The following is an 892,514-nucleotide window of genomic DNA, read 5'->3' on the forward strand; positions in this document are numbered from 1 at the left end:
TCGTCGCGATAGGCGCCCATGGTCCAGTCGCCCTTGAACCCGGCCAGCTTCACGAAATTCTCGTACAGTTTTGCGCCCTTGGGGGTGTGGTGCACCTCGGGGTGGAACTGAACGGCATAGAAATGGCGGTCGGTATCGGCGGTGATCGCGAAGGGCGCGTTGGGCGAGGTGCCGAACACCTCGAACCCTGGTGCGATTTGGCTGACATGGTCGCCGTGGCTCATCCAGACCTGTTCGTTGCCATCGGTGAACCAGCCCTCGAGCAGGTCGAGCTTGCCGCGCGGCGTCACGAATGCCCGTCCGAACTCGGCGGTGCCGTGGCCGCTTTCGACCTTGCCGCCCAGCTGGTGCATCATGACCTGCTGGCCATAGCAGATGCCCAGGATCGGAACGCCATACTCGAATATCTCTTGCGGGACGCGCGGTGATCCCTCGCGGGTCACGCTGTCCGGCCCGCCCGAAAAGATGATGGCGCGCGGGGCCATGTCACGCACGAAATCCGTCGTGACGTTCTGGTAGGGGTGGATTTCGCAATAGACGTTCAACTCGCGCAGGCGGCGGGCGATCAGCTGCGTTACCTGGCTGCCGAAGTCGATGATCAGAAGGCGGTCATGGGATGTCTCGGTCATACCCGGCCTTTAGGTCGGAAGCCTTGCATGTGCAAGCGCCTTGACGTCATTTGGCGGGAAAGAGTGACGCGGAGCGCATTGAATGACCGGAATTTCGCTCAGAAGGGCTGTGGCAACCGATGCGGAGCCCATCCGCCGATGTATCGAAGCGGCCTATGCCGCAGCGCGCCAGTCCATTCCCGACCTGCCGGATGTGACCGAGGGGGTCGAGGAGGACATTCGCGACCGGAACGTCGTTGTCGCCGCGGATGAAACATCCCTGCAGGGTGTCGTGGTTTTTGGTTTCGAAAGAGAAACCGCGATGATCTTTAATCTGGCTGTTTCACCGGATGCGCAAGGGCGGGGCATTGCTCGTCGGCTGCTCAATTTCGTCGCGACAGAGGCTCGCGAAAACGGGGTTCGGAACATGCGCCTGACAACCCACCGCCTGATGGCGGACACCCGCGCGATGTACCGTCATCTTGGGTGGCAGGAGACCGGGCACGAGGGGAACAAGGTTTATTTCAGCAAGCCAACCTGACGCCCCGTAAGGCCTGTTGCTGGTGCTGGATAGCGCGGAATATGTCGCTTTTCCCCCTATTGCGCCGGAATCCACATCTGGTGAAGTCGCGGCATCTTGTAACAAGCAATCCAATCTAAACTTTCACACGGGATCATCGCATGACAGAGGCAAGCACCCGACGCAGAGCGCGTGGTGGCGGAGGCGCCGCCCGCCGGGCCGAGCGTACCGCGGTTCGGATCGAAACGGCGAAGTATATCGAACGCAACATTCCGAACTTCGAGATCCTCAATGACGAAGCGTTGGAGATCATCGAGGCCAATGCGGAAACCGTGCTGGAGGAGGTCGGCGTCAATTTCGTCGACAACCCTGCGGCGCTGGAACGATGGCGCGATGCCGGGGCCGACATCGATGGTGAGCGCGTTCGCATTCCGCGAGGTCTGGCCCGCGAACTGATCAAGACCGCGCCCAAGGAATTCACGCAGCACGCGCGCAACCCCGAAAAATCGGTGGTAATCGGCGGGCGCAACCTTGTGCTGGCGCCGGTCTACGGACCGCCTTTCGTGCGGGACGCACAGGGTGGCCGCCGCTATGCCACGATGGACGATTTCAACAAGTTCGTGAAACTGGCCTACATGTCCAAGTGGCTGCACCACTCGGGCGGCACGGTCTGCGAACCGACGGACGTTCCGGTGAACAAGCGGCACCTCGACATGCTGATGGCACATATGACGCTGTCGGACAAACCCTTCATGGGGTCGGTAACCGATCCCAGCCGGGCGCAGGATTCGGTCGAGATGTGCGAAATCCTGTTCGGCAAGGAGTTCGTGCAGGAAAACACCGTGATGACCTCGCTCACCAACATCAACTCGCCGATGACGTTCGACGACGTGATGATGGGGTCGCTGGAAGTCTATGCGCGCAACAATCAGGCCTGCATCATCTCGCCCTTCATCGTGGGCGGCGCGATGGCCCCGGTTTCGGTTGCTGGTACTCTGACGCAGGTGCTGGCCGAGGTGCTGGCCGGCATCGCCTACAGCCAGATCATCCGCCCGGGTGCACCGGCCATTTTTGGCGCATTCGTGTCGTCGATCGACATGAACTCTGGTGCACCGACTTTCGGCACGCCCGAAGCCGCGCACATCACCTATGGCGCCGGTCAGTTGGCGCGCCGTTTGGGTGTTCCATACCGCTCGGCCGGGTCGTTCTGCGGGTCCAAGCTTCCGGACGCGCAGGCGGCTTACGAGACTGCGAATTCGCTGAACATGGGTCTGCTGTCAGGCGTCAACTTCATGTTGCATGCATGTGGCTGGCTCGAAGGCGGTCTGGTTGCGGACTTCGAAAAATTCGTCATGGATGCCGATCAGTTGGGAGCGCTTCATGCGTTGGCCAAAGGGGTGGCCTATGATGAAAACGCGCAGGCCATGGACGCGATTCGTGAGGTGGGGCCGGGTGGTCACTATCTTGGTTGTGCGCACACCCAGGCCAATTTCCAAAGCGCCTTCTGGAAGACCGACCTGCTGGACTACAAACCCTTTGAAACATGGGAAGAAGAGGGTGCGCGGGACACGCGCATGCTGGCCTCGGCCCGGGTCGAGCATCTGCTGGCCAACTACCAGCAACCGCAACTCGACCCGGAAAAACTGGCGGCACTAACCGCCTATGTCGAGGAAAAGAAAGCGTCCATGCCCGACGCCTTCACTTGACGACATGAAGTTCCGGGGCGCGGCTGGCTTGATGCAGTCGCGCCTCACCAATCAAAGCGATTAGTAGGTCCAGGTGGCGAACCAGCGAATACGCGGCGTCGCCCGAGCGTCGTTGGTCGTCGACGCTCCGCTCCATCTCCAACAGTCGCATCAAGGCCGCTCCGGTTCCCGGTAGCGCGCCATAGCCAAACAGGCGCTGCAAGTGGCGGTCACGGTCGTATTCCTGTGCTCCGACCTTGGCTGCCCGAGACAGCAGCCGCGGGCGGCGGAGGGCGGTGATCATAGTCATCAGGTCCTGCATTTCGGCGTTCCTCTGTTCAATTTTGCCTGCAGCAATTTTGCACAACCCAAGCGGGTGTTGCCGTGATCGAGCTCGCGCCGAACGATGGTTTCACGACTGTTTATCTTTTTGAATCAATTCTGGTCAGAGCCGTTGGAGGTTAACGAACGAGTAACGAAAGCAACTCTAGGTAGATTTGGTTAACACTTTATCCGACGGCGGACAGTGGCAGTTTGATTGTCGACGAGGGCGAATAACGATGGAAAACAGCACCGCATTCACCGTTCCAGCTTGGGTTCCCGAAGGGGCACAGCGATACCTGGCCCATACCGAGGCGGGACGGTCGATCCGGGATCTGGCGCGGTCGGCAGGGTGTCACGCGTCAACCATTCTGCGACAGATTCGAAGGATCGAAATGCGCCGCGACGATCCCTTGGTGGATGCAGCACTGCAGTCACTTGCCGAAACACACTTTCCCGGTGCGGGGAATGAAGTCGCCTCTGGTCCCTTGTTTAGCGTCGGCGATGATCCTCATCGCATTCCCAATGCCGAAGACGAGGCGTTCGAGCGCGAGGCTTTGCGGGTGCTGCGGCGCCTTTGCGAAACGGGTGCGGTTCTGGCCGTGGCCGAGGACATGGAAAAGGCGGTCGTTGTCCGCGACAGCGGCGAGGGCGGTACAACTCGGACCGCCGTTGTTGATTGCAAGACCGCTCAGGCTCTGGCTCTGAAGGACTGGATCGTTTGTGACAATGCGGGGCGTGTGTCGCGTTACCGGATCACGCAAATGGGCCGAACCGCATTAAGCCAGTTGATTGCCGATGCCGAAAACCGCGCGCGGACACAGACTGAATATGGCATGGCCGAGGCACCGGCGAAGTTCAAAACGCGCAGTCAAGCCGACGAGAAGCGTCCACGGCGCATCCGTTATTGCGCAGCGGAGAGCCCCCTGATTGCCTTGTCGCGCCGGCGCGACCGGGATGGAAAGCCGTTTCTGGACGAAAGCCTGGTGCGCGCCGGAGAGCGACTGCGCGAGGATTTCGAGCTGGCCCAGATCGGACCGCGGGTCACGCAGAACTGGGACCGGTTCCTTACCGCTGGCGGTCGTGCGGGTTTCGAAGGCGATGCTCAGGTTGCGCGCGGGTCGTCCGAGGCGCGTGATCGCGTGGCTCGGGCCTTGTCGGATCTGGGTCCGGGTTTGAGCGACGTTGCGCTGCGGTGTTGTTGCTATCTGGAAGGCCTGGAACTGGCCGAGAAACGGATGGGCTGGTCAGCACGTTCTGGGAAGATCGTGCTGCGCATTGCGTTGCAGCGCCTCAAGCGCCATTACGAGAAGCAAGCAGAGTGTGACAGATTGATCGGTTGATCCAACTTGAGTCCGATTGGCCGGAGTTGCGGAAAACGCAACAGGTGATAATCAAGGGTTATGAATTTTACCCTCAGACAGCTGCAATACTTCCGCGCCGTGGCCGAGCAGCGCAACTTTGGCCGGGCCGCTCAGGTGTGTCATGTGTCTCAACCGGCACTATCGGTGCAGATACGGGCTTTGGAAGACATCATGGGCGGGCCGCTATTTGAAAGGCGCGCCCGAGATGTTCTGCTGACACCGTTGGGGCGCGACGCGCTTGAGCACGCACGGCGCATTTTGGGCGCGGCCGAACGGTTGGATCGGTTTGCGCGTGACAACTCCACCGGGCATCGCAGTCTGTCGGTCGGCTTGATCCCGACGGTCGCACCGTATCTGCTGCCGGGTGTCTTGGCTGGTCTGCGGTCGGCGGATGTGTCCCTGCGCGTACAGGTACGCGAGGCACGCACCGAGCGGTTGCTGTCGATGCTGAAAGCGGGCGAGATCGACGCCGCCGTGCTGGCCCTGCCGGTGGGCGCGCGCGGCCTGGACGAGGTACCTCTGTTTGAGGATCGTTTTCTGCTGGCTGGCAGCGAGACGCGCCTGAACAGCCTGACCGTCAGCCCCGACGCTCTGCGCCCGATCGACCTGAACGCGGCCCAACTGATGCTGCTGGAAGACGGGCACTGCCTGACGGATCAGGCACTTGAGGTGTGCGGGCAGGACCGGACCAGCGCCCATATCAACATGGGCGCGTCGTCTTTGGCCACGCTGTCGCGGTTGGTGGCGGAGGGGTTCGGCCTGACCTTGATTCCGGAATTGGCGGCGCGTTCCGAGGTCGATGCCGTGCCGGGGCTGAAACTGCTGCGGTTCGGCGCCCCGGAGCCCGCGCGGCAGATCGGCCTTGTGCGGCGCGATTCGTCGGATGGGGCGGTGTGGTTCGATCAACTGGCCCAGGTGATCCGGCAGGTCGGCGAAAACATCGTTTCAGAAACTCGGAACTGAAAAGGGCCCGCGCGCGGCGAGCCCTTCGAGTGGAGGCGGGTTGACGGCTCAGGCCATTTCGGGCTGTTGCGCTTCTTCCAAGTGCTTCATCAGGTTTTCGGGCGACGAAACGCCATAGGGGTCCTCGGGGCAGTTGTCCATCAGGCCGGGCTCTTCGAACCACGCCTCGACCACACCGTCGTTGATGATGGCTGCATAGCGCCACGAGCGCATACCAAATCCCAGATTGGACTTGTCGACCAGCATACCCATCTTGCGAGTGAACTCACCCGACCCGTCGGGGATGACCTTGACGTTCTTCAGCCCTTGATCCTGCGCCCATTTGTTCATGACAAAGCTGTCATTGACCGACATGCAGTAGATCTCGTCGATGCCCTTTGCCTTGAACGCCTCGTAGTTGTTCTCGAACCCCGGCAGCTGGTAGGTCGAGCAGGTGGGCGTGAACGCACCGGGCAGCGAGAACAGGATGACCCGCTTGCCTGCGAAGTAGTCGGCCGTGGTCTTGTCTTCCCAGCGGAACGGGTTGGGCCCTTCGATCGAGTCGTCGCGCACGCGGGTGTGGAATGTCACGTCGGGCAGCTTGGCGCCGGTTTTCATGGGGCATCTCCTGTGATTCACATTTGTTCGGCCCGTGGGTTAAAACGATTCCAAACCGGCTTCAACACGGGATGTGCTGCGTTTGCGAATATCCTCTTATCTATAGAAATCATGTAGAAATTTGCGTTGATCTCCTAGAAAATCGCCCTCCTATTTTGCATCTGCGAAACGCTGACGCATGGCTGCTATGCACGGCTGGCGTAATACATCCGACCGGTTTATGTTATTCACCAACCAAATTTACCCAAAGTCAGGAAACCGGCCCCGTGCGCGATCTGAAAATCCCTGAACAACGTCACCCGGAAAAGGCGCATAAGCCCGACAATGCGCAGCCGAAAAAGCCCAACTGGATCCGGGTGAAAGCGCCCGGCGGCAAGGGCTATGCCGACACGCGCCGGATCATGCGCGACAACAACCTGGTCACCGTCTGCGAAGAGGCCGGCTGCCCGAATGTGGGCGAATGCTGGAGCCAGGGCCACGCTACCATGATGATCATGGGTGAGATCTGCACCCGTGGCTGCACCTTCTGCAACATCGCCACCGGTCGCCCCGATGCGCTGGATGCGTTCGAACCGGGCCGGGTGGCACATGCGGTGGAAAAACTGGGCCTGAACCACGTCGTGATCACCTCGGTCGACCGGGACGACCTGGCCGATGGCGGGGCCGAGCATTTCGCTCAGACCATCCGCGCGGTGCGTCACCGCTCGCCCAAGACCACGATCGAGATTCTGACCCCGGATTTCCTGAAATGCGATCCGTCGGTTCTGGAAACCGTGGTCGCGGCCAAGCCGGACGTGTTCAACCACAACCTTGAAACCGTGCCGGGCCTGTACCCCGAGGTGCGCCCGGGCGCGCGCTATTTCCACTCGCTGCGTCTGCTGCAGAGGGTCAAGGAACTGGACCCGTCGATCTTCACCAAGTCGGGTATCATGGTCGGACTGGGCGAGAACGAACAGCAGGTGCGCCAGGTCATGGACGACATGCGCGCCGCCGATATCGATTTCCTGACCATCGGCCAGTATCTGCAGCCCACGCCGAAACACCATCGCGTGGACCGCTTTGTCACGCCCGAAGAGTTCGCGGCCTATGAAAAAGCCGCATATGGCAAGGGGTTCCTGATGGTTTCAGCCACGCCCCTGACCCGGTCCTCGTACCATGCGGGCGATGATTTCGCGCGCCTGCGGGCAGCGCGGCAGAAAAAGCTGGGGCAGGCGTGACGCCCGAACGGCTCGCGCAACTGACTGCGCTGCGCCACGCGTTGCACCAACGGCCCGAGGTCTCGGGTGAAGAGGCCGAAACGGCCGTTTTCATCGCCGAGCAATTGCGTGGTTTGGCCAGTCGGCTTCTGACCGGGATCGGTGGGCATGGGGTGGCGGCCGTGTTCGACTCGGGCCAGCCGGGACCGACCGTTGGTATCCGCTGCGAACTGGACGCGCTGCCGATTTTGGAGATGGCGGGCAAACCCTATTGCTCGCAGATTCCGGGCAAGGGGCATCTGTGCGGGCATGACGGCCATATGGCCATTGTGCTGGGCGTGGCGCAGGACCTGGCGCAAACGCCCATGTCACGCGGTCGGGTCGTGCTGATCTTTCAGCCCGCCGAAGAGACCGGACAGGGCGCACGCGACTTTCCGAACGACCCGCAATACGCTGAAATACAGCCGGATTTCCTGTTCTCTCTGCACAACTTGCCGGGGCTGGACCTGGGCGCGGTCGAACTGTGCTCTGGCCCGGCCAATTGCGCCTCACGCGGGATGCGGGTGCGGCTGACGGGCAAGACCTCGCACGCCGCGGCCCCGCAGGACGGGCTGTCACCGGCCTCGGCCATGGCCGAGTTGATGCCGGCCTTGGCGGCCTTGGGGCCGGGCGGCGAACTGACTGAGGATTATGCGCTGACCACCGTCACCCACGCCCAACTGGGGGCCCCGACATTCGGCGTGGCGCCCGGTGAGGCCGAGATATGGGTCACGCTGCGCACCGTCTCGGACGCGCGCATGGCGCAACTGGTCGATCATGCCGAGGCGCTGGTGCGCAAGGTCGCTGCAGACGAGGGGCTGGGTGTTGTGATCACCTATGACGACGTGTTCGAGGCCTGCGTCAACCACCCAGAGGCCGTTCAGATCCTGGCTCAAGCCTGCGCGCAGGCCGGGGTGCAACCGCGCCTGACCGCCGTGCCGCAAAGGTTTTCGGAGGATTTCGGGCAATTCGCCAAAGGGTCGAAAACCGCCATGTTTTGGCTGGGGGCCGGGGTTGACCATCCGCAACTTCACAACCCCGACTATGACTTCCCCGACGCGCTGATTCCTGTCGGTGCGGGTATCTTTCTGGCGGCAATTCGTCAGGTGCTGGGCGCGCCGGTCACGGCCTGAGCTTGCGTGGCTGGCTTGTTGCCCATTCGGGCCACCAGCCCATGTATTCAACGCCGGCAATCACCAGACACAGCACGATCAGGCCGAGCACCAGCTTGACCCGCTGGTCCGAGGGCGGATTGCGCGCCCATCGGGACATTCGCAGAAGGTGGCGCAGGATCATGAGGCCTCGAATCCGCGGCGGGATCAGTCTTCGGTAAAGCGGACCTTGCCGATGAAGGGCAGGTTGCGGTTGCGTTGGGCATAGTCGATGCCATAACCCACGACGAATTCGTCCGGGATTTCAAAGCCGATCCAGTCGGCGCGGAAATCGACCTCGCGGCGGCTGGGTTTGTCCAGAAGGGCAATCGACTTGAGCCGTTTCGGCTGGCGGCTGCGCAGCAGGTGGGTGACGTGGTTCAGCGTGTGTCCCGTATCGACGATATCTTCGACCACCAGCACGTCGCGCCCTTCAATTGCGCCGCGCAAGTCTTTGAGAATGCGCACTTCCCGGCTGCTTTCCATTGAATCGCCATACGAAGACGCCTCGAGGAAATCGACCTCGATCGGCAGGTCCAGTTCGCGTACAAGATCGGCGATGAACACGAAGCTGCCGCGCAGCAGGCCCACGACCACCAGCTTGTCGGTATCGCCGAATTCGCGGGTGATTTCGCGGCACAGTTCCTCGATCCGCGCCGCGATGGCCTTGGCCGAGATCATCTCATCTATCACATATGCGCGCTGGCTCATGGCTGCCCCCTTGATCTTTGGCGCGCAACATACGACATGACGCGCCATTGTCACGTTTCAAATGCCCAGGTTGCCATGCCCACTCATTCGGAAACCCGCCACCTCCCATACAGCGCGCAGCAGATGTATGATCTGGTTGCAGATGTGGCGAAATACCCCGAGTTTCTGCCTTGGTGCGCGGCCGCGCGGATCCGGCGAACCTATGCGGCGGGCGAGGCGCAGGTGATGGAGGCCGATCTGGTGATCTCGTTCAAGGTGTTCCGCGAACGGTTCGGCAGCCGGGTGACGCTGTACCCCGATCAAAGGAAGATCGACACCGAATATCTGGACGGCCCGTTCAAATACATGAAATCGGACTGGCATTTCGAGGACGCGCCCGAGGGCGGCTGCAACGTATCCTTCCACGTGGATTTCGAGTTCAAGAACGCCGTGTTGCAGGGCATCATCGGCGTGGTTTTCAACGAGGCGATGCACCGGATCGTACGGGCCTTCGAGCAGCGCGCGGCCAGCCTTTACGGCTGAGGGTTTACCCGGCGCGGGCGCACGTTAGACTGCGCCGCATGACTGATTTCACACGCACTCTTTCCGAATTCGCCGCAGGCCCGGTCAAGACAACTGCGCGGGCTCGGATCGTCACGTCTTTGTCCGCGCTCGACTGGCTGGCGGTTGGGCGCGCAGGCGTCAACGAACCGGTCTCGCGCATCCTGCGAGGGATGGTGCTGGACGAAGGCGGGGCCGGCCAGGCCACCCTGTTCGGCGGCGGGGCCGCGCCGATGCGCGCGGCGGCTTTGGTCAACGGCACGGTGTCGCATGCGCTGGACTATGACGACACGCATTTCGCCCATATCGGCCACCCCTCGGTGGCGGTGTTTCCCGCCGCGCTGGCCGTGGCCGAATGGCAGGATCAGCCCATCGTCGATTTGCTCGAGGCGGCCTTGGTGGGGATGGAACTGTCCATCCGCATTGGCCTGTGGCTGGGGCGGGGGCATTATCAGGTCGGGTTTCACCAGACCGCGACGGCGGGGGCGTTCGGAGCGGCCGTGGCGGCCGCCCGCCTGCTGGGATGCGATCCGGCGGCCATGCGCCGGGTTCTGGGGCTGACCGCGACCCGGGCGGCGGGCCTCAAGGCGCAGTTTGGCACCATGGGCAAGCCCTACAATGCGGGGCAGGCGGCTTCGGTCGGGGTCGAGGCCGCGCTGCTGGTGCAGCGGGGGTTCGTTCCCAATCCCGATGCCCTGACCGGGCCGTTCGGGTTTGGCGCGACGCATCACGGTGCCGATGACACAGCCACAGCGCTGTCGGGGCTTGGGGATGAGTGGCTGTTCGAAAGCGTCAGCCACAAGTTCCACGCTTGCTGCCACGGGCTGCACGCCGCGCTTGAGGCTGCGCGCGATCTGGACATCGCCGAACCCGAGGTGGCCGAGATCAAAATCCGCACCCATCCGCGTTGGATGAGCGTCTGCAATCAGACCGCTCCGACAACCGGGCTGGGCGCCAAGTTTTCCTATCGGACGGTGATCGCCATGCAGGCGCTGGGATACGAAACGGCCCTGCCTGAAAGCTACACGGACAAGGTCTGCGCCGATCCGCGCCTGCAGTCGCTGCGCGACCGGATCACGGTCGAAGCGGACGAAACGCTGTCCGAGACCGAGGCCCGCCTGGCGCTGCTGCGGCGGGACGGGGCGCGGCGCGAAGCGACCCACGATCTGGCCGCGCCGATCTCGATTTCCGAACGTGAGGACCGGGTCCGTGACAAGGCCGCCAAACTGATCGGCGCGGACGAGGCGGATGCGATCTGGTCGATGCTGCGCACCGGCGGGCGCGCAGCGGATCTGGCAAAACGACTGGTTGACTAGACGACGCGCCAGTGCAGCGGGAAGCCGGGGTCGAACACGGTGACCGGGCCATCGCGTGTTTCGATCTTGTCGGGGTAGCTGACCGGTTCGCCCTTCTGCAGGGTGATGGCCTGATCGTTGACGGGCAGCCGATAGAACCTTGGCCCGTTGACCGAGGTGAACCCTTCCAGCTTGTCCAGCGCACCCGCGCGGTCAAAGACCTCGGCCACCAGTGACATGGTGTTGGTCGCAGTGAAACATCCCGCGCAGCCGCAGGCCATTTCCTTGTTGGCATCCGTATGCGGGGCGCTGTCAGTCCCCAGAAAGAACCGTTCGTCGCCCGAAGTCGCGGCATCAACCAGTGCCGTGCGGTGCTCTTCGCGTTTGGCGACGGGCAGGCAGTAGTAGTGAGGCTTGATCCCGCCAACCAGGATGTGGTTGCGGTTGATGATCAGGTGATGTGCGGTGATCGTTGCGCCCAGGTCAGTTTCGTTCGCGCGCACATACTCCACGCCGTCGACGGTGGTGATATGCTCCATCACCACGCGCAGGCCCGGCGTGGCCTTGCGGATCGGGTCCAGAACGCGGTCGATGAACACCGCCTCGCGGTCGAAGATGTCGATCTCGGCATCGGTGACCTCGCCGTGCACGCAGAGCGGCAGGCCAATCTCGGCCATCCGGTCCAACACGGGGCGCACCTTGTCGAAATCCCGCACGCCCGAGGCCGAGTTGGTCGTGGCCCCCGCCGGGTACAGCTTGACCGCCTTGACCAGACCGCTTGCGTGGGCCGCGGCCATGTCGTCGGGGTCGGTATCCTCGGTCAGGTACAGGGTCATCAACGGCTCAAAGCTCATGCCTTCGGGCAGGGCGGCCAGGATACGGTCGCGGTAGGACGCGGCCTGAGCGCCGGTGACCACCGGGGGCACAAGATTGGGCATGATGATGGCCCGCGCGAAATGGCGGGCGGTTTCGGGCAGGACGGCCTGCAGCATGGCGCCATCGCGCAGATGCAGGTGCCAGTCATCGGGGCGGCGGAGCGTCAGAGTATTGGTCATGGCGCCGGGCTAGCACAGGCTGGCCGCACGGGAAAGCGACAACAAACCTTGCCAGGCGACCAGATTGCCGCAAGTCCCGGAAAGATCACGGTCTTGACGCGCAGCGGCAGCCATGACCTGTTGTGCCAAGGGAGATTGAGTCACATGAGCCAGCCAGATTCCATCGATGCCGTTCAGAAGATGCTGGGCGAACAGGGCTATGTCTGTGGCCGCGCCCTGGCCACCGTCGTGTTCCTGTCGCTGAGACTGGGCCGGCCGCTGTTTCTGGAGGGCGAAGCGGGCGTCGGCAAGACCGAGATCGCCAAGGCCCTGGCCTCTGGACTTGGCCGCCGCCTGATCCGGCTGCAATGCTATGAGGGGCTCGATGCGTCCTCGGCCGTCTATGAATGGAACTTTCCCGCGCAGATGGTGGCCATCCGCACCGCCGAGGCGGTCGGCGGGTCCGACCGGAAAGGCCTGCAGGAGGAACTGTTCAGCGGCGACTTTCTGATCCGCCGCCCGCTGCTCGAGGCGATGGAGCCCGACCCGGCTGGCCCGCCGGTGCTGCTGATCGACGAACTGGACCGCACCGACGAACCGTTCGAGGCCTTCCTGCTGGAGGCGCTGAGCGACTTCCAGGTAACCATCCCCGAGATCGGCACGATCAAGGCGCCCGAACCGCCCATCGTCATCGTCACGTCGAACCGCACGCGCGAGGTGCATGACGCGCTCAAGCGCCGCTGCCTTTACCACTGGGTCGATTACCCCGATTTCGACCGCGAGTTGGAAATCCTGCACTCCCGCGCGCCCGAGGCCGCCGAGGCGCTGAGCCGCGAGGTTGTGGCCTTTGTCCAGCATCTGCGCACCGAGGACCTGTTCAAGAAACCCGGCGTGGCCGAGACCATTGACTGGGCGAAGTGCCTGCTGGCACTGGACGTGATCAACCTCAGCCCCGAGGTGATCGGCGACACGCTGGGCGCGATCCTAAAATACCAGGACGACATCCAGAAACTGCAGGGCTCCGAGGCCAAGCGCATTCTGGATCAGGCCAAAGCCACGCTCGAACCGGTCTGATGTCATCGCGGCGCCAAAACACTCCGGGGGCCTAGCGATGGCCGAACAGCTTCCGCTGGATATCCCGGCCGATCCGAAACTGGCGCAGAACATCACCCATTTCGCGCGCGCCTTGCGCAAGGCCGGGCTGCCGATCGGCCCCGGCCGCGTCGTTGACGCCATCCGCGCGGTGCAGGCGGCGGGCTTTACCCGCAAGCAGGATTTCTACTGGACCCTGCACGCCTGTTTCGTGAACCGGCCCGAGCATCGCACCGTGTTTGCCCAGATCTTCCGCCTGTACTGGCGCGACCCGCGGTACCTGGAGCACATGATGTCGATGATGCTGCCGGCCATTCGCGGCGTTCAGGAGGAACGCATGGCCGAGGCGGGCGAAAAACGCGCGGCCGAGGCCCTGTTGGACGGGGTCGAGCGGGACGAGCCCAAGGACGTCGAGCAAGAAGGCGAAAGCGAGATCGAGATTGACGCCACGCAGACCGCCTCGTCCGAGGAACGGCTGCGGTCGCTGGATTTTGAACAGATGAGCACTGCCGAAACCGCGCAGGCCAAGCGCATTCTGGCGCGGTTGCAACTGCCGGTGGACCCGATCGCCTCGCGCCGGGGTCAGGCCAGCCATCTGGGCCAGCGGATCGACCGGGCGCGCACCTTGCGCGCGGCCATGCGTCAGGGCGGCGAACTGCGGCAGATCGCGCTGGTCAAACCGAAACCGCGCTGGCCCAACCTGATCGCGCTGTGTGACATCTCGGGGTCGATGAGCCAGTACAGTCGGATCATCCTGCACTTCCTGCACACGGTTTCGAACGCCAAGGGGGCCGGCTGGGCCAAGGTGCATGCGTTCACCTTCGGCACGCGGCTGACGAACATCACACGGCACCTGCATCAGCGCGACGTCGATGCGGCGCTGGCCGCTGCCGGGGCCGAGGCGCAGGATTGGGAGGGCGGCACGCGCATCGGCGAATGCCTGCACCAGTTCAACCGCGACTGGTCGCGCCGGGTTATGGGGCAGGGGGCCGTCGTGCTGCTGATCACCGACGGGCTGGAACGGGGTGATCCCGATCTGCTGGAAAAAGAGATTGAACGCCTGCACCTGTCGGCCCGGCGGCTGATCTGGTTGAACCCGCTGCTGCGCTGGGACGGGTTCGCGCCAAAGGCGCAGGGTGTCGCCACCATGCTGCCGCATGTGGACAGCTTCCGCGCCGGTCATTCGATTGCATCGCTTGAGGACCTGGCCGCCGTGATTTCACGACCCGACGACCAGGGAGAGAAAGCGCGGTTGTTGGCCGCGCTTGCAAGCTGACGTCACTGCAGTTGCTTTTCGTTGCACTCGCGCGCCATTTCCATGGCTTTGTAGGTGCCGGTCAGATCGACGGTGAAGCCAAAGGATTTCTCGGGAAACACCGCCATTACCTTTTGCTTGGCCAGGTCGTCGGCGAATTGCGGGTCGTCCGACAGGACATAGCCGCCGGAATACCCCTTGGTGATGTTGCCCTTCATTCCGGTTGCCTCGCCGACATACAGGTTGTCGCCCAGTAGGATCGCGACGGCCTCCTTGTCTCCGCGCTTGATGTCGGTTTCCGCCTTGGTGAAGACACCGACATATCCCACGCTGCGGTCTTCGGTCAGACCCATCTGTACCACGTTTTCGGCATCATCGACCGCTTCGATCAGGCATGACTTCTTTTCCTTGTCGACAAAGACCTTCCAGCCCTCGACCTCTCCGTAGCGTTCGAAAGTGTCGGCCCAGGCGCTGCCTGCAATCAATGCCGCTGCGCCGATGGTTAGTGTAAATATCTGTTTCAAGACATTGTCTCCTTTACAAAATCTCTTGCGTCAATTCGGCCGCAAGTCGGGCCTGCCCGCAGGCTAGTCGGCGGGCGAAAAACAATCAAATGTTTGATTGTCTGTCGCGGACTTCGGCCGAAACCTGCCTTCTGCGTCACATGAAGAACCAAGTTGGCGGGGTCGGTGTCCGAGATAATCCACCTGAGAACGCGCTCCTTGCTTTTCATCGCGTCAATCCTGCTTATGTTGATGCGAACCACCGCGGGAGGGTCCGATGGACAGATTTGACAACAGTCCGGAAACGGCATTGGCGTGGTTTCGCGAAGGTCGCGGCGCGGTTTTGGCGACGGTCGTTGAAACCTGGGGCAGCGCACCTCGGCGGGTGGGGGCCCAGTTGGTCATTGCCGGTGATGGTCGAATCGAAGGCTCGGTCTCGGGCGGCTGTGTCGAAGGCGCGGTGATCGTCGAGGCGCTTGAAGCCATCGAAGAAGGCGAGGCGCGCCTGCTGGAATTCGGGGTCAGCGACGAGGATGCCTTTGCCGTCGGGCTGGCCTGCGGCGGCACGATCCGGGTTCTGGTCGAGCCGGTGGGCGCGGTCCTGCCCGAACCGATGCTGGCCGAACTGGTGGCGGCGCGGGCGCGGCGAGACCCTGTGGCCTATGAGGTCAATATCGAGACCGGCCACCGTGCGCTGCGGCGCAACGCCTATGCGGACCGGTTGCGCATGGATCGTTCAGGGTTCGAAGAAGACGGTCAGACCTTCGTGGCCGTGCACAACCCGCCCTTGCGGCTGATCGTGGTGGGCGCGGTCCATATCGCGCAGGCGCTGGTGCCGATGGCGCGGATCGCGGGCTATGACCCGATCATCATCGACCCGCGCGAGGCGTTTGCGTCGCAATCCCGCTTTCCCGGTGAAAAGCTGCTGACCGACTGGCCGGACGAGGCCGTGGCCAGCATTGGACTGGATGCGCGTACGGCGGTGGTGCTACTGACCCACGACCCCAAGCTGGATGATCCGGCCCTGCAGGCCGCGCTGAATTCGGAAGTGTTCTACATCGGCGCGCTGGGGTCGTCGCGCACCCATGCCAAACGGGTGCAGCGGATGACCGAGGCGGGTTTTTCGGCAGCGCAGTTGCAGCGCATCCACGGGCCGATCGGTCTGGACATCGGCGCGGCCGGACCGGCCGAGATTGCCGTTGCGATCATCGCGCAGATGACGGCGGTGCTGCGGGGCAAGGCATGAAATTCGGCTCGGTGCCGGTTGCGGACGCGAAGGGCGCGATCCTTGCGCATTCGGTCATGGCTGGCATGAAAAAGCTGCGCAAGGGACTGATGCTGGACGACACGCATGTCGCCCTGTTGGCCGAGGCGGGCGTGTCCGAGGTGGTCGTCGCGCGGCTGGATCCCGGCGACTGTCACGAAGACGAGGCCGCGCGCCAGTTGGCCGCGGCGCTGGTGCCCGACCCGCAGGCGGCCAACTTGCGCGTGACCGAACCGTTTACGGGTCGCGTCAACCTGGTTGCCGATCACGAGGGCGTAGCCGCTCTGGACGTTGAGGCTCTGCTGGCGTTCAATCAGGTCAACCCGATGATCACGGTGGCCACCGTTCCTCAGCATCAGCAGATGGGTACGGGTGGCATGGTCGCCACGATTAAGGTCATTTCCTACGCGGTGCCGCTGGCGGACGTTCAGCGCGCGGCGAAGCTGGCAAAGGGGGCCATTCGCCTGGCAACGCCGATATTTGGCAGCGCCGGGTTGGTGGTGACCGACATTACCGGCGGGCCGCCCAACGACAAGGGCATCGCCGCGATGCGCGGCCGGGTCGAGGCCCTGGGTCTGAGCCTGGAGGACGTGCAGATCGTTCCGCACGCGGTCGACGCTCTGGCGCAGGCATTGTCCCGGATGAACACCGATATCGTGATGATCCTTACCGGCTCGGCCACATCCGATGTCGAGGACGTGGCGCCTCAGGCTGTTCGGCGCGCGGGCGGGCAGGTGGACCGTTTCGGTATGCCGGTTGATCCGGGCAACCTGTTGTTTCTCGGGGTTTTGGGCAAGCGGCCGGTCATCGGTTTGCCGGGATGCGCACGTTCGCCCGCGTTGAATGGGGCCGACTGGGTGCTGTCTCGGGTCGCCTGCGGCATCCCGACCACGGGAGCCAATATCGCGGCGATGGGCGTCGGTGGTCTGCTCAAGGAAATCCCGACCCGTCCGCAACCTCGGGCCAAACGCAAAGTGACGTAACGGCAGTTTCGCCCCGTTGGCGACCTGCAATACATGTTGGCAGTTTGCTCCTAAGGGACGGGTTGGAAACGGCCAAGTTTTTTGTTCTCAAACGACTTTTCCCGTGTTTAACTCGGGCCAAGGATAAATACGAAAATGGGAGGAACTTATGACACAGGTCTCAATGACCGTGAACGGAAAGACCGTGAGCGGTGATGTCGAAGGCCGGACGCTGCTGTCCAGCTTTCTGCGCGATCACCTGTCGCTGACCGGTACCCATGTGGGCTGTGACACGGCCCAATGCGGCGCCTGCGTGGTTCATGTGAACGGCGAGGCGGTGAAGTCCTGCAACATGCTGGCGCTCGAGGCGGACGGGGCCGAGGTCGGAACCATCGAAGGGCAGGCCAACCCGGACGGATCGCTGAACGTGATCCAGCAGGCGTTTCAGGATCATCACGGCCTGCAATGCGGATTCTGCACGCCCGGCATGGTGATGTCGGCGGCGGCCTTGCTGAAGGAAAACCCGCGCCCGACCGAGGCCGAAATCCGCAAATACCTGGAAGGCAACCTGTGCCGGTGCACCGGGTACCACAACATCGTCAAGGCGATCATGGCCGCGTCCGGCCAGGACGTCAGCCACATCGCCGCCGAGTGATGCCGCTGCGGGCGCAGGAGGAGGCGCCCGTGGGTTGACAGGGATGCGCCCAAGCATCCGTTTATGGGAGGAGAACAAGCAATGCCCAAAGACAGTGGCATCGGAGCCAGTTCCAAGCGCCGCGAGGACGTGCGCTTTTTGACCGGAGCGGGCAATTACACCGACGACATCAACGTACGTGGTCAGGCCTATGTGTATTTCCTGCGATCCGACATCGCGCATGGCCGGATCAAAAGCATCGACACGTCCGCCGCCGAGTCCATGCCCGGCGTGGTCCGGGTGTTTACCGGCAAGGATTTCGAAGGCGTGGGCGGCATGCCCTGCGGCTGGGAGGTGACCGACAAGCACGGCGCGCCCATGCAGGAACCGCCGCACCCGATCCTGGCGCAAGGCAAGGTGCGCCATGTGGGCGACCCGATCGCCGCGGTCGTGGCCGACAGCCTGGAACAGGCCCGGGACGCGGCCGAAGCGATCGACGTGGATATCGAGGAACTGCCCGCCGTTCTGGACATGAAAGCCGCCGCCGAAGAGGGCGCGCCGCTGGTCCATGATGATCTGAAGAACAACATCTGCTATGACTGGCAGTTGGGCGAGGCCGACGATGCCAAGGTGAACGAGGTGTTCGCCAATGCGGCGCATGTCACCACCTTGGAGCTGGTGAACAACCGTCTGGTCGCCAACCCGATGGAGCCGCGCGTGGCCGTGGCGGAATACAGCCGGGGCACGGATGAATACACGCTCTATACCACCTCGCAGAACCCGCATGTGATCCGGCTGTTGATGTGCGCCTTCGTGCTGGGCCTGCCCGAGCACAAGGTCCGCGTCGTGGCGCCGGATGTGGGTGGCGGTTTCGGTACCAAGATCTTCCATTACGCGGAAGAGGCGTTCTGTACCTTCGCCGCCAAGGCTTGCAACCGCCCGGTTAAGTGGACTGCGAGCCGGTCCGAGGCGTTCATGTCGGATGCGCAGGGCCGCGACCATGTCAGCAAGATCGAACTGGCGCTGGATGCCGACAACAATTTCGTCGGGCTGCGGACAAACACTTTTGCCAATCTGGGCGCGTATCTGTCGACGTTTTCCAGTTCGGTGCCGACCTGGCTGCACGGGACGCTGATGGCGGGCAACTACAAGACGCCGGTCATTCAGGTGAACGTGCGGGCGATGTTCACCAACACCGTGCCGGTGGATGCCTATCGCGGTGCAGGCCGTCCCGAGGCGACCTATCAGCTGGAGCGCGTGATCGACAAAGCCGCGCGCGAGCTGGGTGTCGACCCGGTGGCGCTGCGCCGGCAGAACTTCATCACGCAGTTCCCTTATGACACGCCTGTGGCGCTGACCTATGACACGGGCGACTACAATGGCACCATGGACAAGCTGGAGCAGGCCGCCGATTTCGCCGGCTTCCCGGCGCGTCGCGCCGAAAGCGAGGCGCGGGGCAAGCTGCGTGGCCTGGGCGTGAACTGCTATATCGAGGCCTGCGGCATCGCACCTTCGAACATCGTAGGCATGTTGGGGGCGCGTGCGGGCCTGTATGACGCGGCAACCGTGCGGGTGAACGCCACCGGCTCGATCAGCGTCATGGTCGGGGCCCACAGCCACGGGCAGGGGCACGAGACCGCCTTTCCGCAGGTCGTGGCCGACATGATCGGCATCGACGAGTCGATGGTCGAGATCGTGCACGGCGACACCTCGAAAATCCCGTTCGGCATGGGCACCTATGGGTCGCGCTCTCTGGCGGTCTGTGGCTCGGCCATGGTCAAAGCGACCGAAAAGGTGATCGACAAGGCCAAGAAGATCGCGGCGCATCTGCTGGAGGCGTCCGAGGCCGATATCGAGCTGAAGGATGGCCAGTTCACCGTGGCCGGCACCGACAAGTCGGTGGCCTGGGGCGATGTGACCCTGACGGCCTATGTGCCGCACAACTTCCCGCTGGAGGTCGAGCCAGGGCTGGAGGAGACCGCGTTCTATGATCCGGCCAACTTTACCTTCCCGGCTGGCGCCTATGCCTGCGAGGTCGAGGTTGACCCCGAGACCGGGCAGGTGACCATCGAACGGTTTACCGCAGCGGATGATTTCGGCAACATCATCAACCCGATGATCGTTGACGGTCAGGTGCATGGCGGCATCGGACAGGGGATCGGTCAGGCCTTGCTGGAGAACTGCGTCTATGACGAAAACGGCCAGCTGCTGAGCGCGTCCTTCATGGACTATGCCATGCCGCGGGCCGATGACGTGCCGTTCTATACCGTGGATCATTCGAGCCAGACGCCATGCACGCACAACCCGCTGGGTGTGAAGGGCTGCGGCGAGGCCGGGGCGATTGGATCGCCGCCTGCGGTGGTCAATGCCGTGATCGATGCCCTGAACTCGGGTGGCAAGGCGGTGGACCACATCGACATGCCGGTCAGCCCGTCGCGTGTTTGGGCGGCGATGAACAGCTGAGTGGAGAGGTTGGACCGCGAGGGGTCAGCCCCTCGCGATCCCTGGTCAATCAAATGCCAGATGAAGGGCGGTTTCGCGCCTTTCGGAAAGGAAAAGCGAAATGTACAATTTCGAGTTCAAGAACCCCTCGACCATTGCTGATGCGGTTGCCGCGTTGGCGGGAGAGGATGCACAGGCGTTGGGGGGCGGTCAGACCCTGATCCCGACGATGAAGCAAAGACTGGCCTCACCCGCGACGCTGGTGAGCCTGGGTGCCATTCCCGAGTTGAAGGGCGTCTGCATCGAAGATGATGGGTCGATTTCGATTGGAGCGGCGACCACGCATGCCACGGTAGCGGCAGAAGTTGCGGGCAAGTATCCCGCGCTGGCTGATCTGGCGGGGCATATCGGTGATCCTGCCGTTCGCAACAGAGGCACGATAGGCGGGTCACTGGCCAACAACGATCCGGCGGCCTGCTACCCCGCAGCTGCATTGGGGTCAGGCGCGACCATTCGTACGAATGCGCGCGAAATCGCCGCGGATGACTTCTTTCAGGGCATGTTCACGACAGCGCTGGACGAGGGCGAGCTGATCACGACGGTCCGGTTCCCGGTACCGCAGGCAGCGAGTTACCAGAAGTTTCTGCAGCCTGCCTCGCGCTTTGCGCTGGTGGGTGTTTTCCTTGCCCGCTTCGCGGACGGGGTGCGCGTTGCCGTGACCGGAGCCAGCGAAGACGGCGTGTTCCGTTGGAGCGAAGCCGAGCAGGCGCTGAGCAAGGAATTCCGGCCCGACGCCCTAATGGATCTTCGGGTCAACCCGATGAACATGATCGGAGATTTGCACGGCAGCAAAGACTACCGCGCACACTTGGTGGGTGTCATGACCCGGCGGGCGGTTCAGGCCTGCATGTGACGCGGTCGCAGTGACTGCTTTGGGCCCTGGACGTGTTCCGGGGCCTATTTCTTTTTCGCGACACGCGGAAGCCTTTTGGGCTGCCAGTAGGCTCCGGCATCCTCGCGCGCTTTCTGATAGTCCTGAACCTGGTGATAAGCCGCGTCGCCCTTGACTGCGAAAAGGTGGCTTAGAAGAACCTCGAGAACGGCCATCGCTCCGGAGAAGCTGGAGAACTGATGCTGTGATCGGGTGCTGACGGTCAGCGTCACGTCCGCCTCGACCCCCGGAGCAATGACATCGCTGTCAGCCAGCAGTATAACGCGCATACCCTTTTCCCTGGCAAACCGGATGGCACGTATCGTGTCGGCCGAATAGGGATGAACGGTGATCGCGAACAGGCAGTCGGTTTCGCTGGCGTTCAGAAGGTCGTCGATGGCCGAGCCCATATGCCTGGGGATCAACTGCATCCCCGGGTGGGCCATACGTCCGGCGTAGTGGAAGTAATAGGCCAAGGCATAGCTTGCGCGGGTTGCGGTGACCAAGCACTGGGAAGCATCGGACATCAGGGTGACTGCGGATCTGACCTTGCCCGGATCCAGCTGGCGCAACGAACGTGACACCACGTTCATTTCGTTGCGGGCATAGCTGGCCTGTGCCGACGCAAAGGCATCGCCGGCATTCAACTGGGTCAGCCAATCCCGGCTGAGGCGGTCTTCGCTGTCTGTCACAAGATCTCTGCGGAAAGGGCGGCGGAAGGCTTCGAAGCCATCAAAACCAAGATGCTGCGCCAGCCGAACGATCACGTTTGTGCTGACGCCGATCTTTTCGGCAGACACGCGGATGGAGTCGATTCCGAAATCGCCCGGATGGTCGATGATGTATTTTGTTGCGGCCTGCAATTGGGCCGGCAAATGGTCGATCTCTCGGCGCAGCCGATCCATCAGGTGGTGGGTTGAGGGTGTCATGATGGGAGAAAAACAAATGTTATGATTATTACAAGAGAAAAACATCCTCACACGAGCTAAGCACGCAAGAAACCGATAGGATGATTCAATGTCTGACACACAGGCTTCGTCGCTTCCGTATGTTTTGGTCGCACCGAACGGTGCGCGACGCAGTCATGCGGATCACCCCGCCTTGCCGGTTTCGACCGGTGAGATTGTGGAGACGGCCATTGCCTGCCACGCGGCCGGGGCAAACGGGTTGCACCTGCATGTCAGGGATGGGCAGGGCGCGCATTCTCTGGATGCAGGGCGCTATCGGGAGGCTATGGCCGAGCTTGCCCGAACCGTGCCCACTATGGATGTTCAGATCACGACCGAGGCCGCCGGTATCTACGACGTTTCTGCGCAGTTGGAGTGCCTGCAGCAGGTGGCCCCGAAATGGGCCTCGATCTCGGTTCGGGAAGTTGCGCGCGCGCCCGATCTGGCCCCTCGGATTTATGGGCTGTGTGCGGAACAGGGAACTCGGGTGCAGCATATCCTCTACGATTCGACGGATGCGGATCTGTTGGAGCGATGGCAGTCGGATGGGGTCGTGCGGCGCGAGCAGGAAGACCGCTTGCTGGTGCTGGGACGCTATGCCACCGGGCAGGAATCCCAACCGGCGGATCTGGACGCCTTTCCCGCTGCTCGTACGCCTTGGATGGTTTGTGCTTTCGGGCGTCTGGAACACGCCTGTCTGGCGGCTGCGGCCGCTCGTGGCGGCGATGTCAGGGTCGGTTTTGAGAACAGCCTGACGAACTCGGATGGAACCCGATGGACGGACAACGCGACCTCGGTCGCGGCGTTGATCGCTTTGCTGAAAGGGAAATGATATGAGCCATGTTTTTCCGCGCCACACCAAGGCGGAGTTGCCGGTCGCTGTCGGCGGTGATGGGTGTTATTTGATCGACGCGCAGGGCAAACGGTATCTCGACTGTGGGGATGCGGCCGTGTCGTGCCTGGGACATTCAAACCCGGCAGTGATCCACGCGGTGCGGGAGCAGGTCCAGAAGATCGCTTTTGCCCATACTGGTTTCATGACCTCGGAACCGGCCGAAGCCCTGGCGGATTTCCTGATCCAGCACGCGCCCGGATCGTTGGACCGGGTCTATTTCGTGTCCGGCGGTTCCGAGGCGACCGAGGCCGCGATCAAGCTGGCGCGCCAGTACTTCCTAGAAATCGGGCAACCCGAGCGGTCTCGGGTTATCGCACGGCGGCAGAGCTATCATGGCAATACGCTGGGCGCGCTTTCAGCGGGCGGAAATGCATGGCGACGGGCTCAATTCGCACCAATGCTGATCGAGATGAGCCATATCGCGCCCTGCTACGAATACGCCGAAAAGCCCGAAGGCGAGAGCAGCTATGACTATGGCCAACGCGTGGCGAATGAGCTTGAGGTGGAGATCCTGCGGCTGGGCCCCGAGACCGTGATGGCGTTTATGGCGGAACCGGTGGTCGGGGCCACGTTGGGCGCCGTCCCCGCGGTCGAGGGGTATTACAAGCGGATCCGCGAAATCTGTGATCAATACGGCGTGTTGTTGATCCTCGACGAGGTCATGTGCGGCATGGGCCGAACCGGCCATCTATTTGCCTGCGACCACGATGAGGTGACGCCGGATATTCTTTGCGTCGCCAAGGGCTTGGGGGCTGGATATCAACCCATCGGTGCCACGCTGTGCACCGATCGGATTTATGACGCCATCCGAAATGGCTCGGGTTTCTTCCAGCACGGCCATACCTATGTCGGACACCCGGTGGCCACGGCTGCAGCCCTGGCTGTTGTGACAGAGCTTACCTCGCGCGATTTGCCGGCCCGTGCCCGCGACATGGGTGACAAACTGCAAGCCAAACTCGAGGCGGCCTTTGGCCAGCATCCCAATGTCGGGGACATCCGTGGTCGCGGCCTGTTCCGAGGCATCGAACTGGTGGCTGACAGAGATACGCGCGAACCGTTTGACCCGGCCCGGGGAGTGGCGGCCAAGATCAAGAAAGCCGCCGTCGAAGCGGGTTTGATCTGCTATCCGATGTCCGGAACACGCGACGGCAGGAGAGGCGACCATGTGCTTCTGGCCCCGCCATTCATCATCGAAGAGCCGCAGTTGGACGAACTGGTGGACAAGTTGTCGGTTGCGATTTCCAAAGCAATCTGACACGCCGCCCTGACTTTGACCCACAAATAAAAAAGCTCCCTCGAACAAGGGAGCTTTGGTCACTCGGATCCATGTGCCGTCACTTCTGGGGAAGCGGTCCGATCATCATGATCATCTGGCGGCCTTCCATCTTCGGCATGTTTTCGATCTTGCCGATTTCCTTGACGTCTTCCGCCACGCGCTCAAGCAGTTCACGTCCCAGGTTCTGGTGCGCCATTTCCCGGCCGCGGAAGCGCAGGGTCACTTTGACCTTGTCGCCATTCTCGAGAAACTTGAAAACGTTCCGCATCTTGACGTCGTAATCATGCGTATCGGTGTTGGGCCGGAACTTGACCTCTTTCACCTCGATGATCTTCTGTTTCTTGCGGGCTTCGCTTTCGCGTTTCTGCTGCTCGTACTTGAACTTGCCAAAGTCCATGATCTTGCAGACCGGCGGATTCGCGTTGGGCGAGATCTCGACCAGATCAAGACCGGCATCGGCTGCCATCTGCATGGCCTTGGCAGGATGAACCACCCCGACATTCTCACCTTCGGCGCCGATCAGGCGAATTTCGGGGGCACGGATCTTTTCATTGACGCGCGGGCCGGTATCACGTTGTGGCGGCGCGTTGTGAGGTCTGCGGGCTATGGGTTCATTCCTTTGATAATTGCCGATTTCCGAGCCGGGAACTTAAACTGAGACGAAGGTTCTTTCAAGCGCCATATAGGTGCTATGACACGAAATTCGCACGTGTCGACGCGGTGCTCGGGCCGGCGGAACGGGCGTTCGCCGGCCCGGATCTCGGCTCAGCCGACAAAGGCTTTTTCGATCACGAATTCCTTGGGGTCCGAGTTCGCGCCTTCGCGCAGGCCGAACTCTTCGAGAATGGCCTTGATGTCGTGGTTGAAGGCCAGGCTGCCGCAGACCATCGCTCGATCGGTCTCGGGCTTGATGCCGCCTTCGATGCCCAGGTCCTTGAAGACGGTTCCGTCCTTCAGCAGGTCGGTGATCCGGCCCATCTTGGGGCTCTGTTCGCGGGTGGTGGTCGGGTAATAGCGGATCTTGTCGGCGAAACCTTCGCCGATCAGTTCGGCCAGCAACTCGTCCTTGCGGATGTTCTCGATCAGCTGGCGGCCATATTCCAGTTCCGCCACTTCGCGGCAGGTGTGGGTGATGATGACCTCGTCGTAGTCCTCATAGGTCTGAGGCTCGCGCAGCAGCGAGGCAAAGGGGGCAAACCCGGTTCCGGTGGCAAAGAACCACAGGCGCTTGCCCGGCAGCAGTGCATCATGCACCAGCGTACCCACAGGTTTGGGCCGCAGAATGATCTGATCGCCGGGCTGGATGTGCTGCAGTTTCGAGGTCAGCGGGCCGTCCTGCACCTTGATCGAATAGAATTCCAGTTCCTCGTCCCACGACGGCGACGCGATCGAATAGGCGCGCAGCAACGGTTTTCCGTTGTCGCCCAAAAGGCCGATCATAACGAATTCGCCCGAGCGGAAGCGCAGCGATTGCGGACGCGTGACCTTGAACGAAAACAGGCGGTCGGTCCAGTGTTTCACTTCCAGAACGGTCTGGGCGTCCGGCAGGACGGGGGCCTTCACGGCGGTTGCGTCGGTCACGGGCTTCATCTCTGTCATCGTTTCACTACCGGTCTGGTAAACCGGCATCTCCGTTTAAGCTTTGATCCAGGTCAGGAAAAGGGGGCAGATTGCCCCGATCGTCGCGTCAGCCGCGCAGGCGGGCCTGATAATCGTTGTCTTGCCAGTTGGCGCGGGCCAGCCAATGGTCCTCGGGCTGGCGGGCGGCAAGGTCCGCGTCAATCTCGACTTCATCGAAGCCGCTGCGCCGGGCCATCGCGTATTGGTCGGCCAACACATGTCCCTTCGCGCGCAGACGGCCATCATAGCCCTTCAGGCGCAGTGCACGGGCAATGGTAAAGCCTCGGCCATCGGCAAAGGACGGAAAGTCGACGCGCACCATGCGCGTGTTTCCAAGCCGTTCGAACAATTCGTCGGGGTCCGTATCCGAGGTGACGTCCAGTGCGATCACATCGTTTGCGGCATCCTCAAGGGTGACAAATCCGTCGGTCCAGTCATCAGGGGCAAAGCCCCGGTCATTCACGATCACGTTCATGTTTTCTCTCCGCTGCGTACCATTTTGCCGTCGACGAAATGGATGCCGCATTCTTCCTTGTTCTGATCGCGCCAGCGTCCGGCGCGGGGATCTTCGCCATCCTTCACCGGCGAGGTGCAGGGCGCACAGCCGATCGAGGGATAGCCCTTTGCCACCAACGGATGCCGGGGCAGGCGGTTTTCTTCCATGTAGGCGCGCACGTCCTGAGGCGCCCAATGCGCCAGAGGGTTCACCTTGATCCGGCCGGTGCCGTCCTCGACCTCGAAGAACTCGAGCGTGGCGCGGGTACCGGATTGGAACCGCTTTCGCCCGGTAATCCAGCCTTCATAGCCCGCCAAGGCCCGCTGCAAGGGGAAGGTCTTGCGCAAGTTGCAGCAGGCATCCATGTCGCGCAGCCGCAGTGCGCCATAGGGGTCTTCGCGCTGAATATCCTCGTCATCCGCGCGGATGATCTGGACGTTCTTCAGACCCAGACGCTCGCTGACCTCATGTTGATATTCTAGCGTCTCGGTAAACAGCATCATCGTGTCGATGAACAGGACCGGCGTGGCCTTGTCGACCACGGCAGCCATGTGCAGCAACACCACCGACTCGGCACCGAAGCTGGAGACCAGCGCCAGGTTGCCTGCCTCCTCAAGCGCACCATGCATGACGTCATGTGCGCTGTGGTGGCGGAACCGGGCGTTCAGCGCCTCGACCTTTTCGGTCAGTTCGCGTCGTTCCCGGCCCAGTTCCGTCTGGATCAGGTCAAGCGGCATTGGCCCGCGCCTCGGGGTAGAGGGCCGCCTTGAACGGGGCCATTCCAACACGGCGGTAGGTTTCCAAAAAGGTCTCCTCGGCGCTTGCGCGCTGTTCCAGATAGGTTTCCACGATACGTTCGACCGCGGGCACGATCTCGTCATAGGCAAAGCCCGGACCGGTGCGGTCGCCGATGGCGGCCGTTTCGGTGGCGTCTCCGCCCAGCGTGATCTGGTAGTTCTCGACGCCCGCGCGATCCAAGCCTAGGATGCCGATGTGACCCACGTGGTGATGCCCGCAGGCGTTGATGCAGCCCGAGATCTTGATCTTCAGGTGGCCGATGTCGTGCTCCAGCTTCAGCTCGTCGAACCGGGTCGCGATCTGCTGCGCCACCGGGATCGAGCGGGCCGTTGCCAGTGCGCAATAGTCCATGCCGGGGCAGGCGATGATGTCGCTGATCAGACCGATATTCGCGGTGGCCAGACCGTGCTCCTTCAGCTTGGCATGGATCGCGGGCAGGTCCGATTTGTGGACATGCGGCAGGATCACATTCTGCTCGTGGCTGATGCGCAGTTCGTCATAGGCGTATTGCTCGGCAAGATCGGCCATCACGCGCATCTGCTCGGCGGTTGCGTCACCCGGTGTCTGGCCGTGCTTCTTGATCGAGATCGTGACGATCGCGTGGTCCGCCTGCTTGTGCGGCGCGATGTTGGTGTCGATCCACGAGCGGAACACCGGGTCGTTCGAATAGGCGCTCTCGAACGCCGCGACCGAGCCTTCGCGGAAGGCGGGCGGGGCGAAATGCGCTTTGATCTGATCCAGCAGCGCCATGTCGGCGCCCTTGAACTGCGGGCGGACCTGCAGGAAGCGCTCGTTCACCTTGGCGCGGATCGCGTCGATGCCGTGTTCATGCACGGTGATCTTGATGCGCGCCTTGTACTTGTTGTCGCGCCGGCCGATCTGGTTCCAGACCGAAACAGTGGCCTCCAGATAGGCCAGCAGGTCGTCGAAGGCGACGAAATCAGACAGCTCCTTGCCGATCATCGGCGTGCGGCCCAGACCGCCGCCGACCAGAACGCGGGCGCCCAGAACGCCGTCGCGCTCGACCAGTTGCAGACCGATGTCATGGGCCTTGATCACGGCGCGGTCATGCTCGGACCCGGTGATGGCGATCTTGAACTTGCGCGGCATGAACTGGAATTCCGGGTGGTCAGTGGACCACTGACGCAGCAGCTCGGCATAGGGGCGCGGATCGGCGACCTCATCCGCGGCGGCACCGGCGAAATGGTCGGCGGTCACGTTGCGGATGGTGTTGCCGCTGGTCTGGATCGCATGCAGGCCGACCTCGGCCAGCGCGTCCAGCATGTCAGGCACGTCGCGCAGTTTCGGCCAGTTGTACTGGATGTTCTGGCGCGTGGTGAAGTGGCCGTAACCTTTGTCCCACTTCTCGGCCAGCAGGGCCAGTTGGCGCATCTGGGCGCTGTTGAGCGTGCCATAGGGGATGGCCACCCGCAGCATGTAGGCGTGCAGTTGCAGATACAGGCCGTTCATCAGGCGCAGGGGCTTGAACTCGTCCTCGGTCAGCGAGCCGTCGATGCGGCGTTCGACCTGGGCGCGGAACTGTGCGTTGCGCTCGGCCAGGAATGCTTTGTCAAACTCGGAGTAGCGGTACATCTTTGGCTGTCCTTTTTTGCAGCCCCGGATCCGGGGCCTTTTTACGGGGAGAGAGGGGCCTGAGGTCAGACCCGGGGCTGCGGGGGAGATTCCTGTTTGCCGTGGGCATAGTTGGACGGACCAGTCCGGCGGAAGTCTTCCCGAAAATGGGTGGGTTCAGGACCGTTTTCGCCTGCAACGACGTCGGCGAGATAGGCACCTACGATCTTGTCGACTTGCTTCTGTGCATCCAGAAGACGCAGCTGAGCGTGCGCTTCGTCGGTGATCAGCTCGGCCTCGCGCAGATCTCGCGACCAACGGTCATCGGCGGTCAGATAGATCACGTCGCCTTCCAGCAGGTCATTTGCGGTAACGACTTTGGGGGTGAAAGCGCGGGCCATCAGGCAAGCTCCTTGTTGAATTCGGTGACGGCTTTGGCCGCGTCGCGCGGGGCCAGGCCATAGAATGTGAGTGCAGGACCATCGAGGCCGGCAGCGGCGAGGTCTGCAGGCAGTTGATCCAGCGTCGTGGCGACAACGCGCTGATCAGGTCGCGAGGCATTTTCGACCAACGTGACCGGCGTGGCGCGATCGGCACCGTGCATGATCAGGCGTCCTTGAATGAATCGAGCGGATTTCTTGCCCATGTAGATGGCTGCAACCGACCCCGGACGGGCCAGCGCAGCCCAGTCGTGATCGGCAAAGCCCTCCATGTCGTGCCCGGTCAGAAACCGGACCGAGGAGTTTCGGCCGCGTCGGGTCAGGCTTTGGCCAATTCCGGCCACCGCCGCCGAGGCAGCCGTAATGCCGGGAACGATCGTCCACGGGATACCTGCGGCGTCCAGCGCATCGATCTCTTCGTCCAGCCGGCCGAAGAGGGTCGCGTCACCGGATTTGAGGCGAACGACCCGTTGTCCCTTGAGCGCGTAGTCAACCAGCAATGCGTTGATGTCACTCTGCTCCCAGGACGGACCAAAGCCGGCCTTGCCCACGTCGACCAGCCGGGCGTTCTGGCCGGCCAATTGCAAAACCTCTGGGCTGATCAGGCGATCATGCAAAACAACGTCGGCCCGCTGGAATGCGGACAGGGCCTTGAGAGTCAGCAATTCAGGATCACCGGGTCCTGCGCCGACAAAGTCGACCTGTCCCGTTTGTCCTTTTGTCTGCGTGGCCTTCATTGGGTAGCCCTGGCTGTTGTTTGACTTGGCCCTCAATATAGGAAATATTCCCGCCCAGATGCCATATTGCCGATCAAATAAGGACAGGCGTTCTGAAATCCGCGGCAGGCGGAACATGGGTTTTCATTCGGAAGGAAAATTGGAATGTCGGTTCGAATAGACGACACGGATCGGAAAATTCTGGCCGAGCTGCAGCGAGACGCCAGTCAATCGCTGGACGAAATCGCGGCCAAAGTGGGCAGTTCAAAGACACCCGTTTGGAATCGGATCCGCAAGATGAAGGGGGCCGGAATCATCGGTCAACAGACCGTTCTGCTGGACGCAGAGGCGCTGGGTTTCGAGGCGACGTTCTTTGTTCTGATACGAACCTCCGAGCATGAGGCGGACTGGCAACGCAAGTTCCTGCAGGCCCTGCGTGATCGTCCCGAAGTTCAAGAGGCGCACCGCCTGGCTGGCGACATCGACTACATTCTGAAAGTTCGGGTCAGGAACGCACGGGCCTACGATGCTTTTTACCAGGCGCTGATCTCGGAGGTGCGCGTGCACAACGTCACCGCGCTGTTGTCGATGGAAGAAATCAAGTCGACCACCATGCTGCCCCTGAATGCCTTGGCAGACACCTGATCGGCGCTCAGGCTTGGACCATTAGTCGTGTCAGCCCGTGGAAGTGGTACGTGTTGGCATATTCCGGGGATTCGGCCAGTCGCAGGCCCGGACAGCGGTCAAAAAGAATCGGCAGAGCAATCCGCATTTCCAGCCGGGCCAGCGGGGCGCCGACGCAGAAATGCAAACCACCGCCAAAGCTCGTGTTGGCCTGAATGCTGCGGGTTGGGTCGAATTTGTCCGGGTCGGTCCAGACGTCGGGGTCACGGTTGGCGGCCCCAAGCATCAACGCCACCTGATCGCCGCGGGCAAACCGATGGCCAAAAACCTCGACGTCCTCATAGACATAGCGCGTGAACATATGTAGCGGCGGGTCGAAGCGCAGGATCTCCTCGACCGTCATGTCGATTGTGTCCGGGCCCAGGGCATCAGGGCTGGTTCCGGACTCCAAAAGCGTTTTGACGCCGTTGCCCAGCGAATGAACGGTCGCCTCATGGCCAGCGTTCAACAAAAGGATGCAAGTTGCGATCAATTCGTCGCGAGACAGTTTCTCACCGTCTTCCTCTGCCGTGATCAAACGGGTGATCAGGTCGTCTTTCGGTTCGGATCGGCGGTGAGAGACGTAGTCGTTCAGAAATGCGGAGAACTCGGCGGAGGCCTGTGCTGCCTGATCTTCGGTCTCACGGGTGCGGCTGGCCTGATACATGGCGACCATGGCGTGGGACCACTGCAACAACTGCGGTGCCATGCTCTCGGGCACACCCAGCAGCCGGCAGATCGTGATCACCGGAACCTGCGTGCAATAGGCATCCAGAAGGTCGAATGGAGCATCGGGGAACGCGTCGATCAGGTCGTGACACAGCCTTTCGATGTCCGGTGCGAGCGCTCCGATTGCCCGCGAGGTAAAGGCGCGCAGAACCAGAGCGCGTAGGCGGGTATGGCGCGGAGGTTCGGCTTCGAGCAGCGAATGCGCTTCGACCGTCAGCCACGGCGCAAGGTGATCGGGGCCTTTTGTGGCCATCTCTGACGGTACTTCGCGTCCGAAACGCCGATCGCGCAAAAGCGCCTGGACCGCCGCATGAGACATCGCCGCGGGCATGTCGTAGTCCTGCCAGTACACCAGGTCACCCTGACCGCGCGCTGCCCGGTAGAAAGGGTAGGGGTTTTGAACAAATTCGGGCTCGGTCGGAGATTGGTGAACGGTCTTCATGCGGCGCAGACTTGCCATGCGGCGCTGTGAATGCAAGACCCTGTTTCATGCAAAGAGTTTGGGTCACGATTGGTTTCCTGTTCGCGGTCGCGCTGTTGTCGGCGGCCGTCTGGTCTTATGGGTACCGGCAGGCGCTCTCTCAGCTTAGCGAGAAAGCCGAGGCCGATCTGGAGTTGGCGTCGGATCGTCTGAGCACTCAGTTGCAGGTCTATCAGGAACTTGCGGTGCTGATGGCCGAGCATCCCGCATTGCGGGCGTTGGACACCAGCGACCGGCGGCGGGCGGCGCAGGCGCTTCTGCTGGAGGTCGCGGACAAGACCTCGGCTGTGGATGTGCTTTATGCGGACAAGACCGGGCGCGTTCTGGCCGCTGCGCGGGACGTGGTGAATGGTAACATGGCTGACCAGCCCGCGTTTCAACGCGCGCTACACGGCGCTCTCGGCAGCTCGCACGGGGTTTTGCGCGACACAGGAAACCGCATCTATTCCTATGCGGCGCCTGCGTTTTCAGAAGATGGTCAGGTAACCGGAGCCCTGATGGTCATCGCGGATGTCGAAGACGTTGAAAGCACGTGGCGCGGCAGTACAGAGGCGGTGTTCTTCGTGGATCGTGCTGGCTCGGTCTTCATTTCCAACCGGTCCGAACTGCTGTTCTGGCAACGTCCGCCGGGACAGATCGGCTTGCAGCCGGCTGATGGCAAGCCGGGCGCGTTTTCGTCTACGCGCATGGGCCCGCACGAACTATGGTCGATCGGCTGGAGCCCGTACCTTCCGGATCGTGCCCTGCACCTGACCCGCGATCTGCCGGTAATCGGAATGACCGGCGAAGTCTTGATGGATGTGACGCCGGCACGACGTCTGGCCGGACTGCAGGCTGCCGCGGTCGCAGCGATCTGCCTTGCCTTCGGCGCGTTGCTTTTTCTGGCGACCGAACGGCGGCGTACTCTGGCCGAAGCCAATGCGGTGCTGGAGAGCCGAGTGGCCCAGCGGACCCGCGCTTTGACGGCCGCCAACGTGGCTCTGCGCCGCGAGGTGGCCGAGCGGCAAGAGGCCGAAGCGGCGTTGAAACGCGCGCAAGACGATCTGGTTCAGGCCGGCAAGCTGAGCGCTCTGGGGAAAATGTCGGCGGGCATCAGCCACGAATTGAATCAGCCGCTGATGGCGATCCGGCAATACGCCGACAATGGCACGGCCTTTCTGGCGCAGGGCAAGCCCGAAAAGGCCCGCGAAAACCTGGGGCGTATCTCGGACATGGCTGCCCGCATGGCACGCATTATCAAGAACTTGCGCGCCTTCGCCCGCAACGAGAGCGAGCCGATGGGCAAGGTTGATCTGGTTCAGGTGCTCAACACCGCCGTCGAACTGACCGACGGCCGGTTGCGCTCGGACGGGGTCACGTTGATCTGGCAGCCGCCCAATGCACCTGTCTTTGCCTGGGGTGGAGAGGTGCGGCTGGTGCAGGTCTTCGTCAATCTGATCACCAATGCCGCCGACGCGATGACAGGTCGCGAAACCCGAAGCCTGACGATCACGCTGACCCGTGGCGAGCGGTTGATGGTCGCGGTGCGCGATACCGGCCCGGGCATTCAGGATCCCGATCGCGTTTTTGAGCCTTTCTACACGACCAAAACCGTTGGCTCATCCGAGGGAATGGGCCTTGGCCTTTCGATCTCATACGGTCTGGTCCAGAGTTTCGGAGGAGAGATACGCGGCGCGAACATGCCCGACGGAGCAGAATTCACCGTCGAGTTGGAACCATTTGAGAAGGAAGCCGCGGCATGATCCGAACGGTTCTATTGGTCGATGATGACGCCGCCGTGCGCGAGGCGCTGGCCCAGACTCTGGAGCTTGCGGACTATTCCGTAATTCCCGCTGGATCGTTTGTGGCTGCCAAAGACCATATCCGGGACGATTTCCCAGGTGTGATTGTCTCGGATATTCGGATGCCGGGACGGGATGGGTTTCATCTTCTGTCCTATGCCCGCGAGGTCGACTCGGAGTTGCCGGTCGTTCTGTTGACCGGCGAAGGCGACATACCGATGGCGGTGCAGGCTATGGGGCAGGGCGCGTTCGACTTTCTTGAGAAGCCCTGCGCCGCCGCCGATCTGCTTGCGGTTCTGAGCCGTGCATTTGCCGCGCGCAGTCAGGTATTGGACCACCGGGCAGCCAAGCGCGAACTGGAGAAGGGCGATCCTGCGGCCCGCTTGTTGTTCGGTTTGTCACCGCAGGCTGATGCCTTGCGGAACAGGGTGCGCAGCGTTGCCCCAACTCAGGCCGAAGTTCTGGTCACCGGACCGCCCGGCAGCGGCATTTCGAAAGTCGCCGAAGTCATCCATTTGATGTCACCCCGCGCGCAGGGGCCGTTCGTCAAGCGCCCGGCGTCAGGTCTGGGAGCGGATGCCCTGCAGGCGATATGCAAGGATGCGGCAGCCGGATCGTTGTTTCTGGATGAAGTCTTGGCCATGCCCGAGGCGACGCAATATGCGGCCCTGGAGATGATCGAAAACGGGCCCGGGGTCCGCATCATCGCCGGAACAACCGCGGATCTGGCCGAGATGGCGGCCGAGGGTCGGTTCAACGCAGATTTGTTCTATCGGTTGGACGTGATGCGGGTGCGCGTACCGTCTTTGGCCGAACGCCCCGAGGACATCCCGGTGATCTTTCGCCACTACGTCGCCCAGGCGGCCGAGCAGGCCGGGATCGCGGTACCTGATGTCTCGTCCGAACACTTGGCGTCATTGATGGCACGGGACTGGCCCGGCAACGCGCGTTCACTGATGTCAGCTGCGATGCGTTTTGTTCTGGGGATGCCCGAGGATGTTGCCGCCGCGGCCGATCTTGGGCTGAACGAACAGATGGCGCGCGTTGAGCGCTCGTTGCTGATTGCGGCCTTGGGTCGTCACAACGGAAGGGCGTCGGACGCGGCCAAGTCCCTGAAACTGCCGCGTAAGACGTTCTACGACAAATTGGCCCGCTACGGCATACGCCCTGAAGACTATCGGCGCTGACGCGGAACGATTCGCCCGATGATTCGATGTATGTGCGGATTTTCGCACACTCGCGCATTTGGGTGTGCGGTTTCCCGCACAAATGTCTGCGATAACAAAATACTCATTGCGGATGCCCTATTTAAGCCAATGAAAAGTAATTAGAAAATCTGTCTTCTGCCAGCCGTTCTCGAATTGTTGAACGGTGACTGTCGATTCGTTTCACTCTTGCGCATCCGGCATCCCCATGGATGTCAAAGGAAGTTTCTTTGGAAGTCTGGGAGGAAAAGACAGATGAAATTCCTGGCAACAGCCGCCACCGCGCTTGCGCTTTCCGTAACCGCAACAGCGGGCTTCGCTGCCTGCGACGATGGCGAGATCGTCGTCAAGTTCGCGCATGTGACGAACACCGACAAACACCCCAAGGGCATCGCCGCATCGCTCCTTGAGCAGCGCGTGAACGACGAGATGAACGGCGTCATGTGCATGGAGGTCTATCCGAACTCGACCTTGTACAACGACGACAAGGTGCTCGAGGCGATGCTGCAGGGCGACGTGCAACTGGCCGCCCCGTCGCTGTCGAAGTTCGAGAAGTTCACCAAGCAGTTCCGTCTGTTCGACCTGCCGTTCATGTTCAAGAACATCGACGCGGTTGATGCGTTCCAGGCCTCGGCGGATGGCCAGGCAATGAAAGACAGCATGCAGCGCCGCGGCCTGCAGGGTCTGGCGTTCTGGCACAACGGCATGAAGCAGATGTCGGCCAACAAGCCGCTGATCGATCCTTCGGACGCCAACGGCCTGAAATTCCGCGTTCAGTCTTCGGACGTGCTGGTTGCGCAGATGGAAGCCATCGGCGGCAGCCCGCAGAAAATGGCCTTCTCGGAGGTCTATGGTGCTCTGCAGCAGGGCGTTGTGGACGGTCAGGAGAACACCTGGTCGAACATCTACGGCAAGAAGTTCTTCGAAGTTCAGGATGGCATCACCGAAACCAACCACGGCATCATCGACTATCTGGTCGTGACTTCGGTCGACTGGCTGGACAGCCTGGATCCGGAGGTGCGCGAGCAGTTCCTGACGATCCTGGCCGAGGTGACCGAAGAGCGCAACAAAGAGGCGTTTGCGGTCAACGAAAAGGCCAAGCAGGCCATCATCGACGCGGGCGGAACGATCCGCGAGCTGACACCCGAGCAGCGTCAGGCCTGGGTCGACGCGATGAAGCCGGTTTGGGACAAGTTCTCCGGTGACGTCGGTCAGGACAAGATCGACGCCGCTCAGGCGATCAACGCCGGGTTCTGATCCGACACGCAGGTGTGCTCCGACGGTCGCAAGCCCGCCGGAGCACATACCAGGTGGGCCCAATCGCGCCCGCCACCTCGATAAATCAACAAAAATGGGGACAGAAAGATGTCTGGTGCGAAAACCGGCCCCGGTGGGCTGGTCGACCGAATCGAAGAAACCCTGATCGCGTTGCTTCTTGGCCTGATGACGGCCGTGACCTTTGCCAACGTGATCGCGCGTTTCGTCTTCAACTCCAACATCCTTTGGGCGCTAGAGCTGACCGTATTCACTTTCGGATGGCTGGTATTGCTGGGGGCGTCCTACGCCGTCAAGAAACACGCGCATCTGGGTGTGGATGCCATCCTGAATATGCTGCCTCCGGCACCGCGCAGGGTATTGGCACTGATCGCGGTGGGGTGCTGCCTCGTATTCTCGCTGCTGCTGCTGAAGGGGTCCTACGACTACTGGGCGGTTTTTGCCGACCTGCCTCCGACCTCTGGACGCTGGTTCCCCACGGGCTTTGATTTCGACGCTCGTAGTCAGAGCTTCTACGAGGTGGACGACATCCCCATGGTCGCGCCGCTACGGTTCCTCGAAGACCTCATTAACTATGGCGAGTACTACGAGAAGCTGCCCAAGGTCGTGCCGTATTTCGTTCTGCCGCTGTCGATGCTGCTGCTGGTGATCCGCTTTGCCCAGGCCGGGCTGCAGATCCTGCGCGGTGAGGCCGACCGCATTGTCGCAAGCCACGAGGTTGAGGACGAGATCGAAGAAGTCCGGGCCCTTCAGGGAGAACACGACTGATGGATGTAGTACTACTTTTTGCCATGGTCGTGGGCCTGCTGCTGATCGGCGTTCCGATCGCAGTTGCCCTAGGGCTGAGCTCGACCCTGTTTCTTCTGATCTACTCGGACAGCTCGCTGGCTTCGGTTGCCGGGACCCTGTTCGAGGCGTTCGAGGGCCACTTTACCCTGCTGGCCATCCCGTTCTTCATCCTCGCATCGTCCTTCATGACGACCGGAGGGGTGGCGCGCCGGATCATTCGGTTCTCGATCGCCTGCGTTGGTCACCTGCCTGGCGGTCTGGCAATTGCGGGCGTGTTCGCATGTATGCTGTTCGCCGCGCTGTCAGGATCGTCCCCGGCCACCGTTGTTGCGATCGGTTCGATCGTGATCGCCGGTATGCGTCAGGTCGGCTATTCCAAGGAATTCGCAGCTGGCGTCATCTGTAACGCCGGTACGCTGGGTATCCTGATCCCGCCGTCGATCGTTATGGTTGTCTACGCGGCCGCGGTTGAAGTCTCGGTCGGCAGGATGTTCCTGGCCGGTGTCATTCCGGGTCTCATGGCCGGGTTCATGCTGATGGTCACAATCTATGTGATGGCCAAGGTCAAGAACCTGCCGAAAGGTGATTGGAAAGGCTGGGGCGAGATATTTGCGTCGGCACGCGAGGCCGGTTGGGGTCTGTTCCTGATCGTCATCATCCTGGGCGGCATCTACGGCGGTATCTTCACACCGACCGAAGCGGCGGCGGTCGCGGCTGTATACGCCTTCTTCATCGCCAGCTTCGTCTACAAGGACATGGGGCCACTCAGCACCCAGGAAGGTGAGCAAAACCTCTCGCTTGCGAAAAAGCCGCTGGCGCTGATCACGGCCTTTTTCCACCCCGACACCAAACATACGCTGTTTGAGGCCGGCAAGCTGACGGTCACCCTGCTTTTCGTCATCGCCAACGCGCTGATCCTCAAGCATGTTCTGACCGATGAGCAGGTGCCGCAACACATTGCCGGCGCAATGCTGTCGGCGGGTCTGGGGCCGATCACTTTCCTGATCGTGGTCAACGTAATCCTTCTGATCGGCGGTCAGTTCATGGAGCCCTCGGGCCTGCTGGTCATCGTTGCGCCGCTGGTGTTTCCGATTGCCATCGAACTGGGCATCGACCCGATCCATCTGGGCATCATCATGGTGGTGAACATGGAAATCGGGATGATCACGCCTCCGGTCGGTCTGAACCTGTTCGTTACGTCGGGCGTCGCGGGAATGCCGATGATGGCCGTCGTGCGCGCAGCACTGCCGTTCCTGGCCGTTCTGTTCGTCTTCCTGATCATGATCACGTACATCCCGTGGCTGTCGACGGTGTTGCCAAACACCTTCATGGGCCCCGAGATCATTACGAACTAGACCGTCGCAATCGATCCGAACCGGGCAACCGGTTCGGGTCACTTTTTGCGCGGTCGGCCGGCATCTGCCAGGCCGCCACGCTGAATGGCCGGGCTTGAACTCACTACTGGCACTTCCCACATGGAGACCGAGGACGACCTCCCCACCATGGGTGATCATTCGGGACGACCCGAAGCTGATGGAGGTGTCCCCGATGTCCTGGATCTTTCTACTTTTTGCCGGTTTGCTGGAAATCGTCTGGGCAGTTGCCATGAAGCAGTCTGCTGGATTCACGCGGCTCTGGCCGACCGTTGTGATGGGGGGCGCGATGGTCGGTTCGTTCGGTTTGTTGGCCCTGGCCATGCGCTCCTTGCCACTGGGAACCGCCTACGTGCTGTGGACGGGTATTGGCGCGGTCGGTGCGTTCTTGGTTGGTGTGATGTTTTTGGGCGAGGCACTGACCCCGCTGCGTGTCATCGCGGCGACGCTGATCGTGTCCGGCATGGTCGCAATGAAACTTGCGTGACCGGCCCGTTGTTGACGCAGGCACCCGCGGTGGGCAGGCTGGAACCACCCTGATCACCGCAACCAACGAGTGCCGAAACATGCTGACCGATGATGACAAGCGCCTGATGCGCGTTGCCTACCAAGAAGCCAAAGCCGGTTTCGATGAGGGCGGTTGCCCGATCGGATCTGTACTGGCTCGGAACGGCACGATCATCTCGCAGGGCCGAAACCAAAGGGTTCAGCAGGGGGATCCGATCGCCCATGGCGAGATGGATGCGCTGCGCAAAGCCGGGCGGCAGAAAACGTACCGAGATACCGTTCTGTATACCACCCTATCTCCGTGCTTGATGTGCGCCGGAACGATCGTTCAGTTCGGCATCCCGCGCGTGGTCATCGGTGACACGGAAAACTTCGGCGGCAACGAAGACTTCCTGCGCGATCGCGGGGTCGAGGTTGTTTTGGCCGAAGACCCGGACTGCATCGCCCTGATGCGCAGGTTCGTGACCGAACAGCCCGAGCTTTGGGCCGAGGACATCGCGGACTGAGCGTGCGTGAACCGGTCAGGCCTGTTCCAGCGCGGAAATGATGCCCGAGAAATCGCGTGCCTTCAGGCTTGCACCGCCGACCAGCGCGCCGTCCACGTTCGACACTCCGAAAATCTCCGCCGCGTTGTCAGGTTTGACCGAACCGCCATAAAGCAAACGGACCGACCGGCCGACACCTTCGCCAAATCGCCGTTCAAGTCTGGCGCGAATGAAATCATGGACTTCGCCGATTTCTTCCAAAGTGGGAACCTTGCCGGTGCCGATTGCCCAGATCGGTTCGTAAGCCACGACGAGGTTCTCTCCGGTGGCAAGGTCCGGGATCGAACCGGACAACTGCCCGCCAATGATGTCGAGCGTATTGGCCGCTTCGCGCTGTTCAAGGCTTTCGCCGACGCAGATGATTGCGGTCAGGCCCGCGTTCATGGCTGCCCGGGCCTTGGCGCGGATATCGTCGTCTTTCTCGCCGTGGTCTTCGCGCCGTTCTGAATGCCCGACGATTACGCTGGTCGCGCCGGCGTCTTTCAGCATCTCGGCGCTCAGATCACCCGTATGGGCGCCCGAAACCTCGGCGTGGCAATCCTGTCCGCCGATGGCGACGCCTGAGCCTTGCACGGCTTGTGCGGCCTGGTGGATCAAAGTTGCCGGAGGGCAGATCAGAATATCGACCGTCGGAGAAGGGTGCGTTGCAGTCAGCGTTTCCAACTCGGACAGAGCAGCCCCGGTTCCATTCATTTTCCAGTTTCCGGCTGCCAGTCTGCGTCGCATAGCGGGGTCTCCGTGATCTTTCGTGCGTTTCTATCCAGTTAGCACCCGGATCAAGGCCTGACAATTGCGCTTGGGAGGCCGCGCGCGAGCGAGTCGCGCGACGGATCGATCTGGGTGGACTCAACCAGACGGCGCCGGCGGCAGTTCACCTGCCCGCAAACGGTGCAGGCTTTAGGTGACTCAGCGCTGTTCGGCCAGGTTTTCGTCGAACTTGATCGACTCGCCGCAGCCACAGGCATCGACGACATTGGGATTCTTGAACTTGAACCCGGATTCCAGCAGCGAGACCTCGTAGTCGATCTCGGTTCCGAACAGAAACATCTGAGCCATCGGAGCGATCATGACCCGCGCCCCATCCTGTTCGACCACTTCGTCATGCGGGTCCGGCTGATCGACATACTCCATGGTATATTCCATACCGGCGCAGCCACCTTTCTTGACGCCAATCCGCAGACCGGCATGGCCACCCGACGTCATCAGGCGGAGGATCTGCTCTGCAGCTTTGGGCGTCATCGTCACGGCCTGTTTGCCGGGAATGCCGAACATCGTCGTCTCCATTTTCGCGCGTTAAACCTAATCTAAGGCCGCAAGGGCCCGGGCTCAAGAGAGCGCGGAGCCCCAAGTTTGCTCATCGCCAGTTTTGACCGTACCGTACGGGCAGTGGGCAGGGTTTGCCGATGAGTTCGAATTGACAGCAGAACAAGGTGGGTTTCGATGATGTTGCGGATTTCAAATAAGATTGGCTTGTGCCGGCAGGTTGCGTTTCTGGCTCTTCTGGTGGCCGGCAGTGCCGTTCATGCAGCGGGCGATCACAAGCGGCACCCGGTGAATTGCTCGACCGCCGAAGGTGACCTGCGTGCAATTGCGGCGGAAAAGAAACATGCCGAGGATCAGCAGGCGGAAAGTGTGGTCGCGATCACGCCAGCCGGGGCGCTGCTTGGATTGATCTCTGGAACAGAACAGAAGCGGTTGCAGATGCTGTCGGGTGACTATGTCAAGAAACTGGACGACCGCGCCGCCGAGATCAAAGCACAGTGCAACGTGAAGTGAGTGCACCTCAGCGAGTAAAATAGGGCCGCTCTCGGGCAAGAGCGGCCCAGTATTGCGGAGCCTCGGCAGGGGGGGGCGGTAGACGCTCCAACGTGGTCGCCATTGACTGCTGGGGCGATATTTGAGTTGCCGAGTTCCTCTGACGGGTCCGACTGCGAAGCCCGCGTTGTACTTGTTACGCAGCAACGTAACGGTTCGACGACCGATCCGTGACAGCTGGGTTTCAGGTTTGTGACAATTCCCGTGCGTTCAGTGCGGCAGGCCCTTACATGAAGCCAAGTTCCAGCCGGGCTTCGTCGGACATCATCTCCATGCCCCAGGGTGGTTCCCAGGTCAGTTCGACATCCACCTCCTTAACCCCGGCAACGGGCTCGATGGCCTCGACGATCCAGCCTGGCATATCACCGGCCACCGGGCAGCCCGGAGCGGTCAGGGTCATGATGACTTTGACTGCGTTGTCGCTGCTGATGTCGATCGTGTAGATCAGTCCAAGGTCATAGATATTGACCGGAATTTCAGGGTCATAGACAGTCCTGCAGGCCTCGACCACGGATTCGTACAGAGGGTGCTCAACGGTCGAAGGCGCAATCAGGGGCGTGCCTTCAAGCTGTTCGCTGGGGTGGGTCATGAATGCCTCGGGTTGTTACCTGAGCAATTATATAGGGAAAGCTGAAGGCAGCGTCCAGAGGGGGTAGGGCGCCCCGCTACAGGGCGCCGCACCGGTCAGTCGTTGATATCATGGTCAAACGTCCTGACTTGACCATGTGGCAGCGCGAACATGCGCCGCAGAACTAGCCATGCGATCAACGACAAGGTGGCGAAGATCAAAAGCAGGACGGGCAGGTTCGGGGCCAAGCCGGGGATGACCAGAAGGATTCCGGTGATAGCCGCGCCGATAGCGAAGCCAAGGAAGATGAAACCCGGCAAGGCCACTTCCAGAATGCCCAGCGCCAGTGCGGCTGCCAGCCATACCCACCACGTCAGCCAGAACGGATCTGCCATCATTTGCCTCCCTTGAGCATTTTGAAGGCGTCGCCAAACGCTTCGAGCGCATTTGCGGGCACAACAATCGTCTGGCTGCCTCCGCTTTTGCCCATCGCATTCAATGCCTCAACTTGTTTCAGCGCAACCTGATACTGGGCGGCTTCGATCCCATTGTCCTGGATGGCCTTTGCGACGACGCCGGTTGCATAGGCTTCCGCGTCCGCCTGAACGCGACGCGCCTTGGCGGCTTGTTCCGCAGCATACAACTCGGCGTCGGCCTGGAGTTCGACCGCGCGTTTCTGGCCCTCGGCTTCGGTTACCTGAGCGCGACGTGCGCGTTCGGCATTCAACTGCTGAAGCATGGCGTCGCGGGTCGCCTGATCCAGGTTTACGTCCAGAATTTCGGCGCGGGTTACCTCGATCCCCCAGTCGTCAACTGCGGTTTCGACGCTTTCTTGAATGCGTTCAATCAGTTGCGCGCGATTTGACTGAACTTCGTCTAGGTCCATTTTGCCGATTTCAGCCCGCACGATACCAGCGACGGTCGTTGCGATGGCGCCGTCGACGTCCCGAATGCGGTAGACGGTCTTTTCAGGCTCGAGGATACGGTAGAAGACCGAAGTATCGATCTGCACCAACACGTTGTCCTTGGTGATTGCATCCTGCGTCGCATTGGGCAGCTGACGTTCCAAGATGGATATCTTGTGGCGTGCAACGTCGAGAAAAGGAACGATAAAGTTGATCCCGGGGCCCAGCACAGAGTGGAGGCGTCCGAACCGTTCGACCACGTATTTCTCGGATTGTGGAACGATCTTGATACCCTTGAGGATGATGACGACAACCAAGGCCGCCCCAAGCAGGTAGATGATGTTCGATGATAGCAGTCCGATGATCTGGTCTTCGGTCATTTCTGTCCTCATTTTTTTGTGTACGATGGTATACATTTGGGGATTGAAGGGCTGAATTTCAACTCAGCTATGAAATGAACCGAACAGGATATCCATGCAAGGTAATTGGGGCAAAGCACGGAGATTTCGGGTTGTGGCTGCTTTGCATCCGCCGTTGATTGCGCTATCGGGGCGAAATGAAACTGATTATCGACACTGACCCCGGCATCGACGATGCCATGGCGATCGCCTACGCCGCCGCCGCTCCGGAAATTGACCTGATCGGCCTGACTACGGTCTTTGGCAATACGCATGTCCAGCAGTCCAGCCGGAACGCGCGGTTTCTGGCTCACAAGCTGGGGTTGGACATACCTGTGGCGCAGGGCGCAGCGTTTCCATGGGAAGCTGACGCACACACGCCCTCTAAGCACGTGCATGGGGATGAGGGTTTTGGCGATGTGGTCGATGTGCCCGAGATCGGCGCGAACCACGACCTGATCGCAGCCGAGTTCCTGGTCGAGATGGCCCGGCGTCACAAGAGGGACCTGACGGTGTGTGCGGTTGGGCCGCTGACCAACCTTGCCGATGCGATGCGTCTGGATCCGGATTTCGCTCAGAACATCGGCCAATTGGTCATCATGGGCGGAGCAGTCTTCTGTCCTGGCAACATCACCGAACACGCCGAGGCGAATATCTATCACGATGCGAAAGCTGCAGACGAGGTGTTTGCCCAGCCCGCTCCGACGGTTCTGGTGGGCCTGGATGTGACCTTGAAAACGCTCTATCGCGCGGTTGATTTCGAGGAACTGGCGCGACGTGCGCCTCAAATCGGTGGATTTCTGAACGATATCTCTCAGTTCTATCTGAGTTTCTACCGCGATGTCGCCGGGTTGGACGGCTGCGGACTTCATGACTCGACGGCCGTTATCGCCTGTTCGCACCGTGCGATGTTCGAAATTCAAGAAACAGGTTTGAAGGTGGTAACCGAGGGACCCGAGGTTGGGGCAACCCGGCCGGACCCGTCTCGCCCACCGTTGCAGGTGTGCTGTGACGTCGTTGGTCAGCAGGTGGTGGACCTGTTCACGCAAAGGGTTGCCAGCTTGCCTTGACGGGTTGCAATGGCCGGGCAGATCGGGCAAAGCCTGCCCGGTTCAGCGACCCGAGGCGATGACATGACCCAGCGTTTCTCATTCGAATTGAAGGCCACCGACGGCAAAGCCCGCACCGGCGTGATCCACACGCCGCGGGGCGAGGTGCGCACGCCGGCCTTCATGCCCGTGGGCACCGCCGCGACGGTCAAGGCGATGATGCCCGAAAGCGTGCGGGCGACCGGCGCCGACATCCTGTTGGGCAACACCTATCACCTGATGCTGCGGCCCACGGCCGAACGGATCGACCGTTTGGGCGGGCTGCACAAATTCATGAACTGGGAGCGCCCGATCCTGACCGACTCGGGCGGGTTTCAGGTGATGTCCCTGGCGGGTCTGCGCAAGCTGACCGAGAAGGGCGTGACCTTCAAATCGCATATCGACGGTTCCAAACACGAGCTGACACCCGAGCGGTCGATGGAGATCCAGCGCCTGTTGGGGTCGGACATCGTGATGTGTTTCGACGAATGCCCCGCATTGCCTGCCGACCGCGACCGGATCGCCGAGTCGATGCGCCTGTCGATGCGATGGGCCGAACGGTCGCGCGAGGCCTTTGGCGATCGGCCCGGCCATGCGCTGTTCGGGATCATGCAGGGCGGGTTGGAGCGCGACCTACGCGAGGAAAGCGCCGAGGCGCTGAAGGCCATCGGGTTTGAAGGATATGCCGTTGGTGGCCTCGCGGTGGGCGAGGGGCAGGAGGCCATGTTCGACTGTCTGGACTATGCGCCTGATTTCCTGCCGACCGATAAGCCGCGCTATCTGATGGGCGTGGGCAAGCCCGACGACATCGTGGGCGCCGTGGCGCGCGGGATCGACATGATGGATTGTGTGCTGCCGTCGCGCTCGGGACGGACGGGGCAGGTGTTCACCCGCCGCGGGGTCGTGAACATCAAGAACGCCCGCCACGCCGACGATCCGCGTCCGCTGGACGAACAGTGCACGTGCCCAGCCTGCTCGAATTACTCGCGCGCCTACCTGCACCATGTATTCCGGGCCAACGAAATGATTTCGGGCATGCTGCTGACCTGGCACAATCTGCATTATTTCCAAGAGATCATGCAGTGCATGCGGGACGCCATCGCCGCCGGTGCATTCGAGGTCTGGCAGGCCGAGTTCCATGCGCAGCGGGCGCTGGGTGATATCGAGCCGCTCTAACGGGCGTGTTGGGCGACCCAAGTCAAAATCAGTGGATATGTTGCCGCGATGCCTTGCAGTCGGGGAAACCTCGGGCCATTCTGATTTGAACAGGTAAGGCGACGAGGTTGAAATGGGGCGGTCCGCGCCCCACCTTTATCGTCCGAGAAAGGAGATGGCCGACGGCTGCCTGAAACAGGGGTCAGTGCCATCTTGCCAATGATAAGGATAGAGCATGCAAGAGCCTCTTAATTCCTCATACCCCGTTCTGCCGCTGCGCGACATTGTCGTGTTTCCGCACATGATCGTCCCGCTGTTCGTGGGGCGTGAAAAGTCGGTGCGCGCGCTGGAAGAGGTGATGCAGGATGACAAGCAAATTCTGCTGTCCAGTCAAGTTGACCCTTCCGTCGACGACCCGACCCAGGACGGTATCTACCGCAGCGGCGTTCTGGCAAATGTCCTGCAGCTGCTCAAGCTGCCCGATGGCACGGTCAAAGTGCTGGTCGAAGGGCAGGCACGCGTCAAGATTTCGGAGTTCATTGAGAATGAAGAATTCTTTGAGGCCCGCGCCGAATACCTGACCGAAATTCCCGGCGACGTTACGACGACGCAGGCGCTTTTGCGCACTGTCGCCGATGAGTTCGAGCGGTACGCCAAGGTTCGCAAGAACATCCCGGAAGAAGCCCTGACCGCTGTCAGTGAGACAACCGATCCGGCGAAACTGGCCGATTTGGTTTCGGGTCACCTTGGCATCGAGGTCGAACAGAAGCAGGACCTGCTGGAAACGCTCAGCATCAGCGAGCGTCTGGAAAAGGTCTATGGCCTGATGCAGGGCGAGATGTCGGTTCTTCAGGTCGAGAAGAAGATCAAGACCCGCGTCAAGTCGCAGATGGAGAAGACCCAGCGCGAATACTATCTGAATGAGCAGATGAAGGCCATTCAGAAGGAGCTGGGCGACGGCGAGGACGGCGCGAACGAGATCGCCGAACTGGAAGCCAAGATCGCCGAGACCAAGCTTTCGAAAGAAGCCCGCGAAAAGGCGGAAGGCGAGCTGAAAAAGCTCAAGAACATGTCGCCGATGTCGGCCGAAGCGACCGTGGTGCGCAACTATCTGGATTGGATCCTGTCGCTGCCTTGGGGCACCAAGTCTCGGGTCAAGAAAGACCTTGGCCGGGCGCAGCAGATCCTCGATGCCGATCACTATGGCCTCGAAAAGGTCAAGGAGCGGATCGTCGAGTATCTGGCGGTTCAGCAGCGCTCGAAGAAGCTGAAAGGCCCGATCATGTGCCTTGTCGGCCCTCCGGGCGTGGGCAAGACCTCGCTTGGGAAGTCGGTCGCCAAGGCCACGGGGCGCGAGTTCATCCGCATCTCGTTGGGTGGGGTGCGCGATGAATCCGAGATCCGCGGACACCGCCGGACCTATATCGGCTCGATGCCCGGCAAGATCATCCAGGCGCTGAAAAAGGCGAAAACCACGAACCCGCTGATCTTGCTCGATGAAATCGACAAGATGGGGCAGGATTTCCGTGGTGATCCAGCTTCGGCCATGCTCGAGGTGCTGGACCCGGAACAGAACAGCACGTTCATGGACCACTACCTGGAGGTCGAATACGACCTGTCGAACGTGATGTTCCTGACCACGTCGAACAGCTACAACATGCCAGGGCCGCTTCTGGACCGGATGGAGATCATTCCTCTGGCCGGCTACACCGAGGACGAAAAGCGCGAAATCGCGAAGCAGCACCTGATCTCGAAGCAGGTGAAGAACCACGGGCTGAAGGCTAAAGAGTTCGAGCTGACCGATGAGGCGCTGACCGCGATCATCCGCACCTATACCCGCGAGGCCGGTGTGCGGAATCTTGAGCGCGAGATTGCCAAGGTGGCGCGCAAATCGTTGACCCGGATCATCAAGAACGAGACCGACCGGGTTGTCGTGACGGCTGAGAACCTGCACGAGTTCCTGGGTGTACCCAAGTTCCGTTACGGTTTGGCTGAACAGGATGATCAGGTCGGCGTTGTGACCGGTCTGGCCTGGACCTCGGTCGGTGGCGACCTGCTGCATATCGAGGCGTTGAAGCTGCCAGGCAAGGGTCGGATGAAGACCACAGGCAAGCTGGGCGATGTGATGAAGGAATCCATCGACGCGGCTTCGTCCTATGTGCGGTCGATTTCGCCTCAGATCGGGGTCAAACCGCCGCAGTTCGACAAGATCGACATCCATGTGCACGTGCCTGACGGCGCGACTCCCAAGGATGGACCCAGCGCCGGCCTGGCGATGGTCACTTCGATCGTGTCGGTTCTGACCGGTATCCCGGTCCGCAAGGACATCGCCATGACGGGCGAAGTTTCGCTGCGTGGCAACGCCATGCCGATCGGCGGGTTGAAGGAGAAACTGCTCGCAGCTCTGCGGGGTGGCATCAAGACGGTGCTTATTCCGGAAGAGAACGAGAAGGATCTGGCCGACATCCCCGACAATGTGAAGGAAGGGCTGGAGATCATCCCGGTCAAGCACGTGTCCGAAGTTCTGGAGCGCGCACTGGTGCGCAAACCTGAGCCGATCGAATGGGACGAGGCCGCCGAAGAAGCCGCGGCCGCAGCGGCCAAGGCTTCGGATAACAGTGGACCTTCAGCCACGGCGCACTGATCTGAAAACAACGAGAAGGGCGGGGAATAATCCCCGCTCTTTCTGATTCAAAGCCCGATTATAGGTTTTGATGGGTCCAGAACTTCTTCCTCGTCTATGTAGCGCTGGAATTTCTCAGGGGGCAGGGCGGACCGGACTGCGATCCAAAAAATGGTCGATGACAGCAGGGTGCACAACAAGATGTCCCACCCGAACGGGATCAGGTGCAGCGCACCGTCTCCGAATTGACCAAGAAACGAGATCAACCCCAGTCCAGCCAGATAGGGCGCGAGCCACAAGGCCTGTTTGAGATCCATCTGTTCCAGGCGTCCCCGAAACCGCGCCAAAAGCAGGAGCAGTCCGATCAGAAGGGTGATGCCCAGGCGCCAGACCGTATCCCAGCCGCTCCAGTAGACGATCAGAGTTGCAATCGCAAAGGCCAGCATTCCGACAAAACCAACCGCTGGAACGCGGATCGAGCGGGGCCTGTCTGGCAATAGGCTGCGCAGGCATACAACGGCGATGGGGCCGACGGCGAAGGACAGGACGATCGCTGCCCCGTTCAGGGCGATCACCGTCTCAAAGGGAATGGTCAAAAGGAAAAGAGTGCCAATCAGGAAGTTGAGCACCAGCGCCCAGATGGGCACGCCAAATGCCGACAGGTGTCGGATGCGCGCGGGCAGAAACCCGTTCTGCGACAGGGCCATCGCGATCCGAGCGTTCGAACCGGTGGCCACGAGGGCGTTTCCGAACGGCCCGATCACCGAGCCGACGTTGAGGATGCTGATGAACCACAATATCCCGACGGACATTATGACCCCGTCCAAAGGGCCTTCTCCGGCAAAACTCAGCTTGGCCCAGCCCTGCGCCAGCATCTGAGGGTCGAGCGAGCCGATGAAAGCGATCTGCAGGCCCAGATAGATCGCCGCACACATGATGATCGACAATACAAGCGCCGCCGGAATGTCGAATTTCGGGTTTCGCACCTCGCCTGCCATGTCGACCACATGCCTGAACCCGATGAACGAGAAGATTACCCCACCTGTCGAAACGGCGGCCATTATTCCCTTAAGCCCATACGGTGCGAACCCCTCGGGCTGCGTGAAGTTCTCGGCATTGAAACGTGAAAGGATCAGCACCACGGACAACAGGATTGGAATGGCCACTTTTGCGCTTGTTATCATTGTGTTGACCCGCGCAAAGAACTTTACGCCAAGCATGTTGATCAGGACGAAGAACACCATGAATGCCAAGGCCACAGCCTGTCCGGGCGCGGTCAGGTCACCAGATGGCGCATGCAGCCAGCGTGCATAGGGTGCGAGGTAGGACAGCATCGCCTCGACCTCGATCGGAGCGGTCGTGTTGTACCCGATCCAGGCAGTCCAACCCATCGTCATGGCGACGATATTGCCGTGTGAAAACTGCGGAACCCGAGCGATCCCTCCGGGGATCGGCAACATGGCAGAGATTTCGGCGAATGTGATGGCCAGAATGAACATTGCGACGGCCCCGATGACCCAGGACAAAACGGCCGCGGGGCCTGCGTGCTGAACGGCCAGAAGCGGCCCGAACAGCCATCCTGAGCCAATGATTCCTCCGACAGATATGAATGTCAGACCCACCAGGCCGATGTCGCGCTTTAGTTCGGCCATGCATGTCCCTGATTGCCATGCCGGTGCTTCACCGGCCCGAACTCAAGGATAGACGCCGAGTCTCATCCGTTTCAAGCGTTGAAAAAGAGAGGGAATGGTGGGTGATAAGAGATTTGAACTCCTGACATCTTCGATGTGAACGAAGCGCTCTACCACTGAGCTAATCACCCGTAGGGCGGCGTATTACAGTGCTTTTTATCCGGCTGCAAGAGGGGAGATACGCGGAATATTCGTCATCTCCAAGCCTGACTGATTTGATGCTTTGAAGCTGCTTTTTCACTGTCGGAGCATTCTGGGCGGTAAGTATTTGGCGTAGTCCAAATGCGATCAAAGCGGCGAGTCAGCTGCGCCAGAAATAAACCGAAAAAAGTTAAGGCTTGGTATAAACCAGAAGCTGATCGCTGAACTCGTTCCGGCACTAGGATGCGACTGCCACGTGGACGGCTATGAAAGCCAATCGAATTGTGCCGACGGGGGATAGGGCAATTGGTAGCAGTAGAAACCACCGCCTGACTATTCGTTGGCGAAGTCGACGTTTTTGAAGGCTCGGCGATGGCAACCAAGAGTTAGGGTGTCTCCGCGCCGGCGCTATCACAAAGGAGCGTGCCAAACGCGCTCGGGAACAATTTTTCCGGTTCGTGCAAAAAACTTGAAAACGCCGCTTGACGATGCCCGGGCGTGGCCATAATACACCCCAACGTTCAGCAATGAACGGGCAGCGGGCGGTTGTAGCTCAGTTGGTTAGAGTACCGGCCTGTCACGCCGGGGGTCGCGGGTTCGAGCCCCGTCAACCGCGCCATCGCTGCCAGCCTTTGATCCGGGCAAACGGATCGACATAGACCCTAATGCGCGGTTGTAGCTCAGTTGGTTAGAGTACCGGCCTGTCACGCCGGGGGTCGCGGGTTCGAGCCCCGTCAACCGCGCCACTTCTCCTCAAAAGTCGTTGCGTTCCCTGTGGACACAGGGTTGCTTTTCTGGACAATCGGTCCCGGCAGGTAGCACGCAGTCGGGGTTTTCGATGGTCAGCTTGAACCGCGTCGTCATGGTTCGGGAAAGCAAGAAATGGATACGTAGTCTGGGGCCCGAGGCGCTGGACTGCGCCGAAATTTCGGGAAAATGGGGAACGCAATTCGGATTTCGCAGCCATACCCAGATCTGGCATCGTCAGCACGATATCTGCAAAGGCCCGCTGATGGATGAACGCGCGGAGGTTCGGCAATTCGATCTCATACTCGCCAATCAGGTCTGGGAACATCTTGACCGGCCCTATGAAGCCACTCTGAACGTGCTGGAAATGCTGCGGCCAGGAGGGTGGTTCTGGTTGGCCGTGCCGTTCTTCATCCCGTTCCATGCGGCTCCGCACGACTGTTCGCGTTGGTCGGCGCGGGGATTGCGCAACCTGCTGATCGAATGCGGCTTTGATCCGGAAAGCATACAGGCCGCGCAATGGGGCAACCGCCAGGCGGCTTTGCGCAACCTCGAGCAGGTGTGGCCGCCCGTCTATGACCCTGAAACCGACAGTCTGGAAAACGACCCGGATTTTCCGATCTGTGCCTGGGCCATGGCGCGAAAGCCCGAAGACGGGTGAACCAGGTGGAGAAAATCTGCTTGTTCACACTTTGTTCTAACTTTTTGGTTGGAGACTCAGCGTCGCTCGCCTATCTCTAGGACAGTTGTGTGTTGGGGGCCTGAATGGCTGAGCTGAAGAATATCGAGGTGCGCGGCGCGCGCGAGCACAACCTGAAAAACATTGACGTGGACATTCCGCGCGATCAGCTGGTTGTCATCACGGGTCTGTCCGGGTCGGGCAAGTCGTCGCTGGCATTCGATACGATCTATGCCGAGGGTCAGCGCCGCTATGTCGAAAGCCTTTCGGCCTATGCGCGCCAGTTTCTGGACATGATGGAAAAGCCCGATGTGGATCACATTAGCGGCCTGTCCCCGGCGATCTCGATCGAGCAGAAGACCACGTCGAAAAACCCACGCTCGACCGTGGGAACGGTGACCGAGATCTATGACTATCTGCGCCTGCTGTTCGCGCGCGCAGGCACGCCCTACAGCCCTGCCACCGGTTTGCCGATCGAAGCCCAGCAGGTTCAGGACATGGTCGATCGGATCATGGCGATGGAGGAGGGCACCCGAGGCTATCTGCTGGCGCCCATCGTTCGCGACCGCAAGGGTGAGTACAAGAAAGAGTTTCTGGAACTGCGCAAGCAGGGGTTCCAGCGCGTCAAGGTCGATGGCCAGTTCTACGAACTGGACGAGCCGCCGACGCTGGACAAGAAGTTCCGCCATGACATCGACGTGGTTGTTGACCGGATCGTCGTGCGCGAGGGGATGGAGACCCGCCTGGCCGACAGCCTGCGCACCGCGCTGGACCTGGCCGATGGCATCGCGATACTGGAGACCGCCCCGCGCGAGGGCGAGCCCGAGCGCATCACGTTCTCCGAGAATTTTGCCTGTCCGGTCAGTGGGTTCACCATCCCCGAGATCGAGCCGCGCCTGTTTTCGTTCAACGCGCCTTTTGGGGCTTGCCCGGATTGCGACGGGCTGGGGGTCGAGCTGTTTTTCGATGAACGGCTTGTGGTGCCCGATCAGACCTTGAAACTGTATGACGGCGCACTGGCCCCATGGCGCAAGGGCAAGTCGCCCTATTTCCTGCAAACGATCGAGGCGATCGCGCGCCACTACGAGTTCGACAAGAACACGCCGTGGAAGGACCTTCCGGCGCATGTGCAGCAGGTGTTTCTGCATGGCTCGGGCGATGATGAAATCCAGTTCCGCTATGACGAAGGCGGACGGGTCTATCAGGTGACCCGCAGCTTTGAAGGCGTTATCCCGAACATGGAGCGCCGCTATCGCGAAACCGACAGCGCGTGGATCCGCGAGGAATTCGAACGGTATCAGAACAACCGTCCCTGCCACACTTGCGAGGGCTATCGCCTTCGCCCCGAGGCGTTGGCCGTCAAGATTGCAGGGCTGCATGTCGGTCAGGTGGTCGAAATGTCGATCAAAGAGGCTCTGGCCTGGGTCGAGGACGCGCCGAACCATCTGAGCGCCCAGAAAAACGAGATTGCCCGCGCGATTCTGAAAGAGATCCGTGAGCGGTTGGGGTTTCTGAATAACGTTGGTTTGGAATACCTTACGCTGTCTCGTTCAAGTGGTACCCTGTCAGGCGGCGAAAGCCAGCGCATCCGGCTGGCCAGCCAGATCGGCTCGGGCCTGACCGGCGTGCTTTACGTGCTGGACGAACCCTCGATCGGGTTGCATCAGCGCGACAATGACCGCCTTTTGGGCACGCTGAAGAACCTGCGCGATCAGGGCAACACCGTGATCGTCGTCGAGCATGACGAGGAAGCCATCCGCGAAGCCGACTATGTGTTCGACATCGGCCCCGGTGCCGGCGTTCATGGCGGGCAGGTGGTCAGCCACGGCACGCCCGAGCAGATCGCGGCCGATGCGGCCTCGATTACAGGGCAGTATCTGTCGGGGGTTCGGGAAATTCCGGTGCCCGCCGAGCGGCGCAAGGGGAACACGAAAAAGGTAACGGTTGTAAAGGCTTCGGGCAACAACCTCAAAGACGTGACGGCCGAGTTTCCGCTGGGCAAGTTCGTCTGCGTGACCGGGGTGTCGGGCGGCGGCAAGTCGACCCTGACGATCGAGACGCTGTTCAAGACCGCCTCGATGCGTCTGAATGGTGCGCGTCAGACGCCTGCGCCCTGCGAAACGATCAAGGGGCTGGAACATCTGGACAAGGTGATCGACATCGACCAGCGGCCCATCGGGCGCACGCCACGGTCGAACCCGGCCACATATACCGGCGCCTTCACCCCGATCCGCGACTGGTTCGCCGGTCTGCCCGAGGCGAAGGCGCGGGGCTACAAGCCCGGGCGGTTCAGTTTCAACGTCAAAGGCGGACGCTGCGAGGCCTGTCAGGGCGACGGAGTCATCAAGATCGAGATGCATTTCCTGCCCGACGTCTATGTCACCTGCGAGACCTGCAAGGGCGCGCGTTACAACCGCGAGACGCTCGAGATCAAGTTCAAGGGCAAGTCCATCGCCGACGTGCTGGATATGACGGTCGAAGACGCGCAGGAGTTCTTCAAGGCCGTACCCTCGATCCGCGACAAGATGGATGCGCTGGCACGCGTGGGGCTGGGCTACATCAAGGTCGGCCAGCAGGCCACGACCCTGTCGGGCGGCGAGGCGCAGCGAGTCAAGCTTTCGAAAGAGCTGGCAAAACGTTCGACGGGCCGGACCCTGTACATTCTGGACGAGCCCACAACCGGCCTGCATTTCGAAGATGTGCGCAAGCTGTTGGAAGTGCTGCATGAACTGGTCGATCAGGGCAATACTGTCGTCGTGATCGAACACAATCTGGACGTGGTGAAAACCGCCGACTGGATCATCGACATCGGCCCTGAGGGTGGCGATGGCGGCGGCGAGATCGTTGCCGTGGGCGCCCCGGAAGAGGTCGCCGAATGCGAGCGCAGCCACACCGGGCGATACCTCAAGCCGATGCTGAACCCCGAGCGCGTGGCGGCCGAATAGGGCGCCTGCGCGTCAGTACAGAATATCCGCCACCGCGCCGATAAGGTTCAGCACTTTGCGCGTATCGGGGTCGATTCTGTAGACGTAGTCGCCCGCGCGAACGTAGTTGCCGCCACGTTTCAGGCCATAGCGGTACGGATCGTCGATCCAGACATAGTCGCGATCAATCCGGTCTCCGACCTTGTACCAGTTCTTGGCCTGACCGGGCGGGACGCAGGGCACGGCCTTCTTGGCCAACCCGGGCGGGCAATTGGCAACGGATTTTGCGCCCTTCTGCGGGGCCACACGTTCGACCGAGAACGTGTCCTTGGTCTTTCCTTTGCCTTTGCTGTTGTCAGCCAGTGTCGCGACCGGGGTCAGTGACAGGCCGGCAAGCAGTGCAATATGCATAAGTGTCTTCATGGGCGGTTCCCTCGGTTCGTCGCGCCGTCATGCCGCGTTTCCCGATATTTTGGAATGACCGCCCGAAGTGCAAGCCCTGGGCGGCGAAATGCCGCCCAAGCTCAGCTGCGGCCGCGCTTTTCGAACCGGGGCAGCATGGCCGAGAAGTCCATGCCCTTGCCGTCTTCGGCTTCGACGAACTGTTCGTAAAGCGCAGTGGCGATCTGGCCCATCGGCGTGTCGGCGTCGGCGCTTTCGGCGGCCTGCTGGCTGAGCCGCAGGTCCTTGAGCATCAGCTCGGCAGCGAAACCGGGCTTGTAGCCGTTGTCCGCAGGTGACTGCGGCCCGACACCGGGGGCGGGGCAATAGGCGTTCATGCTCCAGCTGTAGCCCGACGAGGTGCTGACCACGTCGAACATCTTCTGCCGGTCCAGACCGAGCTTGTCGGCCAAGGCAAAGGCCTCGCAAGTGGCGATCATGGTGACACCCAGGATCATGTTGTTGCAGATCTTGGCGGCCTGACCGGCGCCCGCCGCGCCGCAATGCACCGCCTTCTGGCCCATGATGTCGAACAGCGGGGCCGCCTTGGCAAAGGCCGTGTCCGAGCCGCCGGCCATGAAGGTCAGCGTGCCCGCGGCCGCGCCACCGATTCCCCCCGAAACGGGCGCGTCCACGGCCAGAAGCCCGGCCTGTTCGGCCTGCTCCGCCACGGCGCGGGCGCTGTCCACATCGACGGTCGAGCAGTCGATGAACACCGCGCCTTTCTCCATGTGCGGAATGATCTGATCGGCCACCGCGCGCAGGATGTCGCCATTGGGCAGCATGGTGATGACCGCCTCGGCCCCACCGACCGCATCAGTGGCCGTTTCGGCCTTGGTCACGCCTTCGACCGACACGCCCGCGGTGTCGAACCCAGTCACGTCGTGACCGGCCTTGGCCAGATTGGCCGCCATCGGCGCGCCCATGTTGCCCAGGCCAATGAATCCGATCTTCATGTTTCACTCCTCCTCGAATGTCAGCGTGTCCGCGCCCAGCGGCATCAGCATCCGTGATACCGCCGTGGCCGGTACGTTCATGTCCGCAAACTGCCATCTCGGGTTGCGGTCCTTGTCGATGATCTGCGCCCGGATACCTTCGAGAAAGTCGCCATGCTCCATCGACCGGAAGGTAAAGCGGTATTCCAGCTCCAGCGCCTTGCGCATGGTCAGGGCGGGTCCGCGCAGGCGGTGCAGCATCTCGATCGCGCAGGCCATCGACAGCGGCGAATTGCGGCCCATCGCCTCGAGCGCGCCGCGCGTGAATTCGGTGTCGGCATTGCGCAGGTCTGTCAGAACGTCGCCCAAGGTTTCACCACTGAAGAAACGGTCAATCTCGTCCTGCGGCAGGGTGCGGTTCGGGGCAGGGGCGGCGTGTTCGGCCAGTAGGTCGGCCTTGCCCGAGGCCTCGAGCATCTCGATCATGTCGGGCCAGTGGTCCTGCGGGATGAAGTGGTCGGCGAACCCGGCATAGATCGCGTCGCCCGGACCCATGCGCGCGCCGGTGACGCCCAGATATTCGCCCAGCCGCCCCGGCGCCAGCGCCAGCAGCAGCGACCCACCCACATCCGGCACCAGCCCGATCGAGCATTCGGGCATCGCGATTTTCGAGCTTTCGCCGACGATCCGGTGCGTGCCGTGACAGCCAATGCCCACGCCGCCGCCCATGGTAAAGCCCTGCAGGAAGCTGACCACCGGCTTGGGATATTCGAAGATCATCGCGTTCAGGCGGTATTCGTCCCGCCAGAATTTCTGCCCATAGGCATAGTCGCCTCGGGTGCCAGTATCATACAACTCGGCAATATCACCGCCCGCGCAAAAGGCCTTTTCGCCCTCGGCGTCCAGGATGACCAGATCGACCTCTTCATCCTCGCGCCAGTTGCGCAGGGCGGTGTCGATGGCCATGCACATCTCGTAGCTCAGCGCATTCAGGGCCTTGGGCCGGGTCAGGGTGATCCGGCCGGCGCGGCCCGTGGTGCGGATGTCGATATCGGACATGGAAACCTCAGCGATGGGCGAGCAGTTGGCGGGCGACGATCACGCGCATGATCTCGTTCGTGCCTTCCAGAATTTGATGCACCCGCAGATCGCGCACAAGCTTTTCGATGCCGTAATCGGCCAGATAGCCGTAACCGCCATGCAACTGCAGGCACTGATCGACCACTTTCGATCCGGTCTCGGTCACGAACTTCTTGGCCATCGCGCAGAATTTGGTGGCGTCGGGCGTGCCCTGATCCAGCTTCCATGCGGCCTGACGCAGGAAGGTGCGGGCGGCCTGCAGTTCGATCTCCATGTCGGCCAGCCGGAATTGCAGGGCTTGGAACTGGTCGATGGTCTGGCCGAAGGCCTTCCGCTCGGACATGTACTGCAGCGTCATGTCCAGCCCCGCCTGCGCCGCACCCAGCGAGCATGAGGCGATGTTCAGTCGCCCGCCGTCCAACCCCATCATCGCGTATTTGAACCCGTCGCCCTCTGTTCCCACAAGGTTTTCGGCCGGGATTTTGCAGTCGTCAAACTGGACCTGCGCGGTGGGCTGGCTTTTCCAGCCCATCTTTTGTTCCAGCGCCCCAAAGCTGAGACCCGGCGTGCCGTCCTCGACATAGACGGTCGAAATCCCCTTGGGCCCGTCGCCGCCGGTGCGAACCATGCATACATAGGCATCGGAATAGCCGCCGCCCGAGATGAAGGCTTTGGTGCCGTTCAGTGTATAGCCTTCGTTGGTGCGCTCGGCCCGCGTCTTGAGCGCCGCCGCGTCGGAACCCGAGCCCGGCTCGGTCAGACAATAGCTGAGCACCGTGTTCAGGCTGAGAACGTCGGGCATGATGCGTGATTTCAATTCATCGCTGGCAAAGCTGTCCAACATCTTGGCGCACATGTTGTGGATCGACAGAAAGGCCGCGACCGAGGGGCAGGCCATCGACAGTGCCTCAAATACCAGCGTGGCGTCGAGACGGGTCAAGCCCGAGCCGCCGCTTTCTTCGGACACGTACAGTCCGCCAAAGCCCAGTTCACCGACCTTGGGCCACAGATCCTTGGGGATGGTGCCCTCGGCCTCCCACTGGCGGGCGAAAGGTGCGATCTGTTCTTGCCCGAACGCGTAGGCCATATCGAAAATGGCCGTCTGTTCCTCGGTCAGCGCGAAATCCATGGCCGGTCTCCCCCTTGTGGCGACGTGAATTGAACGACTGTTTATTTATTGCGCAATCCTTACAGAAATTTTTCACGCGGAGCAAACCCCGTGATGCACATGCGCCGGATTTGGGCGATTGCCAAAAGGCGGTTATGCTGAGCCATTCGTTTTGGTGATTGATCGGAGTTGTGGATGTCGAATTACAAGATGGCCGTGGTTGCGATACACGGAATGGGCAGCCAGTCGGTCGGACCGAACCAGCCGTCCTCGGTGCCGACGTTTTCGAGCGACTTGCACGATCGGGTGGGGCGGCAGTTGGGCCAGGACATGAGCAAGGTTGCCTGGCACGAGGTGATCTGGGCGCAAATCCTGCAGGGCCGGCAGATGGACTATCTGAACAGCATAAGCCCCTATACGGGCTATGACCGCACGCGCCGTTTCGTTGTATGCAACCTGTCTGACGCGGCATCCTATCGCCCGACCCCCGACGGCAGCGACAAAACCTATGCCGCGATCCATGAACGAGTTGCGCAGGTGATACGTATCGTCCGGTTTCAGATCGGCGAGCGCGCCCCCATCCTGATCGTCGCTCATTCCTTGGGTGGGCACATTATGTCGAACTACATCTACGACCTCCAGCGCCATCTGCGCCACGGTGGATTGCCGCAGCACGGCGTTCCGGTGGAGGACATGCAGACGGTGGCCGGGCTGGTCACGTTTGGCTGCAACATCCCGATTTTTCTGTTCGCCTATCCCGAACAGGACATCACGCCGATCCAACGCCCCAACCAGGAATTGCCACTGACCCTGCAATTCCATAACTGGTGGCAGAACTATTATGACAAGCACGACGTTCTTGGCTTCCCCCTGGGGCCGATCGCGCCCAGCTATGGGCAGCTTGTCGGGACGGGTGAGATCACCGATCAGGCCATTCGGGTCGGGAATGTCCTCACCGGATGGAATCCGTTTTCGCACAATGGGTATTGGAAAGCCCGCAGCCTGTACGAGCCCGTTGCCGACCGGATCAGACAGATCCTGAATGCGGTATGAGCGTCACAGATCAGCGTGGAATTCGTCGATCAGGTGTCGGACCACGGCCTGGCCTGGATCGTCGCCATTGGCCAGCGCTTCGGCGTGAACGCGACGCTGTCGCGTGGCCGAGGTGCCGCTCTCGGCGATCTGACGCAAACGGGCCAACTCGGCCATGGTGCCCAATGCTTCGGCATCTTCGGCCAACATGCCCATCAACTCGCCCATCAGGTCGGGCATCGGTTTGATCGAGCGGTCTCCGAAGTCGATCAGACCTTCGCCCACGCCGTAGCGCTGCGCGCGCCAACGGTTTTCGCCGATCAGGAACCGATCATATTGCCGCCATCGCAGGTTGCGGTCTTTCAGACGGCAGAGCATTCGGGTCAGTGCCTGCACCATGGCCGCCAGCGACAGCGCATGTTCCATGCGAGGCTGCACATCCATGATCCGCGTCTCGAGCGTCGGATAGCTGTGCGACGGTCGAAGGTCCCACCAGATTTTCGAGGTATCCTCGATTACGCCCAATTCGACCAGGACACCGGTGGTGCGCTCGTATTCGGACCAGCTGCCAAAAACAGGGGGCAAGCCGGTGCGGGGCAGGTTGTCGAATACCGTCAGGCGATACGAGGACAACCCGGTATCCTGTCCGTTCCAGAATGGTGATGAGGTTGAAAGCGCCAGGAGGTGGGGCAGAAAATAACACAGTTGCGGCAGGATATCGGCGCGCTGCGCGGGATCGTCCACGCCGACATGCACATGCATTCCGCAGATCAGCATGCGCCGGGCGACACCCCCCAGCGCGTGTTGCAGGTTGTCATACCGCTCTTTTCGCGTGTGGTGCTGGTCTTTCCAATCCGCAAACGGGTGGCAGGATACAGCGATGGGCGAGAGGTTGTGCTCGGCGGCGCGCTTGGCGACACAGGACCGCAGCCGCCTGAGGTCCTCACGCGCAGATTTGACCGTCGTATGCGGGCGGGTTCCAACCTCGATCTGGCATTGCAGGAATTCCGGGCTGACCTGGCCCTCAAAATCCGCCTGGCAGGCCTGCATCAATGCCTCGGGCGCCTGCGCCAGTTGCAAACTGTCGCGATCGACCAGCAGGTATTCCTCTTCGATGCCGATCGTGAAATCCTGCTGCATGTGCGGGCCTCCCGTTCCCTTTTGGGATCAGTGAATACGGAATCCGCTCTTTTGCCAAGGCTATGGCGCCATCGACCTTGCGCTGACCCGTGTGCCGACGGTAAGCACCGCAGAAGCCAGACAGATAATCGGAGCCGTATGTCGTGAAACCCAGGAAATTCCCGAAGCTCAATGCATTCTTGGACAGGTTCGGCACACGGTTGATCGACAAGGCCCCCGAGCGGGATGAGCGGGCACGGCTTGAAGCATTCGAGCGGGCAGGCGGCCTGACCCGACCGGCCTATGCCCTGTCACCCGGGATGGAAGGGTTCGATATTGCTGAACTGGTCTCCGAATATACGGTACATGCCGAAGCACTGGCTGCTTTGAAGGATCCTGAGCGGAACCAGACCGGCTACCGGATCGGCAACGGGTACTACGACAGTCCGGACGCCGACGCTCTGTACTTGATGATCCGGCGGTTCAAGCCGAAACGCGTCGTCGAGGTCGGATGTGGAAACTCCACCCGAGTGACCCGGCAAGCCGTTCTAGACGGCGGCTTGGAAACGCGGATCACGGCGATCGACCCGTATCCGCGCGCAGACATCGCGCATGTTGTTGATCAATTCGAACAGAAACGACTGGAAGAGGTGGACGCATCCGTGTTCGATCAGCTGGAGGCCGGAGACGTTCTGTTCATCGACTCGAGCCATGTCGTGCGCATGAGCAATGACGTAGCGCATCTGTTCTGCCGCATCATCCCGAACCTGAAATCGGGCGTCGTGATCCATGTCCACGATGTTTTTTTGCCCTATGAATATCCCAAGCGGTTTTTCTATGACTGCCCGGGTTGGGGCGAGCAGTACATGCTGCACGCTTTGCTGCAATCTGGTTCTTTTTCAATGCTTTGGCCCGGTTTTTACCTTCAGCAGGCGCGCCCCGATGCCGTCGAAGCGTTGCCTTTTCTGACTGAAGGCCGCGCGCAGAGTATTTGGGTTCAGAAGCGGTAAAGCAGATTTTTTCGTGATCCGCTTTTTGAAAGCGCGCGTACCCCTTTCCATATCACGCTGGAGAGGAGACTAAACATGTTCCGTCGTACATTCATGGGTGCCGCAGCCGCCGTCGCACTCGCACTGCCGATGAAAGCCCAAGCCGCAGACATCGTGGACACCGCAGTTTCGGCCGGGTCGTTCAACACGCTGGTTGCCGCTGTTCAGGCCGCCGGTCTGGTGGACACGCTGAAGGGCAAAGGCCCCTACACGGTGTTCGCGCCCACCGATGAAGCGTTCGCCGCTCTGCCCGAGGGTACAGTCGAGACGCTGCTGATGCCCGAAAACAAGGATCAGCTGGTCGCCATCCTGACCTATCACGTTGTGCCGGCTAAAGTGATGTCGGGTGACATCGCTGGTAAGCGGGCCAAGGTTCTGACCGTTCAGGGCGAACGTCTGAGCGTCAATGCCAAGAACGGCGTCAAGGTCGACGGAGCGAATGTCGTTCAGGCCGACATCGAGGCAAGCAACGGCGTCATCCACGTCGTCGACACTGTTCTGATCCCCGAGTAATCAAGACACTCGCCACAAAATCAAAGCCCCGGTCGATCGGCCGGGGCTTTGTCGTTTCAAAGCAGTCTGACTTTTGTTCCGATCTGGACCAGAGGATACAGTTCCTCGACATGCTGGTTGTACAACCCGATGCACCCGGATGAACTTTGGCGTCCGATCTTGCGGGTGTCATGTGTGCCATGCACCAGGTAAGCCGGCCAGGACAGGTACATGGCGCGGGTGCCAAGTGGGTTGCCCGGATCTCCACCTTCCATGCGGATCGGCAGGTTGGGATCGCGCTCGCGCATCGATGCGGTCGGCGTCCAGCTGGGATTTTCCGCTTTGCGCACGACTTCGGTGTAGCCGCGCTTGGTCAGCTCTTCGCTCATGGGAACCGAGCTGGGGTACAGTTTGTAGGTACCGTCAGGACCCCAGTAATGCACCGCCCGGCTGGTGATGTCAGCCAGCAAGCAGCCCACGCCCAGTTCATCGAAGTGATCCTGCCAGTCCTGCTTGGAAAAGGACGATACGTTGCGGCGAACGGGAAGCTGAGTGCTGATCGCCTCCTCGCTTTGAGGGAAGGCGTCCTGGCTCTGCGCCCGCAACAAGGTCGGCGACGCCAATACGGATGCTACCCCCAAAAGGGCCGAGCGGCGGGAAATTCTGGTTGTCACGATGGCCTCCTGGCGACTGACTGCTCGAATTTTCGGCCAATTTATGCCGGGCAGAGAGGTGAAGCCAGAGGTCGGTGCTGAAATTCTCGTGAACGCAGTCCGGCTTGCGCAGTTTTTTGCCAAGCAGAAGCTGCACAAGGTGACGGTTGGCGGATTGGGTTTGCCTGCGGGCAAAAAGGCCGCCCCAATTTTGGGCGGCCTTTGATCTTTAAGTCAGGGTGTTAGTCCATCGCTTTGAAGTTGAACTCGCCACCTTCTTTGATGCCCGACGGCCAGCGCGACGTCACGGTCTTGGTGCGGGTGTAGAACTTGAAGCTGTCGGGGCCGTGCTGGTTCAGGTCTCCGAACATGGATTTCTTCCAGCCGCCGAAGGTGTGATAGGCCAGCGGCACCGGGATCGGGACGTTTATACCAACCATGCCGATATTGACCCGGCTGGCGAAATCACGGGCGGTGTCGCCGTCGCGGGTGAAGATCGCGGTGCCGTTGCCGTATTCATGGTCCATCGCCAGCTTCAGCGCCTCTTCGTACGATCCGGCGCGGACGGTGGACAGAACGGGGCCGAAGATCTCCTGCTTGTAGATGTCCATGTCGGGGGTGACATGGTCGAACAGGTGGGGGCCGACAAAGAAACCGTCTTCATAGCCCTGCAGCTTGAAGTCGCGGTTGTCGACGACCAGTTTCGCGCCCTGTTCCACGCCCGAGTTGATCAGGCCCAGGATGCGTTCTTTGGCGGCGGCGGTCACGACCGGCCCCATATCGACGTCATCGCCTGCGGTATAGGGTCCGACCTTCAGTTTTTCGATGCGCGGCACTAGCTTTTCAATCAGCGCGTCGGCGGTTTCCTCGCCCACCGGAACGGCCACCGAAACGGCCATGCAGCGTTCGCCGGCAGCGCCGAAACCGGCGCCCACCAGCGCGTCGGCGGCCTGGTCCAGGTCGGCGTCAGGCATAACGATCATGTGGTTCTTGGCCCCACCAAAGCACTGGGCGCGTTTGCCGTTCGCTGTGGCGCGGGCATAGATGTACTGCGCGATCGGGGTCGATCCGACGAAGGAAACACCCTGAATGATCTCGCTGTCCAGCAGGGTATCCACGGCTTCCTTGTCGCCGTTGACAACCTGGAACACGCCTTTGGGCAGACCGGCCTCGACGAAAAGTTCGGCCAGCATCAGCGGCACCGATGGATCACGTTCCGAGGGTTTCAGCACCACAGCGTTGCCGCAGGCCAGCGCCGGGCCGACATGCCACAGGGGCATCATGGCCGGGAAGTTGAACGGCATGATGGCGGCGACAACACCCAGCGGCTGGCGCATGGAATACATGTCGATGCCGGGGCCTGCGCTGTCGGTAAACTCACCCTTCAGCATCTGCGGGGCGCCGATGCAGTATTCGATCACCTCGAGCCCGCGCTGCAGATCGCCCTTGGCATCGGGCAGGGTCTTGCCGTGCTCGCGGCTCAGTGCTTCGGCCAGTTTGTCCATGTCGCGGTTCATCAGCTGAACCATCTGCATCATGACGCGGGCGCGCTTTTGCGGGTTGGTTGCACCCCAGGCAGGCTGGGCTGCGGCGGCGTGTTCGATGGCGGCCGTGGTCTCGGCGGCACTGGCCATCGGGCATCTGTACTGAACTTCGCCGGTGGCGGGGTTGTAGACGTCGTCAAATCGACCGGATGTGCCGGGCGTGTATTCGCCGTTGATGAAATGGGTCAGGTCTTGCATCGCAAACTCCTCCGCTGAATTTGCGCGCAGCATAGGCTTGCATAAATCTCATGAACAGAGGCAATATCTCAAAAGAGTTTTGCAAAAATGCAGGGGTGGGGATGGATCCGAACTGGGATGACATGCGCGTATTCCTCGCGGTTGCGCGCGAGGAAAGCCTGTCTTCGGCGGGGCGGTTATTAAAGATCGATCCGGCGACAGTCGGGCGGCGGGTTTCCCGGTTGGAAGCAGCACTGAAAGCGCCGCTTTTCACGAAGTCACCGCAGGGCTACGTACTGACCTCGGCCGGAGAGCGACTGTTCGAGCACGCTCAAGGCGCTGAAGAGGCGATGCGCGCAGCGGCTGGCGCGATGGAAGGCGCGACCAAGTCGCTGAGTGGTCAAATCCGGATCGGTGCTCCGGACGGAAGCGCCAACTATCTGCTGCCACAAGTCTGCGCCAAAATCAGCGACTCGAATCCCGACCTGGACATACAGATCCTGGCCTTGCCGCGGATCATCAACCTGTCGCGCCGCGAGGCGGATATGGCCATCACCGTCAGCGCCCCGACGGCCGGCAAGCTGCTGGTGCAAAAGATCAGCGACTACAGGCTGCATATGGTGGCAACAGCCGGCTACCTTTCGCGGCATGGACCCATTCGCTCGGTCAGTGAGCTGAAGGGTCACCGCATGATCGGTTATATCCCGGACATGATCTTCGACCGCGAGCTCGATTATCTCAACGATCTGGGTATTGATCGTGTCCCACTTGCATCGAACTCGGTCTCGGTGCAGTTGCGGCAAGCCTCGCTGGGTACCGGGGTATGTATCGCGCATGACTTCACGTTGCCGTTCCATCCTCAGCTGAAAAAAATTCTGACGGATCAAGTCAGTCTGACGCGCAGCTTTCACCTGGTTCGCCATCAGGGTGATCAACGCAACGAACGGTTGAACCGATTTGCAGAAGCGCTCAGCCGGGGAATTCGCGACGAAGTTGCGCGGCTGGAAGCCGAAGCCCAAGCTTGACAGGTTGATCTAATCGGGCAACGCTTTGGAAAACGGGAAAATTATTTCGGAGGTATTGCCCATGCTTGTACAGGCCATTCTGAAGTCCAAGTCGACGGACGGGGTTGTGACGGTGGCGCCTTCGATGACCGTGTCCGACGCGGCAAAGATTCTGGCCGATAAGCGCATTGGTACGGTGATCGTATCGGAGGACGATGGCGAAACCGCAGCCGGCATCCTCTCGGAACGCGATATCGTGCGGGAATTGGCCGCCAGTGGCAGCGGGTGCCTGACACAGCCGGTCAGCGCCTACATGACTAAGAAACTGGTGACCGCCACCCAACAGGACAAGGTGCAGGACGTTCTCGCTCGCATGACCGAAGGTCGGTTCCGCCACATGCCGATTGTCGAAGATGGCAAACTGATTGGGATCGTCACTCTGGGCGACGTCGTAAAAGCGCAATTGTCCGAACTGGCCATGGAAAAAGATGCCCTGCAGGGCATGATCATGGGGCACTAGTCCCGTCTGACGACATTGCGGCCTCTTGCAGCTGCGAAAAACTTGTGTTTGCTTGCGCAGAAATTTTCTTGCTCAGGAGGGCGCGATGCGGGTTGGATTATATCCGGGAACCTTTGACCCCATCACCATGGGTCATATCGATATCATCCGCCGGGCAGCCATGCTGGTCGACAAGCTGGTGATCGGCGTCGCTATCAACCGCGACAAGGGTCCGTTGTTCTCGCTGGAAGAGCGGGTGGCCATGATCGAGGCGGAATGCGCCTACCTGACCGAACAGACCGGCACTGAAATTGTTGCGCATCCGTTCGAAAACCTGCTGATAGACTGCGCTCGGGACGTAGGGGCGCAGATCATCGTACGCGGCCTGCGTGCTGTTGCCGATTTCGAATATGAATTTCAGATGGTTGGGATGAACCGGGCGCTCGACGATTCGATCGAGACCGTGTTTCTGATGGCCGAAGCCCGACACCAGGCGATTGCCTCGAAACTGGTCAAGGAAATCGCCCGGCTGGGTGGGGACGTGTCGAAATTCGTCACGCCCCAAGTCAATATCGCGCTGAAAGAGCGGTTAGGCTAGGGCGCCCATCGCGGCAGCGGTGTCCAGCATCCGGTTCGAGAATCCCCACTCGTTGTCGTACCAGGCCAGAACGCGGACCAGCGTGCCGTCGGTCACTTTGGTTTCGGCCAGCGATACGGTCGAGCTGTGGGAATCGTGGTTGAAGTCGATCGAGATCAACGGGCGGGTTTCCGCAGCCAGAACCGTCGGGATCTTGGCCGCGGCCTCGGTGAACAGGGCGTTGACCTCGTCTTCGGTGGTGGGGCGCGATACCTCGACCACCAGATCGACGACCGAGACGTTCGGAGTGGGAACCCGGATCGCCTGACCGGTCAGCTTGCCCTGCAGTTGCGGTAGAACCAGCCCCACGGCCGAGGCGGCGCCAGTGGTGGTCGGGATCATTGACAGGGCAGCCGCGCGCGACAGGTACGGGTCCTTGCCGGCGGTGTCATGCACCGGCTGGCTGGCGGTATAGGCGTGCACCGTGGTCATGTTGCCGTGCACGATACCAAGGCCCGCATCCAGCGCGGCAGCGACCGGCGACAGGCAGTTGGTGGTGCAGGATGCGTTGGAAACCACGGTGTCGGCGGCGGTCAGCTCGTGGTCGTTCACGCCGAACACCACGGTTTTAACCTCGCCATCCCCGCGCGCCGGCGCCGAGATCAGAACCTTTTTCGCGCCGTTCTTGAAATGGCGAGATGCAGCTTCGCGCGTGCGGAACACCCCGGTGCATTCCAGAACCACGTCGACGTCCGACCAATCAAGCGCCTCGGGGTCGCGCTCGCTGGTCAACCGGATCGGGCCGGCGCCTACGTCCAGCCCGGCCTCGGTCAGGGTGACCGGCTTGGTGTAGCGGCCATGCACGCTGTCGAACTCAAACAAATGCGCATTCATTTCAGGCTTGGCGAGGTCGTTGATCGCGACGATCTGCACATCCGTACGACCGCTTTCCATCAGGCCGCGAAGGACACCGCGCCCGATCCGTCCAAATCCGTTGATTGCAAGTTTGAGTGTCATGTCGCGCTCCGTCTGAATGGCCGCTAAGCCGCGATTGAAATCAGTTAGCGCTAACAAAGGCAGTCAGGCGAAAATGTCAAGCAAAACCTCTGTCAGCGCCAGAACGCGACCCAGTCGAGAAAGTCGTAGAACTTCTTGCCGAGGAACAGGAGGTGCTCGGTTCCAAACAGCGCGAAATCCAGCATCAGACCACCAAGGATGAGGACTCCCAGCCAGATCGCGATTTGGTTTGTCATTGCTGCTCCGAACAAAAAAGCCCGCCCAGATAACCTGAGCGGGCGACGCGGTTCAAGCGGTCTTGATGAGATCAGTTAAGCCGTCCCATGGCGACGGCCACATCGGCCATGCGTACTGAGAAGCCCCATTCGTTGTCGTACCACGCCAGCACGCGAACCATACGGCCGTCCACGACGCGGGTCTGGTCGGGCGCGAAGATCGAGCTTTCCTCGGTGTGGTTGAAATCGGTCGACACCAGGGGGGCGGGTTCATAGCCCAGGACGCGCTGCATCGGCCCCTTGGCGGCCTCGGCGACGATGGCGTTGACTTCTTCGACGGTCACTTCGCGCGCGGCGCGGAAGGTCAGGTCGACGGCGGACACGTTCGGCGTGGGCACGCGAATGGCCGAACCGTCCAGGCGCCCCTTGAGGTTCGGCAGAACCTCGCCCAGCGCCTTGGCGGCACCGGTGCTGGTGGGGATCATCGACATGGCGGCGGCGCGGGCGCGGTACAGGTCGCTGTGGCGGCGATCCAGCGTGGGCTGGTCGCCGGTATAGGCGTGGATCGTGGTCATGATGCCGTTTTCGATGCCGATGCCTTCGTCCAGAACCTTGGCAAGCGGGGCAAGGCAATTCGTGGTGCACGAGCCATTCGACACCATCCTGTCGTTGGCGGTCAGGCTGTTGTGGTTGACGCCGAACACGATCGTTTTGTCCACGTTCTTGCCCGGAGCCGACAGCAGAACCTTTTGAGCGCCACGTTCAAGGTGTGTTTTCGCCTTCAGCCCGTCGTTGAACTTGCCGGTGCATTCCAGAACGACGTCACAGCCTTCCCAGTCCAGCTCGTTCATGTCGTAGGTCGAAAACATCTGCATAGGCCCGCGACCCAGGTCCATCGTGTTGCCGCTGATCGAGACATCGCGTGGAAAGCGGCCGTGGATGCTGTCGTATTTCAGCAGATGCGCCGAGGTTTCAAGCGGTCCCGTGGCGTTGACCTTGATCACTTCGATATCGTTGCGGCCTGACGCGGCGATGTGCGACAGGGTACAGCGGCCGATGCGGCCAAAACCATTGATGCCGACCTTGATGGTCATGTGACGTCTCCAAATCCGCTTGTGTTCCGGGCGATATAGCGATGATCGGTCCATCTAAAAAGATGGAAAATACCATATTTGCAATGTGTTAGCGCAAACTTGGTGTGGTTGCGCTAACGCTTGCGCTAGCTGTCGGATCGGTTAGGGTCCAAAGTGCGACGGATGAACGGAAAGGATGCGGCATGAGCGGTTTGCTGGCCCTGTTGGACGATGTGGCGGGAATCGCCAAGGTGGCGGCGGCCTCGGTCGACGATGTTGCGGCGGCTGCCGGCAAGGCGGGGGCCAAGACCGCCGGTGTGATCATCGATGACGCGGCCGTTACGCCGAAATACGTCCAAGGGTTTGCTCCAGCGCGCGAGTTGCCGATCATTTGGCGCATCGCGCGCGGGTCGATGTTCAACAAGGTCATTCTGCTGCTGCCTGTGGCGCTGTTGCTGGCGAACTTCGCGCCGTGGCTGATAACGCCCTTGCTGATGATCGGCGGGTCATACCTGTGTTTCGAGGGCGCCGAGAAGATTTTTCACGTGCTGTTCCCGCATGGCAGCCACGTGATCGAAGAAGACATGAGTGTGCGCGATCCGGGTCATCTGGAGGAGCAGAAGATCAAGGGCGCGATCAAGACAGATTTCATCCTGTCGGCCGAGATCATGACCATCGCTCTTTCTGCCATCGAGGCGCCGAATGTCTGGATGCAGGCGGCGACGCTGGCGGTTGTGGGGATCGGTGTCACGGTTGCCGTCTATGGCTCGGTCGCGTTGATCGTAAAAATGGACGATGTCGGTCTTTATCTGGCAAAGAACGCGCCGACACCGATTGGCCGCGGGCTGGGTCGCGGGCTGGTCAAGGCGATGCCAAAGGTCATGAAGACACTGTCGGTCGTGGGCACGGCGGCGATGCTGTGGGTTGGCGGCTCGATCATGATCCATGGACTCGAGGTGCTGGGCTTTGGCTGGCTCGGCCACCACATCCACGATTGGGCTTATGCGGCCGGTCATGCCGTGTCCGATCAATGGGCCGGCGCGGTGGAGTGGATCAGCAAGGCTGCGATGGACGGCGTGTTCGGGCTGGCCTGGGGGTTCGTTCTGATCCCGTTGGCGACCAAGGTCATCGCACCGCTGTGGCCCAAAAAGGCAGAGCAGACAGCCGACCATTGAGGCCCAAAAGAAAAGGGCGGCACGATGGCCGCCCTTTGATTGCTCGGATCGGCTGGATCAGCCCAGTAATTCCTTGACCTTGGCAACCGTCGCCTCGGCGGTGATGCCGAAATGCTTGTACAGTTCGCCTGCGGGAGCGGACGCGCCAAAGCTCGACATGCCGATGAAACCGGCCTTGGCCTCGCGGCCACGCTCGCCCAGCAGCCAGCGGTCCCAGCCGCCGGCACGGACGGCGGCCTCGATACCGACGCGGACGGAGCCGGCGGGCAGGACCTTCTTGCGATAGGCTTCGTCCTGCTCGGCAAACAGCTCCATGCAGGGCATCGAAACGACGCGGGTGCCGATCCCTTCGGCCTCGAGCATCGCCTTGGCCTCCATGGCCAGCGACACCTCGGACCCGGTGGCGATCAGGATCGCCTGACGCTTGCCCTCGGCTTCGGCCAGAACATAGGCGCCCTGGGCGGTCAGGTTCTTGGCCTTGTGCTGGGTGCGCACGGTCGGCACGCCCTGGCGGGTCAGCGACAGAACCGAGGGGCTCTCCTTGAAGGTCAGCGCCAGTTCCCAAGCCTCGGCGGTTTCGACGGTGTCGGCGGGGCGGAACACATAGGTGTTCGGCGTCGCGCGCGAGATCGCCAGATGCTCGACCGGTTGGTGCGTCGGGCCGTCTTCGCCCAAACCGATCGAGTCATGGGTCATCACGAAAACGCTGGGGATCTTCATCAGCGCGGCCAGACGCATCGACGGGCGCGCATAGTCGGTGAAGGCCATGAAGGTACCGCCATAGGGCCGGATGCCACCATGCAGCGCCATGCCGTTCATCGCCGCGGCCATGCCATGTTCGCGGATGCCGTAGTGGATATAGCGGCCTTTGCGGTTTTCCGGCAGGAACACGCCCATATCGGCTGATTTGGTGTTGTTCGACCCGGTCAGGTCCGCCGAACCGCCGACCGTCTCGGTCATGATCGGGTTCACGACGTTCAGCACCTTTTCCGACGAGGCGCGGGTGGCCAGCTTGGGTTGATCCTCGGAAACCTGCTTTTTGAAGGCACGGATGGCGCCAGCCAGCTTCTTCGGCGCCTCGAAAGCATAAGCGCGGTTGAACTCGGCCTGCTTGCGCTCGGACAGTTGGGCAAAACGTTCTTCCCACGCTTTCCGTTCCATTGCGCCACGCGCGCCGATTGCTTCCCACGCGGATTTCACCTCGGTCGGAATTTCGAACGGTCCGTGCGGCCAACCATATGCATCCTTGGCGGCCTGCAGCTGTTCGGCATCCGTCAATGCGCCGTGACCTTTCGAGGTATCCTGCGCGGCATGCCCCAGCGCGATGTGGCTTTCGCAGGCGATCATGGTCGGTTTCTTCGACGCTTTTGCCTGCACAATCGCCGCATCGATGGCCTTGGGGTCGTGGCCGTCAATCTCGATCACATGCCAGCCCGAAGCGGCGAACCGGCGCACCTGATCAGTACGGTCGGCAATGTCCACGGTGCCGTCGATGGTGATGTTGTTGTTGTCCCAGAACACGATCAGCTTGCTGAGCTCGTGCCGACCGGCCAGGGTGATGGCCTCCTGGCTGACACCTTCCATCAGGCAGCCGTCACCGGCGATCACATAGGTGTAGTGGTCGACAACCTTTTTGCCGTAATGGGCCCGCTGGATTTCTTCGGCCATCGCAAAACCGACGGCGTTGGCAATTCCTTGCCCAAGAGGACCGGTGGTGGTTTCAACACCATCAATCAGGAAGTTTTCCGGGTGGCCGGCGGTCTTCGCGCCCAGTTGGCGGAAGTTCTTGATCTCGTCCAGAGTAACTGCGCTGTAGCCCGTCAGGTAGAGCAGGGAATAGATCAGCATCGAGCCATGGCCGGCCGACAGGATGAACCGGTCGCGGTCGGGCCAGTTTGGGGCCGAGGCGTCGAATTTCAGGTGTTTTTCAAACAACACGGTCGCGACGTCGGCCATGCCCATCGGCATTCCGGAATGGCCGGAATTGGCGGCGGCGACAGCATCAAGGGTCAGGGTGCGAATGGCCGCAGCCTTCGCCCAGTGTTCAGGGTTGGCATTGCGCAGCGCAGTCAGGTCCACGGGTGTTGTTCCTTTGGATTACGGCAGATTGCGGGCTGAATACCATCCACCCCCCAAAGTGCAAGCGGAACCCGGCGCGGCGCATTGCCATCGCTTCAAGAGTGTTGCTCAAGCCTTTGAAAGCAAAGAGTGGGTATTTTGGCGAACATTCCGTTAGACTAAGTACCGGTACGAGCCGTATTGATTCGGCCATCGGAAAAACAGAACGAACCTTGGTAAAGAGGTGACAGGGGCAATGAGCCAGATCGAAGACTTACAGCGACGCATCATGGCCGCGATGGATCGGATTGGCACCGGGATCGAGGCGCTGCAATCGGCGGGTCCGGTCGCGGGCAGCGAAGATGGACAATTGCGCGCCGCCCTGGATGAGGAAAAGCTGGCTAATGCGCAATTGGAAGAGCGCCTGAAGTCTCTGAAAGAGCGGCATGATCAGGAAATCGACGCTTTGCGCGCCCAGTTGGGCGAGTCCAATGCCAAACTGGCCACCGTCGAGGCCGCGCGTGCCGAACTGTCCGAAGCCAAGGCCGCGCTGGAAAATCAGGACGAAGTTGCAGCGCTGAAGGCCGAGATCTCCGAATTGCGGCGGCAGCTGGAGGATTCAGAGCGTATCCCCGAATTGAATGCCGAACTGGAAATGCTGCGGGCCGAACGCGCCAGCCACGGCGCAGCCATGTCGCGGCTTGATGACGACCTGCAGCGCTTGCGCAAGGCAAATGACCAATTGCGCGAAGCGGTCGACGAGTTGCGCAAGGCTGCTGAGGGCGGCGTTCCCGATGCCGAGCTTTTGAACAAGGCAACCGTGGCCGAACTGGAGGCCACCCGGGCCGCCCGCGCCACCGACGCGGCCGAAGCTCATGCGGTTCTGGCGCGGCTTGAGCCTTTGCTGACCCACGCCAACCTGGCCGAAGGAGAGGTAGAGTAATGCCCGAGGTTACAATTCATATTGGCGGGCGCGGATTTGAGGTTTCCTGCCAGGACGGCGAGGAACCGTTTCTGCACGCAGCCGCGAAGATGCTGGACGATGAGGCCCAGGTGATGGCCGACCAGATTGGCCGTATGCCCGAGTCGCGGATGCTGTTGATGGCGGGGCTAATGCTGGCCGACAAGGCGGCGGCTACCGAGGATCGCATCAAAACACTCGAGGCGAAGCTGGCCGAGGTTGAAGGCGAATTGGAGCGTATGCGCAGTGCGCCCGCGCCAGAACCAGAACGGATCGAAGTGGCCGTTGTCCCGCCGTCGGTTACCGACACACTTGCAGAGATGGCGGCACGAGCCGAGGCGCTGGCCTCGGTGATCGAAGAGAAGAACGCGAGATGACACATTTGCGGACTTTGTGCCTGGCGGCGTTGGTCGGGTCGTTCTCGGGCCCTGCATTGGCACAGATTGACATCCTATCGGTGACCTTCACCTGCGAAAATGGCGTTGAGCTGCCCGTGACATACTTCAACCCCTCCGACGGCGAAGGGGCTGCGGCTATGATCGTCGATGGTCAGTTGATTGCGTTGCGCCAGGTCCAGAGCGGCTCGGGTATCCGTTACGAGTCGGTGAACGGGCAGGGGACGTATACCCTGCGGTCGAAAGGCTGGAACGCGATGGTCAGTTTCGCGGCGGCCGGAGCCACCGACGAAACCGATATTTTGAAAGACTGTGTCAGCCGCTGAGCGGCTGATCAGGCGTTTGCCTCGCGGATTTTGTCGGCGGCTTCCTTGTTGTAGGCGACACCGTTTTCATCGAACAGCGTATCCAGCTCTCCTGACAGGGTCATTTCCGTGATGATATCACAACCACCCACAAATTCGCCTTTGACGTAGAGTTGAGGCACGGTCGGCCAGTCCGAATAGTCCTTGATGCCCTGGCGGATTTCCTCGTCCGCCAGAACGTTCACGTCGGTGTATTCGACACCCATATAGTTCAGAACACCGGCCACCCGAGATGAAAATCCGCACTGCGGCATTTCTTTGGTGCCTTTCATGTACAGCACCACATCGTTGCTTTTGACGGTCTCGTCGATCTGGGTCTTAACGTCGGTCATTTCGCGTTTCCTTGTTTACGTTCGTCCGTCTGTCGGGCGGTCATTCCGATCGGCGGCTGCGCCACCAGTTTCTTGGTTCAGTACGCTGGTTCATCGCATGAACCTCGTCGATTACATTGGCCTTTGTCACGCCGTCGGCTTCCCACGGTCTGCGTTTCAAAGCGTTGGGGTCGGGGCGCATATCCGACAATCATCTTGTTCTGCTCCGTTTTAGATAGGCTTCGAGCAGAGCCGCGGCAACTACCAGCCCGCCGACACATATTCCGATCCAGACGACCCAACCGATCATGTCACGTGACCGAATTGTCGGATGCCTTCGGAATGCACAAGGCAGCGCGTGCCATTACCAGAGTGAGCATGGCACTGGCCGCCGCCAGCCTCATCACTCGGGTACTTTCGTGGTCAACGCCAGCGCGTGCAGCTCGCCATCCGGGCCGTCCATCTTGCCCTTGAGTGCAGCATAGACCGCGCGCTGCTGCTGGACCCTGTTCTTCCCGCGAAAGCTTTCGTCCACGACCATGGCGGACATGTGTACGCCATCGGTGCCGCCGACCTGGATTTCCGCATTCGGAAAGGCGTCGCGCAGCAGATGTTCGATTTCGTGGGCGCTCATTGGCATTTAGGATACTCCTGAAGGTCTTTTCAAAGATGTAGAGCGATGCCGAAGCCCGCGCAAGGATTAGCCTTGTGTATCTGCTAAAATCCTAGCTTCCTACGAATTGATGAACTCAAAGGTGTCGCCAGCGGTACTTGCGAACCTTTCAAAGCGCGAAATACCCATTTGTATGCAATAGCTGGAAGCCAGCTCATATTCAGTGTTACGAATGAAATATTCTTTTGATTGCAAACTCCAGAAATATTTCCGTCAACCACGCGGATGTCCTTTACGAATTTGTCACCATCATAGAAACAAACGTCAAATCCGTGCGACTGCCTCAGCGCGTCATCAAAGACTTCTTCAGACGAGAAACTCATCAGATGCACACCTTTGGCCTGCGTTTCTCGTGCGAATTCGGAGAACGCACGCATTTCCGTGAAAGCGTATGTCGGGTTAATGCTGTCAAACTCAATTTGCTGACGTTCTAAGAAATCTTTGTTTTTGAAAAGACTAATCGTGTGGGCGTTGTATTCAGCAAGCAACGCGCGTTTGATGTAACCGTTTAGGCAAGTTGCGTTGCATTGAGTGGTATAGTCATAGCGCTCAAGCAATTCTTCGTAGCGTTCTAGATCCTTCAAAATCATTGTGTCGCTATCAAAATGCCAAAACCGTTCGATGTTTTGCGATTGAGCGAACCCGTGTATATGAAACCAGCGTTCAAAAACAAAGCGCAACCAGTCTTTTCCGCCGCGGAACTGAAGATTTCTGCGGTGTTCGTCGCCTTGAACGGGACAAAAAACGCGTTCGAATTCGTCGTGCAAATCACTTCGAAAATCAAGGTAGTTAAAGTGCTGCCAGCCTTCTTGTTCGGCTATTGCTCGATTACTGTCATCGCCCAACAAGATAAGTCGTCGTTCAGGATTCGTAATCCGAGCACATCGTAATGTGTGACGCAGATAGAATGAGTTTCCATAGTGACAAAACAGAAGAGGATTCATATGCGTGCTACCGCCTATCCCGAAGGTTCACTTAACCGTCTACCGCCTCGGCAAAACTGCTGCGATATAGCGCTGAGAGTTCACTCAGAGGAGCTTCGGACGCTCCGATCCGCACGGTTTCTCCGGTAAAGCGACCGACCGAAACCAGCGGCACGCCCGCCTGGCCCGCCGCAATCATCAGCGCTTCGGCCTGATCGAAATTGCAGGCCACCAGGTAACGGCCCTGATCCTCACCAAACAGGAACTCGGTCGGGGCGTCATCAAGATGCACACCCACGCCCGCGGCTTCGGCCAGTTCGAAGGCTGCCAGTGCAATGCCGCCATCGCTCAGGTCAGTACAGGCCTTGATCATCTCGCGATTGGCCCGGATGAAGTCGCCGCTGCGCTTTTCAGCATCCAGATCCACATGCGGGGCGTCGCCGTCTTCGCGGTTGAAGACCTCGGCCAGCAGGGCGGATTGGCCCAGATGCCCTTTGGTTTCACCGATCACCAGCGCCACATGCCCTTCGCGAACCTCGGTGCCGATGATGTCGTCGGCGTGATCCAAAAGGCCGACGGCACCGATAGTCGGTGTGGGCAGGATCGCCTGACCGTCGGTTTCGTTGTAGAGCGACACGTTGCCCGAGACGATCGGCATATCCAGCGCGGCCACGGCGGCGCCGATGCCTTGGATGGCACCGACGAACTGGCCCATGATCTCGGGCTTTTCGGGGTTGCCGAAATTCAGGTTGTCAGTGGTGGCCAGCGGTTTGGCACCAACGGCGGTCAGGTTGCGATAGGCTTCGGCCACGGCCTGCTTGCCGCCTTCCTCGGGGTTGGCGCGCACGTATCGTGGGGTCACGTCCGACGTGAAGGCCAGCACCTTGTCGGTGCCATGTACGCGCACCATGCCTGCTCCAACACCTGGCGTGCGCGCCGTGTCAGCCATCACCATCGTGTCGTATTGCTCATAGACCCAATGCTTGCAGGCATAGTTGGGCGACGAGATCAGCGCCCGCAGCCCGTCGATCGGGTCGATCTGCGGCACCTCGCCCAGATCTTCGGCCGCCGGGGTGGGGACCCAAGGGCGGTCGTATTCCGGTGCCGTTGACGCCAGTTTCGACAGCGGCAGGTCGGCCTTGATTTCGCCGTTGTGCATGATCAGGAACCGGTCTTCGGCGATGGTCTCACCGACGATGGCGAAATCCAGATCCCATTTCTCGAACACGGCGCGGGCTTCGGCCTCAAGCTCGGGTTTCAGCACCATCAGCATGCGTTCCTGGGACTCGGACAGCATCATCTCGTAGGCTGTCATGTTCTCTTCGCGCTGGGGCACGTTTTCCAGGTCCAGCCGGACACCCAGCCCGCCCTTGTCGCCCATCTCGACGGCGGAGCAGGTCAGCCCTGCCGCGCCCATGTCCTGAATCGAGATCACGGCGCCGGTCTGCATCAGTTCCAGCGTCGCCTCCATCAGGCGTTTTTCGGTGAAGGGGTCACCGACCTGCACGGTTGGGCGCTTTTCCTCGATCGTGTCGTCGAATTCCGCCGAGGCCATCGTGGCACCGCCCACGCCGTCGCGGCCGGTCTTGGCGCCCAGATAGACAACGGGCATGCCCACGCCCGACGCGGCCGAGTAGAAAATCTTGTCGGCATCGGCCAGCCCGGCGGCAAAGGCGTTCACGAGGCAGTTGCCGTTGTAGGCCGGGTGGAACCGAACTTCACCGCCCACGGTCGGCACGCCGAAACAGTTGCCGTAGCCACCGATACCTTCGACCACGCCGTTGACCAGCTGGCGAGTCTTGGGGTGGTCGGGTTCGCCGAAGGACAGCGCGTTCATTGCCGCGATGGGCCTCGCGCCCATGGTGAACACGTCGCGCAGGATGCCGCCCACGCCGGTTGCCGCCCCTTGATAGGGTTCGATGTACGACGGGTGGTTGTGGCTTTCCATTTTGAAGACCACGGCCTGCCCGTCGCCGATATCGACCACACCGGCGTTTTCACCCGGACCACAGATCACCTGAGGGCCCGAGGTGGGCAGCGTGCGCAGCCATTTCTTCGAGGATTTGTAGGAACAGTGCTCGTTCCACATGGCCGAGAAAATCCCCAGCTCGGTAAAGGTCGGCTCGCGCCCGATAATCTCGAGGATCATGTCGTATTCTTCGGGTTTCAACCCGTGTGCGGCAATCAGATCCGGTGTGATGGCGGGCTCTTGCATCGTGTGTCCTGTTTCCAAGGTGGCCGGGATTGCGGGCCTTTTAGGGCAACCGGGCGATTTGGGAAAGGGTCAAGAGCGCGCAGCGAACAGGAACCCGCTATTTGCTGGCAGAATGCAGCGGTCGGCGACCGGGAAATGCAGGTTGCACCACCGGAATGACGGGGACAGCAGCGCATGCGCCACTGTCCCACCGCCGTTATTGAGGCGGCTCTTCCTTCTTGTTCACTGCGTCGGCCGCGGCCGCGCCGATCGCCGCTTTCTGCTGTTCGGTCAGGTTTTCGGCCTCTTCCAAACCGGGGATGGCGACGCGCACCTCACGGCGGGCAAAGTCGATCCCGTTCTCCTTGAAGGCGGCCTTGACCCGGTTGAAGATCTCCTTGCGCAGGGTGAACTGCTTGCCGGGCTTGGCCATGAACTTGCCGCGGATGATCATGCCGACATCGTCAAAGTCGAACACGCCCTGCGATTTGAAGGGCTGCAGGAAGCCATCCTTGTGGAGCGGGTCCTCCATCATCTCGGCGCCGATCTTCTTGAAGATCTTCTTGACCTTGTTCGGATCAGTGTCGAAGGGCACGGTGAATTTCAGCTTCATGATGACCCAGTCGCGGCTGTAGTTGGTCAGCTTCTGAATCTCACCGTAAGGGATGGTATGCACCGGACCGCGATGGTGGCGCAGCTGCATGGAGCGGATCGAAATCTTCTCTACCGTGCCGGTGGTGCCACCCACATCGACATATTCACCCACTCGGAAAGCATCGTCGATCAGGAAGAAAATCCCGCCCACGATGTCCGAGACCAGTTTCTGCGCACCAAAGCCGATGGCCAGACCCAGGATACCGGCACCAGCCAGAAGCGGTGTGATGTCCAGACCCAGTGCGCCCAGCGCCAGCAAGGCGAAGATCACCGCGATGGCCACCTGAGCAGTCACGCGCAGCAAAGGCAGAACCGTGGCCAGGCGCGAGCCGCCGACACCGCCGCCTTCGCCGGCTTCCTCATCTGGGCTCTGCTCCGAAGCTGTTTGCTCTTTGGCAAGCCGGCGGTTGATCCAGAGCGAGACCACCTCGTTCAGGATGTAGCCGATTGCGATGATGATGAAGAACTGAACCAGTTTGCTACCGGTTTCCGAGTCCCCGCCCGCAATATCCTGCAGGTCCAGATTCCAGGCATCCGCAATCATCAGAATGACCAGAATGCCGGCCAGAACGCGTCCGATGCGGATGTAGCTGCGTTTGGTCGATTTGTAGGCACGTTCCGCGATCGGGCCATCGCCAATCATCGGCGGCAGCAGGTGCCGGGTCAGCCCTCGGATCAGCGTGTCGAGTGCCGGTGCGATCAGCAGCCAGAACATCGTGACGAAATGCGCGCCTTCGGCCAGAAGGGCAAACACGGCCGGACTACGCTGAGCGGCGAGGAACTCGACCAAAAGCCAGGTACCCGCCGACACGGCGATCGCAAAATACGGATAGTAGCGGGCGACTTCTTCGTCGAAATGCGTACGATCTGGATCGGAACCACGCATCATGTCGGTCAGACCGTTGCGGGCCGTCCAAGCAATGACACCGACATAGATGTGGATGGCGGTGTTCAGCCAGAAACCAAGGCGCGATTCACCCGGCATCACGCCATTCATCGCATTGAAATCCAAGATGAACAGGGTGAACCCGATCAGCAGGAACAGGCCGATCAGGTTCCGATGCAGGTATTTTGCCCATTTGTCATTCACGTTGACCAGGCGCAGGTTGCTCTGCTTCGGGGCCAGAATGAAACGGGAAATCGCGGCTCCCAGGCGGGGGAACCAGATCAGGAAGAATACGAACGGTGCCGCCTGGGCAATTTGCTGTTCGTCCAGCAATCGACGCCCGACGAAAACCAGCGTGTAATAAAAGACAAGCAGGCCCAGAAACTCGACGCAGAAGCGCTTGAACAAAAAGACAACCGCGCCTTTTAGGTTGGTCGAAGCATCCCCATCGACGACTTTGATCCAACGACGTGTCCAAAGGCCAACCGCGGTTTCTGCGGCATACCCGATTGCAAGCGCCAGGAAGGTGAACCCGAACAGGGTTGCCAGACCGCTTGCGCCAAACTTGTTTCCGAAATTGCTGAAGGCTTCGACCTGAGCCGAAACCAGTAGCGGAACCTTGCGGATCACATCCAGCCAAGACGCAGCCATGTCGCCCGCCGAGGATGAGATCGTTTGCAGCAGCCCCTTCCGGGAAGTCTGCGTTTCGGCCTGTTTCGCCGCGACCGCATCAAGCCGTTCCAGCAGAATGGCCCGGACCTGATCGTCAGACATTCTCGCCACCAGATCGTCGACCTGTTCGGGGGTCAGATCTTCGGGGATGGCGACATGGGTGGTAGTGGGTTCGCTGGTGCTCTGGGCCATGCTTGGCCGAGCCAGGAACGTGACGGATACCAACGCCATCAAAAACAGGCGGAGTAGGCTGGTCATAAACTTTGTCCTCGAACACGAAATATTATGGTTTTTCGCGATCATAGGCCCGTTGGCAAAATAATTCCAAACGATTTGGCACCGCGCACCGGGGTGCAGGCCAAAAAAAAGGCCGAGCACTAAGCTCGGCCGTAGTCCAACAGGGAGGTATGAAGATGATGAGCGTTTCAGCATCATCGCCTTCGAGTGCTCATTTAGGGATCACTCTGTGAACGATCAAGGTTTTTTGGGCGCATTGAGGGCATGTCCGCTATGCCGCGAGTGCATAGCTAAAGTTTTCCCAGATGTTTCAGCTGCTTGCGATGCGCAATGATTTCATCCTGAACAAAATCTCGGAACGCTGCGACCCGTTTTGAGTGCCTCAGTTCTTCAGGATAGGCCAAATATACAGGCACATTCGCCGTCTCGATGTCGGACAGGATCGGGACCAGGTCGGGGAAATCCTCGGTCACGTAGTCGGGCAGGACGCCAATTCCGAGGTCATTCAGAACACCCTGCAGAACACCAAAGTAGTTGTTCACCGTCAGCAGTGAGCTGGGTTCGTAGGTCATCAAGTGACTGACCATCGACGCGCCAACGCCAACCTGGGGTGCGGCGGGGGTCTGACAGATCAGGCGGTGTTTCGAAATGTCCTCCAACGTCTGGGGCGCACCGCCGTGCGAATCCAAGTAGGTCTTGGTCGCATACAACATCATTCGAACGGTCATCAGACGCTTGCGGACAAGATCGGCCTGACTGGGTTCTTTCATCCGGATAGCGACATCCGCTTCGCGCATCGGAAGATCCAGCACGCGTTCTTCGAGCATCAGGTCAATGTTCAGGTCCGGATACTGCTCATACAGCTTGGGCAGGCGCGGCGCCAGCCACAGGGTCCCGAAGCCAAAAGTCGTGGTGACCCGCAGGACTCCAAAGACCTCATCCTCGCTGTCTCGGATTCGCGCCGCGGCTGCGTCCAGACGTTTGGACATGGCCGTTGTTGCATCGAACAGAAGCTCGCCCTGTTCCGTCAGAATCAGGCCGCGGGCGTGGCGGTGGAACAGCGTGGCGCCCAGCGATTCCTCAAGTGCGCGGACCTGACGGCTGACGGCGGATTGGGACAGATTCAGCTTGTCTCCGGCATGCGTCAGGCTGCCGGCGTCAGCTACCGCGTGAAATATTCTGAGCTTGTCCCAATTCATCGTCGCAACTTTCGTTATCCTTTGGCAGCCCTATATGAAAGAGGTAACAAATTCCATATTCAAACGGGGAAATCGTTACAGAGCAGGGGGAATTTTGTATACAGGTCAGAAATTATGACCTAAAATGACGTCAAATGCAGCACACTATTCCGACGTGGGGAGGCGTCTGATGAGTCAGCCAAAGATTTCGCTCAATGACCGTTTCGATCTGACCAAAAGCCCGGTGCTTTTGAATGGTACGCAGGCGCTTGTTCGTCTGATGATGATGCAGAAGGCGCGCGATACCGCCGCGGGTCTCAACACTGCCGGTTTGGTCACCGGATACCGGGGGTCTCCGCTGGGTGCGGTCGATCTTCAAATGTCGCGCGCCGAAAAGCAACTGGCCGAGTGCGATGTGACCTTTCAATACGGTCTGAACGAGGACCTGGCCGCCACAGCCCTGTGGGGCAGCCAGCAGGCGGGTCTGCGCGGCGATGGAAAGTATGACGGCGTGTTCGGCCTGTGGTACGGCAAGGGGCCGGGTGTGGACCGGTCCGGCGATGTGATGCGTCACGCCAACATGGCCGGAACCGCCAAGCATGGTGGCGTGCTGATGGCGATGGGCGACGACCACACCGGCGAAAGCTCGACCGTGCTGCACCAGTCGGAATGGTCGATGGTCGACATGTACATGCCCGTGGTCAGCCCGGCCGGGGTGCAGGAAATCCTTGATTATGGAATCTACGGCTTTGCGCTCAGCCGGTTTGCCGGGGTCTGGGTCGGCCTCAAGACGATGAAGGACACGATCGAGGTGACCTCGGTCGTGGATGGCCGGCCCGACCGGATGCAACTGGTGACGCCGGAATTCGACATGCCCGAGGGCGGGCTGAACATCCGGCTGGGCGACACGCCGCACCTGCAGGAGGCGCGGATCATCGACTACAAGCGGTTCGCAGCCGAAGTGTTTTCACACGCCAACCGGATGGACCGGCGGGTCTGGGGCAAGCCGGGCGCCAAGATCGGCATTGCCGCGGCGGGCAAGAACTGGCTGGACCTGGTCCACGCCATGTCGCTACTAAACATCGACGAGGCCGAGGCCGAACGGCTTGGGATCACCACCTACAAGATCGGCCAGACCTTCCCGTTGGACATGAAGGGGTTCCATGATTGGGCCGAGGGGCTGGACCTGATCATCATCGTCGAAGAAAAGCGCAAGCTGATCGAAGTGCAGGTCAAAGAGGCGATCTTTGACGACCGTCGCGGACGTCGCGTGTACGGCTGGTACAAGGGCGGGGCAGGCACGCTGCACCGCGAAGAGCTGTTCCCGACCCGCGGCGCGCTTGATCCGATCATGATCGCCGAAAAGCTGGGCGGGATCTTCATCGAAGAAGGCCGCGAAACCGAGGGTATCCGCGCCGGACTGGCCAGCCTGCAAGAGGCGCGCCGCAACGACAACGCGCAGGAGATCGCGACGCGGCTGCCGTATTTCTGCTCGGGCTGTCCGCACAATAGCTCGACCAAAGTGCCGGAGGGCAGCCGGGCCTATGCCGGGATCGGCTGTCACTACATGGTGCAGTGGATGGATCGCGAGACTACCGGCTTTACCCAGATGGGCGGCGAAGGCGCCAACTGGATCGGTGAGGCGCCGTTCTCGACCACGAAACACGTGTTCCAGAACCTGGGCGACGGCACCTACAACCACTCGGGCGTTCAGGCGATCCGGGCGGCGCTGGCGGCCGGAACAAACATCACCTTCAAGATCCTGTTCAACGACGCGGTCGCCATGACCGGAGGGCAGGAGAACGAGGGCCATCTGACCGCCGAGCGCATCGTGCGCGAGGTCAAGGCCATGGGCGTGCAGCATGTGGCCGTCGTCTATGACGAAAAGGAAGATGTGAATTTCAAGGCACTGCCCGGCGACGTGGAAACCCACGAACGGGCCGAGCTGATGGCGGTTCAGAACAAGTACCGCGAGATCGAAGGCGTGTCGGTCATCGTCTACGTCCAGACCTGCGCCGCCGAGAAACGCCGCCGCCGCAAGCGCGGTACCTTCCCGGACCCGGACAAGCGCGTGTTCATCAACTCGGATGTCTGTGAAGGCTGTGGCGATTGCGGGGTGCAGTCGAACTGTGTCTCGATCGTGCCCAAGGAAACCGAACTGGGCCGCAAGCGGGCGATCGACCAGTCCAGCTGCAACAAGGATTTCTCGTGCCTCAACGGGTTCTGCCCGTCCTTCGTCACGCTGGAGGGCGCCAAGATCCGCAAGGAAGCCACCACCGAGATCGACATCCCCCATCTGCCGCAGCCGGTTCTGCCGCAGATCGAGGGCACGCATAACGTGGTCATCACCGGCGTCGGCGGCACCGGCGTCGTGACTATCGGGGCGGTTCTGGCGCAGGCCGCGCAGATCGACGGCAAGGGCGCGGGCATGATGGAAATGGCCGGGCTGGCGCAGAAGGGGGGCGCGGTGCATATCCACTGTCGCCTGGCCAACAAGCCAGAAGACATCAGCGCCATCCGCGTGGCTACGGGTGAGGCGCATGCGCTGATCGGCGGTGATCTCGTGGTGTCCGCCGGGGCCAAGACGCTGGGCCTGACGCGCACTGGTCAGACCGGCGCGGTGGTCAACAGCCACGAGATCATAACCGGCGATTTCACCCGCAACACCGAATTCCACATTCCGGTCGACCGGCTGGAATTGGCGCTGGAAGCGCGACTGAAGGACGGTCTTGCCCTGTTCGACGCGACCGAGTTGGCACGCGCGGTGATGGGCGATTCGATCTATTCCAACATGATGGTGTTCGGGGCGGCCTGGCAGCGGAGTCTGCTGCCTGTCAGCCACGACGCGATCATGACCGCGATCGAGCTGAACGGCGCAGCGGTCGAGCGCAACAAGCGCGCCTTCGAGGTCGGCCGCTGGGCGGTTCTTCATCCCGAGGAAGTGGCGCGCATCGTGACCCCCACGGTGACCGAGTTGCCCAAGACGCCCGAGCAGGCCATCGCATTCCGTGCCGATCATCTGGTGGCCTATCAGGGCAAACGGTTGTCGAGGCGCTATCTCAAGCTGGTCGAGTCGATCGAAGACCCGAAGGTCCGGGATGCCGTCGCGCGCGGGTATCACAAGCTGTTGTCCTACAAGGACGAATACGAAGTGGCCCGCCTGCTGCTGGACAGCCGCGACAAGGCTGCCGCCGAATTCGACGGCGACATCAAGATGACCTTCCACCTGGCTCCGCCGATCCTGGGGGGCAAAGGGCCGGACGGGCGTCCGCGCAAACGGCAATTCGGCGAATGGCTGATGGGGCCGATGAAGGTTCTGGCCAAGCTGAAGGGGCTACGTGGCACGCCGCTGGACATCTTCGGCTATACCGCCGAGCGCCGAATGGAACGGGCCTTGATCCGTCAGTATGAGTCGGACATGAAAGAGGTCCTGCCCAAGCTGGATGACAACACCCGTGATGCGATTGTCGCGCTGGCGCGGTTGCCGCTGGACATCCGCGGTTTCGGTCCGGTATTGGCCGCCAACGAAGCCAAGGCCGCCAAGCGGCGCGAGGAACTTCTGGCCGTGATCCGGCAGGGAGGAACCGAGACGCGGGCCGCGGCCGAGTAACGTCATATCGGTGTCATGGAGGCGCGGTAGGGTTCCCGTCCGCGCCGTCCGATGACGGCCACACCGGAGACCCGTGATGAAATCACGTCGCCAAGTCGCTCGGGACATTTCCTACGCCCATTCTGCTGAAACGCGGGGTGGGCGCATGGTCATCAAACTGATGGAGAACACGACCGGTCGGCTGCGTCTGATCCGGCGCGCGGATGGTTACGAGCGCGAGGTCGCCAATGGCCGTGATTTCTGGTCGGTCATGGTCGAACGCTACGGGCTGAGCCTGAACGTGGTGGGCGGGGCGTTGTCAAACATCCCCAAGGACGGCCCGCTGATCCTGATCGCCAACCACCCCTACGGGATTCTTGATGGGCTGATGATGGGGCATGTGCTGTCCCAGACCCGCGGAGATTTCCGGATTCTGGCCAATCATGTGTTCCACAAGGCTGAGGATCTGAACCGGATCATCCTGCCGATCTCTTTCGATCAGACGAAAGAGGCGATGCGGCTGAACCTGCAGACCCGAAAAACCGCCCTGGATTATCTGGGTCAGGGTGGGGCAATCGGGATTTTTCCCGGTGGCACGGTCAGCACGGCGGCGCGACCCTTCGCGCACCCGATGGACCCGGGCTGGCGCGGTTTCACCGCGCGGATGGTAGCCAAGTCAAATGCCGCCGTGGTGCCTTTGTTCTTTGATGGGCACACCTCACGCCTGTTCCAGATCGCCAGCCATCTGCATGTGACGCTGCGCATGGGTTTGCTGATCAAAGAGTTCAAAAAGCGTGTCGATACCCCAGTGGATGTGGTCGTGGGGCAGCCCATCGGTCGCGACGTTCTGGACCCATTGGCCGGCGATACGCGCAAGATGATGGATTTCTTGCGCAAAGCCACGTATGAGCTGTCTCCGAAGCCGCTGAAGTCGTATGACTATGGCTATGAATTCGAGGAACGGCATCGCGCCTGAAGGGGCAAATGGCAGTAGGCATCTTTGATTCCGGATTGGGCGGGCTGACCGTCCTGAACGCCGCGCAGACACGTCTGCCGGAGGTGGATTTCCTGTATTACGCGGACAGCGCGCACGCGCCGTATGGCGTGCGCGACGCCGAGGATATCTACAACCTGACCCGAAACGCGGTGCAGGACCTGTGGTCGCGCGGCTGCGATCTGGTGATTCTGGCCTGCAACACGGCCAGCGCCGCGGCGCTTCGGCGGATGCAGGAAGAGGGCGTGCCGCAGGGCAAGCGCGTGCTGGGTGTGTTCGTGCCGCTGATCGAGGCACTGACCGAGCGCCAGTGGGGCGACAACAGCCCCCCGCGCGAAGTGGCGGTCAAACATGTGGCTCTGTTTGCCACGCCGGCAACCGTGGCCAGCCGCGCGTTTCAGCGTGAACTGGCGTTCCGCGCCATCGGCGTCGATGTTGAGGCGCAGGCCTGCGGTGGCGTGGTCGATGCCATCGAGGACGGTGACATGATCCTGGCCGAAGCCCTTGTGCGGAGCCATGTGGACGCGTTGAAGCGCAAGATGCCGCAACCGCAGGCTGCGATCTTGGGCTGCACCCATTACCCCTTGATGGCCGAAGCCTTTCAGGTAGCGTTGGGACCAGACGTGCAAGTGTTCAGCCAGGGCGACCTGGTGGCCGAAAGCCTTGCGGATTATCTCCAGCGGCATCCGGATATGCTGGGCGGGGGTGAGGCGGGTTACCTGACCACAGGCAATCCGCAGAAGGTCAGTGACCGGGCAACGCAATTTCTCCGACGACAGATCACCTTCAAGGCCGCCTGACTTAGGTCAAGGACCGGCCCCTGTCATGAATTTATTCGGTACCTGTCACGTCGGCGGGTGCCAGACGTGTCACATAAATCTACGAGGTCTGACATGACCCACAAAATCGCAATCCTGGGCGCTTCGGGCTATACCGGTGCCGAACTGGTGCGGCTGATCGCCGAGCACCCGAACATGGAAATCACCGCTTTGGCGGCCGAGCGCAAAGCCGGGCAGACCATGGCCGAGGTGTTTCCGCATCTGCGCCATCTGGATTTGCCGCGTCTGTGCAAGATCGAGCAAATCGACTTTGGCCAGATCGACCTGTGCTTTTGCGCGCTGCCGCACAAGACCAGTCAGGAGGTCATCCGGGATTTGCCCTCCGACCTGAAAATCGTTGATTTGTCAGCGGATTTCCGGCTGGCCGACCCCGACGAGTACGAGAAATGGTACGGCAATCCGCATGCCGCACTCACGCATCAGGATGAGGCCGTCTACGGACTGACCGAGTTCTACCGTGAGGACATCCGCGCTGCGCGGCTGGTGGCTGGCACCGGGTGCAATGCTGCCACGGGGCAGTATGTGCTGCGGCCGTTGATCGCGGCCAGTGTTATCGACCTGGATGACATCATTCTTGATCTGAAATGCGCTGTCTCCGGGGCGGGGCGCGCGCTGAAAGAGAACCTTCTGCACGCCGAACTGAGCGAGGGCACCAACGCCTATGCCGTCGGCGGTACCCACCGGCATCTGGGCGAGTTCGATCAGGAGTTCTCGGAACTGGCGGGCCGCGCGGTTCACATCCAGTTTACGCCGCACCTGATCCCCGCGAACCGGGGCATTCTGGCGACCTCGTATGTGAAGGGTGATCCGCAGAGCGTTTATGAAACGCTGTGTGCAGCCTATGCAGACGAGCCTTTCATTCAGATGCTGCCCTTTGGCGACACACCTTCGACCCACCATGTGCGCGGATCGAACTTCTGCCACATCGGCGTCGTTGCTGACAGGATCGAACGGCGAGCCATCGTGATTGCGGCGCTGGACAACCTGACAAAAGGTAGCAGTGGGCAGGCCTTGCAGAACGCAAACCTGATGTTAGGTGAACCCGAAACGACGGGGCTTATGATGGCCCCTCTGTTCCCATGAGGGCGAGATGAAGACGCTGAAGAAACGTCGTCGTGTACAGATCATTCTGTTGGCTTTTGTGGCTTTGGCCCTGGCGACGGGCTTGATAGGCTATGCCATGCGAGACGGGATCAACTATTTCCGCTCGCCCAGCCAGGTGATCGCCGAACCGCCGGCGCCGAACGAGGTGTTCCGCATCGGTGGGTTGGTCGAAGAAGGCTCGATCGTACGCGGGCAGGGTGAAACCGTACGGTTCACCGTTACCGACGGGGGTGAGAGCGTGAAGGTGGCCTTCACCGGTGTCTTGCCTGATCTGTTTTCCGAGGGTCAGGGGATGGTCGGCACCGGAAGCTACGTTGATGGCGTGTTCCAAGCCACTGAAATTCTAGCAAAACACGACGAGACCTATATGCCGAAAGAGGTCATCGATGCCTTGAAGGAGCAGGGCGTCTACGAAGAGCCGGCAGACAGCTGAGACAGGACAGCCTTCGGTAGGTTGCCTGAATGAGTGTTTAAGGGCGTTGCGCGATCTGGTCGTGCAGCGCCCTTCTTCGTTTCAAGGATTTAAGGATTTCACCGGACCGTGGGCCGCATAGGAACACAGAGGTGCAGCATGCAGTCGGTTCAACAGATTGCCAACGAGATCGTAACCCGCGAGGGCGGCTTCGTCGATGATCCGGACGACCCCGGAGGCGCCACGAAATACGGTGTCACAATCCACACGATGCGACGGTTGGGCCTTGACCTGACGCGTGACGGCACGGTCGATCGCCGCGACGTGATCGCGCTTGGCCGGGATCAGGCCGTCGCGATTTTCATCACGCATTACTTTCAAAAGCCCGGCCTGGCACGGGTGCCCGACGCGCTGCAGCCGACGCTGTTCGATATGTACGTGAATGCGGGCGGACAGGCGGTGCGCATCCTGCAGCGTCTTTTAGTGCAGATGGGATTTTCGCTCGCCGTGGATGGCGTTTTGGGGCCGCGAACGGCTGGGGCGTGCGATCAGGCCGCAAAACCCGATCCGGTGGTGTTGCGCGACGCGTATGGGGTGGCACGAAGGAACTACTATTTCCGGCTTGCTGACCGACGTCCAGCCTTGCGCAAATACGTGCGCAGCCGCAACGGTGGGAAAGGGGGGTGGATCCGCCGGGCCGAGGAGTTTCTATCTCCGCCCTATCACCTGAGCATGGCCGAGTTTCAGCAAAGGATAGCCGCATGGGACTGATCGCAGGTATTTTCGACCTTCTGTTCGGCGGTGGGCGCAACGTGGTGCGCGAAACTGCGGAGGTGTTCCGCGAGAACGCGGAGGCCGGTGCGGAACGCGCTGTTGCGCTGCGCGGACAGGCGATGAACCAGTTCGGCGCGGAATTCGAAGCTCCCCGCAAAGGCGGGTTTGACCGTTTCATGGACGGTTTGAATCGGTTGCCAAGGCCTGCATTGGCGCTGGGGACATTGGGTCTGTTCGTGGCCGCGATGGTCGATCCATTGTGGTTTGCGGCGCGGATGCAGGGAATTGCGCTGGTGCCCGAGCCGCTGTGGTGGCTACTGGGCGTCATCGTGTCGTTCTATTTCGGAGCGCGGCACCAAGCGAAGGTTCAGGACCTTCAGCGTGATATCTCAGTTACGATGATGCGGGCGCCACAGGTCATGGCCAACTTGCAAGCTCTTCACGAGATGCGAGCGGAAAGTCCGGGGGCTGCCGATCCGGGGCCGGATGCCGAACTGACGGCCCAGGTGATCATCCCCGATCACAACCCGGCGCTTGAGGACTGGCGGCGTCTGCAGCGCGCCTGACCCGCGACACTATGTGCGCCTGATTGCGGCGAAAGTGATTGGCGCTTGCCCGGGCGCGGGATTATACCCGTGCCCATGATAACCGAGCTTGGACATTTCGCCCTTATCCTGGCCTTCATGGTGGCCATAGTTCAGACAGTCGTGCCATTGATCGGCGCCGCAAAACGCTGGCCGTCATGGATGCTGTTCTCGGAACCCGCGGCTATTGCGCAATGCCTTCTGACAGGATTTGCCTTCGCTGCGCTGGTGTGGGCCTTTGCGACCTCGGATTTCTCGCTGCGGATCGTGGTGGAGAACAGCCATTCCCTGAAACCGATGCTGTATAAAATCAGCGGAACCTGGGGAAACCACGAAGGCTCGATGCTGTTGTGGGTACTGATCGTGGCGCTTTTTGGCGCGACGGCAGCGCTTTTCGGCCAGGGTTTGCCACCCACGCTCAAGGCCCGTGTCTTAGCGATGCAGGCCGCAATCGGGGTCGCGTTCTACGCCTTCATACTTTTTACGTCGAACCCGTTTGACCGGCTTCCCGTTGCGCCCTTTGACGGCCGCGATCTGAACCCCTTGCTGCAGGACCCCGGCTTGGCTTTCCACCCGCCGTTTCTGTACCTTGGATATGTGGGCCTGAGCATGGCATTCAGCTTTGCCGTTGCTGCCCTAATTGAGGGACGGGTGGACGCGGCGTGGGGTCGTTGGGTTCGACCGTGGACCCTGGCAGCGTGGATATTCCTGACCATCGGCATCGCTTTGGGGTCTTGGTGGGCCTATTACGAATTGGGTTGGGGCGGGTTCTGGTTCTGGGATCCGGTGGAAAACGCGTCTTTTATGCCGTGGCTTCTGGCCGCCGCACTTCTGCACTCGGCCATCGTGGTCGAAAAGCGCGAAGCCTTGAAAAGCTGGACCATTCTGCTGGCGATCATTGCATTTGGCTTTTCGCTGATCGGAACCTTCATCGTGCGCTCGGGCCTTCTGACGTCGGTTCACGCTTTCGCAAACGATCCTGAGCGTGGTGTGTTCATCCTGTTCATTCTGGTGGCGTTCATCGGCGGAGCGCTGATCCTGTTCGCCGCCAGGGCGCAGGCGATGGAGGCCAAGGGGCTGTTCGGAATGGTCAGCCGTGAAAGCGCATTGGTGCTGAACAATATCCTGTTGGCTGTCAGCAGTTTTGTCGTGTTCTTCGGGACCCTTTGGCCGATGGTGGCCGAGATGATGTTCGACCGAAAGCTCTCGGTCGGGGCACCGTTCTTTAATGCGGCATTTACGCCGTTCATGGTGGTGTTGGGCATCGCATTGCCGCTTGGCTCGATGCTGCCGTGGAAGCGCGGAAGGCTGGGTCGCGTCGCATGGCAGCTGCGCTATGCGTTTGTTCTGGCCGTTTCGCTGGCCGTACTGGTTTGGGTGCTGCAGACGGGCCGCAGCGCGCTCGGGCCGGTTGGTTTGTTCCTTGGCGCATGGATCACCTTCGGCGCCGCGGTCGATCTGTGGAGCCGCACAGGCCGCACCGGCGGCTTCCGGCGTCTGATGCGCCTGCCGGGCGCGGATTGGGGCAAGGCGATCGCCCATACCGGTCTGGGGGTCACGATCTTTGCGATTGCCGGCCTGACCGCCTGGGAGGTCGAGGACATCCGTGTTGCGCGTATCGGGGAAACCTTCGACGTGGGCGGTTTCTCGTTCACTTTGGACGGCGTGCGCGAAGTTGAGGGACCGAACTATTTCTCCACCATGGCCGATGTACAGGTTCAAAAAGATGATCGAGAGATTGCTACGCTGAACCCGGAAAAACGGACCTATCCGGTGGCCGCCATGCCCACGACCGAGGCTGCGATTGACTACCGTTTTCTGCGTGATGTCTACGTGGTCATCGGGGATCAGCAGGACGATGGCGGCTGGGTCATGCGTACTTACATCAAACCTCTTGCGAATTGGATTTGGGGAGGCTGCATTCTGATGGCTCTGGGCGGATTGTTCAGCTTGTCCGACCGCCGATTCCGGGTGGCCGCAGGGGCGCGCAAGGTTCCGGCAGGCGGAGTGCCAGCAGAATGAAACGTCTGATCGTTTTGCTGTTGTTGCTGGCATCGCCGCTGATGGCGGTCCAGCCGGATGAGGTGCTGGAGGATCCGGCGCTCGAAGCTCGAGCGCGGGACATCAGTACGGGCCTGCGTTGTCTGGTCTGTCGAAACGAAAGCATCGACGAAAGCAACGCGGAACTGGCCCGTGACCTGCGAATTTTGCTGCGCGAGCGGCTGGTCGCGGGCGACACCGATGAAGAAGCGGTTGCCTATATCGTCGACCGCTACGGGGAATACGTGCTGCTCAAACCCACGACCACGGGGGCGAACCTTCTGTTGTGGCTGGCAGGGCCGGCCATGCTGTTGATTGCCGCGGGTCTGGGGTGGAACTTCTTGCGCGGTCGTGCGCGGGTTGAGGAGACCTCCGCCGTGGACGGATTGAGTGACGACGAGAAAGAGCGCCTGCGCCGGATTCTTGAAGACTGACGTGCGGTTTGCCTTTCCCTTGCGCGGCATTTGGGTCAGGGTTCGGGAAATTCTGCGCATGTGAGGACTTCATGGAATACGAAACGGTGCTTTTGGACATCACGGACGGTCTGGCTGTGGTCACGCTGAACCGGCCGGACAAGATGAACGCGCTTACGACGAAAATGCGCGCCGAGATTACCCATGCGATGAAAAAAGCCGCTCATGACGCGCGCGCAATCGTCCTGACGGGCGCGGGTCCGGCGTTTTGCTCCGGCCAGGATCTGGGCGATGCGTCCAGCACCGGCAAGATCGATCTGGAACGCGCGCTGCGCGACGAATATGAACCGATGCTGGAAGCTGTTCATGATTGTCCGGTGCCGACAATCGCGGCCGTGAACGGTCCCGCGGCGGGGGCAGGGGCAAACCTGGCGCTGTGTGCCGATGTGGTCATTGCGACCGAAAGCGCCTATTTCCTGCAGGCCTTTGCCCGGATCGGTCTTTTGCCGGACGCCGGCGGGACGTGGTTCATGCCGCGCCAGATGGGGCTGGCCAAAGCCATGGGTGCAGCCCTGTTCGCCGACAAGATTTCTGCGCGTCAGGCTGATCAATGGGGCATGATCTACGAGGCAGTTGCCGACGATGAATTCGCCTCGCATTGGCGCAAGCGCGCCGAGTACCTGGCCAAAGGGCCGACTGCGGGCTTTGCCGCGATCAAAAAGGCGATGAGAGGCACCTACGAAAACACATTGCCGCAACAACTGGCGACCGAGGCGCACCTGCAGGGGCAATGTGGTCGCACCCGCGACTTCGCCGAAGGCGTGGTGGCATTTCTGGAAAAACGCGCCCCCCGGTTCGAGGGGCGCTGACCATCAGGCCCGGCGGCGGCGGCGCGCGCGCCGTTCGGGCATCACCTCGTCCCCGGTTCCGTCACTGGCCGACGAGAAAGGCCCAAGGACTGCAGTAATTTGCTCGAGCGACGGACGGGCGCCACGGGGTTCAGTGTCCAGTGCCTTGCGCATCTCACGCAGGTGCGCTGGCATCGTTCCGCAGCAACCGCCGATGATGGTCGCACCTGAATCCCGCGCCATGGCCGCGTAGCGACCCATTAGCTCGGGTGTGCCGTCATAGTGGATGTGGCCATCGACATATTTGGGAATACCCGCATTGCCCTTGGAGATCAGGGGGCGTTCGGTCCCCTGAGCCACAAAACCCAGAACCGTGCGCAGGATGTCAGACGCGCCGGTGCCGCAGTTGGCGCCAAAGGCGATCGGCGGGTTGGGCAGGGTTTCGACCAGTTGCGCCAGATCTGCCGAGGTCACGCCCATCATGGTGCGCCCGGCGGTGTCAAAACTCATGGTACCGCACCAAGGCATGTCGGCCAGGGCAAAAGCCTCGGCCGCGGCGCGGAATTCCTCCGGCGCGCTGATCGTTTCTACCCACAGCACGTCGACGCCGCCGGCTTTCAGCGCCTCGGCCTGTTCGTGGAACATCTCGACCGCCTCGGCATGGGTCAGGCTGCCCACAGGTTCCAGGATTTCACCGGTCGGACCGACCGAGCCCGCAACCACCACCGGGCGTCCGGCGGCATCCGCGACCTCGCGCGCCAGTTCGGCGCCGATGCGGTTCAACTCGGCCACGCGGGTGTGGGCGTCGTGCAGCTTCAGACGTGCAGCCGTTCCGCCGAATGTATTGGTCAGGAACAGGTCACTGCCCGCATTCACCGACCCCTGATAGAGAGCGCGGATCTTGTCGGGTTGGTCGGTGTTCCACAGCTCGGGCGCGTCACCCGATTGTAGCCCCATGTTGAACAGGTTCGTTCCGGTGGCGCCGTCGGCAAGAATGGCGTCCTTAGTTTCCAGCAATCTGGTCAGCGCGTTGGTCATTGGAGATGTCCGGAGTTGTGGCCCCAAAGGCCAAAAATTTAGACGCCCCGTGTCGCATGACCGGGACGTCAAATCAAATTCATAATACTCATGAAGATCATGAGGTGGGCGGCATGCCTCAGTTGGCTTCGCTCATCACCTGAGCTTTGGCCTCGGGCAGCAGTTCCGCCATCTTGGCGCGGATTTCCTCGGGGCTGGACAGATCGCCCAGATCGGCGGCGACCTTGCGCACAACGTCCTCGTGGCCGGCCTCTTCGAAATCGGCGATCACGACGGATTTTGCATACTCGGCGGCCTCGTCGCCGCTTTTGCCCATTTTTTCCGCAGCCCACAGGCCCAGCAGCTTGTTGCAACGGGCTTGCGCCTTGAACTGCATTTCTTCGTCATGGGCGAATTTTGCTTCAAAGGCGTTTTCGCGTTCGTCGAACGTGGTCATGGGTGTTGGGCCTCTTCAAGTAAAAGTGTGTTTCCTGATGATATGACCATACGCGCTGCCGGGTGCAAGGTATTTGCGCTGCGTCAAAGCCTCTCGGATGCATGAACTTGCGGGAAAGGGGGGCTTGCACTATGAGAGCGCCAACGCGATGGGACTCATTCCCTCGCCCCAGCCTGGAAAGGTCGCACATGGCGCGTCGCAAGAAGATTTACGAAGGCAAGGCCAAGATCCTGTACGAAGGCCCGGAACCGGGCACGATCGTTCAGTATTTCAAAGATGACGCCACCGCGTTCAACGCGGAAAAGAAAGACGTGATCGACGGCAAGGGTGTTCTGAACAACCGCCTGAGCGAATTCTTCATGACCGGTCTGAACCAGATCGGCGTGCCGACCCATTTCATCCGCCGCCTGAACATGCGCGAACAGCTGGTTCGCAGCTGCGAGATCATCCCGCTTGAGGTGATCGTCCGCAACTATGCCGCCGGGTCGCTGTCGAAACGGCTGGGCATTGCCGAGGGCACGCAACTGCCGCGCCCGATCGTGGAATACTGCTACAAGGACGACTCGCTGGGTGATCCACTGGTGACCGAAGAGCACATCGCCGCGTTCGGCTGGGCCAGCCAGCAGGACATGGACGACATCCTCAGCCTGGCGCTGCGGGTGAACGACTTCATGAGCGGCGTGATGCTGGCTGTGGGTATCCGTCTGGTCGACTTCAAGATCGAAATCGGTCGTGTCTACGAGGGTGACTTCCAGCGCCTGATCGTCGCTGATGAGATCAGCCCAGACAGCTGCCGCCTTTGGGACATCGAGACAGGACAAAAGCTGGACAAGGACGTGTTCCGCCGCGATCTGGGCAGCCTGACCGACGCCTATTCCGAGGTCGCCCGTCGCCTGGGCGTTCTGCCGAAAAGCAACGTGAGCAAGCCCACCCTGATCAACTGATCGCGCCGACTGGCAGGGCCTAACAAGGATGCGCTGCTCCTATTCGGGGCGGCGCATTTTTCATTGCGGGTTTGACAGGTCAGGTCCCTGTCACGCATCTTCGGGTTGACCGACCAACCCGGTCCGCTAACCAAGGTGGCACACTGAATGAGCGCGTTGTTCGATCAAGCGGTTTTCCTGAAATTTCTGGCGGCCGTGCTGGCCATATTCAACCCGCTCTACAACATCCCGATCTTCTTGAGCATGACGCGCGACTGCACACCTGCCGAACGGCGCAGGGTAGCGATGATCGTGATGGCCTCGGTGACGGTGATCGCACTGATCTCGGTCGCTATAGGTGAAGAGGTGTTGGCTGTCTTCGGGATCGACGTTCCTTCGTTTCGCGTGGCCGGCGGGCTGATTATCTTCGGGATCGGCATGTCGATGCTGAACGCGCAAGACCGGGCGCCGGGCGATCAGGCGGCCGTGGTTGATGGTCACGCGCGCAAGTTGAACTTTGCCGTTGTTCCGCTGGCGATCCCGTTGACGATTGGCCCGGGCACGATTGCCGTGACGATCGTGTTCTCGCATCAACTGTCGGATGGGGCCGAACTTGTGACCCTTGGCTCGGCGATCCTGATCGCCTGTTTCATAGTCGGGCTCGGCCTGTTGTTTGCTGACAGCATCTCGCGTCTTGTGGGTGAGACGATGATCAATGTGCTGACCCGGATCATGGCGATCCTGCTGGTTGCTGTGGCCGTCGAAATGGTTCTGACCGGCATCTTCAACGCGGTTGATGCACATTATCCCGGGCTGACGGGCAGCCCAGGCAATTGAATTCCTCAAGATGAAGCGCCTGCGGTCATTCGACCGCATCACAAAGGCTTGTTCTGCGCGGTCAGTCGCGCTATCCCCCGCGCAACGGAACAGGCCCCGGCGCGGCGGGCCACAGGTGGAGTTGCGACGATGAAGGCACGGGTGCACGTAATGCTCAAGAACGGGGTTCTCGACCCCCAAGGCGAGGCTGTGCGCCACGCATTGGGCGCACTGGGGTTCGACAAGGTGCAGGGCGTGCGACAGGGCAAGGTGATTGACCTGGAACTGGCCGATGGCGCAACCGAGGCTGATGTGGCCGAAATGTGCGAGAAGCTGTTGGCCAACACGGTCATCGAGCGTTACGAGATCGAACTGGTCTGAGTTCTCTGACCGTTATCCCCAAGGAGGGTTTCCCATGCGCGCAGCGGTTGTCGTTTTTCCGGGGTCCAACTGTGACCGGGATCTTGCCGTCGCCTTTGAGCAGGCCGGTTTTCAGGTCGACATGGTCTGGCACAAGGATGCCCAGCTGCCGCAGGGCGTGGACATCGTGGGCGTGCCGGGTGGGTTTTCCTACGGCGATTACCTGCGCTGCGGTGCGATCGCCGCGCAGTCTCCGATCTGCAAGGCGGTAGTCGAACACACAGAACGGGGCGGCTATGCCATCGGCATCTGCAACGGGTTCCAGATACTGACCGAGACCGGCATCCTGCCGGGCGCACTGCTGCGCAATGCCGGCTTGAAATACATCTGTCGAACCGTTGGGCTGAAGGTTGCGACCAGCGAGAGCGCTTTTACTCAGGGCTACAACGCCGGAGACGTGATTCAGATTCCGATCGCGCATCACGATGGCAACTACTTCGCTGATGACGAAACCATTGCCCGCCTACGGGATGAGGATCGGATCGCCTTCAGCTATACTGACAACCCCAACGGCTCGCGCGGAGATATTGCCGGGATCCTGTCGCACAACCGGCGCGTGCTGGGCATGATGCCCCACCCCGAGCGGGCGGCGGACGAGGCGCATGGTGGCACCGACGGAGTGGCGCTCTTCCGCGCATTGTCGGGTGTGCTGACACCTGCGTGACTTGAGGTCGTGGGCGCGGAAGCGTAGCTTCGGTGCATGAGTTCCGACGCGCAATCAGGCTGGACAAATCTATTTGGCCGTGGTGCCCCTTTGGGGTGGCGCCTGCGGTTGGCCGTGTTCGTGTTGCTGGTTGCTGCTGCGGCGACGGTCTGGGTCACCAACAGCCTGCTGACCAATCGGTTCACGGAATCGACCCGAAACAGGGCTGAACTGCGTCTGGCGCTCTATTCCGGCAACCTGCTGAGCGAATTGCGTCGAAATGCCATCGTTCCACAATTGCTGGCCCGGGACCCGACCTTGATTTCGGCCTTGCAGTCAGCCGATTTTTCCTTGTCGACGCAGCGCCTTCTGTCCTTTGTTGAAGAAATCGGGGCTGCGTCGCTGATGCTGTTGGATCGGGATGGTCGGGTCGTTGCCGCAACAGACCGCAATCGACTGGGCGAGTCCCATCGAAGTGACCCGTATTTCGTGAATGCCGTCAGGTCCAACGCAACGATCTTTTCCGAGATTGCGCGCGAGACCGGCAGTTATGGCTTTCTCTATTCCCGCAGGATCGAGTTCGGGTCCGAAATTCTGGGCGTGATTGTGGTCGAAGTTGATCTGCGCAAGTTTGAAAACGCCTGGGCCGGGATCTCGGACGCGGTCATGGTGACCGACAGCACCGGAACGATCATTCTGTCGACCGAACCCCAGTGGCGCGGCCTGAACGAGACTGAGGCGTTGTTGCGGCAGCATCCGCAGGGTGCCATCCAGCGCGCAATTCGGGCGACTACCGATTGGACGGCCTTGCCGCCGGACGCCTATGTTGCGGGCGAGGCCGTGATGCGGATGGAGACCCGCATCCCGTTTCGCGGTTGGAAGATGACCTCGTTCACGACCTATTCCTCGATCCGCGAAAAGGTGAACAGCGTGCTGGCGCTCGAGATCATGGGGTTTGCGATTCTCCTGGCGCTGACCTTCTATGCACTGAGCCGCAGGGCCACGTTCCGCATGGCGCTGTTCCAACGCGAGTCGGCGGAGCTTCGCGCATTGAACGCAAGGCTGCAGCGCGAAATCGCCGAACGCGAACGGGTTGAAAAGACGCTGGAAGTGGCGGAACAGACGCTGGCGCAAAGCTCGAAGCTGGCAGCCCTGGGCGAGATGTCGGCGGCCGTCAGTCACGAGTTGAACCAGCCGTTGGCGGCGATGAAGACCTATCTGGCGGGCGCGCGGCTGCTGCTGCGCCGAAACCGCCCCGAAGAGGCGCTGGCCAGCTTTGGTCGGATCGACGGTCTGATCGAGCGGATGGGCGCGATCACGCGGCAGCTCAAGTCTTATGCCCGAAAGGGCGCGGACGCGTTTTCACCCGTAAATCTTGGGGAGGCGTTGGCCTCATCCCTGTCGATGATGGAACCGCAGCTGCGCCAGAGGCAGGTCAAGATCACCCAGATCCTGCCCGAAGAGCCGGTGATCGTGATGGGAGATCGGATGAGGATCGAACAGGTTATGGTCAACCTGTTGCGAAACGCGCTCGACGCCACCAAATCTGTTGCAGAGCCTGAGGTCGAGATCATTCTGGCCGCAGGCGAGACCGCCGTGCTGGCGGTGCGCGACAATGGCCACGGGATCGAGGATATCGAGAACCTGTTCGAGCCGTTCTACACCACCAAGCGACCCGGAGATGGGGTCGGCTTGGGTCTTGCCATCTCGTCCGGGATCGTGAACGACCATGGCGGGCGGCTGACTGCGCGCAACGGCCAGAACGGCGGCGCGGTATTCGAGATGCAACTGCCCATTTTGGGACATGACGGCCTTGAGGCCGCAGAATAACGAGGACGTACCTATGGCACAGGCCATGAAAATTGCCATCGTGGATGATGAACAGGACATGCGCCAGTCGATCAGCCAATGGTTGGCGCTGTCCGGCTATGACACCGAAACCTTTGCAAGCGCCGAGGATGCGCTGAAGGTTCTGGGGCCGGACTACCCGGGGATCGTGATCTCGGACATCAAGATGCCCGGCATGGATGGTATTCAGCTGTTGAAGAAGCTGATGGGCGCCGACAGCACCTTGCCGGTGATCATGATTACCGGTCACGGCGACGTGCCGATGGCCGTCGAGGCGATGCGGGTGGGGGCGTTCGACTTTCTTGAAAAGCCGTTCAACCCCGATCGGATGTCGGAACTGGCCAAACGCGCCAGCAACGCCCGGCGTCTGACACTGGACAACCGCGCCCTGCGGCGCGAGCTGTCGGGCGGCACGCAGATCATGAACAAGCTGATCGGCGCCAGCCCGGTGATGGAGCGCCTGCGTGAGGATATTCTGGACTTGGGCCAGGCCGACGGGCATGTGCTGATCGACGGCGAAACCGGCACCGGCAAGACCCTGGTGGCGCACGCGCTGCATGCAGTCGGCAGCCGGGCGGGCAAGAAATTCGTTCTGGTCTCCTGTGCCGCGCTGGAAGAAGAGGCGCTGGCCAAGCGACTGTTCGGCCCCATGATGCCCGAGGACACGCAGCTGCCCGCTATCGAGGAAGCCCGGGGCGGCACTCTGGTGCTGGAGGATATCGAGGCGCTGAGCGACACGCTGCAGGCGCGGTTGCTGAGCGTCATGAACGAGCAGGGAACGCCGGCCGAGACCCGGATCGTTGCGATCTCGAACCTGCAGGAAGCCGGCAAAACCAGCGAGGACGTGCTGCGGCCCGATCTGTTCTATCGTCTGGCGGCGCTGCGGATCACCATGCCGCCGCTACGGCAGCGGGGCGAGGATATCCTGACCCTGTTCACCCGGCTGAGCGAGCAGTTTGCCGAGGAATATGGTTGTGAGGCGCCGCAAGTCAGCGCCCAGGAGGCCGCGCAGTTGTTGCAGGCCCCGTGGCCGGGCAACGTGCGCCAGTTGATCAACATCGCCGAACGCGCGGTTCTGCAGTCGCGCCGCGGCTCGGGCACCATCGCGTCGCTGTTGATGTCCGATCACGAGGAAATGCAGCCAGTGATGACCACCGAGGGCAAGCCGCTGAAGGAATACGTTGAGGCGTTCGAACGGATGCTGATCGACAACACAATGCGGCGCCACAAGGGGTCCATCGCCTCGGTGATGGAGGAACTTTGCCTGCCGCGCCGGACTTTGAATGAAAAAATGGCCAAGTACGGGTTGCAACGGGCGGACTATCTGTAGGCGAGGGGGCCAGTCCCTTTTTGGCCTTTTGGCCAATGTACACCCGGGAAACTTGAAGCCGGAGGAAGCCCGACCTGTCCGTAGATCGGGCTCCTTTGCAGTTTGCCCATTGTGTTTTCCACAGGACTGCTTTTATTGTACCGGGACGGGTCGGGCGCATTTTTGTGCCTGAATGTCCCGAATCATTGAGTTTCGCTGCTTTGCTGCAGGTGGTGACCTTTCCCGCCCGGCCAAGCAGACCGATTGTGCCCCGTTCCGGGGCAGTAGAGTACCTGAGCCCGAACTTCGGGCGAAAGGAATAATGGGCAGGCAGCGGCGTGTTCGCGCCTGTCGGAGAAGAACCGCGATGACGCGCGCGCTACGATTGAGTATACGGGCAGGGGGCCACAGCGCCGATCCCTGCCGCGCGCCGTCCGTAATCGCCCAGACAAGACACCACCCCAGATGCGCCTGTCCGCCTGGACAGGTCAGGACAACGCGTTTGGCGCGGTGCACCAAGGACACATGGCAAAGAAAATGCTTATCGATGCCACCCACGCGGAGGAGACCCGCGTCGTGGTGGTGGACGGAAACAAGGTCGAGGAGTTCGATTTTGAATCCGAAAACAAACGCCAGCTTGCTGGCAACATTTACCTGGCAAAAGTAACGCGCGTCGAACCTTCGCTGCAGGCGGCCTTTGTTGACTACGGCGGGAACCGGCATGGCTTCCTTGCGTTCTCGGAAATCCATCCGGACTACTACCAGATTCCGGTCGCGGACCGCGAAGCCCTGATGGAGGAAGAGCGCGCCTACGCTGAGGCAATGAAGGCGCGGGACGAGGCCGAAGAATCCAAGCCCAAGAAGCGCCGCTCGCGGTCGCGCTCGAAGGCGGCAGAGGTCAAGACGGACGATCCGGTCGAAACGCTGGACGTATCCGCCGAACCGACGGGCATGGAAACCATCGACCTGCTTGAGGAAGAGGCCGCTGATCAGGATGTGCCCGAAGGCACGTCTCCGATGGAGACGGTCGCTGAAACTCCGGTCGAAGAGCCGAGTGAAGACGCGAGTGACGAACCGGCGGACGAAAAGGCCGAAGTCGAAGCTGACGCCGCACCCGCTGAACCGGTCGAAACAGACGAGCCGTACGCGGATGCAGCGGACGACGCTGACGCCGAAGCTGATGAGGCCAAGCCGGATGCGGCTGCCAAGGATGACACGATCGAGTCGGTTGCGGATGATGATGACAGCGAGGATATCCGTCCTCCGCGCAAACCACGCCCGCGCCGCTACAAGATTCAGGAAGTCATCAAAGTGCGCCAGGTTCTGTTGGTGCAGGTCGTCAAGGAAGAACGTGGCAACAAGGGTGCCGCGCTGACCACTTACCTGTCGCTGGCCGGCCGGTATTGTGTGTTGATGCCGAACACCGCACGCGGGGGCGGCATCAGCCGCAAGATCACCAACGCCGCGGACCGCAAGAAGCTCAAGGAAATAGCATCCGAGATCGACGTGCCTACGGGCGCCGGTCTGATCATCCGTACAGCCGGCGCCAAGCGTACCAAGTCCGAGATCAAGCGCGACTACGAATACCTGCAGCGCCTGTGGGAGCAGATCCGCGAACTGACGCTCAAATCGATCGCTCCTGCGAAGATCTATGAGGAGGGCGACCTAATCAAGCGGTCGATCCGTGATCTTTACAATCGGGACATCGACGAGGTTCTGGTCGAAGGCGAAGGCGGCTACCGCATCGCCAAAGACTTCATGAAGATGATCATGCCGTCGCACGCCAAGAACGTGAAGCGGTACGAGGACCAACTGCCGCTGTTCGCGCGCTATCAGGTGGAAAGCTATCTGGCGGGAATGTTCAACCCGACGGTCCAGCTGAAATCGGGCGGATATATCGTGATCGGTGTGACCGAGGCGTTGGTTGCCATCGACGTGAACTCGGGCCGGGCCACCAAGGAAGGCTCGATCGAGGAAACTGCGCTGAAGACCAACCTTGAGGCCGCCGAGGAAGTTGCACGCCAGCTGCGCCTGCGCGACCTGGCCGGTCTGATCGTCATCGACTTCATCGACATGGACGAGCGCAAGAACAACCTGGCGGTCGAAAAGCGCCTGAAGGACAAGCTGAAGACCGATCGGGCCCGTATTCAGGTCGGACGGATCTCGGGCTTTGGCCTGCTGGAGATGAGCCGCCAGCGCCTGCGCCCAGGAATGCTTGAGGCAACCACACAGCCTTGCCCGTCCTGCCATGGCACCGGTCTGATCCGCTCGGATGACAACATGGCGTTGTCGATCCTGCGTCAGATTGAAGAGGAAGGAACACGCCGCCGTTCGCGCGAGGTGCTGGTGCGGTGTCCGGTCAGCATTGCCAACTTCCTGATGAACCAGAAGCGCGAGCATATCGCGCAGATCGAGGCCCGCTATGGCCTGTCGGTTCGGATCGAAGGTGACATTCATCTGGTCAGCCCTGATTTCTCGATGGAAAAGTTCAAGACGGCCAGCCGGATCGTTCCCGAAGCGTCTGCGCCGGTGGTGTCCGCGACGGCATCGCTGATGGATCTGGTGGATTCCGAGGACGAGGTTGAAGACAGCGCCGTCGAGCCGGAACAGGCGGAAGAGGAAGCCAAGCCGAAGCGCAAGCGCCGCCGGCGTCGCCGCAAGAAGAACGGCGGTAACGGCGAGCAATCGGAGGCAACCACTTCTGACGAAGCTGCGGAAGACAAGGCGAACACCGAGGTGCAACCAGAAGAGTCCGGGACGGAAAAGACCGCTGAGCCTGAATCCGCTCCGGCTGAGGCCGCAGAAGCTGGTGCTGAAAACGTGACCGAGGGTGAAGCGGAGCAGGCCGAGGAAAAACCGGCCAAGCCCAAAAAACGTCGGGCACCGCGCCGCAAGAAAACGGCCGAGGTCGAAGAGGCCGCCGCGCCGGAACCCGAGGTGGCCGAGGAAGCGGTTCAGGCGGCTGCAGAAACGCCTGCCGAAGAGGCTTCCGCTGCTGCGGACAATGCCCCCGAAGCGCAAGCTGAGGAGCCGGTCGAAGCGAGTGAACCCGAGGTAGCGGCAGAAATCGAGACGCCTGATGCCGAGCCCGTGGCGGAAGCGCCGGAAGCGGCAACAGAAGAAAAAGCCGAGGACACAGCAGAGCCGGTGCTTGAGACGGTAGCGGAAGAACCCGAGCCGTCCCCGGCCAAGCCCAAGCGGCGCGGTTGGTGGTCTCTGGGCCAATAAAACAACAAAGGCGGACAGTATTGTCCGCCTTTTTTCTTTCAGGCCCCGCCGTTTTTCCGAATGAGATAGACGTGGTGATCCGCAGCTTCTTCCATCCCGATCAGCTCGTGCCCGGATTCCGAGCAGAAATGAGGTACATCGACGATTGCGGCCGGATCGTCGGCAAGGACCCGGAGTAGGGAGCCCGCAGGCATGGCCTTGAGCCGTTTGCGGGCTTTCAGGACGGGCAGGGGGCACAGCAGGCCCAATGCATCCAGGGTTTCGGCTTCATGTGTCATGGCTCTCAGATATTTGCATGGCGCACAGCTGTCCAGCCAGCAACCACGAGGATGTGACCGAATAGCCCCGTGACGCGCCCCACTGGATATCTTATGTGCAGTGGCATGTTCGGAATCGATATCATCGACGCGGGGCTGCTGCCCGCCATGTTCATCGCGCTGGTCGGCGGGTTGATCAGCTTTCTGTCGCCTTGCGTGTTGCCGATCGTGCCGCCTTATCTGGCCTACATGAGCGGCGTGACCATTCACGAGATGCAGGATCAGGCGCAGGCTAGACGCAAGGCGACTCTGTCAGCGCTGTTCTTCGTTCTTGGACTGTCGACGGTGTTCCTGCTGCTGGGCTTCACGGCCTCGGCCTTCGGCGCATTCGTGCTGCAGAACCAGGAACTGTTCGCCAAGGCCTCGGGTCTGGTGGTGATCGTGTTCGGCCTGCATTTCCTGAACGTGTTCCGAATTCCGATCCTGGACCGCGAAGCGCGGCTCGAAACCGGGGACTCCGGCGGCTCGGTCTTCGGGGCTTACATCCTGGGGTTGGCTTTCGCATTCGGCTGGACCCCTTGCATCGGCCCCCAGCTTGGCGCGATTCTGTCGCTGGCCGCGTCCGAGGCCTCGGTGGCGCGGGGCACGCTGTTGCTGGGCGTCTACGCGGCGGGTCTGGGCATACCGTTCCTGCTGGCTGCGATGTTCCTGAACCGTTCAATGGCGGTGATGAACAAGCTGAAACCGCATATGGGAACGATCGAAAAAGTCATGGGTGGCTTGTTGCTGGTCGTCGGCATCATGCTGGTGACGGGTCTGTTCACCGAGTTCAGCTGGTGGCTGCTTGAGACGTTCCCGGCATTGGCCACTCTGGGCTGACGCGGCGCCCGGTCGCGATGATCGGGCCTTACCTTGGCCACATCGCTGCGCTAACCTGCCCGCAACAAGGGCAAAGGCATGAGCAGTCAGGTTCCGCAATCTGGGGTACAACGACGCCGGGTGTTCTATATCCCCGGCTATGATCCGATCCATCCCCGCCGCTATCGCGAACTCTATCGGAAAGAGGGGCGCGCGCAGTCAGCGATTTCCGGGTATCGGTTGGAGGTCTCGGCCAAGACGGGCGATGGCCCCTATGGCTGGCACGTCCGGTCGGAGCAGGACGGGGCCGAAGTAGATACGGATGTCGAGGTTCTAGTCTGGTCCGACATCGTGCGCGACAGCATGGACAGCTCGATCCCGGCGACCTACTGGCAACTGCTGTGCACGGCCTCGATCTACATCTCGACTGGCACGCTGTGGCGGCTGATGCGGCTGCGCAAAGGACCGGTGATCGCCGCACTCTATCCGGTGGCGATGTTGCTGGGGCAGTTGGCGCTGGCGGGATTGGTCTTCTACGGTGTGGCAATGTTGTCCGAGTCCGCGATGCATTGGTTGGTTGAAGCTGTGGAAGGACCCGCGCTGTTCGGTCCCTATTTTGCGGCGCGGATGTATCTCAGCCTGGCTATTGGCGTGTTGGCGGGCTGGTGGGTCTTGCGCTGGTTCCGAAAGATCGACAACCGCCTGTTCGCCTATTACCTGATGCACGACTATGCCTATTCTGCGCGTCTGCGGGGGGAAACGCCGCCCGAGTTGCAAGCTCGGCTGGACGAATTCCGTGCCATTATTGCGGCAGCGCTGCGGTCGCCCGTCGATGAGGTTCTGGTGGTGGGCCACAGTTCCGGCGCGCACCTTGGCGTCTCGGTTCTGGCCGACCTGCTGCGGCGGGGCGAGGTGCCACCGGATGGCCCGGTCCTATCGTTCCTGACATTGGGGCAGGTGATGCCGATGGTGTCATTCCTGCCGCGGGCCGACCGGTTGCGGTCCGACCTGCAGTTGCTGTCGCAGACCGAGCAGTTGGCATGGGTCGATGTCTCGGCACCCGGGGATGGCTGCGCCTTTGCCCTATGTGATCCGGTGGCGGTCAGCGGGGTTGCCGGGCTGGGCAAACGCTGGCCTCTGGTCCTGTCGGCCGCTTTCACGCAAACCCTGTCGCCCGAACGCTGGGCCGCGCTGCGCTGGCGGTTCTTCCGTCTGCATTTTCAGTATCTTTGCGCCTTTGATCGGCCGGGCGACTATGACTATTTCCGCATCACCGCCGGGCCGCTGACACTGGGCGCACGTTTTGCCGGGCGGGCGCCGTCGAAATCGCGGATCGAGCGGGCGGTGTCCAAATACCGGACGGTGCGCGCATGATCCCGCCCAAACCGCCCGCCAGACCGGACAAGGTATCGCTGTGGCAATACTTGCGCCTGTTCCGGCGTGACATCCTGTCGGCCCAGCCGCAACGCCTGTACCGCGCTTGGATGGCCGAGTTTCGCACCCCGTTCTTCCGGTCCTACCTGATCAACCAGCCCGAGTTGATCGACCGGGTTCTGAAACACCGTCCCCAGGATTTCCCGAAATCCGGCCGGATCAGCGAAGGCCTGCGGCCCCTGCTAGGCCAATCGGTATTCCTGACCAACGGCGCGACCTGGGAGCGCCAACGCCGCATCATCGATCCGGCCTTCGAGGGCGGGCGGCTGAAACAGACCTTTCCCGCGATGCTGGCCTCGGCCGAGGCTTGCGCCGATCGCCTGCGCGACAGGACGGGCGTGCCGGTCGAGATCGAAGAGGTCACCAGCCATGCCGCCGCCGACGTGATCTTTCGCACCTTGTTCTCGGTGCCTATCGAGCACGAAATCGCCGCACAGGTGTTCGAGAAATTCCGCGCCTATCAGCGGCAGCAACCTCTGCTGAACCTTGCGGCTTTCGTGCCGCTGCCCGGCTGGGTGCCTCGGTTCCACCCGCGCAAGACCCGCCGTGAGGCGGCTAAAATCCGCGCCTTGATCGCCCGCATGACCCGCGAGCGGGCCGCGCAGATCGCCGCCGGCGCCGCGCCCGACGATCTGGCCACCAAGATCCTGACCACGTCCGACCCCCTGACCGGGCAGTGTTTCGATACCGATGAGATGATCGATCAGGTGGCCATCTTCTTTCTGGCCGGGCACGAGACCAGCGCCTCGGCCCTGGCATGGACGCTGTACCTGATGGCCGCCTATCCTGACTGGCAGGACCGCGTGGCCGTGGAAGCCCGCGCGCAGGATGAAATCAGTTTTGCCAGCATGTCCCGCCTCAAGCTCAGCCGGGATGTGTTCCGCGAGGCGCTGCGCCTCTATCCCCCGGTGCCGATGATGGTGCGCGAGGCCACATGCCCCGAACGTTTCCGCGACCGCGACGTGCCCAAGGGCGCTCAGATCGTGCTCAGCCCGTGGCACCTGCACCGACATGAACGGTTGTGGGAGGACCCCGACAGCTTTGACCCGTCCCGCTGGGCGACCGAAAACGGCAAAGCCTGCCAGCGGGCGGCCTTCATCCCGTTTTCGGCCGGGCCGCGCGTCTGTACCGGGGCGGGGTTTGCGATGGTCGAGGGGCCGTTGATCCTGTCGACCCTGCTGCGCCGATACCGGTTCGAACCTGTCGAGGGCCGCTCCCCGGTCCCGGTGGCGCATCTGACGGTCCGGTCCCGCGACGGAATTTGGCTGCGCGTGGTTGAGCGCTAACAAACTATCATCGCCCCGCGCCATGCTGTATGCGGTTGGAAAAGCGGAATCATTACTGAACGGGAAAGTGTTATGTCCAAGGCTGAACAGCGCGAACAGATGATCAACGGTGCGGGTTTTATCGCGGCTTTGGATCAGAGCGGCGGCTCGACGCCCAAGGCGCTGGCGTTGTACGGGGTGCAGCCGTCCAACTATTGCTCGGACGAGGAAATGTTTGCCGAGATCCAGAAGATGCGCGCCCGGATCATCCTGGCCGATGACTTCACCCGCGACAAGGTGATCGGCGCGATCCTGTTCGAACGCACGCTGAGCGAGGAAATCGACGGTCGCAAGGTGGCCGATTACCTGTGGTCGGTCAAAGGCATCGTGCCGTTCCTCAAGATCGACAAGGGGCTGGAGGACACCGCCAACGGTGTGCAGCTGATGAAGCCCATCCCGGGCCTGGCCGAGACGCTGGCCAAGGCCGAAGGTGTGTTCGGCACCAAGGAACGCTCGGTCATCCACGAGGCCAATGCCGAGGGCATTGCCGCCGTGGTGAAACAGCAATTCGACGTGGCCCGCGAGGTGATCGCCGCCGGCATGGTTCCGATCATCGAGCCCGAGGTGAACATCAAGTCGGACACCAAGGCCGAAGCCGAAGAGATCCTGAAAGCCGAAATCCTCAAGAACCTTGACGAGTTGGGCGAGGGGCAGGACGTCATGCTGAAACTGACCCTGCCCAGCAAGGCCAACCTGTATGACGAGGCCGCCGACCATCCGCGTGTTCTGCGGGTGGTGGCGCTGTCGGGTGGCTATTCGACCGACGAGGCCTGTGACCTGCTGGCGCAGAACGGCAAGATGATCGCCTCTTTCTCGCGTGCGCTGACCGAGGGGCTGTCGAAACAGCAGTCGGATGCCGAGTTCAACGCGGCCCTGGGCAGCAATATCGACAAGATCTACCGCGCCTCGGTCTGAGGTCAGACCGGTTTGGTGAACGAGCGGCGCATCTGCGCCGCTTTTTCGCGCATGGCGCAGCCGGTGGCGTGGTCATTCACCAGCCCCATCGCCTGCATGAAGGCAAACACCGTGGTGGGGCCGACAAATTTCCACCCGCGCTTTTTCAGATCCTTGGACATGGCAACCGACTCGGGCGAAGTCGAGGCCGTCTGCGGCGCAGGAGGGGACTCGGGCTCGAACCGCCAGACATAGGCCGCCAGCGAGCCGGTTTCGGCCACCAGTTCCTGTGCGCGGCGGGCGTTGTTGATCACCGCCTCGATCTTGCCGCGATGGCGGATGATACCGGAATCTTGCAGCAGGCGCTCGACGTCCGCTTCAGAAAAGACGGTCATCACGTTGAAATCAAAACCGGAAAAGGCTTTGCGGAAATTCTCGCGCTTGGCCAGAATGGTGCGCCAGCTGAGGCCGGATTGGAAGCTTTCAAGGCAGAGCTTCTCAAACAGGCGCTGGTCGTCACCTACTGGATAACCCCATTCATTGTCGTGATAGTCGAAGAATTCCGGCGCGGCCTGACACCAGCCGCAGCGCGGCCGGCCATCCGGTCCGGTCACGAGTTCGCGCATCGAATGTACCCTTTTTGTTCGTCGAAAGCCTAGGCGCAGACGGGTATCAGATCAAGGGCTGCGATCGGGTGACCGGTACCAGTTCAGAACAAAAACGCGAATGGCCGACGCTAATCCAGTCTCGGGGTCGCGCGCGACATCAATTTCCGAGGCCAAAACATTGATCGGCAACCCTTTTGCCTTGGCGATGTCTCGGAACGCGTGCCAGAACTCATCCTCGAGCGAAACCGAAGTGCGGTGCCCCTTGAGCGTCAGCGAGCGTTTGACGGGCGGGCCGCTCATTCATCCAGCTCGTGATTGTCCAGATCGCGGCGGGCCTTATCGGCACGAGCCTCGTCCAGCTGCTTTTCCGCTTTGCTGCGCCCGAACGCCGCCGCGTTCCGGTCGGCGCGGGCCTTTTCCTCGGCCCGCGCCTTTTCCTTGCGATACCGGTTCAGATTGACCGGCTTGCCCATCAGTCCTTGGGCCCGATCATCTGCTCGGGGCGCACGACGGCGTCAAAGGTCGCCTCATCGACGAAGCCCAGCTTGATGGCCTCTTCCTTCAGCGTGGTGCCGTTCTTGTGCGCAGTCTTGGCGACCGCGGTGGCGTTGTCATAGCCGATGGTGGGGGCCAGGGCGGTGACCAGCATCAGCGATTCCTTCATCAGCTTGTCGATGCGCGCCTCGTTGGCCTTGGTGCCCAGCAGCATACGCTCGGTAAAGCTGTCGGTCGCGTCTCCCAGCAGCTGGATCGACTGCAGCAGGTTGTAGGCCATCATCGGGTTGTAGACGTTCAGCTCGAAATGGCCCTGGCTGCCGGCGAACTTGATCGCAGCGTCGTTGCCCATGACGTGGGCGGCGACCTGGGTCAGCGCCTCGGCCTGGGTCGGGTTGACCTTGCCCGGCATGATCGACGATCCGGGCTCGTTCTCCGGCAGGATCAGTTCACCCAGACCCGAACGCGGCCCCGAGCCGAGGAAGCGGATGTCGTTGGCGATCTTGTAGCAGCTGCCCGCGACTGTGGCCAAGGCGCCCGACAGGAACACCATCGCATCGTGGGCGGCCAGCGACTCGAATTTGTTGGGCGCGGTGACGAAGGGCAGGCCGGTGATTTCGGCCATGTTGGCGGCGACGGCCTCGGCCCAGCCTTTCTGGGTGTTCAGCCCGGTACCGACGGCGGTGCCGCCCTGTGCCAACTCGTAGATTCCGGGCATGGCGGCGCTCACGCGGGCGATACCCTGACGGATCTGATGGGCATAACCGCTGAACTCCTGGCCCAGTGTCAGCGGAGTCGCGTCCTGGGTGTGGGTGCGGCCGATCTTGATGATGTCCTTGAATTCCGCGGACTTCTGCTCGAGCCCGGCGGCCAGCTTCTCCAGCCCCGGCAGCAGCACGTCACGCACGCTCATTGCAGTGGCGATATGCATTGCGGTGGGGAAGGTGTCGTTCGACGATTGGCCCATGTTGCAGTGATCGTTCGGGTGCACCGGATCCTTCGAGCCGATCACGCCGCCCAGGATCTCGATCGCGCGGTTCGCGATGACCTCGTTGGCGTTCATGTTCGACTGGGTGCCCGATCCGGTCTGCCAGACGACCAGAGGGAAATTGTCGTCGAACTTGCCCTCGATAACCTCGCCTGCGGCCTGGATGATCGCGTCGGCGATACGTGCGTCCAGCTTGCCGGTGGCCTTGTTCTGCATGGCGCAGGCCTTCTTGACCACGCCCAGCGCGCGCACGATGGCGACGGGCTGCTTCTCCCATCCGATGGGGAAGTTCATGATCGAGCGCTGCGTCTGCGCCCCCCAATACTTGTCGGCAGGAACCTCGAGTGGGCCAAAACTGTCGGATTCGGTGCGGGTCTGAGACATTTGTCACTCCGTCTGGTATGCAGTCGCATGCCGTTTAACCGCAGCTAAGCTATGGTTCAATCGGCCAGTTGCGCGCACCTTAGTCCGAAGGGCAAAAAAGGTATAGCCATGCGGTGTGCGTCACTTTTCTTGGTTGGTCACAGGGCCGTACCATTGTGCCCGTTCCCGGCTGAGCTAAGATAAAGAAGGCAACCGCGGAGAAAGAACCATGAATCGCTCAGACCGGACCTCATCTTTCGCGCAAATGGCCCGATGGCTGTCGGTACTGGCGTTTGGGCTTTTGTTGGCATCTCCGGGATGGGCACAGGACATCGGTCCGTTTGTCGGCGACTATGTCGGATCTGCCGACGTGGTGGATGCAGACGGGTCGTCGACCCCGCGCGACATGAGCGTTTCCATCGCAGAGACGGGCGAGGGGTTCGTGGTCAAATGGACGACTACCACCTACAAAGCCGACGGCCGGGTGAAAGAACAAAGCTTTTCGGTCGAGTTCCGACCTTCTGATCGGAACAACATCTATTCCGCAGCCATGAAGCGGAATGTCTTCGGTCATGAGGTTCCGCTGGACCCGATGAAGGGGGAACCCTTTGTCTGGGGGCGGATCGAAGGGGAAACACTGACCGTCTTCTCGCTGTTCATAGACGAGGACGGCGGGTACGAATTGCAGCAGTATGACCGAACACTGGCCGAGGGCGGGCTGAACCTGTCCTTTTCCCGGTTCAGAGATGGACAGAAGTCGCGTTCGGTCGAAACATTCCTGGAAAAACAATAGGCTCCGCCAAAAAAGCGAAGCCTCGTCCAATGGCCGCGAATTACTTGCGGAAGCTGTCCAGCGATACGATATCCGCATCGTGATGCGGCTCGTCGTCGGGTTCGACCTCGATCGACTCGGCCTCGATTTCCACCGGGTCCTCATCTTCTTCGTCCGAGCTTTCGAAGCGCAGCCCGAATTCGACCGACGGATCGACAAAGGTCTGGATGGCCGAATAGGGGATATACAACGGCTCCGGAGCGTCACCGAAATTGAGCGTGATGGCAAATCCGTCCTCGCCAACCTCGAGATTTTCGAACCAGTGCTGCACCACGATCGTCATCTCATCAGGGTAGCGTTCGCGCAGCCAGTCAGCGATTTCGACGCCGGGCTCACGGGTATCGAACGTGATGAAGAAATGGTGCGCGCCGGGCAGTCCGGTTTCAGAAACGCGCTTCAGAACAGTCTTGATCAGCCCGCGCATAGCGGTGTGCATCAAGTTGCCGTAGTCAATGCCTTGCGACATGTGTCATCCTCGAAAGTGGTTATCCCAAGCATAAGGGATTTGATCGGAAACGAAAGAGCGGGTTGCGTCTGATTGTTCAAACCAGATGCAGGATTGCGCCTGCACCTATCATGATGACCAGCGTCGTTGCCAGACCGGTTTTTCTTATGAAAATCAAGACTCCGGCAAGGGACGTCAATCCAACGGCTGCGATGTCCAAGGTCGAAAAAACCGGAATGGGCAGTGAGATCGGACCAAACTCGACATCTCCGATGGATCCAAACAGGACATGCAGTCCGAACCACACCGACAGGTTGAGAATCACACCGACGACCGCCGCGGTAATTGCGCGCAATGCTCCCGACAGTCTCGGTCTTTGCGCTATGACGTCCAGGTAAGGCGCGGCAACGAATATCCACAGGAAGCACGGAACGAAGGTCGCCCACAGCGCAACGACCCCGGCTGCCAGCGTAAGGGACATCCCGCCCGCCAATTGCCCGGCGAGCATGGCTACGAATTGTGTGACCAGTATCAATGGGCCGGGGGTGGTTTCTGCCAGTCCCAGCGCATCTATCATCTGATCGGTAGAGATCCATTGATAGTTCTCGACGACCGTCTGTGTCATGTAGGCCAGCACCGCATAGGCCCCGCCGAAAGTGACTACTGCCAATCGTGCAAAGAACCAGCCCAGATCGCTTAGCAACGTCTGGCCGGAAAGGGTCAACAACACCAGCGGAGCCAACCAAAGAAACAGCCAGAGCGCTGCGGTCCGCACGGGCCGAGCCAATGCGGTATCGACATTCTGCGAAACTGAAGGCTGCTCTGAAGGCTTACGTGAAAAGCCCCAGACAGCCGCGGCCAGAATGATCAGGGGGAAAGGTAGATTCAGAGCGAAGATCGCCAGGAACGCCAGTATCGCAAGAATCCCGGGCTCTGCCCCAGATAGTGTTTTGCGAGAAAGATTGAGCACCGCCTGCAGAACGATCACGATAACCGTGGCCTTGATCCCGAGAAATGCAGCCTGAACCAGGGGAAGATCTCCGTAGGCAGCATACAGGCCGACCAGCACAGCTATCACCAGCGCTCCGGGCAGAACAAACAGGCCGCCGGCAATCAGCCCGCCCGGCACGCCCCGCAGCCGCCAGCCGGCATAGGTGGCCAGTTGCATGGCTTCGGGGCCGGGCAGCAACATGCACAACGACAGCGCGCGCAGAAAGCTCTGCTCATCCAACCATGGCCGCCGTTCGACCAATTCCTGGTGCATCAATGAGATCTGTGCCGCTGGGCCACCAAATGAGAGGAGGCCAATGCGGCCGAACACCCGGACCAGTTCTGCCAGTGGGGGGTTCACTACCGGGGCTCCGCCCTGCATGCGCCGGTTTCGGCGGTCCTCGGTCGGCTCCATCCGATATTCGGAGCATAGGTGCTGATCCGACCACCAGCGATCATTGGAAACTGCGCAGCCATGGCATGTGCCCCTTTGGATTTGGAGACATGCGAACCCGGGCTGCCGCCGGGCAGGGCGTTCACATGCTGACCCCGTGTGCTCTTGCTACTCGGGGTCAGCACGCGCGGTCAAGAACCGGTTCAGGCCCAGTCCAGCCGTTGCCCTGTCATGCAAACGGGCAAGGTATCCTGCGGGAACTGGCCGAGCTGTTCGAACAGGGAAACGAAGTCGAACTGGTTGTAGGCTTCGACCATCTTGTCACCTTTGAAGCGCGCCATCACTTGGCCTGTGACCTCCAAGGGCGCGCCGTTGTCCGCCCGCGAGGTCCGCACATGCAGAACGGCTGACGCCCAATCGCCATTTTCGATAATTTTGGGCAAATCCACCTGAATTTCGCCCAGAACGTGCCGAAAGGCCATGACCAGGTCGCGAAAGTCGTCCGCGCCGACCTGCATTTCGGGTATCAGCCCCTCGGCCATCGTTTCCGGGGCAAAATACTGGTCGATCGCGTCAATATTGCCTTTTTCCCAAACCTCGGAATACCAGGCCCTGAGTATCTCTGAATGAGTCATCCCAACTCTCCTGTCTGTCTTCCGCTACTTTGAATGACAGGAGTGAACAGTTTCTGAATGGCGGCCAAATTCGGTGCAAAAACCCAGACAAAATCTTGGGAAATGCAGGTTTCTGTTGCCAGGTACCTGCGAACCCCGCCTTACGCGGCTAGGCGCAAGGACTTAAGTTTCGGTCTGGTTACTGCTTACGCAGCAACGGCAACCGGAGCACGATTGTCATTTGCAATTGTACTGTTTTCGCCGGTAACGGTGGCAGACAGCCGAGACAAAGCTAACCCCTTTAGACGTTCGTCGATCCTGTTTCGGCCCCATGATCCCCAAATGAAGGATGTATGGTGGAGCCGCCGGGTACCGCCCCCGGGTCCGATCCGCTTATTACGAGCGCGTTTATGTCCATAGTCCCGAAGGACAGGATTTATATAGGTGAGGATATTTGCGGATGCAAACCCCCAAAGCGCGGGATCATGGCGATTTTTCCAACCTTTCACGCGGGCTTCGTCAGGTTGGCGGCAATCAACCAGATTGCCAGCACTAATTCGATTCCGCCGAAGGTCAGCGCCTTGGCCAAGGGGGGATTGTCCAGCAGAACCGACACGAACCGACCCAGCGCCGCGCCCGCATAGACCACGCCCAACATCGCGTAGGCCATCGGGTGGTTCAGCCACAATACGGCGATGCCGGTCACGACAAACAGCCCGCCGACCGAGGCCCGCATCTCGCTGAGGCCCATCGTGCTGTTGGTGGGCGCAAGGTCCAGCGAGGCCGCCGTCCAGGCCGGAGCCAGAAAGCCGAACAGGCCAAAGCCGATGGTCAGAAGGGCTGCGATGATGTTGAGTATTCCGGTCATTGGGGCCTCGCTTTTCAAATGCCTGCCCGTCGAACCTAATCTGTTTCGGGGCAGGGGGAAGACCTCAGATTGCGGCCCAGAGGCCGAGCACCCCCACAAGGATCAGGCTGAGCGCCCAGACCATTTCCAGGTTGAACCAGCTGCGAGACAGAAACTGCAGGCCCAGCCAGCGATAGACCGCGAAGGCCAGCGCACCGCCGCCCAGCATCATAGCGCCCGTATGGACCGCGGCCACAGCCAGAACCAGCAGGCCATTGGTGCCCATGATCTCTGACACGGCTCTGTGGCCGGTATCCAGCTCGTCCAGCCCGCACAGGCCCAGATAGATCGGGACCAGCATCAGCGCCGCACCATGCGCCAACGCCACCAGAAACGACCACAGCGCCAGCCGACTGGGCGGTACGCGCGCTAGAAACCGTGGGTGGCGCCGGGCGATCGCGATGTAGAGGCCCATAGCGATCACGATCAGGGCCGCTCCGATCCGGATTTCGCGCTGATAGTCTACAAGGATGGTCATCAGCGCAAAGGGCAGCAAAACACCCAGCATCGCCACAAAATGCCCGCCCGCCAGCGCTGCCAACGCGCGCCAGAGAGCGGATTGGCGTTGCTCCATCAATGCCGCCGACACGGCCAACGGCCAGCCCATACCGGGGTTCAACCCGTGATAGGCACCGCTCAGAACAACGGCCAGCCAGAGGCCGGCCGTCGATGTCATCAAGACGTCCAATTCAGACCGAAGGGTAGCAGAAACTGTCGGTGGAGCAGTCTCCTCCCTCAAGCCGGATCTGGTGGCTGCGATACCCTTTCGGGAAGTCCACCCAGAAATCCTTGTCCAGTGTCAGGCCGCCTTTGTCGCCCACATCCGCCTTGATCATCGCAGCGCCGCGATCGCCAGGATAGAATTGGTCATCCCATGTGGAATAGAGCGAATTGGTCCAGTAGACGCGTTTGCCGTCACGGCTGATCTCGACCATCTGCGGGCCATAACCAAAGTCCTTGCCGTTGGGATGCTTGGTTTTCTTGACGATTCCGCCGATCTCGACCTTGCCGGCCAGCTTGGGCTTCATCGGGTCCGAGACATCGTATTGGTGCATTTCACCGGTGCCCCAGCACGCGACATACAGGTATTTGTCGTCCAAGCTCAAGTCGATGTCGGTGACCAGAGGCGGCACCGCCGAGAACCCTTTGAGCAGATCGGGAAGATCATCCGGATCAGCGGGTTGCGGGTCGATCGTGATGGTCTTCTTAGCCTCGAAACTGCCATCCTTGTTGCGCCACCAGGTAAAGATTGCGCCCTGAAGATTGGTGGTGTCGACCACCACGCCGCAGAACCCGTATTGCTTGACCGGGTCATGCGCCGGCCGGATTTCCAGCGCCATCTGGTGGTTCTCGCCCAAATCGATGGTCTGGATGTTGGTGCGGTCGCGCAGGTTCCAGAAATGGATCCGGTGGCCATATTTGTTCGACAGCAGATCTTCGGCCACGATCCCGTTTTCGAATTGCGGGGGCAGACCCCATTCGGAACTGACCATGTAGTCACGCGGCAGGTTCCACCAGAAATCATAGTGCTTGTCCTGCACGCCGCGCTCGATCTCGTAACGCCCGATGATGTCGAAGGTCTCGCAATCCATGATGAAGATGCCCGGAGGCCCATCGGTGCCATCCGGTCCGCCGCCACCCAAGGTGCTGACATAGATACCTTCGGGTCCGCAATGGATCGTGTGGGGGCGGGAATACCCCGTCTTTGCAAAGACTTCTTCGGGTTCGATGATTTTGTGGATTTTGGCCTTCAGCGGCTCTTTCACGTCAATCACGTAGATCCGGCTGGAACGGATACCGGGGATGATCAGGTACCGGCGCTCAAGAAAAGCGTGGCCGGTCAGCGGAGACAGGGCCGAAGAACAGGCGTTCCATCCGAAATGGTGAAACTCGTCGCCCTTGTTGGGCATCATCACCTTGTGAACGATCTTTCCGTAATCGCCCGAAGTTGGGTCGACATTCACAACCGCCAAGCCATCGGGCTGCGAAAAATCGGGGCTGAGCATCAGCGTGAAGGCCAAGGTTTCGGGCGGGGCCTCCATGGCCATCTTGGCGGATGGATAGAATGTTGGATCCGGTCTTTTGTTCATAACGTCCTCCCGTAAGTCATTGAAAATCAATTTTATTGAGAGTGCCGGTCTTCCCGCCGGATGATGGTCTGCCTGCTCGAGTGTCCTTTCCGTTGATGTGATGCGTCAAGAAGAATTCAGAGTGTCTTCAGGCCGGTTTCCGCCGACGTTCGGCCACATCATGGGCCAGGCGGCGGGTGTAGGTTTCCAGTTCGACCAGCGCGGCGTCGACGGTCTCGGCGTCCTGCGCCTCCAGCGCGTCGGCGATCTTGCTGTGCAGGCGGATGATCTCCTCGCGCGAGCGGGCGGTGAAGGTGATCATGTTCATCAGGGGCTGCATCGCCTCGACGGCTCCGGCCAGTTGATAGGACAGGACAGGGTTGCCCGCGCCATCGACCAGTGCCCGGTGAAAAGCCACGTCCGAGGCGCAGAAGGCCTCATCCGTCAGACCGGGCTGCGCCTGACGGAAGATTTCCGCGCGCATGGTGGCCAATTGATCGGCGGTGCGCCGCTGGGCCGACAGGCGCGCGCAGGCACGTTCCAACGCATAGCGGGCCTCGCAAGCGGTGTCGAAGCTGACCTCGTTCATCGACAGCAACAGCGTCGAAGTCGTGATCTGCTGAGAATAGGCGTCCTGGAAACTCAGCCGGTTGACGAAGGCACCCCCCGTCGCGCCGCGCTGGGTACGGATCAGCGATTGCGCCGCCAGCCGTTTCAGCGCCTCGCGCACGGTGGGGCGCGACACCTGGAACTGGTCCGCAAGCTCGGATTCCGAGGGCAGGCGCTCGTCCACGATCAGCTCTCCTGATACGATGGCATCGCGGATGGCCTGGGCGATCTGCGCGGACAGGTCGGTGCTTTTCTGGGGATCGATTTTCATCTTCTGCAGGCCGCCGTGAAAAATTTATTTGTCTGACATTTAAAAGTCTGACATTTGAAAAGCAAGCACCGAGTCGGGAGGGAACATGAGTCGGGCACTTCTACGCAGCGGTTTGTGGCTGGGCTTTTTCGTCCTGATCCTGTGGGCCTGGTGGGTGATGTACACCATGAGCCGCGACATGGGCGTCGATTGGATTGGCCGACCCGGGCCAATGGCCGAGGCGATGCGTGCGATGGATCCCCGCATGGACATGTACATGCCGATGGCCGAGTTCGGCCCGCTGTTCGTGATGTGGGCGATCATGATGGCCGCGATGATGCTTCCGACGCTGGTTCCAACACTGAGAAGCTATGAGGATTTGATCCAGAGCGCCAATGGAACAAGGCTCGGGTGGGTCGGCGTTCTGTTGGGTTATTTCGTGGTCTGGGCCGGGTTCGCCGCGTTGATCACAGGTGTTCAGCTGGCGTTGCTGTTCGGGGGCGTGATCGACATGCTGGGCATTGCCAAGTCTCCGCTTTTTGCCGCCGGTCTTCTGATTGCCGTCGGTGCCTTTCAATTCACGCGCGCCAAGGAGGTGTGCCACGGGGTGTGTCATGCACCCATGACCTATTTCCTTGGACACTGGCGCACCGGCTTCTCTGGCGGTCTGCGCATGGGGCTGGGGCTGGGCGCCTTTTGTGTCGGCTGCTGCTGGGGGTTCATGGCGCTTGGCTTTGTCGGAGGCGTGATGAGCCTGCTGTGGATGGGTTTGGCGACCCTGTTCATGGTGTTGGAGAAATTGCCCCAGATCGGTCATGTTCTGACACGGCCGCTGGGTTTCGCTTTGATTGCAGGTGGCCTTGGGCTACTGATCTACCCAATTGCATACGGAGGATAAGCCGATGGCAAAAAACAGAAAACCCGATGCCGACAAGCTGCCGGTCAGTCAGCGAATTGACAGCCGGATGCCAAATCCCAAGCGCCGCGAGATGAGCCCGACGGACTGGGCCATCAAGGGTGAGCTTATCCTGAACTGCTCCTGCGACGTGTTCTGCCCCTGCGTGGTTTCGCTGGGGGCGCACCCTCCGACCGAAGGGCATTGTCATGCGTGGATGGGTGTGATCATCGACGAGGGACACTATGAAGGTGAGGACCTGTCGGGTCTGAACGTTGGTCTGCTGGTCGATATTCCCGGCCGGATGGGCGAAGGCCAGTGGAAGGTCGCCGCGTACGTGGATGAGCGCGCAAGTGGCAAGGCGTACAACGGCCTGTTGCAGATTTTCAGCGGGCAGGCTGGTGGCACCACTGGGCTGTTCACGATGCTGGTGAGTGAAATCATCGGCGCCGAGCGTGCTCCGGTGCAGATCGAGCGCGACGGCAACAAACGCCGCATCGTCATCGGCCGCAAGATCCAGGGTGAGATCGAGATGCTGGCAGGCAAAGATCCCGAGCATCCGGTCATGGTGTCCAATTCCAAGTATTGGATGGGTCCGGACATCATCGTGGCGCGTGGCACCAAGTCGAAGGTGCGCGACTATGGTCGTGTCTGGGATTTCGGCGGCAAATCTGCCGAAATCTGCCCGATCGACTGGCACGGACCCAAGTGATGATCACCGGCGCCTATGCTCGGCAGATGGCCCGCTATAACCGCTGGCAGAACAGCCAGTTGGCGGGTTTTCTTCAAGAGCTTTCTCCCGAGGAGTTGACCCGGGAACGCGGTGCGTTTTTCGGGTCGATCTTGGGGACTGCCAACCATCTGCTGTGGGGCGACTGGATCTGGATGTCCCGGTTCGACAAAGGTCCGGGGCCTGAAAGCAATCCGCACCGCAAGGGCGGCGGTATTCACGAAAGCGTCCACCTGTGCCCGGATCTGGCGCACTGGCTTCCACTGCGCGAGACCATCGATTTCCGGATCGATGCTTGGGTTGATACTCTGGGCGACGAGCCAATCTCGGGCCCGTTCACATGGTATTCCGCGGCAAAAGAAGAGAACATTACACTACCTTACGCCGTGTGCGTGATGCATTTTTTCAATCATCAAACGCATCACCGGGGACAAATCCACAAAATGCTGACCGAGGCCGGGTCTGAGGCTCCGGTCAGTGATCTCGTTTTCTTGCCCGAGGAGGTCTAAGTGCCACAGATTTCTTTGTCGCGCCGGCTGCGGCGCACGCCGTTCTCCGATGGGGTCGAGGCGGCCGGTGTCAAAGGCTATACCGTGTACAACCGGATGTTGCTGCCCACGGTATTTGAAAGCGTCGAGGCCGACTATCGGCATCTCAAGACCCACGTGCAGGTCTGGGACGTATCATGCGAGCGGCAGGTCGAACTGCGCGGTCCCGATGCCGCGCGGCTGATGCAGATGCTGACCCCGCGCGATCTGCGCGGCATGTTGCCGGGCCAGTGCTACTATGTGCCGATCGTGGACGAAACCGGGGGAATGCTGAACGATCCTGTGGCGGTGAAACTCGCGGATGACCGCTGGTGGATTTCGATTGCAGACAGCGATTTGCTATTGTGGGTCAAAGGCTTGGCCAACGGATATCGACTGGATGTTCTGGTGGATGAGCCGGACGTGTCGCCCTTGGCGGTGCAGGGACCCAAGTCGGATGACCTGATGGCGCGGGTCTTTGGCGACCGGGTGCGCGACATCCGCTTCTTCAAGTTCGACATGTTCCAGTTCGAGGGGCGTGATCTGGCGATTGCGCGGTCGGGTTATTCCAAACAGGGCGGGTTCGAGATCTACGTCGAAGGCAGCGACATCGGCATGCCCTTATGGAATGCGCTGTTTGCTGCCGGAGAGGACCTGCAGGTTCGGGCAGGCTGCCCCAATCTGATCGAGCGGATCGAGGGCGGGTTGCTGTCTTACGGCAATGACATGACCGACGACAACACGCCCCATGAATGCGGGTTGGGCAAGTTCTGCAATACGCATACGGCCATTGGCTGCATCGGGCGGGATGCTCTGCTGCGGGTGGCCAAGGAGGGGCCGGTTCAGCAAATCCGCCCGATCGCGATCGAGGGAGACGCGGTGCCACCCTGTGATCGGCCGTGGCCGGTCTATGGCGGCGGCAAGCGTGTGGGTCAGGTGACCTCGGCCACTTGGTCGCCGGATTTCCAAACCAACGTGTCGATCGGTATGCTGCGGCTGAGCCACTGGGATCCGGGAACGCAGGTTGAAGTCGAAACGCCGTCTGGAATGCGGACTGCAATCGTGCAGGACAAGTTCTGGATTTGAGCCGGGAAGGGCGCGCGGGACGCGCCCGGGAAGCATTTGGGCCAGATGACAGATCGGTCGGGCCACGGTCAATGAAAGGAATTGGAATATGTTCAACGCTTTGGTGATGGAAAAGGACGAGGAAAGCGGACTGGCCAGCCCGGTGATCAAGCAGATCTCGGAAGATGACTTGCCGCATGGTGAAGTACGTGTGGCCGTCGAGTTCTCGACCGTCAACTACAAGGATGGTTTGTGCATGTCGCCCAAGGGCGGCGGTCTGGTCCGAAATTATCCGCATGTGCCCGGGATCGATTATGCCGGAACGGTCGAAGAGTCCTCGGACGACAGGTACAAGCCCGGCGACAAGGTTGTACTGACCGGTTGGCGCGTGGGTGAGGCACATTGGGGCGGGTACGCCCAGAAGGCCAGCGCGCTGGCCGATTGGCTGGTGCCTCTGCCCGAGGGGTTGAGCACGCGCCAGGCCATGGCCGTGGGAACTGCCGGTTTTACCGCGATGCTGGCGGTGATGGCGCTGGAAGATCACGGTCTGACGCCCGACCGCGGGCCGGTTCTGGTAACCGGTGCTGCCGGGGGCGTCGGCTCGGTTGCCACGGCGATTTTGGCCAATCTGGGATATGAAGTTGCGGCTGTGACCGGGCGGCCAGAAACCGAAGGCTATCTGAAGGCGCTTGGTGCGACGTCGATCGTGCCGCGTGACGAGTTGAACGAAACCACCAAACGTCCGCTGGAAAGCGAAACCTGGGCTGGCTGCGTTGATGCCGTCGGGGGCGCAATGCTGGCGCGCGTTCTGGGTCAGATGAAGTATGGCGCCTCGGTGGCAGCGGTCGGTCTGGCCGGTGGCGCGGGCCTGCCAGCGACCGTCATTCCGTTCCTGCTGCGCGGTGTCAACCTGTTGGGAATCGACAGCGTGATGCAGCCGTTCGACAACCGACTGCGGGCCTGGCAGCGCGTGGCTTCGGATCTGCCGATGGACAAGCTGGAAGCGATGATTCAGCCGGCCACTCTGAATGATCTTCCGAAGCTGGGTGCCGACATCCTCAACGGTCAGGTCAAAGGGCGCGTGGTCGTTGACCTGAACGCCTGAGCCTTGGTTTTTTCTGTGCCAGACCGGCTCGCCACAGGGCCGGTCTTTTTCGTCCGGGGGATCGGTTTTTTCGCGGAAACAACTCTGGTCATTGCCACATTTCCCGATCATGATTGCTATACATCCCAGGTGCGATGGCGTAAGAGCCATTCCAACATCACCTGAAGACGGGGAGTGAGCAGCATGTCTGACGATTTTGAACTGGACACCGATGATCTGAAACGCCGCATGGATGGCGCGATGGCCAACCTCAGAACCGAATTCGCGTCGCTGCGCACCGGGCGTGCGTCGGCTTCGATGCTCGAGCCGGTTATGGTGGATGCGTATGGGTCGATGACACCGATCAACCAGGTCGGCACCGTGAACGTTCCCGAGCCGCGCATGGTCACCGTGAATGTTTGGGACAAGTCTTTGGTCGGCAAAGTGGAAAAGGCAATCCGGGAAAGCGGACTGGGCATCAATCCGCAGCTGAACGGAACGATCATCATGCTGCCTATCCCCGAGCTGAACGAAGAGCGCCGCCGCGAGCTGGGCAAAGTGGCCGGGCAATACGCCGAACACGCCCGCGTTGCCATTCGCAACGTGCGCCGCGATGGCATGGATCAAATCAAGAAAGCCAAGGCCGACGGCCTGTCGGAAGACGATCAGAAGTTCTGGGAAACCGAGGTTCAGGAACTGACCGACCAGATGATCAAGGCCGTAGATGCGGCCCTTGAGGCCAAGCAGGCCGAAATCATGCAGGTTTGAGCGCAAGCCATGCCCGCTGATCCCCAAAACGAGCCCCCCTGTGGTCCGCGTCACGTGGCCATCATCATGGATGGCAACGGTAGGTGGGCCCAGGCGCGCGGCCGGCCACGGCTGTACGGGCATCACGCCGGTGCCCGTCGGGTGCGCGAAGTGGTCGAAGCCTGCCCGGGGCTGGGGATCAAGTACCTGACGATTTTTGCCTTCTCGACGGAAAACTGGAAACGGACCCAAGTCGAGGTTGCCGGTTTGATGAGCCTGTTCAAGCGCTACATCATCAAGGAAACCCGAACACTGGCCCAAAACGGTATCCGTGTCCGATTCATCGGCGACAGGGTGCGGCTGGATGCCAAACTGATCGAGTTGATGGACACGTTGGAGCGCGAGACGGCCAACAATGACCTTGTCCACCTGACCGTCGCTCTCAATTATGGTGGTCGGGACGAAGTGGCCCGGGCAACTAAGCGGCTGGCGCGGGACGTCGCCGCAGGCAACCTGCGGCCAGAAGATGTCGACGAGGAAACGCTGCCCAGATATCTGGACACGCGCGTCCTGCCTGACCCCGATTTGGTCATTCGCACCAGCGGCGAGGCGCGGATATCGAATTTCCTTCTCTGGCAATCCGCTTACTCGGAATACGAATTCATCGACACGCTCTGGCCCGACTTCACCGCGGCCGAGCTGGAACGGCTGTGCAAGAGCTTCGGGTCGCGCGAACGCCGGTTCGGAGCAGTTCCGGCATGACGGACGGCCGATGGTCCGACCTCACCACCCGGGTGTTGTCTGCCCTGGTACTGGTCGCTATTGGAGCGGTCGAGGTTTGGCTGGGCGGACTATGGTTCGAGACATTTGTTGCCGCAGCGTGCGGTCTGATGACCTGGGAACTGGTTCGCATGATCGATTCCGATCGGATGGGCGTCGCGGTTCAATTGGGAATCCTGACCGGCGTTGCCGTCATGCTCAGCTATCATGTTCCGCCGCTCTACAAACTGCCCTTTCTGATCGCGCCCGCACTGGTCGGGGCAGGGCAGGTCTCGCACTCACGCGGGATCTACGTGCTGTTTGCCATGTGGATTGCCTGTGCGGGTTACGGGTTTATCCAGATCCGCGAGACGATGGGGTTTGGCTGGATGGTCTGGTTGATCCTGGTCGTCGTTGCCACGGACGTAGCTGGGTACTTCGTGGGAAAGACGTTCGGTGGCCCGAAGTTCTGGCCGCGGGTCAGCCCCAAGAAAACCTGGTCGGGCACGGCGGGCGGCTGGGTGGCAGCCGCGCTGGTGGGCGCAGCCGTTGCCGCGTATGCCGGGTTTGGCTATCGGTTTGTTTTGGTTTCGGTCCTGGCCTCGATGGCCAGCCAGGCCGGTGATATCGTGGAAAGCGCCGTCAAGCGGCGGTTCGGGGTCAAAGACAGCTCGAACCTGGTGCCAGGACATGGCGGTTTTCTGGATCGATTTGACGGCATGATGGGTGCATCTCTGATGGTTCTGATTGCGTCGCTGGTCTATTCGCCCGGGGAAATCTGATGCGAAAGGTTTCGATATTCGGCGCGACCGGATCGATTGGCCAGAATACGATCGATCTGATTGCTCGGGCCCCGGAGGATTACAAGGTGGTCGCCGTCACCGGCGGGGCGAATGTCCGGCAGTTGGCGCAGGACGCCCGCCGGCTGGGCGCTGAAGTGGCAGTAACCGCCTTTGACCAGCATCTGGATGATCTTCGCGATGCATTGTCCGGCACAGGGATCGAGGCCGCAGCGGGCACAACCGCGCTGATCGAAGCGGCCGCTCGCCCAGCAGACTGGGTCATGTCCGCCATTGTTGGCTCGGCGGGTTTGGCGCCGGGGCTTGAGGCTTTGAAGCAAGGCGCGACCCTGGCCTTGGCAAACAAGGAAACTCTGGTGTGTGCTGGCCCGCTCGTTCTGGAAACCGCGGAACGCCACGGCGCGCGTCTGCTGCCTGTCGACAGCGAGCATTCGGCGGTCTTTCAGGCGCTTGTGGGTGAAGACATGGATGCGGTCGAGCGCATCATCATCACTGCCAGCGGCGGCGCCTTTCGCGACTGGCCGGTCGAGAAGCTGGCCGGCGCTACGGTCGAGCAAGCTTCGAGCCACCCCAATTGGGACATGGGACAGCGGATAACGATCGACAGCGCCTCGATGTTCAACAAGGCGTTGGAAGTGATCGAGACCAAAGAGTTTTTCGGGATCAACCCTGACCGGATCGAGGTTGTGGTTCACCCGGAATCCATCGTTCATGCTCTGGTCGGATTTCGCGATGGCGCAGTGATGGCGCATTTGGGAGCGCCTGATATGCGGCATGCGATCGGCTATGCGCTGCATTGGCCCGAAAGGCGCGACCTGCCGGTGCCGCGCCTGGACCTGGCCAAGTTGGGCCAGCTGCGTTTTCGTGATCCGGACCCGGCGCGTTACCCGGCCCTGCGGCTGGCCCGCGAGGTTATGCAACGCGGTGGCCTGTCAGGCGCGATCTTCAACGCCGCCAAGGAGCGTGCGTTGGATCATTTCATCGGCCAACGCATCGGCTTTCTGGACATGACCGACGCCGTGGCCGCCGTTCTGGACCGTTTCGACGACGCAGGCGGCCTTATTGATGCCCCTTTGACCCTTGATAACGTCCTGAAAACGGACCATCTGGCACGTCAATGGGTGGATGACGCCGTACTACGAAGAGCAGGATAGAATTTTGGACATACTCTCGTTGATCCCGCAATTTGGTGGGCTGGTCTATACGATTGCCGCATTCGTCGTGGCGCTGTCCGTCATCGTGGCGGTGCATGAATACGGGCATTACATCGTTGGCCGCTGGTCCGGGATCCATGCCGAGGTGTTCTCGTTGGGGTTTGGTCCGGTGCTTTGGAGCAGAATGGACAAACGCGGCACCAAATGGCAGATCGCTCTGCTGCCTTTTGGCGGTTACGTGAAATTCCTGGGCGATGCCAATGCGGCCTCGGGCAAGGACACCGAGACGATGGCCGAAATCACCACGCAGAGCCCCGAAGAATTGCGTCGGACGATGCATGGCGCACCGCTTTGGGCGCGGACTGCCACGGTTGCAGCCGGGCCGGTCTTCAATTTCGTTCTGTCGATCCTTGTCTTCGGTTTGATCTTCTGGTCGCAAGGCGTGACCCGCGAGCCACTGACGGTCGGATCGCTGAAACCTCTGCCGGGCACCGTGCAGGAGCTTCAGGAGGGGGACGAAATCGTTGCGATCGCTGGCATCCCCACGCCTGATTTCGATCAGGAGGGGGCTTGGACCGAGTTTACCGAAGCGCTGCCGGTGCAGCCGGTTCTCGAATACACTGTCATCCGCGACGGCCAGACCCTCGACGTGTCGGCTCCGTGGCTGTTCCCGCCCTTGATCCAGCAGGTCGCTCCGCGCAGTGCTGCGATGGATATCCAGTTGCAGGCGGGCGACGTCATCACCTCGGTTGATGGCGATCCGATTTTTGCCTTTGAACAGCTGAAGGAAAAGGTCGAAAGCTCGGACGGGAAGGTGCTTTTGCTGGACGTTTGGCGCGACGGCGCCGAGTTGGAATTTGCACTGGCGCCGCGTCGCACGGATGAACCGCAGGCGGACGGCGGCTTCAAAACCGAATGGCGGATTGGAATCGTCGGCGGCATGATGCTGGTGCCAGCGACTGAACCCGCGGGCCTCGTTGACTCGCTGCATGGCGGTGTCATCCAGACCGGCCGCATCATCGAGGGGTCGCTGTCCGGTATTTGGCACATGGTCACCGGTGCGATCAGCACCTGCAACATGTCCGGACCCATTGGTATCGCGGAAACCTCAGGCGCGATGGCGAGCCAAGGGGCACAGAGCTTCATCTTCTTCATCGCGGTTCTGTCCACTGCTGTAGGCTTGCTGAACCTGTTCCCAATCCCGGCATTGGACGGGGGGCACCTTGTTTTCTACGCCTACGAAGCAGTCGCGGGGAAACCGCCCAGCGACCGAGCTTTGCAACTGTTGATGGCGGTGGGCATCACGTTAATTCTCAGCCTCATGATCTTCTCGGTAAGCAACGACCTGTTCTGCTGATTGTGGCGGCATTGACGCGTTGCGGTCGCAAAATTGCCTCAATTCAAACCTAGTTTGTTTGGGGTAATTCTGCCGAGACATGCAATTAAGCGGGCTGTAACCAATGACCAAGGCATTGCGAAATTCCTATCGGGGCTTCAGCTTCCTGTTCGTATTGAACTGGGACGCGTTGCTGAGCTTTGGGCTGACCGCTTTGGCACTGGCAGGCGCCGCATATCTGGCCGGTATGTGATTCCCCATACCCAGCTGAACGACCCGAGCGCGACCGATCCGGTCGCGTTTTTCGTTTGTGCTTTTGACAAGGCCCACCAGAGCGGCTACTCAACTTCTAAAGTCCGAAATTCTAGGTAGAGACAAAAATGGCTTACAGGAGAGGCGCGGGCACATCCTGCGGTACTGCGCAACCGCACGACAATATTTTGTGGCGGGCACTAACGATTTTTTTCCTCTTTGCGGCAATGAGTTTTACGGCGGTACCGCAAGCCGCCCAGGCCCAGACCTACACGATTTCGTCGTTCGATGTTCAGGGCAACCGTCGCATTGAGACGTCCACCATCATCGCCCGGACAGGAATCACACCCGGTCAGACAGTCACTGCGGGCCAGTTGAATGACGCCTACCAGCGTTTGCTTGACAGTGGTGTTTTTGAGACAGTCGAATTGACCCCGCGCGGGAACACTCTGGTGATCGAGGTCGCCGAGTATCCGACGATCAACAAGATCAGCATCGAGGGCAATCGCCGCGTCAAGGACGACGTGTTGATCCAGGCAATCTCGTCGCAGCCTCGCCGGGTGTTCACCCCGCAGGTCGCGGAGTCCGACGCTGACAAGATCGCCGAAATCTACTCGGCGCAAGGGCGTGTGTCGGCCACTGTCATTCCGCGGATCATCCGCCGCAGCGACAACCGGGTGGATCTGGTTTTTGAAGTGGCAGAAGGCACCACGATTGAGATCGAGCGCGTCAGCTTTGTAGGAAACCGCGCCTATTCCGACCGTCGTCTGCGCCGTGTGCTTGAATCCAAGCAGGCCAACATCCTGCGCACCTTCCTGCGCGGTGACACGTTCATTGCCGACCGCATCGAGTTCGACAAACAGGTTCTGCGTGATTTCTACCTGTCGCGCGGCTATGTCGATTTTCGGATCAACAGCGCCAATGTCGAGTTCACGCGTGAGCGCGACGCCTTCTATCTGGTGATGAACATCACCGAAGGTCAGAAATTCTCGTTCGGCAACATCTCGACGGTCAGCGAAATCCCGGGCGTTGATGCGGCCGAGTATCAGAAGGCCCTCAAGATCAAACCTGGTGTCACGTATTCGCCAACTCTTATTGAGAATTCGATCGCTCGGCAGGAACGTCTTGGCCTGAAGCAGGGCGTCGACTTCCTGCGCGTTGAGCCGCGCGTGACCCGCAACGACCGTGACCTGACGCTGGACGTTCAGTTCGTGCTGACCAGAGGCCCGCGCATTTTCGTCGAACGGATCGACATCGAGGGCAACACGACCACTCTGGACCGGGTCATCCGGCGCCAGTTCGACACGGTCGAGGGTGACCCCTTCAACCCGCGCGAAATCCGGCAGAGTGCCGAACGTATCCGGGCCTTGGGTTTCTTCTCGGTCGCGGATGTGGAAACTCGCGAAGGGTCCAGCCCCAGCCAGGTGATCGTGGACGTGGATGTCCAGGAGCAGCCGACCGGTTCGCTGGCGTTGGGCGGCAGCTACTCGGTTTCCGACGGTTTCGGGATCGCCATCCGGCTTGAGGAACGGAACTTCCTCGGGCGCGGACAGGAATTTGGCCTGACGCTGTCGACTGCGCAGGACTCTGAGCAGTACGTCATCAACTTTGCCGAACCGTACCTGTTGGGCCGGAAACTGCGTTTCGATCTGGGCTTTGGCCTTTCAAGGACCAATTCCAGCTTTGCCAGCTATGACACCAAGAGTGTGTTCTTCAATCCGCAGATCAGTTACGCGATTGGCGAACTTTCCTCGTTGCGGCTTCGGTACAACTGGAACAACTCAGAAATGACTCAGCAAGATGATGAAATCAACGGGGCCGTCATCGCATCGGAGATTGCACAGGGGGAGCGTTCAACCAGTTCTCTCGGACTCGCATACGTCTATGATAGCCGACTGGGCGGCCTGAACCCGAATGCGGGTGTATTGTTCGAAGTCGGCGTAGACGCGGCTGGCCTTGGTGGAGATAACAAGTACTTCAAGACTTCGACCCGGGCGATTGCCCAAACAAAGGTGCTGAACGAGGAGATGACGCTGCGTGCGTCCTTCGAGGCCGGCGCGCTTCATTGGCAGGGCAATGATTTCAGCCGAACCATTGATCGCTTTGTCTTAGGTCCAAACACTTTCCGTGGCTTCGAGCCGGCCGGTATCGGTCCTCGTGACCTGTCGAACGGGCAGGATGATGCGATCGGCGGCAACTACTACTGGGTCGCTCGGTTCGAGTCGGACTTCCCGTTGGGTCTGCCCGAGGAACTGGGGCTGCGCGGCGGTGTCTTCTATGACATCGGCAACCTGTACAACATCAACAATGTTGATACGACAGGTGCCAATATCGTCGGCGCAGACGGCTCGATCCGTCAGGTCATCGGCGTCTCGCTGCTGTGGGATACGCCGTTCGGTCCGCTGCGGTTCAACTTCTCGCAGGCCGTGAAGAAGGAAGACTTCGACAAAGAGCAGAACTTCGACTTTACCATTCAGGCACGGTTCTGACGTCCATGGTTAAAGCAATATCGAAGTTTGCACAGGGCCCGTCACGGGCCCTGTGTGTTTTGATCCTCCTGGTGGTGTCGCTCCCACTGGCCGCCCAGCAGTTGGGTGTACCGCAATCCGGCGTGCTGACCATCTCCAGCGACCGGATATTTACCGAGTCAGCATTCGGGCGACGGGTTTTTGATGAGATCGAAGCAGAAAGTGCTGCGCTGGCCGCTGAAAATGAACGCATCGTTGCCGAGCTGAGCCGCGAGGAAAAAGAGCTGACGCAAAAGCGCGAAGTCCTGAGCCCCGAGGAGTTCCGCCCGCTTGCAGAAGCCTTCGACCGAAAGGTCCAGTCTCACCGCGAGGGGCAACGCGCGAAACTGGATGCTCTGGCCCGCCGCAGTGACGAGGCACGCAACCAGTTCTTTGAGATGGCGCAGCCCGTGCTCATCGACCTGCTGCGTGAAACTGGCGCGTCGCTGATCATCGAACGATCCAACGTGTTTCTCAGCTCGGACGCCTCGGATGTTACGGCCATCGCCATCCGCAAGATCGACGCGGCCATCGGCGACGGATCGCAGCTGGAAGAGGGCGACAAGCCATAGCGTGGCTTGCCCTTGGGTACGGGTATTGCTAACCACGCGTGAACGAGACCTCGAGAACAGGACATCCTGAAAATGACCACGGAAACCAAGAGCGCCGACATTCAGCTGATCCAGCGGATCCTGCCGCATCGCTATCCGTTCCTGCTGGTTGACAAGGTGGAAGAGATTGACGGCTATCAGTCGGCGGTTGGTATCAAGAACGTCACCATGAACGAGCCGCATTTCCAGGGCCATTTCCCCGGAACGCCGATCATGCCCGGCGTGACCATCGTCGAAGCGATGGCACAAACCGCAGGTGTTATGCTGGGCGTCGGCATGGATGTCATCGACAGCGAACTGCTGATCTATTTCATGAATATCGACAAGTGCAAATTCCGACGCAAAGTGGTGCCGGGTGACGTGCTGAAAATGCATGTCGAAACCGTGCGCGGCAAGAAGGGCGGCAAGATCTTCAAGTTCAGCGGCCGCGCAACCGTTGACGGCGAGGTGGCGGCCGAGGCTGAGTTTTCGGCCTATGTCGATTGGGATATGGAAAAAACAGCATGAGCCGAATTCATCCCAGCGCGATCATCGAAGACGGCGCTCAGATCGGCCAGGACTGCGTAATCGGCCCGTTCTGCCATGTGGGGCCACAGGTGCGTTTGGGCGACCGCGTCGAATTGAAGTCGCATGTGGTTGTCACAGGGGAGACCTCGATCGGTGACGACTGCGTCATCTTCAACTTTTCGGTGATTGGAGAAATCCCGCAGGACCTCAAGTTCGGGGGCGAAAACACGCGGCTGGAAATTGGCAAGCGAAACCGCATCAGGGAACACGTTACGGTCAATACCGGCACCGAGGGTGGCGGCGGCGTCACTCGCATCGGCGATGACTGCCTACTGATGGCCGGGGTCCATGTGGCCCATGACGTGCAGATCGGCAACCGGGTGATCATGGTGAACCATTCCGGCGCCGCCGGCCACTGCATCATCGAGGATGACGTGATCATCGGCGGCATTTCCGGATTGCATCAATGGGTGCGCGTGGGCCGCGGCGCCATCATCGGTGCGCTGACCATGGTGCCCAACGATGTCATCCCTTACGGCCTGGTTCAGGCCTCGCGCGGCGAATTGGAGGGGCTGAACCTTGTTGGCCTGAAACGCCGCGGCGTTTCCCGCGCGGACATTTCGGCGCTGCGTGCGGCCTTTCGCGAGCTGTCCGAAGGCGAGGGCACCTTTATGGACCGCGCCAAGCGTCTGGGCGACAGCACAGACAGCGACTATGTGCGTCAGATCGTGGAATTCGTGACGGGCGAAAGCGATCGTTCGTTCCTGACACCAAGGAAATAGGATCATGCTGGCTCTGATCGCGGGAACAGGGGTTTTGCCGGACGAACTGGTTGCGCACCTGCCGGAACGCCCCTTGGTTTGCGCGATGGAGGGATTTCAGCCCGACACTCTGACGCCAGACGTGACCTTCCCGCTGGAGCAGTTGGGCAGTTTTGTCGCCGAGCTCAAAGCGCGCGGCGTCACAGATGTATGCCTCGCAGGTGCGGTCCGCAGGCCAGACATAAACCCCGCCCGGATTGACGCGCAGACCATGCCCTTGGTTCCGATCATCCAGCAGGCGCTGGTGTCGGGTGACGACGGAGCCCTGCGGGCGGTGATCGGCATTTTGGAGGGCGCCGGACTGCGCGTGCGGGCCGCACACGAGATCGCTCCGGACCTGTTGCCTCCTCTCGGGTGTCTGACCCAGGCACAGCCGACCGAGGCGGAACTGGGCGATGCGAACCGGGCCGTGGGTGTCCTGCGTGCCATGGGGGCAGCGGATATCGGACAGGCTTGCGTTGTTCACAAAAGCCAAGTTCTGGTTGTCGAAGGGGCCTTCGGCACGACCTGGATGCTGCAATCTCTGGCCGCTCGCCCTGATGCGGGCGGTGGTATTCTGTTCAAGGGCCCCAAGCCGGGCCAAGACCGACGGGCCGATCTGCCTGCTATCGGCCCCGACACCGTATCCAGCGCCGTTGCGGCCGGTTTGTCCGGCATCGTCATCGAAAAGGGTGGGGTGATCGTGTTGGACCGGCCCCAAGTGATCGCGGAATGCGACCGCCTGGGCCTGTTCCTGCACGTACATGAGCGGGCCGTCTGATGCGCGTTTTTCTGGTCGCCGGTGAACCGTCGGGCGACCGTCTGGGCGGTGCGCTGATGGAGGGGTTGAAGTCCCTTGTTCCGGATATCGAATTCGACGGGGTTGGCGGGCCGCTGATGCAGGCTCAGGGACTGGTCAGCCGCTTTCCGATGTCCGAGCTCAGCGTGATGGGCCTGGTCGAGGTTTTGCCCAAGTTCTTTCACCTCAAGCGCCGCATAGCCGAAACCGCTCAGGCCGTTCTGGATACCCAGCCCGACGTTCTGATCACCATCGACAGTCCCGACTTTTCGCTGCGCGTGGCCAAGCAGGTCAAGGCGCGCAGCAACATACGCACCGTGCACTATGTCGCGCCCAGCGTGTGGGCCTGGCGCCCTGGGCGGGCCGACAAGATGGCCAAGGTCATCGACCATGTTCTGGCCCTGCTGCCGTTCGAGCCGCCCTATATGGAAAACGCCGGAATGGAGTGCGATTTCGTGGGCCACCCGGTGGCCAGCGAGCCGGTTGCAACCGACGCGCAGATCGCGCAGTTCCGCGCCGATCAAGGGCTGGGCGACGCGCCGATCCTGCTGGCGTTGCCCGGCTCGCGCCGGGGTGAGGTCGATCGGCTGGCGCCCGTATTCGGAGCGGCGCTTGACCTGTACCTGAAAGACCGCCCCGACATGCGAGTGGTGGTTCCGGCGGTCGCGCATGTGGCCGATACCGTGGCCGCCCATGTCCGGTCCTGGCCGGGTCAGCCGGTCGTGGTGGACCCGCGCAACGTCGACACGGATCAGGCGGTGGCCAGCAAGCGCGCAGCCTTCGCCGCCGCCGAGATCGCCTTGGCCGCGTCCGGCACGGTCTCGCTGGAGTTGGCGGCGCAATCCACGCCGATGGTGATTGCCTACAAGCTGACTTGGCTGACCCAGAAGATCGCCGAGCGCATGGTCAAGCTGGATACGGTCACGCTGGTCAACCTGGTGTCCGAGACCCGGACAGTGCCGGAATGCCTGCTGGATGACTGCACGCCCGAAGCCATCGCCGCCGCGCTTGCCTCCGTGTCGGCCGCGCCGGACGCGCAGGAACAGGCTATGGCCATCACGATGGAACGTCTCGGCCGCAGTGGCGAAGCGCCCGGTCTTCGGGCCGCGCGCGCGGTGTTGGAGCGGATGACGCCGTGATGCTGGACTATGTGGTCTTTGCGGCCTCGGCCTTCATGGCGCAGGTGCTGACCAATCTCGACAACCTCATGGCTCTGGTCGCCCTGATGATCGTCACCGGTCCGCAACGCGCGGTTCTGGGGTTCCTGCTGGCACAGGGGTTTGTGATCGGCGCGGCTTTCCTGCTGGCGCTGGGGGTCGAAGATGTTGTGCCGCACTGGGCGGGCTACCTCGGCGCCATCCCTCTGGCCTTGGGGCTTTTTGGGGCCGCTCGACAGCTTCGCGGAACAAATGCGCAGGACGCGCCCGCAGTGCCGGGCAGCGCCTCGGCGCTTGTGACAATGTTGTTGTTCACAAGCCTTTCGATGGACACGTTTGCGGTCCTCGCCCCCTTGCTGGCGGACTCGACCCCCGATTTCCGGCTGGCAGGTGTGCTAGGGGCTGGTCTCGCCGCGCTCTCCCTTGCGATCGTGGGGCTGATCGGTGGGCGCGCCCAGATCATGACGGGACGTCTGGCGCAACGGCTGGAGTACCTCGTGCCTTACGTCATGATCTGCGCCGGGCTTTATATCCTCAGCAATTCGTGGACCGACGCGGTTCAGTAACCGCGCCAGATCCAGCCGCCGCCGAAGATGCGGCTGCCCTCGGTTTCATAGAACACGCAGGCCTGCCCGGGCGAGACACCTTCTTCGGGCGTCAGCAACTCGACCTCGGCGGTGGTGTCGGTCAGCGGACGGATGATCGCCTCGCGCGGGGGGCGGGTCGAGCGGACCTTGACCGAAACATGCCATTCTTTCTGCGAGGTGAAGGGCTCATCGCCCAGCCAGTTGATCTCGCGCACGGGGATGGTGCGGGTGGCCAACAGTTCCTTGGGGCCGACGACGACCTGTTTGCGGTCCACGTCCAGTTTGACGACATAGAGCGGCTCGCTGAGCCCGCCGATGCCCAGACCGCGCCGCTGGCCGATCGTGTAGTGGATCACGCCCTCATGCTGGCCCAGAACACGGCCATCGGCGTGAACGATTTCGCCCGGTTCGGCCGCGCCGGGGCGCAGTTTCTCGATCACGTTGGCATAGTTGCCGTTGGGCACGAAACAGATGTCCTGGCTGTCGGGCTTGTCGGCTACGCTCAGCCCGTATTGGGCGGCCATCTCGCGGGTCGCGTCCTTCGAAGGCAGGTGACCCAGCGGGAAGCGCAGGAATTCCAGCTGCTCGGGCGTGGTTGAGAACAGGAAATAGGACTGGTCGCGGTTGGCGTCTTCGGCGCAGTGCAGTTCAGGGCCGCTCGGGCCCATCTTGCGCTGGATGTAGTGGCCGGTCGCCATGCAGTCGGCCTCGAGATCCTTGGCGGTTTCCAGCAGGTCCTTGAACTTGACGCGCTCGTTGCAGCGGATGCAGGGCACCGGAGTCGCACCAGCCAGATAGCTGTCGGCGAACTCGTCGATCACGGCGTCCTTGAAGATGTTTTCATAGTCCAGAACGTAGTGCGGGAAGCCGCGCTCCTCGGCCACGCGGCGGGCGTCGTGGATGTCGATCCCGGCACAGCACGCACCCTTCTTGGCCAGCGCCGCCCCGTGGTCATACAGCTGCAGGGTTACGCCAACAACGTCATAGCCCTGATCCGCCAGATACGCCGCCACGACCGAGCTGTCGACACCCCCCGACATGGCGACGACCACCCGCGTTTCCGACGGGGGTTTGGCGAAGCCAAGCGAGTTCAGAGGGGTCTCGGTGTCGAGGGCCATGGGCTGTTCCAGTCCGGGTTAAGAAAGACCGGCAGAATATAGGAAAATTCTACGCACTCTCAAGGGGCGGTTTCACCGCGCATTAAGTAGACTGCCGTCAGCTTTGTGGCACCAGAAAAAGGGTCGAAAGATGTATTTGCACAAAGTTGAGGGACCAAGGTCAGTTACCCTGCCGGATGGGTCTGTTTTGTCCCGAGCGGATTTGCCGCCTGCGGATACGAAACGCTGGGTCGCATCAAGAAAGGCCATTGTCGTTCGAGGCGTGCTTTACGGATTGATCTCCTTGTCGGACGCCAAGAAACGATACGGCCTGAGTGACGAAGAGTTCAACACATGGGTGTCTGCGGTCGCCGAACACGGAATCGAGGCCTTGAAAGTGACGGCGCTAAAAAAATATAGACAACCTAAAGGCGAAAGCGAATAAATGATTCAACGATAACGTCAGATTAACCATTTGTGATCAGGGTTAACCCGAACTGGAATAGTTGACCTGAATTGGAGCAGTGCAATGCGAATTCTTCTTGTCGAGGATGATCCGACCACGTCAAAAAGCATCGAGCTGATGCTGACGCATGCCAACCTGAACGTGTATGCGACGGACCTGGGCGAAGAAGGCATAGATCTGGCCAAGCTGTATGACTACGATCTGATCCTGCTTGACCTGAACCTGCCGGACATGAACGGACATGAAGTCCTGCGTCAGTTGCGCATTGCAAGGGTTGAAACACCGATCCTGATCCTGTCCGGAGCCGACGACACCGAAAGCAAGATCAAGGGCTTCGGTTTCGGGGCCGACGACTACCTGACCAAACCGTTCCACCGCGAGGAGTTGGTGGCGCGGATCCATGCGATCATCCGCCGATCCAAAGGCCATTCGCAATCGATTATCCGAACCGGACGAATCGCGGTCAATCTGGATGCCAAGACGGTCGAGGTCGACAATCAGGCGGTGCATCTGACCGGCAAGGAATACCAGATGCTGGAGCTTCTGAGCCTGCGCAAGGGCACGACCCTGACCAAGGAGATGTTCCTCAACCACCTTTACGGCGGCATGGACGAGCCGGAACTCAAAATCATCGACGTTTTCATCTGCAAGCTTCGCAAAAAGCTCAGCAATGCCACGGGCGGCGAGAACTACATCGAAACGGTATGGGGCCGAGGATATGTATTGCGCGATCCCCAGACGGACACGGTGGAAAACACTCGCTTGGCCGTCGGCGCCTGAAAACCTGACCCATCTGCCACCGCGGTCCAGGGTGGCACTCGCACTCACGGCTCAGCACATCTGGACCTGACCATGACCTCGCCCTATCACTGGGGTCCAAGACGATGTGACAGGGCGAGGCCATGAGCAATTCGATTGCAGTAGAAGATCTGACCGAGGACCAGGCTCGAGAGGAGTTGGCACGTCTTGCGGAACTCTTGCAGCGGGCCAACGACCTGTATCACGGTCAGGACGCGCCCGAGATCTCGGATGCCGAATATGATGCCCTGAAACTACGGAATCTCGAAATCGAGTCGCGCTTTCCGCAGCTAAAGCGCACCGACAGCCCCAGCGATCAGGTTGGTGCGCGGCCGGTGGACGGTTTCGGCAAAGTGACCCATGCAGTCCGCATGATGTCGCTTGGCAACGCATTCGACGATGAGGACGTAGCAGACTTCGTTCGGTCCGTTCGAAACTATCTTGGGCTGAGCGAAGAGGCGCCCCTCGAATTCACGGCCGAACCAAAGATCGACGGTTTGTCGCTGTCTCTGCGTTATGTGGACGGCGAACTGGTGCAGGCGGCAACACGGGGCGATGGGGAAGTTGGCGAAAACGTCACGGCCAATGCGTTGACCGTTTCAGATATCCCTCAAAAGATCGCCGACGCGCCCGGGATCCTGGAGGTTCGCGGCGAAGTCTATATGTCTCATGACGATTTCGAGAAGCTGAATGCCAAGCAGGCAGAGGCGGGGGCGAAGTTGTTTGCGAATCCGAGAAATGCGGCTGCCGGTTCGCTACGCCAGCTTGACCCAGAAGTTACGCGCGCAAGGCCCCTGCGGTTCTTCGCCTATGCCTGGGGCGAACTGTCCGAGCCGTTGGGAACCACCCAGTCATCTGCGTTGGATCGATTGAAGTCCTTTGGCTTTTCCACCAACGACCTGACTGCCGTTTGCAGCTCGACCGCGCAAATGCTGGAGCACTACCGCGCAATCGAAGAGCAGCGCTCTACGCTTGGCTATGACATCGACGGCGTCGTCTACAAAGTGAACGATTTGTCGTTGCAGGCCCGTCTTGGGTTTCGCTCGACCACACCAAGATGGGCGATCGCTCATAAATTTCCTGCCGAACTCGCCTGGACCCGGCTTGAGGCGATTGACATTCAAGTTGGCCGCACCGGCGCGCTTAGCCCGGTTGCGCGGCTGCACCCGGTGACGGTTGGCGGTGTGGTCGTGTCCAATGCAACCTTGCACAACGAAGACTACATCGCCGGTCGGGATTCGAAAGGCGAGCAGATCCGCGACGGTAAAGATATACGTGTTGGCGATTGGGTGCAGGTGTACCGCGCCGGCGATGTGATCCCAAAAATAGCCGACGTCGACCTGAGCAAAAGGCCGGAACAAGCTGTCCCGTTTGAGTTTCCGACGAAATGTCCGGAATGCGGCAGCGACGCGATCCGCGAGGAAGGCGACTCGGTGCGCCGCTGTACCGGAGGGGTGATCTGCCCGGCGCAAGCGGTCGAGAAACTGAAGCACTTCGTTTCCCGCAAGGCGTTTGACATCGATGGGTTGGGGGCCAAGCAGATCGAAATGTTCTACAACGACCCGGACCTGCCGATCCGTACGCCGGCAGACATTTTCACATTGCAAAAGCGGGACGCTGCAAATCTGAACAAGCTGGCCAACCGAAAAGGCTGGGGCAGTCAGAGCGCCGCAAAACTCTTTGCCGCGATCGAGGAAAAGCGGACAATTCCGCTGGGCCGCCTTCTGTTTGCGCTGGGTATTCGACACCTTGGTGAAGCCGCCTCGAACCTGATCGCCAATCACTACGGCACGTGGGACGCGTTCGAGCAGGCTGTCACGGCCGCCAGCCAATTCGGCGGACCCGAATGGGATGAACTGCTGAATATCGACGGTGTCGGTGAAGTCATGGCCCGGACCCTGGTTTCAACATTTGCTCAGGACGCAGAGCGCCAAAGCATCGATGCGCTGGTCGCCCAACTGAACGTGCAAGAGGCCAAACGGCCGGATACATCGGGCAGCCCCGTCGCGGGAAAAACGGTTGTCTTTACGGGTACGCTCGAAAAAATGACCCGGGCCGAAGCAAAGGCCCGCGCGGAAGCCCTGGGGGCCAAAGTGGCTGGGTCGGTCAGCGCAAAAACGGATTATCTGGTGGCCGGCCCCGGCGCAGGGTCCAAAGCCAAGAAGGCGGCAGAGCTGGGGATCGAAACCTTGGATGAAGACAGCTGGCTGCAGTTGATCGGGGACGCATGAGCGGCCGTCCAGAGCAACTGTACCCGCTTTTTGCAGGGCTCGAGACGCTGGATGGTATCGGTCCCAAGACCGCACGCCTGCTGGCGCAGACCGGGCTGGAAACGCCACGCGATCTGCTGTTTGCATTGCCATATGCGGTGGTTGACCGGCGGCGGCGTGATACGATCCGGGGCGTGGATTTACCTAAAACACTTACGGTGGAAGTCACCGTTGGCGCCCACCGCGCGGCGCACAACAGGGGCGGAGCCTATCGAATTTTCGTGCAGGACAGTCAGACCGATTTCCAGCTGGTCTTCTTTCACGCCCGGGCCGACTACCTGAAAAAGGTCCTGCCCGAAGGGGCGAGACGGGTGGTGTCCGGCAAGCTCGAACTGTTTGACGGAACTGCGCAGATGGTTCACCCGGACCACATTCTGCCGGTCGAGCAGGCGCACAGCATCCCCGAGTTTGAACCGGTCTACCACCTAACCCAAGGTGTCAGTCAGAAAACGGCCTACAAGGCGGCGCAAAGCGCGCTGGCACGCCTGCCAGATTTGGCGGAATGGGCGGATCCTGCACAGGTTGCCCGCCAAAACTGGCCGACCTGGGCCAATGCCGTCCGGGCGGCCCACACACCGCAAGGTGCCGATGACGTGGCGGCCTTTGCTCCCGCGCGCGAACGTCTGGCCTATGACGAATTGTTCGCCCATCAACTGACTCTGGCTCTGGCCCGCCTGCGGGAACGCAAAACACGTGGGACCATAAGCGACGCAACCGGGGCGTTGCAGACCCGTGTAATGGATGCGCTTCCGTACAAACCCACTGGGGCTCAGTTGCGTGCGATACGAGAGATAACCGAGGACATGGGCGCTCCGACCCGAATGAACCGCTTGCTGCAGGGGGACGTCGGATCAGGCAAGACACTGGTTGCGTTCATGGCGCTTCTGGTAGCGGTAGAGGCCGGTGGTCAGGGTGTCATGATGGCTCCGACCGAGATCCTTGCGCGCCAGCATCTGGAGGGCCTTCGCCCCCTGGCCGAAGACGCCGGCGTGGTTCTCGAAATCCTGACGGGACGGGACAAAGGGGCCGAGCGCAAGGCGAAGCTGGCCGCGCTCAAGGCGGGTGACATCCAAATTCTGGTGGGCACTCACGCGGTTTTCCAGAACGATGTGGCATTCCATGACTTGCGTCTGGCGATTGTCGACGAACAGCACAGGTTCGGTGTTCGCCAGCGGATGGAGCTCTCTGAGAAGGGACAGGGGGCCGATGTTCTGGTCATGACAGCCACACCGATCCCACGCAGCCTTGCGCTTGCACAATATGGGGATATGGACGTCTCGGTCCTGGATGAGAAACCGCCGGGACGCAAACCGGTCAAAACGGCGATTGTCAGCAGTTCGCGCATGGAGGAGGTGGTCGATCATCTGCGCCGCGCGATCGAAGACGGAAAGCAGTGTTATTGGGTCTGTCCACTGGTCGACGAATCCGAGGTCTCCGACCTCACCGCGGCCGAGGAACGGTTCAAACACTTGCGGGCCCAGTTGGGTGACGGAATCGTCGGTCTTGTGCACGGACAGATGCCCCCGGCCGAGAAAGATGCGGCAATGGCCGCTTTTCAGGACGGGCGGACCAAGGTTTTGGTTGCAACGACGGTCATTGAGGTGGGGGTCAACGTCCCCAACGCCACGATCATGGTCATTGAGCGGGCGGAAATCTTCGGGCTGGCCCAGTTGCACCAGTTACGCGGCCGGGTCGGACGCGGGCATGACGCGTCAACCTGTCTGTTGATGTATCAAGCGCCGCTCAGCGAAGGGGGCCGAAGACGGCTGGAAGTTCTGCGAGAAACCGAAGATGGATTCAGAATTGCCGAAACGGACCTCGAGATGCGCGGGGCAGGTGACTTGATCGGGACCGCTCAATCTGGTCTTCCCCGGTTCCAGATTGCCGACCTGGAACGGCAGGCTGGACTTATGGCTGTTGCCCAATCTGACGCGCGTGCACTGCTGGCTTCGGACCCGAAATTGACCTCGGAACGAGGTCAGGCCGCGCGTGTTCTTCTTTGGTTGATGAAACAGGATCAGGCCATCCGTTTGATTTCAGTGGGTTAGCGGGTTTCGCGCAAAAAGTTCACAAATGTTCTTATAAAGTTCTTTACTGATCCCCAGAAATATGAGAACAAAAGGTCAACAAAGGATTAATTCCCGACCGGAGGTGAAACATGCTGACCCAGATCAAAAGTGCTTTCAGCCGTTCGCAAGCCACGCTTTTGCAGGATGCAGCCGGCGTAGCTTCGCTGGTTGTCATGCTGATGGTGGCGCTTCACGTGCCCGTCGGGTTCTAAGCCTTTCTGCCTGCGATCTCGTGCCGATCAACCCGCGTATGTCATCCCCATTTCAGTCAAGGGTGACCTGCCTGTCCCAAACCCCTTGAAGGGGCCGTGCCTCGGCCCCACGCGGTAATCCGGACCCCACGCGAGAAACGCATTGACTGCCGCCGCCCTTTCCGCCCGGAAGGAGCGGCGGTTTTTTTACAATTGACCGGTTTTGAAGATCTCAAGCAGGGCTGACAGGACCGAGTTGACGGCCACTGAGGCCAGAATCATTCCCATGACCCGGCTGATGATTGCCGCCCCCGAATGACCGATCAGCCGGATGATTGGCTCGGCCAGTAGCATCAACACAAAGGCGCAGGCCAGCACGGACAGCATGACCAGCGCAGTAATGCCCTGATCCGCCACGCTGTAGCGGTGGTTGTCCGTCAGAATGACGATGGCCAGCATAGCACCGGGTGAGGCCAATGACGGGACCGCCAAGGGGAAGATCGCCGGGTTGTGCCTGTGCAGCTTGTCTTCCATGTCTTCTTCGGCCTGGCGCTGTTCGATTTCCTGTTTGCTTTCACCAAAAATCATCGTCAGCGCGAACAGGAACAGGATGATCCCGCCGGCGACCTGAAACGAGTTGAGGCCGATATCCAGCGCCTCGATCAGCAATTGTCCAAAGACCAGAAAGAACAGAAGGATGCCGGCGCTGATCAGTGCGGCCAGCAAGGCAGTGCGCCGGCGCGCGGCGGCTTCGATACCCGCAGTGACGGCAATGAAAACCGGGATGGTTCCGATCGGGTCGATGACGACCCACAAGGTTACAAAATGTTCCAGAAGGTTGTTCAATTGGCTTCTCCGTCAAATTGGTCAGGAGGTTAGCCGCCTTCGATTCAAAAGACCATGTTCAGGCGCAGTTGGCTTGTTCGGCCTTCTCGAAAGCCTCGGCGATCGCGTCCAGGGCAAGCATGATCGACGCGTGCCGGTTCTTGTAATCGCGGGCGGGCCGCAGAACTTCCAGTTCGTCAAACGGCGCGTCCGGGGTGGGGCCGTCACTCTTGAGCATGGCCGCCAGCTGGTCGCGCGCGGTTTCGATTTGGGGGCGGGTTGCCCCGATGACCGATGCACCGACCACTGCCGCTGCGGCCTGACCCAGTGCGCAGGCTTTCACGTCCTGACCAAACTCGGTAATCCGGCCGTCCCGCACTTTGATGTCCACGGCAACCGTCGAGCCGCACAAGGGCGACCGTTTCTTGACGGTCGCATCCGGATCTTCCAACCGCTGCAGGTGCGGAATGTCGGCCGCCAGCGCCAGAATGCGCCCGGAGTAGAGCTTGATCAGGTCGGTTTCGCCGGACATGGGTTTCCCTCGGTGGATGTTCCCCATACATAGTGGCCATGTTCTGGGATGCAAAAGGTTTTTGCGATGTCGCGCTCTGCTACGTTCGACCCGTCGACGCTCAAGTTCAATGAGGCTGGGTTGGTCCCGGCCATCGCGCAAGAGGAGAGCACCGGCGAGGTTCTCATGATGGCTTGGATGAACGCCGAGGCGATCCGAAAGACGCTGGAAACCGGGCGCGTCACCTATTGGTCGCGCTCGCGCCAGTCCTTCTGGGTCAAGGGAGAAAGCTCGGGCCACGTGCAAGAGTTGGTGGATTTTCGCGTCGATTGCGATCGGGATTGCCTGTTGGTTCTGGTACGACAAAGCGGCCCCGCTTGCCACACAAACCGCCGAAGCTGCTTCTACACCGCCGTCCGGGACGGGGAAGAGGTCGAATTGATGTCGCCGATGGCCTGAGGGCGCCTAGCGGGCCTAAAGACCGACCATTGCGCGGACGTCTTCGGGCGTCGCTCCTTCGGCCCGGTATTTCGCAATCGCCCTGGCGTCGTCTCGCTTGGCCAGCCGTTTTCCCGTTTCGTCCCGGATCAGTCGGTGATGGTGATAGGTGGGCGTCTCCAACCCCAACAAGCGCTGCAGCACCACGTGAATCCCGGTTGCGTCAAACAGATCCTGACCGCGAACCACATGTGAGATGTTCTGGGCGGCATCATCCAGAACGACTGACAGGTGATAGGACGTGCCCATACCCCGCCGGGCGAGGACGACATCGCCGACGCCGTGCAGCATCTGTTCGTCCGACAATTCTATCCAGCCAGTCGCGCCATCCGGACCGGACCCGGTCTCGTGAAACCTCAACCCGGTGGCGTCCCTCGCGATCCGGCACAGCGCTTCGGACATATTGAGACGCAGGGCCACATCCTCCGGGATCGCGGACTGCACCTGCTGTGCCCATTTTTTACGGCATGTTCCGGGATATATGACGCCGTCAGGTCCGTGCAGAGGAAACCCTTCCTGCGGCGCACTGGCGGCGGCCGCGATATCCTTGCGATTGCAGGTGCACGGATATAGCAGCCCTTGGGACCACAGCCGGTTCAAGGCCCGCCGATAGAGCGGCATACGATCGGATTGCCGCAACACAGGGCCAGGCCACGTCAAACCCAACCACGTCAGATCGTCATAGATCTGATCCTCCCAATGCCGACGCGCCCGGGACTGATCGATATCCTCGATCCGCAGCAGGAACGTGCCGGAGTTTCGGTCAGCGAGGCCATACGCAAGCAATGCAGAATACGCATGACCAAGATGCAATGGCCCGGTTGGAGATGGGGCAAATCTTGTGGTGAATTTCACGTCTTTTCAACGATATATACGTCGGATTTCAAGTCCAGACCTGGCAGGTGCGGTCCGTGTTCACGAAACAGGAGGCGCGCCGCTCCCATGTCCAGCCATTCGTTCAGGCGCCCGGTATAGCCGGGGTCGTCCAATGTATGGTCGTTGAACGAAAACGCCAGCAGGCCACTCTTTGGCAAGACTTTCATAAGCATGTCGAATGTCTGGGGCGGCGCGGCGCCGGCGCCGATCACTCCGATCGCGGCGATTGCCTTGTATGCCCCCGTCTCCAACGGGTTGGGATCGGTGATGTCGATGGCAGCAAGATTGCGGTAGACGCCCTTGGCAGCAGCACCTTTCAGCATCTCGGGTGTCGGATCGACGCCGTCGATTGCCCGGTATCCGGCCTTGTGCAAGGCGACACCGGACAACCCGGTCCCGCAGCCATAGTCAAGGATAGGCGTGTCCGGTTCCGGCAACTTGGACCACAACGCCTCGGCCACGCGGCCGGGCGTGGCATACCCGTGCTCGGCCACCTCATCTTCGTAAGAGGCCGCCCATTTCTGGTAATGCGCCTGGGTTTCCTGCGGCGTGTTCAGATCATATGTGTTTTTGAGGAACTTCTCGCTCATGCCGTCAGTTTAGGCGCGCGGCCCGGTCTGCGTCCAGTCAGCTTTGCGTCAGCCACTGCTGCCATGCCTCCTTGGCGCGATCGGTATAGGCTTTGTAGCGATCCTTGCGACCACGGCGCCCACCTTTCAACCCGTCGACCGGTCGGAACAAACCAAAATTCACGTTCATAGGCTGAAAGGTTTTGGCCTCTGCGCCGCCGGTGATGTGATGAATCAGCGCGCCCATGGCGCTGTCCTGTGGAACCGGGGGCAGGGAGTGGCCAAGGATCTCTGCCGCTGCGAGACGACCCGCCAGCAGGCCCATCGCGGCGCTCTCGACATATCCCTCAACCCCGGTGATCTGCCCGGCAAATCGGATGTTTGGCTTGGATTTCAGGCGCATCTGCGCATCCAGCAAGGTGGGCGAGTTGATGAAGGTGTTGCGATGGATGCCGCCCAGACGGGCAAAACTGGCATTCTCGAGCCCCGGAATCATCCGGAACACCTCGGTCTGGGCGCCATATTTCATCTTGGTCTGGAACCCAACGATGTTGAACAGCGTGCCCAAAGCGTTGTCGCGACGCAGTTGAACCACGGCATGAGGTTTTACGTCCGGCTGATGTGGATTGGTCAGGCCCACCGGTTTCATCGGCCCGTGACGGAGAGTCTCGCGCCCACGCTCGGCCATCACCTCGATCGGCAGGCAGCCATCGAAATAGCCAGCTGTTTCACCTTCGTGGAACTCGGTCTTGTCAGCGGCCAGCAGCGCGTCGATGAAAGCCTCGTACTGGTCACGGTCCATCGGGCAGTTCAGATAGGCGGTACGCTCTTCCTCGGTCTCACCTTTGTCATAGCGCGACTGCATCCACGCCTTGCTCATGTCGATCGTGTCAGCGTAGACGATCGGGGCAATCGCGTCGAAAAAGGCCAGCGCTTCGGCCCCGGTCTCGCGCTGGATCGCTGCGCCCAACGCTGGCGAGGTCAGCGGACCGGTGGCAAATATCCAATGTCCATCGTCCGGAAGCGCGGTGACTTCCTCACCGGTGACCGTGACCCGTGGGTGCGCCTTCAGCTTGGTGGTCACCGTTTCGGCAAAGGGTTCACGGTCTACGGCAAGAGCGCCGCCCGCAGGAAGTCGGTGGGCGTCAGCGGTGGTCATGATCAACCCATTGGCCGCGCGCATTTCCCAGTGCAGTAAACCAACGGCATTCTGCTCGTCATCATCAGACCGGAACGAGTTGGAACAGACCATCTCGCCCAGGTTGCCGGTTTGATGCGCAAAAGTGCCCACTTTGGGGCGCATTTCGTGAATCACGACGTCCACGCCCATTTCGGCGGCCTGCCATGCGGCCTCGGATCCGGCCATGCCGCCGCCAACGATATGCAATTTCTGTGTCATGTGCGTCCAAATAGGGCAGGTGGCCCGCGCGTGCAACGGCCAACGAAAACTGCCGCCAACATTGCAGTAACGCTATGATTTTATTGGGAAGTCTTGGGGTCGCCGCTGCGGGAATGTCTGCGCCGGTGAGAGAAACCAGCTTGGAGGGACCTTCCGCCCACGGCGACCCAAAAGATAGTGAGGGCCTCAGCCCTGTCTCAGCTTTGCCACACAGATGCCCTTTTGAAAAGTGCAAAAATGCGAACAGTCGATAATTTTAGCCATAACAATTGCGTCATTGGGTCCAATTTGGTGAACGTTTTTCGATAAATGCGGAAATACCTTCCTCGGTATCCCGGTGCAGCATATTTTCGGCCATTACGCCGCCGGTATAGGCATATGCCTGATCCAAAGGCATCTGAAGCTGCTGATAAAACGCCTGTTTCCCGATCTTTACCGCCGCGCCCAGTTTGGACGCCAACTGCTCGGCCAACGACAGGGTTTCATGCTCCAGCAGCGTTTCCGGAACGACACGATTGACCAGGCCCAGCTCGGCGGCCCGCTCCGCTGGTATGAAATCACCGGTAGTCAGCATCTCAAACGCCAGTTTGCGCGGAATGTTGCGGCTCAGCGCCACCATCGGCGTCGAGCAGAAGAGACCGATATTCACGCCATTGACGCCGAATCGCGTTCCTTCGGCTGCCACGGCCAGATCGCAGGTCGCCACCAGTTGGCAGCCGGCGGCCGTTGCAATGCCATGGACCTGCGCGATCACCGGTTGGGGCAGGGATTGGATCGACATCATCATTCGGGCGCAGCGATTGAACAGATCGGTGAAGTAGGCCTTGCCGCCATCTTCGGCCTGCCGACCTGCGGTCATCTGCTTGAGGTCGTGACCGGCACAAAACGCCTTGCCTGCCCCGGACAGTATCACGGCGCGGATCGTGCGATCATCGCGCAGGGTATCCAGTTCAGATTGCAACGCCTCCAGCATTTCGTCGCTCAGCGCATTCAGCCGCTCGGGCGTATTCATTTTCAGATGAGCGATCGCGCCCGTGTCGTTACGTTCCAAAATTGCCATCTTGCCCTCCTGCCGGCTGTGGGGCCAACTCTAGGTCGGCAAATCGAGGAGGGGAAGCATGTCATTGGCAATGAACAAGGAAGAGCTGACGGAATATCTGGCGCAGGTCTTCCCGCAGGTGCACAAGGATTTCGTCGTCCTGGATCTGACCGACGACTCGATCCGCATGCGTCTCGTTGTCGAAGATCGGCATCTGCGTCCGGGCGGAACCGTGTCCGGGCCTTCGATGTTCGCCCTGGCCGATGTCTGCGTCTATTCGATGGTTCTGGCGCGGAAGGGCCGGCAATCGCTGGCGGTGACCACCAACAGCTCCATGGATTTTCTGCGCAAACCTGCCGGTGGGGCCGACATGATTGCCGAGTGCAGGTTGCTGAAACTGGGGCGTACGCTGGCTGTTGGTGACGTCCTGATGTACTCGGAAGGGCAGGAGGCGCCGGTGGCGCGCGCCAGCATGACCTACTCGCTGCCACCTGCCGGGTCCGCCGCAGCTGCGTTCGGATAAAAAAATGCCGGGGACAAGCCCCGGCACAGGAAGAGGTCCCGTAATTGGGACTGGGGATATTCTAGCCAAGCCAGAATTGGCGGCGTGCTTCGCGGTCAGCCTCAAAGCGCGTCAGTCCGACATCCTTCAGCAGACGGTCGTCCAGCCTGCTCAGGTTGACGCGACTGCGGCGCCGGCGTTCCCATTGGGTGACAGTCGCCGCAAAACGCACGGCCAGCGCAGCGATCAGAGGCAGCCGGGGGCTGTCGTTCAGCAGCAAGAGGGCGGGGGTGTGCATTGCGCGTGTCATGGTAAGTATCCTTTCAAATTGTATTGACACAAAGCATAAATGTTCGGTACATTGTTGTGATACATTCACGATTGTGTTGAACGCAAAGGAAGAATTGTAATGGATACAATTTGGCCGACAGATCTGCCAAAATCCAAGGGGCCAAAGTACACACTGGTCGCAGATACAATTCGAAAAGCCATCGAAAACAAGCAGCTGGAAGTCGGGGTGAAGCTTCCTCCGGTGCGGGAACTGGCGTATCGATTGCAAATCACACCGGGAACGGTCGCCCGGGCCTATTCCATTCTGACCGAGGAGGGGTTGCTGCAGGCCGAGGTGGGGCGTGGTACATTCGTGGCACCACCGAAAATGCCATTGCTGGACGATGTCTGGTCACGGCAGCTTCATCTTCGCGACGACAAGTATGACGCCAATGTCAGCCTGTTCAGCCCGCGACTGCCAGATGTCGGACAGGTGTCCCTGATACGGTCATGCCTTGCCAAGGTGGCGCAGGGGGATCCGAAGATGTTCATGAACTATCCCACCCGCGACGCTTACCTGCCTGTACGCCAGGCGGTCGTTGATTGGCTCTCCGACTTGCCGCTGGGCGCTTTGAACGCCGATGACATCGTTCTTACGCATGGCGGGCAAAGCGGACTGTGCGTCGTGTTTCAGACCGTTCTGCGCGATCCGAAACCCGTTGTTCTGGTCGAGGACCTCTCATATGCGGGATTCCGTCGCGCCGGTGAGTTGATGCGCGCCGAAGTTGTCGGTGTGAAAATGGACAAATGGGGTATCAGCCCGGATGCGCTGGACCACATCCTTCGTCAAACTCGGGCGCAGGCGATCTGCGTGTCGCCCGAAGTTCAGAATCCGACCGGTGGCCATTCTCCTCTTGAACGCCGCAACGAGGTGATCGAGATCGCCCGCCGCCACGATCTGCAAATCATCGAGGACGATTGCTATCGTATGGGCGAGGCGCGCGCACCCAGTTACAGGGCTCTTGCGCCTGAACGGGGCTGGCACGTGTCGTCGATTTCCAAGACCCTTACGCCGGCGTTGCGCGTGGGGTTCGCCATCGCTCCGCGGGAACGCAGCGGAGACCTGCGCCGATCGGCGGAATACGGGTACTTCGGGTTGGCGCAGCCATTGGCCGAACTGACCCGCTTGCTCCTCAGTCACCCTCAATCCCGGCAAATGGCGCGGGATGTTCGCGCGAAGATGGGTGAGTATGTACGGGTGGCCGTCAATGCACTGGGTGGCTTCAATCTGAACTGGGACGCCGACATTCCCTTTGTCTGGCTAAGCCTGCCCTCCGGCTGGCGTGCTGCAGCCTTCAGCAGAGCCGCCGAGCGGGAGGGCATTCAACTCCGATCGGCAGATGAATTCGCGCTGAGGGATGGACGAGCGCCAAATGCCGTGCGCATTGCCATGAACGGGCATGTCTCGCTGAAGCAGTTCGAATCCGCCATGCTGCGTCTGCGCGCCTTACTGGACAATCCGCCCGAACAAATCAGCGTTTGATTTGGGGTAAATAGATACCTATTTTATAAGCTAATGTTTTATAATAATTAATTGGACGCTACCATTCTTGACGTGCACTTACGGGCCGTCTAAATACCCATCCATCGAATTCGGGCCGGTCCACCTTTGGGGCGGCCTTTCACATCAAACAGGATTGTCCTGACATGAAAACCTTCTCTGCAACTCCTGCAGACATCGACAAGAAGTGGATCCTGATCGACGCCGAGGGCGTTGTTCTGGGCCGTCTTGCCTCGATCGTCGCCATGCGCCTGCGTGGCAAGCACAAGCCGTCGTTCACCCCGAACATGGACATGGGCGACAACGTCATCGTCATCAACGCCGACAAGATCCAGATGACCGGCAAGAAGCGCGACGAGCACTTCTACTGGCACACTGGCCACCCGGGCGGCATCAAGTCGCGCACCAAGCAACAGATCCTGGAAGGCGCGCACCCCGAGCGTGTGGTCTTTCAGGCCGTCAAGCGCATGCTGCCGGGCAACCGTCTGTCGCGTCAGCAGATGACCAATCTGCGCATCTATGCCGGTGCCGAGCACCCGCACGAAGCCCAGGCCCCCGAAGTTCTGGATGTCAAATCCATGAACAAGAAAAACACCCGGAGCTAATGACCGATGGCTGATCAGATCAATACTCTCGAAGAGCTGAGCGCCGTCGCAGGCGTTGAAACCGTGGCCGAAGAAGTTGTTGTGCGCGAGCCCGTGCGTGACGAACTGGGTCGCTCCTATGCAACCGGCAAGCGTAAAGACGCTGTTGCCCGCGTTTGGATCAAGCCGGGTTCCGGCAAGGTCACCGTGAACGGCAAGGACCAGGACGTGTATTTCGCACGCCCCGTTCTGCAGCTGATCCTGCGCCAGCCGTTCCAGGTTGCCGGTGTCGAAGGTGAATTCGACGTTGTGGCAACCGTCAAGGGCGGTGGCCTGACCGGTCAGGCCGGTGCGGTCAAGCACGGCATCTCGAAAGCGCTGCAGCTGTACGATCCCAGCCTGCGCGGTGCCCTGAAAGCCGCGGGCTTCCTGACCCGCGACAGCCGCGTCGTGGAACGCAAGAAATACGGCAAGCGCAAAGCCCGCCGTTCGTTCCAGTTCTCGAAGCGTTAATCGCTGCCGAATTTACCGATTGGAAAGGGCTCGCAACCGCGAGCCCTTTTTTTGTTGATTTTCTCCGGCCTTACTCTTCGTAGACCATTTTCCAAGCGCCGTTTTCCACCACGTTGACGTAGACCGTATCGGCGCCCTGATGGTCATCGGGGCCAAAGGTCATGTGGTTGCCGACCAGTTCATCCTGATAGTCCAGCGTCTCCATTGCAGCGATAAAGCTTTCCTGGGTCAGGTCGGGGCCTGCCGCCTCCAGCGCCTTGACCATCATCTCGGCCGCGGCATAGCCCAGCATCGAAAAGCCGACCGGATCTTCGCCGGTGGCGGCCTTGTATTCCTCGATGAAGGCCTTGGGGGCGGGTTGATCCGCGCGGGCCCACAGGTCCTGCCAGGAGGCGGCGGCGTAGAAACCGTCGGTCACGCCACCCGGCACCTGGGCCACCACGGTCAGGAAACTGGCCGAGGTGCCCAGGAACTTCATGTCGGTCAGGCCCATCTTCTTGGCGGTACCGACCACGGTGATGGCCTGCCGCACGCCCAGGGCGATGGTGACGATGTCGCAGCCTTCTTCCTTCAGCTTGCTGAGCGAGCCCACGAAATCGGTTTCGTCAGGTTTATGAGTGGTTTCCGCGGCAAAGGTAATGCCGGCTTCCTTGGCGCCTTCCTGGCTGCCTTCCAGGATTTCCTTGCCGAAATCGGTGGGCAGATACATCGTGCAGACCTTGTCGCCGCCGAATTCCTGCGCCAGATATTTCACGCCCACGCGCGCCTGGTCGTAATAGCTGGAAAACGAGGTGAACTTGTTCTTCATCGGCTCCTGCAACATCTGCCGCGCGGCCGACAGGGGGGCGACGTTGGGAATGCCTTTGGGATCCAGCAGTTTGAAACCAGCCAGGTTCATCGGCGTGCCCAGCGATTGCAGCATCGCAAACACCTTGTCGCGGTTCAGCAGCTTGTTGTAACCCTGCATCGCGCGCGGCATCTGGTATCCGTTGTCCTCGACCACATAGCGGATCATGCGGCCATGCACGCCGCCATTGGCGTTGACCCGGTCGAACACCACGTTCGCGCCCTTGGTGGCCGGAACCCCCACGGCGGCGAAAATGCCGCTGAGGTCATTGACCGAGCCGATGACGATTTCGTCGTCGGTCACGCCTTGCGTTTCGGCCCAGCCCATCGAGGCCAGGGCGGACAGGGCGGTTGCTGCCGCCAGCCGTCTGATTGCTTTGGTCATGTGTTTTCCTCCCTTGGGATTGATCCCTGTTCTATTTGTACATGTCTTCAATGAGATGCGCGTGTTTCTTTTCCACCAGGCTGCGTTTCAGTTTCATCGTCGCGGTCAGTTCGTCATCTTCGGCGGTCAAGAGCACGTCGATCAGGCGGAAATCCTTGATCTGCTCGACCCGCGCGAATTCCTTGTTCACAGCCGCAACCTCGGCACCGATCAGTTCGCGCACCTCGGCTGCAGCGCAGAGCGAGGCGAAGTTCGAGAACGGCACCTTGCGGTCCTGCGCGAACTTCTCGACGTTTTCCTGATCTATCATCACCAGCGCCGTCAGGTACTTGCGGCGGTCGCCGATGATCACCGCGTCCGAGATGTAATGCGAGAACTTCAACCGGCTTTCGAGCTCGGCCGGGGTTATGTTCTTGCCGCCGGCGGTGATGATGATGTCCTTGAGGCGGCCGGTGATGGTGACATAGCCGTCCGCGTCCACGTGCCCCATATCGCCGGTGCGCAGCCAGCCATCGGCGGTGAAGGTCTCGGCGGTCTTGGCATTGTTGCGCCAATAGCCCTGGAACACGTTCAGGCCGCGGATTTGGATTTCGCCCTCGTCCGAGATGCGCAGGTCGATCCCCGGTGCGGGCTTGCCGATGGTACCGATGTGGTTGGCCTCGGGCGTGTTCAGCGTGGCGATGCCCGAGGTCTCGGTCATGCCGAAGCCCTCGACCAGCGGCACGCCGATGGCCCAGTACCATTTCAGCAGCTCGGGCGAGATCGGGGCCGCGCCCGACCCGCCGCGCCGCAGCCGGTCCATGCCCAGCATCCGGCGCAGGTTGCGTAGCACCAGCCGATCCCACAGCCAGAAATTCGCGGCCACCGCCGGCGGCACCGGTCTGCCCTGCAGGATGTATTCGGCACGCTTCATCCCGGCCTTCAGCGCCATGCCAAAGGCGGCGCGCCCGGCCGGGGTGGCCTCTTGCGCCATGATCAGCACCTGCGAATAGATTTTCTCCCACACGCGCGGGACGGCGGTGAAGGTCGAGGGCGACACTTCCTGCAGGTTGGCAAAGACCGTTTCGGGGCTTTCGGCGAAGTTCACCGTGCATTTCGAAGCCAGCGGAAAATAGATCGACACGTCGCGTTCAAGGATATGGCACAGCGGCAGAAAGCAGAGCTGCTCATCCGTCTCCAGCGCGGGCAGGCAGCGTGCGCCGCATTCGATCGCGGCCATGATGTTTTCATTGCTCAGCATCGCGCCCTTGGGCATGCCAGTGGTGCCCGAGGTATAGATCAGCAGCGCCGTATCCTGCGGCGTGGCCAGCGCGATTTCGGCTTCGAACCGGCCCGGTTCTTCGCGCTCGGCCTCCCGGCCGAGGGCATAGAGATCCTCGATCATCATGCAGCGGGGATGGGCCAAGTCGTGCAGGCCTTCGTCCTCGAGGATGATGACCTTCAACAGGCCGGGCACCTCGTCTTCGATGTCCAGGAATTTGTCCAGCTGCTCTTCGTCTTCGACGATCAGAAAGCGGCTGTCGCTGTCATTGACCAGGTATTTCAGCTGGCTGGCGGAATCGGTGGTGTAGACGCCCGAGGCGATGCCGCCGACGCATTGGATGCCAAGATCGAACCACGCCCATTCCTTGCGGTCCTCGGACAGGATCGAGACGACCTCGCCGCGCTGCAGCCCCAGTTTGCGCAGCGCCAGCCCGATCCACTTGGCGTGCTGCCAGTAGTCGGCCCAGGAATAGGATTTCCAGATTCCCAGATCTTTCTCCCGATGCGCGGTGCGGTCGCCCAGGGCGGCGCAGCGTTTCTGGAACAGCTCGGGGATGGTGACGCAGCCATCGACCCGCACGGGGCGCTGGCCGGGGGTGGCGTTGAACTGGACGCCGTTGATGGTGGTCTGCGGGGGCAGGGTGGTCATGTTCATCCGGCTCACCTCCACGTCTTCTTGCGTTTCCAGCGGCGGTTTTCCCGCGCGCCTTCCTCTTGCACGCCCAGATAGAAGTTCTGGATGTCCTCGGATCGCATCAGCACGTCGGCGGGGCCGTCCATCACGATGCGCCCGACCTCCATGACATAGCCATGATCGGCCAGTTCCAGCGCGGCGTTGGCGTTCTGCTCGACCAGCATCATGGTCATGTTCTGCTCGTCATTCAAACGTCTGAGGATGCCGAAGATCTCTTGGACCAGCAGCGGCGACAGGCCCAGCGAGGGTTCATCCAGCAGCATGATGCGCGGGTTGGCCATCAAACCGCGTCCGATGGCCAGCATCTGCTGCTGCCCGCCCGACAGGGTGCCGGCCTCTTGATTTCGGCGTTCCTTCAGAACCGGGAAGTAGGAAAACACCAACTCGCGGTCGCGCTCGATCTGGGCCTTGTCATGCAGGGTATAGGCCCCCAGGCTGAGGTTCTCGTTCACCGTCAACAGCGGGAACACCTCGCGCCCCTCGGGCACATGCACGATGCCCTTCTGGACGATCTTGTGCGGCTCCAGCCCCTGGATTTCCTCGCCGTCGAAGGTGATCGTGCCCTTTTCCGGGTCCATCACGCCCGAGACGGTCTTCATCAGCGTCGTCTTGCCCGCCCCGTTGGCGCCCAGGATCGAGACGATCTGGCCGGGATGCACGTCCAGCGACACACCGCGGATCGCCATGATCGGGCCATAGAAGCTTTCGATGTTGCGGATGCTCAGGATCGGTGCGCTCATGAGGCTTTCCCCAGATAGGCTTCTACGACGGCGGGGTGCGATTGCACCTGCGCCGGTGTCCCAAGGGCCAGTTTCGCCCCGTCGGCCATGGCCAGCACCCGGTCGGACACGCCCGAGACCAGCCCCATGTCATGTTCGACCATCAGCACCGTGATCCCCATCTGCCGCCGGATGTCGTCGATCCACCAGCGCATGTCGGTTGTTTCCTCGACCGACAGCCCCGAGGCCGGTTCATCCAGCAGCAGCAGCTTGGGGTCGGTGGCCAGTGCGCGCGCGACCTCGACCACCTTGCGCACGCCATAGGGCAGGCCGGCGATCATCTTGTCGCGATAGGCCTGCAGGTCGAGGAAATCGATGATCTCTTCGACCTTCTCGCGGTTCTCCAGCTCTTGCCGGCGGGCCGAGGTGGTAAAGAACACCTCGGACAGCAGATTGGTACGCCGGTGGCGGTGCCGCCCGACCAGCAGGTTCTGCAACACGGTTGCATGTTCGAACAGCTCGATGTTCTGGAAGGTCCGCGCAACTCCATAGGCGGCCACACCCGAGGGCTTGACCTGAAGCAGATCGTGCCCGTCGAACCGGATCTGGCCCGCGTATGGGTCGTAGAAACGCGAGATCAGGTTGAACACCGTGGATTTGCCCGCCCCGTTCGGGCCGACGATGGCAAAGACCTCGCCTTCTTCGACCGAAAAGGACAGATCGTTCACCGCCGTCAGGCCACCGAATTTCAGGGTGACGTTCTCGAATTCCAGCAGGCTCATCTCAGGCGCTCCGTCTTGAGATAGGATTTCTGCCGCTTGAACATGTCCTTGCGGTAGAAGGGGAACAGCTCGAACCAGGTGCGGATTTTCAGCCATCGGCCGTAGATGCCCATCGGCTCGAACAGGATGAACCCGATCAGGATCATGCCGAAGATGCCGAATTCTAGCCCCGGAATGGCGACGGTTCCGCCACCGAACAGGGCGGCTGCGTATTCCTTGGCGATCGACAGGAACTGCGGCAGAAACCCGATGACGATGGCGCCCAGAAACGCGCCGTGGATCGAGCCCAGTCCGCCGATCACGATCATCATCAGCAGCTGGATCGAGATCACAACGCTGAAGGTTTCGTTGTTGAAGGCCCCGGCATAAAGGCCCATCAGCGCTCCCGCCCATCCGGTTACGGCGCAGGACAGGGCAAAGGACACGGTCTTGGTGCGCGCGATGTCGATGCCCATCGCCTGCGCGGACACTTCCGAGTCGCGCACCGCGATGAAGCTGCGCCCCAACGGCGTGCGCAAAAGGTTAATGTAGCCCAGCGTGACCAGAACCGTGACGACCAGCACCAGCCAGTAGAACTGCTCGGGCGTGCCCCAGCGATCGACCAGATGGCCGAAAATCTCGACCCCCCCCATGTACTTGCCCGCCACGCCGCCGGTGATCGGTTCCGCCAGAACGATGAGGTCGTCCATCAGGATCGACAAGGCCAGGGTGAAGATCGCAAGATAGATACCGTGCAGCCGCAGGGCAGGGATGGCAACCGTGACCCCGGCGATGCCGGTCAGAATGCCGGCAAGCGGAAAAGCCACCAGAAACGGCACGCCAGACTCGATCAGGATCACGTTGGCATAGCAGCCAAAGGCCAGAAACGCCGCGTGGCCCAGGCTGGCCTGGCCGGTATGCCCGGTCAGGATCATCAGCCCCAGCCCAGCGATGGCCCAGATCAGAACGTTGGTCAGCTCACCCAGATAAAACGCGTCCAGCCACCACGGCGCGGCAATGACCACCGCCAGCAGGATCAGGTAGAGCGACAACTGGTATCCGTCCTTCCACGGGCGGATGTCCTGCATATAGTCGGTTTTGAAAACGATCCTCATGCGCTCAGACCTTCTTGACCCGGACCTGGCTGAACAGGCCGTGCGGACGGAAGATCAGCACCGCCAGCAACAGCGCGTAAGGCGCGATCTGGCTGTAGCCCGCGGCGATGTAGCGGCTGGCAAAGGGTTCGATCACGCCGACGATCAGACCGCCCGCCAAAGCTCCGGGCAGGCTACCGAACCCGCCGATGACCGCCGCCGCAAAGGCCTTGATCCCCAGCAGCCCGGTGGTTGGATCGACCGAGCCCTTGGCGGCGAACAGGATCCCCGCGATCCCGGCCACGACACCGGCCAGCCCCCAGATGAAACCCTGCACACGCTTGACCGGCACCCCCATGTAATAGGCCGCCAGCTGGTTCTGCGAGGCGCCTTGCATCGCCAGACCCAGCTTGGTTTTGCTGAAAAACACGTACAGCGCCCAGGTCAGCAGCACGGTCACGACGATGACCGCCACGTCCTCCATCCCCAGAACCAGGCCGCCAAAGCGGACCTCCTTGCCGGCAAGCGGGTTTTCCAGCGTCTGCGGCTCGTGACCCCAGATCAGCCCGGCGACAAAGCGGATCACGAAGCCCAAGGCGATGGTCAGGATGACCACGGCGGTCTGGCTTTCCCCGAACAGGCGGCGGATGATCAGCCTGTCCAGCAGGTACCCCAGCGCGCCCATGATCCCCAGCGAGATGGGCAGGGCCAGCCAGAAGGGCAGGCCCATATATTCGGTATTGGTCAGCCCGATGGTGACGAAGGCGCCCAGCATCATGAAATCGCCCTGGGCGAAGTTCACGGCCTCGGTCGCCTTGTAGATCAACACGAAGCCAAGCGCGATCAGGCCGTAGACACAGCCATTCGCCAGCCCGCTGATCAGCAGCTGTGCGTTGTCCAAATTCTCCTCCCCGTGCCGGTTTGCCCGGCGTCCTGACGCCCCGGATCTCCTCCAATCACCGGGGCGCCTGTTCTACTATGGCGTGATTATTACCTTACCGTCACTCTTTTTCAGTGCAACTGCCAGATCGGAAACGATTTTGTTCAGCGGAACATGCGCCGAGACATCCGTTTTCCACCGTCCGTCCGCAAAGCGGGCCTGCACCTCGGCAACCGCGCGCATCTGCTCTTCGGGTGGCGTGGACATCATCCATTTGGTCAGCCAGAAGCCCTCGATCCGTTTGCTCATAAAGATCAGCTGGCCCATCTGGGTCAGCTTCGGAGGCTCGCTGCTGAGTTTGCCATAAGACACCCAGCGCGCGCCGTTGGGCATGGCGCAGAAGACCTGCTCGGACAGCTGATCCGAGACCGCATCCAGAAACACTCGCGGCTTGAGCTGTGCGCTGATGGCCGCAAACTTGGAGACGGCATCGTCTTCGGTGGTTACGATGACCTCGGCCGCTCCGTGGCTTTTGAGCAGTTCGACCGTTTCACGGCGCCGCACCATCGCAATCGGCTTCAAGCCAAGGTCTCGGCCCAGCCCGCACATCAGCTTGCCCAACTGGCTGGTGGCCGCGGAAACGACAAAGGCCTCACCTTCGGAGCGCGCGATCTCAACCATTGCCATTGCGGTCAGCGGATTGACGATTTGTGCAGCACCGTCATCGTCCGAGATCTCGGGCCGCAAAGGAATACACATCTGGGCCTGTGTCAGGGCAAACTCGGCCCATGCGCCGGACCCGGAGGCGACGAAGGCGACCCTTTGCCCCTTCAGCGCTTCGGCGTCCGCGCCAGTGGCGACGACGTCCCCGCACCCTTCGAAACCGGCCGGGGCACCTTTGACCCGCGGCTGACCGTACTCACCCTTGATGAAATGGAGGTCTGAGGGGTTCACCGATGCGGTGCGCAATTTGATCAGCACCTGGCCGGGGCCAGGCGTGGGCACCGGGATCTCGGCATTCTCAACCCAGTCGGCGGCGTCCTCGATCGCCGGGCCCGTGGCGGTACCCGAGTATCCGTCAAATTTCTGAATCACGGCAAACATGGATTTGGGGAGGTCAGTCATTCTTTTTCCTTTGTTTCCGACACTTTCAAGTAAACGGGTCGATCCGAGTGCACGCCACAGGGCAGGGCGCACCGATGCCGACAATAAGTCGTCCCGACTTGATGCGACTGGTTGAGCCAAGCCAAACAAATGGCACCGGGCACGTCAATCGACCACAGGGTTAACGTTGGGGAATTGGGAAGCCGGTGCAGGTGTGACAAGGCCGGACAAATGCCGGCCTTGTCGAATGATCTTATTGCGTCAACAGGTTGCGCAGTTCCTGGATTTTGAGCGCAGCCGTCTCCGGCGCTTCCTTGATGCCATCGAGGATCTTGATCACCTGGTCCTGGATTTCCTGGCTCAGCTGGCTGTTTTTCACGGATTCAACCATCGCGTCATAGTCGAACTGCTCGGCCGACAGCATGCCTTCTTCAACCCAGGTATTCAGCAACTCCTGCCCTTGGGCAGTGAGGGCTGCAACCTGATCGCCTGCCTGGTTGGCCAGATCCGTCGCAGCATCGCCGGCCTGGTTAGCCAGATCCGTGGCTGTCTGACCGGCTTGCTCGGCGGCTTCACCGGCCTGTTCGACGGCGGCCGAGGCTGCGTCACCAGCTTGCTGCGTGGCCGTCGACAAAGCCTCGCTGGCAGCTTCCTGGGCTGCGGTTGCGGCCTCGCCAACGGCCTCGCCGGCTTCTTTGGCGGCAGATTGCAGTTTCTCGGCCGGGGTGGGCTCGGGCTGATTCAGGTAGAAATACGCGCCGGCACCCAATCCGGCGATGATAATCAGGATGATAATGCGGGACATTGGGGTCTCCTTTTCGGATGTGTGCCGCTGATGTGGGAGGAAACTACCTGAGATCAAAGGGGAAATCCCAAAGATTCGGCGCATGTTCGGGGTTTGGGCCACTCGGCGCTGATCAGTCAGACGATCGGCGGCAACAACACGCCACCGGCGAAAATGCACGCTTGCAACCATCAGGCGAACAAGAAAGGGGGGGGAATCATTGGGAAGTAGTGGCGGAGAGACAGGGATTCGAACCCTGGGTGGGCTTGCACCCACAACGGTTTTCGAGACCGCCCCGTTCGACCACTCCGGCACCTCTCCGCGGGGGTCTGTGAGGGGGGGATTTAGTTGTGATCGCCGAGGGGTGCAAGCAGAAAATTCCCGAATTCGCCAAACCGCGGATTTTCCATTGCCAGTCCGACGAAATCTCCTAGGCTGACATGTATGAGACATCTTCTGCACCGCATTTCGCTTCTGCTCATCCTGCCCGTGTTCGCGTTCGCTCTGACGGCTCAAAACGCCTTGTCCGCCAGCCGGGATCGGATTGAGGCTTTTCTGACGACGACGGGTTTTGACGTGGCGCTGGAAAGCATCGCATTGGCCTCGGCTTCGGCGCCTCAGATGCTGGGGATCGACCCCGAGGGTTTTGGCTCGCAATGGACGCGTCTGACGGAAGAGGTGTTCGACACCGACGACATGCATGAAACAGCGGTTGCGATTCTCGAACAGACGCTGAGCGACGAGGCCCTGAACCACGCGGTCGAGTTTTATGCCTCGGATCTGGGACAACGGCTTGTCGAGGCGGAAAATGCCTCGCACCTTGTCGAGGATGACGAAGCCAAGCAACTTGAGGGGCAGGAGATCATATCCGATCTGGTCAAGTCCGGTTCGAGCCGCATCGAAAGCCTGAAGCGGATGAACAGCGCCATCGATGCCAGCGAAACCTCGTTGCGGGCGCTGCAGGAGATCCAGCTGCGGTTCCTGCTGGCCGCCAGCGCCGCCGGAGTGATCGACCTGCAGTTGGACGCGGACGGGCTGCGCCAGATGATGAAGCTGAACGAACCCGAGATGCGGCAGTCATTGCAACTGTCCGCCTTGGCCAATGCGGCCTACACCTATCAGGATTTCTCTGACGCGGATGTCGACGCCTATACCAAAGCGCTGGAACAGCCGCTGATGCAGGAAGTCTACGAACTGTTGAACGCAATCCAGTACGAGATCATGGCCATGCGGTTTGAAGTGCTGGCGGCGCGCATGGCCGAACTGCGTCCGGCTCAGGACATCTGATGCGGCTGTTTCTGGCTCTGTGGCTGGTTTTGGCCGGTTGGGCCAGTGCGGTCACGGCGGACCAGGTCGACCGTCTGACCAAGGCAATGCATTTGTCCGACGTGATGCAGATTCTGCGTGATGAGGGTGTCGCGCAGGGGCGCGAACTGGACAAAAGCCTGCTGGACGGTGAGGGCGGATCGTTTTTCGAGGCCCAGGTTGAAGACTTGTACGACAAGGCGTGGATGCAGGCCAAGATTTATGACGCGCTGGCTGGCGGTATGTCCGAAGGGCAACTGGAGCAGGCTGCGCTGTTTTTCGAAAGCGATCTGGGCCGCGCCGTCGTGTCTCTGGAAAACTCGGCCCGTCGAACTTTTTCCGACGAAGCCATCGAAGAGATGGCCATGGCCGCCTATCGGGAGGCCGATCGTGATGCGGCCTATTTTCGTCTGATCGATGAGTATGTCGAGATCAACGACCTTGTTGATCGGAACGTGCGCGGGGCTTTGCAGGCCGATTACAATTTCTTCCGTGGGTTGGCGGACGGGCAGGGCATCACGGGCGACGACGGGGAAATGTTGGCCCAATTGCTGGCGCAGGGAGCGCAGTCCGAGCAACAAACCCGCGAGTGGCTGTACTCGTTCCTGCTGTTTGCGTACCAACCGCTCAGCGAGGCCCAGCTGCGCGAGAATATCGCCTTTTCACGTACCGAGGCAGGGCAGGCCTTGAACAACGCCTTGTTCGCAGGTCTGGACACCATGTTCAACGAGTTGTCATACCAGCTGGGCGTGACGGTGGCTCAGGTTCTGCAAGCGTCGGATCTTTAGGCCGGTTTGCTGTTGACTTTGCCGTGTGATCCGTGGATAAGCGCGCATCCCGGCCGGAACCTCCGCGCCGGGTATCGTTATTGTTGGCCTGACGGGTGCGCCCTGACGGTCGTTCATCCGCCCGAAAAGGGCGCGCTGTTCGAGGTGGCTTTGGCCGAAACGACCGTCTGACGGGGACCACAGAACGCGGTAGAAAAAGGAAAGACGCATGTTTGCAGTCCTCAAGACTGGCGGCAAGCAGTACAAGGTTCAGGCGGGCGACGTGCTCCGCGTTGAAAAGCTGGCTGCCGACGCAGGTGAAAAAGTCCAATTCAACGACGTTCTGATGCTGGGTGGCGACGCCCCGGTGGTCGGCGCGCCGTTCATCGATGGTGCGGCCGTTCAGGCGGAAGTGATCGAACAGATCAAAGGTGACAAGGTCATCAAATTCGTCAAGCGCCGCCGCAAGCACAGCTCGAAGCGCACCGTTGGCCACCGTCAGAAGCTGACCCTGGTCAAGATCACCGACATCCTGCCCTCGGGCGCGGACAAGTCGGGCGTCAAGGCCGCAACCGGTTCGGCTCCGGCAGGTGAAGTTGCGAAAGCAGCGAAACCCGCCAAGAAAGCCGCTGCCAAGGCAGAAGCCCCGGCCGCTGCTGCCGCCGCTGACGATCTGACCAAGATCACCGGTGTTGGTCCCGCAGCTGCCAAGAAACTGGCCGAAGCCGGTATCGAAAGCTTTGCCGCTCTGGCCGCCTTGTCGGACGAGCAGATTGCTGCTATCGAGACGGTCAAAGTGAAACCCGAATGGGTTGAGCAGGCCAAAGAGCTGGCCAAAGGCTAAGGAGAGAGAGAATGGCACATAAAAAAGCTGGCGGTTCCTCCCGTAACGGCCGCGACTCAGCGGGTCGTCGCCTTGGCGTGAAACTGTATGGTGGCCAGGCCGCCGTTGCAGGCAACATCATCGTGCGTCAGCGCGGCACCAAGTTCTGGCCGGGCGAAGGCGTGGGCATGGGCAAGGATCACACCATCTTTGCAACTGTCGATGGCGCCGTGAAGTTCCACAAGGGACTGAAAAACCGCACCTTCATTTCGGTCCTGCCAGTGGCGGAGGCCGCAGAGTAAGCCGAAACCCAGAAGGTTTAAGAAAAATTCATGGGGGACCGGCACAAAGTGCCGGTCCCCTTTCTCGTTTTGACGCAGATTTGATCGAAAGCCCCGATGCCCGTTGCAACCACCAGTTTCCTGATCTTTGCCGCCAGCCAGGTCGGCACGCCGGGACCGGCTAACATGGTCCTGTTGGGAACGGGTGCGCGCTATGGGTTCCGCGCGGCGCTGCCCTTCGTGGCAGGCGTGATTCTGGGCAAGCAGCTGATCATCTGGCCGTTGGGCTTTGGCCTTCTGCAACTGGCGGAACAGGCCCCCACCGCGTTTGCGGTTCTGAAATATGCTTCCGCGGCCTATATTTGCTGGCTTGCGTGGAAAATCGCCAACCTGCGCCTGTCCCATCAGGACGCGGGCGAGTCGGTTCCGGGTTTCTGGGCCGGGCTGGTGGTGCATCCGCTGAACCCCAAGGCCTGGGCGATGATCATCGCGGGATTCACCGGGTTCGTCGCGGCGGGAACGTCGGTGCTGAGTGCGACGCTCACGATCGCGCTCGTTTTGTTGACCTGCCAGTTGGTCCTGCACCCGATCTGGACCTTTGCGGGCGATAGAATTGCACGCGTGGTTGCGGGACGGCCGGCGGAAAAATATCTGATGTGGACTCTCGCGGGTCTGACTGTTGCATCCGTACTTTTCGTGTTGTTCGGAGGAGGAACACACCAATGAAACTTGAGGCAATCATAAATCAGCCGGTCATTGAAACCGAGCGGTTCGACCTGCGCCCGCTGCGCCGGCCGGACATGGGCCTGATCGAGCACTACGCCGGGGACGAGCGCGTGGCGCGCATGACCACGTCGATCCCGCACCCTTTGCCGCCCGGTTTGATCGAGGCTTTCGTAACCCGCGCCATGGCCGAGGACCGGGACGAGGACGTCTGGGCCATGGACGCCACCAAGGATGGCGGGCCCGAGTTGATCGGGGTGATCTCGCTCAAGCGGCTTGATCGCAACCAGTCCGAAGTCGGCTATTGGGTCGCGCCCTTGTACTGGAACACGGGCATCGCCTCGCTGGCGGTGGAAGCGCTGGTTCAGGCGAACCCGCTGGAAAACGCCACGATGTTTGCCAGCGTGTTTCAGGACAATCCCGCCTCGGCGCGTGTTCTGACCCATTGCGGGTTCCAGTATCTTGGCGATGCCGAAAGCTTCTCGGTGGCGCGCGACGCAAATGTGCCCACCTGGACGTACAGCAAAAAACTCTGACTTGTGGCCGATGGGGCCTTTGCAGTAGGGGACTGACATGAAATTTCTCGATCTTGCAAAGGTCTACATCCGGTCCGGGGCCGGCGGTAGCGGGTGCGTCAGCTTCCGACGCGAAAAGTACATCGAATACGGCGGCCCCGATGGCGGGGACGGCGGCAAGGGCGGGTCCGTCTGGGCCGAGGTCGTGGACGGGCTGAATACCCTGATCGACTTCCGCTATCAGCAGCATTTCTTTGCCAAGAACGGACAGCCCGGCCGGGGCCAGCAGCGCACCGGCAAGGATGGCGACGACATCATTCTGCGCGTGCCTGTCGGAACCGAGATCCTGGACGAGGATCAGGAGACGGTGATCGCCGACCTGACCGAAGTGGGTCAACGCGTCCTGCTGGCGCGGGGCGGAAATGGCGGTTTCGGCAACCTGCATTTCAAATCGGCCACAAACCAGGCGCCGCGCCGGGCCAATCCGGGGCAGCCGGGCGTGGACCGCACGATCTGGCTGCGTCTGAAGCTGATCGCCGACGTGGGTCTGCTGGGCCTGCCGAATGCGGGCAAATCGACCTTTCTGGCCGCAACATCGAACGCCCGGCCCAAGATCGCCGATTATCCGTTTACCACGCTGCATCCCAATCTGGGCGTCGTCGGCGTGGACAACGTGGAATTCGTGGTGGCCGACATTCCCGGCCTGATCGAAGGCGCGCACGAAGGCCGCGGCATCGGCGACCGTTTTCTGGGCCATGTCGAACGCTGCGCGGTGTTGCTGCATCTGGTCGACGGCACGTCCGAGACCATCGCGCAGGATTATCACACCATCATCCACGAGCTTGAGGCCTATGGCGGCGCGTTGGCTGACAAGCCCCGGATCACCGTGCTGAACAAGATTGACGCGTTGGACGAAGAACAGCTCGAACTGGCCAAGGCCGAGCTGGAAGAGGCCGTGGGCGGCCCTGTCATGACCATGTCGGGCGTCGCCCGGCAGGGCGTGACCGAGGTTCTGCGGGCCCTGCGCGCCCAGATCGACGAAAACCGCCTGCGTCAGAAACCCACTGAGGAGCGCGAGACGTGGCAGCCCTGACCGACGCAAAGCGCCTGGTGGTCAAGATCGGCTCGGCTTTGCTGGTCGATCGTGCGACCGGCAAGCTGCGTTCGGAGTGGTTGCATTCGCTGGCGCAGGACGTGGCGTGGCTCAAGGGGCAGGGCGCCGATGTGGTTCTGGTCTCGTCCGGTTCGATCGCGCTGGGGCGCGGCGTTCTGGGTCTGCCCGCAACCGCACTGTCGCTGGAGCAGTCCCAGGCCGCTGCCGCCGTCGGTCAGATCCGGCTGGCGCGGGCCTATGAAGAGGCGTTGGCCCCGCACGACATCACCACGGCGCAGGTTCTGGTGACGCTGGAAGACAGCGAGAACCGCCGCCGGTACCTGAACTCGCGCGCGACGCTGGAAACTCTGCTGGGGTTGGGCGTCGTGCCCATCGTGAACGAAAATGACACGGTGGCCACGGATGAAATCCGATACGGCGACAATGATCGACTGGCCGCGCAGATCGCCGTGACCGTCGGTGCGGATCAGTTGATCCTGCTGTCCGATGTCGATGGGTTCTACACCGGCAATCCAGCCGAAGACCCATCCGCCACCCGGTTTGACGTGATCGACGCGATCACGCCCGAGATCGAGGCGATGGCCGGTGACGCCGGTTCGGGGCTGTCCAAGGGCGGCATGAAGACCAAGCTGATGGCCGCGCAGATGGCGACGGCGGCGGGCTGTGACATGGCGATTACGGAAGGATCGCCTTTGAACCCGCTGAAACTGCTGAACAATGGCGCGAACAGCACTTGGTTCAAGGCCAAGCTGGACCCGCATGCGGCGCGCAAACGCTGGATCTCGGCGATGAAGCCGCGGGGCGAGATCACGGTCGATGCAGGGGCAGCGCAGGCGCTGGAGAATGGCAAAAGCCTGTTGCCGGCCGGCATCGTCGAAGTGACGGGCGATTTTGGACGGGGCGACCCGGTGGCCATCAAGGATCACGAAGGCCGGCGTTTGGGATTGGGCCTCAGCCGCTATACCGCGCACGAGGCCGACACCATCAAGGGGCGCAAATCCTCCGAGATCGAGGACGCACTCGGCTATCCCGGCCGTGCGGTGATGATCCACCGTGACGATCTGGCTTTGTAGCTGCGAAAACTGATAGATTTGGCTGGTCCGACGACCGGAAAGGCAGATGACATGAAGGACTTTGACAGCATTCCCGCCCTGATGGCCGATCTTGGCAAGCGCGCCAAGGATGCGTCTCGGGATCTGGCTTTCGCCTCGGCCGAGCGCAAACACGCCGCGTTGATCGCCGCGGCCGACGCCGTGTGGAAGAACCGCGCACAGATCATCGAGGCCAACAAGAAAGACCTGGACTATGGCCGCGACAAGGGTCTGAGCCCGGCCATGATGGACCGGTTGATGCTGGACGAGGCGCGCATTCAGGGCATGGTCGACGGGTTGCGCACCGTGGCCGAACAGACCGATCCGGTGGGTGAGGTTCTGGCCGAATGGGATATGCCCTCGGGGCTGAACATCCGCAGGGTACGCACCCCGCTGGGCGTGATCGGCGTGATCTATGAAAGCCGCCCGAACGTGACCGCGGATGCCGGGGCGCTGTGCCTCAAGTCGGGCAATGCCGTGATCCTGCGCGGCGGATCCGAAAGCTTTCATTCCTCGACCGCGATCCACGCCTGCCTGGTCGAGGGTCTGAAGGCTGCTAACCTGCCCGAGGATGCGATCCAGCTGGTGCCGACCCGTGACCGGGCGGCGGTGCAGGAATTGCTGACCATGACCGACTACGTCGACGTCATCGTGCCGCGTGGTGGCAAGGGGCTGGTCGGGTTGGTCCAGCGCGAGGCGCGGGTGCCGGTCTTTGCCCATCTTGAAGGGATCGTGCACATCTACATCGACAAGGCTGCGGATCCGCAGAAAACGCTGGACGTGGTGCTGAACGCAAAGACCCGCCGCACTGGCATCTGCGGGGCGGCCGAATGCCTGCTGGTGCATCAGGATATCGCGGAAACGCTGGGGCGCGACGTGATCGCCGCGCTGCTGGCCGCTGGCGTCGAGGTCCATGCCGCGGGTGCGCTGGCCATCGACGGCACCGTGCCGGCCACCGATGCCGACTGGGGCAAGGAGTTTCTGGACAGCATCATCGCCGCAAAACCGGTGACCGATATCGATGAAGCAATCGCGCATATCCGGCAATACGGATCGAACCACACCGATTGCATCATGACCGAGGATCAGTCCGCCGCCGACCGCTTCTTTGAACGGCTCGACAGTGCGATCCTGATGCACAACGCCTCGACCCAATTTGCCGACGGGGGTGAGTTCGGAATGGGCGCCGAGATCGGAATCGCCACGGGCAAGATGCACGCGCGCGGCCCGGTGGGGGCGGCGCAGTTGACCAGTTTCAAATACCTGGTGCGCGGCAACGGCACGACGCGCGCCTGAGGCGCTGCGTCAGAACCGCAGCACCACGCGGGTTGCGCCCGTCTCGGCCGAAACCCGGCGGCCCTGAGCGGCCGCCGTCTGCGGCAGCAGGGCGAACTGCACCTGCGCCGGCGTGACCTTGTTGGCGAATGTGCCGGTTGGGAGGCCTTTCCACAGGTCGGGATCGACATTCATGCGGTCGGCCGTACCAGTGACCGTCCATTTGTCGCCCACGCTGTCGATCTTGACCTCGCCGCCCATCGGCATGGCGCTTTCGCAGCACATGATGGCCAGAAAGGCCAGTTTGATCTGATTGCGCGGCATCGCCTCGGTGACGTTCCAATGCACCCGGACACGGCCCGCGTGGTTGACATCGCGCAGCAGGTCCGTCACTTCGCTGCGGCCCAGCGGCTGATCGCTGGCCGCGCCAAAGGCCACGCGAAAGAACCGGATCCGCGCCCCTGCGCTGCCAACGCTGCCGGTAATCAGCTCCATCTCCGGGCCCTGGGTGCCGCCAACTATCTCCAACAGTTCCAGACCGTTCGTGATCGCGCCGATCGGGCTGATCAGATCGTGGCAGATCCGAGAGCCGATCAACTCGGCCAGGTTGACGTTGGTGTCGCCCATGCGTACCTCCTGTGGTATCCCCCATGCCCGACCCGGAGCCGCCGCATGACAGATCTGAATGCCATTCTTGCACCGGGCATGTTTGTCCGCCACCCAGATTTCCCCGACTGGGGCGTTGGACAGGTCCAGTCCAACATCGGGGGCAAGATCACCGTGAACTTTCGCGACCAGGGCAAAGTGGTGATTGACGGAACACGCATCGCCTTGATGCCGGTTCTTGATCCATGAAACTGGTTTAGGAAAGGTTAACGGGGCTCGCCACCCGGTTCGTGTTGCCATTCGCCGCGCAGCTGCGGTATCAGCGCTGGGATCGCAACAAGACGACGACCATTCCACATGCCGGATACGGGCCCTTCATTCACTGTCAAACTTGCCGAAACCGACGAGGAACTGCGCGCGGCGCAGCGGCTGCGTTATGACGTCTTCGTGCGTGAATTGGGCGGTGGCGGAGAGATGGTCGATCATGCGGAGGGCCTGGAACGCGACCAGTTCGACCCGTATTTTGATCACATGCTGGCCTATGACGACGTCACCGGAGAAGTGGTCGGAGTCTACCGCCTGTTGCCGGGTGACCGCGTAGCTGAAGTCGGACGGTTCTACTCTGAGGATGAATACGACCTTACCGTTCTGAAAAACAGCGGCCGCAAATTGCTGGAACTCGGCCGGTCCTGCCTGCATCCGGACTATCGCGGCGGAACCGCAATGTATCATTTGTGGAATGGCCTCGCGAAATATGTGTCCGAACGGGAGATCGAGGTTCTGTTCGGCGTTGCCAGTTTTCACGGCACTGACGTCAAGCACCTTGCCCAGCCTCTGTCGATGCTGCATCACAACCACCTGGCTCCACCCGAACTGCGGGTGCGTGCGCAGCCGGATGTTTATCAGAACATGAACCTGGTTCCGAAAGATGCGCTGGATCGACGGAGTGCGATGTTGCAAGTTCCGGCCTTGATCAAGGCCTATCTTCGATTGGGCGGGTTTGTGGGCGAGGGCGCATTCATCGACCATGCCTTCAACACCACCGACGTTTGCCTGATCCTCGACACCACTCGGATGAACGAAAGACAGAGACGCATCTATGGCGGAGCGTGACGTGCCAAACGGTGCTGTCTGGCACAGCTCGGACGACCCGGACCCGGTTGAGTTGGGCGTGTGGGGTTGGATTTTGGTGATCCTCCGGGGGCTTCCTCTGGCTGTGCTGGTGTTCGGTGGTCTGATCGTTCTTTTGCTTGTGCGCCTGGTCGAAAGACCCATCTTTGGCCTGCGTCGACCAGTAACGCCCTTCATTGCCCAATTCGTGTGTCGCAATGCGTTTCGAATTCTTGGGATCGGATTTTCAAGCTCGGGTGAGCTGATGCAGCAGCGCGGGGCCGTCGTGGCCAACCACGCGTCTTGGCTGGACATCTTCGCGCTCAACGCCCGCAAGCGTGTATACTTCGTGTCCAAGGCCGAGGTGGCGAAATGGCCCGGCATCGGTTGGCTGGCCCGGGCCACCGGAACCGTGTTCATCGAACGCAATCCCAAGCAAGCGCGCGAGCAGACCAGATTGTTCGAAGACCGTCTGAAGGCCGGGCACAAGCTGTTGTTTTTCCCAGAGGGCACATCGACGGACGGCCTACGGGTTTTGCCATTCAAAACAACGCTTTTTGCGGCATTCTTTGCAGATGAACTGCGTGATTTCATGTATGTTCAGCCGGTCTCGGTGGTCTACCACGCGCCCGATGGGCAGCCGGACCGGTTCTATGGTTGGTGGGGGGACATGGATTTTGCCCCGCATCTTCTGAAGACGCTGGGCGCGCGGCGGCAGGGGCGGGTCGAATTGATCTATCATTCTCCGGCGCGGGTCAGCGACTTCGACAACCGCAAGGCTTTGGCCGCGCATTGCGAGCAGGCCGTTCGCCACGGGCATGCCTTGGCGCGGCCAGAAAAATAGGGGCAAAAGCCCCTTGCACCGTCAGTCAACCTGACGTATACGCGCGGCATTCAAATCCGCAGGCGGGGTTTGGTCGTTTTGAGGGAGACATCCTCATCAAGGCCGCCGGTTGGAGCAAACGCTTCTTTCACCCCCGCCAAGGCGAAAACCGGAAAAGGAAAACATAGCATGGCTCTTCCCGAGTTCACCATGCGTCAGCTGCTGGAAGCTGGCGTTCACTTTGGTCACCAGACACAGCGTTGGAACCCCCGCATGGCGCCTTTCATCTATGGCGCACGCAACGGCATCCACATCATGGACCTGACCCAGACCGTTCCGATGCTGGACCAGGCGCTGCAGGCGGTACGTGACACCGTCGCCAAAGGTGGCCGCGTTCTGTTTGTCGGTACCAAGCGTCAGGCTGCACAGCCGATCGCCGAAGCCGCTGAAAAATCGGCCCAGTATTACATGAACCACCGCTGGCTGGGCGGCACGCTGACTAACTGGAAAACCGTTTCCCAGTCGATCAACCGTCTGAACCAGATCGACGAAGCCATGGAATCGGGCGCTGAAGGCCTGACCAAGAAAGAGCGTCTGGGCATGGAGCGTGACCAGGCCAAGCTGCAGGCTTCGCTGGGCGGCATCCGCGAGATGGGCGGCGTTCCTGACCTGCTGTTCGTCATCGACGTCAAGAAAGAAGCTCTGGCCATCGCCGAAGCCAACAAGCTGGGTATTCCGGTTGTGGCCGTCGTCGACACCAACTGCTCGCCGGATGGTGTCGACTACATCATCCCCGGCAACGACGATGCTGCCCGTGCAATCGCACTGTATTGCGATCTGGCCGCACGTGCTGCGCTGGACGGCATGACCGCACAGCTGGGCGCCGCCGGCGTCGACCTGGGCGAGTTCGAAGAAGCACCGGTTGAAGAAGCCGTTGCAGAAGAAGCCGAAGCGTCGGCCGAAGCGTAAGCTGCCCGTCACGTAAATGACATATGGGGCAGGGTAGACCTGCCCCAATTCCGTTTGAATTGAGGAGAGCCAAGAGATGGCAATCACTGCAGCAATGGTGAAAGAACTGCGCGACTCGACCGGCGCAGGCATGATGGACGCGAAAAAAGCGCTAACCGAAACCGGCGGCAACATGGACGAGGCCGTTGATTGGCTGCGCACCAAAGGTCTGGCGAAGGCCGCAAAGAAATCCGGCCGTACCGCAGCAGAAGGCCTGGTTGCCGTTCACGTCGAAGGTGGCAACGGTGTTGCTGTCGAAGTGAACTCGGAAACCGACTTTGTCGCGAAGAACGCCGAGTTCCAGGAAATGGTCGGCAAGATCACCTACGCAGCCCAGGGCGTTGACTCGGTTGAGGAACTGCTGGCCGCTGATCTGGGCGGCAAGTCGGTTGCCGACACGCTGACCGACAAGATCGCCACCATCGGCGAAAACATGTCGGTCCGCCGCATGGCCAAACTGTCGGGCGACACCGTGGTCTCGTATGTCCACAACGCTGCAACCAACGGCATGGGCAAAATCGGTGTTCTGGTTGCTCTGTCGGGCGGCGATGAAGCCATCGGCAAGCAGGTCGCGATGCACATCGCAGCCGTGAACCCGGCCGCTCTGTCCGAAGCCGACCTAAATCCGGCCGTTGTCGAAAAAGAAAAGCAGGTCCAGATGGACATCGCGCGCGAGTCCGGCAAGCCCGAGCAGGTCATCGAAAAGATGATCGAGGGCCGCATGAAGAAATTCGTCGCGGAATCGACCCTGCTGAGCCAGCAGTTCGTTGTGAACCCCGACCTGACCGTGGAAGCAGCGGCCAAGGAAGCCGGCGCAACCATCACCGGTTTTGTTCGCCTCGAAGTTGGCGAAGGCATCGTGGTCGAAAAAGAAGACTTTGCCGCTGAAGTCGCCAAAGCGGCTCAGGGCTGACGCCTGTTCAGCCCGGGTTTTCCGGGCTGAACCAAAAACACCCGAAACCGGTTGCGCGACGCGCGACCGGTTTTTTATTGGCGAATTTTCCGATTGATCAGAGTAGTAATTGGAGGGCCCCGCAAGATGGGGATGGTCGAGGCCCCCCAAAATTTCCGACATCGGCACGCGGACGAATAAGCGCCCTTTGTCAGAGCGAACGGAGAGCCTTGGCAATACAAAGATCCGTCCAAATGTTCCTTGGCTAAAGCCACCACTCACGGAACAGGATCAATGTGCAATTTCTGCGCGGTTTTAGGAAGTCATGTATTCCTTACCTAAGGTCAACTGCCGCGCGACAGCGGATTCAGACCTCCATGACGAACATCTGATTCTGCAGCGAAGCCTTCAAAACCGCCTGTGCAGTCGTCTCGACAGAGAGAGCCTCGCGCGCCAGCCTGAGGTGTTTTTCAACAGTTGCCGAAGTCAGTCCCATCAGCAGGGCAATGTCCTGGGTCGTTTTGCCGTCACCCACCCATTCCAAAGCCTCACGCTGCCGCTTGGTCAAGGCGCGGTTCGGGGGATTGTAGGGCAGGGTCAGAATTTTGAGGTGGGCGATGTTGTTCATCAGCAGGATATCATCGCCGTGCTCAGCCCACATCTCGTCCATCTCGTCCTGGCTGCGGTTCAGAGCGGCCAGCGAAATTGCCCCCTTCGACCGCATGGACACCGAAGTGAAACTGATCGTGTAGCCGACGGTGATCCCTTTCGAGCGGTTGAACTCGTACACCTTGCGTTCTTCGTTGGTCATCGTGCCGCTGGACATCATCTCGCGGATCATGCTCCAGCTTGCGGCCCCTTCGTGATCCAGCGCCCATTTCAGCATGGGCGCATGGAAATAGAGACCATCCCGAAGGAAACCGTCCATGTATTCCTTGCAGTGATTGGTCAGGATCACGAAGTCTTCGGGGTCGCCCAAAGACGTTTGGGTGCGGTATTGTGTGTGTCCGTACAACAGGCGGTCAAAACCATACTTGGCCATCTGTTCGGTGTGCGCGGCCCAAAGCTCCTCGAGGGTTTTTACATAGCTCAGAAAGTTGAGGTATTCCTTGAGCGTCATCATGCGCCGCCACCCTCCTGAAGATGCGCGGCCAGCGCTTCCAGCGCCAGAACATAGCTTTGAGCGCCAAAGCCGCAGATCTGCCCGATGGCGACGGCCGAGATGTAGGACTTGTGCCGAAATGCCTCGCGGGCGTGGATATTGGACAGGTGAACCTCGACCACCGGCAATTGAGCTGACGAAATGGCATCCATCAATGCTATTGACGTGTGGGTATACGCGCCGGCATTCAGAACGATCCCGTCATGGGTCCCGCGCGCGGCGTGGATGGCATCGATCAACACACCTTCATGGTTTGATTGAGCGCACTCGACACGCAACCCGATCGATGCGCCATGCGAAACGCACAAGTCTTCGATCATCTTCAATGTGGTATGACCGTAAACCTCGGGCTGCCGTGTGCCCAACAGGTTCAGGTTCGGTCCGTTCAATACAAGAATACTACGCATTATTTTTCTGTCCCCATACCTGTTTCATAGCCGCGAATTGAAAACGCGTCTACCGGCTTTGCTCTCATGAGGCGAGCGGGCGCAGGTTCGATCCTGGGGACAGGCGGTGAAACGACCGTGAATGTCGTTCCTAGTCGATGGATACGACAACTTTGCCGAGAACCGACCGGTCGCCCAACATCTCCAAAGCTTCGGCGGCGCGGGGCAAGGAAAAGCGGGCGCTGATACGCGGCTTGATCTTGCCGCCATGATACATGGCAAACAGTTCCCGCAAGTTTTCGGCATGTCCGGCCGGATCGCGGAATACGGACGCGCCCCAGAACACGCCGACGATCTCACAGCCTTTGAGCAAAGGCAGATTCAACGGGATGTTGGGGATACCGGCCGGAAAGCCAACGACCAAAAACCGCCCCTTCCAGGCCATCGCGCGCAATGCTGGCTCGGCGTAGTCGCCGCCAACCGCATCATAGACCACATCAACGCCATCACCGCCCGCCAGCTTCTTGATTTCTGACGAGAACGCTTTTTGCGCCTCTCGCGTCATCTCTTTGGAGTAGACGATCGTCTCATCAGCGCCCAAATCCTTGCAAAACTGAGCCTTGTCTTCCGTGGACACCGCGGCAATTACACGCGCGCCCATCGCTTTGCCCAACTCAACCGCGGCCGAGCCGACACCACCGGCGGCCCCAAGAACCAACAAGGTCTCACCGCCCTTGAGCCCGGCGCGATCCTTCAGCGCATGGTAGGACGTTCCGTAGGTGAAGATGAAACAAGCCGCATCCTCGTACGGCATGGACTCCGGGATCGGAACGGCGCTGGCGGCCGGAATGCACAGCTGCTCGGCGAAACCTCCGTGGCCTGTCAGGGCCAGAACGCGGTCACCGACCTTCAGATCGGAAACACCATCTCCGACGGCGATCACATCGCCTGACACTTCCCCTCCGGGCGCGAAGGGGCGCGGTGGTTTCATCTGGTACAAATCGCGGATGATCAGCGTGTCCGGAAAATTCACACCTGCCGCACGTACCCGGATCAGCACCTGACCCTTTTTGGGCGTTGGATCGGGCAGGGTGGTCAGTTCCAGTGTTTCCGGACCACCCGGGGCGACGCTGAGTAATGCTTGCATTTCGTTTTCCGATCTCCGCCATTTGTTGGCCCGAAGGTCGGGTCCTGACACTATGTTGTCAAGGCAGATGTGAAATGCAATTCTGCACAGTGAAACTGACCCGACCTGAAATAGAACTCAGGACGCAACAAAAACGAATTATGGGGAGAGGCTGATGAAACCGGAGAACTTATTTTCGCTAGCGGGCAAGACTGCTCTGGTCACGGGCGGCGCGACCGGCATTGGTCGGATGGCAGCCGAGGCTCTGCTGCGCGCGGGAGCGCGGGTGCTGATCGCTTCGCGCAAGGGCGAAGCCTGCGAAGCTGTGGCCGCCGAACTGAACGCGCTGGATGCGCCCGGAACCGCCGAAGGGTTTGCCGGTGACGTCAGCAGCGAGGCCGGTATTGACGCACTGGTCGAAGAGGTGAACAACCGCACCCAAAAGCTTGATATCCTTATGAACAATGCCGGCGTTTCGTGGGGCGCGCCAATGGGACAGTTTCCCTATGACGCCTGGGACAAAGTCATGTCCGTGAATGTCGCCGGCATCTTTCATCTGACCCAGAAGCTGCTTCCTCTGCTGATGCAATCGGGTTCGGACGATGATCCTGCACGGGTGATCAACGTCGCATCGGTGATGGGAGAGGTTCCCATGGGAGATGGCGCCTACAGCTATTCCGCGTCGAAGGCGGCCGTCATCCATCTGACCAAGATCATGGCAAAGGAGCTGTCGCCCTACCGCGTGACTGTGAATGCTCTGGCACCGGGACCGTTCGTTTCGCGCATGACCGCCTTTGCCACCGCTGACGAGGAAAAACGCGAGAAAGTGGGCAAGTCGGTCCCGCTGGGCCGTGTCGGGCGCGACGAGGACATCGCGGGCTGTATGCTGTTCCTCAGCGGGCGCGGCGGCAGTTACGTGACCGGCGCCGTGATCCCGGTCTCGGGTGGTATCAACGTTCTGACCGGAGGAAACATCTTTGCTGATGCCCTGTGAAACCCGGTCCAGTATCAAGCGAGGCCGATCGCATGAGCGATGACCCGAACACTCTCGACCTTGTCGCCGTAGATGACTATCTGCGCGCCAACCTGCAAGGCTATGCCGGTCCGCTTGAGGCGACGAAGTTCACGGTGGGTCAGTCCAATCCGACCTACGAACTGCGCACGCCTGGCAAATCCTATGTTCTGCGGCGCAAACCGCCCGGGGTTCTGCTGAAATCCGCACACGCGGTCGACCGCGAATTTCGTGTTCAGACCGCGTTGGCGCACAGCAAAGTACCGGTGCCGCGCATGTACGTGCTGTGCGAGGATGACAGCATTATCGGCTCTGCCTTCTATGTCATGGAGCGTCTGGACGGTCGGAATTTTCTGGAACCGACTATGAAGGGCGAAACCAACGAAACCCGCAGCGCTGTTCTGGATGAGATGAACCGGGTTCTGGCCGAATTGCACATGGTCGACATCGACGCCGTGGGCCTGTCCGATTACGGACCGACCGGCAACTACTTTGAACGCCAGATCGCGCGCTGGACCAAACAGTATCGCGCCTCGGAAACCGAAACGGTTGCCGACATGGATGCGCTGATCGACGCACTGGAAAGCTCGATCCCGGCGGATGATGGTCAACGAACGCTGGTTCATGGCGACTATCGCATCGACAATCTGATGTTCGAGCGGGACGGAACCCGCTGCATCGGGGTCCTGGATTGGGAGTTGTCCACCATCGGCCATCCCTATGCCGATCTGGCGGCCGTAATCATGCAATGGCAGATGCCGCCGGGCAAAGAGGGTCGAGGGCTGGCTGGTGTTGACCGAAGCGGCCTTGGGCTGCCCAGCGATCAGCAGTTCATCGCCTCATACTGTCAGCGGCGCGGATTGCCGGGGATCGACAATTTCGGTTTCTATCTTGCGTTCAACTTCTTCCGCATGGCCGGAATTCTCCAAGGCGTCTACAAACGCGCCCTGGACGGGAACGCCTCCGATCCGGCCCGAGCGCGCGCATTCGGAGCCTATGTGCCGATGTTCGCCAAACATGGTCTGGCAGCGCTGGGATAGAGGGGCAGGCGTGGTATCCGAGACATCATCAAGCGCCGACACTGGCAAGGATCGGAACTTCGTCACCGCACTGGCGCGGGGGCTAGAACTGCTGCGGTGCTTTCGCCACGGCGAAACGGCCCTGACTAACACGGATTTTGCCGAACGCACGGGTCTGCCCAAGCCAACGATCTCGCGGTTGACCCATACGCTCTGCCAACTGGGTTACCTTGTTCAGGATCACGCAGGCGGTTCTTATCGGCTTGGCGTCGGAGTGCTGCGGCTGGGATTTGGAGTTCTGGGGGCGGCTGACATATGCGAGCGTGCCGTCGAGGTACTGAGGGAACTGCGCGATGGAGCCAATCCGTACCTGACGGCCGCCCTGGGCGAAGCGCATCGGGCCGAGGTTGTATATGTCGCGGTCAGCAGGTCGACGCAGAACGTGGCGCTTACAATGCATGTCGGATCCCGGCTGCCGTTATTTTCCTCGGCCATGGGGCGGGCCATTCTGGTTGGCATGACCGTGGATCAAAGGGAAACGGCGATTGACGCTGCTCGACGCGATCTGAACCTGCCCGAAGATCACCTGCGCGACTCGATAAAAACCGCGTTGGATGAGTATGATACACAAGGTTATTGTACCGGATATTCTCTGTGGCGGGATGACGTCCATGCCATTTCCGTTCCGGTGTCCACCGCCAGCGACGGGCGGGTATTTGGATTGAATATCGGTGGGCCCAGCTTTTACGTGACCCCGGAAGAGCTTGAAGGAGACCACGCGCACAAGCTGATAGATGCCGCCCGGCAATTGGGATTGCGTCCCTGAAGCCTCAGTGCAGCGCCTCGAGTTCAAGTTCTACGTTGGCCAGGCTGTTCTTGCCAAAAAACATCTCGGACCCGACAAACAGGCTGGGCACCCCAAAAACTCCGCGGCGGACGGCCGATTTTGTCTGATCCTTCAGAGTCTGCTTGGCCAAATCGCCGGTGATCGCCTCACGGATTTTTCGTACGGGCAGGTCACGTTCTTGAATGATGTCGGTCAACACATTCAGGTCGTCAATCTTCTGCCCGTGCACCCATATTGCATCAAAAACGGCGTCTACATATCTGTCTTCCCATGATTTTCCCATCGCTGCGACCGCCCCACGCATGGCGAATTTCGTGTTCAGCGGAAAATAGGGGCTCATATGAAAGTTCAAGCCGCGCCGCCGCGCAAAGCGGTGCAGGTCATGGGTCAGATACGCCGATTTCTTCCGATTTTCCGAGAACGCCTGAAATGGGCTCTGGTTGTTGGTAGCCTTGAAAACTGTACTCAGCAGAACCGGCACAAAGCGAATCTCAGCCCCGTGGCGCGCGGCGAGATCTGGCAAAACCTTATGAGCGAGGTAAGCGTTCGGGCTGCAAAAGTCGTATACGAATTCCACGTTCTGCGTCATCTGGCACCTCCGGCCGGTGGCGAATTCAGGGGTAACGGCTGCAAATCACGAATCCAGAACGCCGTCAGTCTAGCAGCGTCGCGGGTCGTGGCCGAGAGCAGACTTGCAGACCGCTCGCCCGGCAATTTTCGCCGGCTGTGTTTTTGGGCTGTTTTTCTTTGCCACGGGGCGGCAGGATTGCGCGTAGATGAAAGAAAAAACGGGGAAATTTCGGCCAATGCAATTTGATCGGACGAGGCTGGACCGCATTCAGACATGGATGCAAAGGTATGTGGACGAACGAAAATACCCCGGGTGCGCCTTTCTGTTGAAGCAGCACGGGCGCGAAGTTTTCTTTCACGATTGCGGATTGCGCAGTCTCGAGAGTGATTTGCCGTACGACCGCGAGACCTTGGTTCGCATCTACTCGATGACCAAGCCGGTGACCACGACAGCGCTGATGATCTTGGTAGAACAAGGTCTGATGCACCTTGAGGCGCCGGTATCCGAGTTTCTGCCGGAATTCGCCGAAATGAAGGCGTTGCGGAAAGACGCGCAATCCATTGAACAAACAGAAGACTCGACGCCGCCGACCCTGCATCAACTGCTGACCCACACCAGCGGGCTAAGCTATCCGTTCAATCCGGGCGTTCTTCCCGCCGCGATGGATGCTCAGGACCTGATGTTTAAACCGGACCAGGGTCCACTGGCCGATCAGGTTCGGGCCGTGGCTGCATTGCCGCTGGCATTTCAACCCGGCAGCCGCTGGGAGTATTCGGTCGGCATCGACGTTATCGGACGGGTAGTCGAAGTCGTGTCCGGCAGGAGTTTGGACCAATTCTCTGCCGATGAGATCTTTGGGCCGCTTGGGATGGCCGAAACCGGGTTTTCGGTTCCCAAAGGGGCAGGGGACCGGTTCGCCTCGCTCTACACACCGCTCGAGGGAGACGCGATGGCCCTGAACGCGGCCAGGTCCGGCGGCGAAACGTTGCGATTGGTGGATCAGGCCGGAAACTCGCCATTCGAAGCGGCCACGCTGTTTTCCGGCGGTGGTGGGCTGGTCAGCACGATCGACGATTTTGCCCGTTTCGCCGAGATGCTTCGCGCCAAAGGGCAGGTGGGTGATCAACGACTGCTGGGCCCGAGCACGGTGGATTTCATGATGCGCAACCACTTGCCGGGCGACATCGCGTCCATGGGTCCTCAAAGCTTTGCCGAACAGCCGATGGACGGCATGGGGTTCGGGCTTGGCGGCGCTGTGGTTTTGGACCCGGGCCGTGCACGTACCCCCGGATCGGTTGGAGACTTCAGTTGGGGCGGAATGGCGTCGACCTTTTTCTGGGTCGACCAAAAGAACGACCTGTCGGCTGTTTTCTTTACACAGCTATCGCCCTCCAGCTCCTACCCGTCACGCTCAGAACTCAAAGCCCTGGTTCACGCCGCCCTCATTGAATGACCCGCGCGGGCCTGCTAGGCCGATCGCGAACAGAACCAGAGAGAGTCGAATGACCGAAGCCGAACGCATCTTGTTGGATTTGCTGGACATTGAACGCCTTGAGGTAGACTTGTTCCGAGGCACCGGGTCCGGCGGTGAAACGCCCACGCGGATATTTGGTGGTCAGGTCATTGCGCAGGCTCTGGCGGCGGCGTACCGAACGGTCGAAAACCGCCTTTGCCATTCACTGCATGCCTATTTCATCCGCCCGGGAGATCCGGAAATTCCGGTTATCTATCAGGTAGATCGCGCGCGGGATGGCGGGTCGTTCACCACACGGCGCGTGGTTGCAATCCAGCACGGAAAGCAGATCCTCAACATGTCGGCCTCGTTCCACATTCAGGATGAAGGCTGGAACCATCAGCACGCGATGCCTGATGTCCCATCGCCCGAAACGCAACCGTCCCGCGATGAATTGCGGCAGAAATACCTGAACCGCGTTCCCGAAAGGCTGCGCGCCGAATTGCTGCGCGAACGTCCGATCGAGGTGCGCGAGATTGATCCCTTGGACATATTCCAGCCCGAGAAAAGCGACGACCGAAACCATCTGTGGTTCCGCATGGGAGCAGCGGAACAGGCTGATCACGTGACCCAACACCTGTTGCTGGCCTATGCCTCGGACATGGCGCTGCTGAGTTCCGGCATGCGGCCGCACGGGTTGAGCTGGTTCACGGGCGAAATCAATGGCGCGAGCCTGGATCACGCGATCTGGTTTCATGCACCGGTTCATTTCCAGAACTGGCATCTCTATTCCATGGAGTCGCCATGGACGGGGCAGGGACGCAGCTTCAACCGCGGGTCAATCTATGCGCAGGACGGAACCTTGGTCGCCTCCGTCGCGCAGGAAGGCCTTCTGCGCCGCGCACGAAAGAAAGACTAGGTATCGCCTGCAAACTGCTGATTCAACTTGTTCATTCCTGAAATCCAACGGTCGTAATCGGCGGTTTTCAAGCGCATGTAGTCCAGAACCTGCGGGTGCGGCAGAACCAGAAAGGTCTCGGTGCCAATGGCCTCGACACAAGCCTGTGCCACGTCCTCGGGTTCAAGCATGCCATCAATCGCGGCAACTGAGTCTTCAAACCCTTTGGTCATTTCCGATCGGACAGCCTGAGGACACAAGACCGAAACCCGGATACCTTTGTCGGCATACGTCAAAGCCAGCCATTCCGCGAAACCAACCGCCGCATGTTTGGTGACTCCGTATGGCGCGGCTCCGGGCTGGTTGAGCAGCCCCGCAGCGGAAGCCGTGATCAATATGTAGCCGCCGCCGCGCGCAATCATCCGCGGCACCAGATGGCGTGCCGTCCACACATGAGACATGACGTTGATCTTCCAGATCCTGTCCCAATGCGCATCGGGAACATCGAGACCGCCAAGCGTCAGAATGCCGGCGTTGGCACAGAACAGATCAATGGGGCCGATCCTGGATTCAACGCTTTCGATCATTTGCTGGATATCGTGTTCGTCGGCCACATCGCATTTGAACGAATGCCCGCCAATGTCCTGGGCGACTGCTAGGGCGCCGGCTTCATCAATATCCGCACAGATCACACGCGCGCCGTCCGCCGCGAAGCGCGTCGCCATACCTTTGCCGATGCCTTGGGCTGCACCGGTAACAACTACGATTTTTCCCTGAAGGTCCATCAGCGCATCCTGTCTTGGGTTCACACAGGACCGTAACAGGTTGAAATAGCACCGCCAACGCGAACGTAGCGGTGCCAGACTTTACATCTTTATTTACATAATACCGATTACGCGAACTTTAGATTGAGGATCAGTAGAATGCCTGCAACCCGGTCTGCGCCCGCCCCAAGATCAACGCATGAACATCATGCGTGCCCTCGTAGGTATTAACGGTCTCAAGGTTGACCATGTGACGAATGACTTGGAACTCCAACGAGATCCCGTTGCCACCATGCATGTCCCGCGCCATCCGCGCGATATCCAACGCCTTGCCGCAATTGTTCCGCTTGATGATCGAGATCATCTCAGGCGCGGCTTCGGCTTTGTCCATCAGCCGTCCGACCGTCAAGCTGGCCTGCAAACCCAACGCGATTTCGGTCTGCATGTCCGCCAGTTTCTTTTGGAACAGCTGTGTCTGCGCCAAAGGACGATTGAACTGCTTGCGATCCAATCCATACTGACGCGCCGCGTGCCAGCAGCATTCTGCGGCCCCCATGACACCCCAACTGATGCCATAGCGTGCTCGGTTCAGGCATCCGAACGGCCCTTTCAGGCCCTGGACGTGAGGCAGCAAGGCACTTTCGTCGACCTCCACGCCATCCATCACGATTTCGCCGGTGATTGACGCGCGCAGGCTAAGCTTGTTTTGGATCTTGGGCGCGCTCAGACCTTTGGCGCCTTTTTCCAGTACGAAGCCGCGGATCTTTCCGTCATGCGCATCGGACTTGGCCCAGACAACAAACACATCGGCAATTGGCGCGTTGGAAATCCACATCTTGCTGCCGGTCAGACGGTAGCCGCCGTCGATCTTTTCCGCCCGGGTTTTCATGCCCGCCGGATCAGACCCCGCATCCGGTTCGGTCAGGCCAAAGCAACCGATCCATTCACCACAGGCCAGTTTCGGCAGGTATTTCCGGCGCTGCTCTTCACTGCCATAGGCATAGATCGGATACATCACCAGCGAGCTTTGCACCGACATCATCGAGCGATAGCCGGAATCCACACGTTCGACCTCGCGCGCGACGAGACCGTAGGTGACGTAACCGGCGCCAATCCCGCCGTATTCTTCGGGAATGGTGGTGCCCAGCAGGCCCATTTCGCCCATCTCACGGAAGATTTCAGGATCGGTTTCCTCGTTCTGAAACGCCTGAGTTACCCGAGGCTGCAGCTTTTCCTGCGCATACGCACGCGCGCTGTCGGCGATCAGGCGTTCATCCTCGGTCAGTTGATCAGACAGGCGGAACGGATCGTCCCAGGTAAAGCGGCCAAGATCAGGCGCATCCTTTGCGCGCAATGCAGGTTTGGTGTCGGGGGCGTTCATCTTCTGGCTCCAAACTGAAGTTCATACGCACCCTACCCTGCAATTTACGCAAAAAACAGCGAGACATTTGCAAGTTTTCATGAGTAAAACGCATAGATGGATACGCCTCGTCGACTTTTTCCGTCAATTTCTTCGCTTCGCGCGCTCGAAGCATTGGACAGGCTGGGGTCCGCCTCGGCCGCCGCGGAAGAGCTTGCGCTGACCCAGAGCGCCGTAACCCGTCAACTGCAGACGCTCGAGACCCAACTGGGCGTGCAACTCATTCTGCGTGACAAGAAGCGATTGGCGTTGACGTCGGTGGCGCAGGACTATGTCGCGGAAATACGGCAAGGTCTGAACCAAATTGCGCAGGCCTCCCTGAAACTGCACGTCGCGCCAGTGGGTGGAACGTTGAATCTGGCAATCCTGCCGACATTCGGAATGCGTTGGCTGGTGCCACGGCTGCCGGATTTTGCCCGTTTGCATCCTGAAATCACGATCAACATGTCCACGCGCCTGAGGCCTTTCAACTTCTCGTCGGAACCCTTTGATGCTGCGTTACATTTCGGGGAACCGGATTGGCCCGGAACCGATCGTCTGCTGCTGAAGGTGGAAAGGGTTCTACCGGTATGTGCACCCTCGCTACTGCCAGGAGGCGCGCCGGACGATCCGCGCGAATTGCTGAAACTGCCCCTGCTTCACATCCAGACCCGCCCGCGCGCTTGGCAAGACTGGTTCAAACAAATGGGCGTTCCGCATTCAGGCGCCCTGCCCGGTACGGTGCACGATCAATTCACGACCATCAATCAAGCCGCCCTGCATGGGCTGGGCGTCGCCCTGCTGCCCAACTATCTGATCGAGCAAGACCTGGCGACCGGCAGACTTGTTGCAGCCTGCAAGGATCCGGTTGAAACCATGGGGGCCTATTATCTGGTCTGGCCAAGCTCAAAGTCCGAAGATCCGACACTTCGGCACTTCCGTCACTGGTTGGCGTCGCAGGCCCAAAACGACGAAACTCTGCCCAGATAGGCTAATCCAGCGCGTATCCAGCACCTCGAACCGTTCGAAGGGGGTCGGCTCCGCCAAACGCCGTCAACGCCTTGCGCAGTCGACCAATATGGACATCCACGGTGCGGGAATCGACATAGACGTCGCGCCCCCAGGCACGGTCCAATAGCTGATCGCGGCTGAACACGCGCCCCGGCTTTTCCATGAAGGTGCACAGCAGCCGGAATTCGGTTGGCCCCATCCGGAGCGGCTTGCCCGCCCGACTGGCCTTGTGGCTTTCGAGGTCCACGACGATGTCGTGATATTCCAGGGTTTCCGCAGCCGCCGCCGGGCGTACCCGACGCAGTTGAGCTCGGATCCGCGCCATCAGTTCCGCCATCGAATATGGTTTGGCTACATAGTCATCGGCCCCCGTCTCCAAACCGCGCACCTTGCCCGCCTCATCGGACCGCGCCGACAGCATGATGATCGGAATCGTACGGGTCTGCGGGCGTGCCTTTAGCTGACGACACAGCTCAATCCCACTGAGATTGGGCATCATCCAGTCAAGCACGATCAGATCAGGCGCCACCTCTTGGACCAGCACCAGGGCTTCTTCGCCGCTTGCCGCCTGAACCACTTCGTACCCGGCGGACTGCATGTTGTACGCCAGCACCTCGCGCAGTGCGGGCTCATCATCGACGATCAGGATAGTCGGCTGGCCCATTGGCATGCCGGCCACCACTTACAGAGATTGCGAGGTGTTGTCTGCTTTCGGGCGGGCTTCGGTCGGCCGTTCGCCGGTCACCAGATAGATCACCTGTTCGGCGATGGCAGTGACGTGGTCGCCCATCCGCTCGATGTTCTTGGCGATGAAATGCAGATGCATGCAGGCCGTGATGTTGCGCGGGTCTTCAGCCATGAAGGTCAGCAACTCGCGGAACAGGCCGTTGTACATCTGGTCCACCTCCTGGTCCCGATCGATAACGTCACGGGCCAGCTCAGCATCCCTTTGAATATAGGCGTCCAATGCGTCACGCAGCATCCGCTCAACCTCACGCGCCATGCGGCGCAGTGCGGCGGTGCTGCCGCCGATCTGGTTGGCCTCGACCAGAATGGTGGTGCGCTTGGCGATGTTCTTTGCGTAATCGCCGATGCGTTCCAGGTTAGCCGAAACCTTGAGAACGGACAGCACCAACCGTAGGTCGCCGGCGGTGGGCGCCCGCAGAGCGATCACCCGGGCGGTTTCTTCGTTGATCAGGTCCTCAAGCGCATCAATCGCCTTGTCGCCCTGCCGTACCTGCTGTGCAAGCTCCTCATCCCGCGTTTCCAGCGAACGGGCCGCACCTGTAATCGCGGCCTCGACCAGACCACCCATTTTCATGATGTGGGCTTGAACCGCCTCAAGATCGCGGTCGAAGGCAGATGCAATATGTTGTTCGCTCATGGTCTTTTACCTGTTCTCAGCCGATGCGGCCGGTGATGTAGCTTTCGGTACGCGGGTCTTCGGGGTTGGTGAAGATTTGGGCGGTATCACCAAACTCGACAAGATCGCCCAAGTGAAAAAAGGCCGTTTTCTGGCTGACGCGCGCCGCCTGTTGCATCGAATGGGTGACGATCACGACCGAGAACCTCTCACGCAGTTCATCGATCAGCTCTTCGACCTGGGCGGTGGCAATCGGGTCCAGCGCCGAACAGGGCTCGTCCATCAACAGAACTTCGGGTGCCGTGGCGATGGCGCGGGCAATACACAGGCGCTGTTGTTGCCCTCCTGACAGACCAGTGCCAGGGGCATCCAGGCGATCCTTCACCTCGTCCCAGATGGCGCCGCGACGCAGGGATTTCTCGACGATCTCGTCAAGTTCGGCCTTGGTCTTGGCCAGACCATGAATGCGCGGGCCGTATGCGATGTTGTCATAGATCGACTTTGGAAAAGGGTTGGGTTTCTGAAACACCATGCCGACCTTGGCGCGCAGTTGTACGGGGTCGATCCGCTTGTCATAGATGTCCTCCCCGTCCAGGCGGATTTCACCCTCGACCCGACAGATGTCGATGGTGTCGTTCATCCGGTTCAGACACCGCAAAAAGGTAGACTTGCCGCACCCCGAGGGCCCGATGAACGCCGTGACGGTCTTGTCCTGGATTTCTACATTCACGTCCTTGATGGCGTGCGTGTCACCATAGAACACGTTCACGTTCCTGGCTGAGACCTTGAGGGTTTCGGTTTCCAATGCGCTATCCACGGGTGGCGGGTCCTTCGTTTTTTGGTCCGAGTACTCGGCTTGACCGTTCCTAGCCTATCACGCTCCAGTCTTACATGGGCAAAATGACGGTGAACACCGCGCCCTTTCCCAAATCACTTTCCACCCGCAACCGACCGCGGTGGCGGTTGATGATGTGCTTGACGATTGCAAGGCCTAGCCCTGTCCCCCCCAATTCGCGCGAGCGGTGGCTGTCGGCGCGGTAAAACCGTTCGGTAAGTCGAGGCAGATGAACCGGATCGATGCCAGGGCCCTTGTCGATGACCCTCACCCGGGCGGCCGGTCCCCGGATGGCGGTATCCTGACCTGAGACCGAGACTTGCACATCGACACTGCCACCGCTGCCGCCATATTTGATGGCGTTTTCAATCAGGTTGGTGAAGACCTGCCGCAGCTGATCATTGTCGCCCGGAAGGCGAACGGGGTTTTCCGGGGCGCTCAGAGTCAGGGAAACGCCCGCGTCATCAGCCAAGGGGCGTAGCGTCTCGAGCGTCACGTGCAGCAGCTCGATCAGTTCGATCTGCTGCCTTGGCCGAATGCGCTCTTCGCTTTCGACCCGATTCAACGACAGCAGGTCACCGACCAGACGGTTCATCCGGTTAGCCTCGGCTGTCATGATCTTCAAGAATCTGTCCCGGGCCGCCGCGTCATTCTTCGCCGGTCCTTGCAAGGTCTCGATGAAGCCCATCAGGGCGGTCAGTGGGGTACGAAGTTCGTGGCTGACATTGGCAACGAAGTCACGGCGCATCTGGCTGGCCTGCTCGAGGTGGGTCACATCCATGAACGTTGCCAGAACCGCGCCACCGGAAACCGCGCCGACGCCCTGCATGTACCGACAGTGAACCTGAAACGCAGTGTCCTGTGCGCCGTCGTTCGCCAGATGCCGGCTGTTGGCCGGCCCCTTGCTCCGCAAGCTTTTCTCCATCGCTTCGATGACCTGCGGCTGTCGCAGGATCGTCGCAAAATGGCGACCGTCGATGTTTCGGCCCAACAGCGCACGCGCATCCGCGTTCGAGGCGATGATCCGCTCGGTCTGATCGACCATCAATGCGGGCATCGGCAAAGCAGAGACGACTTCGGCAAGCAGTTCGTTGCTCATGACCGGTTCACAGGACCTATGCGACGGGCGAAACGGGCGTCAGCGTTTCCCGGAACTTGCGCATGTTCTCTTGATAGTGGAGCGCGCTGAACGTGATCCGCCGGGCCGCCGCTTCGTCCAGTTGCCGGACCACCTTGCCAGGGGCTCCCATCACCAGCGAGTTGTCGGGGATCTCCTTGCCTTCCGTGATCAGGGCCCCTGCCCCGATCAGGCAGTTCCGGCCGATCTTCGCGCCGTTCAGGACGATGGCTCCCATACCAATCAGGCTGTTGTCACCGATAGTGCAGCCATGCAGCATCACTTTGTGGCCGATGGTGCAATTCTTTCCGATCGTCAGAGGAAAACCGGCGTCGATATGCATCACGCAGTTCTCCTGAACGTTGCTGCCCTCGCCCACGCGGATTTCTTCGTGATCGGCTCGGATCGTGCACCCGAACCAGACGGATGCACCTTGCTCAAGGACGACTTTGCCGATCAGGTTCGCGTCCGGTGCAACCCAGCTGTCTTCGTGGATCTGCGGGACGTCCTGTCCCAATGCGTAAATGGTCATGACATGCTCTCGAATTCGTATTGCAGGGCGCGGACGTGATCCTGCAACCGGGGCTGCTGAATACGGCGCATCCGCTCGGCGCTGACGATCGTCTTCAGCTTTTCCTCGGTTGCGGCCAGATCGTCATTGATCAACACATAGTCGTAGTAGCCCCAATGGCTGATTTCGTCCCAGCTTTTCATCATGCGCTTGGAAATGACGTCGGCGCTGTCCTGACCACGGGTTTCAAGCCGGCGGCGCAGCTCTTTGATCGATGGCGGCAGAATGAAAATGGACAAAGCATGTTTGCCCAGCTCGGAATTCCGGATCTGCACTTCACCCTGCCAGTCCACGTCAAACAGCACGTCCCGCCCGCTCTGGATCGCTTCGCGCACTGGTCCAGCTGGTGAACCGTAGAAATTGCCGAACACATGGGCATGTTCCAGCATCTGCCCATTTGATACCTGCTGGCGGAAATCATCTTCGCTGAGAAAATAGTATTCGCGTCCATGTTCCTCACCCGGGCGCGGGGCGCGGGTAGTGGCCGAGATCGAAAACTCGAGATCGGTGTCCCACTCCATCAGGCGACGGGCCAAAGTGGATTTTCCGGCACCCGAGGGCGACGAAAGGATGATGAGTAGACCGCGGCGATCCGCCATTACACTTTTCCTTGCTTATTCGACATTTTGCACCTGCTCTCTCAACTGATCGATCACCGCCTTCAACTCCAGTCCGATCGTTGTCAGGTCCGAATTCTGGGATTTGGAGCACAGCGTGTTGGCCTCGCGGTTGAACTCCTGCATCAGGAAATCCAACTTGCGGCCGACCGGGGCCTCCTGCTCCAGCAGAGCGCGCGCGGCTACGACATGGGCGGCCAGGCGGTCCAGTTCTTCGGTGATGTCCGCCTTGACCGCGATCAGGGCCAACTCCTGCGCCACCCGGTCGGGATCTGCGCCCTGGCTGTTTTCCATTACCCGCGCAAGGTTCTGGCGCAGAGTGTCGGCCATGGCTTCCTTGCGCCGCTCGGCCAGCTCGCTGGCCTGCTCGGTCAGGGTCTGGATCTGATCCAACTGGGCCGACAGGACGGAAGCCAGGGCTTGCCCCTCATCCCGGCGCATTGTCACAAACTCGGCCAGCAGACTGCCAAATTCGGATTTCAACGCCTCGACCAGCGGAGCGGGATCGTCGTCTTCGGCTGCCGCGTCCAGCATCCCCTTGAGCATCAGCAGATCGCTGGCCTTTGACGGAGCAAGCGCGACACCCTTGTTGACCGCCAATTCCTCGGCCTGCGCCAACGCCTCCAGCGCGGCGCTCATTGCGCCTTCGTTCAGCTTCAGTTCCGCGGCGGTTTCTTCGCGGGCGACGCGCAAGCTCAGCGTCACGTTGCCCCGGCTGATCTGTTTGGACATATCCGCGCGCAGCGCAGCCTCAAGTCCCGTCAGCCAGTCCGGCACCCGCAACCGCATGTCCAGACCCTTGCCGTTGACACTGCGCAGCTCCCAGCTCCAGCTGTGCGGCCCCAATGCGCCCTTTCCGGATGCGAAACCGGTCATGGATTTGATCATGCCTGCCCTTTCCCACTGCTGCGCAGCCTTGTTCTGCTGCACCTAAAGCTATCGTACCCCATAGGGCAAGACCTTGCCGGATGTGCAATTCATCGCAAGAAGTTAACCATTCCTTAAAGATTTGGTCCAAAATTGAATAAACCCGTGTCAATCTGTCAGTCGAAGGATGGGTCGGCCGCTATCGCTTTGCATGGCGCACGGACCGGATGGCCGCCAATCGACACGAGGTGCATGGTAATGAAAACCTTCTTCTGGAATGGTTCCGGGTCGAAAGCTGGAAAGATCATCGCAATGGATCGCTTTGACAGTGGGCGCAGTCTGTTCCCCATCCGTCAGGCTGAGGCGTATTGGACCGCGCTGCTGAGCGGCGACGGCGTTCCCAAGCGTTCCCAGATCGACCCACGCGGCCTCGAGAACATTCTGGAATACACATTCATTCTGGAACGCATCGCGCCCGGCCTCGCCCGGTTTCGACTGGCGGGAAGCCATCTGAACAAGATCGCGGGGATGGAGGTGCGCGGAATGCCTCTGACCGCCTTCTTTGATCCCAGCGCCCGTGATCAGGTGTCAGAGGCGCTGGAAGAGGTGTTCGCCGCTCCGGCGATCGGTGAGTTCAGCCTTGTTTCAAAAGGCAAGCTCGGCCGAACGCGGCTGCAGGCCCGCATGATCCTGTTGCCCCTCAGAAGCGATCTGGGGGATGTCAGCCGGGTGCTGGGTGTGATGGTCAGCGATGGCACGATCGGCGCTACTCCGCGCCGGTTCGGAATCGAGGACACGCGGATCCGCGCACTGGTGAACATTCAGGATCAGGCCCACAACAGCCGGCCTATCGAGGCGGGCTTTGCCGAGGATCAGGCCGATTTCCAGAGACCGGCGAAACACCTGCGGCTGGTCTTCTCTCGCGACGAGTGAAAAGCAGAACGGCGGACCCGAGGGCCCGCCGTTTGCGTTTCAATCCGACATGCCTCAGCTTGCCGCGCGGTCCTTTCGGTCACGGCGCAGGTTGGTCAGCTCTTCAGCCACCAGGAACGCCAGCTCCAGCGACTGCGATGCGTTCAGGCGCGGGTCGCAGGCGGTGTGGTAGCGGTCCGACAGGTCCTCTTCGCTGACGGCGCGGACGCCGCCGGTGCATTCGGTCACGTCCAGACCGGTCATCTCGAAATGCACGCCGCCGGGGATCGTGCCCTCGGCCTGATGCACGCCGAAGAAATCCCGCACCTCGCGCAGGACCGATTCGAACGGACGGGTCTTGTAGCCGGTGGCCGACTTGATCGTGTTGCCGTGCATCGGGTCGCAGACCCAGGTCACCTTGGCGCCCTCTTCCTTGACGGCCTTGATCAGGCGCGGCAGGTGCTCGCCCGCTTTGCCCGCGCCGAAGCGCGCGATCAGGGTCAGGCGGCCTTCTTCGTTGTCCGGGTTCAGCTTGGACATCAGAACCTTGAGGTCTTCGGCCGTTGTCGTCGGGCCGCATTTCAGACCGATCGGGTTCAGCACGCCGCGGCAGAATTCGACATGCGCGCCGTCGGGCTGACGGGTGCGGTCGCCGATCCAGATCATATGGCCCGAGCCGGCCAGCCATTTGCCCGAAGTCGAATCCAGTCGCGTCAGCGCTTCTTCGTACTCCAACAGCAGTCCTTCGTGGCTGGTGTAGAACTCGACGGTCGAGAATTCATGCGTGGTATCCGCGGTGATGCCGGCGGCCTCCATGAAGTCGATCGTGTCCTGAATGCGGTCGGCGATCTCGGAATACTTCTGCACGTCCTGTTCGTTGGTGAAGCCCAAGGTCCAGGAATGCACACGGCTCATGTCCGCGAAACCGCCGGTCGAGAACGCGCGCAGCAGGTTCAGAGTGGCTGCAGCCTGGGTATAGGCCTGCAGCATCTTTTCCGGGTTCGGGATACGCGCCTCGGGCGTGAAGGCCAGTTCGTTGATGATGTCACCACGGTAGCTTGGCAGTTCTACGCCATCGACCACTTCGGTCGGCGCGCTGCGCGGCTTGGCGAACTGGCCGGCCATACGGCCCACCTTGACCACCGGAACCTTGGCACCGTAGGTCAGAACCATCGCCATCTGCAGCATCACCTTGAAGGTGTCGCGGATCGCATCGGCGCTGAACTGGTCGAAGCTTTCGGCGCAGTCCCCACCCTGCAGCAGGAAGGCCTCGCCACGGCCGGCCGCACCCAAGTGCTGTTTCAGACGCCGGGCCTCGCCCGCAAAAACCAGCGGGGGATACTGCGAAAGCTTGGCCTCGACTTTGGCCAGCGCGGCCGCGTCGGTATAGTCTGGCATCTGAACCCGCGGCTTGCTGCGCCAGTTCGTTTTTTGCCACTCGGTCATAGCTTTGATCTCCGCTGAGGTAATTCAGGTGGTCTCTATACAAAATCCATAGACCAGAGACCATATCCGATTTGCGCCTCTTGACGTCGGAAACAAGCTTTGAGCATGGTGTCGGTCAAATTCGCCGCAGGCCTCGGGCCTCGGCCCGCCGAATCAAGGACAGTTCGCCATGCAAGAGCAACGCCAAGTTGTCACTGTGGACAAGCGCGCGGCCAAGCCGCTCAATTTCGTATTCGTGTTGCTCGACAAGTTTTCGTTGCTGTCTTTTGCCTCGGCACTGGACAGCCTTCGGATTGCCAATCGGATGGCGGATCAGCAGATCTATACCTGGTCGCTGGCCGGTGAAGGCGGAGAGGTGGTCAGCTGCTCGGCCGGGACGACGTTCGAGCTTGACCGCGATCTGGACGAACTGCAGCGGGACGAGGTGATCCTTGTATGTGGCGGCGTCGATGTTCAGGCGGCGACCACCAAAAAAGTCCTGAACTGGCTGCGCCGCGAAGCGCGCAAAGGTTTGAAGATCGGTGGCTTGTGCACGGCGGCCTATACCCTCGCCAAGGCCGGCCTGCTGGACGGCAAACGCGCCACCATCCACTGGGAAAACGCCGACAGCTTTGCGGAAGAGTTCGAAAACGTCGAACTGACGAAATCCGTCTTTCTGATCGACGGCAACCGGATGACAACGGCCGGTGGCACCTCGTCAATCGACCTGATGCTGAAACTGATTGCCGACGATTACGGTGAGGAGTTGGCCAATGCAGTGGCCGACCAGATGATCTATTCCTCTATCCGCACCGATCAGGACACCCAGCGCCTGTCGACGCCCACGCGGATCGGTGTGCGCCACCCCAAGCTGAGCCAGGTCATCCTGATGATGGAGAAGAACATCGAGGAGCCGATTTCGCCCTCGATCCTGGCCAAGGATGTTGGCATGTCGACCCGCCAGCTCGAGCGGCTGTTCCGCCGGTATCTGAGCCGTTCGCCCAAGCGCTATTACATGGAACTGCGGCTGCACAAGGCGCGCAACCTGCTGATGCAGACCGACATGAGCGTGATCAACGTGGCCTTGGCCTGCGGTTTTGCCAGCCCCAGCCATTTCTCGAAATGCTACCGCGCGCATTACAACACCACGCCCTATCGCGAGCGTGGAACACAGAGCGGACGGCTGTCGGTCTGACGCCTAGAACTTCGCCAGAATGGGCTCGGCGCTGGTGTTGATGCTGAACTGCAGAACCATCACGCCGTCGTCACGTTGGTGCAGAAGGGCGTAATAGTAGAGATAGCTGTTCTTGTCGTTCCAGTAGATCCGCATTTCCTGCGCGAACCCGTTCTCAAGCTCGACCCGTTTGGCAACGTCGGCATTGGCCAGGTAGTACGGAACAAGGTCACGCAGCTGCCCTTGCAGGACTTGCATCTGCTGCGGCGTGTATTCGTCGGCGCCGCCCAGCCGGGTGATGACGTTCGAGAACTCGCGGTTCTTGATCTTGGTGTCGACGAAGGCTTCGTAACCGGCATAGGTCGCAAAAACCTCGTCGGCCGCGGCAGGAAGTGTCGAAAGGGACAAAAATATCGCTGCGAGAATGCGGAACATATCAATCCTCATAGAAGTGTATCGCTGCACTCCTAGGACGAACGGGAAATCCTGTAAACCGCACCCTGCCCGACCGAGATGAACCAGATCGCACCGTCTGGTGCCTGCAAGATGTCGCGGACCCGCTCGGTCTCGGGGCCTTTGATCTGCTCGACCTCGCGCAACGGGTTTCCGGACAGCCGTGCGATATAGTCGAATTTCAGCGAACCCACGAAGATGTCACCCCGCCATTCGGGAAACATCCCGCCGGAATAGACCATCAAGCCCGACGGCGCTATAGACGGATCCCAATACAAGCGCGGCTGTTCCATTCCGTCTTTGCTGGTGCCTTCGCCAATCTTCTCGCCGGAATAATGCGTCCCGTAGGAAATGACCGGCCAACCGTAGTTGGCGCCGGGTTTCACAAGGTTCACCTCGTCCCCGCCCTTTGCGCCATGTTCCGAGACCCACAACCGGCCGCTCGCATCAACATCAGCGCCTTGCGGGTTGCGATGACCAAAGGACCAGATCTCGGGGCGGATGCCTTCTTGCGCGACAAACGGATTATCCGCCGGGATCGAGCCATCGCGGTTGATCCGAATAACCGTCCCCATGTGGTTCGAGCGGTCCTGTGCGGTCGGCCTGTCGCCACGATCCCCCAAAGTGATGAACAGCGTCCCGTCCTGCGCCTCGACCACGCGCGATCCGAAATGCCGGCCACCCGAGCCGCCGGGAACCGCTTCGAATATCACCTTAAAGTTGGTCAGCCGCTTGCCGTTCTCGGACAGGCGCGCCACGGCAACCGCCGTACCGGCCCCGCCGCTCTGCGGCTTCGAGAATGTGAGGAACACCTCTCTGGTGCGGTCAAAATCGCGGGCTATGGTTACGTCCAGCAGACCGCCCTGCCCCTGCGCCGCGACTTTCGGAACGCCCCGGACCTTGGTGGCCTTGCCGTCACGTGCCAAAAGCAACTGGCCGTCGCGCTCGGTAACCAAAAAACTGCCATCGGGCAGCAGGCCGATCGCCCAGGGCGTATCGAGGCCGGCAAGCATGGTCGTGACCGAGACCTCGCCTGCGGATGTCTTCAATGACTCGCCCGACGCGACGCTGCCGCAAATCATCAGAATGAGAATCGTGAAAACCCTGATCATATCTATCGCTCCAATCCCGGTCAGAATGAGCCGCCCGGGAACCAAACCCTAGAAAACAAATAGAGTTGTTCAGCCAAAAGACACATTCCTGTTTGGACTTTTCTTTTCTGAACAGCTTGCCTAGGGTCTTGCTCAGAACGAATACGTTCCAACAAGGGAGTAACCTAATGAAAAAGCTGCTTACTGCGACTGCAGCAACCGCATTGCTGGCCGGTGCCGCAATGGCCGAAGACGTCAAACTGGGCGTTCTGTTCGGATTTACCGGGCCGATTGAATCGCTGGCCCCGGCAATGGGTTCGGGCGCCGAACTGGCGATGGCCGAAGTGACCGAATCCGGCAAGCTGCTGGGCGGCGCCACCGTCACCCCGTCGCGTGCCGATACCGGCTGCATCGACAACGGTCTGGCCACCTCGAACGGCGAACGCATGATCGCCGATGGCGTTGCCGGCATCATCGGCGGCGACTGTTCCGGTGTGACTGGCGCAATCCTGCAGAACGTCGCTATTCCGAATGGCATGGTCATGATCTCGCCGTCGGCGACCTCGCCCGGTCTTTCGACGATGGAAGACAACGGGCTGTTCTTCCGCACCGCCCCGTCGGATGCGCGTGAAGGTCAGGTTATGGCCGACATTCTGAAAGATCGCGGCATCAACTCGATCGCTCTGACCTATACCAACAACGACTACGGCAAAGGTCTGGCCGACGCGATCCAGTCGTCGTTCGAGGCCGTGGGCGGTGAAGTGACCATCGTCGCAGCACATGAAGACGGCAAGGCGGACTATTCGGCCGAAGTCGGCGCATTGGCCTCGGCGGGTGGGGACATCCTCGTGGTTGCCGGTTACCTGGATCAGGGTGGTCTGGGCATCATCCAGTCCGCTCTGGACAGCGGCGCGTTCGACACGTTCGGTCTGCCGGGCGGCATGATCGGTGACTCGCTGCCTGCGAATGTCGGCCCCGATCTGGACGGCTCGTTTGGTCAGATCGCCGGTTCCGGCGGTGAAGGCGCCGAGAAATATTTCGCGATGGCCGAAGCCGCGGGCTTTGACGGCTCGTCGCCCTACTCGCCCGAAAGCTATGACGCTGCCGCGCTGTTCATGCTGGCCATGCAGGCCGCAGGGTCGGCCGATCCGGCCCAGTACGGTGGCAAGATCCTGGATGTGGCCAACGCCCCCGGCGAGAAGATCTACCCGGGTGAACTGGCCAAGGGTCTGGAACTGCTGGCCGCTGGTCAGGACATCGACTATGTCGGCGCTTCGGGTGTCGAACTGATCGGTCCGGGCGAAAGCGCTGGGTCCTACCGCGAGATCGAAGTGAAAGACGGCAAGAACGAGACCGTCAAGTTCCGTTGATCCGTCAGCTGACCGCATGATACCAAGCAGCCCGGGCCTTGTGCCCGGGCTGTTTCAATGACAAAAGGCGCCACCTTATCTTTGGGATGGGGCAACACGAAGAACCGCGAAAGCCGCGGACAGGGGAACACATGATCGTCGTCGAGGACGTGCACAAGCATTTCGGCGGTTTCCATGCGGTGGACGGGGCATCGCTGGAGATCGAAAAGGGCTCGATTACTGGCCTGATCGGTCCAAACGGGGCCGGAAAAACCACTCTTTTCAATGTGATCGCGGGTGTTCTGCCTCCGACCAGCGGCAAGGTCTGGATGGATGGCGAAGACATCACCGGCCTGCCGCCCCATGATCTGTTTCACAAGGGGCTGTTGCGCACCTTCCAGATCGCGCATGAGTTCTCGTCGATGACGTGCCGCGAAAACCTGATGATGGTCCCCGGTGGCCAATCCGGTGAATCGCTGTGGAACACATGGTTCGGCCGCAAGCGGATTGCGGATGAGGAACGCGCCCTGCGCGCCAAGGCCGACGAGGTGCTGGAGTTCCTGACTATCGAACACTTGGCCGACCACAAGGCGGGTCAGGTCTCGGGCGGCCAGAAAAAGCTGCTGGAACTGGGTCGCACGATGATGGTGGACGCCAAGATCGTGTTCCTGGACGAGGTCGGCGCAGGCGTGAACCGCACCCTGCTTATGACCATCGCCGATACGATCCTGCGTCTGAACAAGGAACGCGGTTATACCTTCGTCGTGATCGAACACGACATGGATTTCATCGGCAAGATCTGCGATCCGGTGATCTGCATGGCCGAGGGCAAGGTTCTGGCGCAAGGCACGCTGGACGAGATCAAGGCCAACGAGCACGTCATCGAGGCCTATCTGGGCACTGGGCTCAAAAACAAAGACCAGTTGGAGGCCGGGGCATGAGCGACAATCCCTATCAGGATGCCAAAGGCAACAAGGACGCCTCGATCACCAACACGCATGGGATCGGCACGATGACGCCGGCCCATCGGGTAAGCGGCAAGACCCACCGTGTAGAAGGCGGTCCATTCCTGATCGGTGACACCATGACCGGCGGGTACGGCAAAGGCCCCGACATTCTGCACGATTGCACGATCGCCGTGGACAAGGGCGAAATCGCCGTGATCGTCGGCCCCAACGGCGCTGGCAAATCCACCGCGATGAAGGCCGTCTTCGGCATGCTGGACGTGCGCGCCGGATCGGTGCGGTTGGATGGAGAGGACATCACCAACCTCAGCCCGCAGGACCGGGTGATCAAGGGCATGGGCTTTGTACCCCAAACGCAGAACATTTTCACCTCGATGACGGTTCAGGAAAACTTGGAAATGGGCGCGTTCATCCGCACGGATGATTTCTCGGACACGATGGAACAGGTGTTCGAGCTGTTCCCGATCCTGAGAGACAAACGCAACCAGGCGGCGGGCGAGCTCTCGGGCGGACAGCGCCAGCAAGTGGCCGTCGGCCGCGCGCTTATGACCAAGCCGAAGGTGTTGATGCTGGACGAACCGACTGCGGGCGTTTCGCCGATCGTGATGGACGAGCTGTTTGACCGCATCATCGAAGTGTCGCGCACCGGCCTTCCGATCCTGATGGTCGAGCAGAATGCACGCCAGGCACTTGAGATCGCCGACAAGGGTTATGTGCTGGTCCAGGGGCGCAACGCATACACGGGAACCGGCAAGGAACTCCTGGCGGACGAGGAAGTACGCAAGTCGTTTTTGGGCGGCTAACCGACGCTTTTCAGAAATCGGTTTTTCATGGGGCCAGTCGGGATTCTCGACTGGCCCTTTTGCTTGATCGCATTGCGCAAAATTGAAGGCCAGAAGATGGCAATCGGTACTTTAGGCCACGCCCTCCTTCCTGAGAACCATTATTAGGTATCTGTAAAATATAGTTTATTTCTCTGAAGCCCACCGGTTCAAAAAGCCTGTGGAAATTCCCGCAATGCCAATCTGCTGCTTTAATCAGGTCAAATTTCAAAAATATCGCTGCGCCCGAACCACTACACCAATCCCAGAAACGCGCCCCAGTTGGGGGCACAGAAATTGGAAGTCAAAATGAAGAAATGGATGATCGCCGCACTGGTCGCACACTTGGCAACTGGCGCTGTGGCTCAGCAACGCGAGTTTGTGTGCATATCGGATATTGATGGAACCGAGTACCGGCTGACGCGGCTTGAAGGCAAGCAAAAGGGATCGGTCAAATTCGGTGACACGACCGGGGATGCTCAGGTGTTTCCTGGCCTGAACAACATGACGTTCATCCTGGCGACCGAACAGCATGTCATGACCTTCTTCGTCAAAAGCCCGGATCTGTCCTACAACCTGTCCATTCGCCGTCCGGTCCTTCAGAATGACCGCGGCCAATGCACGGAAACCGGTGCCTAGCCCCGCAATCATCTGTGATTTCAGGCCGCGTCCCACATGGTGGCGCGGTCTTTTTCTTTCGGGGATCAGCAGACGGTTGGAGCGCGCATGATCAATGTTCGCCAAACCGCATAAAAACATGCACAAAGCCGCAAAAATCATGCTCCAAATTGTTGTGTCTTTCGTCGGCGTCATGCCATAAAGCCGCACCCGGACAGTGAGAAGAACATAATGGACCTACTGAATGCGCTTGTTGCGCTTGCGAACTTTGTGATCGTGCCTGCGGTTGCCTATGGCAGCCAGTTGGCACTTGGGGCGCTGGGGGTCACCCTGATCTACGGCATCCTGCGATTTTCCAACTTTGCCCACGGGGATACGATGGCCTTCGGCGCAATGATTGCCGTGCTGGTCACCTGGGGTCTTCAGGCGGCAGGGATCGGGTTCGGGCCCCTGCCGACGGCGCTTCTGGCGCTTCCGTTTGCGATCCTCGGGTGCATCCTTCTGGTGCTGATCACCGACAGGCTGGTCTATCGGTTCTACCGCGAGCAAAAGGCCAAACCTGTGATCCTTGTGATCGTGTCCATGGGTGTGATGTTCATCATGAATGGGCTGGTGCGCTTCATCATCGGTCCCGATGACCAAAGGTTCTCGGATGGGGCACGGTTCCTGATTTCTGCGCGGGATTTCAAAAAGATGACCGGGCTGGATGAGGGGCTTGCGATCAAGACCTCGCAGGGTATCACCGTGATCGTCGCCGTCGTTGCCGTCGCCTTGCTGTTCTGGTTCCTCAACAAGACCCGCACCGGTAAGTCGATGCGCGCTTATTCCGACAACGAGGATCTGGCCTTGTTGTCCGGCATCAACCCGGAACGTGTGGTGATGATCACCTGGATCATCGTTGCGGCACTGGCCACGACGGCCGGGGTTCTCTATGGGCTGGACAAGAGCTTCAAGCCATTCGTCTATTTCCAGCTGCTTCTGCCGATCTTTGCCTCGGCCATCGTGGGCGGATTGGGTAACCCGATTGGGGCTATCGCAGGCGGATTCATTATCGCCTTTTCCGAAGTCACGATCACTTATGCCTGGAAGAAGGTGCTGACTTACCTTGCCCCGGAAAGCCTCGAACCTTCGGGCCTGGTGCAGTTCCTGTCCACCGATTACAAATTCGCCGTCAGCTTCGTCATTCTGCTGATCGTGCTTCTGTTCAAGCCAACAGGTCTGTTCAAGGGGAAAGCGGTATGAACGAAGCAGTCAAAAACACCCTGCTTTTCGTGATTGTCGGCGGGCTGATCCTGCTGACCGGTTTCGTTCAAAGCTGGAACACGGCGATCTTGATTCTGAACATGGGTCTGATTTCCGCGATCATGGCGATCGGTGTGAACCTGCAATGGGGCTTTGCCGGACTGTTCAATGTCGGCGTCATGGGTTTTGTTGCGCTGGGCGGACTTGCGGTTGTGCTGGTCTCGACCCCTCCGACACCCGGAGCCTGGTCCGCGGGCGGGTACGGGATCGTGCTGGCGCTTCTGCTGGGGGCGGCGACCGTTGTCGCAGCCGTGATGGCCGCGCAAAAAATGCCCAAGGGCCGGGCACGAACGCTGGCGATCATCGCAATCCTCGTCGTCGGGTTCTTCGTCTATCGCGCGGTGTTCGACCCGAGCATCGCTGCCGTCGAAGCCATCGACCCAGCCATTGCGGGAAATATCGGCGGGCTTAATCTTCCGGTGCTGCTTGCGTGGCCGGCGGGTGGGCTATTGGCCGCGGGCGCTGCCTGGCTGATTGGCAAGACGGCGTTGGGTCTGCGCTCGGACTACCTTGCGATTGCCACGCTGGGCATCGCCGAGATCATCATTGCGATCATGAAAAACGAGGACTGGCTGGCCCGTGGGGTCAAGAACGTCTACGGCATCCCGCGCCCCTCACCTATCGTGGGCTATGAGATTGACCTGCAGAGCGACCCGTCCTTCGTCGAACGTGCAGCCTCATTCGGGCTGGACCCGGTGACCGCTTCGACCCTGTGGGTGAAACTGGGTTATGCATTCCTGTTTCTGATCGTGCTTCTCATCCTGCTCTGGATGGCTCAGATGGCGCTCAAAAGCCCGTGGGGCCGCATGATGCGCGCGATCCGCGACAACGAGGTCGCCGCCGAAGCCATGGGCAAGGACGTCACCCGCCGTCATCTGCAGATCTTCGTTCTGGGCTCAGCCATCTGTGGCATTGCCGGGGCGATGATGACGACGCTGGACGGCCAGCTGACACCCAGCGCCTACCAACCGCTCCGGTTCACCTTCCTTGTCTGGGTGATGGTGATCGTCGGCGGTTCCGGCAACAATTTCGGCTCGGTCCTGGGGGCCTTTCTGATCTGGTTCCTGTGGGTCGAGGTCGAACCGATCGGTCTGTGGCTTATGAACCTGATCACTTCCAGCATGCCAGATGGCAGCGCGCTTAAGGCCCACCTGATCGAAAGCACGGCACATATGCGCCTGTTCACGATGGGGCTTATCCTGCTGATTGTTCTCAGATTCAGCCCAAGGGGCCTGATCCCCGAGAAGTAGACATCTTTCATCACGAAACCGTCAGGCCGCGCCATGCGAATGGCGCGGTTTCTTGATTGCGGCTTGAAAAATCAATAGACGCATTCACACTCTATGAACCATATCGGCGCATATTGTTCGAAACACCACTCACCTGATGCGCCGATCTTAACGAGTAAACTCTGACCCAGAAGAAAAGTTCTTGCACCATGAAGACTTCCACAAAGAAAATTGCCCTTATGGTTCCGGTCCTGGCTGTTGTGGCCGGATGTATCCCAAGCCCCCGTGAACTGGAAACCACACCCGTCCAGGTACAGACGCCCAAGGGCGTCGTGACCTGCCAACTGTATCGCCAGGATCGGGTTGACTGGGATCGCGCGATTGATTTCCCGGCCACCAAGATGTCGGTTCCCGAAGCTGACGCCTATTGCCAGCAGGAAGGACAGCGGCGCCTCAAGCGCTGACGCGGCACGCCCAGCCAGTTCCGGCTGGCAGGGCGATGAAACTCAACGGTTGCGAAACAGCCCGCCCAGAATGCCGCGAACGATGCGGCGTCCTGTGGTTCCTTTCAGCTCTTTGATGACTGCCTCGCTCATGGCAGAGGCAAAGCTGTCTTGCTTTCGGACCGATCGTGCAGACGATCGCCCTACTCTGCTGCCGCTGTATCTGCGCGCCGCCGAATACTCCCGCTCGGACACCGACCGGGTGTCGTCTTGCTCCTCGGGTTCGGCTTCCTCGGCCTCGGCCGCGGCCTTGGCCGCGCGCGCCTGCAGGATTTCGAATGCCGATTTGCGATCCAGAAGCGTTTCGTACTTTCCGGCCATCGGAGACGCCTCCATCACAGCCTTGCGCTCGGCGTCGGTAATCGGGCCCAGTTGTGAACCCGGCGGACGTATCAATGTTCGCTCGACCATACCGGGGGCGCCCTTTCGTTCGAGCATCGAGGTCAACGCCTCGCCCACTCCGACCTCCCGGATCGCGGTTTCCGTGTCGAAGGCCGGGTTTTCCCGATAGGTTTCCGCGGCCAGCCGCAAATTCTTGCGATCCCGCGCGGTGAAGGCGCGCAAAGCATGTTGGACGCGATTGCCCAACTGCCCGAGGATATCTTCGGGAATGTCGGCCGGGTTCTGAGTAATGAAGTAAACCCCAACGCCTTTGGATCGGATCAATCGCGCGACCTGCTCGACCTTGTCCACCAGAACCTTGGGCGCATCGTCGAACAGCAGATGGGCTTCGTCGAAGAAAAAGACCAGCTTGGGCTTGTCGGGATCGCCGACTTCGGGAAGTTCCTCAAACAGTTCGCTCAGCAGCCACAAAAGGAACGTGGCATACAGCCCGGGCGCGCCCATCAGCTTGTCAGAAGCCAGGATGTTGACCATCCCGTGGCCGTTTTCATCCAGGCGCATCAAATCCGACAGTTCGAGCGCGGGCTCACCAAACAGCCGTGCGCCGCCTTGGTTTTCCAACACCAGCAATCGTCGCTGTATGGCACCGATCGAAGCGGTCGAGACATTTCCATAGCGCAGGGACAGCTGCGACCGGTTTTCACCAATCCAGACCAGAAGAGCCTGCAAGTCCTTGAGATCCAGCAGCGGCATTCCCTCTTCATCCGCAACCCGGAAGGCGATGTTCAGCACACCTTCCTGCGCTTCGCTCAGGTCCAGAAGCCGGGAAAACAGCAGCGGCCCCATCTCGGTAACCGTTGTCCGGACAGGGTGGCCCTGCTCACCAAACAGATCCCAGAACGTGACCGGGCACGCGGCATAGGAGTAATCGGCAAACCCGATACGCTGGGCACGGTCCATGAAGGCCTGATGCAACTTGTGATCGGGGCTGCCGGGACGCGCCAGTCCGGACAGGTCACCTTTGACGTCAGACAGGAAAACAGGAACACCCTGCTGCGAGAACCCTTCGGCCAGGATTTGCAGGGTCACGGTCTTGCCCGTCCCCGTTGCACCGGCAATCAAGCCGTGCCTGTTTGAATATTTCAGCGTCAAACCCTGCGGCTGCTTGTAATCAACACCGCCACCGCCGACAAAAACGTTTTCCGTCATATTGATACGTCCCAAAACTTAGCGTCCCGGCACCACCATACAAACTTAACCTTTGACTGCGATAGTGATTTTGCCCGCCTCGCAATTCCCTCGGGTGGTGGGCAAACTTCCTCCCTGTCGACTGGCTGTGCTTTCGGGCACAGCCCTTTTTTTTGAAATTGCCAAGTTTCTGCTTGTGGAAACATTAAATTTCGCTGTTAGCAGTTGACCACTGGGTTCGCCTCTCGTAACGTTCGGGCATAACTAAGTCGGCCAGTCCGACGGGGAGATACATTGATTGAAGGGAGCCGCACGTACGGCTCCCTTTGTCGTTTGTACTCAAAGGCTTCCCGGCGTCACTTCAGGTGACCTATGATGGGTCGGCGAAAATCCGTCCAATCCCTTGTGCAGCGCGCGCTTTGCGACTGACATGGCGGAGCAGGAATGCTAGAGACGTTTGAAAAAGCTGTATCAGCACAATGAGGCACTGATGATCACCAAACTTGTTCCAGCCACCCTGGTAACGGCTGCATTGCTGGGCTCAGGCGCGTTCGCCCAGGAAACCACGACTGAAACTCAAGAGCAGACCCAAACCGGTCAGACCACGGATACCGGCTCCGACTTGGATCTGGGTCAAAGCGGCCCGCGTGTCGGCGAGCAATATGTCCGCGAGAAGTCGGGCGACTGGGAGATCTCCTGCATCAAGGCGCAATCCGGCGATGACCCCTGTGCGATGGTTCAGATTCTCAACGGTGCGCAGAATGAACCTCTGGCCGAGATCACCGTTGGCAAGCTGCCCGCCGGTGGTGCCGCCGCGGCCTGGGCGAACGTCATTGTTCCTCTGGAAACTCTGCTGCAAGCACAACTGGCCATCTCGATCGATGGCGCACCTCGCAAGCTGTACAACTATCATCACTGTGTTCCGGTCGGTTGTGTTGCGCAGCTGGGTCTGACCCAGGGCGACATTGACGCGATGAAAGCGGGAACGAAGGCTACCATTTCACTGGTGCCCGCACGCGCGCCCGATCAGGTTATCAACATGGATCTGTCGCTGAGCGGATTTACCGCTGCCTTTGACGGCCTGGAGGTCAACACCAACTGATCACGCCAAGATGAATGACCAAAGCCGCCATCCCCCGATGGCGGCTTTTTTCATACCTTCTTGAGGGCTAAGACCGCGTTCAGACCGCCAAACGCAAAGGCGTTGCTCAATGCCACATTCACCTCGGCCTCGCGCGCCTCGTTTGGTACGACGTCCAAAGCGCATTCCGGGTCGGGTTCTTCATACCCTATGGTCGGCGCTATCACGCCGTCACGGACAGCCATGATACAGGCCAGCAGTTCAACCGCGCCGGTTCCGCCGATAAGGTGGCCGTGCATGGATTTGGTCGACGAGATCATCAGATCGTCGGCATGGCGTCCGAACACATCCGCTACTGCTGCGCATTCGGTCTTGTCATTGGCGGCGGTTCCGGTGCCGTGGGCGTTGATATAGCCCACGTCACTTGCGTTCAGCCCGGCGTCCTTCAAGGCCCCGGCCATGGCACGGGCCGCGCCCTGCTTGCTGGGCATCACGATATCCGTCGCGTCCGAAGACATCGCATAGCCCGCAACCTCACACAGAATTTCAGCGCCTCGAGCACGCGCATGTTCGTATTCCTCGAATACGAACACACCGGCGCCCTCGCCCTGAACCATGCCATTGCGATTTGCGCTGAACGGCCGGCAGGCGTCCTTCGACATAACCCGAAGGCCTTCCCAGGCCTTGACCCCGCCAAAACACAACATGGATTCCGACCCGCCGGTAATCATCGCCGGGGCGGCGCCACTGCGCACCATCTGGAACGCCAGCGCCATCGCGTGGTTGGACGATGCACAGGCCGTCGAAACGGTGAAGCTGGGGCCTTTGAGGTTGTGCTCCATCGAAATGTGGCTTGCCGCCGCGTTGTTCATCAGCTTCGGCACGACGAATGGATGGACCCGGTTCTTCCCGTCTTCGTAGACCGAGCGGTAGTTGTCATCCCAGGTCGAAACACCACCGCCGGCCGTTCCCAGAACGACCCCCGACCGAACGGCCAATTCGCCATGAAACTCCAGCCCCGACTGGTCGATCGCCTCTTTGGCCGCAGTCAGAGTGAATTGCGTGAAACGGTCATACAGCGCCATCTGCTGGCGATTGAACCGACCCTCGGCCTCGAACCCGCGGACCTGGCCGCCAATTTTGATGCTCAGTCGGTCGACATCACGAAATTCAAGCTCGGAAATGCCGCAACGGCCTTCGCGCATCGCTTCCAGGGTGTCGGGCACGGAATGGCCCAGCGAATTGATCGTGCCAGCGCCGGTGATGACAACCCGTTTCATGACCGCGGATCAAACCTTTTCCGCGACCAGCTTTTCGATCCCGGCAATGATCGCCGCAACATTCGAAATGTCGAAATCACTTGCCGTCGGTTCGTTGGCGTTGAAGGGGATCGAGATGTCGAATTCTTCCTCGATGGCAAAGATGCTTTCAACCAGGCCCATGCTATCGATTCCGAGATCTTCCAGAGAGCTTTCGGGCGTCACGTCGGACGGCTCCAGCACGGCCTGCTCTGCAATGATTGCGATGACGCGGTCGCTGATGCTCATGTCGTTCCCCTGATTGTCGCGTTGCGGTTGATTTAATCGCTCGACGAGGGTTTGAAAACCGTCTTTTTAAGCGCCTCTACGTCACGGGCAATGCGTGGAAGCCGACGCTGCGCCTTGTAGATTTCGGTGTGCGTTTCCATTTTCACGCCCGGATAGCCCATGATCACACGACCTGCCGGGACATTCGAAAGTATCTTGGTTCCGCCGCCCGCGATCACGCCGTCACCGATGAAAATATTGTCGACGACTCCGGTCTGGCCACCCAAAACCACGTTGTTGCCGATCTCGACTGAACCGGACACTCCGGTTTGACCGCACAGCAGACAGTCTCTGCCGACCTGGGTGTTGTGCCCGACATGAACAAGGTTGTCCAACTTGGAGCCGTCTCCGATGACGGTGTTGCGGATTGTGCCGTTGTCGATGGTGCAGTTCGCGCCAACCTCGACATCATTGCCGATCTGGACCGCACCCAGAGAATGGATGCGCAACCAACTCTGCGCCTTGGCGTCTCCGGCGTCGCCCATGGTCTTGCGCACGTTTTCCACACCAGAAACCTCGGGCGTGACAAAGCTGAACCCATCCCCGCCGATCCTGGCTCCGGGTTGCGCAATAAAGCGATCGCCGATGATGGAACGCGCGCCGATGCTGACCATCTCGCGCAACAGGCAGTTCTGGCCCAACACGACATCCATACCAACGTGGCACTGGGCGCCGATCACCGTTCCGGATCCGATGCGGGCCCGGGGGCCGACAACGGCCAGAGGCCCGATGGACACATCTCCGGCGATCTCGGCCGTCGGGTCCACGACCGCCGAAGGATGGATCCCGGGCGCGACACCCTGCCCCCGGTCCAACATCGTGGTAATTCCGGCCATTGCCATACGGGGGCGGCCGACGAACACGGCGCCCTCCAGACCCAGTGCGCGCCAGTCGGCACCCTCCCACAGAACGGCACAGCGCGCCTGACCCTCAGCAAGCGCCTCGGCGTATTTCGGAGCCATCGCCATAGCCAAATCGGTCGGACCAGCATCCTTGGGCTCGGCCGCCCTCAGAATCGTCAGGCTGGTGTTTCCCTCGGCCGGCGCCCCCAGAGCATCGGCGATTTGCTGTAAGGTGAACTGCATCGCGGGCTTCCTTGTCGCAGGATTTTGCGCCCTGTGCTTACCCCTGAACGTTCGGCAGGGCCACCCCTGCTTTTTGCAGGGCATCCCAAATCTTCTGATCCCGCCCGTAGACATCGCGACGATACTGCACGTCGCCCTTCGGCCCGACGAACGCGGTGCGGTAAATCAGATGAACCGGAACCGGCTGTTTGAGGTCAACCTTGGTTTCACGTCCGGTACCCAGCACCCTGTGGAAAAAGGCCTTGGGGTCCTCTTCCTGTTTTGCCAGCAAAGCATAGGCGAAATCAAAAGGTTGCGCCAAACGAATGCACCCGTGAGAGAAGGCGCGCACTTCGCGTGCGAACAGGCTCTTTTGCGGGGTGTCGTGCAGATAGATGTTGTACTTGTTGGGGAACATGAACTTGACCAGCCCCAGAGCGTTGCTTTGCCCAGGAGGCTGGCGCATCGCAAACGGGAAGCTGCGAGCCGTGAACTGGTTGAAGTCCACCGCATTGCGGTTCACCTGCCGTCCACGCCGATCGGTGATCTCAAGATGCCGGACGGCATTGGGGTTGGCCCGCAACTTCGGCAGGTATTCCTTGGTGATGATCGAGCGCGGCACATGCCAGCTGGGATTGATCACCATGTGCTCCATCACATCCGAAAACTCGGGGCTTTGACGATCGCTGGTGTTTTTGCCGATCACCGCACGTGTTTCAAATGTCACCCGACCATCGTCGACGATTTTCGCGGAAAAGTCGGCCTGATTGACCAGAACATGCCGTGCACCCCTCTCGCGAGGGAGCCAGCGTTCACGTTCCATCGCAACCATCACCGCCTTGAGTCGGTCAGAAGGTGACCGGTTGATTTCGGCAATCGTTCCCTGGCCGGCGACACCATCTGGTTCAAGTCCATGGGCGCGTTGGAAGGCTTGCACCGCTGCCACCATGGAGTCGTCATATTCCGGGCTGGCCGTGGGCTTGAGGAACCCCATCGCAACCAGACGGTTACGCAGCTTTATGACGCTCAGCCCCGTATCGCCGCGCTCGTATTTTCCGGTTGGAACGGTCGGCCCCCATTCGCCATGTTCGTTCAGTGACTGCAGCGCCATCTTCTGCTTGAGCAGCGCCCGGTACTGGCTGGACTGCGGCGGAAGCTGCGCGAGATAAGAGCCGTCGGTGGATTTCATCATCGCCGCAAGATGATCCGAGGCTGGCTTCCGTTCGACCGCACGCACGAGGCCGGCGTCGATCTGAGCCGGGCGCAGCAGCCCGGACTGAATATCCTGCGCATAGCGGACAAACGCCTCGCTCAGCGCAGCCTCAAGCGCCCCGAGATCGCGGTTTGACCGAGCGCTCTGCATCTTCGCCATCAGGCCATCAACGTCATATCGTTCGGCCGGAAGCCCATGCATCTGAGCATGGGACAATGCTTTGATAAGTGCCGACCGACGCGCCGCGTGATCAGAGGTAGGACCGACCCAAATCGGCGCGAATTCCTGTTCTCGATAAAAGGACGCGATTTCCGGGGTTGTCCCTGCGCTTTCCGCGACAGCCATCCGAAACGCGAAGCTCTCAGCCTGGGTCGGAGCCGCCTGAACGGATGTGGCCGACACGGCGATGCTGGCGGCAAACAGAAAAATCGCACAGGTCCGACGGACAGAATTCATGGGATAGCCTTGGTTTTCAATAACTTGGAACACTAGTTTTTGCGCCCGACAATTATGTTTCACGCCTCGGGGGATTGTCCACTCACATTTCCAACAGCACATCACACCGCTGGCCCCCTGATGCGCGTTTGCATCGTCTGAAAAAAAACGAAAGGGATTCAGGCCTGTTCGCCACATTTTTTGTCACTTGCGCAGATTTTCGCCGAAAATTCCCCGTAAGAAAGCACAAGACCAAAAGATCACTTGGCGCAAGAATCCCTCTGTGGCATAAAATCCGCATCTGGGATGGGAAAGAATTAAGAAAGCGCACGTAACATCGTGTGCAGGCAGGAACTGTACGGGACGAAACACGCTATGACCAAGAGCAGTACCTCGGGGATGACCCGGCGTGCCCTATTGGGCGCATTCGCGGCAACGGCAGTTGTTGCAGCACCAACCTACTCAAACGCAGCAGGCTTCCTTCGCGGGGGTGGAGACATCCGCAGGATCCGTATGTATTCGGGTCGCACCGGCGAGCGCTTGGACATGATCTACTGGGTCGATGGTAAATACGTCAAAGACGCGGTCAAGGAAATCAACCACTTCATGCGTGACTGGCGCACCGATCAGTCAAAGGACATGGATCTGCGCACGATCGACATCATGGCCGCGGCCCACAACCTGCTGGATGTGAACGAGCCCTACATGCTGTTGTCGGGCTACCGCTCTCCGCAGACCAACGCCATGCTGCGCCGTCGGTCGCGCGGTGTCGCCAAGAACTCTCTCCACGTTAAAGGTCAGGCTGCGGACCTGCGGCTTGCCTCCCGCTCGGTCTCACAGATGGCCAAGGCAGCCATTTCGTGCCGTGCCGGCGGTGTCGGCCAATACTATGGATCAAATTTCGTGCACATGGATTGCGGCGACGTTCGCTCCTGGCGCGGCTAATTCACTACCACTCACCAACCCCGCAAAAAGCCCCGGCGCATCACTGCCCGGGGCTTTTTGCTGCGCAGCGCCCATCTGGCAATGACGGACACAGGCGTAGAAGCGCTACGCCTTAAAACTCTGGAAGAAAGTGGCGCACCTGAGAGGATTCGAACCTCTGGCCTCTGCCTTCGGAGGGCAGCGCTCTATCCAGCTGAGCTACAGGTGCGTTGGCCGTTAGCTAACCTTGTTCCGATCCGGGTGCAACTGGATTTTGCATGTCGGAACTCGGTTTAGCGACGAACAATCAGGCAAACAATTCGTGCGCCAGTTCCAGCGCATCGATCAGCGTGTCGACCTCATCGGTGGTGTTGTACAGACCAAAACTCGCGCGGCAGGTGGCCGTAACCCCGAGATGATCCATCAACGGTCCGGCGCAATGGTGCCCCGCCCGAACGGCGACGCCCTTCTTGTCGAGAATAGTGGATACATCGTGCGCGTGGCCCGCACCATCCAGCGTAAAGCTGAAGATAGCGGCCTTGTCGGGCGTCGTCCCCTGAACCTGCAGCCAGTTCAGCCCGGTCAGGCGCTGCATTGCATAGTCGCGCAAGCCCGCCTCATGGGCCGCGATGTTGTCCATCCCCAAACCCATCATGTAGTCCAGCGCAACGCCCATGCCGATCGTCTGGACGATACCCGGAGTGCCGGCTTCGAATTTCATCGGCGGATCGTTGTAGATCACCGTCTCCTTCGAGACCTCCTTGATCATGTCTCCACCGCCGATGAAGGGGCGCATTTCCGCCATCCGTTCGGACTTGATGAAAATGGCGCCAGATCCCGAGGGGCCGTACAGCTTGTGCCCGGTGATAGCATAGAAATCACACCCGATATCCTGCAGATCCACCGGCATGTGAACCGCGCCTTGGCTTCCGTCGACCAGCACAGGCACGCCTTTGGCATGGGCGCCTTCGGTGATCGCCTTTACGTCAACCACGGTACCCAGAACGTTGGAACACTGGGTCACCGCCACCAGTTTGGTCTTGGGCCCGATGGCGTCGATCACGGCCTGCGGATCCAGCGCACCACTTGCATCCACGTCCACCCATTTCAGAACGACGCCCTGGCGTTCGCGCAGGAAATGCCAGGGTACGATGTTGGCATGATGCTCCATGACGCTCAGAACAATTTCGTCACCGGCCTGCATCCGTGGCATGGCCCATCCATATGCGACAAGGTTGATCCCCTCGGTCGTCCCGGAATTCAGGACGATCTCATCCTCATTCGCGACATTCAAAAACCGGGCGACGGTCCCGCGCACGGATTCGTATTTTTCGGTCGCTAGGTTCGACAGGTAGTGCAATCCGCGATGCACGTTCGAATACTCGTGCGCATAGGCATTGGTAACCGCATCTATCACCACCTGAGGTTTCTGCGCCGAGGCCCCGTTGTCGAGATAGGTCAGGGGTTTCCCGTTCACCTCACGCGAGAGCATCGGGAAATCGGCGCGGATTTTCTGGACGTCATACATGATCGAATTCCCTAAACAGGCCCGCTTGGGGTCATCAACAGGACGAAAGGTATCGCCAGCAATCCCGAGATGAGGATGACCACAAAGGATTTGCCCAGCGAGTCGAAATGGTGCGCCTGATTGATGAAATGCAGGCTGATGTAGAGGCTGTACAGGCTCATCCCCAATACGAGGATCAGGAACATAGTCGGCGCAATCATCACCATGACGAAGATGATCAATTGGCCCAGAATCTGCAGGAATTGCAGCCAGACCATCAGCAGCATCATACCGTCCAGGCTGCCGGTGCCGCCAATCATCCTGCCGACAAAATGAAACGCGAAGATGCCCAAGAGAACGGCTCCGGCCGAAGTCGCCAACGACTGCACGACCGGTTCAAACGCCATATCCAGCGATGGATCAAGCGCCGGAAACACAAGGGTCGATAGTGATTGAGACAAAGCGTTCAGGACAACGACCAATGCCAGCGCTGTCCAAAGCACATCCCGACCGGGTACTCCGGCCAACAGACGCCTTGCCGCCTCGGCCGGATTTGCCAATGTCAGAACGGCCAGATGTCCCAGAAATGCGGCGTTCATGCCCGCGCCCTTCGTGTTTGAGAAAACCCGGAAAACCAGAACCAGACGAATACCGCAACCCAAAGGGCTCCGGTCAGTGTCTGGACAGGGCCCGGACCGATGAAACCAGCCACCAGCCCGTTCAACAACACCAGCGGTGATGAGGCGAGCAGAGCCCAGAACAGCGCAAGCCGCGCCTGATAGGACGTGGTTGCACCGCCGAACATGCGAGAAATCAGGTGAGTCCCCCATGCAAGGACGTAAAACAGCAACGGTAGAATGAAGACCGACCCCAACAGGGCCCCACCCATCAGCATGTTCAGGTCCAGCCCCTCAAGATGGGCACGGCGCGCAAGGCCCGGCAACTGTGCGATAAAGCCAATCACACAGAACGCCATGACAAAGGCCAGCGCGCGGTCTTCGCGCGGGCCCATGTCCAGAAGTCGACGCACAACTCGACCGGGCCCGCGATAGGAGGCGACGATATCGGTGGTCACCGGCATCAGCTGTGCCGCGCCAACCAGCCTTCCAGCCGCGAGACGATGTCCTCGGCCAGCGCTTCGTCTTCGATCTCTTCCACGGCTTCTGCCAAAAAGGCCAGCGTCAGCATGTTGGTCGCTTCCTTGGCCGGAACCCCGCGCGAGCGCAGGTAGAACATCGCGGTCTCGTCGATGGCACCCGAGGTCGACCCGTGCGAGCAGGCCACGTCGTCGGCATAGATCTCAAGCTCGGGCTTGGCCAGGAACTGACTGTCGTCATCCAGCAGCAAAGACTGGCTGATCTGGTAGCCATCGGTCTTCTGAGCGCCTTCCTTGACCAGGATCTTGCCTTGGAACACGCCGGTCGCGCCGTTGCGCAGAACCTTCTTGAACACCTGACGGCTTTCGCAGTTCACCGCGTCATGGGTGATGAACACCGTGTCGTCATGGTGGAAGTCGCCATCGCCCACGCAGGCGCCGGCCACATGCGCCACCGCATCGTCGCCGGTTAGCTCGACCACCTGTTCATTGCGCGTCAGCACACCATTCACGGTCAGGGTGAAAGACTTGTAGACGGAGTCCTTGCCCAACCGGGTGAACATATGCGTCGCGGCACGGCGCTGATGGTCCCTGCCCTGCGCCCGGACATGGTGCAGCGTGCCGCCATCGGCGATGTCGATCTCGATGCACTTGTTGAACCGCGAGGCCGCCGGGCCATTCTCGAGAATCGTCACCTCGGCGCCGCTTTCCACGCGGATCACGTGGTGCAGGATCGCGTCCGAGGTCTCGGAGTCGTGGCGATAGATCAGACTGATCGGCTTGGACGGGTTGCCGGTCACATGGATCGCCACGCCGTCCTGCGCAAAGGCGGTGTTCAGCGCCGCCAGCGGGCGTTGAACCGGGGTCTGGCCCCGCTCCTCGAGCACGCCGTACAGTTGCTTGGCCCAGTGGATGTCCTTGCAGCAGATATCCTCGAGCCGGTCGATGCTCACGCCTTCCAGCGTCAGGTCATCGCTGTCCTCGGGGCTGAACACGCCATCGACGAAGACGATTTTAAGGCGGTCGAACCCGTCAAAGACCATCGGTTCGTCGGTGTGGAATACCTCGGCCGTTGGGGCCTCGGGCGAGGTAAGCGTATCGGGACGCGTGTATTTCCAATACTCGTCGCGCCGCCCGGGCAAACCCATGGCGCGCAGCCGGGCCAGGGCCGCCTCGCGTGCGTCGCGGGTGCAGCCGGCTTCGGGCATGCGCAGCGTGGCCAGCCGCGCTTCGGTCGCGGATTGTTTCACGTCGGGCAAGGCCATCAGTTCACCTCGGCAAGAATGTCGGCGTAACCGTTGTTTTCGACTTCCAGCGCCAGCTCGGGCCCGCCGGTCTTGACGATCCGGCCATCGGCCATGATGTGCACCACGTCGGGTTTGATGTGGTCCAGCAGACGCTGATAGTGGGTGATCACCAGGAACCCGCGGCCTTCGTCGCGCAGCGCGTTCACGCCCTCGGCCACCAGCTTCATGGCATCCACGTCAAGGCCCGAGTCGGTCTCGTCCAGGATGCACATCTTGGGCTCGAGCATCGCCATCTGCAGGATTTCGTTGCGCTTCTTCTCGCCACCCGAGAAACCAACGTTTACGGGGCGCTTCAGCATGTCGGCGTCGATTTTCAGTGACTTGGCCTTTTCGCGCACCAGCTTGAGGAAATCCGCGGCCGACAGTTCTTCTTCGCCGCGCGCCTTGCGCTGGGCGTTCACGGCGGTCCGCAGAAAGGTCATGTTGCCCACGCCCGGGATCTCGACCGGGTACTGGAACGCCAGAAACAGACCGGCGGCGGCACGCTCTTCCGGCTCCATCTCCAGCAGGTCCGCGCCATCCAGAGTCGCCGAACCCTCGGTGACCTCATACCCGTCACGGCCCGACAGCACATAGCTGAGCGTCGACTTGCCCGAGCCGTTCGGCCCCATGATCGCGTGTACCTTCCCGGCCTCGACCGTCAGGTCCACGCCCTTGAGGATCTGCTTTTCCTCTTCCTCAAGTTTGACGTGCAGGTTCTTGATTTCCAGCATGTTTTGTCCTTTTGCGTATCGTCGGGACGCGCCGGCCCCGGTCTGTTCCTATCCCAGCACCCTGCGCAGCAGCCGCGCCGCGATCCATCCCAGGACCGCCCCGCCGCCGATTGCCCAGACCGGGTTGATGAAATCGGTGTAGTTGACGTTGACATAGGCCACGCCCAGCAAGCCGCCCAGAACCGGCAGCGCATAAGACGCCGCGGTCAGGACATCATCCCTGCGGGTGCGCGGCGAGCGGGCCATCAGCCGACCGAGCCTTCCAGCGAGATCGCGACCAGCTGCTGGGCTTCCATGGCGAACTCCATCGGCAGCGCCTGCAGCACGTCCTTGCAGAACCCGTTGACCACCAGCGCCACGGCTTCTTCCTCGTCCATGCCGCGCTGGCGGCAATAGAACAGCTGATCCTCATCGACCTTCGAGGTGGTAGCCTCGTGCTCGACCCGACTGCTGTTGTTCTTGACCTCGATATACGGAACGGTATGCGCCCCGCATTTGTCGCCGATCAGCAGGCTGTCGCACTGGGTATAGTTGCGGCTGTTCTTGGCCTTGGGGTGCATCGACACCAGCCCGCGATAGGTGTTCTGGGCCTTGCCCGCGCTGATGCCCTTGGACACGATGCGCGACTTGGTGTTCTTGCCCAAATGGATCATCTTGGTGCCGGTATCGGCCTGCTGCATATTGTTGGTGATGGCGATCGAGTAGAACTCGCCTTGGCTGTCATCACCCCGCAGGATGCAGGACGGGTATTTCCAGGTCACGGCACTGCCGGTCTCGACCTGCGTCCACATCACCTTGGACCGGTCGCCCCGGCAATCCGCGCGCTTGGTCACGAAGTTGTAGATGCCGCCTTTGCCGTTCTCATCGCCCGGGAACCAGTTCTGGACGGTCGAGTATTTCACCTCGGCGTCTTCCTCGACGATGATCTCGACCACTGCGGCATGCAGCTGCGCGGTATCACGCTGCGGCGCGGTGCAGCCTTCCAGATAGGACACGTACGAGCCCTTGTCGGCGATGATCAGAGTCCGCTCGAATTGGCCCGTGTTTTCCGCGTTGATGCGGAAATAGGTGCTCAACTCCATCGGGCAGCGCACGCCGGGCGGCACATAGACGAACGAGCCGTCCGAGAACACGGCCGAGTTCAGCGTGGCATAGAAATTGTCCGACACCGGAACCACCGAGCCCAGGTATTTCTTGACCAGTTCAGGGTGTTCCTTGATCGCCTCGGAGATCGAGCAGAAGATGACGCCGGCCTTCTTCAGCTCGGCTTGGAAGGTCGTGCCAACCGAAACCGAGTCGAACACCGCATCCACCGCGACCTTGCGGCCCTCGGCCGGGGCATCCTCGGCCCCTTCCACGCCGGCCAGAATCATCTGTTCTTTCAGCGGGATACCGAGCTTCTCGTAAGTGGCCAGCAGTTTCGGATCGACCTCGTCCAGAGACTTGGGCTTGGTCTCCATCGACTTGGGCCGGGCATAGTAATACTGGTCCTGAAAATCGATTTCAGGATAGTGGACCATGGCCCATTTTGGCTCTTCCATCTGGGTCCAACGCTCGAAGGCTTTCAGACGCCATTCGGTCATCCACTCGGGCTCTTCGTTCTTTTCCGAGATCAGCTTGACGATATCGGGGTTCACGCCCTTGGGCGCGTACTCCATCTCGATATCCGTATCCCACCCGTATTTGTAGGTCCCGACCTCGCGCACCGCGTCAACGGTTTCCTGATCGACACCTTCTTTTACCTGGGTCTGGTCCAAAGCGGCCATGTTCCACCCTCCGTCAGATCACGCGGCCCGCGCGCGATGCTTTTTCTCTTTTTCCAGCCACGTCTCGGCGAAACGCAGCACGTCTTCTTCACTCGTCTCGGGGCCCAGCGAAACGCGTACCGCGCTGGCCGCCGTGGCCTCGTCATATCCCATCGCGGTCAGTACCGCGCTTGCCCTCACCTTGCCGCTGGAGCAGGCCGAACCGGCGCTGATCGCAAAGCCCGACAGATCCATCTGCATCACCTGCGTTTCGCCCTTCCAGCCGGGCGTCGCAAAGCACAGGGTGTTGGGCAACCGATCCTGATCTTTCCCGACAAAAATAGTAGATTTAGAACCAGCCTCAAGGGCCTTTTCTAGAATATTTCTAAGCTCTGCAACCTTTTCCCAAACTCCGTTTGCCAGATCCCGCGCCGCCGCTTCAGCCGCAGCGCCGAACCCAGCGATTCCAATGACATTTTCCGTCCCCGACCGGCGCCCCATTTCCTGGCCACCGCCCTTGATCCGGGCCTCCAGATCCGTGCCGCGTTTCATCACCACGGCACCCACACCCTTTGGCCCGCCCAGCTTGTGCGCCGAGACCAACGCCATCTGCACATCCAGCCAGTTGAAGGCGATCGGCAGTTTCCCGAACGCCTGCGTGGCATCGGTGACGGCTAGACCCTTGGGCAAGGCCTGAATGATCCCGGTTTCAGAATTGGCGAGTTGCAACGTGGACCGGTCCGGGTCGGCTACGGCGACAGCGCCTTGGTGCGAAACCGGCAAATCCTCGACAGTCCAGGCCCTTACGGCATCATGTTCGATCGCCGCGCCATGCAGGTTGCGCCCTTCCAAGGCCAGCGCCGCGCCTTCGGTCGACCCGGATGTGAACACGATATCGGCCCCATCCGCCCCAAAGGCCGCGGCCACCTGCGCACGCGCCTTTTCGATGACAGCCTTGGCCGCTCGCCCCTCAGCATGGACCGAGGAGGGGTTCCCGCAGACCTCCATCGCCGCGATCATCGCGTCGCGCGCCTCGGGGCGCAGCCGGGTCGTGGCGTTGTGATCCAGGTAAACACGTTTCATGGACTCACCTTTTCATCCACAGCCACACCCTTCGAGAGACCCGATCCGCTCACCGGTCAATCATCCACGACCGAGAACAGCCCAGGCACCGCTGGACACGGCGCAAGGTCGTTCTGGATCACATCGGACAAGCGTGTCTGGTGCAGGAACACGTAGACATGCGCGCTGAGACTTTCCCACAGGCGGTTGGTCAGCGACTGCGCCCGGCTGCCCGAGGATCCCCCCGAAGCCCCGGCCCCCTTGTGCATGGCATCAACTGTTTCATCCACGGCTGACAGAATCTCGACCACGCGGATCTCCGACGCCGGCCGCGCCAAACGATAGCCGCCGCCCGGCCCGCGCACCGATGCAACCAGATCGGCACGGCGCAGCTTGACGAACAGCTGCTCCAGATAGGGCAGCGAAATGTCCTGACGCTCGGAAATCTCTCCCAGGGTCACCAGCGTGTCGGCGGGTTGAAGCGCTATGTCCGCCAACGCCACCATCGCGTAACGGCCCTTGGTTGACAGCTTCATTCTTCGATCCTCGTGGCTTGAACCGCGTGAAAACATTGACGTCGCCGCGGTCAGTGCGTATCTCCGACTGACAGCGTGTTCACGCTGCGATACTCAATTAGAACCGTTCTAAGGTGCCTGACGATAACCGTCAAGTATATCCCGGCGCCCGCGAGAAAAAGACAGGACAACCGCACACATGCCCGAGGTGATTTTTCCCGGACCTGAAGGCCGACTGGAAGGCCGTTACCACCCCCAAAAGGAAAAAGACGCACCGATCGCCATCGTGCTGCACCCGCACCCCCAGTTCGGCGGGACCATGAACAACAAGGTCGTCTACAACCTGCACTACGCGTTCTACAACATGGGTTTTACGGTCCTGCGCTTCAATTTCCGGGGCGTCGGCCGCAGCCAGGGCGAGTATGACCAGGGAGTCGGAGAACTCAGCGACGCGGCATCGGCGTTGGACTATCTGCAGTCGATGAACAACAACTCGAAACATTGCTGGGTTGCAGGCTTTTCGTTCGGAGCCTGGATCGGCATGCAGTTGCTGATGCGTCGCCCCGAGATCACCGGCTTCATCAGCGTGTCGCCGCCCGCGAACATGTATGATTTTTCGTTCCTTGCCCCCTGCCCCTCGTCCGGGCTGATCATCAACGGGACGGCCGACCGTGTAGCACCGCCGGCGGACACCACCGCACTGGTCGGAAAACTGCACGAACAGAAGGGTATCACCATCACCCATACCGAGGTTGAAGGAGCCGACCACTTCTTCCAGGGTGAGCACATGGATACGCTGATGACCAACGTGACCGACTACGTCAAACGCCGCCTGACCGAGAACACACGCTGATGTCCGACACCATCACCATTCTCGCGGCGAAACTGGCCGAGGATACGATGAAGGTCATGGACGAAACCGGCCAGGATCGGTTCTACGTCGAAGTCGGTGACGTGCTGGGCGCAGCCTCCCAATCGCTTGAGGAGGCTTTCCTTACCGAAATCCGCGTCCGGTTGGCCGAGCGCAAGGCGCGGCAATTCCTGATCAAGAGGCTGTCGGATCACCGGTCCAAGGTGAAGGCGATCGAAAAGCAATAGGCGCACAAAAAAGGAGCCCGCGGGCTCCTTTTTCGTTTCATTCGTGGCGTTCAAACTGTTGTTGCGCTTGACCTATCAACCAATTTGGCTGCGTCAGTATCGACGGACCCCCCGTCAGCAAGCCACCCAATCGCCACGATTATTGCCGAAGCAAATACGACCGTTTTTGCAAATGTCGTCATGAAACACACTCGTTAAAAAAGTAATCGAAAACGTGTATTAGTCTACACGCTTTACGGCCTTGCCATAGTCGGGTTTACCTGACCCTAGGTGAACCAACGAAAGGGGCGACTGCCTGAATTTCCTTGCGCCGTTTCTGAGTTCTGTGCTCAACGTCGCAGCAGATGCATCAAGGGTTCAAGAACCATGCCCCAAGCCTACCTGATCCTCCTTCTCGCTGTTATTGCCGAGACAATCGGAACGACCGCACTGCAGGCCAGCCAGCAATTCACCCGGTTCTGGCCCTCGGTGCTGGTGGTGGTGGGCTATGGGTTTGCCTTTTACCTGATGGCGCTGACGCTGAAGGTAATGCCCGTCGGCATCGTTTATGCAATCTGGTCCGGGCTTGGCATCGCTCTGATTGCGCTGATCGGCTTTGTGGTTTTTGGCCAACGGCTGGACTGGCCCGCGGTTCTGGGCCTTGCGATGATTCTAGGCGGCATTCTGGTCATCCACCTCTTTTCGCAGACTGCGGGCCACTGATCGCGCGTTAGGGCTGGTAACTTGTGCCGCGCCGCGTTATGCGCGCGGCAACTTCCCGTTCAAAGGCTGACCTCATGGACCTGCGCAACATCGCAATCATCGCTCACGTGGACCACGGCAAAACGACCCTGGTGGACGAGCTACTGAAACAATCCGGTGCATTCCGGGAAAACCAGGCCGTGGCCGAGCGCGCCATGGACAGCAACGATCTCGAACGTGAACGCGGCATCACCATTCTGGCCAAAGCCACCAGTGTCGAGTGGAAAGGCACGCGCATCAACATCGTTGACACCCCCGGCCACGCCGATTTCGGCGGCGAGGTCGAGCGTATTCTCAGCATGGTTGACGGCGTCGTGCTGCTGGTCGATGCCGCCGAAGGCCCGATGCCCCAGACGAAATTCGTGACCTCGAAGGCGCTGGCGCTGGGTCTGCGTCCGATCGTGGTGCTGAACAAGGTCGACAAGCCTGATGCCGAGCCCGACCGCGCGCTGGACGAGTGCTTTGACCTGTTCGCCAACCTCGGCGCCGACGATGACCAGTTGGATTTCCCCGCCATGTATGCCTCGGGGCGGTCGGGCTGGGCCGACATGGAACTGGACGGCCCACGCAAGGACCTGTCCGCCCTGTTCGATCTGGTAGTCGACCACGTTCCCGCCCCCAAACAAGCTGAGCGCAAGGATGAACCCTTCCGCATGTTGGCGACCACGCTGGGCAGCGACCCGTTCATCGGTCGCATTCTGACCGGCCGTGTGGAAAGCGGCACGCTCAAAGCGGGTGACAGCCTCAAAGCGCTCAGCCGTGACGGCAAGCTGATCGAGAATTTCCGGGCCACCAAGATCCTGGCCTTCCGTGGTCTCAGCCAGCAACCGATCGACGTCGCCGAAGCGGGCGACATCGTAACCATCGCAGGCATGAGCAAGGCCACCGTGGCGGATTCGCTGGTGGCGCCCCAGGTGGATGAGGCCCTGCCCGCCCAGCCGATCGACCCGCCGACCATCACGGTGACCTTCGGCATCAACGACTCGCCGCTGGCGGGGCGGGACGGCAAGAAGGTCCAGTCGCGCGTCATCCGCGACCGCCTGATGAAAGAGGCCGAATCGAACGTGGCCATCCAGATCACGGACACCCCCGGCGGCGAAGCCTTCGAGGTCGCGGGCCGCGGTGAATTGCAGATGGGCGTTCTGATCGAGAACATGCGTCGCGAAGGGTTCGAACTCAGCATCTCGCGTCCGCAGGTTCTGTTCCGCGAGGAAGACGGCCAACGCCTGGAGCCTATCGAGGAAGTCACCATCGACGTGGATGACGAATTCTCGGGCGCAGTCATCGAAAAGGTGACAGGCGCGCGCAAGGGCGAGTTGGTTGAGATGCGCCCCGCAGGCGTTGGCAAAACCCGCATTATCGCGCATGTGCCGTCGCGCGGTCTGATTGGCTATCACGGTGAATTCCTGACCGACACCCGCGGCACCGGCGTTCTGAACCGCGTTTTCCAGGGCTGGGCACCGCACAAGGGCCCGATCCCCGGCCGCCGCGCCGGCGTTCTGATCTCGATGGAGAACGGCCAGGCCGTCGCATATGCGCTGTGGAACCTGGAGGAGCGTGGGCGGATGTTCGTCGGCCCCCAGACCGATGTGTACCAGGGCATGATCATCGGCGAACACTCGCGGGACAATGACCTTGAGGTGAACCCGCTGAAAGGCAAGAAACTGACCAACGTGCGGGCCAGCGGTTCGGACGATGCCGTTCGCCTGACACCGCATGTCCAGTTCTCGCTGGAGGAGGCAATCGCCTACATCGATGACGATGAGCTGGTCGAAGTAACTCCGAACGCGATCCGGCTGCGAAAGCGGTTCCTTGACCCGCACGAACGCAAGCGCATGGCCAAGTCAGCCTGACTTCGGTCCGTTCGATTTTGAACGGGTCGGAAACAATGGCGCGAATGTGACATTTTTGCGTCCATCTGAAGCGGTGTTTTCTCAGGGAAGCCATGAATGGTTCATGGCTTCCCTTTTGTTTTACCTGCAATTTCGTCCATAAGATGAGTTAATTCCGCATCGCTATCGCGGTGTTGCCCTTGAAAATGCGCCGTGATAGGGGTGTATTTGTGTTCAAAGTGTGTCATCGCCAGGTTGTTCGGTGATGAGTTTAACGAGTTTAAGGAGGCGCGATATGCGCATCAAATCCCGTCTACTGACAATAGTATTTGCTTCAGCTTCATTGCCTCTGATGTCCGGCGGACCTGTTGTCGCCGCGGACAAGTGTACGATCCAGACAGCCCGGCAGTCGGTTTCCACAGAAACCCTGTGTGCCTGTACGGTCGTGGATGCACGGATGCTGCGTTACATCCAGCGTCGTGCCGATTTCGAAGATATTCTTGCCCGCACTTTGCAGACCTGTCCTGCCTTTGCGGCCGTACTGACGGATTTCCCGACCGCGTCGATTGGTACGGTTGATCAAAGATCCGGCGACGGCCCTTCGGAACAGAGCGGGAGCTCAGGCGGTGGTAGCTCCAGCGGCGGTAGCTCCAGCGGTGGCAGCTCCAGTGGAGGCGGTTCCAGTGGTGGCAATCCTCCACCGGCGGCACCTCCGGGAGGTTCAGGCGGTAGCTCCAGTGGTGGCAGCTCCAGCGGTGGGTCCGGTGATGGCGGTGGCAGCTCAAGCGGCGGTTCCGGTGACGGTGGCAGTTCCAGTGGCGGTAGCTCCAGTGGCGGGTCCGGCGATGGTGGTGGCAGTTCAAGCGGTGGCAGCTCCAGCGGTGGGTCCGGCGACGGCGGTGGCAGCTCGAGCGGCGGCAGCTCCAGCGGTGGCTCCGGTGATGGTGGCGGCTCTGGTGACGGTGGCGGCTCCGGTGACGGTGGCGGCTCCGGCGACGGTGGCGGCTCCGGCGACGGTGGCGGCTCCGGCGACGGTGGCGGCTCCGGCGACGGTGGCGGCTCCGGCGACGGTGGCGGCTCCGGCGACGGTGGCGGCTCCGGTGACGGTGGCGGCTCCGGTGACGGTGGCGGCTCCGGTGACGGTGGCGGCTCCGGCGACGGTGGCGGCTCCGGCGACGGTGGCGGCTCCGGCGACGGTGGCGGCTCAGGTGACGGTGGATCCGGAGGCGGCGATAGCGGCGGCTCAAGCGGCGGCAATGGCAACGGTAACGGCGGCGGCGTTAACGGCAATAATGGCGGTGGAAATGGATCGGAAGGCGCAAGCCCTGGTCAGGGCAACAACGCCAACAACGACGAGGACTAACCGCCTTTGGTCGTGATGCCACGTTTGAGTGGCAGTCTGGCATACAAATGACAAAGGGCGATGAATTCATCGCCCTTTTTTGCTGGAGCCTTCAAGAAACTCAAATTCGCTGTTGCTTCTTAGCTTCGCCCGTAGATCCCAACCCAACGCTGGGGCTGTTTCGGGTCCTGCATCCGCAGGAACAAATAGCGTGTGGCCGACCAGGGTTTGATCCGATTGGTCAGGTTGTCCAGCACGAGATCACCTTGATTGGAGCGGTAAACCAGAACCGCGTGAGGGCCGCGGCGGGTGTCCAAAACGGTCGCCAGCAAAAGCTTGTTGGGATCAATTCCAGCCTTGATCAGGTCACGCTTTTTCAGCAGCGCAAAATCCTCGCAATCACCGCCGCGCGATGTTGGCAGGGCCCAACGCTCCCGCGTCTTGTACTGCACTTGGTCCGTGACCTCACGCGTTGTCGCATTGACCTGGGCATTGATTTGCTTGACCAGTCGCAATTCCTGATGGCTGGGCAGCGAAACCGACTTCTTGTTCGCACAAGCCCAAGCATACTGGCGGCACAAGGTCCGTGCGCCCGACGGCGGTGGCGAAGCCGAAAACCCCGAAATGAAAGCTGTCTCTGAAGCGCTGGCTTGTCCTGTCGCAAGAACGGCACCGCCGATCACTCCCAACACACCCAGAGCCAATGTGGCCTTGCTGGCCGCGCGACTTGCCACTGTGTTGAGCCTGTCCAAAACCCGTTTCATGCCTGTCCCTCGATCCCATACGTTCGACTGACTGCCGCTTCTGAGGACCATATTCTGCTTTTGGAAACTATCCGTTAACAGACTGGCTCTGGCAATCCTCGGTCAGGTTGTCGGCAAAAAACGGCGGAAATTCGTAACTCAATATGACCTTTTCCGCGCAAGAAAATGGCGAAGCCTGACACAATTAGAGGTAGAACGTCATAGTTTCGCCGCCACAAAAAAGCTCAACCCATTGAAAGTATGAGGGAAATTTTGTTGCGGGACGTGATCACCGGAACACTATCGGCCCAATTACAGGATCGGCGTCGCAACTTTGGCTGACGTTGCGTCACCCAAAGCGGGTTCCGGAGCCAATCCAAGACCGGATCCGGTTGATTCTCACTCGGTCGTTTCGACGACCAGCAATTCGCGCTCGCTTGCGCCCCGGGCGTGGCTCAGGGCTTCTTGGTATTCAGCCGAGTTGTAACAGGCGACGGCGGCTTCAACCGACGGGAACTTCGCCACGACATTGCGGGGCCGCTCTTTGCCTTCCAGTTGGACATAGCGTCCTGCACGGGCAATGAACGTGCCCCCATGTTTGGAAATGGCCGGGCCGGCAAGCTCGGCGTATTTGCCATAAGCTTCGGCATCAGTAACCGTGACATGTGCAATCCAGAGTGCTGGCATGTTATCCTCCCAAAACCTCTTCCGCGGCCTTGATGGCCGCCGCGGCGTTGGCGGCATCGCGACCACCGCCCTGCGCCATGTCGGGACGCCCGCCGCCGCCCTTGCCGCCCAGTTCCTGCACGGCGGCCTTGACCAGATCGACGGCCGATATCGACTGCGTCAGGTCGCTTGTGACACCGGCAGCAACTGCAGCCTTGCCGCCCGTGTCGGCGATCAGAAGAACGGCGCCCGATCCCAGCCGCGCTTTGTGCTCATCAATGAGGGCCGGCAGATCCTTGCCCGACACACCATTCAGAGCCTGTGCCAGGAACTTGACGCCGTTGATCTCTTTGGCTTCCGCGCCGCCGCCTTGACCGGCTCCACCGGCCATCGCCAGATCGCGGCGCAGTTGCGCCACTTCGTTCTGCAACGACTTGCGCTCGTCCAGCAGAGCTTTGATGCGATCGACGACATCATCCGGCTGCGCCTTCAACTCGGCAGCAATCTGGCCAAGCCGCCGATCCTGCTCGGTCAAGTACCGCAATGCAGAGTCCCCGGTCAGAGCCTCGATCCGCCGCACGCCCGCGCTGCTTGCACTGTCACCCAGAATGACAAAGGTCCCGATATCTCCTGTCTGGCGCACATGCGTACCGCCACACAGTTCGATCGACCAGGTTTGGCCGTCGTGGCCCTTGCCGGTCTGGGCCTTGCCCATCGAGACGACCCGGACTTCGTCGCCGTATTTCTCACCGAACAACGCCTGTGCCCCCAAGGCGCGGGCATCGTCCGGGGTCATGATACGGGTTTCGACCGTCGAGTTCTGACGAATGAACTCATTCACCTCGCGTTCCACGGTCTGCAACTCAGCCTGTGTCAGCGCTTTGGCGTGGCTGAAATCAAACCGCAGACGGTCGGCAGCATTCAACGATCCGCGCTGTGCAACATGATCGCCAAGGGTTTCTCGCAGCGCTTCGTGCAGCAGGTGGGTCGCCGAGTGGTTCGCTCGGATGGCCGAACGCCGGTTGTGATCAACTTCGAGCTCGACGGCATCTCCTTTGGCGATCGCACCGCTGTCCACGACGATCTTGTGTGCATAGACCTTGCCATCCGCGAACTTCCGGGTGTCTTCGACCGTCGCGCTCTGGGTGCGATCTTCAAGACGGCGGATGCTGCCGGAATCGCCAACTTGGCCACCCGCCTCGCCGTAGAAGGGTGTCTGGTTTACGACCACCCAGCCGGATCCGCCCTGCTCGATACGGTCTACAAGGTCACCGTCGACCACCAGGGCCACAACCTGGCCCTCAGCCATTTCCGTTTCGTAGCCCAGAAAATCGGTCGCACCGCTTGCGTCCAGTATGTCGAACCAGACCGCCTGATCTGCTGCCTCGCCCGAACCAGCCCAGGCGGCGCGCGCCTTCGCCTTCTGCTCGGCCATGGCGGTGTCGAACCCATCGGTATCAACCGTCCGACCTTTTTCGCGCAGGGCATCCTGGGTCAGGTCAAGCGGGAAGCCATAGGTGTCATACAGCTTGAAAGCGGCATCCCCGGGCAGCGGCGCCCCGTCCGGCAGGCCCGCCACTTCGTCATCCAGCAGCTTGAGCCCCCGGTCCAACGTCTGCTTGAACCGGGTTTCCTCCAACAACAACGTCTCTTCGATCAGAGCCTGAGCACGACCCAGCTCGGAATACTGCGCGCCCATCAATTGAACCAGTGTCGGAACAAGTTTGTGCATGACCGGATCCTTGGCGCCCAGAAGATGCGCGTGGCGCATGGCCCGGCGCATGATCCGGCGCAGGACATAACCGCGACCATCATTCGAGGGCATGACCCCGTCAGCAATCAGGAAAGAGGTCGACCGCAAGTGGTCGGCAATTACCCGATGGTGCACATTCTGATCGCCGTAGGGGTCCACATGCGTGACTTCGGCCGAGGCCTCGATCAGTGTCTTGAAAAGGTCGGTGTCATAGTTGTCATGGCTGCCCTGCAGCAACGCGCCGATCCGTTCCAGACCCATGCCGGTATCGATCGACTGCATGTCCAGTTCACGCATCGAGCCGTCCTCGAACTGCTCGTTCTGCATGAAAACGATATTCCAGATCTCGATGAACCGGTCACCGTCTTCCTCGGCCGATCCCGGAGGTCCGCCCCAGATGTGGTCGCCATGATCATAGAAGATCTCGGTACAGGGGCCGCAGGGACCGGTCGGGCCCATTTGCCAGAAATTGTCGCTGGTGGCGATGCGGATGATCCGGTCCTCGGGAACGCCGACTTTCTTCCAGATTTCAAACGCCTCGTCATCGGTATGATAGACCGTCGTCAGCAGACGGTTCTTGTCGATCCCGAACTCCTTGGTGATCAACTCCCAAGCGAACGGAATCGCTTCCGATTTGAAATAATCGCCGAACGAGAAGTTGCCCAGCATCTCGAAGAACGTGTGGTGGCGGGCCGTGTAACCGACATTGTCCAGGTCGTTGTGCTTGCCGCCGGCGCGCACGCATTTCTGCGCCGTGGTAGCACGTGTGTAGTCGCGGGTCTCAAGGCCGGTGAACAGGTTCTTGAACTGCACCATGCCCGAGTTAACGAACATCAGCGTCGGGTCGTTGCGCGGCACAAGCGGGCTCGACGCGACCACTTCGTGCCCTTGTTTGGCAAAGTAGTTCAGAAAGGTTGAGCGGATATCGTTCAGCGTGGGCATTGGGCTCTCTCAGCGCGCATTCATGATCTATCGCGACGGTTTAGCCCCCTGCCCGCCGATAGTCCACAGGATTGCTGCACCGCAAACGAAACAAGGTGAACCCGAAGGATCACCTTGCCAGTGTTCTCTCGGCTCTTCCGATCAGGCTTCGAGAATATCATCCTCATCCGCCGCAGGCGGCATGTCGAAATCAAGTCCGTGCGCGGCACGGATCTTATCCTCGATTTCCAGCGCAACCCGACTGTTGTCCCGCAGGTATTGCTTGGCGTTTTCACGCCCCTGCCCGATCCGCTCATCCCCATAGCTGAACCACGAGCCGGACTTTTCGACCACACCGGCTTTGACGCCTAGATCCAGCAGTTCGCCCATCTTGCTGATGCCCTCACCATACATGATGTCGAACTCCACCTGCTTGAACGGCGGGGCCACCTTGTTCTTGACCACCTTCACGCGGGTCTGGTTACCGACCACCTCATCGCGGTCCTTGATCGCGCCGATGCGGCGGATGTCCAGACGGACCGAGCTGTAGAATTTCAGGGCGTTGCCCCCGGTCGTAGTTTCCGGGCTGCCGAACATGACGCCGATCTTCATGCGGATCTGGTTGATGAAAATCACCATGCAGTTGCTGCGGGCGATCGAGCCGGTCAGTTTGCGCATCGCCTGGCTCATCAGCCGGGCCTGCACACCCACGTTGCTGTCGCCCATGTCGCCTTCCAGCTCGGATTTCGGCGTCAGCGCCGCCACCGAGTCCACCACGACCATGTTGACCGCCCCGGAACGCACCAGCGTATCGGTGATTTCCAGCGCCTGTTCACCCGTATCGGGCTGCGAGATCAGCAGTTCGTCCAGATCCACCCCCAGCTTGCGGGCGTATTGCGGGTCCAGCGCATGTTCCGCATCGACGAATGCACAGACGCCGCCGCGTTTCTGCTGCTCGGCGATACAATGCAGGGTCAGGGTCGTCTTGCCCGAGCTCTCCGGGCCGTAGATTTCGACAATCCGACCCATCGGAAGTCCGCCGATGCCAAGGGCGATATCCAGCCCAAGCGACCCGGTCGAACTGGCCTCGATCTCCTGCCGGGCACCATCGCCCAGTTTCATGATCGAGCCCTTGCCGAACTGCCGCTCGATCTGCGCCAACGCGCTGTCCAGCGCCTTTTGCTTGTCGGGGTTTTTCTTGTCGTTCATTGTCAGAAGATCCGCCATTGTCCTGTCGCCTTCCCTTTTGTCACACCCATCACCGGGCGGCAATCGCTGCTTTGTTCGCCTCTTGTTCCTTATGAGATCAAAAAGAGAACATTTCAACAAAAACTTTCTTTCCTTACCTTTCGATGAAGAGGTTAAAGAGTCGTTTACTCAGACCTCGAAACTTCTCAATCATGCCCAAGGCTCTGTCTTTGCAATGAAACTTTGCTTGCACAGGCTGGCGATTTTGTGCGGAAGCAATTGACCTCGGCCGCCGGGGCGGACAATCATGTGGCACGACAGCCTTCGGCGCAGGAAAGACATGAAATGCTGATCTTCTTCAAGGAACGCCTTGCGCTTCTGTCCCTGCCCAAAACCGGAAGCACCGCCTATCAGGTCGCGTTGCGGGACCGGGCGGATATCGTGGTGTCGGGTCCACCGGATCTGAAACATGCGCCGGTGCGTCGCTACGACCGTTTCTTCCAGAACATTTTCCGCAAGATGTACGACACGGAAATGGAAATCATGGCCGTCGTGCGCGAACCCGTCGATTGGCTGGGCAGCTGGTATCGGTACAGGACGCGCACCGAATTGACGGGCCACCCGCATTCGACCGACGGCATGTCTTTCGACAAGTTTGTCCAAGCTTATATGCAGTCGCCCCGTCCCGCGTTTGCCGATGTCGGCAGCCAAACTGAATTCTTCCGGACCCGCAGCAACGGCGCCGGTGCTTCGCATATCTTTCGCTACGAACACCAGGACGAGATTCTGAACTTCCTTCAAGATCGACTGAACGCCCGGATCGATCTGACCCGCGAAAATGTATCGCCCAAGCGGGAACTGATACTTTCGGACCAGACCTTGGATACATTCCGCAAGGCTCATGCCGCCGAGTTTCGTCTGCATCAGCAGGCGCGTTAATTGAGGTGCTGAAACACCGCCTCGGTCAATTGTGTCAGTGAAAAGGGCTTGGGCAGGAAGGTCGAGTGTCTGATCTCCGGCCCAGCATCGCCAAACGCGCCTTCGGTATAGCCCGACATGAAGACCACCCGCACATCGGGCCGGCTTTCCAGCGCCTTGGCAACCCAGGTTGGACCATCCATTCCGGGCATGACCACGTCCGTGACGAAGACGTCGACGCGCAGGTTCTGATCCTCGAGAATGCGCAACGCGTCCTCGGCCGAGCCCGCCTCAAAGACGGTATAGCCCTTGAGGCGCAAGGCACGTGTGGCAAAGGCGCGTACCGGCGCCTCATCCTCGACCAGCAAAACGACACCTTCGCCTTGATGCGCGTTCGGTTCCGGTTGTGCCGGCAGTTCGATCGCAACCTCGGTGTCCCGTGCCAAGCAGACCGGCAGCATGACGTTGAATTCGGTCCCACGCCCTTCGGCGCTGTCCACGAAGATGAAGCCGCCGGTTTGCTTGACGATGCCATAGACCGTCGACAAACCCAGCCCGGTCCCCTCGCCTGTCCGTTTGGTCGTGTAGAAGGGTTCGAAAATCTTCTGCAGCTTGTCTGACGGAATACCGACGCCACTGTCGATGACCTTGACCGAAACATATTCACCCACCGGAACCGTCGCCCTGTCCCGCATCAGCGGCTCGGTCAAAGAAAACACCTCGGTTTCGATACGGATTTCTCCGCCGTCGGGCATCGCATCGCGCGCGTTCACCACCAGGTTCATGATGACCTGTTCCAACTGCCTCTTGTCTGCGCGAACGGGCTTGAGAACCGGATCATGACTGAGGATCAGCTTGACCTTCTCGCCCACCAGGCGGTTCAACAAGTGGATCAGGTCGGAAATGGTATCGCGCAGATCCAGTACTTCGGGTCGCAGAGTCTGTTTTCGGGAAAAGGCCAGCAACTGGCTGACCAACGCAGCGGCCCGGTTGGCATTCTGGTTTATCTGGACGAGATCGCCGTAGTTCGGATCACTTTGATCATGGCGCAGCAGCAGCAGGTCGCAATGTCCGGAAATGGCGGTCAGTAGGTTGTTGAAATCATGCGCCACACCGCCTGCCAGCTGCCCGACCGCCTGCATCTTTTGCCCTTGGACGAACTGAGCCTCCAGAGTCTTGAGTTCGGTCGCGTCGTTCAGCACGGCAACAAGGCGCACCTCACCGTTCTTGACGATGCGGGTCAAGGTCAGTTGTACGAAGACCTCTCGGTCCTTTCCACCCAGCCGCAGGAATTCGGAACGTGGTGGCCCATCGCACGCGGCGACCTGAAGCAGCCAGTCCCGCAAGGGATGCCCCAATCCGCTCAGAATCGTGTCGATATTGGTCTGACCAGGTTCAACATCACCGATCAGCTTGCGCGCCAATCGATTGGCATCCAGAATCTCTCCGCCCGGAGCGAGGTGCATCATGGGCACCGGGACGTCGGCGAAAGTCGTGGTCCACTGATCTACAGGCACGTCGTCAAGCACGACCAGCGCTATGTCCCGGCCCGCGCTGGTTTTTTGAACCTCGCACACGAATACCCGCCGCGAACCTTCTTGAGCAGGCAGGCGCAGAACCGTTTCACCGGATATGACCTCCGGCGTCAGAGCCTCGGCCGCACCAACCTCGCTGCCTCGGAGCATCGCCTCGGCCGCAGCATTCATGTTCAGGACCACGTCATTTCGCCCGAGCGTCACGATCGGAAGCGAAGTATACGCCCAAGGTTGCCGACCCGAGGCCTTGATCCGCCACAGGTACAGATCATCGCCAAGGTCGATCGCCAGAACTGGAATTGTCGTACCCTTTGTCACGATGTCTTCTGCCGCGCGCCCTTCGACTTGCGCCAATGACTGCATCCGAACCAGTATTGCCGCAGGATTGGCGAAAACGGACCGCAAACACATGTCCAGCCTTGCGCCCGTCGAGGCGTTGAACCTGTCCCGCGCCGCGGAGTTCACGATCAGCACCCGCCCGTTGGCATCCGTGATGAAACCCGGGGCGGGCTCTTTTTCCAGAAACGATGCGAGAATGGTTTGCGCCTGTTTGTCAACGCGGTACGAGAACCATCCGCGCAACAGAACAAACGCGCCAACGGCCAGAAAAGACCCTCCAACCGCCAGCAGGCCCGAAACCAACTGAGGTGAGAACGGAAAGAGTTGGGCGAGAATGACCAACAAAAGCGCGACACCGACCAGAGAAATGGCCCGCGACCAGCTCGGAAAATGTCGCCCGGTCAAGCTTGGCGTAAATTGAGCGACTTCGGTCATCAACAACTCGATTCAAAATCAATCCACGGCATATCGTGGCACAAAGAGTTAATATCCGCTTAAGGAATCCAGCGGATATTCCCCTTTAAGTTGTTTTCAGCGTATCAGCGTCGCGTCAAGTGGGCGGAATAGAAGCCGTCGGTGCCGTGTACAACCTGCCACAATCGGCTGAACATGCATTGCCATTCCGGATGCGACGACAGGAACGTGTCTATGACTCCTCTGTTTTCGACATCCAGCATCGAACAGGTGGCGTAGGCCAATACACCGTCATCACAGACGAGGGGTGCGGCTGCGTCCAGAATGGACAATTGTGTCTGAGGCAACTGGGTCAATTGCTCGGGCGTCAATGCCCATTTGCCCGCGGGTGCGCGCCGCCACGAGCCGCTCCCGGAACAGGGGGCGTCAGTCAGCACCACGTCAAACGGGCCGAGTTTTTCCAGGTCATCTGTGGACAGGATCGTAATGCGCGCTCCCGCCCGTCGTGCTCGGTCAGGAAGGTCACGCATGCGCCCGGGGTTGGCGTCATGGGCGAAGACTTCGACACCGCCAGAGGCGGCCATGGCCAACGCCTTGCCGCCACCCCCGGCACAATAATCCAGAACCCTCATGCCGGGTCTTAGGTTCAATGCAGCAACGACAGCCTGGCTCGCCGCATCCTGCAACTCGACCAAGCCGTCACGATAGCTTTGGGATTGCGAAACCTTCCGGGCACCATCGACAACTTCAAGCGCCGTCTCGCAAGCCGGGTGCGGCGCAGTGGAAATCCCTTCCCGCGCCAGCGCATCCACTGCCTCTTGCATGCTCGTGCGGGCCAGATTGACGCGCAGGTGAACCGGAGCGCGTGATTGCAGCGCGGCGGCGGCTTCTCCGGCACTTTCACCAAGCGACCGCTCGAACACCGGCCAAAGCCACTCGGGTATGTCAAACTGTTCGGCTTCCGTTTCGAATGGACGTCCGACCTCGTCCGCCGTGACGGGGTCTGGGGCGTGACCAACTCCGTTGAACAGATCGACCGGGTCCTGGCCCCGGGACCGCAGAGCGCCCAACATCAGGCCTCGCCCGGTCCTTGCACCGCCGATCGCAGCGAAAGACCGAAGATGCCGAAGCGCGTCAAAGACATGGTCGCGGATCGCCGCCCTGTCCTTCGATCCCGCAAAACGGCTGCGCCGCGCCCAACCCGTCAACGCTTTCTCGGCGGGAGTTCCGCCCAGAAAATCGTCTAGGATTTCGATAGCGGCCTGAACGCGCGCGCCTGGGGTCATGTCGAGGTCCTGAGTCCGACGGAAACCATCACATCACGCGGTAGTTGGGGCTTTCGCGTGTGATCTGCACGTCATGCACGTGGCTTTCCTTCAGACCCGCTCCGGTGATCTTCACGAACTGACAATTGCGGCGCATTTCATCAACAGTCGCGCAGCCGGTATAGCCCATGGCCGCACGCAGACCGCCGACCAGTTGATGAACGACGGCGCTGGCCGAGCCCTTGTAGGGCACCTGTCCCTCGATCCCCTCGGGCACCAACTTGTCATTCGCGGCGTCTTTCTGGAAATAACGATCGGCCGAGCCGCGCGCCATCGCGCCCAGGCTGCCCATGCCGCGATAGGATTTGAAAGAGCGGCCCTGATACAAGATCACCTCGCCCGGGCTTTCGTCGGTGCCGGCGATCATCGAGCCAACCATAGCGCAGGACGCGCCCGCCGCGATGGCCTTGGCGAAATCGCCCGAGAACTTGATACCACCATCGGCGATGACCGGCACGTCGCCAGCCGCAGCCGAGCAATCCATGATTGCCGTCAACTGGGGCACGCCGACACCGGCCACCATGCGCGTGGTGCAGATCGAACCCGGCCCGATCCCGACCTTGACCGCATCGGCGCCAGCGTCGATCAGGGCCTTGGTTGCGTCGCCCGTTGCGACGTTGCCCGCGATGATCTGCACTTCGTTCGACAGGGCCTTGATCCGCTTCACTGCGTCCAGCACCCCTTGGGAATGGCCGTGCGCCGTGTCGACCACGATGATGTCGACGCCAGAGTCGACAAGTTGCTCGGACCGTTCAAAGCCGGCATCGCCAACCGACGTGGCTGCCGCAACCCGCAGCCGACCCAGATGGTCTTTGCAGGCCGTGGGGTTCAGCACCGCTTGTTCCGTATCCTTCAAGGTCAGCAGACCGGTCAGTTTGCCCGATCCGTCGACGACCAGCAGCTTTTCAATCCGGCGAGCCTTCATCAGGCTCTTTGCCTCTTCCAGGTCGGCCGGCTCCTGCAGCATCGCCAGATTATCCGTGGTCATCATCGCGCGGATCGGCTGGTCGTCCGACGTGGCAAAACGCATGTCGCGGTTGGTCACGATACCCACGACGCGGCCGTCGTCATCCACCACCGGGAAGCCGGTGAAGTTGTAGCGCTCGACCAAGGCCTTGGCATCGGCCAGCGTTTGATCGGCGCGCAGGGTGACTGGGTTGTAGACGATGCCGGATTCGAAGCGTTTGACCCGGCGCACCTCACGCGATTGCTCCTCGACGGTCAGGTTCTTGTGGATCACCCCAATGCCCCCGGCCTGGGCCATTGCGATGGCCATCCGCGCCTCGGTCACCGTGTCCATGGCCGAGCTGAGCAGCGGTATGTTCATGGTGATCGCGCGCGTCACGCGCGTCGACGTGTCCGCCGTTGCCGGCAGCACCGACGAGGCCGCCGGAACCAAAAGAACGTCATCAAAGGTGAGTGCCTCACGAATCTGCATCTGCTAACCCCATGCAAAACCCCGTTTGGCGGTGACCCTATTGCATGGTTTCGACCAAAGGAAAAGCCCCTGCCCCAACTTGTTCGCCCACAAACCGCCGCGATGGCGCGGAAAACGACGCAAGCCGCGCAAAACCTGCCGCGGATTGGCCTTTCCCTTTGCCGCGAAACCCATATCTTGCCGCCATACGCGCGAACACCAAAAAGGCATCCGTCATGACCACCGATCCCCTTGTCGTCTTTACCCCTTCGGGCAAACGCGGACATTTCCCCGTTGGCACTCCGATCCTGACGGCGGCCCGGCAACTGGGGGTCGATCTGGATTCGGTCTGCGGTGGGCGCGGGATCTGCTCGAAATGCCAGATCACACCCAGCTATGGCGAGTTTCCCAAACACGGCGTCACGGTCCGCGAAGACGCGTTGAGCGAATGGAACGCGGTCGAGCAGCGCTATGACGACAAGCGCGGTCTGAAACCGGGCCGGCGGCTGGGCTGTCAGGCCACCGTTCAAGGCGACGTGGTGATCGACGTTCCACCCGAAAGCCAGGTTCACCGCCAGGTGGTGCGCAAGGCCGCCGCCGCGCGCGCCATCACGATGGACCCGGCCACGCGCCTTTATTTCGTGGTGGTCGAAGAACCCGATATGCACTCGCCCACCGGCGATCTGGAACGTCTGGAGCGCGCCCTGCGCGAGCAGTGGCAGATCGACGCCATCACCGCCGACCTGTCGCTTCTGTCCAAACTGCAGCCGACCCTGCGCAAAGGCAAGTGGGAGGTCACGGTCGCCCTGCACAAGGGCCACAAGGACAGCGTGGCGCGCATCGTCGAAATCTGGCCCGGACTGCACGAAAACGGGCTGTACGGGCTGGCCATCGATTTGGGCTCGACCACCATCGCCGCGCATCTGACCGATCTGGACACCGGTGAGGTCAAGGCCTCGTCGGGACTGATGAACCCGCAGATCCGGTTCGGCGAAGACCTCATGAGCCGTGTGTCGTACGCGATGATGAACCCCGGCGGTGATCAGGAGATGACCCGGACCGTGCGTGAGGCGATCAACGATCTGGTCACCTCGATCGCCGACGAGGCAGGGATCGACCCGGCCCTGATCATGGAAACTGTGTTCGTCTGCAACCCGGTCATGCACCATCTTCTGCTGGGTCTGGACCCGGTTGAACTGGGCCAGGCGCCGTTTGCGCTGGCCACGTCGGAAAGCGTCACGCTGCACGCACGCGAGATGGATCTGACCACGATGAACCCCCGTGCGCAGGTCTACATCCTGCCCTGCATCGCGGGCCATGTGGGGGCCGACTGCGCCGCCGTGGCGCTGAGCGAAGAGCCGGGCAAGTCGCAGGATCTGGTTTTGATCGTGGACGTCGGAACCAATGCCGAGATCCTGCTGGGCAACACGACCCGCGTGCTGGCCTGTTCCTCGCCCACCGGACCGGCCTTCGAAGGTGCGCAGATCAGCTCGGGCCAGCGTGCCGCGCCCGGCGCGATCGAGCGCATTCAGATCGACCCGGTGACCAAGGAACCCCGGTTCCGCGTGATCGGCTCGGACAAGTGGTCCGACGAAGACGGATTCGAGACCGATATCGCCACTACCGGCATCACCGGCATCTGCGGGTCGGGCATCATCGAGGCGGTGGCCGAACTGCGCATGGCCGGCCTGCTGGACGAGAGCGGCCTGATCGGCTCGGCCGAGCAGACCGGCACCAGCCGCTGCATCCCCGAGGGCCGAACCCATTCCTATCTGATCCATGACGCCAGCGCCGAGGGCGGCCCGCGCATCACCGTGACACAGGGCGACATTCGGGCGATCCAGCTTGCGAAATCCGCGCTCTATGCCGGGGCGCGGCTGCTGATGGACGAGATGGGCGTGGACCGTGTGGATCGCGTAGTGCTGGCCGGGGCGTTCGGCGCCCATATCTCGACCAAACACGCGATGGTTCTGGGCATGATCCCCGACGCGCCGCTGGACAAGGTCCAAAGCGCGGGCAACGCCGCCGGTACCGGCGCGCGCATCGCGCTGTGCAACATCGCCGCCCGGGCCGAGATCGAACGTGTGGTGCGCGAGATCACCAAGGTCGAAACCGCGATCGAGCCGAAATTTCAGGAGCATTTCGTGGCCGCCAACGCGATCCCGCACAAGACCGACCCGTTCCCGGAACTGGCCAAGATCGTCACCCTGCCCGCTCCGTCCTTCAACACCGGAGGCGATGCGGAAAAAACTGGCCGCCGTCGCCGCAGAAAGGCATAGTCCGAAAAACTGTGGAGGACCCCCATGCAAACAGCAAACGAAGATCAGGCTGAATACTGGGGCAACTCCGAATCCGGCACCAAGTGGCTGACTTTTGAGGACAAACTGGACCACATGCTGGCCCCGGTTCTGGACCTCGTTCTGGATCAGGCCGAACTGGAACCCGGAATGCGCGTGCTGGACATCGGCTGCGGGACCGGCGCCAGCACCATCGCGGCCGCCCAGCGTGTCGGACCGCAGGGCCATGTTCTTGGCGGCGACATTTCTGAGCCGTTCCTAAGCCGAGCGCAGGAAAGGGCCTTTTCCGCGGGTGTTGAAAACGTCGATTTCCAATGCGTCGACGCTCAGGTCGCCCGGTTCCCCGAGGGCGCGTTCGACGCTGCGATATCGCGGTTCGGTGTCATGTTCTTTCAGGATTCGGTTGCGGCGTTCGCCAACATCGCCAAGGCTCTGGCCCCCGGCGGACAAATGACTTTTGCCGCATGGGGACCTCTGGCTGACAATCCCTGGTTCAGGATTCCCCACATGGCCGCCACATCGCATCTGGGCCACCCACCAAAATATGGTCGGTACGCACCGGGACCACTGGCCTTTCATGACATCGACCATGTGACCGGCATGATGGCAACGGCGGGTTTGGATGACATCTTCGCCAACCCCGTAAGCCTCCGACTACCGGGGCTTGGATCGGTGGAGGCCACCGCTGAGCTTTGCACCCGGGTCGGGCCGGCCGCGCGCGTGATAGCGCATTTTAAAGGCGATGAGGCCGACGAACGAAAAATCCAGAGCGCCGTGGCCCAGGAGTTTTCGAGTTTTCAAACGGCAGATGGGTTTGGCATCCCGGCAGTCATCAACGTCTTTCAGGCCCGTAAGCCCTCCTGAAATACCAGAGCGTGTCGCCCTTGGCCAATCACACCCGCTGACTGTTATTGTTTCTGATCGTCAACTCTTTTCAGCCTTTTGAGCCTAATTGTCTGCGTTTTTGCCGGTGTTTTTCTCACCATCCGGAAACTTAATAAGATTCTTGGTGATTTTTGCGTAAAAATCGTAAAATATGAATGTATTGGGCAGAGTAATTCAAATCTACAGAAGCCGCTGAACCGGCTCGCTTTAGTGAGTAAGACGTTTACCAGTTGGTGCTATATGGACAGGGGGATGGGCCGTGCAGGTGCGTGGCTACCGAACACGCAACACACACGCGCATTGATCAGTTTCATTCAATGGAGCCAGGGCGGAGTGGTTCTGGACGCTGCGTTGACCGAAGTTGTCAACGCGTTTGGAGCCGATTGTGGTACCCTCAGCCGTGTCTGGCTCAAAAAAGGTGGCAGCCGAGTAGCTGCGCGCGCAGATACCCGTGACCAGACAATAAGTCGGCCGCTTTTCCTTTCCTTCACGAACGACGTGATTGGTCCGTTTGCGAGCAAGCCAAAGAAAGGCGTCGTCTTCAGTCTCAAGGATCACGGGAAACCCGTAAACGAGTTTTCTGCCGTTGTTCTGGACTGGATCTCGCACCGCAAGCTGCACGATATCCTGTTCGTCTGTCTCGACAACCAAGGCTGCGAAATCGATTTTCTGGAGCTGCATTTCGCCAAAGGCCTCGAACCCGGCTGGCGCGAAGCGATAGAGACAATCGCACCCGAAATCTCCGAGATCTACCGCAACAGACGCGCCGGTCTGATTACCGAAGCACTGTCCCGCCAATCCGTAACAACCATCCAAAGGGCGGTGAATGACGCGCCGCTGATGAGCCTCGAAAACCCAGCGGGCCTGACACGGGCCGAATGGCGGGTCTGCGTTCTGATTTCCCGGGGACTGTCGCAACAGTCCATTGGATCCGAGCTCGAGATTGGTCCCGCGACTGTGAGAACGCATCTCAAGCATATCTACGGCAAGACAGGAATGGAGAACTTCCACATGTTGGCCAGACGGCTGGTTTCGATCGAAGAACGCGAAGCCTTGCACGGCAGACACAATCAGGCACGCGCATTATGATTGATCTGCCTTGGCATAGTTGGGTACCTCTGTGGTTGATGGTGCCGCTGTTTGTGGCGGTGGCGTGGACGGACCTAACCGAATACCGGATACCGAACCTGTACTGCCTGATAGGGGTTGCCCTGTTTCTGGTAGGGTCCCCTGCCCTCGGTTTGCATGAAGTTGGATTGCGATTGATCGCCGCCGGGCTTTGCTTTGGGATCTGTTTTGCCCTTTTCGCCGCCGGTTGGCTGGGGGGCGGAGACGCCAAGATGCTACCGGTGGTTTTTCTGGCGATACCGACCCAAGCCCTTTCGACATATATGCTGCTGCTTTCTGCCGCGATGGCGTTTGGACTGACCAGCTTGACCCTGCTGCGCCTGTTCGTCCGACAACCGACAGGAAAGCTTGCAGCAACGCTCAGCGGACGCGAGTTTCCTCTTGGGATTGCCATAGGCCTTTCGGGCCTGATCCTGGCCGGCTGGTCGATGCTGCTTTACAGCGCCTGAAAGAACGCGACCCAAGTCGGGGACGCACAGTTGACCTCGTGTGGACCCGGGAGCGCCGCACCCACAAAAACAACGTCATTTCACGAAGGTTTCGACGTATCGAATGATGATCGGTGCAAGGATCAGCCCCGCGATCGAGGGCAACATCAGGCTCGCCATGACCGCGGACATCTGCACCGGCAACTTGTTGGCTTTCTCCTGCGCGCGAAGCTCTCTCAGTTCGCGCATTTCTTCGGAATACGTAGTCAAGGCGGCCGACAACGGGACGCCGAACCGGGACGACTGGAGGACGACGCTCACGAACGAACTCATTTCGTCGATCCCCGTCCGGCGCGCCATTCTCATCAACGCAACTTCACGGTCGCGCCCGGCCTGAATCTCGCTCAGGGCAATCAGAATTTCCTCGGACATTTCGGGCGATACAGTCTGCATTTCCACTGCAACTTTGAGAAGCGCCTGGTCAAAGCCCATTCCCGCCTCGATCCCAATCTGGAGCAAGTCCAGCATGTTCGGGAACGCATTTTCCATCCGACGTTTACGCTCCTTGATCCGAGCGCTCATCCAAAGCTGGGGGATGAAGAACCCGATGCCGCAGAGGATGCCGAGGTTCCGCAAGATCTGAAATGAATTCAGACCAGACACATAATCGTTGATCGTGGCGCCGATACTGGACGCAGGCTGCCAAGACATGAGGACAAGAAAGACGAGCGGCAGAAACGTCGCCAAGCCCAAACGGATCAGATAGAAATTGGCGATTGCATTCCGGCCGCGAAACCCTGAGCGCGCAAGCACTTGGCCAACTTCGAACCTGACACTTGCATCACTGGGGATAAGTGCGGCGCTCAGCCCGGTCGGTGTATCGCCCTCCACCTTTTCCGGCACAAGACGTGCAAGGCTCTGGCCCCTTGTTCGTTTGGGCAGCATCCGTTCGGCTGCTGTAGACCGATCGCCGAGCGACGATGATATCCCAAAGAATGCAACGATCGCGCCGGCGGCAACAACGCCCAGGATCATGAGTTGGGAAAAGAGACCAGTGTCGAGTAGCGAGTTCACGATTTCCATTTCGACAACCCTCCCTCAGATCCGGAAATTGACAAGCTTGAACAAAACGATGGCGTTCAGAACGATGGCCGCTGATATGACGCTCATGACGGGCCAGAAAATCGGGTATTGCACCACGCTTCCATAATAGTCCGGCGTCATGACCGTCATCACGAGGGCAATCCCGACAGGAATGAACGACAGGATATAGGCGGTCATCCGACCCTCGGCAGAAATGGCCTTGATCTTGCGCCGCAGAGACATGCGGGCACGGATGACGCGCGCCAATGTTCGCAGAATGCCGGCCAGATCGCCACCAGTGCCGTGCTGCATCGTCAGCGCGACCGAGAGGTACTGGATATCTTCTTCATCTACCCGGTCTGCCATGTTGCGAATGGCGGTCGTCAACTCTTCCCCATAAGCGACTTGGTCGACGACCAGACCGAATTCAGTTCCGATCGGATCGGGCATTTCGTTTGCCACGCTCTGCAAGGTCGTGTTCAACGGATGTCCGACCTTCAACCCACGCGACATCAGGTCCAACGCATCCGGCAACTGCTTGATCAGCGCGGCCTTGCGCCGTCTGAGGTTGGCGCCAAGGTAGACCAACGGGGCCAACAGGAAGCACACAGCGCTCACAGGTATGACCGTCAGTGGGTTGGCCACCAGTGAGCCTCCGATCGCCGAAACCAGAAAAGCACCCCCACATCCCAACAGGAACATTTCCGGCACCATGTGCAGGCCCGATGCCGCAAGGGCACCCGGCAAGTCGCCGACCAGCGGAAACGACTTCATGAGTGGTTTGCTCTCCCGCGGTTTGAGCAATTCCAGAACGTCCTCGCCAGTCTTTCCCTGGTTCAGCATCTGGATGCGCCGGTTTATCGCCTCTTCCCGGTTTTCTCCGCGCTTCAAAAGCTGACGGACCCCTTCGAAAGCAATCAGGGCGCCGAGAAATATCAAGAGTGACAGAACAAAGCGGACATCGTAACCGCCCACTTCCATCTCTGGTCCGATCAACGAGTCTATGCTGTGCGTCGAAAAGAAGGATCTGAGATCTTCCAACATGGCCGGGTCCCTCAGTTGAACTTGATCGATGAAAGGTCGACACCCGCCGCCGCCAGCGCATCGCTGGATTTCGGTCGGATACCGGTCGGCATGAAGCGCCCGAGGATGTTGCCGGCCTCGTCCTTGCCTTCACGTTTGAAGACGAAGATGTCCTGCATGGTCACGATATCGCCCTCCATGCCGGTGATCTCGGCAATCGAGGTGACACGGCGGGTACCATCAGACAGGCGGTTCAATTGCAGAACAAAGTGAATTGCCGAAGCGATAGTCGCGCGGATTGCTGCATGCGGCAGCTCCAGCCCGCCCATTTGCACCATCTGCTCGACCCGGGAAAGTGCATCGCGTGGGCTGTTGGCGTGTACCGTCGTCATCGACCCGTCATGGCCGGTATTCATCGCCTGCAACATATCGAATGCTTCGGAGCCGCGCACCTCGCCGATGATGATCCGATCCGGACGCATCCGCAGCGCGTTTCGCACAAGGTCTCGTTGGGCAACGGCGCCAGTACCGTCGAGGCCAGCAGGCCGCGTTTCCATGCGCAAGACATGTTCCTGCTGAAGCTGAAGTTCGGCCGCGTCTTCAATCGTGACGATCCGCTCCCGAGGGCTGATATACGACGACAATGCATTCAGCATCGTGGTCTTGCCCGATCCGGTTCCGCCCGAGATCAGCACGTTCATCTTGGCTTCAACCAATCCCCGCAGCAGTTTGGCCGCGCTTTCGTTCAAGGCCTCATTCTTGATCAGGCGTTCCATCGTCAGCGGAACCCGCGAGAATTTTCGAATGGAAAGCGCCGGCCCGTCCAGTGCGCAGGGCCGAATGATCGCGTTGACGCGGCTGCCATCTTCCAACCGCGCATCCACCCACGGTTGCCGTTCATCAATACGGCGACCGATCCGGCTGACGATCTTGTCGATGATCCGCAGCAGATGACGTTCGTCACGGAAACGTGCCGATGTCTTTTCGAGGATGCCCGAGCGCTCGACAAAAATCTGCGTGTGGCCGTTCACGAGGATATCGTTGATCGTGGGGTCGGCCAACAACGGTTCCAGCGGGCCCAGGCCAAGCACCTCGTGCATCAGCTCTTCGACAAGCTGCTTGACCTCCTCGCTGCGCATCGCACGGCCTTCGGCGCGCAGCAGTTCGGTGACATGTCGCCCAATTTCACCCCGCAGTGTTTCTTCCTCGACCTTTTCGATAACGGCGAGGTTCAGCTTGTCCAGCAACGAGTTATGCAGTCGTGCCTTGAGATCTATCCGATCGTTCTGGATGTCATGCATCAATACGAGGTCATCGCCGGAGCCATGAACCGGCTTGCCGATCTGAGCAAACTGCTTGGTGTCCAACGGCACAACTTTCGAAGCGTCCGGTTTTTCCTGGCCTGGTCGGTCGAATTCTCGAAACATCTACTTAACCTTCTGCAAATATTTAACTATTCCGAAACACTCTGCCTCAGTGCTGGCCGACCCGAGGCGGCAAAGACAGGCATGTCTCGTGTGCCAGCTTTCGGATTGCGCGTGTCATGGGTGCGCGGGATGAAACATCTTCCAACGGCACGCCCCGATCGACTGACTCGCGTACTGTGCGCTCGTCGCGCGGCACCCAAAATGCAAAGTCCTTTTCAAGGAGTTTTGCCGCCGCTCTGTGGTGCGCCGCCGGAATGATGGGTTTCTTTTCAAGGTTGGCGACCAGTTGAATTTCCAGTGCTGGATTTTCCGCTTGGTAGAAATCCATCAGCTTGCGGGCCGAGCGAACAGACGGAACAGCAACGTCCGTCACCAAATATAGGCGGTCCGCTTGCGTCAGGACGGGCGTAATCCATTCCACCAGCGCCCGCGGCAAATCTACCACGACGTAGTCATGGGTACGTTTCAGGGAATCCAGAATGGCCGATATCTGCTCTTCTTTGATCGCAGTCAACGGACCATAGCGCGACGGAGCCGCCAGGATATCGACCCCGCAGGGCGACTTGACCATCGCCTGCTCCAAAAAGGCACTGTCGGGAATGCTGCCTTCCATGGCCATACGCCACATCGCGTCGCTTTCGGCGACATCCATCAGGGCCGCAATCGAGCCGAACTGAAAGTCCAGATCCACCAGCGCAACCGAGTTCGACGCCGTCTTTTTCAGGAATCCGGCCTTGGATTGAAGCTCGTTCGCCATATTGGCCGCAACCAAGGACGATCCGACGCCACCACGAGATTTGCCAACCGCGATCAACTTGCCAAGTGTGGCTTGTCCACCCCAAACGGCGGGAAGCTGCGCCTGCCGCCGGGCACGGATCGCATCCACCTGCGGAATGATCTCCTCATGGATTGCATTGCGCGGCAGCACGTCATCAACTCCAAGCTTTTTGAGCTGTCGGGCCTTCTCAAGCGGCAGATCTTCGGACGCCAGCGCGATAATGATCGCATTGGGCATGCGCGCATCACAAATTTGCTGTGCGGTCTGCAACAGCTCGGGCGAACTGTCATCCACATCAAACAGAACCACGTCATGACGCGCTGACAAGGCAACGGCCGTCCCGTTGACCCGCGCGACAGTGTCCTTGCGGCCCGTAAAGCGGCAATTGCTCAGCCCCTCCAACGAGGTTTCGATTGCCGCGAAAATCTCTTCGTCCGGTGAAATCAACAGCACTGAAATCTGCTTGGCACTCATGACTCTTCTCCTTACTCAACGGCACCGATGGCAAGATCCTCGGCCGGGACGGATGTGCTCATCGTTGGGATTGAAATGGTGTTGGGGCTGCTGGCGGATATGGCAGGGTTGCCAGCAGCAAGGGCGACCAGCGGCCCAATTGGCAGCGCGAAATCGTAGTCCAGGTTTACCAGTTCGGCTGTAACTACCGGCGTATAGGGTCCACCAAGAAAACCAAGACGAGGATCGTGCGAATAGGTGATTTGCACATTTGCCGCGGTGGCTCCGGGCGGCAGCAGCATTTCGATCTCGTCCCAGATCCGGCTGCCATAGGCGGTTGATGCGTCAAGCTGACACGGCGCCGGCAGGTTCGGAGTGGCGCAGATGCTGCCACTGCGGCACAGCGCGCCGAACTTGGTTGTTGCGGGGGCGCCACCGGCCAGCGTGTGCGTGGCTGGCATCGCGCCACACAGTGGCGGCCCGACCGTGGCAAGCCGAGAGGCTTTTTGCATCGCTTTCTGCGCCATCGTCGTGGACCAGTAGAGCCGTCCGTACTCGAGAATTCCAAACACGAGCACCAGGAACAACGGAATGACCATGCCCAGCTCGACCAGGGCCGATCCGTTTTCACGTCGCCAGAAAGCGCGCAGCATATGCAGGTTACCCGTCATACCCCAAACACCCGGCTCTGATCCGAGATCTCGGTGTCGAGAGGCCCCAGCGCTGCCCCGAAAAGGCTGAAAACGTTTCCAAAAAGGTACTCGATCCGGATCTGAGCCGTGACCTCGACCACCGAAGTCGGATTGATCCGGTACACGCCAGCCCGCGAGATACAGCGCGGTGTGACGTCGATGACGGTTGTGCCATGCGGCATGATCGACGAACCGCCCAACTGGTTTTGGACGATGTCCGTGGCCAGAGCGTCATAGCTGCCGACTCCGCCCGCTGCGCACAAGTCCAACGGTGCGATCCGCGCGATCATACGCGAGGCATCGCGCACCCCGGCCGATGTTGCCTGATGAATCCAGGTGATACGCCCACCTTCGATGATCACGGCAAAGAACAGCAGGATCAACGGCAGTACGATCCCGAACTCGACCATCGGGGCGCCGGCCTCGCACGACCGCAACCGTCGGATATGCCGAACAAGCCGAGTCATCGATACAACCTCACGACATCGCGAAAGATGCCATCATCGCTGCTGCCACCGACTCCACCACCGACCTGCTCGACCACCTCGACATAGATGTCAAAATCAGTCCCCGAGGATTCTTCGAGCGGCTGGATCAGGAAAACCTTTACAAACTCCTGCACCGGAACGTTCTCCGCGCGTCCCGCGACCGGATTGGCACCGCAGTTTATGGCGGCTGCGATAAATGTGCGGCGGTCAGGGTCGTCCAGCGTTGTGCTCGCGCATTGCGGGCGGCCGGACTCGCTGCGCCCAAACAGCACATCACCCGTACCAGCCCTGGCGATCTCGTCGAGATACATTTCGTATCGCGTGTTACCCGTCGGGTTACCCAGCGGGTGCGGCGTCAGATCATTGGCCGGACCGTCGCCATAGTTCATGTCCAGATAAGCCGCTTTGCCGGAGGTCCAGACACCGTTTCCAAAACGGCCGCCATGCGCGCAGGTGCCTGCGGCGAAGCAATCGTCGGGCGGAAACGGCATCGAGTCGGTCGAAACCTCGGGATTGTTTTTCAGACAGCTTCCGCCAGAGTTTTCCCAGCCCGCGATGACCTGCGGTCCGGGCGCATAGTCTTCATCATTCTTGAGGTTGCTCATCGTCGAGTGGAAAATATCGAACCGTGAATTGTAGATTGCACTGCCAATGCCATTGCGCTGACCGGGCTCGGTATCAACACCGCGCTGAGACACGCATTGCGTCAGGTTTCCATGCGCCGCGATCAGGCAGATATAGAGTTTTGATCCGGTCTGCCCCGCGCAAGGACCGTTGGGGTTTATGCCGATGTCCGTCGGGTCGAGGAAACCAAAATTCCCCGGCCCCCAAGCGGCACCGTTACCTCCAGTGCGCAACTTGATGGTTGACCCTTTGTTTGCATTCGCTGTCCAGCCGGGAGGGATGCAGAACATCAACGGCGTCACATCACAGGCATATTGGGTGTAACCCGCAATCGCGACGGCCTCGACATCCTCATCCGGGCGCGTCACCCCCAACAGATCCGCGAGGGCCCGACCGAACGGAAGGAAAACGGTTCTAGGGGTCGCGGTCACCTCAACCAGAACGGCAAGAGCGGGATCGGTCGTAACAAACCCATCGACTGGATCATTGTCATCCGGATCGGCGGCAGGATCGGGCAGTCCCGACAGAAACCGCAGCGAATAATCTGCGGCCGTCCCCAGATCTTGGCTGCCCTCGGCAAAGAACTGGGAGTCTTCGATCATTCCGGCTGCAGCGGCCGTGGCGCGTGTGATCGCGTCACTGCCGCCATCCAGTTCTCCGGCGGCAGCCAGAGCCACGTGATCGGTATAAGCCTGCAGGTCGGTCTGCGTAGAAGCCAGTCGCCCAAGATCAAAGGTCAACGCCGCCATGCCAACGATCACGGTCATGCAAATTCCGACGAAAACCAGAATGGTCCCCTGTTCGTCGTCCTTTATGTTGCGCAACGTGGGCATGAACAGACCTCGCGAGCGATCAGTTGGACACGGTTGCATTCGAGGGGTTGCCGGCAACAGGAACTTCCTGGACGTCCGTGGTACCCCGACGCACCTTCACGATCGGCTTGGGCGCGCCCTCTGCAACCGGCGACTTTTCAAGCAGAATGTCGCTGAGGCGGATGGCCTCCAAGGGCTTGTCTTCCTGGATTTGCAGGGACCGCAGCGACAGGCTGAGTTGCCCGGCCTTCTGAGCCAATGCCAACCGCTGTCCCTGGTCCGGCGTGACTTCGACAGTCACCGTTCGGGCAATCCCGGGCTGGTCGACATCTTCATCAGCCGTCTGATCAACCCCAATGACACGGATGTTTTGCAGGATCGTCACCGCCCGCAGCGACTCGTTCTTGCCCTGCGTCAGCACGATATCAACAAAGTCACCTGGTGTGACGAACCCGCCAACACCGGTCTGCGCATCCACATTGATGGCCATTGCACGATTGTTCTCGCCCAAGGTCTGAACGATGGTGACCTTCTCACCGAAGTCAGAAACCTTTGACGCCAACAGGATTTCACCCTGCGCCAACGCGCGCTTGGCGCGTCGCGGGTCGACACCTGCTGTGGGCAGAACATCTTCGAAACTTGTAAATACACCTGCCGGCACGGAATCCGCCGGCCAGTCGATGGCGGTCAGCTTGTGACCTTCAATCGGAGATCCGAACGGGATCTCTTCTGCTGCTGCGACCACGCGAACGATCGTCGGATCAGCGGCGGCCTGGCTGCGTCTCAGCTGCTCCTGCGCGATCATCACGGCGCCACCCGCCAGACCCACGCCAAGAATAGTTATCATCAATGATTTCAATCGCATAGGTCCCTCCAAATAGCCGGGCCGGTCATTCTGAAAACGTGGGGCCAGTCCTCGGCCCAAACTGCGTCACGCGGGACGCCGAATGCCGAGACTGGGCTGGTTCTGGCTTCCCGCCGTCCTCGCGGCGGAAAACCAGTTGCTTTTCAGGCCAAAACAGCAGGATTACCGTGTTGCAGCCGTGTTGGCAGCATCGAAGTTGCCGTTGGTTGTGCCGCCCAGACCGGTCAGCAGGGTCCCGCCAACAGCGATCGCGATGAACAGTGCGATACCGTATTCGACAAGAGTGGCGCCACGCTCGTCACGGCGCAGACGAATAAATAGACTACGAATTGCCTTTGACATGATTTGAACTCCAGTTTGTACTCATTAATGTGCGAATTTCGCACAGGAACGAGGGTTCCCCCGTCAGTTCAAATCGTATCGAGCCCGCATCTCGCAAACCTCCCCACAAACGAAAAGGATTTCCCGTTTAACGCGAGAATTCGTTCATTTTGGCTTTTTTGTGGCGGGATTTTGGCGCGAAATAGTCCGAGTCCACCTCAGCTTTCGAGCTTCAAGCGGGCCAATATCAAAGTGCTTGGAGCGGGTAGCGGGAATCGAACCCGCGCGTTCAGCTTGGGAAGCTGACAGGCTACCATTACATCATACCCGCCGCTCGGTGCTGAATATCACCCGTCCTTTGCAGAGTTCAAGATGCTTCGACCAGCGCGGCAAACAAAAAGGCCGGGCAGATTGCCCGGCCCGTTGACAAAGCAGCCTACTCAGGCCCGACGACGTCGAGCACCGCCCCGACGGCCACGTGCGCTCTCGCCTTCGGCGCCTGCAGCATCGGCAGGTTTGTTGAACTTGATCCACTCGCCGCCATGCGGGTCGTTGTTGGTCAGCAGGTTGGCGGCGCGAATGGCCTCCATCTCCTTGCCGGCGCGCGGCTTGGTCGAGCCCAGACCGAACATCTGAACGAAGGTTTCGTCGTCCATGCCGTCGGGCAGGATGATGCCCGCCGCTGCAACCTCGACCTTTTTCTCGGCGATCTTCTTCTGCGTTACCGGCAGCGCCACCGGGTTCATGATGGCCGAGGTCATGCCCGCGCCCATCGCCATCGGCAGGAAGGCGTTGTTGATGCCGTGACGGTTCGGCAGACCGAACGAGATGTTGGACGCGCCGCAGGTGGTGTTCACGCCCAGCTCCTCGCGCAGGCGGCGTACCAGGGCAAAGACCTGCTGGCCGGCAGTAGCCATCGCGCCGATCGGCATTACCAACGGGTCCACAACGATGTCGTGGGCCGGAATGCCGTAGTCAGCTGCGCGCTGAACGATCTTCTTGGCAACTTCAAAGCGCACGTCGGGGTCTTCGGAAATGCCCGTGTCGTCGTTCGAGATCGCTACGACCGGCACGTTGTATTTCTTGACCAGCGGCAGAACCAGTTCCAGGCGGTCCTCCTCACCGGTGACCGAGTTCAGCAGCGGGCGGCCTTCGGCGGCCTCCAGCCCGGCCTCCAACGCACCCGGAACCGAGCTGTCGATGCACAGCGGCACGTCGACCAGACCCTGCACCAGCTCGACGATCTGTCGCATCAGCGGCGGTTCGGTCTCGTTCGGGTTGGGGTTCGAGTTGTAAACCACGCCTGCGTTGATATCGAGCACGGTCGCCCCGGCCGCGACCTGCGCCAGCGCGTCTTGTTCGACGGTCGAGAAATCGCCCGCTTCCAGCTCGGCGGCCAGCTTCTTGCGGCCGGTCGGATTGATCCGCTCGCCGATCACGCAGAACGGCTGATCGAAGCCGATGATCGCTGTTTTGGTCTTTGATTCTACGACTGTACGGGTCATGTCCGGTCCTTAAGCGTTTACAGGCTTCGCCGAGGCGCCGCCGTTTTCGATGGCCCAGTTGGCATTGGTCTTGATGCCGCCAAGCGGGAAGAAGTGCACGTTGGTGATGTTGAAGTCGGGGTTGGCCGCCTTGTGCTCGGCCAGCGCGGTGATCACGTCGGTCGGCTCGTAGGGCAGCAGCAGCTTGGACACGTCCATGGCGCGCTTTTGCAGCACCTTCAGCGACGGGCCCACACCGCAGGCGATCGCGAATTTGATCAGGGTCTGCAGCTTGGCCGGACCGGCGATGCCGATGTGGATCGGCAGTTCGATCCCGGCCGCCTTCAGGCCGTCGGCCCAAGCGATGATCGGTTTGGCGTCAAAGGCAAACTGGGTGGCCAGCGCCATTTCAGCGTCAGTGGTTTCGCTGAATTTCTGCTTCCAGCGCAACGCCTCGTCCACGTTTTTGGTCGAACCGTCCGGGTCGATGTCCTTGTTGCCCTCGGGGTGGCCTGCGACGTGCAGGCGCTTGAAGCCCGCCTTGTCGAACAGCCCCGTTTCCAGCAACTGCATCGAGCTGTCGAAGTCGCCATGCGGCTTGTCCACGCCGCCTGCCAGCAGCAACGCCTGCTCGACACCCGCCTCGCCCTGATACATGGCGATCCAGTTCTCCAACGTCGCCGCGTCCTTTATGATGCGGGCCGGGAAATGCGGCATGACAGGATAGCCCTCGGCCGCAATCCGCTTGGCGGTCTTGACCATGTCCTCGATGGGTGTGCCCTCGATATGGGCGATGTACACGCGCGTGCCTTCGGGCAGCAGGTCGCGGAAATCCTCGACCTTCTCGGCTGTGCGCGGCATGACTTCGATCGAATAACCCTGCAAAAAGGCTTCGACGGTCGGGTTCACCGGGGCCTTGTCGGCCGCATCACGTTTCTTGAAGTTCAGCAAAGCCATTGCGGCCTCCCATAAAGATCTGGGGCTCATGCCCAACCGTCATTTGCGATCAGGGCCTTGATGCGGTCCTGATCGTATTCCGTTTCCAGGCGTAGCGCTTCAGCCTCGGCGATCTCGGTCGGGTCACCCTCAACCTCGAACGGCTCGGCTTTGCGCCACTCGGCCAGATAGGCATCACTGTCCTTGGCGTTCACCTTCATGGCGGCGCGGTCGATGGCTTGCTCGAACCGCATATCCAACTGTCGCTTTGCGCCACGGCGGCCCTTGCCCACGATGACCTGAGCGGGGATGTCGCGCCAGTAAACGATGGTGACGTCAGGCATTGATCTTGATTCCTCCTAACCAGATGGTCCGGTTCTAAACGGCTATGTGGGGGCGGGTCGGTCGGATTTCGACACCCGGGGCTTTTACAGCGACGTTTTGCAGTTCGGGATACAGGCCCTGCACCGGTTTCTCCAGTGTCGGGGTCCATCAAAATCCTCATGACTTTAATGAGCGTCTTGCACGACGCGCGCCCGCGACCTAAGGTCGGGGTAACTCGAAAATCGGAGGGCGTGACGATGGCGCCCAAGCGTCCCAAAGGTGCGGGCGCGTTCCCGAAGGTGGTCGAAAGCCCCGCGCCGGCAAGACCCGATCCAGATGCCCTGTATGCCGCGCTGGATTTGGGGACTAACAGTTGTCGCATGCTGATCGCCCAGCCCAAGGGCAGCGGCTTTCATGTGGTCGACAGCTTCTCGAAGTCCGTGCAGCTTGGTGCCGGGCTTGAAAGGACCGGACGGCTGTCGCGGTCCTCTATGGCGCGCACCATCCAAGCCCTTCGGATTTGCCAGCAAAAGCTGAAACGGAACAAGGTCAAGCGTATGCGGCTTGTGGCGACCGAAGCCTGCCGCCGCGCCCGAAACTCACGCGACTTCATACGTCAGGTGAAGCGTGAGACCGGCCTGACCCTTGAAATCATCCAACCCGAGGAAGAAGCCCGTCTGGCGGTCATTTCCTGTGCTCCGCTGGTCAGCACCAAGACCGAGCAGTTGCTGGTCGTCGATATCGGCGGCGGCTCGACCGAGCTGGTCTGGATCGACCTGTCCTCGGTGCCGCGACGCGACCGTTCAACGGCGATCATGCGGCTGCACAACGGCTTTCACACGGTCGACAGTCCCTTTCCGGCGGCCAAGGTGGTGGATTGGATCAGCGTTCCACTGGGCGTCGCCACACTGCGCGATCAGTTCCACGATGTCGAAGACGATGCTGCCCGCTTTGCCCTGATGAGTTGGTTTTTTGAAGAAAACCTCGCTGATTTTGCGCCCTATAAGGACGAACAGGCCCGCGAGGGGTTTCAGATCGTTGGCACCAGTGGCACCGTCACAACCGTCGCTGCCTCTCATCTGGGCCTGAAGCGCTATGACCGAACCAAGGTGGACGGCCTGCGCATGACCAGCGATCAGATCGACAAGGTCATTCGCGGCTATCTGGAGCTTGGTCCTCAAGGCCGCCGTCGCGATCCGCGCATCGGCGAGGACAGGCAGGCCCTGATCATGTCCGGATCTGCCATCTTGCAGGCGCTGTTGCGCTGCTGGCCGACCGACCGCCTCTCGGTGGCGGACCGCGGGCTGCGCGAGGGTTTGCTTTATGCACAGATGAGCGCCGATGGCGTCCTGGAAGACGGGCCGTTTTGAGAAAGCTCTGCGCTGAATGCCGCTTGCGACCATAGCGATTGCCTACCGGGTTTCGACGGCCGCAACCACGATCTGTGCGCTTGAGGCTGCCGGGTTCAAGGTATTCAGCCCGAGTTTTCACATCGCCAACACCGTTCCGCATTATGCTTTGGCGATTGGCGGCATTGGGATCGCCGTGCCAGCGGTCGACTCGGCAGAGGCACTAGAACTGCTGCACAGTTTTTCGGCGTCACCGCCGACATCCGGCACCCTCGGCGGGAAGGTCTTGAACGGTCTGGGATGGGCGGCATTTGGTGTTTCTACGCCCTGGCCCGATCTGCTATTGAGGGAGCGGTCGATATCATCGGCTTGATGCCACATGAACAAGCGGGTAAAGGCCTCGCAGTCTTCAGGAGACCTTTTCAATGGCCAAGAAACCCAGCGGCAAAAACACTTCGGGACGCGGGCAGCGTGACCTGAAGGTCAAGGTCAAAACCGCGCGCGGACGCAAGCTCAGCTCGACCCGCTGGCTCGAGCGGCAGCTGAATGATCCGTATGTCAAGCGTGCGCAGGCCGAGGGGTATCGGGGTCGCGCGGCCTACAAGATTCTGGAGTTGGACGACAAGTTCCGCTTTCTGGTTCCGGGCGCACGCGTGGTCGACCTTGGCTGCGCGCCCGGTGGCTGGTGCCAGGTCGCGGTCAAACGCGTGAATGCGCTGGGCGAGAAATCGGGCAAACGGATCGGGACGGTTCTGGGCGTCGACCTGCAAGAGGTCGAGCCCGTGGCGGGTGCCGAAACCCACGTTCTGGACTTCATGGAAGACGATGCCGACGAGAAGGTAAAACAGTGGCTTGGCGGCAAGGCCGACGTTGTCATGTCGGACATGGCCGCCGCGTCCTCCGGGCACAAGCAGACCGACCACCTGCGGATCATGGCGCTGTGCGAAACCGCCGCCTACTTCGCCTTTGACGTGCTGGAGGTCGGAGGAACCTTTGTCGCAAAAGTTCTGGCAGGTGGCGCCGAAGGCGATCTGCAGAAACTGCTGAAGCAGAAGTTCGAGAAAGTGTCAAATGTCAAACCGCCAGCTTCACGGTCGGACAGTTCGGAAAAATTCGTGGTGGCAACCGGTTTTCGGGGCTGATCAGTCGTCGTCCAGGGCGATTTTGTCGGCCACAATCCGCTGCGGCCGCAACGACGCCGCCGCCATTCCCTGCAGCAGCAACGCCTCGCCATGGTTGAGATACGTGGCCGGCTTGTTGCGCAACTCGTCGATCCGCTGATCCAGCGAGACCCGGCGCGTTGCCACAGGTTGGTCGAGCTTTGTCGACGGGCGTTTCAAATACAACATGGATAACCACATCCTGAACTGGTCAATGACTTGACCATGGATGTTGGCCGGCAAATGGGACTGCAAAATGGCGCAACTGCGTCGCTTCGATGCCGGTTTACCGGCCCAGTTGCCGCGCAAGATCCTGAAGCGCTGGGCTGTCGGGCAGAGTCCGAAGACCCTCATCCAACACCTGACGGGCTGCATCCGTGCCGCGGTTGATTTGGGCCAGCTGGATCAGCATTGGCCAAGCATCCTCGCGCTGGGGATCCATGGATACCGCCTGACGAAATGCCTGTTCGGCGGCCACAGGGTTTCTCAGCGTCAGCGCCATCCCCCCAAGGACCAGGTGGGTTTCCGGGAAATCCAGACGATTGGACAAAGAGCGCTGCCAATCCGCCATGTTCTCACGCGCGTTGTTGCGCTGCAGGGGTGTCAATGCCGCGGCGGGAATGGGCAGGAACTCCTTGGCAGCGGCAAGGCGTACGCTTCGCACTGGGTCGTACAACAGCGGCGACAAACGGGCCACCCTGTCGTCCAGCCCTGCCGCCCGCTGCAACACCGCCGCGTTGGCGCGAACCAATGGGTCTTCGTCCGTCAGCATCGCTGCTGTTTGCTCGGCCATTTCGGGGGTCGCGAAAGGTTGCAGCAGATAGACGGCCGTCGCCCGCACAATGCCGGGCTGCGCGCCGTCCTGAGCAACAGCCAGCAACGCGGCCGGGTCCTCGACCTCTCCGGCGAATGCGGGGGCGAATGCAATCCCGAAATGGGGCGTACTATGATCGGAGTCCGGGAACCAGTCATTTATGGCGGCGGCGGCCCAGGGCTGATTCTGATCCGTGTGGCAATCAGTGCAGGCATCCTCTCCCAAGCTCAGATCGGGGCGCGGTACACGGAAACTGTGATCGCGTCGGCCATCGACGCCCATATAGAGACGTTCGATCATGTGGCAGCTTTTGCACTGCGCCCCCTCGCCTCCCTCCGGGTGGTGATGGTGTGAGGGATCGTCGTATTGCGCCTTTCGCAGTGACGGAAAATCGGGGTTGCCAGCCGGGGAATGGCACTGCGTACAGACCGCATTGTCCTCAGCCTTCAAGGTTGCACTGTGCGCCTCATGGCAATTCAGGCAGCCGACGCCTTGCGCATACATTTTGGACTGCAGAAAAGATCCATAGACATAGACCTCGTCCAGTATCTGGCCGTCGGAGTGGTAGAGACCCGGACGCAGAAGCGCCAGATTGTAGGCATCGTGGAATGGCGTGCCGGGCAGCGGGTTTCCGTCCTCCAGCGCTTCGCGGCGGGAATGACAGCCGGCGCATTGCTGAATCTCGATCTCGGTGTCGCCCGTACCCCAGATGGCAGGAAACCCAAACTCGTTCAGCCCGGCAGGCGCGGGCTGACCTTTTGTCCAATCCAGATGAGCCGAGCCGGGGCCATGGCAAGCCTCACAGCCCACGCCGATCTCAACCTGCTCGGAAGCAAAGGACTGGGTCTGCGGCTGAAAGTTCTTTTCGAACCCTGTCGCGTGACACTCCGCGCAGCGGCCGTTCCAATTCTTGTAGGGGCCGGTCCAGTGCAGCCCATCGTCTGGCGGCAAGTCCTGATCCGGATACAGGTGGTACCAGCGCCCGGCCTGCGTGTCCCAGACCACATCAAAGCTCTGCAATCGGCCGGGCTCGGTTTCAAACAGATATTGCTGCAACGGCTCGATCCCAGCGACGGAATGAACCCTGTATTGCTGGCTTTGGCCGTCCTTCTCGGTCACGTCGGCAAGATAGTCCGACCCCTCCCGCCGAAACGTGACGGTCATGCCATCATGAGAAAAGGTCGTATCATCGAAATCGGCCACAACGCTGTCAGGTGTGGGCTCTGTCCAGGCCAAGGCGTGGTGGGATCCCGCCCAGGCTTGCACCTGTTCGTCATGACAATCGCGACAAGCGTCCGAGCCGACATAGTCCTGCGCCCACGCCCAACCGCTGTTTTGCAAGAGGGCGCATCCGGAAAACGCAATGATCCAGGCGATGCGGTGCCAATTTCTCATGAAGGTCCGACCTCGCCCTGGTTGTCGATGTCCATCAGCGCGCCGTTGAACTCTGCGCCGAAAATAAGGATGGCGGCGCACAGATACATGAAAATCAACGCGGCCATGGCCCCCGCCAGGCCAGCATAGGTGGCGCTGTAGGTCGCGAATTGCGCGATATAGACCGAGAACCCCCACCCTCCGGCCGCCCACAACAGAAGGGTCAGCGCCACACCGGGCAGGATTTGCATGATGCGGTGACGCTTTGTCGGCAGGATCAGATGGGCCAGCAGAACCGTTCCCGCCGGCACCGCCACCGTGAAGGTCCACCGCAAACGGTCAACCGACAGCCATTCGCCCACGTCCACGGCAGTATTCTCGGACACCAGACGTGTGTAGACCGGCAGCACCAGTTCAACCGCCGCGATCAGCAGGATCGCGGCTCCGCCCAAAATGACCAACCCGAGGCACAGCAGGCGCGTCTTCCAGAATGGCCAGCTGTCATTGTCATGATAAGCCTGGTTCATGGCGGCACGTACGGCCGCCACTCCGTTCGAGGCGAAGTACACGGCCAGCAGACCGCCCAGCGTGATCACACCGGAACCCGACCCGTCCAGAACCGCGCGCAATTCGGCCACGATGGGTTGGGCTACGTCCTGTGGCCACGCACCGAATATCAATTCGATCAGTTCGTCCGTCACATATCCCTGCGACAACGATCCGGCCAAAGCGACGGTGAACAGAACAAACGGAAACAGCGCCAGCATCAGCGACATCGCCACATGGCTGCTCATGACGAAACCGTTTTTGTCGCCGAAGCGTTGGACCGCCAGCCACAGCGCCCGGCCAAACCGGCCAAAAACGGGAATCGAAAGACGTGTCATTGGGAAACTCTAGCCTGCAATCCGCGTTGGAAGAACCAGCCAATGTGCCAATTGCACGAGATTCTTCCGAATAACTGTCTGGCCCGATTGCATAAAGCCCGCCGCCTGTGCAGGATTGCCCCACAAAACTCCAATCGCTGCCGGCTTGCGCCGGTATAGCCGAGGCCCCGCATGACGCCATCAGAGCCCCCCACCCGCACACCGCTGAGGTTGAGTGTCGTACGCGACGTCACCATCGTGCTGACGCTTGTGGTTCTGGGGCTTTACGCCGGCGCCAGCTTTCTGATTCCGCTGACCATGGCCTTGCTGATCAACGTGCTGATCATCGCACTCAGCGATCGGGTTATCGCGCTGACCCGTGCTCCGGTCTGGCTTGCCAACCTGGCCGCCGTCACAGTGGTTCTGGCAGGCTTGTTCATGATCACCTACATCCTGGGCAGTCAGGCCACGCAGTTCGCGCGAACTGCGGGTACCTATGAAAGCCAGTTCGACGGCGTGATCAACCGCGTCACCGGTCTGGTCGGGAATGATGTCACCTCTTTTGTCCGGGACAACCTGATCAGCATCGACATGACCTCGGTCGCCCGGATTTTGCTGGGCAGCGCCACCTCGATGCTGAACCAGTTTTTCCTGATCAGCCTTTATGTGGCCTTCCTTATGGCCGAACGGCTGGCATTCCGCAAAAAGCTGCGGATTGCAGCCGGCAACCCCGTCACCGGAGCCGAGCTTTCTTCGGTTCTGGATGCGATAACCTTCAGCTTGCAGCGCTATGTCGGGGTCAAGACATTCATCAGCCTCGTTACCGCTGGAATCAGCTATTCGGTTTTTCGCGTGTTGGGTCTGGAATACGCGGAAACCTGGGCCGTTCTGACGTTTGCCCTGAACTTCATCCCATCAATCGGGTCGATCATCGCGGTGATCTTTCCCGCGATGATCGCACTTGTTCAATTCGAGACGATCGGCCCGTTCCTGATCATCGTCTTCGGGTGCGGTACCATCCAATTCCTGATCGGCAACTTCCTTGATCCGGCCCTGCTGGGCCGCTCGCTGAACATGTCGACCTTTCTTGTCATCCTCGCACTGACGTTCTGGACGACAGTCTGGGGCCTGATCGGCGCGTTTCTCAGCGTTCCGTTGACCGTGTGCATTCTGATCATCTTCAGCCACATTCCGGCCCTGCGCCCTATCGCCGTCCTCATGTCGCTGGATGGACGTCTGGCCGACGACGTCAAGTCGCACGGTCCTGATCGGGGCTGAACGCCCTGAAATCGGGGGTGGATCGGCCCGAGGTGCGCTGCTAACTTTCAAATATTGCAATGGATTGACCGAAAAGATCCAGCGGGTCCGGCGCAAACGCATGATTGACCATTTCTGATGATTGGACCGCCATGACACCGCTTGACCAAATCAACGATCTCAAAGCCCGGATGGCCCAATCGATCATTGGACAGACACAGGTCATCGACCGCCTTCTGATCGGGCTGCTGGCCAACGGGAACCTGCTGATCGAAGGTTTGCCCGGCCTGGCCAAAACCCGTGCCGTCAAGGCGATGGCGCGCAATCTTGATGCCGAATTCAGCCGCATCCAGTTCACGCCCGACCTGCTGCCGTCCGACGTGACCGGGACCGAGGTCTATACCCAGACCGACGCGGGCGGCACCTTTCGGTTCGAGCCTGGTCCGATCTTCGCCAACATCGTCCTGGCGGACGAGATCAACCGCGCGCCGGCCAAGGTTCAGGCCGCGCTGCTTGAGGCGATGGAGGAACGGCAGGTCACCGTGTCCGGCACCACCCACAAGATGGAGCCGCTGTTCATCGTGATGGCCACCCAGAACCCGATCGAGCAGGAAGGTACCTATCCGCTGCCCGAGGCGCAGATGGACCGGTTCCTGATGCATGTGCAGATCACCTACCCCCCGGTAGAGGACGAGGTGCTGGTGATCCGTCTGGTCCGCGGCGAGGACACCGCCGCCAATTCCGGAACCACCGCCGAGAAACCCTCACCGATCCCGCAAGATGCCGTCTTTGCCGCCCGGCAGGAGATCGGGCAGATACATGTCTCGGATGCGATGGATCGGTACATGGCCGATCTGGTTCAGGCCACCCGGACGCCGTCCGCGCTCAGCGATGACCTCGCCGCCTGGATCGAGATCGGCGCCAGCCCGCGGGCGTCGCTGGCGCTGGACAAATGCGGCCGGGCCCATGCCTGGATGAACGGGCGCGACTATGTCGACCCGGCCGACATCCGTGCCATTGCCCATGACGTGTTCCGCCACCGCGTCACGCTGAGTTTCGAAGCGCAGGGGGACGCCAAGACCGCCGATGACGTGATCGACGAGATCCTGAAGCTCGTCGCCCTGCCCTGATCGCAACAAAGGAGAGCCGCGTGTCCCCGACCGCAGCGACATCCCGCGACCCACGCATCCACGTCGATGCCCGCCACCTGCTGAGCCTCGGCGGACGCAGCGGCGCACTCAGCCTTTTGCCGCGACAGCCTGCCCGTTCGGTGCTGAACGGCCGCCATGCCTCGCGCCTGCGCGGGCGCGGCCTGAATTTCGAGGAACTGCGCACCTATCTGCCCGGCGACGACATCCGCACGATCGACTGGAAAGTGACGGCCCGAACGGGCGAGCCGCATGTGCGCGTCTATACCGAAGAGCGTGACCGCCCGGCGCTGCTGCTGGTGGATCAGCGGGTTTCGATGTTCTTCGGCACACAAGTCTACATGAAATCGGTAGTGGCAGCCGAGGCCGCGGCCATCGCTGCTCATCGGGTTCTGGCGCAAGGCGACCGCGTCGGCGGTATCGTGTTCGGCGATACCGACCTGGCCGAACATCGGCCACAGCGCCGCCCGGCGGCCTTGCGGCGGTTTCTGTCCTCGCTCGGCGCGCTCAACTGCAGCCTGCACGCTGGGTTGCGCCCACAAGCCACGGTCTCGCTGAACCAGGTGCTGCAACAGGCTGCTCGCATCGCACATACCAATGCCTTGGTCTGTGTATTCTCGGATTTTGACGGCCTGACCGACGGGTCCGAACGGCTGCTGCGCCGCCTTGCCCATTCCAATGACCTGATCCTGTTCGACATCTCCGACCCAATCTCGCGCCATATGCCGCCCGAGCTTCGGCTGACGGTCTCGGACGGCGACCAGCAGATCGAACTGGACGCGTCAGACCGCCAAATGTCGGACCGCGTGACCCAGGCGATGGAGCAGCGGCTGGCGCAGCTGCAATCCTGGTCGCGCCGATACGGGTTTCCCGTCGTCCCGCTGACAACGGCCGAGCCCGCTTTGGCCCAGATCCTGAGGCTGTTCGGCCACCAACGGGGGCGGTCATGACCCCGGACACCGAAGCCAAATCGCTGGTCGAACTGCTGGACATGCTGAAACCGGCGCCCGAGCCGGCACCGATTTCCATGGTGCCGCAGACCTGGGGCTGGGTTGTTCTGGCGGTGGCGCTGTTGCTGGTGCTTGGTATGGTCCTCGTAACGATCTGGCGGCACCGGCAGGCAAATGCCTATCGGCGGTTTGCACTGAAGGAATTGGACCGGTGCCAGAATGACCCGGCCAAAACCGCCGAGATCGTGCGCCGCGCGGCGCTTGTCGCCTTTCCCCGGTCTCAAGTGGCCGGTTTAACCGGTGCCGACTGGGCGAATTTTCTTGGCCAAACCGCTGACCTGTCCGGGTTTTCCGCCTCGGCCCTCGGCAATCTGGCGGCCGCCCCATACCGCAAGGGGGTCACCGACCCGGATGCCGCCGAATTGGCGCGGCACTGGATCAAGTCGCATCGGGCCAAGGGGGCGGTCTGATGTTCAGTTTCGCCGCGCCTTGGGTGTTTCTTCTGCTGCCACTGCCGGCACTGGTCTATTTCTTTGCTCCGCCACACCGGCAACGGGTCGATGCCATTCGCATCCCGTTCTTTCGCCACGTCGCCCAAGCGGCCGGGGCCGAGCCGCAATCCGGCTCGGTCACCCTGAGACGGACGCGGCTGCAAACCGGTCTGGCGATCCTGATCTGGGTGCTGCTGGTTCTGGCAATGGCCCGGCCCGAACGGTTGGGCGACCCGATCGTCATCGAGAAATCCGCCCGCGACGTGGTGCTGGCCGTGGACATCTCGGGTTCGATGGACCAGCGCGACTTCAAGGCCGCAGATGGCTCGCCCAAGCAGCGGCTGGAGGCCGTCAAGGACGTTCTGCGCGCCTTCATCGCCGCGCGCGAAGGCGACCGGATGGCGCTGATCATCTTCGGCACCCGCGCTTTCGTTCAGGCCCCGTTCACCGAGGATTTGCAAAGCCTCAACGGCTTTCTGGATCAGACCGCCGTCGGCATGGCGGGTCCGAACACGGCGCTGGGCGATGCGATCGGGCTGGGCATCCGCACCTTCGAGTCGAGCGAGGTGGACCAACGCCTGATGATCGTCCTGTCGGACGGTGCCGACACCTCAAGCCGCATGACGCCGGTCAATGCCGCGTCGATTGCGGCGGACAAGGGGGTCGTGATCTACACGATTGGCGTCGGCGACCCGAATGCCACGGGCGAAGACCGGGTCGACCTGGACGCGCTGAAGGACATCGCCAACAAAACCCAAGGCCAATATTTCTTTGCCGATGATGAGACCGCCCTGGCCGAGGTCTACCAACAGATCGACGCCCAGAACCCCCGCGTGGTGGAAACCCAAAGCTACCGCCCGAGGGTCAGCCTTGCGCATTATCCACTGGCGGCGGCGCTGCTCCTCATCCTCGCCAGCACCCTGGGCTTTCGCCTTTCACAGGGCCGGAGGCGCGCGGCATGATCGACGCTCTGGCCCAGTTTCATTTCCTGCGCCCCTACTGGTTGCTGCTGTTGCTGCCTATTGCCGCTGTCTGGCGGCTGACCCGGCCGCGCAGATCGGGCAGCTCGGACCTGCCTGCGGGCATCGCGCCCCACCTGGCGCAGGCACTGCGTCTGGGGGCCCAAGATCAACGGCGAGTCGGTCCGCCGGACCTCGCCGCGCTCGCCGCCGGCCTTCTGACCCTTGCCGTGGCGGGGCCGACATGGTCACGGGCGCCGAACCCTCTGATCGCGGACACCGCGCCGCTGGTGATCGCGCTCAAGGTCACCGACAGCATGGAGGAGGCCGACCTGGCGCCGTCACGGCTGGACCGTGCAAAGTTGAAGATCACCGATCTGATCAACACCCGCGCAGGTGCGCCCACCGCCCTGATCGCCTATGCCGGAACGGCGCACCGGGTCGCGCCGCTGACCGAAGACGCCAACATCCTGCGCCCCTTGCTCGAAGGGTTGACCCCGGCGGTCATGCCGGTCGCGGGCGATGCCGCCGGTGACGCGCTGACGCTGGCGCAGGACATTCTGGGCGATCAGACAGGCACAGGCGCGGTTCTCTTCGTACTCGACGATATCGATCCGCAACAGGTTTCCGCGTTGGGACAATCTGATACCCCTTTGTTTTTTCTGACAATGCTTCCGAATGGCCGCCAGATTCCGCAACTGGACGGCCTGCGCAGCGCCACGATCGTTCCCTTCTCGGGCGACGACCGTGACGTCTCCCGGCTGAACCGCGCGATCACCCGCAGTTTTTCCGCGGCATTGGGCGAGGATGACCGCGTCGACTGGCAGGACCGCGCCTGGATCCTGGCCTGGCCCGTCGCCTTGATCGCGCTGCTGTGGTTCCGACGCGGCTGGGTCATCCGCTGGGGGTTTGTGACATTGCTGTTACTGCCACCGACCGGCGCGCGCGCAGACGGTTGGCGGGACTGGTTCCTGACCCCGGACCAGCAGGGCCAGATCGCCATGAACCGCAAGGACTACGCCGCCGCCAGCACGCTGTTTAACGATCCGTATCACCGAGGCTACGCCCAGTTGAAAGCCGGGCAATATGCCGAAGCCTCCGAGACCTTTGCCCAGCTTTCCACGCCCGAAGCAGCGTTTGCCGAAGGCATGGCCCGCATCCGAAATCGAGAGTATCGCCCGGCCATCGCAGCCTTTGAAACCGCGCTGGAGCGCCGCCCGGATTGGCCGGAGGCCGCGTACAACCTGGCCGTCGCCCAGGCCATTCTGGCCGAGGTCGAATCCACCCGCGAGCAATCCGATACCGGCGAGGAGGCGGGCATCGGGGCGGATGACGTGGTGTTCGACAACGAAGCCGGTTTGGGCGCGGACACCACGCAACAGGCCGAGACCGGGGACGCCGCGCCCTTGTCGGCCGACCAGTGGATCAGCGCCATCGACACCGACATGCAGGACTTCCTGCGCAGCCGGTTTGTTCTTGAAAATCAGGAGCGTTCCCAATGAGGTACTTCGCGCTCTTGATGCTGCTTCTGTGGCCCGCCCAGGCTTCGGCGCAAGCACCAGACATCCAGCCCCGCGTCACGATCGAAGTGCCACCGGATCCGACAATCGTCGGCCAGCCCGCTATCGTTCGCCTGAAGGTGCTGGTGCCGACCTACATGCCAAATCCGCCGGTCTTTCCATCGCTTGAACAGGAAAACCTTCTGGTACGCCTGCCCGATCGCGCTTCGGGGCCGGTCAGCGAGAGCGTCGAAGGCCAAACATGGTCCGGGGTTCAGCGCAGCTATCGGCTGTATCCGTTGGCCCCCGGTACGTATGAATTTGCGGCGGCCGAGGTGCAGGTGACATTTGCCGATCCCGAAACCAACGATCCCGTTCAGGTCTCGGTTCCCCTGCCTGCCGTTCGCCTGACAGTCGGGATTCCTGACGCAGCCCGAGGATTGGATCCCCTGATAATCGCTGACGGGTTCGAACTGTCGCAGGAGATTGAGGGCGATACCAGCCTTCAAACCGGAGACGCACTGACCCGCACCCTGACGGCAAAGATCACCGGAACGACCCCGATCATGATCCCGCCTTTGTTGCCCGAGATCGAGGACCCATTGTTGCGAGCCTATCCCAATGAGCCCCGATTGACGGAAACCGAAGACCGGGGTGTTTTGTCCGGCCAACGAACCGACCGCGTGACCTATGTGGCTCAGGACGGCGGACAGACCCAATTGCCGGCTGTCGAGATCGATTGGTTCAACCTCAAGACCAACAAGGTTGAAACTGCGCGCGCCGATTCCGTCGACCTCGTTCTTGCGCCGCCGCCTTGGCAGCCTCCGGACCGGGAAACCGTTCTGCAGCTGGTCGGCTATTTCTTCATTGGGGTCGTGATATTATGGTTTGTTTTTCGCAAACTACATCCGGTTCTTTTGGCACGCTGGGCAGCGGCCAGGCAACGCAGGCTGGCCTCGGCAGCGCATGCCTTTTCGGAACTCAAGCAGGCTGTGCGCCGACAAGACTTGGCCCGTGTTTATCAAAAGTTGGAAGTCTGGAAACGGCGACTGGCCGACCCGCCAGACACTGCTGAATTCGAGGCTTCTCTGGCCGAAATCGGCGCGTCCAGATATGGCGGCGGCGATCAGCAAGCGGAAAACTGGAGCAAGGTCCGAGATTGCCTTGACCGTATCGCCCGCCCCCTAGGCCACTCTCAATCCGCTTTGCCTCAGCTCAATCCCTGACGCGGCTGCCAATTACTTACCTTACGTCAACCCAATCTGAGCCAAATCCCAGGGCGCTATCTTCAAACATAAGTATTTTTAGATTGGTCTTTGTGATAGTTATCAATTGCCTAGAGGGGCTTGTCTTGATTCCCCCTTTTTGCCGAACCGCCTGACCTGCGAAGGGCGTGTTGAATGATTGACGGATCGGGGGACGCATTTTCCCCTTTTTGACTTTCCTGCAAGGCCGTTTTTGCCTGACCACATAAGGAGAAAAAGATGTCATCACAGGGAAATTTAACGCATCTATGGCGCAGAGGACTGCGACGATTGGCAGTTGCTACGGTTTCTGTCGCGCTGGCCGCGCCGGCCTGGGCGCAAGATCAGAAACCCAACATTCTGGTCATCTGGGGCGACGACATCGGTCAGTCGAACATCTCGGCCTATACCAAAGGCATGATGGGATACCGTACGCCCAATATCGACCGGGTCGCGAATGAAGGTATGATCTTCACCGACTATTATGGTGAGCAGTCCTGTACCGCAGGGCGGTCGTCTTACATCATGGGTCAGTCAGTGTTCCGCACAGGGCTGTCGAAGGTTGGCCTGCCAGGTGCCGATCTTGGTATGCAGGTCGAAGATCCGACCATTGCTGGGTTGTTGAAGGACCACGGCTATGCCACCGGTCAATTCGGCAAGAACCACCTGGGCGACAAAGATGAACATCTTCCGACAAACCACGGATTTGACGAGTTTTTCGGAAATCTCTACCACCTGAACGCGGAAGAGGAGCCCGAGAACGAAGACTATCCGGGTGACACCGTTTTGCCCGATGGCCGGACTTTCCGCGAAGCCTTTGGTCCCCGTGGCGTCATCAAGTCCAAGGCCGACGGAACCATCGAAGATACCGGACCGCTGACCAAGAAGCGGATGGAGACCGTGGATGAGGAAACGGTGGCTGCGGCGATCGACTTCATCAAGCGGGCCCACGAGCAAGGCCAGCCCTTCTATGTCTGGTGGAACGGAACGCGCATGCACTTCCGCACTCATGTCAAAGACGAGATGCGCCAGCAGGCCAATGACATGACCGGTCGTGTGATGGACGAATACTCGGCCGGCATGATCGAACATGACATGCATGTAGGCCAGTTGCTCGATCTGCTGGACGAGTTGGGCATCGCCGACAACACGATCGTTCATTACTCGACAGACAACGGACCGCACTACAATACGTGGCCCGATGCTGCGTCCACGCCGTTCTGGGGCGAAAAGAACACCAACTGGGAAGGCGGCTGGCGCGTGCCCTCGATGGTGCGTTGGCCCGGCAAGATCGAACCTGGATCGGTCACCAACGAGATCGTGCATCACATGGATTGGCTCCCGACCTATCTGGCGGCGGCCGGAGACCCCGAGATCAAGGACAAGCTGAAGGCAGGCTATTCGTCCTCGGGGATGGGTCGCGACTACAAGGTGCATCTGGACGGCTACAACATCCTGCCACTCTTGACGGGTGAAACCACAGAAAGCCCGCGCAAGGAGATCTTCTATTTTTCGGATGACGGCGACATGACGGCGCTGCGCTTCGGAGACTGGAAGCTGATCTTCCTGGAGCAGAAGGCTTGGGCCACCCTGCGCGCCTGGATGGAGCCATGGACCGAACTGCGCGTTCCGATCATCGTGAACCTGCGCCGCGATCCCTATGAACGCGGATATCGCACGTCCAACACCTACTATGACTGGATGATCGACCGCGTGTATTTCTTGGTGCCCGCGCAGCAATACGTGGCGAATTTCCTCGCAACCTTCCAGGAGTTCCCGCCGCGCCAGAAGGCGGCGAGCTTCAGCCTGGATCAGGTGATGGAAAAGATGCTGACGCCGACCAACAACTGATAAAGGTCGGTTCTACTCTCGAGGGTCGCCGGCTTGATCGGCGACCCTCATTTCTTTGATGCGAAAGGATATTTCATGTTCCGCCTGATCTTCTCAGCCGCCGTTTTCGCGTTGCCTGCGGGCCTTGCGGCGGACCCTCTGCCCAGTTGGACCGACAGTCCGGCCAAGGAACGGATCATCGCCTTTGTCGATACGGTGACGACGCCGAACTCGGACGGTTATGTCACCCCTGCAGACAGGGTGGCGGTGTTTGACAATGACGGAACGCTCTGGGCCGAGCAGCCGGTCTATTTCCAGTTCATCTACGCCATGGATGAGTTGGCCGAGATGGCGCAGGACGATCCCTCGATCCTGACCACGCCGACCTTGGAGGCAGCGGCCAAGGGCGACGCCGAAACCGTGCTGAAGGGCGGTGAAGATGCCTTGATCGAAGTCGTCAGCGCCACGCATTCGGGGCTCAGCGTCGATGCGTTCCAGGCTTCCGTCGCCGAATGGCTTCAGACGGAACGCCATCCCGATACGGGGCTGGCCTATGACCAGATGACGTATCAGCCCATGGTCGAACTGCTCCGGTATCTGCGTGACGAGGGGTTCACGACCTACATAGTTTCGGGCGGAGGCCTGCATTTCATGCGCGTGTTCGCCGAGGACGCCTATGGAATACCACCCAACCAGATTTTGGGAACCTATGCGGACAGCACCTACGAAATTGTTGACGGCACGCCCACGATCATGAAGGCGCCCGCGCTGGCGTTCATCGACGATAAGGAGGGCAAACCGATCAATATCGAGCGTACGATCGGGAAACGCCCGATCCTGGCGGTCGGGAACTCGGACGGTGATTTTGCCATGCTGGAATGGACTACCGCTGGCGACGGGCCGCGGATGGGCGTTCTGATCCACCACACAGATGCCGAACGGGAATGGGCCTATGATCGCGACAGCCACATCGGGCGGCTTGTCGACGGGCTGGACAAAGGCCCTGAAATGGGCTGGGTTATCGTGGACATGGCCAAAGACTGGTCCCGGGTTTTCACCGGCTCGAACTAAAGCGCGGAAAGGTCGGCACACACATGTGGACATTCATCGCCTCGCTGTCCGTCTTTGCCATCTACTGCGTCGCGGTTTTTTTTGCAGTACGGGCCGCTCAGACGGCGCGCACCCCGCAGGGCGCCGTGGGATGGGTGGTGTTTCTGCTTTCGGCACCGTTTCTGGCGGTGCCGCTATACCTGTTCCTGGGACATCACCGGTTCAAAGGGTATCGGATCGCCCGCAAGGAAAGCGAGCGCGTGGTCGAAGGGATCCGCAGCTTTGCCGATCACTCAAAACCCGATCCCGCGACGCTGACCGTCAATCCGCGCCCGTTTGAGGCGCTGGCTCACCTGCCCCTGTCCCGCGGCAACGGGGCCGAACTATTGATCGACGGAGAGGCGACGTTCCAATCCATCTTCCGTGCGATCGATGCGGCCAAAAACTATGTCCTCATTCAGTTCTACATCGTGCGCGATGACGCACTGGGGCTGGAGCTGCAAGACAGGCTGATCGATGCGGCCAAACGCGGGGTCAGCGTCCGGTTCATGACTGACGCGGTGGGCAGCTATGGCCTGCCGTCCTCATACTTGGAGGAGCTGCGCTCGGCCGGTGTGGATGTCGCTGATCCACGGGACCAGCGCGGGCCGAAGTTCCGGTTTCAGCTGAATTACCGCAACCACCGCAAGACCGTGATCATCGACGGCGAAACCGGGTTCATCGGCGGGCACAATGTGGGCGTCGAATACCTGGGGCAGGATCCGTATTTTGGCCGCTGGCGGGACACCCACATCAAGATGACCGGCCATATCGTTCGTCAGTTGCAGCTGATTTTCACCGAGGACTGGCACTGGGCCCGCGGAGAAGACCTGATTGACGTGCTGGACTGGGCCGGATCGGAATCCGATCAGGACATGAACGCGCTGCTGGTCGCCACCGGACCGGGCGACGCGACTGAAACGGGGTCGTTGATGTTCTTTTCCACGATCGCTGCGGCACAGGAGCGGTTGTGGATCGCATCACCCTATTTCGTGCCGGATATCGACGTGATGACGGCACTGGAACATGCCGCGCTGCGCGGCGTTGACGTCCGCATTCTGGTGCCGGACATGATCGACCACCGCCTGCCTTGGTTGGCCGCCTTTGCCTATTTCGATGAAATCCGGGATTCCGGCGTGCGCGTATTCCGCTACACCGACGGGTTCATGCACCAAAAGGTCATTCTGGTGGACGATACGTTGGCCGCAGTTGGCACCACGAACCTGGACAACCGCTCGTTCCGTCTGAATTTCGAAGCGATGGCGCTGTTCTTCGACAGCCGGGCAGCCGCTGCCACCGAGGACATGCTGAAGACCGATTTCGAAGCCAGCTACGAAATGACCAGAAGCCTTGCCCAGCAACCGCCGCATATCCGCTATGGTGCGCCTTTGGCGCGGTTGTTCTCGCCGATCCTCTAGGTCAGAAACCGCTCTTGGAACACGCGCGTCATGAGCGCGACCATGAATGCCGTGGAAAGACCGAAGGCCAATAATCCGGTGACCGAGGCGAAGGCCCCGAATATCCGCAACCCCTCGCCCAATACAATGTCGCCATAGCCCAGCGTCGTGAAGGTCACGAGCGAGAAGTACAGGGCCGAGTTCCAGTCCGGCAGGACATCTCCCATCACCCAGACGATCGCCCAGATCCACACCTGAATCGTATGCGTCGCCACGATGACGGCCAGCGCCAAGGCGATCGGGCCTGCCGTGGGCAGAAAGGTTCCCTGCCCTTCCCACCTGTCGATCACCTTGCGCACCAGGATGGTGCACCATGTGAGCAGCCCGATCTCGATCAGGAAACACAGCCCCAGATAGAAGCTGCCCCAAAGGATCTGCTGCGACAATGTCATGGTAATACCCTGCATCGGCCCGGAAACTGAAACTGCACAATGGCGGCTCTGCTCTCAAGGCACAAGGCCGGACAGCGGGCGGCCGTGCGACGAAAAGAACCGAAACTTTTTGAAGGCTGGACAGCGGATCGGCGCGCCGCACATTGTAGAGCGCACCAGGTGAGACTGATCATGTTGTTGGAAATACAGAATATCCACAAAACCTACCCGCGCGGGCGGCCTGTCCTGAACGACGTTTCGTTGTCGCTGGAACGCGGTCAGACGCTTGCCATCACCGGCGAAAGTGGCAGCGGCAAAAGCACGTTGCTGAACCTTGCCGGCGCGCTGGACAGTTTTGACAGCGGTGAGATCGTTCTGGATGGCACGGCGTTGTCGCGACTGGACGATCGCGGCCGCACATTGCTACGGCGCGAAGACGTGTCCCTGGTGTTCCAGCAATTCAATCTGATCCCGTCACTGACGGTTGCGCAGAACCTGTCATTTCATGCCCGGCTGGCAAATCGAGTTGACCCCGAGTGGCTCGCGCATCTGACCGCGACGCTCGGTCTCGCCGATTTGACCCAACGCTATCCCGAACATCTGTCGGGCGGCCAGCAACAGCGGGTCGCGATTGGCCGGGCCCTTGCCGTCCGGCCCAAGCTGCTGCTGGCGGACGAGCCGACGGGAAACCTGGACGAGACTGCAAGCGCGGCGGTTCTGGACCTTATGCTGTCCTTGGTCGCGGATACCGGGGCAGCCCTGCTGCTGGTCACGCATTCGCCCGTGATCGCGGCTCGGCTTGATCGAACGGCGCATCTGGCAAACGGTCGGATCGCATGACTCGCACCGTGATCCAGGCCCTCTGGTCGCATTGGCGTTGGCACCGCATCCAACTGGCCACGCTGCTGATCGGAATCGCGCTTGCGACAGGCCTTTGGTCGGCGGTCCAGGCCATCAACGCCGAAGCCCGGGCCAGCTATGCGCGTGCCAACCAACAATTGGCGCTTGGGCAGATGGAGATGCTGCGGCATCCATCCGGCCACATTCCTTTGGAAACATACGTAAATCTGCGTCGCGCCGGATGGCAGGTCGCGGCCGTTCTGGAAGGTCGGTACAGGGTTGGGGATCGCTCGGTTCTTTTGACTGGAGTGGACCTTGTCTCCTACCCCCCGCTTCCGGCGGTAACGCAACTGGAACAGGAAGAAGCCCCACCCGACCCGGCGGCCATGCTGACCGCGCCCGGCCGACTGCTGGCGCCACCAGACTTGGTGCCGATGCTGGAGGATCGGCCCGATCTTCCACCGGCGATCGCCAGCACTGCGCTTCCCCCCAATGTGGTTCTGACCGATATCGGCATAGCTGAGACGTTGCTGAACAAACCGGGTGAGATTTCGCGACTTGCCATCCTGCCCGATCAGCCTCGCGGAGTTGCGCCCCTGTCCCAGGTTGCGCCAGAGCTGAACCGCCAGCCCCCCGGAAACAGCGTCGACACCGCCCGCCTGACCGACAGCTTCCACCTGAACCTTTCCGCGTTCGGTCTGCTGTCCTTCGCCGTCGGGCTGTTCATTGTACATGGAACGGTTGGGCTGGCCTTTGCGCAGCGCCGCGGAATGGTGCGCAGTCTGCGTGCGATGGGTGTCCCGATGGGCACGCTTTCCCGCATCATTCTGGCCGAACTTGTAGGTCTGGCTTTGATCGGTGGATCCATGGGCCTGCTGCTGGGTTTTTTCCTGGCCGGAGCATTGTTGCCCGATGTCGCCGCAACCCTGCGCGGGCTCTATGGGGCTCCGGTGGATGGCCAGTTGCAACTGAGGGTCGGTTGGGTGCTGGCCGGGCTGGGTATGTCCATCGCAGGGACCCTGGCGGCCAGCGGATACGCCCTGTGGCGTCTGAGCCGAATGCCGATATTGTCCGGCCCCGGCCTGCAGGCATGGCGTGGACGCAGCACACGAGCCGTCGTGACCGGACTGGCGGGTGTGGGGCTCGCTCTTGGCGGGGTCGTGATCTTTCTGCTCTTTGACGGATTGGTCGCTGGTTTCGCTCTGATGGCAGGCATTCTGACCGGCAGCGCCCTTTTGCTACCTTTGGTTTTGTCCAGCATATTGCACCTGTGTGCAGGGCGCGTCCGTGACCCGGTGCGGCAGTGGGTGCTGGCCGACATGCAGGCCCAGCTGCCGGGCCTGTCGCTTGCGCTGATGGCCCTGCTGCTGGCCCTGGCCGCCAATATCGGTGTCGGAACCATGGTTTCCAGCTTCCGGCTTACCTTCGTCGGTTGGCTGGACCAGCGCCTGATGGCTGAGCTGTACATCACGGCAAAGGACTCGGATCAAGGACGCGAGATCGAGACATGGCTGACCCCGCGCGTGGACGCAGTCCTACCGATACGGAATGTGGAGCTGGATCATCCCACAGGCCCGCTTTTTCTGTACGGAGTGGTCGATCACGCGACCTACCGGGACAACTGGCCCCTTGTCGCCGCGGCCCCGGACGTATGGACCAAGATTATGTCCGACGGCGCCATATTGATCAATGAACAGCTGGCCCGCCGTGCTGATCTGTGGCCCGGGGATTCGATTGCGCTCACCGCCGATCACACTCTGGCAATCGCTGGCGTCTATTCCGACTACGGCAATCCGACCGGGCAAGCGATCGTCTCAATGGACCTGTTCGGCAGGATCGCGCCAAATGCCGAAAACCGACGGTTTGGTATTCGTATCGCTCCGGAGCGCGTAGATGAGCTGGCGGCGGATCTGCAGAACAGGTTTGATCTGGATCCCGGCGCGATCATCCGGCAGGCCGCGCTGAAGGCGCAGTCCATGGCGATCTTCGAAAAGACATTTGTCGTGACATCCGCGCTGAACATCCTGACGCTTGGCGTGGCCGGCTTTGCGATTCTGACCAGCTTGCTGACGCTCTGGACCCAGCGGCTGCCTCAGATCGCTCCGGTCTGGGCAATGGGGCTGACGCTGTCGCATTTGTCCAAACTGGAACTGGCGCGCAGCATGGTTCTGGCTTTCCTTACCGCCTGCCTCGCCTTGCCGCTGGGCCTGGCGCTGGCTTGGATTCTGCTGGCTGTCATCAATGTCGAGGCGTTCGGATGGCGGCTACCCATGCACCTTTTCCCGTTGTCATGGGTGCAGCTCATGCTGTGGACACTTGTGGCCGCCGCCCTTGCCGCGGCGCTGCCTGCCTGGCGGCTTCGGCGGGTGCCGCCGGCCGATTTGCTGAGGGTTTTTGCCAATGAACGCTAAACTACTTGTGTGTGCACTGTTCTGGCCACTTGCGGCAATGGCGCAGGGGTTTGCCGGTTTGGGCGGTTCTGCCGACGGGTTTGACGTACCACAGCCAGAGTACCAGTTCGAATTCCCCGCCGACCACGGCCCGCATCCGTCCTATCGGATCGAATGGTGGTACCTGACGGCCAACCTGACCGGAGAGGACGGTCGGGACTACGGCATACAGTGGACCCTGTTTCGCTCAGCCTTGAAGCCATTTGAAACCGCCGGCTGGCAAAGCCCACAGATCTGGATGGGCCATGCCGCGCTGACAACTCCGGAACACCACTTCTTTGCCGAGCGCCTGTCTCGTGGCGGGATTGGACAGGCCGGTGTCACAGCCGACCCGTTCGAAGCATGGATCGACGAATGGCGCATGGCAGGACCAACGCTCCAGACCCTGACCCTGACTGCAAACGGAGCCGATTTCGAGTACGACCTGAACCTGTCTGCTTCGGGGCCGCTGGTTTTTCATGGAGAGAATGGGTTTTCCGTGAAATCCGCTGATGGGCAAGCCAGCTACTACTATTCACAGCCGGGCTACGCCGTTCAGGGAACGCTGCATCTGCCCGACGGCGATGTGGCGGTCACCGGGAACGGATGGCTGGACCGCGAGTGGTCTTCACAGCCTCTGTCCGCCGATCAATCAGGGTGGGACTGGTTCTCACTCAGCTTCGAGGACGGCGACAAGTTGATGGCGTTTCGCCTGCGCGGCGGACGTGGGGACTATACCTCGGCCACCTGGATCAACGCGGATGGTTCCAGCCATAGCCTGCCGGACGGGTCGGTTATCTTCACGCCACTGGAAACCAGCCGGGTCGCGGACCGCGATGTTCCGACGGATTGGCGTGTGTCCATCCCGGACGAGGATCTTGACATACGCGTTCAGGCTAAGAACACCCAAGCCTGGATGGAAACGCGCTTTCAATACTGGGAGGGCCCGGTCACTGTGTCAGGCAGCCACAAGGGGCGCGGCTACCTTGAGATGACCGGGTATTAGCGCGACTTAGCGGACCACGTAGACCGAAACGTTCGAGTGGCGCACCACTCGCGCCGCGTTCGGCCCCAACAGGTAATCCTTGAAATCCGGCTTGTGTGCGCCAATCACGATCAGATCGCTGCCGGCACTTTCGGCGGTCTTCAGGATCTCCTGATAGGCCGTGCCGGTTGCAACGACATGGCGGATCGTGGCGTTGCGCTCCGACCCAATTGCATCGACACACAGCTCAACCAGCTTGTCATGCGCTTCGTGCTGCGCCTTGTCGTGGAAGTCGGGCCGGAAAAAGCCGGACACCCAGCTTTCACCGAAATCCGGCAGTACGGTCACCACGTCCAGCTGCGCCCCGTCGAGATCGGCAAGTTTCGCGGCAATTTTCAGGACAGGAGCATCGATATTGCCGTTGCTGATATCAACGGCGCACAGGACGGACTTGGTCATGCGGGCACCTCTTGTCTGGCGGCACGGCCGCGTTGCAGGAAGGCGATCAACCCCAGCAACAGCATGGCCGGGATATAGATCAACTGTTTTGGCGGCTGGCTGACCGGCAGATCGGCGGATGCGATACGCACCGGCTCGTCCGCGTAATAGTCGAAATTGGCCAGGTCATCGGCGATGGGCGCGCCGAACATCGGCTCGTCCATCTTCACCAGGCCATCTTCCTCGATCAGCAAAAAGCCCATGGCATCAACACGCGCCGCACCATCAGGTTCGGACCCTACGGTGACGACGACCGTGGTCTCGGTCATGTTGCCGGTGTCGAAATCCGGACCACTGACCACCACCCGCACGTCGGTGCCGGGTTCAGCCTCACCAATGGCCTGCACGAATCCGGCCGGCTCGACCTCGAGGTGCGAGGGCGAGATGCGATCCATGAAATAGTCCGGCCGGAACAGCGCGAAGGCGATCGCAATCAGCGCAACGCTTTCGTAGATTCGGCTGTGGGTGAGGAAGTAGCCCATCGTTCCGGCCGTGAACACGAGGATCGCAATCGTGGCGAATATGGCCACTATGATCCCCTCAACCCAGGTGACATCGATCAGCAGCAGGTCGGTGTTGAAGATGAACACGAAAGGCAGCGCCACGGTACGCAGGCTGTAGAAGAACGCAGTGAAGCCGGTCTTGATCGCGTCACCGCCCGATACGGCGGCCGCAGCAAAGCTGGCCAGACCCACAGGAGGCGTCACGTCGGCCATGATGCCGAAGTAGAACACGAACAGGTGCACCGCGATCAGCGGCACGATCAGGCCGCTTTGCGCGCCCAGTTCGACCACAACGCCCGCCATCAGCGAGCTGACGACGATATAGTTTGCCGTGGTCGGCAGACCCATGCCCAGGATCAGGCTGAGCAGCCCGACCATCACCAGCATCAGGATCAGATTGCCGCCGGACAGGAACTCGACCAGATCGGCCATCACCTGCCCCACACCGGTCAGGGTCACGGTACCGACGATAACGCCGGCCGTGGCCGTGGCCAGCGCAATGCCGATCATGTTGCGCGCGCCGTCGATCAGGCCCTGCCACAGATCGGCAACCCCATCGACAAAGGAGTTTGCCAGATCGCTTTGACCCCGGAAAATCGCCTTGAGCGGTTTCTGCGTCAGCAGGATCACGAACAGCAGCGCGGTTGCCCAGAAGGCCGACAGACCCGGCGACTTCTGTTCGATCATCAGGAAGTAGACCAGAACGATGATCGGCAGCAGATAATGCAGGCCGGCCTTGTAGATCTCGGAGATCACCGGCAGCTTAACTTCGGTCGCGTTCGGGTCATCGGGCTCAAGGTCCGGAACCTGAGCGGCCAGGTACAGCAGAGCAACATAGATGACGCACACCGCCAGGCTCAGGATCAGACCAGCGCTGGACGGCGCCCAGCTTGTGACAGCATCCACTGGGAACTGCGAACCATAGCAGAGCCCCGCAAACACTAGGAAGAACATCAGCATTCCCACGACCGTGCGCGCCAGATGCACGTCGCGGTCGCCCAGGGTGGGCATGTTCCGCTTCACGGCCTCGAGATGCACGATGTAGACCAGCGCAATGTAGGAAATCGCCGCCGGAAGGAAGGCGTGGGTGATGACCTCGACATACGAGATGCCCACGTACTCCACCATCAGGAAGGCGGCGGCGCCCATCACGGGCGGCATGATCTGGCCGTTGACCGAGCTGGCGACCTCGACCGAGCCCGCCTGCTCGCTGGTAAAGCCTACGCGCTTCATCAGCGGGATGGTGAAGGTGCCGGTGGTGACGACATTGGCGATGGACGAGCCCGAAATCAGGCCGGTCGCGGCCGAGCCGACAACGGCGGCCTTCGCCGGACCGCCGCGCAGGTGACCCAGCGCGCCGAAGGCCATCTTGATGAAGTAATTCCCTGCCCCGGCCTTATCCAACAAAGCGCCGAACAGAACGAAGAGGAACACGAATTTCGTCGAAACACCCAAGGCGATACCGAACACGCCCTCGGACGTGATCCACATGTGGCTCATCGCCTTTTTCAGGCTGGCGCCTTTCCACCGGATCACCTCGGGCACCCACTCGGACGAGCCGAAGAACACATAGGCCAGGAAGATCGTCGCGATGATCGCCATGGCGGGGCCAAGCGCGCGTCGCGCGGCTTCGAACAACAGGATCAAGCCACCGAGGGCGATCCATTTATCGACATCATCCGCCAGACCGCCCGCATTGACGATCTTGTCGTAGAAGAAATAACCGTAAAGGGCGACACCGGCCCCCAGAACACCCATGATCCAATCCTGGATCGGAATGTAGTTTCGCGGACTGGATTTAAGCGCTGGATAAGCCGCGAAGGCCAGGAACATCGCGAAGGCCAAATGAAACTGACGCGCGTTGTTCACAACGCTGCCGGGCAGCACGTAGTTGGCAATCGGTGACGCCAGAACGACTTGAAAGATCGACCAGATCGCGGCCACGATGGCCAGGAACAAGCCGACATTGCCAGCCGGGTCCCGCGCCCCCGCATCAGAGGACGCGACCAGTTCCTGCAGTTCTTCTTCGGATAACGGACGATTGCCCTGTTGATCAGCGCTCATCAAATGTCTCCCCGTCCAACGGCCGGTTTCCGGCGCAGTTTTGGCATTACCGGCCTCTCACCGGTGAAAACGAGGCGCGAACAGCGCCTCGTTTCTGGACTTGAAGGTGGATTACTGGATCCAGCCTTTTTCCTTGTAGTACTTCTCGGCGCCCGGATGCAGCGGGGCCGACAGACCGTCCTTGATCATTTCTTCAGGCTTGAGGTTGGCGAAGGCCGGGTGCAGCTTTTTGAAGTCGTCGAAGTTTTCGAAGACCGAGCTGACAACCGCGTACACCGCATCGTCAGACACGTTTGCCGAAGTCACGAAGGTCGCGCCCACACCGAAGGTCTGGGTGTCAGCGTCCGAACCGCGATACATGCCGCCGGGGATGGTGGCCGTACGGTAGAACGAGTTGTCGGCAACCAGCTTGTCAACGGCTTCGCCGCTGACGTTCACCAGAACCGAGTCGCACGCAGTGGTGGCTTCCTGGATCGAACCGGACGGGTGGCCGACGGTGTAGACCATCGCATCGATCTGGTTGTCACACAGCGCGGCCGACTGTTCGGCGGCCTTCAGCTCGGTTGCCAGTTCGAAGTCATCCGTGGTCCAACCCAGGGCTTCCATCAGAACTTCCATGGTGCCGCGCTGACCCGAACCGGGGTTGCCGATGTTGACGCGCTTGCCCTTCAGGTCTTCGAAGTTCTTGATGCCGGAATCGGCACGGGCCACCACGGTAAACGGCTCGGGGTGAACAGAGAATACGGCGCGCAGCTCTTCGAACGGGCCGTTTTCCTCGAATTTCGAGGTGCCGTTGTAGGCATGGTACTGCCAGTCGGACTGGGCCACACCGAATTCCAGCTCGCCTTCGCGAATGGTGTTGATGTTGTAGACCGATCCACCCGTCGATTCGACCGAGCAACGCACGCCATGTTCTTTGCGGCCCTTGTTCACCAGACGGCAGATCGCGCCACCGGTGGGATAGTACACGCCGGTCACACCGCCGGTGCCGATGGTGATGAATTCTTCGGCATAAGCCGCCGGAGCCATGAGGGCAGCGGTCACGACCGCGCCGAGGCTGAGCTTGCTTTTCTTGATCATTTAGGAACTCCCAAGATTCTTATTGTGGACGGAAGACAGGCCAAAGGCCCCTTGTCCGGGGGACGAGCCATTATGACAATCCGCATGAGCAGGCAACGGATGAGCTCAAATTTTCCCGAATTCTCCCAACAGTCACGATGGTTTGTTGCCCGTACCGCTGTTGTCAAGCGTTATGCGCCCGACCCCGGCGCCGGGACGCACATATGACGTAGAACCCGAAAATTTCCCCATTGCCACATCCGACACGGCAGTGAGGGACTCTAGGTGCGGACAGCAAGGTGTCTATCCACTCGGTCGAGACCGACTATGCTTTCGTCGAAGCAAGACTTCTACTCAACCGAAACAACTGAACCCGCCCGGCAGTCGTCGATTTAGGGATAAATGAATAAGTTGGGCACCATTCACCGAAATACTGGTCCAGTTTATTGCACCACACTCCTAGAAAGAAGTGCGCTCACAATGAAATTTATTCATTTGCAATCAATGTGGTGCCCAAGGAGAGACTCGAACTCTCACGCCCGTGAAGGCGGGGGATTTTGAATCCCCTGCGTCTACCATTCCGCCACTTGGGCCACGCGCATTGAATTACCGCCCATCTGGCCGAAGGTCCAGAGGCAAAAATCGGTCAATCGACGATCAGCCCGAGACAGATCGGTTGACGCCCCGTTGGACGCGTGGTTTGCCTCGTCATGACAAAGCTTGGGAACACGCGCTGATGCTGCAATCGCTTTATGATCGGACGATCCGACTGGCCGACCACCCGCGCGCCCTGTGGGTGTTGGCATTTGTGGCATTCATCGAAAGCTCGGTCTTTCCGATTCCACCCGACGTGCTGATGATCCCTATGATTCTGGCCCGCCCATCGCGGGCATGGCTGATTGCCACCGTTGCGCTGGTTTTTTCGGTCTTGGGCGGGCTTTTGGGATACGCAATCGGCGCGTTCTTCTACGACAGCATCGGACAACCCATCCTCGAAGCGATGGGCAAGGGTCACGCGATGCAGGAATTCAACCAGCGGTTCAACGATTTCGGGTTCTGGGCCGTTCTGACCGCCGGTGTCACGCCTTTCCCGTACAAGGTCATCACGATCATGTCCGGTTGGACGGGAATGCCGCTGGGAACTTTCATCGCCACTTCCATTCTCGCCCGCGCTTTGCGGTTCTACATCGTCGCCGGGTTGCTTTGGGGCTTTGGCGAGCCTATCCGGGACTTCATCGAAAAGCGGCTCGGGCTGATGTTCACATTGTTCATCATTCTTCTGATCGGCGGATTTCTGGTGGTGAAATACATATGACGCGGAAACGGACACTCATTTTGCTGGCCGCGGGTGGGTCTGCAGCTTTGCTTCTTGCGGCTTGGGGGTTCCAGTATCTGGGCGGCATGGCCCCGTGTAAATTGTGCATCTGGCAACGCTACCCGCATGGTGCGGCTGTGCTGCTCGGCGTGCTGGCTTTTGCATTTCCGGGCGTGCGCCTGCTGCCCCTCCTCGGCGCAGCCGCTGCCGCCGCCACGTCCGGCATCGGCGTCTATCACGCCGGGGTCGAGCGCGGCCTGTGGGAAGGCCCGTCCAGTTGCACATCGGGCAGTATCAGTGGCCTGTCCGCCGTGGAGTTGATGGAGCAGATCATGGCCGCCCCGTTGGTACGGTGCGATGATATCCCGTGGGAAATGTTCGGGCTGTCTATGGCTGGGTGGAACGCACTGCTGTCCGCAGGTCTGGTTCTGGTGTGGCTGGCCGCCTGGCGCGCGCGCTGACCCTATTAGGCGTCCAGTTCCGCGTCCCAGTACAGAAAGTCGATCCAGCTTTCGTGCAGGTGGTTCGGCGGAAATTTCCGTCCGATATTCTGCAGCATACTGGCGTCAGGCTGCCGAGGCGGCTTGCGCAGGCTCATCCCCGCCTGACGCAGCGATTTCGACCCCTTGCGCAGATTGCATGGACTGCAGGCGGCCACCACGTTCTGCCAACTTGTGACACCCCCTGCTGCACGCGGCACGACATGGTCGAAAGTCAGTTCGCCCCGGCTGCCGCAGTACTGGCAGCGGAATTCATCCCTAAGAAATAAATTAAAGCGCGTGAAGGCCACGCGCTTTCTGGGTTTCACATAGTCTTTCAGGACAACCACCGACGGTATTCGGATCACCGTACTCGGGCTGCGGACCACTTCGTCATACTCGGCGACGATATCGACCCGGTCCAGCCAGGCGGCCTTTATCGCCTCCTGCCAGGGCCACAGCGACAGCGGATAGTAGGAAAGCGGGCGGTAATCGGCGTTCAAAACCAATGCCGGATGGTGCTTGAGGGCACCTGGCTCCCTGACAAATTCGGTCCTGAAATCTCCGTCCATGGCTGAATCGCTCCTCGCTCTCGGCTGCCTGTATGGGACACCAGAGCGGGGAGCACCCGCCCCGGTCTTAACTTAACTATATATCGTGTTAAAACTCTGACAAGTCCTGTTTTTCCACAACATCTCGGTAACGGACTATTCTGAATCCGTAACAATCACGTGACAGTTATCCACAGCTTGCGCAGGTCCGGAACTGAGAGTATGGCGGAGCTCATGTCATGGTTCATCCGCTTCAACAAACCCTTTGACGTGCTGCCGCAGTTCACCGACCGGCAAAATGCCGACTCGCCTCGCAGCACCCTGTCGGATTTCATCGACCTGCCGGGGGTCTATCCGGCCGGGCGGCTGGACCGTGACAGCGAGGGGCTGATGCTGTTGACCGACAATGGGCGGCTGCAATCCCAGATCTCGGATCCCAAGCACAAAATGCCCAAAACCTATTGGGTCCAGGTCGAGGGCATCCCGGATGCGGCTGCCATTCGGGCCCTGCGCGACGGGGTCGAGTTGAATGACGGCATGACCCGCCCAGCCAAGGCGCGGCTGATCGACGAACCCGAGGGTCTGTGGCCACGCACGCCCCCAATCCGCGAACGCAAGACGGTGTCGGATTGCTGGCTGGAACTGACCCTGCGCGAGGGGCGCAACCGGCAGGTGCGCCGCATGACGGCCGCCGTGGGCCACCCCACCCTGCGCCTGATCCGCGCCCAGATCGGAGACTGGACACTGGACGATCTCGCACCCGGCAGCTGGGACAGCTTGCCGATGCCCGTTCTGGAAACCGCCCCCCAACGCAAGCGGGACCGGCGACCGCGGCGGTGACTTTTTCGGCGATTTTCGCTATCATATCTCCATGAAAGTAGCAGCCGGAATCCCGTCGCCTTCGGGCATTCTCGAGGCCGCGCTGTATGTCGATGATCTGGACGCCGCCGAACGGTTCTATGGCGAGGTACTGGGCTTGGAACGCATTCAGCGCGTCAAAGGTCGGCATGTGTTCTTTCGGGTCGGCGCCTCGGTGTTGCTGTTGTTCAACCCGGACCAGACGAAACAGCCCACGACCAACCCTGACCTGCCGGTGCCGCCGCATGGCGCACGCGGTCCGGGGCATGTGTGCCTGATCCTGACGCGCGACCAGATCGCGTTGATGCGCAAGCATCTGCTGGACTGGAACGTCCCGGTCGAGGCCGAGTTTGACTGGCCCAACGGGGCTCGGTCGCTCTATGTGCGTGACCCGGCCGGTAATTCGGTGGAGTTTGCCGAGGGGCACCTGTGGGGGTGACCCTTCCGCGTTACAGACTCAGCTTGTCCCGCATGAAGGCCAACGCGACGCCCAGCCCGTCGGGTGCGATACCGTGGCCGGTGCCCTTCATGATGTGGGCATAGACCTCCTTGAAGCCCGCACGCTGCAGGGCCTCGGCGGCCTCGGGCAGCGATTGCGGCGGCACCACGTCATCGGCATCGCCATGGACCAGCAGCACCGGCATCCGGCTGACCACCTCGTCGGCCAGCAGGTCAGGCTCCAGCAGGCGGCCGGAAAACGCGATCACGCCAGCCACCGGATCTTCGCGACGCGGGGCCACGTGCAGGCTCATCATGCTGCCCTGGGAAAAGCCGAACAGCACCACCTGCTCGGGCAGCACGTCTTCGTCCACCATCAGGGCGTCGAGAAATGCGTTGAAATCCTCGACTGCCATTTCCATGCCGCGCCGGGCCTCTTCCTCGGACGAGCCGTCGATCCACGGGATCGGAAACCACTGGAACCCGTTGGGCATGCCGGGGATCTGCTCGGGCGCGTCGGGGGCCACGAACAGCGTGTCGGGCAGGTGTTCGCCCAGAACATCCGCAAGGCCCAGCAGATCGGCCCCGTTGGCGCCATAGCCATGCACGAACACCACGACCGAGCGCGTGTCGCCCGAAACCGGCTCTTTGCGGAGCGCGTTCAAAACCCGTGTCATCTGATCCCTTCCCTATCCTTGGCCACGCGGTAATAGGCCCACAGAACCCGGGCTGCAACCGACCGCCACGGCGACCACGCCTCGGCCATTTGCCGCAGCGCCTTGTCGGTCGGCCGATCCGGCAGGCCGTACAGCATCCGTGCGGCCTCCTGCAGGGCCAGATCGCCGGGCGCGATCACATCCGCCCGCCCCAGCGAGAACATGGCATAGATCTCGGCCGTCCAGACCCCGATGCCCGGCACTTGCGTCAGGGTCGCAATGACCACGTCATCGGGTGCCTGGCGCAGGGCCTTGTAGTCGATCCGCGCATCGGCCAGCGCACGGGCATAGCGGATCTTCTGGCGGCTCAGCCCCACGGCGCGCAGCTCATCATCGGTGGCCCATTTGATCTTGCGCGGCCCGGTCAGGCCGGCCTGCTGCATCCGCCCCCAGATCGCGTTGGCCGAGGCCACACTGACCTGCTGGCTGATGATGGCGCTGAGCAGTTGCGCGAAGCCGTCGGGCCGGCGGCGCAGGGGCAGCGGGCGGGTCAGTTCGATCACGTGCGCCATGCGCGGACAGGCGTCAGACAGCCACTCGGCCCCTTCCGCAACGCATTCTGGTGTCTCGATAATTCGACCAACGGTCATGGCTGCTCCGGGTGGCGGTTCGGGGCGCAGGTTAGGCTGCTTTGTCGCATATGCAACCCGCTTGTATGTCCGCCGGTTCGCCGATACCCATTTGCGCATGACGATGACCAGCACCGCCCCCGACGATACCCGCGCCAAGCGCAACGTTGCCGTTCTGGTGGCGGCGCAGGCGATTCTGGGCGCACAGATGCCGATGATCTTCATCGTCGGCGGATTGGCGGGCCAGTCGCTGGCCAGCAACGCCTGCCTCGCCACGCTGCCGATTTCGCTGATCGTTCTGGGGTCGATGCTGGCGGCCACGCCGGTCTCGGCCATCATGCAGCGCTGGGGCCGCCGCGCCGGGTTCCTCGTCGGCGCAACCGCCGGAGCGGTGGGCGGCGCCGTAGGAGCCTATGGCCTGTACCTAGGGTCGTTCCCCGTCTTTCTTGTCGGCAGCCTGCTGACCGGCATCTACATGAGCGCACATGGCTTCTATCGCTTTGCCGCCGCCGATACCGCGTCGGACGCATTCCGGCCCAAGGCGATCTCTTACGTCATGGCTGGCGGTCTGGCTGCGGCCATCATCGGGCCGCAGATCGTCAAACTGACCTCGCAGGCCTATGTCATTCCGTTCCTGGGCACCTATTTCGCGGTGATCGCGGTGAACGTCATCGGTTCGGTCCTGTTCCTGTTTCTGGACATACCGACACCCGACCGCCCATCGCAGGATGAACCCAAAGGCCGGTCGCGGCTCGAACTGCTTAAAACCCCGCGCATCGCCGTGGCCATCATCTGTGCCATGGTCTCATACGCGCTGATGAACCTTGTGATGACTTCGACGCCGCTGGCCGTTGTCGGCTGTGGCTTCTCCGAAGGTGATGCGGCGGATGTGGTCACCAGCCACGTTTTGGCGATGTACGTTCCCAGTTTCTTCACCGGCCATCTGATCGCCCGGTTCGGGGCCGAGAAGATGGTTGCCATCGGGTTGGCGATTTTGGGCGGCGCGGGTGTCGTCGCGCTGCAGGGCGTTGAGATCGGGAACTTCTTTCTGGCCCTCGTGCTGCTTGGCATCGGCTGGAACTTCGGCTTCATCGGTGCCACCAGCATGCTGGCGGCCGAGCACGATGTGCATGAACGCGGCCGCGTGCAGGGCCTGAACGACCTGCTGGTGTTCGGAGGCGTGACGATTGCGTCGCTGGCCTCGGGCGGATTGATGAACTGTTCTGGCGGGTCCCCGGTCGAGGGATGGACCGCCGTCAACCTGGCGATGGTGCCGTTGCTGACTTTGGCGGGCGGCGCGCTGCTGTGGCTGGTGCTCAGACCCCGCGAGGCCAAACTCTCCTGATCACCACCGACCGGTGGTCGCGGTCCAGATCAGTGACACGCGCCGTCGGATCTCGCCCACGTTCAGCGCACCAGCAGCGACCCGACCGGGCTCAGCCAGCACATGACGCAGGACGCGGTCTGCCTGCCAGCCGCCATAAAGCGCAGGGCGCGCCTGATCCGAAACATCGGCGCGACGCGCCCGGGCCGCGGCCATCCGGTCCAGCGCGCGCTCGGCCAATTGGCGCACCCCGTCCGGTGTCCCGTCCAACAGGGGGACGCGCCCGCGGGCTTCAAGCTCGGGGATGGCGCGAAACCAGTTCGCCACACCGACCGCATAGCCAAAGTCGCGCAGGACCGTTTCGTCGGCGGCACCCAGGGCTTGCGCCGAGGCGACCATCAGCGAGCCCGCGCTGTGGGTCAGGTATGCCTCGAAGTGTTCCTTATCCTCGAACGGATCCCGGTAGATATCCCAACGCCTTACGGCCACATATTCATCCAGAATCGCCGCCAGATGCGGGGACAGGACGCGCGACAGGGGCGTGACCACCTCGTGCCGCCGCACCGTGGGTCCTTCAGCGATCTCCTGCAGCGCGTCGCGCCACCATTGCAGGCGCATTTCCGCGATCATCGGCTCTTGGGTGACCCACGGCGCGCGGGCGACCTCGATATTCATCGCATAGATGGGAAATAGCACAGCCCGCGCCTGAACCGGCGCCGCCATCGCGGCCATGAACCGATCAGGGTCGGCCCGGTGGACCAGCGCCGCGCAGGCCTTGACGTCGTCGTCGAAGGGCACGCTCACTCGGCCACCACCGATTGCGGGCTGCAATCGCGCACCAGCTTCCACTGGATCGCTTCCAGCAGCGCCTCGAACGAGGCATCGACGATGTTCGCGCTGACCCCAACCGTGGACCAACGCCGCCCCTGCCCGTCTTCGCTGTCAATGATGACGCGGGTCACCGCCTCGGTCCCGCCTTGGGTGATGCGCACCTTGAAGTCCACCAGGTGCATATCGTCCAGGATGGGCGAGTACTGCCCCAGATCCTTGGCCAGCGCCTTGGCCAGCGCGTTCACCGGGCCACGGTCGCTGCCGCTCTCGTCCATCGACTCACTGACCGACAACTTCTTCTCACCGTCCACCTTCACCACGACGACCGCCTCGGACAGGCTGACCATCTGGTTGTACTTGTTCTTGCGCCGCTCGACTGTGACCTTGTAGCGCTTGACCTCGAAGAATTGCGGCAGCTGGCCCAGTTCATCGCGGGCCAACAGCTCGAAACTGGCCTGCGCTGTGTCATAGGAATACCCCTCGGCCTCGCGCGCCTTGATCCGTTCAAGGATGCGCCCCAACGCCGGGTCGCCCGGCTCCACCTGCAACCCGGCCTCGGTCAGGCGTTTGCGCAGGTTCGACTGGCCGGCCTGGTTCGACATCGGAATGATCCGCGCATTGCCCACGGTGGCCGGATCGACATGTTCATAGGTCGAAGGGTCCTTGAGGATCGCGCTGGCATGCAGCCCCGCCTTGTGCGCAAAGGCCGAGGCCCCGACATAGGCTGCCTGTTTGCTGGGCACCCGGTTCAGGATGTCGTCCAGCATGCGACTGATGCGGGTCAGACCGGTCAGCGCGTCGCGGCTGACCCCGATCTCGAAGGCCGAGGCATAGGGTTCCTTCAACAGCAGCGTCGGGATCAGCGCGGTCAGGTTTGCGTTGCCGCACCGCTCACCCAGCCCGTTCAGCGTGCCTTGGATCTGGCGTGCGCCGGCATCCACGGCCGCCAAGGAACAGGCCACGGCATTTTCGGTGTCGTTGTGGGTGTGGATGCCCAGCCGGTCGCCGGGAAAACCCGCCGCTATCAGCTCGGACACGATCCGCCCCACTTCGGCCGGCAGCGCGCCGCCATTGGTGTCGCACAACACCACCCAGCGGGCACCGGACTCCAGCGCCGCCTGGCAGACCTGCATCGCATAGGCAGGGTTGTCCTTGTAGCCGTCAAAGAAATGCTCGGCGTCGAACAACGCCTCGCGCCCCTGCGCCACGATATGCGCGACCGAGGCGCGGACGTTCTCGACATTCTCCTCCAGCGAGATCCCCAGCGCGTCGGTCACGTGATAGTCATGCGACTTTCCGACCAGACAGACCGCCCGCGTGCCGGCGTTCATGACGGCGGCCAGCACGTCGTCATTCTCGGCCGAGCGCCCGGCCCGCTTGGTCATGCCAAAGGCGGTCAGGCAGGCGCGCGTCTTGGGCGCGGCGTCGAAAAACGCGCTGTCGGTGGGGTTCGCACCGGGCCAGCCGCCTTCGATATAGTCCACCCCCAAAGCATCCAGCGCCTGCGCGATCTGGACCTTTTCGGCGGTCGAGAACTGAACGCCCTGCGTCTGCTGCCCGTCGCGCAGCGTGGTGTCATAGAGGTACAGGCGCTCTTTGGTCATTCCACGCCCTCCAGCCTGCTGGCATCAAAGCCAGCGCCGGGCACCAGTTCGACCCCGTCCTTGCTCATCCGCACTTCCAGACCAGCCGCCAGATAAGCGGCCTTCAACCGATCCACTTCCGAGAAATCCTTGGTCTGCATCGCCTCGGCCCGAACACGGGCCAGCCGGTCGGCATGGGCCGACAGATCCACGTCGTCGGTTTCGGCCCAGGCCCCCATGTCAGGCTCCAACAGGCCCAGGACCCGCGCACTGGCCAGCAAGGTCGCGGCGTCGCCGTCCGAGGCCAGCCGATGCAGCTCGGCCAGGGCGCCCGCCGTGTTGAGGTCATCGGCAAGCGCCTCGATCACCTCGGGCGCCGCGCTGGGTGCGGGCTCGATGCCCGCAGTCAGCGCCCGCCACTTGCGCAACGTGGCCTCGGCCTCGCGCGCCTTCTTCTCGGTCCAGTCCATCGGCTTGCGATAGTGGGTCTGCAGGAAGACGAACCGGATCACCTCGCCAGGCACGCCCTGATCCAGCAGGTCATGCACGGTGAAGAAATTGCCCAGTGATTTGGACATCTTCTTGCCTTCGACCTGCAGCATCTCGTTATGCAGCCAATAGCGCGCAAATTCGCCGTGCGGATGGGCGCATTTGCTCTGGGCAATCTCGTTTTCGTGGTGCGGGAACATCAGGTCATTGCCGCCGCCATGGATGTCGAAACTCTCGCCCAGCAACTCATAGCTCATGGCCGAGCATTCGATGTGCCAGCCCGGACGCCCCCGGCCCCAGGGCGACTCCCAACCGGGCAGTTCATCGTCCGAAGGCTTCCACAGCACGAAATCCATCGGGTTCTTCTTATAGGGCGCCACCTCGACCCGCGCGCCTGCGATCATGTCGTCGACCGAACGGCCTGACAGCTTGCCATACTCGTCGCGCCAGCTGTCCACCGCGAACAGAACATGCCCCTCGGCCTCATAGGCGTGCCCCTTGGCGATCAGGTCCTCGATCATGGCGATCATCTGGTCGATATACCGCGTGGCCCGCGGCATCTGGTCGGGCTCCAGCGCCCCCAGCGCGCCCATGTCATGCAGGTACCAGCCGATCGTCTCGTCCGACCGCTCCTGCACCAACTGCTCGAGCGTTCCTTCGGCCCCGGCCCGCTTGCGCGCCAGGGCCGTCGCGTTGATCTTGTCATCGACGTCTGTGAAGTTGCGCACATAGGTCACATGCGCGGGCCCGTAGACGTGACGCAGCAGACGGTACAGCACGTCAAACACCACCACGGGCCGTGCATTGCCCAGATGCGCCCGGTCATACACGGTGGGACCACAGACATACATCCGCACGTTGTCGGGATCGATCGGAACGAAATCTTCCTTCGTCCGGGTCCGCGTGTTGTGCAGTTTGATCGTCGTCATGCGTCTGGCTCCTGGATACAGCAATAGCGTGCGCGTTGACGCGGGCTTAGCAACTTGTCTCAGGGAAGAAAACGAAAGAAACCGGCCCGCGTGAAAGTTCAGCAGGGAATGCAGCAGATAATGATGCAGGTCTTCCGGTTCATGGCCCATCGCATAACACGCCCGGTCCCGCGCGCCAAGACTTCTATTGCCGGCGGGGGAAGCTGATTGACAAATCATCGCGGCTCTGACCCATTCGGCGGACTTGCTGCAACGGAGGCGCGCCATGAAACTTTCGCACCGCATCACGCATCTGACCGGAGGCGGTTCGGACGGGTGGGACGTGTTCTATCGCGCGCGCCGCATGATTGCCGAAGGCCAAGCCGTGACCGAACTGACCATCGGCGAGCATGACATCCGCACCCACCCCTCGATCCTGGCCGAGATGGACCGGTCGGCGCGCGCGGGCCATACCGGATACGCCATGGTGCCGGGCACGGATCTGCTGCGCGATACCGTAGCCGCGCGGGTGCAGACCCGCACGGGCGTTCCCACCACGCGCCACAACGTGCTGATCACCCCGGGCGGACAAGCCGCACTGTTCGCCGCGCATATGGCAGCGTGCGACCCGGGCGATGTGGGTCTCTATCTCGATCCATTCTACGCGACCTATCCCGGCACGATCCGCGGAGCCGGCGCGACCGCGCGCGCGGTTCAGACCCGGGCCGAGGATGCCTTTCAGCCCGACGCAGCCTTGATCACGGAACAGGCCGAGGGTGCCGCTTCGCTGCTGATCAACACGCCAAACAACCCGACCGGGGTCGTCTATTCCCGCGAGACCCTGACCGAGATCGCCGATCTGTGCCGCGAACGCGACATCTGGCTGATTTCGGACGAGGTCTATGACACGCAGGTCTGGGACGGCGCACACCTGTCGCCCCGCGCCCTGCCCGGTATGGCCGACCGCACCCTGGTCGTGGGCTCGATGTCGAAATCCCACGCCATGACCGGGTCGCGCTGTGGCTGGATCGTTGGCCCCGAAGAGGCCATCGACCATTTGATCAACCTCGCCACGCACACCACCTACGGGGTTCCGGGATTCATTCAGGACGCTGCCAGCTTTGCGCTGACCGCCGGGGACGAACTGGAGGAAGAGGTCGCGGCCCCCTTCCGCCGCCGCCGCGCCCTGGCGATGCAGGTTCTGGCCCGACAGAACACGGTGGGCCTGATCCCGGCTCAAGGCGCGATGTATCTGATGCTGGACCTCCGCGCGACGGGGCAAAGCGGCGAAGACTTCGCCAATGCGCTGCTGGACACCCACGCCATCGCGGTCATGCCCGGAGAAAGCTTCGGCCAAGCCGCCGCTGGACATGTGCGCGTGGCCATGACCATTGACGATGACCGGTTCGCCGCCGCCCTTCAGACCCTATGCGATTTCGCCGCCCGGTTGGCGAGCCAGACGGCGGCCGAGTGACCGAGACGGGTTTTGTTCAGAACCGGAAGGTCGTGCGCAGATTGAAGGTGTTGGTATCCAGATCGCCGCGCGACCGCGTGACATCGTTGAAATTCTGCCGCAAGGCTTCGCCACTGATGATCAGCCGGTCGCCCAGAGGATAGGCTACGCCGATCCCGTAGACGGCCGCCGTGTCGCTGTCGCCCGAAGTATTCGCCCGCGCGGCACCCACCACGACGTAGCCCAAAGCGCGCCCGAACTCGTACCCGCCGCGCAGTTTCACGCGGGACACGCTGTCCAAACTGCCCTCCGAGGCGCCCAGGTCGAGATTCAGTCGATCATACTCCAACTCACCCCCGACGACGAAGCTGCCCAGATCCAGATCGTATCCGATATTCGCGCCGATGCTGCCCGAATTGCCTCCACTGCCGCCGGGGCCGTCCGCGTCGGTATAACCGAAGGTGAACCCGGCATAAGGTCCGGTCCAATCCTCGGCCAACGCCACCTGCGCCGCTGGAATCAGCAGGGCCGACAGCAAGGCGCGGATCAGTTTCATGCAGACCTCCGGTTTTCGTTCAGCACCCTTTGCGATTGCAACAGATGCGGTGATGTGCACCTCAATTACACATGTGCTTTGGTGCCGTCAGATCAATTCAAGTCACGCAAATCTTAACAATAAGTAATGGAAGCATAACATATTTCGCCCTTTGCGTGAGGATTTCCTGCGGCGTTCATCGACGTTCCAAATTTTCGAGGCCAAAAGCGACATCGGTCGCAAACAGGACAGATTGCTTGCTCGGACCCTGACACCATTCGTCGCAGGAGTTGAGGACCACATGCCAAACGATATTTGGAAGATTTGCCTGATCAGCCGCACCATCGGTGCCGATCGGGGGCGTGCGGCACGAGGACGGCCGTGACGGGTTGAAGCTTCCCCCCTTTGACCTGACTTTCAATTTGGAATCCTCACCATGAACGACCAATCCCGCTCAACGTCCCGCAGTGGCGGCCGTGCCGCCCGTCGGGCCGCCCGTGCCGCGGCCCTGCCCGAACATCTGCGCCCCGTCCGCCCGGGGCTTGAGGGCGGCACCTACAAACCGCTCAGCCAACAGGACATGGAGCGTATTCACTCTGCCGCGCTCGATGCGCTCGAAACCATCGGTCTGGCCGACGCACCACCCAGCGGGATCGATTACCTGGTCAATGCCGGCTGTACGCTGGGCGATGACGGACGCATCCGTTTTCCCCGTGCGCTGGTCGAGGACACGATCGCCCGCGCCAACCGCTCGGTCACGCTGTACAGCCGCGACGGCAAAACCGATCTCGAACTGTCCGGCGGACGTGTTCATTATGGAACCGCCGGGGCAGCCGTCAGCATGGTCGACGCCCAGGGACGCAATTACCGCGACTCGACTGTGCAGGACTTGCACGATGCCGCGCGGATTTGCGAACAACTGGACAATATCCATTTCGTGCAGCGCCCCATGGTCTGCCGCGACATCACCGACAACCGCGAAATGGATCTGAACACGATTTATGCTTGTTGTTCTGGAACTCACAAGCATATCGGAACATCCTTCACAGACCCCAGCTATGTAGCTCCGGCCATGGAAATGCTGCATATGATCGCTGGCGGCGAGGATAAATGGCGTGAGCGGCCCTTCGTCTCGAACTCGAACTGCTTTGTCGTGCCACCGATGAAATTCGCGACCGAGAGCTGCCAGGTGATGGAAGAATGCATCAAGGCGGGGATGCCGGTCCTGTTGCTATCCGCTGGGATGGCGGGCGCCACGGCCCCGTCAACGGTGGCTGGTGCGATTGTCCAGGCTACGGCGGAATGCTTGGCCGGTCTGGTTTATGTAAACGCCGTAAGCCCAGGCGCTCCGGCGGTTTTTGGCACTTGGCCCTTTGGCCTTGATCTCAGGACCGGTGCGATGAGCGTCGGGTCTGGCGAGCAGGCCCTGTTGACGGCAGGCTGCGCCCAGATGCACAAATTCTATGACCTGCCCGGCGGCGCTGCAGCAGGCGCTTCGGACTCCAAACTGCCCGACATGCAAGCCGGATGGGAGCAGATGTGTTCGAACGTCATGGCCGGGCTGTCCGGCCTGAACATGGTCTACGAAGCAGCGGGCATGCACGCTTCGCTGCTGGGTTTTTGCTTTGAAAGCCTGATCCTCGGTGACGATCTGATCGGTCAGGCCCTGCGATGCGTTCGTGGGATCGAGGTCACGGACGACACGCTGGCGCTGGACCAGATCGCGTCGGTGTGTCTCGGTGGCCCGGGTCACTACCTGGGAACGGACGCAACACTCAGCCGGATGCAGGCCGACTATGTCTATCCGGCGTTTGGCGACCGGACCTCGCCCAAGGAATGGGCAGAACTGGGCAAGCCGGACCTGGTCGAAAAGGCCACAGCACGCAAAGAAGAGATCCTTGGCGCCCCGTCTCCGGCGCGTTTCGATCCGGTGCTGGATGCGGAACTCAGAAGCAGGTTCAACATTCACTTGCCTGCATAACAAATTGAAAAGCAGCCCAGATCACTCTGGGCTGCCTCGTGCTTCAAGCTGTTAACCGTTGCTGGGCGGCAGCAGACCGGCTTCTTGCCCGGCTGCGATTTCGGCCTCATCCAGAGCGCCGTCACCATTTGCGTCCAAAAGCGAGAACGCATCGGCATCCATGTCGGGCACAACGGCCTGAACCTCTTCGATGGTCAGAACGCCGTCGCCATTTGCGTCAGCCGAGCTCTGCGCGAATGCAAGCGCAGGGAACCCGAGGGCAACTGCGGCCAGAACGGCCAGTTTCTGAGAGTTCATTGTCAGTCTCCTGATAGGGGGTTTGTGGTAGTCTGTCCGGACAGGCACACAAAACACCTGCTCAGCCGCACTGTCATCGGCCGCAAAGATTTTCCCGCAATTCGCGCCAATCCCTGCCCGTTTGGGCCATTTGGAGTCGCAAGCTTTCGCTGTGCCAAGCCGCCTGCTGGCGCATCGGCACATCTTCCCTCATCCGTACCCCTATTCCCGGCAATCTGTCGCTCAGCCCGACCGAGTCGAAAAAAGAAAGGGGGCCGAAGCCCCCTGTCAGTTTTGCCGTCCAGGCTCAATTCGTTGACCGCCCGGTGTTTTTTTGCCTGCGGCCTGGACTGCACATGGGACGAGCGCACCCGCCCCGTGAGAGAGTGGGAAGGACCGATATTCCGCCCCACCCTGTTCCCGGCCAGCACGGGCATGCCGGCCGAGTGGACCAGGGCGACCTAGGGTAAGTCTCAACGCCCTGATCCGTATTCGTCGGGACCGGAAGTCCGGGGGGAAATCCAGGTCCCTACACCCCGCTTGGCGGGGCGTTTGCCTTAGCTACACCCGCTGGTTGCCCCGCAGGTGTTGCATTTCATGCAGGTGCCGTTGCGCACCAGCGTGTAGTTTCCGCATTCGCCACAAGGATCACCCTCGTATCCCTGCATTTTGGCTTTGGTCCGGGCATCCATCCCGGTAGCCGTTTCGGTGACGACGGTGGTTTCGCTCTTGGTTTCAAAGGTCACGGCCGCCTCGGACAGTCCGGTCGCTTCGCCGGCGGCGCCGTTGAACATCATCAGGTCCTGCGGCAAACGCTTGCGCAAATAACCGGTCGAGCTGATCTGTTTCAGAACCTCCAAGGATTTCGAAGCCGCGCTGTCGCTGATCTCCGAGACGTTCGATACACCCTCTTCTTCGCCACGACCCAAGTCGTCGAATGTTGCGCCCTCGGGTTTCACATGCGCCAGGTCGGTGCGATCGAGGTACGACACGGCCAGTTCGCGGAAGATGTAGTCGAGGATCGACGTCGCGTTTTTGATCGAGTCGTTGCCCTGAACCATCCCGGCCGGTTCGAACTTGGTGAAGGTGAAGGCATCGACAAACTCTTCCAGCGGCACGCCATATTGCAGACCGACCGAGACGGCGATGGCGAAGTTGTTCATCATCGCACGGAAGCCAGCGCCTTCCTTGTGCATGTCGATGAAGATCTCTCCCAACTGCCCGTCTTCGAATTCGCCGGTGCGCAGATAGACCTTGTGCCCGCCCACGATCGCCTTTTGGGTATACCCCTTGCGACGATGCGGCAACTTTTCGCGGTGACTGCGGATGATCTCTTTGACCACCACCTTTTCGACGACCTTCTCGGCCAGGGTCACGGCCTTTTCCTGGATCGAGCCGCTTTCGAGGATTTCAGCCGCTTCGTCATCATCCTCGACCAGCGCCGCTGCCAGCGGCTGGCTGAGCTTGGACCCGTCGCGATACAGCGCGTTGGCCTTGACACCCAGGCTCCAGGACAGCTCGTAGGCCTTCTGGCAATCTTCGATCGTAGCGTCATTGGGCATGTTGATCGTCTTGCTGATCGCGCCCGAGATGAAGCTTTGCGCCGCAGCCATCATGGTGATGTGGCTGTCAACACCCAGGAACCGCTTGCCCTTCTTTCCACACGGGTTGGCGCAGTCGAAGATTGCATAGTGCTCGGGCTTCAGATGCGGGGCCCCTTCCAGGGTCATGGTGCCGCAGACATGGTCGTTGGCCGCGTCGATATCCGACTTGCTGAAACCCAGATGGCGCAGCATGTCAAAGGTCGGATCGTTCAGCTTGCTGGCCGGGATGCCCAGGACGCCGGTGCAGAAATCCTCGCCCAGCGTCCACTGGTTGAAGACAAACCGGATGTCGAACGCGCTTTCCAGCGCTGCGTCGATCTTGGCCAGCTCGTTCGGGCCGAACCCGTGACCGGTCAGCGAGGTGTGGTTGATCCCCGGCGCGTTGCCGATGGTGCCATGCCCGACTGCGTAGGACACGATCTCCTCGATCTGTGCCGAGGAATAGCCAAGCTTTTCCAGCGCCGACGGCACCGAGCGGTTGATGATCTTGAAGTAGCCGCCCCCGGCCAGCTTCTTGAACTTGACCAGCGCAAAGTCGGGCTCGATGCCGGTGGTGTCGCAGTCCATCACCAGTCCGATCGTGCCGGTCGGCGCGATCACCGTGGCCTGCGCGTTGCGGTAGCCGTTCTTCTCGCCCAGGCTCAACGCTTCATCCCAGGCGCTCATGGCCAGATCGATCAGGCGTTTGTCCGGACAGTTGGCGTGATCCAGCGGCACCGGCTTGACCGACAGCTTCTCATAGCCCTCGGTCACACCCTGGGCAGCGCGACGGTGGTTGCGGATGACACGCAGCATGTGCTCGGCATTGCGCTTGTAGCCAGCGAACGGCCCCAGCTCTCCGGCGATCTCGGCCGAGGTGGCGTAGGCAACGCCGGTCATGATTGCGGTCAGTGCGCCACAGATCGCCCGACCTTCGTCCGAGTCGTAGCCATAACCCATGTTCATCAGCAGCCCGCCGATGTTGGCATATCCCAGACCCAGCGTACGGAAGTCATAAGACAACTGCGCGATCTCTTTCGACGGGAACTGCGCCATCGTCACCGAGATTTCCAGCGTCAGCGTCCAAAGACGGGCCGCGTGCATGTAGTCGGCCGCCTGGAACTCGCCATCCTTCAGGAAGGTCAGCAGGTTCATCGACGCCAGGTTGCAGGCCGTGTCATCCAGGAACATGTATTCCGAGCACGGGTTCGAGCCGCGAATCTCGCCGTCTTCGGGGCAAGTGTGCCATTCGTTGACCGTGTCGTGGAATTGAATGCCCGGATCGGCGCAGGCCCAGGCCGCGTGGCCGACTTTTTCCCACAGATCGCGTGCTTTGACCGTGCGGGCAACCTTGCCGTCGGTACGATTGATCAGCTCCCAATCGGCATCTTTCTCGACCGCCTTCAGGAAGGCATTGGTCACACGGATCGAGTTGTTCGAGTTCTGCCCCGAGACCGAGCTGTAGGCCTCAGAGTCCCAATCGGTATCATAGGTCGGGAACTCGATGCTGTCGTGGCCCTGCTTGGCGTAATCCAGCACGCGCTTGATGTAAGTCTCTGGTATCGCGACCTTTTTCGCCTCGCGGATCGCCGTTTTCAGCGCGTCATTCTTCTTGGGATCATAGGCATCCGCTTGCGCGCCGTCCCAGGCGCGGATGGCCTCGAAAATGCCGTTCAGCATCTTCTCGTGCATCTTCGATCCGGCAACGATCGAGGCCACCTTCTGCTCTTCGATCACCTTCCATTCGATGAATTGCTCGATGTCAGGGTGATCTGCATCGACGATCACCATCTTTGCTGCCCGACGGGTTGTCCCGCCTGATTTGATCGCGCCAGCGGCGCGGTCGCCGATCTTGAGAAAGCCCATGAGGCCCGAGGACTTGCCGCCACCCGACAGCGCTTCACCTTCTGCGCGCAGATGGCTGAAGTTGGTCCCGGTACCCGAGCCGTATTTGAACAGGCGCGCCTCGCGCACCCACAGATCCATGATGCCGCCTTCGTTCACCAGGTCGTCATCGACCGACTGGATGAAGCACGCGTGCGGCTGCGGATGTTCATAGGCCGATTTCGACTTGGTCAGCTTGCCGGTTTTGTAGTCCACATAGTGGTGACCTTGGGCCGGACCGTCGATCCCATAGGCCCAGTGCAGACCGGTGTTGAACCATTGCGGGCTGTTCGGCGCGGCGCGCTGGGTCGCCAGCATGTAGCGCATCTCGTCGAAATAGGCGCGCGCGTCTTCCTCGGTCGAGAAGTAACCGCCCTTCCAGCCCCAATAGGCCCACGCACCCGCCAGGCGGTCAAACACCTGCTTCGAAGACGTCTCGCCACCGAATTCGGCATCATCGGCCGGAACCGAGCGCCACAAAAACTCGGGCACGTCCTTCTCACGAACTTTTTTCAGTTTGCTGGGAACGCCGGCCTTGCGGAAATACTTCTGAGCGATCACGTCGCTGGCGACCTGGCTCCACCGAGAGGGGACCTCGATGTTATCAAGGCGGAACACGATCGTTCCATCCGGATTGCGGATCTCGGACGTGACGGACACGAAGTCCAACTCTGCGTATGCGTCCTGCCCTGCCTTGGTAAATGTTCTTTCAATCTTCATGTCCGCCGCCCTAGATCAATCAGCCCAAATTCGGTTGTCCGGCACCAATTCCGTTTTTTGGCGGGGTGCCGCCCGCCTTGACCGCCGATCAGGGACGCAAAGGACCGGACGCTGCCTTTGGCAGCGCAAACCCGTTCGCACGGTTGCACGTCAGTTTGGAGTGCTTTCCGACCCTCGCCCTATGCCAACTCCGGCTATTCCTACCAGATTTAGTGGCAACTCACTCGGCCCATACAATCTGGCGTATCTACCCATAGTTGGTCAACGGCATTTTTTGGCTCCGAACCAAAACTTTTCTGTTGACCGCAAAACCGCAGGATGGGCCAAGACAGAACGCGCCGATTCCTCCACAACGCTGTCCACAAAACCGTGCAGTTCGGTCAAATCGGATTTTCTTTTTTCCCGGCCCGGTTACGAGAAAATGGTCACCTGCCCGCCCGTGCCCCATACTGTGAGGAGAATCACCAATCTTCGTGGCAGCGCAACGCGACGCATCACGACACACAAATGACGGAGTGCGCCGTGAAAACCTCGATTATCCGTTTGTTTCCGGTCCTTACCTTGCTGGCCGCTTGTGCGACGCCCGAGCCGGAACAATCTTCACGCAGCGCTCAGTTCGCCGAATACCCCGATCAGTTATTCAGCACGTTCGAGATCAGCTGCGAAGGTCCGGAGGAACGGTTCACACGCCCCGAGCGCAGCAGTTTCGAGTGCCGTTCCTCTCTGCCTCCGGAAACCACCGCGTTCTTGATCCTCAACTATGACGGTTACCCGCAGGACTTGCCCAAAGGGGTGCGCCGCATGTCTTCGACCCGCAATCAGGCCGGTTACCGGGTCGATGCCGAGTTGTTTTTCCTGGTCCCCCAGAAGGACGGAGCGACGATCAAGGTTCCCGTCGAAAGCTCGGTTCTGGATGATGAGTTGACGCGGCTCTACCGGTATTTCGGTGGAACTCCGTTGTAAGGAAAGTGGTCGGGGCGGCGAGATTCGAACTCACGACCCCCTGTACCCAAAACAGGTGCGCTACCAGACTGCGCCACGCCCCGGACCGTGCGCCTTCCTAACGGCGTCATTCGGATTTGAAAAGCCCTAACAGGGCCAGATTGCAGGGCCTTGCGAAAAAATTTCGTGCCGCATGACCGTACCTGGTGCGATCGAGTAACGGGCGGCAAGCCCCGCATTCACCTCAAGAACCGCAAAGACCGAATCGCCGCCCTCGATTGGGGTCAGATCCCCCGGTACTGCATCGGAATGAACACGGGTCACCAAACCTGTGCGATCCAGAAAGATCATGTCCAGCGGGATCAAGGTGTTCTTCATCCAGAATGCGACCGGCTGGGGCGGATCGAACACGAACAGCATCCCTTCGCCCTGAGGCATGCTTTCGCGGAACATCAAACCCTTTGCCCGCTCCTGCGGGGAAACTGCCAATTCGACCAGAAACCGGACCTGTGCCTTGTCATTGCGAAGGTCCACCCGGTCAGACCGGCATTCAGCAAAGGCGCCTTGTGACAGAAAAATACTCAGAAGAAGACCGGCCAGAATCCGCATCACGCGCAGCGCTCAGTCATTGAGCGCGGATTCCCACGCAAGCACTTGTGCGGCCATGCGGCCCCGCTTGCCGTCGATGACCCGCATCGCCAGCGCCTCGCCCGGTTGGAGATCCGCCAACCCGGACCGGCGCAGAACTTCGATATGCAGAAACACGTCCTCGCTGCGACCAAAGACATTGGCAAAGCCGAAACCCTTGCTCTTGTCGAACCACTTGACCCGCGCGGCCTCGAGCGGCGCATGTGCGATCTCATTGGGATCCATTTCGGCGAAATCCGCCAGCATCACCGAGTCGGCCCGCTCGGGCGGATCAATGCTCACGACCTCAACCGCTTGAACGCCACGATCGGTGCGGTGAGTCATGATCTCAATGCCCGCGCCATCCGCGACCGAGCTTTGCCCGAAGTTCCTCAGAACGTTCACGTGCAGCAGGATATCAGGACCGCCATCGTCGGACACGACAAAGCCATACCCCTTTGCAGGGTCAAACCATTTTACGTGTCCACGAACGCGGTACATGCTGTTCAGGTCTTCTGGCACGGTGTTCCCATCACGAGATTCAAAGGGTCGTTAGGGGTCTGATGTGTATGGAAACGTCGGGCAAATTCAAGCTGAAAAAATTCAGACATTTCCGGGTGTTGCATTTCACGATACGCGAACGTCATGGATTCAACCTCTGTACGTTCCACTTTTGCTCGGACGGGTCGCGCCGCCAGCGGAACCTGTCGTGCAGCCGAAAGGCACCATCCGCCCAAAACTCGATTTCAACCGGCGTCAGCCTGTAGCCACCCCAGAATTCGGGCCTAGGCGGGTTGGATCCCAGCTTTGCCGTCACCTTTGCAACTTCGGCCATCAAAGCAGCCCGGCTGCTCAGAGGTTCCGACTGTCGCGATGCCCAAGCACCCAGCCGGCTTTTCAGCGAGCGTGACGCATAATATTCGTCGGCCAAGGGACCGTCTTCTTTGGTGATTGTACCACGAACCCGGATCTGACGCCGCAGTGATTTCCAGTGCATCACAAAGGCGGCTTTGCCGGCCGCATCCAGCTCTTGGGCCTTGGCACTGTGATAGTTGGTATAGAAAACGAAGGAGTCCGCCTCGATATCCTTCAGCAACACCATCCGTGCGTTCGGCATACCATCGGGGTCCACGGTCGCCAGGGCAATCGCGTTCGGATCGTTCGGTTCCGTCTTTTCGGCCTCGGCCAACCAACGGGCCGCGATCACGAACGGATCGTCACCGGCAAAGATGCCGTTTCGCTCACTCATGTCCATCCCCTGGAACGAATTGAACATGACCCTACGGCGAGAACCCGCCCCGGGCAAGAGTGCATGGCCTTGATGCAGCGCAATCAATGGCATAAACCAACGCAACACATCGCGACGACAGGCGGAGAACCGAACATGTCAAATCAGTTGATGGCCGGCAAGCGCGGCCTCATCATGGGACTGGCCAATGACAAATCAATCGCATGGGGAATCGCCCGCGCCTTGTCCGAAGCCGGAGCCGAACTGGCTTTCTCTTATCAGGGGGATGCACTGAAAAAACGGGTCGACCCGTTGGCGGCCCAACTGGGGAGCGAAATCGTCCTGCCGTGTGACGTCAGCAACGAAGAGTCGATCGATGGACTGTTCGCAGCGCTGAAAGAGAAATGGGGCAAGCTGGATTTCGTCGTCCACGCCATTGGTTTCTCCGACAAGAACGAACTTCGCGGCCGCTATGTCGACACGTCGCGCGCGAATTTCAAGCTGACGATGGACGTGTCGGTCTACTCTTTCACCGCGGTGATGCAACGCGCCGAGAAGCTGATGACCGACGGCGGCAGCGCCATTACCCTGACCTATTATGGTGCTGAGCAGGTCATGCCGCATTACAATGTCATGGGTGTTGCCAAGGCCGCGCTCGAGGCGTCGGTGAAATACCTGGCCGAGGACCTGGGCAAGGACAACATCCGCATCAACGCGATCTCGGCCGGGCCGATCAAGACCCTCGCCGCCAGCGGCATCGGCGACTTCCGCTACATCATGAAGTGGAACGAGTACAACTCGCCCCTGCGCCGCAACGTGACCATCGATGACGTGGGCAAATCGGCCCTTTATCTTCTGTCGGATCTCAGCAGCGGCGTGACCGGTGAAAACCTGCACGTTGACTCGGGTTATCACATCGTCGGCATGAAAGCAGTCGACGCGCCGGATGTGGAAAAGGGATAAGACCATGAGCGCAAAGGACCGCCTGCCCCACGAAAAAGGCTTTCATATCAGCTGGGACCAGATTCACCGCGACTCGCGCGCGCTGGCCTGGCGGCTGGACGGTCAGGGACCGGATGAGGGCGCATGGCGCGCCGTCGTCGCGATCACGCGCGGCGGCATGGCACCGGCGATGATCGTCAGCCGAGAGCTGGACATCCGCACCGTAGATACGATCAGCGTCAAATCCTATCACCATCAGGAGCGTGGCGAGGCAGAGGTGCTCAAGGCCCCCGATGCCGATCTGATGGGGGATGGTGAGGGCGTGCTGATCATCGATGATCTGGTCGACAGCGGCAAGACGCTGGAACTGGTGCGCAAGATGTACCCCAAGGCCCATTTCGCCACGGTCTATGCCAAGCCCAAGGGCCGCCCGATGGTTGACACCTATATCACTGAGGTCAGCCAAGACACCTGGATCTTCTTCCCTTGGGATATGGCCCTGCAATATGTCGAACCCTATCGCGGCACCGACTGATCCCACTTATCCACCACAAATCAGCAAGACCGGACACCCGATGACATTGACCCGCACCGCCGCCACCTTCGCCCCTCCGGTGATGGAGGCGCGGCGTTGGCTCGAAGGGGTCACGTTCTCGGATGACCGCCCGCTGATCAACGTCAGCCAGGCGGCGCCGGTCGATCCGCCGCCGCTGGCGCTGCGGCAGGCGATGGCCGATTTCGCGATCAATCAGGACGCCGCACATCTCTACGGCCCGGTATTGGGCAACCCCGATCTGCGCGCGGAGCTCGCGCGTGAGATCGGCGATCACTACGCTGCCGAGGTTCGGCCGGAGCAGACAGCCATCACCTCGGGCTGCAATCAGGCCTTTGCCTCGGTCATCTCGGCGATCACGGATCAAGAGGATGAGGTCATCCTGCCAACGCCTTGGTATTTCAACCATAAAATGTGGTTGGACATGGCCGGTGTCAAAACGGTTGATCTGCCGACCGGGTCGGACCTGCTGCCCGATCCGGAACAGGCGCGCGCGCTGATCACCAAGCGCACGCGCGCGATCGCGTTGGTCACACCCAACAACCCGGGTGGCGTCGAATACCCGGCGGATCTGGTCCGTGCCTTCTATGACCTGGCGCAACAGCATGGCCTGCGCCTGCTGGTCGATGAAACCTATCGTGATTTCGACAGCCGCAGCGGCCCGCCACACGCGCTGTTCCAGCAGCCCGACTGGGATCGGACGCTGGTGCATCTCTATTCCTTCTCGAAGGCCTACCGCCTGACCGGCCACCGTGTGGGCGCGATCGCCACCGGAGCGCCGCTGCTGGCCGAGGTCGAGAAATTCCTCGACACCGTCGCCATCTGCCCCGGCCAGATGGGCCAGTTCGCGGCGCTGTGGGGGATGCGGAACCTGTCTCAATGGCTGGCCGGGGAACGCGCCGAGATTCTGGATCGCCGTGCCGCAATCACCGAGAACATGCCCCGCCTGACCGACAAGGGTTGGCGGCTGCTGGGTCTGGGGGCTTATTTCGCCTATCTCGAACATCCGTTCGACATGCCGTCGGACGAACTGGCGCGCAGATTGGTCTCCGAGGCCGGTATTCTGCTGTTGCCGGGCACCATGTTCATGCCCGACCACGACCCCGCCGGGAAACGTCAGGTGCGCATTGCTTTCGCCAATCTGGACCGTGCTGGAATCGGGTTATTGTTCGACCGCCTGAAGGCCCTGTCCTTCTGAGCTTGCCCCCCGGCATCCCGCGTCGTATTCAGGGCCGCAACAGTCACGGCAGAACCCTGCCGCAAGATCCAAGAGGGCACTATGGCCGCAGGCATTAACAAACTCTCCAAAACCTTCGTCTGGATTCTCATGGGCATGCTGATGCTGGGTCTTGCCGGTTTTGGCGCCGTCAACCTCAGCGGAACGGTACGCACAGTCGCCCAGGTCGGGGATGAGGACGTTTCAGTCGATGCCTATGTCCGCGAGCTGCAGCGCGAAATCCGCGCTGTCGAGGCGCAGACTGGTCAACCGATGCAGATGTCACAGGCCCGCGAGCTGGGGCTGGATCAGCGGGCCTTGGGGCGTCTGGTTTCGCTGGCAGCCCTGAACAATGAGGTCGCACAGCTGGGTGTTTCGATCGGTGATGCCAACCTGCAGAAGGAAGTCGTCGGCATTCAGGCCTTTCAGGGCCCTGACGGATCTTTTGACCGCGAAGCCTACCGGTTCCAGCTGGAACAGATCGGCATGACCGAAACCGAGTTCGAGGAAGACCTGCGAAAGGAAACAGCGCGGACAATCGTCCAAGGCGCGGTGATGGACGGTGTTGAAATGCCCGCGATCATGACCAAAGCCCTGGCCGACTATGTTCTCGCTCGCCGCAGCTTTACCGTCGCAACCCTGTCGCCGGACGCTCTGACGACTCCGATCCCCGAGCCGACAGACGCCGAGGTCCAAGCGTATTACGACGCGAATACCGATCGGTTCACCCTGCCGCGCACCAAAAAGATCACCTACGCCGTTCTGTCGCCGGAGATGCTGCAGGATACGGTCGAAATCGACGAAGACGCGCTCAAGCGTCTGTATGAGCAGCGCAAGGACCAGTATCAGCAACCCGAACGTCGTCTGGTTGAGCGGCTGGTCTACCCCTCGGAGGAAGAGGCGACTGCGGCGATGGCGCAGCTGGAAGTCGGCGGAGCGGATTTTGAGCAGCTGGTACGCGAGCGCGAACTTGAACTGAGCAGCGTCGATCTGGGTGATGTGACCCGCGAAGATCTGGGCGAGGCCGCGGATGCCGTTTTTGCCGCAGAGATTGATCAGGTCGTGGGCCCCCTGCCCTCGGTCTTTGGTCCGGCCCTGTTCCGGGTCAACGGATCGCTGGCCGAACAGAACGTGAGCTTTGAGGACGCCGAACCGGAACTGCGTGCAGAGCTGGCCGGCGAACGCGCCCGGCGCCTGATTGAGAGCCAGGCCGAAGACATCAACGACATGCTGGCCGGCGGCGCCACGCTGGAAGAATTGGCCAACGAAACCGAAATGGAGCTTGGCAAGATTGACTGGACCCGTCAAAGCGATGACGGCATCGCCGCGTATGACGGCTTCCGCCAGGCTGCGCAGGCCGTCCGCGAAGATGACTTCCCTGAAATCGGATTCCTCGAGGATGGTTCGATCTTTGCCTTGCGGCTGGATGAGGTTCTTCCGCCGCGCCCCGAGCCGCTGGAGTCCGCACGCGACCGCGTCGCCGCCGCATGGGTACAGGAACAGACGGCCAAGGCGCTTGAGGAACAGGCCAACGGCATCGTGACTCAATTGGCCGTCGACGGTGATTTCACGGCGACCGGGCTGCCATTCCGTGTCGAAAACGCGCTGACCCGTACCGCGTTTTTGGATAACGTTCCGGCCGATTTCATGACCCAGATCTTTGAGATGGAGCCCAATGAACTGCGCGTGATCGCGGGACCGGATGCGGCATTCATCGTGCGGCTGGACGAGGTTCTTCCGCCTGCGGAAACCGACGAACAGCGCCTGATGCAAGAGGCCGCTGCCGCTCAGCTGAACCAGGCACTGGCCCAAAACATCTTCGACATCTATGTGCGCGACGCTCAGACACGCGCGCGGCCGACCCTGGACCAACGCGCGCTGAACGCGGTTCAGGCCAACTTCTGACCGGAACGAAAATGGCTCTGACACCCGATTTCGACAGCTTTGCCCGCGCCTATGAGGCCGGACAGAACCAGGTCGTTTATACCCGTCTGGCCGCTGATCTGGACACACCGGTTTCGTTGATGCTCAAGCTGACGGGCGCCCAGAAGGACGCCTTCGTCCTTGAATCGGTGACCGGAGGCGAAGTTCGCGGGCGGTATTCGATCATCGGGATGAAGCCGGATCTGATCTGGCGCTGTCGGGGCGAAACCTCGGAATTGAACCGTTCGGCGCGGTTTGATGCGGATGCGTTCGACGCGCAAGATGGCAACCCGATGGACAACCTGCGCGCGCTGCTCGCCGAAAGCCGCATCGACCTGCCCGATGACCTGCCCCAGGCAGCCGCCGGCCTGTTCGGCTATCTGGGATACGATATGGTGCGCCTTGTCGAATACCTGCCGGATGTGAACCCCGATCCTTTGGTCCTGCCGGATGCGATACTGCTGCGCCCGTCGGTGGTTGCGGTCCTGGACGGCGTGAAAGGCGAAGTCACCATTGTGTCTCCGGCCTGGGCCAGCGACGGGCAGTCAGCCAAGGCCGCATATGCACAGGCGGCCGAGCGTGTGATGGACGCGGTGCGCGACCTGGAACGCGCGATGCCCTCGGAGTCTAGAGATCTGGGCGAAGCACACGAGATCGCGCCGCCGGTATCCAACTTCACCAAGTCGGGCTACATGGAAGCCGTGGAAAAGGCCAAGGAGTACATCCGGGCTGGTGACATCTTCCAGGTGGTTCCGGCACAACGCTGGACACAAGATTTTCCGCTGCCGCCCTTTGCGCTGTATCGTTCCTTGCGCCGCACGAATCCGTCGCCGTTCATGTTCTATTTCAACTTCGGTGGCTTCCAGGTGATCGGCGCCAGCCCGGAGATACTCGTGCGCGTGTTCGGCAACGAGGTGACCATCCGGCCGATCGCCGGAACACGTCCTCGCGGTGCGACCCCCGAAGAGGACAAGGCCAACGAACTGGATTTGCTGGCCGACAAAAAGGAACTGGCCGAGCACCTCATGCTGCTGGACCTGGGCCGCAACGACACAGGACGCGTGTCCAAAATCGGCACCGTCCGCCCGACCGAGGAATTCATCATCGAGCGCTATAGCCACGTGATGCACATCGTGTCGAACGTTGTGGGCGAGTTGGCCGACGACAAGGATGCCCTGGACGCCTTCTTTGCCGGGATGCCGGCGGGCACGGTTTCAGGTGCACCGAAGGTCCGGGCGATGCAGATCATCGACGAGTTGGAACCCGAAAAGCGCGGTGTCTACGGCGGCGGTGTCGGCTATTTCAGCGCCGGTGGCGACATGGACATGTGCATTGCGCTGCGTACAGCCATCGTGAAGGACCAGAAACTGTATATCCAGGCCGGTGGTGGTGTCGTCTATGACAGCGACCCCGAGGCCGAATACATGGAAACCGTGCACAAATCGAATGCCATCAGGCGCGCCGCGGCGGATGCGGCGCGGTTCACCGGATCCGGGAATTCATAATAAAAGGCGGCCAATCTGGCCGCCTTTTCTTCTTTTTCTGCATTGATTACTGGATCTGGCTTTTCATCACCGCCGAGATCGGGGCCAGGGCAACTCGGTTGCCGCGATCCTCAAGCCCCCAGAGCAACAACGCCGAAATTGTCTCGGGCCGCAATCGGCCCAGCATCACAACTGCGCCTTCCTGCCCGGCACGAAAAGCGGCCTGGTCCAGGAACCGGCGCATGACCGTTGGATCCTGACGCGCACCGTCGATGTCGCGGAACACCACACTGGATGGAATGCCATTCCGCGCGGCCAGCTTTTGGACGGTGTTCAACCCGTTGTCCTGCACGACCAGCCCACGGCCCGTTCCTGCCGCGATGGCAGCCACCTGATCGGCCAACTTGCGGTTGCCCTGTATCCCGGTGTTCACGCCCTCGAGCAGGCCAACGGTTTCAGGCAAGGTTTCAAGCCAGACCGCCAGCGAAACTTCGGCATCCTGCGCGCTGGCCGCCTTTGGCAGGTCGGTCAAGGCAAGAACTTCGAACCCAGCCTCGCGATAGCGCTTCATCTTCTCCGCCGCTTGCGGATCCGAAGGGCTGACCGCAAAGCTCAGCGGATACGGAAAATCCTTCAGCGCCTCAGCCCCGAACGCACCTTCGTCATCGATCAGGATGATCGACATCAGCGGTTTGGCATCCGGGTTGTCAAAGGCGGCGGCATAAGCATCGATCGGCTTACCGGGCATGCCCTCACCCTCTGCCGGCTGATCGGCCGGGGAATCATCGCGTTCGGTCAGCGGGATCACGCGTTTGCCGGCAATCGAAGATGAGGCCGTTGCCTGTTCGCCGCCGATCTGGGGCAAGGCCGCGATCCGGGCCCGTTTGCGGGGCTGCGTGTCTTCGTCCCCCTCGACCGCGATCGGGCTGTCGCCGGTTCCGGTCGGTTGATCCGGCTCAGGTGTCGACGGCAGCGCGGCTGTTTCCGGCGCCGGGGTCGCCTCGGGTTCCGCATTTGCCGCAGTCTCTGGTTCGGCGGTCTCTGGCTCGACGGTCGTGACCTCTTGCGCCGGGGGCTGTGGTGCGGCCGGCGGTGTCGCGTCCACGGTAACGGGCTGGACCTCCTCGTCCGGACTGGAGGGAACCGGTCCGGGCGCCGGGGGCGCGGCTGGCGCGTCGGTCGTCACATCGACCGAAGCGGCGTCTCCCGCACCCGGGTCGTTCAGGCCTGCCACGGTGTCACCGACCTGCGGACGATCATCCGGCTCGGCCTGAATGCCATCCAGTCCAGTGGCCCCATCCGCCGTATCGTCCAGCGCCTCCAACGCTCGTGGTGCGATTTCGACAAGATCGGAATCCGGACCAGCGCCCTGCACTTCCGTATCCGCCTTGGGCAGATCGGCTTCCACCGCGGCTGGCGCCGCTGTCTGAATATCCGGTTTGCTGCCAAGTGGCGTGTTCAGGGAAAGCACTGCGCCCAGAACCAACACAACGACCGCGCCGGCGATCATTCCACCGATAAATCCGCCCATCTGTTCTTGCCTCTCGTCTTTCATCCTGCCTCGGCAGCCCGTGCACCGTCTTTGCGGCACTCACCCGTCCGGTCGCCTTGTTGGGGTTGTCCCCTTGACGCTGCCGCACAAGCCTGAGCATGTATGTCCCAACACTATACCGTGGCGCGGGGCTGTATCGCCAGTCCGAATTGCCCAAACACAAGACAAGTGCCAAATGCTGCTGCTGATCGACAACTACGACTCGTTTACCTACAACCTTGTCCACTATTTGGGCGAATTGGGCGCGGAAATGGTCGTGCGCCGCAATGATGCGCTGGATGTGCAGGAAGCGATGGCCATGAACCCTGCCGGCATCTTGCTGAGCCCCGGCCCTTGTGATCCTGACCAGGCCGGGATCTGCCTCGCGCTGACCGAGGCAGCTGCGGAAACGCGCACGCCTTTGATGGGTGTATGTCTGGGTCACCAGACCATTGGTCAGGCCTTTGGCGGCAAGGTCGTGCGGTGCCATGAAATCGTGCACGGTAAAATGGGAACCATGCATCACACTGGCAAAGGTCTGTTCGCCGGCCTGCCGTCACCGTTTGAGGCGACCCGCTACCACTCACTGGTCGTCGATCGGGATACCCTGCCCGATTGCCTTGAAATCACGGCCGAGTTGGAAGACGGCACCATCATGGGCCTGCAACACAAAAAGCTGCCGATCCACGGTGTTCAATTCCACCCGGAATCGATCGCCTCGGAACACGGCCACGCGCTGCTGAAGAATTTCCTGAACGAAATGAAAGTCCCCGCATGAGTGACGCGCTGAAACCGCTGATCGGAGCTGCGGCCGATCGCGCCCTGACCCGTGCCGAAGCCGAACAGGCCTTTGAGATCCTGTTTGAGGGTCGCGCGACGCCCAGCCAGATCGGCGGTCTGTTGATGGCCATGCGGACGCGCGGCGAAACGGTCGAGGAATATGCCGCCGCCGCCGCCGTGATGCGCGCGAAATGCAACGCGGTCAAAGCACCAGCGGGCGCGATCGACATCGTGGGAACCGGCGGCGACGGGAAAGGCACGCTCAATATCTCGACCGCGACGGCCTTTGTCGTGGCTGGCGCGGGTGTGACCGTGGCCAAGCACGGCAACCGGAATCTCAGCTCGAAATCCGGGGCCGCCGATGCATTGGGACAGATGGGAATCAACGTGATGGTCGGGCCGCAAGTTGTTGAAAAGGCTTTGCAGTCCGTCGGCATCGGGTTCATGATGGCGCCCATGCATCACCCGGCCATCGCCCATGTCATGCCCACCCGGCAAGAGCTTGGCACCCGAACCATTTTCAATATCCTTGGCCCCCTGACCAACCCCGCCGGTGTCAAGCGGCAGCTGACCGGAGCCTTCAGCCGCGACCTGATCCGACCGATGGCCGAGACTCTTGGCTTGCTCGGGGCCGAGCACGCCTGGCTGGTACATGGCTCGGACGGGACCGACGAGTTGACGATTACTGGCATCAGCTGGGTCGCGTCGCTTGAGGACGGACGGGTGAAAGAGGTCGAACTGCATCCCGAAGATGCGGGCCTGCCGGTTCATCCGTTTGAAGATATTCTGGGCGGCACACCCGAGGAAAACGCCGTTGCGTTCCGCGCATTGCTGGATGGCGCGCCGTCGGCCTACCGGGATGCGGTCCTGTTGAACGCGGCTGCGGCCCTTGTGGTCGCCGAAGCTGCACCGAACCTGAAACAAGGCGTCGAAATGGCCGCCGAAAGCATCGACAGCGGCAAGGCGAAAGACAAGATTGCTGCTCTGGCACAACTCACACAGGAAGCCGCATGACCGAAACCGTTTTGGACAAGATCAAGGCCTACAAGCTGGAAGAAGTCGCCGCCGACAAAGCCCAAGTTTCTCTGGACGAGGTCGAGCAACAAGCCCGAGAAGCGTCTGAAACGCGCGGCTTTGTGGATGCTCTGCGCACGGCAAGTCGCCGCGGTTATGGTCTGATCGCCGAAATCAAGAAGGCAAGCCCGTCCAAGGGGTTGATCCGTGAGGATTTCGATCCGCCCGCGCTGGCAAAAGCCTATGAAGAAGGTGGCGCTGCCTGCCTTTCGGTTTTGACCGACACGCCCAGCTTTCAGGGTGCCAAGGAATTCCTGACCGCTGCCCGGGATGCATGCTCGCTTCCGGCGCTGCGCAAGGACTTCATGTATGATCCCTATCAAGTGGTCGAAGCGCGTGCACTGGGTGCCGACTGTATCCTGATCATCATGGCATCGGTCGACGATCAGCAAGCCGCCGAACTGGAACAGACCGCGTTTGACTGGGACATGGATGTCCTGATCGAGGTACATGACGAGGCCGAGCTTGAGCGCGCGGCCGATCTCAAAAGCCCCCTCATCGGGATAAACAACCGCAATCTCAAGACCTTCGAGACCTCGCTTGATACCACTCGTCGCTTGTCCAAGCTGGTTCCTGCTGACCGCATGATCGTGTGCGAAAGCGGGCTGAACACCCCGGAAGACCTTGCGGATATCGCCCGCTATGGTGCTCGGTGTTTCCTGATCGGAGAAAGCCTCATGCGGCAGCAGGACGTCGCCGCCGCAACCCGTCACATTCTGTCGAACCCGCTGGTGCCGGGGGTCATGTGATGCCCCTGACGCATTTTGACAGCGACGGCCAGGCCCATATGGTCGATGTATCGGACAAGGACACGACGAACCGCGTCGCCGTTGCCGCGGGTTACGTGAAAATGGCGCAACAAACCTTTGAAATCATTTCCGAAGGCCGCGCGAAGAAGGGCGATGTTCTGGGGGTTGCCCGGTTGGCCGGGATCATGGGGGCAAAGAAGACACCGGACCTGATTCCGCTGTGCCATCCCTTGCCTGTCACCAAGGTGTCGGTTGACCTGACATTGGACCCGGACCTGCCGGGCGTGCAGATCGAAGCGACGGTCAAGACCACTGGACAGACTGGCGTCGAGATGGAGGCCTTGACAGCCGTGTCTACCGCAGCACTGACCGTCTATGACATGGCCAAAGCCGTTGACAAGGCAATGGAAATCGGCGGCATCCGCGTTCTGCTGAAAGATGGCGGCAAATCAGGTCGTTACGAGGCGAAATGATAACGGTTGAAGAAGCCCGACAGCTGCTGTTCGGCCTGGTAGCCACCATGCCCGAAGAGCAGATTGCGCTTGCTGACGCGGCCGGTCGAGTGCTGATGCGGGATGTAAAAGCCGAGCGGGACCAACCCCCGTTTGCCGCCTCTTCAATGGATGGATATGCGCTGAAGTCAGCCGAAGTGGAACGTCACGCGATGTTCAAGGTCATCGGTGAGGCCGCCGCTGGCCAGCGTTTCACCGGCAAGGTTGGCCCGGGCCAGGCGGTTCGAATCTTCACCGGGGCTCCGGTCCCCGACGGGGCAGATTTCGTCGTCATCCAGGAAGATACCGACCTGCGCGGCGATCTGTTGACGATCACGGAAGATCCCGGCCAAAAAACCAACATCCGACCGGCAGGCGTGGACTTCACCATCGGCGATGTAGTTAGTGCGCCGCGAGTCCTCTCGCCCGAAGATCTTGCATTGCTGGCGGCGATGAATGTTCCAACCGTCTCCGTGGCCACCAAACCTCAGATCGCGCTGATCGCCACGGGAAACGAGCTGGTCATGCCGGGCGAAACTCCGGGACCTGACCAGATCATTGCCTCGAACTCGTTTGGCATCAAAGCGTTGCTCGAGAAAGCTGGCGCACATGTTCGCATGTTGCCAGTGGCACAGGACACCCTGTCATCGCTGGAAACCGCGTTTGGCTTGGCCGAAGGCTCCGATCTGGTCGTGACAATTGGCGGAGCGTCGGTGGGTGACTACGACCTTGTGGCCGAAGCATCGCATCGGCTGGGGCTCGAGCAATCCTTCTACAAGGTCCTGATGCGCCCCGGCAAGCCGCTGATGGCCGGGCGGCTGGGTGATGCAGCGATGATCGGGTTGCCCGGCAACCCAGTCAGCGCGATGGTTTGCGGATATCTCTTCCTGGTCCCCTTGGTCAAAAAGATGCTGGGCATCCAGACTGTTGACCCGATTCTCCATCAGGCCATCTTGTCGGATGCCCTTCCACCAAACGGCCCGCGCGAGCATTACATGCGCGCTCGATTGGAAAGCGATGGAATACGCGCGTTCGAGGATCAGGACAGTTCGCTGCTCAGCGTTCTGGCGCGGTCGAACGCCTTGTTGATGCGTCCTCCAAACGATCCCGCACGGGCTGCGGGGGAAACGGTGTCCTACCTGCCGATTTAGGTTCAGCCGGCAAATCCATTGACACAAAACGTGAACATGCGTAGAACAAAAGAAAACGCATGGGCAACGAGGTGTGAGCGATGCTGACCAAGAAGCAATTGGATTTGCTGGAATTCATCCACAAACGCGTTCAGGCGGACGGTGTTCCACCCAGCTTTGACGAAATGAAAACGGCGTTGGACCTGAGATCCAAATCCGGCATCCATCGGTTGATTACTGCACTGGAAGAGCGTGGGTTCATCCGGCGTCTCGCCCACAGGGCGCGCGCGATCGAGATCGTGAAACTGCCCGAGAGTCTTGGAGGCGAGCCGACCGCCGGCTTCACGCCTCGCGTGATCGAAGGTGACAAGCCCAGCGTGCCCCGCCCCGCCAATGTCGATCCTGTGTCGGTGGACGCTCTCGAACTTCCGGTGATGGGCAGAATTGCCGCCGGTGTTCCTATCGAGGCGATCAGCCACATTTCCCATCATGTTGCGGTACCGGGCACGATGGTATCGGGCCGTGGCGAACACTATGCCCTTGAGGTGCGGGGAGACTCCATGATCGACGCCGGTATCAATGACGGGGACGTGGTCGTCATCCGCGAAACGTCTTCGGCAGACAATGGCGACATCGTCGTGGCTTTGGTCGAAGACCAGGAAGCAACCCTCAAAAGGTTCTTCCGGCGCGGCCAGGCGATCGCGCTCGAGGCCGCCAACCCCGCTTACGAAACGCGGGTATTGCCCGAGGACAAGGTCAAGGTTCAAGGGCGTCTGGTCGGACTTATTCGGACTTACTGAAGCCGTCGGGCCGAGCCGGTGACCAAAGGCGCGGCCCCGTCGCATCAGCGCTGCTGAACAACTTTCCTTGGCGGATCGCAAGGCTTCCGGTCTTTCGCAGTCGGTCTGGATCAAAAACGGCGCAGTCACCAGTCAGTTTGATCGGCACGGCAGTGACCACGAGTTCGCCCGGTCGGCAAACGCTGACCTGCTGCGCCGCGCGCTTGCCCGTGATGTGGACCAGCTGGAAATCCTCTAAAGGATAGCGCTGAACAAGATCTGGGGCCGATGGCCACCGGCCCGCAGCCTCCGGCTGGGTTGCTCCGTCTCCATCGTTTTCAAGCCAGACCGAAGCGACGAACCCAGCGCCTTTTTCCTTGCTCAACGCGCGGCCCTGCTCGGTCATCACCCCGACCAAACCACCTGAATCGGCGATCAGCACCTCGGGCCGCTGGCCTTGCCCCCAGAATACTGCGGCGAACGCCATCGGAAAAACTCCGACCCAGCGGCTGCGTCCCTGCCACAAGATGGCCCACAGCGCACCCAAGGAAAACAGCGGCAGGACAAAACCGGGCGAGCTGGCAACGAAGCCCCGTGCACCATCCAGGCCGGACACCCAGTCCGAGACGGCCAGGATCCACGCCAGCCCGATTCCCATCACATGGATCGCCACGGCCTCGAGCCCGAAAGGCGCGAGGATCGCTGCCAGAACTGCCGAGGGAACCACGACGGATCCCATAACCGGCACGGACAGGGTGTTAGCCAGCAAGCCATAGTGCGACACCATGTTGAAATGTGCCGCACCAATTGGGGCCGTCGCCAAACCAGCGACTGCCGAGGAGCACAGAAGCCCACCCGCCGGGCGCAACCACTTGGGTACTCTTGGAACCTCGACGTCGCGAAGGGCACCGAAAACCGCGACCAGTGCTGTCGTGGCGGCAAAGGACATCTGAAAACCGGGGCTGAGCAATGATTCGGGGCGAAGAAACAGCACCAACAGCGCGGCAACCGCGACGGCCCGCAACGATATGGCACGCCGATCGATAAAAACCGCCCCAAACAGAACCGATACCATCACGAAGGCGCGCTCGGTCGCGACATTGCCCCCAGAAAGCAACAGATAGAGCGTTGCAGCGATCAGCGCGCAGACCGCGGCAACCTTGCGAACCGGCCACCGCAATGCCAACGCGGGCAAGGCCGCAAGCAGTACCCGGCAAGTCACAAAGACGAACCCCGTCAACAACCCCATATGCAGGCCTGAGATTGCAAGCAGATGAGCAAGGTTCGACGCACGCAAATTGTCCAAAGCGGCGGCGCTGATGCCGCTGCGATCCCCGGTCGAAACAGACGCGGCAAAGCCGCCGACATCACCTGGCAGCACTTCTCTCACTCTGTCGGAAATGGCCATGCGTACGGCAGCGACACGCACCCCGGCCTCAAAGCGGGCCGGAGCAGCGGTGACCACTGGCGTGCGCGCGTATCCGACCGCGCCCAAGCGCTGAAACCAAGCGTGCCGACGAAAGTCAAAGCCGCCAGGCTCGACGGGTCCTTGCGGCGGTGACAGATGGGCCGTTGTCATAATGCGTTGACCAGGCACAATCGGTACATGGTCGCCATGCAAAGAAAGTCGGATGCGCCGCGGGGTTTGGTCCGGCGGCACGTCCCCGATCCGCACCTGGTCCAGCGTAACCCGCAGCGCATCCGAAGCAGAGCGATCCAACGCCACGACCCTCCCCTCAACCGGGCCGTAATAGCGCCATTTCAAAACCGGCTCTGCAACCATGTGAGCGCGAGCACCCGCCAAGATGAACCCGACGGCGACCAGCGCCCCCCCTATTGCCAACGGAGCCCAGGCAGACGACATCCGGCGGCTGGCCCAAATGGCAAGCAGGACCAACCCGGACAGGCCCGAATAAATCCGCGCATCCGGCTCGAACCGGATTGCGAAATACAGGCCTATGCCAATGGCCAGACAAACCGGAGACCAAGGCAAAAGGTGCCCTCGCTGGTTTAGCAACGCACCTTCGACCCACGCCACAACACGCATGGTTGCCCCCGTCCTTGAGGCTCGTTAGACAGGCTCAACTCTACGCTCAACGCGGTTACGAAAAGGTTAATCACTACAATGTCCGATCAGGTCGTCACCCGATTTGCACCCTCGCCCACCGGCTATCTGCACATTGGCGGAGCCCGTACTGCGCTGTTCAATTGGCTTTACGCCCGCGGTCGTGGCGGAAAGTTCCTGCTGCGGATCGAAGACACGGACCGCGAACGGTCAACGCCCGAAGCGACAGAGGCAATCCTCAAGGGCATGAGCTGGCTCGGGCTCGACCACGACGGAGATGTCATCAGCCAGTTCGAGGGCGCAGCTCGTCACGCCGAAGTCGCGCATCAGCTGCTGGCAGAAGGCAAAGCATACAAGTGCTTTGCGACCCAAGAAGAAATCGCGGCCTTTCGTGAACAGGCCCGGGCTGAAGGCAAGTCGACCCTGTTCCGTAGCCCGTGGCGCGACGCCGACCCCAGCACCCACCCCGACCGCCCCTTCGTTGTGCGGATCAAGGCTCCGCAGGATGGCACAACGATCATCCGCGACAAGGTCCAAGGTGACGTAACCATCCGAAACGATCAGCTGGACGACATGGTCCTCCTGCGTTCGGACGGTACGCCGGTCTATATGCTGGCAGTGGTCGTTGATGACCACGACATGGGTGTGACGCATGTCATTCGTGGCGACGACCACCTGAACAACGCGGCGCGGCAGATGATGATCTATGAAGCCATGGGCTGGAAGGTTCCGGTTTTGGCGCACATCCCGCTGATCCATGGCCCTGACGGCAAGAAACTCAGCAAGCGGCACGGCGCATTGGGCGCGCAGGAGTATCAGGCCATGGGCTATCCTGCCGCCGGTATGCGAAACTATCTGGCGCGCCTGGGCTGGAGCCACGGGGACGACGAGTTCTTTACCGATGAACAGGCCAAGGAATGGTTCGACCTGGACGGAATCGGGAAAAGCCCGGCGCGGTTCGATCTGAAAAAGCTCGAGAACTTGTGCGGACAGCACATCGCCATATCCGATGATGCTGCATTGCGGCAAGAAATCGAAGAATATCTGGACGCCGCTGGACTGCCTGCGCTGACAGAAACACAATCGGGTGATTTGGAACGTGCGATGTATTGCCTCAAGGATCGGGCGCGTACATTTCCGGAACTCCTTGAAAAGGCGCATTTTGCACTGACCTCGCGACCGATCGAGCGCGATGAGAAAGCAGAAAAGGCGCTGAGTTCTGTATCCGACGGTATACTGGATCAATTGACGCCGCAGCTGCAAAATGCTAGCTGGACACGGAACGAACTGGAGGAGACCCTCAATTCGTTTGCCGAGGCAAACGGGTTGAAGTTCGGCAAGCTGGCTGGCCCCCTCAGGGCTGCGTTGGCGGGTCGGGCCGTCACACCTTCGGTTTTTGACATGATGCTCGTGCTGGGTCGGGATGAGACCATTGCACGGATTTCTGATGCAGCGGCACAGTCCTGACTTCACATTCGGGTAACGCTGCTCCGCTACGACCTGACTCGCGCAGTCTTGCGCGATCACCGCCCGTTTTGTCGGTCAGCGAGCCGGCATTCGTTGATTGAGGAAGGGAAAACATGACCGAGAGCAACAAGACAGCGACTCTGACCGTCCACGGAAAAACCTATGAGTTGCCGGTTCATTCGCCAACGGCCGGACCCGACGTAGTCGACATCCGCAAGCTCTACGGTCAGGCCGGCGTGTTCACCTACGACCCGGGCTTCACTTCGACCGCAAGCTGCGACAGCACCATCACCTATATCGACGGTGAAAAGGGCGAATTGCTGCACCGTGGCTATCCGATCGACCAACTGGCCGAGAAATCGCACTTCCTCGAAGTGTGCTTCCTGCTGCTGTACGGGTACCTGCCCAAGGCCGACGAACTGGAAGAGTTCGAAACGACCATCACCCGCCACACCATGATCCACGAGCAGATGCACTATTTCTTCCGTGGCTTCCGCCGCGACGCGCATCCGATGGCTACGATGGTGGGCGTGGTCGGAGCCATGTCGGCTTTCTATCACGACTCGACTGACGTGGGCGACGAGCGCCAGCGCGAAATCGCGACGCACCGCCTGATCGCCAAAATGCCGACAATTGCGGCGATGGCATACAAATACTCGATCGGTCAGCCGTTCATCTACCCGCGCAATGACTTGGACTACGCGTCGAATTTCCTGTACATGTGCTTCGCCGTTCCGGCCGAGGATTACGTCGTCAACCCGATCCTCAGCCGCGCCATGGACCGGATTTTCACCCTGCACGCCGATCACGAGCAGAACGCCTCGACCTCGACCGTGCGTCTGGCTTCGTCGTCGGGCGCGAACCCGTTCGCCTGCATCGCGGCCGGTATCGCCTGCCTCTGGGGCCCGGCGCACGGCGGCGCCAACCAGGCCTGCCTCGAGATGCTGGAAGAGATCGGCAGCGTCGACCGCATCCCCGAGTTCATCGAACGCGCCAAGGACAAGAACGATCCGTTCCGCCTGATGGGCTTTGGTCACCGCGTGTACAAGAACTTTGACCCGCGCGCCAAAGTGATGAAGCAGTCGGCCGATGAGGTTCTGGACTTGCTGGGCATCGAGAACAACCCGAAACTGCAGGTCGCCAAGGCGCTTGAGAAACAAGCACTGGAAGATCCGTATTTCGTCGACAAGAAGCTGTTCCCGAACGTCGATTTCTACTCGGGCATCATTCTCGAGGCGATGGGTTTCCCGACCTCGATGTTCACCCCGATCTTCGCGCTGTCGCGCACCGTTGGCTGGGTCAGCCAGTGGAAAGAAATGATCGCCGATCCTCAGAACAAGATTGGCCGCCCGCGCCAGCTGTACCTGGGCGAAACTCTGCGCGACTACGTCGACATCGAAAACCGCTGAGACAGACAAAAGGCCCCGCCATCGAGCGGGGTCTTTTCTTATTGGAACAGTGACAATTGATCCCCGGCCCGCGCAGGCCGTGCAAAGAGGTCGCAACGCAGTTTGGGAGTTGTGGTCGCCAAGCCAAGTCGCGCAATCGCAGACTTGAACCGCTTGGCGACCATTTCGGCGTAGACCCCCTCGCCGCGCATCCGATGCCCCCACCGCGGGTCGTAGTCCCTGCCCCCGTGCATTTCGCGCAACCGCGCCATGACCTTTTCGGCGCGACCAGGCTCGTGCTCGGACAACCACTCCTGCCACAGTTGAGAGACTTCGCGGGGCAACCGTAGCATGATCCAACTGGCCGCATCCGCGCCTGCGTCGCAGCCCGCCTCCAACAGCGCTTCAAGCTCGTGATCGGTCAGTCCCGGAATGATCGGGGACGTCATGACGCGCACGGGAATCCCGGCCTGGGTCAACTTTCGGATCGTGCGCAGCCGGCGTCTTGGTGCAGGGGCACGCGGTTCCATCCGCCGCGACAGACCATCATCCAACGTAGTCAGCGAGATGCCAACCCTGACCAGCCCAAGGGCGGCCATGGGCGCGAGAATGTCGATATCCCGTTCGATCAAAGCACCCTTGGTCACGATCGCAACCGGGTGGTTGAAATCTCTCAGAACCTCCAGGCATGCCCTTGTGATCGAACGTGTTTTTTCAATCGGCTGATACGGGTCCGTATTTGTACCCAGCGCAATCGGCGCCACCTTGTACCGCGCGGACGAAAGCTCGCGCGCAAGCACATCCGGAGCGTTCGGACGTGCGATCAGACGCGTTTCGAAATCCAACCCGGCAGATAGACCGAGATATGCATGGGTGGGTCGGGCAAAGCAGTAGACGCAACCGTGTTCGCACCCGCGATACGGGTTGATCGACCGGTCAAATGGCAGATCCGGTGACTTGTTGTAGGTGATCAGAGACTTCGCGACCTCGTCCCGAACCGAGGTTCGCAGGGGAGGGAGAGGTTCTGGATCCTCCCAGCCGTCATCGACCGCTTCGTGCGCATACGCCTCGTACCGACCAGCATCGTTCGATACGGCACCTCGCCCGGAAATAGTGTGGCGCAACGGCATATTTGTTCCCTCTTTGTTCACGTAATTCCTAGCATCTGCGGGTTTCCGCGGCAAGTCTGCCATCACAGTTGCCGGCCTTGTCTCAAGCACAGAACCCATGAATACCGCTCAGAAAGATCATGTGAAATTTGGCGTCGAGCGCGGCAAGATTTTCACCTATAGGTCGGTCTCGGAACCGCCGAGGTCGCAATCGTCACAGTCTAACTGCGGCGAAATGGCCAAAACGGGAAAAACAGCCACCAAGGGCGCAAGGCCCGCCAGCTCAGGGAAATGACCCATGTCCGATGAAGAAGACATCGTCCTGTCGGAACTCAACGACGACGAACTCGTCGAACAGATGTTTGATGACCTCTACGATGGTCTGAAGGAAGAGATCGAAGAAGGCGTGAACATCCTGCTGGAACGTGGATGGGCACCTTATGACATTCTGACCAAGGCGCTTGTCGGCGGCATGACTATCGTCGGCCAGGATTTCCGCGACGGCATCCTGTTCGTGCCCGAAGTTCTGCTGGCCGCCAACGCGATGAAGGGCGGCATGGCCATCCTCAAGCCTCTGCTGGCGGAAACGGGCGCTCCGCGCGTTGGCAAGATGGTGATCGGCACCGTCAAGGGCGACATCCACGACATCGGCAAGAACCTCGTCTCGATGATGATGGAAGGCGCCGGTTTCGAGGTTGTCGATATCGGCATCAACAATCCGGTCGAAAACTACCTGGAAGCGCTTGAAACCGAGCAGCCTGATATTCTGGGCATGTCGGCCCTGCTGACGACGACCATGCCGTACATGAAAGTGGTCATCGACACGTTGGTCGAACAGGGCAAGCGTGACGATTACATCGTACTGGTCGGCGGCGCCCCGCTGAACGAAGAGTTCGGCAAGGCGATCGGCGCTGACGCCTATTGCCGGGACGCGGCGGTTGCGGTCGAAACCGCCAAGGAGTTCGTCTCGCGCAAGCACAACCAACTGGCGGGTTGATCCTGCACGCCTTGTTTTGTCAAAGCCGCCTGTACGGGCGGCTTTTTCATTTCCGGGCCGTGGCATCACAGCGAGATCGAAACTCAGGTGCCAAGTGTGTGATCCCAAAGGACGCGAACTTGCATCGGGGGCTATTTCGCAGTCATTTGACATTGGAACCTTGCGGAGGCGACACATGCCGCAGCACGACATACCTGACGACAAACGCCTGACGGAACAGGGGTTTGACGAGATGGACGCACAACAAAGCATCCTGTTGATCGCCTGCGGTGCGTTGGCGCGCGAGATTCTGGACCTGAAGTCACGCAACGGCTGGGACCACCTTGCACTGACGTGCCTGCCCGCCATCCTGCATGTCTATCCCGAACGGATCACTCAGGCCGTCGAGGATGCCGTCGCCAAGCATCGCGACCAGTATGACCGGATTTTTGTCGTCTATGCCGATTGCGGGACCGGCGGACTGTTGGAGCAGGCCTGTAAACGACTGGGTGTCGAAATGGTGCGGGGACCGCACTGTTATTCCTTCTTCGAAGGTAACGACAAATTCGCCGAACGCGACGACGATGAGACTACGGCCTTTTACCTGACCGACTTTCTGGCCAGACAATTTGATGCGTTCGTCTGGAAACCGCTGGGGCTGGATCGGCACCCGGAACTGCGCGACATGTATTTCGGAAATTACACCAAGCTGATCTACCAAGCGCAGACAGATGACCCCGAACTGACCCGTCGGGCACAGGAATGCGCCGATCGGATGGGGCTGGAGTTCGAACGCCGTTTTACCGGATATGGCGATCTCGAGACCGCGCTGAAAGACTGGGCCGACGCACGCCCCAATTCTTCCTGATTGGCCCCCGAATGGCAAAACCGGCTCAGGCGTTTTCGCGCGCTACGTCTCGGATTCGGTCGATCATCGCACGCACACCGTTCGACCGCTGGGCCGACAGATGTTCATTCAACCCCAATCGGGCAAGCTCGGCCGCGGCGTCGACCTTCTCCACTTCGGCAACGGGCAAACCGTTGTAAAGCGAGCGCAATACAGCGATCAGACCGCGCACGATCAGCGCGTCGCTGTCGCCGTCAAACCGAAAAACACCATATTCGATCACCGGATGAAGCCAGACCTGACTGGCGCAGCCATGGACTTTGGTTGCCGGCACCTTCAAGGCGTCATCCAGCGGCTCCATCGCCTTGCCCTGCTCGATCACGTGGCGGTACCGGTCTTCCCAGTCCTCAAGGAACTCGAAATCCTCGACAATCTCCTCAAAGGCAGGCGTGGCCATGAACGTGGGTCCTCTGGTTGCGGTTCTGGTTCTGACCTAAGTCGCCCGATGTCCGGTGTCCACCCCCATGGGCGGCTTTTCAAACGACCGAAAGTAGGCTAACCCAGTGCGGGTAATACCTTGCAAAGCTTTGGGTCCATGCAAAAAACTGTTTCCGTCCTTCTTGTCGCCCTGTTGACCCTGTCCGCCTGCAGCAGCTGGCGCGATTCCCGGGCAAACCCGTCGAACTGGTTCGGGAACAGCACGCCTGCCCCGGTCGAGACATCGGCCAGCGACGCAGATGCGTTGGTGCCGAAGCAAAGCTCGGGCCGGGGACTGTTCGCGCGCCCTGAACCCGAAGATACCAGCGTACCGATCACCACCATCACCGAGCTGCGGATCGAGCCGAACGCCTCGGGTGCCATCGTTGTCGCGCAAGGCACCGCCTTCCGCCAGGGCGCCTATGACGCAAAGCTCACCTTCGTCGAATCCGAGGAAAACCGGAAGAACGGCGTTATGGAGTTCGTTTTCCGCGTGAACTACCCGACCTATGCCACTGCGCAGGGCCCCGAACGTACGCGTGAAGTGACCGATGCGGTCAATGTCAGCCGTCAGGACCTTGAAGGCATTCGTTTGATCCGCGTAGTCGGTCAGCAGAACGCCCTGGAATCGCGTCGGCGCTGAATTCGATCTTACAGGGGGACAACCTGAACAGTTTGTCCCTTCGCTGCCAAGGCAATCTCGCCTCTGCAGAGTTTGAGCGCGTCCTCGCCAAAAACCTCGAACCGCCAGCCGGACATCGCAGCAACGTCACGGTCCCCAGCCGCGATCTGATCCAGCTCCGAGCTGGTCGCGATGAGCTTGGCCGCGACCCCTGCGGTTTCCGTCTTTGACTTCAGCAATACCCGCAGCAGGTCAGCCAGCGCGGGGTTCACCTTGATCTTGTCCCGGCTGTTGTCCACCCGTGGGAGATCCTCAGGCGGGCAATTCACACCGGCCTGAACGGCGGCCAGAATACCGTCGGCGATGGCACCTTTGCGCGCTTCGCGCAGCAGCAAACGCGAGCTGCCCAGATCAGCATGCGTGCGTGGTTTGGTCGACGCCAGCTCGACCAGCGCATCATCCTTGAATACACGGCTGCGTGGCACGTTGTTCTGCTGGGCATATTCCTCACGGAACCGGGCAAGCTCCCGCACCACCGCAAGGAACTTGGCCGAGTTGGTTCGGGTCTTGACCCGCCGCCATGCCTCTTCGGGGCGGATGTCATAGGTTGCCGGATCGGTCAGAACGCGCAACTCCTCCGCTACCCAATGGCTGCGCTTGGATTTTTCCAGCTCTGCGGCCAGATGTTCATAGATTTTGCGCAAATGCGTTACGTCCGCCAGCGCATAGGTCTGCTGGGCCTCGCTCAGCGGGCGCCGCGACCAATCAGTAAACCGCGAGGTCTTGTCCAGACCCTGTTTGCAGATTTTGCGAACCAGCGTTTCATAGCCAACCTGTTCCCCGAAACCACAAACCATTGCAGCGACCTGCGTGTCGAATAGCGGCTTGGGGAAAATACCGGCCTCCACCCAGAAAATCTCAAGGTCCTGGCGGGCAGCATGGAACACTTTGACGACGTTTTCGTTCTGGAACAATTCGTAAAGCGGCTCAAGCGACAAGCCGTCTGCCAGCGGATCGACCAATACCGCGCTGTCCTCGTCTTCAGAGGGCACGGCCAACTGGACCAGACATAGCTTGGAGTAGTAGGTCCGCTCGCGCAGGAATTCGGTGTCGACGGTCACATAGGGGTGTTGGGCGGCAGCCTTGCAGAAGTCAGCCAACTCTCGCGTGGTTTTGAGGGTCTTCATGCGCTTGCTATTCTTGCTCTTGCTCTGGTCATTGCCCGTTGGTTTCTTCTGCCCCGAGCGCTTGGCCAGACCATAGGCCGAATTGGCCGCTCATGTAAATCTCTGGCGCAAGATCAGGGGAGTAACACCGGTGCGCGATCGCCACGGGCAAAGCGCTCCAGAACCGCCGGATACAGCTTGTGTTCCCAGGCCAGCACCTTCCGTGCAAGCGAATCCGGGGTGTCGCCGGGTTCGACCGGAACCCGGGCCTGCCCCAGGATCGGACCATCATCCAGCGCCGCGGTGACCTCGTGGACGGTGCAGCCGTGTTCGGCATCCCCGGCGGCGATGGCGCGGGCGTGGGTGTTGAGCCCTTTGTACTTGGGCAGCAGCGAGGGGTGGATATTCAGCATCCGCCCCTGAAACCGGGACACGAAATCGCCCGTCAGCACGCGCATGAACCCCGCCAGGCAGACGATGTCTGGCTGCGTCTCGAGCAGCGGCTTGCACAACTCGGCCTCAAACGCGGCGCGGTCACCGCCGAACGGCCGGTGATCGACCACGGCTGTGGCAATCCCGCGATCCGCCGCCTTGGCCAAGCCGCCAGCATCTGCATTGTTCGACAGAACCAGACAGGGGCGCGCCGGGTGGTCGCCTGTCATGCTGTCGACCAGCGACACCATGTTCGACCCGCCCCCGGAAATCAGGATGGCGACGCGCTTGTGGCTCACAGCAGCTTGCCTGCGTAGCTGACGCCCGCCCCTTCGGTGACCGATCCGATGCGCGCGACGCTCTCGCCGGCATCCGTCAGCAGGGCGGCCAGGTCATCTGCGCGGTCGGCGGCACAGACGACGATCATGCCGATCCCGCAGTTGAAGGTCTTGAGCATTTCCGCCTCGGCGATGCCCCCGGTTTCCGCCAGCCAACGGAACACCGGCGGCAGATCCCAGGCGTTCAGGTCGATTTGCGCACCCAGGTCGTCGGGCAGCACGCGCGGCAGGTTCTCGGTCAGCCCGCCGCCGGTGATATGAGCCAGCGCGTGCACGCCACCGGCCCGGATCGCGGCCAAGGCGGGTTTGACATAGAGCCGCGTGGGCGTCAGCAGCGCCTCTCCCAAAGGCCCGTCGCAGAAGGGCGAGTCCGCGTCCCATCCCAGGCCCGAGATCTGAACCAGTTTACGCACCAGCGAGTAGCCGTTGGAATGCACCCCGTCCGAGGCCAGCCCCAGCAGAACATCCCCGGCCTGCACACCGGCGGGCAGATCGCTGCCGCGCTCCATCGCGCCGACAGCAAAGCCTGCCAGGTCGAAATCGCCATCGGGGTACATCCCCGGCATCTCGGCGGTTTCACCCCCGATCAAGGCACAGCCCGAGCGGACGCAGCCCTCGGCGATGCCTTCGATGATCCGCGCGGCGGTGTCGGTGTCCAGCTTGCCCGTGGCGAAGTAATCTAGAAAGAACAACGGCTCGGCCCCCTGGCAGATCAGGTCGTTCACGCACATGGCCACCAGGTCGATCCCCACACCATCCACCACGCCCGTGTCGATCGCAATCCGCAGCTTGGTACCCACGCCATCGGTTGCCCCCACCAGGATCGGGTCGGAATACCCTGCCCCTTTCAGGTCGAACAGCGCGCCGAACCCGCCAAGGCCGCTCATGACGCCGGGGCGGTTCGTCCGCTTGGCGGCGGGCTTGATCCGGTCGACCAGCGCGTTGCCCGCATCGATATCCACGCCCGCATCTGCATAGGTGATGCCGTTCTTGCCCGCTGTCATGGCCGTTCCCTCATGAATGCTTTCAGCGCGGGTTAGTCGATTGTGCGCCGCGTTGCAACGGTCAGGCTTGACGCGGCCGTTCTGCATGGTACCCAAGCGCTCAGGCGGGCCTGTAGCTCAATTGGTTAGAGCAGAGCGCTCATAACGCTTTGGTTGGGGGTTCGAGTCCCTCCGGGCCTACCAAATACGGCCGAAATTACCGCCCGATGATGATGTCTGCGCACAAACCGCCCAAGCGTTCGCTTTGGCCGAGGCGTAAAACACCGCCGTGGACACGGGCGATATCTGCAACGATCGCCAGCCCGAGGCCCACCCCGCTGCCCTGATTCTGGTTCCGCGACGGGTCCAACCGGCTGAATGGCTTCACCGCCTCGGTCCGCTGCTCGGGCGGGATGCCGGGGCCATCATCCTCAACCCGAATGCGCAGCGATTTGTCAGTCAGGGTCATGCTGACCATCGCGTGCGACCCGTAGCGCACCGCATTGCCGATCAGGTTTTCCACGGCGCGGCGGATCGCAGTTGGACGCAGCATCACTGCACCCTGCCCTTCGGGCGGCAGCAACTCGACACTTTGTCCGGCCCGTTGCGCATCATCCACGATCGAGCGCAAAAGCTCATCCGGACGAACCTCGACCTGCTCGCCCTCGGACGCGCCACGCGAGAAATCAAGGAAGGCATCCAGGAGTGACTGCATTTCGTTCACGTCCTGAAGCAGCGGCTTGGCATCTTCCTCGGGCAACATCGACAGGCCAAGCTTGAGCCGGGTCAGAGGCGTTCGCAGGTCATGGCTGACACCCGACAGCATCAATGTCCGCTGCTCGATCTGCCGCTCGATCCGGGCACGCATGTCAAGAAACGCGCTGCCAGCGGCCCGCACCTCGACGGCCCCTCCGGGGGTGAACGGCACGACCCGACCGCGACCAAAAGCCTGCGCCGCGTCGGCCAGCCGAGTGATCGGCCGCAACTGATTGCGCATGTACAAGAACGAAATCGAGGTCATGATCACCGCAAAGAACAGCATCGTGACGATCAACTGGTGCGGAGCGACCGTCGACAGACGCCGGCGATCAAAGCCAAGCTCCAAAACACCCAGATGGGTGTTCAAGAACAAAGTCGCGACCTGACTGTCCGGCAACGATACCGCTACGAGGTTCGGCAGCAGCTCTCGAAGATCAGCGTCGATCTGCGGCGCGATGAAATCATACCAGCGTCGCGGTTCAATCGTCGGCGTTTCGTTGATCCCCAGAAAGCGGGCCTGCATGTCCAGCACCCTTAGATCCGGGCGCACCGCGGCCAGCGCCTGCTGTTGGGTTTCGGCACCCTGAATATCTTCCAGAACCAGCCGCACTTCGCGCGACGCCGCGCGGGTCATCTGACCGGTCACATCCTCGAGGTGTTCACGCACGAATGCCACCGACACCACCAACAGAACCACGATCACCGGCAGCACCAGAATCAGGGCCGCCCGGGCATACAAGCTGCGGGGCAAATAGGATTTGAGCCAGCGCGAGGACATGCGCTAAACCTAGCGGGCTGCCCCGCCAAGAGAAAGAGGCCAAGATGCTGCAAGCAGACGATTTCAACCCGAAACCGGGGATCCCTGTCGCCCTGCAGCCGGGCCTCAGGCTCTTGCTGGCCCCAAACCCGTCGCCGATGACCTATCTGGGGACAAATACATACCTCCTGGGCACCAGCGACCTTGCCGTAATCGACCCCGGACCGTTGAGCGACAGTCACATGCAAGCCATTCTGGATGCGCTGCAGCCCGGGCAAAAGATCAGCCATATCGTGGTCACCCACAGCCACCTGGACCATTCGCCGCTGGCTGCTCCGCTGTCAGAGCGGACAGGTGCCCCGATCTACGCCTTTGGCGGGCCACAGGCAGGGCGCAGCGCGATCATGTCCCAACTGGCCGAGCAAGGCCTCGCCGGCGGCGGCGAGGGAATCGACTCGGAATTCCGCCTGGACATCGAGTTGGCGGACGGCGACAGGATCGAGGGGGACGGATGGGGCCTTGAGGTCATTCACACGCCGGGTCATCTGGGCAATCACATCGCGCTGGCCTGGGGAGACGTGTGTTTCACCGCCGATCACGTGATGGGCTGGGCCAGTTCGCTGGTTTCGCCTCCGGATGGTGATCTGACAGACTTCATGAAGGCCTGCCACCGGCTACGCGCCCGCGACTGGTCCATCTTCCATGCCGGACACGGCGCGCCGATCACAGACCCCTCGGGAAGGCTTGACTGGTTGATCCGCCATCGGCTGGAACGCGAGGCACAAATCCTCGACGCGCTGGCCGAGCGCCCGGGCACAGCCCGGGATCTGGCCCAGCGGATCTATGTCGAAACCCCGCCTGCCCTGCTTCCAGCGGCCGAGCGCAACGTGTTTGCCCATCTGGTGGACCTGACCGGAAAAGACCGCGTCGCCCCCCGGGGCGCGCTGTCGGTGCAGACCAGTTTTCATCGCATCTCCTGAACGCACAAAAAATTCGCCCTCGGTGCTTTTCCCCTCTGGACGCCGAAAAACCGGATTGCTATATGCGCCTCAGTTCCGGCGTAGCTCAGCGGTAGAGCAGTTGACTGTTAATCAATTGGTCGTAGGTTCGATCCCTACCGCCGGAGCCAAAATCCTCTGATTTCAGAAGTTTGTGGCGCACCCAACCGCTCGCGTCCCGTGTATGGTCGGTTGCCGATCCGACAGGCCGGGTTTTCAGCTGGTTCCAGGCATACAATCAGCCTGCTCCCAAGGACCTGCGCCGTTAGTTTGGAGTTGGTCTTTCGATCAGCCCAATCCTGTCAATCACACCCGCGAAACATCAGAGAATTTTTCAGCGCCTGTGACGCAAGTTTGGTCCGCCATGCATTTGCACAGCAGATCGTCCGCTACAGTTCGTTTTTGTAGATCACCCCGCCCTTCATGATCAGATCGAAGCGCTCTTCGTATTCGGTCATGACAGACATGTCCTCAAGGGGGTTGCCGTCGATCAAAAGGATATCCGCATGAGCACCTTCCGCAATGACACCCAGCGCCCCGGGATAAGGATTGCGCGGCCCCGACAAGGCAAGCAACTCGGCTGATTTCGAGGTTGCCTGACGGAGTATTTCGGCTTTGTCGAACCATTCCGTTCTCAGAACGAACTCCTCGTTTGCGCGCTTGATCATCTCAGGAGAAGTGATCACGTCCGTGCCGAAGACGATATTCTCGAATCCAAGCTCCTTGGCCATGGTGAACATCTGGTTGATGCCGTCATAGGCTTCGTCATGCTTGGCTTTTTGTTCGTCGTTGTAGCCTGCCGGATGGAATGTGTAGACGATGACCTGCGGCGACAGCCAGGCATCATGCTCCATCATCACGCGCATAGCCTCTTCGCTCATCAGATTGCCATGCTCGATGGACTTCACCCCATTCTCGACGGCGCGGATGATGCCATCCGAGTTGTAGACATGGGCGGTAACGTAGGTGTTCCAGTCTTCGGCCGCCTCGACGGCTGCACGGATTTCGTCTTCCGTGTACTGCGTGGTGTCCAATGGATCAGCAAATGACCCGGTACCGCCACCGACCGAAATCTTGATCTGCGAGGCCCTGCGGCGCAACACCTCGCGTACGGTCTTCAGAACCTCGTCACGCCCATCGGCAACTGCGACATGGAAGTATTTCATCGGAATGCTGGGCTCGAACACCAATGAACCGGGCTCGTTTGCGTCCGACCGATGATCCGAGTGGCCCGAGCTCTGCGAGATCATGGGACCCGAAGGATAGACCCGAGGCCCCCTCAGGATGCCCTCGTCTATGGCGCGTTTCAGTGAAAACGAGTTCCCGCCGACATCGCGGACCGTCGTGAACCCCTGCATCAGGTATTGTTCGGCGACGGTTGCGGCAACATAGGCCCAGTATTCGCGATCGGCATTGAATGCGATACCGAACGGCATCTGAAACATCAGATGCGCATGCATGTCGGCAAATCCGGGCATCAGGAACCGACCCTGCGCATCGATCACCGTCGCCCCCTCCGGCGCATCCAGATCAGGACCAAGGGCCGTGATCATGCCGTCTTGGATCAAAACGTCCTGACCCTCGATCAGGTCGGAACTGACCCCGTCGAAAATCCGAGCGCCGGTGATCAGGGTTCCGGCCTCTTGGGCGATCCCCGGCGCGGCAAGAACAAAGAAGAAAAGCTTCGCTACAATCCTGCAAGCTGTCCGCATCTTGGGTTCCTTTCCGGTTTCAACAGGTTCACCGAAGCATGGTGCATTATCGAGAGGCTAGTCTCTTTCTGATCCGGATGAAACGATCACGTCGCGGCCGGCGCGTAGATCAACGCAACGATTCACTGCCGCAGGAAACAACAAACCTGTGCAGCCCGATTGAAATCCGAAACGGAAACCTGGAGCGCGCAATTCGTCCGGAGAAAGCAATTTTCGTCTGGACCTCGTCTTTGCAGATTGGTACACGCCCCTCAGTTCCGGCGTAGCTCAGCGGTAGAGCAGTTGACTGTTAATCAATTGGTCGTAGGTTCGATCCCTACCGCCGGAGCCAAAAATCCTTAGAAATCAAGCGTTAACCTGCCAAGGCGTCCTTGAATTCATCCCGCAGTTTGCGTTTCAGGACCTTGCCCGTCGCATTGAGTGGCAGCGCGTCGACGAAGACCACTTTGTCCGGCACCTGCCACTTGGCAATCTTGCCGTCGAAAAACTCCAGCAGCTCGGCCTCGGACGGATCTTCGCCCTCGGCCTTGACCGCCACCAGCAGCGGGCGTTCGTCCCATTTGGGATGCGGCACGCCGATCACCGCCGCGGTGGCCAGTTTCGGGTGCGCTACGGCGATGTTTTCCAGCTCGACCGAGCTGATCCACTCACCGCCCGACTTGATGATGTCCTTGGAGCGGTCGCGGATGGTCATGTAGCCATCGGGGTCCAACGTCGCCACATCGCCGGTGGCGAACCAGCCATCCTGCAGAAGATCTTGATCCTGCAGCTGAAAATAGCTGTCCAACACCCAATGGCCGCGCACCATCAGGTCGCCCTGCGTGACCCCGTCATGCGGCAGGTCGTTGCCGTCGTCATCGACGATCTTCAGCTCGACCCCAAAGGGCGGACGACCCTGATTCTCGCGCAGTTTGTGCTGTTCCTCGATCGGCAGCTTGCGATGCTTGGCCAGCGGAATGTTGGCAGTGCCCAGCGGGCTCATCTCGCTCATCCCCCAGGCATGCACGGTGTCGACGCCGTATTTTTCCCGGAAGGTCGCGATCATCGAGGGCGGGCACGCCGCGCCGCCGATCACCGTACGTTCGAGGCTTTCCAGCTTGGTGCCGCATTTGGCGGCATGGGCCAGCAAACCCTGCCAGATCGTGGGAACCCCCATCGCCAGAGTCACGCCATAGGTGTCGATCAGGTTCACCAGCGCCTCGCCATGCAGGTCCGGCCCGGGCAACACCATCTGCGAACCGGACATGGCGCAGCCATAGGGCGACCCCCAGGCATTGACGTGGAACATGGGCACCACCGGCATCACCACATCCATCGCCGAATACCCGATCACGTCGCGGGTGTTCGAGGCAAAGCTGTGCAGAACGGTCGAACGGTGCGAATACAGCACGCCTTTGGGGTGGCCGGTCGTGCCCGAGGTGTAGCACAGGCTCGAGGCGGTGTTTTCATCGAAGACCGGCCATTCGAAATCGGCGTCGCCGGTCTCGATCAAGTCGTCATAGAATTCCAGTCCAGGGATCTGCTGCAGTGCGTCCTCGCTGCGCGGTCCCATCAGGACGAAATGCTTCACTTCGGTCAATTGATCGCGGATCGCGGCAACCAGCGGGATGAAGGTGGCGTCGAAGAACAGCACCCGGTCCTGCGCATGGTTGATGATGTAAACCAGCTGTTCGGGGAACAGGCGCGGATTGATCGTGTGGCAGACGAACCCGGCACCCGAGGCGGCATAGTAGATTTCCAGATGCCGGCGGTTGTTCCAGGCCAGAGTGCCGATCCGATCCTGCGGCTGCAGGCCCAGTTTGGTCAGCGCTGACCCCATGCGCCCGGCATTGGCGGCGATCTCGCCCCAGTTCGTCCGGGTGACGGTTCCGTCGGTTTCGACCGACACGATCTCGGTCTGACCATGATAGCGCGCAGCATGATCGATCAGTGACGAAATCAACAGCGGCTGCGTCATCATCTGTCCCAGCATGGACATCCTCCCATTCATCGCGCCGGCCTGATGCGGCGTCTGTTGCGGCCAGGCGACACGGCGGCATGGCCGGCCCCAGGGCTTCTCCTCGGGGCCGATCCTGCCAATCATTTAATTGTCTGACAATAAAAGAATGCGGCCTGCCGTGGCGGCAGGCCGTCAGATTTGCAGGGCTTCAGCCCCGGTGCCGCAGCGCATAGGCCACAAGTGCGGCGGTCGAGCCGTCCTTGCCCTCGGTGCCCGCATCGCCATCGACGATTGGCCCCAGCGAGGTGGCCAACTCCTTGCCCAGCTCCACCCCCCACTGGTCGAACGAGTTGATGCCCAACAGCACGCCTTCGACGAACACCCGGTGTTCATACAGCGCAATGATCTGGCCCAGAACGAAGGGCGTCAGCTGCGGATAGATCAGCGTGGTCGAGGGCCGGTTGCCCGGGAACACGCGATGCCGGGCCTGACGCTCCAACTCGTCGCCATGCAGGCCCATCTCGGCCATGCGCGCTCGCGCTTCCTCAAGCGACCGGCCACGCATCAACGCCTCGGACTGAGCCAGGCAGTTGGCCAGCAGCAGACGGTGATGATGGGCCAGTTCGGGCTCGTGGCCTTCGGCGGCCACCATGAATTCGCAGGGGATCACGTCGGTGCCCTGATGGATCAGTTGGTAAAACGCGTGCTGCCCGTTGGTGCCGGGCTCACCCCAGACCACCGGCCCCGAAGGCACGCTCAACGCCGAGCCGTCCATGGCCACCGATTTGCCGTTCGATTCCATCTCGAGCTGCTGGAAGTAGGCCGGCAGCCGCAGCAGCCGTTGGTCATAGGGCAGAACCGCGCGGCTGGCATGACCCAGCACCTGACGGTGCCAGAAGCCCACCAGCGCCAGCATCACCGGCATGTTCTCGGCCCAGCCCGCGGCGCGGAAATGCACGTCCATCGCCTGCCCGCCGCGCAGGAACGCGTCGAAGGCGTTCGAGCCCACCGCGATCATCACCGGCAGTCCCACCGGCCCCCAGACCGAATAGCGCCCGCCAACCCAATCGGCAAAGCCGAACACGCGGTCAAACGGGATGCCGAAGTCCGCCGTCTTGTCCACGGCGCTGGACACGGCCGCGAACTGCCGCCCCGGGTCACCGCCGCCGTCCAGCATCCAGGCCCGCGCGGTCCGCGCGTTGGTCATGGTTTCGATGGTGGTAAAGGTCTTGGACGCCACGATCACCAGCGTCCGCGTCGGGTCCAGTTCGCGCAGCGTGTCGGCGATGTGCGCGCCATCCACGTTCGAGACATAGTGCAGGCGCGGCCCATCGTGATAGGGCGCCAGCGCCAGCGTCGCCATCACCGGCCCAAGGTCCGAACCGCCGATGCCGATATTCACGACGTCGGAAAAGCTGCCCCCGGCCCCCTGGGCCGTTCCACCCCGGACCTCTTCGGCGAACACGCGCATGCGCTGCAGGGTGTCCAACACTTCGGGCATGACGTCCTGGCCATCAACCTCGATTGGGCCGCCATCCAGATTGCGTAGCGCCGTATGCAGTACAGCGCGGCCCTCGGTCTCGTTGATCTTGTCGCCCCGGAACATCGCGTCGCGCCGCTCGGCCAGACCGGCCTGATCGCACAGGTCGATCAGCGCCGCACGGATATCCGCGTCGATCAGGGTTTTAGAATAGTCGAACAGCAAATCGCCGGTCGAGGCCGAGAAGCTCTGCGCCCGGCCGGGATCTTGCGCGAACAAATCGACGATTCGGGTGTCCGCGCCTTTGGCCGCTAGAGTTCTTAGAGTGTCCAGTTGCATGAGATCAATCCGCCCAGTGTACCGTCATTCCATCCAAGACTGCCGCAATTGGCGCCTCCTCGGGCGGCAGGCTCATGGCACGCTCAAGCGCTGCGCGCTTTTTTTCACCATAGATGACCAGGTGTTTGGAAAGGGCGCCATCCAGAACCGGACCCGTCAGGGTGATCCGCGTCTCGGGCTGCGTCTGGGGCCGAGCAACGGCCAACGCCGGTGCGTTGCTGGCCAATGCCTGCGCCAGCCCCTCCATCCCCGGAAACAACGAGGCCGTATGCATGTCGTCGCCCATTCCAAGAACCAGCACCGCCAACGGGCGCAGCGGCTCGATCAGAGCTTCGATTTGGGGCAGAACCTCTTCGGGCGTCTTGCCGGGAATATAGAGCGGGACATAGTCCGCCGCCGCCGCCCGGTTGGTCAGAAGTCGGTCGCGGATCAGGCGTTCGTTCGACCGGTCACTGTCTGCAGGGACGCAGCGCTCGTCGGTGGGCAGCACACGGACACGCTCCCATTCAAGGTCCGCGGCGCACAGGCTGTCGAAGATCGGTCCGGGCGTGGTGCCGCCGGGAACCGCAAAAGCCACGACATCGTTGTGCAGCAGCGCGGCCTCCAACTCTCCGGCCAGAACGTTGGCAACATCAATGGCCAGCATGTCCCTGTCAGCGTATTCCTGAATCTTCATGGCTTGATCCCTTGCCAATGGCGACCGTCGCGTTTCATCAGCAGTTCGGCGTCGCCGGGACCGGTACTGCCGCTGTCATAGGGTTTTGGCACGTCGCCGCGCGCCTTCCACCCCGCAATGATCGGGTCGGTCCAGGCCCAGGCGGCCTCGACCTCGTCTCCACGCATGAACAGGGTTTGATTGCCCCGGATCACGTCCATCACCAAACGCTCATAAGCATCCGGCGCTTCCTGGTTTTCGGGCCCGAGCGCTTCGGCAAAGCTCATATCCAACGGGACGTCGATCAAACGCATTCCGCCCTGCCCCGGCTCTTTGATCGTAACTTTCAGCGTTATGCCTTCGTTCGGCTGCAGCCGGATCGAAAGCGTGTTGGCATGCCGACCGGCCTCGGCCCCAAATATGGAATGCGGGGCGTCCTTGAAAATCACGTTGATGACCGAGGACCTTGCCACCAGCCGCTTGCCGGTGCGCAGATAAAACGGAGTCCCCGCCCACCGCCAATTGCTGACATGCGCTCGCAGCGCCACATAGCTTTCGGTGGTCGAGCGTGGATTGCCCACCGCTTCGCGGTAGCCCGGCCCGTCGGGACCACCCGAATACTGCCCACGCACGATGTGGTGCGGCTGCACCGGGTCCAGCGCGCGGATTACCTTGAGCTTTTCATCGCGCACGGCGTCCGAATCGAACTTGGCAGGCGGCTCCATCGCGATCAGGCACAGAAGCTGCATCAGGTGGTTTTGCACCATGTCGCGCATTGCCCCAGCGCGCTCGTAATACTCTTCGCGACCATCCACGCCGACGGTCTCGGCGACGGTGATCTGGATATGGTCGACATACTGACTGTTCCACAGCGGCTCGAACAGCATGTTGCCGAACCGGACTGCCATCAGGTTCTGGACGGTTTCCTTGCCCAGATAATGATCGATCCGGTAGATTTGGTTTTCGCTGAAATATGAGGCCAGCGTGGCATTCAACGCCCGCGCGCTGTCCAGGTCGTGACCGAACGGCTTTTCGACGACGATCCTCGTCTGCTCGTTTGCCAGACCGTGCTGGCGGATTTTTTCCGCCAACGGTGCGAACAATCCGGGTCCAACCGAGAAATAGAAGGCGCGGATCCGCGAATCCGTCAACAGACCTGAAAGGTTTTCCCACCCATCATCAGAGCTGGCATCCAACCGCAGATACTGCAGCCGGTTCAGGAACCCATCAAGGTTGCCGGGATCTGCCGCATGACGAGGTGCGTGCTGGGCCAGCGACTCGGTGACGATCGCACGATAGCCCGCCTGATCATGTGCGGACCTTGCTGCGGCGATTATCCGAACATCGTCATTCCACTGTCCCGCGCAATAACGACGAAACAAGGCAGGCAAAATCTTGCGCTGCGCCAGATCCCCGGTGCCACCAAAAATGACCAGATCAAATGGGTCGACGGGTATAACGCGAGAAACCATGAGCCGTCCTTAACGCGCCATCGCCGGCATGTCCAATGTTAGCGCAATCATATCCTGGACTTTCTCTGGTTTTCCAATCTGTACCAATCGTGTGCGCCGCACCGGACCGCCACCGAAACGCATAAGAATATTCAACCGCTCAGCGCGTCCACCGTCAACGGATTGCCAAGATCTGGTTGTGTTGTGAAATTATGAGAGTGAGTAACCTGCGCCGAAACGCAGGTCGGCATTCATTCGATGATCCATCGGCCGGGTCAAGGCGCATTGGCCTTGAGCGCAACCTGGCCGAAACACTAGTTCAGCCGGTATTCTCCGACGACGTTCTGCCATTCTCCAGGCGCGATCATCTTGCGGTGGGTAAAGCGCACCGAATGCAGCGGACCCTCGATTTCGCGCTGCCAGAACTCGATGAAATTGAACAACTTGGGATGATCCGGCGCCAAGTCGTAATCCTGCCAGATGAACGTGTTCAGAACATGGATGTAATCCGGCATGCGATAGAAGATTTCAGCCGTTGTCAGGCCATACCCCTTCAGCATCAATTCGGTTTCGTTTTTCTCCATTCAGACCTCCAGATTTCCTCAAAGGTCCCTTCAGGGTACCATGATTCCTTTTCAATCCGTATTAAAACAATGTGTTACCCGAATAACACCGCGGTTTCTGGCCACTTCCGGGTTGCTTGCTTGCACCCTATGTGCCGGGTCTGATAAGATGCATCCACAAGATATAGACCCAGCACAATAAACGGGCAGTTTACGTGAGCGATACGCCAGAAATCCCCGAAAACATGGATGAAACCCCGCCCGAGCGCCCGGTTTACGACGGCCCGACGGTATCCATCGAATCCGAGATGCGGACGTCCTATCTGGACTATGCCATGTCGGTCATCGTGTCCCGTGCGATCCCCGATCTGCGCGACGGCTTGAAACCGGTGCATCGGCGCATCCTCTATGCGATGCACGAGACCGGGAACACCCACGACAAAGCTTACCGCAAATCGGCCCGTCCCGTAGGCGATGTGATGGGTAAATACCACCCGCACGGTGACAGCGCGATCTATGACGCGCTGGTGCGGATGGCGCAGGATTTCTCGATGTCGCTGCCGCTGCTGGATGGTCAGGGCAACTTCGGCTCGATGGACGGCGACAACCCGGCGGCCATGCGCTACACCGAGGTCCGCATGGACAAGCCTGCCGCCGCGCTGCTGGCGGATATTGAGAAAGAGACGGTAGATTTCCAGGACAACTACGACGGCAAGGACAAGGAACCCACCGTCCTGCCCGCGCGGTTCCCGAACATGCTGGTCAACGGAGCCGGCGGCATCGCGGTGGGTATGGCCACCAACATCCCGCCGCACAACCTGGGCGAAGTGGTCGACGCGACGCTGGCACTGATCGAAGACCCGGACCTGACCAGCGAACAGCTGATCGAATACATCCCCGGCCCCGATTTCCCGACCGGCGGCGTGATGCTGGGCCGTTCCGGCGCGCGGAAGGCCTATCTGGAAGGCCGTGGCAGCGTCATTATCCGCGCCAAAACCCGCGTCGAGGAGTTGCGCAAAGACCGCTATGCCATCATCGTGGACGAGATCCCCTATCAGGTGAACAAGGCCTCGATGATCGAGAAGATCGCCGAAGCCGTGCGTGAAAAGCGCATCGAAGGCGTCAGCCACGTTCAGGACGAATCTGACCGCAACGGCGTGCGGGTGGTGGTCGAGCTGAAGCGCGACGCAACGCCCGAGGTGGTGCTGAACCAACTTTACCGGTTCACGCCGATGCAGACCTCATTCGGCTGCAACATGCTGGCGCTGAATGGCGGTCGCCCTGAGCAGCTGACCCTGCGCCGGTTCCTGACCAGCTTCATCGACTTCCGCGAAGATGTCGTTGCCCGCCGCACTGCATACGACCTGCGCAAGGCACGGGAACGCAGCCATATCCTGTGCGGTCTGGCCGTAGCGGTCTCGAACGTGGACGAGGTCGTTGCCACGATCCGGTCCTCGGCCGACGCGGCAGAGGCGCGCGAAAAGCTGATGACCCGCCGCTGGCCCGCAGCCGAGATCGAGAGCTATCTGCGGCTGATCGACGATCCGCTGTCAAAGATGAACGACGACGGCACCTACAACCTGACCGAGGTTCAGGCCCGCGCGATCCTTGATCTGCGCCTGCAACGCCTGACCCAGATTGGTGTCAAAGAGGTCACGGACGAGCTGGAAGACCTGGCCGCCAAGATCAAGGAATACCTGGACATTCTGTCCTCGCGCGAGCGCATCATGAGCATCATCGCCGACGAGCTGCGGGAGGTTCGAGAGCAGTTCGCAGTGCCGCGCCGCACTGAAATCGTCGACTGGTCCGGCGATATGGAAGACGAGGACCTGATCGAACGCGAGGACATGGTCGTCACCGTGACCTCGGGCGGCTACATCAAGCGTACGCCGCTGGCCGACTTCCGCGCGCAGAAGCGCGGCGGCAAGGGTCTGTCGGGGATGCAGACCAAGGAAGAGGACGTCGTAACCAATCTGTTCGTGGCGAACACGCATACGCAACTGCTGTTCTTCACCACCGACGGGATGGTCTACAAGCTCAAGACCTGGCGCCTGCCCCAATCGGGGCGCACCGGCAAGGGCAAGGCCATCGTCAACATCCTGCCGATTCCCACCGGTGTTTCGATTGCGGCGATCATGCCGGTCGATGTGCCGGATGAAGAATGGGAAAACCTGCAGATCGTCTTCGCCACCAGTGCCGGTGACGTGCGCCGAAACGCGCTGAGCGATTTCACCAACGTCAAGCGCAACGGCAAGATCGCGATGGATCTGCCCGAGGGTGTGGAACTGGTCAACGCGCGCATCTGTTCCGAGGATGACGACGTGATGCTGGTCACCAACTCCGGCCGGGCAATCCGCTTCCCGACCACTGCCGTGCGCGTGTTCAAGGGCCGCAAATCGACCGGTGTGCGCGGCATCAAACTGACGAATGGCGATCGAGTCGTCTCGATGTCCGTCATTCGCCACTTCGAGGCCACGGCAGACGAGCGCGCCGCCTACCTGAAGATGCGCCGCCTGATGGCAGGCGTCACCGAAGAGACCGAAACCGACGAAGACGAAGGCAACGCAGACAGCATCCTGCCTCAGGAGCGCTATGCCGAGATGTCTGCGGCGGAAAACCTTATCCTGACTATCACGGCCGGCGGGTCGGGCAAGCTCAGCTCGTCGCATGACTACCCGGTGCGCGGCCGCGGTGGAATGGGCGTGATGGCGATGGACAAGGCGATGCGGGGCGGCCCGCTGGTGGCCTCGTTCCCCGTCGAAATCGACGACCAGATCATGCTGGCCACGTCCAAGGGGCAGTCGATCCGGGTTCCGGTCGACGGTATATCGTTCCGGTCCCGCAGTGCGGGCGGGGTCAAGGTGTTCAACACCGGCAAAGGCGAGGAAGTCGTCAGCGTCGCTTGGATCGCAGACCAAGGTGACGAGGAAGACGATAGCGAAACGTAAGGATGGCCGCCTCTGATCGGCGGCCCTTATTTCAACGACGACGGAGCGGCTCTGCAACAGCAGCCGCTCCTTTTCGTTTCGGCGAATGTCGAAGCGTTCTTTCTGGGGTCAAGCCGGGTTTTGCGGTAGGCTCATCCAATGAGACCCGAACCCAGACTGGACATCATCGGCGCCGCCCTCGCCGACCCAACCCGCGCACGCATCCTGTGCAAACTGATGGACGGGCGGGCGTTCACCAACAAAGAGTTGTCCTGCGCTGCCAACATAACGCCGCCAACTGCGACCTCCCATCTCAAGCAGTTGGAGCGGACCGGCCTGACCACTTCGATACGCAGCGGCAGGCATGTCTATCACCGGATCGCAAGCGCACAGGTCGCATCGGCTTTGGAAAAGCTGTCCACGCTAACCCCCAGCGATCATGTCCGGCGGGCCGCGAAACCGGACTTGGGCGTTCTGTTGGCCCGTTGCTGCTATAACCATCTTGCCGGGCGTCTCGGTGTGTGGATCACGGACAACCTGCTGGATACGGGCGTTCTGCAACTGGCACATGGGGCACTGGCGCCGGGTCCGCGATATCACGCGTTTCTGACCGATCTCGACCTGGACCCACCGCGGGTCAGCGCCCACCGGCCGGTCGCCAAATTCTGTCTGGATTGGACGGAGCGCCGAAATCACATCTCGGGTCCCTTGGGAATCTCGATTCTGGAAAAAGCTCTGAAAGACAAATGGTTGGCGCGCCAGAGGTCCAGCCGCGCCCTGACCGTAACACCGGAAGGCAAGATCGCTCTGGCTCGCCATTTCGGCCTGTCGGACTCCGCGTTTGATTGCCTCGGGCCGTCGGTTCGGTCGATGGCGAAGCGATAAGTCACACTTGAGGTGCAAACCCGGTCATTCTGACGTTGCTTGTTTAGGAGACTGGAATGACCCAAAAACCACAGGACACCGAACGATATCTGACAGACGAAGGTTGGCGCGTGATCGTCCAGGTTCCCGAGGACCGCGCGCAGGCGGTGATTGATGCCGTTCTGGCGGAAGCCAACCTTGTTTATGGCGATTATGATCGCGTCACCTCCCGGTCGACGCCAGGAACTCAGAGCTTTCGGTCACTCGGGACCGGACGCAATGCCGTCACCTGCGACACGGTGGATGTTCCCTGCGTCGAAGTCTCGTTCTTTCTGGATGTGTCGGACGGCGTGCGTTCGAAGGTGCTGCGCGCAATCTACGCGGCCCATCCCTATGAAGAACCGGTGATCTTTCTGCACCCGTGTTTTCGAACGCTGCACATCCGCGGGCAGGACGAAGACAACCCGAACCGGTTCTGGAACCGGCCTCTGGAAGACTGGGTGCCTGATGCACACCGCAGCTAGATGACCCCTATCATACCCATAGCGGTCATCTTTCCAGGTCATAGACCGTAGAGCGTGCCGAATTTGTCTTCGAGATAAGCCAACAACGGCTCGGGTCCGGGCTCCATGCCGCTGGCGCGGCGGATGACGTCGCGTGGGGCATACAGACCGCCATGCTGCTGAACATGCTCGCGCAGCCAGCCGGTTGCAGTGGCGGTATCGCCCTGCGCCAGTTGATCGTCCAAGCTTGGAACTGCCGCTCGGAGAGCCTGATACAGACAGCCTGCGTACACATTGCCCAGCGAATAGGTCGGGAAGTAGCCAAACAGACCGACCGACCAATGCACGTCCTGCAGACACCCGTTCGAAGGCTTGTCGACCGCATAGCCGAAATCGGCATGGAAGCGGTCGTTCCACGCGGCCTCGAGGTCCTTCACCTGCAGTTCGCCCGACATCAGCGCGCGTTCCAGATCGAACCGCAGCATGACGTGCAGATTGTACTGAACTTCGTCCGCCTCGGTGCGGATGTATCCGTTGTGCACCCGGTTGACGGCGGCATAGAAGGCATCTTCATCCGCTATGCCGAAATCACCGAAGGTGTCCGTCATCTGCCGGAACAGCCAGCCCGTGAAGGCACGCGAGCGGCCCAGTTGATTCTCATAGATACGGCTCTGGCTTTCATGAACGCCCATCGAAACGCCCTCACCCAGCGGTGTCAGCGCGTAGGCCGGATCGATGCCCTGCTCATAGCAGGCGTGCCCGACCTCATGGATGGTCGAATAGAAACAGTTGAACGGGTCGGTTTCGCTGGTCCGGGTGGTGACGCGCACGTCGTCGCCGCTGCCCGAACAGAACGGGTGTACGGCCTTGTCCACCCGCCCCCGGTTCAAGTCGTACCCGAAAGTCTCCGCCAGCTTTTGCGCCAGCTTCATCTGGGCCGCTTCGTCGAACGTTCCGGTCACGCCCGCGGGGGACGGCCGGTCAAGAACCGCGGAGCGCAGCGCAACCAGACGCGGGCGCAGGGCGTCGAAGATGTCGGCGATCTGGGCAGCGGTCGTGTAGGGCTCGTAATCCTCGACCAGCGCGTCATAGACATCGCCGCCCTGCGCCAGAGCCGCCCCTTCCTCGCGCCGCAGCGCCACGACTTCCTCCAGAACCGGAAGAAACGCGGCAACATCCTCGTCGGCGCGGGCCTGTGCCCACTTGCCCTGCGCGGCCGATGTCACGCGGGCGATGGCCGTGGCCAGATCAGCGGGCACCTTGACCGTGCGCTCGTATGTGCGGCGGATTTCGCGCAGTTGCGCCTGACCGACCTCGGTGTCGGCATGGGCGTTTTCCAGCCACTCGGCCACGCGCGGATCCGAACGGCGCGCATGCAACACGGCTTCGATTGCGGCCATCTCCTCGGCGCGCTGGTTGGCGGCCCCGCGCGGCATGACGGTCTCTTGGTCCCAGCCCAGGCGCCCGGCGATCTGTGCCACGGCCGAGGTTTCGCGCTGAAAGGCCATCAGGTCATTGAATGCAGTCATTGGGTCAAGCTCCGCGCAGCGAGGTTGCGATGGGATAAGCGGTCAGGAACCGGGCGCGCAGGATCAGGGTCCAGACGACCACGGCCATAAACTGGTGAAAGATGGCGATCTTCCAGGGCGCGCCATAGACCACGGTGAGGATGCCCACGACCACCTGCAGCGACAGCGCCGCGAACATGGCGTTGAAGGCGAACCGGGTCTGCGGGTGGGCGCTGCTGCTGCCGCGCCGCCAGACGAAGATGCCAAAGGCGAACAGCACATAGCCCACACAGCGGTGGATGAACTGCACCAGCCCCGGGCTTTCAAAGAAATTGCGCCACATCGGGTCTAGTGCGGTAGCGTCCGGCGGCAGCAGTTGCCCGCCGATCAACGGCCAGTCGGTAAAGGACCGCCCCGCATCGATGCCCGCTACCAATGCGCCGATCAGGATCTGCAGAAAGGCAAAGTGCAGCAGCCCGGTCGACAGGGAGAACAGCCGCGCCTCTTTCGCGCGGCGGGCCTGCATCAGGTCGCGTTCCTCGCGCCCCAGCATGAAGATGTACCAGGCCAAAAAGCCCAGGATCACGAACGCGAGGCCAAGATGGGTGGCCAGGCGATAACTGGCAACCGCGGTCATCCCCTCGCCCTGCGTCACGCCCGAGGCCACCATCCACCAACCGACGGCGCCCTGAACGCCGCCCAGCAGTCCGGGGATCGCAAGGCGCCCGGTCCAGCCTGCGGGGATCTTGCGCAGCACCAGAAAGCCAAAGAACCCAAGCGCCCAGACCAGGCCGATCACACGGCCCAGCTGCCGGTGACCCCATTCCCACCAGTAGATGGTTTTGAAGTCCTCCAACTCCATCCACTGGTTCATGATCCGCCACTGGTCGATCTGTTTGTACTTGTCGAACTCGGCCTGCCAGTCGGCCTCGGACATCGGCGGGATCGCCCCGGTGACCGGGCGCCATTCGGTGATCGACAGGCCGCTGTCGGTCAGGCGGGTCAGCCCGCCCACCGCGATCATCACGACGACAAGCGCGAACAGGATCATCAGCCAGACACGGATGGCCTTGCGCGCGCCACCCCGGCCGCGGTCGATCATGCCGGGCTGGACCGTTTCCTGCCTTTGTTCACCCGAGACTTCTTCGAAGATGCTGCGCTTGCCGCTCATGCCGTCCTCATGTCCTTGATTTTCCCGCAAGCTAGGGCCAGTGCCCGGGAAGGTCCAGCCTCAGCCCTTGTCCTTCCAGCGGACCATCTGACGCATGATCCCGTGCAGCATCTGCACATCGGCCCGCGTCATGCGCATGCGCGACCATAGGTTGCGCAGATTCACCTTCATCCCTTCGGCCTTTTCCGGCGGGTAGAAGAACCCGGCCTCCTCCAGCCGCTGTTCGTAGTGTTCGACCAGTTTCTCGACCTCGATGCCGGTGGCCCAGTCGCCTTTGCCCAGATCGGTGGCCTCGTGCACCACGTCGCCGGTCTGGCGCATCCACTCATAGGCGGTCAGCAACACGCACTGCCCTAGGTTCAGCGAGGCATATTCGGGGTTCACCGGCACCGAGATGATCGCATTGGCCTTGGCGATGTCTTCATTCTCCAACCCGGCCCGCTCCGGCCCGAACAGCACGGCCACCTTTTCGCCCGCCGCCACCTTTTGGGCTGCGATCTGCATGGCGCGCTCGGGGCTGTAGACGGGTTTGGTCAGGCCGCGCTGACGGGCGGTGGTGGCAAAGACGTATGTGCGGTCGCCCAACGCGCCGGCCAGATCGTCGAACAGCTGAGCCTCGTCCAGCAGCCGCCCGGCACCGCTCGACATGGCCACGGCCTTGGGGTTGGGCCAGCCGTCGCGCGGGGCGACGATGCGCATCCGGTCCAGACCGAAATTCCACATCGCCCGCGCCGCGGCGCCGATGTTTTCGCCCATCTGCGGGCGGACAAGCACGAATGAGGGCTGGGGTCTGTCGCTAGGCATCCTGATCTCCGAAAGTTGCGCCTGCCATACTGCCGCCTTTGCCACAGGGCAAGCCCGGCCGCCCTGCCCGATTGCAAATCACGCGCTCTGCGGGCAATAAAGTTTGCTTCCCCGCCGCAATCGGCTAAACCGCGCCAAAGACCAACCGCGAAGGATCCGCCAATGGACACCCCCGAGCAGCCTCAGATCTATCTGATCACCCCGCCGACCATCGACCCGGCCACCTTCCCTGACCGGCTGGCCCGCGTTCTGGACGGGACCGAGATCGCCTGCATCCGGCTGGCGCTGGCCGGCAGCGACGAGGACGCCATCGCCCGCGCCGCCGACACCTGCCGCGAGGTGGCCCATGCGCGCGACGTGGCCCTGGTGATCTCGAACCATGTCCTGCTGGCGCAACGGCTGGGGCTGGACGGGGTGCATCTGGACGATGCGGCCCGCTCGGTCCGGGCCGCGCGCAAAGAGCTGGGGGCGGATGCCATCGTGGGCAGTTTCTGCGGAACCTCGCGCCATGACGGGATGACCGCGGGCGAAGCTGGCGCCGACTATGTGGCTTTCGGACCCGTGGGGGATGTGTCGTTGGGCAAAGGGACCCGCGCCGAGCGTGATCTGTTCCAATGGTGGTCCGAGATGATCGAGGTTCCGGTTGTCGCCGAAGGCGGCCTGACACCCGAACTGGTTGCCGAACTGGCTGAATGTACCGACTTCTTCGGTATCGGAGACGAGATCTGGACCGCAGAGGACCCGCTAAGCGCGCTGAACACGCTGATCGCGCCGATGAAAACCGGCGGTTAGGACATAACCGCCCAGTATAGCCCCAAGCCCGCCAACAACAGCGAGGCGACTGTGGAAATACGGCCACGCAGCCTGGGCGAATCCGGCAAGAGCACGGTCAGGGTGGCCAGGATCAGGATCGCGACTCCGCTCAGCGCCAACAGGATGCCAGCGGCAAAACCCAGCACCGCCGGCGCGACATGGTGCGGCGGAACACCCAGGCGCGACGATGTTTCTGACAGGGTCAGGCCAAGGACCGCACCGGTCGCCAAAAGGAACAGCACGCGCCAGAGCCCCAACCGGTCGGTGACGAGGTTCCCAAGCGCCAACAAGGCGATGGCTGCCGGCACGACCGGCCACGGCAGGAACGGCCTCGCATTCAACACGTCGAACATCCCAAGCGGCAGCGTCACCAGAATGCCCAGCCCCAGCGCGGCAAGCTGAAAAAGGACTGGGCGCAACTTCAGTGACAAGAAAACCAGCACCGAAGCCAGCGCCAGAAGCTGTGCCCCCGCGCCCGCGACATGCAGCAGCCCGGCACGGAAAAAAGCCTCGGCCGCTTGCTGGGCACCCAGCCCGGCTCCGCCCGCCAAAGGAATGCGAGGACTGACCTCGCCGCCGCTCAGAAACCCGGTATAAGGCGCCTCGACCCCTTGCTGGCGCAGAACCACGGGGCCGATCCCTTCGGGCCAGGTCAGGCGCAGGCTGCTTGCATCAGGCGGCAGAGGACCGGCCAACAGCACTCGGGAAATCCGCGGCACGTCAGGGTTACCGACCACCGGAATACTTGCGCCTTCATAGGACAACGCAACCGGCCCGTTCACGTCGATCTGCAGGGATTTCTTCCAATCCGTCACAAAATCGTGGACGTGTTCCTCAAGCTCGGACGAGACAAGCCGGCGCAACTGCGCGTATCGCGCGCTCCCGCCGTCGCCGCCCTGCGCGACGTCTTGCGGATCGACCCCGGCCAGAACGGCCTCGGCGTTCATGGCGATTTCGACCAGAAGCCGACCGTCCCGGACCTGAAAGTCAACGATTGTCCGTCCGCTCTGTTGCGCCCATGCTGGCATTGCCAAAAAAATACATGCCAGCAATGGCGCAATGATCCAGGCGCGAAACCGCAGGAAGGTCAGCAAACGGATATTGAGACCCATCCGAAAATATCCAAAAGAACCAAAAAACACTGGGTCCGAGTGTTTCGTCCTTCCAAACAATTGGCAAGCCAAATCGCCGACGTGGACCCAGCCTGCGCAGCTTCCGGCTTGCGCGCGCCCTGCGCCTGCGGCATGACGAGGAAATGACTCAGAACAGCGACATCCTGTGTATCGGATCCGTCCTGTGGGACGTGATCGGACGATCCGCCAGCCACATGCGGCAAGGGTCGGACGTGCCCGGCCGCATCACGCGCCTGCCCGGTGGCGTGGCGATGAACATCGCCATGACGCTTGTGCGCTTTGGCATGACCCCGACTCTGCTGACCGCCATCGGCAGCGACCCCGAGGGCGACGAGCTGGTTCACGCCTGCAAGCGGCTGGGCATGGACACGACCCATATCTATCGCTCGCAGGACCTGCCCACCGACCGGTACATGGCGGTCGAAGGCGCAAACGGACTGATCGCCGCCATCGCCGACGCCCATTCGCTGGAGGCCGCCGGTGCCAAGATCCTGCGCCCGTTGATCCATGGCCCGCTGGGCTATGAAAACACCCCGTTCGAAGGGCAGATCGCGCTGGACGGCAACCTGACGCTGGACCTTCTGGAAGAAATCGCCGTCAGCCCGGCCTTCGCCCGTGCCGACCTGCGCGTGGCCCCAGCCTCGCCCGGCAAGGCCGAGCGGCTGCTGCCTTTCCTCAAGCACGGCCGGGCCACGCTGTATGTGAACCTCGAAGAAGCCGGGCTGCTGTGCCAGCGCGAGTTCGCCGATTCCGAAACCGCCGCCCGCGCTCTGCTGGACCGGGGCGCGCTGCGTGCGCTGGTGACCGACGGGGGCAACTCGGCCACCGTGGCCAGTGCCCAGGCGGTGATCACCCAGAAACCCCCGTCGGTTCTGGTCACGCGCGTGACCGGTGCGGGCGACACGTTCATGGCGGCCCATATCGCCGCCGAAGCCAATGGCGCCAGCATTGACGAGGCGCTGACCCGCGCCTTGCATGCCGCCGCAACCTATGTATCCGGAGAGACCCCCCTGTGATCGACATCCAGTATTCCGCCGAAGTCCGCGCGGCCAAGGACGACGGATCCCCCATCGTTGCCCTGGAAAGCACCATCATCACCCACGGCATGCCCCACCCTCAGAACATCGAGGTGGCGGCCCAGGTCGAGCAGGACATCCGCGACGCGGGCGCCGTTCCGGCCACGATCGCGGTGATCGACGGCCGGCTGCATGTGGGGCTGGAACCCGATCAGTTGAAGGATCTGGGACAGGCGCAGGGCGTGGCCAAGATTTCGCGCGCGGATATGGCAGCCTGCATCGCTTCGGGCGGAACCGGGGCCACCACCGTTGCCGCCACGATGATCGCCGCCCATTTCGCGGGGATCCAGGTCTTTGCCACCGGCGGCATCGGCGGGGTGCATCGCGGCGCGGAAACCAGCTTTGACATCTCGGCCGACCTGCACGAACTGGCGCAGACGCCGGTCACGGTCGTGGCTGCCGGGGCCAAGGCCATCCTCGATCTGGCCAAAACGCTCGAAGTGCTTGAGACACTGGGCGTGCCGGTCATCGCCCATGGGCAGGATGAATTCCCAGCCTTCTGGTCGGCCAAGTCGCCCTTTGCCGCGCCCCTGCGGATGGACACAGCCGAGCAGATCGCCAAGGCCCATGCCACGCGCCGCGCGCTGGGTCTGCCCGGCGGGCAACTGGTGGCCAATCCGATCCCGCTGGCCGATCAGATCCCGTCCGAGGAACTGGACCCGATCATCGCCTCGGCCCAACAGGACGCCGAAGCGCATCGCATCACCGGCAAGGCCGTCACGCCCTATCTACTGCAGCGCATCTACGAGCGGACCGAGGGCCGATCCCTGATCGCCAACATCGCCCTGGTGCGCAACAATGCCCGCCTTGCGGCTGGTATCGCCAAGGCATTGAAGGCTCAGGCTGGCTGAACGTCAAACGGACCTATTGTACCAAGGCGCCGGACTGATTAACTAGTCCGGCAAACCGCTCGGAACCGCGATGAACACACCGTTTGATGAAGAACCACACCGCCGCCCCGGCCTGCTGTCGCGGCTACGCGCGTCGTTTCTGACGGGTATCGTCGTCATCGCACCGGTCTGGCTGACGCTGTGGCTGATCCTGTCGGTGGTCGGTTGGATCGACAGCGCGGTCCTGCCCCTGATCCCACACCAGTTCCGCCCCGAGCAATATGTTGGCATCAACCTACGCGGCGTGGGCGTGCTGTTCTTCCTGATCTTCACGGTTCTGGTCGGCTGGATCGCCAAAGGTATCCTGGGCCGGTCACTGATCCATTTTGCCGAAAGCCTGGTCAACCGAATGCCCGTCGTCCGGTCGATCTATTCCGGGATCAAGCAGATCTCGGAAACCGTCTTTGCCCAGACCGAGCGGTCGTTCGAGAAAGCCTGTTTGGTGCAGTATCCCCGCCGGGGCATCTGGGCCATCGGCTTCGTCTCGACCGAGGCCAAGGGCGAGATCAACAAACGCGCCGAAACCGGCGGCGGTCTGCTGAGCGTGTTCATCCCAACCACGCCGAACCCAACCTCGGGTTTTCTGCTGTTCTTCCCCGAGGAAGACGTGATCCTGCTGGACATGTCGATCGAGGATGCCGCCAAGCTGGTGATCTCGGCCGGGCTGGTCTATCCGAACCAGAAAGACCCAACCCAGCCACCCGAGTGATCAGCCGAACATCGCGGGCAGATCAACGGTGCTGCGCACTCCCAGATCGGGCTTGTGATCGGCCAGAAACCGGTCGGCCGCGGCCCGTCCGGCCTGTTTCAAGCCGTGCAGAACCACCGGGTTGGGCACCGTCTTGGTCGCCACCGACAGGCTGTTCATCAGGGCGTCATCCGCAATCATGTGCACGAAGACCCGGCTCATCTCGCCCGCCTGCAGTTTGCCCTCGGCCAGCAGGCGCTGCACGAAGTTGATCGCCCGCAACTCGCGCAGAAGGGACGAATTGAAGCTGATCTCGTTGATCCGGTTCTGAATCTGCTGCGGGGTCTTGGGAACCTCGTCGCGCTCCAGCGGGTTGATGTTCACGATCACCACATCTTCGGGCAGGCCCGCGTTGAACAGCGGAAACAGCGCCGGGTTGCCGGTATAGCCGCCATCCCAATAGGCTTCGGTCCGGTCGGTTTCGGGGTCGTGGATTTCAACCGCCTGGAACAGGTTCGGCAGGCAGGCCGAGGCGAGGATCGCGTCGGTCGTCACCTCATCGCCCGTGAACACCCGGATCTTGCCGCTGCGCACGCAGGTGGCGCAGACGAACAGGCGCGGCCCCTGATCGGCGTAGACTTCGCTAAAATCAAACGCCTCGACCACCGGGGCCAGCGGATTGCGGTAGAACGGCCCATAGGCATAGGGCGACACCATCCGCGACCAGGTATCGGCTACCGAGAACGGCAAGGAATACTCCATCGCCTGCGCGATCTGGGCGGGTTCCATCCCGGCCAGCCAGTTGGCGATGCGCATGTCGCCCACCGCGCCCATCCTCTCCCACAGGGCGTTCAGCGTCTCGCGCGCGCCATCACGACCGGCATGGACCATGCCGGCCTTGAACGCCGCCCCGTTCAGCGCCCCGGCCGAGGTTCCGGTGATCGCCGCAACTTCGATGCCTTCATCGTCCAGCAGACGGTCCAACACGCCCCAGGAAAAGGCGCCATGCGCGCCGCCGCCCTGAAGGGCAAGATTGATGCGCTTTACCATGTCCGCCGGCCCTGGTGCGTGCCGCGGATCACAGCGCGGTCCAGCCGCCGTCGACCGAGATCGTGGTGCCGGTGATCTGGGCCGCCGCGTCCGAGCACAGGAACACAGTGGTTCCACCCAGTTGTTCGACGGTCGCGAACTCTTTCGAGGGTTGCCGTTCGAGCATAACGTTCTTGATCACGTCCTCGCGGCTCATGTTGTATTCCTTCATCGTGTCCGGGATCTGCGCCTCGACCAGCGGCGTCAACACATAGCCCGGACAGATGGCGTTGCATGTGATCGGCTCCTGCGCGGTTTCCAGCGCGACGGTCTTAGTCATGCCGACGACCCCGTGCTTGGCCGCCACATAGGCCGCCTTGTACGGCGACGCCGTCAGCCCATGCGCCGAGGCGATGTTGACGATCCGCCCCCACCCGGCCTTGCGCATCATCGGCAGCGCCGCCGCCATAGTGTGGAAGGCCGAGTTCATGTTGATGGCGATGATCGCGTCCCATTTTTCGACCGGAAACTGGTCGATCGGTGCCACGTGCTGAATGCCTGCGTTGTTGACCAGGATATCGCAGGCTCCGGCCTGTTCGATCAACGCCCGGCATTCCTCGCCCTTGGACATGTCGGCCTTGATGTAGCGCGCGTTGGTTCCGGTTTCCTTGCCGATCTCGGCCGCAAGCGCGTGATCTTCATCGCGGTCGGTGAACGAGTTCAGAACCACATCGGCCCCCGCCTTGGCCAATTCGCGCGCAATGCCCAACCCGATGCCCGAATTCGATCCGGTGATGATTGCTGTTTTTCCCGACAAGCTCATTTGGGGTCTCCCACAGACTCATGATTTGGAGACACAGTGCCATGCTGCACCTGCAAAATAAACGGGGAAAGACCCGGTTGCGGACACGGTCGATTTATGGGCTGGAATCTCGGAGCTCGAGGCAGAAAAAAACGCCCGCACGAAGCGGGCGTTAAGTTATTGAGGCAGGTTTCATACAGGCAAGAAACCTATCGAGCAGTGGAACCTTTATAAGCAATTCCGCGCCGTCATCCAAGCTAAAAGTTTGATAATAAGAAAAATCATCGGTACGGTGAATCCCAACAAAATAAGGCCAGAGCAGGATTGTTTCCAAAATGAGCCCCGATATTCTCCGTCCCATCCGCCCGCTGATCGCGGGAATCGCTGCCTCGGTTGTCGCCACGTTAGCGCAAGCAGAATCGACCCATGGCATAGCTATGTATGGAGACCCGGCCCTACCACCGGATTTTGTGTCGCTGCCTTACGCCAACCCCGACGCGCCCAAGGGCGGCAAGGTCGTGTTCGGCAACACCGGCGGCTATAACAGTCTCAACCCGTTTGTGCAAAAAGGCACCGCCCCGTGGCAGCTGAGATTTTGGACGCACGAGGGGTTGATGGGCCGTTCCTGGGACGAACCTTTCACTCTTTACGGGCTTTTGGCCGAATCAATCGACACCGCGCCGGACCGATCCTGGGTCGAATTCACCCTGCGCGAGAATGCCCGATTCTCTGACGGATCGCCGGTCACGGTTGACGATGTGATCTGGTCCTACGAGACCCTCGGAACGCAGGGGCATCTGCGCTATCGCGGTCTGTGGTCCAAGATCGACAGTATTCAGCAGACCGGACCACGCTCGGTCCGGATCATCTTCAACGAGCCAGACCGCGAGCTCGCCCTGATCGCTGGGCTGCGGCCGATCCTCAAGAAGGCCCAATGGGAGGGAAAGGATTTCGCCGAAGCAGCGCTGCAAGATGTCCCGATCGGCACCGGCCCCTATGTCATCGATGACTACGAGGCCGGGCGTTTCGTGAACCTCAAACGCAATCCGGATTATTGGGGCAACGATGTGCCGTTCCGCCGGGGCACCATGAATTTCGACGAGATGCGGTTGGAGTTCTACGGCGACCAGACGGTTTTGTTCGAGGCCTTCAAGGCCGGCGCGCTGTCGGCCGTCCGCGAGTTCAACGCCGACAAATGGGCCACGCAATACGATTTCCCGGCCGTTCAGCGCGGCGATGTCATCAAAACCGATATCCCGCACAAAAAGCCCTCGGGCATGACAGGTCTGGTCATGAACACGCGCAAAGCGCCTTTTGACGATTGGCGCGTGCGTGAGGCACTGACCCTTGCGTTCAACTTTGAATTCATCAACGGCACGATCACAGGCGGAGCTCAACCTCGGATCACCTCGTATTTCTCGGGGTCTGAACTGGCGATGCAGCCCGGACCGGCAAAGGGCCGGGTGGCTGAGATGCTGCAGCCCTACGCGGCTGATCTGCCGTCGGGAACTCTGGAAGGGTATGTTCTGCCCGAGGGCGACGACTCGGTTCGCAACCGAAAGGACATCCGCAAGGCCGCTGATCTGCTGGAGCAAGCCGGATGGACAATCCAGGACGGCGTGTTGAAGAACGCAGCGGGAGAGCCGCTCAAGATAACCCTGGTCATCAGTCAGGGGAGCTTGAATGTGGTTCAGAACGTGGATGCGATCGCCGAGATGTATGCCCGCGCGCTGGAACGGCTGGGGATCGAGCTTACCGTCGATAAGGTGGATGACGCACAATACACCCAGCGGGTGTCCGAGCTGGATTTCGACATGACCCCGTTCCGCCGCGCGCTGTCGCTGTCGCCGGGCAACGAGCAACGCCTCTACTGGGGCAGCGAAGGCGCGGATGCTTCAGGGACACGCAACCTGATGGGGGTCACCTCTCCGGCAGTGGATGGGCTGATCGATGCGATGCTGGCCTCGGAAAGCCGTGAGGATTTCGTGGCCGCCACCCGCGCGCTTGACAGGGTTCTGACCGCCGGACGGTATGTCATTCCAATCTGGAGCTTTGATGTTGGCCGCATCGCCCATGTGAAGGAAATGAAGCATCCTCAGATCTTGCCAATCTACGGCGACGGGCCGCAGTTCATGCCCGATGTCTGGTGGTACGAGGAGTAGCAGGCAGCCGGTGGGGGCTTGTGCCCCTGCCCATTTCAAGTGAAGCACTTGGCGCGGATCGGACGCCGCGCGGGCGTCGGCAATTTTCAGCACATGTGACCAAACACCAAAAGGCGACCGAACAACCCCGCCGACCGCTACTTCTAGAGCATTTGACTACTTTTTGCGGGTGGAACGCTTGTTACCACGATATCTTGCAATCCAAGTGAGGATCGACGCAACGGACACCCGCACCGAAAACAGATTTCTTAGATAGAACAAAGCCCTGTATTCGGCGCAGTCCAGAGTGCGAGCATTTGAACGATCGCCAAAACCGACAGTGAGTGGGAAAACGGGCCGAGCACGGCGTGAAAAACCGCTTTGATTTTCCAGCACCCCGACCTGCGACATTTTGTCATGTCTTCGCGCGGGCTGCGCGCTCCGTACGCTGGTCTGGGGAAGAGCAGTCCTGAAACCCGAACCACGGAAGGCTCGCAGATGTTGAACTGGACTGATTTGACACAAGACTGGAGCGCGTCCTACGCACGTGCCAAGCGCCGTTTTCCGAACCTGCGCGATCAGGATATGGCGCGCGTGAGGACGGACAGGAAACGCTTTGAGGCCTATCTGGCCGAGCGGCACCACCTGACGGTGAACGAGGCCCATGAAGAGGTCGAGGATTTCCTTTACACCGAGGGCCTGAACCGCGAGCTTGCCCGGCGTTAGGCCAGCGACGTGACCCACAGGATGGTCGCGTCCTCATCGCTTACCGAGATCACGTTGTGCCCCATGCTGCCGTCGTAATAGGCGCTGTCGCCCCGACGCATTTCAACCGGTTCATAAAACTCGGTGTACAAGCGGATCACGCCGGTCAGCACATACAGGAATTCTTCGCCATCGTGACGCACCCAGCCGTCGAACTCGTCCATTGACCGGGCGCGCACGCGGGCCCGATAGGGCAGCATCTGCTTCTTGGTCAGCGTTTCGGCCAGCAACTCGTGCTCGTAGGTCGTTGTGGCGTGCGCGGTGCCTTCACCCATCTTGGTCACTGCCATGCGACCGATCACTTGATCCCGCTCGGGCGGGGTGAACAACTGCGGCACAGAGATTTCGAGCCCGATCGCCAGCTTCTTGAGCGCATCATAGGTCGGCGACATTTGGCCATTTTCGATCTTGCTGAGCGTGGACCGGGCCAACCCGGCTTGGTTCGCCGCCTGCTCGAGGGTCCATTTCCGCGCCTTGCGCAGTTCACGCACGCGGGCACCCAGATCTACCGGTTCCAGCTCGGTGCGGGAACCGTTGTCGCGGGCGATGCGTACGATGGATTTGTGGTCTTTGCTCGTCATGCGTCATTCTATAGGGCCAGCGCCGCGCGCTTGCAACGCGTGACAAAGGGCAATAGCCAAGGCGCATGTTGTCGATCTTCGATCAGGGGCCGCCGACGCCCTGCCCCGCGCTGTTCAACCTGGCCGCCCATGTGCTGCGCCGCGCCGATGCCACGCCCGACAAGGTGGCCCTGTCCGTGCTGCGCCCTGACGGTTCGGACGACTGGACCTTTGCGAAGTTGAAATCCGCGGTTCTGGGCACCGGAACCGGGCTGCTGCGTGCGGGCCTGGTGCCCGGCGACATCGTGCTGATGCGTCTGGGCAATACGGTCGATTTTCCCATAGCCTATCTGGGGGCGATCGCCGTCGGGCTGATCCCGGTACCGACCTCCTCGCAACTGACCGAGCCGGAAACGGAGCGGATGATCCGGGAACTGTCTCCAGCCGCCATTCTGCGCGATCCGTCCGTGGCCTGTGCCGCGCACCCCAACCAGATCGGCCTGGCCGACCTTGCCGCCATGCGCGACCTGCCGCCCGCGTCGTTCGACATGGGCGATCCGGAACGCATGGCCTATGTCGTCTATACCTCGGGCACCTCGGGCAAGCCACGCGCCGTGGCCCATGCGCATCGCGCGATCTGGGCGCGGCAGATGATGGTCGATGGCTGGTACGGCCTGCGTGAGGCTGACCGCCTGTGCCACGCGGGCGCGTTCAACTGGACCTACACGCTGGGCACCGGCCTGATGGACCCGTGGACCATCGGCGCCACCGCGCTGATCCCCGAACCCGGAACCGACCCGGCCGCCCTGCCCGGGTTGCTGCGCCGCCACCGCGCCTCGATCTTTGCGGCCGCCCCCGGCGTGTACCGCAAGATGCTGAACGCGGCGGACACGCTGCCCCTGCCCGATCTGCGCCACGGCCTAAGCGCCGGCGAGAAACTGTCGCGCGCCCTGCACGAACGCTGGGTACAGGCCACCGGGACCGAGCTGTACGAGGCCTACGGCATGTCGGAATGCTCGACCTTCATCTCATCCAGCCCGTCCCACCCCGCGCGCGGCGATGCGCTGGGACGGCCGCAACCGGGGCGCCGCGTGGCGATCCTGGGGCCTGACGGGCCGGTTCCGCAGGGGCAGGAAGGCACCATCGCCATTCACCGCTCGGACCCGGGGCTGATGCTGACCTATCTCAACGCCCCGGACGAGGCCCGCGCGCGCATGCAGGGCGACTGGTTCCTGACCGGCGATCAGGGCGCGATGGCCGTGGATGGGCAGATCACCTATCTGGGGCGCGACGACGACATGATGAACGCCGGCGGCTACCGGGTGTCCCCGGTCGAGGTCGAATCCGTCCTGTCGCGGTTTCCCGGAATCGCTCAGGTCGGCGCGGCGGCGGTCGAGGTCAAACCGGACACCTTCGTGATCACCGCCTTTTATTCCGGCCCGGAAAAACTGGACGAAACCGCCCTGCGCGCTTATGTCGAGGCCAACCTGGCGCGCTATAAGCAACCCCGCGCCTTCATTCATCTTCCCGAACTGCCCACCGGGGGCAACGGAAAACTCCTGCGCCGCGCATTGCCGGCCTATTTCAAGGCACCCGAAGAATGACCCAGACCGTCAAGCTTGATATCCTGTCCGACCCGATCTGCCCGTGGTGCTATATCGGCAAGACCAACTTGGACAAGGCGCTGGCCTCGGTCCCGGACCATCCCTTCGTGATCGAATGGCATCCGTTCCAGCTGAACCCCGACATGCCCGAAGGCGGCATGGACAGGCGCGAATATCTGGAACGCAAGTTCGGTGGCAAGGAAGGTGCGGTCAAAGCCTATGCGCCGGTGGTGGAGCATGCCGAAAAGGCCGGCCTGAACATCGATTTCGAGGCCATGAAACGCACCCCGAACACGCTGGACGCCCATCGCCTGATCCATTGGGCCGGGATCGAGGGCAAGCAGAACCAGGTGGTGGATGCGCTGTTCACTGCGTATTTCGTGCAGGGCCGCGACATCGGCGACCACGAGGTTTTGGCCGACATCGCCGACAGCGTGGGCATGGACGCCGCAGTTGTCCTGAAGCTGCTGAAATCCGACGCCGACCGGGACGACATTCGCCAGCGGGATACGCACTCGCGCGAGGTGGGCGTAAACTCGGTCCCCACCTTCATCGTCGCCAACCAGCACGCGGTCCCGGGGGCACAACCACCAGAATTGTGGGCGCAAGTGATCGGCGAAATCATGTCTCAGCTTGAGCCTTCCTCTGCAGAATAGCACAGAGTTCTGTGCGCGATTGCACCTAGCCCACCTTGCCCTGTCGTGTTAGCGCGTTGGGGCAAGGAGTCCCCGCATGGCTGACCGTATTTCCAAGGCCGAATTCATCGCGCTGATCGCGATGATGTTTGCCACCATCGCATTTTCGATTGATTCAATGCTGCCTGCCCTGCCCGAGATCGGCGCGCAGCTCAGCCCTGATGACGTGAACCGGGCGCAGTTGATCCTGACCAGCTTTGTTCTGGGAATGGGGATCGGCACATTCTTCACCGGCCCGATCTCGGATGCGGTCGGACGCAGGCCGGTGATCTTCGCCGGAGCAGCAGTCTATATTCTGGCATCGGCCGTGGCTTGGGCCAGTTCATCGCTGGAGTTGGTTCTGGCTGCCCGGGTGGTTCAGGGACTGGGGGCCGCCGGGCCCCGCGTAGTCGCGATGGCGATCATCCGCGATCTGTTCTCGGGCCGGGAAATGGCGCGGATCGTGTCCATCGCGATGATGATCTTCACCCTGGTGCCCGCCATCGCGCCCATGGCCGGTGCCGCCGTGATCGCCTTTGCCGGTTGGCGCGGCGTGTTCATGTCGTTTATCCTTTTTGCGTTGGTCATCATTGTCTGGATGGGGTTCCGTCTGCCGGAGTCCCTCGCGCCGAAAAACCGCCGCCCGTTCCGCCTGCCACTGATGGTCGGTGCCGTGAAAGAGATGTTTGCCCACCCCACCGTGCGCCTGTCGATCTTTGTCCAGACCCTGTGCATGGGCATGCTGTTCACCATGCTGACCATGGTGCAGCCGGTCTATGACGTGATCCACGACCGCGCCGACAGCTTCCCTTTCTGGTTCGGATTCGTGGCGCTGATGTCCGGCTCGGCCAGCCTGCTGAACGCGGCCGTCGTGGTGCGCGTGGGCATGCGCCGGATGGTGACCTGGGCGCTGGCCGGACAGATCCTGATCACCTCGTTGGTGATTGCCCTCAACATGTCGAACCTGTCGTCCCAGGCCTCGTTTGCGCTTTTCGTGTTCTGGCAGACCACGGTCTTTTTCATGGCCGGCGTCACCATGGGCAACCTGAATGCCATCGCGATGGAGCCGATGGGCCATATCGCCGGCATGGCGGCCTCGGTCATCGGGTCGATCTCGACCGTGCTGGCCGCCGCGATCGCCGCGCCTGTGGGGCTGCTGTTTGACGGTACGCTGGGGCCGCTGACCTTCGGCATCCTGACCATGTGTGTGCTGGCCTTCGGGCTGATGGTCCATATGGGCCGGATCGAAGACCGCGTTCCCGCCTGACCTGTCCCGCGCGCCCGAACTGCGCTAGGCTCACCCCAGTCAGGGAGGGTTCGGCATGAGCGACTATTACGATCTGGGCACGCATAGCTGCCCCGTCACCACGTCCTCGGGTCAGGCGCAGCTGTGGTTCGACCGGGGCCTTGTCTGGACCTACGGCTACAACCACGAAGAGGCGGTCGTGTGTTTCCAGCGCGCACTGGAGCATGACCCCGACTGCGCCATGGCCCATTGGGGCGTGGCCTATGCCGCCGGGCCCAACTACAACCTGCCCTGGGATCTGCTGGACGACCGCGGTAAGGCCAAGGCCCTGAACTGCGCCTATGACGCAACCCAGTGCGCACTGGCCCTGCTGGATCGCTGCACGCCGGTCGAACGCGAACTGATCCGCGCCCTGCCTGCCCGCTATCCCCAGCGGGATCCGGCGCCCGACATGCACCGCTGGGACCACGACTTCGCCGACGCCATGCGCGCCGCCTTCGTGGCCCAGACCGACCATCTGGACCTGCGCACCATCTATGTCGAGTCGCTGCTGAATCTGACCCCTTGGCAGATGTGGGACCTCAGGACAGGCCAGCCTGCCGAGGGTGCCGCGACGCTTGAAGCGAAGGAAGCGCTGGAATGGGCCATGGCCAACGATCCGGCGGCGATGTCGCATCCGGGTCTGCTGCACCTCTATGTGCATCTGATGGAGATGTCGCCCACGCCGGAAAAGGCGCTGAAGGCCGGTGACGTGCTGCGCACGTTGGTGCCGGATGCCGGGCATCTGGTGCACATGCCCACCCATATCGACGTGCTGTGCGGCCACTACCAGAACGTCGTCCACTGGAACGAACAGGCCGTCATCGCTGATCTGAAATATTACCAGCGCGAAGGCGCGTTCAACATCTATACCGGCTATCGCCAGCACAATTACCACTTCGTCATCTATGGCGCGTTGTTCCTGGGCCAGATGGAGCCCGCCCTGCGCGCCAACAAGGGCCTGTGGAACACCACGCCCGAGGAAATGCTGCGCATCGAAAGCCCGCCGATGGCGGATTACTTCGAAAGCTACATGGCCATGGGGCCGCATATCCTGATCCGCTTTGGCCGGTGGGAGGAAGCCAAGGCCCTGCCCCTGCCCCCCGATCCCGACCTGTATCTGACGGTGACGGCCACCACGCATTACGCCCGCGCCATCGCCCATGCCGCCACCGGCGACGTGGCCGAGGCCGAGGCCGAGGAACTGCTGTTCCTCGCCGCCAAGGACCGCGTGCCCGAAACCCGCCTGCTGCACAACAACCGCGTGATTGACCTGCTGGAGATCGCGCGCGAGATGCTGCGGGGCGAGATCGAGTACCGCAAAGGCAATTTCGACACGGCCTTCGCCCACCTGCGCCGCTCGGTCGAGCTGGACGACAATCTGCCCTATGACGAGCCCTGGGGCTGGATGCAGCCCACCCGCCACGCGCTGGGGGCGCTGCTGTTCGAGCAGGGCCACGTGGCCGAGGCCGAAGCCGTCTATCGCGAGGATCTGGGTCTGGGCGGCACCCTCAGCCGCGCCTCGATCCATCCCGACAATGTCTGGAGCCTCAAGGGCTTGCACGATTGCCTCAAGGCGCGCGGCGCGGTAGAGGAATTGCAGCTGATCCGACAACGACTTGACCTGGCCCTGGCGCGGGCCGACCGCAGCGTCGGCGCCTCGTGCTTCTGCGCCCAGGCCGCGATGAGAACCGCCGAATGAAACTGTTGAACGCTGCGCTGATCGCGCTGTGCTGCGGTCCCGCTTGGGCCGACCGTCAGACCTTTCCGCCTGTGGACGAGGCCAGCCAAGACCCGGCACTGGAAGCCTTTCGTGCGGACCTGCGCGCAAAGGTCGCCGCCCGCGACCTCGGGGGCGTGATGGCCGCCACCTGCCCCGAGATCTACACCAGCCACGGCGACGAGGACGGCCCCGAGACGTTCCGCGCCAATCTGACGGTCGATCCCGAAACCCTGCCCGAGGCCGACCGCCGCCACGCCGCTACCATCCGCGAGGACTACTGGCGCGACCTCGAGACCACGCTGGCCCAGCCCGGCTATTTCGACGAGGATGGCGAATTCTGGATGCCGCACCAGTGGCGGCTTACCCTGCCAGCGAAGCTGGATCCGTTCACCGCCTATTTCGTGACCGGTCAGGATGTCACCCTGCGCCAGGCCCCAAGCCGCGGCGCGCCCATTCTGGACCTGATCAGCCACGAGGTGGTGATCGTGCCGGACTATCTGGAAGAGGCCGAATATCAGGGCGTCATCCTGACCGACGGAACGCGCGGCTATATCTATTCCGAATTCCTGTGGTCGATGGTCGGCTATCGCGCGGCCTTCGTGAAGTCGGACAGCGGTGACTGGCAGCTGTGTACGTTCGTGGCCGGGGACTAGGCCGCGCCCTCAGGCGCTGGCCTTCTTCTTTTTCTCGGCGGCGACCTTCTCGGCCAGATCGCGGGCAATGGCAAAGGCGCCCTTGATCTTGTCGCTGTCCTTCTTCCAGTCGCGCCGCACCACGATCTTGTTGTCCTTGACCTTGGCCAGCCCGCGCTGGTTCTGGATGAACTCGACCAGACCTTGCGGTGAGGCGAACTTGTCATTGTGGAACTGGATCGTTGCTCCCTTCGGTCCGCCGTCCAGCTTGGCGATGCCGGCGCGTTTGCACATGGCCTTGATCCGCACCACCAGCAGCAGCGTGTTCACCTCTTTCGGCAGCGGGCCGAACCTGTCGATCAACTCGGCGGCAAAGCCCTCCAGTTCGACCTTGGTCGACAGCGACGACAGGCGGCGGTAGAGGCCCAGCCGCACGTCCAGATCGGGCACATAGTCTTCGGGGATCAGTACCGGAACGCCCAGGTTGATCTGCGGCGCCCACTGATCGTCGGCCTCGCTCAACCCTTCCATCTCGCCGGCCTTGATCTTGGCGATCGCCTCTTCCAGCATCGACTGGTAGAGCTCGTATCCCACGTCGCGCATCTGGCCCGACTGTTCCTCGCCCAGCAGGTTGCCCGCGCCGCGAATGTCCAGATCCTGGCTGGCCAGCGTGAACCCCGCCCCCAGCGTATCGAGCGAGCCCAGAACCCGCAGCCGCTTTTCGGCGGCCGGCGTCAACCGCGCGCGCGGCTTGGTGGTCAGATAGGCGTAGGCGCGGGTCTTGGACCGCCCCACCCGGCCCCGGATCTGATAGAGCTGCGCCAGCCCGAACATGTCGGCCCGGTGAACGACCATCGTGTTCGCGGTGGGAATGTCTAGGCCGCTTTCCACGATCGTGGTGGCCAGCAGGATGTCATACTTGCCGTCATAGAAGGCATTCATCCGGTCGTCCAACTCGCCCGCCGCCATCTGGCCATGGGCCACCACATAGCTCAGTTCCGGCAGCTGATCTTTCAGGAATTCCTCGATCTCGGGCAGGTCCGAGATGCGCGGCACCACATAGAAACTCTGCCCGCCGCGATAGTGCTCGCGCAGCAGCGCCTCGCGGATGGTGACGGCGTCGAACTCGCTGACATAGGTGCGGATCGCCAAACGATCGACGGGCGGCGTGCCGATGATCGACAGGTCGCGCACTCCGGTCAGGCTCAGTTGCAGCGTGCGCGGGATCGGCGTCGCTGTCAGCGTCAGCACATGCACGTCGGAACGCAGCTGCTTCAGCCGCTCCTTGTGGGCCACGCCGAAATGTTGTTCTTCGTCGATGATCAGCAGGCCGAGGTTCTGGAACCGAATGCCCTTGGCCAGCAACGCATGGGTGCCGATCACGATATCGACCGTGCCCTTTGCCAGCCCCTCGCGGGTTTGCTGCGCCTCTTTGGCCGAGACGAAGCGTGACAATTGCCGGACTTCCAGCGGGAAGCCCCGGAACCGGTCGTTGAAGCTGGCGGCGTGCTGACGCGCCAGCAGCGTGGTGGGCGCGATCACCGCCACCTGCAGGCCGGACATGGCCGCAACAAAGGCCGCGCGCATGGCGACCTCGGTCTTGCCGAACCCCACGTCGCCGCAGATCAGGCGATCCATCGGCGTGCCCGAGTGCAGGTCCTCCATTACGTCGGCGATGGCGCGCAGCTGATCCTCGGTTTCCTGATAGGGGAAGCGGGCGCTGAACTCCTCCCACGCGTGGGGCGGCGGGTCCATGATCGGGGCCTTGCGCAGGGCGCGTTCGGCGGCGATGCGGATCAGCCGGTCGGCCATCTCGCGGATCCGCTCTTTCAACTTGGCCTTCTTGGCCTGCCACGCACCACCGCCCAGCTTGTCGAGCAGGCCTTCCTCGTGCCCGTATTTCGATAGCAGTTCGATGTTTTCGACCGGTAGGTACAGCTTGGCGCCTTCGGCATATTCCAGCAGCAGGCATTCATGCGCGGCGCCCAGGGCGCTCACGACCTCCATGCCCATGTACCGGCCGATGCCGTGATCGACATGCACCACCAAATCGCCGGGGCTGAGCGACTGGGTCTCGGTCAGGAAATTCTCGGCCTTGCGGCGTTTCTTGGGCTGGCGGATCAGGCGGTCGCCCAGCACGTCCTGTTCCGAGATCACGGTCATGTCGGGCGTCTCGAAGCCGTGCTCCAACGCCCAGACCGCCAAGTGCAGGCCGCGTTTGCCGATGCGCGAGCCGTCGGAAACGGGAATTGCCTCGGCCAGGCCCTCATCCTCGATCAACCCGGTCAGGCGTTCGCGCGCGCCCTCGGAGTACGAAGCGACCAGAACCGGCCCCTTCTCAAGCTTGTTCTTGATGTGGCTTGCCAGCGCGCCGAACAGGCTGATGCTTTCCTGCTGGCGCTCGGGGGCAAAGTTGCGCCCGATCCGACCGCCCGCGTCGATCACCCCCGGGCCGCTGGCCTGCGGCAGGGGGCTGAACTGCAGCACCCGCCGCTGCGCCACCGCCCGGGTCCAGGCGTCATCGTCCAGATACAGCAGGCTCGGCGGCGTGGGTTTGTAGACCGAATCCATCCGTGAGCGGTTCTCGAGCGCCAGACGCCGGGTTTCGTATTGATCGGCGATGCTGTCCCACCGGGCCAGACGCGCGGGCGTGACCTGATCGTCCAGCGTGATCGTCGCATCCGGCAGATAGTCGAACAGCGTTTCCAGCTTTTCGTGGAACAGGGGCAGCCAGTGCTCCATGCCCTGATGCTTGCGCCCGGCGCTGACCGCCTCGTACAGCGGATCATCCGTGCCGGCCGCACCGAATTCGATGCGATAGTTCTGACGGAACCGGGTGATGGCGGCCTCGTCCAGGATCACCTCGGAAACCGGGGCCAATTCGACCAGATCAAGCTTTTCGGTGGTGCGCTGAGTGGCCGGATCGAACCGGCGCGCGCCGTCCAGCACGTCTCCGAACAGGTCCAGCCGCACCGGCCCTGCCTCGCCCGGCGGGAAGATGTCGATGATCCCGCCGCGCACGGCATAGTCGCCGGGCTCCATCACCGTGGGGCTTTGGCTGAAACCCATGCGCACCAGAAAATCGCGCAGCGCGGCCTCGTCGATGCGCTGGCCGACCCGAGCGGTGAACGCCGCCTGCCTCAGCACGTCGCGCGCCGGCACGCGCTGGGTGGCCGCGTTCAGCGTGGTCAGCAGAACGAACCGCTCGGGCATCTGGTGCACCAGTGCCGCCAGGGTCGCCACCCGCGCCGCCGCGATGTCGGGGTTGGGCGACACCCGGTCAAAAGGCAGGCAATCCCAGCCGGGAAACAGGATCACCGGCATGTCGGGCGCAAAGAAACGCAGCGCGGCGCGCATCGCCTCGGCACGTTTGTCGTCGCGCGCCACATGCAGAACCGGCCCGCCCGAGCGGGCAACCTCGTTCAGCACCTGCTGCGCGTCAAGCCCCTCGGGGGCGCCGCCGACTGTCACGTGGTTCGGAGCCTTCATCGCCTCGCCTTTCTGAATTTTCTATCCCAGAACGCCCAGTGAAAGGTTCTGATACATGCCCCACATCGAAGTGACCAGTATCGCAAACATGCCGATGACCTGAGTCGCCAGCCGGCATCGATGCAGCGCCTTGGACACAGCTTCAATCGTCAACTCCTGCCGCTGCAGGTTCCGGGCCACCCGCAGGTTGTTTGCGCCGACAAGAACCATCGGGAATAACAGCAGGAACACGGCCTGGGCGAACTCGACCTGATAGTAAAACCCCAGCGTCGCCAGCCCTGCGAACAGGAAACAACACAGCGCCAAGATCACGACCCCCGAAACGTCGGCAATGTAGAGGATGCGATTGGTGTTGATCCGCACGATGTCCAGAAGGTCGGTCTCGGCCTGCCCGCCAACGCGGCGGGCGCGCACGACCAGATCATAGGGAACGCCCATCACCCAATGGCTGGCTGTCGACCACAGCACCGCAAGCGCGATCCAGTACCACAGATTCGAAAAGCTGCGCATGTCGATGAGTTCGAAAATCGAGGAGTACCAGTCCAAACTCGGTCCTTTAATTCAAAATTCTCAGGCGGTTCTATCGCAACGGCGCGGCTATTGGTACCCTTGAGACCTGTGCAAATTCATGCCACCCAATGCGCGAATGTTCAAGGAGAACGCGCCATGAAACCGACAATCGCTCCCTACCCCCACGGCCGCTTTCGTCGCGCCCGCCAGTCCGAGGCGATCCGGGGCTTGGTGCGCGAGAACACCCTGACCGTGGATGACCTGATCTGGCCGGTGTTCGTGCGCGACGGCGAGGGCATCGAAGAGCCCGTGCCCTCGATGCCCGGCGTGGTGCGCCGCTCGGTCGATCTGATCGCCAAGGCGGCGGCCGAGGCGCAGGCGATGGGCATCCCGGCGATCTGCCTGTTTCCCTACACCGATCCCGCCCTCAAGACGCAGGATTGCGCCGAGGCGTGGAACCCCGACAACCTTTCGAACCGCGCCATCCGCTCGATCAAGCAGGCCGCACCTGAAATCGCGGTGATGACCGACGTCGCGCTGGACCCCTACAACATCAACGGCCATGACGGATACGTGGTGGACGGCAAAATCGTGAATGACGAAACGGTCGAGGCGCTGGTCAAGATGACGCTGGCCCAGGCCGAGGCCGGAGCCGACATCATCGGCCCGTCCGACATGATGGACGGCCGGATCGGCGCGATGCGCCAGGCGCTCGAAGCCGCCGGCCATCGCGACGTCATGATCCTCAGCTATGCCGCGAAATATGCCAGCGCCTTCTACGGACCTTTCCGCGATGCGGTGGGCGCCTCGGGCGCGTTGACCGGCGACAAGAAGACCTATCAGATGGACCCGGCCAACTCGAACGAGGCGCTGCGCTTGATCGAACGCGACCTGACCGAGGGCGCCGACATGGTTATGATCAAGCCCGGCATGCCCTATCTGGACATCTGCAGGCGGGTCAAAGACACGTTCGGCGCACCCACCTATGCCTATCAGGTGTCGGGTGAATACGCGATGATCCAGGCCGCAGCGCAGAACGGGTGGATCGACGGCGAAAAGGTGATGCTGGAAAGCCTGCTGGCCTTCAAACGCGCAGGCTGTGACGGCATCCTGACCTATTTCGCGCCGCAGGTCGCCCGGCTGCTGCAAGGCTAATCCCACGGGACTCCGCGATTTTTCGCCGATCGGCCGGCCTTGGCCTGCCGGTTTTCCCGTGACACCCGACGCCGTTCGGCGTATTCTTGCACACAAGACCGGGACCACCCGGCTTTTCAGGCACATCGACAGAGAAAAAGAAACATGAGCAGTTCCAACACACCACGACTGAGCCGTCGCGGCTTTGCCTTTGGCATGGCCGGACTGACCCTGACCGCCGCTTGCGGCAACGGCGTCGGAAACTCGAACGCGGCAACGATCGATGCCCGCGTCGATGCGACGCTGACCGAGATGTATACCCGCTACCCGAACACCCAGGAAATCGCCAACAAGGCCAACGGGATGCTGGTCATGCCGCTTATCACCGAGGCGGGGTTCGTCTTTGGCGGCGGCTACGGACAAGGCGCATTGCGCATCAATGGTGCCACGGTCGACTACTACTCGGCCGTCAAAGGTACCGCGGGGCTGCAGATTGGCGCCCAGCAATATGCCCATGTCCTGTTCTTCATGACCGAGGACGCCCTGAACGATTTCCGCCGCTCAAGCGGATGGACCGCCGGCGCGGACATTGGATATGTCGTCAGCGACCAGGCGGACCAGTTGTCGACCGACCTGACTACCCTGCGCAAACCTGTGCTGGCGGCGGTCTTCGGTCAGGCTGGGCTGCAATTGGGCGCGACGGTCGAGGGCATCAAATACACGCGCATTATTCCCTGACCCCCTGCCCCCCCTCAAGAAAACTCCGTCACTGGCCAATGCCGTGGCGGAGTTTTTCGTTTCAGACGCAGATTCCGCGGCGCGGCCTCTTTCGGTCGCCAGAGCCATGAATTAACCTTCGCCTGATCTGCAAATTCAAATGGTGCGCTGCTGATGGGTGTCGTCTTTCGCTGGTTGATGCGTATCGCCTCGGGTCTGGTCCTGCTGACCCTCGCGGCGATCGGTCTGGTGTATTTCCTGGCCAGCCAGTCGCTGCCTGACTACGATCAAACGCTGCAGGTCAAAGGCCTGAATGCCCCGGTCGAGATCGTGCGCGACACCGCCAACGTGCCTCACATCCTGGGGCGGACCGACCCCGACGTGTTCTTCGGTCTGGGCTATGCGCATGCCCAGGACCGGTTGTGGCAGATGACAGTCATGCGCCGGACCGTGCAGGGGCGCCTGTCCGAGGTTTTTGGCCAGCGAACCGTGCATATCGACAAGCTCATGCGTCGGCTGGATCTATACGGGCTGGCGCATCAGTCCTTCGAGGTTCAGGACGATTACACCAAGGCCGCTCTGCGCGCCTATGCCGCGGGTGTCAATGCACGGCTGGACGAAATCAACGAAAACGCCCTGGGCCGCGGCGCGCCCGAAATGTTCTTGTTCAATGCACCGGTTGCTCCTTGGCAACCGGGTGACAGCATAGCCATGATCAAGCTGATGGCGGTTCAGCTGTCCGGGCACTTGCAGGACGAAGTGCTGCGGGCGCGCACCTCGTTGATGCTGAACGATCCGCAGCGGCTGTCAGATATTCTGCCCGACGTGCCTGGTGCGGGCATTGCAGCGCTGCCCGAATATGCGGCGTTGTTTCCCGACCTGCCCCGCTATGCCGCCAGTTCTGAACCCGCGGCCGCATGGCTGAACCCGGTCCCGCAGCGCGGGTTGGCGGGTGCCTCGAATGCATGGTCTGCGGCTCCTTCGCGTTCGGCCACCGGTGGAACCCTGTTGGCCAACGATCCGCATCTGGGCCTGACTGCGCCGGGGATCTGGTATCTGGCGCGTCTTGAACTGGCCAAGGGCGGCGTGATCGGCGCCACCATCCCCGGCATTCCGGCGGTTATGTCCGGCCGCAGCGACCGGCTGGGATGGGGCCTGACCTCTTCCTATCTGGACGATCAGGACGTGCATATCGAAAGAGTGAATCCCGACAACCCCGAGGAATACCTGACGCCCGAAGGCTTCAAACCCTTCAAGTCGCGCCCTTCAATCATCGAGATCAAGGACGCCCCACCGATCACTCTGACTCTGCGCTGGACCGAGAACGGCCCCGTCCTGCCCGGCACCCATTACAACCTGGAAACCATCACACCGCCGGGGCATGTCGCCTCGCTGTCCTGGACGGCGCTCAGCCCGCGCGACACCTCGATCAGCGCGTCGATGGCGCTGATGAGCGCGGATACCGTGCGTGAAGCGATCGAAGCTGCCGAGCGGTTCATCGCGCCGTCGCAAAACCTGTCGGTGGTCGACAAGACGACCGTCGGCATGAAACTCATCGGCGCCATGCCCAGCCGCGACCTCAACAACCAGAGCCGGGGGCGCATCCCGACCCCGGGCTGGATCGCGGCAAACCGCTGGCAGGGGCGTCTGCCCTATTCCGACAACCCCGAATTCGTGGCCCCCGCCGGCGGCGTTCTGGGCAACACCAACAACAAGATCATCGACCGCCCCTTCCCCCTGCATGTGTCCTATGAATGGGGCGATACGCAGCGCGTCCACCGCTGGGAATTCCTGATGCAATCGCGCGAGGTGCACACCCGCGACAGCTTCATCGAGGCGCAGCTGGACACGGTCAGCTTCACCGCGCGGTCACTGCTGCCGCTGATCGGGGCCGACCTGTGGTTCACCGGCGAGGCCGCGCCCGAGGGCACCCTCGAACGCCAGCGCCAGATCGCCCTGACCTTGCTGGCCGAATGGAACGGCGAGATGAACGAGCACCTGCCCGAGCCGCTGATCTACGCGGCCTGGGTCCGCGCGCTGCAAAAACGCCTGATCGCCGATGACCTCGGGCCGCTGGCCAAGGAATTCAAACATGTCGAGCCCCTGTTCATCGAACGCGTCTTCCGCGACATCGACGGGGCCTCGGCCTGGTGCGACGTCCGGCAGAGCGCGCCGGTGGAAACCTGCACCGACATGGCCCGGCTGGCCTTGGACGATGCACTGGTCTGGATTTCCGAGCGCTATGGCAGCCAACTGGAATCCCTGCGCTGGGGCGATGCCCACCAGGCCACCCATGACCACCCGGTGCTGGGCGAGGTTCCGGTGCTGCGCTATTTCGTCAACATCCGCCAATCGACCAGCGGCGGCGACAACACCCTGCTGCGCGGACGCACCTCGGGCGAAGGACCGGACCCGTTCCAGAACGTGCACGGCGCGGGCTATCGTGGGGTTTATGACTTTGCCGACCCCGACAGCTCGGTCTTCATCACGGCCACCGGGCAATCGGGCCACTTCCTGTCGCGCTACTATGACGATCAGGCGCAACTGTGGCGCCGGGGTGAGTACATTCCAATGTCGCTGGATCTGGATCTGGCCCGCGCCGCCGCTGTCGGGACCACCCGTCTGATGCCGCAATAGGCGGGATTTCGGCGGACCCCCGCCCCTTTTTTGTGGCCCCGTGGACGTGGCCCCGTGGCTTGGCCTACCATTCCGGAGCGCCCGGACCGCAGCGCGAGGGGGAAAATCATGGCCAGTTTGCGCGATACCCTGAACAATCTAGCCCGCGACTATGCCATCGCCTGGAGCTCGGGTGACGCCGATGCCGTGGCCGAATTCTTTACGTCGGACGGGCAGATCACGATCAATCGCGGCGACCCCATTGTCGGGCGGGCAGCCATCGCCGACATGGCGCGCGGGTTTCATACCGACTTTCCCGATCTTGAGGTGCGCTGCGACATGCTGCGATGGGCCGGTCCCCACGCCATCTTCGTCTGGACCCTTGAAGGGCACCATGCACAGACCGGGAATGCAGTCACCACACGCGGCTGGGAAGAATGGGAGCTGGACGCGGAGTACAAGATCCGGTCGTCGTTGTGCTGGTTCGATGCCGACGACCATCAGCGCCAGATCGACGGGGCCTGATCGTCAGAGGCCCGCGAACTGATTGGCCTGCTTGTCGGTCCACAGAACGGTGATCTCGAACCCGTCCTCGGTCTGTTTTTCATCGCGCACCACGTCCTGACGGAACAGCCAGGCGCGTTTGTCGCCGTCGGCAAAGCCCAGCTTCAAAACCTCTTCCCGGCGCACGCCCTGCAGGATCGTGGCGATCTCGGTCAACAGCGGGTCGATCCCCTCGCCGGTCACGGCCGATATCGGGAACACCGCCGGATCGCGCTCGGCCCGGGCCTGCACGGCATCGCGGTCCTCATCGGACAGCAGGTCGATCTTGTTCCAGACTTCAAGCTGAGGGCGGGTATCGTCCACACCCAGCGAGGCCATGATCGTGCGCACATCCTCGGCCTGCTCTTCGGTCTCGGCATGGCTGATGTCGCGCACATGCACGATCAGGTCGGCGGCCAGAACCTCCTCGAGCGTGGCGCGGAAGGCCGCGACCAGTTCGGTCGGCAGGTTCGAGATGAAACCCACCGTGTCTGACAGGATCACCTCGGGTCCGTCGGGCAGTTCGATCCGGCGCATGGTCGGGTCCAGCGTGGCAAACAGCATGTCCTTGGCCATGACTTCAGCCCCGGTCAGGCGATTGAACAGCGTGGATTTGCCCGCGTTTGTGTAGCCCACCAGCGCCACGATCGGATAGGGCACCTTGGCCCGCGCGGCCCGGTGGAGCGTCCGTGTCTTCACGACCTTCTGCAACTGGCGACGCAAGCGCACCAATTGATCGTCGATCGCACGCCGGTCGGCCTCGATCTGGGTTTCCCCCGGTCCGCCGACAAAGCCCAGCCCACCGCGCTGACGTTCCAGGTGGGTCCAGGCTCGCACCAGCCGCGTCCGCTGATAGCTCAGCGCGGCCATCTCGACCTGCAGCACACCCTCGCGCGTGCGGGCGCGGTCCGAGAAGATTTCCAGAATCAACCCCGTCCGGTCGAGGATCTTGACCTTCCACGCCTTTTCCAAGTTGCGCTGCTGAACCGGGGTGACCGGCCCGTCGATCAGAACCAGCTCGATCTCGTTTTCAGCAAAACGCGCGCCTAGCTCCTCGATCTTGCCGCTGCCGAACAGCAGGCCGGGCTGCGCCCGCGGCAGGCGCACGATTTCCGACCCGATCACATCCAGATCGGGCAAAGCGGCAGCCAGTGCCACCGCCTCTTCCAACGCCGGAACGGGGTCGCGGCGCTGGTCATCTGACTTGATATCGGGATGCAGCACCCAAGCCCGAGTGCGCCTCCGGTCATGTTCCATCAAGAGGCGTCTTCGCCCTCATACAGGTTGATCGGCTGCGACGGCATGATGGTCGAGATCGCGTGCTTGTAGACAAGCTGCGACTGTCCGTCGCGGCGCAACAATACGCAAAAATTGTCGAACCAGGTGATGACACCCTGCAATTTCACACCGTTGATCAGGAAAATTGTAACGGGAACCTTTGCTTTCCGTACATTGTTCAGGAAGGCATCCTGAAGATTCTGTCTGTCCGAAGCCATATTTTGTTATCTCGCCGTTGTTCTTGCTTACGCGCTGCGGACCAACGCGCTCCCTCCGCGCGAGTATGGAGTGACGCGCAGAGATATTCCAGATGAAAAATCAGGCAGTAACGTGAAGGCTCGAATTGGCGGTTCAATCCCGCCACAGGGCCGGAGTGATCAACGCGATGATCGCCAGAGTCTCTAGCCGGCCGATTACCATGCCGGCGCACATGGTCAGCTTGGCTCCGGCCGACAGATCGATCAGACGGATCGGCAGATCGGTGGCCAGTTCGATCAACGGACCGGTCGTGCTCAGCACCGCGACGCTCAGCACCATGGCGCGTTCAAACCCAACCCCCTCGGCAGCGAGAACGACATCAAGCAACGCAAGCGTCAGCGCGAACATCATCAGAAAGACCCACGCGATGAAGGCACCCTGGCTTTGGATGCGGCGGTTGCCACCGCCCGCCCCGCTGACCGATGACGGGTGGATCAGCCTGTCCAGTTCACGCGCGCCATTCAGGTAAAGCGCATAGACCCGCAACAGCTTGACCCCGCCGGCGGTGGTGGCGACCCCGCCCCCGATAAGCGCAAGCCCCATCAACACAAGCCCCGGTGTGCCCAGGCCGGACAACTGTTGCGCGTCGTTCCAATAAGCGCTTTCGAACCCGGCCGTCGTCAGGAACGACATCACCGTGAACAACATGCCCCAGATGACGTTCAGCGTTTGCAGGCCCGTCACCTGCCCGCCGATCTCGGCAACCCCCGCCAGCACTCGGAAGACCAACAGTGCCGCCACGCCGACGACGATCATCAGGCCGATCCGGAATTCCGGATCGTGGTCCAGCCGGGAATAGCCCGTTGTTGCGGTGTCCTTTGAAAACGTCAGGCGGGACAAGGCAAAGAACAGGAACAGAAACAGGATGGCCTCGCCGGTGATCCCGGCGGTGGACCCTTCCAACCCGCCCACTGGCGATATGCCGGACGTGGCCATCACCGACATTGCGTGGCAGATGGCCGTCAGGCCCTTTTCTCCGGCGATCAACAGCAAGACCCAGATTACCGCTGTGAGGCTGGCGTAAACCGGGGTCAATGTCGCCGTCACACGGAGCAGTCGCCCCCGCGGGTCAACCTTTTCGCTCTGGGCTACGCCGGAAACCGGGCGGCCCGGCTGTCCGCGCGCGGTAATCTCGAACCCGCCCAACGACAGAGGCGCCAGGATCGCAGCCGCCGAGATCCACATCAGCAGCCCACCCATCCAGCCGACGAGTGCCCGCCACAGGTGAACCGGCGCCGACAGGCGCTCGGGGTCGGGAAACAGGTCCGCTCCGGTGGTGGTGATGGCGCTGACCATGTCAAAATAGGCGTTCAGAAAGGTCGTGTTCCCCAACGCGTCATGGACCGGAACGGCCAGAAACAACGGCAATACCGTCAACGAGCCCAGCAGGACCGCCAACTGCCCCAAGGTTCCGCGCCGCGGTTGCCGGCTGGCCGTCGCCAGACCTACGATCGTAACCAGGAACAGCCCGACCAAACCCGAATAGAAGAACGACCGCGACGTTGGATGGTCATCCAAGGCAAGGGCGTAGATCGCCGGGATCCACATCGCCAAGGACACAACCGCCGAGATCAACAGAAACAGCGGCAGCCGCCGAATTACGCTGATTTTGGGTGCGCGGGCGACAGCCATCAGAAAAAGTCGATCGAAACCTGCATCAGGCGTTCGACCTCGGGTACATCATTGGCCATTGCAAAAATCGCAACCACGTCCTTTTCGTCAATCCGCAGACTGCCAGTGGGCCGCAGGACCTCGTCGCCCTTGCGCACCGCGCCGACCAGGACGCCTTCGGGAAAGTCGATGTCGCGCAGTTTCTGCCCGGCCATTGGCGAGGTCGACAGCACTTCGGCCTCGATCACTTCGGCCTCGGCATCGCCGATCGAATAGACCTGTCGCACCCGGCCATGCCGGATATGGCGAAGGATCGAACTGACGGTCGTGGCCCGCGGGTTGATATAGGCGTCAATCCCCAATGGCCCCATCAAGGCCACCATGCTGGGGTCGTTGATCAGCGCAATCGCCAGCGGACAACCTTCGGCCTTGGCCCGTACCGCAGCCAGCATGTTGGTCCGATCATCATCGGTGACGGCCAGCATCGCGTCCGCGCGCTCGATCCCCGCTTCGCTCAACAGCGCGGAATCCAGACCGTCACCGTTCAGAACGATCGTACGCTCCAGCGACTCGGCGGCCAGTTCCGCACAGCTCCGGTCACGCTCGATAACCTTTGCACGGATGCGACCCTCGCGTTCTTCCAGCGTCCGGGCGACTTCGAGGCCGACGTTTCCGCCGCCCACGATAACCACACGATCCTGCTTTTTCTGTGATTTACCAAAGACTTCCATCGTACGATCAACGTCTTGAACGATGGTAAAGACATAGCATTCGTCACCGACGAACAATTGGTCCTCGGATTCCGGCGCGAACAGTGTTCCGTCGCGGCGAATACCCACCACGATGGCGCTGAGCGTTGAAAAAAGGTCTGTCAGTTGGCGCAAGGGCGTGTTGACGATCGGGCAATCCTCGGCGATCCGAATACCCAGAAGCTGCGCCTTGCCATCCATGAACAGTTCCGTGTCAAAAGCCGCAGGCGCCGACAGGCGGCGCATGGCTGCGGCGGCCACTTCACGTTCGGGGCTGATCACCACGTCGATCGGAAGATGGTCGCGGCGGTACAGGTCGCGATGGATCGCTTCGAGGTAGGATTTCGACCGCAACCGCGCGATCTTGCGCTGGATCGAGAACACCGAGTGCGCCATCTGGCAGGTGACCATGTTCACCTCGTCAGAATGGGTCGCGGCGATGATCATGTCGGCGTCACGGGCTCCGGCCCGCTCGAGCACGTCGGGATAGCTGGCAAAGCCGGCGATGCCCTGAACGTCCAGCGTCTCGGTCGCCCGGCGTACCAGGTCAGGGTTGTTGTCCACAACGGTGACGTCATTCAACTCGCCCGAAAGGTGCCGAGCAATCTGCCAGCCCACCTGGCCGGCGCCACAAATGATGACCTTCATGCCTTTGGCCTTTCTGCCTGAGCGTTTTGAATGACAGATGCCCACAGAGCGGTCAATCGAATTGTCATGACGGCCTGTGTGATGCAAGATAAGCGAATGAAAACAGTGCTTCGATTGCTTGTTCCCCTTGCCCTGCTGGCCGGATGCGGGCCGTTGTCTATGTATTATCGCGAAGGCGAAAGCGTCTCGCGGATGCAGGCCGAAACGACCGAATGCCAAGTGCAGGCGCTGAAGGATGCACCGGTTGCAAACCAGGTGCGCCAAAGCCCCCCCACCTATTGGCCGGGCCGCACCTATTGCGACGGGCGCGGGCGATGCTACCGCACCGGAGGATGGTGGGAGCCGGGCCGCGTTTACACCGTAGATGTAAATCAGGGGCTGCGAAACACGGTCGAGGCGCAGTGCATGGCCAAGAAGGGATACCGCCCCATCAGCCTGCCGCCCTGCAAACAGTCGGTCAAATCGGGCGTTCCGCCGACCCGAACAACCGTCCTGCCACCATTGGGCACGGCCTCTTGTTTCGTCAAATTCGACGACGGGTCATTCCAGATCATCACGCCGGGGTTGCCGGGCTGACCGACTGACCTCAGCCCAGATCGTCGGGTGACGATCGCCGGCGGAGTGACAGGAACAGATGTGCTGCGATGGCGGCTGCATAGAATACAAGTACAGCCACGAACATCGAGCCCTCTCCGGCACGCCAAAGGATTGCAAGCAGAACAGGTGTGCCCAGCAGGTTGCCCGCATTTCCCATCTGCGCCATCGCCCCATAGCTCAGCGCCTGATCCCGGGCCGAGCCATTCAGTTGAGGAACCGCCGCGAAACTACCGCCCTGCACCAGGCCCAACACCGCAAACAGCGCAATGCCGACAACGGGCAGAGGCGCTCCAAAAAACAGCAGAGCCAAGGCAACCATCCCGGCCGCAAAACCAAGATTTACAACCGTGACCGCGGTCAGGAACATCAAGAGCACGGGCACCGCGACCCACGACAGCACGATACCTGCCAGCGGCATCAGACTGGCTACAAGAATCGACTGATCCTCGGGCATACGGCCGGGTAGGATCGCCAGCAACGACACGAAGGTCAGAGTGTAGAAGAACCATCCGATCGCCGGTGCTGCCATGCGGGGCGAGCGGTAGGTTTCTAGATGCGTCTGCAGGATGGATCCCAGCCCCCACCCATGCCGTTCCGTCGCGATGGGTGGAACCTTTGGCGGAAACACGGCGACCAGTCCAGCAATCAGCGCCATCAGGAACCCGTGGCCCATGAAGAAATCCGCCAATCCAAAACGCTGGATCAACGGAAGACCGAACCAAGCGTTCAGCGCAAAGGCAACTCCAAAGAAAGAACTCCACAACACCATGGCGGCATTGCGCGAGGCTCCGCGTGTGATCTGTGCGATCAGCGTTGGAGCGGCAACCACGATCGCCAGATGCGAAACGCCCTCGATGATCCGGCTGGCCAGCATCACTTGAAAACCGGGCATGGTGGACTGGAACACCGATACAACGCCGCCCAGCAGCAAACCGAACACCAGCAGGCGGACCGGTCCGAACTGCGCGGTAATGGCGCCTGACATGGCCCCCAACACGGCGCCCATCAAACTGATGATCGACAACAACCAGCCGATCGAATCCCCATAGCCTGGGTACAATGCACCGACCGCGTCGAAGGCAACGGCGATCTTGGCGAACTGCGTGGCCGCGCCCAGTCCGGCCACCCATAACAGGATCACCTGCAGGAATATGCGAAAAGATTGATTCACACCCGCGTTCTACCCTCGGCCTCCGGCGAGGTGAACGCATATATTATGCGGCGCGTACGCGCGTGCCGCTGACAAGGCGCACTGGAGTTCCATCGGCCAGATACAGCCGCTCCCATACGATTTGGCCTGCGCTGATGGTGATCTGGTCGTGCACGGCCTGAGAAGTAATGAATGCTTTGGGATTTGGCACCTGCAGGTCCCACCAACCCTCGTCCGTCAGCTCCATTTCGGCCTGGCGGATCTCGTCGGTCGCAAACTGCCACAGCGACACCCCCAACAACGAGTGCTGGCTGGTTGACCAATCCCGTGCGCGGCTGGGTGAATAGGCCAGACAAACATGGCTCGCTTCGTCCACCAGATGCAGACAGGCTTGCGAACTGCCGACAAGCCGCTTCAGTGCTGCATCGTCGGCGCGGTGATCCGAAAGCGCCGAGAAAACCGCAGCTTGTTGTTCAGGGCTTGGGGTCTGTACCCCGTTTTCCCAGCGCGACACCGTGGCCTGATCGACGCGCATCACATGTGCAAGCGCCGACTGCTTCATCCCGGTGGCCCGCCGAAGCCGTTTGAGACGACGACCAAAGGCGGGAAATCCCTGCTGGATCATCGATAGCGTCATGGCCGGGCGCCTCCCGTCGTCCTGCCTGTATGGCCGGCCCCTATTCCGCCGGTTCAGGCTCGTCCAGTTGCGCCACCCGCGCGCCCGACTTGTTCGACGTCACCACACCCAGCGATTTCAGCTTGCGGTGCAAGGCGCTGCGTTCCATTCCAACGAAACTGGCCGTGCGGCTGATATTGCCGCCAAAGCGATTGATCTGGGTCAGCAGATACTCACGCTCGAACGCCTCTCGTGCCTCGCGCAGTGGCAGCGTTGCCAGAGCGCCCGACAGCACGACCCGGCCGGAATCGTCGGCCTTTTCCTCCTCATTCGGCAATTCCCGCGCTTCGATCGGTCCGGTGCCATCACCAAGGATCAAGACCCGCTCGACCAGGTTCTTCAACTGGCGCACGTTGCCGGGCCAACTCATCGTCTGCAGCAGGGCCACGGCCTCTTCCGACAACTCGCGCACAGGGAGGCCCTGGGTTTCGTTGCACATCTCGATGAAATGCTTGGCGAGAACAGGAATATCCTCGCGCCGTTCTTCCAAAGACGGCACTGCGATCGGGACGACATTGAGGCGGTGATACAGCTCTTCGCGGAACCGGTCCGCGGCAATCTCGGATTCAAGGTCGCGGTTGGTGGAAGAGATCACCCGCAGATCGACACGCACGTTGTCCGAGCCACCCACCCGCTGAAACTGCTGATCAACGAGAACGCGCAAGATCTTGGACTGCGTGCCCAACGGCATGTCGGCAACCTCGTCGAAATAGACCACACCGCCATGGGCCTGTTCGAGCAGACCGGATTCAACGCCACGCTCGGCGGATTCACGGCCGAACAGAACTTCTTCCATGCGCTCGGGCTCGACGCCGGCGCAGTTGACCGTGACAAAGGGCGCGTTCGCCCGGTTCGAGTGCGCATGAATGTAGCGCGCGGCGATTTCCTTGCCCGATCCGGCGGGACCGCGCAGCATGACCCGACCGTTGGATTTGGTCACCTTGTCCAACTGGCTCAGCATCGCGCGGAACGCAGCCGACTTGCCGATCATATCGGAATTGCTGACTTCCTTGCGCTTGAGCGAGGCATTCTCGCGACGAAGGCGCGACGTTTCCATCGCGCGGCGGATCACCACCATCAACTGATCGATGTTGAAGGGTTTTTCGATAAAATCATATGCCCCCTGCTTGATCGCAGCGACGGCGATTTCGATATTTCCGTGCCCCGATATGATCACCACCGGAACATCCGGATTGTCGCGTTTGACCGCCTTCAGAATGTCGATCCCATCCATGCGGCTGTCCTTGAGCCAGATGTCCAGGATCAACAGCCCGGGTGGTTCCGCGTTGATCGCAGCCATGCACTCGTCCGAGTTGCCGGCCAGCCGGGTGGAATATCCTTCGTCCTCCAGAATGTCGGACACCAGTTCGCGAATATCGCGCTCGTCATCTACGATCAGAATGTCGCTCATCTTTGGCCTGCTTTCAGTGTCTTGGATTTAATTGCCTGCTTTTGCGGCGCTGCGACCGGGGCCGTGTTGGCCTTCGGCAACCGGATCACGGCCATTGCGCCAAAATGGTCCTGTCCGTCGAACACGGGCGCATCCTCAAGGGTCAGCGTGCCGCCGTGTTCTTCAATAATTTTCTTGACGATGGGAAGGCCCAGGCCAGTCCCTTCGTCGCGCGTCGTCACATAGGGCTCGAACAGCCGCGCCCGGTCTTCCGGCAGCCCGATGCCGTTGTCCGCGATGGTGATCAGTGTTCCGTCGTCATCCGTGGACAGGCGCACCTTGATCTGCGGGCTGAGGTTGTCGGGCGGGCCCTTCTTTTTCAGGGTTTCGATCGCTTCGCCGGCGTTCTTGATCAGATTCGTGAGCGCTTGGTTCAACATCGTCGCGTCCACATCAGCCAATACTGGCTGGTCCGGGATCTCCGCATCGATCTGAACGCCCGGCTGACCGGCCTGCTGCAGCAGAACCGCCTCACGCACCAAGCCCGCGATGTCTTCCTCGTGCCGGTCGGGCTCGGGCATACGGGCGAACTTCGAGAACTCGTCGACGATCCGGCGCAGATCGTTGGTCTGACGGACGATCACGTCGGTCATGGATTCCAGGCTGGCGCTGTCCTCTTCATCCAGCTTCCGCGCAAACTTCCGCCGGATGCGTTCGGCGCTCAGCTGAATGGGGGTCAGCGGGTTCTTGATCTCATGCGCGATGCGGCGGGCTACGTCCCCCCAGGCCGCCATACGCTGGGCACTGACCAGATCGGTAACGTCGTCAAAGGCGACCACGTAACCTTCCAGCCTGCCGTCCTCGCCGCGTCGGGTCGCCATCCGGACCAGCAGGTTTTCCAACTGTCCCTTGCGGGTGACCTTGATTTCGTCCTGAATTGCTTCCTGGTTGCCTTCTTTCAGCGCTTCGAACAAAGGCAGGAACTCGGGCACGGCGATGCCGATAGCCAGTTGTTGCTCATGGCCTTTCCAGTCAAGCAAGCGCTCGGCCGAGCGGTTGACGAATGTCACCTGACCATCCGGATCCACCCCGACAACGCCCGAAGTCACCGAACTGAGCACCGAGTCGAACAACCGGCGGCGGCTTTCGATCTGGCGGGTGTTTTCCAGCAGCGTACCCCGCTGCGCCTTCAATTGCCGAGTCATCTGGTTGAAATACCGCCCCAGCATGGCGATTTCGTCGTCGCTGGCCTCCTCGATGACCTGCACGTCCAGATCACCGGCCCCGACCCGCTGCGCGGCCGTGGTCAGACGACCAACCGGGCGCGAGAGCCGCTCGGCGAACCACATGCCCAGCGAAACGGCCGCCAAGATGAGGATTACCGCGAACCCCAGATACAACAGCCCGAACTCGAACAGCACCCTGCCCCGTTCGTTTTCCAACTGTTGATAAAACTGCGCGGTTTCCTTGGTGTCATCCAAAAGGGTCAACAACTGGCCATCTACTGCGCGGCTGACATACAGATATCGGTCCAGATAGGCTCGCAGCGGCACCAGAGCCCGGAATTCGTTGTTGGGCCAGTCCGCGATGATCAACAGCCCCTCGTCTCGGGCCTGCTCCAACTGCTCGGGTGTCGGCGGTTCGTAGTTGAACAGATAAGACCTGTCTCCGCGGGCCCGGATTTCGCCACTGCCGTCAATCACGTAGGCTTCGCGCAGTCCGCGCTGAATCTGTGCCTGCCCCTGGGCCAGCACCTCGCGCAGCTCGGCATCCGAGATGTAGAAGTCCAGCTTGCGTGCATTGTCCAGAAACCGCGCAAGAACCGAGGCATCCTGCGTCAGACCCTGTTCGTGCTCTTGTTCATATGCCTCGGCCGCCGTCAGCGAAGATCCGACCACCTGCCTGACCCGGTCCGAGAACCATCCCTCAAGCCCGATGTTCACGGTCAGACCGGCAAAAATTGCCACCGTCACCGTGGGCACCAGCGCCAACAGCGTGAACGCCCCGATCAGCCTCAGGTGCAGGCGAGAGCCCGCCGATTTGGCCCGGCGCGCCGCAACCAGATTGCCCAACTGCCCCAGAACCAGGGCCGCAACGACCAGAATGTAAACAAGGTCTGCAAGCAGAATCAGCCGAAGCGTGGGCGCATTCGCACCCAGATCAAACGGCCCGATAACAAGGTAGGTCGCAAGGGTCAGCACCGGCCCCAACACAACCAGCCCCAATGTGCCGAAATTGCGCAGTTTCCGGGACTTACGCCACCGATTCAGGGATAATACCGGCCGTTTCTGTGCCCGGGATACCACCGTCTGCCCTCATCCTGATGTGCCGCTTTCGCGGCGTACCGCCATATGTCGTGGTCTTTTCCGGGACTGTGCTCGGATGCCACGGTTTGTGTGGCGAGATTACATCAGTTTGCGTCGACGTGTCACCTGAATATCGAGATCAGTGATTTTTTTGCGCAGCGTATTCCGGTTGATCCCCAGCAAATCGGCACATTTTGCCTGATTTCCTCCGGTCGCATCCAGCGCGATTTCGATCAGCGGAGCCTCAACCTCGCGCAGAATGCGCTGGTACAGACCCGGTGGCGGCAGCATGTTTCCATGAAGGTCGAAGTAACGCCGCAGATGCCGCGCAACCGACGAAGACAGCTTCTCTCGTTCGCTCCCGCTCAGCAGTGGTTCGGCCTCGGGCTGACTGCCCAAGACGGCCTCGACCTCGGACTTGGTGATTTCGTCGGATCGGCTTGTCAGGCTCAGCCGCCGGATAGCGTTTTCCAGTTGGCGCACGTTGCCGGGCCAGGAATACCGGCGCACAAGCTCGATCGCGTCAGGGCCCAACCGCCGCTTTGTGCCGTTTTCGCGTTCTTCGCGGGCCAGAAAATGCTCGGCCAGCAACAGGATGTCGTCGACCCGCTCGCGCAAGGCTGGCACATGGATGGTGGCACCGCAGAGGCGGTAATAAAGGTCCTGCCGCACCCGCCCGCTTTCCATCGCCTCGGTCAGGTCCGACTGGCTGGTCGCCATGAAGCGCGGAACGTGGTCGCCGGGCGTGTCCATCATCCGCACGATCCGGGCCTGGATTTCATCGTCCAGGTCTGCAATTTCGTCGATCAGCAAGGTACCGCCGCGCACCCGGGCCATGACCCGGGCCGGACCCTCCAAGTCGCGCAGGTCCGCTGCAGTAGCAGTCACAAAGGGCAGTGTCCGCCGGTCTGAGAAATCGTGAATTGCCCTCGCAATCAACGACTTGCCCGTGCCACTTTCACCGGAAATCATGACCGAAAGATCGGTGTTCATGACCCGGGCGACCAACCTGTACAGGGCTTGCATCACCGGAGTTCGACCGACCAATGGCAACTCGTCGGGGCGGTCTTCGGATGTGTCCGCGGGTTCGATCTGAACCCGCTGCTTGCGGTCCAGCGCCCGGGCGGTGCGCTTCATCAGATCCGGCAGGTCGAACGGTTTGGGCAGATAGTCATAGGCATCCGCCTCGGCCGCCTGGATCGCCGTCATGATCGTGTTCTGGGCCGAGATCACGATCACCGGCAGGCCCGGCCGGTCCTGCGCGATTTTGGGCAGCATTTCCAACCCGTTGCCATCGGGCATGACCACGTCCGAGATCACCACGTCGCCCTTGCCCTCGCCGACCCAACGCATCAGCGTCGTCAGGGACGAGGTCGCATGCACTTTGCAGCCCGCCCGCGTCAGGGCCTGGGTCAGAACCGTCCGGATCGTTCTGTCATCATCTGCAACCAGTACCGTGCCATCCATCTGGTGTTCTCCTTGATTATTCTTTGTCCTGCCCTGCCTCGCGCGGCGCGCGGCGCAGCGACAGCCGGAAGACTGTCCGCCCCGGCACCGACTCGGCCGTGATCCAACCGTCGTGGTCGGACACGATCTTGCTGACCAGCGCCAAGCCAAGGCCGGTGCCGTTTTCCTTGCCGGAAACGAACGGGTCGAAAATATCGCCGCGGATGTCCTCGGGCAGGCCCGGGCCATCGTCGATGATCTCGATCTGCAACGGCAACGAGTGACCCGAGCCATCACTGCGCCGCAGACGGAAGGAATGTTCGAAATAGGTGTGCAGGCGGATCGTCCCGCCCTCGGGGCCGGCGGCCTCGGACGCGTTCTTGAGCAGGTTCAGAACCACCTGCAACAGCTGATCCGGATCACCATAGGCCAATGGCAGCGACGGGTCGTAGTCCTCGATGATAGTCATGTCCGCGCCAAAGCCCAGCAGCGCCGAGCGGCGCGCGCGGTCCAGAACATCGTGGATGTTGACCGGCTTGAACTCGGGCCGCGAGAGGTTTCCGAACTGCTCGACCTGCTCAAGCAGCTTCACGATCCGGCGACTCTCGGCCACGATAAGGTCTGTCAACTCAAGATCTTGCGGGCCGATATTCATGCTCAGCAACTGTGCAGCACCGGTGATCCCAGCCAGCGGGTTCTTGATTTCATGCGCCAGCATCTCGGCCATGCCGATCGCCGACTGCGCCGCCGATTTGACCGTGTTGCCGCGAGTCATGCGGGTGGCCAGTTCGCGCGGCGAGACGATCATGATCATCGACCCCGGATGCCCCAGCAGAGGCGCGATCTGCAGCGCGCATTGCAGCGGCGCGCGATTGCCCGAACCCACATCCACGTCATTCACGAACAACGGCGTGCCCTGCGCGCGGGCGCGCGTGAACGCCTCTTCCAGCGGCGCGTCCACGGCGATCTGGTCCCAGACCGGATGCCCGACCACCGATTTGCGCGAAGCGTTCAGGAACCCCTCACCCGAGGAATTGACATCCGCGATGCGATCCTCGGGGTCGATGATGAAGGCGGGAACCGGCAGCGAAGCCCAGACGACCTGATCCGAAATCATGCTGCCACCTCGGAATTTTCCGTCAACGCGTCGCCGATCAGCCGCAGAACCTCGGCCGGATCGCGCGAGGTCAGGACCGCGCGGCGCAGGGACGCCGGCGTTCTGGCCTCGTCCATGTACCAGCCCAGATGCTTGCGCGCGACACGCAGCCCCAGGTCGGCGCCGTAGAACCCCAGCATCGCCTCGTAATGCGCCCGCACCATATCGGCCAGATCGTCGCCCTCGGGAACCTCTGGCGCCGGCGTTTCCCACAGCGCGTGCGCGATCTGCGCCAGCAGCCAAGGTTTGCCCTGCGCGCCACGGCCCACCATGACGCCATCCGCGCCCGACTGCCCTAGCGCTGTCTGCGCACGCTCGGGGCTGGTGATATCGCCATTGGCCACGACCGGAATGCTGACGGCATCCTTGACCGCGCGGATCGCGGCCCAATCCGCCTCGCCCTTGTAGAACTGACAGCGCGTGCGCCCGTGGATCGTCACCATCTGAACGCCGGCCTCCTGCGCCCGCCGCGCCACGTCCGGCGCGTTCAGCAGCGTGTCGTCCCACCCCAGCCGGGTCTTGAGCGTCACCGGAACGTCCACTGCGTCCACGACCGCATCGATCAGGGTCAGGGCGTGGTCGGGCGTCTTCAGCAGCGCCGAGCCGGAATAGCCGTTCGTCACCTTCTTGGCCGGGCAGCCCATATTGATGTCGATCACCCGCGCACCCCGGTCGGCAACCTGCCGCGCGGCCTCGGCCATCCAATAGGCGTCGCGCCCGGCGAGCTGTACGGCGGTGTTTTCCACATCCGCCGACAACTCGGCCCGTTCGCGCACGCCGGGCTTGGCCTGCACCATCTCTTGGCTGGCGACCATCTCGCTGACCACCATGCCGGCGCCGAACCGCATGACGAGGTCGCGAAACGGCCGGTCGGTGATTCCGGCCATCGGCGCCAGCAGAACCGGCGGGGTCAAAGTTTTCTCGGCAATGCGCAGCGTCAACGTGCCTAATCCTTGAGCAATTGCGGTTTTCATATCGAATACGGGGCGTATGAACAACAAATCCGCGACCAACAAGCCCGCAAAATCATCATATGCCTATTTTTTAATCAGCTTACCGCGAGTGATTGCCTCTGCTTTCACCGCCGCCTAAACACGGAAGCCAAACGAAGGTCGGAAATTCAAACATGACAACCGCCGCCATCATCGTCGCCGCCGGGCGCGGCCTGCGCGCCGGAGGAGGCCAGCCCAAGCAGTGGCGCCCCTTGGCCGGGCGGCGTGTGGCCGACTGGACGATCGAACGGATCAAGGCGCAGGTCCCGCTGGTCGTGCTGGTCCTGTCCCCCGACGACCCCGAGGCCTGGACGGAATTCGCCGACAGCGGCCTGATCCTTGCGCCCGGCGGCGCCGACCGAGCCGAATCCGTGCGCAACGGGTTGCAGGCGCTGGCCGACCGCGGCGTCAGCAAGGTTCTGATCCATGACGTCGCCCGGCCCTGTGTCAGCGCGCGGGTCATTGGTGACGTGCTGGCGGCCCTCGACACCCACGCCGCTGCGGCGCCGGGGCTGCCGGTCACCGATGCGCTGTGGACCGGGGCCGACGACCAAGTTACCGGCACCCGAGATCGCGCGGGCCTGTATGCCGCGCAGACGCCGCAGGGGTTCCGCTATGACGCCATCGTCGCCGCGCATGCCGCGCATCCCGGTGGGGCCGCCGACGATGTCGAGGTTGCCCGCGCCGCCGGGATCAACGTGGCCATCGTGCCGGGCGACGCGGACAATCTGAAAATCACACGGCCCGAGGATTTTGCCCGGGCCGAAAGGATATTGAGGTCAGACATGGATGTAAGGCTGGGCAACGGATATGACGTGCACCGGTTCGGGCCGGGCGATCACGTGATCCTGTGCGGCGTCGAGGTCCCGCATGATCGGGGGCTGCAGGGCCATTCCGACGCGGATGTGGGCATGCACGCCGTCACCGACGCGATCTATGGCGCGCTGGCGCAGGGCGATATCGGTCAGCACTTCCCCCCATCCGACCCGCAATGGAAGGGCGCCGCCAGCGAGATATTTCTGCGCCATGCGGTGGATCTGGCCACGCGCATGGGCTTTCGCATCTCGAACATCGACTGCACGCTGGTCTGCGAATACCCCAAGATCGGCCCGCACGCTGCGGCGATGCGGCAGAAAATTAGCGAAATCATGGAGCTGGAGGCCGACCGCGTGTCAATCAAGGCCACCACGTCCGAGCGGCTGGGCTTTACCGGCCGCAAGGAAGGCATCGCCGCTATCGCGACCGCCAGTCTGGTGAAACCATGACCCTGGCGCGCCTGATCGGAACCGTCGGCGGGATCGGTTACCTTCGCCCTGCCCCCGGCACCTGGGGTTCGCTGGCCGCCCTGCCTTTGGCCTTGGCGCTGCACCTGCTGGGCGGCTTCCCGCTGCTGGCCGTCGCAACCGTCGCCGTTTTTGCGGCCGGCACGTGGGCCACGGGCGTCATGACTGCCGGGCAGGACGATCACGACCCTTCGGAGATCGTCATCGACGAGGTCGCGGGCCAATTCATCGCCATTTGGGCCGTGTCCTATCCCGCCTGGGCGCATGACATCGCGGTCACCGCCCTGTGGCCGGGCTGGATCGCCGCGTTCTTGCTGTTCCGCCTGTTCGACATCACCAAGCCCGGCCCCGTCGGCTGGGCCGACCGGCGCGGCGACCCCTTGGGCGTAATGCTGGACGACGTGATTGCAGGCGTGTTCGCGGCCGTGGGCGTTTTGATCCTGGCCGGGATCGCACATGGAGTACTGGGCCTATGACCGTCGCCAAACTGCTCGACCGCGCCAAGGCGCTGAAGGTCATGATCGCCACCGCCGAAAGTTGCACGGGCGGCATGGTCGCCGCCGCGCTGACCGACATTCCCGGCAGTTCGGCCGTGGTTGACCGAGGCTTCGTCACCTATACCAACGCCGCCAAGCAGGACATGCTGGGCGTGCGTGCCGAGACGCTGGCGGCCCATGGTGCCGTTTCTGAAGAGGTCGCCCGCGAAATGGCCGAGGGTGCGCTGGCGCATTCCCAGGCGCAGCTTGCGGTCTCGATCACCGGCATCGCGGGGCCCGGCGGGTCCGAGTTCAAGCCCGAGGGCCGGGTCTGTTTCGGCCTTGCCGTCACAGGCCGCCCCACCCTGACCGAAACCGTCGAGTTCGGCGCCGCAGGCCGCGCCAATGTCCGACGCGCGGCGCGAGATCATGCGCTGAAACTGCTGGAAAACGGCCTTTCCGAACTCGCCTAAATTTTTGGCACCTGCCCGGATACGGCGCACTTTTTGTCACCACTTGGAAAAAGGACGCCAAAACAGGCACCTTTTTCGCACCCTGCCTCTTTTTTCCTCGGCCGCCGTTCGGTTGAACCCACGGCACGTCACTCACACCGCGCCCCTTGGCGCAGCTTCAGGAAAGAGGAGAACGGCCCAATGAACGGAGCCGATACCGCCTGGATCATCGTCGCGACGGCGCTGGTCCTGTTCATGACTTTGCCGGGCCTGGCCCTGTTCTATGGCGGGCTGGTGCGCGCCCGCAACGTGCTGAGCGTTTTCATGCACTGCTTCGCGATCGCCTGCTTGATGAGCATCCTGTGGCTGGTCGCCGGGTATTCGATCGCCTTCGGTGACGGCGGTTCAGGCCTGTGGGGCGGGCTGGGCAAGGCGTTTCTGAACGGCGTTGATGCCGACAGCCTGTCGGGCACCCTGCCCGAGGTGCTGTTCTTTGCCTTCCAGATGACCTTTGCCATCATCACCCCGGCCCTGATCGTCGGCGCCTATGTGGAACGCGTGGGCTTTGGTTTCGTGCTGGTCTTTTCGGGCCTTTGGATGCTGCTGTGCTATGCGCCGGTGGTGCATTGGATCTGGGGCGGTGGCATCCTGACCGATGGCGGCATTCTGGGTGAAATCGGCGTGCGCGATTTCGCCGGTGGCATCGTGGTGCACGAAACTGCTGGTCTGGCCGCTCTGATCATCGCGTGGGTCCTGGGGCCGCGCAAGAACCGCACCACCCCGCCGCACAACCCCGGATACGTCATGATCGGGGCCGCGATGCTGTGGGTCGGCTGGTTCGGATTCAACGGCGGCTCGCAACTGGCCGCCGATGGCGGCGCGGCCATGGCGCTGACGGTCACGCATATCTCGGCCGCCACCGCATCGCTCAGCTGGGCGCTGTGGGAGCGGATCAAATACGGTAAGGCCTCGCTGGTCGGTCTGGTCACCGGGACCATCGCGGGTCTGGCCTCGATCACTCCGGCCTCGGGCTATGTCGATCCTATTCAGGCGCTGATCATCGGCGCGGTCGCCGGCATCCTGTGCCAGGAGGCGGTAAACGTGGTCCGCAACGTGTTGAACATCGACGATACGCTGGACGTGTTCGCCGTGCATGGCGTGGGCGGCATTTTCGGCACCATCATGATCGCCGTCTTCGGCTTGGGCGCCTGGACCGCGCAGTTGGGCGGGCTGGTGATCGTGGGTGTCTTTACGTCAGTTGTCACGTTTGTGCTGATCAAAGTGGTTGCGCTTGTCACCCCGCTTCGCGTAGACGCCGAGACCGAAACGAACGGGCTCGACCTGTCGGTCCACGGCGAACGGGCCTATGACATGAGCAGCTAAGCCCACCTTGGCTGGCTCGACTGCCCATCCGGGCATCAAGCGGACCTCTTGGGAGGTCCGCTTTTCTTTTGCGCCAACCCCTCTCGACATCGGGCCGGTCGGCAGGCTATCAGCCCGCAACGTCATTTCAGCGCCGAGGTCCCGCCATGATCCCCAGTTCCTTTCCCGACAGCACGGAAATCGCCCGCCTGACCGCGCGGATGCTGCTGGAGATCAAGGCGGTGCATTTCAACGCGCGCGAGCCGTTCACGCTGGCCAGTGGCCTGCCCAGCCCCACCTATATCGATTGCCGCAGGCTGATCTCGTACCCGCGCATCCGGTCGACCCTTATGGACTTCCTGACGGTCACCATCATGCGGAATGCCGGGTTCGAAGCCTTCGACAACATCGCCGGTGGTGAGACCGCGGGCATCCCCTTCGCCGCGATGGTGGCCGAGCGCATGGCCCTGCCGATGACCTATGTGCGCAAGAAGCCCAAGGGCTATGGCCGCAACGCCCGGATCGAAGGGGCCATGACCGAAGGCCAGCGCGTGCTGCTGGTCGAGGACCTGACCACCGACGGCGGCTCAAAACTGTCCTTCGTGGACGCAATCCGCGAAACCGGCGCCACCTGTGGGCATACGGCGGTGATCTTCTATTATGGCATCTTCCCAGAAACCGAAAAGACGCTGGGCGATCACGGTGTGCAACTGCACCACCTGTGCACCTGGTGGGACGTTCTGGCCGAGGCCAAGGCACAGGGCACGTTCGACGCCGAAACGCTGGACGGGGTCGAAGCCTTCCTGAACGACCCGCGCGGCTGGCAGGACGCCAACAAGAGCTGACTGTTGAGCCATTGTTGCCGGCCAGGAAACACTGGCCGTCAGCCTTGCTACCTATCCACAAGATGTTGACGAATGACCGATCCCTGCGGCAAGATGCAGGAGCGGAAGATATGCACAGCATATCCCCAGAAAACATACAATTTGCCCCGACTCACGGGGCCGCGATATGACCTTTGTCCCATGGGGACAGCGAGAGCAGCAATGAACGAGATCAGCAGTATCGAGCAGGCAGCGGCGCAGATTCAGAACGCCGAGACCATGCCGCATTCCATCGAGGCCGAACAGCAGCTTCTGGGCGCGATCCTGACCAACAACGACCTGTATGACCGGGTCGCCTCGATCATCGGGCCCGAGCATTTCTATGACCCGGTCCATGCCCGCATCTATGAGGTCGCCGCCGCGCGCATCGCCAAGAACGCGCTGGCATCGCCGGTGACGCTGAAATCCTTCATGGCCGAGGACGAGGGTTTGAAGGAACTCGGCGGCCCGGCCTATCTGGTCAAGCTGGCCGGGGCCTCGATCAGCGCCTTCGCCGTGCATGACTATGCCCAGATGATCTATGATCTGGCGATCCGGCGCGAACTGATCCGGCTTGGTCGCGACATCTCGGACAAGGCCGCGCGGGTCGAAGTGGCCAGTGAGCCCAAGGAACAGATCGTCGAGGCCGAGCAGAAGCTCTACAAGCTGTCCGAACAGGGCCAGACCGAACAGGGGTTCAAATCCTTCCTCAAGGCCGTGACCGAGGCGGTGAATGTCACCAACGAGGCCTATCAGCGCGGCGGCGGCATGGCCGGGATTTCGACCGGGCTGGCCGATCTGGACAAACAGCTGGGCGGGTTGCACCCGTCGGACCTGATCATCCTTGCCGGGCGTCCGTCGATGGGTAAGACCTCGCTGGCGACCAACATCGCGTTCAACGTGGCCAAAGCCTATAAGCGGGGTCAGCGCGCCGATGGCACCGAGGGTGCGGTGGACGGCGGCGTCGTCGGTTTCTTCTCGCTGGAAATGAGCGCCGAGCAGCTGGCCGGACGGGTTCTGGCCGAGGCGTCCGAAATCTCCAGCCACAAGATCCGTCAAGGCGACATGACTGAGGACGAGTTCCGCCGTTTCGTCGATGCGGCCAAAGCGCTGGAAGCCTGTCCGCTTTACATCGACGACACACCGGCTCTACCGATCTCACAATTGGCGGCCCGGGCGCGGCGGCTCAAGCGGACGCATGGGCTGGACCTGCTGGTCATCGACTATCTGCAGCTGTGCCGCGGCATGTCCGACAACCGCGTGAACGAGATCGCCGAGATCTCGATGGGCATGAAGGCCATCGCGAAAGAGCTGAATATTCCCGTCATCGCCCTGTCGCAGTTGTCGCGTCAGGTGGAAAACCGCGACGATAAGCGCCCGCAGCTGTCCGACCTGCGCGAATCCGGCTCGATCGAGCAGGACGCCGACGTGGTGATGTTCGTGTTCCGCGAGGAATACTACAAAGAGCGCGAAAAGCCCGGCGATCACGAGCTGGAGAAGATGGAAGAGTGGAAGCAGGCGATGGAGCGCCTGCACGGCAAGGCCGAAGTCATCGTCGGCAAGCAGCGCCACGGCCCCATCGGCACGGTCGAACTGTCCTTCGAGGCGCAGTTCACCCGATTTGGCAACCTTGTCAAACCCTGGCAGCAGGGTGGCCAGATCGAAGGCTACTAAGCCCATCAGGCCCGAATCCATGTGCCGCGGCCCAATGCGCCGGATGAACGATCTGGATCAGCCAACGGTTTTGGCCCGGATAGGCGGACAATGCTGGCAGGCTGTCTTGCCCGCGTTCAAGCCCGCACGGACCTGCGCAACCCGGCTACAAGCCGCCCATGGCAAGGACTTTACGCGCGTTTGCAGCGCATTCCCCCTTGACCTCGTGCGGCGCAATGTCATGAACGGGTCATGAGTACTGCACGTTTGACGATCAACCTTCATGCGCTGGCCAGTAACTGGCGGGCGCTGGACGCAAAAACCGATGTCGAGACCGGAGCCGTGGTCAAGGCCGACGCCTATGGTCTGGGCGCCGGACCAGTTGCCAACACGCTGGCCGAAGAAGGCGTCCGCAAGTTCTTTGTCGCCGTTGCCGAGGAAGGTGCAGCCGTCCGTCAGGCGATTGGCCCCGGCCCGCTGATCTGCGTCTTTTCAGGCCATATGGAGGGCGACGCCGACCTGTTGCGCGATCACGACCTTGTGCCGCTGATCAACTCGCCCGAGCAATTCCAACGCCACCTGCAGGCGCTGCCGGTCCATCCGTTCGGGATTCAGTTGGACAGTGGCATGAACCGCCTCGGGCTGGAGCCTTCCGACTGGGCCGCTCTGCGCAGCCGGACCGAGGCGCTGAACCCTGTCGTGGTCATGTCGCACCTAGCCTGTTCGGACGAACCGGACCATCCCATGAACCGGCAACAGCTGAAAACCTTCCGCGAGATGACCGATGGCGTATCGGCTCCGCGTTCGTTGGCGGCCACCGGTGGCCTGCTGCTGGGGCCGGAATTCCACTTTGATTTCTGTCGGCCCGGCATCGGCCTGTATGGCGGCTTGCCCTTTGCGGGCGCCAAACCTGTGGTCACCGTCGATCTGCCGGTGATACAAGTGCGCGACCTGGCAGTCGGAGAAACCGTCGGCTACGGCAACACGTGGAAGGCCCGGCGCCCCTCGCGGATCGCAACCGTGGCCGCGGGCTATGCCGACGGACTGCATCGCGCCATCGGTGGCGGCATCGACACGTTTGCCGGCGACCTGCCCTGCCCCGTCGTCGGACGCATCTCGATGGATCTGATCACCGTCGACGTGACCGACCTGCCGCACACGCCCGAACGTCTGCGCATTCTGAACGGCCATCAGACGGTGGACGACCTGGCCGAGGCCGCGGGCACCATCGGGTACGAGATCCTGACCTCACTCGGCAGCCGCTATTCGCGGGGCTATGTCGAATGAATCCACTCGCATGGCTTGGCGAACTGGGCCGCGCGGTCCTGAACCTGCTGGCGGCGTTCGGCCGCGTGGCGCTGTTTGCATTGGATGCTCTGTCACACATCTTTCGACCGCCGTTCTACCCGCGTGAACTGGGCATGGCTCTGCTGAACATCGGCTGGCTGTCGCTGCCGGTCGTAGGCCTGACGACCATATTCACCGGCGGCGCGCTGGCGCTTCAGATCTACGCCGGCGGCGCGCGTTTCAACGCCGAAGCCGTCGTGCCCCAGATCGTGGCCATCGGCATGGTCCGCGAGTTGGGTCCTGTCATGGTCGGCCTGATGATTGCGGCGCGCGTCACCTCGTCGATCGCCGCCGAGATCGCCACAATGAAGGTGACCGAGCAGATCGACGCCCTGGTCACCCTGTCGACCCACCCGATGAAATACCTGGCGGCCCCGCGCGTTCTGGCCGCATTGATCACCGTCCCTGTTCTGGTTGCCGTGGGCGACATCATCGGCATCGCGGGCGGCTACGCCGTGGCGACGCAGAACCTCGGCTTCAACCCGGCAGCCTATCTGAAAAACACGGTCGATTTCCTCGAGCCGCTCGACATCCTGTCCTCGCTGGTCAAAGGAGCGGCGTTCGGCATGATCGCGGCCATCATGGGCTGCTATTTCGGCATGCATTCGGGGCGCGGCGCGCAAGGCGTGGGCCGCGCAACCAAGGGCTCGGTCGAGGCCGCCGCTGTCCTGATCCTTGCCGCCAACTTCGTTCTTACAGGGGTGTTCTTCTCGCTATGATCCGGATGGAGAACGTACACAAGGCCTTCGGCGACAACCACGTGCTCAGGGGCATGAACCTCGAGATTGCCAAAGGCACGTCCATGGTGATCATCGGTGGCTCGGGCACCGGAAAATCCGTGGCGCTGAAATGCATCCTTGGTCTGATCAAACCCGACAGCGGCAAGATTTTTGTCGATGGGCAGGACGCCCAGACCGGTGACCGAGACGCCTTTCTGGCCAGGTTCGGGATGCTGTTTCAAGGCGCGGCCCTGTTTGACTCGTTGCCCGTCTGGCAGAACGTGGCCTTCCGCCTGCTGCGCGGCTCGTTGAAACGACCGACGGACGAGGCACGTGAAATCGCGATAGAAAAACTGCGCCGCGTGGGCCTGCGCGCCAAGGTGGCAGATCTCTACCCGTCCGAACTGTCGGGCGGCATGCAGAAACGTGTAGGTCTGGCCCGCGCCATCGCCGCCGAACCCGAGATCATTTTCTTCGACGAACCCACTACGGGGCTGGACCCGATCATGTCGGGCGTCATCAATGACCTGATCCGCGAGATCGTGACCGAAATGGGCGCCACCGCAATGACCATCACGCACGACATGAGCTCGGTCCGCGCGATTGCCGACAACGTGGCGATGCTGCATGACGGGGTGATCCAGTGGACCGGACCGGTCAGCCAGATGGATTCCTCGGGCGATCCTTATGTCGAACAGTTCATCAGTGGGAGTGCGGAAGGGCCGATTGAGGCGGTGCGGTAGGTCTATTCTACATCCATCCACAGTTTCGCTTTTTCTGAAACATCACCGGGCAACACCTCAGCCCGGCGTGTTTCCAAGTTCAGCAAAACACATTTAAACACAGCGGTGAAAGCCGTTTCACCGTCCGCTACTTTTCTAAGCGTGTGGCGGAAAGTCATGGATTTCTTTCCAATTTCCAGAATTTCGCTCTCCATTTGGATCGCTTCGCCCGAACCAAGTTCCTGCCGGAAGTCGCTGTTGATATTCACCACTGCGAAGGAAAGCCGCCTACCGCTCCGCATATCGTCTGCCGTCAAACCCATTTCTGCCTGCATGGCGAAAACGGAATCTGAACATGCTGCAAAATACCTGGATACATTCATGTGCCCAAGGAAATCGCAATCGGAAGGATCAACAACCGACTTGAACGCCAAATAGGCGGGCATAGAAATTATCTCCTTGCCGAATGACTTTACATGACTTCACTTGTACACGTTATCACATCATTCAGTCGAAGAAAGCGTCGTCCATAAACCCTACGATTTAAGCATAATGACCCTCCGCCTCGCCACCCTCTCGCTCCTGATCCTCTACCCTATCGCGTGGTTCGCCCCGCTGATGCGCGCGGGCCTGCTGCCGATCTTCGGCCTCAGCGAGATCAGCGTCATCACCGGCCTCCAGTCCTTGTGGAAATCCGACATCTTCCTCGCGCTGGTCGTCACCGTCTTTGCCCTGTTCGCCCCGTACGTCAAAACCATCGGCACCGCGCTGGTCCAATGGGACCTGCTGGACCCGCGTGTCCAACCCGCGCTGAACATCATGGGCAAGCTCGCCATGGCCGATATCTTCCTCATCGCGCTCTACATCACGTTGGCCAAGGGCATCTCATACGCAACGATCGAAACAGCGTGGGGCCTGTACCTTTTCACCGGCTGCATCCTTGCGTCGATCGCGCTGGGATACGTTACCGAAGTGAAACTTGGTTCACGAAACCTCCGGACCTGATTGATTGAAAACGCATTTCTGGCTATGATGGCCAGTATTCGAGCAGCCAAGTCATTTTTGTTTCAGGGTCCGACGCGGACCGTCTTGCACGTTTGATGGATACTCCGCCCGGGCCCGGTTTTGCCGGTTTCCAAAGGAGTAGGACTGCCATGGCCGCCCTCCATTCGATTTCAATTCATTTCCAGAACGTATTCCTGCGACTGACTTTTTTCCTGATCTGCGCCGCCGCTCTGTTTGCCGTATCCGCCACCCTGCTTGCCGCCGTGAATGTCTGGCCTTGGCTGACGATGCAGGCTGGATTGGGCGGTCAGGACATTCCGAACGCCGGCGTCTACATCCAGATCGGCCTGACCGCTCTGGTTCTGATGCTCGCCTTCTACCTGCCCTCCAGCGCGCGCATGATGGCGTTGGAAAACGCGCATCGGAAGTTCTCGCTGCAAATGCAGGACGTGGTCGATGCCTACCAGATCGCCCATGCGGCTGACCGCAGCGGCGTGTTCGCGCTGGCCTCGGAATTTGACGCGGTCAAGGAGCGCATGGCCTTCCTGCGCGATCACCCCGACCTGCAATCGCTGGAGCCCGAGATCCTTGAACTGGCCGCGCAGATGAGCCAGGTCAGCCACGAACTGGCCGAAACCTACGGCGCGGCCAAAGTCGCCCGAGCGCGGGCGTTCCTGCAACAGCGGCAGGAAGAGGTCGAACTGTTCCAGCAAAGGATCGAAGACGCCCAGACCATACAGCATGAATTGCGCCAATGGACCCGCGACATCGAGATCGAGGAGTCCATCGCCAAGGCGCAACTGGCCCGCCTGCGCGAAGAATTGTTCGAGCTTTTGCCCGAGCTTTCCGCCCAGTTGCAGACACCGCCGGACGACAGCGACCCGACCGCGTCGAGCGTCATCGCCATGCCCCCGCCCCGCGCCGCCGAATAGCCACTCACTCACCAGGTGCGCCAGCACCCGCCGCGAAGGATGGCCCGCCCGGGCCTGACGCCGCGGCCCGTCAGTCCGGATTGAACACCGGAAGGGCTTGAAGAACCGCGCAAGCTCGGGCACGAATTGCGCCATGGCAAAGACGACGACTTTCACCTGCTCGGCCTGTGGCGCCTCGCATTCCCGCTGGTCCGGCCGCTGCGATGGCTGTGGCGAGTGGAACACCATAGTTCAAGAGGCCCCGTTGTCGGCGGGCCCAGCCAAGAAATCTCTGGGCGGCAAACGCGGCCAGGCCGTCACCTTGACTGACCTCTCCACCGAGGAGGCCCCGCCGCCCCGCACAGTCTGCGGTGTCGAAGAACTGGACCGTGTCCTGGGCGGCGGGCTGGTCCCGGCCTCGGCCCTGCTGGTGGGCGGCGATCCGGGCATCGGCAAATCCACCCTGCTGTTGCAGGCCGCCGCGCGCTTTGCCCGGTCGGGGCTAAAAACCATCTATGTCTCGGGCGAGGAAGCCAGTGCGCAAGTTCGCATGCGCGCGCGCCGTCTGGGGCTCGAGGACGCGCCGGTTCAACTGGCGACCGAGACCAACCTTCGCGACATTCTCACCACGCTCGAGGCCGAGAAACCCGGCCTTGCCATCATCGACTCGATCCAGACAATGTGGGCTGACAATGTCGATAGCGCACCGGGATCAGTCAGTCAGGTCCGCGCCGCCGCGCACGAGCTGACCAGCTTTGCCAAGCGCCACGGCGTGTCCATCATCATGGTCGGCCATGTCACCAAGGAAGGCCAGATCGCCGGCCCCCGCGTGGTCGAACACATGGTCGATACCGTCCTCTATTTCGAGGGCGAGCGCGGCCACCAATTCCGCATCCTGCGCGCGGTCAAGAACCGCTTTGGCCCCGCCGACGAGATCGGCGTGTTCGAGATGACGGGCAAGGGTCTGGCACAGGTCACCAACCCCTCGGCCCTGTTTCTGTCGGAACGCGGCACACCCACCCCCGGCTCGGCCGTTTTCGCAGGCATCGAGGGCACCCGGCCGGTTCTGGTCGAACTGCAGGCGCTGGTCGCGCCCTCGCCCCATTCACAGCCCCGCCGCACGGTCGTCGGCTGGGACAGCGGACGGCTTGCGATGATCCTCGCCGTGCTCGAAGCGCGCTGCGGCATCCCCTTTGCGGGGCTCGACGTCTATCTGAACGTGGCCGGGGGCCTGAAGATCAGCGAGCCCGCGGCCGACCTTGCCGTGGCTGCCGCCCTGCTGAGCGCGCGCGAGGACACCGCCCTGCCCGCCGACACCGTGGTTTTCGGAGAAATCTCGCTATCCGGGGCACTTAGACCAGCGCCGCAGACCGAAAACAGGTTGAAAGAAGCGCAAAAACTTGGTTTCACAGCAGCAATTGCTCCGGCAGGCGGCAAAACCGGTACTGTGGCAGGTCTGACACTCACCCGACCCTCTGATTTGGTCGGGTTTGTTGGCGAAACCTTCGGAGCAGGTTAAAGTCGCGCCTCGAGGGGCAGAAAAAGAACAGGCGAGGGCCATGGAAGGTTTTACAATAATTGACGGGCTCGTTGCCCTGATCATCGTGCTGTCGGGGATTCTGGCCTATTCGCGCGGCTTCATGCGCGAGGTCATGGCCATTGCAGGTTGGGTCGCCGCCGCAGTTCTGGCCTTCATCTTTGCACCGCAAGCCGTGCCGCTGGTCAAGGAAATCCCTGTGGTCGGAGACTTCTTGCGTGACAGCTGCGAATTGTCGGTGATTACGGGCTTTGCCGCGGTGTTTGCCATTGCGCTGATCGTGGTCAGCATCTTCACTCCGTTGTTCTCGTCCTTGGTACAGCGCTCGGCACTGGGTGGGCTGGATCAGGCGCTGGGTTTCTTCTTCGGCATTGCCCGCGGCATTCTGCTGGTTGCCATCGCCTTCTTTGTCTACGACACCGTGATGACCGGCCAGTCCTACACGATCGTCGACGAAAGCCGCTCGGCTAAGGTGTTTGAGCAGTTCAGCGACAGGATCGAAGAGCAGAACCCCGAGGCCGCCCTGGGTTGGGTGACCACCCAGTACGAAGAGCTCGTTGCATCCTGCACCGCGGATTCGCAGGGCCAGTAACAGCCGCCAGCCAAGCAAAACGAACCAGCCCGGCTGCCAGCCGGGCTTTTCTTTTGTCAGAGGGTCAGACGAACCCTTCGCCCCCACAAACCGAGCAGCGGTTGGTTTTCAGGCCAAAGCATCCGTCACACCGGCTGAACTGGGGCTTGCCCAATTGATCTCGGCCCTTCAGGACTTCGCCCTTGCCGTTGCATATCTGGCAAGGTGCACGTCCCATTCCGCGGCATCGATGGCACCGGCGTTTGTCGTGCTCTTCCTTTTTCTGGCCCGGTCGTCCCTGCCACATACCTGTTTTGCCCTCGGTCAAATGCTGCCGGCAACTTTCCACGCAGCGCGTTCAAAACACGGGAAACACTCATGTTCGCGGCCCCATCAAACCAGAAACCCGGCCTGCGGCAAAACGAATTATGATCCTTTGGTGACATGGGGGGCATTAGGCTTTATGTGAGGGCCAACTCGCCATGGAATCGGAGCTGCCTGTCTTGCATAGCCCGCAGATGCCCCCCGCCCACCCGTTCGATGATGACAAGCTCCGCGAGGAATGCGGGATTTTCGGGGTCGTCGGCGTCAAGGATGCCGCCAATTTCGTTGCTCTTGGTCTGCATGCCCTGCAGCACCGCGGGCAGGAAGCCGGCGGGATCGTCACCCATGATCCCGAACTCGGTTTCAACTCGGCCCGTCGATTTGGCTATGTGCGCGACAATTTCACCTCGTCCGACGTGATGGAAAGCCTGCCCGGACCGATCGGGATCGGCCATGTGCGCTATTCCACGGCCGGGTCCAAGGGCCAAACCGCCATCCGTGACGTCCAGCCGTTTTTTGGCGAGTTTTCGATGGGCGGCGCCGCGATTGCGCACAATGGCAACATCACGAACGCCAATGCCCTGCGGCGCGAGCTGATCGAGCGCGGCTCGATCTTCCAAAGTTCGTCCGACAGCGAATGCATCATCCACCTGATGGCCCGCTCGTTGCAGCGCAACATCCCCGAACGGATGGAAGACGCGCTGCGCCGGGTCGAGGGTGCCTTCTCGGTGGTCGCCATGACCCGCACGAAGCTGATCGGCGTCCGCGATCCTCTGGGTGTGCGCCCGCTGGTATTGGGCAAAATCGGCGATGGCTGGTGCCTGGCCTCGGAAACTTGTGCCCTGGACATCATCGGTGCCGAATTCCTGCGCGAGATCGAACCCGGCGAAATGGTTGTGATCAATGCCCAGAACGGTGTTGAGAGCCACTTCCCGTTCCGCCGGCAACCCAGCAAGTTCTGTATCTTCGAGCATGTCTACTTCTCGCGCCCAGACTCGATTCTGGGTGGACGCTCGGTCTATGAGACACGCGAAGCCATCGGGCGCGAACTGGCCAAGGAAAGCCCCGTCGAGGCGGATCTGGTCTGCCCCGTGCCCGACAGCGGCACGCCCGCGGCCATTGGCTACTCGCTGGAGTCGGGCATCCCCTATGCGATGGGGATCATCCGCAACCAATACATGGGCCGCACCTTCATCGAACCCACCGAACAGATCCGCAACATGGGCGTGCGGCTCAAGCTGAACGTGAACCGCGCCCTGATCGAGGGCAAGCGGGTGATACTGGTCGACGACTCGGTCGTGCGCGGCACGACCAGCCGCAAGATCAAGGAAATGATCCTGGATGCCGGCGCGAAAGAGGTGCATTTCCGCATCGCCTCGCCGCCCACGGCCTGGCCCTGTTTCTACGGCGTGGACACCCCACAGCGCGAAAAGCTGCTGGCCGCCACGATGACCGAGGAAGAAATGACCAAGCATCTGGCGGTCGACAGCCTCAAGTTCATCTCGCTGGACGGGCTGTACCGGGCGGTCGGCGAATCGCAGGGCCGCAGCAAGGACTGCCCGCAATACTGCGACGCATGCTTCTCGGGCGAGTATCCCGTCACTCCGGCGGACATGGTTGAACAAGGGTTCAAGATGCAACCGGCGGCCGAATAAGGCCGAAATTCAGAGACTTCGCAAAGGGGCCGCATGGCCCCTTTTTTCATGGTCCGGATCAGCGTGGCGAAACATGGCCGAAACCTGCTGCATCGGCTTTTCCTTCCCCTTTGGCTCTGCTAGCCAACCGGCTGCTCACTCACGCAATCACACGGAGGCCGGGCCACCGGGCCGGCCAGTTTACATGGCAAATCCCAGAGTCGACAGCGCGGCCACCCAAAAGGGCGCGCTCAGCAAGAATGGTACGACCGTCTTGGGCGTCTTTGGCCCGCAGAACGACATGCGCGCCCTGATGCGCTCATCGTCTGGACGGGTGAAAGAGGTCAAGACCGGCAGCCGTTTTGGTTCGGGCACGATCGTGGCCATCGACAAAGACGGCATCATGCTGCGACAAAGCGGCCAGACCCAGCGCATCGCCATCCCCGGAAGCTGATCCGGGCTTGACGGGCTGCGCGCTTGGGTTCAAACCCCGCGCATGACCGATCAGACCAAAATCGCACTTGTTACCGGCGCGTCGCGCGGCCTTGGTGCCGCTCTGGCCGAGGCGCTGGCGCCCGAGTATCACATCGTCGCCGTTGCCCGTACCACCGGCGGGCTGGAAGACCTGGATGACCGCATCAAGGCCAAAGGGGGCGCGGCCACCCTGGCCCCGATGGACATCGCCGACCCCAATGCCATGGCCTCGCTCTGCCGGGGCATCCATGACCGCTGGGGCAAGCTGGACCTGTGGCTGCATACGGCCATCCACACCGCACCGCTGACGCCCGCAAATTTCATCGACCCCAAGGATTGGCAAAAGTCCGTGGACGTGAACGCCTCGGCAACTTCGGTGCTGATCCCCTATGTCGCGCCCTTGCTAGGTGAGGCTGGACAGGCTGTGTTCTTTGATGACCCCCGCGCGGGCGAGAAGTTCTGCGCCACCTATGGTGCAACCAAGGCCGCGCAGATCGCCATGGCGCGCAGCTGGGCCGCCGAAACCGTGCGCACCGGGCCGAAGGTTCATGTATTGCAGCCCCAGCCGATGGCCACAGCCCTGCGCGCGCGTTTCTTCCCCGGTGAGGACCGGTCGAAGCTGGCCAGCCCCTCGGACGAGGCAGCGCGCCTGCTGTCCATGCTGGACTGAGACCTTTCGGTCAGATCGACGGGAAAGATGTAGCGGCGCCCCAAGCGGGCGCCGTTTTCATTCGATGTGAACGCCCTTTCGGCCCGCCAGATCGACAAAGAACTGCCACGCCACGCGGCCCGAACGTGCGCCGCGCGTGGCTTGCCATTCGATCGCCTCGGCCCGCAGAACGTCGGCATCGACGCTGACGCCATAAGCCGCGCAATACCGGTCGATCATAGCAAGGTATTCGTCCTGATCGCAGGGGTGGAACCCCAGCCACAGGCCGAACCGGTCGGACAGCGAAACCTTTTCCTCGACCGCCTCGGACGGGTTGATCGCGCTCGAGCGTTCGTTCTCGATCATGTCGCGCGGCATCAGGTGGCGGCGGTTTGACGTGGCATAGAACACCACGTTTTCGGGCCGGCCCTCGATCCCGCCATCCAGCACGGCCTTCAGCGACTTGTAGTGCTGGTCGTCATGGCTGAACGACAGGTCATCGCAGAACAGGATGAACCGGTAAGGTGCGGCGCGCAGGTGGTTCAGCAGCCGCGCGACCGAGCCCATGTCCTCGCGCTGAAGTTCAACCAGCTTCAGGTCGGGAAACTCGGTCTGAAGGGTGCCGTGCACCGCCTTGACCAGGCTGGACTTGCCCATGCCGCGCGCACCCCACAGCAGCGCGTTGTTGGCCTTGTACCCGGCGGCGAAGCGGCGCGTGTTGTCCAGCAGCGTATCGCGCGACCGGTTGATGCCCACCAGTAGATCCAGATCGACGCGGTTGACATGGTGCACCGGCTCCAGCCGGTCGGGCCCGATGTGCCAGACAAAGGCGGGGGCGGTCGAGAAATCGGGCGCGGCCAACGGCGCCGGGACCATGCGCTCCAAGGCGTCGGCGATGCGGTTCAGGGCTTGGTCGTCCATGGGTCCTCCGAAGTCTTGCGGCCGATTTCAACCACGTTCACGGGCCGCCAACAAGACCCGCATGAAGAAAGGGCGCACCCGTCAAGGCACGCCCTTCCCCGTTTACTTGTCGGGTTTATTTGCCGTCTTCTGCGTCAAACTCGTCCATCATCGCATCATCGGCGGCTTCTTCATCGTCGTAATAGCCCTCCTCGCGCAGCTGTTCTTCACGCTTTCTCTCGACCCGGGCCACCAGGAAGATCGAAATCTCGTACAGGCCATAGACCACAACGAACAGGATGATCTGGGTGATCACGTCCGGCGGGGTCACGATGGCGGCCAGAACCAGAATGCCCACCACGGCATATTTGCGCACCGCGCCCAAACCTTCGGCGCTGACCAGCCCGGCCTTGCCCATCAGGGTCAACAGAACCGGCAGCTGGAAACACAGGCCAAAGGCCACGATGAACTTGATCGTCAGGTTCAGATATTCCTGCGCCGATCCCTGGAACACCACGCTCAGCGGCGCAGTGGCATCATCCGCCAAGGCCTCGCCCTCGGCCCCGAATTGCTGGAACCCAAGGAAGAAGTCATAGGCCAGCGGCGTGACCACGTAAAAGGCAAAGCTCGCGCCCAGCAGGAACATGAAGGGCGAGGCCAGCAGGAACGGCAGGAAGGCGTTCTTCTCGGACCGGTAGAGCCCCGGCGCCACGAACCGCCACATCTGCATACCGATATACGGAAAGGCCAGAATGAACCCACCCAAGAGCGAGACCTTGATCGCCACGAAGAAGCCCTCCTGCGGCGAAATGAAGATCAGGTCGCAGTCCTGTCCCCGCTCGGACAGAACATCGCACAGGGGCTGGGTCAGAAAGTTGAAGATCGGCGTGGCTACCGTGAAACAGATGATCATACCGATCAAAAATGCCACGACGCTGTGGATCAGCCGCGTGCGCAGCTCGGCCAGATGCTCGATCAGGGGGGCCGAGGTATCTTCGATCTCGTCGGTCTTGCTCATGTCTTGCCTTCGGTTCTCAGCGCGGCTTCGGCCTCTTCAGCCTTGGCCAGGGCCTCGGCGGCTTCTTTCGCTTTGCGCTCGGCAGCCGCACGGGCGGTTGAGGCCTGGATCTTCTTGGCCTGCTCGGCGCGCTCAGCGGCCAGTTTGCCGGTTTCGCTGTCGGGGTCGAACTTGGTCGGGTCCATGCTCTTGGCCATGTCCTGGGCCGCCTGCTTGACGCCGTCCATCGCACTGCCCACCGGGTTGGTGGCCGCGTCCAGTCCTTTCTTTATGTCATTCACGCCCGCCTGGTCGGCCGCCTCGTTCATGGCGCTTGAGAACTCGCGCGCCATGCCGCGGGCCTTGCCGACGAACCGTCCGACATTGCGGAACAGAACCGGCAGGTCCTTGGGCCCCACGACGATCAGGGCAACGATGCCGATGACAAGAAGCTCGGTCCAGCCCAGATCAAACATGGGCGATTAGACCTTGTCTTTGTCGGACTCGGGCGTGACATCCTTGGCCAGCTCGGACGCGTCCTGTTCGATCTCTTCGGTACCGTCCTTGACGCCTTTCTTGAATGCGGTGATGCCCTTGCCCACTTCACCCATCAACGAGCTGATCTTGCCGCGGCCGAACAGCACCAGCACCACGACGGCGATCAGCAGCAGGCCGGGAAGGCCGATATTGTTGAGCATGTCTCTTCTCCTTCTACGTCGGCGCGCCGCGCCGGGAATGTGATCTGGAAGCCTGTCTACGCCCACCGGGCAGCCGAAAAAAGTGACGCAAGTCAAATCCGCGTTCAAATCCGGGCCGCTCGGGCGCTTTTTGCGGGCTGGCAATTCTCTACTGACAGGTTTATGTCAGTTGCAGGCGACTAGGAACAGGGCATCGAAACCTGGTCAACGGAGACTCACATGACCCATGTTGCTGAAATCGTCACCTTCACCCTCGCCGATGGCACCACGCCGAAGGAGTTCGTCAGGCTCAGCCAGACGACCGAGGCCTTCGTGCGCGCGGCCCCGGGCTTTGCCCACCGACAGCTGAGCCAGGGCGAGGATGGCCGCTGGACCGATTATGTCATCTGGACCGACATGAAGGCCGCGCAGGACGCCGCCGCGCAGTTCCCGCAGCAGGATTTTGCCGCCGGTCTGATGGCGGCCATCGACCCCTCCAGCATCCAGATGCGTCACGAGAAAGTGCTATGGAACATGACCGCCTGATCGCGGTCCGGACGGCGTGTCATGCGCCGCACTGATCGCCTGTTCGACATCATCCAGATCCTGCGCGACGGCAAACTGCACCGCGCGCAGGACATCGCGGACCGGCTCGAGGTTTCGGTCCGCACCATCTATCGCGACATGGACACGCTGGTGGCGTCTGGCGTCCCGGTCGAGGGCGAACGCGGCGTGGGGTACATGGTGCGCGAGCAGATCACCCTGCCCCCGCTGAACCTCACCCCAGCCGAGCTTGAGGCCCTGAACCTCGGCATGGCGATCGTGGCCGAGGCCGCCGACCCCGACCTGAAGGCCGCCGCCGAGGCGCTGGCCGCCAAGATCGACGCGGTACTGCCCACCCAGGTGGTGGCCGAGGCGGATGCGTGGAAATTCGCCGTCTACCCCTTTGCCGATGCCGCGCGCGGGCTGGCGCATATGGCTCCGATCCGGGCGGCCATCAAATCGCGCCAGAAACTGCGGCTGACCTACCGGCGCATCGACGGAACCCTGACCGAACGCACGATCCGCCCCCTGCACATGGAATACTGGGGCCGGGTCTGGACCCTGACCGCCTGGTGCGAGCTGCGCGACGCCTTCCGCGTGTTCCGCATCGACCTGATCGAAAGCGTCACACCGCTGCCCGAGATATTTGCGGACGAACCCGGAAAGCGGCTGGCTGACTACAACCCGACCGCCTGATCCCGTTTTTCGCGCAAGGCTACTTGGAACGGCGCTCAGACCCTCAGCGCAGATAGGTTTCGGGGTCGACGGACTCGAACCCTTTGCGTACCTCGAAGTGCACATAGGCGTTCTCACCCCCGCGCAGCTTGGCAATGCTCTGGCCGCGGCTGACCCGGTCGCCCTTCTTGACCGAGATGTTCTCGACATTCGCGTAGACCGTCAGCAAATCGTTGGTGTGCTTGACGACGATGATCGGGATCTGATCCGCATCCGCCGTAATGGCCGCCACGGTACCGGCTTCAGCCGCCTTGACCGATGCACCGGGCGAACCGGCGATGTCGATCCCTTCGTTCTTACCCTTGGCATAAGGGCGAATGATCTTGCCAGTTACCGGCAGAGCCAAGGCTGACGAGCTGGAATTCGTCGGGGCCTCGGCCGTCACGTCCGGAGCGGGCGTCAACGGCGCAACTTTTTCGTCCGGCAACGGCTGCGTTGCACTGGGCGGTGTCGGGGTGGGCGATCCCTGCCCCGGTTCGGTGGTCGCCGTGGGCGCTGCGGCGGCAGCTTGGCGCGGTGCAGCCTGATTCTTGACGGGGATCAGCAGAAACTGCCCTTCGCGCACGGCGAAGTCCGAACCCAAACCGTTCCATTCAGCAAGCGCATCGACCGGAACCTGATACAGGCGGGAAATGGTATAGGCCGTCTCACCCCGCTTGACCTTGTGCCGGATCGGCTCGTCCGTCGAGGTGACGGGTGCCGGTTTGGCCGGCTCAAGGTTCGTGACCCGCACGCCGCCCGTGTCCGGCGCCTGATCAATCGCGGTCGTGGCAATCGAGGCGATATCGACGTTCCCCGCTCCGGCGCCGACGGACCGTGGCAAGGCCAGCACCTCGCCCTCGCGCAGCTGGTCGGTGGGCTTGAGACCGTTGAACCGGGCCAGCTCGGCCTCGGGCAGACCGACCCGCGCAGCCACGGCGGCGACGTTGTCACCCCGTTGCGCGACGGCAACCTGATATGTCGGATAGGTGATCACGCCACGGCTGTCCGGCGCCGGTCGGTTCGTGGTGGCTGATTGTGCGGCCGGAGTGGTCGAAAAACCGCCGACCTGACCGCGCAGGTCGTAATCCAGCGGGCCTTCGCAACCGGCAAGCACCAGCGCGGCAACCATCGCCGTTGTTCCACGACCCAAGACTGACTTGGAAACTGCTCTCATATCACTGTCCTCAACACCTGCCCCTGTTTGCCGGGGTTCTGGCGCCCAATTCCTAAACCTACGTTACGCCTCGTCCTTTCCAAGCCCTTCCAGCAAGGGCACGAACCGAACAGGCAACAGTTCGTCATATTCCAGCCCGGTCTCGGTTCTGGTGACCCGTATCAGGGTCTGAACCGCATCCGACTGCCCAACGGGCAAGACCATGATACCGCCGATTTTGAGCTGCGCCAAGAGCGGGCCCGGTGGGTCCTCGGCCGCGGCGGTGACGATGATGCGGTCAAAAGGAGCCTGTTCGGGCAACCCGAAAGATCCATCCGACAGCATCGCCGTGATATTCGTCAGACCCAACTCGCGAAACAGCTCACCGGTTTCGCGCACCAGACGCTTGTGGCGTTCCACGGTGTAGACCCGCCGCGCCAGCTTGGACAGCACCGCAGCCTGATACCCCGAACCCGTCCCCACCTCGAGCACCTTGTCGCGCGGCGTGACCTGCAGCGCCTGCGTCATCAGACCCACGACCGAGGGCTGGCTGATCGTCTGGCCGCATGCAATCGGCAGCGGCGTGTCCTCGTAGGCACGCTCGGCGAACAGGCCGCGCACGAACTTGCCGCGGTCGATCTGCTCCATCGCGTCCAGAACACGCGCATCCGTCACCCCGCGCGACCGCAGGGCGAACAGGAACTGCATCTTGGTTTCGGGGTCCAGTCCGGTCATTCGATCGTCTTCAACGCCTCCAGCGCATCATCGGCGGTCAGGTCGGCCCGCATCGGCGTGATCGAGATATAGCCGTCCAGGTTCGCCGCAGCATCCGTTCCCGGAGCCGTCGGGTTGTGCTGATAGCCCCCCTTGATCCACAGGAAACGGCGGCCCGAGGGCGAGCTGTGCGGTTCCACCCCAAAATGCGTGTCGCGTCGGAATCCCTGACGCACGACGCGGGTACCCAGAACTTCATCGGCAGGCACCGGAGGGAAATTCACGTTGTAAAACAGGCGGTAGTCTTCCTGCGCGGGCGGATCGGCCTCAAGGATGCGTCGTACCAGGTCCGCTCCGAACCGTGTGGCGGCCTCGAACGGGTCGTCCAGCCCAAGATTGCGCGGGCCAAAGTACTGCGACAAGGCGATCGCCGGAATGCCCTGAAGTGCGGCCTCCATCGCGCCGCCGATCGTGCCTGAGTACAAAGTGTTCTCGGCCGAATTGTTGCCCCGGTTCACGCCTGAAAGAACCAGATCAGGTCGCGCGTCTTTCATCACGTCATGAAGCCCGGCCAGTACGCAGTCGGCCGGCGACCCTTCGGCCGCGTAACGACGCTCGCCCAGTTTGGCCACCATCATGGGATGGGTATAGCTGATGCAATGCCCGACCCCTGACTGTTCGAAAGCCGGAGCCACGATCCAGACCTCACCATCCGGGCCGGCCACATCCGCAGCAATCGCCTCGAGCGCGATCAGGCCTGGGGCGTTGATCCCGTCGTCATTTGTCAGAAGTATGCGCATTGCCTGCCTGTGCCCCCGCGTTTCGCCCTTGATAGACGGCCCCAAAGGATGCGGCAAGCGATGCCCCGGCGCATTCTGCGGCATTCGCGCACCACTCGCCGGGAAATCGACCGGTTGCGGCGCCTAGGCTGGAAAAACGAAGCAGCGATCCCGCCGGATGGTCAACCACATCACCCGGCCCGGATTGGGCACGAACACGTTCGGGACGGTCGCCTTGAGGATCGAGCCGTCATAGTCCATCCGAAACTCGATCAGGCTTTCGTTGCCCAGAAAGCGAGCGCGTTCGACCACGCCGCGGGCTGCAACGCCATCGGTCGCCGTCGGCAGCGGTCCCTTGCCATTGCGATCAAAGTCCAGCCGCACATGCTGAGGGCGGAAAACGATTTCGACGTCAGTGCCATCAGGAACACCCGGCGCCAGGAATTGACCAAATGGCGTTTGCGCCAATGCTCCATTCACCTGGGACTGCAACACATTGACATCACTAAAAAATGCCACGGCAGCCTTGTCTACGGGTCGGGTGTAGACATTGTAGGGCGCGCCCTGCTGCACGATCTTGCCGCGGCGCATCAGTGCAATCTCGTCGGCCATGCGCATCGCTTCTTCGGGCTCGTGCGTGACCAGCAGCACGGCGGCGTCCTCTTCCTTGAGGATGGCGAGGGTCTCGTCGCGGATGCCGTCGCGCAGACGGTTGTCGAGGCCAGAAAACGGCTCGTCCATCAGCATGATCCGCGGACGCGGCGCCAACGCTCGGGCCAGCGCGACCCGCTGCTGCTCGCCCCCTGACAGTTGATGCGGAAACCCGTCGATATGGCGGATCAGGTCGACCTTTCTCAGCAACTCTTCGACACGTTCCCGTTTTTGCTCTTTGGCCCCCTTCAGGCCAAAAGCCACGTTGTCGGCCACGCTGAGGTGCGGAAACAAAGCGAAATCCTGGAACATCAGTCCGATCTCGCGACGTTCCGGCGGCACCCTGAACACCGTGTCACAGACCAGCTTGCCATCGACGTAGATTTCGCCCGAGTCCTGCATTTCGACGCCGGCAATCATCCGCAACGTAGTGGATTTGCCGCAGCCCGACGGGCCCAGCAGACAGGTCACCTGCCCCGCCTGAACGGTCAGCGAGACATTATCCACCACCGTGCGCCCGCCGAACCGACAGACCAGATTGCGGATTTCCAATCGCGGAGGAGCTGTGTTGATTGCCACCGACGGACCCCAATTGCCTTTTCCCGATCAAATTCATCGGGCTTGCGCCGGGATAACAACCCCGCCCATCGGGCGCAAGAGAGGCGCTAGGTCAGCAGCTCGAACGGAACGCCCGCGCGGACCTTGCCGTTGACCTGAATCTCAAGCCTGTGCGGCCCCGGAACCAGCCGAAACGTGGTGGCGTCGCCCTTGAGTTTGTGACGCTTGCTCAGCCGCAGGCGGCCATCTGACAGATTGGCTTGCTTGAGCTTGTGAACCTTGGGTGAGATTTTCCCGCCAGGTCGTTGAAAATGCACGATATAGTCAATCAAGACCGGCTGATCATCGGGACCTGAAACCGAGACGGTGAACTCCAGAACCCCGCCGATGCGGGCCTCGCCAATCACCTCAACATTCACCTCCAGCGGTGCGTCGGGATCATAACCCAGCAGCGCCATCGCCCCGCCATGGCCGGACTTGACCAGCCCGCGCAGCGCATGTGCGGTGATCCACCGCATCTCGTCGCTGTCTTGCGCGCCCGAGGCATGCCACGCCTTCAGGCGGTTCAATGCCAAGTCGGGGTCTTTCTTGGTGATGTCGTTGAGATGGTTCGCCACCGACCGTATGACATAACGCGTCGGATCCGAGTGCAACCGATCCAGCAGCGGCAGCGGGTCAGACAGGTCCAGCCCGACCGCCTGCCCCCAGGGCAGCCGTGGGCGCGTGCCTTCGGAGACCAGCCGCCGGACGTGATAGCTGGAATGCCCGCACCAGTCCTGCATCCGATCCAGCACCAGATTGGGATGACTGTTCAGAAAAGGCCGGATCGCCCATTCCATCGAAAATCGCTGAGTGATCTCTGCAAGCACATCCAGCGCCACGTCGGGATGGTCCGCGCCGACCTGCACCACCCACTCACCCAATGGGGCAAAGATGAAGTCACCGAAATCATCATCGCTCAGGGTCGGATCCAAAGGCGGCGGCAAGGCGCGCAGGATCACCGGGGCCACGTCGGGCAGCGCGCCGGGAAAGGCCGTCTGCAAACAATCGGCAATCCACGCGATCCGCTGCTTCAGCTCCAGCTCCGGTAGGCGCGACATGACCCGAGCCTCGAACGACTCACCGTCAAAACCGGGGTCGGCCTGCGTGAACAGGCCGGCCAGGTAACGGGCCTTTTCCGCGTTGAACAGCTGATCCTTCAGCGAAAACCCCTGCGCCACGGTCACATCGTCAGGTTGGTCGCGCCACCATCCAGCAGGATGTTCTGCCCCACGATGAACCCGGCATGTTGCGAGCACAGAAACGCGCAAGTCGCGCCGAATTCCTGCCGCGTACCATAGCGCCGCGCCGGGATCGTGGCCGCGCGCTCGGCCCGTGCCTCGTCCAGCGAGATGCCCTTCTGCGCCGAAACCCCGGCATCCAGCGAGTCCGCCCGGTCGGTGGCATGAATGCCGGGCAACAGGTTGTTGATGGTCACGCCGTAGGGCGCAACCTGCCGCGCGGTTCCGGCCACATAGCCGGTCAGCCCCGTGCGCGCAGCGTTCGACAGGCCCAGCACCGCGATGGGCGCCCGCACAGATTGCGAGGTGATGTTCACCACCCGGCCCCAACCCTTGTCCATCATTGACGGCAACAGCGCCTTCATTAAGGCGATCGGCGTCAGCATGTTGGCATCCAGCGCCTTGATGAAATCCTCGCGGTCCCAGTCCGACCACAGGCCCGGCGGCGGGCCACCGGCGTTTGTCACAAGGATATCAACGCCCTGCGCGGCCTCGATCACCTGCGCCTGGCCTTCGGGGGTGGTCACATCGCAGGCCACGGTCTGCACCTCGACGCCATGTTCGGCGCGCAACCGGTCGGCCTGCGCCTCCAGCGCGTCAGGCCCACGTGCGTTCATCACCAAATCGACACCCTCGGCGGCCAGCGCCTCGGCGCAGCCCAGCCCCAAGCCCTTGCTGCTGGCACAGACCAGCGCGCGTTTTCCTTTTAGTCCCAGATCCATGTGATCCCCCCTGTCAGTTGTTACCCACATGTCTAGCACCGGCCAGACAGGGAAGACCAGATTGGCGTCGGCAAATCAGTAGAAGAACTCTTCCCGCACGATCTTGCCGTTGACCACGTGATAGACGCCGACCTCGCGCATGTCGAAAGCTTCACCGCTTTCCTTCACCTTGCCCTGCACTTCAAAAATCACGGCAAAGCTGTTTTCACCATGCAGGAACGGGTCGCTGACCGACGCGCTCGAGACCTCGTGCGCGCTTTCCCACCAATCATGTTTGCCGCGGATGCCCTCGATGCCGTGGGTCTCGCGGCCCATGCCCTGCATGTCCATCGCCTCGACCGAGACGGCATCGGCTGCATACAACTTGTCCAGATTCTCCTTGGCGCGGTTTTCGCGGCAACCCGCCACCAGTTCCTGGGCGATTTCTTTCAAATTCATTGATCGACTCCATTATTTGTTCACTATATGTTCTTATTGGCATATCCACCCGATTCGAACCACCCCCTTTGTCTTGCCTCGGCAGGATTCCCCGCCTATACGCGCCTTCATGCTTGATACTGCCTCGAACCAGCCCACCCTGCCGCCCGAGATCGCACGGCGCCGCACGTTTGCCATCATCTCGCACCCGGATGCGGGCAAGACGACCCTGACCGAAAAGTTCCTTCTGTATGGGGGTGCTATCCAGATGGCCGGACAGGTTCGGGCCAAGGGCGAGGCACGGCGTACGCGGTCGGACTTTATGCAGATGGAAAAGGACCGGGGCATTTCGGTCTCGGCCTCAGCCATGTCGTTCGACTACGGCCCCTACCGGTTCAACCTGGTGGACACGCCCGGCCACTCGGACTTTTCAGAAGACACCTATCGCACGCTGACGGCCGTTGACGCCGCGGTCATGGTGATCGACGGGGCCAAGGGCGTTGAAAGCCAGACGCAGAAGCTGTTCGAGGTCTGCCGCCTGCGCGACCTGCCAATCCTGACCTTCTGTAACAAGATGGACCGTGAGAGCCGCGATACGTTCGAAATCATCGACGAGATCCAGGAAATGCTGGCCATCGACGTGACCCCGGCCAGCTGGCCCATCGGCGTGGGGCGCGATTTCATCGGCTGCTACGACATGCTGCGCGATCGGCTCGAACTCATGGACCGCGCCGACCGCAACAAGGTGGCCGAAAGCATCGAGATCAACGGGCTGGACGACCCCAAACTGGCCGAGCATGTGCCCGCAGAACTGCTGGACAAGCTGCTGGAAGAGGTCGAGATGGCGCGCGAATTGCTGCCTGCGCTGGACCCGCAGGCGGTGCTTGAAGGCCACATGACCCCGATCTGGTTCGGCTCGGCCATCAACTCCTTCGGCGTCAAGGAACTGATGGAAGGCATCGGTGCCTATGGACCGCAGCCGCAGGTGCAATCGGCCGAACCGCGCCAGATTTCGCCGGACGAGAAAAAGGTGGCGGGCTTTGTCTTCAAGGTGCAGGCCAACATGGACCCCAAGCACCGCGACCGGGTGGCCTTTGTCCGCATGGCCAGCGGCCACTTCAAGCGCGGCATGAAGCTGACCCATGTGCGCAGCAAGAAGCCCATGGCGATCACGAACCCGGTGCTGTTCCTTGCGTCCGACCGGGAACTGGCCGACGAGGCCTGGGCCGGCGATATCATCGGCATCCCCAACCACGGGCAGCTGCGCATCGGCGACACCCTGACCGAGGGAGAGGCGATCCGCGTGACCGGCATCCCGTCCTTCGCGCCCGAACTGCTGCAGGGCGTGCGCGCGGGCGACCCGATGAAGGCCAAGCATCTGGAAAAGGCGCTGATGCAGTTTGCCGAGGAAGGCGCGGCCAAGGTGTTCAAACCCTCGATCGGCTCGGGCTTTATCGTCGGCGTGGTGGGCGCGCTGCAGTTCGAGGTGCTGGCCAGCCGGATCGAGCTGGAATACGGCCTGCCGGTGCGGTTCGAGGCCTCGCAATTCACCAGTGCGCGCTGGGTGTCGGGCGACAAGGCTGAGGTCGAGAAGTTCGTAAATGCGAACAAGCAGCACATTGCCCTCGATCACGATGGCGACATCGTCTATCTCACCCGCCTGCAATGGGACATCGACCGCGTGGTGCGCGATTATCCCAAACTGACGCTTACCGCGACCAAGGAAATGATGACCTGATGCTGACCCCGCCCCCCGCCAAAGCAACAGAGGCCGTCATCGCATGACCGCAGCCGGGCCGAGCTGGGGCATCGTCTCGACGGTGCGTGGATCGGCCCGCGACATTCTGAGTTTTGCGGCCTACCACCTGGATCTGGGCGCGGATCACCTCTACCTCTACCTTGATGAGCCCAACCGGCGGGCTTTTCGCCCCCTGCGCCGCCACCCCAAGGTGACCGTCCGCATTTGCGACGATGCGTTCTGGGCAGCGCGCAAACGAGACAAGCCCGAGCGCCACCAGGTCCGCCAGACCGTTCATGCGACCTTTACCTATCGCCACACCGATCTCGATTGGCTAGCGCATATAGATGTGGACGAGTTCCTGTGGCCCACGGCCCCCATCGCGGACTTGCTGGGCGAAGTGCCCGAAACGGTGCACGCGGTTCGGGTTCGTCCGATCGAGGCCCTGGCCTGCGGCAACGATCTCTACAAAGCGTTCATCCCCCAGGGCCCCGAACGCGAAGCGCTTGTCGAGACGATCTATCCAAACTACGGCGCTTTCGTTCTGGGCGGCTTTCTGAGCCACGTACAGGGCAAGCTGTTCGTGCGCACGGGGATGGAGAACCTCAATTATCGCATCCACAATCTGTTTCAGAACAAGGTCATCTTGCCCTGCAAGATCGAGATGCCGCAGATCGACCTGTGCCACCGCCACGCCCCGGATTGGGAGCATTGGTGGTCACACTATCGGTTTCGACTGGAACGCGGCTCGTACCAGCCCGGCATGGCTCCGAACGTACATCGCGATCGGGGCGGGTTGAACATGAACGAACTGCTCAGTTGGATCGAGGCCGAAGAAGGCGAGCAAGGTCTGCGCAAGTTCTTTGACGAACTCAGCGCCACCGACCCGAAGGTTCGCGCGCGCCTGCAGGAACGGGGCCTCATCAAGCACCGACCGCTTGATCTTGAGGAAAAGCTGCAGAAACACTTTCCCGGAAGCTGCTGAATTGTTGCACGAAATCGCCAGTGACGCGATGTAGCGGTATAGATGAAACTGTCTTCATTTGACCCTGCCACACCTTTTTGTTATGTCCGCATCCAAGCCGAAACGCGCATGGTGCGCATGGCCATCCGGGCCCGGCATTTTTCATACGCGCGGGCTAGGTCAGTGTCCGCATGAACCGGACATACATGACGAAATTCAACGATCTGAACCTGAACCCCAAGGTCCTCAAAGCTATTGAGGAAGCCGGCTACGAAACCCCGACCCCGATCCAGGAAGGCGCCATCCCACCGGCGCTGGAAGGGCGAGACGTTCTGGGCATCGCCCAGACCGGCACTGGCAAGACCGCCAGCTTTACCCTGCCGATGATCACTCTGCTGGCGCGCGGCCGCGCCCGGGCGCGGATGCCGCGTTCGCTGGTGTTGTGCCCGACGCGGGAACTGGCGGCGCAGGTGGCGGAAAACTTCGACACCTACACTAAGCATCTGAAGCTGACCAAGGCGCTGCTGATCGGCGGCGTCAGCTTCAAGGAACAAGAGGCCCTGATCGACCGCGGCGTCGACGTGCTGATCGCCACGCCCGGCCGTCTGCTGGACCATTTCGAACGTGGCAAGCTGCTGCTGACCGGCGTGCAGATCATGGTCGTGGACGAGGCTGACCGGATGCTGGACATGGGGTTCATTCCCGATATCGAACGCATCTTCTCGCTGACGCCCTTTACCCGGCAAACGCTGTTTTTCTCGGCTACCATGGCGCCCGAGATCGAGCGGATCACCGACACGTTCCTGTCCGCCCCGGCCCGGATCGAAGTGGCCCGTCAGGCCACCGCGTCCGAGACCATCGAACAGGGTGTCGTGATGGTCAAAGGCGGCCGCCGCGACCGCGAGGGCAGCACCAAGCGCAAGGTCCTGCGCGCACTGATCGATGCCGAAGGTGACAAATGCACCAACGCCATCATCTTCTGCAACCGCAAGACCGATGTGGACATCACCGCGAAATCGCTCAAGAAATACGGCTACAACGCCGCACCGATCCACGGCGATCTGGACCAGTCGCAGCGGATGAAGACGCTGGACGGGTTCCGCGACGGCTCGGTACGTTTGCTGGTGGCGTCTGACGTGGCCGCGCGCGGGCTCGACATTCCGTCGGTCAGCCATGTGTTCAACTTCGACGTGCCCGGCCACCCCGAGGACTATGTGCACCGCATCGGCCGCACCGGCCGCGCCGGGCGCGAGGGCAAGGCGATCACCATCTGCTCGGCCCGCGATGAAAAGGCGCTGGATGCGATCGAGAAACTGATCCAGAAGGAAATCCCGCGTCTGGACAACCCGGTTCAGGCCGAACCGGCCGAGGCCGAGGACAAAAAGCCCGAAAAGAAATCGCGCGCCTCGACCCGCAAGGACGAGGTCAAGAAGGACAAGCCCGCCAAGGACGCCGCATCGAACGACAAACCTGCCAAGGAAAAGCGTGGCAAAGGCCGTGGACGTCGCGACGATGGCGGTCCGGCCGTCGTCGGCATGGGCGATCACTTGCCCAGCTTCATCGCACTCAGCTTTGACGAACGCCGCGCGGGCTGACCCGCCTGCATGGCAAAAAGTTCAGAAGGCGCACGGACCTCCGCGCGCCTTTTTTTGCATCTCAGATCGCGGCGACCAGGATCAGGATCGAAAGGCCCAGCAGGACCATCCCCGCAATCTCGCGCCGTGTCACCGTCTCGCGGAACACCAGAACCGAGGCCATGAGGCTGAAAATCAGCTCAACCTGCCCCAGCGCCTTGACGTAGGCCGCGTTCTGCAGGCTGAAGGCCCAGAACCAGCAGAACGACCCGCCCAGACTGGTCAGCCCGACGAAGATACCGGTGCGCCGCGTGTCCCACACCGCGCGCAGCTCGGCCCGGTCGCGCCAAGCCAGCCACAGCGCCATCGACAGGAACTGGATCGAGACCACGACCGCCAGCGTCACCAGCGCCCGAAACCAGGCCTCGCCATCGCCCAGTTGCAGCGACGCGCCACGGTAACTGACCGCGGAAAAGGCGAACAAGACGCCCGATCCCAACCCCAATTGCGAGGCGCGGTTGGTCAGGTGACGCCACCACGCCCCACTGCCGCCCGGCGTTTTCGACAACAGCAGAACCGCCAGAAGCCCCAGCAGGATGGCCCCGAAGGCACCGGCCGAAACCCGGTCGCCCAGCACGACGAAACCGACGATTGCGGTCTGGATCACCTCGGTTTTCTTGAAGGTGATGCCAACGGCAAAGTTGCGCTGTTTGAACAGCGCCACGACGCAGATCGTGGCGAGGATCTGGGACACCCCACCGATGGCGGCATAGAGCCAGAACAGAGGCGGCAGCGCAGGCAGCGGCAGACCGCTGAGACGCATCGCCACCACCAGACCCAGCAGCACCAGAGGCATCGAATAGGCAAAGCGCGCAAAGGTCGCGCCGGTCGCCGACAGCTTCACGCTGCTCAGCGATTTCTGCAGCATGAAGCGCACCGTCTGAAAGGTGGCGGCGGCCAAGGTTACGGGAATCCACAAACTCATGGCTTCCCTTCTGTCGTCAAATCAGGGTTTTGGCCAGAGCGGATGTTCCACAGGATCTTTGGCACGCCAGAAATACTGCCGGAAAACCTGCCCGTACGAGCGATAGACATAGGCCTCATTGCAGGCAAGATAGCGTTCTTTCCCTCGGCGATAGAGCGCAGGCAGCCGATACCATGGTGCCGCCGGGTTCATGTGATGAACGACGTGCAGGTTGTTGTTCAGAAACAGAAACGCAAGCGGTCCGCGGTCTTCGACGATCACCGTGCGGGCGCGCGATTTTTCGTGCGCGCGGTGTTCCAGAAAGGTACGGATCTTGACCAGCGCCAGCCCCAGATAGGCCGCCAGGACAAAGGCCCAGACCGGCATCGCTGATCGCGCCACGATCCACAGAACCACCGCCACGCCCGGCAGATGCAGGGCCCAGGCCAACCAGATGTCGCGGTCCCCTCGCATCGCTCCGCGCCAGTCGTCGCGCAGAAAGGCCAACTGCCCGATGATCGGACCCAGCACCATGCGCCCCAACAGCGTGTTGTTCGCCTGATAGACCCACCGCTGCCACTGCGGCAGCCTGACCCAGACCGCCGGGTCCAGATAGTTGGACTCCGGATCGTCATAGGGGTCGGTCAGGTTGGCATCCTGATGGTGCGCCAGGTGCAGATCGCGAAAGCGGTTGAAGGGGATGAACAGGGTCAGCGGCAGCGCCATCAGCGCCTCGTTCAGCCACTTTGCGCGGAACGGGTGGCCGTGCAGCGCCTCATGCGTCAGGGACGAGTGCAGCGCCGCGACACCACCCATCATCGGCACCGCCAGCCACAGCGACCACGCCGCCACGCCGAAGTTCGCGATCAGCCAAAGGGCATAGCAGGCAAAGATCAGAGCAAAGGTCGGCCATTCGGGGGACTTGGGAGTGGTCGCCTCAGCCATGCCGCCCCCAGGAAATTCCGGTCCAGATGCGTTCGTAAATCACGTAGAGCGTCAGCCCGATGGCCGTGTTCATCACCGCCAATGCGCCACCGACGGCGGCCGAACCGGTGGCGACCAGCCCCACCACGGTCATGACCGCAAGGCCCATCGCATTCCAAATGATTGCCTTCACGACAGATCTTCGCCGCGTTTCCATTCCGGTCCCCAGTCTTTTTTGCTTTTCACACAAGCGTTACCTGCCAGTGGCCCTGTCGAGAATTCCGAATATGATTAACAAATCTCAGCGACCGTGATATTTATCATCACATGCAGGAAAATTTCGACAAACGAGACCGCGCCGCGCAGTTCCGCCTGCGCCTGGCCCGGGCTATGGCGCAGCGGAGCATGAGCCAAAGCGCGCTGGCGCGCACCATCGGGGTCGATCGCTCGACCGTTTCCCAGTTGCTGACCGATACGGGCGCACGCCTGCCCAACGCCCATGTGGTGGGCAGCTGCGCCTCGGCTCTGGGGGTGTCGGCGGATTGGCTGCTCAGCCTCTCGAACCGACCCGAGAGCGCGGCCGAGCTGCTGGCCAGTTCTCTGACCATGACCGAGGCACCCCGCGCGCTGGTCGACGAACGCATCTTTGAGTGGCATCAGGAGGCCGCGGGCTACAAAATCCGCTATGTTCCGGCCACCCTGCCCGACATGCTGAAAACCCGCGCCGTGCTGGAATGGGAATACGCGCCGCATCTGGGCCGAACCGCTGACCAGGCCATCGGCGCCTCCGAAGACCGCCTGACCTGGATGCGCGGCGCCCAGTCTGACTATGAAATCGCCATGCCGCTGTACGAGATTCACAGCTTTGCGCATGGCAACGGCTATTATGACGGGCTGCCTCTGAATGTGCGGCTGGACCAGATCGATCACATGCTGGAGCTGTGCGAGCAGCTGTATCCGCGCATGCGCATCTACCTGTTCGATGCCAAGCGGCTCTATTCCGCGCCGGTCACCATCTTTGGTCCGCTGCTCTGCGTGTTCTATGCCGGCAGCCATTACATGGCCTTCCGCGACCGGGACCGAATCGAGGTTTTTACGCGCCATTTCGATACCTTGGTCCGCGAAGCTGATCTTACCGCCCGGCATTTTCCGACCCATCTTCGCCAGCTGCGCGCGGCCATTTCGGCCGGGTAACGCCAGTCCACGGGTGCAATTTCCCACCTGATCCCCTATATTGAGGTGCGCGAAAATCCGAACGATCCGACCCAAAGGAGGATATCAGGAATGGACGCTCTCAAAACCGCTCAATACGCGCGCGCCCTGTATTCGGCGCATGGCGACAAGGCCGAGGCCGAAGCCGCCCAGAAAGCCCGCGAATTCGAAGCCGCAGGAAACGTGGAAGAGGCACAGAACTGGCAGGCCGTCCGCGCCTCGATCCGCCAGATGCGCGGCCCAAACCAGGGCTAAAGCTTGGGGTCGGGGTTAACGGTATGCCCATCGACGGCGATGATCTGCCCCGACACCAACCGTGCCGCATCCGAGGCCAAGAACACTGCCATGGCGGCAATGTCATGCGCTTCGACGAAGCGGCCCATCGAAGTGCCCGCCGCATAGCCCTGATAGACCTGATCCCGGGTCATGCCCTTGGCGGTCGCTTCGCGCTGCAGTACGCCCTCCATCCGCGGGCCTTCCACCGCGCCGGGGCAGATGACGTTGCAGCGCACGCCGTGCGGCCCCAGCTCCATCGCCAGGGTCTTGCCCAGCCCGATCACCGCCCATTTCGCCGCCGCATAAGGCGCGCGGTTGGGATAGCCGTACTGCCCGGCGGTCGAGGATGTGATCAGCACCGCGCCGCGCCCCTGCCGCTTGAGCATCGGCGCCGCGTATTTCGCGCACAGAAACGCCCCATCCAGATTGACGGAAATACATTTTTGCCAATCGTTTAGCGCAACATCTTCGACCAATGCGGTCGGCCCCGCAATACCCGCATTCGCGCACAGAAAGTCCAGACCGCCCCACTGCGCCGCGATCTCGGCGAACAGCGCTGCGACGGCGGCCTCATCCGACACATCGACCTGCGATCGCCCCCAGTGATCCGGGCAGGCCTGAAGCGCAGCCGCGTCCACATCGGCCACCCAAACCTGCGCGCCCGCGGCGTCGAACGCCTCGGCCATAGCGCGCCCCACGCCCGAGGCACCGGCGGTGATCAGAACCCGCCCGGTCATACCGGTTTGCGGATCGCCGCCCCTGCGCCCTCGGGATAGGGCAACCCGGCCTGCGCTTCGGCGATGCTGGCCATCGCGGCTTTAATCTGCTGCGACGGCGCACAGGGCCGACGGGTTTCCAGGCTGACATGCAGCAGAAAGCTCTCGCCCGTGGCCAGCAATTTCTCGCCCTCGTACATGCTATGGAAAAGGTGCAGCTTCTTGCCCTGCCCCAACAGCATCTGCGTGCGCACCTCGATTTTCGCCCCGGCATGGGCCTCGTCCAGATACCTGATGTGATTTTCAGCGGTGAAATAGCTGCCGCCCGAGGCGATGTAGTCGGCATCGCAGCCGATGATCTCCATGAAGCGGTCGGTCGCAGCGGCAAAGGCCTCGAGATACCGCGCCTCGTTCATGTGGCCGTTGTAGTCGGTCCAGTCCAGCGGCACCGCGCGGGCCAGTGTCAGGATCGGCTGGCTCAGATCCGCCTGATCCAGCGTCGGCAGGGCACCCGGCTTCAACAGCGCGTCATGCTGGTTTAGCACCGCCCCCGCGCCCCAGTCGCGCGCCTTCAAGGCCCGCATCATGCCCACCAGATTGTTGTCCCGAATCCGCTCCAACTCGCGGATCGAGTGCATCCCCGATTGCGAGTCCGACTGGTCGGCAATTATGTCGACCAACGCGTCGGTGAACTCGGGCACATCCATCAGCTTGGTCCAGGGCCATTTCAGCGCCGGGCCGAACTGGGCCATGAAATGCCGCATCCCGGCCTCGCCCCCGGCCACGCGATAGGTCTCGAACAGGCCCATCTGCGCCCAGCGGATGCCAAAGCCCATGCGGATTGCCTCGTCCACCTCCTCGGTCGTGGCCACGCCGTCCTTGACCAGCCACAGCGCCTCGCGCCAGACGGCCTCGAGGAACCGGTCGGCGATATGCGCATCGATCTCCTTGCGGACCTGCAGCGGGAAGAATCCGACCGAACGCAACACGTCCTTGGCCTGCGCGACCAGTTCGGGCGGGTTGGCGGCCGAGGGTACCAGCTCGACCAGCGGCAGAAGGTAGACCGGGTTGAACGGGTGCGTCACCACGATCTGTTCGGGCCGCAGCGCACCTTCCTGCAACTCGGACGGTTTGAACCCGCTGGTCGAGGACCCGATGATCGCAGCTGGATCACAGGCCTCCTGCAGCCCTTTATAAACTTTCAGCTTCAGATCCAGCCGCTCGGGCACGCTCTCCTGGATCCACGTTGCCCCCTGCACCGCGTCGGCCATGTCGGCATGAAAGCTCAACGCGCCTTCGGGCGGCAGCGGCACATCGCTCAGCCCGGGCAGCGACCGCCGCGCGTTGTCCAGGACCTCGCCGATCTTTCGCTCGGCCTCGGGGTCCGGGTCGAACACCCGCACGTTCCAGCCATTCAGCAGAAACCGCGCGGCCCATCCGCCGCCGATCACGCCACCACCGATGATCGCTGCCGTCTTCATCTTCTCTCCTTCGCCCCGAACGTTCACGCCGCACCGGGGGCCATCGTTGTTTGACAGATTTTGCGAGGGTCGCCCCGCCCGTCAGGACGCCACAGGCGCCCGTTTGACCAGCCCCAGTTTCTCGCGCACCTCGGCCGGGCCGATCACCCGCGCGCCCATGTTCTCGATGATCGTTCCGGCGCGCTCGACCAGTTGCCAGTTCTCGGCCAGCACCCCCTTGTCCAGCCACAGGTTGTCCTCGAGCCCCACGCGCACGTTGCCGCCCGCCAGAACCGAGGCCGCCACATAGGCCATCTGATGCCGCCCCAGCGAGAACGCGCTGAAGGTCCAGTCGTCGGGCACATTGTTCACCATCGCCATGAAGGTGTTCAGGTCGTCCGGCGCGCCCCACGGCACGCCCATGCACAGCTGCACCAGCGCATTCGGGGCCAGAACGCCCTCTTTCACCAGTTGCTTGGCAAACCACAGATGGCCAGTGTCAAAGGCCTCGATCTCGGGCTTCACGCCCAGATCGGTCATCATCTGCCCCATCGCCCGCAAGGCGCCGGGCGTGTTGGTCATCACATAGTCGGCCTCGGCAAAGTTCATGGTGCCGCAATCCAGCGTGCAGATTTCGGGCAGACACTCGGCCACATGGGCCACGCGTTCCGAGGCACCGATCATGTCGGTCCCCTCGGCCACGGGAAACGGGGCTTCGACTCCGCCGAACACGATGTCACCGCCCATGCCGGCGGTCAGGTTCAGAACCACGTCCACCTCGGCGTCGCGGATGCGGTCCGTCACCTCGCGATACAGGTCAAGACGGCGGCTGGGCGCGCCGGTTTCGGGGTCGCGCACATGGCAATGAACCACCGCCGCCCCGGCCTTGGCGGCCGCGATCGCACTGTCGGCGATCTGCTTGGGCGAACGCGGCACATGCGGGCTGCGATCCTGCGTCCCACCCGAGCCGGTCACGGCACAAGTGATGAATACTTCGCGGTTCATTTCCAAAGGCATGGTGTTATCCCCAAGTTATACACGGCTTCGCCATGGGTTTTCCCCAGGCTTCTCCCCGGATTCCGATTTGCGTCTGGCCCCGACTCTGGCGCAGCCTTGACCAGACAACTTGCCAGAATGCGAATCAGACTTGATGAAATCCGCAAAAAACATCCTCCAGCCCGAGCACCGCGCGCTGAAAACCGCCGTTCTGGTGCTGGACGAGTGCAACACGCTCAGCTTCGCCTCGGCGGTGGACCCGATGCGCGCCGCCAACCGGCTGGCCGACCGCCCGGCCTTCGACTGGGACTACGTGACCGCCACGCCCGAGCCGGCGATGCTGACCAGCGCGTTGCAAGTGCCGGGCATCCCGCTGGCGCGTCTCGACCACTGCGACCTGATGATCGTGATCGCGGGGTTCAACCTGGTGCGCCACGCCACCCCCAGCCTTCTGGCCGGGCTGCGCCGCATCGCCAATACCGGCGCCACGATGGCGGGCATCGACGGAGGCCCCTGGCTGTTGGCCGAAGCGGGGCTGCTTGACGGTCACGCCGCCACCACCCATTGGGAAGATCTCGAGACCTTCGCCAGCCGCTTCCCCGAAGTCGACGTGCGCCCCGACCGGTTCACCGTGTCGGGCAACCGCCTGACCTCGGGCGGCGCGATCCCCGCGGTCGAGATGATGCTGCAAATCATCGCGGCACGCCACGGCGCCGGCTTCGCGGCCCGTGTCTCGGGCCTGTTCCTCTACGAAGGCGCCCCCGAACCCGGCAGACCACAGAGCCGTACTGGGGCGCCACACCGCCACAGTGCCCTGACCGCCCGCGCCAACGCGATCATGCAGGCCGCGCTGGACGACCCGCTGCCCCTGGCCGAGATCGCAAAGGCCCTGGGAACCAGCCCGCGCACCCTGCAGCAGCAATTCCGCCTGCGGCTGAACACCACGCCACAGGACCACTATTTGCAACTGCGCCTGGCCGAGGCCCGCCGCCTGGTCACCGACACCGACATGCCGCTGATGGATGTGGCACTGGCCACGGGGTTCACGTCACAATCCAGCTTTGCGCGCGCTTTCCGTACGGCGCATGGACTATCCGCCCGCGACCTCAGGCAGGACCGCACCCAGCCCACCCATCACTGACGGGCGAGCTTGATTTGGTCATAGATTGGGGGAGTTGGCTGCGACGACGGGGGCAGCGCCCCCATCCCTCAATACGGCATCGGATGCGCGCGATGGGCCGCGTTGATCTCGGCCAAAATCTCATCCGACAGCACGACATCCCGCCCCTCCAGGATCCGCTCCAGCTGCGCCTGCGTGGTCGCGCCGAAGATGACCGAGGTCATGAACGGCCGCGCCTGGCACCAGGCCAGCGCCATGTGCACCGGGTCCAGCCCGTGTTTAGCGGCAATCGCCAGATAGGCTTCGACCGCGTCGAAAACCCGGTCGCCTTTGCGCCCGCCCATCTGCGGCACGATCGACATGCGCGATCCCTCGGGCACAGCCCCGCCCTGATACTTGCCGGTCAGAAATCCGGCGGCCAGCGGCGAGAAGGCCAGCAGGCCCACATCCTCATAGGCGCTCAACTCGGCCATGTCGGTGTCATACAGGCGGCACAGCAGGGAATACTCGTTCTGGACCGACGCGACCCGTGGTGCCCCCAACTCGTCGGACAGGCGCAACCACTGAGCGGTACCCCAGGCGCTTTCGTTCGACAGGCCGAAGGCGCGGATATTGCCCTTGTCCACCTGCACCTGCAGCGCCTCGAGGCATTCGCGCATGTTGTCCAGAACCGCCTGCCGATCACCGCCCGACGGGTCGTAGTCCCAATTCTGCCGGAACATGTAACTTCCGCGGTTGGGCCAGTGGAATTGGTACAGGTCGATGTAGTCGGTCTGCAGACGCCGCAACGATCCCTCGATGGCCCCGGGGATCGTGCTGGCCGAGATCGGTGCTCCGTCCCGCGCATGCGCGAAGCCGGCGCCCGAATGCTTGGTCGCCAGAACATAGCTGCCGCGGCGGGCCGGGTGTGCCGCATTCCAGTTGCCGATGATCTGCTCGGTCTTGCCCACGGTCTCCTTGGTGATCGGGTTGACCGGGTACATCTCGGCGGCATCAAGGAAATTGATCCCGGCCGCCAGCGCCGTGTCGATCTGACGATGCGCGTCCGCCTCGGGGGTCTGCGTGCCGAATGTCATGGTTCCGAGGCACAGGTCCGAGACCTGGATCCCCGTGCGGCCCAACGGTTTCATTTTCATCAATCAATCTCCTGTCGCGCGGATCGCCACGCCTGCAATCTGATTTCGGTCCCGAGTCACCCGGATTCGGCCTTTTTCTCCCAACGGCCGGATTCCTCCGACCAATACTGCGCCGCGCAACCCGCCGCGGTCAGAGTCTTCCATTGACCACGCGCATGATCCACCGCGGTTGGGTCGTTGCCATCGAACAGGATGCAAACCCGCTCCGAGGCGGTCACCTCATCCGGCGTCACCTCGGCCCCGTCCACCGCCATCAGGCAAGACGGGTTGTTGGCAGCGTCCGCCTCGGTAGTCAGCAGAATCGGCTGAACCGCGTCATACGGCCCACCTGCCTGCCCATGCGGCAGAAACGCGTCTTCGGGGCCCAGCCAAAGCCTTTCGTCCAGCCAGTCCATCCGCGCAGGGTCAGTGCCTCGCACCGCAATCCGCCACCCGGCCTGTCGTGCCTTGTCCAGCAATACCGGCAAGGTCTGCTCAAGTGGATGGCGGGTCAGGTGGTAGAAGTAGACGGCGCCCATCGACCTACTCGAAATTGTCCTGCACGAAACGGCTGAGCGCACGGACGCCCCAACCCGTGGCGCCCTTGGGCGCATAGGACGTTTCCGCCGCGACCGAGGCCACGCCCGCGATATCCAAATGGATCCAGGGTGTTTCTTCCTTGACGAAACGCTGCAGAAACTGCGCTGCGGTGATCGAACCGGCCGGCCGGCCGCCCACGTTCTTCATGTCCGCGATGCGCGACTTCAGCAGATCGTCATAAGCCTGCCCCAGCGGCATACGCCACGCGCCTTCATCCTCGGCCCGGGCCGCCTTCAGGAACGCGTCGCAGAATGTGTCGTTGTTGGAAAACACGCCTGCGTTTTCATGCCCCAGCCCGATGATGATCGCGCCGGTCAAGGTGGCCAGATCGATCATGCCGACCGGATTGAACCTCTCCTGCGCGTACCACATGACGTCACACAGCACCAAACGGCCTTCGGCGTCGGTGTTGATGATCTCGACCGTATCGCCCTTCATCGACTTGACCACGTCGCCCGGCCGCGTGGCGCTGCCCGAGGGCATGTTCTCGACCAGTCCGACCAGGCCCACGACATTGGCCTTGGCCTTACGCTTGGCCAATGCGCGCATGGTGCCCGCAACGACGCCTGCGCCGCCCATGTCCATGGTCATATCTTCCATACCAGCGGCCGGTTTGATCGAAATACCGCCGGTGTCGAAAACGACCCCCTTGCCGACCAGAGCCAGCGGTGCGTCATCAGCATCGCCGCCATTCCACTGCATCACGACGACTTTCGAGGGGCTGTCCGACCCTTGCCCGACGCTCAGCAGGGTCCGCATGCCCAACTCGGCCAGCTTGTCTTCCTCCAGCACCTCGACCTTCAGGCCCAACTCCTCCATCTCTTTCAGACGGTTGGCAAATTCGCTCGTTGTCAGGATGTTGGCGGGTTCGTTCGTCAGGTCGCGGGTCATGCGCACACCATCAGCAACCGCATAGAGCGGTGCGAAGGCGGCCTTGGCGTCGTCGGGCTTGGCGTGGCAGATGGACACCGCGCCTTTTGCGTCATCGTCCGTGGTTTTGTGCGCGTCAAAATCATAGCTGCGCAAAGCAATGCCCAAGGCCAGTTCCTCGGTCCGTACCTGGTTGCCCGCCATGACCAGCAGGTCCTTGCCACCTGCCAGCTTGGCCAGCGCAGCACCGCCCTTGCGGGCTTCGTCCGGTTCGGGGCGGCGTGGCAGGACGAGAATGTCCAATGCCTCTGCCTCCATCCCGCCGGGCCAAGCCAACGAGATCACGTCGCCAGTCTTGACCTTGGCGAAACGGTCACTTTCCACCAGCCGGGCCACGGCACCACGGGTCAGTCGGTTTGCGCGGCGCGCGGCGGGGTTCATCTTGCCATCGGCGGGAATGAGAATGGCCACCCGGCCTTGGGCCTGCGCCATCAGGTCCAGTTCGAAGGCTTGAAAACGGATCGGTACCAGACTGCTCATTTCTTGCTCCTGAAAAACTCTGCCCACAGACCTAGCCCGCGCCGCCGCCATTGACCAGATAGCAGTTTTCCCCGCCCGCCAATTGCATTAAGGTCGCGCCAAAATGACCGGCAGGCTCGGGGGAGAAAACTTGGCATCATTCGGCAGGCATAGGCCGTCGCGCATGTTTTTGTGCCTTGGCGATTCTGGCAACAGGCCTGCTGGACGCCACGTGCCGGGGATGCGGCCGTGATTCTGGACCGGTACTTCGCCCGCCGCTTTTTGCAGAGCTTTCTGGTGATTGGGGCCATCTTCCTGACACTGATGATCCTGATCGACCTGATCGAACAGGCCCGTCGGTTCAATGACGCCGACCTGTCATTTGGCCAGGTTCTGCAGCTGACGCTGTTGAACACACCCGCTGCGATAAGCGAGATGCTGCCGCTGTTGATGATCCTGTCGACCATTGCCCTGTTTGTCGGCCTCGCACGCAGCTCGGAGTTGGTGGTGACCCGGGCGATCGGCCGCTCGGGTATCCGCGCGCTGTTGGCACCGGTCCTTCTGGCGCTGATAATCGGAACTCTGGCGGTGGCCCTGCTGAACCCGATTGCGGCGGCCACGTCCGAGCAGTACCGGCATTTCTCGGATCTATACAAAAACGGTGGCAGTTCCGCCCTGTCGATCAGCCGCGATGGGCTTTGGCTGCGTCAGGGCTCGCCGCAGGGCCAATCGGTGATCCATGCCCGCGCATCGACCAACGACGCCGAGCTTGAATTGATCGACGTGTCCATCATCACGTTTTCGCCCGAAGGTCTTCCGACCCGTCAGATCATCGCCGACGGCGCTCGCCTCGACGACGGGGCCTGGATCCTGCGCAACACCAAGGAATGGCCCCTGTCCAGCGACACCAACCCCGAGACCCACGCCGTCACGCATGAGACCCTGCGGCTGCCCACTTCGCTGACCCGTCAGCGCATCCTTGAAACCTTGGGCCAACAGGACAGCGTCTCGGTCTATGACCTGCCCCAACTGATCCGCGACCTGCGCGAGGCGGGCTTTTCAACCAAGCAATACGAGGTTTGGCTGCAGGTGCAGCTGGCGCGCCCATTCTTCCTGATTTCGATGGTGTTGATCGGCGCGGCTTTCACCATGCGGCACGTGCGGTTCGGCGGCACCGGCGTCGCCGTGCTGACGGCTGTTCTTCTGGGGTTCGGCGTATACTTCGTGCGCAATTTCGCTCAGATTTTGGGAGAGAACGGCCAATTGCCAATTGTGATTGCGGCCTGGGCACCGCCGTTTGCGGCCATATTGCTGTCGCTCGGCCTTCTGCTGCACGCGGAGGACGGCTGATGCGGCGCCTTCTGCCCCTTCTTTTGTCCAGTGCTGTGTTCTTTTCCGGTCCGGGGCTGGCATTGGCCCAAACCTCGGAGACCAGTACGCCCGCGTCTGACACGGCACAACAACAGGATCAGCCTGCCCTGCTGGTGGCTGACAGGATCTTCATCACCCCGGATCGCAAACTGGTGGCCGAGGGCAATGTCGAAGCCTTTCAGGGCGACGTCAAACTGTCCGCACAGCGCGTGGTGTTTGACCGCGAGTCGGGCGAGCTGACGCTGGAGGGTCCGATCCGGATCGATCAGGGCGGACGCTCGACCGTCCTTGCGGACTCAGCGCAGCTGGATGACGGCATCCAGAACGGGTTGTTGACCGGCGCACGGCTGGTGTTCGACCAGCAGGTACAGATCGCGTCGGTTCAGGCAACCCGCGCGGCAGGACGCTACACGCAGTTCAGCAAAGTCTCGGCCACGTCCTGCCATGTCTGCGCCGATGGTCGGCCGCCCCTCTGGCAGATCCGGGCGCGCAAGGTCACGCATGATCAGCTCGAACGGCAGTTGTATTTCGAGGGCGCCCAGTTCCGCATTCTGGATGTGCCGGTTTTCTACTTTCCAACCCTGCGTCTGCCGGACCCGACACTGGACCGGGCAACCGGATTTCTGGTGCCGTCAATCCGCACGACCTCGCAGTTGGGTACCGGCGTCAAAACGCCGTATTTCTTCAAACTGGGCGATCACAGGGATCTGACGCTGACCCCCTACCTGTCGTCCAAGACCACGACGCTTGGCTATCGCTACCGGCAGGCCTTCAAGAACGGCCGCATCCAGTTTGAAGGGGCCTATACCCGCGACGATGTACAGCAGGAGCAGGATCGGGGCTATTTCTTTGCAAATGGCTGGTTCAATCTGCCGAACGACTTCCGGCTGACCTTTGACGTCCAGACCGCATCGGACGACTCGTACTTGGCGGACTATGGGCTGCCTGACTATGACCGCCTGCGCAGCGAGATCGCGCTTGAGCGCATCAAACGCGACACAGCGTTTCGGACCAGCTTCATTCACTACAAGACCCTTCGCGACAGCGAGGAACAGGATGAGATCCCGTCGCAGGTTTTCGATCTGTTCTACCAGAAACGCTATTTCCCCGCGTCCGCTGTCGGCGGTGAGGTGCGGTTGGGCTTCGTCACCCACACCCACACCCGGACCAGCGACGAGGATACCATCGGGGGCGATGTGGCCCGCGCCACATTCGACGCCCAGTGGCTGCGCAGCTGGACCTTTGCCTCCGGGCTGCGCGCGGATGCGGAACTGGGGGCTTCAGTCGACACGTTCGACATTCGCAATGACAGCGCCTACCCCGACCAGATCACCCGGTCGACCCCGCGTGCGGCTTTGACACTGCGCTATCCGATGACCCGGCGCGAAGCCTCTGGCGCGACCCAGTTTCTTGAGCCGATCGCGCAGTTTGGCTGGACTCATGTTTCGGACACCGATTTGCCCGATGACGAAAGCACCTTCCAGGAATTTGACCAGGGCAACCTGTTGTCCCTGTCGCGCTTTCCGGCCGAGGACCGACGCGAAGACGGCACGACCGCGGTCGTGGGCGTGAACTGGGCTCGGTATGCCCCGGGCGGTTGGCGGGCATTGGCCACGGTCGGCCAGGTCTTCCGCTCGACCGCCGATCCGAACTTCACCGCTACGTCCGGCCTGCAGGGAACTTCGTCCGACCTGCTGCTGGCAGGGCAGATCAAGACGAACAATGGCCTTACACTGGCCGCACGCGGATTGATGGATGGAGATTTCAGCTTTACCAAGGCTGAATTGCGCGGAACCTGGGCCAACGAGGGGACCCAACTGGGCGGAAGCTATATCTGGCAGCAGCCGGACCCGGCCGAAAACCTTGACATGGAGACATCCGAGATACGGTTGACCGCACGTCAACGACTGGATGAAAACTGGAGAGCCAACGCCCTGGCCCGCTATGATCTGGCAGAATCCGAACCGCTGCGGCTGGGCTTGGGTGTGACGTATGAAAATGAATGTGTGCAGGTTAACATGTCCGTCAGCCGGCGATATACTTCGACATCAAGTATTGAGCCTTCGACGGAATTCGGCTTTACCGTTGCACTGACAGGATACGCCGTTGAAGGCGGGGGCAAGAAGTATAAAAGAAAATGCAGCTGATTTCAGGTTTTTCCAGGTTCTTTCGTTCCCGTTGGCTAACGGCATTTGCGCCCGGCCTCGCGGTCGCCATGCTGACAGTTGCGCCTCAGCAAGCCCCCGCGCAAAGCTTGTTTTCGCCGGCTATCCGCGTGAATCAGGATATCGTCACCTGGTACGAACTGGATCAGCGCCAGCGGTTTCTCGAAATTCTGGGTATCCCGGGCAGCTCGGAGGCCGAAGTCCGCAAGGCGCTGATCGACGAGCGCCTGCGCAAACAGGCCATGCGCGAAGCCGGCATCCAGCCCACTCCCGAAGACATTCAGGTTGCGATCGACGAATTCGCTTCGCGTGGTCAGCTGACCCCGGATCAGTTCCTGAAGGCACTGGCTGATGCGGGCATCGACCGGGAAACCGTGCGGGATTATGTATCCAGTCAGCTGGCATGGCGCGACTATGTCAGCGCCCGCTTTATCTCTCAGGCCCGTCCGACGGACGACGAAATTGACCGTGCAATGGGTCAGACCGGCGGTGGCGGTCTCCAGGTTTTGCTGTCCGAAATCATCATCCCCGTGAATGCGCAGACCTTGGCACAGGCCGAAGCCTTGGCCGACGAGATCGCCCGTGTCGAAACCATCGATGCGTTTTCGGCCGCCGCCACGCAGTACTCGGCAGCGCCGACACGCGAAAATGGCGGACGCCTGGACTGGTTGAACGTCACCAACCTGCCTCCGGCGCTGCAACCGGTTATCCTTGGCCTGAAGAATGGCGAAGTCACGGCGCCGCTGAGCCTGCCAAACGCCGTAGCGCTGTTCCAGATGCGCGGCCTGCGAGAAGTGGCCGCCAGCACGCCGCGGTTCTCCAAGATCGACTATGCGGCCTATTACCTGCCTGGCGGGCTCAGCCCCGAAACGTTGCAAAGAGCCGCTGAACTGAAGGAAACGGTGGATACCTGCGACGACCTGTACGGCATCGCCAAGGGGCAACCGCCCGAGGTACTCGACCGAGTCTCGGCAAGTCCGTCCGAAATCCCGCGCGACATCGCGCTGGAACTCGCCAAGCTGGACCCCAACGAGGTGTCGACCTCTCTGACCCGAAACAACGGCCAGACGCTGGTGTTCCTCATGCTGTGCAATAGGACGCGCGATCTGGGTGAGGACACGTCGCGCGAGGACGTGGCCAACGCGCTGACGCAGCAACGCCTGCAAGCATTCGCCAACAGCCTCGTCGAACAGCTGCGCGCCGACGCCACCATCATCGAGCAATGACCGCGCCCATCGCGCTCAGCTGCGGAGAACCTTCGGGCATCGGTCCGGAGATCGCCGCCAAGGCCTGGGCCGCATTGCGCGACAGCTGCCCATTCTTTTACATCGGCGATCTCGGCCACCTGCCCGACGACATCCCCAAGACCGAAATCGTAGACCTCGCCCAGGTGGCCGACATCTGCGCAGATGCGCTGCCGGTGCTGCCGCTGACCTTTCCGGCCCCGAACCTGCCCGGTCACCCCGATCCAGCCAATGCGCCTTCGGTGATAGACGCCATCGAAACCGGCGTGTCACTGGTGCAATCGGGCGCGGCCTCGGCCCTCTGCACGGCACCGATCCACAAGAAGGCCCTGATCGACGGCGCCGATTTCGCCTATCCTGGCCATACCGAATTTCTGGCGGCGCTGGCAGGCCGTTCCCGCGTGGTGATGATGCTAGCCAGCGAGCAACTCCGCGTGGTGCCCGCCACGATCCACATCCCGCTGTCGCAGGTGCCCTCGCGGCTCACGCCCGATCTGCTGCGCGACACGATCCAGATTACCGCCGACGGCCTGCGCCGCCAATTCGGTATCCCGCATCCTCGCATCGCGGTAGCCGGTCTCAACCCCCATGCTGGCGAGGGTGGCAAGATGGGCCGCGAGGAACTGGACTGGATCGCCCCTCTGCTGGCCGATCTCACCCCCGAGGGCTACACCGTCACCGGCCCGCACCCGGCAGACACGATGTTCCACGCCGCCGCACGCGCCCGCTATGACGCCGCCATCGCCATGTATCACGATCAGGCGCTGATCCCGATCAAGACCCTCGACTTCGACCGTGGCGTGAACGTGACCCTGGGCCTGCCCTTCATCCGCACCTCGCCCGACCATGGCACCGCGCTCGACATCGCCGGACAGGGCATCGCAAACCCCACCAGCCTGATCGAGGCGCTGAAACTCGCCCAACGCATGGCACAAAGCACTTGATCCTTCATCTGGCGCCAAATATCCCCGCCGGAGGCAAAAATTCTCTGGCGCACCGCCTGCCCCTCGCGCCACGGTAACCGGATCATGAGCGCAATCGACACCCTCCCCCCGCTGCGCGAGGTCATCGCCAAGCACCAGCTCTCGGCGCGCAAGTCGCTGGGTCAGAACTTCCTGCTCGATCTCAACCTGACGGCCAAGATCGCCCGGCAGGCCGGCGACCTGAGCCAATGCGACGTGCTGGAGATCGGCCCCGGCCCCGGAGGCCTGACCCGCGGTTTGCTGACCGAAGGTGCGCGCAAGGTGGTGGCGGTGGAAAAAGATACCCGCTGCATCGCCGCGCTTCAGGAAATCGCCGCTGCCTATCCCGGGCGGCTCGAGGTCATCAATGGCGACGCTCTTGAAATCGATCCGCTTGAACATCTGAACCCGCCCATCCGCGTGGCGGCCAATCTGCCCTACAATGTGGGCACGGAACTGCTGGTGCGCTGGCTGACCCCGCCGGAATGGCCACCCTTCTGGCAGAGCCTGACCCTGATGTTCCAGCGCGAGGTGGCCGAGCGCATCGTGGCGCAGCCCGGCACCAAGGCTTATGGGCGGCTGGCGATCCTGGCCCAGTGGCGGGCCGAGGCGCGCATCGCCATGTCCCTGCCCCCCGGTGCGTTCACGCCGCCGCCCAAGGTCAGCAGCGCCGTGGTCCACCTGACCGCCCTGCCCGAACCCCGCTTTCCGGCCGATGCCGGTATTCTGTCACGTGTCGTGGCCGCTGCGTTCAATCAACGCCGCAAGATGCTGCGCGCGTCGCTCAAGGGGATGGCCCCAGATATCGAGGACCGCCTGAACGCCGCCGGCATCAAGCCCACCGACCGTGCCGAGCAGATATCACTCGAAGCGTTCTGCGCGCTGGCGCGTGAGATACAAAAAACCTGATCCCGAACGAAAACGGCCCCGGACATCTCTGACCGGGGCCTTTGAACTCTGTGCGCAACCGCTATGGCTTATTCGGCAGCCTCTGGTGCATCACCGCCGCCTTGGGGGGCCTGCTCTTCTACGGCCTTAGGCTTGCGTGCGCGCGGTCTCCGGGCAGGTTTGTCCTTGCGCTCGGCCGCTTCGGCCTTGGCGCCCGCGCTTTCGGGCGTCTCGACAAGCCCGGATTCAGGAGTATCCGAATCGGCGTTCAGATCAACGATGTCCGGCTGCGGAGCCTCGGCCGGGTCCGCCTGGCGTGCGGCTTCACGTTCCTGCCGTTCCGCCCGCTCCCGATCGCGTTCGGCCTGACGCTCGCGGTTCTGGCGTTCCTGCTCCTCCCGACGCGCTTCCATTTCGCGTTGCGCCTCGCTCAGCAGGCGCAGGTAATGCTCGGCATGTTGCTGAAAGTTTTCGGCAGCGACGCGGTCATTGGCCAGCTGTGCATCGCGCGCCAGCTGGTTGTACTTGTCAATGATCTGCTGCGGCGTGCCGCGCACCTTGCCCTCGGGCCCCGAGCTGTCGAAAACCCGGTTAACGACGTTTCCACCAGAGGGACGATTGCGGTTGTTCTTTGCCCGCGAGCGGGATTTGGAGGATCTCATCTTACTGTACGTCAGCCTTGTCTTGCACTGTCGATCCACCCGTATTCTGCGCTGCTCTGTGGCCTGTGCCGTCACGGGATGTCGACTTTTTTGGGCTTGGCGTCAGGGGTGCGCCGAAGGGGCGTCAACCGCGCTGACTACTCTGAGTAAGCATGTCCTGACGGCGCAGACAAGGGGTTAATACACCAAATGCCGGGTTTTTTACCCCGACCGGCGTAAATCGGCCTCAGAATCCGCGGCTAGCCCGGCATTCTGGCGCCCACCACCCGGTCCCGCCCGTCCAGATCAGGAACGACACGGATATCCGCCAGCCCCGCCGCGTCGAACAACGCGCTAACCGCCTGCGCCTGTGTCGGACCGATTTCCACCAAAAGCCGCCCGCCGGGAACAAGGTGATCGGGGGCACCGGCCGCAATCCGGCGATAGGCGTCCAGCCCGTCCGCTTCATCCGTCAAAGCCAGACGCGGCTCGTGCTCGCGCACTTCGGGCGACAAGTCATCCATTTCGTCGAGCGCGATATAGGGCGGATTGGAAACGATCAGGTCGAAATGGCCACCAATGTTGTCAAACCAGTCCGAGCGTTGGATTTCCGCCCGATCCTGCACCCCGTGGGCCACCGCATTCGCACTTGCCTGCAGACAGGCTGCCTCGCTCAGATCGACGCCCAGCCCGGTTGCGCTGGTGCGTTCTGCCAGCAGGGTGATCAGGATGCAGCCTGAGCCGACGCCCAGGTCGAGCACCCGGTCAAACGGCTGGCTCAGGGCCGCTTCGATCAGCGCCTCGGTTTCGGGGCGCGGGTCCAGAACGTCGCGGCTGACGCGGAAGCGTCGGCCGTAGAATTCGCGCTCGCCCAGCAGATGGGAAACCGGCACCCGGATCGCGCGCAGCGACACCAGTTGCTCATACCGTTCGGCGATCTCGGGCGAGAGCTCTTCGGGCGCGATCAGGGTCACGCGGCTGGCCTCGATCCGGGCGGCATGGGCCAGCAGAACCCGGGCGTCCCGCGCCGGGTCGTCCACACCTGCGGCCCGCAGGCGCGCGGTGGCGGCCACCATGGCCTGTGCCGCTGTCAGCGCCGCGATCATTGCGCCATCTCCGCCAACAGGCGCGCCTGATCGTCGGCGGTTAGCGCGTCGATCACCTCATCCAGATCGCCCTGCATGATCTGATCGAGCTTGTAGAGCGTCAGGTTGATCCGGTGATCGGTCATCCGGCCCTGCGGGAAATTGTAGGTCCGGATGCGCTCGGATCGGTCGCCCGACCCCACCTGGCTGGCCCGGTCGGCCGAGCGTTCGCTGTCGATCCGCTGACGTTCGAGGTCATAGAGACGCGTCTTGAGCACCTGCATCGCGATCTCGCGGTTGCGGTGCTGTGATTTCTCGGAACTCGTCACCACGATTCCCGTGGGCAGGTGGGTGATCCGCACCGCCGAGTCGGTGGTGTTCACATGCTGCCCACCCGCGCCCGAGCTGCGCATCGTGTCGATGCGAATGTCATTCGGGTCGATCTGGATGTCCACATCCTCGGCCTCGGGCAGAACCGCCACAGTCGCCGCCGAGGTGTGGATGCGCCCGCCGCTCTCGGTTTCGGGTACACGCTGTACGCGGTGCACGCCGGATTCGTATTTCAGCCGGGCAAAGACGTTGTCGCCCTTGATATGGGCCACCACTTCCTTGATGCCGCCCAGTTCGGTCTGCTGTTCTTCGATGATCTCGAACTGCCAGCCGCGCGCTTCGGCGTAGCGCTGATACATCCGCAGCAGGTCGCCCGCGAAAAGCGCCGCCTCGTCGCCGCCGGTGCCGGGGCGGATCTCCAGCATCGCCGGCCGCGCATCGGCCGCGTCCTTGGGCAGCAGCGCCAGTTGCAGCGCATGCTCGGCTTCGGGGATGTGCGCCTTGAGCTGCGGGATCTCCTCCTCAGCCAGCTCTTTCATGTCGGGGTCGTCCAGCATCGCCTCGGCCTCGGCCAGATCGGCCCGCAGCTGGCGCCAGGCTGCGATCTGTTCGACCACCGGCTTGAGGTCGGAATATTCCTTGGCCAAAGCCGCGATATCGCCGGCCGAGGCGCCATCGGACATGGCCGCTTCGAGGTACTGGAATCGCTGGGTGATCTGTTCAAGACGTTCTTCGGGGATCATTGGGGCGGTGTCTATCATCCGACGGCTTTGGTCAAGGCCCCGGCTTGTGCTAAGCTATGCCCATGAAACGGATCATGGCCCTGCTGATCGTCTGCGCAACGCCCGGTCTGGCCGATGTCATCGGCCCCGGTGGCAAGGTGCAGGATTGCTATTGCACCGACACCTCCGGCGCGCGGGTGGAACTGGGCGAAATGGTCTGCCTGCAGGTCGATGGCCGCATGTTCATGGCCCAATGCCAGATGTCGCTGAACGTGCCGATGTGGCGCGAGGTGTCCGAGGGGTGCCTGTCTTCAGGACTGCAGAGCCGCCAGCCAACCGTCGACCCGGGTGCGGTTGACGTCGAAATCCCGTCGGCCAAATCGTAACCGTCCATAGATGCGCAACGAGTCGCCGTCCTGCTGGGCGGTAGTGTAGTCGGGAAAGCCGAACACCCGGCTGCGGGACACATAGGTGATCAGACCCTCATCCACCGATCCGGCCAGCACCGTCGTACGCGGCGTCGCCCGCGCCATCTTGTCCAGCCGCGCGAGGCCGTCCGGCCCGGTCTGCACCACGCGGATCACGCCTCCGGGCAGGTCACGATCTGCCTCGGCCACGACTGGCACATGCCAGCGCGCGGGATCGGCCGGTGCCAGCCGCACATAGAGGCCAAGCCCGACAACCGCGGCGACGATCAACCAAAGAACCATGCGTTTCATTCCAATCAGACCTTCCGGCAGAACCCTAGCCGCCCGCTGGTAAGGGGCAAGACCTGCCGGCGCTGCCTACCGTGACGTCACGCCGGGCAGAATGCACAGCAGTTCGAACAGCAGATTTGCCGCCGTCAGCGCGGTGTTGCCCGACGGGTCATAGGGCGGCGAGACCTCGACCAGATCGCAGCCCACCACGTTCATGCCCCCCAGCGCGTGGATCAGCTGCAGCGCTTGCGGCGTGGTCAGCCCGCCGATCTCGGGCGTACCGGTGCCGGGGGCATAGGCCGGGTCCAGGCTGTCGATGTCGTAGGTGACATAAACCGGATGCTCGCCGATTTCCTTGCGGATCAACGCTCCGATTTGAGTCAGGTTTTGTTGCCACAACTCCCACGCAGGAAACTGCCGGAACCCCCAGCCCTTGGCCTCGGTGAAATCGCTGGCCGCATAGCCCGACCCGCGGATACCGACCTGAAAGGTCTTGTCGGGCACGATCAGCCCCTCTTCATACGCGCGGCGGAAGACGGTTCCGTGGGTTTCGCACTCGCCGAACATCTCATCATTGACGTCGGCATGGGCGTCCACATGCACCAAGGCAACGGGCCCGTGTTTCGCGGCAACGGCCCGCAGGATCGGCAAGGTGATCGAATGGTCGCCCCCCATCGCCACCGGGATCACGCCCTCCGCCAGGATCGCGTCATAGCTTTCCTTGATGATCCGAAGGCTGTCGGCCAGCGAGAAGGTGTTGATCGCCAGATCTCCGATATCGGCGATCTGGAGGCTGTCGAAAGGCGCGGCGAAGGTAGCCATGTTGTAGGGCCGGATCATCGCGCTTTCGGCGCGGATCTGTTTGGGGCCGAATCGGGTGCCCGACCGCCATGAGGTTCCGATATCCATCGGCACGCCCAGCACCGCCACGTCCAGCCCCGCCAGCGTATCGGCCGCGGGCAACCGCATGAAGGTGTTCGGCCCGGAAAACCGCGCCAGATCATTGCCGCTGATGGGTTGGTTGAATTGGCTCATGGCGTGCGCGCCCCCTGTCCCGTTGGTTCACCTGATACCGGCCATAGCAAAACCAAGGCTAACCAATGGTTAAAGCCGCCCGTCTTTCGCTAGCTTGGTCCATCCCAGCAGGCAGATGATCTGGGTCGCCACATGCGCCCCCGCGATCGCCGTTGCACCGGACGTATCATACGGCGGAGACACCTCGACCACGTCGCCGCCCTTGATGTTGATCCCGGCGATGTCGCGCAGAATGATCTGTGCCTGAATCGAGCTGAGCCCACCCCAGACCGGCGTGCCGGTGCCAGGCGCAAAGGCCGGGTCCAGCCCGTCGATGTCAAAGCTCAGATAGACCGGACTGTCGCCCAGGATGCCCTTGATCTTCTGCGCCACGGCGGCGGGGCCGGATTCATAGACCTCGCGCGCGTCGATGATGTTGACGCCCAGCGTGTCTTCGTTGGTGGTGCGGATCCCCACCTGAACGGAGCGTTTCGGGTCCACGATCCCCGACTTCACCGCCTTGTAGAACATGGTTCCGTGGTCCACCCGGCTCATGTCGTCATCGGCCCAGGTGTCGGTATGGGCATCGAACTGCAACAGCGACATCGGACCGTATTTCTCGGCATAGGCCTTGAGGATCGGAAAGCTGATATAGTGGTCGCCCCCCAGCGTGACCGAGGCCACATCCGCCGCCAGAATGGTACGGATATGATTGGTCAGCGTGTCGGGAAAGGCCGGGATGTTGGCATAGTCATAGGCCATGTCGCCATAGTCGATGATCGCCAGCTCGCTGAGCGCATCGAAGGGCCAGCCATAAGGCGCATCGGGCGATTGCAGGGCGCTGGCCTCGCGGATCGCGCGCGGACCCAGACGGGTGCCGGGGCGGTTGGTCACCGCCTGATCGAACGGCACGCCGGTCACCGCGATATCGGCGCCGGTCAGATCCTTGGTGTACAGCCGCCGCAGAAAGGACGTGGCCCCGCCAAAGGTGTTTTCATAGCTCAACCCCTTCAGGTCGGGGTTGGTAAAGGCCTCATCGACCTGGTTTTTTGCGTCTTCCAATGCCATTTTGGCCCGTTTCCTCCCTGATATTGACCGGACCGTCAGGTCAACGGCTGCGCCTTTTCGACGATGCGCGCAAAGAACGAGGCACCCACCGGTGCGATCTCGTCGTTGAAATTATACTTGGGGTGGTGCAACCCCGGCCCGTCGCCCTGCCCCAGGAACAGATAGGCGCCCGGACGTTCCTGCAGCATGTACGAGAAATCTTCGGCCCCCATCTCGCGGCCCGAATTGGCGATCACCCGATCGGTGCCTGCCACCTCGCGCGCCACCTCGGCGGCGAAACCGGTCTTGTCCGCATCGTTCACCGTGGCCGGATAGCCGACGACATAATCCAGGGTCGCCGTGACCCCGTAGGATGCCGCCTGCCCCTGCACGATTTCCTCAAGCCGGGCCATCACCATCTGCTGCACCGCCGGATCGAAGGTCCGAACGGTGCCGTTCAGATAGGCGGTGTCGGGGATCACGTTGTTCACGGTTCCGGTGTGGATCTGGGTGACCGAGATCACCAGATCGTCCAGCGCATAGTGGTTGCGGCTGACGATGGTCTGGATCGCCTGCGCGATTCCGCTGGCGGCCATGACCGGGTCGCGCGTCTCGTGTGGCATGGCGCCGTGGCCACCCACGCCCTGAATGTGGATGTCGAACGTATCGACCGCCGCCATGATCGGCCCGGGCGTAGTATAGAACGCGCCCTCGGCAAAGCCCGGCGCATTGTGCAGGGCATAGACCTGAGCGATGTCGAACCGGTCCATCACACCCTCTTTGACCATGATATCGGCACCACCGCCCTCTTCCTCGGCGGGTTGGAACAGCAACGCCACCCGGCCCCGGAAATTCCGCGTCTCGGCCAGATACCGCGCCGCGCCCAGCAGCATAGTGGTGTGCCCGTCATGCCCGCAAGCATGCATCATGCCCGGTGTCTTCGAGGCATAGTCCACACCCGTTTCTTCAGCGATCGGCAGCGCATCCATGTCGGCGCGCAGCCCGATCGTGGGGCCATCGCCCTGCCCGGTGATGATCGCCACGATCCCTGTCTGCGCGATCCCTTCGTGCAATTCGTCCACGCCGAATTCACGCAGCCGCTCGGCCACGAAGGCGGCGGTCTGGTGGCAGTCGAACTCCAGTTCCGGGATCGTGTGCAGGTGCTGGCGCCATTCGGCCATGTCGGCGGCGTAATCGGCAATGCGGTTGACGACGGGCATCGGGGGTGGACTCCTGATCCAAGCTGCGGGATGGATGCATCTGACACCGGAACAAGGGGCTTCGCAATGGCTGAAAATCCACTGATCCACGATACCGACGCCGGAATCGAGCGGCTGCTGGAGATCATGCGCCGCCTGCGCGACCCGGAAACCGGCTGCCCGTGGGACATCGAACAGGATTTCGCCACCATCGCCCCCTACACGATCGAAGAGGCCTATGAGGTCGCCGACGCCATCGAACGCCAGGCCTGGGACGAGCTCAAGGGCGAGCTAGGAGATCTGCTGTTCCAGTCGGTCTTTCACGCGCAGATGGCCGAAGAGGCCGGGCATTTCACCTTTCAGGACGTGGTGCGCACCATGTCCAACAAGATGGTGGCCCGCCACCCGCATGTCTTCGGCGACGAATCCCGCGACAAGTCTGCCGAACAACAGACCCGCGACTGGGAGGCGATCAAGGCCGCGGAGCGCGCGGGCAAGGAACAGAAAGGCGCTCTGGACGGGGTGGCCGCCAACCTGCCCGCCCTGCTGCGCGCCTACAAGCTGCAGAAACGCGCCGCTCGGGTGGGGTTTGACTGGCCCGATGTCAGCCATGTGCTAGACAAGATCACCGAAGAGGCCGCCGAACTGGAAGAGGCGCGCGATAGCATGGACGCGGACGCGCTCGAGGACGAGTTCGGCGACCTGCTCTTCGTGATGGTCAATCTCGGTCGCCATCTGGGCATCGAGCCCGAGGCCGCCTTGCGTCGCACCAACGCCAAGTTCACCCGCCGGTTCGAACAGGTCGAAGCCCGGCTGGCCGCACGTGGCAAGACGCCGTCAGACAGCACGCTGGAAGATATGGACGCCCTGTGGGACGCGGTGAAAACCGAAGAACACCGCGCCAACGGCAAACTCCCGCCGCTCAAGGCCGCAAGCGACGCCTGAAACCGCTGGACAAGCCGGGCCGCGCTTGCCAGTGTCCGCCCTTCAAGACCCCGGAGGCCCCATGACCGCGCGCAAGATCATCATCGACACCGACCCCGGACAGGACGACGCCGTCGCCATCCTGCTGGCCCTGGCCAGCCCCGACGAGATCGAGGTTCTGGGCATAACCGCCGTCGCCGGAAACGTGCCGCTGGAGCTGACTGCAAAGAATGCGCGCATCGTCTGCGAACTGGCCGGGCGCACGGACACTCCGGTCTTTGCCGGGTGCGGCCGCCCGTTGAAACGTCCTCTGATCACCGCCGAGCACGTGCATGGCAAGACCGGGCTGGACGGCCCCGTCCTGCCTGACCCGCAGATGCCGTTGGCCGAGGGGCATGGCGTCGATTTCATCATCGATACGCTGCGCGCGCAGGATCCCGGCACCGTCACCCTCTGCCCGCTGGGGCCGCTGACCAACATCGCCACGGCTTTTCAGAAGGCGCCCGACATTGTTGAGCGCGTGCAGGAAATCGTGCTGATGGGTGGTGCTTACTTCGAAGTCGGAAACATCACACCCACCGCTGAATTCAACATCCATGTCGACCCCGAGGCCGCTGATATCGTGTTCAAATCCGGCGTTCCGATCGTGGTGATGCCGCTGGATGTGACGCACAAGGCCCTGGTCACCAAACCGCGCAACGACGCGTTCCGGGCCCTTGGCACCAAGGTCGGCATCGCCGTGGCCGAGATGACCGATTTCTTCGAACGTTTTGACAAGGAAAAATACGGCAGCGAGGGCGCGCCCCTGCACGATCCCTGCGTGACCGCCTATCTGATCCGCCCCGAGCTGTTCTCGGGCCGCCATGTGAACGTCGAGATCGAAACCCAGTCGGACCTCACGCTCGGCATGACCGTCGCCGACTGGTGGGGCGTCACCGACCGCAAGCCCAACGCGCTGTTCATCGGCGACGTGGATGCCGACGGGTTCTTTGCCCTGCTGACCGAACGGCTGGCGCGGCTATGAGCGCCGCCCTGCGCCTTGCCCGCCCCGACGACCTTGACCGGCTGATGGGCTTGGTCGCGGCCTTTCACGCTGAGGCCGGGATCGAACAGGACCCCGACCAAAGGCGCGATGCGCTGACGCCGCTGCTGGAAGGCATCCCGCATGGCTGCATCTATCTGATCGGCCCGTCGCGCGCGCCGCTGGGCTACATCATCCTGACCTTCGGTTGGTCGGTCGAGTTCGGGGGGATGGACGGGTTCGTGGACGAAATCTACATCCGGCCTGCAATTCGCGGCCGCGGAATTGCCACCGAGGTTCTATTGGACTTGCCCAAAGCGCTGGCCGGTGCCGGCCTCACGGCCCTGCATCTGGAAGTGGATCGAACCAACGAGGCCGCGCAGAAACTCTACCTTCGGACCGGTTTCAAACCGCGCGACCGTTACATGTTGATGAGCAAAAAGCTCTAGCGTGACTCGCCGCGGAAGATCAGCCCGGGATTGTAGTACATCTCTTGCACCGGATCGTTCTGCGACACCGGCTCGCCGGTGATCGGGTAGGTGTCAGGCCCTGCGCAGGCCGCCAGAACCCCGACGGAAAGCACGGAAATAACGAGAAGGATTCTTGAAGCGGACATCACGTTCTCCTTTTCTGCTGTACCGTCAAGCTACGCCCGACAACGTCGCACTTGTAGGAACAAGTTCACACATAATCACATTTATGTTTGCATTTTTTCTCCCTGCCTGCCCCAAACTCGGGCGTAAAGGGAGATTACCCTGCAATTCCATCGGGTTCGGCAGAGTCACCCGCCAGTGACATTTCGAAGAACAACAGCTGGCCTTGGGCGATCTTGGGTATATCCGAATAGGCATCGCGCAGCTTGAACCCCAGCGACAGATACAGCCGAGTCGCCGCTTCCAGCGGTTTTCCGGTGTCCATCCGGATCATCTCAAACCCGTCCTTGCGGCACTGGGCAATCAGCGCCTGCATGATCGCACACCCCGCGCCAGTGCCCCGAGCGTCATCGGTCACGAACACGCGCTTGATCTCGGCGATACCCGGACCGATCGTCTGGAACATCCCGCAGCCCACCGCCTGCCCGTCCAGCATCGCCAGCCGGGTCCCGCCCTTGGGTGGCATATGCTCGACTTCGATGGCGGACAGAACAGCCGCATATTTCTTGGGTGGATAGAACGTGTTCACGACCTGCCGCGATCGTTCATCCAACGTCAGCAGATAGGCGTGATAATCCCAACACAAACGCCGGACAGCATCGAACTGGTCCGGCGTTCTTGGTTCAACGATACTAAGCATGACGGACCCCCGGCCAATGTCGGGGGTCAGCCTAGCAGCTTGTGCCTTACTTGCGAAGGATCGAACGCCCCGCGTATTCGGCGACCTCGCCCAGCGTTTCCTCGATGCGGATCAGCTGGTTGTACTTGGCCAGCCGGTCCGACCGCGCCAGCGAGCCGGTTTTGATCTGACCGCAGTTGGTGGCCACGGCCAGATCGGCGATGGTGGCGTCCTCGGTCTCGCCCGAGCGGTGCGACATCACGTTGGTATAGCGGGCGCGGTGCGCCATATCCACGGCGCGCAGGGTCTCGGTCAGCGAACCGATCTGGTTCACCTTGACCAGCATCGAGTTGGCGCAGCCCTTCTCGATCCCTTCGGCCAGACGCGCGGGGTTGGTCACGAACAGGTCGTCACCTACCAGCTGCACCTTGCCGTCCAGCTCGTCGGTCAGCGCCTTCCAGCCGTCCCAGTCATCCTCGGACATGCCATCCTCGATCGAGATGATCGGATAGTCGTTCACCAGGGCTGCCAGATAGGCCACGTTCTCGTCGCTGCTGAGGGTCTTGCCCTCGCCCGACAGGACGTATTTGCCGTCCTTGTAATACTCGGTGGCGGCGCAATCGAGCGCCAGGTAGATCTCGTCACCCGGCTTGTAGCCCGCCTTCTCGATCGACTTGAGGATGAAATCCAGTGCCTCGCGGGTCGAGGCGATGTTGGGGGCAAACCCGCCCTCGTCGCCGACACCGGTGGCCAGCCCGGCGGCCGATAGTTCCTTTTTCAGAGTGTGGAACACTTCCGAACCCATGCGCACCGCTTCGCGGATGTTGCTGGCGGCCACGGGCATGATCATGAATTCCTGGATGTCGATCGGGTTGTCGGCATGTTCGCCGCCATTGATGATGTTCATCATCGGCACCGGCAGAACCCGCGCCGAGGTGCCCCCCACGTAGCGATAGAGCGGCTGGGTGGTGAAATCCGCCGCCGCCTTGGCCACGGCCAGCGACACGCCCAGAATGGCGTTGGCGCCCAGGCGGCCCTTGTTCGGGGTGCCGTCCAGCTCGATCATGGCGGCGTCGATCGCCACCTGCTCGGTCGCGTCAAAGCCCACCAGCTCTTCGGCGATCTCGCCGTTCACGGCGGCCACGGCTTCGAGCACGCCCTTGCCCATGTAACGGGACTTGTCGCCATCGCGCTTTTCCACCGCCTCATAGGCGCCGGTCGATGCGCCCGAAGGCACGGCGGCCCGGCCCATGGTGCCGTCTTCCAGAACCACGTCCACCTCGACGGTGGGGTTGCCCCGGCTGTCCAGGATTTCGCGTGCGTGGATGTCGATGATGGTGCTCATGATACCGGTCCCTGAAAATGCGTTCGGTTGCATGCCTCATACCAGCACGCGGGGAAAAGTAAACCGGGTCCGTTATCGCTAACACGCATATTTTCCGGCCTTTAGCGCCAACAGCGGCGTGTTTGCGCCAACAGGTCAGCAGACCGCCGGAGCCATGGCCCGCGCAATGCGCCGTTCGCGGATGAACGTGTACATGCCCGACCCGATGATCAGCGACGCGCCGATCATGGTCATCAGGTCCGGCCGTTCGCCGAACATCCACATCCCTGCCAAGATCGAAAACAGCAGCCGCGTATAGCGGAACGGCGTCAGGGCCGAGGCCTCGCCCACGCGCATTGCGGTCACGATCCCCAGATAGCCTAGAACACCAAAACCAACGGCACCGAAATAGGGTCCGATCTGCCCCATCTGCAGCGGCGCCAGAGGCTGCGCCGAGGTCAGCATCAGCACGCCGCCGGCAATCGCGACCGCTGCATAGGCCTGCAGCGCCACCACGGCCGAGGCCACGCGCGCGTCCAGCCGGCGGGTGATCAGGTCCCGCGCGGCAATGGCGATGACGCTGGCCACCACGAACAGAGCCTCGGGCCGAAACCCGTCCAGACCGGGGCGGATGATCATCAGAACGCCGATAAACCCGACACCGATTGCGCTCCAACGGCGCCAGCCGACCTGTTCGCGCAGGAAGAGTGCGGCCCCCATCGTGACCACCAGCGGCATCGCCTGGAACACGGCCGCAACGGTCGACAGGTCGACCAGGGACAAGGCGGTGACAAAGCTCAGCGCCCCGACCGCCTCGGTGCACGCGCGGATCACGAACAGCGGTTGCCAGGCGGCCGAGTCAAAGATCGGTTTGCGTGTCACGATGGCCATGGCGGCAAAGACTAGCGCGCAGAACAGCCCCAACACGATCATGACCTGACCGGTCGGCACGGTGACCGACAAATGCTTGATGAACATGTCCTCAAGCGTGAAGGCGGCCATAGCGCCGATGACCAGCAGGATGCCGTTCGCGTTGTTCATGTCATTGCCTATTGAATTCGGACGGCTTAATTGCCGCGTCGCAACGCAGAAGACCCGGATCGCGCCCCCGTGGCAAGCGCGAAGAGGGCTTGGAATCATGAATAGATTTTAGATGACCAATCGCTTTTGGTGATGTGTCCCGGCCGGATCAGTCCTTGTCCAGCGGAACTCCGTACAACTCCAGCCGATGACCTTTCAGGCGATAGCCCAGCTTCGAGGCGATCTTTTCCTGCAGGGCTTCGATCTCGGGGTCCACGAATTCAATCACCTCGCCCGAGTTCATGTCGATCAGGTGATCGTGGTGGTCGCGCTCGGCGTCCTCATAGCGCGCACGCCCGTCGCCGAATTCCAGCCGTTCGAGAATGCCGGCCTCTTCGAAAAGTTTGACGGTGCGATAGACGGTTGCGATCGAAATGCCCGCATCCAGCGCCGAGGCGCGTGCGTACAGTTCCTCGACATCGGGATGATCATCACTGTCCTGCAGTACCTGCGCGATGGTTCGACGCTGGCCGGTCATGCGCAGGCCTTTAGCTTCGCAACGCGCGATGATCGTGTCCGCCATGTCATCCCCCAGAATCCGTTCGGGTTTCTGTCTTAGTACGTCCGCGCAGATTTCGCCACTGTGATTTGCGCCCGCTGCGCCTTAGCCCGCCAGCCGCAGATCGGCCCAGACCGGCAGGTGGTCCGAGGCGATATGCGCGGGCCGTTCCCCGTGCACGCCGTGGGCCAGCGCCTCGAGCCCACCGCCCAGCGCGATCCGGTCCAGCGCGCCCAGAGGCTGCGCGGCGGGAAAGCTGGGCACAGGCGGCAGGAACCGCATGTCGGGAGCCAGACGGTCAAGAATCGGTTGGCGTGACCATTCGTTGAAATCCCCTGCCCAGACGGTGGGCATCCGGTCCAGCGCGCGGCCGTCCTGCCGCAGGTGGATGATCTGCTGACGGCGCCACGCCGAGAACAGCCCCAGATGCATCCCCATCACCCGCAAAGGCCCGATATGGGTGTCGAACTCGACCCGGACCGCCCCGCGCGGCTCCAGCCCCGGCAGATCGTGATGCGCGGCGCAGCGCACCCGGATGTGGTCGCCCCGCCAGATCACCGCGTTGCCATGCCAGCCCAGACTGCCCGCACCGCCCAGATCGACGATCTTCCACCCGGCCTCGTCCAGCATGAAATGCGGCAGCGCCGCCGGGCGCGGCGGCAGGCGTTTGTCGGCCTCTTGAAGCACCACGATATCGGCGCCCAGCCGGTCCAGCACCTGCAGGATGCGCTGCGGCTGGCGTCGCAGGTCCAGTCCGACGCATTTCTGGATGTTGTAGCTGGCAAGGCGCAGCTTGGGCAAAGTGGTCATCGGTTTTCTACGGTTGTACCCCGTCAGGATTCGCAGGATCGCGCCTGGACGCAAGCCGATAGTTCAGCACAGATGCCGAAACCCGCTCAGGTCCCGCAAAAGGTGGCATGCACTACCTCGTCCTGCGTGGGCGGGCGTATCAGGTCGGCGGCGTCGGGCTGGTCGCCACAGGGCCGAGCCAGCACTGCATTCAGCCGGTGGAACGGGGCATAGTCGCCCTGAACGGCGGCCTGGATCATCTGTTCGACGCGGTGGTTGCGCGGGATGAAGGCGGGGTTGGCCGCGTGCATCACCGCGGCCGGGTCCGCCTCGCGCGTCAGTCGCGCGCGCCACCCCTCGGCCCAGCTGTCGAAAGCCGCTGGATCGGTGAACTGGTCCCGCGCCGCATCGCTGCCCAGCGCGCGGAAGGTATTGGTGAAATCGGCCTGATTCTGCGCCATCCGCGTCAGCAGGTCCGAGATCAGCGCAAGGTCGCCGTCCTCCTCGGTGGTCAGGCCGATCTTGGCCCGGAACCGGCGCAGCCAGTGCTTCTGCATCAAATCGGGCATGGCATGTACGATCTCGGTCGCCTCTTCCACGGCGGCCTGCTTGTCCTCGATCTGCTGGATCAGCGCCGTCGCCAGCTGCGCCAGGTTCCACACCGCGATCTCGGGCTGGTTGGAATAGGCATAGCGCCCCATCCGGTCGATCGAACTGTAGACGGTGTTCGGATGATAGCTGTCCATGAAGGCGCAGGGGCCATAGTCGATGGTTTCGCCCGAAATGGCGCAGTTGTCGGTGTTCATCACCCCGTGGATGAAGCCCACCGCCATCCACTGCGCGATCAGCGCGGCCTGCGCGTCACGCACGGCGCGCAGCAGGCCCATCGGCCCGACGGCGTCCGGGTAGTGGCGCGCGATGGCATAGTCGGTCAGCCGCTGCAGGTCGGCGATCTGGCCGCGTGCGGCGAACACCTGAAACGTACCCACCCGCAGATGGCTTTGCGCCACGCGGGTCAGTACCGCGCCGGGCATCGGGCCTTCGCGCAGCACGACCTCGCCGGTTTCCACCGCCGCCAGCGCCCGCGTGGTGGGAATACCCAGCGCGTGCATCGCCTCGGACACGACATATTCCCGCAGAACCGGCCCCAGCCAAGCCCGCCCGTCGCCCTGCCGCGAAAACGGCGTGCGCCCCGAGCCCTTGAGCTGAATGTCGCGGCGAATCCCGTCCGTGCCCACCACCTCGCCCAGAAGCACCGCGCGCCCGTCCCCCAGCTGCGGGTTGTAATTGCCGAACTGGTGACCGGAATACAGCTGCGCCAGCGGCTCGGCCCCGTCCGGCAGGGTGTTGCCCGCAAAAACCTGGGCCATGTCCTGCGCGTCACCGGGCGAGATACCCAGCACCTGCGCCAGATCGTCATTGAAAGCCACCAGCCGCGGCGCGCGTACGGGCTCGGGCGACTGGCGCGCATAAAACGCACCGGGCAGCCGGGCATAGGAATTGTCGAACGGGATCGTCAGGGTCATGGCGCAAACATATGATCTGTGCACAGTATTGCCAGCACCAAATCCCATCGCCGTGAAAGGCCCGCCATGACCGCCGACCAGATCATCGACCACCTGCAACTGCAGCCCCACCCCGAAGGCGGCTGGTATGCCGAGACCTGGCGCGCAGACAACACAGGCCGCCCCACCGCGACTTGCATCTATTTCCTGCTGAAACGGGACGAGGCCAGCCACTGGCACCGGGTCGATGCAACCGAGATCTGGCTGTTTCACGCCGGCGCGCCGCTGATCCTGTCGATCAGTGAAACCGATACTGGACCGGCAAGCGATCACATGCTGTCCCCTGACCTGAGCGCGGGCGCGCCGCAGGTCATCGTACCCGCCGGGCATTGGCAGGCTGCCCGCAGCACCGGGGACTACACGCTGGTCAGCTGCGTCGTCTCGCCCGGGTTCCAGTTCGACGGGTTCGAATTGGCGCCGCCGGAGTTCGACATTCCCAGGAACTAAACCTCAAGCCCCTGCCGAACCATGCTTGAACTTGCCCTGCCCGATGCGGCAAGGTTCGCGTGTGTATGATTGGGCAAAGACGAGGGCGCGATGCGGCTGATCAAGACTTTGGTGACCGTGGCTGTGATCCTCGGCCTGGGCGTGCTTGGGATGCGGTTGGCTTTTCCGCTGCCCGAGACCAATTTCTCGGAGCGGACACACCGCCAACCCGCGGATTGGACTGGTCCGCTGGGCCAAGCCATCGAGCCGGCGATGCAGCGCAACCCCGGACTGGACGGCGTCCGCCCCCTTGGTCAGGGGCATACCGCATTTGCTGCCCGCGCCATTCTCGCGCGTGAGGCGGTCTCGTCCATAGATGCCCAATACTACATCTGGCAGGATGACGTGACCGGCCTGATGTTGCTGGACGAATTGCGTGCGGCGGCGGAACGGGGCGTACGCGTGCGCCTTCTGGTCGATGACAACGGCATCTCGGGGCTGGACCCGCTTCTGGCTGAACTGGATGCCATGCCAACGGCCCATGTCCGCATCTTCAACCCGTTCACGCTGCGCAATCCCAAGCTGCTGTCCTATGCGTTCGATTTCGGCCGGTTGAACCGCCGCATGCATAACAAGTCCATGACGGTGGACGGTGTGGCCACGATTGTCGGGGGCCGAAACATCGGCGACATCTATTTCGACTACGGTGCCGGGACGCACTATCTGGATGTCGATACCATCGCGATCGGTCCGATCGTGGACGAGGTTGCAGCATCGTTCGATGCCTACTGGAACAGCGGCTCGGCCTATGATGCCGCGTTGTTCCTGCCCGCTGCGACCGCCCCAAGCCTGAAAGCACTGGCCGAGGCCGCGCGTCAGACCGCGGCCGGGGCCGGATACCAAAAGGCGATCCGCGACAATGAGCTGGCCGACCGCATCGCCGCCCGCGATCTGCCGTTCGAATGGAGCGCGGTCGAACTTTTTGTCGATGACCCGGCCAAGGGGCTTGGAGAGGTCGAGGACGAGAACCTCATGGTCGAGCGTCTCATCACCTTTGCCGAAAGCTCGGAGACTTCGCTCGATCTGGTCTCGGCCTATTTCATTCCCGGTCCCCGCGGGGCCGAGCTGCTCGAGCGGTTGTCGTCATCCGGGGTCAAAGTCCGGGTCCTGACCAACTCACTGGATGCAACAGATGTGATGCCTGTTCATGCGGCCTACATGGCCTATCGCGACGACCTGCTGGCAAGCGGGGTTCAGTTGCTGGAGCTGCGCGCGTTGCGCGACGAGCACAAGGAACGCAGCCTGCCCGAAATTCTTGCAGGCTCCGCTTCGGGCCTGCATGCAAAGGTTTTTGGCTCGGATGGCAAACGGATCTTTATCGGCTCATACAATCTGGACCCGCGTTCGGCCCGGTTGAACACCGAGATGGGCCTGCTGATCGAGAGCCCCACGATCGCGACAGATCTGGCCCGGCAACTGGACAAGCCGGAATTTGCCTATCGCGTCGAGATGGATGATGACGGTGGGCTGGTCTGGGTTCAGCAGACCAAGGACGGGACGACCACGACCTTTGAGACCGACCCGAACACCTCGCGGTTCCAGCGCGGCCTTGCCGCCGTCGTCAGATGGCTGCCGGTCGAGTGGATGCTCTGACCACCGCCGGCGTCAGTTCAGGATCGCGATCGACAGGTTCAGAACGGTCGCAAATGCCACCCATGCCAGATAGGGCACGAACGCCCATGCCGAAACGCGATCCACAGGGCGGACACGTGTGATGAACAGAACAATCACCACCAGAAGCGCCAGTATCACTACCAATGCCAGCCACGGCTGGTGCAGCACGAAGAATGCGGGCGACCACAGGAAGTTCAGGCCCAGCTGCGCCCACCACAGGCGCATTGCGGGCGATCCCCGGTCGCGTTCGAACTGCCGCCATCCCGCCATCGCAATCAGCACGTACAGAACCGTCCAGACCGGGCCGAATACCCAGCCCGGCGGGTTGAAGACCGGTTTGTTCAGGTTTGCATACCACTCCCCCGGCCCCGTCAGAGTGCCGATCAGTATGCCGCCACCCAGTACCAGAACCAGAAATGCGATACGTGTCAGGGTCTTGGTCATGCCGGTTCCATCCGCAGGTGCACTGCCCCTCAGCAGGTCCCGACCGGTATAGCCGCGCGGGCCGCCGACGAAAAGACACCACGCTGCGGGTTCTTCGCGCCTTCCAGAGAGACCGTCGCGCCCTGAATCTCAGCCCCCGACACGGTGATCTCGCGTCCGCCGCCCGTGTCATCCACGTCGATCGTAAAGGCGATTTCCGCACCGGGCGGCATGGCACGGATGTCCAGATCGACCATTGACTGCCCGTCCTGAACCTGAGGCAACCCGTTCAGAAACTCGGACCCCGAAACCATTTCAAAGGGCTGAAATACTTCAACCCCTGCCCCCGCACCGGTGACATCAAAGATCAGCCCGCCCTGCGACGAGGACAAATCCAGACGCACCGTTGCCGCAGACAGGCTGCAATCGCTGGCGTTGCGAAGAACGAAGCGGTCCTTTGGCGCTCCCTCGACGAACTCAACCTGCACGTCGGCCATGGCAGGCACTGCGAGCATGAACGCGGCGGCACAACCGGCCGCATTTTTGACAAGGCAACCGATCATCTTCATCTCCGGCGTTGTTGTGGCTACTGCTACAATTACGCGCGAGCGCATTGGCAGGATCATTTTTCGCTGCGTTTCAGCGCGGTGCGCCCTGCGACACCCGGCTGACCGTCCCCCCGCCAACCAACGCCTTTACCCCGGTGGTGCCGGGGCAAGAGGTCGGCATCCCCCGCGCCACGCGCACCGCCAGATAGGCAAAGGCCTGCGCCTCGAGCATGTCGCCATCCAGACCTACGGCCTCGACCGGATCGACCGGGCAGTCCATCGCCACGCGCAGCATCTCCATCAAAACCGGGTTCCTGCGCCCGCCGCCGGTGACCAGCACCCGCGCGGGCGGTCTGGGGCAATGCTCCATCCCCTGCACCACCGCCGCCGCACTCATGCCTGTCAGGGTGGCGACGGCGTCAGCGTCGCTCAATTCCTTCACCAGCCCGATCATCTCGGCGAAATCGTTGCGGTCCAGAGATTTGGGCGGCAGACGGTTGAAATAGGGCTCGGCTAGAAACAGCTCCAGCGCCCCGGTCTCGACTGTGCCTTGCCGGGCCAGCGCGGCGTCGCGGTCCATGGGCAGGCCCAGCCGCGCCTGCACCAGATCGTCGATCGGCGCATTGGCCGGGCCGGTGTCAAAGGCCAGCAGCGCACCGGGCGCCTCGGGTCCGTCAAAGGACGGGTCCACATAGGTCAGGTTGCCGACACCGCCCAGGTTCAGAAAGCACAAGGGCGCCGTGGCCCCGACATATTTTGCGCAGGCAAAGTGGAAGAACGGCGCCAGTGGCGCGCCCTCGCCGCCCATGGCCACGTCATCGCTGCGGAAATCCCAGACCACCGGTACACCCAGCGCGACCGCCAACCCCTCGCCATCGCCCACCTGCAACGTGCCCTTGCCGCGCGGCTCATGCGCAAGGGTCTGGCCGTGAAAGCCGATCAGTTCCACGTCCTCGAATTCCGACAGCAGCTCGGCATGGGCGCGGGTCACCAGATCTTCGGCGGCGTGCACCTCGGGGCCACTCCATTTGCCCAGCGCGGCGCGCAGCAGCTTGCGCTCGTCCTCGGTATAGGGCCGGTAGGCACTGTCGCCGAACCGCAGGATCTGCCGCCCGTCGGTTTCCACCACCGCCGCGTCGACCCCATCGAGCGAGGTGCCCGACATGGCCCCCAGTGCCCGCACTGCCCCAACTTTGCCTCGGGCCTTATTCATGGCCTTTTCCTTCCCTCGTTCGCCGCCTATAACGTGCCCCGCAATTCAACCCCGAGGCAAGACATGACGTATCACCCCAAATCGGATTTCATCGCCACGATGATCGAGCGCGGCTTTTTGGCCGATTGCACCGATTATCAGGGCCTTGACGATGCTCTGACAAGCGGGGTGCAGACAGCCTATATCGGGTATGACGCCACCGCCCAATCCCTGCATGTCGGACACCTGATGAACATCATGGTTCTGCGCTGGTTCCAGAAGCTGGGGCACAAGCCGATCACCCTGATGGGCGGCGGCACCACCAAGGTGGGCGATCCGTCTTTCCGCTCGGACGAACGCCCCCTGCTGGGCCCCGAGCAGATCGACGCCAACATCGCCGGCATGCAGAAGGTGTTCGACAAGTACCTGTCCTATGACGACAGCGACACCGGCGCGCTGATGCTGAACAATGCCGAATGGCTGGACGACCTGAACTATCTCGATTTCCTGCGGGACATCGGGCGGCATTTCTCGGTCAACCGGATGCTGTCCTTTGAATCGGTGAAATCGCGGCTGGACCGGGAACAGTCCCTGTCGTTCCTCGAGTTCAACTACATGATCCTGCAGGCCTATGACTTTCTGGAACTGAACCGCCGCTATGGCTGCATCCTGCAGATGGGCGGATCGGACCAGTGGGGCAACATCGTCAACGGCATCGACCTGACCCGCCGCGTGCTGGATCACGAGATCTATGGCCTGACCACGCCCCTGCTGACCACCAGCGATGGGCGCAAGATGGGCAAAAGCCAGGGCGGCGCCATCTGGCTGAACGGCGACATGCTGTCGCCCTACGAGTTCTGGCAGTTCTGGCGCAACACCACCGACGCCGATGTGGGCCGCTTCCTGAAGATCTTCACCGAGCTTCCCGTGGACGAATGCGACCGCATGGGCGCGCTGCAGGGGTCCGAGATCAACGAGGCCAAGATCCGTCTGGCCAACGAGGTGACGACCCTGCTGCACGGGGCCGAGGCCGCGGCCAAGGCCGAGGCCACCGCGCGCGAGGTGTTCGAAAAGGGCGGCGTGGGCGGCGACCTGCCCACCCTGACCCTGACAGCCGAGGATCTGGGCGACGGCATCTCGGTCGTGCAGCTGATCGTGAAGTCGGGCCTGGCGAAATCGGGCAAGGAGGCCAAGCGCTTGATTTCCGAAAACGGCGCCCGTCTGGACGACGCACCGCTGACCGATGCCGGGCTGATGATCGACGCAGCGGCCCTTTCCTCGCCCATCAAGCTGAGCGCGGGCAAGAAGCGGCACGCGCTGGTGCAACTGGGCTGAACCGGCCTGACCCTGAACACAACGGCCGCCCTGGGGCGGCCGTTTTTCTATCCGCGCTCGACCGAGCCCAGCGGAAGGTCCAGACCGGCCGGCGTCACGAACAGCTCGATCTGATCGCGCGACAGCGCCCAGTGATCGGCCGCCAGCTGCCCCGCCGCCGCCTCGTCGCGCGCCTCGATCGCGGCGATGATGGCGTCATGCTGGGCGCAGGCCAGATCGAGGCTTTCGCCCATCCCGCCTTGACCCGGGCGGTAGAAGGTCATGCCGATGCGCGCATGGTCGATCAGCAGCCGCTGAAACGACGGCAGCAGGTAGACATTCGCCGCCATCTCGCCGGTGATCTCGTGGAACTGGTTGTTGGCCAGCGCGCGATCTTCGGCCGAGCTCGCCCGCAACGTTTCCCGAAACGCCGCCTGCGCCGCCTTCAACCGATCGATCTGGTCACCTGTCGCGTTCTGCGCCGCCAGCCGAAGCACCGCGCCATAGATCATCGGCGCCACCAGGAAGAAATCGCGCAGCGTGGCATAGGACATCTGCGACACCCGCGCGCCCCGGTTTTCACGCAGTTCAAGATAGCCCAGCCCGGCCAGATGCCGGAACACTTCGCGCAGTGGCGTGCGCGACAGGCCGAACGCCTCGGACAGCTGCGCCTCGTCCAGATCATCGCCAGGGCGCAGTTTCAGCGTCATCACCGCCGCCTTCAGATGCGCGGCCAGCGCCGCCTTGCGGCTTTTCGTGTCGTCTTTCATCCCCAACCTTCGCTTTGGGCGAATCGCGACACCCAGGATGTCGCCTCTGCTCTTGCCCGATAAAATGCAACTTGTACACAATCAGTCTGACCGCCCGTGATAGACTGAGCGCATGACCCGCCCGCAACATTTCTGTTTCATCCTCGTTCCCGAGTTCTCGCACCTGGCCTTCTCCTGCGCGGTCGAGCCGCTGCGGATCGCCAACTGGGTCAGCGGCGAGGAACTGTACCGCTGGTCCTTCGCCTCGGAGGACGGCGCGCAGGCGGTGTGTTCGAACGGGTCCGTGACACTGGTGCATGGCGGGTTGGCGGACCTGCCGAAATGCGACCAGATCTTTGTTTTGTCGGGCATTCACATGCGCGATCACGTCAGCCGACTCCTGCTGGCCGCGCTGCGCCGCGAACGGGCGCGCGGCACGGCCATCGGGGCGCTGTGTTCGGGTGCGTGGCTGCTGGCCGAGGCCGGGTTCCTGAACGGGATGCAGGCGGCGATCCATTGGGAATATCACGACGCCTTCATGGAGGCTTTCCCGGACGTGAATCTGGTGCGCAGCGTCTTCGTGGCCGATGAAAAGCACATGACCGCCTCGGGCGGCACCGCAACGGCCGACCTGATGCTGCACCTGATCGAGCGCGACCACGGGCAGGACCTGTCGATCGCGGTGGCCGACCAGATGGTCTACAACGCCGTGCGCAACGCGACCGCCGATCAGCGTGTGTCGCTGCAATCGCGCAACGGCATGCGCAACGCGCATCTGGCCAAGGCGATCCAGATCATGGCCGACCGCATCAACGACCCGATCTCGCCGGCGGTGATCGCCGAACAGATCGGCATCTCGACCCGCCAGCTGGAACGGCTCTTCGGCAAATACCTCAACGCCTCGCCCAAGAAATACTTTGTGGAACTGCGGCTGGACCGCGCGCGCAACCTGTTGTTGCAGACCGAATCCTCGGTCACCGACGTGGCCTTTGCCTGCGGCTTTGAAAGCCCGGGCCATTTTTCACGCGTGTACCGCGCCGCCTTCGGCGTCACCCCGATGCAGCAGCGCAGCCGGCTGGACTGAGTCACTGCCGACTGGACAGGACGTGCCATCTCGGATTATTTGAACGAACGTTCAGATCACTGGGGAGGAGCCCGCCATGCAATTGTCCACCACCGCTGCCGTCATCACCGGCGGCGCCTCGGGCCTCGGAGAGGCCACCGCCCGTTACTTTGCCGAGAACGGCGCGCAGGTCACCATCCTCGACCGCGATGCCGAGCATGGCGCGCAGGTCGCGACCGAGATCGGCGGACATTTCGCCCAGACCGACGTGACGGACGAGAACTCGGTGGCCGCGGCCATTGCGCTGGCGATGGAGAAGATGGGCAAGATCACCGCCTGCGTGAACTGTGCCGGCATCGCCTATGGCATCAAAACCGTCGCCAAGGACGGCCCGCATCCGCTGGACGCCTTTCAGCGCACCATCGACATCAACCTGGTGGGCACCTTCAACGTGTCGCGTCTGGCCGCCGCCGAGATGGCCAAGAACGCGCCCGAGTCATATGGCGCGCGTGGCGTGATCATCAACACCGCCTCGATTGCCGCGTTTGACGGACAGAAAGGTCAGGCGGCCTATGCGGCGTCCAAGGGCGGTGTCGTGGGCATGACCCTGCCGATGGCGCGCGATCTGGCCTCGACCGGTATCCGGGTGATGACCATCGCGCCCGGCATCTTCATGACGCCGATGCTGGCCGGCCTGCCCGAAGAGGTGCAGCAGCAGTTGGCCGCCGACGTGCCGAACCCCGCCCGCCTGGGTGACCCGCGCGAATACGGCCGGCTGGCCGGGTTCATCGTCGAGATGGGCTATCTGAACGGCGAAGTCATCCGCATCGACGGCGCCCTGCGGATGCGCTGACATAACCGCATGGCGTGGGCAGAGCCGATCTGCCCGCGCCTCGGGTCGAGCCTGGCTAGGCCCCGGCCTCGGCCTTTTCTTCCAGTTCCAGCCATTCCTCCTCGGCGGCGGCCAGCTTCTCCTGCCGCTCGACAAGGGCTTCGGTCGCCTTCTGGAACTTCACCGGCTCGCGGGTGAACAGCTCGGGGTCCGACATCAGCTCCTCCAGCTTGGCGATCTCGGCTTCCAGCCGCGCGATCTCGGCGGGCAGCTTCTCCAGCCGGTGCTTTTCGGAAAAGGACAGGCCGGTTTTCGGCTTGGATTCTTGCTTGACCTTCGGCTTGTTCTCTTTTGATTTCTCAGGCTTTTTCTCGGCCAATTCGCCACGCTGCGCGACATAGTCCGACCAGCCGCCCGCATAGACGGTCGCGCGGCCGTTGCCCTCCATGGCGATCGTAGTGGTCGCCACACGATCCAGGAAATCCCGGTCGTGGCTGACCAGCAGCACGGTGCCGTCATAGTCGTCCAGCAACTCCTGCAACAGGTCCAGTGTCTCGACATCCAGGTCGTTGGTCGGTTCGTCCAGCACCAGCAGGTTCGACGGTTTCGCCATCAGCTTCGCCAGCAGCAACCGCGCTTTTTCCCCGCCCGACAAGGACTTGACGGCCGCTCGTGCCTGCCGCTCGTCGAACAGGAATTCCTTGAGGTAACCCACGACATGCTTGGGCTGGCCGCGCACCATCACCTGATCGGCCTTGCCCGAGACGCGCATCTCGGGGTCGCCGGTCAGGCTGTCCCACAGGGTCATCTCGTTGTCCAGCTGCGCGCGGGTCTGGTCGAAGACCGCGATTTCCAGATTGGTACCCAGGCTCACGGTGCCTTCATCCGGCGCGACCTCGCCCAGCAGCATCTTCAGAACGGTAGTCTTGCCAACGCCGTTCGGACCGACAAAGGCCACCCGGTCGCCGCGCTGTACCAGCAGGTCCAGGTTGCGCACGATGGGCTTGCCGTCGAATGCCTTGCTGAGACCGCGTGCCTCGATCACCTTGCGCCCCGATTTCGGACCGGAGTCCAAGGACATGGCCGCCGACCCCTGACGCTTGATCTGCGCGGCGCGTTCGGCCCGCAAGGCCTGCAGCGCCCGCACCCGGCCCTGGTTGCGCTTGCGGCGGGCACTGATCCCCTCGACTGCCCAACGCGCCTCGGATTTGATCAGCCGGTCCAGCTTGTGGCGTTGCTGATCTTCCTCTTCCCAGATCCTGTCGCGCCAGGCCTCGAAGGCCTCGAACCCCTGCTCCTGCCGGCGCACCACACCGCGGTCGATCCACAGTGTTGCCCGGGTCAGCGCTCGCAGGAACGCGCGGTCATGCGAGATCAGGACGAAGGCCGCCCGTGTCGCGCCCAGTTCACGTTCAAGCCAGCCGATGGCCTCGATGTCCAGATGGTTGGTCGGCTCGTCCAGCAGCATCAGGTCGGGGGCCTCGGCCATCAGCTTGGCCAGCGCCGCACGCCGCCGTTCTCCGCCCGAGGCGGTCTGAACCGCGCGCGAGGGGTCGAATTTCAACCCTTCCCCGGCCCGTTCCACCTTGTACAGCTCACCTGGTTCCAGCCCGCTGGCCGCATAATCGCCCAGCGTGGCAAAGCCCTCCATCGTCGGGTCCTGCTCCATGTAGCCCGCGGATTTGCCGGGCGGCACCACGATGTCGCCCCGGTCCGGCTCGACCAAACCGGCCATGACCTTCATCAGGGTGGATTTGCCCGAGCCGTTCCGCCCGACCAGCGCAACGCGGTCGCCGGGCTGAACCACCAGGTCCAGGTCGGAAAACACCGGCTCGCCCCCGAAGGTCAGCGAGATACCGGACATCTGCAACAAAGGAATACGTGCCATAAGCGCCAGCTAAACCGGCAGGCATTGGGCGTCAACGCCCCTGCCTCACCTTTTGACAGCAGCGCGGCTTCAGCCCGCGATCATCCGCAAGAGGCGCTTCCGCGCCGCGGGAATCGCGCCGATCTCAACGCCGGTGAAGACATGCAGGGTGTTCAGCTGGCGGTCCACCACCGCATGATCGCTGACCCAACCGCCCATCATTAGATAGGTACGCAGCAACGGTGGCATCCGCAGCATGGCCTTTCTGGCATCCGGGCGTCGCCGCAGCCGCGCGGCAAAGCGGAACACGTCCGGCGCCTTGACCCGCGGCAACCAGCGCTTGGGCGCAAGGTGGCGATGTTTGAGCATCGCGAAGGCATCCAGGTATTCCGCGGTCTCAGTCCCTGCGAAGGACGAGCATCCAAACAGCAACTGGACGCCGTTGCGGTCGACGAAGGCCGTCATCGCGCCCCAGGCCACCCTCAGGATATCTGGATCCGTCCAATCGGGATGGATGCAGAACCGCCCCATTTCCACCATGCGCCCATCAAAGCTTTGCAAAGCGGAAAGGTCATAGAACTGGGCCGAATAGCTGCGGCTGATTTCTCTGCCGCTGTCCATGACCAGCATCCGGAAACAGCAGACTAACTGGCCGCCTGCCTGCGAATCCTCGACCAGAACATGGGCGCAGGAAACGTCGAAGTCGTCCTGATCCGTCTCGGCTGTTCGGAATGCAAGTGTACGAAGATTCTGGGCCGCCCGCACGTCCTCGGGACACCGCGCCAGGCGCGCGCGGTAGCGGCCCTTGTCCAGCAAAATATCATCGGCCATGGTCGCACCCTCCACGGTTTCTCACCGATTGCGATCTGCCTGATCCCATGCACCAATAGTGTGACCGCCGTGTGAAGCTTTCAACCGGCGGCCGGATATTAGCTGGCTCCCGGGATGTTCGACGGGCTGAATTGGCCGATGTTGCCCAGCAGTTGCCGCAGGAAGCCTTTGTCCTGAACACTGGAGTCCGTCACACGGCGATCCAGCACGATGACATAGCCGTCTTCGAGACCGAATTTCTCGATATTGCGGACGACGCCACGCTGGTCAAAGCTGATCGCCACCAATTCGCGCGAGACGACCTCGGGGCGTTTGGGGCCATAGTGGCGAACGCGCGACGCCACATAATAGAAACCCGAATCCTTCAACACACCTGACGAGCTGGGCGCGCCAGCCTTTTCCAGAACCGTGTCGCGGGTATCGACGCCAACCTTGATCTCGGCCAGCTCTTCCGGGGTGGGGATATAGCCGTGTTTCTTGTAGACCGGGGTACAGGCAACAGCGGTGGCCAGAACAAGCGTGCAGGCAACCGCCCTGGACGCCGGTTTCAGCCTGTTCAGTACTTTCAACATGTTCACCCTCTTGCCTTGGTCCCTTGCGGCTTCTATCCGATTACAGAAACCCATGCCCCGGTTCAACACAGGAAAGGGTCACAATGTCCGACCTCTCAACATTGCGCGTCGCCGATCTGCCGCAAAACAGCCCGACCGCGTTCGAATTGCGCCCCCCTGCCCGGCAACTCGAGGAAATTCGTGATGCGTTGGGCCTGCTCGGGCTGCGCAAGCTGAGTTTTGTCGGCGAGCTGCGCGCGAAGGGCAAGCGTGATTGGGTGTTGACCGCCAAGCTGGGCGCAACCGTCATTCAGCCCTGCGTGGTGACGCTGGACCCGGTCACGACCAGGATCGAGGCCCCGGTACGGCGCGTTTTCCTGGCCAATTGGACCGAACCCGACGAACCCGAATTCGAAATGCCCGAAGATGACGAGACCGAAGCCTTGGGCCCGGAAATCGATCTGGACCAGGTGATGCGCGAGGCATTGTCCCTTGCGTTGCCCCAATACCCCCGGAAAGACGGTGCACATTTGGGCGACGCGAACTATACCGAACCGGGCAAACAGGCGATGACCGACGACGATGCCAAACCCTTTGCCGGGCTGGCGTCCCTGCGTGACGCACTGAAAAAAGACGAGTGACAGGGGATCGATTTCCTGTCATAGCAGGCGCTCAGAAAAATCGCTTGAACATGTCGAGAATCGCAGTATTTTCGCGCGCTCATCGGAATTTGGGTTGGACATCGCGGGGCTTGTTCCCTAAACGCACGTCACACCACGAGAAAACGAAGAATGAAACCCGGCCTGCAGCGAATCTGCTGGCCCTTAGTAGACAAAGGTTGAGACCATGGCCGTCCAACAGAACAAAGTTTCCAAGTCGCGTCGCAACAACCGCCGCGCACACGACGCTCTGGTTGCTGCAAACCCGAACGAATGCGCGAACTGCGGCGAGCTGAAGCGCCCGCACCACGTTTGCGCAGCCTGCGGCCACTATGACGATCGTGAAGTCGTCGCTCAGGCCGACGACATCGACCTGGACGAAGACGCGGCCTAAGCCTGATTGAACGCAGGTCCTGGCATGACAGCGCAGCCCACGCAGACCGGAAAGATCATCATCTCGGTTGACGCAATGGGCGGGGATTCAGGTCCCGGCGTGGTCGTGGCTGGAATCGCGAAGTCAGCAAAGAAGAACCCCGAGATCGGATTTCTTCTGCACGGCCCGGAAGATGTGCTGAGCAAGCTTGTATCGAAACGGCGTGTCCTCGACGGACGCGTCGTTTTTCGTGATTGCCCGGACGTGGTCACGATGCAGGACAAGCCCAGCCAGGTGGTGCGCAGCGGCAAGAACACCTCGATGTGGTCGGCGCTGGAATCCGTGCGTCAGGGCGAGGCCCATGGTGCCGTGTCCTGCGGCAATACCGGCGCGCTGATGGCGCTGTCGATGATACGACTGCGCAAACTGCCCGGGGTAAACCGCCCCGCCATCGCGATTCTGTGGCCATCCCGCAACCCTCAGGGTTTCAACGTCATGCTGGACGTGGGCGCGGATGTGCGGGCCGACGCCAAGGATCTGCTGCAGTTTGCACTGATGGGCGCTTCTTATGCGCGCAACGGCATGGAACTGACCCGCCCGCGTATCGGACTGCTGAACGTCGGCACCGAAGAGCACAAAGGCCGCGCCGAACTCAAGGAAGCCCATGCCCTGATCACCGAATTCGCGGATCAGGCAAACTTTGATTTCGTGGGCTTCGTGGAAGGCAGCGACATTCCAGGCGACAAGGCGGATGTCATTGTTACGGATGGGTTTACCGGAAACGTTGCCATCAAGACCGGAGAAGGCACGGCCAGCCTGATCGGTGACCTGCTCCGCGAGGCCTTCAAGTATTCGCCCCTATCTCGCCTGGCCTCGGTTCTGGCCATCACCTCTCTGCAGCGATTGAAGAAACGCATCGACCCGCGCCGCGTCAACGGCGGGGTCTTTCTTGGCCTGAACGGCACTGTCATCAAATCCCACGGAGGCGCCGACGCCACCGGCGTGTCTGCCGCGATCAAGCTGGCTTTCACCCTGGCCAAGTCCGGCTTTGCGGAAAAATTGGCAGCACGGGTTGCATCCACGGCTGAGCTTGAACAAGATGCAGCGCAATCTGCGCTGCAGACCAAATAAGAACAAAGAAGGCAGTACCCCAGATGGCAGGCCGTTCAGTCGTTGTAGGTGTCGGGCATTACCTGCCCAAGCGGGTGGTTCCGAACTCCGAATTCGAAAAGACGCTTGATACGACCGATGAATGGATTCGCACCCGTTCCGGTATCGAACGTCGGCACTTTGCGGCCGAAGATGAAACCACGTCCGATCTGGCAACCTATGCGGCCAAAGCCGCTTTGCAGGACGCCGGCCTTACAGCTGATGACATTGACGCAATCGTACTGGCGACCTCGACCGCGGATCTGACGTTCCCGTCGGCCGCAACCATGGTTCAAGCCAATCTGGGCATGACCCGGGGGTTTGCCTTTGATGTTCAGGCCGTCTGCGCCGGTTTCGTGTTTGCGCTGAGCAACGCCAACGCCCTGATCCTTTCGGGTCAGGCCAAGCGGGTGCTGGTGATCGGCGCCGAAACTTTTTCGCGGATCATGGACTGGACCGACAGATCGACTTGCGTGTTGTTCGGGGATGGGGCCGGTGCTCTCGTGCTCGAGGCGCAGGACGGTGCCGGAACAAGCGATGATCGAGGTATCCTGTCCACGGATCTGCATTCGGATGGACGTTACAAGGACCTTCTGTACGTGGACGGCGGGGTGTCGACGCAATCGACGGGCCATCTTCGGATGCAGGGCAACCAGGTGTTCCGCCATGCGGTCGAAAAGCTCACCGCCACGGCCGAAACCGCCCTGGAACGCGCCGGACTGAACAGCCAGGACGTCGACTGGATCGTGCCGCATCAGGCCAATATCCGCATCATTCAGGGCACCGCAAAGAAGATGGGCCTGCCCATGGATCACGTTGTGGTGACCGTTCAGGACCACGGAAACACATCGGCCGCCTCGATTCCCCTGGCCCTGTCGGTGGGCAAGGAACGGGGCCAGATCAAGCAAGGTGATTTGATCGTGACCGAGGCGATTGGCGGCGGTTTGGCATGGGGCTCGGTGGTCCTGCGCTGGTAACCGGCGCAATCCGGCTTACACAGCCGCCCGCAATTCATTGATATTGACAGCGAATTTGCGCTACCCCTATGCTCGAAAATCAATAGGGGAAATGTCATGGGCGATAATACACTGACGCGAATGGATCTGAGCGAAGCCGTGTTTCGCGAAGTTGGGCTGTCACGCAACGAAAGTGCACAGCTTGTCGAAAGCATTCTGAACCACATGTCGGACGCGCTGGTGCGTGGCGAACAGGTCAAGATTTCGTCCTTCGGCACTTTCAGCGTTCGTGACAAATCAGCCCGTATTGGACGCAACCCTAAAACCGGTGAAGAAGTTCCAATCCAGCCGCGCCGCGTGCTGACTTTCCGCCCGTCGCATCTGATGAAGGATCGCGTCGCCGCCGGGAATCGCAAGTAAACCCGGGGCCAGGAGGATATGAGCAAGTCACCCGACGCGTTTCGCACCATCAGTGAAGTTGCGGATTGGCTCGGTGTTCAGGCCCATGTCCTGCGCTTCTGGGAAAGCCGGTTTGCACAGGTCAAGCCAGTGAAACGTGCAGGCGGTCGCCGTTACTACCGCCCCAACGACATGCGCCTTCTGGGTGGCATCAAGAAACTGCTGCACGAGGACGGCATCACGATCAAGGGCGTCCAACGCATCCTGAGGGAACAGGGCGTGGCCCACGTGGCGGCGCTGTCACCCGACATCGATGTCAGCGCAGAATCACCACAGACGCCACAGGACGTGGTGGTGTCTTTTCCGCCCAAATCGACCGGCCAGCAAATCGACCTCGATCTACAGGCCGACACTGATGGTCCCGGATCGCCAGAGCCTCAGGTAACACCCAGTTCGCCACACCCCGAGCCGGCGCCCGCGCCCGCTGCGGTCAACGGGGACGATGGCATCAGCCCTGCCCCGCTGTTCGGCGGCATCGCCTCCAAAGCTTGGCAGACTACGGATTTTGACGCTGAGGCGCTGCGCCAGATCGCCCCGATCGCGAGGGACCTCAGGGCATGGCTCAGCCGGGTCGAAGGTCAAAAGGCGGGATAAGAAGAAAGGCAATGTTTTCCTCTTGCCCCTGCCGGGAAAATCATTATGAACAGCCCAACGTCGGGCTATGGCGCAGCCTGGTAGCGCGTCCGTCTGGGGGACGGAAGGTCGCAGGTTCGAGTCCTGCTAGCCCGACCAATTCACACCGACGTTTATGGCAGACAGGCCAGATCCCGCTCTGGCACCAGGGGGGATCGGAATGACAGGTGTATGCCCGAACCAGCAAATCGAGGCGATGATCGCGCGCGGTGAGATCTCCGCCGAGCCGGCCATTCTGCCCGCTCAGATCCAGCCCGCCAGCCTTGATCTTCGTTTGGGAACAGTTGCTTACCGCGTCCGTGCGTCATTTCTGGCGGGCGAAGGCCGTTCGGTGTCCGAACGGCTGGCCGAGTTCGAAATGCACCGGATCGACATCACCGACGGCGCCGTTCTCGAAAAAGGTTGCGTCTACCTTGTGCCCCTGATGGAAGCGTTGTCCCTGCCCGGTGACGTGACCGCTGTCGCCAACGCCAAAAGCTCGACCGGGCGTCTGGACCTTCTGACCCGTACCATCACCGACGGCGGAACCGAGTTCGACCGGGTGCCCGCAGGCTATTCGGGGCCCCTCTACGCCGAAATCTGCCCGCGGTCCTTTTCTGTTCTGGTGCGTCCGGGCATGCGGCTGAACCAGATCCGTTTCCGGCAAGGCCAGGCGGTTTTGTCCGATGCAGACCTGACCGCTCTGCATGCGGAATCACCATTGGTCGATGGTCCGGCCGTCATTCAGGACGGTCTGGGGTTTTCGGTCGACCTGCGCCTGCCCAACACTGACCTTGTTGGCTATCGCGCGAAACCGCATACCGGCGTGATCGACCTTGACCGGATCGGCGAATACGACCCGCAGGAATACTGGGAAGAGGTGCGTACCAAGGACGGGCGGATCATTCTGGATCCGGGCGCATTCTATATCCTGGTCAGCCGAGAGGCGGTTCACATCCCACCGATGTACGCGGCCGAAATGGCGCCCTATCTGGCGATGGTGGGCGAATTCCGGGTGCACTACGCGGGCTTTTTCGATCCGGGCTTCGGTCATGCCGAAGCCGGAGGCGCCGGTTCACGTGGAGTTCTGGAAGTTCGCTGTCACGAAGCGCCCTTCGTACTGGAGCATGGACAGGTCGTCGGGCGGCTGGTCTACGAGCGTATGGCCGAGATGCCGACACAGCTGTACGGCGCAGGAATTGCTTCGAACTATCAGGGCCAGGGCCTGAAATTATCGAAGCATTTCAAGTCCGCACAGTAAACCTCAGAACCGCATGAACCGCCGCATCTGGCGGGTCAGCTGCTTGGCCTGTTTCATGCTCGGGCTCTGTCCGCCTGCACTTTGCGCCATGCGCCGGTCGGTCTGAGGATCGCGCGCCTGGCTCTGTTGGCCCGGCTTGCGGGTCGCACGATCGGCAAGGTCAAAACCTTTGTCGACACCACGCGTGACCAGCCTGCGCATGACTTGCCGAACGATCATGTCGATGATGCGGTTTGCGTTCATTTCGGTCTCCGTTCCTCTGCGCCGAACCTAACGGCGATATGCGCCGACAAATGGGCGACGCAATCAATCTTCCTCGAACAGTTCGGACTGATCTTCGTCACCCGTTTCATCTTCGTTGGCCTCGCCGATCGGCATCGCCCCCGGCGGCGGCCGGTTTTCCAGCAAGCCAGCAGCGCGCAGTTCCTTCAGGCCCGGCAGGTCTCGGGCGCTTTCCAGGCCGAAATGGTCCAGGAACTGAGGCGTTACGACGAAAGTCACCGGACGGCCCGGCGTCATGCGGCGACGGCCCAGCCGGATCCACTCCATCTCCAGCAGCTGGTCGATGGTGCCCCGCGACACGGACACGCCGCGGATTTCTTCGATCTCGGCGCGGGTGCAGGGCTGATGATAGGCCACGATCGCCAGGGTCTCGATGGCGGCGCGGCTCAGCTTGCGGGTCTCGACTGTTTCCTTCTGCATCAGGAAGCCCAGATCGGGAGCCGTGCGGATGGCCCACGCCTCGCCCACTTTGACCACGCGAACTCCGCGCCCTTCATAACGTTTCTGCAGCAGTTCCAGCGCTTGCGCGGCGTCGCAGCCATGCGGCATCCGCGCCTCGAGATCGGCCACTGTCACCGGCTCAGCGCTGGCGAACAGTACCGCCTCGACCATACGCTCCTGCTCAGCCAGCGGAGGCGCTTCGAACAGGGTGCCGGTGCCGTCGTCTTCGGGGGCGTCAGTCACGTTTGTCAGTCCTTCTGCGCAGTTGGATCGGGGCAAAGGTCTCGCTTTGCTTGATCTCCATATGTCCTTCCTTGACCAGTTCCAGCGAGGCCGCAAACGTCGCCGCCGTGGCCGAGCGCCGCCGCACCGGGTCAACGTCCCATCCCTCGGGCAGGTAGGTTTCCATGTCGGTCCAGGTTCCGGCAAATCCGATCAGCGGGCGCATCCGTTCCAGCGCCTGTTCCATCGTGAAAACGGCGTCGCGGTCCATCACGAAGGGCCGGAACTCGTCTCGGGTGCGGATGCGGGCATAGCCCTGCATCAGGTCCAGCAAGGTCGCGGAATAAGTGACCGTGCGGATGCGGGTGACATCCTCGCCCTGCCCGCGCCTGAAGAAATCGCGCCCGAGTTGGTCGCGCGCCATCAGGCGCGCCGCCGCGTCGCGCATCGCCTGCAGGCGTTCCAGCTGAAAGGCCAGGTGAGCGGCCAGTTCCTCGCCCGTCGGCCCCTCTTCGTCGGGGTCGGGCGGCAGCAACAGCCGGGATTTCAAAAAGGCCAGCCATGCGGCCATCACCAGGTAGTCGGCGGCCAGTTCGATCCGCAGGGCGCGGGCCCGTTCGACAAAGGCCAGATATTGCTGCGCCAGCGCCAGAACCGAGATCTTGCGCAGATCGACCTTTTGCGTCCGCGACAGGGTCAGCAGAACGTCCAGCGGGCCTTCAAACCCGTCGACGTCCACGATCAGCGCCTCTGCGGCCAGCCGATCGGCGACCGAAACCGGGTCTTCGCTGAAAAGGTTATCCGTCATATACCTGCCCGCCCATCAGACGGGATAGTTCCGTCTCGGCGGCACGGATGTCAAGTTCCTCGGGCGATTGCCGCTGTGCCAGCGCCTTGTCTGCGCGGGCTTGTGCCGCCTCCGACATCTCGCCCGCAGCTTCCATGACCGCCGCCCTGTCGGCAAGCGAGCCGTTGCAGTGCAGCACAACATCGCATCCTGCGGCCAGCGCCTGACATGACAGGTCGGCCAAAGACCCGCTGAGCGCCTTCATCGAGATGTCGTCGGTCATGATCAGGCCATCAAACCCGATCTGATCCCGGATCACAGCCATCATCTGCGGAGAGATCGTTGCCGGTCGTTCATCGAGCTGCTCAAAGACCAAATGGGCTGTCATGCCCATCGGCAGGTCGTTCAAGGCGCGAAACGGGGCAAAATCGGTCTGCAACAGATCGACCAACGGCGCATTGACGTGTGGCAGATCGAAATGGCTGTCCAAGGTCGCCCGCCCGTGGCCGGGAATATGCTTGACGATGGGCAACACGCCACCGTCCAAATGACCCTGCGCAACGGCCCGGCCGATTTTTGCGACCGTAGCAGCATCGCCACCGTAGCACCGGTTGCGCAAAAACGCGTGGGTGTCTGGACGCGCCAGATCCACCATCGGTGCGCAGTTGCTGTCGATCCCCATGGAATACAGTTCATGCGCGATCAGGCGGTACCGCAGGTACATGGCCCGCTCGGCATGGTCGCCGGCACGTTCCGCATGATCCAATGGGGGCATCCATTGCCGGGCAAGTGGCGCGCGCAAACGTTGGACCCGTCCGCCTTCTTGATCGATGGTGATCGGACAGTTTCGGCCGACAGCCTCGCGAAAGTCGCCACACAAGGCACGGACCTGATCCGCGGTTTCGATGTTGCGGGCAAACAGAATGAACCCGAACGGGTTCATTTGGCGAAACAAGGCCTTTTCTTCGGGTGTCAATCGCAGCCCGGCCGCATCCGTGATCGTGGCGCCAAACCTCACCGCACGGCAACCGGGATACAGTCAGCGTCCTGTGCGACAAGGGCGGCGCAGAACTGGCGCGAGTCGCTCAGGTCATCGAACCCCAGGACCCGCAGACGGTAAAACGTGCGGCCTCCGCTTGAGGTTTTCTGGATAACCCTCTGCTTTCCATCCATATATTCGCCAAACCGACGATACAGCCTGTCCCATTCGGCCTGCGCGACCTCGGGGCTTTCAAACGCACCCAGCTGCGCCAGCCGGGTACCCTTGGTCAAGGTGTTCGGGTCGACATCCAACCCTACAGCAGCCTTGACCGCGGCGTTGATCGCGGCTTCGTTGACCGCAGGGCGCACAGCGGACGCCGCGCGCGCCGGGCGGCGGAGCGGACGCAGAGACCGGCGCACGCCCGGCAGGGCCGCGATTTCGGGATCCGGCAACTGAGCGGCGAGATCGGCCGGATCAATGGCTGGCTCGTCATCGGCCAAGTTCAGGGATGCAAGCTGCACACCCGCATCGGTCTGCGGTGTCTCAACGGCAGGCGCGCCGGACAGTTCGGCCACCACGGCGTCAACTGCGCCTTGACGCAGTTCGGCCGCTTCCTGGTTCGAGATTTCTTGTTCGACAACATGCACGGCGGGGGTCGGCTTCAGCTCGCCCATCGCCACGTCTTCATCCGTCAGGGAAACGGGCCGCGGCGCAAGGATCAGCCGGTCGGCCGGAGGCGCCGCGGTTCCAACCGCCGCAACTGCATTGACCGCAAGACCCTGGTGATCGGCGGGTGTGCCCCCGGGAGTTTCCGGCTGCACCCGCATCGGCCCCTCGGCCGCGCGTACGACCGGTACGCCGCTCACATCGCGCATGACCAGCTTGTACCCCCAGATCGCGACGCCAGCGACAAGCGCCAGAGACGCGGCAGCACCCAGCAGGTTGACGACCCGCCCGAGGACCGCGTCCGCCGGCACACCCTCAGCCTGGTCCATCATGTTGTCGGGATATTCATACCCATCTTCGGGGTGGAACTGATTCGAGTAATGCGCGTGCTCGGGGCTGGTCTGCCCCGAGAAATCGTAACTGGTCATATCCGCCTCACTGCCCGTTTCGCGCCTGAAATTGGGGCGCGCGGGTCATTTCTTGCCTACCTCGGGCCGGCGGTTCGGGCAGTGTTGGTTACCGCATCTCCTTCGCCGGCGTGACACCAAGAATACCCAAGCCTGCTGAAATCACAACAGAAACGGCCCGGGCCAGCGCGATTTTTGCCTGGCTTGTTGCCGCGTCACCATCTTGCAGGAAGCGCAGCGACATTTCTTCGTTGCCCTTGTTCCACAACGCATGAAAATCCCCTGCAAGTTCATACAGATAGAAGGCAACGCGATGCGGTTCGTTGGTACGCGCAGCGATCTCGACCAGCCGTGGCCATTCGGCCAGCTTTTTGGCAACAACCAACTCGGCCGCGTGGTCGATCTTGCTCAGATCGGCAGCCTTGAGGGTCGCGTCGTCCGCGGCAATGCCCGCTTCGGCGGCCCGGCGCAGCAAGCTCCTGACCCGGGCATGGGCGTATTGCACGTAGAACACGGGGTTCTCGCGGCTCTGCTCAAGCACCTTGTCGAAATCGAAGTCCAACGGCGCATCGTTCTTGCGGGTCAGCATCACGAACCGGGTCACGTCCGGGCCAACCTGGTCAACCACATCACGTAGCGTGACGAAATTGCCGGCCCGCTTGGACATCTTGAACGGCTCACCGTTTTTCCACAGTTTCACCAACTGGGTCAGCTTGATGTCCAGCGGCACCTTGCCGTCCGACAAGGCCGAAACGGCGGCCTTCATCCGCTTGACGTAGCCACCGTGATCTGCGCCGAACACGTCGATCAGCGCGTCGAATCCGCGGCTCACCTTGTCGTAGTGATAAGCGATGTCCGGAGCAAAATAGGTCCAGCTGCCGTCGGATTTCTTGACAGGGCGATCCACATCGTCGCCATGCGCGGTAGACTTGAACAGGGTCTGCTCGCGGGGTTCCCAGTCTTCGGGGGTTTTGCCCTTGGGCGGCTCAAGAACGCCTTCATAGATAAGACCCTTGTCGCTGAGCGACTTCAGTGCAGCCTCGATCTTGCCGGTTCCGTACAGCGACTTCTCCGAGAAGAACACGTCCATCTCGACGCCCAGCGCCTTCAGGTCGGCGCGGATCAGATCCATCATCGCATCGGTTGCGAAAACGCGGACCTCGGCCAGCCACTCGCTTTCAGGCTTGTCCAGCAAGCTGTCGCCGTATTTTTCCTTCAGCGCCTCACCGATCGGAATCAGGTAGTCGCCCGGGTAAAGGCCTTCGGCGATCTCCGGGCTTAGGCCGTTGGCCTCGCGGTACCGCTCAAACGCGGACCGGGCCAGCACATCCACCTGCGCACCGCCATCGTTGATGTAGTATTCACGGGTCACGTCGTGGCCGGAATAGGCCAACAGGCTGGCCAGCGCGTCGCCGAACACTGCGCCACGTGTGTGGCCCACATGCAGCGGTCCCGTGGGGTTGGCCGAGACGTATTCCACGTTCACCTTCAACCCCTGCCCCATGGTCGAGCGACCATAGTCCGTGCCCTGTTCCAACACCGCACCCAGAACGCCCTGCCAGACCGACGGAGCAAGCCGCAGGTTGAGAAAGCCCGGACCTGCAACCTCGGCACTCGTGATCCGCTCATCTGCGGCCAGTTTCGCGGCCAGCGCATCGGCAATGTCACGCGGCTTCATCTTGGCCGGCTTGGCCAACACCATCGCGGCATTGGTCGCCATGTCTCCATGGGCGGCGTCGCGCGGGGGTTCGACCGCAACGTTGTCAAAGCTCAGCCCCTTGGGCAGCGCGCCTTCGGACTGCATCTGCGTCAGCGCGTCCAGAACAAGGCCGCGGATCTCGGAGAACAGGTTCATTTCGGATGTCCTTTCGCTTGCGCAGCGGTTTACCACGCAAGGCGGCAAGGTCAATGCGGGCAAGCGGTCCAAACCAGCATTCGTAGCATGCAGCCCTAAACCTGCGGGGGCTGCGTGCCGGTCAGACGGGCATGATCCTGCAAGGCAAACCGATCGGTCATGCCCGCAATATAGTCTGATACGATCCGGGCCAGCGCGGTCTCGTCCGGCGCCGCTTCGATATCCGAATGCCAATGCCGAGGCATCTGGCGCGGGTCGCTCAGATAGATCGGGAACAGCTCCTCGACTACGCGACTGACCTTGGCGCGCACCTCCATGACGCTGGGCGCCCGGTACATGCGGGTGAACAGAAACGCCCGGATATCGTCGAGCTGCGCCCAAAGATCATCCGAGAAGCGGATGACAGGAGCCCCGAGGTGACGAACATCTTCGACTGTTTGCGCTCCTGATCTCTCCAGAACCTCGCGCGAGGTGTCGATTACATCCGAAACCATCACGCCGAACACCCGCCTCAGCGCCTCGTGACGACGCCGGTAGAAATCCAACCCGGGGTACTTGCGATCCACCTCGGCATAACACTCCCGGACAATCGGCAATTGGGCGATCTCGTCGTCGGTAAAAAGTCCGGCCCGCAGGCCGTCGAACAGGTCATGATTGTTGTAGGCGATGTCGTCGGACAGTGCCGCAACCTGCGCCTCTGCGCTGGCATGGGTGTGCAGTTCAAGGTCAAAATCGGCATTGCACTCGGCCAGCGCCCAGGGCAGCTCGCCCGTAACCGGGCCGTTGTGCTTGGCGATGCCCTCAAGGCATTCCCATGTCAGGTTGCACCCGTCGAAATCCGCGTAATGCTGTTCCAGCTTGGTGACGATGCGGATCGCTTGAGCGTTGTGGTCGAAGCCCCCGTAGGGCGCCATCAGCGCATGCAGAGCGTCCTCGCCGGTATGGCCAAACGGCGTGTGGCCCAGATCATGCGCCAGGGCCACGGCCTCGGTCAGCTCGGGGTTCAGCCCCAATGCCCCCGAGATCGTGCGCGCGACCTGCGCCACCTCGATCGAATGGGTCAGGCGCGTGCGATAGCTGTCGCCCTCATGCTCGACAAAAACCTGTGTCTTGTGCTTAAGACGTCGGAACGCGCTGGCGTGTATGATCCTGTCCCGGTCCCGCTGAAAGCACGACCGGAAACTGCTTTCTTCCTCTGGCACCAGCCGCCCGCGCGCCCGGCCCGGATCGGCAGCAAATCCTGCTCGCTCCAATGGTCTTGTCCTTGTCGCCTGTCTCCAGGGTTTCTATATTGTAGACCGACGAGGAAATAAACCTTTGGAGCATGGCATGAATCTGCCTCCGAGAGTCACAGAACGCGCCTTCGAGAGGCTTGCAGAGATAGGTGCCGCCGACAACGGCAAGGCCCTGCGCATAGCCGTTGAAGGCGGAGGGTGTTCAGGCTTTCAGTACGAAATCGCCTTGGACGAGCCCAAGGACGATGATTTGGTGCTGGAAGGCAAAGGCCAGAAGGTTGTCGTCGACGAAATTTCTTTGCCGTTCCTGGAAAATGCGACGATTGATTTCACGCAGGAACTGATCGGCGCCCGGTTCGTGATCGACAACCCCAACGCAACCTCTTCCTGCGGGTGCGGCACGTCTTTTTCGATGTGATCAATCGTGGGGGCGTTGCGCCCTTGTCCTCTGAATATCTCTTTGATCTGCAGGAGCGCCCGCTGTCCCGCGATCAGGCCTTACGGCGCGGTTGACCGTTTTTGGCCCCGCGCCAATTGGCCCAGTTCGTCATCGCGTCATCCGTCCCCGTACGCCCCGGTACCCGCGGCAGACCTGACTGACACCTTGTGATGGTCTCCGTTCTGGGCGATAGGTTTCGGCAGAGCTTCGGAGGGACCGGGATGAAAATCGCAACATTCAACATCAACGGCATCAAGGCGCGGGCCGAGGCTCTGCCCCGCTGGTTGGACGAAGCCCAGCCCGATGTGGTCCTGCTGCAGGAAATCAAATCCGTCGACGAAAACTTTCCCCGCGAGATCTTTGAGGAACGCGGTTACAACGTCGAAACCCATGGTCAGAAAAGCTTCAACGGCGTGGCGATACTTTCGAAATATCCGCTCGAAGACGTCTCGCGCGGGCTGCCCGGGGATGAAGAGGACGAGCAGGCGCGATGGATCGAAGCTACCGTCATCGGCAAGCGGGCACTGCGGATTTGCGGGCTTTATCTTCCCAACGGGAACCCTGCTCCGGGGCCGAAGTTCGACTACAAGCTTGCGTGGATGGAGCGGCTGTATGAGCGCGCCCGCGATCTTCTGGCCACGGAAGAGCCGGCCCTCATGGCCGGGGACTACAACATCATTCCGCAAGCCGAGGACGCGAAACGCCCGGAGGCCTGGCGCGAAGACGCCCTGTTTCGGCCGGAAAGCCGCGCGGCGTTTCGCAAGGTGCTGAACCTTGGCTTCACCGAAGCGTTCCGTGCGCGGACACAAGGCCCGGGCCACTATTCGTTTTGGGATTATCAGGCCGGCGCGTGGAACCGGAATGACGGCATTCGCATTGACCATTTCCTTCTGACACCGCAAGCGGCGGACCTGATGCGCGATTGCCAGATCGACGCCGCAGTGCGCGGACATGAAAAACCGTCCGATCACGTCCCTGTCTGGGTGGACCTCGACATCTGACTCGTCAGGCCGTCGGATCGTAGTCGTAGATCCAGTCGTATCGACGCGTCAGGCGCGGACCGATCAGGGCCAAGGCCGCCTGCGCCGCCAGACGTGCGGGACCGCGCAAATGAAAGTTCCGCGCGTTGGCACCGGCGGCTGCGACCACCTTGCGCGCGCGGGTTTTCCTCTTGCTTTCATAGGCTTCGAGTGCCCGGCGGACACCCGACTGTTCGTCAAAAGATCGGGCCAAGATCCAAGCATCCTCAAGCGCGAGGCACGCCCCTTGAGCCATAAACGGCAATGTGGGATGCGCGGCGTCCCCCAGAAGGACAACGCGACCATTCTGCCATTTCTGTGCCACGGGGCGCAGAAACAAAGCCCACAGATGGACATCCTGCACCTGCGCAAGCGCGGCGCCGGCCGGACCGCCGAAATCGGAAAAACGCGCCCGCAGGTCCTCGGGGTCACCGCGCAGGCGCCAGTCCTCTTCCCGCCAGTCGGACCGCTCTTCTACCGCCACGATGTTCAACATGGACTGCTTTCGCAGCGGATAGGTCACGACATGACGCCCGGGGCCCATCGTCAGCGATGCCATGGGCTCGGCTTCGTGGTCGGTCCAGGGCACAGTTGACCGCCAGGCCACCTGATGCGTGAACGCGGGCGCTTCGGTTCCGTTCAGGATGGGCCGGATACCGCTGCGCCCGCCATCCGCTGCAACGGCGAATTCAGCGCGCAGCCGGGTGCCATCCTGCAGCGCAATCTCGGCTTCGGCTGGATGCTTCCGAACATTGGTGACGCGGGCATTCAGTCTGATCGACACCCCTGCGCGCTCGGCCGCCTTTTGCAACACGTCCAGAAGGTCAGCGCGATGGAAATACCACGTGGGTCCGGCCGAAGGTGCGGGAAGACGGCTGACGACGCGGCCCCGCCGATAATCGCGCAGAAGAGTGCCGTGAGAGAGTTGTGCGACCCGACCGGGATCATCCACGACACCCAGCGCACGCAGGACCGCCATGCCGTTGGCGCTGATTTGCAGGCCGGCCCCGACCTCGGTCAAGGCCTCGGCCTGCTCGAGCACGGTCACCCGTGCACCGCGTTGCTGCAAGGCCAGCGCAGCGGCCATTCCGCCGATCCCGCCGCCGATGACACAGATTTGCAAACCGTCGATCTTCATGACACGGGCCTAACGCAAAAAGGCCGGAGCCACAGGCCCCGGCGCTTGTCTTTTTTGAAAGAACCCAGCGATCAATCGTCGCGGTGAACTTTTTCGCGACGCTCGTGACGCTCTTGCGCTTCCAGCGTCATGGTCGCGATCGGACGCGCATCCAGACGCTTGAGCGAGATCGGGTCACCGGTCTTTTCGCAGTAACCGTATTCGCCCTCGTCGATCCGGCGCAGAGCGGCGTCGATCTTGGCAACCAGCTTGCGCTGTCGGTCCCGGGTGCGCAGTTCCAGCGCACGGTCGGTTTCCTCGCTGGCGCGGTCTGCAACGTCGGGAATGTTACGGGTGCTGTCCTGCAGCCCCTCGATCGTGTCCCGGCTGCCTGCCAAAAGTTCGTTTTTCCAGTTCAGCAGCTTGCGGCGGAAATACTCAAGCTGGCGTTCATTCATGAAAGGTTCATCTTCGGCCGGGCGATAGTCCTCCGGCAGAAAAACTTCCTGCTTCATATTGGCTCCCTCGGTATGGCCAGAAACGTCTTTTGCGGTCGTGTCGCCTGACATTTGGCACCCCCTTCTGCGCAGCGTTTAACTGACGGGACGGGGAATGTCACTATCCAAACGCAACCCCGACGCGCCGTTATGAGAACCGGTATAAACATGAGACTTTGGGCACCAAATCGTTGCCATTCTGTGAAAGCGAAAGGACTATTTTGCGGCAGAACACCCGCGAGCGGATGATGGAATCGGTGCGATTCGTCCCTCGCGCCCGTCGTTGGCAGCCTGCGACGCTGCGGCCCGGCTTGTCATTCGGCCCCGCCCTAGGTAACCCGGTTTCCGTCTCCTGTTGCTGCGACCATCATACGAGGGCCCCATGACCGCACGTTTCAAAGGCACAGCCGAATACGTTGCCACCGACGACCTGACCATTGCCGTAAACGCAGCCGTCACGCTGGAACGACCGCTGCTGGTCAAGGGTGAACCCGGCACGGGCAAAACCGAACTGGCCAAACAGGTCGCCGGCGCACTGGGTCTCAGGATGATCGAGTGGAACGTCAAGTCGACCACCCGCGCGCAGCAGGGTCTCTACGAATATGACGCAGTCAGCCGTCTGCGCGACAGCCAGCTGGGCGACGAGCGCGTGAACGACGTCCGCAACTACATCAAGAAGGGCAAGCTGTGGCAGGCCTTCGACGCCGATGAAAAGGTCGTGCTGCTGATCGACGAGATCGACAAGGCCGATATCGAGTTCCCCAACGACCTGCTGCAGGAACTCGACAAGATGGAGTTCCATGTCTACGAGACCGGTGAAACGATCCGGGCCAAACACCGCCCCATCGTGATCATCACCTCGAACAATGAAAAGGAACTGCCAGACGCCTTCCTGCGCCGCTGTTTCTTCCACTACATCCGCTTCCCCGATGAAGCCACGATGCGTCGCATCGTCGAAGTGCATCACCCCGGCATCAAAGAGGCGTTGCTGACCACCGCCCTGACCCAGTTCTACGAGATCCGCGAGACGCAGGGGCTGAAGAAAAAACCCTCGACCTCCGAGGTGCTGGACTGGCTCAAGCTGCTCCTGGCCGAGGATCTGGATGCCGAAGACCTGAAGCGCGATGGCGTCAATGCCCTGCCCAAGCTGCACGGCGCCCTGCTGAAGAACGAGCAGGACGTGCATCTGTTCGAACGGCTGGCCTTCATGGCGCGCGCCAAGCGCTGAAGCCCGCCCATTCATGAATACTTGGTGATCACGGCTTGCCTTGCGGCAAGCCTGATGCCAGCATTGCTGCAACAAAGATCAAAGAACATGACACCGAGCACGCTGTAGAGCAGGACCACCCGAATTGACCCAAGCGCCGCGCATTCGTCCCCTCAAGCCCGAAGACCGGCCGAGCTGGGACTTGTTGTGGCGGGCGTATCTTGAATTCTACGAAACGGTATTGCCCGACGAGGTCTACGACAGCACGTTTGCGCGCCTGCTGGGGGATGATCCGCAGGACTTTTCATGCCTAGTGGCCGAGTTGGACGGCGAATTGATCGGGCTGACCCACTTCCTGTTTCATCGCCATGCCTGGAAGATCGAAAACGTCTGCTATCTGCAGGATCTCTATGCCAGCCCGCATGTGCGCGGCACCGGTGTCGGTCGGGCGTTGATCGAGGCCGTCTATGCCGAAGCCGATCGAAAAGGTGCGCCCGATGTCTATTGGCTGACGCAGGAGTTCAACCATACGGCGCGCCAGCTTTATGACCGCGTCGGCCAACTGACGCCTTTCCTCAAGTATCGGCGTCCATGAAACGTCTGGCCGGCATATTTCTTGGCTTTGTCCTTGCCGGATGCAGTTCGGTCGACCGGATTGAGTTGCCCGATGAAATCAAGGTGACCGAGGCCGCGGCACCGGTGACTCAGGCTTTCGGCACGCCACGTCCTTTCCCGCCGGCCCGGTCGAATACGAACATCGCGGCGGATTTCGTGGACCTGCATTTCTCGCTTGAAAGCGGCACGGCCCTGCCCGTGTTCACGCGGTTCGAGGGTCCGATCACAGTTCGGCTGACGGGCGCCCCTGCCCCCACGATGCAATCCGACCTGACGCGTCTGCTGACCAGACTGCAGCGCGAAGCCCGGATCGACATCCGCCAGGTCAACGATGGGCAGGCCAACATCACGATCGAAGCAGTGACCCAGCGCCAGATCCAGCGGCTGCTGCCGCAAGCCGCATGTTTCGTCGTGCCCAACGCGTCCAGCCTCGAGGAATACAACCGAGACAAGCGCAAGACCAAAAGCAGTTGGCGCGCGCTGCGCAGCCGCGAGCGGCTGGCGATCTTCATTCCCAACGATGTCAGTCCCCAGGAAATGCGGGATTGCCTTCACGAAGAGCTTGCACAGGCGATCGGGCCTCTGAACGACATGTACCGCCTGCCGGATTCGGTCTTCAACGACGATAATTTCCACACTGTCCTGACCGGGTTCGACATGCTGATCCTGCGCGCGACCTATGCGCCGGAACTACAGACCGGAATGGCCCGGGAACAGGTGGCGCAGGTCATACCCGGGGTCATCGCACGCCTGAACCCGCTTGGCGCCAACCTGCCCGTTCAGCCAATCTCGGAAACCCCGCGTGAATGGATCGACGCCGTGCAACTGGCGGTCGGCAAGGGCCGGGCCTCGCCGCGGCAAATGCGGGCCATCGACCGCGCGATGCGGATCGGCCGAGAGCAAGGTTGGACCGATCACCGCCGGGCGTACCCCCATTATCTGAAGGCCCGTTTGGGCGAATTCGACGCCCCCGAGGAAGCGCAGCGCGAATATGCCATTGCCCTGAAATACCTGCGCGCGACCCCCGGAACCGAGCTTCAGCGCGCGCATATCTCGGTTCAGACGGCGGCCTATGCCCTGACCCAGGGGCGCGGCCCCGAAGCCCTGCCGGACCTCGACCGGGCCATCGCGACGATGACGCGGGCCGAAAACGCCTCGATGTTGGCGACGCTGCTGCTGCTGAAGGCCGAGGCCCTGAAGCAGGCCGACAAACCCGAACAGGCACGCTCCGTCAGGCTGGACAGTCTGGGGTGGGCGCGCTACGGGTTTGGCTCGGAATTGGTGGTCAGCTCGTTGATGCAGGACGTCGCGCTGGGGGCCCCGTAACATCGCAAAAGGCGGATGACGAACACATGCTAGTGGTTGTGGGAATGGCGGTCCTGGGGGCGGCTCTGGGCGCGCTGACGGCACGGAAACGCAAAGGCAGCGGCGCCGATATCGCCCAATATGCGGCCGGCTACGGCATTGCATTTGCATTGGCGGGACTGGCCATTTCGCTTGTTCTGGTGCGGGTGATAGGCTGAGCCGATGTTCATCCCCTTTTTTGAGAACCTCAGAAAGGCCGGCATCCCCGTCTCGTTGCGGGAATACCTGACGTTTCTGGAAGGGATGAAAAAAGGGCTGGCCACCTACGACATTGAGGCGTTCTACTACCTCGCCCGTGTCTCGATGGTGAAGGACGAGCGCAACATCGACAAGTTCGACCGCGCCTTTGCCGCCAGCTTCGAAGGGCTGTCCGAGATCACCTTCGATCAGGTGCTGGAGGCCGTGGACATCCCGGCCGACTGGCTTGCAAAAACGGCCGAGAAACATCTCTCGGACGAAGAAAAGGCCGAGATCGAAGCGCTTGGCGGTTTCGACAAGCTGATGGAGACGCTGCGCGAGCGGCTGAAGGATCAGCAAGGCCGCCACCAGGGCGGCAACAAGTGGATCGGAACGGCGGGCACCTCGCCCTTCGGCGCCTACGGCTACAACCCCGAGGGCGTACGCATCGGCCAGAAGGAAAGCCGCCACCAGCGCGCGGTCAAGGTCTGGGACAAGCGCGAGTTCCGCAATCTGGACGACACGGTCGAACTGGGCACCCGCAACATCAAGGTCGCGCTGAAACGCCTGCGCCGCTGGGCCCGCGAGGGGGCCGCCGAAGAGCTGGACCTGGACGGCACCATCCGCGCCACGGCCGAGCACGGGTACCTGGACGTCAAGACCCGGCCCGAGCGGCACAATGCGGTGAAAGTGCTGCTGTTTCTCGATGTGGGCGGCTCGATGGACCCGCATATCAAGGTGGTCGAGGAATTGTTCTCGGCCGCGCGGTCCGAGTTCAAGCACCTGGAATATTTCTATTTCCACAACTGCCTGTACGAAGGCGTCTGGCGCGACAATCGCCGCCGGTGGGATGCGCAGACCCCCACGCATGAGGTGCTGCGGACCTACGGCCCCGACTACAAGTGCATCTTCGTGGGTGATGCGTCGATGTCGCCTTACGAGATCGCCTATCCCGGCGGCGCCAACGAGCACTGGAACGCCGAGGCCGGTCAGGTCTGGCTGCAGCGCGCGCGCGAACAGTGGACGTCGAACCTGTGGATCAACCCGGTGCCCGAGAAATATTGGGAATACACCCATTCCATCGGCATGATCCGCGAGATCTTCGAAGACCGGATGGTGCCAATGACGCTGGCCGGGCTGGAACGCGGCATGCGCGAGCTGACGCGATAGCGCCAGCCCGGCTTTGCTTTTATCCGGCGATTGCTTGAATTCCCAGGAACAGCAGACCTGACAGCAGGGCCGCCGCGGGCACGGTGATCACCCAAGCCGCGATGATCGTCAGGAAATGCGACCGGCGCACCAGCTTGCGGCGGCGGCGCTCTTCGGGGGCCAGCACCGGGCGTTCCGGCACAGCGCCGCGCGCCTTGATCAGGCGCCGCTCGGCGTCCCATTCCCGGAAGAACCCGACACCGAACACTGCGCCCACGGCGATGTGGGTCGAACTGACCGGCAGGCCAAGCCAGCTGGCCACGATCACGGTGATCGCCGCCGACAGCGCCACACAATAGGCGCGCATCGGGTTCAGCTTGGTGATCTGGCTGCCGACCACCCGGATCAGCTTGGGCCCGAACAGGAACAGGCCGAACGAAATGCCGAAGGCGCCGATGATCATGACCCAGGGCGGAATGCTCACCGCATGGGTGAAATCACCCACCGCCGAAGCCTGAACGATGGCGGCCAGAGGTCCGACGGCATTTGCCACGTCATTGGCCCCATGCGCAAAGCTGAGCAGCGCCGCCGAAATGATCAGCGGGATGCCGAACAGGATCTTGAGCGATTTGTTGCGGTTCTCCAGCCCTTCGGCCTGACGGCGAATGACAGGAATCGTCACCATCCAGATCAGCACTCCGCTGACCAGACCGATCACCAGGGCCGTCTGCAGGTTGATCTTGAACAGGTGTTTCAGGCCTTTCAGCGCAAGGTACGAGGCAAACGCCCCGGCCATGATGCCGACCAGAACTGGAACCCATTTGCGCGCAGCGGCGATCTTGTCGTCCTGGTAGATGATCCGCGCCTTGATGAACCACAGGAATCCGGCGGCGATGATGCCGCCCAGAAGCGGCGAGATGACCCAGCTTGCAGCGATCTGGCTCATCTTGACCCAGCTGACCGCGCCGAACCCCGCCGCCGCGATCCCTGCCCCCATGACGCCCCCCACGACCGAATGCGTGGTCGAGACCGGAGCGCCAACCCAGGTGGCCAGGTTGATCCAAAGCGCAGCAGACAACAGCGCGGCCATCATGGCCCAGATGAAGACGGTTGCCGTTCCCATGCTTTCGGTATTGATGATGCCCTTGGCGATGGTCGAGACCACGTCTCCACCCGCGATCAGGGCGCCGGCGCTTTCGAAAACTGCGGCAATCGCGATGGCGCCGCCCATGGTCAGGGTGTTCGCGCCCACCGCCGGGGCCATGTTGTTGGCCACATCGTTCGCCCCGATGTTGAGCGCCATGTAGGCTCCGAACATGGCCGCAATCACGACGATCATCGTGTTGCTGGCCTGTCCGAACAACAAAGCAGCCGTGATCCCGGCGATCACGATGAACACGAAGGCGATGCCCGATCCGACGAACGGCCGCCCGACCTGCGCCGTTGCAACCTCGAGGCGGGAAAACCGCCGCAGGTCACGATCCAGTGTTTCAAGGTGCCGGGCTTCTAAATCATTGTTGGCCATTTGTCCCTCTTGCATAGCGCGCGCTCGCACAGCGTGCGCCGTGCCCTAGAAGGCTTTTGCCTTCATTTCAACCTTTGAAATATGGAAACTGCGATCTGACGCCGCGCGATTTCCGTCTCACGAACTGCCCCAGGTCGCCCATGTTGCCCGAAAGTGATGAGGAACGACTTGCCCCCGCATCCCGATCCGCCCATATCTGAGATATGTTGCGTCTGACCCCAATTCTGCTGGCGATCGCCTATGCCATTGTGATGTATCGGATTTCCGTCTGGCGCACCCATCGCGAGCTGGATGCGAAGTCGACCGAACTGGCTGATCCCGAGTTGAAGCGTATGACCGACCGCCTGGCCGCCGCCTTGGATGTGGCGCGCGTGCCGGTCTATATCTATGAAATCGACCCGGTGAACGGGCTGGCCGCACCGGACGGGCGCATTTTCATCACCCGAGGCTTCTATCGCAAGTTCCGCAACGGCGAGGTCTCAGCCGAGGAGATGGCCAGCGTCATCGCGCACGAGCTGGGACATGTTGCGCTGGGCCACGCCCGGCGGCGGATGATCGATTTTTCCGGTCAGAACGCGATGCGGGCGGCGCTGATGATGCTGCTCAACCGGTTCATTCCCTTCATCGGCGCGTGGATCGCAAATGCGCTGACCGCGCTGCTGGCCTCGCGCCTGTCGCGGGCAGACGAATACGAGGCGGACGAATACGCAGCCGCCCTGCTGACCAAGGCCGGAATCGGGATCGGGCCGCAGAAATCCCTGTTTCACAAGCTTGAGGATCTGACCCAGCAGCGGGCGGGCGTGGTTCCGGCCTGGCTGATGAGCCATCCCAAGACGGACGAGCGGATTGCCGCGTTGGAGGCCCTTGAACAACGTTGGGAGCGTGGCTGAGGGTCAGGGTGCGAGAGGCCACCCTCTCGCGATATTTGGAGCCAGGGGAAGAGGTCAGGCCGCCAAAGCCTTGCCGAGACGCGGCAGCCGGGCCTTTTTCATCAATGCGCGCAGAGTCCAGCTGTCGCCCGACAGGCGGTTGGCTTCGGTCAGGACCGATTGAGCCACCTGTTCGACACTGGTCGGATCATTCTGCCAGATGCCGTGAAGGAAACTGTCGGGGTCGATGCGGGCAAGGCCCTCTTCCGCCAGGACATTCCTTGGAAAGTCCTTGGCATTCACGGTGATGATCGTATCGGCCGAAGCGGCGACCGCGGTGGCCAACACATGCGTGTCGGCCGGATCGGGAAGCCAGAGGCGCTGTTCGAGGCCGGGTGCCTCGGGGCGTTCGGCCTGCGGCCAATGTGCCTGCACCAAGGCGATTTCGGCCCGGGCCTGTGCCTCGCCCTCGGGGCCGAGTTTGCGGGCGGCGCGGGCCCATTCCTCTAGGATGCGAGCTGACCAGAGCGGGGTGAAGTGGCCCCGCGCCGCCGCGCCCAGCAGCATCTCGCGCATCACCGTCGGATAGATGACGCAGGTGTCGAGAACCGCCTTCACAGCCGGTAGAACACGGATTTCAGATAGCCGCTCTCGGCCAGCTGCGGCAGTTGCGGGTGATCGGGTCCGGCAAAGCCGGTGTGGATCATCTGCGCCTGACGCCCGGCCCGGCCGATGCCACGGGCGCAGGCCTCGCGAAAACGGGTCAGGTCGACGGCATGCGAGCAGGAACACAGACCCAGATACCCACCCGGTTTGACAAGCGGCGCGGCCAGACGGGCGATCCGCTCATAGGCCCGCAGCCCGGCATCCAGCGCCTGTTTCGACGGCGCAAAGGCCGGCGGATCGCAGATGACCACGTCGAACTGCGCGCCTTCCTCGCCCAGTTGGGTCAGAACGTCGAAGGCATCGCCCTGCCGGGTTTCCAAGCGGTCGCCAAAGCCCGAGGCAACGGCGCCCTGCTTGGCCAGGGTTAGCGCGGCGGCCGAGCCATCGACCGACAGCGCGTGGTCGGCCCCACCGGCCAGCATGGCCAGACCAAATCCGCCCACGTGGCTGAACACGTCCAGCACATGCCCACCGGGGCCCGCCAGCCGAGCGGCAAAGGCGTGGTTGGGGCGCTGGTCGTAGAACAGCCCTGTTTTCTGGCCCCCGGTCAGGTCGGCCATGTAGGTTGCGCCATTCATCGGAACGGGCAGCGGGGCATCGGGCGCGGTGCCGCGCAGGGTCTGGTTCACGTCATCCAGACCTTCCAGCCCGCGGGTGCGGCCCGAGGCATTCTTGAGCACGGACGTCACCCCCGTCACCGCGACCAACGCGTCGGTCAGAAGGTCCAGATGCGCCTCGGCCCAGGCGGCATTGGGCTGGATCACGCAGGCGTCTCCGAACCGGTCAATGATGACACCGGGAAAACCGTCGGCCTCGGCATGGACCAGCCGATAAAAAGGCGCATCGAACAGCCGTTCGCGCAGGTCGAGCGCGCGGCGCAGGCGGGTTTCGAACCACCCGGCGTCCAGCTGTGCCGACAGGTCACGATCCAACACCCGGCACATGATCTTGGAATCCGGGTTCACTGCCACCAACGCGATCGGGGCGCGTTTGTCATCCTCAAGCACGGCCAGCGCACCCGGCGCGATCTTGCGGGTGCGCCGGTCGGTGACGATGTCATTGGCATAGACCCAGGGAAAGCCGTGGCGCAGACCGCGCGCATTGGCTTTGGGTTTCAAACGGATTCTGGGGCGGTCGGGCATGTCGGCATGGGTCATGGCGCCCTCATAGTCGCGATTGCGCGGGCAGAAAAGCCCCTCCGGCGATCCGTCAGCGTTGGCGCGCCCGCCAACCGCCGCGCCGGCGCGGAGCCTGCGCGGTGTCCAGCCCTTCGCGCAGAACCTGTGTCATGGGATGGTCGGCATCCTGTGCGGTATAGACAGCATGCAACTCGGTCAGCGCCTGCTTCTGGTCGCGCCCGTCCGGCAGGCTGAGCGCCCAGTCCAAAAAGATGCTGCGACACTCGGGCAGCGTGATTCCGTCGATGCGATAGGCCTCGCGGATCAGGCCCTTGGGGTCGTTGGGGTCGTCACTGCGCGCCATCCGCACTCTCCTCGATCACCGCGCCGATCACTTCGGCTGCGGCAGCATAGCTGTCCTGCAAGGCGGACTGTAACTGCTCGACCTGCTCGAACCCGGTCGCCCGACACAGAAAGGCCGTGCCCCCCTGCCCAATCTTGTCGGCCTCGATCACCTTGCCCGACAGTAGCCGCGCCGCGCATTGCACCGACCAGCATAGGTCATATGCGTCCTTCAACACCTGCGCCTGAGCGACATCCAAGAGACCCGCAGCGACCGCTCCGTCCAAGCCCGAGTCGACGTCGCGCTGTGGCGCGCCGGACAACAGTGCGCCGGTTTCGGCCATCAGTTCGATATCCAGCAGACGGCCGGGGCCATTCTTGACATCCCAGACACCGGCGGGAGATTTCGCAGCCGCGAGGCGTGCGCGCATGTCGGACACTTCGCGCAGGACCTGATCCTTGTAGCGCGGGCGAGACAGGAATTGCGTGCGGAAAGCTTCGAAATCGTCTGCCAGATCCGTGTTGCCTGCGACTGCACGCGCGCGGGTCAAGGCCAGATGCTCCCAAACCCAGGCTTCCTCTTGTTGGTAATGAGTGAAGCTGGCCCAGCTTGTGGCGACTGGCCCCTGATTGCCGGACGGCCGCAGTCGCATGTCGACCTCGTACAACCGTCCTTGCGCCATCGGTGCCGACAGGGCGGTAATCAGCGCCTGTGTAAAGCGCGCATAGTAGGTGCGCGTGGCCAGTGGCTTGGGGCCGTCGGACATGTCCACCGCTTGCGGGTCGTAGATCACGATCATGTCCAGATCGGATTGCGAGTTCAGCCGAGCGGCCCCCAACGACCCCATGCCCAGCACCACAGCGCCACGCCCTGGGGGGGAGCCGTGCTTCTGCGAAAACTGCCGCTCTACGCAGGGTAAGATCGCGGCGATGACAACCTGCGCGAGGTCCGCGTATTGCCGCCCGGCCTGCAACCCGTCGATCAGACCGCGCAGGTGGTGCACACCGATACGGAAATGCCATTCCTTGCACCAGCGCCGCGCCAGATCCAGCTGCGTTTCATAGTCCGACTCAGCCGCCAGCGCGTGGGACAGTTCAGCCTGCAAGGCGGACTGACCGGGCCAATCGGCAAAGAAGCTGCCACCGATCACCGCGTCGAACACCTGCGCATTGCGCGACAGGTGCGCGGCCAGTGCATGCGAGGTTCCGACGATGTCGACCAGCAGGTCGATCAGATGCGGGTTGGCTTCGAACAGCGAAAACAGCTGCACACCAGCGGGCAATCCGGCCAGAAACCCATCCAGCGCCAGCAGCGCCTCGTCGGGACGGGCGGTCTTGGCCAGCCGGGCCAGCAATTCGGGTTTGAGCCGCTCGAAAATGCGCGCGCCCCGTTGCGAACGCAGCGCGGGATAGGTTGTCCACCGGGCCAGAACGCCGGCGTCGAACTCGACCGGGGGCGCTGCGGTCGGCGCGGGGCCGGCGCCGGGTGCAAAAAAGCCCTCGGTCAGCTCGTGCACCTCGGTCAGGCGGAGGGTCAGATCGGCTGTCAGGTCGGCGCTGGTGGTGCCCATCAGGCAGGCGATGCGCTCGATCCCGTCGGGCGACTGCGGCACCGTGTGGGTCTGCGCGTCATGCACCATCTGAATGCGGTGTTCGACCTCGCGATGGGCGCGGTAATGGTCGGTCAGCTTGTCGGCCACGTCCTGCGGCACCCAGCCCTTGGCCGCCAGCGCCGCCAGCCCCGGCACCGTGCCACGCACCCGCAGGTCGGGGTCGCGGCCCCCGGCAATCAACTGCCGCGTCTGGGTAAAGAACTCAATTTCGCGAATGCCGCCCTGCCCCAGCTTCATGTCATGGCCGGGGATCGTCAGAGCCCCCCCGGTGCCCTTGTTCTCGCGTATGCGCAGGCGCATGTCGTGGGCGTCCTGGATGGCGGCGAAATCCAGATGGCGGCGCCAGACGAAGGGCCGCAGGGTTTCCAGAAACCGCTGTCCGGCGGCGATGTCGCCGGCGCAAGGGCGGGCCTTGATATAGGCTGCACGCTCCCATGTGCGGCCCAGGCTTTCGTAATAGCGCTCGGCCGCCTCGGTCGCCATGCAGACGGGCGTAACCGCAGGATCGGGGCGCAGCCGCAGATCGGTGCGGAACACGTACCCATCGGCCGTCTTGTCGCTGAGCGTGGCGCAGAAATTGCGCGTGGCCCGCACCATGCCCTGCCGCGCCTCATAGAAATCGTCGGGATCGTACCGGGTTTCGTCGAACAGCACGATCAGGTCGATATCCGAGCTGTAGTTCAGTTCGTGCGCACCCATCTTGCCCATCGCCAGGATCACCATCCCGGCGGCGGTTTCGACGTCGTCTTCGGTCATGCCGGGCAGCTTCTTGCGCCGGATCAGCGCCGCGATCTCGGCCTTGGCCGCGATGTCCACGGCAAGCGCCGCAAAGTCGGTCAGTGCCGTCGTGACCTGCTCGAGGTTCCAGGCTCCGGACAGGTCGGCTAGGGCCGTCAGCAAGGCAAGCCGATGCTTGGCCTGCCTCAGGCCCGGTTTCAACTGGTCAGGAGCCAACGCACGCGCGTCGTCCATGATCTGCGCAAGGGCGTGCTGCGGCCGATCCAGCGCCGGGGCCAGCCAATTGCGCTCACGGTCGATCAAGCTCTTGAGGTACGGGCTGCTGCCTGCGGCACCGGTCACCAGTTCGGACTGATCAGCGGTCAGATCCGGCACTGCGGCGCAGGCCTCTCGCCCCAATTCGGGGTCGTAGGGTCGCGGGACGCGGTGGATGGCAAGACTGTCGGTCATGGGCGAATTCCGGTCAGTTAACGTTGACCGGAGTGTCCTGGCTGAAGGTATTGATCCAGCCATCATCCCGGCGTTCCCACAACGAAGAGATCAGCATCGCCTCGCGCTCGGACGCACCCGGCCGCCGATAGTCCGCCCGGTAGGACAACAGGACGATATCCGCGGTCAGAACGCGCATTTGCGCCGCGCTCAACTCATATGACTCCATTGTCGGGCTGTCTGCGAACTGACCCACATGATCGTCGCGATTGGCGAAACCGGATGGGTAGACGCCCAGAAAATCGGCGCTCAGCAACGCCCGGTCCGCCTGCGCATCACCCTCGACCAAAGCGGTCCAGACCTGCTGCTCCAGGTTCAGGATTTCTTCAAGCGTCGGGGCGGGCTTGTCGTCGTGCGTGTTCATGCCCGCACGTTGCGCAGGATCGGAACTGCCGTCAACCGGGGCACTAAATGTAAATCTTTTTCACATCACCCCTTGCATCCGGGCCGGGCCACCCCATCTAGATCAATGTGAACACAATTTACATCAACCTGGAGAGCCCAAATGACCGCATTGTCCGAACACGCCGTCCCCCGCAACCCGGGATGGTTGCACCGTGCAGAGGCCTGGCTTGACGACAAGGGCAAAGGCGCCTGGATCGCTGCCATGGTCCTTGGTTTCATCTTCTTCTGGCCCGTTGGCCTGGCCCTTCTGGCCTATATGATCTGGAGCAAACGCATGTTCAGCAAATCCTGCAGCCGCCGCCATTCCTGGCACAGTCACATGAGCGCGATGAAGCCCTCGGGCAACAGCGCATTCGACGCCTACAAGGCAGACACGCTGGCCCGCCTGGAACGGGAACAACAGGATTTCGAAGCCTTCCTGCACCGCCTGCGTGAAGCCAAGGACAAGGCCGAGTTCGACCAGTTCATGAACGAACGCACTCAGGAGAATACGGCGGACGACAAGGACGAAACCGCCTGATACCCTACCGCCCTGCCCCTCTCTGTGGGACAGGGCAAACCTCAACAACCGACCGGAAATTCCTTCATGTCTCATCTGCCCGACCCGGATCGTCAGCCGGACTTCTACAAATCCGTGGCGATCAAACGCTTTTTCGCGTGGCTGTTCGATATCGCCTTCATTTCGCTGCTGTGCACGGTTGCCATTCTGCTGACCTTCGGTATGGGCCTGTTCGTCATCGCGCTGATCTATGCGGTCGTCAGTTTCATCTACCGTGTCGTCACCATCGCAAACGGGTCTGCCACGCTGGGTATGCGCTTTATGGGGATCGAGCTGCGCGACGCATTTGGCGAACGCATGGATACCGGCAAGGCCGTCGCGCATACAGCCGGTTACTTTGTCAGCATGGCGTTTCCGATCCTGCAGATCATCTCGGTCATCATGATGCTGACCAGTGCCCGCAACCAGGGCCTGACCGATGCCTTCCTCGGCACCGTAATGCTGAACCAGCGCGCCTGACACGGCCCGTTTCTGGGACTTGGCGACCCCAGAAACGGTTGCTATCATCGGCCCCGAGGAAACACGGGGCCTTCATGCGACACACGCTGCCGATTGCGCCGCAGTTCTATGTGACTGCACCACAGCCCTGCCCTTATCTCGAGGGCAGGATCGAGCGTAAGCTGTTCACCGCCCTGCAGGGCGAAGGCGCGGATCAGCTGAACAACTCTCTGTCGCAGCAGGGTTTTCGCAGGTCTCAAAACGTTCTGTACCGGCCCTCTTGCACCGATTGTGCGGCCTGCCTGTCGGCCCGGATCGACGTCTCGGCCTTTTCTCCGACCAAAAGCCAGAAACGCGCGGCGCGGCGCAATGCGCACCTTCAGCGACGCGCGACCTCACCTTGGGCCACCGACGACCAGTACGAGCTGTTTCGGCGGTACCTGGACACACGGCACGCTGATGGCGGCATGGCGGATATGGACGTGTTCGAATTCGCCGCGATGATCGAAGAGACCCCGATCCGCAGCCGCGTCGTTGAATATGCCGACCCCAAAACCGGAAACCTGATCGCCGTCAGCCTGACCGATGTTCTGGATGACGGGTTGAGCATGGTCTATTCGTTCTATGACCCGAACCAGCCGCAAAGCTCGCTGGGAACCTATATGATCCTCGATCATATCGACATCGCGCGCGAGGCCGGGCTGCCATATGTATATCTGGGCTATTGGGTCCCCGGCAGCCCCAAGATGGGCTACAAGGTGAAATTCGCCGGGCTCGAGGTCTATGTGAAAGGCGGGTGGCAGCGTGTGGACGACCCGGAGGCGTTCACCGACTCAACGCATCACCCGCTTTCGACGGCTCCGATTGCCGAGCAGGTCGCGAATATCCAACTTCCCGATCGCCACCCCACCAAAGGTTGAATTCTGATGCAGCAAGGTTTGCACGCCGTCACCCTGGTGGTGCCGGACTATGATGACGCGATCGCGTTCTACACCAAGACGCTTCGGTTCCGGCTGACCCAGGACGTCGATCTTGGCGAAGGCAAACGATGGGTTTTGGTTGCGCCCCCCGGCAGCGAAGGGGCAGCTCTGCTGTTGGCCAAGGCTGACGGAGACAGCCAACGGGCCGCAATCGGTAATCAGACCGGTGGTCGTGTCGGGTTTTTCCTCAGAACCGATGATTTCGCCCGCGATCACGCAGACATGCTGGCCAACGGGGTCCGGTTCGAGGAAGAGCCCCGCCATGAACCCTATGGCATCGTTGCCGTCTGGCAGGATCCGTTCGGGAACCGTTGGGACCTGATCCAGTTCACCTGACAACCGGCGTCAGCCGGGACCAAAGCAAAGGGGGCCTCGCGGCCCCCTTTTCAGTTTGATAACGCCATCACCGATCAGTTCGGAATCAGGTCCGGCACGATCGTCACGATCGACGGGAAGAACCACAGGATTCCGATGCCCACCACCTGGATCAACACGAAGGGGATGATCCCGCGGTAAATATGGCCCGTCGTCACTTCTTTCGGCGCCACGCCGCGCAGATAGAACAGCGCAAACCCGAATGGCGGTGTCAGGAACGAGGTCTGCAGGTTCACCGCCACCATGATCGTCACCCATTTCGGGTCGAACGACCCGCCATAGATCACCGGACCCACGATCGGGATCACGATGTAGATGATCTCGAGGAAGTCCAGCACAAAGCCCAGGATGAACAGCACCAACATCACGATCAGGAAGACCGTGAACTCGTTGTCAAAGCTTTTGAGGAACTGCTGGATGTAGTGTTCCCCGCCGAACGAGATCACCACCAGGTTTAGCAGCTGCGAGCCGATCAGGATGGTGAAGACCATCGAGGTCACCTTGGCGGTTTCCCGCACCACCGGAGTCAGAACACCGCTGGTGAACAGCACCCAGCACGCGAACAGCAGCCCGAACAGCGCGTACAGATACGCGGCGTAGGCCAGGATGAACGCGATCCAGCTTTCCACGGTCACGCCACCCTGGTTGACGCGCAGATCGAAGTTTACGCCCATCAACAGGCAGATGACGACCGCGAAGGTCGACCAGATGATCACCTTGCCGGATCGCCCCTGATCCTGCAGCTTGCGATAGGCCGCCAGCATGATAGCGCCGCCTGCCCCCAGCGCCGCAGCCGGCGTCGGGTTGGTCACACCACCCAGGATCGAGCCTAGAACCGCGATGATCAGAACCAGCGGCGGGAAAACCACGCGGATCAGATCATTGGTGGCACAGCGCGCCGCCGCGGCTTTGCAGCCATACATGGCCAGCGCGAACGGCACCGCCAACAGCAGGAACGTGGCCCCCGACGAGGTGGTCGGCGCGATCAGCAGCACATCGACCAGCAGCATCAAGACAAGCCCGATCCCCCCCACGATCAACGGCTGCGGCGATTGCGACGGCGCAATGCCCCGGCCCATCACCAGCGTCAGACCCAGCAGCACGACAATCACCGCAACACCGGTGCCGATCGGAGCCGCGGCGGCGATCTTGGCTTCACGCGCTGCGGCCAGTTCTTCCTCGCTCAGTCGCTGCGACTCGGACACTCCGCCGGCAGCGTCGATGGCTTCCTGCTCGGCCACGGCCATGTCCCAGGCCTCCTGACCATGCAGTTCGATCATCGAGGCCTTGCACTCTTCGGACACGTTGGTGCGCAGCGTGGCTGCCTCACCGATATCCGAGAAGCCCGAAACCGTGATATTTTGGCTGCCGATGGCGCCCAGGTTGCCCAGCAGCACCGCGCCCACGATCAGAGCGACAGGGGCACCCAGAAGCCAGGTCAGGCCTTCCGAGCGGGTGATCGGCTCGCCGCTGCCGCCTGACAGTTCGACCGCAGGTGCCTTGTGCGGGTTGAGTAGCGCGTAGCCAAAGGCATAAAGCGCATAGAGCAGCGCCAGCATGATCCCCGGCAGCAGCGCCGCCTGGAACAGCGTACCAACCGAAACCACGGCCGGCTCGCCCAGATAGGTCAGCGCGTCGGTACAGCCCGCTTCGACCGCGCGAGTCTCCTGCGCCGTCGAATACAGGTCACCCGCCAGCGTGCCCAGCAGAACGATCACGATCGACGGCGGAATGATCTGCCCCAGCGTGCCCGAGGCCGCAATCACGCCCGTCGCCAGTTCCGGCGAATAGTTGTTGCGCAGCATGGTCGGCAGGGCCAGCAGGCCCATCGTCACCACGGTCGCGCCCACAATCCCGGTTGAGGCCGCCAGGAATGCCCCCACGACCACGATCGACACCGCCAGACCGCCCGGCAGCGGGCCAAAGACGCGCGCCATTGTGGTCAGCAGATCGTTGGCGATTTTCGAGCGTTCCAGCGTGATGCCCATCAGCACGAACATCAGCACCGCCAGCAGAGTCTCGATCGACTGACCGGCCAGAACCCGTTCGTTGATGCGGTTCACGATGAAGGACACGTTGCGGTCCAACGCGGTTTCCCAACCCTGAACAAAGACCGGCTCGGCGATCCTTGGCAGGTCCGGGTATCGGAACACGGATATCACATCGGGTTTCACGCCCGAATTCACGATGTCCCGATAGGCTTGCGAGCTTGTGTCGATCGCCTGGTGGATCAGCAATCCGGCGCTGTCCAGCGCGGCGATGATCCCGAAAGAGATGATGCCGGCCCCGCCAATGGCAAACGCCACCGGAAAGCCGCTGAGAATTCCGCCAAACAGGCAGAGGAATACGATAATGAGGCCTATCTCGACGCCATCAAGTCCGAATAGCATTGTCTTGGTCTCCGTCCTTAATGTGTGCCTTCGTAGGCTTCTTCACCCTCGCCAAGGCTGTCCTTGTCGAGGTATTTTCCAGCGCTTTCCGGGCCTTCGACATATTCGAGATAGGACCGGTAGAAGAACGCGATCGCGTGCAGGAACACCATCGCGGCAAAGGCCACAAGCAGGATCTTGAACAGGAAGTAGGCATTGAAGCCGTTGGGGCTGAAGCCGATGGTTTCGACGTTCCAGCGCAGCGCGCGGGATTTCATCACCAGCCGATCCAGCGTGTCGCTGGCCGAGGGCTTCGGCACGATCAGGTGACGCCACATGAAGTACCAGCCATACATCCAGGTCAGCACGGCGATGGGCATCATGAACAGGATCGAGCCCAGCATGTCGACCACGCGCTTGGCCCGGTGCGAGATGCCGGCATAAACAAGGTCCACACGGACGTGGCCGCCCTGCACGAATGTGTACGTGCAGCACAGGCAAACGACGAGCGCGTTGTACAGCTTCAGCTCTTCGGCATACCAGCTGATATCCATCTGGAACGGGATACCCAGACCAAACGCCATGTCAGGCCGCGCGAACACACGCTGCATGAATACGATGACGATTTGCTGGATCACCATCAGCAGGCCCGCCCAGGCAAAGAAGCGCCCGGTCGTGTTGGCGAACCCTTCCAAAACGCGCACCATGCCCCACATGAAGCCGCGGAAGTAAAGCCCGATCGCGGTCAGCACGAGGAAGATCGTGAAGACCACGAAAAAGAACTCGACCGACCCGCCGTAGTAGACAAAGCGCATAATTGCTTCTTTGTCCGACCAGTTCAGCCACAGCTGCGGATGCGTGATGGCGTATCCGAAATTATAGAAGGCTTCGGCGATGCTCTGAACGAACCAGACCAGTCCGTTCCACAGGGCGCCGAAGAACGAGATACCGTTTTCGTCCTGCATAATGTCCCCAGGTCCCGTTGGTTGCGACGCTGATTATAGCGGAAAACCGTGCGATCCGCGCATCTGCAACAGGAAAGGCTTCCCCGCACGTGGCGGGGAAACCGTTTGATTGCCAGACGGCCAGTTAGCCCAGAACGCGGTCGCGCTGCGCGGTGTAGACGCCCGACGACATGTTCAGCCACGACGACGAGGCCTTCATCGATGCCATCGCGCTGTCGTGGATCTTCTTGAACAGCTCGTCGCTCATGTTCTCGGCCAGAACTTCCTGGCTGGCTTGTCCGAAGGCATCCCAGACGCTGTCGGGGAACTCCATGACCTTCACGCCACCGGCCTGCAGACGCTGCAGCGCCGCGCCGTTGTTGGCCAGGAACTGTGCCAGGTTCCACTGGTGCGCTTCGGCGGCAGCAATCTCGATGATCTTCTGGTGCGCCGGCGAGAGGCTTTCGAACACGTCGCGGTTGGTGGCCAGCGACAGGCCTGCGCCCGGCTCGTGGAAACCAGCGGTGTAGTAGATCTTGGTGATCTCCTGGAAACCGGCCTTTTCGTCGGCCCAGGGACCGATCCACTCGGTGCCGTCGATGGCACCCGAGGACAGCGCCTGGTACACTTCCGAACCCGGAATGTTCTGAACCGAGGCACCCAGCTTGCCCAGCGCCTTGCCGCCCAGACCCGGCATACGGAACTTCAGGCCGTTGAAGTCTTCGGGGCTGTTGATCTCTTTCGAGTACCAGCCGCCGGCCTGCGCACCGGTGTTGCCTGCCAGGAACGATTTCAGGCCGAAGATCTGGCCCAGTTCGTCATGCAGCTCCATGCCGCCATCGAAATAGTACCAGTTCACCAGTTCCTGCGCGGTCATACCGAACGGAACGGCCGTGAAGAACGCGTAGCCCGGGTGCTGACCGACAAAGTAATAGTCGGCGGCATGGTACATGTCAGCCTGACCCGACGAGACGGCGTCGAACACTTCGAACGCGCCCACCAGTTCGCCCGCTGCCTTGATGTCAACCGTCAGGTTGCCGTCGGACATTGCGGTGATGCTGTCGGCGCAACGCTGCGCGCTGTCGAACACGCCAGCCAGACCGCGGCCCCACGAGGTAACCATGGTCAGCGTGCGCTTGCCCTGCGCATAGGCGGGTGCCGCCAATGCGGTTGCCGCTGCGGCCGAGCCGCCCAGTGCCGACGTCTTTAGAAACTTACGACGATCCATAAGAGTAATCCTCCCCTTCATAGTCACGACTCAGGCAGCGCCCGAGCCAGTCGTTTACGGTAGCGTCACCCTAATGAAGGCCGTTTGAAAAGGAATACCTATTACTACGTAGATCAGATGGTTTTTTCTGCGGAACGCGCAATTGAGGGGCTCATTTTGACCCGCGAACCGCGACTCCTGGGCGTTTCGAGCACCGGAATGCCCAATCTCTTTGCAATTTCACCCCCGCTTGCGTATCGATTCGACCATGGGGAAACTCCGCGCTCTGCTTTCACTGACCTACGCTCAGAAGCTGTCGCTGGTTGCGGCCATTCCGCTGGTCGTGGCCGTGGCCGCGATCGCGGTCATGGTGGCCTACGAAGCCCGCGCGACGGCTGAACGCGAGATCAAGGCGTTGGAACGTCGGCTGATCGAGGCCAAGAAGGAAGAGCTGCGCAATTACGTGACACAGGCCCGAAACGGGTTCGCTTATATCTACGGACGCGCGTCTCCGGATGACAAGGTCGCCCAGAATCTGGTGACCCAGATCCTGTCGGCGATGATTTACGGAAAGGACGGGTTCTTCTTCGTATATGATTATGACGGCAACAACCTTGTCAGCCCGCGCCAGACTGAGTTCATCAATCAGAACTGGGAAGGCCTGACGGACAGCGAGGGTGTTCCGGTCGTCGACGAGTTCATCCGCCTGGCCCGGCAGGGTGCCGGATGGCACAGTTTCATGTGGCAGAAGCCCTCGACCGGGGAAGAGGCGATGATGATCGCCTATGTCGTCGGCCTGCAGGATTGGCGTTGGGCCGTGGGAACCGGTGTATTCATCGACGACATCGTGGCCACCGTTGCAAATGCCCGCGCCGAAGTCGAAGCGCGCGTACAACGCACGTTCCTGTATATCGGCGGTATCGTTCTGGCGGCGGTTCTGATCGTCTTCGCCTCGGGGATGCTGTTGAACATCCGCGAACGCCGGCTTGCGGATGCCAAGCTGAAGGAACTGACCAAGCGGGTCATCGACGCGCAGGAGGAAGAGCGCGGCCGCGTGGCGCGTGAACTGCATGACGGGATCAGCCAGATCCTGGTCGGGGTGCGCTATGCGCTGGACAATGCCCGGCGGCGCCTGTCCAAGGGCGATCATGACGGCGCACGTGCGCCGCTGGACAAGGGCATCGACAACCTGGGCACCGCGATTACCGAAGTGCGTCGCATCAGTCGCGACCTGCGGCCCGGCGTATTGGATGACTTGGGCCTTGGCCCGGCCCTGAAGGCGCTGACCGATGATTTCCGCGAACGGACCGGGATCGAGACCGAGTTCTCGACCGTCGTGTTCCGCAATCGTCTTGACCAGGACAGCAAGATCGCCCTCTACCGTATCGCGCAAGAGGCGCTGACGAATATCGAACGCCATTCTGGCGCAACCCGCGTCACGATCGACCTGCGCGGCCACAAGAAGGGCGCGACCATGCGCATCACCGACAACGGCCGTGGCCTTCGGTCACGACCGGGCCGGGTCAGCACCGGGATCGGGCTGCGCAACATGCAAGAGCGCATAGAACAGCTTGACGGATCCCTGCGTATCCTGTCATCACGCGGCGCACAAAGTGGTACAGTGATCGAAGTCAGCCTGCCGCTGAGCCACCTTTTGCCGCCGCAGGAAGACGCGACACCCAAAGGAAAGGCCGGTTCCTGATGACCGAAACGATCCGAGTCCTTATCGTCGATGATCACCCCATGGTCGCCGAGGGCATCCAGTCGATCCTCGAGAGTTTTGACGACATCAAAGTCGTCGGCACGTTGGGCAATGGCCGAGACGCGGTGGATCAGGCCGCGCACTTGCAGCCCGATGTCATCCTGATGGATCTGAACATGCCGGGGCTCGGGGGGCTCAGCGCCACGGAGCTGATCCTAGAACAGTTGCCCGACACCCGCATTCTCATTCTTTCGATGCATGACAGCCCGGAGTACATCTCGACCGCATTGAGCCATGGGGCCAAAGGCTATGTTCTCAAGGATGTGCCGACGGACGAAATCAAGCAGGCCATAGACGCGGTCATGCGGGGAGAGCGGTATTTGTGCACCGGGGCGATCGGATCGCTGGAACCGAAAGAGGATGCGGCGCGCGAAGCGCTCACCGGACGCGAGCAGACGATCCTCCTGGAACTGGCGCAGGGCAAGTCGAACAAGGAAGTCGCGCTGGCGCTGGATATCTCGGTTCGCACGGTCGAAACCCATCGCAAAAACATCAAGCGCAAGCTGGGCATCTCATCAACCGCCGGCCTGACCCGATACGCGCTGGAACATGGCGTTCTGCAAGGAACCGGCGTGGCCTTCTGACGGCCGCGCCATCAGCGCAGCTTCCGCGCTTCAACGGATTCCTTCGCCGAAAAAGATCAGCGTGCCGTCCTCATCCAGAACGTGAAACTCTCGCTGTTGATATGGCTGATCGAATGGCGCACGAACCCGCCCTTCGGGCAGGTCTTCGAGTTTGGGACGCAGGCTTTCGTACAAGTCGTCTATATCCTCGACATCGATATAGAAGGATTGCTCGTGGCCCAGCGGCAAGTCATCCGCGCGCGGCGGGCATTCCAGCAGGCGAATTGCAACCGGGCCAAGCCTGAGAAAAGCATAGTTGTCTTGCGTGAACCCACACGCGAAACCCAGACGATCACAGTAGAATGCAATTTGTCGGCTCAGCGAGGAACACAAGACAAAGGGGGTCAGCTGAACAATACGTGGCACCTTGCACTCCCTGGCAGGATCTGACTGCTCCACCCTAGCACGGGTCAGTCCAGAAGCTCATCGTTTCGCACCCCCTCCCTGTCGCGATGACACGGCAGCACACGGCCATAGAGCTGCCGGGTACGCTCGACCCCGCCACACATGCCTTCGGCCTCGACAAAGGAGAATATCCCCACGTAGCGCGGCCGTGCACCCGACACTGGCGCCACGCGATGCAAGGAATAGCGCCCCCGAAAGATCTGCAGATCACCGGGATTGAGCTCCAACTGGCGCACCATTCCCATATTGCCGTCTAGAACCGAGGCCACCTTGTCAAAGTTCTCCTCCTCAGCGGTGCGCAGGTTCGGCGCGTATTCAAAGGCGCCGCCTTGCTCGCCATTCTGGATCGCCAGAGTAACCGTGTAGTTGTTCGTGTCGAAATGCCACGGAAAGCCCTGCCCCTCTTCGACCACGTTGATGATCACATCCGCCAATGGATCATCGTAGCGAAAGAACCGATCCGCGGGTTCATTCAACGCGTCGCGGATGAAGGGCAGAAATCCTTCGAACTCGTAGATTCTGCGCAGGGGGCCGGTAGACGGGAAATTGTCGGCCGGAACAAAGGCGTTCGACCGGTCATAGAACCGACGGATCGGGTGGGCGATACCAAAGCGGGGATCGTCCTTGGTGAAATAGGCGTTGGTCCGGTTGAAACTGCGATGCGCACTCGGCGCGACGGCTTCGGCTTCGGTCAGCAACTGACTCAACCCGTCTTCGTGGACAAATCCGGGTAAAACTGCGCAACCATCTTTGTCGAGGTCACGACGAATGTCATCGATCAACCGATCATAGGCCGCCGAATTCGGACGATCGATCGGATAGCGCCCTAGGTCTACCAGATCCACCAGCATGCCGTCCTCCCTGACTTGTTCGCAGCCCCAGCCTGACCCAGCCCGGACCCCGCATCATGCCCGTTTCAGACATCGCTCTGACGCATTCTGACCTCGACCACCGCTCGGAACTCGGCAAAACTCGGCCAGTATTTCCGGAAATTTCTCCACATGCGGCAATCTGCGCAACAAAATGTCGCAAAATTCGACATCAGAGTCAGGAAATTGGCCAGATTGCCTGTTGACGCCCCTTCGCGCCGCCCATAATGTCTGCCCCACGCAAAAAGGAGCCTCTGGCGATGAGAACGCTAGTCGTAATCGTAGGAACCACGCGCATGGGCCGGTAACGGTAAACCATAATCGAACCCATGCGCCTCCGAAACTTCGGGGGCTTTTTTTTGTCAAACGCAAGACACATGTCGCGAACGGAGCAAAGCAGATGACACGTGAGATGACCGGCGCAAAGATGGTGGTCCAGGCCCTCAAGGATCAGGGCGTGGACACGGTATTCGGATACCCCGGCGGCGCCGTGCTACCGATCTATGACGAGATCTTTCTGCAAAATGACATCCGTCACATCCTGGTGCGGCATGAACAGGGCGCGATACATGCCGCCGAGGGCTACGCCCGTTCAACCGGCAAACCCGGTGTCGCACTGGTGACCTCGGGGCCCGGCGCGACCAACGCGGTAACCGGCCTGACCGACGCGCTTCTGGATTCGATCCCGATCGTGGTTCTGACCGGTCAGGTGCCGACGTTCATGATCGGCTCGGATGCGTTCCAAGAGGCGGACACGGTGGGCATCACCCGGCCCTGCACCAAGCACAATTGGCTGGTCAAAGACACCAACTCGTTGGCGGAAACCATGCACGAGGCGTTTCATGTCGCCACCGCGGGCCGTCCCGGTCCTGTGTTGATCGACATCCCCAAAGACGTTCAGTTTGCCACCGGCAAATACAACGCGCCGAAACCATCGACCTCGCATTATCAACCGGCGCTCAAGGGCGACATCGAAGAGATCACCGAACTGGTCGCCGCCATCGAAACCGCCAAGCGGCCCGTGTTCTACACCGGCGGCGGCGTGATCAACTCAGGCCCCGCTGCCAGCCAACTGCTGCGCGAGCTGGTCGACGCGACCGGGTTCCCCATCACCTCGACCCTGATGGGACTGGGCGCCTACCCCGCATCGGGCAAGAACTGGATCGGGATGCTGGGCATGCACGGCCTCTACGAGGCGAACATGGCCATGCATGACTGTGATCTGATGATCAATGTCGGCGCCAGGTTCGACGATCGGATCACGGGGCGTATCGACGCGTTTTCGCCCAAGTCGAAAAAGGCGCATATCGACATCGACCCGTCCTCGATCAACAAGGTGATCCGGGTGGACATCCCCATCGTAGGGGACGTGGCGCATGTTCTGGAAGACGTGCTGAAGGTCTGGAAAGCGCGTGGCCGCAAAACCAACACCGAAGCGATCGCCAAGTGGCAATCTCAGATCTCGGACTGGCGCAAGGTCAACTGCCTTGCCTACACCAACAGCGAAAAGGCGATCAAACCCCAATACGCGCTGGAACGGCTCGAGGCGCTGACCAAGGATCACGATCGCTATGTCTGTACCGAGGTGGGCCAGCACCAGATGTGGGCAGCGCAATTCCTTGGGTTCGAAGACCCCAACCGCTGGATGACCTCGGGCGGGCTGGGCACGATGGGCTATGGCTTCCCGGCTTCGATTGGTGTGCAGATGGCACATCCGGACGCACTGGTGATCAACGTCGCGGGCGAGGCCAGCTGGCTGATGAACATGCAGGAGATGGGCACCGCCGTCCAATACCGCCTGCCGGTGAAGCAGTTCATCCTGAACAACGAACGCCTGGGCATGGTGCGCCAGTGGCAGGAACTGCTGCATGGCGAACGCTACTCGCATTCGTGGTCCGAGGCCCTGCCCGATTTCGTCAAGCTGGCCGAGGCCTTCGGGGCCAAGGGGATCATCTGTAAAGACCCCGCCGATCTGGATGACGCGATCATGGAGATGATCAGTTACGACGGTCCGGTGATCTTTGACTGCCTCGTCGAAAAGCACGAGAACTGCTTCCCCATGATCCCGTCGGGCAAGGCCCATAACGAGATGCTGCTGGGCGAGGCCGAAACGAAGGGTGTGATCGACTCCAAGGGCTCGGTTCTGGTCTGATCGATCCATCGCCCCTTGCCGGTTTCCGGCGCACGAAAGTTGAAGAAAGGGACGTAAATGTCTGCCCTACATATCAAAAAAGGTTCCACCCGCCACTCGGCCTACAACCTGCGCCCAACCTTCTCGGACGTGCAGGAACGCCACACGATTGCTGTTTTGGTCGAAAACGAACCGGGGGTTCTAGCCCGGGTCATCGGGCTGTTCTCGGGGCGCGGCTACAACATCGAAAGCCTGACCGTGGCCGAGGTCGACCACACCGGGCACCTCAGCCGCATCACGATCGTCACCACCGGTACACCGCAGGTGATCGAACAGATCAAGGCTCAGCTGGGCCGTATCGTCCCGGTGCATGACGTGCATGACCTGACAGTCGAAGGCCCTTCGGTCGAACGGGAACTGGCCATCATCAAGGTCGTCGGCGAAGGCGACAAGCGGGTCGAGGCGTTGCGCCTTGCCGACATTTTCCGGGCCAATGTCGTGGACAGCACGTTGAATTCGTTCATCTTCGAAATCACCGGCGCGCCGGACAAGATCGATGCATTTGCCGATCTGATGCGCCCGCTGGGCTCTGTCGAGGTTGCACGGACAGGCGTCGCGGCCCTGCTGCGCGGCAACTGATTTTTCGCGAACCCATCAAAACGCCCCGTCGCGCAGATCGACGGGGCGTTTTGCGTTTTCGGATCGTTTCCTGCAGGTGCACAACTGAGCACTGACAGGAAAAAGACCATACAAATGGGCTTAATGCCTATTGCGTTCGCGCCTGAGCGCGTTACGCTTGGACCAGAATACGCAAGCTGCGTGTTCCATGGGGTCAATTTTACGATTTCTTGACTGGCAACCGGCCTTTCTGGCCGCTCCGGTCGTGTTTCCCGAACCGTTGCAAACCAGAGTGAGACATGGCCGTAGACACTCGCACGCCCGCCGAGCTGCGCAGCATGCTGGGGGCGAATCTCAGGCAGCTTGCCGACCGCTATCCTTCGGTCGCCGAACTGTGCAGACAGCTGGGCGTCAACCGAACGCAGTTCAACCGGTATCTTTCTGGCGAGAGTTTTCCACGCCCGGACGTTCTGGACCGGATCTGCCGGTTCTTTGACGTGGACGCCCGCATTCTGCTGAAACCGCTTGAGGAAATCCCCGCGCCCCGGCGCTGTGACCTGCCTGAAAGCGTGGTTCAGTTCCTTCGGCCCGGACTGGCAGCCTTGACCGAGGACACGTTTCCAAGCGGCGTCTATCTTGTGACGCAACATGGCGGCGAAGCCGATCCACGCGCCCATCATTGGCTGGTTCAAACCCGGCACCTGCATCAGTGTGCTGTCCTGCGCGGCTTCCTGCCGCCGGCCATGGCCGGTACGCGTTCCGCCACGGGCCGTGAACTTCGTGGCTTCGCCGCCTGCGCCGGACCCAATATCTACGCAGTCTTGTCGCGCGAGGCTGGTCGTGACAGCAAGACGATGGTGATCCGCAAGGACATGACCGATGGCAACGGCGTCTGGATCGGTTCGTGCATGGAGCACTCTGCGGCTACTCCGCACATCTACAGATTGGAAATCCGCCATTTGGGCCACGATTTCCGGGCAACGCTGGAGGCAGCAAGACTGGCGCGCCGGACATAGGAAACCGCCCAAACTCCCGTGCATGTCGTTGTGAGAAAAGCCGGAGTCGCAGAAGTGTAAGCGAGGGCTGGCCCCGGATGCCTAGGTTGGTGGAGAAGCGAGGAGAACCAGATGGCCAGCACCCCAACCGAACTGTCGGCTGTTCGTCAGAGCATTGAAACCGCTCTGGGCCTGCCCAACGCACATTATACGGACCCTGCCCTGCACGCCGAAGAAACTCGCGCCCTGCTGCTGGATGGCTGGGCCGGTCTCGCGGTCACCGCCGATGTCCCCGAGCCCGGTGACGCGGTTCCGCTGGAGTTCATGGGTATTCCGCTCCTGTTGCTGTGTGACCGTTCCGGTACGGTCCGTGTGTTTCAGAATATCTGCCGTCACCGCGGCATGATCCTGGTCGAAGAGCCCCGCAAGATCGAAGGCGCCATTCGCTGCCCCTATCACAGCTGGTGCTATTCCACCGAAGGCCGGCTGGTCGCCACGCCGCATGTGGGCGGCCCGGGCCAGAACGCACATAACGCGGTCAGCAAATCGGAACTCGGCCTGATCGAGGTGCGTAGCCATATATGGCGCGACGTGGTTTGGATCAACGTCTCGGGCGACGCGCCGACGTTCGAGGATGCCAACGCCAGGCTGATCGAGCGTTGGGCCGAGTTCGACAAGCCGCTGTACCACGGCGGCCCGGAAAGTTCCTTTCGGTTGGACGTCAATTGCAACTGGAAGCTGGCGGTCGAGAACTACTGTGAAAGCTATCACCTGCCGTGGGTGCATCCCGGGTTGAACAGTTACTCGCGGCTTGAGGATCACTATCACATCCAGGAGCCCGGCCTTTATTCCGGTCAGGGAACCTTGGTCTATCGGCAACTGAAAACTGAGGACGGTCGGGTTTTTCCCGATTTCGAAGGTCTCAGCGAGAAATGGGACACCGCAGCCGAATACATTGCCGCCTTCCCCAACGTGCTGCTGGGCGTGCACCGGGACCACGCCTTCGCCATCATTCTGCGGCCCGAGGCCCAGAACCGGACCTCGGAACACATCCACCTGTTCTATTCGGCGCCGGATACCGATGCGGATCTGCGCGCCCGCAATGCCGAGCAGTGGAAAGTGGTCTTTGAAGAGGATGTGTTCGTCGTAGAAGGGATGCAGCGTGGCCGCGCGGCGCCGGGGTTTGACGGCGGACATTTCTCGCCGGCGATGGACGGGCCGACCCATCTGTTCCACGACTGGGTGGCGCAGCGTCTGATGGCACATCGCAACGAACTGGCCGCTGAATGACCGACCTGCACACCCGCCTTCTGCAGGCGCATGCGGCGGGTGACATCACGGCTTTGGCTGAATTGTACGAATTGGCCGCCGCCAGCCAGCAGGACGACGACGCCCGGAGCTTTTTTCTGACCCACGCCTATGTCCATGCGCTTGAAGCCAACCTGCCCGGCGCGGGACGTCTGCGTCAGATGCTGGTCGACATGGGCCGCGAAGTGCCTGATTCCTGACCCCGAGAACCTAGGCTTGGGCCGGCTCGGCGACCGGCCCCGCCGCTGCATCGTCTTCGGTGATCTGCCGATACAGGTGCCAGCTGGCATGACCGAACAGAGGCAACACGATCAGCAATCCCAAAAACCAGGGCACCATGGCGACAAAGGTCGTGACCGCAATGAAGGCACCCCAGCCCAACATGACCCGCTTGTTCACGCTGACATATGCATAGCTTGAGATCATGGCAGTGACGAAGTCGAGTTCCCGGTCCAGCAGCATCGGGATCGACAACACGGTGATCATGTAAAGCAGGATGGCAAAGATCGCGCCTACAGCAGTGCCGACAGCCAGCATGGCCAGACCGTTGGGTGTCAGAAATACCTCAAGCGATGACGACACGTTTGTCATTGTCGACAGCCCCATGAACAGCGCAAATATCATGTGGCCGAGAAAGAACCAGAACAGAAACATCACGACGATGATCGCGCAGATCGACGGCAACTGACGGCGGCTCTGCTGGATCACGACACCGAAGATGGCGCCATAGTCCAAAGGCTCATTCCGCTCGAGCCGGTGCGATACCTCGTACAAACCCACGGCGGCGAATGGCCCGATCAGCGGAAAGCCGATGGCAGCCAGCACCAGCCAGAACGAGGTGCCCGTTTGCACGGTTACCCAGGCCATCAACCACCCGACCAGAACGTAGAAGCCGCCGAACAGCAGGCCAAAGACCGGTGCGCGGCGATAATCCTGCCAGGCGCGATGCAGCGCCGTGCGCAACATGCCGATATCCGCCGGTTTCAGCGTTGGCACTCCGAATGGCTTTTCCATGTTCCGTTTCTCCTCCCCTTGCCCTCAGGCCATGGCCGGGCGTTTTTGCGGCCAATGCGTCACGGCGTGATAGGCGGCCCCCAAAGCCAGCAGTTGCGCGTCGCTGCCGCGCGGCCCGAACAGTTGCATTCCCATCGGCAGCCCTCCGGGGCCAAACCCCGCCGGTATCGAAAGGCAAGGCAGACCAATCAGGCTGACCGGCGTGACCACCTGCATCCAACGATGATAGGTGTCCATCGCGACCCCACCAATGCTGCGCGGATACGGCTGGTCTACAGGGAACGGCCACACCTGAGCCGCCGGCAACACCAGCGCATCATACGCGGCGAACAGTTCAACCGCCCGACGGTACCAATCCGAACGGATGACGCTGGCTGCATGGACCTCCATCGCCGTCAGGGCCAGACCCCGCTCCAGCTCCCATTGCGCGGTGTCCTTCAGGACGTCTTTCCGGTCGGCCAAAGGCAGCAGACTTGCTGCCACGTTCCACGACCGCAGGGTGATCCAGCTGTCCCACAGGCGCTCGGCATCGAAGGGCGGCGGTACGTCCTCGACGGTTGCGCCGAGGCCTTCAAAAATCGCCAACTCGTTGCTGCATTGGGTCAAAATCCCTTCCTCAGTCGGGAATGCGCCTCCCCAATCTCCCAGCCATCCGATCCGCATCCCGTCCAGGCTTTCGACAGACAATGGGGTGACGGGTTCGCAGGGAACGCTCAAAGGCTGCCTCGGATCGGGGCCAGAGATCACATCCAGCAATAGTCCGATATCCTGCGGGCTGCGGGCCATCGGTCCCAAGGTCGAGAGCTGGTGCAGGAACAAATCACCCTGTGGTTCCGAGGGAACCCGGCCCCAGCTGGGCCGGAAACCGTACACGTTGTTCCACGCGGCCGGATTGCGCAGGCTGCCCATCATGTCCGACCCATCCGCCAGCGCGACCATCCCAGTGGCCAAGGCCACCGCTGCGCCACCCGACGACCCACCGCAGGACCGGGCCGGATCGTATGGGTTCCGGGTTGCGCCATAGACCGGATTGAAGGTGTGCGAGCCCAACCCGAACTCCGGTGTGTTCGTCTTTCCGATCAGGATAGCCCCGGCAGCCCGCAACCGTGCTGCGATCAGGTCGTCGACGGCTGGGACGTGATTGCGAAAAACCGGCGACCCCTGGGTCGACGCGATGCCAGCCACATTGACCAGGTCTTTGACGGCAATCGGAAGCCCATGAAGCGGCCCGCGGCCCGACTTTTCGTCGGCGGCCCGGGCTTGTGCCATAAGCACATCCTCGTCCTGCAGCGCGACGATTGCATTGACCTGCCCGTTCACCTGGGCAATCCGGTCGAGCGTCGCGCGCATCAACTCAGCGGCTGACAAATGCCCTGTCGCGAGTTTCTCGAGAAGATCAGCGGCTGAAGTATCGCTTAGGTTCATGGGGTTACGTCCGAGCTTTGCTTGCGCTCAGCCTAGCGACCCCATGTGTGCATTTAAACCCGGTGTTTTGGATATATCTTTTCCACGCAGTTCAACTGCGCGGCATCAGTCGTCCGACTGCGCCTCGGCCCGGCTTTTGCCCGAGACCTTGAGGGCCAGAGTGGCTGCCATGAATGCATCCAGATCACCGTCCAGGACCCCTTTGGTGTCCGACGTCTCGTAGCTGGTGCGCAGGTCTTTGACCATCTGATAGGGCTGCAGGACATAGGACCGGATCTGGTTGCCCCAGCCGGCATCGCCCTTGGCTTCGTGCGCGGCGTTGATCTCGGCGTTGCGGCGGTCCAGTTCCATCTGGTACAGGCGCGATTTCAGCGCCTTCATAGCGATGTCGCGGTTCTGGTGCTGCGATTTTTCCGAACTGGTCACCACGATGCCGGTCGGGATGTGGGTGATCCGCACCGCCGAGTCTGTGGTGTTTACGTGCTGACCGCCCGCCCCCGAGGACCGGTAGGTATCGACGCGGATATCGGCCGGGTTCACTTCGATCTCGATATTGTCGTCCACCACCGGATAGACCCAGACCGAGCTGAACGACGTGTGCCGCTTGGCCGCCGAGTCATAGGGCGAGATGCGCACCAGCCGGTGCACGCCGCTTTCGGACTTCAGCCAGCCATAGGCGTTATGGCCCGAGATCTTGTAGGCCGCCGACTTGATCCCCGCCTCTTCGCCCGGGGTTTCCGACTGCAGTTCGACCTTGTAGCCCTTCTTCTCGGCCCAGCGGACATACATCCGCGCCAGCATCGAAGCCCAGTCGCAGCTTTCGGTCCCCCCGGCGCCCGCGTTGATTTCAAGGAAGGTGTCATTGGCGTCGGCCTCGCCGTCCAGCAGCGCCTCGAGCTCTTTTTCGGCCGCCTTGTCGCGCAGTTTCTTCAGGGCCTCTTCGGCATCCTTGACGACCTCTTCGTCGTCCTCCATCTCGCCCAGTTCGATCAGTTCGGTGTTGTCGTTCAGATCAGTCTTGATCGACTCGTAGGTTTCGATGGCATCGACCAGAACCTGCCGTTCGCGCATCAGCTTCTGCGCGTTTTCGGGGTTGTCCCACAGGTTGGGGTCCTCGACGCGGGCGTTGAATTCCTCCAGCCGGTGCGGCGCGGTTTCATAGTCCATACGCTGGGCCAGCAGCTCCAGCGATTTTTGGATCTCGGCCACGATGTTCTGGATTTCGGCGCGCATGGTCAGGTCCCAACTTGCTCAATCAGGCCTGCGTGATAGCAAGAGGTTCAGGCCACCACAAGATGACCCGAAAGGCAAATGCAGCACGGACCGGAGCAGTTCCTGAAGAAATGGCATCTGGCCGACCCGCGGCTGGTGGCGGATACCGGCGCGGCGCGTGTCTGGCGGGCCAAACGTGAGGACGGGTCTGAAGTCGCGCTCAAACTCTATCGCCGCGCCGATCGCGGCAACGAGGCGCCGGGATGCCGCCTGCTGGCTGCCTGGCGCAACCAGGGCGCCGTCGCGATCCTGGCCGAAGACCGCCGGGCGGTCATGATGGAGTGGCTCGAGGGTCCGACCCTCGGCGATCATGCACGGGCGGGCAACGTGGCCGACGCACTGACACTACTGGCTGAAACGGCGCGGAACCTGCATGCTGATCCGATTGTCGAAGTGAGCGGGCTGAGGCCTTTGGAGCAAGTGTTTGCACCGCTTTTCGACGTCGGATTTACCGATCAATGTACGCGGCCCCTGCAAACCGATATGCGGCGCGCCATAGCTTTGGCTCAGGATCTGCTGCAGACGCAACCCGTGCATCTCCCCCTGCATGGAGACCTGCACCCCGACAATGTCATCCTGACCGCGTCCGGCCCGTGCGTGATCGATGCCAAGGGTTATGTCGGGGATCCGGCGTTCGAACTGGCAAATGCGCTGCGGCACCCAAAAGGCATGCCGGACCTTGTGCGCGAAGTCGGGCAGATTTCCGCGTGTCTGGATCTGTACGCCGCGGCGATGAATGTTTCGCGGGCGCGTCTGGCCCGATGGGCGGCGGCCAAATGCGCCCTGTCCATATGCTGGCGGTCCGGCGGATCGGTCGAGAGTGACCCGGAGGCCGATCTGCTGCGCCTGTTTCTAAGCGCTGCAGATCAGTAAAGTCCGCCGCCCTGAAGGTCACCCTGGCTGGCCTTGGGCCCCACGATGATGGTCTGCCCGGTCGAGGTCTGGACCTGGCGCCCGCCATTGGTCACTTCTTCGAACAACGGCAGATCGGACCCCATCGCAAAACCACCGTCATAGACACGGTCGATGAACCCGTCGACGCCATCACGGAAATACTCGGCCACCACATAGTCACCCGATGCGTCATCCGGCAGACGGGCACCGCTGAAACGGTCGATCTTGATGAAGTGCCCACCCGGCGGCACTTCGAACGGACCGCCGCCGTATTTCTCGACGGCCTTTTCCATAAAGCTCTGGAAGACCGGACCGCACAGCGTGCCGCCGTAAGCACCCCGCCCCATCGGGCGCGGGCGATCATACCCGATGTAGCACCCGGCAACGATGTTCGAGGTGAAGCCGATGAACCAGGCGTCCTTGGATTCGTTGGTCGTACCGGTCTTGCCAGCCGTCGGAACCGGCAGATTGACCACACGTGACGCGGTGCCGCGATCAACCACGCCCTTCATCATCGACGTCAGCTGATAGGCCGTGATTGCATCCATCACCTGCTCTCGGTCGGTCACGATCGTGGGTGAGGCGTCGGGCTCCAGCCAGCTGGAGTTGCAATCCAGGCACTGCCGGTCATCATGCCGATAGATCGTTTTGCCGAACCGGTCCTGGATCCGGTCGACCAGAGTCGGTTCGACCCGCTCGCCGCCGTTGGCGAACATCGCATAGGCCGCCACCATCTTGTAGAGCGTCGTCTCCTCGGCCCCCAGCGCATTGGCCAGGTAGGGACCCATGTTGTCATACACACCGAACCGCTCCGCGTATCCCGCAACCACCGGCATCGAAACCTCTTGCGCCAGTCGGATGGTCATCAGGTTTCGCGACTGCTCGATCCCGGTGCGCAGGGGCGTCGGCCCGTAGAATTTGTTGGTCGAGTTCTTCGGGGTCCACAAGCCCTGCGGTGTGTTCACCTCGATCGGGGCGTCTACGACGATGGTCGCTGGGCTGTAGCCACTGTCCAGTGCTGCCGCATAGACGAAAGGCTTGAAGGCCGATCCCGGTTGGCGCTGCGCCTGGGTTGCCCGGTTGAACACCGAGTCCTGGTACGAGAACCCGCCCTGCATCGCCAGAACGCGGCCCGAGTTCACATCCATCGCCACGAAGCCGCCTTGGACCTCGGGAACTTGACGGGCGGACCACTGGCCCTCTTCCCCGGCAACGACCAGGATCACGTCGCCGCGTTTGAAGTTTGCCTTGAAGTCACCCTGCATCCATTTGATGTCGCTGCGCGGGATGATGCCGTCAGCCGGACCGTTCTCGATCCCTACCGTCAACTGCTGATCGGCCACATCCAGCACCACCGCGGGGTACCATTGCGTGGGCAGCACCACGTCCCGCGGAATTTCCATGATCGCCAGAGCTTCGCGCCACTGCGCTTCGTCTGCCAGTTTTTCCTCGGGGATGGTTTCACCCGTGCCGCGCCACTTGCCGCGCGACTGGTCATACTTCTGAAGCGCCTCGCGCAGGGCGCGTGCGGCTTCAACCTGCATCTCCTCGTCAACTGAGGCCCGGACGGTGAAACCACCGGTAAAGAACTCACCCTCGCCGAAGTCCTCGCTCAGCTGGCGGCGGATTTCGTCGGTGAAATAGTCGCGCGGTGGCAGTGCGGTGCGGAAGCTTTCGAAATCACCGTTCTGAACCGAACGCAGCGGTTGCGCCACTTCAGTCTCATAGGTTGCCTGATCGATATATCCGTTCTGATACATCTCGCGCAGCACGTAGTTGCGGCGATCCAACAGACGCTGTTTCTGGCGCACCGGGTGATAGTCCGAAGGCGCCTTGGGCATCGCAGCCAGCGTCGCGGCTTCATGCGGGGCCAGTTCCTGCAAAGTCTTGTTGAAATACGTCTGTGCAGCGGCGGTCACGCCGTAGGAGTTTTGGCCAAGGAAGATCTCGTTGAGATACAGCTCAAGGATCTGTTCCTTGTTCAGCGTTTTTTCCAATCTGGTCGCGAGGATGATTTCCTGAATCTTGCGTTCGACCCGCCGGTCGCCGGACAGCAGGAAATTCTTCATCACCTGCTGGGTGATGGTCGACGCGCCGCGCAGCGTCTCGCCCTTGGATTGGACCGCCTCGATTCCGGCTGCGATGATCCCGCGTGGGTCGTACCCCTGATGGGAATAGAAGTTCTTGTCTTCCGCCGAGATAAACGCGTGCTTCACTAGGTCCGGGATTTCTTCGGACGGGGTGAACAGACGGCGCTCCTGCGCGAATTCGTCGATCAGTTGACCCTTGCCCGAATAGATACGGCTGATGGTGGGCGGCTTGTACTGGGCCAGCGACTCGTGGCTGGGCAGGTCGCGGCCATACATCCAGAAGACCGCGCCAATCACCAGCGCGACCATGAAAATACCCAAGGTGACGAGGCTGAAAACCGCCCCGAAAATCGAAAGAATGAACCGGATCACGTTGCTGCCTTTTGTTCGCGGTGACGCCTATATAGTGTCGCTGCACCCAAGGGTCAAAACACACGGGCGCATTCTAGCCACTTTGCGCCGCAGGGTCACTGCCCAATCAAGCCGCGGCGGATCAGATCCTGCTGGCGCCAGGCTTCAAGACCTTGGTGGATTCCCTGCGCCATTCCGATGCGCCACTCGGGATTTACAAGGTTTTTCAGGTCTCTGGGGCTGGAGATGAATCCGATCTCGACCAGAACCGAGGGAATGTCGGCTGCCTTGAGGACGGAAAACGACGCACTGCGGATCGGGCGCCGATTCATGGGGCCGCCCTGCTGCCCCATGCCGTGCGCCAGCGCATGGGCCAAAGCTTCCGAGCGCGGCTGGGTCTCCTGCCGTGCCATGTCCAGCAAAACGTCAGCGATCTGGTCGTCCGAGCCGCTCAGGTCGATACCCGCGATCAGGTCGCTGCGGTCGTGCCGCTCGGCCAGTTTCTGGCTGGCCACGTCCGAGGCCTCATCGGAGAGGAAATAGACAGTGGCCCCATGAGCCTGCCCCTCGGACAATGCATCCGCGTGCAACGAAATGAACACATCGGCGCTGGCCCGATGGGCCAGAGATATTCGGCGTTCGAGCGACACGAAGTGATCGTCCACCCGGGTCATCACGACCTCGTATCCGCCAGCGCGCAGCAAGTGTTCCCGCAGTTCGCGCGCAAACGTGAGCATCAGGGTTTTTTCGTTAACGCCACCCGATTCCGCGCCGGGGTCGATGCCACCATGCCCCGGGTCCAGCATCACGCGCAGCGGTCTTTCGCCATCTCGCGGCACGACCGGGGGCGTGACGGCAGGCGCAGGCAAATCCCAGCCCGGATTGCGCGGCGCACCCGCGCTGGCGGCAAAATTGTCGAAATCCGTACCTTTCAGATTCAGCGTCAGAACCGCGGCCCCGCTGTCGGGGTCCACGCGCATGGCCGCCTTATCGACGGCCAAGGGCGCCCCCAAATCCAGCACCATCCGGGACCATCCGGGCACATAGGCGCCGAACTGGACCCCGCTGATCCGACGGGTCTGCAACAGCTTGGCCCGATCAAGGCCGCTCCAGTCGACCTCCTGGAAATCGATGACCATACGGTAAGGGTCTTGAAGCGTGAAAACGCGATACGGGACGCCCTGACTGAGCCCCAGCTCAAGCGTCACCCCCGCACCCTTGCCGTCAGTGATCCGGCTCTGCTCGGGCAGGACCCGCGCCAAGGCGTTGAAGTCCTGCGCCCAAACGGCTCCGGCCAGCGCCCAAATCAGCGCACATACGAAGAAGATCCTGCTCATGGCCTCAAGTTTTCCCGAGATCGTTTGGCAGGAGCCTATCGCAGCGTGGCCGGTTTGTGAACGCCTCAGGCCGACTTCTGCGCGGTCTGGCGATCCGCCATGAAGCTGCGCAACCGTTCAAGGCCTTGCTCGATGTCCTCGGTCGACCGGGCGTAGGAAAAGCGCAGGGTCGTGTGGCCGCGCACCGGGTCGAAATCAAGCCCCGGCGTCACGGCGACGCCGGCTTTGTCCAGGATCTCGGCGGCAAAGGCGCGGCTGTCCTGGGTCAGGTCCGAGACATCGGCATAGACATAGAACGCCCCGTCGGGTGGCGCGATGTTGGTGAACCCGGCCTCGGGCAGGCCCTTCAGCATCAGGTCGCGGTTGCGGCGATAGACGGCCAGGTTGCCCTGCAGTTCGTCCTCGCAATCCATCGCGGCCAGCGCGGCGACTTGGCTGGCATGGGGCGCGCAGATGAACATGTTCTGGGCGATGCGCTCGACCACGCGCACCTGATCTTCGGGCACCACCATCCAGCCGACCCGCCAGCCGGTCATCGAGAAATACTTGGAAAAAGAGTTGATGACATAGCACTCGTCGGTCAATTCCAGCGCAGTGACCGCCTTAGCCTCGTATTCCAGCCCGTGATAGATTTCGTCGCTGATGAACGAGGCCCCCTGCCCCTGTGCGGCCTCGATCAGCGCGCCCATGGCGGCGTGATCCAGCATGGTTCCGGTCGGGTTCGCGGGCGAGGCCACCATCAGCCCCCGGAGGTCGAGCCCGGCAAAGTCCTGTGGCACCGGTTGCAGGCGGTTTTCCGGCGCGGTCGGCAGATCGACCGGCACCAGACCCAGCGCCCGCAGAATCTGCCGATAGGACGGATAGCCTGGCGCGCCGATCCCCACCCGGTCGCCGCTGTCGAACAGCGCAGTGAAGGCCAGCAGGAATCCGCCCGAGGATCCGGGCGTGATGACCACCCGCTCGGGGTTCAGGTCGACGTCGTACCACTCGCCGTACATCCGTGCGATGCGTTGCCGCAGCGCCGGCAGGCCCAGCGCGACGGTATAGCCCAGCGGGCCTTGCCGCATCGCGTTGGCCAGCGCCTCCAGCGCGCCTTGCGGGGCGCCGGTTCCGGGTTGGCCGACCTCCATGTGGATGATGTGGCGCCCGGCCTCTTCGGCGCGGCGCGCAGCCTCCATCACGTCCATCACGATGAAGGGATCAACGCCCGACCGGGTTGAGTTTCGCATGCCCATCTCCCATGTTGCGACCATGGCTTTTGAACGCGGATCCCGGCTGGCGTCAATCCCGGCAATTCTGCTGGCGGTGGCGCTGTGGATGGCGTCGACCGCGCAAAGCCACGCGCAAAGCCTGATCCGCGACCCCGATATCGAACACGGGTTGCGAGAACTGGCCTTTCCGATCTTGCGCGCTGCCGGCCTGAACACCAACCGCGTGCGGGTGATGGTCGTCAAGGACGGCACGTTCAACGCGTTCGTCATCGACTACAACACGATCTACCTGAACCACGGATTGATCCTGACGGTTGACAGCCCCGAGATGCTGCAGGCCGTGATCGCCCATGAGGCGGCCCATATCGCCAACGGGCACCTTGCCCGCCGGGCCGAGAACCTTCGGGCGGCTCAACGCGCGGCCGGTTTCGGTACCGCGCTGGCTCTGATTGCCGCCGCTGCGGGCGGCGGAGAGGCCGCCGCGGGCATTGCCGCCGGCACCCAAGGGGCCGCAATCCGCAGTTTTATGGGCCATACGCGGGCCGAAGAATCCTCGGCGGATCGCAGCGCCGCCAGCTACCTGCGTTGGGCCGAGATTTCTCCCATCGGCATGGTCGAACTGCACCGCAAATTCGCCGGCCAGGAATTGCTGAGCGAGATCAATCAGGACCCCTATATGCGCTCGCACCCGACCAGCCGTGAACGCCTGCGCGCTTCCGAGGAATTTCTCTACCAGTTCGGGGATCGGGCGAAATCTAACCCCAATGCCGACTACTGGTTTGCGCGGGTCAAGGGCAAGCTGTCCGCGTTTCTGCGCTCTCCCGGCTGGACCCTGCGGCGGGCCAAGGAAGAAACGGCGCAGGATATTCGCCTGATGCGCGAAGCTGCCGCCCATCATCAGAACCGCAACCTTTCGGCTGCGCGGGCAGCCATCGATGGTGCGCTGGCCATCCGCCCTGACGATCCGTTCTATCACGAACTGAAGGGGCAGATCCTTTTGGAGAACCTTCGGGTCTCGGAGGCGGTCACGGCCTATGCCAGGGCGTCCGAGCTGGCTCCGACCGACGCATTGATCATGGCTGGCTACGGGCGCGCCCTGCTTGCTGACGGACAGACCAAAAAGGCCCTGCAGGTGTTGGAAAGCGCACGCGCCCGCGACTACCGGAACGGCCGCCTGATGCAGGATCTGGGAATGGCCTATTCCAAGGTCGGCAACAACGGTATGGCATCCGCCGTCACTGCCGAGCGTTTCGCTCTTGAGGGGCGCCTGCTGGATGCCGGAATTCACGCAAGACGAGCCATCGGTCAGTTGCCCGAAGGCTCGACGGGTTGGCAACGGGCACAGGATGTGCTGATTGCCGCAGAACAAGCTGAGAAATCGAAAAGGAACCGGAAATGATCCTCAGACACGCAGCACCTGCCCTTCTGGGGCTTTCCCTGATTACCGGTCCGGCCAATGCGCTGGATCTGTCCTCGATGACCGAATCCGAAAGAGCAGAGTTCGGCGCGCAAGTGCGGGAATACCTTCTGGAAAATCCCGAAGTCATTCTCGAGGCGATCAACATCCTTGAGCAACGCAACGCCGCAGCCGAAGCACAGGCCGACCAGCAATTGATCGCTGAAAACGCCGACGAGCTGTTCAATGACGGCTATAGCTGGGTCGGTGGCAACCCGGACGGCGACATCACCCTCGTCGAGTTCATGGATTACCGTTGCGGATACTGTCGCCGCGCGGTCCCCGAAGTGGACGCGCTGCTGGCCGAGGATGGCAACATCCGCCTGATCATCAAGGAGTTCCCAATTCTGGGCGATGCGTCGGTTCTTTCGTCGCGCTTTGCCATCGCCACCAAGCAGGTCGCCGGGGATGACGCGTACAAGCAAGTCCATGACGCCCTGCTGGAATTCACGGGCGAGCCTTCGGAAGTGACGCTGCGCCGGATCTCGGACGGGCTGGGACTGGACAGTGACGCCATCCTTGCGGCGATGGACAGCGACGAAGTGACCGAAGAAATTGCCAAGACGCGGGCACTGGCGCAGCGCATGCGGATTTCGGGCACCCCATCCTTTGTTCTGGGCACCGAGATGCTGCGGGGCTTCCTGCCCGCAGATCAGATGAAACAGATCGCTGACGGTGTGCGGGCTGAACGCGGCTGAAGCAGCTGGGGCGGCTTGATCGCCGCCCCGTTGAAACGACGCCCTAGTCGTTTGGATACGGGGCGTCGCATTTCATCGACACGACCCATGTCGGAGTTCCAGATTTTCTAAATTGGGTCGCGGGTACGGATTTGCCCCGAATTCCCGATGGAATGACGTCACGCCCCTGCCGTTTGCTTTCAGCCAGAATTGCCTGCAGGTCCTGAGGATTGTCGTACTTGCGAATACCGGTGTTTTCAGAAATTGGGCCGGTTGGGCAGTAGGTCGCCCTGGCGATCTGTTTCGCCAAAGCATAGGCCGCCTGGGCATCCTGACCGGTTTTGAACGATACCGCGACCCGAGACGCCAGCTGCGGGTCGACATTCATGATCGGGGTCAAACGGCCCCGCGGTTTGCCGGTCCCGCCCGGGCTGAGCCGGACGTCTGCGCGCGTTGTCACTCCGTCATTTCCGAAACCGGACACATGCACCGACATATACCCAAGTTGCGTCCCCGGTGCAGACTGCGGAACTGGAACACTGAAGAAACCGGGGCGTTTGTCCGACCCGGTAGAGGGGCTGCTGCACGCAGAAAGAAGGACGACGGCAAGGGCCGTCACGAAAGGCATCGGTTTCAAAGAATCGAACTCCGGTCCAGACAGTCGATATCGCGATTGATACCGCAAAAATGGGCCTAAAAATGGCTTATGATGAATTAGTTCCGGATCGAAGTTAAAGTACTACTCCGCCGCCTCGACCGCGGCATCCAGCTCGGCCGCTTTCTTTTCCACCTGCTCGACAATGTGGTCGATCATTTGTTCGTTCGACATCTTGTGGCTGGCCTTGCCCGCCAGATACACCATGCCCGAGCCTGCGCCGCCGCCGGTAAAACCGACATCGGTCATCAGAGCCTCACCGGGGCCGTTCACGACGCAACCGATGATCGACAGGCTCATGGGTGTTTTGATGTGTTCCAGCCGCTTTTCCAGCTTCTCAACCGTCTTGATCACGTCGAACCCCTGCCGCGCGCAGGAGGGGCACGAGATGATGTTCACGCCCCGATGACGCAGGCCAAGAGATTTGAGGATTTCGAACCCGACTTTCACCTCTTCGACCGGATCGGCGGACAGGCTGACGCGGATCGTGTCGCCGATCCCCATCCACAGCAGGTTGCCCAGCCCGATGGCCGATTTGATCGTACCGCTTACCAGCCCACCGGCCTCGGTGATGCCCAGATGGATCGGGGCGTCGGTGGCCTCGGCGATGCCCTGATAGGCCGCGGCCGACAGGAACACGTCGCTGGCCTTCACGCTGATCTTGAATTCGTGGAAATCGTTGTCCTGCAGAATGCGGATATGTTCCAGCCCGCTTTCCACCATCGCCTCGGGGCACGGCTCGCCGTATTTCTCCAGCAGGTGTTTTTCCAGGCTGCCCGCGTTCACGCCGATGCGGATCGAGCAATTGTGGTCGCGTGCGGCCTTGATGACCTCTTTCACCCGCGCCTCGTCACCAATATTGCCCGGATTGATGCGCAGGCAGGCGGCACCGGCCTCGGCGGCCTCGATCCCGCGGCGATAGTGGAAATGGATATCCGCCACGATCGGCACCGGGCTTTCGCGCACGATCTCCTTCAACGCTTTCGACGACGCCTCGTCCGGGACCGAAACGCGCACGATATCGGCCCCCGCCTCTGCCGCAGCTTGTACCTGCGCCACGGTCGCGGCGACATCGGTCGTCAGCGTGTTGGTCATGGTCTGAACGGCAATCGGCGCGTCGCCACCTACCGGGACATTGCCAACCATGATCTGGCGGGATTTGCGGCGATAGATGTCGCGCCAAGGGCGCACATGGTTCAGAGACATGAAAACGGATCCGCGTCAGCCTGGGGTCTGGCCTTTAGATAGTCCGGGGGCAAGCTCGCCGCAATGGCAAGATCACTCTGCCGGCGCCTCGGCGGATTGTGTCTGAAGCTCAGCCACCAGCTGTTTGAGCGCAATGTTTTGCTCAGCCTCAAGATCCGCCACGGCATAAGTCTCGGCCACAGCGTCCTTGGACAGAACCACACCCTTGGCGACGGTTCCCGGTGCACCAGCCGGCCCATAGAGCTCGCCGTTCATTGAGAAATACACGTTGCCCGACGCACCGGCCCGCAGTTGCGGCGGCTCTTCCGTCAGGGGAACCTCAAAGCTCTTGCCGTTTTCGACGGTTCCCAACGTACCTTCGAAGATCACGCTGCCATCCGCTGCGGTGACCCGCATCCAGGCCGGTTCGACCGCGACGATTTTCAGCGACGTGTCGACCTTTTCAACCACCTGTGGAAGGGTCGCGGCAGTTCTTTCGACGGTATGAATTTCAGCCAGCGCGATTTCCGGGACTTCCGGCGGACGGAACGTTCCGACGGTCCGCGGATCGAGTGTGGAAATCGGGGCATCCCGTGCAACCATCACCGGTACATCCAGTGCTTGGGGGCGGTAGAGACGGTCCAGCGCTTCGGGGCTGGGAATTTCAGCGGCCGCAACCTCGGTCGTTCCGGACTCGGTCCGGATGGCCGACAGCGGGTCAAGATCGGACAGCACGACCGGGGCCTGTTCGACGGGCGAGACCTGAACCTGCTGGATCTTGTTCAGAACCGACCAGCCGCCGTACCCAATCCCGGCAATCAGCGCGAGGAGGACAAGCGACGAGCCTACGGCGCGCGGCTCGATCTGGCTGAACACGGACTCGCGGCCGGGAATGTAGGGCGTGTTCGGCGAAATGAACGGATCGCGCCCCATCGGGCCACGGTTCGGAAGGTCCCCGACCGATTTCTTGACGACCGATGCCTGTGCGGACATTCCATGGGCCACTTCGAACCCGCTTTCCTTGCAGAACGCAGCAAAAGTGTCGTCAGGGTTCATCCCCAGATAACGGGCGTAAGAACGCACATACCCGGCGATGAAGCCGGGTGTGTCGAATGCGTCGGGATCGGCATTCTCGATGGCAGCGATGTAGTTGGCCTTGATCCGCAGTTCGCGCTGTACGTCGAGAAGAGACTTGCCCATCGTCGCGCGCTCACCGCGCATCACGTCGCCAAGCCGTACTTCGTAGTCGTCGAACCCCTTGGGCCTGACGTCCACGTCTTCTTCGGAATTGCGCTGTGTTCTGCGCCCAATCATTCCTGCTGCCCCATTCTGCCCATCGCGTGTTTCACGCTAACGGCGAATCATCCCCATAACGATTCGTCCGCTACTTTTGTTAGCGTAAGCTTAACACGCGGCAAACAAGTTGCACATGTCGGCGTTAGGTTAACCAGCAAGTTCGGCGCGATTTAGCGCACAATGTGACCAAAGTTCGTCCATGGCCTGGACCAGACGGTTCATCTCGTTGGGTCCATGAACCGGCGAAGGCGTAAAGCGCAAACGCTCCGTCCCCCGCGGAACGGTCGGGAAATTGATCGGCTGCACGTAGATCCCGTAGTCGTCCAGCAGCATATCGCTGAGCTTTTTGGTGTGCACCGGGTTGCCCACGATCACCGGAACGATGTGGCTGCCGTGATCGATCAGCGGCAAGCCCAGACCCTTCAGTCGCAGCTTGAGGATCTTGGCTTGGGTCTGATGCTGCTCACGCAGTTCGGACGCTGTCTTGAGATACGCCACCGAGGCCGCAGCACCGGCCGCGACCGATGGTGGCAGCGAGGTGGTGAAGATGAATCCCGGCGCATAAGAACGGACCGCATCGCACATCTTCGCGCTTGCTGCGATATACCCACCCATCACGCCGTAGGCTTTGGCCAAAGTGCCATTGATGATGTCGATCCGATGCGCCAGGCGGTCCCTCTCGGTCACACCGCCGCCGCGCGGGCCATACATGCCAACTGCGTGCACTTCGTCGATATAGGTCAGCGCGCCGAATTCGTCTGCCAGATCACAGATCTGTTCGATCGGACCGAAGTCGCCATCCATCGAGTAGACCGACTCGAACGCGATCAGCTTCGGCGCCGCCGGGTCGTCGGCTTGCAGCAACTCGCGCAGGTGCTCAACGTCATTGTGACGGAAGATCCGCTTGGCCCCGCCATTGCGGCGCACGCCTTCGATCATCGACGCGTGGTTCAGTTCGTCGGAATAGATGATCAGCCCGGGAAACAACTTGGGCAGCGTGCTGAGCGTGGCGTCATTGGCGATGTAGGCGCTGGTGAACAGCAGGGCCGCTTCCTTGCCGTGCAGGTCGGCCAGTTCGGCCTCCAGTCGCTTGTGGTAGACGGTTGTCCCCGAGATGTTGCGCGTCCCGCCAGAGCCCGCTCCGGCTGCGTCGATCGCCTCGTGCATCGCCTCCAGCACGACGGGGTGCTGCCCCATGCCAAGGTAGTCGTTGCCGCACCAGACGGTGATGTTCTGCTTTGACCCGTCCGGACGCGTACGCACGGCATGGGGAAAATGTCCGTTGCGGCGTTCGATGTCGATGAAGGTCCGGTAACGGCCTTCGTCGTGCAGCCTGGCAATCGCTGAGTCGAGCTGAGCAGTGTAGTCCAAAGGACCCTCCTTCGTGACCCCGCCGCAGGGTGATTGCACGGCAAGGCTGTGTTCCGATGCGTATCATAACCGATTTTTCGGCCGCATCCGCGCCTATTTTCAGGTTTCCTGCCTAACGCCCAGACAGGGGTCGCAACTTTGATTTGCATCAATTATCGCCTTGAACCCGCAGCGACAAGTAAAGTTGAGACCATAAGGCGCGAGGAAACGACGCAGGTTACGTGCCGTTTCGCGCAGAATGTTTCCGATCAGACGCGCGTTTTCCCGCCGCTACGGGCTGGACGGCGCTGCCAGCGCTGTTAGGGTCCGCCGCAATAACTCATCCATTCAGGAGTACACCCATGTCGCTTGACGCCACTCTGAGCAAAATCGACTCTGACCTCTCAGCCTCCATCGAGCGGCTGATGGAGTTTCTGCGAATCCCGTCGATTTCCACCGATCCGGCCTTCAAGAAAGACGTGGACAAGGCAGCCGACTGGTTGGTCGACGACCTAAGAAGCATCGGGATCGATGCGAAAAAGCACCCGACCCCGGGCCACCCGATGGTCGTGGGCCATGTCGGCGACGACGCGGACGCCCCGCACGTGTTGTTCTACGGCCATTATGATGTGCAGCCCGTTGATCCCTTGGACCTGTGGAACCGTGACCCGTTCGACCCGGCGCTGGAAGAGACAGAATACGGTCAGGTCATCCGCGGACGGGGCTCTTCGGATGACAAGGGCCAGTTGATGACATTTGTCGAAGCTTGCCGCGCCTGGAAGGCGGTCAACGGCAAGCTGCCTTGCCGCATCACATTTTTCTTCGAAGGCGAAGAGGAATCCGGTTCACCTTCGCTGGTCCCATTTCTCGAGGCCAACAAGGAAGAGTTGAAGGCCGATCTGGCGCTGGTCTGCGACACCTCGATGGTCTCACGCGGTGTGCCCTCGATCGCATCGCAACTGCGCGGCATGCTCAAGGACGAATTCACCATCATCGGTCCGCGCATCGACCTGCATTCCGGCCACTACGGCGGCCCCGGCTTGAACCCGCTGCGGGAAATCTCGCGGATCGTTGCCTCGTTCTACGATGAGGAAACCGGACGGGTCGCTGTGGAAGGTTTCTACGAAGGGGTCCACGAAGTCTCCGCCGAGCAGCTGCGCCAGTGGGAGAACTGTGGTTTCGACGAGGCCGAATACCTCAACTCGGTGGGCTACACGCGACCGCATGGTGAGAAAGGGTACTCGACCCTGGAACAGCAGTGGGCGCGCCCGACGCTGGAGATCAACGGATTGTGGGGCGGCTACAACGGCGCCGGTTCGAAAACGGTGATCCCCAGCCAGGCACATTGCAAGATCACCTGTCGCCTGGTCGGTGAAATGGACCCGGACAAACTGCGCGACAAGATCCGGAAGCATGTTGAAGACCGGCTCTCTGCTGACGCCAAAGTCGTCTGGGACAATGATCTCGAAGGCTCCCCCGCATCCGTGATGAACCTGGATCGCCCGGAATTCGAAGCGGCACGCGCCGCACTGTCCGACGAATGGGGGCGCGAAGCCGTTTTCACCGGCATGGGAGGATCGATCCCGGTGGTGGGGTATTTCAATACGGTCCTGGGTCTGGATTCAATGTTGGTCGGCTATGCCAACGACGATGACGCAATCCATTCGCCCAATGAAAAATACGACGTGAAGAGCTTTCACAAAGGGATCCGCTCGTGGGCCCGAATTCTGGACGCTCTGAGCCGATAGCCGCGAATATCGCAAGGCGCTGCCTTGCGCTCCGGGATACTCCGAGCCGGGTGAAGCGCGGATGCGAACTTCATCTGGCCGGCAGTATCCCGGGGGTGTCGCGGGCAACGCGGCCGGGGGCACCGCCCCCATAAGCCGCAGCCCGCGGACAGACCGTTTTACATGTGGATCACGCGCCCGTAGGCGTCCAAAACCGATTCATGCATCATTTCCGACAAGGTCGGGTGCGGGAAGACTGTATTCATCAGGTCTTCTTCGGTAGTCTCCAACTGGCGACCGACGACATAGCCCTGAATCAGTTCGGTCACTTCCGCACCAACCATATGGGCGCCCAGCAACTCGCCGGTTTTCGCGTCGAATACGGTTTTTATCATGCCTTCCGGCTCGCCCAATGCAATTGCCTTGCCATTGCCGATGAACGGGAAGCGGCCCACCTTGACATCAAAGCCAACCTCCTTGGCCTTGGCCTCGGTATAGCCAACCGACGCGACCTGGGGATGACAATAGGTACATCCAGCGATGCTCTCCGGTTTCACGGGATGGGCATGTTTGCCAGCGATGAGTTCTGCGACCATCACGCCTTCGTGGCTGGCCTTGTGCGCAAGCCAAGGCGCCCCGGCGATGTCGCCGATTGCATAGAGGCCATCGACCCCGGTCCGGCAGTATGCATCCGTCACCACATGGGTGCGGTCAATTTTGACGCCCAGCGCCTCAAGCCCGAGGTTCTCGACATTTCCGACGATCCCAACGGCAGAGATGACAGTATCGAAATCGTGCTTTTCGACCTTGCCGCCGGTTTCGATATGAGCCGTCACCTTGCCTTTGCCGCGATCCAGCTGCTTGACCATGGATTTCTCCATGATCTTCATGCCCTGTTTGACAAACGATTTCTTGGCGAACGCGCTGATCTCGGCATCTTCGACCGGCAAGACCCGATCCATCACTTCGACCACGGTCGTGTCTGCACCCAACGTATTGTAGAAGCTGGCAAACTCGATCCCGATCGCTCCGGATCCGATAACAAGCAGCTTTTTCGGCATCCGGGCCGGTTGCAGCGCATGTTTGTAGGTCCAGACCAGATCGCCATCTGCTTCCAGGCCCGGCAACTCGCGCGCACGGGCACCGGTGGCCAAGATGATGTTCTTCGCCGTCAGATCCTCGGTGCCCTTGTCGGTCTTGACCGTCACCTTGCCTTTCGACGGGATTGTCGCCTCGCCCATCACAACGGTGACTTTGTTCTTCTTCAGCAGATGACCGACGCCGCTGGTCAGTTGCTTGGCAACCCCGCGCGAGCGTTTGACGACCGCGTCCAGATCGTAACCGATCTTGTCGGCACTCAGACCGAAGTCCTTTGCGCGCTCCATCAGGTGGAACACTTCGGCCGACCGCAGCAAGGCCTTGGTCGGGATGCAGCCCCAGTTCAGGCAGATGCCGCCCAGATGCTCGCGCTCGACCACGGCGGTCTTGAGGCCCAGTTGGGCCGCACGAATGGCAGCCACATAGCCGCCGGGGCCCGCACCGATTACGATCAGATCAAAGGATTGTGCAGCCATGTTTACCTCTCGGCGCAGGTCGATTGAAAACTAGTTTACCGTTAAACTATATTTTTGAACGCATCAATATGCTGCCCCGCGACATATGTGACGCAGGGTCATCAAAACAAGAGCGCGCGGTATTCAGCCTATACCCCGCGTCCCTTGAAGGCTAGAAAAGACCTGCAACCATGTTCGAATTTCGGATCTGCAGATTTTAGGGAAACCAATCATGGCCAAGACTCTCAAAGATTTGTTGCTTGCCCTTTTGAACGCCACACTGATCCTTGTGGCTCTGTGTCTGTTCCTTGGTTGGAAGCTGGCGCGAAGCGTCGAGAATATTCAGGACAACTTCAGAGAAAGCCTGCAAATCGTTCAGCCGCTGCGTGAACAGGCGCAGGGCGTCCGAGAGGATCTTGCAAGTCTGCGCGCTGATCTGTCCGGTATTCGCATCCTGGGAGATGATGAGCCGGAGTTGAAGCAGAAGCTTCAGCAGGCGCTGGTGCGATTGGACGAGGTCCAGGCCAAGCTGGAAACCACGCAGGCCCGCCTCAACGAACTGGTCGAAAACCCTCAGCTACTGATTGATTACGCAATCACCACGGCCGTCGATGCCACAACGGCCAGGCTGATCGAATTGCGCGGATGTGGAGAGGCGGCTTAACCCGCCGCCTGCAACTCACGCACCGTTGTGCCGTATCCGCCGCCGCTGACATATGCGGCTTCGGGTGCCGTGGTCTCACGGGCAAGCGCCGCGTTGCGGTATGGGAAACGCCCAAACTTGCGGATCACCTCACGATGGGCGCGGGCATGCAGCAGATTGCTTGCACCATGTTCCGGCATGCGCTGGCACATCAGGCGCACACAGCGCTCCTGATCGCACAGGTTCTCTGAGTGCATCATCGGCAGGTAGAAGAACTGTCGGGCTGGCTCGTCGATCTTCAGATCCCATTCCTTGTCGACGGCACATTTCGCTGCTGCCAGTGCCGCCTTGTCGGATGAGAAGGCTTTGCCGCTGCCTCGGAACATGTTGCGCGGAAACTGGTCCATGAGGATGATGTAGGCCAGCGATCCGCTGGGATATGTCAACCACAGAGAGAACTTACCCTCGCACGCGGCTTGCCATGTCTCAAGGAAGCGGTCCCGTATCCGCGCATCCAGCGCTTCATCTTCGCGGTACCACCCCTCGGGGCCTACTTCATCCAACCAGAAACTCAGTACTTCTTCAGGACCAACCATTGCCCTTGACTCCGTCTGTTCCCCCCCGAGGGACGTAACGTCATATAAGTCGGTTTTACAGACCTGTTACAGTAACATATTGCAACATTGACGACACAAATCCGGCGGTCAGGCAGGTTGGTGCTCTTCCTCTTCGTCCTGCGCCGCTTCGATCGCGACTTCTTGCGCAACTTCCAGTGCGACCGGCGATGCCGTGGGGTACAGCGGCGACATGGTGCCGGTCTCGTCCACGGGCACCGAGGCCCGCTGGGTCATCCGGTAGACCGCATAGACCGCCATGGCAAACAGTAGTGCGGCAATGAACAGGAAGAAGCCAGACGGCCCGAACACGGCATCCCCCATCAGCCAACCGGTGATCAGCGGGCCGGCAATTGCGCCGAGCCCGTTGATGAAAATCAGCCCGCCGGACGCGGCCGCCATATCTTCGTGCTCGAGGTAGTCGTTGGTGTAGGCGATCAGCAGGGAATACAGCGGATTGGACATGCCGCCGATGACAAAGGCCGCAGCCAGCAAAACCGGGAAGTCGACCCCGAAAACCATGCCCACCGCCGCACTGATGCCGCCCACGACCGACACCAGCAGGATCAACAGGCGCCGGTCCATACGGTCCGAAAACCAGCCCAACGGGTACTGCAGAACCAAAGCGCCAATGTAGAATGACGCCACGAAGGTTGAAATCTCGACCAGCGTCAGCCCTGCCCGCGCGCCATAAACCGCGGCCATGCCGAACTGAGCCGAGAAGATGCCACCCAACAGGAACATGCCGACACAGCCCAAGGGCGACGTGTCCATCAACTGCCTGAGCGTCATCGGCTTGGTCGTATCAAACGCCGGGGTCGGAGAAATCGACAACAGGATCGGTGCAAAGGAAACGGAAACCAGGATCGAGGCAATCACAAAGGTTTCGTACCCGGCCGGGTCACCCGCAAGCATCAGTGCCTGAGCGCTGACAATGCCGATCATCTGGACGATCATGTAAAGCGACAAAGCCTGGCCACGGTTTTCGTTGCTCGCGGCGTTGTTCAGCCAGCTTTCGGCGGTCACGTAAACGCCGGAAAAGCAGAACCCGATCACCACACGGCCCAGCGACCACGCGATCGGATCGGTCAGCATCGGATAGCTGATCATCACGGCAGAGATGAAGGACGCCAGCGCCGCGAAGACCCGCACGTGCCCGACCCGCCGTATCATCTCGGGTGCAAGTCGGGATCCGCCCAGAAAGCCGACGAAATACGCGGACATGACAAATGACATCTGCAGGGTCGAAAACCCTTCGATCTCGCCCCGGACACCCAACAAGGTGCCCTGCAGGCCGTTGCCGATCATCAGCAGACCCATTCCGAGTAGAAGCGCCCACGCGCTGGCAAGTACCTGAAGCATGTTTGCACTCCAAATCCGCTGAACAATGGCTTTCGTTAAAGGATCAAACGATGTCCCGGTCGCGCTTGTCTACGACATTCACCAGATTCGATCCCGCGATCCCGCCCTCTAAGGGATCAAAAGCGACGCGTCACCATAGGAAAAGAAGCGATAGCCACTTTTGATCGCATGATCATAGACCCTCAACATCCTGTCCCTTCCCATCAGCGCCGAAACCAGCATCAGAAGCGTCGATTTCGGCAGATGGAAATTGGTCATCAGCGCGTCGATGACCTGAAACTGGAAGCCGGGGTAGATGAAGATGTCGGTCTCCCCCTCCCAAGGCTGGATCGATCCATCGCGCGCGGCACTTTCGATCAGTCGCAAGGCGGTGGTGCCGACCGGGATGACGCGACCACCCGAGGCTTTGGTCGCCTGAATCTCGGCTGCGGCCTGCGGGCTGACCTGTCCCCATTCGGCGTGCATCTTGTGGGTCGTCACATCCTCGACCTTGACCGGCAGGAACGTTCCGGCCCCGACGTGCAGGGTAACATGGGTGAACTCGACACCTCGATCCGCAAGGGCCTGCAACAATGGCTCGTCAAAGTGCAGAGAGGCGGTCGGTGCCGCCACGGCCCCGGCCTGCCGCGCCCAAACGGTCTGGTAATCGGTCTTGTCACGCTCGTCCGCCGGACGCTTGGCCGCGATGTAGGGGGGCAAAGGCATTGCTCCGGCCTGCTCGAGCGCCCGGTCGAAATCATCGCCCTTCAGATTGAAGCGCAGATGGGCCTGGCCGTCGGCAACCCCTTCCAGAACCGCGCTGAGGTCGTCGGAGAACACGATCTCTTCGCCCACCCGGAGCTTCTTGAGCGGTTTCAGCAATGCGCCCCAGGTGCCGTCGGCGCGGGGCTCCAGCAAGGTGGCCTCGATCGCGGCCGAGACCGGACCCTGGGCGCTGTCACGGTGACGCCGGCCGCTCAGCCGGGCCGGGATGACGCGCGTGTCGTTCAGCACCAGCCGATCACCGGGGCGAAGCCAGTCGGGCAGGTTGAACACCCGATCATCCGAGATCGCGTCACCCTGTGCCACCAGCAGGCGCGCCGAAGACCGCGGGCTGGCGGGCCGCGTGGCAATCAGGTCATCAGGCAGGTAGAAATCGAAATCACTCAGCTTCATGGCCGCGCCATACATCGCCCGAACAGATTCGGCCACACTCTGCGTCAGCGGTCCTCGCCCCGGCTTCCCACCGACGGGCTGGGTCCGTCCGGTGCGACAGGCGTTGCGTTGGGGCCGTCGGAAACGGTTGGGGCAGGTTCTCGTAGCAAGTTGCGCAGAAACAGTGGCGCCAGACCGGACAGCGGGTTCACGGACACTTGCGGGGCCGAGATCGGGCCCACCAGCGTATAGTTGAACGCGAATACGCCCTCGCCCTTCTTGGTCAGGACGCTGCCAATCGCGTTCACCATATAGATCGGAGAGATCGCGCCGCGCAGGTTCAGGAACTTTCGTTCGGTATCCACCGTCCCGTCGAAGGACAGCCCCATCGACGGTCCAACCGCACTGCCGCTGAGAATCTTGACCTCGGTCGGCGTGATCCGCATCTCGCTGTCGATTGATGAGAAGTAGATCCCCTGCCCGGCCATCTCGGTCAGTAGACCGACCAGACTGATGGCATTCAGCAACGCCGCCATGGCCGGAGCATCCTGGATCCGCGTGTCCGTGATTTTCAGGGTCAGATCGTAGTTGCCCGGGCCAGCCACCGGATTCAACCGGAGTTGCAGCTTTCCTCCTCTGGCCTGGGTCAACAAACCGGCAGACCGCAGTACCGCACCGGCGTCCACGGATTGCAGGCTGACCGCATTGCGCGATCCGCTGGGCACAACCTGCCCCTGGACCGGGGCGCCTCCGTTGACCTGAGCGGAAAATCCACCCTTCAACCCTCCGGTCGTTTCGAAATTGCCCTTCAAACCGGTCAGGGCCACTTCCTCGGTCACCTGCAGCCGGTCCAGCGCCACGTCAAGGTTCGGACCTCGACCCGATGACGCGCCGCCGCCGCTGCCGCTGCCGAACGTCGCTTTGCCCAGGTTGAGAACGCCGCCCAAAACGCGGATATCCGGCGCCGCGGCACCACGGCCGATCAACTCGGCCGGAACAGCCAACCAATCGCCCAGTTCAAAAGAACTGAACTGAACCCGATCCAAAGCGCCATTTGCGATCGAGATCGAGGCCACCGCGCGCAATCCGGCGGCATCAATCCGCAGGCTGTCCACTCGCAGTTGATCGCCCAGCGTCGCCTCGGTGGCCAACGTCCCGGCAGTGGCTGCGGATTTTTGCCACCCCAGTTCGGGAATTGCCATTCCGACGCCGACCAGATCAGAGGTCGCGGTCAGCTTTGTCGGCTCTCCCCCTCCAATTCCAAGACTGATCTCAGCCACGCCTTGCCCGGTCAGCATACCGGACGGCAATCCGGCCTTCAGTTCATCCATCAACCGCGGGGACAGTTCGATCTGCCCACTGAGTGTGCTGCGTTGTGCTGTCTTGCCGCCGATCGGTTGTCGCCAAGTCGCCTGTATCGGCACCTCACCGAACAGACCGTCTCCGTCTATGGCCACCTGGGTCTGATCCCCGCTCAGGCGCAGTTTGGCGGCGCTGATGCGGAAGCCCGGAACCAGTTTTTCCGTATCCAGATCAATCAATTCTCCCAGAAAGTGAAATTGCGTGTCCTCGAATTTCAATCCCTTGATCAAGGGCAGAGACAGAGTGCCGCCCAGTCGCACGCTGCCCGAAGCCAGATCAACCGGAAGATTTGCCTTGGTCAGCAATTGCAGCGGCGCCCGGTCAAGCAACGACAAGGCCGAGGTCACACTGCCACTGGCCTGAACACGCACAATGCCCGGTGTATTCTTTTTGATGTCTGTATCCGGGATGATGAACGACGTCCCAGAGGCATCAACCGCGCCACCGTCATCGGCGATCACCACGCCCTTGCGGGCGGTCACCGTGAACCGACGGCCAATCAGCGTGGCCTGCCCACGCCCGCCTTGGATCGGCGGCAAGGTCTTGGCAAACCGAACCAGCGCATCATCGAAATCGAAATCAAGATACAGTTCGGGCTTGGGGTCTCCGGGCCGCAGCCTCAGAACGAAGTCCATGTCCGACAGATTGCCTTCGTACAGGTTCTCGGTAACCCATTTGCGCGGCTTCGGAGCCAATCGGGGCGGCCAGTAATGCAGCAGCTTGTCCGAAGCCATGTGCCCCAGCCGCGCGTTCAGATCCACGCTCCACCCCTCCGGCAGGCCCACAAGCTCGCCCGAGGCGCGCAATAGGTCTTCGCCATCCTCGACCACGACCTGCCCCAGCTGCAGCCGGAAGGGGTTCAGGCGCACTTGAAAGTCCAGATCGGCCTGCTTGACCTCTAGCGCATCAACGAACAGGTCGGCTGGGTTCACCCGGATACCGTTCAGACGGAACTGCACCGCCATGCTTTCCAGCGCGCCGGCCTCTACACCCTTCAGATAGGCTTTGCCCTCGCCCTGTACGCTGCCCCAGCCCGACACCACGGAAACCTCGTTGAAATCCAGAACCTGCTGCGCCGGGTCATAGGTGAAATACGTGCGGGCCGAGTCGAACGGAACCGGTCGGGTCTCGGGGTTGGGCTGAACGGCCCCGGCCCCAAGGTTCAAGGTTGCAAATACCGGCCCGAGCGCGCCGGCCCCGTCGATACTGCCGCGCAATGCGCCCGAGATCGGCGTGTCCAATACCTGCAACCAGGCCAGTGCCGGGGTTTGCGCCGCCACGTCGGTCGCCGGAAGATCGGTGATCGAAATCCCGAACTGCGCCTCGGGTGAGCCGAGCGTGCTGGTGTAGTTCGCTTCGATCATGCTGACATAGTCACGGCCCGCCAGCACCGAAAACCCGGTCGCCAGGCGCAGGGCGCCTTCGCTCCGCGTCGCCAGAATATGCCCGCCGTCCAGAACCCAGGACCGCCCAAGGCGCAAGTCGCGGTAATCCAGCGTAATGGCGTCAAGCTCGACCGAGGTCAGAGACGACAGGACCGGTGACAGGAACACCTGATCGGACTGTTCGATCAATTCGGCCAAGGTCGGCGCATTCTGCACGGGCGCGCTGCCGGAACCGACGGTCAGCGAGAGCGATCCGTCCTCGGCTCGGGTCAATGCGATCTGCGCGCCGTTGAGGGTGATCCGTTTGGGCCGGACATGGCCGCGCAGCAGTGGGCGCATCGCCAGGCTGGCCTGCATGCTTGAGACCTGAGCGATCTGGCGCCCCTCGGCGTCGCTGATCGAAACATCGCTGAGCCGCAGACGCGGGCGCCATTCCTGATTGATGATAAAGCTGACATCGCCGAACCGGATCTGCAAACCGCCCAGGGCGTTTTCCAGCCGCGTTTCGACCCGGTCGCGCAGCCATTCCGGCGCATGGATCCGATGGCCGAACACCATGACCCCGGACAGGACGGCCAGAAACACCAGCAGGAACACCCCGCGCAAGGCCCACAGCCCGGCTGTCCGCCGACGGGATCGGCGGCGCGGCGGCTTCCCGCCCTTCTCTGCCTGGTCCTGTTCGTCTTGCGCCAATTTGCCGTCCACGTCTTTCAACCTGCCCGAGCCGCCCTATGATACGCGGCATCACCTACAAATCCTGACCGGAGTTCAAAATGCCTGACGTTGCAGACATCGCCCCCGATTTCACCTTGCCCCGCGATGGCGGCGGCACGGTTACCCTGTCGGACCTGCGCGGTCGTCCCGTTGTTCTGTTCTTTTATCCCCGCGATGATACGCCGGGCTGCACCAAGGAATCCATCGGTTTCTCGGAGCAGCTTCAATCCTTTGCCGACGCCGGCGCACAGGTTTTCGGCATCTCTCGCGACAGCGTCGCCAAGCACGACAAGTTCGTCGCCAAGCACAGGCTGACCACTCCGCTGCTGTCCGACGAAGGTTCGACCGTGTGCGAGGATTACGGCGTCTGGGTCGAAAAAAACATGTATGGCAAAAAGTCGATGGGGATCGAGCGCTCGACCTTCCTGATCGACGCCGACGGAAAGATCGCCCGCGTCTGGCGCAAGGTCAAAGTTCCCGGCCATGTGGATGAGGTGCTGGAGGCCGTACGCGCGCTTTGACGCTGCGGGCCATCCGGTCTAAGAGGCGGCAGTTTTCATCCAACCCGAGGATTACCGTGGCCAAAACCCTGACCCAGATGGCAACCGAGGTTCTGACCACTGCGGATGGGCGGTCCAAGACCGCCCTTTCCAAACGCTATGCCGCCGAATGGTTTGCGGCGCGCAACAGCGACGCCCCCGCGATCGATGTCGGGACAGCTACGCCACCGTTGCATCCGTCGCGTCCTGACAAGCCCGAGCTGCTGTCGCCGCGCGACGTGCCGCGCCGTCGCCCCGGCTCGGAGGCTGGACGCATCGCGCTGCTGCACGCTGTGGCCCATATCGAGTTGAATGCCGTGGACCTGCACTGGGACATCATCGCCCGGTTCGGGCATGTGCCGATGCCGGTCGGTTTCTACGACGACTGGGTAAAATGCGCCGAGGAGGAATCGCGCCATTTCGAAATGATCTGCGACTGCCTGGAAGCGATGGGCAGCCACTACGGCGACCTCCCGGCCCATGCCGGGATGTGGCGTGCGGCCGAGGACACCGCCGAAGACCTGATGGGCCGGCTGGCGGTGGTGCCGATGGTGCTCGAGGCGCGCGGCCTCGACGTGACACCGGGCATGATCGACATCTTCCGCAAGGCCAAGGCCGATCAGGCCGTGGCCGCGCTTGAAGTGATCTATGCCGAAGAAGTCGGGCATGTAGCCTATGGCTCGAAATGGTTCCACTTTCTGTGCGGCCGCGAGAATGCCGACCCCAAGGACGTGTTCCACCAACTGGTCCGGCGCTATTTTCATGGCGCGCTCAAGCCGCCCTTCAACGAGGAAAAGCGGGCCGAAGCCGGCCTGCCGCCCGATTTCTACTGGCCTTTGACCGAGGATCTGCCGCCCCCGGGAGACGCGAAACGCTGACGGAATCGCGCCGCTTTCGGCAATTTTCTGCCGATGACGTGCGGGAAAACACCGTAATTGTCGACCAATCGGTTAACAAACTTGCCCAACCGGGACCGGCCCTTTAAGCAATCGGCCCAAGGGGCGGCGATCCACTCACGACCGGTCCCGACATTGGGGATGAGAGGTAAGGCGCGTGAGAACCCGTCTGGCAATCAAACTACACTCACTGCTCGAACGGCACTTCCCGGAACGCCGGGTCTTCCTGAAATCCGACAATGACACACGCTTCATCCGGCTCAGCTCGGAGACGCAGATCGTGGCAGCGCTTGGCGTTTCGATCATGGTCGGCTGGACGGCGGTCGCCACGGCGATCCTGCTGATGGACAGCATCGGGTCGGGCAACTTCCGTGAACAGGCCAAGCGCGATCAGGCGACCTATCAGGAACGGCTGAACATCCTGTCGCAGGAACGCGACGTGCGGGCCCAGGAAGCACTGGCCGCACACGCCCGGTTCAACTCGGCGCTTCAGCAGATCTCGGCGATGCAGTCGGAACTTCTGGAATCCGAAAACCGTCGACGCGAGCTGGAAACCGGCATCGAGGTCATTCAGACCACCCTGCGGTCGACCATGAAGCAGCGTGAGGAAGCCCGGGCGCAGCTCGCCGAGCTTCAGGAGAAATCCGATGGCGCATCGGTTGCGATGTTCGCCTCTGCCGCTCCGGCACAGATCGAATTCATGGCCGACGCCCTGACCCGGACAGCACAGCAGCGGGACCAGATCGCAACTGATGCACAGGCGGCACTGGACCAGCGCGATGAGCTTGAGCTGGAAATCCTGCTGATGCAGGAACGCAATGACGAGATCTTCCGCCAGTTGGAAGAAGCCATGGTGATCTCGGTTGAACCGCTGGACAAGATGTTCCGCGAGGCCGGAATGCCCACCGACCGGATGCTTGACGAAGTGCGGCGCGGCTACAGCGGCATGGGCGGCCCGCTGACGCCGATTTCCTTCAGCACCCGCGGCGAAGAGCTTTCGGCAGATGAGGTGCGCGCAAATCAGCTTCTGCAGCAGATGGACCAGCTGAATCTGTATCGCATAGCGGCCGAAAAGGCCCCGTTTGCCACACCGGTCAAATCGGCGTTCCGGTTCACCAGCGGATATGGTTATCGCCGCGACCCCAAAACCGGCGGGCGCCGGATGCACAAGGGCACCGACTTTGCGGCTCCGACAGGCACGGATATCTTCGCCACCGCCGACGGTGTCGTGACCCATGCGGGCTGGCAATCCGGCTATGGCCGTCTGATCAAGATAAAGCACGCCTTCGGGGTTGAGACACTTTATGCCCATAACTCGAAGATCCGCGTGAAGGTCGGCCAAAGGGTCTCGCGCGGGGATCACATTGCTGATATGGGTAATTCCGGACGGTCGACCGGAACGCATCTGCACTACGAGGTGCGCGTGAACGGAAAACCTGTAAACCCAATGGACTTCATCAAGGCTGCGAACAATGTTTTCTAAAAGCAAAATCAACGAGCCCGCACCCAAGGCATCCGAAACGGCCAAGCCGGCAGCCCCGGCGCCTCAGGCGACCCCTGCCCCGACCGAACAGAAGGCCGCAAGCACCGCGCCCAAGCCCAAGCCGCCGGCATCGGTTCTGTCGTCGGACCTGCATATCACCGGCAACATCAAGACCACCGGTGACATCCAGGTCGAAGGAACCGTCGAAGGCGACATCCGCGCGCATCTGCTGACTATCGGCGAAACCGCGACCATCAAAGGCGAAGTGACCGCGGACGACGTGGTTGTGAACGGCCGCATCGTGGGTCGTGTACGAGGTTTGAAAGTACGTCTGACCTCGACCGCCCGGGTTGAGGGCGACATCATCCACAAGACAATCGCCATCGAAAGCGGCGCGCATTTCGAAGGCTCGGTTCAGCGTCAGGACGATCCGCTGAACCCGGGACGCAGCGGCAAAACCGGAGCCAATCCGGCGGCTGAAGTCAGCCAGTAAACCGCTCCGAGTACCGAATTCCAAGAACGCCGCGGCCACTGTCCGCGGCGTTTTTCTATGCCCATCAGGCAACAATCCGGACCCCTATCAGGGCCGCAAAGCCCTGCACGCGCGATACATTTTCACAAAAGGTGTTTTTTGAATTAAACTTCACCTCGTTGAAATTGGGAGGTTTTATCATGCGAGCAAAACTGATGGCCGAATTCTTCGGCACGTTCTGGCTGGTTCTCGGCGGTTGTGGCAGCGCGGTGCTGGCTGCCGGGGTCGCCGATGTGGGCATCGGATGGCTGGGCGTGTCGTTCGCCTTCGGCCTGACGGTCCTGACCATGGCCTTTGCGGTCGGCCACATATCGGGTGGTCACTTCAACCCCGCCGTCAGCCTCGGGCTGATGATCGGTGGGCGTTTCCCGTCCAAGGATCTGCTGCCCTACTGGGCTGCGCAGGTGCTTGGAGCGATACTGGCCGCAGCCGTTCTGTACGTGATCGTCAGCGGCGCACCCGGCTTCGAAGGCGTTGGCAGCTTTGCCTCGAACGGGTATGGCGAGGCCTCGCCCGAAGGGTATTCGATGATGTCGGCGCTGGTGATCGAGATCGTTTTGACCGCCTTCTTCCTTATCATCATTCTGGGCGCGACATCCGAAAAGGCTCCAGCCGGGTTCGCGCCCATTGCCATCGGTCTTGGGCTGACGCTGATCCACCTGATTTCGATCCCGGTCACCAATACGTCGGTGAACCCGGCCCGCTCGACCGGGGTGGCGCTGTTTGCCGATGGCCCCGCTTTGGCGCAGCTGTGGCTGTTCTGGGTCGCCCCGCTGATCGGTGGCGCTTTGGGGGCCGCGATCTGGAAGATGATGGCCTCGGACGAATAGGAACTCGTCCTACTAATGCAAAACCCCTCCCGGCCCACGCCGGGAGGTGACCCTGTTTTCCGGTTGCGTGGGCCACACCCGCGGCAAGAATTCGACCGGTCGGGTCAGGGTGGTTGAATTTCCGGAACGAACCGCCAGAATTCGCAGAACTCTGTGAAAGACCTGATCATGATTTCCTGGCCAAAGTTCCGGCGCCCTGCTTCCGCAATTCCCGCATCCACCGCATGGATTGCGATGGCCAGTATTCCGCTGGTTCATAATTTCTGGCCAGACCTCGGCGCGATCTCCGATCGGGATCAGACTGTTCTGTTCGCTCTGACGATCTTTTCCATTCTGGCCCTATCCGAGATTTTCATAGCGCGAATCCATCGCAAGCCGGGCAGCGGCTTGGTCTACAAACCGGAAAACTTCAAAAACCCGGCGTATCTGGCTGATTTCTGGATCAAACTCATTGGTCTGGCGACCAGTCTTGCGCTGCTTGCGCTGTTCTACTCCACCGCCGACCTCTACCGGGATGAATGGTATCAGCCGTTCTTTTCGCTGTTCGGCGACTACTGGCCGCTGATCCTTGCGATTGTCCTTTCCGTTGTCACGGCGGTTCATTTCTCGATGCGACATCCTCGCGACGGCATGTGGCATCTGGGACGTGTGGTTTTGTCTTTCGGTCGCCAATCCACCGGGGCCCGCGAGTTGAAATCCTTCCTTCTTGGGCTGGGCGTCAAAGGGTTCTTTTTGCCACTGATGTTCTGCTATCTGGTTTATGACTGGAGCTTTCTGCAGACCCGTTCGCTGTGGGACGCGCAGGACTTTCAGCAGATCTACGCATATCTCTACCGCTTTGCCTTCTTTCTGGACCTGACGATCGTCACCATCGGCTATGCCACCGCCACCCGGCTTCTGACCTCTCATATCCGCTGGACCGAAACGACGGTGAGCGGATGGCTGGTCTGCGTGATCTGCTATGCCCCGTTCTGGCAACTGCTGTCGCGCAGCTATTTCAACTATGTCGAGGATGGCTTCGCCTGGGGTGTCTGGCTGTGGGACTACCCTGTCCTCTACGGATTGTGGGGCGGCACCATCCTGTTCTTCCTGGCGGTCTATTGCCTGACCGCCGCGCGCATGGGTCTGCGGTTCTCGAACCTGACCTATCGCGGGCTGGCCTGCGACTTTCCCTACAACATCAGCAAACACCCGTCCTACATCAGCAAGAACATCACCTGGTGGATGATTTCGATCCCGTTCATCGCGGTCGACTTTTGGGCAGGCCTGGCCAACTGTCTGGCCCTGCTGGGTGTGAACCTGATCTATTTCGCACGGGCCTGGCACGAAGAGCGCTGCCTGTCACGCGCGCCGTCCTACCGAGCCTACAAAAAGCACGTGAACGAATACGGTCTTCTGGCCCGCATCCGACGCGGCCTGAGCGGCTGGACCCGGAGCGTTGCCAGACAGGTGAATTGATCGCGCGGCGCGCGGGTCAGCGCCCTGTCATCCAGATACCGTCGGGCCAGAAGGCGTGGAAGGCAAACGCGAACATCACATCATGCACGACATCCCGTCCGGCACCATCCGTGACGCGGATCGATCCTATGTCGCGTCCCTTGTCGACGCGCCCGGCGTCCAGAGCCGAAGCCTGCCCCGCCGACCAAACGATGACAACGCCTGCTTCTAACAATCGCCCAGCCGCACGCAATCGCGTCAGAGGCCAGGCCCGCTCACCGACACGCACCACCCGTTCGAGCGGTTGAATACCATGCGGAGGCAGCGCGCCGTCATACAGGAACGGTCTGCGCGCGCTGTCATACCCGCGATAAGGGTTGCGCCCGTAGTCCCGCGCAAAATTCGGCTCGGCCATCACCAGACCGTCGGGATTGCGCTTGCGGAACTGATCCCACCCTTCCATCCACGCTGGCAGCGCTGTCAACTGAGCACCGGTCAACTGGCCCACGATCGCCTCGCCGGTGGCTTGCTGCCACCAGCTTTCGGTTTCGCGGTCATACATGATCATGTCCGAATTTCGCAGCTTGCCGGACACGCCGAAACTGAGAACCCGTCCCGGGATACGCCGATCAAAAACCAGCCCCGAATTGCACAGTGGACAATAGGTAACCGCGACTGGACGGTTACCGATCCGATCATTCACGATTTCATGCCAGATCAGGTAACGCAGGGGATAGGCGCGCGGGCGCGTACCGGGCAGTTCCACCGTGATCACGGCCTCGGTCAGCCCCAGCCCGGTTTCCGCCGTAGCTGGGACAAACTCGGGCTTGTCGATGGCCGGGATGCCGTCTTTCGGCGGTCCGCCGGACCGGACTTCAGACCAGTCACCGATCGAGGTGACCGCAAAATCGGTTTTGGGCCATTCGTCGCGCCACAGGTTCGGGTCCGCGGACACCGCGGTTGCGCAGAACAGCAGAAGGGCAAACAGACGGCATCGCATGAGGCACCTTTGGCTACCTGCCATCGTGCGTCAGCCGTGCGGCCGGGCCAAGCCCCTTACACAGGGACGTGAAGCGCCGTGCGCGGACAACCCGGCGCGCAATCCGCGCCGGGTCTAGGGATCATTCGGTGACGGTCACCTTGGTCATGACGTCCGGTTGGCCGACCACCGCGCCGTTCGGGCCTGTGCCGCGTTTGATCGCATCAACAACGTCCATGCCGTCGGTCACCTTGCCCACCACCGTGTACTGGCCATTCAGGGTCGGGGCCGGTTCGAACATGATGAAGAACTGCGAATTTGCGCTGTTCGGATTGCTGGCGCGAGCCATTCCGACAATGCCGCGCTCGTACGGAACTTCGGAAAACTCGGCAGGCAGGTCCGGACGGCTTGAACCGCCGGTACCGGCGCGACGCATGTCGCTGCCCAGTTTACCGTATTCCACGTCCCCGGTCTGTGCCATGAACCCCTCGATCACACGGTGGAACACCACCCCGTCATACTTGCCTTCGGCGGCCAGAGCGGTGATCTGCTCGACATGCTTGGGCGCGACGTCTTCGAACAGGTCGATGGTGATCGTGCCGTTGGCCTCGCCCTCGACTTCGATCTGCAGGCCCGCGGCCAGCGCGGGGCTGGCCAACAAGGTAAAAACGGTGGCCAGCTTATACATCGGCGGCCACCTTGACGCTGATCATGCGGTCGGGGTTCGCGGGCGGCTCGCCGCGGGTGATGGCGTCGACATGCTCCATCCCCTCGATCACGCGGCCATAGACGGTGTATTGGCCGTTCAGGAAATGGTTGTCCTTGAAGTTGATGAAGAACTGCGAGTTGGCCGAGTTCGGGTTGGCCGAACGAGCGGCACCCAGGGTGCCCCGGTCATGCGGCAGCTTGGAAAACTCGGCTGGAAGGTTCGGCAAGGACGACCCGCCGGTGCCTGCCATGCGGATGTTGAAGCCGTCTTCCATGTCGCCGTGCTGCACGTCGCCGGTCTGGGCCATGAAGCCGTCGATCACCCGGTGAAAGGCCACGTTGTCATACTCGCCCGCGCGCGCGAGTTCCTTCATGCGCTCGCTGTGCTGAGGCGCCACGTCCGGCAGCAGTTCGATGACGACGTTACCGTCCTTCAGCTCGATGATGATGGTGTTTTCGGGATCCTTGATCTCGGCCATGGGGCCCTCCTGTGGAATTGATTTGCGCAAATACCTATGCGCCGGACGCGCGAAAGCCAAGTGACGCATTGACCTGAGGGCAAAATGCAGGAAAAGAACCGCTTACGCGTGGTGACAACGGCGAGGATGACACGATGGGCTGGAAAACTCTGGACGACATGGATTTGCAGGGCAAACGCGTTCTTGTGCGCGTAGACATCAACGTCCCGGTTCTGGATGGCGCCGTGACCGATGACACGCGGATCCAGCGGATCGTGCCCACGGTGCGCGACATTCTGGCCGCTGGCGGCAAACCCATCCTGCTGGCCCATTTCGGCCGGCCCGGCGGTGAGCGTCGGCAGAACCTGTCGCTGAAACAGCTGGTGCCCGCGCTGGAAGCCGCCTTTGGAACCAAGGTCCGCTTCGGAGAGGATTGCGTCGGATACGAGGCTGAAATCGCCGCGGCAAACCAAGGTGACGGCGAGGTCTTGCTGCTGGAGAACACCCGCTTTCACGCCGAGGAGACCCAGAACAGCATGACCTTGGCCGAAGGTATGGCCAAGATGGGAGACATCTACTGCAACGACGCTTTCTCGGCGGCTCATCGGGCGCACAGTTCGACCGAGGCACTGGCGCGCCTTTTGCCCTCCTGCGCCGGGCGCCTGATGCAGGCAGAGCTCAGCGCACTCGAAGCCGCTCTGGGCAATCCTCAGCGTCCGGTGACCGCCGTGGTCGGTGGGGCCAAGGTATCAACCAAGCTGGATCTACTGGGCAACCTGATCGAGAAGGTCGACAACCTGATCATCGGCGGCGGCATGGCCAACACCTTTCTGTTGGCCAAAGGGCTGGACGTTGGCAAATCGTTGGCCGAGCACGCGATGACCGATACTGCAGCCGAAATCATGTCAAAAGCAGACAAGGCAGGCTGCCGGATCGTCCTGCCCAGCGATGTTGTCGTTGCCGAGAAATTCGAAGCACACGCCCCACACAAGGTCGTCCCAGCGAACAAGTGCCCCGCAGATTCGATGATCCTGGACGCCGGGCCGGACAGCGTCGCCGCAATCTGCACCATCTTCGAACAGAGCAAGACTCTGATCTGGAACGGCCCATTGGGGGCATTCGAACTGGAACCCTTCGACGCGGCGACAAATACCGCTGCATTGAAAGCCGCAGAACTGACGCGGGCGGGCAAACTGGTTTCGGTCGCCGGTGGCGGCGATACGGTTGCAGCCCTCAACGCCTCGGGCGCCGCGCAGGACTTCACCTACATCTCGACGGCCGGCGGTGCGTTCCTGGAATGGATGGAAGGCAAAACCCTGCCCGGTGTGGCAGCGCTGGCCCAATAACCCCATTCTAGTTGGCGATCGGCATTCGTGGTATTCTCTCACAGACCGGGAGATGGGCCATGAAAGCCGTTGCCACGTTTGCTGTTATCCTCTTGCCCAGTGTTTCTAGCGCGCAGTCCCATTGCGCCGGGCAAACTCAGATCGACGCCACTTTCTGTGCCAAAGAGAAATGGGAAATCGCTGATAAAGAACTGAACCGCCTCTGGAGAGAGGTCAAATCAGCGGCGGATAAGCGCGGAAACGGCGAGGCTTTGTTGAACGAACAGCGCGCTTGGTTGAAACGAAGGGATGCAACTTGTGACCCCGAACTGAAAAACTATGGCAGTGCCGCGCAAATGTTCTATTGGTCTTGCATGGAAGAACAGACCCTGAATCGAAATCAGGAACTGTCCGCTTTGCGTTGAGCGGATACCTACGTGGTCATGGCTCTTCGAGCATCACTTTTTTCGTCGAATTGCAAAAAGTGCGAATCGGGGGATTCACAACCCGAATCACCTGTGACATAGTGCCGACAGATGCCCACAAAGGGCACGTTTTTGAGGCAGTATTCATACGGCGGTCAACAGAGTGTCCCGTTCCAATCGGCCCGGTCTGGGCGCAGTCGCATTCTTCTCGGTGGCCTTCATGCTGGGTGTCTATTTCACCTTTGCTGCCGTTCAGGGCGACTACGGCCTGTTCCGACGGATCGAGATTTCAGCGGAACGGGACGCTCTGTCACGCGACCTTGCGGCGCTGAACGCCGACATCGCTCGGATGGAAAACCTGACCCGGCGCCTTTCAGACACCTACCTGGATCTCGACCTGCTGGATCAACAGGCCCGAACCGTTTTGGGAATGATCCGGGCTGATGAAATCGTCATCCGTTAACTAGCTGTTTGCCCGACCGCCCCGGCTTCCTCTGTAGTTGGCAACTGATACCCGAAAGCGTCGATTTCCCGTCGGAACAGGTCAGCCACCAGGTCCACGGCTTCGCCGTCCCAGTTTTCACCGTAGAAGACATCGAACTGCTTTGATTTTCGAATGCCGGAATTCAAACGCTTGTCGCCGAGACTGACATCGCCAAGTCCGAAGTCATCCAGCACCTGCGCCAAATCGCTGTCCAGGCTTTCGTATCGCAACACCCGATCAACCGCGATCTCCCCGCCCTCAGAATGAAGATGGAAGTCAGAGAAGAAATCCAAGCGAGTCCGGCAAAAACTCAGGAACAGTGCATTTGCGTCGTTGATCTGTGTTCCGCGTTGATGCATCTAGAAATAGAACGCTGAGACAGCCTTGTCCCAGGGATTTCTCTCAACGCAAATGCTGCTGCAGCCCTCCGCAATATCGGACAGATACCGATTGACCACACCGATCCCATTGTGAGGGTAGCGAGCATGGACTTCGCCCTTGGCTCGGTCTGTTAACTGCCTATCTGAAAGGCGAAAACCTGCCGGATTTCGGGTAGAAACAGATACTCCACCCCGTCCAGGACGCTGCGTCACATTTCCGCTCGCCAGAAAGCGCGAAATGCTTTATGAAATAGTTTAACGCTAAACTATCTTGCCGGAAGGGAGAGGTCGCCACGATGGCTGCGCGAAAAACCACAAAGAAACCAAATGTTTCTGCGGAAGAACTCAAAACCTACTACCGCGAGATGCTGTTGATCCGCCGATTCGAGGAAAAGGCAGGTCAACTATACGGCATGGGTCTGATCGGCGGTTTTTGCCACCTTTACATCGGTCAGGAAGCCGTCGTTGTGGGGCTCGAAGCTGCGGCCGAGGATGGCGACAAGCGCATCACCTCCTACCGCGACCACGGCCATATGCTGGCCTGCGGCATGGATCCGGGCGGCGTCATGGCTGAATTGACCGGACGCGAAGGCGGCTTGTCCAAGGGCAAGGGCGGCTCGATGCACATGTTCTCAAAAGAAAAGCATTTCTACGGTGGCCATGGAATCGTCGGCGCACAGGTTCCGCTGGGTGCGGGCCTTGCCTTTGCAGACAAGTACAAAGACAACGGCCGCGTGACCTTTACCTATTTCGGTGACGGTGCAGCGAACCAGGGTCAAGTCTATGAAACCTTCAACATGGCGGCCATTTGGCAATTGCCGGTGGTCTTCGTGATCGAGAACAACCAGTACGCGATGGGCACGGCGCAATCGCGCTCAACCTCGACCAAGGACATCTATCACCGCGGTGAGGCGTTCGGCATCCCTGGCGAAATCGTCAACGGAATGGACGTGCTGGCAGTGAAAGAGGCCGGCGAAAAGGCCGTGGCGCACTGCCGGGCTGGGAAGGGCCCTTACATCCTCGAGGTCAAGACCTACCGTTACCGCGGCCACTCGATGTCGGATCCCGCCAAGTACCGCACCCGCGAAGAGGTGCAGAAGGTGCGCGAGCAGAGCGACCCGATCGAACACGTGCGCGAGCTGCTGCTGACCGGCAAGCACGCCACCGAGGATGACCTGAAGGCGATCGACAAGGAAATCAAGGAGGTCGTCAACCAGGCCGCCGAGTTCGCCAAGGAAAGCCCCGAGCCGTCGCTGGACGAGCTCTGGACCGACATTTACGCCTGAGAGGACGAATAAGACATGGCAACCGAAATTCTCATGCCCGCCCTTTCGCCGACCATGGAGGAAGGCACACTGGCCAAGTGGCTGGTCAAGGAAGGCGACACCGTAAGCTCTGGCGACATTCTGGCCGAGATCGAAACCGACAAGGCCACGATGGAGTTCGAAGCCGTCGATGAAGGCATCGTCGGCAAAATCCTGATTGCCGAGGGCACCGAAGGCGTGAAGGTTAACACGCCGATCGCGATCCTGGTCGAAGAGGGCGAAGACGCCTCGGCCGTGACCGCGGCTGCCCCCGCAGCCGCAGCGGAGGCCGAAGCCGCCCCGGCGGCGGTTGAGGCCCCCGCTTCTGCCCCTGCTGCACCGGCCGTGCCAACCGTGGACCTGTCGCCGGACTGGCCAGCAGATGCCGAGATGAAATCGATGACGGTCCGCGAGGCTCTGCGCGACGCGATGGCCGAGGAAATGCGCTCGGACGAAGACGTCTACCTGATGGGCGAAGAAGTCGGTGAATACCAAGGCGCCTACAAGGTGAGCCAGGGCCTGCTGGACGAATTCGGCGCAAAACGTGTGATCGACACGCCGATCACCGAGCATGGCTTTACCGGCATTGCCGTGGGTTCCGCCTTTGGCGGCCTGAAGCCGATCGTCGAGTTCATGACTTTTAACTTCGCCATGCAGGCGATCGACCAGATCATCAACTCGGCTGCCAAAACGCTTTATATGTCCGGCGGTCAGATGGGCTGTCCGATCGTGTTCCGCGGCCCCAACGGCGCCGCCGCGCGCGTGGCGGCCCAGCACTCTCAGGACTATGCCGCCTGGTACATGCAGATCCCGGGCCTTAAGGTGGTGATGCCTTATTCGGCAGCCGATGCCAAAGGTCTGCTGAAATCGGCGATCCGCGATCCCAACCCGGTCGTGTTCCTGGAAAACGAAATCCTTTATGGTCGGTCGTTCGATGTGCCGCAGGTCGATGAGCTGACCGTGCCGCTGGGCAAGGCCCGCATCTGGCGCGAAGGCACCGATGTGACCATCGTCAGCTTTGGGATCGGTATGCAATACGCATTGGAAGCCGCCGACAAGCTGGCTGAGGATGGCATCAGCGCCGAGGTGATCGACCTGCGCACCATCCGCCCGATGGACACCGGTGCGATCATCAACTCGGTGATGAAAACCAACCGTCTGGTCACCGTCGAGGAAGGCTGGCCGCAAGGTTCCGTCGGCAGCTACATCAGTTCCGTGGTCATGCAGGAAGCGTTCGACTATCTCGACGCGCCCGTCATCACGCTGACCGGCAAGGACGTGCCCATGCCCTATGCCGCGAATCTGGAAAAACTGGCGCTGGTGACCACCGACGAGGTGATCGCAGCCGTCAAACAAGTGACCTATCGGTAAGGAGCGACTGACAGATGCCCACCGAAATCCTGATGCCCGCCCTTTCGCCGACCATGGAGGAAGGCACGCTTGCCAAATGGCTGGTCAAGGAAGGCGACACCGTCTCCTCCGGCGACCTGCTGGCCGAGATCGAGACCGACAAGGCCACGATGGAGTTCGAAGCTGTCGACGAAGGCGTCGTCGGCAAGATCCTGGTTCATGAAGGCACCGAGGGGGTCAAGGTGAACACCCCCATCGCCGTGCTGCTGGAAGAAGGCGAAAGCGCCGATGACATCGCCGAAGCCCCGACCAAGGCACCCGAGGCTGCGCCCGCAGCCGACGCGGGCAACGAGGCTGCCGCCCCTGCGGCATCCGAGGCGCCCGCCCCTGCCCCGGCACCGGCGGCCCCGGTCAAAGCCGATGGCGGACGCATCTTTGCCTCGCCGCTGGCCCGTCGCATTGCCGCCCAAAAGGGTCTGGACCTGGCGCAGATCAAGGGCTCGGGCCCGCATGGCCGCATAGTCAAAGCGGATGTCGAAGGCGCAACCGCTCCGACAGCGGCACCGGCTGCTTCGGCAAGCGCGGCGCCCGCCCCTGCTGCTGCTCCTGCAGGCCCCTCGGCCGACATGGTGGCCCGCATGTACGAAGGCCGCGAGTACGAAGAGGTCAAGCTGGACGGCATGCGCAAGACCATCGCCGCCCGTCTGGCCGAGGCCAAGCAGACCATCCCGCATTTCTACCTGCGCCGCGACATCAAGCTGGACGCGCTGCTGAAATTCCGCAGCCAGCTGAACAAGCAGTTGGAAGCCCGCGGCGTGAAGCTGAGCGTCAACGACTTCATAATCAAGGCCGTCGCCAACGCGCTGCAGCAGGTGCCCGAGTGCAACGCCGTATGGGCGGGCGACCGGGTTCTGCAGTTGAAACCTTCGGACGTGGCCGTGGCCGTAGCGATCGAAGGCGGCCTGTTCACCCCGGTCCTGCAGGACGCCGACACCAAATCTTTGTCGGCCCTTTCGACCGAGATGAAGGACCTGGCCGCGCGTGCGCGCGAGCGCAAGCTGGCCCCGCATGAATACCAGGGCGGCACCTTCGCGATCTCGAACCTGGGCATGTATGGCATCGACAATTTCGACGCCATCGTGAACCCGCCGCATGCGGGCATTCTGGCCGTCGGCACCGGCGCCAAGAAGCCGGTCGTGGGCGAGGACGGCGAGCTGACCGTGGCGACCGTGATGTCGGTTACCATGTCGGTCGATCACCGGGTGATCGACGGCGCGCTTGGAGCACAGCTCCTGCAGGCCATCGTGGACAACCTGGAAAACCCCATGGTCATGCTGGCCTGATCCACGTCACAAAAATCAAAAAAAGCCGCCTCGGACCCCGAGGCGGCTTTTGTCGCGCCTGAGAACAGGCTTACTGATCCTTGCCCAGCATGTGATCCATAGAGATCGAGGGCTGGTCGCATCCCGCCTCACCCACGATCTTGGCGGGGATGCCGGCCACGGTCTTGCAGGGGGGCACATCCTGCAGCACCACCGAACCGGCGGCGATGCGGCTGCAATGACCCACGCGGATGTTGCCAAGAACCTTGGCCCCGGCCCCGATCAGAACGCCATCCTCGATTTTGGGATGACGATCCTCTTCTTCCTTGCCGGTCCCGCCCAGGGTCACCGAATGCAGCATCGAGACGTTGTCACCCACAACCGCAGTTTCGCCAATCACGATGGAATGCGCGTGATCGATCATGATGCCCTTGCCGATCTTCGCGGCGGGGTGGATGTCGATCCCGAAGATTTCCGAACTGCGCATCTGGAAGAAATAGGCCAGATCGTGCCGGCCCTTCTGCCACAGCCAGTGAGCCACGCGATAGGCCTGCATGGCCTGGTAGCCTTTGAAATACAGGATTGGCTGTAGCAGACGATGGCAGGCCGGGTCGCGCTCGTACACGGCCATCAGGTCCGCGCGGGCGGCATTCATCAGCGCCTTGTCATCGGCATAGGCCTCTTCGACGATTTCACGGAGAACCATCATCGACATCTCGTTCGAGCACAGCTTGGCCGAGATCCTGTAGGACAACGCACGTTCCAGAGACTTGTGGTGCAGGATACAGGCATGCACCAGTCCGCCCATCAAAGGCTCTTTTTCGACGGCGGCCTGTGCTTCGGCCGTAATCCGGTCCCAGACGGGGTCAACTGACGTTACTTGGGTGCGCGTTTCAAACATGGCTTTTGATCCTCTGCTGCGCCTAGAATAGCCATCTAGGCCCAAAAAGGCCAAACGCAAACCCTTGATGTGCAACACAACAGAAAATGAACCGGTCCGAACTCAGGGAATTTGAAACGCTTATCCTGTCCCGGCTGGAGGAATTGGAACGCAATTCCCTCGCCGGTCAGGACGCTCAATCCGTGGTCGAGCTTGACCAGCAGGCAGTCGGGCGGCTCAGCCGAATGGATGCGCTGCAGAATCAGGCCATGGCCAAGGCGCAACAAACGCGACGAGATCTCGAAGCCCGACGGCTGAGAGCCGCCCTCGACCGGATAGCCGAGGGCGAATTCGGGTATTGCGAGGATTGCGGTGACGACATTCCGCGCAGGCGGCTGGACCTGGACCCGGCCGCCAGCAAGTGCGTCAGCTGCGCGGCCGGTTGAGTTGAAACCGGATAAGTTGGCGCAGTACCGCCTCGAAACACCGGCAATACTCGGTGTCGCTAAAGCTCGGCTCATCTGCCAGCGGGCGGCTGCGTGCCGCTGCCATCAATGCTCCGTTCCCGTAAACAGGATGCAAACGACCCGTCGCGGTTACGTGACGGTCAGCCAACTCGGCCTCGGCGATCATGCGCGCGCACAGCCGCTCACGCTGGGCTTGCGGCACGGTCAGCAAAACCCGCGCCGCAGAACTGACATCGCCGTGCAAAACAGGGCGCATGGTCCCTCTACCCCACACTCAGCCGCGCGGCCGCGCCCGGCCCGTAGCTGGCCGAAACATGCGCCACCTCGACCTCGTAGGGGCCCACGACACCGTCCGAAGACTTTGTTACCGCGGAATAGATCCAACTTGGCGTCATGGTGATCTCTTCCCGAACAAGTGCGCCACCTGACCGAATCCGGATCAAATAGGTCTCGGACTCCTCGCCCAGCGGCACATCCAGCACGTCCCAATCGTCGCCGTCGATCCGGGTTCGGCGCACCCAAGTGAACAGGTCATCGCCCCCGTGTCTTTCGACCTTCAGATGAACTGGAGCGTAGGGTCGCAGACCGTTTCCATCAAAGGCCTCGACCTTATGGACATAAGAATCGTCGTCGTATCCGCGAGTTGCGGGCCCGATCCGGTAGTGCCGCGCAATTCGGCGTTCGGTCCGCAGCAGGCTGGTCTGAAGAACCCTCTCGTCGAGCAACACGAACACGGAACCCTCCGGCCAGATTTCGGGCATGATTGCGTCCGTACCCAATTGACCGCGCAGGCGGCCAGACAGGGCATAAACACCGGGTTCCTGCAGGGCGGCATCCGCGAATTGAAACACTTCCCAATTTCCGCGCGTGCCGTCTCCGATCGCCGCCAAGTTGGCGCCGGTCAGAAGCGAGTCACGCGACCGCGACTGCAAGACGCCATCGACAATGCGCACGCGCAGCGGCGCACCTTCATCCCATACCCCTGCGCTCGCGGACGGCAAGGCGGATTCGGTGAACCCGATCACAGCCTGACCAGTCACCAGATCGCGCAACGCGTAGCCCTCGTCGGCGTCCGAAGAATAGACGGCGACGCTGCCTTGCCAGGGATCGGCCGTGACGGCCAGATAAGGCGCGTGCGGCTCTTCGGCGCCGGTAATGAGTGGCAGATCCAGAAAAATCGGAAGAACCGGGACTGGGGCCACAAAGGGTTGAGAGACAAACCCATCATCCGCCATATCGGACGGCGAATAGACCCCGGGCTCGATCCGCACGGCATCTGCCAGCTGGATGTCAGCCTGTTCCAACCTGTCTATGCGATACAGCGCACCGGCTCCCCCATTCCAGGATGGAAGTCGAACAATGTCGCCGGCGCCCAGATTCATCTGCGACGGCGGCAGCGCAAAGCGAGCGGTATTGCGCGCGACGCGGGCCTCGGCCAGCCAGCGTTCGACCGTCTGCCGTCCTTCGGAGCGGGTCATCGACAGAGGCATTTCGTTCACGGCTACAGAATGGGTCCGATCATCGGGCAGCACGGCCTCCTCCGCTACCACATCATGGTCCGCATCCGACTGAACAAAACGCAGACGCACGCGGCCGGCCATTTCGGCCTCGGCTTCGCGCTGGTACTGGACCCTGCCATCGACCTCGGGGCTTTCCGCGACCTGATCCAGCGACAGATCGAATGCCCGGCGCCCGGCCCTCATGCGGAATGTCAGAACACCGTCTCGCTCGATCGCATCAAATCCGTAGCGCAGCATCAGTGGCTGAAGGGCCGCCCGCGCGTCCGAAACATCTTCGATCACGTATCCACGGACAACTCCGTCCAGCGCAGACACATCAAAATCGGAGACGCCGGCAGCCTGACAAATCTCGGCCACCACCGAGGCCAGTGTCCTGGCACCAGAACGTCCGTTCAACCAATGACCACGGGCGTAGTTTTCGCCGTCGCTCCACTGTGAACGCAGGTTCGGGAATGTCGGGAAAGGTCTCGCGTCCCACGCCCATACATAGGCGTTCGAAACGTCCACCATCGGACCATCGTAGATGTCCGAAACTGGGTTGATCTGCGGATCGGTCCAATATCCAAGAACTGCCTTCAAATACTGAACCTGAATGAAATCGTCGCGTTGACCGTTCGAGTATTTAGGCAGATCGGATTCCGAGGATTTCGGATCCAAAAACTTGTTGGGCTGGTTCGTTCCCTTGTCTATGGCCGCACAGCCCAATTCCGTGAACCAGATCGGCTTTGATCCCGGAACCCAATCGGTCGGGTCAGCTTTGCGCACTCCTCCGATCCGTTCGTGGTGCAAGTTCGACCACCAGTTGCGGATGTCTTTGTATCGCCACACCCATGGCTCTGCATGTTCGCCATCCTCGATCGGATACCTTATCTGCGCGTCCTGTTCCTCGGGCGTTGGATAGTACCAGTCGTATCCTTCACCGCCTTCGATGTTGCCGCGCAAATAATCCAGGTCGTAGATTGAACGGGCACCATCCATCGCATCACGATGATCGTCGCCATCCCGCCAGTCCGAGACCGGCATGTAGTTGTCGATCCCGACGAAATCGATGTTTTCGTCTGCCCACAGTGGGTCCAGATGGAAGTATCGGTCACCGCTGCCGTCGGCAGGCTGGTACCCGAAATACTCTGTCCAATCCGCGGCGTAGCCTATCTTGGTGACTGGCCCCAGTATCTGCCGCGCTTCCGCCGCCAGTGCCTTCAACTGAGCGACGGCCGCGAACCCGGACGCGCCGCGTATCTGGGTAAGGCCACGCATTTCCGAGCCGATGCAGAACGCCTCGACCCCGCCTGCGGCCTTGCACAACGCCGCGTAGTGAAGAATGAAACGGCGCATGCTCCATTCTTCCGGGCCGGTATAGGTAACGCTGCCATTACCGATGATGAAATCCGAGGCTTGGGCTGCACCAAAAAAGCTTGCCACCTGAGCGTCCGCACCTGCGGTTCCGTCCAAGGACCCGGGACGCCCCGGAGCCACGTCCAGCGTGATCCGGCCGCGCCACGGCAGATGCGGCTGATCGCCGGCATCCGACCATGGGTCTGGAAGACCATTACCCTGCATCTGATCCATCAGGATGAAAGGATAAAACATCACCCGGCTGCCGGAGCCCTTGAGGTGTTGAATGGCCTGAACCACCGACGCATCGGCCGGGGTACCGCCATAGATCGGTCGCCCGTCCACCTGTTGCACGACCTGGGCCGATTTGCGCTTCAGCCCAGAGACTTTCCACGGCATGTTGACGCCGTCCACGTCGTCGCGGATCACCTTGGGTCGAACGCTGCAAGCGCCGCAACGCAAGTCATCTCCGAACCAAGAGACCACAAGCGACGCAGCCTTGCAGCCCGGAAGTTCTTTGTTCAGGGTACGCATCGAGGCCACCAGATCGGGCTCGCCCGAGGGCGAATTGACGTTGGCGGCCCAGCTTTGGCCCGACCCTTTGGAATAGTTTACCTGCGTGCTGGCCAGCGTGTATTCCCCGGTGCCAGGCATCAGGGCCACGGCCCGGACAATCCGTTGCAATTCGGATTCGTAGTCTGGTGCGGATTTCTGGTCAGGCCGAACAACCTCGAAGGAGAACTGGGGAACGCGATTGCCAAATTGCGCCAGCGGCAGGTCTTCGATCACCACATACGCAGTGCCGCGATAGGCCGGAACCGTTCCGGCACCTTCGATCGTTTCGATCAGTGGATCCGGCAGCTGATCCTGGCTACCGGTATAAACCCGCATGTTCAGGCTGTTGCGCTCAAGCTCTTCCCCATCGACCCATATCCGCGCGATGTCCGCGATCTCTCCGACGCCGACAGCAATCGCCAGTGATATCGAATAGCTGTAGCTATTGGTGGTCGTGGTGACTTCGGCGGGTTTAGGGGTTCCTTTGCCGCCAGCAGACTGCGTAGACGTCGTGGTTTTGCGGGTCTCAAGGAAATCCGACGCCCAGATCACCTGCCCACCGACCCGCATTCGGCCGAACACGGTGGACAGCGGCGCGCCCTCGCCTGTTTCCGTAAGTCTGAACCGGTCCAGCCGGCCGGACTCGACCACCTCGCTTCCGGCACCCATGACCGACTGGCTCATCAATCGCTGGTCGATAACCCGCCCGAGCGTCGCGCCGACTGCCCGCCCCACGATGGCCGTTGACAGCCCGGCAACGGTTCCACCGATGGACCCGCCCAGCGCGGCCCCCGCCGCAGATAAAACTATCGTCGCCATCAGTTGCCCTCCAAAGGAAATTCAAAGCAGGCGACCACCCGGCGGCGCCAGGGGTCGCTCAGAGTGTTCTCGACAACGCCATGTCCGGAATAGGCATGGATAAAGCGTGGCACGGCGCCCGCTTCACTCACGATACCAAGGTGTTTGGCCACACCGGCATCGCGCATCCGAAACAGCAGCACGCATCCAGGGGCCAGTAAGTTGCGCGGACGTTCGACCAGATTGCGCCGCGCAGCCGCCCACATGCGCTCTTCACCCTGCGGTTCAGACCAGTTCATGCTGTAGGTAGGCACCGCCTCGGGCTCGTGGCCGATGACGGATCGCCAGACGCCGCGCAGCAATCCCAAGCAATCGGTTCCCGCTCCCTTGACCGAGGCCTGATGCACATAGGGCGTTCCCAGCCAGCCTCGCGCTTCGTCCACGATATCCTGCGCCGTCACCATCACCGTCTGCTGCCTCCATTGTTCGCGTTGCCCTGTTTCGGCACGGCCATCACCCAGTCTTCGCTCGGCAGATCCGGCAAACCCTGGAAATTTATGATGTTGTTGAATTTCAAACGACAGGTGTCCATCCGCTTGTCGCAGCCCGCCAGCACCCGCACACGGTCACCGACGACCAGTCCCGAGCCCAAGGCAGTCCAAAGGTGCAATTCCCGCCCGATCTTGATGCTCCGGTCCGTCTTCACCGAAGCCCAAAGACCCTGAGAGCGGCCGGTCAGCACATCGACGCGGCCGCGTTCAAACCAGCCGTCCTCAAACGCCTCCGCCCCCTGCAGTCTGAGGATCGGACCCTCGTCGATCTCGGCAATCTCGGCCTCGGCCCAGTAGCCGGGCGTCAACCTGTCGAAGCCGCAGGCTTTGTCACCCAAAACGGCCGTACAGGGTTTTTGGTAGATCCGCCCCAAGGGTCGGTTCAGCAGATCGGTCAGCCCGCGCAATTCGGCGTGAAACGCGCCCCCTGCGCGGCGCAGCTCGCCGATTGAGCCACGGAACTGCAACATGCGCTGTTCCGGCGCGGCCCAGTTGACCAGCCATGCTCGGACATCGGCACCGTCAAAGCGGCCGTCTTCGATATCCTCGTCGCGCACGGCCGCATCAGACAGCGCCCCCATGGCCTCGGAGTTGTCAATCGACAGGCCCGTCGCCTGTTCGATGGCCGAGGCCGTGAGACCGGTGCTTGCCTTGAACACCAGCCCGTCAAAGGCCAGTCCGCGGTCATGGTCGGTGAACCCGAAGGACACGCCATCGGTTCGGGTGATCGCCCAACAGCGGCAGACCGTAGTCATGCCGGACTGAAGATGGGTCAGCAATGCCTGCTTGTCGCCACTCATCAGACCCGCACCTCAACCACCGGAACATTGGGTACGTCGCCTGCCTGAAAGCTGGCCACGCTGACCTGGATCCTGTCGGTGTCAAACCGCACCGGCACGTCGAACTCGAACCCGGCTGTCACCTCGACCCCCTCGGCTGGCGGGACCGCGAATTGGACCAGACCGCGATTGAGGTCCACCTCGAAATCGACGCCTTCTCGTGCCTCATCCTGCTCCAGCCCAACCTTGACCGTGCCTAGCACCAGCTTGACGATGGGCCTGACATAGCTGACCCCGCCTGAGGCATAGGTCTTGACCAGTTGGAACGCGGTCGTGACCCCGTCGCCTTGCCCGATCACCTGGTCGCCCTTGTCGGCCTCGGCAGTGGCGGCGCAGGACTTGTAGTCCGACCAGTCCTTCCAGCGGAACCCGTACATCTGCCCCTGACGCGCTTCGAAAAAGGCGATCAACGTCTGGATGTCGTCCAGCGACCGCATCCCCAAACCGGCGTCATAGCGCCGTCGCGAATGCGCCCAAGGCGTGTTGCGTTCTTCGAACCCGTTGGCCAGCGTCACGATATCCGTGCGCCGTTCGGGTCCGCCAACCGAGCCGAAACTCAGGCTGGCGGGAAATCTGACTTCGTGGAAATTCATGTCCTGCTCCCCAAACTACCGGTTGCGATTGCCGCGCCCCAGGGCACGGTTCATCTGGGCCGCGATCTGGCCCTGGCTGCGGCGAAAGCCCTGAACGTCGGGTGTGGTGATGTTCATCACCACGTTCACCGCCCGTCCGCCGCCCGAGTTGCGCACGCCCAGCTTGCCGTCCGGGCCGCGCGCCAGCGGCATGATCGCCTCGGGGCCGGCCTCGCCCATCAACCCGGTCGCACCGCGCATCGGAAAAGTGGTGGGCCCGGTAACCACGCCGCCATTGGCAAAGGGCATGACGCGCCCTTGGGCGAAACTGCCGCCGTCGGCAAAGGGCAGCAGCCCCTGCACCAGGCCGCCGACCGTATTGGCCAGCATGCCGCCGAAATGATCCGTCACCGGCTTGATCGCTGCCGAATAGGCCGTGCGGATCATCGAGTTCTTCAGCACGTCCAGCGCGTCCGACAGGTTCATGCCATCCAGAACCACGCCGTCGAAGGCCTTGCGCAGGCCGCTCGACATGCCCCGCTCCAGGGTAGCGACATCCTTCCCGGTCTCTTCAAAGGCGGCGCTGATCCGCTTCATCTGGGCGTCGAAGGCCGCCGCCATCGTGGCGGCATCGCCCAGGGCATCGCCCAGCGCCTCGCCGCGCTCCTGCAGGTCGTCAAACCCGTCCCGATCCGTCATCACGCTCTCCTTGTATCTTGTCGGGCCAGGCGGCCAGCAGCTTGTCCAGCCGTGCCCGGTTCATCGCCGGCATCCCGTGGCCCTGCCCCAGCATCAGCCGCAGTTCCGCCGGGGTCAGACGCCAGAACTGATCCGGCGTCAGCCGCAGCCCGTGCAGGCCGGCCCGCATCAGGCCGGGCCAGTCAAAGCCGCTCATGACTCACCCGGCACCATGAAGGCCCGCGCCAGCAGCTCGGCCGCCGCTCGCGCCGCAGCCATCGGGCCGCCCTCGATCTCGGCCCGCAACATGTCGGCGCGGGTCACATCCATCCCGCCACCGCGCAGCCCCGCCAAGATCAGCGCCAGCACGTCACCGCTGGAATAGGCGCCGCTCTCGAACCGCTGCACCAGCTCCACCAGCGACCCTGCGCCCAGCTCCTGCTCCAGCTCGGCCAGCGCGCCCAACGTCAGCTTGAGCACCCGGCGCTGGCCATCGACCACCAGCGCCACTTCTCCCGCCCACGGATTGACCATCACAGCGCCACAAAGGTCAGGGCGCCGGCGCTGGCCAGGCTCATCTCATAGGTCGCCTCGCCATTGTGCGAGCCCGCATACTCGATCCCGGTCACCTGGAAAGGTCCTTCGACGATGCCGAAATCAGGGATGATCACCTGAAAGGCGGGCGTTTCGCCGTCAAAGAACAACTGCCGCGCGCGTTCATCCGTGCCGGCGTCCTTGAACACGCCCGATCCGGAAATCGAGGCCGACTTGACCCCCGCCCCCGACAGCAGCTCGCGCCAGCCGCCTTGGCTCTCCAACGAGGTGACATCCACGCTTTCCGCGTTGAAACTGATCCGCGTGGCCCGCAGCCCCGCGATTGTTTCGAACAGACCCGTGCCGTTCATGTCCACCTTGACCAGCAGGTCCTTACCGTTCTGGGCACCCATATGCTCTCTCCATTGATTGCTTAGTTGTCTTCCACGCGGGCGCGGAATCTCAGGTCGACCTGCCGGATCGCGCCACCTGTCCCGCTGCGCCGGGCCGAGGCCCGCTCGAACCACAGCCCCACCAGCCGCCCCCGTTCCAGCGTCAGTGCGGCGCCGTCCAGCGCGTCGCACACGGCCCCGGCCTGGGTCTTGGCCACGCCGAACCCGGCGGCCTCCGAGACCACCGATACGGTGAACCGATGCAAAGTGCCCTGCCCCGTATTGTCCGAGGCGTCGCGCACCTCTTCCGGACCCAGGGTGATGTAGGTCTGCGGCAATGTCCCCGAAGGCACCGCGTCATAGATCGCGTCGCCGACCTGGGACGATATGACCCTGTCATTGACAAGTTGCTGGAACACGGCCGCCTGCAGCGCGGCCGAAACGCCATAGCTCATGCCGCCACCTCTTCATCCGCGAAACAGGTCAGATAGCGCCCGGCCGCGTCGTATTCGGCCACGGCGCGGATCACGAAGCGCCGCTCGCCCTCGCGAAACCTCTGATCGGGCGCCGGGCGCATCGACGACCCCTCGGGCGCGCTACGCACGACGATGCGGTAACTCACGCGCGAGACTGCCACATTCGCGATCGCGCGCTCGGTGCCGGTCCGGGCCGTCACCTTGGCCCACAGCGTGCCCAGAGGTGTCCATGTCTCGGCATAGCCGCCCGCACCGTCGGCCACCCGCACCGGGGCCTCCAGCACCAACTGCCGGTTCAGGCGGAGCGCGCTCATTGCATCACCCCCGCGCCAAAGCGCACCATGCGAAAGCGCTGGATCAGGCTGGTCACGCCGAAGGGCATGCAACCGTCGCCCAGGCTGGTCTCGTCGCGGTATTCATAGTAATGCGCCGCCAGCAGCAGCACCGCCTGCCCCAGATCGGCCGGCAGTCCGCCCCAGTCCGCCGCCATCCCGGCCGTCAGCGCGATGGTCGCCTCTCCACCGGTGGGAATGGCGGGCAGACAGGCCCCAATCGGCCGCAGGCAAGGGCGCTGGCTGTCGCGCTCCAGGCGGTAGGTCCCGGGCGCCACCACCTGCTCGGCGCCCAGCGCGTCAGTCAGCATCACCGCGTCGATACTCGTCACCGGCGCAACCGGCAGGACCTCGCCCGCGTCGTTGCGCCACCGGCTTAGCGTCCAGGTGAAACTGCGCGATATCAGCGCCTTGCTCGTGCGCGCCTCGATCGCGGCCATCGCCGCCCTCAGGAACCCCTTCAACACGTCGTCTTGCAGGCTGGTCTCGGCAAATCCCGTGCCCAGCCGCAGATGCGCCTTGAACTGATCCACCGGCAGCGCCGCATCCGCGATGGCGGTTTCTTCGATCAACATCATCCATTCACTCCGCAATCTCGGACCCCTCCGGGGGCCGCATCCTTGGAAAATGGCGGGCACGTGCCGCCCCACGTTGCTCGGACGGAGGGGAGCAGCTAGACAACGCGGGGGATCTCACCCCGGCCCGCGCCCGCCGCCCGAGGGACCGGCCCACCGGCCCCCCGGATCCGTCACCGCTTAGGCGGTGCCGAATTTCACCAGCTTGATCGCGGCAAAGTCGCTGATGTCGCCGCCCACGCGCTTGGTGGCATAGAACAGGACATGCGGCTTGGCGCTGAACGGATCGCGCAGCACGCGTAGGTCGGGGCGCTCGGCGATGGTGTAACCGGCCGAGAAGTCACCGAAGGCGATCGAGAAACTGTCGGTGCCCGGATCGGGCATATCCTCGGCGATCAGCACCGGATAGCCCATCAGGCGCGCGGGCTCACCGGCGGCCAGGCCGTCCGACCACAGGAAGCGGCCGTCGGCATCCTTCAGCTTGCGGATCACGCCCGCGGTTTTCGAGTTCATCACGAAGGTACCGTTCACGCGGTACTGCGCGCCCAGCGCATAGACCACGTCCACGATCGCATCCGCATCGATGCCGCCCGCGACACCGGTGGGCACATAGCCCAGGTTGCCCCAGGTCCAGACGTCGTTGTCCACCGCCGGATGGCTCAGGATGCCCTTGGGCTTGTCGATGCCGTCGCCGTTGATGAAAGCCGCCGCCTCGGCGCGGGCGAACTTGTCGGCGATACGGCCAGCCAGCCAGCCCTCGACGTCGAATGCGCTGTCATCCAGCAGCCGCTGCGAGGCCTTGGGCAGCGCGCTCAGCTCGTGCAGCGGGATCGAGATGCGGTCGATCGACGGGGTGCCGGTCTCGGCGGCGGTGGCGTTCTCGGCAGCCCAGCCCGCGCCCACATCGGTATGATCGATCAGCACGTCGAACGAATTCGCCTCGACATTCACGACCGACGCGATCGAACGGATCGACGCGGTGGATTTCAGCACCGACTTGATCATCTCGGCGGTCTGCGGATCGACAAGGTAGCCGCCATCGCTGTTGACGGCCGTCGACAGCGACTTGGCCTCGATCTCCAGCCCGCGCAGGGCATCGTCATCGCCCGAGCGCACATAGGCATCAAAGGCCTTCTGGTGCGGCGCCTCCTCCAGGGTCGAGGCCGCAAGATGCGGGCGCGCCGCGATGGTTGATTTACGATCCAGCATGGTCAGTCGCTCTTCTGTCTGTTGCAGTTTGTGTTGAACTTCAGCCTTCAGGCCCCTGAATTCTCTTACGAAGCCAGCCATCGCCTGCTTCACCTCCTGAACCAGGGGCACACCCTCTCCGGTCAAGGCCGCGGTCTCGGTCTTGCTCATCAACACTTCCTTTCTGGGTGGGGGTTGAGGCGCGCTAGGTTCGCGCCAGCTCCTGCCGGGCGTTCTCGAACACCTCGGCGATACTGCGCCAGGTGTCCTCGGCATCGGGGTCCGTCCCCTTTGCCGCCACCCGCGCACTGGGCAGCATCGGGAAGGTCACCAGCGACACCTCCCACAGCTCCAGTTCCGTCAAGAGCCGCCGGCCCTTGTCGTCCTTCACGGCCCGCTTGGTGCGATAGCCGATCGACAGCCCGTCCAGCGCACCCGCGCGGATCAGCTCGGCCGCTTCGCGCCCCTTCTGGGTGCTCTCCAGCAACCGCCCCTTGACCCACAGGCCGCGCTCATCCTCGCGCACCTCGTCCCACACGCCGATGGGCTGGGCCGGGTCGTGCTGCCACAACATCTTGACCCGCTGACCGGCCGCCTTAAGCCCGGCCAGCGACGCGGCATAGGCACCTTTCTGCACCACGTCGCGGCCCTGATCGACCTGGCCGAACAGGCTGGCATAGCCCTCGATCACCGCGTCTTCGGTCACCGACAGCCCATCGCCGAACCGCGCGAACTTGCGTTCCAAATCCATGAACAACTCCTCGTAAGCCACTGAATTCATGGCGCCACCGTCAGGAAAGACTGGAACGCCTGCGCCAGGATCACCGCCGTCACGCCATAGACCGTCAGCCACAACCGCCGCTCCAGCCGTTCCATCATTTCCTCGATCTGATCCAGTCGCCTGCACAGATGCGCATGCTGGATCTCGGCCACCCTCTCGTGCGCGGCCAGACGCAGGCCCGGCGCGCAGTCAAAGGGCGGGTATCCCGGCGTGTCAGCCATCCGCCGTCTCCGCCAGCGCCGGCAGGCCCAGCAGAGCACGCTTTTCGGCATCCGCCAGGAAATCGGCGTTGGCCACCCGCGCCCATTGCGCGTCACGCTCCGCCGCCAGCGCCGACACCTGGTCCAGATCGGGCTTCAGCACCAGATCTTCGCCGGTAAAGCCCGACAGCCAGTCCGACAACGCCGCCGCCACCCGCGTCACCAGGGGCAGAACGGTCAGGCGATAGAACGCCCGGTTGGCCTCCTGATAGTTCGAATAGGTCGCGTCACCCTGGATCCCCAGCAGCATCGGCGGGACACCGAAGGCCAGCGCGATCTCGCGGGCGGCGGCTTCCTTGGTCTTCTGAAACTCCATGTCCGAGGGGGAAAAGCCCATTGGCTTCCAATCCAGCCCCCCTTCCAAAACCATCGGACGCCCGGCATTCCGCGCCCCGCGATAGTTCGCCTCGATCTCGTCGCTCAGGCGGCGGAACTGCTCTTCGGCCATCACGCCCTGTCCGTCGCCGCCCTTCCACACCAGCGCGCCCGAGGGCCGCGCAGCGTTGTCCAACAGCGATTTCGACCAGCGCGAGGCACTGTTGTGCACGTCGATCGCCATCGCCGCCGCCTGCAGGGGCGAGAAGCCATAGTGGTCATCCTGCGGGTGGAACGACTTGATGTGGCAGATGGCCTTGGCCGGGAACCGGTGCGTCTTTCCCCCGGCGGTATAGTCATAGGCCCTGGGCCAGCCATCCGCCCCCGGCACCACGCTCATCCGGTCCGAGCGCAGCACGTGCAGTTCAACCGGCAACCCGCCTTCGGCCTGCACCGCCTCGACATATGCGTTGCCCGACAACAGCAGCTGCCCGAACAGCGCCTCCAGCAGCTCGGCCTTGCCCTGCGCCGCGTTCGGGCGGCGCATCAGGCGCAGAACCGGATGCGTCTCATACCGCTGCGCGTCGTCCTGCAGAACCAAGGGCAGCGCCGCCGCGGCCTCGGCAATCAGCTTCACCGACCGGAACCCCACCGGATTGCCCGAGAACCCCGTGCGCGTCAGCGAGGCGCTGTCACGCGGGCTCCAGGCCACGCGTCCGCCGGTCTGCCAGGCCACCACCGGCCCGGCTGCGCTTGCTTTTGCCTCGGGGGCTTTCTCAGCCGATCCACGACGCAAGAAATCGAATACCATGTCCAGATGCTCCTTTCTGCCGCCGCTCTGCCCGGCTTGTTGAAAGGAGTTATGACGGAAAGATCTTTAAGCCTCGGGAATGGGGCGTACGGCCGTTGTGCAACGGCTGGGGAACATGTGCCCGCAGGATAAACCTCGGCATCCGACAGAAATGCGCTACCCTCTGCATCTGAGCATCACGAGGGACCAGCCATGTATGAAAGCGCAGTGAAAACCGGAGGGATCGCCGTCGTGACCGGCGCCGCCAGCGGAGTCGGTCGCGTCGCGGCACAGCGTTTTGCCCAGGCCGGGCTGGACGTCATACTGGCCGATCTTCCGGGACAGGCGCTGGACGAAACGACGCAAGACCTGAAGGCAGGCTTTGACGCGGCAAACATCACCGCGGTGCCGACGGATGTCACCTCTCAAGCCGATATGGAAAATCTGGCCGACACAGCTTTCGCCGCCGGGCAGGTCGCCGTCTTGATGAACAATGCAGGGATCAGCCTGCCGACGAAAACATGGGAGTCATTCGACAACTGGCGGAAAATTCTCGACGTGAACTTTCTGGGGGTGCTGCGCGGCGTCCAAGCCTTTTTGCCCCGCATGATCGAGGCTGACCGCCCGGCCGTCGTCATCAACACCGGGTCAAAGCAGGGGATAACATCTCCGCCAGGCAACCCCGGCTACAACGTGTCCAAGGCCGCCGTCAAAACGCTGACCGAACAGCTCGCGCACGAGCTGCGCGAGGCCGGCGCACCGATCACCGCGCATCTCTTCGTTCCGGGCTTTACCTATACCGGCATGGTCGCGTCATTCCTGCCCGAAAAACCGGCCGCCGCCTGGACCAGCGAGCAGACCGTCGACTATTTCCTCGACCGCATGGCCCACGGCGACTTCTACATCCTCTGCCCCGACAACGACGTCGATGCCGAACGCGACCGCTGTCGCGTTCAATGGGCCGCCGAGGACATCATCCACAACCGCCCTGCCCTCTCGCGCTGGCACCCCGACTATGCCGAGGCCTTCGCGAAGTTCGAAAAGCCCAAGGGCTGATCACAAAACCCGCACCCTGGGCCGCCGGTATGCCGCCGCCGGTCCCACCACCAGCTCATGCAGCGCCCAGACCAGCGCATCGACCCGGTCGGGCGAGCCCTGCCCCTCAAACCCCCGCGCGGTCATCTGGCACATCTGCTCCTCCAGCGCCTCCAACCCGGCCACATGGAACACCCGCCCCTGCTCATAGAGCGCCGCCACCGGCTCGGCCCGCGCCACCTTCCCGCGCGAGGCCCGCACCGCCCGGAACGGGACCAGAGGGTCCACCTGCCGCACCACCTCTTCTACCAACTGCCCACCCTGATTGACCTCGGCCACCAGCCGCTCGGCCCCGAATTCGTCCATCGCGTCGATCGCCGCGCGCGCCCAGCCCGCCGGGCCAGCGCCCTGCACCGTCCGGTCGGCCAGCACATAGGCGCGCCAGTCCTCGGGCGGCCCCTGCACCTGCGCGCCGACCACCACGATCCCGCAGGCATCCGCGCCCGATCCGCTCGTCACCGCCGGGTCCAGCGCCACCACCACGCGGTCCAGCTCGGGCACCGCCTTGACCCGCGCCGCATCCAGCATCGAGCCAGTCCACAACGCCCCCTCGGCATCGGCCAGCAGCACCCCGTCCAACTCCTGCCGCCCCAGCCGGGTGCCCGCATAACGCGCGCGCACCTCCTGCAAAAAGGACTCCGCCAGGTTGGCCCGGTTCGCCTCGGTCGGCGCATGGGTCATCACCGTCGACGGTGCCGCCAACAGGTCCTTCAGCACCTTCACGTTGCGCGGCGTCGTGGTCACGCAGACCCGCGGCCGCTCGCCCAGTCGCAGCGCGAATTGCAGCATGTCCCAGGTCTCGCCTGCCTTTTTCCACTTGGCCAGCTCATCCACCCAAGCCGCATCGAACTGCGGCCCCCGCAGCCCCTCGGGGTCATGAGCCGAAAAGGCCTGTGCCTCGGCACCGTTGGGCCAGACCAGCTTGCGTTCCGACGCCTTCCACTGCGGTCGCCGGTCAGGCGGAGAGCACTGCATGATTCCGCTGTCGCCAAAGATCATCACGTCCCGCACCTGGTCAAAGGTCTCACCCACCAGCGCCACGCGCCGGGCCTCACCCTCATCAAACGGCTTGGCCCCCTCGACCACGGATCGCACCCACTCTGCCCCGGCCCGCGTCTTGCCCGCGCCACGCCCGCCCATGATAACCCAAGACCGCCAGTCGCCCTCGGGCGGCAGTTGATGCGGCAGCGCCCAGAACTCGAACAGGAAAGGGAGGGCACATAGCCCTCCCTCCACGATCTCACTCAGAAACCTGTCCCGCACCGCAGCAGGCGCGGAGGCGAGCCAATCGGCACCCGATCTCAGATCGGGCCCGCTCCAGGTCGAGCGCATAGCCCCCTTGGGCAATTCCCGCTTGTCTGTGACATTGTTCGACAAAGCTTGTCTCCACTTTCTGGCAACTTCGGATCAGCCCCTCTAGCTGCCCGAGTTGTCTGGCTGAACTCGCCAGGTCTGCATCCTCCCCGGTCTCGATCCGCTTGCGCAGGTCTTCCGCCGCTTGCCGCAAACCGCGAATGGACACCTCCAACGACTGCAATAGCTCGGCCGTCCGGGACATCCGCTCTTCCGGGGTAATCAAAGTCATGTTTGCCTGTGACCTCATGCGTGAGTGATCTCCGCACGAGAGAAATGAAAAACGGCCGCCGGGTCGCCCCGGGGCCGTTGCCCACTTCTTCTAGCATGACACAACTTATACGCGAAATCGGGCGCTCAGTCAAGCTCCGACGCAACAGCGCGCAACAAGTAACGCACTGCCAGTGTTAACAAAATCCTAATCCAGCTCAGGGACCGCAACCAATTCTGTGATCGGCAAGATTTCCGCGACGGAGTAATTCCCGTCGTGCGTTTCAAAAACGGATTGCACACGCAATCTGCATAAACACCAAGAACCGCAAACATACGAAAAACTTCTGAAGGACAAAAAATGTACCATCCCCTCAGCTATGTCTCGGTAATCTGTCTGGGAGGCCTGATGCTCTTCGGCACAGTGGCGCAGGCTCAGACAGGGCACCGCGGACCTGATCTTGGCAAGATCGCCAGCGAGATTGGCGTTCCGCAATCTGCGCTCCAAAGCTGCCTGGGCGATCGTCCCAAGCCCGGCAAGCGCCCCGAGCGCCCTGACGCGGGTATAATTGCTTCGTGCCTGTCCAAGGCCGGGCACCCCTCCACCGCACAGGCAGTCGAAAAGGCGCTGGCTGCCGCCGCCCCGACGCCTCGTCGTTGACCATCCATTTGCAACGGATAGGACACCGGCAGCCTTGACTGCCGGTGTTGGCTTGACATTCGCCTCAGCAGCGCTCATCTACGCCACAGCGCTGCCGCGTGAGCACGCGGACCGAACCGAGGTCCGAGATAGCGCCCAATTTTCCCAGTTCCCATTCACGCAGGGTTCTTGACGCAAAAGCCGGACGTTGCGGGACTCGCCCGCAAATCCTGAGGCTGCGCACACTCCCTGCCGGTCGTGCAATCCGCGCGGCCAGCTACTCTTGTTCGCGTACGGCCAATGCCGGCGCGGATCACAAAGGAAGACGACTTGTTCGATTTCGACATGCTCGGCCTCGCGCCGGCACTGAACGACGCGCTCGAGCGCGCAAATTTCACTCAACCCACACCGATCCAGAATCAGGCCATCCCGTTGGCCTTGGAAGGACACGACATTCTGGGTCTTGCACAGACCGGCACCGGCAAGACGCTGGCCTTTGGCCTGCCGCTGATCGACCACCTTCTGGCGCAGCCCGGCAAACCGGCGCCGAAGACTGCCAAGGCCCTGATCCTCGCCCCAACCCGCGAACTGGTGAACCAGATCGCTGACAGCCTCCGCACGCTTACCAAAAAGACGAAACTGCGCGTGGCCACAGTTGTGGGCGGACAGTCGATCAACAAACAGATCATGTTCCTGTCGCGTGGGACCGATATTCTTGTCGCGACCCCAGGTCGTTTGATCGACCTGATGGAACGTGGCGCGGTCGATCTCGGCTCGGTTCGGCACCTAGTTCTGGATGAGGCTGACCAGATGCTGGACCTCGGCTTCATCCACGCTCTGCGCAAAATCGCGCCGCAACTGGGCACTCCGCGCCAGACGATGCTGTTCTCGGCCACCATGCCGAAGCAGATGGAGGAACTCAGCCGCGCCTACCTGACCAACCCGCAACGGGTACAGGTCTCGCCTCCGGGCAAGGCGGCCGACAAGATCACCCAGTCGGTGCATTTCGTTGAAAAGCCGGGAAAACCCGCCAAGCTGCGCGAAATCCTTTCGCGTGATACCGACGCCCTGACGCTTGTGTTCTCGCGCACCAAGCACGGCGCAGAAAAGCTGATGAAGGGGCTGGTCGCCGACGGCTACAACGCAGCATCGATCCATGGCAACAAAAGCCAGGGCCAGCGGGACCGCGCGATCAAGGCCTTCCGCGCCGGCGAGATCACAGTTCTGGTTGCCACAGATGTGGCGGCCCGTGGCATCGACATTCCTGGGGTGGCCTATGTCATCAACTATGACCTGCCGGACGTTCCTGACAACTATGTGCACCGCATTGGCCGCACCGCTCGGGCCGGCCGCGAAGGCGAAGCCATCGCCTTCTGCGCACCGGATGAATTTGATCTGCTGCGTCAGATTCAGAAATTGATGAAGATCGAGATCCCGGTCGCCAGCGGAGCGGCACCCGAAGCCGCAGAGGCCGCCAAGCCCGGCAATCGCCAGCGCAATCGACGCCGTGGCCCGAAACCGCAGGGCGCAAATGGCCCCGCCAACCGTCGGCGCCGTCCGCGCCGCAAATCGGCCGCATAAAAAACTGCGCGCATGTCTCCATGTGCGCAGTCTTTTTCCAGGATTTTGACTTTTCATTTCTCAGGCGGGTTCTCCGCCTGATTTATGCTGGCTCTGCGCTCGACCAGCGAGCGGATCAGTTACCCGAATTGTTCCTCTCGGCTTCGATCTCACGCCATTTGGCAACGTTTCGGTTGTGTTCCTGCAGCGTCTTGGCGAAGGCATGGCCGCCGGTTCCATCTGCGACGAAGAACACGAAATCGGTCTCGTCTGGCGCCACGGCAGCTTGCAAGCTGGCCAGTCCCGGGTTGGCAATCGGCGTGGGCGGCAAACCGTCTATCAAATAGGTGTTCCAGGGCGTGTTCCGCCGAAGCTCGCTGCGGCGAAGGCCTCGGCCCAGCGTACCCTGACCCTTGGTCACGCCGTAGATCACTGTGGGATCCGTCTGCAGCTTCATGCCTTGCTTCAGGCGGTTCACAAAGACACTGGCAACCTGACCGCGCTCTTCCGGAATGCCTGTCTCCTTCTCGATGATCGAGGCGAGGATCAGCATTTCTTCGGGGCTGGACAGGGGCAACCCGTCTTGACGCGTCTCCCAAACCCGGGCAATCCGCTCTTGCTGTCGGTCCTGCATGTTTTGCAGCAAAGCCGTTCGCTCATTACCCGGTGAGATTTCGTAGCTGTCCGGGGCCAACATGCCTTCAGGCGGAATTTCCGAGACCTCTCCGGTCAGGGCATCCACGGCCTTCAGCCCCTCAACGACCTGCCAACTGGTGACACCTTCTGCCAAGGAAACGCGGTATCGCGTATCGGCTTGGTTCCGCTTTTCCTGATAGACTTCAGGGACTTCGTCCTCACCAACGACAAAAGATGCGACCTCGACGAAATTCAGTGTTGCAGGGTCCAGCTCGCGAACCCGTGTCTGAGTGCGGGTCACACCGATGCGGTACTCGACCTCGGTTCCGCATGTGCTGGCGCCGCTGCGGGTGACTTCGTCGATGATTTCCGCCATCGAAGCGCCTTCGGGGATCAGAAAACTACCCGCTTTCAGCTGCTGCGACTTGTCGGTGTAGTCTGCCGCCATACGAAAGATCGTTGCGCTGCTGATCGCGCCCTGATCCTCCAGGTCACGGCTGACCTTGTTCATGTTCGAACCACCCTTCACCCGAAGGCAAATGGCGGTATCGAGCGGGCCCTCGGCCTTGTACTGCGACTGCCCCCAAAGGATCAGACCGCCAAGAAGAAACATGGCAACCACAAGAAAGGTCAGCGCATTGGATGCCAGAGCCCGCCACATTTAAGATGCTTTCCCGAAAATCACGCTGGCATTGGTGCCACCGAAGCCGAACGAGTTCGACAGCGCCACATTGATTTCACGCTCGCGCTTGGCATTCGGCGCCAGGTCGATCGGCGTTTCCACCGCCGGGTTGTCCAGGTTGATCGTCGGCGGGGCCACCTGATCGCGGATCGCCAGGATCGAGAAGATCGCCTCGATCGCGCCCGCGGCCCCCAGCAGGTGTCCTGTGGCCGATTTGGTCGAACTCATCGTCGCCTTGCTGGCATGTTCGCCGAGCAGCCGTTCAACGGCCCCCAGTTCGATCGTGTCCGCCATGGTCGAGGTGCCATGCGCGTTGATATAGTCCAGATCCTTCGGTTCGAGCCCTGCGCTGCGCAGCGCCGCCTTCATCGAGCGCTCCGCCCCGTCGCCATCCTCGGCCGGCGCCGTGATGTGATAGGCATCGCCCGACATGCCATAGCCCAGAACCTCGGCATAGATCTTGGCGCCGCGGGCCACGGCGTGCTCGTATTCTTCCAGAACCACGATACCGGCGCCCTCGCCCATTACGAAACCGTCGCGGTCGACGTCATAGGGGCGGCTGGCGGCCTTGGGGTTGTCGGCATATTTGGTCGACAGCGCCTTGCATGCGTTGAAACCGGCAATACCGATCTCGCAGATGCAGCCCTCGCCGCCGCCGGCGATCATAACGTCGGCATCGCCCGACCGGATGATACGGCTGGCATCGCCGATCGCGTGGGCACCGGTCGAACAGGCGGTGACCACCGAATGGTTCGGCCCTTTGAAGCCAAAGCGGATCGAGACCTGACCCGAGGCCAGGTTGATCAGCGCGCCCGGGATGAAGAACGGCGACACGCGGCGCGGACCCTTGTCACGGATCAGGTTGGCGGTTTCCGCGATCGACCCCAGACCACCGATACCCGACCCGATCAGAACGCCGGTGCGCAGACGTTCTTCCTCGTCCTCGGGCAGCCAGTTCGCGTCCTTGCAGGCCATCTCGGCTGCGGCGATCGAATACAGGATGAAGTCCTCGATCTTGCGCTGTTCCTTGGGCGGCATCCAGTCATCGGGGTTGAAAGTCCCGTTGGTCCCGTCACCGCGAGGCACCTCGCAGGCATAGGTCGTGGTGACCCCTGCAGCTTCGGCATCGAACAAGGTGATCGGGCCGGCACCCGACTCTCCGGCCAGCAGCCGCGACCAGGTTTCCTCGACCCCGCTGGCCAGTGGAGTGACCAATCCCAGACCGGTTACAACGACTCTGCGCATGAAATGCCTCTTGCCTGCTTCCTGTTTGAGAAACGCTCATACCCCGGCCCGGGGTCCGGGGGCAAGAGCAACAGCGTATTCCGCACCGGCAGCTTGCCGCCTGCCTCCGCGCCGCACGCCGCGCCCGGCCAGAGCAGAATCACACGAGCCGCCCCCGACGACCTGTCAAGGGCGGCTCGGACGGATCAGGCTGCGTTACTGGAACTGTGCCACTGGTTCATGGGCGGTTTTGGCCACTGCCAATGCCTCGGACAGGTCGACCGTCTTGCGGAACAGCGCCCGTCCGACCAACGCACCCGAGATATTGGGAATATACGCCAGACGCGAGATGTCGTCGCTGCTGCGCACGACGCCGCTGGCGATCACCGGTGTGCGCGAATGCGCGGCCAGCCCCGAAATCAGGCCCAGCTGCGCCTCGACATCCACCATGTCGCTATCGATATCGGTGACCAGAATGGCAGCCAGTGGAGCATCGGCAAACGCTTCGATGAAAGCCTCCGGGGTGAACGCGCTTTGGGTGCGCCAGCCGTCCGTCATCACGTAGCCCTGCCATACGTCCACGGCCAATACGATTTGGTCCGGGTATAGCTTGGCCAACTCTTTGAACAGATGGGGATCACGCGCCGCCAGGGTGCCGATCACGATGCGGCCTGCCCCTTTGTCGATCCAACGCTCGACCTGCTCGCGCGAGCGGAACCCGCCCGCCAACTGAACAGGCAGCTCGGCGCTGCGGATGATCTGTTCGACCAGCGCAGAGTTCGTGTCCCGCCCCTCGATCGCATCGAAATCGGTCAGGTGCATCCACTCGGCACCTGCGGCGGCCCAGCCTTGGGCCGTTTCCACTGGATCGACATGCCAGATCATCGGTTCGTCCAGACGGCCCTTGTCCAGCGTGACACAGCGGCCGTTCTGCAATTCCATTGTAGGATAAACCCTCATGAGCACACTCCTCCGCTCAATCGTTCCGGATATCCACAATAGCATACTGGTCGCGCGCAGGTTCGCGTTTCTCAGTTTCGGCAAACGACGATCCGTTTGCGTCACCGCGAAAAAAGAAGCGTTTCAGTTCCGGGCCGGAGGGCCGTCGCGTCGAAACAGTTTCACCGGGCTGTCCCGATACTCTGTCTCGCGAAGCAATTTATACCCAAGCTTGGCCGCCAACTTTTGCGAGGCCTCATGATCCGCGTCAATCATCGACACCAACGGCCCGGGCATGATCCGGTCGAACCAGTCATGCGCGGCCTGAACGGCCTCGTGCCCGTATCCCAGGCCATGCGCCTCGGGCGCCAACACCCAACCGGCCTCGGGGAAGGTGTCGAAATCCTCGCCCAGACAGCGGTTGCCGTAAAAGAACCCTGCCTGACCTATCAATTTGCGATTCGCCTGCAAGAACACGGCCCATTGCCCGAATCCAGCCATCTGCCAGTGTCCCGCATTGCGCAGGAACGCGTCCCACGCCTCGCCACGGGTGCGGGGTTTGCCCCCGATATGACGCACCACGCAGGGGTCACGCCAAATCTCCGCGAACCGTTCAAAGTCCTCGGGGCGCATTGCGCACATCATCAGGCGCGCGGTGTTGATCATCGGGGCGGATCTTTTCATGCCCTTACCCGGTGTTTTGTTGCCTCATCGCAAACAGTGCAAACCGATTTTCCACGAGGCAAGCGGGAATTCGAGCGGGCAAAAAAAAACGGCGCTTCCGTTGCCCGGAAGCGCCGTTTTCGGTCAAATTCAAAGCGATCAGGAAGCTTCGCTGATGAACTTCACGGCGTCGCCGAAGGTTTGGATGGTCTCGGCTGCATCATCGGGGATCTCGATGCCGAACTCTTCTTCGAAAGCCATGACCAGCTCAACGGTGTCCAGGCTGTCCGCGCCCAGATCGTCGATGAAGGACGCGTTCTCGGTGACTTTGTCCTCTTCAACACCCAGGTGCTCAACAACGATCTTTTTAACGCGATCTGCGACGTCGCTCATGTCTATTCCTCATTCCATTTCAGGGCGGTCTGCCCGGTTCTGCCCTTGCCCGCTCGGGGTGGCCTTGGTTTGCCCGATCCGGGCGGTTTGGGTCCCGGGTCTCCGGGAAAGTAGAAGGCCGACCTGAACGACCGGCCCCTGATTACATGCGCCGCCTATAGCACAGACGACGCAAGAGGCAAACGCTTTCGCATCTGCCCCTGGCTGCGCCTACAACATGGCCATGCCGCCGTTCACATGCAAGGTGGTTCCGGTAACATAGCCCGCTTCGGGGCTTGCAAGGTACAGAACGGCCGCCGCAATTTCAGATGGCTCGCCCATCCGACCGGCGGGAACTTGCGTCAGGATGCCGGATTTCTGCTCATCGGTCAGCTTGTCGGTCATCGCGGTCGTAATGAAACCCGGCGCGACGGCATTGGCGGTGATGCCACGGCTCGCGACCTCGTAGGCCAGCGACTTGGTCATGCCGACCATGCCCGCCTTGGACGCGGCATAGTTCACCTGACCCGGGTTGCCGGTTGCACCAACAACGGACGAGATGTTGATGATGCGGCCCCAGCGCGCCTTCATCATGCCCCGCAGCACACCCTTGCACAGCTTGGCGGTAGCGGTCAGGTTCACGTCGATCACGCTCTGCCATTCCTCGTCGGACATGCGCATGAAGATGTTGTCGCGGGTGATGCCTGCATTGTTGACCAGAATATCAACGGACCCCATGGCATCGGCGGCCTGTTTCGGCAACGCGGCCACGGCCTCGGGATCACCCAGATTGCACGGCAGGACATGAGCGCGCTCGCCCAGTTCATCCGCCAGCTTCTGCAGCGGTTCGACGCGCGTGCCGGACAGACCAACAGTAGCCCCTGCGGCGTGCAAGGTGCGTGCAATCTCGCCCCCGATCCCGCCCGAAGCCCCGGTGATAAGGGCGCATTTTCCAGTCAAATCAAACATACCGGTATCCTTTTCGAGTGTCCTGTCGGACCAGCTTTGAGTTAATCGCCTGCCTGCAGCGTTTTTTGAACGTCTTCCGGCGTACCAACGGCGGAGCAGGCCACGGCTCGGTCGATCTTGCGGATCATGCCCGACAGAGCCTTGCCCGCACCGATCTCCCACGCTTCGGTCACACCCAGCGCCACCATGTACTGAACGGATTCGCGCCACCGGACCGAACCGGTAACCTGTTCGACCAGCAATTGCCGGATCAGGTCGGGATCGGTCACCGCCTCGGCGCGGACATTGGCAACCAGTGGAACCGCCGGCGCCTTGATTTCGACACCCGCCAGAGCTTCGGCCATCACGTCGGCGGCAGGCTGCATCAGGGCACAATGGAACGGAGCGCTGACCGGCAGCATCACAGCGCGCTTCGCGCCCTTTTCCTTGGCGATTTCAGCGGCGCGTTCAACGGCGGCTTTGGCACCTGAAACCACGACCTGCGTAGGGTCATTGTCATTGGCAGCCTGGCACACCTCGCCCTGTGCGGCCTCTTCGGCCACGGCGCGAACGGCGTCGAGGTCCAGTCCCAGGATCGCGGCCATCGCGCCCTCGCCCACCGGAACGGCGCTCTGCATGGCTTGACCGCGGGTGCGCAGCAGGCGAGCAGTGTCCGCGACACTCAGCGCGCCGGCTGCGGCAAGGGCCGAGTATTCGCCCAGCGAATGACCGGCCACGAAGGCGGCCCTTGTCACATCGACCCCTTCGGCCTCAAGCGCGCGCATCGCCGCCATCGATGTGGCCATCAACGCCGGCTGCGCGTTCTGCGTCAGAGTCAGGGTCTCGATGTCGCCATCCCAGATCAGGCTGCTGAGGCTTTCGCCCAGCGCTTCGTCCACCTCGTCAAACACGGCCTTGGCGGCCGGAAAAGCGTCGGCCAGCGCCTTGCCCATGCCGATGGTCTGGGCGCCCTGCCCCGGAAAAACGAACGCAAGTGTCATTGCAACCTCTTGGATGACGTTAGGTTGCGCCGGGGTGTAAACCGAGTGAGGTTCCGGCACAAGCACTGCCTGCACTCTGCGTGACGGCACCGGGTCTGTGCGCCACACGCTATTGTCTATGTGCGTCACACGGTTACCTTGGCCACAGCAGAAAACCCGGAGCGCAAGATCAATGTCCCTAACCAACACCAATGTCAGCTATGGCAGCGTGACCAAGACATTCCACTGGCTGACCGCATTGTTGATCTTCACCGCCTTGCCGTTGGGGTGGTTCGCCAACAACCTGGCCCATGCAATCTATGACCCGACCATCCCCACCACCGAGGCCGATCTTGCCCAAGCCGCACGGCTGTTTTCCCTGCACAAAACCGTTGGGATCACCGTCTTCTTCGTTGCGCTGGCACGCATTCTCTGGTCGCTCACCCAAACCAAGCCCGGACTGCTGAACGCCGACAACAAGCCGGAGGCCTTTGCGGCCGAGACGGTCCATTGGCTGCTGTACGGGTCCTTGGTTCTGGTTCCTCTGTCGGGTTGGATCGACCACGCTGCAACCGAAGGCTTTGCACCCATCCTTTGGCCATTTGGGCAGAACCTACCACTGGTGCCCAAGTCCGAGCATCTGGCCGAGGTGATGGCAACGCTGCACTGGCTTTTCATGCTGGTTCTCGTCGCAGCTTTGACTCTGCACATCGCCGGAGCACTGAAACACCACGTCATCGACAAGGACAGCACCCTGCGGCGAATGTTGCCCGGGGCGTCCGCTGCGCCGGTTCCGCCGGAACAGAAGCACTCGATGACTCCCGCCGCAACTGCTGGGCTTGTATGGGTTGGCGTTCTGTCAGCCGGCCTGCTGACCGGCAGTTTTTCAGACAAGCCTGATGCCGAGGTTGCAACGGCCGAGTTGGCGGCCGTTCAATCGGATTGGCAGGTGGAAGAAGGCACGCTAGCCATCACGATCACACAGTTGGGCAACCCTGTTACCGGTCAGTTTTCAGACTGGACCGCCGCAATCACGTTTGACGACCCCGTCGAACCCGGTCCGGCCGGGTCGGCAGAGGTCACGGTCTCCATCGGATCTTTGAGCCTGGGTACCGTGACCGATCAGGCCATGGGAGCTGATTTCTTCGACAAGGCGCAATTCCCGACGGCCAAGTTCGATGCCGAGATCTACAATACCGAAACGGGGTATGAAGCAAGGGGTCCGCTGACCATCCGCGATCAAACACTGGACGTTGTATTGCCCTTCTCTTTGGACATCCAAGGCGAGACTGCCAAAATGTCCGGCACGATGGACCTCAACCGCCTCGACTTCGGCGTTGGCCAATCGATGCCGAAAGAGGATTCGCTGGCCTTCGCCGTCACCGTTTCGGTCGAGTTGACGGCAACACGCAACGCTCAGTAAGCCGACGACACGAAAAAACCGCCGGGGCATCGGCCACCGGCGGTTTCTCTAGTTCTGAAGCCCGGATCAGTCGGCCTTCTGCGCCTCGATCGAAATCGCGATGGCAACTTCATCTCCGACGAAAGGCGCGAACTTGCCCAGTTCGAAATCGCTGCGCACCAGGGTGGTGGTGGCATCGAACCCGGCCCAAGGCTTGCCCGCCATCGGATGCTCGCCGACCTGATTCAGCTTGGCGTCCAGAACCACTGGCTTGGTCACACCATTCAAGGTCAGGTCCCCGGTGATCTTTGCGGTGTTCTCACCCGTCACCTCGATCGAGGTCGAGGTAAATGTCACCATTTCCTCGGCAGTCGCCGCGAAGAAATCTTCGGACATGAAATGATCTTCACGGGGTTTCCAGCCGGTGATCATCTCGACCACGGGCATCGAAACCGTCACGCTCGACGCTGCAGGATCTTCCTGATCAAACATGATTTCGCCCTCGAAACCCGAGAACATGCCGGTGGTGGTCGAAAAGCCAAGATGGTTGTAGCTGAAAACAACCTGGCTGTGGCTCGGGTCCAGAACGTATTTTTCCGGGGCCGCGATGGCCGAGGTCGCCGCCGTGGCAAGTGCTGCTGCAATAAGGGTGGATTTCATGACAATCTCCGAAAGTTTTCAAAGCGCAAACCGGTTGGGATGCTCCAAAACAAAGATGTGCCGCCCATGGGCGGCACACAACCTTCATTCTCTCACAAATTCTGTTCCTCAATGAACAGAATAAAATTCAGGCGAAAATTGTTACGCTTCCGCTGAGTTGCCCTTTCAGCGCTCGGCTGACATCCGCCGATTCCAGCGGCAGCTTCATCAGAAGGCTGCCATCGACTTCAAAGAGTTCAACCTGGTCGTCCACGAACCGGGCTCCGCCCAAAGTATCGTAGCTGCGGCGCAGTACGGTCTGCGGACGCCCGTTTTCGTTCTTCTGCAGCACCCGAACCTCGCGGCGGATCGGGTCGAAATATGCGTCGGGGCGCGGATCCAGAACCTCGATGGTCAGCAGGCTCACCCCGAGGATCAGGAACATCAGAGACGCGGCCAGCTTGATGGTCCAGACGTCGGCCCCGATGACCGAACCCGGCATCAGCCACATCGAAAAGGCCGATACGATCAGAAATGCACCCAGCACACGGAACAGGACCAACCGGGCCTTCCAATTCGGTGCAAAGGAAATAAGCACGGGCACCGACTTGTCGTATGCTGCGCCGGCTGCGGACTGTTGAAATGTGTTCGTGTTCATGACGGCCATCGCTTTTGCCCTGTCCAAGTTTCTTGAGACCCCCCGGGTAACGCCGGGCTTGCAAACAACCTCAAGCCGAAAAGCGTCAGGATTTGGGCGGCCCAAAGGTAATTGGGCGGCGTGAGAAAGGCATTCATGGCAGGGCTTGCCCCCCATCCAGAAACGTGTATACGGGGCCATCCTTCGCAATACGCATGAACCGCGCAGCCTCTCGTGGCAGGGTCGCGAAGGGTTGCTGGCCCCGCCTATGAAATGCGCCTTGATATAAACAGGAGTGAACATGCCACTGTATGAGCATGTAATGATCGCGCGTCAGGATCTGTCCAACGCGCAGGCCGAGGGCCTGATCGAACACTTTGGCACCGTATTGGCTGACAACGGCGGCAAGATCGTCGACAGCGAGTACTGGGGCGTCAAAACGATGGCCTACAAGATCAACAAAAACCGCAAGGGCCACTATGCCTTCCTGAAGACCGACGCTCCGTCGGGCGCCGTTCAGGAAATGGAGCGCCTGATGCGCCTGCATGAAGACGTGATGCGCGTTCTGACCATCAAGGTCGACGAACATCCCGAGGGCCCCTCGGTCCAGATGCAGAAGCGCGATGAGCGCGATGGCCGCCGCGAGCGCCGTTGATCAACGCCTGAGGAAAGGACACCAAACCATGGCCGCAAAACCGTTTTTCCGCCGCCGCAAGGTCTGCCCGTTCTCGGGCGAGAACGCGCCGAAGATCGACTACAAAGACACCCGTCTGCTGCAGCGCTACATTTCCGAGCGCGGCAAGATCGTGCCTTCGCGCATCACCGCCGTTTCGGCAAAGAAGCAGCGTGAACTGGCCCGCGCCATCAAGCGCGCCCGCTTCCTCGCCCTGCTGCCCTACGCCGTGAAGTAAGGAGATACTGATATGCAAGTTATCCTTCTGGAACGCGTTGCGAAACTGGGTCAGATGGGCGATGTCGTCGACGTCAAGCCCGGATACGCCCGCAACTTCCTGCTGCCGCAAGGCAAAGCGCTGAGCGCGTCCGAGGCCAACATCGCCTCGTTCGAAGCCCAGAAAGCGCAGCTGGAAGCCCGCAACCTGGAAACCAAGAAAGAAGCTGAAGCTCTGGCTGAAAAGCTGGACGGTCAGCAGTTCATCGTGATTCGCTCGGCATCGGACGCCGGTGCGCTGTACGGCTCGGTCACCCCGCGTGACGCAGCCGATGCCGCGACCGCTGCTGGCTTCACTGTTGACAAGAAGCAGGTCGTTCTGGTCTCGCCGATCAAAGAGCTGGGTCTGCACACGGTTTCCGTCAAGCTGCACCCCGAAGTCGAAGTCGAAATAAAACTGAACGTTGCCCGCTCGGAAGAAGAAGCCGAACTTCAGGCATCGGGCAAGTCGATCCAGGAACTGGCCGCTGAAGAAGAGGCCGCCGCAGATTTTGAAATCGCGGAACTGTTCGACGACATCGGCTCGGCCGCTTCGGAAGACGAAGAACTGGTTGCCGCCGATGCTTCGACCGAGGAAGACGAACCCAAAGCCTGATCCGATCAGGTCTGTTAATCTCAAAGGCCGCGCTGCATTGCGCGGCCTTTTTCTTTCGACTGGCAATTTTTGGCCACCACAGCGCGCCGGACTTGCGACCCCGGGCCACTTTCGTATCATCCAGCCGCGTAACAATCCGGAGAAGTTGCATGGCAAAGGTACTGCGTCGAATAATGCTTTCAGTGCTTCTGGCTGCCCCGATTGCCGCCTGCAGCGACCCATCTGGCAAAGCGACGAAGGAACAGGCATTCGAGCCGCCGCTCCACCCCAACGAAACGCCCGAATTGCGCGAATCGATCAACAAATGGGCTGATCACTACGAACTTCCGCGAGAGTTGGTCCATAAGCTGGCGATCCGCGAAAGCACGCATCGCCCCTGGGCGACGAACCGGCCATATTACGGCCTGCTGCAGATCCTTCCCGCCACCGCTCGTTCGATGGGCTACAAGGGCGACGCCAAAGGTCTTCTGGATGCTGACACCAACCTGGAGTATGCGGGCAAGTATCTTCGCGGCGCATGGATGTTGGCCGACGGCGACCAGCAGCGCGCGATCTTCCTCTATGCAAAGGGGTACTACCCCGAAGCCAAGGCTCGCGGAATGCTGGTTGAAACTGGCTTGCGGTCTGAATAGCTTGAACGGGGCAATCGACCCCGGTCTATACAGCATTCAATTTGACCGAGAATACCTCACAGGACGAAATAATCCGGAGGTTGTCTGTTGCCATTAGCACTCAATAACTCCATGTGATATGTACAAATGGGTTGCGCAATCTGTTCAGATTGACGCAACGTAGGCTGTGATACGGGCAGATACGGCATTTTTCGGGGGAAATGCCGTAGGGACAGAGGTTGGACGAGTGAAACTTATTGACTTGGCCACAATTGATCATGATGAACGGTCGGCTTACGACATCATCAATTCTGTCTGCAACGAACTTGGGTTCGACTATGCGTCCTATGCGACGACCCATCCCGTTAATGGTGACGTCCAAGGTTACGCGAACTACCCGGACGAGTGGAAGATCCACTACGCCACGCAAGGCTACCATCACCTTGATCCCACCCTATATCAGTCGGCGCTCAGCATCGCGCCGGTGGACTGGGGCCGCTTCAATCACGACGACAAGTTCAACGCGGTGTTCCGTGACGCTCATGATTTCGGGATCACCGACCGCGGCCTGACGGTTCCGGTTCGGGGACCTTATGGCGAAACTGGCTTGCTCAGCGTGACCAAGGATTGCACGGACGAGGAATGGAAAAAGCTTAAAAAGCACGTGATGGGCGACCTGCAGATGGCCGCGGTTCACGCGCATGACACCGTCATGCAATCTGGCCTTTTGGCCAAGGCTCTATACCTTCCAACGCTATCCTCGCGCGAAAAAGAAATCCTGCAATGGGTCGCCGAGGGCAAGTCCCAGCAGGATATCGGAGATATCCTGTGCATTTCGCACCGGACGGTCGAGGTGCACATGCGTTCCGGACGGGAGAAACTGGGCGCACTCACGACCGCCCAGGCGATCGGCCGTGCCATTGGTCTGGGGTTAATTTACCCCGGTTAACAATTAAGGCAGAAAAATACGGGATATCCCCAATAGTCTTGTTTCGAAACTCGGTTAATCTGCTCCTTACGGTAACCAAACTGTAGGGGGATGGAATGATCATCGTTATTGATGGCATCAACCAGCATAAGTTCAAAGACGTCTTGGATGAGATGTTCAAGCTGCGCGCACGCGTGTTCGGGGATCGCTTGGGCTGGGAAGTGAACATCCAGGACGGGCGCGAATTCGATCAGTTCGACTCGCTCAATCCTGCACACGTGGTCAGCATCAACGACGAGGGGGACGTCGTTGGGTGCATGCGCCTCTTGCAGACGACCGGCCCGCACATGCTGGCCGATGTGTTCAGCTCGATCCTTGATGGCGAGCCGCCAATCCGCAGCGCCCAGGTCTGGGAGGCCACGCGGTTCTGCGTCGACACGAAACGGCTCGGCCGGGGACGTGGCAAAAATTCCGTATCCTACGTGACCAGCGAGGTCATGATTGGGTCATTCGAATACGCCCAGGAAGCTGGAGTGCTCGACTCGGTCGCGGTCATTGATCCGGTTATGAACCGGGTGCTGCAACGGTCCGGAAATGCTCCGTACGACTATGTCGGAACGGCCAAGCCGATGGGCAAAGTGGTCGCAATGGCCGCTCTGATGGATTGCTCGGACGAGCGTATCCAATCGATCCGCGAGTATTCGAGTATCGACTACGACGTATTCCTGACCGACGATAAGGCGCTCGAACTGTTCAATTCGGGTCATCAAGCCAAGATGGCACAGGCCGGTGCCGCCAATCTTGACCACCAGCCACTGACCGATCTTGAGAAATACTTCGTCGAGCAGATGCACGCTGCGACGACGAAAGAAGAGGTCCAGGCCGTACTCAAATTGATCGAGAGCCTGTCGGACCGATTTACCCCAGAGCAGAAAACCGCTCTGTTGCAAACCCCCCGTGCTTTTGCTCATGAGGCCTGACCCCCTCACCTCATAAGTCCAAAAGCCACCCATGCGGAGCCGTCCCATTCCAGGCGGCTCCGCTCTAATTTTTGCAACCGATCCGCCGCTGACGCCATACGTTCCGGTTCTCGGCGGCAACAAAAAAGGCCCTCCGAAGAGGGCCTGTTTTCATTTCATTCTGTCCGGACAAACGCCGTTTGACCGGCCGGGTGCGGCGGCACCCGGACCGACCTGAAAACGCGGCTTATTCCTCTTCGAGGGCTTCGATTGCCTTCTGCAGCTCTTCCTTGCTGACTTCCTTTTCGGTCACTTTGGCCAGCTCGACCACGTAGTCTACAACCTTGTCCTCAAAGATCGGCGCGCGCAGTTGCTGCTGCATCTGAGCGTTCTGCTGAACGAACTCGAAGAACTGACGCTCCTGACCCGGGTACTGGCGAGCCTGGTTCATGATCGCCTGGGTCATCTCGGCGTCGGTGACTTCGACTTCAGCCTTCTGGCCCAGCTCGGCGAGCAACAGGCCCAAACGTACACGGCGCTCAGCCAGTTTGTTGTGCTCTTCGGTCGGCTCGATCTCATCGTGGTTGTGATCGGTCACCTCGGGGTTTTCTTCATGCCACAGCTGATGCGCGATTTGCTTGGCTTCGGCTTCGACCAGGGTCGGCGGCAGGTCGAACGACACTTTCTCGTCCAGCGCGTCCAGCAGAGCGCGCTTCATCACCGCGCGCGACGCACCCGCGTACTCAGCTTCCAGACGTTCGGCAATCTGTGCCTTCAACGCAGCCAGATCCTCAGCGCCAAACTTCTGTGCCAGTTCGTCGTTGATCTCGGCGGCAACAGGTTCCTTCACCTCTTTGATGGTGCAGGTAAACACGGCCTCTTTGCCGGCCAGGTGCTCGGCACCGTATTCTTCGGGGAAGGTAACGGTGACGTCCTTGACTTCCTCGGCCTTCACGCCAACCAGCTGATCCTCGAAACCGGGGATGAAGCTGTTCGAGCCCAGCACCAGCGGGTAATCCTCGGCCGAACCGCCTTCGAAGGCCTCGCCGTCAACTTTGCCGACGAAATCGATGACGACCTGATCGCCTTCCTTCGCCTTTGATCCCTTGCGGCGGGCTTTGAAATCCTGAGCGGTTTCAGCCAGGTTCTGCAGGGCTTCTTCCACAGCTGCGTCGTCCGCCTTGACGACCAGCTTTTCCAGCTCGACCGATTTCAGATCAACTTCGGGGATTTCCGGCAGAGCTTCATAGGACATTTCGACGTGAACGTCGTCGCCTTCTTTCCAGTCTTCGTTGGTCATCTTGACCTGAGGCTGAAGCGCCGGACGATCACCACTGTCTTCGAAGTGCTTGTTCATCGCACCGTCGATGGTTTCCTGCATTGCTTCGCCCAACAGGCGCTGGCCAAACTGCTTTTTCAGCAGTGCCATGGGAACCTTGCCCTTGCGGAAGCCTTTCATCTCGATTTCCGACTGAGCTTCGATCAGTTTCTCATTGACCTTCTCGTCCAGCTCGGCGGCGGTGACAACGATGTTGTAGCCGCGTTTCAGACCCTCGTTCAGCGTCTCGGTAACCTGCATTCTGGTAGTCCCCATAGGATTCGGGGCGCGCAAAACGGGCGCGCCGGGCAAATTTGACGCCTTCTATTTGCCTAGCCGCCGAAGGGCAAGGGGCAAGGTGCCCGATTGGCCTTGTTTTGCCACCCTGCCCCACAAAAAACGCCCCGGACAGAGCCGGGGCGCCATGAATTCACAACAACATCAGGATCAGAACTTCCAGCGGGCCCCCAGGACCCAAGCTTCGTTCTTGTCAAACGACGTCCCGTCGTTGAAGTCGTGGTTGCGATACTTCAGGTAGGCATCGGTGTTGATGCTGTCGATGCGCTGCACCACTGCGATACCCCAGGACTCGGTGCTGGACCCGTCCGTGTTGAAATCGGAACCATCATAGTAGTCGATGCCGATACCGGTCTTGCCCCAGGACACCCAATTATCCTCATAGGCGATCTTGGTGTACCAAAAGTTGGGATCGCTTTCGCCCGACACGTTGTTTCGGGTACCGGCAGCAGCGGTGAAGCTGAAGCCGCTGGGCAGCAGCACCGACGCCGAGCCGATCGTGTCTTCACGGTCGCCGGAACCATCGTCGAAATCACGCACCGCATAGGCCACGCTTGCCGCGAACTCGACGCCACCGGCAAAGGTGTTGTTGTAGTTCAGTGCAACGTCGTAATAGTCGTCGTCATCACTACTGGACAGGATGTTCTGACCATAGGCGAAGCTTGCCGAAAAGCCGCTGAAATCCGGCGTGTCATACCGCACGCGGCCACGGCGCGCGCCGTCAAAGTTGCTGCTGGAGTCGCCGACGGTGATGTCGCTGAGGGTTCCGTCGGTTCCGCGGTAGAAGAAGCCCGAGTTTTCATCGTTGGTGAACGAATACAGCGCGGTGCCGACATAAGACAGGTCAGTTTCCGCTGCACCGTCAGACGCCATGCTGCCCTGACCGGCCGAGAATTTACCCCAGCCACCTTTCAGCGCAAAATCCACGTGACGAATGTCTTCCCGGGTCCAGCCGCTGAAATCGGTGCCCAACTGGTTCCACTCACTGGAGTTCGGCAGACCCAGCGCGGTTTCAAAGCGGAAGGTGAATTCGTTCTGGCCAAACGGCTGCATCAGGCTCAGGCCGACGCGGCTGTTGGACAGATCGTTGTCCAGCAGGCGGGTATCGGTCTCTTGGCCGTCGTCAACCGAGATGATTGCCGGGTTGAACTGCCCATACAGCAGAACATAGCCACCGCTGTTGTTCTCGTATTTCAGCTCTGCCGCGGCGGGGATGGCCGTGGTGGCTGCCAGAACAGCGGCGACTGAGGAGAGTTTGATATTCAATGTCATAGCACTCACCATGAAAGGTTCGGGTTTCAGGTACTGCCCAGATGTTCAGTGGAACTGTCCGGTTCCAGAGGCCCCTACGCCATTCAGCTCGATCATTGCAAATCCGCCACAAAGACAGAGTGGCAGCAAAGCAAAATGTCCGTGTTATCAATATTTTAACAACAAACGCATGCAGGCTTCAGACGGCCCGCAAGAGAATTCTGCCATCCGGCCATGCGTTTGGCAAACACTCGCTATGCATTTGCGCAGTCTTGACAGCAAAATCCTGCCGATATTCTAGCCTTGCGCCTTGGGAACACGCAAGAACTTCATATCTGAAGACGTTTGAGCACACCGGGCAGTTGCTCGGGAAGGTCTTCCGCGATCAATCCCGGGCCAAAAGCGCGCGCGCATTCCACGTGAAGCCAGACGGCGGTTTCGGCGGCATTCAGCGGGTGCAATCCACGTGCCAGCAGCCCGGTCAAAAAACCCGCCAACACGTCGCCCGCTCCTGCGGTCGCCAGCCACGGCGCGGCCCGATCATAGTGGGCTGAATGGATCGAGCACCGACCGTCCGGACCCGCAATCACAGTGTCCGGTCCCTTGAAAAGAACCACGCACCCTGCCCTGCTGGCCGCCTCGCGCACGGCATCAACCTTTGAGAAAGCTGGTCCATCCTTGGGGTGCACGGAAAGCTTGGCCGAGATGTCGGGGAACAGACGGGCGAATTCACCGCCGTGAGGTGTCAGGACGCAGTTTTCATGCAGGATCGCCATCAGTGACGCTGGATCCTCGGCAAATGCCGAAAGAGCGTCGGCATCCAGCACGGTTGCCCTTCCAGACTCCAATGCCACGGGGACCAGCGATCGGGCCTTGTCCAGGCCCAATCCGGGCCCCAGGCACAGCGCGTTCAGGCGTTGGTCCCGCAATGCAATGGCCAGCCCATCCGCGCCTTCGATCTGCTCAATCATGACCGCGGTGACTTGGCTGGCGACTTCCTGCAATGCGGCGGGAGGGACACCCAGCGTGATAAGACCAGCACCTACGCGCAACGCTCCGCGCGCAGCCAATCGCGCAGCGCCTGTTTTTCCAGTTTCGCCCGTCAGGATCAGCGCATGACCGTGACCGTATTTGTGATCGAAAGCCGATTTCTGCAGATCAGGCAGGTTTTCCGGGTCCAGCAACACGCTCGGCCGGCCATCTGGTGTTTCTTCAACTGACAGAGCCGGCAGACCGATATCGACAACGGACACCCTACCACAGCATTCTGGTCCCTCGGCCAGATAATGGCCCGGCTTTGCGGTATGAAACGTCACCGTCAGGTTGGCCGAAGCGGCGCAATCTTCGGGGGCAAATCCCTCTGACACCAAACGTCGACCACTGTCCGCACATAGGCCGCTGGGAATGTCCACACAAACGACACGTGGGTAACCAACTTCCGACTGTGACGCTTTCCACTGGCCCAATTTACAGATTGTCCGTGGCAGCCCGGCTACCGGTCTCGTCAGCCCGGTTCCGAACAAGGCATCTACCGCCAGAACAGTATCCGAACGGGCCGCGGCGTAGGCATCAAGCGCGTCATCGGACAGCGCATGGCACGAACCCATCGCGCACCAGCGCTCATAATTCGACCGCGCGTCTGCAGGCAACTTCTCGGGGTCGCCCAACAGGAAGAGGTCCACGACCCACCCCCACTCTTTCAGAATGCGCGCAACTACAAAACCGTCGCCGCCGTTGTTGCCCGGCCCGCACAACACAACGGCCCGCCCTGACCCCGCCGCCAGGTCAGGCCAGGTTTCAAAGACGGCCTCGACCACCCCGCGGCCTGCGCTCTCCATCAGCTCAAGGCCGGTGACAAACCCGGATTCGATTGCGGCGCGTTCAGCCGCCCTCATCTGGGACGAACTCAACAGTTTTGGCATCCGAAACCCTCGCGCGATTCAAATCTGATTACTTTTTGTGCAACTTGCCTAAAAATTGGCCCTCCACCCAGAATCCCTTCACCAGCAGACGGTCAATTCGGCAATCGCATTGCCGCCCGATCTTAGACGTGATCACTGCCATTCTGACAACCATGCGAGGTGAGCCCGGATGAAAAAGATCGAAGCGATCATCAAGCCGTTCAAATTGGACGAAGTGAAAGAGGCCCTGCAGGACGTTGGCGTCCAGGGCCTCAGCGTGATCGAAGTCAAGGGCTTCGGACGCCAGAAAGGACACACCGAACTGTACCGCGGCGCGGAATATGTGGTGGACTTTCTGCCCAAGGTCAAAGTCGAGGTCGTTCTGGATGCCGATCAGGTCGATGCGGCCATCGAAGCCATCGTGTCGGCCGCCAAGACCGACAAGATCGGGGACGGCAAGATCTTTGTCTCGTCCGTTGAACAAGCCATTCGCATCCGGACCGGCGAGACCGGCTCGGACGCGCTGTAAAACCAATTCTGCAATCTAGAGGAACATAGTAATGAGCAAGGACGCAGTTCTTCAGCTGATCAAAGACGAGGGTGCCGAGTATGTCGACATCCGCTTCACCGATCCGCGTGGCAAGCTTCAGCACGTGACCGTCATGGCCGACCAGGTCGACGAAGACTTCCTTGAGGAAGGCTTCATGTTCGACGGTTCGTCCATCGCCGGCTGGAAGTCGATCGAAGCATCGGACATGAAACTGATGCCCGATACCGAAAGCGCTTATGTCGATCCCTTCTATGCGGAAAAGACTATCTGCCTGCACTGCTCGGTCGTGGAACCCGATACCGGCGAAGCCTATGAGCGTGACCCCCGCGGCACCGCGCAGAAGGCCGAAGCCTACCTGAAGTCTTCGGGCGTTGGCGACGTGGCTTACATGGGCCCCGAGGCCGAGTTCTTCCTGTTCGACGACGTGCGCTTCTCGAACAGCATCAACAAGGTATCCTACGAAGTTGATGCAACCGATGCGTCCTGGAACACCGACACCGAATACGAGATGGGCAACATGGGCCATCGTCCGGGCGTCAAGGGCGGCTACTTCCCGGTCAACCCGATCGACGAGGCGCAGGACCTGCGTTCGGAAATGCTGTCGACCATGAAGCGTCTGGGCATGAAGGTCGACAAGCACCACCACGAAGTGGCCTCGTGCCAGCACGAGCTGGGCCTGATCTTCGACAGCCTGACCAAGCAGGCCGACGAGCTGCAGAAATACAAGTACGTCATCCACAACGTCGCGCACGCCTACGGCAAGTCGGCCACTTTCATGCCGAAGCCGATCGCAGGCGACAATGGCACCGGTATGCACGTCAACATGTCGATCTGGAAGGACGGCAAGCCGCTGTTTGCAGGCGACAAATATGCCGATCTGTCGGACGAAGCCCTGTGGTTCATTGGCGGTATCCTCAAGCACGCCAAGACCCTGAACGCTTTCACCAACCCGTCGACCAACAGCTACAAGCGCCTGATCCCGGGCTTCGAAGCCCCCGTTCTGCGCGCCTACTCGGCCCGCAACCGTTCGGGTTGCGTCCGTATCCCGTGGACTGAATCGCCGAAGGCCAAGCGCGTCGAGGCCCGCTTCCCCGATCCGTCGGCAAACCCCTACCTGGCGTTTGCGGCACTGCTGATGGCCGGCCTGGACGGCATCAAGAACAAGATCGATCCGGGCGAAGCCATGGACAAGAACCTGTACGATCTGCCCGCCGAAGAACTGGCCGGTATCCCGACCGTCTGCGGCAGCCTGCGCGAGGCGCTGGAATGTCTGGCGGCCGATCACGACTTCCTGCTGCAGGGCGACGTGTTCACCAAAGACCAGATCGACGGCTACATCGCACTGAAGATGGAAGAGGTCGAAACCTACGAGCACACTCCGCACCCGGTCGAATACGGCATGTACTACAGCTGCTGACCCCGGTCGGAAGTCCAATGAAAAGACCTTGGGGGCGTCCTGTCGGGCGCCCCTTTTCAGTGGTGCAGGGCCCCGATATTTCCCTTTGTCACAGGCGCCTTTGCCGCTAGGCTGAAGATCAATTCAATTATCAGGATTTTTCATGCGCCTTCTCGCCCTGACCCTCTCTGCTGCACTTCTTGTTTCAGGCGCTGCGGCGCAGACGATCGACCGGATCAAAGAAACGCGCGAAATCCGGTTTGGGTTTCGTACAGATGCCGCCCCACTTTCTTACATCAACGACCAGGAGCGACCCGACGGGTTGTCCGTGATGGTCTGCGATCAGGTTGCCCGAGCCATCGCCAGCCGACTGGGTGCGGATGACCTCACCGCACAGTTCATTCCGGTGCAGTCGGATACACGCTTTGGCATGGTCGCCTCTGGCCAGATCGACCTGTTGTGCGGCGCGGCGACAATCACCCTGTCGCGGCGGGAAACCGTTGATTTCTCGATCCCGATCTTCGTAGACGGAACATCCGTTTTGCTGCCGATAGATGCGGAAACCACGATGGCATCGCTTTCCGGCAAGAAAGTCGGCATGCGCAGCAGCACGACCACCGAAGAAGCCGTGTTCAACTCGTTCGGATCAGCGGGGATCGAGGCAAAGCTCGTTCGGTTCGCCTCGCATCCCGACGGGATCAAGGCTTTGCGGGACGGAGAGATCGACGCCTATTTCGCCGACCAATCCATCCTTTTGGTGAATTATCTAGCAGCTGGATTGAAGGACGACTTCAAAATCTCGCAGGAGATTCTGACGATTGAAAAACAGGGCCTGGCCCTTGCACGCGGTGATGATGACTTTCGCCTGATGGTCGATGAGATCCTGTCGCAGATGTATGCACAAGGCACGATGGAAGAGATATTTCGCGCCGCACTCCCCGGGATTGAACCCAGCGAGGCCCTGAAAGCCCTGTACGTTATCGCACCCACCCTGCCCTGATTTCCAGGAGGTCTCCATGCGCCTTACGGTCCTGTCCGTTTTCATTGCACTGAGTGCACCCATTGCGGCGCAGTCCGCTCCCTGCGGGAACACAGGCGCTGGTTTTGAAGCCTGGAAGGCCGATTTTGCCAAGCAGGCGCGCAAAGCCGGAGTAAAGAAAAAAGGGCTGCAGGCTCTGGCGCAAACCCAATACGCCACGCGAACCATCGCCGCGGATCGGGGGCAAAAAAGCTTCAAATACTCCCTCGACAAGTTCATGAAGGTTCGAGGGGCGGATACGATCGTGGCCCAGGGCCGCAAGCGAAAGGCCCGAAACCCGGAATTCTACGCGGCGCTGGAGCGTCAGTACGGTGTCCCGGCCGGCGTTCTGATTGCCATTCACGGCATGGAAACCGGGTTCGGAAACTTCATGGGCGACAGCCAGGTTGTTTCCGCAATCACAACATTGGCCTACGATTGTCGCCGGTCCGACTTCTTTGTTCCCCATGCCATCGGAGCGCTGAAACTGGTCGATCAGGGGGCGATCACGGTGGCAACAAAAGGGGCAAAACATGGCGAGTTGGGCCACACCCAGTTTCTGCCCGGCAATGCTCTGACCTATGGCGTGGACGCCACGGGTGACGGGCGCGTGGACTTCTACAACATGACGGATGCGTTGGCCTCAACCGCAAATTTTCTTCGGCAGAAAGGGTGGAAACCCGGCCGGGGCTATCAACCCGGCGAACCGAATTTTGCGGTGATCCAGCAATGGAATGCCGCATCGGTTTACCAAAAATCAATTGCGATCATGGCCGCTCGAATCGACAACTGAGGCTTTGTCAGCAACCTGACCGCCGCACTCAATTCCGCCACATTGCTGCCACAGTGTCGGGCGGAAAGCTCTAATTTCTTGGTTTCCAAAGCGTAATCAATCGTCGCAAAAATTCATTTTTTTGCAATATGGTCAAAATTTAACCCTCATCACCAACTAGAGTGTTGGTTCAGTATTCGTACGGCAGAGGGCAAGACTGTGACCACGAAGCACAGATACCACGGTGGCCTGCAATTCAACGGCGACACGAACGGCGCGTTGGAGCGGTTCGGCCATATCGTGGTGGCAACTCTTGAGGACTACGGGCATCTTGTGGAACGCAAGACCCTGCTGAGCCAGACCGAGGCAACCATCGTGTCCAGCCAGTACCTTGTTCGTTTGACCCTCGAGTCCGAACCCAGGGAGACCAGCGACCGCTATGGGCGTCTGGACCGTACGGTTGGTCTGAAGACCATGGTGCGCCCAGCGGCTGCACGACCGCGCAACCGATTGGTGATCTCGGTCTCGCCTGTTTCCGGCCTGGTGGATGACCCCGAGATCTCCGAATTGATGCTTGTCGTCATGCTGTATCGGATGGTCGACATCTGCTCGACGCAACGAGTGGAATGGCTGTCGCCGAAAACCGTTTTGACGATCGAACAGTTCATGGGCGCGTTTGACTCGTTGATGCCACGCAAGCAGCGGAACCGCCGCGAGGCGTTCGAGGCGGTCAGCGGACCTTTCGCGGGCCTTGAGCCCGCTGCAACTGATGACCAGGAGGCCGTCAAATCGCCGGCAAAGCCGCCGCGCCCGATTCAATTGACCGATGAGCAATTGCTCAGCATCGCCTTCCGTTCCGACGAGGCCGACGCACCCGTTTCCGATGCACCGGCCGCGACGGATGGCGATGAAGACCGGCCCAGTGACGCGTTGCGACTGACCAGCTGGGCCCTGACCGGTGCCGTGGCCAGCCTGTCGGCGCCGATCGCTCTGTCGATGGCCGCTGTGAACCTCATCCGGGGCGAAGACTTTCGCCTGAACACTCAGGTCCTGGCCTATACGGTCGCCATCGTGTCGCTGAACTCAAGTGGCGCCTTTGCCGATGTCGCCAATGCGATCGGACTGTAACTGAATTACCAGAAGACCCTCCTTGGAGGCCCCGCCATCAGGCGGGGTTTTCCATTTCTGGCAGGTGCTCGACCGGCACGACATAGGTGTGGATCGAGAACACCACGGCCCGTGTCTCGGGCAACCGCAAAAGCGTTTGCCGCTCGCTGCGCAGATACCGGGTGGTACCACGGTCACGGATCTCGCGCGGGGCGCTGGCGCTGCGGGGCTGGTGCAACTCGGGGTCGTCGTACCACAGCGCGTTGAAGCGCCACAAAGGCCGGTCGACCTGAATCCCGTCGAACAGGCGCTGAACCCGGCGCGCGATGTTGGGGTCATAGCTGTCGACCGGCTCGTGAATGGCAATTAGCGGGCGCATGAATTTCTCGGACAGACGCCAGCTGGCGGGAAAGCACAGGATGGCACCGGTCAGTACATGCTCGTCGCCCTGTTTCTGCAGGATGCAGAAATCCTCCTGCGCCAGAAGGCAAAGCGTATCCAAAGGGGTGTCGCGGTCAATCGGCACAGCGACCCCGTCCGGGCGCTGCGCGGTGTCGGTCGCCTCGGGATAGGCCTGCGCCAAGACCAGATCCAGCAGTTCGACGGCGGCCGGGTGCGCCTGCGCGTCCAGCGCCAGAACGTCGCCCCGGCGGGTTTCAAGCAGTTGTTGGCGGTGGCGCATCTGCGCGGCAAAGGCATCATCGCGATGCAGCCAGTCCTCCATCGTGGTCGGCGCGATCCCCGGCAGCGGGCGCTGTTGGGTCGGATCGTAGGGCAGTGTCTGTTGCAGAATGACTGTCATGGCGTTGGGTTAGCACTCAAAACAGGCCATGTCGGTCAAAAAGCGACTGGCAAATCGTCGCAATTCACCCAGACGGGGCCGCCGTGCCCCGTCAGGCTGAACCGGCAAGCAGGGAGGCGCGCCGTGAACCACCACTACCGAGACACCCGCAAGATCGACCCCAGCCGCGGCGCGACGCTGGGCGACGGCACGCCGAACGACAATGACCGGATCGAGATCGGCCCCACCCAACTTGCATTCAACGAATGGGCCGCCGCCGGTTTGCAGTTGCCCAACCTGGACCGGATGCGCGAATATCGCTGGAAGCGGTTGACCCAGGCGATCGTCGATCGGGGCTATGGCGGGCTGCTGATGTTCGACCCGCTCAACATCCGCTATGCGACCGACAGCACCAACATGCAGCTGTGGAACACGCACAACCCGTTCCGGGCGGTACTGCTGTGCGCCGATGGCTACATGGTGATCTGGGACTACAAGAACTCGCCCTTCCTGTCGAAATTCAACCCGCTGGTGCGCGAGCAGCGCTCGGGCGCGGACCTGTTCTATTTCGACCGCGGCGACAAGGTGGACGTACAGGCGGACGTGTTCGCCAATGAGGTGCGCGTGCTGATGCAAGACCACGCCCCCGGCCACACCCGGCTGGCGGTGGACAAGATCATGCTCCACGGCCTCCGCGCGCTCGAGGCGCAGGGCTTCGAGATCATGGAGGGCGAAGAGGTCACCGAAAAGACCCGCGCCATCAAGGGCCCTGACGAGATCCTGGCCATGCGCTGCGCCAGCCACGCCTGCGAAACCGCCGTGGCCGAGATGGAGAAGTTCGCCCGTGCCCATGTGGGCGACGGCAAGACGTCCGAAGATGACATCTGGGCCGTTCTGCACGCCGAGAACATCAAGCGCGGCGGCGAGTGGATCGAAACCCGTCTGCTGGCCTCGGGGCCGCGCACCAACCCGTGGTTTCAGGAATGCGGACCGCGGATCACGCAGAGAAACGAGATCATCGCCTTTGATACCGATCTGATCGGCAGCTACGGCATCTGCGTCGACATTTCGCGCACCTGGTGGATCGGGGATGAAAAACCCCGCCCCGACATGGTCTATGCCATGCAGCACGCGCACGAGCACATCATGACCAACATGGAGATGCTGAAGCCCGGCGTGATGATTCCCGAGTTGACCGCCAACTGCCACAAGCTGGACGACAAGTTTCAGGCGCAGAAATACGGCTGCCTGATGCATGGCGTGGGCCTGTGTGATGAATGGCCGTTGGTCGCCTATCCGGACAAGGCAGTGCCCGGCGCCTATGACTATCCGCTGGAACCCGGCATGGTGCTGTGTGTCGAGGCAGCCGTGGGCGAAGTCGGCGGCGATTTCTCGATCAAGCTGGAAGATCAGGTTCTGATCACCGAAGACGGCCACGAGAACCTGACCCGCTATCCGTTCGATGCGGCGCTTATGGGATTGGGCTGAGCAACGCTGGCATCGGCCAAGTCATTGCATAAAAAAATATGACAGCTATCATCCGACGATTAGCGTTGAGTAAAGGGTAATAACATAATGCATAAACTGGTTCTTTCGGTCTTCGTGTTAATGCTGGGTGCGGGCACAGCCATCGCTGCATGTCCCTCAAACCCACCATCTTCGTCGAAGGTGAACTTTCATTCCAATGACCAAAAGGTAAACGCGCAGTGGTTGCAACAGAATCTTGCGGGAAAAAAAGTCCATTTTGACGGCGGCGTCGAACAGTATCACAAGAATGGCTCCTATATCTACAAATCAGGTGGAGGTTCGTTCAAAGCGCCCGCTTATCGGTTTTATGACAACGGAGCCCGCTGCATCGACTACGATCAACCACGGTTTGACTTCTACGTTATTAACTCGGGGAAATTGGTATTAATCAACTCGCAGGGCGGACGGTACGAGGCCAAGAAAATCCGCTAGAGCCGACCTCAAGAATTTACTATTTCGCGCATTCTCACTGCCGGAAGCCTCCTGCGGGGAGGCTTGTTGTGCTTTCACGCCAGAATGGTTTCTCTACTTAGATGTTGTTCCCATCACCTCCTCGTGATGGAACCCTCACTATGCTTGAGAACACAACAGGAGCTGTCCAAGTCTAGAGACACACAGCGAGGACTCCCGACATGCCCACAGAACGCGTCACATTTTCCGGTCACGATGGCGGCAAACTGGCTGCTCGGCTGGATCTCCCCGATGGGCCGGTGCTGGCAACTGCGCTTTTTGCTCATTGCTTTACCTGCTCCAAGGACATACCTGCGGCCCGGCGCATCAGCGCGCGGCTTGCAGCGATGGGATTTGCCGTTCTACGGTTCGACTTCACCGGGCTGGGCCATTCCGAAGGCGAGTTCGCCAACACGACGTTCACTTCGAACGTTGAAGATCTGATCGCCGCTGCGCAGTTTCTTGCGGGCCGGAACATGGCGCCCGACCTGCTTGTCGGGCATTCTTTGGGCGGGGCCGCAGTCTTGCGGGCGCGGGCCGGAATCCCATCTGTCAAGGCGGTGGTTACGATCGGCGCCCCGGCCGACCCCGGCCATGTGGCTCATCACTTTGAAGACGCGCGGGGCCAGATCGAACAGGATGGCAGCGCGGAAGTTCTGCTGGGTGGGCGCCCCATCCGCATCGGTCGAGAGTTTGTGCGCGACATCTCTGAATCCGAACTGACGCCCTCGATTGCCGAGTTGAAGGCCGCGCTGCTGATCCTGCATGCGCCGCGCGACGAAACCGTAAGCATCGACAATGCCAGCACGATCTTTCTGGCCGCCAAGCACCCCAAAAGCTTTGTCACGCTGGACGACGCAGACCACCTGATCACCCGTCCGAAGGATGCAGAATACGCCGCCGACGTCATCGCCGCCTGGGTATCGCGCTATGTGCCGCTGTCGCCGCCCGCCCCGCCGCCGGGCGCGCCCGAAGGCGTTGTGCGCGTGACCGAAGTGGACCCGGGTGGTTTTCTTCAGGACATTCAATCAGGTCCAAGCCATCATGCCGTGGCGGATGAGCCGGCCTCTTACGGCGGGACTGATCGCGGCATGTCGCCTTATGGCTTTGTTTCTGCCGGGCTTGGGGCGTGCACTTCGATGACCATCCGAATGTATGCGCGACGCAAGCAATGGCCCCTGACCGGGATCAGCGTGGATGTCTGTCACAACAAGGTGCACGCGCAGGACGCGGGGTTGGCGGGGGATGGAAAGGTCGACCAGTTCCGCCGCAAGATCCGACTGGACGGACCGCTGGACAATGACCAGCGGACCAAGCTTCTTGAGATTGCCGACAAATGCCCGGTGCACCGCACGCTTGAAAATTCGGCGCATATCACCACCGAACTGCTGCCGCCGGAACCTGTTGCGGCTCCGGCGTGAACCGATATCCAGTCCGGATGGCCTATCGCCGAGGCGCAGGCCTGTGGATCGGGGGCCGTGCCGCTGGTGGGCGGGCCACGGGCGGTCGAGGACGCGCCGGCGGCTTGGCGATCGGAGGTTTGGGCCGCGCAGGCGGTTTCGCAATTGGCGGCTTGGGTTTGGGCGGCGGTTTTCCACCCGGCGGTTTGCCTGGCGGCGGAGGGCGGTCCACGTCAATGTCGACATTCACGTTGCGGTAATAGTCGTTCCACAGCATCGAGTCATAGAACGGGTCATATCCGTATCCTACACCGACCGTGACGCCTTCACAGCCCGAGAGGGTGAATCCCCCGGCCCCAAGCCCCAGAACGATGACGGATCGCTTCAAAAAGGTTCCTGCCATTTTCACGCCCTCACTGCACTGACCGGAATGACGCGAAGATGGCATTCAGATCCTCGACATAGCCAGGATCTGCACCGTCGCGCAGGATGGTCACCACAACCGCAACACGGTTGCGCGGCAGGTCGATCACCGTCGCGGTGAAGTTGATCCCGCGCCCGTCACGGGTGCCGGTGCCGCGAATGACCCGGGCCGGCAAACCGCCGATGCGCATGTTCGCATCACTTGTCACCTCTGGGTTTTTCACCAGAAACTTGTCGACATCCTGCAAGTAACGGACCCCGTCCTCGATGCTGGCAACGCCGAACGGCGAAACGAACCCGATCCAGACCGAGTCATCTGTGACCGGGCGCGCAGCCATCACCCGGCTTACGGACCGGGTATCGCCCAGTTGTGTATCCTCAAGATCGCGTGGGCCGCCCGTGCGCAGCATCCAGAAATCCGGGACATCGAACTGAAACAGCGCACGCCCCCCTTCGGTGTAGGTGACCGGCGTATCGCTCAGCCCCGCACCCGTCATGCCGACCCAAAGAGCCGCGCCGATGGCAAAAAGGTTTTTCTTAAACAAGCTGATATCTCTATTTGTTAGTGTCATCGTCCTGAGGATGAGCGATGCAACCCGCGCTTGTCCAGTTTTTAAAGAGTTTTGCTAAGGGGGCCCGCCCGACCTGCGTTGCCGCCTAGTCTGCATATACGCCGACTGTCGCATCGCCGGCCTCTCCCACAAATCGGATCCGCGTACCGTCCGACTGAACATCGTAACAGGCCCAAAAGTCAGACGGTGGCCAGATCGAACAGTATCTGTCATCCCGCACCGCCCAGCGCCCCGAGCTGGGTCGACCCGAGAAATACTGCGTGGCCATAGACGGCTCGAAGACCTGTGTGGCTCCGTTGTCATAAGCCAGCGTCCGGCCCGACAGGACGTCGAGAATCTGCGCGCCCGTCAGCGGTCGGAACGTGTCGGCCGCCAGAATTCCGGGCCAAACCAACAAAATCAGGGCAAACCGTCTCATCCCGCGTCTCCTGCCTTGTCCCAACGGTCCGGCGAGTCTATCACCCGCGCCAACACCCATTGCCAACCGAAAAAGGTGCCGCCGCCCATGATTCCCCGCTATTCCCGCCCCGAAATGGTTGCCGTCTGGTCGCCCGAGACCAAGTTCCGCATCTGGTACGAGATCGAGGCCCATGCCTGCGACGCGATGGCCGATCTGGGCGTCATCCCGCGCGAAAACGCCGAGGCCGTCTGGAAGGCTAAGGACGTGGAATTCGACGTGGCCCGCATCGACGAGATCGAGGCCGTGACCAAGCATGACGTCATCGCCTTTCTGACCCATCTGGCCGAGCATGTCGGCAGCGATGAGGCCCGCTTTGTCCACCAGGGCATGACCAGCTCGGACGTGCTGGATACCTGCTTCAACGTGCAACTGACCCGCGCCGCCGACATCCTGATCGCCGATCTCGAAGGCCTGCTGGCCGCGCTCAAGTGCCGCGCCTACGAGCACAAGGACACCGTCCGCATTGGCCGCAGCCACGGCATTCATGCCGAGCCCACCACCATGGGCCTGACCTTCGCGCGCTTCTACGCCGAGATGGACCGCAACCTGTCGCGGATGCGCGACGCCCGCGCCGAGATCGCCACCGGCGCCATCAGCGGCGCGGTCGGCACCTTCGCCAATATCGACCCCCGCGTCGAAGAACATGTCTGCGAAAAGCTGGGCCTGGTGCCCGAGCCGATCAGCACGCAGGTCATCCCGCGCGATCGCCACGCGGCCTTCTTTGCCACGCTGGGCGTGATCGCCAGCAGCATCGAGAACATCGCGATCGAAATCCGCCACATGCAGCGCACCGAGGTTCTGGAGGCCGAGGAGTTCTTCTCGAAAGGCCAGAAGGGCTCGTCGGCGATGCCGCACAAACGCAACCCGGTGCTGACCGAGAACCTGACCGGCCTGGCCCGGTTGGTGCGCATGACCGTGATCCCGGCGATGGAGAACGTGGCCCTATGGCACGAGCGCGACATCAGCCACAGCTCGGTCGAGCGCAACATCGGCCCCGACGCCACCGTGACCCTGGATTTCGCCCTGTCGCGCCTGACCGGGGTGATCGACAAGCTGGTGGTCTATCCGGACAACATGCTGGCCAACATGAACAAGTTCCGCGGTCTGGTCATGAGCCAGCGCGTGCTGCTGGCCCTGACTCAGGCCGGCGTCAGCCGCGAGGACGCCTATCGCCTGGTGCAGCGCAACGCGATGAAGGTCTGGGAAGAAGGCAAGGACTTCAAAACCGAACTGCTGGCCGACCCGGATGTGACCGCAGCGCTGAGCAAGGAAGAGATCGAAGAAAAATTCGACCTTGGTTATCACACCAAACATGTCGACACGATCTTCGAGCGGGTGTTCGGCGAGTAACCCTCGACGCAGGAACGGCTTTTGCCGGGGCCCGGGTCGCGCTGCGCGATCCGGGCCCCTGTCTTTTGCGGAAACGTCCGAAATCGGCTATGCTGAATGGGCAATTTCCGTTCAAGGAGAGCCCATCATGATCCGCACGACACTCTGCGCACTGGCCCTTGCCCTGTCCGCCTCGTCCGCATTCGCCTGCCAAGGCCACAGCAAGCAATCGCAATCCTGTGCGCCCGGTACGACTTGGGATTCGGCCTCGGAAAGCTGCGTGAAAAACGCCAGCAGCTGAATTCTTGTCCTACTTGTGAATAAAAGCGAGCCATTGGCTGTTAGCTTTTTTGAAGAACGCACTATGCTTCTTGCGAGCAGCCCTTGGAACGGAGTAGGACAATGCGCCTTTTGATGGCCACGGCACTAGCCCTTCAGACATTTGCCTTTGCCCCCGCGGTCAGTGCCGCCGGCGGTGACAGCAGCCCCCCAAAACCGACGAATACCACCAAGAAATGCCTGTTCGGCCGCGTCTATGACGAAGCAGCCGGCCGTTGCGTCAAGCCGAACAAGACCAATTTCAGCGAAGAGCAATTGTATCAGGCCGTGCGCGAGCTTGCTTATGACGGCCAGTTCGAAAATGCGCAGAACGTGTTGCGCGTCATGGATCAAGACGATGATCGCGTTTTGACGTATTGGGGTTTCACCTACCGCAAAATGGGCGAAGCCGAGCTGGCCAACACCTATTACCAACGCGCAATCGAAACCAATCCTGACAACATTCTGGCCCGCAGCTATATGGGCCAAGGATATGTCACCGAAGGGAAAACCGAACTGGCCATCGCGCAATGGCGCGAGATCAAGGCACGCGGAGGAGAAGGCACCTGGGCCGAAGCGTCTCTGCGCGAGGCGATCCGCACGGGGCTGACTCACAGCTACTAGGTTCAGTCTTTCTTTACTCGACTCTCGCTAATCTGCCTGCGGAACAAAAGTTGACACCGCAGGCAGATGCAAGATTCACATGCTTTGGTACAGACCGCACCGGGCAATTCTGCTCCGGCCGAGAAACAGACGGATGACGCCTCTCGCCTCGTTCCTCGCAAACTCACGCCCGGCCAGAAGGCCGCCATCATCGTACGCCTGCTGTTGAACGAGGGGGCCGATCTTCCGTTGGAGGAGTTGCCCGACGAACTGCAGGAACGGCTGACTCTCCAACTGGGCCGGATGGGGCTGGTTGACCGCGTAACCCTCGCAGCGGTCGCGCAAGAATTCGCAGATGCGCTGGACAGCGTCGGACTTGCCTTTCCGCACGGCTTGGCCGGGGCGCTGGACGCGGTAAATGGCAAGATTGCCCCGGCGACCGCCGCCCGGCTGCGCAAGGTCGCGGGTGTGCGCCAGGTCGGCGATCCATGGCTGCGCCTGCGTGACACCCCTGCCGAAGACCTTGCGCGTATGGCTCAGGCCGAAAGCACCGAAGTTGCAGCCGTCATGCTATCCAAGCTTGATACGGCGAAAGCAGCACAGTTGTTGGCGCAATTGCCCGGGCCGGTGGCCAGACGGATAACCTATGCCGTGTCAAAAACCGCCAACGTGACGCCCGAGGCGGTGGAGCGGATCGGCTGGTCACTGGCCGCGCAATTGGATCAACGCCCAGTTCCGGCCTTCACCGATTCACCCGACACGCGCGTCGGGGCGATCTTGAACCAATCCCCCGCATCCACGCGTGACGGACTGCTGGACGCGCTCGATGAGGAGGATACTGAGTTCGCCAGCGCTGTTCGAAAGTCCATCTTCACCTTTGCGCACATCGCCACGCGTATAGCTGCACGGGATGTGCCTGCCATCCTGCGCGAAGTCGATCAGCCGGTTTTGATAACTGCTCTGGCTGGCGCAAGAACCGAGGATGACAAGGCCTCGGTCGACCATCTGCTGTCCAACATATCCGCACGGATGGCCGACAACCTGCGCGAGGAAATTGCTGAACGCGGCAAGGTCAAGCAGGCCGAAGCAGAGGAGGCCATGACCCAGATTGTCGGTGCGATCCGCACACTCGTGGACGCAGGCACAATCACCTTGGTCGAAGCGGACGCCGATGGCAACGACGACTAAGGGCTGCCCGCCGCTGGCTCGGATGCCCTAGAACAAGGGATCGGGACAATGCTTGTGGTTGTTGCGCGCCGGCTGTATGTCTGAATCCGCAATTCGCAACACCCGGTGAGATCCCCCGATGCCCGTCGAAAAGTCGGAACTGAGCCGCTTTGAGCTTGGTCAATACTATGTCGCCAACCTGTTCCTGAAAGGCATGATCGGCGCAATGCGCCTTTTGCCCTATGAACGGCGCATTGCGACGATGGGGGCGATCGTGCGCGGGTTGGCCCCGGCAGTTGGGTTCACCAAACGTGTGCGAAGCAACCTGAAACTGACCTGCCCTGACCTGCCTGCAGCCGAAGTCAAACGCATTTGCCGTGCGGTGCCCGACAACGCAGGCCGCGCGATCATGGAACACTTCTCGCCCGAGGATTTCACTGAACGGCAGAAGAACGCAAAAGTATCAGGTTCAGGAATCGCCGCATTTGAACAAGCGGTGGCCGAAGGTCGGCCGGTGATGATGATCACGGCACATTTCGGCCACTACCTTGCTGCGCGGATCGCTTTGCAGGCGCGCAGCGGCAAGCCGATTGGCTGCCTGTACCGCCGCATGGCCAATCCGTATTTCAACGAGATGTATGTCGACGCCTTCCACAAAACCGGCGAGCCGATGTTCGAACAAGGTCGGCGCGGCATGGTGGAAATGGTTCGGTCCCTGAAAAAGGGCGGCATCATCGCCATCGTATCGGACCTGCACGCCCATGGCGGTGAAGAATTGACGTTTTTTGGCAAACCCGCAGTCACGTCGGTTTTGAACGCGGAATTGGCGATGAAATACGATGCCGTTCTCATTCCTTGTTACGCGGTGCGCCAAGCCAACGGTATCGATTTCGAGATCGTTTTGCATGATCCGGTGCCGCATACGGACCCCAAGACCATGACCCAATTCATCAACGATGACCTCGAAGGCATGGTGCGGAAACACATGGGCCAATGGTTCTGGATTCACCGACGGTGGAAAGCCTGGAATGGGCTGGGTGTGCAGCCTCAGGACATGCCCTGAGCCGCCCTCTACTTCACCCTTGTTGAGGCGATGATCGGGCCACTGCCGGTGCCCTGAATCAGAACCACCGCGGGCAGGTCCGAAGACAGTTCGATCTGAAAATCCTGTTCAGCCGACCCGTTCCATCGGCCGGCTTCGTGCCATTCCTCAACGACATTCGCGTAGTCCAGATCGTGTCCGGCCAGCTCGCCCCGTCGAATCGACGCGTGGCGCAAGGGCGTGTATTGCACGACCACGACGTCATAGTTTTTCGCGTCGACGAGGTCGACCGGGGCAACGCGGACCGTAACCGTGTTCCCGGACCTCTGCGCCGAAACCGACGCGGTGGGCGCAGCAGTCAAATGCGCGTCGATCAATCGGTTCAAGTCACGGGATTTGGCACCAACGACATCCTGCTGTCCGTTGATCACCATCTGAGGGGTATAGATCATCGAACGGCCGCCGCGCCGCGCATACGCTCGTTGACGGTCCGTATGCGCCGGATCGGCATACTCGTCCTTCCAACCGATGTAGTCCCAATAGTCCACGTGCAGCGCCAAGCCGATCACGTCGTCGCGCTTGGCGAGATCGTGCATGATCGCATCTGCCGGCGGGCAGGACGAACACCCCTGCGAGGTAAACAATTCGACCACCACCGGGCTGTCCGCCCAGGCCGAAGACGCCGACAGGAATACGGACGCAAGAACTGTGGTCAGGGCTGATCTTTTCATTTCACTCTCGGTTTGAGGAGCCTGCAAGCACCGGTGTACTCCGCCACCGGATCAAGCGCCAATCAAGGTTTCTTGAGACAGGTTTCGGCGGCAATTCGCAAAAATGTGTGCAATGGTATACAAAAATTGCCGCACCCGCCCTGTTGGACCTTGAACCGCAGGCCATGGTGATGCAGATACCGCTCAGCGAATCCCAATTCCACGTCATTTGAGAGGGAGGCCACAGATGCCCATCAAAGTCGGACAGGATACCGCCAAGACACGCCGCAGCCTGAGCGTGAATGGCAAGTCCATCTCGTATTACTCGATCCCCGCCGCGCAAGAGGCCGGCCTGGGCGATTTCTCCAAGCTTCCCGCCGCGCTGAAAGTGGTGCTGGAAAACATGCTGCGGTTCGAGGACGGCGGTTTTTCGGTTTCCGTCGATGACATCAAGGCCTTTGCCGAATGGGGCGCCAACAACGGGAAGAACCCGCGCGAGATCGCTTACCGCCCTGCCCGCGTGCTGATGCAGGACTTCACCGGCGTTCCGGCCGTTGTCGACCTGGCCGCGATGCGCGACGGCATCAAGGCGCTGGGGGGCGATCCGCAGAAGATCAACCCGCTGAACCCCGTAGACCTGGTCATCGACCACTCGGTCATGATCGACGAATTCGGCAACCCGCGCGCCTTCCAGATGAACGTGGACCGCGAATATGAACGCAACATGGAGCGCTACCAGTTCCTGAAATGGGGCCAGAGCGCGTTCAACAACTTCCGCGTGGTACCGCCGGGCACCGGCATCTGCCACCAGGTGAACCTGGAATACCTAGCCCAGACCGTCTGGACCGACACTGACCAGAACGGCGAAGAAGTCGCCTATCCCGACACGCTGGTCGGCACCGACAGCCACACCACCATGGTCAACGGCATGGCCGTTCTGGGCTGGGGCGTTGGCGGGATCGAGGCCGAGGCCGCGATGCTGGGTCAGCCGATCTCGATGCTGATCCCCGAAGTGATCGGGTTCGAACTGACCGGCGAGATGGTCGAAGGCACCACCGGCACCGACCTGGTTCTGAAGGTCGTGGAGATGCTGCGCGCCAAGGGCGTGGTGGGCAAGTTCGTCGAATTCTACGGCGAAGGCCTGGACCGTCTGCCGCTGGCCGACCGCGCAACCATCGCCAACATGGCGCCGGAATACGGCGCGACCTGCGGCTTCTTCCCGATCGACAACGAAACCTTGCGCTACCTGCGCAACACCGGCCGTGACGAGGACCGCATCGCGCTGGTCGAAGCCTATGCCAAGGAAAACGGGTTCTGGCGTGGGGCGGACTATGCTCCGGTCTACACCGACACGCTGTCCCTGGACATGAGCACGATCGTTCCCGCGATTTCGGGTCCCAAGCGTCCGCAGGATTATGTGCCGCTGACCAACGCCAAGGCTGCCTTCCGCCAGGAAATGGAAAACACTTTCAAGCGCCCGATGGGCAAGGAAGTGCCGGTCAAAGGCGAAGACTACACCATGGAATCGGGCAAGGTCGTGATCGCTTCGATCACGTCGTGCACCAACACCTCGAACCCCTATGTGATGATCGGTGCGGGCCTTGTCGCACGCAAGGCGGCGGCTTTGGGCCTGAACCGCCAACCGTGGGTCAAAACCTCGCTGGCCCCGGGATCGCAGGTCGTATCCGCATATCTTGAGGCCGCTGGCCTGCAGGAAGATCTGGACAAGATCGGCTTCAACCTCGTTGGTTATGGCTGCACCACCTGCATCGGCAACTCGGGCCCGATCCAGAAAGAGATCTCGGAAGCCATCGCCGAGGGCGACCTTGTGGCGACCTCGGTCCTGTCGGGCAACCGCAACTTCGAAGGCCGGATCTCGCCGGACGTGCGCGCCAACTACCTGGCTTCGCCGCCGCTGGTGGTGGTTTATGCACTGGCCGGTACGCTGGACATCGACCTGACTTCGGAACCGATCGGTCAGGACAAGGACGGCAACGACGTCTACATGAAAGACATCTGGCCGACCCAGAAAGAGATCGCCGAACTGGTCGAGGCAACCGTAACCCGCGAGGCATTCCAGTCGAAATATGCTGATGTCTTCAAAGGCGACGAGAAATGGCAATCGGTCGAAACCACCGATGCCGAGACCTATGACTGGCCGCCGACGTCGACCTACATCCAGAACCCGCCCTACTTCCAGGGTATGGGAGCACAGCCGGGCACCATCTCGAACATCGAAGGCGCCAAGGTTCTGGCCATTCTGGGTGACATGGTCACCACCGACCACATCTCGCCGGCTGGTTCGTTTGCAACCACCAGCCCCGCGGGCAAATACCTGCTGGAGCGCCAGGTGCAACCACGCGAGTTCAACTCGTACGGATCGCGCCGCGGCAACCACGAGGTCATGATGCGCGGCACCTTCGCCAACATCCGCATCAAGAACGAGATGCTGGACGGTGTCGAGGGTGGTTACACCAAAGGCCCCGATGGGCAGCAGACCTCGATCTATGACGCATCGATGGCCTATCAGGCAGAAGGCACTCCGCTGGTCGTGATCGGTGGCGAGCAGTATGGCGCCGGTTCCTCGCGGGACTGGGCGGCCAAGGGCACCGCACTGCTGGGCGTCAAAGCCGTGATCGCAGAAAGCTTCGAACGTATCCACCGCTCGAACCTGGTGGGCATGGGGGTCATCCCGTTCGAGTTCACCGCCGGCGACAACCGCAAGACGCTGGGCTTGAAAGGCGACGAGACCTTCTCGATCCACGGTCTGGACACGATCCAGCCGCTGCAAGAGGTGCCCTGCACCATCACCTATGCGGACGGAACCGAGAAGACCATCACGCTCAAGTGCCGCATCGATACCGCGCCCGAGATCGAATACATCGAAAACGGCGGCGTGCTGCACTATGTGCTGCGGAACCTGGCCAAGGCCAGCTAAGCCGGCACCAAGCCAAGAACGCAAGGGCGCCCCGACCGGGCGCCCTTTTTCGTTTCACGTCTGGCCACTATCGCGTTGTGTTCCGTGCAGATAAGCGGTCTGCTGGGGGCATGGAAAAAGTTGCCTTGATAACTGGTGGTGCTCGCGGAATTGGCCGGGCCATCGCGGTTGATCTGGCCGTGGATCATCGCGTCGCCCTGACGTGGCACAAGACCGAACCGCAGCCCTTGCCCGATGACCGACCGGCCCTGACCCTGCAAAGCGATCTGACCCAAGAAGGTCAGCCCGAAGACGTGGTGCGCCGCGTCATCGACAGGTTCGGGCGGCTGGATGTGATCATCAACAATGCCGGGCTGGTTCAGGCCACACCAAAGGACCGGTTCAGCCGAAAGGACCACAGGGCCATTCTTGATCTAAACCTGCTGGTTCCGGCCGCGCTGCTGGCTGCCGCGTTGCCTCACCTGCAGCCGGGAGCGTCGGTCGTCAGTATCTCGTCAGTCAACGCCGAGCTTCCCCCGCGCGACGCCGCGACCTATGGGGCCAGCAAAGCCGCGCTGAACTTGTGGACCCGCGCCATGGCGAAAGAATTGGGTCCGGACGGCATTCGCGTCAACGCGGTGGCACCCGGCGCGATCAACATCCCCGAAGCCCCAAGGCCCGACGATCTGACCGACCTGTTCGTTCAGAACACAGCGCTGGGGCGTGTTGGGATACCCGAGGACATAGCGCGCGCAGTTCGCTTTCTAGCATCCGAAGACGCGTCCTTCGTCACCGGAGAGGTGCTGACCGTCTCTGGCGGGTATCGCCTTTAACCCCAGCGTTATTGCGCGGCGGCTTTTTCCAATGCGGGTCGGATAGTGCTCTCGATCACGCGCTGGGTGATCGGGCCGGCAAACCGCAGGATGATCGTGCCGTCACCGTCGATCACGTAGGTCTCGGGCACGCCGTAGACGCCCCAGTCCAATCCCATGCGGCCATTTTCATCGCGCCCGATGGCGGCATAAGGATCACCCAGTTCGCTTAGGAAAGCGTCGGCGTTGGTCAGTTTGTCTTTGTAGTTGATGCCGTAGACCGGAATACCTTCCTGCGCCAGTTTCTCGAGGTTCGGATGCTCGGCGCGGCAGGGAGCACACCAGCTGGCCCAATAGTTCACCAGCTTGACCTGGCCGTCGCGCAGGGTTGCGTCGTCGAACCTCTGTTTGCCAGGAAACTCGGCCAGAACAACGGGCGGCGCGGGCTGGCCTTCGCGGGCCGAGGGCAGCGCGTTGGGATCTTCGCGGAACATGCCAATGGCCGCCAGCACTGCAAAGGCTCCGAAAATCAGTGGTGGAGCAATCATCAACGGCGAGATCTTAGCCATTGCGCGACATCCTCTGTTCGATCTTTTCCATCTCGGCCCGGACCTTGCGACCACGCAGGATGCTGAAAACCACCAGTGCCACCAGCAAAACGATCGAGGCCGCGTAGGAAGACAGAACCGTTTCCGCGTATTTTCCCAGATCAGGCATCATCCGTTTACCCTTTCCCGTGCCAGCAGCGCCTTGATGCGCCGCGCGCGGATTTCGGTGCCGGTCCGGTACAGGACCAGCGCGATGAACAGCAGCACGAAGCCGATGATGCAGGTCAGCAGCGGGTAGAAGTACACGTTGCTGACCTTCTCGGTGGTGTCCGTGCCGGTTATCGCCCCTGCGCGCATCACCGATGCGCCCTGATGCAGGCCCTGGTTCCAGAAATTCACCGCATAGCGGCTGAGGATGGCAAAGACCGAGCCCACGATGCACAGGACCGAGGTCAGGTCCGCCGCCGTGTCGGGGTCTTCGATCGCCTCCCACAGGGCGATGTAGCCCAGATAGAACAGGAACAGGATCAGGAACGAGGTCAGGCGCGGATCCCAGGCCCACCAGGTGCCCCACATGGGCTGCCCCCAGATGGCGCCGGTGGCCAGCGCGATCAGGGTCATCACGATGCCGATCGGCGCTGCGGCGCGTGCGGCAAGGGCACTGACATGGTGCCTGCGCACCAGCCAGACCAGCGAGGTGACCAGCATCATCAGCCAGCAATTGATGGCCATCAGCGCCGATGGCACATGCAGGTAGATGATCTTGACGGTAGACCCCTGCTTGTAGTCATCCGGCGTGAAGAAGAACCCCCACACCAGCCCGACGACCAGAAACAGGGCCGAGCTGATCCAGAAGAACGGCAGGACCCGCTCGCTGGTGGCGAGGAACTTGCGCGGGTTGGCGTATTCCCACAGGGCGTTGGCTTTGGCTGCTATCGACATGGGCCTTATCTAGTCCGAGTCGGGGGCGTTCTCAATTGACATCGGTCAACGTGCCCCAATCATCTGAGGTTGATGCGCAGAACCGCCGCGCTGGCAAAAGGCAGAAGGGCGACCGTGGCGGCGGTAATCCCGGCCAGCATCAGCAGCGGGGTCTGAACCTCCATCCCGGTGGCACCGCGGCGCGCGACCTCGGCCCCGAAGATCAGCGTGGGCACGTAAAGCGGCAGCACCAGCAGCGACAGCAGCAGGCCCCCGCGCTTGAGCCCCACAGTCAGGGCTGCGCCGAAAGTGCCGATCACGCTGAGCGCGGGCGTGCCGATCAGCAGAGAGACGACTAGCCAGCCGAAGCCGGGGCCGGGCAGATTCAGCAGCACCCCAAGCACCGGCGCGGCCAGCACCAGCGGCAGGCCGGTGGTGATCCAATGCGCCAGCGCCTTGATCGTGACCACCGATTCCAACGGCAGCGGCGCGGTGGCCAGCAGATCGAGCGACCCGTCCTCCCAATCCAGTGCCAGCAGGCGATCGAGCGACAGCAGACAGGCCAGCAATGCGCCCAGCCACAGCACCCCCGGCGCGATGGTCGCCAACAGCGAGGATTGCGGACCCACCGAAAACGGCACGAGAACGGTGACGATCAGGAAGAAGGCCAACCCGAGGCCGAACCCTCCCCCCGCGCGGAAGGACAGTTTCAGGTCACGCAACAGCAGGGCGATCACAGGAAGCCTCCGTCGAAGTCATCCAGCGCTTTTGGTCGCGCCTTGTTGGGGCCGACATCCAGGACCTCACCATCGAGACCCAGGTCGATATGGGTGGCAATCAGGGCCGAGCCGCCCTGCCCCAGATGCGCCCGCACTGCATCGGCGAACATTGCCACGGCGGTCTTGTCCAGTGACACGGTGGGTTCGTCCAGCATCCAGATCGGTCGGCCGGTCACCAGCATTCGGGCCAGACCCAGGCGGCGTTTCTGGCCCGCCGACAGGTTGCCTGCGTGACGATCGGCCAGTTCGTTCAGGGCGAAGGCCTCCAGCGCCGGCTGTATGTCACGCGTGCCAAAGACCGAGGCCCAAAAGGTCAGGTTCTCGGTTACGGTCAGGGTGGGTTTCAGCCCGTCGGAATGGGCGGCATAGGCGATCCGGTCCTCGGCCCCCTCGATCCGGCCCGAGAGCGGCGGTTGCAGCCCGGCCAGCGTGCGCAGAAGGGTGGTCTTGCCGATCCCGTTCGGGCCGCGCAGGATCAGCGCCTTGCCCGGGGGCAGCGCGAAACTGAGGCCTTCGAGCACGGGCACGCCCCCTCGGGCAATGGCAAGATCGGTCACGGTCAGTGTCATGAGACCCGCTTATCCGATTGGTTGCGGGGGAAAAAGGACGGATTTGCCGCAGGGCCTTTTGGCGGGGCGGGATGTGAGGGGCCAGATGAAGCGGTCAGACCGGCAACAGGGCCAGAGCGATGCGGCGCCCCTCGGACAAGAGCACGTTGTAGGTACGGCAGGCGGCGGGCGAGTTCATGATCTCAACCCCGATGCCGGCGTCTTCGAGGGTCGACCGCAAATCAGAGGGTATGTGAGACAGATCAGCGCCGGTGCCGATGAACAGAACGTCAACCTGATTGGCCAGTTCAAGAAGGCTCTGGCTGTCCGTGAAACCGCCCCACGGTCCGGTCCCTCCGGGCCCTGTCAGAACACTGCCTTCGTAAACCTCGCCGCCTATCCGGAAAAATCCCGGCCCATAGCCATCAATCGGAACTGCGTTGGTATATGTGATCTCGTTCAGGCGCATGTGATCTTCTATCCCCAAAGCGGCAAGCCCGACAAGGCCGCAGCAGCGATGACTGCATACGCGATCACGCGGTAGACCTGTTCCCTAGCAGGCTGAAACATCCAGCCGCCCAGCCAATTTCCTGCCAGATTCGGAACGGCAAGCGCCAGCCCCAACCCAACCGTTGACCAGGTCAATTGCCCGAACGCAGCGAGATACCCGAAGATCAGAAAATCAAAGGCCAGAAGGAACAGCAGGATCGTGGCCCGAACAACTGCCACAGGCAACGGGCGAGACATGTAGAACAGGATTACCGCCGGACCCGGGATGCCTGCAACGCCCCCCAAAAAGCCGGCCGCAGCGCCGATGGCAGTTACCATGTTGCGCCGGACTTCGCCGTTGTACCGCAGCCCCGAAATCAGCACGACCAGCATGAACAGGGTCACGAGGCTGACGGCGTAGCGAAAAACCTCAGGCTGGACTCGGGTCAATATCGACAGTCCGACCGGCAGCAAAAGTGCACACCCGACGACAAGTCGCACGAGATCGCGTTTGTCGACATCAACCCAGGCGCGGCGCAGATTGGGAAGTGGCCCGAAGACATCCATGCAGGTCAACGCGATCAAAGCCCCGAACGGACCAAGATAAGGCGTCGACAGCGGCAGAAAGATCAGCGCGGTGCCGAACCCGGAAAACCCTCGAACGATTCCACCCGCGAGGGCTGCAAAAATGATGACGGCCAATCCCGTTGGGGATTGGCCGAACACATCAGGCATCAATATTGGCAAACTGGTTGCCGGCCGTGTTCGATGGCTTGGACCAATCGCGTTTGACCCCCAGCCACAGCAGGATGGTCGAGGCCACGAAAACCGACGAATAGGTCCCTACGATCACGCCCCAGATCATCGCGAAGACGAACCCGCGGATCACGTCACCGCCGAGCACATACAGCGAGACAAGCGCCAGCAACGTGGTGACCGAGGTCATGACGGTTCGGCTGAGCGTTTCATTGATCGAGAGGTTCAGCACCTCTTTCAGGTCCTTCTTCTTGTATTTACGCAGGTTCTCACGCACCCGGTCGAATACGACCACGGTATCGTTCAGCGAGTAACCGACGATTGTCAGAAGCGCGGCGATAATCGCGAGGTCGAAGCGGATCTGCAGCTCGGAAAAAATACCGATCGTCAGCAACACGTCATGCACCAGCGCGGCGACCGCCCCCAACGCGAACTGCCATTCGAACCGCAGCCAGATGTAGACCAGCACCGCTCCGATCGCCAAAACCACGGCAATCACGGCGGTTTGGATCAGCTCGCCCGAGACTTTCGGGCCCACGGATTCCACCGAAACGAACTGGATATCTGGGATTACAGCCTGCAAGGCGCCTTCGACTGCCGCGATGGTTTCGGCCGTGACAGATTCGGCACCGTCCTGCGCTTGAATGCGGATCATGGCCACGTTCTCATCAGGCCCGAATGTCGGGTCGAAGATTTCGGTGATGGTGACATCCCCGAGGCCCAGCGGCGCAATGGCGTCGCGGTAAACACCGACATCCAATTCCTGCGTGCTCTGGGTCCGGATCGTGGTACCGCCCCGGAAGTCGATCCCGAAGTTCAAACCTTGGAGCATGAACGAAGCGAATGCGATGACCATCATCAGGCCCGAAATGCCCAGCCAGACCTTCCAGCGGCTGAAGAAATCGAACGAGGTGTTTTCGGGTACGAGTTTCAGTCTCATGTCAAACCTCGATCGTTTTCGGGCGGCGCCGTTCGAACCACATGATGATCATCAGTCGCGTCACGAAGATCGCGGTGAAGACCGACGTCAGAATGCCCAGGCCAAGCGTGATGGCAAAGCCGCGAACCGGGCCGCTGCCGATGGCGAACAGGATAACGGCGGTGATGAAGGTCGTGATGTTGGCATCCAGAATGGCCGACAGGGCCTTTTCATAGCCCAGGTCGATTGCCCGAGCGGGGCCTTTGGCCGATTTCAGCTCTTCTCGAATACGTTCGAAGATCAGCACATTGGCATCCACCGCCATACCGACCGTCAACACGATCCCGGCAATGCCCGGCAACGTCAATGTCGCGCCAATCAGTGACAACAGCCCAAAGATCAGCCCGACGTTAATCAGCAAAGCGATGTTGGCGAAGATGCCAAAAAGACCATAGCTGAGCGCCATGAAGATCAAGACTGCCGCAAAAGCGACCGTGGTGGCGACCTTACCCGCGTCGATGCTGTCTTGGCCCAGTTCGGGGCCGATCGTACGTTCTTCGAGGAACTCAAGACCCGCCGGCAGCGCGCCTGCACGCAGCAGAACTGCAAGGTTCGTGCTTTCTTCGACGGTGAAGTTGCCGGTGATGATGCCGGAACCGCCGGGGATATGGCTTTGGATCACCGGAGCCGAGATCACCTCGTCATCCAGCACGATCGCAAACGGAGCACCGATATTGTCACGGGTGTAATCGCCGAATTTGCGGGCGCCGGATGTGTTGAACCGGAAGCTGACCGCCGGGCGTCCGTTCTGATCGAATGAAGGCTGGGCGTCGACCAATTCCTCGCCCGTCACGACGGGTGCGGATTCGATGGTGTAGTACACGCCGTTTTCGTCGATCGACGGCACGACCTCTTCACCGACGCCGGGCACGACGTCCGGATCGGTGCCGCGGGCCACGACCGGATTGAAGGTCAGTTGCGCCGTGGTACCAATGATGTCCTTCAACTCGCTGGCACTGCCGATCCCGGGCACCTGAATCAGGATCCGGTCGGTGCCCTGACGCTGGATGGTCGGCTCACGCGTGCCAACCTCGTCGATCCGGCGGCGCACGATTTCAAGTGCCTGACGCACCGTTCGATCATCCGAGGCCAGTTTCTCCGCCTCGGACAGTTTTACGATCAGGGTGTCGCCGTCGGCGCTGACTTCGATATCCGTGGCGCCGACCCCGGTCAGCGTCTGCACCTGACGGGCCAGCCCGCGCACCGCTTCCAGAGCGCTTGGCATTCCGTCCGGCTGGCTGATACGAACGCGAATCTCATCCGGGGCCGAGGGTTGACGGCGGATCGTTCCGACCGTCGCCCGTTCGTCCCGCAGGGCATCACGAACTTCGGGCCACATGGCCTCCATCCGCGTCTCGTAGACATCGCCAACCTGAACTTCGGCCAACAGATGCGCCCCACCGCGAAGATCAAGCCCCAGGTTGACCAATGACGACGGCAGCCAATCGGGCCATTGCCCCGCTTGCGCCTGCATCTCGGGCGTGTCGATGCCCAGTTCGATGGCGGCCTTGGCGTCGTTCGATTGTTCGACCCGCGTGTAAAACGCGTTCGGCAGGGCCATCAGCAGGCCAACCACGCAGACCAGCCAGATCAGGACCCGTTTCCAGGTATCAATTTGCAGCATTACCCTGCCTTTTCAGGAAGTTGCGACGCGAAGTTACTTCGCCGGTTCGGTCTTGTTCAGCACCTGAGCGATGGTCGACTTGACCACACGAACCCGGACGCCGTCCGCGATCTCGACCTCGATCTCGTTTTCGCCTTCCTTGACCTTCGACACTTTGCCGATGAGGCCACCCTGAGTGACGACCTGATCGCCGCGGCGCACTGCCTCGACCATGGCCTGATGTTCCTTCATCTTCTTCTGCTGCGGACGGATCAGCAGGAAGTACATGATCGCGAAGATCAGGATGAGCGGGAGAAACTGGGCGATTGCGCCACCTTCCATGGGACATTCCTTTTTTCTTGAGGTCGCGGAGTGAGCACCGCGAATTTGCCGGGAAACTATGCCTTGAAATCAACCTTTGCAAGCGATGGCCGACTTGGCATGCCGTGCAACAGTGTCACGATCCCCGAAGATGATGAATTACACCGCAGATATCCACTAGGATGGTGCGGGGCTTTGGGTATAGTCAAAGTCAGGGAGGACCCATGCGGAGTTTCGTCAAGACCCCATTTCCATTGGGTGTTTTGCTGTCCATGCTGTTTGCGGCTTGGGCCTTTTCGGTGCCTGTCATGGCGCAGGATGCCCCGCAGGACGGACCCGAAGCCGACAGCGCCGCCGCCGAGACCTTCATGGCTCCGGTCATCGTTGACGGCGACACCTTGTTCCACATTCGAGGCTCCAGCGCCCTGCCCGCGCCGGAAAGGGCCGAGAACATTCAGGACGCGATCATCAAGGTCGCCGAATCCTCGGATGCCACGGATGTCGACATCACCTATCAGGACACCGAGATAGGCACCCGCATTCTGGCGGACGGTCAGATGGTCACCATCGTCACCGAGGCCGATGCCGAGCTGGAGCAAATGGAACTGAGCGTCCTGACGGTCTTGCATGGCGACGCCATCCGGGACGCGATCATGGCTTACCGGGCAAACCGCACGGACGAGGCGCGTGTGTCCGGTGCGATCGAAGCGGCGGCGTGGACGTTGGGGTTCATCGTCTTCGTCCTGGTGATCCTGTGGCTGCACAGGCGCATTCGGCGACGCACGCTGATCTTTGTCCGGCGATACCTTAGGGACGTGGAGGAAGCCACCGCGAAAAGTGTACAGGCCGAGGCGATTGCCGCACTGATCCGATACGGGCTGAATTTTGGCCTGCTGATCATCTTCTTTCTGGGTTTCTATTACTATCTGTCGTTCGTTCTGCTGGCATTTGCCGAGTCGCGGTACTTTGCGCAGCTGCTACTGACCTACCTGACCGAACCGGTTCTGCTGATCTTCCGGGGTATCCTCAGCTACATCCCGAACATGATCATGCTGGCGTTGATCGCCTGGGTGACGATGTACATCATCAAAGGCATGCGGGTATTCTTCGACGCGGTCGAGGCCGGCACTTTCGACATGGGCGATTTCGAGAAACACTGGGTCAATCCCACGTTCAATATCGCGCGTGTCGTGGTGATCCTGATCGCCCTTGTCTTTGCGGTTCCCTACATTCCGGGCTCGGATTCGGCGGCCTTTCAGGGTCTGACCATCCTGGTTGGGGCAATGCTCTCTCTTGGCGCGAACTCGGTTGTCAGCAACATGCTGGCTGGACTGTTCGTAATCTATCGCCGGTCGACCTCGATCGGTGACCGCATCCAAATCGGTGAACACATCGGTGATGTGGTGCAGATCAAACTTATGGAAACCCACCTGAAGTCCATCAAGAACGAGCTGATCTCGATCCCCAACGCCCAATTGATGAACTCGGACGTGGTCAATTTTTCCAAGCAGACCGACGGCAAGGGCCTGCTTTTGCACACGACCGTTGGGATCGGCTATGAAGAGCCCCCCGAAAAGGTCGAAGCGATGCTGATCGAGGCAGCCCGTCGCACCGATGGGCTTCGCGCCCGCCCCGAGCCCTTTGTCCTGTGGACCGCGCTGGCCGATTACGCGATCAATTACCAGATCAACGCCTACACGACCCGTGGCAACTCGATCCCGCGGATCAAGTCCGACCTGCACCGCAACATCGTTGACGTGTTCAACGAGAACAGTGTTCAGATCATGACGCCGTCCTACGTTGCCGACCCTCCCGAGCCGAAGATCCCGACCCATCCATGGGACGGTCGACTGGCACATAACACGGTTGAAGACACGGACAACTAGGCCGTTTTTCCAACCCGGTGCTACACCCTGCCCGTCAGATGGTGCATAAGCGGCCCTAGTGATTCATTTGCCAAGGATCTGACCTATGCACGACATCCGCGCAATTCGCGAAAACCCAGCAGCTTTCGACGCCGCGCTCGCGCGCCGGGGGGAAGCTCCGGTATCGTCAGACCTGCTGCGCCTGGATGAAAGCCGCCGGGCAAAGATCCTGGCAGCCGAAACGGCGCAGGCCGAACAGAACAAGGCCAGCAAGGAAGTCGGCGCAGCCAAGGCGCGCGGCGACGAAGCCGAGTTCGAGCGTCTTCGGGCACTTGTGGCCGAGAAAAAGGCCGAAATCGCCCGTATGCAGACCGAGGCCAAGGATATCGACGCCCTTCTGACTGACCAGTTGGTTCGCATCCCGAACCTGCCGGCCGAGGACGTACCCGACGGCAAAGACGAGAATGACAATGTCGAAGTTAAACGCTGGGGCACGCCGCGGGACTATGACTTTGAACCGAAAGAACACTTCGAGATCGCCTCGGTTCAGAACGGCATGGATTTCGAAACCGCGGCCAAACTGGCAGGATCTCGTTTCGTGCTGCTGTCGGGCGGTGTGGCGCGCATTCACCGGGCGCTCGCGCAGTTCATGCTGGATACGCATACCAATGAGAACGGTCTGACCGAAGTGAATGGTCCGGTTCTGGTGCTCTCCGAGATGATGCAGGGCACCGGCCAGCTGCCGAAGTTCGGCGAGGACAGCTACCAAACCCGCGAGGGGTGGTGGCTGATCCCGACGTCCGAAGTGTCGCTGACCAACATCGTCAACAATTGCGTCATCGAGGAAAGCTATCTGCCGCGCCGCTACACGGCACATTCGCTGTGCTTCCGCTCCGAGGCGGGCTCGGCCGGCAAGGACACGCGCGGCATGCTGCGCCAGCACCAGTTTGAAAAGGTCGAGATGGTCTCGGTCACGCATCCCGACAAATCGGACGACGAACAGCAGCGCATGCTGCGCTGTGCCGAAGGCATCCTGGAAAAGCTGGGCATTCCCTATCGTACCGTCGTCTTGTGCACCGGCGACATGGGGTTTGGCGCGCGCCGGACTTTCGACATCGAGGCCTGGCTGCCCGGCCAGAACACCTATCGCGAGATCAGCTCGGTTTCGACCTGCGGTGATTTCCAGGCCCGTCGCATGAATGCGCGCTTCCGGCCTGAGGGCGGGGGCAAACCTGAATTCGTGCACACGCTGAACGGATCGGGCCTGGCTGTGGGTCGCTGCTTGATTGCGGTTCTGGAAAACGGCCAGAACGCCGATGGCACCGTGACCTTGCCCGAGGTTCTTTCGCCGTATCTTGGCGGCAAGCTGACCCTGCAGGCTGACGGCACGCTGGCGTAACCTTTGGCGGTCACCCCAGCCGCGACCGCATTGCTTCAGATCAAGGCAAGGAAGTGACTACTTCTTTGCCTTTTTCTTGGCCTTCTTGTCCTTTTTGTCTTTCTTGGACTTACCGTCGGCCTTCTCTTTTGCCTTCTTGGATTTCTTGTCTTTTTTCGACTTGGCCTTGGATTTTATCTTTTCCTTCGCCTTCGAGATCGCCGCTTCCATCTCTTTCTTTTTCTTTGCTGCCTTTTCGGCCTTGGCTTTGGCCTTGGCCTTCTTCCGGGCCTTGGTCTCTGCTTCAGCCTGCTCAGCTGCCACCTTGGCCTCTGCGTCGGCCTTGCCCGCAGCAGCTGAGGTCCGAGATTGCGCCGTCTGGCGCGTTGGGGCCTTCGGTGGTCGGGTCTTGGCCACGGGTGCAGCGCCGGAGGTGGCCTGTTTGGCGGCGGCGATCAATCCGGGCGCCCGGCGCGCTCCGATACCGGGAACGGCGACCAGCACAGCCGGCTTGGCCCTGGCCAGGTCCTCGGCCGTCTTGAAGCCATTGTCGTTGAGAGCGCGGCCAAGTGCTTCTCCGATGCCGCGAACCTTGGTCACCGCTGTCATTCCAAAACTCCTAAACGATCCAACTTAAAAACTACGTCCGACAGGCCGCAAGACAAGGCTTTGGTCTGCACAACCTTTGGAAAACCGTCCTTAACTGCCCCGGGCCAGCTCACCGGTTTCACCCTGCCGCGGAAAGGGAACCAGCCGCTTGGCATCTTCATCCCACAGCTTCAGGTTCAGCGCGGCCACCGCCTCGGGAAACTTGATCCGGCGGGGTGTGTATTCGGGTGGCAAGTTGTAGTGACAGGCGCGCAGCCGGTAGGACGGGATGCGGGCATTGAAATGGTGGATGTCATGCAGCGTTATGCAGGCGACCGCATTGTCGAACCACCATCCGAAATCCAGCGCTGACGAGCCCTGCAGCGCCGCCAGTTGCGGGTCCAGATCCGGGCGGCGATCCCAGTAGGTGTCCTCGAAATTGTGCTGAAGATACACCAGAAACACGCCCAGCATTCCGCCGAGGAACGAGAAGGCCAGCCAGACGAGTATGCCTGTCATGCCAGCAATCCAATACAACAACCCGAGGAAAACCACGATGGACAAGTTGTGCAGCACGACCCCACGAACGCCGAACCGCACCGTGTTTTTGGGCCAGCGATAGCGGATGAAATACGTGAACAGGGCCCCGACCGGCACCAAGATGAAGGGATTGCGGTAAAGCCTGTAGAACAGACGGGTTTTCCAATCCGCTTCATTCCATTCCCGCAAGGTCATCGTGTTGATTTCACCGGTCTCCCGATGTTCAAGATTGCCGATGCCCGCGTGATGCAGATTGTGGTTCTGTTTCATCACTTCGAACGGAGCGAAGGTGAACGGCGACAGCACGTGGCCAGCCCATTCATTCTGCCGTCGGGTTTCGAACAGCGAATGATGACCGCAATCATGCTGAAGAACATAGAGACGCACTGCCGAAAAGGCGAACACGATCCCGGCCGGGATCATCATGAACCACTGATCCACATAGACGATCGCCAGCGTCAGCGATGCGAAATACACCACGAACGTCCCGAAATAGCTGAGCGCGGCCAGCCGATTGTCCTGCACCGCGTACTGTCTCGTATATTCTCTCAGGTCCATCCAGCCCGCTCCCCACGATGGTCCGGTTCAATAGTCCTTGCGAAATTTTGCACGTCACAGGCACGTGCAAATCGCGCGCGAAATGAATGCACGCATGCGAATGCTAGCGCGATGCTTGGGGGCTGTCACGCCCCAAGCCCGAAAATGCTGAAAATTGGCGCAGTTACGCCTTGCCCTTGAGATGTTTGGCCAGCGCACCCGCGTTTTTCTTGCGGCGCCCCTTGTAGGGGTTCTTGTCCCCCTGGCCGCGCAGTGTAAGCCGGATCGGGGTTCCGGGCATGTCGAAATCCTCGCGCAGACCGTTGACCAGATACCGCGAGTAGCTTTCCGGCATCTTGTCCGGGTGCGAGCACATGACGACAAAGCCCGGCGGGCGCGTCTTTGCCTGGGTCATGTAGCGCAGCTTGATCCTGCGCCCCTGGGGGGCTGGCGGTGGGTGTTGCTCCAACATGGCGGTCAGCCAGCGGTTCAAGGCCGCGGTGGGAACCCGACGGTTCCAGACATCGTGGGCGCGCAGGATCGCATCACGCAGCCGATCCAACCCCCTTCCCGTCTTTGCCGACACAGTCACCAGAGGCGCGCCGCGCAGTTGGGGAAGCAGGCGTTCGAACGAGGTTTTGAGCTCGCGCAACTTCTCCTGCTTGTTATCCTCGACATCCCACTTGTTCACCGCGATCACCACGGCACGTCCTTCACGCTCGGCCAGATCGGCAATGCGCAGGTCCTGCTGCTCGAACGGGATCGCCGCATCCAGCAGGACAACCACGACTTCGGCGAACTTGACGGCGCGCAGGCCGTCCGACACCGAGAGTTTCTCGAGCTTTTCCTGTACCTTGGCCTTCTTGCGCATACCGGCGGTGTCAAAGATGCGCATGGGGGTGCCACCCCAGTCCAACTTCAGACTGATGGCGTCACGGGTAATGCCGGCCTCGGGACCGGTCAGAAGACGATCTTCACCCAGGATCTTGTTGATCAGTGTGGACTTGCCCGCATTCGGACGCCCAACAACGGCCACCTGCAACGGCTTGTCCGGCGTAATTGCAGGGGTTTCGCCCTCGGTTTCCCCATCCTCGTCCAGATCGATATCCGTTTGCGGAACGTCCTCTGGCTGCTTTTCTTCCATGGCGTCAGCCAAAGGCATCAACGCCGCGTAAAGGTCGGTCATGCCTTCGCCATGCTCGCCCGACAGACGGATCGGCTCGCCCAGACCCAGGTTGTAGGCCTCGAGAACACCGGCATCCGCCGCCGCCCCCTCGGCCTTGTTGGCCGCCAGGATCACATGCTTGGAGCGCTTGCGCAGAATCTCGGCAAACATCTCGTCGGTCGGGGTCAGGCCCACACGGGCGTCGATCATGAACAGGCAGACATCGGCCATGTCTACGGCACGCTCGGTCAGGCGCCGCATCCGGCCCTGCAGGCTGTCGTCGGTGGCATCCTCCAGCCCGGCCGTGTCGATCACGGTAAAGCGCAGGTCACCCAGCCGCCCTTCGCCCTCACGCAGATCGCGGGTAACGCCGGGCTGGTCGTCCACCAGCGCAAGGCGCTTGCCCACAAGGCGATTGAACAGGGTGGATTTGCCCACATTGGGGCGCCCCACGATGGCGAGGGTCAAAGACATGATACTCAACTTTCAAGACTCAGACGCGCCCTTTAACGCATCTTGTCGTCAACGGAAAGCGTGCAGTTGCCCTTTGGTCGAAACCACGTAGAGGGTCTGGTTCGCAACCACCGGTGCCGTTGTCGCCCCGCCCGGAACCTCGACCTGATGCACCAGCGTGCCGTCGACAGGGTTATAGAACCGCAGATAACCGTCGTTCGAGCCGATGACGATGCGTCCACCCGCCATGATGGGGCCGTAATGCGCAAAGATCGGTCCGCGACGGTTGGGCTTGTCCTTGACGAAGCCCGGCAGGTCGATGGCCCAGACCACAGACCCGTTTGACACGTCCAACCGCACCAACTGGCTGCGGTCGCTGATCAGGAATACGCTGTTGCCGACCGGCCAGACGGTATCGACCGCGCCTTCGAAAGCGGTCCAGATCCGTTCGCCCGAGCTGGCGTCGAAGGCGACCGTGCGTCCCGAGTGGTTGCCGATGTAGATCGAGCTTCCGGATACGATCGGGCCGCCTGTCACATCCACGATCTGCGCTGCGGCCCGCCCTCTGCGGCCGCCGGCGACCGACGCGTTCCAGCGACGGATACCGCCTTTGCGGAAAGCAGCCGCCACATCACCGGACCCAAACGCAAAGACTGCGAACTCGTTCGCCAATACCGGCGCCGGAGCTCCCAGGACATTGCCGACGCTGGGCGTGCCCTCGATCTGCCAGGCAATGCGCCCGTCCTTTGCATCAACCGCCCAGCCAGTCTGATCCCCCGCCACAAGGTAAAGCAGGCCGCCAGATACCAGCGGCGCTCCGCTACCGGTCGCGTTCAGTTTCTTTTGCCAGCGAATACCACCGGTGCGCGCATCCAGAGCGGTCAGACGGCCGAAACCGGACGAAACGTACAACGTGTTGTCTGCGTAGGCGATGCCGCCCCCGGTTGCCTGCTCTTCGCCATCCGTGGCGGGGACCAGGTTTGTGCTCCAGACCAGTTGCCCCTGAGGAGAAACCGCGGAAACGGTTGCCGCCGCGTCCAGGGTGTAGATCAGGCCACCTGCGACAACCGGATCAGCAGTGATCCTTTGTTTGCGCCCGTCGCCGGCCCCGATCGAGGTTGACCAGATGCGCTGCGGCGCGGGGCTGAGCGCCGCGTTGGTGGTACGGAAAGCCGCGGTTCCCGGGCTCTGTGCCCATTCGGCGTTGCGCTTTGCGGCCGGCAAGCTGATCGGTTTGGCACCGGTTGTCTGAACGGTTTCCAGATCCTGGGCCGGGCGGATGTCTTCACGCTCGCCGGGCAGGATCACTTCGGGTTCCTCGCAGGCGCTCAGCGCCGTCAGCGCCAGGGCTGCAACCGGCAAACCAAATCGGGAAAATAATCTTTTTTCCATGAAACTCCGAACTCGCCTGTCTTGGTTCACTGAAATGGGCCGCGTATCAACCCTGCTGTGCGGTGATCGGTTCGGGCGTTCCGCCCAGCGCGACGATCAATTGGGTTGCACGCTGCTGGATGTCGGCACTGACCTCTGCATCCTGACGGATGGCCTGCAGACGTTCCAGCGCGGCCTGAGTGTCACCATCGGTGAGGTCGATCAGGGCCAGTTGCTCCTCTGCCAACAGACGCAGCGGCGCGCCCGGAGCGGCCAGCGACTCGAACTGTTGCCGGCGCTCGGCGGCGGGCATGGTTTCGGACTGCAACAACAGGGCCTTGAATACAGCGATCGAGCGGTAGATTTCCGGCAGATCACCCTGAACAGCAATCGCGTTCAGCTGTTCAACGGCCTGTTCGGCCGATCCCGACTCGGACAATGCGCCCGAGAGGAGAAAGCCCAAAACAGACTGCTCGCCGGCCGAATTGGCCGTGACCTGCGCCAACGCACCGGCACGTGCGGAAGCGTCGTTCAGCTGCATCGCGGCCAGAATATCGTCGCCCAGCTTCTGCGCCTGACTGGCGTCGCGCGCCTTGCGATATTCATTGAAAGCCGCACCGCCCACGATCAGAACAACGGCCAGAACACCGACCCAGCCCCATCGACGCAGCTGCAGGTAAAGCCGGTCGCGGCGCACCTCCTCGGTGACCTCATCAATGAAACTGTCGACGTCGCTCATTCCTGCCCCCGGGCGTTGCATTCAGCTTTCTGGCGCCATGTCATACCCCGGCGCCATCAGCAAGCCAAGTACCCGAAATGCACAATTGCTCAGCGTCAGGGCGCTCTTGCGAAAAAAATCAAACCAAACTATTCAGTTCAGTATGGACTTCGCGCACGCACACACCCATGTCATTGCGAGCCCACCGGCATTTGTGCGGACATAATATTTTAAGGAGAATGACGGCATGCGATTGATATCCCTCGTCAACGCCGTATTGGTCATCGTTGCATTGTATTTCGTGGTTTTCGAGCGCGATGCCCTGTTTGCATTTGCCGGTCGCGAAGATGCTGCGAGCCAGTCTGACGCTGGCGCTGAGGCAAGCGACGCCTCTGCCGTGCAGGCCGTTGGGGTTGTTGCGCTGCGCTCCACTGCGCGCGAAATCGACAGCGCCGTTCTGCTGCGCGGTGAAACCAAAGCAATCCGTCAGGTCGAAGTTCTGGCGGAAACCACGTCGACCGTCATTTCGGAACCCAAGCGCAAAGGCACCTTCGTCGAGGCCGGCGATCTGCTGTGCGAATTGGATCCCGGCTCACGCCCGGCACAGCTTGCCCAAGCCAAGGCGGCCAAGCTGGAGGCGGAAAGCCGTGTGCCCGAAGCCGAAGCACGGCTGGAAGAAGCGCATGCGCGCGTTGCCGAGGCCGAAATAAACCTGATTGCAGCCCGCAAACTGTCGGAAACTGGCTTCGGCTCCGAAACCCGGCGGATCGCGGCCGAGGCCGAGATGAGTACCGCAAAGGCCGGTATCAAGGCGGCCGAGGCCGAGTTGAAGGCCACCGAAGCCGGCATCGAGGCCGCGGAAGCGGCGGTTGCGGCTGCCGAACTGGAATTGGACCGCATCACCATCGAGGCCCCGTTTCAGGGCCTTCTGGAAAGCGATGCCGCCGAATTGGGCAGTCTGATGCAGCCCGGATCACTGTGCGCGACCGTGATCCAGCTTGATCCGATCAAGCTGGTCGGCTTCGTTCCTGAAACCGAAGTGAACCGTGTCACCGTCGGCGCTCCGGCGCAGGCACAACTGGTGACCGGACTGCAGGTCGAGGGCCGTGTGACCTTCCTCAGCCGTTCGGCGGACGAAACCACCCGCACATTCGAGGTGGAAATCACCGTTCCGAACCCCGAGCTTCTGATCCGGGACGGGCAGACCGCAAGTATCCGCATCGCGGCCGAAGGCGCCAAGGCTCACTTGCTGCCGCAATCGGCGTTGACGCTGAACAATGAAGGTCAGCTGGGCGTTCGGACGGTCGGAGCCGGTAATGTCGTCGATTTCGTACCCATCCGCCTGTTGCGTGACACGGCCGACGGTGTATGGGTCGGCGGTCTTGCGGAAACCGTAGACATCATCGTGGTCGGACAAGAGTTCGTGACCGCCGGTGTGGTCGTAGCGCCCACCTACAAGGACGTTTCCCAATGACTGGCATAGTCAGCTGGGCCGCCGACAGGGCCCGAATGGTTCTGGCATTCATTGCCATCTCGCTGATCATCGGCGGGTTTGCCTATGTCAGCCTGCCCAAAGAAGGCGAGCCGGACATCGAGATTCCGGCCCTGTTCGTGTCGGTTCAGTTTCCGGGCATTTCGGCCGAAGACAGTGAAAACCTGCTGATCAAGCCGATGGAAACCGAGCTTGCGGATCTGGACGGCCTGAAGGAGATGACCGCCACCGCCGCCGAGGGCTATGCGGGGATCGCGCTTGAGTTCGACTTTGGCTGGGACAAGACAGCCATTACCGCTGACGTGCGCGACGCGATGAACAGTGCACAGGCCGACTTTCCCGAAGGCGCCGAGCAATACACGCTGACCGAGATCAACTTCTCGGAATTCCCGATCGTCATCGTGAACCTTTCGGGTGCCGTGCCCGAACGCACGATGGCGCGGGTCGCCAAGGACCTCCAGGATGAGCTAGAGGCGATGGATTCGGTCCTTGAGGCCGGGATCGCCGGCAATCGCGATGAAATGCTGGAAGTGGTCATCGATCCGCTGCGGCTTGAGGCGTACAACGTCACCGCGGCCGAGCTGATCAACGTCGTGCAGAACAACAACCAGCTGATCGCCGCTGGTGAGGTCGAGACCGAACAGGGTGCGTTTTCGGTCAAGATTCCTTCGTCCTTCAAGACCGCACAGGATGTCTATGGACTGCCGATCAAGGTCAATGGCGACCGGGTCGTGACTTTGGGCGAACTGGCCGAGATCAACTATACCTTCGAAGACCGCGAAGGGACCGCCCGGTTCAACGGCGAACCGACGGTGGCGCTGCAGGTCGTCAAACGCAAGGGTTTCAACCTGATCGACACCGTGGCGCAGGTGAAAGAGACCGTCGCCAAGGCCGAGACCAAGTGGCCAGCCGAGCTGCAGGCTGCCGTGAATGTCGGCACGTCGAATGACCAGAGCCGCATCGTCGGCTCGATGGTCAGCCAGCTGGAAGGTTCGGTCCTGACAGCCATCGCGCTTGTGATGATCGTGGTTCTGGCTTCGCTGGGTACCCGTGCGGCACTGCTGGTGGGCTTCGCGATTCCGACCTCGTTCCTGCTGTGTTTCGCATTCCTGGCCATCATGGGGGTCAGCATCTCGAACATCGTCATGTTCGGCCTGATCCTTGCGGTGGGGATCCTGGTCGATGGCGCGATCGTGGTCGTGGAGTATGCCGACAAACGCATCAAGGAAGGCGTCGGCCCGATGCACGCCTATGTCGAGGCAGCCCAGCGGATGTTCTGGCCCATCGTCTCGTCAACCGCCACGACGCTGTGCGCCTTTCTGCCCATGCTGTTCTGGCCGGGCATTCCGGGTGAATTCATGGGGATGCTGCCGGTCACGCTGATCTTCGTTCTGTCGGCCTCGCTGATCGTGGCGCTGATCTACCTGCCGGTGATGGGCGGTGTCTCGGGCCGGTTGAGCCGCGTGTTCGACCGCAGCTCGGATTGGTTGCGCGCGCGGACGCCCTGGTGGGTGCGTGCCGTCATGGTTCCGCCGTCGGTCTACATGATCTTCCTGGGCGCTATGCAGCTGCTGAACCCCACGTATCTGCTGCCGGAAGGCGCAGGCGGTGGGTTCTTGCTGGGCGCGGTTCTGTTCCTGTTCGGCGCCTTCGCCGGATCGGTCACGCTGAGCGCAGCCCGGATCGAGCGCAAGCCGGACGAACGTGTCCACACGGCCAAGGAACATACGCCCTTCGGTTATGTCATCAAGTTCTTGGTCGGCAATCCGATCATGCCGATCGTCTCGATCGTGGCAGTAGGCTTTGCGGTGATGACGGTGATGACCATGTACGGTCAGAACAACCGCGGTGTTGAATTCTTCGTCGAAAGCGAGCCGGAACAGGCCACCGCCTATGTCCGCGCACGGGGCAACCTGTCGCTGGCCGAAAAGGACGCGCTGGTTTTCGAGGCCGAACAGGTGATCAGCCAGCATCCGGCAGTGATCAACGTGTTCTCGTTCGCCGGTGAAGGCGGCCTGAACCAGAACAACGGTGGGGCGCAGGCTCCGGCGGACACGGTGGGCCGCGTGCAGTTCGAGATCATCCCGTGGGAGGATCGCCCGAACGTGTCGGAACCTGTCGCAGGCGGATTGTTCGACAAGCACACCGTCGCGCCCGAGTATGACGGCGATTTCGTGATCGAGCAGTTGAACGCCGAGCTTGCCAAGCTGCCGGGTTTCGTTGTCGAGATCCTGCCGCTGGAACAAGGTCCGGCCTCGGCTAAGCCCGTGCACCTGCGGATCAAGGGCGACAACTGGGATGACCTGACCCGCGCCACGCTGACCGCGCGCGAGGTGTTTGAAAACACCCCGGGCCTGATCAAGATCGAGGACACCCTGCCCTTGCCCGGTATCGACTGGCAGATCGACGTCGACGTGGCCAAGGCAGGACGGTTCGGGGCCGACGTGGCGACCGTGGGCGCGATGGTGCAGTTGGTGACCCGTGGCATCCTGCTGGGCGAAATGCGCCCCGAAAGCGTGGATGAAGAGATCGAGATCCGCGTCCGCCTGCCCGATCAGGATCGGGTCCTGTCCACGTTGGATACGCTCAAGGTGCGTACTCCGGACGGGCTGGTGCCCTTGTCGAACTTCATCACCCGCAAACCGGTGGCAAAGCTGGCCGAAATCAACCGCGTGGATCAAGAGCGCTATTACGACGTCAAGGCCGACGTGGAGTCCGGTCTGAGCAAAGTGGTGATCGACACCCCGGATGGAGAACAGCGGCTGGCCGTGGTGCGCGAAGTGACCGAAGGCTCGGAACCCGAAGGTGCGACGATCAACGGTGCCGATGGTACGGCCTATACTCTGGTTCAGTTGACCGGTGCGGACAGCTTGCAGGAGGTGCAGGCCGCTATTGATGACGGCGACGCCCGCCTGACGCTGATCAACCCGAACGAGCGGATCGCGGTACTGACCGAGTGGCTGGACACTCAGCCCTTTGCCAACACGATCACCTGGGAATGGACCGGAGACCAGGAAGACCAAGCCGAGAGCCAGGCCTTCCTCTCCAGCGCCTTTCTGGCCGCGCTGGGTCTGATGTTCGTGATCCTGTTGGCGCAGTTCAACTCGTTCTACAACTCGGTGCTGGTGCTGCTGGCGGTGGTTCTGTCCACCACCGGGGTGCTGATCGGGATGATGGTGATGCAACAGCCCTTCTCGATCATCATGACCGGCACCGGCATCGTGGCGCTGGCGGGGATCGTGGTGAACAACAACATCGTTCTGATCGACACCTATCAGGAATACAGCCGCTACATGCCCCGGATCGACGCCATCGTGCGCACGGCCGAGGCGCGGATCCGTCCGGTTCTGCTGACCACCCTGACCACGATGGCCGGCCTGACACCGATGATGTTCGGCCTGTCGCTGGACTTCATCAATGGCGGCTATTCCATCGACAGCCCCACCGCTCTGTGGTGGAAGCAGCTGGCGACGGCAGTGGTGTTTGGCCTGGGGATCGCCACGGTTCTGACGCTGATCGTGACGCCCTCGTTCCTGGCGTTGCGGGTGTGGGTGACCACCTATGCCATATGGCTGGGCAAACTGTTGGCCCGCGTGACCGCCGGCCGTTCCAGCCAGATCGCGCAGGATATGGCGATCGGAGACTCGGCCCGCCGGATGCAGGCGACGGAAATCGTCTGGACCGAGGATGAGGCTGCCGATGCCGAGGAAAGCCCGGGCGACACACCGGGGCATCCGCTGAAAGCGGCCGAGTAACACAAGAAACGGGCCGGTACTGCCGGCCCGTTTTCGTTTGAGACCTTAGCCGAAGAGGTTTCAGGCCGCCTGCGTATCCGACTGTTGGCGGTTCCACAGCTGGGCATAACGCCCTTCACGGTGCAACAACTCGTCGTGGGTGCCCCGCTCGATGATCTCGCCCTTTTCCAGAACGACGATCTGGTCGGCCTCGGCGATGGTACTCAGGCGGTGGGCGATGGTGATCACCGTGCGCCCCTCGCCGGCGCGGGCCAGGGCATCCTTGATGTCCTGCTCGGTGTCGGTATCCAGCGCGCTCGTGGCCTCGTCCAACAGCAGGATCGGCGGGTTCTTCAACAGCGTCCGCGCAATGCCCACGCGCTGCTTCTCGCCGCCAGAGAGCTTCAGGCCACGCTCTCCCACCTTGGTCTCGTACCCCTCGGGCAGAGAGATGATGAAGTCGTGGATTTGGGCGGCTTTTGCGGCGGCTTCGATCTCGGCCTGCGAGGCCCCCTCGCGGCCATAGGCGATGTTGTACCGGATAGTGTCGTTGAACAGCACTGTATCCTGCGGCACCACGCCGATGGCGGCGTGCAAGCTTTCCTGCGTCACGTCGCGCACATCCTGCCCGTCGATCCGCAACGCGCCCTGGGTCACGTCGTAGAACCGGAACAGCAACCGACCGATGGTGGATTTGCCCGAGCCGGTCGCGCCCACGATGGCCACGGTCTGCCCCCCCGGCACCACCAGAGAGACGCCGCGCAGGATCTCGCGGTCTGGGTCATAGCCGAAATGCACATCGTCCAGTTCGACCCGGCCTTCGGTAATCTGCAGCGGTTTGGCGTCTGGCTTGTCCACTACCTCGGCCGGCTGCTCCAGCAGCTGGAACATCTGGCCCATATCAACCAAGGCCTGCCGGATCTCGCGATAGACGGTGCCCAGAAAGTTCAACGGCACGGTGATCTGGATCATGTAGGCGTTGACCATCACGAAATCGCCCACCGTCAACTGCCCGTTCTGAACGCCGATCGCGGCCAGAACCATCACTCCGATCAGGCCACAAGTGATCAGGAAGGACTGACCAAAATTCAGGAAGGCCAGCGAGTATGCCGTTTTCAACGCGGCCTGCGCATAGGCCTTCATCGACACGTCATATCGTTCAGCTTCGCGCCGTTCGGCGTTGAAATACTTGACGGTTTCGAAATTCAGCAGGCTGTCGATGGCGCGCTGGTTGGCCTCGGTATCCTGGTCATTCATCTCGCGCCGCAGCTTCACGCGCCATTCGGTGACCGTGAAGGTGAACCAGATGTACAGCGCGATGGTGACGGCCACCACGACCAGGTACCAGACGTCGAACAGCCACATCAGAACCACCGCCACCAGCAGCAGTTCAAGGATCAACGGTCCGATCGAAAACAAAAGGAAGCGCAGCAGGAACTCCACGCCCTTGACCCCACGCTCGATGATCCGGCTGAGGCCGCCCGTCCGGCGGGTCACATGATAGCGCATCGACAGCTGGTGGATGTGCTGGAAGGTTTCCAGCGCCAGCGCCCGCAGCGCGCGTTGCCCCACCGGCGCGAACAGCGCATCGCGCAACTGCTGGAACCCCACCGTCATCATCCGCGCCACGCCATAGGCCACCGTCAGACCTACGGCGCCCAGCGCCAGCGGCGGCACGCCCTCGCCCGCCAAAGCATCGACCGCGCCCTTGTACAGGATCGGCGTATAGACCGCGATCAACTTCGCGAGAACCAGCATGGCCATCGCGAAGACCACCCGCCGTTTGACCCACGGCTCATCTTCGGGCCACAGGTACGGAGCCACTTTTCGGATGGTCAGCCAACCCGACTTGCGTTCGTCCATCTGTGGCATGTCTGCGGAATGCATAGGCGCAAGTCTTCTCATGTCTGACCCGGAAAGCTTCGAGGCCGGGCGAAAACCCGGCCTCGCAAGACCTAAGCCTTTATTCCGGGATGGTGAAGACCTGGCCCGGATAAATCAGGTCGGGGTCGCGGATCAGGTCGCGGTTCGCATCGAACAGGCGGACATACAGAACACCGTCGCCAAAACGCTCTCGCGAGATCGCCCACAGGGTGTCGCCCTTCTGCACGGTAACGGACCGGATCGGCGTGCTTTGGTCGGCGCCCGGCAACGCATCCTGCGCCTCGGCCGCCTGCAGAACTTCAACCGGCTCGCGCTTGAATGGCGTTTCAAGACGACTCAGCACCGTTCCGTCCGTGTCGACTTCGTCAACACGCAGGGTATAGACACCGGGATCGACTTCCTGGATCTCCCCGCGCCAATCACCGTCCTGTCCTGGCGTGATGTCGGCCACCAGCTTGTTGTTCAGATAGAGCCGAACCGCAGCACCCTCGGACACACGGCCGGACAATTGGACATCGCCAGCGTCGGAATAGCCGATCGTATCAAGCGCAACCTGCTCGGGCGACGTGTCTTCGGACGACGGCGACTGGACAAGCTCAACCCCTTCCTCACCGGACCGCAAAACGGCCACCTGCTGGCTTTCGCTGGATTGAGTCTCGGTCGTGGCCTCGGGTGAGGTTGCTTCTTCGTCCTGCGCCCCGGTAACGGTCTCGTCCGCTTGCGCGACCTCGGTGTCCTCTGCGTCTGCGGCCGCAGACGGCTGTTCCGCCGTTTCGTCCTGCGCTTCGGTGTCTGTGCTGGCGACTTGCTCGTTCGTAGCGGGTGGCGCAGGCGGCTTGGGCAACGCGGCAATCAGATAGTCATCCGATTGCGCAGACCGGGTACCGTCACCGGCTTCAAGAACCAGACCTCGCGCGGCCTCGCTGAAGGGGATGGTGACGAACTCGGCGAACTGGCCGCTGCCATCGACCGTGAAGCTGTGGATCGGCTCGCCATCCAGCAGGATACGAATTTGACTGCCCGGGTCGCCTTTGCCGGACAGAAGCGCATTGCCGTCGGGCTCCACGAATATCTGGTCGAGCGTCGGAGCAATTGCGGCCGCGTTAGCCTCGGGTGAGGGAGCAGCCTCTGCCGGCTGTTCTTCAACCGTCGCGTCCTGCGCAGTCTGCTCGTCGGTCGCGGTTGTCTCTTCGGCTTCCGGCGCGGTTGCTTCTTCGGTCTCGGTCGAGGTCTGAACCTCGTCCGCGTTGTCAGGTTCCGCAACGACCTGCGAGTCCTCTGCATCCGGGCTTGGTGCCGGTGTGGCGGCTGGCTCAGTCGTCTCTTCGCTGGCGCTTTCGGCGACGGCCTCTTCCGTAGTGGATTGTTCAGACTGCGGCGCAGGACCGAAGACACCCGAAAGATACAAGCCCCCGGCGCCAATCACAGCCAAGATACCCGCAAGGATACCCCAGACGAATGCACCCGACCTACCGCTTCCCGATTTGGCGTCCATGTTTTTTCCTTCACTCCGCAGCGCAAATGCCTTGACTCAAAAGCTTTCCGCCGAACGGTTGAGCCAATTTACCAATCCCGCTATCACGGGTCAAAACCTCTGACACAACCCCGGAGTCGCTGTTTGATGTCCCAGAAATCGATCTGTGTGTATTGCGGGTCACGCAATGGCGGGAATTCGGCCTACACAAAGGCCGCAGGCACCTTTGGACGGCTGCTGGCCGCCGAAGGCTGGCGGCTGGTCTACGGTGCGGGTGACGTGGGCCTGATGGGCGAAGTCGCCCGGGCCACGCAAGCGGCCGGAGGCGAAACCTTCGGGGTGATACCGGTTCATCTGCTCCGGCGGGAAGTGGGAAAAACAGATCTGACGCGTTTCGTGGTCACCGAAACGATGCACGAACGCAAGAAAGTCATGATCATGAATGCGGATGCCGTGGTCGTGCTGCCCGGCGGACCAGGGTCGTTGGACGAGCTGTTCGAAGCGCTGACCTGGCGCCAGTTGGGCCTGCATGACAAACCCATTCTGGTGATGAATGTGGACGGATACTGGGACGCGCTTCACACGCTTTTGGATCAGGTGATCGACGCAGGTTTTGCGGATGCCTCCTTGGCCCGTTTCATCACATGGGTAGACGACGCCGATTCCGCGGTGAACGAATTGCGCAAGTTATTGAAATAATAGGCGTCACGGGCGGCTTCCCCGCCCGTGAGTCCCGAACTAGCTAGATCAGGCGGTCGAGGTGCGCAGTTGGCGTTGCAGCACCTTTTCGACCTTGTGCAGTGGATGATTGGTCAGGGTCTTGTCGACTTCGGCTACGACTTTGGCCAGAACTTCGCTGTGAAGGCGCCGGCGCAGCAGGCCCAGGACCTGTGGGCTGGCAACCAGAACAAGCCGCTTGTACGCGCCCTTCAGCCCTTTTTTGTTGAGCAGGTTGGCCACATCCTGGACGAACAGGGATTTGGCGTGAGTGCGCCAGGTGTCTTCCTCCACCGCAGATTTCTGGTTCGGCCCGGTATCATTTCGCCGTCCCGCCCGATCCGAGGGCTTGCTCCGCGCGGCGAGATGATCATGTTCCTCAACCGATACGACCACCAGATTGGGGTTCTCGGCATCCGTCACGTTTTCAGTGAACAGTGCTTTTTCCCCGTCGGCGATGATGACCCAAGTACCCTGTGCAAGTGCGACCATTGCGATCTCCCGTTGTGGTTTTCGTGGCCGTCCCCCGCCCGACAAGAACAGCCAACATCTTGCACCCACGGCACAATTTGGCAGCTATTCCCTCATTGTTTTGGTTTTGGCGGTTCTCTCCTCCCGCAACTAACAGCTAATCACTCTTTGGCGTCTTGCAACGGCGCATGCGTGCAAAAGTTGACGTATCGGCAAGTTTCCACCCGAAGCGCAGATCAGGCCGAAATTTCGACAAGCGTAATCTCGGGTGTAACACCAAACCGGACCGGAAGGATCGAGCACCCAATGCCGCCGGAAACTACCAGATCCTTTCCACCTTCGCGCACCGGGCCGTAGGCATAGCGATTGCCAAACAGCGAGGGCACCACGGGCGACCACCCAAACAGTCTGATTTGACCACCATGCGTGTGACCGGACAGTGTCAAGGCGACGCGATCTGGCACTTGGGGAAATATGTCCGGTTCATGCGCCATCAGGATGACGGGCGCGTCATCGGTAATCTGCCGCAACGTGCCGGACAGATCGTCCAGGCCGCGGTATCGCCCATTGCCCTCCACGATGGCCAGTTGGTCTTCGAGGCCCGCCAGCCAGATTCCCGGACCATCCAGTTTCTGCGCAGAATTGGACAGGACCGGGATGCCACTCGCGGCCAATGCATCGGCATATAAGTTGGGCCCACCGCCCCGGCGTTGCGCGGCCGTATCATCCCACCAGTCATGGTTTCCCAGCACCGCGAAAACCCCATGGCGCGCGGTCAGTCCGGCAAGAACCGAGGTGATGTCCGCCATCGCGACAGGTTTCGAAACCATCCTGTGGCTGGCGGTGAAATCCCCCAGCAGCAAGACCAGATCGGCATCCAGCGCATTTGTTCGCCTTACGACCTGCTTGATACGCTTTACGGTAACGAATGGCTCGCCGGCATGAAGGTCGGCGATGACCGCGATCCGCAGCGGAGGCGCCGTCCAGTCCGCGCGCTTGAGCTTCCATTTGCGAACCCGCAGCCGCATAGCCGGTTCGATAAAGAACCCGTACAGCGAAACAACAAGGCCTGCCAGCGTCACCGCCAGCAGGCCCTTGATGAACCCTCGTCGGGTCAAGAGTTACATCCGCGATGCAACGTTTTCCCAGTTCACCAGGTTGTCGAGGAAGTTCGAGAGGTAAGCCGGGCGCTTGTTGCGGAAGTCAATGTAGTAGGAGTGCTCCCACACGTCGCAACCCAGCAGTGCCGTCTGGCCGAAGCACAGCGGGTTCACACCGTTTTCGGTTTTGGTAACCGCCAGCGAGCCGTCGGCATTCTTGACCAGCCACGCCCAGCCCGAACCGAACTGACCGGCTCCCGCCGCGCTGAACTGCGATTTGAACTCCTCGACCGAACCGAAGCTTTCAACCAACGCCTTTTCCAGCTCGCCCGGCATCTTCGACTCGCCCGGACCCATCATTTCCCAAAACTGGTTGTGGTTCCAAAGCTGGCTGATGTTGTTGAAGATCCCGTTCTGTGCGACGGCCGACTTGTCATAAGTGCCGACGATGATCTCTTCCAGCGTCTTGCCGTCCCACTCGGTCCCGGCGATCAGCTTGTTGCCGTTGTCGACATAGGCCTTGTGGTGCAGATCATGGTGATATTCCAGCGTTTCCGCCGACATGCCCTTGGCTGCCAGCGCGTCATGTGCATAAGGAAGATCAGGAAGTTCAAAAGCCATCTCGGCCCCCTGTAAATTTGTGTTGCGTTCCCAAGGTTAAATGCTTTGGCAACCGCCGCAGGTCAAGGCCCGAGCGCAGAAAACCCGGAGGTCCGCGATGCTGACGCAGGCGCGCAAGATGTTCTACCGTGCTCGCGGTCATTATGCAGGCAACCTGAATGGCGAGGTGTTCCGGCTGGACCCCTACCATTCGAAATTCTGGCGCAAGGCCTCAAGCGGCGCGTGGGAGCCCGAGACTTTCGCGGTCCTGGACCAGCACCTGTCGCCCGACCGCGACTATCTGGACATCGGCGCCTGGATCGGCCCGACGGTTCTCTATGGCGCGCGCAAGGCCCGGCATGTCTGGTGTTTCGAACCCGACCCCACCGCCTTTCGCCATCTGGCCTGGAACCTAGACCTGAACGACATCCGCAATGTCTCGGCCTTTGGCGTGGCTTTGTCCGACCGGTTCGGCGTGGCGCGCATGGCTTCAGTCAGGGGCGAGCGCGGCGACTCCACCAGCTCGCTCCTGCATGACGGCGCGCATGGAACCGATGCCCTGACCATCGCCTGGGACCAGTTCACCACAGCGACGGACCTGACAGGCATTTCGCTGGTCAAAATGGACATCGAAGGGGCGGAGTTTGCGGTTCTGCCGACGCTCGCCGACTGGCTGCGGGAGCAGAAGCCAGCCCTGTATCTGTCGCTGCACGCGCCCCTGCTGGACGAAAACAATCGCGCCGAACGGGTCGAAGCCCTGCTTGCGACGTTGTCTTTCTACTCAAACATGCACGATGAAGCCGGGCGCCCAATCTCGGCCCAGGACTTGCTGGACCCGAGCGCCTTGCCCCAGTACCGCAGCGTCCTGTTCACGGAATAGAGTTCCGCAACGGAAACTCTACCCAAACGAGAGTTTGCCCTTGAACACCCGACGACGCAGTGTTCATTTTCCTGTATTGATCATTGAAATTACAGGAAAATTGACTTGCGACTTATTCCATTTCTCGCCGCGGTCCTGACAGCACAGGCGGCCGCCGCATCCCCCACGGCTTACAAGTGCACGATCACGAAAAAGGATAGCCACGGCTGGGTTGCACCCGAATATGCCTTTCAAATCGACCCCACGGCCAGCACGGCCCAAGCCGCCAGCAACTACCATGACTGGACCAACGCGCAGCTTCGGGATCGTGGGGCCAAGGGCTATCGGATGATCTGGAACGTGACGCTCAAGAGTACCGAAGGTCAGGCCATTCGAATGCGCTATCAGGCGAATCTTGCAACAGACGGTGGGCTAAAGGTGAGCGGCAGTTTCGTGAATTTCGGGGCATCGAACAAACCCTACGGAACCGGCAGATGCGAGGCCGTCAAATAATGAAAAGCCCCGGTGATGTCCGGGGCTTGTTCTTTCTGCCAAGGTGGAGTCGGGTTCAGTAGTATCCGACCTCGCTGCCGGGCTGCGCCGCAACCTTCAACAGCTTGAACACGTAATCCGCCACCGATCGGAAGCACACCACGCGAAAGGATTCCGCGTCGTCCATCCAGAACGCCCCCGCAACCTGCGCCAGGCGCGTGCGCCGGATCTGACCGGGCTGGAAGACATCGGACGAGAAATCGACGGGCGCAACCTTGCCCAGCACCTCACGCGCGGTCGATCCCGAGACCCGGAACACCGCCCGCGCGTCCGAGACGTTGACCGCCAGCGCGTGAACGCCGCTCAGCGCGCCCTGCATGGCGGCCAGTTTTTCCTCGACCTCGGCGTAGGGAACAAGCACCAGCAGCTCGTCCGGCGACATCCAGCAGACGCCGGTTTCGCCATCGACGAAAGCCTCGCGCTGGCCGGGCATCTTCTGGCCGGTGGCGTCCTTGACCGCCTTGATCACGACTTTGTCGGACAGGTCGCCGCGCAGGGTGATCATCCCCTGCAGGCCGCATTCCTCGATCCGGGCGATGCCGTCAAAGCTTGCGTGGTTCAGTGCGCTGATGGGTTCAGACATTCTGCTTCTCCCCGTCCTTGTCGTAGAACACCGGGTCCACGATCTTGGCCTTGTAGATTTTCTCGTCGGTGCCCGGGGTTTCGATCACTTCGCCCATGCGGTTCGGCCCGTTCTTGACCAGCCCCATGGCGATGCCCCGGCCCAGGTTGGCCGAGTAATAGGTCGAGGTGACGCGCCCGATCACGTTGCGCTGGCCGTTGGCATTCACGCCTTCGCCCACCGCATAGGCACCGTCGGGCAGAACCGATCCATCCACAGTTTCCAGACCCACCAGTTTCCAGCGGTCCGGGTCGGTCATGTGAGAGCGTTCCTGCGCCCGCTTGCCCAGGAAATCCTCTTTCTTCTTCGAGATCGCCCAGTGCAGCCCCAGATCCTGCGGGATCACGGTGCCGTCGGTCTCGTCCCCGATCATGATGAAACCCTTTTCCGCCCGCAGAATGTGCAGACATTCCGTGCCATAAGGCATCACGCCGAACTTTTCCCCGGCCTCCATCAGGGCATCCCAGAAGGCCTGACCCTGGCTGGCGGGCACCGCGATTTCATAGGACAGCTCGCCCGAGAACGAGATGCGGTAGGCCCGGCAATCAAAGCCGCCGATCTGGCCGTCGCGCCACTCCATGAACGGCAGCGCCTCGCGGCTGACATCCATGCCGCCCAGCTTCTCCAGCACCTTTCGGGCGTTGGGGCCCACCACGGCGACCTGGGCGTATTGCTCGGTCACGTTGGCGACATAGACCTTCCAATCCCACCACTCGCATTGCAGCCATTCCTCCATATGGGCATGGATGCGTTCGGCTCCGCCGGTGGTGGTGTGGCACAGCCAGGTGTCCTCGTCGATGCGGGCCACGACGCCGTCGTCGATCAGGAAGCCGTTTTCCGAGCACATCAGGCCATAGCGGCATTTGCCGGCCTTCAGCGTGGACATCATGTTGGTGTACATCATGTCCAGAAACTTGCCCGCGTCCGGGCCCTTGACGATCAGCTTGCCCAGGGTCGAGGCATCCAACAGCCCGAGGTTTTCACGGGTGTTCTTGACCTCGCGGTTCACCGCGTCATGCACGGATTCCCCGGCTCGGACATAGGCGTAAGGGCGACGCCAGTGGCCCACCGGCTCCCAATCGGCACCATTCCGGTCATGCCAGTCATGCATGGGCGTGCGGCGGATCGGCTGGAACACCTCGCCGCGCGCCTCGCCCGCGATGGCTCCCATCGAGATGGGCGTATAAGGCGGGCGGAAAGTGGTGGTGCCGACCTTGGGAATCTCCGACTCCAGCGCATCAGCAAGGATCGCCAGACCGTTGATATTGCTCAGCTTACCTTGATCCGTCGCCATGCCCAGCGTGGTATAACGCTTGGTGTGCTCGACGCTTTCATAGCCTTCGCGCGCGGCCAATTGCACATCCGAGACCTTCACGTCGTTCTGGAAGTCCAGCCACGACTTCATGCGCAGCTGCACCTCGGCCTTGGCGGGCATCAGCCAAACGGCCTGCATGGGCGCTTCGGTCTCGGCCTCGCCCTGCGGTGCCTTGGTGTTCTTCGGCTTGAAGCCGGCTGCCTTGGCCGCGGCCTTGCCCGCGGCGTGGGCATCGGCCAGCACCTCGCCCAGCGCCAGCGGCCCGCTTGCCGAGCCTGCGGCCACAACAAAGCCTGCGCCATCTGCGCCCAGCGGCGGACGGTCGGGGTCGGGGCGGAAATGGGCGTTGGCTTCGTCCCAGATCAGCTTGCCACCGCAATGGGACCACATGTGCACCACCGGAGACCAGCCGCCCGACATGGCGACCGCATCACATTCGACCTCTTCCCGAGCGCCGCCGATGCCTTCCTGGTTGCAGATCGCGACCTTCTTGACCCGCTTGCCGCCCTTGACCTTGGCGATGGCCTTGCCGGGATCGACCCGGATACCGAGGCTGCGCGCCTCGTCCGCCAGCGGCCCGGCCGAGGGACGGGCATCGACGACGCGCAACACATCCACGCCAGCCTGTTTCAGGATGATCGCGGTGCGGTAGGCGTCGTCATTGTTGGTGGCGACGATCACGCGCTCGCCCGGGGTCACGCCCCAGTTGACCACATAGTCGCGCATGGCCGAGGCCAACATCACCCCCGGCACGTCATTGCCGGCAAAGGACAGCGGGCGCTCGATCGCACCGGTCGCCGTAACGACCTGTTTGGCGCGTATGCGCCAAAGGCGGTGGCGCGGGCCCTGGGTGCCCGGTTTGTGGTCGTTCAGACGCTCGTATCCCAGCACGTAACCGTGATCATAGACCCCAGCCCCCATGCAGCGCGACCGCATGGTGACGTTGCCCATTGTTTCGAGTTCGGAAACCAATTGTTCCACGAACTTATCCACAGGCTCGTCGTTGACGGTGCCGCCGTCGACAGGCGCGCGCCCCCCCCAATAGGCGGTCTGCTCGATCAGCATGACCCTGGCGCCCGATTGCGCGGCGGCTTTGGCCGCCTGCAGGCCCGCAACACCGCCGCCGATCACCAATACGTCGGTGAAGGCATAGAAGTGTTCATAGGTATCCGCGTCGCGGCTGTCCTTATCGGGCGCCTTGCCCAGACCGGCGGACTGGCGGATGAACGGCTCGTACACATGTTTCCAGAACGGTTTGGGGTGGATGAACGTCTTGTAGTAGAAGCCCGCCGGCAGGAACCGCGCCAGAGCCGTGTTCACCGCGCCGATGTCATATTCCAGGCTGGGCCAGTGGTTCTGCGAGATCGCGGTCAGGCCGTTGAACAGCTCGGTCGTGGTGGCACGCTGGTTCGGCTCGAACCGGTTGCCCTGCCCCAGACCGACCAGCGCGTTGGGCTCCTCGGCACCGCTGGCCACGACGCCGCGCGGACGGTGGTATTTGAACGACCGGCCGACCATCATCTGATCATTAGCCAGCAGGGCCGAGGCCAGCGTGTCACCCTGATAGCCCTGCATCGAGGTACCGTTGAAGGAAAACGTGACCGGTTTCGACCTGTCGATCAGGCGACCTTGATTTGCGAGACGGGTGCTCATGTTGCGGACCTTTCGCAGGTGGAGGCACCAAGGCCTCCGGCAGATGTATTCATGAGAAGACGAAGCATCAGGAGAACTCTCTCCACGTCCAACCCGGCCGTTTGGCCGAAATCGCATCGCGGATCTCCTTCGGCGGCTCAGTGACCTGGGCCGAATAGGTGCCGAACACCTCGAGCGTGGCGGTGCAGCGCGCGGCATGGAACCACTTGCCACAGCCGTTGCTGTGGCGCCAGCGTTCGAAATGCACGCCCTTGGGGTTTTCGCGCATGAACAGATAGTCATGGAAATCGTCGTCCGACGACCCGGGACCGAAGCGTTTCAGATGCGCTTCGCCACCGGCGGTCAGTTCGGTCTCTTCGGCGTCGACGCCGCAATAGGGGCATTTCAGGATCAGCATGTGGCTACTCCTTGCTTGAATTCTTTCGACCACACGCCCAAGTCGAGTGTATGGATATTTTGACCATAATTCTGACCGTTGCAGGCACGCTTGCCGTCTTTGGGCTGATCGCGTTTTTCATTTTCCGGTCTGAGGAAAAGAAGGCCATCAAGCCAAAATCCGACAGCCCGAAAAGCTCTGAAACCATTCACGGAGCACATTGGGGCGACTGACATCAGTGCGCGACCCCGGCGGCGACGCTTTCGTCGATGAAGCGGCCCTCTTTGAACCGGTCCAGCGAGAACGCCTCGGTCAACGGGGAATGCCCGGTGGCCATCAGCTGCGCCATGCCCCAGCCCGAGCCCGGGATGGCCTTGAACCCGCCGGTCCCCCAACCGCAGTTGATGAAACAACCGCCCAAGGGCGTCTTGGACAGGATGGGCGAACGGTCGCCGGTCATGTCGACGATCCCACCCCATTGCCGCAGCATCTTGAGGCGCGAGATCATCGGGAAGGTCTCGACCAGGGCGCGGACGGTTTCCTCGATATGGTGGAACGAACCGCGCTGGGTGTAGTTGTTGAACCCGTCGGTGCCACCCCCGATCACCATCTCGCCCTTGTCGGATTGCGACATGTAGCCGTGTACGGTGTTGGCCATCACCACCACGTCCATGCAGGGCTTGATCGGCTCGGACACCAGCGCCTGCAGGGCCAGCGCCTCAACCGGAAGGCGGAAGCCCGCCATCTCGGCCAGTTGGCCCGAGTGACCCGCGACAACGATGCCCAACTTGTCACATTCGATGGCGCCCTTGGTCGTCTCGACCCCTGTGACGCGACCGTTTTCGGACCGGACGCCCGTGACCTCACACTGCTGGATGATGTCCATACCCATATTCGAGCAGGTCCGGGCATAGCCCCAGGCCACCGCATCGTGGCGTGCGGTGCCGCCGCGCTCTTGCCACAGCGCACCCAGGACCGGATAGCGCGGGCCGTCGATGTTGATGATCGGGACCAGCTGCTTTACGCGCTCGGGCTCGATCCATTCGGTCTTGACCCCCTGCAGCGCGTTGGCATGCGCCGTACGCTGATAGCCGCGCACTTCGTGCTGGGTTTGCGCCAGCATCATCACGCCGCGCGGGCTGAACATCACGTTGTAGTTCAGATCCTGGCTCAGATCCTCGTACAAGCTGCGCGATTTTTCGTATATCGCCGCCGACGGGTCCTGCAGATAGTTCGAGCGGATGATGGTCGTGTTCCGCCCGGTATTGCCGCCGCCCAGCCAGCCCTTTTCGATCACTGCGACGTTCTGGATACCGTAATTCTTGCCCAGATAATACGCCGTCGCCAAACCGTGTCCGCCGGCACCGACGATGATCACGTCATACCGTTTCTTGGGTTCTGGCGAACGCCACGCGCGCTCCCATCCGGTGTGATAGCGCAGCGCCTCTCGCGCTACGGCAAAGGCTGAATAGTGTTTCATGAGCGAATCCGTCCGGTTCGTGATTGGCCGAAGATATGCCGTGCGGCGACAGATTACCCCTGCCGTGCAGCGCCGCAATATCGCACTATTGCGACATGTAGGCCATTCGCGGCCATTTGTCCCTTTTTTCCGGGCGCGCGCAGGTCTAAGTGAGGGCAACAATTCCGGAGAGATCATGACATTCTGGGTTCTGCTTCTGCTCTTTGCGCTGTCGATCACCGCATTCCTGGCCTTTGGCCTGACCCGAACCCGCCGGCGACAGGAACATCCGGCGGCCTACGATCTGCGGGTTTACAAGGAACAGCTGGCCAGCGTTGACCGCGATCTGGCCCGCGGTGTGATCGCCAAAGCCGACGCCGAGCGGGTCCGGACCGAGATTTCGCGCCGTATCCTGGCTGCCGACGCGCAAATCCGCACGGGTGACGCGGCGACCGGGCCGTCGACCACTGTTCGGGTGGCCGCCATCGGGTTCGTTGCCCTGGTTCTGATCGGCGGAGCGTTTGCTCTGTACCGCCAGCTGGGTGCTGCCGGATACCCTGATCAGCCGCTTTCAGCGCGCATGGAAATGGCCGCCGAACTGCGTGAGAACAGACCCGGCCAGGAAGAGGCCGAGCAGATGGCCCCACCCGTCGAAGCGCCTCAGCTTGAAGACAGCTATGCCAACCTTCTGAACCAGCTGCGCACGACCGTGGCCGACCGACCGGACGATCTTCAGGGTCACATTCTATTGGCGCAGCACGAAACCAACGCGGGCAATTTTCAGGCCGGTTATGCAGCCCAACGCCGTGCAATCGAGTTGATGGGGGATGAGGCTCCGGCGGACGCCTATTCGAACCTGGCAGAAATGCTGATCCTGGCGGCAGGGGGCTATGTCTCTCCCGAAGCCGAAGCGGCCTTGCGACAGGCACTGGAACGCGACCCACAATCGGGACCGGCGCGCTATTACTGGGGACAGATGCTGCTGCAGATCGGACGGCCGGACCAGGCCTATCGCGTCTGGATGGACACGCTGCGCACGTCGCCACCGGGGGCGCCTTGGGCCAACGCCATTCGCGCCCAGATCGACGAACTTGCCTGGCGCGCCGGCGTCTTCAACGCGCCCGAAATGGCAGCTGCTCCGGCAGGTGCGGGCCCCAGCCAGTCGGATATGGAAGCCGCGGCAGAAATGACGCCCGAGGAGCGTCAGGAGATGATCCGCGGCATGGTTGACGGATTATCGGACCGGCTGGCGACCGAAGGTGGTTCTCCGCAGGAATGGGCCCGACTGATCTCGGCGCTGGGGGTGCTGGGAGAAACCGAGCAGGCCGCCGCGATCCGGGATGAAGCCGCGACCAAGTTTGCCGAAGACCCCGCCGCGCTTGAACTGATCAACTCGGCCGCGCAGCAGGCTGGTCTGTCGCAATGATCCAGGACGTGTTCGAGGATTTCGCAGCCGCATTGCCCCCGATGCAGGCGCTGATGGGTCTGGACCTGGGCGAAAAGACGATCGGCGTGGCTGTTTCCGACCGCATGCGCGGTGTGGCCAGCCCACTTGAGACCGTGCGCCGCAAGAAATTCAAGCTGGACTCTGCCCGCCTTCTGGAGATCGCCGCCGATCGCGAGATCGGAGGGATCGTCCTTGGTCTGCCCATGAATATGGACGGATCCGAGGGTCCAAGGTGCCAATCAACCCGCGCGTTTGCCCGCAACCTGTCCCAACTGACCGACATCCCGATCGGGTTCTGGGACGAGCGTCTGAGCACAGTTGCGGCAGAAAAGGCACTTTTGGAGGCGGATACGACACGAAAACGTCGCGGACAGGTTATCGACCACGTCGCGGCGGGTTATATCCTGCAAGGAGCGCTGGACAGGCTGCGCTTTCTTTAACGAGCCCGGAGACCGGCGATGACGAACATGATTTGGAAAAGGAACGAGGTCGAAAGCCCCTGTGTCCAGATCTGCGTCGTGCATCCGACCGAGCGTATCTGTACGGGCTGCTATCGCACCATCGACGAAATCACGCGCTGGTCGAAAATGGACAGCTCGGAACGCGCCGAAATCATGAATGACCTGCCTGCCCGCAAGCCTCGCTTGGCCAAGAGACGGGGTGGTCGCGCGGCCCGTCTGGACAAATCCTGACAATCAAAGGGCTTTGTCGGTCTTCCGACCGTCTTCTTCATCTTTCGCAGAGTCTGCGCATGTCTTCACACCGGACCGTTGCCCGGCCTTCAATTCACTGCGGAACAAACGGGTGATTTCCGACTTGCTGGTCTGCGACCGTCGAAGACTGGCTTCCTGAAAATCAACTTCGACAGCCGCGCTGGTCATGGATTTTCTTTTCAAAAACTTGATCAGCCGCATACGAGCCTTCCTGAATAAATCTGCGTCGCTGCGGGCCGGTCGAGAGCTCGGAAAAAGGGGGGTCGAGCCGTATGACTATGCGTGAGTGAGTGGCGGCCCGCAGCGACGATTTGCGCATACCGGAGTCAGGCTTTTGAGAAAGGGGGAAAACCTGCCGTCGCGCTTCAATTTTTTTACCAATTAGACAAATCAGCCGGAGAGACTCAACAGTTACAATGCCTTCGCGCACCGCGGCTGGGCGAAAAGGACGTAACGTAACAAGTTGGACCGGCCCGCGACAGCGTCAGGTGTCAATCCAGGATTTACCCCCGGACGCGCAGCGCGGCCCATTCTTTCGGGCCGCGCGCAACCGTCATCCGGCAGCCAGCCACGCTTTGGCGTTTTCAATCTCTTCGGACGGGAAAAACTGGGTACGTGTACCCAGAATGTGGCCACCCACGCGCTGCGCGATGTTCTGCCATGCCTTGTCGCCGACGATGGCTGCCCGATCCAGCATTCCCACGTGACCGCGGGCCAGACGGAAATGCGCGGCCAGAGCGGTCAGCCCTTGCCAGCCATCGAATTCCCTCAGATCGATCAGCAACCGGAACGCATCCCGGTCGCCGAGGATGGCATCCAAATCGGCTTCGGCCTTTTCGTATTCCTCGGGGTCCAGCTTACCCATCAGGCTGACCTGCACGCATGGCCCGCCCAAATCCACTATGTGGATCGCGCCCAGAGATTCTCGGATCCAGCGGCGCGCTTCTTCCAGCTCGGCCAGCTCGAATACCTGCACCGGACAGGGCATCAGCGGCGCAGCCAGGCGCACGCTGGTCTGGACCCATCCCTTGTCTGCGACGACCGCGGCGCGATCGAAGCCGCGCCAATGGCTTAGGCCCAGCTTGGTATCTTCCCAAGCAGCGCCCAGATCGTAGCCTTTGAACTCGGGGCCGACGATAACCAGCAGGCGGACGGCGTCATGTTCCGCCAGCGCAGCCTCGATTGCGGGAACCAGAGTGCTTGTGTAATCGGCGCTTGTTACTTCGCCGGACAATTCGATTTCGATCAATGCTCCGTCGGAATTCTTGTGGACCGTAATCATTTTGAGCCTCCAAAGCCAAAGAATGGCAGAAGGTTACGGGGATTCGATCCATTCGGCCACACCGCCCGGCAGCTCGGGCCGGAAATAGGCAATCATCCGTCCGTCCGGCCCCGCCGTTGCCCCCGCCCCCCAAGGCGCGACCCCATGCAGACAATGGCGATGCAACACGTAGGTTTCGCCGGGCGAGGCCGACACTTCGATACGCGGGCAGGTCTCGAACACTTCGCGACGAGCGGCCTGATAGGCCTCGGTGATATCGGTCTGCGCCCACCGGGTGCGCGGAACACCGGCCAACGCAGCCTTGAAAGCCGCGCCCATGATCTTGTGGCTGCCATCCCAAACGACCAGAGGCGCGGCATCTGCGCTCGCCTGTGTCAGAGGAATACCCAGGACCCATGCGTGAGTTTCGTCGATCTTGCGCCGACGGTCCGGGCCGCCGGGTTTCAGACCATCCACATGCGCCGCGTCGCGCTTGGCCCGGTATCGGGCCGCCGCCTCGTTCTCGCCCCTGCGCGGGCGCGGATAGCCGGGATAGACGACCGAGACCTGCCCCTTGTGCAATTTGATCGATTCATAGTGTTCAACCAGAAACGCGACAGCCTGCCCGCTCAACGGGGCTGAGGCCCCGACACGCCCTGCCCCGTCATTGGGCAGAGCATCGACGCCGATGAACCAGGTGCCTTCGCAATCCAACCACTGCCGGTGGGCTGGGTCACTGGCGGCCTGCTGCGCCAGTGGTAGGGCGTGGGCCACCCAGTCTGCTATGGGCTGGTCGTAGGGGAATACTTCCCACCCCCGTGACCAAAAAGGCCTTACCACCCCACTGCCTTGCGCAGCATATTCAGCGCCACCAACGTGAGGAACACGGCAAACACGCGTTTGAGCGGCTTGGGGTCCATCGCATGGGCCAGTTTCACCCCCCAGGGCGCGGTGATCATCGTCATCGCAACAACCACGCCAAAGGCCACAAGATTGACGGCGCCGATGGTCAGCGGCGGACGGTGTTCAGCTGCGATCGGCAGAAACAGAAAGCCCAGTACCGAGGGTACGGCGATGATCACGCCAAAGCCCGCGGCCGTCGCAACGGCCCGATGGATCGGTGTGTTGTAGAGGCTCATCAGGGGCACCCCAAAGCTGCCGCCGCCAATTCCCATCAGCACCGACAGAAACCCGACCAAAGGCGAAATCACCAACCGCTTCAGCCCGCCGGGCATGGCATCACCCAATCGCCATTCGGACTTGCCAAGTCCCAGATAGGCGCCAATCACCATTCCAAGGATACCGAACAGCGCCTGCAACGCTTCCGTGCGCAGGGCCGAGGCGACCAGTACGCCAACAATCGCACCGACAGCGATACCCGGACCCCAACCGCGTAGAATATCCCAATCGACGGCGCCTTTCTTGTTGTGACTCAGCACCGAACGAACCGAAGTCACGATGATCGTGGCAAGTGACGTCGCAAGACACAGCTGCATCAGCTGCGGGCCACCATATCCCAGCGTTTGAAAAGCGTAGAAGAAGGCCGGCACCAGAACGATCCCGCCACCGACTCCCAAAAGGCCAGCCAAAACACCGGCCAGCGCGCCGATCACAAGCAAAAGGCCCAGCATCTGGGCCAGCAACATCGTATCGGGCATCCGTCCCCCTTGGTCCCCGGCCCGTGGGCCGTCTTAAATTACCTGCGCCGCCTCGGCATCCGGTGCCACGCGGGACAGCGCGTCCAGAACCACGTCAGGTCCGGCATGGTCTTTGACCGCGCCTTCGGACAAAGCGCGCCTCCAACCACGAGCACCCGGGCGTCCTGCGAACAATCCCAGCATATGTCGGGTGATCTGGTGCAACCGCCCCCCGCCGGCAAGATGCCGATCGATATAGGGCAGCATTTTCATCACGACTTCAACCGGGTCCGCCTTTTGCCCCGACCCGTAGATCAGCGGGTCGGCATCGGCCAGAATATCGGTCGGCTGATGATAAGCAGCCCGGCCGATCATCACTCCGTCCAGTCCGGCGTCCAGATGCACCTGGGCTTCGGCCAGTGTCGTGATGCCTCCGTTGATCGAGATGTGGAGATCCGGAAAATCAGCCTTCATCCGGTGAACCAGGTCGTAGTCCAGCGGCGGTATGTCCCTGTTTTCTTTGGGGCTAAGCCCCTGAAGCCAAGCCTTGCGGGCGTGGATCGTCACGCGCCGACAGCCGGCAGCGCGAATCCGATCCAGAAAGTCGGGCAATACGTCCTCGGGGTTTTGGTCATCCACGCCGATCCGACATTTGACCGTGACATCGACATCAACAACTTCCCGCATGGAGGCCACGCAATCGGCGACCCGGCCCGCCTCTTTCATCAAGACGGCTCCAAACGTTCCTGATTGAACCCGATCCGACGGGCAGCCGCAGTTCAGGTTGATCTCGTCATATCCGGCCTCAGCCCCCAATGCGGCCGCCTGAGCCAGCTCCTGCGGGTCAGATCCGCCCAATTGCAGAGCGACGGAATGTTCCTCGGGGCTATGGTCCAGAAGATGCAGCGCTCCACCCCGTACCAGAGCAGGGGCCGTCACCATTTCCGTGTACAAAAGCGTTTCAGCACTGAGCAAACGGTGCAGATACCGACAGTGCCGATCGGTCCAATCCATCATCGGCGCAACCGACAAGCGCGCAGCGCGAGTGACTTCGCTGCGATCAGCATGTGCCCGAGATTGAAACCCAGCCATCAGTGCACGTTCCTTTTTGTGGCCCAGACAAAAGTGCGGCGCCCGGCCAAGCCGGGTCCGCGCTAGGCGTCTACCACTGTTTGACGCCAGATTTCCACCATCGGATTGCTAGGCCCGGACGTCCTTTGGAGATTGTTCCGAGCGCTCGGCAAAACTGCCGCGCGTCCGGTTGGCGAAAGCCACCAGCGACAGCATCACCGGCACCTCGACCAGAACGCCCACCACCGTGGCCAGAGCCGCACCCGAATTCAGGCCGAACAGGCTGATGGCGACGGCCACCGCCAGTTCAAAGAAGTTGGACGTGCCGATCAGTGCGCAGGGCGCCGCAATCCGGTGCGGCACGCGCAGGGCAAAAGCCGCCGCATAAGCCACCGCAAAGATCCCGTAGGACTGGATCAGGATGGGCACGGCGATCAGCGCGATAACCATCGGGCGGTCCAAGATCACTTGCCCCTGCAGGCCGAACAGGATGACGACGGTCGCGATCAGGCCGACAACGCCCCATGATTTGACCCGGTCGCGGAACGCCTCGATCCGCTCGGCCGAGCCCAGCCGGTTGCGCGTCCAGACACCTACCGCCAGGGGCAGCGCCACGAACAGGACAACCGACAGGACCAGCGTCTGCCACGGAACCGAAATGTCGGTCACACCCAGCAGGAAGGCCACGATCGGGGCGAAAGCAAAGACCATCACGATGTCATTCACCGACACCTGCAGCAGGGTATAGTTCTCGTCCCCCTTGGTCAGATGCGACCAGACGAACACCATTGCCGTGCAGGGCGCCGCACCCAGCAGGATCAGCCCCGCGATATATTGCTGGGCATCGGCGGGCGCGATCAGGTCGGCGAAGACGTATTCGAAGAACAGCACGCCCAGCGCCGCCATGGTAAAGGGTTTGATCAGCCAGTTGACCACCAGCGTGATCGCCAGCCCCTTGGGCTGTTTTACCACGTCGCGCAGGCTGCTTGGGTCCACCCCCACCATCATCGGATAGACCATGGCCCAGATCAGCACCGCCACCACCAGGTTGACATTGGCCACCTCGGCCGCCGCGATGGCCTGGACCAAACCCGGCGCGAATGAGCCGATGGCGATCCCGGCGGCCATTGCCAGCGCGATCCACAGGGACAGATACCGTTCAAATACGCTCATGCAGAGATCTCCGAAGTTGTGTGGGGCTGCAAGCGCCCCGCAGCCAAGGCGGAAAGCGCGACCATGGCGGCCGCCGTCCCGAGCATCAAGGGCAACCCGCCCCATTGATAGGTCAGGCCGGACAGCAGCGTACCCAACAGCCGCCCGCCCGCATTGGCCATGTAGTAGAAGCCCACATCCATCGTCACCCGCTCGGCCCGGGTGAAGGCCAGGATCAGATAGGAATGCAGCGAGGAATTCACCGCAAAGACCGCGCCAAAGGCCAGCAGTCCACCCACCAGCGTCAGCGTCAGCCACGGCGCGGGCCCAGAGGACATCAGCGCAGCCACCGTCAGGACGGCCGGCACGCAGGCCAGCCCCCAGGCCCAGCTGCGCGCTGCTGCGACCAGATCGGCCTCATCCCGCGCCCCTGCCCGCAGCAGACGCGGGGCGGCAGCCTGAACAATGCCGTACAGAATGATCCACAAGGCCATGAACCCGCCGACCAGAAAAAAGGCCGAGCGGTTGCCGGCTTCGCTGCCATCCGACAGCACGGCGTAGAAATAGATCGGGATGCCGACGACGAACCAGACGTCGCGCGCCCCGAACAGGAAGACCCGCGCCGCGGACAGCCAGTTCACATTGGCCGATTTCGAAAAGACCTCGGAAAATTTAGCGCCCTTGCGGCCCTTGGGCAGCCCCGGCGGCATCGCCAGCAGCACCGCCACCAGGATCAGGAACAAGACCCCCGCCATGCCCACCACGGCACCCGTGAAGCCGAACCCGGCCAACAAGGCCGCTCCCAGCAGGAAGCCCACCCCTTTGACCGCGTTCTTCGACCCGGTCAGCACCGCGACCCAGCGGAACAACCCGCCACCTTCGGTGGGGGCCAACAGCTTGACCGCCGATTTCGACGACATCTTGGTCAGGTCCTTGGCCACGCCGCTGGCACCCTGCACGACCATCACGAAGGCGACGGACATACCGATGGTCCAGCCCGGATCCAACTGCGCTAGCGCCAGCAAGGCCAGCACCTGTATCGTCAGCCCCGCGTACAGGGTCGCGGTCAGACCGAACCGCGCGGCGATCCACCCGGCGGCCAAGTTGGTGGCCATCCCGGCGATCTCGTACAGCACGAACAGATAGGCCAGCTGAACCGGCGAAAAGCCCAGCGTGTGAAAATGCAGCAGCACCAGCATCCGCAGGGCACCGTCGGTCAGCATGAAGGCCCAATAGGCTGCCGTGACGGAGATATAGGCCGACAGCCCGTCCGGACGTTGGGAAGCGCTGGTCAAAGCGATGCCCCGACCATCATCGCGACATCCACCAGACGGTGCGCATAGCCCATCTCGTTGTCGTACCAAGCATAGACCTTTACCTGCGTTCCATTCACCACCATGGTCGATGGTGCATCCACGATGCTGGACCGGGTGTCATTGGTATAGTCGGTCGAGACCAACGGGCGTGCCTCATAGCCCAGAACGCCGGCCAGGGGCCCTTCGGCCGCGGCCTTGAACAGGGCGTTCACCTCTTCGGCGGTGGTTTCGCGTTCCACCTCAAACACGCAATCGGTCAGCGAGGCATTCAGCAGCGGCACCCGCACCGCATGCCCGTTCAGCCGACCCGTCAGTTCGGGATAGATAAGGGTGATCGCCGTGGCGCTGCCGGTTGTCGTGGGGATCAGCGAGTTCAGCGCCGACCGGGCACGGCGCAGGTCCTTGGCCGGACGGTCCACGATCGTCTGCGTGTTGGTGACGTCATGAATCGTGGTGATCGAGCCGTGCCGGATGCCCAGGCTCTCGTGGATGACCTTGACCACCGGGGCCAGGCAGTTCGTGGTGCAGCTGGCCGCGGTCACGATGCGGTGGCGCGCCGGGTCATAGGTGCCTTCGTTCACGCCAAAGACGATATTGGCCGCATCACCATCTTTGACAGGCGCCGAGACCACCACCTTCTTCACAACGGCGTCAAAGTAAGGGGCCAGCTTTGCCTCGGTCTTGAAGACCCCGGTGCAGTCTATGACGACGTCGACGCCTTCAAGCGGCAGATCAGACAGGTTGCGGGTTCCGATGAAAGGCAACCGCACGCCGTCGATGGTGACCGAGCTTTCGTCATGGCGAAACTCGGCGGCCCAGCGGCCATGCACGGTGTCGAATTCCAGCAGATGCGCGTGCATCGCGGGGTCCCCAACCGCATCATTGATCCAAGCGATCTGCGCCCCTTTCTCAAGCAGGGGTTTCAAGGCCAGCTTGCCGATGCGGCCAAGGCCGTTGAGAGCATAAACAGTCATGCGGTTTCTCCGGTATGGATCTGGCCGATGTCATCCACGGCCTTCTGAAGGGACATACGGTCTAGGGTTTCGAACGGCAGCGAGGAAAAGGTCAGGATCCGGTTGCGCAGCGCACCATAGGCCTGCTGGAAGGCAAAGCTTTTTTGGGCCTCTGTTCCCTCGGCCTTCACCGGGTCGGGCATACCCCAATGCGCGCTGACCGGCTGCCCGGGCCAGGCGGGGCAGTCTTCGTTCGCAGCCTGATTGCATACGGTGAACACGAAATCGAACTTCGGCGCGCCCGGGGCCTGGAACTCGCTTACATTCTTGGCGCGCAGGTCCGAGATGTCGTGCCCATTCTGCCGCAGCACCTCAAGCGCCGCTGGGTTCAACTGGGACCGCGGACGTGTACCGGCAGAAAACACGTTGAACCGGTCGCCGCCAAGCTGCTTCAACAGGGCCTCGGCGAAAATCGAACGCGCGGAATTCCCGGTGCATATGAACAATACGTTGTAGGTACGCGGGGCCTTGGCCGCATGCGCGTCAACGCCGTTGAGTGGACTGGGCGCGCAGAGTTCCGGACGCCCACGGCAGCAATCCAGCAGAAGGTAATCGAACGTCTGCCGCACGGCGTCCATATCCACCGAGTAGCGCAAGGACGTCCCGACCCTTTCCTGCGTCACAAGGCCGGCCTGCATCAGCGCGTTTACGTAGTTGGACAGCGTATTCGGCTTGAGGTCCAACGCCATGGCAATCTCGGTCGCGGGTATGCGATCGGGATACCGGCGCATCAACAGCCGGAAAACGGCCAACCGAGCCGGATGACCCAAGGTGGACAGGCGGTCGGGAATCACTTTTTCCATAATTCATGGATATTCGAATTACAGACGAAATCAAGTGCCCGTTTTTGGCGCGTTTAAACCGCAGGCAAGATTTTACGATTGGCCACAAAGATGCCCCTCGCCCAAAACGGAACGACGGGTGAATTGATATTGAAGAAAATGGTGCGGCCGAGAAGACTCGAACTTCCACGGGTGTTACCCCACAGCGACCTCAACGCTGCGCGTCTACCAATTCCGCCACGGCCGCACTGCCTGTGACTTGGTAGGCGGCGTATAGACGCTTGGCAAAAGGATGTGAAGAGGCAAAAGCAACCGCATTGGAATTCCCGGCCCGCAACCATATCTGTGGGGTCATGAAACCCGATGCCACATCGCAGCAGGAGCATCCGATGACCACACCCGATCCCCGCCCCGTCATCCAAGTCGACATCGTATCCGATGTCGTATGCCCGTGGTGCATCGTCGGGTTTCGCCAGCTTGATCTGGCGCTGGAGCAGGAGAACGTGCTGGCGCAGCTCCGGTGGCACCCGTTCGAGTTGAACCCCGCAATGGGGCCAGATGGCCAGAACCTGCGAGAGCACATCATGGAAAAGTACGGCTCGACCGCCGAGCAGAGCCAGCAGGCCCGAGACCGGTTGACCGCGTTGGGTGCAGATTTGGGTTTCACGTTCAATTTCAATGATGACAGCCGGATCGTGAACACCTTTGCTGCGCATCAACTTCTGGACTGGGCCGAAACGCATGGCAGGCAACACCCGCTGAAGCTGGCGTTGTTCAAGGCCTATTTCACAGATCAGCGGGATGTTTCGAAAATTGAGGTATTGCTGGATGCCGCTCAGACCGCCGGGCTCGACCCAGACGCCGCCCGCGCGGCGTTGGAATCGGGCGCGCATGCAGGCCCGGTACGGCAAAAGCAACAATTCTGGACCAGCCGAGGCATCACCGGAGTTCCGGCAATGGTTTTTGGCGGCAAGTACCTGCTGACGGGTGCGCAGGGCAACGAGACCTACGCTCAGGTCCTGCAGCGATGCCGGGCCGAGGCCGCCTAACCTCTTTCGCTTGGACAGCAGGACGGCTATGAGGCGCGCATGGAATGGAAGATCACCGACGGACTGACCGACTATGACACCGCCGTCGCCTTCATGGAGGCGCGGGTGGCCGAGATTGCGGCCGGAACTGCGGACGAGTGCATCTGGTTCTTGGAGCATCCCCCGCTCTATACGGCCGGAACATCAGCCAAACCCCAAGACCTGACCGACCCGGATCGATTTCCGGTCTATGCCAGCAAGCGCGGGGGCGAATACACCTATCACGGACCTGGCCAGCGGGTCGTGTATGTCATGCTGGATGTCGGAAAGCGCGGCCATGATGTCCGCCGCTTTGTCAAACAGCTGGAAACCTGGGTGATCTCGGCACTGGCCGAGTTCAACGTCCACGGAGAAATCCGCGAAGGCCGTGTCGGTGTGTGGGTGCCGCGTAAGGACAAGCCGCTGACCGTCAGCGGCGAACCAGCCGAGGACAAAATCGCGGCGATCGGCATCCGCTTGCGGAAATGGATCAGCTTCCACGGCATCTCGATCAACGTGGAACCCGACCTGGAGCATTTTTCGGGCATCGTTCCCTGCGGTATCCGGGAGTTCGGCGTGACCTCGTTGGTGGATCTGGGATTGCCGGTGACAATGGCCGATGTCGATGTGGCTCTGCGCAAAACCTTTACTGAGGCTTTTGGCCCCGAGGTGGCCTGACCCCCTCGCATCGACCATGGTCTCGAATCGCAGAATCTGACGCTGCGGAACGACAATCCTCGATGCAGGGTTCTTCTGTTTCTCAATACGGTCGCAAATTTCCGAAGATTGCCGCGAATTGCCATAAAATTTAGGGAATCTCCTTCTTCCTTCCACACAACAGCCGCAGTTTGAGGTATCATGAATATACCGTTCAAGAGTGAGTGGTATGTTAACCGGTGATCGCGGCCAGCCCGCGAAAATCGATCAAGTGTTTGGTTACGAGTCTGCCGTTCCGACCCCATATCGGAACGGCAATTCTCGTTTTTGGGGCCTCAGTTTTCGCCTGATTGGTCTGTGGCATGGCCGAACCGCATGGTCTGTGGGCAGGCCCGACCGGCCATTTCCACCTCAAGCGTCAGGTGGCCGATCCCAAAACTGTTGCGCATAGTTTGTTTCACCAGACCGCGCACCTCGTCAGCCTGCGACCAGGCGCAGTCTTCGACCACCAGATGCGCGGTAAGAGCGGGCTGGTTTTCCTGCATGCTCCACAAGTGGACATGGTGAACCTCGCGCACGCCGTCCGTTGCCTCAATGGCCGAGGCGACCTCCTCGGGGTCCAGATCGGGCGGCGCGCCAAGCATGAGAACACGGATCGTTTCTCCGATCTCGCTTTGGACATGCCACAGGATGTAGAGCGAAATCAGAATGGTGACGGCCGGGTCGACCCAGGTCCAGTTGAACAGGATCACAGCCACCCCGGCCACGATCACTGCAACCGATCCCAGCGCGTCAGCAACGTTGTGCAGAAAAGCCGCGCGGATATTCATGCTGGTTTTGGCCATGCTATAGGTCAAAAGCGCGGTGATCAGATCCACCAACAACGCCAGCATGGCAATCCAGACCACAAGCCAGCCATCAATCGGCTCGGGCTGAAAGAACCGGGTCACCCCTTCGTACATCAGGTACACGGCGATGACGATCAGCGTTGTATAGTTGACCAGCGCCGCGACCACTTCGGCCCGACCGTATCCGAAGCTCATGCGCGGGTCGGCTGGGCGTCGCGCGATCTTGCGGGCAAAGAACGCGATGATCAGTGCAATCGCGTCGGAAAAATTGTGCAGCGCGTCAGCGATGAGCGCCAGCGACCCCGAAAAGATCCCGCCGACCACCTGTGCCAGCGTCAGAAACATGTTGACCGCGATGGCCCATGCCACCCGCGCGTCTCCGGCATCGGCGTCGATTTGGGCGTGGTGTTTGTGTCCGGCGTGGGAATGATCATGCGCCATGATGTCGTGTCCTTGTCTGGGTCATGGTCCATACCTAATTCCTCTAGTGACTAGAGGTTCAAGGGGGATTGCAGAAAATGTTCTCGATCGGGGATTTGTCCCGGCGCACAGGCGTCAAAACCGCCACGATCCGGTTTTACGAAGACAGGGGCCTGCTGCCGCCGCCGGAACGGACCGCCGGCAACCAACGGCGTTATGACCGCGCTGCGCTCGAGCGGCTGCGCTTTGTCAAACACACGCGCGATCTTGGACTGCCATTGGCCGATGTCGAGGCCCTGCTGTCATTGGAAGGCGCCCAAGGCGCCGATCTGAACCGGGCACACGAAATCGCCGAGCGGCAACTGGCGGACCTGCAGGATCGGATTGCAAAACTGCACCGGCTCGAGACCGAACTTGCCCGGATCGCGGCCGCCTGCGACGGGCAGCACGACCATGTCTGTTCAGTCTTGCAGGCGCTTGGGGATCACGATGCCTGTTCAGGGACGCATCAGGCCCCCCCACCCGTCACGCCAGCGCAGCCCTGATGCGCTCGGCGTGTTTGGCGATCTCGTCGAAATCGCCCATCTTACCAGGCGGGCGCAGAGAGACGCCCTCGTGCCGGGGCAGGACATGGAAATGCAGGTGAAACACCTCCTGCCCTCCGGCCGCCTCGTTGAACTGCTGGATGGTCACCCCTTCGGCGTCAAAGGCGCGCATGACCGCACGCGCCAGTTTCTGAACCGTGGTCATGACGGCGGCCAATTGCTCGGGTGTGGCATCCAGCACGTTGCGGCAAGGCGTTTTCGGGATCACCAGAAGGTGCCCGTCCGCACGCGGCATGATATCCATGAAAGCCAGCGTGTCCTCATCCTCGTAGACGCGGGTCGAGGGGATCTCGCCCCGCAGGATCTTGGCAAAGATGTTTTCGGGATCATAAGCGGTCATGGTGGGTCTCCGACAAAGGGGCTGCGTGCTGTTCTGCGGCCAAGCCCGCAGCGGGTCAAGGCGTGATTCCGCCCTTGGACAGCCCCTGTCCTTGCAATTCGCCCGATCATCCCCAGATACCGGTCATCCAAGGCCGATATCGCGCGGGTGTCCTCCTGCCCCGCGACAATTATTCTTGATCCAGATCAAACTCGGCCATTGAAGGCCGCCCCCTTGCATTCTAAAACCAGCAGGAATCCCGCGCGCCGGAGAGGTCCGGCTGCGCGGTCTATTTGCAACAGGAGGCACCTAAATGGCAGACGCAGCCATTCATGGTCACGATCATGAAGACCAGCGCGGATTCTTTACCCGGTGGTTCATGTCGACCAACCACAAGGATATCGGGATCCTTTACCTGATCTTCTCGGCCTTTGCCGGGTTCATCTCGGTCGCGATGACCATCTACATGCGGCTTGAACTGATGCATCCGGGCGTTCAGTACATGTGCCTGGAAGGCTTCATGGCCGACCCCTGCACGCCCAACGGACACCTTTGGAACGTGATGATCACCTATCACGGTGTCCTGATGATGTTCTTTGTGGTCATTCCCGCCCTGTTCGGCGGTTTTGGCAACTATTTCATGCCGTTGCAGATCGGCGCGCCGGACATGGCGTTCCCCCGGATGAACAACCTGTCCTTCTGGCTGTATGTCGCCGGCACCTCGCTGGGCATCGCCTCGCTGCTGGCCCCAGGCGGTAACGACCAGGCCGGCTCGGGCGTGGGCTGGGTTCTTTACCCGCCGCTGTCGACGACCGAAGGCGGCATGTCCATGGACCTGGCGATCTTTGCCGTGCACGTATCGGGCGCCTCCTCGATCCTCGGCGCGATCAACATGATCACCACCTTCCTGAACATGCGTGCCCCGGGCATGACCCTGTTCAAGGTGCCGCTGTTCAGCTGGTCGATCTTCGTCACCTCGTGGCTGATTCTGCTGTCGCTGCCGGTTCTGGCGGGCGCGATCACCATGCTGCTGATGGACCGCAACTTCGGCTTCACCTTCTTTGATCCGGCCGGTGGCGGTGACCCGATCCTGTACCAGCATATCCTGTGGTTCTTTGGACACCCCGAAGTGTACATCGTGATCCTGCCAGGCTTCGGCATCATCAGCCACGTGATCGCCACTTTCTCGCGCAAGCCGATCTTTGGCTATCTGCCGATGGTCTGGGCGATCATCGCAATCGGCGCACTGGGCTTCGTCGTGTGGGCACACCACATGTACACCGTCGGAATGTCGCTGCGCCAGCAGGCGTACTTCATGCTGGCCACGATGGTCATCGCGGTTCCGACGGGGGTCAAGGTGTTCTCGTGGATCGCCACCATGTGGGGCGGCTCGATCGAGTTCAAGACGCCGATGCTGTTCGCCTTCGGCTTTCTGTTCCTGTTCACCGTCGGCGGTGTGACCGGTGTGGTTCTGTCGCAGGCCGGTATCGACCGTGCCTACCACGACACCTACTATGTCGTCGCGCACTTCCACTACGTGATGAGCCTGGGTGCAGTCTTCGCCATCTTTGCCGGGGTGTACTTCTACTTCTCGAAGATGACGGGCCGTCAGTACTCGGAGTTCTGGGGCAAGGTGCACTTCTGGATGTTCTTCATCGGTGCAAACCTAACCTTCTTCCCGCAGCACTTTCTGGGCCGTCAGGGCATGCCGCGCCGGTATATCGACTATCCCGAAGCCTTCGCTCAGTGGAACTTCGTCTCGTCGATCGGTGCGTTCGTCTCGTTCGCTTCGTTCCTGCTGTTCTTCGGGATCGTGTTCTACGCCCTGTTCCGGGGCGCCAAGGAAACACGCCCGAACCCGTGGAACGAATACGCGGATACGCTGGAATGGACCCTGCCCTCGCCGCCGCCCGAGCACACGTTCGAGCAGCTGCCCAAGCAGGAAGACTGGGACAAAGGCCACGCGCACTGATCCCTTCCCGAAAACAGGAAACCCCGCCTTCACGGCGGGGTTTTTCTTTTACTGTTCGCGCTCTATCGGCCATCGCATTCCGCGGGCGGTCGCAATATCGTTGAAAATCGGGTATCCTTGGGGCGCCGCATGTCCGGCCAATCTCCGAGGTCACCATGCCCGATATTGATTTCTGGTACTCCATCGGCAGCACTTACAGTTTCCTGACCATCATGCGTCTGGACGATTGGTGCGCAGAACACCAGGCACAGGTTAACTGGCGCCCTTTCGACGTGCGCGCGGTCATGTCTGAACAGAAGAACATTCCGTTTGCGGGCAAACCCGTCAAGTCGGCCTATATGTGGCGCGACATCGAACGCCGGGCAGCCAAGTACCATATCCACGCCAAGCTGCCGGCCCCCTATCCGATTTCGAACCTCGAATTGGCCAACCAGGTCGCGCTGCTGGGAATCCGGGAAGGATGGGGCAAGAGCTTTACCCAAAACCTTTACAGGATCTGGTTTGAGGACGGTATCGAAGCCGGCAGTGAAACCGCCATGTCCGAGGCTCTGTTCCGCTGCCAGCTGGACCCGCTGCCGGTCCTAGCCCGCGCGCGCAGCCCCGAAATCGAAACCGCGTTGAAAGCTGAAACCGAAACGGCGGTGGGCCTGGGCGTATTCGGCGCGCCCAGCTTTGTCACGCGGGGCGAAGTGTTCTGGGGCGACGACCGGCTTGAGGATGCGCTGTCCTGGGCGAGGGTCGGACACGTCGTTTGAAATTGGCAATCGACACCGGATCAGCAGGCGCTATTTTTGCAATATGCCCTACCATTGGAACGACAGCTCGAACTCGGAACAGGAATTGCGCCTTTGGCCGCACAATTCACTGCCACCGCGCGGCGCGATAGCCGTCGTGCTATCGGTTTTCCTGTTTGGACTGATACCCCTGCTGGCAGTTCTGGGATCGGTTCTGCTGTGGGGGCTATTGCCGTTCCTTCTGTTGACGGTGGCGGGCCTATGGCTTGCGATCCAGGCGAACTATCGGTCCCGAAACGTGTTTGAGGTACTGACCCTTACCGGAACCCAAGCACGCCTGATCCATCACAGCGCCCGGACCGGCCAGCAGGAATGGACTTGCAATCGATACTGGGCCCGTCCGGAAATGCACAAGGCCGGCGGACCCGTCCCGAACTATGTGACCCTGTCGGGTGAAGGACGGGTGGTCGAGATTGGCGCGTTCCTCTCAGAGGAGGAACGCATTGCCTTGTATGATGATCTGGTAAAACGGCTGCGCGAACCGGCGCTTGAATAAAGCGCGTCAGCAGTCGCCGTTGGAGGCGGCGCACAGGTGGTCTTTGACCAGCGGCCCCACCTTTCCAAAGTCCATCTGGCCTGTGTAGTTGGCCTTGAGCTCGCCCATGACCTTGCCCATGTCCCGGATCGACCCGGCACCGGTCGCCGTGATCGCCGTCTGGATGGCCTTTGCGACCTCATCATCATCCAACTGCTTGGGCAGGAATTCCTCGATGATCTTTACCTCGCGCAGTTCGCGCTCGGCCAGGTCCAAACGACCGCCTTCCTCATAGGCCCGCGCGCTTTCTTTGCGCTGCTTGCTCATTTTCCCAAGAATTTCAAGAACATCCGCGTCATCGCAGCCCTTGGCCTCTTCGTTTCCGGCCGCGCGCAGCGCGATGTCCCGATCCTTGATCGCGGCATTGACCAGCCGCAGCGTCGACAGACGCTCGGCATCCTTGTCCTTCATTGCTTGCTTCAGGGCAGTGGTCACCCGAGTTCGCATATCCATCTGTTCTGTCCATCCCCATGGCAACGGAACCCCGAACATATCTAAACAAAATCCGAGGCACAACAGCAGACAGATAAGGCTAAATCATTGAAAAACAACAATAGCCCAAAATTTGAACAGGGTTGACCCGAGGCACCAACCCCCTTAGTTATGCGCCGATTTACCCGATAGGAGAGTCGCGCCATGGCCCATCAAGCCACGTCCAAGCCCACCGCATGTCTGGCTCTGGCCGACGGAACGCTCTTCTTCGGAACCGGGTTCGGCGCCACGGGGCAAACCGAGGCCGAGCTGTGTTTCAATACCGCGATGACCGGATATCAGGAAATAATGACCGACCCGTCCTATGCCGGGCAGATCGTGACCTTCACCTTCCCACATATCGGAAATGTTGGCGTCAATCCCGACGATGACGAAACCGCCGATCCGGTGGCCGCGGGCATGGTCGTGAAATGGGATCCGACCGAGCCGTCGAACTGGCGCTCGGCCGAGCGGCTGACCGACTGGCTGGCCCGCCGTGGCCGGATCGCCATCGGTGGCGTCGATACCCGCCGGTTGACCCGTGCGATCCGCCAGCAAGGCGCTCCGCATGTCGCGTTGGCCCATGATCCGCAGGGCAATTTCGACATCGAAGCCCTGGTAGCAGCGGCGCGTGGTTTCGTCGGGCTGGAGGGCATGGATCTGGCCAAGGATGTGACCTGCGCCCAAAGCTACCGCTGGGACGAAATGCGCTGGGCCTGGCCGGACGGTTACCAGCGGCAGGAAGCGCCGGTGCACAAGGTGGTCGCGTTGGACTACGGCGCAAAACGGAACATCCTGCGCTGCCTGGCCTCGGCCGGTTGCGACGTGACGGTCCTGCCTGCAACCGCAACCGCGGCTGAGGTACTGGCGCACGACCCTGATGGCGTATTTCTGTCCAACGGCCCGGGAGACCCGGCGGCGACAGGCACTTATGCTGTGCCGATGATCAAGGAAATACTTGAAACCACGGATCTGCCGATTTTCGGGATCTGCCTTGGTCACCAGATGCTGGCACTGGCGTTGGGCGGCAAGACTATCAAGATGAACCACGGGCACCACGGCGCGAACCACCCGGTCAAGGACCTGGAAACCGGCAAGGTCGAGATCACCTCGATGAACCACGGATTCGCGGTCGACGCCCAATCGTTGCCTGCGGGGGTGGTTGAAACCCACCGGTCGCTTTTCGATGGCTCGAACTGCGGCATCCGCATGTCCGATCGCCCGGTGTATTCGGTTCAGTATCACCCCGAAGCCTCGCCCGGCCCGCAAGACAGCTTTTACCTGTTTGAACGGTTTGCCGCGGCCATGGCCGACCGAAAAGTGCGCGCTTAATCCCGCAGGTTTGCGGACCGCATCAACGTTAACCCGGAATTAACCTTGATTGAGCAACTCTGACCCGACACTTCGGGCAGGGTTCTATGATGGTTGAATTGAATTTTCTGGGTCACGGGCCTGCGACCCCGGTTTCCGGCATTGGCCCCCGCAAACCTTTGGGCACTTGCCTGATCGACTTGGGGGTGATTACCCCCGCTCAACTGGATCACGCCCTGAAACTGCAGGAGCGGCAGAACGCTCCTCTGGGCGAAATTCTGGTTGGCGAGCATATGGCCTCGCGCGGCGATGTGTTGTTGGCGCTGGGCCAACAACATGGGCTGCAGATCGCCGATCTGGAAAACACGCCGCCACCCGCTGACCTTTGCGCGCTGCGCCCGATGCGGTTCTGGCTGACGCACAACGCCATTCCGTGGCTGCGAGTCGGGCCCGTGCTTTTGGTCGCGACGGCATACCCAGACCGCTTTGATGAAATACGGTACGGGTTGGCAGATTGCGCCCAGACAGTCCTGCCTGTGCTGGCCGCACCCGATGACATCGACCAAGCCATCGCCCGACATTACGCAAAACCTTTGGCTGAGGCGGCGGAAACGCGGGCGCCGCTATCGCAAAGCTGCCGCTCATGGACTGCGAGTTCACGTCTCCTGCCGACCCTCTTGGCGCTGGCCGCGCTTGTGGGCCTGGGTCTGCAACCGAATGCCGGGCTATCCCTGCTGTTCTGGGCCGCAGTTTCAACGCTGATCCTGTTCCTGATTCTTCGGCTGGCCGGGTTGATATCGTATCTCTTCCCCCAAAAGGCCAAAAACCCAGACGGTTTGCTTGCGCAACACCGCCTGCCCTGCGTGTCCATCCTGGTGCCGCTGCACAAGGAACGGGAAATCGCCGGTGCGCTGATCCAACGGCTAACACGCCTGACCTATCCAAAGGCGCTGTTGGACGTGATCCTGGTCTTGGAAGAGCATGATGACGTCACCCGGTCAGCGCTTGCGCAGACCACCCTGCCCAGCTGGATCCGAACGCTGGAGGTGCCCGATCTTGGCAACCTGACCACCAAACCACGGGCGATGAACTATGCGCTGGATTTCTGCCGAGGAGAGATTTTGGGCGTCTGGGACGCCGAGGATGCGCCTCTGCCAGACCAAATCGAGACCGTGGTGGAGCAATTCGCCCGCGCGCCCGATGATGTGGTCTGCCTGCAGGGTGTTCTGGACTACTACAACCCGCGCACCAACTGGCGCTCGCGTTGCTTCACCATCGAATACAGCGGTTGGTTCCGCGTGATCCTGCCCGGAATCGCGCGGTTGGGTCTTGTGGTGCCGCTGGGTGGAACGACGTTCTTCTTCCGCAGGGACAAGCTGTTGGAATTGGGAGGCTGGGACGCTCACAACGTGACCGAGGACGCGGATTTGGGGGTTCGGCTCAGCCGCGCGGGCTATCGCACCGAAATAGTGAAAACCGCCACGTATGAAGAGGCCAATTTCCGCGCCTGGCCTTGGGTGAAGCAACGCTCGCGCTGGCTGAAAGGGTTCATGGTCACATACCTTGTCCACATGCGCTCGCCCCTGGCATTGATGCGCGATCTGGGGATGTGGCGCTTTCTGGGTGTCCAAGCCTTTTTCCTGGGAACGGTCGGACAATTCCTGCTTGCCCCGGTGCTGTGGGTCTTCTGGCTGACCTTTTTGGGGCTGACGAACCCTTTCGAAGCTGTATTGGCTCCGCAAATCTTGCACGCCTGTGTCTTCCTGTTCCTGACCGCCGAGGCCGCGAACATCCTTGTCGGAGGCTTGGGCGTGATCGCCGGCGGTCGCCGTTTCCTGCTGCCGTGGGTCCCGACCATGGCACTCTACTACCCCTTGGGCGTGGCAGCAGCCTACAAGGCGCTGTGGGAACTGGCGGTCAGACCGTTCTTCTGGGACAAGACCCAGCACGGACAGGCCAGCGAAGAAGTGCAGCCAGACGACGAAGCTATTTCTCGCGCCGGATTGCATCCTGCTTCAGCCGGGTCATGAACGCGACCGAGATATGTTCCTTCAATGCCCGGCCGGCGGCTTCTTCGTCATGAGCCGCGATCGCCTCGACGATCCCCTTGTGCTCACTCTGAGCGATCTCACCGCGGCCCTGCGCGGCCAATGAAGTCGTTGCCATCAGAGCCATGGTGCGATGGACAAGGTCCAATTGCTGAACAAGGTAGCGGTTGTGCGACGCAAGGTGGATCTGCTCGTGGAACCGCCGGTTGGCCCGGGAAAGAGCCACTGGATCATCCACAAGCGCGTCATCGGCTTCGACCATATCCTGCAGGACTTTGATTTCCTCATCCGTGGCGTGGCGCGCGGCCAGTCGGGCCGCCAGCCCTTCCAACTCACGCCGCACGACATACAGCTCGGCCATCTGGTTGTGGTCCAGCGAGGCCACGATGAGCGACCGCCCGTCACGTTCCAGCAGCGATTGCGTCTCGAGCCGCTGCAGCGCCTCGCGGATCGGGGTGCGCGACACGCCGAACCGCTCGGCCAGTTCGCTTTCCACCAGCCGGTCGCCGGGTTTGTACACCCCCACGTCGATCGCTTCGAGGATCAGGCTGTAGGCATCGGTCTGGGGCTGTCGGGACTGGTTCATTGGGTCGGGTCTCTCCTCGTTCGAACCTGTCTATCCGGGCCATGGGTCTGCAATCAAGTGCGCCATTGAAAACCCGGTGGCCGCGGCCTAAACCCAAGCCTATGGTCAAGCCTGCATTTTCACATGTCACCCAATGGGTGTTCGATCTAGACAATACCCTGTATCCGCCACAGATGCGCCTGTTCGATCAGATCGAGGTGCTGATGACCGAATACGTCGTCGAAGCCCTGCGCGTCGACCGGGCCGAGGCTGACCGGCTACGCCAGCACTATTGGCGCGAACACGGCACCACGCTGGCCGGGCTGATGGCGGAACATGACCTGGACCCCGAGCCCTACTTGCACGCGGTTCATCAGGTCGACCTGAGCCACATGGAACCCGACCCCGCGCTGGCCGCGCATATCCGGGCCCTGCCCGGGCGGCGCATCGTCTACACCAACGGCAGCGCGCCCTATGCCGAGCGGGTTCTGGCCTCACGCGGGCTGGATGGGCTGTTTGACGCGATCTATGGGGTCGAACATGCGGGATATCGGCCCAAACCGGACAAGGCCGCGTTTGAAACGGTCTTTGCCCGCGACGGCATCCACCCCGACCGCGCCGCTATGTTCGAAGACGAGCCTCGCAACCTGAAGGCCCCGCATGACATGGGCATGCGTACCGTGCATGTTGCCCCCGATCCGCATGACGCGGATCATATCCACCACCACACCGATGACCTGACCGCCTTTCTCGCGCGCCTGATCTGAATCACCCGAAACTGCGACGAAATGCGCCTGCGCGCAGCCCGAAACTGCGACGATCCGCGCATTCTGCAGCTGCAAAGTCGTTCCTACATCAGGCTCAGCGACGAACAGAACTGGAGACGCCCGATGACCGCGATCGAGATGCCCGGCCGCCTGCCTTTTTGGCAGCGCCTGCTTTTTGCAATTCCCCTGTTTGGCTGGCTGGCCCGCGATGCGGCCAATGGCAAGCCCGAGGATCTCGGCTATACCGTTGCGGCGCTGGTCAGCATGTGGGGCTGTTCGGCCCTGTTGTTCGGCCTGCCGGGCCTGTATCTGCCGGCCCTGGCGATGGTGCCGGTGATGTTCCTGATTCTGGTCCTGATTTCACGCGGCTAGACCACGGGACAGGATGTCACTTGGCGCAGGCCCTAGAACCGCACTAGGGTCCGCAGGCAACGGAGAGTGACGCGATGACCGACAGTTGTGACATCCTGATTTCCGGCGGCGGCATCGCCGGGCTGACCGCGGCGGCCGTATTTGGCGCCGCAGGGTTCGACGTGATCTGCGTGGACCCGACCCCGCCCGTCACCGACCGCGACGCCGACGGGTCCGACCTGCGCACCACTGCGTTTCTGCAACCGGCGCACGGCCTACTGCAGCACTGCGGGTTGTGGGACCGGCTGGAACCCCACGCCGCGCCCCTGCAGATCATGCGCATCGTGGACGCAGGCGGCGACATCCCCGAGCCGCGCGTTGTGCGCGATTTCAACGCCGCCGATATCTCGGATCAACCCTTTGGCTGGAACCTGCCCAACTGGCTGCTGCGGCGCGAGATGGTGGCCCGGCTGCACGAACTGCCGAATGTCGATTTCCGCCCCGGCACCGGCACCGTCAGCCTGTTCACCCGCACCGCCGAGGCCCGTGTGGGCCTGTCGGACGGCACGCGCATCCGCACCAAGCTGGTGATCGCCGCCGATGGCCGCAACTCGCCCATGCGCGAGGCTGCGGGGATCAAGGTCCAAACCACGCGATACGGGCAAAAGGCACTGGCCTTTGCAGTGACCCATCCGATCGCCCATGAAAACGTCTCGACCGAGATCCACCGGTCCGGCGGGCCGTTCACGCTGGTCCCCCTGCCCGATTGGCAGGGTCAACCCTCGTCGGCGATCGTGTGGATGGAGCGCGGCCCGCGTGCTGTCGACCTGCTGAACCTGCCAGAGGCAGAATTCGAGGCCGCAATGACCGAGCGGTCCTGTGGCCTGTTCGGACCGCTGAAACTGGCCTCGCGCCGGACGATCTGGCCGATCATCAGCCAATCGGCCGAGCGTCTGTCGGCCCAGCGCGTGGCCCTGATGGCCGAGGCCGCCCATGTGGTGCCCCCGATCGGGGCGCAGGGGCTGAACATGTCACTGGGGGATCTACGCAGCCTGCTGGACCTGGCCCAGGCCCGACCCGAGGGTCTGGGAGATGCCCAGATGCTCGATGCCTATCACAAGTCCCGCCATGCCGAGATCGAACTGCGCGTCAAGGGGATCGACCTGCTGAACCGCGCCTCGATGGTCGAGGCACGGCCGTTGCGCGATGCGCGCGCTGCCGGGCTGAACGCGCTTTATTCGATGCCGGTGGTGCGCAAGACGTTGATGCAGATGGGCCTCGGCGTGCGCTGAGGCCCGTACCGGCCTACAGCACCTGATCCAGAACCCGCTTCAGCCGGGCCACCGTTCCGTCGACATCATACAGCTTGTCCAACCCGAACAGGCCCAGGCGAAAGGTGCTGAACCCTTCGGGCTCGTCACATTGCAGCGGCACGCCGGCGGCAATCTGCATGCCTAGCGCGGCGAATTTCTTGCCGTTCTGCACCTCGGGGTCGTCGATATAGCTGACCACAACCCCCGGCGCGCCAAAGCCTTCGGCAGCAACCGAAACGACCCCCTTGTCGCGCAGCATCGCCCGCACCGCATTTCCCAGCCGCCATTGCGCTTCGCGCAGCTTGTCGAACCCATAGTCCCGGGTCTCCTGCATCGTATCGCGGAACGCCCGCAGCGCATCGGTGGGCATGGTGGCGTGATAGGCATGGCCGCCGCCTTCATAGGCCTGCATGATCTGGCGCCATTTCTTCAGGTCCAGCGCGAAACTGTCCGAGGTGGTCTCGGTCAGCCGCGCCTCGGCGCGATCGGACAGCATGACCAGACCGGCGCAGGGCGAGGCGCTCCAACCCTTTTGCGGGGCCGAGATCAGAACGTCCACGCCGGCGGCCTTCATGTCGATCCAGGCACAGCCCGAGGCGATGCAGTCGAGCACCATCAACGCGCCGACCTCGTGCGCGGCAGCGGCCATCGCGGTGACATAGTCATCCGGCAGAATGACCCCGGCCGAGGTTTCCACATGCGGCGCAAACACCACGCTGGGTCGCTGGCTGCGAATGGTTTCGACCACCTCGTCGATCGGCGCCGGCGCAAAGGGCGACGGGCTGGAATTCCCCGTTTGACGAGCCTTCAATACGGTGGCCGAGGCCGTCAGCCCTCCGGTTTCGATGATCTGGCTCCAGCGATACGAAAACCAGCCGTTGCGCACCACTAGCACGTCGGCGCCGCGGGCGTACTGTCGGGCCACGGCCTCCATCGCATAGGTTCCGCCACCCGGCACCACGGCCACGCCGTCCGCGCCATAGACCTTGCGCAGCATCCCTGAGATGTCGCGCATCACCTGCTGGAACGCCTGCGACATGTGGTTGAGCGAGCGGTCGGTGAACACGACCGAGAATTCTTCGAGCCCGTCCGGATCGACTGTATTCAACAATGCAGGCATGCTGTCTCCTTTTCTGGGTTGCTCACTTTCTGAAGGCTTTGCACCTGTTGGTAAAGTGCTCATTGACCCTCATGCGCTCCCCCTAAGTCAACGGTCAGAAGCTCGGCTGCACACCCGTCTCAGCAGCCTGATAGGCCGAATTGACGCCAATTAGTGTCACCTCTCTCTTTACACCTTGACGTGTTTCTGAACAGATACGCACATCTTGAGCTTGAAAGGATATTTTAGACCGTGAACGTTCAAAAGCGGATCAGTTTTCAATTCGTTCGGGACGAAGTGAAGCGGCGGATCGAGACACGGGTCTGGCCCCAAGGTTCCTTGCTGCCGACCGAAACCCAGCTTGCCGAAGAGTTCAACTGCGCGCGCGCAACCGTCAACCGTGCGCTGCGCGAACTGGCCGAGCAAGGGTTCGTCGAGCGCAAGCGCAAGAGCGGAACGCGGGTCAAGAAATCACCCAGCAAACAGGCCAAGCTGGAACTGTCGCTGGCCCGTCAGATCGTCGAAGACCAGAACCAGACCTACCGCTATGCCCTGGTCGAGCGCAGCATCGACAAGAGCCCCGGCTGGCTCAGCTCGCAACTGGGTCTGCCGCCGCAATCGCAGATCCTGCATCTGGTGTGCATGCACTATGCCGACAACCGCCCGTTTCAGCACGAAGAACGCTGGATCAACATTTCGACCGTCCCCGAGGTTGAAGATGCCAATCTGGAAGAGGTCGGGCCGCATGAATGGCTGTTGAATGCGAACCCCTTCATTGACGCCGAGCTTGCACTTTACGCCATTTCCGCCGACAGCCACTTGGCAGATTATATGGGAACGACGACCGGGGCCGCGATGATTCAGCTTGAGCGCACGACCTGGAAAGACGGACAGCCGGTTTCGTTTGCCCGCCTGACCCACCATCCGGGCTATTGCATCCGTACCCGTTACTGACCGCTAGCCAATCGGCCCGGGCAGGCGTTCTTCGCTCAGCAGTACATTTGCTTCGACATCCCCGGCCCCCGGCAGGGTCATGATACGACGCCGCAGGACCCGCTCAAAGTCCGCCAGGTCGCGTGCCACCACCCGCAGTCGGTAGTCATACAGGCCCAGTACGTGTTCCACGGTTTGGACTTCGGGAATGGCGCTGACGGCGCGTTCGAAATCTTCGAGGCTGACCTGCCCTTTACGCGCCAGCTTGACGCCCAAGAATACGGTGACGCCGAACCCCAGCGCCTCGGCGTTCAGGCGCAGCCGGCGCCCCTTGATGACGCCCGCCTGCTCCAGCCGCCGGATCCGGCGCCATGTGGCGGGCTGCGACAGCCCGAACCGCCGGCCCAAGGCGCCCGCGCTTTGAGTGGCGTCTTGGGCCAAGGCGCGCAGCAGTTTGCGGTCCAGTTCATCCAGTTCTATCATACCGGCAACACCTCGTCCCGCTTGACACGCGCGATGTGCATCAGGGCCTCGATGTCGGCGATATGCGGCAGGGTCAGGATTCGGTCGCGATAGACCTGCTGATAATGCGCCATGTCCCGCGCGATGACGGACAGACGGACATCCACCCGACCCAGAAAGGTCTGGATCTCGATCACCTCGGGCACCTTGCGGGCGGCTTCGGTGAATTCGTCGAAGGCGCGCGGCTGGGTCTTGTCCAGGGTCACCCGCAGCGACACCTCGACCGCATAGCCCATGGCGGACCAGTCGATCACGGCCTCCTGCCCCTGAATGATCCCGGCGGCCTGCATCTTCTCGATCCGGCGCCAGCACACGCCATTGCTGATCCGGCAACGCTCGGCCAGTTCGGCGGTGCTCAGGCTTGGGTCGGCCTGAAAATGGCGCAGGATGCGGCGGTCGATGTCGTCAAGCATGAATTTTTTAGGTTTCCCGATTTCCAAGAATTATTCTTCGCTTCTTTCATCGATATCCAATCTCATCGCTCTCGCCAATAGCAATCGCCGCAGATAGAAACGCAGCAATCGAAACAGAAAGGACCGGCAAAATGCGCGTCTATTACGATCGCGATTGCGACATCAACCTGATCAAGGACAAGAAAGTGGCCATCTTGGGCTATGGCTCTCAAGGTCACGCCCACGCGCTGAACCTGCGCGACTCGGGCGCCAAGAACCTGGTCGTCGCCCTGCGCGAAGGCTCGCCCTCGGCCAAGAAAGCCGAAGCCGAAGGTCTGCAGGTGATGGGCATTGCCGAGGCCGCGGCCTGGTGCGACGTCATCATGTTCACCATGCCCGACGAGCTTCAGGCCGAGACTTACAAGAAATACGTGCATGACAACATCAAGCCCGGCGCGGCAATCGCCTTTGCCCACGGCCTGAACGTGCATTTCGGCCTGATCGAGCCGAAAGAGGGCGTGGACGTCATCATGATGGCCCCCAAAGGCCCCGGCCACACCGTACGCGGCGAATATGTCAAAGGCGGCGGCGTGCCCTGCCTGGTGGCCGTTCACACCGACGCGACCGGCAAGGCGCTGGAAATCGGCCTGTCCTACTGCTCGGCCATCGGCGGCGGCCGTTCGGGCATCATCGAGACCAACTTCCGCGAGGAATGCGAAACCGACCTGTTCGGCGAGCAGGCCGTTCTTTGCGGCGGTCTGGTCGAACTGATCCGCTGCGGCTTTGAAACCCTGGTCGAGGCCGGCTATGCGCCCGAGATGGCCTATTTCGAGTGTCTGCACGAGGTGAAGCTGATCGTGGACCTGATCTATGAAGGCGGCATCGCCAACATGGACTACTCGATCTCGAACACCGCGGAATACGGTCAATACGTGACCGGCCCGCGCATCCTGCCCTATGAGCAGACCAAAAAGGCGATGAAAGAGGTTCTGAACGACATCCAGCAGGGCAAGTTCGTGCGCGACTTCATGCTGGAAAATCAGGTCGGTCAGCCCACGATCAAGGCCTCGCGCCGTGCCAATGACGAACACCAGATCGAAGAAGTCGGCAAAAAGCTGCGGGGCATGATGCCCTGGATTTCGGCCGGCAAGCTGGTCGATCAGGAAAAGAACTAAGCCCGAACGGCTTTAACCCAAGGGCGGCCCCGGAGGCCGCCCTTTTCATGCAGAACGGATGAACAGGCAGCGATGGTGCCTCAACCCGACATACGCGACTGGAGCGGCGTCATTGCCCTGGGCCTGATCTGGGGCGGCACCTTCATGGTCGTCGCGATGGCGTTGGAAGGCTATGGCCCGATCACGGTGGCCACAGCGCGGACGACGCTGGGCGCGGTGATGCTGTTGGCCTTGATGGGGCTGACCGGGCGGCGCATCCCCAGCCTGACACCGAGTCTGGCGTGGTCGGTGATCCTGATCGGCATCCTGTCCACCGCACTGCCTTTCGTGCTGCTCAGCTGGGGGCAGCAATATGTACCCTCGGCCTTTGCCGGGCTGTCCATGGCGGCGATTCCGCTGATGGTTCTTCCGCTGGCGCATTTCTTCTCGGACGAACCCCTGAACGCACGTCGTTTAGTCGGGGTATCCCTGGGCTTCACCGGAGCGCTGGTGCTTATCGGCCCAGGGCTGGCGCAACTGGGCAGCGGGGCCGAGCCGCTGGCCCAACTGGCCTGCATCGGGGCGGCGTTCTGCTATTCGGTGGCGTCGATCCTGACCCGGCGCTGCCCGCCAATCGACCCGGTGGTTCTGGCCGCACTGACATTGGTGGTGGGTGCGGTGATCCTGCTGCCGATCATGATGGCGACCGAGGGCGTGCCCGCCCCACAGGGTCTGCGCCCCACGCTTGCCTTGATCGTGCTGGGGCTTGTGCCTACGGCATTTGCGACCCTGCTGCGGGTGTCGATCATTCGCAGCGCCGGGTCGGTCTTCATGACGCTGGTGAACTATCAGGTGCCGGTCTGGTCGATGATCTTCGGCGCGTGGATCCTGTCCGAGGCACTGCCGCTGCGGTTTTACATTGCATTGGCGCTGATCCTGACTGGAATGGCCATCAGCCAATGGTTCAGCCTGCGCAAGTTGCTGTTGGGCTACTGACGCGCGGCGGCTTCGACCTCGGCCACGATCCCATCGACGACCTGCGCCAAAAGGGCGTCATCCTCGCATTCCGCCATCACGCGGATCAACGGCTCGGTGCCCGACTTGCGGATCAGCAACCGCCCCTGCCCGTTCAGCCGCGCCTCGGCATCGGCAATCGCGGCCTTGACCGTGTCCGCTTCCAGCGGAGCCTGCCCCTCGCCATAGCGCACGTTTTTCAACAGTTGCGGCACCGTCTCGAACTGCTGCGCCAGATCCGAGGCTTTGCGCCCCGAATTCACCATCTCGGCCAGGAAATGCAACCCCGCCATCAGGCCATCACCCGTGGTGGCATAGTCGCTCATGACGATATGGCCGGATTGCTCGCCGCCAAGGTTGAACCCGCCTTCCCGCATACGCTCGACCACATAGCGGTCTCCGACCGCCGTCCGTTCCAGCCGCAGCCCGCGCGCGCCCAGAAACCGTTCCAGCCCCAGGTTCGACATGACGGTCGCAACAAGCGCGCCGCCTTTCAGCCGTTCGGAAGTGGCCCAAGCGGTAGCCAGAAGGGCCATGAGTTGATCACCATCGGCGACCTGCCCGGTCTCATCCACGATCACCACCCGGTCGGCATCGCCGTCGAGGCAGATGCCCACATCCGCCCCATGCGCCACGACGGCCTCGGCCGCCACACGCGGCTGGGTCGAGCCGCAGCCCAGGTTGATGTTCTTGCCGTTGGGTGCCGTTCCCACCGGGATCACCTCGGCCCCCAGCTCCCACAGGACCTCGGGCGCGGTGCGGTGCGCGGCGCCGTTGGCGCAGTCGATCACCACCTTGAGGCCATCCAGACGCAGCTCGCGCGGCAGAGATGACTTGACCCGCTCGCCATAGCGGAACCGCGCGTCATCGACGCGCCGGGCGCGCCCGATATTCTGCGCCTGCGCGGGTTTGACCCCCTCTTCGATCAGCTGTTCGATTTCAAGTTCGGCCTGGTCGGACAGTTTGAACCCATCGGGTCCGAAGAACTTGATCCCATTGTCTTCGGCCGGGTTGTGGCTGGCCGAGATCATCACACCCAGATCGGCCCGCATCGACCGGGTCATCAGCCCGACCGCCGGTGTCGGCACCGGCCCTAGCAGCAGCACGTTCATGCCGGTCGACGTCAGACCCGCCGTCAGCGCGTTTTCCAGCATATAGCCCGACAGGCGCGTATCTTTTCCGATCACCACCCGGTGAACGCCCGAGCCATCCCGGCGGAAGTACCGCCCCACCGCCGCGCCGATCCGCAACGCCATCTCGGCCGTCATCGGATAGGTGTTGGCGGTGCCCCGCACCCCGTCGGTTCCGAACAGCTTGCGCATACCTGTTACTCCACAAAGTCCTGCCTGCGACCCGATTACCGGACAGCGGCCCACAGGCGCAAGGCCTGAGCGGTCTCGGCCACGTCATGCACCCGGATGATCTGCACACCTTGCGACAATCCTGCCAACGCAACGGCGATTGATCCCGGCGCGCGGGCATCCTTGCGCGGTTCCGCACCGATCCGGCCGATGAAGCCCTTGCGTGACACTCCTAGGAGGATCGGGCAGCCCAACCCGTGAAACAGGCTGAGATTGCGGAGTAGGCTTAGGTTGTGTTCCTCAGTCTTGCCAAAGCCTATGCCCGGATCAACGATGATCCGGCCCCGATCCAGCCCGAGGCCTTCCAGCCGGGCCACCTGCCCGGACAGGAAATCGTAGACGTCCAGCAGAACGTTGTCATAGGTCGGGTTGTCCTGCATCGTGGCCGGGTCGCCTTGCATGTGCATCACGCAGACCGGCGCATTGATTTCAGCGCAGAAAGCCCCAAGCGCGGGATCGAAGGTAAAGCCTGAAACATCGTTGATCAGCCCTGCCCCGGCCTCGACTGCGGCCCTGGCCACGGCGGATTTGCGCGTGTCGATCGAGATCAGCGCCGGTGTCTCGGCCCGGATCGCGCGGATCAAGGGCTGGGTGCGGGCGATCTCTTCGTCCTCGGGTACAAAATCCGCACCGGGGCGAGTGGATTCACCACCGATGTCCAGAATGGTCGCACCGTGCGCGACCATTTCCCGGGCTGCTGTACACGCGGCGTCGGGGGTGTTGTGCTTGCCACCGTCGGAAAAGCTGTCGGGCGTGGCGTTCAGAATGCCCATGATCTGCGGCTGCGCCATATCCAGTCCGGCAATCGCGGCGCGCGGTTGCGTCAGCCGGTCCAGCCACGTTTCAGGGATATCGGCAGCCGCAACGATCCGGGGTGCCGCGTCACGCTGCAGACATTCGGCATGGGTGAACCACAGGTCCTGCCCCGCCAGCAGCAAGGCCCCGTCCGGGCGCACAGGCCCGTGTTGCACCAATGGGCGATAGTAGCTGGTCACAGTTGCGCCTGCTCCACCGGAACCGCCCGAAGCGGCGTTTTGGGCGACTCGGGCAGTTCCCCGCCAATGACCAGCATTTCGCTGGCCTCAAAGGTGGCGGCGAACCAGGCGGCCAAGGCCACCGCATCGGACGGCGCCGCCGAAGGCCCATCGACCGCATCCAGCACGATCTTGGACGGTGCCCAGACACAGATCTGACCGTTCTTCATGGCCCAGTCCAGTTCGGTCCGGGTCGAGACGACGACGCAGCGATGATCACGCGCGGCCAGCACCCAGGCGTTCTGCTCGATCGCCAACAGGTCGATCCGGCGCTGGGTCATGGCATGGCCGGTCTGCGGCACCGGCAGATCGGAGGCGCCTACGCACAGAATCAGCGGTCGCTGTCGGTTTTCCAACTGGTCGATCCAGCCCGACAAATTTTCGGACTCAATCGCTGCGTTCGACAGAAAGACCAGCCGGGGATGTGGGCGCTCTTCCTCGATGACATCGTGATGGACCGCATCCTTGCCACGAACGATCTCGACACCCAAAGCACCCGGACCGCGATCCAGTTTTTCAATGCGGACAAAAGCTCTTACCGCCTGAGGTTCAAGCAGGATCCGCTCGGCTATTCGATCCGCCAGTGTCTCGAGCAAGTTCAGACGCTCGGCCGCCAGTTCATAGGCGATGGCCTCGGTCACCCGGTCATAGGACAGGATGCGATCGACATCATCGTCGATGTTTTCAGTCAGCGGGCGCACCTCGACCACGATGTTGAAACAGATGCGCTGGGTGGTGCCCCGTTCGGCCTGAAAAGCGCCGATCTCGACCTCGACAATGTGGTCGCGCAACGAGATACGATCCAGTGGCCCGCGTGGCGCAGTCGCCTCGGACCGTTCGGACGGGTGCGCAAAGGCAAGGCGGATTTCAGTACTCATGGCACGGGCCTTTTCGGGCAGCTTGGACAGGTTTGCCCAATTTAGTGGTTCCGCGCGGCTATAGCATTCAAGCAAACGCCATTCCAGCCGCCGAATGCGGCGTCAGGTGACGCGGTACCAACTCATCATACCCGATGCGGCGTGTCCAAGCATATGGCAATGCAGCAGCCAGTTGCCCGGGTTGTCGGTGACCAGCGCGATCTCGCGAGTCTCGCCGCGTTCGACCAGAACCGTGTCGCGCCATGGCCCAAGACTTCCGTCCGGCAAGATCAGCCGAAAGTGGTGGCCATGCAGGTGCATCGCGTGCGGGAATACCGTTTCGTTCACGAAGGCGATCCGGTGAACGCTTCCCAAGGACGCATCCAGAAACGGGTCCTCGGGGCGTTCGGCATAACCGTTCAACGCCCAGAACCGGCCCAGCTGAGCCAGCTCCCGGCCCGAGAGCTCGGTCTCGCCAATCCGCGCGCTTTCAAGCCAGCGCATGGCACCGCCCTGCAGCCTCATCTCGTGCCGCGGTACGTTGTTGATATCCGTCAATTCCGGAAGCGGGTTCGGCGGCAATGGCCGAACTCCCGACCGGGGAGTGGAAGCCGCCTGCCCTGCCACAGAAAATCGGGCCAAACCAAAGGCGCCGTCACGTTCCTGACTGAACAGGCTGGCCGTTTCCGCATCCGCAGCCAGCACATCCACCAACAAATCCGCACGTTGTGCCGGGGCCAGCGGGAACGTGTCCTCAATCGGGATCGGCTCGGCCAAAGGCATTCCATCCAGCGCGACGATCCATCCGGACATTCCGTCGAGGCCCACGGTGAAGACACGCGCATTCGCGGCGTTGACCAACCTCAGACGCAGGCGTTGGTTTTGTTGAACAGGAAAGGATGGGTCGAATGCTCCATTGACGGTAGTGAGGTTTCCCAGCCGACCAGCATGGCTGAGGTCATGACCGTTGTCGAAGTCTTGGGTAATCTGGGCCGTTTCCGGATCAAGTCGCCAATCATCGAGCATCAGCACCAGATCCTGCTCCACATCCGGCGCCTCGGACTCGTGCACGATCAAAGGGCCATAGAGGCCACGTGCCACCTGTTCGACTGACTTGTTATGCGCATGATACCAATAGGTTCCGGCGTCCGGCACGATGAAATCATAGTCGAAGGTCGCGCCGCTTGGAACCGCTTCCTGAGTAAGACCCGGCACGCCATCCATAGCGTTGTCGATGCGGATACCATGCCAATGAACCGAGGTGGCTTGCGGTAATTCGTTCACCAAGCGGCGCTGAACCCGCTCGCCTTGCTGCAGATGGATTGGGCTGCCTGGCACCGACCCATCAAAGCCCCAGATATCGGTTTCCGGATACCCCGGAGGGGCAATCAACTGAGCGCCCTCGCGCGCAGTCAGGGTCAGCGGCGCGGAGCGCGCCAGCGTTGGAAACACCGCAAGCGCGGCGGCAGATTTCAAAAGGCTTCGGCGGCTCAGATTCATTGCGGATCTCCTTGACCGCAATATAGCCCTTGGTTTCACCCGCGCCATCAACGTTCCAGCGCGGGTGCGTCAATGCGCGCTAGTTGCTCGCAGTGCGGTAGTTGTGGCGGTAGAAGATATGCACACCGATGCGCGCAGTTTCCTTGTAAACGCGCGACCACGACGGGCGCACCGCCTTGGTGTGGTAATGCGTGGCCCCCGACGTCAGCGGGTCGCTGACCCCCTCGATCGCCGCCTTGGCAACTTTGGCCACGCGCTCATAGGCTTTCTTCTCGTGAATGACTTCCTTGCGGCCGTCACAGGTATAGGTGAACTGGCACTGATATTTCTTGCCTGTTCCCTGACGGATCACGCCGCAGACGGTGTTCGGGAAACGGGTGCTTTCCACCCGGTTCAAAATCACCTCGGCAACCGCGAATTGGCCGCGCACGCTCTCTCCGCGCGCTTCGAAATACAGGGCCTCGGCCAAGCATTTCAGATCTTCGCCACCGCTGGCTTTGGGCTGTTGGTCCAGCCAGGCCTTGGTGTAGGAAATCTCGACCGGTTGGACCTCTTTCCTTGGTTGGAACAGCTTCAGATAGTCGCGAAAGCTTTGTCCCGTCACTTGGTTGCGCGACACCAGTTCGCGCTTGGCAGTCTCGGTGGCTTCCCTCTCGGCAACGGACGCACTCGGCATCACGGTTGCCGCCGCAATGGCAACAGCCAGTATATATCGTAGCATCAGATAACCTCGCACAGGCACTTCACGCGCCATACCCTCCCCCGGCGGGCGCGACGGGGTCTTAACGCAGAAGGCGCGAAAGGTCCAGTTCTGAGGAAAAAGCAAGAAAAATCTTGCCCGCGGGGCCAAAATTAATCGGCCACAGGTCCATCCCGAAACCACTATTCCTAGGGCTTTGACGGCCTGTCAACCCCCAAGTTTTGACGAAATCGCCAACTGAGCGGCAGCCAGCCGAGCGACCGGGACTCGGAAGGGTGAACAGGACACATAATCGAACCCCAAATCCCGACAAAGGGCGATTGATTCGGGGTTGCCGCCATGTTCACCACAGACCGAAAGCGTGACATCGGGCCGAGCTGTACGCCCCCGCTCCGAGCCCAGCTTGAGCAGTTCGCCGACCCCATCGGCGTCCAGAACATGGAACGGATCCTCGGTGAACACCCCCTGCCGAACATAGGCTGACATGAAGCGTCCCGCGTCGTCGCGTGACAGACCATAGGTCATCTGCGTCAGGTCATTGGTGCCGAAACTCAGGAACGAGGCATGAGGAGCGATTTCCTCGGCGCGCAAACAGGCCCGGGGCGTTTCGACCATCACACCCAACCGGTATTCGAACTCCTGACCACGCTCGGCCGCAACGGCTGCGGCAACCGTGTCCACCCGCGCCTTGATCAGTTCGACCTCGCGCTTGGCCGAAACCAGCGGAATCATGACCTCGGGCACCACCGGCGCGCCATTTTTGCTGGCTTCGAGCGTCGCCTCGAAGATCGCGCGGGCTTGCATGTCATAGATCTCGGGCACCGTGATGCCAAGGCGTACGCCCCGCAACCCCAGCATGGGGTTGTATTCGCTCATTTCGTCCACCCGACGCTCCACATCCGAAACCGGAAGATCCAGCGCTTCGGCCAGTTCGCGCTGCCCGCTGCGCGTGGTCGGCAGAAACTCGTGCAGAGGCGGATCGAACAGTCGGATGCAGACGGGCTGCCCTTCCATGATCCGGAAAATCTGCACAAAATCATCGCGTTGCATCGGAAGCAACCGCTCCAAAACCGCCGCGCGTCCCGATGAAGTCTGAGCGAAAATCATCTCGCGCATCACGATCAGACGACCGGGGTCGAAAAACATATGCTCGGTTCGGCACAACCCAATCCCCTGCGCCTGGAAGTTTCGCGCAGCCTGCGCGTCGGCAGGAGTGTCGGCATTGGCACGAATTGATATGTCTCGCTCGGCGTCGGCCCAGCTCATCAAGGTCTGAAAACAGTCATCCAGTGCAGCTTCGAGCATCGCCGGCTCGCCCGCCAACACCTGGCCCGAGCTTCCGTCAATCGTCAGAATGTCGCCTGTGGTGAAAACGCGGCCGTCCGGAACGGTAAGCTGCTTTTTCTTGGTCTGGAACCGCATCTCGGACGCGCCGACGATACAGGGCAGCCCCAGCCCGCGCCCGATCACGGCCGCATGGCTGGTCATGCCACCCTTTTCGGTCAGTACGGCTACCGCGGCGTGCATGCCGCGCACATCCTCGGGCGAGGTTTCACGGCGCACCAGAATGCAGGGCTCGCCGCGCGCCGCGCTGGCCTGTGCCTCGGCCGAAGTGAAAACGATCCGGCCGGTGGCCGCCCCGGGACTGGCCCCAATACCCGTGGTCAGCACGTCACGCTTGGCCTCGGGATGCACCTGACGGTGCAGTAACTCATTCAGAGAATGCGGGTCGATCCGCATGACGGCTTCCTGCGGGGTGATGATGCCATCCTCGGCCAATCGAACAGCGATCCGCATGGCGGCGCGGGCGCTGCGCTGAACGCGGACCCCATCCAGAATATGCACCTTGCCGTTTTCGATCACGAATTCGACCTGCATCTCTTCGCGCAATTTGCGCCGCATCAACGCCGCATGGGCCTTGAGGTCGGCAAAGGCCTGAGGCGCAACATCCTCGAGCGCTTGCCCGCGCGGGTCCTTTTCAAGGTAGAGGGCCGCAACCCCCTCGCCCAGCGCATCGCGCCCTTGGCTTTGGCTCAGGTAGCGGCCTGTGATCTGCGGCATGCCGGTCGAGGTATCCACCAGCTGCAGCACACCCGATCCGCATTCGCCCTGACCGACGCCCGGGATCATCTCCTGAATGACAAGGCCCAGCCCGGCATCCGCCGGAGCGCCCTTGGCCTGCCGCAACAGGCGGGCGGACGTACCATCCCACGCCCGCGCCATCGAGCGCAGGACCGCCAGCAACTGCTCGCCGCGATCCTGGGGGAACGCTTCGTCGGTTTCGTCCTCATAGGCGCGCAGGGTCTGGCGCAGGCCTTCGCGGCCATCGGCTTCGATGTCGTCGAAAACGTCCGCGTCCAGACGCGCAACGTGAATCGCATAGCTTTGGACGAACCGCAGATACAGTGCGGCGGCGGCCTCGGGGCCCATCTTGTCGGACAATTCCACGAAACGGGCATCGTTCATCCCGATGTTCAGAACCGCGCCGGGGCCGCCCCAGTCAGGGTCCTCGGAACTGGGGCGCACGCACAGCAACGCCGATGCGTCGAACTGTTCAAGTATGGCTTCGATTGCCGGGATATCGCCGTCAGCGATCCGTCGCACCTGATCGAAGGACAGGGCCACCGTACGCGGTACGGGAAGGTCCAACCGCACGAGGCGCTGCAGACATTTCGCCCGGCCGCCATGGGTGTCGGCGGCGACAGGAGCATCAGGAGTGATGAGCGTGGTATGCGGATTATTCTGCACTGCGGCACCTTTTGGTTTCACCGCAGCATAAGCGCCCCAGCCTTCCGCGCAAGGGCCTTGTGGGCGCGCCAGAGCGCGCCCTTTGGGTCAGCCTTCGATCTTGGTCAGGTCCGCGACGCTGGAGCAGATCTGGCGGATCTGGCTCAGCAGATTCAGGCGGTTGCGGCGCAGCACGGCATTGTCGGAATTGACCTGGACGTCCTCGAAGAACGCGTCGATCGGCCCGCGCAGCGCGGCCATGGCCGCCATCGCCGCCGGGAAATCCTCGGCCTTGAGTGCCGGTGCAATCTTGGCCTGTGCCTGATCCAGCGCGGCGAACAGGGCCTTTTCGCTGTCGGTCTCGGCGAATTTCAGATCGGCACCGAACGAGTATTCGACCCCGTCCTTCTCCTCGGCCTGGGTCAGGATGTTGTTGGCGCGCTTGAAGCCCTGCACCAGGTTTTCGCCATCTTCGGTCGCGATCACCGCGTTCAACGCGCGGGCGCGTTTGACCAGCAGGTTGAGGTCGTCATTGCCGTCCATCGCGATGCAGGCGTCGATCACGTCGTGGCGAATGCCCTCGTCGCGGAGGAAGACTTTGAGGCGGTCGTGGAAAAAGGAGAGGAGATCGTCAGATGCGTCTGGGACCTTTTTTTCAAGTTCAAGAAAGGCCGTGGCAGGCAATCCTCCGATTTTGTCCTTGACCGCTTGGAATGCAGCACCAAAGACACCTCGCTCTGCAATTTCTTCCAACAGATCAAGAACGTTAGCTTCCGGCAACGCCTCATTGATTGCGCTTTCTGCTCGAATAAGTTGGCTGTCAAAGAAGCGATCCAACGACAGCCGCAGATCGTTTTCGAAAACCAATCGAGAGATACCCAAAGCAGCGCGACGCAAAGCAAACGGGTCTTTTGAGCCGGTGGGCTTTTCATCAATCGCCCAGAACCCGGTCAGCGTGTCCAGCTTGTCGGCAAGCGCCACGGTCACCGAGAGCGGCGCGGTTGGCACGTCATCCGACGGGCCCAGCGGCGAGTAGTGCTCCTGCGCCACGGCGGCCACGGCGGCGTCTTCTCCAGCCGCCTCAATGTAATACCGCCCCATAAGCCCCTGAAGTTCGGGGAATTCATAGACCATCTCCGAACTCAGATCGGCCTTGGCCAGCCGCGCGGCCTTCTCGGCCTGGTCCGGGTCGGCGCCCGTGACCGTGGCCAGTTCGCGGGCCAGCGCGGCAATGCGGTCGATCCGCTGCGCCTGGGTGCCCAGCTTGTTGTGGAAGGTCACGTTTTCAAGTGCACGGGTCCATTGCGTGATGTCTGCCTTGGCAACCCGCAGGTCGTTCTCCCAGAAGAATTTCGCATCGGCCAGACGCGCCGACAGCACCTTCTGGTTTCCGGCCAGGATGGTCGCACCATTGTCGGTGGTCTCGCGGTTGGCCACGGTGATGAACCGTTCGATCCGGCCCGTCTTGGGATTGCGGACCGAGAAGAACTTCTGGTGTTCTTTCATCGAGGTCTGCAGTACCTCGGGCGGCAGGTCGAGGAATTCATCGTCGATCTGCCCCATCAGCACCACCGGCCATTCGACCAGCCCGGCCACCTCGGCCAGCAAGCTCTTGTCCTCGACCACCTCCAGACCGGCGGCAAAGGCCATGTTCTGTGCGTCGTTCCAGATGTGCTCGGCCCGTTCCTCGGGCGACAGCACGACGAAGGCGCGCTTCAGCTTGGCGGCGTAATCCTCGAACCCGGTCACGGCAAACCGGCCCGGCGCCATGAAGCGATGGCCCTCGGTGGTGTCACCGGCGGTGATCCCGTCGATCTCCATCGGCACGACCTGCGCGCCGGCTTCATCGCTGAGGATGCACAGGATCGAATGCAGCGGCCGAACCCAGCGCAGGGCTCCGCTGCCCCAGCGCATGGATTTCGGCCAGGGGAAGTTGCGGATCGTGTCAGCCAGAACCTCGGCCACGATCTCGGCCGCCGGGCGACCCGGTTTCTCGATGGTGGCAAAATAGACCGCGCCCTTGGGCGTGTCCCGTTCCTCGAGCTGGTCGCGGCTAATCCCCGCGCCACGCAGGAAGCCCTCGATGGCCTTGTCCGGCGCGCCAACCTTGGGGCCCTTGCGCTCTTCGCGGATGGTGGGGCTTTCGGCCAGCAGCCCCTCGACCGCCAGCGTCAGGCGGCGCGGCGTGGTCAGGGCGTGCGCATGGGCATAGGTCAGACCGGCCTCGACCAGACCGTCGGTGATCCGTTTTTTCAAATCCTCGCCGGCGCGGGTCTGCATGCGCGCGGGGACTTCCTCGGAAAACAGTTCGATCAGCAGGTCGGGCATTTTCGATCCTTAGAAATTGACGATCGTCTGGATGACGATGGCATTGGCAATATCCACGAAGAATGCGGATACAAGGGGGAGCACGATAAAGGCAATAGGCGAAGGCCCGTATCGCTTGGTTACGGCGGTCATATTGGCAATTGCGGTCGGTGTTGCGCCCAACGCGAAGCCACCGAACCCCGCCGCCAGCACGGCCGCGCGGTAGTTCGCGCCCATGACCGGGAACAGAACCCAGATCACGAAAGCCACCGCAAACAAAGTCTGCGCCGTCATGATCACCACGATCGACAGGCCCAGATCGGCGATGGTCCACAGTTGCAGGCTCATCAGCGACATGGCCAGAAACGCGCCCAGCGCGAATTCCGAGATCAGCGCCAGCGACGGCGTGCGCGACACCGGCGCGGCGCGCGGGGCCAGCAGCGGGCGCAGGTTGCCGATCACGATACCCATGATCAGGCAGGGCACGAACAGCGGCAGTTTCAAACCCGCGGCCAGGATCACCTCGGACAGAGCATAGCCCGCGATGATGGCCATGTTCAGGTACAGCAGCACCCGCATCACCGTCAGGTGGTCGATCTTCGCGGCTGCGTCTGACGGCTCGTCGGGCACGCCGACGGTATGTTCCTCGTCCGGGCGGTTTGGCGACAGGTCGCGCCCTTCGATCAACAGTCGCGCGATGGGGCCGCCGACCAGCGCAGCCAGGACAAGGCCCAGGGTTGCAACCGCAACGCCCAGCTCGGTCGCGCCCTCAAGCCCGGTGACCTGCGCCACCTCGGGCGCCCAGGCGATGGCGGTGCCGTGGCCGCCGATCAGGGCAGCCGAGCCGAACAGAACGCCGGACTGCGCCGGATAGCCGAAGGCCGCCGCCCCCGCCGCGCCGATCAGGTTCTGCGCCACGATCGTCAGCAACGTCAGGATCAGCAGCAGCACCAGAGGCTTTCCGCCCGCGATCAGATCGGACAGCCGGGCATTCAGGCCGATCCCGCCAAAGAACAGCACCAGCAGGAAATCCCGCGCGGTCAGGTCGAACTCCAGTTCCATACCGAACAGCAGATACAGCGTCAGAACCACCAGCGAGGCCAACAGACCGCCGGTCACGGGTTCGGGGATGTTGAACCGTCGCAGGATCTCGGCGCGGGCGTTGATCTCGGCGCCCATCAGATAGACGGCAAAGCCCAGCGTTGCCGTCAGAAATCCGGGGATTTCAACGATGAACCCCATCCCGACCACTCAGTTTTCCGGTTGGGGCGGGCACTCTTCACCGACAACCGTTCCGTCATAGGCCTTTTCGCCGCAGTTGTTCAGGGCATGCCAGGCAAAGCCCGAACCGTCCTGCGTTACAGCTACGATCCGATCAACGCCGTAGTGGATGTTCTTGACCCCTACGAACGCGCGGGCGGATCCGTTCGCCAACGCCTCGGCCAGAGTAGCCGCATCATAGCAGTCGAACCAACCCGGGGCCGTCAGCGGCTCGGCCTCTTCGGCGCTCATGTAGCGGACGGCCAGCTGTTCCGGCTTCAGATCTGTCTGGAAACAAGCCCGATACCGGATCGGAGAGCTGTCGGCGTCGATCGCCTGAAACGCGCTGTAGGCAATTGGCACCGGTTGGCCGGTCGCGGTTTCGGTCAGAACAACATCCTGACCGGGTGAGGGTTCGACCTCGTAGTAGTAGCCGTAGACCTGCAGGTAATACATGCTGACGCCAGCAATGACGGCGCAAGCGACCAACAGAATTGCCAGCATTTTCCCGGTCATGCGCGATCCTCCTGTGGGGTGCGACGAGCCATCAAGCCTCGAAACCCGCGGCCTCGGTCTGCACGAAAGCATCGGCGCATTGCTTGGCCAGCGCGCGCACCCGCCCGATATAGGCCTGCCGCTCGGTCACCGAAATCACGCCGCGCGCGTCCAGGAGGTTGAAGATATGGCTGGCCTTGATGCACTGGTCATAAGCAGGATGCGCCATGATGATGCGCTTGCCCGTCTTGGGGTCCACGTGCTCCTGGCTCAGGATCGCGGCGCATTCTTCCTCGGCCTCTTCGAAGTGGCGCAGCAAAACCTCAGTGTTGGCCACATCAAAGTTCCAACGGGCGTATTCCTCTTCGGTTTGCTTGAAGATGTCGCCATATGTCAGCGGGCTGGGTGACTGCGGGTCGTTGAAGGGCATGTCCATTACGTGGTCGATGCCCAGAACATACATCGCCAGACGTTCCAGACCATATGTCAGCTCGCCCGAGACCGGCGCGCAGTCATGGCCGCCGACCTGCTGGAAATAGGTAAACTGGCTGACTTCCATGCCATCGCACCAGACCTCCCATCCCAGGCCCCATGCGCCAAGGGTGGGGCTTTCCCAGTCATCCTCGACGAAACGGATGTCGTGCAGGTCCATGTCGATGCCAATGGCCTGAAGGCTGCCCAGATACAGCTCCTGCAGGTCCGGAGGGCTGGGTTTGATCAGCACCTGGTACTGATAGTAATGCTGCAAGCGGTTGGGGTTCTCGCCATAGCGCCCATCGGTCGGACGGCGCGACGGTTGAACGTAGGCCGCAGCCCAGGGTTTGGACCCCAAAGCCCGCAGGGTGGTTGCAGGGTGGAACGTACCGGCACCGACCTCCATGTCGTATGGCTGCAGGATGGCACAGCCCTTCGAGGCCCAGTAGTTCTGAAGCCGCAGGATGATTTCCTGAAATGAACGTGGTGCGCTGGACGGTTCGGTCATGACATTCCCTTTGGGCGCGGATTTGCCCGGTTCCGGTCGGTTTTGCCCTTCCTATGCAAGGGGCCAAGGGGCGTCAACGGGCCAATGCCCGCCTGCTGTCACTGTGCCGCCACACCAGAAATTCCCCGTATCGTGGGCATAGCGTTTTCACCCCTGAATCGCGTAAGTTGAGGCAAAGCCAAAACACCGCATAAAACGGGCAGAAAATGACACGCATATTCGTTGCAATTCTTTTACTGATTACAGTCGGCCTGCGCGCTGCGTATGCTCAACAGGGGACTGACGCAGGCGTCTGGGTTCAGGTCGAAGCGCAGCCATCGCTGCGCGAGGCGCAGGACCGGGCGCAAGTCTATGCCAATGCCCTGCCCGACGTGAACGGGTTCCGCCTGAACAGCGGATGGTACGCCATAGTGATCGGCCCCTATCTGCGGGCCGACGCCGAGCAGGTGCTGCGCGTCTACCGGGCCGAACGGCAGATCCCCTCAGACAGTTTCATCACCTTTTCAGGCGCCCTGGGGCAGCAGTTCTGGCCAATCGGCGCCAATGTCCTGAACCGCGGCGCAATCACAGCGCCCGTTCAGCCCGAGCCGCAGCCAGAGCAGCCTCAGGCCGGTCTGACACCGCAACCTTCGGACGAGACGAGATCACAGGCCCTGCAGTCCGAGCGGCTGCTGAGCGGACAGGAACGAAAAGACCTGCAAACCGCATTGCAGGCTGCCGGGTTTTACAGTTCGACCATCGACGGGGCATTCGGCCAGGGCACACGTCGGTCGATGGCGGAATGGCAGCGATTCAATGGCTTTGAACCGACCGGAGTCCTGACGACGGCACAGCGCAAGGCTTTGATGAATGACTACAATGCCCCGCTGATCAGCGTCGGCATGGCCCGTCACGTCGATGATCGCGCTGGGATTTCCGTCGACCTGCCGCTTGGGGTAGTTGCCTTCGACCGATACGAGGCGCCGTTCGCGCATTTCAATTCCAGCGGTGATCTGGACGCACGGGTCGTTTTGATCAGCCAGGAGGGCAGCAAAACCACTTTGCGCGCGCTGTTCGAGGCGATGCAATCGCTCGAGATCGTGCCGCTGAACGGCCCGCGTGAGCTGCGTGGCGACAGGTTTACCATCGAAGGCCGTGGCAACGGGATCGTATCCTATACACAGGCCAATCTGAGCGACGGCAAGATCAAAGGCTTCACCCTTGTCTGGCCCGAAGGCGATGACGCACGCCGCGCCCGGGTTCTGGCGGCAATGATCGCCAGCTTTGAAACCACCGATGGTGTTCTTGATGCTGCGGCTGGTGCCAATGCCGAGCAAAGCATCGACTTGATGTCCGGTCTGCAACTCAGAAAACCAAGGTTGTCGCGATCGGGCTTTTTCGCCGATCCCAACGGTCTGGTCCTGACCGTGGCCGAGGCGGTGCAGAACTGCACCCGCGTCACCCTTGAAGACGGTCAGGAACTGCAAACCGCGTGGAGCGATCCCGAACTGGGCGTTGCGGTCCTGCGCCCCAACAAGACGCTGGCACCGATGGCCGTTGCGGCCTTGAATGAAGCCCAGCCTCGCCTGCAATCCGAAGTGGCCGTTGCGGGGTACTCATATGAGGGCGCTTTGGGGGCTCCGACCCTGACCTACGGCAAGATCGCCGATATCCGTGGGCTGAACGGAGAGGCCGGCGTGACCCGCCTGAGCCTGACCGCACAACCCGGAGACGCTGGCGGCCCGGTATTCGATGATCACGGCAACGTGGTCGGAATGCTGCTGCCTGCGCAGACCGAGGGGCGTACCCTGCCCCGAGATGTCAGCCTTGCTGCCGCGGCCGACCGCCTTCACGAGATCCTTTCAAAGGCCGGGGCCACGGCCCAGACTGCGAAGGAAACCGGCCAGGTTTCACCTGACGAGTTGAACCGCCGCGCGACCGGCATGACCGTGCTGGTGAATTGCTGGGGCTGACCGAAAGTCACGAACAGAATTTGAAGGCGCCGCAGGATGTTGCGGCGCCTTTTTTTCATCCCTTCAAGATATCGGGCGTGACGTGCACAAGGGTCGGCACTGGTGCGTCAAAGGCCGCACGAACGGCAGCCTGCATTTCCGGCAGCGAGTTCGGAGCGGCCGACCGCGCTCCGAAAGCCTCGGCCAGCTTGCAGAAATCAGGGTTGCGCGCGACAACCGCATTCGGAGCAATCTGGCTGCCGACCATGCTGTCCTCGATCTCTTTCAGCTTACCGTTGTCCCAAAGGATGATTGGCAGCGACAACCCCAGCTCGACCGCCGCACCCAGTTCCTGCATCGTATAATGGAACCCGTAGTCACCGGCGATCACGGCAGTTGGCTTTCCGCGCCGCGCAACCGCGCCGCCGATCCCGGCCGGCAGCGCATAGCCCAGGGTGCCGAACCCGGTCGGGTGGTGCCAGTGGTATGGGCGCGCCATGTCCCAGACCTCTTTTGCAACATAGGCGAACTGGGTCATGTCGGAATAGATCATGGTGTCGGCGGGCATCGCTGCACGCAAGGCGTCGGCAACCGGCACGATACCCGGTCTTTCCGCGTCGACCTCGGCGCGCCAGCGCGCGCGGGCTTCGGCCACCTCTTCCGGCGACCAGCCGGTGGCCGGTTTGCAGTCTTGGGTCGCGGACCACAATGCATGGGCAAAGCTTTCGCCATCGGCCTGCAGCTTGACGGCCGCCCGGTGCCGGTCGGCCAGCACCTCGGGGTCGAGGTCAACCCGCACCAAGGTCGCGTTGTGGCCCAACTGATCGCGCCAAAGGTCGACCTCACCCAATTCGGCACCGACCGCGATGACCAGATCGGCCGACCCAATCACCTCGGCACTGCCGGGTCGCGGCAAGGTAGCGCCGAAATCCAGGGTATAGCCGGTGCCGACCAACCCACGCCCTGCATAAGTGGTGAAACAGGCCGCACCGAGCTGAGACAGAATCTGGCGCCACAGGTTCGACCTCGACCCACCACCCAGTATGAACAGCGGCCGCCGTGCGATGTTCAGCAGCGACAGAACCGGCGAGATGTCCGGCGCCAGAGCCTTGACCCGCACCGCGTCCTGGTTTGGAAAAGGAGCGGGGTCGGCCTCGGCCTCCAACTGCGCGATCGGGACCTGGATATGCTTGGGGCGCGGGCGTTTCAGCGCGAACTCCTCAAAAGCGCGTTCGATCAGGCCATAGGCTGATTGCGCGTCGTTTGCCTGACAGGACCAGTCGGTCACGCATTCAGCGGCCGCGCGCTGATCTTTCATCTGGTGCAACTGGCCACGCTGCGCCTGAGTTTCGCCCAGACAGGACGACAGAACCAGCATCGGAACCGAGTCGGTATAGCTCTGCCCCATCGGCGTCATGACGTTGCACAGGCCAGGACCGGTGATCACGTAGGCGACGCCGGGCTTGCCCGTCGCCCTTGCATAACCGTCAGCCATGAAGCCCGCGCCTTGCTCATGCCGCGCCAGCACATGAGTAATGCCCGCTTCTTCGATTCCACGGTACATTTCCTGATTGTGCACACCGGGAATGCCGAAAATGACTTCGACCCCCCGATCCTTGAGCATGTGCGAGATTTGGGCGCCCAATGGTCTTTTCATCAGCCTCTCCAGAACCGAATGGTGAACAGTACATACACGGCCATCAGCTCCAGCCGGCCGGTCAGCATTCCGAAGGTCAGCAACCACTTGGCCGTGTCGTTCAGCCCGGCGAAATTCCCTGCGGGGCCGATCTGGTCACCCAAGCCGGGGCCAACATTGGCAAGCGCCGTCGCTGCACCGGATACTGCCGTGATGAAATCCAGACCAGTCAGCGCCAGCGCCCACGACAACGCCCCCAGCGACAGCGCGAAGAACATGAAAAAGCTCATGACCGATGTCAGGACATCGCGGCTGATGGCGCGGCCATCATATTTGGGCACGAACACTCCGTGCGGAGACCGAATCCGGCTGATCTGAGCCTTGATGGAAGCAATCAGCAACTGATACCGGAAGATCTTGATGGAGCAGGCCGTCGAACCGGCGCAACCACCGATCAGACCGATCATGAAAAACATCATGATCGGAAAACTGCCCCAGGTCATGTAATCGACACTGGCATAGCCAGTGCCGGAAATGATCGAGGTGATGTTGAACAACGACTCGCGCACCGCCTGTTCCCAGTGGTGCGGAAAGACCGATGTCAGAAAGACCGCCATGATCACCACCAGAACGGCAATCGTGGCCAGAAAGGCCCTGATCTGGCTGTCTTCCAGGATCGAGCTTGTCCGGCCGTTGACGAACTGCACATACCGCACGAACGGCAGCGCAGCCAGGATCATGAATACGGACGCGGCGTATTCCGCGGGCCCCGAAAACGTTCCGAACGAAGCATCATAGTTCGAGAACCCGCCAGTGGACACGGTTGTGAACGCATGAACGACCGCGTCGAAAAAGTTCATGCCCAAACCGGCATACACCAAGGCGCAAGCTACGGTCAGGAAAACATAGATCAGCGAAATCTGGCCCGCGATCTCTTGCGCGCGCGGAAGGATTTTCCCCATGGTTTCAAACCCTTCCGAGCGGAAGATCTGCATACCGCCGACCTTGAGCTCGGGCAGGAAGACCATGGCCACGACGATGATGCCGATCCCGCCCAGCCATTGCAGCAAACCGCGCCACAAAAGCAGGCCACGCGGCAGATCATCCAACCCGGAAATAACGGTCGAACCGGTGGTGGTCAGCCCCGACATGGCTTCGAAATAGGCATCGACAAATCGCAGTTCGGTCTCACCGAACACGAAGGGGATTGCCCCGAAAAGCGGCAGCGCGACCCAGACGCCGGTGGTCAGCAAAAAGGTCTGACGGATGGTCAGCCCCTCGCCCACACCGTTCGAGCAGCTCATGGCCAGAACCACGCCGGTCAGGATCGTGATGACACCGCTTTCAAAGAAAACGTTCCACTCGCCCCGACCCTCGATGATGTCCGCAAGCATCGGCAACAGCATGGTCGCCCCAAGTATGGCGACCAGCAAGCCAATCACATATCCGACCGGGCGAAGATCCATCATGACGGGCAGCGTTGGCGCGCCGGCCCGAAAGTGTCAAGCAGATGATCTGTGATCAGTCGTCCATTTTTTCAGCCACGGGCGGCATGGCCGGTGGCTTGGACGGCGCACGCGTGCGGCGCGTGGCCGGTTTCGGTGCCTCGGCGGGTTTGGTTGCTGCAACCGCTACGGTTTTTTTGGCCTTGGCTTCTTCGGTTGAAGCCGCGGGTTTTGCCACGCTGGGCTTGACCTTGGGCGTCACGGTCGTTGCGGGTTCTTCCGATGCGACCGGAGTGACGCGCTGTGCAGGGGTGGCCGTTGCGACGGGCTGCGACGGTTTTTGAGCCGTTGCAGGCGGCGTTTTGGGCTTGGCTGTGGCCTTCGTGACCGGTTTCGGTGCGGCTTTTGCGGGTGCCTTCGGCTTCGGAGCCGGCTTTGCGACCGTCTTGGCCTTGGCCCGGACCACAGGTTTCGCCTTCTTCGCGGCGGGTTTGGCCGTGGCTCGCGCCACCGGTTTCTTGGCCGACTTCACGGCCGGCTTCGTTGGTTCGGTGACCGACGCAACCGGGATCGGGAACACGGTTTGAGCAAATGCCTGCATCATTTTCATCTGGCTGGTCACGGCATAGCCGGCCAGACGCACGGCGGCGGCCTGCAGCTCAAGCTGTTGGGCAATGGGATTCATTCCAAGTCTCTCCTGTAGCAATGAAGCAGCCCGATTTCCGAGGTAGAAAAGCCCTTGCCGTTCCGATCGCGCGGACGGACGAAGGTGTATTGCAGTCCAAGGCGTAACACGTCCCGGCTTCCTTTCGGGGTGGTGCGCCACAACTGACATGGCGCGCCACAGCTGCATTCATCTTCAATGTATGCAAATAATCGCGCGCATGCAGCATTTTCCGCTGCATTGCGGCAAAAAGGCGCCTACCGCCCAATATACGCCGGTTTTCGCGGCGTTTTTTGGGTCAGCCGACGTGGAACAGCGTCGTGAACAGGCGCGGGTCCAAGCTGGTGGATGCAAATGTCGGCCCCTCGGTCAGAATCGACACCGCATCGTGGCTGTGCAGACTTTCCTGATGGCTGGCGATGACGCGGAAGTCACCCACGTGATGATCGGCCAGCAGCTCGGCACAGAACAGACGCGCGGCGTCTTCGACAAAGATGGGGTTGGCGGCGTTCAGCTCAGCAAAGGCCTGTTCGTCTTCGCGCTTGACCATCACCTGGGTTTCGGTGGGGACGGCACGGCGGCACAGGGCGATCAGATCCTCGAACCACAGGCAATCGGCGTCACAATCGACCGCGACCGAAATGCGCGCCACGGAACGCTGCGAATGCGGCGTCGCAAGCTGTCCGCGCACCGACCGGGCGTGTTCGCTGAGTTCCAGCGAGCATGGGCAGGTCGAAGAATAGACATAGTCGAGATGCATGATCTTCTGACGCACGCCGCCCTGTTCGACCAGTTCAAGCGCGATGTCGTAATACTGATATCCCTCAAGACCCGAACGCAGGCTTTTGACCCGATCGGGATAGGAGAAGCGCATCTGAAGCCTTGCATCGAAACTGTCGAGGTCGGTCAGATAATCGCTCAGCGCGGATTCCATCACCTCGAAACTGAACGTACGCTCGGCATGCTTGTAGAAGGACCGCATGATCCGGGACATGTTGATGCCCTTTTTCTCGGCTTCGAGGCTGACGGTGCCCGTAACCGAGGTTTCCAGCGTCAGGTCCGGACCGTTCTTGCTGTGAAACCGGATCGGCAGGCGGAAATTCGAGATGCCCACATGCTGGATCTGCTGTTTCGCACCGCGGATCAGGCTGGACGGGCCGTTCTGAAGATCGGGCAACGCAGATTTGTAGGCTTCGTCGACCTTGAAGTCTTCGGGGTATTCACGTGACATCGAAGGGTAGTTGTCCGGCATCAACCCGGGCACCAAGCGCGCCACGGCTGGATCAAGCTGGCTGATCTCGGCCTCGCTGGCGCCCTTTGCCCATTTCCGCAAGACCTTGAGAGCCGCAGCGGCCTCGTCCCGATCAGGTTTTTCGTCAATGTCGCGCGAATGAATGTTCATTGGCTGCGTATCCTCGGTGTGTCGTCAGGCCATCTCTGGCTGCGGCGGAAACCGCAGTGTAACCCAATACGGTTGAGATAGCAGCCCGGATCGAAAAAACCATCGCAAAACCGCCATTTCCGAACGGATTGCGCCCTTTTATCCGGACGACATTGCGCGGATGCCGATGTGTTCAACGGCGCGTGTGCGCCGTCACACCGCAGCAGCCGACAATGCCTGCCGGATATCTTCCAGCAGATCGTCGGCATCCTCGAGCCCGACAGAAAAGCGGATCAAACCGGGCGTGATCCCCAATTCGACTTTCTGCACATCGCTCAACCGCTGGTGCGTGGTCGTCGCGGGGTGGGTTGCGATGGACTTGGCGTCGCCCAGATTGTTCGAAATCACCGGGATCGTCAGCGCGTTCAGGAACCGGAAGGCCGCGTCCTTGCCCCCCTTGATGTCCAGCGACAGGACCGTACCGCCCTTGCCCCCCAGCTGGCTCTGCACCAGAGCGTTCTGGGCATGAGATGTCAGGCCCGGATACATGATCCGTTCCAGCGCCTCATGGCCTTCCAGCGCGTCGGCCAGTTTCTGCGCCGTCTCGGCCTGGGCATTGACTCGCAGGGCCAACGTTTCCAGCCCCTTGAGCATGATCCAGGCGTTGAACGGGCTGAGTGCGCCGCCCGTGTGTTTGAGGTACGGCTCGACCGTTCCGCGAATGAACTCCTTGGCGCCCAGGATCACGCCGCCCAGCGCGCGTCCCTGCCCGTCGATATGCTTGGTGGCCGAGTAAACCACCACATCCGCGCCCTGCGCGATCGCTTGCGAGAACACCGGGGTCGAGAACACGTTGTCGACGATCACTGTGGCCCCCACCGCATGGGCCAGTTCTGCCACCGCGCGAATGTCGATGACTTCGAGCGTGGGGTTCGACATGGATTCGAAGAACACGGCCTTGGTGTCGGGCCGGATCGCGGCCTTCCATTGGTCCATGTCCGTACCGTCGACAAAGGTCACCTCGACACCATAGCGGGTCAGGATATTCTCCAGAATGTACAGGCACGACCCGAACAGGGCCTTGGCCGAAACCACGTGATCGCCCGCCTTCAGCATCGAGGTCAGCGCCCCGTTCACGGCCGCCATACCGGACGCCGTCGCAAAACCATCCTCGGCCCCCTCAAGCGCAGCGATGCGCTGTTCGAACATCGCAACCGTCGGGTTGCCATAACGGGCATAGATGAACTCGTCCGGGCCAGTCTCGATGAACCGAGCTTCGGCCTGCTCGGCGGTGTCGTAGACGAACCCCTGCGTCAGGAAAATCGCCTCGCTGACTTCGTTGTACTGGCTGCGACGGATACCGCCGTGGACGGCTTGGGTGCGTTTGTTCCAGCTTTCGCTCATGTCTTTACCTTTCGGCCCCGAAACCCGAGGGCAAATCAAAAAAACCCCAGACGCGGTCAAGCGAAAGGGGTCTTTCATCCTGACCTTTTAGCGGTGTTGTTTAGCGTGGCCCGCAATCCGGTAACAAATCGCCACGTGGTTTCTGGATTGCGCATACGCCTCGGGCGCGCGGGCGTCAAGCCGCGACATCCACCGCGCACTTGCCCTTTGCAGCGAATGGCTCATGATCGTCCCGCAACACGGAGGCCCCATGACACACCCGATCGATCTGTATTTCTGGCCCACGCCAAATGGCTGGAAAGTATCCATTGCCCTTGAAGAGATGGGGCTGCCCTACCAGACCCACCTCATAAACATCGGCAAAGGCGATCAGTTCGCGCCCGAGTTTCTGAAAATTTCGCCCAACAACCGGATGCCGGCGATCGTCGACCCAGACGGCCCGGATGGCGCACCGATCTCGGTTTTCGAAAGCGGCGCGATCCTGATGTATCTGGCCCGCAAGACCGGCCGGTTCTATGGGTCGACCGAGCGTGACCGGATCGCGGTCGAGGAATGGCTGATGTGGCAGATGGGTGGCGTCGGACCGATGGCGGGACAGGCGCACCACTTTCTGAAATATGCCCCCCAATTGGAGCCACCGCAGGACCTGCCCTATGCCAAGGACCGCTATCGCACCGAGGTTGCGCGCCTGTACGGCGTTCTGGACCGGCGCCTTGCCGACAACGAGTATGTTGCCGGCGACTTCTATTCGATCGCCGATATGTCGATTTGGGGCTGGGCCAGCCTGTGGGAGGGTCAACAGCAGACGCTGGAGGACAAGCCCCACTTTGCCCGGTGGCTGGAAACCGTGGGAGCCCGCCCCGGAGTTCAGGCGGGACGTGCCCTGCATGCCGAGCTGCGCGGAGACCATCGCAGCAAAGACGCGCAGAATGTTCTGTTCAAACGGTAGCGTTCACCAAATGCTGAAATTTCAGGCAACTTGGAGCGTATCGCACCTCTTTCTGCATCAAGACCCTGACGACAATTGAATTGCGCGTTGGCCGTTCTGTAACTACAAGCGGTAACAAGGAGTTAAGGTTTGGCGACATTCAATTTCACGGTTCCGATTTACGGGTTCGACCAATGGACCGGCGCATCGACGAACAACACTGTCGGCTATCCTGTCGGAACGACCTTTTCCCTGAATGCTGGTGCAGCGCTGACCGTCATCAACGTCGAGGATGACGACGGCACGGCCAGCCAGCTGTTTTCGGACGGTTACATCGACACGCCCGGCGACGGGTCGTCGCCCAGTACGGCCAACAACGACCAGGTATTGAGCCAGGCGGTGACGATCAACGGACAGACCTTTCAGCCCGGCGATCAGGTCGAGCTTGAGTTCGGTTTTACGACAACCTCCGGCGACACGTTCTGGGTCATTCGCATCGATGGCGTGAATGTCGGCATCAGCGGCCCCGTCCTGCCAACGCCCGGTACGACCTATGAGGTTGCCGGCAGCAGTGATGGTCAGGCATCGCCGATTTCGAATGTCCCATGCTTTACCGCCGGCACACTGATCACCACCAAGGACGGGACAACAAGGATCGAAGACTTGTCGGTCGGAGATCTGGTTCTGACCTACGCCGGCAGCTATGAACCGATCCGCTGGATCGGGCGCCGTGAGCTGGACAGCGTCGACTTCTCCGCCAATCCGAAACTGGTTCCAATCCGGATTTCCGCCGGCGCGCTCTGCGCAGGGCTGCCAACACAGGACCTGATCGTTTCACCCCAGCACCGCATTCTGGTGCGGTCAAAGATCGCGCAGCGCATGTTCAACACCAACGAGGTGCTGGTTTCGGCCAAGTCGCTGCTGCCGCTGGACGGCATTGACCGGGTCTGTGCCACGGAGTCCGTTTGCTATTTCCACCTTCTTTTCGACACGCATCAGGTCATCTTTGCCAACGACACCCCAAGCGAAAGCCTGTTCGCCGGTCCCGAAGCGCTGAAATCCATCCCCGAGGCGGCTCGCGCCGAGATATTGGCCCTGTTCCCCGAGCTTGAGGACCCCGGCTTTGAACCGCGGCCAGCCGCCCTGATTCCAAAAGGTCACAAGCAGCGCGGTCTGATTTCGCGTCACCTCAAGAACGGTCAGGCGCTGTTGGCCTGATCGTCATTGGGTTTTTTCTGACCCGGGTCGGATTGTGCGCGAGCTACCGTCAGGTCTTTCGGCAGACGAACGTGGTCGCTGACAGTGGCATCGTCATGCCCTGCGGACCAAAGACGCGCTTCAATTCAGAGAACATCCGCGCGGCCACGTCCGTGGGATCCACGCCGCCGCGCTCTCGTATTTCATCGACCAACGGGTTTCCAAAAACCAGAGCGTGGGCAAAGGCTTCCGGGTTGACGATGGTCTTCGTCAACCGGATCGTTTCTTGTTCGATATCCGTCCAGCCTGCGGCCCTCAGATCAGCCCGGACAGCCTCGGGGTCACCATAGTGAAACGGTACCTTGTAGAATCCCGGCGGATCCTGCGGAAAGAAATGCGCCCCCACATCGTGCGCGACTTGCGAGAACGGGTTTTCGGACATCGGGCTCCACACGTTGAAAACATAGCGCCCACCCGGTCTGAGCACCCGCGCCGCCTCATGGAACGAAGCGGGTTTGTCGGGAAAGAACATGACCCCGAACTGGCAGGTAATCAGGTCGAACGCGCCGTCTTCGAACGGTAGATCCATCGCGTTGACGACCGCGAACTCGACGTTGTCCGCCGCCGAGAATTTGGCCTTTGCAACCTCCAGCATGGGCGCGTTCAGGTCCGAGATCAGAACTTGGGCCTCGCTCGGCAGCACATCGCACAGCTTGCGGCTCAGGATCCCCGTACCCGCGGCCAGTTCAATGGCCTTGGCCACCGGCTCTTCGGCGCAACGGGCAGCAAGTCTGTCTGCGTAGTCAGTGAAGATATTCGGGCCCAACCCCGCGTCGTAATGACTTGGAATATTGCCCACGAAACCAGCCGAATTTGTTGACATCTGCGCTCCCCCCCCGGCAACCGCATGATGCAAAAGACTAGCCGAAATTGCGCGTTTTGGCGAACTCATTGTGCTCTGCAGTCGGCTGGGGCCGGTAGGCATCCGCCCCGTCACCCCGCACCAGCAGGTCCAGCATGCCCGATACGTCCTCGATCTCTTCCGCGATCACATGGGTCACCGCATGGGCCCGCTGCATCCGCCCGGTTACCCGCAGCAACCGCCCCGAGATCACCGCTCGGCGGAACCGCTCATAGATCTTGCGCCAGACAATCACGTTCACGATGCCGGTCTCGTCTTCGAGCGTGATGAAGATCACCCCTTTGGCCGTACCAGGCCGCTGCCGCAGGATCACCAATCCCGCCACAGCAACCCGCGCACCCTCGGGCGGGTCGTCCAGTCGGTCGGCTGGAAGGCAAGCCGGTGGTCTGGGCCATGGGCGGCCCGAACTGGGCTGTGGTGTCGATGCGATACGCATAAGAACAAAAATAGAACAAATGCCCTGAATGTCCAGATGCAGGGGACCGAAACCACAGCCAGAAAGGTCATGCGCTACGCGCGACCGCAGCGCAGACAAGGGTCACTTGGCGTCATGCGCGTTGAACGTGGCCAAACCTTCCCGCAGAACCGCCTTGGCCTTGGCCAGGTCATCCCCGTCCAACGCATCCAGCGCCCGTAAAACGTCACTGCGCAACCGCAGAGCCTTGGGGCCCGGTGCTCCGACCGGATGAAGCTCATCGTCATTCGCTGCTGCCAATGCACCATGGCTGATCCCGTCGATCACCTCCACGATTTTCGCCTGGCTTTCGCCAAACCACGCGGCAATGTCATGCTCGGCATCGCCCCGCTCGTTCATCCCAACCACAATCTTTGCGTCCTGAACCGTCAACGGCATCTGCTCACTCCCTTATCAAATCACGGTCACACGACCAGAACACAAATCCATGCACGCAACAATCGAAACCGCTATCCGAGCCTCAACCTTTGATGGAATAAACCGGTCAAACCACTCGGTTGCGGCGCGAACGCGTGGAATTTGGGCGACAATGACGGACCGTTTGCCCGATCACGCCCCGATTGGTCGCAAATGGCACTGGAAAGACCTAAATCCCTTGACTAATGAGGAACCTGAACACCGCAGAAGGAAGACGCGAGCAATGGCAAAGATCACCTATGTCGAGCATGGCGGCAACGAACACACAGTCGAGGTCGCCAACGGCCTGACCGTCATGGAAGGCGCCCGTGACAACAACATTCCCGGCATCGAGGCCGATTGCGGCGGCGCTTGCGCCTGCTCGACCTGTCACGTCTACATCCATCCCGATTGGGTCGAGAAACTGCCTGCCAAGGACGACATGGAAGAAGACATGCTGGACTTCGCCTACGAGCCCGACCCGGCCCGTTCGCGACTGACCTGCCAGATCAAGGTGACCGACGAACTGGACGGGCTGGTCGTCCAGATGCCGGAAAAGCAGATCTGATGCGACGACGCATGCCCCGCTCGTCCGGCGGCATGCGCTGCGGCTTCAAAGCGCCGCGTCCGGCGGTGCGCTTTTGGCCATGCCGGGTGCGCGGCGCGCTGATGGCTGCATGCCTGTGGCTGGCAGGTCCTGCCTTGGCCGCCGAAACCATAGCGACCGCCCGCTACACGGATCCGACCAACCGCTATCCCCACGGCGTTCTGGGTGACCAGATCGAATGGGGTTCGATTGAACTCACGCTTTCAAATGGCAAGCGCCGCAGCTTCGCGCTGCCCGATCATCTGGTGTTCGAAGATCTCGCGCCCCGCGTGTTCGACGTCACGGGCGACGGTCTTCCAGAAGTCATCGCGGTGGAGAGTGACGCACGACAGGGCGCGCGCCTTGCCATCTACGGCCCGCAGGGCCGCATGACGGCGACACCGCATATCGGCACCCGTTTCCGTTGGCTTGCCCCGGTCGGAGCCGCCGACCTCGACGGCGACGGACATGTCGAAATCGCCTATGTCGATCGCCCCCACTTGGCAAAAATCCTGCGCATCTGGCGCTTTGCCGACGGCCAACTGACGGAAATCGCCGCGCTCCCCGGCCTGACCAACCACCGGATCGGAGAGGATTTCATTTCAGGCGGGCTTCGCTCCTGCGACGGCAAACCTGAATTGATCGTCGCCAGCGGCGATTGGCGCCGGATCAATGCCGTCCGCTACGATGGCGGCTGGCAAACCCAGGATCTTGGCCCGTTGAAAAACCGACAAGCCCTTATGAGCGCGCTGAACTGCTGATCCGGGGATTCATCTGGTCAAGAAATCCCAAGGTGCGGCCGCCGGCCGAGCCCCCATTTACCAGCGGGCCCTCAAACCGTCAAAGCGCCCGCCACCCGATATCGCGGCGATGGAAGCCGCCCGGCCAATCGATGGCCTCGACCATCGCATAAGCGTTGTCACGCGCCTCCTGCAGTGTTGCTCCGCGCGCCGTCACGTTCAGAACCCGGCCCCCTGAGGCCACAATCTGCCCGTCCTGCGCTTTGGTGCCTGCGTGAAAAACCATATAGCTGCTGTCCTCGGGCAAGTCATCCAGCCCCCGGATCACGCTGCCTTTTTCATATGCCCCGGGATAGCCCTGCGCGGCCATCACCACGGTCAAGGCGTGATCGTCGGCCCAGTTGACCCGCGCCTCGTCCAGCCGTCCCTCGGCCGCCGCATGCATCAGGTCCAGCGCCTGTGCCCCCAACCGCATCATCAGCACCTGACATTCCGGGTCGCCAAAGCGCACGTTGTATTCCACCAACCTCGGCAGCCCGTCCTTAATCATCAGCCCTGCATAGAGAACGCCTTGAAACGGCGTGCCGCGCCGGGCCATCTCGGCCATCGTCGGGCGCACGATCTGTTCCATCGCGCGCTCCTCGACCTCGAGGCTCAGAACCGGTGCCGGAGAATAGGCGCCCATGCCGCCGGTGTTCAGGCCGGTATCGCCCTCGCCCACGCGCTTGTGGTCCTGCGCGGTGCCGACCGACAGGATGTTCTCGCCGTCGCAAAGCACGAACAGCGAGGCTTCTTCGCCGTCCATGAACTCCTCGATCACCACCTCGGCCCCGGCTCCGCCGAAAGCGCCGCGGAACATGTCGTCCACGGCCTCCAGCGCGGTCGCTTCATCCATCGCCACGATCACGCCCTTGCCCGCGGCCAGACCGTCGGCCTTGACCACGATCGGCGCGCCCTGCTGACGGATATAGGCCTTGGCCGGCTCGGCCTCGGTGAACCGGGCATAGGCGGCGGTCGGTGCACCGGCCGCATCGCAGATTTCCTTGGTGAAACTCTTCGAGGCTTCCAGCCGCGCCGCCTCGGCCGAGGGGCCGAACACCAGAATGCCCGCCTCGCGCAGCCGGTCGGCCACCCCGGCGGCCAAGGGCGCCTCGGGGCCGATGATCACGAAATCAATCGCGTTTTCCTCGGCGAAACTGACCACCGCGCCGCCATTCTCGATATCCAGCGCGGCGCAATCGGCGATCTGCGCGATCCCGGCATTGCCCGGCGCCACGATCAGGCGGTCGCATTTGGGGTTTTGCATCACCGCCCAGGCCAGGCTGTGTTCGCGCCCGCCGCTGCCGAGAATGAGGATGTTCATGAAAGTCTCCGATCTGCTTGGCCTTGCCTGCGCGGCGTTCTAAGCTGCGCGGGCAATCGAAACAAGGCGCTGAAATGTCCGACCTGCTTGACGATCCGATTCCCGGCCAGAATACCCCCGAATACTCCGTGTCCGAGATCTCGGGCGAGGTAAAACGCACGCTGGAAGGCACATTTGGCCGAATCCGCGTGCGGGGCGAGGTCGGGCGCGTGTTCAAGGCGCGCTCGGGGCATTTGTACTATGACATCAAGGACGACCGGAACGTGCTGGCCTGCACCACGTGGAAGGGCCAGATCGCGGGCCTGTCGGTGGTGCCGGAAGAGGGGCTCGAAGTCGTCGTCACGGGCCGCCTCACCGCATTTGGCGCGCAGTCGAAATACAACCTGAACGTCGACGAGGTGGCCGTAGCCGGGCAAGGCGCGCTGATGGCGCTGCTGGAAAAACGCAAGAAACAGCTCGAATCCGAAGGGCTGTTCGCGCCCGAGCGCAAGAAACCCCTGCCCTTCCTTCCGCAGATCATCGGCGTCGTCACCTCGCCCTCGGGCGCGGTGATCCGCGACATCCTGCACCGGCTGCGCGACCGCTTCCCGCGCAAGGTGCTGATCTGGCCAGTGGCCGTGCAGGGCGCCAACTGCGCGCCCGAGGTCGCCAACGCGATCCAGGGTTTCAACCGTCTGACACCCGGCGGCGCGCTGCCCCGTCCCGACCTGATCATCGTCGCCCGCGGTGGTGGCTCGATCGAAGATCTGTGGGGCTTCAACGAGGAAATCGTCGCCCGCGCCGCCGCCGCGTCCGAGATTCCGCTGATCTCGGCCGTGGGGCACGAAACCGACACCACGCTGATCGACTATGTATCGGACCGCCGCGCGCCGACCCCCACAGCCGCCGCCGAACTGGCGGTGCCGGTACGGATGGAGCTGCTGGCCTGGACCGGCGAACAGGGCGCGCGTCTGTCCCGCGCGGCCACCGACGCAGTACAACGCCGGGCGCAACGCCTGCGCGATCTATCGCGCGCCTTGCCGCGCCCCGAGACCCTGCTAGACGGGCCGCGCCAGCGACTGGACCTTATTGCCGATCGTCTGGCCCCGGCGTTGCAACGCGGTGTGCAGAACCGCCGCTTGCAGGTGGTGGAACTGTCGGGGCACCTGCGCCCGTCAACGTTGCGCAACCTCGTGGCCGCGCGGCGCGACACGCTGCGCAACCTGTCCTCGCGCCTGTCGATCCGCCCGATCCAACGCGACATCCAGCAGCAGCGCGACCGAGTCAACCAACTGGCCCAGCGCATAACGGCCGCGCAGACTCTGCGGGTGGACCGGCTCCGCCAGCAACTAGATGCGACTGACCGGTTGCGCGAGACGCTCAGCTACAAAGCCACGCTTCAACGCGGCTACGCCGTGGTGCATTCCGAAAGCGGCGTGGTCACCACAAAGGCGCAAGCCAGCAAGCACGCTGCACTGACCATCGAGTTTGCCGATGGAGAATTGAAGACCGAACCGCTGTCCGGGACAACCCCGACCGCCAAGAAACCGTCCAAGCCACCGGCCCCGGATCAAGGATCGTTGTTCTGACGAAGACCCACGTTCAGACGCCGACCTCGGGTCCGTAACAGATCATATCTTCGTCGACGTCGGCTGCTTCGTACAGTTCGGTGGCTTCGGGGTTGCCCTCGAACTGCGCGATTAACCCCTGGGACGAGCGGGTAAAGACCCAGCATTGCGGGTCGGTGCGGTCTTCGTAAACAAAGCAAATCTGGCCGTTCTGTTCGTACCAGATGCCCTCCTTGCAGTCGCCATCCAGAAACGACCAGACCACGCGCCGGTTGGGCAAATATCGTTCGACGCCATAAGTCGTTCCACCAAAGTCGTAGAACAGGGTTTTACCGCGCGTGTAGGCATCGAATTCCGCCCCTGACAGAGACTGCGCGACGACCGGCTGGGCCAGCAAAGATCCGAGAATCAACGAACGTATCCACATCGTTTCATTCTGGCAGATGCCACGGCCGCGCGCCAATCTTGGAACGCACTGCCCCAACGTTATGGGTTGAGCGTAAACTCACTCCGCGGCGACACTGCATTGCATCGGAGCCATCGGAAGGCAGGACATGACAATACTCGTACTCGCGGCGCTAGCCTGTGCCCTGGCCTACCTGGCCCTGACGGCCCGTCCGGCCAGCCTGCTACGCACGGCGTTGAAAACCGCCAGCGTCGCCCTGCTGGCGGTCGAGGCGGCGGTGCAGTCCGGCCCTCTGCTTCTGATCCTCGCGCTGTCTCTCTGCGCCTTGGGCGACGCCCTTCTATCGCGCGAGACCGAAGGCACCTTCATGGCCGGCATCGGGGTGTTCGCCGCCGGGCATCTGGTATACATCGCCCTGTTCCTGACCCATCCGTCAAGCGACACCGACCTGATCCTGGACAAACCCGGATACGCCTGGACGCTGGTCATTCTGGGCATCGTGATGGCCACGCTGCTGGCCCAGCGGGCCGGTGATCTGCGCGGACCGGTCCTGGCCTATATCCCGATCATTCTGGGCATGGGCATCACCGTTCTGGCCCTGCCCGAGGCCGGAGCGCTGCGATGGGCGCTGCCGGCCGCGATGGCCTTCATCGCCTCGGACCTGATCCTGGCGACCGAAAGGTTCCTGCTGCCGTCCGGCCACCCGGCCCTGCGGCTGACGCCCTATCTGGTCTGGCCGCTCTACTGGGGCGCGCAGTTCGGCTTTTTCCTGGCCTTCACCTGACCCTTTGCAACTGCCGCCAATCCGCATTAGGTGAAGGGAACACCTGCGGAGACCAAGATGGCGTTTTTTACCAAGCTCAAGGACCGGCTGTTCAAATCCTCGTCCCGCCTCGAACAGGGGCTTGAGGCAATCGTCGAGGACGGCGGCGAAGAAACCACCGCCCCTGACCCGGTGATCCCCCAGCCCGAGCCCGAGCCGCAACCGGTCCCGGAAATCCCCGAACCCGCACCTACACCGCAACCGGTCGAGACACCGTCGCCCGAGCCGGCCGATCCAACGCCCGCCCCGCCTCCACCAGAACTGCCGGAACAGGCGCAATCCAAGGGCCTGATCGGGCGTCTCTTCGGTCGCGGCGATGCCGGGCCGGTGGTGCGCCGCACGCTGGACGACGACATGCTCGAACAGCTCGAGGAACTGCTGATCGCCTCGGACATGGGTGTCGACACTGCCTTGCGCGTCACCGCCAACATGGCCGAGGGGCGCTATGGCCGCAAACTCTCGACCCAGGAAATCAAGCAACTGCTGGCGCAGGAAATCGCCCGCGTGATGGAGCCGGTCGCCAAACCGATGCCCCTCTACCCCAAGCGCCCGCAGGTGGTGCTGGTGGTGGGCGTCAACGGCTCGGGCAAGACGACGACCATCGGCAAGCTGGCCAGCCAGTTCAAGGCAGCAGGCAAAAAGGTGGTCATCGCAGCGGGCGACACCTTCCGCGCCGCCGCCGTGGAACAGCTGCAGGTCTGGGGCGACCGCGCCGGAGTTCCAGTCCTCACCGCGCCCGAAGGCTCCGACCCCGCCTCGCTGGCTTTCGACGCCCTGACCAAGGCGCAAGCTGAAGGCGCCGACCTGCTGATGATCGACACCGCCGGCCGCCTTCAGAACCGCGCCGACCTGATGGAGGAGCTGGCCAAGATCGTCCGCGTCATCCGCAAGATCGACGAAACCGCGCCCCACAACACCCTGCTGGTGCTCGACGCCACCACCGGCCAGAACGCGCTCAGCCAGGTGGAAACCTTCCGCAAGCTGGCCGATGTCTCGGGCCTTGTGATGACCAAGCTCGACGGCACCGCCAAGGGCGGCGTGCTGGTTGCTCTGGCCGACAAGTTCGGCCTGCCGATCCACGCCATCGGCGTCGGCGAACAGATCGACGATCTGGCCCCCTTCGACCCCGAGGAATTCGCCGCCGCCCTGACCGGGCTCGACTCCAACTGACCTTCACCTGGCCCCAAATATCCTCGGGGGTCTGGGGGTGGAAAACCCCCAGCCTCTCCACCAGCGAAAGACCCTCAGCGTGAGCGACTGGCTGATCTCCCTCGAAGGCACCGAGGCCGGACACAGGCTGGCCCTTGGCCTCGCCCTGATGGCGGCCTTCCTGCACGCGGTTTTCGGGGCCCTGCAGAAGGGTCGGCACGACCCCTGGCTGTCGCGTGGCGCGATCGACGCCTGTTACTGCCTGATGGCCGCGCCCTTTGCGTTCTTCGTCGTGCCCTGGCCCGAGCCCTTCATGTGGCCGATATTCGCCGTGGTCTGGCTGATCCATGTCGCTTACAAGACGCTGCAGGCGATGGCCTATACCAAAGGGTCCTATACCGTGGTCTACCCGGTGGTGCGCGGCACCGGCCCGCTGTTCACGGTCATAGGCGCCTATCTTCTGTTCAATGAAACCTTCTCGCCGACCCAATGGCTGGGCGTCGCCGTTTTGCTGACGGGCATCTTCGGGTTGGCCGCCTACAATTTCCGCTTCCTGGAAACCAACCGCGAAACTCTGGGCATCGCATTGGCCCTTGCGGTTGCAACCGGACTCTTCGTGGCGCTCTACACCACCTATGACGCCTACGGCATCCGCGCCACGGCCGATCCGTTCACCTTTCTGGCCTGGTTCTTCATGATCGACGGGGCGACAATGCCGATCTACGCCTTCTTGCGCTGGCGGGCGATGATTCACCGCCCGGCAATCGGGCCGTTGATGCTGCGGGGGCTTGCAGGCGGGCTTATCGCCCCCATGTCTTTCGGAGCGATCATGCTGGCCACCCGGCTGGACAAGGTCGGCGAAGCCGCCGTGCTGCGCGAAACCTCGACCGTCTTTGCCGCCCTGATCGGCTGGCTGGCCCTGAAAGAGACCGTAGGGCCTCGGCGCATTATCCTGATGGCATTGATTGCATTGGGCGCGGTAATAGTTGAAATGGGCGGGTGAACAGCAGGACGACAGGCATGGCAGACAAGAAAGAGATCAATCCGTTTCTGAAACAGGTGCTGGAACTGGGACCACCGCTGGCCTTCTTCTTCATCTACCTGCGCCTTCGCGACGACAGCTTTCTGATCGGCGGCACCGAATATTCCGGCTTCATCGTGGCCACCATCATCTTCGTTCCGCTGATGCTGGGGGCGATGGGCGTCCTGTGGTATCTGACCGGCAAACTCAGCCGGATGCAGATCTTCACCGCCATTATGGTCATCTTCTTCGGCGGCCTGACCGCCTGGTTCAACGACGAGCGGTTCTTCAAGATGAAAACCACGCTGGTCTACGGGTTCTTCTCGCTGATGCTGGGCATCGGCCTGCTGCAAGGCAAATCCTACCTCGCCTATGTGCTGGACGAAATGCTGCCCATGCGCCACGAGGGCTGGATGATCCTGACCCGCCGCCTTTGCGCCTGTTTCGCCGTGCTGGCGGTGGCCAATGAACTGGTCTGGCGCACCCTGTCCACCGATTTGTGGGTCAAGATCGAAACCTTTGGCTTTCCGATCGCTTTGATGGGGTTCCTGATGCTGCAATTCAGCATCCTGCAAAGCTATATGGACGATCCGGACAAGCAGTAATGCGTCCCTGACACGGGCCGGCGAACCTTGGGGAAACCTTCGGAAAACCGGATAAAATCCTTGGCTTAGCTCCAAAGCTGTGGAAAGCTGGGAAACCACCCACACCACTCATCCGGAGAACCGTGTCTTCCATGACCGCCTTTCCGAACAGCGGGTTCCTGTCCGAAGCTTCAGACCGGCTTCGTGATATGCTCACTGCGCTAGCCACTTCTGTCTCGCTGGACCGCGGCGAGGTCTTGTTCGAACAAGGCGACGAGGGTGACGCCCTCTATGCCTTGCTGGAAGGCGCTTTGGAGGTGTCCTTCCTGGCCATGAGCGGGCGCAAGTTGGCGCTCAGCCTGATGCGCCCGGGCGAAGTGTTCGGCGAAATCGCCCTCTTCGACAGCGGCCCGCGCACCGCCACCATCACCGCAGCCGAGCCGTCGCGTGTACTGCGCGTGCGCCGCAAGGATCTGATGGAACAAATCCGCAAGCACCCCGAACTGGCCGAGGACATGATCCGGCTGGCCGGACTGCGCATGCGCTGGATGGGGGCGCAGTTGAACGAGCAGGTATTCCTGCCGATGCCTGTGCGACTTGCGCGAAAGCTTCTGCTTCTTGCCAACCAGCAGGACGCGCCGTCCGAACGCATCGCCCTGTCGCAGAGCGAGCTAGCGGAGTTTGTCGGCGCGACGCGCGAGGCGGTATCCAAAACGATCTCGACGTGGAAACGCTCGAACGTGGTCGAGGCCTCACGCGGTGGGCTGCAGATCCACGACTTTGACGCCCTGCGCCAACTCGCCGAATCCGATCTGATCTGATCTGACCTGCTGCCCGGAAAATGACCCGGATGTGATCCGCTTCACATACAACGGGATTCGCTTCCATTAGGTAATGAATTGTTACCGTAGGGTGCCAGAGTATCATCCCCGATATCTGTCCACTGGCATCTCCCTGCACCAGAGCCACGCGCCTCCCCGGCGTGTGGCTCTTTTGATTCCTGCAGCCAGAACGAAAATCGGCCGGAGCATCTGCCCCGGCCGATCATGTTGACCAAACTGGCTGCCCTACTCTTCGAGGCTCAGCGCGACGAAGCGCGGATCGCCACCGCGGCGCACCAGCAGCAGCAGCGACTTGCGCCCTGCCTCCCGAGCCTCGTCCATCCGATCCTCGAGATCGGAGATCGACGACACTTTCTGCTGACCAGCCTCGGTGATCAGGTCGCCTGCCCGCAGGCCCTTGGCATAGGCTTCGGAGGCCTCATCCACATCCGTCACAACCAGACCATCTGCGTCCGCGTCCAGACCCAGATCTTCGCGCAACGTGTCGGTCAGCGGCGAAATCGTCAGGCCAAGGATGTCTGCATTCTCGTCCAGCGGCGCCTCTTCCGCACCATCATCATCGCCGGTTTCCGCACGCTCGGCATCCTCGCGACGCCCAAGAGTGACAAGCACGGTCTGAGTGCTGCCGTCCCGCTGAACAACCACGCGCACGGACTTGCCGACCGGTGTCTCACCGACCTGCCGCACCAATCCGCGCGTGTCCTTCACCTCGACACCATCAAAGCTGAGAATCACATCCCCTGCGAGCAGACCCGCCTCTTTGGCAGGGCCGTCCGGCACATCGCTGATCAGCGCGCCGCCCGGCTTGTCCAGGCCCATCGCCTCGGCCATATCCTCGGTCACGTCCTGAATGCGGACACCCAGCCAGCCGCGGCGGGTTTCGCCGAATTCCCGCAACTGATCGACAACCTTGGACACCACGTTCGACGCCATCGAGAACCCGATACCGATCGACCCGCCATTCGGCGACAAGATCGCGGTGTTCACACCGATGACCTGACCGTCCATGTTGAACAGAGGACCGCCCGAGTTGCCCCGGTTGATGGCCGCATCCGTCTGGATATAGTCGTCATAGGAACCGCTGAGCTCGCGATTGCGCGCCGACACGATCCCGGCAGATACCGAAAACCCCTGGCCCAGCGGGTTGCCCATGGCAACCACCCAGTCCCCTACAAGCGCTGTGTCGCTGTCGCCGAAAGTGACGTATTTCAGCGGACCCGACGCCTCGACCTTGAGCAACGCAATGTCCGTTTTCTCATCCGTTCCGATGACCTTGGCCGGCAGCTCTTTTACCGGCTGACCATCGCCGGGGAAGAACTCGATCAGAATTTCATCCGCCTCTGCGATGACGTGATTGTTGGTGACGATGTAGCCATCCTCGGAAATCACGAACCCCGATCCCAAGGCATTGCTGCGGCGCGGGCGATTGTCCTGGTCGCCATTGCGGTCCTGGAACTCGCGGAAAAAGTCCTCGAACGGGGAACCCTCGGGAACGATCCCCTGCGCGCCCGACTGCCCCTCGATCAGGGTCGTCGTGGTGATGTTGACCACGGCCGGGCTGATCCGGTTGACCAGCGGCGCCAGGCTTTCCTGACGGGCCTGTGCAGCCAACGTCTGGAGCAACAAAAGGGAAACCGCGGCAAAGGCCAGCCACAAAAGCCGCGCCATCGTCACCACATCGTCCCGGCGGACGGATACACTGCGTGCTACTGCCTGCACTTGGTCTCTCCTTGTCGACATTGTTCTGTTGGTGGCTGCCTGAGCAGCTTGCTGGGAAACAATGTAGTCAGTTTGTGACCGCCCGCAACTCGGGAAGTTGAGGAATTCACTGCCAGTTTACTTCAACCGATCAAAACCCCAGCCGATTGGCCGTCCACAACAGGACGAAGCCACTGACCACACACAGAAGTCCGACCAATCTGCGGGCCGGTTCGGGGATGCTGCGCAACGCCTCAAGCATCCGCTCGACAAGCGAAGGGGCCAGCGCATAGGCCAGCCCCTCGACAATCAACACCAGCCCGAAGGCCAGCAGGATCATACCCACTATTGGGAGGCCGGCGCGGCGGGCGCCGAACGGCCTTGCGGAGATCCGAGGTAGTTGAAGAACTCGGAATCCGGGCTGAGCACCAGCGAGCTGTTGCCGCCTTTCAGAGCGTTCTCATAGGCCGAAAGCGAGCGGTAGAACTCGAAGAACTCCGGGTCCTTGCCATAGGCTTCGGCAAAGATCGCGTTCCGTTCGGCATCAGCCTCACCGCGAACGATCTCCGCCTCACGGCGGGCCTCGGAGACCAGTTCGACCACGGTCCGGTCGGCCTGGGCACGGATCCGCTGTGCAGCTTCTTCACCGCGCGCCACTTCGTCGGCCGCCTCGCGTTCCCGCTCGGCGCGCATCCGGGCAAAGGTCGCTTCGAGGTTGGCCTGCGGCAGGTCGGTACGTTTCAGGCGAACGTCGATCACCTCAAGGCCCAGATCGCGGGCCTCGGCGATCGCGCCGTTGCGAATGCGCAGCATCAGCGCCGCCCGGTCCGAGCTGAGAATGTCATTCGAGCTTACCGAACCCAGAACCTCGCGGGTTTTGGCGCGCAGGATCGAATCCAGACGCTGCTCCGCTGTGTCGATGCCGCCGGCACCCACGGCCTCACGGAACTGCCGCACATCGGTGATCCGATAGCGCGCGAAGGCGTCGACCACCAGGCGGCGGTCATCCAGCGGCGTGACTTCCAGCGGCCCGACCTCGCGGCTTAGAATACGGTCATCGTAGCGCACGACCTCCTGAATGACCGGAATCTTGAAGGCCAGGCCCGGGTCTTCCTTGACGTCGATCACGCGACCGAATTGCAGAACCAGCGCTTTTTCACGCTCGTCCACGATGAAGATCGCTGAGAGGGCGATCACAATAACCACGAAAATGGCAGGTAGGAGAAAGGTTGATTTACGCATGTCTTAGTTCCCCTCACCCGAGTTGCGGCGCAGTTCGTTCAGCGGCAGATAAGGCACGACGCCCTGCCCCTGGCCTGTTGCGCTGTCATCCAAGATGATCTTGTCCACGTCGCCCAGAACCTGCTCCATCCGTTCAAGGTACAGACGTTTGCGGGTCACATCCGGAGCTTTCGAGTATTCTTCGAGAACCGCGCCAAACCGGCTGGCCTCACCCTGAGCTTCGTTCACGACCTGTGCCCGATAGCCTTCGGCCTCTTCCAGCACCTGCGCGGCTTCACCACGCGCGCCGGCCAAAACCCGGTTCGCATAGGCATCGGCCTGCTTCTCAAGCCGGTCGCGTTCCTGTCCAGCCGACTGAACCTCGCGGAAGGCATCCTTGACCGGTTCCGGTGGGTCGGCGCCGTCAAAGTTCACACGGACGATGTTGATACCCGAGTTGTAACTGTCCAGAGTCGACTGGATCAGTTCCTCAAGCCGTTCGGCGATGATAGCACGGTCGCGGTTCAGGATCGGCGCGAGGTCCGACTGCGCGATGATCTCGCGCATGGCCGACTCAGACACGGCCTGGATAGTTTGTTTCGGGTCGCGCAGGTTGAACAGGTAGTCCGCAGGATTCGAGATATTCCAGACCACCTGGAAATCGATATCGACGATATTTTCGTCGCCCGTCAGCATCAGACCGGCGTCCGAACCGCGACCGCCCGATCCGATGGTTTCGGTCTGTTCGACCTTCACCGGGATGACTTCCGCCGTGACAACAGGCCACGGGGCAAAGTTCAGACCTTCGGTGCCGATTCCGGTAAAGCGACCGAATAGCAGTTCAACCGACTGCTCTTCGGGTTTGACCGTATAGGCGCTGGCAAAGCCCCACAGAACCAGAGCGGCAACCCCGCCCAGCAGGATGGTGCCCTTGGTAATTGCCGGGCCGCCACCGCCGCCCTGGCCGGATCCGTTGCCGCCTCGGCCCCCGCCGCCGCGCCCGCCCATCAGCACGCGCAGCTGCTCCTGGCCTTTTTTCATCAACTCGTCGATCTCGGGGATCTGCGGCCCGTCGCCTTCGGGCGGGCGTCGCCCGTCCCCATTGTTTCCCCGGTTTCCTCCGCCACCGGATGAGCCTCCGCCCCCCCAGGGGCCTCCGCTGTTGCCCGCCATGTGTTTCATTTCCCTTGTTTTGGCCCGTGTGCTTACGGGATCCCTTGTAACCTGTGTGCGCGCGCTTGCAAATCAAGCGGTACGCACGGGTTGCCGCATGGTTACCAGTTCTTCGGCCATCACCGGATGGACCGCAACCGTGCGATCGAAATCTTCCTTTGTCGCTCCCATTTTGACCGCGATGCCCGCCAACTGGATCATCTCACCCGCGCCAGGGGCGACAATGTGACAACCCAGCACCTTGCGGGTGGCCTGGCTGACGATCAGCTTCATCAACACCCGTTGCGTGCCGCCCGCGAACGCCTTCTGCATCGGCTTGAACGAGGTCGCGTAGACCTCGATCGGCTCCTGCTCGGCGGCCTGCTCCTCGCTCAGGCCCACGGTTCCCATCTCGGGCTGGGTGAAGATCGCGGTCGGGATCAGCTCATGATCCACTGGGGTGGGATTGCCCTTGAATACGGTCTCGACAAAGGCCATGCCCTCGCGGATGGCGACCGGCGTCAGGTTCACCCGGTCGGTCACGTCCCCGATGGCATAGATCGAGGGCACCGCGGTCTGGCTGTATTCGTCCACGACAATCTGCCCTTTGCGGCCACGTTCGACGCCCAGCGCCTCAAGGCCCAGATCATCCGCATTTGGCGCCCGGCCCGTGGCATACATCACCACATCGAACAGCTGTTCAGACCCGTTGGTCGCCTTGACCCAGATCTTGTCACCCTGTTTTTTCATCTCGAGCACATTGGTGCCCAGATGCACATCGATCCCGTTTTGGCACATCTCTTCGCAGATCAGCCCGCGCGCCTCGTCGTCGAAACCCCGCAGGATTTGCGCGCCGCGATAGAACTGCGTGGTCTTGACGCCCATGCCGTTCATGATCCCGGCGAATTCGCAGGCGATATAGCCGCCGCCGACGATCAGCATGGTCTCGGGCAGCTTCTCAAGGTGGAAGATCTCATTCGAGGTGATGGCCAGATCTGAACCGGGGAATTCCGGCACAACCGGTCGCCCGCCGGTGGCGATCAGGATGTGCTTGGCGGTCTTGCGAGTGCCGTCGGCCAGTTCAACCGTATGCGGGTCGAGCAGTTTCGCGCGCTGGTCAAAGGTTTCGACGCCGTTGTTCTTGAGGATATTGCGATAGATGCCTTCCAGCCGGTCGAGTTCGGCATGCAGCTTGCCGCGGAACTGCGGCCAGTCGAAAGCGCCCGGCTGAATATCCCAACCATAGGCACGAGCGTCCTCGACCATTCCCGCGTATTCGCTGGCGAACACCATCAGCTTTTTGGGAACGCAGCCGCGGATCACGCAGGTTCCGCCATAGCGGTCCTCTTCGGCCAGCGCGACCTTGGCGCCGTTTTCGCCCGCCGCCACACGCGCCGCGCGGACACCGCCCGAGCCGCCTCCAATGACGAAAAGATCATAGTCAAAGCTCATGCCGCGTTCCTTTTGTCAGCCTGCCTGAAATTGCCCTGAGTATTTGGGGGCGTGAATGATCGTGCCAACCCCTTGGCCCGGAAATCGCACACCGCTGTGAAGCCGGGTGCGCGGTTGGCTCAGTCGGCCAGGTCCGAAAACAGGTTGTCGTGTTCGTCGCCCAACCGATCCAGCTCGATCGTACCGCTGTTGAAATCGCGCAGCTCGACCCGGCCGTCGCCGTGGCCGATCACGACCTTGTCGCAGATGTCGATGAACAGCCCGTTTTCGACCACACCCGGTATCTGGTTCAGCACCAAAGCCAGTTGCCTCGGGTTGCCGATGCGTTGCAGGTGCAGGTCGAGTATGTGATTGCCCTCATCCGTCACGGTCGGCGCCTCGCTGTTCATCCGCAGGGTCGCCGACGTGCCCAGCACGTCCATCGTGTCCAGCAACTCCTCGATCAGCGTGCGCGTGGTCTGCCAGCCAAAGGGAATGACCTCGACCGGCAGCGGGAACGCGCCCAGCGCCTCAACCTCTTTGCCTGCATCGGCGATCACGATCATCTGGTCGCTGGCCGTGGCCACGATCTTTTCCAGCAGCAACGCCGCGCCGCCGCCCTTGATCAGGTTCAGCTCGCCGTCGAACTCGTCGGCGCCATCGATCGTCACGTCCAGCCAACCCGCCTGATCCAGCGAAACAACCTCGATCCCGACCTCGCGCGCAAGCTGCGCCGTAGCCGTCGACGTCGGAACGCCTTTTATCCGCAGACCTTCGTCCCGCACCCGCTCTCCCAGACGACGCACCAACCATGCCGCGGTCGATCCGGTACCCAGACCCACGCGCATCCCGTCTTCGACCATCTCGGCCGCGCGATAGGCGGCGACACTCTTGGCCCGGTCGATGGGTGACAACTCTGCTGTCATTGCGGCTTCCCCTCAGTTCTTTGGGGAACTTATACGGAAAGCCCTGCCCGACTGCGAGGCCCAAAATCCGCGGGACCGGCGCAATAATCGATACACGAATACGCGTTTCCCATCGGAAACGTCGCAATCAAATCTTCAGTGGTCGGCTCGGTTGTGTAAATAAAGCGCATACAGTTTCCCAGCGGTTCGGGCGCTTCAAACCGGCCCGGCCGCCAACTCGCCACAAGGCTCAGCGACCAGACATGTTTCTATCCGTCTTCGATATGTTCAAAGTGGGCGTTGGCCCATCCTCGTCCCACACGATGGGGCCGATGGTGGCGGCTGCGCGGTTCCTCGATCTGATGCGCGCCTCGCCATTCGAATTCGCTGGCTTGCGCGCGTCTCTGCATGGATCTTTGGCCTTCACCGGCGTCGGCCACGCCACGGACCGCGCCACGATCCTGGGGCTGGCTGGGTTTGTCCCCGACAGCTATGACCACGGCCGTGCCGAAGCGGCACTGGCCGAAATTGCCGAAACCGGCACTGTCACACCCGAGGGTCTGCCGACCCTGCGGTTCGACCCAAAGGCCGATCTGATCTTCGACTACGACAACACCCTACCCGGCCATGCCAACGGCATGATCCTGATGGCCACCGACGCGCAGGGCGACGTGATCTTGCGGCAGGTTTATTACTCGGTCGGCGGCGGCTTTGTCCTGACCGAAGAGGAACTGGCCGAAGGCAAGGACACAAATGACGGCCCGCCGGTGCTTTTCCCGTTCAAGACCGCCGCCGAAATGCTGGAAATGGCGCGCAGCAGCGGCAAGACCATCGCCGAAATGAAACGCGCCAACGAGATCGCGCGCGGCTGCGCCGACAGTTTCGCGAAGGGCACCGCTCGACTGTGGGAGGTGATGAACGCCTGTATCGAGCGCGGGCTGAGCACCGACGGCACACTGCCCGGCGGCCTCAAGGTGCGGCGCCGCGCCAAGGCGATACACGATGCGCTGATGGCCGAACGCGGCATGAACCTGAACGCGCCGCACACGATCAACGACTGGATGAGCGTCTATGCGATGGCGGTGAATGAGGAAAACGCCGCCGGCGGTCAGGTCGTCACCGCCCCAACCAATGGCGCGGCGGGCGTACTGCCGGCGGTGCTGCGCTACTACCTCGATCACGTTCCAGGCGCGTCGGAAAGCCATATCGAGGATTTCCTGCTGACCGCCGCCGCCATCGGCGGTCTGGTGAAGTACAACGCGTCGATCTCGGGTGCCGAGGCTGGCTGCCAGGCCGAGGTCGGCAGCGCGGCCGCAATGGCCGCGGCTGGTCTTTGCGCAGTGATGGGCGGCACACCGGAACAAGTGGAAAACGCCGCCGAGATCGCGCTGGAGCATCATCTGGGCATGACCTGCGACCCGGTCGCCGGGCTGGTGCAGGTTCCCTGCATCGAGCGCAACGGGCTGGGCGCGATCAAGGCGGTTTCGGCGGCGTCGCTGGCCCTGCGCGGAGACGGGCAGCATTTCGTGCCGCTGGATGCGGTGATCGAGACCATGCGCCAGACCGGCCATGACATGCACGAAAAGTACAAGGAAACCTCGCTGGGTGGTCTGGCCGTCAACGTGCCAAACTGCTGAGGGAACAAACAGGGAGGGCAGCTCAATGCATGGACATTGCCTGTGCGGCAGAATCGGGTTCGAGGTCGACCCTCCAGTCCTGTCTTGTGTTTCCTGCCATTGTGACAGCTGCCGCCGCCAGTGTGCCGCGCCGATGACCACATATTTTGGGGTGCGCGACGGTCAGTGGCGTTGGACCGGAGAGGAACCGAAGCGGTTCAACTCTTCCCCCGGTGTCGAGCGCAGCTTTTGCCCGCATTGCGGAACGCCGATCTCGTTCCGATCCACTACGATGTCCGACGTTTTGCACCTTTATGTAGCGACACTGGAGAACCCCGAAGCCCTGCGGCCAACGCTGCATGTCGCCTATGAAGAGAAACTGACGTGGCTCGAACTGGGTGACGAGCTGCCCACTTGCATCGGTCCGGACTACACAAAGGTTCAGCCCTTGCCCGAGGACTGACGACGGGCCTTTCCCATTCTGCGGGAAACGTCTAGCGTCGCGCCCATGACACAGGATCGTCCCGTCTTCGGCATCGTTTTGATGCTTGGTTTCTGCGTGCTTGCACCGCTGGGAGATGCCTTGGCCAAGCTGTTGGGAGAAACCACTCCGCTTGGCGTTCTGGTGCTGGTGCGTTTTGCGGTGCAGGCGGCCATCCTGATTCCGCTGGTGGCGCTGACGGGTCGGACCTGGCGAATGCGCGGGCGCGTGCTGCGGCTGACCGTGCTGCGCACTCTGCTGCACATTGTCGGAATCGCAGCGATGTTCAGTGCGCTGCAGTATCTGCCGCTGGCCGATGCCGTCGCCATCGCCTTTGTCATGCCATTCATCATGCTGCTGCTGGGCAAGTATGTGCTGGGTGAAGAAGTCGGGCATCGTCGTCTGATCGCCTGCATTGTCGGCTTTGCTGGCACGTTGCTGGTCATCCAGCCCAGCTTTGCCGAGGTTGGTGCTCCGGCCCTTTTGCCGCTGATCGTGGCTGTCGTCTTTGCCCTGTTCATGCTGGTGACCCGGCAGATTGCCAAAGAAACCGATCCGATTGCCCTGCAGGCCGTGTCCGGGCTGCTGGCCACCGCGGTCCTGGCTCCAGTGCTTGCGATCGGGGCCCTGACAGGTCTTCCGGATCTGGCACTGACCCTGCCGCAAGACAACGCTCATTGGTTGCTGTTGGCCATCGGTGTTCTCGGAACCGTGGCACATCTGCTGATGACATGGGCGCTGCGGTTCGCGCCTTCAGCAACGCTGGCGCCGATGCAGTATCTGGAGATTCCGGTGGCGACGCTGATCGGCTGGCTCATCTTTCACGATCTGCCAAACGGCCCGGCGGCCCTGGGGATCGCCATCACGATCGCGGCCGGGCTTTATGTCATCCTGCGCGAGCGGGCCAGCGCCCGGTCTGCGCCGACGCAAACGCCCGCATGACAGCATCAAGAGCGTCGCGCGGCACCATGACCAGCAACCCGGGTCCGTCGACCTCGAGGGTAACCTGAGCCAGCGCACGGTTCGATGTTCCGACTCGCCCGTCCGGCTCAAGCACCAGTCCGTCGATCGGCCATTCCAACCCCGAACTGCGTCCGGTTACACGCTGAAATGGAAACAATGACACTGTGTCGCCCGGCGTGAGCGACAGTGATATGCTGGGCGGGGCGTGAAAGACCGCTTCGCGTGCGCCCAGCAGGACGCACGGCCTGTCTTGGTGGCAAACCAGCGTATTGAGCACCGCCAGCTGGTGGTCCAGCCGACCTCCGAGAAACCCGACGCCCAAGACCAGCGGCGCGCGAATATTGCGTAGGGCCTTGTCGAAATCAGTGCTGTCCTGTTCCCGGATCGGAAACAAACGGTCCTCTGGTATCCGTGCAAGATAGGCGCGTTCCAACGAATCGAAGTCGCCGATCACCGCATCCGGAACGCGCCCCGAATCGATCAATGCGGCGGCCCCGCCATCCGCAGCTACAGCGCCATTGACGCGATTCAGCGCCAGATTCAGGTCATCGGGGCCGATTTCCCCTCCGCCGAACAGGGCAATTGGTCTTTTGGAATGAACAATTTCGCCGTTTTTTCCAAGATTGACCATTTTTCCCGCTTTTGGACACATTGAGACCACAAAATGATAGGTTCTTTAGAACAGGTTCGAGCTGACAGACGCGCCCAGCGTCGCGCGGGTTGGCTCTGTGTAGTTTGTAGAGGACGTGCGTCTGATGGTACAGAACAACAAGGTATTGACCGTTTCCTACGGAACCTTCTCATGCACTTTGGAAGGCTTTGACGATTCCTTTGAGACGATGAAGGCGATTGCCGAATACTTCCGCGATCTTGCTGCGGATGACAGGTATTTCGGCTCCGAGCCTCCGCAACCAGACGCAGAAATGTTGACCCGTATCGCTCAGCGTGACGCTTCGCGCCGTGTGGAAGCCAAGCAGAACGACACCGGACTGCTGCTGCGCGCCACGGATGAAGCCCATGATGCGGCCCCGCAACAACCCGCACCCGCAGCCAGCACACCGGCGCCCGCCAGCCCTGACCTGAGCGTGGTCGACACAGCACCGGCGGCTGGTGCTGCCGCATTCTTTGCCGATGCCGAGCCAGTCGAATCCGCAGCCCCCCAAGGCGCCGACAGCATCGCCGCCAAGCTGCAGCGCATCCGCGCGGTCGTCTCGCATAATGACCAGACGCCCCCCGCCTACAGCGAAGACGAAGACAGCGGTTTTCTAGCCTCGCCCGAGCCCCAGATTGACGCCATCTCGGCCGCATTCGAAGCCGGAGCGCTCAGCCCCGAAGATCTGGGTGCAACTGAAGAGGTGATGCAGGAAGATGCTCCGGTAGAAGCCACACAACAGCCCACGGACCCGTTTGTCGACCTGGCCGAGGAAGAACCTCAGGCCGCGGTCGAATTCGAAGCGGAAGAAGAATTCTCGGCAGCATCGGAAGTCGAAGCGGAGGCTGATGAAGGCGCCGAGGATGCTCCGGAAGTTGAAGCTGATCTGGAAGAGGCTGAGGAAGCCGCGGCGGAAGAAACGTCCGAAGACGACCAGGCCGCCAGTGATGAAGAAGCCTCGTCCGAGATTCTCTTTGCTGATCTTGAAGAGGACACCGACTCGGAGCCCGAGGCTGACGACATCCTCAACATTCTGGGTGATCAGCCCGAAGATGCCGATGAGGAAGTCTCTGAACTCGCGGAAGACGGCGTCCTGACTGCCGAAGACGAAGAGAGCATCCTGGGTGAGATCTCGGAAATAGAGGCGGAAATGGATGCGCGCTCGAAACGCGACGCAAACAAGCCTCAGGACGTGGACTCGGACGTGTTGCGCCTGATGGAGAAGGCCGACGCCCAAATGGACGACCCGGCCACTTCGGACAAGCGGGAAACTTATTCCCACCTGCGCACAGCTGTAGCAGCCACCGAAGCTGAAGGCGGCAAGGCCCGCGATGCGGATGAGGACGAAAACCAGAAATATCGTGGAGACCTGGCCTCGGTCGTCAGCCCCCGTCGTCCGGAAATCCATGTCACCAGCATGCGCCCCGAGTCGGATACGGCCGCGCCGCTCAAGCTGGTTGCCGAGCAGCGTATCGATACGCAGGACGCGGACGCCGGTCCGGTCACCCCGCGCCGCGTGACTGCAGCACAAGACGACGACGCATCCGAAGAAGGCGGCTTTGCCCATTTCGCTCAGGAGCAGGGCGCACAATCCCTGCCCGACCTGCTGGAGGCGGCGGCGGCCTACCTGTCTTTCATCGAAGGTCAGGAGCAGTTCTCGCGTCCACAGCTGATGAACAAGGTGCGGTCACTCAAGCAGGATGAGTTCAACCGCGAAGAAAGCTTGCGTTCGTTCGGCCAGCTTCTGCGCGATGGAAAGATCGAAAAAGCCGGCGGAGGGCGCTTTGCCGCCTCGAACCAGATCGGCTTCCGCCCCGACGACAAGCGCGCCGCGGGCTGACAAGACCCCCCAACTGCCCAAGACAGGCCGGAGATCCTCTCCGGCCTTTTTTTGCATTTTGCGTGAAAGCTCAGAACTTGAACGCCAACGCCACGTACGGGCCGGTCAGTATAAGATCGACAACGTTGCGGCCGTCCTCAAAATCAACGCTCAGATGACGGTAGCCGGCTGCAACATCGATGGTCTCGGTCCAACTCCAATTGGCTTGAACGAGGGCCTCCCACTGGAATTTCGACCCATAGCCAAAACCACCGATGTTGCCCATGGCCGCAAGTTTCCACCGCTCATTCAGCGCACGAGAGTATCGCGCCCCGATGATTGGATCTGTCCAGCTTTGGTCAGTGCTTGCCGTGAAACCGGCCACGGTTGTCGACAGATCAAGATCCCAATGGCGCAGCCCGCCCAGCACCTCAATTCGGGACTGGCTGTCCTCTGCCACCGCGTAGCTGCCCGCGAGCGAGGTCATTATCCCGTCCAGCTCCCAGCTCGCGGCGTTGCTGAATGGTCCGATGGAAACGGTGTCGCCCAAATTCAGATAGTTGAACTCGCCTCCGATCGACCAACGCCCTTTCCGGGCCTCGCCCGCGATCAGGAATGCGCTGTTTAGAATGTCGAAGATGGATTTGCTGCCATCAACCGGAGGGTTCGGCCCAATGTCCAGAGAGGTTCTGAAATCCGGCCCCCAGAGGTAAGGGGCAATGACGAATTCCCAATCATCAGCCCAAACGGCACCCGAACTCAAGGTTGAGAGGCTGGTCAATGTGACCAAAACAGCATTTTTCATCAAGGATCCACCTGCCGACTTGTGCTTACCGAAACTGTTTTTCGGACAAGCCTGTCACGTCGGCAGGTTTCTTACAACGGTATGGTCTACTGCTGATCTTGATCCGGGTCTTCTTTGCCAACACCACGAAACACAAATTTAAATGGCAGCGCCCACAGAACACCCAAAACCACATAGACCAGCAGTTCGACCAGGATTGATGGTCGGTCCAGCCAGTTCACGATGGTGACCACCGCCACAATATACAGCGGCAGCCCCACCAGCAACAGAACCAGTGACCACCGTTTGCGGGCCTTGTAGCTGAGGCCGGGTTTGTCCGCGCCTGCCATCAGTCGGCAAACGGGTCGGTCACAAGGATGGTGTCGTCCCGCTCCGGGCTGGTAGACAGCAGCGCCACCGGGCATTCGATCAGTTCTTCCACCCGGCGGACATATTTGATGGCGTTTGCCGGCAAGTCTGCCCAGCTGCGCGCGCCCTCGGTGGACTCGCTCCAGCCCGGCATTTCTTCATAGATCGGTGTGCACCGCGCCTGCTGATCCGCAGCCGTGGGCAAATAGTCCAAACGCTTGCCGTCCAGTTCGTAAGCGACACAGATTTTCAGTGTCTCGAACCCGTCCAGAACATCGAGCTTGGTCAGAGAGATTCCGTTGACGCCACTTGTGGCGCAGGTTTGTCGCACGAGGCAGGCGTCAAACCAGCCGCAGCGCCGCTTGCGGCCTGTCGTGGTGCCGAATTCATGTCCGCGCTCTCCTAGTCGCTGCCCGTCGGCGTCGTGCAGTTCGGTCGGGAACGGGCCTTCGCCAACACGAGTAGTGTAGGCCTTCACGATACCCAGAACGAAGTCGATCGACCCCGGACCGATCCCCACGCCCGTCGCCGCCTGCCCTGCAATCACGTTCGACGAGGTCACAAACGGATACGTGCCGAAATCGATATCCAGCAATGCACCCTGAGCGCCTTCGAACAGGATGCGCTTGCCCGCTTTGCGCTTTTCATTCAGCACTTTCCAGACGGGGGCCGCAAAAGGCAGGATCTGCGGCGCGATTTCCTTCAATTGGGCGATCAGTGCGTCACGATCCACGGCGTCGATACCCAAACCCTTGCGCAGCGGGTCGTGGTGTTGCAACGCCCTATCGACCCGGGCCTCGAGAGTCGCCTCATCCGCAAGATCGGCCACACGCACCGAGCGGCGACCAACCTTGTCTTCATAGGCCGGGCCGATCCCGCGCCCGGTCGTGCCAATCTTGGTGCCCTTGCTCGCTGCTTCCTCGCGCGCGCGGTCCAGCTCGCCGTGGATCGGCAGGATCAAGGGTGTGTTTTCCGCAATCATCAGCGTTTCAGGTGTGATCTCGACGCCTTGCGCGCGGATCGTTTCGATCTCTTTCAGCAGATGCCAGGGATCCAGGACAACCCCGTTGCCGATGACGCTCAGCTTGCCACCACGCACCACACCAGACGGCAGTGCATGCAGCTTGTAGACCTTGCCATCGATGACCAGCGTATGCCCGGCGTTGTGCCCGCCCTGAAAACGCGCGATCACGTCTGCCCGCTCGCTGAGCCAGTCGACGATCTTGCCTTTTCCTTCGTCACCCCATTGGGCGCCGACAACAACCACATTGGCCATATCCGGTCCTTTTTGCGCTGAATTACCAAACCCGGCCCATATAGCGGGGTGCAGGCAACAGGGAAACCGGTAATTCGCCGCAGCCACCAATCGCGCCGACGCGCAATGCTGTTGTCGGGGATCATGGCCACCGGATGGAGTCCGCGCCGTTGTTCATCTGACCCAGAAGATACCGGGATAACCCCCGGAACGGGCAGCAACTGCCAAGTCACCCGGGGTTAAAGGCGTACCGGCATTCCGTGAGGCGTCTTCAGATACGCCTCCTCCCAAGCTGCGCGCATTTCGTGGATTTCTTCGGGCAATGCCGTTTCCTGCTCGGCCAAAACGGACTCGAGCGTTTCGAGCCATGCCATGAAATAATCGTCGCCCCCGTCCAGCTCGCGGTTCAGCCCGTGGCGCCGCAAAGTCTCGGAGAACCGAGCGGCCCAATCGCTCCAGGAAATCCGGCCGGCCTCATTCAACGCCACCGTCACCGCAAACAACTGAGCGTGCCAGGGGCTCTCAAAAACCGGACTTGGGGCGTTGTGATCGGGACAGATGCTCATGCGGGTTCCAGATAGCTTTGCCAGAGATCCAGAATCACCTCGTCGTCCGGGTGTTCGGGATTGGCCCACAGTTCCGACGCGGGAAAAGCAACGGCATAAAGCGGCTCGGGCGCTTCACCCAGACCATGCGCGCTGGAGTCCGGCAAGACATGTGAGCCGTGAAACCGCAAAATGCGTCCGGTCGCGCCCGCTCCGTATGCGGGCAGCCGCGTGTGCCCCCCTTCAACAAGACGATTGGCCGAAGGGCGCAGCGTGCGAACGGTCTGGCCGACCTCAAAAGCGGCAGGGATGTTCGACGGGCGATCGGCCGGTCCACCTTTGGCCAGAACTCTGGCCACCGCATCTGCCGGCAGTTTTCGCGGAGCAAGCGGATGTGGCTCGTCAACGCCCTGCCCGCGCAGATCCTCGATCCGCAAAACCCCGGTCTCGATCAACAGGTTGGCCAGGGCCGAAATCCATTTCTCGTAATAGCTAAACCGGGCATAGTCCTTGGGGGACAGCCTTTCCCGCGCATGGCGCGACGTGTCGATGTTCCATTGGCCCAACGCGCCCGCAGCCAGCGTCACGGCAAGGGCCCGCGCGTGCCAGCCTTCGGCAAAAACCGGCGCGTCCTCAGGCTCGGGGCGTACCGGCCCGTCACCGAACCGCCCGCCCATGTCGTGGACACGGGTCATGCCGACACCTTCGGCAAACCCGTGCCGATCATGCTGTCGCGCGTGACCAGCGCGGCCAAGTCCTCTTCGCTCAAACCGTCAGTGCCTTCTGGGCGCATGGGCAAGACCAGATACCGTATTTCGGCAGTCGAATCCCAGACACGAACCGTGGTACCTTCGGGCAGTTCAACTCCGAACTCAGCCAGGACGCGGCGCGGCTCGCGCACGGCTCGGGCGCGGTAAGCGTCAGATTTGTACCAGCCCGGGGGGATACCCAACAGCGGCCATGGGTAACAGCTGCACAAGGTGCAGACGACCATGTTGTGCGTCCGGGGAGTATTCTCGACCACGACCATATGCTCGCCCTGCCGGCCATAAAACCCCATCTCAGAGAGCACAGGCGTGGCGTCGTCCAGCAGGGCGCGTTTGAAGTCCGGGTCAGACCAAGCTTTGGCGACAACCTTCGCACCGTTCTGCGGACCGATCCGGTTCTGATAGGTGTCGATGATCTCGTCCAGAGCGGCCGGATCGATCAAACCCTTGCGGGTCAGGATTGTCTCAAGCGCTTTGACGCGCAAAGCGGGGTCCGGGGGCAGCAACGCGTGCGGGTGGTCGTGGTCGTCATGTGGCATGGCCGCAGCCTGAGCCAGGCACCGCCGGGTGTCCAGCCCCATTTGGCCTGTTCGGCACAATCCCCTGCGGTGATGGCAACTCGTGGCTTGCCCCCGGCCTCAAACTTGCTTAAGTACCCGGCGATACACGCCACGCCGCACAGGAACACCATGGAAAACGTCGTTCTCATCATCCACCTTCTTTTGGCTTTGGGCCTGATCGCCGTTGTTCTGCTGCAGCGGTCCGAAGGCGGTGGCCTGGGCATGGGTGGCGGCGGTGGTGGCGCCATTGCAGGACGTTCGGCAACGACGGCACTGGCAAAGGTGACCTGGATCCTTGCAGCCTGCTTCATCGTCACCTCGATCACCCTGACGATTCTTGCCGCGGAAAAATCGGCTGGAAGCTCGGTCATCGACCGACTTGGCGTTCCGGCTCAGGACGCGACCGAAGAGAGCACACCTGCTGTTCCCTCGGCCGAGGACCTGCTGCCGCCGGCGCAGGGCGACAACGCGCCGCTGATCCCACAGGCCGACTGATCCACAAAACCTAGAAATCTGAAAGAGAACCACAACAGCATCTTGCGGTTCTCTTGCGCTTTTTGCGCGAATCCTTTATACGTGAAGTCCCGTGATGCTGCGGTTTTTTCGAACCGCCGGGCAGTTGATGTTTACGTCTCACGGGGGCAGCCGAAGAAACATGGCGCGATTTATTTTCATCACTGGTGGTGTTGTTTCATCCTTGGGCAAAGGGCTGGCGTCCGCTGCTCTGGGTTCGCTTCTGCAGGCTCGGGGATACTCGGTTCGGCTGCGCAAGCTGGATCCCTACCTGAATGTCGATCCTGGCACGATGTCGCCGTTCGAACACGGTGAAGTCTTCGTCACCGACGACGGGGCCGAGACCGATCTGGACCTAGGACACTACGAACGCTTCACGGGTGTTGCCGCACGAAAGACCGACTCGGTCAGTTCAGGGCGGATCTATTCGAACGTTCTGGAAAAGGAACGCCGCGGCGACTATCTGGGCAAGACCATTCAGGTGATCCCGCACGTAACCAACGAGATCAAGGACTTCATCGCCATCGGCGAGGATGAGGTCGATTTCATGCTGTGCGAGATCGGCGGCACCGTGGGCGACATCGAAGGCCTGCCCTTCTTTGAAGCCATCCGTCAGTTCAGTCAGGACAAACCGCGCGGCCAGTGCATTTTCATGCACCTGACCCTGTTGCCTTACATCAAGGCCTCTGGCGAGCTGAAGACCAAGCCCACCCAGCACTCGGTCAAGGAACTGCGCTCAATCGGCCTGGCGCCCGACATTCTGGTCTGCCGTTCCGAAGGACCGATCCCGCAGAAAGAGCGCGAAAAGCTGGCCCTGTTCTGCAACGTGCGCCCCGACGCGGTGATCGCCGCGCAGGATCTCTCGACCATTTACGACGCGCCGCTGGCCTATCACCGCGAAGGTCTCGATCAGGCCGTGCTCGACGCATTCCAGATCAGCCCGGCGCCCAAGCCCGACCTGTCGAAGTGGGAAGACGTCAGCGACCGCATCCACAACGCCGAGGGCGAAGTGAAGGTCGCGATCGTCGGAAAGTACACCCAGCTGGAAGACGCCTATAAGTCCATCGCCGAGGCGCTGACCCATGGCGGCATGGCCAATCGCGTCCGGGTCAAGGTTGAGTGGGTCGATGCCGAGATCTTTGACACCGAAGACCCCGGCCCGCATCTGGAAGGGTTCCACGCCATTCTGGTGCCCGGCGGCTTTGGCGAGCGCGGCACCGAAGGCAAGATCAAGGCTGCGCAATATGCCCGCGAACACAAGGTGCCGTATCTGGGCATCTGTCTGGGCATGCAGATGGCAGTGATCGAGGCCGCGCGCAACGTGGCCGGCATTTCCGGCGCGGGGTCCGAGGAATTCGACCACGAGGCCGGCAAAAAACGCTTTGAACCGGTGGTCTATCACCTCAAGGAATGGGTTCAGGGCAACGCCAAGATCGAACGCAAGGTTGGTGACGATAAGGGCGGCACCATGCGTCTGGGTGCCTACAACGCGGTTCTGACCGAAGGCTCGAAAGTGGCCGAGGTCTATGGCAGCACCCAGATCGAAGAACGACACCGCCACCGCTATGAGGTGGACACCAAGTATCGCGAACAGCTTGAGAAAGCGGGTTTGAACTTCTCGGGGATGTCACCCGACGGACGCCTGCCCGAGATCGTCGAATGGTCGGATCACCCGTGGTTCATCGGCGTGCAGTACCACCCGGAACTGAAATCCAAACCTTTCGATCCGCACCCGTTGTTCCGCGACTTCGTTCGCGCGGCCAAGGACACGTCGCGTCTGGTCTGAAGCGGACTGTACGGCTTGGTCTTGCTTTGCAAAGCGTTCCGGTTCAGTTTGAGCCGGAACGGACAAAAGGAGCCGACCGCGTGAGCAAAGGATACTGGGTGGCCCATGTCGATGTAGACGACATGGAGACCTACAAGACCTACATCGCTGCCAATGGCGAGGCGTTTGCCGAATACGGTGCCCGTTTTCTGGTACGCGGTGGAGATCGGCAGGTGCGGGAAGGCGCAGCGCGGGCGCGAACCGTCGTTATCGAATTTCCCAGCTACGAGGCCGCCCTGGCCTGCTATGAAAGCGACCTGTACCAAAAGGCTAAAGCCTTGCGCGATCCAGTTTCATCCGGTGATCTGGTGATCATCGAAGGGTATGACGCCTAGCACGGACACGGTGACAGAAATACGGATTCCCCAATGCCACTGCTAAAGAACTTCCTGCAGGCTTTGCGCCCTCCTCAGCAGACCACGCTGCCGGACCCTGATGCGGAACTGGCGCTTGGCGCTTTGCTGGTGCGTGTTGCGCAGGCCGACCGCGACTACAAGATCGAGGAAATCAGCCTGATCGACCGCATCCTGGCACGGCTGTACCAGCACAACGCGATCGAGGCCGCCAAGGTCCGCGCCACCTGCGAGAAGCTGCACGCCGCAGCCCCCGACACGGATACGTTCGGCAAACTGATCCGCGAAACGACGGATTTGCACGAACGTCTGGCCGCGATGGAGGCCCTTTGGGAGGTTGTGCTGGCCGACGGCAATTCGGACGAGGGCGAGATCAAGATCGTCGAAGAAGCGCGTATCGCAATGGGCCTCAGCTACAATGACAGCCAGGCCGCGCGCGAACGGGTGCAAAGCCGCTTGGACGCGGGCTGAGTGACGGCTATATCTAGGCCATGTTCAACGCCTTCCTGTCCCGGCTGACCCAGCCGCAACCCGACCCACTGACCGATGACGACGCCCGGCTGGCCTTGGCCGCTCTGCTGGTTCGCCTTGCCCGGTCCGATGATGACTATGCCGATACCGAGATGTCGCGCATCGACAAGGTTCTGGCCGAGCGCTACGGCCTGTCCCCGTTCGAGGCCGCAGGGCTGCGCGCCCAGGCCGAAGATCTGGAGGCCGAGGCCCCTGATACCGTCCGCTTTACCCGTGCGATCAAGGATGCGGTGCCGTACGACCATCGCCTCGGCGTGGTTCAGGCGCTGTGGTCGGTGGCGCTGGCTGACGGTCAGCGCTCGCAGGACGAGGACTCGCTGCTGCGGCTGGTCGTCAGCCTCCTGGGCGTCAGCGACGTGGATTCAGCTCTAGCCCGGCAGAAGGCCGCCAAATCGTGACGGCGATGCTGGGCATGTACGACATGCCCGCTTTGCAACCGGCCAACGATCGCTTTTGGAGTTTGATTCGCGCACATTTGGGCGAAGGTCCGAACCATCTGACCCGTGATCGCGATTTCTGGGAGATCTGGCAGGACCCTGACCTTGTCTTTGCCCAGACCTGCGGCATGCCTTATCGCACGCGCCTGCACGGCAAGGTGCATCTGGTCGGCACTCCAGATTATGACCTGCCGGGCTGTCCGCGGGGACACTACTGCTCGGTTTTCGTGGCCCGCGCTGAAGACGTGCGCGATCTGCCTGAACTGGCGGCCGGTTTTTTTGCTTTTAACGAGGCGCTATCCCAATCGGGTTGGGCCGCCCCGGTCACGCATCTGTCCGAACTGGGCCTTGCTCCGGCGCGCCTGCTGGAAACCGGTGGACACGCTTTGTCGGCGCAGGCCGTGGCCGATGGACATGCCGATTTCGCATCGCTGGACGCGCTGACATGGGTGCTGCTGCAAGAGCATACCGATCTGGGCAAGCGCCTGCGCCCGGTGGAAAGCACGCGCCCCACCCCGGCGTTGCCCTACATCACCGCGATCACGCGCGATCCGGTCCCGGTCGCCACCGCGGTTCGCGCCGCGATTTCAGACCTTTCCCCGGCTGATCGGGCAGCGCTGCACATCCGCGGGTTGATCGACGTTGCAGCCGATCTCTACCTGGCCGTTCCCAACCCGCCATCGCCTGCGGCTTTGCTGCCTGAAAGCTGACCAATTTGACCACTGACCGTGGCCGAATCGGAGGTTTCGGGACTTGAACTTGTCATTTGCGCATTGCATTGCTCTTGTTTTTCGGCCCTAGTACCGCACCAACGCAATCAACAACACCAGGACGACCCGTGACAGACAGCACTCCCGTCATCGAGATCAAGAACCTGCACAAAAGCTTTGGCAATCTCGAAGTCCTCAAAGGAGTGGACATCACCGCCCATCGCGGCGACGTGGTGTCGCTGATCGGATCATCCGGGTCGGGCAAGTCCACCCTGCTGCGCTGTTGCAACCTGCTGGAAGACAGCCAGGAGGGCGAGATCCTGTTCAAAGGTGAGCCGGTGCGTTGGACCGGAACCCGCGATCACCGCCGCCCCGCCGATCCCAAACAGGTGCTGCGCATCCGTACCAACCTGTCGATGGTGTTCCAGCAGTTCAACCTTTGGGCCCACATGACCATCTTGCAGAACGTGATGGAAGCCCCGATCACCGTGCTGGGCCGTGACCGGCACGAGGTCGAGGACAGCGCCCGCAAATACCTGGACAAAGTTGGCATCGGCGACAAATGCGACGCCTATCCCGCGCAACTGTCGGGCGGCCAGCAACAGCGCGCCGCGATCGCGCGAGGCCTGTGCATGGAGCCCGAGGCGCTGCTGTTCGACGAGCCGACCTCGGCACTCGATCCCGAGCTGGAACAGGAAGTGATCAAGGTGATCAAGGATCTGGCCGCGGAAGGCCGCACCATGATCATCGTCACGCACGACATGCAGATGGCCGCCGACATCTCAAGCCACGTGGTGTTTCTGCACCAGGGCCTGATTGAAGAAGAAGGCTCGCCCGAAGATATTTTCACTGCTGCCGAATCCGAAAGGCTTCGGGGCTTTCTCTCCGCCACAAAGGCGGCATAAAATCAGGACAGAACCAAACAGGGGAGTTACCAATGAAAAACCTGATTCTGACCACTGCAGCGCTGGCGCTTGGCGCTGGTATGGCCATGGCCGACACGGTCCGCATGGGCACCGAGGGCGCCTATCCTCCGTACAACTTCATCAACGACGCCGGCGAGATCGACGGCTTCGAGCGTGAGGTCGGCGACGAGCTGTGCAAACGCGCCCAGCTGGAATGCGAATGGGTCAAGAACGACTGGGATTCGATCATTCCGAACCTGGTCTCGGGCAACTACGACACCATCATCGCGGGCATGTCGATCACGGCCGAGCGTGATGAGGTCATCGACTTCACCCAGGACTACTATCCGCCGACCGCTTCGGCCTATGTCGCAACCTCGGCGGATGCTGACGTGACCGGCGGCGTGGTCGCCGCACAGACCGCTACCATCCAGGCCGGCCACGTGGCCGAGTCGGGCGCAACTCTGGTTGAGTTCGCGACGCCCGAGGAAACCATCGCCGCCGTGCGCAACGGTGAGGCTGATGCCGTTCTGGCCGACCGCGACTACCTGGTGCCGCTGGTCGAGGAATCGAATGGCGAACTGGTCTTTGTCGGCGATCCGGTTCCGCTGGGCGGTGGCGTCGGCATGGGCCTGCGCGAAAGCGATGCCGAACTGCGCGGCAAGTTCGATGCCGCCATCACCTCGATGAAAGAGGACGGCACCCTGAACGAGATGCTGAAAAAGTGGTTTGGTGAAGACACCGCCACCTACGCACCTGACGGCTCGGTCGTCACCAACTAAGCATCCGGTCCTGCGGTTCGGCGCCACGCGCGCCGAACCCACCCCGGCCCGCGCCGGACCCGACGTTCGAAAGACGCCCCATGTTTTCCTACTGCGCTGATCCCGACACGCTCGGCACGTTCCGCTGGTTTTCATGCTATCTGACCAACGGCGTGCACTGGTCGTTCTACCTGTCGTTCATCAAGGTTCTGGCCTTGCTGGCGGTGACGGCCCCGGTGGCGTTGGCTTTCGGCTTTGCGGGGGCCATGGCGGCGCGGTCGCATGTCCCGCCACTCGGTTGGCTGGGCAAGGGCTATATCGCCATCGTGCGCGGTGTGCCCGACATTGCGTTTTTCCTGTTCTTCGTGATCGCCCTGGACCAGGGGTTCGAGTGGATGCGGCATCAGGTGCTGTGTCCCGACTGGACCGACCCGATCCGCCAGGGCAACGACTTTCTCGTCTGCCCCGCCGCCAAGTTGCCGCTGGGTACCGCACCGGAATGGGTGCACGAAACCTACGGCTTTTTCTTGGCCGTCATCACCTTCTCGATCGTGTTTGGTGCCTTCGCCGCCAACGTGCTGTTCGGCGGCATGCGCGCCGTGCCGCTGGCGCAGCTTGAAACCGCCGAGGCCTATGGCATGACCCGCCGCCAGACCTTCTGGCGTATTCTCGTGCCGCAGATGTGGGTCTATGCCCTGCCCGGTCTGTCGAACCTGTGGATGGTACTGATCAAGGCCACGCCCCTGCTGTTCCTGCTGGGGGTCGAAGACATCGTCTATTGGGCGCGCGAGCTGGGCGGCACCAAGACGTCGAAATTCACCGCCTATCCGCATGGCGACTGGCGCATGTGGTACTTCCTGTTTCTGCTGGTCTTCTACCTGGGCATGACCCGCGTCTCCGAGATCGGGCTGGAACGGCTGATGCGCCGCCTGTCGCACGGTCAGGCCACATCGGGCGGAGAGCTGCTGCGCAAGGAGACCACCGCATGAGCTGCCTGCAGACCATCCACGACTACGGCCTGCGCTCGATCGGGTTTGGCGAGCGCCTGCTGCCGCGCAGCGATTTCACCCTGTGCGAACAGTTCACCCTGATCGGCTCGGGGATGATCTGGAACATCTATTTCGGCGTGATGGCGCTGGCCACCGGGTTCTTCCTGGCGACGGCCGTGGCCCTGGGCAAGGCGTCCAGCCGCAAGTGGCTGCGCAAACCGTCCGAGTGGTTCATCTTCATCTTCCGCGGCTCACCACTGTTCATCCAGTTCTTCTTTGCCTACTTCCTGTTCCTGTCGCTCAAGAAGACCTATCCGATGTTCGATGCCTTCACCTCGGCCTGGCTGGGGGCGCTGATCGTGCTGTTCCTGAACACCGCCGCCTATTCGGGCGAGATCTTCTATGGCGCGCTGCGGTCGATCCCCAAGGGAGATATCGAGGCCGCCGATGCCTATGGCATGTCAGGATGGTCGCGCTTCCGCCGGGTCGTATGGCCCACCATGCTGCGGCTGGCCTGGCCCGCCTACACGAACGAGGCGATTTTCCTGTTCCATGCCACCACGCTGGTCTTCTTCTCGGCCTTCCCGGCCTGGCAACAACGCGGGGACGCGCTGTACTATGCCAGCTATTTCGCCGACAAGACGTTCAACCCGTTCGTCCCCTACCCGATCCTGGCGTTCTATTTCATCCTGCTGACGCTGGTGATCGTGGGCGTGTTCGGCCTGATCAACAAGCGGCTGAACCGGCACCTGCCGGTGGCGCGCAAGGCCAAGATTCGGTTTCGCCTGAACCTGGCGCGCTGAGGCGCCAAGCCCTTCAACTGTCGTTTCACTTAAAGCGCGCCATCGCGGAGTCAAAAGCCTCGGACATGTTGTCCCATGCCTTGTCGAATCCGGCTTTCATATCGGCCCAGGCCGCGTCACTGGCCTTGCGCATTTCCTTCAATTCGGCTTCGGCCTTGTCCCGCTGCGCCCGCATCTCTTCCAACTGCTTTTGGTACTGGGTTTTACTGTCCGCCGCGGCTTCGTCGATTTTGGCCTTGGTCTTGTCGATTTCGGCGTTCCACTGGTCCAGCATGGCCTTGGCTTTTTCGACGTAAACATCTCTTTCCGACATCCGAACATTCCTTTCTTGTCAAAACTTTCCTGACTGCGGATCAAAGCGTAACCCAGCCCTCGCGATTCCCACAAATACGCAACCGAGTGTTGATCCGAGCCGGCCGATTGAAGTTGCAAAAAACCGTGCAATGCATGTGCTGGAATGGGTACATATCCTGATGTTTCGTTTATTCCTGCCGCGCCCGAGATTGTCACCCGAATAATTTGATCAAAAATCGTGACAAGGGCAGAAAGCTCGACTAGGTTTGCCGCAGCACAGCTACGGAGCCCCAGATGGACCTTGCCGCCCTGCATACATTTCGCGTCGCCGCCTGTGACCTGAACGGCCAGATGCGCGGCAAACGCGTGCCCCCGTCTTACGCCGACAAGCTGGACAGCGGCGCGGTGCGCATGCCGTTTTCGGCGCTGAACGTCGATCTGTGGGGCGCCGATATCGAGGGCAGCCCGCTGGTGTTCGAAACCGGCGACGCCGATGGCGTGCTGCGCCCGACCGAGCGCGGCCCCGTGCCGATGCCCTGGCTGACCACACCCACGGCGCTGGTGCCCATGTGCCTGTACGACGATCACGGCACACCCTTTGCCGGCGATCCCCGCCATGCGCTGGCCGCGGTCCTGTCGCGCTATGCCCAGCGCGGATGGAAGGTTGTTGCCGCGACCGAGTTGGAGTTCACCCTGCTTGACTCCTCGGACGCCCAGCCAAAGCCTCCGCACAACCCGGTCACCGGCCGTCGGCTGCGCGGCGAGGCGGTGCTGTCGATGGCCGAAATGGACGCCTTCGACGCCTTCTTCACCGAACTTTATGATGGGTGCGCCGAAATGGGAATTCCCGCCCAGACGGCAATCTCAGAGAGCGGCATCGGCCAGTTCGAAATCAATCTGAACCATCAGAATGCCATGCGCTGCGCCGATGATACGTGGCTTTTCAAGGCATTGACCCGTGGGCTAGCCCGCAAGCACGGCTTTACCGCGACCTTCATGGCCAAACCCTATGCCGATGATGCGGGGAACGGAATGCATGTTCACTTCTCGGTGCTGGATGACCAGGGTCGCAACGTCTTTGACAATGGCGGGCGTGAAGGGACCGAAATCCTGCGCTCTGCCGTCGCCGGCTGTCTGGCCGCCATGCCCGGCAGCACGCTGATCTTTGCTCCGCATGGAAATTCTTACACGCGGCTCGTGCCCGGAGCCCATGCCCCCACTGGCGCGGCCTGGGCCTATGAGAACCGGACCGCGGCAATCCGCATTCCGGGCGGTGCGCCCGCCGCCCGCCGGATCGAACATCGCGTGGCCGGCGGCGACATCAACCCTTTTCTGATGCTGGCCGCGGTTCTGGGCGCGGCTCTGATCGGCATCGAGGACGGCCTTCAACCCCCGCCCCCGATCACGGGAAATGCCTACGAGATCGAAGGGCTTCCGCAATTGGCAGGGGACTGGGATTCGGCCATTTCGGCATTCGAGACGGACCCGATCATCGCGCGCATCTTCTCCGAGGATCTGATCCGAAACATGGTGATGACCAAAAGGCAGGAATCCGCACGCTTTGCCGACATGGACCCCGACAGTCACTGGCTGAGCTATCTGGAGTCCGTATGATCCTCTTGCCCGTGGATCAAGACTCGGGTAGATTGAATTTGATCAAATTTGGTGACTCATGAAAATCGGCATACTGCAGACCGGCCACGCGCCCGAACCGCTGGAACGATCGTTCGGCGACTACGACCTGATGTTTCAACAGCTTCTGGACGGCAACGATTTCGAGTTCGTGACCTATGCGGTGGTGGATGATGTGTTCCCCGACAGCGCAAGCGATTGCGATGGATGGGTGATCACCGGCTCGCGGCATGGCGCCTACGAAGATCATCCCTGGATCCCCAAGCTCGAGCAACTGATCCGCGAGATCCAAGCGGCACGAAAACCGCTGGTCGGCGTCTGTTTCGGCCATCAGATCATCGCTCAGGCGTTGGGTGGCAAGGTTGAAAAGTTCGACAAGGGTTGGGCGATCGGACGCACCGAGTATGACTATGACGGGCGCAAGGTTTCGTTGAACGCATGGCACCAGGATCAGGTGACGGCCTTGCCCGACGGCGCCCAGCTATTGGGTAGCAACGCGTTCTGCAAGATCGCGATGGTTGCATACGGGGACACGATCTGGACGGTGCAGGCACACCCCGAATACTCAAACGATTTCATTCAGGGCCTCATGGAGACACGTGGTAAAGGCGTGGTGCCCGACGCCCTGATGGACGACGCAAAAACCCGATGGAACGCTCCGGATGACAACGCCAATATCGGGCGTTTCATGGCAGAGTTCCTGAAGAAAGAGAGGGCCTGATGGCCGACTGGACAGACCAACTTCCACAAGCAGCACGGGATTACATAGAAGGGCACCGGCTGGACGAGGTCGAATGCATCATCTCGGACCTGCCGGGGATTGCCCGCGGCAAGGCGGTTCCGGCATCGAAATTCGCCAAACAGGCCTATTTCCATCTACCCGACAGCATCTTCTACCAGACCATCACTGGCGACTGGGGTGAGGCCGCCGGCGAGGATGGGTTCATCGAGCGCGACATGATCCTCAAGCCCGATTTCAGCACGGCCTCGGCGGCACCGTGGACCGGTGACTGGACTCTTCAGGTGATCCATGACGCCTACGACAGGGACGGCGATCCGATTCCGTTCAGCCCGCGCAACGTGCTCAAACGCGTGGTCCAGCTGTACAAGGACAAAGGGTGGAAACCGGTTGTCGCGCCCGAGATGGAGTTCTTTCTGGTCGCCCGCAACGTGGACCCGGCCAAGGGGATCGAGCCGATGATGGGCCGCTCGGGCCGTCCGGCTGCCGCGCGGCAGGCCTATTCCATGACCGCCGTGGATGAATTCGGCCCCGTGATCGACGACATCTATGATTTCGCCGAGGCGCAAGGGTTCGAGATCGACGGCATCACCCAGGAGGGCGGCGCCGGTCAGCTTGAGATCAACCTGCGTCATGGCGATCCGGTCAAGCTGGCAGACGAGGTGTTCTATTTCAAACGCCTGATCCGCGAGGCCGCGCTGCGCCACAACTGCTTTGCCACCTTCATGGCCAAACCGATCGAGGATGAGCCGGGATCGGCCATGCACATCCATCACTCGATCATCGACATGGAGACGGGCAAGAACCTGTTCTCGGGGCCTCAGGGCGGCGAGACGGACGCGTTCTACAACTTCATCGCCGGTTTGCAACTGCACCTGCCCGCCGGGCTGGCGGTGATGGCGCCCTACGTCAACTCGTACCGGCGTTACGTCAAGGACCATGCCGCCCCGATCAACCTCGAATGGGCGCGCGACAACCGTACCACGGGGATACGTGTGCCGCTGTCGGGTCCCGACAGCCGCCGTGTGGAAAACCGCATCGCCGGGATGGATTGCAACCCCTATCTGGGCATCGCCGTGTCGCTGGCCTGCGGCTATCTTGGCCTGGTTAATCAGGACCGGCCGCGCCGTCAGTTCTATGGCGACGCTTACGAAGGTGACGGCGACATCCCTCAGGTCATGGGCAACGCGCTGGATCTGTTCGACGAGGCCGACGCCTTGCATCAGGTTCTGGGCCCCGAGTTCGCCCGCGTCTACAGCATCGTCAAACGCGCCGAGTACGAGGAGTTCCTGCAGGTGATATCGCCGTGGGAGCGTGAACACCTGCTGCTGAACGTCTGAGCCATGTGCGCTATGAACCTGCTGTACAGCAATGACAAACGCGGCATCTACCCGCCCAGCTGGTATGCCGCCACCGCGCACCCGCGAATCCCGACCGAGCCGCTGCGCGGCGATGTCACCGCCGACGTTTGCGTCGTGGGTGGAGGGTATACGGGCCTCTCGACCGCGCTGCACCTGGCCGAGGCCGGGTTCAGGGTGGTCCTGCTTGAAGCGCACCGCGTGGGCTTCGGCGCCTCGGGGCGCAACGGCGGGCAACTGGGCAGCGCCCAGCGCATGGATCAGGAAGACCTGGAGAAGCTGGTGGGGCGCGACGACGCGGCCAAGCTGTGGGATCTGGCCGAAGACGCCAAGACGCTGACCAAATCGCTGATCGAACGCCAGGGCATCGATTGCGACTTGAAACCGGGCATCGCCACGTTGGGCTTCAGCGACGGCGAACGCGCCGAATTGCACGCTCACGCCGATCACCTGAAAACCGCCTATGGCTATGACCAGATCGAGCTTCTAGATGCCGAAGCCGGGCGCGCGCTCTGCCCCTCGCCGGCCTATGCGGGCGGATATCTGGACATGGGCGCGGCCCATCTGCACCCGCTGAACTATGCGCTTGGCCTGGCCGAGGCCGCCTTGGCCGCCGGCCTGACGCTGCACGAAAACACCGAGGTTCTGGGCATCGAGGAAGGCCCACGCGTCACCGTTCGCACCGAACAGGGTTCGGTCACGGCCGACCATCTGGTTCTGGCCTGCAATGGCTATCTAGGCAATCTGAACCGCAAGGTCGCTGCGCGGGTCATGCCAATCAACAATTTCATCGCCGCGACCGAGCCGCTGGGCGCCGAGGCCGCAAAGGTTCTGACGCAGGACGTGGCCGTTGCCGACACGAAATTCGTGGTGAACTATTTCCGGCTCAGCGCCGATGGGCGGATGTTGTTCGGCGGTGGCGAGAGCTATGGCTATCGCTTTCCATCCGACATCGCCGCCAAGGTCCGCAAACCGATGACCGAGATCTTTCCACATCTGCGCGACGTTCGGATCGACTATGCCTGGGGCGGTACGCTGGCCATCACCATGCGGCGGATGCCCTACCTGACGCGTCTGGCGCCAAACATCCTGTCGGCCTCAGGCTATTCCGGTCATGGGGTCGGCACTGCGACACATGCCGGACAGTTGATGGCGCTGGCCATCCAAGGTCAGGCCGAAGGGTTCGACACGATGGCCCGCGTGCCTGCTCTGCCTTTTCCCGGGGGCTCGGCCCTGCGCAGCCCTCTGCTGGTGCTGGCGATGACTTGGTATGCCCTGCGTGATCGGCTGGGCCTTTGACCCACCACTTGTGACGGTTCGGTGAAATTTCGCCCAGCAGGCGAATGAAGGCTTGGTTTGCTCAGCTTTTCATTTTATCTTTTCCAAACAAAGAATTTGGAATTATCAAATATGATGCTACCACCCAACGTCCATGACGCCGAACCCATCCCTGCCGCTGCCAAAGACGCGATCGAATCCCTGATGCAATCCGGGGACCTGTTCCGCTATACCGCGCCGCAGGACGCGCCGGTTGCTTTGCTTGAGGCAGAGTTCGCCGAGTTGCTGGGCAGCAAATACGCGCTGGCGGTGTCGTCCTGTTCGGCGGCTCTGTTCCTGTCGCTCAAGGCGCTGGGGCTGCCGCGGGACGCGCGGGTGCTGATCCCGGGCTTTACCTTTGCGGCGGTGCCCTCGTCGGTGGTGCATGCAGACTGCGTTCCGGTCCTGTGCGAGGTGGGCGACAATTACCGCGTCGACATCGACGATTTCGCGGCCAAGCTCGACGGGGTTCAGGCGGTGATCATCAGCCACATGCGCGGCCATACCTCGGACATGGACGCGATCATGGCGCTGTGCGACGCGCGCGACATCCCGGTGATCGAGGACGCGGCCCATTCGCTGGGCACCACTTGGCATGGCCGCAACATCGGCACCATCGGCAAGGTGGGCTGTTTCTCGTTCCAGTCCTACAAGATGATCAACGCGGGCGAAGGAGGCATCCTTGTCACCGACGACGCCGACCTGGTCGCCCGCGCCGTGATCATGTCGGGCGCTTATGAGCACAATTGGAAGAAGCACAAAGGACCGCACGGCCAGAATACGCCCGATCTGGAGCAGGCCTTTGCCCGATGGCAGAACAAGCTGCCGCTCTACAATCTGCGCATGAGCAACCTCAGTGCCGCGGTGATCCGCCCCCAACTGCCCGAATTGGCGCGGCGGGTGCGGGACGGGCTGGCCAACCACGATTATGTCGCGCAGCGCCTGAACAGCTCACCGCATATCCACGTACCCGACCCGCTGACACCGGAACGGCGTGCGCCGGATTCGATCCAGTTCAACCTGGTCGATCTGAACAAAGATCAGATCAAGGCATTTGCCGCCGCCGCCGAGGGCCGTGGCGTCAAGGTGCAGGTCTTTGGTCTGAGCGAGGACAACGCCCGCGCCTTCTGGAACTGGCAGTTTCTGCCAGAGCAGGTCGAGTTGCCTCGAACACGAGCAATGCTGATGTCGGCCTGTGACGTGCGCCTGCCGGTGCGCCTGACCCGCGCGGAACTGGATGTAATAGCCGACATCATCCTAGCCTCGGTCGGCGAGGTTACCGCGCCCGAAGTGGCCTTCGGCACCTGACCCAAACACAGTAAAGAGAAGGCCCGGGTTGTCCGGGCCTGTCTGGTATCAGCTGAGCTTGGAAAGCTTCTGCTGCAATTCAGCCAGTTGTTTTTTGATGTCGTCCAGGTCTTCTTTGGACTCGGACTTGCCTTCTTCGTCCTTGTCCGGCCCGGACCAATTGCCCGACAGCCCGCCTGTCATGGCCTTCAGGAACGCTTGCTGCTGCGCCTGCATTGCTTCGAACCCGGGCATGCTGCTCATGGGGTTCATCGCATTCATGTTTTCCATCATCTTGGCCTGGCTTTCGCGCAGCATCTCAAAGCTGGATTGCAGGAATTGAGGCATCATGCCCCCGCCCGGCACCATGTAGCTGCGCACCAGGTCATTCAGAACGTTCACAGGCAGAACGTTTTCACCCCGGCTTTCATGTTCGGCAATGATTTGAAGTAGATACTGTCGTGTCAGGTCGTCGCCGGTTTTCAGGTCGATGATCTGAACCTCGCGCCCGTCGCGGATGAACCCAGCGATGTCCTCAAGCGTGACGTAGTCGCTGGTCTCGGTGTTATACAGCCGACGGCTGGCATACCGCTTGATCAGCAGAGGTTTATCTTTGTCCGACACCGTTTACCCTCCCCAAGGATGATGCGTTGCAGCAGAGGTTATGCGACTGCAGAACAAAAAGAAAGGGCAGGTCAATGGACCTGCCCTTAGCGATTGCACCAATTTGGGAGGGATGGGTGCGTTTCGCGGATCTTGCTTACTTGGCAGCCGTTGCTTTCTTGGCAGCAGCGGTCACTTCGTTGGTGGCTTTCTTGACGGCCGCGGTGGTTTCTTCCGCAGCTTCTTTGCCAGCAGCCATCAGCAGCTCGACAGTTTCCGACTGAACTTTCTTGGCGATTTCAGCGAAAGCAGCCAGGTTCTCGGCAGCAACTTCAGCCGAAGCGCTGGCGAAATCGGTTGCTGCTTTGGCGTAGTCGGCCGGCTCTGCTTTGGCTTTCGACATCTCGCTCAGCTTGGCCAGAGTTTCCTTGGTCCATTTGTTCGAGATTTCAGCCGATTTCTCGGCAGCTTCCAGAGCAACACCCGACAGCTTTTCGTTCAGCGAAGCGGTCGATTTGAATGCATTTTCAACGGCGGAGGTGTCCACCGGGAACGCGCCCATCATGTCTTTCATGATCGCGGTAAAGTCTTGGGTCTTTGCCATTGTCCTAATCCTTTCAGCCGGTCCGGGCCCACCCCGGGTTTCATCAGCTTGAGGACAATATGATTGCTGCGGCGCAGCATTTCAAGTTTTTTGTTGCTGCACCGCAGAATTTTTTAGTTTCAATGTGAAATCAAGACTTTGGTTTGGCGACTACATAGGTTCCCGGCGCCGGAGCCAACGGTGGATGGCTCGAATCACCCGGTTCGCGTGCCGGAACCTGCTTGCCAGACCGCTTCTTCAACCAAGCCTCCCAGCGGGGCCACCACGAGCCTTCGTGGAAGCTTGCCTCTTTCATCCAGGTATCGGCACCCGCCTTGAGATCGGGGTTGGTGTAGTGACCGTATTTCTTTTTGCTGGGCGGATTGACGATGCCTGCAATATGTCCCGATTCCGAAACGATGAAGGTTTTGCTGCGCGACCCCATTTTCTGCACGCCGCGATAGCAGTCCTTCCAAGCGGCGATATGGTCCGTCTCGCAGGTGATCGCCATCAACGGCACATCCACGTCGCGAACATGCAGCTTGTGGCCCATCAATTCGAACCCGTCCGAGGCGAACTCGTTGCGCTGACACAAGCCACGTAAATACTGCACAGCCATTTTCGCGGGCAGGTTCGCGCCGTCCCCATTCCAGTACAACAGGTCAAAGGCGGGTGGCGTCTCGCCCAGCATGTAGCTGCGGATCGCCGGTCCATAGACCAGGTCGCGAGACCGAAGGAACGACATCGTGCGCGCCATGATCCATGACCGCAGCACACCTTCCTTGTTCACCTCTTCCTCGATCCCGTCGATGAAATCATTCTGCAGGAAGGGGGTAAACTCGCCCTGATCCGAAAAATCGGTCAGCGCCGTAAAGAACGTGGCGGATTTGATCGACTTGTCACCGCGCTGCTTCAAAAGCGACAGAGTGAGGCTCAAGGTCGTTCCGGCAATGCAGTACCCGACCGCATTGACTTGTTTGACCTTGCAGATCTTCTTGGCCTCTTCGACCGCCGTCAGGAAACCGTCCTGAACGTAGTCTTCCATTCCCGTTTCGGCATAGCTGGCATCCGGATTGACCCAGCTGACGACGAACAAGGTATAGCCCTGATCGGTGATCCACTTGATCAAGCTGTTCTGTGCCTTCAGATCCAGGATGTAGAACTTGTTGATCCAGGGCGGGAACAGAACGACGGGGGTTTCATAGACTGTCTCGGTCGCGGGACTGTACTGGATCAGTTCCATCATCCGATTTCGATAGACGACTTCGCCGGGCGTTGTAGCCAGGTTGCCGCCCACCTTGAACGCGTTTTCGTCCGCCAGCTTGACGATCAACTCGCCATCATTCGCTTCGAGATCGGCAACAAGATTCTCCAGCCCCTGGATCAGCGACTGGCCATCGGTTTCTATCGCCTTCTGCAGAGCGTCGGGGTTGGTCGGCAGGAAATTCGTCGGCGACATCATGTCGACAATCTGCTGCGAGAAGTATTTCAGCCGCCGCTTGTCCTTGGCGTCCAAGTCCTCGACCGTCTCCACCGCGTTCGCGATGGCTTCGGCATTGGTCAGGTATTGCTGTCGGACGAGACGGAAATAGGGGTTCGTATCCCACAGCGGGTTCGAGAAACGTTTATCCTTGCTCGGAGCCTCGTCCGCTTCGCCTTCACCCGCCAGCAGGGCCTGCTGCGCCGCAGCAAAATTCAGGACGGACTTGCCCCAGTATTCCAGCTGTTGTTCCAACAACTTGGCCGGGTTCTGCAGGGCCTCGGCCCAATAAGCAGTTGCTGCTCTTGCAAAAAGTTCCTGATTCGGGCCGTCCAGCGCGGGAGTATGAGCTTTTTTCGACGCCATCACCTCGATCAGCCGCTTGGACAGATCTTCGACTTTCAGCATGTTTTCCTTAAGGCGTTCAACGTGTTCGTCGCTTAAGTCGGGCATGTGGCCTTCACTTGTTGTCATTTTAACAAATCCCCCCTAACCTCGCTGCTGTGCAGAATATCGTCGTGGGCACCGGGGGGCAAAGCGACGAATGGTCCGAACTCTCAGGCTGACATTTAGGAGGCCATTCCCGTGCGTTACATGATGACCTACGACCTGATGGAAACCATGCGCAACACCAACCAATGGCTTGGTGCAACCGCAAGCGCGATGGCGTCCTACCCCCAGTTTTCCATGATCCCCAATCCGGCATTCAACTGGATGGCCGCGTGGGGCGAAGTAACCGAACGCACGTTTCAACGCATGGTCGTGAAACCCGATTGGGGTATCCGAACGTTTACCTGCGAAGACGGCAAAGATCATCTGGTGGATGTCACCTCCGTGCTTGAACGCCCGTTTGGCGATCTGGTCCACTTTCGCGTGAATGGCCGCAAAGAGCAACCGCGCAAGGTGCTGTTGGTTGCGCCGATGTCCGGACACTACGCCACCCTGCTGCGCTCGACCGTCAAGAGCCTGCTGGTCAATTGCGAAGTCTATGTGACCGATTGGCATAACGCGCGCGACATCCCCGTGTCCGAAGGCAAGTTCGATGTCGAGGACTACACCCTGTACCTTGTCGATTTCATGAAGGAGCTTGGGCCGGACACGCATGTCGTCGCTGTCTGCCAGCCCGCGCCCCTGACCCTTGCAGCGACGGCGTACCTTGCCGAAACCGACCCCAAGGAGCAGCCCAGCACGCTGACGCTGATCGGTGGCCCGGTTGACCCTGATGCAACCCCGACCGAAGTCACCGATTTCGGCCGCCGCGTGACCATGGGCCAGCTTGAGGAAACGATGATTCAGCGGGTGGGCTTCAAATACAAGGGCGTGGGACGCATGGTTTATCCCGGGCTTCTTCAATTGGCATCCTTCATGTCCATGAATGCCGAGCGCCACGGCAAGGCTTTCTCCGACCAGATCCAGCGCGTCATGCGGGGTGAGGCGTCGGATCATGACGCCCACAACCGTTTCTACGATGAATATCTGGCCGTAATGGACATGACGGCAGAGTTCTACCTCTCGACGGTCGAGCGGGTGTTCAAGAACCGTGAGATCGCCCGGAATGAGTTCATCGTGGCTGGTCACAAAGTCGACATCGGCAAAATCACGGATGTGGCGGTCAAGACGGTCGAAGGCGCCAATGACGACATCTCGGCCCCCGGTCAGTGTATCGCGGCGCTGGACTTGTGCACCGGTCTGCCCGACAGCAAGAAGGCCAGCCATGTCGAACCCGGCGCGGGCCACTACGGTATCTTCGCCGGACGCAGTTGGCGTGACAATATCCGCCCGCTGGTCATAGATTTCATGAACGAAAACAGCCGCAAACCGCGCCGCCGCGCGGCCAACAGCAACAAGGTTGCTTGATGTCCGCAGACCCGGCGCCTGCCCTTCCGTTTGCCTGCAACTGCGGTAAGCTTAGCGGCGAGATCACGGCCAAAGGGGTGTCCAGCGGCACCCATGTCGTCTGTTTCTGCCCAGATTGCCGCGCCGGACAGCTGTATTTTGGTCAACCTGACCCCGCACCCGGGCCGGTCGATATTTTTCAGATGTCGCCCGAATATATCCGCATCACCAAAGGCGCCGAGAACCTGGCCGTGATGCGGCTAGGACCCAAAGGTCTGTTTCGATGGTACGCCAAATGCTGCAACGCGCCTGTGGCTACCACCACCAGCAGCATGAAATTCCCCTTTGCCGGATTTGATGTCGCCAGGTTTTCCGATCCATCCCCTCTGGGGCCGGTGGAGACCCGCGCCCATGTCCCGCAGGCGAATGGGAAATGGAAACACGAGAATGTGGCTCCTGCTGTTCTCGGCATGATCCGCAGAGTCATTTCGGCGCGCCTTTCCGGTCGTTGGAAGCAGACGCCGTTCTTCGACGTCGCAACCGGCAATCCGGTTGTGGCTCCGCATGTCATCAGCCTTGAAGAACGCAAGGCGCTGTACGACTAGAAAGCCCGCACGGGTATGTTCAACCAGTCGGACAGCGCGTCGGTGGTTTCACCCGGCGCTTCAAGCGTCGGAAGATGCCCCGCCATGTCCACCACATGCAAGGCTGCACCGGGGATCAACTCGGCCATGAAACTGTGTTTTCTGACCGGCGTCAGAGTGTCGTGTGCCCCGCACAGAACCAATGTCGGCACCTTTATTCGCCGCAATGTGCCCTGCTGATCCGGGCGGCGCTGCAGAGCGCGCATTTGGCGCACGAACAGTTCCGGTCCCAGCTCCAGCGCCATTTCCAGCATGTCGTTCAATATCGGGATCCGCTGCGGTCCGGGGGCCAGCGTGTCCGAACCCAGAACCTTGCGCATGACATCCTCAAGACGGCCAGCCTGTGCCGCAACGATCAGCTCTTCGCGGTCAGCGGCGATCTGGGGGGTATCGGCCTGCGCATCCGTCGCCATGAGGCAAAGGCGGGTCACGCGTTCCGGGGCGCGGCGCACCAGTTCCAACGCAACAATGCCCCCCATGCTCAGACCAGCCAACGCAAAGCGGTGCGGCAACTGGTCTAAAAGCGCCGAGGCAATCTCTTCGATCCGATCACCGCCGCCGATCGGCGCGACCATTACCGGCCTGGTCTGAGACAGCCGGGTTGTCTGTGGCTGAAACAGCCGTGCATCGCACATCAATCCTGGCAACAAGACCAGCGGCTCGATCACGCAGGGCCTCCTTGTACTGGCCGATCGGCTCGGCCGTTTTGTTGATCAGGATGAGAGTTTCGGCGCAGACGGGCAAGAAAAACTTTAAGGATAGCGGATTGCGCGAAATTCGGGAAAGTCCGCATAGCGCCGCCGGCGTTCGCTCAGAGTCTCATCCGGATCGGCACCGGCCCTGAGCAGACTGCCACGGGGCGCAATGTAGCTGTCGATCCGGCGCAGCGGGGTGGGCCGCCACACCAGATTGAAGGCGCAGAGTTTGGGAAAGAACCAGATCTCGGAATAATCCAGATGATCGTGCATCCACCAGGCCAGATCGCGCCAGTCCCTGCCTTGTGCGTAACGGTCGGCAAACCATGGGATCACGATCGAGGCTCCGGCAATTCGCGCCTCGCCTGTGCCGCGGTCCCAGATGTGGCATTCAAGGGGATGATCGTTGCGGGCGCAGTTCAACTTGTTCTCGTTTCCAAACCGGTTCAGCGAGGGCGACCGGTATCCAGACCGGACGGCAACACGCCCGAATGTTTCCTCCAACGGGTCCAGAAGGGTTTCGCAAAATGCACGGCCGGTTTCGATGGCAAGACCCGGGTTGTCCGGCAGGTTCTGTTTTTCGTGAAAGTTCCCGATCTCGGAATACAGGAAATCGCGCATGAAGAAATGGCGCGACAGGCGCACGCGGCCCAAGGTCTCGAGGCTCCACATGCTGCCTGGTCTGCGCATTTTCAGTACCCGTTCCAACGAAAGGCCCCATCCGGCGCGAGGGCCGAGTACGGGTTGAACGCAACTTCCCAGATCGTACCATCCGGTGCCCGAAAGTACCCATGGTGCCCGCCCCAGAACACGTCCGAGGCTGGTTTCAGGATTTCGGCCCCCGCTGCCTCGGCAGCTTGCAACAGTTCGGCGACACCCTCCTTGGATCGGCAATTGTGGCTGAGCGTCATCGCGCCGCGACCCAGGGTTTCAACGCCAACTCCGATTTCTTCGGCCAGCGCGGTCAATGGGTACAGACCCAGCGTCTGGCCGATCAGGTCAAAAACGATCACCCCGTCCGGGCTGTCGGTGCGGCGCCATCCCAGCGCCTCGTAAAAGCGGGCTGCGGCTTCGGGATCTTCGGCCCCGATCGTGATCAGGCTGACGCGTTGCTCCATCACTCCACCCCAAAACCGTTCAGCCATTGCAGAATACCTGCCACCGTCGCATCGGTCTGCCCCGGCGACATCAGCCGTCCGGCAATGACGTGCGATTGCGGGTCGTCACCCGACCCCATAGTTACGGTCTGAACGGTCGCAGGTGCCCCCCAGTCTTCTGCAACTTTGTGAGTCAGGTCGGGCCGAACCACCTGATCGTCATCCGAGAACCAGAACAGAGCCGGCACCAGTGCGCCCGAAAAATCCAGCTCGTAGACGGTATCGACCAGCACTGACATCGGAACCACCGCCTCCCACGGATAAGAGGACGACCAGTACAGGTTCTTTTCCGGATCAGGGCCCGACACGTCGCGGGTTTCGCCCATCAGCAACGGCAGCCAGCCGCGCGCCCATGGCAGCGACGGGATCCAGGATCCGGCCGCCTGCACCCCGAAATTGGGCGAGATGAAAACCATCCCGACCACGTCCTTGGTCAGCTCTGGGTCCAAAGCCGCAGCTGCCGCCAGGGTTCCCCCGGTCGAGGTCGAGATCACGATAACCTTGTCGCCCACGGCGCGGGCGGCGGCCAGGCCTTCGGCAATGTCCCGCATCCAGCCCGAGGCCGTCCCTTCGGCCATTGCCAGCCCGTCGCGCCCGTGCCCCTGCAGGCGCGTATAGACCAGATTGGCCCCCAGCGCGTCGGCGATCCTGTCGGGCACCGGGCGGATTTCCTCGGACGAGGCAGAGAACCCGTGCACATAAAGTACCGAATAAGGCGTGCGCCGTTCTTTGAATCCGTCCTGCCAGATCACCCGCTTTTCGACACCCGGCACGATATCGTCATAGGCGGACTCGATGCTTTCGAAATAGATCTGAACCCCCTCGCCGAACTTACGCGGATCGAACCGCGGGTGCAGATCCACCTCTTCGCGCGGGCCGAACCAGTAGATCAGCCCGCCGACCACCGCCAGCGCCAGCAAGACCCGCCCGAGAAACCACCCCAGCCGCCGCATCAGTTGGCCCCCATCACGTCGCGAACCGCATCTTCGATCAGCCCCAGACACGGCCCGTCCGAGAACCGGTGATCCGCATCCTTGACCAACAACTGCCGCATGTCCGGACCGCTGGCATGGTCGAGCAGCCGTACCGCCGTCTCGGTGGAAACCGCCGTATCCGCCGTGCCTTGCAGAAACCGTACCGGGAACGGCAGGTTCAACGGCGACCGCAACACCAGCCGCGTCCGCCCATCCTCGATCATCCGCTTGGTGATGATGTAAGGCTCCATGTAGTCCGAGGGCAGTTCAACATGCCCGACCGTCTCCAACGCCTCTTTCTGCGCATCGGTGAACGAGGCCCAATAGCCGTCCTCTGTGAAATCCGGCGCTGCCGCAATCGTGACCATGCCGGCGATCCGCTCGGGCATGACCCGCGCCAGCAGCAACGCCTGCCAGCCTCCCATGGACGAACCCACCACGATCAGCGGCCCTTCGGTCAGCGCTGAAACCGCCGCAACCGTGTCCTCATGCCAATCCCCGATGCACCCCTCCTCGAACCGGCCGGAACTTTCGCCATGCCCGGAATAGTCGAACCGCAGATAGGCCTGCCCACGTGCCCGCGCCCAGTCCTCGAGATGCGCCGCCTTGGTGCCCTCCATGTCCGACTTGAGGCCACCCAAGAAAACGACCGTGGGGCCCGCCCCTTCGCTCCTGTGATAGGCCAGCCGCCGCCTCTGTGGCGTTTCCAGAAATGTCGTCGCTGCCATGAAATCCTCACATGCTTTTCCAGCATCATGCACGCGCCGCGTCCAAGTGCAATTCCCGCCCCTCCGTCATCTGGCGGCAGATATCCCGTGGCACGCTCGGAGCAGAGCCCTCTGCCCGCCAACGCTTGACACAGCCACCACCACCTGCCAAACGGACCCGACACCATAACCCGCAACCGGGCGTTCAGTGGGCGCCAAACCGACGAGGAGAGCCAGACCATGGCCCTGGATTCAAAATCCGTCTCTCTTACCTTCCCCGATGGCAATTCCCGATCCTACGCGGCAGGCGTCACGCCGGCCGAGGTCGCTGCCGACATCTCCACCTCGCTGGCGAAAAAGGCCATCTCGGCCACCGTCAACGGCCAGCACTGGGACCTGCAGTGGCCCATCGAACAGGATGCCGAAATCGCTCTCCATACGATGAAGGACGAGGCCCAGGCCAACGAGCTGATCCGCCACGACTTCGCCCACGTGATGGCCCGCGCGGTGCAGGAAATCTGGCCCGACACCAAGGTCACCATCGGCCCGGTCATCGAAAACGGCTGGTATTACGATTTCGACCGCGCAGAACCCTTCACGCCCGAAGATCTCGGCCTCATCGAGAAAAAGATGAAAGAGATCATCAACAAGCGCGATCCGGTCACCACCGAGATCTGGGACCGCGAGCGTGCCATCGCGTTCTACAAGGCCAACAACGAGCCTTACAAGGTCGAGCTGATCGACGCGATTCCGGGTGACGAGCCGGTGCGCATGTATTGGCACGGCCATTGGCAGGATCTCTGCCGCGGCCCGCACCTGCAGCATACCGGCCAACTACCCGGCGACGCGTTCAAGCTGATGTCCATCGCCGGCGCCTACTGGCGTGGCGACAGCAACCGCCCGATGCTGCAGCGTATCTATGGCGTTGCCTTCACCGGCAAGGAAAAGCTCAAGGCGCACCTGCACATGCTGGAAGAGGCCGCCAAGCGCGACCACCGCAAGCTGGGCCGCGAGATGGACCTGTTCCACATGCAGGAAGAGGCCCCGGGCCAGATCTTCTGGCACCCCAACGGCTGGACCATCTACACCCAGCTTCAGGACTATATGCGGCGTGCCCAGCACCGCGGCGGCTATGTCGAGGTCAACACCCCTCAGGTGGTCGACCGCAAGCTGTGGGAACGCTCGGGCCACTGGGACAAGTACCAGGAAAACATGTTCATCGTCGAAGTCGACGAGGAACACGCCCGCGAAAAAGCCGTGAACGCGCTCAAACCGATGAACTGTCCGTGCCACGTGGAGATCTTCAAGCAGGGCCTGAAATCCTACCGCGACCTGCCGCTGCGCATGGCCGAGTTCGGATCCTGCGCGCGCTACGAACCCTCGGGCGCGCTGCATGGCATCATGCGGGTCCGCGGCTTTGCTCAGGACGACGCGCATATTTTCTCGACCGAGGACCAGATCGGCGATGAATGTGCCCGCTTCATCGGGTTTCTGACCGATGTCTACAAGGATCTGGGTTTTGACAGTTTCAAGGTCAAATTCTCGGATCGCCCCGAACAGCGCGCCGGCTCGGACGAGGTCTGGGACAAGGCCGAAGAAGCCCTGCTGACCGCCACCCGCGCTGCGGGGGTCGAGCCGGAACTGAACCCCGGCGAAGGTGCTTTCTATGGGCCGAAGCTGGAATTCGTCCTGACCGACGCAATCGGGCGTGACTGGCAATGCGGCACCTTCCAGGTCGATTTCGTCCTGCCCGAACGGCTGGATGCTACCTATGTCGGCGCCGATGGGGCCAAACACCGTCCGGTGATGCTGCACCGCGCTTGCCTGGGGTCGTTCGAACGGTTCATCGGCATCCTGATCGAAGAACATGCCGGCAAACTGCCTTTCTGGCTGGCGCCCCGCCAGGTCGTCGTGGCCTCGATCACCTCCGAGGCCGATGACTATGTTTTGGAAGTGGTCGAAACGCTCAAGGCTGCCGGCGTCCGGGCCGAGGCCGACATCCGCAACGAGAAGATCAACTACAAGGTCCGCGAACATTCCGTCGGCAAGGTCCCGGTGATCTTGGCCGTCGGCCACCGCGAGGTCGAAGAGCGCACAGTCAGCGTACGCCGTCTGGGCGAGAAGCAGACACAGGTCCAGCCGCTTGACGCTGTAACAAAAGAGCTGGCGCACGCGGCAACGCCCCCCGATCTTCTGTAACAATCGGCACAGTCTTGCCGCCAATCCGGCCCCCAGCACGGGGCCGGATTGAAACATTTCTGGATTTCCCAATTTATTACAGTGTGTTAACTTGCAAGGGGCATTAACGCTCCCTGACACAGCCGTGAGACACGGGCTCGTGAATTCAACAGAGCAGTGTCAGCCGTTACCTTTGTCACTGTCACAAGCAGACATACGCAATCACGAAAAGGATTACCTGAGATGTCGAACACCGCCAAAACCCTCGTAATCGCAAGCGCCGTTGCCGCAGCCGTTGCGGGCTCTGCAACCACCGCCGCCGCTCAGGCCAAAGAAAAATGCTATGGCGTATCGCTGGCAGGCCAGAACGACTGCGCCGCCGGACCGGGCACCACGTGTGCCGGCACCTCGACCGTGGACTACCAAGGCAACGCCTGGACGTTGGTCGATGCGGGCACCTGCGCCGACATCGAACTGCCTAAATCCGCGGATGGAACGCCCCGCAAAGGCTCGCTCGAGCCGCTGGAACGCGATCTGCCGGCATAAGGCACGGGAAGGAATGTCAGGGGCGGGCTAAACCAAACAGCCCGCCCTGTTTCTTGCTGAGAAGGATCACGCGATGTTGGATGACGCCCGCAGAATGCAACGGCTGCCCGCCGCGCCCGGGGTCGGCTACAAGCCGCAGCACTATGCCGAGATCCTTGACCAGCCCGACCCCGTCGGTTGGCTGGAAATCCATGCCGAAAACTACATGGGCGACGGCGGCCGACCGCTGGCGCAGCTGCGTCACCTGTCCGAACGGTTTCCCATCTCGGTGCACGGTGTGGGCCTGTCCATCGGTGGCGAAGGCCCGCTGGACGCCGAGCACCTGGCCCGCCTGAAGCATCTTGTCGGCTGGCTGAACCCGGCCAGCTTTTCGGAGCATCTGGCATGGTCTACCCATGACAGCCAGTTCCTGAACGATCTGCTGCCCCTGCCCTATACCGACGCCACACTGGCCCGCATCTGCGATCATATCGATCAGGTGCAAGAGACCATGGGCCGGCAGATGCTGCTGGAGAACCCTTCCAGCTATCTCGCTTTTGCCGAAAGCACGTGGTCTGAACCCGACTTCTTGCGCGAGGTCGCGCGCCGGACCGGATGTGGCCTACTGCTGGACGTCAACAACGTCTTCGTCTCGGCCACCAATCTGAATTACAGCCCGCAGGCCTATATGGACACCTACCCTCTGGACCAGGTCGGCGAGATCCACCTGGGTGGCCATGACGAGGATCAGGACGATCACGGCCAACCCCTGCTGATCGACAGCCACGGCCGCGCCGTCGTCGATCCGGTCTGGGCGTTGCTGGATTATGTGCTCGACCAGTCAGGCCCCAAACCCGTGCTGATCGAGTGGGACAATGACGTGCCCGACTGGTCCACCCTGCGCTCCGAGGCCGAACGCGCGCAATCCGCGCTGGACCGGATCCCGGCATGAGCGTTTCGCAATCAGAATTCCAGGCGGCCCTGCTGGACCCGGCAGCGCCCGTGCCCGAGGGGCTGCTGGACGACCAGGCCCGCCCCGCCGGACGCCGCTTCAGCGTCTACCGCAACAACGTGGCCGTGTCGCTGACCGAGGCCATGCACCAGGCCTTTCCGGTCATAACCAAGCTGCTGGGTCCGCAGAACATGGACGGTCTGGCCGGGATCTATCTGCGTCAGCATCCGCCTAGCTCTCCGCTGATGATGTTTTACGGCGAGAACTTCCCCGAATTCCTCGCCGACACCGAGCAACTGGCGCATCTTGGCTATCTGCCCGACGTGGCACGGCTGGAGTTGGCATTGCGCCGGTCCTACCACGCCGCCGACAGCCAACCGATCGCGCCCGACGCGCTGGCCGCCCTGCCGCCCGAAGACCTGATGCAGGCCCGGCTGGGCTTTGCCCCGGCCATGCAGTTGATCCGATCCGACTGGCCCATCCACTCCATCTGGCGGTTCAACACCGAAGACGGCGCGCCAAAGCCTCAGCCCGGTGCGCAGGACGTGCTGATCACGCGCCCCGAATTCGACCCGTCGCCACACCTGCTGCCGCCCGGCGGGGTCGACTGGATCACCGCCATGCAGGCCGGCCAGACCATTGGTCAGGCCTTCGAGGCAACCACCGCCCGGACGCCCGCGTTCGACCTGGGAACCACCCTGGCACTGCTGTTGCAGGGCAGTGCAATTACTTCAATGACTATCGAAAGGCCGGAAACATGACTGCCCTGATCTCTATGCATAATTCCGCACTTGGAAAGCTGGACCACGCCTCGAACTGGCTGACACCGACCGTGGCGCGGCTGACTTTCATAGCGGTTCTTCTGGTCTATTACTGGAACTCGGCCATGACCAAGCTGGGCAGCGGCTTTTTCGGGTTCCTGTTCCCCTCGGATGGGGCCTATGTCCAGATCTTCCCCAAGGCCATGGAGGCCGTCGGCTACGACAGCTCGCAGCTAGGGTTCTTTACCTGGCCCGTTGCCGTCGCCGGAACCTGGGCCGAGTTCGTCCTACCTGCGTTGCTGCTGGTGGGGCTGCTGACCCGCCTTGCCGCCCTGGGCATGATCGGGTTCGTCTGGGTCCAGACCTTCACCGATGTCACCGGGCACGGGGTCAAACTGGGTGGTCTGTTCGACAACACCATCACTCTGATGGATCAGCGGGTCATGTGGACCTTCCTGTTCGTGGTGATCGTGATCAACGGCGCGGGCCCACTCTCGCTCGACCGGGTCCTGCGCCTGAAATGATCTAGAAATGCGCCTTGGGTTCGTCCGGCTTGCCCGCGGCGATCCCAAGCAGCCCCGCGACGCCGGCGAAGGCAATCGGGAACATGGTGAACACGCCGAAGCCAAAGGCATAGTACATCCCCGCCGCGGAAATCAGCAGAAGCACTCCCGCCACCAGCGCACGCGCATGCGCCATGGCCCCCCCGGCAATCGCCAGCAACGGCGCCAAAAGCGATGCTGTCTTGATAAGCTGGGGGTTTTCCACCTGCTCTGCCAACCCCTCGATCTCGCCGTAACGATCCACAAGCTCGACAAACCCGTACCCAAAAAAACCGACGATCATTCCGACCAGACCGGCAATGACACCCAATATCATGGCTGCGTTTCGCATGAAGTATTCCTGATTGTTGCGCCGGTTCAGATAGTCACCCGTTCAAGCAATGCCAAGGGCTGTGCGGGTTTGCGGGGTCCAGCCCAGGAACAAGTGCCCGTCACGTTCGATCAGCGGACGCTTCATCAGGGCAGGATGATCCGCCAGTAGTTCCAGCGGTGGTCGCGAGCGTTGATCGTCGTCCAATCCACGCCAAGTTGTCGAGCGGGTGTTGAGCAAGGCTTCGCCGAACTGGTCAAACGCTTTGGCCAACATCTTCGAAGGAACACCCGCACCTCGGACATCGATGAATTCGGCATCAGGCAGTGATTTCAGTGCCTTACGGCAGGTATCGCAGGTCTTCAGGCCAAAAAGGCGCATGATGTATCCACTCCGGTCGTTGCAGCAATTTCGGGCAAAACGAATAGGTTAACCCAGTATTCCTTGATTTTTTACTTCACCGTGCAATGTTGAAAAAGGCGAAACACACAATTTACGCCGTCTCGTTCGTTCGGAACTGCGTGGGTTTGTGGTCGCTTTGACTATGCCCTGCCGATTTGCTGGGTGACGCGCAAGGAGAAGGAGACACGGGAAATGCCAACTGGCACCGTGAAGTGGTTCAATACGACCAAAGGCTATGGTTTTATTGCCCCCGATGAAGGGGGTAAGGATGTGTTTGTGCATATCTCGGCCGTAGAACGATCCGGCCTGACCGGACTCGCCGACAATCAGAAAGTCTCGTACGAGTTGCAGGACGGACGTGACGGCCGCCAAATGGCGGCTGATTTGAAGCCATTGTAAAAGGGCCCGCCAACTGGCGGGTGCGACGAAACAAGGTCAACGGCCAATTGACAGGCCGTTGTCCACCCTCTTCCCGGATAATCTAGCCTCGCGTCGGGTCGGCCTCGGTGCGGTTTGTCCAGTTGTCGCCCATGGCCACAATGCAGGACGTCCCGGTCGCATAGGTTACGACAAGGGTCCAGTCACCGCGACGGCTGGTCCACACCTCCATGATCTGCTCGGGTCCCCGAACACCAGAGGCGGTCTGCTGCGCCCCAAATTGGTGGCGCAGTTTGTCATGCATCCGCGCCGTGGGCTCGCAGATCACCTCAGCGATTGGCGACTTTGCGTAGGCCGGCTGGCCCAGCAACAAAGCGATCGCCGCAGTTCTAGACATCAAGCTGAACCTCATGCTCCAAGCGTAACAGGATCATGACAATCCGAACAAGTGGCGATCAGCCTTTTCGGATCACCGCTTCGAACTCACGCCATTCGCGCGCGGTCATGCCCGAGTTTTCCTGCGTCACTTGCTCGCCCTTCAGCATTCGACGCAGCGCTTCGACCATCTGCGCCGACAGGTTGACCGCACCCAGGCGATAGTCTTCGAACGCCTTGTACGCGAATGGTACCCAGTCGGCCACGATCTTGCACATGGTTTCGGCATAGACGCGGATCTCGTATTGCGCATGCGGATCTGCCCGCAGGCGCAGGAAGTGGAACAGATTGTGCAGGTCCACCTTCCAATACCACTGCGTGTAGATGTTTGCCGGCAGGTTCATCCGCGCCAGTTCGCGCGCCAGACCCTGCTGGCCATCCTGGCCGATCATCGCTTCGTAATTGTCGTAGCAGCGGGCGCTGTCGGCCTTGAGAATGTCCAGTACGCGCGCAGCCTCTTCGCCCTGCAGCGCCTCGCCCCGCCCCTGATTGTTGATCGCTGATTGCGCAGCCAATTGATCTGGCGCGGGAATGTAGAATTCCCGGTCTAGGATCGAATAGCGGGCCGAGTATTCGTTCACGTTGGCCGTCCGGTGGCGGATCCACTGACGGGCGACGAAGACCGGCAGTTTCACGTGCAGTTTCACTTCGCACATTTCGAACGGGGTCGAATGCCAATGGCGCATCAGATAGCGGATCAACCCCTCGTCATTCTGTACGGACTTCGTACCTTTGCCATAGGACACGCGGGCCGCCTGGCAGATCGCAGCATCATCGCCCATATAGTCGATGACCCGCACGAATCCGTGGTCCAGAACAGGATGCGCAGTGTAGAGGTGCTGTTCCATACCCGGAGCCACAACACGGCGGGTCGACTGCGTTTGTGCGCGTTGCTCTTCGATCTCGGCCAGTTGTTCGGCGGACAGCGGCATGGACATACCTCGTTTTTGAAATGAGTCGCCGACCACTATATATCGGCAACATCAGCACTGAAACCGCCATATGTGTGCTGCGTCGCGCATTTTTCGGTTTCTCTGCGACCGCCCCCTCGACACGCCCCTGCAGCGCGCTAAGCTGCACACAATCATCAACACCGAAAGGATCGCTGAGATGGGGCTGAGATACCTCCACACCATGGTGCGCGTGAAGGATTTGGAAAAATCCATGGCCTTCTACAAGCTGCTGGGACTCCAGGAAACCCGCCGTTACGACAGCGAGGAAGGGCGGTTTTCGCTGATCTTCATGGCCCCTCCGGGTCAGGAGGACAGGCCGATCGAGCTGACATGGAACTGGGATGGCGATGAGGGTTTGCCAAGCGACAGCCGCCATTTCGGCCACCTAGCCTATGGGGTCGACAACATTTACGAGACCTGTCAGCACCTTGCCGACAATGGCGTCGTCATCAACCGCCCTCCCCGCGATGGGCGTATGGCGTTCGTGCGCTCGCCTGACAACATTTCGGTTGAACTGCTGCAGAATGGCGATGCCTTGCCCCCGGCCGAACCTTGGGCCAGCATGGAAAGCACCGGCCACTGGTGATCCGCTGGCTGACAGGATTGGGGCTGGCCGTTCTGGCCAGCTCTGCTGAGGCCCAAAACTGCCGGCTGGCCTTGGCGCTTGCTTTGGACATATCCGTTTCGGTCGACGCCAAAGAAGACGCCCTGCAGCGGCAGGGCCTGGCTTCAGCCCTGATCGCTCCTGAAGTCCGGAAAGCGTTCTTTTCCTCGCCGCTGCCCGTAGCCCTGACGGTTTATGAGTGGAGCGGTCGCGACGCCCAGTACATCGTCCTTCCCTGGCGCCTGATCGAGACCGAGGCTGATCTGCTTGTTGCAGCGACACAGGTGAGCGAGTCCCAAAGATCTGACAGCGGCTCGGCCACTGCCATGGGATATGCCCTGGCTTTCGGGGCCTCTCTGATGGAGCAGGCTCCGCAATGCCTGTTTCAAACGATTGACCTGTCCGGGGACGGCTCGAACAATGACGGCTACGGTCCGCAGATCGCCTATCGCCACTTTCCCTTCGACCGCATAACCGTGAATGGGTTGGTCATAAATGCGGCGGATTTCGAAGGGGAGCTGTTCCTCATCCCGTTTTTTGAGAACAACGTCTTGCATGGGCCAAACGCCTTTTTGGAAATCGCGCAAGGGTTCGAAGACTTTGAGCGCGCCATGCGACGCAAGCTGGAACGGGAATTGACCAGCCTTCAGGTCGGCGCGTTGGGGCGCAGCGCAAAATGATTACCCGTGCGCTGGCTCTGTGTTGTTTGGCCTTGGGCAGCCCGGCCGCTGCTCAATGCCGGCAAGCCCTGGCGCTTGGGTTGGATGTTTCAGGCTCAGTCGACAGCAACGAATACCGACTTCAATTGGACGGCTTGGCCGCTGCATTGCAACGGCCGGAGGTGGAACGGCTGATCCTGTCGAATCCCGAAGCCCCCGTTCGGATCGCCGTTTTCGAATGGAGCGAAGCAGGTTTCCAGCGGCTGTTGGTCGGCTGGACCGACATTCGGTCCCCGACCGATTTGTCCGGGATTGCGCAACGTCTGCAATCCACGCGTCGGTCATCGGCACCTCAGGGCACAGCGGTGGGGTCTGCCATGCAGTACGGGGCTGATTTGTTGGATACCCAAGCCGCCTGCTGGAAGCGAACGCTGGACCTCTCAGGAGATGGTAAGCACAATGTCGGCCTCCATCCCAGAGAGGCCAAAGCCCAACTGCAGGCAACCGGCATCACGATCAATGGGCTTGTGATCGGAGCCGATGATCCCAGCACCGGGGACAAGCGATATGTGCAAATCGGAGAGTTGTCGGCCTATTACAACGCTTGGGTCATTCTGGGGCCCGGAGCCTTCGTCGAAACCGCTTTGGGATTTGAAGCCTACGAAGACGCGATGACGCGCAAGCTGATCAGAGAGCTGGATTCGCTGACCCTGTCCCAAGTTTTGCCATTGAACGGCGGTAGTCAGTAGATGTACCGGATCTGATCCGTCCAATACCGTTCGACTCGGCGCAAAGCGCTGGTAATCTCTTCGATCCCTTCGGTGCCCAGGACACCCTTGGCCTGCAGCCCTTCGGCGTGGCGCGAGAAGAGATCGGCCACGATGTCACGGATTTCCCGCCCCCGAGGTGTCAGACGCACCCGCACCGAACGTCGGTCAATCTCGCATCTCTGGTGATGCATGAACCCCATCTCGACCAGTTTCTTGAGGTTGTAACTGACGTTGCTGCCTTGATAATAGCCGCGGCTTTTGAGTTCACCGGCAGTCACCTCGTGGTCACCGATGTTGAACAGCAGCAGCGCCTGCACCGCGTTGATTTCCAGTACGCCGACCCGCTCGAACTCGTCCTTGATGACGTCCAGAAGCAACCGATGCAGACGTTCAACCAAGGCCAGCGCCTCAAGATAGCTGGACATGAACCCCTTGGTTCCGGGTGCGGAGACCTGCAATTCCAAACTCATCCGATCCTCCGATTCAATCGCGCCGTTCAGGAAACTTTGACGCGAAATCCCGAAGAATCTGTTAAGTCTGTTTTGCCATTATTTTTGAAATACTTGCGAGATATCGAAGATCATGCTCGCGTAGTGTTCAGGGGCGGCGACCTGCCCGGTTACCCATTGGTAGAGGTCCTGATCGTTTTCGTGCAACAAAGCTTCGTACAGGTCCAATTCGGTCGCAGACATCCGCTCAAGCCGCTGGTCGGCATAGGCAGACAGAATTATGTCCATTTCCTTGATGCCGCGCCGCATCGACCGCATCTTCAGCCGCTTGATCCGGATGTCGTTCATTCGCCTTTCTCCAGCTTCAGCCGCAGCGTTTTCTCGACCCGCGCAAGGCGCTCGGAACTGGCGCGCATCTCACCTCGGATGGCGCGCAACTCCGCGACCAGCGGTGCCAGCTCCATATCCGCGGCTTCCGCAACATCCGGAGCGTCCATGCCCTCGCCTTCACCGGTCAGCAGCCACATGATCGACACGTTCAACATGCCCGCCATCATCGACAACTTGTTGGCGCGCGGTTCGGACAGGTCATTCTCCCAGGCCACCACAGTGGACTTCTTGACACCCAGCCGACGGGCCAGTTGGGTCTGGGTCATACCAGCGGCTTCGCGCGCGCCGGCCACGCGGTCTCCGAATGTCGCGGCCTCGGGTCCGAACCAGTCGGTTTCGTCGCTCATCAAACTCTCCAGTTCTTCAAAAGCATATCGCTTGATCGTGTTTCGGCGGCACCCTATGACAGTCCTGAGCAACATACAAACCGGGGCCCGCCATGAGCTTTCTGTCTGCGACACTGTCGCGCGTCAAACCTTCGCCGACCATTGCCATGACGGCCAAAGCCGCCGAGTTGAAGGCCGCCGGACGGGACGTCATCGGCCTCAGCGCAGGTGAGCCCGATTTCGACACGCCGCAGAACATCAAGGACGCAGCCGTTGCCGCAATCGCCGCCGGTAAAACGAAATACACCGCGCCTGACGGCATTCCCGAGCTGAAACAGGCCGCTTGCGCCAAGATGAAACGTGACCACGGGCTGGACTACACGCCCGCACAGATCTCGGTCGGAACAGGTGGCAAGCAGACGCTGTACAATGCGCTGATGGCGACGATGAATCCGGGCGACGAAGTTATCATTCCCGCCCCCTACTGGGTCAGCTATCCGGACATGGTGCTGCTTGCGGGCGGTTCGCCTGTCGTGGTTGAGACCACACTGGAAAACAGCTTTAAGCTGACCCCAGACCAGTTGGAAGCCGCAATCACGCCAAACACCAAATGGTTCATCTTCAACTCGCCGTCGAACCCGACCGGCGCAGGGTACAGCCGCGCCGAACTCAAGGCTCTGACCGATGTTCTGATGCGGCATCCTCATGTCTGGATCATGTCGGACGACATGTATGAACACCTCGCCTATGACGGGTTTGAATTCTGCACGCCAGCCGAAGTCGAACCCGGGCTGTATGATCGCACGCTCACGTGCAACGGTGTCTCCAAGGCCTATGCCATGACCGGCTGGCGTATCGGCTATGCCGCAGGCCCTGTCGAGCTGATCGCGGCCATGCGCAAGATCCAGTCGCAATCCACGTCGAACCCTTGCTCGATCAGCCAGTGGGCCGCGGTCGAGGCCCTGAACGGCACCCAAGACTTCCTTGCCCCGAACAATGAAACTTTCAAACGCCGACGCGATCTTGTGGTCGGGATGCTGAACCAGATTGACGGCATCACCTGCCCCACTCCCGAGGGCGCATTCTACGTCTATCCGTCCATCGCCGGGTTGATCGGCAAGACCACGCCGGCCGGCACGGTCATCGACACCGACGAGGCCTTCGCGACTGCCCTATTGGAGGAAGCCGACGTAGCCGTAGTTTTTGGAGCGGCGTTCGGCCTCAGCCCCAATTTCCGCGTCAGCTACGCGACTTCAGACGAAGCCTTGACCGAGGCCTGCACCCGCATCCAGCGGTTCTGCGCGTCCCTGAGCTAAGACCGAGGTTCAACATGTCCGCAGCACTGCCCGAATATTACTTTCGCGTCCGCGAGAACGGCGCGGTCGTGTTCAAGATCGACACGGAGAACCGGCAGCGCCGGATCGAAATGGACCAGATCGCGGTGATCAACATCCGCAACGGCGAGGTCAAGCCGCATGGTCAGGGTACCCTGACCGAAGCGGACAAAACCGAAATCGCCCGTTGGATGGACGAACGCAAAGCCCTGCTTGCGCGGCGCGACGTCGACGACATCCACCGCACGATCGATCACCTGAACCTGACCACGCAATGGGCCCAGTCCAAGGCGACCGATACCCAATTGGAAGACATCACGGACCGGTTGCTGCTGGCGATGCACGACTTGCGCACGGTACTGGTGCGCAAGAAGGCCGACCGGCTGGAGAAGGGTTGAGCCTGGCGGTTGTCGCTACGCGGCGGGCGCACCTACCACGCGGACGGATCGCAGCCAGAACCGTCCCATCAGCATGACCGCCGCGCAGGCAAGGCCCAGAACAAGGCCAAGCCAGACTCCGATCCCGGCCATGCCTTGCACGAAACCAAAGTAGTAGGATGCGGGGATCCCCACGACCCAATAGCTGAGGCCTGCCATAACCATGGGCACCTTGGCGTCTTGCAACCCGCGCAGAAGGCCCAGAGCGATTACCTGCGCGCCGTCCACCAGCTGGAACAGGGCCGCCATGGCCAGCAGACCGGTCCCGATTGCCAGAATCTGGGGACGCTGCGGGTCGTCCGGTTCGACAAATACCGAGATGAGCGGCTCGGCGCAGGTCAGGAACAGGATGATTGTCAGCACGGACACCACAAGGGACATGCCCGTGACCGCAATTGCGCCTTTCTCGAGATGCGGTCGATCCTTGCGGCCCAGCGCGTTACCGGCCCGGATCGTTGCTGCATTCGACAGGCCCAGATGCACCATGAACGTGGCCGAGGCCAGGTTCAGCGCAATCCCGTGCGCCGCCAGCGGCACCTGTCCGATCCATCCCATCATGAAGGCGGACATGGCGAACAGAGACACTTCGGCCAGCAAGGTCAGACCGATGGGCACACCCAGCTTCAGGACGCTCAGCAACATTTCCCAATCCGGGCGCCAGAACCGCTGGAACAGGTTATGCTCCGGCAGGACTTTCACCGCGTAAATGATCACCGCCACCAGCGACACGGTCTGCGTGACCACCGACGCAATCGCGGCACCCATCACGCCCAGTTCCGGCGCGCCCCAGTTGCCGAAGATTAGCGCATAATTCGTAAGTCCGTTGACCACTGCCGCCGCGACGGTGATCCACAGCACGATCTGCGTGCGCTCCAGAGCGGCCAGATAGGATTTTAGAACCATGACCACCAGCGCCGGGAACAGGCCCCAGCCCGCGACCCGCAGATACTCGGACGCGGTTTGCGCCACTTGCGGATCCTGATCCGTGGCGATCAGAATCGGGTAGGACCACCACAACAGCGGCATGACCAGCATGCCATACAGCAGCGACAGCCACAGACCCATTCGGGTGCTGCGGCGAATGCTGGTTTCATCTTCCTCGGCAGCCGCGGTCGCGACCATCGGCATGACGGCTAGGCCAAATCCGCCTCCGAAAAGAAACAGAACAAAGTAAAAGCTGCTGGCCAGCGTCACCGCGGCCAGTGCCTCGACGCCATACCAGCCCAGCATGATCGTATCCGTCAGGCCAATGGCGAATTGCGCCAGATGACCACCGATCAACGGCAGCCCCAGCACAGCAATGGCCCGGAAATGAGCGGGATATGTCATGACCTTTCTCATCCCGCCAGCCATATGCGCGGCCCCGAGCCGGGGCAAGGGGAGATCTCTGAAATTTCACTTCGAGACCTCGATGACGCCCGTCGGACCAATCAGGTGACGCGCGCCTCGGGATGGATCGCCGTACCAAGGATGTGATCCGACCGGTGGACCACATGATGTGCCTGCCCCACGATCAATGGATCGGGCTGGCCCACGATGTCATGATCCTTGTCCGGATAGTCCAGCGTCGACAGGAAATGCCGCATGCAGTTCAGCCGGGCGCGTTTCTTGTCGTTCGACTTGACGATGGTCCAAGGCGCGTCGGCGGTGTCGGTATAGAAGAACATCGCCTCTTTCGCCTCGGTATAGTCGTCCCATTTGTCCAGACTGGCCTTGTCGATGGGCGACAGTTTCCACTGCTTCAGCGGGTCTGTCTCTCGGCTTTTGAAACGGCGCAGCTGCTCGTCCCGCGTGACCGAGAACCAGTACTTGTACAGCTGGATTCCCGACCGAACCATCATACGCTCCAACTCGGGCGTCTGGCGCATGAACTCGAGGTATTCGTTCGGGGTGCAGAACCCCATTACCCGCTCGACCCCGGCCCGGTTGTACCAGGACCGGTCATAAAACACCATTTCGCCGACGGTGGGCAATTCCTGGATATAGCGCTGGTAATACCACTGGCCCTTCTCCTCCCAGGTCGGTTTGTTCAGCGCCACCACCCGGGCCTGACGCGGGTTCAGATGCTCCATGAACCGCTTGATGGTGCCGCCCTTGCCGGCGGCGTCGCGACCCTCGAACAGCAGCACGAACTTCTGCCCGGTTTCCTGCGCCCACAATTGCACCTTCAACAATTCGGCCTGCAACTGGGCTTTCTGCTTTTCATAAGCCGCCCGCGACAGTTTCGAGCGATACGGATACTCCCCGCTTTCAAAGGCCTGCCGGATCTTTTCGCGAGTGGGCGCTTCGGTGTCCGCGTTCGGTTTGGCCATGACGGCCACGGGGGCTGCGTTCGTCTTTTTTCGGGTCACTGCGTCCATATGCTCTCTCCTGTGTCACTGTCCGCCGAAACGCCTAGCAAATTTGCATCTTTTCCGCGTTGATCCGTATCAAGTTGACTTCGGCGACAGCTCCGAAAACTCTGCAGGTGTGAACTCAGTCAGGGGCATCCCGCATGGACAGCGAATTCTTCGACCTCAACGGCCACCCGTTCTTCGTCCGCCGCTGGGGCGATCCCAACCTGCCTACGCTTTTGATGTTGCACGGTTTCCCGGAGTACGGCGGCGCGTGGTCCGACCTGGCCCCGCACCTGTCGGACCGCTTTCACTGCATCGCGCCGGACCAGCGTGGCTATGGTCAGAGCTGGGCCCCCGAGGGTATTTCGAACTATGCGCTGTCCAGGCTGGTGTCGGACATGGCCGTGCTGATCGAGCAGTTCGGCGGCCCTGTCATTGTGCTGGGACATGATTGGGGCGCCTCGGTGGCTTACGGCCTTGCCATGTTCCACCCCAATTTGGTCAGCCGCCTGGTCATCGCCAACGGTGTTCACCCTGTCCCGTTCCAGCGCGAACTTGCGGCAGGTGGCAAACAATCCGAGGCCTCGCAATACATCAACCGCCTGCGCGCGCCCGATGCAGCCGAATTTCTTTCGGCCGACAACTTCGCCAAGCTCGAACAATTCTTTCGGCATGGCATGGGGTTGGACTGGTTGAGCGACGCGCGCATGGGCGACTATCGCACCGAATGGGCCCGCCCGGGACGGCTCGACGCCATGCTGAACTGGTACCGGGCCTCACCCCTTGTGGTGGCTGAGCCAGGCGCGCCCTGCACGGACCTGCCGGAACTGCCCGTTGACAGGCTGAGGGTCCGCTGCCCGCATTTGCTTCTGTGGGGGCCGCGGGACAAAGCCTTGCTTCCCGAATGCACCGATGGGCTGGAGGAGTTCGCACCCAACCTGACCCGCATGCAGATCGACGGTACAGACCATTGGCTGCATCACCAGAAACCTCAGGCGGTGGCCGACGCTATTCTCGATTGGGTTCAGGACAACTAAGCCAACTCTTCGCCCTGCACTAAAGGACGCAAGAGGCAGCGCCCTTCACCGATGGCCCCAGTCATCCGGATTGTCCGAATTGTTCGGGGACAACCCCAGAATGTCGCCCTTGGTCGAACAGCCAAGCCCCAGAACGGTGCGGTTGGCATAGGAGAAATAGGCGCAAACCTGATTGATTTCCAGGATCTCACCATCATCCCAGCCAACAGATCGCAACGCGTCGATATCCGCCGCCGCCAGGCCAGCCGGGTTCTCGGTCAGTTTTCGGGCATATTCCATCGCCGCCATCTGTGCGGGGTCCAACGGCGCCGTCTCGGGTGTTTCCGCCTCGACCGCCGCGCGGATGGCCAAACCGCGCGGCTCGTCACCCAAGAGTCGCTGCAACCCGCTGAAATGATGCTCGACACAATAGCCGCAGCGATTCAACGAGCTGACCCAGACCCCGAGCACTTCCAGAAACCACTTGGGAACCGAGTTTCCTGAATGGTGCAGCACATTCTTGTAGAGCGCCATGTGACCTTCCATCGAATGTGGACGCAGGGAATGCACCATCATGATGTTGTCCACATTGTTCCCAGGCCCCGTGACCCGGTCATACAGCGTCTTCAACCGACCGCGTGCCTCGTCGAATGGTATCGTCTTGATCCAGCTCATCACCTGCTCCTCCACGATTTCCGCAACTCAGCGGCAAAACCACCCGTTTTGCAACCCGCCACCGCCCGCAAGTTTGATACAACACCTCGCGTCCCTCTTCCCCCGACCCACATCACCTGCCATAATGGGCCAAACCCAAAAACAAGAGCAGCACCCATGCCCGACGACCTGTTGACGCCCGAATCCACCACCACCTACGACGCCTCCTCGATCGAGGTCCTCGAAGGTCTGGAGCCCGTGCGCAAACGCCCCGGCATGTATATCGGCGGCACCGACGAACGGGCACTGCACCACATGGTGGCCGAAATCCTCGACAACTCGATGGACGAGGCCGTTGCCGGCCATGCCAACCGTATCGAGGTGGAACTGCACGACGATTACGCCCTGACCGTGCGGGACAACGGCCGCGGTATTCCGATCGACCCGCACCCGAAGTTCCCCGACAAATCCGCGCTTGAGGTGATCCTGTGCACCCTGCACGCGGGCGGCAAGTTCTCGGGCAAGACCTACCAGACCTCGGGCGGTCTGCACGGCGTGGGCGCCTCGGTGGTCAACGCGCTGTCGGATTCGATGGTCGTGCAGGTGGCCCGCAACAAGGAGCTGTACGAACAGCGCTTTTCGCGCGGCATCCCGCGGGGTCCGGTCGAAAAGGTGGGCTCGGCTCCCAACCGGCGCGGCACCACCGTCACCTTCCACGCCGACCCCGAAATCTTCGGCCACCACAGGTTCAAACCCGCCCGCCTGTTCAAATCGATCCGCTCCAAGGCCTACCTGTTCTCGGGCGTTGAAATCCGCTGGAAAACCGCCATCGACGACGGCGAGACGCCCACCGAGGCTACCTTCCACTTCCCCGGCGGCCTGTCGGACTACCTCAAGGAGACGATGAACGGCTCCTCGACCTATTCCGAACAGCCCTTCGCCGGAACCGTCGATTTCAACGAGAAATTCGGCACCCCCGGCAAGGTGGAATGGGCCATCAACTGGACGCCGTCGCGCGATGGCTTCATCCAGTCCTACTGTAACACCGTTCCGACGCCCGAGGGCGGCACCCACGTGGCGGGCTTCTGGGCCGCGATCCTCAAGGGCATCAAGGCCTACGGTGAACTGATCAACAACAAGAAGGCCGCCCAGATCACCCGCGATGACCTGATCACCGGGGGCTGCGCGCTGGTCTCGTGCTTCATCCGTGAACCCGAATTCGTCGGCCAGACCAAAGACCGTCTTGCTACGGTCGAGGCGCAGCGGCTGGTGGAAAACTCGGTCCGCGACCATTTCGACAATTGGTTGGCCGCCGACACCAAATCCGCCGGCGCCATTCTGGATTTCCTCATCCTGCGGGCTGAGGAACGCCTGCGCCGACGGGCCGAGAAGGAAACACAACGCAAGTCCGCCACTAAGAAACTCCGTCTTCCCGGCAAGTTGGTGGACTGTAGTAGTTCAACACGCGACGGCACCGAATTATTCATCGTCGAGGGCGACTCGGCCGGCGGCTCTGCCAAGATGGCCCGAGACCGCAAGACACAGGCCCTGCTGCCCCTGCGCGGCAAGATCCTGAACGTACTGGGCGCGGCCAGCTCGAAACTGGGCACCAACGCCGAGATCAATGACCTGACGCAGGCGCTTGGCGTAGGACTGGGCACCAAGTTCAACATCGACGACCTGCGCTATGACAAGGTCATTATCATGACCGACGCCGACGTGGACGGCGCGCATATCGCCTCGCTATTAATGACCTTCTTCTTCACCCAGATGCGCCCGATGATCGACGCAGGCCACCTGTACCTGGCCTGCCCACCGCTCTACCGCCTGACCCAAGGCGCCAAGCGTGTCTATTGCCTGGACGAAGCCGAGCGCGACGAATGGCTGGAGAAAGGTCTGGGCGGCAAAGGCAAGATCGACGTCAGCCGCTTCAAGGGTCTGGGCGAGATGGACGCCAAGGACCTGAAAGAAACCACGATGGACCCGGCCTCCCGCAAGCTGATCCGCGTCACTATCGACGAGGACGAACCCGGCGAGACCGGCGACCTGGTCGAACGCCTGATGGGCAAAAAACCCGAACTTCGGTTCCAGTACATTCAGGAGAACGCGCGGTTCGTGGAGGAGTTGGATGTTTGATCGCTTATCACGCATTCATATTAAACTAAATATGATAAACTCTCCGCTCTCATACCGTTGCAAACGAACAGAGCTGCTATCACAATCAGACGGCGATCGTCAAATCAAACCCAACCTGCAGCTCCGAAGGCGTTCTTGGGAGAAAGTGCCTGGAAAGTTATCTCCGACGCGAGACGGTCGAAACTGTCAACACTACTGAAAAAACTAAGGAAACGGAAAAATGGTTCCATCCATCCTATTTGTTATTTTCAATCGACCGGAAAAGACCAGAAGTGTTTTTTCTACCATTCGCGCTGTAAAACCGAGCCGACTATACGTTGCAGCTGATGGCCCAAGAAACAAAACGGAAGCGGAACTTTGCCTGCAGACTCGTGCAATAATTGATGAGGTGGATTGGCCTTGTGAAGTTCACACTTTGTTTCGGGAAGAAAACTTGGGGTGCGGTAAAGCAGTCTCGCAAGCAATTAGTTGGTTTTTTGAAAATGAACCCGAGGGCGTAATTATTGAAGACGACATTTTGGTAGATCCAAGTTTTTTTGACTTCGCGGGTGAAATGTTAGAACGTTACCGGGATGAGCCTCGTGTAATGACAGTCTCTGCTTGCAATTTTCTTCCCCCCGAATTGTCTCCAAAATGTAGCTACTATTTTTCGGCATTCAGCCATATTTGGGGGTGGGGCAGCTGGAGGCGAGCGTGGCGATATTATGATTTTTCGATGATGAATCTCGAAAGTCCAAAAACGGTGGACGCTATTTCAAATATGTGCCCGTTTCCCGGGGCTACTCGATATTGGATGGAGATTTTTCATTCAGTTCGAAATGGAAAAGTGGACACATGGGACTACCAGTGGTTATTAGCGCAATGGCATCAGTCAGGTCTCACAATTTGCCCCAGAGTAAATATGATGCAAAACATTGGATTCGACGAAACGGCTACGCACACAAAAAATTCCGGAGGGTGGGAGGCTTCACTTCGAGCCAAACCGTTACACCAGCCATACATCCATCCGACTGAACTACAGCGCTATATCGACGGCGACAAATATGAAGCTCTTTCGATCTTACGAATAAAGCCAGAGCGTTTAAACCGAAAGATTTTGCGCTGGTTAAGAGACTGAAAACCGAAACGAGTAATAGAAAGAAAATCGAATGACTACTACCTACGACAGCCGCAAGCGTATTCTTGTTACTGGTGGCGCAGGCTTTCTCGGCTCCCATCTTTGCGACCGTCTGTTAGAGCAGGGGCACGAAGTATTATGCCTAGACAATCTTTTTACTGGCAGCAAACGAAACATCGAACACTTGCTTGGCAATACTCGCTTCGAATTTCTTCGTCATGATGTAACTTTCCCACTCTACGTCGAAGTGGACGAGATCTACAATTTGGCTTGCCCGGCTTCTCCCGTACACTACCAGCATGACCCAATCCAAACCACCAAAACAAGTGTTCATGGGGCAATCAATATGCTTGGCCTTGCGAAGCGCCTAAAATGCAAGATACTCCAAGCCTCTACATCTGAAGTGTATGGAGACCCAGCCATTCACCCCCAGCGCGAGGAATATTGGGGTAACGTCAACCCAATAGGAATCCGTTCTTGTTACGATGAGGGGAAACGCTGTGCCGAAACACTGTTCTTCGACTACCATCGACAAATAGGCCTTCAAATAAAGGTCGCACGGATCTTTAACACTTACGGCCCTAGAATGCACCCTTCGGACGGTCGAGTTGTATCCAATTTCGTTACACAGGCATTGACCGGCGGACCAATAACAATTTTCGGGGACGGAACTCAGACCCGTTCTTTTTGCTACGTAGATGATTTGATTGACGGCATCATCAAACTGATGAACTCAGAGGACGATGTTACTGGACCAGTAAATTTGGGGAATCCAGTTGAGTTCTCCATGAACGAGTTGGCGAATACGGTACTACGACTTACTGGGGTTGAGACCTCTATTGACTACAAACCACTACCTGATGACGACCCAAAACAGCGTCGACCAGACATTACTTTGGCCAAAAATGTACTCGGTTGGAACCCTCAGATACAATTGGAAGACGGCCTTCATTCGACAGTATGCTATTTTCAGGAACTTCTGAGAACAGGATAGTCCGCTATGAAGGCAATCGACTTGGTGCCGGGATGCACAGAATACCGTGTACCTGCAACAAAGCTTGCAAAGTGCATAGATTGCTTTTTTCTTGGCCCAAGTTCTACCTTGAGGTCGTCTATATGAGCTTCATCACCGACTACCAGCTGCCCCTGCTGTTGCTGTTCTTTCTGGCCGGATCGATTGGCACCGCTTTCCTGTTTCGCAAACCAGCCGGTCACCGGGCATGGAAGCTGGCCGACCTCGTGTGGGTCGTGTTGGGTGGGCTGGGCGCGCTGGTGGCGGTCATGGCGGGGCTCTACAAATCCGACAGCTCAAGGTTGGACAGGCAGATCGACGTTGCCTATGCGGCGACGCTGGCCTTCGATCGCGACGCCGCGCGGTTCCGGCTGCGGTTCTGCGATCCGGCCTACGACCCGGACACGGCGGTTTTGTGCGACAAGGTCGAGTTCCTGTCGGCCTCGACCGCCAGCAACGCCGACCTGCCGCTGTTCATCGCCGTCACCAACGAAGTTGCGCCGCTGCAGGGCCTGAACTTTATCTTCGGCGCACGGTCCCGAGACCAGATGGGTGACATTCAGGACATGGCTGCCAAAGCCGATGCCTTCGACATCGAGCAATTCCTGGTATTCACCACGCTGGACGAAGAAACGCAGACCGCGATCGACAACATGCGGCGGAAAGTGCCGGCAATCGCCGGAGACTATATGATCCTCGCGCAAAGCTATGATGACCTGATCGCTCAGGTCGCCAAACTGAAGGGAGAGTGGGAGTATCTTCAGGAAAACGCCCACATTCTCGTGCTACAGATCATCGCGCTGTGTCTTGTCAGCTTTGCGGCACCATTCCGGTTGGGCAAATCTGTTGTCGAGTTGCGGTCCAACCTCATCACCGAGCCGACGGCGCGGCAACCACCCCCTGAAGCATCTGGGACCGGGGTTACTGAGGTGGCGCCTCAGGACGCGTCCGACCACGGCGCCCGGCACCTGTAATGGCACGCGCCCGCAACAGAGTCGCGCGCGGCAGAGAGCGCATGAGCGCCTCCTCCTTCCCCGGTTGATCCGGATATCCGCCGGCGGCCTTGTACAATTGCGCCGGCAGTAGCAGACCCTGATCACCAGACGCCAGTCCGAAGACCCGGCTACGCAGATTGGCCCAGCCTGCCGTCAAACTCGGGCTCAGGCCTGAGGACCGGAACCCAAGGCGGAACACACCCGGACGCCGCGTTACAAGGTGCTCGGCCACCGCGTCGGTCCATCCGGGCTCAAGCTCGGTCCCCGGAAGGATGATCAGCAACCAGTCGCCCACTGCGGCGTCGCATCCCACGCGCAGCTGCGCGGTACGGGACCCGGCCCCGGCAACGATCCGGGCACCTGCTTCATCGGCAATACGCAACGTATGATCGGTCGACCCTCCATCGGCGATGACAAGTTCGCGGATCAGACCGGCGTGCAGACCTTCCATCAGGGTCATCAGCGTGCGCGCGAGTTCGGTTTGGGAATCGAATGTCGGAATCACGATACTGATCGGGGCGGACACGTTCGAAACCTCTGGTCTTGGCAACGGGTTCGCTTATATCACCGCTCTCAGGGCAATGACGAGGACCCAAAGATGAGCACCCGCCGCATTTTGCGCCTGACCGGCACGGATACCGACAGCTTCTTGCAAGGTCTGGTCACCAATGACACCCGCAAGCTGGATGATGGTCTTGTCTACGCGGCCATCCTGACCCCGCAGGGCAAGTACCTGGCCGATTTCTTTCTGAAACGCGATGGCGACTCGGTACTGCTGGACGTGGTTGAGGGGATGGCGGATGCACTGATCAAGCGGCTGAACATGTACAAGCTGCGGGCGGACGTGCGTATCGAGGAAACCAACTTGCACCTGCAACGCGGAACCGGGCCCGCACCCGAAGGCGCCCTGCCCGATCCTCGTCACCCCGATATGGGCTGGCGCGCATATTCTGACGCTCCCGAAGCCGATGATGGAACGGATTGGGACGCAATTCGGGTGCGTTATTGCATCCCGGAAACCGGGATCGAGCTGACACCGGACACGTATATCCTCGAGGCCGGATTCGAGCCGCTCAACGGCGTCGATTTCAAAAAGGGTTGCTATGTCGGGCAAGAGGTAACCGCCCGCATGAAGCACAAGACCCAGTTGCGCAAGGGGCTGCGGGTTGTCGCCATCGACGGTGCGGCTCCGGTCGGCTCCGAAATCCTCTCGGCGGGAAAGCCAGCTGGTACGCTGTTCACCCAATCAAACGGACAGGCCATCGCCTATCTGCGCCTTGATCGGGCGGGCGACGACATGCTGGCCGGAGACGCCCGCCTGCGTCTGCTGGATTGAGCCTGTTGCCCAACCGGCACGACCACCGACCGGGCTGCTTTGCAAACGTTTTATCCGGCCCGGCCACACGGTAAGACTTGAGGCACTTGGCTGATCGGGTGCCTGCATGCTCCAACTGTATTCAGCCATCTGGCGCGCCAGCGCCGGACGGCAAGTCATACTGATCCTGTTGTCCTTGTCGGTCGCGGCTCTTGCCGCGGCCCCGTTGGAGTTTCAACGGGACATCATCAACCATCTGACCTCGGACAATATCGAGGCGCCCCATCTCCTGCTGCTGGGTGCCGGCATGATGGGGGTGATCCTGCTGAGCCTCGCCCTGAAGTGGGTGCTGGGATATCGCGCGGGGACATTGGGCGAAGACATGATCCGTCGGATCCGTCAGCTTTTGCTCGCCCGCACCGTGGACGTGGACGAGTCGGGCGAGAATGTCCGCAAGGGAACCATGACGACGGCCATTTCTGCCGAAGCCGAAGAACTGGGCAAATTCGCAGGCGGCGCGTTCTCGGACCCGGTCGTACAAATCGGAACCTTGGTCAGCGTGATTGGCTACATCTCGTCGACGCAACCCTGGCTGGGACTGATTGCCCTTTCGATGATCGCACCGCAGATCCTTATCGTTCTCGTCTCGCAGAGAAAGGTGAACGTGTTCGTGGCGGACCGCGTCCGCATATTGCGTAGCGCGACCGACCATCTGACGATCGAAAACATCGAGGCCGTGACTCAAGAAGTGCACGACCAGTTCGACGCGATCTACGACACCCGGCGGCGGATGTTCCTGTGGAAATTGTCGGCCAAGTTTCTGCTGAGCGTGATCAACGGTGCAGGCACCGTCGGTGTTCTGATGCTGGGCGGATGGCTGGTTCTGCAAGGAGAAACCGACGTGGGAACCGTGGTCGCCGCGACCAGCGGTCTGGCCCGGATCCAGGGGCCGACCGGGTTTCTCATCGCTTTTTACCGGCAGGTCAGCGCCAATCGCATCAAGTTCGAGCTGTTGCTGGAACTGTTCGGCCCGGACCGCGCCCGCTACCGCCGGGGCGGGGCCGCCTCGCAAGAAAAAAACCGCGCCGAATAGCGGCGCGGTTTCTTGGTCTTTCTCCGAGTATGACGCGACGTTACGCGCGCTCGGAATACTCCATGGTCTCGGTGTTCACGACGATCATCTCGTCCTGCGCGATGAACGGCGGCACCATGACTTTGACCCCGTTGTCCAGAACCGCCGGCTTGAACGAGTTCGCCGCAGTCTGACCTTTGACGACCGGTTCGGTTTCGACGACCTTGCAGACGACTTTCTGAGGCAGCGTCGCGTTCAGCGCCTCGCTTTCATAGAATTCGACCACGATGGTCATCCCGTCCTGAAGGAACGGACGACGGTCACCCAGCAATTCTGCAGGCAATTCAATCTGTTCATAGGTCTCGGCATCCATGAATACCAGCATCCCGTCGCTTTCATACAGGAACTGCTGGTCTTTCTGCTCCAACCGAACACGCTCGACCTTGTCCGCGGAACGGAACCGCTCGTTCAGTTTCGAGCCGTTGCGCAGGTTCCGCAATTCTACTTGTGCAAAGGCACCGCCTTTGCCCGGTTTGACGTGATCGACCTTGACCGCCGCCCACAGACCGCCGTTATGCTCAAGCACATTGCCCGGGCGAATTTCGTTCCCATTGATCTTGGGCATGACATATTTCCTTCACACATGGTTGATGCGTCAGTTGTCGTCCCTATATCTGGCGGGACCGATCCATGCAATACAACGAAACCTAGTGCTGCACCTGCAGAGAGCCATGCAAATGACGCAACGCAACTATGCAAATTAGGTGTATCCGAATCGCACTAAATAGGTCATAAGGACCGCCACGCCGAAAATTACAAGAGCAAGAACAACAAGGAAAACGAGATGAGAGATTTCGTTGACGGCACCGCCTTTAACAATGAGCAAGGCAACCGTGCCCGCAAACTTTTCGCGGCCGTTGTGCTGGCTGCACTCGATGATGCCATCGCCGATGACAAGAAATACGGCAATGGCCCGGAACAAATCGCCCGCTGGGCACGCTCGCGCGATGGGCGCGAAGTGCTGTCCTGCGCTGGCATCGACCCGAACGAACGGGTTGTCCACGGACTGATGGAGTTCGTTGGCCGTGGCGTGCGTACGTCCGTCGCCCTGTCGCGCGAAGAAAGCGAACGCCGCAACGCTGCCCAGCAGGCCGAAGCCGCCTAAGGCTTTGCCCGACCCAAAAACGCGCGCCGGTACTTTCGGCGCGCTTTTTTTTGCCCTGTACGCAGCGGAATGGTCGCATTCGTCGTGCAAATGGCCCGATCCACGCTTTCGTCGGCTGAATAAATGCGGTCATCTGCCAACATCCGCAGGAGGCTCAGATGGTTCGCGCGATCATGATTCAGGGGACCGGCAGCAATGTCGGCAAGTCGATGCTTGTGGCCGGGCTGGCCCGGGCCTTTGCGCGGCGAGGGTTGAAGGTTGCCCCTTTCAAACCGCAGAACATGTCCAACAACGCCGCAGTGGCGGCAAACGGAGGCGAGATTGGCCGCGCCCAGGCGCTGCAGGCCCGGGCGGCGGGGCGCGCGCCCCATACGGACATGAATCCAATCCTTCTGAAGCCGGAAACCGATACCGGTGCGCAGGTGATCGTTCAGGGCAAGCGGGCGGGAACGATGCGGGCCAAGGACTATCGCAAGGACAAATCCAAACTTCTGAACGCTGCGCTCGAAAGCTTTGCCAGGCTTTGCCAAGATGCCGACCTTGTGCTGCTCGAGGGCGCCGGCAGTCCGGCCGAGACCAACCTGCGAGCAGGCGACATCGCCAACATGGGCTTTGCCTGCGCCGCAAATGTGCCCGTCATACTGGTGGGAGACATTCACCGGGGCGGCGTCATAGCGCAGATCGTCGGCACCCATGCAGTGCTGGAGAACGCTGACCTTGCAATGATCCGCGGCTTTGCGGTCAATCGCTTCAAGGGAGACGTCAGCCTGTTTGATGACGGGCGCGACGACATTGCGGCACGCACCGGATGGCCTTGCCTGGGCGTCGTTCCCTGGTTTGAGGACGCCTGGAAACTGCCGGCGGAAGACATGATGGATATCCGCTCGCACGCCGGCGGCACCTGCAAGGTTGCGGTGCCGCAGTTGGAGCGCATGGCGAATTTCGATGATTTGGACCCGCTGTCTGCCGAGCCGGGTGTTTCGGTCGAGATCATTCCGGCTGGCCGCCCCCTTCCCGGTGACGCGGATCTGGTGATTCTGCCGGGCAGCAAGTCCACGATTGGAGATTTGGCCTTTTTCCGCAAACAGGGTTGGGACATCGACCTGTATGCACACGTTCGGCGGGGCGGCCATGTTCTTGGCCTTTGCGGCGGGTATCAGATGCTGGGCCGGGTGATCGCCGACCCCGACGGAGTGGACGGCAGACCCGGCAGCGTCGATGGGCTGGGTTTGCTGGACGTGGAAACGGTTATGTCCGGGGAAAAGCGGGTCGAACTGCGATCAGCGCAGGCCTTGCCCGGCGGCGAGCCTGTCACCGGCTACGAAATCCACATGGGACGCACCCAAGGTCCGGATACTGCCCGTGCGTGGTTACAGGTGGAGGGTCGCCCGGAAGGCGCCGCATCGAGAGACGGGCGCGTTCTGGGAAGCTATTTACACGGCATTTTCGCGTCAGACGCCTTCCGCGCGTCGTATCTGCAGCGGTTTGGCGCCAGGTCGGAACTGGCATACGAAGACAGTGTTGAGCAAACGTTGGAGGCGTTGGCCGATCACCTCGAACAGCATATGGACCTTGATGCCCTGCTGTCATTGGCAGCCGAGCCTCGGTTCGGCTGAGCTTCAATCCAAATTCTGAGCGGCCAAAGCGCGGTTGATCTCGCGCCGCACCAGCTTGCGAATGTTGCGGGTGATACGTTCACCCAGCGCGCCCTGCAGTTCCTGACGGACGATGTCTGCGATCAACTCGCGCAATTCGTCTTCATCCATCGTGCCGGTCGCCATCGCCGGCGTTTCCTGATCCAGCTTTACTTCGGCCTCTGAGGCATCCCGGTTGTCGCGGATAAACGTGGCAGGCGTTGTTTCCTCGTCGCTGTCAGCGTCCATCTCAGCTTCGGACGCAGCCGCATCCTTCGACGTCGAAAACCCGGTGTCCGAGGCCCAACTGACCGTGTCGGTGCGCGTGCCGGAATAAGCGTCGTCGCTTTCACCGTCAGGCTCCCACTGATCTTCGGTCCGCGCAATCGCAGCCTCAAGAGCCGCGATCTTGGCGCTCAGGCTTCCGGCCAGATCCCTGCGGCCTTCGCGATCATCCGAAGACTCACCGCCAATGTCATTGATTGCCGGCGTTCCGGGACGAACGATATCGCAAGACCGCAACCGCATAGGTTGTGACAGGTCGTTGGCCGGGCGCACCGCCTCGACATTCGCAGCATGCTGCGAGGCCGCCTCAGCCGAGATCTTTTGGGCCAGTTTCAAAGGTGCTTTTGGATCCTCGGCCGATGTGCCAACCCGCAGGGCATCCGTCAAAACCAGGCGTCCCGGCTTGCGGGCCGCAGTCGCTTTGATCAGGTTCGGGACCTTGCGCCCTTCTTCGCTGACCAAACGCTTGATCGACGACAATACGTCTTCGACACCTGCTTTGACACTGCTATCCGTCATTGTTCTCTACCGCTCTGACCTTTTGGACCAGTGTATCCAATCCGGTCGAACCTAACAACAGATAGTGTGGCTGATCACTCGCGCCGCAAAGCTTTGAGAACTCGATCCAGGTCGCGGCTTTGCTTGCTGATCTGTGCTGGCGCTTTTTTGACCAGGTTGTAGTAGAGCGTCGGGTCGTAAATCTGGACTGCCAGTCCAAGGCGCTCGGCGGTCAACAGACCTTGCGCCTGCAACAGCTGATAGGCAGCCAGAGACCGTTCCGTCCGCGAGGCAACTTCGGCCAATTGTGCGTCCAGCAAATCCTGCTGAGCGGTCAGAACGTCCAGTGTGGTCCGAGCCCCCAAGGTGGCCTCCTCGCGAATCCCGTCAAAGGCGACCTGCGATGCGCGTACCCGTTCGACGGATGCCCGCAGGCTGGCAGTGGCCGTTTCAAAGCGCACATAGGCGTCCGTCACACCCTGAGTGATGTCTTTCTGCACATTCAGGAGATTGGCACGCGATGCGTCCCGCTGAGCCATTGCGCGGCGCACGTTGGCCGCCAATCGGCCACCGGCATAGATGGGCTGATTGAAATTCAACGAGATGGACGCATCGTTGGTATAGTCGTCGTTGTCATAGCTTTCCGTGATCCCCGCGTCCGCGTTCAGGCTTACATTCGGACCCAGGCCCGCGCGCTGCTGTTGCACGGTCAGATCCAAGGCACGCACCTGATGCTGCGCCGAAAGGATTGCCGGGTGGTTTCTTTGTGCCAGGCTGATGGCCTCGGCCAAAGAACCGGGCAGCTTCGGCAGACGCGGCTGGCCCGCAGTACGGCCCGGCTGTTTGCCGACGGCGTTCACATATTCCGCTTGGGCAGTGCTCAGGTCGCCTCGCGCATCGGCCAGATCAGCCTGCGAGCTTGCCAACTGCGCTTCGGACAGCGCGACGTCGGTCCGGGTGACCTCACCGACTTCAAAACGGTCCTGCGTGGCCCGCAGTTCCTCGCCTGAGAGATTGACGTTGTTCTGGCGAATCTGAACCGTTTCTTCCTGCAGCAGAACACTCAGATAAGCCGTCGTTGCGCGGAACAGAACCTGTTGCTCAATATCGATCAATGCTTGGCGAGTTGCCAGAACTGTTTCCTGAGCCGACTGTTTCCCGAGAATCGATGCACCGCCGTCATAGACCAGCTGGCTCAGCGTGAGTCCCGAGAAGAAGCGCGACGGTTCGACCGTCGACACCACTGTTCCGGCGCGAGACTTGGCATAATCCTGGCTGACACGGACGGTCCAGTTGATGATCGGGCGCAGGGCCGACAACGCGATTGCAACGTCTTCATCGGCTGCGCGCAGCAAGGCGCGGTTCTGTTCCAACAGCCCGCTTGTGTTGTATGCACCGATGAACGCGTCGGTCAGATTGTCCGCCAAAACCGAGCGCCCCGGTATCACGCTCAGCGCGATTCCCGCCGTCAGAGCGACTGCCTTGACCAGCTTCCCTCCAGCCGTTCCAAGCATACCCAAATCCTCTCAAATCAAAATAACGCAAGCCCGTAGGCAGTTTGCGTCTTTGTTTTCAACTAATCAAGGGACCGCGGAAAACCGCTGATCGACTATAGCGAAAATGCACACTCGGCCGAAAACGCCGGCAGTACCGGGGCGTTTGCGTTGAAGCCATGACGCCATGTCACCCGCCCATCGGACTTTCGACCAATGCGAACGGTGCCCAGGTTGCCTTCGACGAACAGGCAAGCGATGCGGCCATGATCTTTCAGTTGATCGAGCAGGGCATCGGGCAGACGTTCCACACCGCCCTGGATGATGATGACATCATAGGGGCCATGCTCGGCCGCCCCCTGCTCCAAAGGTCCGACATGAATGATCGCGTTGTCGATATCCGCCTCCATCAGGCGGGACTGCGCGTCGGCTGCGTTGGCCTCGTCATCCTCGACGCCCACCACAAGCTGCGCCATGTTCGCGGCGACGGCGGTCGAGTATCCGAACGCCGGGGCGATATCCAGAACCACCTCGTCATTCGAAATATTCAATGCATCCAGCATCTTCGCCAGAGTCCTCGGCTCCAGCAGGCAGCGCCCGTTTCCCAGGTCGATCAGGTCGCCAGCATAGGCCACTTCGCGACTGGCATCCGGCACGAAGTTCTCACGCTGGACCTTCAGCATTGAATCGATGATCGGGAATTTGGTGACATCAGAGGGCCTGATCTGAGTGTCTACCATCGTGTGGCGTCGGGCTGCGAAATCCGTCATGTGACCGCTCGTATATTTCCCATGGTTGCTCGGCTTTTGCCACATCCGATCCCGCCCGGCAACGGCCAGCCCGGCAAAAATTGCAGGCCGCGACAAAAGTTGCCACTGCGCTGACCGACCATCCAACGCTGTGGTCGGCGGAATTTTCAGCAACCCTCTGGACGTTGTTCGGGAAAGCTGCTAGAACCGCGTCTGCACCACGTCAAGTAATTGAAATTGCTTGAAAAGGCGAGTTGGCGGAGTGGTGACGCAGCGGATTGCAAATCCGTGTACACCGGTTCGATTCCGGTACTCGCCTCCAACTTTCCAGCCTCGCATTGCATCGCTGTTCTCTGGTCCTGTGATAGTCGCCTGGACCAGTTTGTTGATACGAAACGCCAAAATACGCGCGGAGATGGTTAGCGCAGCCGAGCTAACCAGTAATTTCCGGGCAAGGATTTAGTCCGCGCTGGGTCACCAGCGACGCGGTCGGTACATGCGAGCCCCCCCGGAAAGGGCGTGCCTTGCGCTGACCGTCGGCTCAAACCGTGCTTCGGCCTTGAGGAATCACCTCATACCCCGGCTCTTCCGGTTCATCGTCCTGCATCTCGGCCGGAAAACCGGGCGCGGTAATGCTCAGCCCGGTTGCATCCTCGAGCCGTCGAATGACGTTGGGCGACAGCTCGCGCGCGCCATAGCGGGCGATGGCGTCGTCGAAGATCTTGATCATCAACGGGTTCATCTCCAACGGCACGCCGGCGCGGTCGGCGACCTCCTGGAACAGGCCGATATCCTTTTTCACCAGGTCCATGGTGAAGGAAATATCGCGCGAGCCGTTCAGGATCACCTGGCTTTCGGTCTCATGCACGAAGGACGTGCCGGACGAAATCTTGATCGCCTCGTAGGTGGTGTTCAGGTCCATCCCGGCGGCCTTGGCGGTCACCAGCGCCTCGGCGCAGGTGATCAGGTTGGCAGTGGCCAGATAGTTGGTCAGCACCTTCAGAACCGAGGCCGTGCCCAGATCGCCGGTATGCAGAATGCGCCGGCCCATGGTCGTAAGGAACGGCAGGATACGCTCGAACGTGGCCCGGTCGCAGCCCGCGAAGATCGAGATATTGCCCGTGGCCGCCCGGTGGCACCCGCCCGAAACCGGGCAGTCCACCGCCGCCCCGCCGCGTTCGATCACCATGGCCCCCAGGCGTTTGACCTCGGCCTCGTCGGTGGTGGACATCTCCATCCAGATCTTGCCTTTGGTCACCTCAGGCAGCATCTGCTGCATCACCGCGTCCGAGGCAGCGGGCGACGGCAGGCAGGTGATCACCGCATCGCAATCGCGCATCATCTGCGCCGGGCTTTCACCGGCTTTTGCCCCATTGGCGGCGAACTCCGCCACAAGATCGGGGTTCAGGTCGTATACCGTCAGGTCGATACCGTTGCGCAGTAGCGACCCCGACAGCTTGCCCCCCACATTGCCCAAACCGATGAACCCGACCTTCATGTTCTGCCCTCCTGCAGGCGCGTTTTCGTTGGCCCGAGTATTTCCGTTGCCCACCGACAAAAGAAACGAATAAAAAGTCGACCTAGATGCAAAATATTTTGGTGCTGAATGGACCGCTTGCCCAATCCGGCTTGGCTGCGCAGCTTCGAGGCTGCCGCCCGCCATCTGAATTTCACCGCCGCCGCGCAGGAACTGGGCCTGACCCAGACGGCGGTGTCGCTGCATATCCGCTCACTCGAAGCGGACCTCGGCCAGCCGCTTTTTGCCCGCAACGCCCGGCACCTGTCGCTGACCGAGCTGGGCCAGTCCTATGCGCTGACCGTGCGCCGGGCGCTATCGGATATTGCGCTGTCCACCAACAGCCTGTTCGGCCCCGCCTCGCGGCAGGCGCTGACCATCCGGGCGGCGATATCGTCGATGACCTACTGGATCGCGACCGAGTTGCCCGCGTTCAGCGCGCAGCACCCCGAAATTCCGGTGCGGCTGGTGTCGCATATCTGGAACGACTCGGCCGCGCCCGCGGATGTGGACGTGGAAATCCGGCTGGGCCATGGCGACTGGCCCGGTGTCGCGGCCGAACGGCTGTGCTCGGAACGGCTGGTGCCCGTCTGCCGGGCGCAGGACCCGGCGCCAGACCTGCGCAACGGCCCGTTGATCCACATTTTGGGGTACGAGGACAACTGGGCGCGGTACTTCGAGGCCACGGACACCGACCTGCCCGACCGCCCCGCGCGCCATTCGGCGGATACGACCGTCACGGCGCTGCAACTGGTGATGGCCGGCGCGGGCTACGCCACCGTTCTGGAGCGGTTCGGGCGCAACGCGATCGCGCAGGGCGCGCCGATCCGGGTTGCAGGGCCGGCGATTCCCTTTGCCCAGTCGCACTACCTGATCCGCAGCGTCAGCGCGGCGCCTCCGTCCATCCCCGCCCAGTTGTTCCTCGCGTGGTTGCGCGACCGATTGGCCGGTGATGCCGCGGACTGACCCCGGCAAGTCGCTTTTTCTATCCGACGCGAGGCACTTGGCCCCGCGCGCTTGACAACCCCCCTGCCCGTGCCGCATGTCGCTTGCGTTGGTGTCTGTGCAAGCAGATGAAAAGGGAATGCGTCAGCGGTTTTCCGTCAAACGCAGCCGCCCCCGCGACCGTGACCGGAGAGGGTGCCCAAATGCCACTGGCTGCTGGCCGGGAAGGCGGGACATCCGACAGAGCGCCGCTCTGACATCCGCAAGCCGGGAGACCTGCCAACGCCCGAAGACAAACCGGACGGGGTGTTCCGGTGTCGGGCCCATGTCCGCAACGTGGCCCGCGCATACCCCGTCCCCCGACAACCGAGTGAGGGGGGATGAGATACGTGACCGAGACCACACCAGTCGAGCTGCTGGTTTGCACCACCTGCCGACGCGGGCTGCCCATCGAGGATGACGCCCAGCGCCCCGGCACGCTGCTGCACAAGGCGCTGGCCGCTGCCGACCTGCCCGAAGGCATCACCCTGAAGCCGGTCGAATGCCTGTCGAACTGCGATCAGGGCTGCTCTATCGTTCTGCGCGGCGGGCCGTCGCGCTGGACCTTCGTCTATGAAAACCTGAACGAATCCGACCATGTCGAGATCATCGTCGAAGGCGCCACCAAATATTTGGCCGCCGATGATGGCCTTGTGAAATGGCGCGACCGCCCTGAACATTTCCGCAAGAACTGCGCCGCCCGCATTCCCCCGATTGGAGCCTGAGCATGAGCACCCTCGAAAAACTTCCCGTCACCGTCATCACCGGCTTTCTCGGCTCGGGCAAGACCACGCTGATCCGCCATCTGATGCAAAACCCGCAGGGCAAGCGGCTGGCCGTGGTGGTCAACGAATTCGGCGATGTAGGCGTCGATGGCGAAATCCTGAAAAGCTGCGCCATCCCCGACTGCCCGGCGGAAAACATCATGGAACTGGCCAATGGCTGCATCTGCTGCACCGTGGCCGATGACTTCATCCCCACGATCGAGGCGCTGATGGCGCTCGACCCGCGCCCCGATCACATCCTGATCGAAACCAGCGGTCTGGCCCTGCCGAAACCGCTGCTCAAGGCGTTCGACTGGCCCGATATCCGCTCCAAGATCACTGTGGACGGCGTGATCGCGCTGGCCGATGCCGAGGCCGTGGCTGCAGGCCGTTTCGCCCCGAATGTCGCGGCGGTGGACGCCCAGCGCATGGCCGATGACTCGATCGACCACGAAACGCCCCTGTCCGAGGTGTTCGAGGATCAGATCTCGTGCGCCGACATCATCCTTCTGACCAAACCCGACCTGGCCGGCCCCGAAGGCGTGGCCAAGGCGCGCGAGATCATCGCCGCCGAGGCGCCGCGCCCCCTGCCCGTGGTCGAAGTGGCCGAGGGTGCGGTGGACGTGCGCGTGGTGCTGGGGCTGGAGGCCGCAGCCGAGGACGACATGGACGCCCGCCCCTCGCATCACGATGGCCATGACGACCACGAACATGACGATTTCGAAAGCATTGTGGTCGAGCTGCCAGAACAGACCGACCCGGCGCAGCTGGTCGCCAATATCGAGCGTCTGGCGAACGAGCTGAACATCCTGCGGGTCAAGGGCTATGCCGCCGTTCAGGGCAAGCCGATGCGCCTGCTGGTCCAGGCGGTCGGCGCGCGGGTGCGGCACCAGTATGACCGCCCGTGGAAACCCGAGGAAGAGCGCCGCTCGCGCCTTGTGGTCATCGCCGAGCATGACGACATCGACGAGGCCGCGATCCGCGGCATCCTGACGGGCGTCACCGAGGCCGCCGAGTAAGCACCGATGCACGTCGTCTTCCGCGAAAGCCACGGGCTCGAAGAAACCGAGACCCCGACCGATCTGGGCCAGAGTCCGGCGGATCTGGTGGTGCTGTCCTTTTCGGACAGCGACCTGGGTGCTTTCGCGGCCGGCTGGCATCGCGGCGGCGGGCCCGAGGGGCGGATGCCCTCGTTGCGGCTGGCCAACCTGACGGCGCTGAAGCACCCATTGTCGGTCGATACCTATGTCGAGCAGACGCTGGAGGGTGCCAAGGGCATCCTGATCCGGCTGATCGGCGGAGTGCCCTATTGGTCCTACGGGTTGCAGCAGGTGCTGGCGCTGGCGCAGGCCAAGGGCATCGCGCTGGCGGTGCTGCCCGCCGACGGGCGCGAGGATACGCGGCTGGACGACTATTCCACCCTGCCGGTCTCGACCCTGCGGCGGCTGGCGCATCTGTGCGACACCGGCGGCGAGGTGGCCGCGCAGGCGGCGCTGGCGCAGATGGCGCTGGCGGCGGGGCTCTATGCCGGGCCGGTGATGGGGGCCAAGACTCTGCCCGACTGCGGCGCGTGGTGCCCGGATCGCGGCGTGATTGCGCCCGAGGACGCATTCGCGGGCGAAGGTCGGCGCATCATCGTGACGTTCTACCGCGCCTACCTGACCGCGGCCGATACCGCGCCGGTCGCGGCCCTGATCCGAGAAATCCGCGCGCGGGGTCATCAGGCGGTAGGGCTGTTCGCGCCCTCGCTCAAGGCGCCTGCGGCGGCGGAATGGCTGGCCGAGATTATCCCCGAGATGACGCCCTCGGCGATCATCAATGCCACCTCGTTTTCGGGCAAGGGCGCGTCGGGCACATCGCCCTTGGACGTGGCGGGCGTGCCGGTATTTCAGGTCGCGCTGGCCACTTCGCGCCGCAAGGCCTGGGCCGAGGCCGAACGCGGCATGTCGCCCGCCGATCTGGCCATGCATGTGGTCCTGCCCGAGGTAGACGGGCGTATCACAGCCGGTGTCGCCTCGTTCAAGGAGCCGGGCAAGCGCGACCCGCAACTGGAATATTCCCGTTTCGCCCACCGGCCCGAGCCCGACCGGATCACCGCCATCGTCGACCGGGCGATGGCCTGGGTGGACCTGGCCGAGAAGCCAAAGGCGCAACAGGTCCCCGCGCTGGTCTTGTCCACCTATCCGGGCAAAGACTGGCAGATGGCCCATGCGGTGGGGCTGGACGCGCTGGCCTCGGCCGAGGCGATCCTGTCCGACCTGCAGGGCGCCGGCTATGACACCGCCCCCGCCGAACCGATTGCCGATACCCTGCTGGACGCCCGGATTTCCTGGCCGGTCTCGGCCTACCGCGCGGCGCTGGCGCAACTGCCCGAGGCGTTGCGCGCCGATCTGGAAACCGTCTGGGGCGCACCCGAGGACGACCCGGCCTGCGCCGATGGGGCCTTCCACTTCACCGCGCTTCGGCGCGGCAAGGCGCTGGTGGCGTTACAGCCCGAACGCGGCACTCCGGAACTGCGCGACGACGAATACCACGACCTGTCGCGCACGCCCCGGCACGGCTACGTAGCCTTCTACCTGTGGCTGCGGCACGGGTTGGGCGCCGATGCGCTGATCCATATCGGCGCCCACGGAACACTGGAATGGCTGCCGGGCAAATCGGTGGCGCTCTCGGCGGAATGCTGGCCCGAGGCGCTGATCGGCGATCTGCCGGTGATCTATCCGTTCATCGTGAACGACCCGGGCGAGGCCGCGCAGGCCAAGCGCCGGATCGGGGCGGTGACGCTGGGCCACATTCCTCCGCCGATGAAGCAAAGCAGCACGCCCGACCGCATGGTGCGGCTGGAATCGCTGCTGGACGAGTTCTCGAACGCCGACGGGCTGGACCCCAAACGGCGCGACCGGTTGCAGGCCGATATCCGTGATGAGGCGCAGGCCATCGGGCTCGAGGCCGATCTGGGGCTGGATCAGGCCACCAGCACCGCCGAGGCTATCACCCGCATCGACCGCTTCGTCTGTGACATCAAGGAAAGCCAGTTCGGCGACGGGCTGCACGTCTTTGGCCGCGCGCCGCAGGTTGCGGGCAATTTCGATACTGCCGCGTCAGCACAGACCGAACGGCAGGCCCTGCTGGATGCCTTGGCCGGCAAACGGATCGAGGCTGGCCCGTCCGGCTCGCCCTATCGCGGGCGCACCGACGTGCTGCCCACCGGGCGCAACCTGTTCACCACCGATCCGCGATCGGTCCCCACCCGCGCCGCCTTTGCGCAGGGGGTGAAACTGGCCGAGGAACTGGTGCGCCGCCACCTGCAGGAGGAGGGCGACTACCCCAAGGGCCTGATCGTCGATCTGTGGGGCTCGGCCACGATGCGGACGGCGGGCGAGGAATTCGCCATGGCATTGCACCTGCTGGGCGTCAAACCGGTCTGGGATCCGGGCTCCGAGCGCGTGAGCGGGATCGAGGTTCTGCCGATCACCGACCTGGAACGCCCGCGGCTGGACGTGACCCTGCGCGTCTCGGGCCTGTTCCGCGACGTGTTCCCGACCCTGTCGGCCCTGTTCGGACAGGCGGTCCGAGCGCTGTCGGAACGCGACGAGGCGCCCGACTGGAACCCCTATGCCGGCCACGCTCCCGCCGCCCGCGTCTATGGCCCGGCGCCGGGCAGCTATGGGCTGAACATGACCCACCTGTCGGAAACCTACACCGACGAGGCACGCGCGCAGGCCGGTCAGGCCTGGCTGGATGCCAGCGCCTTTGCCTTCGAGGGCGAGCACATTGGCCACGACCCCGACGGGATCACCCAGCGCGTGGCGCAGGCCGACAGTTTCGTGCACCTGCAGGACCTGACCGAGACCGACCTGCTGCTGGCCAATGACTATGCTACGCACGAGGCCGGCTTTGCCGCCGCCAAGAAGCTGACCGGCGGCCAGGCGCATCTGTACCACCTGGACAATACCCGCCCAGAAACACCCCGCGCCCGCACCCTGCCCGAGGAAATCAGCCGCGTGGTCCACGCCCGCGCCGCCAATCCCGACTGGATCGCCGGTATGCAGCGCCACGGATTCCGCGGCGCGGCCGAGATCGCCGCGACGCTGGATCACATGGCGTCTTTCGCACATCTGTCGGGCAGCGTCGCCCCGCACCTGTTCGACCTCTATCACGATGCCACCCTCGGCAACCCGGAGGTGGACGCCTTTTTGCAGCAGGCCAATCCGCAGGCCCATCAGGCCATGCAGGACCGGTTCCGCGCGCTGTACGAGGCAGGGCTGTGGAACACCCGCCGCAACTCGATCCGCGCCGATCTGGAGGGGTTGGGATGAGCGCCCCGGTCGTCCAGGGCTGGTGCCCCGGCGCGCATCGCCCGATGATGTCCGGCGACGGGTTGGTGGTGCGGGTACGCCCGCGTCTGGCCCGGCTGAGCGCCGCCCAGACGCTGGGGCTGTGCGATCTGGCGCTGCGCTTCGGCAACGGCACCATCGACCTGACCAACCGCGCTAACCTGCAATTGCGCGGCGTGGCCGAAGACGATCACCAGCCACTGCTGTCCGAGTTGTCGGCGCTGAACCTGCTGGATGCAGAGCCCGGGCTTGAGACCCGGCGCAACATCCTTGTGTCGCCGCTGTACCAACCGGGCGACCTGACCGCGCGCCTGACGCAGGCATTGATCGACCGGCTGGGCGATCTGCCCGCCCTGCCCGCCAAGTTCGGTTTTGCGGTGGATACCGGCGAGGCGCGGCTGTTGGCCGGAGACTCGGCCGATATCCGGCTGGAGCTAGGACCTTTGGGCCTGATCCTGCGCGCCGACGGGGCCGAGACCGGCCGCTTGGTGAACGAGGACACGGCAATCGACCGCGTGATCGATCTGGCCAGGTGGTTCGTCGAGCGCTTCACTTCTGACACCCGCCGCATGGCCCGTCTGCTGGCGGTGCACGACCTGCCCGACGAATGGCAGAGCCACGCCATCGGCCCCACGTCACCGGCGCTGCAACCCGGCAACAGCGCAATCGGCCCGATCTACGGCGCAGCCTTCGGGCAACTGCCAGCCGCCGATCTGCGCGCGCTGATCGAGGCCTCGGGCGCGACCGCCCTGCGCGTCACGCCCTGGCGGCTGTTCCTGCTGGAAGGCGGGGCGGCGATCCCCGCCTCGGCCTTCGTGACGGATGGCGCCGACCCCCTGTTGACCACCGACGCCTGCCCCGGCGCGCCATTCTGCCCGCAGGCGCAGGCCGAAACCCGGGCCATCGCCCGCGCACTGGCCCCGCGCGTGTCCGGCAGCCTGCATGTCTCGGGCTGCGCCAAGGGCTGCGCACGCATGGGCGCGGCCGATCTAACGCTGGTGGGCCGCGACGGGCGATTTGATCTTGTAAAACACGGCCGCACGGGGGATGAGCCCCTCCAGCGCGGGCTGGACCCCGAAACACTGAAGACCATGGACCTGACCTGATGCCCTATGAATACGAAACCGACGGCGCGGCGATCTACAAGCAATCCTTCGCCACGATCCGGACCGAGGCCGATCTGGCCCGTTTCGACCCCGACGAAGAACAGGTCGCCGTCCGCATGATCCATGCCGCCGGAATGGTCGGGCTGGAAGAATTCATCCATTTCTCGGACGGCTTCGTGCGCACCGCCCGTACCGCGCTGGAAAACGGCGCGCCGATCCTGTGCGACGCGCGGATGGTGTCCGAAGGCGTCACGCGCTTTCGCCTGCCCGCCGACAACCAAGTCATCTGCACCCTGCATGACGAGCGCGTGCGCCCGCTGGCCGAGAAGATGGGCAACACCCGATCCGCGGCCGCGCTGGAACTGTGGCGCCCGCATCTGGAAGGCGCGCTGGTGGCCATCGGCAACGCGCCCACAGCGCTGTTTCACCTGCTGAACATGCTGGAAGACCCCGACTGCCCCCGCCCCGCCGCGATCATCGGCTGCCCGGTGGGCTTTGTCGGCGCGGTCGAATCCAAGGACGCCCTGTGGGAGGCCCAGCCCGTCCCCAGCTGCATCGTCAAGGGCCGGCTGGGCGGCAGCGCCATCACCGTCGCCGCGATCAACGCCATCGCAAGCCGGGCGGAATGAGCATGGGCACGATCTATGGCGTGGGCCTCGGCCCCGGCGATCCTGATTTGATGAGCGTCCGGGCCGACCGCCTGTTGCGCGGCGCGAAACACGTGGCCTATTTCCGCAAGCCCGGCCGCACCGGGCAGGCGCGCAAGATCGTGAACGGGATGATCCGCGATGATGCGGTCGAGTTTCCCATGGAATACCCGGTCACGACCGAGATCCCGGTCACCGATCCGCGCTACAACGCACTGCTGGCCGAGTTCTACGAACGCTGCACCGCACGCCTGAAAGAACTGGCCGATCAGGGCGAGGACGTGGTGGTGCTGTGCGAGGGCGACCCGTTCTTCTATGGCTCGTTCATGCATCTCTACAGCCGCCTGCGTGACGTGGTGCCCATCGAGGTGGTGCCGGCGATCACCGGCATGTCGGGCGCGTGGACGGCCTCGGGCGATCCGATCACCTGGGGCGACGACATCCTCACGGTGCTGATGGGAACCCTTCCCGAAGATGTTCTGGCCGACCGCATGGCGCGCACCGACGCGCTGGTGGTGATGAAGATCGGCCGCAACATCGACAAGGTGAAACGCGCGCTGAAAACGGCGGGCCTGTTCGACCGGGCCTGGATCGTGGAATACGCGCAGATGCCCAACCAGACCGTTCGCAAGCTGAGCGACGCCTGCACCGAGGTCACACCCTATTTCTCGATCATCATCGTGCACGGACAGGGGCGGCGGCCATGAGCGGCTGGGTCAAGATCGCCGGGCTTGGCCCCGGAAACGAGGCGCTGGTGACCTCCGAGGTGACCGCCGCCTTGGCCGAGGCGACTGATGTGGTGGGCTATATTCCCTACGTCGCGCGGGTGGCCAAACGGCCGGGCCTGACCCTGCACGCCAGCGACAACCGAGTCGAGATCGACCGCTCGCAGCACGCGCTGCGCATGGCGGTCGAGGGCAAGCGGGTGGTCGTGGTCTCGTCGGGCGATCCGGGCGTGTTTGCCATGGCCGCCGCCGTGTTCGAGGCGCTGGAAACCGGCCCGGACACCTGGCGTGAAATCCCTGTCGAGGTTCTGCCCGGCATCACCGCCATGCTGGCCGCGGCAGCCCGGGCGGGCGCGCCGCTGGGCCATGATTTCTGCGCCATCAACCTCAGCGACAACCTCAAGCCCTGGGCCGTGATCGAGAAACGCCTGCGGCTGGCCGCGCAGGCCGATTTCGCAATGGCCTTCTACAATCCACGCTCGAAGTCGCGGCCTGAAGGCTTTGTGAAGACACTGGAAATCCTGCGACAGGAATGCGAGCCCGAGCGCCTGATCCTGTTCGCCCGCGCCGTATCTCGCCCAGACGAGGCGATCCACATCGCGACCCTGGCCGAGGCAACGCCCGACATGGCCGACATGCAGACGGTGGTGATCGTCGGCTCGTCGCTGACCCGCGTCATCGACCGGCCCATAGGCCCCATCGTCTATACGCCAAGGTCCACGCCGGAATGAGCCAGCCAGTCCAAAACCCGCGGCACGCTCGTCAACTCGACCCGGCGGGGCAGCCTGGGCCGGTCGATCATCAGCACCGGGATGCCCAGCGCTCGCGCGGCGTCCAGCTTGGCGCGCGCGCCGGTGCCGCCGGCGTTCTTGGACACCACCAGTTCAGTTCGGTGCCGGCGCATCAGCGCCGTGTCTTCTTCAACCGTAAAAGGCCCGCGCGACACGACCACGTCGCAATCGGCGAAGGGCAGCGGGCCGGGTTCATCGACCAGCCGCAGAAGATAGTGGTGCTGGGGCTGCGCCGCGAATTCCTCAAGATGCATGCGCCCCACCGCAAGGAACACCCGACGCGGCGGACCGGCCAGCGCGGCGACGGCGCCGGCGATGTCGGGCACGTGTTGCCACCGGTCGCCGGGCGCGGCCGTCCATTCTGCGCGGGTCAGCGCGGCCAGCGGCGTCTGCGTCTGCTGGCAGGCGGCGATGGCATTGCGGCTCATCTGCGCGGCAAAGGGATGGGTGGCGTCGATCACATGGGTCACGCCGTTGTCGCGGATGTGACGCGCCAGACCCTCGGCCCCGCCGAAGCCACCTACGCGCGTAGGCAGCGGTTGCGGCCGCGGGTTGTCGACCCGGCCCGCATAGGAATAGATTGCCGCCACACCCAAATCCGCCACGGCGCGGGCCAATGCGTTGGCCTCGGTCGTGCCGCCAAGGATCAGGAGGTTGGGCATGTCTGAAACTCCGTGGCTGACCATTCTGGGCCTGGGCGAGGATGGACTGGATGGCCTGTCGGCCGCAAGCCGTCAAGAGCTGGAGCGCGCCGAGGTCATCATGGGCCCGCCCCGGCACCTGTCACTAGTTCCCGAAACCGGAGCCGAACGCATCGAATGGCCGGTGCCGTTCGCCGACGGGCTACCCATCCTGCAAGGGCTGAAGGGCCAGCGCACGGTGGTTCTGGCCTCGGGTGATCCGTTCTGGTTTGGCGCCGGGTCGGTGATCGCGCGCAATTTCGCCCCCGAAGACTGGGTGGCACGGCCGGGGCAGTCGACCTTCTCGCTGGCGGCGGCGCGGTTGGGCTGGCCGTTGGAAGGCACTGCCACCTTCGGCCTGCACGCCGCCCCCCTGACCCGCCTGCGTCCGCATCTGTCACGCGGCATGCGCGCCATCGTCCTGCTGCGCGACGGGGCCGCTGTGGCCGAGCTGGCCCGCTATCTGACCGAGACCGGGTTCGGCGAAACGACCCTGCACGTGATGGAGGCCCTCGGCGGCCCTCGGGAACGCGCGCGCAGCATGTCCCTGACCGAAGCCCTGCTGGACTCGTTCGAGCATCCGGTCTGCGTGGCGCTTGAGGTTGCGGGCGACGGGCCTGCGCTGCCGTTGGCCTCGGGCAAACCCGACGAGATTTTCGAAACCGATGGGCAGATCACCAAACGGCCGGTGCGTGCGTTGACCCTGTCGGCGCTGGCGCCCGCGCGGGGCGAGCATCTGTGGGACGTCGGCGGCGGCAGCGGATCGATCGGCATCGAGTGGCTGATGTGCGACCCGTCCCTTACTGCCACAACGATCGAGCCGCGCGCCGACCGCGCCGCGCGCATCCGCGCCAATGCCGACGCGCTGGGACAAGATCGGTTGCAGGTCATCCATGGCCGGGCGCCTGACGCGCTGGACGGCCTGCCCTTGCCTGACGTGGTGTTCATCGGCGGTGGGCTGAGCGACGCGCTACTGGACTGGCTTGCCGCCAACCTGCCCTCGGGCACCCGGCTGGTCGCCAACGCCGTTACGCTGGAAAGCGAAGCGATGCTGAGCCAATGGCACGCCAAGCTGGGCGGCGACCTGCTGCGGATCGAGCTGGCGCAGGCCGGCGACCTCGGCCCCCGGCGCGGTTGGAAATCGGCCTATCCGGTCGTTCAGTGGAGCGTGACCCTATGATCGTGGCCGGGCTTGGGTTTTCGTCCGCCGCGACCTGCGCCAGCCTGCGCGCAGCGTTCGACCGCGCCACTGCCGGACAGGCGGTGGACGCGCTGGCCACCGCCGCCGACAAGGCCGGCCACCCGGCGCTGGCCGAATTTGCCGCCGCCTGCGCCCTGCCCCTGCATTTCGCGGACTCGGCCGATCTGGCCGGGCAACGCACGCTCACCTGCTCGCCCCGCAGCCGCGCCAGTCATGGCACTGGCAGCGTGGCCGAAGCTTCCGCCCTTGCCGCCGCCGGACCGGGCGCGCGGCTGCTTTCACCCCGACAGATCTCGGACGACCGGCTTGCCACCTGCGCGGTCGCCATCGGAGGACAGACATGACCGTTCATTTCATCGGCGCCGGACCGGGCGCCGCCGACCTTCTGACCCTGCGCGGACGCGACATCATCGCCGCTTGCCCGGTGTGCCTGTATGCCGGGTCGCTGGTGCCCGAAGAGATCCTGGCCCACTGCCCCGAAGGTGCGCGCATCGTGAACACCGCGCCGATGGATCTGGATCAGATCATGGCCGAAATCAAAACCGCCCATGATGCCGGTCAGGACGTGGCCCGCCTGCATTCGGGCGACCTGTCGGTCTGGTCGGCGATGGGCGAACAGATCCGGCGCCTGAAACAGATGGGCATTCCCGTCAGCGTGACCCCCGGCGTTCCGTCCTTTGCCGCCGCGGCAGCCGCTTTGGGCACCGAACTGACCCTGCCCGGGCTGGCGCAATCGGTGGTGCTGACTCGGACCCCGGGGCGCGCCTCGTCCATGCCTGAGGGCGAGACGCTGGAAAACTTCGCCCGCACCGGCGCCACGTTGGCCATCCACCTGTCGATCGGCAATCTGGACAAGGTCTTGTCTGACCTGACCCCCGCCTATGGCGCCGACTGCCCCGTGGCCGTGGTGTACCGCGCCAGCTGGCCGGACGAGCGGATCATCCGCGCCACGCTGGGCACGTTGAAGGACTCGCTGGACGAGAGCATCTCGCGCACCGCGCTGATCCTGGTCGGGCCGGCACTGGCCGGTGAAGGCTTCGATGAAAGCTGCCTGTATTCCAAGACCTATGATCGTCGCTATCGTCCGCAAAGCGCCGACAGCCCGTGGTCGAGCTGGAGTCACGGCGATGACTAACCCGCCCGGACTGCTGATCTCGGCCCCATCCTCGGGGACGGGCAAGACCACTGTGATGCTGGGCCTGCTGCGCGCGCTGGCCGAGGACGGGCTGACCGTGCAACCCTTCAAGAGCGGTCCCGACTACATCGATCCGGCCTTTCACCGGGCGGCGGCAGGGCGGGCCTCGTTCAACCTGGACAGCTGGGCGATGGGCGCGCCGTTGCTGGGCGCGATTTCGGCGCAGGCCAAAGGCGCCGACATCGTGGTGGCCGAAGGGTCGATGGGCCTGTTCGACGGGGTCGCAAAGCCGGGCGAGCTGGGCCATGGGTCCAGCGCCGAGACCGCGCTGCGCATGGGCTGGCCGGTGGTTCTGGTGCTGGATGTGGGTGGTCAGGCGCAATCGGCCGCCGCAACGGCGCTGGGGTTCCGGATGTACAACCCCGACCTGCCCTTTGCCGGCGTGATTCTGAACCGCTGCGCCAGCCCGCGCCACGAACGCCTGACCCGTCTGGGAATGGAGCGCGCGGGCCTGCCCGTTCTGGGCGTGCTGCCCCGGCGCGGCGACCTGACCCTGCCCGAGCGGCATCTGGGTCTGATCCAGGCGGTCGAGCACCCCGATCTGGAAAGCGCAATTGCCGGCTACGCGGCCTTTCTGCGCGAGCATGTGGATCTGGAGTCGATCAAGCAGGCGGCCTCGTCGGGCCCCGCGGGGCCGTCGTCGGCCGGGCTTCCGCGCCCTCCGGCGCAAAGGATCGCCTTGGCCCAAGACTCGGCGTTTTCCTTTACCTACCCGCACCTTCTGGAAGGCTGGCGGGCGGCCGGGGCCGAGATCCTGCCGTTTTCTCCGCTGGCGGACGAGGCGCCGGCCCCGGATGCCGATCTGGTCTGGTTGCCCGGCGGGTACCCCGAACTACACGCCGGAACCCTGGCTGCGGCAGAGCGGTTCCTGACCGGATTGCGCAAACATGCCGAAACGCGGCCCGTGCATGGCGAATGCGGCGGCTACATGGCCCTGGGCGAAGGGCTGATCGACAAGGACGGCACCCGCCATAGGATGGCCGGGCTGCTGGGCCTTGTCACTTCGTACGAGAAGCGCAAATTCAACCTGGGCTATCGCCGGGCCGAGTTGCTGGCCGACATGCCCGGGTTTTCGGCCGGGACCGCGCTACGGGGGCACGAGTTCCACTATTCCTCGATCGTCGAGCAACCCGACGTGCCCCTGGCACGGGTTTTTGACGCCGAAGGCGCCGAAGGCCCGCAGACCGGATCGCGCCGCGGACATGTCACCGGTACGTTCTTCCATCTGATCGCAGAGGCCAGCGCATGAGCGGTTTCGTTTCCTTCATCGGGTCCGGCCCCGGCGACCCGGAATTGTTGACCCTCAAGGCCGTGGACCGGCTGCAAAAAGCCGATGCGGTTCTGTTCGACGATCTCAGCAGCGGGCCGATCCTGAGCCATGCGCGCACGGACGCCGACCTTGTCGGCGTGGGCAAGCGCGCCGGGCGACCCTCGCCCAAGCAGGACCATGTCAGCCGCCTGCTGGTCGAGTACGCCCAGACCGGCCAAAGGATCGTGCGGCTGAAATCGGGCGATGGCGGCCTGTTCGGACGGCTAGAGGAGGAACTGGTGGCCCTGCGCGCTGCCGGGGTCGCCCACGAGATCATTCCGGGCATCCCCTCAGCCATTGCCGCGGCTGCCGCGGCAGGCATCCCGCTGACCCGGCGGCTGACCGCGCGGCGCGTGCAGTTCGTCACCGGCCACGATGTCAGCGGGAAGCTTCCCGAGGACTTGAACCTGCCCGCGCTGGCCGACCCGGGTGCGACGACGGTGGTGTTCATGGGCAAGCGCACCTTTCCCCTGCTAGCCGGCGCGCTGCACGCGCATGGGCTGCCGCTGGATACCCCCGCGCTGATGGCCGAGTCGGTCTCGACGCCTGAGCAGTCGCTGCACCGGTCCACCGTCGGTGCCTTGGCCGAGCGCCTGGGTTCCGAGATCGGCACCGCGCCAGCGCTGATCCTTTATGGTCCGCTGGCGGAGTTCGACGATGATTGATCTGGTCTTGATCGGGATCGGCACCGGCAACCCGGACCACGTGACCTTTCAGGGCGCGCAGGCGATCCGCGCGGCCGATCTGATCCTGATCCCGCGCAAGGGCGCCAACAAGGCCGATCTGGCCGGCGTGCGCGAGGAAATCATCCGCAAGGTCACCGGCACACCGCCCCAAATCGCCTATTTCGACATCCCTGAGCGCCGGTCGCAGGATGGCTACCTGCGCGGCGTGGATGAATGGCACGACGCAATCGCCCTGCGCTGGCAGGAGGCGATGGCCCGGCACCCTGAGGCGCGCACCGTCGCCCTGCTGATCTGGGGCGACCCGTCGCTCTATGACAGTTCGCTGCGAATCGCGGCGCGGCTAGACCCGCAGCCGAACACCACGGTGATCCCCGGCATCACGGCGCTGCAGGCGCTGACGGCGGCCCATGCCATACCAATCAACGAGATCGGCGCACCCTATCTGGTCACCACCGGCCGGCGCATCCGCGACGAGGGCTGGCCCAGCAACGCCGATACGGTTGCGGTTATGCTGGATGGCGAATGTTCGTTCCAGACTTTGGACATGGCCGATTTTGACATCTGGTGGGGGGCTTACTTGGGTATGCCCGAGCAGATCCTGATCAAAGGTCCGCTGGCCGATGTGGCGGACGAAATTCTGCGCACCCGCGCCGAGGCCCGCGCCCGGCACGGGTGGATCATGGATATCTATGTTCTGAAAAAGCGCGGGAATTGACGCGAAAGGTCGCAAATGGCGATTGCGCCACAGCGGCATTCACGTCTAAATGGACGGGTCTGGTCCTGCCGGAGACATCCGGATGCTAAGAGGGAATTTGGTGCGGCCTGCGCGCAGGTCAAATCCGAAGCCGCCCCCGCGACTGTAAGCGGTGAGCCCTGTTCAACCAGCCACTCCCGATCCGTTCGGGGGGAAGGCGAACAGAGGCGCTGACCCGCAAGCCAGGAGACCTGCCAGGCGAACAATGAAACACCGGCCGTCGGGTGCGGCGGCACAGGAGGACAGAAAATGACGACACAAACGCAAACCGCATCAACGGCACGCGCTGGCATTCTTTCGGCAGTGTTCGCGGCAGCCCTGGGCCTGGGGATCATCACCCTGGCTGGTCACGTTCAGGCATCGGCGCTGCATGACGCCGCGCATGACGTGCGCCACGCAACCGGCTTCCCCTGCCACTAAACCAATGTTCAGTCGCATTCTGACCAGCGCGTTGTTCGCTGGTGCTGCAGCCGGGTTGATCGTCGCCCTGCTGCAGTTGTTATTCGTGCAACCCGTGTTGCTGCATGCTGAACTCTATGAATCCGGAGAGCTGGTGCATTTCGGAGCCGAAGCCGTCTCGGCCCATCCCGAACTGCCGGGTATGTTCTCGGACCTGACCCGCGACGGGCTGAGCGTGGTGTTCACCATGCTGACCTATACCGGCTATGCGCTGGTTCTGGTCGCCCTGATGTCGCTGGCCGAAGCGCAAGGCCACCCTGTTGACGGGCGCACGGGCGTGCTGTGGGGCCTGGCCGGTTTCATCGCCTTTCACCTGGCGCCGGGCTTCACCCTGGCCCCCGAGGTTCCGGGTGTTGCCGCAGCCGACGTGTTCGCGCGGCAGATCTGGTGGTGGGCAACCGTCGCGGCTGCTGGTGTGGCCATGTGGCTGATCGCCTTTGGTGGCAACATCGTCAGCTATCTGGTTGCGGCCGTGCTGTTGATGGCCCCGCACCTGATCGGCGCGCCGGAACCCGACGTGTTCACTGGGCCGGTTCCGACCGAGATCGGGGCCCTGTTCGCAGCACGCGCCTTTGGCGTCGGCCTTGTGGCCTGGGTGCTGCTGGGTTCGTTTGCCGGGTATTTCTGGCAAAGCGAGGGCAAGCGCGTCGAAGCCGCGGCCTGATCCCCGAAATCCCACGACCCGCCGGCGCCCAACCGGCGGGTCATTTGCTTTTCAAGGAAACATGATGACACGCTCGCTTGCTCTTTTCGCGATCGGTCTGGTCTTTGGTGGGGGTGCCGGGTTCGTGCTGGCCGCGGCCAACGGCGTCACCTTCGATGGCCACGACCATTCCGACCCCGCCCAACATGGCGGCCATCACGCCGAGGCCATGGCCCATGACCACAGCGCCGCCATCAACCTGCCCGCCGGACCGGACGCGCCGGGGCTGGAGATCGCCGTCTCCCCCGACCCGATGGCGGGTTGGAACCTGCATGTGATGCCAAAAAACTTCCGCTTCTCGCCGGAGAACGCCTCGCTGGACAACAAGCCCGGCGAAGGCCATGCGCATGTCTATGTAAACGGCGTCAAGCTGGCCCGGCTTTATGGCAACTGGATGCACATTTCGGACCTGCCCAAGGGCGACACTACCATCGAGGTCTCGCTGAACGCCAACAGCCACAGCCTGCTGGCCGTGGATGGGGTGCCGGTCAGCGCGGCCGTCACGGTTCAGGTGGACTGAAACGCAGGGATCCGCGCCCTCAGACACAAGCGAAGCCGCCCGCACGGCCGGGCGTCTTCGATCCAGCCATTCGGGCTGTTCAGAATGGCCCGACAGGTCGCCGCAATGTCATCGGCATCGGCGACCGGATCGATTCCCGAAAACACATAGGAAGCGAGGCCCGCGCCCTGCATCGCCACCACGGTCGGCTCGTCGCAACCGCTGAAACAGGCGTGCTCGGCGATCTCGATCTGCCCGTCCAGTCCCGCAGCGCGCAGGGCGTCCAATACGGCCTGACGCTCGGCCGGCAAGTCGCGCTCACCCGCGCAGCTGCTGCAGATCAAAACACGCATGCCACTCGCCTGCCTTTTCCGTTTCACACTGTCGCTTGTGCGGGTTTCGCACCCCCGGCGCAAGCCCGCCGCCCACGATATTGTGACTGTACGCACCCGGGAATTCGGGAAGACTTGGGCCAACCACGACCTGGAGAGCCCGTGATGAAACGTCTTATGTTTTTCCTCGGCCTGTTGGCGCTGCCCGCGCTTGCTGCCGATATCGAACCACGGCCGGGTTGGGCCGTCCACCCGACGACCAAGACCCATGACGCGCTGGTGGCCGACACGATCGCAGCAGTCAAGGCAAACGGTCTGATCGTGGTAACGCAGGCCGGGCCCACCAAGGCCGCCGCCGCGCGCGGCATCACCATTCCGGGCAATCGGGTGATCGGCGTCTTCAACAACGACTATGCGGTGCGGGTTCTGGAACAATCGGTGCCCGCGATGATCGAGGCGCCGATCCGCCTGTACGTCACGGAAAACGAGGACGGGACCGCGACGCTGTCCTACAAAACGCCCACTTTGGTCTTTGCCCCCTACAACGGTGGCTCCGACGCCTTGCCCGCGATTGCCGCAGAGTTGGACGCCAAATTCGCCGCCATCGCCCAGATGGCTGTCAAATAGTCACACTGACGTGATGCGGCTTGCACCGGCCCGGAACCTCCGCAATCTGCTGCGCAACGGAACTTACGGAGCTTGTTCGATGCAGGACCTGTCCCCCCGCGCTGCGGACCTTCTGGCGCAACGGCTGTACGAGGCCGGGTGCCGCCACGCATTCGGCATGCCCGGTGGCGAGGTGTTGACCCTGGTCGATGCGCTGGAACAGGCCGGGATCACCTTTCACCTGACCAAGCACGAAAACTCGGCCGGTTTCATGGCCGAGGCGGTGCACCACCGCGACGGCGCGCCGGCGGTTCTGGTGGCGACCCTGGGTCCTGGGGCCATGAACGGCATCAATGTCGTGGCCAACGCGCTGCAGGATCGGGTACCGATGATCGTGCTGACCGGCTGCGTCGATGCCGACGAGGCGCTGACTTACACCCATCAGGTCATGGATCATGCGCAGGTCTATCGCTCGATCACCAAGGGTACGTTCACCCTGACGGCCAAGGGCGCCGACATCATCGCCGACAAGGCCGTGTCGCTGGCCACGCAGCCACGCCCCGGGCCGGTGCATATCGACGTGCCGATCTCGGTCGCCGATACACGGGTGTCGGCCGCCAAGCGCCGACGGCTGACCCGGGCCGCCCGCGTCGCGCCCGAGGGCACATGCCTGGAGAAGGCCCGCCGATGGGTCGCCGAGGCCGAGCGTCCGCTGGCGATCATCGGGCTGGACGTGCTGTATGACGACTCGCGCAGCGTGGTGCGGGCGTTTCTGGAGCATTTCGGCATCCCGTTCGTCACGACCTACAAGGCCAAGGGCGTGGTGCCCGAGGATCACCCGCTGTGCCTGGGGGGCGCGGGGCTGTCGCCCTTGGCCGACACGCAGCTTGTGCCGCTGGTCGAACAGGCCGACCTGATCCTGTGCCTGGGCTATGACCCCATCGAAATGCGCCCCGGCTGGCGCGAGATCTGGGACCCGGACGAGAAACGCGTGATCGACATCTCGGCCGTGGTGAATGACCACTACATGCATCAGGCGGGGCTGAACCTGGTGGCCGATACCGGCGCCACGCTTGAGGCGATCGCCAAGGGCAACCCCGCCCGCCCGACCTGGCCCCAAGGCCAGCCGGCGCAGGCCAAGGCCGCCTTGGCCGCAGCCTTTCCGACCGATGACGACTGGGGCCCCGCCGCCGTGATCGCCGAGGCTCGCGATACCCTGCCCCCCGAAACCTTGGCCACCGCAGACAGCGGCGCGCACCGCATCCTTCTCAGCCAGATGTGGCAGTGCCTGCAGCCGCGCGACCTGATCCAGTCTTCGGCGCTGTGCACGATGGGTTGCGCCGTTCCGATGGCGATCGGCCTGAAACTGGCCGAACCCGGCCGCCCGGTCATCAGCTTTTCCGGCGATGCCGGGTTCCTGATGGTGGCCGGTGAGTTGTCGACCGCCGCGGAAATGGGAGGAAACCCGATCTTTCTGGTCTTTGTCGATGCCAGCCTGGCACTGATCGAACTGAAGCAGCGCCAGCGCCAGATGGGCAACCGGGGCGTCGATTTCGACCGGCATGACTATGCCGCGATGGGCCGGGCGTTCGGCGGCAACGGCCACACCGTGCGCAACCGTGCCGAACTGCGCGCTGCGCTGAAGGCCGCGATGGCCGCCGACACGTTAACCGTGATCGCCGCCGAGATCGACCGCGGAGGCTATGATGGCCGCATCTGACGGGCCGCTGAAGGGCGTCAAGGTTCTGGATCTGTCACGCATTCTGGCCGGGCCGACCTGCACGCAGCTGCTTGGCGATCTGGGCGCCAGCGTGATCAAGGTGGAAAACCCGGCCACCGGTGGCGACGATACCCGCCAGTGGGGGCCGCCCTATGTCACCGATGCGGATGGCAACCCGACCGATCAGAGCGCCTATTTCATGGCCGCGAACCGCAACAAGAAGTCCGTCGCCATCGATATCGCCACGCCAGAGGGGCAGGCACAGATCCGGCGGCTGGCCTCTCATGCTGACATCCTCATCGAGAATTTCAAACCCGGCGGGCTGGCCAAATACGGGCTGGACCATGAAACCCTCTCGCGGGACTTTCCGGGGCTGATCTACTGTTCGATCTCGGGCTACGGCCAGACCGGCCCGAACGCGGCCAAGCCGGGCTATGACCTGATGGCGCAGGGCTATGGCGGGATCATGTCGCTGACGGGCGAACCGGACGGAGCCCCTATGAAAGTCGGCGTGGGCATCGCCGACGTGATGTGCGGCATGTACGCGACCGTCGGCATTCTGGCGGCGCTGCGCCACCGGGATCAGACCGGCGAAGGCCAGCAGATCGACATCGCGCTGGTCGACAGCCAGATCGCATGGCTGATCAACGAGGGCGTGAACTATCTGACCTCGGGCCAGGTTCCACAGCGGCGCGGGAATGGGCACCCCAACATCGTGCCCTACGATGTCTACGAAACCGCCGATGGACACGTCATTCTGGCCGTGGGAAATGACAGCCAGTTCCGGCGCTTCTGCGGTTTTCTGGAGTTGAGCCACCTGCCCGACGACGCGCGGTTCGCCACCAACCCGGCTCGGCTGGAACACCGCGATGCATTGAACGCCGTTCTGCGGCCCGCGCTGCTGCGGCTGGAGACCAAGGCCGTCATCGACGGCCTGGAGGCGCTGAAAGTGCCGGTCGGCCCGGTTCAGACGCTGGATCAGGTCTTTGCCTCGGACCAAGTGGCGGCGCGGGGGATGCAAGTGGATATGCCAGCCCGGCCCGGCCAGGTGCGTCTGATCGGGAATCCATTGAAGTTGTCCCGCAGCCCGGTGACCTACCGCTCTGCTCCGCCCGAGTTCGGCGCTGACACGCAAGCGGTTCTGAACGCGGAAAACCCCTTCGAGGATTGAAACACTCTGCCTTTTTCGGCGGCAAGTCGCTGAAACATGTCATTGAATCGGCGATTTTTTTCGCTTTTTGCGAACACAAGCTTTCACCAATTCGAGAGCAGGCCCGATACTGTTACGTCCCGTCTGCACACTCTGCTAAGTCCAAGAGTGTGAGTTTTTGCAACCAGATTGGACCCAAGCATGCAGCAAGATGTTTTCGGACAGATGAACACCCTGACCCACCCGGACAGCGCCGAAGCGTGGAATGGTGTTCTGCTTGGCTTCATGGCTCACGCAGCGGTCACACCTCAGCATCTGGGCAAGGTGCTTGAGCTTGAACCGGGCTTTGCGCTTGGACATGCCATCAAGGGGCTGTTCATGGTTCTGTTGGGTCGCAGGGAAATGATGGAGGTCGCCCATCAGGCCGCCGCCGCCGCAAAAAGTGCGGCTGCTGAGCAGCCGATTTCGGCCCGCGAGACACTGTATCTTGAGGCCCTGGATCACTGGCTGGCAGGCCAGCCCACCCGCGCCGTGCAAACCTTCGAGGCAATTCTGCGCAGCCACCCCGAGGACACGCTGGCCATCAAACTCAGCCACGCGACCCGTTTCGTGTTGGGTGACTCCGCAGGGATGCGACGCTCGATCGAACGGGTTCTGCCGGCTTATGCGCCTGATCACCCCGGTCGTGGATACCTGCTTGGGTGCCATTCCTTTGCGTTGGAAGAAACCGGTGCCTACGAAAAGGCCGAAATCGCAGGGCGGCAGGCTCTGTGGATGGTCTCGGACGATGCGTGGGGCCTACACGCAGTCGCCCACGTGCACGAAATGACGGGCAATGCGCAATCCGGTCTGGACTGGCTGGCCGGGCGCGAGGCTGCCTGGTCCCACTGCAACAACTTCCGGTATCACGTGTGGTGGCACAAAGCGTTGATGCATCTGGATCTGGATCAGATCGACCAGGTGCTTGATCTGTACGACCACGAGATTCGCCAGGACAAGACAGATGACTATCGCGATATTTCGAATGCGACCTCGCTGTTGTCGCGGCTCGAGCTTGAAGGCGTGGACATCGGCACCCGATGGGAAGAACTGGCCGACCTGAGCGCCGCCCGCACCGAAGACGGCTGTCTGATTTTCGCCGATCTGCATTACCTTCTGGCACTGACTGGTGACAACAGGCCCGACTCGACCGCCAAGTTGCTGGCCCGCATTCACAAGGACTCGCAACAGCCCGCAACCGACACGGCACGTCGCATGGCCGACCCGGGCTTGGCCGCCGCCATTGGCCTTGAGGCATTTGGAAAAGGCGATTATCTCCAAGCCTTCGAGCATCTTGCAAATGCGCGAAATTCGATGCAATTGGCCGGCGGCAGTCACGCCCAGAGGGATGTTTTTGAACGCATTACAATCGATTCCGGCCTGCGTGCCGGACGCCTCGATGTTGTCGAGCGCATTTTGGACGACCGCAAGGCCAAACGGTCCGGCACCGAAGACAATTACGCCCTCGCGCGCCGCGCTCTGATCAGTTCGGCCCGCGACCAATCCGGTGTGCAAAGCGTACCGGCTGAATAACAAGACGACCACAAAGGACAGAGAGACGAATGGCGACCGCATCGCCCGCTTCTGATTTTGCACCGGTGGCGGCATCCTCCGCCCCTGCTGCCGCAACCCGCGACCCGCGGCTGGATTTCTATCGCGGTATTGCGATGTTCATCATCCTGATCGCGCACATCCCGAACGACCCTTGGGCCAGATGGATCCCGGCCCGGTTTGGATTCTCGGACGCGACTGAAATCTTTGTTTTCTGCTCGGGCATGGCTTCGGCGATCGCCTTTGGCGGCGCGTTTGAGCGCAAGGGCTGGTGGATGGGTACCGCCCGGGTCAGCTTCCGCATCTGGCAGGTCTACTGGGCCCATATTTGCCTGTTTTTCTTTGTCGCCATGTCCATGGCGGCACTGGATCTGTCCGGAGCCTTCGACAAAAGCTATGTCTCGGGATTGAACCTGCAGCATTTCTTCAACGACCCGATGCCACAGATGGTGGGGCTGTTCACCCTGACTTATGTGCCGAACTATTTCGACATCCTGCCGATGTACCTGGTCGTTCTGGCAATGATGCCGATGTTCATGGGCCTGTCGCGCCTCAGCATCTGGGCGGTCGGGTTGGTCTCGGTCGCGATCTGGCTGGTGGCGCAGACCGGTATGCTGGCGCTTCCGGCCGAACCGTGGTCGGACCGCCAGTGGTTCTTCAACCCGTTTGGATGGCAGTTGCTGTTTTTCACGGGCTTTGCATTCATGCGGGGCTGGATTCCTGCGCCGCCGGTTTCCAAGACGCTGATCTGGGCCGCGGCATTGTTCCTTGTCCTCTCGGCCCCGTTCGGATCGTGGAAAGTGTTCTTGTGGGTGCAGGCGGCCGCCCCGGATCTTGCCGAGAACATCCGAAAGGTCTGGCCCCTTACAAGCGAGCTGCGCGAAAAAACCGATTTCGGCCTGTTCCGGTACATGCACTTCCTGTCGCTGGCCTACCTGGGGTGGGTGGCTGCAGGGCAACATGGGCATCGCCTGATCGCCACCGGCAACACGATCGGCGCGCAGCTGTGGCGATGGATCCTGAAGCAGATCACCAAAGTGGGCCAGCAGTCCTTGGCGGTATTTGTATTTTCCATGGCAGCAGCACGACTTATCGGCGTTTTCCTCGACGAATTTGGGCGGGATTTTGCCACCGTTCTGGCCGCAAATCTAATTGGATTTGCATTGATCATCGGCGTGGCTTATCTGGCCGCTTGGTTCAAATCACACCCATGGAAATCGAAGTCATGAAGTTCACGCGTCGTGCATTCCTTGCGTCGACTACGGCGCTGGCCTTCGCCCCGGCCACCTTTGCCACCGGTGGCGAGGTGCCATTCGACCGGGCCGACATCATCGCCCTTGCCCGCGATCTGGCCAGCCGCCCCTACGAGGCGCGCGAAACCGTTCCGCAGGCGTGGCAGGACCTCACTTACGAACAGTACCGCTCCATCCGTTTCCGGCTGGACCGTGCACTCTGGTACGGGACCGATACGCCGTTCAACGTCGATTTCTTCACCCCCGGCCTCTACTTCCCGCGAACCGTTCAGGTCTCGGCAGTTGAGAACGGGATGATCGCGCCAGTTGCCTTCGACCTCGAGATGTTCGACCGGGCCGAGGATGTCCCCGATCTGCCCGTGGACGAAACGCTGGGTTTTTCGGGTTTCCGGCTGCGCACCGAGATGCATCGCCCTGGCAAGACGGACGAGTTCTGCGTCTTTCAGGGAGCCAGCTATTTCCGTGCCATCGGCCTGCACGAGGTCTATGGTCTGTCGGCCCGTGGTCTTGCACTAAAAACCGGGGATCCCGAGGGCGAAGAATTTCCGGATTTCATCCGATTTTGGCTGGAGCGCCCAAAGCCCGGCCAGCGCAACATGATCGTTCACGCCCTGATGGACAGCCCCAGTGTGACCGGCGCCTACCGGTTCGATATCTCGGCCGGCGCTGACTGCATCATGGAGGTGCAGGCAACCTTGTTTGCTCGGGAAGAACTTCCCCATGTCGGGATCGCTCCGGGGACGTCGATGTTCCTGTTCGATCAGACCAATCACAACCGGTTCGACGATTTCCGTCCGGCCGTGCATGACAGCGACGGGCTGATGATCCGAAACGGGGCGGGAGAAGTGATTTGGCGCCCGCTCGCCAATCCCAAGAGATTGCAGGTGTCCTCATTCGTCGACATGAATCCTCGCGGGTTCGGACTGATGCAGCGCAAACGCGCGTTTTCCGACTATGCCGACCTCGAGGCGCAATACCACAAGCGCCCCGGCCTTTGGGTCGAGCCGATGGGCGATTGGGGTAAAGGTACGGTCACTCTGGTCGAAATTCCGGCCGATCAGGAGATCTACGACAACATTGTCGCCTATTGGCGTCCCGCTGAACCGGTCGCTGCCGGTGCTCAGCTCGACTTGTCGTACCGCCTGATCTGGGGCGAGGAACCTCAGCGGACCGCCATGCCGCGGGTGATCAACACCGCAATGGGCGAGAACACTTTCGGGGAAGGACGGCTTGCGGTGATCGACTTCGAAGCCAGCGAGTTGCTCGACGATCCGGACGCCCTCAGCGTGTTCGTGCAGTCGCCTCATGCGGAAACCTCGGACGGGGTTCTGCAACGCAACCCGGATACGGGCGGTTTGCGTCTGGCCTTTTCGTTTCAACCCGGCGACCGCGACCACGTAGAATTGCGCGCGCAACTGAGGCTGGGTGACGAGCCCGCCTCGGAAGTCTGGATGTACAGATGGACAGCATAATCCCGGACCTGAAAATCATGCCGCCCGAGGCACAGCTGGCAATGCCGGAGCAGGACTTTGGCGCCGGGTTTCGGGACGCCCAAGCACCTGCGGATGCCCGCCGGTCGTCGGCTGGCCTTTGGCGCGCATTGGCGTTTTCCCCGGCCATGGCGGCTTCGGTTGCATTGCTGTGGGTCATGGCGGACTGGTTCGACGCCGAAGGGATAAACGTGGTCGAAGCGATCCTTTTGGCATTGATTTCGTTCAATTTCTTCTGGATTTCCTTCACGGTCTGCACCGTCCTTCTGGGCATGGTCTCTCTGGCCCGGCAAGAGCGTCCGGTACGGCAGGGTCGCGCGCAGCCACTGCGGGTCGCTTTGCTGATGCCGGTCTACAACGAAGTGCCGTGGAACGTGTTGGGCAATGCCCGCACGATGCTGGAAGAACTGCGCGCCCGAGGGGGCAAGCATCACTATGCGATGTTCATCCTGTCCGACACCCGCGATCCGGAAATCGCGGCCCAGGAACAGGCCAGCATCGAGGCGCTGCGTACCACGCTCGCCCCGGGGCTTGAGCTGTATTACCGACGCAGGGAACAGAATACGGACCGCAAGGTCGGCAATATTGCTGATTGGGTCAGCCGCTGGGGTGGCGCTTGGGATGCAATGCTGGTTCTGGACGCCGACAGCCTGATGACCGGGCGTGCGATCGCGCGGCTGACCGACGCGCTGGCCCGCGATCCCGGCGCCGGCCTGATCCAAAGCTATCCGCAACTGATTGGTGCCCAGTCCGTCTTTGCCCGGATGCAGCAATTCGCCAATGGTGTGTACGGCATCGCGTTCGCCGAGGGCCTCTCCCGTTGGTGCGGCCAGGAAGGCAACTATTGGGGCCACAACGCCATCATCCGCACCAAAGCCTTTGCGACCTGCGCGGGTCTGCCCAAGCTGCGCTCGCTCTCGGGCCAGGAACAACTGATCATGAGCCACGACTTCGTCGAGGCCGGGTTGCTGCGCCGCGCCGGTTGGGGCGTTCGCTTTCTGCCGCGCATCCGAGGCTCGTACGAGGAAACACCGCCGACATTGATCGACCACGCCCTACGCGACCGCCGCTGGTGCCAGGGCAATCTGCAGCATCTGCGTCTGCTCGGCTCGACCGGGTTTCGGGCCGTGTCGCGGTTTCATCTGTTCCACGGCGCCGTCGGATACCTGATGTCACCCTTGTGGTTCGCACTGCTGGTCATGTGGGCGTTGATCGGTCAGGGCAAGGATGCTTCGGTGCTGCACTATTTCAGCCCGGACAATCCGATGTTCCCCCAGTGGCCGGAAATGACCGAAACGCGGCATGTTCTGATCATCCTTGTCATGTACGCGATGCTGCTGGCCCCCAAGATTCTGGGTGCCCTGGCATTGCCCCTCAGCGGTGTTCGCTATGACGATTTCGGCGGCCGGACCCGGTTTCTTGCGTCACTCCTGTTCGAGGTCGTGCTGTCGATCCTGTACGCACCGATCCTGATGGTGCAGCAGATGATCGCCGTGTTCCGCACCGTTCTCGGTGTGCAAAAAGGCTGGACCCCGCAGGCACGGGATGGCGGCACTTATGGGCTGCGGACGCTGATCGTGTGTCACGCGCTCGAAACCATCAGCGGCTTCGCGCTGAGCGCGGGTATCCTGGCCGGGTTGGTCTCGGTCTGGTTGGCTCCGATCGCCATCAGCCTGACCTTTGCGGTACCGCTCTCCGCACTCAGCGGCGTATCTGCGGCAGCAGCGCGTCGCATGGTCGGCATGCCCGAGGATTTCCACGAGCCCGCCATCACGCGGGCGGCACGTTCGCATCGCAACGAGTTGAAACGCCTGATCGAGGGCAAAGGAACCATGACCCCGGCGGAATGATCACCCGCCGGGCAACCCTTCGTACCAATCCAGCATCATGTCGGCCCAGCCCCGCGGAACTGTATGACCGCCGGGAAACAGAGCGAACTCCAATGCGCTGCCGTCAGCACAGGCGGTCCACTTGCGGCGCATGAATTGGCCTGTCGTTGAATACCCGTCCGGACGGTTGTCGGCGCATTCGTTGGCCTGCCGCCAGATTTCAAGCCCGGCGAAGATGTCGCCCTGAAGGAACCGACCGCCGCCCAGTGCGCGCCCCTCCAGCGGCACCACGTTGTCGGTCCAGCCATGTGTGTGGAACAGGCGCACGGGCCCCGCACAACTTTCGGGATGCGGGCGCCAGAATCCGCCTGAGACCGGCACATAGGCCGAGAATGCCTCGGGATCGGCGCAGGCCAGATAGTTCACCATGAAGCCGCCGGCCGAGAATCCTCCCAGCACCACGCGATGGTCATCGATCCCGAACCGTTGGACCGCATCCGCAACAACCTCCTTCAGGAACGCGGCTTCGTCTCGCCCGTCCCACCCCGGATAGAAGTTCCAGCTCTTTCGCCCGTTGCGCTCGGCCCCCTCGGGTGCCATGACCGCATATCCCCGCGCCAGCAAGGGTTCGACCATGCCGCGGTTTTTCATGGTTCCCTGCGCGCTACCGCCATACCCGTGCAGGAACACGACCAACGGCGGGTTGGAGTCTTCCGGCAGCTCGATGCGGTAGCTTCCGGTTTTAGTCTCGCAAACACCCTGATCCTGCCCACACGCGGCCAATGCCGGAGTTGCGGCGGTTGCGATCAACACAGCCAACAGATCCCTGAGCCTCATCACGCCCCCTCCGAATACGCCTGCACCGGCAGCCCGGCCCGCACCCAGCCCGGACCTGCGGCTGACCCCAGCATCCCTTCGGGCACGTCAAGAATGTTGCCGTAGCCCGCCTCGGTCAACCTGTTGCCCAGCCGCGCTGACCGCACACCACGGGCGCAGATCAAGGCAATCGGCCGCCCCTTGTCACCGCCAGACAGGCGATCCAACACATCCAGAAAGTCTTCACGGCGCATGTCCAGCGGTTGGGCGCCCTGCCCGATGCCTGAGGCCCGCCATTCGCGCGGGGTCCGAATGTCGAGCAACAGGATTTCCCCTGCAACAGCCTTTTCGTGCGCCCGAGCGACGGTCAACGTACCGCCAGAAAAGTCTTCGGGGATCAGACGGTATTCACGGATCGCAAAACCCGCGAGAACAGCGGCCGCGCCCCCAAGGAACACGCCTCTGCGGCTGAGCCTGGTTGTGATCGCCAATGTGCACCCTCCGGTTTCTCCAAGCCGGTTTTATCACGGGTCCGCCTCCGACGCTGCGTCGAAAAGCCGGGTACGGATCAAGTTCGCGTCATTTTCGCGCAGGCTTTGGCCAAAAATTCGCGGGGAGTAGTGCAAGGTGAAAAACTTGCAATAGCTGGACAGTCAATAAATTATCCTTACAAAATCAACAGCACCCTGACCGCTCAGCCCGGAGTATCGCAGTTGTCCCTATTCCTTATCGCGGCCCTTCCCTTCCTCGGAGCTGTCTTTCCCGCCCTGCTGATCCGCGCCGGGCGCAACGCAGCCGCGTCGGCAGCGGGATTGACCACGTTTCTGGCCTTGATGGGGCTGCTGATTCATATCCCAGACGTCATGAACGGCACGGTGGTCACCGCGCGGTTCGACTGGATTCCAGGGCTGGGGTTGAATGCCAATTTCATGCTGGACGGGCTGGGATTTCTGTTCGCGCTGCTGATCCTTGGCATTGGTCTGCTGATCATCCTGTACGCGCGGTTCTACCTGTCGCGTGAAGACCCAATGGGGCAATTCTATACCTATCTCCTGCTGTTCCAGGGCGCGATGGTCGGTATCGTTCTGTCCGACAACATACTGCTTTTGCTGGTTTTCTGGGAATTGACCTCGCTCAGTTCGTTCTTGCTCATCGGCTATTGGAAACACCTGCCCGAAGGCCGCCAGGGCGCGCGGATGGCGCTGGCGGTCACCGGGTCCGGCGGGCTGGCGATGATTGCGGGGATGCTGATCCTCGGCAATATCGTGGGGTCCTATGACCTGAGCGTGATCCTCCAGAACCGCGAACTGATCCAGTCTTCGCCCTACTACCTGCCGGCGTTGATACTGATCCTGCTGGGATGTTTCACCAAGTCGGCCCAGTTCCCGTTCCATTTCTGGCTGCCGCATGCAATGGCCGCTCCAACGCCGGTTTCGGCCTATCTGCACTCGGCCACGATGGTGAAGGCTGGCCTGTTTCTGATGGCGCGCATGTGGCCGGTTCTGGCCGGAACCGAGGCGTGGTTCTACATCGTCGCCACCACCGGCCTGGTGACCATGCTGATCGGCGCGGTGATCGCGCTGTTCAAGGATGACCTCAAGGCGTTGCTGGCCTTTTCGACGGTGTCGCATCTGGGGCTGGTCACGATGCTGCTGGGCTTTGGCACCAAGATCGCGGTCGTGGCCGCCATCTTTCACATCATCAACCACGCCACCTTCAAGGCCGCCCTGTTCATGACCGCCGGGATCGTGGACCACGAAACCGGCACCCGGAACATCAAGCGCCTGGGCGGGCTGCGCCATTTGATGCCGATCACCTTTACGATCGGAACAATCGCTGCCTTGTCCATGGCAGGGATTCCACCTTTGAACGGTTTCCTGTCGAAGGAAATGATGCTGGAAGAAACCGTGCACACGGTCTGGCGAAACTCGCACTATCTGGTGCCAGCCCTTGCCCTGGTAGCCGCGATCTTCTCTGCCGCATATTCCTTCCGGTTCGTGTCCCACGTCTTCCTGGGCCCTGAACGCGAGGATTACCCTGCGCACCCGCATGACCCGCCAGTGGGGCTGTGGCTGGCGCCGGCATTCCTGGTCGTGCTGGTCGTGCTGATCGGCCTAAACTCGGCCGCCATCGTCGGCCCCTTGGTTGCGGTTGTGTCTTCCGCGGTCATAGGTGGCGAGAAGCTGCCCTATTACTCACTGAAGCTGTGGCACGGGTTCACGCCCGCCCTGTACATGTCGATCGTCGCAACTTTTGGCGGCCTCTTTCTTTTGGCTTTGCACCGCCGCGGCGAGCAGTTCTGGAATATCCTGCCCCGCCCCGAGGCCAAGACCATCTTCGACGCCGTGATCGGCGGATTGACCGCCGCCAGCCGCTGGATCACGGACGAGTTGCACAACGGTGTCATCAGCCGCTATGCGATAATCCTGATCGCCTTTACGGTCGGCCTTGGATACTATGCCTATTCGACCGGCACGATTGGCGTTGAAACGCGGGTTCCGCTGCCGGCCCCGATCATTCCGATCATCGGCTGGCTGTGCCTGATCGTGGCGACGATGGGCATCATGTGGTTCCACCGGAACCGTTTGCTGTCTCTGGTCCTGATCGGTGTCGTCGGCCTGATCGTGTCGATGGCCTTCAACTATCTGTCCGCGCCTGATCTGGCCCTGACGCAGATCTCGGTCGAAGTCGTCACGATGATCCTGCTGCTGCTGTCGCTGAACTTCCTGCCGACCGAGACCCCATGGGACAGCAGCGCAGCGCGGCGCTGGCGTGATGCTGCCATTTCGGTGGTGGCCGGCATCGGCGCCGGGGGCTTGATCTATGCGCTCATGCTGCGCGATTTCGCCTTCCCGACGATTTCGGAGTTCCACCTGGCCAATTCCTACAAAGGTGGCGGCGGCACCAACGTGGTCAACGTGATCCTGGTGGACTTCCGGGGATTTGATACCTTCGGCGAGATCATCGTGCTGGGGATCGCGGCCCTGATCATCTTTGCCCTGACCGAGGCCGTGCTGGGCACAAGCGTCCGGGCCTACCTGCTGAACCGCAAACCGCACTGGCCCCAGTCGGGCGACTCTCATCCGCTGATGATGGTTGTTGCCACACGTGTGATGATGCCGATTGCCCTGATGGTAGGCGCCTATATCTTCTTCCGGGGGCATAACCAACCCGGAGGCGGGTTCATCGCCGGTCTGGTGGTCGCGATCGCCTTCCTGATGCAGTACATGGCCAGCGGCTATACCTGGGCGATCGAGCGGCAGCGGTTCTATTATCACGGCACCATCGGCTGGGGCGTTCTGATCGCCGCGGCCACGGGTCTGGGCGCCTGGTTCAACGAACGGCCCTTCCTGACCAGCGATTTCGGCTATCTGCATTGGCCACCGCTGGAAGAATTCGAATGGGCCACGGCCATGCTGTTCGACACAGGCGTGTTCCTAGCCGTTCTGGGCGCCGTGATGTTGGCGCTGGACAGCCTGTCGCGCTTTGCGTGGCGGCCGGGCATGGCACAGGAATTCCCGATGGACATCAACCCGTTGCGGGATGATCTGGCCGAAGAGCAAGAAAAAGCGAAGGAGCAGGGCTGATGGAAGCACTCGTCGCATCGGCCGTTGGCGTTCTGACCGCCGCAGGGATCTTTCTGATCCTGCGCCGCCGGACCTTTCCGGTCATCCTGGGCCTGTCTCTGCTGACCTATGCGGTCAACGTGTTCCTGTTCGCCACGGGACGGCTGGCCGTGAACGCGCCTGCAGTTCTGAACAAATACGAAGAGGTTCCCTATACCGATCCATTGCCGCAGGCCCTTGTTCTGACGGCGATTGTGATCTCGTTCGGGATGACAGCTGTGATCGTGATGATCGCTCTGGGCGCCTACCTGTCTTCGAAGGATGACCATATAGACATGGCCGCGCAGGACAGCGTGGATGACGCAGGAGAAGACGCATGAACCACTGGATCGTTGCGCCGATCGTCCTGCCCGCGATCCTGGCCCCCTTCATCATCATGGTTCTGCGGTACCATCTGGACCTGCAGCGTATCTTTTCAGTCGCCGGTGTGGTGGGCTTGCTCGGCATCGCGCTGACCATCACTGCGCAGGCGGCGGGCGGCGAGATACATGTCTACGAACTGGGCGATTGGCCGGCTCCGTTTGGCATTGTTCTGGTCCTTGACCGGTTGTCCGCGATGATGGTGTTGCTGACGGCGTTGCTGGCCTTGCCTGTCGTGCTGTACGCCATCGCGTCCGGGTGGGACGAACGCGGCAACCACTTTCACCCGTTGTTCCAATTCCAGCTGATGGGTGTCTGCGGCGCCTTCCTGACCGGGGACGCTTTCAACCTGTTCGTATTTTTTGAGGTGTTGTTGATCGCCTCCTACGGCCTGATGACCCATGGCGGCGGCGCGGTACGCCTGAAGGCCGGGGTGCAATACGTCACCTACAACCTCTTGGGGTCAACTCTGTTCCTGTTTGCATTGGGCACGATCTATTCGGTTACCGGTACCCTGAACATGGCCGACCTGGCTGTGCGCGTCGCGGAAATTCCGGCCGAAGACACCGCCCTGTTGCGCGTGGGTGCGGTTCTTCTGCTGCTGGTCTTCTGCATCAAGGCCGCTGTCCTGCCGCTGCATTTCTGGCTGCCGGCCAGCTATGCCAACGCGCCGCTGCCAGTTGCCGCGCTGTTTGCGATCATGACCAAGGTGGGGGCCTATTCGATCCTGCGGGTCTATACTTTGGCATTCGGCCCGGATGTTGCCGTCACCGAAGGACTGGTTGGTGACTGGCTACAACCTGCCGCGCTGGTGACCCTTGCCATCGGCTCGATCGGTATTCTAGGCACGCGGCACATCGCGCGCATGGTTGCGTTTTGCGCCATCGCCTCGATGGGAACGCTGCTGGTGGCTATTTCCTTGTTCACCGAGACGGCCACAGCCGCCGCTCTGTATTACGTCTACCATTCAACACTTGCGACCGCGCTGCTGTTCCTGGTGGCCGATCTGGTGATGGAACGTCGTGGAGGGGCCATTGCGCCCCGCCCGCCGATGCCGCAAAGCGGGCTGATCTCGGCGCTGTTCTTCGTAGCAGCCATAGCGATGGCGGGCATGCCGCCGTTGTCGGGGTTCATCGGCAAGCTTCTGGTGCTGGATGCGTCTTGGTATGCGCCGGATGCCACCGCAGTCTGGGCGGTCGTTCTGATCGGGTCCTTCGTCACCATCGTGGGACTGGCTCGCGCCGGATCCCTGATCTTCTGGAAAAGCTATGACGCCAGCACCCAGATCGATCCGGAACCCGAAACCGAGGCCACCAACGATGATGAACCCCCGCACCGGCCCGCGCCTGAACCGCAGCCGGGGCTGGCGTTCACCTCGGTGTTCGGAGTGGTTCTGGGCCTCGTCCTGCTGACCCTGTTCGCCGGACCCTCGCTGGACTACACTCGCAAGACCGCCGCGCAACTGTTCGCGCCGGAACAGTACATCTCGGCCGTATTGGGAAGGGAAGACTGATGAAACTGCTGCGCCGGATATTTCCCCACCCTCATCTGAGCTTCCTGCTGACTCTGGTCTGGGTGTTGTTGGCCAACGCGCCCTCGCTGAACTCGTTGGTGTTTGGGTTGCTTCTGGGGATCATCATTCCCTTCATCACACAACCCTACTGGCCCGACCGGCCCGTCCTGCGGAACTGGCCCATGGTCGTTGAGTACATGATCGTGGTTCTGTGGGACATCGTGGTGGCCAACGTGACCGTGGCCCGCATCATCCTGTTCAAACGCGACGCGGACAGACAACCGAACTGGATCTCGATCCCGCTGGAACTGCGCACACCCGAAGCGATCACGGTACTGGCTGGAACCATCACCATGACTCCGGGCACCGTCAGTTGCGACCTCTCGGCCCAAGGGCATTGTCTGCTGGTCCATTGCCTGGACGCTCCGGATCCGGGCGCGGTACGAGACCAGATCAAGCAGCGTTACGAGCGCCGCCTGAAGGAGATTTTCGAATGATCGAATATGCAATCTATTTTGCCTTTGCCTGCTTTGGGGCCGCGATCATGATGTGCCTGTGGCGGATCATCACCGCCGACGGTGTGGGAACGCGAGTGCTCGCCCTTGATACGATGGTGATCAACACCATCGCCCTGATGATCCTGTACGGCCTGCATCTGGGCACCGAGATCTTTTTCGAAGCCGCCATGATCATTGCCATGCTGGGCTTTGTTTCGACCGTGGCCTATGCGCGCTTTATGCTGCGCGGCAACATCATCGAGTGAGGCCGCCATGGAATTCATCTTCGAGCTTCTGATTGCATTTTTCCTGATCGTTTCAGGGATTTTCGGCTTTGTCGGGTCATTCGGCATGATCAAGCTGAAGGATCCGATGTCGCGGCTGCACGCCCCGACCAAAGCCACCACGCTGGGCGTGGGCGGTGTGTTGCTGGCCTCGATCTTTCATTCGATCCTGATCGAACAGCGCCTTTCCATGCATGAACTGCTGATCACGCTGTTCCTGTTTCTGACGGCTCCGATCACGGCTCTGTTCATTGCCAAGTGGCACATACACCGCCATGAAGCCCCCGAGGATCTGCCAGACGCGGGCGAAGACAAGCTCTGGGCCACCCACGCGGTCGAGCAGGTCGAAGACGTCCCGGATCACAGCGCGAACTGACTTCATGAAAACACCTTCGTTGCCACTTACCCGCGATCTGGTTCTGGTGGGCGGAGGTCATACGCACGCGCTTTTCCTTCTGAAATGGGGGATGAACCCCCTACCCGGCGCGCGGTTGACCGTGATCAATCCTGGCCCGACCGCGCCCTATTCCGGGATGTTGCCTGGATATGTCGCGGGGCACTACGCCCGCCGCGACCTGGACATCGATCTGATCCGGCTGGCACGGTTTGCGGGGGCCCGGATCATTCTGGGGGCCGCGATCGGCCTGGACCGGAACCGGAGGCTAGTGAATGTGGCCGATCATCCTGATGTCGCTTTCGATGTTGCCTCGATCAATGTCGGAATAACATCGGACATGCCGTCTTTGCCCGGGTTCACGGAACATGCCATCCCGGCAAAACCTCTTGGTCCCTTTGCCTCAAAATGGGCCCAGTATCTAGAGGCAACCGACCCTGCTTCGGTGGCGGTCATTGGCGGCGGCGTCGCGGGCGTCGAACTGGCGATGGCCATGGCCCATGCTCTGCGCGCCAAGGGTCGGCAAGCAACGGTCACTCTGATAGACAAGGCGCATATCCTGACCGCGATAAACCCCAAAGCCGCCCAGACCATTCGGCGGGCGATGGAACAACTTGGCATCGACTGCATCGAACAGGCCGAAATTGCGCAGATCACACCAAAAGGCGTGCAACTGACCGATGGGCGTCACATCACGGCTGATTTCACAACCGGCGCGGCGGGCGCCCGTCCCTATGACTGGATCGGCCAGACCGGGCTGGACCTGCACGACGGCTTTATCCGAGTGAACGGGTATTTGCAGTCCAGCGATCCATCGGTCTTCGCAGTCGGAGACTGCGCTCATCTGGATGACACGCCGCGCCCCAAGGCCGGTGTCTTTGCCGTGCGAGAGGCTCCTGTTCTCTTCAACAACCTGCGCGCAGCCCTCGGGGCTGGATCCATGCGCCGGTACAAGCCGCAGAAGGATTACCTGAAGCTGATCTCGCTGGGGGAACGCTCGGCACTGGCCGAGCGCTTTGGGACGTCATTCAGCGGACCTGTGATGTGGCGGTGGAAAGACCATATCGACCAGAAGTTCATGCGTCGCTTTCGTGAGCTTCCCCAGATGCCAGCCCCCGCGCTTCCCCGTCGCCATGCGGATGGACTGCGCGACGCTCTGGGCGACAAGCCCATGTGCGGCGGTTGCGGCGCCAAGGTAGGTCGCGGCGCCTTGCAGGCCGCGCTGTCCGCAGTACCGCGATCCGACCGTCCGGATATCGCGCCCCTGCCCGGGGATGATGCAGCGATGTTGACCTTTGAAGGCGTCCGGCAGGTGCTGACGTCAGATCATTTGCGCAGCTTCGTTTCGGACCCTGTTCTGATGACCCGCATCGCGGCCATTCACGCACTGGGGGACATCTGGGCGATGGGTGCGACCCCACAGGCCGCGACGGCCACTCTGATCCTGCCGCGCATGTCCTCTCAGCTGCAACACCGCACCATGGCTGAAATCATGGCAACCGCGACCGAAGTCATGCGCAGCGCCGGCGCTGAGATCGTCGGCGGCCATAGCTCGATGGGCGATGAGCTTACCATCGGTTTCACCATCACGGGTTTGTGCCAGTCTGATCCGATCACCCTGTCGGGCGGGCGGCCCGGTGATGTGTTGATCCTGACCAAACCGATTGGCAGCGGAGTCCTGATGGCCGCGGAAATGGCTGGGCAAGCCAACGGCGAGTGGGTAGTGGCCGCCTATGACCACATGACGCGGCCGCAGGGTGACGCCGCGCGCATTCTGGCCCAGGCCCATGCCATGACCGACGTAACCGGATTCGGACTGGCCGGGCATCTCGTTGGACTGTGCGAGGCATCCAACTGTGGCGCAGTCCTGAACCTCGACGCAGTCCCGGTCATGGAGGGGGCGCTCGAGCTCAGCCAGCAAGGGGTCCGGTCCAGCTTGTTCAACGACAATCGTTCCATCGCGCCCGAAGTTCCAATCGGCGGCAAAGCCGATCTGCTGTTCGATCCTCAGACCGCAGGTGGGTTGCTGGCTGCCGTTTCGGCCGACGACGCACGAAATATCTGCGACCATTTGCGTGCCGCTGGTTACCCGGCTGCAGTCATCGGTGTATTGAGCGACACACCCGGCCTGCGCCTTCAGAGCTGAGCCACAATCCCTTCGATTTCCGACGCGACCTGATCCAGCCCGTCCGTGGTCAAGGACACGGCATGCACGCGCGCAATCACATCAAACTGGTGGTTTTTCCGCGACTTTTCGTAAGCCGGGTCATAGTGCTGCTCCATCAAGGCACGCGTCAGAGCTTTCTTGTTGCCCTCGGCAATCTGAGCCATCCACGCATCCACGACATCATGCCCCCGGTGAAACCGCAGCGGCGACAGGCGGTCCTGCAAACGCTCGGCATCGGACAGGATGTCTTCATAGGCAGCGACCAGATAGTCCGTTCGCGCCTCGATATCTGCCGTGACAAGGATTCGCGGCGCTTGGCACAGGCTCTGCCAGACCGCTGGGGGCAAAATCAACGAACCGATTTTTGACGACTCGGCCTCGACCAACACGGGCCGTGCCGGATCAAGCGCACACATGGCCGAGGCCAAGGCAGATTCGAACGCTTTCTGGCTGGGTTGTCCGCCGGGTTGCTCGCCCAGCAGCGAACCGCGGTGATTGGCCAACGCTTCGAGATCCAGAACCTGCACCCCGTGCGTTTGCAGCTGGGCCAGAAGTTCCGTTTTTGCAGTGCCGGTATAGCCATCCAACGCCACCAGCTTGAACGGCAGCGGGTCATCGTAGAGGTACTGCTTCACCAGACGCCGATAGCTGCGGTATCCGCCCTCGATCACCTCGGCTCGCCAGCCGATCTGCTGCAGCATCCAGGTAAAGGATCCTGACCGCTGACCGCCGCGCCAGCAATAGACCAGAGGTCGCCAACCGCCCTCGTGGTGGCTGAGTTGTGTCTCGATGTGGGTGGCGGCATTGCGAAATACCAACGCAGCCCCCAGCTTGCGCGCCAGAAACGGGCTCTGCTGAACGTAGATCGTGCCGACACGTGCGCGTTCCTCATTGTCCAGAACCGGGAGGTTGATGGCGCCGGGCAGATGGTCCTCGGCAAATTCGGCCGGGCTGCGCACATCGATGATCGTATCGAACGGATGCGCATACAGCTGCGGCAGGTTTGAGAATTTCAGGGCCATGACAGGGGTTTAGCGCGCAGGATGGCAAAAGAAAAGAAGGCCCCGCTGATGTCATTCATCGGCTTCGGGCGCGATCAGGTCCGGCCCACTGGCCCGGTTGGAGTTTACGGCCGTGCCGACCCTGTGAAACTGCAACACATCCTCGGCGCCGGGTTTCATCAGGCGGGCTGCCCCCTTGCCGACCTCGCCCAGCCACAAGGTCCAATCCGCCGGTTCAATGATCAACGGCATCCGGTGATGAACCGCACGGACATTTTCGTTGGCTGCGGTCGTGACGATCGCGCAAGTCGCCTGCCGCGCCTCACCCTCGCCCCAGTTCTGCCAGATGCCGGCAAAGGCGATGGGCGCACCATCGCTGCGGTGGAAGTACCAAGGCAGCCGCGCACCGTCCTTGGTCTTGGTCCATTCGTAGAAACCCGTGGCCACGATCAGGCAACGCCGATCGCGGCAGGCTGCGCGGAAGGCCGGTTTCTGGGCCAGGGTTTCGGCGCGGGCGTTGATCAGCAGCGGACCGTCGTTTTGGGTTTTGTACCAATGTGGCAAGAAACCCCATCGCAGCGGGTCCAACTGCCGCCCTCCCTCTCTGGCGCGCACGACATGCACCTGATTTGTCGGGCAGATGTTGTAGTTGGGCACCGCCGGCAATGCGTTTGAAGGCCGCGCAGCAAACAGCTGCGCCATGGCATCGTTGGGAAGAGTTATTGCAAACCGTCCGCACATGGGTAATGAACCAACAACAAAAGTTTCAATCAGGCACAGGGTCACGCGCAGTCAGATGACAAATCAAGCACCAAATTCCCTCAAGGCCAAGGCGGTGGCGGATCTGGACTCCGGCAAGCTTCCTCAGGCTCTGAAGAAAGCTACCCTCGGCATCAAGAAATTCCCGAAAGACGCGGACTACCACGCGATTGCCGGATTCGTTCTGACCGAGATGAAGCAGTACAAGAAATCGCTGCCGCATTTCCAGGAAGCCGCCCGCTTGAAACCGGACGACCCGCAATTCGTCGAAAACATCGCGAATGCTCTTATGCAAACCGGCCAAATCGCGCGAGCGTTGGCCTATGCCGAAAAGATGGCCGAAAAGATGCCCGGCAACCGCGAGATCGTCCGGGTGATCGATGAAATCACATTCAAGGGGCACAACTGGCGCAGCATCATCGAGAACGCCACCAAGCGACTTATGACCGATCCGGACAACCCCAAACTGTTGTCCACCCGCAGCAGGGCTTATGGACGAGTCGGCTTCGTAGATGCGGCCTCGGCCGATATCGCACGGGCACACGAACTGGATCCCAACAACATAGAAATCGCCTTCCGCCGAGCGGTCGACCTGCACCAGGCTGGCGACAAGAAAGGCTGTACTGACCTTTTGTGGCGCGTCCTAGACATGGACCCTTATCATACGGCTGCATTATTCCAGCTGTCTACGATGGTTAAGGCTGAGCAAGCCGCGGCATTGCTTCCTAGGGTTGAGGAAGCAATTGCAAAGCGGGAACACCCCAATTCTACACTCGAGTTCACACTGGCGCAGCTCAAGTCGAAGGTCGACGGGCTCGAGGCCGCCCTTGCGCAGTTTGCAGTCGCGAACAGGGTACAGCACGACGAAAACCCATATGATTTCGGAGAAGAAGAGCGTAGTCTTTACCGCATTTGCGGCCTGTTCCCCGACAGCACGTCGGTCCCAAGTTCCGGGATCGAGGAAATGCCCCTGCCGATTTTTGTGATCGGACAGCCTCGCTCGGGCACCACCTTGATGGAAATGATGCTGAGTTCTGCCCCCGACATCGCGGGATGTGGTGAGTTGACCCTCGCATCTGACCTGTCAGCGCCATACTCGAACAAAAAGAAGGTTTTCTCGGACGCAGAAGCTGCGGAGTTCGCCAAGCAATTCCGCGAGTTGATGCCCCCGATCCCCGAGGGCTCGATCGCTTTCGTCGACAAGATGCCCCACAATTACCAGCGGGTTGGTTTTCTTTTGGCAGCCTTCCCCAACGCCAAGGTCATCAACATGCTGCGCGATCCGCGGGACGTCGGCCTGTCGAAATGGATCCGGCGTTTTCCAGCGGGCGGAATGCGATACGCATCGAACCTGAACTCGATCGCGCACTCGGCCAACATGTATCGCCGCTACATGCAGCATTGGGATGCCATCTTCGGTGATCGCATCCTTACGGTGCCCTACGAAAAACTGGTGGCCGATCCCGAGACCTACAGCAAGCAGGTTGCAGAATTCTGCGGGATCGAATGGCGCGAAAGCATGATGCACCCGGAAGAAAACAAGAAACAGGTGCGTACGGCCAGTATCGACCAGGTGCGCAATAAAATCTCGACCAAATCGGTTGGCGGCTGGCGTCAGGTTGCGGATTATATCCGGCCCATGTTGGACGGTTTCGACCCCGAGTTGTGGCCCGAATACGAATTCGATTAAGCCGAAACCCAACAAAAAAGGCCGCATCCTTGGATGCGGCCTTTTCTTTCTTTGTGTCAGCAATCACTTCTGCTGAATACGTCCGTCCAGATAGGGCGTGTATGGCGCATTGGCCGCAAGGTATTCAGCGGTCACATCCGCAAGATCGGGACCGAAGTCGTAGGCATTCTTGTCCTCGCCGGAGAACATCTTGTACCCGTCGCCACCGTTGCGGACATAGTTGTTGGTCACCACCAGATAGGTCTTGGCCGGATCGATCGGCACATAGCCATCACCTTCGGCCACCATGACCTCGGTCACGCGGCCTTCGTTGGGGGCCACAGACGGATCCCAGGTGAATTTCAGCCCGGCCACCTGCGGGAATCGGCCCTTGACCTCTTCCACCTGGCTGACGCCGTTTTCCAGCGCATCGATGATGCCCTGACCGCTGATCTCAAAGGTCGAGAGCGTGTTCTGGAAAGGCAGAACGGTCAGCACCTCGCCCATGGTCACGTCGCCCGCGTCGATCGAGGCGCGCAGGCCACCCGAGTTGGCGATGGCGATCTGAACGCCCTGATCGGCGACCCGCGCCAGCATGGCATCGGCCACCAGGTTACCCATCTCGCATTCCTGCACGCGGCAGATCGACCGGTCGCCTTCGATCGGAGCCGCGGAGTTGGCCACGACCTTGTTGCGGATCTCGTCCAGAGGTTTGGCAAGTTCTGCGATACGATCCAGGGCAGCCTGATCCTCGGTCACGGTGTTGTCCATGATCAGCGGTTCACCCACCGCCTCGACCACGTTGCCGTCGTCATCAAAGGTCACGTTTAGCTCGCCCAGGAATTTGCCGTAGGCATAGGCCTGAACGATCTGCACCCCGTTCACCACGGTGGGGTACGGCCCGGCGGCCTTGTCTGAAGTGTTCGACAGGTAGGTGTTCGAGTGTCCGCCCACGATCACGTCAACACCCGTGGTTTCCTGCGCGACCCGCTGGTCGACGCCATAGCCCGAGTGGCTGAGCACGATGATCTTGTTGATGCCTTCCGCCGTCAGCTTGTCCACCTCGGCCTGAACCGCCGGAACAGGATCAGAGAACACGACATTCGGCCCGGGTGAAGCCAACTCGTCGGTGTCTTCGGGGGTCAGGCCGATCAGGCCAATCTTCTCTCCACCTACTTCGATCACGGTCGATTTCTTAATCCGGTCAGTCAGAAGTTCCTCGTTCTCGATGTTCGCATTCGACATCAGAATCGGAAATTTGACCGCATCAACGAAACCGGCCAGAACCTCGGGGCCATCATCGAATTCGTGGTTGCCCACGGTCATCGCATCATAGCCCAGCTTGTTCATGAACTCGGCTGCGACCTTGCCCTTGTAGTAGGTATAAAACAACGACCCCTGGAACTGGTCGCCGCCGTCCACGAGGATTGAGTTTTCGGCCCGCGCGCGGGCGTCGTTGACCGCAGTCACCAGACGCGCCGAACCGCCGAAGCATTTGCCCTCGGCATTGTCCTCGGCGCCACAGCCGCTGTCATATTTGTTGATCGGCTCGAACCGGGAATGGAAGTCGTTGGTGTGCAGAATGGTCAGCTTGTAGTCGGCCGCCGCCATGCCTGCAGTCAGGCCAAGGGCCGCCACGGATGTCAGGAAACGGGTAATCATTTGAAACTCCCTGTTATTGATTGTCAGGATCGTGCGCCGAGGGCGGCAAAGAGTCAAAGGGGGAAATGCGGCTTGATTCTACCCCGCGCGCGGGGCATCACGGCGCCATGCTGATCTACAAGATATTCCGGGCCGAGGAATGGGCGGCCCTGCAGGCACAGGGCGAAACCCGGGGCGCGCCCATCGATGTGGCGGATGGGTTTGTGCATTTCTCCACCGCAGAACAGGCGGCGGAAACCGCGGCCAAGCACTTTGCCGGGGTCGAAAACCTGACCCTCGTGGCCTGCGATGCCCAGAAAATGGGCGATGATCTGAAATGGGAGGTCTCGCGCGGCGGGGCCTTGTTCCCGCATCTCTATCGCAACATGCGCATGGCGGATGTGGTCTGGGCCAAGCCGCTCCCGCTGGAAAACGGCGCGCACCGCTTCCCCAAGGAGATGCAATGACCGGCCATATCGACCCCGACCGCGCCCAGTTCGAGACGTTCAAGGCGCTGGACCGCGATCACCCGATCGAGATGCTGAACCTTGTGCGGTTCCGCGCCAAGGCCGTCTATCCCGCAGGCCACGACTTGGCCGGCGCGGGGCTGAGCGGCGCAGAAGCCTATCGCCGGTATGGTGCCGAAACCGCCCCGATCATCGCGCGGCTGGGAGCCTCGATCATCTGGCGCGGCGCGTTCCAGACAACGCTGATCGGCCCGCAGGGCGAAGCGTGGGACGAGATGTTCATCGCCCGTTACCCCTCGGCCCATGCGTTTCTGGAGATGGTGACCGACCCGGCCTATCGCGCGGCGGTCATTCACCGGCAGGCGGCGGTGGCCGACTCGCGTCTGATCCGCACCGCCCCTACCCCAACCGGAGCGTCCTTCGGATGAAACTGCCCGATAAACTCGCCCTGGCCGCGCTGCATCGCCTGGATCCTGAAACCGCGCACGGCCTGTCGATCAAGGCACTGAAAACGGGTCTGACCCCGGCGCCCGGTCCCGTCACCTCGATGCGCCTCCGCACGCAGTTGGCCGGGCTGGACCTGCCCAACCCGGTGGGGCTAGCCGCCGGGTTCGACAAAAATGGCGAGGTTCTGGGCCCGCTGTCACGCGCAGGCTTTGGGTTTATCGAGGTGGGCGCCGTGACCCCGCGCCCGCAGCCGGGCAACCCCAAGCCGCGCCTGTTCCGACTGACCGAAGACCGCGCCGCCATCAACCGGTTCGGCTTCAACAACAAAGGGATGGAGGCGATGGCCCGGCGTCTGGCGCACCGCCCAAAGGACGCGGTGATCGGCTTGAACCTGGGCGCCAACAAAGACAGCACTGACCGGGCGCGGGATTTTGCGCAGGTGCTGGCCCATTGCGAACAATGGCTGGATTTCGCCACGGTGAATGTCTCGTCGCCCAACACCGAAAAGCTGCGCGACCTGCAGGGGAAAGAAGCGCTGAGCGCCCTGCTGGCAGGTGTGCTGGACACCCGCGACGCCTTGGCGCGGCGGGTCCCGGTGTTTCTGAAAATCGCCCCCGACCTGACGGATGACGAATTGCGGGACATCGCCGACGTCGCCCGTGACACGGGCATCGAAGGTGTGATCGCCACCAACACGACCTTGTCGCGCGAAGGGCTGCGCAGCCCGCACAAGGATCAGGCCGGCGGACTGTCGGGCGCGCCCCTGTTCGAGAAATCGACCCGCGTTCTGGCTCGGCTGAGCCAGTTGACCGACGGGCAGATTCCGTTGATCGGCGTGGGTGGTATCGGCACGGCCGAACAGGCCTATGCCAAGATCTGCGCCGGGGCCTCGGCCGTGCAGTTCTATACCGCGATGGTCTATGGCGGCCTGTCGCTGGCGGCCGAGATCGCGCGGGGGCTGGATGCCCTGCTGGCGCGGGACGGGTTCAAATCGGTGGCCGACGCCGTCGGCAGCAAACGAGAGGATTGGCTGTGATCGAATACTGGCACAACCCACGGTGCTCAAAATCGCGCGCCGGGCTGGCCCTGCTGCAGGACCGCGGCGCCGAAGTCACCGTTCGCAAATACCTCGAGGACGCGCCCAGCGCGGATGAGCTGCGTTCGGTGCTGTCCCGGCTGGGCATCCCGGCGATCGAGATGATGCGCAGGGGCGAGGCGCGGTTCAAGGAACTGGGGCTGAGCAGGGAAACACCCGAGGAGGCCTTGGTTCAGGCCATGGCCGAGAACCCGATCCTCATCGAACGCCCCGTCGGGATCACCGCCGACAAGGCCGCCATCGGTCGCCCGCCCGAGAACCTGCTGACCCTGCTCTAGGCCACGTGCGCCTCGAGCCGGGGATAGCGCAGGCCAAGCGTCACCGCGCGGGCGGTGTTCAGCACCATCAGCGCGGCCCACAGCCCGTGATTGCCCATGGTCGGCACCAGCAGGAACAGCGCCACCACATAAATCGCCACCGACTGGATCATGGCGGTGCGCATGGCGCGGGTCCAGGTGGCGCCGATGTAGATGCCGTCGAACATCCAGCTGGCAACGCCGATCACCGGGGCCAGCGCTGCCCAGATCAGGTATTCGCGCGCCGCGATCCGCACCTCGGGAGCGGTGGCCATCAGGTCGATCAATGCGGGCCCTGCCACAAAAAACGTGGCCCCCAGCACCAGAGCCCCACCGACGCCCCATTGCGACGCCATGACCGAGGCGCGCCGGACCTGGTATCGGTCCTTGGCTCCGATGGCGCTGCCCACCAATGCCTCGGCAGAGAAGGCGAACCCGTCCAGCGCAAAGGCGGTGATTTCCAGGAATTGCAGCAGCACCTGGTTGGCGGCCAGGGTCACGTCCCCCAGATCGGCGCCCACGAACAGAAAAGTGGTGAAGGACCCGGTCAGTAGGACCGACCGGATCATGATGTCGCCATTGACCTGCATCATCCGGCGCAGGCGGGCGGGGTCGAAGATCCGCGCCCAATCGCGCCATTGATTGCCCCCGAACGCATCGCGGCACAGCCACAGGCCCAGCGCCAGACCCGTCCATTCGGCAATCAGCGTGGCCACCGCCACACCTTCAACGCCCCAGCCCAGCCCCAGCACGAACCACAAATCCAGCAGGATGTTCAGCCCGTTCATCCAAACCTGCAGGACGAACACGCCGCGCGTGCGCTCGACCGCGATCAGCCAGCCCGTCACCGCGTATAGCGCAATGGTCGCAGGCGCGCCCCAGATCCGAATCTCGAGGTATTTGCGCGTCAACGCCTCGACCTCGGGGCTGGCGGGCGACAGCGCGAAGGCCCCAGCGAATACCGCCACCTGAGCCACAATGAAGAACAATCCTGCCGCGCCGCCCAAGAGCAAACCACGCATGAGCAGCGCACCGGTTTCGGCCGTGTCTCCCGCGCCTCGGGCCTGCGCCGCCAATCCGGTCGTGCCCATGCGCAGAAAACCGAACACCCAATAGATCGTGGCCAGAATGACCGCGCCAATGCCAACCGCGCCGATCGGGGCGGCCTGCCCCATCTGGCCGACCACGCCGGTATCCACAGCGCCCAGAATCGGCACCGTCGCGTTGGACAGCACGATCGGCACCGCGATCTTCAGCACCCGTCTGTGCGTAATGGGTGCCGAGGCGTCCCGCATTTTGCTCAGCCCTTGGCCGAAGGCTCTTGCGGCATCAGGAAATGCCCTGTGGCCTGCGCGAACAGCTTGGCATGGTTGTCCTGCCAGGCCTCGACCCGGACCGAAGCATAACGCCGACCCGCCCGGCTGATGAAGGCGCGTGCATAGGCATCGCGCGGCAGGCCCGAGCGCAGGTAATCCACCGTGAAATCGATGGTCTTGGGAAAACGGATACTGTGATCGGAGATGATGTCCTCGGCTTCGATCTCACCGCTTTCGATGCGCGGGAACAAGTGCTCCCAGCTGAGCGTGATCACCGCCGTCACCTCGAGAAAGGCCGCCGTGACGCCCCCATGAATCGCCGGCAGGAACGGGTTGCCGATCAGCTTTTCGTCAAAATTCAGAACACCGGTCAGTTCGTCTCCGCGCCGATCGAAACTGATGTTGAGGAACCGGATATACGGAACCCCCTCGACCAGCGCCTTGAGGGCCGCGTCGCGGCGCTGTTTCACCACCTGCATCGGTTCGGGACGAGGTCTTGCCATCTCACTTCCCCTCGACCGTGAAGGCGCCCGAGGCGGTGGCCACCGGGCGATCCTGATCGTCGTCCATCGCGGTGGCGCGCACGAAGGCCACGTTGCGCGTGATGTGATAGCAGGTCGCGCGGGTGGTGATCGTCTGGCCGGGCGTGGCGGCGCGCATGTAGTCGATGCGCAGGTCGATGGTGGCGGTGCCGCCCGGCGCGGCCGGGTGGCTCATGACCGCAGCCCCGCAGCAGGTATCCAGGCTGGCCGACACCGCTCCGCCGTGAATCACGCCCGTGCGGGGATCGCCGATCAGATCCTCGTTGTAAGGCATGGTGATCTCGGCCTCACCCTCGCCAATATGGGTCAGCGTCAGGCCCAGAGCCCGCGCATGGGGGATCGCCTCGATGAACTGGCGGGCGAGTACTGTCTTGTCGACCATGAGGTTCAGTCCTGTTGTCCTGCCCCTTTATGATCTGCTCTGCGCGCAAAGGGCAAGCCCGCCTGTTGCGCTTGTCCGCACAACGCCCTAGGTTGCAACCGAGGAGAACAGGAATGTCCGACAAGCGTTTGTCATTCAAAGAGATGTGCGCCGAGTTCGACGTGACTCCGCGCACCCTGCGCTACTACGAGTATATCGAGCTGCTGCAGCCAGACCGGGAAGGACGTTCCCGGTTTTACGGTCCGCGCGAGCGTGCGCGGATGAAGCTGATCATGCGTGGCCGCAAGTTCGGGTTCCCACTTGAGGAAATCCGGCAGTGGTTGTTGATCTACGAAGATCAAGGCAACAAGGCCCAGATGGCGACCTTTGTCGAAATGGCCGACCGCCAGATGGAAGAGCTGCGTCAGCAGCGTCAACAACTGGACGAAGCCATGGACGAGTTGCAGCGACTTCGCGATCAAACGGCCAACTCGCTGACCTAAATCGGCCGGTTCGAGCCCCCCAAACCCATCCTTCATTACACCGGAAATCTGCATTTTTTGGCTGGCGCCCTGCTGCCTGCCCGTCGGATTCGAACCGCGCGGGTACAGTGGATTTGGCTGACCCAACGGAAAGAAAATTGCCAACCCGCCGCTTTACGCGACCGGAAGTTACGTCAATTTCTTTGTGACGCAGCGTCTGGATTACGTAAACGTCAATCTCATGTTGTAAAGCAGCCATCGACTGCGCAACTTTCTCATGACGCCAGCGACGAGAGGGTGACCAATGACCGAAGATCTTATGACCATCCGCGAGATGTGCGAGACCTATGACGTCACGCCGCGGACCTTGCGGTTCTACGAAGCCAAAGAGCTTCTGTTTCCGATCCGTGAGGGCCAGAAACGGCTGTTCACCAAACGTGACAGGGCGCGGCTCAAGCTGATCCTGCGCGGCAAACGCTTTGGTTTCAGCCTGGAAGAAATTCGACAGCTTCTGGATCTGTACCATGTCGGCGACCAGCAACTGACCCAGATGACCCGCACCTATGAAATCGCGTGCGAGCGTCTGGCGGACATGGAAGCCCGCCGCGAGGAACTCACTCAGGCCATTGACGATCTGAAAGAGCAGTTGCGCTGGGGCGAGAAGGTCATCGCCTCGATGAAACAGGAAAAGAAGGCGGCCGAGTAACTCCGCGCCGCCTGCCACCCGGACATCTGAATTAAGGGAGCTTCAAATGCCCGTTTACAACGCGCCTACCAAAGACACGCAATTCGTTCTGCATGACGTTCTGAAAATCTCGGCCTCGGATATTCCGGGCTACGATGAGCTGGAGCCCGAGTTCACGGGCGCCGTTCTGGAAGAGGCCGGCAAGGTCGCCGTCAACCTGCTGCACCCGCTGAACGTGGTCGGCGACACCGAAGGCTGCCGGCTGGAAAACGGCGTGGTCTACACCCCGACCGGGTTCAAGGACGCGTTCGAGCAGGTCAAGGAAGGCGGCTGGACCGGTCTGGACATGCCCGAGGAATATGGCGGCCAGAACATGCCGTATGTTCTTGGCACCGCCGTGGGCGAGATGTTCTCGGCCGCGAACCAGGCCTTCACCATGTATCAGGGCCTGACCCACGGCGCGGCCTCAGCCATCCTGGCGCATGGCACCGACGCGCAGAAAGACACATATCTGCCCAAGATGGTCAGCTGTGAATGGACCGGCACCATGAACCTGACCGAGCCGCATTGCGGCACCGATCTGGGCCTGATGCGCACCAAGGCCGAGCCGCAGGGTGATGGCAGCTACAAGATCACCGGCCAGAAGATCTTTATCTCGTCCGGCGATCACGACATGGCCGACAACATCATCCACCTGGTGCTGGCCAAGATCCCCGGCGGCCCCGAGGGCATCAAGGGCGTGTCGCTGTTCATCGTCCCCAAGTTCCTGGTGAACGAAGACGGCAGCCTGGGCGAGCGCAACGGCGTTTCGGTCGGCAAGATCGAAGAAAAGATGGGCATCCACGGCAACTCGACCTGCGTGATGAACTATGACGGCGCAACCGGTTACCTGCTGGGTCAGGAACACAAGGGCATGCGCGCCATGTTCACCATGATGAACGAAGCGCGTCTGGGTGTCGGCATGCAAGGCCTGGCTCAGGCCGAGGCCGCCTATCAGAACGCGCTGGAATACGCCAAGGACCGCCTGCAAGGCCGCGACGTGACCGGCGCTAAAAATCCCGACGGCCCGGCCGATCCGCTGATCGTGCATCCCGACATCCGCCGCAGCCTGATGGACCAGAAAAGCTTTGTGGAAGGCGCGCGAGCCTTCATCCTGTGGGGTGCGACTCTGATCGACAAGGCACACCGTTCGGGTGACAAGGATGCCGACGGGCTGATCTCGCTGATGACCCCGGTCATCAAGGGCTTCCTGACCGACGAAGGTTACGACATGACCGTTCAGGCCCAGCAGGTCTATGGCGGCCATGGCTACATCGAGGAATGGGGCATGTCGCAATACACCCGCGACGCCCGCATCGCCATGATCTACGAAGGCGCCAACGGCGTTCAGGCGCTGGACCTGGTCGGCCGCAAGCTGGCGCAGGACGGCGGCAAGCATGTCATGGCCTTCTTCGACATGGTCAAAACCTTCTGCAAGGAAAACAGCGGCAAGGACGAAGCCTATGACAAGGCGTTCATCGAACCGCTGAAGGCCGCCTCGAAAGACCTGCAGGCCGCCGGCATGTATTTCATGCAGAACGGCATGACCAACCCGAACAACGCTCTGTCGGGTTCGTATGACTTCATGCACATGTTCGGTCATGTCTGCCTGGGCCTGATGTGGGCGCAGATGGCCAAAGCTGCACAGGAAGCGCTGGATGCCGGCGCGTCCGACAAGGACTTCTACGAGACCAAGATCGCCACCGGCCGCTACTACATGGCGCGCCGTCTGCCGGCCACGGGCATGCACCTGGCGCGGATCCAGACCGGCGCCGACACGGTGATGGCACTGGACGCGGCGAACTTCTGATCCCAGTCTGGTTCCGGACGAAGACGCCCGGAACCAGCGCTCATGGAGGAGATGACATGCCCAAACGCTTTCGCCTGACCCGCCGCTTTCCCGTCGCCATGACCGAGGAGGGGTATCGAAAACTCAAGGGGTTTGCCCGCGAGGCCGGGCTGGACGAAGGAGAGGCGCTGTCATTCCTGTTCGAGAATTTCAACAGCGTGATCGACGAGGAGAACCTGACCCACCGGCTGCGCATTTTCAATTCCGAGCTTGAGGCGCGCAAACGCTAGACGACCCCGATGCCTGGCTCAGGCCCGGCGTGTTTTCAGCAAGACGAGTCCGAACGCGGCGGCTGCCCGCGAGACAGGTCTTTCTTGAAACACGTGCGTGACGAAACCGTACAAACCGCCTTGGGAGGGGTGAGTGCATGACGATAAAACTGCATTGCTTCGGAGAAAGCGGAAACTCGTACAAGGCCGCCCTTGCGCTCGAGATGTCGGGGCTGGAGTGGGAGCCGGTCTTTGTCGATTTCTTCAACGGCCAGACCCGAACCCCCGTATACCGCGCCGAAGTCAACGAAATGGGCGAAGCGCCGGTGCTGATCGACGGAGATTTCCGGACCAGCCAGTCGGGCGCGATTCAGGCCTATGTCACCGAAAAATCCGGGAAATTCGGAGGCAAGACGCGGGAAGAGAACTATAACATCCTGCGCTGGGTGCTGTGGGACAACCACAAACTCAGTTCGATGGCGGGCCTGACCCGTTTCCTGATGAACTTCCTGCCCGAAGAGCACCGCAACCCGGATGTGATCGCCTTCAACCAGGGCCGACTGAAGGCCGCCTATCAGGTGCTGAACGCGCATCTGGAAGGCCGCGACTGGATCGTCGGCGACAGTGTGACCAACGCCGATCTCAGCTGCTGCGGCTACCTCTATTACCCCGAACCGTTCGGCTTTGACCGTGCCGAATGGCCCCATATCGACGCCTGGCTGACCCGCCTGTCCGAGCAGCCCGGATGGAAACACCCCTATGACCTGATGCCCGGCAATCCGTCGGATCGAGCTTGAGGAGAGAAGTATGACCGAAGCTTACATTTATGATGCCCTGCGCACCCCGCGCGGCAAGGGCCGCAAGGACGGCAGCCTGCACGAGGTGACCTCGGTGCGCCTGTCGGCGGTGGCCCTGAACGCCATCAAGGAACGCAACAACTTGGAAGGCCACGCCGTCGAGGACGTGATCTGGGGCAACGTCACCCAGGTGATGGAACAGGGTGGCTGCCTGGCGCGGTCCGCGGTTCTGGCCTCGGACTTGGATGAATCGATCCCGGGTCTGGCCATCAACCGGTTCTGCGCATCCGGCATGGAGGCCGTGAACCTGGCCGCCAACCAGGTCAAGGGCGGCGCCGGCGAGGCCTATATCGCCGGTGGCGTCGAGATGATGGGCCGCGTGCCCATGGGCAGCGACGGCGCCGCCATCGCCGTCGATCCGTCGCTGGCGATGGAGACCTATTTCGTCCCGCAGGGCATCTCGGCCGACATCATCGCCACCGAATACGGTTTCAGCCGTGACGATGCCGACGCGCTGGCCGTCGAGTCTCAGAAACGCGCGGCCAAAGCGTGGGAAGAGAACCGCTTTGCCAAGTCGGTGATCACCGTCAAGGACCGCAACGGCCTGACCATTCTGGACCGCGACGAATACATGCGCCCCGGCACCGACATGCAGAGCCTCGGCGCGCTGAACCCGTCCTTCCAGATGATGGGCGAGCAGATGCCCGGTTTCGACAAGGTGGCGATGCTGAAATACCCGCACCTGGAAAAGATCAACCACATCCACCACGCCGGCAACAGCTCGGGCATCGTGGATGGCGCGGCGGCCGTTCTGATCGGCAACAAGGAATTCGGCGAGAAATACGGCCTGAAGCCGCGCGCCCGCATCAAGGCCACCGCCAAGATCGGGACCGATCCGACCATCATGCTGACTGGCCCGGTTCCGGTGACCGAAAAGATCCTGGCCGAAACCGGCATGAAGATCAGCGATCTGGACCTGTTCGAGGTCAACGAGGCTTTCGCCTCGGTCGTGCTGCGGTTCCAGCAGGCGTTTGACGTCGATCCGGCGCTGGTCAACGTCAATGGTGGTTCGATCGCCATGGGCCACCCGCTGGGCGCCACCGGCGCGATCATCATCGGCACCCTGTTGGACGAGCTGGAGCGCCAGGACAAGGAAACCGGTCTGGCCACCTTGTGCATCGCATCCGGCATGGGCGCGGCAACCATCATCGAACGTGTGTAACGGCGGGGTTCAGGAGAAGAAAAATGGCTGATTTTACACTGACCAAAGACGCCGACGGCGTTGGCATCATCACCTGGGACGTCCCCGGCAAGACCATGAACGTGATGTCGTTCGACGGCCTGTCCGAACTGAACGACTGCATTGATCAGGCCCTGGCCGATAACGAGATCAAGGGCATCGTGATCACCAGCGGCAAGGAAGGATCCTTTGCCGGCGGCATGGACCTGAATCTGCTGGCGGTGATGAAGGAACAGGCGGGCGACGACCCGGCCAAGGGCCTTTTCGAAGGCACGATGAAAATGCACGCTCTGCTTCGCAAGATCGAGCTGGCCGGCATGGACCCCAAGACCAAGAAAGGTGGCAAACCGATCGCGGCCGCCCTGCCCGGCACTGCCGCCGGCATCGGCATGGAGCTGCCGCTGGCGACCCATCGCATCTTTGCCGCCGAAAACCCCAAGGCCAAATACGGCCTGCCGGAAATCATGGTCGGCATCTTCCCCGGCGCGGGCGGCACCACCCGGATGGTCCGCAAGGTGGGCGCCATCGCGGCGGCTCCGCTGCTGCTGGAAGGCAAGATGCTGGACGTGAAAAAGGCCAAGGGCGCAGGCTACATCGACGAGATCGCAGCCGATCCGCTGGCCGCAGCCAAGGAATGGGTGCTGAACGCCAAGGATGCCGATCTGGTCAAGCCGTGGGACGCCAAGGGCTACAAGATGCCCGGCGGTGCGCCCTATCACCCGGCGGGCTTCATGAACTTCGTGGGTGCCTCGGCCATGGTAAACGGCAAGACCCAAGGCGCCTTCCCGGCGGCCAAGGCCCTGCTGAGCGCGGTCTATGAGGGCGCACTGGTCGATTTCGACACCGCGCTGAAGATCGAGGCGCGCTGGTTCACCTCGGTGCTGATGAACCCGTCCTCGGGCGCCATGATCCGTTCGCTGTTCCTGAACAAGGAAGCGCTGGAAAAAGGCGCCGTTCGTCCGCAAGGCATTCCGGATCAGTCGGTCAAGAAAATCGGCGTTCTGGGTGCGGGCATGATGGGCGCGGGCATCTCGTTGGTCTCGGCGCAGGCCGGGATGGAGGTCGTGCTGATCGACCGCGATCAGGCCGCCGCGGACAAGGGCAAGGCCTATACCGAAGCCTATCTGGACAAGGGCATGAAGCGTGGCAAGGTCACGGCCGAGAAGAAAGAGGCCATGCTGGCCCGCATCACTGCCACGCCGGACCTCGAAAAGCTGGCGGGCTGCGATCTGATCATCGAAGCCGTGTTCGAGGATCCCAAGGTCAAGGCCGAGATGACCCAGAAGGTCGAGGCGATCATCCCCGAGGACTGCATCTTTGCCTCGAACACCTCGACCCTGCCGATCACCGAACTGGCCAAGGCCAGCAAGCGGCCCGATCAGTTCATCGGCATCCACTTCTTCTCGCCGGTCGAGAAGATGTTCCTGGTCGAGATCATCAAGGGCAAGGAAACCGGTGACCGGGCCGTGGCCAAGGCGCTGGACTATGTCCGCCAGATCCGCAAGACGCCGATCGTGGTCAATGACGCGCGGTTCTTCTACTGCAACCGCTGCATCATCCCCTACATCAACGAAGGGGCGCGGATGATCACCGAAGGCGTCAGTCCGGTTCTGGTCGACAATGCCGCCCGTCAACTGGGCTTCCCGGTTGGTCCGGTTCAGTTGACCGACGAAACTTCGATCGACTTGGGTGCCAAGATCGCACGCGCGACCAAGGCGGCAATGGGCGACGCCTACCCGGAAAGCCCGGCGGACGATCTGATCTTCTGGATGGAAGAACAGGGTCGCCTGGGCCGCAAGTCCAAGGCCGGGTTCTTCGATTATGACGAAAACGGCAAGCGCATCGGCTACTGGAAAGGTCTGCAGGACAAGTATCCGCTGGCCGAGCAGCAGCCCGACTTGATCGAGGTGCAGGAGCGCCTGATGTTCGCACAGGTTCTTGAGGCCGTGCGCGCGCTTGAAGAAGGTGTTCTGGAAGACATCCGCGAAGGCGATGTCGGCGCCATCCTCGCCTGGGGCTTTGCGCCCTGGTCAGGTGGTCCGTTCAGCTGGCTTGATATCATCGGTGCGCCCTACGCGGCCGAGCGTTGTGACCAGTTGTCGGAGAAATACGGTGACCGCTTCGCCTGCCCGCCGCTGCTGCGCGAGATGGCCGAAAAAGGTCAGACCTTCTACGGCCGCTTCGACCCCGAAGCCAAGGCTGCCTGAACAAGTGATGCTGGCGCATGATCCCATGCGCCAGCATCTTTCTTAGAGTGTTTGGTCAGGTCTGCCATTCAGGCCGCAGAAACAAGGCCGGCACGTTGGGCCGCCCCGGACGTCCCGGACGCCGCCGCCCCGATGGGGGACGTATCGGAAAGATCGGTTCCTGCGGGATGGGTGCAGGCAGTGCACCCAACGGGTTTGCAAGGGCCGACAGTTCGCCGGCCTCTGCGATAGATGTGACGAGGCTCCGCGCCTCGGATTCTTCCAGCACCGCGTAGGATCGTCGGGACGGGCCAGACAGCGAACGGATGCGGCACGAGGAACAGAAGGCTTGAAAGCCACCCTCGATGAAGACCACTTCGTCCTGCTCAAAAAACAGCGATGTGACCTGGAATTCCTCTGCCGGTGTCCGAGAGGAAAAGCTGAAGTGCCCGCTCAGCAGACGCGCCGGAATGATCGCCAGCCCCTCGTCTATGTTGAAATCAGAAGACAAGGCTACGGCCATTCCCTGCTCGGGCATCAGCCAGACCGCACGACCGTTATATGCCGCGCGGGACGGCACGCGCACGGGCAAAAAGTCAGGTCGAACCTCGCCAGCCGGTACGGCTATTCTGTCGTGGGACACGCGTTTCACTTCCTGAAACCCGTTGTCCATCGTTCTGACCAGATCGCCGGCAACCAATGCCTCGGCCAGTTTCCAGCCACTGGTGGTGGCAACCTTCGTCCCGTGCAGCAATCCGCCACGCCTGACCGAAACGGCGTCACCCGGTACGGTCTGGATATTATTTTCGGAAAACCCCGAAACACTCACTACTTCCAACACGTGCCGACCCCCTTTTGGCACTTTCAAACTATCCCATTGTGCTAGCACGAAGCCTTCGGGAGTGACTTAGTTTTGCCATATTTTGGGCCAATTTGGGCCTTTTTCGCCCCATTAGTCGCGTTTTTTTATAAACAAAAGCCTGTATCTGTCAGCGTTTCGCGCAATTCGGGAAATAATCGACCAGCCTTATTCGAACCGATATTCGAATCTCTCTATGTCTTCGCGACAGGCGTCAAACACAGCCTTTTTTGCCTGGACCGAGTAGTAGTTGGCGTATTCCGCCCCCCGGGCTGACCGGTTTTCATGCGGAAGGTCCAGACGAAACCCCAGATGATCGAACAGTGGGGCCGCATCCCGCTGAAAGCTTTCGATCCGAATGTATGCGCGACAAAGATCGGTTCCGGTGGCGTCTCTGACATAGGATGGGAACGGGTTTTCCCGAAAGGACTGCTGGATTTTAGGGTGCAGAACAAAGGCCTCAAAATCCAGCCGCCCGGCCAGATGGACTGCTGGGTGATCAAAGGACTGATCCCTCAGCCAGTAGTAATAGCTGACCATCCGGTCCCACGGGTTGCGGATCAGCGTGAACACGAACATCTCTTGCATCTGCTGGTCGGGCAAAAGCCCCCGCAAATCGGTCAGACGTGAGTGTTTCCACAGCCGGCCCGCCGTCTTCAGTGACTTGTTGCGTTTGTTTCTGCGCTGCGCCTTGGGGGTGTCGCCCACCAGAATATCATCCTTCATGGCCCGCTGCTCGAGCGCCAGAGCCAGCGATGTTCCCCCGGTCTTGGGAATATGTATGAAGATGTAGGACCGCCCTGTTGATAGGATCATTGCACCGGTTCCCGTTGGGGCGTCACGCTTGCCCGCCAAGCCAGTACCGCGCCGGCCGCGGCGATCAGGGCGATGCCCGCAATCTGCAGCGGTCCGATCCCCTGCCCCATCACCACCCAGGCAAAAACCGGCCCGAAGATCATGACCGAATACTCGAACACCGCGACATATGACGGCTCGCCCAGTTGGTAGGCCTTGATCAGCATGAATACCGCAGCCGTGGACCCAACCGCCTGCAATGCGACCCACGGCAGAGCGGCCTCCATCGGCCAGACCCAGCCCCGGGTCACAAAACCGGCCGGGCCGTCAGACTCCACAACCGGCAAAACCGAAAACACGGCGAGGCCAAGGGCGCCGGCCAGCCCAAGCGTGACAATCATCGCAGCCAGCAAGGCGACGGTGCTTTCGTTTGCACAATGCGTTCGGGTCAGGATCGCACTGAGCGCATAGAAAAAGCCGCCTGCCACCGGCAATAGGCTGGTCGCATCAAAGGCATTGGGGTCAGGCTGCAAAACACAGAGGATTCCGACAAACCCCATAAGCACAGCCAAGACCCGCCAGGGGCCGATCTTCTGGTCCAGCAACAGCGCGGAAATCAACAGAACGAAGATCGGTGATGTGAACAGCCCCGCAAGGGCCTGAGCAATTGGCATTAAAGCCAGTGAGCTGAAATAGAACAACATCGCCAGGGTGATCAGAACACTGCGCAGCAGGACCGCCCAAAACCTCTGAGGTCGCAGCCCTCCAAACCCAAGAAACGACAGTCCAACGATAAGAGGCAGCATCATCACGGCCCGGCTTAGGTGGAATTGCCACAGACCGATCGTTTCGGCCAGCCGAATGACGAAATTGTCCACGACGCCGATGATTGCCATGGCCGAGACCATCAGAACCGATGCAAGAACCGGTGAAGAAGGATGTGCTGTCTGCATGTGGCCTTGGCCTCCGGGCCCTTTGGCCGAAACTACGCGTCCCGGTTATCGAGCACATTTCCAAATCACCACGCAACAGGTTTGCGCGGATTAATCTCTCCGTGCTAGGAATCGACAAAAGAAAAAACGAGCAGACCTCATCGAAATGACGGCACTGAAACAATACCAGCGGATCGAGGCTACCGGTCTGTGGCGCCCGTCGCCCGACGAGCAGCGGCGCGAAGTGGTTGTTTCGATCGGCGAGGCAACGTTGACCATCACCGATTTCAACGATCGCGCGCTGACGCACTGGTCGCTTGCCGCACTTGAAAGGCAGAACCCGGGCAAGTTCCCCGCAATATTCAATCCAGACGGCGACCCGGATGAGACACTGGAACTGGAGCAGTCCGAAACCACCATGATCGAGGCAATAGACCGCTTGCAACGCGCCATCGAACGGGCGCGCCCGCATCCCGGGCGATTGCGGTGGGCCAGTGTCAGCGGCGTGGTTGCGGCTGTCGCGGCGGTCTTGCTGTTCTGGCTGCCCGGCGCCCTGCAAAGCCATGTCGAAAAGGTCGTGCCCGAGATCAAACGGCAGGACATCGGGAACACGATTCTGCAACGGATTGAACGGGTCTCGGGTCGGGCCTGCGCCTCGGCGGACGCGCAGCCGGCGCTGCAGAAGCTGGCCCAGAGAACAGGTGTGCGACGGATCGTTGTGTTGCCGGCCGGGGTGCAGGAAAGCCTGTCACTTCCCGGAGGGATCGTGCTGCTGAACCGAGCGCTGGTTGAAGACAGTGAAGATCCCGCGGTTGCCGCCGGTTACGTGATAGCTGAACGCACGCGGGCCAGGCTGCATGATCCGTTGGACGATCTCCTGGACAAAACTGGGCCCACTGCAGCGTTTCGCCTGCTGACGACGGGCGAACTAACACCCCAGATCGTGGACACCTATACCGAACAGGTTCTGGCCGAACCCCGCCCCGCAGTTCCGGAAGACGACCTGCTGGCGGCGTTTGCGTCCGCCAATTTGCCCTCAACCCCTTATGCCTATGCGGTTGATATCACGGGCGAAACGGTTCTGGGTCTGATCGAGGCCGACCCGATGGCGGGTCAGCCTTTGGATCAGGTTATGCCCGACCGGGACTGGGTACGGCTGCAGAACATCTGCAGCGACTAGGCGCGCCTATTTGGTGCCGAACATCCGGTCTCCGGCATCGCCCAGACCAGGCATGATGTAACCTTTGGAATTCAGCTCGCGGTCCAGTGCGGCAGTCACGATCTTGACGTCGGGATGCGCCTCTTTCATGCGGGCCACGCCTTCGGGGGCGGCCAGCAGGCACAGGAACCGGATGTCGGTGGCACCGGCCTGTTTCAGAAGGTCGATCGCAGCGGCCGAGCTGTTGCCGGTGGCCAGCATCGGGTCAACCGCAATAACCAGCCGATCTTTAAGGCCTTCGGGGGCCTTGAAGTAGTACTGCACCGGCTGCAGCGTTTCTTCATCGCGATACAGGCCCACGAATCCGACCCGGGCGGAGGGCACCAATTCCAGAACGCCGTCCAGCATCCCGTTGCCCGCGCGCAGGATCGACACCAGCGCCAGTTTCTTGCCCGCCAGGATCGGCGCGTCCATCTCCTCCATCGGGGTTTCGATATGGCGCGTGGTCAGGGGCATTTCGCGCGTGACTTCATAAGCCAGCAGCAGCGTGATCTCGCGCAGCAGTTGCCGGAACGAGGCGGTAGAGGTGCCCTTGTCCCGCATGAGCGTCAGTTTGTGCTGAACCAGCGGGTGGTCGACGACGGTCAGATGTTCGCTCATGTGTTCTCCAGTCTTTTTCTAACCCTTGCGCGGGTCTCTTCATCGCAGAATGCGGCGTTCAGGGCGGTGTCGTTCAGCGCGGCGAAATCCTCGGCGTCCCAGCCGAAGGCCTGGGCCAGCATCTCATATTCGCGGCGCATGGTGGTATGAAAAAACGGCGGGTCATCGGTGGAAACCGTGACCTTCACACCCGCCTCGCGCAGCCGGGCGATCGGGTGGGACGCGAAATCGGGGTACAGGCCCAGCACCACGTTCGAGCCCGGGCAGACCTCGAGCGTGACGTCCCGGTCGGCCAGTTCATGCACCAGGTCCGGGTCTTCGATGGCCCGCACGCCATGGCCCACCCGTTCGACCCCCAGCGCGCGCACCGCATCGCGCACGCTTTCGGGGCCGCCGAATTCGCCGGCATGGGTGGTCAGGCGCAATCCGGCCTCGCGCGCGCAGTCGAAGGCCCATTTGAAATCGGCCTGCTGGCCCATGGCCTCGTTCCCGCCCATACCGAACCCGGTGATCCAGTCACCGGCGGTTTCGGCGGCGCACAGCGCGCTGCGCTTGGCCTTGTCGGGTCCGAAATGGCGCACGCAGGTTACCACGCCGCGCAGGGTGATGTCGAACTTGCGCTCGGCCTCGTCGGCGGCGTCCTGAATGGCGGCCAGATAGTCGCGCCAGGCATGCAGATCGCCCCCGCCGCAGAAATCGGGGCTGAGGAAGGTTTCGGAATAGACCACCCCGTTCGCAGCACTTTCTTCCAGGATCGCCAGCGTCAGGCGGCGGAAATCCTCGGGGGTTTTCAACACCTCGCAAGCGGCCTCGTAGACGCTGAGGAAATGCGCGAAATCGCGAAAGTCATAGCTGCCGTCGGGCTTGAAGATGCCGCTCAGGTCAACCTTCTTTTCATGCGCCAGCTGGCGGATGAAGGCGGGCGGGGCCGCGCCTTCGTGATGCAGGTGCAGTTCGATCTTGGGCAGGTCTGCGACGGTCATAGAAAGGTCCTTCCCGGCCCTTGCGCCGGAATGTTCAGGTGATGGGCGATGCTGGCGGCCACGTCGGCGAAATTGACTTGCCCGATCTGTCCGGCCCCCAGGCCGGCGGTCAGCACCGGCACCTGCTCGCGGGTGTGGTCGGTGCCGATCCAGCTTGGGTCGTTGCCGTGATCGGCGGTCAGCAGAAACAGGTCGCCCGGGCGCAGCCGGGGCAGGATACGGCCAATCTCGGCGTCGAACCATTCCAGCGCGCGGGCATAGCCCGAGATGTCGCGCCGGTGGCCGTACTGGCTGTCAAACTCGACGAAATTTGCGAATGTCAGGCTGCCGTCCTCGGCGCTGTCTACAAGGCGCGAGAGGTGACCCATCAGTTCGGCGTCCGAGCCCTTGTCCAGCGTGTCGATCCCCTGCATCGAGAAGATGTCGCCGATCTTGCCCACGCCATGCACCTTGCGTCCGGCATCCTGCGCCCAGTTGGTCAGCACCGGCGCGGGCGGCGTGATGGCGAAATCCTTGCGATTTGTGGTGCGGACAAACCCCTGTTCGGGCGATCCCACGAAGGGGCGCGCGATCACCCGGCCCACCTTCATCTCGTGCAGCATGGGGGCCAGGCTCCGGCACATCTGGTACAGGCGCTCCAGCCCGAACGTCTCCTCGTGCGCGGCAATCTGGAACACGCTGTCGGCCGAGGTATAGCAGATCGGCCAACCCGTGCTCATGTGTTCAGCACCCAGTTCGGCAATGATCGTGGTGCCCGAGGCATGGCAATTGCCCAAAATGCCCTCGGTTCCGGCCGCCTGCGCGGCGGCGCGGGTCAGATCATCAGGGAAGGCGGGGACCGTGTCGGGGAAATAGTGCCAGTCCCACGGCACCGGCAGACCGGCCAGTTCCCAATGGCCTGAAGGCGTGTCCTTGCCCGGCGAATGCTCGCGCGCGCAACCCCACAGTCCGGCCGGGTCGGCCCCCAACCCCGGCGCATCCGCGCCCGAAGCTAGTCGTACCGCCGCGCCAAGCCCCAGCGCATCGAGGTTGGGCAGGCGCAACGGCCCGGACCGGCCATCCTCGGCCCGCCCTTCAGCGCAGGCCTGCGCGATATGGGCCACCGTGTTGGCGCCCGTGTCCGGCACGTCGCCGTTGAAGAACCGGTCGGCATCCGGCGCGCCACCGATACCCACCGAATCCATCACCACAAGAAACGCGCGGCTCATGCGAGGATCCTTTCGTGTACCAGCTCCGGCACCGGAACGGGCGCCGGGCCGATGGTGATCGCGGCACGCACGGCTTGCGCGGCCCGCTGCGCGGCGTCCTCGCGCGCGGCATGGACGACGGCCAGCGGCGTCCCGGCCGAGACCTTGTCGCCCAGCCGAACCAGCCCCGACAGGCCCACTGCCGGGTCGATCACATCGCTTTCCACCTGCCGGCCACCGCCCAGCGCCACGACGGCAAGGCCCAGAGCCTCGCCATCCATCGCGGTGACATAGCCTTTGTCCTGCGCCGCGACCTCAAGAATCACGCTGGCCTCGGGCAAGTAGCGCGCCCAATCATCGACCAGCCCCAGCGGCCCGCCCACCGCGGCCATCATCCGTCCGAACCGCTCGGCCGCGCGGCCATCGCGGATCACCTCGGCGATCATGTCCCGCCCGGCCCGCGCGTCGCCGACCATACCGGCGTCAGACAGCAGAACGCCGCCCAGCTCGGCCGAAATCTCGGCCAGGGGCGAAGGCTGCCCACCGGTCAGCACCTTCATCACTTCGGCGATTTCCAAGGCGTTGCCCAAGGCGGGCGCCAGCGGCTGGTTCATGTCGGTGATCAGGGCCGAGGTCCGGCACCCGGCCGCATTGGCCGTTTCGGTCAGGGCCTGCGCCAGCTTGCGCGCTTCGTCCAGCGTTTTCATGAAGGCTCCGCTGCCCACCTTTACGTCCAGCACCAGCGCATCCGGGCTGGCCGCCAGTTTCTTGGACAGGATCGAGGCGGTGATCAGATCGAGGCTTTCGACCGTGGCAGTCACGTCGCGGATCGCATAGAGCCGTTTGTCCGCCGGAGCGATCTGTGCCGTCGCGCCAACGATGGCAGCGCCGGTCTCGGCCAGGATCTGGGCCAAACGGTCCTGGCTGATCTGGGTCGACACGCCGGGGATCGCCTCGAGCTTGTCGAGCGTCCCGCCGGTATGGCCCAGACCGCGGCCCGAGATCATCGGCACATAGGCCCCGCATTCCGCCAGCGCCGGGGCCAGCACGAGGCTGACGCAATCCCCCACCCCGCCGGTCGAATGCTTGTCGATCACCGGGCCGTCCAGATCCCAGGTCAGAACCTCACCGCTGTCGCGCATGGCCAGCGTCAGCGCCGCGCGGCCCTCGGGACCAAGCCCGCCCATGCAGACGGCCATGGCAAAGGCTCCGGCCTGGGCGTCGCTGACGCTGCCATCGGCCAGACCTTGGGCGAACCACGCCAGTTCGCCGGAATCCGGCACCTCGCGGCGGCGCAGTTTCGCGATAATCGAACGGGCGTCCATGGGCGCGGCCCTTACATGAACGAGGCGTCGAAGGCGCCGGGCAGCAGCTCGCCGATGGTCGTGCGGGTCTCAATCCCGTCCACCGTCGCCATGGTGACCACCACGTCCTTGTCTCCGAACTCGGCCAGTTTCTGCCGGCACCCGCCGCAGGGCGGCACCGGTTGCGGGCTGGAGGCCACCACATAGACCTCGGCCAGCTTGTTTTCTCCGGCGGCGACCATCGCGGCGATCGCACCGGCCTCGGCGCAGGTGCCCTCGGGATAGGCCACGTTTTCCACGTTGCAGCCCGCGAACACTTCGCCCGACGGGGTGCGGACCGCGGCGCCCACCTTGAAATTCGAATAGGGAGCATGGGCGTTTTCACGCACCTTGAGGGCTGCTTCTTTCAACGACATGGCGATTCCCCGATTTTTGATCATCTGGTCAGAATGCCATACCCTACTGGAAATCCGCGGGGGAATTGAAGCCCCCTCGGCACGGGAATCTCGGCGCGCCCGCGCGTCAGCCCAAATCGGTCTTGAAATACCCCGGCAGCGTGACTTCGAGCAGTTCGACATCGTCGCTGGGGTCGGCCAGCCGCGTGCGCATTCCGGGCGGGATGACAAAGGCATCGCCCTGCTCCAGACGAAACGGATCACGTCCTTCACCTTCCAGGGTGACGGCCCCGTTCATCACGAAGGTAAAGTGGATATCGGCATCATGGCTGGCCCAGACCGGGTCGCCCTGCCCCCGGCGCACCACCTGAACGCCCGCCACGCCCGTGGTGTTTTCAGCAATCGTCGTGTCGCGGCATTGATAGCCCGGCAGGCGGAACGGCTGCCACGCTGCCCCTTCGGCCCGGTTGTAGACGAACCGCTGGCCCTGCCATTCCCGCTCGGGGCGGTAGTGCGGCGTGGGCAGCTGCATTTCGTGGTCGATCTCGGTGACATGCTCGGCCGGAACGCCGATTTCGATCACCTGCACGTTGTCCGACGCCTCGAGCACGCGGTGCCGGATCTCGGGCGGCTGGATGAAACAGTCGCCAGCGGTCAGGCGCATCTTGTCGCCCTGATCCTCATAGACCACATCCACCCAGCCGTGGATGCAGAAGATCAGCTGAAACCCGACCTTGTGGAAATGCACCATGTCCGGGACCGGGCCGCCGTCGGGAATGCGGATATGGCTGGCGATGATCGACCCGCCCAGCCGGTCCGGCACCAGATCTCGGTAATGCATGCCCGCGCGCCCGATGATCCAGGGCGCCTGATCCTTGAGCCTGCGGACGACGAAGGAATGAGCCGTCTCGGGCATCACCAGCGGCGGGTTGCGCTCTTCGATCTCGATCCGGGTGCCGTTGGGGGCGACCAGGCTGCGCTGACCGCCGGCAAACCCGTCCGGATCATCGGTGAGGATACGCAAGGTGCCCGGCGGCTCGGGCGCGTCCTTTTCCACACGCAGTCGCAGGCCATGCCCCGAAAACACCGCAACCCGTGGGTCATCCGCCGGATAGATCATGTCCATCCGCATGCCCAGAACCTTGGTGTAGAACGGAATGTCGTTTCGCAGTTCTTGGGTCGGAATGCGGAATTCGGCTATGGTATCGGTCATGCTGGTCTCCTCTGCGCGGGACTGTGAGGGGCCGTTGGGGGATTTGCAAGTCGGGGTCGGATCCGCCGTCATGCGATTTCGAGGTTTCCCCTGCGTCAGAAATAGTTTAGCACTAAACTAAATTCCAAACGGGAAGTTTTGACATGTCCGACACACCCAGCCTGCGTCAGGCCGCACTTGATTACCACGCGCATCCGAAGCCTGGGAAACTGGAGATCAAGGCGACCAAACCCATGGCCAACGGGCGCGACCTTGCCCGCGCCTATTCGCCCGGCGTGGCCGAGGCCAGCCTTGAGATCAAGGCCGACCCGGCGACCGCCGAGATGTATACCGCGCGCGGCAATCTGGTGGCGGTGGTTTCGAATGGCACCGCGGTGCTGGGGCTGGGCAATATCGGCGCGCTGGCCTCCAAGCCGGTGATGGAGGGCAAGGCCGTCCTGTTCAAGAAATTCGCCGGCATCGACTGTTTCGACATCGAGTTGAACGAACCCGACCCCGAAAAGCTGGCCGATATCGTCTGCGCGCTGGAGCCGACCTTCGGCGCGATCAACCTCGAGGACATCAAGGCGCCCGATTGCTTTGTCGTCGAGAAACTGTGCCGCGAGCGGATGAACATCCCCGTGTTCCACGACGACCAGCACGGCACCGCCATCGTGGTGGGGGCCGCTGCGCGCAACGCCCTACACGTGGCCGGCAAGCGGTTCGAGGACATCAAGGTGGTTTCCACCGGCGGCGGTGCGGCGGGGATCGCCTGCCTGAACATGCTGGTCAAGCTGGGCGTCAAGCGCGAGAACATTTGGCTGTGCGACATTCACGGGCTGGTCTATGAAGGCCGGGCCGAGGACATGAACCCGCACAAGGACCAATTCGCCCAGAAAACCGACCTGCGCACGCTGGATCAGGTGATCGACGGGGCCGACCTGTTTCTGGGCCTCAGCGGGCCGAACGTACTCAAGCCCGAGATGGTCGCGCGCATGGCCAAACAGCCGATCATCTTTGCTCTTGCGAACCCGACCCCGGAGATCCTGCCCGACGCCGCGCGCGAAGTCGCCCCCGATGCCATCATCGCCACCGGGCGCAGCGACTTCCCGAACCAGGTGAACAACGTCCTTTGTTTCCCGTTCATCTTCCGCGGTGCGCTGGACGTGGGTGCGACCGAGATCAACGATGCCATGCAGATCGCCTGCGTTGAAGGCATCGCCGAAATGGCCCGCGCCACCACCAGCGCCGAGGCCGCAGCCGCCTACAAGGGCGAACAGCTGACCTTCGGCCCAGACTACCTGATCCCCAAGCCGTTCGACCCGCGACTGGTGGGTGTGGTGTCCTCGGCCGTGGCCCGCGCCGCGATGGAAAGCGGCGTGGCCAGGCGCCCCATCGAGGACATCGAAGCCTACAAGGAAAAGCTGAACCAGACGGTCTTCAAGTCCGCCCTACTGATGCGCCCCGTCTTCGAGGCCGCCGCCGCCGCCTCGCGCCGCATCGTCTTTGCCGAAGGCGAAGACGAACGCGTGCTGCGCGCCGCTCAGGCGATTCTTGAGGAAACCACCGAAACCCCGATCCTGATCGGCCGTCCCGAGGTGATCGAGGCGCGCTGCGAACGTCTGGGCCTGTCGGTCCGCCCCGGGCAGGACTTCCAGATCGTAAACCCGGAAAACGACCCGCGCTATTATGACTATTGGAACTCGTACCACCAAATCATGCAGCGTCGGGGGGTAACGCCCGATCTGGCCAAGGCGATCATGCGGACCAATTCCACCGCGATTGGCGCAATCATGGTGCACAGGGGTGAAGCCGACAGCATGATCTGTGGCACCTTTGGCGAGTATCGGTGGCACCTGAACTATGTCGAGCAGGTGCTGAATGACGGCGACCTGCGCCCCCATGGTGCATTGTCCCTCATGATCCTTGAAGACGGCCCGCTGTTCATCGCCGACACTCATGTCCGGCAATTGCCCAGCCCGGAAGAACTGGCTGAGATCACCGTGGGCGCCGCGCGCCATGTCCGGCGTTTCGGGCTGGCGCCAAAGATCGCGTTCTGCTCGCAATCGCAGTTCGGCAATCAGGCCGAGGGGTCCGGCAAACGCCTGCGCGAAGCGATTGCCATTTTGGACAGCAAGCCCCGAGATTTTATCTATGAAGGCGAAATGAACTTGGATGTGGCCCTCGACCCCGAACTGCGCGAGCGGATTTTCCCCAATTCGCGCCTGGAGGGGGCGGCCAACGTGCTGATCTTTGCCCATGCGGACGCGGCCAGCGGTGTGCGCAACATACTGAAGATGAAGGCCGACGGCATCGAGGTCGGCCCCATCCTGATGGGCATGGGCAACAAGGCGCATATCGTGACACCCTCGATCACGGCGCGCGGGCTGCTGAATATGGCGGCAATTGCCGGAACGCCTGTCGCGCATTACGGTTGACCACGGCGGCCCGACCGGTCTGGCCGCCCTGCCGAGGGAGGTCATCATGAAAGGTCACTGCCACTGCGGCGCCGTGCGATGGGCCAGCGATGCCGAGATCGCCTGGAGCTGTTACTGCCACTGCGCGGATTGCAGGCGCAATTGCGCCGCCCCAGTCACGGCGTTCATCGGGCTGCCGCACGGCTCGGTGACATGGTCAGGGGATGCGCCACGCGTGTACAACTCGTCTGAGGTTGTCGAACGCCTGTTCTGCGGAACCTGCGGCACGCCGATGGCATACCGCAATGCCCGCGACCGGGTGAATATTCACCTCTATACCGCCACGCTGGACAATCCCGAGGATGCCGCGCCCCGGTTTCACGTTTTTCACGCCGAGCATCTGCATTGGCTGAACATCCAAGACAGTCTGCCCCGATATGCGGGAACGGCGACCTGATCCGAATCTGACAAACCCACTTTTGCACCGGACGCTTTGCGAATTTGCAAGTTCTGCGGAAATTTCCCGCTTAGGCGCGCAAACAAGGATCATTTGCAAAACTTTGCAAGACAAATGGGGCAGTTCTGCAAATATTTCGCGATAAACTGACGCGCCGTCACGCGCGCCGCTTGCTCGGTTAGCCGTCCGCGCCTAACACAATGCGAGTAATTTTTGGGAGGAGGACCCATGGCATACCAGGACGTTTACGAGAGCTGGCAAAAAGACCCAGAGGCTTTCTGGATGGACGCAGCCAAGGGAATTGACTGGTTCCAACCGCCAAGCAAGGCCCTGTTTGACGACGACGCCCCTCTCTATGAATGGTTCTGCGATGCCAAGGTGAACACCTGCTGGAATGCCGTGGACCGCCACGTTGAAAACGGCCGGGGTGAACAGACCGCCATCATCTATGACAGCCCGATCACCCACACCAAGCGCGAAATCTCGTACATGGAATTGCGCAATCGCGTGGCGACCCTGGCCGGTGCGCTGCGCGCCAAGGGGATCGAAAAGGGCGACCGCGTCATCATCTACATGCCGATGATCCCCGAGGCGCTCGAGGCGATGCTGGCCTGCGCGCGGCTGGGTGCGGTGCATTCGGTGGTCTTCGGCGGGTTTGCCAGCAACGAACTGGCGGTGCGGATCGACGACGCCAAACCCAAGGCGATCATCGCGGCGTCGTGCGGGTTGGAGCCCGGTCGCGTGGTGCATTACAAGCCATTGCTGGACGGCGCCATCGACATGGCCAGCCACAAGCCCGAGTTCTGCGTGATCTTCCAGCGCGAACAGGAAGTGGCCAAGCTGATCGAAGGGCGCGACTTCAACTGGCACGGCTTCCAATACGGTGTCGAGCCGGCCGAGTGTGTGTCGGTCGCAGGCAATGATCCCGCCTACATCCTTTACACCTCGGGCACCACGGGGGCGCCCAAAGGCGTCGTGCGGCCCACGGCGGGGCACCTTGTGGCGCTGAACTGGACGATGAAGAACATCTACAACGTCGATCCCGGCGATGTGTTTTGGGCGGCCTCGGACGTGGGCTGGGTCGTGGGCCACTCCTACATCTGCTATGGCCCGCTGATCCACGGCAACACCACCATCGTGTTCGAGGGCAAGCCCGTCGGCACACCCGATGCCGGTACCTTCTGGCGGGTGATTTCCGAGCACAAGGTCAAAAGCTTTTTTACCGCCCCAACGGCGATCCGCGCGGTCAAGCGCGAGGACCCCAAGGGCGAGATGCTGGCGAAATACGACCTGTCCTGCCTCAAGGCCCTGTTCCTGGCCGGTGAACGCGCCGACCCGGACACGATCACTTGGGCGCAGGACGCGCTGAAGGTTCCGGTCGTCGACCACTGGTGGCAGACCGAAACCGGCTGGACCATCGCCGGCAACCCGCTGGGGATCGAGGAACTGCCGATCAAGCTGGGCTCGCCCGCCAAGCCGATGCCCGGCTATGACGTGCAGATCCTGGACGAAGGCGGCCACCCGATGAAACCGGGCGAGCTGGGCGCGATCGCGGTCAAGCTGCCACTGCCCCCGGGCACGCTGCCGACCCTGTGGAATGCCGAGGAGCGGTTCAAGAAATCCTATCTTGAGCATTTCCCGGGCTACTATGAAACCGGCGATGCCGGGATGATCGACGAAGACGGTTACCTGTATATCATGGCCCGCACCGATGACGTGATCAACGTGGCCGGCCACCGCCTGTCCACCGGCGCGATGGAGGAGGTTCTGGCAGCCCATCCCGATGTGGCCGAATGCGCAGTCATCGGTGTATCGGACCAGTTGAAGGGTCAGGCCCCGGTTGGCTTCCTGTGCCTGAACGCAGGCTGCAATCGTGACCATGCCGAGATCGCGAAAGAGGTCGTGCAGATGGTGCGCGACAAAATCGGGCCCGTTGCGGCATTCAAACTGGCCGTCGTAGTGGATCGTCTGCCAAAGACACGGTCTGGCAAGATCCTGCGTGGAACGATGGTATCGATCGCCGATGGCAAAGATTACAAAATGCCCGCCACGATCGACGATCCGGCCATTCTGGACGAAATTACCGAAGCCCTGAAATCAATCGGTTACGCCCAGTAACCGGGCATCGGGCGGCCCCGGGCCGCCCGCCCTGCCCTGCGGGGTTGCAACCATTGGCAGACCGCCTACTGTGCCCTTGACGGAGGGCACATGGCAAATGACGACATCTGGCGCCTGAGCGCCACAGTACTCGCAAAACTGACTCGCTCCGGCGAATTGAGCGCGACCGAAGCCGTCCAAAGCGCAATCGACCGGATGCACGCGCTGAACCCGGCGTTGAATGCCGTCGTCGAAGACCTCAGCGCCGAGGCGCAGGAGCGCGCCCGGACGCTGGACGCCGCGCGGGCGCGCGGCGAACCGACCGGCCCCCTGCACGGCGTTCCCGTCACGATCAAAGTCAATGTCGACCAGAAAGGCCATGCCACTACCAATGGCGTGGCCGCTCTGAAAGACGTAATTGCCCCCGATGATGCGCCCGTCGTGTCGAACCTGCTGAAGGCCGGTGCGGTGGTGATCGGCCGGACCAACACGCCCGAGTTCTCATTCCGCGCCGACACCGACAACCCGCTGTATGGGCGTACGCACAACCCTTGGGGCCGACATATCTCGGCCGGGGGTTCCTCGGGCGGGGCCGGCGTGGCGGTGATGACGGGCATGGGGGCGCTGGCGCATGGCAACGACATCGGCGGCAGCCTGCGGTTTCCGGCGGCCGCGAACGGTGCGGTCACCGTGAAGCCGGGCATTGGCCGCGTCCCCGCATGGAACCCCAGCCAAACCGCCGAACGTGGACTGCTTGCGCAATCCATGTCGGTGCAAGGCCTGATCACCCGCAGCGCGGCTGACCTGCACCTGGCCATGCCCAGCCTGATCGCTCCGGATCCGCGCGATCCGTTTCACGTTCCGTTGCCATGGCGCATGGCCGAGCCTGACCAGCAGCCGCGGGTGGCTTTCACCAAGAACACTTTCGGTTACGATCTCCACCCCGAGGTCGACAAGGCGCTGGACACGGCCCGTGATGCACTGGTTGATGCCGGGTACACCGTTGACGAGATCGACCCTCCGAACGTTTTTGAATGTGGACGGCTGGGTTATCGCGCCCTGATGGGCGAAGTGCTGACCCTGATGAAAGACGATGTCGAGGCGGCCGGATCCGAGACCATCCAGCGCATCTTTGCCACTTACTTCCAGGAATTTCCCCCGATCACCGGCCCGGACCTGATCCGAGCACTGGCGCAGCGCAGCCACTATGCGCGGGAATGGTCCCTGTTCTTGGAGGACTACCCGCTGGTGCTGTCGCCTTTCCTGCCGCAGCCCTTTTTCAGACCCGACCGTGATACAGAAGGCTCGGAAGGCGTACACGAAGTGCTGGGCTGCGCGGTCTATTCCTATGCCATGAACTTTCTGGGCCTGCCCGCCGCCTGCGTTCCGGCGCGTTTGGCCGAATTGCCGAGCGGGCGCCAGCCAATCAACGTTCAGATCGCAGCGCAGCGCTGGCGCGAGGACTTGACCGTGGACGCCGCCATCGCGATTGAAGCCCGGGTTGGTCGTATGGCTGATCACCTGTGGGCCGATCTGGCAAGCAGGGGCTGAAACACCAACCGCTTTCAACTGCCCAAAATAATTGACCCCGGGACTGAGAGCCCGGGGTCCACGTGCTAAAATATGCCCGGATTGTGATGACGAGCGTAGCACCACCCACCCTCGCCAGCGCGAAAACTGCGCAATCATCCGAAAACACCATTTGGTGGCCACTCACTCCCACCGCGGCGTGTTCTCCGGGCAAGATCAGCATAGCTGAGAGGTGGTCAGCTTCCTGTGAACTGCTTCACATAAGTCCGAGAATCTCGGGAATTTATGTAAATTGTTCAATCGTTAGACGCTCTTCCAGGCCATGCCCGGGGTCAAACAGGATCCTGTGACAGATCTTGGGTTCCGACCGAATCTCGACCCAATCGATATCCGGAAAGGATATGGAATCAGCGTCCGCCATCACCGGACGCTTGTCGGCCTCAAGCACGTCAAAGCGCACATGCGCCGTACTGGGCAGCAACGCACCGCGCCACCGCCGAGGACGAAAGGCCGCAATGGCCGTCAGCGCCAGAACATCCGACCCAATGGGCAGAATCGGGCCATGTGCCGAATAGTTGTAGGCGGTCGACCCGGCGGGCGTGGACAACAGCGCGCCATCACAGACCAGTTCGGCCAACCGCACGCGGCCATTCACGCTGATCTTCAGGCGCGCGGCTTGCGGACCGGCGCGCAGCAACGAAACCTCGTTAATCGCAAGGGCTTCGTGCACCTGTCCCGATTGGTCCATGGCCTTCATCGTCAAGGGGTTGATGACTTCTTCTTCGGCGGCTCTCAGACGCTCCATCAGATCGGCTTCGTGGAACTCGTTCATCAGAAACCCGATGGTCCCGCGATTCATGCCGTAGACCGGCACATCCAGATGCTGCGTGTTGTGCAGCGTCCGCAACATGAACCCGTCGCCGCCCAGCGCCACGATGACATCCGCATCTCGGGGGGCCGCATTGCCATAGCGTGCCACCAGTTTGTTGCGGGCCGACTGCGCGACATCCACGTCGCTGGCGAGAAAAGCGATTCTCTTGGTCATGTTTTCCAGTTTCCGGTGCTGCGCATTTGGTTCCGAAACAAACATACCTTTCCCCATTAGGCCAGACGTGACGCCGCAGCTGGCCATTTCGTCGCTTTAAAGTCTTTTTCATCCGTACAGTTTCCTATAGGAAATCCGCCAAACCAACCTCAGCCATGCGGAGCGCCCATGAACGCCAACCTTCGTGATACCGGTTTCTTCACCCAGTCCCTCGCGGATCGTGACCCTGAACTTTTTGGGGCAATCACCTCCGAACTGGGACGTCAGCGCGACGAGATCGAGCTGATCGCTTCGGAAAACATCGTCAGCGCAGCCGTCATGGAGGCGCAGGGCTCGGTCATGACCAACAAATACGCCGAAGGCTATCCCGGTCGGCGTTACTATGGCGGCTGCCAGTTCGTCGACATCGCCGAGAACCTGGCCATCGACCGCGCGAAGCAACTTTTCGGTTGCGAATTCGCCAACGTGCAGCCGAATTCAGGATCACAAGCCAACCAGGGCGTGTTCCAGGCGCTGATCCAGCCGGGCGACACCATTCTGGGCATGAGCCTGGATGCTGGCGGCCACCTGACCCATGGCGCCAAGCCCAACCAGTCGGGCAAGTGGTTCAATGCGGTTCAGTACGGCGTGCGCAAGCAGGACAACATGCTGGACTACGATCAGGTCGAGGCGCTGGCCAAAGAACACCAGCCCAAGCTGATCATCGCCGGCGGCTCGGCCATTCCGCGCCAGATTGACTTTGCCCGCATGCGCGAGATCGCCGACATGGTGGGGGCTTATCTGCACGTGGACATGGCGCATTTCGCCGGTCTGGTCGCCGCGGGCGAGCATCCCAGCCCCTTCCCGCACGCGCATGTGGCCACGACCACCACGCACAAAACCCTACGCGGCCCGCGTGGCGGCATGATCCTGACCAATGACGAGACGATCGCCAAGAAGGTGAATTCGGCGATCTTCCCGGGCATCCAGGGCGGCCCACTGATGCATGTGATCGCGGCAAAGGCCGTGGCATTTGGCGAGGCGCTGCAGCCTTCGTTCAAAGAATACATCAAACAGGTCGTCGTCAACGCTCAGGCGTTGTCGGATCAACTGATCAAGGGCGGCTTGGACACGGTGACCCACGGCACCGACACCCATGTTGTTCTGGTCGACCTGCGCCCCAAAGGCGTCAAGGGCAACGCGACCGAAAAGGCGCTGGGCCGTGCGCACATCACCTGCAACAAGAACGGCGTGCCGTTCGATCCAGAAAAGCCGACCGTGACCAGCGGCATCCGTCTGGGTTCGCCCGCCGGCACGACCCGAGGCTTTGGAGAGCCCGAGTTCCGCCAGATTGCGGATTGGATCATCGAGGTGGTCGATGGACTGGCCGCCAATGGTGAAGACAACAACGGTGAGGTCGAGGCGCGGGTCAAAGCGCAGGTCGCGGATCTGTGCGCAAAGTTCCCGATCTACCCGAACCTCTGACTCCACAAGTTTAGAAACAACAAGATGGCGCCTTTTTCGGGCGCCATTTTTCCTTGCCGGCAGATGCCTTGATCAGATCAGACCGCGCCACCAAAGCACGACAAGGAACAGTGCGGCCAAGGCCAGAATGTTGAAGGCCAGCCCCCCGAGCATGCCCAGGAACCAACCCCAGCGGCGATCCGCCAAATTAATGGCGCGCAGATGCGACTGAACATCCTTCGCCGCCTTTTCCAGGGTCGGCGAATCCAGGGTCAGCCGGAGCTTGGGATGCTCGACCAACGGCTCGGCACGGGCGAGTTCCATTGCCTGTTTGTAGACCTTGCGCGGCAAGCGACGCTTGGCACGGCGCACCGACTCGGCCAGGGTCTTGCCCTTTGCGCCCAGTTTTTTGCGCAACAGGATTATCGTCTGCGCGATCTGGGTCTGAATTTCTGTTTCCTGAGCCATGCGCCCCTCCTGATGGGGCAATCTAACGGTCTGCGCAGGCGGTCACAATGGGGCTGGTTGTCCGGGGCGCCGGAGGCTATCAGAAAGACATGCTGAACACGATCACACATGGCGAACCGACGTCCCGCACACCGCTTTTGATTGCCCATGGGCTATACGGATCGGCCCGAAACTGGGGGGTGATTGCGCGTCGGCTGTCAGATGAACGTCAGGTGGTGGCGGTCGACATGCGCAACCACGCCCACAGCTTCTGGGACGAACGGCACGATTATCCGGCATTGGCGGATGATTTGGCTGAGGTCATCGAAAGCATGGGCGGCGTGGCAGACGTGATCGGGCATTCGATGGGCGGCAAGTCGGCAATGACATTGGCGCTCGAGCATGGCGAAATGGTCCACAGGCTGGTCGTGGCGGACATTGCTCCGGTTCGGTACAGCCACACGCAAATGCCATATATCGAGGCCATGCGCGCCGTGGACATGACACAGGTCGCGCGCCGCTCGGACGTGGAACAGCAACTGGCCGATCTTGGAGTCGAGAAGGCATTGCAGAGCTTCTTCACTCAGTCGCTGGACGTTCCCGGCAAACGCTGGCGGCTGAACCTGGACGTTTTGGCCAAAGAGATGCCGAATATCATGGGTTTTCCGGACTTTACCTCACACTGGGACGGCCCGGCGCTGTTTCTCGCCGGTGCGGAGTCGGACTATGTTCAGGCAAGTCACCGCGAAGTCATCAAATCTTTGTTCCCGAACGCCCGTTTCGCCAAGATTCCGGGCGCAGGCCATTGGCTGCACGCCGAAAAACCGCGCGAGTTCGAAGCTGCTGTCCGGATATTTCTGAACGCCGCCTAAGCTCTCTATTGGTACAGGCGCTTGGCGACCAGCCAGGATGCGGGCAAAGCCGCGACCGCTCCGACGGCTGCGGCACCCACGATGGCCAGGGTCGAAACCATTCCCGCGGTCAGCACGGCGATAACGGCCGTCCCCGCGAGGGCGGTCGCGATCAGGGAATACAGTAGCGCTGCAAGTCTCATCATTGCCAGTCGTCCTTGTTGATGGCGTCTGACGCGCAGATTGCCGAAGCGGAATACAATCGGCTTTGATGCAGATCAGGCTGGGTCCCTACATCCCGGAATCAACCGGGCCGACATAGTCGCCCCCGCCGTTTACCCAGTCCGAGAACCCACCCAGGTTGTAGACATGCTGATACCCCATGTCCTTGAGCAACTTGCCCGCAAGTGCCGCCCGTCCGCCCGAGGCGCAATGCAGAATGATCGGGCGATCCTTCCGCAGCTCGGGGTCATGCGATTGCAGCGCAGGATCGGCACGAAACTCGAGCATACCGCGTGAGATATGGTGAGACCCAACCGCGCGACCGGTCTTTTCCAGTTCAGGCGCATCGCGAATGTCCAGCAGCAGCGCACCCTGCTGCAATAGCTCCCTGGCTTGCGCGGCGCTGATACGTTGAACAACGGAATTCGCGGCCTCAAGCATCTCTTGAACGGTCAATGGCATTCGTGCGGTCCCTCCCGGATTTTCACGAATGCTAGCACGGGGCCATTTGTATTTGTAAGCGCTATGGTGGTCGCCTATTGCTCGCGAAAGGCCCGAGACATGCTGTCGACGATCGGCTTGGCGATATAGGCGGCAAAGGTGCGTTCCTCGGTCTGGATCATGATCTCGGCCGGCATGCCGGGGGTCGGAATGAAACCCCGTACCCGGTCCATCTCGTCAGGCTCCAACGACACCCGGGCCAGATAGACCTCTTGAGGTATTCCGCTGGCTTCTTCCAGAACCGCGTCCGCCGAGACGTAAAAGACTTCGCCCGTCAGAACCGGTGTCGTGCGCTGATTCAAAGCTACCAACCGCACGGTCGCGGTCTGGCCGGTCACAACGCTGTCGATATCGGTGCGCGGGATCTGGGCCTCGATGATCAGCGGGGCATCAGCTGGCAGGATTTCGGCAATCGGCTTGCCAGTCTCGATGACGCCGCCCGGCGTGTAATAGTGCAGCCGCACAACCGTGCCATCGACCGGGGCGCGAACCACCGCGCGGGCAAGAACACTGCTGGCCTGGCGCGATTTTTCCCGCACGCTTTCCAGATCCGCCTCGATTACACCCAGTTCGTCCAGCGCTGCTTCGCGATAGGCAGACCGGGTCCGGGCGATCTGCTCTTCGTATTTCAGCAGCATCTGGCTGGTTTCCGAAGCCTCGGCCGCCAGTCGGGCCAATTGCCCGTCGGCTTCGGCCTGGACTCGTCGGATGGTGTTCAACTCCCCCTTTCGGACAAGCCCTTTTTCGAACAACGCGTTTTTGGTTTCGTATTCTTCCTGAAGGATCGCCTTGCGGCGTTCCATGCTTTCCAATTGCGCCTCGAAGCCGCTGGCCCTGATCTTCAGCGCCTCGATATTGCGTTCGAGAAGGGCAATGTCATTCAGCAACGTCTTGCGCGAGACTTCGAAACTGAGCCGCTGGTTGTCGAGAATGGTCATAACCTCGACGTCGTCGGACGCCTCGATCAGGGCGGGTGAAAACTCCAAAGTGTCCTTTTCGGCATATTCGGCCAGCAAGCGCTCGACCATCGCCTGAAGGCGGATCTTGCGGATGAACAATTCACGCTCATTTGCCTCGGCCGAGGTCTGGTCGAGTGTCATCAAGACCTGCCCCTCCTGCACGGTCTGGCCTTCGGTGACCAGGATCTGTTCGATGATTCCTCCTTCAAGATGCTGAACGATCTTGTTGCGCCCGGTAGCCACAAAACTGCCCTGCGCAATCACTGCGGCCGCCAGCGGCGCCTGAAACGACCACAGGCCGAAGCCGCCGAAACAGGCGACCAGCAGCACGGTGCCCACGACTATGAACTTGGTTATCGATCTCGGAACCTCGGCGTACCAAAGGGCGGGATCGTCTACTTGTACCAACTCGTTCATCTTTACCCCCGTCTACCCTTTCAACTCGGGCTGCTGGCGCGGCCCGTTCAGTTGCTGCAGCACTTGCTCACGCTGACCGAACAGGGCGACCCGCCCGTCCGTCAACAGCATGATCTTGTCCACCACGTTCAAAAGCGTCGGTTTCTGGGTGATCACGACCACGGTAATCTTGTTTTCCCTCGCCTGCTCGATTGCCCGGGCCAGCGCCTTGTCGCCCGCGACATCCAGGTTCGAGTTCGGCTCGTCCAGAACCACCATGCGTGGATTGCCAAAGAACGCGCGGGCCAGCGCGATCCGCTGTTTCTGACCGCCAGACAGGGGCGAGCCATCGGCAGCGACCACGGTCTCATAACCCTGTGGCAAGGTGGCGATCATGTTGTGCACGTCGGCCAGAACTGCAGCATCATGAATTTGCTCATCGGTGGCATCGGCACGCATTCGACCGATGTTGTCCTTGATCGTGCCTGGAAACAGCTGAACGTCCTGCGGCAGGTACCCGATGCTTTCGCCGAACTGGCGCGGATCCCAGTTTCGAATATCCATCAGGTCGAGCCGCACGCTGCCCGAGGTCGGCAGAATCGATCCTACAAGCGTTTTGCCCAGCGTGGTCTTGCCCGCGCCCGAGTTGCCGATGATCGCCAGCGTCTCGCCCGGGTTGAGTGAAAAACTGATGCCGTTGAGAACCACGCGCTTGGTGCCCCCGGGTACAAACAAAAGGCGTTCAACATCCACTCGTCCCTCGGGGCGGGGCAAGCGCAGCTTCTCATACTGAAGCGCCGAGTTGGACAGCAATGCCTTGATGCGGCTGTAGGCTCCGCGGGTCAGAAGGAATGTATTCCAGCCCTCGATTGACCCTTCGATCGGCGCAAAAGCCCGCCCAGCGATGATCGAGGCCGCGATCACCATGCCGCCCGTGATTTCGCCTTGCAGGGCCAGATAGGCCCCCCATCCCAGAATGCCGACCTGCGTCAGCAGGCGCACGGTGCGTGAGATCGCCGCGAACACCACGTTTCTATCCTGCGCCCGGACCTGCCAGGTCAGGGAGTTGGCGGTGTCGCGTCCCCAGATCCGAACCGCCTCGGGGATCATAGCTAGTGCGTTGATGATCTGGCTGTTCCGCGACATCGAATCCAGATGCTGGTTGGCTAGTGACTGGGCCATGTTGGCCTCGGCAAACGGTTTGGCCGTCATCCGCTGGTTGATCAGCGCGATAACCATCAGGATCACGGCCGTCACCACCACGATCATGCCCAACTCTGGGTGAACCAGAAAAATCATAAGGATGAACAACGGCGCAAAAGGAACATCCAAAAAGGAGAGAAGGGTGCTTGAAACGAGAAAGCCGCGGATTTGCTGCAGATCACCCAGCGTCTGATACTCGCGTCCCGTCCCGTGCAACGAGGCATGCGCTGCGGCACTGAGGGTCGGAGCACCCAGTCGCGCCGCCACTTCGACCCCGGTGCGCATCAACATGAAGCGCCGCACCGCATCGAAAGCCGATTGAAAGATGATTGCCCCGGCCACGATCGCGGTCAGCATGATCAGCGTGTCCAGCGAGCGGCTGGTCAGCACCCGGTCACTGATCTGGAACAGGTAGATCGGGATCGCCAGGATCAACAGATTGGTCGCGCAGGTCAGTACCAGAACAAAGGCAAGGTTTCGCCATATCGCTCGCATCGAGGTCCGAAGGGTGCGTTGAAAGTCTTCGGGCGGCGTGCGCTTGTGAAAAGTTTGGGGTGGCCCTTTGCCGCCGCCATCGCCTGAACCAGTACGCAGCAGCGGCTTGTTCGCTTCGGCCTCGATAGTGGTGCCCATGCGATCCGTCCCACCCGACCGGGACGAGGGGGTCATGCGCGCGGTCGGGCTTTCGACGGTTTGCGGTTCCGAGTCCTCGGCATTGGCCACCCCTTCGCCGTCACCCGCACGCCCTTCCACAGCGACGGTCTCCGGCGTTTCGCGCCGTCGGGGAGAGGCGGCGCTGAATGTTGTTTCTAGTGTGTTGTCGTCTGTTATTTTCTGATCGGTTTCGTCCCGGGCTTCCGGTGCCGGAGCCGCTGCATTGCGAGCAACCTCTTGCTCCTTCTGCGCCGTGGCCGGGCCCTCCTGCGCTGCCTTGTTCTGGCTCTGCTCGGTCACGGGCACGCGCATCTCCTTGGTCAGCCTTAGCCGTGCGGTCAGCCGTTCCGTTGCAAATGACGAGCCAGACACCATGTCGCTGGGTCGCAAAGTCAGAGGCTGTCCGCTTCCCGACCGGTCCAGCGGGCTGGCATATCGGGTGCGGCGCGACGAAAAAACGATCGACATAAACAAACCTTCCGGTCACTCGTAAAATAGGGAAAATCAGGTCAGGATGGATTGCATTCCTACATTGGCGTCCAAGTCTTCGGGGGTCAGTGCAGGAGCGGTCGGGCCGCTCACTGCTTGCCCGGCGGTCATTGCCTCCTCCATCAGGATTGCGATGGCTTCATTGGCAAATTCCGGGCTGATCTCATTCTCGGGCAAGTCGATGAGACTGGCCTGGTGCAGCAAAAGCTCGGAATACGCGCCCTGCTCGGCCATGACCACGGAGTCTACGCCCAGCTTGTTGATGTTGGCCGCATTCAGCATCGCGTTGCTGCCGGACACGACTTCAGTACTGGCCGCGTGCGGACCGGACAGGAAAATGTCATCCTGATCGGCAAGCATCGTGACCTGCTCAAGAATATTCACCTGCAGCAGGTTTCCGTCGATCTTCAGAACGCGCATCTGCTCCATGCCCGCGAACATCGGATCGTTCAGCAATGCGTCCTCGAGCGCGGCCATGTTCATCTCATTCAGAGCCATGGTCTCGGCCATGTTCTCCTCAAGCGCCTCCTGCAGGTCCAGGCCGTTGGTCATCACCGAGGCCTGGTTCATCAGCAGGTTTTCGTTCGCACCTCCGGCAGGTCCGGCTAGGCCGCCTGACACCACGTCGTCATCCATCAGGACAAGCGTCTGGAACAACATGTCGACCGAGATCATGTCGCCGCCGATCATTATCAGGTCATAGTAACTGCCGAGTTGAACAATATCGGCCACGTTGACCATCTGGTTGCCACCCATCGCATACATGGTCGAAGATGCGGAAATCTCGGTCTGGATATGGTCGATGTCGGTGGCGTTGATGACCTGCTTGAGGAAGTTGGCAACCACCAGATCGCCATGGATCCAATCGACGGTCAAAAAGGACGGCTGCCCGGCCCCACCAGCCACGGCCGAGGTTCCGGCAAGCCACGGCGCAGGATTCGCCTCGGTTTCAATCTGGGCGGATTGGACGACGTTGGTGCCCGCGCCGCTGCCGGTGTTTCCGACATCAACATCTGATACCAGCGCGACCTGGCTGATCATCGTCAGGCTGATCGCTTGTCCACCCACGGCGATGAAGGGGGCATCCACCCAACCGACGTTCAGCGCGACTTCGTTGATCGCAAGATTGCCGCCGGCGACAACGGTATGACCCTCGTGTGACTCCGGCCCTTCGGACTGGTTCCACTCGGCCGGATAGGACTGTGACACCAGATTTTCCTCAGCCTCCTCGGGCTGGTGGTAGGCAGGCAGAAGATCGCTCCAGACCGGAGCCTCCGACACGTGTTGACCGTTGACGATGATGCCTTCCGCGTCTTCACCTTGGAATTGGTGAACCGTGACACCTTGGACCGATCCATTCATTGGCGTCGTTATCTGTTCGACCAGCGTATCCAGGTATTCTGGCGTCATGTAGTCCGGTATCGCCAGTGAAGGCACCGCCATCGCATGAAGCGAGTGCGCCACGTCCAACGCGGCTTCGGCCTGCGCTGTCAGCATCGCCGCATCGCGGAAGTCGCCCGCGCCCACGGTATCATTGTCGCGCAGGACCAATGTCTGGAATGTGTAAGTGACGGCAGACCCTATCAGGTCGCTGACGACCTGAGGCTGCAACATCAAGAATTGCGGCCCGACCGAGATGGGCAATTCGGACTGCGGAACGAATCCGCCCGGCGCCAACGGGTCACCGATCTGGATGTTCGACTCGAGCATTGGGCCGGCTGGTGGCAGCGGCAACTGCGGGTCCGCGGGCGGTTCGGGGAAACGGTAGGGAAGCGGGTCGTAGTCCTTGGGCTTCAGATCCAGATCGGCCTTGACGACAATCCTGATCGGATCCTCCAGGCCTTCAACTTCGGCCAGCCGGCGGAGCGCCGTAAACTCCTCGTATTGCTGCCGCAGGATGGCCTGTTCCATCGTGAGCTGAAAAGTACCGATAAAATGCGCGATCGTTTCCGTAATGCTGTCAAGTGACATCTGGACTATCCCTGTCACCCTTTCCGGCAGAAAATTTCCGGGTCTGGGTTAGGTTGGACCGAGGCCATGAAACACGGCCCCGGTGTTTTCATCAAAGACCGGAGGCCGAAATCGCGGCCTCCGGGGTCAGGCATTATGCCTCGGTGTCGTCGCTCGCGTAGGTCGAACTCATCGAACCGCCAACCATCGTGGTATCGACCGAGTTGCCAAGCACGTTGGCGCCCATGACGATTGTCTGATTGAAGGCCGAGGTATCGACCACTGCTGCTGCCGACGCGTAGGATTCACCGGTGACGATACCGTCGCCACCATTGTTGGAACCCCAGGTGCCGCCATTGCCGCCGGCTCCGCCGTCACCCGAATAGGCGCCGGCCGCGCTGCCACCGGTGACTGCGCCACCCGTGGTATCGCCGGACATGGCGCTACCCATGGCGTAGCCGCTGGTACCACCATTGGCCGCAGACGCACCGCCTGCACCACCGGCTCCCGAGCTGGCCGCACCAGTCGCGCTGCCGGATCCCGTCGAGGTGGCATCGTTGTCGGTGTACGACGCGCCGCCGTATCCCGCGATGGCTTCGGCCAGACTGTCGGCGGAACCGTTTGTGTCAGCGTCAGCAAAGACTTCTGCCGCACCACCGGTACCGGCCGTGTTGACCGCATCCGCAGAACCCGCACCGTTACCGGACGAGGTGGACGTTGGCGTCGTGGTCCCACCGGCTCCGCCAGCGCCTTCCGCACTGGACGAACCCGAACCGGTTCCATTTGCCGCGCCATTGGCCGCGTTCGAACCGCCGGCTCCGCCGGTTCCGGTCGACGTCTGCGGGTTGCTGGCCGCACCGTTCACGTCACCGGGCGACTGGCTGATATTCGGACCGCTTGCGGCCAGATCGCCGACGCCCTGTGCGCCAGAGTTGGCTGCCGAGCTGCCGCCCGTGCCGGCTCCGCCGGACCCTGCGCCACCGGTTCCGGCACCGCCGGTTCCTGCGCCGCCGGTTCCAGCACCACCGGTGCCCGCTCCGCCGGTACCCGGGTTGTTGCCCGTGGTTCCGCCGCCGCCGGTCGCAGCGTCGGTATCAGCCGCATTCAAGGCCGGACCACCATCCGCGATTTCCTGGTTCAGCGCCGCGATGGCTGCTTCGACCATGGCCGAGAATCCACCGGATCCCTCGCCACCAGAGCCTTCGCCACCAGCACCTTCACCACCCGAGCCCGAGCCGCCGGAACCCGTGCCACCGGAACCAGGCCCACCGGTGCCATTCGCGCCACTTTGCGCGCCGCTGCCGGCCATGCCCGCACCTGTGTTGCTTCCGGCCGTCGCTTCATTCGCTTCGGTCGTACCGGTGCTGTTGTTCGATGCAGAACCCGAGTTCGATGACTCGCCGTTGCCGCCATTGGCGCCGTTCGCACCCGACTCGTTTCCGGCTAGGCCAAGGCCCGCGCCGATCGATCCGGTCGCGTTTTCACCACCATTGGCATTGCCTTCCGAGTTGGCGCCGGACAGCCCCAGACCAAGGCCGAGACCGATCGAGCCGGCATTACCGCCTTCACCGCCAGTTCCCTGGCCGTTGGCATTCGAACTGCCGGTGTTGTTGGCGCTGGAGGTGCTGTTGGCGTTGCCGCCATTGCCAGCCGTGCTTTCGCCACTGGCTTCGGCGCCCGACAGACCAAGACCCAGGCTCGTGTTGTTGGCGCCGCCCGAAGCCGCACCGTTGCCGCCTTGCGAAGCCGCGCCGGCATTGCCGGTGTGGCCGCCCAGCGCGAATGCGTGGCTGCCATTGGTCTCGCCGCTTGCTGCACCGCCGTAGCTGGTTCCGCCGGAACCCGAGTTACCGCCGCCGGAGGAGGAACCGATGCCTTCTTCGGCATAGGCCGAACCGCCCGTCGCGCTGCCGTTCTGATAGAACGAGCCGTCATTCGACAGGCTGGGCGAATCCAGCGTGTCATCGTCACTCAGGCTGGCCAACTGGTTGTTGATCGACGACATGTCGTTGCCGTCACCATTCATCGAGATGGACAGGTTCAGATCATCGCCGGGATCATAATTCACGTCGTTTCCGGCCGTGATGACATCACCGATGGATGCCGAGTCACCGATATCCAGATCGACCTGGTCATCGTCGCGCGGGATCCACTCGCCTTCACCGAAATCGATGTTGATCGAGTTTGCGATGCTGTTGCTGTCATCGCCGCCATTGACGTTCGATTGCTGCTGACCTTGCTGTTGGCCCTGCTGCTGCGCTTGGCCCTGATCCTGACCCTGGGCCTGTTCGTTTGCAACCTCGGTCGCCTGAGCCTGAGCCTGGTTCTGTTCGTCTTCGTTGTTTGCAGCGTTTTGAACTTCCTGACCCTGCTGCTGTTGCTGCGCGGTCAGTTCGGCCTCGATATTTGCTTCTTCAACGGGGATTTCCACCGAGATCGGAGCTTCGAGATTTTCAACATTAACTTCGTCAACGGTCGTGACATTGGTATTGTTCACATTGCGTCGCATAACAATCTTCCATTTTTGAAGCGCCAGACCGCCATTCATCTACAAAGCGATATTCGGCGCGGTTGAAAAATATTATTGAGCGTCCATTCGCGAAACTGCGCATGTCTGCGGCCTTGTCTTTCGAATGATGTGTTGTCACCCCCTTTCTCGGCCAAGCCGATTCCGTGACTGCTCAAAATCACGCGAAAATACGCGGGCCGCAGACACGCCAGGTACAAGTACACTTCGCAAATTGAAGCACGACACAGGGTACAGATGCCGTTCGGCCTGCCTAGCTGGCAGAAAGTATTAACATCACTAAAGCGATGATTTGCTTACCGTATTACTCGAACACGCGTTTCAGGGTCGAGTTCGAAGCCAAATTGGCCTGCCACAAAAGCCGGAAAAATTTAGTTATTTGAATCCCGATATTTAAGCGGCCTGACCGTCAAACGACCTTAATCGAAAGTTCTAAAACCCGGTGATTCCCAAAGCCGTACAGTTGTCGAAAACTGAACTTTCTGGTATGCTCAACACAGATTTTAGATTGTTTTTATTCAGTTTCACCTCGGCCAATAACGGCCAATTCAGGACGTAATCCGGGGGTATTTAGGGGGGCACAAGAATGAGCATTTCCGAATTAAGTAACAGTTCCTGCACGATCGACGAAAACGAAGATTTCATGATTGTTTTTATTGGGAAAGAGCTCTTCTACTCCAACCAAACCCTGCGAAGCGTCCAGCACGAATTCGGCGTTGCAGCCCACAGGTTTGAATCTCTCGCGGCATTCTTGTCCCAAGCCAGCAATGCTGAGGGTTCCGGCAAGATTGTTGTCGTGGATCAGATCATGATGGAGGATCTGCTGGCCCGTCCCTCCGATTATGTCCGATCGTCCATGCCGGGATGCCTTGCCTTCGCATACCGCAAAGAGGACGCAGCCCGGTTCGTTTTCGAGCGATGGGACCGATCCCGGTACGGATCAATCGGGTTTCTTCCGATGAACGTCGCCCCGGACGCATGGCGCGCGATCCTGCGGCTGCTGATGCATGAAGAGTTGTACCTGCCGGGATTTGTGGCCAATTGCGTTGCATCGAAGCCGTGCGCGACAGGAGCGACTACGGCCCGAGAAACTCCGAAATCCCCTGCGGCTGGCCCTCTGTTGTCAAAACTGACCCGGCGCGAGAAGCAGGTTCTGCAACTTGTCTCCGAAGGCAAAAGCAATAAGGCGATCGCTGCCCAGTTGGGTATCACCGAACACACGGTCAAGCTGCACATGCACAACGTGTCGGGCAAGATCGGTGTCAGCAACAGAACGGCAGCGGCGCATTTCTTCTTTGAGGCGGCGGCGCAGGACGCGCACCGAACCTCGGTTGACTGACGACTTCGAAGCCAGGTTCGATCGGTTGATCCTTTTGGTCGGCCGCCTGAACTATGTCTGGACGAACACCGAAAGCCTGCTGATTCATCTGATTGCCGGCCTCTCGGGGACCAGCAAAGACGTAGCCGTCATCATTTTCCTGACCCTGAACACGACCCGCGCCCGAATTGATCTGGTCGAGCGTCTGGCAAAGATGGACGGAAGGCCGGCCTCGGTTCGTGATCCGATCCTAGAGCACACGCAGCGGCTCAGCCGTCTGTCTGGCATCCGCAACAAGTTCAACCACTGCATCTATTCCTTCGACCAGGAAACCGGGAACCCCAAAACGATCCTGATGCGCATTGCCGATCGAAAAACCGACATCAAGCTGGGACGCGAAGATACGGTCGACGAACAGGCGATGCAGGAAATCGAGGATGTCGTCGCGCAGCTGTCGGCGGCGAACCAGGACATCTGGCGGCTGATCTCCAAGCTGGGTTATCCGGTCTGACGATCGCCCTCGGCCAAGTCGACCAGTGTGTTTGGTGCGGGCGGTGGGACTCGAACCCACACGGCGCTAGGGCCTTCGGATTTTAAGTCCGATATGTCTACCATTCCATCACGCCCGCATCCGGCCGGTCTGATGCACCGGCGCCGGATCACGTGCCGAACACTTACACGCACCCATACCGATTGCAAAGACCGCAAGCGGTCAATTCGCCAGCCAGATCAACGCCGTTTGGTTCAGGGCAGGTAGCCACTTTTCCCAGGGAACAGGAAGTGTGCATTTCTCCCATTTCACCCCTATGCCTTGACAGATTGACTGCATTTCTATGACGTCTGCCGGATCGTTGAGGGAGGCCGCGATGAAGTCCGTCACCAACCCGTATCGAGGCGAAGGCAAACTGTTTTCACAGGCCCCCTTCCCTTCAACCAATTCCAGCCGGTTGGCGCAGCTTTTGTCGCTGTGCCCTGCCTCCGGCGTGACACCACTGGCCGAAGCGCAGGGTTTGGCGCCCGTTTCCCGCCTTTGGATCAAAGATGAACGGACGCGGATGAATCTCGGGTCGTTCAAGGCATTGGGCGCGGCCTATGTCATCGCCTACCAAGCGAGCGAAGCCACCGAGACACCCGACAACACATCCCTTGCTGGCCGTACTTATGTAACGGCCAGCGCCGGGAACCACGGCCTAAGCATGGCTGCGGGTGCGCGCGTTTTTGGTGCGAATGCCGTAGTGTTCATTTCTGAAACCGTGCCCGAGAGCTTTGCTCAGCGCCTTTCGGCGCAAGGTGCGCGAGTGGTGCGCGAAGGCGTCGATTACGCCGCAAGCATGAGCGCCGCAAGCCGCGCGGCGAACGACAACGACTGGACGCTTCTGTCAGACAGCTCTTGGGAAGGGTATTATGACCTGCCCCATCTCTTGATGGAGGGGTACGTTCAAATGGCTGTCGAGGCGGTTGATCAGTGTCCCGAACCTCCGACATTGATCCTGCTGCAGGCCGGAGTGGGAGGCATGGCGGGCGCCGTTGCCGCATGTTTCCGAAAGGCTTGGGGAGACGACCCCAAGATCATCGTGGTCGAACCGGCCGCAGCCCCGGCGCTGATGGCCAGCATCCAAGCCGGCGCGCCGGTTTTTGCAGACGGTCCGGACAGCATCATGGGACGGCTGGATTGCAAGGAGCCATCGCTGATTGCACTGAATGGACTGGCGCGGGATGCCGATCAGTTTCTGACGCTGGAGGATGACACCGTGGCCGCTCAGCTTCCGGTCATGGCAGAGGCCGGGTTCGAAACGACTGCGTCAGGCGGGGCCGGACTGGCTGCCGTTCTGGATACCGATAGCCGCAACTTGCTCAATATCGGACCACAGGACCGCGTTTTGTGCATCGTGACCGAGCAAGCCTCGTGAGAGGGTTCGAACAAACCGAGTTCGCGGACAGAACTGCGCGTGCACAGGATCTCATGCAAGAGCATGGCCTGGACGCCCTGCTGCTGACGACCGAGCCCGACGTCCGGTATTTCAGCGGCTTTCTGACCCGGTTCTGGGAAAGCCCGACGCGCCCCTGGTTCCTTGTCGTTCCCGCGACCGGCGAACCTGTCGCGGTGATCCCGTCGATTGGCGCGGCCTTGATGGCGCAGACCTGGATCGAAGACATCCGCACCTGGTCCGCCCCGGATCTGGCAGACGACGGAGTATCGTTGCTGGCCGAAACCCTGCGCGAACTTGTTCCGGACGGCGGCTTGATCGGATGTCCCGATGGGCATGAAACGCACCTGCGGATGCCGCTTGCGGATTTCGGGCGTCTGAAATCCGAAATCGACCGCCGCAGGATCACCGGCGACCTTGGCATTCTGCGCGACCTGCGCATGGTCAAATCTCAAGCCGAAATCAAAAAGATCGAAACCGCCTGCCTGATCGCGGGACAGGCATTTGAGCGGGTTCCTGAGATTGCATCGGCCGGTGTTCCTCTGGATCAGGTCTTTCGACGGTTCCAGATGTTGTGTCTCGACGCAGGCGCCGATTGGGTGCCTTATCTTGCCGGCGCGGCCGACCAAGGCGGATATGGCGACGTGATCTCACCGGCAACCCAACGACCGTTGAAGCCGGGCGACGTGCTTATGTTGGATACCGGGCTGGTCTGGGATGGGTATTTTTGCGATTTCGACCGCAACTGGTCCGTCGGCCCGGCCAGTCCCGCCGTGCGCGCGGCGCACTACGCGCTGATCGATGCGACCGAGGCGGCGTTCGAGCAGGCCAGACCGGGCGCGACGGCCTCGGACCTGTATCACACAATGAACTCGGTCCTGTCCCGTGGCGGCGGCGGGACCGAAGCCGGGCGCCTGGGCCACGGATTGGGCATGTCATTGACCGAGTGGCCTTCGCTCATCCCAACGGATCACACGGTTCTGAAACCCGGAATGGTGTTGACGCTGGAGCCAGGTATTGAGGTCGGTGGCAAAATACTTGTCCACGAGGAAAATGTGCTGGTCACCGAAAGCGCACCGCGGTTCCTGAGCCCCAAGGCACGACGGGAGATTCCCGAGCTATGACAACACTGCCATTTTCTCTGGACACGGATGACCCGGGTATATCTCCGCGTGGCCTGATCGTTCTGCAGACAGACGAGACGATCGAAGGCGATTTCCGCAGGCTTTTTGCCGGCGACCCTTCACCCATTTATGTCTCGCGCATAACCAGCGACCCGCAGGTCACGACCAAGACGTTGACCCGCATGAAGCATGCGCTTCCAGCGGCGGCAGATTTACTGCCCAAGGCGCGCCCCTTCCGGGCTGTGGGTTACGCCTGCACCTCGGCAAGCTCGGTCATCGGATCGGAAAAGGTCGAAGAACTGGTAAAGCAGACTTGTGACGTGCAAACGGTGACCAACCCTCTGCGCGCCGCGGTTGCTCAGGCGCGCGAATTGGGTGTGTCACGCTTTGCACTGCTGTCCCCTTATGAGGAGCAGGTCAACACGGCGCTTCGCGCGGCCTTCGCCGATCAAGGGATCCTCATGGATGTGTTCGGCACCTTTGGGATTTCCGAAGAAGCAAAGGTCGTCCGGATATCAACGCAATCCATCGTTGACGCCGCGGTAAGGCTGGGTTCGGACAGAGCGGTCGAAGCTGTTTTTCTCAGCTGCACCAACCTTCGCACGTTGGACGCCATCCCGCGGATCCATGAACAGATTGCCAAACCGGTCTTGTCCAGCAATCAGACCCTTGCGTGGCACATGCGGCGCCTCAACACTGCGCAAAATCCTTGAATCCCACCCAATGAGGATTGGTTTTTGTCATTGAGTCTTGCCAGCCGGACATTGCTGCGTCTTTAATGTGCTCAGGGATCAATGAAATCCGGACCAACCGGATCAAGAATTGACGCAACAGGGGGTCTTGTGACCGGCACTTCTAGCGACGCCGCGTTTGTCGAATTTCAACGCGTTCAAAAATCGTATGACGGCGAAAATCTTGTCGTCAAAGACCTTAACCTCGCGATGCCAAAGGGCGAGTTTCTGACAATGTTGGGCCCATCGGGATCTGGCAAGACCACTTGCCTGATGATGCTGGCCGGGTTCGAAACTGCGACGCATGGCGAAATTCTGTTGGATGGGCGACCGATCAACAACATTCCGCCGCACAAGCGTGGCATCGGGATGGTGTTTCAGAACTATGCCCTGTTCCCGCACATGACTGTGGCCGAGAACCTCGCCTTTCCGCTGGAAGTCCGAAAAATCGGCAAGTCCGAGCGCGAAGAAAAAGTCCAGCGCGCCCTCGACATGGTGCAGATGGGTGCCTTCGGTAGCCGCCGACCCGCTCAGCTGTCAGGCGGACAACAACAGCGTATCGCCTTGGCCCGCGCGCTGGTCTTCGAACCCGAATTGGTTCTGATGGACGAACCGCTGGGCGCATTGGACAAACAGCTGCGCGAGCACATGCAGTTTGAAATCACGCGTCTGGCCCATGAATTGGGGATCACGACCGTCTATGTGACCCACGACCAGACAGAAGCGCTGACCATGTCGGATCGCGTAGCGGTCTTTGACGATGGCCGGATCCAGCAGCTTGCACCACCGGACCAGCTTTATGAGGAACCGGAGAACAGTTTCGTTGCGCAGTTCATCGGTGAGAACAACACGCTGGAAGGCGTTCTTAAATCCGTAGATGGCGGGAAATGCGTCGTCACGCTGGACGATGGCTCCGAGATCGACGCGGTTCCGATCAACGTGAGCCAACCGGGGGAACGGACCAAGGTCTCGATCCGACCCGAGCGCGTGGAATTCAACAAGGATCGCCTCAGCCCCGAAGCGCATACGCTCAAGGCTGTGGTCAAGGAATTCATCTACATGGGCGATGTATTCAGGTTCCGCATGTCGGTGGCCGGCAATGATGAATTCATCGTCAAGACCCGGAATGCCCCTGACGCCGTCAGGCTGACACCGGGTCAGGAGATCGAGATCGGATGGCTGGCGCAGGATTGCCGCGCTCTGGACGCCTAGGCGCGCCCGGCTTCGCAATCCGCCCCCAAGCCGAAAGAACCGACCGACGAAAACCCGTGCGTTGGTCGACCAAGCATAAAACGGGAAAAACTGGGAGCTACATATGAAACGTACCACCACAATGCTGACAGCTGTTGCTCTGGCAACTGCAGCAGGCGGAGTTTCCGCCGAAGAAATGACGATCGTGTCCTGGGGCGGCGCCTATTCCAAGTCGCAGCTCAAGGCCTATCACGAGCCCTATTCGGAAAAGACCGGCGTCACCATCCTGAACGATGACAGCTCGGCCGAGGCCGTGGCCAAACTGCGCGCCATGAACGAGGCGGGCAACATCACATGGGATGTGGTCGACGTGGTTGCCGCGGACGCGATCCGTCTGTGTGACGAAGGTCTGGCGATGGAAATCGACCCGGATACCCAGCTGGCGCCTGCGCCGGACGGAACTCCGGCTTCGGAAGACTTCGGCGATCTGCTGGTCAGCGAATGCTTCATCCCTCAGATCGTGTATTCGACCACCTTTGGGTATCGGACCGACATGGTCGGAGACAACCCGCCGACCGATATCTGCGCGGTCTTCGACCTGGAGACCTATCCCGGCAAGCGGTCGCTGGAAAAGCGTCCGATCAACAACATGGAGTGGGCCCTGCTGTGCGACGGCGTCCCGAAGGACGAAGTGTATGACGTTCTGGCAACCGACGAAGGCCAGGACCGTGCTCTGAAGAAGCTGGACACCATCAAGGACAGCGTCGTCTGGTGGTCCGCCGGCGCCGATACGCCCCAGCTGCTGGCTGACGGCGAAGTCGTCATGGGCTCGACCTACAATGGCCGCCTGTTCAGCGTCATTGAAGAGCAGAAACAGCCCGTCGCCATGCTGTGGGACGCGCAGGTCTTCGATCTGGACGGCTGGATCATTCCCGCCGGTCTGAGCGAAGAGCGCAAGCAGCGCGCGCTGGACTACATCATGTTCGCGACCGACACCCAGCGCCTGGCGGATCAGGCCAAGTACATCTCGTACGGCCCGGCTCGCGCTTCGTCGGCTCCGCTGGTCGGCAAACATGCCGAACTGGGAATCGACATGGCTCCGCACATGCCGACCGATCCGGAAAACGCCAAGAACACGTTCCTCTACAACTACGAGTTCTGGGCTGACTACCGCGATGACATCGACGCCAAATTCCAGGCGTGGTTGGCGCAATAAGCGCTTGAATCTCTGAAGAAACGTCAGGTGGCGGTGCGCCGCCATCTGACCCGGGCACAACCAAGAGGCACTGATGACTGACGCAAGCCAAACAGCAGGACCCATGCTGGCAGCGGACGGAACGCCGCTCAAGCAATCGCTGGCGCGTTCATTGCGACGTCAGAAACTGCGCGCGCTTATGCTGATCGCGCCTTTGCTTCTGTTCGTGCTGTTTTCCTTCCTGGTACCGATCGCATCGATGCTGTTTCGGTCAGTCGAAAACGGGATTGTCTCGGAAACCCTGCCCCTGACGGTCGAAGCGCTGGACAACTGGGATGAAACCAGCGGCGAATTGCCGGGCGAGGACGTCTATGATGCCTTCGTTCGTGACATGGTGGTCGCGATCGAAAACAAGGAACACACCCGGCTTGGCACGCGTCTGAACTACGAAGAAACCGGCATGTCTTCGCTGTTCCGCCAGTCAGGCCGCAAGATCAAACGGTTGGATCCTGAAGCCGACGGTCCGTTCAAGGAAAAGCTGATCGAGATCCACGACGGCTGGGGGGACCCGCAGACGTGGCGCGTGATCAAAACCCATGCGGTTCCGATCACCAACGGTTACTTCCTGAACGCAATCGACATGCGGCGCACCCCGGAAGGTGCTCAGGCTCAGCCGGAAGACAAGCAGATTCTCATCAAGCTGTTCGGGCGTACGTTGTTCATGTCGCTGGTAATCACCGGGGCCTGCATCCTGCTGGCCTATCCGGTCAGCTACCTGCTGGCGACCCTGCCAATGCGCGTGTCGAACCTGCTGATGATTCTGGTTCTGCTGCCCTTCTGGACGTCGCTTCTGGTGCGGACATCCGCATGGAAGGTCATGCTGCAGCAGCAGGGCGTTATAAACGACACCCTCGTCTGGCTCGGGCTGGTCGCAGATGACGCCCGGCTGATCATCATCAACAACCAGATCGGCACGATCATTGCCATGACGCATATCCTGCTGCCGTTCATGATCCTGCCGATGTATTCGGTGATGCAGACGATTCCGCCATCCTACACCCGCGCGGCCAAATCCATGGGCGCGACGAACTGGACTACGTTCTGGCGGATCTACTTCCCGCAATCCATCCCGGGCATCGGAGCGGGATCGATCCTCGTGTTCATTCTGGCAATCGGCTACTACATCACGCCCGAAATCGTGGGCGGCACCAAGGGTGTCTTCATCTCGAACCGGATTGCCTATCACATATCGTCGTCGTTGAACTGGGGCCTGGCTGCAGCATTGGGGACGATCCTGCTGGCAGTGGTTCTGATCCTCTACTGGGTCTACGACAAGATCGTGGGCATCGATAACGTGAAGCTGGGGTAACCGACATGGCCGCACTGACACCAATTTCGCGCAAGCCCCTATCCATGGTCCTTCCCAGCGTCGCACTGGCCGGCGCGTTTGCCGGCATGTTTGTCGGCGCCGGAAACGGCTCGGTCCCCCTGGGAATGATCGGCGGCGCAGCGCTGACGGCCCTTTTGGCCTGGATCTACATCTCGGTCCTCAAGAACGAGAGGCTTGCCTACTGGATCAACATCATCGGCTTCGCGGCCGTCGGCTTCGCGGTTTCCGGGCCGATGGGCGGTGTGCTCGGCTTTTTGGGCGGCTGGTTTTTTGCATGGTTCACATTCTGGCTGTACGAGGGCCGATACCGCCGCAAGCTGCTGCCTTATCTGACGGCGCAGCAGGTGTTCTATCACTACCTGTTCCGGGTGATCTGCGGCGCAATCTTCGTCTTCTTGATCACGCCGATTCTGGTGGTTCTTCCGCTGTCGTTCAACGCGCAGGACTTCTTTACTTTTACGCCCGAGATGCTGCGGCTGGACCCCGAAGGGTATTCGCTGAAGCATTACCAGGATTTCTTCACCAACAACGAATGGCAGCGCAGCTTCAAGAACTCGCTGATCATCGCGCCCATCGCCACGATCATATCGGTAACGCTGGGAACGCTGGCGGCCATCGGTCTCAGCCAATCGCATGTGCCGGGGCGGCGCGCCATCATGGGGATCCTGATTTCTCCGATGATCGTGCCGCTGATCATCTCGGCGACGGGCATGTTCTTCTTCTACAGCGACATCGGCCGCTTCCTTGAAGGCACTTTGGGCATGAACAAGACCTTTGTGGGCTACCTTAAGGTGATCCTGGCCCACGCCGTTCTGGGCATTCCCTTCGTCATCATCACCGTGACCGCCACGCTGGTCGGGTTTGACCGTTCGCTGACGCGGGCTGCTGCGAATATGGGTGCGGGTCCGGTGCGGACCTTCTTCAAGATTCAGATGCCCCTGATCCTGCCGGGCGTGATCTCGGGCGGGCTGTTCGCCTTCATCACCTCGTTCGACGAGGTGGTCGTGGTGCTGTTCGTCGGATCGGCCAGCCAAAAGACGCTGCCGTGGCAGATGTTCACCGGCCTGCGCGAGCAGATCAGCCCGACCATCCTGGCCGTGGCCACGATTCTCGTCGTCATCTCGATCGCCCTGCTGACCACGGTCGAGCTGCTGCGGCGACGGTCGGAACGTCTGCGCGGGCTGACACCGGCTTGACCCACAGCGTGGCCTGATCTAACGATTTCCCTGTTCGCCCCCTGCTGCGATGGCGTCGCAGCGCCCAAGGGGGTGATCGGCTCTCGGACCCCGAGACCGCCTGTCCTGTACGCCGGGACATGTGGCCGGGCTTTGCACGTCCGGCAAAGAAACGAGAGAGCACATGACAGACCTTTCAAATCGCCCCGAATTCTTCACCTGCCACAACGGTGACAAGGCGCCCCTGCCCTTCAGCCGGGCCGAGTACGACCGCCGGCTGGCCAAGCTGCGCGCCATCATGGCGCAGCGGGACATCCCGGTCGTTCTGCTGACCTCGATGCAGAACATCGCTTACTACTCGGGCTTTCTGTACTGCGCCTTCGGCCGGCCCTATGGCTGCGTGGTGACGCAGGACAGCTGCACCACCGTGTCAGCGAATATCGACGCGGGCCAGCCCTGGCGTCGGTCGGTCGAAGACAACGTAATCTACACCGACTGGAAGCGCGACAACTACTGGCGCGCCGTAGCCAGCCTGCTCGGGACTGCCCGCCGGATCGGCATCGAAAGCGACCACATGACGCTGGCCGCGCGCGACACGGCCCTGTCCATGCTGAACCAGCCCGAGCTTGTGGACATCGCCCCCGACACGATGGCCGCGCGGATGGTGAAATCGGCCGAAGAGATCGAGTTGATCAAAGGCGGCGCACGTACGGCGGACGTGGGCGGCGCGGCCATCCATGCCGCGATTCGTGAAGGCGCCACCGAGATCGAGATCGCCATGGCCGGCCGCGATGCGATGGAGATCGAGATCGCCCGCGCCTATCCCGACGCCGAGTACCGCGACACCTGGGTCTGGTTCCAGTCGGGCCTGAACACCGACGGCGCACACAACCCGGTCACCAAGCGGGCCTTGCAGAATGGCGATATCCTGTCACTCAACACATTCCCGATGATCTCGGGCTATTACACCGCGCTGGAACGCACCCTGTTCTTGGGCGAGCCCGACGCCGACGGCCTGCGCCTGTGGCAGGCCAATGTAGCCGCGCACGAGCTGGGGTTGAGCCTGATCAAACCCGGCGCGACCTGTTCCGGCATCACAGCCGAGATCAACCGGTTCTTCGCCGATCAGGGCCTGCTGCAATACCGCTCGTTCGGATATGGGCACTCCTTCGGCATCCTCAGCCACTACTACGGTCGTGAAGCGGGCCTGGAACTGCGCGAAGACATCGACACGGTGCTCGAACCGGGCATGGTCGTGTCCATCGAGCCGATGCTGTGGATACCCGAAGGTCAACCCGGCGCGGGCGGCTATCGCGAGCACGACATTCTGGTCGTAGGCGAGGATGGGGCCGAGAATATCACCGGCTTTCCGTACGGACCGGAACACAACATCATCAAGGCGTGATGCAGAGGGGGCGAGGCATCGGCCTTGCCCCTGTTTCCGCCTGAAACGGGTGTCAGGCCAGGATGGCGTGGATTTTGTCCAGCGTCGCGACGCTGACACCAACCCCGTCCTGGCTGGCCTGCAGGCGCTTGGCGCGCCGACCATCGCCGGGCAGACGCGCTCCTTCCTGATACCGGATCGCCTCGGCCAGTTCCGCGATATTGGCAGCAAACTCCGACCCGGCCGTAGCGCCGGGGTCGATGGCAATGAAGAACTGGCCTGTTTTTGGCGGGCCGCCCACAGTTCCGGAAAAGGGTGAAGCATGGATACCCAAGGTGGCCCCGGTCAATGCGGCGGCCATTACCTCGGTCAGAAGTGCGACGCCCACGCCCTTGTAGCCGCCCGAAGGCGCCATCGAGCCCTTGAGGCCCACGGCGGGGTCAGTTGTCGGGTTGCCATCAGGGTCCAGCGCCCAACCGACCGGAATCGGCTTTCCCTCGCGGGCGTGCTTCATGACCTCGCTTTTTGCGATCGTGCTGGCGCTTTGGTCGATCAAGACGGCAGGCTGCCCATCAGCACCCGGAACGGCCAGCGAAAAAGGGTTTGTGCCTACGACGGGCCGCGAACCGCCCGACGGCGCAATGGATGCAGGTGCATTGGTGAACCCCAGACCAACAAGGCCCGCCTGAGCCAAGCGATAGGTGTGATATCCCAGCACACCACAATTGTAACTGTTGCGGATGGCCAGCGCAGCTATTCCCTGCTCGCGTGCGGCCGGGATCAACGCATCGAACCCCAAGTCGATCGCCGGGTGAGCGAAACCGGTGGCCGCATCAACCACCACCACGCCCGGTTTTGGGGCGGACATTACCGGCTGTGCTCGCCCGTCTACCTTGCCACACTGTACGTGCTCGCAATAGATCGGGATGTAGGCCAACCCGTGACTGGCCACCCCATCCGCCTCGGTCGCGGCGGTGGCAACCGCCAATGGCCGGGCATTGTCCTCGGACGTGCCGGCCGCCATCAGAGCGCGCAGCGACAGATCCTCGATTTCGGCAAGGGACAGCGTTCGGGTTTCTGGCATCTCGGCCTCCTCAGTCATTATCGGACAAACCAGCACCGGCACCCAAACGGCGAGACTCCTCGGTTGCGGGGGCATAGGTGCGTTGAGCCAGAGTGTTCAAAAAAGCCAGAGCCGCAGGCGCCGGCAGGGCGCGCGTCTGGTTGGCGCGCAGTTTTTCAGGTGTACCGCCGATCCTTACGATGACCTTTGTGGCGCTTTCCGGCCAAAGATCCGGAGCGTCCACGACCTCCCCATCCGTCGTGGCGCTGAGTTCATCGCAGACGACGGCCACATTGGTCTGCAATCGGCGTGCAGCGTTGCCAGCGAACGGCACGAGAAACAGCGGAACCGCCACGTCATGCAGAACGATCGGCCCGCAGCCCAAATGTTCCGAACAATCTGACAGCAGCATCCCCGCCCCCAACGGGCACATCTGCCCATGCGCCCGCCAATTCGCCCCGAGGGCCCGTGGCGTGTGCGCATCAAACCGATGCGCAAAGTCCTGGCGCAGGACCGCTGACAAGGCGGCTGCACCGTCAAAACCATGACGACACAGCCAGCGGGTCGCCTTGGCGGCGTCCTCGGCCGGCCCCCAGTGATGACCCGCCCCACGTGCCGCGCGTTTTGCCAGTCCTTCGACCTCGTTCAGCGACAGGTTCATTCCGGCACCTCCGGATAAACCCAGAAATCGGCATTTTCGGGCGAAAGATCCTCGGGGTACGGCGCGCCTGAATACATGCAGATACGGACCCAACGGTCCGAGCGGGGATCGAAATGCGTCGCGCCGAAAAAGGACAGTTTGGCGCGGAGCATATCGGTCGGCAGAACTGATGCACCAATCGTGTTGTCACGGATCTCGCTGTAGGGAGCCTTGCGGCTGATCTGCGCCCGGCGGATCGTGTGGCGATGTTCAGGATGGCGCAGAAGAAATTCCGCTGTGGTCGCGGCTGTGTCCCAATCGGCCATTGCCGAATATGCCGCTGCCGCATCCCGTGCCGGGGCAAGCGGTTGTTCGTACTCGGCTACCGGCTCGTCAAACCGCTCACCCAGCCTGGGTTCCAGCTTTTCTTCCGACACATACCAGACCCTTGCGCAGGCTTCCCGGGCGCCCCAGTCCAGATCCAGGGCCCAACCGAAACCGTCGCGGATCGCCTGCTGGACATCGGCCAGCGGCATGGCGCCGTCAATCTCGTACAGATGCGGGCTTGAATCCGCCATGCATCCTGACAAACCGTCCACCAAGTCTGAATAGGGTTCGAGGATCAGAGAAAGAAGCAACTCCTGCCCCTCCTCGCTCAGCACAGTCTCCGACCACTCCACCAGACGGTTCCAAGGTCTTCGGCCCGTAAGATCGTCATGGCGGAGAAAGTCCGCGATCACCCCTAGGTCTGATTTCAGAGCAGACAGTTTCCGATCTTGTATCGGATGTTCCGAATGCCATTGGCCAATCGACACCAGGCAGCGATCAAACACCGACCGGAACACACTGATTTCTTCTTGGGTCGCGGTTTCCACGGCTCGAACCCGGGCGATTGCCTCCTCGCGCGCCATGATCCAGTTGTTCAGCAGGACCGGATGATTGATCAGGAACGGCGCCATGCCCAGTCCCGTGGAATTCCCGATGCCCAAGCGGCGCGCGATATCAGGGGCCATCCTGACGGCCTTGCTGCCCCCTTTGGCGCGCGCCATGTGTTCAACCAGGTCCCGCACGAAGGCGCGGGTGAGGAAGACCGAAAGCATCTCGGCCTGAAACGGCCCCTCGGTTTCCGGACGGTTTGCAATGTTTTCCCGGTCCGCGGCCCCAAATTTTCCCGATCCGTACACGGCCGTGGTTCGCATCAGGTAGCCAACCTTTTGGATCTGCTCCAGATCCGGCTGTCGACCGTCAGCCAGGGCTTCGACGACATGCGTCCACAATCGGACCGAGCGATTGGCCCGGGATAGCGACAGTTCGGTTTCGCTGATCCGGCCGGCCTCCTGCAGCGGAACATTGCGGGAAAGCCGGTCAAGGTCGGCTTCGGAAGGGATTCCGTCAAATAGGGTGAAGGTCGCGTCCCAAGCATCCGCGATCACCCGGTCCGACCGTTTTTCTGGTGGAAGATCATGGGCGAAGGCCACCAGAGAATACGCCCGCTCGGGTCCCTGTGCGACATAGACGGCCCGTCCGACACCTGCCTCGTCAATCTCGAACACCGGCGTGGAAAACCGCCAGTTGTCGCGTGCCAGGCGGCGGGTCAGAACGCGCATGAAGCTGAGCCTGCACTGGTGCAAGGACCCGAGCCGGCTGAGCCGCATAACGGTTGCCGGATCCCGGCGCGCGATATGCGGCCCCGGTCCGGTCAATTCTGGACCGGTCCGAAGTTGTCCGCAAAGAAGCGGTACCAGTTCTGCCCCATGATCCCGGCGACTTCGGTCGAGGTCATCCCTACCGCGAAAAGGCCGGCCTCGATCTTGTCAAAGTCACGATTGTCCCGGAACCATTTTGGCATCGGCGGAAAACCCGGGTTCGCAGACGATCCTTCGCCGTAATCGATTTCCTTGGTCCAGCGACCCACACGCATCCACTCGACAACGCTGTCGGGTTGGTCCTGGCACAGGTCGGTTCCGATCCCGAGATGTTGTGTTCCGTATTTTTCGGCCGTTCGGGCAATCATGGTGCAAAAGCTTTCCAGCGTACAGTCGGACTTGTCCTTCAGGTGATGAGGGTAGACCGAAAACCCGAGCATCCCACCTCTTTCCGTCACGGCGCGGATGACGGGGTCACGCTTGTTGCGCAGGGCGGGCGCCCAGTCATGCGGATTGGCGTGGGTGATGGCGATCGGATGCGCGGAAAGGTCGGCCGCCTCGATCGTCGAGCGGTCGGCCGAATGGCTCATGTCGATGACCAATCCCACGCGGTTCATCTCCTTGATCACCTGCCGCCCCATCCGGGTGATACCGGTGTCTTCAGCCTCGTAGCAGCCGGTCGCTAGCAGGGATTGGTTGTTGTAGGTCAACTGCATGAACCGGGCACCGAGATCGTACAGAATTTCAATCAGCCCAATGTCGTCTTCCATGGGTGATGGGTTCTGGAAACCAAAGAAAACGGCCGTACGCCTGGTGTCACGCGCGGTGTCGATGTCGCTGGCCGATCGTCCCTTCATGATCAGGTCCGGGAACAACTCGAACCATCGGTTCCATTTCTCGAGGTTCTGAACCGTTTCACGAAAATTCTCGTGGTAGGCGACGGTGACGTGGATGGCATCCACGCCCCCTTCCCGCAATTGCCGGAAGATCTTTTCCGACCAGTTGGCGTATTGCAGGCCGTCAATCCGCATCAGATCGGGGTCCCGGCGCTGATATAGGCGGTTTTGACAGTGGTGTAGAACTCGGCGGCCGCTTTGCCTTGTTCGCGCGGTCCATACGAACTGTCGCCCCGGCCACCGAAAGGAACGTGATAATCAGTGCCTGCGGTGGGCAGGTTGACGGTCACGACACCGGTTCTTGCATGACGCCGGAAATGCGTCGCGCGCGCAAGATTCTGGGTCACGATGCCCGATGTCAGACCGAAATTCGTGTCATTCACGATCGCCAAAGCCTCATCATAGCTGTCGACCTTGAGCACGCTGGTCAGCGGGGCAAACATCTCTTCCCTATTGATCCGCATGGTGTTGTTCGTGTGCAAGAACACGCCGGGCGACATGTAATACCCGTCATGCTGCAGCTCCAGCCGTTGCCCGCCGCACGCCAGCTCGGCGCCTTCGGATTGGCCAAGTTCGACATAGGCCAGGTTCTCTTGCAGTTGCTGCTCGCTGACGACTGGCCCCATCTGCGTGCCTTCCTCCAAGGCATGCCCAACCTTCAGTGCCTTGGCGCCGGCGACAAGCTTCTCGACAAAGGCGTGGTGGATCGCAGCATGGACCACCAACCGCGAAGAGGCGGTGCATTTCTGCCCGGTGCCGCCAAAAGCTCCGCCCAGCGCAAGTGACACCGCCAGATCCAGATCCGCGTCATCCATCACGGCCAACGCGTTTTTGGAGCCCATCTCCATCTGCACCTTGGTCAGGTTCTGGATGGCTGCTGCGGCAATGCCCTTGCCGACGGGCACCGATCCGGTGAACGAAATCGCATCTACCTGAGGGCTCTCAACCAGTCTTTGTCCGATTGCGCCGCCTGATCCCATGACCAAACTGAAAAGACCCTTGGGAATGTCCTGACGCTCAATGATCTCAGTCAACGCCACGGCTGAGGCCGGGGTCAGGTTGGCCGGCTTCCACACTACGGCGTTCCCATAACACAAGGCCGGTGCGATCTTCCATGCGGCCGTAGCTGTCGGGAAATTCCAAGGAGAGATTACCGCGACAACCCCGACCGGTTCGCGGCGCACGTCGATTTCGACGCCCTCACGTACGCTGTCCGCGTTTTCACCGATCTGGCGCAGGCATTCCGCCGCATAATACGTAAAGAACTGCCCCGCGCGGTAAACCTCGCCCTTGCCCTCGGCAAACGGCTTCCCCTCTTCTCGCGACAACAACCGCCCCAACTCTTCGGCGCGGGACATCAACTCGGTCCCGATACTCATCAGAACCGCCTGCTTGCGTTCCAACCCATAGGCCGCCCATTCCAACTGCGCGATACGTGCCCGATCGAGGGTCGCGGACAGCTGATCAGCGCTTGCCTGGGCGAACAGGCCAATCACATCCGTCAGATCAGAGGGGTTGCGGTTCTCGATCGCGGTGTCGCCGGCCATCCATTCGCCGGCAATCAGGTTCAATTTTGTCACAGGGTGCCTCGGCTCTGGTACGTTTCACGAACAGAATAGACCTCTGCCCGGACATCAGGCAAACTCAAACAAATTTAATGGACTTCAGGAAATCTGAAATTTGTCGCTGAAACTGGAAATGCTCCGCTGCTTTTGCACCGTCGCCCAGTCCGGAAATCTTGCCGAAGCCGCAAGCCGTCTGGGTCGCACTCAGTCTGCGGTCTCGATGACCCTGAAACAGTTTGAAGAACATCTCGGCAAACGCTTGTTTCTGGGTGAGCGAAAGAACCAGCTGTCACCTCTGGGGGCGGAAGTCTTTGCCCTCGCCCAAAATCAGGTGCGCCAATTTGACGACACGGTCCAAAGCATCGAAGCCCTGGCCAAGGCGTCCCAAGGGCTGATCCGGATCGTGTCCGTCCCGTCGGTGGCAGCACTGCTGTTTCCATCGCTGCTTGACCACCTGTCCAGCACATTTTCCGGCCTGAAGATCGAGCTGAGGGACACCGACACCCGACAGGTTTTGGACAGCCTCGCCGAAGGGCGGGCGGATGTGGGGATTGCCTCGGGCCATCACCCGTTGAACGGAATACGGGCCGAGCCGCTGTTTCAAGACAGGTTTGGGCTTGTGGCCGCCGCTGATCACGCCCTGATCACTGCGCACGAGCCACCAACGCTGAACCAAGTCGCGGCGAAGGGATTCGTGCACAACTCGCTGTGCCAACTCATTGAAAATCCGGGTTTCGAAGACGTAATCGCAGGGTCCGCGATCACGGTGCACAACACTCACTCGTTGATCGCCATGGTCGCGACCGGGCGGTGGGTGACCATACTGCCTGAAACGGTCGCACGGTTTTTGCCGGAAAACACTGCCTTCCGTCCGATCGAGGATTTGTCGGACGTTCGTGATGTTTATCTGTACACCCGCGAGCGAACACAGTTCCCAGAAGTGGCAGAAGAATGTCGCAGCCATATCCTGAATTGGCCTCGCGATTGAGACCCCAGAGAACAACCCTGCCAAGCGCATCCAAGCGAGCGCGATGGAGCAAGTTTAAGAAAGGCGTTTCCTGAAATAGATGGAAAAAAACGTGCTGCACCGGCGGAAAACCGTTCAGCTTTCAGATCACGACCAACCTTTTGGCGTATTCGGAGAAGATGGTGCCCCCACACGGACTCGAACCGCGGACCTACTGATTACAAATCAGTTGCTCTACCAGCTGAGCTATAGGGGCAAGCATTACGCTTTCAGATACCTTTGCAGGCAAAGGCAAGAACGGGCAACCACTCCTACCTTTTCAACCCACTGTGATTACATGGCTAACGAAAGACAAGTAATCCCATAGAGCCGATGGCGCTGTGATTAGGTGAAAGCCTCAATAAAGGCAAGCGGGTTTGCGACGGAATTGTGCAACAACATGCGGAAAATCGGCGCCACATCAAATCGCCTCGATCATCTGCAACACAGACGCCGCAGATGGTTAAGCGGCAACGACGGTTGCGAAGCAATTCGACCCAGTTGTTTCTGGCGCTGTCCTGTTGACAACAATCAAGTTTCGACGTTCTCAGGCAATCTTTACCATTGCGAAAGAATGGCAGGTTTGACTGTCTATCGTTCAACCTGTAACCCCGAAACGTATTCAATCGAAGGGCAAGGACAGCGGTCGGCATGCATGTGGCCATTCACTTCGGTGTGGTTTTTTCAGATGGGGGGCTCCTGCTCAAATCGCTTCAGGCGAATGCCAGTGTATTGCAGGAAAACGGCATTGTGCTGTTTGGTCCGCGCCGGTTCCGGAAGGCATTCAAGACGCCGCTGAATGCGCTGGACGAAGGCAAGCTGACCCCAGATGCCTTCGAGCGTTTGAGAGCCCAAATTCCTGATGATCCGGAAACCGGCCGAGTGGTCATGAGCACTGCGGACTTCATCGGCGAACTGAACAGCGCCATAAAGGACGGCCAATTCTATCCCCATGCAGGTCGTCGGCTGGCCTTGCTGGATCAGGCTTTCGAAGGACACGAGGTCGAATTGTTTATCGGGCTGCAAAATCCGGGCAGCTTCATACCCAAGGTATTGATGGCATTGCCGGACGAAACCCGCGAGAGCATTCTGGCGTCAACTGACCTGAGTTGCCTGAGTTGGCTGACCCTTATCGAGGATATTCACGATCTTGCCCCCGCCGTTTCCATTACGGTCTGGGCCAATGAGGAGTGCCCACTGATCTGGGGAGACATCATCCGCAGCCTGTGCGGTCTGAGCGCCGACATACCGCTGACCGAGGAGTTTTCGCTGCTATCCTCGCTGGTTGACGCAGACGGCAAGCGGGAGATTGAAGAGATCCAACAGCAAGTCGGGCACACGGACCCGGCCCTCCTGCAAGACCGCCTCGCCGCCGTCTTTTCGCAGCACGCCTTGCCGGACAGAATCGAGGAGGAACTGGACTTCCCCGGGTGGAGCGCCGAAATCCACGAGGCGTTTTCCGAGCTTTACACACAGGATCTGGAACGGCTCAAGAAAATGCCGGGCGTGCGGTTTCTGGGTCGCTGACCGAAGCCTCAGAAGGCCCGAGGCTTACATGCCCAGGGCTTCCTTGTACATTTCCAACACCGCTTCTTCTTCGGCGATATCGTCTTTGTCACGCTTGCGCAGCGAGATAACCTTGCGCATCACCTTGGTGTCGTAGCCACGTGCCTTGGCCTCAGCCATCACTTCCTTCTGCTGGTCAGCGATGTCTTTCTTTTCGGCCTCCAGACGTTCGAACCGTTCGATGAACTGGCGCAGCTCGCCTGCGGTCACGCGGTAGTTCGCAGCGGCCTGGTCTTCGGTCATGTCTTCCATATGCGTCTCTCCCAAGTGGAAATTTCTTTAGCCGGGGTCACGGGCAACATGTCGGATACCGTGCCGGCGGGTCAGCCGCAAGCGAACAATGGGGCTGCTTGCCTTGTGCCGCCGGCAACGATCCGCTAAGCGCATCGGCAGCGAAACAGAACGATGCGGGGCGCAATGTTCGACGTGTTCATCTGGGGAGGCGCCAGCCTGTCATTGGCCGGGCTGGCAGGATTGGTCTGGTGCATTCTGCGCGTGATGAAGGCTCGTCGGTCAGGCTTGACTGACGACGAATTGCGGGCTGCCGTTCAGCGGGTGCTGCCTTGGAACATGGGCGCGCTGTTTTTGTCCGTCATAGGACTGATGCTGGTTATCCTTGGCATATCGTTCGGCTGACCGCCGGTGTCAGATCGGCATATTGTCGAACTGGGCTTCAACCGCATCTTCGATCAACGCAGCGTCCAGCCGTCGGAAGCGCGATGGTACGCTCATGCCTTGAGCGCGCATGCGTTCAATTACCTTCGTGACGCTGGGCTGCAGTGCCAGCCGGGTCTCGAGATTTGCCCCGTGCAGTTTCCGCTCCAACCGCTCGGCTTCGAAATAAAGCTCGTTCGTGGTCATGGCCATCCTCCCAAATGCTGCCATCCTGCCTGATATAGGTAACAGGATTGAGACCAATACAGGACCCGCCCAAACCCAGCAAAAAATCGCCCGCGCGCTATCCGGCGGCCGGCGCTGGGCCGCGAGTCGATCGAATATTAACCTGATTTCGACCGAAATGCCTTGACAGACATCAATCCGCAAAAGCCGCAGCGCAAGAACGGTCACGCCGTGGAACTGGACAGGGCTGACTCTGCGACCTAAGAAATCGGAATGGAGATTCGACAGATCACGCCCCGCTATTTTGTCTCGCCGCAGATCACGGTCGAGGATGTGCCCGCCATCGTTGCCGCCGGCTTCGTCAAGGTCATCTGCAACCGGCCGAATGTCGAAGTGCCTGCCGCCATGCAATCCGAGGTAATCGGCCAGGCCGTGCGGGATGCGGGTCTCGAGTTTGAGGTGCTTGAACTGACGCACCAAACCATGACGCCCGAGAACGTGGCACGGCAGCGCGACCTTGCCGAGTCTTGCGAAGGCCCGGTTCTTGCCTACTGTGCCTCGGGCACCCGCTGTTCTGTCGTTTGGGCCCTTGGGCAGTGTGACACAATGAGCCCCGATGAAATTCTCGAAGCCACGGCAAAGGCGGGCTACGCGCTGGACGGTTTGCGACCGGCATTGGTGCAGATGCGGGCTGCGAACACCTGATTTCATACGTCAGTCGTTGGGTCGTTCCACAGGCGCAGGAAGACCCGCCAACTCGGATATCTCGGACGCGAGGCGGTCGGTGCTTGCTTGCGCGAAGTCTTCATCCGCTGCGGATTGCGCATGCGATCGGTCTTCGGCAACGGCTTCCTGACGCGACAATTCAACATCTGCCATTTCAACCGGCGCGTCCCTTCGCTTGTGCTCGATAAAGCTCTGCGCTTCGGGTCGTGTTGGAGCGGGTGGCTGCAGAAATTCGTTGACCCGCACGGCCCGTTGACCGCCACATTGGCCCAGACGTCCTGTAGTGGCCTGGGTCCGATCAATCGCGGCAATGTCGATCCGATCAAGTCGCGCGCCCGCAAGTGGCAGCAGATCCCCGATGCCCAGATCCGACAGCGTTGTCAGCGGAAGATGCATCCGACAAATCACCGCGTTAAGTTCGGCCCGAACCACGCCTGCAGCTTGCGACAGTGTCTTGAGCGGTTCCAAATCTGCGTGTTTGGCCTGCCCCTCGGCCACCGAGATTTTCGGCAGCAGGATGAGGACCGTTCCCTGCCGCACACCGCCCTCGAGTTCAACCGTGAACTCGAACGCATCATACCCGTCCTCGACCAGTGCCAAAGAAAGCGTGCGCCGATCGACCGCCCTTGAGGCGAACTCATATCCATTCAGGCGGGCTGCATCGCTTTGATCATCGACCAGTTTCCGGGCCCGTTCCAGCATGTCCTCGACCAACGGGACCACCATTGCCGCATCGGTGTCGGTGAGGGCGCGAGGCTGGGGCGGGTCCGCGAATACTTCGCCCATTGTCTGCTTTTGGATGACTGCCGAGACCAAACTGACGTCCAAGACAACACTGGCCACCCTGCCCTCTTTGGTCGCGAACAGCAGAAACATCTGACCGTCGTCCAGCCCGCTCGTGACGACTTCCTGGCATTTGCTGACCTGTTTCGCGCCAATGACAGATGCTGATAGCTTGAACCGTTCGACCGCGGCACGGGCAATCGCAAGGCGCAGTGCCCGCAGCAGCGCCCGGGATCTGCTGCCCGTCCCCTCTTGTCCTGCCGACAATTTGCGCGCCAAGGCCGCGCTGACAGTCTTTGACATCGCAACGGTCCGCCAGTTTCGATTCTGCTCGCTACTGGTCTAGCCCATTGTTCGTTACGAATACCTTTACTTGCCCGCTACTGAGCGGCCTGGCGGTGTGGCAATGGCAGGCTGACGCGGAAAGCTGCGCCGCCCTGCCCGGGCAGATAGGTGATTTCTCCTCCAAGCCGGTGCATGATCTCACGGCAAATTGCCAGTCCAAGACCTGCACCGCCCGCCTTGTCGAATCCGACCCGCGCGAATTTCTCAAAGATCATCGACTGGGCGTCCGGCGGGATGCCGCTGCCGTTGTCGACAAAGTCGATCACCGCCTGGCCGCCGACATCATGGGCTGAAATCGTCAGGACCGGCTCGGGCGCGTCACAGTATTTCTGTGCGTTCGAAATCAAATTGATGAAGACCTGCCCCAGGCGATCCAGATCGGAATGCAACGCGATGCGCTCGGCAGACAGATTGCGGCGAATGGTCAAAGGGCTGTCCGCCCCGGCCATAGTCGTTGAAACAGCCCGATCCAGAACCGTTCGCAAGCTGGCATCACCCATATTCAGGCTGACCTGACCGTTTTCCAGAACGCTCAGGTCCAGCAGGTCATCCAACAGCCGCGTCAGGCGCAGCGCTTCGTCATGGATGATCGTCGCATAACGCCGAGAATCCTCAGCGCTCAGCCCGTCAGTGTCCCGCATGATCTCCGAAAAGGCACGAATGGACGTCATCGGAGTGCGCAACTCGTGGCTGACCTGCCCCAGAAAGGCATCTTTCTGACGCGAGATCTGGGTCAGTTTTTCGTTGGCCTCGCGCAGCTTGCGGGCCGTTCGGCTCAGTTCGGCCGACTTCGCCTCAAGCTGGCTGGAGTATTCGAGCAACTGCGCGGATTCATCGGCCACCGCCAACAGATCCTCGACCGAAACGGACGAACCTCCGACGATCTGCCCGATCATGGCATGAGCTGTGGCCGCACCGACCGAGCCGCTCAATTCGCGCTCCAGCCGCTCCAGAAAACCCGGCGTAGGTTCTGGCCAGCGCCCGCGCACGCCCTGCTTTTCCGCCTCGGCCTGAAAGAAATCCTGAGCGGGACCGGCCCCGAGGATCCGTTGGGTCATGATCATCAGGTCTTCACTCTGGGCAACGGACCCCGTCCACCCCCCGGGCGCGACAGAATGATCAAAGACATTGACGAACTGCGCCCCCTGCAACCGTTCAAGCGGGCTGGGAAAGCTCAGAAGTGACGCTAGGCAAAAGGCCAACGTGTTCAGTGACAGCGACCACAGCACCGTGTGGGTCATCGGGTCCAAACCATCAAGACCGAACAACGCCTGCGGACGCAGCCACCCCAGACCGAAAGGACCGTTTTCGATGACCGAGGCGGACATGACACTGCCGCCCATCCCCGGCAGCAACAGCGTGTAGATCCAAAGGAAGAACCCCACGCTCAGCCCAACAAGGGCACCTGTCCGTGTCGCCCCGCGCCAGAACAGGCCGCCGACCAGAGCCGGCAGAATCTGCGACACACCCGCAAATGCCACCAAGCCGATCGAGGCCAGCGCGGCGCCGCCACCGGACATACGATAGTAGAAGAACCCCAAGGCCATGATGGCGGCAATCGAAACCCGGCGCGCCATCAGCACCACGTTTCGCACATCGCCTGACATGGAACTGGCGTTCTCGCGTGTATTCAGCCAGATCGGCATCACGACGTGGTTCGAGACCATGGTCGACAGGGCCATCGCCGTCACGATGACCATCGACGTGGCCGACGAAAAACCGCCGATGAAAGACAGCATCGCCAGCCAGTCATTTCCCTGTGAAAGAGGAACCGTCAGCACGAAAAGGTCCGGATTTGACCCGGCCGGCAGCAGATCCAGCCCGACGACCGCAATGGGAACCACGAAAAGGCTCATCAAAAGAAGATAGAGCGGGAACGCCCAGGCCGCCGTTCTCAGGTGACTTTCGTCGTCGTTCTCGACGACCATGACCTGAAACATCCTCGGCAAGCAGACAAAAGCAGCCGCCGACAGGAAGGTAATGGCCATCCAACGTCCGGTATCCACGTTCCAACGCCCGATTTCCGACGCGTCGATCCGCTCCATCATTGGCGTGACGCCTCCGGCCACCCCCCAGACGACAAAGATGCCCACCGCCAACAGAGCGAACAGTTTGACGACGGATTCCAATGCGATGGCGGTCACCACACCATGGTGCCGTTCATTGGCATCCAGGTTCCGGGTGCCGAACAGAATGGCAAACACGGCCAGACCCGCGGCCACCCAAAATACGCTGGCGCCCTCGCGATAAAGGCCCGAAGGGTCGGCTTCGGCGAAAATCGAGAACGACAGCGTTATCGATTGAAGTTGCAGCGCGATATAGGGTGTACCCCCCAGCACGGCGAGGATGGTCACACAAATGGCCAAGGTGTTCGACTTGCCATAGCGCGATGAGATCAAGTCGGCGACTGATGTCACCCTCTGGCTGCGACCCACACGCACCAGCTTGCGCAGCCCCCACCACCAGCTGATCATCACCAAGGTCGGCCCGAGGTAGATCGTCACGAATTCCAGACCGGACCTGGCCGCATTGCCGACCGCGCCATAGAAGGTCCAGGCCGTGCAGTAGATCGACAAAGACAGCGTGTAGATCAACGGTGACCGCAGCCATTTGCCTCGCCCCGCTGCGGCCATTCGATCGGCTGCAAACGCAACGCCGAACAAAAGCACGACGTAGCCCAGGCAAACAAGGATCAGGACGTTCAGCGTGGCCATTGCTCACTCTCTGCCGCGGACCCCTCCGAGGACGACATCCGCCGGGCGGCAAAGCCGAACAGAAGGCTGACCACGATCAGGGCGGCCCAGCATGAAAAGACATAAAGAATGGCCGACGACAACGGGACGCCAGAGTTTTCCGGCCCCGGATCCGGCCACAGCAGCGGGATGCAGATCAGACCCGCGCCGACAAAGGGCAGCATTCGGGCCGCATCGGCCAGCCTGCGGCGGCGGTAACTCTGCCGTTCCAAAAACACCGACGGACGCGGGCCTGTCGGGCGGGCTGGCTCGTTTTCCGGTGTGGTCATGACTGTGACGCCTGCGCGTGCAAATCACGCACAGCCGTCAGCACTTCGGTATTCGAGAACGGTTTCGTCATAAACCGGCTGACGCCTGCCTTTTCAGCCATCTCGCGGTCTCGCGACTGACCGCGAGCGGTCAGCATCAGAACAGGCAAGGCGCGCATCTCCTCGTGCTCGCGCAATTCGCGCAGAACATCCATACCGCTCTTGCCGGGCAGCATCACATCCAGAATGACCAGATCAGGCTGCGCAGACAATATCGTTTGAACCGCGTTTTCACCTTCGGCATGGGTTTCGACCTGCCACCCTTCGCGGGTCAGCAGAAACCTGATTGCCTCCGTGATGTTCGGTTCATCCTCGATCAACAGAACCTTGCGGCTCATATGTTCACTTCCTCCCCAAGACCGGTCGCACCTCCAGCCACCTGCCAAGTGCAGATTAATCGCTGTGTCAGGAAACTGTCAAAAACCTTCACTCAAAATCGACGGCTCCCGCCGCGAGTCGCACGGCTTTCGGGGACAGATCCTGCAGCTCGTGCCGACCTGTAGCGGCAAGTCGGTGGCCACGCCGGGCTCTTCGACCGGCAGCACCAGCATCGCCGATCTGTACACAGGTTCCTGACCGAAGGCGCTGACGGGTTGAGGCCAGGCGATTGCAAAGCAGTCGAAATCCGCCGGCGTCCGGCCCAACAGGGTCACGCGTTTTCGGATCGGCACAAGGGGCCGGTTCAGCGCACTGAAGACCGGCCACAAAGGACAGGCTTCGCCGTGGCGCGGCATTGCGAAACCGGGGACCGGCTTGAACAGCAAAATGCTTCCTGATGAATCGCATATGACCAACCCGGCCGGACGCGGCATGACATCCTCGGGCAGAAACGCAAGCCGTCGCAGGACTGTCGGCAGGTCAACCGAAAACCGCGCGGCAAGACGCAGAGGATCAACACCTTCGACCTCCAGTGCCTCCGAAACCGCTTCCAGCGGCATGGCCCGGGCATCCGCCGCATAGGCGTCGAGCACCTGACGCGCGACAGATCTTGAGGCGGAAGAGGCCATCTCGGCCTGCGCGAGGGCTACCGGGTCCTGTCCTGTCTCAAGTTCCGGCAAATGAAACCCGCGCTTCTCCAGAAATGCCTCGACCTCCTCCATCGGCAACCCGCGCCGTTCGCCGGTGTCCTCGCTTTCGTCCAAAAAGGCGACCAGAGCTTTTGAGCTTTCAGCCAGACGTTCGGCATCCTGGTGCAAGTTTCGGTGGAATCTGTCGCGCCACTCGGCCTCGATCTCGCCCGGTTCGGCCAGGATGGCGGCTGTCGACCGAATCGCTGCTGCGGCGGACAGGACTTCGTGCATGGATGCCGCAAGGTGCGGGTCATGGGTCAGCCGGTCTGACAGGGTTTCCACGGTACGTTCCAGCGAAACCACCCGACGATGCATCTGTGCCAGTACAGCGGCCCAGCCGGGAAACCGGCCGGCGAATTCATCCAGCGCCTCAACTTCGGCCTTTTGGCCGACCGCATCCGCCGCCGCCTCACGAAGAGCCGCGATCAGCGTCGCCTCGACCCCCTGTGTCAAAACCGAAGGCTCAACGGACAAAGCCGAAGCGATATCGACCAGCAGTTTGCCCCCGATGCGCCGCCGATTGTGCTCGATCAAGTTCAGATATGACGCTGAAATGCCGACCTGACGCGCCAGCTGGGCCTGACGCAAGCCCGAGATTTGCCGCCTTTCGCGGATACGGCTGCCCGTCAATGAATCACGCATGATGCCCCCGCCGAAACGTGTTCGAGTTGCCCTCGAAACAACCCCGTATTTTCTGAATACTTCATGTATTTATATGATTTACGCCGCCCTTTTCAAAGCAGTTTTACAACATTGACAATGTCGTGGCTTTCACCGGGCTCTGATCGCTTTCGGACGCCAAAGCAATCCTGTGCTGCAATGCCCTCTTCAATTCCGGCCGAATTGGCGGCACGATAGGCAAATGAGTGATCCGGCCTTCGAATACGCACCTATCGGGCTTGTCGAGCTTGAAAACCGCATCATCCGGCGGTGCAATTTGCAGTTTGCCCGGACATTCGGGGGCAACGAATCCGACTACCGCAACCTGCCTTTGCTGCACCTGTACCCATCCGTTGCCGATTGGGAGAGAATTGGTGCACGAAGTCTTCAGGTCATGCGGGACACCGGCTACTACACGGACGAGCGGGTCATGCGCCGCCGCAACGGCGACTTGTTCTGGTGTCGCGCGCGCGGCCGGTCGCTGACACCCGATGACCCATTCCGCCATGGAATCTGGAGCTTCTCCGACATTTCCGAGGAACGCCCACTGGTCGAATTGACCAAACGCGAACGTGAAGTCGCGATCCTGTCCTGTCGCGGCCTGTCGGCCAAGGAAATAGGCGTCGAACTGGGGCTCAGCTACCGGACCATCGAAGCCTACCGCGCCCGGCTGCTCGAGAAATTCGGCGCGCGCAAGCTGCCGGAACTGGTCGCCAAACTGTCCGGCACGCCGCTCTGACTGTCGTGGACCCTGCCGATAACGCAGAAACCGGGGCCGAACGGCCCCAGTCGGCGCTTTTCATGGCCGCGCGGTTGCCTTATAACGCAGCGTAATTGACCAGAGCCCGCGCAGATAGACGGGCCAAAGGGGAACCTTCGAGGACACTCATGACAGACAACAGACACGAAGCGGATGTGACGTTCATCAAGGCACTGGCCGAACTCTTGCGCGAAAACGACCTGACTGAGTTGCAGGTGAAACGGGAATATGGCGAAGAAGACAGCCTGAACGTCCGGGTCAGCCGAGTAAGCCCGACAGCCGCGCCTGTGCAAGTTGCCGTCCCGGCACCCGCTGCCGCACCGGCACCTGTCGCAGCCCCCGCTGCTGCCCCCGCCGAAGCACCCGCTGCCGTCGAGGATCCGGCGAGCCACCCTGGCGCGGTGACCTCGCCCATGGTTGGCACCGTCTATATGCAACCGGAACCCGGCGCGTCCCCGTTCATTGCCGTCGGCGCATCTGTTTCCGAAGGCGATACGCTGCTGATCGTCGAAGCGATGAAGACCATGAACCACATCCACGCCCCCAAATCCGGCACAGTCAAGCGGATCCTGGTCGGGGATGGCGACGCTGTCGAATTCGGCACTCCTCTGGTCATCATCGAGTAAGGCGGGCCCATGTTCGACAAGATCCTGATTGCCAACCGAGGCGAGATCGCCCTGCGTGTGATCCGCGCCGCGCGCGAGATGGGGATTGCGACGGTTGCCGTGCACTCGACCGCTGACAGTGACGCCATGCACGTGCGCATGGCTGACGAGTCCGTGTGTATCGGACCGGCACCCGGCCCCCAGAGCTATCTCTCGATGCCCGCGATTATCTCGGCCTGTGAAATCACCGGCGCCCAGGCGATCCACCCTGGCTATGGCTTTCTGTCCGAAAATGCCGAGTTCGTTCAGATCGTCGAAGACCACGGCATCACGTTCATCGGCCCCACCGCCGAACACATCCGCATCATGGGCGACAAGATCACCGCCAAAGACACCATGAAAGAGCTGGGCGTTCCCTGCGTACCAGGCTCGGACGGCGGCGTTCCGGATCTTGAGTCGGCCAAGCGCATCGGTGAAGAGATCGGCTATCCGGTCATCATCAAGGCCACCGCCGGTGGCGGTGGACGCGGCATGAAAGTCGCGCAGACCGCGGCCGAAATGGAAAGCGCCTTCATGACCGCGCGGGCCGAGGGCAAGGCTGCGTTCGGCAATGACGAGGTCTATATCGAGAAATACCTGACCACGCCCCGCCACATCGAGATTCAGGTCTTCGGCGACGGCAAGGGCAATGCGGTCCACCTGGCTGAGCGCGACTGTTCGCTGCAGCGCCGTCACCAGAAAGTATTCGAAGAGGCTCCGGGCCCCTGCATCACTCCTGAGGAACGCGCCCAAATCGGCAAGGTCTGCGCGGATGCGGTCGCCAAGATCAACTATATCGGCGCGGGCACGATCGAGTTCCTGTATGAAAATGGCGAGTTCTATTTCATTGAGATGAACACCCGCCTGCAGGTCGAACACCCTGTGACCGAAGGCATTTTCGGGGTCGACCTTGTTCGCGAGCAGATCCTTGTTGCGGCCGGAGAACCGATGTCGTTCGGCCAGGATGATCTGGAGATCAACGGCCACGCGATCGAAGTTCGGATCAATGCCGAAAAGCTGCCGAATTTCGCGCCCTGCCCGGGCAAGATCACGGCGTATCACGCACCGGGCGGCCTGGGTGTCCGGATGGATTCGGCGCTGTACAATGGGTATTCGATCCCACCCTACTACGACTCGTTGATCGGCAAGCTGATCGTGCACGGGCGCGACCGCCCCGAAGCGCTGGCGCGGTTGAATCGGGCCTTGGGTGAATTGATCGTGGACGGTGTGGACACGACGGTTCCCCTGTTTCACGCACTTCTGCAGGAACCCGACATCCACAGCGGCGATTACAACATCCACTGGCTGGAGCACTGGCTTGCGGAGAACATGGCCTAGTATCGACCAAGCCGCGAGAGCACGCGCTCTCGGGCTTGTCGCCGCGGTGTGAGCCATGGGCCTGACGCCTGATCTGCTGTTGCACGGCTATTCCATCGGAATCTTCCCGATGGCCGAACACAGGAACGACCCGGGTCTTTTCTGGGTCGATCCAAAGCTGCGGGGTGTATTCCCGTTGGACGGGTTTCACATCTCCCGCAGCCTTGCGCGACGCATCCGGAACTGCCGGTTCTCCGTGACCCTAAACCGGGATTTTGCAGCCGTCGTGGACGGATGCGCGGACCGGGCGGACACCTGGATCAATGACGAACTGCGCAGACTCTATGCCCAACTGCACCACTCGGGCCGCGCCCATTCACTTGAGGTTTGGGAGGGCGAGGAGCTTGTCGGTGGCGTCTATGGAGTTGCCTTGGGTGCGGCATTTTTCGGGGAAAGCATGTTTTCGCGCCGTACCGATGCGTCAAAAATTGCGCTCGCCTATCTGGTCGACCGATTGCGCCAGACAGGTTTTCAACTGTTCGACACACAATTTCTGACGGCACATTTGGCTTCGTTGGGGGCGATCGAAATCCCCAGACAGCAATACCGCCAACTTCTGGATCAGGCCACTGCTGCCAGCGCAGATTTCACCGCCGAGGTGTGTCAGACCCCTCAGGGGGTGATACAACGGATTACCCAGACATCGTAGCGCGAGTGATCCAGGGCGTTGAGCGCCGGGGACGTGGCGATCATCCAGCCGTCGAACAGCTGGTCGGCCTTTCCCTTTTCCCAAATCGTAAGATAGGCAAACGCGTCACCGGTCGGGTTTTCAGACGGATACCGGCAATCACCCAAGGCGACATCCAAGCCGAAAACTTCGACCGTATCACCGGTCGGCACCTGCACGTCCACCGTCTGACCGCTGACCTTGTCCAGCCCGCGCAGCATGGCCCCCGGCCCCGAGGAAACCTTTTGCTGCGCGCCCGCCGTCGTCGCGGCCAACAGCAGCGCCATCAGGGCAGCACGCATCATTCGCTGCCATCCCCGGCCACGAACTTGACCAACAGCGAGATCAGGCTGACGGCTCCTTGCGTGTCTTCAATCTGATCGCCCGGCTCAAAATAGAACGGAGAGCCGCCGGGCATGACCTCGACGAAGTTGCCCCCCAGAAGGCCTTCGGACGAGATCACGATCGCGCTGTCATCCGGAATCTGGATGTTTTCGGCAACCGAAATCGTCGTATCGGCACGGTAGGTTTCAGGGTTCAACTCGACATCGGTCACGGTGCCGATCTTTACACCCGCGAGGCGCACATCCGTGCCCACCGCCACACCCTCAAGCGACCGAAAGGACGCCTCAAGGTGATAGCCCCCGTTTTCGCGCGACCAGCCCGTGGACTGGCTGGCATACACGCCAAACGCCAATGCACTGGCCAGCACGACACCGCCGACAAGAACTTCGGTCATGTTGTGGGTCGACATGTGGATCTCGCTTATTCCGGGCTCCAGGCTTCGTAGTCCTTGCGCTCGATCGGATCGGGACGGCGCAGGGACCCCGCTGGCACATAGGCCATCGCGGTGCCCGTCAGATTTTCCTGATGCGGCTTTTCCCACGCCTTGTGTGGCAGTGGCTTGTCGGTCGGAGGCTCATCCCAGGTGCGGTGCAACCAGCCGTGCCATTCCGGGTCGATCCGGCTGGCCTCGGCCTCTCCATTGAAGATCACCCACCGTTTGCTGTCATCGGCGTTGCGATAAAACACGTTGCCCTGATCGTCCTCGCCCACCTTGATACCTTTGCGCGCAGTGTAGATCTGCGTGTTCAGAGTGGCCCCGTTCCACCAGGTCACGGCCCGCAAAAGAGTGTTCAGGATTCCCATCGGCTGCCTCCGGCATTTCTGTCCATGCAGATATGGACCAAAGCCGAGCAGAGGTCCAGAGCCACAAAGAGCGCACCCATTACTTGGGCAAGAATGCGGTGACCTCGATTTCGATTCGGTATTTTGGATCAATCAAGCCGCATTCGATCATCGTCGCAACAGGCGGGTTGGCACCGAACGTCTCGGCCAGGACCGGCCAGCACGCTTCAAATTCGCGGCGATCGGGCAGCATATAAGTCACGCGCACCACGTCGGCAAAAGAGGCGCCCGCCTCTGCCAAGGCGTTGCCTATGATCGTCAGCGCCGAGCGGCATTGGTCGACGACGCCTTCGCCCTGCCCGACCGTTCCGGCAACATGGACCCAGCCACCCGCGACAACGGCCCGGCAGTAGCCGACCTTGGCTTCGAACTCACCGCCCGAGGAAATACGTTGGATCGTCATGACACCCTCACATGAAAACGGCGCGGACTTTGCCGCGCCGTATCTGCATTAAATTTCAAACAGTTCAGCCGGCAGATGCCGATTCCGGCGCGGCATCCGCATAGATGATCAGCGGCTGCGCGTCCGACGTCACGGCCTCTTCGTTAACGACCACCTTGGTCACGTTCTTCATGCCCGGCAGTTCGAACATCGTGTCCAAAAGAATGTCTTCCAGGATGGAACGCAGGCCGCGGGCACCGGTCTTGCGTTCGATCGCCTTTTTGGCAATCGCCGCAAGCGCGTCGTCGGTAAAGTCCAGTTCGACGTTCTCCAACTCGAACAAACGCTGGTATTGCTTGACCAGCGCGTTCTTGGGCTTGGTCAGGATGGTGACAAGCGCGTCCTCATCCAGGTCCTCAAGCGTTGCCAGCACCGGCAGACGTCCAACGAATTCCGGGATCAACCCGAATTTCAGCAGATCCTCGGGCTCGAGATCCTGAAAGATCTCGCCCACGCCGCGTTCGTCATTGTCACGCACATCGGCGCCAAAACCCATGGCCGAGCCTTTGCCGCGCTGCGCGATGATCTTGTCCAGACCTGCAAAAGCGCCGCCGCAGATGAACAGGATGTTGGTGGTGTCCACCTGCAGGAATTCCTGCTGCGGGTGCTTGCGCCCGCCCTGCGGCGGAACGCTGGCCACGGTGCCTTCCATCAGCTTCAGCAGAGCCTGCTGCACGCCCTCGCCCGATACGTCTCGGGTGATCGAGGGGTTTTCGGATTTACGAGTGATCTTGTCGACCTCGTCGATATAGACGATGCCGCGCTGGGCGCGCTCGACATTGTATTCGCTGGCCTGCAACAGCTTGAGGATGATGTTCTCGACATCCTCGCCCACGTAACCGGCTTCGGTCAGCGTGGTCGCGTCAGCCATCGTGAACGGCACGTCCAGAATCCGCGCGAGCGTCTGCGCCAGCAAGGTTTTGCCGCACCCGGTCGGACCAATCAGCAGAATGTTCGACTTGGCCAACTCGATGTCACCACCGGCCTTCTGCGCGTGGTTCAGACGTTTGTAGTGGTTGTGCACGGCAACCGACAGGACACGCTTGGCCCGAGCCTGGCCGATGACATAGTCGTCCAACACCTCGCAGATATCTTTGGGGGTGGGCACACCGTCCGAGGATTTCAGTCCGCTGGCTTTGGTTTCCTCGCGGATGATGTCCATGCACAGTTCGACGCATTCATCACAGATGAACACGGTCGGTCCAGCAATAAGCTTACGCACCTCATGCTGGCTTTTTCCACAGAAGCTGCAGTAGAGCGTGTTCTTGCTGTCGCCGCCTGAATTCGTCGCCATGTTCTACCTTTCGGGCTCCATCCCTGCGGCCCGGATCCGGACCGCGCTTGCCGCCTGTCCGTGCAGCTTAGGCCAGCACCGGGGCAGCTACAATGTCAAAATCGCACCCCGCACCCGTGGGTGCGGGGTTTCCGCATCACGCTTCGGTCGGTTCGGATTTGGAGCGGCTTTCGACAATCTCGTCGATATGGCCCCACTCTTTTGCTTCTTCCGGGCTCATGAAATTGTCACGGTCCAAAGCCTTTTCAATGGCCTTTTTCGACTGTCCGGTATGTTTGGCATAGATATCGTACAAACGATCCTTCAGCTTCTGCGTTTCGGCCGCGTGAATCATGATGTCGCTGGCTTGACCCTGGTAACCGCCGCTGGGCTGGTGCACCATGATGCGGCTGTTCGGCAGCGAGAAGCGCATCCCCTTCTCTCCGCCCGCCAGCAGGACCGACCCCATCGAGGCCGCCTGGCCGATCACCAATGTCGAACATTTTGGCTTGATGTACTGCATTGTGTCGTAGATCGACAGACCGCTGGTCACGACACCGCCGGGCGAGTTGATGTAGATCGAGATTTCCTTGTTGGGATTCTCGGCTTCCAGATGCAGAAGCTGCGCTACGATCAGGTGGCTCATCCCGTCATGGATCGGGCCATTGATGAAGATGATCCGCTCCTTCAGCAGGCGAGAGAAGATGTCATAGGCCCTTTCGCCACGGCTGGTCTGCTCAACGACCATCGGGACGAGCGTATTCATGTAGGTGTCAACTGGATCGAACATTCGGAACCTGCCTGCTTTGGTGTGAACCGGGACCATACCCGATGAGAAGTTACATGAGTCTTAGTGTTGCCTTCGGGGGCCTGCAAGGGGCAGCGGACACGCGACGCCGATTGAGAAATACGGATCAGTCCGCATCGTCGGGATCCCGCAAAACAGAGCGAACAACCGCGCAGAACGCAAATACCCGGCTGTTTTTTGGCCTCGCCGCCATTCACAGCGCTTTCATCACGCCATTTTGATCCATGCATATGGAAATATCTGATCATTCTATATAGAGACCCAATTCGCTCAGGCGAAACTAACAAAGGGAACACCTGCCCCACACTCACCAAGGGGCCAACAAGGACAAGAAGATGGCACTTCCCCAACTTTCCGAAGACATCTCGCGCGACGACATGGACCGGATGGCCGCTAACGCAACCCGCGCTTCGAATTTTCTGAAAGCGATCAGCCACGAGGGCCGGTTGATGATCCTCTGTCATCTGGTATCCGGCGAAAAATCGGTGACTGAACTCGAGTCACTGCTGTCCGCCCGACAGGCCGCCGTTTCACAGCAACTGTCGCGGCTGCGCCTTGAGGGGCTGGTCACGCCCCGGCGCGAAGGCAAGGCGATCTACTATCGCCTTGCAAACGACAGACCTCGCAAAATGCTGGAAACGGTGTACGAGTTGTTCTGCGACGAGGAATAAGACAGAAAACCCATTGAATGGCGAAGGGCGCAACAGATCGTTGCGCCCTTCTTTGTTCACGAGTTGCCGCTGCAGGCCTGAAAACTTGCGGCCATTTCGCGCAACAGGTCCGGATACAGGGTTGGACCCGGCTCGAGCGCAACCCCGATCGGGTCAAGCACGAGGATTTGCACATCCATCCCCTCCGTCGCGGCGGAGATCAGACGGGTATCGTATTGCGGCTCGGAAAAAGCGCAATCAATGCCTTCCTCTTCAATCCGGGCCTTGAGCTCGGCCAGACGGGCCGGTCCGGGTGCGGCCGCGTCGCCAAGGCTCACGGTGCCCGACGATGTCAGATCGAACCGGTGTTCGAAATACTGGTAAGCGTCGTGAAAGGTGACAAACCGCGGCTCTGACTGCGCCAGATCCGCCCGGATCTCGGCCTCCAAAGCACTCAGGCCTTCAACTGCCTTGTCCGCATTGGCTTGGTACCGCGCAGCGTTATCCGGGTCCTTCTCTGACAGAGTTTCGGCAATTGCCTGCACCCAAACGCGCGCGTTTTCCGGGTCCAGCCAGGCATGCGGGTCTACACCGTCGTGGTCATGCCCGTGGTCATGGTCATGTGCATCGTGATCGGTGTGCTCTTCATGTTTCCCATGTTCATCGTGGTCCGCATGGTCATCATGGTCATCATGGTCCGAATGATCGCCGTGATCGTCGTGGTTTGCATGCTCCTCTTCGCCCTCATGATGATCGGCCAAGTCGCGGAAATCGTGCCGCACAGTCCCCGCCACCTCCAGCAACTCAACCTGCGTCGCTCCCTCGGACAGGGCGCCAAGTGGTCCCGTCATCCACGAGGTCAGTTCCGGGCCTACCCAAAAAACCACGTCTGCAGATTGCAACGCTCGCGCCTCGGACGGGCGCATGGCGTGGTCATGAGGTGAGGCTCCGGGCGGGATGATCAGGGAAGGCTCGGCAACACCGTCCATGACTTGGGCAACCAACGCGTGAACCGGTGCGATATCGACGGCAACGTTGGGCGCATCGGCCGCCGCCTTTCCGGCCAGCACGACGCCGGCCAGCAACAAGAATTTTCGGGACATGTCACCTCCTGAAATGATATGTTATTACATTGCTTGTCGGCTTGATATTGCCCACGTTATAACATATCAAGCCAAAAATTTCGGAGCGCACATGAGCACAGTAGGCTTCAGGCACCACAATCATAACCACTGCATGAAAACCGCGCTGAGCAAGGCCGAGGAAAAATGCGCCAACCAGAAGCTTCAGTTCACGCCGGTGCGCCGCCGCGTGCTGGAAATCTTGTTGGAGCAGCACAAGGCAATGGGAGCTTATGACATTCTGGCTATTCTGTCGGCCGAAGGCATGGGGTCGCAACCTCCGGTGGCGTATCGTGCGTTGGACTTTCTGGTGCAGCATGGGTTCGTGCACCGTATCGAGCAGATGAACGCCTACGCGGCCTGCGCCCACCCTACCCACGATCACGTGCCTGCGTTTCTGATTTGCCGGGCGTGCAAGGCCGTGGCCGAAACCGAAACCGAGCTGACCCAGGGCCGGCTTGGTGCTGCCGCCGACACATCAGGCTTCACCATTGAAAGGATTGTGGTCGAGGCCGAAGGTCTTTGCCCGGACTGCATTGGAACGCAGCCATGACGACCCCCCTCATTTCTCTACAGAACCTGTCGGTTCGCCTGGATGGCCGGCTCATTCTGGACAACGTATCCGCCCAGATCGCCGCTGGTGAAATCGTCACCATTGTCGGCCCGAACGGTTCGGGAAAATCGACTCTGCTGCGCGCCATGATCGGGGCTGTTCCCGCGGCTCAGGGCACTGTTCGGCGCGCTCCGGGTTTGCGGATCGGCTACGTCCCCCAGAAACTCGCGCTGGACGCTGCGCTGCCGATGACGGTGCAACGCTTCCTTGGTCTGCCGAAACGGGTTTCGGCCAGCAAGGCCAAAACCGCGCTTGAACTGGCCGGCGTACCGGACTTGCGTGACAGACAGATGACCCGACTGTCCGGCGGTCAGTTTCAACGCGTCCTTCTGGCCCGCGCGCTGCTGGAGGAGCCTCAGGCGCTGCTGCTGGACGAAGCAACTCAGGGGCTTGATCAGCCCGGCGCAGCTGCCTTCTATGAACGCATTGAACAGGTTCGCACGGACCTCGGCTGCGCCATAGTCATGGTCAGCCATGACTTGCACGTCGTCATGGCCGCGTCCGACCGGGTTCTGTGCCTGAACGGGCATGTCTGCTGTGAAGGGGCACCCCAAATGGTCGCGGACGCGCCCGAATATCGGGCGTTGTTCGGCAGCGGAACGCGGGGCACGATGGCCTTGTACCAACACAAGCACAGTCATACCCACGATCACAATCACGCGCAGGATACGTCACACTGATGCTGGACGATTTCATGGTTCGCGCCGCCCTGGCAGGACTCGGTGTTTCGATCGCCGCGGCACCGCTGGGATGTTTTGTCGTCTGGCGGCGCATGGCCTATCTCGGAGAAGCCACCGCACATGCCGCCGTATTGGGTGTGGCGCTGGCGCTCAGCTTTTCACTGCCGCTGCTGCCCGCGATCATTTCTGCTGCACTTGCCATGGGCTTGTCGGTCAGCCTGCTGCGCGGTCGCGGTTACGCCATGGACACGCTTCTGGGTGTGATTGCACACACCGCACTGGCCGCCGGCTTGGTAACCGCGGCGTTGCTGTCCGATGTTCGACTGGATCTGAATGCCTTTTTGTTCGGCGATATCCTTGCCGTTACAAAGTCCGATCTGGCCACGATCTGGATCGGTGGCGCCACGATTCTGGCGTTGATGGTCTGGCGCTGGTCAGCCCTTCTGGTTTCAACGCTCAACCCGGACCTGGCTCAGGCATCCGGGATAGATCCGAAACGGGAAGAACTGTGGCTGACTCTGGCAATGGCACTGGCCGTTGCGGTCGCCATCAAAGTTGTCGGCATTCTTCTGATCGCCGCCCTGCTGGTCATTCCAGCGGCCGGAGCCCGCCCTTTGGCCCGCACCCCAGAAAGCATGGCTTTCGCCGCTGCGATTATAGGCTCGACGGCGGCGTTGGGCGGACTGGGCGGTGCATATTGGGCGGATACACCCGCCGGACCAAGCATCGTTTGCGCGGCCGCGTTGATCTTTGTCGCGACGGCCATCCTTGGTCCCATCTTCCGCAAAGGCTGATTACCCAAAAAGGTTTGTCTGCATTGCCTGAATGGTGCTACCGATTGGTAGTCGACCAACCAAGGAGATATCGATGATCCGCACTATTCTGATCGGGCTGAGCCTTTTGGCCCTGACGGCCTGTGAAACCGCAAAAGGCGCGGGCAAAGACATCGAAAAAGCCGGCGACGCCATCCAGGGCGCGGCGACGGACGTTCAGGAAAGCCTCTGACACCCGTCAGCATCTAGCGGACAGCGGCGCAGCACTACCAACATATGGTTGAAAGTTCCGGGCGACCGGATTATTGTCCCTGCCACAGGTGCATAGACGCGGTAATGCATTACTGACACGACTGCGGGGTTCTTGTGCAATTGCGCAAGAACCCCGTTCCCGTTCTGACGGGCGGTGAGTGGAAGCCTGTACGAAACCGAAATCGGCAAAAGGAAAAGGCGCCAGGTGCGCAGACGCGGTCTTTGCATGTGCCCTTGCGGACACCCCTGACGCCTTGCCGGGTCGACACGCCCGAGGGACGCCCCGATCCAGTTGCTTCAGCCCCCGAGGGGACCTCGCTGCCGCAAAGCACCTGATGGCGCTCTGCCGCCCGCTCTGGCCTTCTGAGAAGCTGACCGCTCAAGCCGGGCTTGCGCCCCTCCTGACTGGTCACCTACCGGTAAGCCCTTGAAACCCGACGAAAATCCTAAGATCTGCCTGCGGTGCCAGGACCCCCTGACCTTTGCGTCCCGCCTTGGATCGTGATGAACCTTGGCGATGTCTGAACGATGGCACTCGCCCTCAAGTCCGGCAAGAAAATAGCACTGCAGCATGAAAATTAGCCGGGGATAAGATGTTGATATCCGACTGGAAGACGATGTGGATAAGTCGGGAAATGATGAAATCCGGCTGGGTTGCGCTGGGAAAAGCCGAAGGCCGATTTCTCTCCGCTCAATTGGGCGATTTCTGCGGGTGCAAAGGGAAAATCTCGGCCCTCATGGCGGACCTGACCTGACGCATACGGGCATATCGCTCGAATCGACATCGATGAGTCGCCACACGCAACGGTGAACGAACGTGCAGCCCACGAATTGAGAAGCGTTCCGACCCGGACGAGGCAACCTACTACTCTCCGTCTCCCGCAAAATCGGGCAACGGCAACTACCCCCTACAACCGCCTGGGCCGGAAACGCTTCAGTTCACCTGTCGTTCCAGAACCGTGCTGTAGGTGGTTCCGGTGCGCAGGCTACGGAAATCCGCATAGATCTTGCCGTCCTCATACCGCGCATCGATCAGCGCATTGACGCCGGAGGTCGGGTCAGCAGCGGTTTCAACAATGCCGATCTTGCCCGAGCCATCCTGGCTGATCGAGCCGGTGGCCTCGTACATCGTCCAGTCATCCATGGCATTGCGCCGCCACATGCTGGGCCCCCAGAATACGTTTTCGTGCTGCGCCTGGATCTCGAGCACCCATTCCGAGGTATTGAACCGCGGCGCGGTGGCGGTGTTGGCGTTCGAAGGCGACACCGTTGTCTGGCTGGCCGTCCACGTGCCGCGCAGGTCGGGCATGGCATCGGCGAGGGCGGCAGAGCCCATGGTCAATGTCGCGGCCACGGCGGCGGCGCTGGCGGTCATGTATCTGGTCATGGGCTCTCTCCCTGTGATCGGCGGGCCTTGCTGGCCTGCTGAACAGATTGGGAGGGCGCGCGGCCGTTACAACTTACCTAAGGGAAACTTCATCAAGGGTTCATGCGGCGCTCACCGACGGGCTCAGGCCCAGGCCAGCGCGGTGCCCGCGATGACAAGGGCGATGCCCAGCCCCTCGCGGTAGGAAAAGGACTCGCCGAACAGGAAGAACGAGGCGATGGCGATCAGCACGACTTCGGCCCCCAGAATGCCGGTATAGATGATGCCCAGCCGTTCGTCGCGCAGCGCGGCGAGTTCCAGCGTGGCGGCGGCCAGCAAAGTGGCGACGATCAGCAGTCCCAGCCCTAGGCCGGGGAGTTTCCACCAGAACTTCATCGAGATCATGGCTACGGAATAGAGACCCGCCGATCCAAGCGCGATGATGGGTATCATGGACATGGGGCCTCCGCCGCTGGTTTCCGTGGGTCAACCTTAGCAGGTGTGGGTCGGTGGGGCTGTGAAGTGGCTCACATTGCGGGGCGAGGCCCGTCTCGGAAACGGTTTGAGGTGTTGTTTCTGGCCAGATGACTGACGGAAAACTGAGATAAATACAGGACCGAGGAGAAGATTGAAAAGCTTCGGGTTGCAAAACACTTGTTCAAAGTGCCACTAGGAGGAAATATTTGTGCGGCGATCCCCTCAATAATCCTCACTCCTATTGCTATGGCTGTTACGCTTTGAAAAAAGATGCTAGGTTTTTTGTAAACAGAGTGTCAAATTGATTGAGTTATAGAATCCTTGGACCCGGTATCACTCCCAAAATACTCCACCTATCAAGACATGGTCTCGGACCAGAACTGGATCGCTGCACTAGGATCGCTGAACCGGCATCTTGCCAAATCTCTATGCGCCGCGAACGCTGAGATGGGGCTCAATGGCAACTTGTTTTACAAACACAAATCAGTGAGCTTCGAAACAGACGAGCTATTTCCACCATTTGAAGGCAAGCGGCGTAACTTGTTTGCCCTTGCCCAAAGCTCGACTCACATGTTTGAAGTGGGCGTTAATGGCGGCCACTCTCTGCTTCTCGCCCTTTCCGCCAACCCAAAATTACAGGTTACCGGCGTTGATATTTGCCGACAGATCGAACCGTCATGGGGTCGAGTTGATATCTACGTGCCGGCTGCATTTGATTGGCTTAAGGCGGCGTTCCCTGGACGAACACGCTTCATTACCGGAAACTCTCTCATTGAAATCCCGCGTTACGTCGAAGACAACCCCGATCAACGGGTCGACTTGCTGCATTTAGACGGTGCCAAGGACACTCATCTTCGAGAGTTCCTTGCCATTCGCCCTTGCCTGGAAAAAAGTGGGAAAGTTGTTTTAGACGACACCCACACAAAACCCGTTGGCCTCGGGATGCGACAAATAATTAGGCTGGGTATGGCCCGCCATATCGGCGATAATGACATCGGGGTCCAAATGGTGCGCCAGCATCGGGTGTTGGAAGTTTTGTAGAAACAATGTAATGCACATGATGGCTTGTTAGAGGAAACGCTAGCCGTGTACGCTGAGTGCCTGCCATTGAGAGCAATCCTTGTCCACGGTACTAGCGCAACGGAGACCGCAGGCACTTGCTACGCTGCTATCGCAAAATTTTACAACCAATCGAATACTGTTTCTATCGAAGGTGAACCTCGTTCTGTTAAATGTTAATCTGCACCGTTCGGCTAACCAGGCTGGAACTGTTGCAGGTTGATTCGCATTTTGGTTAACCTTCACTCAAAACGGACAGCCTCAGCTGTCCATCTTCAACGCTGAAATAAACGCCTCCTGCGGGATATCCACCTTCCCGAACTGGCGCATCTTCTTCTTGCCGGCCTTCTGCTTCTCCAGCAGTTTCCGCTTCCGCGTGGCATCCCCACCGTAGCATTTCGCGGTCACGTCCTTGCGCAGCGCGGATAGGGTCTCGCGGGCGATGACCTTGCCGCCGATGGCCGCCTGGATCGGGATCTTGAACATGTGGCGCGGGATCAGCTCTTTCAGCTTTTCGCACATGGCGCGGCCGCGGGTCTCGGCGCGGTCGCGGTGGACCATGACCGACAGCGCGTCCACCGGCTCGTCATTCACAAGGATCGACATCTTGACCAGGCTGTCCTCGCGGTAGCCGGTCATCTGGTAGTCGAAGCTGGCATAGCCCTTGGTCACCGATTTCAGGCGGTCGTAGAAGTCGAAGACGACCTCGTTCAGCGGCAGGTCATAGACGACCATCGCGCGGCTGCCCGCATAGGTCAGGTCCATCTGGATGCCGCGGCGGTCCTGGCAGAGTTTCAGCACGTCGCCCAGGTATTCATCCGGCACCAGGATGGTGGCCTTGATGCGCGGTTCCTCGAGGTGGTCGACCTTGGACATGTCGGGCATGTCGGCGGGGTTGTGCAGCTCGATCATCTCGCCGTCTTTCATGTAGACGTGATAGATCACCGACGGCGCGGTGGTGATGAGCTCGATATCGTACTCGCGTTCGATGCGGTCGCGGATGACCTCGAGGTGCAGCAGGCCGAGGAAGCCGCAGCGGAAGCCAAAGCCCAGCGCGGCCGAGGTTTCCATCTCGAACGAGAAGCTGGCGTCGTTCAGAGCCAGTTTCTCGATCGCGTCGCGCAGGTCTTCGAATTCGGCGCTGTCCACGGGGAACAGGCCGCAGAACACCACCGGCTGCGCGGGTTTGAAGCCCGGCAGAGCGGTTTCGGCACCGTTGCGGTCATTGGTGATGGTGTCGCCCACACGGGTGTCGCGCACCTGCTTGATGGATGCGGTGAGGAAGCCGATCTCACCCGGACCCAGCTGGTCGACCATCTGCATCTCGGGGCGGAACACGCCCACGCGGTCGACATGGTGCAGGGTGCCGTTCGACATGAACTTGACCCGCATGCCCTTTTTCAGAACGCCGTCCATGATGCGGACCAGAACGATCACGCCCAGATAGGCGTCGTACCAGCTGTCGACCAGCATCGCCTTGAGCGGCGCGTCGCGCTCGCCCTTGGGCGCGGGCAGCTTGTGCACGATCGCCTCGAGCGTTTCGTGTATGCCCTCTCCCGTCTTGGCCGAGACGCGGATGGCGTCGGTGGCGTCGATACCGATCACGTCCTCGATCTGTTCGGCCACGCGGTCGCAGTCGGAGGCCGGCAGGTCGATCTTGTTCAGCACCGGCACGATCTCGTGGTCGGCGTCGATGGCCTGATAGACGTTGGCCAGGGTCTGCGCCTCGACCCCTTGCGTCGAGTCCACCACCAGCAGCGAGCCTTCGACCGCGCGCATGGAGCGCGAGACTTCATAGGCGAAGTCCACGTGGCCGGGGGTGTCGATCAGGTTCAGCACGTACTGCTCGCCATTGTCGGCGGTATAGTCGATGCGGACCGTGTTGGCCTTGATGGTGATGCCGCGTTCGCGCTCGATATCCATGCTGTCGAGCAGCTGTTCCTTCATGTCGCGATCCTGCACCGTCCCGGTCTCTTGGATGAGCCGGTCGGCAAGGGTGGATTTGCCATGGTCGATATGCGCGACGATGGAGAAATTGCGGATATGAGCGAGGTCTGTCATAGCGTCGGGATATGGTTCGAAATCGGGCGCTGGTCAAGGTGAGACAGCACGTCGGACGCCCCATATTTCAGCGCTATGAGGCCACGACGCTGCGGTTGGCTTCGTTCCAAGCCCTCAGCTGCATTCAGGCGACCGTACGTAGACAGAACTCGGCCGTGTTGCACCGTCCAAAACGGGGTTCGAAGGGCATGCCACGGCCGACCATAGTGCCAACCGCGGCACTTTCGACTCAGGTACGGAGTTTCTGAAAGCAAATTGTTGAACGGCAGGAAAACTTGGACGATACTGCGCCGCAAGCCGAGAGGGACACAAGACTCCTCCGGGCAGGCAAAACGAGGCATGAGCATGAAACAGTTCCTCATTATCGCGCTATGCGCCACGTCGCTGACCACTTTGGCCCCGGCCACGACCGAAGCGGCGCAGATCAAACGTGCATGTTTGGCGTCCGACCGTTCGGCTGCGACACGCGACAGGTGCAAGTGCATCCAGCGGGTGGCAGATCAGGCTTTGACCAACAAAGACCAGAAAACCGTGGCCAAATGGTTCACGGACCCGCATCAGGCCCAAGAGCTGAAGATGTCGAAATCCGCCCGCGATGACGCGCTGTGGGAGCGGTATCAGAACTTTGGCCGAATGGCACAGGCGATCTGCAGCTGACGCTGACCGCGATCCTTGACCTGACCCGCCCTGCGCCTCAGTAATGGCGCAGTGAAAGGGAAATCATATGGTGACGAAAGGGTTGACCCTGCGCGGTCTCGAAGTGTTCGAGGCCTTGGCGCGGACCGGTTCGGTGGCACAGGCTGCCGAGATTACCGGACTCAGCCAGCCATCAGTCAGCCAGCAGTTGCGCAATCTCGAGAATGCTCTGGGCACGGACCTGGTGGATCACGGGCGCAGACCCATGCGCCTGACCCAAGCCGGGCGCAGCTTTCTGGCACGGGCCGAGTCCGTTCTGGCCGAGTTGCAGATGGCCCAAAGCGAGCTGTCTGTCATGGACCTGGGTCATCTGAGCACGCTTTCGATCGGCCTGATCGACGATTTCGACAATGACCTGACCCCGCGCCTTGCCACGTTGCTGGCCGACAGCCTGACACGCTCCAAGTTCAAACTCATAACCCTCCCCAGCCTTGAGATTTTCGAGGCGCTGGCTTCGCAACGTCTGCATCTGGCGGTTTCGGCCCATAGCGGCGAGGTGCTGGAAGGCGTGGTGGAGTACCCTTTGGTACAGGATCCTTTCATTCTGGTCGCGCCGAAGGGCGGTGTGGCCAATGGGGGCGTAGAGGCCGCTTTGCAGACCCTGCCCTTTCTGCGCTATGCGCGGGAACAGTTGATCAGCCGGCAAATCGAAAGCCACTTGGCGCGGCAACAGCTGCAGTTCGAAGAGCGGTTCGAGATCGGGTCGCACTTGGCACTGATGGCGATGGTGGCGCGCGGCCTTGGCTGGGCGATCACCACGCCGTTGGGATACATGCGGGCAGCCCGCTTCCACGAAGGCATGGATGTCTACCCGGCTCCGTTCGGAGAGTTCTCGCGCACTATTTCCCTCTTCACGCGGTCTGACTGGTCAGATCAGGTTCCGCGCGAAGTCGCGGGCATGACGCGCCGTTTGATGCAAAGCCAGATGATCGAACCAGCCCTTTCCCGCCTGCCCTGGTTGTCCGGACAGTTGAAGGTGATCGGCGGCTAGCCGTCCAGATATGCCACCAAACCATCCACGGCGGCTTCGATGAGGTCCAGCGCCCCGTCGAAATCACGGGTATAGTAGGGGTCGGGCACATGATCGGCGCCGGTGTGGGGCGCAAATTCGGTCAGCATGCGTACAGGTGTAGGATTATCGGCCGGGCGCAAAGCCTCGATCTTGGCGAGATTTTCGCTGTCCATACCGATGATCAGGTCAAACCTGTCGAAATCAGACACCGCAAACTGGCGCGCGCGCAGATCGCTCAGCTCCACCCCTCGGTTGCGAGCCGCGTGTTGCATCGGCGCATAGGGTGGATCCCCGACATGCCAGTCGGACGTTCCGGCACTGTCGCAGGCATGATGAGGCGCCCTGACACGAAAAACGCCTTCGGCAGCAGGGGAACGGCAGATGTTGCCGAGGCAGACAAACAGGATACGCTGTGACATGGCTCGGGTTTAACGTGTGGAGGGCGAATGGAAAAGATCGTGATTTTGACCGGAGCCGGGATTTCGGCGGAAAGCGGATTGGGCACCTTTCGCGATGAAGGCGGATTGTGGGCACAGCACCGGATCGAAGACGTGGCGACACCCGAAGGTTTTGCCCGAAACCCTGCCCTTGTTCATGGCTTCTACAACGCGCGCCGGGTGCAGGCGGGTGGCGCCGACCCAAATGCAGCCCACACAGCACTGGCCCGGCTTCAGCGCGACTGGCCGGGAGAAGTGGTGATCGTAACGCAGAACGTGGACAGCCTGCACGAAGCCGGAGGTGCGACCAGGGTTATCCACATGCACGGCATCCTGTCCGGCGCGCTTTGCGCCTCTTGCGGGCATCGCTGGACTGCGCCAGCGGAAATGTCCGTGGGCGAACCGTGCCCCGCCTGCCGCGCGGCAACCGCCCGACCCGACATCGTGTGGTTCGGCGAAATGCCTTACCACATGGATCAGATTTACGACCATCTGGCACAGGCCGGGATATTCGCCGCCATCGGAACCTCTGGCCAAGTCTACCCGGCTGCGGCCTTCGTGCACGAAGCCATAGCTGCGGGCGCACAGACGGTCGAATTGAACCTCGAGCCTTCGGTTGGTGCATCCAGCTTCGATCAGACGCTGCTTGGCCCCGCCACCCAGATCGTGCCACGCTGGGTCGATGACTTGCTGGGCCGCAGGTGACACGGATCATTCTGCTGAGCTAAGCTGAAAGAACCTGAACCAGGAGAAACAGATGACCGAGCCTGAAGCCCCCCGTGGTGAAATCGTTGACGACGAAGGCATCGACAGCCGCGAAGCGCTGGGCGACACCCTTGCGGATCTGTGGTGGACGTTCCTGCTGCGCGGATTGCTTGCGGGGGCCGTTGGCGTCGCCGCGCTGTTCTGGCCAACGGGCAGCATCGCTCTTTTGCTGCGGCTGGTAGGGGTGCTGCTGATCCTCGATGGCGGCCTGACCCTGCTTGGCTTTGGGCGGCGGGGACTGATCGGAGGCGCGGGTATCGGGGCGGTCTTGATTGGGCTGGTCTTTTTGATCTGGCCGGAAGGCACAGCACGTCTGACGTTCTTTCTGCTGGGCGCCTGGGCGTTGATCATCGGGATCGGCTCGCTGATTTCGTTGGGCCAGATGCATCAGCTGGACCCAGAACGTGCGACCGTCCGGAACTCGGGCATCGTGGCCCTTATCATCGGGCTGGTGCTGATCTTCTGGCCCGGAAGCGGCGTTGTCGCACTGGGCTGGGCAATCGCATTCTCCGCCTTGGCCTTTGCCGGCGTCATGCTGTTCATGGCCGCACGTTTCAAACGGGCCGGAGAACGGGTTTCGATGCGCGTTGTCAACAAGTGAAGAACAACGCTGATCGGCAGTTGAAACGCGAACAGGCCGGGGCTTGCCCCGGCCTGACGCATGGATGACGGCCGCATCGCGGCCCGAAGACAGGCGTGCTGTCAGTTCGAGTGCTTCATATGCCCGTGGCCGTCTTTCCGTTCCAGGTCCACGGGAATCTCGACAACGACCTCACCGGCCTGCTCAAAAACCAAAGTGACGGGTATGGTTGCGCCCTGCTCAAACGGCTGCTTGAGCCCCATGAACATCACATGGTCTCCGCCCCGCTGCAGCATATGCGCCTCGCCGGCGGGGATCGCAAAACCCTCCTCGACTTCCATCATCTTGGCCACGCCGTTGTCGTCGATCTTGTGCGTATGCAGTTCGACCCGTGCAGCGATATCGGATTTCACAGCGACGAGTTGATCATCGGTGTCGCCTGAATTGCGGATCATCATGAAGGCCGCACCAGCCTTGGCATTAGCCCCCGAGGATCGGGCGTAGGCATCCTCAACCGAGATCACACTTTCCGCATGGGCGGCGGTGGACATGATTGCAGCGACGAAAATAGCGGGCAGGATCGATTTGAAGGGCATCTCGCCTCTCCTTTTTGACTGTCTGATTGTGTTGCGAACGGTTTCAGACAGGGGCCGGCGGCGCGCGCGCCGGTCGCTGCGGGATCGGAGCCGCAACAAGGCTGTCGGAACGCAGCGGTATGTCAGACTTTTCCCGCTCGGGCCCTTTCGGTGCCGGCGGAGGGGCATTCAGAACCGCACCCAGCAAGTTGAGCGCATAGTCGGGACAGAAATGAGGTGGTTTGGTGGGCTGGCCGTGCTCGTCCATATAGACAACCACAGGACCGTTCCCGGTGCAAAGCACCATTTGACCGACCGCCGCATTCAATCCCCGTGACGCCGCAAAACCCTGGCCTGTCAGAACCAGCATCAGCGACAGTAGCAACGGCAACACGAGGCGATAGGATCGGGTCATCTTGGCAGAGGTTTAGGCCCGATCGGAAACGGACTTCAAGTGCCTTCGTGAACGCTGAGACAGTTTGGCGCGAACCAAGGGAAAAGGGCCGGCCTGACCGGCCGACCCCAGAATTTGTCTTGATCGGGACCGTCAAAGAACTCCGCGATCATCCGGACCGGTGTTGAGACCGGTATGCAGCCGGTTCACCCGCCGCTGCATCCGCGCACAGCTGGAAAATGACCCGACCAGAAGAGTCGAAAGGAAGGAAATAATAATTGAAGTATTCGCAGACATTACCACACTCCGCCGTAGAATAACCGCATACATAAAACGGATTCAAAACCCTGTATGTGAACAATGTCACGTAGTCGCGTTCTTCTGCCTTCCGCACCGACACCGCGTGCGACACCAGTCCAACGGCAAAGTGATCGGGACGGTCTGGTTTGGGCGGAAATTCAGGCGTAGATCGTGGTCATGCCACTCAAAGCGCACACAGAAATTCAGTTCCTCAGGCTGCCGCAGATTGAGCCCGCTGAAATCGCACGGCACATGTCTGATCCCCGCGTCGCCCGGCATCTGCCTTTGCTGACGGGGCCCTGGGACATCGCGATGGCGCGGGCTTTCATAGACGCAAAAGAGGCCTGCTGGGAGCGCAACGGGCTTGGGCACTGGGCGATCACGTCCGGCGGTTGCTATGTCGGCTGGGGCGGGTTCCAGCGTGAAGGCAGCGAATGGGATTTCGGCCTGGTCCTGACGGCGGATGCCTTCGGTCTGGGCACGCGCATCACCCGCAAGGCCATCGCATTCGCCCGAGCTGATGAACGTATTCCCCATGTCACTTTTCTGCTTCCACCGTACCGCCGCAATCTCTCTGCGCTACGGCGCATCGGCGCGCGTTACGTCGGTCCGGTGACCCATTCCGGCGCGCAGTTCCTGAAATACAGGCTTGAGACAGGTTGAGGCCCACAGACAAACGAAAAGCCCCTGCACCAATGGGTACAGGGGCCACGAAACAGTCTTTGGGAAAATCAGGCCGAGGCTTGCGCCTTGGCGATTTCCTTTTTCACTTTCAGCGCGTTGGCGGACAGCTCTTCGTCCTTGGCTTTTGCCAGGAACGCGTCCAGACCACCACGGTGATCGACCGAGCGCAGCGCGGCGGCCGAGATGCGCAGCTTGACGCCACGACCCAGGGTTTCCGACTGCAGGGTCACGTCGTTCAGGTTGGGCAGAAAACGACGACGAGTTCTGTTTTTGGCGTGGCTGACATTGTTGCCAGTCATCGGGCCTTTTCCGGTCAGTTCGCAACGGCGCGACATGGTTTCTTCCTTTGTTTCTGGAGGCCGGGCATAAATCCGCAGCCAAATCACAAGGGGCACAACCCGAAGTCGCGCCCGAAAACTGGTTGGATGCGTTTAGTGGGAATCGCCGGAAGGGTCAAGACAGCAGCTGCGAAATCTTTCCTTGCCAATAAATGGTCCTGAAACGGCTCAGACATCAACAAGCAAAGGCCTGTGATTTTTTAGGTGACGAGCAATCAGACGGGTCTGCTGTTGGTTTATCGGGATCAACCTTGCGGGTTCGGATTCGTGGTTCTCATCAGCCAGTTCCGGAAAAATCGCAAGGATTTCAGTCCTTGCCGCGGGTCCCAGAGATTTCAGCGCCTCAGGGCCGGTATACAGGCTTTCGGTCGG

General features: G+C 61.5%; 895 protein-coding genes, 16 tRNA genes, 1 other RNA gene, 1 pseudogene and 3 riboswitches (2 of these 916 running past the window's edge). Of the genes and pseudogenes, 462 read left to right on the top strand and 451 right to left on the bottom strand.

Annotation, left to right across the window (positions count from 1 at the left end):
* Positions 1-629, bottom strand: partial view of a glutamine-hydrolyzing GMP synthase gene (guaA, locus tag ACR3EK_RS06710; protein WP_480633001.1) — the beginning only. Its footprint begins 931 nt before the window's first position; only the first 629 of its 1,560 coding nucleotides appear in the window; the start codon lies at positions 627-629; the stop codon falls past the left edge of the window.
* Between the two features lie 82 nt (positions 630-711).
* Between guaA and ACR3EK_RS06715 the strand changes: the two genes are divergently transcribed.
* Both ACR3EK_RS06715 and ACR3EK_RS06720 read left to right on the top strand, forming a co-directional pair.
* On the top strand, positions 712-1,149 hold the full coding sequence (locus ACR3EK_RS06715; protein ID WP_170442569.1) for a GNAT family N-acetyltransferase: 438 nt from the start codon (positions 712-714) through the stop codon (positions 1,147-1,149).
* Between the two features lie 140 nt (positions 1,150-1,289).
* Positions 1,290-2,834: a trimethylamine methyltransferase family protein gene (locus ACR3EK_RS06720; protein WP_170357634.1), complete on the top strand. Its 1,545-nt coding sequence runs from the start codon at positions 1,290-1,292 to the stop codon at positions 2,832-2,834.
* Here the strand turns inward: ACR3EK_RS06720 and ACR3EK_RS06725 are convergent.
* On the bottom strand, positions 2,827-3,135 hold the full coding sequence (locus ACR3EK_RS06725; RefSeq protein ID WP_093961906.1) for a DUF6477 family protein: 309 nt from the start codon (positions 3,133-3,135) through the stop codon (positions 2,827-2,829). The genes ACR3EK_RS06720 and ACR3EK_RS06725 overlap by 8 nt on opposite strands.
* A gap of 238 nt (positions 3,136-3,373) precedes the next feature.
* Between ACR3EK_RS06725 and ACR3EK_RS06730 the strand changes: the two genes are divergently transcribed.
* Together ACR3EK_RS06730 and ACR3EK_RS06735 are read left to right on the top strand one after the other, a co-directional pair.
* Entirely contained in the window at positions 3,374-4,477 is a 1,104-nt protein-coding gene (locus ACR3EK_RS06730; RefSeq protein WP_170371164.1) for a DUF6456 domain-containing protein, read from the top strand.
* 60 nt (positions 4,478-4,537) lie between these two features.
* Positions 4,538-5,461, top strand: coding sequence for a LysR substrate-binding domain-containing protein (locus ACR3EK_RS06735; protein WP_170389905.1), 924 nt, complete (start codon positions 4,538-4,540; stop codon positions 5,459-5,461).
* A gap of 48 nt (positions 5,462-5,509) precedes the next feature.
* Here the strand turns inward: ACR3EK_RS06735 and ACR3EK_RS06740 are convergent, their stop codons facing one another.
* Positions 5,510-6,058 carry a redoxin family protein gene (locus ACR3EK_RS06740; protein WP_480633002.1) on the bottom strand — a complete coding sequence of 183 codons (549 nt, stop codon included), beginning with the start codon at positions 6,056-6,058 and terminating at the stop codon, positions 5,510-5,512.
* 266 nt (positions 6,059-6,324) lie between these two features.
* On the opposite strand from ACR3EK_RS06740, the gene lipA reads away from it, so the two are divergent.
* A complete protein-coding gene (lipA, locus tag ACR3EK_RS06745) occupies positions 6,325-7,275 on the top strand; it encodes a lipoyl synthase (RefSeq protein ID WP_005983549.1) in 951 nt (316 codons plus the stop codon).
* On the top strand, positions 7,272-8,426 hold the full coding sequence (locus ACR3EK_RS06750; RefSeq protein ID WP_480633003.1) for an amidohydrolase: 1,155 nt from the start codon (positions 7,272-7,274) through the stop codon (positions 8,424-8,426). The genes lipA and ACR3EK_RS06750 overlap by 4 nt, the downstream gene beginning before the upstream one ends.
* Here the strand turns inward: ACR3EK_RS06750 and ACR3EK_RS06755 are convergent.
* Positions 8,416-8,565: a hypothetical protein gene (locus ACR3EK_RS06755; protein ID WP_165615114.1), complete on the bottom strand. Its 150-nt coding sequence runs from the start codon at positions 8,563-8,565 to the stop codon at positions 8,416-8,418. The two genes, ACR3EK_RS06750 and ACR3EK_RS06755, sit on opposite strands and share 11 nt — an antisense overlap.
* Positions 8,566-8,612: 47 nt before the next feature.
* The gene (gene hpt / locus ACR3EK_RS06760) at positions 8,613-9,155 is read right to left on the bottom strand and encodes a hypoxanthine phosphoribosyltransferase (RefSeq protein ID WP_093962943.1); all 543 of its coding nucleotides are present in this window, start codon (positions 9,153-9,155) and stop codon (positions 8,613-8,615) included.
* A 75-nt stretch (positions 9,156-9,230) separates the two neighbouring features.
* On the opposite strand from hpt, the gene ACR3EK_RS06765 reads away from it, so the two are divergent.
* Both ACR3EK_RS06765 and ACR3EK_RS06770 read left to right on the top strand, forming a co-directional pair.
* Positions 9,231-9,677 (top strand): type II toxin-antitoxin system RatA family toxin, encoded by a 447-nt coding sequence (locus ACR3EK_RS06765; RefSeq protein ID WP_093961911.1) that lies wholly within the window; start codon positions 9,231-9,233, stop codon positions 9,675-9,677.
* Positions 9,678-9,715: 38 nt separating this feature from the next.
* Positions 9,716-11,011, top strand: coding sequence for an MmgE/PrpD family protein (locus ACR3EK_RS06770; RefSeq protein WP_480633004.1), 1,296 nt, complete (start codon positions 9,716-9,718; stop codon positions 11,009-11,011).
* Here the strand turns inward: ACR3EK_RS06770 and pyrC are convergent.
* The gene (pyrC, locus tag ACR3EK_RS06775; RefSeq protein ID WP_480633005.1) at positions 11,008-12,045 is read right to left on the bottom strand and encodes a dihydroorotase; all 1,038 of its coding nucleotides are present in this window, start codon (positions 12,043-12,045) and stop codon (positions 11,008-11,010) included. The two genes, ACR3EK_RS06770 and pyrC, sit on opposite strands and share 4 nt — an antisense overlap.
* Before the next feature lie 144 nt (positions 12,046-12,189).
* Between pyrC and ACR3EK_RS06780 the strand changes: the two genes are divergently transcribed.
* Together ACR3EK_RS06780 and ACR3EK_RS06785 are read left to right on the top strand one after the other, a co-directional pair.
* Positions 12,190-13,098, top strand: coding sequence for an AAA family ATPase (locus ACR3EK_RS06780; RefSeq protein ID WP_222456584.1), 909 nt, complete (start codon positions 12,190-12,192; stop codon positions 13,096-13,098).
* A 37-nt stretch (positions 13,099-13,135) separates the two neighbouring features.
* Positions 13,136-14,392 (top strand): vWA domain-containing protein, encoded by a 1,257-nt coding sequence (locus tag ACR3EK_RS06785; RefSeq protein WP_480633006.1) that lies wholly within the window; start codon positions 13,136-13,138, stop codon positions 14,390-14,392.
* A 2-nt stretch (positions 14,393-14,394) separates the two neighbouring features.
* Here ACR3EK_RS06785 and ACR3EK_RS06790 read toward each other — a convergent pair whose 3' ends face one another.
* Positions 14,395-14,895 (bottom strand): hypothetical protein, encoded by a 501-nt coding sequence (locus ACR3EK_RS06790; protein WP_093961916.1) that lies wholly within the window; start codon positions 14,893-14,895, stop codon positions 14,395-14,397.
* Between the two features lie 256 nt (positions 14,896-15,151).
* Between ACR3EK_RS06790 and ACR3EK_RS06795 the strand changes: the two genes are divergently transcribed.
* The 5 genes from ACR3EK_RS06795 (at position 15,152) to ACR3EK_RS06815 (ending at position 21,089) form a co-directional block, all read left to right on the top strand.
* A complete protein-coding gene (locus ACR3EK_RS06795; RefSeq protein ID WP_480633007.1) occupies positions 15,152-16,120 on the top strand; it encodes an XdhC family protein in 969 nt (322 codons plus the stop codon).
* Positions 16,117-17,121: a molybdopterin-binding protein gene (locus ACR3EK_RS06800; protein WP_480633008.1), complete on the top strand. Its 1,005-nt coding sequence runs from the start codon at positions 16,117-16,119 to the stop codon at positions 17,119-17,121. Before ACR3EK_RS06795 ends, ACR3EK_RS06800 begins: the two co-directional genes overlap by 4 nt.
* Before the next feature lie 148 nt (positions 17,122-17,269).
* Positions 17,270-17,755, top strand: coding sequence for a (2Fe-2S)-binding protein (locus ACR3EK_RS06805; RefSeq protein ID WP_149775244.1), 486 nt, complete (start codon positions 17,270-17,272; stop codon positions 17,753-17,755).
* A gap of 81 nt (positions 17,756-17,836) precedes the next feature.
* Entirely contained in the window at positions 17,837-20,197 is a 2,361-nt protein-coding gene (locus ACR3EK_RS06810) for a xanthine dehydrogenase family protein molybdopterin-binding subunit (RefSeq protein ID WP_170371154.1), read from the top strand.
* 100 nt (positions 20,198-20,297) lie between these two features.
* On the top strand, positions 20,298-21,089 hold the full coding sequence (locus tag ACR3EK_RS06815) for an FAD binding domain-containing protein (protein ID WP_170338850.1): 792 nt from the start codon (positions 20,298-20,300) through the stop codon (positions 21,087-21,089).
* Between the two features lie 44 nt (positions 21,090-21,133).
* On the opposite strand, the gene ACR3EK_RS06820 is transcribed toward ACR3EK_RS06815, so the two are convergent.
* Positions 21,134-22,036 carry a MurR/RpiR family transcriptional regulator gene (locus tag ACR3EK_RS06820; protein WP_480633009.1) on the bottom strand — a complete coding sequence of 301 codons (903 nt, stop codon included), beginning with the start codon at positions 22,034-22,036 and terminating at the stop codon, positions 21,134-21,136.
* Positions 22,037-22,124: 88 nt separating this feature from the next.
* Here ACR3EK_RS06820 and ACR3EK_RS06825 point away from each other — a divergent pair, with 88 nt between their 5' ends.
* Together ACR3EK_RS06825 and ACR3EK_RS06830 are read left to right on the top strand one after the other, a co-directional pair.
* The gene (locus tag ACR3EK_RS06825; protein WP_480633010.1) at positions 22,125-22,886 is read left to right on the top strand and encodes a beta-keto acid cleavage family enzyme; all 762 of its coding nucleotides are present in this window, start codon (positions 22,125-22,127) and stop codon (positions 22,884-22,886) included.
* A gap of 1 nt (position 22,887) precedes the next feature.
* Positions 22,888-24,204, top strand: coding sequence for an aspartate aminotransferase family protein (locus ACR3EK_RS06830; protein WP_480633011.1), 1,317 nt, complete (start codon positions 22,888-22,890; stop codon positions 24,202-24,204).
* A 79-nt stretch (positions 24,205-24,283) separates the two neighbouring features.
* Here the strand turns inward: ACR3EK_RS06830 and infC are convergent, their stop codons facing one another.
* The 7 genes and pseudogenes from infC to cobA (ACR3EK_RS06865) all read right to left on the bottom strand — a co-directional run.
* On the bottom strand, positions 24,284-24,859 hold the full coding sequence (infC, locus tag ACR3EK_RS06835; RefSeq protein ID WP_311201685.1) for a translation initiation factor IF-3: 576 nt from the start codon (positions 24,857-24,859) through the stop codon (positions 24,284-24,286).
* A gap of 131 nt (positions 24,860-24,990) precedes the next feature.
* The gene (locus ACR3EK_RS06840; RefSeq protein WP_480633012.1) at positions 24,991-25,824 is read right to left on the bottom strand and encodes a ferredoxin--NADP reductase; all 834 of its coding nucleotides are present in this window, start codon (positions 25,822-25,824) and stop codon (positions 24,991-24,993) included.
* Between the two features lie 88 nt (positions 25,825-25,912).
* A complete protein-coding gene (locus ACR3EK_RS06845) occupies positions 25,913-26,320 on the bottom strand; it encodes a DUF934 domain-containing protein (RefSeq protein ID WP_480633013.1) in 408 nt (135 codons plus the stop codon).
* Positions 26,317-27,078: a phosphoadenylyl-sulfate reductase gene (locus tag ACR3EK_RS06850; protein ID WP_093961927.1), complete on the bottom strand. Its 762-nt coding sequence runs from the start codon at positions 27,076-27,078 to the stop codon at positions 26,317-26,319. The genes ACR3EK_RS06845 and ACR3EK_RS06850 overlap by 4 nt, the downstream gene beginning before the upstream one ends.
* Positions 27,068-28,732, bottom strand: coding sequence for a nitrite/sulfite reductase (locus ACR3EK_RS06855; RefSeq protein WP_170389938.1), 1,665 nt, complete (start codon positions 28,730-28,732; stop codon positions 27,068-27,070). Before ACR3EK_RS06855 ends, ACR3EK_RS06850 begins: the two co-directional genes overlap by 11 nt.
* 65 nt (positions 28,733-28,797) lie before the next feature.
* Positions 28,798-29,112 carry a DUF2849 domain-containing protein gene (locus ACR3EK_RS06860; RefSeq protein WP_170368379.1) on the bottom strand — a complete coding sequence of 105 codons (315 nt, stop codon included), beginning with the start codon at positions 29,110-29,112 and terminating at the stop codon, positions 28,798-28,800.
* Positions 29,112-29,858: pseudogene (gene cobA, locus ACR3EK_RS06865) on the bottom strand (uroporphyrinogen-III C-methyltransferase); the annotation flags it as partial. The pseudogene cobA (ACR3EK_RS06865) and the gene ACR3EK_RS06860, both read right to left, overlap by 1 nt.
* Positions 29,859-30,032: 174 nt before the next feature.
* On the opposite strand from cobA (ACR3EK_RS06865), the gene ACR3EK_RS06870 reads away from it, so the two are divergent.
* Complete coding sequence (locus tag ACR3EK_RS06870) at positions 30,033-30,512, top strand: Lrp/AsnC family transcriptional regulator (RefSeq protein ID WP_093961931.1); 480 nt, start codon at positions 30,033-30,035, stop codon at positions 30,510-30,512.
* A 7-nt stretch (positions 30,513-30,519) separates the two neighbouring features.
* Here the strand turns inward: ACR3EK_RS06870 and ACR3EK_RS06875 are convergent, their stop codons facing one another.
* On the bottom strand, positions 30,520-31,701 hold the full coding sequence (locus ACR3EK_RS06875; RefSeq protein ID WP_480634011.1) for a cytochrome P450: 1,182 nt from the start codon (positions 31,699-31,701) through the stop codon (positions 30,520-30,522).
* A gap of 47 nt (positions 31,702-31,748) precedes the next feature.
* On the opposite strand from ACR3EK_RS06875, the gene ACR3EK_RS06880 reads away from it, so the two are divergent.
* The 7 genes from ACR3EK_RS06880 (at position 31,749) to ACR3EK_RS06910 (ending at position 39,176) form a co-directional block, all read left to right on the top strand.
* Positions 31,749-33,482 carry a sensor histidine kinase gene (locus tag ACR3EK_RS06880; protein WP_170367031.1) on the top strand — a complete coding sequence of 578 codons (1,734 nt, stop codon included), beginning with the start codon at positions 31,749-31,751 and terminating at the stop codon, positions 33,480-33,482.
* Positions 33,479-34,708 carry a sigma-54-dependent transcriptional regulator gene (locus ACR3EK_RS06885; protein WP_480633014.1) on the top strand — a complete coding sequence of 410 codons (1,230 nt, stop codon included), beginning with the start codon at positions 33,479-33,481 and terminating at the stop codon, positions 34,706-34,708. The genes ACR3EK_RS06880 and ACR3EK_RS06885 overlap by 4 nt, the downstream gene beginning before the upstream one ends.
* A 273-nt stretch (positions 34,709-34,981) precedes the next feature.
* The gene (locus tag ACR3EK_RS06890) at positions 34,982-35,983 is read left to right on the top strand and encodes a DctP family TRAP transporter solute-binding subunit (RefSeq protein ID WP_170338828.1); all 1,002 of its coding nucleotides are present in this window, start codon (positions 34,982-34,984) and stop codon (positions 35,981-35,983) included.
* 108 nt (positions 35,984-36,091) lie between these two features.
* Positions 36,092-36,769, top strand: a complete 678-nt coding sequence (locus ACR3EK_RS06895; RefSeq protein WP_170338826.1) for a TRAP transporter small permease — start codon at positions 36,092-36,094, stop codon at positions 36,767-36,769.
* Positions 36,769-38,145 carry a TRAP transporter large permease gene (locus ACR3EK_RS06900; RefSeq protein ID WP_480633015.1) on the top strand — a complete coding sequence of 459 codons (1,377 nt, stop codon included), beginning with the start codon at positions 36,769-36,771 and terminating at the stop codon, positions 38,143-38,145. The genes ACR3EK_RS06895 and ACR3EK_RS06900 overlap by 1 nt, the downstream gene beginning before the upstream one ends.
* Before the next feature lie 193 nt (positions 38,146-38,338).
* Positions 38,339-38,650 carry a DMT family transporter gene (locus tag ACR3EK_RS06905; RefSeq protein ID WP_170357657.1) on the top strand — a complete coding sequence of 104 codons (312 nt, stop codon included), beginning with the start codon at positions 38,339-38,341 and terminating at the stop codon, positions 38,648-38,650.
* 79 nt (positions 38,651-38,729) lie between these two features.
* Positions 38,730-39,176, top strand: coding sequence for a nucleoside deaminase (locus tag ACR3EK_RS06910; RefSeq protein WP_480633016.1), 447 nt, complete (start codon positions 38,730-38,732; stop codon positions 39,174-39,176).
* 15 nt (positions 39,177-39,191) lie between these two features.
* Here the strand turns inward: ACR3EK_RS06910 and tpiA are convergent, their stop codons facing one another.
* On the bottom strand, positions 39,192-39,941 hold the full coding sequence (gene tpiA, locus ACR3EK_RS06915; protein WP_480633017.1) for a triose-phosphate isomerase: 750 nt from the start codon (positions 39,939-39,941) through the stop codon (positions 39,192-39,194).
* Positions 39,942-40,121: 180 nt separating this feature from the next.
* Positions 40,122-40,487 carry a HesB/IscA family protein gene (locus ACR3EK_RS06920; protein ID WP_170338817.1) on the bottom strand — a complete coding sequence of 122 codons (366 nt, stop codon included), beginning with the start codon at positions 40,485-40,487 and terminating at the stop codon, positions 40,122-40,124.
* A 171-nt stretch (positions 40,488-40,658) separates the two neighbouring features.
* Between ACR3EK_RS06920 and ACR3EK_RS06925 the strand changes: the two genes are divergently transcribed.
* Positions 40,659-40,991: a hypothetical protein gene (locus ACR3EK_RS06925; protein ID WP_170339391.1), complete on the top strand. Its 333-nt coding sequence runs from the start codon at positions 40,659-40,661 to the stop codon at positions 40,989-40,991.
* Between the two features lie 265 nt (positions 40,992-41,256).
* Here ACR3EK_RS06925 and ACR3EK_RS06930 read toward each other — a convergent pair whose 3' ends face one another.
* The 3 genes from ACR3EK_RS06930 to ACR3EK_RS06940 all read right to left on the bottom strand — a co-directional run bounded on the left by ACR3EK_RS06930 (position 41,257) and on the right by ACR3EK_RS06940 (position 42,883).
* Positions 41,257-41,619, bottom strand: coding sequence for an SUF system Fe-S cluster assembly protein (locus tag ACR3EK_RS06930; protein WP_170339389.1), 363 nt, complete (start codon positions 41,617-41,619; stop codon positions 41,257-41,259).
* A gap of 95 nt (positions 41,620-41,714) precedes the next feature.
* The gene (locus tag ACR3EK_RS06935) at positions 41,715-41,993 is read right to left on the bottom strand and encodes an NfeD family protein (RefSeq protein WP_093962948.1); all 279 of its coding nucleotides are present in this window, start codon (positions 41,991-41,993) and stop codon (positions 41,715-41,717) included.
* Positions 41,993-42,883 carry an SPFH domain-containing protein gene (locus ACR3EK_RS06940; RefSeq protein ID WP_170338815.1) on the bottom strand — a complete coding sequence of 297 codons (891 nt, stop codon included), beginning with the start codon at positions 42,881-42,883 and terminating at the stop codon, positions 41,993-41,995. The genes ACR3EK_RS06935 and ACR3EK_RS06940 overlap by 1 nt, the downstream gene beginning before the upstream one ends.
* 176 nt (positions 42,884-43,059) lie before the next feature.
* Here ACR3EK_RS06940 and ACR3EK_RS06945 point away from each other — a divergent pair, with 176 nt between their 5' ends.
* From ACR3EK_RS06945 to lon, 3 genes are all read left to right on the top strand, one after another.
* Complete coding sequence (locus tag ACR3EK_RS06945; protein WP_480633018.1) at positions 43,060-43,971, top strand: nucleoside hydrolase; 912 nt, start codon at positions 43,060-43,062, stop codon at positions 43,969-43,971.
* A 63-nt stretch (positions 43,972-44,034) separates the two neighbouring features.
* Positions 44,035-45,165: a tRNA guanosine(34) transglycosylase Tgt gene (gene tgt / locus ACR3EK_RS06950; protein WP_170389955.1), complete on the top strand. Its 1,131-nt coding sequence runs from the start codon at positions 44,035-44,037 to the stop codon at positions 45,163-45,165.
* A gap of 214 nt (positions 45,166-45,379) precedes the next feature.
* Positions 45,380-47,788, top strand: a complete 2,409-nt coding sequence (gene lon / locus ACR3EK_RS06955; RefSeq protein ID WP_170368385.1) for an endopeptidase La — start codon at positions 45,380-45,382, stop codon at positions 47,786-47,788.
* A 47-nt stretch (positions 47,789-47,835) separates the two neighbouring features.
* Here lon and ACR3EK_RS06960 read toward each other — a convergent pair whose 3' ends face one another.
* Complete coding sequence (locus ACR3EK_RS06960; protein ID WP_480633019.1) at positions 47,836-49,419, bottom strand: APC family permease; 1,584 nt, start codon at positions 49,417-49,419, stop codon at positions 47,836-47,838.
* A 95-nt stretch (positions 49,420-49,514) separates the two neighbouring features.
* A tRNA-Val gene (locus ACR3EK_RS06965) sits at positions 49,515-49,589 on the bottom strand.
* Between the two features lie 552 nt (positions 49,590-50,141).
* On the opposite strand from ACR3EK_RS06965, the gene ACR3EK_RS06970 reads away from it, so the two are divergent.
* From ACR3EK_RS06970 to uvrA, 4 genes are all read left to right on the top strand, one after another.
* Positions 50,142-50,218, top strand: a tRNA-Asp gene (locus tag ACR3EK_RS06970).
* Positions 50,219-50,268: 50 nt separating this feature from the next.
* Positions 50,269-50,345 (top strand) — tRNA-Asp (locus tag ACR3EK_RS06975).
* Between the two features lie 92 nt (positions 50,346-50,437).
* Positions 50,438-51,007 (top strand): methyltransferase domain-containing protein, encoded by a 570-nt coding sequence (locus ACR3EK_RS06980; RefSeq protein WP_480633020.1) that lies wholly within the window; start codon positions 50,438-50,440, stop codon positions 51,005-51,007.
* 104 nt (positions 51,008-51,111) lie between these two features.
* Positions 51,112-53,970 carry an excinuclease ABC subunit UvrA gene (uvrA, locus tag ACR3EK_RS06985; RefSeq protein ID WP_170523916.1) on the top strand — a complete coding sequence of 953 codons (2,859 nt, stop codon included), beginning with the start codon at positions 51,112-51,114 and terminating at the stop codon, positions 53,968-53,970.
* 12 nt (positions 53,971-53,982) lie between these two features.
* Here uvrA and ACR3EK_RS06990 read toward each other — a convergent pair whose 3' ends face one another.
* From ACR3EK_RS06990 to ACR3EK_RS07005, 4 genes are all read right to left on the bottom strand, one after another.
* Complete coding sequence (locus tag ACR3EK_RS06990; RefSeq protein WP_170371138.1) at positions 53,983-54,372, bottom strand: hypothetical protein; 390 nt, start codon at positions 54,370-54,372, stop codon at positions 53,983-53,985.
* 101 nt (positions 54,373-54,473) lie between these two features.
* Positions 54,474-55,346, bottom strand: coding sequence for a 3-hydroxyisobutyrate dehydrogenase (mmsB, locus tag ACR3EK_RS06995; RefSeq protein WP_480633021.1), 873 nt, complete (start codon positions 55,344-55,346; stop codon positions 54,474-54,476).
* Positions 55,347-55,349: 3 nt separating this feature from the next.
* Positions 55,350-56,384: an enoyl-CoA hydratase/isomerase family protein gene (locus ACR3EK_RS07000; RefSeq protein WP_480633022.1), complete on the bottom strand. Its 1,035-nt coding sequence runs from the start codon at positions 56,382-56,384 to the stop codon at positions 55,350-55,352.
* Positions 56,385-56,391: 7 nt separating this feature from the next.
* Positions 56,392-57,534, bottom strand: a complete 1,143-nt coding sequence (locus ACR3EK_RS07005) for an acyl-CoA dehydrogenase family protein (RefSeq protein WP_170528437.1) — start codon at positions 57,532-57,534, stop codon at positions 56,392-56,394.
* 174 nt (positions 57,535-57,708) lie between these two features.
* Here ACR3EK_RS07005 and ACR3EK_RS07010 point away from each other — a divergent pair, with 174 nt between their 5' ends.
* Positions 57,709-58,566 carry a hypothetical protein gene (locus ACR3EK_RS07010; RefSeq protein ID WP_480633023.1) on the top strand — a complete coding sequence of 286 codons (858 nt, stop codon included), beginning with the start codon at positions 57,709-57,711 and terminating at the stop codon, positions 58,564-58,566.
* A 3-nt stretch (positions 58,567-58,569) separates the two neighbouring features.
* Here the strand turns inward: ACR3EK_RS07010 and ACR3EK_RS07015 are convergent, their stop codons facing one another.
* Positions 58,570-59,685, bottom strand: a complete 1,116-nt coding sequence (locus ACR3EK_RS07015; protein WP_170339368.1) for a carboxylate-amine ligase — start codon at positions 59,683-59,685, stop codon at positions 58,570-58,572.
* A 143-nt stretch (positions 59,686-59,828) separates the two neighbouring features.
* Here ACR3EK_RS07015 and ACR3EK_RS07020 point away from each other — a divergent pair, with 143 nt between their 5' ends.
* Positions 59,829-60,674: a class I SAM-dependent methyltransferase gene (locus ACR3EK_RS07020; RefSeq protein WP_480633024.1), complete on the top strand. Its 846-nt coding sequence runs from the start codon at positions 59,829-59,831 to the stop codon at positions 60,672-60,674.
* Between the two features lie 75 nt (positions 60,675-60,749).
* Complete coding sequence (locus ACR3EK_RS07025) at positions 60,750-61,226, top strand: fasciclin domain-containing protein (RefSeq protein ID WP_170338788.1); 477 nt, start codon at positions 60,750-60,752, stop codon at positions 61,224-61,226.
* A 56-nt stretch (positions 61,227-61,282) separates the two neighbouring features.
* On the opposite strand, the gene ACR3EK_RS07030 is transcribed toward ACR3EK_RS07025, so the two are convergent.
* The gene (locus ACR3EK_RS07030; protein ID WP_409233613.1) at positions 61,283-61,879 is read right to left on the bottom strand and encodes a L,D-transpeptidase; all 597 of its coding nucleotides are present in this window, start codon (positions 61,877-61,879) and stop codon (positions 61,283-61,285) included.
* Between the two features lies 1 nt (position 61,880).
* Between ACR3EK_RS07030 and ACR3EK_RS07035 the strand changes: the two genes are divergently transcribed.
* Positions 61,881-62,084 (top strand): hypothetical protein, encoded by a 204-nt coding sequence (locus ACR3EK_RS07035; RefSeq protein WP_170356934.1) that lies wholly within the window; start codon positions 61,881-61,883, stop codon positions 62,082-62,084.
* Positions 62,085-62,100: 16 nt separating this feature from the next.
* Here ACR3EK_RS07035 and ACR3EK_RS07040 read toward each other — a convergent pair whose 3' ends face one another.
* The gene (locus tag ACR3EK_RS07040) at positions 62,101-63,600 is read right to left on the bottom strand and encodes a CoA-acylating methylmalonate-semialdehyde dehydrogenase (RefSeq protein WP_480633025.1); all 1,500 of its coding nucleotides are present in this window, start codon (positions 63,598-63,600) and stop codon (positions 62,101-62,103) included.
* 101 nt (positions 63,601-63,701) lie between these two features.
* Here ACR3EK_RS07040 and ACR3EK_RS07045 point away from each other — a divergent pair, with 101 nt between their 5' ends.
* From ACR3EK_RS07045 to coaD, 3 genes are all read left to right on the top strand, one after another.
* Positions 63,702-64,604 (top strand): LysR family transcriptional regulator, encoded by a 903-nt coding sequence (locus ACR3EK_RS07045; protein WP_480633026.1) that lies wholly within the window; start codon positions 63,702-63,704, stop codon positions 64,602-64,604.
* Between the two features lie 61 nt (positions 64,605-64,665).
* Positions 64,666-65,103 carry a CBS domain-containing protein gene (locus ACR3EK_RS07050; RefSeq protein ID WP_093961953.1) on the top strand — a complete coding sequence of 146 codons (438 nt, stop codon included), beginning with the start codon at positions 64,666-64,668 and terminating at the stop codon, positions 65,101-65,103.
* An 85-nt stretch (positions 65,104-65,188) separates the two neighbouring features.
* Entirely contained in the window at positions 65,189-65,680 is a 492-nt protein-coding gene (gene coaD / locus ACR3EK_RS07055; RefSeq protein WP_093961954.1) for a pantetheine-phosphate adenylyltransferase, read from the top strand.
* On the opposite strand, the gene gap (ACR3EK_RS07060) is transcribed toward coaD, so the two are convergent.
* The 3 genes from gap (ACR3EK_RS07060) to gap (ACR3EK_RS07070) form a co-directional block, all read right to left on the bottom strand.
* The gene (gene gap / locus ACR3EK_RS07060) at positions 65,672-66,676 is read right to left on the bottom strand and encodes a type I glyceraldehyde-3-phosphate dehydrogenase (RefSeq protein WP_170357677.1); all 1,005 of its coding nucleotides are present in this window, start codon (positions 66,674-66,676) and stop codon (positions 65,672-65,674) included. The genes coaD and gap (ACR3EK_RS07060) overlap by 9 nt on opposite strands.
* Positions 66,677-66,768: 92 nt before the next feature.
* Positions 66,769-66,912, bottom strand: a complete 144-nt coding sequence (locus ACR3EK_RS07065; protein ID WP_170338780.1) for a hypothetical protein — start codon at positions 66,910-66,912, stop codon at positions 66,769-66,771.
* A 71-nt stretch (positions 66,913-66,983) separates the two neighbouring features.
* Complete coding sequence (gene gap / locus ACR3EK_RS07070; protein WP_170595089.1) at positions 66,984-67,985, bottom strand: type I glyceraldehyde-3-phosphate dehydrogenase; 1,002 nt, start codon at positions 67,983-67,985, stop codon at positions 66,984-66,986.
* A gap of 182 nt (positions 67,986-68,167) precedes the next feature.
* On the opposite strand from gap (ACR3EK_RS07070), the gene ACR3EK_RS07075 reads away from it, so the two are divergent.
* Positions 68,168-69,139, top strand: a complete 972-nt coding sequence (locus tag ACR3EK_RS07075) for a DUF808 domain-containing protein (protein ID WP_170439347.1) — start codon at positions 68,168-68,170, stop codon at positions 69,137-69,139.
* A gap of 57 nt (positions 69,140-69,196) precedes the next feature.
* Here the strand turns inward: ACR3EK_RS07075 and tkt are convergent, their stop codons facing one another.
* A complete protein-coding gene (tkt, locus tag ACR3EK_RS07080; RefSeq protein WP_480633027.1) occupies positions 69,197-71,218 on the bottom strand; it encodes a transketolase in 2,022 nt (673 codons plus the stop codon).
* Positions 71,219-71,453: 235 nt separating this feature from the next.
* Between tkt and ACR3EK_RS07085 the strand changes: the two genes are divergently transcribed.
* Genes ACR3EK_RS07085 through ACR3EK_RS07095 form a run of 3 tightly spaced genes read left to right on the top strand, consistent with a single transcriptional unit; the run spans position 71,454 to position 72,879 of the window.
* Entirely contained in the window at positions 71,454-72,140 is a 687-nt protein-coding gene (locus tag ACR3EK_RS07085; protein WP_170357683.1) for a hypothetical protein, read from the top strand.
* Positions 72,140-72,535 carry a cell division protein ZapA gene (locus ACR3EK_RS07090; RefSeq protein ID WP_170339348.1) on the top strand — a complete coding sequence of 132 codons (396 nt, stop codon included), beginning with the start codon at positions 72,140-72,142 and terminating at the stop codon, positions 72,533-72,535. Before ACR3EK_RS07085 ends, ACR3EK_RS07090 begins: the two co-directional genes overlap by 1 nt.
* Complete coding sequence (locus tag ACR3EK_RS07095; protein ID WP_170523890.1) at positions 72,532-72,879, top strand: MliC family protein; 348 nt, start codon at positions 72,532-72,534, stop codon at positions 72,877-72,879. Before ACR3EK_RS07090 ends, ACR3EK_RS07095 begins: the two co-directional genes overlap by 4 nt.
* A gap of 8 nt (positions 72,880-72,887) precedes the next feature.
* Here the strand turns inward: ACR3EK_RS07095 and grxD are convergent, their stop codons facing one another.
* The 6 genes from grxD to ACR3EK_RS07125 all read right to left on the bottom strand — a co-directional run bounded on the left by grxD (position 72,888) and on the right by ACR3EK_RS07125 (position 80,667).
* On the bottom strand, positions 72,888-73,250 hold the full coding sequence (gene grxD / locus ACR3EK_RS07100) for a Grx4 family monothiol glutaredoxin (protein WP_170338767.1): 363 nt from the start codon (positions 73,248-73,250) through the stop codon (positions 72,888-72,890).
* Positions 73,251-73,632: 382 nt separating this feature from the next.
* Complete coding sequence (locus ACR3EK_RS07105; RefSeq protein ID WP_480633028.1) at positions 73,633-73,869, bottom strand: BolA/IbaG family iron-sulfur metabolism protein; 237 nt, start codon at positions 73,867-73,869, stop codon at positions 73,633-73,635.
* Positions 73,870-73,946: 77 nt separating this feature from the next.
* Positions 73,947-74,750, bottom strand: coding sequence for a hypothetical protein (locus ACR3EK_RS07110; RefSeq protein WP_480633029.1), 804 nt, complete (start codon positions 74,748-74,750; stop codon positions 73,947-73,949).
* A 127-nt stretch (positions 74,751-74,877) separates the two neighbouring features.
* On the bottom strand, positions 74,878-77,040 hold the full coding sequence (gene purL / locus ACR3EK_RS07115; RefSeq protein ID WP_480633030.1) for a phosphoribosylformylglycinamidine synthase subunit PurL: 2,163 nt from the start codon (positions 77,038-77,040) through the stop codon (positions 74,878-74,880).
* A gap of 196 nt (positions 77,041-77,236) precedes the next feature.
* Positions 77,237-79,489 carry a mechanosensitive ion channel domain-containing protein gene (locus ACR3EK_RS07120; protein WP_480633031.1) on the bottom strand — a complete coding sequence of 751 codons (2,253 nt, stop codon included), beginning with the start codon at positions 79,487-79,489 and terminating at the stop codon, positions 77,237-77,239.
* Between the two features lie 269 nt (positions 79,490-79,758).
* The gene (locus ACR3EK_RS07125) at positions 79,759-80,667 is read right to left on the bottom strand and encodes a LysR family transcriptional regulator (RefSeq protein WP_093961966.1); all 909 of its coding nucleotides are present in this window, start codon (positions 80,665-80,667) and stop codon (positions 79,759-79,761) included.
* A gap of 169 nt (positions 80,668-80,836) precedes the next feature.
* Between ACR3EK_RS07125 and ACR3EK_RS07130 the strand changes: the two genes are divergently transcribed.
* From ACR3EK_RS07130 to ACR3EK_RS07175, 10 genes are all read left to right on the top strand, one after another.
* Complete coding sequence (locus ACR3EK_RS07130; protein ID WP_480633032.1) at positions 80,837-84,256, top strand: indolepyruvate ferredoxin oxidoreductase family protein; 3,420 nt, start codon at positions 80,837-80,839, stop codon at positions 84,254-84,256.
* Between the two features lie 76 nt (positions 84,257-84,332).
* Positions 84,333-85,211, top strand: a complete 879-nt coding sequence (locus ACR3EK_RS07135) for a lysophospholipid acyltransferase family protein (RefSeq protein WP_170389992.1) — start codon at positions 84,333-84,335, stop codon at positions 85,209-85,211.
* Between the two features lie 8 nt (positions 85,212-85,219).
* Positions 85,220-86,029 (top strand): glutamate racemase, encoded by an 810-nt coding sequence (locus ACR3EK_RS07140; protein WP_480633033.1) that lies wholly within the window; start codon positions 85,220-85,222, stop codon positions 86,027-86,029.
* A gap of 93 nt (positions 86,030-86,122) precedes the next feature.
* A complete protein-coding gene (gene argC, locus ACR3EK_RS07145; RefSeq protein ID WP_480633034.1) occupies positions 86,123-87,151 on the top strand; it encodes an N-acetyl-gamma-glutamyl-phosphate reductase in 1,029 nt (342 codons plus the stop codon).
* 7 nt (positions 87,152-87,158) lie between these two features.
* Positions 87,159-87,605, top strand: coding sequence for a cytochrome c maturation protein CcmE (ccmE, locus tag ACR3EK_RS07150; RefSeq protein WP_170338751.1), 447 nt, complete (start codon positions 87,159-87,161; stop codon positions 87,603-87,605).
* 138 nt (positions 87,606-87,743) lie between these two features.
* Entirely contained in the window at positions 87,744-88,355 is a 612-nt protein-coding gene (locus ACR3EK_RS07155) for a holin-associated N-acetylmuramidase (RefSeq protein ID WP_170538454.1), read from the top strand.
* Positions 88,346-88,924 (top strand): holin family protein, encoded by a 579-nt coding sequence (locus ACR3EK_RS07160; RefSeq protein ID WP_480633035.1) that lies wholly within the window; start codon positions 88,346-88,348, stop codon positions 88,922-88,924. Before ACR3EK_RS07155 ends, ACR3EK_RS07160 begins: the two co-directional genes overlap by 10 nt.
* Before the next feature lie 75 nt (positions 88,925-88,999).
* Positions 89,000-90,964 (top strand): heme lyase CcmF/NrfE family subunit, encoded by a 1,965-nt coding sequence (locus ACR3EK_RS07165; protein ID WP_480633036.1) that lies wholly within the window; start codon positions 89,000-89,002, stop codon positions 90,962-90,964.
* Positions 90,961-91,416 carry a cytochrome c-type biogenesis protein gene (locus ACR3EK_RS07170; protein WP_170357705.1) on the top strand — a complete coding sequence of 152 codons (456 nt, stop codon included), beginning with the start codon at positions 90,961-90,963 and terminating at the stop codon, positions 91,414-91,416. Before ACR3EK_RS07165 ends, ACR3EK_RS07170 begins: the two co-directional genes overlap by 4 nt.
* A 71-nt stretch (positions 91,417-91,487) precedes the next feature.
* Positions 91,488-92,264, top strand: coding sequence for an enoyl-CoA hydratase-related protein (locus ACR3EK_RS07175; RefSeq protein ID WP_480633037.1), 777 nt, complete (start codon positions 91,488-91,490; stop codon positions 92,262-92,264).
* A gap of 3 nt (positions 92,265-92,267) precedes the next feature.
* Here ACR3EK_RS07175 and bmt read toward each other — a convergent pair whose 3' ends face one another.
* Together bmt and ACR3EK_RS07185 are read right to left on the bottom strand one after the other, a co-directional pair.
* Complete coding sequence (gene bmt / locus ACR3EK_RS07180) at positions 92,268-93,281, bottom strand: betaine--homocysteine S-methyltransferase (RefSeq protein ID WP_480633038.1); 1,014 nt, start codon at positions 93,279-93,281, stop codon at positions 92,268-92,270.
* Positions 93,282-93,399: 118 nt separating this feature from the next.
* Positions 93,400-93,717, bottom strand: a complete 318-nt coding sequence (locus ACR3EK_RS07185; RefSeq protein WP_170357709.1) for a DUF1476 domain-containing protein — start codon at positions 93,715-93,717, stop codon at positions 93,400-93,402.
* A gap of 188 nt (positions 93,718-93,905) precedes the next feature.
* Here ACR3EK_RS07185 and purC point away from each other — a divergent pair, with 188 nt between their 5' ends.
* The 7 genes from purC to ACR3EK_RS07220 all read left to right on the top strand — a co-directional run bounded on the left by purC (position 93,906) and on the right by ACR3EK_RS07220 (position 102,904).
* The gene (purC, locus tag ACR3EK_RS07190) at positions 93,906-94,661 is read left to right on the top strand and encodes a phosphoribosylaminoimidazolesuccinocarboxamide synthase (protein WP_170357710.1); all 756 of its coding nucleotides are present in this window, start codon (positions 93,906-93,908) and stop codon (positions 94,659-94,661) included.
* Positions 94,662-94,808: 147 nt separating this feature from the next.
* Positions 94,809-95,477 carry a MarC family protein gene (locus ACR3EK_RS07195; RefSeq protein ID WP_170339322.1) on the top strand — a complete coding sequence of 223 codons (669 nt, stop codon included), beginning with the start codon at positions 94,809-94,811 and terminating at the stop codon, positions 95,475-95,477.
* A gap of 129 nt (positions 95,478-95,606) precedes the next feature.
* Positions 95,607-95,837: a phosphoribosylformylglycinamidine synthase subunit PurS gene (gene purS / locus ACR3EK_RS07200; RefSeq protein ID WP_093961981.1), complete on the top strand. Its 231-nt coding sequence runs from the start codon at positions 95,607-95,609 to the stop codon at positions 95,835-95,837.
* 34 nt (positions 95,838-95,871) lie between these two features.
* Complete coding sequence (purQ, locus tag ACR3EK_RS07205) at positions 95,872-96,540, top strand: phosphoribosylformylglycinamidine synthase subunit PurQ (protein WP_170368407.1); 669 nt, start codon at positions 95,872-95,874, stop codon at positions 96,538-96,540.
* A gap of 36 nt (positions 96,541-96,576) precedes the next feature.
* The gene (locus ACR3EK_RS07210; RefSeq protein WP_480633039.1) at positions 96,577-98,349 is read left to right on the top strand and encodes a sensor histidine kinase; all 1,773 of its coding nucleotides are present in this window, start codon (positions 96,577-96,579) and stop codon (positions 98,347-98,349) included.
* A 13-nt stretch (positions 98,350-98,362) separates the two neighbouring features.
* Positions 98,363-99,697 carry a sigma-54-dependent transcriptional regulator gene (locus ACR3EK_RS07215; RefSeq protein WP_093961984.1) on the top strand — a complete coding sequence of 445 codons (1,335 nt, stop codon included), beginning with the start codon at positions 98,363-98,365 and terminating at the stop codon, positions 99,695-99,697.
* Positions 99,698-100,201: 504 nt separating this feature from the next.
* Complete coding sequence (locus tag ACR3EK_RS07220; RefSeq protein ID WP_480633040.1) at positions 100,202-102,904, top strand: Rne/Rng family ribonuclease; 2,703 nt, start codon at positions 100,202-100,204, stop codon at positions 102,902-102,904.
* Positions 102,905-102,942: 38 nt separating this feature from the next.
* On the opposite strand, the gene ACR3EK_RS07225 is transcribed toward ACR3EK_RS07220, so the two are convergent.
* Positions 102,943-103,182 carry a sulfurtransferase TusA family protein gene (locus ACR3EK_RS07225; RefSeq protein ID WP_480633041.1) on the bottom strand — a complete coding sequence of 80 codons (240 nt, stop codon included), beginning with the start codon at positions 103,180-103,182 and terminating at the stop codon, positions 102,943-102,945.
* Between the two features lie 105 nt (positions 103,183-103,287).
* Between ACR3EK_RS07225 and ACR3EK_RS07230 the strand changes: the two genes are divergently transcribed.
* The 4 genes from ACR3EK_RS07230 (at position 103,288) to ACR3EK_RS07245 (ending at position 107,693) form a co-directional block, all read left to right on the top strand.
* Complete coding sequence (locus ACR3EK_RS07230) at positions 103,288-104,040, top strand: cytochrome c biogenesis CcdA family protein (protein ID WP_170338729.1); 753 nt, start codon at positions 103,288-103,290, stop codon at positions 104,038-104,040.
* Between the two features lie 78 nt (positions 104,041-104,118).
* On the top strand, positions 104,119-105,393 hold the full coding sequence (locus ACR3EK_RS07235; RefSeq protein WP_222456619.1) for a hypothetical protein: 1,275 nt from the start codon (positions 104,119-104,121) through the stop codon (positions 105,391-105,393).
* Positions 105,390-106,739 (top strand): cytochrome P450, encoded by a 1,350-nt coding sequence (locus tag ACR3EK_RS07240; RefSeq protein ID WP_480633042.1) that lies wholly within the window; start codon positions 105,390-105,392, stop codon positions 106,737-106,739. The genes ACR3EK_RS07235 and ACR3EK_RS07240 overlap by 4 nt, the downstream gene beginning before the upstream one ends.
* A gap of 72 nt (positions 106,740-106,811) precedes the next feature.
* Positions 106,812-107,693, top strand: a complete 882-nt coding sequence (locus ACR3EK_RS07245; protein WP_480633043.1) for a fructose bisphosphate aldolase — start codon at positions 106,812-106,814, stop codon at positions 107,691-107,693.
* 2 nt (positions 107,694-107,695) lie between these two features.
* Here the strand turns inward: ACR3EK_RS07245 and ACR3EK_RS07250 are convergent, their stop codons facing one another.
* From ACR3EK_RS07250 to fumC, 4 genes are read right to left on the bottom strand one after another with little or no spacing between them, the layout of a single operon-like run.
* Positions 107,696-108,298, bottom strand: a complete 603-nt coding sequence (locus ACR3EK_RS07250; RefSeq protein WP_480633044.1) for a DNA-3-methyladenine glycosylase I — start codon at positions 108,296-108,298, stop codon at positions 107,696-107,698.
* Between the two features lie 51 nt (positions 108,299-108,349).
* Positions 108,350-108,580 carry a ribbon-helix-helix domain-containing protein gene (locus tag ACR3EK_RS07255; protein WP_480633045.1) on the bottom strand — a complete coding sequence of 77 codons (231 nt, stop codon included), beginning with the start codon at positions 108,578-108,580 and terminating at the stop codon, positions 108,350-108,352.
* Positions 108,577-108,753, bottom strand: coding sequence for a DUF4169 family protein (locus ACR3EK_RS07260; RefSeq protein WP_480633046.1), 177 nt, complete (start codon positions 108,751-108,753; stop codon positions 108,577-108,579). Before ACR3EK_RS07260 ends, ACR3EK_RS07255 begins: the two co-directional genes overlap by 4 nt.
* Positions 108,753-110,147: a class II fumarate hydratase gene (fumC, locus tag ACR3EK_RS07265; protein ID WP_480633047.1), complete on the bottom strand. Its 1,395-nt coding sequence runs from the start codon at positions 110,145-110,147 to the stop codon at positions 108,753-108,755. The genes ACR3EK_RS07260 and fumC overlap by 1 nt, the downstream gene beginning before the upstream one ends.
* Before the next feature lie 244 nt (positions 110,148-110,391).
* On the opposite strand from fumC, the gene ACR3EK_RS07270 reads away from it, so the two are divergent.
* The gene (locus ACR3EK_RS07270) at positions 110,392-110,919 is read left to right on the top strand and encodes a hypothetical protein (protein WP_254444953.1); all 528 of its coding nucleotides are present in this window, start codon (positions 110,392-110,394) and stop codon (positions 110,917-110,919) included.
* Between the two features lie 40 nt (positions 110,920-110,959).
* Here the strand turns inward: ACR3EK_RS07270 and ACR3EK_RS07275 are convergent, their stop codons facing one another.
* From ACR3EK_RS07275 to ACR3EK_RS07310, 8 genes are all read right to left on the bottom strand, one after another.
* Positions 110,960-111,424 (bottom strand): SspB family protein, encoded by a 465-nt coding sequence (locus ACR3EK_RS07275; RefSeq protein ID WP_170403236.1) that lies wholly within the window; start codon positions 111,422-111,424, stop codon positions 110,960-110,962.
* 76 nt (positions 111,425-111,500) lie between these two features.
* On the bottom strand, positions 111,501-112,775 hold the full coding sequence (gene chrA, locus ACR3EK_RS07280) for a chromate efflux transporter (RefSeq protein WP_480633048.1): 1,275 nt from the start codon (positions 112,773-112,775) through the stop codon (positions 111,501-111,503).
* Between the two features lie 215 nt (positions 112,776-112,990).
* Positions 112,991-113,422 carry an ester cyclase gene (locus ACR3EK_RS07285; RefSeq protein WP_093961996.1) on the bottom strand — a complete coding sequence of 144 codons (432 nt, stop codon included), beginning with the start codon at positions 113,420-113,422 and terminating at the stop codon, positions 112,991-112,993.
* A 101-nt stretch (positions 113,423-113,523) separates the two neighbouring features.
* Positions 113,524-113,871, bottom strand: a transfer-messenger RNA (tmRNA) gene (gene ssrA, locus ACR3EK_RS07290).
* A gap of 35 nt (positions 113,872-113,906) precedes the next feature.
* Positions 113,907-114,269: a DUF4345 family protein gene (locus ACR3EK_RS07295; RefSeq protein ID WP_170367069.1), complete on the bottom strand. Its 363-nt coding sequence runs from the start codon at positions 114,267-114,269 to the stop codon at positions 113,907-113,909.
* A 64-nt stretch (positions 114,270-114,333) separates the two neighbouring features.
* Complete coding sequence (locus ACR3EK_RS07300; RefSeq protein WP_480633049.1) at positions 114,334-114,984, bottom strand: hypothetical protein; 651 nt, start codon at positions 114,982-114,984, stop codon at positions 114,334-114,336.
* Positions 114,985-114,997: 13 nt separating this feature from the next.
* Positions 114,998-116,398 carry a selenium-binding protein SBP56-related protein gene (locus ACR3EK_RS07305; RefSeq protein WP_480633050.1) on the bottom strand — a complete coding sequence of 467 codons (1,401 nt, stop codon included), beginning with the start codon at positions 116,396-116,398 and terminating at the stop codon, positions 114,998-115,000.
* A gap of 127 nt (positions 116,399-116,525) precedes the next feature.
* Positions 116,526-117,257 carry a FadR/GntR family transcriptional regulator gene (locus ACR3EK_RS07310; RefSeq protein WP_170339285.1) on the bottom strand — a complete coding sequence of 244 codons (732 nt, stop codon included), beginning with the start codon at positions 117,255-117,257 and terminating at the stop codon, positions 116,526-116,528.
* An 85-nt stretch (positions 117,258-117,342) separates the two neighbouring features.
* On the opposite strand from ACR3EK_RS07310, the gene ACR3EK_RS07315 reads away from it, so the two are divergent.
* The 18 genes from ACR3EK_RS07315 to ACR3EK_RS07400 all read left to right on the top strand — a co-directional run bounded on the left by ACR3EK_RS07315 (position 117,343) and on the right by ACR3EK_RS07400 (position 133,532).
* Positions 117,343-118,134 carry a DUF2182 domain-containing protein gene (locus ACR3EK_RS07315; protein ID WP_170371111.1) on the top strand — a complete coding sequence of 264 codons (792 nt, stop codon included), beginning with the start codon at positions 117,343-117,345 and terminating at the stop codon, positions 118,132-118,134.
* Between the two features lie 4 nt (positions 118,135-118,138).
* Complete coding sequence (locus ACR3EK_RS07320; protein WP_093962001.1) at positions 118,139-118,843, top strand: DUF1326 domain-containing protein; 705 nt, start codon at positions 118,139-118,141, stop codon at positions 118,841-118,843.
* Positions 118,843-119,370 (top strand): DinB family protein, encoded by a 528-nt coding sequence (locus ACR3EK_RS07325; RefSeq protein WP_480633051.1) that lies wholly within the window; start codon positions 118,843-118,845, stop codon positions 119,368-119,370. Before ACR3EK_RS07320 ends, ACR3EK_RS07325 begins: the two co-directional genes overlap by 1 nt.
* Positions 119,371-120,474: a dimethylsulfoniopropionate demethylase gene (locus ACR3EK_RS07330; protein WP_480633052.1), complete on the top strand. Its 1,104-nt coding sequence runs from the start codon at positions 119,371-119,373 to the stop codon at positions 120,472-120,474. It abuts the gene before it with no gap.
* An 88-nt stretch (positions 120,475-120,562) separates the two neighbouring features.
* Entirely contained in the window at positions 120,563-121,558 is a 996-nt protein-coding gene (gene acuI / locus ACR3EK_RS07335; protein ID WP_170338698.1) for an acryloyl-CoA reductase, read from the top strand.
* A gap of 183 nt (positions 121,559-121,741) precedes the next feature.
* Positions 121,742-122,305, top strand: coding sequence for a ribosome recycling factor (gene frr, locus ACR3EK_RS07340; protein ID WP_170338696.1), 564 nt, complete (start codon positions 121,742-121,744; stop codon positions 122,303-122,305).
* A 9-nt stretch (positions 122,306-122,314) separates the two neighbouring features.
* The gene (gene uppS, locus ACR3EK_RS07345) at positions 122,315-123,046 is read left to right on the top strand and encodes a polyprenyl diphosphate synthase (protein WP_170339273.1); all 732 of its coding nucleotides are present in this window, start codon (positions 122,315-122,317) and stop codon (positions 123,044-123,046) included.
* Positions 123,043-123,825 (top strand): phosphatidate cytidylyltransferase, encoded by a 783-nt coding sequence (locus tag ACR3EK_RS07350; RefSeq protein ID WP_170338692.1) that lies wholly within the window; start codon positions 123,043-123,045, stop codon positions 123,823-123,825. The genes uppS and ACR3EK_RS07350 overlap by 4 nt, the downstream gene beginning before the upstream one ends.
* Positions 123,825-124,997 (top strand): 1-deoxy-D-xylulose-5-phosphate reductoisomerase, encoded by a 1,173-nt coding sequence (gene dxr / locus ACR3EK_RS07355; RefSeq protein ID WP_480633053.1) that lies wholly within the window; start codon positions 123,825-123,827, stop codon positions 124,995-124,997. Before ACR3EK_RS07350 ends, dxr begins: the two co-directional genes overlap by 1 nt.
* Positions 124,998-125,001: 4 nt before the next feature.
* Positions 125,002-126,354: an RIP metalloprotease RseP gene (gene rseP / locus ACR3EK_RS07360; protein ID WP_093962009.1), complete on the top strand. Its 1,353-nt coding sequence runs from the start codon at positions 125,002-125,004 to the stop codon at positions 126,352-126,354.
* 103 nt (positions 126,355-126,457) lie between these two features.
* Positions 126,458-126,586, top strand: coding sequence for a hypothetical protein (locus ACR3EK_RS07365; protein ID WP_254920122.1), 129 nt, complete (start codon positions 126,458-126,460; stop codon positions 126,584-126,586).
* Positions 126,587-126,713: 127 nt separating this feature from the next.
* A complete protein-coding gene (bamA, locus tag ACR3EK_RS07370) occupies positions 126,714-129,074 on the top strand; it encodes an outer membrane protein assembly factor BamA (protein WP_480633054.1) in 2,361 nt (786 codons plus the stop codon).
* A 59-nt stretch (positions 129,075-129,133) separates the two neighbouring features.
* Positions 129,134-129,664 carry an OmpH/Skp family outer membrane protein gene (locus tag ACR3EK_RS07375; protein WP_480633055.1) on the top strand — a complete coding sequence of 177 codons (531 nt, stop codon included), beginning with the start codon at positions 129,134-129,136 and terminating at the stop codon, positions 129,662-129,664.
* A gap of 72 nt (positions 129,665-129,736) precedes the next feature.
* Positions 129,737-130,210, top strand: coding sequence for a 3-hydroxyacyl-ACP dehydratase FabZ (gene fabZ, locus ACR3EK_RS07380; RefSeq protein WP_170339263.1), 474 nt, complete (start codon positions 129,737-129,739; stop codon positions 130,208-130,210).
* The gene (gene lpxA / locus ACR3EK_RS07385; protein WP_170339261.1) at positions 130,207-130,992 is read left to right on the top strand and encodes an acyl-ACP--UDP-N-acetylglucosamine O-acyltransferase; all 786 of its coding nucleotides are present in this window, start codon (positions 130,207-130,209) and stop codon (positions 130,990-130,992) included. Before fabZ ends, lpxA begins: the two co-directional genes overlap by 4 nt.
* Before the next feature lie 4 nt (positions 130,993-130,996).
* The gene (locus ACR3EK_RS07390; RefSeq protein ID WP_170390048.1) at positions 130,997-131,791 is read left to right on the top strand and encodes an LpxI family protein; all 795 of its coding nucleotides are present in this window, start codon (positions 130,997-130,999) and stop codon (positions 131,789-131,791) included.
* Positions 131,791-132,948 (top strand): lipid-A-disaccharide synthase, encoded by a 1,158-nt coding sequence (gene lpxB / locus ACR3EK_RS07395; RefSeq protein WP_480633056.1) that lies wholly within the window; start codon positions 131,791-131,793, stop codon positions 132,946-132,948. The genes ACR3EK_RS07390 and lpxB overlap by 1 nt, the downstream gene beginning before the upstream one ends.
* On the top strand, positions 132,948-133,532 hold the full coding sequence (locus tag ACR3EK_RS07400) for a hypothetical protein (protein WP_217360089.1): 585 nt from the start codon (positions 132,948-132,950) through the stop codon (positions 133,530-133,532). The genes lpxB and ACR3EK_RS07400 overlap by 1 nt, the downstream gene beginning before the upstream one ends.
* On the opposite strand, the gene mnmA is transcribed toward ACR3EK_RS07400, so the two are convergent.
* Positions 133,526-134,671 carry a tRNA 2-thiouridine(34) synthase MnmA gene (gene mnmA, locus ACR3EK_RS07405; RefSeq protein ID WP_480633057.1) on the bottom strand — a complete coding sequence of 382 codons (1,146 nt, stop codon included), beginning with the start codon at positions 134,669-134,671 and terminating at the stop codon, positions 133,526-133,528. The two genes, ACR3EK_RS07400 and mnmA, sit on opposite strands and share 7 nt — an antisense overlap.
* Before the next feature lie 130 nt (positions 134,672-134,801).
* Between mnmA and sciP the strand changes: the two genes are divergently transcribed.
* The 5 genes from sciP to ACR3EK_RS07430 all read left to right on the top strand — a co-directional run bounded on the left by sciP (position 134,802) and on the right by ACR3EK_RS07430 (position 140,465).
* Positions 134,802-135,095 carry a CtrA inhibitor SciP gene (gene sciP / locus ACR3EK_RS07410; protein ID WP_170338674.1) on the top strand — a complete coding sequence of 98 codons (294 nt, stop codon included), beginning with the start codon at positions 134,802-134,804 and terminating at the stop codon, positions 135,093-135,095.
* 84 nt (positions 135,096-135,179) lie between these two features.
* Positions 135,180-135,896, top strand: coding sequence for a response regulator transcription factor CtrA (ctrA, locus tag ACR3EK_RS07415; RefSeq protein ID WP_170339250.1), 717 nt, complete (start codon positions 135,180-135,182; stop codon positions 135,894-135,896).
* Between the two features lie 122 nt (positions 135,897-136,018).
* The gene (gene ligA / locus ACR3EK_RS07420; protein ID WP_480633058.1) at positions 136,019-138,145 is read left to right on the top strand and encodes an NAD-dependent DNA ligase LigA; all 2,127 of its coding nucleotides are present in this window, start codon (positions 136,019-136,021) and stop codon (positions 138,143-138,145) included.
* Positions 138,142-140,232 (top strand): ATP-dependent DNA helicase RecG, encoded by a 2,091-nt coding sequence (recG, locus tag ACR3EK_RS07425; RefSeq protein ID WP_480633059.1) that lies wholly within the window; start codon positions 138,142-138,144, stop codon positions 140,230-140,232. The genes ligA and recG overlap by 4 nt, the downstream gene beginning before the upstream one ends.
* A gap of 110 nt (positions 140,233-140,342) precedes the next feature.
* The gene (locus tag ACR3EK_RS07430) at positions 140,343-140,465 is read left to right on the top strand and encodes a hypothetical protein (protein WP_261391793.1); all 123 of its coding nucleotides are present in this window, start codon (positions 140,343-140,345) and stop codon (positions 140,463-140,465) included.
* Positions 140,466-140,651: 186 nt separating this feature from the next.
* Here the strand turns inward: ACR3EK_RS07430 and ACR3EK_RS07435 are convergent, their stop codons facing one another.
* A complete protein-coding gene (locus tag ACR3EK_RS07435; protein WP_093962021.1) occupies positions 140,652-141,290 on the bottom strand; it encodes a MarC family protein in 639 nt (212 codons plus the stop codon).
* A 58-nt stretch (positions 141,291-141,348) separates the two neighbouring features.
* Positions 141,349-141,801 carry an iron-sulfur cluster assembly scaffold protein gene (locus ACR3EK_RS07440; protein ID WP_170339242.1) on the bottom strand — a complete coding sequence of 151 codons (453 nt, stop codon included), beginning with the start codon at positions 141,799-141,801 and terminating at the stop codon, positions 141,349-141,351.
* A gap of 48 nt (positions 141,802-141,849) precedes the next feature.
* Here ACR3EK_RS07440 and hisI point away from each other — a divergent pair, with 48 nt between their 5' ends.
* Positions 141,850-142,239, top strand: a complete 390-nt coding sequence (gene hisI, locus ACR3EK_RS07445; protein WP_170357778.1) for a phosphoribosyl-AMP cyclohydrolase — start codon at positions 141,850-141,852, stop codon at positions 142,237-142,239.
* 15 nt (positions 142,240-142,254) lie between these two features.
* Here hisI and gluQRS read toward each other — a convergent pair whose 3' ends face one another.
* The 4 genes from gluQRS to ACR3EK_RS07465 all read right to left on the bottom strand — a co-directional run bounded on the left by gluQRS (position 142,255) and on the right by ACR3EK_RS07465 (position 146,182).
* On the bottom strand, positions 142,255-143,133 hold the full coding sequence (gene gluQRS, locus ACR3EK_RS07450; protein ID WP_480633060.1) for a tRNA glutamyl-Q(34) synthetase GluQRS: 879 nt from the start codon (positions 143,131-143,133) through the stop codon (positions 142,255-142,257).
* Positions 143,130-143,744, bottom strand: a complete 615-nt coding sequence (locus tag ACR3EK_RS07455) for a class I SAM-dependent DNA methyltransferase (RefSeq protein ID WP_170600580.1) — start codon at positions 143,742-143,744, stop codon at positions 143,130-143,132. Before ACR3EK_RS07455 ends, gluQRS begins: the two co-directional genes overlap by 4 nt.
* A gap of 37 nt (positions 143,745-143,781) precedes the next feature.
* On the bottom strand, positions 143,782-145,122 hold the full coding sequence (gene trmFO, locus ACR3EK_RS07460; protein ID WP_170600578.1) for a methylenetetrahydrofolate--tRNA-(uracil(54)-C(5))-methyltransferase (FADH(2)-oxidizing) TrmFO: 1,341 nt from the start codon (positions 145,120-145,122) through the stop codon (positions 143,782-143,784).
* Positions 145,123-145,396: 274 nt separating this feature from the next.
* A complete protein-coding gene (locus tag ACR3EK_RS07465) occupies positions 145,397-146,182 on the bottom strand; it encodes an enoyl-CoA hydratase (RefSeq protein ID WP_170363488.1) in 786 nt (261 codons plus the stop codon).
* A 58-nt stretch (positions 146,183-146,240) separates the two neighbouring features.
* Between ACR3EK_RS07465 and ACR3EK_RS07470 the strand changes: the two genes are divergently transcribed.
* On the top strand, positions 146,241-146,684 hold the full coding sequence (locus tag ACR3EK_RS07470) for a PaaI family thioesterase (protein WP_480633061.1): 444 nt from the start codon (positions 146,241-146,243) through the stop codon (positions 146,682-146,684).
* Between the two features lie 61 nt (positions 146,685-146,745).
* Here ACR3EK_RS07470 and ACR3EK_RS07475 read toward each other — a convergent pair whose 3' ends face one another.
* Complete coding sequence (locus tag ACR3EK_RS07475; protein ID WP_093962029.1) at positions 146,746-146,973, bottom strand: DUF1127 domain-containing protein; 228 nt, start codon at positions 146,971-146,973, stop codon at positions 146,746-146,748.
* A 99-nt stretch (positions 146,974-147,072) separates the two neighbouring features.
* On the opposite strand from ACR3EK_RS07475, the gene ACR3EK_RS07480 reads away from it, so the two are divergent.
* The 3 genes from ACR3EK_RS07480 (at position 147,073) to rpsI (ending at position 149,591) form a co-directional block, all read left to right on the top strand.
* Positions 147,073-148,476: an aminotransferase-like domain-containing protein gene (locus ACR3EK_RS07480; RefSeq protein WP_170339228.1), complete on the top strand. Its 1,404-nt coding sequence runs from the start codon at positions 147,073-147,075 to the stop codon at positions 148,474-148,476.
* A 164-nt stretch (positions 148,477-148,640) separates the two neighbouring features.
* Positions 148,641-149,099, top strand: coding sequence for a 50S ribosomal protein L13 (gene rplM, locus ACR3EK_RS07485; protein ID WP_170339225.1), 459 nt, complete (start codon positions 148,641-148,643; stop codon positions 149,097-149,099).
* Between the two features lie 6 nt (positions 149,100-149,105).
* Positions 149,106-149,591 carry a 30S ribosomal protein S9 gene (rpsI, locus tag ACR3EK_RS07490; protein WP_005983014.1) on the top strand — a complete coding sequence of 162 codons (486 nt, stop codon included), beginning with the start codon at positions 149,106-149,108 and terminating at the stop codon, positions 149,589-149,591.
* A 70-nt stretch (positions 149,592-149,661) separates the two neighbouring features.
* Here rpsI and ACR3EK_RS07495 read toward each other — a convergent pair whose 3' ends face one another.
* The 9 genes from ACR3EK_RS07495 to ACR3EK_RS07535 form a co-directional block, all read right to left on the bottom strand.
* Entirely contained in the window at positions 149,662-150,822 is a 1,161-nt protein-coding gene (locus ACR3EK_RS07495) for an ABC transporter substrate-binding protein (RefSeq protein WP_480633062.1), read from the bottom strand.
* Positions 150,823-150,853: 31 nt separating this feature from the next.
* The gene (locus ACR3EK_RS07500; RefSeq protein ID WP_480633063.1) at positions 150,854-152,740 is read right to left on the bottom strand and encodes an AMP-dependent synthetase/ligase; all 1,887 of its coding nucleotides are present in this window, start codon (positions 152,738-152,740) and stop codon (positions 150,854-150,856) included.
* Between the two features lie 5 nt (positions 152,741-152,745).
* Positions 152,746-153,519, bottom strand: coding sequence for an ABC transporter ATP-binding protein (locus ACR3EK_RS07505; protein ID WP_170418921.1), 774 nt, complete (start codon positions 153,517-153,519; stop codon positions 152,746-152,748).
* Positions 153,516-154,280, bottom strand: a complete 765-nt coding sequence (locus ACR3EK_RS07510) for an ABC transporter ATP-binding protein (protein ID WP_480633064.1) — start codon at positions 154,278-154,280, stop codon at positions 153,516-153,518. The genes ACR3EK_RS07505 and ACR3EK_RS07510 overlap by 4 nt, the downstream gene beginning before the upstream one ends.
* Positions 154,277-155,374, bottom strand: coding sequence for a branched-chain amino acid ABC transporter permease (locus ACR3EK_RS07515; protein ID WP_480633065.1), 1,098 nt, complete (start codon positions 155,372-155,374; stop codon positions 154,277-154,279). Before ACR3EK_RS07515 ends, ACR3EK_RS07510 begins: the two co-directional genes overlap by 4 nt.
* Positions 155,375-155,378: 4 nt before the next feature.
* Complete coding sequence (locus ACR3EK_RS07520) at positions 155,379-156,254, bottom strand: branched-chain amino acid ABC transporter permease (protein ID WP_170450009.1); 876 nt, start codon at positions 156,252-156,254, stop codon at positions 155,379-155,381.
* A 75-nt stretch (positions 156,255-156,329) separates the two neighbouring features.
* Complete coding sequence (locus ACR3EK_RS07525) at positions 156,330-157,358, bottom strand: alcohol dehydrogenase catalytic domain-containing protein (RefSeq protein ID WP_480633066.1); 1,029 nt, start codon at positions 157,356-157,358, stop codon at positions 156,330-156,332.
* Positions 157,359-157,590: 232 nt separating this feature from the next.
* The gene (locus ACR3EK_RS07530) at positions 157,591-158,142 is read right to left on the bottom strand and encodes a hypothetical protein (protein WP_480633067.1); all 552 of its coding nucleotides are present in this window, start codon (positions 158,140-158,142) and stop codon (positions 157,591-157,593) included.
* A 210-nt stretch (positions 158,143-158,352) separates the two neighbouring features.
* Positions 158,353-158,442, bottom strand: a tRNA-Ser gene (locus ACR3EK_RS07535).
* Between the two features lie 123 nt (positions 158,443-158,565).
* Here ACR3EK_RS07535 and ACR3EK_RS07540 point away from each other — a divergent pair.
* The 9 genes from ACR3EK_RS07540 (at position 158,566) to ACR3EK_RS07580 (ending at position 166,036) form a co-directional block, all read left to right on the top strand.
* Positions 158,566-159,408, top strand: a complete 843-nt coding sequence (locus ACR3EK_RS07540; protein WP_170357817.1) for a DUF2059 domain-containing protein — start codon at positions 158,566-158,568, stop codon at positions 159,406-159,408.
* Positions 159,408-160,214 carry a DUF2059 domain-containing protein gene (locus ACR3EK_RS07545; RefSeq protein WP_170371063.1) on the top strand — a complete coding sequence of 269 codons (807 nt, stop codon included), beginning with the start codon at positions 159,408-159,410 and terminating at the stop codon, positions 160,212-160,214. Before ACR3EK_RS07540 ends, ACR3EK_RS07545 begins: the two co-directional genes overlap by 1 nt.
* A 208-nt stretch (positions 160,215-160,422) precedes the next feature.
* Entirely contained in the window at positions 160,423-161,037 is a 615-nt protein-coding gene (locus ACR3EK_RS07550; RefSeq protein ID WP_170367097.1) for a 50S ribosomal protein L21, read from the top strand.
* 11 nt (positions 161,038-161,048) lie between these two features.
* Positions 161,049-161,318 (top strand): 50S ribosomal protein L27, encoded by a 270-nt coding sequence (gene rpmA / locus ACR3EK_RS07555; RefSeq protein WP_005983052.1) that lies wholly within the window; start codon positions 161,049-161,051, stop codon positions 161,316-161,318.
* A 96-nt stretch (positions 161,319-161,414) separates the two neighbouring features.
* The gene (locus tag ACR3EK_RS07560) at positions 161,415-162,023 is read left to right on the top strand and encodes a LysE family translocator (protein WP_149777268.1); all 609 of its coding nucleotides are present in this window, start codon (positions 161,415-161,417) and stop codon (positions 162,021-162,023) included.
* Positions 162,020-162,556, top strand: coding sequence for a GNAT family N-acetyltransferase (locus tag ACR3EK_RS07565; RefSeq protein ID WP_480633068.1), 537 nt, complete (start codon positions 162,020-162,022; stop codon positions 162,554-162,556). The genes ACR3EK_RS07560 and ACR3EK_RS07565 overlap by 4 nt, the downstream gene beginning before the upstream one ends.
* A gap of 37 nt (positions 162,557-162,593) precedes the next feature.
* Complete coding sequence (obgE, locus tag ACR3EK_RS07570; RefSeq protein WP_005983058.1) at positions 162,594-163,628, top strand: GTPase ObgE; 1,035 nt, start codon at positions 162,594-162,596, stop codon at positions 163,626-163,628.
* Positions 163,616-164,722, top strand: a complete 1,107-nt coding sequence (gene proB / locus ACR3EK_RS07575; RefSeq protein WP_170390083.1) for a glutamate 5-kinase — start codon at positions 163,616-163,618, stop codon at positions 164,720-164,722. The genes obgE and proB overlap by 13 nt, the downstream gene beginning before the upstream one ends.
* 51 nt (positions 164,723-164,773) lie before the next feature.
* Positions 164,774-166,036 (top strand): glutamate-5-semialdehyde dehydrogenase, encoded by a 1,263-nt coding sequence (locus ACR3EK_RS07580; RefSeq protein ID WP_170367101.1) that lies wholly within the window; start codon positions 164,774-164,776, stop codon positions 166,034-166,036.
* A gap of 9 nt (positions 166,037-166,045) precedes the next feature.
* On the opposite strand, the gene ACR3EK_RS07585 is transcribed toward ACR3EK_RS07580, so the two are convergent.
* Positions 166,046-166,642 (bottom strand): histidine phosphotransferase family protein, encoded by a 597-nt coding sequence (locus tag ACR3EK_RS07585; protein WP_170595155.1) that lies wholly within the window; start codon positions 166,640-166,642, stop codon positions 166,046-166,048.
* A gap of 45 nt (positions 166,643-166,687) precedes the next feature.
* Between ACR3EK_RS07585 and ACR3EK_RS07590 the strand changes: the two genes are divergently transcribed.
* From ACR3EK_RS07590 to tsf, 5 genes are all read left to right on the top strand, one after another.
* Complete coding sequence (locus ACR3EK_RS07590) at positions 166,688-166,870, top strand: DUF3553 domain-containing protein (RefSeq protein WP_170339192.1); 183 nt, start codon at positions 166,688-166,690, stop codon at positions 166,868-166,870.
* 108 nt (positions 166,871-166,978) lie between these two features.
* Complete coding sequence (gene olsB / locus ACR3EK_RS07595) at positions 166,979-167,734, top strand: L-ornithine N(alpha)-acyltransferase (RefSeq protein ID WP_170595158.1); 756 nt, start codon at positions 166,979-166,981, stop codon at positions 167,732-167,734.
* A complete protein-coding gene (olsA, locus tag ACR3EK_RS07600) occupies positions 167,721-168,575 on the top strand; it encodes a lyso-ornithine lipid O-acyltransferase (protein WP_480633069.1) in 855 nt (284 codons plus the stop codon). Before olsB ends, olsA begins: the two co-directional genes overlap by 14 nt.
* A 168-nt stretch (positions 168,576-168,743) precedes the next feature.
* Complete coding sequence (gene rpsB, locus ACR3EK_RS07605; protein WP_093962056.1) at positions 168,744-169,523, top strand: 30S ribosomal protein S2; 780 nt, start codon at positions 168,744-168,746, stop codon at positions 169,521-169,523.
* A gap of 76 nt (positions 169,524-169,599) precedes the next feature.
* Positions 169,600-170,475 carry a translation elongation factor Ts gene (gene tsf, locus ACR3EK_RS07610; RefSeq protein ID WP_170445912.1) on the top strand — a complete coding sequence of 292 codons (876 nt, stop codon included), beginning with the start codon at positions 169,600-169,602 and terminating at the stop codon, positions 170,473-170,475.
* A 346-nt stretch (positions 170,476-170,821) separates the two neighbouring features.
* On the opposite strand, the gene ACR3EK_RS07615 is transcribed toward tsf, so the two are convergent.
* From ACR3EK_RS07615 to ACR3EK_RS07625, 3 genes are all read right to left on the bottom strand, one after another.
* Positions 170,822-171,574, bottom strand: a complete 753-nt coding sequence (locus tag ACR3EK_RS07615) for a LuxR family transcriptional regulator (RefSeq protein ID WP_093962957.1) — start codon at positions 171,572-171,574, stop codon at positions 170,822-170,824.
* Complete coding sequence (gene aroQ / locus ACR3EK_RS07620) at positions 171,574-172,023, bottom strand: type II 3-dehydroquinate dehydratase (RefSeq protein WP_170339183.1); 450 nt, start codon at positions 172,021-172,023, stop codon at positions 171,574-171,576. The genes ACR3EK_RS07615 and aroQ overlap by 1 nt, the downstream gene beginning before the upstream one ends.
* Positions 172,024-172,153: 130 nt before the next feature.
* Positions 172,154-173,149 (bottom strand): NADPH:quinone oxidoreductase family protein, encoded by a 996-nt coding sequence (locus tag ACR3EK_RS07625; protein WP_170445918.1) that lies wholly within the window; start codon positions 173,147-173,149, stop codon positions 172,154-172,156.
* Between the two features lie 154 nt (positions 173,150-173,303).
* On the opposite strand from ACR3EK_RS07625, the gene ACR3EK_RS07630 reads away from it, so the two are divergent.
* Genes ACR3EK_RS07630 through ACR3EK_RS07640 form a run of 3 tightly spaced genes read left to right on the top strand, consistent with a single transcriptional unit; the run spans position 173,304 to position 175,985 of the window.
* Positions 173,304-174,122, top strand: a complete 819-nt coding sequence (locus ACR3EK_RS07630) for an SDR family NAD(P)-dependent oxidoreductase (RefSeq protein ID WP_170363469.1) — start codon at positions 173,304-173,306, stop codon at positions 174,120-174,122.
* A gap of 32 nt (positions 174,123-174,154) precedes the next feature.
* Complete coding sequence (locus tag ACR3EK_RS07635; protein WP_480633070.1) at positions 174,155-175,180, top strand: phosphotransferase; 1,026 nt, start codon at positions 174,155-174,157, stop codon at positions 175,178-175,180.
* 10 nt (positions 175,181-175,190) lie between these two features.
* Entirely contained in the window at positions 175,191-175,985 is a 795-nt protein-coding gene (locus tag ACR3EK_RS07640; protein ID WP_367647370.1) for an IclR family transcriptional regulator, read from the top strand.
* Between the two features lie 4 nt (positions 175,986-175,989).
* Here ACR3EK_RS07640 and ACR3EK_RS07645 read toward each other — a convergent pair whose 3' ends face one another.
* Positions 175,990-176,595, bottom strand: coding sequence for a DsbA family protein (locus ACR3EK_RS07645; protein WP_480633071.1), 606 nt, complete (start codon positions 176,593-176,595; stop codon positions 175,990-175,992).
* A gap of 217 nt (positions 176,596-176,812) precedes the next feature.
* On the opposite strand from ACR3EK_RS07645, the gene ACR3EK_RS07650 reads away from it, so the two are divergent.
* Both ACR3EK_RS07650 and ACR3EK_RS07655 read left to right on the top strand, forming a co-directional pair.
* Positions 176,813-178,030, top strand: a complete 1,218-nt coding sequence (locus ACR3EK_RS07650) for a serine hydrolase domain-containing protein (protein ID WP_480633072.1) — start codon at positions 176,813-176,815, stop codon at positions 178,028-178,030.
* Between the two features lie 49 nt (positions 178,031-178,079).
* On the top strand, positions 178,080-178,949 hold the full coding sequence (locus tag ACR3EK_RS07655) for an acyl-CoA thioesterase (RefSeq protein WP_170403122.1): 870 nt from the start codon (positions 178,080-178,082) through the stop codon (positions 178,947-178,949).
* On the opposite strand, the gene ACR3EK_RS07660 is transcribed toward ACR3EK_RS07655, so the two are convergent.
* Together ACR3EK_RS07660 and ACR3EK_RS07665 are read right to left on the bottom strand one after the other, a co-directional pair.
* A complete protein-coding gene (locus tag ACR3EK_RS07660) occupies positions 178,946-179,713 on the bottom strand; it encodes an SDR family oxidoreductase (RefSeq protein ID WP_480633073.1) in 768 nt (255 codons plus the stop codon). The two genes, ACR3EK_RS07655 and ACR3EK_RS07660, sit on opposite strands and share 4 nt — an antisense overlap.
* A gap of 130 nt (positions 179,714-179,843) precedes the next feature.
* Positions 179,844-181,073 (bottom strand): acyl-CoA dehydrogenase, encoded by a 1,230-nt coding sequence (locus ACR3EK_RS07665; RefSeq protein ID WP_480633074.1) that lies wholly within the window; start codon positions 181,071-181,073, stop codon positions 179,844-179,846.
* A 96-nt stretch (positions 181,074-181,169) separates the two neighbouring features.
* Here ACR3EK_RS07665 and ACR3EK_RS07670 point away from each other — a divergent pair, with 96 nt between their 5' ends.
* Positions 181,170-182,081: a LysR family transcriptional regulator gene (locus ACR3EK_RS07670; protein WP_480633075.1), complete on the top strand. Its 912-nt coding sequence runs from the start codon at positions 181,170-181,172 to the stop codon at positions 182,079-182,081.
* A 1-nt stretch (position 182,082) separates the two neighbouring features.
* Here ACR3EK_RS07670 and phoB read toward each other — a convergent pair whose 3' ends face one another.
* The 7 genes from phoB to ACR3EK_RS07705 form a co-directional block, all read right to left on the bottom strand.
* Positions 182,083-182,772, bottom strand: a complete 690-nt coding sequence (gene phoB / locus ACR3EK_RS07675; protein ID WP_480633076.1) for a phosphate regulon transcriptional regulator PhoB — start codon at positions 182,770-182,772, stop codon at positions 182,083-182,085.
* A 12-nt stretch (positions 182,773-182,784) separates the two neighbouring features.
* Positions 182,785-183,486 (bottom strand): phosphate signaling complex protein PhoU, encoded by a 702-nt coding sequence (gene phoU / locus ACR3EK_RS07680; protein WP_093962068.1) that lies wholly within the window; start codon positions 183,484-183,486, stop codon positions 182,785-182,787.
* Between the two features lie 16 nt (positions 183,487-183,502).
* Positions 183,503-184,282, bottom strand: coding sequence for a phosphate ABC transporter ATP-binding protein PstB (gene pstB, locus ACR3EK_RS07685; protein WP_480633077.1), 780 nt, complete (start codon positions 184,280-184,282; stop codon positions 183,503-183,505).
* Between the two features lie 70 nt (positions 184,283-184,352).
* Positions 184,353-185,399: a sensor histidine kinase gene (locus ACR3EK_RS07690; protein WP_480633078.1), complete on the bottom strand. Its 1,047-nt coding sequence runs from the start codon at positions 185,397-185,399 to the stop codon at positions 184,353-184,355.
* Positions 185,400-185,415: 16 nt separating this feature from the next.
* The gene (locus ACR3EK_RS07695; protein WP_170363458.1) at positions 185,416-185,949 is read right to left on the bottom strand and encodes a gamma carbonic anhydrase family protein; all 534 of its coding nucleotides are present in this window, start codon (positions 185,947-185,949) and stop codon (positions 185,416-185,418) included.
* The gene (gene gmk, locus ACR3EK_RS07700) at positions 185,946-186,587 is read right to left on the bottom strand and encodes a guanylate kinase (RefSeq protein ID WP_170357855.1); all 642 of its coding nucleotides are present in this window, start codon (positions 186,585-186,587) and stop codon (positions 185,946-185,948) included. Before gmk ends, ACR3EK_RS07695 begins: the two co-directional genes overlap by 4 nt.
* 15 nt (positions 186,588-186,602) lie before the next feature.
* Positions 186,603-187,493 (bottom strand): YicC/YloC family endoribonuclease, encoded by an 891-nt coding sequence (locus tag ACR3EK_RS07705; protein ID WP_170580427.1) that lies wholly within the window; start codon positions 187,491-187,493, stop codon positions 186,603-186,605.
* Between the two features lie 237 nt (positions 187,494-187,730).
* Here ACR3EK_RS07705 and ACR3EK_RS07710 point away from each other — a divergent pair, with 237 nt between their 5' ends.
* On the top strand, positions 187,731-188,405 hold the full coding sequence (locus tag ACR3EK_RS07710) for a PAS domain-containing protein (protein ID WP_170367116.1): 675 nt from the start codon (positions 187,731-187,733) through the stop codon (positions 188,403-188,405).
* A 54-nt stretch (positions 188,406-188,459) separates the two neighbouring features.
* Here the strand turns inward: ACR3EK_RS07710 and ACR3EK_RS07715 are convergent, their stop codons facing one another.
* Positions 188,460-189,830, bottom strand: coding sequence for a class II 3-deoxy-7-phosphoheptulonate synthase (locus ACR3EK_RS07715; RefSeq protein WP_093962074.1), 1,371 nt, complete (start codon positions 189,828-189,830; stop codon positions 188,460-188,462).
* A 169-nt stretch (positions 189,831-189,999) separates the two neighbouring features.
* Between ACR3EK_RS07715 and ACR3EK_RS07720 the strand changes: the two genes are divergently transcribed.
* Positions 190,000-191,004 (top strand): GlxA family transcriptional regulator, encoded by a 1,005-nt coding sequence (locus ACR3EK_RS07720; protein WP_170338595.1) that lies wholly within the window; start codon positions 190,000-190,002, stop codon positions 191,002-191,004.
* A gap of 3 nt (positions 191,005-191,007) precedes the next feature.
* Here the strand turns inward: ACR3EK_RS07720 and ACR3EK_RS07725 are convergent, their stop codons facing one another.
* The gene (locus ACR3EK_RS07725; RefSeq protein ID WP_480633079.1) at positions 191,008-191,418 is read right to left on the bottom strand and encodes a hypothetical protein; all 411 of its coding nucleotides are present in this window, start codon (positions 191,416-191,418) and stop codon (positions 191,008-191,010) included.
* A 32-nt stretch (positions 191,419-191,450) separates the two neighbouring features.
* On the bottom strand, positions 191,451-192,548 hold the full coding sequence (locus ACR3EK_RS07730; protein ID WP_480633080.1) for a PQQ-dependent sugar dehydrogenase: 1,098 nt from the start codon (positions 192,546-192,548) through the stop codon (positions 191,451-191,453).
* 167 nt (positions 192,549-192,715) lie between these two features.
* On the opposite strand from ACR3EK_RS07730, the gene ACR3EK_RS07735 reads away from it, so the two are divergent.
* The 3 genes from ACR3EK_RS07735 (at position 192,716) to ACR3EK_RS07745 (ending at position 195,644) form a co-directional block, all read left to right on the top strand.
* A complete protein-coding gene (locus tag ACR3EK_RS07735; protein ID WP_170338589.1) occupies positions 192,716-193,897 on the top strand; it encodes an ABC transporter substrate-binding protein in 1,182 nt (393 codons plus the stop codon).
* 131 nt (positions 193,898-194,028) lie between these two features.
* Positions 194,029-194,817 (top strand): ABC transporter ATP-binding protein, encoded by a 789-nt coding sequence (locus ACR3EK_RS07740; protein WP_093962961.1) that lies wholly within the window; start codon positions 194,029-194,031, stop codon positions 194,815-194,817.
* Complete coding sequence (locus ACR3EK_RS07745) at positions 194,814-195,644, top strand: ABC transporter ATP-binding protein (protein ID WP_480633081.1); 831 nt, start codon at positions 194,814-194,816, stop codon at positions 195,642-195,644. Before ACR3EK_RS07740 ends, ACR3EK_RS07745 begins: the two co-directional genes overlap by 4 nt.
* 246 nt (positions 195,645-195,890) lie before the next feature.
* Here ACR3EK_RS07745 and ACR3EK_RS07750 read toward each other — a convergent pair whose 3' ends face one another.
* Positions 195,891-196,475 carry a hypothetical protein gene (locus tag ACR3EK_RS07750; protein ID WP_170586709.1) on the bottom strand — a complete coding sequence of 195 codons (585 nt, stop codon included), beginning with the start codon at positions 196,473-196,475 and terminating at the stop codon, positions 195,891-195,893.
* Between the two features lie 36 nt (positions 196,476-196,511).
* Between ACR3EK_RS07750 and ACR3EK_RS07755 the strand changes: the two genes are divergently transcribed.
* From ACR3EK_RS07755 to ACR3EK_RS07765, 3 genes are all read left to right on the top strand, one after another.
* Positions 196,512-197,522, top strand: coding sequence for a branched-chain amino acid ABC transporter permease (locus tag ACR3EK_RS07755; RefSeq protein ID WP_093962081.1), 1,011 nt, complete (start codon positions 196,512-196,514; stop codon positions 197,520-197,522).
* Positions 197,519-198,832, top strand: a complete 1,314-nt coding sequence (locus ACR3EK_RS07760; protein WP_170357869.1) for a branched-chain amino acid ABC transporter permease — start codon at positions 197,519-197,521, stop codon at positions 198,830-198,832. The genes ACR3EK_RS07755 and ACR3EK_RS07760 overlap by 4 nt, the downstream gene beginning before the upstream one ends.
* Positions 198,833-199,020: 188 nt before the next feature.
* Positions 199,021-199,275, top strand: coding sequence for a hypothetical protein (locus tag ACR3EK_RS07765; RefSeq protein WP_093962083.1), 255 nt, complete (start codon positions 199,021-199,023; stop codon positions 199,273-199,275).
* A 42-nt stretch (positions 199,276-199,317) separates the two neighbouring features.
* On the opposite strand, the gene ACR3EK_RS07770 is transcribed toward ACR3EK_RS07765, so the two are convergent.
* The gene (locus ACR3EK_RS07770) at positions 199,318-200,865 is read right to left on the bottom strand and encodes a helicase HerA-like domain-containing protein (protein ID WP_480633082.1); all 1,548 of its coding nucleotides are present in this window, start codon (positions 200,863-200,865) and stop codon (positions 199,318-199,320) included.
* A 469-nt stretch (positions 200,866-201,334) separates the two neighbouring features.
* On the opposite strand from ACR3EK_RS07770, the gene ACR3EK_RS07775 reads away from it, so the two are divergent.
* Positions 201,335-201,946, top strand: a complete 612-nt coding sequence (locus ACR3EK_RS07775; RefSeq protein WP_480633083.1) for an invasion associated locus B family protein — start codon at positions 201,335-201,337, stop codon at positions 201,944-201,946.
* 50 nt (positions 201,947-201,996) lie between these two features.
* On the opposite strand, the gene ACR3EK_RS07780 is transcribed toward ACR3EK_RS07775, so the two are convergent.
* From ACR3EK_RS07780 to ACR3EK_RS07795, 4 genes are read right to left on the bottom strand one after another with little or no spacing between them, the layout of a single operon-like run.
* Entirely contained in the window at positions 201,997-203,205 is a 1,209-nt protein-coding gene (locus ACR3EK_RS07780) for a beta-ketoacyl-[acyl-carrier-protein] synthase family protein (protein ID WP_093962085.1), read from the bottom strand.
* Positions 203,206-203,214: 9 nt separating this feature from the next.
* A complete protein-coding gene (locus ACR3EK_RS07785; protein ID WP_093962086.1) occupies positions 203,215-203,472 on the bottom strand; it encodes an acyl carrier protein in 258 nt (85 codons plus the stop codon).
* 32 nt (positions 203,473-203,504) lie between these two features.
* A complete protein-coding gene (lpxD, locus tag ACR3EK_RS07790; protein ID WP_480633084.1) occupies positions 203,505-204,596 on the bottom strand; it encodes a UDP-3-O-(3-hydroxymyristoyl)glucosamine N-acyltransferase in 1,092 nt (363 codons plus the stop codon).
* 37 nt (positions 204,597-204,633) lie between these two features.
* On the bottom strand, positions 204,634-206,244 hold the full coding sequence (locus ACR3EK_RS07795; protein ID WP_480633085.1) for a L,D-transpeptidase family protein: 1,611 nt from the start codon (positions 206,242-206,244) through the stop codon (positions 204,634-204,636).
* A gap of 354 nt (positions 206,245-206,598) precedes the next feature.
* Here ACR3EK_RS07795 and mepK point away from each other — a divergent pair, with 354 nt between their 5' ends.
* A complete protein-coding gene (gene mepK / locus ACR3EK_RS07800) occupies positions 206,599-207,168 on the top strand; it encodes a peptidoglycan L,D-endopeptidase MepK (RefSeq protein ID WP_170338571.1) in 570 nt (189 codons plus the stop codon).
* Between the two features lie 131 nt (positions 207,169-207,299).
* Here the strand turns inward: mepK and ACR3EK_RS07805 are convergent.
* From ACR3EK_RS07805 to iscR, 10 genes are all read right to left on the bottom strand, one after another.
* A tRNA-Arg gene (locus ACR3EK_RS07805) sits at positions 207,300-207,376 on the bottom strand.
* Between the two features lie 78 nt (positions 207,377-207,454).
* Positions 207,455-208,675: a cysteine desulfurase gene (locus ACR3EK_RS07810; RefSeq protein ID WP_480633086.1), complete on the bottom strand. Its 1,221-nt coding sequence runs from the start codon at positions 208,673-208,675 to the stop codon at positions 207,455-207,457.
* An 11-nt stretch (positions 208,676-208,686) separates the two neighbouring features.
* Positions 208,687-209,253, bottom strand: a complete 567-nt coding sequence (locus tag ACR3EK_RS07815; RefSeq protein WP_093962091.1) for a Yip1 family protein — start codon at positions 209,251-209,253, stop codon at positions 208,687-208,689.
* Positions 209,250-209,735, bottom strand: a complete 486-nt coding sequence (locus tag ACR3EK_RS07820) for a YIP1 family protein (RefSeq protein WP_093962092.1) — start codon at positions 209,733-209,735, stop codon at positions 209,250-209,252. The genes ACR3EK_RS07815 and ACR3EK_RS07820 overlap by 4 nt, the downstream gene beginning before the upstream one ends.
* Positions 209,735-211,015, bottom strand: a complete 1,281-nt coding sequence (sufD, locus tag ACR3EK_RS07825; RefSeq protein WP_480633087.1) for a Fe-S cluster assembly protein SufD — start codon at positions 211,013-211,015, stop codon at positions 209,735-209,737. The genes ACR3EK_RS07820 and sufD overlap by 1 nt, the downstream gene beginning before the upstream one ends.
* Complete coding sequence (sufC, locus tag ACR3EK_RS07830) at positions 211,015-211,770, bottom strand: Fe-S cluster assembly ATPase SufC (protein WP_149774353.1); 756 nt, start codon at positions 211,768-211,770, stop codon at positions 211,015-211,017. The genes sufD and sufC overlap by 1 nt, the downstream gene beginning before the upstream one ends.
* Before the next feature lie 48 nt (positions 211,771-211,818).
* Entirely contained in the window at positions 211,819-212,016 is a 198-nt protein-coding gene (locus ACR3EK_RS07835) for a hypothetical protein (protein ID WP_170357889.1), read from the bottom strand.
* A complete protein-coding gene (sufB, locus tag ACR3EK_RS07840) occupies positions 212,016-213,536 on the bottom strand; it encodes a Fe-S cluster assembly protein SufB (protein WP_170459090.1) in 1,521 nt (506 codons plus the stop codon). The genes ACR3EK_RS07835 and sufB overlap by 1 nt, the downstream gene beginning before the upstream one ends.
* A gap of 18 nt (positions 213,537-213,554) precedes the next feature.
* Positions 213,555-214,598, bottom strand: a complete 1,044-nt coding sequence (locus tag ACR3EK_RS07845; protein ID WP_480633088.1) for a cysteine desulfurase family protein — start codon at positions 214,596-214,598, stop codon at positions 213,555-213,557.
* 56 nt (positions 214,599-214,654) lie between these two features.
* Positions 214,655-215,113: a Fe-S cluster assembly transcriptional regulator IscR gene (gene iscR / locus ACR3EK_RS07850; protein ID WP_093962098.1), complete on the bottom strand. Its 459-nt coding sequence runs from the start codon at positions 215,111-215,113 to the stop codon at positions 214,655-214,657.
* 178 nt (positions 215,114-215,291) lie between these two features.
* Here iscR and ACR3EK_RS07855 point away from each other — a divergent pair, with 178 nt between their 5' ends.
* From ACR3EK_RS07855 to ACR3EK_RS07875, 5 genes are all read left to right on the top strand, one after another.
* Positions 215,292-215,945: an alpha/beta hydrolase gene (locus tag ACR3EK_RS07855; RefSeq protein ID WP_093962099.1), complete on the top strand. Its 654-nt coding sequence runs from the start codon at positions 215,292-215,294 to the stop codon at positions 215,943-215,945.
* A complete protein-coding gene (locus ACR3EK_RS07860; RefSeq protein ID WP_093962100.1) occupies positions 215,945-216,190 on the top strand; it encodes a hypothetical protein in 246 nt (81 codons plus the stop codon). Before ACR3EK_RS07855 ends, ACR3EK_RS07860 begins: the two co-directional genes overlap by 1 nt.
* 366 nt (positions 216,191-216,556) lie before the next feature.
* A complete protein-coding gene (locus ACR3EK_RS07865; RefSeq protein WP_093962101.1) occupies positions 216,557-216,892 on the top strand; it encodes a DMT family transporter in 336 nt (111 codons plus the stop codon).
* Positions 216,893-216,966: 74 nt separating this feature from the next.
* Entirely contained in the window at positions 216,967-218,784 is a 1,818-nt protein-coding gene (typA, locus tag ACR3EK_RS07870) for a translational GTPase TypA (RefSeq protein WP_480633089.1), read from the top strand.
* A 920-nt stretch (positions 218,785-219,704) separates the two neighbouring features.
* On the top strand, positions 219,705-220,142 hold the full coding sequence (locus ACR3EK_RS07875; RefSeq protein ID WP_480633090.1) for a hypothetical protein: 438 nt from the start codon (positions 219,705-219,707) through the stop codon (positions 220,140-220,142).
* A 103-nt stretch (positions 220,143-220,245) separates the two neighbouring features.
* Here the strand turns inward: ACR3EK_RS07875 and ACR3EK_RS07880 are convergent, their stop codons facing one another.
* From ACR3EK_RS07880 to recA, 4 genes are all read right to left on the bottom strand, one after another.
* On the bottom strand, positions 220,246-220,869 hold the full coding sequence (locus tag ACR3EK_RS07880) for a transglutaminase-like cysteine peptidase (RefSeq protein ID WP_170339104.1): 624 nt from the start codon (positions 220,867-220,869) through the stop codon (positions 220,246-220,248).
* Positions 220,870-221,247: 378 nt separating this feature from the next.
* Positions 221,248-221,535 carry a DUF1330 domain-containing protein gene (locus tag ACR3EK_RS07885; protein ID WP_093962104.1) on the bottom strand — a complete coding sequence of 96 codons (288 nt, stop codon included), beginning with the start codon at positions 221,533-221,535 and terminating at the stop codon, positions 221,248-221,250.
* A 1-nt stretch (position 221,536) separates the two neighbouring features.
* A complete protein-coding gene (alaS, locus tag ACR3EK_RS07890; protein WP_480633091.1) occupies positions 221,537-224,209 on the bottom strand; it encodes an alanine--tRNA ligase in 2,673 nt (890 codons plus the stop codon).
* A 141-nt stretch (positions 224,210-224,350) separates the two neighbouring features.
* Positions 224,351-225,415, bottom strand: coding sequence for a recombinase RecA (recA, locus tag ACR3EK_RS07895; protein ID WP_170339099.1), 1,065 nt, complete (start codon positions 225,413-225,415; stop codon positions 224,351-224,353).
* A gap of 306 nt (positions 225,416-225,721) precedes the next feature.
* Here recA and ACR3EK_RS07900 point away from each other — a divergent pair, with 306 nt between their 5' ends.
* Positions 225,722-226,315, top strand: a complete 594-nt coding sequence (locus tag ACR3EK_RS07900; RefSeq protein WP_170580467.1) for a sulfotransferase family 2 domain-containing protein — start codon at positions 225,722-225,724, stop codon at positions 226,313-226,315.
* On the opposite strand, the gene ACR3EK_RS07905 is transcribed toward ACR3EK_RS07900, so the two are convergent.
* From ACR3EK_RS07905 to guaB, 3 genes are all read right to left on the bottom strand, one after another.
* Positions 226,312-228,603, bottom strand: a complete 2,292-nt coding sequence (locus ACR3EK_RS07905; RefSeq protein ID WP_480633092.1) for a hybrid sensor histidine kinase/response regulator — start codon at positions 228,601-228,603, stop codon at positions 226,312-226,314. The genes ACR3EK_RS07900 and ACR3EK_RS07905 overlap by 4 nt on opposite strands.
* Before the next feature lie 104 nt (positions 228,604-228,707).
* On the bottom strand, positions 228,708-229,868 hold the full coding sequence (locus ACR3EK_RS07910; protein WP_480633093.1) for an RsmB/NOP family class I SAM-dependent RNA methyltransferase: 1,161 nt from the start codon (positions 229,866-229,868) through the stop codon (positions 228,708-228,710).
* A 28-nt stretch (positions 229,869-229,896) separates the two neighbouring features.
* Complete coding sequence (gene guaB / locus ACR3EK_RS07915) at positions 229,897-231,345, bottom strand: IMP dehydrogenase (protein WP_170339091.1); 1,449 nt, start codon at positions 231,343-231,345, stop codon at positions 229,897-229,899.
* Between the two features lie 215 nt (positions 231,346-231,560).
* Between guaB and ACR3EK_RS07920 the strand changes: the two genes are divergently transcribed.
* The 4 genes from ACR3EK_RS07920 to ACR3EK_RS07935 all read left to right on the top strand — a co-directional run bounded on the left by ACR3EK_RS07920 (position 231,561) and on the right by ACR3EK_RS07935 (position 236,083).
* Positions 231,561-233,603 carry an ASKHA domain-containing protein gene (locus tag ACR3EK_RS07920; protein WP_480633094.1) on the top strand — a complete coding sequence of 681 codons (2,043 nt, stop codon included), beginning with the start codon at positions 231,561-231,563 and terminating at the stop codon, positions 233,601-233,603.
* Positions 233,604-233,627: 24 nt separating this feature from the next.
* Positions 233,628-234,485, top strand: coding sequence for a class I SAM-dependent methyltransferase (locus ACR3EK_RS07925; RefSeq protein WP_170339087.1), 858 nt, complete (start codon positions 233,628-233,630; stop codon positions 234,483-234,485).
* 78 nt (positions 234,486-234,563) lie between these two features.
* Positions 234,564-235,595 (top strand): helix-turn-helix transcriptional regulator, encoded by a 1,032-nt coding sequence (locus ACR3EK_RS07930; RefSeq protein WP_480633095.1) that lies wholly within the window; start codon positions 234,564-234,566, stop codon positions 235,593-235,595.
* A complete protein-coding gene (locus tag ACR3EK_RS07935; RefSeq protein ID WP_480633096.1) occupies positions 235,592-236,083 on the top strand; it encodes an A24 family peptidase in 492 nt (163 codons plus the stop codon). The genes ACR3EK_RS07930 and ACR3EK_RS07935 overlap by 4 nt, the downstream gene beginning before the upstream one ends.
* A gap of 75 nt (positions 236,084-236,158) precedes the next feature.
* Here ACR3EK_RS07935 and ACR3EK_RS07940 read toward each other — a convergent pair whose 3' ends face one another.
* The 13 genes from ACR3EK_RS07940 to ACR3EK_RS08000 all read right to left on the bottom strand — a co-directional run bounded on the left by ACR3EK_RS07940 (position 236,159) and on the right by ACR3EK_RS08000 (position 247,392).
* Positions 236,159-237,145 carry a type II secretion system F family protein gene (locus ACR3EK_RS07940; protein ID WP_170359189.1) on the bottom strand — a complete coding sequence of 329 codons (987 nt, stop codon included), beginning with the start codon at positions 237,143-237,145 and terminating at the stop codon, positions 236,159-236,161.
* 15 nt (positions 237,146-237,160) lie between these two features.
* A complete protein-coding gene (locus ACR3EK_RS07945; protein ID WP_170359187.1) occupies positions 237,161-238,189 on the bottom strand; it encodes a type II secretion system F family protein in 1,029 nt (342 codons plus the stop codon).
* 11 nt (positions 238,190-238,200) lie between these two features.
* Positions 238,201-239,595 carry a TadA family conjugal transfer-associated ATPase gene (locus ACR3EK_RS07950; RefSeq protein WP_170338532.1) on the bottom strand — a complete coding sequence of 465 codons (1,395 nt, stop codon included), beginning with the start codon at positions 239,593-239,595 and terminating at the stop codon, positions 238,201-238,203.
* 46 nt (positions 239,596-239,641) lie between these two features.
* Positions 239,642-240,847, bottom strand: a complete 1,206-nt coding sequence (locus ACR3EK_RS07955) for a CpaE/TadZ family protein (protein WP_093962116.1) — start codon at positions 240,845-240,847, stop codon at positions 239,642-239,644.
* Between the two features lie 11 nt (positions 240,848-240,858).
* Positions 240,859-241,497 (bottom strand): TadE/TadG family type IV pilus assembly protein, encoded by a 639-nt coding sequence (locus ACR3EK_RS07960; RefSeq protein WP_480633097.1) that lies wholly within the window; start codon positions 241,495-241,497, stop codon positions 240,859-240,861.
* Positions 241,494-241,985, bottom strand: coding sequence for a TadE/TadG family type IV pilus assembly protein (locus ACR3EK_RS07965; protein WP_170338526.1), 492 nt, complete (start codon positions 241,983-241,985; stop codon positions 241,494-241,496). The genes ACR3EK_RS07960 and ACR3EK_RS07965 overlap by 4 nt, the downstream gene beginning before the upstream one ends.
* On the bottom strand, positions 241,982-243,463 hold the full coding sequence (locus tag ACR3EK_RS07970) for a pilus assembly protein TadG-related protein (RefSeq protein WP_170338524.1): 1,482 nt from the start codon (positions 243,461-243,463) through the stop codon (positions 241,982-241,984). The genes ACR3EK_RS07965 and ACR3EK_RS07970 overlap by 4 nt, the downstream gene beginning before the upstream one ends.
* 19 nt (positions 243,464-243,482) lie before the next feature.
* Positions 243,483-244,289 carry a Flp pilus assembly protein CpaB gene (gene cpaB, locus ACR3EK_RS07975; protein ID WP_254428886.1) on the bottom strand — a complete coding sequence of 269 codons (807 nt, stop codon included), beginning with the start codon at positions 244,287-244,289 and terminating at the stop codon, positions 243,483-243,485.
* Positions 244,290-244,469: 180 nt separating this feature from the next.
* The gene (locus ACR3EK_RS07980) at positions 244,470-244,649 is read right to left on the bottom strand and encodes a Flp family type IVb pilin (protein WP_170432556.1); all 180 of its coding nucleotides are present in this window, start codon (positions 244,647-244,649) and stop codon (positions 244,470-244,472) included.
* Positions 244,650-244,885: 236 nt separating this feature from the next.
* Positions 244,886-244,959, bottom strand: a tRNA-Gly gene (locus ACR3EK_RS07985).
* Positions 244,960-245,068: 109 nt separating this feature from the next.
* Positions 245,069-246,133, bottom strand: a complete 1,065-nt coding sequence (locus tag ACR3EK_RS07990) for a methyltetrahydrofolate cobalamin methyltransferase (protein ID WP_170370496.1) — start codon at positions 246,131-246,133, stop codon at positions 245,069-245,071.
* A gap of 9 nt (positions 246,134-246,142) precedes the next feature.
* The gene (locus ACR3EK_RS07995; RefSeq protein WP_480633098.1) at positions 246,143-247,069 is read right to left on the bottom strand and encodes a methylenetetrahydrofolate reductase; all 927 of its coding nucleotides are present in this window, start codon (positions 247,067-247,069) and stop codon (positions 246,143-246,145) included.
* A gap of 26 nt (positions 247,070-247,095) precedes the next feature.
* Positions 247,096-247,392, bottom strand: a complete 297-nt coding sequence (locus tag ACR3EK_RS08000) for a virulence factor (protein WP_170359170.1) — start codon at positions 247,390-247,392, stop codon at positions 247,096-247,098.
* Positions 247,393-247,629: 237 nt separating this feature from the next.
* Between ACR3EK_RS08000 and ACR3EK_RS08005 the strand changes: the two genes are divergently transcribed.
* The 3 genes from ACR3EK_RS08005 to ACR3EK_RS08015 are packed head-to-tail and all read left to right on the top strand — an operon-like array spanning position 247,630 to position 249,863.
* A complete protein-coding gene (locus tag ACR3EK_RS08005; RefSeq protein WP_170363420.1) occupies positions 247,630-248,742 on the top strand; it encodes a Ppx/GppA phosphatase family protein in 1,113 nt (370 codons plus the stop codon).
* A gap of 16 nt (positions 248,743-248,758) precedes the next feature.
* A complete protein-coding gene (locus ACR3EK_RS08010; protein ID WP_170592625.1) occupies positions 248,759-249,094 on the top strand; it encodes a hypothetical protein in 336 nt (111 codons plus the stop codon).
* A gap of 52 nt (positions 249,095-249,146) precedes the next feature.
* The gene (locus ACR3EK_RS08015) at positions 249,147-249,863 is read left to right on the top strand and encodes an RlmE family RNA methyltransferase (RefSeq protein WP_480633099.1); all 717 of its coding nucleotides are present in this window, start codon (positions 249,147-249,149) and stop codon (positions 249,861-249,863) included.
* Here ACR3EK_RS08015 and ACR3EK_RS08020 read toward each other — a convergent pair whose 3' ends face one another.
* Genes ACR3EK_RS08020 through ACR3EK_RS08030 form a run of 3 tightly spaced genes read right to left on the bottom strand, consistent with a single transcriptional unit; the run spans position 249,864 to position 252,953 of the window.
* A complete protein-coding gene (locus tag ACR3EK_RS08020) occupies positions 249,864-250,190 on the bottom strand; it encodes a hypothetical protein (RefSeq protein WP_170437589.1) in 327 nt (108 codons plus the stop codon).
* The gene (locus ACR3EK_RS08025; protein ID WP_480633100.1) at positions 250,168-252,090 is read right to left on the bottom strand and encodes a multiheme c-type cytochrome; all 1,923 of its coding nucleotides are present in this window, start codon (positions 252,088-252,090) and stop codon (positions 250,168-250,170) included. The genes ACR3EK_RS08020 and ACR3EK_RS08025 overlap by 23 nt, the downstream gene beginning before the upstream one ends.
* The gene (locus ACR3EK_RS08030; RefSeq protein WP_170359160.1) at positions 252,087-252,953 is read right to left on the bottom strand and encodes a YihY/virulence factor BrkB family protein; all 867 of its coding nucleotides are present in this window, start codon (positions 252,951-252,953) and stop codon (positions 252,087-252,089) included. The genes ACR3EK_RS08025 and ACR3EK_RS08030 overlap by 4 nt, the downstream gene beginning before the upstream one ends.
* Before the next feature lie 171 nt (positions 252,954-253,124).
* Between ACR3EK_RS08030 and ACR3EK_RS08035 the strand changes: the two genes are divergently transcribed.
* From ACR3EK_RS08035 to cls, 10 genes are all read left to right on the top strand, one after another.
* The gene (locus ACR3EK_RS08035) at positions 253,125-254,210 is read left to right on the top strand and encodes an AI-2E family transporter (RefSeq protein WP_170339049.1); all 1,086 of its coding nucleotides are present in this window, start codon (positions 253,125-253,127) and stop codon (positions 254,208-254,210) included.
* A 131-nt stretch (positions 254,211-254,341) separates the two neighbouring features.
* Positions 254,342-255,319, top strand: coding sequence for an AAA family ATPase (locus ACR3EK_RS08040; protein ID WP_170339047.1), 978 nt, complete (start codon positions 254,342-254,344; stop codon positions 255,317-255,319).
* Positions 255,320-255,339: 20 nt separating this feature from the next.
* A complete protein-coding gene (locus tag ACR3EK_RS08045; protein ID WP_480633101.1) occupies positions 255,340-256,287 on the top strand; it encodes a DUF58 domain-containing protein in 948 nt (315 codons plus the stop codon).
* Positions 256,284-256,757 carry a DUF4381 domain-containing protein gene (locus ACR3EK_RS08050; RefSeq protein WP_480633102.1) on the top strand — a complete coding sequence of 158 codons (474 nt, stop codon included), beginning with the start codon at positions 256,284-256,286 and terminating at the stop codon, positions 256,755-256,757. Before ACR3EK_RS08045 ends, ACR3EK_RS08050 begins: the two co-directional genes overlap by 4 nt.
* Positions 256,757-257,740 carry a vWA domain-containing protein gene (locus ACR3EK_RS08055; RefSeq protein ID WP_480633103.1) on the top strand — a complete coding sequence of 328 codons (984 nt, stop codon included), beginning with the start codon at positions 256,757-256,759 and terminating at the stop codon, positions 257,738-257,740. Before ACR3EK_RS08050 ends, ACR3EK_RS08055 begins: the two co-directional genes overlap by 1 nt.
* Positions 257,737-259,239: a VWA domain-containing protein gene (locus tag ACR3EK_RS08060; RefSeq protein WP_170367148.1), complete on the top strand. Its 1,503-nt coding sequence runs from the start codon at positions 257,737-257,739 to the stop codon at positions 259,237-259,239. The genes ACR3EK_RS08055 and ACR3EK_RS08060 overlap by 4 nt, the downstream gene beginning before the upstream one ends.
* Positions 259,236-260,462, top strand: a complete 1,227-nt coding sequence (locus ACR3EK_RS08065; protein ID WP_480633104.1) for a hypothetical protein — start codon at positions 259,236-259,238, stop codon at positions 260,460-260,462. The genes ACR3EK_RS08060 and ACR3EK_RS08065 overlap by 4 nt, the downstream gene beginning before the upstream one ends.
* A gap of 258 nt (positions 260,463-260,720) precedes the next feature.
* Entirely contained in the window at positions 260,721-262,331 is a 1,611-nt protein-coding gene (locus ACR3EK_RS08070) for an arylsulfatase (RefSeq protein ID WP_093962145.1), read from the top strand.
* Between the two features lie 75 nt (positions 262,332-262,406).
* Positions 262,407-263,381 carry an HAD family hydrolase gene (locus ACR3EK_RS08075; protein ID WP_480633105.1) on the top strand — a complete coding sequence of 325 codons (975 nt, stop codon included), beginning with the start codon at positions 262,407-262,409 and terminating at the stop codon, positions 263,379-263,381.
* A gap of 23 nt (positions 263,382-263,404) precedes the next feature.
* Positions 263,405-264,817, top strand: coding sequence for a cardiolipin synthase (gene cls / locus ACR3EK_RS08080; RefSeq protein WP_170432515.1), 1,413 nt, complete (start codon positions 263,405-263,407; stop codon positions 264,815-264,817).
* Here cls and ACR3EK_RS08085 read toward each other — a convergent pair.
* Positions 264,814-265,248 carry an ion channel gene (locus ACR3EK_RS08085; RefSeq protein WP_170373334.1) on the bottom strand — a complete coding sequence of 145 codons (435 nt, stop codon included), beginning with the start codon at positions 265,246-265,248 and terminating at the stop codon, positions 264,814-264,816. The genes cls and ACR3EK_RS08085 overlap by 4 nt on opposite strands.
* A 171-nt stretch (positions 265,249-265,419) precedes the next feature.
* Between ACR3EK_RS08085 and ACR3EK_RS08090 the strand changes: the two genes are divergently transcribed.
* The 3 genes from ACR3EK_RS08090 to ACR3EK_RS08100 are packed head-to-tail and all read left to right on the top strand — an operon-like array spanning position 265,420 to position 269,502.
* Positions 265,420-266,067, top strand: coding sequence for an ABC transporter ATP-binding protein (locus ACR3EK_RS08090; protein WP_480633106.1), 648 nt, complete (start codon positions 265,420-265,422; stop codon positions 266,065-266,067).
* Positions 266,064-268,478 carry an ABC transporter permease gene (locus ACR3EK_RS08095; RefSeq protein WP_480633107.1) on the top strand — a complete coding sequence of 805 codons (2,415 nt, stop codon included), beginning with the start codon at positions 266,064-266,066 and terminating at the stop codon, positions 268,476-268,478. Before ACR3EK_RS08090 ends, ACR3EK_RS08095 begins: the two co-directional genes overlap by 4 nt.
* The gene (locus ACR3EK_RS08100; RefSeq protein ID WP_480633108.1) at positions 268,468-269,502 is read left to right on the top strand and encodes a lipocalin-like domain-containing protein; all 1,035 of its coding nucleotides are present in this window, start codon (positions 268,468-268,470) and stop codon (positions 269,500-269,502) included. The genes ACR3EK_RS08095 and ACR3EK_RS08100 overlap by 11 nt, the downstream gene beginning before the upstream one ends.
* A gap of 6 nt (positions 269,503-269,508) precedes the next feature.
* Here ACR3EK_RS08100 and ACR3EK_RS08105 read toward each other — a convergent pair whose 3' ends face one another.
* The 4 genes from ACR3EK_RS08105 to ACR3EK_RS08120 form a co-directional block, all read right to left on the bottom strand.
* Positions 269,509-269,940, bottom strand: coding sequence for a universal stress protein (locus ACR3EK_RS08105; RefSeq protein ID WP_170367156.1), 432 nt, complete (start codon positions 269,938-269,940; stop codon positions 269,509-269,511).
* A complete protein-coding gene (locus ACR3EK_RS08110; RefSeq protein ID WP_480633109.1) occupies positions 269,937-272,546 on the bottom strand; it encodes a TRAP transporter permease in 2,610 nt (869 codons plus the stop codon). The genes ACR3EK_RS08105 and ACR3EK_RS08110 overlap by 4 nt, the downstream gene beginning before the upstream one ends.
* Positions 272,547-272,657: 111 nt before the next feature.
* Complete coding sequence (locus ACR3EK_RS08115) at positions 272,658-273,626, bottom strand: TAXI family TRAP transporter solute-binding subunit (protein WP_170338481.1); 969 nt, start codon at positions 273,624-273,626, stop codon at positions 272,658-272,660.
* Between the two features lie 486 nt (positions 273,627-274,112).
* Positions 274,113-274,198: transfer RNA gene (locus tag ACR3EK_RS08120), tRNA-Leu, on the bottom strand.
* A 143-nt stretch (positions 274,199-274,341) separates the two neighbouring features.
* On the opposite strand from ACR3EK_RS08120, the gene ACR3EK_RS08125 reads away from it, so the two are divergent.
* Together ACR3EK_RS08125 and ACR3EK_RS08130 are read left to right on the top strand one after the other, a co-directional pair.
* Positions 274,342-274,920: a YqaA family protein gene (locus tag ACR3EK_RS08125; protein ID WP_480633110.1), complete on the top strand. Its 579-nt coding sequence runs from the start codon at positions 274,342-274,344 to the stop codon at positions 274,918-274,920.
* Positions 274,917-275,381, top strand: a complete 465-nt coding sequence (locus ACR3EK_RS08130) for a disulfide bond formation protein B (RefSeq protein ID WP_480633111.1) — start codon at positions 274,917-274,919, stop codon at positions 275,379-275,381. The genes ACR3EK_RS08125 and ACR3EK_RS08130 overlap by 4 nt, the downstream gene beginning before the upstream one ends.
* Before the next feature lie 5 nt (positions 275,382-275,386).
* On the opposite strand, the gene ACR3EK_RS08135 is transcribed toward ACR3EK_RS08130, so the two are convergent.
* Complete coding sequence (locus ACR3EK_RS08135) at positions 275,387-275,971, bottom strand: HNH endonuclease (protein WP_170359119.1); 585 nt, start codon at positions 275,969-275,971, stop codon at positions 275,387-275,389.
* Between the two features lie 213 nt (positions 275,972-276,184).
* Here ACR3EK_RS08135 and ACR3EK_RS08140 point away from each other — a divergent pair, with 213 nt between their 5' ends.
* Positions 276,185-276,790, top strand: a complete 606-nt coding sequence (locus ACR3EK_RS08140; RefSeq protein ID WP_170359275.1) for a pseudouridine synthase — start codon at positions 276,185-276,187, stop codon at positions 276,788-276,790.
* 31 nt (positions 276,791-276,821) lie between these two features.
* Positions 276,822-277,247: a VOC family protein gene (locus ACR3EK_RS08145; RefSeq protein ID WP_170339010.1), complete on the top strand. Its 426-nt coding sequence runs from the start codon at positions 276,822-276,824 to the stop codon at positions 277,245-277,247.
* Positions 277,248-277,257: 10 nt separating this feature from the next.
* Here the strand turns inward: ACR3EK_RS08145 and ACR3EK_RS08150 are convergent, their stop codons facing one another.
* Together ACR3EK_RS08150 and ACR3EK_RS08155 are read right to left on the bottom strand one after the other, a co-directional pair.
* Positions 277,258-277,923, bottom strand: coding sequence for an alpha/beta hydrolase (locus ACR3EK_RS08150; RefSeq protein ID WP_170368478.1), 666 nt, complete (start codon positions 277,921-277,923; stop codon positions 277,258-277,260).
* Positions 277,920-278,552, bottom strand: a complete 633-nt coding sequence (locus ACR3EK_RS08155; protein ID WP_480633112.1) for a DNA-3-methyladenine glycosylase family protein — start codon at positions 278,550-278,552, stop codon at positions 277,920-277,922. Before ACR3EK_RS08155 ends, ACR3EK_RS08150 begins: the two co-directional genes overlap by 4 nt.
* A gap of 97 nt (positions 278,553-278,649) precedes the next feature.
* Here ACR3EK_RS08155 and ACR3EK_RS08160 point away from each other — a divergent pair, with 97 nt between their 5' ends.
* Positions 278,650-279,876 (top strand): MFS transporter, encoded by a 1,227-nt coding sequence (locus ACR3EK_RS08160; RefSeq protein ID WP_170359111.1) that lies wholly within the window; start codon positions 278,650-278,652, stop codon positions 279,874-279,876.
* On the opposite strand, the gene ACR3EK_RS08165 is transcribed toward ACR3EK_RS08160, so the two are convergent.
* The 3 genes from ACR3EK_RS08165 to cysS are packed head-to-tail and all read right to left on the bottom strand — an operon-like array spanning position 279,877 to position 283,687.
* A complete protein-coding gene (locus ACR3EK_RS08165; RefSeq protein WP_170367208.1) occupies positions 279,877-280,653 on the bottom strand; it encodes a squalene/phytoene synthase family protein in 777 nt (258 codons plus the stop codon).
* Positions 280,654-280,655: 2 nt separating this feature from the next.
* A complete protein-coding gene (gene cimA, locus ACR3EK_RS08170) occupies positions 280,656-282,290 on the bottom strand; it encodes a citramalate synthase (protein ID WP_480633113.1) in 1,635 nt (544 codons plus the stop codon).
* On the bottom strand, positions 282,287-283,687 hold the full coding sequence (gene cysS, locus ACR3EK_RS08175; protein WP_170367165.1) for a cysteine--tRNA ligase: 1,401 nt from the start codon (positions 283,685-283,687) through the stop codon (positions 282,287-282,289). The genes cimA and cysS overlap by 4 nt, the downstream gene beginning before the upstream one ends.
* 265 nt (positions 283,688-283,952) lie before the next feature.
* Here cysS and ACR3EK_RS08180 point away from each other — a divergent pair, with 265 nt between their 5' ends.
* Positions 283,953-285,140: a pyridoxal phosphate-dependent aminotransferase gene (locus ACR3EK_RS08180; protein WP_480633114.1), complete on the top strand. Its 1,188-nt coding sequence runs from the start codon at positions 283,953-283,955 to the stop codon at positions 285,138-285,140.
* Between the two features lie 16 nt (positions 285,141-285,156).
* Here ACR3EK_RS08180 and ACR3EK_RS08185 read toward each other — a convergent pair whose 3' ends face one another.
* On the bottom strand, positions 285,157-285,675 hold the full coding sequence (locus tag ACR3EK_RS08185; protein ID WP_170359104.1) for an outer membrane protein: 519 nt from the start codon (positions 285,673-285,675) through the stop codon (positions 285,157-285,159).
* 415 nt (positions 285,676-286,090) lie between these two features.
* Here ACR3EK_RS08185 and ACR3EK_RS08190 point away from each other — a divergent pair, with 415 nt between their 5' ends.
* On the top strand, positions 286,091-287,635 hold the full coding sequence (locus ACR3EK_RS08190; RefSeq protein WP_480633115.1) for a trimethylamine methyltransferase family protein: 1,545 nt from the start codon (positions 286,091-286,093) through the stop codon (positions 287,633-287,635).
* A 51-nt stretch (positions 287,636-287,686) separates the two neighbouring features.
* On the opposite strand, the gene ACR3EK_RS08195 is transcribed toward ACR3EK_RS08190, so the two are convergent.
* On the bottom strand, positions 287,687-287,932 hold the full coding sequence (locus ACR3EK_RS08195) for an EF-hand domain-containing protein (protein WP_480633116.1): 246 nt from the start codon (positions 287,930-287,932) through the stop codon (positions 287,687-287,689).
* Positions 287,933-288,468: 536 nt separating this feature from the next.
* Positions 288,469-292,098: a vitamin B12-dependent ribonucleotide reductase gene (locus ACR3EK_RS08200; RefSeq protein WP_170390232.1), complete on the bottom strand. Its 3,630-nt coding sequence runs from the start codon at positions 292,096-292,098 to the stop codon at positions 288,469-288,471.
* A gap of 522 nt (positions 292,099-292,620) precedes the next feature.
* Between ACR3EK_RS08200 and ACR3EK_RS08205 the strand changes: the two genes are divergently transcribed.
* Positions 292,621-293,061, top strand: a complete 441-nt coding sequence (locus ACR3EK_RS08205) for a hypothetical protein (protein WP_093962170.1) — start codon at positions 292,621-292,623, stop codon at positions 293,059-293,061.
* Between the two features lie 6 nt (positions 293,062-293,067).
* Here ACR3EK_RS08205 and ACR3EK_RS08210 read toward each other — a convergent pair.
* The 4 genes from ACR3EK_RS08210 to pdxH form a co-directional block, all read right to left on the bottom strand.
* Positions 293,068-293,144, bottom strand: a tRNA-Pro gene (locus tag ACR3EK_RS08210).
* 43 nt (positions 293,145-293,187) lie between these two features.
* Positions 293,188-293,649 carry a DUF192 domain-containing protein gene (locus ACR3EK_RS08215; protein WP_170363393.1) on the bottom strand — a complete coding sequence of 154 codons (462 nt, stop codon included), beginning with the start codon at positions 293,647-293,649 and terminating at the stop codon, positions 293,188-293,190.
* Between the two features lie 12 nt (positions 293,650-293,661).
* Entirely contained in the window at positions 293,662-294,189 is a 528-nt protein-coding gene (locus ACR3EK_RS08220; RefSeq protein WP_093962172.1) for a cold-shock protein, read from the bottom strand.
* A gap of 121 nt (positions 294,190-294,310) precedes the next feature.
* Complete coding sequence (gene pdxH, locus ACR3EK_RS08225) at positions 294,311-294,916, bottom strand: pyridoxamine 5'-phosphate oxidase (protein ID WP_170338455.1); 606 nt, start codon at positions 294,914-294,916, stop codon at positions 294,311-294,313.
* Positions 294,917-295,051: 135 nt separating this feature from the next.
* Between pdxH and fabI the strand changes: the two genes are divergently transcribed.
* The 5 genes from fabI to trpE all read left to right on the top strand — a co-directional run bounded on the left by fabI (position 295,052) and on the right by trpE (position 301,034).
* Positions 295,052-295,858, top strand: coding sequence for an enoyl-ACP reductase FabI (gene fabI / locus ACR3EK_RS08230; RefSeq protein WP_480633117.1), 807 nt, complete (start codon positions 295,052-295,054; stop codon positions 295,856-295,858).
* 4 nt (positions 295,859-295,862) lie between these two features.
* Positions 295,863-296,372, top strand: a complete 510-nt coding sequence (gene gpt, locus ACR3EK_RS08235; protein ID WP_170359094.1) for a xanthine phosphoribosyltransferase — start codon at positions 295,863-295,865, stop codon at positions 296,370-296,372.
* 40 nt (positions 296,373-296,412) lie between these two features.
* A complete protein-coding gene (locus ACR3EK_RS08240) occupies positions 296,413-297,588 on the top strand; it encodes an aminotransferase (protein WP_480633118.1) in 1,176 nt (391 codons plus the stop codon).
* An 81-nt stretch (positions 297,589-297,669) separates the two neighbouring features.
* Positions 297,670-299,511, top strand: a complete 1,842-nt coding sequence (locus ACR3EK_RS08245) for a peptidyl-prolyl cis-trans isomerase (RefSeq protein WP_480633119.1) — start codon at positions 297,670-297,672, stop codon at positions 299,509-299,511.
* A gap of 11 nt (positions 299,512-299,522) precedes the next feature.
* Complete coding sequence (trpE, locus tag ACR3EK_RS08250; RefSeq protein WP_170459000.1) at positions 299,523-301,034, top strand: anthranilate synthase component I; 1,512 nt, start codon at positions 299,523-299,525, stop codon at positions 301,032-301,034.
* Between the two features lie 46 nt (positions 301,035-301,080).
* Here the strand turns inward: trpE and ACR3EK_RS08255 are convergent, their stop codons facing one another.
* Positions 301,081-302,544, bottom strand: a complete 1,464-nt coding sequence (locus ACR3EK_RS08255; protein ID WP_170455388.1) for a divergent polysaccharide deacetylase family protein — start codon at positions 302,542-302,544, stop codon at positions 301,081-301,083.
* Between the two features lie 196 nt (positions 302,545-302,740).
* Between ACR3EK_RS08255 and ACR3EK_RS08260 the strand changes: the two genes are divergently transcribed.
* The 6 genes from ACR3EK_RS08260 (at position 302,741) to lexA (ending at position 307,568) form a co-directional block, all read left to right on the top strand.
* Positions 302,741-303,322 carry an anthranilate synthase component II gene (locus ACR3EK_RS08260; protein WP_480633120.1) on the top strand — a complete coding sequence of 194 codons (582 nt, stop codon included), beginning with the start codon at positions 302,741-302,743 and terminating at the stop codon, positions 303,320-303,322.
* On the top strand, positions 303,319-304,338 hold the full coding sequence (gene trpD, locus ACR3EK_RS08265; RefSeq protein ID WP_480633121.1) for an anthranilate phosphoribosyltransferase: 1,020 nt from the start codon (positions 303,319-303,321) through the stop codon (positions 304,336-304,338). The genes ACR3EK_RS08260 and trpD overlap by 4 nt, the downstream gene beginning before the upstream one ends.
* The gene (gene trpC / locus ACR3EK_RS08270; RefSeq protein ID WP_480633122.1) at positions 304,335-305,147 is read left to right on the top strand and encodes an indole-3-glycerol phosphate synthase TrpC; all 813 of its coding nucleotides are present in this window, start codon (positions 304,335-304,337) and stop codon (positions 305,145-305,147) included. Before trpD ends, trpC begins: the two co-directional genes overlap by 4 nt.
* Complete coding sequence (gene moaC, locus ACR3EK_RS08275; RefSeq protein WP_170338969.1) at positions 305,147-305,620, top strand: cyclic pyranopterin monophosphate synthase MoaC; 474 nt, start codon at positions 305,147-305,149, stop codon at positions 305,618-305,620. Before trpC ends, moaC begins: the two co-directional genes overlap by 1 nt.
* Complete coding sequence (locus tag ACR3EK_RS08280; RefSeq protein ID WP_480633123.1) at positions 305,617-306,789, top strand: molybdopterin molybdotransferase MoeA; 1,173 nt, start codon at positions 305,617-305,619, stop codon at positions 306,787-306,789. The genes moaC and ACR3EK_RS08280 overlap by 4 nt, the downstream gene beginning before the upstream one ends.
* Before the next feature lie 80 nt (positions 306,790-306,869).
* Positions 306,870-307,568 (top strand): transcriptional repressor LexA, encoded by a 699-nt coding sequence (gene lexA, locus ACR3EK_RS08285; RefSeq protein ID WP_170363386.1) that lies wholly within the window; start codon positions 306,870-306,872, stop codon positions 307,566-307,568.
* Here the strand turns inward: lexA and ACR3EK_RS08290 are convergent.
* On the bottom strand, positions 307,552-309,594 hold the full coding sequence (locus tag ACR3EK_RS08290; RefSeq protein ID WP_480633124.1) for a ComEC/Rec2 family competence protein: 2,043 nt from the start codon (positions 309,592-309,594) through the stop codon (positions 307,552-307,554). The two genes, lexA and ACR3EK_RS08290, sit on opposite strands and share 17 nt — an antisense overlap.
* A 78-nt stretch (positions 309,595-309,672) precedes the next feature.
* Between ACR3EK_RS08290 and gltX the strand changes: the two genes are divergently transcribed.
* Both gltX and gltA read left to right on the top strand, forming a co-directional pair.
* Positions 309,673-311,079 carry a glutamate--tRNA ligase gene (gene gltX / locus ACR3EK_RS08295; RefSeq protein WP_480633125.1) on the top strand — a complete coding sequence of 469 codons (1,407 nt, stop codon included), beginning with the start codon at positions 309,673-309,675 and terminating at the stop codon, positions 311,077-311,079.
* Between the two features lie 113 nt (positions 311,080-311,192).
* Positions 311,193-312,488: a citrate synthase gene (gltA, locus tag ACR3EK_RS08300; protein WP_170338439.1), complete on the top strand. Its 1,296-nt coding sequence runs from the start codon at positions 311,193-311,195 to the stop codon at positions 312,486-312,488.
* Between the two features lie 38 nt (positions 312,489-312,526).
* Here gltA and ACR3EK_RS08305 read toward each other — a convergent pair whose 3' ends face one another.
* Complete coding sequence (locus ACR3EK_RS08305) at positions 312,527-313,597, bottom strand: PA0069 family radical SAM protein (protein ID WP_480633126.1); 1,071 nt, start codon at positions 313,595-313,597, stop codon at positions 312,527-312,529.
* Between the two features lie 277 nt (positions 313,598-313,874).
* Between ACR3EK_RS08305 and ACR3EK_RS08310 the strand changes: the two genes are divergently transcribed.
* Both ACR3EK_RS08310 and ACR3EK_RS08315 read left to right on the top strand, forming a co-directional pair.
* Positions 313,875-314,573 (top strand): corrinoid protein, encoded by a 699-nt coding sequence (locus ACR3EK_RS08310; protein WP_093962188.1) that lies wholly within the window; start codon positions 313,875-313,877, stop codon positions 314,571-314,573.
* Positions 314,574-314,748: 175 nt separating this feature from the next.
* The gene (locus ACR3EK_RS08315) at positions 314,749-315,420 is read left to right on the top strand and encodes a DUF1638 domain-containing protein (RefSeq protein ID WP_480633127.1); all 672 of its coding nucleotides are present in this window, start codon (positions 314,749-314,751) and stop codon (positions 315,418-315,420) included.
* Between the two features lie 25 nt (positions 315,421-315,445).
* Here ACR3EK_RS08315 and ACR3EK_RS08320 read toward each other — a convergent pair whose 3' ends face one another.
* The gene (locus ACR3EK_RS08320; protein WP_480633128.1) at positions 315,446-315,856 is read right to left on the bottom strand and encodes a SufE family protein; all 411 of its coding nucleotides are present in this window, start codon (positions 315,854-315,856) and stop codon (positions 315,446-315,448) included.
* Between the two features lie 138 nt (positions 315,857-315,994).
* Between ACR3EK_RS08320 and ACR3EK_RS08325 the strand changes: the two genes are divergently transcribed.
* Positions 315,995-316,519: a hypothetical protein gene (locus ACR3EK_RS08325; RefSeq protein WP_170338953.1), complete on the top strand. Its 525-nt coding sequence runs from the start codon at positions 315,995-315,997 to the stop codon at positions 316,517-316,519.
* Positions 316,520-316,527: 8 nt separating this feature from the next.
* On the opposite strand, the gene rnd is transcribed toward ACR3EK_RS08325, so the two are convergent.
* The 3 genes from rnd to purM form a co-directional block, all read right to left on the bottom strand.
* Positions 316,528-317,685, bottom strand: coding sequence for a ribonuclease D (gene rnd, locus ACR3EK_RS08330; protein WP_170510983.1), 1,158 nt, complete (start codon positions 317,683-317,685; stop codon positions 316,528-316,530).
* Positions 317,686-317,798: 113 nt separating this feature from the next.
* The gene (purN, locus tag ACR3EK_RS08335; RefSeq protein WP_480633129.1) at positions 317,799-318,395 is read right to left on the bottom strand and encodes a phosphoribosylglycinamide formyltransferase; all 597 of its coding nucleotides are present in this window, start codon (positions 318,393-318,395) and stop codon (positions 317,799-317,801) included.
* The gene (purM, locus tag ACR3EK_RS08340) at positions 318,392-319,438 is read right to left on the bottom strand and encodes a phosphoribosylformylglycinamidine cyclo-ligase (protein WP_480633130.1); all 1,047 of its coding nucleotides are present in this window, start codon (positions 319,436-319,438) and stop codon (positions 318,392-318,394) included. Before purM ends, purN begins: the two co-directional genes overlap by 4 nt.
* Positions 319,439-319,544: 106 nt before the next feature.
* Between purM and ACR3EK_RS08345 the strand changes: the two genes are divergently transcribed.
* Positions 319,545-319,621 (top strand) — tRNA-Ile (locus tag ACR3EK_RS08345).
* A 13-nt stretch (positions 319,622-319,634) separates the two neighbouring features.
* Here the strand turns inward: ACR3EK_RS08345 and ACR3EK_RS08350 are convergent.
* Positions 319,635-320,954: an ATP-binding protein gene (locus ACR3EK_RS08350; RefSeq protein ID WP_480633131.1), complete on the bottom strand. Its 1,320-nt coding sequence runs from the start codon at positions 320,952-320,954 to the stop codon at positions 319,635-319,637.
* Positions 320,955-320,998: 44 nt separating this feature from the next.
* On the opposite strand from ACR3EK_RS08350, the gene ACR3EK_RS08355 reads away from it, so the two are divergent.
* Positions 320,999-321,913 (top strand): MBL fold metallo-hydrolase, encoded by a 915-nt coding sequence (locus ACR3EK_RS08355; RefSeq protein WP_480633132.1) that lies wholly within the window; start codon positions 320,999-321,001, stop codon positions 321,911-321,913.
* Positions 321,914-321,987: 74 nt separating this feature from the next.
* Positions 321,988-322,062 (top strand) — tRNA-Asn (locus ACR3EK_RS08360).
* A gap of 258 nt (positions 322,063-322,320) precedes the next feature.
* Here ACR3EK_RS08360 and ACR3EK_RS08365 read toward each other — a convergent pair.
* Complete coding sequence (locus tag ACR3EK_RS08365) at positions 322,321-323,643, bottom strand: metal-dependent hydrolase family protein (protein ID WP_480633133.1); 1,323 nt, start codon at positions 323,641-323,643, stop codon at positions 322,321-322,323.
* Between the two features lie 256 nt (positions 323,644-323,899).
* Here ACR3EK_RS08365 and ACR3EK_RS08370 point away from each other — a divergent pair.
* Positions 323,900-323,974, top strand: a tRNA-Asn gene (locus ACR3EK_RS08370).
* A 21-nt stretch (positions 323,975-323,995) separates the two neighbouring features.
* Here ACR3EK_RS08370 and ACR3EK_RS08375 read toward each other — a convergent pair.
* The 5 genes from ACR3EK_RS08375 to ACR3EK_RS08395 all read right to left on the bottom strand — a co-directional run bounded on the left by ACR3EK_RS08375 (position 323,996) and on the right by ACR3EK_RS08395 (position 330,091).
* Positions 323,996-325,615, bottom strand: a complete 1,620-nt coding sequence (locus ACR3EK_RS08375; protein ID WP_170523565.1) for a long-chain-fatty-acid--CoA ligase — start codon at positions 325,613-325,615, stop codon at positions 323,996-323,998.
* Positions 325,616-325,790: 175 nt separating this feature from the next.
* Complete coding sequence (gene pgi / locus ACR3EK_RS08380; RefSeq protein ID WP_480633134.1) at positions 325,791-327,401, bottom strand: glucose-6-phosphate isomerase; 1,611 nt, start codon at positions 327,399-327,401, stop codon at positions 325,791-325,793.
* A gap of 4 nt (positions 327,402-327,405) precedes the next feature.
* Positions 327,406-328,077, bottom strand: a complete 672-nt coding sequence (gene pgl, locus ACR3EK_RS08385; protein WP_093962204.1) for a 6-phosphogluconolactonase — start codon at positions 328,075-328,077, stop codon at positions 327,406-327,408.
* A complete protein-coding gene (gene zwf, locus ACR3EK_RS08390; RefSeq protein ID WP_480633135.1) occupies positions 328,074-329,528 on the bottom strand; it encodes a glucose-6-phosphate dehydrogenase in 1,455 nt (484 codons plus the stop codon). Before zwf ends, pgl begins: the two co-directional genes overlap by 4 nt.
* A 293-nt stretch (positions 329,529-329,821) precedes the next feature.
* A complete protein-coding gene (locus ACR3EK_RS08395; protein ID WP_480633136.1) occupies positions 329,822-330,091 on the bottom strand; it encodes an usg protein in 270 nt (89 codons plus the stop codon).
* Between the two features lie 224 nt (positions 330,092-330,315).
* Between ACR3EK_RS08395 and gyrA the strand changes: the two genes are divergently transcribed.
* From gyrA to ACR3EK_RS08410, 3 genes are all read left to right on the top strand, one after another.
* Entirely contained in the window at positions 330,316-333,018 is a 2,703-nt protein-coding gene (gene gyrA, locus ACR3EK_RS08400) for a DNA gyrase subunit A (protein WP_170370970.1), read from the top strand.
* Positions 333,019-333,156: 138 nt separating this feature from the next.
* The gene (locus ACR3EK_RS08405; protein ID WP_480633137.1) at positions 333,157-333,882 is read left to right on the top strand and encodes an ArsR/SmtB family transcription factor; all 726 of its coding nucleotides are present in this window, start codon (positions 333,157-333,159) and stop codon (positions 333,880-333,882) included.
* A gap of 56 nt (positions 333,883-333,938) precedes the next feature.
* Positions 333,939-334,385: a YqfO family protein gene (locus ACR3EK_RS08410; RefSeq protein WP_480633138.1), complete on the top strand. Its 447-nt coding sequence runs from the start codon at positions 333,939-333,941 to the stop codon at positions 334,383-334,385.
* A gap of 38 nt (positions 334,386-334,423) precedes the next feature.
* On the opposite strand, the gene ACR3EK_RS08415 is transcribed toward ACR3EK_RS08410, so the two are convergent.
* From ACR3EK_RS08415 to ACR3EK_RS08425, 3 genes are read right to left on the bottom strand one after another with little or no spacing between them, the layout of a single operon-like run.
* A complete protein-coding gene (locus ACR3EK_RS08415) occupies positions 334,424-335,893 on the bottom strand; it encodes a carboxypeptidase M32 (protein WP_480633139.1) in 1,470 nt (489 codons plus the stop codon).
* 4 nt (positions 335,894-335,897) lie between these two features.
* Positions 335,898-337,043 (bottom strand): heme A synthase, encoded by a 1,146-nt coding sequence (ctaA, locus tag ACR3EK_RS08420; protein WP_480633140.1) that lies wholly within the window; start codon positions 337,041-337,043, stop codon positions 335,898-335,900.
* Between the two features lie 60 nt (positions 337,044-337,103).
* Entirely contained in the window at positions 337,104-337,847 is a 744-nt protein-coding gene (locus ACR3EK_RS08425) for an RNA methyltransferase (RefSeq protein ID WP_005982870.1), read from the bottom strand.
* Positions 337,848-338,009: 162 nt separating this feature from the next.
* Between ACR3EK_RS08425 and ACR3EK_RS08430 the strand changes: the two genes are divergently transcribed.
* Positions 338,010-338,639 carry a thiamine phosphate synthase gene (locus ACR3EK_RS08430; RefSeq protein WP_480633141.1) on the top strand — a complete coding sequence of 210 codons (630 nt, stop codon included), beginning with the start codon at positions 338,010-338,012 and terminating at the stop codon, positions 338,637-338,639.
* Here ACR3EK_RS08430 and ACR3EK_RS08435 read toward each other — a convergent pair.
* Positions 338,636-339,688, bottom strand: a complete 1,053-nt coding sequence (locus ACR3EK_RS08435) for a HupE/UreJ family protein (protein ID WP_170580596.1) — start codon at positions 339,686-339,688, stop codon at positions 338,636-338,638. The genes ACR3EK_RS08430 and ACR3EK_RS08435 overlap by 4 nt on opposite strands.
* 227 nt (positions 339,689-339,915) lie before the next feature.
* Between ACR3EK_RS08435 and ACR3EK_RS08440 the strand changes: the two genes are divergently transcribed.
* From ACR3EK_RS08440 to ACR3EK_RS08450, 3 genes are all read left to right on the top strand, one after another.
* On the top strand, positions 339,916-340,809 hold the full coding sequence (locus ACR3EK_RS08440) for a PfkB family carbohydrate kinase (protein ID WP_170366069.1): 894 nt from the start codon (positions 339,916-339,918) through the stop codon (positions 340,807-340,809).
* Positions 340,806-341,720 carry a pseudouridine-5'-phosphate glycosidase gene (locus ACR3EK_RS08445; protein WP_480633142.1) on the top strand — a complete coding sequence of 305 codons (915 nt, stop codon included), beginning with the start codon at positions 340,806-340,808 and terminating at the stop codon, positions 341,718-341,720. Before ACR3EK_RS08440 ends, ACR3EK_RS08445 begins: the two co-directional genes overlap by 4 nt.
* Before the next feature lie 70 nt (positions 341,721-341,790).
* A complete protein-coding gene (locus ACR3EK_RS08450) occupies positions 341,791-342,468 on the top strand; it encodes a DUF502 domain-containing protein (protein WP_093962217.1) in 678 nt (225 codons plus the stop codon).
* Here the strand turns inward: ACR3EK_RS08450 and ACR3EK_RS08455 are convergent, their stop codons facing one another.
* Complete coding sequence (locus ACR3EK_RS08455) at positions 342,469-343,497, bottom strand: patatin-like phospholipase family protein (RefSeq protein ID WP_480633143.1); 1,029 nt, start codon at positions 343,495-343,497, stop codon at positions 342,469-342,471.
* A 28-nt stretch (positions 343,498-343,525) separates the two neighbouring features.
* Positions 343,526-344,299, bottom strand: coding sequence for a 3-hydroxybutyrate dehydrogenase (locus tag ACR3EK_RS08460; RefSeq protein WP_480633144.1), 774 nt, complete (start codon positions 344,297-344,299; stop codon positions 343,526-343,528).
* A 314-nt stretch (positions 344,300-344,613) separates the two neighbouring features.
* Here ACR3EK_RS08460 and ACR3EK_RS08465 point away from each other — a divergent pair, with 314 nt between their 5' ends.
* Positions 344,614-346,440 (top strand): extracellular solute-binding protein, encoded by a 1,827-nt coding sequence (locus tag ACR3EK_RS08465; RefSeq protein WP_480633145.1) that lies wholly within the window; start codon positions 344,614-344,616, stop codon positions 346,438-346,440.
* Positions 346,441-346,917: 477 nt separating this feature from the next.
* Positions 346,918-347,145, top strand: coding sequence for a hypothetical protein (locus tag ACR3EK_RS08470; protein WP_093962974.1), 228 nt, complete (start codon positions 346,918-346,920; stop codon positions 347,143-347,145).
* Here ACR3EK_RS08470 and ACR3EK_RS08475 read toward each other — a convergent pair.
* Entirely contained in the window at positions 347,142-347,765 is a 624-nt protein-coding gene (locus tag ACR3EK_RS08475) for a helix-turn-helix domain-containing protein (protein ID WP_093962221.1), read from the bottom strand. The genes ACR3EK_RS08470 and ACR3EK_RS08475 overlap by 4 nt on opposite strands.
* A gap of 65 nt (positions 347,766-347,830) precedes the next feature.
* Between ACR3EK_RS08475 and ACR3EK_RS08480 the strand changes: the two genes are divergently transcribed.
* The 5 genes from ACR3EK_RS08480 to ACR3EK_RS08500 all read left to right on the top strand — a co-directional run bounded on the left by ACR3EK_RS08480 (position 347,831) and on the right by ACR3EK_RS08500 (position 353,683).
* Positions 347,831-349,348, top strand: a complete 1,518-nt coding sequence (locus tag ACR3EK_RS08480) for a class I adenylate-forming enzyme family protein (RefSeq protein WP_480633146.1) — start codon at positions 347,831-347,833, stop codon at positions 349,346-349,348.
* Entirely contained in the window at positions 349,345-350,004 is a 660-nt protein-coding gene (locus tag ACR3EK_RS08485) for a DsbA family oxidoreductase (RefSeq protein WP_480633147.1), read from the top strand. The genes ACR3EK_RS08480 and ACR3EK_RS08485 overlap by 4 nt, the downstream gene beginning before the upstream one ends.
* Before the next feature lie 76 nt (positions 350,005-350,080).
* Complete coding sequence (locus ACR3EK_RS08490) at positions 350,081-351,289, top strand: multidrug effflux MFS transporter (RefSeq protein ID WP_170432402.1); 1,209 nt, start codon at positions 350,081-350,083, stop codon at positions 351,287-351,289.
* A 55-nt stretch (positions 351,290-351,344) separates the two neighbouring features.
* On the top strand, positions 351,345-353,009 hold the full coding sequence (locus ACR3EK_RS08495; protein WP_480633148.1) for a hypothetical protein: 1,665 nt from the start codon (positions 351,345-351,347) through the stop codon (positions 353,007-353,009).
* Entirely contained in the window at positions 353,006-353,683 is a 678-nt protein-coding gene (locus ACR3EK_RS08500; RefSeq protein WP_480633149.1) for an SH3 domain-containing protein, read from the top strand. Before ACR3EK_RS08495 ends, ACR3EK_RS08500 begins: the two co-directional genes overlap by 4 nt.
* 9 nt (positions 353,684-353,692) lie before the next feature.
* On the opposite strand, the gene mfd is transcribed toward ACR3EK_RS08500, so the two are convergent.
* Positions 353,693-357,151: a transcription-repair coupling factor gene (gene mfd / locus ACR3EK_RS08505; protein WP_480633150.1), complete on the bottom strand. Its 3,459-nt coding sequence runs from the start codon at positions 357,149-357,151 to the stop codon at positions 353,693-353,695.
* Positions 357,152-357,172: 21 nt separating this feature from the next.
* The gene (locus ACR3EK_RS08510) at positions 357,173-357,697 is read right to left on the bottom strand and encodes a component of SufBCD complex (RefSeq protein WP_170437701.1); all 525 of its coding nucleotides are present in this window, start codon (positions 357,695-357,697) and stop codon (positions 357,173-357,175) included.
* 120 nt (positions 357,698-357,817) lie between these two features.
* Here ACR3EK_RS08510 and hemB point away from each other — a divergent pair, with 120 nt between their 5' ends.
* The 4 genes from hemB (at position 357,818) to ACR3EK_RS08530 (ending at position 362,653) form a co-directional block, all read left to right on the top strand.
* On the top strand, positions 357,818-358,816 hold the full coding sequence (gene hemB, locus ACR3EK_RS08515) for a porphobilinogen synthase (RefSeq protein WP_480633151.1): 999 nt from the start codon (positions 357,818-357,820) through the stop codon (positions 358,814-358,816).
* Between the two features lie 144 nt (positions 358,817-358,960).
* The gene (locus tag ACR3EK_RS08520; RefSeq protein WP_170402763.1) at positions 358,961-359,533 is read left to right on the top strand and encodes a lipid-binding SYLF domain-containing protein; all 573 of its coding nucleotides are present in this window, start codon (positions 358,961-358,963) and stop codon (positions 359,531-359,533) included.
* 153 nt (positions 359,534-359,686) lie between these two features.
* Entirely contained in the window at positions 359,687-362,149 is a 2,463-nt protein-coding gene (locus tag ACR3EK_RS08525) for a penicillin acylase family protein (protein WP_480633152.1), read from the top strand.
* A 108-nt stretch (positions 362,150-362,257) separates the two neighbouring features.
* Positions 362,258-362,653 (top strand): SgcJ/EcaC family oxidoreductase, encoded by a 396-nt coding sequence (locus ACR3EK_RS08530; protein WP_480633153.1) that lies wholly within the window; start codon positions 362,258-362,260, stop codon positions 362,651-362,653.
* A gap of 3 nt (positions 362,654-362,656) precedes the next feature.
* Here ACR3EK_RS08530 and hflX read toward each other — a convergent pair whose 3' ends face one another.
* From hflX to trkA, 4 genes are all read right to left on the bottom strand, one after another.
* Entirely contained in the window at positions 362,657-363,928 is a 1,272-nt protein-coding gene (hflX, locus tag ACR3EK_RS08535; RefSeq protein ID WP_480633154.1) for a GTPase HflX, read from the bottom strand.
* Positions 363,928-364,167 carry an RNA chaperone Hfq gene (gene hfq / locus ACR3EK_RS08540; protein ID WP_005982826.1) on the bottom strand — a complete coding sequence of 80 codons (240 nt, stop codon included), beginning with the start codon at positions 364,165-364,167 and terminating at the stop codon, positions 363,928-363,930. The genes hflX and hfq overlap by 1 nt, the downstream gene beginning before the upstream one ends.
* Positions 364,168-364,300: 133 nt before the next feature.
* A complete protein-coding gene (locus ACR3EK_RS08545; protein ID WP_170418554.1) occupies positions 364,301-365,839 on the bottom strand; it encodes a TrkH family potassium uptake protein in 1,539 nt (512 codons plus the stop codon).
* Positions 365,839-367,215, bottom strand: a complete 1,377-nt coding sequence (gene trkA, locus ACR3EK_RS08550) for a Trk system potassium transporter TrkA (RefSeq protein ID WP_480633155.1) — start codon at positions 367,213-367,215, stop codon at positions 365,839-365,841. The genes ACR3EK_RS08545 and trkA overlap by 1 nt, the downstream gene beginning before the upstream one ends.
* A 96-nt stretch (positions 367,216-367,311) precedes the next feature.
* On the opposite strand from trkA, the gene ACR3EK_RS08555 reads away from it, so the two are divergent.
* A complete protein-coding gene (locus ACR3EK_RS08555; protein ID WP_093962235.1) occupies positions 367,312-367,791 on the top strand; it encodes a hypothetical protein in 480 nt (159 codons plus the stop codon).
* A 10-nt stretch (positions 367,792-367,801) separates the two neighbouring features.
* Here the strand turns inward: ACR3EK_RS08555 and ACR3EK_RS08560 are convergent, their stop codons facing one another.
* The 7 genes from ACR3EK_RS08560 to dusB all read right to left on the bottom strand — a co-directional run bounded on the left by ACR3EK_RS08560 (position 367,802) and on the right by dusB (position 376,910).
* Positions 367,802-368,983 carry an MFS transporter gene (locus ACR3EK_RS08560; protein WP_480633156.1) on the bottom strand — a complete coding sequence of 394 codons (1,182 nt, stop codon included), beginning with the start codon at positions 368,981-368,983 and terminating at the stop codon, positions 367,802-367,804.
* 43 nt (positions 368,984-369,026) lie between these two features.
* A complete protein-coding gene (locus tag ACR3EK_RS08565; protein ID WP_480633157.1) occupies positions 369,027-369,599 on the bottom strand; it encodes a helix-turn-helix domain-containing protein in 573 nt (190 codons plus the stop codon).
* 40 nt (positions 369,600-369,639) lie between these two features.
* Positions 369,640-371,049, bottom strand: coding sequence for a nitrogen assimilation response regulator NtrX (gene ntrX, locus ACR3EK_RS08570; protein ID WP_093962238.1), 1,410 nt, complete (start codon positions 371,047-371,049; stop codon positions 369,640-369,642).
* Positions 371,046-373,334 carry a sensor histidine kinase NtrY-like gene (locus ACR3EK_RS08575; RefSeq protein WP_480633158.1) on the bottom strand — a complete coding sequence of 763 codons (2,289 nt, stop codon included), beginning with the start codon at positions 373,332-373,334 and terminating at the stop codon, positions 371,046-371,048. Before ACR3EK_RS08575 ends, ntrX begins: the two co-directional genes overlap by 4 nt.
* Positions 373,335-373,433: 99 nt before the next feature.
* Positions 373,434-374,801: a response regulator gene (locus ACR3EK_RS08580; RefSeq protein WP_170338872.1), complete on the bottom strand. Its 1,368-nt coding sequence runs from the start codon at positions 374,799-374,801 to the stop codon at positions 373,434-373,436.
* Positions 374,802-374,817: 16 nt separating this feature from the next.
* Positions 374,818-375,897 (bottom strand): two-component system sensor histidine kinase NtrB, encoded by a 1,080-nt coding sequence (locus ACR3EK_RS08585; RefSeq protein ID WP_480633159.1) that lies wholly within the window; start codon positions 375,895-375,897, stop codon positions 374,818-374,820.
* A complete protein-coding gene (gene dusB, locus ACR3EK_RS08590) occupies positions 375,894-376,910 on the bottom strand; it encodes a tRNA dihydrouridine synthase DusB (RefSeq protein ID WP_480633160.1) in 1,017 nt (338 codons plus the stop codon). The genes ACR3EK_RS08585 and dusB overlap by 4 nt, the downstream gene beginning before the upstream one ends.
* Positions 376,911-377,062: 152 nt before the next feature.
* Here dusB and ACR3EK_RS08595 point away from each other — a divergent pair, with 152 nt between their 5' ends.
* The 9 genes from ACR3EK_RS08595 (at position 377,063) to ACR3EK_RS08635 (ending at position 385,826) form a co-directional block, all read left to right on the top strand.
* Positions 377,063-378,193: a bifunctional 2-C-methyl-D-erythritol 4-phosphate cytidylyltransferase/2-C-methyl-D-erythritol 2,4-cyclodiphosphate synthase gene (locus ACR3EK_RS08595; protein WP_480633161.1), complete on the top strand. Its 1,131-nt coding sequence runs from the start codon at positions 377,063-377,065 to the stop codon at positions 378,191-378,193.
* Positions 378,190-378,687, top strand: a complete 498-nt coding sequence (locus ACR3EK_RS08600) for a phosphatidylglycerophosphatase A family protein (RefSeq protein ID WP_170366100.1) — start codon at positions 378,190-378,192, stop codon at positions 378,685-378,687. Before ACR3EK_RS08595 ends, ACR3EK_RS08600 begins: the two co-directional genes overlap by 4 nt.
* Entirely contained in the window at positions 378,684-379,160 is a 477-nt protein-coding gene (locus ACR3EK_RS08605; protein ID WP_480633162.1) for a CinA family protein, read from the top strand. The genes ACR3EK_RS08600 and ACR3EK_RS08605 overlap by 4 nt, the downstream gene beginning before the upstream one ends.
* Before the next feature lie 180 nt (positions 379,161-379,340).
* Positions 379,341-380,522, top strand: coding sequence for an ammonium transporter (locus ACR3EK_RS08610; protein ID WP_480633163.1), 1,182 nt, complete (start codon positions 379,341-379,343; stop codon positions 380,520-380,522).
* Positions 380,523-380,668: 146 nt separating this feature from the next.
* Positions 380,669-381,346 carry an orotate phosphoribosyltransferase gene (locus tag ACR3EK_RS08615; protein WP_480633164.1) on the top strand — a complete coding sequence of 226 codons (678 nt, stop codon included), beginning with the start codon at positions 380,669-380,671 and terminating at the stop codon, positions 381,344-381,346.
* A gap of 201 nt (positions 381,347-381,547) precedes the next feature.
* A complete protein-coding gene (locus ACR3EK_RS08620; RefSeq protein ID WP_480633165.1) occupies positions 381,548-383,038 on the top strand; it encodes a replicative DNA helicase in 1,491 nt (496 codons plus the stop codon).
* Positions 383,039-383,269: 231 nt separating this feature from the next.
* Positions 383,270-384,304, top strand: a complete 1,035-nt coding sequence (gene alr / locus ACR3EK_RS08625) for an alanine racemase (RefSeq protein WP_480633166.1) — start codon at positions 383,270-383,272, stop codon at positions 384,302-384,304.
* Positions 384,301-385,083 (top strand): MlaE family ABC transporter permease, encoded by a 783-nt coding sequence (locus tag ACR3EK_RS08630; protein WP_170338351.1) that lies wholly within the window; start codon positions 384,301-384,303, stop codon positions 385,081-385,083. Before alr ends, ACR3EK_RS08630 begins: the two co-directional genes overlap by 4 nt.
* Complete coding sequence (locus ACR3EK_RS08635) at positions 385,080-385,826, top strand: ABC transporter ATP-binding protein (protein WP_170338853.1); 747 nt, start codon at positions 385,080-385,082, stop codon at positions 385,824-385,826. Before ACR3EK_RS08630 ends, ACR3EK_RS08635 begins: the two co-directional genes overlap by 4 nt.
* A 2-nt stretch (positions 385,827-385,828) precedes the next feature.
* Here the strand turns inward: ACR3EK_RS08635 and ACR3EK_RS08640 are convergent, their stop codons facing one another.
* On the bottom strand, positions 385,829-386,251 hold the full coding sequence (locus ACR3EK_RS08640; RefSeq protein WP_170338851.1) for an acyl-CoA thioesterase: 423 nt from the start codon (positions 386,249-386,251) through the stop codon (positions 385,829-385,831).
* 106 nt (positions 386,252-386,357) lie between these two features.
* Here ACR3EK_RS08640 and ACR3EK_RS08645 point away from each other — a divergent pair, with 106 nt between their 5' ends.
* The 7 genes from ACR3EK_RS08645 (at position 386,358) to ACR3EK_RS08675 (ending at position 392,931) form a co-directional block, all read left to right on the top strand.
* Positions 386,358-386,810: a paraquat-inducible protein A gene (locus ACR3EK_RS08645; protein WP_480633167.1), complete on the top strand. Its 453-nt coding sequence runs from the start codon at positions 386,358-386,360 to the stop codon at positions 386,808-386,810.
* Positions 386,811-386,959: 149 nt separating this feature from the next.
* On the top strand, positions 386,960-387,742 hold the full coding sequence (locus ACR3EK_RS08650) for a kinetochore Spc7 family protein (protein WP_170372443.1): 783 nt from the start codon (positions 386,960-386,962) through the stop codon (positions 387,740-387,742).
* Between the two features lie 133 nt (positions 387,743-387,875).
* Positions 387,876-389,240 carry a DNA repair protein RadA gene (radA, locus tag ACR3EK_RS08655; RefSeq protein ID WP_480633168.1) on the top strand — a complete coding sequence of 455 codons (1,365 nt, stop codon included), beginning with the start codon at positions 387,876-387,878 and terminating at the stop codon, positions 389,238-389,240.
* Positions 389,241-389,280: 40 nt separating this feature from the next.
* The gene (locus tag ACR3EK_RS08660) at positions 389,281-389,850 is read left to right on the top strand and encodes a CvpA family protein (RefSeq protein ID WP_093962256.1); all 570 of its coding nucleotides are present in this window, start codon (positions 389,281-389,283) and stop codon (positions 389,848-389,850) included.
* Between the two features lie 497 nt (positions 389,851-390,347).
* Positions 390,348-391,808 (top strand): amidophosphoribosyltransferase, encoded by a 1,461-nt coding sequence (gene purF / locus ACR3EK_RS08665; RefSeq protein WP_093962976.1) that lies wholly within the window; start codon positions 390,348-390,350, stop codon positions 391,806-391,808.
* A gap of 184 nt (positions 391,809-391,992) precedes the next feature.
* Complete coding sequence (locus ACR3EK_RS08670) at positions 391,993-392,241, top strand: hypothetical protein (RefSeq protein WP_480633169.1); 249 nt, start codon at positions 391,993-391,995, stop codon at positions 392,239-392,241.
* A 42-nt stretch (positions 392,242-392,283) separates the two neighbouring features.
* Positions 392,284-392,931 carry an SDR family NAD(P)-dependent oxidoreductase gene (locus ACR3EK_RS08675; protein WP_480633170.1) on the top strand — a complete coding sequence of 216 codons (648 nt, stop codon included), beginning with the start codon at positions 392,284-392,286 and terminating at the stop codon, positions 392,929-392,931.
* 57 nt (positions 392,932-392,988) lie between these two features.
* On the opposite strand, the gene ACR3EK_RS08680 is transcribed toward ACR3EK_RS08675, so the two are convergent.
* The 4 genes from ACR3EK_RS08680 to ACR3EK_RS08695 form a co-directional block, all read right to left on the bottom strand.
* On the bottom strand, positions 392,989-393,831 hold the full coding sequence (locus ACR3EK_RS08680; RefSeq protein WP_480633171.1) for an ATP-binding protein: 843 nt from the start codon (positions 393,829-393,831) through the stop codon (positions 392,989-392,991).
* 115 nt (positions 393,832-393,946) lie between these two features.
* On the bottom strand, positions 393,947-394,828 hold the full coding sequence (gene tatC, locus ACR3EK_RS08685; protein WP_480633172.1) for a twin-arginine translocase subunit TatC: 882 nt from the start codon (positions 394,826-394,828) through the stop codon (positions 393,947-393,949).
* On the bottom strand, positions 394,825-395,283 hold the full coding sequence (gene tatB / locus ACR3EK_RS08690) for a Sec-independent protein translocase protein TatB (RefSeq protein WP_170358981.1): 459 nt from the start codon (positions 395,281-395,283) through the stop codon (positions 394,825-394,827). Before tatB ends, tatC begins: the two co-directional genes overlap by 4 nt.
* Before the next feature lie 6 nt (positions 395,284-395,289).
* Positions 395,290-395,505, bottom strand: a complete 216-nt coding sequence (locus tag ACR3EK_RS08695; RefSeq protein WP_170338833.1) for a twin-arginine translocase TatA/TatE family subunit — start codon at positions 395,503-395,505, stop codon at positions 395,290-395,292.
* A 219-nt stretch (positions 395,506-395,724) separates the two neighbouring features.
* Here ACR3EK_RS08695 and ACR3EK_RS08700 point away from each other — a divergent pair, with 219 nt between their 5' ends.
* Together ACR3EK_RS08700 and ACR3EK_RS08705 are read left to right on the top strand one after the other, a co-directional pair.
* Positions 395,725-396,030, top strand: coding sequence for a hypothetical protein (locus ACR3EK_RS08700; RefSeq protein ID WP_170366121.1), 306 nt, complete (start codon positions 395,725-395,727; stop codon positions 396,028-396,030).
* A 21-nt stretch (positions 396,031-396,051) separates the two neighbouring features.
* Positions 396,052-396,723 (top strand): helix-turn-helix transcriptional regulator, encoded by a 672-nt coding sequence (locus ACR3EK_RS08705; protein ID WP_170358978.1) that lies wholly within the window; start codon positions 396,052-396,054, stop codon positions 396,721-396,723.
* Positions 396,724-396,766: 43 nt separating this feature from the next.
* Here ACR3EK_RS08705 and ACR3EK_RS08710 read toward each other — a convergent pair whose 3' ends face one another.
* From ACR3EK_RS08710 to ACR3EK_RS08740, 7 genes are all read right to left on the bottom strand, one after another.
* Positions 396,767-397,918 (bottom strand): M23 family metallopeptidase, encoded by a 1,152-nt coding sequence (locus ACR3EK_RS08710; protein ID WP_170338325.1) that lies wholly within the window; start codon positions 397,916-397,918, stop codon positions 396,767-396,769.
* 63 nt (positions 397,919-397,981) lie between these two features.
* Entirely contained in the window at positions 397,982-398,632 is a 651-nt protein-coding gene (locus ACR3EK_RS08715; RefSeq protein WP_170338827.1) for a protein-L-isoaspartate(D-aspartate) O-methyltransferase, read from the bottom strand.
* Complete coding sequence (gene surE / locus ACR3EK_RS08720; protein ID WP_170358974.1) at positions 398,629-399,411, bottom strand: 5'/3'-nucleotidase SurE; 783 nt, start codon at positions 399,409-399,411, stop codon at positions 398,629-398,631. Before surE ends, ACR3EK_RS08715 begins: the two co-directional genes overlap by 4 nt.
* Before the next feature lie 123 nt (positions 399,412-399,534).
* Positions 399,535-400,620, bottom strand: a complete 1,086-nt coding sequence (locus ACR3EK_RS08725) for an ABC transporter ATP-binding protein (RefSeq protein WP_480633173.1) — start codon at positions 400,618-400,620, stop codon at positions 399,535-399,537.
* A gap of 86 nt (positions 400,621-400,706) precedes the next feature.
* Positions 400,707-401,819 (bottom strand): hypothetical protein, encoded by a 1,113-nt coding sequence (locus ACR3EK_RS08730; RefSeq protein WP_480633174.1) that lies wholly within the window; start codon positions 401,817-401,819, stop codon positions 400,707-400,709.
* A gap of 2 nt (positions 401,820-401,821) precedes the next feature.
* Positions 401,822-402,601, bottom strand: a complete 780-nt coding sequence (locus tag ACR3EK_RS08735; RefSeq protein WP_480633175.1) for an SDR family oxidoreductase — start codon at positions 402,599-402,601, stop codon at positions 401,822-401,824.
* Between the two features lie 75 nt (positions 402,602-402,676).
* Entirely contained in the window at positions 402,677-403,039 is a 363-nt protein-coding gene (locus ACR3EK_RS08740; RefSeq protein ID WP_480633176.1) for a SnoaL-like domain-containing protein, read from the bottom strand.
* Between the two features lie 109 nt (positions 403,040-403,148).
* Here ACR3EK_RS08740 and ACR3EK_RS08745 point away from each other — a divergent pair, with 109 nt between their 5' ends.
* The 3 genes from ACR3EK_RS08745 (at position 403,149) to ACR3EK_RS08755 (ending at position 407,315) form a co-directional block, all read left to right on the top strand.
* Positions 403,149-404,756, top strand: a complete 1,608-nt coding sequence (locus tag ACR3EK_RS08745; protein WP_170338819.1) for a peptide chain release factor 3 — start codon at positions 403,149-403,151, stop codon at positions 404,754-404,756.
* 43 nt (positions 404,757-404,799) lie between these two features.
* Complete coding sequence (locus ACR3EK_RS08750; protein WP_170439023.1) at positions 404,800-405,741, top strand: glycosyltransferase family 2 protein; 942 nt, start codon at positions 404,800-404,802, stop codon at positions 405,739-405,741.
* A 185-nt stretch (positions 405,742-405,926) separates the two neighbouring features.
* Positions 405,927-407,315: a DEAD/DEAH box helicase gene (locus ACR3EK_RS08755; RefSeq protein ID WP_480634012.1), complete on the top strand. Its 1,389-nt coding sequence runs from the start codon at positions 405,927-405,929 to the stop codon at positions 407,313-407,315.
* Positions 407,316-407,376: 61 nt separating this feature from the next.
* Here ACR3EK_RS08755 and ACR3EK_RS08760 read toward each other — a convergent pair whose 3' ends face one another.
* From ACR3EK_RS08760 to ACR3EK_RS08770, 3 genes are read right to left on the bottom strand one after another with little or no spacing between them, the layout of a single operon-like run.
* Positions 407,377-408,279: an EamA family transporter gene (locus tag ACR3EK_RS08760; RefSeq protein ID WP_480633177.1), complete on the bottom strand. Its 903-nt coding sequence runs from the start codon at positions 408,277-408,279 to the stop codon at positions 407,377-407,379.
* Positions 408,280-408,300: 21 nt separating this feature from the next.
* Positions 408,301-409,203, bottom strand: a complete 903-nt coding sequence (locus tag ACR3EK_RS08765) for a fatty acid desaturase (RefSeq protein ID WP_480633178.1) — start codon at positions 409,201-409,203, stop codon at positions 408,301-408,303.
* Entirely contained in the window at positions 409,196-409,399 is a 204-nt protein-coding gene (locus ACR3EK_RS08770) for a DUF2061 domain-containing protein (RefSeq protein WP_480633179.1), read from the bottom strand. Before ACR3EK_RS08770 ends, ACR3EK_RS08765 begins: the two co-directional genes overlap by 8 nt.
* Before the next feature lie 110 nt (positions 409,400-409,509).
* Between ACR3EK_RS08770 and ACR3EK_RS08775 the strand changes: the two genes are divergently transcribed.
* Both ACR3EK_RS08775 and ACR3EK_RS08780 read left to right on the top strand, forming a co-directional pair.
* Positions 409,510-410,376, top strand: a complete 867-nt coding sequence (locus ACR3EK_RS08775) for a helix-turn-helix domain-containing protein (protein WP_480633180.1) — start codon at positions 409,510-409,512, stop codon at positions 410,374-410,376.
* 90 nt (positions 410,377-410,466) lie between these two features.
* A complete protein-coding gene (locus ACR3EK_RS08780) occupies positions 410,467-410,649 on the top strand; it encodes a hypothetical protein (RefSeq protein ID WP_093962276.1) in 183 nt (60 codons plus the stop codon).
* Here ACR3EK_RS08780 and ACR3EK_RS08785 read toward each other — a convergent pair.
* The 3 genes from ACR3EK_RS08785 to bcoG all read right to left on the bottom strand — a co-directional run bounded on the left by ACR3EK_RS08785 (position 410,646) and on the right by bcoG (position 413,863).
* Positions 410,646-411,407, bottom strand: coding sequence for an SDR family oxidoreductase (locus ACR3EK_RS08785; protein ID WP_480633181.1), 762 nt, complete (start codon positions 411,405-411,407; stop codon positions 410,646-410,648). The genes ACR3EK_RS08780 and ACR3EK_RS08785 overlap by 4 nt on opposite strands.
* Complete coding sequence (locus ACR3EK_RS08790; protein ID WP_480633182.1) at positions 411,404-412,867, bottom strand: carnitine 3-dehydrogenase; 1,464 nt, start codon at positions 412,865-412,867, stop codon at positions 411,404-411,406. The genes ACR3EK_RS08785 and ACR3EK_RS08790 overlap by 4 nt, the downstream gene beginning before the upstream one ends.
* An 81-nt stretch (positions 412,868-412,948) precedes the next feature.
* Positions 412,949-413,863, bottom strand: coding sequence for a 3-dehydrocarnitine:acetyl-CoA trimethylamine transferase BcoG (bcoG, locus tag ACR3EK_RS08795; RefSeq protein WP_093962279.1), 915 nt, complete (start codon positions 413,861-413,863; stop codon positions 412,949-412,951).
* 133 nt (positions 413,864-413,996) lie between these two features.
* Between bcoG and ACR3EK_RS08800 the strand changes: the two genes are divergently transcribed.
* Positions 413,997-414,983, top strand: a complete 987-nt coding sequence (locus ACR3EK_RS08800) for a GlxA family transcriptional regulator (RefSeq protein ID WP_170358955.1) — start codon at positions 413,997-413,999, stop codon at positions 414,981-414,983.
* A gap of 68 nt (positions 414,984-415,051) precedes the next feature.
* Here the strand turns inward: ACR3EK_RS08800 and ACR3EK_RS08805 are convergent, their stop codons facing one another.
* Genes ACR3EK_RS08805 through ACR3EK_RS08815 form a run of 3 tightly spaced genes read right to left on the bottom strand, consistent with a single transcriptional unit; the run spans position 415,052 to position 418,087 of the window.
* Positions 415,052-416,098, bottom strand: a complete 1,047-nt coding sequence (locus ACR3EK_RS08805; protein ID WP_170595339.1) for an aldo/keto reductase — start codon at positions 416,096-416,098, stop codon at positions 415,052-415,054.
* A 56-nt stretch (positions 416,099-416,154) separates the two neighbouring features.
* Positions 416,155-416,616, bottom strand: a complete 462-nt coding sequence (locus ACR3EK_RS08810) for a DNA polymerase III subunit chi (RefSeq protein ID WP_480633183.1) — start codon at positions 416,614-416,616, stop codon at positions 416,155-416,157.
* 4 nt (positions 416,617-416,620) lie between these two features.
* Positions 416,621-418,087, bottom strand: a complete 1,467-nt coding sequence (locus ACR3EK_RS08815; protein WP_170390349.1) for a leucyl aminopeptidase — start codon at positions 418,085-418,087, stop codon at positions 416,621-416,623.
* A 228-nt stretch (positions 418,088-418,315) separates the two neighbouring features.
* Here ACR3EK_RS08815 and lptG point away from each other — a divergent pair, with 228 nt between their 5' ends.
* The 5 genes from lptG (at position 418,316) to rsmA (ending at position 424,717) form a co-directional block, all read left to right on the top strand.
* Complete coding sequence (lptG, locus tag ACR3EK_RS08820) at positions 418,316-419,416, top strand: LPS export ABC transporter permease LptG (protein ID WP_170372421.1); 1,101 nt, start codon at positions 418,316-418,318, stop codon at positions 419,414-419,416.
* On the top strand, positions 419,416-421,584 hold the full coding sequence (locus ACR3EK_RS08825) for an LPS-assembly protein LptD (RefSeq protein WP_480633184.1): 2,169 nt from the start codon (positions 419,416-419,418) through the stop codon (positions 421,582-421,584). The genes lptG and ACR3EK_RS08825 overlap by 1 nt, the downstream gene beginning before the upstream one ends.
* A gap of 68 nt (positions 421,585-421,652) precedes the next feature.
* Positions 421,653-422,828: a peptidylprolyl isomerase gene (locus ACR3EK_RS08830; RefSeq protein WP_480633185.1), complete on the top strand. Its 1,176-nt coding sequence runs from the start codon at positions 421,653-421,655 to the stop codon at positions 422,826-422,828.
* Positions 422,825-423,790: a 4-hydroxythreonine-4-phosphate dehydrogenase PdxA gene (gene pdxA, locus ACR3EK_RS08835; protein WP_480633186.1), complete on the top strand. Its 966-nt coding sequence runs from the start codon at positions 422,825-422,827 to the stop codon at positions 423,788-423,790. Before ACR3EK_RS08830 ends, pdxA begins: the two co-directional genes overlap by 4 nt.
* An 84-nt stretch (positions 423,791-423,874) precedes the next feature.
* Positions 423,875-424,717, top strand: a complete 843-nt coding sequence (gene rsmA / locus ACR3EK_RS08840) for a 16S rRNA (adenine(1518)-N(6)/adenine(1519)-N(6))-dimethyltransferase RsmA (protein ID WP_480633187.1) — start codon at positions 423,875-423,877, stop codon at positions 424,715-424,717.
* A 68-nt stretch (positions 424,718-424,785) separates the two neighbouring features.
* Here the strand turns inward: rsmA and ACR3EK_RS08845 are convergent, their stop codons facing one another.
* From ACR3EK_RS08845 to prfA, 3 genes are all read right to left on the bottom strand, one after another.
* A complete protein-coding gene (locus tag ACR3EK_RS08845; RefSeq protein WP_170338278.1) occupies positions 424,786-425,358 on the bottom strand; it encodes a DUF4167 domain-containing protein in 573 nt (190 codons plus the stop codon).
* Positions 425,359-425,597: 239 nt separating this feature from the next.
* Positions 425,598-426,443 (bottom strand): peptide chain release factor N(5)-glutamine methyltransferase, encoded by an 846-nt coding sequence (gene prmC, locus ACR3EK_RS08850; RefSeq protein WP_170358938.1) that lies wholly within the window; start codon positions 426,441-426,443, stop codon positions 425,598-425,600.
* Positions 426,440-427,495: a peptide chain release factor 1 gene (prfA, locus tag ACR3EK_RS08855; protein WP_480633188.1), complete on the bottom strand. Its 1,056-nt coding sequence runs from the start codon at positions 427,493-427,495 to the stop codon at positions 426,440-426,442. Before prfA ends, prmC begins: the two co-directional genes overlap by 4 nt.
* Before the next feature lie 56 nt (positions 427,496-427,551).
* On the opposite strand from prfA, the gene ACR3EK_RS08860 reads away from it, so the two are divergent.
* A complete protein-coding gene (locus ACR3EK_RS08860) occupies positions 427,552-427,860 on the top strand; it encodes a hypothetical protein (RefSeq protein WP_425328542.1) in 309 nt (102 codons plus the stop codon).
* On the opposite strand, the gene ACR3EK_RS08865 is transcribed toward ACR3EK_RS08860, so the two are convergent.
* From ACR3EK_RS08865 to ACR3EK_RS08880, 4 genes are all read right to left on the bottom strand, one after another.
* Entirely contained in the window at positions 427,786-428,193 is a 408-nt protein-coding gene (locus ACR3EK_RS08865; protein ID WP_480633189.1) for a DUF1499 domain-containing protein, read from the bottom strand. The genes ACR3EK_RS08860 and ACR3EK_RS08865 overlap by 75 nt on opposite strands.
* 66 nt (positions 428,194-428,259) lie before the next feature.
* The gene (gene speB, locus ACR3EK_RS08870; protein WP_480633190.1) at positions 428,260-429,207 is read right to left on the bottom strand and encodes an agmatinase; all 948 of its coding nucleotides are present in this window, start codon (positions 429,205-429,207) and stop codon (positions 428,260-428,262) included.
* A 69-nt stretch (positions 429,208-429,276) separates the two neighbouring features.
* The gene (gene speB, locus ACR3EK_RS08875; RefSeq protein WP_170366168.1) at positions 429,277-430,254 is read right to left on the bottom strand and encodes an agmatinase; all 978 of its coding nucleotides are present in this window, start codon (positions 430,252-430,254) and stop codon (positions 429,277-429,279) included.
* A 35-nt stretch (positions 430,255-430,289) separates the two neighbouring features.
* Positions 430,290-431,453, bottom strand: a complete 1,164-nt coding sequence (locus ACR3EK_RS08880) for a M20 aminoacylase family protein (protein ID WP_480633191.1) — start codon at positions 431,451-431,453, stop codon at positions 430,290-430,292.
* A 66-nt stretch (positions 431,454-431,519) separates the two neighbouring features.
* Here ACR3EK_RS08880 and mazG point away from each other — a divergent pair, with 66 nt between their 5' ends.
* From mazG to ACR3EK_RS08895, 3 genes are all read left to right on the top strand, one after another.
* The gene (gene mazG / locus ACR3EK_RS08885; RefSeq protein WP_480633192.1) at positions 431,520-432,377 is read left to right on the top strand and encodes a nucleoside triphosphate pyrophosphohydrolase; all 858 of its coding nucleotides are present in this window, start codon (positions 431,520-431,522) and stop codon (positions 432,375-432,377) included.
* Between the two features lie 61 nt (positions 432,378-432,438).
* Positions 432,439-433,380 (top strand): nucleoside hydrolase, encoded by a 942-nt coding sequence (locus ACR3EK_RS08890; protein ID WP_480633193.1) that lies wholly within the window; start codon positions 432,439-432,441, stop codon positions 433,378-433,380.
* Positions 433,377-433,826, top strand: a complete 450-nt coding sequence (locus ACR3EK_RS08895) for a GNAT family N-acetyltransferase (RefSeq protein WP_480633194.1) — start codon at positions 433,377-433,379, stop codon at positions 433,824-433,826. Before ACR3EK_RS08890 ends, ACR3EK_RS08895 begins: the two co-directional genes overlap by 4 nt.
* Here the strand turns inward: ACR3EK_RS08895 and ACR3EK_RS08900 are convergent.
* The 7 genes from ACR3EK_RS08900 to ACR3EK_RS08930 form a co-directional block, all read right to left on the bottom strand.
* Positions 433,823-433,993, bottom strand: a complete 171-nt coding sequence (locus ACR3EK_RS08900) for a hypothetical protein (RefSeq protein WP_170338259.1) — start codon at positions 433,991-433,993, stop codon at positions 433,823-433,825. The genes ACR3EK_RS08895 and ACR3EK_RS08900 overlap by 4 nt on opposite strands.
* 134 nt (positions 433,994-434,127) lie before the next feature.
* A complete protein-coding gene (locus ACR3EK_RS08905) occupies positions 434,128-434,670 on the bottom strand; it encodes a GNAT family N-acetyltransferase (RefSeq protein WP_480633195.1) in 543 nt (180 codons plus the stop codon).
* 46 nt (positions 434,671-434,716) lie between these two features.
* A complete protein-coding gene (gene eno, locus ACR3EK_RS08910; RefSeq protein ID WP_170366178.1) occupies positions 434,717-435,994 on the bottom strand; it encodes a phosphopyruvate hydratase in 1,278 nt (425 codons plus the stop codon).
* 135 nt (positions 435,995-436,129) lie between these two features.
* Entirely contained in the window at positions 436,130-437,014 is an 885-nt protein-coding gene (locus ACR3EK_RS08915; protein WP_170449765.1) for a DMT family transporter, read from the bottom strand.
* Positions 437,015-437,162: 148 nt separating this feature from the next.
* The gene (locus ACR3EK_RS08920; RefSeq protein ID WP_093962302.1) at positions 437,163-437,576 is read right to left on the bottom strand and encodes a Fur family transcriptional regulator; all 414 of its coding nucleotides are present in this window, start codon (positions 437,574-437,576) and stop codon (positions 437,163-437,165) included.
* An 81-nt stretch (positions 437,577-437,657) separates the two neighbouring features.
* Positions 437,658-438,362 carry an endonuclease/exonuclease/phosphatase family protein gene (locus ACR3EK_RS08925; RefSeq protein WP_170358914.1) on the bottom strand — a complete coding sequence of 235 codons (705 nt, stop codon included), beginning with the start codon at positions 438,360-438,362 and terminating at the stop codon, positions 437,658-437,660.
* Positions 438,363-438,448: 86 nt separating this feature from the next.
* Complete coding sequence (locus ACR3EK_RS08930; protein ID WP_480633196.1) at positions 438,449-439,867, bottom strand: protein adenylyltransferase SelO; 1,419 nt, start codon at positions 439,865-439,867, stop codon at positions 438,449-438,451.
* A 66-nt stretch (positions 439,868-439,933) separates the two neighbouring features.
* Between ACR3EK_RS08930 and ACR3EK_RS08935 the strand changes: the two genes are divergently transcribed.
* On the top strand, positions 439,934-440,353 hold the full coding sequence (locus tag ACR3EK_RS08935; protein ID WP_170358910.1) for a cupin domain-containing protein: 420 nt from the start codon (positions 439,934-439,936) through the stop codon (positions 440,351-440,353).
* A gap of 90 nt (positions 440,354-440,443) precedes the next feature.
* On the top strand, positions 440,444-441,985 hold the full coding sequence (locus tag ACR3EK_RS08940; RefSeq protein ID WP_480633197.1) for a phospholipase D family protein: 1,542 nt from the start codon (positions 440,444-440,446) through the stop codon (positions 441,983-441,985).
* A gap of 12 nt (positions 441,986-441,997) precedes the next feature.
* Here ACR3EK_RS08940 and ACR3EK_RS08945 read toward each other — a convergent pair whose 3' ends face one another.
* From ACR3EK_RS08945 to ACR3EK_RS08955, 3 genes are all read right to left on the bottom strand, one after another.
* Positions 441,998-442,450 carry a TspO/MBR family protein gene (locus tag ACR3EK_RS08945; RefSeq protein ID WP_170363300.1) on the bottom strand — a complete coding sequence of 151 codons (453 nt, stop codon included), beginning with the start codon at positions 442,448-442,450 and terminating at the stop codon, positions 441,998-442,000.
* A gap of 29 nt (positions 442,451-442,479) precedes the next feature.
* Entirely contained in the window at positions 442,480-442,944 is a 465-nt protein-coding gene (locus ACR3EK_RS08950) for an aggregation factor core (protein WP_480633198.1), read from the bottom strand.
* A 124-nt stretch (positions 442,945-443,068) separates the two neighbouring features.
* Entirely contained in the window at positions 443,069-444,190 is a 1,122-nt protein-coding gene (locus ACR3EK_RS08955; RefSeq protein WP_480633199.1) for an anhydro-N-acetylmuramic acid kinase, read from the bottom strand.
* A 63-nt stretch (positions 444,191-444,253) separates the two neighbouring features.
* Here ACR3EK_RS08955 and tyrS point away from each other — a divergent pair, with 63 nt between their 5' ends.
* Entirely contained in the window at positions 444,254-445,504 is a 1,251-nt protein-coding gene (tyrS, locus tag ACR3EK_RS08960) for a tyrosine--tRNA ligase (protein ID WP_170363298.1), read from the top strand.
* 47 nt (positions 445,505-445,551) lie between these two features.
* Here the strand turns inward: tyrS and ACR3EK_RS08965 are convergent, their stop codons facing one another.
* Positions 445,552-446,253 (bottom strand): GntR family transcriptional regulator, encoded by a 702-nt coding sequence (locus ACR3EK_RS08965; protein ID WP_170366198.1) that lies wholly within the window; start codon positions 446,251-446,253, stop codon positions 445,552-445,554.
* A 112-nt stretch (positions 446,254-446,365) separates the two neighbouring features.
* Between ACR3EK_RS08965 and ACR3EK_RS08970 the strand changes: the two genes are divergently transcribed.
* Positions 446,366-447,316 carry a GlxA family transcriptional regulator gene (locus tag ACR3EK_RS08970; protein WP_480633200.1) on the top strand — a complete coding sequence of 317 codons (951 nt, stop codon included), beginning with the start codon at positions 446,366-446,368 and terminating at the stop codon, positions 447,314-447,316.
* Between the two features lie 76 nt (positions 447,317-447,392).
* Positions 447,393-448,148, top strand: coding sequence for a 3-hydroxyacyl-CoA dehydrogenase (locus ACR3EK_RS08975; protein ID WP_480633201.1), 756 nt, complete (start codon positions 447,393-447,395; stop codon positions 448,146-448,148).
* A gap of 55 nt (positions 448,149-448,203) precedes the next feature.
* Here the strand turns inward: ACR3EK_RS08975 and ACR3EK_RS08980 are convergent, their stop codons facing one another.
* The 3 genes from ACR3EK_RS08980 to ACR3EK_RS08990 all read right to left on the bottom strand — a co-directional run bounded on the left by ACR3EK_RS08980 (position 448,204) and on the right by ACR3EK_RS08990 (position 451,397).
* Positions 448,204-450,015 (bottom strand): ABC-F family ATP-binding cassette domain-containing protein, encoded by a 1,812-nt coding sequence (locus ACR3EK_RS08980; RefSeq protein WP_480633202.1) that lies wholly within the window; start codon positions 450,013-450,015, stop codon positions 448,204-448,206.
* 69 nt (positions 450,016-450,084) lie between these two features.
* Positions 450,085-450,825, bottom strand: coding sequence for a GNAT family N-acetyltransferase (locus ACR3EK_RS08985; protein ID WP_222456790.1), 741 nt, complete (start codon positions 450,823-450,825; stop codon positions 450,085-450,087).
* Between the two features lie 98 nt (positions 450,826-450,923).
* Positions 450,924-451,397, bottom strand: coding sequence for an outer membrane protein assembly factor BamE (locus ACR3EK_RS08990; RefSeq protein WP_093962985.1), 474 nt, complete (start codon positions 451,395-451,397; stop codon positions 450,924-450,926).
* Positions 451,398-451,480: 83 nt separating this feature from the next.
* On the opposite strand from ACR3EK_RS08990, the gene ACR3EK_RS08995 reads away from it, so the two are divergent.
* From ACR3EK_RS08995 to ACR3EK_RS09030, 8 genes are all read left to right on the top strand, one after another.
* On the top strand, positions 451,481-452,017 hold the full coding sequence (locus ACR3EK_RS08995) for a YceD family protein (protein ID WP_170363293.1): 537 nt from the start codon (positions 451,481-451,483) through the stop codon (positions 452,015-452,017).
* A gap of 205 nt (positions 452,018-452,222) precedes the next feature.
* A complete protein-coding gene (gene rpmF, locus ACR3EK_RS09000; protein WP_093962313.1) occupies positions 452,223-452,429 on the top strand; it encodes a 50S ribosomal protein L32 in 207 nt (68 codons plus the stop codon).
* Between the two features lie 24 nt (positions 452,430-452,453).
* Positions 452,454-453,539 carry a phosphate acyltransferase PlsX gene (gene plsX, locus ACR3EK_RS09005; RefSeq protein WP_170599564.1) on the top strand — a complete coding sequence of 362 codons (1,086 nt, stop codon included), beginning with the start codon at positions 452,454-452,456 and terminating at the stop codon, positions 453,537-453,539.
* Between the two features lie 23 nt (positions 453,540-453,562).
* Positions 453,563-454,534 carry a beta-ketoacyl-ACP synthase III gene (locus ACR3EK_RS09010; RefSeq protein WP_093962315.1) on the top strand — a complete coding sequence of 324 codons (972 nt, stop codon included), beginning with the start codon at positions 453,563-453,565 and terminating at the stop codon, positions 454,532-454,534.
* Positions 454,535-454,630: 96 nt separating this feature from the next.
* Entirely contained in the window at positions 454,631-454,933 is a 303-nt protein-coding gene (gene ihfA / locus ACR3EK_RS09015; protein WP_093962316.1) for an integration host factor subunit alpha, read from the top strand.
* Between the two features lie 18 nt (positions 454,934-454,951).
* The gene (locus ACR3EK_RS09020) at positions 454,952-455,566 is read left to right on the top strand and encodes a MerR family transcriptional regulator (protein ID WP_480633203.1); all 615 of its coding nucleotides are present in this window, start codon (positions 454,952-454,954) and stop codon (positions 455,564-455,566) included.
* Between the two features lie 61 nt (positions 455,567-455,627).
* Positions 455,628-455,704, top strand: a tRNA-Pro gene (locus tag ACR3EK_RS09025).
* A 61-nt stretch (positions 455,705-455,765) separates the two neighbouring features.
* Complete coding sequence (locus ACR3EK_RS09030; protein ID WP_170363291.1) at positions 455,766-456,845, top strand: 2'-deoxycytidine 5'-triphosphate deaminase; 1,080 nt, start codon at positions 455,766-455,768, stop codon at positions 456,843-456,845.
* Between the two features lie 3 nt (positions 456,846-456,848).
* Here the strand turns inward: ACR3EK_RS09030 and ACR3EK_RS09035 are convergent, their stop codons facing one another.
* The 7 genes from ACR3EK_RS09035 to ACR3EK_RS09065 all read right to left on the bottom strand — a co-directional run bounded on the left by ACR3EK_RS09035 (position 456,849) and on the right by ACR3EK_RS09065 (position 463,740).
* Positions 456,849-457,088 carry a hypothetical protein gene (locus ACR3EK_RS09035; protein WP_093962319.1) on the bottom strand — a complete coding sequence of 80 codons (240 nt, stop codon included), beginning with the start codon at positions 457,086-457,088 and terminating at the stop codon, positions 456,849-456,851.
* 63 nt (positions 457,089-457,151) lie between these two features.
* On the bottom strand, positions 457,152-457,811 hold the full coding sequence (gene scpB / locus ACR3EK_RS09040) for an SMC-Scp complex subunit ScpB (protein WP_170338220.1): 660 nt from the start codon (positions 457,809-457,811) through the stop codon (positions 457,152-457,154).
* Positions 457,804-458,598, bottom strand: coding sequence for a segregation and condensation protein A (locus tag ACR3EK_RS09045; protein ID WP_170363290.1), 795 nt, complete (start codon positions 458,596-458,598; stop codon positions 457,804-457,806). Before ACR3EK_RS09045 ends, scpB begins: the two co-directional genes overlap by 8 nt.
* The gene (gene nagZ, locus ACR3EK_RS09050) at positions 458,588-459,595 is read right to left on the bottom strand and encodes a beta-N-acetylhexosaminidase (protein ID WP_480633204.1); all 1,008 of its coding nucleotides are present in this window, start codon (positions 459,593-459,595) and stop codon (positions 458,588-458,590) included. The genes ACR3EK_RS09045 and nagZ overlap by 11 nt, the downstream gene beginning before the upstream one ends.
* Positions 459,592-460,653, bottom strand: coding sequence for an SPOR domain-containing protein (locus tag ACR3EK_RS09055; protein WP_480633205.1), 1,062 nt, complete (start codon positions 460,651-460,653; stop codon positions 459,592-459,594). The genes nagZ and ACR3EK_RS09055 overlap by 4 nt, the downstream gene beginning before the upstream one ends.
* A gap of 88 nt (positions 460,654-460,741) precedes the next feature.
* Entirely contained in the window at positions 460,742-462,487 is a 1,746-nt protein-coding gene (gene argS / locus ACR3EK_RS09060; RefSeq protein WP_480633206.1) for an arginine--tRNA ligase, read from the bottom strand.
* Between the two features lie 95 nt (positions 462,488-462,582).
* A complete protein-coding gene (locus ACR3EK_RS09065) occupies positions 462,583-463,740 on the bottom strand; it encodes a deoxyguanosinetriphosphate triphosphohydrolase (protein WP_480633207.1) in 1,158 nt (385 codons plus the stop codon).
* A 76-nt stretch (positions 463,741-463,816) separates the two neighbouring features.
* Here ACR3EK_RS09065 and ACR3EK_RS09070 point away from each other — a divergent pair, with 76 nt between their 5' ends.
* Positions 463,817-464,140 carry a HesB/IscA family protein gene (locus tag ACR3EK_RS09070; protein ID WP_093962326.1) on the top strand — a complete coding sequence of 108 codons (324 nt, stop codon included), beginning with the start codon at positions 463,817-463,819 and terminating at the stop codon, positions 464,138-464,140.
* Positions 464,141-464,382: 242 nt separating this feature from the next.
* Entirely contained in the window at positions 464,383-465,162 is a 780-nt protein-coding gene (gene xth, locus ACR3EK_RS09075; protein WP_170338208.1) for an exodeoxyribonuclease III, read from the top strand.
* A 4-nt stretch (positions 465,163-465,166) separates the two neighbouring features.
* On the opposite strand, the gene ACR3EK_RS09080 is transcribed toward xth, so the two are convergent.
* Together ACR3EK_RS09080 and dksA are read right to left on the bottom strand one after the other, a co-directional pair.
* Entirely contained in the window at positions 465,167-466,318 is a 1,152-nt protein-coding gene (locus ACR3EK_RS09080; RefSeq protein ID WP_480633208.1) for an FAD-dependent monooxygenase, read from the bottom strand.
* Positions 466,319-466,389: 71 nt separating this feature from the next.
* Positions 466,390-466,812, bottom strand: coding sequence for an RNA polymerase-binding protein DksA (dksA, locus tag ACR3EK_RS09085; protein ID WP_093962986.1), 423 nt, complete (start codon positions 466,810-466,812; stop codon positions 466,390-466,392).
* A 364-nt stretch (positions 466,813-467,176) separates the two neighbouring features.
* On the opposite strand from dksA, the gene ACR3EK_RS09090 reads away from it, so the two are divergent.
* From ACR3EK_RS09090 to ACR3EK_RS09110, 5 genes are all read left to right on the top strand, one after another.
* On the top strand, positions 467,177-468,022 hold the full coding sequence (locus tag ACR3EK_RS09090) for an AAA family ATPase (protein WP_170368598.1): 846 nt from the start codon (positions 467,177-467,179) through the stop codon (positions 468,020-468,022).
* A 124-nt stretch (positions 468,023-468,146) separates the two neighbouring features.
* Complete coding sequence (locus ACR3EK_RS09095; protein WP_170338202.1) at positions 468,147-468,596, top strand: GNAT family N-acetyltransferase; 450 nt, start codon at positions 468,147-468,149, stop codon at positions 468,594-468,596.
* Positions 468,593-469,942 carry a DUF2927 domain-containing protein gene (locus ACR3EK_RS09100; RefSeq protein WP_480633209.1) on the top strand — a complete coding sequence of 450 codons (1,350 nt, stop codon included), beginning with the start codon at positions 468,593-468,595 and terminating at the stop codon, positions 469,940-469,942. Before ACR3EK_RS09095 ends, ACR3EK_RS09100 begins: the two co-directional genes overlap by 4 nt.
* Positions 469,943-469,968: 26 nt before the next feature.
* Positions 469,969-470,139: a hypothetical protein gene (locus tag ACR3EK_RS09105; protein WP_170338198.1), complete on the top strand. Its 171-nt coding sequence runs from the start codon at positions 469,969-469,971 to the stop codon at positions 470,137-470,139.
* Between the two features lie 4 nt (positions 470,140-470,143).
* A complete protein-coding gene (locus ACR3EK_RS09110) occupies positions 470,144-471,328 on the top strand; it encodes a vWA domain-containing protein (RefSeq protein ID WP_480633210.1) in 1,185 nt (394 codons plus the stop codon).
* A gap of 19 nt (positions 471,329-471,347) precedes the next feature.
* Here ACR3EK_RS09110 and ACR3EK_RS09115 read toward each other — a convergent pair whose 3' ends face one another.
* Positions 471,348-472,832 carry an inorganic phosphate transporter gene (locus ACR3EK_RS09115; RefSeq protein ID WP_170402557.1) on the bottom strand — a complete coding sequence of 495 codons (1,485 nt, stop codon included), beginning with the start codon at positions 472,830-472,832 and terminating at the stop codon, positions 471,348-471,350.
* Between the two features lie 203 nt (positions 472,833-473,035).
* Between ACR3EK_RS09115 and ACR3EK_RS09120 the strand changes: the two genes are divergently transcribed.
* Entirely contained in the window at positions 473,036-473,722 is a 687-nt protein-coding gene (locus ACR3EK_RS09120) for a M48 family metallopeptidase (RefSeq protein WP_093962334.1), read from the top strand.
* 54 nt (positions 473,723-473,776) lie between these two features.
* Here ACR3EK_RS09120 and ACR3EK_RS09125 read toward each other — a convergent pair whose 3' ends face one another.
* The 5 genes from ACR3EK_RS09125 to ACR3EK_RS09145 are packed head-to-tail and all read right to left on the bottom strand — an operon-like array spanning position 473,777 to position 479,031.
* On the bottom strand, positions 473,777-474,319 hold the full coding sequence (locus tag ACR3EK_RS09125) for an RSP_2648 family PIN domain-containing protein (protein ID WP_480633211.1): 543 nt from the start codon (positions 474,317-474,319) through the stop codon (positions 473,777-473,779).
* A complete protein-coding gene (locus ACR3EK_RS09130) occupies positions 474,316-475,524 on the bottom strand; it encodes an RSP_2647 family RNA methyltransferase (RefSeq protein ID WP_480633212.1) in 1,209 nt (402 codons plus the stop codon). The genes ACR3EK_RS09125 and ACR3EK_RS09130 overlap by 4 nt, the downstream gene beginning before the upstream one ends.
* A 52-nt stretch (positions 475,525-475,576) precedes the next feature.
* The gene (locus ACR3EK_RS09135; RefSeq protein WP_170338699.1) at positions 475,577-475,849 is read right to left on the bottom strand and encodes a hypothetical protein; all 273 of its coding nucleotides are present in this window, start codon (positions 475,847-475,849) and stop codon (positions 475,577-475,579) included.
* Positions 475,836-478,628, bottom strand: a complete 2,793-nt coding sequence (locus ACR3EK_RS09140; RefSeq protein ID WP_480633213.1) for a [protein-PII] uridylyltransferase family protein — start codon at positions 478,626-478,628, stop codon at positions 475,836-475,838. The genes ACR3EK_RS09135 and ACR3EK_RS09140 overlap by 14 nt, the downstream gene beginning before the upstream one ends.
* A 13-nt stretch (positions 478,629-478,641) precedes the next feature.
* Positions 478,642-479,031 carry a nuclear transport factor 2 family protein gene (locus ACR3EK_RS09145; RefSeq protein WP_170509277.1) on the bottom strand — a complete coding sequence of 130 codons (390 nt, stop codon included), beginning with the start codon at positions 479,029-479,031 and terminating at the stop codon, positions 478,642-478,644.
* A gap of 141 nt (positions 479,032-479,172) precedes the next feature.
* Between ACR3EK_RS09145 and ACR3EK_RS09150 the strand changes: the two genes are divergently transcribed.
* The 4 genes from ACR3EK_RS09150 to ACR3EK_RS09165 all read left to right on the top strand — a co-directional run bounded on the left by ACR3EK_RS09150 (position 479,173) and on the right by ACR3EK_RS09165 (position 481,385).
* Positions 479,173-479,592, top strand: coding sequence for a DUF2852 domain-containing protein (locus ACR3EK_RS09150; RefSeq protein ID WP_170370632.1), 420 nt, complete (start codon positions 479,173-479,175; stop codon positions 479,590-479,592).
* A gap of 66 nt (positions 479,593-479,658) precedes the next feature.
* A complete protein-coding gene (locus ACR3EK_RS09155; RefSeq protein WP_093962341.1) occupies positions 479,659-480,090 on the top strand; it encodes an RDD family protein in 432 nt (143 codons plus the stop codon).
* Between the two features lie 74 nt (positions 480,091-480,164).
* Positions 480,165-480,989 carry an arginyltransferase gene (locus ACR3EK_RS09160; protein ID WP_093962342.1) on the top strand — a complete coding sequence of 275 codons (825 nt, stop codon included), beginning with the start codon at positions 480,165-480,167 and terminating at the stop codon, positions 480,987-480,989.
* 6 nt (positions 480,990-480,995) lie between these two features.
* The gene (locus ACR3EK_RS09165; RefSeq protein WP_480633214.1) at positions 480,996-481,385 is read left to right on the top strand and encodes a VOC family protein; all 390 of its coding nucleotides are present in this window, start codon (positions 480,996-480,998) and stop codon (positions 481,383-481,385) included.
* A 74-nt stretch (positions 481,386-481,459) separates the two neighbouring features.
* Here ACR3EK_RS09165 and ACR3EK_RS09170 read toward each other — a convergent pair whose 3' ends face one another.
* The 3 genes from ACR3EK_RS09170 to ACR3EK_RS09180 form a co-directional block, all read right to left on the bottom strand.
* Positions 481,460-483,814, bottom strand: coding sequence for a TRAP transporter large permease subunit (locus tag ACR3EK_RS09170; protein ID WP_170338179.1), 2,355 nt, complete (start codon positions 483,812-483,814; stop codon positions 481,460-481,462).
* A 17-nt stretch (positions 483,815-483,831) separates the two neighbouring features.
* Complete coding sequence (locus ACR3EK_RS09175) at positions 483,832-484,758, bottom strand: TRAP transporter small permease subunit (protein ID WP_170338177.1); 927 nt, start codon at positions 484,756-484,758, stop codon at positions 483,832-483,834.
* 124 nt (positions 484,759-484,882) lie between these two features.
* Complete coding sequence (locus tag ACR3EK_RS09180; RefSeq protein WP_093962346.1) at positions 484,883-485,965, bottom strand: TRAP transporter substrate-binding protein; 1,083 nt, start codon at positions 485,963-485,965, stop codon at positions 484,883-484,885.
* Between the two features lie 247 nt (positions 485,966-486,212).
* On the opposite strand from ACR3EK_RS09180, the gene ACR3EK_RS09185 reads away from it, so the two are divergent.
* Together ACR3EK_RS09185 and ACR3EK_RS09190 are read left to right on the top strand one after the other, a co-directional pair.
* Positions 486,213-487,646: a cache domain-containing protein gene (locus tag ACR3EK_RS09185; RefSeq protein WP_170338684.1), complete on the top strand. Its 1,434-nt coding sequence runs from the start codon at positions 486,213-486,215 to the stop codon at positions 487,644-487,646.
* Positions 487,646-488,290: a response regulator transcription factor gene (locus tag ACR3EK_RS09190; RefSeq protein WP_170449700.1), complete on the top strand. Its 645-nt coding sequence runs from the start codon at positions 487,646-487,648 to the stop codon at positions 488,288-488,290. The genes ACR3EK_RS09185 and ACR3EK_RS09190 overlap by 1 nt, the downstream gene beginning before the upstream one ends.
* A 30-nt stretch (positions 488,291-488,320) precedes the next feature.
* Here ACR3EK_RS09190 and ACR3EK_RS09195 read toward each other — a convergent pair whose 3' ends face one another.
* Positions 488,321-488,695, bottom strand: a complete 375-nt coding sequence (locus ACR3EK_RS09195) for a bleomycin resistance protein (RefSeq protein ID WP_170449697.1) — start codon at positions 488,693-488,695, stop codon at positions 488,321-488,323.
* A 44-nt stretch (positions 488,696-488,739) separates the two neighbouring features.
* Positions 488,740-489,585: a HalD/BesD family halogenase gene (locus tag ACR3EK_RS09200; RefSeq protein WP_170366237.1), complete on the bottom strand. Its 846-nt coding sequence runs from the start codon at positions 489,583-489,585 to the stop codon at positions 488,740-488,742.
* A 418-nt stretch (positions 489,586-490,003) separates the two neighbouring features.
* Here ACR3EK_RS09200 and ACR3EK_RS09205 point away from each other — a divergent pair, with 418 nt between their 5' ends.
* From ACR3EK_RS09205 to ACR3EK_RS09225, 5 genes are all read left to right on the top strand, one after another.
* The gene (locus ACR3EK_RS09205; protein ID WP_480633215.1) at positions 490,004-491,755 is read left to right on the top strand and encodes an acetolactate synthase 3 large subunit; all 1,752 of its coding nucleotides are present in this window, start codon (positions 490,004-490,006) and stop codon (positions 491,753-491,755) included.
* A gap of 57 nt (positions 491,756-491,812) precedes the next feature.
* On the top strand, positions 491,813-492,373 hold the full coding sequence (ilvN, locus tag ACR3EK_RS09210; RefSeq protein WP_170363268.1) for an acetolactate synthase small subunit: 561 nt from the start codon (positions 491,813-491,815) through the stop codon (positions 492,371-492,373).
* Positions 492,374-492,651: 278 nt separating this feature from the next.
* On the top strand, positions 492,652-493,368 hold the full coding sequence (locus ACR3EK_RS09215) for a helix-turn-helix domain-containing protein (protein WP_254429924.1): 717 nt from the start codon (positions 492,652-492,654) through the stop codon (positions 493,366-493,368).
* Between the two features lie 111 nt (positions 493,369-493,479).
* Positions 493,480-494,637: an aromatic ring-hydroxylating oxygenase subunit alpha gene (locus ACR3EK_RS09220; RefSeq protein WP_480633216.1), complete on the top strand. Its 1,158-nt coding sequence runs from the start codon at positions 493,480-493,482 to the stop codon at positions 494,635-494,637.
* A complete protein-coding gene (locus tag ACR3EK_RS09225; RefSeq protein WP_170338672.1) occupies positions 494,634-494,855 on the top strand; it encodes a hypothetical protein in 222 nt (73 codons plus the stop codon). The genes ACR3EK_RS09220 and ACR3EK_RS09225 overlap by 4 nt, the downstream gene beginning before the upstream one ends.
* 10 nt (positions 494,856-494,865) lie before the next feature.
* Here the strand turns inward: ACR3EK_RS09225 and ACR3EK_RS09230 are convergent, their stop codons facing one another.
* The 3 genes from ACR3EK_RS09230 to prfB form a co-directional block, all read right to left on the bottom strand.
* Complete coding sequence (locus ACR3EK_RS09230) at positions 494,866-495,669, bottom strand: DUF2189 domain-containing protein (RefSeq protein ID WP_170338670.1); 804 nt, start codon at positions 495,667-495,669, stop codon at positions 494,866-494,868.
* 24 nt (positions 495,670-495,693) lie between these two features.
* Positions 495,694-497,094, bottom strand: coding sequence for an amidase (locus ACR3EK_RS09235; protein WP_480633217.1), 1,401 nt, complete (start codon positions 497,092-497,094; stop codon positions 495,694-495,696).
* A 105-nt stretch (positions 497,095-497,199) separates the two neighbouring features.
* Positions 497,200-498,327: a peptide chain release factor 2 gene (prfB, locus tag ACR3EK_RS09240; RefSeq protein WP_480633218.1), complete on the bottom strand. Its 1,128-nt coding sequence runs from the start codon at positions 498,325-498,327 to the stop codon at positions 497,200-497,202.
* 78 nt (positions 498,328-498,405) lie between these two features.
* Between prfB and ACR3EK_RS09245 the strand changes: the two genes are divergently transcribed.
* Positions 498,406-499,239, top strand: a complete 834-nt coding sequence (locus tag ACR3EK_RS09245; protein WP_480633219.1) for an aminoglycoside phosphotransferase family protein — start codon at positions 498,406-498,408, stop codon at positions 499,237-499,239.
* Here ACR3EK_RS09245 and ACR3EK_RS09250 read toward each other — a convergent pair.
* The 3 genes from ACR3EK_RS09250 to ACR3EK_RS09260 form a co-directional block, all read right to left on the bottom strand.
* Positions 499,233-501,722 (bottom strand): penicillin-binding protein 1A, encoded by a 2,490-nt coding sequence (locus ACR3EK_RS09250; protein WP_170338660.1) that lies wholly within the window; start codon positions 501,720-501,722, stop codon positions 499,233-499,235. The genes ACR3EK_RS09245 and ACR3EK_RS09250 overlap by 7 nt on opposite strands.
* Positions 501,723-501,817: 95 nt before the next feature.
* Complete coding sequence (locus ACR3EK_RS09255; protein WP_480633220.1) at positions 501,818-503,038, bottom strand: N-acetylmuramoyl-L-alanine amidase; 1,221 nt, start codon at positions 503,036-503,038, stop codon at positions 501,818-501,820.
* Between the two features lie 65 nt (positions 503,039-503,103).
* Positions 503,104-504,267: a pyridoxal phosphate-dependent aminotransferase gene (locus tag ACR3EK_RS09260; RefSeq protein ID WP_480633221.1), complete on the bottom strand. Its 1,164-nt coding sequence runs from the start codon at positions 504,265-504,267 to the stop codon at positions 503,104-503,106.
* Here ACR3EK_RS09260 and ACR3EK_RS09265 point away from each other — a divergent pair.
* Positions 504,266-505,648 (top strand): M48 family metalloprotease, encoded by a 1,383-nt coding sequence (locus tag ACR3EK_RS09265; RefSeq protein ID WP_480633222.1) that lies wholly within the window; start codon positions 504,266-504,268, stop codon positions 505,646-505,648. The two genes, ACR3EK_RS09260 and ACR3EK_RS09265, sit on opposite strands and share 2 nt — an antisense overlap.
* On the top strand, positions 505,645-506,403 hold the full coding sequence (locus ACR3EK_RS09270) for a DsbA family protein (RefSeq protein WP_093962365.1): 759 nt from the start codon (positions 505,645-505,647) through the stop codon (positions 506,401-506,403). Before ACR3EK_RS09265 ends, ACR3EK_RS09270 begins: the two co-directional genes overlap by 4 nt.
* Before the next feature lie 43 nt (positions 506,404-506,446).
* On the opposite strand, the gene ACR3EK_RS09275 is transcribed toward ACR3EK_RS09270, so the two are convergent.
* The 4 genes from ACR3EK_RS09275 to hemA all read right to left on the bottom strand — a co-directional run bounded on the left by ACR3EK_RS09275 (position 506,447) and on the right by hemA (position 510,889).
* Positions 506,447-506,842 carry a hypothetical protein gene (locus ACR3EK_RS09275; protein ID WP_480633223.1) on the bottom strand — a complete coding sequence of 132 codons (396 nt, stop codon included), beginning with the start codon at positions 506,840-506,842 and terminating at the stop codon, positions 506,447-506,449.
* 279 nt (positions 506,843-507,121) lie between these two features.
* The gene (gene ispG, locus ACR3EK_RS09280; RefSeq protein ID WP_480633224.1) at positions 507,122-508,243 is read right to left on the bottom strand and encodes a flavodoxin-dependent (E)-4-hydroxy-3-methylbut-2-enyl-diphosphate synthase; all 1,122 of its coding nucleotides are present in this window, start codon (positions 508,241-508,243) and stop codon (positions 507,122-507,124) included.
* A gap of 72 nt (positions 508,244-508,315) precedes the next feature.
* Complete coding sequence (locus tag ACR3EK_RS09285; protein WP_170338648.1) at positions 508,316-509,536, bottom strand: helix-turn-helix domain-containing protein; 1,221 nt, start codon at positions 509,534-509,536, stop codon at positions 508,316-508,318.
* A 129-nt stretch (positions 509,537-509,665) separates the two neighbouring features.
* Positions 509,666-510,889, bottom strand: a complete 1,224-nt coding sequence (gene hemA / locus ACR3EK_RS09290) for a 5-aminolevulinate synthase (protein ID WP_480633225.1) — start codon at positions 510,887-510,889, stop codon at positions 509,666-509,668.
* 341 nt (positions 510,890-511,230) lie between these two features.
* Here hemA and ACR3EK_RS09295 point away from each other — a divergent pair, with 341 nt between their 5' ends.
* Positions 511,231-512,616, top strand: coding sequence for a dipeptidase (locus tag ACR3EK_RS09295; RefSeq protein ID WP_480633226.1), 1,386 nt, complete (start codon positions 511,231-511,233; stop codon positions 512,614-512,616).
* Positions 512,617-512,774: 158 nt separating this feature from the next.
* Here ACR3EK_RS09295 and lpdA read toward each other — a convergent pair whose 3' ends face one another.
* Complete coding sequence (gene lpdA, locus ACR3EK_RS09300; protein ID WP_480633227.1) at positions 512,775-514,169, bottom strand: dihydrolipoyl dehydrogenase; 1,395 nt, start codon at positions 514,167-514,169, stop codon at positions 512,775-512,777.
* A gap of 211 nt (positions 514,170-514,380) precedes the next feature.
* On the opposite strand from lpdA, the gene ACR3EK_RS09305 reads away from it, so the two are divergent.
* Positions 514,381-514,812, top strand: coding sequence for a hypothetical protein (locus ACR3EK_RS09305; RefSeq protein ID WP_170338134.1), 432 nt, complete (start codon positions 514,381-514,383; stop codon positions 514,810-514,812).
* On the opposite strand, the gene ACR3EK_RS09310 is transcribed toward ACR3EK_RS09305, so the two are convergent.
* From ACR3EK_RS09310 to ACR3EK_RS09325, 4 genes are all read right to left on the bottom strand, one after another.
* Positions 514,809-515,387 (bottom strand): DUF924 family protein, encoded by a 579-nt coding sequence (locus ACR3EK_RS09310; protein ID WP_170523326.1) that lies wholly within the window; start codon positions 515,385-515,387, stop codon positions 514,809-514,811. The genes ACR3EK_RS09305 and ACR3EK_RS09310 overlap by 4 nt on opposite strands.
* Before the next feature lie 108 nt (positions 515,388-515,495).
* Complete coding sequence (locus tag ACR3EK_RS09315) at positions 515,496-516,767, bottom strand: MFS transporter (RefSeq protein ID WP_170338636.1); 1,272 nt, start codon at positions 516,765-516,767, stop codon at positions 515,496-515,498.
* Positions 516,768-516,875: 108 nt separating this feature from the next.
* Positions 516,876-517,922, bottom strand: coding sequence for a tRNA preQ1(34) S-adenosylmethionine ribosyltransferase-isomerase QueA (gene queA / locus ACR3EK_RS09320; protein WP_480634013.1), 1,047 nt, complete (start codon positions 517,920-517,922; stop codon positions 516,876-516,878).
* A 44-nt stretch (positions 517,923-517,966) separates the two neighbouring features.
* Positions 517,967-521,353 carry a YhdP family protein gene (locus ACR3EK_RS09325; protein WP_480633228.1) on the bottom strand — a complete coding sequence of 1,129 codons (3,387 nt, stop codon included), beginning with the start codon at positions 521,351-521,353 and terminating at the stop codon, positions 517,967-517,969.
* Positions 521,354-521,421: 68 nt separating this feature from the next.
* Between ACR3EK_RS09325 and ACR3EK_RS09330 the strand changes: the two genes are divergently transcribed.
* The 6 genes from ACR3EK_RS09330 to ACR3EK_RS09355 all read left to right on the top strand — a co-directional run bounded on the left by ACR3EK_RS09330 (position 521,422) and on the right by ACR3EK_RS09355 (position 527,100).
* Positions 521,422-521,883 (top strand): peroxiredoxin, encoded by a 462-nt coding sequence (locus ACR3EK_RS09330; protein WP_170402474.1) that lies wholly within the window; start codon positions 521,422-521,424, stop codon positions 521,881-521,883.
* A 77-nt stretch (positions 521,884-521,960) separates the two neighbouring features.
* Positions 521,961-522,779 carry a ferritin-like domain-containing protein gene (locus ACR3EK_RS09335; protein ID WP_480634014.1) on the top strand — a complete coding sequence of 273 codons (819 nt, stop codon included), beginning with the start codon at positions 521,961-521,963 and terminating at the stop codon, positions 522,777-522,779.
* Positions 522,780-522,954: 175 nt separating this feature from the next.
* A complete protein-coding gene (locus tag ACR3EK_RS09340) occupies positions 522,955-524,280 on the top strand; it encodes a DUF5930 domain-containing protein (RefSeq protein ID WP_480633229.1) in 1,326 nt (441 codons plus the stop codon).
* Positions 524,270-524,773, top strand: a complete 504-nt coding sequence (locus ACR3EK_RS09345) for a bactofilin family protein (RefSeq protein WP_170338122.1) — start codon at positions 524,270-524,272, stop codon at positions 524,771-524,773. Before ACR3EK_RS09340 ends, ACR3EK_RS09345 begins: the two co-directional genes overlap by 11 nt.
* A 179-nt stretch (positions 524,774-524,952) precedes the next feature.
* Positions 524,953-525,642 (top strand): aquaporin Z, encoded by a 690-nt coding sequence (gene aqpZ, locus ACR3EK_RS09350; protein WP_170338120.1) that lies wholly within the window; start codon positions 524,953-524,955, stop codon positions 525,640-525,642.
* Positions 525,643-525,876: 234 nt separating this feature from the next.
* Positions 525,877-527,100: a hypothetical protein gene (locus ACR3EK_RS09355; protein WP_480633230.1), complete on the top strand. Its 1,224-nt coding sequence runs from the start codon at positions 525,877-525,879 to the stop codon at positions 527,098-527,100.
* A 16-nt stretch (positions 527,101-527,116) separates the two neighbouring features.
* Here ACR3EK_RS09355 and ACR3EK_RS09360 read toward each other — a convergent pair whose 3' ends face one another.
* The 3 genes from ACR3EK_RS09360 to ACR3EK_RS09370 form a co-directional block, all read right to left on the bottom strand.
* Positions 527,117-528,079, bottom strand: coding sequence for a DUF3179 domain-containing protein (locus tag ACR3EK_RS09360; RefSeq protein WP_480633231.1), 963 nt, complete (start codon positions 528,077-528,079; stop codon positions 527,117-527,119).
* 121 nt (positions 528,080-528,200) lie between these two features.
* Positions 528,201-528,746 carry a peptidylprolyl isomerase gene (locus ACR3EK_RS09365; RefSeq protein ID WP_480633232.1) on the bottom strand — a complete coding sequence of 182 codons (546 nt, stop codon included), beginning with the start codon at positions 528,744-528,746 and terminating at the stop codon, positions 528,201-528,203.
* Entirely contained in the window at positions 528,739-529,245 is a 507-nt protein-coding gene (locus ACR3EK_RS09370) for a peptidylprolyl isomerase (protein ID WP_093962382.1), read from the bottom strand. The genes ACR3EK_RS09365 and ACR3EK_RS09370 overlap by 8 nt, the downstream gene beginning before the upstream one ends.
* 134 nt (positions 529,246-529,379) lie before the next feature.
* Between ACR3EK_RS09370 and ACR3EK_RS09375 the strand changes: the two genes are divergently transcribed.
* From ACR3EK_RS09375 to ACR3EK_RS09385, 3 genes are all read left to right on the top strand, one after another.
* A complete protein-coding gene (locus tag ACR3EK_RS09375; protein WP_480633233.1) occupies positions 529,380-530,570 on the top strand; it encodes a phosphoglycerate kinase in 1,191 nt (396 codons plus the stop codon).
* A gap of 59 nt (positions 530,571-530,629) precedes the next feature.
* Entirely contained in the window at positions 530,630-530,974 is a 345-nt protein-coding gene (locus tag ACR3EK_RS09380) for a lysozyme inhibitor LprI family protein (protein ID WP_480633234.1), read from the top strand.
* A 163-nt stretch (positions 530,975-531,137) separates the two neighbouring features.
* A complete protein-coding gene (locus ACR3EK_RS09385; protein WP_170338112.1) occupies positions 531,138-531,437 on the top strand; it encodes an FtsB family cell division protein in 300 nt (99 codons plus the stop codon).
* Here the strand turns inward: ACR3EK_RS09385 and ACR3EK_RS09390 are convergent.
* A complete protein-coding gene (locus ACR3EK_RS09390; RefSeq protein ID WP_480633235.1) occupies positions 531,434-531,817 on the bottom strand; it encodes a hypothetical protein in 384 nt (127 codons plus the stop codon). The genes ACR3EK_RS09385 and ACR3EK_RS09390 overlap by 4 nt on opposite strands.
* A gap of 317 nt (positions 531,818-532,134) precedes the next feature.
* Here ACR3EK_RS09390 and pdhA point away from each other — a divergent pair, with 317 nt between their 5' ends.
* Genes pdhA through ACR3EK_RS09405 form a run of 3 tightly spaced genes read left to right on the top strand, consistent with a single transcriptional unit; the run spans position 532,135 to position 535,835 of the window.
* Positions 532,135-533,124 carry a pyruvate dehydrogenase (acetyl-transferring) E1 component subunit alpha gene (gene pdhA, locus ACR3EK_RS09395; RefSeq protein WP_093962386.1) on the top strand — a complete coding sequence of 330 codons (990 nt, stop codon included), beginning with the start codon at positions 532,135-532,137 and terminating at the stop codon, positions 533,122-533,124.
* Positions 533,125-533,139: 15 nt separating this feature from the next.
* Positions 533,140-534,513 carry a pyruvate dehydrogenase complex E1 component subunit beta gene (locus ACR3EK_RS09400; RefSeq protein ID WP_480633236.1) on the top strand — a complete coding sequence of 458 codons (1,374 nt, stop codon included), beginning with the start codon at positions 533,140-533,142 and terminating at the stop codon, positions 534,511-534,513.
* Positions 534,514-534,527: 14 nt separating this feature from the next.
* A complete protein-coding gene (locus ACR3EK_RS09405; RefSeq protein WP_480633237.1) occupies positions 534,528-535,835 on the top strand; it encodes a pyruvate dehydrogenase complex dihydrolipoamide acetyltransferase in 1,308 nt (435 codons plus the stop codon).
* 70 nt (positions 535,836-535,905) lie between these two features.
* Here the strand turns inward: ACR3EK_RS09405 and cysE are convergent, their stop codons facing one another.
* Positions 535,906-536,715, bottom strand: coding sequence for a serine O-acetyltransferase (gene cysE, locus ACR3EK_RS09410; RefSeq protein ID WP_093962389.1), 810 nt, complete (start codon positions 536,713-536,715; stop codon positions 535,906-535,908).
* An 86-nt stretch (positions 536,716-536,801) separates the two neighbouring features.
* On the opposite strand from cysE, the gene ACR3EK_RS09415 reads away from it, so the two are divergent.
* Positions 536,802-537,140: a TraR/DksA family transcriptional regulator gene (locus ACR3EK_RS09415; RefSeq protein ID WP_480633238.1), complete on the top strand. Its 339-nt coding sequence runs from the start codon at positions 536,802-536,804 to the stop codon at positions 537,138-537,140.
* Here the strand turns inward: ACR3EK_RS09415 and ACR3EK_RS09420 are convergent.
* The 16 genes from ACR3EK_RS09420 to ACR3EK_RS09495 form a co-directional block, all read right to left on the bottom strand.
* Entirely contained in the window at positions 537,121-537,417 is a 297-nt protein-coding gene (locus tag ACR3EK_RS09420; protein ID WP_170368632.1) for a DUF7742 family protein, read from the bottom strand. The two genes, ACR3EK_RS09415 and ACR3EK_RS09420, sit on opposite strands and share 20 nt — an antisense overlap.
* 7 nt (positions 537,418-537,424) lie before the next feature.
* Positions 537,425-541,390, bottom strand: coding sequence for a baseplate multidomain protein megatron (locus tag ACR3EK_RS09425; protein ID WP_480633239.1), 3,966 nt, complete (start codon positions 541,388-541,390; stop codon positions 537,425-537,427).
* Entirely contained in the window at positions 541,390-541,833 is a 444-nt protein-coding gene (locus ACR3EK_RS09430; protein ID WP_480633240.1) for a C40 family peptidase, read from the bottom strand. Before ACR3EK_RS09430 ends, ACR3EK_RS09425 begins: the two co-directional genes overlap by 1 nt.
* The gene (locus ACR3EK_RS09435) at positions 541,833-542,720 is read right to left on the bottom strand and encodes a DUF2163 domain-containing protein (protein WP_480633241.1); all 888 of its coding nucleotides are present in this window, start codon (positions 542,718-542,720) and stop codon (positions 541,833-541,835) included. The genes ACR3EK_RS09430 and ACR3EK_RS09435 overlap by 1 nt, the downstream gene beginning before the upstream one ends.
* The gene (locus ACR3EK_RS09440; protein ID WP_480633242.1) at positions 542,720-543,352 is read right to left on the bottom strand and encodes a phage distal tail protein, Rcc01695 family; all 633 of its coding nucleotides are present in this window, start codon (positions 543,350-543,352) and stop codon (positions 542,720-542,722) included. Before ACR3EK_RS09440 ends, ACR3EK_RS09435 begins: the two co-directional genes overlap by 1 nt.
* A gap of 15 nt (positions 543,353-543,367) precedes the next feature.
* Positions 543,368-544,030 carry a phage tail tape measure protein gene (locus ACR3EK_RS09445; RefSeq protein ID WP_480633243.1) on the bottom strand — a complete coding sequence of 221 codons (663 nt, stop codon included), beginning with the start codon at positions 544,028-544,030 and terminating at the stop codon, positions 543,368-543,370.
* Positions 544,008-544,226, bottom strand: a complete 219-nt coding sequence (locus ACR3EK_RS09450; RefSeq protein WP_480633244.1) for a rcc01693 family protein — start codon at positions 544,224-544,226, stop codon at positions 544,008-544,010. Before ACR3EK_RS09450 ends, ACR3EK_RS09445 begins: the two co-directional genes overlap by 23 nt.
* Positions 544,223-544,543, bottom strand: a complete 321-nt coding sequence (locus ACR3EK_RS09455; protein ID WP_170358767.1) for a gene transfer agent family protein — start codon at positions 544,541-544,543, stop codon at positions 544,223-544,225. The genes ACR3EK_RS09450 and ACR3EK_RS09455 overlap by 4 nt, the downstream gene beginning before the upstream one ends.
* A complete protein-coding gene (locus ACR3EK_RS09460; RefSeq protein WP_170443078.1) occupies positions 544,543-544,956 on the bottom strand; it encodes a phage major tail protein, TP901-1 family in 414 nt (137 codons plus the stop codon). The genes ACR3EK_RS09455 and ACR3EK_RS09460 overlap by 1 nt, the downstream gene beginning before the upstream one ends.
* 20 nt (positions 544,957-544,976) lie before the next feature.
* Positions 544,977-545,390: a DUF3168 domain-containing protein gene (locus tag ACR3EK_RS09465; protein ID WP_480633245.1), complete on the bottom strand. Its 414-nt coding sequence runs from the start codon at positions 545,388-545,390 to the stop codon at positions 544,977-544,979.
* Positions 545,387-545,725 (bottom strand): phage head closure protein, encoded by a 339-nt coding sequence (locus ACR3EK_RS09470; RefSeq protein WP_480633246.1) that lies wholly within the window; start codon positions 545,723-545,725, stop codon positions 545,387-545,389. Before ACR3EK_RS09470 ends, ACR3EK_RS09465 begins: the two co-directional genes overlap by 4 nt.
* Complete coding sequence (locus tag ACR3EK_RS09475; protein ID WP_480633247.1) at positions 545,722-546,321, bottom strand: head-tail connector protein; 600 nt, start codon at positions 546,319-546,321, stop codon at positions 545,722-545,724. The genes ACR3EK_RS09470 and ACR3EK_RS09475 overlap by 4 nt, the downstream gene beginning before the upstream one ends.
* 177 nt (positions 546,322-546,498) lie before the next feature.
* Positions 546,499-547,677: a phage major capsid protein gene (locus tag ACR3EK_RS09480; RefSeq protein ID WP_480633248.1), complete on the bottom strand. Its 1,179-nt coding sequence runs from the start codon at positions 547,675-547,677 to the stop codon at positions 546,499-546,501.
* Positions 547,678-547,711: 34 nt separating this feature from the next.
* Positions 547,712-548,257, bottom strand: coding sequence for an HK97 family phage prohead protease (locus tag ACR3EK_RS09485; RefSeq protein WP_170390422.1), 546 nt, complete (start codon positions 548,255-548,257; stop codon positions 547,712-547,714).
* A gap of 26 nt (positions 548,258-548,283) precedes the next feature.
* Positions 548,284-548,508 (bottom strand): GTA head formation protein, RCAP_rcc01685 family, encoded by a 225-nt coding sequence (locus ACR3EK_RS09490; protein WP_480633249.1) that lies wholly within the window; start codon positions 548,506-548,508, stop codon positions 548,284-548,286.
* A complete protein-coding gene (locus ACR3EK_RS09495) occupies positions 548,501-549,673 on the bottom strand; it encodes a phage portal protein (RefSeq protein ID WP_480633250.1) in 1,173 nt (390 codons plus the stop codon). The genes ACR3EK_RS09490 and ACR3EK_RS09495 overlap by 8 nt, the downstream gene beginning before the upstream one ends.
* 192 nt (positions 549,674-549,865) lie before the next feature.
* Between ACR3EK_RS09495 and ACR3EK_RS09500 the strand changes: the two genes are divergently transcribed.
* Positions 549,866-550,708, top strand: a complete 843-nt coding sequence (locus tag ACR3EK_RS09500) for an SDR family NAD(P)-dependent oxidoreductase (RefSeq protein ID WP_480633251.1) — start codon at positions 549,866-549,868, stop codon at positions 550,706-550,708.
* Here the strand turns inward: ACR3EK_RS09500 and ACR3EK_RS09505 are convergent, their stop codons facing one another.
* Complete coding sequence (locus tag ACR3EK_RS09505) at positions 550,709-552,079, bottom strand: DNA-packaging protein (protein ID WP_480634015.1); 1,371 nt, start codon at positions 552,077-552,079, stop codon at positions 550,709-550,711.
* A gap of 592 nt (positions 552,080-552,671) precedes the next feature.
* Between ACR3EK_RS09505 and ACR3EK_RS09510 the strand changes: the two genes are divergently transcribed.
* Both ACR3EK_RS09510 and ACR3EK_RS09515 read left to right on the top strand, forming a co-directional pair.
* Entirely contained in the window at positions 552,672-552,971 is a 300-nt protein-coding gene (locus tag ACR3EK_RS09510; RefSeq protein ID WP_170390426.1) for a hypothetical protein, read from the top strand.
* A 309-nt stretch (positions 552,972-553,280) separates the two neighbouring features.
* Positions 553,281-554,531 carry a DEAD/DEAH box helicase gene (locus ACR3EK_RS09515; protein WP_170523273.1) on the top strand — a complete coding sequence of 417 codons (1,251 nt, stop codon included), beginning with the start codon at positions 553,281-553,283 and terminating at the stop codon, positions 554,529-554,531.
* 115 nt (positions 554,532-554,646) lie between these two features.
* Here ACR3EK_RS09515 and mltG read toward each other — a convergent pair whose 3' ends face one another.
* The 7 genes from mltG to fabD all read right to left on the bottom strand — a co-directional run bounded on the left by mltG (position 554,647) and on the right by fabD (position 560,975).
* Positions 554,647-555,807: an endolytic transglycosylase MltG gene (gene mltG / locus ACR3EK_RS09520; protein ID WP_480633252.1), complete on the bottom strand. Its 1,161-nt coding sequence runs from the start codon at positions 555,805-555,807 to the stop codon at positions 554,647-554,649.
* Complete coding sequence (gene fabF, locus ACR3EK_RS09525; protein WP_170338075.1) at positions 555,808-557,073, bottom strand: beta-ketoacyl-ACP synthase II; 1,266 nt, start codon at positions 557,071-557,073, stop codon at positions 555,808-555,810. It abuts the gene before it with no gap.
* A 195-nt stretch (positions 557,074-557,268) separates the two neighbouring features.
* The gene (locus ACR3EK_RS09530) at positions 557,269-558,012 is read right to left on the bottom strand and encodes a 1-(5-phosphoribosyl)-5-[(5-phosphoribosylamino)methylideneamino]imidazole-4-carboxamide isomerase (RefSeq protein WP_170363221.1); all 744 of its coding nucleotides are present in this window, start codon (positions 558,010-558,012) and stop codon (positions 557,269-557,271) included.
* Between the two features lie 123 nt (positions 558,013-558,135).
* Positions 558,136-558,675, bottom strand: coding sequence for a GNAT family N-acetyltransferase (locus ACR3EK_RS09535; protein ID WP_093962408.1), 540 nt, complete (start codon positions 558,673-558,675; stop codon positions 558,136-558,138).
* A 138-nt stretch (positions 558,676-558,813) separates the two neighbouring features.
* Positions 558,814-559,047, bottom strand: coding sequence for an acyl carrier protein (locus tag ACR3EK_RS09540; RefSeq protein WP_005982462.1), 234 nt, complete (start codon positions 559,045-559,047; stop codon positions 558,814-558,816).
* Between the two features lie 210 nt (positions 559,048-559,257).
* Positions 559,258-559,995: a 3-oxoacyl-[acyl-carrier-protein] reductase gene (fabG, locus tag ACR3EK_RS09545; RefSeq protein WP_170338567.1), complete on the bottom strand. Its 738-nt coding sequence runs from the start codon at positions 559,993-559,995 to the stop codon at positions 559,258-559,260.
* A 41-nt stretch (positions 559,996-560,036) separates the two neighbouring features.
* On the bottom strand, positions 560,037-560,975 hold the full coding sequence (gene fabD / locus ACR3EK_RS09550; protein ID WP_480633253.1) for an ACP S-malonyltransferase: 939 nt from the start codon (positions 560,973-560,975) through the stop codon (positions 560,037-560,039).
* A gap of 172 nt (positions 560,976-561,147) precedes the next feature.
* Between fabD and ACR3EK_RS09555 the strand changes: the two genes are divergently transcribed.
* Positions 561,148-562,377 (top strand): cytochrome b/b6 domain-containing protein, encoded by a 1,230-nt coding sequence (locus ACR3EK_RS09555; protein WP_480633254.1) that lies wholly within the window; start codon positions 561,148-561,150, stop codon positions 562,375-562,377.
* Positions 562,378-562,443: 66 nt separating this feature from the next.
* Here ACR3EK_RS09555 and ACR3EK_RS09560 read toward each other — a convergent pair whose 3' ends face one another.
* A complete protein-coding gene (locus tag ACR3EK_RS09560) occupies positions 562,444-563,016 on the bottom strand; it encodes a YceI family protein (RefSeq protein ID WP_093962996.1) in 573 nt (190 codons plus the stop codon).
* A gap of 127 nt (positions 563,017-563,143) precedes the next feature.
* Entirely contained in the window at positions 563,144-563,653 is a 510-nt protein-coding gene (locus ACR3EK_RS09565; protein WP_254430700.1) for a hypothetical protein, read from the bottom strand.
* Between the two features lie 280 nt (positions 563,654-563,933).
* On the opposite strand from ACR3EK_RS09565, the gene rpsF reads away from it, so the two are divergent.
* The 6 genes from rpsF (at position 563,934) to ACR3EK_RS09595 (ending at position 567,695) form a co-directional block, all read left to right on the top strand.
* A complete protein-coding gene (rpsF, locus tag ACR3EK_RS09570; RefSeq protein ID WP_093962413.1) occupies positions 563,934-564,287 on the top strand; it encodes a 30S ribosomal protein S6 in 354 nt (117 codons plus the stop codon).
* A gap of 28 nt (positions 564,288-564,315) precedes the next feature.
* Positions 564,316-564,543: a 30S ribosomal protein S18 gene (gene rpsR / locus ACR3EK_RS09575; protein ID WP_005608650.1), complete on the top strand. Its 228-nt coding sequence runs from the start codon at positions 564,316-564,318 to the stop codon at positions 564,541-564,543.
* Positions 564,544-564,555: 12 nt separating this feature from the next.
* Positions 564,556-565,176, top strand: a complete 621-nt coding sequence (rplI, locus tag ACR3EK_RS09580) for a 50S ribosomal protein L9 (protein ID WP_093962414.1) — start codon at positions 564,556-564,558, stop codon at positions 565,174-565,176.
* Positions 565,177-565,325: 149 nt separating this feature from the next.
* The gene (locus ACR3EK_RS09585; RefSeq protein WP_170338057.1) at positions 565,326-565,808 is read left to right on the top strand and encodes a lytic transglycosylase domain-containing protein; all 483 of its coding nucleotides are present in this window, start codon (positions 565,326-565,328) and stop codon (positions 565,806-565,808) included.
* A gap of 226 nt (positions 565,809-566,034) precedes the next feature.
* The gene (locus ACR3EK_RS09590) at positions 566,035-566,736 is read left to right on the top strand and encodes a helix-turn-helix transcriptional regulator (protein WP_170338055.1); all 702 of its coding nucleotides are present in this window, start codon (positions 566,035-566,037) and stop codon (positions 566,734-566,736) included.
* A 95-nt stretch (positions 566,737-566,831) separates the two neighbouring features.
* A complete protein-coding gene (locus ACR3EK_RS09595) occupies positions 566,832-567,695 on the top strand; it encodes an acyl-homoserine-lactone synthase (protein ID WP_222456842.1) in 864 nt (287 codons plus the stop codon).
* 226 nt (positions 567,696-567,921) lie between these two features.
* Here ACR3EK_RS09595 and tig read toward each other — a convergent pair whose 3' ends face one another.
* The 3 genes from tig to ACR3EK_RS09610 form a co-directional block, all read right to left on the bottom strand.
* Positions 567,922-569,253, bottom strand: coding sequence for a trigger factor (tig, locus tag ACR3EK_RS09600; protein WP_480634016.1), 1,332 nt, complete (start codon positions 569,251-569,253; stop codon positions 567,922-567,924).
* Positions 569,254-569,439: 186 nt separating this feature from the next.
* Entirely contained in the window at positions 569,440-570,561 is a 1,122-nt protein-coding gene (locus ACR3EK_RS09605; RefSeq protein ID WP_093962418.1) for a porin, read from the bottom strand.
* 308 nt (positions 570,562-570,869) lie between these two features.
* Positions 570,870-572,462: an NAD(P)H-hydrate dehydratase gene (locus ACR3EK_RS09610; RefSeq protein WP_480633255.1), complete on the bottom strand. Its 1,593-nt coding sequence runs from the start codon at positions 572,460-572,462 to the stop codon at positions 570,870-570,872.
* A gap of 169 nt (positions 572,463-572,631) precedes the next feature.
* On the opposite strand from ACR3EK_RS09610, the gene ACR3EK_RS09615 reads away from it, so the two are divergent.
* The 5 genes from ACR3EK_RS09615 (at position 572,632) to ACR3EK_RS09635 (ending at position 577,305) form a co-directional block, all read left to right on the top strand.
* Positions 572,632-572,970, top strand: coding sequence for a P-II family nitrogen regulator (locus ACR3EK_RS09615; RefSeq protein WP_093962420.1), 339 nt, complete (start codon positions 572,632-572,634; stop codon positions 572,968-572,970).
* Between the two features lie 31 nt (positions 572,971-573,001).
* Positions 573,002-574,408: a type I glutamate--ammonia ligase gene (glnA, locus tag ACR3EK_RS09620; protein ID WP_093962421.1), complete on the top strand. Its 1,407-nt coding sequence runs from the start codon at positions 573,002-573,004 to the stop codon at positions 574,406-574,408.
* Positions 574,409-574,550: 142 nt separating this feature from the next.
* A complete protein-coding gene (locus ACR3EK_RS09625) occupies positions 574,551-575,387 on the top strand; it encodes an amino acid ABC transporter substrate-binding protein (protein ID WP_170443107.1) in 837 nt (278 codons plus the stop codon).
* A gap of 16 nt (positions 575,388-575,403) precedes the next feature.
* Positions 575,404-576,198, top strand: coding sequence for a lytic murein transglycosylase (locus tag ACR3EK_RS09630; RefSeq protein WP_170338547.1), 795 nt, complete (start codon positions 575,404-575,406; stop codon positions 576,196-576,198).
* A 198-nt stretch (positions 576,199-576,396) separates the two neighbouring features.
* Complete coding sequence (locus ACR3EK_RS09635) at positions 576,397-577,305, top strand: hypothetical protein (protein ID WP_480633256.1); 909 nt, start codon at positions 576,397-576,399, stop codon at positions 577,303-577,305.
* A gap of 37 nt (positions 577,306-577,342) precedes the next feature.
* Here the strand turns inward: ACR3EK_RS09635 and ACR3EK_RS09640 are convergent, their stop codons facing one another.
* Positions 577,343-578,086, bottom strand: a complete 744-nt coding sequence (locus tag ACR3EK_RS09640) for a heme-dependent oxidative N-demethylase family protein (protein WP_170372318.1) — start codon at positions 578,084-578,086, stop codon at positions 577,343-577,345.
* Positions 578,087-578,209: 123 nt separating this feature from the next.
* On the opposite strand from ACR3EK_RS09640, the gene dddP reads away from it, so the two are divergent.
* The 3 genes from dddP (at position 578,210) to ACR3EK_RS09655 (ending at position 581,463) form a co-directional block, all read left to right on the top strand.
* The gene (dddP, locus tag ACR3EK_RS09645) at positions 578,210-579,553 is read left to right on the top strand and encodes a dimethylsulfonioproprionate lyase DddP (protein WP_480633257.1); all 1,344 of its coding nucleotides are present in this window, start codon (positions 578,210-578,212) and stop codon (positions 579,551-579,553) included.
* Positions 579,554-579,640: 87 nt separating this feature from the next.
* On the top strand, positions 579,641-580,024 hold the full coding sequence (locus tag ACR3EK_RS09650; RefSeq protein ID WP_480633258.1) for a hypothetical protein: 384 nt from the start codon (positions 579,641-579,643) through the stop codon (positions 580,022-580,024).
* 200 nt (positions 580,025-580,224) lie between these two features.
* Positions 580,225-581,463, top strand: a complete 1,239-nt coding sequence (locus tag ACR3EK_RS09655) for a bifunctional alpha/beta hydrolase/OsmC family protein (RefSeq protein WP_170432047.1) — start codon at positions 580,225-580,227, stop codon at positions 581,461-581,463.
* Positions 581,464-581,485: 22 nt separating this feature from the next.
* On the opposite strand, the gene ACR3EK_RS09660 is transcribed toward ACR3EK_RS09655, so the two are convergent.
* The 3 genes from ACR3EK_RS09660 to ACR3EK_RS09670 form a co-directional block, all read right to left on the bottom strand.
* Positions 581,486-581,845, bottom strand: coding sequence for a hypothetical protein (locus ACR3EK_RS09660; protein ID WP_170338034.1), 360 nt, complete (start codon positions 581,843-581,845; stop codon positions 581,486-581,488).
* A 10-nt stretch (positions 581,846-581,855) separates the two neighbouring features.
* Positions 581,856-582,410 (bottom strand): hypothetical protein, encoded by a 555-nt coding sequence (locus ACR3EK_RS09665; protein ID WP_480633259.1) that lies wholly within the window; start codon positions 582,408-582,410, stop codon positions 581,856-581,858.
* A 112-nt stretch (positions 582,411-582,522) separates the two neighbouring features.
* Complete coding sequence (locus tag ACR3EK_RS09670; protein ID WP_170599471.1) at positions 582,523-582,855, bottom strand: hypothetical protein; 333 nt, start codon at positions 582,853-582,855, stop codon at positions 582,523-582,525.
* 87 nt (positions 582,856-582,942) lie between these two features.
* On the opposite strand from ACR3EK_RS09670, the gene purB reads away from it, so the two are divergent.
* The 5 genes from purB to ACR3EK_RS09695 all read left to right on the top strand — a co-directional run bounded on the left by purB (position 582,943) and on the right by ACR3EK_RS09695 (position 587,377).
* A complete protein-coding gene (gene purB / locus ACR3EK_RS09675; protein ID WP_480633260.1) occupies positions 582,943-584,247 on the top strand; it encodes an adenylosuccinate lyase in 1,305 nt (434 codons plus the stop codon).
* 127 nt (positions 584,248-584,374) lie between these two features.
* The gene (locus ACR3EK_RS09680) at positions 584,375-584,527 is read left to right on the top strand and encodes an adenylosuccinate lyase (protein WP_141138470.1); all 153 of its coding nucleotides are present in this window, start codon (positions 584,375-584,377) and stop codon (positions 584,525-584,527) included.
* A 101-nt stretch (positions 584,528-584,628) separates the two neighbouring features.
* Positions 584,629-585,168 carry a tetratricopeptide repeat protein gene (locus ACR3EK_RS09685; RefSeq protein ID WP_480633261.1) on the top strand — a complete coding sequence of 180 codons (540 nt, stop codon included), beginning with the start codon at positions 584,629-584,631 and terminating at the stop codon, positions 585,166-585,168.
* Positions 585,169-585,234: 66 nt separating this feature from the next.
* Positions 585,235-586,335: a flagellar motor switch protein FliG gene (locus tag ACR3EK_RS09690; RefSeq protein ID WP_480633262.1), complete on the top strand. Its 1,101-nt coding sequence runs from the start codon at positions 585,235-585,237 to the stop codon at positions 586,333-586,335.
* A 118-nt stretch (positions 586,336-586,453) separates the two neighbouring features.
* A complete protein-coding gene (locus tag ACR3EK_RS09695) occupies positions 586,454-587,377 on the top strand; it encodes a lysophospholipid acyltransferase family protein (protein WP_480633263.1) in 924 nt (307 codons plus the stop codon).
* A gap of 8 nt (positions 587,378-587,385) precedes the next feature.
* Here ACR3EK_RS09695 and ACR3EK_RS09700 read toward each other — a convergent pair whose 3' ends face one another.
* The gene (locus ACR3EK_RS09700; RefSeq protein ID WP_170358715.1) at positions 587,386-588,087 is read right to left on the bottom strand and encodes a DUF1223 domain-containing protein; all 702 of its coding nucleotides are present in this window, start codon (positions 588,085-588,087) and stop codon (positions 587,386-587,388) included.
* Positions 588,088-588,313: 226 nt separating this feature from the next.
* Here ACR3EK_RS09700 and acnA point away from each other — a divergent pair, with 226 nt between their 5' ends.
* The gene (gene acnA, locus ACR3EK_RS09705) at positions 588,314-591,004 is read left to right on the top strand and encodes an aconitate hydratase AcnA (protein ID WP_480633264.1); all 2,691 of its coding nucleotides are present in this window, start codon (positions 588,314-588,316) and stop codon (positions 591,002-591,004) included.
* 110 nt (positions 591,005-591,114) lie between these two features.
* Entirely contained in the window at positions 591,115-591,816 is a 702-nt protein-coding gene (locus tag ACR3EK_RS09710; protein WP_480633265.1) for an SDR family NAD(P)-dependent oxidoreductase, read from the top strand.
* Between the two features lie 8 nt (positions 591,817-591,824).
* Here ACR3EK_RS09710 and ACR3EK_RS09715 read toward each other — a convergent pair whose 3' ends face one another.
* From ACR3EK_RS09715 to yajC, 10 genes are all read right to left on the bottom strand, one after another.
* Positions 591,825-592,364, bottom strand: coding sequence for a DsbE family thiol:disulfide interchange protein (locus tag ACR3EK_RS09715; protein ID WP_480633266.1), 540 nt, complete (start codon positions 592,362-592,364; stop codon positions 591,825-591,827).
* The gene (gene ccmD, locus ACR3EK_RS09720) at positions 592,357-592,515 is read right to left on the bottom strand and encodes a heme exporter protein CcmD (protein ID WP_005982370.1); all 159 of its coding nucleotides are present in this window, start codon (positions 592,513-592,515) and stop codon (positions 592,357-592,359) included. Before ccmD ends, ACR3EK_RS09715 begins: the two co-directional genes overlap by 8 nt.
* Positions 592,512-593,285, bottom strand: coding sequence for a heme ABC transporter permease (locus ACR3EK_RS09725; protein WP_170438863.1), 774 nt, complete (start codon positions 593,283-593,285; stop codon positions 592,512-592,514). The genes ccmD and ACR3EK_RS09725 overlap by 4 nt, the downstream gene beginning before the upstream one ends.
* Before the next feature lie 59 nt (positions 593,286-593,344).
* A complete protein-coding gene (ccmB, locus tag ACR3EK_RS09730) occupies positions 593,345-594,001 on the bottom strand; it encodes a heme exporter protein CcmB (protein ID WP_093962439.1) in 657 nt (218 codons plus the stop codon).
* Positions 593,998-594,612 (bottom strand): heme ABC exporter ATP-binding protein CcmA, encoded by a 615-nt coding sequence (ccmA, locus tag ACR3EK_RS09735; protein WP_170358704.1) that lies wholly within the window; start codon positions 594,610-594,612, stop codon positions 593,998-594,000. Before ccmA ends, ccmB begins: the two co-directional genes overlap by 4 nt.
* A gap of 94 nt (positions 594,613-594,706) precedes the next feature.
* On the bottom strand, positions 594,707-595,060 hold the full coding sequence (locus ACR3EK_RS09740) for an Mth938-like domain-containing protein (protein ID WP_480633267.1): 354 nt from the start codon (positions 595,058-595,060) through the stop codon (positions 594,707-594,709).
* A gap of 8 nt (positions 595,061-595,068) precedes the next feature.
* Positions 595,069-595,815, bottom strand: coding sequence for a TSUP family transporter (locus tag ACR3EK_RS09745; protein WP_480633268.1), 747 nt, complete (start codon positions 595,813-595,815; stop codon positions 595,069-595,071).
* Positions 595,808-596,776: a protein translocase subunit SecF gene (secF, locus tag ACR3EK_RS09750; RefSeq protein WP_170358702.1), complete on the bottom strand. Its 969-nt coding sequence runs from the start codon at positions 596,774-596,776 to the stop codon at positions 595,808-595,810. Before secF ends, ACR3EK_RS09745 begins: the two co-directional genes overlap by 8 nt.
* Position 596,777: 1 nt before the next feature.
* Complete coding sequence (secD, locus tag ACR3EK_RS09755; RefSeq protein ID WP_170338516.1) at positions 596,778-598,439, bottom strand: protein translocase subunit SecD; 1,662 nt, start codon at positions 598,437-598,439, stop codon at positions 596,778-596,780.
* 33 nt (positions 598,440-598,472) lie between these two features.
* Positions 598,473-598,760, bottom strand: a complete 288-nt coding sequence (gene yajC / locus ACR3EK_RS09760; protein ID WP_093962445.1) for a preprotein translocase subunit YajC — start codon at positions 598,758-598,760, stop codon at positions 598,473-598,475.
* Positions 598,761-598,963: 203 nt separating this feature from the next.
* On the opposite strand from yajC, the gene ACR3EK_RS09765 reads away from it, so the two are divergent.
* Positions 598,964-600,625: a mechanosensitive ion channel family protein gene (locus ACR3EK_RS09765; RefSeq protein ID WP_480633269.1), complete on the top strand. Its 1,662-nt coding sequence runs from the start codon at positions 598,964-598,966 to the stop codon at positions 600,623-600,625.
* A gap of 85 nt (positions 600,626-600,710) precedes the next feature.
* Positions 600,711-602,003 (top strand): serine--tRNA ligase, encoded by a 1,293-nt coding sequence (gene serS / locus ACR3EK_RS09770; RefSeq protein ID WP_170358697.1) that lies wholly within the window; start codon positions 600,711-600,713, stop codon positions 602,001-602,003.
* A gap of 57 nt (positions 602,004-602,060) precedes the next feature.
* Here the strand turns inward: serS and ACR3EK_RS09775 are convergent, their stop codons facing one another.
* From ACR3EK_RS09775 to ACR3EK_RS09795, 5 genes are all read right to left on the bottom strand, one after another.
* Complete coding sequence (locus ACR3EK_RS09775; protein WP_480633270.1) at positions 602,061-602,591, bottom strand: helix-hairpin-helix domain-containing protein; 531 nt, start codon at positions 602,589-602,591, stop codon at positions 602,061-602,063.
* 90 nt (positions 602,592-602,681) lie between these two features.
* On the bottom strand, positions 602,682-603,668 hold the full coding sequence (locus tag ACR3EK_RS09780; protein WP_480633271.1) for a fatty acid desaturase: 987 nt from the start codon (positions 603,666-603,668) through the stop codon (positions 602,682-602,684).
* 163 nt (positions 603,669-603,831) lie between these two features.
* Entirely contained in the window at positions 603,832-605,286 is a 1,455-nt protein-coding gene (gene der, locus ACR3EK_RS09785) for a ribosome biogenesis GTPase Der (RefSeq protein ID WP_480633272.1), read from the bottom strand.
* 48 nt (positions 605,287-605,334) lie between these two features.
* A complete protein-coding gene (locus tag ACR3EK_RS09790) occupies positions 605,335-606,657 on the bottom strand; it encodes a PQQ-like beta-propeller repeat protein (RefSeq protein WP_480633273.1) in 1,323 nt (440 codons plus the stop codon).
* A gap of 46 nt (positions 606,658-606,703) precedes the next feature.
* Positions 606,704-607,375: a hypothetical protein gene (locus ACR3EK_RS09795; protein WP_480633274.1), complete on the bottom strand. Its 672-nt coding sequence runs from the start codon at positions 607,373-607,375 to the stop codon at positions 606,704-606,706.
* Between the two features lie 226 nt (positions 607,376-607,601).
* On the opposite strand from ACR3EK_RS09795, the gene ACR3EK_RS09800 reads away from it, so the two are divergent.
* Together ACR3EK_RS09800 and ACR3EK_RS09805 are read left to right on the top strand one after the other, a co-directional pair.
* Entirely contained in the window at positions 607,602-608,828 is a 1,227-nt protein-coding gene (locus ACR3EK_RS09800) for an efflux RND transporter periplasmic adaptor subunit (RefSeq protein ID WP_222456860.1), read from the top strand.
* Entirely contained in the window at positions 608,825-612,601 is a 3,777-nt protein-coding gene (locus tag ACR3EK_RS09805; RefSeq protein ID WP_480633275.1) for an efflux RND transporter permease subunit, read from the top strand. The genes ACR3EK_RS09800 and ACR3EK_RS09805 overlap by 4 nt, the downstream gene beginning before the upstream one ends.
* A gap of 60 nt (positions 612,602-612,661) precedes the next feature.
* Here the strand turns inward: ACR3EK_RS09805 and ACR3EK_RS09810 are convergent, their stop codons facing one another.
* Positions 612,662-614,443, bottom strand: a complete 1,782-nt coding sequence (locus tag ACR3EK_RS09810; RefSeq protein WP_480633276.1) for an ABCB family ABC transporter ATP-binding protein/permease — start codon at positions 614,441-614,443, stop codon at positions 612,662-612,664.
* Between the two features lie 100 nt (positions 614,444-614,543).
* The gene (locus ACR3EK_RS09815; RefSeq protein WP_480633277.1) at positions 614,544-615,959 is read right to left on the bottom strand and encodes a LysM peptidoglycan-binding domain-containing protein; all 1,416 of its coding nucleotides are present in this window, start codon (positions 615,957-615,959) and stop codon (positions 614,544-614,546) included.
* Positions 615,960-616,085: 126 nt separating this feature from the next.
* Between ACR3EK_RS09815 and ACR3EK_RS09820 the strand changes: the two genes are divergently transcribed.
* Positions 616,086-616,637 carry an LOG family protein gene (locus ACR3EK_RS09820; RefSeq protein ID WP_480633278.1) on the top strand — a complete coding sequence of 184 codons (552 nt, stop codon included), beginning with the start codon at positions 616,086-616,088 and terminating at the stop codon, positions 616,635-616,637.
* Between the two features lie 48 nt (positions 616,638-616,685).
* Here ACR3EK_RS09820 and ACR3EK_RS09825 read toward each other — a convergent pair whose 3' ends face one another.
* The 3 genes from ACR3EK_RS09825 to ACR3EK_RS09835 form a co-directional block, all read right to left on the bottom strand.
* A complete protein-coding gene (locus ACR3EK_RS09825) occupies positions 616,686-617,147 on the bottom strand; it encodes a host attachment family protein (RefSeq protein WP_170338489.1) in 462 nt (153 codons plus the stop codon).
* 215 nt (positions 617,148-617,362) lie between these two features.
* Positions 617,363-618,244: a metallophosphoesterase gene (locus ACR3EK_RS09830; protein ID WP_480633279.1), complete on the bottom strand. Its 882-nt coding sequence runs from the start codon at positions 618,242-618,244 to the stop codon at positions 617,363-617,365.
* A gap of 3 nt (positions 618,245-618,247) precedes the next feature.
* The gene (locus tag ACR3EK_RS09835; protein ID WP_170358674.1) at positions 618,248-618,847 is read right to left on the bottom strand and encodes a superoxide dismutase; all 600 of its coding nucleotides are present in this window, start codon (positions 618,845-618,847) and stop codon (positions 618,248-618,250) included.
* A gap of 97 nt (positions 618,848-618,944) precedes the next feature.
* Between ACR3EK_RS09835 and ACR3EK_RS09840 the strand changes: the two genes are divergently transcribed.
* Both ACR3EK_RS09840 and ACR3EK_RS09845 read left to right on the top strand, forming a co-directional pair.
* The gene (locus ACR3EK_RS09840) at positions 618,945-619,706 is read left to right on the top strand and encodes an FkbM family methyltransferase (protein ID WP_480633280.1); all 762 of its coding nucleotides are present in this window, start codon (positions 618,945-618,947) and stop codon (positions 619,704-619,706) included.
* A 105-nt stretch (positions 619,707-619,811) separates the two neighbouring features.
* Positions 619,812-620,198: a hypothetical protein gene (locus ACR3EK_RS09845; RefSeq protein WP_480633281.1), complete on the top strand. Its 387-nt coding sequence runs from the start codon at positions 619,812-619,814 to the stop codon at positions 620,196-620,198.
* Between the two features lie 55 nt (positions 620,199-620,253).
* Here ACR3EK_RS09845 and ACR3EK_RS09850 read toward each other — a convergent pair whose 3' ends face one another.
* The 3 genes from ACR3EK_RS09850 to ACR3EK_RS09860 all read right to left on the bottom strand — a co-directional run bounded on the left by ACR3EK_RS09850 (position 620,254) and on the right by ACR3EK_RS09860 (position 624,224).
* Positions 620,254-620,820 (bottom strand): sarcosine oxidase subunit gamma, encoded by a 567-nt coding sequence (locus tag ACR3EK_RS09850; RefSeq protein ID WP_480633282.1) that lies wholly within the window; start codon positions 620,818-620,820, stop codon positions 620,254-620,256.
* Complete coding sequence (locus ACR3EK_RS09855; RefSeq protein ID WP_480633283.1) at positions 620,813-623,827, bottom strand: sarcosine oxidase subunit alpha family protein; 3,015 nt, start codon at positions 623,825-623,827, stop codon at positions 620,813-620,815. Before ACR3EK_RS09855 ends, ACR3EK_RS09850 begins: the two co-directional genes overlap by 8 nt.
* Positions 623,828-623,894: 67 nt before the next feature.
* Positions 623,895-624,224, bottom strand: coding sequence for a sarcosine oxidase subunit delta (locus ACR3EK_RS09860; RefSeq protein WP_170446575.1), 330 nt, complete (start codon positions 624,222-624,224; stop codon positions 623,895-623,897).
* A 50-nt stretch (positions 624,225-624,274) separates the two neighbouring features.
* Between ACR3EK_RS09860 and ACR3EK_RS09865 the strand changes: the two genes are divergently transcribed.
* A complete protein-coding gene (locus ACR3EK_RS09865) occupies positions 624,275-624,436 on the top strand; it encodes a hypothetical protein (protein WP_170358663.1) in 162 nt (53 codons plus the stop codon).
* Positions 624,437-624,438: 2 nt separating this feature from the next.
* Here ACR3EK_RS09865 and ACR3EK_RS09870 read toward each other — a convergent pair whose 3' ends face one another.
* Positions 624,439-625,683 carry a sarcosine oxidase subunit beta family protein gene (locus tag ACR3EK_RS09870; RefSeq protein ID WP_480633284.1) on the bottom strand — a complete coding sequence of 415 codons (1,245 nt, stop codon included), beginning with the start codon at positions 625,681-625,683 and terminating at the stop codon, positions 624,439-624,441.
* Between the two features lie 175 nt (positions 625,684-625,858).
* Between ACR3EK_RS09870 and ccmI the strand changes: the two genes are divergently transcribed.
* The 3 genes from ccmI to ACR3EK_RS09885 are packed head-to-tail and all read left to right on the top strand — an operon-like array spanning position 625,859 to position 627,801.
* Positions 625,859-627,088, top strand: coding sequence for a c-type cytochrome biogenesis protein CcmI (ccmI, locus tag ACR3EK_RS09875; RefSeq protein WP_480633285.1), 1,230 nt, complete (start codon positions 625,859-625,861; stop codon positions 627,086-627,088).
* Positions 627,085-627,549, top strand: a complete 465-nt coding sequence (gene ruvX, locus ACR3EK_RS09880; RefSeq protein WP_093962467.1) for a Holliday junction resolvase RuvX — start codon at positions 627,085-627,087, stop codon at positions 627,547-627,549. The genes ccmI and ruvX overlap by 4 nt, the downstream gene beginning before the upstream one ends.
* 18 nt (positions 627,550-627,567) lie before the next feature.
* Positions 627,568-627,801, top strand: coding sequence for a DUF1289 domain-containing protein (locus ACR3EK_RS09885; RefSeq protein ID WP_170337967.1), 234 nt, complete (start codon positions 627,568-627,570; stop codon positions 627,799-627,801).
* 3 nt (positions 627,802-627,804) lie between these two features.
* On the opposite strand, the gene ACR3EK_RS09890 is transcribed toward ACR3EK_RS09885, so the two are convergent.
* The 10 genes from ACR3EK_RS09890 to ACR3EK_RS09935 all read right to left on the bottom strand — a co-directional run bounded on the left by ACR3EK_RS09890 (position 627,805) and on the right by ACR3EK_RS09935 (position 636,301).
* Positions 627,805-628,023: a hypothetical protein gene (locus ACR3EK_RS09890; protein ID WP_170358657.1), complete on the bottom strand. Its 219-nt coding sequence runs from the start codon at positions 628,021-628,023 to the stop codon at positions 627,805-627,807.
* Positions 628,024-628,375: 352 nt separating this feature from the next.
* Entirely contained in the window at positions 628,376-629,104 is a 729-nt protein-coding gene (locus ACR3EK_RS09895) for a SpoIIAA family protein (RefSeq protein WP_170337963.1), read from the bottom strand.
* Positions 629,105-629,137: 33 nt separating this feature from the next.
* Positions 629,138-629,857, bottom strand: coding sequence for a hypothetical protein (locus ACR3EK_RS09900; RefSeq protein WP_260063204.1), 720 nt, complete (start codon positions 629,855-629,857; stop codon positions 629,138-629,140).
* A 59-nt stretch (positions 629,858-629,916) separates the two neighbouring features.
* Entirely contained in the window at positions 629,917-630,741 is an 825-nt protein-coding gene (locus tag ACR3EK_RS09905; RefSeq protein ID WP_170337959.1) for a sulfite exporter TauE/SafE family protein, read from the bottom strand.
* Between the two features lie 33 nt (positions 630,742-630,774).
* Complete coding sequence (gene dusA, locus ACR3EK_RS09910; protein WP_480633286.1) at positions 630,775-631,812, bottom strand: tRNA dihydrouridine(20/20a) synthase DusA; 1,038 nt, start codon at positions 631,810-631,812, stop codon at positions 630,775-630,777.
* A 108-nt stretch (positions 631,813-631,920) separates the two neighbouring features.
* Positions 631,921-632,964: an ACR3 family arsenite efflux transporter gene (gene arsB, locus ACR3EK_RS09915; RefSeq protein ID WP_480633287.1), complete on the bottom strand. Its 1,044-nt coding sequence runs from the start codon at positions 632,962-632,964 to the stop codon at positions 631,921-631,923.
* Positions 632,961-634,238: an organoarsenical effux MFS transporter ArsJ gene (gene arsJ, locus ACR3EK_RS09920; RefSeq protein WP_170366406.1), complete on the bottom strand. Its 1,278-nt coding sequence runs from the start codon at positions 634,236-634,238 to the stop codon at positions 632,961-632,963. Before arsJ ends, arsB begins: the two co-directional genes overlap by 4 nt.
* On the bottom strand, positions 634,235-635,233 hold the full coding sequence (locus tag ACR3EK_RS09925; protein ID WP_480633288.1) for an ArsJ-associated glyceraldehyde-3-phosphate dehydrogenase: 999 nt from the start codon (positions 635,231-635,233) through the stop codon (positions 634,235-634,237). The genes arsJ and ACR3EK_RS09925 overlap by 4 nt, the downstream gene beginning before the upstream one ends.
* The gene (locus tag ACR3EK_RS09930; RefSeq protein WP_480633289.1) at positions 635,230-636,075 is read right to left on the bottom strand and encodes an arsenate reductase/protein-tyrosine-phosphatase family protein; all 846 of its coding nucleotides are present in this window, start codon (positions 636,073-636,075) and stop codon (positions 635,230-635,232) included. The genes ACR3EK_RS09925 and ACR3EK_RS09930 overlap by 4 nt, the downstream gene beginning before the upstream one ends.
* 139 nt (positions 636,076-636,214) lie before the next feature.
* Positions 636,215-636,301: transfer RNA gene (locus tag ACR3EK_RS09935), tRNA-Leu, on the bottom strand.
* Between the two features lie 142 nt (positions 636,302-636,443).
* On the opposite strand from ACR3EK_RS09935, the gene ACR3EK_RS09940 reads away from it, so the two are divergent.
* Together ACR3EK_RS09940 and lipB are read left to right on the top strand one after the other, a co-directional pair.
* On the top strand, positions 636,444-637,103 hold the full coding sequence (locus ACR3EK_RS09940; RefSeq protein ID WP_222457192.1) for a DsbA family oxidoreductase: 660 nt from the start codon (positions 636,444-636,446) through the stop codon (positions 637,101-637,103).
* Positions 637,104-637,142: 39 nt separating this feature from the next.
* A complete protein-coding gene (gene lipB, locus ACR3EK_RS09945) occupies positions 637,143-637,799 on the top strand; it encodes a lipoyl(octanoyl) transferase LipB (RefSeq protein WP_170449513.1) in 657 nt (218 codons plus the stop codon).
* A 314-nt stretch (positions 637,800-638,113) separates the two neighbouring features.
* Here the strand turns inward: lipB and ACR3EK_RS09950 are convergent, their stop codons facing one another.
* Positions 638,114-639,067, bottom strand: a complete 954-nt coding sequence (locus ACR3EK_RS09950; protein ID WP_480633290.1) for a cation diffusion facilitator family transporter — start codon at positions 639,065-639,067, stop codon at positions 638,114-638,116.
* 77 nt (positions 639,068-639,144) lie between these two features.
* On the opposite strand from ACR3EK_RS09950, the gene ACR3EK_RS09955 reads away from it, so the two are divergent.
* Positions 639,145-639,591 carry a MerR family transcriptional regulator gene (locus ACR3EK_RS09955; protein WP_480633291.1) on the top strand — a complete coding sequence of 149 codons (447 nt, stop codon included), beginning with the start codon at positions 639,145-639,147 and terminating at the stop codon, positions 639,589-639,591.
* On the opposite strand, the gene ACR3EK_RS09960 is transcribed toward ACR3EK_RS09955, so the two are convergent.
* Positions 639,572-639,991: an HIT family protein gene (locus ACR3EK_RS09960; protein WP_093962481.1), complete on the bottom strand. Its 420-nt coding sequence runs from the start codon at positions 639,989-639,991 to the stop codon at positions 639,572-639,574. The genes ACR3EK_RS09955 and ACR3EK_RS09960 overlap by 20 nt on opposite strands.
* 292 nt (positions 639,992-640,283) lie before the next feature.
* On the opposite strand from ACR3EK_RS09960, the gene ctaD reads away from it, so the two are divergent.
* From ctaD to ACR3EK_RS09975, 3 genes are all read left to right on the top strand, one after another.
* Positions 640,284-641,942, top strand: coding sequence for a cytochrome c oxidase subunit I (gene ctaD, locus ACR3EK_RS09965; protein ID WP_170337942.1), 1,659 nt, complete (start codon positions 640,284-640,286; stop codon positions 641,940-641,942).
* A 155-nt stretch (positions 641,943-642,097) separates the two neighbouring features.
* Positions 642,098-642,697 (top strand): 2-hydroxychromene-2-carboxylate isomerase, encoded by a 600-nt coding sequence (locus ACR3EK_RS09970; protein ID WP_170358614.1) that lies wholly within the window; start codon positions 642,098-642,100, stop codon positions 642,695-642,697.
* A 43-nt stretch (positions 642,698-642,740) separates the two neighbouring features.
* Positions 642,741-643,232 carry a DUF2244 domain-containing protein gene (locus ACR3EK_RS09975; protein ID WP_170358612.1) on the top strand — a complete coding sequence of 164 codons (492 nt, stop codon included), beginning with the start codon at positions 642,741-642,743 and terminating at the stop codon, positions 643,230-643,232.
* Positions 643,233-643,238: 6 nt separating this feature from the next.
* On the opposite strand, the gene ACR3EK_RS09980 is transcribed toward ACR3EK_RS09975, so the two are convergent.
* The gene (locus ACR3EK_RS09980; RefSeq protein ID WP_170338416.1) at positions 643,239-643,724 is read right to left on the bottom strand and encodes a GatB/YqeY domain-containing protein; all 486 of its coding nucleotides are present in this window, start codon (positions 643,722-643,724) and stop codon (positions 643,239-643,241) included.
* Between the two features lie 183 nt (positions 643,725-643,907).
* Here ACR3EK_RS09980 and carA point away from each other — a divergent pair, with 183 nt between their 5' ends.
* Both carA and ACR3EK_RS09990 read left to right on the top strand, forming a co-directional pair.
* Positions 643,908-645,074: a glutamine-hydrolyzing carbamoyl-phosphate synthase small subunit gene (gene carA, locus ACR3EK_RS09985; RefSeq protein WP_170458619.1), complete on the top strand. Its 1,167-nt coding sequence runs from the start codon at positions 643,908-643,910 to the stop codon at positions 645,072-645,074.
* Between the two features lie 89 nt (positions 645,075-645,163).
* The gene (locus ACR3EK_RS09990) at positions 645,164-647,083 is read left to right on the top strand and encodes a glycosyltransferase family 2 protein (protein ID WP_480633292.1); all 1,920 of its coding nucleotides are present in this window, start codon (positions 645,164-645,166) and stop codon (positions 647,081-647,083) included.
* On the opposite strand, the gene ACR3EK_RS09995 is transcribed toward ACR3EK_RS09990, so the two are convergent.
* The gene (locus ACR3EK_RS09995) at positions 647,040-647,687 is read right to left on the bottom strand and encodes a GntR family transcriptional regulator (RefSeq protein ID WP_480633293.1); all 648 of its coding nucleotides are present in this window, start codon (positions 647,685-647,687) and stop codon (positions 647,040-647,042) included. The genes ACR3EK_RS09990 and ACR3EK_RS09995 overlap by 44 nt on opposite strands.
* 101 nt (positions 647,688-647,788) lie before the next feature.
* On the opposite strand from ACR3EK_RS09995, the gene ACR3EK_RS10000 reads away from it, so the two are divergent.
* The 3 genes from ACR3EK_RS10000 to ACR3EK_RS10010 all read left to right on the top strand — a co-directional run bounded on the left by ACR3EK_RS10000 (position 647,789) and on the right by ACR3EK_RS10010 (position 650,076).
* A complete protein-coding gene (locus ACR3EK_RS10000; protein ID WP_170437955.1) occupies positions 647,789-648,433 on the top strand; it encodes a pyrimidine 5'-nucleotidase in 645 nt (214 codons plus the stop codon).
* A 123-nt stretch (positions 648,434-648,556) separates the two neighbouring features.
* Complete coding sequence (locus ACR3EK_RS10005; protein ID WP_093962490.1) at positions 648,557-648,805, top strand: hypothetical protein; 249 nt, start codon at positions 648,557-648,559, stop codon at positions 648,803-648,805.
* 74 nt (positions 648,806-648,879) lie between these two features.
* Entirely contained in the window at positions 648,880-650,076 is a 1,197-nt protein-coding gene (locus tag ACR3EK_RS10010; protein ID WP_170528986.1) for a UbiH/UbiF family hydroxylase, read from the top strand.
* A gap of 13 nt (positions 650,077-650,089) precedes the next feature.
* On the opposite strand, the gene ACR3EK_RS10015 is transcribed toward ACR3EK_RS10010, so the two are convergent.
* A complete protein-coding gene (locus ACR3EK_RS10015) occupies positions 650,090-651,217 on the bottom strand; it encodes an aminotransferase class V-fold PLP-dependent enzyme (protein WP_480633294.1) in 1,128 nt (375 codons plus the stop codon).
* A 231-nt stretch (positions 651,218-651,448) separates the two neighbouring features.
* On the opposite strand from ACR3EK_RS10015, the gene ACR3EK_RS10020 reads away from it, so the two are divergent.
* A complete protein-coding gene (locus ACR3EK_RS10020; protein WP_170366434.1) occupies positions 651,449-652,150 on the top strand; it encodes a UTRA domain-containing protein in 702 nt (233 codons plus the stop codon).
* A gap of 3 nt (positions 652,151-652,153) precedes the next feature.
* Here ACR3EK_RS10020 and ACR3EK_RS10025 read toward each other — a convergent pair whose 3' ends face one another.
* Together ACR3EK_RS10025 and ACR3EK_RS10030 are read right to left on the bottom strand one after the other, a co-directional pair.
* On the bottom strand, positions 652,154-652,612 hold the full coding sequence (locus ACR3EK_RS10025) for an Lrp/AsnC family transcriptional regulator (RefSeq protein WP_005982267.1): 459 nt from the start codon (positions 652,610-652,612) through the stop codon (positions 652,154-652,156).
* Positions 652,609-653,064: an Lrp/AsnC family transcriptional regulator gene (locus ACR3EK_RS10030; RefSeq protein WP_170366436.1), complete on the bottom strand. Its 456-nt coding sequence runs from the start codon at positions 653,062-653,064 to the stop codon at positions 652,609-652,611. Before ACR3EK_RS10030 ends, ACR3EK_RS10025 begins: the two co-directional genes overlap by 4 nt.
* A gap of 131 nt (positions 653,065-653,195) precedes the next feature.
* On the opposite strand from ACR3EK_RS10030, the gene ilvC reads away from it, so the two are divergent.
* Both ilvC and ACR3EK_RS10040 read left to right on the top strand, forming a co-directional pair.
* Positions 653,196-654,218 (top strand): ketol-acid reductoisomerase, encoded by a 1,023-nt coding sequence (ilvC, locus tag ACR3EK_RS10035; RefSeq protein WP_093962496.1) that lies wholly within the window; start codon positions 653,196-653,198, stop codon positions 654,216-654,218.
* Positions 654,219-654,290: 72 nt separating this feature from the next.
* Positions 654,291-655,193: a DMT family transporter gene (locus tag ACR3EK_RS10040; RefSeq protein ID WP_480633295.1), complete on the top strand. Its 903-nt coding sequence runs from the start codon at positions 654,291-654,293 to the stop codon at positions 655,191-655,193.
* Here ACR3EK_RS10040 and glmM read toward each other — a convergent pair.
* The 10 genes from glmM to ACR3EK_RS10090 all read right to left on the bottom strand — a co-directional run bounded on the left by glmM (position 655,187) and on the right by ACR3EK_RS10090 (position 668,434).
* Entirely contained in the window at positions 655,187-656,533 is a 1,347-nt protein-coding gene (gene glmM, locus ACR3EK_RS10045; RefSeq protein WP_170372246.1) for a phosphoglucosamine mutase, read from the bottom strand. The two genes, ACR3EK_RS10040 and glmM, sit on opposite strands and share 7 nt — an antisense overlap.
* Positions 656,534-656,568: 35 nt before the next feature.
* Complete coding sequence (gene folP, locus ACR3EK_RS10050; protein WP_480633296.1) at positions 656,569-657,567, bottom strand: dihydropteroate synthase; 999 nt, start codon at positions 657,565-657,567, stop codon at positions 656,569-656,571.
* Positions 657,564-658,484: a dihydroneopterin aldolase gene (locus ACR3EK_RS10055; RefSeq protein ID WP_170370719.1), complete on the bottom strand. Its 921-nt coding sequence runs from the start codon at positions 658,482-658,484 to the stop codon at positions 657,564-657,566. The genes folP and ACR3EK_RS10055 overlap by 4 nt, the downstream gene beginning before the upstream one ends.
* Before the next feature lie 102 nt (positions 658,485-658,586).
* Positions 658,587-659,963, bottom strand: coding sequence for a multicopper oxidase family protein (locus tag ACR3EK_RS10060; RefSeq protein ID WP_480633297.1), 1,377 nt, complete (start codon positions 659,961-659,963; stop codon positions 658,587-658,589).
* Between the two features lie 79 nt (positions 659,964-660,042).
* Positions 660,043-660,684 (bottom strand): cell wall hydrolase, encoded by a 642-nt coding sequence (locus ACR3EK_RS10065; RefSeq protein ID WP_170402273.1) that lies wholly within the window; start codon positions 660,682-660,684, stop codon positions 660,043-660,045.
* A 186-nt stretch (positions 660,685-660,870) separates the two neighbouring features.
* Positions 660,871-663,432: a putative PEP-binding protein gene (locus ACR3EK_RS10070; protein WP_480633298.1), complete on the bottom strand. Its 2,562-nt coding sequence runs from the start codon at positions 663,430-663,432 to the stop codon at positions 660,871-660,873.
* Between the two features lie 66 nt (positions 663,433-663,498).
* The gene (gene glyS / locus ACR3EK_RS10075; RefSeq protein WP_480633299.1) at positions 663,499-665,718 is read right to left on the bottom strand and encodes a glycine--tRNA ligase subunit beta; all 2,220 of its coding nucleotides are present in this window, start codon (positions 665,716-665,718) and stop codon (positions 663,499-663,501) included.
* A gap of 9 nt (positions 665,719-665,727) precedes the next feature.
* Positions 665,728-666,939, bottom strand: coding sequence for a sodium/glutamate symporter (gene gltS / locus ACR3EK_RS10080; protein WP_480633300.1), 1,212 nt, complete (start codon positions 666,937-666,939; stop codon positions 665,728-665,730).
* A gap of 9 nt (positions 666,940-666,948) precedes the next feature.
* Positions 666,949-667,473: a DUF6446 family protein gene (locus ACR3EK_RS10085; RefSeq protein ID WP_170370725.1), complete on the bottom strand. Its 525-nt coding sequence runs from the start codon at positions 667,471-667,473 to the stop codon at positions 666,949-666,951.
* Between the two features lie 31 nt (positions 667,474-667,504).
* Positions 667,505-668,434 carry a glycine--tRNA ligase subunit alpha gene (locus ACR3EK_RS10090; RefSeq protein WP_170363139.1) on the bottom strand — a complete coding sequence of 310 codons (930 nt, stop codon included), beginning with the start codon at positions 668,432-668,434 and terminating at the stop codon, positions 667,505-667,507.
* 206 nt (positions 668,435-668,640) lie between these two features.
* Here ACR3EK_RS10090 and ACR3EK_RS10095 point away from each other — a divergent pair, with 206 nt between their 5' ends.
* Complete coding sequence (locus tag ACR3EK_RS10095) at positions 668,641-670,386, top strand: serine protease (RefSeq protein WP_480633301.1); 1,746 nt, start codon at positions 668,641-668,643, stop codon at positions 670,384-670,386.
* 55 nt (positions 670,387-670,441) lie between these two features.
* Here ACR3EK_RS10095 and ACR3EK_RS10100 read toward each other — a convergent pair whose 3' ends face one another.
* From ACR3EK_RS10100 to metZ, 5 genes are all read right to left on the bottom strand, one after another.
* Entirely contained in the window at positions 670,442-672,022 is a 1,581-nt protein-coding gene (locus ACR3EK_RS10100) for a thiamine pyrophosphate-binding protein (protein ID WP_480633302.1), read from the bottom strand.
* A complete protein-coding gene (locus tag ACR3EK_RS10105; protein ID WP_480633303.1) occupies positions 672,022-673,470 on the bottom strand; it encodes a TrkH family potassium uptake protein in 1,449 nt (482 codons plus the stop codon). The genes ACR3EK_RS10100 and ACR3EK_RS10105 overlap by 1 nt, the downstream gene beginning before the upstream one ends.
* 52 nt (positions 673,471-673,522) lie before the next feature.
* Positions 673,523-674,131 carry a hypothetical protein gene (locus tag ACR3EK_RS10110; protein WP_170358574.1) on the bottom strand — a complete coding sequence of 203 codons (609 nt, stop codon included), beginning with the start codon at positions 674,129-674,131 and terminating at the stop codon, positions 673,523-673,525.
* A 277-nt stretch (positions 674,132-674,408) separates the two neighbouring features.
* Positions 674,409-675,512: a GTP cyclohydrolase FolE2 gene (folE2, locus tag ACR3EK_RS10115; RefSeq protein WP_480633304.1), complete on the bottom strand. Its 1,104-nt coding sequence runs from the start codon at positions 675,510-675,512 to the stop codon at positions 674,409-674,411.
* 192 nt (positions 675,513-675,704) lie between these two features.
* Positions 675,705-676,895, bottom strand: coding sequence for an O-succinylhomoserine sulfhydrylase (gene metZ, locus ACR3EK_RS10120; protein ID WP_170338369.1), 1,191 nt, complete (start codon positions 676,893-676,895; stop codon positions 675,705-675,707).
* Positions 676,896-676,962: 67 nt separating this feature from the next.
* Positions 676,963-677,040: riboswitch (SAM riboswitch) on the bottom strand.
* Between the two features lie 105 nt (positions 677,041-677,145).
* On the opposite strand from metZ, the gene ACR3EK_RS10125 reads away from it, so the two are divergent.
* Together ACR3EK_RS10125 and ACR3EK_RS10130 are read left to right on the top strand one after the other, a co-directional pair.
* On the top strand, positions 677,146-677,844 hold the full coding sequence (locus tag ACR3EK_RS10125) for a glutathione S-transferase N-terminal domain-containing protein (RefSeq protein ID WP_170366460.1): 699 nt from the start codon (positions 677,146-677,148) through the stop codon (positions 677,842-677,844).
* A gap of 129 nt (positions 677,845-677,973) precedes the next feature.
* On the top strand, positions 677,974-679,041 hold the full coding sequence (locus ACR3EK_RS10130) for a Hint domain-containing protein (protein WP_480633305.1): 1,068 nt from the start codon (positions 677,974-677,976) through the stop codon (positions 679,039-679,041).
* Positions 679,042-679,090: 49 nt separating this feature from the next.
* Here ACR3EK_RS10130 and ACR3EK_RS10135 read toward each other — a convergent pair whose 3' ends face one another.
* The 3 genes from ACR3EK_RS10135 to ACR3EK_RS10145 form a co-directional block, all read right to left on the bottom strand.
* The gene (locus ACR3EK_RS10135) at positions 679,091-679,903 is read right to left on the bottom strand and encodes a class I SAM-dependent methyltransferase (protein ID WP_480633306.1); all 813 of its coding nucleotides are present in this window, start codon (positions 679,901-679,903) and stop codon (positions 679,091-679,093) included.
* Between the two features lie 37 nt (positions 679,904-679,940).
* Positions 679,941-680,378: an OB-fold nucleic acid binding domain-containing protein gene (locus tag ACR3EK_RS10140; RefSeq protein ID WP_480633307.1), complete on the bottom strand. Its 438-nt coding sequence runs from the start codon at positions 680,376-680,378 to the stop codon at positions 679,941-679,943.
* Positions 680,379-680,480: 102 nt separating this feature from the next.
* Positions 680,481-680,795 (bottom strand): hypothetical protein, encoded by a 315-nt coding sequence (locus ACR3EK_RS10145; protein ID WP_093962513.1) that lies wholly within the window; start codon positions 680,793-680,795, stop codon positions 680,481-680,483.
* Between the two features lie 262 nt (positions 680,796-681,057).
* On the opposite strand from ACR3EK_RS10145, the gene ACR3EK_RS10150 reads away from it, so the two are divergent.
* Together ACR3EK_RS10150 and ACR3EK_RS10155 are read left to right on the top strand one after the other, a co-directional pair.
* Positions 681,058-681,381 (top strand): 2Fe-2S iron-sulfur cluster-binding protein, encoded by a 324-nt coding sequence (locus ACR3EK_RS10150; protein ID WP_170338356.1) that lies wholly within the window; start codon positions 681,058-681,060, stop codon positions 681,379-681,381.
* 86 nt (positions 681,382-681,467) lie between these two features.
* Positions 681,468-682,160: an FG-GAP repeat domain-containing protein gene (locus ACR3EK_RS10155; protein WP_480633308.1), complete on the top strand. Its 693-nt coding sequence runs from the start codon at positions 681,468-681,470 to the stop codon at positions 682,158-682,160.
* 79 nt (positions 682,161-682,239) lie between these two features.
* On the opposite strand, the gene purD is transcribed toward ACR3EK_RS10155, so the two are convergent.
* Positions 682,240-683,502 (bottom strand): phosphoribosylamine--glycine ligase, encoded by a 1,263-nt coding sequence (gene purD, locus ACR3EK_RS10160; RefSeq protein ID WP_480633309.1) that lies wholly within the window; start codon positions 683,500-683,502, stop codon positions 682,240-682,242.
* A gap of 74 nt (positions 683,503-683,576) precedes the next feature.
* Here purD and xseA point away from each other — a divergent pair, with 74 nt between their 5' ends.
* The gene (gene xseA / locus ACR3EK_RS10165; RefSeq protein WP_480633310.1) at positions 683,577-685,070 is read left to right on the top strand and encodes an exodeoxyribonuclease VII large subunit; all 1,494 of its coding nucleotides are present in this window, start codon (positions 683,577-683,579) and stop codon (positions 685,068-685,070) included.
* 13 nt (positions 685,071-685,083) lie between these two features.
* On the opposite strand, the gene ACR3EK_RS10170 is transcribed toward xseA, so the two are convergent.
* On the bottom strand, positions 685,084-685,476 hold the full coding sequence (locus ACR3EK_RS10170; protein WP_170368712.1) for a hypothetical protein: 393 nt from the start codon (positions 685,474-685,476) through the stop codon (positions 685,084-685,086).
* A gap of 127 nt (positions 685,477-685,603) precedes the next feature.
* Between ACR3EK_RS10170 and ACR3EK_RS10175 the strand changes: the two genes are divergently transcribed.
* The 5 genes from ACR3EK_RS10175 to ACR3EK_RS10195 all read left to right on the top strand — a co-directional run bounded on the left by ACR3EK_RS10175 (position 685,604) and on the right by ACR3EK_RS10195 (position 689,853).
* Positions 685,604-686,239, top strand: coding sequence for a lysoplasmalogenase (locus ACR3EK_RS10175; RefSeq protein WP_480633311.1), 636 nt, complete (start codon positions 685,604-685,606; stop codon positions 686,237-686,239).
* A 57-nt stretch (positions 686,240-686,296) separates the two neighbouring features.
* Positions 686,297-687,448, top strand: coding sequence for a signal recognition particle-docking protein FtsY (gene ftsY / locus ACR3EK_RS10180; protein ID WP_480633312.1), 1,152 nt, complete (start codon positions 686,297-686,299; stop codon positions 687,446-687,448).
* Positions 687,449-687,527: 79 nt separating this feature from the next.
* On the top strand, positions 687,528-688,430 hold the full coding sequence (locus ACR3EK_RS10185) for an EamA family transporter (protein ID WP_170366474.1): 903 nt from the start codon (positions 687,528-687,530) through the stop codon (positions 688,428-688,430).
* A gap of 17 nt (positions 688,431-688,447) precedes the next feature.
* On the top strand, positions 688,448-689,053 hold the full coding sequence (locus tag ACR3EK_RS10190) for an inner membrane-spanning protein YciB (protein ID WP_170338344.1): 606 nt from the start codon (positions 688,448-688,450) through the stop codon (positions 689,051-689,053).
* Between the two features lie 131 nt (positions 689,054-689,184).
* Positions 689,185-689,853, top strand: a complete 669-nt coding sequence (locus ACR3EK_RS10195; protein ID WP_093962520.1) for a Crp/Fnr family transcriptional regulator — start codon at positions 689,185-689,187, stop codon at positions 689,851-689,853.
* Positions 689,854-690,099: 246 nt separating this feature from the next.
* Here ACR3EK_RS10195 and ACR3EK_RS10200 read toward each other — a convergent pair whose 3' ends face one another.
* From ACR3EK_RS10200 to rpiA, 6 genes are all read right to left on the bottom strand, one after another.
* A complete protein-coding gene (locus ACR3EK_RS10200; protein WP_390895962.1) occupies positions 690,100-691,593 on the bottom strand; it encodes a Do family serine endopeptidase in 1,494 nt (497 codons plus the stop codon).
* 130 nt (positions 691,594-691,723) lie between these two features.
* Entirely contained in the window at positions 691,724-691,918 is a 195-nt protein-coding gene (locus ACR3EK_RS10205; RefSeq protein ID WP_093962522.1) for a DUF2065 domain-containing protein, read from the bottom strand.
* Positions 691,918-692,814 carry a protease modulator HflC gene (hflC, locus tag ACR3EK_RS10210; RefSeq protein WP_170338336.1) on the bottom strand — a complete coding sequence of 299 codons (897 nt, stop codon included), beginning with the start codon at positions 692,812-692,814 and terminating at the stop codon, positions 691,918-691,920. The genes ACR3EK_RS10205 and hflC overlap by 1 nt, the downstream gene beginning before the upstream one ends.
* 3 nt (positions 692,815-692,817) lie before the next feature.
* Positions 692,818-693,966: an FtsH protease activity modulator HflK gene (hflK, locus tag ACR3EK_RS10215; protein WP_170338334.1), complete on the bottom strand. Its 1,149-nt coding sequence runs from the start codon at positions 693,964-693,966 to the stop codon at positions 692,818-692,820.
* Between the two features lie 72 nt (positions 693,967-694,038).
* Positions 694,039-695,397: a glutathione-disulfide reductase gene (gene gor / locus ACR3EK_RS10220; RefSeq protein WP_170437998.1), complete on the bottom strand. Its 1,359-nt coding sequence runs from the start codon at positions 695,395-695,397 to the stop codon at positions 694,039-694,041.
* A 119-nt stretch (positions 695,398-695,516) separates the two neighbouring features.
* A complete protein-coding gene (gene rpiA / locus ACR3EK_RS10225; RefSeq protein ID WP_480633313.1) occupies positions 695,517-696,302 on the bottom strand; it encodes a ribose-5-phosphate isomerase RpiA in 786 nt (261 codons plus the stop codon).
* A 242-nt stretch (positions 696,303-696,544) separates the two neighbouring features.
* Between rpiA and ACR3EK_RS10230 the strand changes: the two genes are divergently transcribed.
* From ACR3EK_RS10230 to ACR3EK_RS10240, 3 genes are read left to right on the top strand one after another with little or no spacing between them, the layout of a single operon-like run.
* Positions 696,545-697,918: an L-serine ammonia-lyase gene (locus ACR3EK_RS10230; protein ID WP_480633314.1), complete on the top strand. Its 1,374-nt coding sequence runs from the start codon at positions 696,545-696,547 to the stop codon at positions 697,916-697,918.
* 25 nt (positions 697,919-697,943) lie between these two features.
* Positions 697,944-698,360 carry a GFA family protein gene (locus tag ACR3EK_RS10235; protein ID WP_170443217.1) on the top strand — a complete coding sequence of 139 codons (417 nt, stop codon included), beginning with the start codon at positions 697,944-697,946 and terminating at the stop codon, positions 698,358-698,360.
* 45 nt (positions 698,361-698,405) lie between these two features.
* Positions 698,406-699,320, top strand: coding sequence for a DMT family transporter (locus ACR3EK_RS10240; protein WP_170402210.1), 915 nt, complete (start codon positions 698,406-698,408; stop codon positions 699,318-699,320).
* Here the strand turns inward: ACR3EK_RS10240 and ACR3EK_RS10245 are convergent.
* Positions 699,265-699,972, bottom strand: a complete 708-nt coding sequence (locus ACR3EK_RS10245; RefSeq protein WP_480633315.1) for a thiamine diphosphokinase — start codon at positions 699,970-699,972, stop codon at positions 699,265-699,267. The two genes, ACR3EK_RS10240 and ACR3EK_RS10245, sit on opposite strands and share 56 nt — an antisense overlap.
* A gap of 124 nt (positions 699,973-700,096) precedes the next feature.
* On the opposite strand from ACR3EK_RS10245, the gene ACR3EK_RS10250 reads away from it, so the two are divergent.
* Entirely contained in the window at positions 700,097-701,833 is a 1,737-nt protein-coding gene (locus ACR3EK_RS10250) for a hypothetical protein (RefSeq protein WP_170402204.1), read from the top strand.
* Between the two features lie 70 nt (positions 701,834-701,903).
* On the opposite strand, the gene ACR3EK_RS10255 is transcribed toward ACR3EK_RS10250, so the two are convergent.
* The 6 genes from ACR3EK_RS10255 to nthA form a co-directional block, all read right to left on the bottom strand.
* Positions 701,904-702,617 (bottom strand): porin family protein, encoded by a 714-nt coding sequence (locus tag ACR3EK_RS10255; protein WP_170358536.1) that lies wholly within the window; start codon positions 702,615-702,617, stop codon positions 701,904-701,906.
* 86 nt (positions 702,618-702,703) lie between these two features.
* Positions 702,704-702,946, bottom strand: a complete 243-nt coding sequence (locus ACR3EK_RS10260; RefSeq protein ID WP_480633316.1) for a DUF2842 domain-containing protein — start codon at positions 702,944-702,946, stop codon at positions 702,704-702,706.
* Positions 702,946-704,241 carry an adenylosuccinate synthase gene (locus ACR3EK_RS10265; RefSeq protein ID WP_480633317.1) on the bottom strand — a complete coding sequence of 432 codons (1,296 nt, stop codon included), beginning with the start codon at positions 704,239-704,241 and terminating at the stop codon, positions 702,946-702,948. The genes ACR3EK_RS10260 and ACR3EK_RS10265 overlap by 1 nt, the downstream gene beginning before the upstream one ends.
* Before the next feature lie 218 nt (positions 704,242-704,459).
* Entirely contained in the window at positions 704,460-704,786 is a 327-nt protein-coding gene (locus tag ACR3EK_RS10270) for a nitrile hydratase accessory protein (RefSeq protein ID WP_170599382.1), read from the bottom strand.
* Positions 704,783-705,460 (bottom strand): nitrile hydratase subunit beta, encoded by a 678-nt coding sequence (nthB, locus tag ACR3EK_RS10275; RefSeq protein WP_480633318.1) that lies wholly within the window; start codon positions 705,458-705,460, stop codon positions 704,783-704,785. The genes ACR3EK_RS10270 and nthB overlap by 4 nt, the downstream gene beginning before the upstream one ends.
* Positions 705,457-706,071, bottom strand: coding sequence for a nitrile hydratase subunit alpha (gene nthA / locus ACR3EK_RS10280; protein ID WP_480633319.1), 615 nt, complete (start codon positions 706,069-706,071; stop codon positions 705,457-705,459). The genes nthB and nthA overlap by 4 nt, the downstream gene beginning before the upstream one ends.
* Before the next feature lie 150 nt (positions 706,072-706,221).
* Here nthA and secG point away from each other — a divergent pair, with 150 nt between their 5' ends.
* From secG to ACR3EK_RS10330, 10 genes are all read left to right on the top strand, one after another.
* Complete coding sequence (gene secG / locus ACR3EK_RS10285) at positions 706,222-706,587, top strand: preprotein translocase subunit SecG (RefSeq protein WP_093962537.1); 366 nt, start codon at positions 706,222-706,224, stop codon at positions 706,585-706,587.
* Positions 706,588-706,747: 160 nt separating this feature from the next.
* Positions 706,748-708,391, top strand: coding sequence for a CTP synthase (locus ACR3EK_RS10290; RefSeq protein WP_093963011.1), 1,644 nt, complete (start codon positions 706,748-706,750; stop codon positions 708,389-708,391).
* An 80-nt stretch (positions 708,392-708,471) separates the two neighbouring features.
* Positions 708,472-708,765: a DUF1330 domain-containing protein gene (locus ACR3EK_RS10295; protein ID WP_170363112.1), complete on the top strand. Its 294-nt coding sequence runs from the start codon at positions 708,472-708,474 to the stop codon at positions 708,763-708,765.
* 39 nt (positions 708,766-708,804) lie between these two features.
* Entirely contained in the window at positions 708,805-709,254 is a 450-nt protein-coding gene (locus ACR3EK_RS10300; RefSeq protein WP_170340012.1) for a tellurite resistance TerB family protein, read from the top strand.
* A gap of 20 nt (positions 709,255-709,274) precedes the next feature.
* Positions 709,275-709,712 (top strand): tellurite resistance TerB family protein, encoded by a 438-nt coding sequence (locus ACR3EK_RS10305; protein WP_093962539.1) that lies wholly within the window; start codon positions 709,275-709,277, stop codon positions 709,710-709,712.
* Positions 709,713-709,717: 5 nt separating this feature from the next.
* The gene (locus ACR3EK_RS10310) at positions 709,718-710,461 is read left to right on the top strand and encodes a phosphate/phosphite/phosphonate ABC transporter substrate-binding protein (RefSeq protein ID WP_480634017.1); all 744 of its coding nucleotides are present in this window, start codon (positions 709,718-709,720) and stop codon (positions 710,459-710,461) included.
* 128 nt (positions 710,462-710,589) lie between these two features.
* Complete coding sequence (locus ACR3EK_RS10315; RefSeq protein WP_093962540.1) at positions 710,590-711,366, top strand: ABC transporter ATP-binding protein; 777 nt, start codon at positions 710,590-710,592, stop codon at positions 711,364-711,366.
* Between the two features lie 32 nt (positions 711,367-711,398).
* Positions 711,399-712,148: a transporter substrate-binding domain-containing protein gene (locus ACR3EK_RS10320; RefSeq protein ID WP_093962541.1), complete on the top strand. Its 750-nt coding sequence runs from the start codon at positions 711,399-711,401 to the stop codon at positions 712,146-712,148.
* Between the two features lie 80 nt (positions 712,149-712,228).
* Positions 712,229-713,116 (top strand): ABC transporter permease, encoded by an 888-nt coding sequence (locus tag ACR3EK_RS10325; protein ID WP_480633320.1) that lies wholly within the window; start codon positions 712,229-712,231, stop codon positions 713,114-713,116.
* The gene (locus ACR3EK_RS10330) at positions 713,113-713,919 is read left to right on the top strand and encodes an ABC transporter permease (RefSeq protein WP_480633321.1); all 807 of its coding nucleotides are present in this window, start codon (positions 713,113-713,115) and stop codon (positions 713,917-713,919) included. Before ACR3EK_RS10325 ends, ACR3EK_RS10330 begins: the two co-directional genes overlap by 4 nt.
* Before the next feature lie 25 nt (positions 713,920-713,944).
* Here ACR3EK_RS10330 and ACR3EK_RS10335 read toward each other — a convergent pair whose 3' ends face one another.
* A complete protein-coding gene (locus ACR3EK_RS10335) occupies positions 713,945-714,232 on the bottom strand; it encodes a sll1863 family stress response protein (RefSeq protein ID WP_170372210.1) in 288 nt (95 codons plus the stop codon).
* 275 nt (positions 714,233-714,507) lie between these two features.
* Between ACR3EK_RS10335 and ACR3EK_RS10340 the strand changes: the two genes are divergently transcribed.
* The 5 genes from ACR3EK_RS10340 (at position 714,508) to ACR3EK_RS10360 (ending at position 720,567) form a co-directional block, all read left to right on the top strand.
* A complete protein-coding gene (locus ACR3EK_RS10340) occupies positions 714,508-715,827 on the top strand; it encodes a glutamine synthetase family protein (RefSeq protein ID WP_480633322.1) in 1,320 nt (439 codons plus the stop codon).
* Between the two features lie 58 nt (positions 715,828-715,885).
* Complete coding sequence (locus tag ACR3EK_RS10345; RefSeq protein WP_480633323.1) at positions 715,886-716,566, top strand: type 1 glutamine amidotransferase; 681 nt, start codon at positions 715,886-715,888, stop codon at positions 716,564-716,566.
* Positions 716,566-717,924 (top strand): glutamine synthetase family protein, encoded by a 1,359-nt coding sequence (locus ACR3EK_RS10350; RefSeq protein WP_005982147.1) that lies wholly within the window; start codon positions 716,566-716,568, stop codon positions 717,922-717,924. The genes ACR3EK_RS10345 and ACR3EK_RS10350 overlap by 1 nt, the downstream gene beginning before the upstream one ends.
* A gap of 12 nt (positions 717,925-717,936) precedes the next feature.
* Entirely contained in the window at positions 717,937-719,241 is a 1,305-nt protein-coding gene (locus tag ACR3EK_RS10355) for an NAD(P)/FAD-dependent oxidoreductase (RefSeq protein ID WP_480634018.1), read from the top strand.
* Positions 719,242-719,352: 111 nt separating this feature from the next.
* Positions 719,353-720,567, top strand: a complete 1,215-nt coding sequence (locus ACR3EK_RS10360) for a DegT/DnrJ/EryC1/StrS family aminotransferase (protein WP_480633324.1) — start codon at positions 719,353-719,355, stop codon at positions 720,565-720,567.
* Between the two features lie 48 nt (positions 720,568-720,615).
* On the opposite strand, the gene phaR is transcribed toward ACR3EK_RS10360, so the two are convergent.
* The 3 genes from phaR to ACR3EK_RS10375 form a co-directional block, all read right to left on the bottom strand.
* The gene (gene phaR / locus ACR3EK_RS10365; RefSeq protein WP_170363106.1) at positions 720,616-721,170 is read right to left on the bottom strand and encodes a polyhydroxyalkanoate synthesis repressor PhaR; all 555 of its coding nucleotides are present in this window, start codon (positions 721,168-721,170) and stop codon (positions 720,616-720,618) included.
* A 136-nt stretch (positions 721,171-721,306) separates the two neighbouring features.
* A complete protein-coding gene (locus ACR3EK_RS10370; protein ID WP_170338288.1) occupies positions 721,307-721,753 on the bottom strand; it encodes a phasin, PhaP in 447 nt (148 codons plus the stop codon).
* Positions 721,754-721,883: 130 nt separating this feature from the next.
* Positions 721,884-723,686, bottom strand: coding sequence for a PHA/PHB synthase family protein (locus ACR3EK_RS10375; protein WP_170458551.1), 1,803 nt, complete (start codon positions 723,684-723,686; stop codon positions 721,884-721,886).
* Positions 723,687-723,797: 111 nt separating this feature from the next.
* Between ACR3EK_RS10375 and phaZ the strand changes: the two genes are divergently transcribed.
* Positions 723,798-725,069 carry a polyhydroxyalkanoate depolymerase gene (phaZ, locus tag ACR3EK_RS10380; protein ID WP_480633325.1) on the top strand — a complete coding sequence of 424 codons (1,272 nt, stop codon included), beginning with the start codon at positions 723,798-723,800 and terminating at the stop codon, positions 725,067-725,069.
* Positions 725,069-725,653 (top strand): DUF6151 family protein, encoded by a 585-nt coding sequence (locus ACR3EK_RS10385; protein WP_480633326.1) that lies wholly within the window; start codon positions 725,069-725,071, stop codon positions 725,651-725,653. The genes phaZ and ACR3EK_RS10385 overlap by 1 nt, the downstream gene beginning before the upstream one ends.
* Here the strand turns inward: ACR3EK_RS10385 and ACR3EK_RS10390 are convergent.
* From ACR3EK_RS10390 to ACR3EK_RS10410, 5 genes are all read right to left on the bottom strand, one after another.
* A complete protein-coding gene (locus ACR3EK_RS10390) occupies positions 725,650-726,360 on the bottom strand; it encodes an alpha/beta fold hydrolase (RefSeq protein ID WP_170358510.1) in 711 nt (236 codons plus the stop codon). The genes ACR3EK_RS10385 and ACR3EK_RS10390 overlap by 4 nt on opposite strands.
* Before the next feature lie 84 nt (positions 726,361-726,444).
* Positions 726,445-727,059, bottom strand: a complete 615-nt coding sequence (locus ACR3EK_RS10395) for a hypothetical protein (protein WP_170359241.1) — start codon at positions 727,057-727,059, stop codon at positions 726,445-726,447.
* Between the two features lie 20 nt (positions 727,060-727,079).
* Positions 727,080-727,505: a VOC family protein gene (locus ACR3EK_RS10400; protein WP_093962557.1), complete on the bottom strand. Its 426-nt coding sequence runs from the start codon at positions 727,503-727,505 to the stop codon at positions 727,080-727,082.
* Positions 727,505-728,497 carry an alpha/beta hydrolase gene (locus ACR3EK_RS10405; protein ID WP_480633327.1) on the bottom strand — a complete coding sequence of 331 codons (993 nt, stop codon included), beginning with the start codon at positions 728,495-728,497 and terminating at the stop codon, positions 727,505-727,507. Before ACR3EK_RS10405 ends, ACR3EK_RS10400 begins: the two co-directional genes overlap by 1 nt.
* Positions 728,497-729,246 (bottom strand): alpha/beta hydrolase, encoded by a 750-nt coding sequence (locus ACR3EK_RS10410; protein WP_480633328.1) that lies wholly within the window; start codon positions 729,244-729,246, stop codon positions 728,497-728,499. The genes ACR3EK_RS10405 and ACR3EK_RS10410 overlap by 1 nt, the downstream gene beginning before the upstream one ends.
* A 219-nt stretch (positions 729,247-729,465) precedes the next feature.
* Between ACR3EK_RS10410 and thrS the strand changes: the two genes are divergently transcribed.
* From thrS to ACR3EK_RS10435, 5 genes are all read left to right on the top strand, one after another.
* Positions 729,466-731,424, top strand: coding sequence for a threonine--tRNA ligase (gene thrS / locus ACR3EK_RS10415; RefSeq protein ID WP_480633329.1), 1,959 nt, complete (start codon positions 729,466-729,468; stop codon positions 731,422-731,424).
* A 222-nt stretch (positions 731,425-731,646) separates the two neighbouring features.
* Entirely contained in the window at positions 731,647-731,949 is a 303-nt protein-coding gene (locus tag ACR3EK_RS10420) for a BufA1 family periplasmic bufferin-type metallophore (protein WP_005982123.1), read from the top strand.
* A 73-nt stretch (positions 731,950-732,022) separates the two neighbouring features.
* Positions 732,023-732,880: an MNIO family bufferin maturase gene (gene bufB, locus ACR3EK_RS10425; protein WP_480633330.1), complete on the top strand. Its 858-nt coding sequence runs from the start codon at positions 732,023-732,025 to the stop codon at positions 732,878-732,880.
* Positions 732,877-733,641: an HvfC/BufC family peptide modification chaperone gene (locus ACR3EK_RS10430; protein WP_480633331.1), complete on the top strand. Its 765-nt coding sequence runs from the start codon at positions 732,877-732,879 to the stop codon at positions 733,639-733,641. Before bufB ends, ACR3EK_RS10430 begins: the two co-directional genes overlap by 4 nt.
* A complete protein-coding gene (locus tag ACR3EK_RS10435) occupies positions 733,638-734,165 on the top strand; it encodes a DoxX family membrane protein (RefSeq protein ID WP_170370759.1) in 528 nt (175 codons plus the stop codon). The genes ACR3EK_RS10430 and ACR3EK_RS10435 overlap by 4 nt, the downstream gene beginning before the upstream one ends.
* Before the next feature lies 1 nt (position 734,166).
* Here ACR3EK_RS10435 and ACR3EK_RS10440 read toward each other — a convergent pair whose 3' ends face one another.
* Both ACR3EK_RS10440 and ACR3EK_RS10445 read right to left on the bottom strand, forming a co-directional pair.
* Complete coding sequence (locus ACR3EK_RS10440; RefSeq protein ID WP_170358498.1) at positions 734,167-734,535, bottom strand: hypothetical protein; 369 nt, start codon at positions 734,533-734,535, stop codon at positions 734,167-734,169.
* A gap of 42 nt (positions 734,536-734,577) precedes the next feature.
* A complete protein-coding gene (locus tag ACR3EK_RS10445; protein ID WP_170366514.1) occupies positions 734,578-734,895 on the bottom strand; it encodes an ArsC/Spx/MgsR family protein in 318 nt (105 codons plus the stop codon).
* Between the two features lie 213 nt (positions 734,896-735,108).
* Here ACR3EK_RS10445 and ACR3EK_RS10450 point away from each other — a divergent pair, with 213 nt between their 5' ends.
* Positions 735,109-735,315: a cold-shock protein gene (locus ACR3EK_RS10450; RefSeq protein WP_008758035.1), complete on the top strand. Its 207-nt coding sequence runs from the start codon at positions 735,109-735,111 to the stop codon at positions 735,313-735,315.
* Between the two features lie 82 nt (positions 735,316-735,397).
* Here the strand turns inward: ACR3EK_RS10450 and ACR3EK_RS10455 are convergent, their stop codons facing one another.
* Both ACR3EK_RS10455 and thyX read right to left on the bottom strand, forming a co-directional pair.
* Positions 735,398-735,691 (bottom strand): hypothetical protein, encoded by a 294-nt coding sequence (locus tag ACR3EK_RS10455; RefSeq protein ID WP_170435047.1) that lies wholly within the window; start codon positions 735,689-735,691, stop codon positions 735,398-735,400.
* A 58-nt stretch (positions 735,692-735,749) separates the two neighbouring features.
* Positions 735,750-736,661 carry an FAD-dependent thymidylate synthase gene (thyX, locus tag ACR3EK_RS10460; RefSeq protein ID WP_170435049.1) on the bottom strand — a complete coding sequence of 304 codons (912 nt, stop codon included), beginning with the start codon at positions 736,659-736,661 and terminating at the stop codon, positions 735,750-735,752.
* 178 nt (positions 736,662-736,839) lie between these two features.
* On the opposite strand from thyX, the gene ACR3EK_RS10465 reads away from it, so the two are divergent.
* From ACR3EK_RS10465 to ACR3EK_RS10475, 3 genes are read left to right on the top strand one after another with little or no spacing between them, the layout of a single operon-like run.
* The gene (locus ACR3EK_RS10465; RefSeq protein ID WP_170337804.1) at positions 736,840-737,268 is read left to right on the top strand and encodes a VOC family protein; all 429 of its coding nucleotides are present in this window, start codon (positions 736,840-736,842) and stop codon (positions 737,266-737,268) included.
* Positions 737,265-737,966 carry a DUF1194 domain-containing protein gene (locus ACR3EK_RS10470; protein ID WP_170337802.1) on the top strand — a complete coding sequence of 234 codons (702 nt, stop codon included), beginning with the start codon at positions 737,265-737,267 and terminating at the stop codon, positions 737,964-737,966. The genes ACR3EK_RS10465 and ACR3EK_RS10470 overlap by 4 nt, the downstream gene beginning before the upstream one ends.
* Positions 737,963-738,694 (top strand): DUF1194 domain-containing protein, encoded by a 732-nt coding sequence (locus ACR3EK_RS10475; RefSeq protein WP_170438686.1) that lies wholly within the window; start codon positions 737,963-737,965, stop codon positions 738,692-738,694. The genes ACR3EK_RS10470 and ACR3EK_RS10475 overlap by 4 nt, the downstream gene beginning before the upstream one ends.
* Here the strand turns inward: ACR3EK_RS10475 and ACR3EK_RS10480 are convergent.
* From ACR3EK_RS10480 to ACR3EK_RS10490, 3 genes are all read right to left on the bottom strand, one after another.
* Positions 738,688-739,185, bottom strand: coding sequence for a MarR family winged helix-turn-helix transcriptional regulator (locus ACR3EK_RS10480; RefSeq protein WP_093962569.1), 498 nt, complete (start codon positions 739,183-739,185; stop codon positions 738,688-738,690). The genes ACR3EK_RS10475 and ACR3EK_RS10480 overlap by 7 nt on opposite strands.
* Before the next feature lie 78 nt (positions 739,186-739,263).
* Positions 739,264-739,512 carry a succinate dehydrogenase assembly factor 2 gene (locus ACR3EK_RS10485; RefSeq protein ID WP_170338258.1) on the bottom strand — a complete coding sequence of 83 codons (249 nt, stop codon included), beginning with the start codon at positions 739,510-739,512 and terminating at the stop codon, positions 739,264-739,266.
* On the bottom strand, positions 739,509-739,901 hold the full coding sequence (locus ACR3EK_RS10490; protein WP_170337797.1) for a helix-turn-helix domain-containing protein: 393 nt from the start codon (positions 739,899-739,901) through the stop codon (positions 739,509-739,511). The genes ACR3EK_RS10485 and ACR3EK_RS10490 overlap by 4 nt, the downstream gene beginning before the upstream one ends.
* A gap of 92 nt (positions 739,902-739,993) precedes the next feature.
* On the opposite strand from ACR3EK_RS10490, the gene ACR3EK_RS10495 reads away from it, so the two are divergent.
* A complete protein-coding gene (locus tag ACR3EK_RS10495; protein ID WP_170363090.1) occupies positions 739,994-741,196 on the top strand; it encodes a pyridoxal phosphate-dependent aminotransferase in 1,203 nt (400 codons plus the stop codon).
* 14 nt (positions 741,197-741,210) lie between these two features.
* Positions 741,211-741,612, top strand: coding sequence for a hypothetical protein (locus tag ACR3EK_RS10500; RefSeq protein ID WP_093962573.1), 402 nt, complete (start codon positions 741,211-741,213; stop codon positions 741,610-741,612).
* A gap of 15 nt (positions 741,613-741,627) precedes the next feature.
* Here ACR3EK_RS10500 and ACR3EK_RS10505 read toward each other — a convergent pair whose 3' ends face one another.
* Positions 741,628-742,980, bottom strand: a complete 1,353-nt coding sequence (locus ACR3EK_RS10505) for an MATE family efflux transporter (protein WP_170370764.1) — start codon at positions 742,978-742,980, stop codon at positions 741,628-741,630.
* 101 nt (positions 742,981-743,081) lie between these two features.
* The gene (gene ppk2, locus ACR3EK_RS10510; RefSeq protein WP_170337789.1) at positions 743,082-744,011 is read right to left on the bottom strand and encodes a polyphosphate kinase 2; all 930 of its coding nucleotides are present in this window, start codon (positions 744,009-744,011) and stop codon (positions 743,082-743,084) included.
* Between the two features lie 134 nt (positions 744,012-744,145).
* On the opposite strand from ppk2, the gene ACR3EK_RS10515 reads away from it, so the two are divergent.
* A complete protein-coding gene (locus ACR3EK_RS10515) occupies positions 744,146-745,024 on the top strand; it encodes an alpha/beta fold hydrolase (RefSeq protein WP_480633332.1) in 879 nt (292 codons plus the stop codon).
* A gap of 45 nt (positions 745,025-745,069) precedes the next feature.
* Here the strand turns inward: ACR3EK_RS10515 and ACR3EK_RS10520 are convergent, their stop codons facing one another.
* A complete protein-coding gene (locus tag ACR3EK_RS10520) occupies positions 745,070-745,678 on the bottom strand; it encodes a carboxymuconolactone decarboxylase family protein (protein ID WP_222456927.1) in 609 nt (202 codons plus the stop codon).
* Between the two features lie 156 nt (positions 745,679-745,834).
* Between ACR3EK_RS10520 and parE the strand changes: the two genes are divergently transcribed.
* The 4 genes from parE (at position 745,835) to ACR3EK_RS10540 (ending at position 750,896) form a co-directional block, all read left to right on the top strand.
* A complete protein-coding gene (parE, locus tag ACR3EK_RS10525; protein WP_480633333.1) occupies positions 745,835-747,793 on the top strand; it encodes a DNA topoisomerase IV subunit B in 1,959 nt (652 codons plus the stop codon).
* A 220-nt stretch (positions 747,794-748,013) separates the two neighbouring features.
* A complete protein-coding gene (locus ACR3EK_RS10530; protein ID WP_480633334.1) occupies positions 748,014-748,910 on the top strand; it encodes a hypothetical protein in 897 nt (298 codons plus the stop codon).
* A gap of 31 nt (positions 748,911-748,941) precedes the next feature.
* Positions 748,942-749,904: a UDP-glucuronic acid decarboxylase family protein gene (locus ACR3EK_RS10535; protein WP_480633335.1), complete on the top strand. Its 963-nt coding sequence runs from the start codon at positions 748,942-748,944 to the stop codon at positions 749,902-749,904.
* 122 nt (positions 749,905-750,026) lie between these two features.
* On the top strand, positions 750,027-750,896 hold the full coding sequence (locus ACR3EK_RS10540; protein WP_170358476.1) for a hypothetical protein: 870 nt from the start codon (positions 750,027-750,029) through the stop codon (positions 750,894-750,896).
* On the opposite strand, the gene ACR3EK_RS10545 is transcribed toward ACR3EK_RS10540, so the two are convergent.
* A complete protein-coding gene (locus ACR3EK_RS10545) occupies positions 750,844-751,443 on the bottom strand; it encodes a glycosyltransferase (RefSeq protein ID WP_480633336.1) in 600 nt (199 codons plus the stop codon). The genes ACR3EK_RS10540 and ACR3EK_RS10545 overlap by 53 nt on opposite strands.
* A gap of 72 nt (positions 751,444-751,515) precedes the next feature.
* On the opposite strand from ACR3EK_RS10545, the gene ygfZ reads away from it, so the two are divergent.
* Together ygfZ and ACR3EK_RS10555 are read left to right on the top strand one after the other, a co-directional pair.
* Positions 751,516-752,253 carry a CAF17-like 4Fe-4S cluster assembly/insertion protein YgfZ gene (gene ygfZ / locus ACR3EK_RS10550; RefSeq protein ID WP_480633337.1) on the top strand — a complete coding sequence of 246 codons (738 nt, stop codon included), beginning with the start codon at positions 751,516-751,518 and terminating at the stop codon, positions 752,251-752,253.
* Between the two features lie 106 nt (positions 752,254-752,359).
* The gene (locus ACR3EK_RS10555; RefSeq protein WP_170338230.1) at positions 752,360-753,325 is read left to right on the top strand and encodes an ABC transporter transmembrane domain-containing protein; all 966 of its coding nucleotides are present in this window, start codon (positions 752,360-752,362) and stop codon (positions 753,323-753,325) included.
* 40 nt (positions 753,326-753,365) lie between these two features.
* Here the strand turns inward: ACR3EK_RS10555 and efp are convergent, their stop codons facing one another.
* Positions 753,366-753,929 carry an elongation factor P gene (efp, locus tag ACR3EK_RS10560; RefSeq protein ID WP_480633338.1) on the bottom strand — a complete coding sequence of 188 codons (564 nt, stop codon included), beginning with the start codon at positions 753,927-753,929 and terminating at the stop codon, positions 753,366-753,368.
* A 219-nt stretch (positions 753,930-754,148) separates the two neighbouring features.
* Between efp and ACR3EK_RS10565 the strand changes: the two genes are divergently transcribed.
* Positions 754,149-754,469 carry a DUF6280 family protein gene (locus ACR3EK_RS10565; protein WP_093962585.1) on the top strand — a complete coding sequence of 107 codons (321 nt, stop codon included), beginning with the start codon at positions 754,149-754,151 and terminating at the stop codon, positions 754,467-754,469.
* 158 nt (positions 754,470-754,627) lie between these two features.
* Entirely contained in the window at positions 754,628-756,085 is a 1,458-nt protein-coding gene (locus ACR3EK_RS10570; RefSeq protein ID WP_480633339.1) for a cobyric acid synthase, read from the top strand.
* 3 nt (positions 756,086-756,088) lie between these two features.
* Here ACR3EK_RS10570 and ACR3EK_RS10575 read toward each other — a convergent pair whose 3' ends face one another.
* The 3 genes from ACR3EK_RS10575 to ACR3EK_RS10585 all read right to left on the bottom strand — a co-directional run bounded on the left by ACR3EK_RS10575 (position 756,089) and on the right by ACR3EK_RS10585 (position 759,149).
* Complete coding sequence (locus tag ACR3EK_RS10575; RefSeq protein WP_480633340.1) at positions 756,089-756,907, bottom strand: hypothetical protein; 819 nt, start codon at positions 756,905-756,907, stop codon at positions 756,089-756,091.
* A 74-nt stretch (positions 756,908-756,981) separates the two neighbouring features.
* Positions 756,982-758,400: a TolC family outer membrane protein gene (locus ACR3EK_RS10580; RefSeq protein ID WP_170337765.1), complete on the bottom strand. Its 1,419-nt coding sequence runs from the start codon at positions 758,398-758,400 to the stop codon at positions 756,982-756,984.
* A 95-nt stretch (positions 758,401-758,495) separates the two neighbouring features.
* Positions 758,496-759,149 (bottom strand): protein-L-isoaspartate O-methyltransferase family protein, encoded by a 654-nt coding sequence (locus ACR3EK_RS10585; RefSeq protein ID WP_170338223.1) that lies wholly within the window; start codon positions 759,147-759,149, stop codon positions 758,496-758,498.
* 227 nt (positions 759,150-759,376) lie between these two features.
* Here ACR3EK_RS10585 and ACR3EK_RS10590 point away from each other — a divergent pair.
* Positions 759,377-759,450: transfer RNA gene (locus tag ACR3EK_RS10590), tRNA-Cys, on the top strand.
* 219 nt (positions 759,451-759,669) lie between these two features.
* On the opposite strand, the gene ACR3EK_RS10595 is transcribed toward ACR3EK_RS10590, so the two are convergent.
* Positions 759,670-760,626: an NAD(P)-dependent oxidoreductase gene (locus ACR3EK_RS10595; protein WP_480633341.1), complete on the bottom strand. Its 957-nt coding sequence runs from the start codon at positions 760,624-760,626 to the stop codon at positions 759,670-759,672.
* A gap of 108 nt (positions 760,627-760,734) precedes the next feature.
* Between ACR3EK_RS10595 and ACR3EK_RS10600 the strand changes: the two genes are divergently transcribed.
* From ACR3EK_RS10600 to cobJ, 8 genes are all read left to right on the top strand, one after another.
* Entirely contained in the window at positions 760,735-761,610 is an 876-nt protein-coding gene (locus ACR3EK_RS10600) for a LysR family transcriptional regulator (protein WP_480633342.1), read from the top strand.
* 72 nt (positions 761,611-761,682) lie between these two features.
* Positions 761,683-761,887, top strand: a riboswitch (cobalamin riboswitch).
* Positions 761,888-761,969: 82 nt separating this feature from the next.
* Complete coding sequence (locus tag ACR3EK_RS10605) at positions 761,970-762,353, top strand: DUF1636 family protein (protein ID WP_170370777.1); 384 nt, start codon at positions 761,970-761,972, stop codon at positions 762,351-762,353.
* 2 nt (positions 762,354-762,355) lie between these two features.
* Positions 762,356-763,411, top strand: a complete 1,056-nt coding sequence (gene cobW, locus ACR3EK_RS10610; protein WP_170366528.1) for a cobalamin biosynthesis protein CobW — start codon at positions 762,356-762,358, stop codon at positions 763,409-763,411.
* 6 nt (positions 763,412-763,417) lie between these two features.
* Entirely contained in the window at positions 763,418-766,711 is a 3,294-nt protein-coding gene (gene cobN / locus ACR3EK_RS10615) for a cobaltochelatase subunit CobN (protein WP_480633343.1), read from the top strand.
* Entirely contained in the window at positions 766,708-767,835 is a 1,128-nt protein-coding gene (cobG, locus tag ACR3EK_RS10620) for a precorrin-3B synthase (protein WP_480633344.1), read from the top strand. The genes cobN and cobG overlap by 4 nt, the downstream gene beginning before the upstream one ends.
* Positions 767,835-768,464, top strand: a complete 630-nt coding sequence (locus ACR3EK_RS10625; protein WP_170438647.1) for a precorrin-8X methylmutase — start codon at positions 767,835-767,837, stop codon at positions 768,462-768,464. Before cobG ends, ACR3EK_RS10625 begins: the two co-directional genes overlap by 1 nt.
* Positions 768,461-769,189 carry a precorrin-2 C(20)-methyltransferase gene (locus ACR3EK_RS10630; RefSeq protein WP_480633345.1) on the top strand — a complete coding sequence of 243 codons (729 nt, stop codon included), beginning with the start codon at positions 768,461-768,463 and terminating at the stop codon, positions 769,187-769,189. The genes ACR3EK_RS10625 and ACR3EK_RS10630 overlap by 4 nt, the downstream gene beginning before the upstream one ends.
* The gene (gene cobJ, locus ACR3EK_RS10635) at positions 769,186-769,938 is read left to right on the top strand and encodes a precorrin-3B C(17)-methyltransferase (protein WP_480633346.1); all 753 of its coding nucleotides are present in this window, start codon (positions 769,186-769,188) and stop codon (positions 769,936-769,938) included. Before ACR3EK_RS10630 ends, cobJ begins: the two co-directional genes overlap by 4 nt.
* Here cobJ and ACR3EK_RS10640 read toward each other — a convergent pair.
* Positions 769,911-770,660: a cobalt-precorrin-6A reductase gene (locus tag ACR3EK_RS10640; protein ID WP_480633347.1), complete on the bottom strand. Its 750-nt coding sequence runs from the start codon at positions 770,658-770,660 to the stop codon at positions 769,911-769,913. The two genes, cobJ and ACR3EK_RS10640, sit on opposite strands and share 28 nt — an antisense overlap.
* On the opposite strand from ACR3EK_RS10640, the gene cbiE reads away from it, so the two are divergent.
* The 9 genes from cbiE (at position 770,659) to ACR3EK_RS10685 (ending at position 777,505) form a co-directional block, all read left to right on the top strand.
* Complete coding sequence (gene cbiE, locus ACR3EK_RS10645) at positions 770,659-771,858, top strand: precorrin-6y C5,15-methyltransferase (decarboxylating) subunit CbiE (protein ID WP_480633348.1); 1,200 nt, start codon at positions 770,659-770,661, stop codon at positions 771,856-771,858. The two genes, ACR3EK_RS10640 and cbiE, sit on opposite strands and share 2 nt — an antisense overlap.
* Positions 771,855-772,223 (top strand): cobalamin biosynthesis protein, encoded by a 369-nt coding sequence (locus ACR3EK_RS10650; protein ID WP_480634019.1) that lies wholly within the window; start codon positions 771,855-771,857, stop codon positions 772,221-772,223. Before cbiE ends, ACR3EK_RS10650 begins: the two co-directional genes overlap by 4 nt.
* Positions 772,220-773,014, top strand: a complete 795-nt coding sequence (gene cobM / locus ACR3EK_RS10655; RefSeq protein WP_480633349.1) for a precorrin-4 C(11)-methyltransferase — start codon at positions 772,220-772,222, stop codon at positions 773,012-773,014. The genes ACR3EK_RS10650 and cobM overlap by 4 nt, the downstream gene beginning before the upstream one ends.
* The gene (locus ACR3EK_RS10660; RefSeq protein WP_480633350.1) at positions 773,007-774,323 is read left to right on the top strand and encodes a cobyrinic acid a,c-diamide synthase CobB; all 1,317 of its coding nucleotides are present in this window, start codon (positions 773,007-773,009) and stop codon (positions 774,321-774,323) included. The genes cobM and ACR3EK_RS10660 overlap by 8 nt, the downstream gene beginning before the upstream one ends.
* The gene (gene cobA / locus ACR3EK_RS10665; protein ID WP_480633351.1) at positions 774,320-775,048 is read left to right on the top strand and encodes a uroporphyrinogen-III C-methyltransferase; all 729 of its coding nucleotides are present in this window, start codon (positions 774,320-774,322) and stop codon (positions 775,046-775,048) included. The genes ACR3EK_RS10660 and cobA (ACR3EK_RS10665) overlap by 4 nt, the downstream gene beginning before the upstream one ends.
* Positions 775,041-775,784, top strand: a complete 744-nt coding sequence (cobF, locus tag ACR3EK_RS10670; protein ID WP_480633352.1) for a precorrin-6A synthase (deacetylating) — start codon at positions 775,041-775,043, stop codon at positions 775,782-775,784. Before cobA (ACR3EK_RS10665) ends, cobF begins: the two co-directional genes overlap by 8 nt.
* Before the next feature lie 43 nt (positions 775,785-775,827).
* Positions 775,828-776,036: riboswitch (cobalamin riboswitch) on the top strand.
* A gap of 36 nt (positions 776,037-776,072) precedes the next feature.
* Positions 776,073-776,243: a CbtB domain-containing protein gene (locus ACR3EK_RS10675; RefSeq protein WP_005981986.1), complete on the top strand. Its 171-nt coding sequence runs from the start codon at positions 776,073-776,075 to the stop codon at positions 776,241-776,243.
* A 4-nt stretch (positions 776,244-776,247) separates the two neighbouring features.
* The gene (locus ACR3EK_RS10680) at positions 776,248-776,946 is read left to right on the top strand and encodes a CbtA family protein (protein ID WP_170599311.1); all 699 of its coding nucleotides are present in this window, start codon (positions 776,248-776,250) and stop codon (positions 776,944-776,946) included.
* Positions 776,947-777,010: 64 nt separating this feature from the next.
* Complete coding sequence (locus tag ACR3EK_RS10685) at positions 777,011-777,505, top strand: hypothetical protein (RefSeq protein WP_480633353.1); 495 nt, start codon at positions 777,011-777,013, stop codon at positions 777,503-777,505.
* Here the strand turns inward: ACR3EK_RS10685 and ACR3EK_RS10690 are convergent.
* A complete protein-coding gene (locus ACR3EK_RS10690; RefSeq protein ID WP_480633354.1) occupies positions 777,493-777,837 on the bottom strand; it encodes a DUF1636 family protein in 345 nt (114 codons plus the stop codon). The two genes, ACR3EK_RS10685 and ACR3EK_RS10690, sit on opposite strands and share 13 nt — an antisense overlap.
* Before the next feature lie 144 nt (positions 777,838-777,981).
* Here ACR3EK_RS10690 and ACR3EK_RS10695 point away from each other — a divergent pair, with 144 nt between their 5' ends.
* From ACR3EK_RS10695 to mdoH, 7 genes are all read left to right on the top strand, one after another.
* Entirely contained in the window at positions 777,982-778,443 is a 462-nt protein-coding gene (locus ACR3EK_RS10695; protein WP_170358436.1) for a DUF302 domain-containing protein, read from the top strand.
* Between the two features lie 79 nt (positions 778,444-778,522).
* On the top strand, positions 778,523-780,142 hold the full coding sequence (locus tag ACR3EK_RS10700; RefSeq protein ID WP_480633355.1) for a thiamine pyrophosphate-binding protein: 1,620 nt from the start codon (positions 778,523-778,525) through the stop codon (positions 780,140-780,142).
* Entirely contained in the window at positions 780,129-781,313 is a 1,185-nt protein-coding gene (locus ACR3EK_RS10705) for a CaiB/BaiF CoA transferase family protein (protein ID WP_480633356.1), read from the top strand. Before ACR3EK_RS10700 ends, ACR3EK_RS10705 begins: the two co-directional genes overlap by 14 nt.
* A 180-nt stretch (positions 781,314-781,493) precedes the next feature.
* Positions 781,494-782,864 carry a tetratricopeptide repeat protein gene (locus ACR3EK_RS10710; RefSeq protein WP_480633357.1) on the top strand — a complete coding sequence of 457 codons (1,371 nt, stop codon included), beginning with the start codon at positions 781,494-781,496 and terminating at the stop codon, positions 782,862-782,864.
* A gap of 29 nt (positions 782,865-782,893) precedes the next feature.
* A complete protein-coding gene (locus ACR3EK_RS10715; protein WP_480633358.1) occupies positions 782,894-784,111 on the top strand; it encodes an OpgC family protein in 1,218 nt (405 codons plus the stop codon).
* Positions 784,108-785,607 carry an OpgD/OpgG family glucan biosynthesis protein gene (locus ACR3EK_RS10720; RefSeq protein WP_480634020.1) on the top strand — a complete coding sequence of 500 codons (1,500 nt, stop codon included), beginning with the start codon at positions 784,108-784,110 and terminating at the stop codon, positions 785,605-785,607. Before ACR3EK_RS10715 ends, ACR3EK_RS10720 begins: the two co-directional genes overlap by 4 nt.
* Positions 785,595-787,475 (top strand): glucans biosynthesis glucosyltransferase MdoH, encoded by a 1,881-nt coding sequence (gene mdoH / locus ACR3EK_RS10725; protein WP_480633359.1) that lies wholly within the window; start codon positions 785,595-785,597, stop codon positions 787,473-787,475. The genes ACR3EK_RS10720 and mdoH overlap by 13 nt, the downstream gene beginning before the upstream one ends.
* Here mdoH and ACR3EK_RS10730 read toward each other — a convergent pair whose 3' ends face one another.
* Both ACR3EK_RS10730 and ACR3EK_RS10735 read right to left on the bottom strand, forming a co-directional pair.
* On the bottom strand, positions 787,476-788,291 hold the full coding sequence (locus ACR3EK_RS10730; protein WP_170358422.1) for a CE1 family esterase: 816 nt from the start codon (positions 788,289-788,291) through the stop codon (positions 787,476-787,478).
* Positions 788,291-788,761, bottom strand: a complete 471-nt coding sequence (locus ACR3EK_RS10735) for a rhodanese-like domain-containing protein (RefSeq protein ID WP_480633360.1) — start codon at positions 788,759-788,761, stop codon at positions 788,291-788,293. Before ACR3EK_RS10735 ends, ACR3EK_RS10730 begins: the two co-directional genes overlap by 1 nt.
* Positions 788,762-788,983: 222 nt before the next feature.
* Here ACR3EK_RS10735 and ACR3EK_RS10740 point away from each other — a divergent pair, with 222 nt between their 5' ends.
* The 7 genes from ACR3EK_RS10740 to selD are packed head-to-tail and all read left to right on the top strand — an operon-like array spanning position 788,984 to position 797,090.
* A complete protein-coding gene (locus tag ACR3EK_RS10740; protein WP_480633361.1) occupies positions 788,984-791,857 on the top strand; it encodes a monovalent cation/H+ antiporter subunit A in 2,874 nt (957 codons plus the stop codon).
* Positions 791,857-792,216 carry a Na+/H+ antiporter subunit C gene (locus ACR3EK_RS10745; protein WP_170337694.1) on the top strand — a complete coding sequence of 120 codons (360 nt, stop codon included), beginning with the start codon at positions 791,857-791,859 and terminating at the stop codon, positions 792,214-792,216. The genes ACR3EK_RS10740 and ACR3EK_RS10745 overlap by 1 nt, the downstream gene beginning before the upstream one ends.
* The gene (locus tag ACR3EK_RS10750; protein ID WP_480633362.1) at positions 792,213-793,769 is read left to right on the top strand and encodes a monovalent cation/H+ antiporter subunit D; all 1,557 of its coding nucleotides are present in this window, start codon (positions 792,213-792,215) and stop codon (positions 793,767-793,769) included. The genes ACR3EK_RS10745 and ACR3EK_RS10750 overlap by 4 nt, the downstream gene beginning before the upstream one ends.
* On the top strand, positions 793,769-794,266 hold the full coding sequence (locus ACR3EK_RS10755; protein WP_093962616.1) for a Na+/H+ antiporter subunit E: 498 nt from the start codon (positions 793,769-793,771) through the stop codon (positions 794,264-794,266). Before ACR3EK_RS10750 ends, ACR3EK_RS10755 begins: the two co-directional genes overlap by 1 nt.
* Positions 794,263-794,532, top strand: a complete 270-nt coding sequence (locus ACR3EK_RS10760; protein WP_093962617.1) for a K+/H+ antiporter subunit F — start codon at positions 794,263-794,265, stop codon at positions 794,530-794,532. The genes ACR3EK_RS10755 and ACR3EK_RS10760 overlap by 4 nt, the downstream gene beginning before the upstream one ends.
* 7 nt (positions 794,533-794,539) lie before the next feature.
* Positions 794,540-794,926: a Na+/H+ antiporter subunit G gene (locus ACR3EK_RS10765; protein ID WP_093962618.1), complete on the top strand. Its 387-nt coding sequence runs from the start codon at positions 794,540-794,542 to the stop codon at positions 794,924-794,926.
* A 4-nt stretch (positions 794,927-794,930) separates the two neighbouring features.
* Entirely contained in the window at positions 794,931-797,090 is a 2,160-nt protein-coding gene (gene selD, locus ACR3EK_RS10770) for a selenide, water dikinase SelD (RefSeq protein WP_480633363.1), read from the top strand.
* On the opposite strand, the gene mnmH is transcribed toward selD, so the two are convergent.
* Together mnmH and ACR3EK_RS10780 are read right to left on the bottom strand one after the other, a co-directional pair.
* The gene (mnmH, locus tag ACR3EK_RS10775; protein ID WP_480633364.1) at positions 797,081-798,133 is read right to left on the bottom strand and encodes a tRNA 2-selenouridine(34) synthase MnmH; all 1,053 of its coding nucleotides are present in this window, start codon (positions 798,131-798,133) and stop codon (positions 797,081-797,083) included. The two genes, selD and mnmH, sit on opposite strands and share 10 nt — an antisense overlap.
* Before the next feature lie 51 nt (positions 798,134-798,184).
* Positions 798,185-798,853: an SOS response-associated peptidase gene (locus tag ACR3EK_RS10780; protein ID WP_480633365.1), complete on the bottom strand. Its 669-nt coding sequence runs from the start codon at positions 798,851-798,853 to the stop codon at positions 798,185-798,187.
* A 55-nt stretch (positions 798,854-798,908) separates the two neighbouring features.
* On the opposite strand from ACR3EK_RS10780, the gene ACR3EK_RS10785 reads away from it, so the two are divergent.
* Positions 798,909-800,561, top strand: coding sequence for a tetratricopeptide repeat-containing sulfotransferase family protein (locus ACR3EK_RS10785; RefSeq protein ID WP_480633366.1), 1,653 nt, complete (start codon positions 798,909-798,911; stop codon positions 800,559-800,561).
* A 63-nt stretch (positions 800,562-800,624) separates the two neighbouring features.
* On the opposite strand, the gene ACR3EK_RS10790 is transcribed toward ACR3EK_RS10785, so the two are convergent.
* Positions 800,625-802,202: a bifunctional metallophosphatase/5'-nucleotidase gene (locus tag ACR3EK_RS10790; protein WP_480633367.1), complete on the bottom strand. Its 1,578-nt coding sequence runs from the start codon at positions 802,200-802,202 to the stop codon at positions 800,625-800,627.
* Positions 802,203-802,309: 107 nt separating this feature from the next.
* Between ACR3EK_RS10790 and ACR3EK_RS10795 the strand changes: the two genes are divergently transcribed.
* Genes ACR3EK_RS10795 through arsC form a run of 4 tightly spaced genes read left to right on the top strand, consistent with a single transcriptional unit; the run spans position 802,310 to position 804,469 of the window.
* Complete coding sequence (locus ACR3EK_RS10795; protein ID WP_480634021.1) at positions 802,310-802,648, top strand: DUF952 domain-containing protein; 339 nt, start codon at positions 802,310-802,312, stop codon at positions 802,646-802,648.
* Entirely contained in the window at positions 802,645-803,076 is a 432-nt protein-coding gene (locus ACR3EK_RS10800) for a DUF1330 domain-containing protein (RefSeq protein ID WP_480633368.1), read from the top strand. Before ACR3EK_RS10795 ends, ACR3EK_RS10800 begins: the two co-directional genes overlap by 4 nt.
* Positions 803,073-804,131 carry a quinone-dependent dihydroorotate dehydrogenase gene (locus ACR3EK_RS10805; protein WP_480633369.1) on the top strand — a complete coding sequence of 353 codons (1,059 nt, stop codon included), beginning with the start codon at positions 803,073-803,075 and terminating at the stop codon, positions 804,129-804,131. Before ACR3EK_RS10800 ends, ACR3EK_RS10805 begins: the two co-directional genes overlap by 4 nt.
* On the top strand, positions 804,128-804,469 hold the full coding sequence (arsC, locus tag ACR3EK_RS10810; protein WP_480633370.1) for an arsenate reductase (glutaredoxin): 342 nt from the start codon (positions 804,128-804,130) through the stop codon (positions 804,467-804,469). The genes ACR3EK_RS10805 and arsC overlap by 4 nt, the downstream gene beginning before the upstream one ends.
* Here the strand turns inward: arsC and ACR3EK_RS10815 are convergent.
* The 3 genes from ACR3EK_RS10815 to ACR3EK_RS10825 are packed head-to-tail and all read right to left on the bottom strand — an operon-like array spanning position 804,466 to position 806,727.
* Entirely contained in the window at positions 804,466-805,782 is a 1,317-nt protein-coding gene (locus ACR3EK_RS10815) for an MATE family efflux transporter (RefSeq protein WP_480633371.1), read from the bottom strand. The two genes, arsC and ACR3EK_RS10815, sit on opposite strands and share 4 nt — an antisense overlap.
* A 5-nt stretch (positions 805,783-805,787) precedes the next feature.
* Entirely contained in the window at positions 805,788-806,306 is a 519-nt protein-coding gene (locus ACR3EK_RS10820; RefSeq protein WP_222456957.1) for a PaaI family thioesterase, read from the bottom strand.
* A gap of 1 nt (position 806,307) precedes the next feature.
* Positions 806,308-806,727: a PaaI family thioesterase gene (locus ACR3EK_RS10825; RefSeq protein WP_170358398.1), complete on the bottom strand. Its 420-nt coding sequence runs from the start codon at positions 806,725-806,727 to the stop codon at positions 806,308-806,310.
* A 113-nt stretch (positions 806,728-806,840) separates the two neighbouring features.
* Here ACR3EK_RS10825 and ACR3EK_RS10830 point away from each other — a divergent pair, with 113 nt between their 5' ends.
* The 7 genes from ACR3EK_RS10830 to ACR3EK_RS10860 all read left to right on the top strand — a co-directional run bounded on the left by ACR3EK_RS10830 (position 806,841) and on the right by ACR3EK_RS10860 (position 814,214).
* Positions 806,841-807,209, top strand: coding sequence for a MerR family transcriptional regulator (locus ACR3EK_RS10830; protein WP_093962629.1), 369 nt, complete (start codon positions 806,841-806,843; stop codon positions 807,207-807,209).
* A 283-nt stretch (positions 807,210-807,492) separates the two neighbouring features.
* Complete coding sequence (locus tag ACR3EK_RS10835; protein WP_093962630.1) at positions 807,493-807,894, top strand: MerR family transcriptional regulator; 402 nt, start codon at positions 807,493-807,495, stop codon at positions 807,892-807,894.
* Between the two features lie 46 nt (positions 807,895-807,940).
* Positions 807,941-809,722 carry an acyl-CoA dehydrogenase C-terminal domain-containing protein gene (locus tag ACR3EK_RS10840; protein WP_170338135.1) on the top strand — a complete coding sequence of 594 codons (1,782 nt, stop codon included), beginning with the start codon at positions 807,941-807,943 and terminating at the stop codon, positions 809,720-809,722.
* Positions 809,723-809,778: 56 nt separating this feature from the next.
* On the top strand, positions 809,779-809,991 hold the full coding sequence (locus ACR3EK_RS10845) for a hypothetical protein (RefSeq protein WP_170358392.1): 213 nt from the start codon (positions 809,779-809,781) through the stop codon (positions 809,989-809,991).
* Between the two features lie 137 nt (positions 809,992-810,128).
* The gene (locus tag ACR3EK_RS10850; protein ID WP_480633372.1) at positions 810,129-810,767 is read left to right on the top strand and encodes a glutathione S-transferase family protein; all 639 of its coding nucleotides are present in this window, start codon (positions 810,129-810,131) and stop codon (positions 810,765-810,767) included.
* 10 nt (positions 810,768-810,777) lie between these two features.
* The gene (locus ACR3EK_RS10855) at positions 810,778-811,989 is read left to right on the top strand and encodes an acetyl-CoA C-acetyltransferase (protein ID WP_170366562.1); all 1,212 of its coding nucleotides are present in this window, start codon (positions 810,778-810,780) and stop codon (positions 811,987-811,989) included.
* A gap of 23 nt (positions 811,990-812,012) precedes the next feature.
* Entirely contained in the window at positions 812,013-814,214 is a 2,202-nt protein-coding gene (locus ACR3EK_RS10860; RefSeq protein ID WP_480633373.1) for a 3-hydroxyacyl-CoA dehydrogenase NAD-binding domain-containing protein, read from the top strand.
* A gap of 55 nt (positions 814,215-814,269) precedes the next feature.
* On the opposite strand, the gene ACR3EK_RS10865 is transcribed toward ACR3EK_RS10860, so the two are convergent.
* The 3 genes from ACR3EK_RS10865 to ACR3EK_RS10875 all read right to left on the bottom strand — a co-directional run bounded on the left by ACR3EK_RS10865 (position 814,270) and on the right by ACR3EK_RS10875 (position 816,800).
* Positions 814,270-815,034, bottom strand: a complete 765-nt coding sequence (locus ACR3EK_RS10865; protein WP_480633374.1) for a Hint domain-containing protein — start codon at positions 815,032-815,034, stop codon at positions 814,270-814,272.
* Between the two features lie 186 nt (positions 815,035-815,220).
* Entirely contained in the window at positions 815,221-815,868 is a 648-nt protein-coding gene (locus ACR3EK_RS10870; RefSeq protein WP_480633375.1) for a sulfotransferase family 2 domain-containing protein, read from the bottom strand.
* Positions 815,865-816,800 carry a DMT family transporter gene (locus ACR3EK_RS10875; protein WP_480633376.1) on the bottom strand — a complete coding sequence of 312 codons (936 nt, stop codon included), beginning with the start codon at positions 816,798-816,800 and terminating at the stop codon, positions 815,865-815,867. Before ACR3EK_RS10875 ends, ACR3EK_RS10870 begins: the two co-directional genes overlap by 4 nt.
* A gap of 145 nt (positions 816,801-816,945) precedes the next feature.
* Between ACR3EK_RS10875 and ACR3EK_RS10880 the strand changes: the two genes are divergently transcribed.
* Positions 816,946-817,959, top strand: coding sequence for a hypothetical protein (locus ACR3EK_RS10880; RefSeq protein WP_480633377.1), 1,014 nt, complete (start codon positions 816,946-816,948; stop codon positions 817,957-817,959).
* 6 nt (positions 817,960-817,965) lie between these two features.
* Here ACR3EK_RS10880 and upp read toward each other — a convergent pair whose 3' ends face one another.
* The 6 genes from upp to ACR3EK_RS10910 all read right to left on the bottom strand — a co-directional run bounded on the left by upp (position 817,966) and on the right by ACR3EK_RS10910 (position 823,680).
* The gene (upp, locus tag ACR3EK_RS10885; RefSeq protein ID WP_093962638.1) at positions 817,966-818,598 is read right to left on the bottom strand and encodes a uracil phosphoribosyltransferase; all 633 of its coding nucleotides are present in this window, start codon (positions 818,596-818,598) and stop codon (positions 817,966-817,968) included.
* Positions 818,595-819,581, bottom strand: a complete 987-nt coding sequence (locus tag ACR3EK_RS10890) for an adenosine deaminase (RefSeq protein ID WP_480633378.1) — start codon at positions 819,579-819,581, stop codon at positions 818,595-818,597. Before ACR3EK_RS10890 ends, upp begins: the two co-directional genes overlap by 4 nt.
* Positions 819,578-820,789 (bottom strand): phosphopentomutase, encoded by a 1,212-nt coding sequence (locus ACR3EK_RS10895; protein ID WP_170417834.1) that lies wholly within the window; start codon positions 820,787-820,789, stop codon positions 819,578-819,580. The genes ACR3EK_RS10890 and ACR3EK_RS10895 overlap by 4 nt, the downstream gene beginning before the upstream one ends.
* On the bottom strand, positions 820,786-822,093 hold the full coding sequence (locus tag ACR3EK_RS10900) for a thymidine phosphorylase (RefSeq protein WP_480633379.1): 1,308 nt from the start codon (positions 822,091-822,093) through the stop codon (positions 820,786-820,788). Before ACR3EK_RS10900 ends, ACR3EK_RS10895 begins: the two co-directional genes overlap by 4 nt.
* Positions 822,094-822,104: 11 nt before the next feature.
* A complete protein-coding gene (locus ACR3EK_RS10905; RefSeq protein WP_170438591.1) occupies positions 822,105-822,488 on the bottom strand; it encodes a cytidine deaminase in 384 nt (127 codons plus the stop codon).
* A gap of 106 nt (positions 822,489-822,594) precedes the next feature.
* Positions 822,595-823,680: a cupin domain-containing protein gene (locus ACR3EK_RS10910; RefSeq protein ID WP_480633380.1), complete on the bottom strand. Its 1,086-nt coding sequence runs from the start codon at positions 823,678-823,680 to the stop codon at positions 822,595-822,597.
* 143 nt (positions 823,681-823,823) lie between these two features.
* Here ACR3EK_RS10910 and ACR3EK_RS10915 point away from each other — a divergent pair, with 143 nt between their 5' ends.
* From ACR3EK_RS10915 to ACR3EK_RS10930, 4 genes are all read left to right on the top strand, one after another.
* A complete protein-coding gene (locus tag ACR3EK_RS10915; RefSeq protein WP_170390574.1) occupies positions 823,824-826,097 on the top strand; it encodes an NADP-dependent malic enzyme in 2,274 nt (757 codons plus the stop codon).
* A gap of 46 nt (positions 826,098-826,143) precedes the next feature.
* The gene (locus tag ACR3EK_RS10920) at positions 826,144-826,533 is read left to right on the top strand and encodes a GFA family protein (protein WP_480633381.1); all 390 of its coding nucleotides are present in this window, start codon (positions 826,144-826,146) and stop codon (positions 826,531-826,533) included.
* Between the two features lie 228 nt (positions 826,534-826,761).
* Positions 826,762-828,651, top strand: a complete 1,890-nt coding sequence (gene prpE, locus ACR3EK_RS10925; protein ID WP_480633382.1) for a propionate-CoA ligase PrpE — start codon at positions 826,762-826,764, stop codon at positions 828,649-828,651.
* Positions 828,652-828,741: 90 nt separating this feature from the next.
* Positions 828,742-830,181 carry an amidase family protein gene (locus ACR3EK_RS10930; RefSeq protein ID WP_480633383.1) on the top strand — a complete coding sequence of 480 codons (1,440 nt, stop codon included), beginning with the start codon at positions 828,742-828,744 and terminating at the stop codon, positions 830,179-830,181.
* 262 nt (positions 830,182-830,443) lie between these two features.
* Here ACR3EK_RS10930 and ACR3EK_RS10935 read toward each other — a convergent pair whose 3' ends face one another.
* Positions 830,444-831,205 carry an NAD kinase gene (locus tag ACR3EK_RS10935; RefSeq protein ID WP_480633384.1) on the bottom strand — a complete coding sequence of 254 codons (762 nt, stop codon included), beginning with the start codon at positions 831,203-831,205 and terminating at the stop codon, positions 830,444-830,446.
* Positions 831,206-831,373: 168 nt separating this feature from the next.
* Here ACR3EK_RS10935 and glyA point away from each other — a divergent pair, with 168 nt between their 5' ends.
* Positions 831,374-832,669 (top strand): serine hydroxymethyltransferase, encoded by a 1,296-nt coding sequence (gene glyA, locus ACR3EK_RS10940; protein WP_480633385.1) that lies wholly within the window; start codon positions 831,374-831,376, stop codon positions 832,667-832,669.
* 72 nt (positions 832,670-832,741) lie between these two features.
* Here glyA and ACR3EK_RS10945 read toward each other — a convergent pair whose 3' ends face one another.
* Positions 832,742-833,116, bottom strand: coding sequence for a hypothetical protein (locus ACR3EK_RS10945; RefSeq protein ID WP_170337639.1), 375 nt, complete (start codon positions 833,114-833,116; stop codon positions 832,742-832,744).
* A gap of 47 nt (positions 833,117-833,163) precedes the next feature.
* On the opposite strand from ACR3EK_RS10945, the gene ACR3EK_RS10950 reads away from it, so the two are divergent.
* The gene (locus ACR3EK_RS10950) at positions 833,164-833,967 is read left to right on the top strand and encodes an alpha/beta fold hydrolase (protein WP_480633386.1); all 804 of its coding nucleotides are present in this window, start codon (positions 833,164-833,166) and stop codon (positions 833,965-833,967) included.
* Positions 833,968-833,972: 5 nt separating this feature from the next.
* On the opposite strand, the gene ACR3EK_RS10955 is transcribed toward ACR3EK_RS10950, so the two are convergent.
* The 6 genes from ACR3EK_RS10955 to ACR3EK_RS10980 form a co-directional block, all read right to left on the bottom strand.
* Positions 833,973-834,152 (bottom strand): hypothetical protein, encoded by a 180-nt coding sequence (locus tag ACR3EK_RS10955; protein WP_170363027.1) that lies wholly within the window; start codon positions 834,150-834,152, stop codon positions 833,973-833,975.
* An 85-nt stretch (positions 834,153-834,237) separates the two neighbouring features.
* Positions 834,238-834,630, bottom strand: a complete 393-nt coding sequence (locus tag ACR3EK_RS10960; protein ID WP_093962649.1) for a rhodanese-like domain-containing protein — start codon at positions 834,628-834,630, stop codon at positions 834,238-834,240.
* Between the two features lie 74 nt (positions 834,631-834,704).
* On the bottom strand, positions 834,705-836,045 hold the full coding sequence (locus ACR3EK_RS10965) for an HlyD family type I secretion periplasmic adaptor subunit (RefSeq protein WP_170338088.1): 1,341 nt from the start codon (positions 836,043-836,045) through the stop codon (positions 834,705-834,707).
* A 12-nt stretch (positions 836,046-836,057) separates the two neighbouring features.
* Positions 836,058-838,349, bottom strand: a complete 2,292-nt coding sequence (locus ACR3EK_RS10970) for a type I secretion system permease/ATPase (protein WP_170435169.1) — start codon at positions 838,347-838,349, stop codon at positions 836,058-836,060.
* A 36-nt stretch (positions 838,350-838,385) separates the two neighbouring features.
* Positions 838,386-840,341, bottom strand: a complete 1,956-nt coding sequence (locus ACR3EK_RS10975; protein WP_480633387.1) for a type I secretion protein — start codon at positions 840,339-840,341, stop codon at positions 838,386-838,388.
* Between the two features lie 133 nt (positions 840,342-840,474).
* Positions 840,475-842,829 (bottom strand): hypothetical protein, encoded by a 2,355-nt coding sequence (locus ACR3EK_RS10980; RefSeq protein WP_480633388.1) that lies wholly within the window; start codon positions 842,827-842,829, stop codon positions 840,475-840,477.
* A gap of 769 nt (positions 842,830-843,598) precedes the next feature.
* Between ACR3EK_RS10980 and ACR3EK_RS10985 the strand changes: the two genes are divergently transcribed.
* Entirely contained in the window at positions 843,599-844,186 is a 588-nt protein-coding gene (locus ACR3EK_RS10985; protein ID WP_254430246.1) for a helix-turn-helix transcriptional regulator, read from the top strand.
* Complete coding sequence (locus ACR3EK_RS10990) at positions 844,179-844,676, top strand: hypothetical protein (protein WP_093962654.1); 498 nt, start codon at positions 844,179-844,181, stop codon at positions 844,674-844,676. Before ACR3EK_RS10985 ends, ACR3EK_RS10990 begins: the two co-directional genes overlap by 8 nt.
* 32 nt (positions 844,677-844,708) lie before the next feature.
* Here the strand turns inward: ACR3EK_RS10990 and ACR3EK_RS10995 are convergent.
* Positions 844,709-844,794 (bottom strand) — tRNA-Leu (locus ACR3EK_RS10995).
* 237 nt (positions 844,795-845,031) lie between these two features.
* Here ACR3EK_RS10995 and ACR3EK_RS11000 point away from each other — a divergent pair.
* From ACR3EK_RS11000 to ACR3EK_RS11035, 8 genes are all read left to right on the top strand, one after another.
* A complete protein-coding gene (locus tag ACR3EK_RS11000; protein WP_480633389.1) occupies positions 845,032-846,075 on the top strand; it encodes a pyridoxal-phosphate dependent enzyme in 1,044 nt (347 codons plus the stop codon).
* The gene (locus ACR3EK_RS11005) at positions 846,072-847,217 is read left to right on the top strand and encodes a M24 family metallopeptidase (RefSeq protein WP_480633390.1); all 1,146 of its coding nucleotides are present in this window, start codon (positions 846,072-846,074) and stop codon (positions 847,215-847,217) included. Before ACR3EK_RS11000 ends, ACR3EK_RS11005 begins: the two co-directional genes overlap by 4 nt.
* Positions 847,214-847,930 carry a maleate cis-trans isomerase family protein gene (locus ACR3EK_RS11010; protein WP_480633391.1) on the top strand — a complete coding sequence of 239 codons (717 nt, stop codon included), beginning with the start codon at positions 847,214-847,216 and terminating at the stop codon, positions 847,928-847,930. The genes ACR3EK_RS11005 and ACR3EK_RS11010 overlap by 4 nt, the downstream gene beginning before the upstream one ends.
* 81 nt (positions 847,931-848,011) lie before the next feature.
* Positions 848,012-849,160, top strand: coding sequence for an ABC transporter ATP-binding protein (locus ACR3EK_RS11015; RefSeq protein ID WP_174819681.1), 1,149 nt, complete (start codon positions 848,012-848,014; stop codon positions 849,158-849,160).
* A gap of 103 nt (positions 849,161-849,263) precedes the next feature.
* Complete coding sequence (locus tag ACR3EK_RS11020) at positions 849,264-850,355, top strand: extracellular solute-binding protein (RefSeq protein ID WP_093962659.1); 1,092 nt, start codon at positions 849,264-849,266, stop codon at positions 850,353-850,355.
* A 73-nt stretch (positions 850,356-850,428) separates the two neighbouring features.
* Entirely contained in the window at positions 850,429-851,703 is a 1,275-nt protein-coding gene (locus tag ACR3EK_RS11025; RefSeq protein WP_170358337.1) for an ABC transporter permease, read from the top strand.
* Between the two features lie 5 nt (positions 851,704-851,708).
* Positions 851,709-852,920: an ABC transporter permease gene (locus tag ACR3EK_RS11030; RefSeq protein WP_093962661.1), complete on the top strand. Its 1,212-nt coding sequence runs from the start codon at positions 851,709-851,711 to the stop codon at positions 852,918-852,920.
* A gap of 163 nt (positions 852,921-853,083) precedes the next feature.
* Entirely contained in the window at positions 853,084-854,304 is a 1,221-nt protein-coding gene (locus ACR3EK_RS11035; protein WP_480633392.1) for an aminopeptidase P family protein, read from the top strand.
* Between the two features lie 52 nt (positions 854,305-854,356).
* On the opposite strand, the gene ACR3EK_RS11040 is transcribed toward ACR3EK_RS11035, so the two are convergent.
* Genes ACR3EK_RS11040 through ACR3EK_RS11060 form a run of 5 tightly spaced genes read right to left on the bottom strand, consistent with a single transcriptional unit; the run spans position 854,357 to position 860,075 of the window.
* On the bottom strand, positions 854,357-855,367 hold the full coding sequence (locus ACR3EK_RS11040) for an Ldh family oxidoreductase (protein ID WP_170449270.1): 1,011 nt from the start codon (positions 855,365-855,367) through the stop codon (positions 854,357-854,359).
* Positions 855,368-855,377: 10 nt separating this feature from the next.
* Entirely contained in the window at positions 855,378-856,007 is a 630-nt protein-coding gene (locus ACR3EK_RS11045) for a DUF3726 domain-containing protein (RefSeq protein WP_480633393.1), read from the bottom strand.
* The gene (locus ACR3EK_RS11050) at positions 856,004-857,641 is read right to left on the bottom strand and encodes a hypothetical protein (RefSeq protein ID WP_480634022.1); all 1,638 of its coding nucleotides are present in this window, start codon (positions 857,639-857,641) and stop codon (positions 856,004-856,006) included. The genes ACR3EK_RS11045 and ACR3EK_RS11050 overlap by 4 nt, the downstream gene beginning before the upstream one ends.
* A 44-nt stretch (positions 857,642-857,685) precedes the next feature.
* Positions 857,686-858,663, bottom strand: a complete 978-nt coding sequence (locus ACR3EK_RS11055) for a membrane dipeptidase (protein ID WP_480633394.1) — start codon at positions 858,661-858,663, stop codon at positions 857,686-857,688.
* Positions 858,663-860,075, bottom strand: coding sequence for an aldehyde dehydrogenase family protein (locus ACR3EK_RS11060; RefSeq protein WP_480634023.1), 1,413 nt, complete (start codon positions 860,073-860,075; stop codon positions 858,663-858,665). Before ACR3EK_RS11060 ends, ACR3EK_RS11055 begins: the two co-directional genes overlap by 1 nt.
* Positions 860,076-860,226: 151 nt before the next feature.
* Between ACR3EK_RS11060 and ACR3EK_RS11065 the strand changes: the two genes are divergently transcribed.
* A complete protein-coding gene (locus ACR3EK_RS11065; protein WP_480633395.1) occupies positions 860,227-861,081 on the top strand; it encodes a LysR family transcriptional regulator in 855 nt (284 codons plus the stop codon).
* 159 nt (positions 861,082-861,240) lie between these two features.
* Here ACR3EK_RS11065 and ACR3EK_RS11070 read toward each other — a convergent pair.
* Positions 861,241-861,316: transfer RNA gene (locus tag ACR3EK_RS11070), tRNA-Thr, on the bottom strand.
* Between the two features lie 434 nt (positions 861,317-861,750).
* Between ACR3EK_RS11070 and ACR3EK_RS11075 the strand changes: the two genes are divergently transcribed.
* Entirely contained in the window at positions 861,751-862,626 is an 876-nt protein-coding gene (locus tag ACR3EK_RS11075) for a hypothetical protein (RefSeq protein ID WP_480633396.1), read from the top strand.
* Positions 862,627-862,650: 24 nt separating this feature from the next.
* On the opposite strand, the gene ACR3EK_RS11080 is transcribed toward ACR3EK_RS11075, so the two are convergent.
* Positions 862,651-862,917 carry a DUF2312 domain-containing protein gene (locus ACR3EK_RS11080; protein ID WP_480633397.1) on the bottom strand — a complete coding sequence of 89 codons (267 nt, stop codon included), beginning with the start codon at positions 862,915-862,917 and terminating at the stop codon, positions 862,651-862,653.
* 165 nt (positions 862,918-863,082) lie between these two features.
* On the opposite strand from ACR3EK_RS11080, the gene ACR3EK_RS11085 reads away from it, so the two are divergent.
* Positions 863,083-863,301, top strand: coding sequence for a hypothetical protein (locus ACR3EK_RS11085; RefSeq protein ID WP_170339991.1), 219 nt, complete (start codon positions 863,083-863,085; stop codon positions 863,299-863,301).
* A 9-nt stretch (positions 863,302-863,310) separates the two neighbouring features.
* On the opposite strand, the gene ACR3EK_RS11090 is transcribed toward ACR3EK_RS11085, so the two are convergent.
* Positions 863,311-863,526 carry a hypothetical protein gene (locus ACR3EK_RS11090; RefSeq protein WP_170337604.1) on the bottom strand — a complete coding sequence of 72 codons (216 nt, stop codon included), beginning with the start codon at positions 863,524-863,526 and terminating at the stop codon, positions 863,311-863,313.
* Between the two features lie 252 nt (positions 863,527-863,778).
* On the opposite strand from ACR3EK_RS11090, the gene ACR3EK_RS11095 reads away from it, so the two are divergent.
* Entirely contained in the window at positions 863,779-864,210 is a 432-nt protein-coding gene (locus ACR3EK_RS11095; protein WP_093962671.1) for a protein tyrosine phosphatase family protein, read from the top strand.
* A 9-nt stretch (positions 864,211-864,219) separates the two neighbouring features.
* On the opposite strand, the gene ACR3EK_RS11100 is transcribed toward ACR3EK_RS11095, so the two are convergent.
* The 5 genes from ACR3EK_RS11100 to ACR3EK_RS11120 form a co-directional block, all read right to left on the bottom strand.
* The gene (locus tag ACR3EK_RS11100) at positions 864,220-865,317 is read right to left on the bottom strand and encodes a FliM/FliN family flagellar motor C-terminal domain-containing protein (protein ID WP_480633398.1); all 1,098 of its coding nucleotides are present in this window, start codon (positions 865,315-865,317) and stop codon (positions 864,220-864,222) included.
* 77 nt (positions 865,318-865,394) lie between these two features.
* Positions 865,395-868,073 carry a sensor histidine kinase gene (locus ACR3EK_RS11105; RefSeq protein ID WP_170538983.1) on the bottom strand — a complete coding sequence of 893 codons (2,679 nt, stop codon included), beginning with the start codon at positions 868,071-868,073 and terminating at the stop codon, positions 865,395-865,397.
* On the bottom strand, positions 868,061-868,381 hold the full coding sequence (locus tag ACR3EK_RS11110; RefSeq protein ID WP_170337599.1) for a hypothetical protein: 321 nt from the start codon (positions 868,379-868,381) through the stop codon (positions 868,061-868,063). Before ACR3EK_RS11110 ends, ACR3EK_RS11105 begins: the two co-directional genes overlap by 13 nt.
* The gene (locus ACR3EK_RS11115) at positions 868,378-868,758 is read right to left on the bottom strand and encodes a response regulator transcription factor (protein WP_093962675.1); all 381 of its coding nucleotides are present in this window, start codon (positions 868,756-868,758) and stop codon (positions 868,378-868,380) included. Before ACR3EK_RS11115 ends, ACR3EK_RS11110 begins: the two co-directional genes overlap by 4 nt.
* Positions 868,759-868,836: 78 nt before the next feature.
* Complete coding sequence (locus ACR3EK_RS11120; RefSeq protein ID WP_170438163.1) at positions 868,837-870,132, bottom strand: helix-turn-helix transcriptional regulator; 1,296 nt, start codon at positions 870,130-870,132, stop codon at positions 868,837-868,839.
* Positions 870,133-870,352: 220 nt separating this feature from the next.
* Here ACR3EK_RS11120 and ACR3EK_RS11125 point away from each other — a divergent pair, with 220 nt between their 5' ends.
* The 4 genes from ACR3EK_RS11125 (at position 870,353) to aat (ending at position 873,580) form a co-directional block, all read left to right on the top strand.
* A complete protein-coding gene (locus ACR3EK_RS11125) occupies positions 870,353-870,889 on the top strand; it encodes a LuxR C-terminal-related transcriptional regulator (protein WP_093962677.1) in 537 nt (178 codons plus the stop codon).
* Positions 870,890-871,038: 149 nt separating this feature from the next.
* A complete protein-coding gene (accB, locus tag ACR3EK_RS11130; RefSeq protein WP_170337596.1) occupies positions 871,039-871,536 on the top strand; it encodes an acetyl-CoA carboxylase biotin carboxyl carrier protein in 498 nt (165 codons plus the stop codon).
* Between the two features lie 9 nt (positions 871,537-871,545).
* Positions 871,546-872,892: an acetyl-CoA carboxylase biotin carboxylase subunit gene (gene accC, locus ACR3EK_RS11135; protein ID WP_170358311.1), complete on the top strand. Its 1,347-nt coding sequence runs from the start codon at positions 871,546-871,548 to the stop codon at positions 872,890-872,892.
* Positions 872,893-872,947: 55 nt separating this feature from the next.
* A complete protein-coding gene (gene aat, locus ACR3EK_RS11140) occupies positions 872,948-873,580 on the top strand; it encodes a leucyl/phenylalanyl-tRNA--protein transferase (RefSeq protein WP_480633399.1) in 633 nt (210 codons plus the stop codon).
* Here the strand turns inward: aat and ACR3EK_RS11145 are convergent.
* From ACR3EK_RS11145 to ACR3EK_RS11170, 6 genes are all read right to left on the bottom strand, one after another.
* Complete coding sequence (locus ACR3EK_RS11145; protein ID WP_170358308.1) at positions 873,544-873,903, bottom strand: DUF2155 domain-containing protein; 360 nt, start codon at positions 873,901-873,903, stop codon at positions 873,544-873,546. The two genes, aat and ACR3EK_RS11145, sit on opposite strands and share 37 nt — an antisense overlap.
* A complete protein-coding gene (gene mlaD / locus ACR3EK_RS11150; RefSeq protein WP_093962682.1) occupies positions 873,900-874,352 on the bottom strand; it encodes an outer membrane lipid asymmetry maintenance protein MlaD in 453 nt (150 codons plus the stop codon). Before mlaD ends, ACR3EK_RS11145 begins: the two co-directional genes overlap by 4 nt.
* An 11-nt stretch (positions 874,353-874,363) precedes the next feature.
* Positions 874,364-874,747, bottom strand: coding sequence for an NADH:ubiquinone oxidoreductase subunit NDUFA12 (locus ACR3EK_RS11155; RefSeq protein ID WP_093962683.1), 384 nt, complete (start codon positions 874,745-874,747; stop codon positions 874,364-874,366).
* A 79-nt stretch (positions 874,748-874,826) separates the two neighbouring features.
* On the bottom strand, positions 874,827-875,189 hold the full coding sequence (locus ACR3EK_RS11160; RefSeq protein ID WP_170338037.1) for a RidA family protein: 363 nt from the start codon (positions 875,187-875,189) through the stop codon (positions 874,827-874,829).
* A 64-nt stretch (positions 875,190-875,253) separates the two neighbouring features.
* Positions 875,254-876,522 (bottom strand): ATP-dependent Clp protease ATP-binding subunit ClpX, encoded by a 1,269-nt coding sequence (gene clpX / locus ACR3EK_RS11165; RefSeq protein WP_170337591.1) that lies wholly within the window; start codon positions 876,520-876,522, stop codon positions 875,254-875,256.
* A gap of 136 nt (positions 876,523-876,658) precedes the next feature.
* Entirely contained in the window at positions 876,659-877,291 is a 633-nt protein-coding gene (locus tag ACR3EK_RS11170; RefSeq protein WP_093962686.1) for an ATP-dependent Clp protease proteolytic subunit, read from the bottom strand.
* A gap of 353 nt (positions 877,292-877,644) precedes the next feature.
* On the opposite strand from ACR3EK_RS11170, the gene ACR3EK_RS11175 reads away from it, so the two are divergent.
* On the top strand, positions 877,645-877,980 hold the full coding sequence (locus ACR3EK_RS11175; RefSeq protein WP_480633400.1) for an ArsR/SmtB family transcription factor: 336 nt from the start codon (positions 877,645-877,647) through the stop codon (positions 877,978-877,980).
* 56 nt (positions 877,981-878,036) lie between these two features.
* On the opposite strand, the gene ACR3EK_RS11180 is transcribed toward ACR3EK_RS11175, so the two are convergent.
* On the bottom strand, positions 878,037-879,062 hold the full coding sequence (locus ACR3EK_RS11180) for a zinc ABC transporter substrate-binding protein (protein ID WP_480633401.1): 1,026 nt from the start codon (positions 879,060-879,062) through the stop codon (positions 878,037-878,039).
* 91 nt (positions 879,063-879,153) lie between these two features.
* On the opposite strand from ACR3EK_RS11180, the gene ACR3EK_RS11185 reads away from it, so the two are divergent.
* The 4 genes from ACR3EK_RS11185 (at position 879,154) to ACR3EK_RS11200 (ending at position 881,378) form a co-directional block, all read left to right on the top strand.
* Positions 879,154-879,633, top strand: coding sequence for a transcriptional repressor (locus tag ACR3EK_RS11185; protein WP_093962689.1), 480 nt, complete (start codon positions 879,154-879,156; stop codon positions 879,631-879,633).
* On the top strand, positions 879,630-880,373 hold the full coding sequence (locus ACR3EK_RS11190; RefSeq protein WP_480633402.1) for an ATP-binding cassette domain-containing protein: 744 nt from the start codon (positions 879,630-879,632) through the stop codon (positions 880,371-880,373). Before ACR3EK_RS11185 ends, ACR3EK_RS11190 begins: the two co-directional genes overlap by 4 nt.
* Positions 880,373-881,167 carry an iron chelate uptake ABC transporter family permease subunit gene (locus tag ACR3EK_RS11195; protein WP_480633403.1) on the top strand — a complete coding sequence of 265 codons (795 nt, stop codon included), beginning with the start codon at positions 880,373-880,375 and terminating at the stop codon, positions 881,165-881,167. Before ACR3EK_RS11190 ends, ACR3EK_RS11195 begins: the two co-directional genes overlap by 1 nt.
* Positions 881,168-881,240: 73 nt before the next feature.
* Positions 881,241-881,378 carry an entericidin A/B family lipoprotein gene (locus ACR3EK_RS11200; RefSeq protein WP_093962692.1) on the top strand — a complete coding sequence of 46 codons (138 nt, stop codon included), beginning with the start codon at positions 881,241-881,243 and terminating at the stop codon, positions 881,376-881,378.
* Between the two features lie 954 nt (positions 881,379-882,332).
* Here ACR3EK_RS11200 and ACR3EK_RS11205 read toward each other — a convergent pair.
* Together ACR3EK_RS11205 and ACR3EK_RS11210 are read right to left on the bottom strand one after the other, a co-directional pair.
* The gene (locus tag ACR3EK_RS11205) at positions 882,333-882,785 is read right to left on the bottom strand and encodes a hypothetical protein (protein ID WP_170358302.1); all 453 of its coding nucleotides are present in this window, start codon (positions 882,783-882,785) and stop codon (positions 882,333-882,335) included.
* 123 nt (positions 882,786-882,908) lie between these two features.
* Positions 882,909-883,223, bottom strand: coding sequence for a hypothetical protein (locus ACR3EK_RS11210; RefSeq protein WP_110644555.1), 315 nt, complete (start codon positions 883,221-883,223; stop codon positions 882,909-882,911).
* A 339-nt stretch (positions 883,224-883,562) separates the two neighbouring features.
* Between ACR3EK_RS11210 and ACR3EK_RS11215 the strand changes: the two genes are divergently transcribed.
* Complete coding sequence (locus tag ACR3EK_RS11215) at positions 883,563-884,282, top strand: class I SAM-dependent methyltransferase (protein WP_480633404.1); 720 nt, start codon at positions 883,563-883,565, stop codon at positions 884,280-884,282.
* 279 nt (positions 884,283-884,561) lie between these two features.
* Here the strand turns inward: ACR3EK_RS11215 and lepA are convergent, their stop codons facing one another.
* Positions 884,562-886,361, bottom strand: coding sequence for a translation elongation factor 4 (gene lepA / locus ACR3EK_RS11220; protein WP_170390605.1), 1,800 nt, complete (start codon positions 886,359-886,361; stop codon positions 884,562-884,564).
* A 345-nt stretch (positions 886,362-886,706) separates the two neighbouring features.
* On the opposite strand from lepA, the gene ACR3EK_RS11225 reads away from it, so the two are divergent.
* Positions 886,707-887,018: a hypothetical protein gene (locus ACR3EK_RS11225; RefSeq protein WP_170362998.1), complete on the top strand. Its 312-nt coding sequence runs from the start codon at positions 886,707-886,709 to the stop codon at positions 887,016-887,018.
* Positions 887,019-887,085: 67 nt separating this feature from the next.
* Complete coding sequence (locus ACR3EK_RS11230) at positions 887,086-888,048, top strand: LysR family transcriptional regulator (RefSeq protein ID WP_170338025.1); 963 nt, start codon at positions 887,086-887,088, stop codon at positions 888,046-888,048.
* Here the strand turns inward: ACR3EK_RS11230 and ACR3EK_RS11235 are convergent.
* On the bottom strand, positions 888,045-888,488 hold the full coding sequence (locus tag ACR3EK_RS11235) for a low molecular weight protein-tyrosine-phosphatase (RefSeq protein ID WP_170362996.1): 444 nt from the start codon (positions 888,486-888,488) through the stop codon (positions 888,045-888,047). The genes ACR3EK_RS11230 and ACR3EK_RS11235 overlap by 4 nt on opposite strands.
* A gap of 27 nt (positions 888,489-888,515) precedes the next feature.
* Between ACR3EK_RS11235 and ACR3EK_RS11240 the strand changes: the two genes are divergently transcribed.
* Positions 888,516-889,211 carry an NAD-dependent deacylase gene (locus ACR3EK_RS11240; RefSeq protein WP_170358291.1) on the top strand — a complete coding sequence of 232 codons (696 nt, stop codon included), beginning with the start codon at positions 888,516-888,518 and terminating at the stop codon, positions 889,209-889,211.
* Positions 889,212-889,263: 52 nt separating this feature from the next.
* A complete protein-coding gene (locus ACR3EK_RS11245; protein WP_170358289.1) occupies positions 889,264-889,872 on the top strand; it encodes an HdeD family acid-resistance protein in 609 nt (202 codons plus the stop codon).
* 101 nt (positions 889,873-889,973) lie between these two features.
* On the opposite strand, the gene ACR3EK_RS11250 is transcribed toward ACR3EK_RS11245, so the two are convergent.
* Both ACR3EK_RS11250 and ACR3EK_RS11255 read right to left on the bottom strand, forming a co-directional pair.
* The gene (locus ACR3EK_RS11250; RefSeq protein WP_170362994.1) at positions 889,974-890,447 is read right to left on the bottom strand and encodes a copper chaperone PCu(A)C; all 474 of its coding nucleotides are present in this window, start codon (positions 890,445-890,447) and stop codon (positions 889,974-889,976) included.
* 43 nt (positions 890,448-890,490) lie between these two features.
* Positions 890,491-890,841, bottom strand: a complete 351-nt coding sequence (locus ACR3EK_RS11255) for a hypothetical protein (RefSeq protein WP_170362993.1) — start codon at positions 890,839-890,841, stop codon at positions 890,491-890,493.
* Positions 890,842-891,297: 456 nt separating this feature from the next.
* On the opposite strand from ACR3EK_RS11255, the gene ACR3EK_RS11260 reads away from it, so the two are divergent.
* Positions 891,298-891,783 carry a GNAT family N-acetyltransferase gene (locus tag ACR3EK_RS11260; RefSeq protein WP_480633405.1) on the top strand — a complete coding sequence of 162 codons (486 nt, stop codon included), beginning with the start codon at positions 891,298-891,300 and terminating at the stop codon, positions 891,781-891,783.
* A gap of 68 nt (positions 891,784-891,851) precedes the next feature.
* Here ACR3EK_RS11260 and rpmB read toward each other — a convergent pair whose 3' ends face one another.
* Positions 891,852-892,139 (bottom strand): 50S ribosomal protein L28, encoded by a 288-nt coding sequence (rpmB, locus tag ACR3EK_RS11265; protein ID WP_039532366.1) that lies wholly within the window; start codon positions 892,137-892,139, stop codon positions 891,852-891,854.
* Positions 892,140-892,310: 171 nt separating this feature from the next.
* Positions 892,311-892,514, bottom strand: the 3' portion of a protein-coding gene (locus tag ACR3EK_RS11270; protein WP_480633406.1) for a Hint domain-containing protein. It continues 933 nt past the right edge of the window; 204 of the gene's 1,137 nt are visible here — the last part of the coding sequence; its start codon lies beyond the right edge, outside the window; the stop codon is at positions 892,311-892,313.

It is taken from the genome of Ruegeria sp. BC8 (assembly GCF_056535705.1).

What these genes read in the sequence shown, in the direction of transcription:
- ACR3EK_RS06715 (WP_170442569.1), top strand. Translation starts at nt 712, where the DNA reads ATGACCGGAATTTCGCTCAGAAGGGCTGTGGCAACCGATGCGGAGCCC.
- ACR3EK_RS06720 (WP_170357634.1), top strand. Translation starts at nt 1,290, where the DNA reads ATGACAGAGGCAAGCACCCGACGCAGAGCGCGTGGTGGCGGAGGCGCC.
- ACR3EK_RS06725 (WP_093961906.1), bottom strand. Translation starts at nt 3,135, where the DNA reads ATGCAGGACCTGATGACTATGATCACCGCCCTCCGCCGCCCGCGGCTG.
- ACR3EK_RS06730 (WP_170371164.1), top strand. Translation starts at nt 3,374, where the DNA reads ATGGAAAACAGCACCGCATTCACCGTTCCAGCTTGGGTTCCCGAAGGG.
- ACR3EK_RS06735 (WP_170389905.1), top strand. Translation starts at nt 4,538, where the DNA reads ATGAATTTTACCCTCAGACAGCTGCAATACTTCCGCGCCGTGGCCGAG.
- ACR3EK_RS06740 (WP_480633002.1), bottom strand. Translation starts at nt 6,058, where the DNA reads ATGAAAACCGGCGCCAAGCTGCCCGACGTGACATTCCACACCCGCGTG.
- ACR3EK_RS06755 (WP_165615114.1), bottom strand. Translation starts at nt 8,565, where the DNA reads ATGTCCCGATGGGCGCGCAATCCGCCCTCGGACCAGCGGGTCAAGCTG.
- hpt (WP_093962943.1), bottom strand. Translation starts at nt 9,155, where the DNA reads ATGAGCCAGCGCGCATATGTGATAGATGAGATGATCTCGGCCAAGGCC.
- ACR3EK_RS06765 (WP_093961911.1), top strand. Translation starts at nt 9,231, where the DNA reads ATGCCCACTCATTCGGAAACCCGCCACCTCCCATACAGCGCGCAGCAG.
- ACR3EK_RS06770 (WP_480633004.1), top strand. Translation starts at nt 9,716, where the DNA reads ATGACTGATTTCACACGCACTCTTTCCGAATTCGCCGCAGGCCCGGTC.
- pyrC (WP_480633005.1), bottom strand. Translation starts at nt 12,045, where the DNA reads ATGACCAATACTCTGACGCTCCGCCGCCCCGATGACTGGCACCTGCAT.
- ACR3EK_RS06780 (WP_222456584.1), top strand. Translation starts at nt 12,190, where the DNA reads ATGAGCCAGCCAGATTCCATCGATGCCGTTCAGAAGATGCTGGGCGAA.
- ACR3EK_RS06785 (WP_480633006.1), top strand. Translation starts at nt 13,136, where the DNA reads ATGGCCGAACAGCTTCCGCTGGATATCCCGGCCGATCCGAAACTGGCG.
- ACR3EK_RS06795 (WP_480633007.1), top strand. Translation starts at nt 15,152, where the DNA reads ATGGACAGATTTGACAACAGTCCGGAAACGGCATTGGCGTGGTTTCGC.
- ACR3EK_RS06800 (WP_480633008.1), top strand. Translation starts at nt 16,117, where the DNA reads ATGAAATTCGGCTCGGTGCCGGTTGCGGACGCGAAGGGCGCGATCCTT.
- ACR3EK_RS06805 (WP_149775244.1), top strand. Translation starts at nt 17,270, where the DNA reads ATGACACAGGTCTCAATGACCGTGAACGGAAAGACCGTGAGCGGTGAT.
- ACR3EK_RS06810 (WP_170371154.1), top strand. Translation starts at nt 17,837, where the DNA reads ATGCCCAAAGACAGTGGCATCGGAGCCAGTTCCAAGCGCCGCGAGGAC.
- ACR3EK_RS06815 (WP_170338850.1), top strand. Translation starts at nt 20,298, where the DNA reads ATGTACAATTTCGAGTTCAAGAACCCCTCGACCATTGCTGATGCGGTT.
- ACR3EK_RS06820 (WP_480633009.1), bottom strand. Translation starts at nt 22,036, where the DNA reads ATGACACCCTCAACCCACCACCTGATGGATCGGCTGCGCCGAGAGATC.
- ACR3EK_RS06825 (WP_480633010.1), top strand. Translation starts at nt 22,125, where the DNA reads ATGTCTGACACACAGGCTTCGTCGCTTCCGTATGTTTTGGTCGCACCG.
- ACR3EK_RS06830 (WP_480633011.1), top strand. Translation starts at nt 22,888, where the DNA reads ATGAGCCATGTTTTTCCGCGCCACACCAAGGCGGAGTTGCCGGTCGCT.
- ACR3EK_RS06840 (WP_480633012.1), bottom strand. Translation starts at nt 25,824, where the DNA reads ATGACAGAGATGAAGCCCGTGACCGACGCAACCGCCGTGAAGGCCCCC.
- ACR3EK_RS06845 (WP_480633013.1), bottom strand. Translation starts at nt 26,320, where the DNA reads ATGAACGTGATCGTGAATGACCGGGGCTTTGCCCCTGATGACTGGACC.
- ACR3EK_RS06850 (WP_093961927.1), bottom strand. Translation starts at nt 27,078, where the DNA reads ATGCCGCTTGACCTGATCCAGACGGAACTGGGCCGGGAACGACGCGAA.
- ACR3EK_RS06855 (WP_170389938.1), bottom strand. Translation starts at nt 28,732, where the DNA reads ATGTACCGCTACTCCGAGTTTGACAAAGCATTCCTGGCCGAGCGCAAC.
- ACR3EK_RS06860 (WP_170368379.1), bottom strand. Translation starts at nt 29,112, where the DNA reads ATGGCCCGCGCTTTCACCCCCAAAGTCGTTACCGCAAATGACCTGCTG.
- ACR3EK_RS06870 (WP_093961931.1), top strand. Translation starts at nt 30,033, where the DNA reads ATGTCGGTTCGAATAGACGACACGGATCGGAAAATTCTGGCCGAGCTG.
- ACR3EK_RS06875 (WP_480634011.1), bottom strand. Translation starts at nt 31,701, where the DNA reads ATGAAGACCGTTCACCAATCTCCGACCGAGCCCGAATTTGTTCAAAAC.
- ACR3EK_RS06880 (WP_170367031.1), top strand. Translation starts at nt 31,749, where the DNA reads ATGCAAAGAGTTTGGGTCACGATTGGTTTCCTGTTCGCGGTCGCGCTG.
- ACR3EK_RS06885 (WP_480633014.1), top strand. Translation starts at nt 33,479, where the DNA reads ATGATCCGAACGGTTCTATTGGTCGATGATGACGCCGCCGTGCGCGAG.
- ACR3EK_RS06890 (WP_170338828.1), top strand. Translation starts at nt 34,982, where the DNA reads ATGAAATTCCTGGCAACAGCCGCCACCGCGCTTGCGCTTTCCGTAACC.
- ACR3EK_RS06895 (WP_170338826.1), top strand. Translation starts at nt 36,092, where the DNA reads ATGTCTGGTGCGAAAACCGGCCCCGGTGGGCTGGTCGACCGAATCGAA.
- ACR3EK_RS06900 (WP_480633015.1), top strand. Translation starts at nt 36,769, where the DNA reads ATGGATGTAGTACTACTTTTTGCCATGGTCGTGGGCCTGCTGCTGATC.
- ACR3EK_RS06905 (WP_170357657.1), top strand. Translation starts at nt 38,339, where the DNA reads ATGTCCTGGATCTTTCTACTTTTTGCCGGTTTGCTGGAAATCGTCTGG.
- ACR3EK_RS06910 (WP_480633016.1), top strand. Translation starts at nt 38,730, where the DNA reads ATGCTGACCGATGATGACAAGCGCCTGATGCGCGTTGCCTACCAAGAA.
- tpiA (WP_480633017.1), bottom strand. Translation starts at nt 39,941, where the DNA reads ATGCGACGCAGACTGGCAGCCGGAAACTGGAAAATGAATGGAACCGGG.
- ACR3EK_RS06920 (WP_170338817.1), bottom strand. Translation starts at nt 40,487, where the DNA reads ATGTTCGGCATTCCCGGCAAACAGGCCGTGACGATGACGCCCAAAGCT.
- ACR3EK_RS06925 (WP_170339391.1), top strand. Translation starts at nt 40,659, where the DNA reads ATGTTGCGGATTTCAAATAAGATTGGCTTGTGCCGGCAGGTTGCGTTT.
- ACR3EK_RS06930 (WP_170339389.1), bottom strand. Translation starts at nt 41,619, where the DNA reads ATGACCCACCCCAGCGAACAGCTTGAAGGCACGCCCCTGATTGCGCCT.
- ACR3EK_RS06935 (WP_093962948.1), bottom strand. Translation starts at nt 41,993, where the DNA reads ATGGCAGATCCGTTCTGGCTGACGTGGTGGGTATGGCTGGCAGCCGCA.
- ACR3EK_RS06940 (WP_170338815.1), bottom strand. Translation starts at nt 42,883, where the DNA reads ATGACCGAAGACCAGATCATCGGACTGCTATCATCGAACATCATCTAC.
- ACR3EK_RS06945 (WP_480633018.1), top strand. Translation starts at nt 43,060, where the DNA reads ATGAAACTGATTATCGACACTGACCCCGGCATCGACGATGCCATGGCG.
- tgt (WP_170389955.1), top strand. Translation starts at nt 44,035, where the DNA reads ATGACCCAGCGTTTCTCATTCGAATTGAAGGCCACCGACGGCAAAGCC.
- lon (WP_170368385.1), top strand. Translation starts at nt 45,380, where the DNA reads ATGCAAGAGCCTCTTAATTCCTCATACCCCGTTCTGCCGCTGCGCGAC.
- ACR3EK_RS06960 (WP_480633019.1), bottom strand. Translation starts at nt 49,419, where the DNA reads ATGGCCGAACTAAAGCGCGACATCGGCCTGGTGGGTCTGACATTCATA.
- ACR3EK_RS06980 (WP_480633020.1), top strand. Translation starts at nt 50,438, where the DNA reads ATGGTCAGCTTGAACCGCGTCGTCATGGTTCGGGAAAGCAAGAAATGG.
- uvrA (WP_170523916.1), top strand. Translation starts at nt 51,112, where the DNA reads ATGGCTGAGCTGAAGAATATCGAGGTGCGCGGCGCGCGCGAGCACAAC.
- ACR3EK_RS06990 (WP_170371138.1), bottom strand. Translation starts at nt 54,372, where the DNA reads ATGAAGACACTTATGCATATTGCACTGCTTGCCGGCCTGTCACTGACC.
- mmsB (WP_480633021.1), bottom strand. Translation starts at nt 55,346, where the DNA reads ATGAAGATCGGATTCATTGGCCTGGGCAACATGGGCGCGCCGATGGCG.
- ACR3EK_RS07000 (WP_480633022.1), bottom strand. Translation starts at nt 56,384, where the DNA reads ATGTCCGATATCGACATCCGCACCACGGGCCGCGCCGGCCGGATCACC.
- ACR3EK_RS07005 (WP_170528437.1), bottom strand. Translation starts at nt 57,534, where the DNA reads ATGGATTTCGCGCTGACCGAGGAACAGACGGCCATTTTCGATATGGCC.
- ACR3EK_RS07010 (WP_480633023.1), top strand. Translation starts at nt 57,709, where the DNA reads ATGTCGAATTACAAGATGGCCGTGGTTGCGATACACGGAATGGGCAGC.
- ACR3EK_RS07015 (WP_170339368.1), bottom strand. Translation starts at nt 59,685, where the DNA reads ATGCAGCAGGATTTCACGATCGGCATCGAAGAGGAATACCTGCTGGTC.
- ACR3EK_RS07025 (WP_170338788.1), top strand. Translation starts at nt 60,750, where the DNA reads ATGTTCCGTCGTACATTCATGGGTGCCGCAGCCGCCGTCGCACTCGCA.
- ACR3EK_RS07035 (WP_170356934.1), top strand. Translation starts at nt 61,881, where the DNA reads ATGGCCTCCTGGCGACTGACTGCTCGAATTTTCGGCCAATTTATGCCG.
- ACR3EK_RS07040 (WP_480633025.1), bottom strand. Translation starts at nt 63,600, where the DNA reads ATGCAAGACCTGACCCATTTCATCAACGGCGAATACACGCCCGGCACA.
- ACR3EK_RS07045 (WP_480633026.1), top strand. Translation starts at nt 63,702, where the DNA reads ATGGATCCGAACTGGGATGACATGCGCGTATTCCTCGCGGTTGCGCGC.
- ACR3EK_RS07050 (WP_093961953.1), top strand. Translation starts at nt 64,666, where the DNA reads ATGCTTGTACAGGCCATTCTGAAGTCCAAGTCGACGGACGGGGTTGTG.
- coaD (WP_093961954.1), top strand. Translation starts at nt 65,189, where the DNA reads ATGCGGGTTGGATTATATCCGGGAACCTTTGACCCCATCACCATGGGT.
- gap (WP_170357677.1), bottom strand. Translation starts at nt 66,676, where the DNA reads ATGACACTCAAACTTGCAATCAACGGATTTGGACGGATCGGGCGCGGT.
- ACR3EK_RS07065 (WP_170338780.1), bottom strand. Translation starts at nt 66,912, where the DNA reads ATGACAAACCAAATCGCGATCTGGCTGGGAGTCCTCATCCTTGGTGGT.
- gap (WP_170595089.1), bottom strand. Translation starts at nt 67,985, where the DNA reads ATGACCATCAAGGTCGGCATCAATGGTTTTGGCCGCATCGGCCGCTGT.
- ACR3EK_RS07075 (WP_170439347.1), top strand. Translation starts at nt 68,168, where the DNA reads ATGAGCGGTTTGCTGGCCCTGTTGGACGATGTGGCGGGAATCGCCAAG.
- ACR3EK_RS07085 (WP_170357683.1), top strand. Translation starts at nt 71,454, where the DNA reads ATGAGCCAGATCGAAGACTTACAGCGACGCATCATGGCCGCGATGGAT.
- ACR3EK_RS07090 (WP_170339348.1), top strand. Translation starts at nt 72,140, where the DNA reads ATGCCCGAGGTTACAATTCATATTGGCGGGCGCGGATTTGAGGTTTCC.
- ACR3EK_RS07095 (WP_170523890.1), top strand. Translation starts at nt 72,532, where the DNA reads ATGACACATTTGCGGACTTTGTGCCTGGCGGCGTTGGTCGGGTCGTTC.
- grxD (WP_170338767.1), bottom strand. Translation starts at nt 73,250, where the DNA reads ATGACCGACGTTAAGACCCAGATCGACGAGACCGTCAAAAGCAACGAT.
- ACR3EK_RS07105 (WP_480633028.1), bottom strand. Translation starts at nt 73,869, where the DNA reads ATGCCAATGAGCGCCCACGAAATCGAACATCTGCTGCGCGACGCCTTT.
- purL (WP_480633030.1), bottom strand. Translation starts at nt 77,040, where the DNA reads ATGCAAGAGCCCGCCATCACACCGGATCTGATTGCCGCACACGGGTTG.
- ACR3EK_RS07120 (WP_480633031.1), bottom strand. Translation starts at nt 79,489, where the DNA reads ATGACCAGCCTACTCCGCCTGTTTTTGATGGCGTTGGTATCCGTCACG.
- ACR3EK_RS07125 (WP_093961966.1), bottom strand. Translation starts at nt 80,667, where the DNA reads ATGAATTGGGACAAGCTCAGAATATTTCACGCGGTAGCTGACGCCGGC.
- ACR3EK_RS07130 (WP_480633032.1), top strand. Translation starts at nt 80,837, where the DNA reads ATGAGTCAGCCAAAGATTTCGCTCAATGACCGTTTCGATCTGACCAAA.
- ACR3EK_RS07135 (WP_170389992.1), top strand. Translation starts at nt 84,333, where the DNA reads ATGAAATCACGTCGCCAAGTCGCTCGGGACATTTCCTACGCCCATTCT.
- ACR3EK_RS07140 (WP_480633033.1), top strand. Translation starts at nt 85,220, where the DNA reads ATGGCAGTAGGCATCTTTGATTCCGGATTGGGCGGGCTGACCGTCCTG.
- argC (WP_480633034.1), top strand. Translation starts at nt 86,123, where the DNA reads ATGACCCACAAAATCGCAATCCTGGGCGCTTCGGGCTATACCGGTGCC.
- ccmE (WP_170338751.1), top strand. Translation starts at nt 87,159, where the DNA reads ATGAAGACGCTGAAGAAACGTCGTCGTGTACAGATCATTCTGTTGGCT.
- ACR3EK_RS07155 (WP_170538454.1), top strand. Translation starts at nt 87,744, where the DNA reads ATGCAGTCGGTTCAACAGATTGCCAACGAGATCGTAACCCGCGAGGGC.
- ACR3EK_RS07160 (WP_480633035.1), top strand. Translation starts at nt 88,346, where the DNA reads ATGGGACTGATCGCAGGTATTTTCGACCTTCTGTTCGGCGGTGGGCGC.
- ACR3EK_RS07165 (WP_480633036.1), top strand. Translation starts at nt 89,000, where the DNA reads ATGATAACCGAGCTTGGACATTTCGCCCTTATCCTGGCCTTCATGGTG.
- ACR3EK_RS07170 (WP_170357705.1), top strand. Translation starts at nt 90,961, where the DNA reads ATGAAACGTCTGATCGTTTTGCTGTTGTTGCTGGCATCGCCGCTGATG.
- ACR3EK_RS07175 (WP_480633037.1), top strand. Translation starts at nt 91,488, where the DNA reads ATGGAATACGAAACGGTGCTTTTGGACATCACGGACGGTCTGGCTGTG.
- bmt (WP_480633038.1), bottom strand. Translation starts at nt 93,281, where the DNA reads ATGACCAACGCGCTGACCAGATTGCTGGAAACTAAGGACGCCATTCTT.
- ACR3EK_RS07185 (WP_170357709.1), bottom strand. Translation starts at nt 93,717, where the DNA reads ATGACCACGTTCGACGAACGCGAAAACGCCTTTGAAGCAAAATTCGCC.
- purC (WP_170357710.1), top strand. Translation starts at nt 93,906, where the DNA reads ATGGCGCGTCGCAAGAAGATTTACGAAGGCAAGGCCAAGATCCTGTAC.
- ACR3EK_RS07195 (WP_170339322.1), top strand. Translation starts at nt 94,809, where the DNA reads ATGAGCGCGTTGTTCGATCAAGCGGTTTTCCTGAAATTTCTGGCGGCC.
- purS (WP_093961981.1), top strand. Translation starts at nt 95,607, where the DNA reads ATGAAGGCACGGGTGCACGTAATGCTCAAGAACGGGGTTCTCGACCCC.
- purQ (WP_170368407.1), top strand. Translation starts at nt 95,872, where the DNA reads ATGCGCGCAGCGGTTGTCGTTTTTCCGGGGTCCAACTGTGACCGGGAT.
- ACR3EK_RS07210 (WP_480633039.1), top strand. Translation starts at nt 96,577, where the DNA reads ATGAGTTCCGACGCGCAATCAGGCTGGACAAATCTATTTGGCCGTGGT.
- ACR3EK_RS07215 (WP_093961984.1), top strand. Translation starts at nt 98,363, where the DNA reads ATGGCACAGGCCATGAAAATTGCCATCGTGGATGATGAACAGGACATG.
- ACR3EK_RS07220 (WP_480633040.1), top strand. Translation starts at nt 100,202, where the DNA reads ATGGCAAAGAAAATGCTTATCGATGCCACCCACGCGGAGGAGACCCGC.
- ACR3EK_RS07225 (WP_480633041.1), bottom strand. Translation starts at nt 103,182, where the DNA reads ATGACACATGAAGCCGAAACCCTGGATGCATTGGGCCTGCTGTGCCCC.
- ACR3EK_RS07230 (WP_170338729.1), top strand. Translation starts at nt 103,288, where the DNA reads ATGTTCGGAATCGATATCATCGACGCGGGGCTGCTGCCCGCCATGTTC.
- ACR3EK_RS07235 (WP_222456619.1), top strand. Translation starts at nt 104,119, where the DNA reads ATGAGCAGTCAGGTTCCGCAATCTGGGGTACAACGACGCCGGGTGTTC.
- ACR3EK_RS07240 (WP_480633042.1), top strand. Translation starts at nt 105,390, where the DNA reads ATGATCCCGCCCAAACCGCCCGCCAGACCGGACAAGGTATCGCTGTGG.
- ACR3EK_RS07245 (WP_480633043.1), top strand. Translation starts at nt 106,812, where the DNA reads ATGTCCAAGGCTGAACAGCGCGAACAGATGATCAACGGTGCGGGTTTT.
- ACR3EK_RS07250 (WP_480633044.1), bottom strand. Translation starts at nt 108,298, where the DNA reads ATGCGCGAACTCGTGACCGGACCGGATGGCCGGCCGCGCTGCGGCTGG.
- ACR3EK_RS07255 (WP_480633045.1), bottom strand. Translation starts at nt 108,580, where the DNA reads ATGAGCGGCCCGCCCGTCAAACGCTCGCTGACGCTCAAGGGGCACCGC.
- ACR3EK_RS07260 (WP_480633046.1), bottom strand. Translation starts at nt 108,753, where the DNA reads ATGGGCAAGCCGGTCAATCTGAACCGGTATCGCAAGGAAAAGGCGCGG.
- fumC (WP_480633047.1), bottom strand. Translation starts at nt 110,147, where the DNA reads ATGTCTCAGACCCGCACCGAATCCGACAGTTTTGGCCCACTCGAGGTT.
- ACR3EK_RS07270 (WP_254444953.1), top strand. Translation starts at nt 110,392, where the DNA reads ATGGCCCGATGGCTGTCGGTACTGGCGTTTGGGCTTTTGTTGGCATCT.
- ACR3EK_RS07275 (WP_170403236.1), bottom strand. Translation starts at nt 111,424, where the DNA reads ATGTCGCAAGGCATTGACTACGGCAACTTGATGCACACCGCTATGCGC.
- chrA (WP_480633048.1), bottom strand. Translation starts at nt 112,775, where the DNA reads ATGCAGGGCGGAGCCCCGGTAGTGAACCCCCCACTGGCAGAACTGGTC.
- ACR3EK_RS07285 (WP_093961996.1), bottom strand. Translation starts at nt 113,422, where the DNA reads ATGACTCATTCAGAGATACTCAGGGCCTGGTATTCCGAGGTTTGGGAA.
- ACR3EK_RS07295 (WP_170367069.1), bottom strand. Translation starts at nt 114,269, where the DNA reads ATGACCGGAATACTCAACATCATCGCAGCCCTTCTGACCATCGGCTTT.
- ACR3EK_RS07300 (WP_480633049.1), bottom strand. Translation starts at nt 114,984, where the DNA reads ATGACATCGACGGCCGGCCTCTGGCTGGCCGTTGTTCTGAGCGGTGCC.
- ACR3EK_RS07305 (WP_480633050.1), bottom strand. Translation starts at nt 116,398, where the DNA reads ATGAACAAAAGACCGGATCCAACATTCTATCCATCCGCCAAGATGGCC.
- ACR3EK_RS07310 (WP_170339285.1), bottom strand. Translation starts at nt 117,257, where the DNA reads ATGAAAATCGATCCCCAGAAAAGCACCGACCTGTCCGCGCAGATCGCC.
- ACR3EK_RS07315 (WP_170371111.1), top strand. Translation starts at nt 117,343, where the DNA reads ATGAGTCGGGCACTTCTACGCAGCGGTTTGTGGCTGGGCTTTTTCGTC.
- ACR3EK_RS07320 (WP_093962001.1), top strand. Translation starts at nt 118,139, where the DNA reads ATGGCAAAAAACAGAAAACCCGATGCCGACAAGCTGCCGGTCAGTCAG.
- ACR3EK_RS07325 (WP_480633051.1), top strand. Translation starts at nt 118,843, where the DNA reads ATGATCACCGGCGCCTATGCTCGGCAGATGGCCCGCTATAACCGCTGG.
- acuI (WP_170338698.1), top strand. Translation starts at nt 120,563, where the DNA reads ATGTTCAACGCTTTGGTGATGGAAAAGGACGAGGAAAGCGGACTGGCC.
- frr (WP_170338696.1), top strand. Translation starts at nt 121,742, where the DNA reads ATGTCTGACGATTTTGAACTGGACACCGATGATCTGAAACGCCGCATG.
- uppS (WP_170339273.1), top strand. Translation starts at nt 122,315, where the DNA reads ATGCCCGCTGATCCCCAAAACGAGCCCCCCTGTGGTCCGCGTCACGTG.
- ACR3EK_RS07350 (WP_170338692.1), top strand. Translation starts at nt 123,043, where the DNA reads ATGACGGACGGCCGATGGTCCGACCTCACCACCCGGGTGTTGTCTGCC.
- dxr (WP_480633053.1), top strand. Translation starts at nt 123,825, where the DNA reads ATGCGAAAGGTTTCGATATTCGGCGCGACCGGATCGATTGGCCAGAAT.
- ACR3EK_RS07365 (WP_254920122.1), top strand. Translation starts at nt 126,458, where the DNA reads ATGACCAAGGCATTGCGAAATTCCTATCGGGGCTTCAGCTTCCTGTTC.
- bamA (WP_480633054.1), top strand. Translation starts at nt 126,714, where the DNA reads ATGGCTTACAGGAGAGGCGCGGGCACATCCTGCGGTACTGCGCAACCG.
- fabZ (WP_170339263.1), top strand. Translation starts at nt 129,737, where the DNA reads ATGACCACGGAAACCAAGAGCGCCGACATTCAGCTGATCCAGCGGATC.
- lpxA (WP_170339261.1), top strand. Translation starts at nt 130,207, where the DNA reads ATGAGCCGAATTCATCCCAGCGCGATCATCGAAGACGGCGCTCAGATC.
- ACR3EK_RS07390 (WP_170390048.1), top strand. Translation starts at nt 130,997, where the DNA reads ATGCTGGCTCTGATCGCGGGAACAGGGGTTTTGCCGGACGAACTGGTT.
- lpxB (WP_480633056.1), top strand. Translation starts at nt 131,791, where the DNA reads ATGCGCGTTTTTCTGGTCGCCGGTGAACCGTCGGGCGACCGTCTGGGC.
- ACR3EK_RS07400 (WP_217360089.1), top strand. Translation starts at nt 132,948, where the DNA reads ATGCTGGACTATGTGGTCTTTGCGGCCTCGGCCTTCATGGCGCAGGTG.
- mnmA (WP_480633057.1), bottom strand. Translation starts at nt 134,671, where the DNA reads ATGGCCCTCGACACCGAGACCCCTCTGAACTCGCTTGGCTTCGCCAAA.
- sciP (WP_170338674.1), top strand. Translation starts at nt 134,802, where the DNA reads ATGTATTTGCACAAAGTTGAGGGACCAAGGTCAGTTACCCTGCCGGAT.
- ctrA (WP_170339250.1), top strand. Translation starts at nt 135,180, where the DNA reads ATGCGAATTCTTCTTGTCGAGGATGATCCGACCACGTCAAAAAGCATC.
- ligA (WP_480633058.1), top strand. Translation starts at nt 136,019, where the DNA reads ATGAGCAATTCGATTGCAGTAGAAGATCTGACCGAGGACCAGGCTCGA.
- recG (WP_480633059.1), top strand. Translation starts at nt 138,142, where the DNA reads ATGAGCGGCCGTCCAGAGCAACTGTACCCGCTTTTTGCAGGGCTCGAG.
- ACR3EK_RS07430 (WP_261391793.1), top strand. Translation starts at nt 140,343, where the DNA reads ATGCTGACCCAGATCAAAAGTGCTTTCAGCCGTTCGCAAGCCACGCTT.
- ACR3EK_RS07440 (WP_170339242.1), bottom strand. Translation starts at nt 141,801, where the DNA reads ATGTCCGGCGAAACCGACCTGATCAAGCTCTACTCCGGGCGCATTCTG.
- hisI (WP_170357778.1), top strand. Translation starts at nt 141,850, where the DNA reads ATGCAAAAGGTTTTTGCGATGTCGCGCTCTGCTACGTTCGACCCGTCG.
- ACR3EK_RS07455 (WP_170600580.1), bottom strand. Translation starts at nt 143,744, where the DNA reads ATGAGCGAGAAGTTCCTCAAAAACACATATGATCTGAACACGCCGCAG.
- trmFO (WP_170600578.1), bottom strand. Translation starts at nt 145,122, where the DNA reads ATGACACAGAAATTGCATATCGTTGGCGGCGGCATGGCCGGATCCGAG.
- ACR3EK_RS07465 (WP_170363488.1), bottom strand. Translation starts at nt 146,182, where the DNA reads ATGGCAATTTTGGAACGTAACGACACGGGCGCGATCGCTCATCTGAAA.
- ACR3EK_RS07470 (WP_480633061.1), top strand. Translation starts at nt 146,241, where the DNA reads ATGTCATTGGCAATGAACAAGGAAGAGCTGACGGAATATCTGGCGCAG.
- ACR3EK_RS07475 (WP_093962029.1), bottom strand. Translation starts at nt 146,973, where the DNA reads ATGACACGCGCAATGCACACCCCCGCCCTCTTGCTGCTGAACGACAGC.
- ACR3EK_RS07480 (WP_170339228.1), top strand. Translation starts at nt 147,073, where the DNA reads ATGGATACAATTTGGCCGACAGATCTGCCAAAATCCAAGGGGCCAAAG.
- rplM (WP_170339225.1), top strand. Translation starts at nt 148,641, where the DNA reads ATGAAAACCTTCTCTGCAACTCCTGCAGACATCGACAAGAAGTGGATC.
- rpsI (WP_005983014.1), top strand. Translation starts at nt 149,106, where the DNA reads ATGGCTGATCAGATCAATACTCTCGAAGAGCTGAGCGCCGTCGCAGGC.
- ACR3EK_RS07495 (WP_480633062.1), bottom strand. Translation starts at nt 150,822, where the DNA reads ATGACCAAAGCAATCAGACGGCTGGCGGCAGCAACCGCCCTGTCCGCC.
- ACR3EK_RS07500 (WP_480633063.1), bottom strand. Translation starts at nt 152,740, where the DNA reads ATGAACATGACCACCCTGCCCCCGCAGACCACCATCAACGGCGTCCAG.
- ACR3EK_RS07505 (WP_170418921.1), bottom strand. Translation starts at nt 153,519, where the DNA reads ATGAGCGCACCGATCCTGAGCATCCGCAACATCGAAAGCTTCTATGGC.
- ACR3EK_RS07510 (WP_480633064.1), bottom strand. Translation starts at nt 154,280, where the DNA reads ATGAGCCTGCTGGAATTCGAGAACGTCACCCTGAAATTCGGTGGCCTG.
- ACR3EK_RS07515 (WP_480633065.1), bottom strand. Translation starts at nt 155,374, where the DNA reads ATGAGGATCGTTTTCAAAACCGACTATATGCAGGACATCCGCCCGTGG.
- ACR3EK_RS07525 (WP_480633066.1), bottom strand. Translation starts at nt 157,358, where the DNA reads ATGACTGACCTCCCCAAATCCATGTTTGCCGTGATTCAGAAATTTGAC.
- ACR3EK_RS07530 (WP_480633067.1), bottom strand. Translation starts at nt 158,142, where the DNA reads ATGTCCCGCATTATCATCCTGATTATCATCGCCGGATTGGGTGCCGGC.
- ACR3EK_RS07540 (WP_170357817.1), top strand. Translation starts at nt 158,566, where the DNA reads ATGAGACATCTTCTGCACCGCATTTCGCTTCTGCTCATCCTGCCCGTG.
- ACR3EK_RS07545 (WP_170371063.1), top strand. Translation starts at nt 159,408, where the DNA reads ATGCGGCTGTTTCTGGCTCTGTGGCTGGTTTTGGCCGGTTGGGCCAGT.
- ACR3EK_RS07550 (WP_170367097.1), top strand. Translation starts at nt 160,423, where the DNA reads ATGTTTGCAGTCCTCAAGACTGGCGGCAAGCAGTACAAGGTTCAGGCG.
- rpmA (WP_005983052.1), top strand. Translation starts at nt 161,049, where the DNA reads ATGGCACATAAAAAAGCTGGCGGTTCCTCCCGTAACGGCCGCGACTCA.
- ACR3EK_RS07560 (WP_149777268.1), top strand. Translation starts at nt 161,415, where the DNA reads ATGCCCGTTGCAACCACCAGTTTCCTGATCTTTGCCGCCAGCCAGGTC.
- ACR3EK_RS07565 (WP_480633068.1), top strand. Translation starts at nt 162,020, where the DNA reads ATGAAACTTGAGGCAATCATAAATCAGCCGGTCATTGAAACCGAGCGG.
- obgE (WP_005983058.1), top strand. Translation starts at nt 162,594, where the DNA reads ATGAAATTTCTCGATCTTGCAAAGGTCTACATCCGGTCCGGGGCCGGC.
- ACR3EK_RS07580 (WP_170367101.1), top strand. Translation starts at nt 164,774, where the DNA reads ATGAAGGACTTTGACAGCATTCCCGCCCTGATGGCCGATCTTGGCAAG.
- ACR3EK_RS07585 (WP_170595155.1), bottom strand. Translation starts at nt 166,642, where the DNA reads ATGGGCGACACCAACGTCAACCTGGCCGAGTTGATCGGCTCTCGGATC.
- ACR3EK_RS07590 (WP_170339192.1), top strand. Translation starts at nt 166,688, where the DNA reads ATGACAGATCTGAATGCCATTCTTGCACCGGGCATGTTTGTCCGCCAC.
- olsB (WP_170595158.1), top strand. Translation starts at nt 166,979, where the DNA reads ATGCCGGATACGGGCCCTTCATTCACTGTCAAACTTGCCGAAACCGAC.
- olsA (WP_480633069.1), top strand. Translation starts at nt 167,721, where the DNA reads ATGGCGGAGCGTGACGTGCCAAACGGTGCTGTCTGGCACAGCTCGGAC.
- rpsB (WP_093962056.1), top strand. Translation starts at nt 168,744, where the DNA reads ATGGCTCTTCCCGAGTTCACCATGCGTCAGCTGCTGGAAGCTGGCGTT.
- tsf (WP_170445912.1), top strand. Translation starts at nt 169,600, where the DNA reads ATGGCAATCACTGCAGCAATGGTGAAAGAACTGCGCGACTCGACCGGC.
- ACR3EK_RS07615 (WP_093962957.1), bottom strand. Translation starts at nt 171,574, where the DNA reads ATGACGCTCAAGGAATACCTCAACTTTCTGAGCTATGTAAAAACCCTC.
- aroQ (WP_170339183.1), bottom strand. Translation starts at nt 172,023, where the DNA reads ATGCGTAGTATTCTTGTATTGAACGGACCGAACCTGAACCTGTTGGGC.
- ACR3EK_RS07625 (WP_170445918.1), bottom strand. Translation starts at nt 173,149, where the DNA reads ATGCAAGCATTACTCAGCGTCGCCCCGGGTGGTCCGGAAACACTGGAA.
- ACR3EK_RS07630 (WP_170363469.1), top strand. Translation starts at nt 173,304, where the DNA reads ATGAAACCGGAGAACTTATTTTCGCTAGCGGGCAAGACTGCTCTGGTC.
- ACR3EK_RS07635 (WP_480633070.1), top strand. Translation starts at nt 174,155, where the DNA reads ATGAGCGATGACCCGAACACTCTCGACCTTGTCGCCGTAGATGACTAT.
- ACR3EK_RS07645 (WP_480633071.1), bottom strand. Translation starts at nt 176,595, where the DNA reads ATGACGCAGAACGTGGAATTCGTATACGACTTTTGCAGCCCGAACGCT.
- ACR3EK_RS07650 (WP_480633072.1), top strand. Translation starts at nt 176,813, where the DNA reads ATGCAATTTGATCGGACGAGGCTGGACCGCATTCAGACATGGATGCAA.
- ACR3EK_RS07655 (WP_170403122.1), top strand. Translation starts at nt 178,080, where the DNA reads ATGACCGAAGCCGAACGCATCTTGTTGGATTTGCTGGACATTGAACGC.
- ACR3EK_RS07660 (WP_480633073.1), bottom strand. Translation starts at nt 179,713, where the DNA reads ATGGACCTTCAGGGAAAAATCGTAGTTGTTACCGGTGCAGCCCAAGGC.
- ACR3EK_RS07665 (WP_480633074.1), bottom strand. Translation starts at nt 181,073, where the DNA reads ATGAACGCCCCCGACACCAAACCTGCATTGCGCGCAAAGGATGCGCCT.
- ACR3EK_RS07670 (WP_480633075.1), top strand. Translation starts at nt 181,170, where the DNA reads ATGGATACGCCTCGTCGACTTTTTCCGTCAATTTCTTCGCTTCGCGCG.
- phoB (WP_480633076.1), bottom strand. Translation starts at nt 182,772, where the DNA reads ATGCCAATGGGCCAGCCGACTATCCTGATCGTCGATGATGAGCCCGCA.
- phoU (WP_093962068.1), bottom strand. Translation starts at nt 183,486, where the DNA reads ATGAGCGAACAACATATTGCATCTGCCTTCGACCGCGATCTTGAGGCG.
- ACR3EK_RS07690 (WP_480633078.1), bottom strand. Translation starts at nt 185,399, where the DNA reads ATGAGCAACGAACTGCTTGCCGAAGTCGTCTCTGCTTTGCCGATGCCC.
- ACR3EK_RS07695 (WP_170363458.1), bottom strand. Translation starts at nt 185,949, where the DNA reads ATGACCATTTACGCATTGGGACAGGACGTCCCGCAGATCCACGAAGAC.
- gmk (WP_170357855.1), bottom strand. Translation starts at nt 186,587, where the DNA reads ATGGCGGATCGCCGCGGTCTACTCATCATCCTTTCGTCGCCCTCGGGT.
- ACR3EK_RS07705 (WP_170580427.1), bottom strand. Translation starts at nt 187,493, where the DNA reads ATGATCAAATCCATGACCGGTTTCGCATCCGGAAAGGGCGCATTGGGG.
- ACR3EK_RS07710 (WP_170367116.1), top strand. Translation starts at nt 187,731, where the DNA reads ATGAAAACCTTCTTCTGGAATGGTTCCGGGTCGAAAGCTGGAAAGATC.
- ACR3EK_RS07715 (WP_093962074.1), bottom strand. Translation starts at nt 189,830, where the DNA reads ATGACCGAGTGGCAAAAAACGAACTGGCGCAGCAAGCCGCGGGTTCAG.
- ACR3EK_RS07720 (WP_170338595.1), top strand. Translation starts at nt 190,000, where the DNA reads ATGCAAGAGCAACGCCAAGTTGTCACTGTGGACAAGCGCGCGGCCAAG.
- ACR3EK_RS07725 (WP_480633079.1), bottom strand. Translation starts at nt 191,418, where the DNA reads ATGTTCCGCATTCTCGCAGCGATATTTTTGTCCCTTTCGACACTTCCT.
- ACR3EK_RS07730 (WP_480633080.1), bottom strand. Translation starts at nt 192,548, where the DNA reads ATGATCAGGGTTTTCACGATTCTCATTCTGATGATTTGCGGCAGCGTC.
- ACR3EK_RS07735 (WP_170338589.1), top strand. Translation starts at nt 192,716, where the DNA reads ATGAAAAAGCTGCTTACTGCGACTGCAGCAACCGCATTGCTGGCCGGT.
- ACR3EK_RS07740 (WP_093962961.1), top strand. Translation starts at nt 194,029, where the DNA reads ATGATCGTCGTCGAGGACGTGCACAAGCATTTCGGCGGTTTCCATGCG.
- ACR3EK_RS07745 (WP_480633081.1), top strand. Translation starts at nt 194,814, where the DNA reads ATGAGCGACAATCCCTATCAGGATGCCAAAGGCAACAAGGACGCCTCG.
- ACR3EK_RS07750 (WP_170586709.1), bottom strand. Translation starts at nt 196,475, where the DNA reads ATGACGCCGACGAAAGACACAACAATTTGGAGCATGATTTTTGCGGCT.
- ACR3EK_RS07755 (WP_093962081.1), top strand. Translation starts at nt 196,512, where the DNA reads ATGGACCTACTGAATGCGCTTGTTGCGCTTGCGAACTTTGTGATCGTG.
- ACR3EK_RS07760 (WP_170357869.1), top strand. Translation starts at nt 197,519, where the DNA reads ATGAACGAAGCAGTCAAAAACACCCTGCTTTTCGTGATTGTCGGCGGG.
- ACR3EK_RS07765 (WP_093962083.1), top strand. Translation starts at nt 199,021, where the DNA reads ATGAAGACTTCCACAAAGAAAATTGCCCTTATGGTTCCGGTCCTGGCT.
- ACR3EK_RS07770 (WP_480633082.1), bottom strand. Translation starts at nt 200,865, where the DNA reads ATGACGGAAAACGTTTTTGTCGGCGGTGGCGGTGTTGATTACAAGCAG.
- ACR3EK_RS07775 (WP_480633083.1), top strand. Translation starts at nt 201,335, where the DNA reads ATGATCACCAAACTTGTTCCAGCCACCCTGGTAACGGCTGCATTGCTG.
- ACR3EK_RS07780 (WP_093962085.1), bottom strand. Translation starts at nt 203,205, where the DNA reads ATGAAACGGGTTGTCATCACCGGCGCTGGCACGATCAATTCGCTGGGC.
- ACR3EK_RS07785 (WP_093962086.1), bottom strand. Translation starts at nt 203,472, where the DNA reads ATGAGCATCAGCGACCGCGTCATCGCAATCATTGCAGAGCAGGCCGTG.
- lpxD (WP_480633084.1), bottom strand. Translation starts at nt 204,596, where the DNA reads ATGCAGTTCACCTTACAGCAAATCGCCGATGCTCTGGGGGCGCCGGCC.
- ACR3EK_RS07795 (WP_480633085.1), bottom strand. Translation starts at nt 206,244, where the DNA reads ATGAATTCTGTCCGTCGGACCTGTGCGATTTTTCTGTTTGCCGCCAGC.
- mepK (WP_170338571.1), top strand. Translation starts at nt 206,599, where the DNA reads ATGACCAAGAGCAGTACCTCGGGGATGACCCGGCGTGCCCTATTGGGC.
- ACR3EK_RS07810 (WP_480633086.1), bottom strand. Translation starts at nt 208,675, where the DNA reads ATGTATGACGTCCAGAAAATCCGCGCCGATTTCCCGATGCTCTCGCGT.
- ACR3EK_RS07815 (WP_093962091.1), bottom strand. Translation starts at nt 209,253, where the DNA reads ATGAACGCCGCATTTCTGGGACATCTGGCCGTTCTGACATTGGCAAAT.
- ACR3EK_RS07820 (WP_093962092.1), bottom strand. Translation starts at nt 209,735, where the DNA reads ATGCCGGTGACCACCGATATCGTCGCCTCCTATCGCGGGCCCGGTCGA.
- sufD (WP_480633087.1), bottom strand. Translation starts at nt 211,015, where the DNA reads ATGGCCTTGCCCGACGTGAAACAATCCGCGACCGAAGCGCGGCTGGCC.
- sufC (WP_149774353.1), bottom strand. Translation starts at nt 211,770, where the DNA reads ATGCTGGAAATCAAGAACCTGCACGTCAAACTTGAGGAAGAGGAAAAG.
- ACR3EK_RS07835 (WP_170357889.1), bottom strand. Translation starts at nt 212,016, where the DNA reads ATGGCCCGCTCGCCGCGCACCCGCAGGGATGATGTCCTGACCGCGGCG.
- sufB (WP_170459090.1), bottom strand. Translation starts at nt 213,536, where the DNA reads ATGGCCGCTTTGGACCAGACCCAGGTAAAAGAAGGTGTCGATCAGGAA.
- ACR3EK_RS07845 (WP_480633088.1), bottom strand. Translation starts at nt 214,598, where the DNA reads ATGAAACGTGTTTACCTGGATCACAACGCCACGACCCGGCTGCGCCCC.
- iscR (WP_093962098.1), bottom strand. Translation starts at nt 215,113, where the DNA reads ATGAAGCTGTCAACCAAGGGCCGTTACGCGATGGTGGCGTTGGCGGAC.
- ACR3EK_RS07855 (WP_093962099.1), top strand. Translation starts at nt 215,292, where the DNA reads ATGCCCGAGGTGATTTTTCCCGGACCTGAAGGCCGACTGGAAGGCCGT.
- ACR3EK_RS07860 (WP_093962100.1), top strand. Translation starts at nt 215,945, where the DNA reads ATGTCCGACACCATCACCATTCTCGCGGCGAAACTGGCCGAGGATACG.
- ACR3EK_RS07865 (WP_093962101.1), top strand. Translation starts at nt 216,557, where the DNA reads ATGCCCCAAGCCTACCTGATCCTCCTTCTCGCTGTTATTGCCGAGACA.
- typA (WP_480633089.1), top strand. Translation starts at nt 216,967, where the DNA reads ATGGACCTGCGCAACATCGCAATCATCGCTCACGTGGACCACGGCAAA.
- ACR3EK_RS07875 (WP_480633090.1), top strand. Translation starts at nt 219,705, where the DNA reads ATGGTGGCGGCTCTGGTGACGGTGGCGGCTCCGGTGACGGTGGCGGCT.
- ACR3EK_RS07880 (WP_170339104.1), bottom strand. Translation starts at nt 220,869, where the DNA reads ATGAAACGGGTTTTGGACAGGCTCAACACAGTGGCAAGTCGCGCGGCC.
- ACR3EK_RS07885 (WP_093962104.1), bottom strand. Translation starts at nt 221,535, where the DNA reads ATGCCAGCACTCTGGATTGCACATGTCACGGTTACTGATGCCGAAGCT.
- alaS (WP_480633091.1), bottom strand. Translation starts at nt 224,209, where the DNA reads ATGCCCACGCTGAACGATATCCGCTCAACCTTTCTGAACTACTTTGCC.
- recA (WP_170339099.1), bottom strand. Translation starts at nt 225,415, where the DNA reads ATGGCGGATCTTCTGACAATGAACGACAAGAAAAACCCCGACAAGCAA.
- ACR3EK_RS07900 (WP_170580467.1), top strand. Translation starts at nt 225,722, where the DNA reads ATGCTGATCTTCTTCAAGGAACGCCTTGCGCTTCTGTCCCTGCCCAAA.
- ACR3EK_RS07905 (WP_480633092.1), bottom strand. Translation starts at nt 228,603, where the DNA reads ATGACCGAAGTCGCTCAATTTACGCCAAGCTTGACCGGGCGACATTTT.
- ACR3EK_RS07910 (WP_480633093.1), bottom strand. Translation starts at nt 229,868, where the DNA reads ATGACCCCAGGCGCGCGCGTTCAGGCCGCTATCGAAATCCTAGACGAT.
- guaB (WP_170339091.1), bottom strand. Translation starts at nt 231,345, where the DNA reads ATGCAGATTCGTGAGGCACTCACCTTTGATGACGTTCTTTTGGTTCCG.
- ACR3EK_RS07920 (WP_480633094.1), top strand. Translation starts at nt 231,561, where the DNA reads ATGACCACCGATCCCCTTGTCGTCTTTACCCCTTCGGGCAAACGCGGA.
- ACR3EK_RS07925 (WP_170339087.1), top strand. Translation starts at nt 233,628, where the DNA reads ATGCAAACAGCAAACGAAGATCAGGCTGAATACTGGGGCAACTCCGAA.
- ACR3EK_RS07935 (WP_480633096.1), top strand. Translation starts at nt 235,592, where the DNA reads ATGATTGATCTGCCTTGGCATAGTTGGGTACCTCTGTGGTTGATGGTG.
- ACR3EK_RS07940 (WP_170359189.1), bottom strand. Translation starts at nt 237,145, where the DNA reads ATGGAAATCGTGAACTCGCTACTCGACACTGGTCTCTTTTCCCAACTC.
- ACR3EK_RS07945 (WP_170359187.1), bottom strand. Translation starts at nt 238,189, where the DNA reads ATGTTGGAAGATCTCAGATCCTTCTTTTCGACGCACAGCATAGACTCG.
- ACR3EK_RS07950 (WP_170338532.1), bottom strand. Translation starts at nt 239,595, where the DNA reads ATGTTTCGAGAATTCGACCGACCAGGCCAGGAAAAACCGGACGCTTCG.
- ACR3EK_RS07955 (WP_093962116.1), bottom strand. Translation starts at nt 240,847, where the DNA reads ATGAGTGCCAAGCAGATTTCAGTGCTGTTGATTTCACCGGACGAAGAG.
- ACR3EK_RS07960 (WP_480633097.1), bottom strand. Translation starts at nt 241,497, where the DNA reads ATGACGGGTAACCTGCATATGCTGCGCGCTTTCTGGCGACGTGAAAAC.
- ACR3EK_RS07965 (WP_170338526.1), bottom strand. Translation starts at nt 241,985, where the DNA reads ATGACTCGGCTTGTTCGGCATATCCGACGGTTGCGGTCGTGCGAGGCC.
- ACR3EK_RS07970 (WP_170338524.1), bottom strand. Translation starts at nt 243,463, where the DNA reads ATGCCCACGTTGCGCAACATAAAGGACGACGAACAGGGGACCATTCTG.
- cpaB (WP_254428886.1), bottom strand. Translation starts at nt 244,289, where the DNA reads ATGATAACTATTCTTGGCGTGGGTCTGGCGGGTGGCGCCGTGATGATC.
- ACR3EK_RS07980 (WP_170432556.1), bottom strand. Translation starts at nt 244,649, where the DNA reads ATGTCAAAGGCAATTCGTAGTCTATTTATTCGTCTGCGCCGTGACGAG.
- ACR3EK_RS07990 (WP_170370496.1), bottom strand. Translation starts at nt 246,133, where the DNA reads ATGACCCGTACAGTCGTAGAATCAAAGACCAAAACAGCGATCATCGGC.
- ACR3EK_RS07995 (WP_480633098.1), bottom strand. Translation starts at nt 247,069, where the DNA reads ATGGCTTTGCTGAACTTCAAGAAACGTGATGCGGCCGACAAGGCCCCG.
- ACR3EK_RS08000 (WP_170359170.1), bottom strand. Translation starts at nt 247,392, where the DNA reads ATGCCTGACGTCACCATCGTTTACTGGCGCGACATCCCCGCTCAGGTC.
- ACR3EK_RS08005 (WP_170363420.1), top strand. Translation starts at nt 247,630, where the DNA reads ATGGCGCCCAAGCGTCCCAAAGGTGCGGGCGCGTTCCCGAAGGTGGTC.
- ACR3EK_RS08010 (WP_170592625.1), top strand. Translation starts at nt 248,759, where the DNA reads ATGCCGCTTGCGACCATAGCGATTGCCTACCGGGTTTCGACGGCCGCA.
- ACR3EK_RS08015 (WP_480633099.1), top strand. Translation starts at nt 249,147, where the DNA reads ATGGCCAAGAAACCCAGCGGCAAAAACACTTCGGGACGCGGGCAGCGT.
- ACR3EK_RS08025 (WP_480633100.1), bottom strand. Translation starts at nt 252,090, where the DNA reads ATGAGAAATTGGCACCGCATCGCCTGGATCATTGCGTTTTCCGGATGC.
- ACR3EK_RS08030 (WP_170359160.1), bottom strand. Translation starts at nt 252,953, where the DNA reads ATGACACGTCTTTCGATTCCCGTTTTTGGCCGGTTTGGCCGGGCGCTG.
- ACR3EK_RS08035 (WP_170339049.1), top strand. Translation starts at nt 253,125, where the DNA reads ATGACGCCATCAGAGCCCCCCACCCGCACACCGCTGAGGTTGAGTGTC.
- ACR3EK_RS08040 (WP_170339047.1), top strand. Translation starts at nt 254,342, where the DNA reads ATGACACCGCTTGACCAAATCAACGATCTCAAAGCCCGGATGGCCCAA.
- ACR3EK_RS08050 (WP_480633102.1), top strand. Translation starts at nt 256,284, where the DNA reads ATGACCCCGGACACCGAAGCCAAATCGCTGGTCGAACTGCTGGACATG.
- ACR3EK_RS08055 (WP_480633103.1), top strand. Translation starts at nt 256,757, where the DNA reads ATGTTCAGTTTCGCCGCGCCTTGGGTGTTTCTTCTGCTGCCACTGCCG.
- ACR3EK_RS08060 (WP_170367148.1), top strand. Translation starts at nt 257,737, where the DNA reads ATGATCGACGCTCTGGCCCAGTTTCATTTCCTGCGCCCCTACTGGTTG.
- ACR3EK_RS08065 (WP_480633104.1), top strand. Translation starts at nt 259,236, where the DNA reads ATGAGGTACTTCGCGCTCTTGATGCTGCTTCTGTGGCCCGCCCAGGCT.
- ACR3EK_RS08070 (WP_093962145.1), top strand. Translation starts at nt 260,721, where the DNA reads ATGTCATCACAGGGAAATTTAACGCATCTATGGCGCAGAGGACTGCGA.
- ACR3EK_RS08075 (WP_480633105.1), top strand. Translation starts at nt 262,407, where the DNA reads ATGTTCCGCCTGATCTTCTCAGCCGCCGTTTTCGCGTTGCCTGCGGGC.
- cls (WP_170432515.1), top strand. Translation starts at nt 263,405, where the DNA reads ATGTGGACATTCATCGCCTCGCTGTCCGTCTTTGCCATCTACTGCGTC.
- ACR3EK_RS08085 (WP_170373334.1), bottom strand. Translation starts at nt 265,248, where the DNA reads ATGACATTGTCGCAGCAGATCCTTTGGGGCAGCTTCTATCTGGGGCTG.
- ACR3EK_RS08090 (WP_480633106.1), top strand. Translation starts at nt 265,420, where the DNA reads ATGTTGTTGGAAATACAGAATATCCACAAAACCTACCCGCGCGGGCGG.
- ACR3EK_RS08095 (WP_480633107.1), top strand. Translation starts at nt 266,064, where the DNA reads ATGACTCGCACCGTGATCCAGGCCCTCTGGTCGCATTGGCGTTGGCAC.
- ACR3EK_RS08100 (WP_480633108.1), top strand. Translation starts at nt 268,468, where the DNA reads ATGAACGCTAAACTACTTGTGTGTGCACTGTTCTGGCCACTTGCGGCA.
- ACR3EK_RS08105 (WP_170367156.1), bottom strand. Translation starts at nt 269,940, where the DNA reads ATGACCAAGTCCGTCCTGTGCGCCGTTGATATCAGCAACGGCAATATC.
- ACR3EK_RS08110 (WP_480633109.1), bottom strand. Translation starts at nt 272,546, where the DNA reads ATGAGCGCTGATCAACAGGGCAATCGTCCGTTATCCGAAGAAGAACTG.
- ACR3EK_RS08115 (WP_170338481.1), bottom strand. Translation starts at nt 273,626, where the DNA reads ATGATCAAGAAAAGCAAGCTCAGCCTCGGCGCGGTCGTGACCGCTGCC.
- ACR3EK_RS08125 (WP_480633110.1), top strand. Translation starts at nt 274,342, where the DNA reads ATGCTGCAATCGCTTTATGATCGGACGATCCGACTGGCCGACCACCCG.
- ACR3EK_RS08130 (WP_480633111.1), top strand. Translation starts at nt 274,917, where the DNA reads ATGACGCGGAAACGGACACTCATTTTGCTGGCCGCGGGTGGGTCTGCA.
- ACR3EK_RS08135 (WP_170359119.1), bottom strand. Translation starts at nt 275,971, where the DNA reads ATGGACGGAGATTTCAGGACCGAATTTGTCAGGGAGCCAGGTGCCCTC.
- ACR3EK_RS08140 (WP_170359275.1), top strand. Translation starts at nt 276,185, where the DNA reads ATGTCATGGTTCATCCGCTTCAACAAACCCTTTGACGTGCTGCCGCAG.
- ACR3EK_RS08145 (WP_170339010.1), top strand. Translation starts at nt 276,822, where the DNA reads ATGAAAGTAGCAGCCGGAATCCCGTCGCCTTCGGGCATTCTCGAGGCC.
- ACR3EK_RS08150 (WP_170368478.1), bottom strand. Translation starts at nt 277,923, where the DNA reads ATGACACGGGTTTTGAACGCGCTCCGCAAAGAGCCGGTTTCGGGCGAC.
- ACR3EK_RS08155 (WP_480633112.1), bottom strand. Translation starts at nt 278,552, where the DNA reads ATGACCGTTGGTCGAATTATCGAGACACCAGAATGCGTTGCGGAAGGG.
- ACR3EK_RS08160 (WP_170359111.1), top strand. Translation starts at nt 278,650, where the DNA reads ATGACGATGACCAGCACCGCCCCCGACGATACCCGCGCCAAGCGCAAC.
- cimA (WP_480633113.1), bottom strand. Translation starts at nt 282,290, where the DNA reads ATGACCAAAGAGCGCCTGTACCTCTATGACACCACGCTGCGCGACGGG.
- cysS (WP_170367165.1), bottom strand. Translation starts at nt 283,687, where the DNA reads ATGACGACGATCAAACTGCACAACACGCGGACCCGGACGAAGGAAGAT.
- ACR3EK_RS08180 (WP_480633114.1), top strand. Translation starts at nt 283,953, where the DNA reads ATGAAACTTTCGCACCGCATCACGCATCTGACCGGAGGCGGTTCGGAC.
- ACR3EK_RS08185 (WP_170359104.1), bottom strand. Translation starts at nt 285,675, where the DNA reads ATGAAACTGATCCGCGCCTTGCTGTCGGCCCTGCTGATTCCAGCGGCG.
- ACR3EK_RS08190 (WP_480633115.1), top strand. Translation starts at nt 286,091, where the DNA reads ATGAACGACCAATCCCGCTCAACGTCCCGCAGTGGCGGCCGTGCCGCC.
- ACR3EK_RS08195 (WP_480633116.1), bottom strand. Translation starts at nt 287,932, where the DNA reads ATGAACTCTCAGAAACTGGCCGTTCTGGCCGCAGTTGCCCTCGGGTTC.
- ACR3EK_RS08200 (WP_170390232.1), bottom strand. Translation starts at nt 292,098, where the DNA reads ATGAAGATTGAAAGAACATTTACCAAGGCAGGGCAGGACGCATACGCA.
- ACR3EK_RS08215 (WP_170363393.1), bottom strand. Translation starts at nt 293,649, where the DNA reads ATGCGGATTCTGGCCGGTCTTCTTCTGAGTATTTTTCTGTCACAAGGC.
- pdxH (WP_170338455.1), bottom strand. Translation starts at nt 294,916, where the DNA reads ATGAGTGAGCGAAACGGCATCTTTGCCGGTGACGATCCGTTCGTGATC.
- fabI (WP_480633117.1), top strand. Translation starts at nt 295,052, where the DNA reads ATGTCAAATCAGTTGATGGCCGGCAAGCGCGGCCTCATCATGGGACTG.
- gpt (WP_170359094.1), top strand. Translation starts at nt 295,863, where the DNA reads ATGAGCGCAAAGGACCGCCTGCCCCACGAAAAAGGCTTTCATATCAGC.
- ACR3EK_RS08240 (WP_480633118.1), top strand. Translation starts at nt 296,413, where the DNA reads ATGACATTGACCCGCACCGCCGCCACCTTCGCCCCTCCGGTGATGGAG.
- ACR3EK_RS08245 (WP_480633119.1), top strand. Translation starts at nt 297,670, where the DNA reads ATGGCCGCAGGCATTAACAAACTCTCCAAAACCTTCGTCTGGATTCTC.
- trpE (WP_170459000.1), top strand. Translation starts at nt 299,523, where the DNA reads ATGGCTCTGACACCCGATTTCGACAGCTTTGCCCGCGCCTATGAGGCC.
- ACR3EK_RS08255 (WP_170455388.1), bottom strand. Translation starts at nt 302,544, where the DNA reads ATGGGCGGATTTATCGGTGGAATGATCGCCGGCGCGGTCGTTGTGTTG.
- ACR3EK_RS08260 (WP_480633120.1), top strand. Translation starts at nt 302,741, where the DNA reads ATGCTGCTGCTGATCGACAACTACGACTCGTTTACCTACAACCTTGTC.
- trpD (WP_480633121.1), top strand. Translation starts at nt 303,319, where the DNA reads ATGAGTGACGCGCTGAAACCGCTGATCGGAGCTGCGGCCGATCGCGCC.
- trpC (WP_480633122.1), top strand. Translation starts at nt 304,335, where the DNA reads ATGACCGAAACCGTTTTGGACAAGATCAAGGCCTACAAGCTGGAAGAA.
- moaC (WP_170338969.1), top strand. Translation starts at nt 305,147, where the DNA reads ATGCCCCTGACGCATTTTGACAGCGACGGCCAGGCCCATATGGTCGAT.
- ACR3EK_RS08280 (WP_480633123.1), top strand. Translation starts at nt 305,617, where the DNA reads ATGATAACGGTTGAAGAAGCCCGACAGCTGCTGTTCGGCCTGGTAGCC.
- lexA (WP_170363386.1), top strand. Translation starts at nt 306,870, where the DNA reads ATGCTGACCAAGAAGCAATTGGATTTGCTGGAATTCATCCACAAACGC.
- ACR3EK_RS08290 (WP_480633124.1), bottom strand. Translation starts at nt 309,594, where the DNA reads ATGCGTGTTGTGGCGTGGGTCGAAGGTGCGTTGCTAAACCAGCGAGGG.
- gltX (WP_480633125.1), top strand. Translation starts at nt 309,673, where the DNA reads ATGTCCGATCAGGTCGTCACCCGATTTGCACCCTCGCCCACCGGCTAT.
- gltA (WP_170338439.1), top strand. Translation starts at nt 311,193, where the DNA reads ATGACCGAGAGCAACAAGACAGCGACTCTGACCGTCCACGGAAAAACC.
- ACR3EK_RS08305 (WP_480633126.1), bottom strand. Translation starts at nt 313,597, where the DNA reads ATGCCGTTGCGCCACACTATTTCCGGGCGAGGTGCCGTATCGAACGAT.
- ACR3EK_RS08310 (WP_093962188.1), top strand. Translation starts at nt 313,875, where the DNA reads ATGTCCGATGAAGAAGACATCGTCCTGTCGGAACTCAACGACGACGAA.
- ACR3EK_RS08315 (WP_480633127.1), top strand. Translation starts at nt 314,749, where the DNA reads ATGCCGCAGCACGACATACCTGACGACAAACGCCTGACGGAACAGGGG.
- ACR3EK_RS08320 (WP_480633128.1), bottom strand. Translation starts at nt 315,856, where the DNA reads ATGGCCACGCCTGCCTTTGAGGAGATTGTCGAGGATTTCGAGTTCCTT.
- ACR3EK_RS08325 (WP_170338953.1), top strand. Translation starts at nt 315,995, where the DNA reads ATGCAAAAAACTGTTTCCGTCCTTCTTGTCGCCCTGTTGACCCTGTCC.
- rnd (WP_170510983.1), bottom strand. Translation starts at nt 317,685, where the DNA reads ATGAAGACCCTCAAAACCACGCGAGAGTTGGCTGACTTCTGCAAGGCT.
- purM (WP_480633130.1), bottom strand. Translation starts at nt 319,438, where the DNA reads ATGACAGCGGGCAAGAACGGCATCACCTATGCAGATGCGGGCGTGGAT.
- ACR3EK_RS08350 (WP_480633131.1), bottom strand. Translation starts at nt 320,954, where the DNA reads ATGTCCTCGCGCTGGCTCAAATCCTATTTGCCCCGCAGCTTGTATGCC.
- ACR3EK_RS08355 (WP_480633132.1), top strand. Translation starts at nt 320,999, where the DNA reads ATGCTGCAAGCAGACGATTTCAACCCGAAACCGGGGATCCCTGTCGCC.
- ACR3EK_RS08365 (WP_480633133.1), bottom strand. Translation starts at nt 323,643, where the DNA reads ATGCGGACAGCTTGCAGGATTGTAGCGAAGCTTTTCTTCTTTGTTCTT.
- ACR3EK_RS08375 (WP_170523565.1), bottom strand. Translation starts at nt 325,615, where the DNA reads ATGCTGGGACAGATGATGACGCAGCCGCTGTTGATTTCGTCACTGATC.
- pgi (WP_480633134.1), bottom strand. Translation starts at nt 327,401, where the DNA reads ATGCAACTGGACACTCTAAGAACTCTAGCGGCCAAAGGCGCGGACACC.
- pgl (WP_093962204.1), bottom strand. Translation starts at nt 328,077, where the DNA reads ATGAAGATTCAGGAATACGCTGACAGGGACATGCTGGCCATTGATGTT.
- zwf (WP_480633135.1), bottom strand. Translation starts at nt 329,528, where the DNA reads ATGGTTTCTCGCGTTATACCCGTCGACCCATTTGATCTGGTCATTTTT.
- ACR3EK_RS08395 (WP_480633136.1), bottom strand. Translation starts at nt 330,091, where the DNA reads ATGGAGAAAAACGAAACCGAATTGATGCTGAAGGGGTATGGCCTGACA.
- gyrA (WP_170370970.1), top strand. Translation starts at nt 330,316, where the DNA reads ATGGATGAAACCCCGCCCGAGCGCCCGGTTTACGACGGCCCGACGGTA.
- ACR3EK_RS08405 (WP_480633137.1), top strand. Translation starts at nt 333,157, where the DNA reads ATGAGACCCGAACCCAGACTGGACATCATCGGCGCCGCCCTCGCCGAC.
- ACR3EK_RS08410 (WP_480633138.1), top strand. Translation starts at nt 333,939, where the DNA reads ATGACCCAAAAACCACAGGACACCGAACGATATCTGACAGACGAAGGT.
- ACR3EK_RS08415 (WP_480633139.1), bottom strand. Translation starts at nt 335,893, where the DNA reads ATGACTGCATTCAATGACCTGATGGCCTTTCAGCGCGAAACCTCGGCC.
- ctaA (WP_480633140.1), bottom strand. Translation starts at nt 337,043, where the DNA reads ATGAGCGGCAAGCGCAGCATCTTCGAAGAAGTCTCGGGTGAACAAAGG.
- ACR3EK_RS08425 (WP_005982870.1), bottom strand. Translation starts at nt 337,847, where the DNA reads ATGCCTAGCGACAGACCCCAGCCCTCATTCGTGCTTGTCCGCCCGCAG.
- ACR3EK_RS08430 (WP_480633141.1), top strand. Translation starts at nt 338,010, where the DNA reads ATGGACACCCCCGAGCAGCCTCAGATCTATCTGATCACCCCGCCGACC.
- ACR3EK_RS08435 (WP_170580596.1), bottom strand. Translation starts at nt 339,688, where the DNA reads ATGCCAGCATGGGCGCAACAGAGCGGACGGACAATCGTTGACTTTCAG.
- ACR3EK_RS08440 (WP_170366069.1), top strand. Translation starts at nt 339,916, where the DNA reads ATGACTCAGAACAGCGACATCCTGTGTATCGGATCCGTCCTGTGGGAC.
- ACR3EK_RS08450 (WP_093962217.1), top strand. Translation starts at nt 341,791, where the DNA reads ATGAACACACCGTTTGATGAAGAACCACACCGCCGCCCCGGCCTGCTG.
- ACR3EK_RS08455 (WP_480633143.1), bottom strand. Translation starts at nt 343,497, where the DNA reads ATGGTAAAGCGCATCAATCTTGCCCTTCAGGGCGGCGGCGCGCATGGC.
- ACR3EK_RS08460 (WP_480633144.1), bottom strand. Translation starts at nt 344,299, where the DNA reads ATGAGCTTGTCGGGAAAAACAGCAATCATCACCGGATCGAATTCGGGC.
- ACR3EK_RS08465 (WP_480633145.1), top strand. Translation starts at nt 344,614, where the DNA reads ATGAGCCCCGATATTCTCCGTCCCATCCGCCCGCTGATCGCGGGAATC.
- ACR3EK_RS08470 (WP_093962974.1), top strand. Translation starts at nt 346,918, where the DNA reads ATGTTGAACTGGACTGATTTGACACAAGACTGGAGCGCGTCCTACGCA.
- ACR3EK_RS08475 (WP_093962221.1), bottom strand. Translation starts at nt 347,765, where the DNA reads ATGACGAGCAAAGACCACAAATCCATCGTACGCATCGCCCGCGACAAC.
- ACR3EK_RS08480 (WP_480633146.1), top strand. Translation starts at nt 347,831, where the DNA reads ATGTTGTCGATCTTCGATCAGGGGCCGCCGACGCCCTGCCCCGCGCTG.
- ACR3EK_RS08485 (WP_480633147.1), top strand. Translation starts at nt 349,345, where the DNA reads ATGACCCAGACCGTCAAGCTTGATATCCTGTCCGACCCGATCTGCCCG.
- ACR3EK_RS08490 (WP_170432402.1), top strand. Translation starts at nt 350,081, where the DNA reads ATGGCTGACCGTATTTCCAAGGCCGAATTCATCGCGCTGATCGCGATG.
- ACR3EK_RS08495 (WP_480633148.1), top strand. Translation starts at nt 351,345, where the DNA reads ATGAGCGACTATTACGATCTGGGCACGCATAGCTGCCCCGTCACCACG.
- ACR3EK_RS08500 (WP_480633149.1), top strand. Translation starts at nt 353,006, where the DNA reads ATGAAACTGTTGAACGCTGCGCTGATCGCGCTGTGCTGCGGTCCCGCT.
- mfd (WP_480633150.1), bottom strand. Translation starts at nt 357,151, where the DNA reads ATGAAGGCTCCGAACCACGTGACAGTCGGCGGCGCCCCCGAGGGGCTT.
- hemB (WP_480633151.1), top strand. Translation starts at nt 357,818, where the DNA reads ATGAAACCGACAATCGCTCCCTACCCCCACGGCCGCTTTCGTCGCGCC.
- ACR3EK_RS08520 (WP_170402763.1), top strand. Translation starts at nt 358,961, where the DNA reads ATGAGCAGTTCCAACACACCACGACTGAGCCGTCGCGGCTTTGCCTTT.
- ACR3EK_RS08525 (WP_480633152.1), top strand. Translation starts at nt 359,687, where the DNA reads ATGGGTGTCGTCTTTCGCTGGTTGATGCGTATCGCCTCGGGTCTGGTC.
- ACR3EK_RS08530 (WP_480633153.1), top strand. Translation starts at nt 362,258, where the DNA reads ATGGCCAGTTTGCGCGATACCCTGAACAATCTAGCCCGCGACTATGCC.
- hflX (WP_480633154.1), bottom strand. Translation starts at nt 363,928, where the DNA reads ATGGAACATGACCGGAGGCGCACTCGGGCTTGGGTGCTGCATCCCGAT.
- hfq (WP_005982826.1), bottom strand. Translation starts at nt 364,167, where the DNA reads ATGGCTTCGGACAGACAGAATCTTCAGGATGCCTTCCTGAACAATGTA.
- ACR3EK_RS08545 (WP_170418554.1), bottom strand. Translation starts at nt 365,839, where the DNA reads ATGGCTGTCGCCCGCGCACCCAAAATCAGCGTAATTCGGCGGCTGCCG.
- trkA (WP_480633155.1), bottom strand. Translation starts at nt 367,215, where the DNA reads ATGAAGGTCATCATTTGTGGCGCCGGCCAGGTGGGCTGGCAGATTGCT.
- ACR3EK_RS08555 (WP_093962235.1), top strand. Translation starts at nt 367,312, where the DNA reads ATGAAAACAGTGCTTCGATTGCTTGTTCCCCTTGCCCTGCTGGCCGGA.
- ACR3EK_RS08565 (WP_480633157.1), bottom strand. Translation starts at nt 369,599, where the DNA reads ATGACGCTATCGATGATCCAGCAGGGATTTCCCGCCTTTGGTCGTCGT.
- ntrX (WP_093962238.1), bottom strand. Translation starts at nt 371,049, where the DNA reads ATGAGCGACATTCTGATCGTAGATGACGAGCGCGATATTCGCGAACTG.
- ACR3EK_RS08580 (WP_170338872.1), bottom strand. Translation starts at nt 374,801, where the DNA reads ATGGATGGCACGGTACTGGTTGCAGATGATGACAGAACGATCCGGACG.
- ACR3EK_RS08585 (WP_480633159.1), bottom strand. Translation starts at nt 375,897, where the DNA reads ATGATTTCGGATCAGGTCGTCTGGGCTTCGCTGCCGGTTCCCGCCTTC.
- dusB (WP_480633160.1), bottom strand. Translation starts at nt 376,910, where the DNA reads ATGAAAACCGCAATTGCTCAAGGATTAGGCACGTTGACGCTGCGCATT.
- ACR3EK_RS08595 (WP_480633161.1), top strand. Translation starts at nt 377,063, where the DNA reads ATGACAACCGCCGCCATCATCGTCGCCGCCGGGCGCGGCCTGCGCGCC.
- ACR3EK_RS08600 (WP_170366100.1), top strand. Translation starts at nt 378,190, where the DNA reads ATGACCCTGGCGCGCCTGATCGGAACCGTCGGCGGGATCGGTTACCTT.
- ACR3EK_RS08605 (WP_480633162.1), top strand. Translation starts at nt 378,684, where the DNA reads ATGACCGTCGCCAAACTGCTCGACCGCGCCAAGGCGCTGAAGGTCATG.
- ACR3EK_RS08610 (WP_480633163.1), top strand. Translation starts at nt 379,341, where the DNA reads ATGAACGGAGCCGATACCGCCTGGATCATCGTCGCGACGGCGCTGGTC.
- ACR3EK_RS08615 (WP_480633164.1), top strand. Translation starts at nt 380,669, where the DNA reads ATGATCCCCAGTTCCTTTCCCGACAGCACGGAAATCGCCCGCCTGACC.
- ACR3EK_RS08620 (WP_480633165.1), top strand. Translation starts at nt 381,548, where the DNA reads ATGAACGAGATCAGCAGTATCGAGCAGGCAGCGGCGCAGATTCAGAAC.
- alr (WP_480633166.1), top strand. Translation starts at nt 383,270, where the DNA reads ATGAGTACTGCACGTTTGACGATCAACCTTCATGCGCTGGCCAGTAAC.
- ACR3EK_RS08630 (WP_170338351.1), top strand. Translation starts at nt 384,301, where the DNA reads ATGAATCCACTCGCATGGCTTGGCGAACTGGGCCGCGCGGTCCTGAAC.
- ACR3EK_RS08635 (WP_170338853.1), top strand. Translation starts at nt 385,080, where the DNA reads ATGATCCGGATGGAGAACGTACACAAGGCCTTCGGCGACAACCACGTG.
- ACR3EK_RS08640 (WP_170338851.1), bottom strand. Translation starts at nt 386,251, where the DNA reads ATGCCCGCCTATTTGGCGTTCAAGTCGGTTGTTGATCCTTCCGATTGC.
- ACR3EK_RS08645 (WP_480633167.1), top strand. Translation starts at nt 386,358, where the DNA reads ATGACCCTCCGCCTCGCCACCCTCTCGCTCCTGATCCTCTACCCTATC.
- ACR3EK_RS08650 (WP_170372443.1), top strand. Translation starts at nt 386,960, where the DNA reads ATGGCCGCCCTCCATTCGATTTCAATTCATTTCCAGAACGTATTCCTG.
- radA (WP_480633168.1), top strand. Translation starts at nt 387,876, where the DNA reads ATGGCAAAGACGACGACTTTCACCTGCTCGGCCTGTGGCGCCTCGCAT.
- ACR3EK_RS08660 (WP_093962256.1), top strand. Translation starts at nt 389,281, where the DNA reads ATGGAAGGTTTTACAATAATTGACGGGCTCGTTGCCCTGATCATCGTG.
- purF (WP_093962976.1), top strand. Translation starts at nt 390,348, where the DNA reads ATGCCCCCCGCCCACCCGTTCGATGATGACAAGCTCCGCGAGGAATGC.
- ACR3EK_RS08670 (WP_480633169.1), top strand. Translation starts at nt 391,993, where the DNA reads ATGGCAAATCCCAGAGTCGACAGCGCGGCCACCCAAAAGGGCGCGCTC.
- ACR3EK_RS08675 (WP_480633170.1), top strand. Translation starts at nt 392,284, where the DNA reads ATGACCGATCAGACCAAAATCGCACTTGTTACCGGCGCGTCGCGCGGC.
- ACR3EK_RS08680 (WP_480633171.1), bottom strand. Translation starts at nt 393,831, where the DNA reads ATGGACGACCAAGCCCTGAACCGCATCGCCGACGCCTTGGAGCGCATG.
- tatC (WP_480633172.1), bottom strand. Translation starts at nt 394,828, where the DNA reads ATGAGCAAGACCGACGAGATCGAAGATACCTCGGCCCCCCTGATCGAG.
- tatB (WP_170358981.1), bottom strand. Translation starts at nt 395,283, where the DNA reads ATGTTTGATCTGGGCTGGACCGAGCTTCTTGTCATCGGCATCGTTGCC.
- ACR3EK_RS08695 (WP_170338833.1), bottom strand. Translation starts at nt 395,505, where the DNA reads ATGCTCAACAATATCGGCCTTCCCGGCCTGCTGCTGATCGCCGTCGTG.
- ACR3EK_RS08700 (WP_170366121.1), top strand. Translation starts at nt 395,725, where the DNA reads ATGACCCATGTTGCTGAAATCGTCACCTTCACCCTCGCCGATGGCACC.
- ACR3EK_RS08705 (WP_170358978.1), top strand. Translation starts at nt 396,052, where the DNA reads ATGCGCCGCACTGATCGCCTGTTCGACATCATCCAGATCCTGCGCGAC.
- ACR3EK_RS08710 (WP_170338325.1), bottom strand. Translation starts at nt 397,918, where the DNA reads ATGAGAGCAGTTTCCAAGTCAGTCTTGGGTCGTGGAACAACGGCGATG.
- ACR3EK_RS08715 (WP_170338827.1), bottom strand. Translation starts at nt 398,632, where the DNA reads ATGACCGGACTGGACCCCGAAACCAAGATGCAGTTCCTGTTCGCCCTG.
- surE (WP_170358974.1), bottom strand. Translation starts at nt 399,411, where the DNA reads ATGCGCATACTTCTGACAAATGACGACGGGATCAACGCCCCAGGCCTG.
- ACR3EK_RS08735 (WP_480633175.1), bottom strand. Translation starts at nt 402,601, where the DNA reads ATGGATCTGGGACTAAAAGGAAAACGCGCGCTGGTCTGTGCCAGCAGC.
- ACR3EK_RS08740 (WP_480633176.1), bottom strand. Translation starts at nt 403,039, where the DNA reads ATGAATTTGAAAGAAATCGCCCAGGAACTGGTGGCGGGTTGCCGCGAA.
- ACR3EK_RS08745 (WP_170338819.1), top strand. Translation starts at nt 403,149, where the DNA reads ATGCTTGATACTGCCTCGAACCAGCCCACCCTGCCGCCCGAGATCGCA.
- ACR3EK_RS08750 (WP_170439023.1), top strand. Translation starts at nt 404,800, where the DNA reads ATGACCGCAGCCGGGCCGAGCTGGGGCATCGTCTCGACGGTGCGTGGA.
- ACR3EK_RS08755 (WP_480634012.1), top strand. Translation starts at nt 405,927, where the DNA reads ATGACGAAATTCAACGATCTGAACCTGAACCCCAAGGTCCTCAAAGCT.
- ACR3EK_RS08760 (WP_480633177.1), bottom strand. Translation starts at nt 408,279, where the DNA reads ATGAGTTTGTGGATTCCCGTAACCTTGGCCGCCGCCACCTTTCAGACG.
- ACR3EK_RS08765 (WP_480633178.1), bottom strand. Translation starts at nt 409,203, where the DNA reads ATGGCTGAGGCGACCACTCCCAAGTCCCCCGAATGGCCGACCTTTGCT.
- ACR3EK_RS08770 (WP_480633179.1), bottom strand. Translation starts at nt 409,399, where the DNA reads ATGGAAACGCGGCGAAGATCTGTCGTGAAGGCAATCATTTGGAATGCG.
- ACR3EK_RS08775 (WP_480633180.1), top strand. Translation starts at nt 409,510, where the DNA reads ATGCAGGAAAATTTCGACAAACGAGACCGCGCCGCGCAGTTCCGCCTG.
- ACR3EK_RS08780 (WP_093962276.1), top strand. Translation starts at nt 410,467, where the DNA reads ATGGACGCTCTCAAAACCGCTCAATACGCGCGCGCCCTGTATTCGGCG.
- ACR3EK_RS08785 (WP_480633181.1), bottom strand. Translation starts at nt 411,407, where the DNA reads ATGACCGGGCGGGTTCTGATCACCGCCGGTGCCTCGGGCGTGGGGCGC.
- ACR3EK_RS08790 (WP_480633182.1), bottom strand. Translation starts at nt 412,867, where the DNA reads ATGAAGACGGCAGCGATCATCGGTGGTGGCGTGATCGGCGGCGGATGG.
- bcoG (WP_093962279.1), bottom strand. Translation starts at nt 413,863, where the DNA reads ATGCCTTTGGAAATGAACCGCGAAGTATTCATCACTTGTGCCGTGACC.
- ACR3EK_RS08800 (WP_170358955.1), top strand. Translation starts at nt 413,997, where the DNA reads ATGAAATCCGCAAAAAACATCCTCCAGCCCGAGCACCGCGCGCTGAAA.
- ACR3EK_RS08805 (WP_170595339.1), bottom strand. Translation starts at nt 416,098, where the DNA reads ATGAAAATGAAACCGTTGGGCCGCACGGGGATCCAGGTCTCGGACCTG.
- ACR3EK_RS08810 (WP_480633183.1), bottom strand. Translation starts at nt 416,616, where the DNA reads ATGGGCGCCGTCTACTTCTACCACCTGACCCGCCATCCACTTGAGCAG.
- ACR3EK_RS08815 (WP_170390349.1), bottom strand. Translation starts at nt 418,087, where the DNA reads ATGAGCAGTCTGGTACCGATCCGTTTTCAAGCCTTCGAACTGGACCTG.
- ACR3EK_RS08825 (WP_480633184.1), top strand. Translation starts at nt 419,416, where the DNA reads ATGCGGCGCCTTCTGCCCCTTCTTTTGTCCAGTGCTGTGTTCTTTTCC.
- ACR3EK_RS08830 (WP_480633185.1), top strand. Translation starts at nt 421,653, where the DNA reads ATGCTGACAGTTGCGCCTCAGCAAGCCCCCGCGCAAAGCTTGTTTTCG.
- pdxA (WP_480633186.1), top strand. Translation starts at nt 422,825, where the DNA reads ATGACCGCGCCCATCGCGCTCAGCTGCGGAGAACCTTCGGGCATCGGT.
- rsmA (WP_480633187.1), top strand. Translation starts at nt 423,875, where the DNA reads ATGAGCGCAATCGACACCCTCCCCCCGCTGCGCGAGGTCATCGCCAAG.
- ACR3EK_RS08845 (WP_170338278.1), bottom strand. Translation starts at nt 425,358, where the DNA reads ATGAGATCCTCCAAATCCCGCTCGCGGGCAAAGAACAACCGCAATCGT.
- prmC (WP_170358938.1), bottom strand. Translation starts at nt 426,443, where the DNA reads ATGATCGCGGCGCTGACAGCGGCACAGGCCATGGTGGCCGCCACCGCG.
- prfA (WP_480633188.1), bottom strand. Translation starts at nt 427,495, where the DNA reads ATGATCCCCGAAGAACGTCTTGAACAGATCACCCAGCGATTCCAGTAC.
- ACR3EK_RS08860 (WP_425328542.1), top strand. Translation starts at nt 427,552, where the DNA reads ATGCCCATGAAACGGATCATGGCCCTGCTGATCGTCTGCGCAACGCCC.
- ACR3EK_RS08865 (WP_480633189.1), bottom strand. Translation starts at nt 428,193, where the DNA reads ATGAAACGCATGGTTCTTTGGTTGATCGTCGCCGCGGTTGTCGGGCTT.
- speB (WP_480633190.1), bottom strand. Translation starts at nt 429,207, where the DNA reads ATGAGCCAATTCAACCAACCCATCAGCGGCAATGATCTGGCGCGGTTT.
- speB (WP_170366168.1), bottom strand. Translation starts at nt 430,254, where the DNA reads ATGGCATTGGAAGACGCAAAAAACCAGGTCGATGAGGCCTTTACCAAC.
- ACR3EK_RS08880 (WP_480633191.1), bottom strand. Translation starts at nt 431,453, where the DNA reads ATGCCCGTCGTCAACCGCATTGCCGATTACGCCGCCGACATGGCCGAA.
- mazG (WP_480633192.1), top strand. Translation starts at nt 431,520, where the DNA reads ATGGCTGAAAATCCACTGATCCACGATACCGACGCCGGAATCGAGCGG.
- ACR3EK_RS08890 (WP_480633193.1), top strand. Translation starts at nt 432,439, where the DNA reads ATGACCGCGCGCAAGATCATCATCGACACCGACCCCGGACAGGACGAC.
- ACR3EK_RS08895 (WP_480633194.1), top strand. Translation starts at nt 433,377, where the DNA reads ATGAGCGCCGCCCTGCGCCTTGCCCGCCCCGACGACCTTGACCGGCTG.
- ACR3EK_RS08900 (WP_170338259.1), bottom strand. Translation starts at nt 433,993, where the DNA reads ATGTCCGCTTCAAGAATCCTTCTCGTTATTTCCGTGCTTTCCGTCGGG.
- ACR3EK_RS08905 (WP_480633195.1), bottom strand. Translation starts at nt 434,670, where the DNA reads ATGCTTAGTATCGTTGAACCAAGAACGCCGGACCAGTTCGATGCTGTC.
- eno (WP_170366178.1), bottom strand. Translation starts at nt 435,994, where the DNA reads ATGAGCACCATCATCGACATCCACGCACGCGAAATCCTGGACAGCCGG.
- ACR3EK_RS08915 (WP_170449765.1), bottom strand. Translation starts at nt 437,014, where the DNA reads ATGAACAACGCGAACGGCATCCTGCTGGTCATCGGCGCTATGGCCGCC.
- ACR3EK_RS08920 (WP_093962302.1), bottom strand. Translation starts at nt 437,576, where the DNA reads ATGGCGGACACGATCATCGCGCGTTGCGAAGCTAAAGGCCTGCGCATG.
- ACR3EK_RS08925 (WP_170358914.1), bottom strand. Translation starts at nt 438,362, where the DNA reads ATGACCACTTTGCCCAAGCTGCGCCTTGCCAGCTACAACATCCAGAAA.
- ACR3EK_RS08930 (WP_480633196.1), bottom strand. Translation starts at nt 439,867, where the DNA reads ATGACCCTGACGATCCCGTTCGACAATTCCTATGCCCGGCTGCCCGGT.
- ACR3EK_RS08935 (WP_170358910.1), top strand. Translation starts at nt 439,934, where the DNA reads ATGACCGCCGACCAGATCATCGACCACCTGCAACTGCAGCCCCACCCC.
- ACR3EK_RS08940 (WP_480633197.1), top strand. Translation starts at nt 440,444, where the DNA reads ATGCGGCTGATCAAGACTTTGGTGACCGTGGCTGTGATCCTCGGCCTG.
- ACR3EK_RS08945 (WP_170363300.1), bottom strand. Translation starts at nt 442,450, where the DNA reads ATGACCAAGACCCTGACACGTATCGCATTTCTGGTTCTGGTACTGGGT.
- ACR3EK_RS08950 (WP_480633198.1), bottom strand. Translation starts at nt 442,944, where the DNA reads ATGCTCGCAGTGCCTGCCATGGCCGACGTGCAGGTTGAGTTCGTCGAG.
- ACR3EK_RS08955 (WP_480633199.1), bottom strand. Translation starts at nt 444,190, where the DNA reads ATGAATAAGGCCCGAGGCAAAGTTGGGGCAGTGCGGGCACTGGGGGCC.
- tyrS (WP_170363298.1), top strand. Translation starts at nt 444,254, where the DNA reads ATGACGTATCACCCCAAATCGGATTTCATCGCCACGATGATCGAGCGC.
- ACR3EK_RS08965 (WP_170366198.1), bottom strand. Translation starts at nt 446,253, where the DNA reads ATGAAAGACGACACGAAAAGCCGCAAGGCGGCGCTGGCCGCGCATCTG.
- ACR3EK_RS08970 (WP_480633200.1), top strand. Translation starts at nt 446,366, where the DNA reads ATGACCCGCCCGCAACATTTCTGTTTCATCCTCGTTCCCGAGTTCTCG.
- ACR3EK_RS08975 (WP_480633201.1), top strand. Translation starts at nt 447,393, where the DNA reads ATGCAATTGTCCACCACCGCTGCCGTCATCACCGGCGGCGCCTCGGGC.
- ACR3EK_RS08980 (WP_480633202.1), bottom strand. Translation starts at nt 450,015, where the DNA reads ATGGCACGTATTCCTTTGTTGCAGATGTCCGGTATCTCGCTGACCTTC.
- ACR3EK_RS08985 (WP_222456790.1), bottom strand. Translation starts at nt 450,825, where the DNA reads ATGGCCGATGATATTTTGCTGGACAAGGGCCGCTACCGCGCGCGCCTG.
- ACR3EK_RS08990 (WP_093962985.1), bottom strand. Translation starts at nt 451,397, where the DNA reads ATGTTGAAAGTACTGAACAGGCTGAAACCGGCGTCCAGGGCGGTTGCC.
- ACR3EK_RS08995 (WP_170363293.1), top strand. Translation starts at nt 451,481, where the DNA reads ATGTCCGACCTCTCAACATTGCGCGTCGCCGATCTGCCGCAAAACAGC.
- rpmF (WP_093962313.1), top strand. Translation starts at nt 452,223, where the DNA reads ATGGCCGTCCAACAGAACAAAGTTTCCAAGTCGCGTCGCAACAACCGC.
- plsX (WP_170599564.1), top strand. Translation starts at nt 452,454, where the DNA reads ATGACAGCGCAGCCCACGCAGACCGGAAAGATCATCATCTCGGTTGAC.
- ACR3EK_RS09010 (WP_093962315.1), top strand. Translation starts at nt 453,563, where the DNA reads ATGGCAGGCCGTTCAGTCGTTGTAGGTGTCGGGCATTACCTGCCCAAG.
- ihfA (WP_093962316.1), top strand. Translation starts at nt 454,631, where the DNA reads ATGGGCGATAATACACTGACGCGAATGGATCTGAGCGAAGCCGTGTTT.
- ACR3EK_RS09020 (WP_480633203.1), top strand. Translation starts at nt 454,952, where the DNA reads ATGAGCAAGTCACCCGACGCGTTTCGCACCATCAGTGAAGTTGCGGAT.
- ACR3EK_RS09030 (WP_170363291.1), top strand. Translation starts at nt 455,766, where the DNA reads ATGACAGGTGTATGCCCGAACCAGCAAATCGAGGCGATGATCGCGCGC.
- ACR3EK_RS09035 (WP_093962319.1), bottom strand. Translation starts at nt 457,088, where the DNA reads ATGAACGCAAACCGCATCATCGACATGATCGTTCGGCAAGTCATGCGC.
- ACR3EK_RS09045 (WP_170363290.1), bottom strand. Translation starts at nt 458,598, where the DNA reads ATGACGGATAACCTTTTCAGCGAAGACCCGGTTTCGGTCGCCGATCGG.
- ACR3EK_RS09055 (WP_480633205.1), bottom strand. Translation starts at nt 460,653, where the DNA reads ATGACCAGTTACGATTTCTCGGGGCAGACCAGCCCCGAGCACGCGCAT.
- argS (WP_480633206.1), bottom strand. Translation starts at nt 462,487, where the DNA reads ATGAACCTGTTCTCCGAGATCCGCGGCCTTGTTCTGGACGCGCTGACG.
- ACR3EK_RS09070 (WP_093962326.1), top strand. Translation starts at nt 463,817, where the DNA reads ATGAATCTGCCTCCGAGAGTCACAGAACGCGCCTTCGAGAGGCTTGCA.
- xth (WP_170338208.1), top strand. Translation starts at nt 464,383, where the DNA reads ATGAAAATCGCAACATTCAACATCAACGGCATCAAGGCGCGGGCCGAG.
- ACR3EK_RS09080 (WP_480633208.1), bottom strand. Translation starts at nt 466,318, where the DNA reads ATGAAGATCGACGGTTTGCAAATCTGTGTCATCGGCGGCGGGATCGGC.
- dksA (WP_093962986.1), bottom strand. Translation starts at nt 466,812, where the DNA reads ATGAAGCAGGAAGTTTTTCTGCCGGAGGACTATCGCCCGGCCGAAGAT.
- ACR3EK_RS09090 (WP_170368598.1), top strand. Translation starts at nt 467,177, where the DNA reads ATGACCGCACGTTTCAAAGGCACAGCCGAATACGTTGCCACCGACGAC.
- ACR3EK_RS09100 (WP_480633209.1), top strand. Translation starts at nt 468,593, where the DNA reads ATGAAACGTCTGGCCGGCATATTTCTTGGCTTTGTCCTTGCCGGATGC.
- ACR3EK_RS09105 (WP_170338198.1), top strand. Translation starts at nt 469,969, where the DNA reads ATGCTAGTGGTTGTGGGAATGGCGGTCCTGGGGGCGGCTCTGGGCGCG.
- ACR3EK_RS09110 (WP_480633210.1), top strand. Translation starts at nt 470,144, where the DNA reads ATGTTCATCCCCTTTTTTGAGAACCTCAGAAAGGCCGGCATCCCCGTC.
- ACR3EK_RS09115 (WP_170402557.1), bottom strand. Translation starts at nt 472,832, where the DNA reads ATGGCCAACAATGATTTAGAAGCCCGGCACCTTGAAACACTGGATCGT.
- ACR3EK_RS09120 (WP_093962334.1), top strand. Translation starts at nt 473,036, where the DNA reads ATGTTGCGTCTGACCCCAATTCTGCTGGCGATCGCCTATGCCATTGTG.
- ACR3EK_RS09130 (WP_480633212.1), bottom strand. Translation starts at nt 475,524, where the DNA reads ATGACCCATGCCGACATGCCCGACCGCCCCAGAATCCGTTTGAAACCC.
- ACR3EK_RS09135 (WP_170338699.1), bottom strand. Translation starts at nt 475,849, where the DNA reads ATGGCGCGCAGTGACGACCCCAACGACCCCAAGGGCCTGATCCGCGAG.
- ACR3EK_RS09140 (WP_480633213.1), bottom strand. Translation starts at nt 478,628, where the DNA reads ATGACCGACAGTCTTGCCATCCACCGCGTCCCGCGACCCTACGACCCC.
- ACR3EK_RS09145 (WP_170509277.1), bottom strand. Translation starts at nt 479,031, where the DNA reads ATGAACACGCACGACGACAAGCCCGCCCCGACGCTTGAAGAAATCCTG.
- ACR3EK_RS09150 (WP_170370632.1), top strand. Translation starts at nt 479,173, where the DNA reads ATGACCGCATTGTCCGAACACGCCGTCCCCCGCAACCCGGGATGGTTG.
- ACR3EK_RS09155 (WP_093962341.1), top strand. Translation starts at nt 479,659, where the DNA reads ATGTCTCATCTGCCCGACCCGGATCGTCAGCCGGACTTCTACAAATCC.
- ACR3EK_RS09160 (WP_093962342.1), top strand. Translation starts at nt 480,165, where the DNA reads ATGCGACACACGCTGCCGATTGCGCCGCAGTTCTATGTGACTGCACCA.
- ACR3EK_RS09165 (WP_480633214.1), top strand. Translation starts at nt 480,996, where the DNA reads ATGCAGCAAGGTTTGCACGCCGTCACCCTGGTGGTGCCGGACTATGAT.
- ACR3EK_RS09170 (WP_170338179.1), bottom strand. Translation starts at nt 483,814, where the DNA reads ATGCTATTCGGACTTGATGGCGTCGAGATAGGCCTCATTATCGTATTC.
- ACR3EK_RS09175 (WP_170338177.1), bottom strand. Translation starts at nt 484,758, where the DNA reads ATGCAGGACGAAAACGGTATCTCGTTCTTCGGCGCCCTGTGGAACGGA.
- ACR3EK_RS09180 (WP_093962346.1), bottom strand. Translation starts at nt 485,965, where the DNA reads ATGGATCGTCGTAAGTTTCTAAAGACGTCGGCACTGGGCGGCTCGGCC.
- ACR3EK_RS09185 (WP_170338684.1), top strand. Translation starts at nt 486,213, where the DNA reads ATGGGGAAACTCCGCGCTCTGCTTTCACTGACCTACGCTCAGAAGCTG.
- ACR3EK_RS09190 (WP_170449700.1), top strand. Translation starts at nt 487,646, where the DNA reads ATGACCGAAACGATCCGAGTCCTTATCGTCGATGATCACCCCATGGTC.
- ACR3EK_RS09200 (WP_170366237.1), bottom strand. Translation starts at nt 489,585, where the DNA reads ATGCTGGTGGATCTGGTAGACCTAGGGCGCTATCCGATCGATCGTCCG.
- ACR3EK_RS09205 (WP_480633215.1), top strand. Translation starts at nt 490,004, where the DNA reads ATGACACGTGAGATGACCGGCGCAAAGATGGTGGTCCAGGCCCTCAAG.
- ilvN (WP_170363268.1), top strand. Translation starts at nt 491,813, where the DNA reads ATGTCTGCCCTACATATCAAAAAAGGTTCCACCCGCCACTCGGCCTAC.
- ACR3EK_RS09215 (WP_254429924.1), top strand. Translation starts at nt 492,652, where the DNA reads ATGGCCGTAGACACTCGCACGCCCGCCGAGCTGCGCAGCATGCTGGGG.
- ACR3EK_RS09220 (WP_480633216.1), top strand. Translation starts at nt 493,480, where the DNA reads ATGGCCAGCACCCCAACCGAACTGTCGGCTGTTCGTCAGAGCATTGAA.
- ACR3EK_RS09225 (WP_170338672.1), top strand. Translation starts at nt 494,634, where the DNA reads ATGACCGACCTGCACACCCGCCTTCTGCAGGCGCATGCGGCGGGTGAC.
- ACR3EK_RS09230 (WP_170338670.1), bottom strand. Translation starts at nt 495,669, where the DNA reads ATGGAAAAGCCATTCGGAGTGCCAACGCTGAAACCGGCGGATATCGGC.
- ACR3EK_RS09235 (WP_480633217.1), bottom strand. Translation starts at nt 497,094, where the DNA reads ATGAACCTAAGCGATACTTCAGCCGCTGATCTTCTCGAGAAACTCGCG.
- prfB (WP_480633218.1), bottom strand. Translation starts at nt 498,327, where the DNA reads ATGCGCGCCGAAATCCAGAACATCGTGGCCGAGATCCAAAAATCGCTG.
- ACR3EK_RS09245 (WP_480633219.1), top strand. Translation starts at nt 498,406, where the DNA reads ATGCAGCACGGACCGGAGCAGTTCCTGAAGAAATGGCATCTGGCCGAC.
- ACR3EK_RS09255 (WP_480633220.1), bottom strand. Translation starts at nt 503,038, where the DNA reads ATGAGCAGGATCTTCTTCGTATGTGCGCTGATTTGGGCGCTGGCCGGA.
- ACR3EK_RS09265 (WP_480633222.1), top strand. Translation starts at nt 504,266, where the DNA reads ATGCCCATCTCCCATGTTGCGACCATGGCTTTTGAACGCGGATCCCGG.
- ACR3EK_RS09260 (WP_480633221.1), bottom strand. Translation starts at nt 504,267, where the DNA reads ATGCGAAACTCAACCCGGTCGGGCGTTGATCCCTTCATCGTGATGGAC.
- ACR3EK_RS09270 (WP_093962365.1), top strand. Translation starts at nt 505,645, where the DNA reads ATGATCCTCAGACACGCAGCACCTGCCCTTCTGGGGCTTTCCCTGATT.
- ispG (WP_480633224.1), bottom strand. Translation starts at nt 508,243, where the DNA reads ATGTCTCTGAACCATGTGCGCCCTTGGCGCGACATCTATCGCCGCAAA.
- ACR3EK_RS09285 (WP_170338648.1), bottom strand. Translation starts at nt 509,536, where the DNA reads ATGATTGGGCGCAGAACACAGCGCAATTCCGAAGAAGACGTGGACGTC.
- ACR3EK_RS09295 (WP_480633226.1), top strand. Translation starts at nt 511,231, where the DNA reads ATGTCGCTTGACGCCACTCTGAGCAAAATCGACTCTGACCTCTCAGCC.
- lpdA (WP_480633227.1), bottom strand. Translation starts at nt 514,169, where the DNA reads ATGGCTGCACAATCCTTTGATCTGATCGTAATCGGTGCGGGCCCCGGC.
- ACR3EK_RS09305 (WP_170338134.1), top strand. Translation starts at nt 514,381, where the DNA reads ATGGCCAAGACTCTCAAAGATTTGTTGCTTGCCCTTTTGAACGCCACA.
- ACR3EK_RS09310 (WP_170523326.1), bottom strand. Translation starts at nt 515,387, where the DNA reads ATGGTTGGTCCTGAAGAAGTACTGAGTTTCTGGTTGGATGAAGTAGGC.
- ACR3EK_RS09315 (WP_170338636.1), bottom strand. Translation starts at nt 516,767, where the DNA reads ATGCTTCAGGTACTTGCCAGCGCGTGGGCGCTTCTACTCGGAATGGGT.
- queA (WP_480634013.1), bottom strand. Translation starts at nt 517,922, where the DNA reads ATGAAGCTGAGTGATTTCGATTTCTACCTGCCTGATGACCTGATTGCC.
- ACR3EK_RS09330 (WP_170402474.1), top strand. Translation starts at nt 521,422, where the DNA reads ATGCCTGACGTTGCAGACATCGCCCCCGATTTCACCTTGCCCCGCGAT.
- ACR3EK_RS09335 (WP_480634014.1), top strand. Translation starts at nt 521,961, where the DNA reads ATGGCAACCGAGGTTCTGACCACTGCGGATGGGCGGTCCAAGACCGCC.
- ACR3EK_RS09345 (WP_170338122.1), top strand. Translation starts at nt 524,270, where the DNA reads ATGTTTTCTAAAAGCAAAATCAACGAGCCCGCACCCAAGGCATCCGAA.
- aqpZ (WP_170338120.1), top strand. Translation starts at nt 524,953, where the DNA reads ATGCGAGCAAAACTGATGGCCGAATTCTTCGGCACGTTCTGGCTGGTT.
- ACR3EK_RS09355 (WP_480633230.1), top strand. Translation starts at nt 525,877, where the DNA reads ATGGCCAGTATTCCGCTGGTTCATAATTTCTGGCCAGACCTCGGCGCG.
- ACR3EK_RS09360 (WP_480633231.1), bottom strand. Translation starts at nt 528,079, where the DNA reads ATGCGATGCCGTCTGTTTGCCCTTCTGCTGTTCTGCGCAACCGCGGTG.
- ACR3EK_RS09365 (WP_480633232.1), bottom strand. Translation starts at nt 528,746, where the DNA reads ATGTATAAGCTGGCCACCGTTTTTACCTTGTTGGCCAGCCCCGCGCTG.
- ACR3EK_RS09370 (WP_093962382.1), bottom strand. Translation starts at nt 529,245, where the DNA reads ATGGCCGAGATCAAGGATCCCGAAAACACCATCATCATCGAGCTGAAG.
- ACR3EK_RS09375 (WP_480633233.1), top strand. Translation starts at nt 529,380, where the DNA reads ATGGGCTGGAAAACTCTGGACGACATGGATTTGCAGGGCAAACGCGTT.
- ACR3EK_RS09380 (WP_480633234.1), top strand. Translation starts at nt 530,630, where the DNA reads ATGAAAGCCGTTGCCACGTTTGCTGTTATCCTCTTGCCCAGTGTTTCT.
- ACR3EK_RS09390 (WP_480633235.1), bottom strand. Translation starts at nt 531,817, where the DNA reads ATGCATCAACGCGGAACACAGATCAACGACGCAAATGCACTGTTCCTG.
- pdhA (WP_093962386.1), top strand. Translation starts at nt 532,135, where the DNA reads ATGGCTGCGCGAAAAACCACAAAGAAACCAAATGTTTCTGCGGAAGAA.
- ACR3EK_RS09400 (WP_480633236.1), top strand. Translation starts at nt 533,140, where the DNA reads ATGGCAACCGAAATTCTCATGCCCGCCCTTTCGCCGACCATGGAGGAA.
- ACR3EK_RS09405 (WP_480633237.1), top strand. Translation starts at nt 534,528, where the DNA reads ATGCCCACCGAAATCCTGATGCCCGCCCTTTCGCCGACCATGGAGGAA.
- cysE (WP_093962389.1), bottom strand. Translation starts at nt 536,715, where the DNA reads ATGTTTGAAACGCGCACCCAAGTAACGTCAGTTGACCCCGTCTGGGAC.
- ACR3EK_RS09415 (WP_480633238.1), top strand. Translation starts at nt 536,802, where the DNA reads ATGAACCGGTCCGAACTCAGGGAATTTGAAACGCTTATCCTGTCCCGG.
- ACR3EK_RS09420 (WP_170368632.1), bottom strand. Translation starts at nt 537,417, where the DNA reads ATGCGCCCTGTTTTGCACGGCGATGTCAGTTCTGCGGCGCGGGTTTTG.
- ACR3EK_RS09425 (WP_480633239.1), bottom strand. Translation starts at nt 541,390, where the DNA reads ATGGCGACGATAGTTTTATCTGCGGCGGGGGCCGCGCTGGGCGGGTCC.
- ACR3EK_RS09430 (WP_480633240.1), bottom strand. Translation starts at nt 541,833, where the DNA reads ATGGTGACGGCGCAGGATATCGTGGACGAAGCGCGAGGCTGGCTGGGA.
- ACR3EK_RS09435 (WP_480633241.1), bottom strand. Translation starts at nt 542,720, where the DNA reads ATGAGTGGCGACAAGCAGGCATTGCTGACCCATCTTCAGTCCGGCATG.
- ACR3EK_RS09440 (WP_480633242.1), bottom strand. Translation starts at nt 543,352, where the DNA reads ATGAATTTCCACGAAGTCAGATTTCCCGCCAGCCTGAGTTTCGGCTCG.
- ACR3EK_RS09445 (WP_480633243.1), bottom strand. Translation starts at nt 544,030, where the DNA reads ATGACGGATCGGGACGGGTTTGACGACCTGCAGGAGCGCGGCGAGGCG.
- ACR3EK_RS09450 (WP_480633244.1), bottom strand. Translation starts at nt 544,226, where the DNA reads ATGAGCGGCTTTGACTGGCCCGGCCTGATGCGGGCCGGCCTGCACGGG.
- ACR3EK_RS09455 (WP_170358767.1), bottom strand. Translation starts at nt 544,543, where the DNA reads ATGGTCAATCCGTGGGCGGGAGAAGTGGCGCTGGTGGTCGATGGCCAG.
- ACR3EK_RS09460 (WP_170443078.1), bottom strand. Translation starts at nt 544,956, where the DNA reads ATGGGTGCCCAGAACGGTAAGGACCTGCTGGTCAAGGTGGACATGAAC.
- ACR3EK_RS09465 (WP_480633245.1), bottom strand. Translation starts at nt 545,390, where the DNA reads ATGAGCTATGGCGTTTCGGCCGCGCTGCAGGCGGCCGTGTTCCAGCAA.
- ACR3EK_RS09470 (WP_480633246.1), bottom strand. Translation starts at nt 545,725, where the DNA reads ATGAGCGCGCTCCGCCTGAACCGGCAGTTGGTGCTGGAGGCCCCGGTG.
- ACR3EK_RS09475 (WP_480633247.1), bottom strand. Translation starts at nt 546,321, where the DNA reads ATGATGTTGATCGAAGAAACCGCCATCGCGGATGCGGCGCTGCCGGTG.
- ACR3EK_RS09480 (WP_480633248.1), bottom strand. Translation starts at nt 547,677, where the DNA reads ATGAGCAAGACCGAGACCGCGGCCTTGACCGGAGAGGGTGTGCCCCTG.
- ACR3EK_RS09485 (WP_170390422.1), bottom strand. Translation starts at nt 548,257, where the DNA reads ATGGATTTGGAACGCAAGTTCGCGCGGTTCGGCGATGGGCTGTCGGTG.
- ACR3EK_RS09490 (WP_480633249.1), bottom strand. Translation starts at nt 548,508, where the DNA reads ATGGCTGACACGCCGGGATACCCGCCCTTTGACTGCGCGCCGGGCCTG.
- ACR3EK_RS09495 (WP_480633250.1), bottom strand. Translation starts at nt 549,673, where the DNA reads ATGGTATTCGATTTCTTGCGTCGTGGATCGGCTGAGAAAGCCCCCGAG.
- ACR3EK_RS09500 (WP_480633251.1), top strand. Translation starts at nt 549,866, where the DNA reads ATGTATGAAAGCGCAGTGAAAACCGGAGGGATCGCCGTCGTGACCGGC.
- ACR3EK_RS09505 (WP_480634015.1), bottom strand. Translation starts at nt 552,079, where the DNA reads ATGCGCTCGACCTGGAGCGGGCCCGATCTGAGATCGGGTGCCGATTGG.
- ACR3EK_RS09510 (WP_170390426.1), top strand. Translation starts at nt 552,672, where the DNA reads ATGTACCATCCCCTCAGCTATGTCTCGGTAATCTGTCTGGGAGGCCTG.
- mltG (WP_480633252.1), bottom strand. Translation starts at nt 555,807, where the DNA reads ATGTGGCGGGCTCTGGCATCCAATGCGCTGACCTTTCTTGTGGTTGCC.
- fabF (WP_170338075.1), bottom strand. Translation starts at nt 557,073, where the DNA reads ATGCGCAGAGTCGTTGTAACCGGTCTGGGATTGGTCACTCCACTGGCC.
- ACR3EK_RS09530 (WP_170363221.1), bottom strand. Translation starts at nt 558,012, where the DNA reads ATGAGGGTTTATCCTACAATGGAATTGCAGAACGGCCGCTGTGTCACG.
- ACR3EK_RS09535 (WP_093962408.1), bottom strand. Translation starts at nt 558,675, where the DNA reads ATGAAAAGATCCGCCCCGATGATCAACACCGCGCGCCTGATGATGTGC.
- ACR3EK_RS09540 (WP_005982462.1), bottom strand. Translation starts at nt 559,047, where the DNA reads ATGAGCGACGTCGCAGATCGCGTTAAAAAGATCGTTGTTGAGCACCTG.
- fabG (WP_170338567.1), bottom strand. Translation starts at nt 559,995, where the DNA reads ATGTTTGATTTGACTGGAAAATGCGCCCTTATCACCGGGGCTTCGGGC.
- fabD (WP_480633253.1), bottom strand. Translation starts at nt 560,975, where the DNA reads ATGACACTTGCGTTCGTTTTTCCGGGGCAGGGCGCCCAGACCATCGGC.
- ACR3EK_RS09555 (WP_480633254.1), top strand. Translation starts at nt 561,148, where the DNA reads ATGTCCCTAACCAACACCAATGTCAGCTATGGCAGCGTGACCAAGACA.
- ACR3EK_RS09560 (WP_093962996.1), bottom strand. Translation starts at nt 563,016, where the DNA reads ATGAAATCCACCCTTATTGCAGCAGCACTTGCCACGGCGGCGACCTCG.
- ACR3EK_RS09565 (WP_254430700.1), bottom strand. Translation starts at nt 563,653, where the DNA reads ATGAACACGAACACATTTCAACAGTCCGCAGCCGGCGCAGCATACGAC.
- rpsF (WP_093962413.1), top strand. Translation starts at nt 563,934, where the DNA reads ATGCCACTGTATGAGCATGTAATGATCGCGCGTCAGGATCTGTCCAAC.
- rpsR (WP_005608650.1), top strand. Translation starts at nt 564,316, where the DNA reads ATGGCCGCAAAACCGTTTTTCCGCCGCCGCAAGGTCTGCCCGTTCTCG.
- rplI (WP_093962414.1), top strand. Translation starts at nt 564,556, where the DNA reads ATGCAAGTTATCCTTCTGGAACGCGTTGCGAAACTGGGTCAGATGGGC.
- ACR3EK_RS09585 (WP_170338057.1), top strand. Translation starts at nt 565,326, where the DNA reads ATGGCAAAGGTACTGCGTCGAATAATGCTTTCAGTGCTTCTGGCTGCC.
- ACR3EK_RS09595 (WP_222456842.1), top strand. Translation starts at nt 566,832, where the DNA reads ATGATCATCGTTATTGATGGCATCAACCAGCATAAGTTCAAAGACGTC.
- tig (WP_480634016.1), bottom strand. Translation starts at nt 569,253, where the DNA reads ATGCAGGTTACCGAGACGCTGAACGAGGGTCTGAAACGCGGCTACAAC.
- ACR3EK_RS09605 (WP_093962418.1), bottom strand. Translation starts at nt 570,561, where the DNA reads ATGACATTGAATATCAAACTCTCCTCAGTCGCCGCTGTTCTGGCAGCC.
- ACR3EK_RS09610 (WP_480633255.1), bottom strand. Translation starts at nt 572,462, where the DNA reads ATGCCAAAACTGTTGAGTTCGTCCCAGATGAGGGCGGCTGAACGCGCC.
- ACR3EK_RS09615 (WP_093962420.1), top strand. Translation starts at nt 572,632, where the DNA reads ATGAAAAAGATCGAAGCGATCATCAAGCCGTTCAAATTGGACGAAGTG.
- glnA (WP_093962421.1), top strand. Translation starts at nt 573,002, where the DNA reads ATGAGCAAGGACGCAGTTCTTCAGCTGATCAAAGACGAGGGTGCCGAG.
- ACR3EK_RS09625 (WP_170443107.1), top strand. Translation starts at nt 574,551, where the DNA reads ATGCGCCTTCTCGCCCTGACCCTCTCTGCTGCACTTCTTGTTTCAGGC.
- ACR3EK_RS09630 (WP_170338547.1), top strand. Translation starts at nt 575,404, where the DNA reads ATGCGCCTTACGGTCCTGTCCGTTTTCATTGCACTGAGTGCACCCATT.
- ACR3EK_RS09640 (WP_170372318.1), bottom strand. Translation starts at nt 578,086, where the DNA reads ATGACAGTCATTCTGCAACAGACACTGCCCTACGATCCGACCCAACAG.
- ACR3EK_RS09650 (WP_480633258.1), top strand. Translation starts at nt 579,641, where the DNA reads ATGCATAAACTGGTTCTTTCGGTCTTCGTGTTAATGCTGGGTGCGGGC.
- ACR3EK_RS09655 (WP_170432047.1), top strand. Translation starts at nt 580,225, where the DNA reads ATGCCCACAGAACGCGTCACATTTTCCGGTCACGATGGCGGCAAACTG.
- ACR3EK_RS09660 (WP_170338034.1), bottom strand. Translation starts at nt 581,845, where the DNA reads ATGGCAGGAACCTTTTTGAAGCGATCCGTCATCGTTCTGGGGCTTGGG.
- ACR3EK_RS09670 (WP_170599471.1), bottom strand. Translation starts at nt 582,855, where the DNA reads ATGAGACGGTTTGCCCTGATTTTGTTGGTTTGGCCCGGAATTCTGGCG.
- purB (WP_480633260.1), top strand. Translation starts at nt 582,943, where the DNA reads ATGATTCCCCGCTATTCCCGCCCCGAAATGGTTGCCGTCTGGTCGCCC.
- ACR3EK_RS09680 (WP_141138470.1), top strand. Translation starts at nt 584,375, where the DNA reads ATGATCCGCACGACACTCTGCGCACTGGCCCTTGCCCTGTCCGCCTCG.
- ACR3EK_RS09685 (WP_480633261.1), top strand. Translation starts at nt 584,629, where the DNA reads ATGCGCCTTTTGATGGCCACGGCACTAGCCCTTCAGACATTTGCCTTT.
- ACR3EK_RS09690 (WP_480633262.1), top strand. Translation starts at nt 585,235, where the DNA reads ATGCAAGATTCACATGCTTTGGTACAGACCGCACCGGGCAATTCTGCT.
- ACR3EK_RS09695 (WP_480633263.1), top strand. Translation starts at nt 586,454, where the DNA reads ATGCCCGTCGAAAAGTCGGAACTGAGCCGCTTTGAGCTTGGTCAATAC.
- ACR3EK_RS09700 (WP_170358715.1), bottom strand. Translation starts at nt 588,087, where the DNA reads ATGAAAAGATCAGCCCTGACCACAGTTCTTGCGTCCGTATTCCTGTCG.
- acnA (WP_480633264.1), top strand. Translation starts at nt 588,314, where the DNA reads ATGCCCATCAAAGTCGGACAGGATACCGCCAAGACACGCCGCAGCCTG.
- ACR3EK_RS09710 (WP_480633265.1), top strand. Translation starts at nt 591,115, where the DNA reads ATGGAAAAAGTTGCCTTGATAACTGGTGGTGCTCGCGGAATTGGCCGG.
- ACR3EK_RS09715 (WP_480633266.1), bottom strand. Translation starts at nt 592,364, where the DNA reads ATGGCTAAGATCTCGCCGTTGATGATTGCTCCACCACTGATTTTCGGA.
- ccmD (WP_005982370.1), bottom strand. Translation starts at nt 592,515, where the DNA reads ATGATGCCTGATCTGGGAAAATACGCGGAAACGGTTCTGTCTTCCTAC.
- ACR3EK_RS09725 (WP_170438863.1), bottom strand. Translation starts at nt 593,285, where the DNA reads ATGTCGATAGCAGCCAAAGCCAACGCCCTGTGGGAATACGCCAACCCG.
- ccmA (WP_170358704.1), bottom strand. Translation starts at nt 594,612, where the DNA reads ATGACACTGACCGTGACCGATCTTGCCATTGCCCGAGGGGGCGTGCCC.
- ACR3EK_RS09740 (WP_480633267.1), bottom strand. Translation starts at nt 595,060, where the DNA reads ATGCGCCTGAACGAGATCACATATACCAACGCAGTTCCGATTGATGGC.
- ACR3EK_RS09745 (WP_480633268.1), bottom strand. Translation starts at nt 595,815, where the DNA reads ATGCCTGATGTGTTCGGCCAATCCCCAACGGGATTGGCCGTCATCATT.
- secF (WP_170358702.1), bottom strand. Translation starts at nt 596,776, where the DNA reads ATGAGACTGAAACTCGTACCCGAAAACACCTCGTTCGATTTCTTCAGC.
- secD (WP_170338516.1), bottom strand. Translation starts at nt 598,439, where the DNA reads ATGCTGCAAATTGATACCTGGAAACGGGTCCTGATCTGGCTGGTCTGC.
- yajC (WP_093962445.1), bottom strand. Translation starts at nt 598,760, where the DNA reads ATGGAAGGTGGCGCAATCGCCCAGTTTCTCCCGCTCATCCTGATCTTC.
- ACR3EK_RS09765 (WP_480633269.1), top strand. Translation starts at nt 598,964, where the DNA reads ATGCGGAGTTTCGTCAAGACCCCATTTCCATTGGGTGTTTTGCTGTCC.
- serS (WP_170358697.1), top strand. Translation starts at nt 600,711, where the DNA reads ATGCACGACATCCGCGCAATTCGCGAAAACCCAGCAGCTTTCGACGCC.
- ACR3EK_RS09775 (WP_480633270.1), bottom strand. Translation starts at nt 602,591, where the DNA reads ATGACAGCGGTGACCAAGGTTCGCGGCATCGGAGAAGCACTTGGCCGC.
- ACR3EK_RS09780 (WP_480633271.1), bottom strand. Translation starts at nt 603,668, where the DNA reads ATGGACCTGAGAGAATATACGAGACAGTACGCGGTGCAGGACAATCGG.
- der (WP_480633272.1), bottom strand. Translation starts at nt 605,286, where the DNA reads ATGTCTTTGACCCTCGCCATCGTGGGGCGCCCCAATGTGGGCAAATCC.
- ACR3EK_RS09790 (WP_480633273.1), bottom strand. Translation starts at nt 606,657, where the DNA reads ATGGAAAAAAGATTATTTTCCCGATTTGGTTTGCCGGTTGCAGCCCTG.
- ACR3EK_RS09795 (WP_480633274.1), bottom strand. Translation starts at nt 607,375, where the DNA reads ATGAGCGACGTCGACAGTTTCATTGATGAGGTCACCGAGGAGGTGCGC.
- ACR3EK_RS09800 (WP_222456860.1), top strand. Translation starts at nt 607,602, where the DNA reads ATGCGATTGATATCCCTCGTCAACGCCGTATTGGTCATCGTTGCATTG.
- ACR3EK_RS09805 (WP_480633275.1), top strand. Translation starts at nt 608,825, where the DNA reads ATGACTGGCATAGTCAGCTGGGCCGCCGACAGGGCCCGAATGGTTCTG.
- ACR3EK_RS09810 (WP_480633276.1), bottom strand. Translation starts at nt 614,443, where the DNA reads ATGGACGAACGCAAGTCGGGTTGGCTGACCATCCGAAAAGTGGCTCCG.
- ACR3EK_RS09815 (WP_480633277.1), bottom strand. Translation starts at nt 615,959, where the DNA reads ATGGACGCCAAATCGGGAAGCGGTAGGTCGGGTGCATTCGTCTGGGGT.
- ACR3EK_RS09820 (WP_480633278.1), top strand. Translation starts at nt 616,086, where the DNA reads ATGTCCCAGAAATCGATCTGTGTGTATTGCGGGTCACGCAATGGCGGG.
- ACR3EK_RS09825 (WP_170338489.1), bottom strand. Translation starts at nt 617,147, where the DNA reads ATGGTCGCACTTGCACAGGGTACTTGGGTCATCATCGCCGACGGGGAA.
- ACR3EK_RS09835 (WP_170358674.1), bottom strand. Translation starts at nt 618,847, where the DNA reads ATGGCTTTTGAACTTCCTGATCTTCCTTATGCACATGACGCGCTGGCA.
- ACR3EK_RS09840 (WP_480633280.1), top strand. Translation starts at nt 618,945, where the DNA reads ATGCTGACGCAGGCGCGCAAGATGTTCTACCGTGCTCGCGGTCATTAT.
- ACR3EK_RS09850 (WP_480633282.1), bottom strand. Translation starts at nt 620,820, where the DNA reads ATGTCTGAACCCATCAGCGCACTGAACCACGCAAGCTTTGACGGCATC.
- ACR3EK_RS09855 (WP_480633283.1), bottom strand. Translation starts at nt 623,827, where the DNA reads ATGAGCACCCGTCTCGCAAATCAAGGTCGCCTGATCGACAGGTCGAAA.
- ACR3EK_RS09860 (WP_170446575.1), bottom strand. Translation starts at nt 624,224, where the DNA reads ATGCTGATCCTGAAATGCCCCTATTGCGGCGTCGACGCCGAAGAGACC.
- ACR3EK_RS09865 (WP_170358663.1), top strand. Translation starts at nt 624,275, where the DNA reads ATGGATATTTTGACCATAATTCTGACCGTTGCAGGCACGCTTGCCGTC.
- ACR3EK_RS09870 (WP_480633284.1), bottom strand. Translation starts at nt 625,683, where the DNA reads ATGAAACACTATTCAGCCTTTGCCGTAGCGCGAGAGGCGCTGCGCTAT.
- ccmI (WP_480633285.1), top strand. Translation starts at nt 625,859, where the DNA reads ATGACATTCTGGGTTCTGCTTCTGCTCTTTGCGCTGTCGATCACCGCA.
- ruvX (WP_093962467.1), top strand. Translation starts at nt 627,085, where the DNA reads ATGATCCAGGACGTGTTCGAGGATTTCGCAGCCGCATTGCCCCCGATG.
- ACR3EK_RS09885 (WP_170337967.1), top strand. Translation starts at nt 627,568, where the DNA reads ATGACGAACATGATTTGGAAAAGGAACGAGGTCGAAAGCCCCTGTGTC.
- ACR3EK_RS09890 (WP_170358657.1), bottom strand. Translation starts at nt 628,023, where the DNA reads ATGCGGCTGATCAAGTTTTTGAAAAGAAAATCCATGACCAGCGCGGCT.
- ACR3EK_RS09895 (WP_170337963.1), bottom strand. Translation starts at nt 629,104, where the DNA reads ATGATTACGGTCCACAAGAATTCCGACGGAGCATTGATCGAAATCGAA.
- ACR3EK_RS09905 (WP_170337959.1), bottom strand. Translation starts at nt 630,741, where the DNA reads ATGCCCGATACGATGTTGCTGGCCCAGATGCTGGGCCTTTTGCTTGTG.
- dusA (WP_480633286.1), bottom strand. Translation starts at nt 631,812, where the DNA reads ATGGCTGGGTTTCAATCTCGGGCACATGCTGATCGCAGCGAAGTCACT.
- arsB (WP_480633287.1), bottom strand. Translation starts at nt 632,964, where the DNA reads ATGAGCGTATTTGAACGGTATCTGTCCCTGTGGATCGCGCTGGCAATG.
- ACR3EK_RS09925 (WP_480633288.1), bottom strand. Translation starts at nt 635,233, where the DNA reads ATGACTGTTTATGCTCTCAACGGCCTTGGCCGCATCGGCAAGCTGGCC.
- ACR3EK_RS09930 (WP_480633289.1), bottom strand. Translation starts at nt 636,075, where the DNA reads ATGGAAAAAGTGATTCCCGACCGCCTGTCCACCTTGGGTCATCCGGCT.
- ACR3EK_RS09940 (WP_222457192.1), top strand. Translation starts at nt 636,444, where the DNA reads ATGACCACACCCGATCCCCGCCCCGTCATCCAAGTCGACATCGTATCC.
- lipB (WP_170449513.1), top strand. Translation starts at nt 637,143, where the DNA reads ATGGAATGGAAGATCACCGACGGACTGACCGACTATGACACCGCCGTC.
- ACR3EK_RS09950 (WP_480633290.1), bottom strand. Translation starts at nt 639,067, where the DNA reads ATGGCGCATGATCATTCCCACGCCGGACACAAACACCACGCCCAAATC.
- ACR3EK_RS09955 (WP_480633291.1), top strand. Translation starts at nt 639,145, where the DNA reads ATGTTCTCGATCGGGGATTTGTCCCGGCGCACAGGCGTCAAAACCGCC.
- ACR3EK_RS09960 (WP_093962481.1), bottom strand. Translation starts at nt 639,991, where the DNA reads ATGACCGCTTATGATCCCGAAAACATCTTTGCCAAGATCCTGCGGGGC.
- ctaD (WP_170337942.1), top strand. Translation starts at nt 640,284, where the DNA reads ATGGCAGACGCAGCCATTCATGGTCACGATCATGAAGACCAGCGCGGA.
- ACR3EK_RS09970 (WP_170358614.1), top strand. Translation starts at nt 642,098, where the DNA reads ATGCCCGATATTGATTTCTGGTACTCCATCGGCAGCACTTACAGTTTC.
- ACR3EK_RS09975 (WP_170358612.1), top strand. Translation starts at nt 642,741, where the DNA reads ATGCCCTACCATTGGAACGACAGCTCGAACTCGGAACAGGAATTGCGC.
- ACR3EK_RS09980 (WP_170338416.1), bottom strand. Translation starts at nt 643,724, where the DNA reads ATGGATATGCGAACTCGGGTGACCACTGCCCTGAAGCAAGCAATGAAG.
- carA (WP_170458619.1), top strand. Translation starts at nt 643,908, where the DNA reads ATGGCCCATCAAGCCACGTCCAAGCCCACCGCATGTCTGGCTCTGGCC.
- ACR3EK_RS09990 (WP_480633292.1), top strand. Translation starts at nt 645,164, where the DNA reads ATGGTTGAATTGAATTTTCTGGGTCACGGGCCTGCGACCCCGGTTTCC.
- ACR3EK_RS09995 (WP_480633293.1), bottom strand. Translation starts at nt 647,687, where the DNA reads ATGAACCAGTCCCGACAGCCCCAGACCGATGCCTACAGCCTGATCCTC.
- ACR3EK_RS10000 (WP_170437955.1), top strand. Translation starts at nt 647,789, where the DNA reads ATGGTCAAGCCTGCATTTTCACATGTCACCCAATGGGTGTTCGATCTA.
- ACR3EK_RS10005 (WP_093962490.1), top strand. Translation starts at nt 648,557, where the DNA reads ATGACCGCGATCGAGATGCCCGGCCGCCTGCCTTTTTGGCAGCGCCTG.
- ACR3EK_RS10010 (WP_170528986.1), top strand. Translation starts at nt 648,880, where the DNA reads ATGACCGACAGTTGTGACATCCTGATTTCCGGCGGCGGCATCGCCGGG.
- ACR3EK_RS10015 (WP_480633294.1), bottom strand. Translation starts at nt 651,217, where the DNA reads ATGCCTGCATTGTTGAATACAGTCGATCCGGACGGGCTCGAAGAATTC.
- ACR3EK_RS10025 (WP_005982267.1), bottom strand. Translation starts at nt 652,612, where the DNA reads ATGATAGAACTGGATGAACTGGACCGCAAACTGCTGCGCGCCTTGGCC.
- ACR3EK_RS10030 (WP_170366436.1), bottom strand. Translation starts at nt 653,064, where the DNA reads ATGCTTGACGACATCGACCGCCGCATCCTGCGCCATTTTCAGGCCGAC.
- ilvC (WP_093962496.1), top strand. Translation starts at nt 653,196, where the DNA reads ATGCGCGTCTATTACGATCGCGATTGCGACATCAACCTGATCAAGGAC.
- ACR3EK_RS10040 (WP_480633295.1), top strand. Translation starts at nt 654,291, where the DNA reads ATGGTGCCTCAACCCGACATACGCGACTGGAGCGGCGTCATTGCCCTG.
- glmM (WP_170372246.1), bottom strand. Translation starts at nt 656,533, where the DNA reads ATGCGCAAGCTGTTCGGAACCGACGGGGTGCGGGGCACCGCCAACACC.
- ACR3EK_RS10055 (WP_170370719.1), bottom strand. Translation starts at nt 658,484, where the DNA reads ATGAGTACTGAAATCCGCCTTGCCTTTGCGCACCCGTCCGAACGGTCC.
- ACR3EK_RS10060 (WP_480633297.1), bottom strand. Translation starts at nt 659,963, where the DNA reads ATGAATCTGAGCCGCCGAAGCCTTTTGAAATCTGCCGCCGCGCTTGCG.
- ACR3EK_RS10065 (WP_170402273.1), bottom strand. Translation starts at nt 660,684, where the DNA reads ATGCTACGATATATACTGGCTGTTGCCATTGCGGCGGCAACCGTGATG.
- glyS (WP_480633299.1), bottom strand. Translation starts at nt 665,718, where the DNA reads ATGCCCGACCTGCTGATCGAACTGTTTTCCGAGGAAGTCCCCGCGCGC.
- gltS (WP_480633300.1), bottom strand. Translation starts at nt 666,939, where the DNA reads ATGGGGTTCATCGTTGAAATCCCCGGATTTCTGACGGCAACGCTGGGC.
- ACR3EK_RS10085 (WP_170370725.1), bottom strand. Translation starts at nt 667,473, where the DNA reads ATGACCGGGAAAATGCTGGCAATTCTGTTGGTCGCTTGCGCCGTCATT.
- ACR3EK_RS10090 (WP_170363139.1), bottom strand. Translation starts at nt 668,434, where the DNA reads ATGACCGAACCGTCCAGCGCACCACGTTCATTTCAGGAAATCATCCTG.
- ACR3EK_RS10095 (WP_480633301.1), top strand. Translation starts at nt 668,641, where the DNA reads ATGACACGCATATTCGTTGCAATTCTTTTACTGATTACAGTCGGCCTG.
- ACR3EK_RS10100 (WP_480633302.1), bottom strand. Translation starts at nt 672,022, where the DNA reads ATGAAAAGACCATTGGGCGCCCAAATCTCGCACATGCTCAAGGATCGG.
- ACR3EK_RS10105 (WP_480633303.1), bottom strand. Translation starts at nt 673,470, where the DNA reads ATGATGGATCTTCGCCCGGTCGGATATGTGATTGGCTTGCTGGTCGCC.
- ACR3EK_RS10110 (WP_170358574.1), bottom strand. Translation starts at nt 674,131, where the DNA reads ATGAATCCCATTGCCCAACAGCTTGAGCTGCAGGCCGCCGCCGTGCGT.
- folE2 (WP_480633304.1), bottom strand. Translation starts at nt 675,512, where the DNA reads ATGAACATTCATTCGCGCGACATTGACGAAAAACCTGATCGGGACGAG.
- metZ (WP_170338369.1), bottom strand. Translation starts at nt 676,895, where the DNA reads ATGAGCGAAAGCTGGAACAAACGCACCCAAGCCGTCCACGGCGGTATC.
- ACR3EK_RS10125 (WP_170366460.1), top strand. Translation starts at nt 677,146, where the DNA reads ATGACACACCCGATCGATCTGTATTTCTGGCCCACGCCAAATGGCTGG.
- ACR3EK_RS10135 (WP_480633306.1), bottom strand. Translation starts at nt 679,903, where the DNA reads ATGTCAACAAATTCGGCTGGTTTCGTGGGCAATATTCCAAGTCATTAC.
- ACR3EK_RS10140 (WP_480633307.1), bottom strand. Translation starts at nt 680,378, where the DNA reads ATGCGTATCGCATCGACACCACAGCCCAGTTCGGGCCGCCCATGGCCC.
- ACR3EK_RS10145 (WP_093962513.1), bottom strand. Translation starts at nt 680,795, where the DNA reads ATGCCGTTGACGGTTCAGGACGCAAAGATTGTGGTTGGGATGAACGAG.
- ACR3EK_RS10150 (WP_170338356.1), top strand. Translation starts at nt 681,058, where the DNA reads ATGGCAAAGATCACCTATGTCGAGCATGGCGGCAACGAACACACAGTC.
- purD (WP_480633309.1), bottom strand. Translation starts at nt 683,502, where the DNA reads ATGAACATCCTCATTCTCGGCAGCGGCGGGCGCGAACACAGCCTGGCC.
- xseA (WP_480633310.1), top strand. Translation starts at nt 683,577, where the DNA reads ATGTCCGACCTGCTTGACGATCCGATTCCCGGCCAGAATACCCCCGAA.
- ACR3EK_RS10170 (WP_170368712.1), bottom strand. Translation starts at nt 685,476, where the DNA reads ATGTGGATACGTTCGTTGATTCTCGGATCTTTGCTGGCCCAGCCGGTC.
- ACR3EK_RS10175 (WP_480633311.1), top strand. Translation starts at nt 685,604, where the DNA reads ATGACAATACTCGTACTCGCGGCGCTAGCCTGTGCCCTGGCCTACCTG.
- ftsY (WP_480633312.1), top strand. Translation starts at nt 686,297, where the DNA reads ATGGCGTTTTTTACCAAGCTCAAGGACCGGCTGTTCAAATCCTCGTCC.
- ACR3EK_RS10190 (WP_170338344.1), top strand. Translation starts at nt 688,448, where the DNA reads ATGGCAGACAAGAAAGAGATCAATCCGTTTCTGAAACAGGTGCTGGAA.
- ACR3EK_RS10195 (WP_093962520.1), top strand. Translation starts at nt 689,185, where the DNA reads ATGACCGCCTTTCCGAACAGCGGGTTCCTGTCCGAAGCTTCAGACCGG.
- hflC (WP_170338336.1), bottom strand. Translation starts at nt 692,814, where the DNA reads ATGCGTAAATCAACCTTTCTCCTACCTGCCATTTTCGTGGTTATTGTG.
- hflK (WP_170338334.1), bottom strand. Translation starts at nt 693,966, where the DNA reads ATGGCGGGCAACAGCGGAGGCCCCTGGGGGGGCGGAGGCTCATCCGGT.
- gor (WP_170437998.1), bottom strand. Translation starts at nt 695,397, where the DNA reads ATGAGCTTTGACTATGATCTTTTCGTCATTGGAGGCGGCTCGGGCGGT.
- rpiA (WP_480633313.1), bottom strand. Translation starts at nt 696,302, where the DNA reads ATGACAGCAGAGTTGTCACCCATCGACCGGGCCAAGAGTGTCGCCGCC.
- ACR3EK_RS10230 (WP_480633314.1), top strand. Translation starts at nt 696,545, where the DNA reads ATGTTTCTATCCGTCTTCGATATGTTCAAAGTGGGCGTTGGCCCATCC.
- ACR3EK_RS10235 (WP_170443217.1), top strand. Translation starts at nt 697,944, where the DNA reads ATGCATGGACATTGCCTGTGCGGCAGAATCGGGTTCGAGGTCGACCCT.
- ACR3EK_RS10240 (WP_170402210.1), top strand. Translation starts at nt 698,406, where the DNA reads ATGACACAGGATCGTCCCGTCTTCGGCATCGTTTTGATGCTTGGTTTC.
- ACR3EK_RS10245 (WP_480633315.1), bottom strand. Translation starts at nt 699,972, where the DNA reads ATGGTCAATCTTGGAAAAAACGGCGAAATTGTTCATTCCAAAAGACCA.
- ACR3EK_RS10250 (WP_170402204.1), top strand. Translation starts at nt 700,097, where the DNA reads ATGGTACAGAACAACAAGGTATTGACCGTTTCCTACGGAACCTTCTCA.
- ACR3EK_RS10255 (WP_170358536.1), bottom strand. Translation starts at nt 702,617, where the DNA reads ATGAAAAATGCTGTTTTGGTCACATTGACCAGCCTCTCAACCTTGAGT.
- ACR3EK_RS10260 (WP_480633316.1), bottom strand. Translation starts at nt 702,946, where the DNA reads ATGGCAGGCGCGGACAAACCCGGCCTCAGCTACAAGGCCCGCAAACGG.
- ACR3EK_RS10265 (WP_480633317.1), bottom strand. Translation starts at nt 704,241, where the DNA reads ATGGCCAATGTGGTTGTTGTCGGCGCCCAATGGGGTGACGAAGGAAAA.
- ACR3EK_RS10270 (WP_170599382.1), bottom strand. Translation starts at nt 704,786, where the DNA reads ATGAGCATCTGTCCCGATCACAACGCCCCAAGTCCGGTTTTTGAGAGC.
- nthB (WP_480633318.1), bottom strand. Translation starts at nt 705,460, where the DNA reads ATGACCCGTGTCCACGACATGGGCGGGCGGTTCGGTGACGGGCCGGTA.
- nthA (WP_480633319.1), bottom strand. Translation starts at nt 706,071, where the DNA reads ATGCCACATGACGACCACGACCACCCGCACGCGTTGCTGCCCCCGGAC.
- secG (WP_093962537.1), top strand. Translation starts at nt 706,222, where the DNA reads ATGGAAAACGTCGTTCTCATCATCCACCTTCTTTTGGCTTTGGGCCTG.
- ACR3EK_RS10290 (WP_093963011.1), top strand. Translation starts at nt 706,748, where the DNA reads ATGGCGCGATTTATTTTCATCACTGGTGGTGTTGTTTCATCCTTGGGC.
- ACR3EK_RS10305 (WP_093962539.1), top strand. Translation starts at nt 709,275, where the DNA reads ATGTTCAACGCCTTCCTGTCCCGGCTGACCCAGCCGCAACCCGACCCA.
- ACR3EK_RS10310 (WP_480634017.1), top strand. Translation starts at nt 709,718, where the DNA reads ATGCTGGGCATGTACGACATGCCCGCTTTGCAACCGGCCAACGATCGC.
- ACR3EK_RS10320 (WP_093962541.1), top strand. Translation starts at nt 711,399, where the DNA reads ATGAAAAACCTGATTCTGACCACTGCAGCGCTGGCGCTTGGCGCTGGT.
- ACR3EK_RS10325 (WP_480633320.1), top strand. Translation starts at nt 712,229, where the DNA reads ATGTTTTCCTACTGCGCTGATCCCGACACGCTCGGCACGTTCCGCTGG.
- ACR3EK_RS10330 (WP_480633321.1), top strand. Translation starts at nt 713,113, where the DNA reads ATGAGCTGCCTGCAGACCATCCACGACTACGGCCTGCGCTCGATCGGG.
- ACR3EK_RS10335 (WP_170372210.1), bottom strand. Translation starts at nt 714,232, where the DNA reads ATGTCGGAAAGAGATGTTTACGTCGAAAAAGCCAAGGCCATGCTGGAC.
- ACR3EK_RS10340 (WP_480633322.1), top strand. Translation starts at nt 714,508, where the DNA reads ATGGACCTTGCCGCCCTGCATACATTTCGCGTCGCCGCCTGTGACCTG.
- ACR3EK_RS10345 (WP_480633323.1), top strand. Translation starts at nt 715,886, where the DNA reads ATGAAAATCGGCATACTGCAGACCGGCCACGCGCCCGAACCGCTGGAA.
- ACR3EK_RS10350 (WP_005982147.1), top strand. Translation starts at nt 716,566, where the DNA reads ATGGCCGACTGGACAGACCAACTTCCACAAGCAGCACGGGATTACATA.
- ACR3EK_RS10355 (WP_480634018.1), top strand. Translation starts at nt 717,937, where the DNA reads ATGAACCTGCTGTACAGCAATGACAAACGCGGCATCTACCCGCCCAGC.
- ACR3EK_RS10360 (WP_480633324.1), top strand. Translation starts at nt 719,353, where the DNA reads ATGATGCTACCACCCAACGTCCATGACGCCGAACCCATCCCTGCCGCT.
- ACR3EK_RS10370 (WP_170338288.1), bottom strand. Translation starts at nt 721,753, where the DNA reads ATGGCAAAGACCCAAGACTTTACCGCGATCATGAAAGACATGATGGGC.
- ACR3EK_RS10375 (WP_170458551.1), bottom strand. Translation starts at nt 723,686, where the DNA reads ATGACAACAAGTGAAGGCCACATGCCCGACTTAAGCGACGAACACGTT.
- ACR3EK_RS10385 (WP_480633326.1), top strand. Translation starts at nt 725,069, where the DNA reads ATGTCCGCAGACCCGGCGCCTGCCCTTCCGTTTGCCTGCAACTGCGGT.
- ACR3EK_RS10395 (WP_170359241.1), bottom strand. Translation starts at nt 727,059, where the DNA reads ATGTGGAGCCTCGAGACCTTGGGCCGCGTGCGCCTGTCGCGCCATTTC.
- ACR3EK_RS10400 (WP_093962557.1), bottom strand. Translation starts at nt 727,505, where the DNA reads ATGGAGCAACGCGTCAGCCTGATCACGATCGGGGCCGAAGATCCCGAA.
- ACR3EK_RS10405 (WP_480633327.1), bottom strand. Translation starts at nt 728,497, where the DNA reads ATGCGGCGGCTGGGGTGGTTTCTCGGGCGGGTCTTGCTGGCGCTGGCG.
- ACR3EK_RS10410 (WP_480633328.1), bottom strand. Translation starts at nt 729,246, where the DNA reads ATGGCAGCGACGACATTTCTGGAAACGCCACAGAGGCGGCGGCTGGCC.
- thrS (WP_480633329.1), top strand. Translation starts at nt 729,466, where the DNA reads ATGGCCCTGGATTCAAAATCCGTCTCTCTTACCTTCCCCGATGGCAAT.
- ACR3EK_RS10420 (WP_005982123.1), top strand. Translation starts at nt 731,647, where the DNA reads ATGTCGAACACCGCCAAAACCCTCGTAATCGCAAGCGCCGTTGCCGCA.
- bufB (WP_480633330.1), top strand. Translation starts at nt 732,023, where the DNA reads ATGTTGGATGACGCCCGCAGAATGCAACGGCTGCCCGCCGCGCCCGGG.
- ACR3EK_RS10430 (WP_480633331.1), top strand. Translation starts at nt 732,877, where the DNA reads ATGAGCGTTTCGCAATCAGAATTCCAGGCGGCCCTGCTGGACCCGGCA.
- ACR3EK_RS10435 (WP_170370759.1), top strand. Translation starts at nt 733,638, where the DNA reads ATGACTGCCCTGATCTCTATGCATAATTCCGCACTTGGAAAGCTGGAC.
- ACR3EK_RS10440 (WP_170358498.1), bottom strand. Translation starts at nt 734,535, where the DNA reads ATGCGAAACGCAGCCATGATATTGGGTGTCATTGCCGGTCTGGTCGGA.
- ACR3EK_RS10445 (WP_170366514.1), bottom strand. Translation starts at nt 734,895, where the DNA reads ATGCGCCTTTTTGGCCTGAAGACCTGCGATACCTGCCGTAAGGCACTG.
- ACR3EK_RS10450 (WP_008758035.1), top strand. Translation starts at nt 735,109, where the DNA reads ATGCCAACTGGCACCGTGAAGTGGTTCAATACGACCAAAGGCTATGGT.
- ACR3EK_RS10455 (WP_170435047.1), bottom strand. Translation starts at nt 735,691, where the DNA reads ATGTCTAGAACTGCGGCGATCGCTTTGTTGCTGGGCCAGCCGGCCTAC.
- thyX (WP_170435049.1), bottom strand. Translation starts at nt 736,661, where the DNA reads ATGCCGCTGTCCGCCGAACAACTGGCCGAGATCGAAGAGCAACGCGCA.
- ACR3EK_RS10465 (WP_170337804.1), top strand. Translation starts at nt 736,840, where the DNA reads ATGGGGCTGAGATACCTCCACACCATGGTGCGCGTGAAGGATTTGGAA.
- ACR3EK_RS10475 (WP_170438686.1), top strand. Translation starts at nt 737,963, where the DNA reads ATGATTACCCGTGCGCTGGCTCTGTGTTGTTTGGCCTTGGGCAGCCCG.
- ACR3EK_RS10480 (WP_093962569.1), bottom strand. Translation starts at nt 739,185, where the DNA reads ATGAGTTTGGAATTGCAGGTCTCCGCACCCGGAACCAAGGGGTTCATG.
- ACR3EK_RS10485 (WP_170338258.1), bottom strand. Translation starts at nt 739,512, where the DNA reads ATGAACGACATCCGGATCAAGCGGCTGAAGATGCGGTCGATGCGGCGC.
- ACR3EK_RS10490 (WP_170337797.1), bottom strand. Translation starts at nt 739,901, where the DNA reads ATGAGCGACGAAACCGACTGGTTCGGACCCGAGGCCGCGACATTCGGA.
- ACR3EK_RS10495 (WP_170363090.1), top strand. Translation starts at nt 739,994, where the DNA reads ATGAGCTTTCTGTCTGCGACACTGTCGCGCGTCAAACCTTCGCCGACC.
- ACR3EK_RS10500 (WP_093962573.1), top strand. Translation starts at nt 741,211, where the DNA reads ATGTCCGCAGCACTGCCCGAATATTACTTTCGCGTCCGCGAGAACGGC.
- ACR3EK_RS10505 (WP_170370764.1), bottom strand. Translation starts at nt 742,980, where the DNA reads ATGACATATCCCGCTCATTTCCGGGCCATTGCTGTGCTGGGGCTGCCG.
- ppk2 (WP_170337789.1), bottom strand. Translation starts at nt 744,011, where the DNA reads ATGGACGCAGTGACCCGAAAAAAGACGAACGCAGCCCCCGTGGCCGTC.
- ACR3EK_RS10515 (WP_480633332.1), top strand. Translation starts at nt 744,146, where the DNA reads ATGGACAGCGAATTCTTCGACCTCAACGGCCACCCGTTCTTCGTCCGC.
- ACR3EK_RS10520 (WP_222456927.1), bottom strand. Translation starts at nt 745,678, where the DNA reads ATGAGCTGGATCAAGACGATACCATTCGACGAGGCACGCGGTCGGTTG.
- parE (WP_480633333.1), top strand. Translation starts at nt 745,835, where the DNA reads ATGCCCGACGACCTGTTGACGCCCGAATCCACCACCACCTACGACGCC.
- ACR3EK_RS10530 (WP_480633334.1), top strand. Translation starts at nt 748,014, where the DNA reads ATGGTTCCATCCATCCTATTTGTTATTTTCAATCGACCGGAAAAGACC.
- ACR3EK_RS10535 (WP_480633335.1), top strand. Translation starts at nt 748,942, where the DNA reads ATGACTACTACCTACGACAGCCGCAAGCGTATTCTTGTTACTGGTGGC.
- ACR3EK_RS10540 (WP_170358476.1), top strand. Translation starts at nt 750,027, where the DNA reads ATGAGCTTCATCACCGACTACCAGCTGCCCCTGCTGTTGCTGTTCTTT.
- ygfZ (WP_480633337.1), top strand. Translation starts at nt 751,516, where the DNA reads ATGAGCACCCGCCGCATTTTGCGCCTGACCGGCACGGATACCGACAGC.
- ACR3EK_RS10555 (WP_170338230.1), top strand. Translation starts at nt 752,360, where the DNA reads ATGCTCCAACTGTATTCAGCCATCTGGCGCGCCAGCGCCGGACGGCAA.
- efp (WP_480633338.1), bottom strand. Translation starts at nt 753,929, where the DNA reads ATGCCCAAGATCAATGGGAACGAAATTCGCCCGGGCAATGTGCTTGAG.
- ACR3EK_RS10565 (WP_093962585.1), top strand. Translation starts at nt 754,149, where the DNA reads ATGAGAGATTTCGTTGACGGCACCGCCTTTAACAATGAGCAAGGCAAC.
- ACR3EK_RS10570 (WP_480633339.1), top strand. Translation starts at nt 754,628, where the DNA reads ATGGTTCGCGCGATCATGATTCAGGGGACCGGCAGCAATGTCGGCAAG.
- ACR3EK_RS10575 (WP_480633340.1), bottom strand. Translation starts at nt 756,907, where the DNA reads ATGACGGATAGCAGTGTCAAAGCAGGTGTCGAAGACGTATTGTCGTCG.
- ACR3EK_RS10580 (WP_170337765.1), bottom strand. Translation starts at nt 758,400, where the DNA reads ATGCTTGGAACGGCTGGAGGGAAGCTGGTCAAGGCAGTCGCTCTGACG.
- ACR3EK_RS10585 (WP_170338223.1), bottom strand. Translation starts at nt 759,149, where the DNA reads ATGACGGATTTCGCAGCCCGACGCCACACGATGGTAGACACTCAGATC.
- ACR3EK_RS10595 (WP_480633341.1), bottom strand. Translation starts at nt 760,626, where the DNA reads ATGAAGGTCGGGTTCATCGGTTTGGGCAATGTGGGGGGCAAGCTGTCG.
- ACR3EK_RS10600 (WP_480633342.1), top strand. Translation starts at nt 760,735, where the DNA reads ATGGACCGCTTGCCCAATCCGGCTTGGCTGCGCAGCTTCGAGGCTGCC.
- ACR3EK_RS10605 (WP_170370777.1), top strand. Translation starts at nt 761,970, where the DNA reads ATGAGATACGTGACCGAGACCACACCAGTCGAGCTGCTGGTTTGCACC.
- cobW (WP_170366528.1), top strand. Translation starts at nt 762,356, where the DNA reads ATGAGCACCCTCGAAAAACTTCCCGTCACCGTCATCACCGGCTTTCTC.
- cobN (WP_480633343.1), top strand. Translation starts at nt 763,418, where the DNA reads ATGCACGTCGTCTTCCGCGAAAGCCACGGGCTCGAAGAAACCGAGACC.
- cobG (WP_480633344.1), top strand. Translation starts at nt 766,708, where the DNA reads ATGAGCGCCCCGGTCGTCCAGGGCTGGTGCCCCGGCGCGCATCGCCCG.
- ACR3EK_RS10625 (WP_170438647.1), top strand. Translation starts at nt 767,835, where the DNA reads ATGCCCTATGAATACGAAACCGACGGCGCGGCGATCTACAAGCAATCC.
- ACR3EK_RS10630 (WP_480633345.1), top strand. Translation starts at nt 768,461, where the DNA reads ATGAGCATGGGCACGATCTATGGCGTGGGCCTCGGCCCCGGCGATCCT.
- cobJ (WP_480633346.1), top strand. Translation starts at nt 769,186, where the DNA reads ATGAGCGGCTGGGTCAAGATCGCCGGGCTTGGCCCCGGAAACGAGGCG.
- cbiE (WP_480633348.1), top strand. Translation starts at nt 770,659, where the DNA reads ATGTCTGAAACTCCGTGGCTGACCATTCTGGGCCTGGGCGAGGATGGA.
- ACR3EK_RS10640 (WP_480633347.1), bottom strand. Translation starts at nt 770,660, where the DNA reads ATGCCCAACCTCCTGATCCTTGGCGGCACGACCGAGGCCAACGCATTG.
- ACR3EK_RS10650 (WP_480634019.1), top strand. Translation starts at nt 771,855, where the DNA reads ATGATCGTGGCCGGGCTTGGGTTTTCGTCCGCCGCGACCTGCGCCAGC.
- cobM (WP_480633349.1), top strand. Translation starts at nt 772,220, where the DNA reads ATGACCGTTCATTTCATCGGCGCCGGACCGGGCGCCGCCGACCTTCTG.
- ACR3EK_RS10660 (WP_480633350.1), top strand. Translation starts at nt 773,007, where the DNA reads ATGACTAACCCGCCCGGACTGCTGATCTCGGCCCCATCCTCGGGGACG.
- cobA (WP_480633351.1), top strand. Translation starts at nt 774,320, where the DNA reads ATGAGCGGTTTCGTTTCCTTCATCGGGTCCGGCCCCGGCGACCCGGAA.
- cobF (WP_480633352.1), top strand. Translation starts at nt 775,041, where the DNA reads ATGATTGATCTGGTCTTGATCGGGATCGGCACCGGCAACCCGGACCAC.
- ACR3EK_RS10675 (WP_005981986.1), top strand. Translation starts at nt 776,073, where the DNA reads ATGACGACACAAACGCAAACCGCATCAACGGCACGCGCTGGCATTCTT.
- ACR3EK_RS10680 (WP_170599311.1), top strand. Translation starts at nt 776,248, where the DNA reads ATGTTCAGTCGCATTCTGACCAGCGCGTTGTTCGCTGGTGCTGCAGCC.
- ACR3EK_RS10685 (WP_480633353.1), top strand. Translation starts at nt 777,011, where the DNA reads ATGACACGCTCGCTTGCTCTTTTCGCGATCGGTCTGGTCTTTGGTGGG.
- ACR3EK_RS10690 (WP_480633354.1), bottom strand. Translation starts at nt 777,837, where the DNA reads ATGCGTGTTTTGATCTGCAGCAGCTGCGCGGGTGAGCGCGACTTGCCG.
- ACR3EK_RS10695 (WP_170358436.1), top strand. Translation starts at nt 777,982, where the DNA reads ATGAAACGTCTTATGTTTTTCCTCGGCCTGTTGGCGCTGCCCGCGCTT.
- ACR3EK_RS10700 (WP_480633355.1), top strand. Translation starts at nt 778,523, where the DNA reads ATGCAGGACCTGTCCCCCCGCGCTGCGGACCTTCTGGCGCAACGGCTG.
- ACR3EK_RS10705 (WP_480633356.1), top strand. Translation starts at nt 780,129, where the DNA reads ATGGCCGCATCTGACGGGCCGCTGAAGGGCGTCAAGGTTCTGGATCTG.
- ACR3EK_RS10710 (WP_480633357.1), top strand. Translation starts at nt 781,494, where the DNA reads ATGCAGCAAGATGTTTTCGGACAGATGAACACCCTGACCCACCCGGAC.
- ACR3EK_RS10715 (WP_480633358.1), top strand. Translation starts at nt 782,894, where the DNA reads ATGGCGACCGCATCGCCCGCTTCTGATTTTGCACCGGTGGCGGCATCC.
- ACR3EK_RS10720 (WP_480634020.1), top strand. Translation starts at nt 784,108, where the DNA reads ATGAAGTTCACGCGTCGTGCATTCCTTGCGTCGACTACGGCGCTGGCC.
- mdoH (WP_480633359.1), top strand. Translation starts at nt 785,595, where the DNA reads ATGGACAGCATAATCCCGGACCTGAAAATCATGCCGCCCGAGGCACAG.
- ACR3EK_RS10730 (WP_170358422.1), bottom strand. Translation starts at nt 788,291, where the DNA reads ATGAGGCTCAGGGATCTGTTGGCTGTGTTGATCGCAACCGCCGCAACT.
- ACR3EK_RS10745 (WP_170337694.1), top strand. Translation starts at nt 791,857, where the DNA reads ATGGAAGCACTCGTCGCATCGGCCGTTGGCGTTCTGACCGCCGCAGGG.
- ACR3EK_RS10750 (WP_480633362.1), top strand. Translation starts at nt 792,213, where the DNA reads ATGAACCACTGGATCGTTGCGCCGATCGTCCTGCCCGCGATCCTGGCC.
- ACR3EK_RS10755 (WP_093962616.1), top strand. Translation starts at nt 793,769, where the DNA reads ATGAAACTGCTGCGCCGGATATTTCCCCACCCTCATCTGAGCTTCCTG.
- ACR3EK_RS10760 (WP_093962617.1), top strand. Translation starts at nt 794,263, where the DNA reads ATGATCGAATATGCAATCTATTTTGCCTTTGCCTGCTTTGGGGCCGCG.
- ACR3EK_RS10765 (WP_093962618.1), top strand. Translation starts at nt 794,540, where the DNA reads ATGGAATTCATCTTCGAGCTTCTGATTGCATTTTTCCTGATCGTTTCA.
- selD (WP_480633363.1), top strand. Translation starts at nt 794,931, where the DNA reads ATGAAAACACCTTCGTTGCCACTTACCCGCGATCTGGTTCTGGTGGGC.
- mnmH (WP_480633364.1), bottom strand. Translation starts at nt 798,133, where the DNA reads ATGGCCCTGAAATTCTCAAACCTGCCGCAGCTGTATGCGCATCCGTTC.
- ACR3EK_RS10780 (WP_480633365.1), bottom strand. Translation starts at nt 798,853, where the DNA reads ATGTGCGGACGGTTTGCAATAACTCTTCCCAACGATGCCATGGCGCAG.
- ACR3EK_RS10785 (WP_480633366.1), top strand. Translation starts at nt 798,909, where the DNA reads ATGACAAATCAAGCACCAAATTCCCTCAAGGCCAAGGCGGTGGCGGAT.
- ACR3EK_RS10790 (WP_480633367.1), bottom strand. Translation starts at nt 802,202, where the DNA reads ATGATTACCCGTTTCCTGACATCCGTGGCGGCCCTTGGCCTGACTGCA.
- ACR3EK_RS10795 (WP_480634021.1), top strand. Translation starts at nt 802,310, where the DNA reads ATGCTGATCTACAAGATATTCCGGGCCGAGGAATGGGCGGCCCTGCAG.
- ACR3EK_RS10800 (WP_480633368.1), top strand. Translation starts at nt 802,645, where the DNA reads ATGACCGGCCATATCGACCCCGACCGCGCCCAGTTCGAGACGTTCAAG.
- ACR3EK_RS10805 (WP_480633369.1), top strand. Translation starts at nt 803,073, where the DNA reads ATGAAACTGCCCGATAAACTCGCCCTGGCCGCGCTGCATCGCCTGGAT.
- ACR3EK_RS10815 (WP_480633371.1), bottom strand. Translation starts at nt 805,782, where the DNA reads ATGCGGGACGCCTCGGCACCCATTACGCACAGACGGGTGCTGAAGATC.
- ACR3EK_RS10820 (WP_222456957.1), bottom strand. Translation starts at nt 806,306, where the DNA reads ATGGCAAGACCTCGTCCCGAACCGATGCAGGTGGTGAAACAGCGCCGC.
- ACR3EK_RS10825 (WP_170358398.1), bottom strand. Translation starts at nt 806,727, where the DNA reads ATGGTCGACAAGACAGTACTCGCCCGCCAGTTCATCGAGGCGATCCCC.
- ACR3EK_RS10830 (WP_093962629.1), top strand. Translation starts at nt 806,841, where the DNA reads ATGTCCGACAAGCGTTTGTCATTCAAAGAGATGTGCGCCGAGTTCGAC.
- ACR3EK_RS10835 (WP_093962630.1), top strand. Translation starts at nt 807,493, where the DNA reads ATGACCGAAGATCTTATGACCATCCGCGAGATGTGCGAGACCTATGAC.
- ACR3EK_RS10840 (WP_170338135.1), top strand. Translation starts at nt 807,941, where the DNA reads ATGCCCGTTTACAACGCGCCTACCAAAGACACGCAATTCGTTCTGCAT.
- ACR3EK_RS10845 (WP_170358392.1), top strand. Translation starts at nt 809,779, where the DNA reads ATGCCCAAACGCTTTCGCCTGACCCGCCGCTTTCCCGTCGCCATGACC.
- ACR3EK_RS10850 (WP_480633372.1), top strand. Translation starts at nt 810,129, where the DNA reads ATGACGATAAAACTGCATTGCTTCGGAGAAAGCGGAAACTCGTACAAG.
- ACR3EK_RS10855 (WP_170366562.1), top strand. Translation starts at nt 810,778, where the DNA reads ATGACCGAAGCTTACATTTATGATGCCCTGCGCACCCCGCGCGGCAAG.
- ACR3EK_RS10860 (WP_480633373.1), top strand. Translation starts at nt 812,013, where the DNA reads ATGGCTGATTTTACACTGACCAAAGACGCCGACGGCGTTGGCATCATC.
- ACR3EK_RS10870 (WP_480633375.1), bottom strand. Translation starts at nt 815,868, where the DNA reads ATGATCCTATCAACAGGGCGGTCCTACATCTTCATACATATTCCCAAG.
- ACR3EK_RS10875 (WP_480633376.1), bottom strand. Translation starts at nt 816,800, where the DNA reads ATGCAGACAGCACATCCTTCTTCACCGGTTCTTGCATCGGTTCTGATG.
- ACR3EK_RS10880 (WP_480633377.1), top strand. Translation starts at nt 816,946, where the DNA reads ATGACGGCACTGAAACAATACCAGCGGATCGAGGCTACCGGTCTGTGG.
- upp (WP_093962638.1), bottom strand. Translation starts at nt 818,598, where the DNA reads ATGAGCGAACATCTGACCGTCGTCGACCACCCGCTGGTTCAGCACAAA.
- ACR3EK_RS10890 (WP_480633378.1), bottom strand. Translation starts at nt 819,581, where the DNA reads ATGACCGTCGCAGACCTGCCCAAGATCGAACTGCACCTGCATCACGAA.
- ACR3EK_RS10895 (WP_170417834.1), bottom strand. Translation starts at nt 820,789, where the DNA reads ATGAGCCGCGCGTTTCTTGTGGTGATGGATTCGGTGGGTATCGGTGGC.
- ACR3EK_RS10900 (WP_480633379.1), bottom strand. Translation starts at nt 822,093, where the DNA reads ATGGACGCCCGTTCGATTATCGCGAAACTGCGCCGCCGCGAGGTGCCG.
- ACR3EK_RS10905 (WP_170438591.1), bottom strand. Translation starts at nt 822,488, where the DNA reads ATGTCGTTGAAAGAAGCAGCCCTCAAGGTGCGTGAAAACGCCCATGCT.
- ACR3EK_RS10910 (WP_480633380.1), bottom strand. Translation starts at nt 823,680, where the DNA reads ATGACCGATACCATAGCCGAATTCCGCATTCCGACCCAAGAACTGCGA.
- ACR3EK_RS10915 (WP_170390574.1), top strand. Translation starts at nt 823,824, where the DNA reads ATGTCCGACACACCCAGCCTGCGTCAGGCCGCACTTGATTACCACGCG.
- ACR3EK_RS10920 (WP_480633381.1), top strand. Translation starts at nt 826,144, where the DNA reads ATGAAAGGTCACTGCCACTGCGGCGCCGTGCGATGGGCCAGCGATGCC.
- prpE (WP_480633382.1), top strand. Translation starts at nt 826,762, where the DNA reads ATGGCATACCAGGACGTTTACGAGAGCTGGCAAAAAGACCCAGAGGCT.
- ACR3EK_RS10930 (WP_480633383.1), top strand. Translation starts at nt 828,742, where the DNA reads ATGGCAAATGACGACATCTGGCGCCTGAGCGCCACAGTACTCGCAAAA.
- ACR3EK_RS10935 (WP_480633384.1), bottom strand. Translation starts at nt 831,205, where the DNA reads ATGACCAAGAGAATCGCTTTTCTCGCCAGCGACGTGGATGTCGCGCAG.
- glyA (WP_480633385.1), top strand. Translation starts at nt 831,374, where the DNA reads ATGAACGCCAACCTTCGTGATACCGGTTTCTTCACCCAGTCCCTCGCG.
- ACR3EK_RS10945 (WP_170337639.1), bottom strand. Translation starts at nt 833,116, where the DNA reads ATGGCTCAGGAAACAGAAATTCAGACCCAGATCGCGCAGACGATAATC.
- ACR3EK_RS10950 (WP_480633386.1), top strand. Translation starts at nt 833,164, where the DNA reads ATGGGGCTGGTTGTCCGGGGCGCCGGAGGCTATCAGAAAGACATGCTG.
- ACR3EK_RS10955 (WP_170363027.1), bottom strand. Translation starts at nt 834,152, where the DNA reads ATGATGAGACTTGCAGCGCTACTGTATTCCCTGATCGCGACCGCCCTC.
- ACR3EK_RS10960 (WP_093962649.1), bottom strand. Translation starts at nt 834,630, where the DNA reads ATGCCATTGACCGTTCAAGAGATGCTTGAGGCCGCGAATTCCGTTGTT.
- ACR3EK_RS10965 (WP_170338088.1), bottom strand. Translation starts at nt 836,045, where the DNA reads ATGAACGAGTTGGTACAAGTAGACGATCCCGCCCTTTGGTACGCCGAG.
- ACR3EK_RS10970 (WP_170435169.1), bottom strand. Translation starts at nt 838,349, where the DNA reads ATGTCGATCGTTTTTTCGTCGCGCCGCACCCGATATGCCAGCCCGCTG.
- ACR3EK_RS10975 (WP_480633387.1), bottom strand. Translation starts at nt 840,341, where the DNA reads ATGTCACTTGACAGCATTACGGAAACGATCGCGCATTTTATCGGTACT.
- ACR3EK_RS10980 (WP_480633388.1), bottom strand. Translation starts at nt 842,829, where the DNA reads ATGCGACGCAATGTGAACAATACCAATGTCACGACCGTTGACGAAGTT.
- ACR3EK_RS11000 (WP_480633389.1), top strand. Translation starts at nt 845,032, where the DNA reads ATGAAGTCCGTCACCAACCCGTATCGAGGCGAAGGCAAACTGTTTTCA.
- ACR3EK_RS11010 (WP_480633391.1), top strand. Translation starts at nt 847,214, where the DNA reads ATGACAACACTGCCATTTTCTCTGGACACGGATGACCCGGGTATATCT.
- ACR3EK_RS11015 (WP_174819681.1), top strand. Translation starts at nt 848,012, where the DNA reads ATGAAATCCGGACCAACCGGATCAAGAATTGACGCAACAGGGGGTCTT.
- ACR3EK_RS11020 (WP_093962659.1), top strand. Translation starts at nt 849,264, where the DNA reads ATGAAACGTACCACCACAATGCTGACAGCTGTTGCTCTGGCAACTGCA.
- ACR3EK_RS11025 (WP_170358337.1), top strand. Translation starts at nt 850,429, where the DNA reads ATGACTGACGCAAGCCAAACAGCAGGACCCATGCTGGCAGCGGACGGA.
- ACR3EK_RS11030 (WP_093962661.1), top strand. Translation starts at nt 851,709, where the DNA reads ATGGCCGCACTGACACCAATTTCGCGCAAGCCCCTATCCATGGTCCTT.
- ACR3EK_RS11035 (WP_480633392.1), top strand. Translation starts at nt 853,084, where the DNA reads ATGACAGACCTTTCAAATCGCCCCGAATTCTTCACCTGCCACAACGGT.
- ACR3EK_RS11040 (WP_170449270.1), bottom strand. Translation starts at nt 855,367, where the DNA reads ATGCCAGAAACCCGAACGCTGTCCCTTGCCGAAATCGAGGATCTGTCG.
- ACR3EK_RS11045 (WP_480633393.1), bottom strand. Translation starts at nt 856,007, where the DNA reads ATGAACCTGTCGCTGAACGAGGTCGAAGGACTGGCAAAACGCGCGGCA.
- ACR3EK_RS11050 (WP_480634022.1), bottom strand. Translation starts at nt 857,641, where the DNA reads ATGCGGCTCAGCCGGCTCGGGTCCTTGCACCAGTGCAGGCTCAGCTTC.
- ACR3EK_RS11055 (WP_480633394.1), bottom strand. Translation starts at nt 858,663, where the DNA reads ATGCGGATTGACGGCCTGCAATACGCCAACTGGTCGGAAAAGATCTTC.
- ACR3EK_RS11060 (WP_480634023.1), bottom strand. Translation starts at nt 860,075, where the DNA reads ATGGCCGGCGACACCGCGATCGAGAACCGCAACCCCTCTGATCTGACG.
- ACR3EK_RS11065 (WP_480633395.1), top strand. Translation starts at nt 860,227, where the DNA reads ATGCTCCGCTGCTTTTGCACCGTCGCCCAGTCCGGAAATCTTGCCGAA.
- ACR3EK_RS11075 (WP_480633396.1), top strand. Translation starts at nt 861,751, where the DNA reads ATGCATGTGGCCATTCACTTCGGTGTGGTTTTTTCAGATGGGGGGCTC.
- ACR3EK_RS11080 (WP_480633397.1), bottom strand. Translation starts at nt 862,917, where the DNA reads ATGGAAGACATGACCGAAGACCAGGCCGCTGCGAACTACCGCGTGACC.
- ACR3EK_RS11085 (WP_170339991.1), top strand. Translation starts at nt 863,083, where the DNA reads ATGTTCGACGTGTTCATCTGGGGAGGCGCCAGCCTGTCATTGGCCGGG.
- ACR3EK_RS11090 (WP_170337604.1), bottom strand. Translation starts at nt 863,526, where the DNA reads ATGACCACGAACGAGCTTTATTTCGAAGCCGAGCGGTTGGAGCGGAAA.
- ACR3EK_RS11095 (WP_093962671.1), top strand. Translation starts at nt 863,779, where the DNA reads ATGGAGATTCGACAGATCACGCCCCGCTATTTTGTCTCGCCGCAGATC.
- ACR3EK_RS11100 (WP_480633398.1), bottom strand. Translation starts at nt 865,317, where the DNA reads ATGTCAAAGACTGTCAGCGCGGCCTTGGCGCGCAAATTGTCGGCAGGA.
- ACR3EK_RS11105 (WP_170538983.1), bottom strand. Translation starts at nt 868,073, where the DNA reads ATGGCCACGCTGAACGTCCTGATCCTTGTTTGCCTGGGCTACGTCGTG.
- ACR3EK_RS11110 (WP_170337599.1), bottom strand. Translation starts at nt 868,381, where the DNA reads ATGACCACACCGGAAAACGAGCCAGCCCGCCCGACAGGCCCGCGTCCG.
- ACR3EK_RS11115 (WP_093962675.1), bottom strand. Translation starts at nt 868,758, where the DNA reads ATGAGCCGCAAGGTTCTGTTGATCGAGGATGAACCGAACATCACGGAG.
- ACR3EK_RS11120 (WP_170438163.1), bottom strand. Translation starts at nt 870,132, where the DNA reads ATGCGTGATTCATTGACGGGCAGCCGTATCCGCGAAAGGCGGCAAATC.
- ACR3EK_RS11125 (WP_093962677.1), top strand. Translation starts at nt 870,353, where the DNA reads ATGAGTGATCCGGCCTTCGAATACGCACCTATCGGGCTTGTCGAGCTT.
- accB (WP_170337596.1), top strand. Translation starts at nt 871,039, where the DNA reads ATGACAGACAACAGACACGAAGCGGATGTGACGTTCATCAAGGCACTG.
- accC (WP_170358311.1), top strand. Translation starts at nt 871,546, where the DNA reads ATGTTCGACAAGATCCTGATTGCCAACCGAGGCGAGATCGCCCTGCGT.
- aat (WP_480633399.1), top strand. Translation starts at nt 872,948, where the DNA reads ATGGGCCTGACGCCTGATCTGCTGTTGCACGGCTATTCCATCGGAATC.
- ACR3EK_RS11145 (WP_170358308.1), bottom strand. Translation starts at nt 873,903, where the DNA reads ATGATGCGTGCTGCCCTGATGGCGCTGCTGTTGGCCGCGACGACGGCG.
- mlaD (WP_093962682.1), bottom strand. Translation starts at nt 874,352, where the DNA reads ATGTCGACCCACAACATGACCGAAGTTCTTGTCGGCGGTGTCGTGCTG.
- ACR3EK_RS11155 (WP_093962683.1), bottom strand. Translation starts at nt 874,747, where the DNA reads ATGGGAATCCTGAACACTCTTTTGCGGGCCGTGACCTGGTGGAACGGG.
- ACR3EK_RS11160 (WP_170338037.1), bottom strand. Translation starts at nt 875,189, where the DNA reads ATGACGATCCAACGTATTTCCTCGGGCGGTGAGTTCGAAGCCAAGGTC.
- clpX (WP_170337591.1), bottom strand. Translation starts at nt 876,522, where the DNA reads ATGGCGACGAATTCAGGCGGCGACAGCAAGAACACGCTCTACTGCAGC.
- ACR3EK_RS11170 (WP_093962686.1), bottom strand. Translation starts at nt 877,291, where the DNA reads ATGTTCGATCCAGTTGACACCTACATGAATACGCTCGTCCCGATGGTC.
- ACR3EK_RS11175 (WP_480633400.1), top strand. Translation starts at nt 877,645, where the DNA reads ATGGCACTTCCCCAACTTTCCGAAGACATCTCGCGCGACGACATGGAC.
- ACR3EK_RS11180 (WP_480633401.1), bottom strand. Translation starts at nt 879,062, where the DNA reads ATGTCCCGAAAATTCTTGTTGCTGGCCGGCGTCGTGCTGGCCGGAAAG.
- ACR3EK_RS11185 (WP_093962689.1), top strand. Translation starts at nt 879,154, where the DNA reads ATGAGCACAGTAGGCTTCAGGCACCACAATCATAACCACTGCATGAAA.
- ACR3EK_RS11190 (WP_480633402.1), top strand. Translation starts at nt 879,630, where the DNA reads ATGACGACCCCCCTCATTTCTCTACAGAACCTGTCGGTTCGCCTGGAT.
- ACR3EK_RS11195 (WP_480633403.1), top strand. Translation starts at nt 880,373, where the DNA reads ATGCTGGACGATTTCATGGTTCGCGCCGCCCTGGCAGGACTCGGTGTT.
- ACR3EK_RS11200 (WP_093962692.1), top strand. Translation starts at nt 881,241, where the DNA reads ATGATCCGCACTATTCTGATCGGGCTGAGCCTTTTGGCCCTGACGGCC.
- ACR3EK_RS11205 (WP_170358302.1), bottom strand. Translation starts at nt 882,785, where the DNA reads ATGACCAGATACATGACCGCCAGCGCCGCCGCCGTGGCCGCGACATTG.
- ACR3EK_RS11210 (WP_110644555.1), bottom strand. Translation starts at nt 883,223, where the DNA reads ATGTCCATGATACCCATCATCGCGCTTGGATCGGCGGGTCTCTATTCC.
- lepA (WP_170390605.1), bottom strand. Translation starts at nt 886,361, where the DNA reads ATGACAGACCTCGCTCATATCCGCAATTTCTCCATCGTCGCGCATATC.
- ACR3EK_RS11225 (WP_170362998.1), top strand. Translation starts at nt 886,707, where the DNA reads ATGAAACAGTTCCTCATTATCGCGCTATGCGCCACGTCGCTGACCACT.
- ACR3EK_RS11230 (WP_170338025.1), top strand. Translation starts at nt 887,086, where the DNA reads ATGGTGACGAAAGGGTTGACCCTGCGCGGTCTCGAAGTGTTCGAGGCC.
- ACR3EK_RS11235 (WP_170362996.1), bottom strand. Translation starts at nt 888,488, where the DNA reads ATGTCACAGCGTATCCTGTTTGTCTGCCTCGGCAACATCTGCCGTTCC.
- ACR3EK_RS11240 (WP_170358291.1), top strand. Translation starts at nt 888,516, where the DNA reads ATGGAAAAGATCGTGATTTTGACCGGAGCCGGGATTTCGGCGGAAAGC.
- ACR3EK_RS11245 (WP_170358289.1), top strand. Translation starts at nt 889,264, where the DNA reads ATGACCGAGCCTGAAGCCCCCCGTGGTGAAATCGTTGACGACGAAGGC.
- ACR3EK_RS11250 (WP_170362994.1), bottom strand. Translation starts at nt 890,447, where the DNA reads ATGCCCTTCAAATCGATCCTGCCCGCTATTTTCGTCGCTGCAATCATG.
- ACR3EK_RS11255 (WP_170362993.1), bottom strand. Translation starts at nt 890,841, where the DNA reads ATGACCCGATCCTATCGCCTCGTGTTGCCGTTGCTACTGTCGCTGATG.
- ACR3EK_RS11260 (WP_480633405.1), top strand. Translation starts at nt 891,298, where the DNA reads ATGCCACTCAAAGCGCACACAGAAATTCAGTTCCTCAGGCTGCCGCAG.
- rpmB (WP_039532366.1), bottom strand. Translation starts at nt 892,139, where the DNA reads ATGTCGCGCCGTTGCGAACTGACCGGAAAAGGCCCGATGACTGGCAAC.